Raw genomic sequence first — 916,557 nt, 5'->3', positions numbered from 1 at the left:
CCGAACTGCTCGACCCACGGGTGCTCGTCCGGCGGGACCGCCTGCGAGGTGAGCTGGCCGCCGATCCAGTCGGTCTCCTCGGTGAGGACGACGGTCCGCCCGGCCCGGCAGGCGGCGAGCGCGGCGGCCACTCCGCCCGTACCACCGCCCGCGATGAGGACGTCGGTCTCGGTGGGGGTGCCGATGGGGGTGGGCATGCGGTGGTGACTCCTTGCGGTGGGGTGGGCGTACGGGGGTGTTGTCGTACGGAGGTGAGGCGCGGGGCCTCCGTGCTCAGCCGGTCCGGCCCGGCGGCGGGCCCGCCGTGCTGCCGGTGCGGAAGCCGCACGCCACCAGAGGTTCGGCGTGCTCCTGGCCGGCGAGCTGCGCGGTGAGCATGCGGACCGCGGCGGCGCCCAGGTCGGCGCGCGGGATGTCGAAGCCGGTCGGCGGGCGGGCGGCGGCCAGGTCGGCGGGTGGTGAGCCGAGGAGCGCCAGCGACAGGTCGCCGGGCGCGTCGAGCCCGGCGGCGGCGACGGCCGTGTGCAGGGCCCGCCAGGCGGCGCCGGTGTCGGTCTCCTCGGCGACGAAGGCGGTGACGCCCTCGGCCAGCCGGTCGCGCACCCACTCCGGCGTGATGTCGTCCGCCGGGCGCGCGGTGCGCACGACGGACGCCGGGTCGTCGGCGGCGTACGCGGCGAGCGCGGTACGGAAGCCGTGCTCGCGGTCGGTGGAGGCGGGGGCGTCGTCGTCCTCGCGGACCAGGACGATCCGCCGGTGGCCGAGGCCGCCGAGGTGGTGGACGACCTCTGCGCTGGCGGCGACGTAGTCGGCGCCGACCCAGGCGAGGCCTTCCAGCTCGTCGCGGCGGCCGATGTGCACGGCCGGGTAGCCGTCCGCGACGAGCTGCCGCAGCTGGTCGTCCGGGACATGGCGGCCGAGGAAGAGGCAGCCGTCCGCGAGCCGCACGCGGTTCAGCGCGCCGGGGTCCTTCGCCTGCGCGCCGCCGGGGCTGGATCCGGTGAAGAGCACCAGGTCGTAGCCCTGGGCGGCGGCCTCCTGCTCCACGCCGACGAGGATCGGGTAGTACGAGTGCTCGACGGCGGTCGGGAAGGTGGCGGTGAAGCTGAAGACGCCGAGGAGGTTGTTCCGGGCGGCGGCGAGGCGCCGGGCCGCCGGGTCGGGGACGTAACCGAGTTCGCGGGCGGCGTCCAGCACCCGGGCCCGGGTCTCCTCGTGCAGGGCGATGCCCTGCTTGTTGCCGCCGAGCACCAGCGACACCGTCGTCTGCGACACCCCGGCGAGCCGGGCCACCTCGGCCTGGCGCGGTCGGCCGCGCCGCTGCCGGGAGGGTCCCTTTTCCGCCATGCTCAACTCCCTCGACTAATGCGCATTAGTCACCGGCTGCGGACGATCCCAGCGGCGCTGATGCGGATTAGCCAGCACTTTGCCGCTGGGCGGCCGAGAGGGTCAAGAGGGGTCGAACGACTAATAATCGACTAATATTCGGCGCCTTCTACAGCTCCTCGCCGAACGCCTCGGCCAGCTCCCGCCACTGCGCGCGAGGCAGCCCGGAGCCGCCTTCGTCGGCGGTGAGCACCTGGAGCGCCACATGGTCGGCGCCGGCTTCGAGGTACTCCCGGGTCCGCGACTTCACGTGCCCGGCGTCGCCCAGGGCGAAGAGCGCGTCGAGCAGACGGACGCTGCCGCCGTCATCGAAATCGCTCTCCGCGAAGCCCAGTCGCAGCAGGTTGGCGGTGTAGTTGGGCAGCTGGAGGTACATCGCGAGCATGTTCCGCGCGGTGGTGCGGGCCCGGTCGCGGTCGGTGTCGAGCACGACGGTCAGCTCCGGGGCGAGCAGGGCGTCGGGGCCGAGCGTCTCGCGGGCCTCGGCGGTGTGCTCGGTGGTGACGAGGTACGGGTGGGCTCCGAGCGCCCGGTCGGCCGCGAGCTTCAGCATCTTCGGGCCGAGCGCCGCCAGGACCCGCTCGCCGGGCTCCACGGGCGGGGCCGCCGCGTCGAGCGCGTCGAGGTAGCCGGCCATCGCGCTGTACGGCTTCGCGTACTGCGGCACCAGCGGGCCGTGGCTGACGCCCAGGCCGAGGACGAAGCGCCCGCGCGCGGCCTCGTCGACGGCGGCGATCCGGGCGGCCACCTCCTCGGCGGTGTGGCTCCAGATGTTGAGGATGCCGGTGGCCACCGTGACCGTACGGGTGGCGGCGACGACGGCGGCCGCGTCGTCCGGCGAAGGGCTGCCGCCGATCCAGAGGGTGCCGTACCCCAGCTCTTCGAGCTCGGCGACCGCCTCCGCGATCGCCTTCCTGCCCGCGTCGTCCGTCCGCGACCCGTGCAGGGCGCTGCTCCAGATACCGACCCGTCCGAATGCCTGATGCGTCGAGGAAGTCATGGTGTGATCAACCGTCACCCGGGCCCGGTATTCCCGGCGGTGCGACCCGCCCACCCGTACGGCGCAGCGCCGCGGCGAGCGGGTCGCGGACGAGGTCAGGCGGTCGTGGCGGGCGCGGGGCGCCCGACGCCGATCGCCTTGCGGTGGACGCGGGCGCCGTCGCCGTGGTCGTCCACGGCGTAGTGGCAGGTCGCCCGGCTGCCCCTCCCCCACCGTGCGGCGGGAGAGGGGCAGTTGCTCGTCTGTGCCGGTCAGGGAGCGGTGCCCCAGGTGAGGGTGGAGCCGACGTAGACGCCGATCTTCGGGGCGTCGGCGAAGGCGGTGTTGGTGGCGCGGCTGTAGTCGTCGGCCTCCTGGAAGGACGACCAGTCGCTCTTGTTGATCCGTAGCTGGATCTCTCCGGTCGAGGCGCTCGCGGCCAGGGTGCCGCTGCCGAAGCCGGCTTCCAGGTAGTGGCTGGCGCCGGGGGCCGGCGCGCTCGCGGTGCGTACGCCGTGTTTCACGGTGCCGCAGCCCGGTACCGCCCAGTCGCAGGAGGTGGCGAAGGTGCTCGCTCCGGCTTCGGGCGTGAACCAGTAGCGGGCCGTCACCGTGGACAGGTCCACCGCGGTCGTCCCGGTGTTGACGACCTGGAGGGACATCCGGATCTGGTTGTCGGCCGGTGAGGAATCGGTGTTGCGGTACTGGACCTTGAGGGCGCCGGTGCCGGTCCCTCCGCCGGCCTCGGTGGTGACCGGCAGGGCCGCCGACGCGGGCGATACGTTGCCCGCCGCGTCCTTGGCCCGGACCGTGTAGCTGTAGGCGGTCGACGCGCTCAGGCCGGTGTCGGTGAAGGTCGTCGAGGCGGTGGAGCCCACGACCGCGCCGCCACGGAGGATGTCGTAGCCGGTGACCGCCCGGTTGTCCGTGGACGCCGCCCAGGCCAGGGTGACGCTGGTGCTGGACTTCGCCGTCGTCCGCAGGGCCGTGGGTGCGGTCGGGGCCTGGGTGTCCTGCTCGCCGCCGTTGCCGCCGTCGAGCGGCGGATTGGCGTTGCGGAGGAGCTCCTGGAACTGGCTGGAGAACCAGTGGCCGGCGACCGGGGAGTCGGGCAGGGCGCCGGTGAGGTTGAAGCCGTTGCGGCCGTTGCCGGTGTACGTGGGGTCGCACATCCGGTCGAAGCCCTTGCCCTCGTCGTTGTCGACGGGCCGGCTGCTGCCGTCGGACTCGCCCGGTGGCTTGGCCCAGACGTAGGCGTCGATCCCGGGCTCGGGCGCGGTCGTCGGGCGCTCGCCGACGCCCGCGCCGCTCTGGTTGCACCAGTTGCCCGCGTGGATACGGCGGTCGGTGCGGCTGCCGTCGACGTAGGCGTCGACGCCGGTCAGCGGCCCGGGGCCGGTGGGCCGGGAGGGACCGCCCCAGCCGTTGCGGGCGGTGTCGATGAGCATGCCGATGTCGGAGGCGAAGCCTTGGCGGACCAGCTCGGTGCGGAGCGCCTGCGCGAACGACAGCTCGTCCACGTAGTAGTTCCAGTCGACCCAGGAGGACTGGCGCACGGTGGTGCCGTTCACCGAGTCCGTCACCTTGAAGTGCGGTTCCTTGAGGGCCGAGTAGTTGGCCGTGTTCACGATGAAGCCGTGCACGTCGGCGACGGAGGCGCCTTCGACCGTGGCGGCCTTCTTGAACTGCTCGGCCGCGGGCACGAAGTTGGAGTCCCAGCCGAGCCAGCCGTGGTGGGCCGCGTCGACGTAGTTGTAGACGTTGGGGAGGGCGCCGAGGGTGTGGAGGGCGTACCCGATGCCCTTCTCGTAGTTGCCGTTCGCCTTCATCGTGGCGCACTCCGGCGTCGAGCCCGCCGAGCCGCCCGCGTTGGTGACCAGGTTGGGCAGCGAGTCGGGTTCGATGAGGGTGACGATGCGCAGGCTCGCGTAGGCGGGGTCGCCGAGGATGGCGGCGATCGGGTCGATGTAGTCGCTCTTGTAGCGGCCGAGCTCGGTGGGGCCGAGTTCGCCGTTGGAGGCGAGTGCGGCGCAGTCCCGGCCGGGGAGGTTGTAGATGACGACCTGGAAGAGGTCGGCGCCCTGGCTGACGGCTGTGTCGAGGTGGGCACGCAGGCCGCGCGCGCCGGGTGTCCCGCCGATGGCGGCGATGCGGTCCATCCAGACGAACGACGGCTCGTCCGCGATGACGCCGCCGCCCGGTTCGGCGGCCGCCTTGGCGGACCAGTCGGGGTTCACATAGGCGGTGGCGCCGGTGTAGGGGTTGTCGACGCGGGCGGCGGCCGACGCCTGGCCCGGTAAGGCGATCGCCAGGGATGCGCCCATGACCAGCGCGGACAGTGCGGCGAACGCTCGTCTGCGCGGTGCGTGCGGGGTGGTGCCTCGGGTTCTCATTGCGGCTCCGTGCTCCTCTCGTACGCCCGTCACGGCCTGACGTGGCGGGCGGGCTCAGGGGTACCTGGTGCTCAGGAGGTGAGGCGTGTGCGGTGGTGCGGGAACATACTGTGGGAGCGCTCCCAAGGTGACGCGACTGCCGGTACATGTCAAGGCGTCCGACCCAGTCACCTCACGTCTGAAGTACGTTGACCGAATGGAAGCGCTCCCATAGCCCGGTACGAACTCCGTGAAACCGGACGGTGGGCCCAGCGGCCCGGCCCACCGTCCGGCCTCGCTCACTGCAGCCGTCGGATGTCACCCCGGACCCGGTAGAAGCCGCCGGCCGCCGGGTGCAGGGCGTCCACGACGTACCGCGCGCCGGGCTGCCGTATCGCGCGCGGGAACTGGACGTTCCAGGAGGTGTCGTAGCCACCGGACACCACGTGGACCCGGAGGCGGCCGCCGGTGTCCTGGACGCACTCCACGACGACCGATCCGGCGGGCGCGTGGGTCACGGTGGTGACCGCGGCGGCGGCGGTGGCGGGCGCGTACGTCGGCAGCGCGGCGGCCAGCTTCACATCGCGGGGCGCCGGCACCGAGCCCTGCTGGGCGGCGGAGATGGCGGTCTCGCCCGCGTCCACGCAGACCAGCGAACCGTCGGTCGTCACCAGATACAGCCGCCCCTCGCGGTACTGCATGGAGAGCGCCGAGCCGCCGCCCGTTCCCAGCTTCCACAGGCGTGTGCCGTCCTGGTCGAAGCAGTACACGGAGGACGAGGCGTCGCCCGCGAAGACGAACCGCCCGCCGGGCGAGGTGGCGCACGAGTAGACCGCGCTGTCACAGGCGTACGTGGCCTCGATCGCGCCGGTCGCCTTCGCCAGCCGCTGGACCGCCCGGTGTGCCGTCCCGGCGTAGACCGCGTCGTCCTCCTGCCAGCCGAAGAGCACACCGCCACGGGTCGGCGTGTGCCACAGCTCCCCGCCGCCGTCCGGGGCGTAGGCGGTGACGCCGCGGTGGTGGCCGTGGTAGACGGCCCGGTCGTCGGCCCGGACCATCCAGGCGTGCTCGCCCTGGCTGCGGCGGGCCCACTGGTGCTCGTCCTCGTGGTCGATGACGGTCAGCCGGCCGTCGCGGTCGGAGACGTTCAGCAGGCCCTCGTGGATGTCGAGCCAGAAGATGTCGACGTCCGCCGCGATGTCGTACGCCGCGAACGGCAGCTTGGAGGAGAGGTCGTAGACCCGGCCGTCGTCGCAGCCCGCGTAGATCCAGAAGTCGTCGGCGACCAGGCACTTCACGCCGTCCGGGAGGCTGAAGCGGGCTAGGGCGCCGCCGTCGTGGTCCAGGGTGTAGACATCGCCGGCCTGGTTGCCGACCCAGCACTGCTCGTCGTCCACGTGGATGCCGAACGCCGAGGAGCCCGTACGGAAGCGCCAGAGCACGGGAGCCACGGCGCGCGCGGTGGAGGGGGCCGAGGTCACCTGGCGGCGGGTCACGGCCCGGGGCGCACGCTGTCCCTGGACGGCCGGGGCGTATCCCTTGCGGACCTTCTCCCCGACCTTCTTCGCGGCCGCGGCCTGCGCCTTGGCGACCGTGGCGAACGTCGACGTCTGGGTCTGGCCACCCGCGCCGATCCGGCCGTAGCGCACCGTCACCACGAGGCCGTCGACGGTCACCTCGTAGAACTTGTGCGCACCGGCGCCTTCCTGTGACAGCTCCAGATACGTCGTCGTCGGCACGGTGGACGCGGCAGGCATGGCAGACCCCTCCCCAGGGCGGACCCGCGGCCGTTCCGGCGGGTCTCACTGCTCACACCGTAGGAGGTGGCACTGACAACGCGCCGCCGCCCCTCCTCAGGGGAGCGGCGGCGGCGATCATGCGAGGGTGCGGACTCCTCCCCCGGCGGGCTACCAGTAGTGACGCCTTCCGCCCACAGCGCGGCCCGTCGCGCCCAGGACCCAGAGCACCAGACCGATGGCCACGAGAATGATGCCGATGGTCCAGAGGATGGAAATTCCGGCGATCAGACCGATCACCAGCAGAATGACACCGAGGACAATCATGGAGCCCTCCAAACAATGCCGACTACCTTCGAGTATGCGCCTCATAAAGGATTTCCGTCGGTCGGCTTCGCGTGGACCCTCAGGATGCGGGTAGCAGACAGCGCAAGCCGTACCCGAGGGAAAGCAAGGTGGTCGCGCATGTCCTCCTCCATCGTCGAGACCGTCGACATCAAGGCTCCGGTCGCCGTCACCTGGGCGCTGTGGAGCGATGTCACCCAGTGGCCGAGGTTCCTGAGCCATGTCCAGCGGGTCGACCCCCTGGACGAGCGGCGATTCGCCTGGCAGCTCTCGCTGCCCGGGGCCGACAAGGGGTTCGTCGCGGAGCTGACGGAGGTCGTGACGGAGGACCGCATCGCCTGGAAGACCACCGAAGGCGTCCACCACGCCGGGGTCGTCACGTTCCACCGGCTCGACGACCACTCCAGCCGGGTCGCGCTCCAGATCGAATACGACCCCCAGGGATTCGTGGAACACATCGGCGCTCTCACCAATCTCGATTCCGTGCTCGCCAACTACGATCTCGGCGAATTCCAGAAGCTGGCCGAGCTGACGGCGTCCGGCGGGCATCCCGAAAGCCGCTGAACCGCTTCCCGCACCCCGGCTCCGGGCGCCGGGCCACTGTGCCGCGCCCCACAGAGACTTCCAGGTGCAATCCGGCGCTCAGCGGGTACGAGACCCTCCGACCCGAGTTCATGCAGGCGCTCCCCTCCTGTCTGCACGAACCGCCGAGGCCCCACCGGTTCACCGACCGGTGGGGCCTCGGCTCTGTCATGAGGGCCGGTCAGCCGGCCGTCTTCCAGCGGCGGCGCCCCTTCGCCGCCGCGACCAGCGCGGGAACCGTGCCGAGCTTCACGCGCGGGCGGCCGTGCTCGCGGCCCCGGGCCGTCTCCGCCCGGTCGATGGCGGCCAGCCCCCGGGCGTCCACGACGTCCCGGCCACGGCTGCGGGCGAGGCGGCGGAAGGCTGTGGACGGGTGCGCCGGGGCGGGCAGCGAGCCCGCCACGGCGTCGGCTAGGAGCGTTCCGACGGTCTCGGCCGCACAGGTGCGGTTGGCGCCGATACCGCCCGAAGGGCCGCGCTTGATCCAGCCGACGACGTACGTCCCGGCCATACCGCTCACCCGGCCGCCTTCGTGCGGTACGGTCCCGGACGCCTCGTCGAAGGGCAGTCCCGGTACGGCCACGCCGCGGTAGCCGACCGCCCGCAGCAGGAGGCCGGCCGGGATGTCCTGCTCACCCGGGCCCGCCGTCACGCGCACCGCCGTGACGGCCTCCTCCCCGAGCGCCGCCACCGGGGCGGAGTGGAAGCGGAAGACGATGCGCCGGCCCGGCGCCGGCGGCCTCGACCAGTCCACCGCCCGGCGCTCCACGTCCCGCAGCAGAGCCGCCTTCCCGCCCGGCGCCGCTCCGTCGATCGCTCCGCCGATCCTCGGGTCGTGGTCGTCGACGACCAGGTCGACGCCCGGCAGATGGTTGAGGGCCAGCAGCTCGGATGCGGTGCACGCGGCGTCCTCGGGTCCGCGCCGCCCCAGCAGGACCACCTCCCGCACCTCGGACGCCCGCAGCGCCGCGAGCGCGTGGTCGGCGATGTCGGTGGCGGCCAGCGTCTCCGGGTCCGTGACGAGGATGCGCGCCACATCGAGGGCCACGTTGCCGTTGCCGACGACGACCACCCGGTCCGCGCTCAGGCGTACGGACTCCGGCGCCACCTCCGGGTGGGCGTTGTACCAGGAGACGAACGAGGTGGCCGAGGCGGAGCCGGGCAGGTCCTCCCCGGGGATGGAGAGCCGGCGGTCGGTGGAGGCGCCGACCGCGTAGATCACCGCGTCATGGTGGGCGGCCAGTTCCTGGGCCGTGATGTCCTTGCCGACCTCGACGCCCAGGTGCATCCGTACGCGGGGGTGTGAGTGGAACCGGGCGAAGGTCTCGCCGACCCTCTTCGTCGCCGGGTGGTCGGGCGCCACGCCGTAGCGGACGAGGCCGCCGGCCACCGGCAGCCGGTCGACCAGGGTCACCTCGGCGTTGGTGTGCAGGAGCAGGTCCTCGGCGGCGTACATGCCGGCCGGCCCGGTGCCGACGACCGCCACCCGGATCGGGGCGAAGTCGGCTGGCAGGCTGCGCTCGAAGGTCGGCTCGCCCCAGACGTGGAAGTTCGGCCCGTCGGGGGCGGGTTCGGGCTTCTTGTCCGTGAAGTAGGCCGCGTTGATGGCGGCGTACTCCTTCTGCGCCCCGAACAGGCTGTCCACCGGGAAGATCGCGTCGACCGGGCAGGCGTCCGCGCAGGCTCCGCAGTCGATGCACGTCTCCGGGTCGACGTACAGCATCTCCGTGGACCCGAACGCCCGCTCCTCGGGGGTCGGATGGATGCAGTTGACGGGGCAGACGGCGACGCAGGTGGCGTCGGAGCAGCAGGTCTGGGTGATGGCGTAGGTCATCTCGTCGTCTCGGGTCGTGGTGAGGGAGCGGATCGGCCGAGGCCCTGCGGCCGGGGTCAGATCAGCGAGGCGCGCTTGTAGAAGAAGAGCGCCGGCTTCGTCAGCAGCCGGGCCGAGGCCAGGAACTCCATCAGCCCCGAACAGCTGGACCGCATCAGCGACTTGTGGTGCTCGTTCACCTTGGCCTCGGCGCGGGCCCGCGCGGAGTCGAGTCCGGCGTTGGCGTAGACGTCCCGGTTCACCATGCTGGTGACGATGTAGTACGAGGCGATCGCCACCACGATCGCGTTGAGCTGACGCCGTACCGCGCCCGCGTTCCGCAGCCGTTTGCGGGTCTCGTCGCGGGCGAACTTCATGTGCCGTGACTCCTCGACGACATGGATGTTGTTGATGGTGCGGACGAAGGGCGCGACCCGCTCGTCCCGCATCCAGTCGCGCTGCATCACGTCGAGGACTTCCTCGGCCACGAGTATCGCCGCGTAGGCCGCCTCGCCGAACGCCAGGGTCTTGAAGGCGCGTCCCAGCTCCACCACGGGCCGGCGCGGCCGGTAGGCCGGTGCGCCCAGCTTCGCGGCGCCCCGGGCGAACATGATCGAGTGGCGGCACTCGTCGGCGACCTCGGTGAGCGCCCACTGGAACCGGGGGTCCGTCGGGTCCTTGGCGTACATGTCGCGGAGCACCATCTGCTGGAGGATCATCTCGAACCAGATGCCGGTGCTGGCGACGGAGGCCGCTTCCTGGCGGGTGAGCGCCTTGCGCTGGGCGTCGGTCAACTCGGCCCAGTACGCGGTGCCGTAGAGCGTGGACCACTCGGGGCTCGCGCCGTGGTGGTCCGGGTCGAGCGGGGTCTCCCAGTCGACCTGGGTGGCCGGGTCGTAACTGAGTTTGGCGGACGAGTCGAGCAGGCGTCGGGCGACGTCCTGCTCGGCGAGCCGGTCCTGGTCCTCCGGCCGGACGGTGCTGCTGGACATGGTGCGGCTCCTTGACTCGAGAGATCGGCCCGGCGCCGCCCGCCCCGCCTCCCATCGCGTTCCCGCCCGATGAGATCGATGGCCGCCGAGCGACGCCCGCTTGTTAGACGTGGCGTCTAGCAAGCTTATTAGACGCAAGGTATAGCAAGAGGGGAGCGCGAGCCTAGACCCGTGCGGGGAATCTGTACGAGCTCTCCACGATGCGGCGTACGGCAAGGGGTGAACGGCCGACACGGAACCGGCCCGCCTCGGTGGAGCTGAGGCGGGCCGGCAGGGTCCGGACGGTACGAAGGGGCCAAGGGCCGGGGCGGGGAGGGCCGTTACGCGGTCACTCCCGGGCGTACGCGGTCACTCGCGGCCGTACGCTGTCACTCCCGGCCGTACGCTGTCACGCCGGGACAGGGGCGTCGGCGTCGGGCCCCTCCGGGCCGGGGGCCGGCTCGGGTTCCGGTGCCCGGTCCTGTTGCTCCGGCCCCTCCCCCGGGTCGCTGAGCTGCTCGCGCACGTAGTTCCAGACCACGGCGATCAGCGCGGCCGCCGGGACCGCGAGCAGGCTGCCCACGACGCCGGCCAGGCTGCCGCCGAGCGTCACCGCCAGCAGGACCACCGCGGCGTGCAGGCCGAGTCCACGGCTCTGGATCATGGGCTGGAAGACGTTGCCCTCCAGCTGCTGCACGGCGATGATGATCGCCAGCACGATCAGCGCGTCGGTCAGACCGTTGGAGACCAGCGCGATCAGCACCGCGACGAAGCCGGCGAAGACCGCGCCGACGATCGGCACGAACGCGGAGACGAACGTCAGCACCGCCAGCGGGAGCACCAGCGGCACGTCCAGGATCCACAGGCCGATGCCGATGAAGACGGCGTCGAGCAGGCCCACGAAGGCCTGGGACCGCACGAACGAGCCGAGCGTGTCCCAGCAGCGCCCGGCGACGGCCGGGACGTCGGTGGCGAGGCGGCCGGGCAGCTGGCGGGAGAGCCACGGCAGGAAGCGCGGACCGTCCTTGAGGAAGAAGAACATCAGGAAGAGCGCGAGGACGGCGGTGATCAGGCCGCTGAAGACGGTGCTGACGCCGGTGACCGCGGTGTTGACGACGCTGCCCGCGCTGTTCTCGATGCGGTCGACGGCTGCGTCGAAGGCGCCTGTGATCTGGGCGTCGCTGATGTTCAGCGGCGGTCCGGCGGCCCACTCGCGGAGCTTGCCGATGCCTTCGACGACACCGTCTGCGAGCTCGCCGGACTGCGAGGCCACCGGCACCGCGATGAGCGCGATGACGCCGCTGCCGACGAGCAGGAACAGCACGGTCACCAGCGCCGCGGCCGGTGCGGGCCGCCAGCCGCGGTTGCGCAGGAAGCGGGCGAACGGCCAGGTCAGGGTGGTGAGGAGCAGACCCACTATGAGGGGCCACACCACCGACCACGTCCGGCCCAGAAGCCACAGGGCGACGGCGGCCATCAACAGGACCAGCAGCAGTTCGACCGAGACGCGTGCCGATCTGCGGAGCGCGGCCGCGGTCTTTTCGGAGCTCAACGTGGCAGACATGGGGTCACCTTACGAGTGGATCGGCCGCTCTCCCGCATACGCGGGGACGCCGGACCGGGCAGACCCCCATGGCAGCCGCCCGGAACAGGTCCGAGGGGCAGCACCGCGCGGTGCTGCCCCTCGGGCCCCCGGACCGGCTCAGCTCTGCGGGCGCTTGCCGTGGTTGGCGCCGTTCTTGCGGCGGGCCTTCTTCTTACGACGTCGCTTCGAGGACATCGAACCCTCCTCTTCCCTCTGCTCGGTTGGGCACACATGATCCGCCGGACCAACGGGCCCGGTGGTGAGGAAGACCGCTCCCCACCCCTACCGTCACAAACTCGGGGCGCGGTCGCAAACCGCCGTCCCGCCGTTCGGGGTCTACTTGAACAGGCCCTCGCCGAAGTCCTCGGCGCAGCGGTCCTCTTCGGCCTGGCTGCCGGCGTTCTGCAGGCAGTCCTCAAGGTTCTTGAAGGAATCGGAGTTGGCGACGTTCACCGCGAAGATGAGGACGATGACCGAGCCGATCAGCCCGAGTGCGCCGAGGACGGTACCGGCGATCGCCATGCCCTTGCGCGGGGCCCGGCCCTGCCGGGCCCGGAGCGTCCCGAGGATGCCGAACACCAGGGCGAGCAGGCCGAGAAGGAGTCCGCCGGCGATGGTCCAGAAGAACAGGCAGGCGAGCAGACCGAGGACGAGAGCGGTGACCGCGAAACCGTTGCTCCGCGCAGGCTCCGGAGCGCCGTACTGGGCGCCGTACTGCCCTTGGTCCGCGTTCGGCTGCTGAGGGTAACTGGGCATGGACATCGGATACGAACTCCTTACCAAAAGTTGTCCTGTCCATATGCCCTAGAAGACCTTCGATATGCAAATCAGATCTTTGTCCGGAAGGCTCAGCGCTCCCCTTGGCCACGCCTTCGGAACTCGGCCGCCAGGTGGTGCTGCAGCGGCTGTCCGACCGCCGCGAGGTCGTGGACGAAGGTGAGCGTGTCCGCGCCGGTGAGGGTGTAGCGGCGGCGGGTGGCGTCGACCTGCTTGGCGGTCGGGGCGAGGGCCACTTCATGGGTGGCGAGGTCGACGGTGCCGTCGGCGGCCCGGCCGACGGCGATCTCCGCGACGCCGGTGGGCTGGGTGATCAGCGCCTCGACCCGCCCTTCCGGCTGGAGCCGCCACCAGCCGCTCTCGCGGGCCGAGGGCCGCAGCGGACGCCCGTCCGCGTCGAGCAGCCAGGCGCGCGACGCGTAGTGGAGGAAAGGGCGTCCGTCGTGGCTGAAGGTGACCTCCTGCGCATAGGCGAACTCGCCGTCGAGCGTCGGATATCCGCCCTGCCCGCGCCCTGCCCAGGTGCCCAGGAGCCCGAGCACCGGCGCGAGGAGTGCGTGCGGTGCCGGTGTCCCGTCCGGCCGGAAGGCGTCGGGGTACGGGTGGAGCGGGGCGGGGTCGGACATGGGTGTGCTCCTGACGTCGCTGCCGGTTCTGCTGCCGGGCAGCAGCCTAGGGCGTGTCCGTCGGGTCAGGGCCGGACAGGCCGCGGCGTCCGGTGCGGTGCGTCGCAAGGCGCTGGAACGTCCAGGCGGATCGTGCGCGGCAGCCGTCGGACGGCGGCTTCCCGGTGGGCAATGACGCCGGCCCGGATGACGAGCATGCTCATCCGGTGCGGTGAGCGCGCTCGGCGGACCGGCCCGGCGGCTCCGCGAAGAAGTCGAGCAGTGCGGCGTTGACCTCCGCCGGACGTTCCAGATGGCCGAAGTGGCCGGCCCGTGCGATCTCGGTGTAGCGGGCGCCCGGAACGGCTTCGGCGATCTCCCGGGAGGCCGTCGGCGGGATCATGACGTCGTCGGCGAAGCCGATGCAGAGGAGCGGGACGCCGATCGCGGCGAACCGGGGCAGCCGGTCGGTGTCGCCCATGACGTCGTACTGCGCGCGGACACCCGGTCCGTTCTCCCCCGGCACGTACGTGAAGATGTCGAGCCAGTCGCGCGCCGCGCGCGGATCGCGCAGCGTGTGCGGCGAGAGGTAGCACAGGGCCGAGAAGACGGCGCGGTGCGAGGCGGGGAGGCGGGCCCCGCTGTCGTACAGGTCGCGACGGGCCTCGTTGAGCGCGGAGCCGAAGGTGTCGGGACGCGCCCGTCCGGCCATCAGTACGGCCCTGGAGGCGAGTTCGGGCCGGGCCAGGAGGAGTTCGCCGACCACGGCGGCGCCCATGGAGAAGCCGACGATCCGGCAGGGAGCCAGCGAGAGGTGGTCGATCAGGGCGGCCACATCGGCGGCCATGGCCTCCAGCGTGATGCCGCCGGGCGGTGACACGTTCGGCGGGAGGCCCCGGTTGTCCGGCGCGATCACCCGGTAGCCCGCGCCGACGAGGGCGGAGGTCTGGTGGGCACGCCAGGTGGTGCGGCTCGCCGCGGTGCCGTTGACGAGCACGACGGGCTCTCCGCCGCCGCCCGTGTCGTCGTACACCAGGTCGATGCCGTTGAGGGGTACGGAAGGCATGGCCGGATCGGACCTCGCTGCTCTCGGGGTGTTCGGCGCCCGGGAGTTCACCCGGTGACGACAGCTTAGGCGTCCCTACTTCCGACGGACTCCTGTGCGACCCCGGGGCTGACGGCCTGAGGCGACGGCCGTCACCCGGCAGCTGCCGGACCACGAACCAGGGAAGGGCGTGCCCGCGGTCGAGGCCGCGGGACAGGCCGCTCAGGAGACCCTCAGGGCGTGTCGGCCGCCGCGCTCTCCATGAGGCTCCTGGGCCGCAGGTCGGTCCAGTTCCGCTCCACGTAGTCGAGGCAGGCCTGGCGGGTGTCCTCCGGGTGGACCACGGTCCAGCCGGCGGGCACCTCGACGAAGGAGGGCCACAGGGAGTGCTGCCCCTCGTCGTTGACGAGCACCAGGTAGGTGCCGTTCTCATCCTCGAACGGGTTGGTCACCGATCCTCCGTGAACTCAGGCCCTGCTCGCAGGACTTGACCTTAGGCAAGGCTTTCTTTACCACGACGGTGGCGACCCTACCCACCTTGCGCCGCGTTGACTCCTTAAGCTCCCGACGCGGCCGTCACAGGCCCAGGTCGCTGAGGCGCGCCTCGTACCGGATGGTGAGGTCCTCCTCCTCGACGACCGGGTCGTCCCAGAGGGCCACCAGCTCGGCGCGGACGGCCTCGGGCAGGGCCTCGTACCGCTCGTTCCAGCTGTCGGCGTTCGGGATCCAGTAGCCGACGACCTTGAACCGGCTGGCGGGCAGCCCCAGCTCCTTGCGGAGGTAACGGCGTACGGTACGCAGCGCGTTGGTCTCGCCCGCGACCCAGACGTAGCCGCCGGCCATGTCCGTGCCGGGCGGGATCGCGGCGCTCACCAGCTCGGCCAGCCGGCTGGCCTCGTGGCCGTTGCCGCCGTAGGTCCAGGTGACCTTGGTGCCGGGCAGCGGCTGGACGGCCTCCGGGCCGGGCAGTTCGACGATCACCCGGGTGGCGACCTCGGCCGGGGTGTTCTCCAGGAGGCGCGCCACGGCGGGCAGGCCGGTCTGGTCGGCGATCAGCACCTGCCAGGCGAGGTCGTCCGGCGGGCCGTAGAGGCCGGTCGGGTCGTTCACGCCGAGCACGTCCCCGGGCTGCGCGCCGGCCACCCAGGTCGAGGCGACGCCGTGGTCGTGCAGCACGAAGTCGACGTCGATCTCCCGGTTCTCCGGGCGCACGGCCCGCACGGTGTACGTACGCATCGGGGCGACGGGCCGGCCCTCGGGGGTCTCCCAGCCCTTCTCCGTGGTGATGGGCAGGGAGACGTCCGAGCGGTCGGGGCCGTGCGGGAAGAAGAGGCGTATGTACTCGTCGCCGACGCCGGTGGACTCGAAGGCGGCGAGCCCTTCGCCATGGAGCGTGACGCGGGTCATCGTCGCGGTGAGCGGCTGGACTCGGGCGACGACGGCTCGGTGGATCGTCATGGACATGGCCCCTTCGTACGGCGTTTCCGGATCGACTTAGGCCAGCCTAACCTTCTACGGAGGGTTGTTCGATACCACCTCGGGCGCACGGCCCCGCCCTGAGCCGCCGATTTCAGCAGATGCGCGGCAGTTGCTCACCGAGCGGCATGTCCACCACCCGGGTCCCGCCGAGGCCGGTGGCGGCCACGACCATGCCGGGATGCTCCTCGACGCAGGTGCCGATCCGTACCGACTCCTTGCCGAGCGGGTGGGCACGCATCGCCTCCAGGACGGCGTCGGCGTGGTCGGGCGGTACGAAGGCGACGAGCTTGCCCTCGTTGGCGACGTACAAGGGATCGAGGCCGAGGAAGGAGCAGGCGTTGGCGACGGTGTCGGGGACGGGGAGGGACCGCTCGTCGAGGGTGATGCCGATGCCCGCCGCCCCGGCGATCTCGTTGAGCGAGGTGGCCAGGCCGCCGCGGGTGGGGTCGCGCAGGACGTGGAGGTCCTGGCAGACGGCGAGCATGTCGGCCACCAGGCCGGCCAGCGATGCGGTGTCGCTCTGGATCTCGACGCCGAATTCCAGGCCCTCGCGCACGCTCATGATGGCCACGCCGTGGACGCCGATCGGGCCGCTGACCAGCACCGCGTCCCCGGGAGCGGCCCGCTGCGGGCGGATGTCGACGCCGTCGGGAACCAGCCCGATCCCGGCGGTGTTGATGAAGATCCCGTCGCCGTGTCCGGCGTCGACGACCTTGGTGTCGCCGGTCGCGACGGTCACCCCGGCGGTGCGGGCGGCATCGCCGAGCGCCTGCGCGACCCGGCCGACGACGGAGAGTTCGACGCCCTCCTCCAGGATGAAGCCGCAGGAGAGGTAGCCGGGGACGGCCCCGGCCATGGCGAGATCGTTGACCGTCCCGTTGACCGCGAGGTCGCCGATGGAGCCTCCGGGGAAGAACAGCGGCCGGACGACGAAGGAGTCGGTGGAGAAGGCGAGCCTGGCGCCGCCCATGGTCAGGTGCGCGGAGTCACCGAGTTCGGCGAGTACGTCGCTGCCGAAGGCGGGGGCGAAGAGGTGTTCCACCAGTTCGGCGGAGAGGGTTCCGCCACCGCCGTGGCCCATGACGATGCGTTCGTGGTCGCGGAGCGGGGCGGGACAGGTCCAGCCGGAGAAGTCGGCGGTGGCGGGGGCGATGTCAGCCAACGGAACTCGCCTCCTTCGCCGGGGTGCTCGGCGTCGGGGTGTTCGCGGCGGGGGCTTCCTTCTTCGGGGCTTCCAGCCGCCGGTACAGGTAGTACGCCGCGCACGCGCCCTCGCTGGAGACCATCGTGGCGCCCAGCGGGTTGCGCGGGGTGCACTCCTTGCCGAAGGCGGCGCACTCGTGCGGCTTGATGAGGCCCTGGAGGACTTCGCCGCTGCGGCAGACCGTGGACTCCTCGGTCTCGATGCCGGTGACGGAGAACCGGTGCTCGGCGTCGTACTCCCGGTACTTCGGCGACAACCGCCAGCCGCTCTGCGGGATCATCCCGATGCCGCGCCAGGAGCGGTCGGTGACCTCGAAGACGTCGGCCAGCATCGCCTGCGCGGCGGGGCTGCCCTGTTCGTTGACGGCGCGCGGGTAGGCGTTCTCGACGGTGTGCTCGCCCGCCTCCAACTGCCGTACCGCACGCCGGATGCCTTCGAGGATGTCCAGGGGCTCGAAGCCGGTGACCACGATGGGGACCTCGTGCTGTGCGGCGAGGTCCGGGTACTCCTTGGTGCCCATGACCGTGCAGACGTGTCCGGCGGCGAGGAACGCCTGTACCTGGCAGTCCGGCGAGTTCATGATCGCGTCGATCGCCGGAGGCACCCGTACGTGGGACACCAGCAGGCTGAAGTTGGGGATGGCGAGCTTCTTGGCCTGGCAGACCGTCATCGCGTTGGGCGGGGCGGTGGTCTCGAAGCCGATGCCGAAGAAGACGACCTGCTTCTCCGGATTCTCCTGGGCGATGCGCAGGGCGTCCAGCGGTGAGTAGACCACCCGTACGTCGGCGCCTTCGCTCTTGACCTGGAACAGGTCGCGGCCGCTGCCCGGGACGCGGAGCATGTCACCGAACGAGCAGAAGATCACGTCGGGGCGGGAGGCGATCTCCAGGGCCTTGTCGATGATCTCCAGCGGGGTCACGCAGACCGGACAGCCGGGGCCGTGGATCAGCCGGATCTCGTCCGGGAGCAGCTGGTCGATGCCGTGGCGGATGATCGAGTGCGTCTGTCCGCCGCAGACCTCCATGAGCGACCAGGGCTGGGTGGTGAGCGCCCGGATGTCGTCGAAGAGCCGCTTGGCGAGGACAGGATCGCTGAATTCATCCAGGTACTTCATGACCGCGCCTCCTTCTTCGGGCTCTCAGCCGGGAGCTCGGTTCCGGCCGGGCGCTGGGCGCCCGCGTCCTTGGCCGCCTTGCCCCAGTGGTCGCCGAACTCCTCCTCCAGGACACCGAGGTTCTCGAAGAGTTCCAGGGTCTGGCGCGCCGACTCCTCGTCGAGCCGTTGCAGGGCGAATCCGACGTGGACGATGGCGTAGTCCCCCACCTGCATGTCGGGGACGTACTCCAGGCAGACGTCCTTGACGACACCGCCGAAGTCGACCTTGGCCATCCGGGTGGCGTCGCGTTCCTCGATCTCCAGCACTCGGCCGGGTACGGCCAGACACATGGCGCTCTCCTCCCTCACTCCTTCGTCCGGGCGGCGACCATCAGCTGTCCGAGCGCGAGCCCGCCGTCATTGGGGGGCACCTTGCGGTGTCTCAGTACGGTGAAGCCGTCCTCCTCCAGGCCGGCCGAACAGCCCTCCGTCAGCAGGGCGTTGCAGAAGACTCCTCCGGTCAGGGCGACGGTGGCGATGCCCGTGCGCCGCCGGGCCGCCGCGCACACGTCACGGACGAGGCCGGTCACCGCCCGGTGGAAGCGACGGGCCACGGCCGGAGCCGGCACACCGGCCAGGACGTCCGCCGCGGCGGCGGCCAGGACCGGCGACGGGTCGGCGACCAGAGCGGTCTCCGGCCCGGCTTTCAGGATGAACCCGTACGCCCGCTCGCGCCCGTCGTCGCCGACATCGTCCGGCGACTCCAGCGCCGCGTTCTCCAGCCGCATGGCCGCCTCGGCCTCGTACTCCACCCGGTGGCAGACGCCCGCGAGCGAGGAGACCGCGTCGAAGAGGCGGCCCATGCTGGAGGTGGGGACGCAGTTCAGCCCGCGCTCCAACTGCCGCTCCAGGAGCCGCCGTTCGCCGGGCGGGGCGATGGCGGTACACGGCAGCCCGTCCGACCACGGCAGTCCGGCGGCGCGCAGGTGGGAGAGCGCCATCCGGTACGGGTTGCGGACGGCCGCGTCTCCGCCGGGCAGCGGTACGTAACGGAGGTGGGCGAACCGCTGGAAGCCGTCGTAGTCCGCGATGAGGACCTCGCCGCCCCAGACCGCCCCGTCGTCGCCGTACCCCGTGCCGTCGAAGGCGATGCCGATGACGGGGGCGGTGCCGTCGAGCCCGTGCTCGGCCATGGTGGAGGCGACATGGGCGTGGTGGTGCTGGACCTGGCGGAGCGGGAGGCCGCGCGCCTCGGCGGTGCGGCGGGCCCACCGGGTGGAGCGGTAGCCGGGGTGGCGGTCGGCGACGAGGAGGCGCGGGGTGACGGTGGTGAGGTCGGTGAGGTGTTCGGTGGCCTTGGCGAAGGCGGTGAGGGTGGCGAGGTCGTCCATGTCGCCGACGTGGGCGGAGAGCCAGGCGTAGCGGTCGTCGGCGGCGCAGAAGGTGTTCTTCAGATCGCCGCCGACCGCGAGCGCCGGGAGCACGGGCAGCGGCAGGGCGAGCGGCAGGGGTGCGTACCCGCGCGAGCGGCGGACCGGCAGCTCGGCCCCGGCACAGATCCGGACCACCGAGTCGTCGCACGGCACGTGGATGGGCCGGTCGTGCCGGAGCCAGGCGTCGGCCAGTCCCTCCAGCCGGGCCAGGGCGTCGGCGTCGTCGGTCACGATCGGCTCACCGGACCGGTTTCCGCTGGTCATGACGAGGACGGGCGGCCCCGGCGGATCACCGGGCAGGCCGAGGAGGAGACGGTGCAGCGGCGTGTACGGGAGCATCACGCCCAGGTCCGGGCTGCCGGGCGCGACACCTGAAGCCACGCCCGCGGACGAGGTACGGCGCCGCAGCAGCACGACCGGTTTACGGGGGCCGGTGAGGAGCGCGCGTTCGGCGTCGTCCACGTGGGCGAGGCGCTGGACGGTCTCCAGCGAGTCCGCGAGGACGGCGAAGGGCTTGCCGCCGCGGTTCTTGCGCTTGCGCAGCGTGCGTACGGCGGTGGGGTCACCGGCGTCGCAGGCCAGGTGGTAGCCGCCGATCCCCTTCACCGCGACGACCGCGCCCGCCGCCAGCAGCCGCCGGGCCTCCGCGAGCGCGTCGCCGTCGTGGAGCGCTTCCGGGTCGTCCGGACCCAGGCTCAAGGTGAGACGGGGACCGCAGGCCGGGCAGGCGATCGGCTGGGCGTGGAAGCGGCGGTCGGCGGGGTCGGCGTACTCACGGGCGCAGTCGGGGCACATCGGGAACCCGGCCATGGTGGTGCGGGGCCGGTCGTAGGGCAGGCCGGTGACGACGGTGAAGCGGGGGCCGCAGTGGGTGCAGGTGATGAACGGGTGGCGGTGGCGCCGGTCGGCCGGGTCCGCGAGTTCGGCGAGGCAGGCGTCGCAGGTCGCGGTGTCCGGCGGGATCAGGGTGCGGCCGGTGCCGGAGGAGGCGGAGGGGCGGATGGTGAAGCCGGAGCCGTCGTTGAGGACGGGGACGGGGTGCGGCTCGACCGAGGCGACGACGGCGAGCGGCGGCGCCCGGGTCCCGATGGCGTCGGTGAAGGCGTCGACCGCTACCGCCGGGCCCTCGACCTCCGTACGCACGCCGTCGGCGTCGTTGGTGACCCAGCCGGTGAGGCCGTACTCCTCGGCCAGCGTGTAGACGAACGGGCGGAAGCCGACGCCTTGGACCGCGCCGCGCACCGTGAGGTGGCGGCGGACCCGGTCCCGCGGAGTCCCGGAGGTCATCGCGGGGTTCCGGCGGGTGCGTGGGAGTGCTCGGCGGAAGCGGGCGGAGTGTCGTGGTGGTGCAGGTGTTTCTCGTGCTGCCGCGCCAGCACCGGCGTATGCGTCTCCAGGCCGTCCGCCGCCCGCAGGACATGGGCGAGGAGGTCGTCGACGCCTTCGCCGGTCCTGGCCGAGGTCTCGATGACGGGCACGCCCGGGTTGACCTGCTGGACGCCGCTCAGGAAGGCGTCCCGGCGGAACTCCACCGCCTCCGCGAGATCCGTCTTGGTCACCACGACCAGGTGCGCGAGCCCGAAGGCGGCCGGATACTTCACCGGCTTGTCCTCGCCTTCGGTCACCGAGGCGAGCGCGATCCGCACGGTCTCGCCGAGGTCGTAGGAGGCCGGGCAGACGAGGTTGCCGACGTTCTCCACGAAGAGCAGCCGGGTCCCCTCCGGCAGCCACCCCTCCAGCTTGGCCCCGAGCATGCCCGCCTCCAGGTGGCAGAGGCCGTCGGTGAGGATCTGCTGTACGGGAGCTCCCGAGCGGGCCAGGCGCGTCGCGTCGTTCTCGGTGGCCAGATCGGCGGTGACGGCGGCGGCCGGGGTTCCGGCGGCGACGGCCCGGGTCAGCAGCGCCTCCAGGAGGGCGGTCTTGCCGCTGCCGGGGCTGGACATGAGGTTGACGGCCGTGGTGCCGCGATCGTCCAGGGTGCGGCGCAGCTCCACCGCGTTGGTGTCGTTCTTCGCCAGCACGGCCTGGTGCAGATCAACGGTGCGGCACATGGCTCGCCTCCGGTACGTCGTCCCCCTGCCGGGTCTCCAGGTCCTCCAGGACGACCCGCGCGATCTCCAGTTCGCGCCCGCCGGTCAGGCTCATCGCCTGCTCGCAGGCGGTGCACCACAGGTCCGGCGGCATCCCGGTCGCGGTGTCCCGGCCGCAGCTCTCGCAGCGGGCCCTTCCCTCAACAGTCTCGATCAGCAGCCGGGCGTCCGCCAGCGAGGTGCCCTCGGCGGCCACGCCGAAGGAGAAGTCCAGCGCCTCGGGCACCACACCGGACAGCTCACCGACCCGCAGGGTCAGCGACCGTACCGGGACGCGCTGTGCGCCGCGTTCCCGCAGCGCGCTCTCGACCTGGTCGACGACGGCCGTCGCGATGGACAGCTCATGCACGGCGCTCACCGCCTCGCTACCCTGAAAGGACCATGCCTGGTCACGAGGTCGAACGGCGAGCGCTGCTCACCCCGGTCCTGCTCCTGCTCCTGGCGGAACGCCGGGGCCACGGTTACGAGCTGGTGCAGCGCCTGGGCGCGTTCGGCTGGGAGGAGGCCGAGTCGGCCCACGTCTACCGGCTGCTGCGGTCCATGGAGAAGTGCGGCGAGGTCACCTCGCAGTGGTGCGCCTCCGCCTCCGGACCCGCGCGCCGGGTGTACGCGATCACCCCGCAGGGCGCCATGAACCTGGCGCTCTGGTTCGTCCGGCTGGGAGAACTCCACAGCACCCTCCATCTCTTTCTCGAACGCTATGTGCAGCTGGACGACGTCGGCGGCGGGGACGAGCCTCCGCACCACCCCTCCGGACCCTCTCCGCACTCGCATGGGGACTACATGCGGCGCATGCGCAGGTAGCGGCGGGCATCGGGCAGGTTCCTGACGACGCCGTAGACGGCCGCGAGGCCTGCGGCGACGCCGATCCACATCCAGTGCATCCTGTGCCTCCAACGTCGTGATCTGCGACTTCTTCTCATCTGTCAGTTCTTCTGCGGTACGGGGGCCGGGCGGCGTGACAGCAGGCCGAGCACCAGGTCCACCGCCGGATCCACCGCCTCCGCGACCGGCGGGCTGAGTCCGATGCCGTCCTCCGTGCCCTGCGGCTCGCAGCCGACGACGTACACCTCGTCGGGGAGCGTGCCGCCGGCGCCCGCGTGCAGGTCGTGCAGCAGGCCGAGCACGGTGGCGGGATCCATCGCGTGGGTGTCGAGCGGGCCGGGCCGGTGACCGGTCTCCGGGGGCCGGGGCCCGACGTCGATCGTGTACAGCGTGCCGGGTGGGCCACCGCGGCTCACCAGGTCGACCAGGACGAGCGTGCGGTACCCCTCAAGCAGCCGGTACGCGAGGTGCACCCCGCGGATTCCGGCGTCCATCAGCTCGGTGCCGGGCGGCAGGCGGGACGGGTCGAGGGCGCCGAGCCGGCGGACCGTCTCCACCCCGAAGCCGTCGTCCTGGAGGAAGATGTTGCCGACGCCCGCGACGAGTGTGCGCCCAGGTGTCTCCGTACCGCTCATGGCTCCTCCTCCCCCTCCCCCAGCGGCGCCACCTCGTCCGGCTTGAAGTAGAGGAAGCGGCCCTGCTGGCGGCGGATGTCGGTGCCCGGGTCGTCGTCCAGGACGACCGCGAGGTGCAGCTCCCCGTCCAGGTCCGCGACGACGGCTTCGACGGTGGCCCGGCAGCCGCGCAGGAACGTGTCCTGGGCGTCGGTGCGGCGGGCTCCCGGGGTGAGGAGGACCCGGGAGCCCTGGCCCACGGCCTCACCGTCGATGGGGATGGTGGTGGGCGCGTCGGCCGCTTCGGGATCCTGCTGCGGGTCCCACCACGGGTGCCCGGGGCCTTCGGGGAGGGCGAGGCCCGCGGCAGGCGGACCGGCGGGATCCGTGACCTCCCGCAGCCCTCGGATCGCTCCGTGCAGCCGCTCCCGTACCGCGTCCGGCATGGAGTCCACCAGGTCGATGACCTCGGAGGCCCGGTCGTCGGTACCGCGCGCCTCGCGCTTCTCGCGCTCGGTGAGGGCGGCGGTGCGCAGCGAGAGGATCTCGTCGATCTCGGTGGCGTCGTACAGCGGGCCGGGGCTCTCGTCGGCGAGGACGGGATGGTCCTCCAGGATGATCGGCGAGGAGAGGACGAGGTCCTCACGGTCCGCCGGACCGACCAGCACCGGCCAGGTCCGCTCGTTCCGCAGCTCGGCCACCGCCGGGCCGGCCCACTCGGGCGGGTCCGTCATCGAGAGGAACCTGCCGCCTTCGACGGCGAGCAGCAGGTGGGCGCCGACCATGCTGTGCGGGAGGGCCGCCGTCCGGTCGCCGGCCGGAGCCTCGGTGGTGTTGTGGACGGTGACGGTGAGGCGCGAGACCCGGTAAGGGCCGGCCAGCTGCTCCACGTACGGCCGGATCTCGCCGGTCAGTCGCGCCCGTCGCCGTACGAGCCGTCCCAGCGTCCGGCCCGCCTCGTCCCGTACGGGTTCGTGCTCGACGGCGGGCGGCAGATCGAAGGTAACGGTACGGGTGTGGGCCTGCTCGCCGGTCAGTTCGGCCAGCGGCGCGTGGAGCCGGACGCGCTCCTCGTGGCCCTCGTCCCACGGGACCAGGACCCGGTCGGGCAGCTCCAGTTCGGGCACCTCGGTGTACGTGCCGTCCTCATCCAGGCGCTCGACGGTCCGCCGCCGTACGTGGAGGAAGCGCAGTTCGGCGTGGAGCCGGTCGGCGGTGCGGGGTTCGAGGAGGATGTCGGTGCGCTGCTCCGCGTACTCACCGCCCTGTGCCGTGCTGGCCGGCGGCACCAGCACGCCGAACTGCCAGCGCATCCGGTTCTTCGCGGACGAGGCGCGGTACGGGTAGAGGACGTACCCCTCGAAGAGGACGGCGTCGGCGACCGTACGGGCCTGGTCGAGGGCGTCGTCGAGGGTGCCGGGCGCGAGCAGCAGGTCCGGGTTCGCCATCTCACTCGCCCCCCTTCGCCTCTGACGCCGACGTCGCCTCGGCGGCGGTCATCAGCTCGTCGAAGACCTGCTCCCAGGACGGCAGGGCGCGCTCCGAGCGGTAGCGGCGCAGCGACTCCAGGCAGTCCTTGCGCAGCCGCAGCCAGCCGGTGTTCGGGAAGTAGGACTCGATCAGCTCCCGCCAGACGTCCACCGGCATCAGGCAGGACGCCTCCCTGTGCCACGGGATCGGCTCGGCGCGGAAGCCGTTGCGGCCGGTGAAGACCGTGCCGGAGAAGAGCAGCAGCAGCGGTATCTCGCCGCGTGCGAGGGCCCGGAAGTAGGACGCGGAGGCGACCTCGGTGTCGTACGTGCAGGGCACCGGGAGGTCGACGTGGGTGGTGCCGGTGAAGGCGGGCACGGTGATGGAGGCGTGGGCGAACTGGAGCGGTTTGAGGGTGCTGCTCCACCGGCTCGGCTCGCCGAACAGGTCGCCCAGCATGTCGACCTCGTCCGGTTCGTAGGTGCGCTGGGCGGGCTCGATACGGATCTGGCAGCGCAGGGCGACCGCGTGGACGGGCTGGTGGTCCAGCTCCTCGATGCGCAGGTCGAACAGGAGCGTCGGGCTCGCGCCGAAGGGCTCGGGCCGTACGCCGGTGCACCGGAGGTCGAGGTCGGTCACGGAACGCTCCCCTCCCCGGCCGGCAGGGGCCGTGCGCGGCTCTCGACGCGTCCGAAGAACTCCGCGAGGTCCGCACGGGCCTCGGCTCCGCCGTCGAACCCCTTCCAGTGGAGCCGCATCCGGCCGACGAGTTCGTAGCAGACGTCGATCGGTACGAGGGTGCAGGTGGCGGGCTTTCCGCGCTCGGCGTGCAGCAGCAGCGCCTCCACGTCGTCTTCGAGCAGCCCGGCGAGGCGGGTGCGGCCGATGACCGCGTCCCAGGTGGCCGGGTCGAGTTCGCTCTCGGTCGCTCCGGCGGGGCTCGGGTAGAAGGCGGCGAACCGGTCGAGTGCGGAGTTGCGGAAGAAGAAGGCGAGGCCGACCGGGATCTGGAGCCGGTTCCAGCCGTCGCCGTCCAGGGTGAAGGCGGGGTCGGTGAGGTAGCGGTCGGGGACGGCCCGGAAGCGGCCCTGCCCCGCGCCGGGCCGGGTGAAGAGCAGGTGGCAGGGCGGGCAGGAGCACTTGAGGGAGCGGCGTGTGGTGTCGACGAGGTGCCGGTGCTCGTCGGGCAGCGGCTCTCCGCACAGCTCGCACCGCTCTCCCGGTGGTGGCGGCCGCCGGGTGAACTGGGCCAGCACGCCCGCGCTCACGACCCGGCCCCCAGCAGCTCCGGCAGCGCGACCCGGACGGCGCCTTCCTCCTCCAGGAGTGGCAGGGGCTCCAGGTGCGCCTGCTCCCCGCGCCCGGCGTGCCGTACGTCGAACCGGGCGGCGCACCCGGCGCAGCTGAGGAACTCGCCGTCCAGCGGTGCGGTGCGCAGGTCGGCGCCGCAGCCGGGGCAGCGGTCGCGGTAGGCGTACAGGTTGCCGGGGAGGCGGACGAGGAGGAGCGCGTTGCCTTCGACGTCGGCGACGCGGGTGGCGTGGTCGTGGGCCGGAAGGGCCGGGGCGGCGAGGGTGTGCCAGTGGGGCGGGTCGGCCGGACTCGCGGCCGGGGACGGTGAGCCCGGGGCGTCGGCGGGCGGCCGGGGCTGGATCTGGAGCAGCGGCGCTCCACCGGCGGGCTCCTCGACGACACCCTCCACCTCGATGTGCGCGATCTCCGGCGCGAGGCGGGCCACGGCCTCCTCGATGGTCCAGCGCACGGTCCGGGTGGAGGACGGGCAGCCGTCGCAGCTGCCGCGCAACCTCAGCCGCAGGACGGGCCCTTCGGCCGCCTCCGCGTCCAGTCCGGCGACCTCCACATCGCCGGCGTGCGAGCCGAGGTAGGGCCGGACCTTGTCGAGTGCGCGGCCGACCCGGGTCATCGTGTCCTCGGGGTGCAGGTCGTGCAGGATCAGCAGGTCTCCGACGAGTTCGTCGGCCGTGAGCACGGCGAGCGGGTCGGATCCGGCCGGGGCGGCGCGCAGCAGCCGTACGGTGCGGGCGAGGCCCTCACCGTAGAACTCGACGACGCTGCGGACGAGTTCGCCGGCGGTCTCGCGGGCCTGCGGCCCGGCCTCGCGGCCCAGTCGGTCCAGCAGTTCACCGATGTGTGCACCGGGGTCGGCTCCCGCCATCGTGAGCCCCTTTCCGAAGTACGCGCCCCCTGTGGTGGGGTCAGCCGCCCGCCAGTCCGCTCAGCCCGGTCGGCATATGGGTCTCCTCGACGGTCCGGCCACCGCCGACGTACATGTGGACGCCGCACGGCAGGCACGGGTCGAAGCTGCGGACGGCCCGCATGATGTCGATGCCCTTGAAGTTCTCGGGCGGGTTCTCCTCGAAGATCGGCGTGTTCTGGACGGCGTCCTCGTACGGTCCGGGGGTGCCGTAGCTGTCGCGGACGCTGCCGTTCCACGGGGTCGGCGGGTAGGGGTGGTAGTTGGCGATCTTCCCGTCGCGGATGACCATGTGGTGCGAGAGGACGCCGCGTACGGCCTCGGTGAAGCCGCAGCCGATCGACTCGTCGGGGACGTCGAACTGCTCCCAGGTCTGGGTGCGTCCGGCGCGGACCTCCTCCATCGCCTGCTCGGCGAAGTGGAGGGCGGCGGCGGCCGCGTACGCCTGGAAGTAGGTGCGGGCCCGGTTGCGTTCGATGGCGTTGGACCACTGCGGGATCGTCCACTCCAGGGCCATCTCCGGCTTGGTCATGGTGCGGGGAAGGTTGATCTGGACGCTGTGGCCGGTGGCCTTGATGTAGCCGATGTCGACGAGTCCGGACAGGGCCGTGGACCAGAGGCGGGCGATGGGGCCGCCGCCGGTGTCCAGGGCGAGGTGGTCGGTGCCGTCGAACCAGCGCGGCGACATGACCCAGCTGTACTTGTCGTCGAAGTCCCGCTTCTGCGGGGCCGGGATGGTGTGCTGGTTCCACGGGTGGCGTTCGTCCAGCTCGTTGCCGAGGGGGTCGCGCTCCACGAACTTGCCCAGGCCCGCCCAGTCCTCGTAGTAGGAAGAGCCGAGCAGGATGCGGATGCCGAGGTTGATGTCGACGAGGCTGTTGGTGACGAGCTCGCCGTCGACCACCACACCGGGCGTGACGAACATCCGGCGGCCCCAGTCGGCCATGTTGGCGTACGTGAAGTCGCAGTACTCGGGGTCGTTGAGCGCGCCCCAGCAGCCGAGCAGGATGCGCCGGCGGCCGACCTCCTCGTAGCCGGGCAGCGCCTCGTAGAAGAAGTCGAAGAGGTCGTCGTGGAGCGGGACGACCCGCTTCATGAACTCCACGTAGCGGGTGAGGCGGGTGAGGTAGTCGGTGAAGAGCTGGATCGTGGCGACCGTGCCGACACCGCCCGGGTAGAGCGTGGAGGGGTGCACATGGCGGCCCTCCATCAGGCAGAACATCTCGCGGGTGTAGCGGCTGACCTGGAGCGCCTCGCGGTAGAACTCGCCCTCCAGCGGGTTGAGCGAGCGCATGATGTCGGCGATGGTGCGGTAGCCGTGGTCGGCCGCGTGCGGGGCCTCGGTGCGCTCGGCGAGTTCGAGGACGCCGGGGTTGGTCTCGGCGACCATGCGCTCGCAGTAGTCCACCCCGACCAGGTTCTCCTGGAAGATGTTGTGGTCGAACATGTACTCGGCGGCCTCGCCGAGGTTGATGATCCACTCACCGAGGTGCGGGGGCGCCACGCCGTACGCCATGTTCTGCGCGTAGACGGAACAGGTGGCGTGGTTGTCGCCGCAGATGCCGCAGATGCGGCTGGTGATGAAGTGGGCGTCGCGCGGGTCCTTGCCCTTCATGAAGACGCTGTAGCCGCGGAAGATGGACGAGGTGCTGTAGCACTCCGCGACCCGCTTCGCGGCGAAGTCGATCTTCGTGTGGATGCCGAGGCTGCCGACGATGCGCGTGATCGGGTCCCACGACATCTCCATGAGGCCGTCAGCGTCGACGGCGTGTTTGCCGGTCGCAGTCGCCATGGTCCCGCGCCGCCCTTCTCTGTAGGCCCAGCTGCCCGTCCTGGCCCTGCGGCCCTCCGGGGTCACCGGAGGCAGGGGTCACCAGGGCGGCCGGTAGCCGGTCTTGATGGTGTCGGTCTTCGTCCGCCACTTCGGTTCCTTGTCGGCCGTCTTCTCGGTGAAGTGGCGCAGCCGGCGGATGACGGAGCCGTACACACCGCTCGCCGCCGCCGAGACGTGGCCGCCGGGCGGCTCGTCCATGAACGGCATGAACTTGTCGGGGAAGCCGGGCATCGTGCAGCCGATGCAGATGCCGCCGACGTTGGGGCAGCCGCCGACGCCGTTGATCCAGCCGCGCTTGGGTACGTTGCACTTGACGACCGGGCCCCAGCAGCCGAGTTTGACCAGGCACTGCGGGGAGCCGTACTCGTCGGCGAACTGGCCCTGTTCGTAGTAACCGGCTCGGTCGCAGCCCTCGTGGACGGTGGCGCCGAACAGCCAGGTGGGCCGCAGCTCCTCGTCCAGCGGGATCATGGGCGCGGCGCCGGCGGCCTGGTAGAGCAGGTACAGCAGGGTCTCGGAGGCGTTGTCCGGGTGCACCGGACAGCCGGGGATGCAGACGATCGGGATGCCCGCCTTGGACTTCCACTCCCAGCCGAGGTAGTCGGGTACGCCCATGGCTCCGGTCGGGTTGCCGGCCATGGCGTGGATGCCACCGTAGGTGGCGCAGGTGCCGATGGCGACGACCGCGAGAGCCTTGGGGGTGAGCCGGTCGAGCCATTCGCTGGTGGTGATGGGCTGGCCGGTCTCGGGGTCGTCGCCGAAGCCGCACCAGTAGCCCTCGGGCTTGATGCGCTCGTTCGGGATGGAGCCCTCGACCACCAGGACGAAGGGCTCCAGTTCACCGCGGTCGGCCTTGAAGAACCACTCGACGAAGTTGTCGGCGCCCTGGACGGGCCCGCACTCGTAGTCGATGAGGGGCCAGTGGACGGCGACCTTGGGCAGTCCTGGCAGGGCGCCGAGCGCGAGCTCCTCGATGCTCGGCTGGGTGGCGGCGGTCAGGGAGACGGAGTCCCCGTCGCAGCTCAGCCCGGCGTTGATCCACAGAATGTGAACGGTCGGGTCTTCCTGAGGTGTGTCCACCACGTCCGTGTCGGCCGTGGTGGCGGTCGGGGCGTCCATGAGCCCTCCTCGGGTCGGCCCGCTTCAGGAACTTCTCGCCGGCAGCCTCTTTCCTGGATACCGCGCGCGCGTCCCGGGCGGTAAGTGCGCGGTGGCCCTATTGCCTCCGTGCACCCCCCCTGCGTACGTGGACATGCCGACGGCCCCCGCCGCGGTACGCGAACGGGGGCCGTCGGGCGTGCGTCAGGATCAGGACTCGGTGAGGACCGTGTCGATCTCGCGGAGGAAGTCCTTCAGGTCGTCGGGGTTCCGCGAGGTGATCAGCGGCCAGCCGCCCTCGTCGTCGCGGACCACCGACTTGTCGACCCAGGATCCGCCGGCGTTGGTGATGTCGGTCTTGAGGGACGCGTACGAGGTCAGGGTCTTGCCCTGGACGTAGCCGCCCTCGATGAGCGCCCACGGGCCGTGGCAGATGGCCGCGACGGGCCTGCCGGACGCCGCGAAGGAGCTGACGATCCGGGTGGTGGCGTCCTGCAGGCGCAAGGTGTCGGCGTTGAGCGTGCCGCCCGGGACGAGCAGGAGGTCGTACGCGGCGGGGTCGACGTCGGCCAGCGTGAGGTCGGGCCGCACGGTGTCGCCGGGGTCGCGGTCGCCCACGAGGGTACGGATCTCGTCGTCGTCGACCGCCGCGACGCTGACCTCGGCCCCGTGGTCGCGCAGGTGGTTCACGGGGACGACGAGTTCGTCCTGCTCGACCCCGTAGTTGGTGACGATCGCCAGGATCCGGCGGTTGCCGAGATCGGTGGTGGCCATGTGCTGCTCCTTTCCTCACACGTCATGCGGTCATGTCGTCCGTCGGTACCGCTGTCCGCTCACCCGCCGGTGATGCGGACGCACTCCGCGACGGTGTCGCGGAGGCTTCCGGTCCGCTCCAGGATCTCGCGCTGGACCCTGGCGCCGTTGCCGCGCCGCTCCAGGGTGGTCAGCGCCTTCTGGGCGGCCTTGAGGTCGCCGCTGTCCTCCAGGGCTTCGCGCACATGCGTCACGAGCGCCTGCAGCACGTCGGTCGCGGGCTCGGGCCGCAGGGTACGGGGGTGGATCAGCCGGTCCTCCAGGCCGGAACGCGCCGCCTGCCAGGACGCCACCCGCAGCAGCGCCACATCGGTGTCCAGCGGAGGCTCTCCGGCCCGCCACTCCCGTGCGGCCGTCTCCACCAGCGCCCGCACCAGCGTGGCCAGCAGCACGGTGTCCGCCGGGTCCAGGCAGACGTCCGCGATCCTGACTTCCACTGTGGGGTAGTTGGCCGAGAGGCGCGCGTCGAAGTAGACCATCCCCTCGTCCTTGAGCACGCCGGTGCCGACCAGGTCCTTCACCTGCTGGTGGTAGCGCTCGGCCGATCCGTGGAGCCCCACGGGCCCGGCCGAGGGCCACCTGCCCCACACCCGGCTGCGGTAGCTGGCGTACCGGCTGTCCTGCGCCTGCCAGAACGGCGAGTTCGCGCTCAGCGCGAGCAGGGCCGGCAGCCACGCCCGCACCCGGTCGAGCACCGCGACGCCTTCCTCGTCCGACTCGACCGAGACGTGCACGTGGCATCCGCAGGTCAGCTGCTCCTGCGCGGTCAGCCCGTAGCGCTCCGCCATCCAGTTGTACCGCTCGCCCGTCCCGATCGTCGGGCTGACCGGCAGCGGCGAGGTCGCCAGGGCCGCGACCGAGGCGCCCACGTCGGCGGCGTGGCGGATCGCCTCGGCCCGCCACCGCTGCACCGCCTCGGCGATCTCGTCCATCTCGCGGCAGGGATGCGTGGCGAACTCCAGCTGCTGGCGGTGCAGCTCCGGCTCGAAGGCCGACTCCCCTTCCGCGTCCCTCTCGGCGAGGGCCAGCACGGCCGTCGACAGCGCACGGGCCTCCCCGGTCTCCGGGTCGACCAGCAGCAATTCCTCTTCCACGCCCACGGTCCGAACCACAGTGCCCACCCCTTCGGTGTTCATCCGGCGAATCAGGCCGAGAGGACGGAGTCGTCTTCGGGGCGGGCCCCGGGCAGCCGGTGCCGGGCGGCGACCAGCGCGCTGTCGACATCGCCCGTGCCCGTGGAGACGCACAGGGTGTAGGCGACGTCGTCCATGCGCTGCCGCGCCTCGGTGGAACCGCTCTCCGCGTGCAGCAGACGCAGGGCCTCGTACTGCTCGACGAGATTGCGCAGCACGGTGGGGTGGGCCATCAGCATGCGGGGGTCCTTCCGCGGAATTCCTCGTGTGAATGTCATGTGCCCGGGTCGTGCGCTCGGGCACAGCCCCGAGTACCCCCGCGTCCACGGGCCACACCCCCCGGACGGCAAGTCCCGCGCGTCCCGGTCTCCGGTGAATCGTTCGCGCCGGGGCGGGTACCCACCAGGGCGAACGCTTGGTTCCCGGGTACTCCGGGAGCACCGTACGGAAGGAAGGCTCCCATGACCGACCGCAGGCCCGAAGGCACCGCCTACACCGGGGCTTCCGGCAGCCCGCCTCCGGTACCGGCGGACATGCCGGACCAGCAGAACCAGGAGGGGGAGGACCCCCTCGACATACCGGTGCCCGACCGGGTCGCCCGCGAGAGCGGGGACGAGCCGGACCCGGACGAGGCGGGTTCGGGCCGGGAGAAGCCGCGCAACGCCGGTGCGCATCCCGAGGAGCATCCGACACCGGACGAGTCCACCGGGTAGCCGGCCGCCGCATCCGTCCACGACCTGCCCGAGAGCCGGTCCCGGACGTCCGAGGCCCCCGGGACGCTGTGCGTCCCGGGGGCCTCGGAGTCGTTCAACCCGGATCAGGCGGTGGTGATGTTCTCCGCCTGCGGGCCCTTCTGGCCCTGGGTGATGTCGAAGGTCACCGCCTGGCCTTCCTGGAGCTCACGGAAGCCGGTGGAGTTGATGTTGGAGTAGTGCGCGAAGACGTCGGGGCCACCGCCGTCCTGCGCGATGAAGCCGAAGCCCTTTTCCGAGTTGAACCACTTGACGGTTCCGCTGGCCATGCCTGTACCTCTCAGCAGTAAACGGATCCGCACCGCGCGGACCCGGAGGTGATCGCCCTGGTTCTCAGGCACTGCACAGCAAAACGCCCGCGCCAGGCGCGGGCAGGTACTGCGAACCACGACATCTTCCGGCGACGCTACACGGCGGGATCACTCCTCACCAGAGAGCAACGCCATTTTGGTGTGGATCTTCCTCCGGGCAGGTGGCTCGAACCGCACCGACTGCTCCCCGTTCAGGGCGTGTCGGCACCCCGGGCCACGCTCCGCGCCCACAGGACCAGCGGCAGCTGGACGGGCAGCCTGGCCAGGGCGGCGGCCCGCTGCGGCCGGGGCCGGTCGCGCCAGTCCACGGCCATCTGCACATTGGCCGGAAACACTCCGACGAAGAAGCCCGCGGTCGCCCGGGCGGCGGCGCCCCGCGTCCGGGGGTGCGCGATCCCCGCGGCGAGGGCGAGTTCGACCACTCCGCTCGCATACGTCCAGGTCCGCGGTGTTCCGGGCAGGATCCGGGGGACGGTGGCGTCGAAGACCTTCGGGACGGCGAAGTGGAGGACCCCGGCCCCCGCCATGAGTCCGGCGAGCAGCAGGGGTGAACGGGTCCGGGAGGCCATGAGGGTTCCTTACGTCGGCGAGTGGTCCGGGAACGGGACTTACTTGCGAGTAAGTTACCGGTTCCCGGCGCCTGCCGTCCCCGTGACTACCGGATGAGCCGTGACTACCGGACGAGCCATGACTACCGGGTGAGCCGCGACTACTGGATGAACCGTGGCAGCCACCGCGCCTGGTAGTCCGGGTGCCCGGCGTACTCGGCGGCCAGCTGCCGTACGGCGAACCCCAGGCCCACCGCCCGGCCGGACCGGAAGTCCTGCGCCGGGCGGTCGGTGTCCAGCTCGGCGACCTCGACGTACTCCCCCAGCAGCACCCGGTGCGTCTCGATGCGCTCCAGCGTGCGGGCCGGGTCCTGAAGGGCGATGTGGTGGTCGAAGCCGCTGTCGCGCACCGTGAACGCGACACCGCCCCGGCGGTCGTGGACCTCGCCGGGCACATCCGCCGGACACCGCCAGCGGTCGCCGCCGGCAGCCAGGGCGACCTGTTCCTCATCGGCGAGACGCGCCCGGACGAAGGCCACCATGTCTGCGTTGCCGGCCATTGGCTGCTGCTCCCTCGTGTTCATGGATCACTGCGGTGATACGGGGAGCATTGTGGTGGACCGGAGCGGCGCGATCCACCGCGGCAGGCGGTGCGGGCGGTGGTGGTGGGCGGGTGTGCGAGCGGCAGAGGGGACGAGCGGGTCAGTCCGCCGTCTCGCCGGACCCTTTCGCGGCGAGGTCGGCGAGGACCTGGTGGAGGGGTTCGGTCAGCCGGCGGCGGTACTCCTGCACGGCCCAGCCGTTGCCGTCCGGGTCGGTGAAGTACATGAACGTGGCGCCGTCCTCGGGGGCGTACCGCTGCGGTTCGGAGACCTCGACCCCTCGCGCGACGAGCTCCGCGTGCGCGGCCTCGATGTCGGTGACGCAGAGCTGGAGGCCGTGGTACGTGCCCGGCTGCGGGTCGCCCGTCGGGTTCGGCACGCCGTCGGTCAGGGCGATCGAGCAGCCCGAGCCGGGCGGGGTGAGCTGGACGACGCGCGCGCCCGGCATGACCTCGCCGTCGATGTCGACGTGGAAGCCGAGCTTGTCCCGGTAGAAGTCACGGGCCCGGTCCAGGTCGGTCACGGGGAGCACGATCACTTCAAGGGTCCAGTCCATGGCGGTGCGGCCCTTTCGCTGGGTCGGTGGCTAATTCGGAGGTGTCGTCTGCCTTTTCGGGAGCCGTCCCGCTGCCCTGGAGGCGGGCCAGGTCCGAGGGGCGGACCTGGATGACGAAGAGGGCGACCAGCGCGGCGAGGACGGCGAAGCAGGCCGCGATGACGAAGGCGCTGGAGACACCCGCGGCGAGGACCTCGTGGCCCCAGGGCGGTGGCAGCTCCTGGGTCCTCCGGAACTGCAGCTGCTGGGCCGGGGTGGCCTGTTCCATGAAGCGCGGGAGCTGGTCGGTGAACTCGTGGCGGCTGGCCGTACCGAACATGGTCACCAGGATCGACAGCCCGAGGGACCCGCCGACCTGCTGGGTCGCGTTGAGGATGCCGGACGCGGCGCCCGCCTCCTTCGGCGCGACCCCGGAGACCGCCATCAGGGTCAGGGATACGAACTGCATGCCCATGCCGAAGCCGAAGACGAGCATCGGACCGAGGATGGAGCCGAGGTACGAGCTGTGGACGTCGGTCAGCGTGAGCCAGCCGAGCCCGATGGCGGCCAGCAGCGCGCCCGTCACCATGAAGGGTTTCGGCCCGTACCTGGGCAGCAGTTGCGAGGCCAGGCCGGCACCGACCGCGATGATGACGCTGACCGGCAGGAAGGCGAGTCCGGCCCGCAGCGGGCTGAAGCCGAGCACGTTCTGCACGAAGAGCGTGAGGAAGAAGAACATCCCGAACATCGCCGCGGCGAGGCTCAGCATCATCGCGTAGGTCCCGGCGCGGTTGCGGTCGCGGAACATCCACAGCGGGGTGATCGGCTGCCGGGAGCGGCTCTCGATGGAGATGAAGAGCGCCAGGAGCACGAGGGCGACGGCGAAGGAGCCTAGGGTGAGCGGATCGCTCCAGCCGTCCTCGGAGGCGCGGATGAAGCCGTAGACCAGCAGCACCATGCCGACCGTGGAGGTGAGGGCGCCGACCACGTCGAAGTGGCCCGGGTGGCGTTCGGACTCGCGGATGTAGCGGGGTGTGGCGAAGGCGATGAGCAGGCCGATGGGCACGTTCACGAAGAGCACCCACCGCCAGTCGAGCCATTCGACGAGCATCCCGCCCGCCAGCAGCCCGATCGCGCTGCCGCCCGCCGAGACCGCGGCGAACACGCCGAACGCCCGGTTGCGTTCGGGGCCCTCGCGGAAGGTCGTGGTGATCAGCGACAGCGCGGTCGGCGAGGCGATGGCGCCGCCGACTCCCTGGAGCGAGCGGGCGGCCAGCAACTGCCAGGACTCCTGGGAGAGTCCGCCGAGCAGCGAGGCGAGCACGAAGAGCAGCACGCCGAAGATGAAGACGCGGCGGCGGCCGAGGATGTCACCGAGCCGTCCGCCGAGCAGCAGCAGTCCGCCGAAGGTCAGCGTGTAGGCGTTGACCACCCAGGACAGGTTCTCGGTGGAGAAGCCCAGGGACTTCTGCATGTGCGGGAGGGCGATGTTGACGATGGTGATGTCGAGCACCACCATCAGCTGGCACGAGGCGATGACGAGGAGTGCCAGTCCGCCGCCCCGGCCCCGCTGATCGGGCCGGGCGGTCTTGCCGGGTGTCGCGTGGGAGCCCGTCATGAGTGGGTTCGTCTCTCGTTCCGAGGGCGCTGCGCCCCGTCAGGAGCGGTCGGTCTCTCCGTCGGCCGGATGAACGCGGGCGTTCACCGAACCGACGGTATGACGGAACCCCGGGCCTCGCCATTCGATCACTGGAGCGCGCGGACCGCCGTACGGAAGAGGGCGGGTGCGCGGTGGGCCGCCGGGACGATCATCCGGCGCGGTACGGGGTGGGCCGCCGCGCCCAGCAGGGCCTGGGTGAGCAGCCGGTAGCGGCGTGTCGCCCTCGCCCACCGGGCCGGATAGTCCTCGGGCCGTCCGGCGGCCAGGCAGCCGACCGCCGCCGTCGCGGTGGCCACGGCGAGCGCGATGCCCTCGCCGGTCAGCGCGTCGGTGTAGCCCGCCGCGTCGCCGACGAGCAGGACGCGCCCGGCCCGTGGCCCGGACGCCCGCTGCCGGAGCGGACCTGCCCCGCGTACGGGAGTGGCGTGCGGGCCGAGCCGGGCGGCGAGGGCCGGGAAGGCCGCCAGGTGCTCGTCGTACGGGCGGCGGTCGCGGCTGAGGACGGCCACGCCCACCAGGTGCTCGCCGACCGGGGTCACGTACGCCTCCCCGTACGGCGACCAGTGGACCTCCACCAGGTCCGTCCAGGGTGCGGTGCGGTAGTGGCGGCGCAGGCCGTAGCGGCCGGGTCCGGGGACGGGGTGGTCGAGTCCGAGGGCGCGCCGCACGGGTGAGTGGAGCCCGTCGGCGGCGATGAGCCAGCGCGCGGTCAGTCCGGCGGCGGTGACGGTGTCCGCGTCCTGGCGGACCTGCCGGACCTTGCCTGCCACGATGCGTACGCCGAGAGCCTCGGCCCGCTCGCGGAGGGCCGTGTGCAGGGCGGTGCGCCGGACGCCGAGCCCGTACGCGCCCCGGAACTCCGCCTCCGCGCTGCGCCGGCCGTCGGTGTACCGGATGCCGCGCAGCGGGTGCCCGGCCGGTCGTACGCCGAGTCCGTGCAGAGCGGTGAGGCCGCCGGGCATGATGCCCTCGCCGCAGGCCTTGTCGACCGGGGCGGAACGGGGTTCGACCACCACCGCCTCCAGGCCCGCCCGGGCGGCCCGGATCGCGGCGGCCAGCCCCGCCGGGCCGCCTCCCGCGACCAGGATGTCGATCACGCCCGCGCTTCCGCCACCGGGAGGCGGGCCAGCGCTTCGTCCTCGCACCGGATCCGGACCGCCATGAGGACGGCGTTGAGCGCGGTGAAGAGCAGCGCGGTCACCCAGGCCCCGTGGACCAGGGGCAGGGCGATGCCTTCGGCGGCGACGGCGACGTAGTTGGGGTGGCGCAGCCACCGGTAGGGGCCGCCGGTCACCAGGGGCAGGCCGGGGACGACGATGACGCGGGTGTTCCACCGGGGGCCGAGCGCGGTGATGCACCACCAGCGCAGCGCCTGCGCCGCGACGACGGCCGCCACCATGGTCCAGCCGAGGAGCGGCAGGAAGGGGCGGTCGGCGAGGTGGACCTCGGCCAGGCACCCGGCGAGCAGGGCGGTGTGCAGGACGACCATCGCCGGGTAGTGGCCGCTGCCCGCCTCGGTGGAGCCCCGGGCCAGGCTCCAGCGGGTGTTGCGGCGGGCGACGACGAGTTCGGCGAGGCGCTCGACGGCGACGGCGAGCACCAGGGCGGTGTACCAGATCATGGGCCGTACCTTCCTACCAGCGCAGCAGCACCAGTTCGCAGCAGAACCCCGGGCCCATGGCGAGCAGGAGTCCGGGGGTGCCCGGTTCGGGGCGGCGGTGCTCGATGGTGTCCCGCAGGACGTGCAGGACCGAGGCGGAGGAGAGGTTGCCGACGTCGGCCAGCGACCGCCAGGTGACGTCGAGCGCCCCGTCGGGCAGGCCGAGGACCTCGGTGACGGTCTCCAGGACCTTGGGCCCGCCCGGGTGGCAGACCCAGTGCGCGATGTCCTTCGGCTTGAGGCCGTGTTCGTCGAGGAACTCCCGTACGTCGTCGGCGAGGTACCGGCGTACGACGTCGGGCACGGCGGGATCGAGGACCACGCTGAAGCCGGTGGAGCCTACGGACCAGCCCATCACGTGCTCGGTCTCCGGGTACATCCGGCTGCGGGTGGCCACGATCTCGGGTCCGGCGGTGGCCCGGCGTCCGCCGAGGGCGACCACCGCGGCCGCTCCGTCGCCGAACAGGGCGGTGGCCACCAGGTTGGCGGGGGTCACGTCCTGGCGCTGGAAGGTGAGCGAGCACAGCTCGACCGAGAGGAGCACGGCGACGTCGTCGGGCCGGCCGAGCAGGTAGTCGTGGATCCGGGCCACTCCGGCGGCTCCCGCGACACAGCCGAGGCCGAAGACGGGCAGCCGTTTCACGTCGGAGCGCAGGCCGAGGCGGGCCACCAGCCGGGCGTCGACGGAGGGGGCGGCGATGCCGGTGACGGAGGTGAACATCAGCAGGTCCACGTCGGTGGGCCGCAGTCCGGCCGCGCGCAGGGCGCCGCGTACGGCCTGGCCGCCGAGGTCGGTGGCCGAGCGGATGAACACGTCGTTGGCGGCGCCGAAGCCGTCCAGGTCGCGGTAGCTCTCCAGCGGCAGGACGGTGTGCCGGGTGCGGACACCGGCGTTGCCGTGGAGGCGGTCCAGGAGGCGGCGGTCGGCGCCGGGCGGCAGACAGGTCGCGGCCACCATGTCGGTGACCTCGCGCTGGGTGTGGCGGTGGGGCGGCAGGGCCCCGTGGACCGCGGCGATCCGGGTCATTGCGGCTCCTGCGTCGAGGACGTCATCACCCCATCCTGCCCACAAACAGGAGCAAAACCTGGCAAAAGAAGCGCGGCTGCCGTGTTGACGGAGGCACAGGTCCCTACGATCGCCGGATGGACGCCATGGACGGAGCCGGTGCGGCGACGGCGACGGCCCGGCGGCCGGGCCGCGCGGCGGGGCTGGCGCTGGCGTGCCATCCGGGCCCGGTGGTCGCGGTGACCGCGCTCGCCTGCGCTCTGTCCGTCGGGGTGGGCCTCTCTCCGGCGCGGCTCGCGCTGGTCGGCACGGCGGTGCTCACCGGCCAGCTCTCGGTGGGCTGGTGCAACGACGCGTACGACGCGGGGCGCGACGCGCGGGCCGGGCGGCGGGGGAAGCCGGTCGCCGACGGGGTGGTCCCCGTCCACGCGGTGTGGGGCGCGGCGGCGGTCGCGGGCGCTCTCTGCGTACCGCTCTCGCTGGCCTGCGGCATCCTCGCCGGTACGGTGCACCTCGCCGCGGTCGCCGCCGCCTGGCTCTACAACCTGCGGCTCAAGGCGACGGCGCTCTCCTGGCTCCCGTACGCCGTCGGATTCGCCGCGCTCCCCTCGCTGGTGACGCTCACCCTGCCCGGCGCGCCGTGGCCCCGGTGGTGGACGGTCGCCGCGGGGGCGCTGCTCGGGTGTGCGGCCCATCTGGGCGACACGCTGCCGGACATCGAGGCGGACCGGGCCGCCGGTATCCGGGGGTTGCCGCACCGGCTGGGCGCCACGGGGACCCGGCTGCTGCTGCCGGTTCCGCTGCTCGCGGCGACGGCCGTCCTGGTGCTCGGCCCGCCCGGTCCGGTGGGCGCCGGGTCCGTGGCCGTCCTGGTCCTCGCCGGTGCGGCGGCGCTGGTGGGGCCGGTGCTCGGCCGCTGGTGGCACAAGGCGGCGCTGGCGGGTGCGGTGGCCGTGGCGGCGGCGGATGTGGCGCTGCTGCTGGCGCGCGGCACAGCGCTGTCCTGAACCGCACACCGGGTCAAGAGGCCTGACGACCCGTCAATCGACACTTCTTCATGACGTGAGCATGCGAGAACCGTTGACAAATCAGAAACAGACCAGAAATCTATCCACTGCTGTTTGCAAAACATTGACTGCGTGGCTCAAATACCTGTGGAAGCAGAGGACAGCATGAGATGGAAACGGCTCAGCGAGAGATCGATCACCGGCCTGCTCATAGCGGGGCTCGTCACCGTCGGCCTGCTTCCCGTCCAGGCGGCAGCGGCTGAGGCGACCGATCTGGCCCGGGGCAAGAGCGTCACCGCCAGCGGATCGCACGGCGGCTACCCCGCCGTGAACGCCAACGACGGCCAGGTGAACACCTACTGGGAGGCCAACGGCCACCCCTCGAACCTCACCGTGAAACTGGGCGCCGACGCGGACGTGCAGTCCGTGGTGATCAAGCTGAACCCGGACCCGATCTGGGGCACCAGGACCCAGGAGTTCCAGGTGCTCGGCCGGCCCCAGAGCGGGACCGGCTTCACCTCGCTCAAGGCCCGCGCCGGCTATGTGTTCAACCCGGCCACCAACCGGAACACGGTGACGGTCCCGGTCAGCGGCCGGGCCGCCGACCTCCAGCTCCAGTTCTTCTCCAACACCGGGGCGCCCGGGGCCCAGATCGCCGAGATCCAGGTGTTCGGGACGCCGGCGCCCAACCCGGACCTGACCGTGAGCGCCCTGTCCTGGAGCCCTTCGGCGCCTTCGGAGACGGACAACATCACCGTCCAGGGCACCGTACGCAACATCGGTACGGCTCCGTCGGCGGCGACCACCGTCAATGTGAGCCTGGGCGGCGTGGTCGTGGGCAGCGCCCCGGTCGGTCCGCTCGCCGCCGGTGCCTCGGCTCCGGTCTCGGTGGCGGTCGGCAAGCGGCCGCAGGGCTCGTACACCGTCTCGGCGCTGGTCGACCCGACCGACACCATCGTCGAGTCGGACAACACCAACAACAGCCGCACCACCGCATCCCCGCTGGTGGTCGGCCAGAGCCCCGGCCCGGACCTGGAGGTCCGCTCCATCACCTCCAGCCCGTCCAACCCGGCCGTCGGCGCGGCGGTCACCTTCACCGTGGCCATGCACAACCGCGGCACCAGCGCGGTGAGCGCGGGCACGGTCACCCGGCTGACCGTCGGCTCCACCACGCTCAACGGCACCACCCCGGCGGTCCCGGCCGGCGCCACCGTGAACGTGCCGATCAGCGGCAGCTGGACGGCGGCGAGCGGCGGAGCCACCCTGACGGCCACGGCCGACGCCACGAACCTGGTCGCGGAGACCAGCGAGACCAACAACGTGCTGGCCCGCTCCATCGTCGTCGGGCGCGGCGCGGCCGTGCCGTACACGGAGTACGAGGCGGAGGACGCCGCGTACCGGGGCACGCTGCTGACCTCGGACGCCGAGCGGACCTTCGGCCACACCAACTTCGCCACCGAGTCCTCGGGCCGCAAGTCGGTGCGGCTCAACTCGACCGGTGAGTACGTGGAGTTCACCGCGACCAACGCGTCGAACTCCATCGTCGTCCGCAACTCGATCCCGGACGCGGCGGGCGGTGGCGGCCGTCAGGCGACCATCAGCCTCTACGCGAACGGCCAGTTCGTCCGCAAGCTCGACCTCTCCTCCAAGCACAGCTGGCTGTACGGCAACACCGACAGTCCGGAGGGGCTCACCAACACGCCGGGCGGCGACGCGCGGCGGCTGTTCGACGAGTCGCACGCGCTGCTCGCCCAGACCTATCCGGCGGGCACCAAGTTCAAGCTCCAGCGGGACGCGGGCGACAACGCCGCGTTCTACATCATCGACCTGATCGACCTGGAGCAGGTCGCACCGCCCACCGCTCAGCCGTCGGGCTGCGTCTCCATCACGACGTACGGCGCGGTCGCGAACGACGGGATCGACGACACCGCGGCCATCCAGCGCGCGGTGACGGCCAACCAGAACGGCCAGATCGGCTGCGTCTGGATCCCGGCGGGCCAGTGGCGCCAGGAGCAGAAGATCCTCACCGACGACCCGCTGGACCGGGGTCAGTGGAACCAGGTGGGCATCCGTGATGTGACGATCCGGGGCGCGGGCATGTGGCACTCCCAGCTCTACACGCTGACCCCGCCGCACGAGGCGGGCGGGATCAACCACCCGCACGAGGGCAACTTCGGTTTCGACATCGACGAGAACACGAAAATTTCCGACATCGCGATCTTCGGCTCCGGCACGATCCGCGGCGGTGACGGCAACCACGAGGGCGGCGTCGCGCTCAACGGCCGGTTCGGCAAGAACACGAAGATCAGCAACGTCTGGATCGAGCACGCCAACGTGGGCGTCTGGGCGGGCCGCGACTACGACAACATCCAGTCCCTGTGGAACCCGGGCGACGGCGTCGAGTTCACCGGGATGCGGATCCGCAACACGTACGCCGACGGCATCAACTTCGCCAACGGCACGCGCAATTCGACCGTGTACAACTCCTCCTTCCGCAACACCGGCGACGACGCTCTCGCCGTCTGGTCCAGCAAGTACGTCAAGGACCAGTCCGTCGACATCGGCCACGACAACAGCTTCCGCAACAACACGATCCAGCTGCCGTGGCGGGCCAACGGCATCGCGATCTACGGCGGTTACGGCAACAAGATCGAGAACAACATCATCTCCGACACCATGAACTACCCGGCCATCATGCTGGCGACCGACCACGACCCGCTGCCCTTCTCCGGGCAGACGCTGATCGCCAACAACGCCCTGTACCGCACCGGCGGAGCCTTCTGGAACGAGGACCAGGAGTTCGGTGCGATCACGCTCTTCCCGCAGAACCTGCCGATCCCCGGCGTCACGATCCGCGACACCGACATCATCGACTCCACCTACGACGGCATCCAGTTCAAGACGGGTGGCGGCCTGATGCCGGACGTGAAGATCCAGAACGTCCGGATCGACAAGTCCAACAACGGCTCCGGCATCCTCGCGATGGGCGGCGCGCGCGGCAACGCGACGCTGACCAATGTGACGATCACCAACTCGCGTGACGGCCATGTGCTGATCGAGCCCGGCTCGCAGTTCACGATCAGCGGCAGCCCGACCGCCGCACGCGCCAAGCGGTAGTCACCTCTGTACGGTTCCCGGGCCGGCGGTTCACCCGCCGGCCCGGGAACACCCATTTTTCCTCGCCACGGCTCTGGGAAGTGCGAGGTCCGGCCGCTACCCTCCGCGCATGATTCCCACGGTTGTCTGGGGTACCGGCAACGTCGGCCGCGCGGCGATCCGCGCCGTCGAGGCCCATCCGGCACTGACACTCACCGCCGTCCTCGTCCACGATCCCGCCAAGGTCGGCCGGGACGCGGGCGAGTTGGGCGGGCTCGGCCGCACGCTCGGCGTCGCGGCCACCGACGACATCGCCGCCGTCCTGGCCGGCCGGCCGCGCGCGGTAGTCTACGCGGCCTCCGGCGACATCCGGCCCGACGACGCGCTGACCGACATCGGCCGGGCGATCCGCGCCGGAGCGGTCGTCGTCACGCCCTCCCTCTATCCCCTCTATGACCAGCGCAACGCCCCGCCCGAGCTGCGGGACCCCGTCCTGGCCGCCATCGGCGACGGCGGCGGCTCGCTCTTCGTCTCCGGGGTCGACCCCGGCTGGGGCAACGACGTCCTGCCGCTGCTGGTGAGCGGACTGGGCACCGAGGTGGACGTGATCCGCTGCCAGGAGATCTTCGACTACTCCACGTACGAGCAGGAGGATTCGGTACGCCATCTGATCGGCATGGGCCACCCGTTGGACTACCAGCCGCTCATGCTCGCCGAGAGCGTTCCGACGATGGTGTGGGGCGGTCAGATACGGCTGATGGCCCGGGCGCTCGGCGTCGAACTCGACGAGATCCGCGAGACGTTGGACCGCCGGGCGTTGGAGACGACCGTGACCACGCGCACGATGGGCGAGTTCGCGGCGGGTACCCAGGGCGCGGTGCGGTTCGAGGTGCAGGGCATCGTGGGCGGCGAGCCCCGCATCGTCATCGAGCACATCACCCGTATCCATCCCTCGTGCGCACCGGACTGGCCATCGCCGCCCGACGGGGTGGGCGCGCACCGGGTGGTGATCGAGGGCCGTCCCCGTATCGAGGTGACGGTCGAGGCGTCCGACGAGGGCGAGAACCGGTCGGCGGGCGGGAACGCCACGGCGGTCGGGCGGCTCGTCTCGGCGATCGACTGGCTGGTGGACGCCAAGCCGGGCCTGTACGACGCACTGGACGTCCCGCTGCGGCCCGCTGTCGGCAGGCTGGGAAGGAGAACGGCATGATCATCGACATTCCGGAGGGCCAGGAGCCCATCGGTTACGTGTGGGGGGAGATGGTCCCCGGCATCGGCATGGCCGCCGCCACCTTCTCGATGTCCGTGTACGAGCACACGACGCTGGGCCTGCGGGAGTTCGAGGCGGCGCGGCTGCGGATCGCGCAGATCAACGGGTGCCTGTTCTGCCTGGACTGGCGGACCGAGCGGGACGGCGCGAAGGTCGAGGAGGAGTTCGCGCAGGCGGTGACCGAGTGGCGTACGACGGACGCCTTCGACGAGCGGACGCGGCTGGCGGCGGAGTACGCGGAGCGGTACGCGCTGGACCACCACGGTCTCGACGACGCCTTCTGGAAGCGGATGACCGCGCACTACAGCCAGGTGGAGATCGTGGAGCTGTCGATGAGCATCGGCTCGTGGCTGGCGTTCGGGCGGCTCAACCATGTGCTGGGGATCGACGCGGTGTGCGTGCTGCCGGGTCACTGACGGAGTCCGGGGCCGCCGGGTTGGCACTCCCGGCCCCGGGCTCTCCGTACACCCGGTGGATCAGCGGCGCAGATCGGTACGCCCGGTGGATCAGCGGCGCAGATCGGTGGCGATGATCCGCTCGATGTTGCGCTCGGCGAGCGCGGTGATCGTGACGAACGGGTTGACGCTGACGTTGCCCGGGATCAGGGCGCCGTCGATGACGTACAGGCCCGGGTAGCCGTGCAGCCGACCGTAGTTGTCGGTGGCCTTGTTCAGGACCGCGCCACCCAGCGGGTGGTACGTGAGGTGGTCGCCCCAGATCTTGTAGGTCCCGAAGAGGTCCGTGCGGTAGATCGTCCCCTCCTTCTTGTTGATCTTGTCGAAGATGGTCTTCGCGGCGTCGATGGACGGCTGCTTCCACGCCGTCTGCCAGTTCAGCTCGGCCCTGCCCGCCGCCGCGTTCCAGCTGAACTCGGCGCGGTGCGGGTTCTTGGTGATGGAGAGGTAGAACGAGGCCCAGGTCTCGATCCCGGTGGGCAGCGGGGCGACCTCGGCGAAGGCTCCGCCGGCGTCCCAGTTGTCGATGCCGCCGGTGGGGATGGAGGACTGCACCTTCCCCGTCGGGTCCCAGAGGTGGTTGGCCCGGCCGCACATGACGTTGCCGTTGTCGCCCCAGCCCTTGCCGACCTCGCTGTTGAGGCCGGGCAGCGCCCCGGTCGCCTTCAGGCCGACGAGCAGCTTGCTGGTGCCGACGCTGCCCGCCGCGAAGAAGACCCGGTCCGCCGTGACGGTCTTGGTGACGGTGGTCCGGCCGGTGGTGTCCAGCTGGTCGATGAGGACCGTGTAGCCGCCGCCGGAGGCCGGGGAGACGCGGGTGACCTTGTGGAGCGGGGTGATGGTGACCCGGCCGGTGGCCTTGATCCGGTCGATGTAGGTCTTCTGGAGCGACTTCTTGCCGTAGTTGTTGCCGTAGAGGATCTCGGCGTCCAGCGCGGACTTCGGTACGGTCCCGGCCGCCTCCTGCTTCATGTAGTCCCAGTCGTACACGGCGGGCACGAAGAGGAACGGGAAGCCCGAGCGCTGCGCGTGCTTCCGGCCGACCCGGCCGTACTGGTAGCAGTCGACGGAGTCGAACCAGGCCGGGTCGATGGTGGTGACGCCGAGGTCCGCGTTGGCGCGCGGGTAGTAGGTGCTGTACATCTCGGCGGCGTTCACCGACGGGAGGATGGTGGCGAAGTTCTCCCGCTTGGGCGTGACGGCCATGCCGCCGTTGACCAGCGAGCCGCCGCCGACGCCACGCCCCTGGTAGATGGTGATGCCGGCGAACTCCTCGGCGTCCAGGATCCCGGTGTAGCGGTTGACGTTCTTGTCGATCGGGAAGCCGAGGAAGTTGCTCAGCGGCTGCTTGGTCCGGGTCCGCAGCCAGAAGGAACGGTCGTCCGGCTTGGTGGTGTTGGCGAAGATCTTGCCGTCGGCGCCGGGGGTGTCCCAGGCCATGCCCATCTCGACCATGTGGACGTCGGTGCCCGCCTGGGCGAGCCGGAGGGCGGCGACCGAGCCGCCGTATCCGGTGCCGATGACCAGCACCGGCACATGGGCGCCGGATCCGATCGGGGCAGCTGATGCCCGGGGCGTGGCCCAGACCGGTGTGGTGGGTCCGGCGAGCGCCGCGACGCCAAGAAGAGAACCTGTTCCTGTGATGAACCTTCGACGGGAGACGCCTCTGTGAGCGCCTTCGTGCAGGATGAAGTCGTTCATGTGACTTACCTCACTCTCGATGAGTGCAACAGGTTCTACTGTCGATCGGGTGGTAAGTCACTAGAAACTTGGGGGTAACTTCCCGGTACGCCGAGGGGCCCCGGACCAGGTGGTCCGGGGCCCCTCGGCGTGAGCGCGTACGGGATCAGTAGGCGCCGAAGACGTTGTCGATCGAGCCGTACCGGTCCGCGGCGTAGTTGCACGCGGCGGTGATGTTGGCGACCGGGTCGTAGCTGTCGGTCGAGGTACCGGGCACGTGGTAGGCCTGGAAGGTCGGGTCGATGACCTGGAGCAGCCCCTTGGACGGGGTGCCCTTGACCGCGTTGGAGTCCCAGTTGTTGATGGCGTTCGGGTTGCCCGAGGACTCGCGGATGATGTTGCGGTGGATGCCCTCGTAGCTGCCGGGGATGCCGTGCTGGGCCATGACCGCCAGCGACTCCTTGATCCAGCCATCGAGGTCGTTGGTGTACGTGGCGGGAGCGGCGGCGGCCGGGGCGGCGGCAGGCGCGGCCGTGGTGCGCTCCGAGCGGTCGGCGCGCTCCGCCGTGGCGGTGCGCTCGGCGGCCGGGGCGGCCTTGGCAGCCTTGCCTGCCTTGGCGTCTGACGGGGCGGCAGCCTTGGCGCCGATGGTCAGCGTGATACCCGGGTGAATAAGGTTCGGGTTCTCGCCGACGACCTTGCGGTTGCCTTCGTACAGCTTCTTCCAGCCGCCGCTGACGGAATACTCGCGGGCGATCTTGGAAAGCGTTTCGCCGGACACCACGGAATGCTCGGCGGGCGCCGCCTTCGTCACGGAATTCACCTGGGCGGTCACGGAGACGGGGGCGACCGCCTTTTCCGCGGCGATGGAGTGCGCGGGAGCGGCGGAGGCGGTGGTGGCGCCGAGCACCGGGAGGGCCAGAACGGCTCCACCCGTGGTCACGGCGGCGATGCCACGGCTCAGCGAGACGGACTTGGGACGGCGGTGCTTACCCTGTGCGGGCATGGGGAATTTCCTCTCCGGCGCCTACGAGGTGAGCTGTCGGGTTCAGACGGGAGATGTCTGGCCGCACGGTCGTGCGACTTCACCCCTAGCCGTTCCGGATACCGGATCGGCGGCTTACCTGGGTCCCCCGCTCCTGCCGTACGTGAGTGGGTTGCGGATTCCCGGACGGCGGCAGGATTCGGCGTTCCATCCGGATTGACCGTGACCGTAGGCGAAAAACATCGGGCAGAACAAGCCCTGAATTCCGGATCTTCTTTCTCCGCATGATCGAATTCCGGAATTCCCGGTCGCGCCGGTTCCGTCACGGTGTCAACTTTCTTCGCACAGAAGGGAACCGAGGCCTCCACTTCCCCGTCCGCACCCCCGGGCGTGACGCTCACCACTTTGCGCGGGGGTGGCCGGAATGGGCATACCCAAAAGATCCCAAGAACCCTCAATAACCCCTTTGATGAGGAGAGGGTTAAATAGCAAAAATCGCCCATACCGACCTGGAGAAACGGACTTATCGGGCGGTTCCGTAGGCCGGGTCGGAGGCCTCGCGGGGCCAGGGCTTACGGTGTGGGGTGGAGACTAGTAAGCCAACCCTTACCTCCGACGTACGCTGTACCTGCCCGCGTTCGCCCGCCTTAAGGATCACCACGCCATGACACGCCCCGTCCGCGTCGCCATTGTCGGAGCCGGCCCTGCCGGTATCTACGCTGCGGACGCGCTGCTCAAATCCGAGGTCTGCCAGGACCCGGGTGTCTCGATCGACCTGTTCGAGCGCATGCCCGCGCCCTTCGGCCTGATCCGGTACGGCGTGGCCCCCGACCACCCGCGGATCAAGGGCATCGTCAAGGCGCTGCACCAGGTGCTGGACAAGCCGCAGATCCGCCTCTTCGGCAACGTCAGCTACCCGAACGACATCGACCTGGACGACCTGCGGTCCTTCTACGACGCGGTGATCTTCTCGACCGGCGCCGAGGCCGACCGGGCCCTCGACATCCCGGGCATGGAGCTCGACGGCTCCTACGGCGCGGCCGACTTCGTCTCCTGGTACGACGGCCACCCCGAGGTCCCGCGCACCTGGCCGCTCACCGCGGAGAAGGTCGCCGTCCTCGGCGTCGGCAACGTGGCGCTCGACGTGGCCCGCGTGCTGGCCAAGACGGCGGACGAGCTGCTGCCCACCGAGATCCCGGACAACGTGTACCAGGGCCTCAAGGCGAACAAGGCGCTGGAGGTGCATGTGTTCGGGCGGCGTGGCCCGGCGCAGGCCAAGTTCAGCCCGATGGAGCTGCGGGAGCTGGACCACTCCCCCAACATCGAGGTCATCGTCAACCCCGAGGACATCGAGTACGACGAGGGCTCCATCGCCACCCGGCGGGAGAACAAGCAGGCCAACATGGTCGCGCAGACCCTGGAGAACTGGGCGATCCGCGACGTCGGCGACCGCCCGCACAAGCTCTTCCTGCACTTCTTCGAGTCGCCGGTCGAGATCCTCGGCGAGGACGGCAAGGTCACCGCGCTGCGCACCGAGCGCACCGAGCTGGACGGCACCGGCAACGTCCGGGGCACCGGCACGTTCACCGACTGGGACATGCAGAGCGTCTACCGGGCCGTCGGCTACTACTCGGAGGAGCTGCCCAAGCTCCCCTTCGACGTGGCCTCCGGCACGGTCCCGCACGAGGCGGGCCGCGTCATCGCCGGCGACGAGCACATGGCCTCGGTCTACGTCACGGGCTGGATCAAGCGCGGCCCGATCGGTCTGATCGGCCACACCAAGGGCGACGCCAACGAGACGGTCGCGTGCCTCCTGGAGGACCGCGCCGCCGGCCGCCTGTCCGAGCCGGCGACGCCCGCTCCGGAGGCCGTGGAGGCCTTCCTGGAGAGCCGGAACGTCCGCTACACGACCTGGGAGGGCTGGCACAAGCTGGACGCCCACGAGCAGGCGCTCGGCGTCGCCCAGGGCCGTGAGCGGATCAAGGTCGTGGAGCGCGAGGGCATGCTGGACGCCTCGGGCGCCTTCGCCCTGGCCGAGCGGGCCACGGAGGTCTGAGCCGGGCCGCCGGCGGAGGTCTGAGCCGGGAGTGCTCGCGCGGATCCGAGCCCCGTACGCCTGAGGCGTACGGGGCTGTCGCCCGTCAGGCCGGGTCCGGGGCGCTGGTGCCGCCCCGGCCCGGCCCGCGGAACGTCCGCCACAGGTCCGGCGGGGCGGCGTCGCGGGACGGCGGCTGCGGCTTCTCCGGAAGGTGCGTCCAGCGGGCCGCGAGCAGGAGCGCGATGTCGTCGGGCCGGTCCGTGGCCTGCCGGGCCTCGCCGATCACCCGGTTCGCGATCTGGGCCAGCGGGACCGATCCGATCCCGGCGATCGTGGAGCGCAGCCGCTCGATGCCCTCGTCGATGTCGGTCCCGGGCCGTTCGATGAGCCCGTCGGTGAACAGGGCCAGCACATCGCCCGGTTCGAGCAGCAGTTCGGTGACCGGGTACGTCGCGTGCCCGTCGACGCCGAGGACGATGCCGCCGGGCAGGTCCAGCACCTCGGTCCGGCCGTCGGGGTGCCGCAGCACCGGCTGCGGATGGCCCGCCCGTACGGCACGGGCGCGTCCCGTGAGCGGGTCCAGGACGATGTAGCAGCAGCTGGCGAACTGTCCCGGGTCCAGGTCGATGAGCAGCCGGTTGGTGCCGCTCATCACCTCCTGCGGATCGTGGTTGCTCAGCGCGAACGCCCTTACCGCACTGCGTAGTTGCCCCATGGTGGCGGCCGCCGCGACACCGTGTCCCTGGACGTCGCCGATGACCAGGGCCAGTTCGTGGCCGGTCTCGATGACGTCGTACCAGTCGCCGCCCACCTCCATGTCCTGGGTCCCGGAGAGATAGCGCCCGAGCGTGTCGACCCCGTCGGCCTCCGGCAGCCGGTGCGGCAGCAGGGCGTCCTGGAGCCCCCGGGCGAGCGCCGACTCGCTGTCGTACCGCTGCGCGCGTTGCAGGGCCTGGGCGATGAGTCCGGCGAGGGCGGTCAGGACGGTGCGCTCCTCCGGGCTGAACCCGCGCGGCCGGTCGAAGCCGAGGATGCACGAGCCGACGGGCCGTCCGGAGGCGATCAGCGGCAGGAAGGCGCGCGCGCCGACGTCGGTCTCCATCGGGATGCCCGGGTAGGCGTCGGCCAGCCGCTGCATGGACTCGAAGAAGATCGGCCGGCCGGTGGTCAGGGTCTCCACGCCAGGAATGGAGACGTCGAGCCCGACCCCGTCGAAACGGTCGAGGAACCCTTTCGGGAACCCGGTCTCCCAGGCGAGGTGGAGGTGACGCTCGCTCAGCAGGTAGATGGCGAGCTGCCGGCCGCCGAACGCGGGCAGCAGCTCCTCGGTGACCACGGCGGAGACCTGACGGGCCGTGACCGCCTCGGTGAGGGCGATCGCCAGGGCCACCGGGCGGTAGAGGGCGGAGGAGCGGTCGGCGGTGGAGCCGATGCCCAGACCGGGCGCGGTGACCGAACCGGGAGCGTACGCCGGCTGTTCCGTGGCCTGGAACACCGCGCTCAGCCCGTCGTGGCCCGGGTACAGCGAGACCGACAGCCAGCGCGACGGGCCCCGCCGGGCGAGGAAGTGGACGGGTTCGTCGGAGATCAGGGCGGCCCGGCAGTGGTCCTCGTACGCCGGATGCCCGAACCACGGCAGCACCTCCCACACGACGTGGCCCACCAGCTCGGCGCGGGGGAGGTCGAGCAGCTTCTCCGCGAGCGCGTTGGCGTACGTGATGCGCCCGATCCGGTCCAGCGAGACGATCCCCCGCGGCAGCCGGTCCGCCGCCTCCGCGATGACGGGTCCCGCGCCGAAGTCGACGACGAAGCCGGTCAGATGGCTCTCCGCGCTCTCGCCGTCCGGGTGGGTCCAGCGGCCGGAGAGTTCCAGCAGGTGGTAGCGGCCGTCGGGGCCGCGCAGCCGCATCCTCCGCACCACCGGATCGGCGGATTCCACCGCCTGCCGGGCCAGCGCCCAGAGCCCGTACACGTCCTCCGGTACGAGGCGTCCGGCGAGCGCGTCGACGGTGCCGGGGAACTCCTCCGGCGCGGTGCCGAAGATCGCGCACAGGTCGTCGTCGGCGGTGAGGCCGCCGGAGTGCAGGTCCCAGTCGAAGCTGCCGACCCGCACGGGCGGCGCCGGGGCGGCCGGGAGCTGGACGGGGATCGGCTCCTTCTCCCAGACGACCGGGAGGGACCGCGACTCCAGATCGGCGAGCGCGGCCCCGAGCCGTCGGCCCAGGCGCAGCAGCCGCTCCCCGTCGGCGGGAGCGATCTCCTCGCCCGGGGTGGCGGGCCGCAGGACGGCCATCACGCCCATGCTGCCCTGCGGGCCGGTGATCGGGACCCACAGCGATCCGAACGGGAACGGCAGCCCCGCCATCAGCTGGGGAAACCGCCGCATGCCCTCCTCCGCGTCGGCGAGCAGCACGGGCCGGCCGGTGCGGTAGGCCTCGGAGACCGGGAACGGCCGGTTCACGTGCATCCGCCACCAGGGCCGGAAGAGCGGGCCCGGCAGTCCGGCGAGCACGGCGAGGCGCAGAAGGCCGGGCGTCCCGGAGCGGAGGTAGATGCCGCCCGCGTACCCCTCGGCGGACTCGACGGCGCTGACGACCCCCTGCGCGAGTACGAGGGACAGCTCGTCCGGTACTCGGCCGCCGTCGTCGTGCCCGGCCGCGGCCCCGCTTCCGGGGGACGGGGTGGGCCGGGTCGCATCGTGCCGGGTCACACAGCCAGGATGCTCCCGGCAGAGGGGGCCGCGCACGTCGGCGGACCGGCCGGAACCCCGTGCCGGCCGGTCCGCGGCCTAGTACAGCTTGGCGACGGCGGTGCCGGTCGTCTTCCTGAACCCCTTCAGCGGTGCGCCGTCCAGGTCACCCAGCTGTCCCCACTCCAGAACGGTCACCGTGCGGCCGTCGCGGCCGACGGAGTGGAGGCCGATGTCGGTGGAGCCGACCTCCGGGTAGGACGTGTCGATGCTGTAGACGTACGCGCCCTCCTCCACGTTCACCCGCCCGTGGTACCTGCTGACGCCCTCGATGCCCGGGTCCTGCTCCTTCATCCGCTCCAGGCAGGTCGCCAGCGCGGTCCGCAGCTCGGCGGCGAGCGCCTTGGCCTTCGCGGTGGTGGGCGCGACGGTGATCGTCTGCCGGGCGCCGGTGTCCAGCTCGGTACGGAAGTCCCGGTGGCGGGTACCCGTGGCCGGCGTGGTTCCGGCCGTGCAGAAGGAACCGTCCTCCGGCAGCCCCTTCTGCACCGGACCGGCGGTCCAGGGCGTGAGGGAGGCGGGCCACTGCCCGGCGGCCAGGAACTTGGGCGCGGCGGGCGCGGCGGAGGCGGGTGCCGTGGACAGCGCCGTGACGGCGAGCCCCGCGGCGGCGGCGGTCACGAGTGCGGTGCGGATCGTACGGGTGGTGCGCATGGTGGTGATCCCCGTTCAGGTGGTCGAGCAGTCGGTCGGGTGGAACGGCACCAGCCTGGGGCGGGCGCCGGGCCGGCGACAAGGACGACACGGTTTCCGCCCGGCACGGAACCGTCCCACCCCCGGTGACGTGGGTGTTCACGGTGGGGTGGAACGCCCCTGGGACGGCAGGGGGAGGTCGAGCGGGTTGTCGGACGGACGGGAAGCGGGCGGCGAGCGGGGCATGAGCAGCCGGCGGCGCACGGACGGCGAGCGGGGAATCGGTGCGGAGCCAGGTGGGGGCGGTGGTTCCGCGCGGGAGGAGCTGGCGGAGCGGCTGCGGGAGTTACGGGAGAGCTCCGGCCGCACGTACGCGGCCCTGGCCCGCCGCATCGGCGTGAGCGCCTCGACGCTCCACCGCTACTGCACCGGCCGGACGGTCCCGGCGGAGTTCGCCCCGGTGGAGCGCCTGGCCCGGCTGTGCGGCCGCACGGGCGAGGAACGGCAGGCCCTGCACCGCCTGTGGCTGCGCGCGGACGCGGAACGGGTGGAGCGGCAGGAGGCGGGGGTGGTTCAGCCGGGTGAGGTCCAGGAGCCGGCGGTGGCCCGGCCGGGCGCGGACGCGCCGCGTACGGAAGAGCTCAGCGGACCCGTTCCGGCCGCCGCCACCCCCGTACACCCCGACGAGAAGCAGCCTCTGCCCGCCGCCGCCACTCCCGTAAGCCCCGACGAGAAGCGCCCCCTGCCCGCAGCCCCGGCTCCCCGCGCCTCCTCCGTACGCCGGTGGGTGCCCGCTCTCATCGTCTGCGTCGCCGTCGTCGCCCTGGCACTCGCCCTGAGCGCGGCCTTCAGCGATCCCTCGCGACCGGAGCTGCCCCAGGGAAAGCCCTCCCCGGCGCCGCCCGTGGCTCCCCCGTTCACCTGGACCACCGACGATCACGTCTGGAAGTACGGCTGCGGGCACGCCTACCTCGTCGGCGGTTCCGCGGCCGAGGTCCCGGCCCCGCCCGCCGAGGCCGACGCGGAGGCCTGGGCGCGGGCGCTCGGCGCGGTGCACGCGGGCGAGACCGGCGTACGGATCACCCTCCAGGGCACGGAGGAGCGGGCGGTGGTGCTGGAGGCGCTGCGGGTCCGGGTCGTCGAGCGGCGCGAGCCTGCGAACGGGCGGGTCCTCCGGATGAGCTCCGGGTGCGGCGGAGCGCTCACGCCGCGGATGTTCGACGTCGACCTCGACGTGGAGCGACCCGTGGCCCGGTCCGTACCGGGGAACGACACGGGTGAGCCGATCCCTGCGGTCTCCTTCCCGTACCGCGTCTCGGCCTCGGACCCGGAGGTCCTCCTCGTCACCGCGCGGGCGGCCCGCTGCGACTGCGACTGGGTCGCGGAGCTGCGGTGGAGCAGCGGGGGCCGGAGCGGGACGGTACGGATCGACGACGGCGGGCGACCGTTCCGGACGAGTGGGGCGCCCGGGCGGCCCGTCCACGACTACGACTTCTCCACCCGGCGCTGGGTGGCGGAGCCGGGACAGGCCGGCTCCGGCTGACGGGTCGCCCGGTGGGCGTCCGGGGCCCGCAGCGGCCATCCTGGGACAGGCGGCCCGGACGGCGTGATCCGCGGGGCGGCCGACGTTCCCTGTGGAGGTGCCGATGGATCCCGTCACCGCTTTGCGGCGTATCGCGTTCCTGCTGGAGCGCTCGCAGGCCGCCACCTACCGGGTGAAGGCCTTCCGGACGGCCGCCGAGGTGGTGGACGCGATGGAGGCGGGGGAGGCGGCCGAGCGGGTGGCCGCCGGGACCCTGGAGCGGCTCTCCGGGATCGGTCCGCGTACCGCGCAGGTGATCCGGGAGGCCCAGGCGGGCGAGGTCCCCGGCTATCTGGAGCGGCTGGAGGAGGAGGCTGCCGCCGAACCGGCCCCCGAGAAGGGCCGGAAGCTGCTGTCCCGGCTGCGCGGCGACTGCCATCTCCACTCCGACTGGTCCGACGGTGGCAGCCCGATCGTGGAGATGGGCCTCACGGCGGCGGAGCTGGGGCACGAGTGGGCGGCGCTCACCGACCATTCGCCGCGGCTGACGGTGGCGAACGGCCTGTCGCCCGAGCGGCTGCGGGAGCAGCTGGCGGTGGTGGCACGGCTCAACGAGGAGTGGGCGCCGTTCCGGCTGCTGACCGGGATCGAGTGCGACATCCTGCCGGACGGTTCGCTGGACCAGGAACCGGAGCTGCTGGAGCAGCTGGACGTGGTGGTGGTCTCCGTCCACTCCAAGCTGCGGATGGAGGCGGCGCCGATGACCCGGCGCCTGGAGGCGGCCGTACGCCATCCGCAGGCGAACATTCTCGGCCACTGCACGGGCCGGCTGCTGTCGGGGCGCGGCCGGCCGCAGTCGCGGTTCGACGCGGACCGGGTCTTCGCGGCCTGTGCCGAGGCGGGCACGGCGGTCGAGATCAACTGCCGGCCGGAGCGGCTGGACCCGCCGCGCCACCTGCTGCGCAAGGCGGTGGCGGCGGGCGCCCTCGTCGCGATCGACACCGACGCCCACGCGCCCGGCCAGCTGGACTGGCAGATCAACGGCTGCGCGCGGGCCGAGGAGTGCGGCGTACCGGCGGACCGGGTGGTGACCACCTGGCCGGTGGAGCGGCTGCTGAAGTGGGCGGGGTGAGCGCCTCCGTACGCCTGGGAGAGCACGGACACGGGACGCCCGCCCCGGAAGAGGTCCGGGGCGGGCGCCCTGCTGCGTACCGTGCGTCTACTTCTGCGGGTAGATGTCTCCCGCGGCCATCCCGCTCTGCTGCTCGCTCCGGTCCCGGATCGTCCGGGACTTCTTCTCCAGCCGCTCGCGCTCCTGCGGGTCTGTCGCGCGTTCCGCGGCCTCGGCGAGCTGCTGGGCCTTCTCACGCATCTGCCGCGCCAGGTCGGCGGGCTCATCCGAACCGCTCATCACCACTCCTCGACACATTCCTGGACAGAAACCGGGCCACTGCCCCCAGCGAACCAGTGACCGGCGCCTTCCGCATCCCGCGCGCGCCGCCGGACACGGGTCACGTGGCGGTCCGGCTCAGCCGCCGCACCGCCGCGCGGAGCCGCGGGTGGCGTTCATGGGCCTCGGACGAGCGCCGGTCCAGCTCCTCGCCCAGCCGCTTGGTCCGCTCGTCGATGTCGAGTTCGGCGAGCACCCGGTCGATCTCGGCGAGCAGGGCCCCGTGCAGCTGCCACTCGCGCGGGTGCTCCTGGACGTCCTCCAGGAGCAGGTCGGCCACCCGGTCGCGGGTGGCGCGGCTGCGGGCGAGGGCCTCGGCGAGCCGGTCCTCGGCCGCCTCGCCGTCGGCGGCGAGCGGTGTGGTGACGAGAACGGCGAAGCTCTCGATGGCGTCGGCGAGCTGACCGAAGAGCTCCTGGAGGAGGCCCGCCACATCGGCCGGGAACAGCGTCTCCTCCGTGCGGGCCTTCGCCAGGTCGGTGAGGGTGCGGGACAGGACCCGCAGCACGACCGCGCAGATCTCCAGGGTGTCGAGTCCGGTGCGCAGGACGACCCGGTAGAGCAGCCCTTGTCTCACCCTGGGGTTGAGGGTGAGACTTTCCTCCGCCTGGCGGAGCGAGGCGTCGACCTCGACGATGTCGTGGTCGAGCCTGCGGGCCTCGTGGAGCCGGGCCGCCGCCCGGGAGACGGGGTTGTTGCCCACCACCTCCTCGCCCATGCTGCGGAGCATCGTGCCCATCCGGCCGGCCAGCGAGCCGATGGAGGTGCCCGCCGAAGCGACCCAGACCGGCGGCGCGAAGACCAGGTTGAACAGCAGCCCGACCACCGCCCCGATGAGCGTCTCCCAGACCCGGTCCCAGGCGGTGTCGGCGACCTGGGAGACGCCGAGGACGAGCATCGCGCTGATCGCCACCTCGGGAACGAACTCGTTGACCCGCACCAGCCGCCCGATCAGCAGCGAGGTGAAGATGGTCAGCCCGAGGCTCCACCAGCTCAGCCCCACCAGGGAGCTGAAGGCGATGGCGATGAGCACCCCGACGATGACCGAGTTCACGCGGCGGATGCCGGTGGTGAGGGTCGCGTAGAGGGTCACCTGCACGACCAGGAGCGCGGTGAGGGGTGCGGTCAGCGGAGCCGGTTCGGGCAGCGCCCAGACGGCCACGGAGTAGGCGATGACGGCGGCCGCGGTCGAGCGGAGCGTCTGGACCCCCGCGGGTTCGGTGGTGCGCTGCACGAGCTTGATGACGGGCGCGGAAACGGCGGGCATCCTCTGACCGTGCCCCGTTTCCCCCGCGCGCAGCGCTCCGCGCCCCGGGGTGCCTCCGTACGGCCCTGCCCCGGTGGCGGGAAAGGCCCGGCGTGCGCCGGAGCGAGGAGAGGGGGACTCTGGAGGCATGGCTGTTCTCCTGAATCCCCCCACAGAGACGCCCCCCGCCGAGGGCTCCATCGGCGAAGCCCACGAGGAGCGCCCGGACGGAGGTGTCTGGGAGCACCCGGCCGTCTGGATCGGGCTGATCGTGCTCGGGGCGCTGCTGGTCGCCGGGTTCTTCGTCGCGCGGGTCTTCGGTCTGGCATGAGCGGTACGCAACCGCCCCCGGCGCGCCGGATCGTGGACGCGCTGGTGGAGGAGTGCGGCCGGACGTACGCCGAGGAGGCGGGCATCCGGCTGAAGGACACCCCGCAGCCCCTCTACCAGCTCCTGGTGCTGAGCCTGCTGCTCTCGGCCCGCATCCGCGCCTCGGTTGCCGTCGCGGCCGCCCGCGCCCTCTCCGGCCACGGCATGCGCACGCCGCGCCGCATGGTGGACGCGACCTGGCAGCAGCGGGTGGACGCGCTGGGCGAGGGCCACTACCGGCGGTACGACGAACGCACCGCCACCCAGCTCGGCGACGGCGCGCAGCTCGTCCTGGACACCTGGCGGGGCGACCTGCGCCGGCTCCGCGAGGAGGCCGACGGCGACCGGGACCGCCTGATGGAGGGGCTCCAGCGCGTCCCGGGCATCGGACCGGCCGGCGCCGACATCTTCGTACGCGAGGTGCAGTCCCTCTGGCCGGAGACCGGCCCCTGGCTCGGAGCGAAGGCGCTCCAGGGCGCCGAGCAGCTGGGCCTGCCCACCTCCCCCGCCAGGCTGGCACAGGCCGCGCGGGACCACGACGACGCGACGTTCGCTGCCGCGCTGGTCCGGGCGGCGCTGGACAAGGACATCGTGGACGCGGTCACGGCGGCGGCACGGGTGCGCTGAGGGGGCACACCAGTGCCACCCCCTCACACGAAGAAGCGTCCGTACCGCATGTGACGGTACGGACGCTCCGCCGGCTCAGCTGCCGGAGGCCTCCGGCAGGGCGCGGGCCCGCTCTTCCTCCCGGCGGGCCGCCTCCTGCTCCTGCCGTCCCTCGGCCTTCATCCGCTCGTCGCCGAGCGCGATGCCGTCCGACTCCTTCTTCATGCCCTTTAGCCGGTGCGCCTTGGCGCGGGCCAGGTCGGTGCTCTTACCCACAGCTGCCTCCGTACCGCGAGGAGATTCACGCTTCTCCCTCTCCACTATGCCTACGCGCACCGCGGAACGCAGGAGGCCGCCGACGGCGGCTCAGATCACCGGACCGTCGTCCTCGTCCTCGGGCCCGCCGGCCTCCACGCGCAGCGCCAGGTCCTGGAGGACGTCGGCCGACGAGACGTCCGTCTGCCCGGAGTCGTGCACCTGCGCCAGCATCGTGAAGGCGAGGGTGAAGGCGCTCACCAGCTGCTCGACCGCGCCGCCCACCTCACGCCCGACCACGGTCACCACCTCCTCGACGGAGAAATCGTCGGGGATGGCGATGTGGGGCATCGTCTCGTTGAGCAGGGCCGTGACGGCGCCCGCTCCCGCGTCCAGGTCTTCCCGTTCGAGGTCCGCCTCCAGCAGGCGCTGCATTTCGCGCGCCTCTGTGAGGATGCCGATCACGCGCTTCACGACTTCCCGTTGCTCCATGGCCGCGAGCATAGGCCGTACGCACCGGTCGCCACGTGCGCCGGTGTGCACTTCCTCGTGACGTCAGCCCTCTGCGTCCCGTGGATCAGCCGGTGTCGCGGACCGCGACGATGCCGTTGAAGACCCCCGCGTACGCCGTCCCGTCGGGACCGATGGTGATGGGCGCCCAGTTGTTGTCGTACGCGGGTCCGGTGCCGGTCAGTTTGCGCCAACGGCGTTCGCCGGTACGGAAGTCGACGGGGGTGAGGTACCAGGCGTCGATGCCGAGGGCGTTGGGCTCCTTCTCGTAGAAGTAGAGGAGTCCGTTGGCGGTGGAGAGCTTGGGCACGGTGGAGGGTGAGCGGACGGCGCTCTCCCACACGGTGTCGCAGCCGCTGCCGTCGGGGCGGACGTCGATACGGGTGACGCCACCGACGACGCTGCGGCCCAGGAGGAGGGAGGTGGGGTTCTCGTAGCCGTAGTTGTTCTCCACCACCAGGCTGTTGCCCCAGCTGATGAGGGAGTTGTCGGTGGTGGAGCGCCCGGAGCCGAACACGGGGACCGAGCAGACGAGGCGGCGGTCGGCGGGGACGTCGACGCCCCGGCGGTGGACCAGGACGTTCATGCGGTCGTCCGCGTTGTCGGTGATCGCCACGTACTCCTCACCGGTGCCGAAGAGGTCCGGTGTGGTGCCCGAGCCCTGGTTGACCGAGCCGGGCTTGGTGCCGGTGCCGCGGTCGTAGGTCTGGCGCCACTGGATGCGCGGAGTGCCGTCGGGGTCGGCGGTGAAGCTGTACAGGGCGTGGTCGGAGACGATGGAGACGCCGTCCCGGGCCACGGAGAAGGAGTTCTGGATCTCCTCACCGGCCAGCCGGACGGAGCGGATGACGGAGGTCTCCGGGTCGACCGTGCCGACCCGGCCGAGCCGGGTGACCCACCAGATCCGGCCCTGCCAGTCGGGCATCACGGAGGTGACGGGGTCGCAGGTGCCGCTCGGGAAGAGGTTGGTCCAGCTGACGCAGTCGTGCGGGACCTGCCCGGTGAGGTCCCAGTCGTCCTCGACGACGAACTCCCAGCGGCCGTCGGCGCTCTGCCGGTGGCCGATGCGCAGGACGTGCTGGCGGGAGTCGGCGAGGACGACGCGGTCCTGGTCGTCCAGGTAGAAGTAGGCGCCGCCCGAGGTGTCCTTGAAGATGCGGGAGAAGTCGAGCCGGGTGATCGCCTCCACGGTCGACGAGCGCTGCGGCAGCTTGTACTCGGCCAGCGTGTCGAGCGTGCGCGGGTCCAGCAGCTTGAGCAGGAAGCCGGTGAAGGTCCCGCAGACCGTGATCAGCCGGCCGGCCGCGTCGAAGGTGGCGGTGGCGCACTCGCCGCCGACCGGTGCGATCTTCTCGCTCACCACCTCGGGCTTCCGGCCGAGCGGCCCGGAGTACGGGTGCGTACCGCTGCCCGCCGCGTCCGCGTGCATACCGCTGCGGCCGTTGGGAGCGAGGTACGGGTGCTGCGAAGGCGCCTCGCCCGGGACCGGGGAGGCGGTGGCAGGCGCCCCCTGGTAGTCGGCGACCAGGCGGTGGCCGGGAGCCCGGGGAATCTCGGTGGCCGCCGCCGGGGCGACCGGCCCCAGGAGTGTGACGGAGGCGACGGCGAGCGTCAGGGCCAGGACGCGGGTGAGCGTACGGCGGTACGGCGGGGGCATCGGGCTCCTTGATTACGGACGGGGGTCGCGCCGCCGCCCGACGTTAGGACGCACCCCTTGAAGTGTCCATGGAGAGCCGGAGGGATTCGCGGGCCTGACACACCGCCGCAACACCACGCCACACGCGGCAACGCCCGCACCACACCGTGCCGCGTCCCGCCCGGCTATCCGCGCGGCGGGGGCCTCTTGTGCGAGCGGTTCTCCCGCATCGCCCGCCGGATCCGGGCCGCCGCCGCATGGGCGTGCTCCGGGGTCGCGGTGTGGTCGGCGACCGAGGTGACGAACCGGTGCAGCGGTTGCCGGCAGCGGGGGCACGGGGCGTCGGTGGTGGCGAGGTAGCCGTCCTCGCACTCCGGGTCGGGGCAGGAACCGGGCATCAGCAGCTGCTCGGCGATGTCCTGGGCGCTCCACCGGCGGCGGCCGTCCTCGTCCTTCTCGTTGAGGGCGTGGGCCCAGCGCAGGTTCCAGCGGCGTTCGATGCGCTCACGGAGGAGACCGGCGGTGCGATTGCGGGCCAGCTCGTCGTGGATCATGTCGTGGACGGTGCTCGGCACCCGGCCGCCGAGGGCCTGGAGGAGCTGCTGCGGCAGCGCCTGGAGGACGTACCCGCGCGGGTTGCTCTTGGCGTTCTCCCGCCAGCGGTCGCAGGCGCAGCTTCCGTCGGGCCGTTTCTGTGCGTGGCACCGGCCGCAGAGCCCGCGGCACTCGGCGCACAGCCCGCCGTCGAGCCCGTCCAGGTGCGGCGCGGGCGCCCGGCCGCACGCCTGGCAGCAGGCCGCGCACGGCCCGCAGAGCCGTTCGTTGCCCGCCTTGGTGGTCCAGGTACGCATCTGGCACCGGCAGCAGAGGCCGGTGTTGCAGTACTCGTGGTGGGCGGCGCCCGAGTGCCGTCCGGGGGGCGGGAAAGACATCTGACCATTGTGCGGGATCGCCGGGCGCGGCGTGGACGGTCCCGACCAGGTCAGGGATGCGGGTCCCGAACGGGAGCAGGTCAGGGATGCAGGCCGCTGACCAGGTTGGCGGTGGCGCCGATCCCGTCGTGGATGGTCGGCGCCATGCTCGTACTGGCCAGCAGGAAGCCCAGCAGGGCACAGACGATCGCGTGCGAGAGCTTCAGCCCGCCGTTGCGCAGGAAGATCACCGCCAGGACCGTCAGCAGCAGCACCAGTGAGATCGAAATGACCATGGCCAACCTCCTCCGCCGCGCCGGATTTGCGGCTTTCGGCCGCCAGTGTGGCGCAGCGAGGCGGCCGTTCGGCGCACTGGCGTGTCCGCCGAACGGGTACTCCCGCGCGGTGAGGGGTTACGGAGTCGGGGCGGCGCCCGCACGGGCGCGGAGGAAGCGTTCGAGCCCGGCCAGGTCGTCGGTGTTGAGGTGGTCGGCCCCGGCGGCCAGGAGCTCGCTCCAGACGGCCTCGCGCTCGGGCCCGGGCAGGTCGGGGGTGGCCCAGAAGCGGATGCGGCGGCCCTCGCGGTGGGCGGTGGCGACGAGGGTGCGGAGCCGGTCGCGCTCGGCGCGGGGGAAGGGACCGGCACCGAGCCAGCTGAAGGTCTGGGTCCAGTTCGCGCTGATCAGCGGCGTGAACAAGGCGGGCGATGCGGTACCGAGGTCGTCGAGGCGGCCGTCGTAGAAGGCGAGGCGGGTGCGCTGGGCCTCCATCGGCACGCGGGCGGCGCGGTCGCCGGAGATGACGGCGGTGACGGCTCCGGGGCGGACGCGGCCGTGGTGGTAGCGGGTGAACAGGGAGCCGTAGCGGGTGAGCTGCCGGTCGAGCTCGCGGTAGGCGGCGACGCCGTCGGCCTTGATGTCGATGAGGAGTTGCAGGGGCCGGCGGTGGTGCGGATGCACGCTGCCGTGTCCAGCCCGGGCCAGAGCGCGTAGCGGTTCGAGGTAGAGACCGGCGAGGGTCCGTCGCGGGTCGAGCCCGGCCGGGTCGTGGGCGACGAGCAGCTCGCCGCCGACCAGGAAGGTGTCCGCCTCGACGCTGGTGAAGCCGTGCGCGAGGGCGTCGTGGAGGGGGCGCGGGTGCAGGTAGTCGTTGTGCGCGTGGGCGTGGCGGAGGGGGCGGGCGCGTGGGCGGGGCCGGGACGAGCGGCCGACGGCGGCGGCCGGGGACGCGGCGGCCACTCCGGCGGGAGCGGCGATCACCGTGGCGGCGGTGGCGAGGGTGACGGTGAGGGCGCGGCGGCGGGTCGGGGCGGGCGGTACAGCCATGGAGGCTCCCTGAAGCGTCGGCGGGGCCCGGGACGGGCCGGACGCGACGAGTATGGGGCCGACCGGCGGCAGACCGTCAGGTACCTGCCAAGAGTTGGCCCGATCGTCGCTCTCCGGTCAGCGCTTGATAAGCTGTCACCGAATCCTCAAGCCTTCCCGACACGGAACCACATCCGCCGGGGAGGCTTTTTTTCATGCCTCACCACTCACACGTACGCGTACGGCTCGCCACAGCCGACGACCGTCCCCTCATGGACCACCTCTGGCTGATGTTCCGCCACGACATGTCCGAGTTCAGCTCCGTGACGCCCGGTCCGGACGGGACGTTCCGCACCGACCGGCTGGAAGCGGCCTTCACCGACGCCGACCGGGTGCCCTATCTGGTGACGGCCGACGGGCGTCCGGTCGGCCTCGCCTTCGTGCGGGGTCTGGCCGGGCCGGTCCGGATCCTGAACAGCTTCTTCGTCGTACGGGGAGCACGCGGCGCGGGCGTCGGACTGCGGGCCGTCCGGGACGTCCTCGCCCGTCATCCCGGCCCGTGGGAGATCGCCTTCCAGGACGCCAACGCCCCGGCCGTACGCTTCTGGCGCCGCGTCGCCCGCGAGGTGGCCGGTGACACCTGGACCGAGGAGCACCGGCCGGTGCCGGGCCGGCCGGAGCTGCCGCCGGACGCGTGGATCGCGTTCCACGTGCCCGCCGCGCGGCCGCACTGACCGCTCCCGTCATCCCACCGGTACGCGCTCCACGCTCCGCTCGCCCCACCGGACCGTCCGGTCGCACCAGCGTTCCAGCAGGACCCGGTCGTGGCCGACGGCCAGCAGGGCGGCTCCGGACTCCGCCCGGTAGGCCTCCACCACGGCGACCAGCGCGGCCGTCGTCGAGGCGTCCAGCATCGCGGTCATCTCGTCGCAGATCAGCAGCCCCGGCCGCAGCACCAGCGCCCGGGCCAGGCAGGCGCGCTGCAGCTGGCCGTCGCTCACCGCGTGCGGGCGGCGCTCCAGCAGTTCGGCGGAGAGGCCGACCAGCGGGGCCAGCTCCGCCACCCGCTCCGGGACCTCGCGGCGGCGGCCGGTGGACCGGAGGGGCTGGGCGATGAGTTCGCGGAGGCTGAGGCGGGGGTCGGCGGAGAGGCGGGGCTGCTGGAAGACGACGCCCACGGCCGTGCGCTGCTCCTGCGGGGCGCGGTGGCGCCAGCCGCGTACGACCGTGCCGTCCAGGGTCATGGTTCCGGCGTCCGGGCGGTGCAGGAGGGCCGCGACCTTCGCCAGGGTGGACTTGCCGCAGCCGCTGGGGCCGAGGAGTCCGACCGCCTCGCCGTGCCCGACGCTCAGGGAGACATCGCGGACGACGGGGTCGCGGCGGTCGTACCCGGCGGTGATACGGGTCAGCTCAAGCATCGGCGGCCTCCTTCACGAGGGAGTGGGCGCGGCCGGTCAGCCCGTGGTGGCAGGCGAGTCGGCCGTCGAAGGCCGGGCGCTCGGCGGTGCAGCGGGCGTCCGCGCGGGCGCAACGGGCGGCGAAGGCGCAGCCGTCCGGGAGCGCGCCGAGTTCGGGCGGCAGGCCGGGGATCGGGGCGAAGTCGCGTTCGGGCAGGGCGTCGAGCAGGCCCTTGGCGTACGGGTGGCGGGGCCCGGGTGCGCCGAAGAACGGTCCGGCGTCGGAGATCTCGACGATCCGGCCCGCGTACATCACCGCGACCCGGTCCGCGATCCGCTCGGCGGCCGCGAGGTCATGGGTGATGATCAGCAGCGCCCGGCCCTCGTCGGCGTGGCGGCGCAGTTCGTCCACGGTCCGCTCCACCAGGTCCCGGTCCAGTCCGGTGGTGGGCTCGTCCGCCAGCAGCAGCGGGGCGTCGCCGATCAGGGCGAGGGCGGTGGCGGCGCGCTGGGCGAGGCCGCCGGAGAGTTCGTGCGGGTAGCGGTCGAGATGGTCGGCCGGGAACGAGGCGCGGGCGGCCGCCTTCCCCGCCGCCTCCCGGACAGCCGCCGCCCCGCGCAGCCCGGAGAGCTCCCGCAGGGTCTCCTCCAGCTGGGCGCGGACGGTGCGCACGGGTGTGAGGTGGGCGGCGGGGCTCTGCGGTACGAGGCCGATGCGCCGGCCGCGTACCGTACGGGCCAGCGTCCGCTCCCCCGCCGTCAGCAGGTCGATGTCCCCGCCGAGCACCGCGCTCCCCGTGGTCTGCGCGTTGGCCGGGAGGAGGCCGAGCAGGGCGGAGGCGAGGACGGACTTGCCGCAGCCGCTCTCCCCGACCAGCGCCAGGCACTCGCCCGGTGCGACGGAGAACCGGGCGCCGGTGACGGCCGCGATGTCCCGGCCGCCGCGCATCCGGAAGCGTACGGAGAGGTCTCGGACATCGAGGACGGCGGCCGGGTTCGCGGCGTGGTCGGCGGTCACAGCATCAGCTCCGATTTCCGGCGCGGGTTGATCCGGTCCCGCCAGGCTCCGGCGATCCCCGCCAGGGCGAGCGTCGGGATGATCAGGAAGAGACCGGGGAAGAGCGTCGGCCACCAGTCCCCCGCGAGCAGCGAACCGCGCGCGGACTGGACGAGGTTGCCGAGGCTGGCCTGGTGGGCCGGGAGGCCGAGGCCGAGGAAGGAGAGCGCGGACTCGTGCCACATGGCGTGCGGCACCATGAGGACCGCCGCGAGCCCGGCCTGCGGGAGGACGCCGGGCAGCAGGTGGCGGACGATGATCCGGCCCCGGGACGCGCCGCCGGAGACGGCCGCGTCGATGAAGGGGCGCGAGCGCAGCGAGAGCACCTCGGAGCGGACGATCCGGGCGGTGGAGATCCAGTGGGTGAGGGCCACCGAGACGATCACCGGCCAGACGCCGGGCCGGAACATCGCGACGATGAAGATGCCGAGCAGCAGATGCGGAATGGAGGACAGGGTGTCGACGATCCGCATCACGATCCGGTCCGGCCAGCCGCCGAACGCTCCGGCGAGCGCGCCGATCGCCGTGCCGATGACGGTCGCGGTGAGGGCCGCGACCAGGCCGACGAGCAGCGAGACGCGGAGCCCGTAGACACAGCGCAGCAGCAGGTCGCGGCCGACGTCGTCGGTACCGAAGGGGTGGGCCCAGGACGGCGGGTGGAGCTTGTTGGACAGGTCGACGGCCTGCTGGTCGAGCTGGGCCAGCGGCGGCACGATCAGCACGGCGAGCGCGACGGCGACGACGATCGTCGCGGAGGTGGCGACCCGGATACGGCGGGTGGTGCGGCCCGGCAGCGGGGCGAGTGCGGTCTCAGCCATCGAAGGCCACCCGGGGGTCGGCGAGTCCGTAGAGCAGGTCGGAGAGCAGGTTGCCGAGCAGGACGGCGGCGGTGGCGAGCACCGTGAGCGCGGCGAGCAGCGAGAAGTCCACCGAGGTGGCGGCCTCCACGGTGGCGGCGGCGATGCCGGGCCAGCTGAAGACGGTCTCGATGAGGAGCGCGCCGGTGATGAGTTCGGGGACGCGGGAGCCGATCAGGGTGAGCATCGGGAGCATCCCGGAGCGCAGGCCGTGGCCGAGGAGCACCGTGCGCTCGCTCAGTCCGCGGGCGCGCGCCCCGCGCACGGGGTCTTCCGCGAGTGCGTCCATGACCCCTTGGCGTACGTAGAGGAAGAACCACGGCAGCTGGGAGATCCCGAGCACGGCCGCCGGCAGGACGAGGTGCGAGGCGACCTGGCCGAAGGTGACCACATCGCTGCCCGCGTCGGTGAGGCCGCCGGCCGGGAGGAGGTCCAGCTTCAGCGCGAAGAGCCAGATCGCGAGGAGGCCGAGCCAGAAGGCGGGTGCGGCTTCCAGGGTGTACGCGGCGGAGCTGACGCCCCGGTCGAGCCAGCCGCCCGGCCTGCGCGCGGCGAGGACGCCGAGTGCGGTGCCGAGCAGGATGGCGATGACGAAGGCGGAGGTGGCGAGCAGCGCGGACCAGCCCATGCGTTCGACGATCACGTCGGTGACCGGCTGGCGCATCACGCTGGAGACGCCGAGGTCGCCCTGGAGCGCGGAGGTCAGCCAGTCCCACCAGCGGCTGACGAGGGGCTGGTCGGCGCCGAGGTTGGCCCGGAGCTGGTCCAGGTTCTCCTGCGAGGCGGTGAGGCCGGCGGTGCCCGCGTACGCCTTGACGGGGTCGAAGGGGGACGCGGCGGCGACGGCGAAGACGCCGAAGGTGACGGTGAGGAGGACCGGGACGGCGAACAGGGCCCGCCGTCCCGTCATCCGTGCCATCGGCCCCCAGGGGAGGCGCGGCTTCACTTCTTCGTGTCTCCCGTGCTTTCGGGCTTCCACTTCTCGACGTTCCACCAGGGGCCGGAGGCCAGGCCGTGGTCGTGCGGCTCGACCTGGGTGGTGAGGGGGCCGAAGCGGTCGTCGACGACGTAGAGGTGGTCGATGTGGGTGAGGAAGGTGTAGCCCGGGTTCTTCACCAGCTCGCGCTGGACGGTGTCGTAGGCCTTCTTCCGCTCGGCCTTGTCCCCGCTCCTGCGTCCGGCTTCGATCGCCGCGTCGACGGCCTTGTTGTCGTACCAGGCCATGTTGTTGAAGCCGTCGCCCGCGAGGGACGACTTCAGCAGGGTGTACTGGTCGAAGTCGGGGTCGGCGGGCGAGCCGCCGCCGGCGAGGACGGCGTCGTTCTTCATCCGGGGCTCGATGACCTCCCAGGTCCCGGCCTCGGTGCGGATGTCGATGCCGGCCTTCTTGGCGTCGGAGGCGTAGGCGAGGGCGTGCTCCTGGCGGAGCTTGTCGCCGCTGAGGTACCAGAGCGGGAAGGTGGCGCGCACGCCGTCCTTGACCCGGACGCCGTCCTTGCCGGGCTTCCAGCCGGCCTCGTCCAGGATCTTCTTCGCGGCGGCGACGTCGTGGGTGCGCTCGGTGCCCTTGGTGAACCACTCGCTGTCGGTGGGGACCGGCCCGTAGGCGGGCTTGCCGCTGCCGTTGAGGATGGCGTCGACCATGGTCTGCCGGTCGACCGCGACGTCGAGGGCGCGGCGCACGGCGGTGTCACCGGCGACCTTGTTGTTGGTGGGCAGCGTCACCGTGCGGTAGTCGTAGCTGTTCGCGGCGTACGTCTTCTTGCCCTTGTCGTCCGCGAAGCCCTTGGCGAGGTTGGGCGGCAGGATCGCGCCGTCCAGGTCGCCGGAGCGCAGCCGGGTGGCGCGTACGTCGTCGTCCTTGATGATCGCCATGGTGAACTTCTTCACCTCGGGTTCGCCGCCCCAGTAATGGGGGTTGGCGGTGAAGCTGAGCTTCTCGCCCTTGGACCAGTTGGTGAGGACGTACGGTCCGGTGCCGATCGGCTTGGTGGTGAAGGCGCCGGTGTTGACGTCCTGCTTGCCCGCGATGTGCTCGGGGGCGATGGGCAGGACGGTGCGCTGGGCGAACGGGGCGTAGGGGTACTTCAGCGTGAAGACGACGGTGTCCTCGCCCTGGGCCGTGACGTCCTTGACGGCGTCCAGCTCGGTGCGGGAGGGGTTGTTGGTCTTCGCGTCCAGGATGGTCCGGTAGGTGAAGACGACGTCCTTGGCGCCGAACGGCTTGCCGTCGCTGAACTTCACGCCCTGGCGCAGCTTGTACGTGTACGTCAGCCCGTCCTCGCTGACCTCGGGCAGTGCGGCGGCGAGGGCCGGCTGGAGCTTCAGCTCCTCGTCCAGGGCGAGCAGCCCGTCGAAGATCTTGGAGTTGCCGTCCTTGCCGTAGCCGAGCAGCGGGCTCAGGCTGTCGGGCTCGTAGGCGATGCCGACGACGGCCGAGGTGGCCCCGGACCCGGAGCCGCTCTTGGGGCTGTCCGGGTTGGAGCAGGCTGCGGCGGTCAGGGACAGTGCGGTCACCAGTGTGGCGGCGACCGCCCCCCGTATCGATCGGGCCGTCATACTCTGCACATCCCTGTTCAAGATCGACTGTTTTTGCGAACGGTATGCAATTAAACAGGATGTAAAAGGCCCTGGTACACCCCGCCCGGACAGTCGATCCACCCGCGGTGCCGTGATTCGGCTCAGGCTCTGCGCCCCGTCCTCCTGTCCGGCACCGGGGTCCAGCCGTGCGTCATCCGCCAGTGGCCACCCGCCCGCAGGTGGCCGACGGCGGCGCGGTGCAGGGTCGTCTCCTGCGGCAGGCGGTCGAGGTCGGCCCGGCCGGGCGGCACGTGGAAGACGAACTCCAGCACGTCGTCGTCACCGGCGGGCAGCGCCCCGAAGGGCTGGAACCGCCGCTGGAACGCCAGGATGTTGGAGCTCTCCGGGAGGTGGTCGGCCCACTGCCGGTCCAGGAGCCAGGAGCTGCACGTGGCGTGCCGGAAGCGGGTCTCGGGGAAGTGCCGGTCGTGGAAGGGCCCCGCGGCGGCGAACGACGCGTCGCATCCGGCGCGGGACAGCGGACCGTCCTCGGGGATGTGGACCTGGAGGACCGGATCTCCGTGGGCGGGCCCGCCGGCCGCCTCGGCGTCGCCGCCGCAGCCTTCCGCGTCGAGGATTCCGCGTTCGAACTGGAGGCGGCCGAGCCGGTGCAGCGTCCCGCGGAAGTGCCGGACCATCCACCGCTGCCGGTCGAAGCCGCCGATGCCGTGCGCGAGCCGGTAGCTCCTGAGCTTGGCGCCGAGGTCGGCGAAGGTGGCGGCCACCACGTCGTCGGGAATGCCGAGGACGCGCTGCCGCTCCAGGGCCGCCGGGAGGGCCAGGACGAGGAGGTGCACGTAGAAGTACCGTCCGGCCTCGCCGAGTCCGGCGGGTGCGTCGGGCCATGCGGGCGGGGCGGTGGGGGTCCCCGGGCCGTCGGCGAAGAGGCGCTGGTGGCAGCGGACCAACGCCTCCCAGGCAGCGGGGTCCTCCGCCGCCGCGGTCAGGCCCTCGTACACCGGCTTCCGGTCCTGCCCGGGGACGGCGAGCAGCTCCAGCCGCCGGGCCAGGTCGGCGGAGGACGGGAGTACGGGGTCGGGGACGGGTGCGGCGGGCTGGTCCCGCAGGAGGTCGAGCCACCGCCGTCCCGCCGCCGGGTCCCCGTCCCGGGGCGCGCCGTCGCCGAGGGTTTCCGCGGCGGTGTCCGCCCCGGCGCTCACCGGGCTCCCGCCGGGTGTGTGCGTCACGCCGCCGCTCGCCCCGCTCACGCGTGGGCCGCCTTCAGCAACTGGTGGCGCAGCCGGTCCAGTTCACCGATGCTGTCCTCCAGACCGCCCGGACGCGACCGGAGGAGCCAGCAGGCGCGCTGCTCGGTGAGCAGCGGTTCGATCCGGCGCAGCAGGCGGCGGGCGGTCGGTCCGTCGATGGCGTCGGCACCGGCGACCGCGGCCTCCGCTCCCGTCCCGGTGGCAGCACCGGCAGAGGCGGCGGCACGTGCGCGCAGCACGTCCAGGGCGAACTCCGCGAGGTTGATCGCGTGCTGGAGTTCGCGCCGTACGGTATCCCCGTCGGCGGCGGCCGGAGCGGCGGCGGCGAGGTCGTCCCGGCAGGCGGCGAGGGTGGCGGCGACCCGGTCCAGGGCTTCGGGCGGCGGGCTGGACGGGAGCGGGACGGCGGGATCCGGGAAGAGCGCTCGGGCGATCGGCGAGGCGTTGAGCAGCAGGACCTCCAGGTCGCGGTGGACACGGCCGAGGCGCATCAGGACGTCCCCGGTCAGCCGCGCCTCGTCCAGCAGGACGTGCTCGTCCAGTACGGCGGCGACGCCGAGGTCCCGGTTGGCCTCCAGGCACCAGCTCACCGCGCCGCCGTAGACCACGGGCCCGTAGGCCACCGACGGCGGGTCCCAGTGGCCGTGGTCGCCCCAGGAGGTGAGGAGGAATCCCTCGGCCCCGTTCTCCCGGCCGGTCTCGGCCGCGTCGATCATGTTGTCCACGGCGTTGTCGATCCGGCCGATCAGGGAGTTCCAGTTGCTCGCGCCGGGGGCGACCCAGAACGGCACACCGGCGTCGGAGAGCAGCTTGCCGCGTGAGCGGAACCCTTCGGCCAGGTTGTCCAGGTCCGCGCCGAGACGTTGCCAGGTACGGGCTTCCGGGGTGTTGCCGTCGATCACCTCCGACAGCAGCCGGGGGCCGTCGTACTGCCAGACCACCGGCACGGCTCCGGGCGGTACGCGGTCCATCAGTTCGGGATGGCCGGCGAAGACGTCGGCCCAGAACTGGACGGTGTGGCCGGACGTGAGCCAGGGGTCCATGAGGCGGGTGAGGAAGTCGAAGTAGACCTCTCCGGTGCCCTGTCGGGCCACCCGGTCCGCCGAGCGGCCCCGGCCGAGCTCGAAGGGTTCGTCCGCGCCGATGTTGAGGCGCGTGGAGCGGACTTCGCGGGCGACCTCCGCGACCAGGGCGGTGGCGAAGGCCGCGTTGTCGTCGGTGGGCTCCAGGGTGCTGGGCGGCCGGTGGGAGCCGCCGCGCTCGAACCCTTCGGGGCTCTCGGCGCGGTGGGCGTGGCGCGGGTGGCGAAGGAAGCGTTCCATGTGGCCGAAGGTGTTCTGGTTGGCGACCAGTTCGATGCCCGCGGCGGCGCACCGCCCGTCCAGCCATCGCAGGTCGTCGGCGGTGAGCGGGGAGGCGTCCTGCCACACCTCCTGGTGGTCCCGGAAGGCGAAGGTGTGTTCCGTGTACAGCTCCAGCTGGGTGTAGCGGGCGAGGGCGAGGAGCTCGATCCAGCGGGCCAGCGTGCGGCGGGTGGGGACCCGGTCGCGGCTGATGTCGAGGAGGAACCCGCGGACCGGGAAGTCCGGGTGGTCGCCGATGGCGTAGCCGGTGCCGGTGTAGTCCTGTCCGGCGCGGAGCTGGTCGAGGGTGTGCAGGGCGTAGCGGAGGCCGAGGGCGTCGCGGTGGTCGATGGAGACGCCGTCGGGGCCGGTGCGCAGGCGGTAGCCCTGGACCGGGAGGCCAGGGTCGACGTGCGTACGGACGGGGGCGTCGAGGGGAGCGCCGCCCGGGGTCGTCGTCAGGGTGCGCGGGGCGGGGAACGGGATGACGGGCACGGCGGGGCTCCGGAAGGGGTGCGGGGTGGGCGGGTGCGCCGGGCGGCGTGGTGTGTGGCCGCTGCCGCCCGACGCTGTTCGGCTCAGCGGCAGGAGCTGAGTTCGCAGATGTCCCTGCGGTCGGTGGAGACCTTGATGTCGTCGTACCAGATGTAGCTGTTGTCGTTGTTCGGGGCGAAGGACGGGGTGGCTCCGCCCGCGAAGCTGGAGAAGTACGCCCGGTCGACCTGGTCGTTGTTGGTGACGAAGCGCAGGCCGGTCACCTTGGCGGCGGACCTGCCGTTGTAGAAGACCTCGATCTCGCCGTCCGCGTTGGCGTTGCCGTTGCTGACGGTGTTGACCTTGACGCGCTGGGCGACGTTCACCCACTGGTTCTTGGGCCAGTGGATGTCCGCGCCGTTGTTCTTGAGGACGGCGTAGTCGCCGTACTGTCCGGCGTGGCCCATGTGGTAGTAGTACACCGCCGCCTGGCCGTTGTTCTGGCGCCAGATCATGCGGGAGCTGAACCCGTTCTTGCCGTCGCAGACCTGGCCGCCGGAGCAGGAGGCGCCGCCCGCCAGTCCGAGGCCGACCTTGCCGGCGTACTCGGTGGTGCCCCAGCTGAAGTCGCCGCTGAACTTCACCCAGAACGACAGGTAGTACTCGCGCGCCTTGGTGAGGGTGAAGGGGGCCTGCGCCCCCGAGTTCTCGGGGCCGATCTTGCCCTTGGGGTAGTGGATGCGCAGGGACTTGGAGCCGCCGTGGGCGGGGGTCGTGTTGTCGATCCGGGCCCGGCTCTCCATGCCCTGCTGCCAGGGCGCGTTCCAGCCGTCGGCGGCCCACTGGCTGAGCGGGTAGGAGTTCCCGGCGGCGGGCCGTTCGAAGGTGTTGACCTTGTAGGTGGGGGCGGCGGCCGGTGACGCGCTTCCGGCGGCCGCCTGCGGGGTCAGGACGGCGGCGGGGACGAGCAGTGCGGTGGCGGTGGCCAGGAGCAGGGTCTTCTTCTTCATCGTTCCTCTTCCCTGTGGGGTGGGTGCGGGGTGATGTCAGGCGAGCCGGCGCGGCAGTAGGCCGGCGATGAACGCGTCCTCCTCGGTGAGCCAGGGGTAGGTGGTGTGCACGCGGTCGATCTCCTGCGCCTGTCCGGGCGAGAGGCCTTCCGCGGGATCGAGGCACCAGATGCCGGAGAGCAGGCCCTGGCGGCGGAGCACTCCATGGACGCCCGCGATGACTCCGGCGAAGCCGCCGCGTACGTCGTAGACGGCGGCGTTGGCGTCGGTGTCCCCGGCGAGCCGGGCCAGCGCCCGCTGCCGGGCCGTGTCGTCCCCGGCGTCGGCCGCGTGGACGTCGGCGAGCAGCCGGACGGCGGAGCGGGTCCACACCGCCCAGTGGCCGAGCAGTCCGCCGACGAAGCGGCGGACGGCCGGGCCGGTGGGGGTGGTCACGTGGTACGGGGTGAGGAGGTCGGCGACGATGTTGTCGTCGTTGCCCGTGTAGAGGGCCACCTCATGGCCGCGGCCGGAGTCGGCGACGCCCTGGACGAGTTCCAGCGTGCGGTACCGGTCGAAGGGAGCGGCCTTCACGGCGACGGTGGACTCCTGGTCGGCCAGCGCACGCCAGTAGGGGCGCGGCAGTGCGCGGCCGCCGACCGCTTCCTGGAGGTAGAAGCCGATGACCGGGAGGATCTCGCCGACGACGGCGCTGCGGTCCAGCAGGTCGTCGGTGGTGGCGTGCGGGAGGCCGGCGGGCGAGACGAGGACGGCGTCGTAGCCCAGTTCGCGGGCGGTGGCGGCTTCCTCGACGGCCTGGCGGACCGGTCCGGCGACTCCGGCTATGCGCAGGAAGGGGCGTTCGGCGGCGACGGCCGCGCTCTCCTCGGCGGCGAGTTCGAGGACCGGGCGGAACAGTCCGTGCTCGCGGATGGCGAACTGGGTGGTGTGCACGCCCACGGCGACTCCGCCCGCGCCGGCCTCCGTGTAGTAGCGGGTCAGGGCGCGCTGGCGCCGTTCGTCGAGGGTCCGGTCGGCGGTGAGGGCCAGCGGGTGGGCGGGGATCACGGTGCCCCGGTGCAGCAGTGCGGCGGTCCCGGCCGCCAGGGTGGCGGCCATCAGAACTGCCCGTCCCGTCGTTCGAACTTGGTCGGCTTGTACCAGAGTTGGCCGCCCTCGGTGATCCATCGAGCCTGGAGGTCGATGAGTTGGCCGAGCGTGCGGTCCGGATAGCCGAAGAGCGTGTGGCAGAGCGTGGCGTCGGCGAGGAGGCTGGTGGCGGGCTCCTGCCCGGTGAACTCCGTTACGGTGCCGAGTCGTTCGGCGAGCCGTGTGGCGATCCCCCGCATTCCGGCCGTCTCGGGTCCGGTCAGGTTGAGGAGGAACGGCTCGGGCGCGGCGGCGTGCGGGGCGCTGCGCAGGACGACCTCGTTGGCGTACCGCTGCCAGACGACGTTGACCGCGCCGGCGCCGAGATCGACCGGCTCCCCGGCGAGCAAGGTACGGGCCAGGTCGGCGAGGACGCCGTAGCGGGGTTCGACCGCGTAGTTCAGGCGGATCAGGGCGACGGGGGTGCCGCCGGCACGGGCGGCGTGGGTGAAGACCTGTTCGCGGCCACGGCAGGTGATGGCGTAGTCCCCGGTGGGCCGGGGCGCATCGCCCTCGCGTGATCCGCCGGTCACCGGGGCCGTCATCCCGTAGACGTTGCCGGTGGACAGGGCGACGATGCGGGCACCCCGGTAGCGCCGGGCCACGAAGGCGGGGAGCACCGTGTTGGTCATCCACGCCTGTTCCGGGGCGGCGGCGGTCCCGAACTTCGCGCCGACGAGGTGGATCACGACGGCCGCGTCCGGGAGGGCGTCCAGGGCCGCCGGGTCGGCGAGGTCCGCGACGGCCGTCCGCACGCCGTGTCCTTCAAGGGCGGCCCTGGCCGACGCGTCCGTCCAGCGCGACACGGCCAGGACGCCGGTCTCCTGCCGGCCCGCAGCGTCCAGTGCCCGGCGGGCCATCGCGGCGATACCGGACCCGGTCTTGCCGCCGGCCCCCAGGACCACCACGTCTCCCGGCCAGTCGGCGGCCTCGGCCACCAGGGCCTGGCCGGGACGGCCGAGCTCCTGCTCCAGCTCCGCGACGCCGTACCGGAGTTCCCTCATGAATTCTCCCACCCAATTCATTCCTTTAAAAGGAATGAATTTCTGCATTTCTTGACGCTGGGGTTACGAAATCACCGGCAAGTGGTTGACGCAAGAGGAGGATTGATGCAATCTCCCCAGCATGAAATCGGCAGAGGAGAGGGATTCATTCCTTCGAGGCCCCAAATACCTGCAAGTCGCGGAGCGTCTGCGCGGAGAGATCGCCGACGGTGCGTGGGCGCCGGGTACGCAGCTGCCCGTCGAGAAGGAGCTGGCCGGCACGCTCGAGGTCAGCGTGAACACCTTGCGCCGGGCGGTCAGCGAGCTGGTGGACGAGGGCATCGTGCAGCGTCGGCAGGGGGCGGGGACGTTCGTCTCACCGCCTGGCGAGGCGGTGGCCGGGGAGGGTGAACAGCCGCGTAGCAGACGGCTCGTGGGGGTCCTCGTGCCCTCCACCACGTACTACTATCCGCGGGTCGTCGACGGCATCCAGCGGGTGTTGCGGGACGCCGGTGTCGGCGTGCTGCTGGCCTCGTCCAAGTACGACCCCGCCCTCGAACGCGAAGAGGTGCGGGCGATGGTCGACAGCGGTGTGCAGGGCCTGCTGCTGGTGCCCAATCTGCATCTGCTGGAGGACCCGCAGGCCCACGTGGACGCGCTGCACCGGCTCCCGGTGCCTCATGTCCTGGTGGAGAGGTTCCCGCCCGCCCCGGCGCCGGACGACCCCACCACCTACGTCACCACCGACCACCCGGGCGGCGTCTGCCTGGCCGTACGGCACCTCCGCTCGCTCGGCCATCGCCGGATCGGGCACCTGGGACGGTTGCGTACCGGCACGGCGGACATCGTGGCGCGGGGGTTCGACGAGGCCGCCGAGCTGCTCGGGGTCGAGGTGGTGGACGGCTCGGTGGCCCGGCAGGACCACTGGACCGAGGAGGGCATCACGGCGTACGTACGGCACTGCGCGGAGGCCGGGATCACAGCGGTGTTCTGCCACGGCGACCGGGACGCCGCGGCCCTGGTGGTGGCGGCACGGCGGCACGGCCTGTCCGTTCCGGACGCGTTCGCCGTCGTCGCGTACGACGACGAGGTGGCGGAGGTCGGCGACGTCCCGCTGACCGCCGTCTCGCCGCCCAAGGAGGAGGTTGGTGCGCTCGCCGCCCAACTCCTCCTGAGCCGGATGGAGTCCGGCCCCGGGGCGGTCTCCCACCGCGTCCGCATCCAGCCCCGGCTGATCGTCCGCGCCTCCTGCGGCGCGGCACCCGACGGCTGACCCGGCCCACGGCCACCCGTCGGCGGAGCCGGCCGCGCGAAGCCCGCCCCTTCCGTTCCCCTCCCTCCGCTCTCCCCCTCCCCCCGCTCTCCCCTTCCTCCTTCCTCATCCAGCGACCTCAGGAGAACCCATGCCCCCCGAACCGTCCACCGGCCGGTTCCGTATCGGCGTACTCGGCGCAGGCGGCGTCGGCGCGGCCCATGTGCACGCCGCCGCCGGTGCCGCGGAGTACGAGATAGCGGCGATCTGCGACACGCACCGCCCCACGGCCCAGGCGCTCGCCGGCCCGGCGGCGATCCCCGTCTACAGCGACCACCGGACGATGTTCGCCGAAGCCGCCCTGGACGCCGTGGTGGTCGCCGCCCCGCACGCCCTGCACGCGCCGATGACCGTCGAGGCCGCGCGCGCCGGACTGCACGTGCTGGTGGAGAAGCCGATGGCCACCACCGCCGAGGACTGCGCGCTGATGGAACGGGCGTGCGCGGAGGCCGGCACCCTGCTGGCGGTCGCCCATGTCATCCACTTCCACCCGGTGGTGCGCGAGGCCCGCTCGCTCATCGCCTCCGGCCGCTACGGTGAGCCGCTGCTCATCACCCACCGGCGTTCCTCGCACTACGAACCCGGCTCCCGGCCGCCCTGGTTCTTCGACCGGGCGGTGGCCGGCGGCGGGATCGTCCTCAACGTCGGCACCCACGGTCTCGACCGCATCCAGCTGTTCGCCGACTCCACCGTGCGCCGCGTCAGCGGTGTGGTGCGCGGCCGGCCCGGACTGGAGGTGGAGACCGACGCGCTGGCCCTGGTCGAACTCGACAACGGCATCAACGCCAGCGTCGCGCTCACCAGCAGGGGCATGCCGTACGTCGACGAGACCGAGGTCGTCCTCGACGAGGCGACGCTCCGGATCTCCGCCACCGAAGGGCTGTTCGTCCTGCGGGACGGGCAGGCCACCTGCCTCCTCAAGGCCGAACCCGGCCATCAGCAGCAGGCCTTCCGGGACCAGTTGGACGGCTTCGTGGCCGCGGCGCGCGGGGGCGCCGGCGCGTACGTCGACGGGGCGTACGGACGCGGTGTCGTCGCCGCCGCGCTCGCGGTGTACGCCTCCGCCGAGCTGGGGCAGCGGGTCGATGTGGCCGCCGAGCGGGTGGCTCCGTGAACCGGCGCGCGTTCAGCACCCTGGGCTGTCCCGGCGCGAGCGTGGACGAGGTCGTGGCGCTCGCCCGCACCAGCCGCTGCGAGGGCATCGAACTACGATGCGCGGAAGGCCAGTTGGTGTACCCGGGCATGCCCGCGGCAGAGGCCGGGCGGCTCGCCGCCGCACTGCGCGAGGCGGGACTGGCCGTACCTGCCCTCGCCTCGTACGTCCAGGTCGCCGCCGACGACTCCGGCGTCGTCGAGCGGCTGGCCGGGCACATGGACCTCGCGGCCCGGCTCGGCGCCGCACAGGTGCGGGTCTTCGGCGGCGGCGACCTGGCGGACGGGCGGCGGGAGCGGGCCGTACGCCATCTGGCCCGTGCCGCGCCGATCGCCGAGGCGGCCGGGGTCGGCCTGGCGCTGGAGACCCACGACACGTTCCTGACCGGTGCCGAGGTGGCGGCAGTTCTGGAGGCCGTCGGTTCGCCCGCCGTCGGTGCGGTGTGGGACGCGGTCAATCCGTGGCGGGCCGGCGAGAGCCCGGAGCGCACCGCCGAACTGCTGGGCCCCTGGCTCCGCCACGTACAGGTCAAGGACGTCGCCTCACCGACGGACCTGCGTCCAGTGGTGCCGGGCCACGGCGTGCTGCCGCTCCCCGCCGTCCTGGAACAGCTCGGGCGCCTCGGATACCGGGGCTGGATCAGCCTGGAGTGGGAGCGCGCCTGGTACCCGGACGCGGCTCCGCTCGCCGAGGCGCTGCCCGCGTTCCACGGCGTCCTCGACGCCCGCTGATCCCGACGCCCGCTGATCTCGACGCCGGCTGGTCTCGACGCCCGCTGACTTCGACGCCGGCTGATCTCGACGCCGATTCCATCCCACCCGGCTGCCCCGGCGCCGGCTTCCTTCTCCCCTCCCTCCCCCGAAATGAGGCCCCCTCATGCACCACCGCTGTCCCACCACCACGCGCATACCGGCCGCCCGCCATGGCTAGGCCGGGCATCACCAGACGCCGAGCCCTCTCGGCCGGGCTGTGGACCGCCCTGGCCGGCGTCACCGCCACCGCGTGCGCCGACGACGTGGGGAGCGACGCCGACGGGCCGCTGACCCTGTGGTCGGCGCTGCGCGGCACGGACGCCCTGGTCGCCGCCTGGAACGATCTGCACCCCGAGGAGCCCGTCGACTTCTCGCCGATGACCTCCGGGCTGGCCGGCGGCAACGCCAAACTGTCGAACGCCGCGCGCGCCGGGAACGCACCGGACATCGTGACGCTCGTCGACGCCGACCTGCCGTCCTTCGCCATCGACGGCGTCTGCGCGGACCTCACCGATCTCGTCACCCCCCGGCTGCGCGAGCGGCTCGGGCCGCAGGCATGGACCAACGGGGTGCTGGGCGGGCGGACGTACGGCATTCCGGTGGACCTCGGCCCGATGCTGTTCGCCTACCGCGCGGACATCCTCACCCGGCATCGCATCGAACCGCCCGGGACCTGGGAGGAGTTCGGCGACGCGGCCGGCCGGCTGAAGCAGGACGCCGACATCGATCTGACGACCTTCCACCCCAACGCGTACAACGTGCTGGCCGGGCACACCATGCAGAGCGGCGGGCAGTGGTTCGCCATCGAGGACGACACCTGGGTGCTGGACTTCCTCGGCGGGCCCACCCGGCGCGTGGCGGAGTTCTGGCAGGGCCTGGTCGAAGAAAGGCGGCTGATGTTCGCTCCGGGCTCCAGCCAGCAGTGGCTGTCCGCCCTGGCCCGGGGGCAGGTTGCCTCGCACATGGTCGGACCGTGGGGGCTCGCGGCCCTCGTGCGGTCCGTGCCCGGCACCTCCGGACGCTGGCGGGTGGCCCCCCTCCCCCGGTGGGACGGCGGCGAGGACGTGGTGGGGACGGACGGCGTCTCCGTGCACGCCATCACGGCGGGCAGCCGCAAGAAGCGGCGCGCGATGCGGTTCCTGGAGTGGATGACCACCTCGCCGGAGGCCATCACCGCGCGGCTCTCCGGCGGCAGGTCCAGCATCCTGCCCGCCGACGCGGGCCTGGTGGCGAACGCCTCCCGCGAGTTCGACACGGCGTTCTTCGGCGGCCAGGACGTCTACCGGCTCGTTGCCGACCAGGCGCGGCTGCTGCGCACCGGCTGGACCTGGGGGCCGCGTATGCAGGCCACCGCTACCTCGCTGCACCAGGGGCTGGCCCGGCTGGAGTACGGCACGACCATCACCGAGGCGCTCCGCACCGCCCAGTCCGAGACGCTGCCGGACATGCGCAGCCTGGGCCTTTCCGTGAGGCAGGCATGACGACCACCACCGCATCTCCCCATGTCCCCGCCCCGTCCTCCCGCCGGGCACGCCGTCCGCAGCGGTTGGCCGTCGGCGCCCTGCTCGGGCCGTTCGGCGTCCTGCTGTTCGGCGTCTTCGTGGTCCCGACGCTGTACGCGGTGTACCTGAGCTTCTTCTCGACCTCGCACAGCGGGCTGGGCTTCGGCACGGCACAGACGTCGTTCGCGGGTCTGCGCAACTATGCCGCCGTCCTCTCCGACCCGAGCTTCGTCCGGGGCGTGGGCGTCACGCTCGTGTACGCGCTGGTGTTCATCCCGCTGGTCCTGGTGGGCGCGCTGGCGCTGGCGCTGCTGTTCGACTCGGGGCTGATCCGGGCGCGGCAGCTCACCCAGACCCTGCTGTTCGTCCCGCACGCGGTGCCGGGCATCATCGCCACGGTCATCTGGCTCTACCTCTACACACCGGGCATCTCCCCCGTGCTGGACGCGCTCCAGGGGGTCGACATCACGATCGACTTCCTCGGCCTGTCCATGATCATTCCATCGCTGGTGAACATCGCCCTGTGGAGCGGCCTCGGCTACACGGCCGTGATCTTCTTCGCCGCGCTCAAGGCCATCCCCCGCGAACTGATCGAAGCCGCGGCGGTGGACGGCGCGGGACCGGTCCGCACGGCACTGACCATCAAGGTGCCGCTGGTACGGGCCACGCTGTCGACGGTGGCCATCTTCACCACCATCGGCGCGCTCCAGCTCTTCACCGAGCCGATGCTGCTGGCGAAGGCGACCCCGCTGATCAGCCCGCGCTACACGCCCAACATGTATATCTTCGACGCCGCGTTCACCCGCAACAACTACGGGCTGGCCTCCGCCGCGTCCGTGCTTCTGCTGATCGTCTGCTGCGCGCTGTCCTTCGCCGTGACCCGCGGCTCCACACGACGGACGACACGAGTCACCTCATCGAGAAAGGCTCGCCCGTGAGTACGCCGCTCCGCACGATCCCGTCGGCGCCGAACGCGCCGGCCGCCCCCGCACCCGCCGCCCCCGGCACTCCACGCCCGGTGCGGAAGGGCCGTTGGTACGGCAGGACGGCGGCCAACCTCGTCGTCGGCCTCAGCGCGCTCTACGCGCTGCTGCCACTGCTGTGGCTGCTCGCCGCCTCCACGGTCGACTCGGAGGCGCTGTTCGCCTCGGACTTCTTCTCCCTGTCGAACTTCGCGCTGTTCGACAACATCGGGACACTCCTGGCCCAGGACGACGGCGCGTATCTGCGCTGGTACGGCAACAGCCTGCTGTACGCCGTCGGCGGCGCGGCCGTCGGCGCACTGATCAGCACGGCGGCGGGCTATGTCTTCGACAAGTTCGAGTTCGCCGGGAAGCGCGCGCTGTTCGCGCTGATCCTGGTCTCCGTGATGGTCCCCGCCACGGTCCTGGCGCTGCCGATGTATCTGCTCGCCTCCGACCTCGGACTGGCCAACACCGTGTGGTCGGTGCTGATCCCGGTCCTGTTCAATCCCTTCGGTGTGTATCTGGCACGGATGTTCTCCGCCTCGTACGTCCCCGACGAGGTGCTGGAGGCGGCGCGGATGGACGGGGCGAACGAACTGCGCGGCTTCTTCTCGGTCGGTCTGCGCATGATCGCCCCGGGCTATGTGACGATCTTCCTCTTCCAGCTCACGGCCATCTGGAACAACTTCTTCCTCCCGCTGGTCATGCTCTCGGACGAGTCGCTGTACCCGCTCAGCCTGGGGCTCTACAGCTGGAACGCCGCCGCGCCCATCAACCCGGACTACTACCCCCTGATGGTGATCGGTTCGCTGCTGGCGCTGCTGCCGCTGGTGATCGCGTTCCTGCTGCTCCAGCGGTACTGGCGGTCCGGTCTCACAGCGGGCAGCGTGAAGTAGCCGCCGGAGAGCGGACCGCTGCCCGCGACCGGCCTTCTAGGGCGCCGGCAGCTCCGCCAGTTCCGCGACCGCCTCGCGGTGACGGCCCGCCGAGCCGTACGCGATCGAGTCCGCCTTGGCGCGCTTCAGATACAGGTGCGCCGGGTGTTCCCAGGTCATCCCGATCCCGCCGTGGAGCTGGACGCACTCCTCGGCGGCGTGGACCGCGACGCCGGAGCAGTACGCCTGGGCCACCGCGACCGCGAGCGGGGCGTCGGGGCTGCCGATGGCCAGCGCGTCGGCGGCGTTGCGGGCGGCGGCGCGGGCCGAGACGACCTCCAGCCAGAGCTGCGCCATGCGGTGCTTGAGCGACTGGAAGGAGCCCACGGGCCGGTTGAACTGGTGGCGTTCGCGGGTGTACCGGACGGTCTCGGTGAGGCACCATTCGGCGATCCCGAGCTGCTCGGAGGCGAGCAGTCCGGCCCCGGCGAGCAGGCCGCGCCGTACGGCGGTGGTGCTGGCGTCCGCGTCGGCGAGCAGGGTCCCGGTGGCGCCGGACAGGGTGAGGGTGGCGAGCGGACGGGTCAGGTCCAGCGGTACGAGAGGTTCCACCACCACTCCGGGGGCCGTCGCCTCGACCGCGTACAGGCCTTCGGCGGTCGGCACCAGGAGGACGTCGGCCACGGCCGCGTCGGCGACTCCGCGGACCGTGCCGTCGAGCGAGGTGAGGGCCGCCCGCGCACCGGCGGGCGGGGTGGCGAAGGGCACGGCGAGCACCGCCGTACGCGCACCGGAGGCCAGCTCGGCCAGGAGTGCGGCGGCCGGTCCGTCCTCCCCGTCGGCCAGCGCGAGTAGCGTCTCCGTGGCCACGACGGAGCTGGTCAGGTACGGGGCCGGGGCCACGCTGCGGCCCAGCTCCTCCAGGACCACAGCGGCCTCCCGGTGGGACGCGCCCTGGCCGCCGAGCTTCTCCGGTACGAGGAGTCCGGCGGCGCCGATGCCGGTGGCAAGCGCCTCCCAGAGGCGGAGGTCGTACGGCGTGTCGGACTCGGTCGCCGCGATCACCGTCGGCGCGTCGGCCCGGTCGGCCAGTAGCGCGCCGACGGCGGAGCGCAGGTCGTCCTCGTCCTGGGAGTAGAGGAGGTCGGGGGTGGCGGGGTACTGCCCCGGGGCGACGGCAGGGGGCTGGGTGGGTGCGGTCATCGGCTCAGGTCCTTCCAGGCGACGTCCTTGTCGTTGCGGGGCTCGGCGGGCAGGCCGAGGACGCGCTCGGCCACGATGTTCAGCAGGACCTCGCTGGTGCCGCCCTCGATCGAGTTGCCCTTGGAGCGGAGGTAGCGGTAGCCGGCGTCGCGGCCGGTGAAGTCGACCAGCTCCGGGCGGACCATGGTCCAGTCGCCGTACAACAGGCCCTCGTCGCCGAGGAGTTCGACCTCCAGGCCGCTGATCTCCTGGTTGAGGCGGGCGAAGGCGAGCTTCATGCCCGAACCCTCGGGGCCCGGCTGTCCGGCGACGAGCTGCTGGCGCAGCCGCTCCCCGGTGAGCCGGGCCACCTCGGCCTCGACCCAGAGCGTCAGGAGGCGTTGGTGGGTGTCGTGGGTGCGGAGGTCGGGGCGGTCGCGCCAGGTCTGTGAGACCGGGCCGATCATGCCGCCCTCGCGCGGGATGCGGGAGCCCCCGATGGAGACGCGCTCGTTCATCAGCGTGGTCTGGGCGACCTTCCAGCCCTCGCCGACCGGGCCGAGGCGGTGGCTGTCGGGGATGCGGACGCCGGAGAGGAAGACCTCGTTGAACTCGGCCTCCCCGGTGATCTGGCGCAGCGGCCGCACGTCGACGCCCGGGTCGGTCATGTCGCAGATGAAGTAGCTGATGCCCCGGTGCTTGGGGAGGTCCGGGTCGGTGCGGGCGATGAGGATCGCCCAGCGGGCCAGGTGGGCGCTGGACGTCCAGACCTTCTGTCCTTCGACCACCCAGTCGTCGCCGTCGCGGACGGCGCGGGTGGCGAGCGCCGCGAGGTCGGAGCCGGCGCCGGGCTCGCTGAAGAGCTGGCACCAGACCTCCTCCCCCACCCACAGCGGGCGCAGGAAGCGCTGCTTCTGCTCGTCGGTGCCGAAGCCGAGGATGGTGGGCGCGGCCATGCCGAGGCCGATGCCGATGCGGCGCGGGTCGTTGTCCGGCGCGTCGGCGGCGGTGAGTTCGGCGTCGACCACCTGCTGGAGGGAGCGTGGCGCGTCGAGCCCGCCGAGGCCCACCGGGTAGTGGACCCAGGCGAGGCCCGCGTCGAACCGGGCCTTCAGGAAGTCGGTGCGGTCGGTGGTGGCGGGCGGGTGCGCGGCGAGCAGCTCGCGGGTGCGGCGGCGGACCTCGGTGGCGTCGACGGCGGGGGTCATCGGGCGCCTCCGGCCACTCCTGCGGGCAGGACGACGATCCGGCCGGTGCTGGTGCCGTCGGCGACGCGCTGGACGGCTTCGGCAGCTCCGGGCATCCCGACACGCTCGCTGACCAGGGGTTTCACGATGCCCTGCGCGGCCAGCTTGGTCAGCTCGTCGTGGCAGGCGCGGACGGCGGCCGGGTCCTTGGCGTTGTAGAGACCCCAGTGCAGCCCGACGATCGAGTAGTTCTTCACCAGGGCATGGTTGAGCGCCGGGGTCGGGATGCTCCCGCTGGCGAAGCCGACGACGAGGACGCGGCCCTCGAAGGCGATGCACTTGACGGACTTGGCGTACGCCTCGCCGCCGACCGGGTCGTAGACGACGTCCGCGCCACGCCCGCCGGTGGCTTCCTTCACGGCGGCGTCGATGTCCTCGCTGCGCCGGTCGATGACCAGGTCGCAGCCGAGCTCGCGGGCGACGGCCGCCTTCTCCGGTCCGCCGACGACGCCGATGACCGTGGCGCCCGCGGCCTTGCCGAGCTGGACGGCCGCGCTGCCGACCCCGCCCGCCGCCGCGTGGACCAGGAGGGTCTCCCCGGCCTGGAGGTTCGCGCGGCGGTGCAGGCCGAACCAGCCGGTCTGGTAGCCGATGTGGAGGGCGGCCGCTTCGGCGTCGTCCAGGGCGTCGGGCGCGGGCAGCAGGGCCGCCTCGTCCGCGACGACGTACTCGGCGAAACCGCCGTACGGCAGGGCGGGGGTGGCGAGGACGCGCCGGCCGTCCTCCGTCGTACCGCACACCTCGACGCCCGGCGTGAACGGCAGCGGCGGCCGCACCTGGTACTGGCCCCGGCAGAGCAGGGCGTCGGGGAAGTTGACGTTCGCCGCGGCGACCCGGACGAGCGCCTGCCCGTCACCGGGCGTGGGCCGGTCCGTCTCCTCCAGGCTCATCACCTCGCCCGGCTCGCCGTTCCGGTGCACTCGCCATGCCTGCATGAGGGGCCTCCACAACACTGTCGGCATCAACCGCTGCCGCTGTCGGCATTTCCACTGCTCGCGTAACCACTGCTCCGGCGCATACTAAGCGGTCGCTTGCCTGCATGGGAACACCCCTGTGACGCTTCACCCCCGCTTCGGCTTCGCCCTTACATGCATCCGCTCACCCTGCGGCCCGAACAGGCTCAGGAACTCCACCGGCTTGTCCTCCGCGGGTCCGAACCAGTGCGGCAGCCGGGTGTCGAACTCGGCGGCCTCCCCCGGCTCCAGCACCAGATCATGCTCGGCCAGCAGCAGCCGCAGCTTTCCGGAGAGCACGAACAGCCACTCGTACCCCTCGTGCGTACGCTGCTCCGGCACCTCGCCGCTGCCCGCCTCCTGCACCATCTTGTACGCCTGGAGCCCGCCGGGACGGGCGGTCAGCGGCAGCATCGTGCGGCCGTGCTGCACGATCGGCTTGGCCCGGACCCGAGGGTCTCCGACGGGCGGCGCGCCCACGAGGTCGTCGAGCGGGACCTCGTGGGCGCGGGCGATCGGGAGCAGCAGCTCCAGGCTCGGGCGGCGGCCTCCGGACTCCAGCCGGGAGAGCGTGGAGACGGAGATCCCGGTGGCGGCGGAGAGCGCGGAGAGGGTGACCCCGCGGTCCTTGCGCAGGCGGCGCAGCCGGGGGCCGACCCCGGTGAGTACGGCGTCGAGTTCGGGGTCGTCCCGGTCGTGTTCCTTCATGGGGCCATTGCAGAACCGGCAAGCAGGCTTGTCAATCCCGCCGCATCCGCGCGCGGCCCGGTCAGCCGGCGAAGACCTCGAAGGTGACCGCCGGGCGTCCGCCGAACCGGTCGGCCTCCGCACGCACCATGCCCTCCAGGAACTCCCGGCAGTACTTCTCCGGCTCGTCCTCGGTCAGTGCCTCGATATAGGTGCGGTGTTCGAGCAGGGACTGCACGGAACGTTCGAACCCGGCCGTCGCGTCGACCGCGTGCGTGGGCCGGTCGCTGCCTCCCACGGCGGTCCACCGCACCCCGTTCCACGGCTCGAGACCCTGTTCCGTCAACTCCGGGAAGATCCACCGGTTGCCCGCGTCGGCCACGGCGTCCAGCGTGGCCCGGCCGACCGCCCGGTGGTCCGGGGTGTTCCAGGCGACGCCGCCCCAGGTGTCCCGGTGGTTGAGGGTCACGACCAGCTCCGGGCGGTGGCGGCGGATGGCGGCGGCGATGTCGCGGCGCAGCCCGATCCCGTACTCGATCACGCCGTCACGGTGGTCCAGGAACTCGACCGTACGGACTCCGACGACGGCGGCGCTCGCCCGCTGCTCGCGCTCGCGCAGCGGCGCGCACTCCTCCGGCGGCAGGGTGTCGATCCCCGCCTCGCCCCGGCTGGCGAGGAGGTAGACGACCTCTCGGCCGCCGTCGGTCCAGTCGGCCACGGCGGCGGCCGTGCCGTACTCCAGGTCGTCGGGGTGGGCGACCACCGCCAGGGCGCGGTGCCAGTCGGTGGGCAGGGGTTCGAGTCGCTGCTGCGTCATACCGGCAGGCTACCGACGATCACCGTCAAGACGCCGTGAGCAAAGAGGATCCGGGTACGCGGGAGGGAATGCGGGTCGGCGTCCGGGCGCTGGAGACACGTGTAGAGTCCCAGCCCTCCCCGCGCCGCCCCGGTCGACGAAAGGATCCAGCTCGTGACCAGCCCCGCCTCCCTCTCCCCCGCCCAGGCCGCAGCCCGTCTGGAGGAGTTCACCGTGATCGACGTACGGGCTCCCGGCGAGTACGCCGCGGGGCACGTGCCCGGCGCCCTGAACATCCCGCTCGACAAGCTGCCCGACGCGCTGCCCGCGCTGAAGTCGGCCTCCGCCCGTGGTTCGCTGCTGGTGGTGTGCGCTTCCGGGGTCCGCTCGACGCGGGCCTGCGAGATCCTGGCGGGCGCGGACATCCAGGCGGCCACGCTGACCGGTGGCACCTCCGCGTGGGAGGGTGACGGGCGCGGTCTGGACCGGCCGGAGGGGGCGCGCGGGGTCTGGCCGCTGGAGCGGCAGGTGCGGCTCGCGGCCGGTTCGCTGGTGGTGGCCGGGCTGGTGGCGGGCATCCGCTTCCCGGCCGCGCGCTGGCTCTCCGCCGGTATCGGCTCCGGCCTGGTCTTCTCGGCCGTCACCAACACCTGCGGCATGGCCTCGGCCCTGTCGAAGCTGCCGTACAACCAGGCTTCGCGCTCCGGCACCACGGACCTGGACGCCACGCTGGAGGCGCTCCAGCGCTGACGTCCGTCGCCTCCCGTCAGATCTCGTTCCTGACCAGCGCCAGCAGCCGGTCCAGGACGCGCGGTCCGCCGGCGCGCACGCCGTCGTGCTCGTACTCGTCCGTCACCCAGGTGCGCAGCCCGCGGATCGCGGCGGCCGTGCGCAGCGAGTGCGCGGCGTCGACGTACATGTCGTCGTGGTAGACGGCGGCGGCGACGGGCACCTCGTTGGCGGCGAGCCGCTCGGGGTCGTGGAGGACGGGCCAGCCGGTGCGCTGCGCGAGGAGCTCGGCGGTCTCGCGCAGCGGGCGGAGCGCCGGGTCGACGTCGAAGTGCCACGGGTGGATGGACTCGCCGGTGAAGAGCAGCGGCCCGTCGCCCGCCAGCGCCGTCGCCGCGTCGAACTGCGGGAATTCGGCGCGTACGCGTTCGGCGGACCAGGCGGTGGGGCGCTCGCCGTAGCCGTAGATCGCCTCGTGGATCAGGGCGTAGAGCGGGTGCCCGGCGAACGAGGTGGCCGAGCGCAGGGCCTCCTGGAAGGTGTCGGAGAGTTCGGTGCCGTGCGGCGTGCGGACGAACGCGTTCTCCAGGAGGTGGTGGAGCTGGTGGCTGCCGCTGCCGGTGCCGAGCAGGATGCCGAGCGACTGGAAAAGTTCCGGGGTCAGCCGGTGGCCGGCGCTCTCGGGGCGGTGTTCGGCCAGGTACGCGGCGATGGCGCGGGCGCGCTCGATGTCCTGCGGGTAGCGGGCGTAGTGCGCGGCGACCTTCCGTTCGATACGGGGGTACGCGGCCCGGTAGACGTCGTCCGCGTGGGCGTCCAGCGAGGGCAGGCCGCCGGTGATGAGGACCGCCGCGAGGCCTTCGGGCGCCGAGGAGAGGTAGCGGACCGCGCAGAAGCCGCCGAAGGACTGGCCGAGCACGGTCCACGGCGCGCCGCCGGTGAGCCGTTGCCGGACGGTCTCGCAGTCGCGGACGATGGCGTCGGAGCGGAAGTGGGCCAGGTAGTCGGCCTGTTCGCGCGGGCCGCCGCGCAGCGGGAGGGTCTGCCGGTTGGCCGGTGTCGAGAGGCCGGTGCCGCGCTGGTCGAGCAGGAGCACCCGGAACTCGCGCAGCGCCCGGCCGAGCCAGGCCTCCGTACCGACGAACCTGCGGGCGCCGAAACCGGGGCCGCCCTCCAGGTAGAGCAGCCAGGGCAGCTCCTCGCCGGATCGCCCGGCGGCCACGGCCTCGCGCCCGTACAGCTCGATCTGCTCACCGCCGGGGTCGCTGTGGTCGAGCGGGACGGTGAAGCGGTGGTCGGTGAGGACGACGCCGGGCTGGCGGTAGCTGGTCACAGGTGCTCCTGGGTCGTGGGGCCGGGCGGTCCTGGCGGAAGGGCCAGTTCAGCACATGGCCCGTCGGTCACGGCGGGAGGGCGGGTGCCCCGGACGGTCCCGGCCCGTGTGCGCCGCGCCCGGCCCGCTCCTACTGTGCGGACATGATCCGGTTCGAGCAGGTCGGCAAGGTCTACCCGGACGGTACGACGGCGGTCGACGGTCTCTCCTTCGAGGTGGCGGAGGGTGAGCTGGTGACGCTGGTCGGGCCGTCGGGCTGCGGCAAGACGACCACGATGATGATGGTGAACCGGCTGATCGAGCCGACCTCGGGCCGGATCCTGGTGGACGGCGAGGACATCGCCGGGATCGATCCGGTGAAGCTGCGCCGCCGCATCGGCTATGTGATCCAGCAGGTCGGCCTCTTCCCGCACCGCACGGTCCTGGACAACACCGCGACCGTCCCCGCGCTGGTCGGCTGGAAGCGCGCGCGGGCCCGGGAGCGGGCGGCGGAGCTGTTGGACCTGGTCGGCCTGGACCCGAAGACGTACGGCTCGCGCTATCCGTCGCAGCTCTCCGGCGGCCAGCGCCAGCGGGTCGGCGTGGCGCGGGCGCTCGCCGCCGATCCGCCGGTGCTGCTGATGGACGAGCCGTTCGGCGCGGTGGACCCGGTGGTGCGGGAGCGGCTGCAGAACGAGTTCCTGGCCCTCCAGCAACGGGTGCGCAAGACGGTCCTCATGGTCACGCACGACATCGAGGAGGCGGTGCGGATGGGCGACAGGATCGCGGTGTACGGGGAGGGGCGCATCGAGCAGCTCGACACCCCGGCCGCCGTGCTCGGCACTCCGGCGACCCCGTACGTGGCCCGGTTCGTCGGCTCGGACCGGGGGTTGAAACGGCTGTCGGTGACCGCTATCGAGGCGGAGGACCTGGAGGAGCCGCCGGTGGCCCGGCTGGACGAGCCCGCCGCAGCGGCCGCGGACCGGCTGCGGGCGGCGGGGGCCCGGTGGGCGGTGGTGCTGGGCGCGACGGGCGAGCTGCACGGCTGGGTGTCGGCGGACGCGCTGCGGTCGGCCGGGGAGCGGGGGACGGTGGGCACGCTGGCCCGGCGGATGGAGGCGTGGGTGCCGGTGGGCGCGCCGCTGAAGCAGGCGTTCAGCGAGATGCTCCAGCACGACGCGGGGTGGGTGGCGGTGTTGGACGGGGCCCGGTTCCTCGGGGTCCTGACACCGGCGAAGCTCCATGAGGCGCTGCGCCGGTCGGTGGACGCGGACGCGCAGGGCGTCGGGCGCGAGGAGGTGGACTTCGACTCGGTGGCGGACGCGTGAGCGGTCACGGCCCGCCACCGGCAAGTCTCTCGTGCGGGCGTGGCCGCTACCGGCATGTCTCTCGTGCGGGCACGCCCGCCACCGGCAAGTCTCTTGCTCAGCCTGTCAGTTGATAATCGCGCGGACGATCGCGCCGAACACACGGCTCACCGCACTCAGCGCACCGGCCTCCACCGCGGCCTCCACGACATCGGTACTGCTCTCGGCCATATCGGCCCCGTGCTCCTTCAACCGGCACCGGCGGCACACACCGCTCCGCAGCCGCCCCCGCTTCTTGCAGCGCTTGCACGCCTTACGCAGAATCCCCATGGGGCCAGGATCTCACCCCGGGCCGCCGGGGCGCACGGTCACCTGCCGCGGCGGTAGCTGCTGCCGTCCCGGGGGCGTACGAGCAGCCCGGCGACGACCAGGTGGCGGCGGAGCGCGGAGCAGTCCTCGTGGACGGTGAGCAGCGCCTCGTTGACCTCCCGCTCGGTGTACGAACGGTCGCGCTCGAACAGTGTCTCGGCCAGATGCGTCAGCAGCTGCTCCAGCCGGGCCTGCTTACGCGGGATCGTGACCAGGCGGCCGTGCGAGAAGAGGGCGGTGACCTGGTGCGTACGGCGGTCGGACTGCTGCGGCGGAAGGGTCTGTTGTTCAGGCATGGCCCGAGCGTCGCAGGCACCGAACGGGCGGGCAACGCGTTTTCCGTCCGGCCGGAAGCGGCGGCCCGTCGTTCGGCCCGACGCGGCGACCCGTCCCCCGTTGACAGCGCCGGGCGGGCCTCGTTCTAATGGTCGGCGTGCAGCGCGACGCCGGCCAAAGAGATCTGGGCCGGCCGGCGGTCGAGCCAGCACCTTCTTCCAGGGACGACGTGATGAGTCCACTCACCGCCCGCCGCTTCTGACGCTTTCCGACACCTGACGCTTTCGCGACCGCGTGTGCCGTCGTCTTTCGGCCGTATACGCGCACCGCGCCGCGCCGTGTCCGCACGTCTTCACTTCCCCACTTCTCCACGGGAGACCCAGAACACCCATGCCCTCTGCCTTCCAGCAGTCCGTCATCGACGAGTTCCGCGCCAACGCGGGCCAGGTCGGCGGCCCCTTCGCCGGCTCCGACCTGCTCCTGCTGACCACCACCGGCGCCCGCACCGGGCGACCGCACACCACACCGCTCGGCCATGTCCGCGACGGCGAAAGGCTGTTGGTCGTCGGCTCGAACCTCGGCGCCCCGCACCACCCCGACTGGTACCACAACCTCCTGGCCCACCCCGCGGTCCAGGTGGAGCTGGGCGGCCAGGAGTTCGAGACCATCGCCGTACCCGCCGAAGGGGCCCGGCGCGAGGAGCTCTTCGCCCGGGTGGTGGCCGAGGCTCCCGGCTACGCCGAGTACCAGGCGGCGACCGACCGCGTGCTGCCGGTCGTGGTCCTCCAACTCCCCGACCCGCAGGCGCCGGTCCGCGAGATCACCTCGCTGGCCGACAAGCTCGTGGAGGTGCACACCTGGCTGCGCGGCCAACTGGCCCAGGTGCACGCGGAGACGGAAGCGAACTTCGCCGCCCGCGCCGCCCACCGAGGACCGGGCGCACCGCCCGCGCCCGGTCTCGGTCTCCAGATCCGGCAGCGCTGCCTGGCGTTCTGCCAGGCGCTGGAGTTCCATCACACGAGCGAGGACGGCCATGTCCTGCCGGTGATGGAGGGGTACCACCCGCACCTGCGCCCGGTCTTCGACCGGCTCCGGGAGGAACATCGGTCCATCGCGGCCGTGCAGTCGGCACTGGCGGCGCTGCTGGCCGGTGTCGCGATCGCCGAGCCGGACCGCTTCCGCACCGAACTGGCCGCCATGATCCAGAAGTTGACCGCTCATCTCGACTACGAGGAGGCCGAGATCCTGCCCTTGCTCGCGGACGTGCCGTGGCCGCCGGTCCCGTGAGGGCTCAGCTCTTCGGGATGAGGTTCTTCGACTCCAGGTAGGTCCGCGCGACGTCCTCGGGAAGCCTGCGCCAGCTGTCGACCTGTTCGTTCATCGACGCCAGGTCGGCGGTGGTCAGGACGGTGTTGAGCCGGCCGAGGGCGTCGCGTACCCCGGCGCCGCCGGCGCGGGCGCGGTTGACGACGGGGACCACGTAGTCGGCGTTCTGGAGGTTCTTGTCGTCCTCCAGCAGCACCAGCCCGAACTGGTCGAGTGTGGCGTCGGTGGTGGTGGTCAGCACCATCTGGTCCTGGCCGTTCTGGACGGCCTGTTTCGCCTGGGTGGTGCCGACGCCCTTCGGGTCGACGGCGACGATGTCGATGCCGTACGTCTTCTCCAGCCCGGGTGCGCAGTAGGGCCGCTTCACGCATTCGTCGCCCGCCGCGAGCCGCACCGGAAGCTTCGCCCGGCCGAGGTCGCTGAGGGTCTTCAGGCCGTGCTCCTTCGCGTAGGAGGCGGCGACCGCGAAGGCGTTCTGGTCGACGGCCCGGCCGGGGTCGAGCACGGTGAGCCCGCGCGGGGCCGCGAGCTTGCGCAGCGCCTTCATGGTGGCGGCGAGGTCAGGTGATCCGACCGGGGCCGCGTCGGCGCCGTTGGCCTTGGCGTTGAGCCAGTCGGCGAACGTCGCCGCGTACTCCGGTACGACATCGATCTGACCGCTCTCCAGAGCCGGTTCGTAGATCTCCCGGTTGGTCACGGAGATGAGGTCGGCGGCGTACCCGGCGCGCTCCAGGAGCAGGGCGTACATCTGGGCCAGCAGGTCGCTCTCGGTGAATCCGGCCGACCCGATGGTCAGCTCCTTGCTGTCGCCGGGCGGCGCGGTGACCTCGCCCTGGTTCTCCAGGCTGGGGCCGGTGGTGCAGGCGGTGGCGGCGAGCAGCAGGAGGCCGACGAGAGCCCGGCGGGCACGGATCACGCTGCCTCCCTCCCCCGGCCGGGCGCCATCCGCTGCCCCGCCTCGAAGAGGCTCTCGACGAGGAGGGCGAAGACCGCCACCAGGACCGCCCCGGCCACCACCTGCGGGGTGGAGGCGAGGTTGAACCCGGCGGTGATGATCCGGCCGAGCCCGCCGCCGCCGGCCAGCGCGGCGAGGGTGGCGGTGGCGACCAGCTGCACGGCGGCGATCCGTACGCCGGTGAGGATCAGCGGGAGGGCCAGCGGTAGCTCCACGTTCCACAGCATCTGCCGGCCGGTCATGCCCATCCCCCGGGCGGCCCGCACGACATCGCGGTCGACCTCGCGCATCCCCACGTACGCGTTGGTGAGCAGCGGTGGCACGGCGAACAGGACGAGCGCGATGATCGTCGACCACTGGCCGTACGTGCCCACGGGCGTGAGCAGCAGCAGGACGAGCACGGCGAAGGTGGGGACGGCCCGGCCGATGTTGGAGATGTTGACGGCGAGCGCGCCGCCCTTGCCGAGGTGGCCGAGGACGAGCGCGACGGGCAGGGCGATCAGGCAGCTGATGAGCAGGCAGACGACGGTGAGGTAGAGGTGCTCGCCGAGCCGGTTCCCGATGCCGTCGGGGCCGGACCAGTGGGTGGCGGTGGTGAGCCAGGACCAGGTCTCGGAGAGCGTGTTCATGCCTGGCTCCCCTTCCGGGTCCAGGGGGTCAGCAGCCGTTGCGCGCCGAGGAGGAGCAGGTCGGCGGCGACGGCGATGACGACGCAGAGCACGGAGGCGGTGAGCACCTGGGCCTTGAAGTAGGTGTTCATGCCGGAGTAGATGAGGTTGCCGAGCCCGCCGTAGCCGACGATGGCGCCGACGGTGACCAGGGAGACGGCGGAGACGGTGGCGATCCGCAGTCCGGCCATGGCGGCGGGCAGCGCGAGCGGGAGTTCCACGGCGAGCAGCAGGCGCAGCGGCCCGTACCCCATGCCACGCGCGGCCTGCCGGGTCTCCTCGGGGACGGCCCGGAGCCCGGCGAGGATGTTGCGGACCAGCAGGGTCAGCGAGTAAAGGACGAGGCCGGTGACGACGAGCGCGGCGGAGAGCCCGTACACCGGCAGCAGCAGCGAGAACATCGCCAGCGACGGAATGGTGTAGAGGATCGTCGTCAGCCCCAGCACCGGACCGGCGGCCCAGCGCCAGCGGCGGGCGGCGAGGGCCAGCGGGACGGCGAGTGCGAGGCCGATGAGCACGGCGAGCGCGGTCAGTTGGAGGTGCTGGAGGGCGGCGTCCATCAGGATCTCCCGGCGGCTGGAGAGGTAGGCGCCGCAGATCCACTCGTTGCGTGCGAGGCAGTCGTCCGGAGGTGCCGTCACCCGGCCATTCCAGCGCGGGCGCGGGACCACCGCCCCTCCTGTTGGCCCGTCCGGGGGAAGCCCCCCGGGACACCGGCCCGTCGCTCACACGCTCAGCGCCTCCCGGACCGTCCCCTCCGCGCCCGTTCCCCCCTCCCCCGACGACGTGACCCGGCCCGCCTCCAGGACGTAGTAGCGCTCCGCCGCCCGCATGGCGAAGCCGACGTGCTGTTCGACCAGGAGGACGCAGAGGCCGCCGCGTGCGGCCAGGGACAGGATCGTGGTCTCGATCTCGGCGACGACGGAGGGCTGGATGCCTTCGGTGGGCTCGTCCAGGAGCAGGAGCCGGGGCCGGGTGACGAGGGCGCGGGCGATGGCGAGCTGCTGGCGCTGGCCGCCGGAGAGGAGGCCGGCCCGGCGGTGGGCGAGTTCGCGGAGTACGGGGAAGAGGTCGAGGGCCTCGTCGATGGCCTCGCGGCCGCCACCGCGCGGCGAGCCGTCGGCGACGAGCCGGAGGTTCTCGGCGGTGGTCAGGTGCGGGAAGGACTGCTGGCCCTGCGGGACGTACGCCATGCCCCGGGCGACGCGCTGGTGCGGGGCGAGGCGGGTGATGTCCTCGCCGTCGAGGAGGACGCTGCCGCGCGTCGGCCTGATGAGGCCCATGGCGGTGCGCAGGAGGGTGCTCTTGCCGGCGCCGTTGTGGCCGAGGACGGCGGCGACGCCGTCGCGCGGCACGGCCACGGTCACGCCGTGCAGGACGGTGGTGCGGTCGTAGCCGGCGCGTACGCCGTTGATCTCCAGCACGGCTCTCACACCTCTTCGCGGACGGGGACGGGGTGGACGGGCGGCGGCTCGGGTTCGGAGGCGCGGCCGAGGTAGACCTCCTGGACGGTGGCGTCGGCCTGGACCTGGGCGACCGTCCCTTCGCTGAGCATCTTTCCGGCGTGCAGGACGCTGACGCTGCGGGCGAAGGAGCGCATGAAGTCCATGTCGTGCTCGATGACGACGACGGTGCGGTCCTCGCTGATCCGCTGGAGCAGCGCTCCGGTCGACTCGCGCTCGTCGTGGCTCATCCCGGCGACGGGCTCGTCGAGCAGCAGCAGCTTCACGTCCTGGACGAGCAGCATGCCGATCTCCAGGCTCTGCTTCTGGCCGTGGGCCAGCACGCCGGCCGGGCGGTGGCGGAGCGCGGTGAGGCCGGTGGTCTCCAGCGCCTTCTCCACCGGCTCGGGGACGTTCCTGCGCCGCCGGAGCAGGGTCAGCGCGCTGCGGCCGGCGCCTGCCGCGATGTCGAGGTTCTGCTCGACGGTGAGCTGTTCGAAGACCGTCGCCGTCTGGAACGTGCGGCCGATGCCCCGGCGGGCGATGCGGTGCACGGGTTCGCCGAGGATCTCCGTACCGCCGAAGCGGACCGATCCGGTGGCCCGGACCAGGCCGGTGACGGCGTCGACCAGCGTCGTCTTGCCGGCACCGTTCGGCCCGATGAGGAAGCGGAGGTCGCCCGGGCTGATGTCCAGGTCGACGCCGTCGACGGCGGTGACGCCTCCGTCGAACGTCACCCGCAGATCGCGGATGGTCAGTCCCTCGCCGCTCATGTGGTCACTTCCTTCGTCGTCCTGACTCCGTCGGTGGTCCGCCGTCTGCGCAGCACCGTCCGCAGCGAGGCCAGCCCGCCGGGCAGGAAGCCGACCGCGACGACGAACAGCAGGCCTTGGAGGTACGTCCATCCGGCGGGCCAGGCGTCCGAGAGCGTGCTCTGCGCCCAGGCCACCGCGATCGCTCCGAGCACCGCGCCGACCAGCGAGGCCCGGCCGCCGACCGCCGCGCCGATGACGAAGCCGATGGAGGGCACGATCCCGATCAGCGCCGGGGAGATGATGCCCACCGCCGGTACGAACAGCGCGCCGGCCAGTCCGGCCACGCCGGCCGCGACCACGTACGCCACCAGCTTGACGTTGGCCGGGTTGTAGCCGAGGAAGCGCACCCGCTCCTCGGAGTCCCGTACGGCGATGAGGAGTTCGCCGTACCGGCTGACGAACAGCTGCCGGGCGCCGGCCATCAGGAGGAGCAGCGCGACCGCGATGACGAGGTACACCATCCGCCGGTTGACCGGGTCGCTCAGGTCGTAGCCGAAGAAGCCCTGGAAGTCGGTGAGTCCGTTGGTTCCGCCTGTGGTGGTCTGCTGGCCGACCAGCCAGATCGCCAGCGCGGCTGCCAGCGCCTGGCTGAGGATCGCGAAGTACGCGCCCTTCACCCGGCGGCGGAAGACCAGCACGCCGAGCAGCGCGGCGACGGCCATCGGCAGCAGCACCGTCATGGCCAGCGCGAACGCCGGATCGGCGAACGGCTGCCACCACCAGGGCAGGCCGCCCTCGGTGCCGTACAGCTGCATGAAGTCCGGCAGCGTCTGTCCGGTGGCCGCCGCGTCCGCGAGCTTGAGGTGCATCGCCATGGCGTAGCCGCCGAGGCCGAAGAAGACGCCCTGCCCGAGCACCAGCAGCCCGCCCCGGCCCCAGGCGAGGCTGACGCCGATCGCGACGATCCCGTAGCAGAGGTATTTGGCCAGCAGTCCGAGCCGGAAGTCCGACAGGACCAGCGGCGCGACACCGACCAGGAGCACCGCGCCGAGCAGGAAGGCGGCGGGGGTACGGAAGCGGGTCAGGAACGGTTCGTCCGGCGGTTCGGCGACCGGGCCGGTCGTCGTCGGAGGGGTGCTCGTCGTCGTCATACCAGGCTCCTGGTGCGCACGGTGTACAGGCCCTGCGGCCGCCACTGCAGGAAGGCGACGATCCCCACGAGGACGACCACCTTCGCCACGCTCACGGTCGTCGAGTATTCGAGGACCGACTGCAGCAGGCCGAGCACGAACGCGGTGATGACCGCTCCTCTCAGCCGGCCGATGCCGCCGACGACCACGACCAGGAAGGCGTCCACGATGTAGTTGGTCCCGGTCGTCGGACCGATCGGCCCGATCAGTGTCAGCGCGACCCCGGCCATTCCGGCCAGGCCCGAGCCGATGAAGAACGTCGTGCGGTCCACCCGCTCGGTCGCGATCCCGGACACCTCCGCGAGGTCCCGGTTCTGGACCACGGCCCTGATCCGGCGTCCCAGCGGTGTGGTCCGCAGCGTCACCGCCAGGCCGGCCACGCACAGCAGCGCGAAGCCGAGGATGAACAGCCGGCTGTTGGCCAGGTTCACTCCGGCGACCGACACGCTGCCGGTCAGCAGGTCCGGCGCTCTGGTCTGCACGTTCGGTGCGCCGAAGACGTCCCGCGCGAGCTGCTGGAGCATCAGCGAGACGCCCCAGGTCACCAGCAGCGTGTCCAGTGGACGGGTGTACAGCCGCCGGATGAGCACCCATTCCAGGAGCGCGCCCATCGATCCGGCCACGAGGAACGCGATCGGCAGGGCGATCAGGAGCGAGATCCCGGCGTCGCCGATCGGCTTCTGGAGTACGTAGGTGGTGTAGGCACCGGCCATGATGAACTCGCCGTGCGCCATGTTGATGACGCCCATCTGACCGAAGGTGAGGGTCAGACCGAGGGCGATGAGGAGGAGCACGGCGCCGATGCTGACGCCGGTGAAGGACTGGTTGAGGATGACCGTCACAGGTCCGCCGCCCAGTCGTAGCCCTTCAGGTACGGATCCGGCTTGATGGGTCCGCCGGAGTTCCAGACCTCCTCGATGAGCCCGTCGGCGGTGATCTTGCCGATGCGGGCGGTCTTGTGGACGTGCTGCGTGGCCCCGTCGACCGTCACCTTGCCTTCCGGCGCGTCGAACGTGATGCCGTCCGAGGCCGCCTTCACCTTCTCGACGTCGAACGAGCCGGCCTTCTCGACCATCGCCTTCCAGAGGTGGACGGAGATGTACGCCGCCTCCATCGGGTCGCTGGTGGGCTTTCCCTTTCCGTACGCCGCCTGGTACGCGGCGACGAACTTCTCGTTCGCGGCGCCGGGCGTGGTCTGGTAGTAGTTCCAGGCCGTCAACTGCCCTTCCAGGTACTGCGTTCCGATGCTCTTGACCTCCTCCTCCGCGATGGAGACGGAGAGCACCGGCAGCTTCTTCGCGGTCAGACCGGCGGACTTGTACTCCTTGAAGAAGGCCACGTTGCTGTCGCCGTTCAGGGTGTTGAAGACCGCCTCGGCCCCGGCGTCCTTGACCTTGTTGACGATGGTGGCGAACTCCGTGGAGCCGAGCGGCGCGTAGTCCTCGCCGAGCACCTCCATGCCGTTGGCCTCGGCGTACGTCTTGATGATCTTGTTGGCGGTGCGCGGGAAGACGTAGTCGCTGCCGACGAGGTAGAGCTTGGTGAGGCCCTGCTTCTTGAGGTAGTCGAGCGCGGGCACGATCTGCTGGTTGGTGGTGGCGCCCGAGTAGAAGATGTACGGGGACTGCTCCAGCCCCTCGTACTGCACCGGGTAGAACAGCAGCGACTTGTTCCGCTCGAAGACCGGCTTCACCGCCTTGCGGCTGGCCGAGGTCCAGCAGCCGAAGGTGGCGACGACCTTGGAGTCCGTGATGAGCGCCTGCGCCTTCTCGGCGAAGGTCGGCCAGTCGGAGGCGCCGTCCTGACTGATCGGCTTGAGCTTCTTGCCGAGGACGCCGCCGGCGGCGTTGATCTCCTTCACCGCGAGGAGCAGCGCGTTGTGGACGGTGACCTCGCTGATGGCCATGGTGCCGGAGAGCGAGTTCAGCAGGCCGACCTTGACGGTGTCGCCGGAGGTGTCGGCCTGGGCGCCGGCGGCCTTCGACGTGTCGCTGCCGGTCTTCGCGCCGCAGGCGGTGAGCGCGGCGCCGGCGCCGAGGGCGGAGAGGCCGGTCAGGAGACCGCGCCTGGTGATGAGCCCGGACATGGCACATACCTCCTTGCCCCGAAGGGCGGTGCGAGGGAATTCCTCTGGGTGAGGAACGGAAGGAAATCGAGGGAATGGCGGGGAACGGGTCGGCACCTGTTCCGGTGTGGTGCGGCCGTTTCGACAGCACGGGTCCCAGCCTTTCCGGGGTGGCCTCCGGGCTGGTCGCTGAAGTGGTCCACAGCCTGCGGCGGAACTGTTTCCGGTGCGTTGCGGCGCAGTTGAGGAACAGTTTCCGACGGAAGCAATGGCGGACCGGACCCATGTGAGCCGACGTCATCCGGGCGGTGGGGCAGCGGATTTCCGGTGTCCGCCCGCATTACTTCCATCGGAAAGGATCAGAATCGGCGAATGGCCTGACAGGGGCGCGGTGATCGGTTGTAGGCTCGATCGCACCCCCGCCGCGGGGGCCGCGCCGGATGTGAGCCCGAGGAGTGCCATGGCTGGGCAGCCCCAGGAACTGCTCCACCTGCTGACCCGGGCCGAGCGCCTCGCCGCCCGTCACGTGCACGCGGCGCTCGACGCGTTCGACTGCTCCGTCGACGCGTGGCGGGTCCTCGGTCTGCTCTCCGGCGACCAGGGCCGGACCATGACCGCTCTCGCCGAGGACGCCGTCCTGCCTGCGCCGACCCTCACCAAGCTCATCGACCAACTCGTCGACCAGAACCTGGTGTTCCGCCGCGTCGACCCGGCCGACCGCCGCCGGGTCCTCGTCCAGCTCACCCCTCGGGGCCTGCGGCGGCGGCGCCAACTCTCCCGCGCGGTAAGGGCGGAGTGGGGTCCGTCGTCGCCGGGGCTCACGGAGGACGAGGAGAGTCAGCTGGTGCCGCTGCTCGGCCGGCTGTCCGACGCGCTGGCGAGCGGCGGCGACCGTGTCACAACAGGTGACGTGGAGACGGAAGTTGGGCGAGCACGGTGAAGTCGAGCCCGTCGGCCTCCGCCAGATAGATACGCTGGCGCACATGCCGCCCGTCCAGGCCGAGCAGGCCGCGCGGACCCTCGTACCGGACGTGTCCGGCGGCCGCGCCGATGGCGGACACATCCAGGGTGCGGGCGCGCTCGATGAGCGCCGCGAGCAGCAGCACGCCTTCGTAGCAGGACTCGCCGAGGCTGCCCGGGACCGGCGCGTCCGGGCCGAAGCGGGCGGCGTAACGGCCGTGGAAGTCCATGCTGTACCCATCCGCGAGCGAGGCGAAGAAGCCGGCCGCGCTGTAGAGGCCGACCGTTGCCTCGGGGCCGCTGCCGAGGAGCATGCTCTCGTCCATCAAGGTGCTCAGCCGCAGGCAGCGCGCGTCCAGCCCGGCCGCGGCGAACGCCCGGTTGAAGCGGACCGCGTCGCTGCCCACGAGCAGCATCAGCACAGCGTCGGCGTCCGCCCGCTCGATGCGCCGCAGCACATCGGCGAAGTCGTCCGTGCCGAGCGGCAGATACGCCTCTCCGCAGACCCGCCCCCGGGACTCGCGCGCGTACCGGCGGGCCGCCCGGGCGGTGTGCCGCGGCCAGACGTAGTCGTTGCCGACGACGAACCAGCGGCGTACGCCCCGGGTCCGCGCGAGCATCCGCATCGCCGGGAGCAGCTGCCCTGCCGGGGTCTCGCTCGTCATGAAGACACCCTCGGTCCGCTCACCGCCCTCGTACAGCGCGGTGTAGACGTACGGCACCCGGTGCGCCACCCGTGGTGCCACCGCCTGCCGCACCGAGCTGATGTGCCAGCCGGTGACCCCTTGCACCGCTCCCGCCGCCACCAGCGCCTCGACCTCCGCCGCGACGCTCGACGGCTCCGCGCCGCCGTCCACCTCCAGGAGCCGCAGCTCCCGCCCCAGCACCCCGCCCGCCGCGTTGACCTCCTCCACGGCCAGCCCCGCGCACGCCGCGCACCCGGGCCCGAAGATCCCCGCCGGTCCCTGCATCGGGTACACCAGCGCCACGTTCAGCACCGACGCGTCCACCGTGAACCACTCGGAGGCGGACAGGCGCGCCGGAGACCATGACATGCCCTCATGATTGCGCCACCCCCGGCCCGGATCCGGACGGGGCCCGGGATCGAGACCGATTCGTAGAGGTACGCGCCTGGGTGCCGGGACGGGACACCTGCGCGGGCGGGATTGTCGCCGTACGGTGGAAGAAGCGTGCGCCCACGGACGGGTGCGCATCCCCACAGGGACGGCGAGAGACGGCAGGTGCCCCGCGATGGCCGGTGAGATCTCCTTCTTCGAGCTCGGGGTGGACGATCCCGGGAAGGCCCGGACGTTCTACGGCGCGCTCTTCGGGTGGAACTTCGAGCCGGGCCCCTCGGGTAAGGGCGGCTTCGCGATCGGGACACCGAGCGGGCAGGGAGGCGTCCACGGCGGTGACCCCGGCGGCGGCCCGTACCTCTTCTTCCGGGTCGACGACTTGGACGCCGCGGTGGCGCAGGTGCGCGAGCTGGGCGGCAGCGTGGAGGGCACGGACCTGGGCGAGGACGACGCGTCGGCCGCCCGGTTCGGCCGGTTCCGGCTCTGCCGCGACGACCAGGGCTCGCCGTTCGGGCTGCACGAACCGCCGGGCGTCCACTGACATCCACTGGCATCCAGGGCTTCGGTTACCGCACGGGGACGTCCCGGAGAACGTCCTGCGCGGTTCGAGCAACCCCAAGGGCTCCGCTGCCGTCTTGATCACCGACAGAACGGTTCGCCGCCCGGGAGACGAGCGGCGTCCGCCCCCACCTGTACCGGGCCCGGAGAACCGGCCAACTATGCGCTCCATGTATACACCGAGCGGATAGTGGAGGCCGGTCCCGCCCGGACACCGCGCGGAAGGCACCCATGCAGACCAAGGCACTGGCGCCCGAGTACCAGGGCGCTCTCACCAAGATGTCGGTGAACGCCTCCCTCACCGACGTCCTGGCCGAAGGCGTAAGGCATCTGAAACAGGCCGAGCTCTCCGGCTCGCAGGAGGAGGTGGCGCGGACCGGGCTCGCGGTGGCCGAGGCGCACCGCCGGCTCGGGCAGGTCGAGGAGGCGGACCGGGCGTGGAAGGCCAGCTACCGGGCCGCGCGCTCGGCCGGGGCCACCGGGGCGATGGCGTGGGCGCTGTGGAGCGGGGGGACGCTGGCGCGCCAACGGGGTTCGCTGCGCCTCGCGTTCCGGCTGCTGGGGCTCGCGGCCGAGCTGGGCAAGCGCGGCGGGGACGTGGTGGCGCGCGGCTACTCGCTCGCCGGACTGGCCGAGACCGGACGCATCCAGGGCGACTATGCGACGGTCGCCACGCTCCACGAGCAGCTCCTCGCCGAGGCCCGCGCCCGGGGCGAGGCGCGCCATACGGTGTGGGCGCTGGAGGGCATCGCGCAGATCCACCGCAACACCGGGCAGCTCGACTCGGCGCTGGAGATGTTCGAGGAGGCGGCCGTCCTCGCCGGGAACGCCGACGACCGGCGGGGCCGGGCCTGGGCCCTGCGCGGCATCGCTGACATCGTTTCCCTCCGCGACGGCGGCACGGAACGCGCGCTCGGCCTGCTCGCCGAGGCCGAGGTCACCTGCCGGGAGATGAAGCTCTCCAGCGCGCTCGCCTACAACCACAAGATGCGCGCCAACGTGCTCTTCCGCGCTGGCCGGTACGAGGAGGCGCGCGAGGTGTACGAGCAGGCGCTGACGGAGTTCCGCGCGATGACCGAGCCTCGGGGCGAGGCGCTGGCGGCCCTGGGCCTGGTCAAGGCACGCGCCCGCCTGGGCCGGGACCGCGCGGCCACGGCGGCGGAGCTGGACGAGCTGCGCGGCAGGCTGAGCCGGATCGGGCTGCTCAACGCCCGGGAGATGGTGGAGAAGGCGTACGCGGAACTGGGCGTGGAACCGGCGGCGGAGGGCGAGGAGAGCGGCGGGCGCTCCATCGGACCCGCCGCCCCGCACGAGGAGGCCCGGGCCCGATGACGCTGTCCACGACCCGGCAGGCGCCGGCGCCGCAGATACTCGACCGGTGCCGTGAACTCGTCCGGCCCGCGCTCGTGGAGTCGGTGCGCCGGCTCCACCCCTGGCACGCCGAGACGGCCGCCTTCTCGCTGGGCTGGAGCGGCGTGGACGGCGACCCGGTCCCCGGCTCGCAGGGCAAGGGGGTCCGCCAGGCGCTCGCGGTGCTCGGCGCGGAGGCCGCCGGGGGCAGCGGCCGGGACGGGGTCACCGGCGCGGTCGCCGTCGAGCTCGTCCACACCTTCTCGCTCATCCACGACGACATCATGGACGGCGACGAGACCCGGCGGCGCCGCCCGACCGTGTGGAAGGCATACGGCACCGGCCCGGCGGTCCTCGCCGGGGACGCCCTGTTCGCGCTGGCCGTCCGGACCCTGACGGAGGTCCCGGGCGCCACGGGGGCGGCGGCGGTGCGCCATCTGTCGGCGGCGCTGGGCGATCTGGTGCACGGTCAGGCGCAGGACCTGCTCTTCGAGTCGCGGCCGTGGACCGGGCCCGACGCGGTCCTGCCGCACGAGTACCGGGCGATGGCCACGCAGAAGACCGGGTCGCTGCTCGGCTGCGCCGCCGCCCTGGGCGCGGTGCTGGCCGGGGCGCCGGCGGCCACGGCCGACGCGCTGGACCGGGCGGGACGGCACCTGGGCGTGGCCTTCCAGACGGTGGACGACCTGCTGGGCATCTGGGGCGATCCGCAGGTGACGGGGAAGCCGGTGCACAGCGATCTGCGGCGGCTGAAGAAGACCTTCCCGGTCCTGGCGGCCCTGGCCTCCGACCACCCGGCGGCCCGACGGCTGGAGGCCCTCCTCACCGGGGCCGATCCGCTCGACGAGGCGGGGCTGCGCCGGGCGGCCGAGCTGGTCGACGAGGCCGGCGGCCGCCGGGCCACGGTCACCGAGGCCCGGGAACACCTGCGGGCCGCCCGCGCCTGCCTGGACGGAGTGGAGCTGCACGAGGGCGCGCGCGGCGATCTGCTGACCCTGATCCCCTTCCTCGTCGACCGCACCGGCTGACCCGGGGCCGGCGGCCCTTCCCCGGGCCGCCGGCTGCGAGGATGGTCACTCCCGAAGCCCCCGCACACCCCGAAGGCCTGAGCCGTCATGTCTCCGCTCCCCCCGCCCGTACAGGCACTGCTCGTCGTCGATCTCCAGGCGGCCTTCGTCGCGGGCGGGAACCCCGTGCCCGACGCGCGCCGGCTGCTGGACCGGGTCGAGCGCCTCGTCCGCCGCGCCCGGGCAGCCGGGGCGCTCGTCGTCCACCTGCAGAACGACGGGCCGGCCGGCGAGCCCGACGAACCGTACACACCCGGCTGGGAGTTGTACCTTCCGGTCGCCGCAGGACCGGCCGAGACCGTGATCCGCAAGACCGAGGACGACGGCTTCGCGTCCACCACGCTGGAGGACCGGCTGACGGCCGCCGGGGTCGCGTCGCTCGCCGTGTGCGGGGTCATGTCGGAGATGTGCGTCCTGGCCACCGCGCGCCGGGCGCTGGAGCTGGAGTACCCGGGTCGTGCTGCCGCACGACGCCCACGCCACGTACGACATCCCGGCCGCGCCGGGCATCAGCGAGCGCGTTCCGGCGGCGATGGCGTCCCGGGTCGCGGAATGGGCCCTCGGCAACGAGGTGGAGGTCGTCGCCCGTGCCGAGGACGTCACCTTCACGGCCACCCGGGCGGAGCCCTTTACCGACAATAGAACTGCGTGACCGTCACATAGATGGTGCCGCCATCCACCGCGGCAACCGGCCGTCGCCGAGATGCGGCGAACAGCGCCACCCCCTCCCCGGAGCAATTCCTCCGGCCCGCTCCCGCAATTGCGCCGCGCCCACTCCTCAGACGCGCATTCCGGCACCTTCACGAGGACACGGGACGGCCGCACGGACCACCTGATCAGCGGCATCGTGCCGGTAATCCTCACGTGGTCGTATGAGCGAGTCACGCGCACGATTTCGCCATATGTCTGCCAAAGTGCACTTCGGCTTTACTCACCGGATTGAGCGAAGAGAGCCGTACGTGCTGCACATGCGTCGTGCCGAAGAAAGACAATTGACGGTCCTTCATCTGGTTCAGCCCGTGGACGGTGGAGTGGCCCGGGTCGTCACCGATCTCGTCAGGGCCCAGGCCGTCGCCGGGCTGCGGCCCGTGGTGGCCTGTCCGCCCGGCAGCCCGCTGGCCGTCGGGGCGGCCGCCGCGGGAGCTCAGGTCCGGGGCTGGTCCGCCACCCGGGCGCCGGGTCCACGGCTGGCCGGTGAGGTCGCCGGGGCGCGGCAGATCGTCCGCGACTGCCGCCCGCACGTGGTGCACGCGCACAGCGCCAAAGCAGGCCTCGCGGGCCGCATCGCCGTACGGGGCAAGGTGCCCACGGTGTTCCAGCCGCACGCCTGGTCCTTCGAGGCCGTACGCGGCCGGACCGCCGAACTGGCCCTGAACTGGGAGCGGTTCGGGGCGCGCTGGGCCGATCACATCCTCTGCGTCAGCGAGTCCGAGCGGCGCACCGGACAGGAGGCGGGCATCACCGCCCGCTGGTCGGTGATCCACAACGGCATCGATCTCGACCGCTTCCGCCCCGGCGGCCAGGCCGACCGCACAGCCGCCCGGGCCTCGCTGCCGCTACTGGACGGGACGGATCCGCAGGCCCCGCTCGTCGTCTGCGTCGGCCGCCTGACCCGGCAGAAGGGCCAGGACGTCCTGCTGAGCGCCTGGCGGCGGCTGCGGGTCCCGGGAGCGCGCCTCGTCCTCGTCGGCGACGGCCCCGACCGCGCCGGCCTGGAGGAGGCGGCTCCGTCCGGCGTCCTGTTCACCGGGGCGAGCGCCGACGTGAGGCCGTGGATCCACGCGGCGGACCTCGTCGTCCTGCCGTCCCGCTGGGAGGGCATGGCGCTGGCCCCGCTGGAGGCCATGGCCTGCGGCCGGGCCGTGGTGATGAGCGAGGTGAGCGGGGCGCGGGAGAGCGTGGCGCCGGGCGACGAGGGCCACCTCCTCGTACCGCCCGAGGACCCCGCGGCGCTGGCGGCCTCGCTCACCGCTCTGCTCACCGATCCGGAGCTGCGCGAGGCGGTGTCCCACCGGGCCCTGCACCATGCCCGGGCGGCGTTCGACGTCCGACGGACCGCGGGGGCGGTTGCCGGTCTTTACCAGGAAATTGTCTCCCTGTCCGGCCCCACGATGAGGAAGCGCACCGAGCGATGACGATGGAGAGTGCACCGGTCCCCGGTGCCGGCCAGGCCACAGCCGTACAGGCTCACACGGTTCATCCGCCGCGAAGAAGCGACGGCGGTACGCGGGTGCTCGGCGGTGGACGGCGCGCCACCCGGGTCGCGCCCGCCGCGCAGCTCCTCGGTGCCGACGCGGCGGCGCTGGCCGTCACGTTCGCCGTGTGCACCCCGGCCGGCTGGCCCTGGCCCGTGGTCGCCGCGCAGGCGGTGGCGCAGGTGCTGCTCCACGCGTACCGGGGTCTCTACCGGCTCGGCCTCTCCCCCTCGGTGCTCTCCGAAGTGCCCGCGCTCCTCGGCCTCGCGCTGCTCCAGTGGTACGTGACCATGGAGGTGGTCGCGGCCTGGGCCCCGGCCCATGAGATCGGCTGGACGGTGCTGGCGTACGCGGCGGCCGCGCAGACCGTGCTGTGCGCTTCCGGACGCGCGGTCGTGCACCGGGTCCGCCACCGGTCGGCGGTCCGCAACCCGCTCTCCACGCTGATCGTCGGCCACGGCCCGGTCGCCCGGCAGGTGACGGCCGCGCTGTACGACCACCCCGAGTACGGGCTGCGCCCGGTCGGCCGGGTCGCCGCATCCACCGGTCCCGACGCCTCCCCCGCCTCCGGAGTCTCCGGCGTCTCCGCCCAGGAGCCCGCGGCGCGGCCGGACGTCCTGAAGCTGCCGGTCCTGGTGACTCCGCAGGAGGTGGGACGGGCCGTCGTGCAGAACAGCGTGCGGCACGCGGTGTTCACCGCACCGCCCGGGACGACGCCCGACGGGCCCGCCCTCTTCGCCCTGCTCACCGGGCACGGCTGCCGGGTGTGGCTGGTCACCGGCGACACCGCCGTAGCCGCCCGCCCGGCCGGCGTGCGCCCCGACCATCTGTGGGGGTTCGCCGCCCATCCGCTCCAGGACGGCACGCACCGGCCCGTCAGCCACGCGGCGAAGCGGGTGATGGACGCGGTGCTGGCGGGCGTCGGCCTGGTGCTGGTGGCGCCGCTGATGGCGGGGTGCGCGCTGGCGGTACGGCTCTCGGACGGCCCCGGCGTCATCTTCCGGCAGGAGCGGGTGGGCCGGCACGGCCGTCCGTTCGTCCTGCTCAAGTTCCGTACGCTGCGGCCCGCCGACGCCCAGGAGTCCGCGACCCGGTGGAACGTGGCCTCCGACGGACGGATGAGCCGCGTCGGCCGGCTGCTGCGCCGCACCTCGCTGGACGAGCTGCCGCAGCTGTGGAACGTCCTGCGCGGTGACATGAGCCTGGTCGGCCCGCGGCCCGAACGACCTTTCTTCGTCGCGCAGTTCAGCCGGATGCACCCCGGCTACCAGGCCCGCCACCGGATGCCGGTCGGCATCACCGGGCTGGCTCAGGTGAACGGGTTGCGCGGTGACACCTCGATCGAGGAGCGGGCCCGGTTCGACAACCGGTACATCGAGACCTGGTCCCTGTGGCAGGACGCGTGCGTACTGGCGCGGACGGCGGGCTCCTTCTTCCGGCTCGGAGGCAGCTGACCATGGCCGCCACGCTGACCGCCCCGGCGCCCGGGGCCCCGGCCCCCGCCGCTCCCCGTCCCTCACCGGGCGGGTGGCGGAGCCGGTGGCCGCTGCTCCCGCTGATCGCGACCGTGCTGCTGCCCGCGCTGCCGTACGCCCTCGGGGGCGGCGTGGGACCGGCCGACATCGCCTCGGCCGTCGCGGTCCTGGTCTGCGGGGGGCGGCTGCTGTACCTCCGGCGGCGCCCGCTCGGCCCGGCCGCCGCCCTGGTGCTGGGACTGCCCGCCGTGGGCTTCGCGGTGGCGACGGTGACGGCGGCCGATCCGGCCGCGGCGCTGCCGGGGCTGGTCCGCTACCTCCAGGTCTTCGTCCTGGTCCCGGCCGCCGTCTGCCTCCTGCTCAAGGACGCCCACGGTTTCCGGATCGTCGCCGGGGCCCTGGTGCTCCTGGCGCTCGTGCAGGGCGTGGTGGGCGTGGACCAGTACGTCACCGGGACCGGTGCCTCGTACATGGGCGAGGATCTCCGGGCGGTCGGCACGTTCGGCCCGAGCGACATCATGGGCATGGCCACGGTCGTCGCGTACGGGCTGCTCGCCGCTGCCGCGTGCGCGCTGCGGACCCCGCGCACCGCCCCGGCGTGGCTGCGTCCGTGCGCCGCCGTCGTGGCCGTCGGGCTGATCGTGCCGCTCGCGCTCTCCTTCAGCCGGGGCGTGTGGATCGCGACGGCGGCCGCTCTCCTGGTCGTTCTCGCCCTGACGGGCCGCCGGCAGGCGCTGACGTCGCTGGCGGTGCTGGGGGCCACGGGGGTGGTCCTGGTCGGCGGGTTCGGCATCGGTTCGGAGATGATCGCGGACCGGGCCGCCAGCGTGACCGAGGTGACCCGGGCCCCCGACCGGTCGGTGAACGACCGGTACACGATGTGGGGCGCGGCGGGCTCCATGTGGCGCGAGCAGCCCCTGACCGGAGTCGGTCTCAAGGGCTTCCCCGACCACCGCGACGCCCACGCGTCGATCGGCCTCTCCTCCGGCAGCGACACGGCGGGCGCGGGCCAGGAGTTCCGCAAGCAGGCGCTCCTCTCGCCGCACAACATGTATCTGCTCATCCTCAGCGAACAGGGCCTCATCGGTCTGACGGCGGTCGTCGGCAGCTGGGCGGCGATCCTGGTCGGTGCCGTACGCCGGCTGGTCCGGGCCCGCTCACGCGGCGACGCGGCCGTGGACTGCGGTCTGGTGGCGGTCGCGCTGATGACCTGGCAGAGCGTCAACTTCCTGTACTCCGACATCGGCGGACCCACGACCGTGCTGGGCGGCGTCGTCCTGGGGCTCGCGGCCTGGTGGGCGCTGGCCGAGCCGGAGAAGGCGGGTACGGCGTGAGCGACACCGGGACGGGCACGGGAACCGAGGCGGAGACACGCGAGGCGACTGCTCCTCCCCTGCTCCCCGGCCCCGGCCAGCCCCCGGGTTCCGGTCCCGGCCCGGCCACCGCACCGGAGCCCGCGGGCGGCGACGCTCCCGGGCTCGGCTCCTTCCTCGCCCGGGCGGCGGCGGCCACGGCGGTCCTCACCGTCCTCGGGGCCGTACTCGGCCTCGTACGGGACCAGGCGATCGCCCGGTACTTCGGCGCGAGCGACGCCAGTGACGCGTTCCTGATCGCCTGGACCGTGCCGGAGATGGCGGCCACGCTCCTCATCGAGGACGGAATGGCGCTGCTCCTCGTCCCGGCCTTCAGCCTCGCCCTCACCCGCCGCGCGGACGCCGGGAGCGCCGCACGGACGGAGAGCGGGGAGCCGGGCCCCGACCCCGTACGCGAACTGGTGGCGGCCACCCTGCCCCGGCTCTGCCTCGGGCTCATGGCCGGTGCGGCGCTGCTGATGGCGGGCGCTCCGTGGGTCGTCGGCGTCCTGGCGCCCGGACTGGCCGATCCGGACCTGGCGGTCGACTGCACCCGGCTGACCGCCGTCACCGTGCTCACCTTCGGCATCACCGGCTACTTCAGCGCCGCCCTGCGCGCCCACCGCAGTTTCGTGCCGCCCGCCTGTGTCTACGTCGCGTACAACATCGGCATCATCGGCATGACGCTGGCGCTGCACTCGGTGTGGGGCGTGCGGGCGGCCGCCGCGGGGGTCGCCGTCGGCAGCCTGCTCATGATCCTCACCCAACTCCCCACCTTCCTCAGGCTCCTGCCCCTGGCGCGTCCCCGCCTCGGACGCCTGAGGCGACGGGCCGTACGCACCGCTCCGCTGCTCGGCCTGACGGTCCTCGCGCCGGTCGTGCTGTTCGTGGTGAGCCGCCAGTCGCAGGTGCTGGTCGAACGGTTCCTGGCCTCCACGCTTCCCGCCGGTGCCATCTCGCATCTCAACTACGCGCAGAAGGTCGCGCAGATGCCGATGGTGCTCTCGCTGATGATCTGCACGGTGACGTTCCCGGTCGTCGCGCGGGCCATGGCCGACGGTCAGCGGGAGAAGGCCCGGCAGCGGGTGGAGCGGGATCTCGCGCTGGCGGGGATGGTGGTGCTGCTCGGCACGGCGGTCGTGCTCGGTTACGCGCCCCAGATCATCGAAGTCCTCTTCCAGCGCGGCGCGTTCGACACCGCCGACACCGAGGCCACCGCCCAGGTGATGCGGGTCTACGCGGCGGGGCTGCTCGGCCACTGTCTCGTCGGCGCGCTGAGCCGCCCGTTCTTCTCGTCCGGCCGGCCCACCTGGTTCCCGGCCTTCGCGATGGGCACCGGGCTCCTCGTCACGATGGGCGCCGGGTACGCGCTCACGTACCGCTTCGGCGTCGACGGCATCGCCACCGCCAACGCGATCGGGATCAGCACCACCGCGCTGCTCCTGCTGATGGGGCTCGGCACCCGGGTGGTCCCGATCCGGGCGCGTGCGGTCGCCTGGTCGCTCGGCCGGCTCGCGGGCGCCGCGCTGGTGGCCGGGGCGGCGGGCTGGGCGGTGGCGCCGCTGCTCTCCGACGCCGTGGTGAGCCTGGCCGCCGGATGTGTCCTCGTCCCCGCCGTCTTCTTCCTGACCGGGCTGGCCCTGCGCTCGCCCGAGGTCGTCTCCCTGCTGGCACTCATCCGACGGAGGTTCACTGATGGCCGTTGACCCCTCGGCGCCTTGCGCCGACGCTCCCTCGTCCCGGCTCCGCCCGCACACCCGCCGTCAGCCGTGGATCCTCACGTACCACTCGGTGACGGACACCGACGACGACCCGTACGGCATCACCGTCTCCCCTCGGCGGCTCGGCGAGCAGCTGGCCTGGCTGCGCAGCAGAGGGCTGCGTGGAGTCGGCGTGGCGGAGCTGATGCGGGCCCACGCGGCGGGGCGGCGCGGGCTGGTCGGGCTGACCTTCGACGACGGGTACGCGGACTTCCTCCACGAGGCCCTGCCGGTGCTCCGTACCCACGGCTGCACCGCCACGGTCTTCGTCCTGCCGGGACGGCCGGGGGGCGTCAACGCGTGGGATCCGCTCGGGCCGCGCAAGCCGCTGCTCACCTACGACGGGATCCGGCGGATCGCCGAGGCCGGGATGGAGGTCGGCTCGCACGGCCTCCTCCACCAGGACCTCACCACACTCTCGGACCAGGAGCTGCGCCACGAGACGGTCCGCAGCCGGGAGGCGATCGGCGAACTCACCGGCACCCCGCCCGAGGGCTTCTGCTATCCGTACGGGACGCTCGACCGGCGGGTCGCGGAGGCGGTCCGCTCCGCCGGGTACGGGTACGGCTGCGCGCTGGTTCCCGGCCCGCTGATCAGCCGGTTCGCCCTTCCCCGCACCCACATCAGCCAGGCCGACCGGGGCGTGCGCCTCTGGGCCAAGGACCTGCGGCACGGGTTGCGGCACGGAGCGGTCGTGCCCGGTGCCGGCTCCCGTACCGCCTCTCCGGTACGGGCGGGTGGCCCGCGGTGAGGGCGCTGCACGTCATCACCGGGCTCGGGGTCGGTGGCGCCGAGCAGCAGTTGCGGCTGCTGCTGCGCCATCTGCCCGTGGAGTGCGACGTGGTGACGCTGACCAACCCGGGCCCGGTGGCGGACGGCCTGCGGGCCGACGGGGTGCGCGTCGTCCACCTGGGGATGCGCGGCAACCGGGACCTGTCGGCGGTCGGCCGGCTGACCCGGCTGATCCGCGACGGCCGCTACGACCTGGTCCACACGCACCTCTACCGCGCCTGTGTGTACGGGAGGATCGCCGCGCGCCTCGCAGGTGTCCGGGCGGCCGTGGCGACCGAACACTCCCTGGGGCGCGCCGAGATCGAGGGCCGTCCGCTGACCCGGGGCATCCGCGCCCTCTACCTCTCCACCGAGCGCCTGGGCGCGGCCACCGTCGCCGTCTCCTCCACCGTCGCCGGGCGGCTGCGGGACTGGGGCGTGCCGGCCGAGCGGATCCGGCTGGTGCCCAACGGCATCGACGCGGACCGCTACCGCTTCGACCCGGACCGGCGGCTCGCCGTGCGGGCGGCGCTCGGGATCCCGGAGGACGCGTTCGTGGTCGGCGGGGTGGGCCGGCTGGTGCCCGGCAAGCGCTTCGACGTGGCGGTACGGGCGGTCGCCGCGCTGCCGGAGGCCCGTCTGCTGCTGGCCGGTGACGGGCCGGAGGCCGGGGCACTACGGACCCTGGCGGCCGAGCTGGGGGCGGCGGACCGGATCCGGCTCCTCGGGGAGTGCGGCGCGGGCGGGGGCGGCCCGGTGCCCGGGGTCCCGGCGCTGCTGAGCGCCGTCGACACCTTCGTATCGACCTCCCGCGAGGAGTCGTTCGGCCTGGCCGCTGTGGAGGCGCTCGCCGCCGGGCTGCCCGTGCTGCACGACGCCTGTCCGGCCATCGACGACCTGTCCGCCGCCCATGCCCCGGGCGCCACCCGGATCGCCGGGAGCCCCGACGAGCTGACCGCCGTGCTGCGGCAGCGGATACAGGCCCGCCCGGACCGCCGCCCGCCGCCCCGGGCCGTCGGCCACTACGACATCCGGCGCAGCAGCGAGCGCCTGATGGATGTGTACGCGTACGCCCTCGACACCGCCCCACCGAACCGGAGAGCCCTTCCATGACCGAGTCTCCCGCGCAGCAGCGACCCGCCGTCCTGCGGCAGCGGCTGCGTACCGCCCCCGCCCAGCTGCGCACCGCCCTCACCCGGCTGCCCCACTGGTGGCCCCTGCCCGTCTGTGTGCTGCTCGGCACCGCCTCCGGGCTCTCGTACGGGCTGCTCGCCACGCCTCAGTACGAGGCCACCAGTTACGCCATGGCGGTCGCCGAGGAGGAGACGGACCCGGCCGCCGCGCTCGGCTACGCGCAGTCCTACGGGCGTCTCGTCACCAGCGACGCCACCCTCTCCTACGCCCAGGGCGCGGCCGGTGAGCGGATGCGCGCGCTCCGTTCCCAGGTGCGCTCGGAGACCTCCCCGGACTCGCCGATGATCGCGGTCACCGGGACGTCGGACAAGCCGGGCCGGGCGGCCGACATCGCCAACGCGGTGATCGAGGCCGTCATCGTGAGCAGCGGCCATGTCTCCAAGGACACCGGGGTGAAGCTGATCAAGTTCACGCATGCGATGAAGCCGGACCAGCCGGTCTCACCGTCGGTGCCGCTGGGCACCGCCGTGGGCGCGGCCGCGGGTGGTCTGATCGGCGGTCTCGTCCTGCTGGTCCGGCCGCGGCGCGCGGGCTGGAGCGTCTCCGCCCAGGTGCCCGGGCCGACCGCCGCCGAGGACCACAGCACCACCGAGGACCGGGAGCTCGTGCGATGACGGCCGACCGGGCGGGCAGCCTCACCGTGACGCTCTGCCGTGACTTCCGGGAGTTCGGCGCGCTCGCCGGGGAGTGGGACGCGCTGCACCGCCGCTGCGCCACCGCCACCCCGTTCCAGAGCCACGCCTGGCTCCACTCCTGGTGGCTCTCCTACGGCCAGGAGGGCAGGCTGCGCGTCCTGCTGGTCCGCCGCTCGGGGCGGCTGATCGGAGCGGCGCCGCTGATGCTGGTGCACCGGCCGATGCCGCTGCTGGTGCCGATGGGCGGGGCGATCTCCGACTTCTTCGACATCCTGCTGGACGAGGAGGAGGCCGGGTACGCGGTCGGGGCGCTCCAGCGCGGTCTGGACCGGGCGGCCCGGCACACCGTCGTCGACCTGCGGGAGGTGCGGCCGGACGCGTCGGCGCAGCTGCTGTTCGGCCGGTGGCCGGGCGCGCGGAGCCGGCTCACGGACTCGACGTGCATGGAGCTGCCGGCCCAGCCGCTCGGCGACCTGGTGGGACAGCTCACCGGCTCGCGGGGCCAGCGGCTGCGGGCCAAGCTGCGCCGGATCGAGGCCCTGGACGTGGAAGCCCGCAAGATCCCGCAGGACGGGGTGCCGGCGGCGATCGGCACCCTGCTGCGGCTCCACGAACTCCAGTGGCGGGACCGCGGGGTCAACCCGGAGCACCTGCGGGCCCGGTTCTCGGACCACCTGATCCGCTCGGTGGGCCGGATGGTCGGCGACGGCACGGCCGCCGTCACCGAGTTCCTGATGGGCGGCGAGGTCGTGGCGGCCAATCTGACCCTGCAGTCCGGGCAGCTGGCGGGCGGCTATCTGTACGGGGCGGACCCGGGGCTGCGGGAGCGGAAGGTCGATGTGTCGACCATGCTGCTGCGCGAGGTCTCCCAGCAGGCGTCGGAGACCGGCCGTGAGGTGCTGAGCCTGCTGCGCGGCGCCGAGCAGTACAAGAACCACTGGCAGCCGGTCACGGTGGTCAACCAGCGGCTCCTGCTGGCCCGGCCCGGTCTGGAGCCGCTGCTGCGGCTGCGGGAGTCGCAGGTGGCGGTACGGGAGCGGGCCGTGGAGACGGTCAAGACCCGGTTCCCCGCCGCGCGGGACTGGCACGAGCGGCTTACCACGCTTCCGGTCATCGGGCGGTGAGGCGGGCCGCGACAGGCCGGAGGACAGCACCGGAAACATCACCTGCACGTCGATCCGTTACCGACCGGCGCCTCTCGCGTTGTCAGGGCATGCGGGTCTCGTGCTCCGCAGCAACCCCCCTTCCTTACAAGGAGTTCTGATGTCGCGTATTACGAAGGTCGCCGCTGTCATGGCGGGCACCGGTGCCCTCATCGCCGGCGGCGCCGGCATGGCCTCCGCCGACGCCGGTGCGCAGGGTGCGGCCATCGGGTCCCCCGGTGTCCTCTCGGGCAACCTCGTCCAGGTCCCGGTCCACGTGCCGGTCAACGTCTGCGGCAACACCGTCAACGTGATCGGGCTGCTCAACCCGGCCTTCGGCAACACCTGCGTCAACGCCGACGGTGGCCACGACGACAAGGGCGACTACGGCTACGGCCGCTGATCACCCCGCTCCACGGAAACGGCCGGCTCCCTCCTTCCCGGAGGGGCCGGCCGTTTCGCTGTGCGCGCTCAGGCGTAGCGGTAGACCTTGCTGTGGTCGAGAAGGGCCTTCGGGGTGACGTTCCACGGCGGCATCGGGTCGTCGAGGCCGAAGACGTAGGCGCGGTCCCGGCCGGGTGAGGCGGGTTTGCGGCCCGGCAGATAGGCGGACTTGGGGTGGGCGTTGCGCCAGCGGTCCCAGAGCAGGTCGATGAACGAGTGGTGGAGCCAGAAGACCGGGTCCTCCGGAGAGGCTGCCCCGGCCATCGGGCCGCCGACCCACTGGTGGACCCGGTTGTGGTTGCCGACCGTGCGCACCCGGTGGATGCCCCAGCCCTCGATGCGGTTGCGGAACCCCTCGGTGCTGATGCTGTTCCACGGCGCGGTGTCGTAGACCGGGTCCTTGAGCGCCCGGGCCACGTCGTCGGCGGTGGGGAGGGAGACCGGGTTGTTGCCGGGCCTGCCGAAGTTGCGGGTGAGCCAGTTCTGGTCGGTGACCCCGCGGCCGACACTCCAGTTCCCCGTGGCGTAGGCGAACGGGCCGGTGGTGACGCGCCGGTCGCCGGGCCGGCCGTTGCCGCCGAGGAAGTCCTCCGCCCAGAGCGAGGAGGTGGGCGAGCGGTCCTTCGTCCAGTCCCAGTACGGGACGCTCACGCCGGCGTCGACGGCTTGGAGGGCCCGCTCGAACTCCAGCAGATAGCGGCGGTGCCAGGGGAAGAACGAGGAGGTCATATGGGCCGGGCGCGGCCGGCTCTCGGTGTCCATGACGTAGTACTCGCGGTGCATGACGACGAAGTCGTCGTAGCGGCCCGAGCGCTTGAGCTTCAGGATCGCGTCGACGAGGCGCCGCTTCTCGGTGCGCGTGAGGTCGCGCTGGTTCTTGCGGGTGTACACCGGTTCCGGTCCTCCTGCTTGCTGTGCGGTACGGCGGTCACGTGGGGCGCGACGCTCACCTGTGGTGCGGGGCGCGGAGCGCGAGGCGGGCGGTGCCGAGCTCGTCCACGGCGGCGCGGGCCGTCTCGCGGAGCGTGGGGAACGACTCGTAGTGCGTGACATCGCTCAGATAGGTGCCGTCCGCGCGCCGCATGACGTGCAGCGGGCGGCCGTCGATACGGATCTCGGTGACCGGCTCCCCCTGGCCGGTCCCGCCCGCCTCACCGGCCGGGACCAGGACGGTCACCGAGCCGCTGATCTCCCGGCCCCGGTACATCTCGGCGAACTCCTCCGCACCGCCGGCCCCCTTGGCGGGGGCGGGCGCGGCGCCCGGTCCGTCCTCGTACAGCGGCAGGAGGACCGCGGCGGTGCCGGTGGCCACGGCCGCGGTGAAGGCGGTACGCAGGACGATCCGGCGCGTCGTACCGCGTCCTCCACGCGGTGCGCCGCCCGGATCCGTGGTTCGGGTCATGGGTGACTGCCTCTCTCGTCGACTCGTCCCGGGGGATGTTGCTCGCGATGGTGGCAACGAGGCGGCGCCGAATCGGTTCTCCTGGGCGCGGCGTCGCCCGCGTTCCGTCAAACGCGTGACCGTGCGCGGCCATCCGCGCCGGGGGCCCGCGTCGCGCGGGGCGCCGCGCGCACCGGGCCGGACGATGGCCGGGCGAACTCGTGGAGGTGGAGGGACATGACCGTTCCGAATCAGGTGTCCGGTGACCGTGCGGCGGGCTTCGACCTCGCCGATCCGGCTTTCTGGCAGTTGCCGCGCCCGGAGAGGCTCGGCGCCTTCGCCCGGCTGCGGGAGCTGGAGGCCCCCGTGCTCTTCACGCCCCGGCCGGGCACCGCCCGTACCTCCGGCAAACCGTTCTACGCGCTGGTGCGCCACGCTGACGTGCTGACCGCGAGCCGCACGCCGAAGGTCTTCGCGAGCGCGCCGGGGGTCACCACGCCGGAGCCGGCCGGCTGGGCGAAGGCGCTGTTCGGGAACTCGATGGTCAACATGGACGGGCCCGAGCACGCGGCGCTGCGCCGGATCATCTCCCGGCGGTTCACGCCACGGCTGCTGGCCGCCACCGAGGAGAACATCGGCTGGCTGGCCGGGCGGCTGGTGGACGAGATGATCGCCGAGCGGCCGGGCGACTTCATGCCGTCGGCGGCGTCGCGGCTGCCGCTGGAGGTCATCTGCGACCTGATGGGCATCCCGGCGGAGCACCGGCCGCGGATCGCGGCCCAGATCGACCACGCCTCCGAGCACGTCGGCGTCGAGCGCTGGGGGCGGGCCAGGCTGCGGATCCCCGGCCGGGGACTCGCCTCGCTGGCGATGATGCAGCTCGTCATGGCGCGCCTCGCGCACGAGCGCCGCCGCCACCCGCAGGACGACCTCGTCTCGGCCCTGGTACGCGCGGACATCGACGGCGAGGCGCTCTCCTCGCGGGATCTCGGCGCCTTCTTCTCGCTGCTGCTGGTGGCGGGGGTGGAGACCACGCGTAACGCGATCGCGCACGGACTGTCCCTGCTGGACCGGCATCCGGAGCAGCGGGAGCTGCTGCGGTCGGACTTCGACCGGTACATCGGCGGTGCCGTCGAGGAAATCGTCCGCCATTCGACGCCGATCATCCAGTTCCGCAGGACCGTCGTATCGGAATTCGAGCTGGGCGGCCGGACCTTTGTCCCCGGCGAGAAAGTCGCACTGCTCTACGCGTCCGCCAACCGCGATGAATCGGTTTTCACCCGTCCGGATCTCTTCGACATCACCCGGTCGCCGAATCCGCACCTGGGTTACGGCGGTGGCGGCCCGCACCACTGCCTCGGCGCCCACCTGGCCCGGCTCGAAATGACGGCCCTGTTCCGGGAACTGCTCACCCGACGGACCGTCATCCGGCAGACGGGCGATCCGCGGCTGGTCGATTCGAATTTCGACAACCGCGTCGGTTCCCTGCCGTTCACCCTCGAACCCGACGTCACCTGAACGGCCCGTTCGCAACGCCGAATACGATTAAATGGACCGCCCTGATCGCGTGCGGTGCAGGATGATGAAACTCTCTCCCCAACGGGCCGAATCGGCCGGAATTCATTGCAGCCAGGAGGAGTCATGCCGGCCAAGCGCCGACTCATCACCACGTGCATCGCCGCGGCTGTCCTCAGTCTCCTGGCAGGCGGCGGCATCGCGGGCCAGCTGTCGCCGGGCACCGATTCCATGGACAGCGCCGCCCCCGGACCGCAAGGCAGCAGGGGCGGCAGCACCACCGCGCACGGCGCGTATCTGGACTACGGTCCCGACGGCGTACGCAGGATGGCGGACCTGTCGCGCTGGCTCGGCGGCGCGGAGCTGCGGGTGGGCCACACCTACCTGCCGGGCGACCTGTGGGTGAACATCGAGGGCACGCCCGACTTCCTGGACGCCTGGGCCGACTGGCGCAAGGCGGACGAGGACCGGATGTTCGTCCTCAACGTGCCCATGCTGGAACGGAACGAGGAGCGCGTCCCCGACGCCCAGGTACGCCGGCTGCTGCGGTCGGGGGCGGCGGGCGACTACGACCAGCACTTCACCAGGCTCGCGGAGCGCCTGGTCTCGCTCGGCGTGCCGGACACGGTGATCGTGCTCGGCTGGGAGATGAACGGCACCACGTACACCCATCGCTGCGGCCCCGACCCCGCCTCCTGGAAGGCGTACTGGCAGCGGATCGTGACGGCGATGCGGGCGGTGCCGGGCCAGGAGTTCCGTTTCGACTTCACGCCCAGCCGTGGGCTGGACGCGGTGCCCTGGACCGAGTGCTACCCGGGTGACGACGTCGTCGACATCATCGGCATGGACTCCTACGACCAGCCGCCGGGTGAGTCGTTCGACGACCAGATCAACGATCCGTACGGGCTCCAGAAGCATGTCGACTTCGCGGCGGAGCGCGGAAAGCCGATCTCGTTCCCGGAGTGGGGGCTCTTCCGCAACGGCGACAATCCGGAGTACATGCGGCGGATGCTCGACTGGATCGACCGGCACCAGCCGCTGTACCAGACGATCACGGACTACTGCCCGCACGGTGTGTGGCAGTGCAAGAGCAATCCCCGCTCCTCGCAGGTGTTCCGGACGAAGCTCGCCGAGATGGCCGCCCCGGTGAAGCCCGCCCCGAGCGCGCCTCCCACCACGGCCCCGAGCCCCACGCCGACGCCGCCGCCGTCCCCGACTCCGACGCCGACCGTTCCGCCGGCCGTGCAGCCCTCCCCCACCCCGTCGGTGCAGCCCACGCCCGCCGCTCCCGAGCCGCCGGCCGACCGCAGGTGGTGCGTCACCGTGCCGTTCGGGGACTGGCTGGGCCAGTGGATCAAGGAACGCAGGATCTGCTTCCGCTACTGACCGGGGGTATGGAAACGGCTCCGGCCCTCCCTCGGGGAGCCGGAGCCGTCCACCCACACGGGTCCAGCGCGGGGGCAGGTGGGCAAGCAACCGCTTGTCACTCCCCCAACGGGGACACCGCCTGCCGCGTCACGCCGCCGAACGGGCGAAAGCACGTGCGGTGGCACCCGGCCGGGAGGCGGGCCGCTGCGTAGTCGGGGGTGACGCGCGACCATGGAGACCTAGAGATGGTGGTGAGGTGCATGGCATCCGCCGACGAGGACCCCCCGGCGGGGTCCGGCCCGCTGCCTTCCGCGGATCCGCGGGGCCCCGTGCGGCTGAGCGACGACGCGGTGGCGGTGGTCGCCGGGGACGGCACGGTCATCGGCTGGACCCGTGGGGCTCAGGCGCTGCTCGGGTACACGGCCGCCGACATCGTCGGCCGTTCCGCCGCCCTGCTGCTGGCCGGCGCCCCGGATCCCCGCCGAGCGGCCGCGATCGCCGCCCGCAGCCGCGGCGGATCCGGGTGGAGCGGGCTGATCGCGCTGCGGGACAGGAACGAGCGGCAGATCGACGTCGACGTACGCGTCTCCGCCTCGTTCGTGGTCGCCGGGCGCGAGAGCTTCCTGCTCTCCGGACGGGAGCGCACCCCGCGGTGGACGGTGGAGGGGTCGGTGCTGGAAGGCTTCCTGACCCGGTCACCGGTCGGCATGGCGGTGATGGATCCGGAGCTGCGCTACATCTGGCTCAACGACACCCTGGAGCGGTTCGGCGGGGTCCCCCGGGAACAGCGCCTGGGACGCCGGCCGGCGGATGTGCTGCCCGGGCTGCTCGCCGCGCCCATCGAGCGGCTGATGCGGCAGGTCCTGGCGACCGGTGTACCGGTCACCGACTACGAGTACCTGGGCTGGAGCTGGTCCGACCCGAACCGCAGGCGGGCCTATTCGAGCTCGTTCTTCCCGCTGGCGGACGCCCGGGAGAACCGGATCGGCATCGGCTACATGGTGCAGGACGTGACCGACCGGTGGAACGCGCGCCGGCTGCTGGCGCTGGTGAACGAGGCGGGGGCCAGTATCGGGTCGACCCTGGACGTGCAGCGCACCGCGCAGGAGCTGGCCGATTTCGCGGTGCCCCGGTTCGCCGACTTCGTCTTCGTGGACCTGCTGGAGACCCCGCTGGGCCGGGAGCGGCCGGGCGTGCCGCTGATCGGTGCGGAGTTGCGGGGCGGCATGCCGCCGATGCGCCGGATGGGGATGAGTTCGGTGCGCGAGGGATGTCCGGAGGCGGTCGTACGGGTCGGGGAGCGCGCCGACTTCGTACCGCCGCCGCACGACGTGCACTTCCTTCTCGACGGTGACCCGGTCCTCCTGCCGCTGCTCGATCCGGACAGCCACGGGTGGGCCGTGGAGCAGCCGGAGCGGGCCGCCCGGATCCGTGACTTCGGGCTGCACTCGCTGATCTCCGTACCGATGCGGGCGCGGGACACCGTCCTCGGGCTCACCACGTTCATGCGGTCGCAGAACCCGGTCCCGTTCGACGAGGACGATGTGGCGCCGGCCCGGGAGCTGGTGGCGCGGGCCGCGGTGTGCGTGGACAACGCCCGCCGCTACACCCGGGAGCACACGGCGGCGCTGGTGCTCCAGGAGAGTCTGCTGCCCCACACGCTGCGCGGCGGGACGGCGCTGGACGTGGCGTCCTCGTACCTGCCGGCGGACGCGAAGGACGGGGTCGGCGGCGACTGGTTCGATGTGATCCCGCTGTCCGGGGCCCGGGTCGGGCTGGTCATCGGGGACGTGGTGGGGCACGGGATCAGTGCGGCGGCGACCATGGGCCGGCTGCGGACCGCCGTGCAGACGCTGGCCGACATGGACCTCGCGCCCGACGAGCTGCTGGCCCGGCTGGACGATCTCGTGATGCGGCTGAGCGAGGAGGAGCCGGCGGGCGGCAAGGCCGAGCGGGGCGGGACGACGGTGCTGGGCGCCACCTGCCTGTACGCCGTCTACGATCCGGCGAGCCGGTGCTGCACGATGGCGCGGGCCGGGCACCCGCCGCCGGTGGTCGTCACCCCGGAGGGCGCGGTCAGCTTCCCCGACCTGCCCTCGGGCCCGCCGCTGGGCCTCGGCGGGCTCCCCTTCGAGTCGCTGGAGGTCGAGCTGCCCGAAGGAAGCCTGCTCGGTCTCTACACCGACGGCCTCATCGAGGGCACCGACAAGGACCGGGAGCAGGGCATGCTCCGGCTCGGCCGGGCGGTCTCGCGGGACGGGCTGCCGCTGGACGAGCTGTGCGCGGCGGTGGTCAAGGAGCTGCTGCCCGTCCCGCAGCCGGACGACATCGCCCTCCTCCTCGCCCGCACCCACGCGCTGCGCCCGGACCGGGTGGCCTCGTGGGAGGTGCCGCTGGACCCGGCGGCCGTCGGCGCCACCCGGAACGACGTGGCCCGCCAGCTGGAGGCGTGGGGTCTGGACGAGCTGGCGATGACGACCGAGTTGATCGTCAGCGAGCTGGTGACCAACGCGATCCGGTACGCCTCCGGTCCCGTACGGCTGCGGCTGCTGCTCCAGTCCGTGCTGACCTGCGAGGTCTCCGACGCCAGCAGCACCACGCCCCGCCTGCGGCACGCCCGGACGACGGACGAGGGCGGGCGCGGTCTCTTCCTCGTCGCACAGCTCGCCCGGCGCTGGGGCACCCGGTACACGGACCGGGGGAAGATCATCTGGGCGGAGCAGAATCTGCCGTCTCCGCTGCCTCCCGGTCCGTTCCGTCCCGGCTGAGCAGCCGGGCCAGCGCGCCGCCCGCCCGGATCAGCTCGTCCCAGGTGCCCTCCTCCACGATGCGCCCGGCGTCGAGGACGGCGATGCGGTCGGCCCGGCGGACGGTCGCGGGCCGGTGGGCGATGATCAGCGTCGTACGGGAACGGGCCCGGGCGTCCGCCGCGAGCGCCCGCGCCATCTCCGCGTCGCCCCGGTGGTCGAGGTGGGCCGTCGTCTCGTCCAGGACGAGGATCCGGGGCCGGCCGAGGAGCCCCCGGGCCAGGGCGACCCGGGCGCGCTGGCCGCCGGAGAGGGTGGCGCCGCGTTCGCCGACCGGGGTGTCCAGGCCGTGCGGCAGGGCGTCGACGACGGGGGCGAGGCCGCAGGTACGGACGGTGGCGGCCAGCTCCTCGTCGGTGGCGTCGGGGGCGGCGAGGCGGAGGTTCTCGGCGAGGGTGCCGTGGAAGAGCGGGGCCTCCTGGCCGACCACGCAGACGGCTGCCCGCAGGTCGTGCTCGGCGAGGTCCCGCAGGCCGACGGGGTGGACAGCGTCCGCCGGCACCAGCTCCACCGTGCCTTCCCGCGGGTCCCAGTACCGGGCCAGGAGGTGGGCGACGCTGCTCTTGCCGGCCCCCGACGCACCCACCAGGGCCACCGTCTCGCCTGGCCGTACGGTCAGGTCGAGGCCGTCCAGGACGGGCCCGGCGCCGTAGCCGAACCGTACGCCGCGCAGCCGCAGGCCCAGTGGCCCGGGCGGTACGGCCAGGGGGTCGGCAGGGGCCGGGGCTCCGGCGGGCGCGTGCACCGCCGCGCGGACCCGGGCGGCGGCGGCGCGCAAGCTGCCCGCCCGGCCCAGTGCGGCCGCCGATTCGGCCACCGGGGCCAGGGCGCCGAGGGCGAGGGCCATGGCCGCCGGGGCCCAGGCACCGTCGAGCCGGGCGCTGCCCGCCGCGTGCGCGGCAGCGGCGACGACCCCGATGACGGCGGCGACGACGAGCAGATCGCGGGCCGCGCCGGCGCCCGTCTCCCAGGACTGCTCGGCGCGCTGGGCGCGGGCGAGGCGCCGGCCGCCGGAGCGCAGCCGGGCCCGTGTGCGGTCCAGGGCGCCTACCATCAGCAGCTCGCGGAGGCCGTCCACGGTCTCCACGCTCTCCGCGGAGAGGTCGGCGAGCGCGGCCCGGGTCCGCGCCCCGCGCTCGGCCCGGCCGCGCGCCTCCACCAGCGGCGACCACAGGAGCAGGAGTGCGGCGGGGACGACGGCGAGGAGCAGCCAGGGCCCGAGGAGGCCGAGCAGGGTGGCGGCCACCGCGAAGACGACGCCGGAGGCGAGGAGTTGGGCGATGGCGTGCGCGTAGAAGAACTCCAGCGCCTCCACATCGCCGAGCGCGGTCGCGGCGAGGTCTCCGCTGCGGCGGCCCGCGATCCGAGCGGGTGCGGAGCGGGCGAGCCCGTCGAAGACCCGTACGCGCAGCTCGGCCAGGACGCGGTAGGCGAGGTCGTGCGAGAGGTCCATCTCCCGCCAGGTGGCGAGCGCCCGGAGCAGGACGAGCCCGATGAGGACGGACACGGTGGCGGGCGAGGGGGCCCGTTGCTCGATGACCGCCGTGCCGACGGTGTGCGCGGCGAGGGTGACCAGGGCGACGAGGGCCGCCTGGTCGACGAGGGCGGCGAGGCAGGTGCGCAGGACGGTGGCGCGGTGGGCGCCGAGGACGGGGAGGAGGGAGCGGAGGGCGCCGGTGTCGTGGGTGGGGGCGCTCTCGGGAGCGGCGGGCGGGGTCATGCGGCGTGTTCCTCCCGGAGAGTGTGCTCCGCCTGGGCGGTGTGCTCCGCCTGGGCGGTGCGGCCCGCTGCGATCAACGAGGCGTAGACGCCGCCGCCCGCCAGCAGTCCGCTGTGGTCGCCGGACGCCTCGACCCGGCCGCCGTCGAGGACGACGATGTGGTCGGCGTGGCGTACGGCGTCGAGCCGGTGGGCGACGACGAGGCAGGTACGGCCCCGGCTCACCGCCGGCAGCTCCCGTACGATCCGGGCCTCGCCGCGCTCGTCCACCGCGCTGGTGGCCTCGTCCAGGATCAGGACCGGCGCGTCGGCGAGGAGGGCGCGCGCGAGGGCGAGGCGTTGGCGCTGGCCGCCGGAGAGCGTGGCGCCGCGTTCGCCGACGAGGGTCTCGTACCCCTGCGGGAAAGCGGTGATCTCCCGGTGGATGCCGGCCGCGCGGGCGGCGGCGTGGAGCTGTGCGTCGGTGGCGGCCGCGCGGGCGATGCGCAGGTTCTCGGCGATCGTGGCGTGGAAGAGGTACGTCTCCTGTGAGACGACGGCGATGCCGCGCCGCAGCGAGGTGAGGCTGTACGCGGCGGTCTCCGTACCGGCGATGGTGACGCGGCCGCTGTCCGGGTCGCGCTGGCGCAGCAGCAGGCTGAGCAGGGTCGACTTCCCGGCACCGGAGGGCCCGACGATCGCCGTGGTGCGCCCGGCGGGCGCGGTGAAGGTGACGCCCTCCAGGGCGGGCCGTTCGCTCGACGGGTGGGTGAACCGGACGTCCGTGAAACGGATTTCGGGAGCGGTGACCCACCGCGCGTCCACCGTGCCCCGGTCCGCGACGGCGGGTTCGGCGGTGCGCAGGGCGGCGATCCCGTCGGCGGCGGAGACGCCGAGGTAGCCCGCGTGCCATTCGCGGGAGAGGTCACGGACGGGACGGAAGCACTCGGAGGCGAGCATGAGCAGGAGGTACGTCCCGGTGGTGGCGGTGCGTCCGGTGGCCGCCGAGGAGCACGCCACGAGGACGGCGGCCGCGGTGCCGCCCTGGACGGCGAGGTCGGTGAGGCCGGTGTCGACCAGTGAGACCCGCAGTTTGGCGACGGTCGCCCGGTGGAGCGCCGCCGACCGCTGCTCCAGCCTCTCCCGTACGCGGCCCACCGCACCGGCCGCGCGCAGCGTGGCCATGCCCTGGAGAGCCTCCAGGTAGTCGGCGGCGAGGGCTTCGTAGGAGTCCCAGTGCTCCTTGCCGCGCCGGGAGAGCAGCCGGTCCCACCAGCGCGGTCCGAAGAGCGCGAGCAGCAGGGCGAGGCCCAGGGCGAGGGCCGCGTACGGCTCGATGACCGCGACGGCGACGAGCAGCAGAGGAGGTACGGCGGCGGTGATGAGCGCCTGGGGCAGGTAGCGGGAGACGTACGCGTCCACGCCCTCGACGCCGTCCACGAGCGTCGCGCGTACGGCACCGGCCCGGGCGCCGGTGGTGGCGGGTGGCCCGAGTTCGCCGAGGCGGGACAGGAGGGTGTCGCGGAGCCGGATCCGGACGGCGGCGCCCGCTGTGACAGCGGTCAGGCGTTGCGCGCGGCCGAGCGCGGCGCGGACGAGGACGACGACGAGCACGGAGAGGAGGAGCGGGGCCAGACCGTCCGTGTCTCCGTGGGCGATCCGGGAGAGGACGACGGCGAGCAGGACGGCCTGGGCGAGGTGGGTGAGGGTGACCGCGGCGAGCAGCGCGGTCGCGCCGCCGAGCGGGCGGCGGGCGGTCCGGGCGGCGCGCAGGAGTTCGGGGTGGAGCATCATGGGCGTTCTTCCTTGCCCTGCGGGGGCGGTGGGGCGGGGCGTGTGGGGTCGTCCGGTCCGGCGAGGGCCAGGCCGTGCACGATCCAGTCCTGGTCCGGGGCGTCGCCGAGTGCGGCACCGAGGTCGGCCTGCTGCCAGGAGCCGATGGGGCGGGAGCGGAGGCCGAGTGCGGTGGCGTGGGCCTGGGCGACGCCGGCGGCGTAACCGGCGGCGAGGTGGCTGCTGCGGATCAGAGCCGGTGGCGCGTCGGCGGGACAGCCGTGGGCGATCAGCACCGTGCCGGCTGTGCCGATCCACTGCTGGTCCGCCGCCCAGCGGGCGAGGGTGGGGCGCGCGTCGCCGGAGGCGAGGAGGCCGGCCGTCGTACGGAGCCCCGGGGTGTCGCCGCCGACCGCCGCAGCCCAGGCGGGGCCGTCCGGCCGGGCGTCCTGCGCGGTGGCCAGGATCCGGGCGAGCAGGTCCGGAGCGGGTGGAGGGGTCAGGTCGGAAGGGTCCGCGCTTCTTCGCGTACGGAGGGTGTCATCGGTCACCGGGGCGGGGCGGTGGGCGGGCTGCCAGGTGGCGCCTGGATCTGTGGCCAGACACTCCAACAGGTGCTGGGCAGCGGCCTGTTCGCCCGTCGGAGTGGTCTCGGCATCCGGCTGCGGGACCGGGCTGACGGCGCAGGGCAGGTCGGCCCACGCGGCCAGCGGATCGCGCGGCCGCGAAGGCGTCTCCTCCGCAGGCAACCACAGTGCCACGAGCGGGAGTTCGTATTCCGCGCCGGACCAACGGCCCTGCCGATCCGCCGCACGCGGCAGCCCCGCCGCCGCAGCCAGCTCACCGCCGTCCGCGTCGAGCGAGACCCGCACATCGACCGGGCCCGCCGCGAGCGCCAGGGCGGCCGCCGCGTGGCCCGCGTCCAGCAGGAGCAGTGGCCAGGCGCGGTGTCCGTAGTGCGCGACGGTACGGGCGGCGGCCACGGTGAGGACCACGACGGCTCCCGGAGGCGCGTCGGCGGGAGCCGAGCCCCGCGCGTGGGCGCGGTGGGTGCGCGGGTCGTAGGCGTACCGTCCGGGCGGCAGGGAGCAGCCGGGGCCGACGAGGAGGTGCGCCCGTACGGGATGGAGCGCGCCTGCCGAAGGGGCGGGCCGCAGCCGGCCGCCCGCTGGAGAAGGTGCGGCAAGGGACAGCCGCAGAGCACGGTCCAGGTCCACCGCTCCCCCGGGCCCGGCCAAGGGCAGCGCCGGGCCGCCCCACGGAAAGGCACGCTCCGGTACGTACGGAACTGTGCGCGGCACACGGGGTGACCTGGCCTCGGCCAAGGCGCGGGACAGCAGGCCGCAGGAGGTTGGAGGAGCCTGGGTCATGGGGGCGTACTCCTTCACATGTGCGGCGGCGGCGCGAGGGTGAAGTCCGCCGGTCCGGTGGGAGGTCGGGTGCGCCAGCCTCGGTCGAGCGCGGCCTCGGTGAAGCGCGGGCAGCCGAAGTAGCCGAAGGCGGCCGGGGCGTTGGGGATCAGGCCCGAGACGAGGACGCGGGCGACGCGCAGCGGGGTTTCGGCGATGTCCTCGGTGGTCAGGTCGGCCGTGATCACACGGTGGCCGCCGACGGCGAGCGCCGCGTCCAGGGCGGAACGGCTGCCGGACGCGATCTCGGTGACGGGGACGACACCTCCGGACGGTTCGGTGAAGCGGCGGGCCAGCGGGGCCATCCGTTCGTCGAGCCAGACCTGCACATGGGCGCCGAGATCGCGTACGGCGGCGAACTGCGGGCCGCAGTCGTCGAGATAGCGGCGGTCGGCCCGGTGCTCCAGGTACAGGCCCCGCGCGAAAAGCCCTGCCTCCACCGAGCGGTGGACCCATCCGTCGGCCTCCACCGCGCCCTGCGTGAACACCCAGGTGTGCACCGCCTCCAGCACCGCTTTACGGGCCGCCTCCGCCGGGTCGTACCGGCAGGCGAACCCGGCGGCGTAGATGCCCCGCCGGGGATCGTGGACCAGCGCGGCCACGCAGGGAGCGAACTCGGAGGGCATCTCGATGATGTGGACGTCCAGTTCGGCTCCGGCCAGGTCTTCGGTGAGGCCGGGCACGCTCGCCGGGGCGATGCCCCGGGTCGGCCCGTCCAGGTGCCACCACAGCTCCAGCGCATCGCGCTCGACGACTTCGAGCAGCCCTCGCTCGACCGCGTCGTCGAAGCCCTGGCCGGTGGCTATACCCGCGTAGTTGAGGTGGTGGGTACGCGGGAGTGAACGCAGTTCGCCTTGGCGCCAGTTGAGGTGCGTGAGGGCGACGGGTGCCCAGCAGGGCCGCCCGTTCTCGGTGGCCCGCGTCCACAAGGCCGGTGTTTCCGTGGTGAGTTCGGTGTACGGGAAGCGGGGGCGTCCATGCTGCCAGGAGGCGTACGAGGGCACCGCCCCGGGTCCGTACAGTCGCAGGCCTTCCGCCTCCAGCTCGGCGGCCGTGGCCCGGCGCGGTGCGGCGGGGTGGCCGGGCGGCGGGACGCGGTTGCCGCAGTAGCGCTCGACGGCCTCGGCGACGGCGGCGATCCAGGCGCCTCGGGAGTCGCCGAAGGTGGTGCCGAGCGAGACCCGGTCGGCGGGCCAGGCGCCGAGGCGTCGGGCGTCGGCGACCTCGGCGGTCATCGCGGTGTAGCGGGGCGGCGCTCCGGCCGGGTGCTCGACGGGCTCGACACCGCGGATCAACCCGCAGACGGGATCGACCAGGGCTTCGATGGGCAAGGTGCTGGTCAACGGCATATCTCCGGTACGGGCTCGACGTAACGACGCCGGGCGACGACGGTCAGGTGCAGGGCGCTTCCCGGGGCCCTGACCGCTCTGCGGGACGGGGCGAGGCGGGTGGCGGTCACCGGGTTCTCGCCGGTGTGCGGGTTGCGGGCGTGGGCGGGGAAGTGGTGTCCGGCGATCTCCGCGCGCAGCCGGGTCCCGGCGGGCAGCCGACGGCCCAGGGTGCCGAGCGGCACGGAGATCTCCACGGCCTCGCCGGGCGGGTCGGCGCGCCGGACGATGCCGAACGCGAGCGGGTCCGCGCTGCCCGCCGGGTCGAGCGCGGTGAGGCGTACGGCCCAGTCGGCGGCGGGAGTGTCGGCGGTGGCGTGGAAGCGGGCGGTGGCGGGTCCGGCCAGGTCGAGCGGGCGGGGCAGGGGCGGCGAGAGGAGGAGGCAGCGGTCGGCGGGGACACCGGGGGCCGGGGCCGGGACGCTCAGGTCGTCGGAGCGCACCGGGCGGCCCGGGTCTGCGGTGAAGTCGGCGCCGTGGACCAGCCGTAGACCGGCCGGAGCGTCGAAGGGCCAGGTGGCGGTGCGCGTCGAGGGTTCGCCGGTGGCGCCCTGCCGTACGCCGTGCCAACGGCCGCTGCCGCCCAGGGTGATGGCTCCGCGCCGATCCTGCTCCAGCCGTCCGGCGAGGGCGGCGCGGGACCACCGTACGTACAGCGCACCGAGGTTGAGGTGGTCGGCGGCCAACTCCGTCCGGTCCGCGGTGAGGCGGTGGCCCCAGGGGCCGAGCAGCAGGCGCGCCGGTCCGCCCCAGCCGCGCCACAGCTCCACGGTGTCCTCGGCGAACGGGTCGCGGGTGCCGCCGACGGCGAGGAGCGGGAGGCGGGAGGCGGAGCCGCGCCGGACGATCCCGCCGCGCACGCGGTGGTCCCAGAGTCCGGGCCAGGAAGGCAAGGGGCGGCCCAGGTGGTCGGGCAGCCGGGTGAGCGGGAGGTGTTCCAGGAGTCGGGGGTTCTCGGCGAGGGCGTGGGCCAGCGCGTCGGGAGCGGAGTCGGGGCGGTCGCCGTGCGCGGCCCACCAGCCGGCGCGGGCCCGGAGCCGTTCGGGCCCTGCGGGTTCACGGGCGGTGTCGGCGAGGCCGAGCGCGGGGACGGCGGCGATGACGGCGTCCGGCCGGCCGTCGCCGGGTGCGCCGAGCGCGGTGACGAGGGCGCAGTGGGCGGCGTAGGAGGAGCCGACCGCGACGACCGGGCCGCCACCGCTCCACGCCTGCTCGCGCACCCAGGCGATGGTCGCGGCGCCGTCGCTCTCCTCGTGGTCCCGGTAAGGGTGCCAGGGGCCGGGCGAGCCGTGCCGGCCGCGTACGTCCTGGGCGAGGGCGGCGAATCCTTGGGCCGCCCAGCCGCGCAGCTCGGCGCGGTGGGCGGTGCGGCTGTAGGGGGTGCGGATGACGACAGCGGGGTGGGGGCCCGGTGTGGCCGGGAGGCAGAGGTCGGTGGCGAGTGGGGTGCCGTCGGGGGCGGGGATGTGGACGGTCGCGGTGTCGGCCGGGGTGTTCGGCGCAGGGCCGGCCGCCGTGTTCGTCACCCTGGCCACCGCCGCGTTCGACGCCGTGGTCACCGCCGCGTGCGGCGCCGTGTTCACGGGGCGGTCCGCGTGGTGGGGGTGGGCAGCGGGGCGGCCTCCGGTACGGGGAGAACGGGGTGTTCGGTGACCGTGAGGTGGCGCAGGTCGATCCGGCGCAGTCGGCGGCCGGCCGGGAGGCCGGGGCCTCGGTTCGACCCGCCGGTCGCCCAGGCGATCAGGTCGGCGGTGAGCAGTGCGGCGATCAGGGCGGCGGACGGCTCGGTGGGGTGCGGTCCGGTGTCGGGGGTGCGGTGGCCGGCCCAGTAGGCGGCGAGTTCGCCGTGGGCGGCCGTCGCCGCGAGTCTGCGCAGGCGTACGTGGGCGGAGGTGACGTCGCCGGGGGCGGAGGCGAGGGGTTCGATCCAGGCGTGGGCGCCTTCGCGGTGGCAGCGGAGCCAGGCGGTGTGCCTGTCGGGCAGCCGGTCGGCGGTGTCCCAGAGGCCGGTCGGGACGGGTGAGTCGAGGCACCAGACCACGGCGGCGTCCCGTTCCCCCGCGAGTCCGGCCACGTCGTCGGCGGTGGCGGAGTGGACCTCGGCCCCTTCCGCCGCGGCGAACCGGGAGAGCGGTTCGGTGAGGACGGGGTCGCCCAGGAGGTGGACGGTCCGTCCGGTGAGCGGCGGACGGCAGGGCTCGGCCGCCGCGTGTCCCGCCTGCTCGAACGCCGAGACCAGACCGTCGAGTTCCTCCGATGACGTCCGCCGCTCCCCCGCCGTCAGCCGGTCGACCAGCTCCTCCGGGTCGACGTTCCCCGTGTCGATGCGCAGGAACTCCCCCTCAGAGGTGCGGAGTACGGGCCGGCCACCGGGGACGGTGACGATCCCGGCGCCGGGAGCGAGTCGACTGCGGTTCACGGGGGCCTCCGGAGGACGTGGTGGTACGAGGGGTCAGCGGGTGGTGCGAACGGGACGGGCCCGTCCGGGAGTTCGCCCGGACGGGCCCGCCACGCGAGGAGCGGGAGCCTGCCTCAGCGGCAGGTGCCGCTTACTTCTCGTCCGCGGTGTCGGCCTCGACGGCGTCGTCGAAGGGGTTCTCGACGAGGGCGTTCGAGTGGGTGGCGGAGAGGTGGGCGAGCTGGCCCTGGTCGGCGATCGGGCTGAACACCTTGTTGTGCTCCATGAGTTGAAGCCTCCATTCGGATCGGTTGGTTGGTTGCGACGCTGTTCCTTGCCGCACCACAGACACTAATGAATATGGTTTTCATTTCGCAATAGCTGGAGCGGGTCGAGAGGGTGATCTGGGTAACAGACGGGCCAGCCGCCCTCGGCATCCGTCCCCACCCGCCCCTGCACGCCGAGCACTTCGGCCAGCAGTTCCTCCGTGACCACCTCTCCGGGAGGGCCGTCGGCGGCGATACGTCCCTCGCGCAGCGCGACGATCCGGTCGGCGAACCGCGCGGCGTGGTTGAGGTCGTGCAGGACCATCACAACGGTGAGCCGCCGTTCGGTGCGCAGCCGTACGACGGTCTGGAGCACCTCCAGTTGGTGCCGCAGATCGAGATAGGTGGTGGGCTCGTCCAGGAAGAGGAGCGGGGCGTCCTGGGCCAACGCCATGGCCAGGCGCACCCGTTGGCGCTCGCCGCCCGACAGCGCGTCCACCGGCCGGTCCGCCCAGCCGGTGACGCCGACATCGGCGAGGGCCCGGGCGGCCACCGCGTCGTCGCCGTCCCGCAGCATCCCGAGCGGGCCCCGGGTGGCGTAACGGCCCTGGCGGACCAACTGCCGTACGGTCAGCGCAGGTACGGCCGGTGCCGACTGGTGGAGCAGCGCCACCCGGCGGGCGGCGGCCCGTCGGGGCAGGCGTGCCGCGTCGTCCCCGTCGAGCAGGACCCGGCCCTCGCTCGGGGTGAGCAGGCCGGCGGCGAGCTTGAGGAAGGTGCTCTTGCCGCAGCCGTTCAGGCCGATGAGCGCGACGAGTTCGCCCGCGCCGATGCTCAGGTCGATCCCGCGGAGCACCTCGCGCCCGGGATAGCCGAAGCTGAGCCGTTCCGCCCGGACCACGTCGGGTGGATCCGCCATGCCGTTCGTCGCGTCGCCGTTGGTTCCGTCGGCGTTCTCCGTGTCCGCCGTGAGAGCCCTCGTCCGTGCTGCCATGTCCGCCTCTCCCTCTCTCCCCGTCATCGTTCGTCCGTCCGTCGCCGCGCCACGACCAGCAGCAGCCCGGCCCCGACAAAGGTGGTCAGCGCGCCGACCGGCAGGGTCAGCCGGTCCGCGTCGAGCGCCACCACCAGCAGCCGGGACAGCAGTTGGGCCGCCGCGTCCGCTCCACACACCACCACCGCGCCGAGCAGCGCGGCGCCGGGCAGGGCGATGCGCAGGTCGGCCCCGAAGACGGCCAGCGCCAGATGCGGCACCAGCAGCCCCACGAACCCGAGCGCCCCCACGGCCGAGACGGCCCCCGCCGTCAGAGCCACCGCACACACGAGCGCGGCCGCCCGGCCCCGCCCGGCGTCCAGACCGGCGGCGGACGCCTGCTCGTCGCCGCAGCGCAGCAGGGTCAGCGGCGCGGAGAGCAGCCACGCGGCCGCGCCCCACACCGCCGCCCACGGCCACAGCAGATGCCAGTGCGGCCAGACCCGGCCTTCGGTGGAGCCGATCAACCACTGGACCACGCTGCCGAGTTCGCCCGGGGCCACCAGGAGGACGACGGCGGTGAGGCCGGCGAGGACCGCCGACACCAGCACGCCGTAGACGGCGGTCTGCTCGGGGTCGCCCTTCTCCCGTCCGGCGAGCAGCCACAGCAGTCCCGCGCCCGCGAAGCCGCCGAGACAGGCCGCCACCACGACCGCCGCCGGCGAGTCCCAGCCGGCCAGGCCGAGACCGGTGGCGGCGACCGCGCCGAGGACCGCACCGGGCGTGACGCCGGTGACCTCGGGTCCGGCCAGCGGATTGCGCAGGGCCGACTGGAGGACGAGCCCGGCGACACCCAGACTCGCCCCGGCGACCAGGGCCACCAGCAGCCGGGGCAGACGGAGTTGGAGGACGATGTGTTCGGCCATCGGATCGTCGGCCCCGCCGAGGAGTACGGCCCGCACTCCTTCGCCCGTGACCCCTCGCCCCGCGAACAGGTCCGCGCAGGCGACGGCCGCCACGATCACCGCCAGGGCACCCATCCGGAGGCCGGCTGAACGCCACGACCGCCGGGCCGTTCCCCGTACCGCTTCCGACACGCTCATCGCTCCGCCTTCCGCAGCAGAGGTACGGACTCCCCGCCCTGCACAGACACATCGGGCACGCCGGGCACGGGCACCAGGTCCTGCCGGCGAGCCGCCCGCCGCCCCCGCTTCAGCAGCACCACCCCGACCGGCACACCGACCAGGGCCGTCCACGCGCCGACGGGCGTCTCGACCGGCGCGAGCGCCAGCCGCGCGGGCTGGTCCGCGCAGAGCACCACGACCGCCCCGCACAGCGCGGACCGGACGAGCCAGGCGGCCGCCCCGCCGTCCGGCTTGAGCCGTCGGGCGAGGTGGGGTGCGAGGAAGCCGACCCAGGCGACCGGTCCGCAGACCGCCACGACCGGGGCGATCAGGACGACGGCGATGGCCAGCGCGGCGACCCGGGCGCGTTCGACGCGTACGCCGAGGGCGCGGGCGTCGTCGTCGCCGAGCCGCAGCACGCCGAGCACCGGCACGCAGAGCACGAGCGCGGGCACCGCCACGGCGAGCCAGGGCAGCAGACCGGTGACGTCGTCCCAGGTGCGGGCGGACAGACTGCCCAGCAGGTAGCGGTAGATGAGCTGGAGGTCGAGCTGGTCGGCCATGACCATGAGCACCAGCAGTCCGGCCTGGAGCGCGGCGGCGACGGCGGCCCCGGTCAGCAGCACGGACGACGGGCTGCGCCCGAATCCGGCGGCCACCAGCGTGAGCAGCCCGCCGAACGCGGCCCCGGCCAGCGCCAGGAAGGGCTGGAGGCCGAGCGGTACGGAGAGGGCGAGCACGAGAGGGGCCGCCACCCCCAGCGCGGCCCCGGAGGAGACGCCGAGCATCTCCGGGACGGCGAGCGGATTGCGTAGCGCCTCCTGGAGGACGAGGCCCGCGGCGCCCAGGCAGGCACCGGCGACCAGGGCCAACACCAGACGAGGCAGGCGCAGTTCGGTGACGACGACGCCGGCGAGGCCGTCGGACCCGAGGGTGGCGAGGAGCCGGGGCGGCGGGACGTACGGCGTACCGAGGCTGAGCGCGCACACCGCGCCGACCACGGCCGCCACCGTCAGACAGACCGGCGCCGCGGCCAGCCGTCCGGACGCAGTGCCGTGCCCCTTCACCGCGGTGCGGCCGCTGATCACGCGCCCTCTCACCGCAGTGCGGCCGTCGCCTCGCCGAGGACGACGCCCAGGGACCGGGTGCCGCGGCCCTTGGCCCAGACCTCGGAGTCGACCTCGATGACCTTGCCGTTCTTCACCGCCGGGATCCGGGACCAGAGCGGGTTCTCGGCGAGTTTGTCGGAGAGCTTGCCGTCCGGCGCGCCGAAGGAGAGCGTCTCCACGAAGAGGACGTCGACGTCCCGGGCGAGGATCTCCTCCAGGCTGTAGGAGCCGTCAACTCCCCTGCTCTTCCAGGGGTAGTGGGAGATCTTCGGGAAGAGTCCGGCGGCTACGTCGGTCTCCGGGGTGGCCACGCCGAAGTTCTCGTCGCTGCCGAAGATGATCAGCGACGTCTTGTCGCTCCTGGCCTCCTCGGCCTTGGCCAGCCGCTCACGGAACGTCTTCTCGGCCTTCTCGCCCTCCTCCGTACGGCCGGTGAGCGCGGCCAGGTCGCGCAGGTAGCCGACGCTGTCCTGCCAGGAGCCGGGCTGTACCGGCCAGAACGTGGTGGCGCCCTTCAGCGCGGGCGCGAGCTTGCCGTGGGTGTCCTCCAGGCCGATCACCAGGTCGGGCCGGTGGGACAGGATCGCCTCGACCTCGGGGCTGAGGAAGCCGCCAGGCACGACGGGGACCTTGGCTGCCTTCTCCTTGCCCAGGAACTCCGGGTGCGCGAGCACCGCCGAGTTGGTGGCGGTGGGGACCATGCCCAGCTCGACCAGGATGTCGTCGCAGAGGGCGACCAGGCAGACGATCTTCTGCGGGGGCTTCTTGAGGGAGACCGTGACGCCCTTGGCGTCGGTGATCTCGGTGGCGGCTTCGATGGGCCGCACCTCGGTGCTCGTACGGGACCCGGCCCCGGCAGCGGGTTCGGCGGCGGTCCCGGATTCGCCGCCCGTCGTGCCGCAGCCGGCCAGCAGCCCTCCCAGTACGGCGATCGCGGCCCAGCGGCGGACTCTCAGTGCGGTGCGTGGCATCGGCTCGTCCCTCAGATTCTGTACGGCCCCGGGAAGGAGGCAGGTGCGACGGCGGGGCCCCGGGAGCCATCCCCACCACAGAGCGGAACCTTACACATGATTATCATTTCCAATAAAGCGGGCCAAGGCCTCCCGCCGGACCGCCCGCCCCATCGACCGCCCTCAGGAGCTCCGCCATGCCCCACCCTCCCCATCTGCCACCCCGCCTCCTGGTCGCCGACCAAGTCGCCGGACGCATCAGCTTGTTGGACCTCCCGGACGGCGACGAGCGGGCGGCACTGAACCACCGGCACCTCGCCGAGCACGCCGGCTTCCTCGCCCTCCCGGACGACCTGGTCGCCTGCGTGGACGACCGGGCGGGCGAGCTGCTGGTCCTCGATCCGTACGGCCCGGGCACCGGCCGGCCGCTGGTCCGGCGCCGCATACCGGTCGCCGTGCCCGCCGAGCACCTGGCGGCCTCGCCGGACGGCCGGCGCCTCGCGGTGACCACCGGCCTCGGGCGCAACGAGGAGGCCTGGACCGGGCTGCTGACGGCCGTCGACCTCGACGCGCCGGACGGAGCCGTCGCCGTACGCGTACGAGGGCGCACCGGCGAGCCGGGCGTGACGGTCCTCGGCGGGCCGTCGCCGCTCGTGGTGCTGCGCCACCGGGAGCCCGGCGAACTCCTGGTCCACCGGCACCGCGACCTGATGGCCGCACCCCCTTCCTGCCCGCCGCTGGAGCCCGTCCGGCGCATCGGACTGCCCGACGACGACGGGCACGGGGACGCCTACGACCCGCTCACCGGGCGGGTGTTCGCGGCGGCGGGCTCGGGCGTGCACCGCGTCCGGCACGACGGCGAGGCGCTCACGCCGGAGCCGCCCCTCCCCTGGGCCGCCGACGGACGGACCGGAGGGCGGGGCTACTACCTGCGACTGGACCCCGTACGGCGCACCCTCTGGTCCTGCGTACGCGGCGGGCCCTCCGCGCCGGGGCAGTGGCCGGAGTGGACCAACGACGCCTGGTGGCACGGGCTCGACACCGGCGTCACGGGGCGGCTGGAGCTGGGGCCCGGGCTGGTGTTCCGGCTCGCCGTGACGGCTCGGCACATCGCGTACTCCCGGGTCCACCCGGACGGCGACGAGCTGATCCTGCTCGCCGCACCGACCGCCTCCGAAGCCCGGCCGCACATCACCGCCCGTCTCCCGCTGCCCGCGATGGCCGGTGCGCCCCGGCGTGGCGGCACGCCGTGGGACGGTGTCCAGCGGCGGGCGATCGCCGCCTCCCCCGGTGCCGGGCTGGTCGCGGTCAGCCGGGGCGGCCACGGCGAGGTGCATGTCTTCGACGCCGACCGGGCGGAGCAGGTCACCACCCTCACCCTGCCCACCCCGCTCGACGACGGCGGCCATCTGGCGCTGATCACACCTGGCGACGGCGCGCACGCCGACCCGGTTGGGCGGTGACCGGCCACTCCACGGATCACTGTTTGCTCCACGGATCACCATTTGGAAACGACTTCCATTTCCGTATACGGTCGACGCCACCGACCGGCCCCCACCACCCCCAGGAGAGACCCATGGCAGTTCCGAAGCGGAAGATGTCCCGCAGCAACACCCGCCACCGCCGCGCCCAGTGGAAGGCCACGACGCCCCAGCTGGTCGCGGTGACGATCGACGGCACGGTTCACCAGGTGCCGCAGCGGCTGGTGAAGGCGTACGAGCGGGGCCTGCTGCGACCGGAGGGCTGAGCCCGCGGGACACACGGAAGGGCGGGTGGTGGCGCGGCTCGATCGCCGCGCCACCACCCGCCCTTCGCGCGCTCAGACCCGTGTCACCAGGAGGACTTGGTCACTCCGGGCAGGAATCCGGCGTGTGCCTGTTCGCGCATCCGGACCCGGGAGAGGCCGAAGGTGCGCAGATACCCCCGGGGCCGGCCGTCGACACTGTCGCGGTTGCGCACGCGCGTGGCACTGGCGTCACGCGGCTGGCGCCTCAACTCCGCCAGGGCCGCAGCACGTTCGGCCGCCGGGGTTCCGGGGCGACGGATGACCTCCTTCAGCTCGGCCCGGCGGGCCGCGTACCGCTCGACGATCGCCTTGCGCTTCTCGTTCTGCGCGATCTTGCTCTTCTTCGCCATCAGACCTTCCCTCCCCGTGCGCGGATGCGCGCGACCGCGGCTTCGATCCCGATCACGTCGATCGTCTTGATCGCCCGCGCGCTGAGGGTCAGCCGCACATGGCGCCCCTCGCCGGGAAGCCAGTACCGCTTGCGCTGGACGTTCGGGTCGAACCGGCGTGACGTACGGCGGTGGGAGTGGGAAATGGCGTTGCCGAATCCCGGCTGCGAGCCGGTCAGTTGGCAGTGGGCGGACACGGGCGTTACCTGCCTCTCATCGATGCGTCCATTATTGAAAATGGAAACCATTGCCATATAGTAGCGCCCATGGCTCGCAACGACGTACGCCCGGTCATCAAGCTCCGCTCCACCGCGGGGACCGGCTACACCTATGTCACCCGTAAGAACCGCCGGAACGACCCCGACCGCATGGTGCTGCGCAAGTACGACCCGGTCGCTCGTCGGCATGTCGACTTCCGTGAGGAGCGTTGAGGGCTCTCCCCCCCTCCGGCCCTCCCCGCAGCAACCCCGACCGCTAGGACCCCTTCATGAAGCCCGGAATCCACCCCGCCTACGGCCCCGTCGTCTTCCGCGACAAGGCCGCCGACTTCGCCTTCCTCACCCGCTCCACGCTGACCAGTGACAAGACCGTCGAGTGGGAGGACGGCCGCACCTACCCGGTCGTCGACGTGGAGATCTCCTCCGCGAGCCACCCCTTCTACACCGGCACCGCCCGCGTCCTGGACACCGCGGGCCGCGTCGAGCGCTTCGAGCGCCGCTACGGTCGCGGTGAGGCCCGGTGACGGCACAGGAGCGGCGGAAACTGCCCGTCGTCATCGTCTGCGGGCTGCACTCCGAGGCCCGCCGCGAGGTGGTGGAGGGCCTGCTCGCGAAGGTTCCGTACAGCGTCGCGCTCCACCACGACCTGTCCACGGCGACCGGCGGCACGGTACGCCGCACTCTGCGCGATGCCGCCGGCCTCTTGTCCGACGGTGAGACGCCCCTGGTCAACGACTGCGCGTGCTGCGCGCTGCGCGAGGACCTGGTCCCCGAGCTGCAACGGCTGGCGGACGGCGGGCTGACCCGGCTGGCCGTCCTGGAGCTCTGGGACTCCGTCGAGCCGAAGTCGATGGCCGAGGTCGTCGCGGTCCACGGCGCCGACAGTTTCGAGGTCACCAATGTGATCACCGCCATCGACCCGGCCCTCGTCCTGCCGTGCCTGACCAACGGCGACGATCTGGCGGAGGCCGGACTCGCGGCGGCACCCGCCGACCGGCGGACCATCGGCGACACCTGGGCCCGGCAGGTGGAGTACGCTCCCGTGCTCGCCCTGGCCGACAACCCGGCGGCCGACGACGAGGACCGTGCCCTGATCCGTCAGATGAACCCGATGGCACGTCAGATTGCTGCTGATGCACCCGAGTTGGCGGAGATCGCCGTCGCCGGGTTCGATGTGGCGGCGGCGGCCGCAGGCCAGCATCCGGCCTGTGCGCTGCTGCCGCAGGAGGCGGACGAGGCCGGTGTCTCCACGCTCGTCTGGCGGCGCCACCGCCCCTTCCACCCCGAGCGCCTCTACGACGCGCTGGAGGACCTGTGCTGCGTGGCGGCCCGCAGCCGGGGCCGGTTCTGGCTCGCGGACCGGCCCGACACGCTGCTCTCCTGGGACGCGGCGGGCGGCGCGCTCTGTGTGGAGAACACCGGTCCCTGGCTCGCCTCCCTCCCGGACGCGGCCTGGTCCATGGTGGAGCCCTACCGGCGGGCCGCCGCCGCGCTGGACTGGCACCCCGAGCACGGCGACCGCTGCCAGCACCTGGTCTTCGTCTCCCCCGGCCTCGACCGTGACGGGCTGACCGGGCTGCTGGAGTCGTGCCTGCTCAGCGACGAGGAGTACCGGGCGGGGCGGGAGGCGTGGAAGAGCCTGCCCGCCGCCTTCGACGCGCTCCTCGACCCGGTGTGAACCGGGAAGCCGTCCCCGTACCTCCAACTACCTCTCCAAGGAACCCCATGGCACGCAAGCAGGACCCCCGTAAGCCCCTCAAGGCCCGCCCGAACCCGCTGGACGCGGCCGGCATCACGTTCATCGACTACAAGGACACCGATCTGCTGCGGAAGTTCATCTCCGACCGCGGAAAGATCCGCAGCCGCAGGGTGAGCCGGGTCAGCGCCAAGCAGCAGCGGCAGCTCGCCGCGGCCATCAAGAACGCCCGCGAGATGGCGCTGCTGCCGTACGCCGGTTCCGGCAGGTAGCCCGCCGTCGCCCCGGTCGGAGCAGGGGCGCGGGGCGCTCAGGATGCAGCACCGTGGCAGGCCGAGCACCATGAACGTATGGGCACAGACACCTCCAAGGGGGACGGCCCGGAGTCGGCGTCGTCAGGCCCGGCGGCCACCGGCCGCCGGGCCGGAACCCCGAATCAGAGTTTGGCACTCGCGGCCATGCTGTTCGCCGTGTCGATGACGTTCATCGACCAGACGATCGTCGCCATCGCCGCGCCGGACATCATCCATGAACTGGGCCTCACCTCCACGCAGATGCAGTGGGTGGTCAACGCCTATCTGCTCACCCTGGCGGCGTTCTTCGCGCTGGGCGGGCGGCTGTCCGACATCTACGGGCACCGCCGCGTGATGCTGATCGGCACCCTGGTGTTCGTCATCTCCTCCGCGATGTGCGGTGCGGTGCCGGCCGGGGACTTCGCGCAGGCCTGGCTGATCGGGTTCCGTGCCGTGCAGGGCATCGGCGCGGCTCTGATGTTCCCGGCCGCGCTGGCCGTGGTCATCGCGGTCTTCCCGGTGGAGCGGCGCGGGCGGGCGCTGGCGCTGTTCTTCGGGCTCTCCGGGGCGCTGACCGCGGTCGGGCCGCTGCTCGGCGGCTGGCTGACCTCGTGGACATGGCGCGCGATCTTCTGGGTCAACGTCCCCGTCGCCGTCATCGCCATCGTGCTGACGCTGCTGGCGCGTATCCCGGACCGGGCGCGGCGCGAGCCGCTGGATCTGCCCGGCGCCGCGCTGGTCGCGGTCGGGATGGGGCTGACCGTGCTGGGTCTGCAGCAGGCGTCCACCTGGGGCTGGAGCTCCGTCGTCACGTGGGCGTGCATCGTGGTCGGGCTGCTGGTGCTGGCGTTCTTCTGCTGGTTCGAACTGCGGGCGCGGTTCCCCCTCATCAAGCTGCAGGTGTTCCGGGACCGGGCGTTCCAGATCGACAACGCGGTGCTGTTCTTCTCGATGATGGCGTTCGTCCCGGTCTTCTTCTTCGCCTCCGTGTACGCGCAGGTCTCGCTCAGCGCCTCACCGAACCAGGCGGCGCTCTACCTCCTCTACTTCTTCATCGGCTTCGGCATCGCCTCCCAGTGGGGCGGCCGGATCCTGGACAAGCGCGGTGCCCGTCCGGCGCTGAAGCTGGGCACCGCGCTCGGCGCGGTCGGATTCTTCCTGTGGGCGCAGAAGTTGACGACGCTCTCGATGCACGACCAGTGGCTGTACGCGGCCATGGCCGGTGCGGGCATCGGGCTGCTGCTGGCGCCGGCCTCGACCGACGCGGCGAACCGGGCGATCGGTGCTTCGTACGGGGAGGTCACCGGGATCACCCAGACCGTGCGGAACTTCGCGGCGAGCATCGGACTCGCCGTGTTCGGCACGGTGTTGACGCACCGGACGATCACCAACGTGGAGGGCACGCTGGTCGGCAAGGGTGTGCCGGAGGGTGCGGCGGGCGATGCGGCGGAGTCGGTCGCGCAGGCGGTGACCGGTCAGGCCGACACCCGCGGGCCTTCCGGGAGCGGTCCGGTGGTCGATGTGGTGAAGGACTCGATGCAGGCGATCCGGATGGACTTCGCCCAGGCCAACCAGTGGGTGTTCTACGGGATGGCGATCGTCCTGGCCGTCGCGTTCCTGTTCGCGCTGCGTCACCCGGGGACCCGGGTGACGCAGGATGCTCCCGAGGGTGCCGAACCGGCGGCTCAGAAGGAGTAGACGGCGCTGTCGTTCATGCTGCCGGCCAGCTCGCAGGCGTTGCCGTACGTGGTCGAGAACGTGACGCGCTTGCCGTGCCACACGCCGTGGGCGGTGATCGTCACGGGGTTCCACTGCCGGGTACACATGCGGTCGGACGAGGTCCGGGCCAGCGCGGTGAACTGGCCGCCGACCGCGTCCAGTTCGGCGCACGCGGCTTCCGGGGCCGGGTGGGTGCCCCCGGCGGTCGGGGCGCAGCTGAGGGTGACCGCCCGCTGGACCGTCGCGGTGAGCGGGTCCTCGCCCTGGGCCACGGTCAGGACGAGTGCGGAGGGCGCGTAGAGGCTCTCCGCCTTTGCCGGTGCCGCGTGGGCGGAGGTGGCGGCGAGGCCGCCGAGGACCAGGGCGCTAGCGGCGACAGTTGCAAAGATCGCGTGACGGTTGTGTCGCATGAGTGAAAACTCCTCGCTCGGGTGCTGATTGCGGTCAGGAGTCTTGCGTATGCGGAAAGTAGGCGCACATCGACAGCCCGCTTCCGGCCGCAGATGTTCGTTCGAGCCGACCGGATGGTCGTTCGGGCAGCTCACACGGCCCGTGGAGCGCGTCCAGCATATGGACAGCCGTCGACGGTTCAACGGAAAACGACCGTTTGACCTGCGGTGATGTGAAAGCGGCGGGAAACCTCCGGGAGCCGCTTCGACTGGAAACCAACGCCTTCCAGGCCCATTCGGACGCTCGCGGTCCCGTCCACCCGGACCCGGGAGCAGCCGACGGCGACCTCTCGCGACCGCCGAAATCCAGCCGTCCGTATACCGGGTGTGGCGCGAAATTAAGGTTAGGCTACCCTCACCGTCGTGATCGCTCCTGCCCACGACCGTGAAGACAGCCCGCCGCACCGGCGCACCGCGCCCGGACCCGCCGCGGGCTCCGACAGCCTCATAGGCTCCGCCGGCCGCATCGGCCTCGACGCCCGCGACATGACCGTCGCGTACGACCGCGCCGATGTCGTCCACGGGGCCGATCTGCGGCTGCCTCGCGGTCGGGTCACCGCCCTGATCGGGCCCAACGGCAGCGGGAAGTCCACCCTGCTGCGCGCCGTCGCCCGGCTGCACAAGGCGCGTACCGGCACCGTGACGGTGGCCGCACCGGACGACGCCGAACCGGTCGACGCCCTCGCCCTGTCGCGTAACGACTTCGCCCGCCGCATCACGCTGCTCGCCCAGAGCCGCAACGCCCCGGCGGGGCTGAGCGTGCGGGACGTGGTGGGGTTCGGCCGCCACCCTTACCGTGGCCGGCTGCGCGGCGGCGACCCCGACGGCACCCGGTCGATCGACCACGCGCTCGCCGTCACCAACCTCACCGACTTCGCCGACCGCGGTGTCGAGAGCCTCTCCGGCGGTCAGCTCCAGCGCGTCTGGTTCGCCTGCTGCCTGGCGCAGGACACCGACGTCCTGCTGCTCGACGAACCGACGACCTATCTCGACCTGCGCTACCAGGTGGAGATCCTCGACCTCGTACGCGACCTCGCCGACACCCACGGCGTGACCGTCGGGGTCGTCCTGCACGACCTGGACCAGGCCGCCGCCGTGGCGGACCAGGTCGTCCTGCTCTCGTCGGGGCGGATCGCCGCCTCCGGTACCCCCGCGGAGGTCTACGACTCCGAGCGGCTGACCCAGACCTACGGCATCCGGATCGACGTCGAACCGGACCCCTCCACCGGCATCCCGCGCACCCGCGCGGTGGGCCGCCACCACCTCCGTACCGAAAGGCCCTGAACACCCTCATGAAGAAGAACCAGTACCTGGCCTGGCCCGCTCTCGCCGCCACGGCCGCGCTCGCTCTCGCCGGCTGCGGCACCACCGAGGCGCCGAAGGAGGAGTCCGCCAAGGAGAACTCGGTGACGGTCACCGACTCCCGCGGCAAGAAGGTCACGCTCGACGGTCCGGCCAAGCGGGTCGTCGGCACCGAGTGGAACGTCGTCGAGACGCTCGTGACGCTCGGCGTACAGCCGGTCGGCGTGGCCGACGTCAAGGGCTACACGGCGTACGACACCTCCGCGCCGCTCACCAAGGGCGTGAAGGACATAGGCACCCGTGGCGAGCCCAGCGTCGCCACCGTCGCCGGTCTCAAGCCCGACCTGATCGTCGCCACCACCGACCTCTCCGACTCCGCCATCGCGCAGCTCTCCAAGGCCGCGCCGGTCGTCGTGGTGCGCTCGGCCGACGCGAGCCGGCAGATCGACCAGATGGTCGACAACGTCAACCTCATCGCCGAGGCCACCGGCACCGAGGAGAAGGCGAAGAGCGAGATCGCCTCCTTCCGCAAGGCGGTCGAGGACGGCAAGAAGAAGCTTTCGGCGGCCGGTCTCGGCGGCAAGGAAGTGGCCTTCGCCGACGGCTGGAAGGAGGGCAACCAGGTCTCGGTGCGGCCGTACGTCAAGGGCTCGCTGCTCTCCGACGTGAACACCGAGCTCGGCCTGGTCGACCCGTGGAAGCTCAAGGGCGACAAGGCCTACGGGCTCGCGGCCACCGACGTCGAGGGGCTGACGAAGATCGGCGACGCGCGGTTCGCGTACATCGCCAACGACGCCGACGGCGGCGACCCGTTCAAGGACGGACTCAAGGACAACGCGGTGTGGAAGTCGCTGCCGTTCGTGAAGAACGACCAGGCCCACCGGCTGCCCGACGGCATCTGGATGTTCGGCGGGACCGCGTCCATGCGCGACTACATCGACGCGCTCGTCGGCGCGCTGACCGCCTGACGATGAGCACCCGCACCACTCCCGCCCCGCCCGCCGCCGTCGACACGGTGGCGGGCGCGGCCGGTCCGGCCGATCCACCCTCCTCGGCCGCGCCCGGCCGCCCGGCCCGCCGCGGCCGCCTGTTCCTCCTCGCGCTCGCCGCGCTCCTGGCGCTCGGCGCCCTCGCGGTCGTCCACGTGAGCCAGGGCACGGCCGCCGTCGACCTGCACACGCTCTGGCAGCTGCTCACCGGCCCGGCCTCCGACCGGAGCGCCGGCGAGCAGAGCGCTGCCGTGGTCCTGGACTCCCGGCTGCCCCGGCTCGCGGCGGGGCTCCTCGTCGGCTGCGCGCTCGGCGCGGCGGGCGCGGCCCTCCAGTCGGTGTCGCGCAACATGCTGGCCTCGCCCGACACCCTCGCCGTCAACGCGGGCGCGTACCTCGCGGTCGTCGCCGTCGCCGCGTTCGGCATCACGCTGCCCGCGCTCCCGGCGGGCGGTACGGCGTTCCTCGGCGGGCTGCTCGCTGCGGGCGTCGTCCTCGGTCTGTCACGGGCGGGCGCCGGTCCGATCCGGCTGGTGCTGGCGGGCTCGGCGCTCACCCTCGCGCTCTCCGGGCTGAGCGGGATGCTCCTGCTGCTGCGCTCCCAGCAGACGACCGGTCTCTTCGCCTGGGGCAACGGCTCGCTCGCGCAGATCGGCATGCAGTCGATCGACCGGCTCGCGCCCGTCGCGCTGGTGGCGTTCGCCGGGCTGATGGTGATGGGCCGGCGGCTGGACATCCTCGCCCTCGGGGACGACGGCGCCGCTGTCGTGGGCGTCAGTCCCCGGCTGACCCGCTCCGTCGTCGTGGTCCTCGCCGTGCTGCTCGCGGCGGTCGCCGTGACGGTGGCGGGGCCGATCGGCTTCGTCGGGCTGTGCGCACCGGCCGTGGTCCGGCTGCTCAGTACGTGGGTTCCGGTCCTGGTCCGCCACCACGCCTTCATCCCGGCGTCGGCGCTCGCGGGCGTGCTCGTGGTGCTCGGCGCGGATGTGCTGCTGCGTGCGGTGTTCGGCGCCCAGGCGGGGGCCGAGGTGCCCACCGGGATCGTCACGACCTGCTTCGGCGCGCTCGTCCTGGTCTTCCTCGCCTACCGGTCGCGGGACATGGGCACGGACACCGGCTCGACGGCGTTCGCGCGGCTGCGCAGCCGGCGCGCGTTCGTCGTCACGCTGGTGGTGACGGTCGTGGGGCTGCTCGGTGCGGTGGTGGCGGCGACGCTCCTCGGCGACGCCACGCTGCTCCTGGGTGATGTGGTCAACTGGCTCGCGGGCAGGTCCGGGCAGTTCACGACGTACGTTCTCGACACCCGCGTGCCCCGGGTCGCCGCCGCCCTGCTGGCCGGGGCGGCGCTCGCGGTGGCGGGCGCGGTCGTCCAGGCGGTGTCGCGCAATCCGCTGGCGGAGCCGGGGGTCCTCGGCGTGGTCAGCGGTGCCGGGGTCGGGGCGGTCGCTGTCCTCACCGTCGTACCGCTGGCGAGTTTCTGGCTGATCGGCGGCTCCGCGCTGGCCGGTGCGGCGGCCGCCGCCGCGCTGGTGTTCGGTCTGGCCGCGCGGCGTGGGCTGGAGCAGAACCGGCTGGTGCTGATTGGTATCGGCGTGCAGGCGGGCGGCGGCGCGTTCGTGTCCCTGCTGATCGTGCTCACCGACCCGTACAACGCGACGAAGGCGCTGGCCTGGCTCGGTGGATCGACGTACGGGCGTACGTTCCCGGAGCTGATCCCGGTCCTGGTGGCGCTGGCGGCCGCGCTGCCGGTGCTGGCGGTGATGCGTCGAGACCTGGACCTCATCGGTCTGGACGGCGACACACCCCGTCTGCTCGGCCTCCGCCTGGGCACCACCCGGCTGGGGCTGCTGTCCATCGCCGTCGTCCTGACCGCCGGGGCCGTGGCGGCGGTCGGCGTGATCGGCTTCGTCGGCCTGGTCGCACCGCACGCGGCCCGGGCGCTGGTGGGCAGGCGGCATGTGCGGGTCGTCCCGGTGAGCGCGCTGCTCGGTGCGCTGCTGGTGGTCGTCTCGGACACGGTGGGCCGGACGATCATCGCGCCGGCCCAGATCCCGGTGGGGCTGCTGACCGCGGTGATCGGCGCGCCGTACTTCATCTGGCTGCTCTGGCGGTCCCGTAGCGAAGGGTGAGGAGGCGTCACGGTGTCGGCTCCCGCGTCCGTCACGCGCGGGCGGCGGACCTCCGGGCCAGGTGCAGGCCGACACCCAGGGCCAGGACCAGCACACACGCGGCGAAGGTCAGTCCGGCGTCCCTGAGTCCGATCCAGAGGGTCAGGGCGCCGACGCCGACCACCGGCAGCGAGATCCCCAGGTAGGCGACGACGAAGAACGTGGACACCGTCGCGGCCCGGTGCTCGGCCGGTGCCGCCGCGCTGATCGCCGTCACCGCGCCCCGGAACGCCATCCCCTGCCCCAAACCGCCGCAGAGCGCACCGGCGACGAGCAGAGGCAGCGAGGCGAGCAGCAACGAGGCCGCCACCAGCACCAGTCCGCCGACCAGGACGAAGCACCCGCCCGGTAGCGCCCGCCGCTCCCCCACCCGGCCCATGAGCGCCTGCCCGGCCGTCGAGGCGAGGAAGACGGTGAAGACGACGAGGCCGGTCAGGGCCAGGTTGTGCACGTCGAGCGTCTCGGCCACGAACGCCGGCGCGACCGCGGTGAAGAGGCCGAGCAGCGAGAACCCGGCGAAGGCGGCCAGCGCCGAGGGGGCGAACACGCCGCGCACCTGGGGCGGGACGGCGAGCCCCCGCGGGCGCAGCCGTGGCCGTCGTACGCGGGAGGTGACGGTCTCGGGCAGCAGCCAGGTCAGTACGGCGGCCGCGGCGAGCAGCGCCAGGTGCACCAGGAAGGGGAGGCGCAGGGGCCAGGGTGCGTACTCGGCGAGGAGCCCGGCCAGCAGCGGGCCGCACCCGAGACCGCCCATGTTGGCGGCCGTGGCGGCGAGACCGGCTCTCGCCGCCCGTCCCGGTGGCGCGAGTTCCATCACCGTGACGGTCGCGGCGCCGCTCAGCAGCCCGGCGGCGAACCCCGACAGCAGACGGCCCGCGAAGAGCGCGGGCAGCCCGCCTTCGAAGAGGAAGCAGAGCGCGCTGGCCGCCGAGAAGCCGAGCGCGGCCAGGAGGACGGGCCGCCGGCCGGCCTCGTCGGAGATGTTCCCGGCGAGGAGCAGCGTGGCGATGACACCGAGCGCGTAGACGGCGAAGACGACCGTCACCATCAGCTCGGAGAAGCCGAGCTCCTCGCGGTAGAGCCCGTACAGCGGGGTGGGGAGGGTAGTGCCGGCCATGCCGACGGCGAAGACGGCGGCGGCCGCCGGGTAGCCCAGGCGGCTCATGAACCCTCGGGCGGGGCGGCGGGCGTGATGTGGCTCAGCACGCACCGCCAGTGGCCGTCCTGCCGGACGAAGACGTCCGTGGTCCATTCGTCGGCGTCGAAGCGTTCGCCGCCGTAGTGGGCGGTGTTGGTGATCCGTGCGGTGACCACGGCGGTGTCCCCGTGGACGCGGATCCTCGGCGGGGTGATGGCCCGCATCGCCGAGTGGGTGAGGTCGCCGGAGGTGACGTAGGCGAGGAAGGTGTCGCGGTCCGTGATGCCGGACTCGGAGACGATGACCCATTCGTCGGCCATGAAGGCGGCGATCCGCTCGGCGTCGTTCGCGACGATCGCGTCGGCCCATGCGTCCACCGCGGCGGCGAGCAGTGTGTGGGTCGCTGGGTCCGCCGCGCCTTCGGGGCTCTCCGGGGGCGGCTCGGGCCGGTCTCCGCTGTCTGCCATTTTTCGAGCGTAGCCGTGGGGGGCGCGGGCCGCAGTTCATGGCGTGCGGCCCGCGCTCCCGTGCTTCAGCGGCGGTGTCGCGTCAGCGCGATCCGCCGTACCGCCGCTCGAATCCGGCGAACGCCGCCTCCTGGCGCCACTGGGTCGCGGCCTTCGGGCTGCCCTCCAGGTGGCGGACGCAGTCCGGTGCGGGCGGGAGGATGCCGGGCCGGGCTCCGGCGCAGGCGCGCACCGGGCGGTAGCCGGAGCGGGCGGATCCGGTGGCCCAGAGGCCGTCGCCGTCGAGGAACGCGTACTCCAGCGAGGCCCGGGCCAGGTCCTTCAGCTCGGTGTAGCTCAGGCCGTACGTCTCCCGCGCGTACTGGTACTCGTGGCTGATGTCGATGCGCGAGACGCCCGGGTCGTCGGTGGCCAGGACCACGGGAACGCCGTAGTGGCGGTAGGCGTTGAACGGGTGGTCGTCGCCGGTCACGCCGAGGATCTGCTTGTTGCTGCTGAACGGCACCTCGACGGCGACGCCGCGCCGGGCCATGGTCCGGGCGAGTCCGCGCCAGTCGTCCTCGTGGACCAGGTCGACACCGTGGCCGATGCGCTCGGCTCCGGCGACGAGGACGGCCTCGCGGATGTGGAAGGTGAGGTCCTCGGGCTTGACCAGGCCGGGCGTCAGCTCACCGGCGTGCAGGGTGATCCGCACGTCCGGGTACTGGGTGCGGAGGTACTGGAGCATCCGCATCTGGAGGCTGTAGTTGCGCAGCGCGCTCTCGCCGTCCTCCGGCTGGACGAGGTTGACCGCGACGAACCGGGGGTCACGCTCGGCGAGCCGCAGCCCGACGGCCATCTGGGTGAACACGCGCTCGTTGGAACTGCCCCGGGAGACCTGGGAGATCCACCGTACGGGGAGGCGGCAGCCGGGGTCGGGGCGGCGGGTGTCGCAGTGCGCGGCCTTCCGGAACTGGGCGTCGGCGGCGTCGGCCTCGCGGACGGCCTCGGTGACGACCTTGTCGAGCTTTCCGCCGGCGACGAGCTTGCGGTGGAAGGCGGCGAGGTCGGCGTCGTAGCCGACGGACTCGGCGAGCTTCCGCGCGCTGTCGGAGGCGGGGGTGACCAGGGTCTCCAGATAGAACTGGTTCTGTTCCACCACGGTGTTGGCGACATCGGCGAGCAGCTTCCCGCGATCGCGCGTCGCCTCGCCGAACTTGCCGAAGGTGTCGAAGAAGTGGTCGTGCCCGGACTGATCGGCCGGGAAGTCCTGCATCGACCAGGCGCGGACGATGCGTTGGCGGAACGCGGCATCCGTACGGGCGTCGGCGGCCGGCCGCGTACCGGGTCCGCAGGGCGGACGTACGGCGGTGTCGGTCGCGTCGATGCACAGCCCGTTCTCGCCCGCGAGCTGGATGAGGTACTCGGTGGTGACCGCGCCCGACAGGTGGTTGTGGAGGTCGCCGCCCTTGGGCAGCGCGGCGAAGAAGGCCTTCAGCCGGGCCGGGTCGCTCCGGAGGGCGTCGAGTCGGGCGTCGGTCCGGCGCTCGGCCGGGGTGGTGAGGCGGTGCGGTGCCTGCGCGGTGGTCCGGGTGGCCGGGTCCTGCGCGGGTGCGGCGGCGGCCGGGACGGTGGGGAGCAGCGTGAGGAGAGCGAGTGCGCCGATCCCGGCCGGGACCAGGGAGTTGGGACGGTGTGCCGTCCGAATCGATGAGATCACCGCCGAATGATCGCGTCGGTGGCCACGCTTCCCGCCCGAGCCGCGTGGACCGGGAGCAAGATCCACCCGATCGAGTGGGAGCCGTGTCCTTGTCCTTGGCACCGGCTGTTCAGGCGCCGGGTCCATGCGGTAGTCGTACGGTCATGTGGTCGGCGGGCGCGCGGAGTTGGAGCGGAGTGAACAGGCCGCCGAAGCTGATCGTCAGCCCCAGCGTGATGCCGTCGGCCATGCTGACCCGACTGGCCAGATAGTCCTGAGCCAGGGTCACCCGCAGCGAGAACGGGGCGTCGAGGCCGACCGAGGTCAGGGCCACGCACACCGCCTACGATGAGGACCGACCAGAGGGCCGCCGTGCAGCGGGTGGCCCGATCCGACGGGCGGGGGCCTCAACCCATGGACGACTACCTCCGGGCGGGCCGCGACGCGGCACCCGGCCTCTACGGCCGGCTGCGTGTGCGCGCCGACGGGCTCGGCCCGGCACAGTGGCTGACCGGGCGGACGGAGGCCGAGGGCGGTTTCGGCCGGGTGGCGGGGATCTCCGGCCCCGGCTTCGCCGCCTACGCCCGCGTCGTCCACCCGGTGACGGAGGACGGGGAAATCGCCGAGGGCCCGACCCCGCCGGACGTGGCCGAGGCCCTGATCCCCGTACTGGCCCGGCACACCGCCACCGCTGACACCTGCTGGTTCGGCCTGTGGCAGGGGTACGGGCGGTGGGACTTCGACCGCTTTCCCGCCTTCCTGACGCCGGGGCGCGAAGAGGTGCTGCTCTCCGGCCCGTTGGCGGATGTCGTGTCCCCGGTGGAGCTGGACGAGTTCGCGGAGCTGCCCGACCTGTGGTGGCCGGAGGACCGTGCGTGGTGCGTCGGCGGGGACGTGGACCTGGTGAGCACCTATGTCGGCGGGTCCCCGGAACTGATCTCCGCGCTGCTGGCGGCGCCCGGGATCGAGGCGCACGCGGTGGGGCCGCGCGACCGGGTGCGCTGAGACGACGGCGTACGACTGCCGTCTCCCGATCCGGACGACGGGGCGGAACCCTCGTTTCGCGGGTCCCGCCCCTCTTGCGCCGCGTCACACGGCTCTGTCCCGTACGACCGGACTCAGAACCGGTCCGGGGCGCGCTCCGGGAGCGGGGAGCCGGGGATCTCGTCCCGGCGCTGGTTCTGCCGGGCCTCCGCGTTCGACTCGGCGGTCGCGCGGCAGAACACGTCCTTCGCCGGCAGCTTCCCGGTGAGCAGGTACCGGGTGACCGTGCCGTCCGTGCACGCGTTGCCGCTCGGGTAGACGCCGTGGCCCTCGCCGCCGAGGACGGTGACCATCTTCGAGCGCTTCAGGTCCTTGTGCAGGGCCTGGGCGCTGGGCAGCGGGGTCTGGGAGTCCCATTCGTTCTGGACGATCAGGGAGCCGGCCTTGTTGTTCACCTTCGTCGCCGGTTCCACGGACTTGTTCCAGAACGCACAGGGCTTGATGCTGGAGGCGAAGTCTCCGAAGAGCGGGTAGCGGCCCTTGTCGGCGATGGCGTCCTGCCGGTAGCGCTCGGGGTTCCGCGGCCAGGCGGCCGAGTTGTCGCCGCAGACCACGGCCCAGAAGCTCGCCGTCATGTTGTCCGCCGGCACCTCGGCGGCCTTGCGCGCCGCCGCGGCGTTCCCGGTGAACGCCGTGAGCTTCCCCGCGGCGGCCGGCTGACCGTCCGCCGCCTTTTTCAGCTCCACGAACGCCTCGGTCGCGGTCAGCGGGCTGAAGACCGCTCCTCGCATACCGCTGCGGATGTCGTCACCGGTGACCAGCAGCCCGTCCAGGTCGATCGGCTTCTCGTCGGCCCGCGCGACCAGCTCCCAGAAGGTCCGGTCGACCTTCTTCGGCGTGTCACCGAGGCCGTACGTCTGCGAACGCTCGGCGGCCCAGGCGGTCCACCGGTCGAAGGCGGGCTCGGCGCCCCACGCCCACCACTGGACCATGCCCCGCCAGGCGAGAGTTGGATCGACCGCGCTGTCGAGGACGAACCGGTCGGCCCGGCCCGGGAAGAGCTGGGTGTAGACGGCGCCCAGGTAGGTGCCGTACGAGTACCCGAGGTACGAGATCTTCCTCTCGCCGAGCACCGCCCGGAGCACGTCCAGATCGCGGGCGGTGTTGCGCGTGGTGATGTGCGGGAGCGTGGCGCCCGCCTTCGCCCGGCACTTGTCCGCCACCTTGCGCGCCCAGGCGACGTCCTCGGCGTACGTCTCCTTCTTGTACGGGCGCAGCCACTCCTCCTCGTCCGGTGTCAGGCCGCAGGTGACCGGGCTGCTGTCGCCCACTCCGCGCGGGTCGAAGCCGATGAGGTCGTACTTCCGCAGGGTGGACTTCGGCAGCTCCTCCCGCAGCGCCAGCGGCATGTAGGTGCCCGCGCCTCCGGGACCGCCGGGGTTGGAGAGCAGCACGCCGTGGCGCTTGCCGGGCTCGGCGGTCCTGATCCGGGATATCGCCAGGTCGATCCGCTTGCCGCCGGGGGCCCGGTAGTCCAGCGGGACCTTGATCGTCGCGCACTGGAAATCCGCCGGAGCGTCGGCGTCGCACCGCTTCCACTTCGGCTTCTGCTTCGTGTACGGGGCCAGCGTGCCGCTCCTGGCCGCGGGCGAGGCGGCGGACGAGGAGGCGACCGATGGGGCGGCGGCCGATGGGGCGGCGGCCGGGGCGGCGTTGGCCGTGGAGGTGCCGAGCGCGGGAGCCAGCGTGGCCGTGAGAGTCACGGCCAACAGCGGCGCGAGACGTCGTCTGCGCACGTAATCGATCCTTCCGGTCGCATGTGTTCGGACAGGAAGGACCCTTCAGGAAGTGGCCGCGTCTGCGGATCCGTCAGCGGGCCGCACTTGTCTCCACCCTGGGAATGACGCAACGGCCCTGCGTGATACCCGAGTTGTAGGGACGTCCCTGGTTCAGGCGGTCAGGGCAACCGGAACCGGGGCATCCGCCGCCGGCCCCGTATCCGCTGTCGACGGATCGACGAAAGCCTCTCTGCCCCGGCGTCGTGGCCGGTAGCTTGAGAGGGTCGGCGAGCGACGGGGGAAGGGACGCACATATGAACCAGGACGGCCTGGGCCTGTCGGATTTCTTGGGCCCTCTGCTCATGAGCGGTATCGGCGGGGCTCTGCTGTACTTCGGTCTCCCGAGCAGTGGCCCGGTCAAGTGCGGTGACTCCGTCATGTCCCCCGGAGAGTGGTGCGGACCGGCGGGCCACACCCAGCTCCACGGCGGCCCAGGCCCTAGGCAGTGTCTTCAAATGATCACCGCTGGTGGATCATGGTGTCGTGATACGTCGCCATGAACTGTCGGATGCCGAGTGGGAGTTCGTCCGGCCGCTGCTGCCCGCGTCGTTGCGGGGACGCAAGCGGTTGGACGATCGCAGGGTCCTGAACGGGATCGTGTGGAAGTTCCGGACCGGGACGGCCTGGCGGGACGTGCCCGAGCGCTATGGCCCGTGGGCCACGCTGCATACGCGTTTCCGCAGGTGGGCGGCGGACGGGACGTTCGACCGGATGCTCCGCGCCGCCCAGGCGAAAGCGGATGCGGCGGGCGACGTCGACTGGCTGGTGTCCGTCGACTCGACGATCGTCCGCGCTCACCAGCACGCGGCCGGGGCCCGAAAAGGGGGCTCCGCGACCCGGCCCTCGGCCGGTCAAGAGGCGGTCTGACCAGCAAAATCCACCTGGCCTGTGACGGGCGGGGCCGACCCCTGGCATTCGTGGTCACGGGTGGAAACACCAACGACTGCACCCGGTTCACCGCCGTGATGGAAGCGATCCGCGTGCCCCGGATCGGACCCGGCCGTCCCCGGGTCCGGCCCGATCACGTCCTGGGCGACAAGGGCTACAGCTCGAAGGCGATCCGCGCCTGGCTCCGTCGCAAGGGCATCGCCCACACGATTCCCGAACGGGCCGACCAGGCCCGCAACCGGGCCCGGCGAGGCAGCCGCGGAGGCCGCCCGCCGGCCTTCGACCGCGAGGTCTACAAGCACCGCAACGTCGTGGAACGGTGCTTCAACCGCCTGAAGCAGTGGCGCGGGATCGCCACCCGGTACGACAAGACTGCCGAGTCCTACGAAGCAGCTGTCACGCTCGCGTCACTCCTGATGTGGGCGTGACATTTGACGACAGGCCCTAGGGCGAAGCCCGGGGGCTGCGTGGCGCCCGGACCCTCATCGCCCGGTTCGGCGACCGGGATGCCGGAGGCCAGGCAGAGGTCGAGGATGTCCAGGTCGGCGGTGCGCTGCCAGCGGCCCTGGAACAGCTCGACGGGGCGTCCGTCGGCGCGCAGCCGGTCCGCCGCGCGGGCTACCAAGGCGAGGGTCTCGGGGCTGCGGTCGGCGGTGGCCGAGGAGCGTCGACGGTGCGCCTCCCAGCGGCCGAGCCAGTCCGCCGGGGAGACGGACGGCACGTCCTCGCCGGATGCGGCGGAGGCAGCGGAGACGGAGGATGCGGCGGAAGCGGCGACGGGGCCGGATGCGCCGGATGGGGCGGAAGCGGGGCCGTCGGAAGCACCGGGGCCGCGGGAGGTCCCGGAGACGCCGGAAGCACCGGGGAGGGCCGTGAGCAGCTCCTCCGCACCCGACTCGGCCAGCAGCGCGAGCCAGCCGCGCTCGCCGTCCGCGTCTCGGCTGCCGTTCTCGGTGAAGGTCTCCGGGAAGAAGCCGAGCAGCCGGGCGCGCACGGCCGGATCGCGGTGGGCGAGGGCGACGACGGCGGGGCGGTAGGCCGTCCAGAACGAGGCGGGCGCGCGGACGACTCCGGGAGAGCCGATCAGGTCGGCCACCAGCTCACGTTCGGCGCTCTCGCGGTCCAGCCCGGCGGCCTTGACCAGGGCACGCACGTCCTGAGGCAGCGCGGCGTAAGGCGGCATGCCCGCGGCGCAGCGCTCGACCAGCAGACGCCGGAACTGCGCCCAGGCGTCCGCCGGATCGAGCCGGGCCACCAGGTCCCGCACATACTGCCGCAGCGCCTTGACGGTCAGCGCGCCGGCGAAGGCGAACTCCAGGAAGACGGCCCGCTGCCGGTCCTCGTCCACGACGAGACCGTGGACGCGCTCGGCCTCACGGGCCTTGCCGAAGAACGAAGCGGCATAGGTGGTGTTCTCCGCCTGGAGGAAGAGGCGGGCGACCTGCTCGTAGTAGGTGGGGAGGAAGTGGGGCACGGCCCGGCCGAGCCGGGTGCCGAGGTCGTCGAAGCCCTCCTTGGCGGCACCGGCGCGGGTCCTGGCCTGTCGGCCCAGCCGCTCGATGTCCTTGACCAGGGCCAGGGCGTGGTGCCCGTTGGCCGGGTCGTTGACCAGCGCCCAGGCAGGGAAGCCCAGCGTCTCGCGGCGGACCTGGCCGACGACGGGAGCATCGGCGGTCCTGGCCAGGCCGAGGAACTCCAGCGCCAGGTCCTCGGCTTCGCCGAGGGTGCCGGGCACGAGGCGGACCACGGGGCGGTCGCCGAGGGCGGTGTGCGTGTAGGTGCGGGCGGTCAGCGCGTCGGCGTCGTCCCGGTCGGTGGTACCGGCCGGGAGGATGGCGCCCGCTTCCAACAGGGCTGCGGCGCGGGCCTCGGCGGCGGGGGTTTCGGCGGTACGGCCATGGGCCTGGGCGGGCAGCGCCGCCGCGCCCACCATCGCATCGGTGCCGGTGTTCGCCTTGCTGTTCACTTCGGTGTTCGTCGTCGTGGTGCTCATGCCGCCCGCTCCTCGTCCTCCACGTCGCGGCCGGCGTAGAGCGCCGCCGCCATGCGCATGCCCTCGGACCACGCGACAGGGCCGACCTCGGCGGCCGTCAGCGCACGCCCCGAGGGGTCGGTCCAGCCCAGGGGGCCCGTCTCGGTGTCGTACGCGTCGTATCCGTCGTGTTCGCCGATCCAGATGCGGGCCTCGACGGTGACGCCGTCCTCAACGACCGGGCAGACCGCGTATCCGCCGCGCGACCGGTAGCCGAGCTGGGTGACGCGGCCGTGCAGGAACCGCAGTTCCTTGAAGACGCCGCCGGCATAGGTGTCCACGGAGACGGTGTCCGGGGCAAGGCCGGGCGGCCGGCGCCACACCTCGCGGAACAGCTGCTCGACCTGCTGGTTCACCTCCAGCTCGACCGCGAACTCCCTCAGGTCGTCCAGGTCGTCGAGGAGGACGGGGTGCGGCACGCTCACCACGTCCGGGGTGATGCGGACCGTGTCGCCGTCCAGGTCCACGAGGCCGAGGCCGCGGTCGGGGTCGACATCGCGCAGGAATCCGGCGACCCCGCCGTCCGCGCCGGTGACCACCACGTCCCGCAGGGCCGCCTGCCACGCCGGGTCGGGCCAGACGCCGGCGAGGACGGCGGTGGGGACGGGCAGCGAGCGCACCATCCACTGCTCGACATCGGTCCGGCACCGGAGTTCGTGCCGCTCCAGCCACTCGGTGAGCTGCCGTAGCCCGACGACCGCGGGGTCTTCCTTCAGTTTGGCCGGTACGGACTTCAGCCGCCGGCCCTTCCCGTTGCGGCAGACCACCTTGCCTGCCTCCAGAGCGACTTCGTAGTCGCCCGCCGGTACCCACCCCATGCGCTGTTCTCCCCGTGTTCCGTACGACGCCGCCGAGCGGCGGCACGCTGATGAGACCCGACGACGGCAACGCACCGTGACGAGTGAAAGAGACTCTAAGCGGCGCCACTGACAATGCGGCCGGGCCCTGTCCGCTTGCCCCGTGGCCGGAGCATGCACAAGGACATCACCGGCCTCGCGTACGCCACCGAACCTGCCATCCGTGCCTGGAAGTTGCCGCGTCGGCGGAGCAGGGCACCGCGGAGCGCGCCCTCTTCCCCGACGCGCATCTGTTCACCGGCCCACGCCCGGCACGACAGGTCCTTGGCCGCCGCGACCGGCCCGGAGCGACTGCCGTCCAGGAAGAGGTGATGTCCAGTGATCGGTCCCGGACCGGCCCGCGGTATCCCCGACCGGCCCGCGGTATCCCGGACCGACCCGCGGTGTCCCGCGCCGGCCCGCGCCGCCCGTCTCTCTCGCCGACCGGGAGAAGGCGGAGGAAAGGCCCCGTCCCACCGGAGGCACGGCCACGCCCCGCCCCCCCCCTACGGAGCGAAGACCCTGCGAGGTGCTCCCGATACGTACGGTGAGCACCGGAAGACCTGGCCGCGGGGAGGTGCTACAACTGGGGTTGTGAGCCCGTCTTGCCTCTCATCTCCGGCGCGCCGGTGCGGTTGAGCCCAGGCAGAAGATCCGGAAGCGTCGCCGGGCAGGTATTCGTCCTTCAGGTGGCGATCGTGGTGCTGCTCGCCGCCGGGGCCTTGCTGGCCCTGGTGCTGCAGTCGCGGCACGACATCGACCGTGAGGCGCGCAACCGGTCTGTCTCCGTGGCACAGACCTTCGCGAAGTCCCTGGGCCTACGGGAAGCGCTGAAGGCGCCGGACCCGTCCCTGGTTCTGCAGCCTCTCGCCGAAGAGACGCGCAAGGCCGCAGGGATGGACTTCATCGTGGTGATGGACACCCAGGGCATCCGCTACAGCCACCCTCAGCCCGATCGCATCGGCGAGCGGTTCGTCGGCACGATCGAGCCCTCGCTCGCCGGCCGGGTGCACACCGAGAGTGTGCAGGGACCGCTCGGCAAGGAGATCCAGGCGATCGTGCCGGTCACCTCGTCCGAGGGCGAAGTCGTCGCCCTCGTCTCGGCGGGTCTGACGGTGAAGAGCGTGACCGGCATCGCCGACGAACAGCTTCCGGTCATCCTCCTGTCCATCGCCGGCGGCCTGGCGGTGGCCACCGTCGGCTCGGCCCTGATCAGCCGAAGACTCCGCCGCCAGACCCACGGGCTCGGCACGCAGGAGATGACCCGCATGTACGAGCACCACGACGCGGTGCTCCACGCCGTCCGCGAAGGGGTGCTGATCACCGACGGCGAAGGGCGGCTACTCCTGGCGAACGACGAGGCCGGAAGACTGCTCGACCTGCCGGACGATGCGGAGGGACGCCCCGTCGACGAGGTCGGCATGGACCGCCGGATGGCGGACCTCCTGCTGTCCGGCCGGATCGCCACCGACGAGGTGCTGGAGGCCGGGGACCGGCTGCTCGTCGTCAATCAGCGGCCCACCCACCCCGGGGGCCGCCCGCAGGGCTCGGCGGTCACCATCCGCGACTCCACCGAGATGCGGCTCCTGAGCAGCCGGGCGGAAACGGCCCGGAAACGGCTCAAGCTGCTGTACGACGCCGGGGGTGACATCGGCACCACGCTCGACGTGGTGCGGACCGCGGAGGAGCTGGCCGACGTCGCCGTCCCCCGGTTCGCCGACTTCGTGACGGTCGACCTGGCCGACCCGGTGCTGAACGGCGACGAGCCCGGCCCGGGCGCCGACATGCGGCGCACGGCGGTCAACGGCATCCGTTCCGACCACCCGCTGTACCCGCTCGGCGCTCTGATCGACTTCCTGCCGTCCACGCCGCAGGCCCGCGGTTACGGTACGGGCGCGGTCGAACTCGTACCGGATCTGCGTGACGCGCCGGGCTGGCACGCCCAGGACCCGGACCGGACATCGGCGATCGTCGCCTACGGAATCCACTCGCTCATCGCCGCTCCCCTCAAGGCCAGGGGCGTCGTGCTGGGCGTGGCCAACTTCTGGCGGTGGCAGAAGCCGGAACCATTCGACGAGGACGACCTGTCCTTGGCGGAGGAGCTCGTCGGCCGCGCCGCGGTCGCCATGGACAACGCCCGCCGCTACACGCGCGAACACCATCTCGCCGTGACGCTCCAGCGCAGCCTGCTGCCACGGGACCTGCCCGAGCAGAGCGCCGTGGATGTCGCGCGTTTCTACCAGCCCGCCCAGTCCGGAGTGGGCGGGGACTGGTTCGACGTGATCCCGCTGCCGGGAAGCCGCGTCGGGCTCGTCGTCGGAGACGTCGTCGGGCACGGCCTGCACGCCGCCGCCACCATGGGGCGGCTGCGCACGGCCGTGCACAACTTCTCCTCCCTGGACCTGCCGCCCGACGAACTCCTCGCTCGTCTCGACGACCTCGTCCAGCGCATGGACCAGGAGGGCGACAGCGCCGCCCCCGACGGCGGCGTCCTGGGCGCGACCTGCCTGTACGCCGTCTACGACCCGGTCTCCCAGAACTGCACCATGGCCCGGGCCGGGCACATGCCACCGCTCGTGGTCGCCCCGGACGGCACGGCGACGATCACGGAGCTGCCGGCCGGCCCGCCGCTGGGGCTGGGAGGCATGCCGTTCGAGACCATGGAACTGCGCCTGGCGGAGGGCAGCCAGCTCGTCCTGTACACCGACGGGCTGGTCGAGGAGCGGAGCCGGGACATCGCAGAGGGTCTGGAGAAGCTGCGCACGGCACTGAGCCACCCCGGCCGGGACCCGGACGCCGGCCTCCGCGCCGTACTCGACGCCCTGCTCCCCGATCAGCCGTCCGACGACATCGCGCTGCTCATCGCCCGGACACGCACCCTGGGGGCCGACCGGGTCGCCCAGTGGGACGTTCCGTTCGACCCGAGCGAGGTCGGCGCCATGCGCAGCCGCGCGGCCGCGCAGCTCGAGGAGTGGGGCCTGGAGGAACTCGTCTTCAGCACGGAACTGATCCTCAGCGAACTCATCACCAACGCCATAAGGTACGGCGCGGCGCCGGTTCACCTGCGTCTTCTGCGTGATCGCACCCTGACCTGCGAGGTGTGGGACAGCAGCAGTACCGCCCCGCACCTGCGGTACGCGGCCGGCATGGACGAGGGAGGCCGCGGGCTGTTCCTGGTGGCGCAGATCAGCGAGCGCTGGGGCACTCGGTACACACCGGAAGGCAAGGTCATCTGGGCCGAGCAGGTCCTGCCCGCCGACCCGCACGGAAGGCCGCCCTCTCACGGATGAGAGAACGGCCTCCGACCTGCGTTTCCGCACAGTGGGGACGACAGGATTTGAACCTGCGACCCCTTGACCCCCAGGAGTGAGGGCCAAGGGCATTTTCTGGATATAGCGGATCTGGTCCGGGCGCGAGTTGTGCGTGTAGACATGCATCGTGCACCACCGCTCGTAGCATGTGGTCCCCAACTGGTCCCCAGGTGGCCCCCTTCCGATTGTGCGGTCAAAGTGGCCCCAGGACCGGGTCGTAGAGGCGCAGCCCAGCCGTGGCTGGAGGTCTACACGGCGGACCAGGTGCCGCCCGCCTTGTACCACCGGGGCATCGGCATCGGCGTCAAGCCGATGACGGGACCGCCGGATGCTCTGGGCAGCGGCTACCGGCCTGATCCGGCCGGCTCCGGCGAGACGTACACGGGCGGCTGGGGCATCCTCCACGGCTGACCCGGCCGAACCGCGCGACGGCCGCACCCGGGCCGTGCTCGGTGTGGCTCGGCCGGACGGCGCTGTATCACCTGCCGGGGCAGTGGTTGCGGACGTCCACCGACCCGGCGCGGCCACCAGGTGTCCGGTTCGCTGTGTTCTCAAGCCACCCGATTGCTTCGCACCACCATCCTTTCGTCCGGAAAGGTGGTGATGTAGCCAGGACGAGCCCGCTCACGACGGAGGGAGCGACATGGTCCAGGGCTTTTCCAGGGAACCGGGCACCCACGGGCCGCTCACAGAGATCCCGGCGGAGGGCCGGCGGAAGATCACCCGCTGGGCGGCCGCGATCGCGCTCGGCGGCTTCCTGTTCGGCTTCGACACCGGGGTTGTCTCCGGGGCCCTGTTGTATATCAAGCAGGACTTCGACCTGAACTCCTTCGAGCAGGGCAGCGTGGTCAGTGTGCTGCTCATCGGCGCGGTGATCGGCGCCACCTCGGCCGGTCGGCTCTCCGACGGTCTCGGCCGCAGGAAGGCCCTCGGCCTGATCGGCGTGGTGTTCATCATCGGTACGGCGATCGCGAGCACCGCGAACGGATACCCCGTCCTCATGGTGGGCCGTATCGTCCTCGGTCTCGCGGTCGGGGCGGCGTCGGCGACGGTTCCGGTCTACCTCTCCGAGATCTCGCCGACGAAGATCCGCGGCCGGCTGCTCACGATGAACCAGCTGATGATCACTCTCGGCATCCTGGTCGCGTACCTGGTCAACCCCGCCTTCTCCAGCAGCGAGATGTGGCGGGCGATGTTCGCCGTCGGTGCGGTCCCGGCCGCCCTCATGGTGGCTGCGGCCCTGTGGTTCCTGCCCGAGTCACCGCAGTGGCTCATCGCGAACGGGCAGGCGGAGAAGGCGCGTACGGGTATCGCCTCGGTCGCCGACGAGGCCACGGCGGACGCCCTGGTCGCCCGGGCCCAGCACCGGATCACCGAGGATCGGGAGCAGCAGAAACAAAACGCCGCATCTTCCGGCCGGACGGCCAGGAGGCTGCTCACGCCGGACCTGCGTCCGGCCCTCGTCGTCGGCCTCACCCTCGCCGCCGTACAGCAGTTCGGCGGGATCAACACGATCATCTATTACGCGCCGACCATCATCCAGCAGACCGGTCTGAACGCGTCGAACTCCATCTTCTACTCCGTGTTCATCGGCCTGATCAACCTGGTCATGACGCTCGTCGCGATCCGCCTGGTCGACCGGGCCGGCCGCCGCGTCATGGTGCTCGTCTCCCTCGCCCTCATGGCGGTTTCGATCTTCATGCTGGGGCTGGCGTTCGTGGTCGGTATGAACTCGGTGCTCACTCTGCTGTTCATGGTCATCTACATCGCCGCCTACGCCGGCGGCCTCGGCCTGGTGTTCTGGACGCTGCTGGGCGAGATCTTCCCGCCGTCCGTCCGGGCGGAGGGATCGAGCGTGGCCACGGCGGTCAACTGGATCTCCAACTTCGTCGTCAGCCTCGCCTTCCTGCCCGTGGCCTCCGCCCTCGGCCAGGGCGAGACCTTCTGGATCTTCGCCGCGATCTGCGTGGCCGCGTTCTTCTTCGTCGGCCGCTACCTGCCCGAGACCAAGGGCCGCGACCCCGAACAGATCGAGGCGGCGCTGAACGCCCGCTTCGGGCGCGGCAAAGGCCCGCCGGACACCGCCTCGGAGGCGGCCGCTCACCGGAAAGGACGGTCGTGATGACGGAGAACCCGCTCAGCCCGCCCGAGATGGAACGGTCCGACGTCCTGGTGCTCTTCGGTATCTCCGGCGACCTCGCCAGGAAGATGCTGCTGCCCGCGCTGTACCGGCTCACCGAGTCCGGCAAGCTCACCGTGCCCGTCATCGGGGTGGCGGCCACCGACTGGGACGACGACGCCCTGCGCCGGCACGCGCGGGAGGCGGTCGCCGCCGAGGGCACGGACATCGACGAGGAGGTCTTCGTCCGGTTCGCGGCGAACCTGTCCATCATCACCGGGGACTTCGCCGACGCCGGCACCTTCACGCGGTTGCGCGAGGCGGTGGCCGGGCGCGGCTTCGTGACGTACTACCTGGCGATCCCGCCGTCGCTGTTCACCGAGGTCGCCGGGGCGCTGGCCGCCGAGGGCCTCAACCGGAACGCCCGGCTGGTGGTGGAGAAGCCGTTCGGCCACGACCTCGACTCCGCGCGAAGGCTCCAGGACGAACTCTCCGCCCACTTCGACAACGCCCATCTGCTGCGCGTCGACCACTTCCTCGGCAACCGCGCGGTGGAGAGCCTGATGGTCTCCCGGTTCGCCAACACGCTGCTCGCGCCGATCTGGCACCGCGCCTATGTGGACAACGTGCAGATCACCCTCGCCGAGGACTTCGACGTCGCCGACCGCGGCTCCTTCTACGACGCGGTGGGCTGCCTGCGCGACGTGGTGCAGAACCACATGCTCCAGGTCCTCGCCCTCCTCGTGATGGAACCGCCGAGCGCCACCAACGCCCAGGCGCAGGGGCTGGAGAAGTGGCGGGCCCTGCACGCGACCCGCACCATGGATCCCGCCGTGACGGTTCGCGGCCAGTACGAGGGCTACCGGGACGTCGAGGGCGTGAAGCCCGGCTCCACCACGGAGACCTACTTCGCGACCCGGATGTTCGTCGACAACTGGCGCTGGGCCGATGTCCCCTTCTACCTCCGCAGCGGCAAGGCGCTGGCCGTCTCCGCCACCGAGGTCGTAGTCGAACTGCGCAAGCCTCCGCTGGAACTCTTCGGCGGCGACGACCTCCAGACGCCGCCGAACACCATCCGCTTCCGGATCGACGGCGACACCGGCATCCGGGCGGACCTGATGCTGAACGAGCCCGAGAGCAACGACGGGCCGCTGACCGTGCCCATCGGTGTCGACTTCGCGCAGGTTCTGGGGCGGCAGGAACTCCCGTACGAGAACATCCTGCACGGGGCCGTCGTCGGTGACCCCGAGTGCTTCGCGTTCTTCCCCACCGTGCTGGAGTGCTGGCGCATCGTGGGCCCCGTCCTCGACCCGGTCGAGCCGCCGCTGCCGTACGCGCCGGGAAGCTGGGGCCCGGAGGCGGGAGACCGCCTTCCCGGACTGCGGAACCGGCACGAGCTGGGCCCCCGACTCTTCGACGACGCCCGCCCGGGCGGGGAGCGCGGACACGGCGGCGAACCGGCCGGCTGAGCACCCCGCCGCGAACCGTCCCTACCCGGGACGTGGAGGGAGGACGATGTACGAGGCGTGGTCGCGCGTCAAGGACAACCTGTGGCCGGTGCTCCAGCAGTCTGCGGCGGCCGCGCTCTCCTGGTGGATCGCCGGGAGCGTCTTCGACCACCACGTCCCGCTCTTCGCCCCGATCGCGACCCTCGTCGCCCTCAACACACCGGTGGGCGGGCGCGGCACCAACGCGGTACGGGTCATGTCCGGGGTCATCGCGGGCGTGATCGTCGGGCAGGTGGCCTTCCGCTTCCTCGGCCACGGCGACGCGGCGGTCGGCGCCGCCGTGCTGGGCGCGCTCCTCGTCGCGCTCCTCCTGGACGGCGAGCGCATCACCATGGCCCAGGCCGCTGTCGGCGCGGTGATCTCCGTCGCGGCCGGAGAGCAGGCCGGCATCGACCGGGTGCTCGACGCCCTCCTCGGCGCGGGGGTCGCACTCGTGTTCAGCCAAGTCCTCTTCCCTCCACACCCGTTCACCCTGCTCAGGAGGGCCGAGGCCGCCACGCTCAAAGGGCTGGACCGTGCCCTGGAGCTGGCGGCCCGAACGCTGGACGCCGCGGCCGATGAGCGGGAGGACCAGCCGTGGAAGGAACTGCGCCCGGTCTACACCCTGCTGGACGACCTCGGCCACACCCGTGACGACGCGATCGCCGTCGCCCGCCGGACCCCGCGCTGGCGCGGCCGGCGGGAGCCCATCCGGCAGGAGATCGCCGCCACCCGCTGTCTGGACCTGCTCGGCAACAGCTGCCTCACCCTCATCCGGGGCGCCACGATCCTCCCTCCCGGGCACAGGAAGGCGTTCGCCGCCACGGTACGGGGGTTGTCCGGGGTCCTGGACGCGCTGGCGGAGGCGCGCGGAAGCCATGCCGTGCTCCAGCACGCCGCCCGGCGCACTCTCGACATCGTCCGGGCCGCCCCGGAACGCGGCTCGGCCCTGCCGGTCGCGGTGGGAGAGAGCGTACGGCTGGTCGCCGCGGACATCCTGGTCTTCGCGGGCGCCAACGCGGACGAGGCCGAGCGAGCGGTACGCGACGGGTCCACCGACATCATCGTCGAACGCCGGGCGCATCCCGGGGAGTAATCGGACCGGCACCGACGCGAACAACTCCAGCGGGGCGGGCCAGCTCACGACTGGCCTCCGTCCTCGGCAGGCCGGCCATCCGGAGTCCGTGCTGCGCCTGGTCGAGGCCCTGCCAGAACCGGAGACCCCTGCCGTCGTGACCGATCCCCGAATGCCGTGTTCCGGGGCGCCGTACCGGGATTCACGGCCAGAGGGATACTTGTGCCGCTTCTCGGGGTAGACGGGCTCGCATGCACGGACAACATGCGCGTCCTACGAGCACTCTGTTCGGCTCGATCTCTCCCATTCAGGAAATGGCGAACGGCCAGAACGGCCCCCGGCACTCTCGCCGTGGCCGGCCCCTGGGCCGCTTGCGGCGTCGGCTCCTCGTCTACCGATCGATCGAGTTCCTGCCCTCCCGCGTCCCCGGCGGCACCCATCCGGACGAGGAATGCCTCCTCCTGGTCCATATCCGCAAAGTCGTCGGCCAAGTCCGCTACCGGCTCTGTGACCACTGCGAACAAGGTGTCATCACCGACGTAACTCTGGAAGAGCGCTTCCGTAGCACCGGGCTGGGAACCCGCGCCCTGTCGCATCTGCGCTCCCGCCACCCGGGCGTGAAATGGCGCAGCACCCTGAACCTGCGCGCGACACGTGATCTCCTGCGCCGCATGTCCATCCCTGCAACCGGTGCGACCGGCTCGTGCCCGCACACCGGAGAGCCGCGCCTGCGACGTCAAAAGCCGTAAGAGGCTCGTGCCAGCATGCGGACACGGTGACTGACTTCGATCAGCCCATGACCGGACAATTCAGGCTCGCGGGCCGAGGCGTTGGACGATCTCGTTCTGCTCTCCGTGCAACGACGTCACGCCGCGATGCCGGCTTCCACACGTCGCGGCAGCCGGCGGGCTTACGGGTGCGGCCGGGTGGCGGTGTCGAGGTAGAAGGCGTCGATGCTCTGGACAGCCTGCTCGAAGGCGTCCAGGTTGACGGGCTTGGTCACGTAGGCGTTGGCGTGGCTGGTGTAGGCGCCGGTGACGTCGTCCGGGGCGGTCGACGTGGTGAGGACGACGACCGGGATGGCCTGCAGATTCTCGTCGGACTTCAGGACCTTCAGGAGGTCGTGACCGTTCATGCGGGGCATGTTGAGGTCGAGAACGATGAGGTCGGGCCGGACCGTGCCGGGGGTGCGGAGGTGTTCCAGGGCGGCGACTCCGTCGGTGACCTGGACCAGGTTGCGGGCTCCGCGCTCGGAGAGGGCTTCTTCGATGAGCATGGCGTCGGCGACGTCGTCCTCGACGAGCAGGACGTCGAAGGGGCGGGCAGGAGTGGTCATTGTCGGGAGCTCCGTGGGCTTTTCGTTCGAGTGGTGGAAGAGTCCCGGCCAGCGGCGCCGGGCGCCCTGGCGGGTCATGTCGCAGGCGGCGCCGATCTGCGGGTAGCCGGCACCCGCGCGTGCGGCGTCCGTGGCCGCCTGCCGCTGAAGCCGTTCCGTGGCCTGCTGCAGCTGGTCAAGAATGTGGAGCAGGGTCAGTGCGTACGCCGGATCGCCTGATGCGGGAGGCGCCGGAGCTTCTTCCTGCAGCTGGCGGGCAAGACGATGCGCGAGATCACCGATTCTCGCGTCCGCTATGGCGGCCGTCTCCTCGGAAGTGGTCCGCAGTACGAAATCCTTGCCGGGCATACCCGGCACTGTAGGCCCCCGAACGCTCCGGCGACAACATGCGTTGTCGGTTGGGTTTAGAGTGTGCTGGCCGCACTCCACCAGGCGGCTTCCCGGCGAGGAGCGCTACAGGATGACCGGCGACATACAGCAACCGCGCGGACGAAGACTGTCCTCATGGACGACCCGGCGCTGGCTTCGCGTGGGGGTCGGCGCCTCCCTGGTCGTGCTGACACTGCTGGGGCTGACGGGGGCCTGGGTGATGGGGCGAAGCCGGGCCATCAGCAACCACCTCACCGACGTACGGTCGCCCTCCCTCTCCACCGCGTTCCGCCTGGAAACAGCTCTGGTCAACCAGGAGACCGGCATCCGCGGCTACGGCCTGACCGGTACGGAGGAGTTCCTGGCCCCCTACCGCCAGGGACTCGCCGACCAGAAGGCGCACACCCGGTCGCTCAGGGAGCTGCTCCACGGTGACACCGCCCGGCTGAACGACCTGACATCGGTCGAGAAGGCGGTGGACAGGTGGCAGGAGGAGGTCGCCGAGCCCGTTGCCGCCACACCGGCCGGAACACCTTCCCCGCAGGAGGCGGAGCGGCTGGCCAACGGCAAAGCGGCCTTCGACGCGGTTCGTGCGGCCCTGGAGAACCAGCAGGAGAGGCTGCGTGCGGACCGCGCTCAGGCCCGGGCGGACCTGCAGTCCACGGTCACCCTGCGGAACTGGGTGTTCAGCGCTATCGCGCTGCTCATCGTCGCCCTCGCCGCCCTCGTCTTCGAAGGGCTGCGCCGTGGCATCAACCGGCCCCTGGACCAGCTGGGCGCCGACGCCCGCATCATCTCCGCAGGCGACTTCGACCATCCCATCACCCCGACCGGCCCGGCCGACCTGCGGCGCCTGAGCGGTGAGATCGAATCCATGCGCCAACGCCTCGTACGGGAGCTGGCGTTCACCGAGGAGGCGCGGCTGCGGCTGGACGCGCAGGCTGCGGATCTCCAGCGTTCCAACGCCGAGCTGGAGCAGTTCGCGTACGTGGCCTCCCACGACCTCCAGGAACCGCTGCGCAAGGTGTCCAGCTTCACCCAGCTCCTGCAGCGCCGCTACGGAGGGCAGCTCGACGAGCGGGCCGACCAGTACATCGACTTCGCCGTCGACGGGGCGAACCGCATGCAGACCCTCATCAGCGACCTGCTCAACTTCTCCCGCGTCGGCAGGGTCCACAACGCCCACCAGAACATCGACCTGAACAGGACGCTCAAGGAGTCTCTGTCGGCGCTGAGCGTGGCCGTCGAGGAGACCGGTGCGACGATCACGCACGATCCCCTGCCCGACCTGGTCGCCGATCCCAGCCAGATGGCCATGCTCTGGCAGAACCTGATCGGTAACGCCGTCAAGTTCCACCGCCCCGACGAAACCCCCAAGATTCACATCACGGCGGCTCAGGAGGCCGGGCTGTGGCGGTTCACCGTCACCGACAACGGCATCGGGATCCCTCCCGAGTACGCCGAAAAGATATTCGTCATCTTCCAGCGGCTGCACACCAAGGACACCTACAGCGGCAGCGGCATCGGACTGGCGATGTGCAAGAAGATCGTCGAGTTCCACGGCGGCACCATCACCATCGACCCGGACTACCGCGACGGTGCTCGTATCGTCTTCACCCTGGCACCCAAACCACCGCAGATCCCCGGACCGTCGGCCACACCGGAGGACTCGCGTACCGAGGCGGAGCAGGCACGATGACCACCTCCGGAGAACATCTTCCGGGCGCGCCCTCAGGTCTGCAGCCTTACCGCATCCTCCTCATCGAGGACGACCTGGGCGATGCCCTGCTGGTCGAGGAACTCCTCCACGACACAGGTCTCCCCTTCGAGCTGACCACCCGCACCACCCTCGCCCAGGCGCGCACCGAACTGGCCACCAGCCAGGCTGACTGCATCCTCCTCGACCTGCACCTGCCGGACGTGTCGGGCATCGACGCCCTCACCGCCGTACGAGCCCTGGCCCCGAACACCGCCGTGATCGTCCTCACCGGCCTCTCCGAGGCCCAGGCGGGCACCGAAGCGATGGCCGCCGGCGCCCAGGACTACCTCGTCAAAGGCAAGGTCGACCCCGACCTCCTGCACCGCACGCTGCGCTACGCCGTCCACCGCAGCGAGACCGAACGTACCAACGCCGAGGCCCAGGCAGCCCGGCAGCGCGCGGAAGAAAACGCCCGCCTGGAACGCGGCCTCCTCCCGCAGCCCATCCTCGACACCTCCTCGGTGCGAGTGACCTCCCGATACCTGCCCGGATCCGAACTGGCCCTGCTCGGCGGCGACTTCCTCGACGTCGTCGAATGCGACGACGACGTGCTCCACGCGGTCGTCGGCGACGTCAGCGGCCACGGCCCCGACGCCGCCGCCCTCGGCGTCTGCCTGCGCATCGCCTGGCGCTCCCTCGTCCTCGGCGGACACGACGCCGAGGACCTGCTCCACCTGATGGAACGCATCCTGATCGCCGAGCGAAGCAGCCACTCCCTGTTCGCAACCTGCACCCTCCTCAAGCTGGACCAGCGCGCCGGCACCGTCACCCTTCACCTCGCCGGCCACCACGAGCCGCTCCTGACCACAGCGGACGGCACCCACGAGGTGACCGCAGCGCACGGGGTAGCGCTCGGGATCGTCCCCGGGCGCCGCTCCTGGCCCTCCACCACCGTCACCCTCCCGGCCGCCGGAGCCCTGACCCTCTACACCGATGGCCTCACCGAAGGCCACAGCGGCGCGGACAACGACCGCCTCGGCGTCGAAGGACTCCTCACACTGATCGAGACCCTCCCCCCGGCAGACCCAGCCGTCCACGTCGACCAGCTCATCCAGGAAACCCACCGGCTGAACGCCGGGCGCCACTCCGACGACCTGGCCGTCCTCCGCCTCGACTGGGGCGACTCGCCCACCCACCCCTGACGAAAGCTTTGGTCTGTTCGCAGTCGGACTGCTCGATCCAGGTGGCGGCTCCACCCAGGGCCCGGTCTCGTCCGACGCCCCGACGGGCAGGTCGGCCCTGACCTGCTGGTGTCGTACCCGCGTACGGCAAATAGGCTGCGCCTGTATGCGGCTGCCGGCGGACCGGGGTTCGGGTCAACAGTTTCGGGGCTCGGTCGGTGAGGTGCCGATTCAATTCGTACGGGCTCAGAGCCGCGCGGGCGGTGAGCTGCTCACGTCCTTGCTCGGCGATCATCCTGCTGACGGCCGCGCGCAGGACTCCGGCTCCCGGTCGCCGGAACGAGCTCGGCGGGACGAGGCCGCCTCGGTACGGCGGGAGCTCTGTCGAGGACGCCGTTCACGGATCTGGCGCCACGTGGGGAGCACCGGCGCCACCCGTCGATGTGGCGAAGAGCGCGCCGGTCTCTCACGCCGTCTGGCGAGTACCGTTCCCACAACTTTCGGTAGCAACCGGACCGTGGTCCACACCACAGACAGGCCCCAGGCGCTTCCGCTCCGACGTCGTAGCCGGCGTCCATGACGATCAGGATCTCGGGATCGCCGTCCGTCCACTGCCCGGCATCGATCAGCCGCTCGACGAGCTGGCGTGCCTGCCTGGCGGTGACGCCGGCGGCGTCGTGACCCGGCGCCGGACGTAGTGCGTCCAGCGGCGCGGTCCAGGAATTGCGGCCCGTCTCAAGTGCGCGGATCACCGAGTAGGGCCAGCTGGGAACGGGAATGTGCTGGTCCTTGCCCCGCCCGTCGGTGTGGCACAGGATCCGCAGCGGTGAGGTGTGAGCGCTGGGCCGCAGCCGGCAGGTGAGGTCGGCGGCCAGGACCAGCCGGCCGTCCGCCGCCCGCGGCAGGGGCGCCGTGGCCAGGGCCCGTCGCGGCCGGGCCACATCTCCCCTTCCCGTGGACAGGGCGTCGTGGAGCCCGCCGTGTTCGCGACGGTGTTCACCGACCAGCGACAGGTCCACCAGCGACCGAACCGGCCCGTCCGCACACAACGCCGCGTCCGCGAGTTCGAACAGCGCGTCCGCACGCCTGAACCTCGGCTGGCCTCCGCGCCCAGGAGCGCCGACGACGGCAACGCCTGCCGGAACACGAATCCGGCAGGCGCTGCGCTGCCCCAGGGCACCGAGGAGAAAGGGGAACGGGACAGGTCAATGGCCGGCGACCGCGCCGGACAGTTCGTTGGTGCCCTTCGGCAGGGTGATGGATGCCAGCTTCTTCCCCGATTCCAGTTCGATGGAGTGGAGTTGGCGCTTGCCCGGGTCGGAGACGTACGCCGTGTGGTCACGGACGAACAGGGTGGGCCTGGGCTGCTGCCAGTCCAGGGGTTCGGTCCAGTCGCCGACCGCTTCGATCTTCTTCTCGACCTTGCCGGTCTCCGGGTCGATGACGTGGAGGATGCCGTTGGTGCCGAGCACGAGGGCTTCGCCGTGCGGGCCGCGGGCGAGTGAGCGGAAGGAGTAGCTGGTGCCGAGGTCGACCAGCTTCATCTTCGCCGTACGGGTGTCGATCAGGGATATGCGGGTGGGGCGTTCCAGTTCGGCGTCGGGGTCGGTCTTGTAGTCGCCGAGGAGAATCGGGGAGACATCGCTGCCGGCCTGGTTGCCGGTACGGGCGTAATCGCCGGGGGCGTCGACCTTGGTGAACTCGCCGTCTTTGTAGAGCAGGACGCCGTCCTCGCAGCCGAAGCCGACCACCTCGCCCTGGGCGGCTGCCTCGCCGTGCACTCCGGGGCAGTTCTCGGCGCGTGCGATCTCCTTGTTGTCCTTGTCCAGGACAAGGGCTCCGGTGCGCTTCTCCTCGGTGCCCAGGGTGGTGACGAGTTCTCCGCCGGCCAGTTCGATGGCGACACCGTGATGGGGCTTCGCGGACGTGTAGGTGCGGCTCTCCGGCTTCTTCCCGTCGGACAGGGCGGCGGGGTCGAAGACGTTCACCTCGCCGGTGCCGTCGGTGAACAGGACCGTCTTGCCGCCGTGCCGGACGACGTGCCCTGGCTTGGTGCCCTTGAACTCGGCGGCGGTGAACTCCTGCCGGGTGGCGTCGAACACGCGGAAGCCGGAGTCCGTGGAGACGACGACGTGGTCCTTGTCGCCCGCCGGGTTGACCCGGTTGAAGCCGGGCAGTTCGATCGTCTTCGCGAGCTTCAGGGTCTCGCCGTCGAGGACGTACAGTCCCCCGTCGTACGAGGCGACGATCGGGTTCCCGACCGCCGCGGCCTCGCCGCTCCTCTGCTCCATGGCCTCTCCGCCGGAAGGGGTGTCGTCGTTGCCGTTACCGCCGCAGGCAGTCAGCGCCATCGACACCGCCACGGCCACGGCCGTGCCCGTGAACACTCTGGCGCGGGTGGGCTTGTTCATGATCGGTCTTTCCTCTCCGGCCCTCAGGCGCGGGTTTGCGGGGTGGAGCGGCCGGCGGTCCAAGTGCCGTACCGCGGGGAAGCTCGTTCAGTCGCCGGTGAGGCCCTCGGCCATGGCCGAGGTGTTGGCGCGCATCATTTCCAGGTAGGTGCCGGCGCCCTTGCCCTTCTCGGTCAGCGACTCGGAGTAGAGCGAGACGACGTCCACGTCGCCGCCCATCTCCTGGCGCAGGACCTCGGCGAGCCGGGTGGGCTGGGAGGAGTCGGCGAAGACGGTGCGCACCTTGGCCTTCTTCATGGCCTGGGTGAGAGAGCGCAGGTCGGAGGAGCTGGGCGAGGCGAGCGTGGTTCCGCTGGGGATGACCGCGCCGATGACGCGGAAGCCGAAGCGGTCGGCGAGGTAGCCGAAGACGTGGTGGTTGGTCACCAGGGCACGCCGGTTCTCGGGGATGGCGGCGAAGGACTTCTCCATCCACCCGGTGAGGTCGGCGAGTTGTCCGTCGTACCGCTCGGCGTTCTCCCGGACCTTCTTCTCGTCGACGCCCTCCACATGCTCGGCGACCTGGTCGGCGATCAGACCGGCGGCCTCGCGTACACGGTCGGGGTCGGTCCAGAAGTGCGGATCGGGCTTGCCGGCGTCCTCTTCCGGGCCGCCGTCCTGTCCGGCATGGAAGGTGAGGGGGTCGGCCGCCTTACCTGCGGCGAAGGTGGCCACTCCGGACTCGCGGGCCGCCTCCACGTGCCGCAACACGTTCTCCTCCAGTCCGAGCCCGTTGTAGACGACCAGGTCCGCGTTCTCCAACTCCGCGGCCTGCACGGCCGAGAGGCCGAAGGAGTGCGGGTCGGCGTTGGGCTTCATCAGGACACTGACGTCGGCCTCGCCCCCGACGATCTCCCGGGTGATGTCGCCGAGGATGTTGGTGGTCACCACGACCCGGGGCCGTTCGTCTCCGCCGCCCGCGCAGCCGGTAGCCGCACCGGCGATGACGAGGAAGCCGACCAGGGAGGCCAGCAGGGCACGCATCCGTGGAGCGCCCATGCGCGCGCTCATCGGCCCGTCTCCACCATCAGGGAGGGCCGTACGTCGACGTCGAACGTACGGGCCACGCGGAGATCGTCGTTGTAGTCGATCTCGTACACGCGCCTGCCCTCGGGGTCGTTGAGGTAGGCGCGGCTGCGGTCCACCTCGATCACCGGGGCCGCGCCGCCGCCCGCACCGGCTTGGGGCAGTTCCTTCAGCAGGGGATCGGTCGCGCCGGTCTCCTTGCCGGTGGGTATGTCGTAGCCGTGCAGGGCCCCGTCGCTCTCCAGGACGACCAGCGGCGAGCCTTCGCCGGCCGTGTTGGCGGCGACCACGGGGCCGGTCTTCACCCGGGTCCAGGCGCCTTCGCCGACATCCAGGACCCAGACGGCGTCCTTACCGGCGGGTGCTGTGAGGGTGCTGCTGCCCGGGCGGTGCCGGAACTCCTCGGCCCGCTCGGCCTTCGGTACGTCCTCGCCGTACGGGATCTTCTCGGCCGTGAAGGTGCCGTCGTCTTCGTGGACGAGCAGGGCGCCGTCGGCGCAGCCGAGAACGACCCCGCGCCGGGTGACCGCGTCACCTCGGGGCTCCTCGCACTCGGCCTCCGGAGCGGCGACGGGCTTGCCGGAACGGTCGAGCACGGCGACCTTCGCCGGAGCCGCGCTCTCGGCGGTGAGTGTCACCAGGTGTTCCGCGTACGGCACGACGGCGCCGGCGAACGTGCCGGGCAGCGGGGACGGCTTGCCCGAGGCGCCCTTCTCCAGGTCTGCCCGGCGATACACGCCCGCCTTCCCGTCCACCGACGTGGCCACGGTCACGCCCGCGTCGCTGCGGACGGTCGTACCGGTGCCGCCAGGCAGATCGCCGACCTCCTGGATCTTCGCGCGGTAGTAGTGGACGTGGTCGCCGTGGTCGACCATCCACGCACCGCTGTCGAGCACCCTTATGCCGTCCGGGCCGTGGAAGTAGCCGAAGCGGCCGTCCGTGGTGAGTGCGGTGGCACCAGGTCTGCGGGCGATGTCGTGCATCGTGCCGGTGATGAGGTCCAGCACTCGGGTCTCGCCGCTTCCGGGGTCGCCGAGCAGAAGTCTGGACTGCTGCTCGGCCGCCTCGGTGGCGCCTTCGACGTAGCCGTGCGGAGTGGCGGACGGAGTGGAGTTCTTGGAACCGGACTTGGCCTCGTCCCCGGCCCCGCATCCGGCGGTCAGGAGGATCACGGCCGCCAGGGCCGGAGCCAGCGATGTGACGTTTTTTCGGACGAGCAAGGAAATCGCCTCAGGTTTCTCTCGGTCAGGGCGTGAGGGAGATCGCGGCCGGGGCGATCGCCGGTTCGGGAGGACCGGCACGGCGCGCAACGCGGCGGTACCGAAGTCCGGATGCGAGGTGGGACAGGAAGAAGAGACCGACGGCGAGGGCCGAGACGGTCGCTCCGGCCGCAGTGCTCAGATGCCAGGACAGGAGCAGGCCGCCGAAGGTGGCGGCGGCACCGAGGAGCGCCGCGAGGGCCATGACGCCGCTGACGCTGCGCGCCCAGGGCAGGGCGGCCGCGGGCGGGGCGATGAGCAGACCGAGGACGAGCAGCGTTCCCACGATGTGGAAGGAGGCCACGATGGCCAGTGCCAGCAGGCCGAGCAGCACGGCATGGGCGAGCCGGGGACGCAGCCCGAGCGTCCGGGCCTTGCGCTCGTCGAACGCGAGGGCCAGGAAAGCCCGGTAGCCGAACACCGAGACGGCCAGCGCCAGTAGCAGGGCTACTCCAAGAAGCAGCAGATCGCTCTCCCGCACGGCGAGGACGTCTCCGAACAGAAAGCCGGTGAGGTCCACCGCGAAGGACTGCGAGCGCGACACGATGATGACGCCGAGCGACAGCATGCCCACGAACAGCAGGCCGATGCCGGTGTCTTGGGACAGTCGTGGAGTCCGGCCGAGGGCCGTGACGCCCGCCGCCATCACGGCCGCGCTCACCACCGCCCCCACCAGCAGATTGCCTCCGAGCAGCGAAGCGACCGCGACGCCGGGCAGCAGCCCGTGCGACATGGCGTCACCGAGGAAGGCCATCCCGCGGAGCACCACCCACGTTCCCGCGAGGGCGCATATCGCCGACACCAGGATCCCGGCCCATAGGGCCCTCTGCACAAAGGCCACCTCGAAAGGGGCCGTCAACCACTCCATACGAGGACCCTACAATGACAACCATGTTCAATAACAACCCCCCGTTCTCGCCGGACGTCGAACCGCGGAATGATCGCGTCCGATTCCAGCAACTGAGCGCCGGCTACCCCGGCCGCCCCGTACTCCACCAACTCAGCGCCGAGATACCGTCTTTGGCCATGACCGCCCTGGTCGGACCCAACGGAAGCGGCAAGTCGACGCTGCTGGGCGTCCTGGCCGGAGTGATCGCCGCCACATCCGGAGAACTGCTGTACGCAGAGGGCTCCCCGCCGGCTTTCGTCCCGCAGCGCGGTGCCGTCGGCGACACGCTTCCCCTCACGGCGCGGCAGACGGTGGAGATGAGCCGCTGGGGACAGCGGGGCCTGTGGCGGCGGTTGACCCGCACGGACCGGAGCGCGGTCGACTCCGCCATGGAGAGGCTGGGGGTCGCCGACCTCGGCACCCGCCAGCTCGGCGAACTGTCGGGCGGTCAGCGTCAGCGCGTCCTGATCGCGCAGGGCCTCGCCCAGCAGTCCGACCTGCTCCTCCTGGACGAGCCGACCACCGGGCTCGACCCCGAGGCGCGGGAGCGGATCACGGCCCTGCTGACGGACCTGGTCGCCGACGGCACCACCGTCGTCCAGGCCACCCACGACCTGGAGGCCGCCCGCTCGGCCGACGCCTGCCTGCTCCTGGCCGACGGTCGACTGGTCGGGCAGGGATCCCCGGACGAGGTACTCACCCCGGAGGCGCTGGCCCGGATCTGGCAGCCGGCGTGAAGCATCCGCGCAGGGCCGGGAGGCGCGCTCCGGCCGACTTCAGGAGGCTCGGTGCGACCGTCCGGCGGCCCCCACCCGCTGAGCTTCAGTACGCCCTGCACAGCCCACATGGCCTTGAAAGAGCGCATGGCCCCCGTGGGAGCCCTCCGGGACTTCTCCGGGATTTTCGGCTGCATCGAGAGGCACGAGCATGAAATAGCCGAAAGGCCATTTCCGCAGGTCAGCGGCTAGTTGTCGATCGTTCGTGCAGCTCAGCCGAGCGACTGGCCTCTTCCGGGACATCCGACCTGCGCGATCCGGCGGGCCTCGAAATGGGCGTCACCAGCTCTCAGCGTCACATCGTCGCTCGCAGCCTTGACGCCACGTGACGCGCCCAATGCACACCTGACACCCCATCAGAACGAGCGTCACGAGCGCCATTTCAGCGTCAAGATGTCGCCCGTAACACCCGCACCGCACATGACGCGCACGCGTAAAACCGCAGGTCAGGAGTCCTTCGCGACCGGTTCAAGGATCGCGACGCGCTCCACGTGGTGCGTCATGGAGCAGGCGGTGCGCGACGGCATCATCAAGGTGAACCCCGCCCGGGTGACTGGTTGGCAGAAGCTCTACAAGCAAGCCGAGGATGAACTCCTCGACCCACGCGCGCTCGCCCTGCCCGACTGGGAAACACTCGTCGCACTGGCCGACGCGCTCGTGGCCGCCTCCCGCGACGAGTACGCGGCTGGGGAGACGTGGCCATCTTCGCCGGGTGCACCGCCGCACGGATCGGGGAGATCTCCGGCTGCCGCGTCGGAGACATCGGCACCACCCAGTGGATCTGGACCGTTCGCCGTCAGACCACACCCGCCCCCGGCGGGCTGACCGACCAGGGCACCAAGGGCAAGCGGGCCCGCAAGGTGCCCATCGCCGAGGAGATCCGCCCCCTCGTCGCGCAACGCATCCTGTCCGCCGGCCTCAATCCAGACGCCCGCCTGCTCACGGGCCCGCGAGGCGGGCGCATCTCCACCGCCGTCCTGCGCGACGCCACACACTGGGACGACGTGGTCACCAAGCTCGGCTACGAGCATCTGCGCCGCCACGACCTCCGGCACACCGCGCTGACCTGGTTCGCCGACGCCGGAGTCCCGGTACACGTGCTCCGCAGGATCGCCGGCCACGGTTCGCTGACCACCACCCAGCGCTACCTGCGCCCGGACGTCCGCAAGATCACGGCAGCCGGGGCGGCGCTCTCGGCCCACTTCAGCGCGGTGCGCGCACCACGCTCACTGCCGGGCCCAGTCGTCATGACCCGCTGACCCGGTCAGGGACGCCGGACCTCCGGCTGGTCCCCAACTGGCCCCAAAAATGATCAAAGGCCGGTTTCGGATTGCTCCGAAACCGGCCCTGATCTGCGACTGTCTCCAGTCGGGACGACAGGATTTGAACCTGCGACCCCTTGACCCCCAGTCAAGTGCGCTACCAAGCTGCGCCACGTCCCGATGCCCGTCTGACCTGGGGTTTCCCCCTGGCCGAACGCGCATGAGAACAATACCGCACTTGCACAGGTGGTCACGAACCCGATTCCCGCTTGACCTCAACCTTGGTTGAGGGTGAACGCTCGGCGGCATGACGAACACGACCGCCGCCCCCGTACGCGGGCTCCGCGACCTCCCCGATTTCGCAGACGTCAGCCGCCTGATCGCCCTCATGACCGGCGCCGAGAAGCACGCCCCCGCCGCGCATTCCACGACGGACGCGCTCTGGGTGCTCTACAACAGGGTGCTGCGCGTGACACCGGCCACCGTCGACGATCCCGGGCGCGACCGCTTCCTCCTCTCCAAGGGGCACGGCCCCATGGCGTACTACGCCGTTCTGGCGGCTCACGGGTTCTTCGACGAGGAGGTGCTGCGCGGCTTCGGAACGTACGCATCGCCGCTCGGCCACCATCCGGACCGGCTGCTCGTCCCGGGTGCGGAGATCGGCAGCGGCTCGCTCGGGCACGGCCTGCCGCTGGCCGTCGGGACCGTCCTCGGGCTGCGGGCCCAGGGGCTCACCGATCCGCGGGTCTGGGTGCTGGTCGGCGATGCCGAGCTGGACGAGGGCAGCAACCACGAGGCCATCGCCCACGCCGGTCCGGCCGGGCTGGAGCAGCTGCACACGCTGGTGATCGACAACGCCTCCGCCACGCACGGCTGGCCCGGTGGTATCGCCTCCCGGTTCGCGGCCGCCGGATGGTCGGCGGCGACGGTGGACGGCCGCGACCACGAAGCCCTGTACGCGGCGTTCACCGCACCCCACCCCGGCCGGCCCCGCGCCGTGGTCGCCCGGGTCGAACCCAAGAGCTGACCCCGCCCCCGTAACCCCCGCTCAAGCCGGTCCCCGACCGGCGCATCCTCCGGAGGACCCCTTCATGGACACCATGCGTGACCGCTTCATCGCCACCGCCTCACAGCTCCTGGCCGAAAAGCCCCGGCTGGCCGTCGTGCTCGCCGACATCAGCGCCGACGGCTTCGCCGCGGCCCGGCGGGCCCACCCGGACCGGGTGATCAACGTCGGGATCAGGGAGCAGCTGCTGATCGGAGCCGGTGCGGGGATGGCGCTGACCGGGATGCGGCCGATCGTGCACACCTTCGCCAGCTTCCTGGTGGAGCGGCCGTTCGAGCAGGTCAAGCTGGACTTCGGACACCAGGGAGTGGGCGGGATCCTGGTCAGCGCCGGGGGCTCGTACGACTGGCCCGCCGGCGGCTTCACCCATATGGCGCCGGGCGATGTGGCGCTGCTGGACACGCTGGAGGGCTGGACTGTCCAGGTGCCGGGCCACCCCGACGAGGCCGAGGCGCTGCTGCGGGCCGCGGTGGACGGCGATGACCGGGTGTACGTACGCCTCTCCCTCCAGGCGAACCGGGCCGCACGGCCGGTCGGCGGCTCCGGCGGGTTCTCCGTCGTACGCGAAGGGCGGCGCGGGACCGTCGTCGCGGTCGGCCCGATGCTCGACAATGTCCTCGGGGCGACCGAAGGACTGGACGTGAGCGTGCTGTACGCGACGACCGTGCGGCCGTTCGACGCGGCGGGGCTGCGCCGCGCCGTCGGGGCGGGTCCGGGCGCCGATGCGGGTGCGAGGCGGAGCGCCGATGTGGTGATCGTGGAGCCCTATCTGGCCGGCACCTCGACGGCCGCCGCGAACGAGGCGCTCATGGAGCTGCCCCACCGCGTCCTCGGCCTCGGCGTGGGCCGCGCCGAGCTGCGCCGGTACGGGCAGATGGACGAGCACCTGGAGGCGCACGGGCTCGACGCACGGGGCCTGCGCGAGCGGATCACCGGGTTTCTGCGGGGCTGAGGCAGGCGGCCACCGGAGGCCGGAGGCGCGGCGGAACCCAGCCCCCTCACCCCTCCCCCGACTCCCCCGACTCCCTCGGCCCCTCCAGCTCCGGGTGCGCCGCCAGCAGTCGGCGCGGGGCGACCTGGCGCCAGGCGTCGGTGAGGATGGCGGCGAGCTCCTCGGCGTCCTCCAGCGCGGCCAGCCGGACCCGTAGCCAGGCGTAATGATCGTCGTGCCCCTCCTTCAGGAAGAACTTCTCCGGCTCGGTGGCGATCAGCTCCGCGCGGTCCTCCTTGGGGCACTTCACCCCCATCGCCGTGTCGTCATCGCCCCACGAGGCGAAGATCTTGCCCGCCACCCGGAAGGTGGGCTGCCCCCAGGCGAGCTTCTCGCCGGTGTCGGGCAGCGAGAGCGCGGCCGAGCGCACATCGGCGGCGGTGAGAGGGGTGGTGGCGCTGTCGCTCCTGGGTTCTTCGGCCGTCATCCCGCATCTCCGATCGGTCGAATCCCGGCGGCCCTTGCCGGGATTCGACCGTAACGCGCGGGACCGACATCCACCCCCGGACCGACACCCGACCCCGGCCTGGCATCCCCCGGACCGACACCCGGCCCCGAACCCACAGCCGGCCCCGGCCTGGCATCCACCCCCCGACCGCCCCGCACCGCACGCCGCAACTCACCCGCTTCGCACCCGAACCGGCAGGCGCCGCAGACCCATTGACCCCGTCGGAGCCGTGAACCTACCCTGAACGGCGTACTTCAGAAAGCGCTTTCTACACCCCACAGTCGGCATCTACCGCACAGGGAGCGCCCCATGAGACGCCGTTCGTCACGCCGGGCCGGCCGCGTCGGCCGTTCGCCCGGTGGCCCATCCCCCCTCATCGCCCTCACCTCGCTCCTGGCCCTGGTCCTCGCCCTGCTGGTGGCGGCGCCACCGCAGGCGCAGGCCGCCCCATATCGGGTGCTCGTCTACTCCGAGGTCACCAACTTCACCCACGACTCCATTCCGGCCGGGATCGAGGCGGTGAAGAAGCTCGGGGCCGAGCACGGCTTCGAGGTGGAGGCCACCGAGGACTCCGCCGTCTTCAACGACACCGATCTCGGCCGCTTCCAGGCCGTCGTCTTCAACAACACCAACTCCACCCCGGAGAAAGGTGACTTGCTGACCGCCGGCGAACGGGCCGCGCTCCAGCGGTTCATCCGCGCGGGCGGCGGCTGGGTGGGCGTGCACGCCGCGTCCGCCAGTGAGCGGGACTGGGACTGGTACGAGGGCCTGGTCGGCGCGATCTTCGACCAGCACCCGGAGGTGCAGACGGGCCGGGTCAAGGTGCTGGACCACGCCCACCCGTCCACCGAGCATCTGCCGGACCTCTGGGAGCGGACGGAGGAGTGGTACAACTGGCGCACCAACCCGACCTCCAAGGTGCACACGCTCGCGCAGATCAAGGTGCGGGACGGGGTCACCGGACTCGACGAGGGCGTGGACCACCCGTTCTCCTGGTGCCAGAACTACGACGGCGGGCGCTCCTGGTTCACCGCGGGCGGGCACGACAAGGCGGCCTTCCAGGAGGAGGCCTTCGTCCAGCATCTGCTCGGCGGCATCCAGTGGGCGGCGGGCGCGGCGGAGGGCGACTGCACGGCGACGCGCACCGGTTCCTTCCAGCGTACGGCGCTCGCGACGAGCGACCTGGCCGACCCGTTCGAGCTGGCGATCGCCCCGGACCGCCGGGTGTTCTTCGCCCAGCGGACCGGGAAGCTGAAGGTGATCGACCAGGAGACCATGAAGGTGTCGACCGCGCTGGACTTCGCGTACACGCCGGAGATGACCAGCCAGTCCGACGGGCTGCTCGGCCTGACCCTGGACCCCGGGTTCGCGGAGAACAACTGGCTCTATCTGCTCTACTCCGACAAGGTCGAGAAGCGGCTCAACCTGTCGCGCTTCACCGCGGACGGCAACACCGTCGATCCCGCGTCCGAGAAGCGGCTGCTGACCGTTCCGACGCTGCGCGGTGAGGGTCGGGCCAACTCGCACATGGCCGGTTCGCTCACCTTCGACAAGGACGGCAACCTGTACGCGGCGACCGGTGACAACACCGACCCGTTCGCCTCGGACGGCTTCACGCCGATCGACGAGGGCGAGGGCCGGCGCGCCTGGGACGCGCAGATGACCGCGGGCAACACGAACGACCTGCGGGGCAAGATCCTGCGGATCACACCGCAGGACGACGGGACGTACACCGTGCCCGAGGGCAACCTCTTCGCGCCGGGTACGGAGAAGACCCTGCCCGAGATCTACGCGATGGGCATGCGCAATCCGTTCCGCATCACCACCGACCCCGGCAGCGGGGCGCTGATGGTCGCGGACTACGGTCCCGACGCGCGGGCCGCGGTGGCGGACCGGGGGCCGGAGGGGACCGTCGAGTACACCCGTATCACGGAGGCGGGAAACTTCGGGTGGCCGTACTGCATCGGGAACAACACCCCTTTCAACGACTACGACTTCGCGGCGAAGAAGTCCGGGCCGAAGTTCGACTGTGCGGCACCGGTCAACGACTCGCCGAACAACACCGGCCTGCGTGAACTGCCGCCCGCCCAGCCCGCCACGGTCTGGTACGCGTACTCCGCGTCGGCGGAGTTCCCGGAGGTCGGCACCGGGGGCGGCGGCCCGATGGGCGGCCCGGTCTACGACTACGACCCGGACAACACCTATCGGACGAAGTTCCCCGCGTACTTCGAAGGCAAGGCGTTCAACTACGAGTTGACCCGGCGGTGGTTCAAGACGTTCTCGTTCCAGAGCGAGGACCAGACCTTCACCGATCCGCGCTTCGACCCGGTGAAGGCGGGCGATCTCCACTCCATCAACGGCATCTTCGAGGACATGGAGTGGAACCAGCCCTTCGACGCCGACTTCGGTCCCGACGGGGCGCTGTACGTCATCGACTTCGGACTCGGCAGCGGTACCGGACGCGGCGGCAGCAACGAGGGTGCGGGCATCTACCGGATCGACTACGTCGGTGACGGCCGGCTGCCCGACGCCAAGCTCTCCGTCGACCGGGACAGCGGTCCGGCGCCGCTGACCGTGGAGTTCTCCAGCGAGGGCTCCGGACTTCCCGGTGGCCAACCAGTCACCTATGCCTGGGACTTCGACGGGGACGGCACCACCGACTCGACCGAGGCCGACCCCTCGCACACCTACACCGCCAAGGGGCTCCACACGGCCCGGCTGACCGTCACCGGACCCGACGAGCTGACGGCACTGGCGGTGCAGGACATCACCGTCGGCAACACCCGGCCCGAGGTGACCATCCAACAGCCGCCGGACGGCGGGATGTTCGGCTTCGGTGACACCATCCCCTTCACGGTGGAGGTGAGTGACGAGGAGGACGGGCAGAGCGGTCCGATCGACTGCTCGCGGGTCGTGGTGCAGTCACAGCTCGGCCATGACACCCATCTGCATCCGCTGGACAACTACACCGGCTGCACGGGCGAGATCGTCACGGATGCCGGGGACAGCCACGGGCCGGGACAGAACCTCTACTACGGGATCACCGCCCAGTACCAGGACAAGGGCGCACCGGACGCTCCCGCGCTGACCGGCTCCACCTCACTGACCCTGCGCACCTCCCACCGCGAGGCCGAGCACTTCATCGCGACCGGTGGCCGCAACGGCGGTGCGGAGGTGGGGAGTCGGGGAGACGCTTCCGGCGGGAAGCGGCTCATCGAGATCGAGGACGGCGACTGGGTCACCTTCGATCCGGTGAACCTGAAGGGTGTCGACTCCGTGACGGTCGGCGCGTCGTCGGGCGGGCTCGGTGGCACGGTGGAGTTCCGATCCGGTTCCCCGACCGGCGAGTTGCTCGGTTCGGTGACCGTGCCGGGCACCGGCGGCTGGGAGAAGCTGATCTCGCCGACGACGGAGCTCAAGGACCCGGGCTCCACGACCACGCTGTACGCCGTCTTCACCAACCCGGAGTGGAGCGCCGGCAAGGCCGACCTGCTCTCGGTCGACTGGCTGCACTTCAACGGGCCGGGCGTGGAGAAGGCGGGTGGTACGGAGGTGACGGTCACGGCCGAACCGGCTTCCGGCACAGCGCCGTTGACCGTCGCGCTGAGCAGCACGGTCGAGCCGGCGGAGGGCCGGACGATCGCCTCGTACCACTGGGACTTCGGCGACAACGTGAAGCCGACCGGACCCGAGGGCGCGACGGCGACGCACCGCTACGACCGCAAGGGCGCTTACACCGCGCATCTGACGGTCACCGACGACAAGGGCGACACGACCACCGGTGCCGTGCGCATCGACGTGAAGTGAGGGGCGGAGAGCGCGTGAACAGCACACGAAGAGCCTTTCTCCGTAAGGGAGTCGGTACGGCACTCGGTACGGCCGCCGTCGTCGCCACCGGCATCGGCGCGGCACCGGCCTCGGCATCCGCATCGGCCTCGGCATCGGGCTCGGCCTCGGCGGCCGGGCGGCGGCGAGGCTGCCGGCGCATTCCGCCGTCCGGGATCGGGATGCACCTGTACACGATGCGGACACCGCTCGCGGCGGACTTCGCGGGGACTCTGGAGCAGCTCGCCGAGATCGGCTACGCCACGGTCGGGGTCAGCGGCCGGCACGGCAACTCCCCTTCCGCGATACGGCAGATGCTGGACCAAGTGCGACTGAAGGCCGTCCTGGAACACGTCGGCTACGACATCGTGACCGGCTCCGGGCTGCCGCAGGCGCTGGAGGACGTCCATACGCTCGGCGGCCGGTGGATCGTGGTGCCGAGCCTGCCGGGGTCGCTGCACTCACCGGCCGGATACCGGGAGGTGGCACGGCAGTTCAACCGGGCGGGGCTCGCCGCCCGGGAGTCCGGGCTGAAGCTGCTGTACCACAACCACGGCGGCGACCATGAGGTGGTGGACGGGGTCAGCCTGTACGACATCCTGCTCGACGAGACCGATCCGGAGCTGGTCGGGTTCGAGCTGGATGTGTACTGGGCGGCCAAGGGCGGCTCCTCCGCACCCGGCGAGCTGTTCGTCCGGCATCCCGGGCGGTTCCCGGCGCTCCATGTGAAGGACATGGCGCCGAACGGGGACTTCGCGGACGTCGGGTCGGGGGTGCTGGACTTCCCGGAGATGTTCGACACCGCGCGGCAGGGCGGGGTGCGGCAGTGGCTGGTGGAGCATGACGCGCCGGCCGACCCGTTCGCCTCGGCGCGGGCGAGCTACCGGTATCTGTCGCGGCTGCGCTACTGACGGCCGCCGAGCGGCGGCAGGTCTGCGCTTCGACCGGCCGCCGGGCGGTGGTGGCTGTCGTCCGGTCCCGGGTGTGCGGTTCCGCGCCCGGGGCCGGGGCGCGTTCAGCGCTGTGCGGCGGCGAGGAGGTCCTCGTACCAGGCGAGGGTGGCGTCGATGGCCGCCTCCAGCGGGGTCGGAGTGAGCCCGAAAGCCTTCTCGATGGCCGAGGAGTCGACGATCTGCGGTTCGGTGTGCTGGTAGAATATCTCCGCGTACTCCGCCATGAAGGTCGCGTCGAAGGGACCGAAGGGGCGGGGCTCGGGGATCACGGTCAGCTCCAGCGGGCGGCCGATGCGCTCTTCGACGAGCGCGAGGACCTGGCGGGTGGTGCGCGCGGGCGCGGTGGGCAGGTGCCAGACCCGGCCGTCGCCCTCCGGGCGCTCCCCGAGCGTGGCGAGCCCGGTGGCCACATCCGCGATGTACGTGTAGCTGTGCGGCAGGTCGATGTCGCCGAGAGCCGGCACCGGCTGCCCGGTGAGAGCGGCGGGAAAGACGGCGCCGCCGAGCGTGGAGTTGAGGACCCCGGGGCCCACGAAGTCGGCGGAGCGCCCGAGGACGACGGGCAGCCGGCCCTCGCGGTGGGCGGCGAGGTAGCGGGCGTCCAGCTCGGCGCGCATACGGCCCTTGCGGGTGGTGGCGTTCCACGGGGAGTCCTCGGTCATGACCGCGCCGCGCGTCTCGCCGTACGGGTAGAGCGTGTCCAGGACGACGAGCCGGGCGCCCTCCCGCTCGGCCGCGCCGAGGACCGCCTCCTGGATCTTCGGCATGACCTCCACCTGGAGGTGGTAGCCCACGTTGACGCAGTGGTGGACGACGGCGGCGCCGGCCACGGCCGCGCGGGCCCCGTCGGTGGTGGCCACATCGGCGGCGTACCGCTCGACCCCTTCGATCGCCGGGCCGCCGCCCGACCGGTCGACGAGCCGGACCGGATGGCCCCGGCGGACCAGCTCCACGGCCAGGGCCGTACCGGCGGGTCCGGAGCCGAGGACGGTGTGCAGAGCGGGTGCGGTGGTCATGGTGTGCCCCTTCGGGATGGGTCCGTGTCCGTCCGGGCCGCGCTGTCGGCACGCCACCAGAACGGCTCATCACTTCTGTTAGAGACCATAACTCTCACGACAGCTCATAGCAATAGCGCTTGTTAGACTCTGTAACAGGAGTGAGCTCGGCCGGCGAGAGGGGACCGCGATGGAACGGACCCAGCAGGGACCACGCGCCCGGTACCGGGAGCAGACCCGCACGGAGATCAAGGACCTGGCGCTGCGGCAGCTGGCGGAAGGCGGCGGCACCTCCCTCGCCCTGACCCGGATCGCCAAGGAGATGGGCCTCTCGGGACCGGCCCTCTACCGCTACTTCGGCGGCCGGGACGACCTGCTCAACGCGCTGATCCGGGACGCGTACGACGATGCCGCCGCCGCGATGGCCCGGGCGGCGGCCCGCTCGGCGAAAGGCTCCCGGGGCGCCCGCGCACGGCTGCACGACCTGGCCGGGGCATACCGCGCCTGGGCCATCGCCCAGCCCCACCGGTATGTGCTGATCCAGGGCGACCCGGTGCCCGGCTATGTGGCCCCGGCCGACACGCTGGAACGGGCCCGCGCGGTGCTGGGCCCCTTCCTGCCGCTCTTCGCCGCCGGAAACCCCGGCCCGGCGGTGGCCGCCACGGTGGACGAGATGACCGCCTGGCTCGCGGCGGACGCGACGGTCGGGGCGTGGGTGGCGCGGTACGTCCCGGAGGTGGGCGACGCTCTGGACGCGTCGTCCGGGGAGGCCCTGTCCGCGTCAGCCCGGGAGGCCCCGGACGCGTCGGCCGGCGAGGGCACGGCAGCCGCAGAGGCTCGGGCCGCGTCGGCGCTGGCGGGTGCGGTGCTGGCCTGGACCCAGCTGCACGGCTCGGTGAGCCTGGAGCTGGCCGGCCAGTTCGCCGGGATGGCGCACCGGGGCAGCACGTTGCTGGGCGCCCACATGGATCTGCTGGCGGACGCCTTCGGGCTGGAGTGAGCGAGGAGCCGGGCCGCCTCCGGGGGGAGCCGAGCGCACCCCCGTACGACAATCGCCCCCCACCCCCTTCAGTCCTCCCCCGACACCGCCCCCAGCAGGTCCCGGATGCGGGCCGCGGCGGCACGGAACTCCGGGCGGCCCAGCGTCTCGCTGTAGTCGCGCTCGGCGGGCAGCCCGACCTCGATGATCTCCGTGACGGTGCCGGGCCGCGGGCTCATCACCACCACCCGGTCCGCCAGATAGACGGCCTCCGAGATCGAGTGGGTGACCAGCAGCACCGTGGTGCCGGTGGACCGCCAGATCCGGTTCAGCTCGGTGTTCATCTGCTCGCGGGTCAGGGCGTCGAGCGCGCCGAACGGCTCGTCCATCAGCAGGACCGGCGGTTCGTGGAGCAACGCCCGGCAGAGCGCGACCCGTTGCTGCATTCCGCCGGAGAGTTCGTGCGGGTAGGCGTCCTCGAACCCGGTCAGGCCGGTCATCCGGATCAGCTCGTCCGCCCGTCCGCGCGCCCGGGCCGCCTCCATCCGGCGGATCTCGGCCTGGAGCAGGATGTTGCGCAGCGCGGAGCGCCACTCCAGCAGGGCCGCGCGCTGGAAGACGTAACCGATGTCGTGGCGTGGCCCGTTCACCCGTTCGCCGCCGAGCAGCACCTCGCCCGAGGAGGCCGTGAGCAGCCCCGCGACCAGCTTGAGGAGCGTGGACTTGCCGCAGCCGGACGGGCCCACGATGGCGACGAACTCTCCCGGCGCCACCTTCAGCGAGACATCGCTCAATGCCGTGACATCACGCTTCTTGCTGCGGAACCGGACCGCCACATCGTCCAGTTGGACCGCTGCTGCGCCAAATCCCTTCGACGGCAGAGCCGCTGCCGTCGCCCTCCCCTTCGGCATCGTCATCCCTTCAACGCCGTCTTCGTGTCCCAGTAGTCGCCGACAGCCTTCGGTGAGGCGACCATCCCCGCCTCGGCGAACACGTCGATGGTCTGCTGCCAGTCGGCCTCGGTGTTGACGCCGGGCGCCTTGCCCTCGGTCGACTCCGTGTGCAGCAGGGTGAGCGTCGTGGCGAACTGCTCCGACAGGACGGCCTTCGGCGGAAGTTGCTCGGACGCACCCTCCATCGCGGCCACCGCCGGCCCCGGCTCCTTCGCCGCCTCCGCCCACGCCTCGCTGACCGCCCGCACCATGCGCTGGGCCAACTCCGGCTTCGCGGCGAGGATCTTCTGACCGGCGAGGAGACCGTTGGAGTAGAAGTTCAGGCCGTGTTCGGAGAACCGGAGGTAGGAGACCGGCTTCTTCGCCTTGTCCTGCATGGTGGGCCCCTGGTCACTGGCGTACCCGAGCAGCCCGTCGGTCTTGCCCGAGATCACGGCGGCGATCTTGCCCGCCGGGTCGGTGTTCTGGACCTTGACGTCCGACTCGCCGATGCCGTTCTTCTTCAGGAAGATCGGGAAGGTCTTGGAGAGCGCGTCCCCGGCCGTCCCGGCGATCGTGCGGCCCTTCAGGTCCCCGGGCGCGGCGATGCCCTTCGCGTCGAAGGACTGCACGGAGGCGGGCGTGGTCTGGAGGAAGACGCCGAGGCTCTTCACCTTGACGCCCTGGTCCACGCCCGCGAGCAGCGCAGGCGTGTCCGCCCAGCCGAAGTCCGTCTGTCCGGCGGCCGTTGCCTGGACGGTCTTCTGCGAGCCCTGGCCCGCGCGGACGTCCAGGTCGATGCCGTGCTTCTCGAAGATCTTCTGCTGCTTTCCGTAGTAGAACGGCGCGTGTTCGCCGTACGGATACCAGTTGAGCGTCAGCGTGACCCGGTCCAGCTTCTTGCCGGAATCGCTGGTGGTGGTCGACGCGTCGTTGCCGCCGCAGGCGGTCGCCACCAGGACGAGGGGTACGGCACCGATCAGGAGTCTGCGCGCGTGCATGGGCTGGCCCTTCTCGCAACGGGACGGTGGCTTACGGGAGTTCAGTACGTGGTGGTGGCCGAGGTCTCGCGGCGGCTCGCGTGCCACGGCAACAGCAGCTTCTCGGCGATCTCCACGACGACGAAGAGGACGACGCCGATCAGCGACATCACCAGCAGCCCCGCGAAGAGCATCGGGGTGTCGAGGTTGCCGTTGGCCTGGAGGATCACATAGCCGAGGCCCTCGTTCGCACCGACGAACTCGCCCACCACGGCGCCGGTCACGGCGAGCGTGACGGCGACCTTGAGGCCCGAGAACAGGTGCGGCAGCGAGGCCGGGAAGCGGATCTTCAGGAAGGTCTGCCACGGCTTCGCCCCCATCGTGGCGGAGAGTTGGAGCATCTCGGGGTCGACGGCCTTGAGGCCGGTGACCATCGAGATCACCACCGGGAAGAAGGCGATGAGCACGGCGATGAGGATCTTGGGAGCGATGCCGAAACCGAGCCACACCACGAACAGCGGCGCGATGGCGATCTTCGGCACGACCTGGGCGAAGAGGAGGATGGGGTAGAGCGTGCGCTCGACGGTGGAGGAGTACACCATCACCACCGCCGCGAACACCCCGACGGCGACCGCGATGACGAAGCCGAGGAGCGTCTCGTACGTCGTCACCCAGCTGTGCTGCCAGAGGTAATCCGCCTTGCCCGTAAGGACGTCGAGGGTCGCGCCGGGCGACGGCACGAGATAGGGCTCGACCAGCTCGGCCGCCGCGATCACCCACCAGAGCGCGAAGCAGGCGAGCAGCAGCACCACCGGCCGCCAGCTCCGCTCCGCCGCCCGGGCCAGCCGCTCCCCCGCCGTGGGACCGGCCCGGCGGGCGACCCCCGCCACCTCGGCGGGCCTCTTGGCCAACGCGCTCTCACTCACGGTGAACTCCCTGCAAGCCGGGGGTAGTTGTGACGAGCTGTGCGATGCTGCGATGCTGGTGGTGCTGGGCTGAAGGCGCTTTCAGAAAGCGCTTTCTGGTAAGGTGCCGCCACGCTAATGACTGTGCGCGCACACGGTCAATAGGCCGTCCCGAAGTTTCGGGGCCCTGCCACCACCGCACCCCTGGGGGTCAGTTGAGTGAACGGGAAACACCTCTCCACCCCGATACGCGCCGCCGCGCCCCGGCCCCTCATGTCACGCTCGACGCCGTGGCCCGCGAGGCCGGCGTGTCGCCGGCCACCGCCTCCCGCGCGCTGAACGGCACCGCCCGGGTCCGCGACGACCTGCGCACCCGCGTGCGGGCCGCCGCCGATCGCCTCGGCTACATCCCCAACGCCCATGCGCAGGCCCTCGCCTCCACCGAAGGCAGCCGCACGGTCGGGCTGATCTGCCATGACGTCGGCGATCCGTACTTCGCGGGCATCGCCGGCGGGGTGATGCGGGCGGCGGCGGAGCAGGACCTGCTGGTGATGCTCGCCTCCACCTTCCGTGAGCCGTCCCGGGAGATCGCGTACGTCTCGATGCTGCGGGCCCAGCGGGCGCGGGCCATCCTGCTGATCGGCTCCGGCTTCCAGGACCGGGCCTGGGAGCGGGCGATGGACGCGGAGCTGGATCCGTACGTGCGCGCCGGCGGCCGGGTGGCGGTGGTGAGCCGACACCGGTCGCTGCGGGTGGACACCGTGCGGCCGGAGAACCGTGCCGGGGCGGCGGAGCTGGCGAAGGCGCTGGTGGCGCTCGGGCACCGGGAGTTCGCCGTGCTGACCGGGCCGCCCGAACTGACCACGGTGGCCGACCGGTTGGCCGGGTTCCGCGAAGGACTCGCCGGGGCGGGCATCCGGCTGGAGCGGGTGGTGCGGGAGGCCTTCACCCGGGAGGGCGGGCATCTGGCGGCGCGGCGGCTACTCGCGTCCGGCGGTCCCCGGCCGACCTGTGTCTTCGCGGTGACCGACGTGATGGCGGTCGGTGCGCTGGCCGCGCTGCGCGAGGCGGGGGTGCGGGTGCCGGAGGACATGTCGCTGGCGGGGTTCGACGACATCCCTCTCGTACGGGAGTTGTCGCCGCCGCTGACCACGGTGGCGCTGCCGCTCACCGCGATGGGCGAGCAGGTGATCGCGCTGGCTCTGCGCACGCCGTCGGGGGCGGGGCGGTCGCGGGTGGTGCGGGTCGACGGGGAGGTGGTGCTGCGGGGCAGCACGGGCCCGCCGCCGCAAGGGAGTTGAGGCGCCTGGGATCACGGGGCAGCCACCCCACGGGAGTCGTCACGGGTGACGGTAGCCCTCCCGGTGGTCGATCTGCCGGACCAGCTCCTGGGCGAGCGACTTGATGGTGTCGAGCCCGGCGCGGCCCCACGGGCGCGGCACGGTGTCGACGGCGCAGACGGTCCCGAGCGCGATGCCCGTACGGTCGATGAGCGGTGCGCCGAGGTAGGAGCGGACGCCTATGTCGTCGACCACCGGATTGCCGGCGAACCGCGGGTAGTCGCAGACGTCGTCCAGGACCAGAGCCTTGCGCCGCACGACGACATGCGGGCAGTAACCGTGGTCGCGGGCCATGTGGCGGGCGCCGCGGTTGCCGCCCGCCGCGACGGCACCGAGCTCCTTGCCGCCGCGGTTGCCCGCCGGCGTGTGCAGTCCGGCGAAGAACTGCCGGTTCTCGTCGATGAAGTTGACCATCGAGAAGGGCGACGCGGTGACTTCGGCGACCTTGTCGGCGAAGGCGTCGAAGTCGTCGAACGAGGCGTCAGGCCGCTCGCCGAGATCCAGCCTCCGCAGCCGCTCCGCGCGGGCCGGGCCGTCCCGGTCGGCGGGGGTCAGCAGCATCCGGCCGGTGGCGAAGGACGTCACTGGTGGGCCCCGAAGGCCTGGAGCGGAGCGGGCGCGGAGGTGGCGTTGATCAGATGCTGTACGAGGGTGACCAGCGCCCCCGTACCGGAGCTGGCGATCCGCGCGTCGCACAGGACGACGGGCACCGCGGGCCCGAGGTCGAGCGCGGCCCGGATCTCGTCGGGTTCGTAGCGGTACGCGCCGTCGAACTCGTTGACGGCGACGATGAATCCGATGCCGCGCCGCTCGAAGAAGTCCACGGCGGCGAAGCACTCGGCCAGCCGCCGGGTGTCGGCGAGGACGACGGCGCCGAGCGCTCCCTGGGAGAGCTCGTCCCACATGAACCAGAACCGCTCCTGACCCGGCGTCCCGAACAGGTACAGCACATGCTGTTCGGAGAGGGTGATGCGGCCGAAGTCCATGGCGACGGTGGTGGCCGTCTTGGATTCGACGCCCTCCAGGTTGTCGGTGCCCACGCTGGACTGGGTCAGCAGCTCCTCGGTGGAGAGCGGGGCGATTTCGCTGACCGCGCCGACGAAGGTCGTCTTGCCGACGCCGAATCCGCCCGCGACCAGCACCTTGAGGGCCACGGGGAAGAACTCGGTGGTTCCGGTGCGGTCAGAGCTGTCGTCGTAAACCATCGAGCACTGCCTCCAGCAGGGATCGGTCGGTGGGTGTGTCATGGAAAGCGGGGGCGTGCGCGGTGACCGCTCCGCAGTCGACCAGGTCGGAGAGGAGGACCTTGGTGACGACCGCGGGCAGCCGGAGGTGTGCGGCGATCTCGGCGACGGACATCGGCCCCTCGCACAGGCCGAGGGCCACGGTGTGTTCGGGGCCGAGGGGGATGTCGGGTTCGATGCCCGTGGCCATGACCAGGGAGAGCAGGTCGAAGCCGGTGGACGGCCGGGTCCGGCCGTTGCTGACGGTGTACGGGCGGATCAGCCGGCCGGCCGCGTCGTCGAGCAGGGGCCCGTCCTGCGGGGCCGGCATCCTCACAGCCCCGGGGTGAACGGGGCGCCGGCCGGCTGCCGCAGCGGGGTCATCAGATAGGGACGGACGCTCTTGACCAGCATCGCCATCTCGTAGCCGAGCACCGCGGCGTCCGCCTCGCGTCCGGCGAGGACGGCGAGACAGGTGCCGGATCCGGCGGTGGAGACGAACAGGAGCGTGGAGTCGAGCTCGACGACCACCTGCCGGACGTCGCCGTTGTCGCCGAAGCGGGCGCCGGCGCTGCGGCCCAGGGAGTACAGGCCGGCGGCCAGGGCAGCCATGTGGTCGGCACTGTCAGGGTCCATGCCGTGGACGGACTTCACCAGCCCGTCGGCCGAGAGCAGCACCGCGCTGCGCGTGTACGGCACGCGTTGGACCAGCCCGCTCAGCAGCCAGTCCAGGTCAGAGACCTGACCGGCCTGCATGTCGCTCGCCATCGTGTCTACTCCTTGAAAGTCGTGTCTTTACGGGGTTCCGGCACGGCGTGGCCCGGCAGGAAGGTGTCGTGCCCGGTCCGCGGGCGGCCGAGCGGCGCGGGCGCTCCGGGCGGCTCGGCGCCTTGGCGTACGGGTCCGGCTCCGCGTACGGGCAGGGGGGCGAGGGTCTCCAGGGGGGCGTCGAGCGCGGAGGTGGCCTCGCCGTAGCGGCTGGTGGTCCCTTCCTCCTGGGCGGTCTGGGCCTCGGCGAGGTCGATGCCGCGCCGGAAGGCGGCCATGAGGCCCGGGTCGTGGAGCGCGTGCTCGTCCTCGACACGCGGGGCGGGCGCTTCGCGCAGTTGCGGGACGAGGTGCTCCTGGTTGGCGCGCTTGGGGAGCTGGGGGCGGGCGGCGGGCGGGGTGGGGTGGTCGACGCGCTGGGGGGTGAAGGCGGTGGGCGGGAGGGGTGCGGCCGGTGCGGGCCTGTCGGCTTGCTCCGGCGTGAAGGCGGCCGGTGCGGGGCGGTCGGCGTGCTCCGGGGTGAAGGCGGCAGGTGTGGCGGCGGGCGCGGGGGGTGCGGGGCGGTCGACGCGTTCGGCGCGGAGCGGCAGGGGCGGGGCCTCGCCCCGGGGGGCGGGCGGGCGGGTCTCCGGTGCGGAGTGGGCGTGCGAACCCGGCGCCTGCGCGTCGCGCGGGTGGCCGGCGGGCGCCTGAACGGCCTGCGGCGGGGCTGCCCGCATCTGCGGCGGCGCGGGCGGCGCGGACGGTCCGTCGTCGTCGGCGGGCGGGCGGTGGACGGCTCCGGGCGGCGGTACGGGGGCGGCGCCGGGCACGGCCGGGGCGTCCGGGTCGGTACCGAGGAGGGTCTGCGGCAGGACGAGGACCGCCTGCGTGCCGCCGTAGATGTTGCTCTGCAGGCGGACCGCGATGCCGTGGCGGCGGGCCAGCGCGGAGACGACGAACAGGCCGATCCGGCCGTCCTGGAGCAGATGGGCGACGTTGACCTGGTCGGGGTCGGAGAGCAGGGCGTTCATCCGGTTCTGCTCGTGGTCCGGCATCCCGAGGCCGCGGTCCTCCACCTCCAGCGCGAGTCCGGCGGTGACCCGCTGGACGCGCAGCAGGACCTGGGTGTGCGGGGCGGAGAACACCGTGGCGTTTTCGACCAGTTCGGCCAGCAGGTGGATCACGTCGGCGACGGCGTGGCCGCGCAGGGTGCCCTCCATCGGCGGGACCAGCTTGACCCGGGGGTACTGCTCGACCTCCGCGATGGCCGAGCGCAGCACCTCGGTCATGGTGACCGGGTTGCTCCACTGGCGCCGGGAGACGGCCCCGCCGAGGACGGCGAGGTTCTCCGCGTGGCGGCGGATGCGGGTGGCCAGGTGGTCGACGTGGAAGAGGCCCTTGAGCAGGTCGGGGTCCTCGACCTCGTGCTCCAGCTCGTCGAGGATCTGGATCTCGCGGTGGACCAGGGACTGGAGCCGCCGGGCGAGGTTGACGAAGACCTCGACCTTCTGTTCGTTGCCGGCGGAGCTGAAGAGCTGCGAGGCCTGGACGACGGCGGTCACCGCGGCGTCCTGGGCCCGCCCCATCTCCTGGGCGAGCAGGTCGAAGGCGTCGCCGTCGGGCGCCGGCGGCTGCGGCGGGCGCCGGGGGCCGACGGGTTCGCCGGAGCGGAGCTGCTCCACCACCCGCTGGAGCTCGGCCTGGCCCTGGGCGCTGGTGCGGCGGAGCGTCAGCGCCCGGTCGAGCACGGTAGCGGCCACGCGGTGGGCGCCGAGGTAGGCGGCCGCGACGGCGGCGACGGCCAGGGCGGCCGATCCGCCGAGCGCGGCCGCCAGGCTCGGGGACGGGTCGACGGCGCCGTCGCGGATGGTGAAGATGACGGCTGCCGCGCCGCTGAGCAGGGCGGCGATGGTGGGGAGCAGCGCGGTGCGCAGCAACTGGGGCCGGATGCGCCCCTCGGGGGTGGGCTGGGTGGCGCGCGGCCTGCTCGTGGCCGAGTGGGCGCGTGCGCCGGGGCGGCCGTGCCGTCCGCCCTCGCGGCGGTCCGGTCGCGCGGCGGGTGCGCGAAGTTGAGACATCAGCGTCCTCGGTACGGGGGCACCAGGAATCGGCGTTCCTGTCGCCCCTGTCGGCGTTCCTGCGGTGGCACCTACGGTGGTCGGTCCAGCTCGGGTCAGCGGTCGGGCCGGCCCGGAATCCAGGAGCCCCCGTTGATCACCGAGCACACACGGTAGTCGCGTCCGACCTGTGCGCGACGGGCAGTTGTCGAACTTGCCCGCCATCCGTCCCGCTCTGGTATGACCTCTCGCACGGGCGCCCGATTACGCCGCATCGGCACCGGCCTCGCCCACCCCGGCCCTCCGGACGGGACCACCTTGAGGATGAACACACCGGGGCGGCTACCATATGAGCGCCGCCTAGCTCGAAAGATAAACACGTGACTGTCAATGACGACTCGTTCACCAACTGGATGCACCGCGAGGAGATCGCGGAGTCGATGATCCCGATCATCGGGAAGCTGCACCGTGAGCAGGACGTGAACGTCCTGCTGCACAGCCGCTCCCTGGTGAACAAGTCGGTGGTCAGCATCCTCAAGACCCACCGCTTCGCCCGCCAGATCGCCGGTGAGGAGCTGTCCGTCACCGAGACGATGCCGTTCCTCCGGGCTCTGACGACGCTCGACCTCGGCCCGTCCCAGATCGACATAGGCATGCTGGCCGCGACGTTCCGCGCCGACGACCGCGGCCTGTCGGTCGAGGAGTTCACCGCCGAGGCGGTAGCCGGGGCGACGGGCGCCAACAAGATCGACCGCCGCGAGTCGCGTGATGTCGTCCTCTACGGCTTCGGCCGTATCGGCCGCCTCATCGCCCGTCTCCTCATCGAGAAGGCCGGCTCCGGCAACGGACTGCGGCTGCGCGCCATCGTCGTACGCAAGGGCTCCGGCCAGGACATCGTCAAGCGCGCCTCACTGCTGCGGCGCGACTCGATCCACGGCCAGTTCTCCGGCACGATCACCGTCGACGAGGCGAACAGCAAGATCGTCGCCAACGGCAACGAGATCAAGGTGATCTACTCGGACGACCCGACGACGGTGGACTACACCGCGTACGGGATCAAGGACGCCATCCTGATCGACAACACCGGCAGGTGGCGCGACCGCGAGGGGCTCTCCAAGCACCTGCGCCCCGGCATCGCCAAGGTGGTCCTCACCGCGCCGGGCAAGGGCGACGTCCCCAACATCGTCCACGGCGTCAACCACGACACGATCAAGGACGACGAGCAGATCCTGTCGTGCGCGTCCTGCACCACCAACGCGATCGTCCCGCCGCTCAAGGCGATGGCGGACGAGTACGGCGTCCTGCGCGGCCACGTGGAGACGGTCCACTCGTACACCAACGACCAGAACCTGCTGGACAATTACCACAGCTCCGACCGGCGCGGCCGTTCCGCGGCGCTGAACATGGTCATCACCGAGACCGGTGCCGCGTCCGCCGTGGCCAAGGCGCTGCCGGACCTGGACGCGCCGATCACCGGCAGCTCCATCCGCGTCCCGGTGCCGGACGTCTCCATCGCGATCCTGAGCCTGCGGCTGGGCCGCGAGGCCGGCCGCGAGGAGGTCCTCGACTACCTCCGCAACGTGTCGCTCGCCTCGCCGCTCAAGCGCCAGATCGACTTCATCAGCGCCCCGGACGCGGTCTCCAGCGACTTCATCGGCTCGCGCCACGCCTCGATCGTCGACGCGGGCGCCACCAAGGTCGACGGCGACAACGCGATCCTCTACCTCTGGTACGACAACGAGTTCGGCTACTCGTGCCAGGTCATCCGGGTCGTCCAGCACGTCTCCGGCGTGGAGTACCCGACGTACCCGGCTCCGGCGGCCTGATCTCCGTCGGCCACCGCGGCTGATTCGGGGGAGGGTCCGGGCGCCCGGACCCTCCCCCGACGGTCACCGCTCTCCGGCCACGTCCAGGTCCCGCCGTGCGACCGGTGCGCCGCCCGGGACCGTGTCCGGTGTCGCCGTACGCCACCGCGCGGCCGTCATCGGTGCGGAGACGGCTCGCCACCACGGGTCCACCGGGAGTGTTCCGGCCGGTTCGAAGGGTTCGCCCGGCCGGGGGAACGCCGCCGCCTGCTCGGCCTCCTCGGCCGCGTCCTTCGTCCACTCGGCGGGCTCGGCCCAGGCGTGCGGGGCGAGGTTGAAGGTGCCCCAGTGGATCGGCAGCATCACGCCGTGCGGGCGGCCGCCCTGGAGGTCGAGGTGGGCGCGCATCCCTTCGGCGGGGGTCATGTGGATGTCCGGCCAGTACTCCGAATAGGCGCCGATCTGGATCATCATGGCGTCGAAGGGGCCGTGCTCGGCGCCGATGTCCCGGAAGCCGGGGAAATAGCCGGTGTCGCCGCTGTGGTAGATCCGGTGCTCGGGTCCTGAGACGGCCCAGGAGGCCCACAGGGTGTGCTGGTTGTTGCGCAGGCCACGGCCGCAGAAGTGGCGCGCGGGCGTGGCGGTGAGGCTGATGCCGTTGACCTTCGCGGTCTCGTTCCAGTCGAGCTCGCGCAGCCGGTCGGGGGCCACGCCCCACCGCTCCAGGTGGGCGCCGACGCCGAGCGGCACGGCGAAGACGGTGTCCGTGCCCGCCAGCGCGCGGATCGTCGGCAGGTCGAGGTGGTCGTAGTGGTCGTGCGAGATCACCACCACGTCGACCGGGCCGAGCGTGGCCAGCGGCACCGGAACCGGGTGCAGGCGCTTGGGTCCGGCGAAGGGGAACGGGGAACACCGCTCACCCCAGACCGGGTCGAACAGGACCCGGCGGCCGTCGATCTCGGCGAGCACGCTGGAGTGGCCCATCCAGGTCAGCCGCAGCCCCGTGACGGGCGGTGCGGCCAGATCGGCGAGGGTGGTGGCATGGACCGGAACGGTCCCCGCCGGCGCCCGGCGGATCCGCTGCTCCTTCTGGAAGTAGATCTTGGCGAATTCCAGCGTGGAACCGGACGGCCTGGTCCGGGCGCCCAGCGGGTTCTGGAACACCCCGTCGGCGAAGTTCGGCGAGCTGAGGATGCGCTGCATCCGCGCTCCCGCGGGATCGGCCCCGAAGGACTCGGAGCGCATCGAACGCAGTTTCGTACGGAAGGGGACAAAGTAGTCGGCGCCGGTCACAACATCTCCTGGGGGAGTCGGTGTCGTCTCATTATCGTCGGACTGTCCGACAGGGCGAGAAGAGGACGGTGAACGGGGCAGCCGCCCGGTCCGGCGGCACCCGGCACGTGGCGGTCCGGTCGGTGGCGGTTCAGCCACGTGGCTGCCCGTAGACGTGCTCGATGCGCAGCGTGAGCACCACCCGGCGGTCCTCGACCATGGCCCGCCGGTAGTCCTCCCAGTCCGGGTGCTCGCCCCTCACATCCCGGTACAGCGTGATCAGGGCCTCCACCGTGGCGTCGTCCCGCTCGGCGGCGGGCGGGGTCAGCTCGGCGGTGCCGTCCACGACGGTCCAGGCCCAGCGGTCGTCGCTGGTCACGTGGTAGCTCGCGCGGGGGTCGCGCCGCAGGTTGCGGGTCTTCGCCCGGCCCTCGGTGATCGACACCCGGATCACCTGCTCCTCCGGGTCGTACGCGTGGTTGACGTTCGACAGCTGGGGCCGCCCGTCCCGCTTGAGAGTGACCAGGACTCCCCCGTCGTGCTCGCCGATGAGGCGGAGCAGCGCTTCCTGTGCCGGTTCGAATGACGTCATGCACGGTCCAACGTGCTTCTCCTCCCGAGGATTCCGGCCCGGCGGCTCACCGGGCGGGTGTCACACCCGAGAGCCGTCGGCGCGTCGGCGGCGGCACGGTCTCCGGTGACCGGCAGTGACCGGTGCATTGATTAGGGTGGCCGGGTGGCAAGAGTCCGGTTGAACGTGGCGGAGCGGCGTGAGGAGCTGTTGAAGGCGACGGTCGAGCAGATCGAGATCCGCGGGGCCTCCTCCGTGCGGATCGCCGATGTGGCGTCCGCGCTCGGTGTGAGCAACGCGCTGGTGCTCTACCACTTCTCCACCAAGGAGAAGCTGGTCGCCGCCGCCTTCGCGTACGCGGCCGAGGCCGACCTCGCCCAGCTGCGCAAGCTGCTGGCCCGGCGCACCTCCGCCGTCCGGCGGCTGCGGGCCGCCGTGCGGTGGTACGCGCCGACCGGGCAGGCCAAGGGGTGGCGGCTGTGGATCGAAGGATGGGCGGCCTCCTTGCGCGAGCCCGCCCTGCGCGAGGTGGCCGGCGACCTCGACCGGCGGTGGAAGGCGGAGCTGGCCGAGGTCATCGCGGAGGGCGCCGCCGCCGGTGAGTTCCGGTGCGCGGACCCGGAGTCGGCGGCCTGGCGGCTGACCGCCCTGCTGGACGGTCTGGCCGTGCAGATGACGTCGTACGCGGGTCCGCTCTCCCGGGCCACGATGCTGCGCTGGACCGACGAGGCGCTCGCCCGCGAGCTGGGCATCGACCGGGCCGCGCTGACCGGCTGACGCGTCAGGTCTGGCGCACCGGCGCGTAGGCGGCGCCGTCCAGCCCGAACGTCCAGGCGACCCCGTCCTTGGCGGTCCGCGTCGTGGGCGGCACGCGGAGCCAGTACGTACGGTGGCTGCCGTCCGGCTCCGGTGTGGAGTTGACCACCTCGACCATCACCACGTCCTCGTCGCCTTCTAGGGCGATGCGCCAGAGGATGCCCGTCTCGTCGCGGTGGACGGGCTCGGCGCCCGACTCCGTGAGGTAGCGGTCGTATCCGTAGTACTCCAGCATCACGCGGCGCAGCTCCGCGTTCTCCTCCTCCCGGATGCGCTGCGGGGTCAGGGACGCCAGCTCCGCCAGGAAGGCGGCGGGCACCGGCATGCCGCGCCAGGCGTGGAGCGCGAACCCGTCCCCGTAGGCGAGGGCCGGTCCCTCGCCGTGGTCGAGCCGGCCCGCCTCGTCGCGGTGCAGGACCTCGGGCCGCTCGCTGATCACCACGGCCCGCTCGTACGGCCACCACCAGCCGGCGTTCCTGGCCACCTCGGCGAGGCCGGTGAGCCGGTCGCCGCGGCCGTCGAAGGCGGCCAGCCAGGCGGCGTCGTGCTGGCCGAGCACCGCGTCGAGCAGCACCAGCCGCACCGCGCCCTCGTCCTGCGGCCGCGGCGCCAGGTCGGCGACGACGCCGGACCGTATGCGCTCGGCGAGGGCGGCCGTGGTCTCCCAGAGCTGGGCCCCGGTCGCGGACCAGAGCGCGGACCAGCCGGCCGGGCCCAGCTCGTCGTACATCCGGCGGCGCTCCTCGGCCCACGGCCGGGTGCGGACCTCTTCGCGCACCGACCGTCCGGCGTCGGCCAGCTTCTCGACCGCTTCGACGGCCGCCCGGGGCGATGCGGCCCAGAAGATCCGCTCGGGCTCGGCCAGCCCGGCGGTGCGGTAGGCGCGCCGCACGCCCTCCTCGGCGGCCGCCCGGTCCGCCGCGCCGGTCGCCGCCGCCACGTCCCGCCAGGAATTCACGTGCTGCATCGGTTGTCCCGTCCCCAGTTCATGTCTGCTCGGTGTCTGCTTGTCGTGGTCTGCTTGTCGTGCTCGCTGTGGCGCCGGTGTCCGTACGTTCCGTACGGACGGGTCAGTCGGCGACGATGCGGATCGCACCGGGTGCGTACTCCCGCTGGCGCACCACCCGGAACCAGCCCTGCGGCAGCGCGATGGTGGCGTGCTCCTCGTGCACCACCCGCCCGCCTTCCGGGAGATGGAGCAGCATCGGTCCGAACGGCCCCGCCTCCCGGATCAGCCGGCCGGGCCCCTGCACGGCGTGCGCGTGCCCGGTCACCTCCCCCAGCGCGAGCACCAGCCGCCCCCGCCCGTCGCGCAGTTCGCCCGGAGCCTTCAGGAAGGGGGCGGGCACCGCCGACTCCTCCAGCGCCACGATCAGTACATCGCCCTGCCGGTACACAGACGTCTCCCCTCGGTCGCGGCACCCGCTGTGCCGGCCATGGGAAAAGCGCTACGGGCAGGGTCTGACAACGGGCCCTCGCCGCGGGCCCGGAGACACCCGGCGAGCGGCTCTGAGCGGTCCCGGTCGCGGCGTTGTCAGTGCGGCTTGATAAACCTTGCGGACATCAGCAGTCCCCAGGACCAGGAGCTCAGTGCGATGTACGGTGCGCAGCATCTGCAAGCGTTCGGCGGCCTTCCGGCCGTCGACTTCCAGCACCAGGACGACCCTGCCGACCGGCCCGCCGCGGGCGATGTGGCCTGGCGCATCTCCGTCGAACCGTACGGCGACGACGACCGGGACCGGCCCTGGGCGGACGAGTTCGCCGACTTCCTGCGGGCGGTCGACCCGGCCGGGGTCAAGAGCCTGATCATCGGTCAGTGGGGCGAGGCGTACGAGGACAACTCCTCCGTCCCGATCGGTCTGGTGATCGCCGCCGCCGACCGGCTGACCTCGCTGGAGGCGGTGTTCGTCGGCGATCTGGAGGCCGAGCAGGCGGAGATCACCTGGATCGAGCAGTCGGACGTCACGGCTCTGCTGGCAGCCTTCCCGGCGCTCACCGAGTTCGGCGTGCGCGGCGGCACCGGCCTGGTCTTCCCGCCGGCGAAGCACGAGCGGCTGCGGTCGCTGACGATCCAGGCGGGCGGCCTGCCCGTCCAGGTGGTCCGCGGGGTGCTGGACAGCGAACTGCCCGCGCTGGAGCGGCTGGACCTCTGGCTCGGTGTGTCGGCCTACGAGGGCGACACCGAGGTGGCCGACCTGGCGCCGCTGCTCTCGGGCACCCGCTTCCCCCGCCTCCACCACCTGGGCCTGCGCAACAGCGAGGTGCAGAACGAGATCGCGGCGGCCCTCGCGTCGGCGCCGGTCGTCGCCCGGCTCAGGACGCTCGACCTGTCGAACGGGACGCTGGGCGACGAGGGCGCGGCCGCGCTCCTGGAGGGGCAGCCGCTCACCCATCTCGATGTCCTCGACCTCCACCACCACTTCCTCACCGAGGCGATGGAGCAGCGGGTCCGCTCGGCCCTGGAGCCGCACGGGGTGCGCGTGGACCTGTCCGAGCGGAACGAGCCGTGGGGCGGCCGCGGCATCGAGGGCCGCTACACCGCCGTGTCGGAGTGAGGTGTCATGACCCCCATCCACATCCAGCATCCCGACCGCTTCCACGGCTTGCCGGTCCACACTCCGGCGGTGTCCGTGCCCCTGCCCGCCGCCGACGCGGTGGCCTGGCGGCTGGAGTGCGACTACGACGAGCAGACGGACTTCGCCGTCCTGTGGCAGCAGTTCCTGGACACGGTGGACACCTCGCGGGTCCGGGCGCTCCTCATCGGCCCGTGGTGGCGTGAGGAGTACACCCCGTTCGAGCCGGTACGGGACCTCATAGTCGCCGACGCGGACCGCTTCCCGGCCCTGCGCGGGCTCTTCCTCGCCGATGTGGTGGGCGAGGAGTGCGAGGTGTCGTGGTTGCGCATGTGCGACATCACGCCGGCGCTCGAAGCGTTTCCGCTGCTGGAGGAGTTCACCGTACGCGGCTGCGGCCAGGAGGGGCTGGGGCTGCGGCCGGTCCGGCACGCGGCGCTGACGTCGCTGCGCTTCGAGTCCGGCGGGCTGCCCGGCGATCTGGTGCGGGCGGTCGCCGCGAGCGAACTGCCCGCGCTGGAGCGGCTGGACCTCTGGTTCGGCAGCTCGTGGTACGGAGCCGACGCCACGGTCGACGACGTCCGGCCGGTCCTGTCCGGCGCCGCCTTCCCCCGGCTGCGCCACCTGGGCCTCCAGAACAGCGAACTCCAGGACGAGATCGCGGCGGCCGTGGCGTCCGCGCCCGTCGTCGCCCAGCTGGAGAGCCTCGCGCTCTCCATGGGCACCCTCAGCGACGCCGGCGGAGAGGCCCTGCTGAACGGGCAGCCCTTGAACCACCTCGCCACGCTCGACCTGCGCCACCACTACCTCACCGACCCGGTGCTCGACCGGATCAGGGCCGCGTGCGCTCCGGCCGTGGTCGAGGCGGGCGAGGCGGAGGACGACTACGCGGACGAGGACATGGACGACGAGGAGGAACCGGAGCGCTATGTCGCCGTCAGCGAGTAGCGCCGGGAGTACGGCGGTCCCGCGCTTCGCGGTCGTGGGCAATCCGGAGAACCGCCGGGTCGCCTTCTTCCGGGAGGCCGTGCGGGCCGCAGGGCTGCCCCCGGCCCGGGTGGTGCCCTGGCTCCAGGTGCTGGGCGGCGAGGCGGCGTTCGCGCCCGGTGAGACCGTACGGATCGACTCGCCGGGCGAGGACGCGGAGGTGGAGCGGCTGCTGCGCGGGGTCGACGATCCGACCCGGGTGGAAGGCTCCGCCCGGTGGTACGCCGCGTTCCTGACGGCGGTGGACGAGGTGGCGCGGGCCGCCTCGGTGGCCGGTGCTGAGGTCCTCGCCTCCCCCGGTGACCTCGCCGCGCTCTTCGACAAGCGGCTCTGCCACGCCCGCCTGGAGGCGGCGGGCGTCCCCGTGCCGGCCTCGCCCACGTCCGGGCCGCAGGCGGCGGAGGTGCGGGGCTGGTCCGACGTACGGGCGCTCATGCGCGAGCACCGGATGCCCCGGGCCTTCGTGAAGCTCGCGCACGGCTCCTCCGCCTCCGGGGTGCTGGCGGTGGAGACCGCGGGCCCGGGCCGGGTCCGGGCGAGCACCTCGGTGGAACGGGACGGTGAGGGGCGGCTGTTCAACTCGCTCCGGGTCCGCCGGTACACCACGGAGCGGGAGGTCGGCGCGCTCGTGGACGCGCTCGCTCCGGACGGGCTGCACATCGAGCGCTGGCTGCCGAAGGCGTCCCAGCGCGGCCGGGCCGCCGATCTGCGGATCGTGGTGGTCGGCGGCCGGGCCACCCACGCCGTCGTCCGCACCAGCCTCTCCCCCATGACCAACCTCCACCTCGGCGGCGCCCGAGGCGATCTCGGCGAGGTCCGGGCCGCCGTGTCGGCGGTCGGCGGCTGCTGGCGCGAGGCCCTGTCCATGTGCGAGCGGGCCGCCGCCTGCTTCCCCGGGACGCTGTGCGTGGGCGTCGACCTGCTGCCCGCGGCCGGCTGGCGGCGGTTCGCCGTCGGCGAGGTCAACGCCTTCGGCGATCTGCTGCCCGGCCTGACCGGGCTGCCCGGCAGCGGTGCCGAAGGGCTGGACACCTATGCGGCGCAGGTCGCCGCCGTACTGGACCGAACGAGGAACCACCGTGCCGCCACCGCTCTCTGACCCTCAGCGACCCGATATGGCCGAAGTCGTCGGCAGCCACGACCTCCTGCTGGTCACTCTGGACACGCTGCGCCATGACGTCGCCGTCGAGCTGGCCGCCGCCGGACGCATCCCGAATCTGGCCGCCCGTCTGCCCGGCGGCGTGTGGGAGAAGCGGCACGCACCCGGCAGCTTCACCTACGCCTCGCACCAGGCGATGTTCGCCGGCTTCCTGCCGACGCCCGCCGCTCCCGGTCCGCATCCGCGGCTGTTCGCGGCGCGGTTCGCGGGCAGTGAGACGACGGCGGACGGCACGTTCGTCTTCGACACCCCGGACCTGGTGTCGGGTCTGGCCGCCGAGGGCTACCGCACGGTGTGCGTCGGCGGGGTCGGCTTCTTCAACCGGCAGGGGCCGCTGGGGTCGGTGCTGCCCGGCATGTTCCAGGAGAGCCACTGGGAGCCGGAGTTCGGTGTCGCCTCACCGACCTCGTTCGAGGAACAGGTGACCCGGGCCGAGAAGGTCGTGGCCGAACTCCCTGACGAGCAGCGGCTCTTCCTCTTCGTCAACGTGTCCGCGCTCCACCAGCCGAACTGGTTCCACACACCGGGCGCGACCCGCGAGGCGGGCGACTCCAAGGCTACGCACGCGGCCGCTCTGGAGTACGTCGACCGGCACATCGGCCGGCTCTTCGCCGCCGCGAGCAGCCGCCGCCGGTGCTTCGCCATCGTCTGCTCCGACCACGGCACGACGTACGGCGACGACGGCTACACCGGCCACCGGCTCGGCCACGAAGCCGTCTGGACCGTGCCGTACGCGCACTTCTTCCTCGAACCGGGGGCCTCCTGATGACCACCAGCACCACCAGCACCGCTACGGCGACCGGCACGCCCGCCGTCAGGCCGTACGAGAGTTACGTCTACGCCTATCCGCACAAGACGGCCTACCGCCCGCTGCCGGAGCGGCCCGCGCTGCGCGAGCTGTGGGCGGCGGAGCCGAAGAACGCCCTCTCGCTCTACCTCCACATACCGTTCTGCGAGGTCCGCTGCGGCTTCTGCAACCTCTTCACCCGGATCGGCGCGCCCGAGGAGCTCACCACCCGCTACCTCGACGCGCTGGACCGACAGGCCGTGGCCGTACGGGACGCGCTCGGCGACGACGAGCCGGTGCGGTTCGCGGCGGCTGCCTTCGGCGGCGGGACGCCGACCTTCCTGACGGCGGACGAGCTGGAGCGGCTCTGCGACATCGCGGAGAAGCGGATGGGCGCCGATCTGCGCGCGGTGCCGCTCTCGGTGGAGACGTCACCGTCCACGGCGACGGCCGACCGGCTCGCGGTGCTGGCCGACCGGGGCACGACCCGGGTCAGCATCGGCGTACAGAGCTTCGTGGACGAGGAGGCGCGGGCCGCCGTCCGCCCGCAGCGCCGGGCCGAGGTGGAGGCGGCGCTCGGCCGCATGAGGGACGCGCGGATACCGGTGCTGAACATCGACCTGATCTACGGCATCGACGGCCAGACCGAGCGCACCTGGCGTACCTCGCTGGACGCCGCGCTGGCCTGGCGGCCGGAGGAGCTGTACCTCTACCCGCTGTACGTCCGCCCGCTGACCGGCCTGCACCGGCTCGGCGCGGCGGCCGGACCGGAGGCGGAGGCCCTGGAGCAGGCCGCCTGGGACGAGCAGCGGCTGCGGCTGTACGCGGTGGGCCGGGACCATCTGCTGGCGCACGGCTACGAGCAGGTGTCGATGCGGATGTTCCGCCGCGCCGACGCACCCCAGGAGGGTCCCGAGGACTACGCCTGCCAGACCGACGGGATGATCGGGCTCGGCTGCGGGGCCCGTTCCTACACGGCGGCCCTGCACTACTCCTTCGACTACGCGGTCGACATGCGGGAGATCCGGTCCATCATCGACCGCTTCACCGCCACCGAGGACTTCTCGTGTGCCGAGGTCGGCAGGTACGTCGACGAGGCCGAGGCCCGCAGACGTCACCTCCTCCAGTCGCTGCTCCAGGCGGCGGGGCTGCCCGTGTCCGACTACCGCGCCCGCTTCGGCACCGACCCCCGCGCGGACTTTCCCGCCGAGCTGGAGCGGTTCGCGGCCCGGGGCTGGCTGGACCCGCACGCGCCGGAGGGTCTGCTGCGGCTCTCGCCGCTGGGCCTCGCGCACTCGGACGCGCTGGGTCCGGCGCTGTTCTCGCCCGGGGTGCGGGCGGCGATGGCCGCGTACGAGCGGAAGTGAGCGGGCCGTGGATCTGACCATCCTCTACCGGGGCCCGCTGGCGTCGTGCGACTACGACTGCCCGTACTGCCCGTTCGCCAAGCGGCGGGACAGCAAGGACCGGTTGACGTCCGACCGGGAGGCGCTGGAGCGGTTCACCGCGTGGGCCACCGCACAGACCGGTGACCGGCTCTCCGTGCTGTTCACGCCGTGGGGCGAGGGTCTGGTGCGCTCCTGGTACCGGCGGGCGCTGGCCGAGCTGTCGCACCTGCCGCACATCGGCCGGGTCGCCATCCAGACGAACCTCAGCGGCCGCACGGCGTGGCTGGCGGACGCGGACCCGGAGCGGATCGCGCTCTGGTGCACGTACCACCCGGGCCAGACACCGTACGAGCGGTTCCTCGGGAAGTGCCGGGAGCTGACCGCGCGAGGCATCCGCTACAGCGCCGGCGTGGTCGGGTTCGAGGCCCACCTGGACGAGGCCCGGCGGCTGCGGGCGGCGCTGCCCGCCGAGGTGTACCTCTGGGTGAACGCGGCCGAGGGGCAGACGTACACCGACGAGGAGGCGGAGCGGTGGACGGAGCTGGACCCGCTCTTCCCGTACAGCCGCCATCCGCACCGCTCGGCCGGGCTGCCCTGCCGGACCGGCGAGTCGGTGATCTCGGTGGACGGCGAGGGCACGGTGCGGCGCTGCCACTTCGTCAAGGCGGAGCTGGGCAACCTCTACGACGGCAGCTACCGCGCGGCGCTCGGCCCACGGGCCTGTCCGCTCGCCGTGTGCGACTGCCACATCGGCTATGTGCACCTGGAAACGCTGCCGCTGTACGACGTGTTCGCGGGCGGCGTGCTGGAGCGGATACCCGCCGGGTTCGGCGCGGGCCCGGCGCCGGGCGGACCGGTGGTCCCGGGCCCGTCCCGGCGTACGCTCCCGCTGCTCGGCCCCTGACCTCTACAGCGGCAGCAGGTCCGGCCGCTTCGCCGCGACGTGGTCGCCGGACGACTCGCCGCGCAGCCGTCGGCCGATCCACGGCACCAGGTACTCCCGCGCCCACTGGACGTTGTCGCGCCGCGCGTCGAAGGGCGTGCGCTGGGCCTGCGGCGGCCACGGCTGGTCCGGGTCGGCCGGCACGTCGTGGCCGAGGACCTGGGCGGCGCGGAGCGCGACGCGGGTGTGGCCCTCGGGCGACAGGTGGAGCCGGTCGGCGTCCCAGGCGCGCCGGTCCTGGACCGAGCGCAGCGACCACAGGTCGAGCACGGGGCACCGGTACCGGTCGGCGATGGCCCTCAGATGCACGTTGTACGTGGCGATCTTGCCGCGCATGTGGCGCAGCACCGGAACGCCCCGGGTGTCGAACCCGGTGGTGACCATGACGGTGCCGACCGCCTGGGTCAGGTCGGCGACGGCCCGCTCGAAGCGCTCGGCCAGGTCGTCGGGGTCGGCGCCGGGCCGGATGATGTCGTTGCCGCCGGCGCAGAAGCTGACCAGGTCGGGGGCCAGTTCCTTGGCGCGGGGGATCTGCTCCGCCACGATCTGGTCGAGGAGGCGTCCGCGTACGGCGAGATTGGCGTAACGGAAATTGCCGTGCCGGGTGTCGTCGTCCGGGTTCGTCGCCGCGTCGGGGACCGGGAGCCGGTCGGCGAGGAGCACCGCGAACCGGTCCGCCCAGCCGACGAAGGCGCCGTCGGGGCCTGGGTCGCCGACGCCCTCGGTGAAACTGTCCCCGATCGCCGCGTACGACCCGATGATGTTCTGCTGCTGGGTTCTCGAATCGTCTGCCACAAGCCCATATCCTGCACCGTTCAATGTGACCTACGCGACCGTAATACGGGGTTGACGGGTGGTGACATAGACCACCCGGTCAGATTTCGGTAAAGCCGGAATAAGTGGAGGGGCGGTGCGCCGCCGCGCACCGCCCCTCGTTCACTTCTTCTCGCCCTCGGGTCAGAGGGAGACGCCGTGCTGCCGCAGGTAGGCGACCGGGTCGACGTCGGAGCCGTAGCCCGGGCCGGTGCGGACCTCGAAGTGGAGGTGCGGGCCGGTGGAGTTTCCGGTGGAGCCGGAGAGGCCGATCTGCTGGCCGCCGGTGACGGTCTGGCCGGCGGAGACGCTCAGCGAGGACTGGTGGGCGTACTGGGAGTACATGCCGTCCTCGTGCTGGATGACGACCTCGTTGCCGTACGAACCGCTCCAGCCGGCCGAGACCACGGTGCCCGGGCCGATGGCCTTGACGGGGGTGCCGGACGCGGCCTGGAAGTCGGAGCCGGTGTGGTAGCCGCTGGACCAGCTGGCGCCGGAAGCGCGGTACTGGGTGGTGACGTTGGCGTTGTCGAGCGGTGCGGTCCAGCCGGAGCCGGTGGCCTGGGAGGAGCCGGTCTGCGTGGAGGCACCGGACTCGGCGGCGGCGTCGGACTCGTCGGCCGAGACGGTGTCGGCCTTCGGGGCCGGCTCGGCCTTCTTCGGGGCGGCCTTCTTCGGCGCGGCGGCCTTGGGGGCCGGAGCGGACTTCTTGGCCTCCGAAGGCGCGGCGGAGCCGGTGGCCTTGGCGCCGAGGGTCAGCTTCATGCCCGGGAAGATCAGGCTCGGGTTCTCGCCGACGGTGGAGCGGTTGTCCTGGTACAGCTTCTGCCAGCCACCCTTGACCTGGTGCTCGGAGGCGATCTTGGCGAGGTAGTCGCCGGAGACGACGGCGTACGTCTTCGCGGTGGTCTTCGCCGTGGCGGGCGCGGCCTGCGGGGCGGCCTGGGCGGCGGCCGAGGCGGCGGCGGGCTTGACGGCGGGGGCCGCCTTCTCCGCGGCGTGGGCGCCGGTGGCGCCGAACAGCGGGAGGGCGAGTACGGCGCCGCCGGTGCCCGCGGCGAGGACGCCGCGGTGGATCGGGCCGGACTTGGGACGGCGGTGCTTACCCTTTGCGGGCATGGGGAAGTTCCTCTCCGGCGCCTGCGAGGTGAGCTGTCGGGTTCGGGCTGGAGATGCCCGGCCGCCGGATGGCGACTTCACCCCGAGCCGGTCCGGATCGCTCCGGGCCGGCGGCTTACCTGGTTCCCCCGCTCCTGCCACACGTGAGTGGGTGGGTGCGAATTCCGGGCGGCGGCAGGATTAGGCGGTCCGTCCGGATTGACGGTGACCGTAAACGAGTCGGGACGACAGGAACAAGCCGTCGGTTCCGCCCCGGAATCATCGATTCAATTTCGCTCCGGATTTCCCGTCACACTCCGTGGATTACGGATCTTGGCTTTCCTTGCGGATCCCGGGAAAACGCCTCGGAGCCACCGCCACCGTCCGTCACGGATATGATCCCGCTCACCTACGGATTCCCATCTCCCCCATTAGCGGGGCATGTTCTGCGAAATGCACCAATACGGACATGCCGTCGGCGGGAGCCCTGACGCACCGTCAGTCAGCCGATGGTTGCCCGGTGAACCGATGTCGTATCGTCACAGGAGCGCCCTCGCCGGAGAGCCGCGCCGACGCCAGAGATTCCAGGAGCCACCGTGACGCAGCAGGTGCCGCAGGTCCCGCCGACCGAGACCGCACTGACCGGAGTCCGCAACTTCCGCGACGTGGGCGGGCTTCCCACCACGGACGGGCGGCGCACCGCCTTCGGCCGGCTCTACCGCAGCGGCCACCTGGCGCACGCCACCGCCGAGGACGCGCTCTTCCTCGCCGGGCTCGGGCTGCACACCGTCTTCGACTTCCGGAACTCCGCCGACCACGCGCTCGACGGGTACGACATCGAGCTGACCGGTGTCCGCAATGTCAGCATTCCGCTCTCCGACCCGGCGGACGGCGCCGAGTTCTGGCGACTGGTGCGTGACGGGAACATCGAGCAGCTGCGGTCGATCCTGGCCAACGGCAAGGGCACCGAGCGCATGATCACCATGTACCGCTCGACCATCGTCGACCGCACCGCCGAGCACAGCCGCGTCCTGCACGCGCTCGCGGAGGACAGCGTGCCGGCCCTGATGCACTGCGCGGCCGGCAAGGACCGGGCGGGTCTGTCGATCGCGGTCTCGCTGCTCGCGGTGGGCGTCGAGCGCGAGGCGATCGAGGCGGACTACCTCAAGTCCAACGACCCGCACCGCCGGTACAAGGTGAAGCGCACGGACATGTCCGAGACCGGAATGTCCCCCGAGGTGATGGAGCTGCTCAATCCGCTCTTCGGCGCGCAGGCCTCCTACCTCGAAGCGGCGTTCGCGGCCATCGACGAGACCTGGGGCACGACGGACCGCTATCTGACGGAGGGCCTGAAGGTCTCCCCCGAGACCCGGGAGCGGCTCCGCGAGCGCCTGCTCGACCAGGGCTGAGCGGCTATTCGGCGCCCGCCACCACGAAGAGCAGGTAGAGGAAGGCCGCGATCACGTGGCCGACCACCAGGTAGGCGAAGAGCCGGATCACCAGGCCGCGCGGCATCCGGCGCTCCTGCGTGTCCTCGGTGGCCTTCGGGCGCCTCGGGGTCAGCGGGTCGTAGTGCTCGGAATCGGACATGACGGTCCTCTCTGCCGGCCTCGCGGCCGGTGGGTACGAAGGCTCCGGTGGTACGGAAGGTCGCGGCGGTGAGCGGGGCGCCGGGGTCAGCGCGTGTGGAGCGCGTTGCCGAGGCAGAGCTCGGCCGCGGGGCTCTGGAGCAGGGAGTGGACGAAGAGCAGCTCCGCCCCGCCCCGGTCCAGGGCCGCGATCCGGTGCGGGGTGAGCGAGTCGAAGTGGGCACTGTCGCCCGGGTCCAGATCGTGCACGGTCTCCCCCAGCGCGACCCGCAGCCGCCCGCCGAGGACGTACAGCCATTCCTCACCGGGGTGCACCCGCACCAGATCGCCCTGGGCGCCGTACGGGACCCGGACCCGCAGCGCCTGCATGGCGCGGCCCGAGCCGCCGGCCCGGCGGTACATCCAGCCGTCCGCCTCGGCACCCTCGAACGCGCCGCCCCGGATGACCGCCTCGCGTTCGGGCGGCTTCTCGCCGAGCAGCTCGGAGACCGTCGTACCGTAGATGCGGGCGAGGCCGAGCAGCATGGGAAGCGAAGGCTGCCGGCGGCCGGTCTCCAGCCGGGAGAGGTGGGCCGGGGAGAGTCCGGCCCGCTGGGCGGCGGTCTCCAGGGTGAGACCGCGGCCGCGGCGCAGGTCGCGCAGGCGGGGGGCGACGCCGGGGAGCTCGTCGGCCGCCCCTTCGTCCGGAGGGTTCATGTGTCCATTGGGCCAGGAACTTTCCTCCGGGGCAAATAACTTACCCCAGAGGCAAAAGCTCAGCGGTTGGCCACCGCCTGCTTGACCAGTGTCCGGCCGAAGTCCCACATCAGACCGCCGCCGCTGTGCGCATCGTCCATGACCTCGGTGAACGCCGCCACGAAGCGGTCCACCTCCGCCTCTCCGATGATCAGCGGTGGGATCAGCTTGATCACTTCCAGGTGGTCGCCGGAGACCTGGGTGAGGATGCGGTGCTTCTGGAGCAGCGGCACCACGACCATCTGGGCGAAGAGCCCCTTGCGGGCCGCCTGGAGCATGGTCCACCGGCTGCGGAGCTTCAGCGAGGACGGGCGCCCGAACTCGATGCCGATCATCAGCCCGCGCCCGCGCACCTCGTGCAGCAGCTCGTAGCGGTCCACCAGCGCGGAGAGGCGCTCCCGCAGCAGATCACCGGTGCGCCGGGCGTTGGCGACGGTCTCCTCGTCCTCCATCACCGTGAGCACCGCGAGCCCCGCCGCCATCGCCTGGGCGTTGGAGCCGAAGCTGGCGGAGTGGACGAGGACCCGGTCCATCGAGGAGTAGACCTTGCGGAAGATCCACTCCTTGCCGAGCGTCGCGCCGACCGGCACATAGCCGCCGGAGAGCGCCTTGGCCACGCAGACGAGGTCGGGCTCGACACCGTCCTCGTGCTGGTACGCGTAGAAGTCGCCGGTCCTGCCGAGCCCTGTCTGCACCTCGTCGGCGATCAGGAGCGCCTTGTGCCGGTGCAGCAGCTCCTGCGCCTCGCGGAGGAAGCCGGGCGGCGCAGCGTGCACGCCCTTGCCCTGGATCGGCTCGACGACCAGGGCCGCCACATCGCCGCGCTTCAGCTCCCGGCGCAGCGCGTCCAGGTCGCCGAGCGCGATCGGGGTGTCGGGCAGCAGCGGGGCGAAGCCTTCCTTGAAGCCGCTCTCGCCGTTGACGGAGAGGGAGCCGGTGGTGAGCCCGTGGAAGGCGTGGGTGCAGTAGAGGACGCGGGGCTTCCCGGTGGCGTACCGGGCGAACTTCAGCGCCGTCTCGACCGCCTCCGTACCGCTGTTGCCGAAGAAGACCCGGTCCAGATGCGGGCTGTGGCCGAGCAGCTTCTCGGCGAGCAGCCCCGGCAGCGGCTGGCAGTCGAAGCGGGTGAGGTCGGCGAGCTGGGCGTCGAGCACGTCGTGCAGGGCCTGGCGGACGACCGGGTGGTGCCGGCCGATGCCCATCACACCGAACCCGGCGAGCATGTCCAGGTAGTCGTTGCCCTCGGCGTCCCAGAAGTACGCGCCCTCGGCCCGCTCGTAGACCTTGTCGAAGCCGATGGTGTGCAGCATGCGCGGCAGCTGGTGGTTGAGGTGGCACGCGTGCAGTTCGTACCGCTCGTGGCCGCGCTCCGCGAGGAGCCGTTCCAGGTCGAAGCCCTGCGGCCCGCCGTCCGTCATCGCCCGTTCGTCTCCTTCGCTGCGTGTTACGAGGGGGCCGGGTGCGGCCGGCCCCCTCACCGTCACGACGTCACCGGTTCCCGCCGACGCTCTCCCGTGCCGCGCGCAGCGACTCCTTGAGCGAGCCCATCGTCGCGAGGACGGCGGTGGGTTCGTAGCCGCAGTGCGCCATGCAGTTGGCGCAGCGCGGGTCCTTGCCCCGGCCGTACTTCTCCCAGTCGGTCTCCTCGATGAGCTGACGGTACGTCGGTACGTAGCCGTCGCTCATCAGGTAGCAGGGGCGCTGCCAGCCGAAGAGCGAGTAGTTGGGGATCGCCCACGCGGTGCACGGGAAGTCCGCCTTGCCTTCCAGGAAGTCCAGGAAGAGCGGCGAGTGGTTGAGCCGCCAGCGGGCCCGGTTGCCGCCCGCGAAGGCCTTCTTGAAGAGTTCGCGGGTCTGCTCGACGCCGAGGAAGTGCTCCTGGTCGGGCGCCTTCTCGTAGGCGTAGGCGGGCGAGATCATCATCTCGTCGACCTTCAGGTCGTCGTTGAGGTAGTTGAGGACCTCGATGATGGTCTGCGGGGTGTCGGTGTTGAAGAAGGTGGAGTTGGTGGTGACGCGGAAACTGCGCGCCTTGGCCTCCTTCATCGCGGCGACGGCCTCGTCGAAGACGCCTTCCTTGGCGACCGACTCGTCGTGCCGCTGCCGCAGCCCGTCGATGTGCACGGCGAAGGCGAAGTAGGGCGACGGGGTGAACTTGTCGAGCTTCTTGCGCATGAGCATCGCGTTGGTGCAGAGGAAGACGTACTTCTTCTTCGCGACGAGCTGGCGCACGATCTCGTCGATCTGCGGATGCATCAGCGGCTCGCCGCCGGCGATGGAGACCATGGGGGCACCGGATTCGAGCACCGCGCCCACTGCCTGGGCGACCGGCATGCGCTGCTTCAGGACACCGGCCGGGTGCTGGATCTTCCCGCACCCCTCGCAGGCGAGGTTGCAGGCGAACAACGGCTCCAGCTCGACGATCAGCGGGAACTTCTCACGCTTGCGGAGCTTCTGTTCGAAGAGATACGTCGCGACCTTGATGGACTGGCGGAGCGGCATGGCCATCTGGCTCACCTCCTGGGGAGCAGTAAAGATCGGTGCCATTCGTAGAAAGCCGGAAGGACGGCACGGAGAACACGGAAGGCCGATATTCCACCGCGAACCGTGCCGATACGGACGAGCTCATGCTCTGGAGCGTCCACGACCACCCGGACGGCCGCAACCGGGCGCGGCCCGTGGCACAGGGCGGTACGCAGTGTCGCTGCGGACTCCATGTCCACCGCGACGGCCCCGGTGGCCCGCAGTGCGGCCCGCTCCGGGCCGCGTACGACGTGGTCGGAGCCGGTGAGCGGGCCGGTGTGCACGGCTGAGCCGGGCGCGGCCCGGGCCAGGGCGGCGACCAGCAGCCCGGTGCCGGTGCAGGGGGTGGCGCCGTCCGCGTCCCGGGTCTCCTCGGCGACGACGAGGTCGCCGGGGTGCATGCCGGGGGCGAGGCCGGCGCAGAAGCCGGAGGCCATGACGGCGGCGTCCGGTACGCCACCGGGGGCGAGGGCGCCCGCCACGGCCGCCTCCGCCGCGCGGGGGCCCATGCCGGTCCGCAGGACCCGTACCGGGCCGCCGGCACGCTTGCCGCTGCGCAGGGCCAGCTGCTCGATGCCCAGCGCGCAGGCGACCAGCAGCGGCGCCTGGGAGGCCCTGGGCCCCGGTGCGTCGGCCATCAGGCGCCCTTGGCCACGCCCGTACGGTCGGCGAACGGGTCGCCGTACACGTACCGCCCGAGGGCCGTCAGAGGGAAGACCTGGCGGTAGAGGTGGTAGTTGATCGAGAAGTCCCACGGGAAGCCGGTGCCGGTGAAATACGGCTCGTCCCAGGAGCCGTCCGCCTGCTGCGCCTCGGTCAGCCAGGTGACCCCGCGCGCCACGGCCAGACTGTCTCGGCGGCCCGCGGCGAGCAGGGCGAGGAGTGCCCAGGCGGTCTGCGAGGCGGTGGACTCACCGTGCCCGATCCACTTCTCCTCCGTGTACGAGCGCAGGTCCTCGCCCCAGCCGCCGTCGTCGTTCTGCACGGACTCCAGCCAGGTCACCGCCCGGCGGATCGAGGGGTGCGCGGCGGGCAGTCCGGCGGCGACCAGCGCGGGCACCACCGACCCCGTCCCGTACACGTAGTTGACGCCCCAGCGGCCGAACCAGGCGCCGCACGCCTCCTGTTCGGCGAGCAGCCACTCGATGCCGCGTCGCGTACGGGGGTGGCTGCCGAGCCCTTCGACGGCGAGCATCTCCACCACATGGCCGGTGACATCGGCCGACGGCGGGTCGATGACCTCGCCGAAGTCGCAGAACGGCAGGCGGTTGGGGAACGGGCTGGTGTTGTCGGCGTCGAACGCGCCCCAGGCCCCGTTGCGGGACTGCATCCCGAGGTTCCAGCGCACCCCGCGTTCGATGGCGGCTTCCAGCCGGGCGGGGTCGGGGTGGCGCACCCGGCGCAGTGCCAGGACGACTTCGGCGGTGTCGTCGATGTCCGGGTAGTTGTCGTTGTGGAACTCGAACGCCCATCCTCCGGGCGCCAGTTCGGGTTTGCGTACGGACCAGTCGCCGGGCCGGGTGATCTCCTCGGCCAGCATCCAGTCGGCGGCTTTCACGAGCGCCGGGTGGTCGGGTCTGAGTCCGCCGTCGACCAGCGCGATGGTGGCCAGGCAGGTGTCCCAGACGGGCGACTGGCAGGCCTCGACCATCCGGGCGCCGTCCTCGCGGTGGACGGCGAACCGGTCCAGCGAGGCCAGCCCGGCCTTCATCACCGGGTGGTCCAGGTCGTAGCCGAGCAGGTGCAGCGCGATGATCGAGTAGACGGCCGGCGGCTGGATGCCGCCCCAACAGCCGTCGTTCTCCTGGCGTTCGACGATCCACCGGGCCGCCACGTTCATCGCGATCCGGCGCAGCGGGCGCGGTGCGACCTTGTGGTAGAGGTGCAGGCCCTTGTCCAGCCGCTGGAAGAGGCCGTCCCAACTGGCCGCCGGAGCAAGCTTCCTGGCCGGATTGGGCTCGGCGGGATCGGTGTGCAGCTCGTCCAGGGCGAAGGGCGCGGGCCGCACCGGACGCTTGGCGGAGACGATGGTCAGCGGCACGATGGTCTGGCGGGCCCAGCAGCCGAAGTCGTAGATGTTGAGCGGGACCCACTTGGGGAAGAACATCAGCTCGGGCGGGAGTTCGGGGAGGTCGTCCCACTTCCACCAGCCGAACAGGGCCAGCCAGATCCGGGTGAAGACGCGCGCGGCCGCGATGCCGCCCTGCTCCCTGATCCAGCCGGAGGCGCGGGCCATGTGCGGTTCGTCGGGGCGGTCACCGGCCAGCCGCAGGGCCACGTAGGCCTCGATGGTGGCGGAGAGGTCGCTCGGTCCGCCGTAGAAGGTGTTCCAGGTGCCGTCGCCGAGCTGTTCGCCGCGGATGAAGAGGGCGGCGGCCCGGGTGGTCTCCGGGTCCTGGATCCCGAGGAACTGGCGCAGGAGCAGGTCCTCGGCGTCCATCGTGACGTTGGTGGCCAGGTCGCCCTTCCACCAGCCCTGCTCGTCCTGCCGTCCGAGGAGGTGGGCCACGGAGCGTTCCGCGGCCTGCCGCGCGGCGGCGAGCACGTCGTCCGCGGCGGTGGTCGTATCGGCCGGATGTGCTGCCGGAGGCGCGGAGAAGTTCGCGGCCCCGGTCGATCCGTCGGTCGTCGCTGTCATGAGCTTCCCCTTACGTGCAGTGGTTTCTCTGCTGTGCTGGGGTCTCCGTCGGCCGGCGCCCTGGTCAGGGCGCCGGCCGGCGACTGCGAGTCATATACGGGTGCTGATCACCGTTTCCGCACCACCACGGGTGCTGATCACCGTTTCCGCACCACCACGAAGTCGGCGAGCGCGGTGAGCTGCGCCCGCACCCGGTGCGGCATGTCGACACCGTGCAGCGCCTCGATGGCGACCGCGTGCTGCCTGCGGGCCTCCTGTGCGGTCCACTCGCGGCCGCCCGCCTCCTCGATGAGCGCCGCGCGGGCGGCGAACTCCTCTTCGGAGAAGCTGTCGAAGTCGTTGCTCTTGGCGTCGGCGGCGAGCAGCTCGCCCAGTCGCTCGGAGGCCGGTCCGCCGGCGGCGAGCGCGGCGACGACCGGGAGGGACTTCTTGCGCTGGCGCAGGTCGCTCCAGGTCTGCTTGCCGGTGGCCTCCGGGTCGCCCCAGATGCCGAGCAGGTCGTCGACGGCCTGGAAGGCGAGGCCGAGGTGGTAGCCGTACGCCTCCAGGGTGTCGGCGGTGCGGTCGTCGGCGCCGCCGAGCACCGCGCCGATGGAGACCGCGCAGGCGAGCAGGGCGCCGGTCTTGTTGCCCTCCATCTCCAGGCACTCCTCGACGGTGACCCGCTCGCGGTGCTCGTAGGAGATGTCCTGGGCCTGGCCGTCGATGAGCTTGCGGGTGGCGGAGGTCAGCCGGCGGGCCGCGCGGCCCGCCTCGACCGTGCCGAGCTCCAGCAGGACGTCGTAGGCCAGCGCGAAGAGCGCGTCGCCGACCAGGATCGCCTGGGCGGGGCCGTGCACCTTCCATACGGTGTCGCGGTGGCGGCGCTGCTCGTCGCCGTCCATCAGGTCGTCGTGCAGCAGCGAGAAGTTGTGCACGAGCTCGACGGCCACGGCGCCGGGGACGCCCGCCTCGGCGGGGGCGCCCGCCGCTTCGGCCGACAGCAGGGCGAGCGCCGGGCGCACGGCCTTGCCGCCGTCGCCGTCCGAGGGCCGTCCCTCGGCGTCGATCCAGCCGAAGTGGTAGGCCGCGACGGTGTCCATGGGCGGCGCCAGCCGGTCCACGGCAGCCCGCAGGACCGGCGCTGACAGGGCTCGTCCACGCTCCAGAAGCGCGGTGACGTCCGTGGTCTGGTCCACGGTGTCGGAAGCCGGATTCGCCGGGGTCACTGACTCTCCTCTTGTTCCGGTGGTACTGCTCATGCCGCCTCCTGCAGCGGATGTCCATGGGGGCGGCCGAGGTCGTGGAGGGCCGCGTCGGCGGCCTGGAAGCCGCTGCGCACGGCACCCTCCATCGTCGCGGGCCAGCCGGTGGCGGTCCAGGCGCCCGACAGGTGGAGTCCGGGCGCTCGCGTCCGGGGTCCGGGGCGCAGCGCGCCGACGCCGGGGGCGGGCGCGAAGGTGGCGGTGCGCTCGCGGGTGACGAAGAAGTCCCGGATGCCCGCGCCGCGTGCTGCCGGCAGGAGCCGCTCCAGCTCGGGGAGGTAGCGCTCGCGCAGCTCGGCGACGGGGAGGTCGATCTCGTCCTGGGCGGCGGACTGGGAGACCGCCAGATACTGGCCGGGGCCCTTGAGCCCCGAGGAGTGCGTACGGTCGAAGACCCACTGGACCGGCGAGCCGATCGCCGCGAAGAAGGGGCGGCGCAGCACCTTGCGGTCGTAGACGACGTGCACGTTGAGGATGGGCGCGTTGTCGATGTCCAGGAGCAGGTCCGGCTCGTCCAGTGCGCCGGCGGGCAGCAGGTCGTAGGTCTCGTGCTGCGGTACGGCGAGGACGACGGTGTCGGCGGTGATCCGCTCCCCCGCGCTCTCGACGCTCCAGCGGCCGTCCTCGGTGCGGGTCAGCGACCCCACCTTGGCGCGCAGCTCGGTGCGGACGCCCGCGGTGTCCAGGGCCTTGCGGGCGAGGGTGTCGTGCAGCTCGCCGAGCGGCACGGTGGCCCAGCCGATGTCGGCGGCGCCGGGCTCGGAGAGCAGGCCGGTCTTGAAAACCTTGGCGGCCAGTGCCATGGAGGCGTTCGGCGCGGTGGCGTTGAGGGTGGCGACGCCGACGAGGTCCCAGAGGGCCTCGATGGTCCGCTCGGACTGGCCGTGCTGCCTGAGCCAGGTGGCGAAGTCGATGCGGTCGAGCGCCGGGTCGGCGGGGTCGAGGCGGCCGAGCGCGAGGGCGGCGCGGCCGACGTTCGCCTTCTCGGCGAGGGAGAGGTGCGGGTAGGCCGCGAGGCCGCCGGCGAGGTGCAGCGGTACGGGCAGGCCGGTGCGGCGGATCCGGCCGAGGCGGGGTCCGGCGGCGCGGCCGACGTCCAGGACGGGGACGTCCAGGCGGTCCTGGAGCGGGGCGAGGTGGGCGGCGTCGACGCGGTCGAGGAACCAGCGGTAGCCGGTGCAGCAGCGCAAGTAGACGTGCTGGCCGTTGTCGACGGTGAGGTCGCCGCGCTGGAAGGAGAAGGCGAGGCCGCCGAGGCGGGGCCGCCCTTCGAGCAGCGTGACGTCGAGGCCGGCGTCGGCGAGCCGCAGGGCCGCGGTGATGCCGGCGAGGCCGCCTCCGACGACGACCGCGACGGGGCGCGGGGTCTCGTCGCTCATGCCTGCCCCTCTCGCCGGGCCGTCTTCGATCGCCGGACCGTCGCCGATCGCCGGGTCGTCCCGGAAGGAATCGTCGCAGTCGTGGACGCGTGCGGCCACCGGAGGGTTGACCGGGCGCCGGGCGTGCCGGAGCGCATCAGGCCCGCCCCCGGGAGGTCAGGCGCGAGATGTGGCGGGCGTCCAGGCCGGAGAGGCCGCGCACCGCGACGTACGCCTTCTCGTGGCCGGGCAGTGAGACGCGGCCGCGCAGTACGGCCTCCGGGTCGCGCTCGATGCGGTCCAGGAGGCGGCGGTAGATCCCGGCCATGGCGGCGACGCAGGCGCCGCTGCGGCGGTCCAGCATCGGCAGCAGGCGGTACCCCTCCGCGAACAGGGCCCGGGCCCGGCGCACCTCGAAGTGGATGAGGCCCGCGAAGTCGGAGCCGGGCGGCGGGGTGGACCGCAGGAATCCGGCCGAGCAGCCGAACTTGGCCAGGTCGTCGGCGGGGAGGTAGGTGCGCCCGTTGCCGGCGTCCTCGCGGACGTCGCGCAGGATGTTGGTGAGCTGGAGGGCGAGGCCGAGCGTGTCGGCGTACTCCGGGGCCCGCTCGGCGCCGGGCGCGCCCGGTTCCGTACCGAAGACGCCGAGGCTGAGGCGGCCGATGGCACCGGCGACGCAGCGGCAGTACGTCTTCAGGTCGTCCCAGGTCTCGTAGGTCGCGCCGCGCACGTCCATCAGGACGCCGTCGATCAGCTCGTCGAGTCCTTCCAGCGGGAGCGGGAAGCGGCGGGCGGCATCGGAGAGGGCGACGGCCACCGGGTCGGTGTCGTCCTCCTCGACCTTGCCGTGCCGGACCCGGTCGAGCAGCTCGCGGGTGCTCTCCAGCCGGGTCCGCTTGGTCGCCGGGTCGAGCTCGCCGTCGCCGATGTCGTCGACGCGGCGGGAGAAGGCGTACAGCGCCGACATGGCCTGCCGCTTCTCGTACGGCAGCAGCCTGATGCCGTAGGCGAAGTTCCGGGCCTGCTGTCCGGTGACGGCCTCGCAGTAGCTGTATGCGGCCTGTACCGGTGGCGACTTGTCCGTCGTCTGTCCCTCCACGGTCAAGCTCACCCCTCTCTACGCGCTCTTCGCAGGACGACTGCGACTTCGCGCAGCATGCTGGGCTTGGTGGGCTTGGGTGGTCCGGGCAGGACGTCGAACCCGGCGGCCGAGACCGCTGTGAGGGCGGCGCGGCCGCCGCCGACGAATCCGGCGAGCAGGAACTTCAGTCTGCCGTCGACGCTCCCCACCAGGGGAATTCCGTCCTCCAGCAGCTCGCTCGCGCGCTGTGCCTCGTACGCGATCAGGGCGCGGACCGAGGCTCCGGCGGACGGGACGGCCAGGTCGGCCTCGGTGACCCGGAAGCGGTCCATGTCCTCGGCGGGCAGATAGATCCGGTCACGCGCGAGGTCCTCGGCGACGTCCTGGAGGTGCTCGACGATCTGGAGCGCGGTGCAGACCGCGTCGGAGCGGCGTACGCGCTCCGGGCTGGTGGTGCCGGTGAGAGCGAGGACGAGGCGGCCGACCGGGTTGGCGGAGAGCTCGCAGTAGGCGGCGAGCTCCGCGTAGGTGGCGTAACGGCGGACCTTCTGGTCCTGCCGGTTGGCCTCGATCAGGCCGAGGAAGGGTTCGGGGGTGAGCGCGCGGCGCCGCACGGTGGGGCGCAGGGCGCGGAGCAGGGGGTGGTGCGGCTCCTGGCCGGTGGTGGCGAAGACCCGGTGCAGGTCGGTCTCCAGCGCGTCGAGCAGGGCGAGCCGGTCGTCGCTCTGCTCCGGCTCCAGGCCCAGGTGGCGGGCGTCGGCGCCGCCGGGGGCGAGGTCGCCGTCGCCGATGTCGTCGACGAGCCGGGCGTAGCCGTAGACCGCCATCAGGTCGTCGCGCCAGGCGCGGGGCAGGAAGAAGGGGGCCACGGGGAAGTTCTCGTCCGCGGCCTTGCCGAGCGTGGCGTGGCCGGTGCGCGCCTCGGGCGTGGAGGTCACTGCGGACCGCCCGGCGCGGGGACGGCGGAATCACGTCGGAGCTGGAGATTTTCCGTCATTGCCGTCACATCTCCCGTTCTACACTGCTGACCCAAAACATCCCTTTTCGGACACGCCGCTCGTTCTTCCGAGTGCACTGCGGCACAGCGGGCGGAGCGCCGGGGGCGGATCGCCCCACTTGCCATGAATCAGCACCGCTACAGCTTACGTTGTACAGCTCACAGGGGTGCGCGGGGGTGGAGCGCCCGGGGCGCCGACACCGCACCCGCTCGTCAACCTTGCTCGTACGCCGGTGGATTGACGTCATCCGCCGGGAGGAGATCACCCCCAAGCGCTACTGCGGGTGGCCTCCACCGGCCCCGGACACCGCTGTGGCCCCCACCGGAAGCGGTCCGGTGGAGGCCACGGATGGCTGGGAAACTACTTGCCCGTCTCTCGTTCGTACGCCTTGAGGACTTCCTCGGTGGGGCCGTCCATCAGGAGTTCGCCCTTCTCCAGCCAGAGCGCCCGGTCGCAGGTGTCCCGGATCGACTTGTTGTTGTGGCTGACCAGGAAGACGGTGCCCGCCTCCTTGCGGAGCTCGCGGATCCGCTGCTCGGAGCGGACGCGGAACTTGTGGTCACCGGTGGCCAGCGCCTCGTCGATCATGAGGACGTCGTGGTTCTTGGCGGCGGCGATGGAGAAGCGCAGGCGGGCCGACATGCCGGAGGAGTACGTCCGCATCGGCAGGGTGATGAAGTCACCCTTCTCGTTGATGCCGGAGAAGTCCACGATCTCCTGGTAGCGGGAGCGGATCTCGGCCTGGGTCATGCCCATGGCCAGGCCGCCCAGCACCACGTTGCGCTCGCCGGTGAGGTCGCTCATCAGCGCCGCGTTCACGCCGAGCAGCGAGGGCTGGCCGTCGGTGTAGACCCGGCCGGACTCGGTCGGCAGCAGGCCGGCGATGGCCCGCAGCAGCGTGGACTTCCCGGAGCCGTTGGTGCCGATGAGGCCGATGGCCTCGCCGCGGTAGGCGGTGAAGGAGACGCCGCGTACGGCGTGCACCTTCCTGACCCCGCGCGGCTCGCCCTTGCCGCGGCGCATCATGCGGCTCAGCGCCGCGGTGGCACTGCCCCGGCCACCGCCGGTGCCGTTGACCCGGTAGACGATGTGGACATCGTCGGCGATGACCGTGGGAATCCGGCCCTGCTTGTTGTCCTCAGCCACGGCCGTACCGTTCCTCTGCCTTCCAGAAGTACACGAATCCTACGACGCTCAGCAGCACGGCCCAGCCGAGGCCGACGGCCCAGACGTGGTCCGGCAGGTTCTCGGAGCCGTAGCCGTCGATCAGCGCGAAGCGGACCAGGTCCATGTAGACGGCCGCCGGGTTGTACTGGAGCACGTCGGCGATCCACGCCGGCTTGTCCTTGAGCATCACCGGGATGGAGAACATCACGCCCGAGGCGTACATCCAGGTCCGGGTGACGAACGGCATCAGCTGCGCGAGGTCGGGCGTCTTGGAGCCGAGCCGCGCCATGACGAGGGCCAGGCCGGTGTTGAAGAAGAACTGGAGGATCAGGGCGGGGATCACCAGGAGCCAGGACGGCGAGGGGTAGCTGCCGAAGACGATGGCGACCGCGACCAGCACGATCATCGAGAACAGCAGCTGCTGGAGCTGCTGGAGCGAGAAGGAGATGGGGAGCGAGGCCCGGGGGAAGTGGAGGGCCCGGACCAGTCCGAGGTTGCCGGAGATCGACCGGACGCCCGCCATCACGGAGCTCTGGGTGAAGGTGAAGACGAAGACGCCGGTGACCAGGAACGGCACGAAGACGTCGTGGGGAATCCCCTCCCTGGTCCCCAGGATGAGCCCGAAGATCAGGTAATAGACAGCGGCGTTCAGGAGAGGGGTGACCACCTGCCACAGCTGGCCCAGTTTGGCCTGGCTGTACTGCGCGGTCAGCTTGGCCCGGGAGAAGGCCAGGATGAAGTGGCGCCGGCCCCAGAGCTGTCGCAGATAGGCGAGCAGTCCAGGCCGGGCACCGCTCACGGTCAGGCCGTACTTGGCGGCCAGCTGGGCCGCGCCGAGGCCCTCGTCGGCGGACGGCGGGGCCCCGAGGGCCACCCCGGCGTCGTGGGTCGTGTCACTCACAAGTTGAAACTCTCGTCTTCACGCGCAGCCAGTCGCGGGCGCGGCTCAGGCGGACAGGTCCCGGAAAGAAAATACGCCTCATGCTCTCAGAGGAAAGCTTCTCAGATGACCGGAGGTCGCCCCAGCCGCGTCAGCCGCCACACCGTACGCCACTTCATCGGGCGGCGCGGCCCGCAGGGCGTCGCCCAGCCCTCCCGGAAACCGCCGAACCAGGCCTTCAGCGCGGGGGGTGACGGGCGCCTGACCAGCGTCAGCAGCAGCCAGACCCCGAGGTAGAGGGGGATCAGCGGGGCGGGCAGGTTCCGGCGGGCCAGCCAGACCCGGTTGCGGGCCACCATGCGGTGGTGGACGGCGTGCCGGGAGGGGGCCGTGGTGGGGTGGTGGAGGACCAGGTCCGCGCGGTAGTCGATCATCCAGCCGGCGTCCAGCGCCCGCCAGGCGAGGTCGGTCTCCTCGTGGGCGTAGAAGAACTGCTCCGGCAGCGGGCCCGCCTCGGCGAGGACTCGGGTGCGTACGGCGTTGGCGCCGCCGAGGAAGGTCGTCACGCGGGAGGAGCGCATCGGGTCGGCCGCCCGGAGCCGGGGCACGTGGCGGCGCTGGGTGGCGCCGGTGTCCGGGTCGGTGATCCGGAAGGTGATGATGCCGAGCCGCTGGTCCGCCGCGAACGCCTGACGGCAGAGCTCGGCGGTGTCCCGGTTCGGGAGCAGCCCGTCGTCGTCGAGGAAGAGCAGGGCGTCCACGTCCGCGCCGGACGGGCCGAACGCCTCGATGCCGACGTTGCGGCCGCCGGGGATGCCGAGGTTCTCCGGCAGCTCCACCGTCCGTACCCCGGCCGGCACGGGCCCGACCGGGGCGCCGTTGCCGACCACCACGACCTCGATCCGGTCGCCGTCCTGCGCGAGGACCGAACCGAGGAGGGCGCGGAGGTCGTCGGGGCGGTCGCCCATGGTGATGATCACCGCGCCCAGTCTCATGGCAGAGGTCACTTCAGCCTGCTGGACGCCAGCACGGAGACGAGGTGGAGCAGGGTCTGCAGGAGTGCGATGCCGGCCAGGACGGCGGTGGCGAGGCGGGTGTAGAAGAGGTCGCCGCCGATGGTGTCCAGGATCGCGACGAGCAGGATGAGCAGCGAGGCCTCGATCCCGAGGATCAGCCGGTGGAACTTGAGCGCTCCGGCCGCGCGGCGGGCCAGCGCCATGCCGGAGGAGCGCGGCTCGGAGGCCGCCTCCTTGACCGGCGGCAGCCCGCCCTGGTGGCGCGCGACGCCGACCAGGTCCGTCTCGGCCTTGATCATGATCGCGCCGAGCGCGGCGAGCGTGCCGAGGAAGGCCCAGAGCCAGTCGATCCGGCCCTCGCCCCAGATGTCGGCGGCACGCAGGCCGAGGCCGACGAGGACGGCCGCGTCGCACAGGTAGGCGGCGACCCGGTCCAGGTAGACCCCGCTCAGTGAGTACTGCTTCTTCCAGCGGGCCAGCTCGCCGTCGACGCAGTCGAAGAGCAGGTAGAGCTGGACCATGAGCACACCGAGGAGGGCGCCCGGTATGCCGGGCACCAGCAGGGCCGGTGCGGCCAGGACTCCGGCCAGCGTCATCACGTACGTGACCTGGTTCGGCGTGACCTTGGTGTTCACCAGGTAGCGGTCCACCCGCAGGGAGACCTCACGCATGTACAGGCGGCCGGCCCAGTGCTCGCCGCTGCGCCGGTCCTTCACCCCCGGAGGGTGCACGACCGGACGGAGTTCAGCTACTGATGGTCGAGGCATAGTCGGCGTACGCGTCCCTGATCTGGTCGGTGGACAGGTTGAGGTGCTCCAGGACGGTGAAGCGTCCCGGTCGGGTCTGCGGCGCGTAGTCGACGGCCCGGATGAACTCGTCGACGGTGAACCCGATCTCCTCGGGCAGCACCGGCAGACCGTGGCGGCGCAGGGTCGATGCCATCTGGAGGGCCTCCTGACGGGCACCGCGCAGATGCATGGCGAAGCAGGCGCCGATGCCGACCTGCTCGCCGTGGCTGGCCGCCCGCTGCGGGTACAGCAGGTCGAAGGCGTGGTTGATCTCGTGGCAGGCGCCGGAGGCCGGACGGGAGTCGCCCGCGACGGACATCGAGATGCCGGTCAGCACCAGCCCCTCGGCCAGCACCTTGAGGAAGGCGTCGTCGCCGACGCCGCCGGGGTGGCGCAGCACGGCCTCGCCGGCCTGGCGGGCCATGGCGGCCGCGAGTCCGTCGATCTCCTCGCCGTTGACCTCGTGGGCCAGCTCCCAGTCGGCGACGCAGGAGATGTTCGAGACGGCGTCACCGATGCCGGAGCGGACGTACCGGGCGGGCGCCTCACGGATCACGTCGAGGTCGATGACCACGGCGATCGGCGTGGGCACGCCGTAGGAGCCGCGTCCGTTGTCGTTGTCCAGCGTGGCGACCGGCGAGCAGAGGCCGTCGTGCGAGAGGTTCGTCGCGACGGCGACCAGGGGCAGCCCGACCCGCGCCGCGGCGTACTTCGCCACATCGATGATCTTGCCGCCGCCGAGGCCGACCACCGCGTCGTACCGGGTGCCCTTGATCTCGTCGGCGAGCTTCACCGCGGAGTCGATCGTGCCGTCGCGGACGGCGTACCAGTCGGCGCCCGGCAGGACCGGGGCGAGCCGCTCCTTGAGGGCGCGCCCGGAGCCGTCGCTGATCGCGATGGCGAGCTTGCCCGAGGAGGAGATCCGCTGATCGGCCAGGAGACCCGCCAGATCGTCCATGGCGCCGCGCCGGATGTCGACGACGACCGGGGACGGAATGAGCCGGGTCAGTACTGGCACGCGATCTCCCGGCCCTTCTTCAGGTCGTCGTGGTTGTCGATCTCGACCCAGGTGACGGTGCCGATCGGAGCCACGTCGACGGTGAAGCCGCGGTTGACGAGCTCCTGGTAGCCGTCCTCGTAGTAGAGGTCGGGGTCGCGCTCGAAGGTGGCCTTCAGCGCGTCGGCGAGCTCCTCGGCGGCCTCGGGCTCGATGAGGGTGACGCCGATGTACTCACCGGTCGCGGTGGCCGGGTCCATCAGCTTCGTGATGCGCCGGACGCCCTCGCCCTCCTCGGTGATGACCTTCATCTCCTCGTCGGCGAGGCTCTTCTCGGTGTCCAGCGCGAGGATGATCCTCCGGCCCTCGCCCCGGGCGTCCAGGAGGGTCTTCTCGACGGAGACCGGGTGCACGGTGTCGCCGTTGGCGAGGATCACGCCGCGCTTGATGACGTCACGCGCGCACCACAGGGAGTAGGCGTTGTTCCACTCCTCGGCCTTGTCGTTGTCGATGAGGGTGAGGGTGACGCCGTACGTCGCCTCCAGCTCGGCCTTGCGGGCGTAGACGGCCTCCTTGCGGTAGCCGACGACGATCGCGACCTCGGTGAGTCCGACCTCGGCGAAGTTGGCGAGCGTCAGGTCGAGGACCGTCCTGTCGCCGTCGACCGGGACGAGCGCCTTGGGGAGCGTGTCCGTGTAGGGGCGCAGACGTCGTCCTGCACCGGCTGCCAGTACGAGGCCGATCATGCGAGTTCTCCTTCGTCGTGTACGGCGGGCGCCGAGGAGGACACCCAGAAGCGGATGGACTCCACGAGCACCACCAGAGCCACGGCGACCGCGAGGACGGTGAGAGCCGTGGTGAAACCTGAGGTGTGGGTGAGTACGGCGGCGAGAACGGCCACCAGCGCGGTACGGCCCTCGTGGCCACCGATCGTCCGCACCAGCCACTGGGGCGGTGCGCCGGTGCCTCCGCGAATGCGGTAGACCGTGTCGTAGTGGTGGTAGGCGACGGCCGAGACGAGTCCGAAGGCTGCCGGAACGGCGTGCGGTACGTCGCTGCGGGCGGCCAGCACGAGGATCGTGACGTACTCCGCCGCCCGGAAGAACGGCGGCACCAGCCAGTCGAGCGCACCCTTGAGGGGGCGGGCGACGGCGAGGCCGGAGAGCAGGACGTACACGGCCGCGGCGGCGACGGTGAGCGGGCTGCCGTACGGGAGGAAGAGAGCGGCGCCGACCATCACGAGGGTGCCGAGCAGAGCGACGGCGGGGGCCGTGAACGCGCCCCGCAGGCCGGCGGCGACCGCGGCGACTCCCTGGGCCAGGGGGCCGGAGTCGGCGAGGTCCGCCAGAGCCTGGGCGGCGCGGTCGGTGCGGCCGGCCTTGCGGGTCAGCGAGCGCAGGAGGCGGCCGGCGGTGGTGTAGCAGGCGGCGAGGGCGCAGCCGGCGAGCAGGGCGTAGAAGACGGTGCGGGGGGTGGTGAGCGCGGTGAGCACCGCGATCATGGCCCAGCGCTCGCCGATCGGCAGCACGATCATCCGGCGCGCCCAGACCGTCCAGCCGACGCTGTCGAGCTTGTCGGAGAGCGCGGCGGTGGGGCTGGTGTTGGCGACCGCGTCGTGGTTGGCCTCGTTGAACGAGAAGTCCACGACGTGGCGGCAGGCCTGGAGGACCATCGCGCCGAGCGCCAGGACCCATACGTCGTCACCGCCTCGGGCGGCGCCGATGGCGAGGCCGGCGTAGTACGCGTACTCCTTGGCCCGGTCGAACGTGGCGTCCAGCCAGGCGCCCATCGTGGAGTACTGCAGCGAGTAGCGGGCGAGCTGCCCGTCGGCGCAGTCCAGGACGAAGGAGACCAGGAGCAGGATCCCGGCGGCGACGTAACCGCCCCGGGTGCCGGTGGCCGCGCTGCCCGCCGCGATGAGCGCGGTGATCAGCGAGGCGGTGGTGACCTGGTTCGGCGTGAGGCCCCGGCGGGCGCACCAGCGGGCGATGTAGCGGGAGTAGGGGCTGATGCAGAAGGTGGTGAAGAAGCCGTCGTGGGCCTTGACCGCGCTGCGCAGCCGTACGGCTTCGTCGTCGACGGAGGCGACCCCGGCCTCGGCCGCGGCCTGCTGTTCGGGGTCGGTGGGGACGGCGGCGACGAGCGAACCGAGGGCGGGGCGCTGTACGGCGGTGCCTTCGGCCTCCAGCGCGACGGCGATGCGGCCGGGGACGGTGCGGTCCTCGGGTGCCGGGTCGGTGTCCGGGGCGACGACGGGCGCGCCGGCGCCGACCGCGGCCGTGGTGCGGTGCAGCGCGCGCAGCAGGGCCGGCCGGGCCTGGGGCTGGGCGGTGAGCGCACCGGGGACGGTGGCGGCTGGGAAGCGCGGGTCGGTCAGGCCGAGCCGCAGCGCGTGGAGGTGACCCACGAAGCGCGGGTCGACGAGGGCGACCCGGCGGTCGGCCGGGACGGCGGCGAGGAGTGCTGCGGCGTCACCGGCGTCGGCGGCGCTGAGCACGTCGAAGCCCAGGGACCTCAGATCGTCCGCGAGCGACGACCCGGGTACCGGCGTACCGGTGAGGATGGCGGTCGACAGACGAACTCACTCCTTGGCACTGACGGTGGACGACACTCGGCAGCACGGCCACGAGGCGGGCCGGCGGCATGTCGGCTGAGGCTATCGGATGAACGGAAGGCCGAGTTCACCACCCGTTTGCGCGCTGTTCGGGTGGCTCCGACCGGGCCGGTTCCCTCGGCGATCATCATCCTTGATCGGTGCCCCGGCCGACAAACCGCCGGTCGGGCCGGACGAATGTGACGCTTAGGCTGACGGTCATGACATGGCTGATCACAGGTGGAGCGGGTTACATCGGGGCACACGTGGCGCGGGCCATGGTCGCGGCGGGCGAGCGGGTCGTGGTGGTCGACGACCGCTCGACGGGCGTCGTGGACCGGCTGCCGGAGGCCGTCACGCTGGTGGAGGGCTCGGCCTCGGACCGGGCACTGCTGGACCGGGTGCTGGCCGAGCACCAGGTGAGCGGTGTGGTGCATCTCGCGGCGAAGAAGCAGGTCGGCGAGTCCGTGGAGAAGCCGCTGCTGTACTACCGGGAGAACATCGCCGGGCTGACGGTGCTGCTGGAGGCCGTGGTCGCTGCCGGGGTGCGGCGCTTCCTCTTCTCGTCGTCGGCGGCCGTCTACGGCGTACCGGACGTCGACCTCGTCACGGAGGAGACGCCCTGCCTGCCGATCAACCCGTACGGCGAGACGAAGCTCGCCGGCGAGTGGCTGGTGCGGGCCACGGGCAAGGCGCACGGGATCTCGACCGCCTGTCTGCGGTACTTCAACGTGGCGGGCGCGGCCGGGCCCGAGCTGGCGGACACCGGGGTCTTCAACATCGTCCCGATGGTCTTCGACCGGCTGACCAGGGGCGAGGCCCCGCGGATCTTCGGCGACGACTACCCCACGCCCGACGGCACGTGCATCCGTGACTACATCCACGTCGCCGACCTGGCCGACGCCCACCTCGCCGTGGCACGGAAACTCGGCGTGCGCGAGGGCGGCGATCTGACGCTGAACGTCGGCCGGGGCGAAGGCGTGTCAGTACGGGAGCTGATCGACGTGATCACCGAGGTGACCGGGTACGCGGTCGAGCCGGTGGTGGAGCCGCGCCGTCCCGGTGACGCGGCGAAGGCGGTCGCCTCGGACGCGCGGATGGTCCGGGAGCTGGGCTGGACGGCCCGCCGGGACGTCCGCTCGATGGTGGGGTCGGCGTGGGAAGGGTGGTGCCTGCACCACCCGGAGGCACGTACCGACGCCCACGGCGGACGCCCGTAAACGATCACGTCAGCGCTCTGACCTGCGGAACGTTTCCGCAGGTCAGAGCAGATGACAACGGTGTTCAGTCCCGTGTTGCCCGATACCCCCCACCCGTAGTTCACTGGCGTCGTCGGGCGGTTTCGCCGGGCACCGTCGCACGGAGCTGGAGGCGTTTCGCATGGGGGCTGGCCACGATCACGGGCACACGCACGGCGGGCCGCCTCCGACCGGCACGGCGGCCGCCGCGTACCGGGGCAGGCTCCGCGTCGCCCTGGGGATCACGCTGAGCGTGATGGTCATGGAGATCGTCGGCGGGGTCTTCTCCGACTCGCTGGCCCTGATCGCGGACGCCGCCCATATGGCCACCGACGCCCTGGGGCTCGGGATGGCACTGCTCGCCATCCACTTCGCCAACCGGCCGGCCGGGCCGAACCGCACCTTCGGCTTCGCCCGCGCCGAGATCCTGGCGGCGCTCGCCAACTGTCTGCTGCTGCTGGGCGTCGGCGGCTTCCTGATCTTCGAGGCGGTCGACCGGTTCATCACCCCGGCCGAGACCAAGGGCGGCCTCGCCATCGCGTTCGCCACCGTCGGCCTGGTCGCCAACATCGTCTCCCTCTCTCTGCTGATGCGCGGACAGAAGGAGAGCCTCAATGTGCGCGGCGCCTATCTGGAGGTGCTGGCGGACACCCTGGGCTCGGTCGCCGTGATCGTCTCGGCGGCCGTCATCATGGCGACCGGCTGGCAGGCCGCCGACCCGATCGCCTCGCTGGTGATCGGCCTGATGATCGTCCCCCGCACGGTGAAGCTGCTGCGGGAGACGCTGAACGTGCTGCTGGAGTCGGCGCCCAAGGGCGTGGACATGGCGGAGGTACGGGCTCACATCACGGCGCTGCCCGGTGTCCTGGGCGTCCATGACCTGCACGCCTGGACGATCACCTCCGGCATGCCGGTGCTCTCCGCGCATGTGGTGGTGCGCCAGGAGATGCTCGACTCGATAGGGCACGAGAAGGTGCTGCACGAGCTGCAGGGCTGCCTCGGCGACCACTTCGACGTGGAGCACTGCACCTTCCAGCTGGAGCCGAGCGGTCACGCGGAGCACGAGGCGCATCTCTGCCACTGAGGCGGTCGAGGTGGTGGTGCTAGGCTGGATCGCTGAGACGTTCGAGTCTCACCGTGGACGACTCCCGGACACACCGGGACCTTTCGAGAGGAGCTGAGGTTGATGACGGTCGCGACGACGTCTTCCCGGCGCGGCAATCGTTCTTCCCTCATCTCCCGGGTTTCCGGCTAGGTCCACCTTTCCCGGATCAGCCGGAGCCCTCGCACGCAAGGGTTCCCACGTTGACCGACCACACCGACGACGCCTCGCGCACCGAGGCGTTCTTCACCCTGCACCACCGTCTCCCCCGCCAGAGCCCCGGCTCCGACGCCACCACGCGCCGGCTGCTCGCTCTGGCCGGCCCTCTCCCCGACCGTCCGCGCGTCCTCGACCTGGGCTGCGGTCCGGGCCGCGCCTCGCTGCTGCTCGCCGCCGAGGCGGGCGCCGAGGTGACCGCGGTCGACCTGCACCAGCCGTTCCTGGACGAGCTGGACGAGGCGGCGAAGGCGCGCGGCCTGGGCGACCGTATCCGTACGGTCCGGGCCGACATGGGCGACCTCACCGGCCCCGGCTTCCCGGCCGGCTCCTTCGACCTGATCTGGGCCGAGGGGTCGGCGTACTGCATCGGCTTCGCCACCGCCGTACGCGACTGGCAGCGGCTGCTCGCTCCGGGCGGCGCGATGGTGGTCTCCGAGTGCGTCTGGACCACCGACGCGCCCTCGGCCGGGGCGCGCGACTTCTGGGACCGCAACGGCTCCCTGCGCACCCGGCCCGAGACCACCGCGGCGGCCGTCGCCGCGGGCTGCACGGTCTCGTCGGTCCTGCTCCAGCCCGACAGCGACTGGGACACGTACTACGTCCCGCTCGCCGAACGGGTGGAGAGCGCCGGTCCCACGGCTCCCGGCATGTCTCCCGGTATGGAGTGGGCGCTCGCGGCCACCCGTGAGGAGCTGGCGGTACGGCGTGAGTACGGCGCGGAGTACGGCTACGCCGCGTACGTGCTGCGCCCGGCCGACCCCCGCTGGACCACCCGGCCGGAGACGGCGGCGGACCGGGAGGCCGTGCACGCGGTCAACTCGGCCGCCTTCCCGACCCGGGACGAGGCCGACCTCGTGGACGCCCTGCGCGCCGACGCCGAGGCCTGGCTGCCGGGGCTGTCGTACGTCGCCGAGGCGCCGGACGGGTCCGTGGCGGCGTACGCGCTGCTGACCCGGTGCCGGATCGGGGACGCTCCGGCGCTCGCGCTGGCCCCGGTCGCCACCTCGCCCGCCTACCAGCGGCAGGGCGCCGGGCAGGCCGTGGTGCGGGCGGCGCTCGATGCGGCCCGGGTGCGCGGAGAGGCGCTGGTGGTGGTGCTCGGTGATCCCGACTACTACGCGCGCTTCGGTTGCGTACCCGCTTCCCGGTACGGGATCCGGGCCGGGTTCGCGGTGCCGGACGAGGCGATGATGGCGCTGGTCCTGGACGATTCCGTTCCGGTTCCGGTGGGCATGATCCGCTATCCGGCGGCTTTCGGGGTCTGACGGCCCGTCCGGCCCGCCGCGCTCACCGGGCGCGGCGGGCCGGACATGCCCGGACCCGAAGTACGGACAAGCGGCTTTTGTACGGCAGACTTGGCCGGACTCGAGGGGTCCGGCGCACGAGGCCGGGGACCACAGACAAGGATGGGTATGCCGACCACACCAGCCACCGCGACGCACAGCTCGTCGAACGGCACCGCAGAAGCGATCATGCTCGAACTGGTCGACGAGAACGGCACCACCATCGGCACCGCGGAGAAGCTGGCGGCCCACCAGGCCCCCGGGCAGCTGCACCGCGCGTTCTCCGTCTTCCTCTTCGACGAGCAGGGACGGCTGCTGCTCCAGCGCAGGGCGCTCGGCAAGTACCACTCCCCCGGCGTCTGGTCGAACACCTGCTGCGGCCACCCCTACCCGGGCGAGGCCCCCTTCGCGGCGGCGGCCCGGCGTACGTACGAGGAGCTGGGCATCGCGCCCTCGCTGCTCGCGGAGGCGGGCACGGTCCGCTACAACCATCCGGACCCGGCCTCGGGCCTGGTGGAGCAGGAGTTCAACCACCTGTTCGTGGGGATGGCGCAGGAGGCGCTGAAGCCGGACCCGGAGGAGGTCGGCGAGACGGCGTTCGTGACGGCGGCGGAGCTGGCGGAGCGGCATGCCGAGGCGCCGTTCTCGGCGTGGTTCATGACGGTGCTGGACGCGGCGCGTCCGGCGATCCGTGAGCTGACGGGTCCGTCCGCGGGCTGGTGAGCCTCGCGCGGATCGCGTACGGGGCGGTCAGAGCTGCGTCTTCAACGGCAGCGCCGCCCAGATGATCTTGCCGCCGCCGGCGGTGTGCTCCACGTCGCAGGTCCCGCCCGCCTCCGCGGTGACCTCCTTGACCAGCAGCAGTCCGCGACCGCCGGTCTGCGCGTAGTCCGTCTCCAGCGCGGTGGGCCGGTAGGGGTGGCTGTCCTCGACCGAGACTCTGACCCAGTCGGCCCCGATGGCCACCTCGACCGCCAGCTCGGGCGAGAGCAGCGCCGCGTGCTTGACGGCGTTGGTGACCAGCTCCGAGACGATCAGCAGCAGACCCTGGAGGATGTCCTCCTCGATCGGCACGCCCTGGCGGTTCAGAAGGTCGCGCACGGCGTGCCGGGACTGGGGCACGGACACATCCACGGCGGGGGCGGTGAAGCGCCACACCCCCTCGTACGACACGGGATCGGCAGGGGCACTCCCGAGGCTCTCCATCGTCCGGCACCAGCTCTCACTCGCACTGCACTGACCGTCGAGTAAAGAGTGTTGGGAATGGCTTGGTCCGTACCGTGCCACTGATCGGAAATAGCTGTGTATCGGCGCTATTTGACCGAAGGCGCGCGATGGCGCCAGGTGGCAGCCTACTTCTGACCGTCTCCCGGGGCCTTGGGCGTACGGTCCGTAGTCGGGCCGGGTGCATCGAGCCGATCGTCGGGCCGGCCTTCCAGCTGCTCCGAGACCATGCTGACGATGCGCCGGCCGCCGACCCCGATGGCGATGAGGCCGAGGCCGTCGAAGAGCAGGGCCAGCGAGAAGAAGACGCCGAGAACGTACAGGCTGCTGTGCGGCCAGTCGAATAGCACCAGCAGGCCCAGCAACAGCCCGAAGGCGCCTTGCAGCAGCGTCCACCCCATCTGAGGGCCACGGACCACGACGCTGCCGACCAGCCGGAACACTCCGCCGGTCAGGAAGAGCAGCGCGGCGAACATGGTCAGCGCCTCGGCGGTTCCTTCCGGGTGGCGGATGACCACGACACCGGCGGCGAGGTTCAGCGCGGCGACCACGACGCCGAGCCAGAAGTAGTTGGTGCCGCGCGACTCGATGGCGTGCGCCAGGCCGACGAGACCGCCGATCAGCAGCAGCCAGCCGAAGAGCAGCATCGAGGTGAGGGTGGCGACGCCGGTGTAGATCAGGCCGATGATGCCCGCGATCACCAGCAGCGTGCCGAGGAGGGCGAGCCAGCTGAAGCTGCGGGTGAGCTTTCTGCCCTCGGCGGTGGGTCCGCGCTTACCGCCCTGGGTGCCGGGTCCGTGCTTCCTGCCCTCGGCGGTGGGTCCGTTCATCGACAGCTCCTTACGGTGCGTGTCCGCTTCGCGACCCCTTCTTGATCATAGGTTCGAACCCTGCGGATAGCATCCGGCGCATGGACCGTACGGAACCCCAGCTGCTCTGCTCGGTCGACGACGGAATCGCCACCGTCGTGATCAGCCACCCCGCCAAGCGCAACGCCATGACCACCGCGATGTGGCGCGGCCTGCCGCAGCTGCTGGAGCGGCTGGCCGCCGACCCGGCGGTCCGGGTGCTGGTGCTGACGGGCGCCGGGGACACCTTCTGCGCCGGGGCGGACATCTCCACGCTGCGGGAGAGCGCCGGGGACGCGCAGGCGCTGGCGGTGGCCGCCGAGGAGGCGCTCGCCGCCTTCCCGCGGCCGACGCTCGCCGCGGTGCGCGGCTACTGCGTGGGCGGCGGCAGTCAGCTCGCGGCCGCCTGCGATCTGCGGTTCGCGCAGGAGGGCGCCCTGTTCGGCGTCACGCCCGCCAAGCTCGGCATCGTCTACCCGTCCTCCTCCACCCGGCGGCTGGCCGGCCTGGTCGGTCCGGCCACGGCGAAGCACCTGCTCTTCTCCGGCGAGCTGATCGACACGGAGCGGGCCCTGCGCACCGGACTGGTGGACGAGGTGCTGCCGGCCGGCGGCCTGGACGAGCGGGTGGCGGCGTACGCGGAGGTGCTGGCCTCGCGCTCCCAGCTGACGCAGGCGGCGGCGAAGGAGTTCGCGGCCGGGCGGCAGGACCGGGACGCGTACTGGACCGGCCAGGCGCAGGGCAGCGGCGACACCGCGGAGGGGGTCGCCGCCTTCCTGGAGCGGCGGGAGCCGAAGTTCACGTACACGACGGGCTCGACGGGCCCTGTGAGGTGACGAGCCCTAAGAGGTGACGCGCGCTCCATAGGGTCACGCGTCGGCCTTAAAGGGATCACGCGGTCGATCGGGTCCTACTGGGTGACGTGTCGGCTCTTGGCGCGCCATTCCTCCACCAGTGCCGCCGGAGCCTTCTCCGGCGACCCGCAGTCGTACGGCGGCTGCGGGTCGTACTCGGTGAGCAGCTGCACCGAGCGGGCCGTGTCGTCGCCCGCGATCCGGCCGAGCAGGGTGAGGCCCATGTCGATGCCGGAGGAGACCCCGGCGGCGGTGACGTACTTCCCGTCGAACACCACCCGCTCCCCCGTCGGCTCGGCGCCGAACTCCTTCAGCGCCTCCAGCGCCAGCCAGTGCGAGGTGGCCCGCCGGCCCCTCAGCAGCCCGGCCGCCGCCAGCAGCAGCGAGCCGGTGCAGACGGAAGTCGTCCAGGTGGTGGTGGCGTCCACCGCGCGCAGCCAGCCGAGCAGCGCCTCGTTCTCCATCTGGGCGCTCTGCCCCGGACCGCCCGGCACGATCACCAGATCGGGTGACGGGACCTCGGCGAAGGTCTGGTGGGCGACGAGCTGGAGGCTGCCGCTGTCGTTGGCCACGGGGCCGGTCCGCTCGGCGACGAAGACGACCTCGGCGCCGGGGGCGCGGCCGAGGATCTCGTACGGTCCTACCGCGTCCAGGGCGGTGAAGCGGTCGAAGAGCGCGATGGCGATCTGCACGGGGCTGCCTTTCGGTGGACGGGTCAGGTCAGGTCGGGTCAGGTGGTGGTGGAGACCGGGGTACGGAAGCGGCGGCGGTACTCCGCCGGTGCCGTGGCGAGGGCCTTCACGAAGGCGCGGCGCATGGCCTCCGGCGTCCCGTAGCCGCTGGCGCGGGCGACCTGTTCGACGGGGTCGGAGGTGTCCTCCAGGAGCCTGCGGGCGTGCTCCAGGCGTACGCGGTCCACGTACCGCCCCGGTGTCATCCCGGTCTCCTCCCGGAACGCGCGGGCGAAGTGCCGGGGCGAGAGCCGGGCGCGGGCCGCGAGGGATTCCACGGCGAGGTCCGCGTCCGGGTGCTGGGTGATCCAGTGCTGGACCTCGCGCAGCGGTTCGCGGTGTGCCGTCTGCGCGCTGAGCTGGGCGCTGAACTGGGCCTGGTTGCCGGGGCGGCGCAGGAAGACGACGAGGTGGCGGGCGACGGTCAGCGCGAGGTCCCGGCCGTGGTCCTCCTCGACCAGCGCGAGGGCCAGGTCGATGCCGGCGGTGACGCCCGCCGAGGTGGCCAGCCGTCCGTCCCGTACGAAGATCGGGTCGGGGTCGACGTGGACGGCCGGGTGGTCGCGGGCGAGCTGTGCGCAGTAGTTCCAGTGGGTCGTCACGCGGTGGCCGTCCAGGAGGCCCGCCTCGGCCAGCAGCAGGGCCCCGGTGCACACGGAGACCAGCCGCTCCGCCTGCCCGGCGTGGGCCCGCAGCCAGGCGGTCAGCTCCGGGCGGGGGTCGCGGGTGCCGTGTCCGCCGGGGACCAGCAGCGTGTGCGGTACGGGTGCCTCGGCGAGGCTGCCGTCAGGGACCAGGGCCAGTCCGCTGCTCGTGCGGACCGGGCCGCCGTCGAGCGAGGCGGTGCGCAGGTCGTAGGCGACGCCCGGTGCCCGGGAGGCTCCGGCGAAGACCTCCATCGGACCGGTCACGTCGAGGCTCTGGACGCCGTCGAAGAGGACGGCGAGCACGGTTCGCTGGGTCACGCCTGTCATCCTGGGCGGTGAGCGGCGGTGGCCGCAATGACGAGTACCCCACCTTTTCTGCCATCGGGCCTTTCCCGCGCTGGACACGTCCCCCGCACTTCACGGCGTACCGACCAGTCGGTAACGTGCGGGTATGAGTACTCTTCCGGCCCGTGCGGAACGCCGCTGCCACAACGCCGTCAACCCGCTGCACTCGTGCCTCTTCTTCTCTCCCGACCTCGGCGCCGAGATGGGGAAGCTCGGTATCGAGGACCCGAGCGCCGCCTACTTCGCGACCCGGGCCGCCGCGTTCGGGGCGGTGGGGGCGGGCGCCGTCACCGCGACCTTCTACAACTTCAACCCCGCCCTGGTCGCCCAGCACGTGCCCGCCGTCTGGTCCGTGGCCTCGCCCGGGCAGGTGCTCGGGGCCCGGCTGCGGGCAGCGGACGCGACGCTGCGGCGGCTGCTCGGCGAGGAGATCATCGGCTCCGAGGAGATGGCGGAGGCGGCCCGGCTCGCGCTGCGCGCCACCGAGGCGTGCACCCCGCACGCCCGCCCGCTCTACGCGGCCCACGCGGAGCTGCCGGTACCCGAGGAGCCGCACCTGGCGTTCTGGCACGCCGCGACCCTGCTGCGCGAACACCGAGGCGACGCGCACCTGGCCGCGCTGCTCGCCGCCGGTCTGGACCCGGTCGAGTCGCTCGTCAGCCACACCGCGACCGGCAAGGGCATGGCCATCCGCTGGATCCTCTCCTCGCGCGGCTGGCGGCGCACCGACTGGGAGGCGGCGTCCGAGCGGCTGCGGGAGCGCGGGCTGCTGGTCGCGGGCGAGGAGCTGGCGCTGACCGAGGCGGGGACGGCGCTGCGCGCGGAGGTGGAGGAGGCGACGGACCGGATGGACCGGGCCCCGTACGAACACCTCGGCGCGGAAGGCGTGGAGCGGCTCACCGAGCTGGGGCGCGGCTTCCTGTTCACGGCGGCCGCGAACGGCGCGTTCCCGGCCGAGGCGACCGGGCGCTGACCCGCGCGACCGGCCCGGGAGCTCCCGTACCCGGTACGGGAGCTCCCGGGCGTGTTCCCCGAGGTCATGCGACACCGCCCCCGACCACCCGGCACAATGCAGCTCTGGGGGTCCGATCCGACCGAGAGGGCCCTGTCAACTGCACAGCCAGTACGAGAAGGCGAGTCGGGAAACCGTGACGACGTCCATCGAAGGCAGGATCGCCGAGGAGCTCGGCGTACGTGAGCGACAGGTCAGGGCGGCCGTCGAGCTGCTCGACGGCGGGTCCACCGTGCCGTTCATCGCTCGCTACCGCAAGGAGGCGACCGAATCGCTCGATGACGCGCAGCTGCGCACGCTGGAGGAGCGGCTGCGCTATCTGCGGGAGCTGGAGGAGCGGCGTACGTCGATCCTCGAATCCGTACGCGAGCAGGGCAAGCTCGACGCCGCGCTGGAGGCCGCGATCCGGGGTGCCGAGACGAAGGCGCGCCTGGAGGACATCTACCTGCCGTTCAAGCCGAAGCGGCGGACGAAGGCGCAGATCGCCCGGGAGGCGGGGCTCGAACCGCTGGCGGACGGCCTGCTCGGGGACCCGTCGGCCGATCCGCTCGCCGCTGCCGCCGCGTTCGTGGACGGCGACAAGTGCGTGGCGGACGCGGCGGCTGCTCTGGAGGGCGCGCGGGCGATCCTCACCGAGCGGTTCTCCGAGGACGCCGACCTGACGGGTGAGCTGCGCGAGCGCATGTGGACCCGTGGCCGGCTGGCGGCGAAGGTGCGTGAGGGCCAGGAGGAGGCGGGCGCCAAGTTCGCCGACTACTTCGACTTCGCGGAGCCGTTCACCGCGCTGCCCTCGCACCGGGTGCTCGCGATGCTGCGCGGCGAGAAGGAGAACGTGCTCGACCTGGTCCTGGAGCCGGAGGAGCCCGAGGCCGCCGAGCGGCCGGGCCCCTCGACGTACGAGAACATGATCGCCCGCCGCTTCGAGATCGCTGACCGGGGCCGGCCGGGCGACAAGTGGCTCGCGGACACGGTGCGTTGGGCGTGGCGGACCCGGATCCAGGTGCACCTCGGCATCGACCTGCGGCTGCGACTGCGTACGGCGGCGGAGGACGAGGCGGTCCGGGTCTTCGCCTCGAACCTGCGCGATCTGCTGCTCGCGGCACCGGCCGGGACGCGGGCCACGCTGGGTCTGGACCCCGGTTTCCGTACGGGGGTGAAGGTCGCGGTCGTCGACGCGACCGGCAAGGTGGTGGCCACCGAGGTGATCCACCCGCACGTGCCCGCCAACAGGTGGGACCAGGCGCTGGCCAAGCTCGCGCACCTGGCGAAGGAGCACGCGGTCGACCTGATCGCGATCGGCAACGGCACCGCCTCCCGTGAGACGGACAAGCTCGCCGGTGAACTGATCGACAAGCACCCGGAGTTGAAGCTCACCAAGGTGATGGTCTCGGAGGCGGGCGCCTCGGTGTACTCCGCCTCCGCCTTCGCCTCGCAGGAACTGCCCGACATGGACGTGTCGTTGCGCGGCGCGGTGTCGATCGCGCGGCGGCTCCAGGACCCGCTGGCCGAGCTGGTGAAGATCGACCCGAAGTCGATCGGCGTCGGCCAGTACCAGCACGACCTCTCCGAGGTGAAGCTCTCGCGCTCGCTGGACGCGGTCGTCGAGGACTGTGTGAACGGCGTCGGCGTGGACGTCAACACCGCCTCCGCGCCGCTGCTTTCACGGGTCTCCGGGATCAGCTCCGGTCTCGCCGAGAACATCGTCGCGCACCGCGACACCAACGGCCCCTTCCGCTCCCGCAAGGCGCTCAAGGACGTGGCGCGGCTCGGTCCGAAGGCGTACGAGCAGTGTGCGGGCTTCCTGCGGATCCGGGGCGGCGACGACCCGCTGGACGGTTCCAGCGTGCATCCCGAGGCGTACCCGGTGGTGCGGCGGATGGGGAAGACGGCGGGCGGCGAGGTCGCCTCGCTGATCGGCAACGCGGAGGCGCTGCGGGCGCTGCGGGCGGCGGACTTCGTGGACGACATGTTCGGTCTGCCGACCGTGACGGACATCCTGAAGGAGCTGGAGAAGCCGGGGCGCGACCCGCGGCCCGCCTTCCGCACGGCGACCTTCAAGGAGGGCGTCGAGAAGCTCGGCGACCTGGAGCCGGGCATGGTGCTGGAGGGCGTCGTGACGAATGTGGCCGCCTTCGGCGCGTTCGTCGACATCGGCGTCCACCAGGACGGGCTGGTGCATGTGTCGGCGCTGTCGAAGACGTTCGTGAAGGACCCGCGTGAGGTCGTGAAGCCCGGGGACATCGTGAAGGTCAAGGTCATGGACGTCGATGCGCCGCGCAAGCGGATCTCGTTGACGCTGCGGCTGGACGACGAGCCGGGCGCGGGTGGCGGTGGGCAGGGTCGCGGTGAGCGCGGCTCGCGTCCGCCGAAGCAGCGGCAGGGCCAGGGCGGTCAGGGGTCCGGTGGCGGGCAGGGCCGTCAGGGCGGCGGCCGGGACCGGCGCGGCGGTGGCGGCGGTGGATCGCGGCAGGGGCAGGGTGCTCCGGCTCCGGCGAACAGCGCGATGGCCGATGCGCTGCGGCGGGCCGGGCTGACCGATCCGAAGCAGGGCGGCCGGGGGCGCTGAGCCTCGGTGGTCTCCGGGGGCGGCCCGCCCCCTCGCGGGGTTACGGGGGTTGAGTGCGGGCCGCACTCAACCCCCGTCACTCCGCTCAGACTTCCTTGACCTGGCCGTCCGCCACTTCGATGCGGCGCGTCACGCGGACCGCTTCGAGCATCCGGCGGTCGTGGGTGACCAGCAACAGCGTGCCCGTGTAGCTCTCCAGGGCCGACTCCAACTGCTCGATGGCGGGCAGGTCCAGATGGTTCGTCGGCTCGTCCAGGACCAGGAGGTTGACCCCTCGGCCCTGGAGCAGGGCGAGGGCGGCGCGGGTGCGTTCGCCCGGGGACAGGCTGGTGGCCGGGCGCATCACATGGTCGGCGCGGAGTCCGAACTTGGCGAGCAGCGTGCGGACTTCGGCCGGTTCCTCGTCGGGCACCGCCGCGCAGAAGGCCTCCAGCAGCGACTGGGAGCCGAGGAAGAGTTTGCGGGCCTGGTCCACCTCGCCGACCACGACGCCCGAACCGAGCGTGGCGTGGCCGGAGTCGAGCGGGAGCCGCTCCAACAGGGCGGCGAGCAGCGTCGACTTGCCCGCGCCGTTGGCGCCGGTGATGGCGACCCGGTCGGCCCAGTCGATCTGGAGCGAGGCGGGGCCGAACGAGAAGTCGCCGCGCACCACTTGGGCTTCGCGCAGGGTCGCGACGACCGAGCCGGAGCGCGGGGCGGTGGCGATCTCCATCCGCAGCTCCCACTCCTTGCGCGGCTCCTCGACGACATCCAGGCGCTCGATCATGCGCTGGGTCTGCCGGGCCTTCGCCGCCTGCTTCTCGCTCGCCTCGCTGCGCGCGTTGCGGCCGAGCTTGTCACCGTCGGTGGCCTTGCGGCGGGCGTTCTTGACGCCCTTGTCCATCCAGGAGCGCTGCATATGGCCGCGCGCTTCGAGGGCGGCCTTCTTGTCGGCGTACTCCTCGTACCCTTCGCGGGCGTGCCGGCGGGCGGTCTCGCGCTCCTCCAGGTAGGCCGCGTAGCCACCGCCGTACAGGTTGATCTGCTGCTGCGCGAGGTCGAGCTCCAGCACCTTGGTGACCGTGCGCATCAGGAACTCGCGGTCGTGGCTGATGACGACGGTCCCGGCCCGCAGCCCCGAGACGAAGCGCTCCAGCCGCTCCAGACCGTCGAGGTCCAGGTCGTTGGTGGGCTCGTCCAGCAGGAAGATGTCGTAGCGGGAGAGGAGGAGCGAGGCGAGTCCGGCGCGGGCCGCCTGGCCGCCGGAGAGCGCCGTCATCGGAAGGTCGAGGCTCACGCTCAGGCCCAGTTCGGCGGCGACCTGCGCGGCCCGCTCCTCCAGGTCCGCGCCGCCGAGGGCCAGCCAGCGCTCCAGGGTCTCGGAGTACGCGTCGTCCGCGCCCGGAGCGCCGGAGACCAGGCCCTCCGTCGCCTCGTCCATGGCGCGCTGGGCGTCGGCGACGCCGGTGCGGCGGGCCAGGAACGCGGCCACGGTCTCGCCTTCGCGCCGCTCGGGCTCCTGCGGGAGGTGGCCGACGGTGGCGGTGGGTGGCGAGAGGCGCAGCTCGCCCTCCTCCGGGCGGTCGAGTCCGGCGAGCAGGCGGAGCAGGGACGATTTTCCGGCGCCGTTGACTCCGACGAGACCGATCACGTCTCCGGGGGCGACGACGAGGTCGAGTCCGGCGAAGAGTGTGCGGTCGCCGTGTCCGGCGGCGAGGTCCTTGGCGACGAGGGTGGCAGTCATCAGGGTGCCGATCCTAGTCGCCGGTGGCCGGTGCCCTCCGCTGCCCTCTGCCCCCGACGTGGGGTTCTCCGTTAGCGTCCGGGCAGCGACAGGTGCGTACGGACGGGACAGGAGTGACCATGGCGACGGATGACGCAGGTGTGGCGGACGTGGCGGATGTGATCGTGCTGGGCGGCGGGGTCATCGGTCTCACCACCGCCGTGACGCTGGCCGAGCGCGGGCTGCGGGTGCGGGTCTGGTCGCGCGATCCGGCCGGGGCGACGACCTCGGCGGTGGCGGGCGCGCTGTGGTGGCCGTACCGGATCGAACCGGCGGAGCGGGTCGGCGTCTGGGCGCTGGAGACGCTTGCGGTGTACGAGGAGCTGGCGGCCGGGGCCTGTCGTCAAACTGCCGTCGTCGCCCGAAGCCCGGCAGACGGCAGTTTGACGACAGGCCCCGGGCCCGGTGGCACCGGCGTACGGCTGGTGGCGGGGGTGCACGGTGGTGAGCGGTTCGCGGCGCTGGGGCCGTGGGCTGCGGAGCTGAAGGGCGCGGTGGAGGTGGCCGAGGGGCTGCGGGTGGTGCTGCCGCTGCTGGACATGCCGGTGCACCTGGCGTGGCTGGAGCGGCGGCTGGTGGCGGCGGGCGGTGCGGTGGAGCGGCGTGCGGTGGCGGGGTTCGCGGAGGCGGCGGCGCGGGCCCCGGTGGTGGTGAACTGCACGGGGCTGGGGGCGCGGGAGCTGGTGCCGGACGCGGGGGTGCGGGCGGTGCGGGGGCAGCTGGTCGTGGTGGAGAACCCAGGGATCGCGGAGTGGTTCACCGAGGCGGACTCGGCGTCGGCCGCCACGACGTACTTCTTCCCGCAGCCGGCCGGCCTGGTGCTGGGCGGTACGGCCGAGGCGGACGACGAGCGCCGGGAACCGGACGCGGGGACGGCCCGGGAGATCGTGGCGCGGTGTGCGCGGGTGCGGCCGGAGATCGCGCGCGCCCGGGTGCTGGGGCACCGGGTGGGGCTGCGGCCGGTGCGGGAGGCCGGGGTGCGGATCGAGGCGGAGGCCCTGCCGGGCGGCGGTCTCCTGGTGCACAACTACGGCCACGGCGGCGCGGGCGTGACCGTGGCCTGGGGCTGCGCACGGGCGGCGGCCGCCCTGGTGGGCTGAGCCGCCGCCGTACACGTACGAGGAACCGCCGCCGTACACGGAGGAGGAACCTCCGCCGTACACGTACGAGGAAGTCGTCCCCGGGAGCTGGAAGGTCAGTCCTGGGGGCGCTTCTCGATCGGGACCTCCTTGTGGCGTTCGTCCGTGGTGACCGTGGTGCCGGGGCCGATCCGGATCTCGAAGTCGCCGTCGTACTTCGCGTGCCCCTCGATCACCGCGGACTCGACCGCCTCCACACCGAACTCCTGGCGGACGATCTGCGGGTCCCGGCGCAGGTCGCGCATGAGGGCCACGCACATGCCGATCATCACGACGACGAAGGGGGCGGCGACCAGGATGGTGAGATTCTGGAGCCCCTCCAGCGCGTTCTCCTTGCCGTCGCCGATGAGCAGCATGATCGCGGCGACGGCTCCGGTGACCACACCCCAGAAGATGACGACCAGCTTGCCCGGCTCCAGGACGCCCTTCTGCGAGAGTGTGCCCATGACGATCGACGCGGCGTCGGCACCGGAGACGAAGAAGATGCCGACGAGGACCATGACCAGGATGCTCGTCACGGTGGCGATCGGGAACTCCTGGAGGACGCCGAAGAGCTGCGCCTCGGGGGTCTCGGCGCCGGTGAGCTTGCCCGCCTCGTCCAGCTTCATGGCCGTGCCGCCGAAGACGGCGAACCAGATCAGGCTGACCGTGCTGGGCACCAGGATGACGCCGCCGACGAACTGGCGGATCGTGCGGCCGCGGCTGATCCGGGCGATGAACATGCCGACGAAGGGCGTCCAGGAGATCCACCAGGCCCAGTAGAAGACGGTCCAGCCGCCGAGCCATTCGGCCACCTCACCGCCGCCGGTCGCCTCGGTGCGCCCGACCAGCTGGCCGAGGTCACTGAGGTAGGCGCCCAGCGAGGTCGGCACCAGGTCGAGGATGAAGATCGTGGGACCGGCGATGAAGACGAAGATGACGAGGACCAGGGCCAGCACCATGTTGATGTTGGAGAGCCACTGGATGCCCTTCTCCACACCGGAGACGGCGGAGGCGACGAAACCGACCGTCAGCACGGCGATGATGGCGACGAGGAGGCCGGTGCCGGCCTTCTCCAGCCAGTCCAGTTCCTGGATCCCGCTGCCGATCTGGAGCGCGCCGAGACCGAGCGAGGCCGCCGAGCCGAAGAGCGTCGCGAAGATGGCCAGGATGTCGATGAAGCGGCCGAAGCCGCCGTACGCGTGGCGCTTGCCGATCAGCGGCTCGAAGACCGCGCTGATCGTCTGGCGCCTGCGCATCCGGTACGCGCTGTAGGCGATGGCGAGGCCGACCACCGCGTAGATCGCCCACGGGTGCAGCGTCCAGTGGAAGAGGGTGGTGGCCATCGCCGTCTGCATCGCATCGGCCGAGTCGGCGGGGTCGGTGCCGGGCGGCGGCGTGCGGTAGTGGGCCAGGGGCTCGCTCACGCCCCAGAACATCAGCCCGATGCCCATACCGGCGCTGAACATCATGGCGATCCAGGAGATGGTCCGGAACTCCGGCTCCTCGTTCTCCTGGCCGAGGGTGATCTTCCCGTACCGGCTGATGGCCAGCCACAGGGCGAAGATGACGAAGCCCGACGCGGCGAGCATGAAGGCCCAGCCGCCGTTGTGGATCAGCCCTTCGAGCAGCTTGCCGGACGCGGTCTCCAACGATGAGGTGGCGGTCGCGCCCCAGATGACGAAGGCGAGCGTGAGGACCGCCGTGACGCCGAAGACCACCCGGTCGGTGGTCGGGGTCCGGGTGCTGACCGGTTCGGGTGGCAGGTCCGCCGTGACCGACAGTTCCTCCCGGCCCTCCGCTGACTGATCGTCCTGGGACACTGATGGCACCTTTCACCGAGTCTGAAAAACACTCTTCGTAGGCAGTACCACACCTGCCTACGATCTCGAAGGATCAACAAGTGGTGTTGGCTTGACCACGTGTGATCGGATATGTCGCCCGCTGATCGAGAAGCAGCGGAATCAGGTTCCTGCCCGACTGACGTAGGGGCACAAACACGCCATCACCATCGCGGTGGGACCGGACGCCGTGCAGGGCCAGCTCGTCCTTCACGTCGGCGTACTGGGCCACCGTCAGCCGGTAGCCGCACGGCGGGTCGGTGAGGATCTCGCCGGGCTCGGCCGGGTCGTTGTCGGCGCCGCCGAGATACACCGGGCCCCGGTCGGCGTACCCGGCCACGCGCGAGAGCCCGGTGGCCGCGCGGATGCGGAGGCGCTGCTCCTCGGTGAAGTCGAAGAGGCCGCCGAGCGCGGTCCGCTGGGAGTGGACCCTGCGGCGCTGGTTGAGGGCCTGGTCGTCCTTCTCCTCCTCGCTGAGCGCGTCGATGCGTGACTCGATGAGGAGGCCGACCGCGTGCTTGAGGCCGGAGGCGTTGCGCAGGATGCGTTCCTGGCCGTCACCGGCGGTCTGCTTGATGGGGTCGCCGGTGACCGGATCGGTCCAGATGCCGTAGTGGCCGCTGCTGTGGCCGGCGCCGGTCGCGGCAGGACGTACGTACTGCTCGGAGAGGGTCCGCGAGGCGTCGTGGACCCGGCCGGTGACGTTCAGGTTACGGGGCCAGAGGACGAAGAGGTCCTTGTCGTAGTACGGGGGTGTGGCGCCGTACTCGTGCAAGTCGTAGATGACATCCGGCCGTTCGTCGCGGACGACGGCCGCGATGGCCCGGCCCTCCGCGGTGGCCAGGGCGATGTGGTCCCGGTTGATGTCGACGCCGTCGGCGTTGCCCCGGATGTCGGCGGCGCGGCCGTCCGGGTTGGCGGTGGGCAGGACCAGGACCGTCGTACGGGAGAGGAAGGCGCGGGTGGCGCGGTCCTCGGCGTAGGCGAGGTCGCGCACGGTGGTCAGACAGGCCTCGCGGCCGGCGGGCTCGTCGCCGTGCTGGCTGCAGATCAGCAGGACCGTGGTGGCGGCGGGGCGCTGCTTTCCGATGCGTACGAGCTGGAGCGGGCGGCCCTCCCCGGTCGTCCCGATCCGGTCGACGGCGACCCGGTCGCTCCCCCGGTCCACCGCTCCGAGGAAGGCCTGCTCCTCACCGAGCCCGGTCCAGCGGGCCCCCTCGCTCGTCTCGAACCCGGTGCGCGGCGGGCGCGGCGCCGCCTCGGCCGGTGCGATGGCGAAGGGGACGGCCAGCGCCGCCAGCACCCCCGCCACCACCGCACTCCGCCGCCGTCCCGCCTGGCCACGTCGGTGCGCACCGGACGGCGGGCGGCCCGGCCCTGCGACGGGTGCGAGCCATGGATGCGGGCTGAGCATGCGGAGTGCGCGGGTGATGCGAGGGGTCATCAGCGGCTGGCTCCCGGAGTACGAGTGAGTACGGGCGGAATACGGGCGCAGTACCGGCGGGGTCGAGCGGCGGGCACCGCGCGCCCTACCGGTCGGTCGGTGTCGCGGACGTTACCCCGGTCAACTCCCGTGCAACAGGGGGCGATCACTGCCGGCCGTGACGAGGGCATGGCGTTCGTGTGACAAGGACGCACGGATTCGACCGTCCTGCCCGGTGGGCGGCATAGCCTCGTTCCTGACCGGTCGGCACCACCCCCCGCCCGGTCCCGCCACCGGTCGGCACCACCCCTGCCCGGTCCCACGACCGGTCGGCACCACCCCTGCCCGGCTCCACGACCGCTCGGCGGCACCCTCCGCCCGGTCGACCGTCCCGGCGGCGGCGATCCGGCCGGAGCGGCCGGCGTCGTGGAAGAAGATCGCGGCGACCAACACGGTCCATGACCACAGGGACCACAGTCACGGCGGCCACGGCCACCGCTGACCCGCTGTATGTGCTCCGTCGAGGGACGTGGGAGCGGCGAAGCTCAGCCGCTCCGACGGCCCCTGGCGGCCCGGGCGGCCCGGGCCGCCCGGGCCATCGGCAGGTACCGCAGCCGCTCCGGGAGTACGGGCACGACGACCCGGAGCACCGAGCAGAGCCGCCGCAGCCGCTTCTCCTGAGCCGCCGTCCACGGCAGGCCGATCGCCGTGCGGGCGTCCGGCGGCATGAGCCCGATGGTGAGGAACCGCCGACCGCGGGCCAGCGGCGGCAGCAGCACCGGCCACAGGGCCCGCAGCGCCATCCGTACGGGCCACGGGCCACGGTCCGGCGGCGGCACGGGCTGGTCGACGTCGACCAGTTCGCGCACCACGGTCGTCGCCTCGATCTCGCCGGCGAGCATCTTCTCCCAGTAAGGCCAGAACTCCTCGATCGTCTGCGGCATGTCCCGGTCGTGGATGCCGAGGATCCGGCCGACCTGGAGCCACTCCGCGTACAGTGCGCGTTCCTGCGCCGGGGTCATGGGCCGGATCAGGTAGCGCGCGGCGTGCCGGTAGACGGGGAAGCCGGTGGCGTGCACCCAGGCGTAGTGGGCGGGCGTCAGCGCGTGGTAAGCGCGGCCCCGGGTGTCCGTGCCCTGGATGGTGCGGTGGAGCCGACGCAGCCTGCGGCCCTCCTCGGCAGCCTCCGTACCGCCGTACACCCAGAGCTGGAGCGAGCGCAGAGAGCGTTCGCCGCGCCCCCAGGGGTCGGTACGGAAGACGGAGTGCTCGTCGACGCCCGCGCCGACGGCCGGGTGGGCGACCTGGAGGGTGAGGGCGGCGGGCAGCATCAGCAGGGCCCGGATGTCACCGGAGAGGCTCCAGAGGACGCCGCCGGGCGGGGGCGGCAGGGGCTCCTCGACGCCGTTCGCGCTGCTCATCCGGTGCTCCCGCACTCCTGGCGGGCCTGCGGTGCGCTGCCCGTCCCGTGCTCTCCATGATCCCTCGTATACGGGGGATCGGGTGGCGGGGGGTCCGGGGCCGCCGGAGGCCGCAATGGCGAGGGCCGGGTCGGCCGCGGCCCGGGGTGGACGGCGGGGCCGCGGTGCCGGAGACTTTGGCAGGAGTGGTGAGACAGCGGCACTGTTCGATACGAGGTCGACTGCGGGGAGCAGAGATGGCGACGGGGACCGGGACCGACGAGCCCACGCTCACGGTGGACGAGCTGGCGGCGCGTGCCGGCGTCACCGTGCGTACCGTGCGGTTCTACAGCACCCGGGGTCTGCTGCCGCCGCCGGTCATCGGGCCCCGCCGGGTCGGGCACTACGGGGCCGACCACCTCTCGCGGCTCGCGCTGATCGAGGAGCTCCAGCACCAGGGCATGACACTCGCCGCCATCGAGCGCTATCTGGAGCAGCTGCCGCCCGACCTGAGCGCCCACGATCTGGCGATCCACCGGGCCCTGGTGGCGTCCTGGGCGCCGGACACGGCGGAGGACCTGACCCGGGCTGAGCTGGAGAAAAGGGCCGGGCGGGTGCTCGGTGAGCCGGATGTGGAGCGGCTGGCGGCGATGGGCGTGCTGGTGCGGCCGGAGGAGGACGGCGGTACGTACCGGGTGGATCTCGGGCTGTTGCGGCTCGGCGTCGAGCTGCTGGACGTGCCGATCGCGCACGAGACGATCCTGGCTGCGCGGACCGTGCTGCTGGAGCACACCCGGTCGGCCGCTCAGGAGATGACCCGGCTCTTCCGGGACGAGGTGTGGAATCCGTACCGGGAGCGCGAGGGCGATCCGGAGCATGTGGCGGCGATGAAGTCGCTCTCCGCGCACATGCAACCGATCGTCGTGCAGGCCCTGGTGACGGCCTTTCAGCGGTCGCTGAAGGAGGAGCTGCGGAGCGCGTTCACCGCCGAGTGACGGTCAACGCGCTCCGGAACGGCCTCAGTCGTGGAAGGTCTCGCCCTTCTCCGCCTTCTCCACCAGCAGCGCGGGCGGCAGGAACCGGTCGCCGTAGCGCTCGGCCAACTCCCGGGCGCGGGCGACGAATCCGGGCAGGCCGCCCTCGTACCCGTTGATGTACTGGAGGACGCCGCCGGTCCACGGCGGGAAGCCGATACCCATGATGGAGCCGATGTTGGCGTCGGCGACGGAGATGAGGACGTTCTCCTCCAGGCAGCGGACGCTGTCCAGCGCCTCGGAGAAGAGCATCCGCTCCTTCATGTCCTCGAAGGGGACGTCCGCCTCGGCCTTGGTGGTGAAGTGCTCGCGCAGGCCCGGCCAGAGACCGGTGCGCTTGCCCTCCTCGTCGTAGTCGTAGAAGCCCGCTCCCCCGCTGCGGCCCGGGCGGCCGAACTCGTCGACCATGCGGTCGATGACCTCGTCCGAGGGGTGGCCGGGCCAGGTGCCGCCGGCCTCCTCCACCGCGCGCTTGGTCTCGTTGCGGATCCTGCGGGGCAGGGTCAGGGTCAGCTCATCCATCAGGGAGAGCACCTTGGCCGGGTAGCCGGACTGCGCGGCGGCCTGCTCGATGGACGCGGGCTCCACGCCCTCGCCGACCATCGCCACGCCCTCGTTGATGAACTGGCCGATGACGCGCGAGGTGAAGAAGCCGCGCGAGTCGTTGACGACGATCGGCGTCTTCTTGATGCGCCGTACGAGGTCGAAGGCGCGGGCCAGCGCCTCGTCGCCGGTCCGCTCGCCCTTGATGATCTCGACCAGCGGCATCTTGTCGACCGGTGAGAAGAAGTGCAGGCCGATGAAGTCGGCCGGGCGGGACACTCCCTCGGCGAGGACCGTGATGGGGAGGGTGGAGGTGTTGGAGCAGAGCAGCGCGTCGGGCTCGATGACGTCCTGGATCTCCTGGAACACCTTGTGCTTGAGCGCGGTGTCCTCGAAGACGGCCTCGATCACCGCGTCGCAGCCCGCGAGGTCGGCCGCGTCGCCGGTCGGGGTGATCCGGGCCAGCAGCTCGTCGCGCTTCGCCTCCGTCGTACGGCCCCGGGAGAGCGCCTTGGCGAGCAGCTTCTCGCTGTACGCCTTGCCCTTGGCGGCGGCCTCGGTGGAGACGTCCTTGAGGACGACCTCGATCCCGGCCTTGGCGCAGGAGTAGGCGATGCCCGCGCCCATCATCCCGGCGCCGAGTACGGCGACCTTGCGGACCGGGCGCTCGGGGATGTCCTTGGGCCGGTTGGCGCCGGAGTTGACGGCCTGGAGGTCGAAGAAGAACGCCTGGATCATGTTCTTGGAGACCTGGCCGGTGACCAGCTCGGTGAAGTACCGGGCCTCGATGGTCAGCGCGGTCTCGAAGTCGACCTGGGAGCCCTCGACGGCCGCCGCGAGGATGTTGCGCGGCGCGGGCATGGGCGCGCCCGCGATCTGCTTCTTCAAGTTGGATGGGAACGCCGGGAGGTTGGCGGCGAACTTGGGGTTGGAGGGGGTGCCGCCGGGGATGCGGTAACCCTTGACGTCCCACGGCTGCTGGGACTCGGGGTTGGCGTCGATGAAGGCGCGGGCCTTCTCGATCATCTCCTCGCGGGTGGCGGCGACTTCGTGGACGAGGCCGTTCTCCAGCGCGCGCTGCGGGGTGTACTGGGTGCCCTGGAGGAGCACCTTGAGCAGCGCGTCGGCGATGCCCATGAGGCGTACGGTACGGGTGACGCCGCCGCCGGCCGGGAGCAGGCCGAGGGTGACCTCGGGGAGGCCGATGCGGGAGCCGGGGGCGTCGAGGGCGACGCGGTGGTGGGAGGCGAGCGCGATCTCGTAACCGCCGCCGAGGGCCGCGCCGTTGATGGCGGCGACGACGGGCTTGCCGAGGGTCTCGATGCGGCGGAGCGAGCGCTTGATGGCGGTGCCGGTGTCGAAGGCGGCCTGGGCGTTCTCCGGGCCGACCTTGATCATGTCCTTGAGGTCGCCGCCCGCGAAGAAGGTCTTCTTGGCGGAGGTGTAGATGATGCCGCGGATGGAGTCCTTCTCGGCCTCGGCGCGGTCCGCGATGGCCGCGATGGAGTCCTTGAAGGCCTGGTTCATCGTGTTGGCCGACTGGTCGGGGTCGTCGAGTACGAGGGTGACGACGCCGGTCTCGTCCTGTTCCCAGCGGATGGTGGTGCTCTCGGTCGTCATGTCGGTGTTTTCTCCGTAAGCAGGTGGGGCCGGGGCCGGGAACAGGTCAGATGCGTTCGACGATCGTGGCGACACCCATGCCGCCGCCGACGCAGAGGGTGACCAGGCCGAACCGCTGGTCGCGGCGCTCCAGTTCGTCGATGACGGTGCCGAGGATCATCGCGCCGGTCGCGCCGAGCGGGTGGCCCAGCGCGATCGCGCCGCCGTTGACGTTGACCTTGTCCAGGCTCAGGCCCATGTCCTTGACGAAGCGCAGGACGACCCCGGCGAAGGCCTCGTTGATCTCGACGAGGTCGATGTCGTCGATGGTGAGCCCGGCCTTGGCGAGCGCCTTGCGGGTGGCCGGGGCGGGGCCGGTGAGCATGATGGTGGGCTCGGAGCCGGAGACGGCGACGGCGACGATGCGGGCGCGCGGGGTGAGGCCGTAGCGCTCGCCGACCTCCTTCGAACCGATGGCGACGAGGGCGGCGCCGTCGACGATGCCGGAGGAGTTGCCCGCGTGGTGGACGTGGTCGATCTTCTCGACCCAGTGGTACTTCTGGAGCGCCACCGCGTCGAAGCCGCCCATGTCGCCGATGGCGGCGAAGGACGGCTTGAGGCCGGCGAGGGAGTCGGCGGTGGTGCCGGGGCGCATGTGCTCGTCGTGGTCCAGGACGAGCAGGCCGTTGCGGTCCTTGACCGGGACGACGGAGCGGTTGAAGCGGCCGTCCTTCCAGGCCGCGGCGGCACGCTCCTGGGAGAGGGCGGCGTACTCGTCGACATCGCGGCGGCTGAAGCCCTCGATGGTGGCGATGAGGTCGGCGCCGATGCCCTGCGGCGCGAAGCCGGTCTCGAAGCTGGTCATCGGGTCCATGGCCCAGGCGCCGCCGTCGGAGCCCATCGGCACCCGGGACATCGACTCGACGCCACCGGCGAGCACCAGGTCCTCCCAGCCCGAACGGACCTTCGCGGCCGCCAGGTTGACCGCCTCCAGGCCCGAGGCACAGAAGCGGTTCTCCTGGACGCCCGCGACGGAGTCGGGGAGGCCGGCCGCGATGGCGGCGATCCGGGCGATGTCGGAGCCCTGGTCGCCGAGCGGGCTCACCACGCCGAGGACGATGTCGTCGATGGCTGCCGGGTCCAGGTCCGGGAAGCGGCCCTGGATCTCGTGGATGAGGCCGACGACCAGGTCGATCGGCTTGGTGCCGTGCAGGGCGCCGTTGGCCTTGCCGCGGCCGCGCGGGGTGCGGATCGCGTCGTAGACGAATGCTTCGGTACTCAAGGCAGCTGCCTTTCAAGGGTGGTTGAGGAGAGATCGAGGAGGTCGTCAGGCGAGCAGCGAGCGGCCGATGATCTCCTTCATGATCTCGGTCGTGCCGCCGTAGATGGTCTGGATACGGCCGTCGGTGAAGGCCTTGGCGACCTTGTACTCGCTCATGTAGCCGTAGCCGCCGTGGAGTTGGAGGCAGCGGTCGGCGACGCGCTTCTGCAATTCGGTGGCCCACCACTTGGCCATCGAGGCGTGGACGGCGTCCAGCGTCCCGTCGGAGTGGTCGACGATGCACCGGTCCAGGAAGGTACGGGTGACGGCGCACTCGGTGGCCATCTCCGCGATCTCGAACCGGATGTGCTGGAGCTTGGCCAGCGGTCGTCCGAACGCCTCGCGCTCCTTGACGTACCGCGTGGTGATCTCCAGCAGGTGTTCGGCGGCGGCGATCCCGGCGACCGCTATGCCCATGCGCTCCTGGGCCAGGTTGGTCATGAGGTGGATGAACGCGCCGTCCAGCTCACCGAGGAGGTTCTCCTTCGGAACGCGGACGTCGTTGAAGAACAGTTCGGCGGTGTCCTGCGACTTCTGGCCGATCTTGTCGAGGTTGCGGCCGCGCTCGAACCCTTCCGCGCCCCGCTCGACGACGATCAGCGAGAGCCCCTTGGCGCCGCCGTCAGGGGTGGTCTTGGCGACGACGATCACCAGGTCGGCGAGGATGCCGTTGGAGATGAAGGTCTTCGAGCCGTTGAGCAGCCAGTGGTCGCCCTTGTCCTCGGCGGTGGTGCGGATGGCCTGGAGGTCGGATCCTGCGCCCGGCTCGGTCATGGCGATGGCGGTGATGGTCTCGCCGGAGCAGAAGCCGGGTAGCCACCGCTGCTTCTGCTCGTCGGTGGCGAGACCGGTGAGGTACGGGCCGATGATGTCGTTGTGCAGGCCGATCGCGAGGCCGGGCGCCCCGGCCCGGGTGAACTCCTCGGCCAGGACGGCGCTGTAGCGGAAGTCGGTCGACCCGCCGCCTCCGTACTCCTCGGGGACGGCGAGACCGAGCAGCCCGGCGCGCCCGGCGGCGAGCCAGGCGTCGCGCGAGACGATGCCGTCCTGCTCCCACTGCTCGTAGTACGGGAGCACCTCCTTGGCCAGGAAGGCCCGGACGGTCTCGCGGAACGCGTCGTGCTCCTCGGTGAAGATCTGGCGTTGCACGGGGTCTCCTAGTCGTGAGGGTGGGGCCGGAGCGCCGGTACGTCCCAGTCGGCGGCGACCGCCTCCGTGTCGGCGCCCGGCTGTGCGGGGCCGCTGCGGACGGAGACGGGGGTGGCGGAGAAGCGCGGGGCCGGGGCGGGCTGGGTGATGCCGCTGTGCTCGACGTAGGTGGAGCGGGCGGCGAGGTGCGGGTGGTGCGGTGCCTCGCGGAGCGAGAGGACGGGGGCGACGCAGGCGTCGGTGCCCTCGAAGACCTCGGTCCACTCCGCACGCGTACGGGTCAGGAAGCGCTCGGTGACGGCGGCGCGCAGCTCGTCCCAGCGGGCCAGCTCCCACCGGTCGGGGAAGGCGTCGGCCAGGCCGAGGAGGCCGATGAACTCGGCGTAGAACTGCCCCTCCAGCGGGCCGACCGCCATGTGGCCGCCGTCGGAGGTGGCGTAGGTGCCGTAGAACGGGCAGCCGCCGTCCAGCAGGTTGGCGCCGCGCCGGTCCTGCCAGCTCCCGGCGGCCAGCATGCCGTGGATCATCGAGGCGAGGTGGGCGGCGCCGTCGACGATCGCCGCGTCCACCACCTGGCCCGAGCCGCCCGGCGTGCGGGCGTGCTGGAGGGCGGCGAGGACCCCGACGACGAGGTAGAGCGAGCCGCCCGCGTAGTCGCCGACCAGGTTGGCGGGGACCACGGGCGGCTCGTCCGGACTGCCGATCATGGAGAGCGTGCCGGTGAGCGCGAGGTACGCGACGTCGTGCCCGGCCCGCTGCGCCAGCGGCCCGTCCTGGCCCCAGCCGGTCATCCGCCCGTAGACCAGCCTCGGGTTGCGGGCGAGGCAGGCGTCGGGCCCGACGCCGAGCCGCTCCGCGACGCCGGGGCGGTACCCCTCGATCAGGATGTCGGCGCGTTCGGCCAGGTCGAGGACGCGGTCGGCGCCGCCCTCCGCCTTGAGGTCGACCAGGACCGATCGCTTGTTGCGGTTGGTGATGTCGTACGCCGGGTCGATGCCGAGACCCGCTCCGCCGGGCCGGTCGACCCGTACGACGTCGGCGCCGAGGTCCGCCAGCAGCATCGCCGCGAACGGCCCGGGGCCGATCCCCGCCAGCTCGACGACACGGACTCCTGCCAGCGGGCCGTGCTGCCCGGTCCTTGCCATCCGTGAGCCCCCAGGGGTGTGACACAACCGATGTAACATCAATGATGCTAAGAACGGGCCCGGCTCGGCACAACCCCCTGGGCCGAGCAAGCGCTTAGTTCTTTTCCCGGCGATCCTCCCTCATCCCCGCCGGACCTTCCACGCGGCCACGCCAACACCCACGCCCCCGCCGTGCTCCCACGTCCCGGCCGTACTCCCACGCCCCGCCCCGCCGCGCGCCGCCCTCCTCCGCTAGCCTGCCTGCCACGTCTCCACCCGTCACCGCCCTCCCGGAGGTACTCGTGAACAGGCAGAACGGGGCGGCACGCCCCTTGGACGTCGTCCTTTTCGGTGCCACCGGCTTCGTGGGGGTGCTCACGGCCGAGTACCTGGCGGCGCACGCACCCGAAGGGCTGCGCTGGGGGCTGGCCGGCCGCAGCCGCACCAAGCTGGAGCGGCTGCGCGAACGGCTCACCGCGATCGAACCCGCCTGCGCCGAGCTGCCGTTGGTGGAGACCGACGCCGACGACGAGGACGCGCTGCGCGAACTCGCCGCATCCGCGCGGGTGGTGGCCACGACCGTGGGCCCGTACATCCTGTACGGCGAGAAGCTCGTCGCCGCCTGCGCCGAGGCCGGGACGGACTACCTGGACCTCACCGGCGAGGCGGAGTTCATCGACCGGACGTATGTGCGCCACGACGCGCGGGCCCGGGAGACGGGCGCCCGGATCGTGCACGCCTGCGGCTTCGACTCCGTACCGCATGATCTGGGCGCGTACTTCACGGTCAAGCAGCTGCCGGAGGGTGTGCCGCTGACCGTCGACGGGTTCGTCCGCAGCAACGCCGTCTTCTCCGGCGGTACGTTCGCCTCGGCGCTCACCGCGATGGGCCGCGGTCCGCAGATGGTGCTCGCGGCCCGGGAGCGACGCCTGCACGAGCCGCGCCAGGTCGGCCGCCGGGTCCGCACGCCCGTGGGCGCACCGCACTTCAACGGGTCCACCGGCACCTGGGCTGCCGCTGCCGACCGTGGACCCGGCGATCGTGGGCCGCTCGGCGCGGGCGCTGGAGCGGTACGGCCCCGACTTCCGCTACCGCCACTTCGCCTCGGTCAAGACCCTGCCGATGGCCCTCGGCGGCCCGGCGGCCATGGGGGCGTTGGTCGCCGCCGCGCAGATCGAAGGCGTACGGGAGTGGCTGATGGGGCGGTACGAAGCGGGGCAGGGGCCGGACGCGGAGCGCCGCGGGCGGAGCTGGTTCACCGTCCGCTTCGTCGGGGAGGGCGGCGGCCGGCGGGTCTTCACGGAGGTGTCCGGCGGCGATCCGGGCTACGGCGAGACGGCCAAGATGCTCGCCGAGTCGGCGCTCTGCCTCGCGCTGGACGAGCTCCCGGAGACCTCGGGCCAGGTCACCACGGCCACGGCGATGGGCGATGCGCTGCTGGAACGGCTGACGGCGGCGGGGCTGCGCTTCCGGGTGGCGGCGGTGCGGTGAGGCGCCGGACCGAGGTCTAGAAGATCCAGCTGGCCAGCGTGTAGAGCATCGCACCGAGCCAGACGAGGCCGACGACCCCGCCGAGGGCCATCCCGAGCGCGATGCGGCGCTGGGCGGGGGCGAGGGGCGCGGGGCGGATGGCTGTGCGAGAGGCGTTCATGCGTTCAGCCTGCCCAGCAAGATCGCTTTATGCCATCCGTACGGATACTCAATCGAATCCGGCGGAAAGCGGTGGTCCTCAGGCCGTCGCTTCCCGCAGGGTCTGCCGGGACAGGGCGTCCGCCCGGCGGGTGCTCTCCGGCTGACGAAAGCGGCGGGCCAGGCGCAGGGTGTGGGCGCAGGCGTTGTCGAGGCTGATCCGGTGGCCGACGGAGACGAAGATGGGGTTGGTGTTCTCCTGGGTGCGCAGCGCCCGGCCCACCACCTCGTCGCCGTCCACCAGCGGCGAGAAGTCGCCGCGCCGGGGGCCGGGGGCTTCGTACGAAAAGGTGAAGGGGTTCTTGCCGACACCAATCACCGGCAGTCCGGTGAGTACGCCGAGGTGGCTGGCGAGGCCGAAGCGGCGCGGGTGAGCGAGGCCGTATCCGTCGCAGATGACGAGGCCGGGGTCGACGGTGAGCGACTCCAGGGCCTCCAGCACGGTCGGGATCTCGCGGAAGGCCAGCAGGCCGGGGACGTAGGGGAAGGCGACCTTGCCGACGGCGGTGGCCTCGTCCACGGTCTCCAGCGTCTCGGCGTCCAGCACCACGGCGGCCGCGACGACGACGTCCTTCTCGTCGTCGTACGCCACGTCGACCCCGGTCACCAGACCGGTCCCGGGCGGCGGGCCCGGCTCGTCCAGCACCACCAGGCCGCGCAGGCGGTCCTGGATCGCCCGGCCCTCGGCCTCGTCTGCGGGGGTCTCATGGGCGGGGGTGGGCTGCGTAGTCATGACCTGCAGCTTAGGCGGTTCCCGGGCGTCCTCCGTCCCGTAGCCTGGCGATCATGTTCGTACTCGAATTGACCTACACGGCTCCCGTCGAGCGCGCGGACGCGCTGATGAAGGAGCACATCGCCTGGCTCGACGAGCAGTACGCGGCCGGTGTCTTCATCGCGTCGGGCCGCAAGAACCCCCGGGACGGCGGGGTGATCCTCGCCGTCGGGGAGGACCGGGAGCGGATCGAGGAGATCACCGCGGCCGATCCCTTCGCCGCGCACGGGGTCTGCGCCTACCGGATCACCGAATTCATCGCGACCAAGACCGCACCCGAACTGGCCTCATTCAAACAGGAGTTGCCCGCCCAGTAGGCCACGTGGGCCGCTCTCCCTCCGGCTTTCCGCAGGCCGGAGCGCACGCCGGTCAGGGTGCGCGGCCCAGGAGCGGGCAGGAGGGCGAGGGTACAGGAGAGCCCGGAGGAGCAGCGGGGCGTGGGCGGTGACGCAGCTCACGCCACCCGCCGGTGCACGGATCGATGCGTTCCGTCGTCTACTCCAATGCCGGGAACCGTTCACCCAGCCGCGAGAGGGAGCAGGTCTTGTCCAGCCTTATCGAGCAGTCCGTGCAGGCCCGCATGGTCGCGTCCGCCCCGCGGATGGAAACCCTGCCGGCCACGCTGAGTTACGACCGCAAGGACCCTTTCGCCGTGCGGATGGCGTTCCCGGCCCCGGCGACGCTGGAGGGGACCGAGGTGTCGTGGGAGTTCTCCCGTGAGCTGCTGACCGCGGGCATCGACACGCCTGCCGGCGAGGGCGACGTGCGGGTCAGGCCGTTCGGGTACGAGCGGACGGTGCTGGAGTTCCACGCGGCCGAGGGCATCGCCATGGTCCACGTACGCACCGCTGAGCTGCGCCGCTTTCTGGAGCGGGCGCAGGAGCTGGTGCCGGTGGGCGACGAGTACCGCCATCTGGACCTGGACCGGAGCCTGACCGATCTGCTCGGCGGCACCTGCTGACCGGCGGACCACCGCCGCTGTAACCGAAAATCGTTTGCCGGGGTGCGCGCCCCGGTTCTACCTTCGTGATGTTCCTGTTGTCGTCGGATCGGAGAGGGACGTTGCTGATCTGAGCTCCCCGCACCGTGCGGCGCCCGCCACGCCTTGTCGTGGCCGGAGGCGCCCGTGTGCGATCTCAGCTCGCCGGCCGTCCTCCTGCCCTCCTCCGACGTACACGGGAGATCCGTATGTCTGCTTCCGACACCCATATCAGCTGTGCCTCCCTCGCCTTCGCCTGGCCCGACGGCACCGAGGTCTTCTCCGGCTTCGACCTCACCGTGGGCCCCGGCCGTACCGGGCTGATCGGGCTCAACGGGTGCGGTAAATCAACCCTGTTGCGGCTGATCGCCGGTGAACTCACGCCGCTGGAAGGCGAGATCAGGATCCGTGGCGGACTCGGATACCTGCCGCAGACCGTGACGCTGGACACCGCGCTGCGGGTCGATGAGGTGCTCGGCATCGCGGAGCGGCGCGCGGCGATCGACGCCGTCGCGGCGGGCGACGTTCGCGAGGCGCTGTTCACCGTGATCGGCGACGACTGGGACGTGGAGCAGCGCGCCCGCGCCACGCTGGACGGGCTCGGCCTCGGCCGTATCGGCCTGGACCGCACCGTCGGCGAGATGTCCGGCGGCGAGTGCGTGCTTCTGCGGCTGGCGGCCCTGCTGCTGGCCCGCCCGGGGGTGCTGCTGCTCGACGAGCCGACGAACAACCTGGACGCGGTCGCCCGCAGGCGGCTGTACGACGCGGTCGACGCCTGGACCGGTGCGCTGCTCGTGGTGAGCCACGACCGGGAGCTGCTGGAGCGGGTCGACCGGATCACGGATCTGCGCGAGGGCTCGGTCACCTGGTACGGCGGAAACCTCTCCGCGTACGAGGAGGCGCTCGCCGTCGAGCAGGAGGCGGCGCAGCGCATGGTGCGGGCCGCGGAGTCCGACGTACAGCGGCAGAAGCGCGAACTGGCTGACGCCCATATGAAATTGGCCCGGCGCAGGCGCTACGGGCAGAAAATGTGGGACACCAAGCGCGAGCCCAAGGTGGTGATGGGACAGCGCAAGCGGTCCGCCCAGGAGTCGGCCGGCAAGCACCGCATCCTGCACACCGAGCGGCTGGCGGAGGCCAGGGAGCGGCTCGACGAGGCGGAGTCGGCGGTGCGTGAGGACGAGGAGATCCGTATCGAGCTGCCGGCGACACGCGTCCACCCGGGCAGCGAGGTGCTGCTCCTGCGGGATCCGGTCCCACCCTACGGACCCGCTCTGCAGGGGGAGTTGACGGCGCGCGGGCCCGAGCGGATCGCGCTGACCGGGCGCAACGGCGCCGGCAAGACGGCGTTGCTGCGGACGATCGCGGGCGAGCTGGCCCCGCTCTCCGGCGAGGCGGTGACGCCGCTGCCGCTGGGCTTCCTCCCGCAGCGGCTGGACACGCTGGACGACGCGCTGTCGGTGGCGGACAACGTCAAGCGGTCGGCCCCGGGCCTGAGCGACAACGTCGTCCGGGCCCGGCTCGCGCGGTTCCTGTTCAAGGGAGGCGCCGCCGACCACGCGGCCGGGACGCTGTCGGGCGGGGAGCGGTTCCGGGCGACGCTGGCGATGCTGCTGCTGGCGGACCCGGCGCCCCGGCTGCTGTTGCTGGACGAGCCGACGAACAGCCTCGATCTCGCCAGCGTACGGCGGCTGACCGAGGCGCTGGAGGCGTACGAAGGGGCGCTGATCGTGGCGAGCCACGACGTGCCGTTCCTGGAGTCGATCGGGATCACCCGGTGGCTGCGGCTGGACGGGGAGCTGCGGGACACGACTCCGGAGGAGGTGCGAGCGGGGCGGTGAACGGCCCAAAATCCGCGGGAAAAGGCGACAGAAGCTGTCGGGTATCCCGCCTAGCGTCGCCGGTATGGATCACAGCACCGGACGCAGCACCACCACGAACGGCCACCACTCCCCCGAGCGCTCCATCGTCATCACCGGAGCGCACGAGAACAATCTGCGCGACGTCTCGCTCGCCCTGCCCAAGGGCCGCATCACCGTCTTCACCGGGGTCTCCGGCTCGGGGAAGTCGTCGGTCGTCTTCGACACGATCGCCGTGGAGTCGCAGCGGCAGCTGAACGAGACCTTCACCTCGTTCCTGCGGAACCGGCTGCCGAAGTACGAGCGGCCACGGGCCGAGTCCATGGAGGACCTGTCCGTGGCCGTCGTCATCGACCAGAAGCCGCTGGGCGGCAACATCCGCTCGACCGTGGGCACGGCGACGGACATCTGGTCGGTGATCCGGGTGCTGTTCTCCCGGTACGGGACACCCAGCGCCGGCGGAGCCACCGCGTACTCCTTCAACGACCCGACGGGGATGTGCCCGGAGTGCGACGGGGTGGGGCGTACCGTCCGGCTCGACCTGGACCGGGCGGTCGACTGGTCGAAGTCGCTGAACGAGGGTGCGCTGCTGCTGCCCGGGCTCGGGGTCGGCAGCTGGGAGTGGAACCTGTACGGCGGGTCGGAGCGGTTCGACAACGACCTGCCGCTGCGGGAGTTCAGCGAGGAGGACCGGCAACTCCTGCTGTACGGGTCCGGGTTCACCGTCCGGCTCGACATGCGGACGGGGTCGGCGGACATGCGGTTCGAGGGGGTGGTGACGCGGTTCGAGCGGCTCTACCTCAAGCGGGACACGGCGTCCCTGTCGGACAAGCGGCGTGCGGCGGCCGACCGGTTCACCGTCGAGCGGGTCTGCGCCTCCTGCGGTGGTGCGCGGCTGAACGCGGCGGCGCTCGCCACCCGCATCGACGGGCTGTCGCCGGCGGACTACGGGCGGATGGAGGTCGCCGACCTCGTCTCCGTCCTGGCCGACATCGACGATCCGGTGGGCGGTCCGATCGCGGCGGCGGCGCGTGAGCGGCTGGAGCGGCTCGTGGGGATCGGGCTCGGCTATCTCAGCCTGGACCGGGAGACGACCACGCTCTCCGGCGGTGAGGGGCAGCGGCTCAAGATGGTGCGGCACCTGGGGAGTTCGCTGACCGGGCTGACCTTCGTCTTCGACGAGCCGAGCGTCGGGCTTCATCCACGGGACGTCGGACGGCTCGGCGATCTGCTGGTGCGGCTGCGCGACAAGGGCAATACGGTGCTGGTCGTCGAGCACGACCCGGATGTGATGGCGGTCGCGGACCACATCGTCGACATGGGACCGCGCGCCGGAGCGGAGGGCGGCCATGTGGTCTTCGAGGGGCCGTTCGACCGGCTGCGCGAGGCGGACACGCTCACCGGCCGCTGCCTGCGTCAACGGACGCGCGTCAAAGACGCGTTCCGCTCCCCCACCGGCCACCTACCGGTCAGTGGAGCCGATCTGCACAACCTGAAAGGGCTCGACGTGTCGTTCCCGGCCGGGGTGCTGACCGTGGTGACCGGGGTCGCGGGTTCGGGCAAGTCGACGCTGGTGTCGGAGGTGTTCACGGCGGCCCACCCGCAGGCCGTGGTCATCGACCAGAGCGCGATCACCGCCTCGTCCCGCTCGACCCCGGCCTCGTACATCGGCGCACTGGACACCATCCGCAAGGTCTTCGCCCGGGAGAACGGCGTGGACGCCGGGCTGTTCAGCTTCAACTCCGCCGGAGCGTGCCCGGGTTGCTCGGGGCGCGGGGAGATCTCCACCGACCTGGCGTTCATGGACCCGGTCACCACGACCTGCCAGGAGTGCGAGGGCCGCCGCTTCCACGACGACGTACTGAAGCACCGGGTCGACGGCCGGTCCATCGCCGATGTGCTGGAGATGACGGCGGCGCAGGCGGTCGGACTGTTCGAGGACCGCGCACTGCTGCGGAAGCTGCGCACGCTGGACGAGGTCGGCCTCACCTACCTCACGCTCGGCCAGCCCCTCAGCACCCTCTCCGGCGGCGAGCGCCAGCGGATCAAGCTCGCCACCCAGCTGCACCGCACCTCCAGCGTGTACGTCCTGGACGAGCCGACGACCGGACTGCACCTGGCCGACACCGGCGCGCTGGTGGATCTGCTGGACCGGCTCGTCGACGCGGGGAACACGGTGATCTGCGTCGAACACAACCTGGAAGTGCTCAAGCGGGCGGACTGGGTGATCGACCTCGGCCCGGACGGCGGGAAGAAGGGCGGCGAGCTGGTCTTCGAAGGAACGCCGGAGGGGCTGCTCGCGGACCGCACCTCGGTTACCGCCCGGTATCTGCGCCGGGACCTCGGCCTGCCTGAAGACCGCCACTGACCTGCGGAGATCCGCTGGAGCTCACGGAAGTCCGCCGCGAGCTGCGCGCATAACGGTACGTAATCGGGTGCCCGCGGGGACGGGCTTGGCCTACCCCTTACCGTCGCCTTAACCTACGGTCACGTAACCTACGAATCCGTAGGTAACTCCCGTCCCCCACTCCCGTCCCCAGGAGCTCCCCGTGACGATCACCTCTCCCCACCTCGGCAGTTCGAAGGCGTGGACCGACGCCCAGCTGCTGTACGCGCTGGAAGAGGTGGTGGAGAAGGAGCTCAACCGCCATCTCAAGGTCGCCAAGGACTGGATGCCCCACGAGTACGTCCCCTTCTCCGACGGACGGAACTTCCCGGGCATCTTCGAGGACGGCGAGGCGTGGGCGGCGGACCAGTCCAAGGTCACCGACATCGGCAAGATCGCGCTCGTGGTGAACCTCCTCACCGAGGACAACCTCCCCAGCTACCACCACGAGATCGCCTCCCTCTTCGGCCGCGACGGCGCCTGGGGCACCTGGGTGCACCGCTGGACGGCGGAAGAGGGCCGCCACGGCATCGTGATGCGTGACTACCTGCTCACCTCGCGCGCCGTCGACCCGGACAAGCTGGAGCAGTTCCGCATGGCGCACATGGCGGAGGGCTTCGAGTCGGACAACCGGCACTCGATGCTGCACTCCGTGGCGTACGTCGCCTTCCAGGAGCTGGCCACCCGCGTCTCGCACCGCAACACCGGCCACCAGTCCGGCGACCCGGTCTGCGACCGGATGCTGGCCCGGATCGCGACCGACGAGAACCTGCACATGGTCTTCTACCGCAACCTGTTGGGCTCCGCCTTCGAGCTGGCCCCGGACCTGACCATGCAGGCCGTGCGCGACGTCGTCGTCAACTTCCGGATGCCCGGCCACGGCATGCCCGGCTTCGAGCGGGCCGCCGCGCAGATGGCGATCGGCGAGATCTACAACATGCGCATCCACCACGACGACGTGATCCAGCCGGTGCTGCGCTTCCTGAAGGTCATGGACATCGACGGGCTCGGCCCGGAGGGCGCGAAGGCGCAGGAGGAGCTGGGTCTGTACATGGGCGGACTGGACAGCGAGGCGTCGAAGTTCGACGAGAAGCTCGCCGCCCGCAAGGCGCGGATGGCCGCGCGCGGCCGGGCCTGACGCCCCCTCACCGATCCCCCTTGCCGTTCAGCGCCCCGGTCAGCCGGCCGTGGCGCTGACGGACGGGCGGCACCGACCGGAATTCCGCCTACCCCGACTGTCGGCAAGCTCACCACCGCTACCGCCGACACGCACGTGGCATCGGTGACGGCCCCCGCCACCGCGCTGGCTGCACACGCCGAACCAGTCCGCAAGAGGGCGTCTCCGGACGTATTCAAGGCCGGAGATGGCAGCGCCCCAAGGACGGAGGCGAGTATTCAGCCAGCCCCAAGCAGCGGCAAATAGGCAATGTGTCGCCAGAATTCCCCTATTGCCCCATCCAGGAGAATTCCCACCTATGCACCTTGCATGGTTGACGCGAGTGGGCCGCACGGAGCTGAAACGTGAGCGAACGATACGCGAATGCAGCGTAACTGGCGGTAACTTTGTGTAAAGGGATGACAAATTCCTCACCGCTCACGGGACATAGAGGCCATAGGCACCAATCTCGCCATTGAGGGCACTTGTGCGTGACGGATCGGACCCACCGCCCCTCACCCCCTCCACTGCATTCCGGGCTCGCGGGCGCGAATCCGTCCTTGCGTCAGCACCTTGCACCGTCAACGATTCCAGCACGCAGCTTGTCAGGTTCACGCCCAATGATCGTTGGGTGGGAACCTCTCGCGCCAACAGCCCCACCTCACCCGACCGGGGCTGCCCCCCATACCTCGGAGGACCTCGTGACCTTCAAGCGCTTCTCGCCGATCAGCGGCATGCCCAGACACGCACGGCTCCTCGCCGTGGCGTCCGGCCTGGTGGCCGCCGTGGCCCTGGCGACACCCTCGGCCGTCGCCGCTCCTGAGGCGGAGGCCAAGGCGACCGTTTCGCAGCTCGCCGACGCCAGCTCCGCGGTCCTCGCCGCCGATGTGCCGGGCACCGCCTGGTACACGGAGGCAAGCACCGGCAAGATCGTGCTCACTGCCGACAGCACCGTGTCGAAGTCCGAACTGACCAAGATCAAGAACGCCCTGGCATCGTCCAAGGCGGAACTCACGGTCAACCGCACCGAGGGCAAATTCAGCCCGCTGATCGCCGGCGGCGAGGCCATCACCACCGGTGGCAGCCGTTGTTCGCTCGGCTTCAACGTGTCGGTCAACGGCGTCGCCCACGCGCTGACGGCTGGCCACTGCACCAACATCAGCGCCAACTGGTCCATCGGCACGCGGACCGGAACGAGCTTCCCGAACAACGACTACGGGATCATCCGCCACTCCAACCCGGCGGCGGCCGACGGCCGGGTCTACCTGTACAACGGCTCGTACCAGGACATCACGACGGCGGGCAACGCTTTCGTGGGCCAGTCCGTCCGCCGCAGCGGCAGCACCACCGGGCTGCGCAGCGGCTCGGTCACCGGCCTCAACGCCACGGTCAACTACGGTTCCAGCGGGATCGTGTACGGCATGATCCAGACCAACGTCTGCGCCGAGCCGGGCGACAGTGGTGGCGCGCTCTTCGCGGGCAGCACCGCTCTGGGTCTCACCTCCGGCGGCAGCGGCAACTGCCGGACCGGCGGCACGACGTTCTACCAGCCCGTCACCGAGGCGCTGAGCGCGTACGGGGCGACCGTCCTGTAGCTCAGTCGGCGGGTCTTCGGGCGGACGGCCGACCGAGCGCACGAGAACCCGCGCGACGGCACACTCCGGCGCACCGTGCCCATCACGGTGTGCCGGGGTGTGGCGCCCCCTGCCCCGCCTCTCCTCGTCACCTGCGGCCTCACCGACCTGGGCGCCGGACCGCCGACTTGAGGAACGCCCTGCACTCTCTGCGCGGCAAACCGCTCGGTCAGTTGAATCCCCGGGCTGTCAGGGGGTAGACGGTCGCTGCTTGACATCCGTCACGTAGCGCCGGAACGCTGCCTCGCCGCAGCCTCATGCACTCAGAGGTGCACCATGTCCGAGGTCATCGAAACCCCAGTTGATACACCATCGGACGATCGGGCCGAACTCGATCCGGATGTGTGCGAGAGACGCTCCCTGCGGCTCAGGCGCAGGCTGGAGCGGCTGATCGGGATCGCGGCGACCGAGGGGAACTCGCTGCTCCCGCTCCGCAACGGCGACCAGATCTTCGGCGCGATGCTGAAGGCGATCCGCGAGGCGGAGCACACCGTGGACATGATGACCTTCGTCTACTGGCGGGGTGACATCGCCCAGGAGTTCGCCGAGGCGCTCGCGGAGCGGGCGCGGGCCGGTGTCCGGGTGAGGCTGATGCTCGACGGGTTCGGTTGCCGGCTGATCGAGAAGGGTCAGCTGGACATGATGGACGAGGCCGGGGTGACGGTGGCCTGGTTCAGGAAGCCGCTCTATCTCTCGCCGCTCAAGCAGAACCACCGCTGCCACCGCAAGGTCCTCATCACCGACGAGTCCACCGCGTTCACCGGCGGCGTCGGGATAGCCGAGGAGTGGTGCGGCGACGCGCGCAACGAGCACGAGTGGCGAGACACCCATGTGCAGGTCCGCGGGCCCGCCGTCGACGGTCTGGCCGCCGCCTTCGCGCAGAACTGGGCCGAGTGCCAGGACGAACTGTTCGACGAGCGCGACCGGTTCGTGGCGAGCGACCACCACGGTGACGCGGTCGTCCAGGTGGTGCGCGGCTCGTCGTCGTTCGGCTGGCAGGACATGCAGACCCTGATGCGGGTCGTCCTCCAATCCGCCGAGGAGCGCATCCGCCTCACCACCGCCTACTTCGCGCCCGACGACTACTTCACCGGGCTGCTCTGCGCCGCCGCCCGGCGCGGGGTGGAGGTCGAGATCCTGCTGCCGGGGCCGCACACCGACAAGCGGGTCTGCCAGCTCGCCGGGCAGCGGCACTACGAGGAGCTGACGGCGTGCGGGGTGAAGATCTACCAGTACCAGCCGACGATGATGCACGCGAAGGTACTCACGATCGACCGGGTCGCCTCGCTCATCGGCTCCACCAACTTCAACCGGCGCTCCCTCGAACATGACGAGGAGGTCATGCTCGCGGTCATGGACCGGGAGTTCACGGACGCGCTCGACGCCCACTTCGACGAGGACCGCGAGAAGAGCGTGCTGATCGAGCGGGGCCGGTGGAAGCGGCGCGATGCCCTCCAGCGGGTACGGGAAGCAGCCGTCGTACCGATCCGCCGCTACCTCTGACCCGATGCCACCGGCCGATCACGTATCGGCCGGTCAAGGCCGGGCTCAGTACCCCTGGCCGACCAGAAAGGAGTCGAAGTCCAGCGCCAGGGACCGGGCCTCGGTCACGGGGGCTCCGCTGTCCCCGTCCACCAGCACGAACGTGCAGATGCCCTGGGCAGTCCGGACGACCCACATGGCGCGGTCTCCGTCCCGTAGCAGAGCGAGCTCCAGCTCACTCCCGGTGACGACATCGCTGATCACCTCACGGCTCTCACGTCGCCAGAGCGTGCCCGCGATGTGGAGGCCCCGAGGGTGAACGGCCTCCTCGCACACGGTGCACAAGGCCTCGACATCATCCGGGACCACGCTTTCAGCGTCGTACGGCATCGAGCGGAAGTACGGCTGGCCGTCCTCGTCACCCCGCCCCACGACGGCGAAGAAGCCGGCCTCGGCGGAGAACGCGGCGGCTGCCAGGACAGGCGAGCCCTTCTCGTCCAGAGCCAGATGCGTGCGCAGGACCTCGTTCCACTCTTCGGTAACCGGAGACATCAGTGCGTTTCTCCCTCTCGTCGTCGCCGGGGGAGCTTCCCTGCCCGGCCCAGGATCTCCTGCCCCGCCATTTCCCGGTCAGACCGGGAGAAAGCAGCGGGCAGCGGGCAGCGCACAGTGACGGCGGAGGACAGGTGACCCAAGAGGTTTCGGCCGATGTCCGGTGTGCCCGCGTCCTGACGCGGAGTTCCGGCACGTGCGGGGACGGTTCAGCCCTGTTTGCGCTCTTCCCGGCGCAGCCGTTCGCGCTCCTTCTCGGAGAGCCCGCCCCAGACGCCGAACCGCTCGTCGTTGGCGAGTGCGTACTCCAGACAGGCCACACGTCCCTCACACGCTCCGCAGAGCTGCTTGGCCTCGCGCGTCGAACTGCCCGGGGCAGGGAAGAAGAACTCGGGTCCGGCCTGCGCGCACAACGCGGTCTCTTGCCAGTCGAGCGCGTCCTCGGTCACCGTATTGATCAGCATGGGTCACACGGTGCACGGGTTCGATAAACGACTGATCAACGAACCGTCAATCACCCGGCGGACCCTTGCTTCTACTGCCGCGGCTGGGGCTTCATCAGCGCGAAGACCGCTCCGAACGGGTCGGTGACGTTGGCCATGGTGCCGACGCCCGGCACCTCCATCGCGGGCAGCGCCTCCGCACCGCCGAGCCGCTTGGCGGCGTCCACCGCGGCCTGCACGTCCTCGACCTGGAAGTACGGCATCCAGTGCGGCCCGCGCGCCGCCTCGGCCGGGACGTCACCCATCGTGACGAGGCCGCCGAAGGAGCGCTCGGGGCCGGTGTCGGCGGGGTGGACCGTCGTGTAGACGTACTCGGTGCCCTCCACCTTCATCGCGTCGGTCTTCCAGCCGAAGACCTCGCCGAAGAACGCGGCCGCCGCCGGGACATCCGGGGTGTACAGCTCGGCCCACAGGAGCGAGCCCGGCTGCTGGACGACGCCGAGGCCCGGGTTCTGCCGGGGCTGCCATACGCCGAAATAGGCTCCGGCCGGGTCGGTGAAGCCGCCCATGCGGCCGTAGTCCAGGACGTCCATCGGCTCGAAGGCGGAACGACCGCCGGCCTGGTTCACCAGCCGGGCGATGGCGTCGGCGTCGGGCGACCGGAAGTAGAGGGACCAGGCGCTGGCGGACTGCTCCTCGGGGACGGCCATGACACCGCCGACGGTGTGGCCGTCCAGGGTGAACATCCCGTACCCCCCGACCTCGTCGCCGCCCGGGACGTGTTCCCAGCCCAGGAGGCCCCCGTAGAAGGCGGCGGCCCCGTCGACATCGGGCGTGCCGAGATCGACCCAGTTGGGTGCTCCGTCGGGGAAGGTGGGGTTGAGCATGGCGTGCTCCTTCGGCGGATCACTTGACCCCGCGCGCACGCGGCGGCGCGGGGGCTGTTCCCTGTCCCGTCGAGTCTCGCACCGGCCGTCGGCCACCGCAGTCCGCGCGGGGCCGACCGGGGCCGCACCTCGCTTCTCCGCAGGTCGGCGGCGTACCTCCGAGGCCGGGGGGACCGTCTCCAGTTCTGACTGCCCGCGCGATCACGTCTCAGTAGGACGGGACCAAGGTGGACAGGAAGAACCGGTGCCCCGGCAGCCGCCTGCGGTGCAGGCAGCCACAGCTGTACACCGCGGCCGTCACCGACGTCGGACAGTCCCAGCCTGCCCGCCGGGCAGCCTGAAAGAAGCCGACCGTCCAAGAGCTGTCATGGCCCGATACACGACTCGCCGGGCATGCCCACGCCGTCCCCCTGATCGCCGGAGGGGGTGCGATCGGGGCTGAGGATCAGGCGCGCCGACACCGAAGACGCGCTCGTCGTCGGCTACCTCGGACCACGGCGCCGGTACACGGCGGTCACGCCGCGGTGGGCGGCCCGTCGGCCGAGCCGGAGGCCCTGTGGCCGGGTGGAACGCCTGGGCGTGCTGATGTCCCGGGTGCGGGGGATCATCGGGGCATGAGTGGTGATGGTCTCCTGCCGTCGTCCGGAGAGTGGGGCGGGCGGAGGCGATCGGCGGCGGACGATGCCATGCCGTCGGCCTGGATCCCGGGCTCGTCAGCCCCATGGCGGAGGGCACTGCCGTGAACGAGGAGCAGCTCCTCCGTCGGTACCGGGCAGTCATGGGGGCCCTACCGCAGTCGGTGTGGGTGATGTCGTCCAGCGGTGACGTCTCCGTACTGTCCCGCGGCGGGATCGCCGAGACGCTGTGGACTCCCGGCACCGCTACCTCGTGGATGGACGCCGTGCATCCCAAGGACCGGGACTGGTTCCAACGTGCATGGCGCAGGGCCACCCGCGAGCGGTCGACGCTCGACGCGATCGTCAGGGTGCGGCTCGACGGAGCCGTCGACCGCTTTCGCCACGTCAAGATCATCGCTGCGCCCGCCACCGACGAGAACGGGGAAGTGGAGTTTGTCGGAACTGCCACCGACGCCGAGCAGCATTGGCGTGCCCGTATGCGGGAGAAGTTGCTGGCACGTATGGCGGCGGTACCCGCGGCCCGCGATCTTTCGGAGGCTTTCCTGACGACCGCTGCGGCCGTCGTGCCCGAGCTCGCCGACGCAGTGGCCATCTTCCGCGTAGCGGACGGCGTCGAAGCGGGTGTGCAGCCTACCCGCGCATCCAACCCAACGCCGCCGGAGCGTGTGGGGCTTGCCCCCGGCCTGCCTTCCCTGCCCCCTCTGGACGCCGATTTCATGCTGGGGCCGGTCGCCCAGCGGGCCATCAGGAGCCAGGAGGCCCGGCTGCTGGTCTTCCCGCCCGACGGGCCGCCCGACGAAGGGCTCTCGAACGTTTCCGTACGGTGGCTGCGCGAGGCCGGAGCGACCGGTATGGCGTTGGTGCCCGTGGTGGTGGACGGCCGGACCGTCGCGCTGGCGACGATCGCGACCTGCCGGGGCAACCCGCCCCCGGACGAGGCCGACCTCTCACTGCTGCGGGACGTCTTCCAGCAGATGAGCGGGCCGCTGCGCCGGACGATGGAGTTGCAGAGCATCCGCGGTAAGGCGCTCGCGCTGCAGCAGTCGTTCCTGGCGGCCCCGCCGACCATCGACGGTCTCACGATCACCGCGCTCTACCATCCGGCGGATTCGGCGGCGGAGGTCGGCGGGGACTGGTACGACGCCGTCCGGCTCTCCGCCGACGCCCTCGCCCTGTCCATCGGCGATATCGCGGGGCACGACCTCGACGCGGCCATGGCGATGGGACGCGTCAACAGCATCCTGCGGGGACTCGCCTACGACCGCGGCCCGGCCGCCAGTCCGGCGTCCACGCTGGGTCGTCTCGACCGCATCGTGCAGGCGCTCGACAGTCCTTCGATGGTCACGGCGGTGCACGCGGTCCTGCGCCGGCGGATGCACGGTCGCTGGCACATCGCCCTGTCCAACGCCGGGCATCCGCCGCCCCTGGTTATCCCGGCGGACGCCCCATCGCAGTATCTGAACGGCCTCACGGCCCCGGACCCGCCCTTGTGTGTCACCGACTCCCTCGCCCGCACCACCCTCGACGCGGACCTGCACGCAGGCGACATCCTGGTGCTCTACACCGACGGGCTGGTGGAGACGCGAGAGACGGACATCGGTGACAACCTCCGGCGGTTGCGTGAACGCTCCGACGTGCTGGCCCGCCGGGGTATGCCCCTGTCTTCCTTCATCCACAGCCTTCTGCCACCTGTGCACCACCGCCGGGACGACATCGCCATCATCGCCTTGCAGGCCCTGCCGGACTCATGACCGCGCCGCTCGCGAATTTCATCGTTTGCACCCGGAAGAGTGTCTCTATACCGTCGGAAAGGCCCGTCCTCGGAGGAGAGAGGCACCGTATGAACGCGCCGAACGACCGTCAGGGCGGACTGGCGACCTCACGCGCCCACTCCGCCCGGGTGTACGACTACATCCTGGGTGGCAAAGACCACTATCCCGTGGATGAGGAAGCGGGCGACGCCATGTGCCGACACTGGCCCGCCCTGCCCGTGCACATGATGGAGAACCGCCGGTTCATGCACCGCGCGGCGCGCTTCCTGGCAGAGGAGCGAGGCATCCGCCAGTTCCTCGACATCGGAACCGGTCTTCCGACGTCTCCCAACCTGCACGAGATCGTGCAGGAGGTGGCCCCGGAATCGCACGTGGTCTACGTCGACAACGATCCCATCGTCCTGGCTCACGCCCGCGCCCTGCTGCAGAGTTCGCCCGAGGGCGCAACCGCCTACGTGGACGCGAACATGCACGACCCCGGCACCATCCTGGACAGTCCCGAGTTCCGCGAGCTCATCGACCTGAACCGGCCCGTCGGCCTCATGGTGATCGGCATCATGCACTTCATCCTGCCGCCCGACGACCGGCGTCTGGTCCAAGACCTGCTGGACCCGCTGCCCTCCGGCAGCTACCTCGCGATGACCATCGGGACCGCGGACTTCGCGCCAGAGGAGGTGAACCGGGTCGCCCAGGAGTACCGCGAGCAAGGCATGCCCTTTGTCCTGCGGGATCTACGAACCGCCACCTCGTTCTTCGACGGCCTGGAGCTGCAGGACCCGGGGGTCACCCAGGTGCATGCCTGGCGCCCCGGCCCGGAGCAGAACGGCGTCGACAGCCGCGACATCGCCATGTACGGAGTGGTCGCCAGGAAACCGTGAAGTGGAGCGGTACATGAGATGACCGGGTGCGCTGTCCTCGCGCTCACGGCTCGCGGCACAGCGATTCAGCTCTCGGCTCTCGGCGCGGGGCAGACTGATGGCAGTTCGCTGTCTGACCGAGCAGGGCTTCGACCCGTTCGCACCGGGCTGTGAGGTCCACGCGTCCAGAAGCGGTGGGGAAGCCAGCGGGCCAGTACGAGGGTGATGGCGCCGAAGACGGTGAGAGCCTCCGGGCCGGACAACGGGAGGCCGCTGATCGTTGAAGGCATGGACTCATCGTCCGGGTGGCCGGCACCGAGCCGCACCGGCCTGACGTCGCGGTTCGGTGCGACCTGAGGCGCATACGGTGGTGCAGAGGGTCAGCCTGTGATGACGCCGTACGGCAACTCCGAGCCGGGGACGAGGCAGGTGACAGGACCGATCCGGACCGGGCCGACCCGCGAGCCGGACCAGTAGGACGGGGAACGGGCGCCGGAGCACGGTCTCTGGGCAGGCGGTCCAACCAGGGTCACCCGGAGGTGCCGCCGCTGTTTCCAATGCACACTGGGCACCAAGAGGCGTCGAGTCCTGTTTTGGAGGCAGAAGAGTGAACTCCGGCAGTGGTAAACGGCGCCTGTACGGCCGGGGCTCCGCCGGACGGCGCTCGGCCTGCGCAAACGTGCGGTTCCGCCGGAGCAAAGGCGTCTTGCCACCGGACCGCTTCACCACCCGTAGCCGACTTGCCTGGCTGAATTCCGCCAGCTCCCGCATCGGCACGACCCTGGATTTGGAGCGCACTGCTCGAGAACTCGCCGAGTTCACTGTGCCCAGTTTCGCCGACGGAGCGGCTGTGGACATCCTCGAGAGCGTTCTGCGAGGTGACGAGGGCTCCCGGCAGACCGAACCCGGCGTCCCACAGATGCGAGCCACGGCGCTGTGCGCCATCGAGGAGCTCTCCGACCTGGAGCCGACCCCGGTGGGCGAGACCTTCGTGCACGCCAAGGAGCCGCACGAAACGCTGCTCCACCGGTACGTCCTCAGGCAAGGCAAGCCTGTGCTGCTGAGCAAGGTGCGCGACGACGATTTCATCCGCGTCGCGCCCACCGCGAGCGCAGCCGCCCAGTTGCGTGCCGCCGGTGTGCACAGCTACCTGGCCGTGCCCTTGATCGCCCGTGGGCTGCTGCTCGGCAGCGCCGACTTCGTACGCGGCCGTGGAACCCCGCCGTTCTCCACGACCGACCTGGCGCTGGCGGAGCAGCTCGCCTCCAAGGCGGCGGTCTTCATCGACAACGCGCGACTGTACGGGCGGGAGCGCGAGCACGTCGTCTCGTTGCAGCGTTCCTTGCTGCCGCGCGTCACCCCGGCGACACCGGGGCTACTGGTGCACTCCGAGTACGAGCCCGCAGCGGTGCACAACGGCGTGGGCGGGGACTGGTACGACGTGATGGCCCTGCCCGGTGGACGGACGGCCCTGATGGTGGGCGATGTGATGGGGCACGGGTTGGCCGCCGCCGCGACCATGGGGCGCCTGCGGACGGTGGCCCGCGCGCTGATGACCCTGGACATGGCCCCTGAGCGGATCCTCGCGCGGCTCGACCTGGCCACCCGTGACCTGGAGGACGAGCAGGTCTCCACCTGCCTGTGCGCGGTCTACGACCCAGCCGACTCCACTTACACGCTGGCGAGCGCCGGGCATCTGCCACCCCTGCTCCTCGACGGTCACGGAGCCGCCGACCTCGTCCCTGTGCCGACCGGCGCTCCACTGGGGGCGGGCGTGATCCCGTACGACCCCCTGCGACTGCGCGTCCCGGACGGTGCCCACCTGGTCATGTACACAGACGGCCTGATCAAGTCCCGGGACGCCGATGTGGACGCCCAGTTGGACCGGCTGCGTACGGCGGCCCTGAGCCTTCCGACCGGATCGCTGGAGAAGGGCGGTCTGGTGGAACGCGCCCCGGCCGCCGCCGCCCGGTTCGACGAGGCGGTGCTCCTCGTCACCACGAGCGCCGCGCTCCCGGCGGGGGATCTGAAGGTGTGGGAGCTTCCCCAGGACGGCCGGGCCGCCTCGGCCGCCCGTGGTCTCGTCACCGGCCAGCTCGCGTCATGGGGCCTCGATGAGCTCGCCGACGTCTCCGAGCTCGTCGTCTCCGAACTGGTCGGCAACGCACTCCGCTACGGGAACGGCCCCGGCACGCTACGGCTGCTGCGCGGGGAACGCCTCGTGGTGGAGGTGTCGGACACCGGCCCCGACCTGCCCCAGATCCAGCACGCGGGCCTCAGCGACGAGGGCGGACGGGGCCTTCAGCTCATCAACATGCTGTGCCGCCGCTGGGGCTCGTCCCGCACGGCGACCGGCAAGATCGTCTGGGCGGAACAGAACATGCCGTCATGGGTCCTGGCTGCGCGCCGGGCGTAGCCAGGAGCGGACGCTCACTGGGGCGGGTGTGTGTCGGTGCCATGGTGCGTCCACCCGCTCCGGGGTGGCCGTCCGAAACGCCTCCGCCGGCAAGCCTCCCGGATACGTGCCGAACTCGGGGCATTTCCAGCGGTGACAGCAGGCCCAGCAGCTCACCGCATGTCGTTCCGCGCGGGCGAAGAACGCCGGATTCCGAGCGCAGTGCGAGATGACCTGCTGGATGCCGGGCGGTGAACGCGCCACGTCGGTATTCGGTTCGAGGGCCGACGGCCCAGGGGTCGGCGGTCGCACTCGCACTGACCGTCCGGGCGCCGACCGCACCGGAACTTCAGGCCGGGTCCGGACGGGCCTCAGGCGAAGTCGTCGGGGACGATGTGCATCTTCTCCGCGATCCGGGCGAGGGCCTTCTGGTCGGCGGTGCTGAGGGAATCCAGGACGAGACCGCGTACGGCGCGCAGGTGGGTGGGGGCCGCCTGGTCCACGATGTCGAAGCCCGTGTCGGTGAGTTCGGCGAGGGTGTAACGCCCGTCGGCCGGGTCAGGGCTTCGGACGACCCAGCCGCGCTGTTCACACCGTTTGATGACGTTGGACAGCCGGGAGAGGGACCCGCTGGCGAGGAAGGCGAGCTCACCCATCCGCAGCCGGCGCCGTGGGGCTTCGGAGAGATGGCTGAGCACGAGGTACTCGAACAAGGTGATGCCGTGCTCTTCCCGTAGCGGCGATTCCAGCTTGCCCGGCAGTAGCAGGACCAGGGAGATCAACCCTGTCCAGGCCGCCTTCTCCTGGCTGTCGAGCCAGCGCAGTTCCTCGTCACTCTCACGCTCGTCCCTGGCGCTCACGAACTCTCCTCCTGGGGTCACCGCTCCACGGGGAGACCCTTCTTCACTTTGCACTTGAAGTCATCTCCCGCTACAGTCACTTTACGCGTGAAGTCATGTCAGGGCAACGCACGGCCCTGGAGAGGAGAGAAGGAGCACCATGGACACGGTCACTTTCGGCATCGTTCCGGGCTATGGCGAGAAGCTTCACGATGCCCTGGGCTACAGCAGCGCCGTCCGCGTCGGAGACCGGGTCGAGATTTCCGGCCAGGCAGGTGTGGACGACGACCTGAACATTCCCGACTCACTGGAGGAGGAGATCGTCCAGGCCTTCGAGAACGTGGGACGCGCGCTCGCCACGGTCGGGGCGACCTGGCGTGACGTCATCCACGTCAACTCGTACCACAAGGTGGCCCCCGGAGAGACGGTCATCAGTGAGGACGTCAACCGCATCATGGCCGAGCAGTTCCGCCTCCGCCTGGACGGCCGCGCGCCGATCTGGACCGAAACCGGCGTCACCGTCCTCGGCCTTGCCGCCATGCGCGTGGAGATCCGCGTCACCGCGATCGCCGGCTCCGGCCATTGACACCTCACCCAGTCATTCTCCGCCCGCTCAGCAGGTATTCAGCGTTCGGAGCGGCCCCGCCGCGGCGCCGCTCCGCTGCTGAGTGACCGGACTCCGGCCATGATCAGGCAGAGGGCATCGCCACCGCGCTCACCAGCACCCACGGCGAAGGCCGGACCCTGGCCCGCCTTGCCCGCCGCGGGGCCGGCATCCTGTTCGTAACGCCTCGCGACGGAACCCCCTGCTCCTCACCGTCGGTCTGCTCACGGCCTCCGAAATCGCCCAGGACACCCCTGCCGTCACCGGGGCCACACGACGGTGAACATCCGCCACGGCCGGCCCAGGCCGGGCCTCGACCTCCTCAAGCGGGACGTGCGCAAGCCGGGGTGCGGGGACGGGGCGACGGCGTGTCCATCATGGAACACCGACTGAGCCGGCCCGTCGGATCGCCGAGGAGAAGCACCAGCGACTGGCTCGCCCCCCCTGTGTGACGGGCGGTCAGTGCTGGTGCTCTGCCGCGCCCGTGTTCTCTTCCTTGCCGTCGGCGGCCTTCTTCTCCGCCCCGCCCGCCACATGGTGCGGCTCGTACCCCGGGATCGTGCCGTCCGGCTTCTTGATCAGCAGCAGCCCGGCCATCCCCATGTCCGAGTGGCTCTGCACATGGCAGTGGTACATCCAGGCGCCCGCGCCCACGCGTTCGCCCGCGATGATCTGGAGGCCGAAGGAGTCGGCGGGCCCGCAGATCTTGTTGTCGATGACCCGGCTCGGGTCGTCGGGGCCGGTGAGCATCCCGGTCCGGTTGTCCGCCCAGCGGTGACCGTGGATGTGGAAGGTGTGGTAGTACTCGCCGTGCGTGATCATCACGAATTCGAGCCGGTCCCCCACCGTGGCCTCGAAGTTGACGCTGTTGTGGGCCGTCTTGTTGTTGATCATCATGTCGTTGAAGACGACCGTGCACGTCTGGTCGGGCAGCAGGTCGCCCTTCCTCCGCACCACGAGCGGCCCGTACAGCCCCTTGCGGATGCCGCCGGTTCCGTGGTCCGTACCGACGACATGGTCGTGGTAGTGCCAGTAGCCCGCGCTGCCCGGCTCGTACGTTCCGTCCTTCCGGCGGCCCGGCTTGTGCGTGCGCCAGGTGTACGTACGGCTGCCGCCGGCCTCGACGTGGCTCTTGTTCATCCGGGTGCCGTCGTTGGCGATGTCGTAGTCGACACCGTGGACATGGAGGCTGGCGTCCACGTCGGTGAGGTTCTCGAAGTCGATGTGCAGCGTGTCGCCTTCGTTCAGCTCGATGAGCGGGCCGGGGATCGACGCCTTGCCCTTCTCGAAGCCGTAGCCCAGCTCGCCGTTCGGCAGCTTCTCGGCGTACATCTTGATCCGGCGCACCGCTCCCCCGTCCGGGGCCGTGCGCGGCGGGTTCTCGGCGGAGCTTGCCTCCACCGCGCCGAGCGACAACGATGTCACACCGGTGGCCGCCGCGGCCGCGCCGCCGATCAGCATCCGCCGGCTGAAGGTCCTTCGGTCCATGTCGAACTCCCCACTGGGATAAGGAAACTGGCGGAGACGGAGAGCCCCGGAGCTACCGGAACGGGCCACACCGTAGCCGGGGGCCGAGCGTTTATCCACACTCAGGACAAAGTTTGTGCGATTGCTGCCATAGCTATTGGCGGACCACGAAAAGAGGTCTAGCTTCGTGCGCTGTCGCAGTCAACGCTGCAGTGACCACAGAAGGGTTGGGTGACCCACATGCACGGCGCACCGCATCACCGGTCCAGATCACGACACCGACGCGGCCTCGCGGCGGCCGTGGCGGCCGGCGCACTGACCGTGTCCTTGCTCAGCGCGGGCGGTCCGGCCAACGCGGGCACGTCGCCGGACCGGGACCTGGTCGAGAAGATGGCGACAACGTTGTCCCTACCGTCCCCGCCAGGCGCGAAGAACCAGGTGAAGGTGCTGGTCTTCCACGCGTCGGCGGCCGACGAGGCGCCGTACACGGACGCCGGGATCGCGGCGATCGAGAAGATCGGGCAGAGCGGCCCGGAGGCCGGCCGGTTCACCACCGTGGCCACCGCCAACCCGAACGTCTTCACCAACGGCAAGCGGCTCGGCTCCTTCCACGCGGTGGTCTTCCTCACCGGCGGCGGCGACGTCCTGGACCCGGAGCAGGAAGCGGGCCTGGAGGCGTACATGGAGGCGGGCGGCGGCTTCCTCGGCATCCATGACGCGGCGCGCACCGAGCCGTACTCGGACTGGTTCACCGGCCTGGTCGGCGCCCGTCCGGCGGCGAACAGCCCGACCGCCGTGCAGCGCGCGACCGTCGAGATCGGCGACCGGGTCCACCCGGCAACCAAGAGCCTGCCGCTGGAGTGGAAGCGTCCCGACAAGTGGCTGAACTGGACGAAGAACCCGTCCGGTGAGGTCCACACCGTGGCGCGCGTACGGGAGTTGACGTACAAGCCGGGCGCGAGCGCCAACGGCTGGGACCACCCGGTCTCCTGGTGCCGCGACTACGACGGCGGGCGCTCCTTCTACACGGCGATGGGCGGTACGGCGGACAGCTTCGCCGAGACCGACTTCCGCGACCACCTGCGCGGCGCCCTCGCCTGGACGAACCGGACCTCGCAGGCCGACTGCAAGGCGACCATCACCTCCAACTACGCGGCCGAGCGCCTGACCCAGCCCAACCAGCCGGGCCAGAACGACCAGATCGGTGAGCCGCACGGGCTCGTCACCGCTCCGGACGGCAAGGTCTTCTACATCGGGCGCGGCGGCGCCGCGAGCGGTGTCCCGGTCGTCACCGACTGGAACAACCCGAACATCGGCAAGGGCAAGGGCGAGATCCACGTCTACAACCCGGAGACCAAGAAGGTCACCCTCGCCGGTGCGCTGGACGTCTTCGGCAACAAGGGCGGCGGCGACGAGCTGACCAAGAACGAGGAGGGGTTGCTCGGGATCGAGCTGGACCCGGACTTCGCCTCCAACGGCTGGGTCTATCTGCACTACACCCCGCACGCGAAGATCGACCGGGACAAGCACATGGCGACCCGTCAGGTCTCGCGCTTCACCTACGATTCGGCGTCCGGGAAGCTGGACCTCGCCTCGGAGAAGGTGCTGCTCGGCTGGCCGGTGCAGATCCACAGCTGCTGCCACGCGGGCGGCGGTATGGCGTGGGACTCGAAGGACAACCTCTACATCGCGACCGGTGACACCAACTCCTCCGGTTTCAGCAGCGGTTACTCCGGCAACAACCCGGAGCCGAACTTCAAGGGCGTCTCCTTCGCCGACGCCCGCCGCACCTCGGGCAACACCAACAACCTCAACGGCAAGATCCTCCGCATCCACCCGGAGGACGACGGTACGTACACCCTCCCGTCCGGCAACCTCTTCACCGGCAAGGAGCCGGACGAGGGCGGCGGGAAGACCCGGGGCGAGATCTATGTGATGGGCGTGCGCAACCCGGCCCGGATCTCGATCGACCCCGCCACGGATACGCTGTACGCCGGCTGGGTCGGCCCCGACGCGGGCTCGGCCTCCACCACCTGGGGCCCGGCGAAGTACGACACGTTCGCCGCGATCACCAAGGCGGGCAACCACGGATGGCCGTTCTGCATGGGCAACAACCAGCCCTACCGGGACCGCAATCTGCCCGACCCGTCGAAGCCGCTAGGCTGGTACGACTGCAAGGCCCCGAAGAACGAGTCGCCGAACAACGACGGCCTGGTCAAGCTGCCGCCGGTGACCCCGAACACCATCTGGTACTCACCGCAGGGCGGCGGGGTCGACTACCCGCGCGACGCCAACGGTGTGCCGAGCTACAAGGCCGAGGAGCAGAAGGAGTTGCTGCCCTGGCTGAAGGGCGGCGGCCAGGCGACCATGAACGGCCCGGTCTACCGCTACAACGCGCAGAGCGAGTCGGCGGCGAAGTGGCCCGCGTACTGGGACGGCAAGTGGTTCGTCGGTGACTTCTACGACGACACGCAGCCGCGCCACGCGGTGATCACCGACCCGAAGACGGTCGGCAAGGGTGGACTGCCGGTGCACGCCGAGTCGTTGAAGAAGATCATCCCGGTGGGCAACGACGGCATCCGCAACCTCATGGACTGGAAGTTCGCACCGGACGGTTCACTCTACGTCCTGGACTACGGGCGCGGCTTCTTCACCTCCGACGCCAAGTCCGCGCTGTGGCGCGTGACCTACAAGGGCGGCGCGGCGACTCCGGCCGTCAAGGACCTGGTTGGAAAGGCGGCAGCGCAGTGAGACACCCCACGTACCTCGCCCGGCGGCGGCATCGGCCGCCCAGTTTCTGGGTGGCCCTGATGGCCTCCCTGCTCATGGTCCTCGGACTGACCTCGACGGCCGCGTACGGCAAGGGAGATGACGCTCCCGCCGCCCAGGCCGCCGACCAGGTGCTGACCTGGACGGCGGGCGACCCGATCGACCGCTATCTCACCGCTCCGCAGACGGCGGTGGCCGGCAAGGCGACGATCGTCTTCGAGAACAGCACGGCCACCGGCAACACCACGAGCATGCCGCACACGCTGACGTTCAGCGTCTCGGACCCGGAGCACAACAACGACGTCCAGGTGAACATCCTGGCCAACCCCGGTGACTCCGAAGGCGGCAAGCACAGCGTGGAGGTCACGCTGACGCCGGGCACGTACCTCTACTACTGCACGATCCCGGGCCACGGCGAGATGAAGGGCGTCCTGACCGTCACCGAGGGCGGTGGCGAGGAGGACACCGAGGCCCCGGCGACCTCGGCGAAGGTCGACGGCGACCAGAACGGCGACGGCGCGTACATCGGCCAGGCCACGGTCACCGTCGAAGCCACCGACGCGGGCTCCGGCGTCGACACCGTCGAGTACGCACTCGGCGCCGACGGTGCCTGGCAGCCGTACACCGCGCCCGTCGTGGTGAACGAGGTCGGCGAGCACACGGTCCGCTACCGGGCCACCGACAAGGCGGGCAACGCGGCGGCGGAGAAATCCGTCGACTTCGCGGTCGCCGCGCCGCCCACCGACGACGAGACGCCGCCGGAGACCTCGGCGACCGTCTCGGGTGAACAGGACGGCGACGGAGCCTACTTGGGCATGGCCACGGTCACCGTGACCGCGTCCGACACCGGGTCCGGCGTCAACACCATCGAGTACGCGCTCGGTGCGGACGGCGCGTGGCAGCCGTACACCGCACCGGTGATGGTCCACGAGGTGGGCGAGCACACCGTCCGCTACCGGGCCACCGACCGGTCGGGGAACGTCGCGGACGAGAAGTCCGTCGCGTTCACCGTCGTCGAGCCGCCGTCGCAGGACAAGACGGCGCCGGAGACCTCGGTGAAGCTGGAGGGGAACAAGAACTCCGACGGCGCGTTCATCACCAGCGCCAAGGCCACCGTCACCGCGACCGACGACGACTCGGGCGTGGAGAAGGTGGAGTACAGCCTGGACGGCGGCCCCTACCTCGCGTACACCACCCCCGTGATCGTCGACCGGGTCGGCCACCACACGGTGGCGCACCGGGCGACGGACAAGGCGGGCAACACCTCCGAGGCGAAGAGGGTGTCGTTCACCATCGCCCAGGGCGGCGGGGTCCCGGCGCCGAACTGCGCGGAGTTCGACGAGCGGCACACCGTCTTCGTCGGCACGGTCGACACGGGCGTCCCGAACCGGATCACCCGTAACCGCTGCACGATCAACGAGCTGATCGAGGACGAGAAGGACTGGTCCTCGCACGCGCTGTTCCTCAAGCACGTGACGGCGGTGCTCGACAAGCTGAAGACCGACGGCGTCATCGACCAGCGCGAGCGCAAGGCCATCAACCAGGCCGCCAAGCAGTCGGGCATCGGCAAGCCGGGCCAGTCCGAGGGGTACACCAAGCTCTTCGACGGCACGGCGGCCTCGCTCGCCAAGTGGCAGCACGTGGGCGGCGGGCAGTTCGGGCTGAACGAGGAGGAGGAGTCCATCACCAGCTCCACCACGGTCGGCGGCATGGGCATGCTCTGGTTCCCGACCCGTGCGTACGGTGACTTCTCGCTGAAGCTCCAGTGGCGGGACGACGCCCCGGGCTCGGGCAACGCCAACGGCGGGGTCTTCGTCCGCTTCCCGAAGGTCCACGACCACCCGGAGGAGTCGCGTCCGGAGTGGGTCGCCATCAAGTACGGCCATGAGATCCAGGTCAACGACCGGCCGGACGGCGACATGTACAAGACCGGTTCGGTGTACGGCTTCGACCGGGTGGGCCTCGGCGGCGCCGGGGTCACACCCAAGGGCACCTGGAACGACTACGAGATCAAGGTGGTCGGCCAGCATTACTCGATCTACCGCAACGGTGTCCTGATCAACGAGTTCGACAACACCGGTGGCCAGCTCTTCGAGCCGCCGCGCGGTGACGACCCGGGCACCGACGGCCGGCGGTTCGCCTCCGGTTACATCGGGCTCCAGGTCCACGGGGTCACGGACGTCATCTCGTACCGCGACATCCGGATCAAGGAGCTGTAAGCCGTACGGGATGCTGTAAGCCGTACGGAAAGGTCTCAGGAGGCCGTGGCCGCATGCTCGGGCGTGCGGGCGCGGCCTCCTGGGTGCCGGTGGCGCCACACCCAGAACACCGTGCAGGAGACCAGCGCCCAGGCGGCGAGCACCAGGTACGGGAAGACGAACTGGTGGCCCTGGTAGTAGACGGCGGTGTGCTGCGCGTTTACCGAGGCGCCCGGCGGCAGCCAGCGCCCGATGTGCCCGAGCACGGACGGCAGCAGCGGCCAGGAGACCGCGCCGCCGGAGGACGGGTTGCCGAGCAGCACCATGACGCCCCAGGTCGGGATCATCGCCCAGCGGCCCATCAGGGTGTTGAACATGGTGAACACCATGCCGGAGGTGAACATCGTGAACGCCAGGATCAGCCAGGACTGGACGAACGGCAGGTCGATGGCGCCGAGCCACCAGTCCACGGCCGCCGCGATCGCGAAGCCGCCGAGCAGGGCGTACGCGGCGGTGAACGCGATGCGCTCCGCCGGGTTGAGGCCGTGCGCGTGGACGCTGAGCTGGATCGCGCCGAGGAAGCCCATGATGACGGCGGCCAGCGAGATGTAGAACAGCGCGAGCCCGCGCGGGTCGCCCCGCTGGAGCGGCTTGACGTCCCGGACGGTGACCTCGACCCCGGTGGCATCACCCACTTCGAGCCCCGCCTTGCCGAGCAGTTCGGCCACGGAGGCACCGGACGCCCCGGCCACGTCGAGCGCAACGCCGGTGTCGGAGGCGCGGACGATGGCGAAGACCTTCTGTTCGTCCAGGGCGCGGCGGGCCTCGGCGACGTCCGGATAGTCGCGCAGTTCGAGCGAGGCGTCGAGCGCCTTCTCCATCCCGGTGACGAACGCCTCCCCGCGCTCCACCTCCGGCTGGGTGACCAGGGCGGCCGGGATGCGGTGCGGAGTGGGTTTGGCCATCGCGTACGTGTAGGAGCCGGCGAAGAGTCCGGCCGCGGCGGCCACGATGAGGACCAGGACGGTCGCCGGGAGGAACGGGCTGTTCTTGTACGCCTCCCAGCGCTCGCGCAACGTCAGCGGTCGGCCGTGGGCCCCGTGCTTCTCACCGCTGCCGCTCACGCGGGATCGTCACCGTCGTCGTGGCGTGCGCGGCTGGGCTGCACCCGCTTCGGTTCGCCGGGCATCTTCGGGTACTCCGGCGGGTACGGCATGTCCCCGAGCCCGCGCTCCTTCTCGTCCCGGTCCGCCAGCTCCAGCAGCCCGTCCAGCCGGAACGCCTCCTGGTCCATGTCGGCGTGGACGTCACCGACCTCGGCGTACCGCACCGGCAGCGTGCGGATGTCGAAGTCGCGCGGTTCGGCGTCGTCGATCTCCTCCCAGCGCAGCGGCGCGGAGACCGGGGCGTGCGGGAAGGGGCGTACGGAGTAGGCGGAGGCGATCGTGCGGTCGCGGGCGGTCTGGTTGAAGTCGACGAAGATCCGTTCGCCGCGCTCCTCCTTCCACCAGGCCGTCGTCACCCGCTCCGGCATCCGCCGCTCCAGCTCGCGCCCGGCGGCGATGGCGGCGCGCCGGACCTCGGTGAAGGTCCAGGCGGGCTGGATGGGGACGAAGACGTGCATCCCGCGCCCGCCGGAGGTCTTGGGCCAGCCGCGTACGCCGTGGTCCTCCAGGACCGAGCGCAGCTCGTGGGCGGCGGTGACCGCGTCGGCGTAGTCGGTGCCGGGCTGCGGGTCCAGGTCGATACGGAGTTCGTCCGGGTGGTCGGTGTCCCCGGCCCGGACCGGCCAGGGGTGGAAGGTGAGGGTGCCGAGGTTGGCGGCCCAGATCACGGCGGCGAGCTCGGTGGGGCACAGCTCGTCGGCGGGGCGTCCGCTGGGGAAGGCGATGCGGGCGGTGGGGATCCACTCGGGGAGGTTCTTCGGGGCGCGCTTCTGGTAGAAGAAGTCGCCCTCGACGCCGTCCACGAACCGCTGGAGCGTGGTCGGCCGGTGGTTCAGGGCACGCGTGATCCCGGGACCCACGGCCAGGAAGTACTCCGCCACGTCCCTCTTCGTGTAGCCCTTCGCCGGGAAGTACACCTTGTCCGGGTTGGAGAGCCTCACCGCTCGTCCGCCCGCGTCCAGCTCCACCGCAGCTCCCATGACGGCCACCGTAGGCCGGTCGCACATATGCCGCATATCGGGAGACACGGTCAGGTGGCCGGTCCAGAATCGGGCCATGGACCTGCCGGTGATGCCGCCCGTGAAGCCGATGCTCGCCAAGTCGGTGGCCAAGATCCCGCCGGGCATGAGCTACGAGGCGAAGTGGGACGGCTTCCGGGCCATCGTGTACCGGGACGGCGACGAGGTGGAGATCGGCAGCCGTACGGGGAAGTCGCTGACCCGCTACTTCCCGGATCTGGTCGACGCCGTACGGGAGAACCTGCCGCCGCGCTGTGTGATCGACGGCGAGATCGTCATCGCCCACGAAGGACGGCTCGACTTCGACCGGCTCAGCGAGCGCATCCATCCGGCCGACTCCCGGGTGCGGATGCTGGCAGAGCGGACCCCGGCGAGCTTCGTCGCCTTCGACGTCCTCGCGGTCGACGACACCTCCCTGTTGAGCACCCCGCAGGTGGACCGCCGGGCCGTCCTGACAGCCGCTCTCTCCGGCGCCTCCGCGCCTGTACTCCTCGCTCCGTCCACCACGGACATCGAGCTGGCCCGCGAGTGGTTCGACCGGTACGAGGGAGCGGGGCTGGACGGGATCGTGGCCAAGCCGCTGGATCTGCCGTACCGGCCCGACACCCGGGTGATGTACAAGATCAAGCACGAGCGGACCGCCGATGTCGTGTTGGCGGGGTACCGCGAGCATAAGAGCGGCCCGGTCGTCGGCTCGCTCCTGCTCGGCCTGTACGACTCCGAGGGCGTGCTCCAGCACGTCGGCGTCTGCGCGGCCTTCCCGATGAAGCGGCGCGCCGAACTGGCCGAGGAGCTGGCCCCGCTGCGCTGCGCGTTCGCCGACCACCCGTGGGGTGCGTGGGCCGAGGCGGCGGCGCACGAGGCCGCGCGGCTGCCGGGGACGCAGAACCGCTGGTCGGGCAAGAAGGACCAGTCGTGGGTGCCGCTGCGGCCGGAACGGGTCTGCGAGGTGGCGTACGACCACATGGAGGGGGACCGGTTCCGCCATACGACGCAGTTCCGGCGGTGGCGCCCGGACCGGGACCCGGCCGGCTGTACGTACGGGCAGCTGGAGGAGGTCGTCTCCTACGACCTGGCGCAGGTGTTCGCGGGCGGCTGATCCGGAAGGGCCGCCTCCGCGGACATGAGCGGCGGTGACGGGGGCACCAGGCTGCGGGCAGGGGTGTACCGAGGAGAACGGGGAACGAAGATGGCCGATGGCCCGGAGACCGACCCGGCGGAGCTGCTCAAGGGGCTGACCGTCGACGGACGGCGGCCCGAGCAGCCGGTGCTGCTCGACGAGCGGGGCCGCCCACTGGAGACCTGGCGGGAGAACTACCCGTACGAACAGCGGATGCGGCGCAGGGAGTACGAGAAGGAGAAGCGCATCCTCCAGATCGAGCTGCTGAAGCTCCAGCGCTGGGTCCGGGAGAGCGGGCAGCGGCTGGTGGTCCTGTGCGAGGGCCGCGACGCGGCGGGCAAGGGCGGGACGATCCAGCGGTTCACCGAGCGCCTCAACCCGCGTGGCGCGCGCGTGGTGGCCCTGGAGAAGCCGACCGAGCGCGAGAGCGGTCAGTGGTACTTCCAGCGGTACGTGTCCCATCTGCCGACCGCCGGTGAGATCGTCTTCTTCGACCGCTCCTGGTACAACCGGGCCGGGGTGGAGCGGGTGATGGAGTTCTGCACCCCGGAGCAGCACGGCCATTTCCTCAAGCAGGCGCCGCTGTTCGAGCGGATGCTCGTCGACGACGGTGTGCTGCTGGTGAAGTTCTGGTTCTCGGTCTCCCGCAACGAACAGCGCACCCGGTTCGCGATCCGGCAGGTCGACCCGGTGCGCCAGTGGAAGCTGTCGCCGACCGACCTGGCCTCGCTCGACCTCTGGGACGACTACACGGCGGCGAAGGTCGACATGTTCCGGGCCACGGACACCGAACACGCGCCGTGGACGGTGGTGAAGAGCAACGACAAGAAGCGCGGCCGGCTGGAGGCGATGCGCAGTCTGCTGTGGCGGTTCGACTACGACAGCAAGGACGACAAGGCCGTCGGCACCCCGGACCCGCTGATCATCGGTGCCGCGGACACGCTGCTGGAACCGGGCGAGGAACGGTCCGACCTCTCCCCCACCCCGCTGGCCACCCGGGTCCACGGGCCGGGCGACCATCCCGAGCAGCCCTGACGGCGGGGCCGACAGGTGAGCCATCGGGGTCAGCCAGGTATGGAGGTGGCGACAGGGGGAATGCGGTGGTTTCCACCCGGAGTGGAAGAGATCGACGGCACGGAAGGAGGTACGGGCGTGTACAGCACCCCTCGCGTACGTCACGCGGACGGCACCTCCTCGGAGACTCCGCGGACCGCGGGCGAGGCGCGCGATGTCGTGACCCGGCTGCTGGCGGCGGAGTTCGACGAGTTGTCGGACGAGATCCTCTCGAACGTGGTCGTGGCGGACGCCCTGCTGGTGACCTCGGAGATCGTCACCAACGCACTGCGGCACGGCGGCGGCCTCACCGGCTTCTCGGCCCGGATCACCGACGACGGGCTCCGCCTCGTCGTCGACGACGCGGACCCCCGGCATCCCGTGCTCCAGGAGCCGCCGCCGGGGTCGGTCGGCGAGGGCGGTTACGGCTGGTCGCTGGTGCACCGGCTCACCCGGCAGCTGTCCGTCACCTCCCACCAGGGCGGCAAGCGCATCGTCGCCGTGGTGGCTCTGTTCTGAGCCACCGTGGTGACTCTGTTCTGGAGCCGCCGTGGTGGCCCTGTTCTGGAGCCGCCGCGCTTGCCCGGCTCGGCGCCTGGCGGCTGCGGCTCAGGACGAGGGTGACGGGCGCTGCTCGGTGGACGGTGCCGCCTCGCCGGCGCTGTGCCGGTCCTGCTGCGAGGCGAAGAGGTGCTGGATCCCGGTGATCCGCATGATCCGCTCCAGGAACGGCGGCGCGTCCTCCACATGCAGGTACACGCCTTCGGCAGCCGCGTCCCGGTGGATCTGCAGCAGGGCCGAGACGCCCATGGAGTCGCACAGCCTCAGCTCCGCGCAGTTCAGGCGGAGGTCACGCAGCTCCGGCCGGACGGCCAGCCAGTCCCCCGCCCGCACCACCAGCTCGTGGCTGGTGTCGTAGTCCAGGTCCCCGGTGAGGCGCAGCCGGACCCAGCCCCGGCCCTCCTCGGCGGTGACGGTGAGGAGGGGAGTGGGCAGGGCGGTCATGCGGAGGCTCCGGGTGGCTGGTCGGTGGTGGGCACGGCCTCGTCCAGGTGGAGGCGGGCACGGTCGATCATGCGGGTGGCCCGCGGGAAGTCCTTGAGCTCGGCGCCCAGGGCGTCCAGCGCGGGGCGCAGGGACCGGGCGGGCACGTTGCGGGCCGTCAGGACGGCGGCGGTCCACCGGATGAAGTCGGTGAAGAGGTCGTCGCTGTCGGTGTAGAGGGCCACGCCGAGGAACTCCACGATGTGGGCGATGTCCTCGGCGGTGCGCTCGCGCTGCCGTCCGGAGTACTCCGCCATCGCCGGGAAGTTCTCCTCCAGGTACGCCAGCACCACCCGGACGAGCCGGGCTCCGGCCCGTGCGACGAGGGTGTACTCCTGGTCGGTGAGGTGCTCCAGGCCGTCGGCCTCGCGCCGCCCCACCGCCAGGTCGGGGGCCGGGATGCCGTCGGCCAGCCGCCGGGCCGCGGCGCGCGCGTCGGGCGCCCAGGCGTCGGCGCCGAGCAGCCGGGCGTAGCGGCCGTCCGGGCCGAACGCCGCGCCGCCCGCCAGCACGGGCACGCCCACCGCCTGGCACGCGGTGATCGCGGTGTGGGCGGTGGGCAGCCGGGTCGCGAGGGACGAGGAGAGGGCCACCGCGTCCGCGCCGGTGTTGTGCAGATGGGTCACGAGGTGCGGGGTGGGCACCTGCGCGCCGAGGAAGTCGACCCGCCAGCCCCGCAGGGTGAGGACCTCGGCGAGCAGCCGGGCGGGCAGGCTGTGCCACTCCTGGTCCACGCAGGCGACGGTGATCCGGCCGCCGTAAGGGGCGGGCCGGTGGGCCGGGTGGTGCGCGAGCGCGGCGATCACCCGCTCGGCGATCGCGGTGGCCGCGTGCTCCTGGGCGACGGTCAGCCGGTCGGCCTGCCAGGCGTGGCCGACCCGGGCCTGCACGGGGGCGATCACGTCGAGCAGGACCGACTCGGCAGATATTCCGGCGTCCAGGGCCCGCAACACGATGTCCGCGGCCCGGTACTCGTCCCGGCCGGTCACCGCGGTCCACAGGTCGGTGCGCAGCGTGTCGAGACCGGGAGCGTCGACGGTGGTGGTCATGAGGTGTACCTGCCCCGTGTGTGACCGTCCACCGCACTCAGATGGGTGGTCCGCGGTGCGGTGATGGCGACCACCGCCTGATCGTCGTGGCCACCGTCGCGCAGCCACTGCGCGGTGAGCATCCTGATGTGCTCCACCATCGCCTCGCCGGGCATGCCGCCGCACTCGGCCAGCGCCCGCTTCAGCCGTTCCTCGCCGAAGAGTTCACCGCCGAGCGGGCCGCCGCGGGCCTCGGTGACGCCGTCGGTGTAGAGCAGGCACGTGTCGCCGGGGAACAGGGCGGTCTCGACGGTCCGGGCCGTCACCTGGTCCAGTGCTCCGACCAGGCTGCCGCGGGTGGGGACCTCCTCCACCCGGCCGTCGTCGCGCACCACCAGCGGCGCCGGGTGGCCCGCCGAGGTGAGGCGCAGGCGCACCTGGTTCTCGGTGCGCCGGACGGATGCCAGGACCAGCGTGGCGAACCGGGTGTTGTCGGTGTTCAGCAGCGCTCCGTTGAGGAGTTGCAGCACCCGTTCGTGGTCGTCGGCCATCGGCATGAGGGCCTGGAGCGTGTTGCGGATCTTGCCGGTGAGGACCGCGGCCTCCAGCCCCTTGCCGCAGACGTCGCCGAGCACCACGAGCGACGGGTCGGAGGGCGTGGGGCCGGGGTGGACGTCGTAGAAGTCGCCGCCGACCCGCTCGTGGGAGCTGGAGGGGCGGTAGCCGCCGGCGAACTCGACGCCGTGCACCCGGTGGAGGCGCGGCGGCAGCAGATCGCGCATCAGCGTGCGGGTGATGCTGTGCTGTTCGGCGTAGAGGCGGGCCGCGGACAGGGCGGCTCCGGCGCGGGCCGCGAACAGCCGGGCGAACGTCTCCTCCGTCTCGCTGAACCCGCTGCTGGTGTCCGCGCGGAGCAGGATCAGCGCCCCGGCGGGCACGCCGTGGCCGGGCAGCGGGGTCACGGCCACCGAGCCGACCGTCGTACCGAAGCCCTCGGGCACGAGCCAGTCGGGCAGCGACGTCGGGTCGATCCACCGCGACGGGACGGGCGGGAAGCCCCTCAGCGCCTCGGCGAGACCCGGTACGTCGGTGGGGTCGGCCGCGATCATGTCCTGCCTGACGTCCTGGCCCTGCACGGCACGGGTCACGGGCAGCCGGCGGCCCGCCGACGGCGCCACCACGACGGCCGCGTCGGCCAGGAATCCGGCGGCCAGCCGGGCGGTGGCTGCCATGCACCGCTCGGAGTTGAGCGAGGACAGCAGCACGTTGGACGCCTCGGCGAGGAACCTGGTGCGTTCGCGTTCGGTGGTCAGCGCCTCCTCGGCGGCGTACCGGGCCGTCTGGTCGACCAGCCACCACACCACCTCGCCGTCCCCGCGCCGGGTCGGATGGGCCTCGAAGCTCCGGCCCTCGAACCCGCCCTGGACGGCGGGGAGCCGCGAGCCGCCCTGGTGCACGGCGTCCTCGGCCACCGCGGCGGTGGCCCGGGACAGCCAGGCGAGGCCGTCGGGCAGCCGGGTGTCCTGCCGGACGCCCGGGAGCAGGCCCGTGTCCCCGTCGATCCGTACGGCCGTTCCGGCGCGGTCGACGACCACGATCACGGCGTGCGGCGGCCGGCCCCAGTCGGTCGGAGTGCATCGCTCCTTCGTGGGTGTGCCGGTCTCTGCCTTGGGTGAAGCCATGAGGGGGGACCCGCCTGCGGCGAGTCGCACCACCTTCCGATCGGAACGAACTGTTTCCTTCGGGCAAACATCTCGGAGGCCGCCCGAAATATCAACCCGATCCCGCGTGCGTCCACCATGCGGGTCACCTGTGGCACAAGACGGTCACGTCACTCTTTCGAGGTCTTCACACATTCTCGGCTCAGGTGGCGGACGGGGCGGTGGTTGCGGGGTCGGTGGTTCCCGGGTCGGTGGTGGGGGCCGGGTCGGTGGGAGCTGCGTCGGTGGGGGTGGGGGTGGGGGTGGGCTCGGGCGGGCCCGGGTCGGTGGGGTCGGGGCCGGGATCGGTGGGGGTGGGTGTCGGGTCGGTGGGGGTGGGGTCCGGGTCGGTGGGTCCGGGGTCGGTGGGGCCGGGGCCGGGGTCCGTGGGATCCGTGGGGTCAGGGGTGGGATCCGTCGGGCCGGGCGTCGGGGTCGGGGTGCCGGGGTCGGAGGGGCTCGGGCTCGGGGAGCCGGGTTTCGTGGGGGCGGGTGTGGGGTTGGGGCCCGGGGGGCGAGTGGGCTGGGGGCCGATGACGATGCCGCCGCCACCCTTGCCGGGCTCCACGGGCGTGCCGGAGCCGACCGGTGCCTTCGGCCGGTTCACGCCGCCGGGCCCGGGGCTGACGGGGAGAACGCCCTGCCCATCGGCGACCGGATGGGTGCCCTGGCGGTAGAACTCCAGCCAGGACAGCACCGTACGGAGATAGGCGCCGGAGCGGTTGTAGCTGAGGATCGCCCGGTCCAGGTCGGCCCGGACGGTCAGATCGCGGCCGCCGGCGCAGAGGTAGTCCCCGGCGGCGAGAGCGGCGTCGTAGATGTTGTTCGGGTCCTTGCGGCCGTCGCCGTTGCCGTCCTTGGCCCAGTTCACCCAGGTGGACGGGATGAATTGCATCGGCCCGACGGCCCGGTCGTACGTCCGGTCGCCGTCGTACACCCCGTTGTCCGTGTCCCGGATCAGCGCGAAGCCCACTCCGTCGAGCGCGGGCCCCAGGATCGGCGTGAGCGTCGTGCCCCGCACGTCGACCCGCCCGCCCGCCGCCTGCCCGGACTCCACCTTGCCGATCGCCGCGAGCAGCTGCCAGGGGAGCCGGCAGCCGGGGTCGCTGCGGCGTAAGGACCGCTCGGCGTTCCGGTACGCGGTGAGCACGGTCGCCGGGATGCCCGCCTCGGAACGGGGCCGGGCCACCAGCGGAAGCGGCGGTTGGGTCCCGGCCCGTGGCGGCTTCAGGGGCGCGGGCGGCTGCGGGCTCTCCAGCGGTGGCAGCTCGGTGTGGTACGAGTCGTCGCCCTCCACCTCGCTCCACACCACGTCGTCCGTGCCCGACGCGGCCCGCACTTCGCGTGTCGCCGCCACCGCGTCCGCGTCACCGAAGCCGGGCGCCTGGGACGCGGTGAGCGCGGCCATCGCGGCGACCGCGGTGACCGTACCGGTGAGCTGGCGGCGCACCGTACCGTTGAACCTCATAGCAGGTCCCCTCTCCCCGGCTGCCCGGCCTGGCGGTTCAGCGGGTGAACGTGTCGATGGCGGCGATCCGCCAGGTGTCCCCACGACGGACGGCGTCCACGGCGAACATGGCCGCCGCGAAGGTCGTCTCCTCGTCCTTGCCGGTACGGGTGTTGCTCTGGTCGGCGAAGACCAGCAGCCGGGCGCGGTCACCGTCCAGATACTCGACCCCGCTCGCGGTGACCGTCGTGGTGAGGACGAGCTTCTGCCGCGGCGCCTGCTCCCGTACCTCCGCGAGCATGTCCTGGTGCTGCTGCACGGCCCTGCCGGTCAGGTACGTCTTCGCCGCACGGTCCGAGCGGGCGGGCGAGGCGTAGTCGTACGAGAACACCGCGCCGACCGCCTCGCTGATCCGCCCCTTCACCTCGCTGGTCGCGGCGATGTCGGTGAGCGCGGTGTTCTGCCGCGCGGGCTCGTCCCGCAGACTCGCCGCCGAGGTGAACGCCCAGGCGGCGAAGGCCCCGAGGAGGACGGTGAGGGCGCAGAGGAGTGCGGGAAGGCGGGGGCGGAGCCGCCGCCGGGAGGTGGCTGCCGCCCTGGGCTCCGGCTCGGACCCGGTTACGGCCTCCGGCTCACGCTCGGACCCGGTCACGGCCTCCGGCTCACGCTCGGACCCGGTCACGGCCTCCGGCTCACGCTCGGACCCGGTCACGGCCTTCGGCTCGCGCTCGGTCGCCGTGGCGGCCTCCGGGTCCACTTCCGTAACGGGCTTGGAGACCAGCTCGGCTGACGGGCTCGGGCGGGATGGCGAAGTGGCCAGTCTGCGGCGGCGGTTGACCAGGTGGCGCGTGGTCGACATGTCGGAAGGTCCTCTCGGATGCGGGGCGGCGGGGCCTGCGCGGGTACGAGGCGGGGTTCAGCCCGCCGTGGAGCCGACGGGTGCCTGGCCGAGGGCGCTGAGCTTCCAGCCCGCGGAGGTCCGGGTGAGGGTGCCGAGCATCCGGCTCTCCTTCACCGCCGGGTCGCCCTTGGGCGCGGTGACGGTGACCCGGAGCGCCACCATGACCCCCGCCCGGCCCGCGCGTTCGTCGAGTTCGGTCACCGCGCCGGAGAGGACCTTCGCGGTGCTGACCGTCTTCGCCGCCACGATCTGCTTCGCGAACGCGTCCCGCCCTTCGACGAGTTGGCGGTGGAGGTCGCCGGTGGTCGACTCCTCCCAGCTGTCGAGTCCCCTCTCCAGCGTGCGGTGGTCCAGGGTGTTCATGTTCTGCACCGCCTGCTCGCCCGCCGCCAGCGCGTCGTCCCTCGCCTGCGCGTACGAGGCCGATCCGTCGTGAGCGGCGTCGTAGCGCTGCCAGCCGCCGAAGCCTGCCGCTCCGGCCGCCACGACCGCGAGTGCCGTCGCCGCGATCACCAGGGGGTTTCTCGTCGTTCCCGCGCGTGCCATGTGCTGCCTCTCCCCTGCCGTCATATGGAGCTGATCTCGACGATCCGCCAGCGCTCGTCCCGCAGTTCGGCGGTGACGGAGAGCTGGCCGGATGCGGTGGTGGCGGGCCGGCCCCGGCGTTCGTAGACCTGGTCGAGGAAGACCAGGAGGTGGGCGCCGGTGCCGGACAGCCGGGTGACTCCGGCCCGTACGACATGGGTGGTGAGCGTCAGCTTCTGGTCGGCGGCCTGCTTCTCGACCTGGCCGAACAGGGCCGCGTACTGCTGGAGCGCCTTGCCCGCGAGGACCTCCTGCGCGGCTTCCTTGGTGAGGCCGGTGGCGTCGGGGCCGTACGAGAAGATCCGGCCGAGCGCGTTGCTGACGTCGCCGGTGACCCGGGTGGTGGCCTCGGCGTCGGTGAGGGCGAGGTTGGTGGTGGCCGGGGTGTCGCGCAGCTCGCGGCCTTCGGCGAAGAGGAGGCCGCCGGTGACGAGGAGAGCGAGCGCCAGGGTGGCGCCGAGGATGCGAGGCCACCGGGGACGGCGGCCGGGCTCGTCGGTGCTGTCCGGTTCGACGGCGTCCGGTTCGACGGCGTCCGGTTCGACGGCGTCGAGATGCTCCTCACCCTCAACAGCCTTGCCCAGCAACACTGTTCGTTCGCTCATCCGCCGTCTCCCGCCGCCATCGCCGTGAGCGCCTTCACTTTCCAGCCGGCCTCGGTACGGGCGAGCGTGGCGGTGAAGCGCTTGCGCTGAGTGCCCGGTGCGCCCGTGCGCGGAGTGACCTCGACGTCCACGGTGGCGATCAGCTCCGCCGTGCCGGTGCGGTCGTCCAGGGCGGTGAGCGCCGCCGACGTCACCTCGGAGTCGGCGGTGTCGCCCGCTTCGGTGAGCGTCTTCGCGTCGGCGGCCGAGGTCCGCTTCAGCTGGTCGTGGAGCGGTCCCGTCGCGGCCTCCCGCCAGGCCCGCAGCCCAGCGGAGACGCTGGTGGCGTCCCTGCCGTCCAGGCTGTTCAGCGTGGCCAGGTGCCGTTTGCCTTGCGCCAGTGCCGCATCGCGGGCCTTGGCGTAGGCGAGGGTGCGGTCGCCGCGCGCCTGGGCGTACGACCAGGTGCCGAGTCCGCAGACGAGCGCGGCGGCCAGCAGGACGGCCCAGCCGCCGAGGTGCCGGGTGCGGAGCGTCATGAGCCACCGCCTCCCAGCCCCAGGAGTCCGGCCATGCCGGGGGCGGGAGGTGCGGTACCGGGTGCGGTGCCGAGTGCTCCGGGGAGCCGGTCCTTCACGTCAGCGTCGGCCCCCTCCCCCAGCAGCATCGAGCCGGGCTGGGCGGGTGCGGGCACCGGGCCGCCCTTCGGCGCGTTGGCGCTGCCTCGGACGTTGATGCCGGTACCGGCTGAAGAGGCGCACCGGGCACCGGAGTTGAGCGCGGGAGCCGGTGAGGTGTCGAGTCCGTTGCGGTAGGTCGTGGCACCGTATCCGGCGGTGCAGGGCAGCGGCTCGAAGAAGGTGACCGACATACCGAACCGGGCCCCGTCCTCGTCGACCGCGCTCGATCCGGCCGCCACCACCGCCGGGAGCTTCACCAGCAGTTCCTCCAGACCTCGTTGGCGGGTGACGGCGACCTCCGATGTGGTGAGCAGGTTGGCGACGACGACACCGAAGGCCGGGTCCAGGTCGCGCAGCAGCCCGCTGATCTGTACGGCGGCGTCCGGCGTCGTCGCGATCAGCCGCCGCAGGTCGCCGTCGGAGCTCTTGAGTTCGGCCGCCAGCTCCTTGGCGCCGGAGGCGAACCCCTTGAGCGCCGCGCCCTGTTCGGCCTGGGTGCGCAGCACGGTCTCGCCGTCGGCCATCAGCCGGGTGGTCGTCGGCAGTGCCCGGTCGGCCGCTTCGACGAAGTCGCCGCCGCTGTCCAGCAGCACCTGGAGGTCGTCGCCGCGCCCTTCGAAGGCGGTGCCGAACTCCTCGACCACCGTGCGCAGATGCTCCGGGTCGACCGAGCTCGCGAAGTCGTTGACGCTGGTGAGGACCTCGGTGGGCGGTGCCGGGAGGGTGGTGTCGGCCGCCTCGATCACCGAGCCGTTGCCCAGGTAGGGGCCGGCGGAGCGGGTCGGGCGCAGGTCGACGTATTGCTCGCCGACCGCCGAGAGGTTGGCGACGACGGCCTTCAGGCCGTCCGGGATGGGCGGGGCGTCCTTCTCGATCCGCAGCTCGGCCGCCACACCGTCCTCGGTCAGCTCGATGGGCCCGACCCGACCCACCGAGACGCCCCGGTAGGTGACGTTGGAGTGGGTGTAGAGGCCGCCGGTCTGCGGGAGTTGGACCGTGACGGTGTAGTAGCTGCGCAGTCCGACGTAGTGGCCGAGGCCGGCGTACCGGACGCCGAGGTAGCCCAGGACGAGCACGGCGATGACGAGGAAGGCGATGTTCTTGAGCCGGATGGCGGGAGTGATCACGGGGTGCCGCCCTTCTCCGAGGCCTCGGGGCCCGACGTACGCGACACGGCCGGCAGCGGAAACGGCAGCGCGCCGCGGGCCGCCGACGCGCCCTCCGTACCGTCTCCGCCGTCCTCGCCGGGCGGCTCGTGCGGTGGCGGAGGCAGGGTCGGGTCGTCCGGCGTGAGGGCCGGGATGATCCGCGTACCGGATGCTGCCGTGACGTCCAGGTAGACGTTCAGATAGTCGCCCTTCACTCCGCGCAGCACCTCGTCCGTGAACGGGTACGTCAGCGAGGCCTGGAGCGCGTCGGGCAGGTCCTGGCCGGAGTCGGCGAGCGCCTTCAGGGTCGGGGCGAGCGCCTTCAGGTCGGCGATCATGTCCGCCTTGCTCCGGTTGACCGTGTCGACGGCCACCGTGGAGAGCGTGTCGAGCGAGCGCAGCATGGTGAGCAGCGAACCGCGCTGTTTCTCCAGGACCTTCAGTCCGGGGCTGAGCCCGGTGAGGACCGTTCCGACGTCCTGCTTGCGGGTGGCGAGCGTGGCGGCGAGCCGGTTCACGCCGTCCAGGGCCCGAGTGATGTCGCCCTTGTTGCTGTCCAGGTTGGTGACGAGGGTGTCGACCCGCTTCAGCATCGAGCGGATCTGCGGCTCCTGGCCGGTGAGCGCCTTGTTCAGCTCGGTGGTGATGGTCTTGAGCTGGTTGATCCCGCCGCCGTTGAGCAGCAGGGAGAGGGCGCCGAAGACCTCTTCGACCTCCGGGTTGCGGTTGGTGCGGGTGAGCGGGATGCGGCCGGTCTCCGCCAGCGAGCCGCGGGCGGTGCCCTCGGCGGGCCGGGTGAGCTGGATGAACTTCTCGCCGAGGAGGCTGGACTGTTCGAGGCGGGCGTAGGCGTTGGCCGGGAGCTCGATGTCCCCGTTGACCCGCATGGTGACCCTGGCGCTCCAGCCGTCGGCGGCGAGGTCGATCCTGGTGACGCGTCCGACGGAGACGTCGTTGACCTTGACCGAGGACTGCGGGGCCAGGCTGAGAACGTCGCCGAACTCGGCGGTGATCTCGTACGGCTGGTCGCCGAGGTCGGCGCCGCCGGGCAGCGTGATCTGCTCGATGCCGGTGAGGACCGGGCCGTCGGTGCGGACCACGACCAGCGCGATCAGCGCGCCGGTGGCCAGCAGGGCCACGGCTCCGGTCGCCGCCCGGACAGCGGTACGCGTGCCGGTGGTGCGCATGCCGGTGGTGCGCTTCCCGGTGGTGCGCGGGGAACCGCTCATCGTTCCGCCCCCTTCCTGTCGTCCGGTTTCTGCTGCGCGGGCTGTTTCTCCGGCGTCCCGAAGACCGTCCCGATCTCCGGCAGCGGCAGCACCGGCAGAGCCTTCCGGCGGTTGGCGTCGACGGGCGCGAGCCCGGGCGGCGGGCCGGCGGCCGCGTCCGGGCCGACGAGCGGGCCGCCCATGGAGAGCTCGTTGAGGTTGGCGCGGCCGTTCAGGGTCCGGTGGGCCGGGTCGTACGCGTTGAGGACGTTGCCCGCCGCCAGCGGCAGCGTGTCCATCGCCTCGGCCAGCGAGGCACGTTGGTCGGCCAGGGCCTGGGTGATCGGGACCAGCGCGTCGACGTTCTTCTTCAGCGCGCCCCGGTTCTTGGCGATGAAGGTCTTCACCTGGCCGAGCGCGGCGCCCAGCTCCTTCAGCGCCGCGCTGAGGTTCTTCTTGTCGTCCGCGAGGAACGAGGTGACCGAGTTCAGCTGCTGCTCGGCGGTGCGGACCTCGCTGTCGTTCTCCTTGAGCATGGTGGTGAAGGACTGGAGGTGGGCGAGGGTGTCGAAGAGGTCGCCGCTGCTCCTGTCGAGGGTCTTGGCGGCCTTGCCGAACTGCTCGACGGAGTTCCCGATGGCCTTGCCGTTGCCGTCCAGGTTCTTGGCACCGGTCTCCAGGAGCCGGGCCAGTGCCCCGTCGGCGTTGGCCCCGTTCGGGCCGAGCGCCGTGGTGATCTCGGTGATGGAGGCGTACAGCTGGTCGACCTCCACGGGCGTGGCGTTGCGGGCGGCGGGGAGCTGGGCTCCGTCCGCGAGGAGCGGTCCGCCTTCGTAGGCCGGGGCGAGCTGGACGTACCGGTCGGCGACGAGGCTGGGCGCGACGACGACCGCGTGGGCGTCCTTCGGCACCTTGACACCTTCGTCCAGCCGGAGGACGACCTTCACCTCCCGGCCTTCGGGCGTGACGGACTCGACCGTGCCGACCCGGACGCCGAGGATCCGCAGGTCTGACCCGGCGTAGACGCCCGTCGCCCGCTCGAAGTAGGCGGTGACGGTGGTCCGGGAGTCCTCCCGCACCGCGCTGACCCCGGTGGTGGCGGCGACGGCGACGACCGCGAGTCCGGCGCCGATGCCGATGATGCGTGTGCGTCTCATGTCAGCGGCCGCCTTGCTTCGGTGGCATGCATCCGGTGGCCGGTGGTGTACCGGCGGGCAGGTAGTTCCGGGGCACGACCCCGCAGGCGTACGTGTCGAACCAGCGGCCGTTGCCCAGGGTGTTGCCGACCAGCCGGCTGTACGAGCCGGTCATGGCGAGCACCTTGTCCAGGCTCTTGCGGTTCTTCGCGAGGACGGCGGTGACCCGGCCGAGCGAGGCCAGCGTCGGCCCGAGCTGCTGGTCGTTCTCCTCGACGAGGCCGGTGAGCTGGACGCCGAGGCTGCGGGTGCCGGTGAGCAGCAGGTGGATGGCGTCGCGGCGGGCCTGGAGCTCGCCGAGCAGCAGGTTGCCGTCCTCCAGGAGGGTCTCGAAGCTGCTCTTCTTCCCCGCGAGCGTCTTCGTGAGGCGTTTGCTCCCCTGGAGCAGCGTGGCGAGCTGGGCGTCGCGCTGGGAGACCGTACGGGAGAGGGCGGAGAGCCCTTCCGCCGCGCTGCGGACGTGCGGCGGGGAGTCCTTGAAGGTGGCGGAGATCGTCTCGAAGCTCCTGGCCAGCTGCTCGGTGTCGATCTCCGCGATGGTCTCGCCGAGCCCGTTGAACGCCTGGGTGACGTCGTACGGGGAGGTCGTACGGCTCGCGGTGATGCGGGAGCCGGGATCCTGCGGGGCGTTGCCGAGCGGGTCGACGGCGAGGTACTTCTCGCCGAGGAGCGTCTTGACGGCGATGCCCACGGTGGAGGCGTTGCCGATCCAGGCGTCCTCGACCGTGAAGTCGACCTTCACGCGCGGCCCGTCGAGCGAGACGCCGGTGACCTCGCCGACCTTGACTCCGGCGATCCGCACCTCGTCGCCGTCGGAGAGCCCGGCGGATTCGCTGAAGTCGGCGCTGTACGAGGTTCCGCCGCCGATGAAGGGCAGGGAGTCGGCGCGCCAGGCGGCGAGGGCCAGGAGGGTGAGGACGAGGAGTCCGACGGTGGCGACGGCGACCGGGTTGCGTTCCCGGATCGGGGTGAGGGTCATGCCAGGCACCTCGGCTGGGTGATGGCGATGCCGGTGGGCGGCGCGGAGCCGTCGTCGGTGGCCACCCCGCCGACCGTGGCCTCGCAGAGGTAGAGGTTGAGCCAGGAGCCGTAGGAGGTGAGGCGGCTGATCGCCTCCATCTTGGCCGGGGTCTTGTCGAGGAAGTTCTCGATCTGGGGTCTCCCCTTGTCCAACTGGTCGCTCAGTCGCCCCAGTTGCCGGATATTCTCCTTGAGGGGCTTCCGGCCGTCCTGGAAGAGGTCCGCGGTGACCGTGGTCAGAGCGCCCATGGCCGTCACGGCCTCACCGAGCGGTTCGCGGTCACCGGAGAAGCCGGAGACGAGCTTCTCCAGCGTGATGACGAGGTCGTCGAACCCGGCCTCCCGGTCGTTGACCGTCTTCAGGACCGTGTTGAGGTTCTTGATCACCTCGCCGATCACCTTGTCTTTCGCGGCGACGGTGCTGGTGAGCGAGCCGACGTGGCGCAGGATGGAGTCGACGGTGCCGCCCTCGCCCTGGAGGACCTGGACGATGGAGCCGGCGAGCTGGTTGACGTCCGGCGGGGACAACCCTTCGAAGAGGGGCTGGAAGCCGTTGAAGAGCTGGGTGAGGTCGAGCGCCGGGGTGGTGCGGGAGAGCGGGATGGTCGCCCCGGCCGCGAAGGTCCGGCCGACCGGCCCGGCGCCACGGTCCAGGTCGACATAGCGCTGGCCGACCATGTTCAGGTACTTGATGGACGCCGTCACGGAGGCGGGGAGCGTACGCCCTTTCCGTACGCCGAAGGTGACCTCGGCGACCCTGCGGTCGGCGACGCGGACGGACTCGACCTGGCCGACCTTCACTCCGGCGATGCGGACGCTGTCGCCGGGGATGAGGCCGGTGGCGTCGGTGAACCGCGCCTTGTACGTGGTGGTGTCGCCGACGCCCGTGTTGGCGATGGAGAGCCCGAGGACGGTGGTGGCGAGGACGGTCACCAGGACGAAGACGAGGGACTTGGTGAGCGGTCCCGCGAGCGAGCGGCGTTTCACTTGAGCTTCACCTCCGCACCGCGGAAGGCCGGTCCGATGAGCACGCTGCTCCAGTCGGGCAGGGTCTGCGGCTGGACTTTCAGTGACGGGGCGACCAACTCGTTGACGAGCTGGGACTCCTGGGGCGAGTTGGGCAGGCCGAGCGCGGTGTCCTGGGCGGCCGGTGGTGGTGCGGTGACGTCGGTGGCACGGCGGTTGTCGGCGGTCGGGGCGCCGCCCTTGCCGACGTACGGCACCGAGTAACAGCGCGGACCACCGCTGGAGTTGTAGACCGGGGTGTCCTTGCCGGGGACGTACTTCCCTTTTGACGGAACGGACTTCACGGTCACGTGCAGGCCCGGCTCGTTCGTCCCTTTGCCGAGCGCCTTGTCCATGGCGGGCACGAAGCCGGCGACCGTGCGGAGCGTGCACGGGAACGCGTCGGCGTACTGGGCGAGGAGTTCGAGCGTGGGCCGGCCGGAGGAGGAGAGCCGGATGAGGTTCTCCTTGTTCTCCCGCAGGAAGGAGGTGACGTCGCGTGCGGAGGCGGTGGTGGTGCCGTACAACGCGGCGAGCCGCGCCTCCTGTTCGGCGATCGTGCCGCTCGTGGTGGTGGCGTCGGTGAGAGCGTCGAGAATGTCCGGTGAGGCGTCCGCGTAGAGCGTGCTGACCTTGACGAGCTGCTTGATGTCCTCGTTGAGCGTGGGGAGTTGGGGGTTGAACTTCTTCAGGTGGGCGTCCAGCGTGGTCAGCGTCCGGCCGAGCTGGTCGCCGCGGCCTTCGAGCGCCTGGGAGACGGCGCCGAGCGTGGCGGAGAGCTTCTCGGGCTTCACGGCGGTCAGCAGCGGCAGCACGTTGTCCAGCACCTCCTCCAGCTCGATGGCGTTGCTGGAGCGGTCCTGCGGGATCACCGCACCGGCGCTCAGCGTGCGCGTGGAAGGGACGCGCGGCGGGACCAGGGCGACGAAACGCTGGCCGAAGAGGGTGGTGGGCAGCATCTGCGCGGTGACGTCGGCCGGGATCCGGTCCAGCTGGTCCGGGTCGATGGCGAGCGTGAGGCGGGCGCCCTCGGCGTCGGTCGCGATGGACCTGACCTGGCCGATGACGACTCCGCGCAGCTTCACATCGGCGTTCTCGTGCATCTCGTTGCCGACCGGACCGGTCCGTACGGTGACGGTGGCGTCGTCGGTGAACTCCTTGTCGTACACCGCGACCGAGACCCACACCAGGACGGCGGGGACCAGGAGGAAGGCGACTCCGGCGACTCTGCGGCGGACGGTTCGCGTGGCACGTGCACTCATCAGCCGGCCACCTTCACCGTCGTCGTGGCGCCCCAGATGGCGAGCGAGAGGAAGAAGTCGGTGACGCTGATGAGCACGATCGCGTTCCGCACCGACCGCCCCACCGCCACACCCACTCCGGCAGGTCCGCCGGTGGCGTGGAAGCCGTAGTAGCAGTGGGCGAGGATCACCAGCACGCTGAAGATCAGCACCTTGAGCACCGACAGCAGCACGTCGTCCGGCGAGAGGAAGAGGTTGAAGTAGTGGTCGTAGGTGCCCGCCGACTGGCCGTTGAAGAGGATGGTGATGTAGCGGGAGGCGAGGTACGAGGAGAGCAGGCCGATCGCGTACAGCGGGATGATCGCGACGACGCCGGCGATGATCCGGGTGGTGACGAGGTACGGCATCGACCGCACACCCATCGCCTCCAGCGCGTCGACCTCCTCGTTGATCCGCATCGCGCCGAGCTGCGCGGTGAAGCCGGCGCCGACGGTGGCGGAGAGGGCGAGCCCGGCGACCAGGGGCGCGATCTCACGGGTGTTGAAGTAGGCGGAGATGAACCCGGTGAACGCCGAGGTGCCGATCTGGTCGAGCGCCGCGTACCCCTGGAGGCCGACGACCGTGCCGGTGAACAGGGTCATCGCGACCATCACACCGATGGTGCCGCCGATGACACCGAGGCCGCCGCTGCCGAAGGCGACCTCGGCCAGCAGCCGCTGCACCTCCTTGAGGTAGCGGCGCAGGGTGCGCGGGATCCAGACCAGGGCCCTTACGTAGAAGGTGAGTTGGTCGCCGGAACGGTCGAGCCAGCTGAGCATCGCCATCGTCCTCAGCCCCCCTTCGCGGGGACGATCTGGAGGTAGATCGCCGTGAGGACCATGTTCACGAAGAACAGCAGCATGAAGGTGATGACGACGGACTGGTTGACCGCGTCACCGACGCCCTTGGGACCGCCGCGCGGGTTCAGGCCGCGGTGGGCGGCGACGATGCCCGCGATGAAGCCGAAGATGAGGGCCTTGAGCTCGCTGACGTACAGGTCGGGCAGTTGGGCGAGGGCGGAGAAGCTCGCCAGGTAGGCGCCCGGTGTGCCGTCCTGCATGATCACGTTGAAGAAGTAGCCGCCGAGCGTGCCGACGACCGAGATCAGGCCGTTGAGCAGGACGGCGACGAGCATGGTGGCGAGGACGCGCGGGACGACGAGGCGCTGGATGGGCGAGACGCCCATGACCTCCATCGCGTCCAGCTCCTCGCGGATCTTGCGGGAGCCGAGGTCGGCGCAGATCGCGGAGCCGGCGGCGCCCGAGATGAGCAGTGCCACGATGATCGGGCTGGCCTGCTGGATCACCGCGAGGACGCTGGCGCCGCCGGTGAAGGACTGGGCGCCGAGCTGCTGGGTGAGCGAGCCGACCTGGAGGGCGATGACCGCGCCGAACGGGATGGAGACGAGGGCTGCGGGCAGGATGGTGACGCTGGCGACGAACCAGAACTGCTCGATGAACTCGCGTAATTGGAAGGGCCTGCGGAAGATGGCGCGGCCCACGGCGATACCGAGCGCGAACAGCTTCCCGGTCTCGCGGAGCGGGGCGAGCAGTCGGCTGGGGCGGCGCTGCTCGGGGTTCTTGGAGAGGGCCGGCGGGGCCTTCTCCGGCGGCTCGGGCGGCCGCACCGGCATCGGGGCGGTCACGCTTTCGCACCTCCCGCGGCCGGGGCGTAGCTGTTGAGGATGGCCGTACGGGCGGCCTCCGGCAGCTGGCCCATCATCGCCATGACCCGCTCACGGCGGCGCAGCGCTCCCTGGCGTACGGGCATGCCGGGCGAGGGCTCCAGCTGCGGGACGACGGTCCGGGGTGCGGCGATCGTGGCCGTGGTGCCGAGGGAGTCGTGACGTTGCTGCTCGGCGGCGAGCGTGGCGGCGTCCTTCTCCTCCGACATGCCGATGGGCCCTTCGCGGCGTCCGGCGAGGAACTGCGAGACGACCGGCATGTCGCTGGTGAGCAGCACCTCGCGCGGGCCGAAGGTGACGAGGTTGCGGCAGAACAGCATCCCCATGTTGTCCGGGACGGTCGCCGCGATGTCGAGGTTGTGGGTGACGATCAGCATCGTGGCGTCGATCTGCGCGTTCAGGTCGATGAGCAGCTGCGAGAGGTACGCGGTGCGCACGGGATCGAGTCCGGAGTCCGGTTCGTCGCAGAGGATGATCTGCGGGTCCAGGACGAGGGCGCGGGCGAGGCCGGCGCGTTTGCGCATGCCGCCGGAGATCTCGCCCGGGAGCTTCCCCTCGGCACCGAGCAGTCCGACGATGTCGATCCGCTCCATGACGATGCGGCGGATCTCGGACTCCTTCTTGCGGGTGTGCTCGCGCAGCGGGAAGGCGATGTTGTCGAAGAGGGACATCGAGCCGAAGAGCGCGCCGTCCTGGAACATGAGGCCGAAGAGCTTCCGCGTCTCCATGATGTCGCGTTCGGAGCTGTTCACCATGTCGACGCCGTTGATGAGGACGCGTCCCTGTTCCGGCTTCAGAAGTCCGATGATGGATTTCAGGAAGACGGTCTTTCCGGTGCCGGAAGGGCCGAGCATGACACTCACTTCACCGGCGGGCAGGGTGAGGCTGACGTCCTGCCAGATGTTCTGCTTGCCGAAGGACTTCGTCAGGCCTTCGACGACGACTTCGATTCCCATCGACCCTCCTTCGACGTGGTGGCGACTTCGGTCATCTGTCAACGCTCCGGCTCTCGGAAAACAAGCAGGTACGGAGGGGTTTCGGGCCGCTCAACCGGGACGCTACGGCTCGGTAACCTCAGTTCGCAATACTGGATACGGAACTTTCTGCGGCGTGATCGCGGCGCCCGGATTACTTGTTTCCGAGTGAGTGATCGGCGCGCCAAACCTGTTAATCGTTGATGAGTTTTCCGCTCGGTGGCGGACGTCTTTCCCCGCCGAAGAGCCCTTCCGGCCGTCGCTCGGCCGGAAGGGCTGCGGGGTTGGTCCAGATCACCGGCGGACGCCAGAGGAACACGGTGGATCACCGGCGGATCACCGGCGGTACGGTCACCGCTCGGGCTTCGGCACCTTCGGCGGGCAGTCGGGGCCGTCCGGGTTCGTCGCCACGCAGAGCGGCGCCTGCGTCATCTTGGTGTAGTTGTCGGCCTTCTTGCCGACGCTGGAGATGGCCGAGGTGAAGAGCGGATCGAGGTCCTCGCCGACGCCGCATCCCTTGAACGGCGGGATGTGCGCGTAACCGGTCAGATTGCCGCCGGTCGCCACGAGGTAGCCGGCCGGTGGGTAGCTCTGGCCGTACCCCTTCAGGACCTGCTCGAAGGGCCGCTCGGTGCGGCAGTTCGGACCCACGTCCAGCGGGACGCCGTTCACCTTCACGTCGTACAGGCGCATGGAGAGCTGGGCGGTGACCGTGGATTCCTCGGGGTAGGTCGGGGTGTTGGTGACCGTGTGGGTCTGGACGACGGCCGGCGGGCCCACCTGCTCCAGCACCATCGTGGCGGTCGTCGGCATGAACCCGTAACTGAGGAAGGTGGCCTGCGTCGGCGGGAGTTGCCGCTTGCCCTCGTACTCGAAATCGACCTCGGAGGTGACGTCGACGGTGGAGGCGCAGGAGTCGTTGATGTACCGCTTGTTGAGGACCACCTTCATGAACGCGGGGCCGAGCGCCGCCGCACCGTCCAGCTTCACGGCGTTGGCGTACCCGGCGGCGTACGTCTCCGCGGTGGTCATCACCCACTCGGGCGGGATCTCGATCGGGCAGCTTCCGGGGTCCGCTTCGTCGAGGGCTTCGCGCCGCTCCTCGGTGAGGTCGTCGATCTTGCGGTGGGCGTCCGGGTCGAGGCCGGGGGCCGGCGGGGTCGGCCGCTCGGGCGGTTCGGCCGGCTCCTCCTTCCCGGGCGCGGGCTCGTCCGGGCCGGGCGTCGGGGCCGGCGGGCCGACGCTGTCGCGGACGGTGATGTCGGCGAGAGGCCGCTCCTCGTCGTCGGCGGGCTCGCAGACGACGGTGAGCTGCGGAGGCGAGGTCGGGGCGCCGTCCTCGGTGAAGGAGGCGAGGGTGAGGCTGAGCGCGGCGGGGGTGATGGTCGCGCGTCCGGGGCTGCCGAACGCGACGGTGGGGACGTCGCCGGTGGCGGCGAGCACGACACCGTCCTGGTCCTCGTCCTCGCCTTCGCCTTCGCCTTCCGGTGGCAGCGGGACCGCGGGCGCTTCGAGCTGCTGCCAGGAGGCGTCGGCCGAGTGCTCGCCGATGGTGTTCCGTACGGTCAGCTCGGCGACGGCCGACAGCGTGGACGCCTCCAGCGCGGTGAACTGCGCCAGCGCCGACCGTGCCAGGCTCACGTCGACGGAGACGTCACCGGGCCGGATCTCCTCCTCCGTACGGACCGAGACGGGCAGCACCGCCTTGACCGTGACGTCCACTTTCTCCGCGCCGGACGGAAAGGAGCACGTATAAGGGAGCGTGACTTCGGACGTCTGATCGGCCGCCACCGATTCAGCGCTGGGAATGAGCGCGGTGGCGACGACGAGCGCCCCGCCCAGGGCGAGATGGAGCGGGCGTCTCGCCGCGGCGCGTGCATCGAGGGTCATGCGGATGGTGTCCTTCCGGCGCGCGCGGGCCCATCGTTCCGATGGCTGCGAAATGGGGTCCACTTCTCGGCAAACGGCCTTTCGGGCGGACCGGGAATGATCCTCCTACCGACCGGTACGCTACGCATACGGTCAGCGCTCTGGGAAGGGCCGGGAATTACGCCGTTTCGCGGAGGCCCGGTTTTTGGCAGGCGATGACAATTCCGGCCCGTGGAGTTGTCGGCGAGTGAGTGGAGAAGCGCGAGGTGCCCGGCCGTCGAGGGCGCACGGCCGGGCACTGCGCTCATGTGCTGAGCATCAGAGGCGTACGGGATCAGCCGCTGATGACCGGGGACTTGCCGGAGGCCGTGTTCTTGATGGTGTAGAGGCCCTGGAAGCTGGCGGTGGTGCCGACGATGCCGCAGCCGCCGCCGACCTTGTTGGCGATGGTCAGCGTGAGACCGCCGCCCGCCGTGTTCAGCGTGCCGTTGCTCCCGCCGGCGCTCGGGTTGTTGTACTTGGCCGCCACCTTTCCGGTGACGTCGAAGGTGCACGGGCCCAGCAGGCTGCTGCCGCTCACCTTCGCCTTGATCGCTCTGATCTCACCGGTCACCTGGCCGGTGGAGTTGGTGCCGGCGCCCGCCGCGTAGTCGAGACCCCAGATCTGCCACGGAGGCGTGGTGGTCACGGTCCACGTGGAGCTGAAGGGGCCGGTGCAGGGCGAGTTGAACGAGATCGCCGAGATGGAGGCGAGCTGCGCCGGGGAGCCGGCCACCGGGGACGTGGGGGCGGAGCCGGACGCGGCGGAGGACGCGCACTGGATCTTGTTGCCGTTGTTGTCGGTCAGGACGGTCACGCCGGCACTGCCCGTGAAGGCACCGGTCGGCGTGATGGTCCAGCTGGTCGGGGCGGCGATGGCCGACGGAGCGGCCAGCGCGACGGATGCCACGGCGGCACCGATCGCGGTCAGTACACCGGATCGCTTGATCATGGAATGACTCCCTTTTCTTGTCCCGTTGGGGATACGAGTGGACGTGCGCACGGAAAATGCGGGCGGCACGCTTCGAACTGGACTGGAGAAGGCGCGGATCCTTTTGTGGGCCGTCTTCTGTCAGGAGCGGCCGGGCAGTTGTCGTACCACCTCCTTCTTCGGGTTCCGCAAAGCCCTCGGAGGAATGGAGGGCGTCGGCTCCTACCGCACCGCGGAGTGCCAGAATTCCGACAGCTTCTTGCCCTCGTCCGGCGCCAGGCCGGCCGGGTCGTAGGGGCTGCCGAAGTAGGTCGAGGTGTCGTTGAGCTTCACGCTGTTCTTGCCGGCGGCCGACGGGAGACCGGTCTTGAGGTTCACCGCCCAGTCCAGGAGTCCGGCCCCGCAGCCGCTGGCTCCCGGTACGGCGAACGCGGCATCGCCCTGGTCGGCGCCGGCGAAGGTGTAGCGGCCCATCTCGCCCTCGTCGTCGCGGGTTCCGTCGGCCGCGAACCGCTGGAGCGAGAGGCTCGGCACGTTCAGGTTCTGCGGCTTCAGCAGCACCGGATTGGCCGTGGTGCCGATGTAGCACTTGTCGCCGAGGAACGGGTTCCTGAGGTGGATGCGGACCGGAATCGTGAGAATGGGTTCACCGGTGGAGAAGGCCGCCACCATATTGAAGTCCCGTGGTGCGCCGGCCGGTTCGATGGTGGCTGTGATCCGGTTGAGGTTGTTGTCCGTCAACTGGCGGCAGATCGCCGAGACGAACGGGATGGCGCTGGGGCACATCAGTCCGAGCAGTCCGCCGGGGACCTCCGCCGCGTCGGCGGTGAGCGCTCCTTCGGGCGGCGCCACCAGGGAGTTGGTGCCGTCGCTGCGCTGGATGACGCCGAGCTGGAGATCGCTGTTGGCGGTCGGCACCTTGCTCTTGCCGAGCGTGATGGAGCCGGTGACCGAACTCGACGCGATGCAGGTGGCGATGGTGTTGATGCCGTCCGCCGCGAGCATGGCGGGCGCGTCCACCGGGCAGCGGTCGAACGGCGCCCAGTCGCCGTTGAGTTCGGTCGCCGCGGTGGCCGAACCGGTGGAGAGCACGGCGCTGAAGGCGGTGAATGCCGCGAGCAGCCCTATGCGGGTGCGGTTGGAAACGGATCTCATGTCGTCCCCTCTGGTGAGCCGCCACATTGCGGCCTGGTGCGCGAAGTTGACCGGTTCTCCGCGCATGCCCGCACCGCGACGGATTCGTCGGCGGTGGTGGAGCCGCGGGGTGGACCCGGGGAGAAAGATCTGAGCGTCAAATTTCGGGCAGATTTCATGGCCCAATTGAACGAAGCGTGATGTTACTCGCGGGAAACACAGCGACACAATCCGTCCGTCCAAGAATTTTTGCGCGGCCCCGTTTTTGATCCGCGGATGAGTAACCGGGGGTCACCCCCTTGTCAAGGAATGCGCATCCGGAGGCGTCCGAATACGTTCCGGCCGCTGGAACCTGGCCTCGCACCTCGGCGCAGAACGCCACCAGACCGGCGTCAGGGGAGGCACCCCACCCGTCTTGTCACGTGCCTTGTCACCGCCTGAGCAGGCGGCCGAAATTCATTGTCCGAAAGCGCGCAGCAGTGTCCGACCTGCGCGGAAGTCCCACCGCGTGGACACGATGCGTGGCCCCTGCACTCCGATCTTGTCCAAGTGGTGTGCAGTGCCTGTTCCTTGGTCTATCTTCGTCGCGGACTTGATGTCCGCACCTGTCGGTTCGTGGGAGCGCTTTCCCCCGCCGTCTCACCCCACCACCGGGCGCCGAGAGCAGAGGGGACATGGCATGGCACACCTCATACAGCCGTTGGACACCGATGACCCCCTGGGGCCGCTCCCCCAGGAATTCGCCGCGATCATGCGGCCCGAACTCCCCAGCCTCATCAAGGAGATCGGCGTGGAGGTCACCCGCGCCTATCCGGAGTACGCCCGGCTCCTGGACGGCCCCAACGGCCAGGCCATCAGGGTCGGCGTGGAGCAGAGTCTGGCCTCCTTCGTCGACCTGGTGGCCGAGCCCACCACTTCCACCACGCTCCGGGACGACATGTGCCGGCGGTTCGGCCGCTTCGAGGCGTACGAGGGCCGGACCATGGACGCCCTCCAGGGCGCCTACCGGCTCGGCGCGCGGGTGGCGCTGCGGCGGGCCAAGAAGGTGGGGCAGAGCTACCACCTCTCCCCCACCCTCATGCTCAGCTTCGCCGACGCGCTCTTCGCCTACGTCGACGAGCTGGAATCGCTTTCCCGCGAGGGCTTCCTGGAGGTCCAGTCGCAGTCCGGGGAGCAGAGCGAGGCGCTGCGCCGGCGCCTGCTCCACCTCATTCTCGCCGGGCGCCCCGCCCCGCGCAGCGCCATCGCCGACCTCTGCGAGCAGACCGGCTGGACGCTGCCCGACGAGGTCACCCTGGTCGCCGTCCGCGCCCCGGCCACGCTCGACCGGCTCGGCGCCGACCGGGACCTCCTCCTCGATCTCAGCGACCCGCAGCCGCACCTGCTCATCCCCGGCCCGGTGGACGAGGCCCGAAGATCCATGCTGGAACAGGCCCTGCCGGCCGGCCGCGCGGCGATCGGGCTGACCGTTCCGACGGGCCTGGCCTGCGACTCGATCCGGTGGGCCCGCCGGGTGCTGGAGCTCGTCGACTCCGGCGTGATCGACGACGCCCCGGTGATCCGCTGCGAGGACCACCTCATCACCCTGTGGCTGCTCTCCGACCCCGCCCTGCTCGACCAGCTCGCCCAGCGGGAGCTGGCCGCCGTGGCCGGGATCAGCACCACCCGCCGCGAGCGGCTGATCGAGACGCTGCGGATCTGGCTCGACACCCGCGGCACGGCGGCCCAGATGGGCGAACTGCTCGATGTGCACCCGCAGACCGTGCGCTACCGCATGCGCAGCCTGGAGACCATCTTCGGTGATCAACTCGTCGACCCCGAAAGCCGTTTCGCCACCGAGGCCGTGCTCCGCGCGTTACGGCTGCGCACCCGCTCGGCCGGCACATCCCCCTAGGCAGTGTCTTCAAATGATCACCGCTGGTGGATCATGGTGTCGTGATACGTCGCCATGAACTGTCGGATGCCGAGTGGGAGTTCGTCCGGCCGCTGCTGCCCGCGTCGTTGCGGGGACGCAAGCGGTTGGACGATCGCAGGGTCCTGAACGGGATCGTGTGGAAGTTCCGGACCGGGACGGCCTAGCGGGACGTGCCCGAGCGCTATGGCCCGTGGGCCACGCTGCATACGCGTTTCCGCAGGTGGGCGGCGGACGGGACGTTCGACCGGATGCTCCGCGCCGCCCAGGCGAAAGCGGATGCGGCGGGCGACGTCGACTGGCTGGTGTCCGTCGACTCGACGATCGTCCGCGCTCACCAGCACGCGGCCGGGGCCCGAAAAGGGGGCTCCGCGACCCGGCCCTCGGCCGGTCAAGAGGCGGTCTGACCAGCAAAATCCACCTGGCCTGTGACGGGCGGGGCCGACCCCTGGCATTCGTGGTCACGGGTGGAAACACCAACGACTGCACCCGGTTCACCGCCGTGATGGAAGCGATCCGCGTGCCCCGGATCGGACCCGGCCGTCCCCGGGTCCGGCCCGATCACGTCCTGGGCGACAAGGGCTACAGCTCGAAGGCGATCCGCGCCTGGCTCCGTCGCAAGGGCATCGCCCACACGATTCCCGAACGGGCCGACCAGGCCCGCAACCGGGCCCGGCGAGGCAGCCGCGGAGGCCGCCCGCCGGCCTTCGACCGCGAGGTCTACAAGCACCGCAACGTCGTGGAACGGTGCTTCAACCGCCTGAAGCAGTGGCGCGGGATCGCCACCCGGTACGACAAGACTGCCGAGTCCTACGAAGCAGCTGTCACGCTCGCGTCACTCCTGATGTGGGCGTGACATTTGACGACAGGCCCTAGGGCCTCTCGTTTGGATCACGCCGGCCTGATCCAAACGAAAGACCCTGATCCGGATCACGTTCGGCGCGGCAGGTCAACTTACCCGCGCGTAAGGCGAAATAGACGGTCAGTCCCAAACGGTTGCGACACGGAGACGTCTCCGACGAGAAACCCGGAACCGCGTCCCGTACACAAGGAGGAGTCTGCCGCTCATCCGGCGGCAGCACTCACGTACCGCCTCCTGGCCGACCATCCGAGAGGGAACACCCCATGACCGCCTCGCACCTCCTCGTCCCCGTGCCGATCCCGGACCGGGTCGCGGCGCTGATCGGCTCGTGCATCCCGCCGCACATCCTGGAGGCGGAGTTCGATGCCGACTGCGCGGCCCGTGAGGTCCGCAGGTTCCGGGGCCCCCGGCTGGGCGTCGAGGACCAGGCCGACCGTGAGCAGGCTCTGGCGGAGCTGGCCCGCGCCAACAAGATCCTGGCCGCTCACCACCCGCGGCTGGCGGTGGGTCCGGGGTCGTTCGCGTAACGGTGCACCGGCCCGTGGGCGACCCTCCGCCGGGCCGGGCGGAGCCGTCAGGGATAGTGGGCGTCCGTCCGCATCCCTCCCCGGAGTACCCATGACCGCCCGCCACGGTGCCCACCGCCCCTCCCTCCTCCTCGTCACCGATCTCGGCTACGAGGCGCGCGGCCGCCGCTACTGCGACGAGGACATCCACCTGGCCTCCCGGCTCCGCGAGGCCTTCGACGTGGCGCTCTGCCATCCCCGGGACGCGGCCGCGCTGCTGGACCGCTTCGACCTCGCCCTCGTACGCAACAGCGGTCCCGTCCTGCACTACCGGGAGGCGTACGACGCGTTCCGCGCACGCGCCCTGGAATCGGGGGTGCCGGTCTACAACCCGCTGGACGGGCGCGGCGACACGGCGGGCAAGGAGTATCTGGTGGAGCTGAGCCGGGCCGGGTTCCCGGTGATCCCGACGGTGGACCGGGCGGCGGATCTGGGGCTGCTGCCCGAGGCGCGGGAGTACGCGGTCAAGCCGAAGCTGGGGGCGGACTCGGTCGGGCTGCGGTTCGTCGCGGGGGCGGAGGCGGCGGGCGAGCTGGAGAGGGAGGACGAGGGCGTGCTGCTCGTGCAGCCACGGATCGGCTTCCGGTACGAGGTGTCCTTCTACTTCGTGGACCACGACTTCCAGTACGCGCTGTACGCACCGGACCCGGAGCGGCGGTGGGTGCTGGAGCCGTACGCGGCGAGTGCCGGGGACCTGGCGTTCGCGCGCCGCTTCATCGAGTGGAACGCGCTCGGCCACGGCATCCAGCGGGTCGACGCCTGCCGTACGGAGGAGGGCAAGTTGCTCCTCGTGGAGCTGGAGGACCTCAACCCGTACCTCTCGCTCGACCGGGTGGACGAGGAGGTCCGGGAGGCGTTCGTGGCGCGGCTGAAGGCGTCGATCGCCGCGCTGATCGGCTGACGCCCATCCGGACGGCCCCCGCATGCGGGCGGCGGAGCGCGGTGTGAGGGTGCAGAGGTGACCACTGCCAGCGAGCAAGCCCCCGCCGCGCAGAGTGCCGCCGCGCCGCCGCCCGTCCTCGACCGGCGGCGGCGCAACATCGTCTTCGCCACCATCGTGCTCGGCATGCTGCTGGCCGCGCTGGACCAGACGATCGTGGGCACGGCCCTGCCGACGATCGTCTCGGACCTGGGCGGCGCCGAGCACATGTCGTGGGTGGTCACCGCCTACCTGCTCGCCGAGACGGTCGCCACCGTCCTGGTCGGCAAGTTCGGTGACCTGTTCGGGCGGAAGCTGGTCTTCCAGGTCTCCGCGATCGTCTTCATCACCGGCTCGTTCCTCTGCGGCCTCGCCTCGGACATGCTGCTGCTGATCATCTGGCGCGGGATGCAGGGCATCGGCGCCGGCGGCCTCATGGTCACGTCGATGGCGCTGATCGCGGATGTGATCCCGCTGCGCGAGCGCGGCAAGTACCAGGGCGCGATCGGAGCGGTCTTCGGCATCTCCACGGTGATCGGACCGCTGCTCGGCGGGCTCTTCACCGACCACCTGACCTGGCGCTGGGCGTTCTACGTCAACGTGCCGATCGCGATCGTGGTGGTGATCGCCGCCGCCCGCAACATCCCGTCGGTGAAGGCCGCCGGACGCCCGGTCATCGACTACATGGGCATCGCGCTGGTCGCCGTCGGCGCGAGCGCGCTGATCCTCGCGACGAGCTGGGGCGGGAACGAGTACGGCTGGGGCTCGCCCATGATCATCGGGCTGTTCATCGGCGGGATCATCGCCCTGACGCTGTTCTGCCTGGTGGAGACGCGGGCGAAGGAACCGATGCTGCCGATGCGGCTGTTCCGGAATCCGGTGTTCACCGTCTGCTCGATCCTCAGCTTCATCGTGGGTTTCGCGATGCTCGGCTCGATGATCTTCCTGCCGACCTACCTCCAGTACGTGGACGGGGACTCGGCGACGCTCTCGGGCGTGCGGACCCTGCCGCTGGTCGCCGCGCTGCTGGTCGCCTCGATCTTCAGCGGCACGGTGGTCAGCAGGACCGGCCGCTACCGCATCTTCCCCATCATCGGAACGCTGATCATGGCGGCCGGGCTGTTCCTGCTGTCGCGGATGGGGCCGGAGAGCGGGGTGTGGCTGGAGTCGCTCTACATGGTGGTGCTGGGGCTCGGCATCGGGCTGGCCATGCAGGTGCTGACGATCGCGGTGCAGAACACCGTCGACTACGCGGACCTGGGTACGGCGACCTCGGGCGTGACGTTCTTCCGTACGCTCGGCAGCGCCTTCGGCACGGCGGTCTTCGGGACGATCTACGCCAACGCCCTGACGCCCAACCTCCGGGACGGGGTCGGCCAGGCGGTGGCGGCGGGCGGTGACCCGGCGGTCCTGGCTCGGGCCTCGGAGAGCCCGCAGGCCCTGCACGCGCTGCCCGCCGCCCAGGTGGAACCGCTGGCCCAGGCGTACGCGCAGACCCTGCACACCGTGTTCCTGTGGACGGTTCCGGTGGCGCTGATCGGCTTCGTCGTCGCGCTGTTCCTCAAGGAGGTGAAGCTGCGCGACTCGGCCCGGCTCGCCTCGACGGACATGGGTGACGGCTTCGCCCAGCCCGGCAGCGGCGACTCGGAGAAGCTCCTGGAGATCGCGGTGGCCCAGATCCTGCACGGCGCCGGCCCGGACACGGCCCGGCGGATCATCAGGGAGTCCGATACCCGGCTGGACATGGCGGGCGCGTGGGCGGTGATGCAGGTGGACCTCTTCACCCGGATGGTCGGCCATGCGGGGCTGCGGCTGATCGCGGCCCGGCACCGCCTGCCGCCGGAGGTGCTGGTCCCCGTCTTCGACCGGATGATCGAGGAGGGCTATCTGACCGGGGACGGCCGCCTCTTCTCCCATACGGCGGCGGGCCGGCGCGAGGCGAACGTGATCTCCGACGCCTGGGGCCGCTGGCTCAACGAGCGGCTCGCGGAGGACGGGGCCCGGCCCGATGACGGACAGCTCCGCATCGCCGTGGACATGATCGCGAAACGGCTGCTGGCGGAGGACCTGGCCCAGGAGCTGTCGCCGGCCCCGCACCCGGGCGGCTCCACGCGGGTGGGGGCGCCGGCCTGAAGGCCCCGCCCGGTGTGCTCGCCCGCTCCTCAGTCGACGAAGACGGCCGTCGCGTAGACCCAGGCGCCCTCGTGGCGGACGAAGCGGCTGTGTTCGTGGAGGGAGTCCGGGCGGCCGTCGTCGGTGTAGTGGGCGCGGAAGGTGACGGTCCCGGTGGTGTGGAAGGCGCTGCCTTCGGTGGTGTCCAGGATCTCCAGACCCGTCCAGCGCATGGCGGGGTCGAAGTCGACGCCCGGCGGCCGGGTCTCGGGGTGCCAGGTGCGCAGGAGGTACGCCGCGTCCTGGACGACGAACGCCGCGTACCGGGAGCGCATCAGGGCCTCGCAGGTCGGAGCGGCGGCGCTGCCGGAGTGGAAGCGGCCGCAGCACTCCCCGTACGGCGCGGTCAGGCCGCAGGGGCAGGGCGAGGCGGGGGTGGTGCGCGGGGCCTGCGGGGTGGCGGGCTGCCGGGGGCGGGAGGTGCGTCGTGACATGGGTCCATTGTCCCCCCGGTCCGGCGCCGCATCCCTCCCCCGTGCCCCGCCGCTCAGCGCCCCGCCGCGAACCGGCTGCGGTACTCCGTGGGCGTCAGCCCCGTACGGCGGCGCAGTTGCGTACGCAGGTTGGTCGCCGTGCCGAGGCCGCAGGTGCGGGCGATCACGTCGAGGCGGTCCTCGCCGCGCTCCATGAGGCGGCAGGCCAGCGTGGTCCGCTGCTCGGTCAGCCAGGCCAGCGGGGTCGTACCGAGCTGGGACCGGAAGCGGCGGTGGAGGGTGGCCGGGCTGACGGCCGCGCGGGCGGCGAGGCCGGACACGTCCAGGCCGTCGGCCAGGTGCTCGGCCGCCCAAGCGAGGAGCGGGGCGAGCGAGGCGTCGGCGACCTCGGGCAGCGGGTACTCGATGAACTGGCGCTGGCCGCCGTCCCGGTGCGCCGGGTGGACCAGCCGCCGGCTGACGGCGGCCGCGATCTCGGCCCCGTGGTCGGCGCGGATGAGGTGGAGGGAGGTGTCCAGGGCGGCGGCGCTGCCCGCCGCGGTGATCACCTGCCCGTCGTCGACGAAGAGCACGTCGGGCTGAAGGTCCACCTGCGGATACCGGGCGGTGAAGGCCTCCGCCCACCGCCAGTGCGTGGTGGCCCGTCGGCCGTCCAGGACGCCGGCGGCGGCGAGCGTGAACGTCCCGGTGCAGAAGCTGACCAGCCGGGCGCCGCGCTCGGCGGCCCGCCGGACTGCCGCCAGGACCTCGGGTCCCGGGTCCTCCAGCGGATCGGGCCGGTTGGGGACGATGACGGTGTCGGCGCGGTCCACGGCGTCGAGCCCGGACACGTCGGAGAGCTGGAAGAAGCCCGCGTGCATCCGGACCGTGGGGGTGGGCGAGCAGAGCGCGAAGTCGTACCAGTCGACGGGCAGTTCGGGTCGGCGCAGGCCGAAGAGTTCGGTCGCCACGCCCATCTCGAAGGGGTTCGATCCGGCCGAGACGATCATGACGACCCGGTGCGAGGCCTCGTGTGAGGTCCGGTGCGAGGCCCCGTGTGAGGTCCGGTGCGAGGATTCTTTCGCCATGTGCGATTCGTAGCACTCACGGGCGTGGCGGTCCAGCGCCCAGGGTGGAGGCATGACCACGGACCCGGCACGACCTGCCACCGAACCGATCCTGATCGACGATGCCCTCGGCTCCTTCGACGCGCTCTGGAGCCCGCGCATCATGGCCCGCGTCAACGACTACGACGTACGCGTCGCGAAGGTGCACGGCCACCACGTCTGGCATGTGCACGAGAACACGGACGAGTTCTTCCTCGTGGTGGACGGCACGCTGGACATCGACCTGCGCGACGGCACCGCCGGGCAGGACGAGCGGACCGTCACCCTCACCCGTGGCGCGGTCTTCGTCGTGCCGCGCTCCACCTGGCACCGCCCGCGCTCGGCGGACGGTGCCTCCCTGCTGCTCTTCGAGCCCTCCGGTACGTCGACGGTGGGCGACGACCACGACCCCGTACCGGACCATGTGGACGCGACGACGGGCCACGCGCTGACCCGGTGAGGCTCAGGGCTTGCGCGCGACTCCCGCGTAACCGGGGATCGGCTCGTCACCCGGTACGCCGATGACCTCGCCGAGCTCCGGACGCCAGTCGGCGGAGAGCGAGACGCCCGGCTCGACCAGTTCCAGGCCGTCGAAGAAGGCGGTGAGCTCGGCGCGCGAGCGGGGGCGCAGGGTCATCCCGCGCTCCTTGTACATGGCCCGTGCCTGGGCCGCGCCCTCCGGGTTGAAGTCGCCGGTGGTGTGCGACAGCACCAGGTAGCTGCCGGAGGGGAGCTGGTCGACCAGCTTGTCGACCAGCTCGGCCGCGCCGTCCTCGTCGTCGATGAAGTGCAGCAGCGCCAGCAGCGAGAGCGCGATCGGCTTCTCGAAGTCCAGCACCTTTCCGGCCTCGGCCAGGATCGCCTCGGGTTTGCGGGCGTCGGCCTGGATGTACTCGGTGGCGCCCTCGGGCGTGGAGCGCAGCAGGGCCGCCGCGTGGGCCAGGACGATCGGGTCGTTGTCGCAGTAGACGATCCGGGCGTCGGGCGCGGTCTGCTGCGCGACCTGGTGGAGGTTCGGCTCGGTGGGTATGCCGGTGCCGATGTCCAGGAACTGGCGCACACCGTTCTCGGCGAGCCAGCGGGTGGCCCGGTGCATGAACGCCCGGTTGACGCGGGCCATGTCCCGGCCCCGCGCGTCCAGCTTGAGCAGCTGGCGAGCCATCTGTTCGTCGACCGGGTAGTTGTCCTTGCCGCCGAGGAACCAGTCGTACATCCGGGCGGGATGCGGCTTGCTCGTGTCGATCTCGATGGCCTGGGGGTCTTGCCCGGTCATGGCGTACTCCATGGATAGGGGTCGGACAGGATGAGTGGTGGTGCGTCAGGTGAGAAGGAAGTCCGCCTGGCCCGCCTTGGCGCCCTGGATGAACGCGGCGATCTCGCCGTTGGAGTAGATGAGCGCGGGGCCGTCCGGATCGGCGGACTGGCGCACCGCGACCCGGCCGTCCGCGAGCTTCATGGCCTCGATGCAGTTGCCCCCGTTGCCGCCGCTCCAGGGCTTGTACCAGCCTTCGGAGCCGAGGTCGGCGGCCGGCATGCCGTTGTATATGTGGTTCATCACAGCTCCTTGCGGAAGTCCCGGAGGATTTCCTTCGTGCGTTGTGCAGTCGCGGCCTGAGCCGCCATGCGGTCCATGACTTCGAGGTACGAGGCCACCTCGGGCCGGGCGTCGAAGTAGACCGCTCCGGTGAGGTACTCGCTGAAGACCATGTCCGGAAGTTCGGGGACGGCGAAGCGGAAGAGGACGAACGGGCCGTAGGTGCCCGGGTGGTGGCCGCTCGCGAACTCCGCGATCTGCAGGGTGACATGGGGCAGCTCGGTCGATTCGAGCAGCTTGTCGATCTGGGCGCGCATCACCTGTGCGCCGCCCACCGGCCGTCGCAGGACGGTCTCATCCATGATCACCCAGAGTCGCGGCGCGTCGTCCTTGGTGAGCAGCGACTGGCGTTCCATGCGCAGGGCCACATGGCCTTCGATCTCCTCGGGCCGGGTCTGGCCGACGGCTCCGGTGCGCATCACCGAGCGTGCGTACTCCTCGGTCTGGAGCAGGCCGGGCACGAAGTGCGGCTCGTACATGCGCAGGAGGCTCGCGGCGCCCTCCAGGCTGACGTACATGCTGAACCAGTCCGGCAGCACGTCGTGGAACCGCTGCCACCAGCCCGGCTTGTTGGCCTCCTCGGCCAGGTCGACGAAGGCCTCGGCCTCGTCGTCGGCGATGCCGTAGGCCTTCAGCAGCAGCTGGACGTAGGGGATCTTGAGGCCGACCTCGGCCGTCTCCATCCGGCGTATCGTCGCGGGAGCGACCCTGAGCACCTTCGCCGCCTGGTCGCGGGTCAGGCCGACGCGCTCCCGCAGATCCTGCAGCCGCTTGCCGAGCACCACCTGGCCCACGGTCGGGGCGGACCGCGGTTCGCTCACTTCAGACCTCCCCATGCGCTGTTTTGCGAGCAGTGTGCCACGCGTGCGCCCCCAACGACACAGTCACTCTGGAAAATTCAGAGTGCCCCTTGCCAAGTGTCTTCGACAGGGGGAAAGTTGGCCATCGAACCAGTTCGCTCAGTCATGACCGCTCCTCACCACACCGGGGAACGAAGCGTGACGCAGCCCCCACTGTGAGGAATCGGTCGTGGCACCTGGCAGTGCGCTCATCCCCCGGACCATGGATCTCAGCCCCGGGACGGAAGCGCTCCGTTACTGCTTCGCGCTGCCCGCGCACCCGGAGTCGGTGGCCGGTGCGCGGCAGCTGACCCGGGCGCGGCTGGAGAGCTGGAAGCTGGGCGGCGATGTGTACGACGCGGCCGTGCTCATCGTGTCCGAGCTGGTCACCAACGCGGTCGTGCACACCGCGAGCACCCGGGTGGTGTGCGAGCTGCGGTGTCTCGGCAGACGTCTGCGGATAGCCGTCCAGGACCAGGGCCACCAGCCCGGCGGCCCCCGGCTGCGCCGCTGTTCCGACGACGAGCACGGGCGCGGTCTGCTGCTGGTGGACACGATGAGCAGCTCGTGGGGGTCCCACGACGCCGGGGACGAATCGGGGCGCATCGTGTGGGCGGAGCTGCCGCACGGCGTGGAACAGCCATGCTGAGGAACGCGCTGTCCCGGCTGCGCGGTGCGCACCGGCCGCGGACGGCCGAGGAACCGCGGGGCGGGCGGGTGCGGTTGTCGCTGCCGCCCGCGATGTCGGCCAGCCTGGGGTGCGACGCGGTCGGTGTGCCCGCCCGGCACGGCTTCCGGCTGATGTCCCATCTCCCGCGCACCGGCTGTGTGTTCGCCGACGCGGACCGCTGGTGGTGGATCGTCCCGGCCGGCTCCGATCTGGACCTGGACTGGCCCGAGCAGGTGATGTACGCCCGGGGCGCCGACGTCCCCGCCGTACGGCCGCGCCTGATCCACTCGCCGGACAGCCTCACCCCGTACACCCCGCCCATCCCGCTCTTCCTGATGGTCTGCCAGGTGGCGGGCGTGGCACCGACCTGGGCCAGGAGCGTCGTCCCGGCCCCTTGAGCCGGCCCTCTACGTCCGGTCGAGATAGGCGAGTTGCGGATGGACCGCGAGGTAGCCGTCCACCAGCTTCGCCGCCACCGCTGCGGAGTCGACCAGCGGGTGCAGCGCGAAGGCCCGCACCGCCGCCGCCCGCGATCCGCTCTCCGCCGCCTCCAGCACCGTACGCTCCACGGCCTTTACCGCTGTGACGAGACCGACGGCGTCGTACGGGAGTGGCGAAACGGCCACCGGATGGGCGCCGTTGGCGTCGACCAGGCAGGGCACCTCCACGACGGCTTCGGCGTCCAGGGCCGAAAGGGCCGTGCGGTTACGGACGTTGAGGATCAGCGAGGTGCGCTCGTTGCGGGCGATGGCCCGCATCAGCGCGAGGGCCACCTGTTCGTAGCCGCCGGACTCCAGATCGCTCTCCTCCCGCTCCCCCGCTCCGGCGACGTCCCGGTTCTCCGCCATGTACGTGGCCTCGCGCTCGGCACGGGTGCGGTCCCAGGTGGCGAGGGCAGGTGTGCCGGGCTCGCGCATCCGGGCGTAGAAGCCCTCCTGCTGGTCGCGGAGGAAGGCGCCCCGGGTCTGCTCCACCTGCTGGTAGGAGCGGACGGTCTCGCGGTTGAAGTAGTAGTAGTGCAGGTACTCGTTGGGGATCGCACCCAGCGACCGGAGCAGCTCCGGGCCGAAGAGCCGGCCCTCCTCGAAGGAGCCCAGCAGCTCCGTATCCGCGAGCAGCCGGGGCAGTTCGTCACGCCCGTCGACGTACAGGCCCCGTACCCAGCCGAGGTGGTTGAGCCCGGCGTAGTCGATCCAGGCCCGGTCCGGGTCGGCGCCGAGCGTGCGGGCGATGCGGCGGCCGAGGCCGACCGGTGAGTCGCAGATGCCGATGACCCGGTCACCGAGGTGGCGGGACATGGCCTCGGTGACCAGTCCGGCCGGGTTGGTGAAGTTGATGGTCCAGGCGTGCGGGGCGAGGCGGGCGATGCGCCGGGCCAGGTCGACGGCGACCGGAACGGTGCGCAGTCCGTACGCGATGCCTCCGGCGCCGACCGTCTCCTGGCCGAGCACGCCGAGGTCCAGCGCGACCCGTTCGTCGGCGGCCCGTCCGGCGAGGCCGCCGACGCGGATCGCGGAGAAGACGAAGTCGGCGCCGCGCAGCGCCTCGTCCAGCTCGGTGGTGGCGACGACGGCGGGTGCGTCCGGGATGCCGCGCGCCTGTTCCTCCAGGACCCGGGCGACGGCGGTGAGCCGGTCGGCGTCGGTGTCGTACAGGGTGACCTGCGAGACGCGGCCCTCGGCGTGATCGCCGAGCAGGGCCCCGTACACGAGAGGCACCCGGAATCCGCCACCGCCAAGAATTGTCAGCTTCACGCTGCTCGATGGTACGGGGGTGCGCCCCGCGCACGTCGGCGGCGGCACCGGACCCTCGGGCCTGTCGTACGGGTCCGGTGCCGCCGCCGGAGCGGGTCAGTAGCCGTTCCACCAGCGGGAGACGGCCTGCCAGAGCCGGGCGGGCGCGGCCGGGCGGCGCTGCTGCGGGACCACGGCGGTTCCCGGCGCCGGCTCGGCGGGCGCAGTTGCGGGAGCCGGGGCCTGGCGGGGCTGCGGGGTCGCGCCCGGGGCGTGGGCGGGCTGCATTCCGGCCAGCGAGTGCGCGGGCTCGGGGACCGGGCGGGCCGGGGAGGAGATCTCCCAGTCGCCGGCCGGACGGGTCGCGCGGGCCATCACCGAGAGCGGGTCGGCGTCCAGCTTCTGCTGCGGGCTGGGCGCGAACTTCACCGGCAGCTCGACCAGGTGGCGGGACATGATGTTGCCGACCCAGCGCAGCTCGCTCTCCTCCACGCCGAGCTCCAGGTCAGGCAGCCGCATCAGCAGCGCGTCGACGCCGACGTCCGCGATCGCCCGGCCGATGTCCTGGCCGGGGCACTCGTGCGGGCCGCCGCTGAACGCGAGGTGGGCGCGGTTGCCCTCCATGTTGGCGGTGAGGTCCGGGCGGACGGTCGGGTCGGTGTTGGCCGGGGCGATGCCGACGAGCAGCGCGTCGCCCGCCTTGATCTGCTGGCCGCCGAGCTCGGTGTCGCCGACCGCCCACCGGCCGAAGACGGCGGTGAACGGCGGTTCGTCCCAGAGGGTCTGCTCCACCGCCTCGGGCACGGTCATGTGGCCGCCGCTGAGCCGGGCGCGGAAGCGCGGGTCGGTGAGGACCATGCGCAGCACGTTGGCGATGAGGTTGGCGGTGGACTCGTACGCCGCGATGAGGATGAGGCGCAGGTGCTCGACGACCTCGACGTCGGTCATCGTCGCGGGGTGCTCGACCAGCCAGGAGGCGAAGTCGGGGGCCGGTTCGGCGCGGCGGCGCTCCACCAGCCGGTTCAGCACGCCGACGATGTGGGCGTTGCTGGCCACGGCGGTCTCGGTGCCACGGGTCATGTCGCGGGCGGCCTGGACGAGCCGCTCGTCGTACTCCTCGGGCATGCCGAAGATCGCGCACATCACCATCATCGGCAGATGGTCCGCGAACTGGCTGACCAGGTCGGCGCTGCCCTTCTCGGAGAAGTCGTTGACCAGGCGGTTGCTGAAGCGGTTGATGTGGCGGCGGACGCCACGGGTGTCGATGCGCTCCATGCTGTCGGTGACCGCGCCGCGCTGCCGCTCGTGCTTGGCGCCGTCGGCGAAGACGCAGACGGGCTGCCAGGTGAAGATCGGGGCGAGCGGGTGGTCCGGGGCGACGCTGCCGTCCTGGAGGGCCCGCCAGCGGCGGGAGTCCCGGGAGAACTGGGACGGCGTACGGGTGAGGTGGAGGTTCTCGCTGTGGCCGAGGACGAGCCAGGCGGGCACGTCGCCGTGGAGGAGGACCGGGGCGACGGTGCCGTGTTCGGCGCGGAGCTTGTCGTAGAGGCCGGCGGGGTCGTTCTCCGCCTCGGGGCCGTACAGCCGGCGCCGGCCGCCGGGGCCGGTGCCGAGGTTGTGGGCCGGGCACTGGGGCGGCGGGACGGCGCCGGGTTCGTGGTGGAAGGGGGTGGTCACTGTGGCTCCAGGGATCAGGACGGCCATGGATCGGACAGGGGTGGGCAAGAGCTGTACGGGGTGTACGGGCAGCGCGCCGGGGGAACGGCGCGCAGCCCCGGCGCCGGGACGGCCTGGAAACCGTCCCGGCGCCGACGGTAAATCGGCAGGAGGACCGGGGCCGGAGCCGGCCCGGAGCCGTCAGGCCAGCGGGACCGCCAGGCTGTGCAGATAGCGCATCAGGGTCATCAGCACATCGCGGCTGGAGGCCCGCAGCCGGGCGTCGCAGTCGATCATCGGGACCTCGTCCGGCAGGTCGAGCGCTCTGCGCAGGGCCTCGACCGGGTGGTGCGGTGCGTCGGGGAAGGTGTTGACGGCCACCACGAACGGCACTCCGCGCTCCTCCAGCCGGCCGATGACGTCGAAGCTGACTTCGAGCCGTCTCGTGTCGATGAGGACGACCGCGCCGAGGGCTCCTTCGAAGAGGCCGTTCCACAGGAACCAGAACCGCTCCTGGCCGGGCGTGCCGAACAGGTAGAGGATCAGCTCCTCGCTGAGGCTGATCCGGCCGAAGTCCATGGCCACGGTGGTGGCGGTCTTCGTCTCGACCCCGGCGTTGTCGTCCACGCCGACGCCGGCCTGGGTCATGGTCTCTTCGGTCGTCAGGGGCCGGATCTCGCTGACCGAGCCGACCATGGTCGTCTTGCCGACCCCGAACCCGCCGACGATCACGACCTTCACCGCGGCGGTGGCCGTGGTCGGAAGGACGTCCTCGGTGCGGGGTCCGGTGATCGTGTCAGAGCTTCTGAAGTCCATGCATCACCGCTTCGAGAAGGGACCTGTCGGGGAGTGTGGCGCGGACGATCGGCGCACGCGACTCGATGAGTTCGGTCGCGAGGAGATCGCTCAGGAGCGAGGTGACCACGCTGAACGGCAGGCTGAGGTAGGCGGAGATCTCGGCGACCGATAACGGGGCCTGGCAGAGCCGCAGGATCGCGGCCTGCTCCGGCTGGAACGTCGGCGAGGGCTCGGCCTGCGCGACGACCATCGTGACCAGGTCGAGCGCGGCGCGCTCGCTGTCGTCGAGATCGCCGGTGATCACGTACAGCCGTTCCGGATCGCTGAGCGCCGGATCGGTGGTGCGGCGTTCTCGTCGGGGTCCGCTCATCCGGACTGCCCGCCGTGGCGGGGCGGACTGGTCAGGTGGGCGCCGATCCGCACGACCATGTCCCGCATACGGGCTCCGACCAGGCCGGCGTCCACGGTCTCACCGGCCAGCACGGCGAGATACGCGCCGGTCCCGGCGGCCATCAGGTAGAAGAACCCGCCGGTGACCTCGATGACGACGAGCTTCATCAGCCCGTCGCTGTACGGGATCTCGGTGGCCACCGCGGCGGCCAGGCTCTGCAGCCCGGCACAGGCGGCCGCCAGCCGGTCGGCGACGTCCGGGTCGCCGCCGTGCATGGCGATGCGCAGCCCGTCCGAGGAGAGCACCACGATCTGGTGGATGCTCGGCACGTCGTCGGCCAGCTCCTTGAGCATCCAGTCCATGTTTCCCCGCTGCTGGATCACTTCAGGTCTCCCTTGTCCCACGCGTCGTCGGAGTCTTCGCCGTGCTTCGGTTCCTGCGGTACGCCGTTGACGGCCTTGGTGAAGGCCTCCAGCCAGAGGCCGGGCGGCTTCTCGCCACCGGAGCCACCGGAACCGCCGGAACCGCCCGAACCGCCGTGTCCGGCAGGCCCGCCGTACCCGCCGTCCGGGTGTCCGCCCCGGCTCGGCAGTCCGCCGTTGACGGGGGCGGGAGGCGGCGGGGGCTGCTGCGGCAGGTTGTGCGAGCCGAGCGGGGCGCGGCCCCGGCTGCGGCGCTGCGGCAGTCCGTTCTCGGTCCACTCGGTGACCACCGGGACGTCGTCCTCCATGGCCGGTACGGGCGCGGCCGGACGGGCGGCGGCCACGGGGGCGCCGGCGGGGACCGGTGCGGCCACGGAGGGCACCGGACCGGTGGCGGCGGGCTTGGGCTTGCGCTTGCCGGGCGGCGGCACCACGTGCTGGAGCTGCGACATGTCCAGCGAGCTGGTGGGCCGCGAGGTGGCGCCGATGCCGTGGGCGATGCCGGGTGCCGGGCCGGTGGTGATCATGTCGCGCGGCACGATGAGGACCGCGCGGACCCCGCCGTACGCCGACTGGCGCAGCGACACCTGGAGCTGGTACATCCGCGAGAGGCGGCCGACGACGGCCATGCCGAGCCGCGGGGACTCGCCGAGGTCGTTCATGTTGATGCCGGCCTGGGCCTGGGCGAGCATGTTCTCGGCCCGGGCGCGGGCCTCCTCGCTGAGGCTGACGCCGCCGTCCTCGATCTCGATGGCGATGCCGGTCTGCACCTCGACCGCGGTGACGTGCACGCGGGTCTGCGGCGGCGAGTAGCGGGTCGCGTTGTCGAGGAGTTCGGCGCAGGCGTGGATGAGCGGCTCGACCGAGGTGCCGACGATGGCGACCTTGGCGATCGAGTGCAGATCGACGCGCTGGTACTCCAGGATCCGGGACATGGCGCCGCGCAGGACGCTGAACAGCGGTACGGGCTTGGGCCACTGGCGGCTGGGCCTGGCCCCGCCGAGGACGGCGATGGAGTCGGCGAGCCGGCCGATCAGCGCGGTGCCGTGGTCGATGCGCAGCAGGTCGTCGAAGACCTCGGGGTTGCGCCCGTAGTGGTCCTCCATCTCCCGGAGCTCACTGGCCTGGCGGTGCACGATCGCCTGGACGCGGCGGGCCACGCTGACGAAGGCGCGCTGGGCGGAGTCACGCCGGGCCTCCTCGTTGTCGATGACTTCGAGGACCTGGTAGATCTGCTCGCGCAGCGCCTTGGGCAGATGCCGGTTGGCCACATCCGCGTCGACGATGTCGCGCATGACCTCCTCGGGCGAGTTGCCCACCCGCAGGCGCCGGATGGCGGCGGGCATGACCTCCTTGGTGAGCCGCACGGTCTCGGAGTCATGGCTGAGGATGCGGTGTTCCAGGTAGGCGATGCGCTGTTCGTACTCCGCGCGCTGGGCGGCCATGGCGCGCCTGCGGCGGTGCAGCGCCACGGTGAGCACGGCGACCACCAGCGTGGTGATCGCGCCGCACACGGCGACTGGTATCCGCGCGGCCGGGACCGCCAGGGCCACGCCGGCGGCGGTGGCGCCGGCCAGCAGGACCACGGGCGGCAGGACTACGCGGACGACGGGGACTGCTCTGTCGGTCGGCGGTGATTCAACACGGACCATCTAAAACCCTCTGGCGGTTGATTCCGGGATGTATACGCATGTGAGCGGAGACTCAGGAACAAGTGCTCGAATTCGCATCAACTCGACTTCACTGCGCGTGAGCTTAGCCAGATCAGAACAGGGGATCGGCATATTCACCCAACCCCCTGCGGGAGCCCGCGAAGAGGAATACACTCGCCAGTTTTCGCACGCACCGCTGTGGAGCGTGCGCGGGGAGTGACGATGCCCGGAAAGGGGCTACGGTTCGGCTTCCACGTCCCGTTCACCGGTACGGAGTTGACCCTGATATCGGTGATACCCGCTCAATTCACCCTTCTCGCAGTGGATTTTGTACCGCAGAACAGGACAGAGGCACACATGATCGAGCCGGATCGAAAGGTGCAGATTCCCGACCACTCCAGGGGTGACCCGGAAAATCGCCGCGCTGACGCGTATACGACCGCAGATTCCACGGACTCGTCGGGCGCCCCGCGCGAGGGGCGCCGCAGCGGCGATCATGGCGGTCGGCGCCACCCTGCGACGGCGTCGGCGGGTACCCGGAGTGACGAGAGGGAGCGGGCGGAACCATGACGGCGACAGGTGACTACACGATCGCTTCGCTGGATACGGGGCTCCGCGCCATGCGGCTCTTCCTCACCCATGACACCCTCACCGTCACCGAGGCCGCCGAGCGCCTCCACGTCGGACGGTCCACCGCGCACCGGGTGCTGAGCACGCTGGAGAGCCGGGGTTTCGCGATCCGGGACACCTCGGGACGCGGTTACGCGGCGGGGCCGGAGCTGGTGCGGCTCGGTCGGCCCGCCGGTTTCGGCCGCGCGGCCCGCGAGCGGCTGGGGCCCGTGCTGGAGGACGCGGCCACGCGGACCGGTGAGACGGTGTGGAGCGTGGCGCTCATCGGCGACCAGGTCATCGTCACCGACGGCCGCGAATCGTCCCATCCGGTGCGGGTGGCACTGGAGTTGGGGCGGACCGGCCCGGCCCACGCGGGATCGGGCGGCCTGTTGCTGCTCTCCCGCATGACGGCGGACCAGGTGTGCGCGCTGTACCCGTACGAGGAGCTGGAGGCGGTCACCCCGGCCACGCTCACCTCGCGGACGGCCCTGCTGGACGAGCTGGCGCTGATCCGGCGGCAGGGCCACGCGGTCAGCCGGGGTGCGGCGGTCCCGGGCATGACGTCGGTCGCCGTCCCACTGGCCGGATCCAGCTGGCGGGACCGGCTCGCCCTGGTCGCCGCGGCCCCGGCGGACCGGTCGGGTGAGGCGGAGGTGGCCGAACGGGCCGAACGGCTAAGGGAGTCGGCGGCTCTGCTGACGGCCTGACCAGGGCCGGCCATGGTCGTACGGTCCACTCAGCGCCGCGCCCCGCCGATCCGCCCCTCCAGCTGCACCAGCAACTCACTGAGCCCCGAGCCGAGTTCGCCCCGGCTCTCCTCACCGAGGCCCGACAGCACCGCCCGCTCGTACGCGAGTTGCTCGGGCAGCAGCCGGTCGACGAGGGCGCGGCCCTCCCCGGTGAGGCGGACGTGGGCGACCCGCCGGTCGCGCTCGTCGCCCCGGCGGTCCACCAGGCCGCGTTCCTGGAGGGCCCGCAGCCGCTTGGTGACGGCGGCGCCGGAGGAGAAGGTCTCCCGGGCGAGCTCGCCCGGCGTGAGTTCCCGGTCGGTACGGCGTACGGCGCCGAGGAGGTCGAACTCGGGGCGGGTCAGTCCGGCGGACCGCAGCGGGGCGTCCTCCGCCTGCTGGAGGAGCGCGGCGCAGCGGTTGATCCGGCCGATGATCTCCATCGGGCCGGTGTCGAGCTCGGGGTTGACGGCCTGCCACTGCCGCACCACCGAGGCCACGATGTCGTCGCTCACGCCGCTCCGATCGAAGGGGCTCGGGCCGCCTCACCGCGCCGCGTCCGCGGGGCGCGGGGCGGTGGGCCGAGCCGTTGTGCTGTCGCAGCGAGCGTACGGTGTCCGGCCTGCTCGGCCGCGAGAAGCTCCTGCTCGGGCAGGGCGCGCTGCCACCACTCCCCCGCCGCGATGTCGGCGGCCTCGCGGAGTTCGACGAGGGTCGCGGTCAGCGCGCGGCGCGCCCGCGCCCGCTCGGCGTGCGGACGCTCCAGGGACCGCTCCGCTTCCGTACGGGCCTTCTCGGTGGCTTGGAGTGCGCGCTCGACGCGGCCCGCCGCCCTCCGGTTGGTGACGAGTGCCGCCGCGAGGAATCCGGCGAGTGCGCCGAGGACGGTGTCGAGGACCCGGTCGCCGATCAGCTCGCCGGCCGGGTGGGCTCCGCCGAACTCCAGGACCAGGAGGGCCATCGGGGTGACGGCGACGGAGCCGAGCCAGTAGTTCCGGGTGATCAGGGCCTCGGCGGCGAAGTTGAAGAAGAGGCAGCACAGGACGAGCGCGAGCGGGCCGGTGCGGGAGAGCGGCAGGACCGCGGCGAAGACGAGGACGCCCAGGACGTTGCCGAGGGTGCGCTGGAGGGCCCGGTTCCAGGTCAGGGTGGTGTTGGCCTGGTAGAGGGAGGCGGCGGTGACGATGGCCCAGTAGGGGCGGCCGGCGCCGATGGCGGCGCAGAGGTATCCGGCGAGCGCGCAGCCGGTCAGCGTACGGACGGCGATGGGCAGCAGGTGCGATCCGGGGCCGAGGCCGCGGAGCAGGCCACCGGAGGCCCGCTCGGCCGCGATCCCGTACAGCTCGGCGGCCGTACCGGGTGCGGCCGCCGGTTCCGGGACCGGCCCCCGGGCCCGGGTCTGCACGGCCCAGGCGCGCAGCTGTTCCAGGTCGTCCGGGTGCGTGGAGGCGACGGCCGACTCGGCGTGCACCACCAGCCGTTCCAGCGAGCGGCGTACGGGGGTGGGCCGGCCGGAGGCGAGCAGGCACTGCCAGGCCGCGTGCACGGCGGCGGCCGCACTGTGGCGCGTACGCGGTCCGGGTGCGGCCGCGCAGTCGGCGGCGGCTTCGAGGGCGCGGGCGACCGCACGGCGCTCGGGCCCCTCGCGGCGGACCAGCGCGGGCCCCGTGCAGACGAGCCAGGCGACCGCGCCCCCGGCCAGGGTCAGCGCGAGGTGGGCCGGGACCTGGGCGAGGCGCTGCGGGGCGAACAGCGCGGCGGAGCTGACGAAGGTGAGGATGACATGGCCGGGCGGGCCGATCCGGACCGCGTCGCACGCCGCTTTCTGCGCGGCGGCGAGGAGCGCGCCGACCGCGACGAGCACGGCGGTGGAGTGCGTGAGCGAGGCGGTGACCAGCGCGACCGCGAGCCCGGCGGTCATGGCGAGGACGACGCCGCCCACGGTCCTGGCCCGCCGGGCGTACGGCAGGCCGTGGCCGTACAGCGCGCAGAGCGAACCGGCCATCGTGTACATCACGAGGTCGAGCCGGCCCAGGACCAGAAGCTTCAGATGCGGTACGGCGGAGGCGACGACCACGCTGAGCGCGGGCTTGAACCAGGTCTCCGAGGGGCGGCCGAGCCGGAGCGCGGCGGCGAGGGGAAGGGGACGGACGAAGGGTCGCCGAGGCCGGGTGGATGTATCACTCACCCAAAACACGTTAACAGGTATTACACCCGTAAAAGAATTACCCTCTGTCGCACCTCGCGAGCGTCCGGCACACTGGCCCGCGGAACGGTGACCCATATTCTTTGAATCTTCATGCACCTACTACGATGACGGGCCATGACCAGGGTGAGCGCTCGGACCGACCGGCAGCGGTACCGCTCACGCCTGCCCGCCTCGCTGGGCCCGCTGTTCGCCCTGCTGGCGCTGCTCTTCTGCTGCTCCGTCACCACCTCGGCCGCCGCCACCGTGCCGGTGGCGGTGGAGGCTCCGGGGCCGGCCCCCGTACGGACGCTGACGCCGGTGCCTCATCTCGCCGTCGAGCCGGTCGTCCTGGCCGCCCCGGCCGACCGGGGCCTCGGGACCTCGTGCCACGGCGGCTCGCCCCACTCGGCGGCCGTCGTGCTGCCGGTGGCATCGGCCCCGGTGGCGCTCCCCTCGCCCGTGGCCTTCGTGCCCGCCGCCCCGCAGAGCGGCGCGGCCGCCATCCGCGGGCCCTCCCACGACGGCGTCCACTCCGTCGATCAGCTGCGTCTTCAGGTCCAGCGGATCTAGAGCCGGGTCCGCTCCCCGCCGCTTTCCCGCACGACCGTCCGCACCCGCATCCCCGCATGCGTCTCCGCATGCGCCCCCGCATGCATCCCGCATCCGCTGAACGACGAGGACCTTCCATGGCTTCCGCCAAGAACCAGAACTCCCCCGCCAACGCGCGCCGCGCCAAGCTGGAGGAGGCCCGCCGCCAGGAGCGCGCCCGTGAGCGCCGGGGCCGTCTCATCACCATCGGCGCGTCGGTCGCCGTGGTCGTCGCACTGGTCGCCGGAGGCGGCTACCTGGTGTACCAGGCGAACGAGAAGGAGGAGGCGGCGAAGGCCCCGATCTCCGGTGAGCGCACGTGGAAGGACCTCAAGCAGAACCACGTGGAGACCGAGGTCGACTACCCGATGAACCCGCCCGTCGGCGGCGACCACAGCCAGGTCTGGATGAACTGCAACGCGGACGTCTACACCCAGGAGATACCGAAGGAGAACGCGGTCCACTCGCTGGAGCACGGCGCGGTCTGGGTCACGTACAACGACGAGGCCTCGGAGGGCGACGTCAAGGCGCTCACGGAGAAGGTCAAGTCCACCCCGTACTCCTTCATCAGCCCGGTCAAGGACCAGAAGGAACCGCTGATGCTCAGCGCGTGGGGCAAGCAGGTCGCCGTCGACAGCGCCACCGACGGCCGCGTCGGCAAGTTCTTCACCCAGTACGTGCAGGGCCCGCAGACGCCTGAGCCGGGTGCCGCCTGCACCGGCGGGCTCGACAAGTGACCTCCATGACGGGCCCCTTCTCCGCCCCCCGCCGGATGGTGCTCGCGGGCGCCGCCGTGCTGCTGCTGGCGGTGGGCCTGGTGGTGGTGATGGTGGTACGGCCGTCCGCGGCGTCCCCGTCCGCGAAGGCGTCGCTCTCCGCTCCGGCAGAGGAGTCGGCGGACGCGGGGTTCGCCCGGGACATGGCGATCCACCATCAGCAGGCGGTGGAGATGTCGTTCATCGTGCGTGACCGCACCGAGGACGAGGACGTGCGGCGCCTGGCGTACGACATCATCAACACCCAGGCCAACCAGCGCGGCATGATGCTGGGCTGGCTGGACCAGTGGGGTCTGCCGAAGAGTTCGGCGAAGCCGCCGATGGCGTGGATGGGCCACACCGTGAAGCCGACGGGCGACGGTTCGCTGATGCCGGGCATGGCCACCGACGCCGAGCTGAAGGCGCTGGAGGGGGCCGACGGCAAGGCGGCCGAGGTGCTGTTCCTGCGGCTGATGACCGTGCACCACCGCGCCGGAGTCGACATGGCGCGGGCCGGGGCCGAAGCGGCCGGGACGGACGTCATCCGGAACCTGGCGCAGGGCATGGTCAGCGGCCAGCAGTCCGAGATCGGGCTGATGGCGGACATGCTGAAGGCCCGGGGCGCGAAGCCCTGACCCACCGTGGACCGGCCCCCTCCCGTACGTCGTGGAGGGGGCCGTCTCCGCCGTGCTGCCCGCCGTGCCCGCGATCGCATAGGCTCGGCGACGATATGAAGAGCATCCTCACTCCGCTGGGGCCCAAGGCCGACAAGGACACCGTGCGACGGCACAATCTGAGCCTGGTACTGCGCGCCGTGCGGGACGAGGGCGAGAGCGGTGAGGCGACCCGCGCCGGAGTGGCCGCGCGGGTCGGACTGACCCGGGCCGCGGTCTCCTCGCTCGTCGAGCAGCTCATGGAGAGCGGGTTCCTCACCGAGTCGGGCAAGACGTTCAGCGGCCAGGCCGGGCGTCCCGGCACCGCGCTCAAGGTGGCCCGCACCGGTCCCGCCGGACTCGGTGTGGAGATCAACATCGACTACGTCTCGGTCTGCGTCGTCGACCTCGCGGGCACCGGCCGGGTCCGGCAGACCGAACACCTCGACAACCGGGGCGCACCCGCCGAGGACGTCCTCGCCCGCGCCGCCGCGATCGCCGCGCGGACCCTGGACTCGGCGCGTGAGCAGGAGCTGCGCCCGGTGGGCGCGGCGCTGGCGCTGCCGGGCCTGGTCTCCGGCGGCGCGGTACGGCAGGCCCCCAACCTCGGCTGGAACGAGGTCCCGGCGCAGGCTCTCTTCGGCGACGCGCTCGCCGCGCTGCGTCCCGGCCTTCCCGTGCTGCCGGTCGTCTCGGAGAACGAGGCGAATCTCGCGGCGCTGGCCGAGCTGTGGTTCGGCGGCCTCGGTGACGTACGCAGCTTCCTGTATCTGACCGGGGAGATCGGCGTCGGCGGCGCGCTGGTGCTGGGCGGCGAACTGCTGCGTGGGGCGCACGGGTTCGCCGGGGAGATCGGGCATGTGGTGGTGGACCCGGACGGGCCGGAGTGCCGGTGCGGTTCGCGGGGCTGCCTGGAGCAGTACGCCGGTCAGAGCGCGCTCCTGCGGGCGGCCGGGGTCGACGGGCCGGGGGCCGGGGGCGGCTCCGGCGTGCTGGAGCTGGAGCGGCGTGCGCGGGCCGGGGACGCGCGGGCGGTGGCGGCTCTCGCCGATGCGGGGCGGATGCTGGGCCGGGTGGTGTCAGGTGCGGTGAACCTGGTCGACCCGGACGCGGTGGTGCTCGGCGGGATCTACCGGGGGCTGATGCCGTGGCTGGCGCCCCCGGCCGACGAGGAGCTGACCGGCCGGGTGGTGTCGGGGCTCTGGTCCCCGGGCAGCGGCCGGCTCCGCGCGTCGTCGGTGGCGGGGGACGCGGCGCGGGGCGCGGCGGCGCTGGTGGTGCAGGACGTGCTGGACGACCCGGTGGCGTACGCGGAGCCGTCGGGCGGGTGAGCCGGGGGGGGGACCGGGCCCCGCGGCTCACCCGTACCGTCAGCGCACCGCGAGCAGGTGGTCCATGGCCAGCTGGTCCAGCGCCTCGAAGGCCATGCCGCGTGTCGCGGCGGCCTCCACGTCGAACTCCTCGTACGCCGTACGGTCGGCCAGCAGGGCCGCCAAGCCGTCCCCGGCGGTCGGGCGCGCCAGGTCGTCCAGGCGGGCCGCCCGCAGCGCGGCCCGGACCTCGGGGTCGGCGCGGAAGGCCGCCGCACGCTCCTTGAGGATCAGGTAGTTGCGCATGCACCCGGCGGCCGAGGCCCAGACGCCGTCGTAGTCCTCGGTGCGCGGCGGCTTGAAGTCGAAGTGGCGCGGGCCCTCGTAGCCGCTCTCCAGCAGGTCGACGAGCCAGAACGCCTGGCGCAGGTCGCCGGCGCCGAAGCGGAGGTCCTGGTCGTACTTGATGCCGGACTGGCCGTTGAGGTCGATGTGGAAGAGCTTGCCGGCCCACATGGCCTGGGCGATGCCGTGCGGGAAGTTGAGCCCGGCCATCTGCTCGTGCCCGGTCTCCGGGTTGACGCCGACCAGTTCGGGCCGTTCCAGGCGCTCGATGAAGGCGAGGGCGTGGCCGATGGTGGGCAGCAGGATGTCGCCGCGCGGCTCGTTCGGCTTGGGCTCGATGGCGAAGCGGAGGTCGTACCCCTGCTCGGTGACGTACTCGCCGAGCAGGTCGAAGGCCTCCTTCATCCGGTGCAGCGCGAGGCGTACGTCCTTGGCCCCGCCGGACTCCGCGCCCTCGCGGCCGCCCCAGGCGACGAAGGTGGTGGCGCCGAGCTCGACGGCGAGGTCGATGTTGCGCAGGGTCTTGCGGAGCGCGTAGCGGCGTACGTCACGGTCGTTGGCGGTGAACCCGCCGTCCTTGAAGACCGGGTGGGTGAAGAGGTTGGTCGTCACCATCGGCACGACGAGGCCGCTCGCGTCGACGGCCTGGCGGAACCGCTTGACGATCGCCTCGCGCTCGGTCTCCGGCGCGCCGAAGGGGATCAGGTCGTCGTCGTGGAAGGTCACGCCCCAGGCGCCGAGCTCGGCGAGGTGCTGGACGGACTCGACCGGGTCGATGGCCGCGCGGGTGGCGTCGCCGAAGGGGTCGCGGCCCTGCCAGCCCACCGTCCACAGGCCGAAGCTGAACTTGTCCTCGGGGGTGGGGGTGAACCTGTCCCCGGAGGTGGGGGTGAAGCGTTCCGTCATCGTCGTCCGACCGCCTTCGCCTGCCGTCGGGGCTGGGCCGGAAGCCCCGAACCCCTATTTGTTCAGTGTCATGACTAATCATGCACGGGGTCGCCGTCCGGCGTAACCCCCTGGTCGGCGGCGGGTGGCTCCGGGGCCTGTTCCCCAGGCCGCACATCACGTAATTTGTTCGCGGCACAGCCGAATGAGCCCGTTCCCTGCGAAAGAGGCCGCCCATGTCGTCCCGTACCGTCGTCATCGGCGTGGACAGCTCCACCCAGTCCACCAAGGCCGCCGTGATCGACGCCGTGACCGGCGAGCAGCTCGCGGTGGGCCGCGCTCCGCATGTCGTCACCGGCGAGGGCGGCGCCCGGGAGAGCGATCCGGAGGTCTGGTGGCGGGCGCTCGGCGACGCGGTGGCGGCCGGACTGAAGGAGTCGGGCCTGCCCGCGCGCTCGGTCACCGGGATCGCGGTGGCCGGACAGCAGCACGGACTCGTCGTGGTGGACCGCTCGGGCCGTCCGCTGCGGCCGGCGCTGCTGTGGAACGACACCCGCTCGGCTCCGCAGGCCGCCGCCCTCACCGCCTCGCTCGGTGGCCCTGACGCCTGGACCACGCGGACCGGTTCCGTACCGGTCGCCTCGATCACCGCCTCCAAGTGGCAGTGGCTGCGCGAGAACGATCCGGAAGCGGCGAAGGGAGCCGTCGGCGTACGGCTGCCGCACGACTTCCTCACCGAGCGCCTGGCGGGCGTGGCGGCGACCGATCCCGGCGACGCCTCCGGCACCGGCTGGTACGCCACCGCCACCGGCGCGTACGACCCCGAACTCCTGGATCTCCTGGGCCTGGACCCGGCCTTCCTCCCCGAGGTCGCGCCCACCGGGGCAACCCGGATCGGCTCGCTCACCGAGGCTGCGGCCGAGGCGCTGGGGCTGCCCGTCGGCATCGCGGTCGCCGCCGGGACCGGCGACAACATGAGCGCGGCCGTGGGCCTCGGTCTCGGCGGCGCCGGGCTGCTGGACCACCCGGTCCTCTCCCTCGGCACCTCCGGCGTGGTCTTCGCCGCCTCCCGCACGCGCTCCACCGCACCGGCGCTCTCCGGGTTCGCCGCCGCCGACGGCACGTACCTCCCGCTGGCCTGCACCCTCAATTGCACGCTCGCCGTGGACAAGGTCGCCTCGCTGCTCGGCCTGCACCGCGAGGACACGGCCCCCGGTGGCGAAGCCGTACTCCTGCCGTACCTCGACGGCGAGCGCACGCCCGACCTGCCGACCGCCTCCGGGCTCCTCACCGGACTGCGCCACGACACCACCCCGCAGCAACTGCTCGGTGCCGCCTACGAAGGCGCGGCCGTCACCGTGCTGCGGGCGCTGGACACGTTGCTACGGGCCTGCGGCCTGGACCCGGACGCGCCCGAAGTGGCCTCCCGTCCGCTGCGGTTGATCGGCGGCGGCGCGCAGGGGCGGAGCTGGGTGGAGACGGTGGGCCGGCTCTCCGGACGCCCGCTCGTCATCCCGGCGGGCGGCGAGCTGGTCGCCCTGGGCGCGGCAGCGCTCGCCGCGTCGGCCGCGGGCGGCGGCGACCCGGTGGCGCTCGCGACCTCCTGGGGCGCGGGCGACACGGGCAGTCAACTCGAGTCCCAGGAACGGGACATGGAGACCTGGCAGCGGGTCACCTCGGTACTGGACCGGGCCGCGGAGCCGCTGCTCGGCGGCTGACGGACGAGCCGGGTCCGGCCACCCAAGGCCCCGGTTGGGAATACGAACTGATTTTCCATAAGATCCGGCGATGATCACAAGAAATCGGCTGACGACCGGGGTGTGCATAGCGCTGGCCACCCTGGCCGCCGGGCTCGGCTCCGTGCTCCCCGCAGCCGCCGACGGACCACCGGCCACCTCCGCCCCCAAGGTCGAACTCGTCCTCGACGTCAGCGGCTCCATGCGCACCCGCGACATCGACGGCCAGTCCCGGATGTCCGCCGCCAAGCAGGCGTTCAACGACGTCCTGGACGCGGTGCCCGAAGAGGTCCACCTCGGCATCCGCACGCTCGGCGCCGACTATCCGGGCGACGACCGCAAGGTCGGCTGCGAGGACACCGCGCAGCTCTACCCGGTCGGCCCGCTGGACCGCACCGAGGCCAAGACCGCCGTCGCCACCCTCGCGCCCACCGGCTGGACCCCGATCGGCCCGGCGCTGCTCGGCGCGGCCGACGACCTCGAAGGCGGCGAGGCGACCCGCCGGATCGTCCTCATCACGGACGGCGAGGACACCTGCGGCCCGCTCGACCCGTGCGAGGTGGCCCGCGAGATCGCCGCGCGCGGCACGCACCTGGTCATCGACACGCTCGGCCTGGTGCCGAACGCCAAGATCCGCCAGCAGCTCACCTGCATCGCCGAGGCGACCGGGGGCACGTACACGGCCGTCCAGCACAAGGACGACCTCTCGCGCCGCGTGAAGCAGTTGGTGGACCGGGCGGCCGAGCCGGTCGTGACCCCGGTCGCCACCGAAGGCGCGGACAGCTGCTCCGCCGCACCCGTGCTCAAGCCGGGCCTCTACACCGACCGCCAGGTGATCGGCGAGCACCGCTGGTACCGGGTCGACGTGCTGCCCGGCCAGGAGCTGCGCGCCTCGGTGAGCGTGGCGGCCGACCGTGCCGTCGACAACGACTACGGCGTGCTGCTGCGCGCGGCGACGGACGCCGGACGCGAGATCGTCCGGGGCGAGGCCTCCGGCACCGGACGTACGGATGTGATCTCGTCCGGCCTGCGCTACCCGAAGGCCGAGATCGAGGACGGCGACAACGGCAGCGGCAAGCCCGCGGCCGAGACCGTCTGCCTCCAGCTCTCCCACGCGTTCTCCGCGCCCGCCTCGGTGAAGCGGACGCCCGGTCTGCCGGTCGAGCTGACCGTGGACGTGGTGGACGGACCGGACCGGGCGTCCGACGTGGCGGCCTTCGGGCTCGGCCGCGGCTGGTGGCTGCTCGGCGTCCTCGTCCTGACCGGACTGGTCGCGGGGCTGCTGTTCGGCTGGATCTCGCGCTGGCGCATCGCCGTATGGAGGACCAACTGATGGTGACGACGACTTCCCGCCGCGCCCGTGGCGTGCGGCGCGCGTTCGCCGGTGCGCTGCTCGCCGGGCTGACCCTGTTCACCTCGGCGGGTACGGCCGTGGCCGACGACCCGTCGGCGAGCGCGAGCCCCGGCGACGACGGCCCCGGGCCCACCGAGGCCGGCACCACGTTCCGTACGGCGACCGCACTCCAGCAGGGTCAGACCGGCACCGCGCAGGCGTCGTCGGGCGACTACCTGTACTGGGTGTTCCCGGCCGACGCCGGACAGCACGCCACCGTGAAGGCGACGGTGAAGCTGCCGGAGAGCGAGGTGGAGCGCTCGGGCTCCACCTGGCAGATCGACGTGTACGACGGGCTGCGCCGCCGCCAGGCGTGCCAGTACGGCCACCAGACCAGGAAAGCGGCGGCCGACGCGTCGGCGGTCGAGCTGTCCTGTGTGCTGCGCACCGTACGGTCCTGGTCCGAGCCGTGGGCGAACGACCCGCTGCCCGGCAGCTACTACGTCCGGCTCACGGTGGTGAACCTCCCGGCCGACGAGCTCGGGCTGCCGTTCGAGGCCGAGGTCCGGGCCGACGTGGTGGACGCGGGCGGCGCCCACCACGTGGACGGCGCGCTCGCCGAGCCGCTGGTGCCGGGCATCTCGGTGACGGACGCGTCAGGAGCCACGCAGGCCCGGACCGCCGGTGAGCCGGAGGACGGCTGGGCCTCGGGCTGGTGGACGACCCGCTGGCTGTGGACGGTCGGCGGCGGCGTGCTCGCCGCGCTCGCGGCCGTGTTCGGCTACTCGCTGACACGCGGCCGCGGCCGCCCGGCGCACGTGCCGCACGGGGTCTGACGCTCCTTGAGGTCAGGTGGCGGCCTCCCCGCTCCTCGAAGATCCTGAACGGGTTCGCTTCGAGACGGGGAGGCACCGCCGGTGTGGCAGTTCTTCGCGGACAACCCGTGGGTGACCGTCTTCGCGGTGATCACGCTCGGCGCGCTGCTCGGCATGGTGCGGTTCGGCCCGGTACGGCTGGGAGCGGCCGGTGTCCTCTTCGTCGGCCTCTTCGTGGGCGCGCTGGACGAGGACATCGCCGCCGCCGTACCGGCCGGGGTGTCGGCGCTGGGTCTGGCCCTGTACGTGTACACGGTCGGGCTGGAGTCGGGGCCCGCGTTCTTCCGTGAACTGCGCGGCCAGCTGGCGGTGATGGCCGGGGCGGTGGTGGCCCTCGCGGTCACGGCGGTGGTGGTCGGCCTCGTCGGACACGGCTGGTTCGGGATCAGCGGACCGTTCCTGGCGGGCGGGTACGCGGGCATCGGGACGACCACTCCGGGCCTGGCCGCCGCCCAGGACGCCTCGGCCGACCCGACCCAGCCCGCCGTCGGGTACGCCATCGGCTATCCGCTGGCCGTGGTGATCACGATCCTGTTCCTCGCGGCCGTCGCGGCCCGCCGCCACTGGGCCGCGCGCCGGGACCCGGACTCGGGCCTCCCGGCCACGCTCATCACCCGTACGGTCCAGGTGGCCCGCGAAACCCGCTGGGCCGAGGTCCCCGGAGTGGCCGGGCACCGGGTGCTGGCGAGCGAGTACCGGCCCGCCGGGGCCACCACCCGGGTCGCCCGGGAGCTGGACCGCCTCTCCCCCGGCGACCAGGTCGTCCTGGTGGGCGGCGAGGACGACGCACGGAAGGCGACGGAGGCGCTGGGGTCACTCGCCCCGCGCCACCTGCTGGACGACCGCTCCACGGTGGACTACCGGCGGGTCCTGCTCACCAACCCGGAGCTGGCCGGGCACACGGTCGCCGAACTGGGCCTGGGCGAGAAGTACGGGGCCGTGGTGAGCCGGGTCCGGCGCGGCGACTTCGACATGCTCGCCCACGACGACCTGCTGCTCCAGCTCGACGACCGGGTCCGGGTGGTGATGCCGCGCGAGCGGACGGGCGAGGTCACCACGTACCTGGGCGACACGGAGGCGAAGGTCAGCGAGGTGAGCGCGGTCAGCCTGGGCCTGGGGCTCACGCTGGGCTTCCTGATCGGCATCCCGTCCCTCACGCTCGGCTCCACCACGCTGGCGCTGGGCACGGGTGCCGGCCCGCTGGTGATGGGCATGATCCTCGGCTGGCGCCGCCGCACGGGCCCGCTCGTCTGGACCCTCCCCACCCGGGCCAACCTCACCCTGCGCCAGATCGGCCTGCTGCTCTTCCTCGCGGTGGTGGGGCTGACCTCGGGCTACTCGTTCCGCGAGAACGCCTTCTCGCTCTTCGGCCTGAAGCTGGCGGCCGTGCTGGCGATCGGCGCGGTGGTGAGCTACTCGCTGATGGTGCTGATCGCGAAGGGGCTCGGCCAGAGCCGGGAGCGGACGATGGGGCTGCTGTCGGGCTATGTGGGCAACCCGGCGCTCGTGGCGTACGCAAACAGCCGCGCGAGCGACAGCCGGATCAACAACGGCTACTCGACGCTCTTCGCGCTGGCCATCCTCGTCAAGATCGTCTGCATCCAACTGATCGTGGGACTCTGACCGGCCGACCGGTCAGCTCTGTGCGGTGTCGTCGCCCGACTGCCCGTCGTTCTCGGCCGCGCCTGCCTTCTCCCGCATCTTGCGCACCAGCTCCGCCTTCCGGTCGGCCGCGTTCTGACGGTCGAGGTTGCGGTGCGGACCGTTGTTCTGCCGTTCGGCGCGGGACTGCCGCTTGCGCTGGCCGCCGCCCTGGCCCACCGGGTTGTTGATGTTCTTGCTGTCGGTCACGGGTTCTCCCGGTCGATGAGGTGAAGTGATCTACGGATGCGTCGGTGAAAGGCGTCAGCAGGGGCCCGTCACGCTCTCACTCGTCCATCGGCGCCTGGATGGACACGCCGAAGACGTTACCTGGTCCGCGGGGAGCGCTCGGACCGCCCTCACCCCAGCCGTACGCTCAGCTGAGCGCCCAGCTCCCGGTAGCCCAGCGCCGCCGCCACCCGGCGGGAGGCGGCCGGCCGGGCCCGCCACTGCGGGAGCAGTCCGGCGGCGAGGGCGTGGGCGGTGGCCTCGGATGCCACCTGCCGGGCGAGGCCCCGGCCCCGTGCGTCCGGTGCGGTCAGGACGCAGAGGTGGGCGGCGCCACGCGGCCAGTGGGCGTAGCCGGCGGCGGCGAGGAGCCGCGCGCCTCCGTCCCGTACGACGAAGACCGGTGAGGTGATCTCCTCCAGCCCGCTCTCCCCCGCGTCCGCCTCCCCCGCCTCCTGTGACAGGGCTCGCACCTCCGCGTGACCGGGGGCCAGGCGCCCGGTCGGAGCGGTGGTGGCCTCGGGCGGGCGGAGATCCTCCGGGGTCAGGTAGGCAAGGGCCGCCGGGCCGAGGGTGTCGGACACCGGGAGGAGGGCGGTGAGGGTCGCCGGATCGGTAAGGCGTGTGGTGGGGAGGCCGTTGAGGGCCGTTCGTACGGAATCGGCGGCCCGGTCCGTGGGCGCGGTGATCAGGGCGGTGTCCCCGATGGTCACCACGCCCACCCAGGACTGCGGCGCCAGGGACGAGCCCGGGGAGACGCACACTCCGGGGGTTCCGAAGGCGGCGTCCGGCGCGGCTGCCAGCTCCTGCCACAGCGCTCGGGCGCGGTCCACCGTTGCATCGATCGACATGACGGGATTGTCACATGAGAGGGAAAATCTGCCGTCATCCTTTGTTCGAACCCGGTGGCCGCTGCGACTACGCTCGACAACTCGCGTACTCCACAAGGCTGCTGACGGATTCCGGCCACGCCGGACCGGCGCTCTGGCGGAGTACCGCCCTCATCGCGTTCGATGAGGTTCGAACGATGGCGCGCCACCCGTGGCGCATCCCAGGGAGCGGAGTCCTTTCGATGTCCACGCAGACCGGCCCGGCGCTCGACACCCCGTCCCGCGGCCATGAGATCGTCGCGGGCCCCAAGGGGCTGCCGCTGCTCGGGAACCTGCCGCAGTTCGGTAAGAACCCCCTCGCCTTCTTCGAACTCCTGCGGGGGCACGGGGACATGGTGCGGTGGCGGTTCGGACGCAACCGGTGCGTGTTCATCGCCGATCCGGAGTGCATCGGCGAGTTGCTGACCGAGACGGAGGGCACGTTCGACCAGCCCTCGCTCGGCGTCGCGTTCCGGGCCGTCATGGGCAACGGCATCATCGTGGCGCGCGGCCGGGACTGGCGGCGTAAACGGTCGCTGGTGCAGCCGTCGGTGCGGCCCAAGCAGGTCAAGTCGTACGCGGCCACCATGGCGTCCTCCGCGGTGGATCTGGCCGACACCTGGTCGGACGGCCAACGCGTGGACATCAAGCGGGAGATGGCGGCCCTGACGCAGAAGATCGCGGTGCGCACCATCTTCGGCGTGGACACTCCGGCGGACTCGGAGGCGATGGGGCGGGCGATGGATGTCGCCCAGATGGAGATCGGCAAGGAGTTCGCCGGGATCGGGGCGCTGCTGCCGGACTGGGTGCCGACGCCGGGCCGGGCGCGGATCAGGAAGGCGGCGGCTGTGATCGACGCCGAGGTGGGCCGGGTCGTGGCCCGGCACCGGGACGGCGAGACCGAACGGCCCGATCTGCTCAGCCGGTTGCTCACCGCCGTCGACGAGAGCGGCACGCGGCTCAGCGACGAGGAGATCCGCGACGAGACGGTCACCCTGTACATCGGCGGCCATGAGACGACGAGTTCGACGCTGGTGTGGGCCTGGTACCTGCTCTCCCGTAACCCGCGCGTCCGCGAGGCGCTCTCCGAGGAGCTGGACCGGGTGCTCGGCGACCGGGAGCCGGGTTTCGACGACTACGCCCAACTCACGTACGCCCAGGCCATGGTGAAGGAGACCTTGCGCCTCTACCCGACGATCTGGCTGATCACCGGCGTCGCGAAGGAAGGGGCGACGATCGGCGGCCTGCCGATGGCGGAGGGCACCCGGGTGTGGACGAGCCAGTGGGCCACGCACCGCGACGCGCGGTGGTTCCCCGAGCCGGAGGAGTTCCGGCCGGAGCGCTGGGACGCCACGGGCGGCGACGAGATCGCGGAGTACGCGTGGTTCCCGTTCGGCGGCGGACCCAGGGTCTGCATCGGTACGCGCTTCGCGATGGTGGAGGCGGTCCTCATCCTGGCCGTACTGGCCCGCCGCTTCGACCTGGACGTCGACCCGGGCACCGTCGAGCCCGTACCGAGCCTGACGCTTCAGCCGGACCGGGATGTGCTGGCGACCGTGCGGGCGCGGTAGCCGGTCCGGTGGGCGCCCGGCTCTGTCAGGGAGCCGGGCGCCGGGCCGTCAGCTCCGGGGAAGCCACTTCTTCCAGACGTCCGGGTGGCGGTCGATCCAGCGCTTCGCCGCCTCCTCCGGGGTGAGCCGCTGGGAGGCGATCATCTCGGAGACCTCGTTCTGGTCCTTCTCGGACCACTGGAACTTCTTCAGGAACGAGGCCGCGTCACCGCCGCGCTCCACGAAGTCGGCGTTGAGGAACTTCTGCAACGGCGTCGTCGGATAGGCGCAGTCGATGTCCTTCGGGTCCTTGGCCGCGCACTCGTCGGTGTACTCCGGGAGCTTCACCTCGACCATCGGCACCTCGTTGAACAGCCACTGCGGCTGGTACCAGTAGCTCAGGAAGGGCTTCTTCTCCTTGGCGAACTGCTGGATCTGGGTGATCTGGGCCGCCTCGGATCCGGCGAAGACCACCTTGTAGTCCAGGTCCAGATTCTTCACCAGGGCCACGTCGTTGGTGACGTAGGACGGCGAGCCGTCCATGAGCTGGCCCTTGCCGCCGCTCTCGGCGGTCCGCAGTTCCTTCGCGTACTTGTTGAGGTTCTTCCAGTCCGTGACGTCCGGGTTCTCGTCGGCCCAGTACTTCGGCACGTACCAGCCGATGTGGCCGGTCACGCCGAGGTCGCCGCCGCGGACGATGGTCTTCTTCTCGTCGACGTACAGCTTCTCCTGGTCCGGGTGGCCCCAGTCCTCCAGGATCGCGTCGACGCGGCCCTGGCTGAGGGCGTCCCAGGCGGGGACCTCGTCGGTCTGGACGAGGTCGACGCGGTAGCCGAGCTTCTCCTTGAGGAGCTGTTCGGCCACGGCGACGTTCGCCTGCGCGCCGACCCAGGACTGGACGGAGAGGGTCACCGTCTTGACCCCGGCGGGGGCGGCGAACGGGGAGGACTGCTTCGTCATGTCGGCGGCGCCGCAGCCCGCCGTGGTGAGCAGTGCGGTGGCCGAGGCGAGCGCCACGAGCAGGCGGGTTCGGGAGCGGTTCATCTCAGCTCTCCTGTCGCTGGCGGCGGGTGGTGGGCTGGGTGACCCGGTCGAGCATCAGGCCCAGGCAGACGATCGCCGCTCCGGCGACCAGTCCGGTGGCCAGGTCGCCCTGGGCGAGGCCGAGGACGACCTCGTAACCGAGTGCGCCGGAGCCGACGAGTCCGCCGATGATGACGACCGCGAGGACCAGGACCACGGCCTGGTTGACGGCGAGCAGCAGGGAGGGCCGGGCCAGCGGGATCTGGACCTGGCGCAGTTGCTGGCCCGGCGTCGCGCCGAGCGAGCGGGCGCACTCCATCGCGGCCGGGTCGACGCCGCGCAGGCCCTGCGTGGTGATGCGGACGACGGCGGGCAGCGCGTAGACGATGGCCGCCGCGGCGGCGGGCGCGCGGCCGACGCCGAAGAGGGCGACGACGGGGATCAGGTAGACGAACTGCGGCATGGTCTGGAAGATGTCCAGGACCGGTCGCAGCAGCCGTTCCAGGCGTTCGCTGCGGGCCGCGCCGATCGCGATGGCGAAGCCGATGACCAGGGTCACCGCCACGGCGGCGAGCACCTGGCTGAGCGTGTCCATCGACGGCTCCCAGACGCCGAGGACACCGATGGCGGCCATCGCGAGGACGGCGGTGGCGGCGGTGCGCCAGGTGCCGATGGTCCAGGCGAGCGCGGCGACGATGAGCAGCACCGACCACCAGGGCAGGCCGGTGAGTCCGCTGCGCAGCGGGTTGAGGACGCCGCTGGTGAAGTGGGAGGCCAGATCGGCGGTGCCGCCGACGACGGGCACACCGGTGTAGAGGTGGTCGACCATCCAGTCCTTGGCGGTGTTCACCGGTCCGGCGATCGCCACGGTGACGTCGTCGGGCCAGACCCGGCCGTCGGTGAGCCGCCCGACGAGGGCGACGGCGGCGGTGGCCACGGCGACCAGGGTCCAGCCGCGCCAGCCGCGGAGGAGGGCCGGGCCGGAGGGCTCGGCGCCGATGCGGCGGCCTGCGGCCTCCGTCGTACGGTCCAGGACGACGGCCAGCAGCACGATCGGGATGCCGGCGGCGAGGGCGGCGCCGACGTCGACGGAGGAAAGCGCCTGGTAGACGCGGTCGCCGAGGCCGCCGGCGCCGATCACCGAGGCGATGACGGCCATGGAGAGCGCCATCATGATGGTCTGGTTCAGGCCGAGGAGCAGTTCCTTGCGGGCCAGCGGGAGCCGGGCGCTCAGCAGCCGCTGCCGTCCGGTCGCGCCGAGCGAGGCCACGGCCTCCATGACGCCGCCGTCCGCGCCGCGCAGGCCGAGCGCGGTGAGCCGGGCCATCGGCGGAGCCGCGTACACGACGGTGGCGAGGACCGCTCCGGGCACGCCGATGCCGAAGATCAGCACCACGGGCAGCAGGTACGCGAAGGCGGGCAGCACCTGCATGGTGTCGAGCACCGGGCGCAGGATGCGGAAGACGCGGTCGGAGAGGCCGGCGGCCAGGCCGAGGAGGAGGCCGAGGACGACGGAGGCGAGGACGGCGACCACCATCAGCGCGAGCGTCTGCATGGTCGGCACCCACATGCCGAGCAGCCCGCAGGCCAGGAACGACACGGCCGCCGTGAGCGCGAGCCGGAGGCCCGCGACCCGCCAGGCGACGGCGGCGGCGAGCACGGTGACGCCGGCCCAGCCGAGGGCCAGGAGGACCAGGTAGACACCGCGTACGGAGAGCACGACGGCGTTGCTGATGTGGCCGAAGAAGTAGAGGAAGAGCGGGTGGTCGTCCCGGTTGGAGATGATCCAGTCGGTGACGTCGCCGAGCGGCCCGGACAGGTCGGCGGTGAGCGCGTCCGGCCAGATGCCGCCGCCCCAGCGGCTGTGCGCGAGCGGGACGAGGATGACGGCGGCGAGCGCGAGCAGCAGAAGCTTCCCGGCAACCGGGCGTTCGCGGAGGGCGGCCAGCGGGCCCCGGCGCGCGCCCGCTTGCGCGGGGCGGACGGGAGTGGCCTGGGCGGTGGCCATCAGACGGTCACCTCGCGGGTGCCGTCCGGAGCGTCGGGCGCGGTGGGGGCGTCGACAGCGGCTGTTCCGGCCACCACGTCCAGCAGGCGGGCCTGGTCGACGACGCCGACGAGCCGGCCTTCGTCCATCACCCGGGCGGCGGGGTCGCCGGAGCGGGAGACCGCCTCGATGGCCTCGTACACGGTGGCGTCGGGGCGCACGGCCGGGCCGCGTTCGCTCTCTCCGGCGAGCGGCCGGCGCATCGCGGTGGCGACGGTGAGGACCTGTTCGCGCGGCACGTCCCGGACGAACTCGCGTACGTAGTCGTCGGCGGGCGAGCCCACGATCTCCTCGGGCGTGCCGAGCTGGACGATGCCGCCGTCGCGCATGAGCGCGATCCGGGTGCCCAGGCGCAGGGCTTCGCTGAGGTCGTGGGTGATGAAGACCATGGTGCGGCCCTCCTCGCGGTGCAGCCGTACCACCTCGTCCTGCATCTCCCGGCGGATCAGCGGGTCCAGCGCGCTGAACGGCTCGTCGAAGAGGAGGACGGACGGGTCGACGGCGAGTGCGCGGGCGAGACCGACGCGCTGCTGCTGGCCGCCGGAGAGCTGGGACGGGCGGCGGTCCTCCAGGCCGGCGAGGCCGACCTTCTCCACCAACTCGGCTGCCTTGGCGCGGCGTTCGGCCTTGCTCAGGCCCTGGATCTCCAGGCCGTAGGCCACGTTGTCCAACACCGTGCGGTGCGGCAGCAGTCCGAAGTGCTGGAAGACCATCGCGGCGCGGTGGCGGCGCAGTTCGCGCAGCCGGGCGCGGTCCATCGCGAGGACGTCCTCGCCGTCGATGGCGAGCGTGCCGCTGGTGGGCTCGATCAGCCGGGTGAGACAGCGGACGAGGGTCGACTTGCCGGAGCCCGACAGGCCCATGACGACGAAGACCTCGCCCTTGCGGACGTCGAAGGAGACATCGCGTACGGCGGCGGTGCAGCCGGTGGCCTCGCGCAGTTCGGCGGGCGGGAGCGCGGCGTGCTCACTGCCGGGGATGCGGTCGGCCTTGGGGCCGAAGACCTTCCAGAGGTTGCGTACGGAGAACACGGCGTCGTCCGTGCTCTGCACGCTCTGCTTCTCGGTTCCGGTCATCGGACATCGCCTCCGGTGCTGGTACTGGTACTGGTGCTGGTGACCGGAGCGGCGGTGTGCGCCTGCCCGGCGAGGAGTTCGGCGCACTTCTCGCCGACCATGAGGACGCCGATCATCGGGTTGACGGCGGGCATGGTCGGGAAGACGGACGCGTCGGCGATCCGGATCCCGTCCAGGCCGCGGATGCGCAACTGCGGGTCCACGACCGCCTCTTGGTCGCCGGTGGCGCCCATCCTGCAGGTACCGGCCGGGTGGTAGACGGTGTGGGCGACCTTGCGGGCGTACTCGCTGATCTCCTCGTCCGAGGTGACCTCGGGGCCGGGGCAGACCTCGCGCTTCAGCCAGTGGGCCAGCGGTTCGGTGGCGGCGATCTCGCGGGCGAGCTTGATGCCGTCGACCAGGGTGCGGCCGTCGTGGTCGTCCTCGTCGGTGAAATACCGGAAGTCCAGGGCCGGCTTGGCCTCGGGGTCGGCGCTGGTGAGGTAGAGGCGGCCACGGCTGCGCGGCTTGGGGATGTTCGGCGTCATCGACACCCCGTGCTCGGGCTTCTGGTAGCCGAGGCGCTCGGGGTTGTCGGTGAACGGGATCTGGTAGAAGTGGAACATCAGGTCCGGGCCCCGCGATTCGGGGTCGCGGCGGACGAAGAGTCCCGCGTCGGAGTCCATCGCGGAGTTCTCCGGGATGGGCCCGTCGGTCTCCCAGACGATGACGGACTCGGGGTGGTCGAGCAGGTTCTCGCCGACGCCGGGAAGGTCGTGGCGCACCTCGATGCCCAGCGCGTCCAGCTCCTCGCGCGGACCGATCCCGGAGTGCAGCAGCAGCCGGGGCGTGTCCACCGCGCCCGCGCAGACGATGACCTCACGGGCGGCGCGCAGCAGGATCTCCTCGCCGTCCTTCGTGCGGACGTGTACGCCGGTGGCGCGGGTGCCGTCGAACTCCAGGCGGTACGCCCAGGTCTCCAGCAGGATGCGGAGGTTCGGGCGGTCGCCGGCCTCGATGTGCGGGTGGAGGTAGGCCACCGAGGCGGAGGAGCGCTTGTTGTTCTCCGGGTGGTAGGCCAGGTCGAAGAAGCCGACGCCTTCGTGGAACGGCTTGCTGTTGAAGCTGTCCACGCGCGGAACTCCGGCCGCCGCCTGCGCGGCGTCGACGAAGTCGCGGGCGATGGCGTTGCGGTCCTTCTCGTCGACCGGGACGATGTTGTTGCGCAGCTTGGCGAAGTACGGGTCCATCGCGGCCGCGTCCCAGCCCTCGGCGCCCGCCTCGGCCCACTCGTCCCAGTCGCCGGGGAGCGGCTTGAAGCTGATGAGCGTGTTGTGCGAGGAGCAGCCGCCGAGGACCCGGGCGCGGCTGTGCCGGATGTGCGAATTGCCGCGCGGCTGCTCGGTGGTGGGGTAGTCGTAGTCGAGGTCGCCGCCGAGGAGGCCGAGCCAGCGGCGCAGCGTCAGCACGTCGTCGCGGTCGATGTCGGTGGGGCCGCCCTCGATGACCGTGACGGTCACGTCGGGGTCCTCGGTGAGCCGGGAGGCGATGACCGATCCGGCGGTGCCGCCGCCGACGATCACGTAGTCGGCCACGGGGCCTTCGGGGTCGGGGACCGCGGTGGAACGGGGGGTGGGAGGCATCGGTCACTGCTCCTTCTGCAAGGTTCGTGCGTGTGCGTGGTGCTGCGAACAGCCGGGCGGGGCCCCAGGGTTGGTTCCACCGGGGTCCCAGCAGGTGTGTCAGCCGGCGAACCAGCGCTGGGGGCGCGGGTTGAGGTTCTGGTAGATGTGCTTGGACTCGCGGTACTCGGCGAGGCCGGTGGGGCCGAGCTCACGGCCCGTACCGGACTTGCCGAAGCCGCCCCACTCGGCCTGCGGGAGGTAGGGGTGGTAGTCGTTGATCCAGACGGTGCCGTGGCGCAGACGTCCGGCGACCCGGCGGGCCCGGCCCGCGTCCGTGGTCCAGACGGCGCCGGCGAGACCGTAGTCGGTGTCGTTGGCCAGCGTGATGGCCTCTTCCTCGGTACGGAAGGTCTCGACGGTGAGGATCGGGCCGAAGGTCTCCTCGCGGACCACCTTCATCTCCCGGTGGCAGCCGTCCAGGACGGTCGGCCGGTAGAAGTAGCCGCCTTCGGGGCGTACGTCGTTGGGCTTCGGGCGCTCGCCACCGGCCCGGACCATGGCGCCCTCCTCGCGGGCGGAGGCGACGTACGCCTCGACCTTGGCGAGCTGCTGGGCGGAGACGAGCGGGCCGCACTCCACACCGTCGAGGGTGCCCCGGCCGAGGCGGATGGCGTCGGCGCGGCGGGCCAGCTCGGTGACGAACCGCTCGCTGATCGTGTCCTGGATGATCAGGCGGGCGCCGGCGGAGCAGACCTGGCCGCTGTGGAAGAAGGCGGCGTTCAGGGCCTGGTCGACGGCGGTGTCGAAGCCGTCCTCGGTGGCGCAGGCGTCGGCGAAGACCACGTTGGGGTTCTTGCCGCCGAGCTCCAGGGCCACCTTCTTCACGGTGGGGGCTGCTGCCTGCGCCACCTTCGTACCGCTGGCGAGGCCGCCGGTGAAGGAGACCAGGTCGACGTCCGGGTGCTCGGAGAGCCGGGCGCCGACCGGGTCGCCCGCGCCGGTGACGAGGTTGGCGGCGCCGTCGGGCAGGCCGGCCTCGGCGAGGAGCTTGATCAGGTGGACGGTGGAGAGCGGGGTGACCTCGCTGGGCTTGAGCACGAAGGTGTTGCCTGCGGCGAGGGCCGGGGCGATCTTCCAGCTGGCCTGGAGGAGCGGGTAGTTCCAGGGCGCGATGAGGGCGCAGACGCCGACGGGCTCGTGCACGACGATGCTGTGCACGTCGGGGTCGCCCGCGTCGACGACCCGGCCGCCGCTCTCGTTCATCACGAGGTCGGCGAAGTAGCGGAAGGCGTTGGTCACGTCGTCCACGTCGACCCGGCCCTCTTCGAGGGTCTTGCCGGTGTCGCGGCTCTCGGTGATCGCGATCTCCTCGCGGTCCCGCTGGAGGAGGTCGGCGACCCGGCGCAGCAGCCCGGCGCGCTCGGCGACGGGCTTGTGCGGCCAGGGGCCGTCGTCGAAGGCGCGCCGCGCCGCCGCGATCGCCGCATCGGTGTCCGCGACGCCGCCCTCGGCGACGACAGCCAAGACGGTGGCGTCGGCGGGGTCGAGGATCTCGCGCGTGGCGCCTGATCCGGCGGCCCGCCAGGTGCCGTCGATGTGGATGGTGCTGAGCGCCGACATGTCGTTTTTCGCCTTCCGTACCCGAAATGCCCCCGTTCGGTTCGGACGGGGGCGTCCTGCGCGGCGGACCGGGGTACGGCCACACCAGCGGTCCGGGCCCCTCCCCCGTCCGCCGGAATGTATGCCAAGAATTTCACTCTGCGTGACGCACCTCACTCGGGAGATGCGTGCGGACACCTACGGGTGTCCTGCCAGGGGTGCCGCGCCAGGGCGCGGTACGGGCGCGGCCCTCAGCCCAGCAGCACCGGGAAGGCCGCCATGTCGTTCTGCGTCATCACCGGCAGCTTGGTGATCTCCGCGTCCGGGATCGCGAGGCGCAGTCCGGGGAAGCGGGTGAAGAGCGCGGGCAGGGCGACGGCCGCCTCGACACGGGAGAGCGCGGCGCCGGGGCAGATGTGCGGGCCGTGGCCGAAGGTCATGTGGCGGTTGCGGGTGGCGCGGGTGACGTCGAAGGCGTCCGCGTCCTCGCCGTGCTGCCCGGTGTCGCGGCCGATGGCGCGGTAGGAGATGACGACGCCCTCGCCTTCCTTGATCACGGTGTCGCCGACGGTGATGTCCTCGGTCGCGAACCGCATCAGGAGGTGGGTGGTGGGCGTGTCCCAGCGCAGCGTCTCCTCGATCACCGCGTCCCAGCCGACCTCGCCGGACAGCACCTTCGCCAGCTGGTCGGGGTGGGAGAGCAGTGCGCGTACGGCGTTGAGGATGAGGCCGATCGTCGTCTCGTGCCCGGCGGCGACCATCGCCTTCAGGTTGCCCACCACCTCCTCCTCGGTGAGCGGCTCGCCGCCCTCCTCGGCCAGGATCAGCGCGCTGGTGAGGTCGTCCGTCGGGTGCGCGGTCTTCTCGCGTACGAGGTCGGTGTAGAAGACGTCCAACTCGGCGAGCAGCGCCAGGCGTTCGTCCTGCGGAGTGAGCATGGAGAAGAACGCCTTGTACTGCCGGGTCAGCATGGCGTGCTGCGACTCGTCGACGCCCATCAGCATGCCGACCACCTTCATCGGCAGCGGCTGGGCGAAGACCGCCTTCAGGTCGACGACCCCGTCCTCGCCGCGCGCCGCGTCGAGGTGGTCCAGCAGTTCGTCGGTGAACTTCTCGATGGCGGGGCGGATCGCTTCGAGCCGGCGCGGGGTGAGCGCCTGCGAGGTCTTGGTGCGCAGCCGCCGGTGCTCGGGCCCGTCCACGGTGAACATGGACCGCCCGGCGTCGATCATGCCGATCAGCGGCCAGGCACGTGTCACCACTCCGCTCCGCCACAGGCCCCAGGCATTGATGTCCTTCACCAGCCGTGGATCCACCAGGAGTTGGCGTGCCTCGGCGTGGCGGGTGACCGTCCAGGCGGGGACGCCGAGCAGCTCGATCCGGGCGAACACACCGGCGTCACGCAGCCGTGCGGTCTCTCCGTCGAGGTCCTGGACCATGGGGTCGATGGTGATCGCCCCGGCGCCGAGGTCTGCTGCGGCGGCTCCGGCGGCTCCGGCGTGCGGGCATGTCACAACGCGTCTCCTGTCGTGCGTACGGGGGTGAAGCGGACGGGCAGCGCGGTCATCCCGCGCAGGAAGGCGGAGGGCCTGCGAACCAATTCCGTGGCGGGGACGGCCAGTTCCAGGTCGGGCAGCCGGTCGAGGAGGACTTCGATGCCGGTACGGGCGATGATCTCGGCGATCTCCTGGGCGGGGAAGGGGCAGCGGTACTCGCCGTGGCTGAACGCCATGTGGGCGTTGTTGCCGCCGCGCCCGGAGCGGACCACCAGGTCCGTGACCTGCTGGCGGATGTGCGGGTCGCCGTTGGCGGCGCCGAGACCGAGGAGGAGCATGTCGCCGCGCTCGATGTTCTGGCCGCCGAGCCGGGCGTCGCGCGAGGCCCACCGGCCGGCCAGGATCTGGGTCGGCGCGTCCTCCCAGAGCACCTCGTTCATGGCCTCGGCGACACTGTGCCGGCCGCCGGCGAGGGCGTCGGCGAACTGGTCCTCGGTGAGCATCAGCCGGGTGGAGTTGCTGATCCAGTCGGCGGTGGTGAGGTGGCCGGCGGCCGTGACGGCCATGAGGTCGAGCGCGTACTCCTCGTCGGTGAACGGGGCCGGGTGGGCCAGCATCCGCGAGGTCACGTCGTCGCCGGGGCGTGCCCGCTTGGCCGCGACGAGCCGGTGCATGTGCTCGCCGAAGCGGAGGTGGGCCTTCTGGGCGCCGGGGCCGCCGTCGGCCAGGTCCTTGAGCACCTGGGCGATGTCGGCGCCCTCGTCGTCGGGGAAGCCGACGAGGCGGGCGAGGACGAGGACGGGGAGCGGCTCGGCGAACTCGGCGACCAGGTCGGCGGTGCCGCGGCTGCACACGGCGTCGATGAGCCGGTCCGCCAGCTGCTCGCAGTGCTGCCGGATCTCGAAGGGGTCGGCGGCTTCGAGCGCGGGAACGACCATCTTCACATGGCGCCGGTGCTCGGCTCCGGCGGTGAAGTAGATGGACGGCATGGGAGTGCCGACCATGGGGAGCAGCGGCCAGTCCGCCGGGATGTTCTCCCACTGGTTCCACAGGGAGACGTCCCGGGGGTACAACTCCCCGTCGCTGGTGACCTGGTGGAGCTCCCGGTAGCCGATCACCAGCCAGGCGGGGAATCCGCCGGGCAGCTCGACCGGGACGACGGGGCCGTGGTCGCGTCGCATGGTGCGGTAGAGCGCCTGCGGTTCGGTGTGGAAGCCGGGCCCGCTGAGCGGAACGGCTCCCGTGCCGTGGCCCATGGGGCAGCCACCGCCTTCACCGGCCGAGGGCGCGGGCAGGGCGGACGAGGGGTTCGTCATCGTACGGACTCCAGTGGCGACGGCTTCGCGCGTTGCGACCATACGATCAACGCGGCACCACTATAAGGAGGTTCGGTGAACCGGCGGGGCCGAATCGCGCCCTTTCCTGCACGGTCCCGGCCGCTTGCGCCCACTGCGCCAATCACTCCCGTACGACATCTGCGCAGGTTTGATCACAAGATCGACATTGGAACCGGTACCTCCGGTTCAGGGCCGGCCGCCGAGGGATCCCTGCTCGCTGAACGCCACCTGGATCCGCCACTCCCCCGTGCACAGCGTCAGGCCGTCCGTGAGGTCCTCCGCGCGTTCCGCTTCGGTCATCCAGAGGTTGACGGCCGACCCCAGCAGCACCGGATCGAGCGAAGGCCGTCGCGCGCCCCAGGACCGCTCCGTACGGGCCTCCAGCCGGCGTCCGCCGCGCAGGCGCACCAGGCAGCGGCTCTCGTCCAGCCGTGCCACCAGGACGTTGAGGTTCTCGTACCGCACGGCGGCGTCCGCCACCCAGTCCAGGGCCGCCACCTCGGCGTCCGCGGCCGTGCGGGCCAGCACCTCCGCCGCGTGCGGCCAGTGGGGATGGCTCTCCTCCGTCGTGACGGCGTAGAAGCCGAGGGCCTCCGTGTGGTGCCCGGCCACCAGCGGCCGGCGCTGTAGGTCGACCGTGCCCCGGGCGTCGTACGCGCCGGTGACGTCGTACGCCGTGGCGGCCGTACGGCGTACGGGTTCGGGCGCCGGTACGGGCAGCGGCTGCGGCGCCGCCGTCGGCACGACAACCCCGCGCCCGGCGAGGAACCCGTACATCCGGGCCCGCGTCACCTCACCCGAGGTGTCGACCGAGGCGAGCTGGCGGTCCACGACCGGCCGCAGCTCCGCCGGGTCGTGGCCGCGGGCCGCCGCCAACAGCTGCGCGTACACATCGCCGTCCGGATCCAGCCGGGGCGCCCCGCGCCCGAACGCGGCGGCCGGCGACGCCGGATCCAGCTCGTCCAGACCGGTCGCGGCGAGCACCGTGACCCGGTCGGCGGCGGCCGAGTAGAACGTCGTACTGCCGTGGTCGCCGACCACCCAGTCACTGGCCACCACCGCCGCGCGCCACCCCTCCTGCGGCGGGATGATCATGAGCCCGGCGTCCATCGCGGCGCCGAGCCGCTCCAGCACACCGGGCCGGGTGTGGCGGGCCCACACATTCGGATGGAAGACGGCCGCCACGGCGAACTCGTCCGCCGGGAGCGAGGTGACCAGGCGCAGCGGCAGCTCCGGGTGGCGGCCGAGCAGAGAGTGGCGGCTCCAGGTGGAGTGGACGACCACCAGCCGCCGCCCGTCGACCGCGCCGAGCCGCGAGCGGTAGCGGTGCGCCATGCTCGCGGTGATCCGCTGGAAGCACCAGTCACCGACGGCCAGGGCGTACGGCGCGGCCTCGGGGCAGGTCTCGGCGAGCCGGTCGATCTGGCTCCGGTGCGAGACGCCGATCGCCTCCGGGACGACCTTGCCGCGCCACATCAGCTCCCGCCGGGAGAGCCCGGCGGGGGCGAGCGTGTCGCCGGTCGACTCGGTGACGAGCCGGTTGTACCCGGCACCGTGCGGCAGCACCATCAGCGGCGCGTCCAGCCGGCGCATCGACGGGTGGACCGAGCAGCTGACGGCCAGGTCGAAGGAGCGCCGGGTGGCCTCCTTCCAGCTCAGCACCTGGACGCCGAGCCCGGCGAGATAGGCGTCGAGCCCGTCCGCGAACGCCGATCCGGGGTTGACCGTGAAGTACTTGTCGATCCCGTCCTCGGTGCGCAGCAGGTGCATGACGTCCACCAGCCGGGTGGCGGAGGTGAGCGTGCGCGCCACTCCGAGCACCTCCGCCTTCGGCGGGTCCCAGGTGTTCCACCGGTCGTGGCCGGGCCGGACGGCACGGCGGAACCGGGCGGAGGTACGGCTGAGCAGCGACGGCACCGAGGACAACGCGGAGCTCCGGGGGACGAAGGAGGACGGCAAGGAGGAAGGAGGAGGGACGAAGGAGGACAGGCGGAGGTCAGGCCGTGGGTGCGGCCGGTGGCTTCAGTCCCATGGTCCGCCGCAACTCGCGCAGCTTCTCCTCGCAGGCGGCCCTCAGCGGCCGGTCCTCGGCCCGGTCGGCCAGCGCGGTCAGCAGTTCGAGCGCCTGGTCCAGCTTGGCGAACTGCTTGAGCGCGGCCGCCCGGTCGGCCGCCGAGCCCGCCGCGGTGACCGCCCGGTCCAGCGCACCGAGCCCGGCGAAGGCATGAGCCCGTACGAGGTCGATGCGGGGCAGCATGGGTTCGTCACCGGTGGCCCGGGCGGTCCCGGCCGCCTCGTCCAGCACGTCGAGGGCGTCGGTCCACCGCTCGCCCGCCACCAGCGCCTGGGCCACGTTGTAGCTCTGCACGACGACACCGTGCGGGTCGGGGACGGCGCGGTTGGCCGCCAGCGCGCGCTCGAAGAGCTGCCGCGCCTCCTCGGCGTGGGCGCGTGCCTCCTCGGGCGACGGTGCCGACCGGCCGCGCGCGAGCGCGATCAGCCCGCGGCTCTCCTGGACGACACCGCTCAGCCGCGGGTCACCGGCGAGCTCCAGAAGGGTTGCGGCGGCGTCGAGCTGGGACTCGGCACGGTCGAGATCGCCGAGCTCGTAGGCGGCCCGGGCGACCTGGTTGCGCATCCGGATCTCGACGTCGGGGCGCACCTGGTGCTGGGCCGCCTCGATGCCGAGGAGGCCCGACTCGACGCAGTCGGCGAGGTGTTTGCGGCTGTGGTAGAGCGCCCACAGCGACTCGCAGAGCCGCCACACCTCCTCGTACCATCCCTCGTCGGCGGCGCCCCGGATGACGGCCTGGAGGTTGGTACGTTCCGCGTCGAGCCACTCCAGGGCGTCGGCCCGGCCGGTGAACAGCGTTCCTCGCGCGGCGAGTTCGCCGAGTGGGCGGACCGGTGGCGGCTGGATCCTGAACCGGTCGCCGAGCACCAGCGCATCGCCGTGCGCCGCCGCGTCGGCGTAGAAGTCCACGACGAGCCGCAGGACGTCCCGCCGCCGCTCCGGGGTCAACTCCCGGGTGAGCGACCGGGCATGGGCGCGTACCACATCGTGCAGCCGGTAGCGCCCGGGCCGGTCGGAGGACTCCACCAGGACCGCGAGCCGGGAGGAGACCAGCTCACCGAGCGCCTCGCCGGCCCGGGTGGCACCGGCGGCCGTCAGCAGGTCCACCGTCGCCGTCGTGCCGGGCAGGACCCCGAGCAGCTCGTAGACGTACCGCGTGTGCTCGGACACCCCGGCCACCACCGAGTCCAGCACCGCGTCCACCGCCTCGCCCACGCCGCCCTCCCCGGCTCCCTCACCCGCGCCCATGGCCACCCCCGTCGCCTCCCGTGCTCCGTCGCCGCCCGTTCCGTACCGCCCGGCCGTCAGATCCCGTACCACGTCCTCCAGGGTCAGATGCGGCCGCGCGGCCAGCCACTCCACCGCAGCCCGCAGCGCCAGCGGGTGGCCCGCGCAGAGCCGTACGACGCCGGCGGCCGTCTCCTCGTCGGCACCGGCGTGCCAGCGGCGTACGAGCTCCGTACCCGCCCTCTCGTCGAGCGGCGCCACATCGATCAGCACGGCCCCGTCCATCAGCAGCGACGGCAGGACCCGGCGTCCGGTCACCACGAGCAGCCCGCGCGGCGGCACGAGCGTCCTGGCCTCCGGGGCGTGCTGGACGTTGTCCACCTTGACGAGGAGGCGGAGCCGGGCGGCGACGCTGCGGAAGAGAGCGGTACGTTCGGCGAGCGGGCCGGGCACGTAGTCCTTGTGGACCCCGAGCGCGCGGAGGAACCCGCAGAGGACCGCGGCGAGGTCGACCGCCCCGTCCCGGCGGTGGTCCTCCAGGTCGACGTAGAGCTGGCCGTCCGGGAAGAGCTGCTTCAGGTCGCGGCCCGCGCACTGGGCGACGAGCTGCGTCTTGCCGACCCCGCCGACGCCGACCACCAGCAGCACACCCGGCTCCTCCCCGGCGGCCAGGGCCAGCGCTCCGTCCCGCAGATCGGCCAGCTCCTTCGTCCGGTTGACGAACACCCGGCTGGGCGGCGGCCCCTGGCTCGGCGGGACGTCCGGCGGCGCCGGCGGCAGGTGGATGCCCTCGATCCGCTGCGCCATCAGAAGGGGGTTGACGACGACGGCGTCCCCGGACACCGTGTTGTGCGTCGATCCGCCGCCGTCGGTACCGAGGCTGCTCAACCCGTCTCCTTCCGCCCGGTGCGGCCACCCCGCTGAGGTGGACGCGCCGGGTTCCCTTCCCGGCTTCCGTGTTCCGGAACCCGCCCCGGCCTCGCACTGTAGCCGCGCTCTACGATCGGGGGCGTGTGCGCAGACGTCATAGTTGCCGAGGACGACGAGAAGCAGGCCGAGCTCGTACGCCGCTATCTGGAGCGGGAAGGACACGCCGTACGGATCGTGGGCGACGGGCTCGCCGCGCTCGACGCCGTCCGGAACCGGGAGCCCGACCTGCTGGTCCTCGATGTGATGATGCCTCGGGCGGACGGTCTCGACGTGGTGCGGGTGCTGCGGGCCGAGGCGCGGGAGCTGCCGGTGCTGATGCTGACCGCGCGGTCCACCGAGGACGATCTGCTGCTCGGGCTCGACCTCGGCGCGGACGACTACATGACCAAGCCGTACAGCCCGCGTGAGCTGATGGCCCGGGTCCGTACGCTGCTGCGCCGCACCCGGCGGCCGGGTGGTGCGGCAGCAGCGGCCGACGACCGCGTTCTGCGGGTGGGCGGGCTCGTGGTTGATCCGGAGCGGCACGAGGTGACGGTGGACGGCGAGCCGGTGGAGTGCACCCGGGGCGAGTTCCGGATCCTGGCCGCGCTGGCGGCCGGGCCGGACCGGGTGTTCAGCCGTCAGCGGCTGCTGGAGGAGCTGCACGGCTTCGACCGCTACATCAGCGACCGGACGGTCGACGTGCACGTCATGAACCTGCGCAAGAAGATCGAGCCCGCGCCGCGCCGGCCGGTGCGCCTGCTCACCGTCTTCGGGGTCGGCTACAAGCTGACCGATCCGGCGAAGGCCGCGCGGCGTGCGTAGGGCCTGTCGTCGCCCGGCAGGCGGCAGTTTGACGACAGGCCCTAGGAACCGGGCCTCGCGGGTGCCGTTGCGGCGGAGTCTGCTGGGGCGGCTGCTCGGTGTGTCGGCGCTGGTCGCCGCGTGTTCGGTGGCGGCCACCGCCTGGCTGGCCGTCCAGACCACCTCGGGTGCGATTCTGCAGGAGCAGGGCCAGAACCTGACCGCCGACGCCCGGATCTACGACACGTTGCTCGGTTATGCCGCCCGCAACCGGACCTGGGACGGGGTGGACGCGACCGTACGGGAGCTCGCCGAGCAGTCGGGGCGCCGGGTGGCGCTCACCACGCAGAGCCGGCAGCCGCTCGCCGACTCCGCCACCGCGACGACCCCGCCCGCGCTGCCGCCGGAGGCCTCGGCGGTGGTCGACCCGCTGTCCGTGGACACCGTGCTGGCCGCGCGGTCCACCGAGGGGCAGGGCACGGCAGCGGACCGGATCGACCCGCGGGCGGTGGGGCCGTTCCTGCTGCCGGCGGCCGAGCGTACGGCGCTGCGGCGGATGGCCGACCGGAACGCGGAGTGCCTGAACCGGGCGGGGATCGCCTCCGACGTGGTCGTCGGGCCGAGCGGCCGGCCCCGGGTGCAGATGGTGGGCAACGACCCCGAACGGGCGCTGTACACCAAGTGCGAACTCTCGGATCTGGACGCGCCCACCGCGACGGAGCGCAAGGCGCTGGACGCGCTCAACGGGCTGGCCGACGCCTGCCTGAAGCGCCAGGGGCGCGAAGGCGTGCGGCTGAACAGGGGCCTGTACTGGGGCAAGGAGATCGCCGTCACCGAGCCACGTCAGCTGCCGGGCGACGCGCGCGAGGCGCGCCCCGTGCCGGCCGTCGAGCCGCCCCGGGAGTTCACCGGGGAGGACGACCGGGCCATCGCCTCGTGCGTGGGGACGGCGCGCAGCGAACAGCTCAGCTCGTACGTGGCCTCCCCCGCGCTCCTGTTCATCGGGGACGAGGGCGGCGCGACGGTGCCCGGCTTCGACCTCTCCCCCGCCAACACCGCGAAGATCGCGGGCGCGGCGGCGCTGGTCCTGGCGCTGACCGTGGGCGCCTCGGTGCTCGCGGGCGCCCGGCTGGTCCGCCCGCTGCACGCGCTGACCGGGGCGGCGCAGCGGCTGCGGGACGGCCAGGAGCACGCCTCCGTGCCGGTGTCGGGGGACGACGAGATCGGCCGGCTGGCCGCCGCGTTCAACGACATGTCCGCGCACCGGGCGCGTCTGGAGGAGCAGCGCAAGGCGATGGTCAGCGATGTGGCCCACGAGCTGCGCACCCCGCTGAGCAACATCCGGGGCTGGCTGGAGGCGGCCCAGGACGGTTTGGCCGACCCGGATCCGGCGTTCGTCTCCTCGCTGCTGGAGGAGGCGGTGCAGCTCCAGCACATCATCGACGACCTGCAGGACCTGGCCGCCGCCGACGCGGGGGTGCTGCGGCTGCACCCCGAACCGGTGCGCGTCGGGGAGCTGTTGAGCCAGGTCGCCGCCGCGCACCAGGCCCGCGCGGAGACGGCCGGGGTCACGCTGACGGTGGAGGCGGGGGCGGCCACGACGGTGTGCGCGGACCCGGTCAGGCTGCGGCAGGCGGTGGGGAACCTGGTCTCCAACGCCGTACGGCACACACCGGCGGGCGGGACGGTGACGCTGCGCGCGTACGGGGAGGAGTCCGGTCACCTGGTGGTGATCGAGGTGGCGGACACCGGGAGCGGCATTCCGGCCGACAGCCTCCCGTACGTCTTCGACCGCTTCTGGCGTGCGGAGAAGTCCCGCAGCCGCCGTACGGGAGGCAGCGGCCTCGGTCTCGCCATCGTCCGGAAGCTGGCCGAGGCGCACGGCGGGACGGCGAGCGCGACCAGTACGGAGGGCAAGGGCTCGGCCTTCACGCTCCGGCTCCCGGCCACCGCCCCGGGGGCCCTGATGGGATGACCACAGCGCCCTGACAGGTTCCTCATAACTCCCGGACAGCCTGGCTCCCTGCCCCGTACCCGGTGCACAACGGCACCGGGCCCCCACGGGGCGACGCATGGAATGGAGCCATCCGTATGACCGCTTTGACCGCTCGCCTCACCCTGCGCACCGCCGTGCTCGCCGCCGTCGCGGCCGGCGCGGTGCTGATCCCGTCCACCGCCGCCTTCGCCGACGCGACGCCGAAGCCCTCGGCGCCCGCCGACAGCGCCCAGGAGGTGTCGCCGGAGCGGGCGAAGGCAGCCGAAGCCGCCAAGGCGGCCAAGGCCGCCGAGGCCGCCCGCCCCTCCGTCGCACCCCGTGGCGGCGTCGCGGCGGGCGACCGCCCGGCACCCGTGGCACCCCGTGAGGCCGCTTCCGCTCCGGCGGTCGCGCCGCGCGGTGGCGTGGCTGCCGGTGAGCGCCCGGCCGGCACCGGCGACCACGGCACGACGGCCCTCGTCGGCTCGGTGGCGGGGTTCGCGCTGCTCGCCGGTGCGGGCACCTTGGTGCTGCGCCGCCGCAACGGCTGACCGGTAGTCACCCCTCACCACCCACACCGACCGTGGCGCCGTCCCGTATCCGGGGCGGCGCCACGCCCGGTGCTCGCCCCTGGAGCCCTTCATGCACGCCCGCACCCCCTCCCGTCGGCCCCGAACGGCAGCCCTGCTCACCGCACTGCTGACCTGCGCGGCCCTGACGGCCTGCGCCGGACCGGCACCGTCGGCAGCCGCACCCCCGGCGGCGGCGTCCGCTCCGGCGCCCTCGGCGCCGACCCCCACGACCACGCACGGGCAACCGCCCGCCAGGGACGCCAAGGACGCCCCGGACGCCACGGCCGCCCCCACCCAGGTCACCATCCCCTCCCTCAAGATCAGCAGCCCCCTCATGCGCCTGGGGCTCAACGCGGACGGCACGGTCGAGGTCCCGCCCGCGGAGAAGGGCATGACGGCGGGCTGGTACACGGGCGGAGCCGTACCCGGCCGTCCGGGGCCGGCCGTCCTGATCGGCCACAACGACACCCGCTTCGGCCGGGCCGTCTTCCACGACCTCAAGGACATCCGCAAGGGCGCCGAGGTCGTGGTCCGCGACGGCGCGGGCACACCCCTCCGCTTCACCGTCACGAGCAAGGAGACGGTCAGCAAGAAGGCGTTCCCGACCGAGCGGGTCTACGGCGCGACCAAGGGCAGCACGCTGCGGCTGGTCACGTGCGACGGAGCGTTCGACGCCGAGGGCCACCCGGTGGACAACCTCATCGTCTACGCCGAGCTGAGCTGAGCCGGACCGCGCCGGCCTGTGGCCGATCCCTGATGGCATTCGCCCGGACAGACTCACGGCATCCGATGTCTACCCGTGGGTAACTCCCGCTGGTTTGATGGGTGCCACCCGGTACGCCCCCACTCATCAGCAGGAGACCTCGTGCCGCACTCCACGTTCCGCCGCCTTTCCGGCGTGGCCCTCTCCGCCGCGCTCGCCGCCGTCCCGCTGGCCGTGAACACCCCGCAGGCCGCGGCGGCCCCCGCCGCCGAGACACCGTCGCTGCGGGTGCTCTCGTACAACGCGTTCATCTTCAGCAAGACCCTGTACCCCAACTGGGGCCAGGACCACCGGGCGGCGGAGATCCCGAAGACCTCGTTCTTCCGGGGCAACGACGTGGTCGTGATCCAGGAGGCCTTCGACAACGGGGCCTCCGACGCCCTGCAGCGGAACTCCGCCGCCCAGTACCCGTACCAGACGCCGGTGGTCGGCCGGAGCAAGAGCGGCTGGGACGCCACCGGCGGCTCGTACTCGGCGACGACCCCGGAGGACGGCGGCGTCACGATCCTGAGCAAGTGGCCGATCGTCCGCAAGGAGCAGTACGTCTACAAGGACGCCTGCGGCGCCGACTGGTGGTCCAACAAGGGCTTCGCCTATACGGTGTTGAACGTCAACGGCGCCCGCGTCCACGTCGTCGGCACGCACGCCCAGTCGACCGACCCCGGCTGTTCGGCGGGCGAGGCCGCCCAGATGCGCAGCCGCCAGTTCAAGGCGCTGGACGCCTTCCTGGACGCCAAGAAGATCCCGGCCTCCGAACAGGTCATCGTGGCGGGCGACTTCAACGTGGACGGCCACTCCGCCGAGTACGCCTCCTTCCTCAAGGACGCGGACCTGACCGCGCCGGACTCGAAGACGGGCCACCCGTACTCCTTCGACACCCGCGACAACTCCATAGCCTCCGAGCGCTACCCGAACGACCCCCGTGAGGACCTGGACCACGTCCTGCACCGCGCCGGCCACGCGAAGCCGTCGGGCTGGAAGAACGACGTGATCAAGGAGCAGAGCGCGCCCTGGACGGTCTCCAGCTGGGGCAAGAACTACACGTACACGAACCTCTCCGACCACTACCCGGTGATCGGCTCCGCCGGCTGACGCCACCGATGAAACGATCGGGGCCCTCGGCCCCGACCGTGAAGGACCCGCTCCATGGGCACCGCCCCCCAGCCGTCGTTCCACCTCCTCCCCGGAAGCCCCGACTCCCCGGTACTGCTGCACGTACCGCACGGGTCCCGGACGATTCCCGGGGAGGTGCGCGACGGAATCCTGCTGGACGACGGTGCCTTGGAGCGGGAACTCGACCACATCACCGACGCGCACACAGCCGAACTGACTTCCCGCGCGGCCGAGTTCTGCTCCGCCCGGCCCTGGCGGTACGTCAACGCCCTCTCCCGCCTGGTCGTCGATCCGGAACGCTTTCCGGACGACCGCGAGGAGATGCGCGCGGTGGGCATGGGCGCGGTGTACACGCACACCACCCACCGCGAACGCCTCCGCGCCCCGGACGCGGACCAACGCCCGCTGCTGGAGCGCTACTTCCACCCGTACGCGCAGGCGATGACGGAGGCGGTGGACGCCCGGATCGCCGCCACGGGCCGCGCGGTGATCGTCGACGTCCACTCGTACCCGACGGCGCCACTCCCGTACGAACTCCACGGCACGGGCCCCCGCCCACCGATCTGCCTCGGCACCGACCCGTTCCACACGCCGCCGGAGCTGCGCGCCCTGGCGGAGGAGGCGTTCGCCGGTTTCGGCGGGACGGGCGTCGACAGCCCGTTCGCCGGTACGTACGTCCCGCTGAAGCACTACGGCACGGACCGCCGGGTCACGGCCCTGATGATCGAGATCCGCCGCGACACGTACATGACCGAGCCGGGCGGTCCTGCGGGGCCGGGGCTCGACGCACTGGCGGGGGCGTTGGCGGAGCTGGTGGCCGCCTGCTGACGCGGCGCACAGCCTCCGGCGGAAGCGGCTACCCGATCTCCACCACCCGCGCCCAGGCCGGCGGCCCGTCCGGTACGTGGTCGGGGTCGTCCTCGTCCCAGGAGCCGCGCCGGTGGTCCCTCGGGAACAGGCCGACGACCGTCCGGCACGGCGGCTGAGCGGTGGGCCAGGGCGTCTGTCCGTCGGTCAGGATCACGACGGCGTCGGGGCGCGGGCGGGAGCTGAGCGCCTTGGCGAAGCCCGCACGGAGATCCGTGCCGCCGCCGCCCAGCAGCGGGATGCCCTCGGCGCGGCAGAGAGGGTGCACCACCCGGGTCGCCGCATCGCAGGCGAGGACGGTGACCAGGTCGCGGCGGCCGCCCACGGCGCGGGAGATGGCGGCGACTTCCAGCAGCGCACTGCCCAGTTCGGCGTCGCTGACCGAGCCGGAGGTGTCGATGACCACGGAGACCCGGGGCGGTCTGCGGCGGAGGCTCGGCAGGACGACACCGGGGAGCCCGGCGGAGCGACGCGAGGGACGGCCGTACGTGTAGTCCTCGCCCGCACCCGGTCCCGAGGCGGCCGAGCGTACCGCCGCGCCCAGCAACTCCCGCCAGGGCTGCGGAGGGTGGAGCGCTTCCTCCGCCCACCGCTTCCAGCCCTTCGACGCGCTCCCGGGACGGCCCCTGATGCCCCGCGCCACCCGGAAGCGGACCGCGTCGCGTTCCTGCCCGCTCAGCCCGTGCGCGCCGTCGGGCCCCAACTCCCAGTCCCTGTCCAGTCCGTCGGCACCGCTGCCGCAGTCCAGCCAGGCGAGGTCCTGGGTGCGCGGGCCGAGCCGGAACTGGCGCAGGTAGTCCTCCATGAGCTCGCCGGACGGCAGGCGCAGGGTCGACGGGTACACGATGCCCTTCGGCCGGGCCAGGCCGTCCCCGTACACGTCGTCGTTGATCTCGCAGTCGGCGGCGATGTTCATCCGCAGCCTCTCCCCCGGGCCGGTCAGCCCGCGCTGCCGGGCGACCCGGTCGCTGCGGCCGTGGTGGTCGCGGAGCAGGTGCGACACCTCGTGGACCCAGGCCCCGGCCAGCTCCTCCACCGGGGTCCGCGCCACGAAGGCGGGCGAGACGTAGCACCGCCAGTACCGGTCGACGGCCATGGTCGGGACCTGCCGCGACTCCACGGTGTGCAGGGCGAACAGGGCCGTGGCCAGGTAGGGGCGGGCCCTGGCCGCCTGCAGCCGGGCGGCGAAGAGCTTGCCCAGGTCGAGCGTGCTCGACGGCGTACCCGTCGTCGTCATCGGCCGGCCTGCGCCGCCGTCGCGGCCCGGACCGCCACGCGGTCCGCCGCCCGGTCCGCCCGCTGCGACAGCGAGACCACTCCGGCGAGGTGCTCGATGACCGCCGGAACGTCCCAGTCCTCCTGGCGCAGCGTGGCGAGGGTGGTCGCGGGGACGACCACCAGGTCCGGGGCTCCGGTCTCCAGCGCCCGGACGAGGAGCGCCCACGCGGCGTCCCAGCGCTCCCGGTCCGGACGGGTGCGGACCGCCGCGACCACACCGTCCAGCGCGGCCTGCCGGAGATCACCGCGCTCGGGCAGCACGGCCGCCGCCGGATCGGCGAGCAGCTCCTCGGGGTCCGGAAGGTCCATCCGGTCCAGGCTCGCCAGCAGCTCCAGCCCCGGCCCGTCGCCCACCGTACCCCGGACCAGCAGGGACAGCACGTCCCGGGAGGATGCGGCGGCGGTGGCGAAGGCGACGAGGGTCAGCGCCATGTCCCAGCTGCGCGGCGAGGGCCAGGCACCGCCTCGGCGCGTCTCCGTGGTGGGCAGCCGGTGGACGAGCGTGGGCCGGGCGGCGAGCAGCCCGCACACCGCGCGCCGGGCGAACTCCACGGCCTCGGGCAGCTTCCCGGGGTCGAGCCGCGGCAGCGTCGCGCGCGGCCAGGTACCGGCGAGGCCACGGACGACGACCTCGTGGTCGTGGACCCACTGGAGGTGGACGAACCGGTTGGCGAGCGGCGCACTCAGCTCCCAGCCGTCGGCCGCCGAGGAGCGCGGGTTGGCGGCGGCCACGATCCGTACGCCGGGCGGGAGTTGGAGGGCTCCGATGCGCCGCTCCAGTACGAGACGGAGGAGCGCGGCCTGCACGGCCGGCGGCGCGGTGGACAGCTCGTCCGGGAACAGCAGCCCGCGCCCTGCCCGTACGAGGCGGACGGCCCAGTCCGGCGGGGCCATCGGAACGCCCTGCTCCGCGGGGTCGTCGCCCACGATGGGCAGCCCGGAGAAGTCGGACGGCTCGTGCACGCTGGCGATCACGGTGGTCAGCGGCAGATCCAGCGACTCGGCGAGCTGGGTGAGAGCCGCGGTCTTGCCGATCCCCGGTTCGCCCCACAGGAGGACAGGCAGGTCGGCGGCGACCGCCAGCGTCAGCGCCTCCAGCCGGATGTCGGGGCGCGGCTCGGTAGAGGTGTCACGGAGAAGGGCCATCAAGGCTTCGGCGACAGCGAGTTGGGAGTCGGCGGAGGGCGGGGTGCGAGTGAGCATGAGTGATCACCTGAGGGTGTGAGAGGGAGTACGCATACGGGTACGGGGATGGGGCCGAGGCCCTGGATCAGTGGACGGCGGTGCGGTGCGGGCGGGGGCGGCGGTCACCGGGACGCCGCTGGTCCGGGCGGTAGCGGGCGGGTCCGGGCCCGAGCAGATCCGCTCTGAACAGCCCGTAGGCGATGCGCCGTTGGGCGGCTGTGTCCAGCTCGTCCCGGAGCGGACCACTGCGCAACACCGCGTCGGGCCCCAGCAACCCTTCGACGACGGCCAGCGCACCGGCGATGTCGCCGTGGTCCAGGCGTTCGCGGACACCGCTCAGACAGTCGGGACGCCGGTGCGCCGCGTCGATGGCCCGGAGGCAGGGCAGAGGCGTACCGGTCAGGGCCGCCAGCAGCTCTTCGCGCCGGATCTCGGCCGGGTCATGGTCCAGCGGAGCCAGCACCCCGTCCACCAGGCCGATCCGGTGCCGGGCCCCACGGCACTCCACCAGGCGCGGCTCCGCCGCCAGGTCCACGGCCCGTGACCGGACCGGCTGCGGGCCTCCGGACGGCCCATCCGGTACGAGGGCCCGCGCGACCAGCGGGTGCAGCCGGTCGGCGTCGATCGCGCCGGTACGGATCAGCTCCAGGTCGGGCAGCACCCAGGTCGCCGCATCCGGCAGCACCGGCGGCTCGGGCGTACCGGGCCCGGGGACCGCTGCCGCGATCCGTACGCAGGGGGTCGCGGCACCGCTCGGAGCCGATGGCCCGGGCTCCTCGGCGGGGCTCGGCCCCGACCCGTCCGCGTACACGGCGAGAAGCAGTCGGCGTCGTCCGCCCAGCCGCACGCTCACCGGGTCACCCGCGCCGTGCCCCTCGGCGCGGAGCAGGATCGCCGCCTCCGCCGCCCACCGCTCGACGGCGTACGACCCACCTGGTGGCAACGCCGCCAGCACCTCCGGATCGACATCCGCAGGGCCGTCGACAGCCGAGCGGCTCCGCAGCTCACCGGCCCTGCGGACGTCCCACAGGTGCCGGTGCAGGTCCAGGCGGAAGCGCCGGTTCGGGCGGGGGTGAGGATGACGGCGGGCCCCGGGCTCGGTGTGCGACCCGTCCCCCAGCGCAAGGCTGATCCGCTGCCCGGCATCGGCCCAGCCGGACGGGGTCCGGACCACCAGGTGAAGCGGGCCGGGCCCTTCGGGAGCGCTGTACCGCGCCAGCGCGATGGTCAGCCCCGGGCGCAGCAACCCGTGCGGGGCCACCCTCGGCATGTGCCAGCGCAGCAGGTCAGGCGCCAGATGGCGCAGGTCGGTCCGGATACGGGCGGCGAGTTCCTGGCCATGCGTACGGGCCACGGAGCGCAACTGGAGATCGACGTCGACGCCCGCCGCAGCGCACGCCCCTGCCCAATCCCCGGCCTCACGGCGGGCGGTCGCAGTCTCGATCATGGAGGCCGGCACGGCGAACTCGCGCACGCGCGGCCAGAAGGACGGGTGGGAACCCCGGTTCGCGGTTCGGGTGAGCATCAGCACTCACCTTGCGCGGACGGGTCCCCCAATCTGTTCATGGAGTGAGTCATCGCGGGAAGCGTAGCTCCGGCCACCACGATCGGCCAGAGCTTTTCTGCATGCGCGGGCCGCACCCGTCGTCGAGGTGCGGCCCGCCCCTCATCAAGGCGCGCCCCGACCCCGTGCCGCCTCCCGTCTCACCCGCTCAGAAGAACACCCCGCACCGCACCAGCACATTCGCGTACGGCCGGGCCTCCCCCGTCCGTACCACCAGGCGGGCCGACGCCGTGCGGGCCTTCAGGTCGTCGTGCGGGATCAGGTCCAGGCCGGGGAAGTGGCTGTCCAGGAGCGACGCGGCTTCCGGGTTGGCGGCGCGTACCTCCAGGGCCGCCGTCGCTCCCTCCACCACCAACTCGTCGAGCAGGCCGTCCAGTACCTCCGCGAACGACGGGACACCGGCGCGGAAGGCGAGGTCGACGACGCGCGGACCGGGCGGGATCGGCATACCGGCATCGCAGATCAACACCTCGTCGCCGTGGCCGAGTTCGGCGATGGCTCCGGCCAAGTGGCGGTTGAGGATGCCCGACTTCTTCACAGCGCGTCGACCTCCTCCAGCGTCGGGAAGGACGCCTGCGCCCCCTTCGACGTGACGGCCGCCGCCCCCACCCGTACCGCGAAGGCCGCCGCCTCCCGTACGTCGTCTCCCCGGCCCAGGCGCCAGGCCAGAGCGGCGGTGAACGCGTCCCCGGCCCCCGTCGTGTCGACGGCCCCCACCTTCGGGCTGACCAGGTGGTCCAGGGAGTCCGTCCGGCTGTCGGCCACCAGCGCGCCCGCCGCGCCCAGGGTGATCACGACCGAGCGCGGGCCCAACGCGAGCAGGGCCGGGGCCCAGTCGTGCGGGGTGTCCCCCGCCGCCTCGCCCAGGATGTACCGCGCCTCGTGCTCGTTGACCACCAGCGGGTCGCAGGCGGCCAGCACCTCGTCGGGCAGCGGGGCGGGCGGGGACGGGTTGAGGACAAGGCGGGCCCCGGGGGCCAGGCGGCGGGCCGTCTCCGCGACCGTGTCCAGGGGGATCTCCAGCTGTACGGAGACCACCCGGGCGGCGGCCAGCAGCGGGGCCGCCTCCCGTACGTCCTCGGGGGTCAGGCGCCCGTTGGCGCCCGGGGACACCACGATGCTGTTGTCGCCCGAGGGGTCGACGGTGATCAGCGCGACGCCGGTCGGGGCCCCGCCGACCAGGACGCCGTCCGTGTCCACGCCCGCCGCGCGCTGGCTCTCCAGCAGCAGCCGGCCGTGGTCGTCGTCGCCGACCCGGGCGAGCAGGGCCGTACGGGCTCCCAACCGGGCTGCCGCGACTGCCTGGTTGGCGCCCTTGCCGCCCGGGTGGACGGCCAGGTCGGAGCCGAGCACCGTCTCGCCGGGGGCGGGGCGGCGTTCGACGCCGATCACCAGGTCGGCGTTGGCCGAGCCGACGACCAGGAGGTCGTACCGGTACCGGTCGTCGGGGGCGTTGTCGTGCATGCTTCCTGCTTCCTGCTTTCGTCGGACGGGGCCGGGGCGGGGCGGGGCGGTGGGTCAGGAGAAGTCGGCGACGTTCTCGCGGGTGACCACCTTGACCGGCACCTTCACCGTCTTCTCCACCTTCTCGCCCTTGGCCGCCGTCACGGCGTTCTGCACCGCGATCCGGCCGATTTCACTGGGCTGTTGGGCCACCGACGCGTACAGCGTCCCGGCCTCGACCGCCTTCAGGCCGTCCGGGGTGCCGTCGAAGCCGACGACCGAGACGGACTTACCGGCCTTGCTGCCGAGCGCCTTGGCCGCGCCGAGAGCCATCTCGTCGTTCTCGGCGAAGACACCGGTGATGCCCGGGTGGGACTGGACCAGGTTGGTCATGACGTCCAGGCCCTTGGTGCGGTCGAAGTCCGCGGGCTGCTGGGCGACCACCCTGATGTCCGGGTACGCCTTGAGCCCCTCGGCGAAGCCCGCCCCGCGCTCGCGGCTGGCCGACGTCCCCGCCGTGCCCTGGAGGATGACGATGCTGCCCTTGCCACCGAGCTTGTCGGCCAGCGCGTCTGCGGCGAGCTTGCCGCCCGCCACGTTGTCCGAGGCGACGAGGGTGGCGGCGTCCGCCTTGTTCACGCCGCGGTCGGCGGCGATCACCGGGATGTCGGCCTTGTTGGCGCTGCGGACACCCGGTCCGACGGCGTCGGAGTCGACCGGGTTGACGATGATCGACGAAACGCCCGAACTGGTGAAGTTCTGCAGCTGGTTGGCCTGCTGCGAGGCGTCGTTCTGGGCGTCGGTGACGGTGAGGTCGATGCCCGCCTTCTTCGCCTCGGCCTGTGCGCCGTCCTTCATCTGTACGAAGAAGGGGTTGTTGAGCGTCGAGAGGGACATCCCGACCTTCGTGGCGCCTCCGGAGGAACCGGAGTTGACATACGACACGCCTCCGACGACGAGCGCCACGGCGAGCGCCGCTCCGGCGAACTTGAACGCTCCCCTGCGCCCCGATCCCGGAGCACCGGGCGCGGTGCCTGCCGAGGAGGCCGCGCCCGAACCGGCCTTGCGGCGCAGCGTGTCGAGGAGGACGGCGAGCGCGATGACGACGCCGATGACGACCTGCTGCCAGAACGCGGAGACCGAGAGGAGGTTGAGGCCGTTGCGGAGGACGGCGAGGATGAGCGCGCCGATCAGCGTCCCGGACGCCTTGCCGACGCCGCCGGCCAGGCTGGCGCCGCCGATGACGACGGCCGCGATGGCGTCGAGTTCGTACCCCTGGGCGGCCTGCGGCTGCGCGGAGACGAGGCGCGAGGCCAGGACGATGCCCGCGACGGCGGCGAACAGGCCGGAGAGCGCGTAGATGACGATCTTCTGGCGCTTGACGCGGAGACCGGAGAGCCGGGCCGCCTCCTCGTTGCCGCCGATCGCGTACATCGAGCGGCCGATGAAGGTGCGGCCGAGGATCAGCGCGGTGAGCAGGCCCATCGCGATCATCACGAGGACCGGTACGGGGAGCCAGCCGCCGAGCGTGTCGCCGAGCCGCGAGACGGAGTCGGGGAACGCGATCGGGCTGCCCTGCGAGATGACGAGCGAGAGGCCCCGGGCGATCGAGAGCATGGCCAACGTCGCGATGAACGGCGGGAGTTTGCCGTACGAGATGAGGGCGCCGTTCACGAATCCGCAGGCGATGCCCGTGACGATCGCGAGCACGACCGCGAGGACCACCGGGACGCCGGCGGACGTCGCCGACCAGGCGAGGACCGTCGCGGAGAGGGCCGCCACCGAGCCGACGGACAGGTCGATGCCCGCCGAGACGATGACGAAGGTGACGCCGAACGCGAGGATCGCGGTGACGGCCGCCTGCACGCCGACGTTCAGCAGGTTCTGCGTGGTGAGGAAGTCGCCGGAGAGCAGCGACATCGCCACCACCAGGACGACCAGGGCGCTGAGCGCGCCGTTGTCGAGCAGGACGCGGCGTATCACGGAGGTGCCACCCGCGCCCGTGTCACTCTTGAGTGTCTCAGTGGCCACGGGGGCCCTCCTCTTCTTCCTTCTTCGGTGCGGGGAGTTCGTGTTCGTGCGTCGCGGCGGTACCGACCGCGAGGGCCATGACGGCGTCCTGGGTCGCCTGTTGGGCCGCGAGTTCGCCGGCGATCCGGCCCTGGGCCATGACCAGCACCCGGTCGCTCATGCCGAGGACTTCGGGCAGGTCACTGGAGATCATCAGGACGGCGTGGCCGGATGCGGTGAGTTCGTTGATGAGCTGGTAGATCTCGACCTTGGCCCCGACGTCGATGCCGCGGGTGGGTTCGTCGAGGATGAGCACCCGGGTGTCGGCCAGCAGCCACTTGCCGATGACGACCTTCTGCTGGTTGCCGCCGGAGAGCGTACGGACGTGCTGGCCGAGCCCGGACATGCGGACGCCGAGCTGCTTCGCCATGCGGGCGGCCGCCGTACGCCGCCCCTTGAGGTCCACGAGCCCGGAGCGGGACGCGGAACGCAGGGTGACGAGGCCGAGGTTCTCCTGTACGGAGGCGTCGAGGACCAGGCCCTGGCCCTTGCGGTCCTCCGGGACGAGGCCGATCCCGGCGCCCATCGCGGCGGGCACGTCGTGCCGGGCGAGGCGTTCTCCGCGTACGTCGACGGTGCCGGCGTCGTACGGGTCCGCACCGAAGACCGCGCGCGCCACCTCCGTACGACCGGCGCCGACGAGTCCGGCGAGGCCCACGACCTCACCGGCGTGCACGTCGAAGCCGATGTCGTGGAAGACGCCGTCCCGGGTCAGCCCGCGGACGGACAGCAACACCTCACCGGCATCGGGCCGTTCGCGCGGGTACTGCTGCTCGATGCTGCGGCCCACCATGAGCTGGACGAGCCGGTCCTCGGGTGTGGAGGCGGGCACCTGGTCGATGCTGCGGCCGTCGCGCAGGACGGTGACGCGGTCGCCGAGCGCGGCGATCTCCTCCAAGTGGTGGGTGATGAAGACGATTCCGACGCCGTCCGCACGCAACTGCCGCACGATCGCGAAGAGTTTGTCGACCTCTTCCGAGGTGAGCACGGCGGTCGGCTCGTCCATGATGAGAACGCGTGCGTCCAGGCTGAGCGCCTTGGCGATCTCGACCATCTGGAGCCGGGCGATGCCCAGTTCGCGGACCTTCGCATCCGGGCGCACGTCGACCCCGACCCGGCGCAGCAGCTTCTTCGCGTCCGCCCGCATGCGCCGGTGGTCGACGAGACCGAAGCGGCGCGGCTGGCGGCCGAGGAAGATGTTCTCGGCCACCGTCAGATCGGGCACCAGGTTGAACTCCTGGTAGATGGTGGCGATACCGAGCCGTTCGGCGTCCTGCGCGCCTGTGATGCGCACCTCACGGCCCTCGGCGAGGATCCGGCCGCGGTCGGGCCGGTAGGCGCCGGAGAGCATCTTGATGAGGGTGCTCTTGCCGGCTCCGTTCTCGCCGAGCAGGACGTGGACCTCGCCTCTGCGCAGGTCGAAGTCGACGTTGTCGAGTGCCACGACGCCGGGGAAGGTCTTGCGTAGACCCTCGATGCGCAGCAACTCGTCCGGGTGTGAGGTCAGTTGCTCGTCCGGCACGGTCACCTTCGGCTCCGTGCGGCCCTCCGGTGCCGGTCGCTCCGGCTCCTCCTCCGGTGCCGGTCGCTCCGGCCGCTTGTCCGGTGCGGTCACCGTTCGCTCCTCTGGTCGGTCGCGTCCTGGCCGCAGGAGCGGCGCACGACGAGACGGGCGGGCAGGGTGACGGACTGCGGGGTCCGTCCTTCGATCAGGTCGGCCAGTGCGCGTACGGCGGCACGGGCCAGGTCCGCGGTCGGCTGGGCGATGGCGGTGATCGGCGGGTCCGTGTGGACGAACCACGGGATGTCGTCGAAGGCGGCGAGCGCGATGTCGTCGGGGACCCGCAGGCCGCGGGCCCGGATCGCGTCCAGCGCGCCGAGCGCCATCAGGTTGTCGGCGGCGAAGACGACCTCGGGCGGCTCGGCCAGCGCGAGGAACCCTTCGGTGGCCCGTCGCCCGCTGGCGGCCTGGAAGTCGCCCTGCCCGATATAGGCGTCGGGCAACGCGAGCCCCAGCCCGCGCATCGCCTCCCGGAACGCCTCGACGCGCTCGTTGCCGGTGGTGGTCGCCGCGGGCCCGGCGATGATCGCGAGGCGGCGGTGGCCGAGGCCGTGCAGGTGCGCGACGAGATCCTTGACCGCTCCCGTACCGTCGGCCCGGACGACGGGGACGTCGATGCCCGGGATCCAGCGGTCCACGAAGACCATCGGCGTACCGCTCAGGGCCACCTCCCGCATCAGCGGCGAGCCGCCGTCGGCGGGCGAGACGAGCAGCCCGTCGATCCTTCGGTCGATGAGCGTACGGATGTGGTGGTCCTGGAGCTCGGGCCGCTCGTCGGCGTTGCCGATGATGACGCTGTAGCCGAGCGCGCGGGCCTCCTCCTCGACGAAGCGGGCCAGCTCGGTGAAGTACGGATTGAGTACGTCACTGATGACCAGGCCGAGCGTCCGGGTCTGCGCGGTACGCAGCGAGCGGGCCACGGCGTTGGGCCGGTAGCCGAGGGCGTCGACAGCGGCGAGAACGCGGGTACGCGCCTCGGCGCTGACTGACGGATGGCTGTTCAGCACCCGCGAGACCGTGGCGACGGAGACCCCCGCCTGGGCCGCGACATCTTTGATGCTCGCCATGTCCGGACCACCTCCTTGTGGTTTCCGTACACCTCGAAACCAGGGGCGGACCGCTCGCACGACGCCGTGGAATCGATTACAGGGACGATTGGAATCGATTACATGGCTGAAAACAAGACCCTCCCCCATGTCCGAGACCGGATCGTGACAGGAGGAGGGGGCGGAGGAACGGGGGGGGAGGCGGGCGAAACTCGCGGTTCGGCAGCCACGGGGGAGCCGGAGGAGCGAGCGGAAAGCACTGCGGGTGCTGACCGAAGAGGTCAGCACCCGCGTAAGAAAGTGGCCAACCGACACTATCCGCTGGCCTGCGCTGATGGGCTTCTCTGGAAGAGATCGTTCCCCGCCGGAGCAAGATTAGTTCCCAGGCGTCCACTCGTGGTAGCCGACGTGCAAGGGATTGAGGTCTTTGCGTTCGCACGTCCACAGGGAGGCTTCGCCATACGGGTCTTCGCCACCGAACGGCCGCCGCTCGCTAGGGAAACGCGCACTACGGACCTTCTCGATGGGATGGCGTCGAGGGGCCGCACCTCGGGGCTTCGTCGGCCGGTCCGACTGCGTGATGGTCGATGCGAGCCCGGGAAGTTGTGGCACGGCAGGGCCTGCCCTCTGCGGCATGGGGCCGCCGCTCACTCCTCTGTCGACGGTGGAAATGTAGAGCGGGGCCCGGCCCTCAGGTCCTCAACATGAGAGGTCCGCGGGGATGCCGTCCGTGAGCACGTCGAATCGGGAGGTTGGCCTATTCGGGTGATATCTGGACGCAGGGCCCATCCTGCCGGGGTCCCGGCGCCGAACTCGGGTACTTCGTCGTGCTGGGTGAAGATGCCTCGTCAGGATTACCGGCAGGTCAACCGTGGCCGTCGCTCCATTCGCTGTCGCTCTTGTTGCAGTCGGCATCGCGGGGGGCCCTGCGCCGAGGTGTCTCTTTGTGGTCGTCGCGGATACCGACGAGTTCCTCGACGTCGAAGATGCGGGCGATCGGGACGTCGGTGCTGCTGTGGGCCACGATGGAGAAGGCGATGGTGACGGCGATCAGGGTGAACGCCTCCTCGCCCTGGGGGATGCCGGCCTGGAGCACCAGCAACCCGTAGACCACGGAGGCGAAGCCTTTGGGGCCGAACCAGGCCGCCGTGAGCTTCTCCTTGCGGTCGAAGTCGGTGCCCACCAGGGACAGCAGCAGCGAGGCCGGACGGATGAGGAAGATGGCCAGGACCGCCACCGCGTAGCCGCCGATCGGGAGCTCGCCGAAGAGGTGAGGGGTCAGCAGAGCTCCGAAGACCAGGAGTGCCGCGAACTTCGCCAGCTCGGCGAGAGCTTCGCCCAGCGGCTCGAAGGCGGTCTTGGCCTCGGGCGCAACAGCGACGATCACCGCGCCCGCGGAGAAGGCGGCCAGATACGGGTTGGCGTGGGTGAGGTGGCAGGCCGCGTACAGAATGACCGCGACCGCCAGCGGCAACAGGGGCTGGAGCCGAGGTTCCGCGCCCAGCAGACGCAACCGGACGAGCCAGTGCACCAGCAGCGGCAGGGTCACTCCGAAGACCAGCCCGAGCAGGAGTTCACCGCCGATCGAGGCGAAGCCGACGTCCTCGGCATGGCCGGTGGGTGCGGCGGCCGCGATGAAGATGAGGACGAACGGCAGGGCCAGCCCGTCGTTGACGCCGCTTTCGATGTTGAGCAGTTGCCGTAGCCGGGCGGGGACCTCTTCGCGGCCCACGATGGCGGAGGCGAACACCGGGTCGGTCGGCGCCAGCACGGCGCCGACGAGGAAGGAGGTCGTCCAGTCGAGGCCGACGAGGAAGTGGGCCAGCAGGGCGACGCCGACGAAAGCCAGCGGCAGGCCGAGGCCGAGGGCGCGGGCGGGGTTGCGCCACGCCTGTCGCAGCGCGGGGAAGGAGACGTGCATGCCGTCGGTGAACAGCACCGCGAAGAGGGCCAGGTCGGCGGTGACCCTGACGATGTCGCTGTCCGGGGTGATGTGGATCAGGCCGAGGAAGCCGTCGCTGACGAGCGCGCCGCCCACCAGGAACAGCAGCGATGTGGAGAGCACCGACCGGGCGGCGAGCCCGGACAGCAGCACGGCCACCAGCAGTGCCACTCCGAAGACGATGACCAAGACCATCTGACGCGCTCCCCGCTGTCGATCGACCGAACCGGCGTCGGCGCCGGTCGGGCCCTGCGCCCGGTCCGAGAAAACCCAACCTCGAACGTCTGCCCGTCGAAATGCCGGTCACCCGTGCGCCCCGTACGGACGTGCCGGCTCTCGGATCCTTTCCGCCACCACGCCGTGCCGCCGGGGAGACGGTCAGGCCCTGCGCACATCCCAACGCCGTCCGCGTGCCCGGTTCCAGCAGAGTGCGACGCCTCTGCAGCAGAGAACAAGGAGGGCGACGCAAGTCCCGGCCGCCGGCGTCCCGTGGGAGACGGCTCGTGACACCGAGGGGGCCAACGCGCCGCCGCCGTTGCGCGTCGCGGTCACCGCGTCGGTCGCAATCGCCGCTTCCAGCAGACCGGCACCCAGGGCCGAGACGGTCAGCACGGCGGCGGCCTGGGAAGGCAGACCGACCGTTCCCCGCTTCCTCGGCGGTCTGTGCACCCTGCCTCCTTCTCGCGTACGTCAGCAGATCCTGCCATCGCCGTCCGCGAGCCGGGTACGGGAGCCGGGGGGACGCCGGGGACGGCCGGTCGAAGCGTTTAGCGGTCGCGGTCGCGGTCGCGGACGGCGTTGAGCGCGGAGTGTGTCGTCTCCTCCACCGTGCCGGTGATGGGAACGATCGCTCCTCGCTCCTCGTCGGTGAGTGGCTCCAGTGCGTCCAGTTGGGACCGGAGGAGCTCCAAGGGCATGAAATGTCCTCGCCGGGCAGCCATGCGCTCGGCGATGAGTTCGGCAGGGCCGTCCAGGTGGACGAAGAACACCCGTGGCGCCGCCGAGACGAGGCGGTCGCGGTAGGGCCGCTTCAGGGCCGAGCAGGTGATGACTCCTCCGTCAGGGGCGTGTTCTCGGAGCCACCCGGCGATGACGTCGAGCCAGGGACGCCGGTCCTCGTCACTGAGGGCGATCCCCGCACGCATCTTGGCCACGTTCTCCGGGGGGTGAAAATCGTCGGCCTCAGCGAACAGCACGCCGAGCGACCCCGCCAGGGACTGGCCCACCGTCGTCTTGCCGGACCCTGACACACCCATCACCACGACCAACGGAGCGTTCCCATTCTGCGCCATCGCATCAGGCTAACGCGGCGCGGCCCGCGGGACTCAGGGCCGGTCGGCGACCTCGGCGCGGGCCTGCGCCGGGTCCGCGTTGGCCAAGGCACTCCCGGAGCCGCGCTGAGAACGAGGGATCACGCTGAAGGTGCCGTCCGTCTCCAGCACCACCGCGTGCACCAGCTCCAGCCCTCCGGTCCCCTGCGTACGGACCGCCTGGCGCACTTCGTCCTCCGTGACCCGCTGGCGTCGCATCGCGTCGTGCAGCATCCGGCCGTCGCGCAGCAGCAGGGTCGGTTCGGCCTTGACCAGTCGCCGTACGTACCGGAATCGGACCGAGGCCCAGGCGGTGACGAATTGCAACGCGACCAGGGAGCCGAGCGCGAGGGCTCCCTCTCCCAGCGCCACCTGACGGTTGAGCAGGATGGTGGCCAGGGTCGATCCCAGGGCGACCGTGACCGCCAGGTCGAAGGCGTTCATCTTCGACAGGGTCCGTTTGCCCGACGCGCGTACCGCGGCGATCAACAGAAGGTAGGCGAGCCCTGCCATGGCCGGGACGCGGAGCAGTTCGTTCCAGGAGTCGTAGAACACAGGCTGACGGGTACCCCGCGCGTCTGGTTCCCCAACCAGGAGATCGGCGGCCGGGCTCTCACTCCTCCAGGTCGATGACCACCTTGACGTCGTCCGGCCGGGACTCCAGCGCCTCGGCGGCGCGTTCGAGGGGGACTCGTCTGGTGATCAGCCGTTCCAGCCAGCTCCTGTCCGCCCGCGCCAGAGCGGCGGCGGCCTGCCGGAAGTGGCGCTGGTTGGCGTTGACGGAGCCCACCACGGCGTCGTTCTGCAGCACCATTTCCCGGTTGATGGTGCCGGCGTCCGCGGTGATGCGACGGCCGGCGGGCGAGACACCGGTCAGGCACACCACCCCGTACGAGGCGGTTCCGGTCAGCGAGGCGAAGACCAGGCTGCTGGCTCCGGTCGCTTCGACGATGACGTCCGGGCAGACGTCGTCGATCACCCGCTCCGCGTCCTCGGTGTGGTAGGCGGCGCCGAGATCGCGGACCAGCGAGGGCTTGGGACCGTCGCTCACGCGGTCCAGAACGTGCACCTCCAGCCCCCGCTGAACGCCGAGGAGGGCCGCAAGCAGTCCGATCGGTCCCGCCCCCGTGACGAGGACCCTACGCGGCTCGAACCAGGAGCGCCCCCCGACCCGGTCCACCTGCTCCCAGGCCTTCGCCACGACCGAGGTGGGCTCCATGAGCACGCCGACGCTCGCCAGCTGGGGTTCCAACCGCACGGCGTAGTCGGGCTCAACACACCATGCCTGGGCACCGAAGCCGTCGAGCTCCTTGATTCCGCGTTCGGTGTAGCGTCCGTTGCGGCACATGTCGAACTCCTGCCGGGCACAGGCCCCGCAGGGCACGGGATCGGGCCGGCGCACCACCCCGGCCACCAGGTCACCGGCCGAGAACCCGCTGCCCGACGGGGCCCGCTCGACCCTGCCGAGCGACTCGTGACCGAGAATCAGCCAGTCCCGGCCCAAGGGCGCCTTTCCGTACTGGCCTCCAGTGATCTCACGGTCCGTCCCGCAGACACCCATGGCCAGGCCGCGTACCAGCAGTTCCCCCTGGGCCGGGGACGGGTCCGGCAGCTCCCGCACCTCGAGGCAGTCCTGTCGGCCAGGCTTAACGGTCAGTGCGCGCACGAGTGTGCCGCCTTTCTCACGGTTGTGCCGGTATCGGTTCGCGGCGGCCGATGACGGCCGCGGGGCCGTGCCGTCCTACCGACGCCAGATGAGCCGAGCGGAACGCCCAGTGCTACGTATACCTGCCTGCTCTACCGGTAAGCCCCCCAACGCGCTGGGAGAACCGGCGCCCCACGCCGAGACCATGAAAAGGGGGGAACTGCGGCCCGGGTGGAAGACACCGGCCCGGGCCCGGCAAGGTGGAAAGACACCCGATCACCCGGTCACCGACGCGCAGCTCGGCCGTTGGAGGTACTGGGCCGCCAAAAGGGCATCCACCACCGGATCGGGGAGTTGCTCCGTCATGCTCGATGTTCTGTTGACCGTGGTCGGCTCGTTGGCCCTCGTCGTCGCCGCTCTTTCCCGGTGGGTGCAGAGTGCGCCACTGAGCGCGCCGCTCCTGGCCCTGGTGACGGGGATCGTCGTCGGCCCCGAGATGCTGGGGGTCCTTGACCTGCCCACCGTGCTGGAGGGTCACGAGGACCTGCACAAGTTCTCGCGTCTGCTCCTGGCGATCTCGGTGATGGCCGTGTCCCTGCGCTACAGGTTCCGTGATGTGCGCGCGCTGGCACGGCCGGTGACCGCCCTGCTGATCGGGGCCATGGCCGCCATGGCCGTAATCACGACCGCGGTGTCGGCCGCCGCTCTGGGCATCGGCTTGGGCGCGGCGGCGCTCCTGGGCGCGGCCCTGTGCCCCACCGACCCAGTGCTCGCCTCCAGCGTGGTCTCCGGCGAGCCGGCGGAGAAGAGCGTCTCCCCCCGTACCCGACGGCTGGCCTCCCTGGAGTCGGGGGCCAATGACGGTCTCGCCCTGCCCCTGGTGCTCGTCGCCATCGCGATCGCCGGACCAGCGGGGGGCGGCGAAGCGCTGCTGGAGTCGCTCTGGCAGGTCCTGGGCGCCGCCCTCCTCGGAGTCGTGGCCGGGCGGCTGGGCGGCAAGGTGCTGTCCGTCGCCGAGCGGCACCGGACCATGCAGTCCGGCCCTCTGCTTGTCTACACCCTGCTGCTGGCACTGCTGGTGCTGGGGGCCTCCGGGCTGCTGCACGTCGACGGCGTCCTGGCCATCTTCGTCGCCGGCCTGGCCTTCAACGCGACCAGCTCGTGGGAGGAGCGGAGGGAAGAGAACAAGGTCGACGAGGCGGTCAACCGGTTCATCGTCCTGCCGTTGTTCGTCGCACTCGGCGCCATGATCCCCTGGCGCGAATGGGGCGAGCTGGGCTGGTGGCGAGTTCTGCTCCTGATCCTGGGGACGCTGCTGCTGCGCCGTCTCCCTGTACTGCTCGCCCTCAAACGCCCGCTCTCGCTGACCTGGCGGGACGCACTCTTCCTCGGCTGGTTCGGGCCCATCGGCGTCTCGGCCCTGTTCTACCTGACCATGGAGGCCGATCGGCTCGGTATCAATCCGACCGTGATGGCGGCGGGGACTCTGGTCGTCGTGGCCAGCACTGTCGCCCACGGCATCACCACCGCGCCCGGCCTCGCCCTCTACCGCTGGATGAGCGAGCGGACCCAGGACGAGAGAGGCGCAGATCAGTGAGAGCTCGCCCCGGCGACCTTCGCGTCTCACTGAACGAACGAACGCGTAGAGCCTTACGTCCCCTAGGGCCTGTCGTCAAATGTCACGCCCACATCAGGAGTGACGCGAGCGTGACAGCTGCTTCGTAGGACTCGGCAGTCTTGTCGTACCGGGTGGCGATCCCGCGCCACTGCTTCAGGCGGTTGAAGCACCGTTCCACGACGTTGCGGTGCTTGTAGACCTCGCGGTCGAAGGCCGGCGGGCGGCCTCCGCGGCTGCCTCGCCGGGCCCGGTTGCGGGCCTGGTCGGCCCGTTCGGGAATCGTGTGGGCGATGCCCCTGCGACGGAGCCAGGCGCGGATCGCCTTCGAGCTGTAGCCCTTGTCGCCCAGGACGTGATCGGGCCGGACCCGGGGACGGCCGGGTCCGATCCGGGGCACGCGGATCGCTTCCATCACGGCGGTGAACCGGGTGCAGTCGTTGGTGTTTCCACCCGTGACCACGAATGCCAGGGGTCGGCCCCGCCCGTCACAGGCCAGGTGGATTTTGCTGGTCAGACCGCCTCTTGACCGGCCGAGGGCCGGGTCGCGGAGCCCCTTTTCGGGCCCCGGCCGCGTGCTGGTGAGCGCGGACGATCGTCGAGTCGACGGACACCAGCCAGTCGACGTCGCCCGCCGCATCCGCTTTCGCCTGGGCGGCGCGGAGCATCCGGTCGAACGTCCCGTCCGCCGCCCACCTGCGGAAACGCGTATGCAGCGTGGCCCACGGGCCATAGCGCTCGGGCACGTCCCGCCAGGCCGTCCCGGTCCGGAACTTCCACACGATCCCGTTCAGGACCCTGCGATCGTCCAACCGCTTGCGTCCCCGCAACGACGCGGGCAGCAGCGGCCGGACGAACTCCCACTCGGCATCCGACAGTTCATGGCGACGTATCACGACACCATGATCCACCAGCGGTGATCATTTGAAGACACTGCCTAGCCCCCTTCCGCAACTTGGCCGCAAGGCTGCGACGTTGGCCACGGTGACCCGAGTGCGACTGGGTCGGCGACAGTCGGAGCGACTCCTCGCAGAAGCACCGTCGACACGGCGTGAACGTGCAGGTCATCGCCGACCCCGCAGGCAAGCTGCTGTCCCACGCGCGCTGCCCGGCCGCACCCACGACCTGACCGCGGCCCGAACCCACCGAATCATCCGGATCTGCGAACGCCAGGGCGTCCCCACCTTGCCGACCGCGCCTACATCGGAGCCGGCCCCTGGGTGACCACACCGATCAGACGGCTCCCGAACAGAGACCTCACCACGACCCAGCGAACGATCAACCGGGCCCTGTCGGCAGCACGGGCACCGGTCGAACGAAGCATCGCGAGGCTGAAGTCCTGGCAGACCTTCCGCCGGGCCGCTGCAGCCCCAACCGCATGACCGTCATCGCCGCAGCCATCCTCACCCTGGAACGTCAACACTGGTGAATCTCATGGCCGTTCCAGGGTGAGGACGGATTGGCAATGGCCGTCATCCAGTCGGGAACCGCTTCACAACCAGACAAGCCGACCTTCGGCGAACCGACTGCCCCGGGAGCTTCCACCGGCGATCCTCGTCAGCGTCTCCGCCACAGAGTCGAAATACTGGGCCATCGATTCGTACTCGCCCGTGACCGTGGGGCCACCCACGAACCAGTTGCCGACACGCCCGTCCCGCACATCGATGAACTTTCCCATCCAGCCGTCCTGGTCCGACAGGAACGGGATCCACTCGTTACGCCAGAACGGGTAGTCCGGCTGGTCCGGAGGGTCGAATCCGCCGGGCATGAAGCGGTTCGCGTAGAGCCTCTCCATCGCCCGGATGCCCAGAAAGAAGCTCCCCTCGTCGGGGAACCCTTCGAAGCCGCAACATTGCACTTCGTCGTCGAAATCTTCCTCCGGCAGATCCAGATTGTTCTGCAACAGCCACGTCCGTAGATCCCCATGCAGGGAGACCCCCATCCGTTCCTCGGCTGCCGCGAGCATCTGCTGCGTAGCGGGCCCGGGTAGATCCGCGTGATCGGCCGGCGCGTGCTCCCGAGGGAGACTCATCACACGCGACCAACTCTCAGCGACACTCATCGCCCTATGCCCCCTCTACAGGGATTTCGCCGTCCGACTACGCCACTGCGCAAGGTCGGGAGGTACCGGCCGGACAGCCTTGCAGGGATGATACTTCGGGCATACGTTCTATCTATCTCCGCGACGTCTTCCGCCCCGAAGCGCAGAGCCAGCTCCTCAGCGAAGTGACCGGCCACGACTTTTCACAGACAACCCACCGTGCCCGGCGGACCCAGCCGAGGAGCTCCCAGGACTCAAGCGAGGACCACGGCGTCACCCTGGAGTGGCGAAGCTGCAAAGGATCCCAGCGCCGCCAAGGCCAGCACGGCCCCAGCCTCCAGGAACAGACCGACTTCTCCCCGCCCCGTTGATGGTCTGCGCACAGGGCCTCCCTGTTCGCACGTCACTGCACGCCCTGTCAGGCCGCCTACGGGCGCCCCGCAGAGAACGCCCGCGACTGCTCTCGTCATGACGACAGGGGCTCTCGGTCGGCGGAAGCCCGGACGGAGAGTCTGTTTGTGCCCTCTTGGGGGGTGGTACGCGTCAGTCACTGACGGCTCCGTCGTCCAGCCGGCGCTGCCGGCAGCGCCGGCTGAACGACGGCAACGAAGGGTGTGACCAATGACCACAGCGGCGCGAAGCATGCTCGACTCCTACCCCGCAGACCTGGGCGCCCTGGACCGCGATGCCCTGGCTGCATGCATCGAAGCGTGCGTGTCCTGCTCCCAGACGTGTACGGCATGCGCGGACGCCTGTCTGGCCGAGGACACGGTCGCCGAGCTGACCAAGTGCATCCGCACGGACCTGGACTGCGCTGACGTCTGCGCCGCCACGGCTGCGGTCCTGTCCCGCCGCACGGGCTACGACGCCACCGTCACCCGGGTGGTGCTCCAGGCATGCGCCGCGATCTGCAAGGCGTGTGCCGACGAGTGCGACGGCCACGCTGAGATGCACGAGCACTGTCGGGTCTGCGCCGAAGCGTGCCGCCGATGCGAGCAGGCGTGCAACGCACTTCTCGCGGGCCTGGGCTGATGACGGCAGGGGGGCACATAACGGAGGGCGCCGGTCGGCGTAGCCGCGCAGGGCAGGAGGCACGAGCGGTGCCTTGTGCCCCGCCTTCTGGTCTGTGTCGGCGGGGTAGCGAGGAGCATGCCGGTGGTGTTTGATCTTCTGATCTCAGCGGCGGGAGCGGGTCTGATTCTGGTGGCCCTGCGCGATGTGTTCCACACCTTGTGGCATCCCGTCGGCCGGGGCAGTCTCAGCACCCTGGTCATGACCGGGGTGTGGCGCTGCTGCAGGACCCCCGGCGGACAGGGCCGCCTCGCCGTTGCCGCAGGACCTGCGGCGCTGGTCGTGGTCATCGCGGTGTGGACATCGCTCATCGTGGTGGGCTGGGCGCTCGTCTACGTGCCCCACATGCCCGGGGGCTTCTCCTTCGCCCCCGGTCTCGAGCCCTCGCAGCGCGCACCTCTGCTCGACGGGCTTTACCTGTCGCTTGTCACGGTCGCCACGCTGGGCTTCGGTGACATCGTCCCCGCCGAAGGCTGGCTGCGGATCGCGGCGCCCCTGCAAGGTCTCCTCGGCTTCGCACTGCTCACGGCTGCCGTCTCCTGGGTGGGCCAGATCTACCCGGCGCTGACACGCCGACTGGTCCTGGCACACCGGCTCGAAGCGATCCGCAGGTCACGAGGCTCCAGCAGGCTGACGGATACGACGTTCACCGCGATGCTGCTGGAGAACCTGGCCGCGGAGGTGATCCAGGTTCGCGTGGACCTGAGCCAGCGCGCCGAGACGTACTACTTCCACGATCGTGACGGCAGCCCCAGCTTGGCCGCGTTGAGCAGCTACGCGGCAGACCTCGCCCTGGCAGGACAGCGGTCCCGGGCAGCCGACGTCCGCACGAGCGCCACCATGCTCGCCACCGCGCTGGAAGAACTCGCCTCAGTACTCGAGGAGCAGTTCCTGAAGGTCCCGGGCGGCCCCATGGAAATCTTCGCCGCATACGCGCACGACCACGGCCTCGTCCCCGTCCGGGCGTGAGCCGCTCGAGGGACCTTACAAGGAACACGCCCCGCCCCGCTGCAGTGGAGGCCACAAGGTCCTCTCAGAGCGGGTCAGCGTCGTCGGAAAATGTCTGCCGGCGGCCCAGATCCCTCAGGGCGTCTCCCGAGCCGTAATGCGCATGAGGGATGACGCTGAAGGTGCCGTCCGTCTCCAGGACCACCGCGTGCACCAGCTCCAGTCCGCCTGCCCCCCGAGGGCGGGCCACCTGGCGTACTTCGTCGGGGTAACCCGCTGATGTCGCAGCGCGTCGTGCAGCATGCGGCCGACGCGCAGAAGCAGGGTCGGCTCGGTCTTCACCAGTCGCCGGGGCGTTCGTCATCCTGGACGACATCCTGCGAACCGGCCCACCGGCGGCGTAAAAGCCGTCCCCGTCCTTCACCTCGCATCATCGCGAAGCTGGGGAACGCTCAGTGTCGCCGCCAGCCTCTCCTGTTCAGGGCAAGTGCTGCCCCAGGGCCGCATCAAGACGAACGAAGGGTATACGCAGGCCGGCCTGCCGATAGGAGTGCGGACTGCCATCGGGAACCCGCACACCCATGAACGCGCACAGTCGGCGGGCTGCACGAGGATGAGAGCGGGCGTATCGGGCCATGAGTTCACTGCCCTCGTCGGCGCTGGGGAAGTGCGCGGTGACGGCGTAGTGACGGTTGCCGACCTGGATGGTGGTCTGCGGCGCTGCTTGCAGGTTCCGGTACCAGGCTGCGTCAGGGCCGAAACCGGAGGCCAGAATCCAGGTTCCCCCCTCGGGGTCGTGCGCGACGACCTCCAGAACCACGAACTGGTCGAGGCCACTGAGCCGGCCGGTGTGGCGCAGGAGCAGCAGCCTTCGACCTAGAGCCGGGCCGAGGCCGACCCGGTAGAACGCTATGGACAGCCGAGCAAAGCGCCGCCTCCAGCCGCGGGGCAGGCGAGGTCGGCCGGGCTCACCATGTTCCTGCATCATCACCATGCATCCTGAGAGCGCGGAAGGGAACCGATCGCATAACAGAGGTGGGGCCCAGCCCTTAGTCTAGGAAATCTTTGCATAATCTAAAGCTTAGGGGCTACCGGCTGCGTCGGGCCGAAGCCGTCACACTGCTGGGAGCGTCATGATCACTGCAAAGCGCCGAGGCGATCCGGCGGTGCTTTCCTGGCTTCCGATCGTGGTGATGGCCTTGGTGGCTGCCATGGACATCACCGCCGGACCGCAGGCTGGTTTCCTTCCCCTCGTCTCGCTCGGTCCTGCCTTCGCCGGGCTGATCGGCACCTGGCGGCGCACTGTGCTCATCGGCTGCGCGGCGCTGCTGCTGTGCGCCGGCCTGGGAGTGTATGACGGCCTCTTCGACACCCGACGTGGCTACACGGCCATGGCTTCGGTCGCCGGAGTGACACTGGCCGGCGCCCTGGCGGCGGGCACACGCATGCGCCGCGAAGCGGAACTGGCCAGCGTGCGCTCCATCGCCGAGGTGGCGCAGCGCGTACTGCAGCGTCCCGTACCGCGCCAGGTCGGCCCTCTTGAGGTGGCGGCCTCCTACACCTCGGCGGTTGCCGAGTCACGTATCGGCGGTGACTTGTACGAGGTCGTGGTTTCGCCGTACGGAGTTCGCGTCATCGTCGGGGACGTCCAGGGCAAAGGGCTCGCTGCCGTGGAGACGGCCGCCCTGGTCCTGGGTGTCTTTCGTGAAGCGGCGCACGACGAGCCCGACCTGGCCGCCGTCGCCGCGCGGCTGGAGCGCACGGTGGCCCGCGAGGCGAACGGAGAAAAGTTCGTGACCGCCATCCTCGCCGAGATTCACACCGACGAAGAGTCCATTGCGTTCCTGAACTGCGGCCACCCAGCCCCGATGATCATCCGCCCCGACCGCTCCGTCGACTTCCCCCTCCCACCCGCCTACGCACTGCCCCTCGGGATGGCAGAACTCGGAGGAGACCCGCCCCACCCCTACCGCGCCGACTTCGGCCCCGGCGAACAACTCCTCCTCTACACCGACGGCGTCACCGAAGCACGGAACGCAGAGGGCACCTTCTACCCCCTGGAGGAGCGAGCCGGGCTCCTCGACCTCTTCGACGCCGACGCCGCACTCGAAGTGCTGCGCACGGACATCGTCCTGCACGCCAGCGGCCCGAACGACGATGCGGCCATGCTCCTGCTGCGCTACCGCCGCGGGTGAACGTGAGTATGAGGAGAGAAGGACGAGAGTGACCCGGAGCAAGGAAGAAAGAGTGGCATGGCCAGGGAGATAGCTCCGCCGGAGAGCGTGGATGATGTGGACGCGGTGACCCAGGCAGTACTGACCGCCTCTCGGCTGCTGGTCGCGGTGTCGGCGCGCTCGCTGGCACACGTCGAAGACCGCGTCACCCTGCCGCAGTTCCGGATGCTGGTGGTGCTCTCCACGCGCGGAACCACCAAACTCGTCACGCTGGCAGAACTACTGCACGTGGCACCTTCGACGGCGATGCGCATGCTCGACCGGCTGATCACAGCAGGGCTCGCCGACCGGAAGACCAACCCGGACAACCGCCGCGAGACGCTCCTCCGACTCACCGACGAAGGACACCGCACAGTCGAAAACGTCACCGCACGCCGACGCGAAGAAGTCACCTCGATCGTCCAGCGGCTCGCTCCGCACCAGCGAACGGCGCTCATCAACGCCCTCAACGACTTCAACGAAGCAGGTGGCGAGCCACCGGCACCGCTGCTGGACGAAAGCGCCGAACTGCACCCACTGGGCTGAGGCAGCTGAATGGCGACAAGGCAAAATCCCATGCGGCCCGTGATCGCCGAAGAGGCCTCGGAAGGACCCAGCGGTAGGGGTCGTCGGGATCAGCCGAGGTAGTTCTCGGGGTGCGTCGGCTTCTGCAACATCCAGGATCGGCCCGAGCAACCTGACGGCAGAGGCGGGAAACGGTGCCCCTTCACATCCGTACTCCAATGGTGTTCGCCACCGCAGTCGCACTTGTAGATCCCGCTGGCGGGCACGATCTCACCAGGGTGCCAACTCACCGTCTCATCGCTCATACTCCCTGCCTACGACCCAGCCTCGCATCACGCAACCTGAAAGCGCCTCTCCGTCGGGCGCGGCTGCGTCCGACGACCAGCGCGGGCGCATCACGGCTCCAATCCCTGCTGATGCCACTGGCTTCGGCCAGTCGCCGGCACCTCGAAAACGAAGCGCCAATCGCCCACTACTCCGCTGACTGACTTCACGACGAAGCACGTCCGCCCTCCCCGGAGGCCGGGCCGTTCACACAGCGCGGAGAGTCTCCAGCGCGTGGGTGCGGGTGAAGTCCAGCATCGTCTCAACTCTCTGCACGGCCCGGATGCGCGGCCGGGACCACGGCTACCGGGCACAGTGCGGTATGCAGCACCTTGCCGCTCACCGAGCCGAGCAGCAGCCTTTTCAACCCGGTGCGGCCGTGAGAGCCGACCACCAGCAGGCCGGCTTGCCGGGAGGCATCCACCAGGGCCTGCGCGGGTTGGTGCCGCTCGACACGCCCTTGTAGGTCCAGGCCGGGGTAGTGAGACCGGTACGGGGCCAGAATGTGCTCCAGCCCCTCCTGCGCGCTGCTGGAAACCGCCTCGTCGTCCATGAGCGCAGGTCCAGTGGGACCGGTACCCAAAAGCTCCGGCCGGGTCGCCACGTGGACCACCTCAAGGGCAGCCCTACGGGCCTGCGCCGCCTCCAGCGCGAACTCCATCAGACCGGACGGAAGATCGTCCACATCGACGCCTACCACCACTCGGTTCTCCCCCGGCTCCTCACGCTCTCCCGGCCTCACCACGAGCACCGGACACTCCGAGTGCGTGGCGACCTGGAGACTTACCGAGCCAAGGGGCAACCGGGGAAACCCACCGGCGCCCCGGTGGCCGACAACGATCAAGGACGCGGCCGAGGACCGGTCGAGAAGTGCTTGCGCGGGCGGTCCGGACACTACGTCGGGAACGACCTCCAGCTGCGGGAATTGCTGCCCCACCGACTCGGCGAACGAGGCGATCACGCGTTCCGCCTCCGGTGCAGTCGCACCCCGGCCGGTCGATTCAGCCGACCCCGGGGGCGCAGGCCACTCGACCGCATGCAGAATGCGCAGGACTGCCCCACGCCGAACCGCCTCCTCGGCGGCGTAGCGTACGACCAGCCTCTGCTCCCCAGTGTCCACCACCCCCACCACCACTGATCCGGTCATGAGCTGCTCGTCCATGGTCATCTTCCCTCCCGCTGTTCGTCCGGATTCCCGCAGCCCAGCGCTGAAAGGCTCTGGGCCGATATGGACTCGCCTCCATCACACGACCCGGTCGCGATCATGGCAACTTGGATACAGCAGCTGATGCGCCACACATGCCAGCTGTCGATCGATCCGTCGCGGAGCAGCGGCGATGAGACAGAGAGACCGGATTGGAGGACTCCATGAATTGCTACGAATGCCGCAGAGAGGGTCGCGTAGCCGCTTCAGCAGAGGCCGTGTGCCAGCGCTGCGGGGCGGGGGTGTGCACTGATCACGTACGGGTCGAGATGCAGGAGCTGCATCAGCAGGCCGGTCTGGGGAAGCGCACAAAGAATCGGCCCGTCCGCCGCATGCTGTGCACCGTCTGCGAGGCAGCAGAGCGGAGCGGCTAGGAGGCAGCATCGACGGCGAACCCCGTCCGTGGGCCCTCGTACCCGGCGTTGGAGCTTCGCCGACGCGACCGAGAGGTCCACGCGCTGGTTGTAGAGGCTGCCGTAGTACTCGTTCCGGTCCAGCAGTTCGGGGCCGTAGCCGGGGGCTTGGCTGACGTCGTCCCTGGTGCGGTCGATGTGCACTTGTCACACGGTCGTCGGTCACTTATGACACTGCGTCGACGAAGATACCGGTCTCCTTCTCCCCGGTGCCCAGAAAGCCGCCGTGTTCCAGGATCAGGAAGCGGACCCAATGCACCGTCACCCGTGGCGGTGCACGAGCTGGCGATTGCCGGATGGCGCAAACCGGACTGGCTGGCGGCAGGCGTGCCGGTGCGAACCGGGCGGGCATGTGTCCAGCTCGGGGCGAACGGGACGGTGGAGGGCCCGGGGCGGTTCCCCGCCGGAGGTGGCCTAGCGGGCTTCGCCTGCGTGTGCTCCGCCCCGGGCCCCGCTTCCCTTCTACACGAATCCCGGGATTTGAGCCTGTTTTTCCGTCCATCCAGGGGTTTTGGCTTTCTCAGCTCAGGCGCCTTGCGCGGGCCCCTGCCTCAGAGGGGATGGCACCCACCGAACGGGCGGCGATCGTTCACCTGAGACCTGCGAGACGATTGTCGCTGGCTGCGTCTATAGTCCGGACCATCTAGGGCTGCCCCGGGGCGATTTGCTGCGCCGGGTTCCTCGCCTCACGCGTGCACGACACGCGCGCGACGTGGTCCCGCCCAGAGCAAATGGGCCGGGACGGTGAGGAAGAACTGCCTCCCGGTGGCGATTCCCGGCCGGAGCACCCGGCCGCCCCGCCCTCGAGACACCAGACCGCAGCCGGCGCTGCGCCGCCGGGCGGTGAAGGGCACGGGGGTAACCTTCGCCCGGTCCTCCCGGCGGACGTGACCCGGGTCCGCCGCTGTGCCCTGTGTGGCGCCCGGCTCAGGACCATCCTTCCAAGATCGAGTTCGATGCTGCCGCGATCAGCGGGGCCCGCCGACCGAGGAGACCCCCTTGGTGGGACTTTGGCCGGTCTCCGGCTACGGGTGCACCCGCCGGGGGACAAAACTCGCGCTCCCCCCTGTCCGGGTTGACAACCCGGTTACGAGGAGATCTTCGGGTCCCAGGGCCCCATTGCGCTCCGCAGCCGAACCCGGCGCGCACCGGCGGCGGGCTGGCCGTCGGTTGCGGACGACGAGGGAGCTGAGTTGATGGCGGGGAAGCGGGATCGACGGACCGTATCCGTAGGGAGAGACGTCAGCGAAACACCTGCAACACCGCAGATCCTGCATCTTGCCGTCCAATGGCTGTACGGCTTTCAGCGCCTGCTTCGCGTCCCGCTGTGTCCGTCGCTCGCGTCCGCACCCGTCGTGGCGCTTCGGTCCGCCATCCGGCTCAACCCGTCGACGTATGAGGTCGCATGCGGGCATACCTGCGGGTGAACCCGCAGGGCACGACGAAGATGGGGACCTCGATGAACCGCTTTCCACGCCTCGGCCGTTCCTTGCGCCGGACTGCCTACGCTCTGGTCAGTTGCTGCCTCACCGCCACGATGCTGGCCGGCTGTACCACCCACGAAGGCGAGTACAACCCGCCCGGCGCGAACGTCCGGGTCGGGAACATGCTGATCCGTTACGCCCATATCTCCGAGCCGCCGAACGGACCATGGGAGATCGGGGACGACGCCCCCCTGTACGTATGGCTCTACAACGAGGGACCCACCGCGGACCGGTTGCTCGGCGCTGAGACGACGATCGCACGGTCGGTCGACATCGTCACGGGAGACGGAGCCGAGCGGGGCCCGGTGGAGGTCCCGCCCGAGAAGCTGGTGGAGCTGGAGGAGGACCGGCCGCACCTGCTATTGCGAGGGCTGAAAGAGGAGATGCGGGGCGGCGACTACGCCTGGGTGACCCTGCGCTTCGAACGGGCGGGCGAAGTGGCGCTCCAGATGCACGCGCAGCTGCCCACTTACATCGACGAGGACGCCACCGACACCCCGGGGCTCACGCCACCCTCACCCGGAGAGTGACCGCACAGCAGGACGACGCCCCGTGTGCAAGCCGGCCACACGGGTACCCATGCGACCGTATCCGCCGCACCGGTCGAGTACCGCGCCCGAAAAGGAGACCGTCATGTCCCCTGGACAGCCCACGCCGCCGCCGGAGACCGGCCCTCAGCCGAGGGAGCTGGCACGCGGCGTGCGGAACGAACCGATCAGCTTCCTCCTGCTCATCGTCTCGCTCTGGCTGTTCGTCGGAGCCTGGATCATCGGCTACCCGTTCACGGAACCGGCCGTCGACGCCCATACCATCGAGATTCTCGCCGGCATCGTCGTGTTCTGCGTTGCCCTGGCCCGGCTGATCCGGCCGCGAGGACGAGTGAGCGACGTGCTCGTCCTGGCCGCCGGGGTGTTGCTGATCGTGGCACCGTGCGTGGTCAGCTACGGCGACACAGCCGCGGCTGACGCCGCACGCGTTAACGACATCGCCGCGGGCTGCGTGCTGGTCGTCCTCCCGGTCGTCTCCCTGGCCATCGCGCTCACGGCGTCCCGAGCAGGCAGGCCGCCGAGCTCTCGGTCCGCCTCTCCTCGCGGCCGGCGACATCCCTGAGGCACGGTGCCGCCCGGTCGCCCGGACCGGTCCGGGCGTGGCCGGGACCGGCTGGTCAGTGCGTCCGGTCGTACGCCCAGCGCCCGGCCAGGGCCTCCTCGGCCTGCTGGACCAGCTCGGTGAGCCGGGTGTGCTCGGTGGCGTGGAAGTCCTGGGCGGCGGCGGCGGAGCGCAGTCGGCCAAGTGCGGCCACAATCGGCGGATGCCGGTCGGGGGCGCAGTTCCACGCAAGTTCCCGCAGAAGCATCGCGACGCGGTTCAGCACGAGGGGCTCGGCTGCCCCGTAGCGCAGGGGCTGTGCTACCGCGAGATCGAGGAGATCCGCCAGGTCCGGGCGCCGCAGCACGACCCTCACCCGTCGCTGGTCGTCGTGCAGTACCCGGGGGCCCAGGCCGCGGCGTGCCAGCTCGCACAGCAGAGCGGAGGAGTGGGACAGGGCGTGGACAGCGGTGGTGGGGTCGTTGATCCCGGGTGAGAGCGCCTTGGCGGTGATGTCGGTGAGCTGGCGGAGTCCGAAGGCGACGTCCTGGGCTTCGGTGCGTTCCGCGCCGGTGGACACCGCCTCCACGGCTTTGCGAACCAGATCCGTGCGGACCTCGTGGGAGAAGGGCTCTCCGGTCAGGGGCCAGGCGGCGCCCAGGGGCGTACCGGTATTCAGGGAACTGCCGGGAAGGCGGTCGATGAGCAGGACGGCACCGGCCTCGACAGCTGCCTCCAGGAGAGCCTCCTCGTCCACGGCGGTCAGGAAGCCCGGCTTTCGCACGGCCAAGGGCAGGGCGTCGGCGGGCGGCTCCGTTGGCACGCCCGGACCTCCGGCGGCGGGGGACCTCTCGGAGAGAAGCCGGTGAATGGTGCCCTCGGCGGCCGTATGGACGCTCTGCATCATCGTCTCCACCCGGATCTCGCGTGACAGGTGAGACAGGAACAGCACCAGGCCGAACACGCTCGCCAGCGTGAGAAGGAACGCCACGGTGACCGAGAGCTGGGGAACGAACATGGCCTGCCCATCGTCACCGGTCCGCACAGTGCGCAGCACGGTCAGGGCGTAGGCAAACGTCGCGAGGAACAACGCCAGGGTCGCCTGCACGTACCTGTCCGCGGTGAACGTCCGCAGCAGCCGAGGGGAGAACTGACTGCTTGCCAGTTGCAGCGTCACCACCGTGAGCGAGAAGGTCAGCGCCGTGACACTGATCAGAGAGCCGGCGATCGCCTCCAACACCGTCCGCGCGGCGTCCGCGCCTCCACCGAACAGGTAGTCCTTCAGCCAGAACGGGATGTTGTGCTGGATCCACGCGTCCAGCCGGGGCAACCCCACACCGGCGGCCACAGCGAGTACGACGCCGAGCGTCGGCAGTGGCCACAGCTGCGCGCGGAGCGTGTCACGCATCGGTGGAAGGGGCCGGGCGGGTGGCATCGGCCCGGATGCCGGGCATCACTGCGGGCGGGGACAGCCGCACGGCCCCGGCCCCTACGTGCGGTGTCCGTGCCCGGGACCGGCGGCGCACGGGGAGAGGGCCGGTGCCGTCCGGGCAGGTGCGCGCGGGCATGCAGACGGCCGGCGGGCCGGGCAGGAAAGCCAAGCTTGCCGCTACCGGCTGCGGTTGACCGTGAGCTCCTATGACGCCGCCCTCCTTCGAGAATGCGATGACGAGAGAACCACCATGCGCCTGTTGGCACAGTTCTGGCCGACGACACACGGCCCTTCTAGCTAGTCGTCCTCAGCTGCCTTGAGTGAGAGGAGTGTGCCAAGGCAGCGAGCCTTCGGAAGAGGCCAACCACCGAAGGATCGAACCGACACGGGCGCACGGAGACACCGAAAAGCACCGGTCGTCGGCCGCTTCCATCGGCCACGGTGGCCGCATTCCCGGCCCTGGCTCTGGGTATCCGCAAGAGCAGAATCCGCCGATCAGCCGCGCCGGACCGCCGCCTGTTTGGTGTCGACCGGTCCGAGGACCATCCGCAGGTGGTGATCGCGGTGGCCATGCCAGGTCAACAAGCCGGGAAGGGACCCCAATGGATGGTGGCCCTGGCCGGGCATCCGTGCCGTGGAAGGGAACTGTGCCGCTGGAGTGCGCCGAGGCCATGAAGTCGACCTCACCATCGAAGTACGTCGACTCGGCGACGTTCGGCGAACTGGAGAGGTTCGCCCGCGAACGCGACGCCGCCGTACTCGTGACAGCCCACCTTCACACGAACGAAGCCGCGAACCCAGACTGTTGCCCCCCTGTGCCTGGTGGTGGAGCTTCCCCGACGAGACCGAGAGGCGCATGCGTCCCGCGCCTTCCCTACCCCGCGAAAGCGGCACTGTGACGGTCGCGTGCTTGCGGAAGGAGCGGGATCGCAAGACTCGGGGCCCCAGTGCGGTGACCCGGTGCCGGGCTCAGGGGTGGAAGGGGCGGGAGACGTAGCCGGCTCCCCAGAAGGGGGTGTAGCCGTAGTGGCTGTAGAGGCTGCCGTAGTACTCGTTCTGATCCAGCAGTTCGGGGTCGTAGCCAGGTGCCTGGGCAACGTCGTCCCTTGTGCGGTCGATGTGCACACGGTCATCGGTCACTTCTGACACCGCGTCGACCGGGATGTAGGTCTCCTTACCGCCGATGCCCAGAAGGCCGCCGTGTTCCAGGATGAGGAAGCGGACCCTCTGCTCGTTCTCGTCGATGACGAGGTCGCCGACCTTGCCGATCTCGGTGCCAGACCGGTCGGTCACCTTCCTGCCGAGAATGTCCTCGTCAGGAGAGGCGATGACGTGGGGTGAATCGGAGAGCTTGGTCAGAACGGGGATGGGGTTGGTACCCATGAAGTCCTCCTGGTCTGTCTCGCAGGGCTCTGTCGCGCCCGTTCGGGCGCTCCTCCCTGAGTGCCCGACTTCGGCCCGCTTACGCGTAACCCGTCGGGACATAGCAAAGAGGCTGCTCCGAGCAGGCAGGAAGGGCTCGGTGCGCCACCCGACTCGACCTGCAGACCCGTGACGCGGACCGCCCGGTCCAAGAGGAATCGTCGGTGAACTTCAGCGAGGACTACTACGGGCCGGCAGCCCCAAGAGAGAGTCCTTCCAGCTCTCACCCGGTCGGCGGTGGGAACCGGCGGTCCGGCTTTGCAGCCGTGTCCGCGGCATGCTGAACTCGATAGGCGGGTAGCCCTTCGCCTCCCCCGATTGCTGTGGTGCGGGAAGTTGTTCCGCCGCGCACGGAAAGGCCCATCGCGGGTTTGGCGCGTGTAACACGATGGCGTGCAGCTGCCGTTGCGGGGTAGCTGCTCTTCATGACGCAGATGGAGTTGAGCAGTCCAGCGTTCCGTGGTCAAGGGCGTCTTCCTCCTCAATGCGCACGGACCGGTGACAACACTTCACCACCTCTGTCGTGGACTGGAGTGCCCCAGGAGGCGTCGGAGCTGGCCCTCCTTTGTGAGAGCCTCGACGCACTTTCCAGCGACGGCTTTCTGCTCTGGCTCGTGACCGGCATCGATCCACGCCGTACAGGATTGGACACAGGCACCGGCGACCCTGGCAGTCACGTGCACAGAAACAGTTACGGTGAGGTGGGCTGGGGCGGCCCCGACGCGTCAGACGGTGAACCTCGGCCCTATATCTTCCGGCTCTACGCGCTACCGGCCCCCGTGTCGATACCTCACGATGTATCGGCTGATGCTGCACGTCAGGTGCTGGAGCACCAAGGCGTCAATCAGTGTGGCCTCGTGGCTCTGTACTGACTTTCACGGGGCATGGCAGCTGTGTCGACGGCTTCGAAGGCACCTGCCGTACATGCGCTCCGGCCTTTACGGCCCGGAGGTAGCCGAAGGCGGTCATGGAGGGCCCGGGTCGGTTCTCCCGCCGGGAGGTGGCCCGGCGGGGCTTCGCCTGCGTGCGCTCCGCCCCGGGCCCTGCTTCCGTTCTACCCGCATCCTGGGGTTTGGACCTGCTTTCCCGTCCATCTGGGTGCTTCTCGCGGCCCGAGGCCGCCGAGTGGCCGCTGTTGTGGACGGGTCCTTCACGGAAGCGGGTTCATTGGGCGGCCGCACCGATGTCCGGCGGATCTTTTCGAGCACGCGCTCGGCACACAGCGGGTTCTCGATCGGTTGGGGGCCGCACGGCCCGGGCTGCGGATCGAGGCGCGCCCTCGATACTTCTGCTTCGTGGCCATCCCATGGCCGACTCCACTGCTCCCCGGCGAGATGGCTTCCCCAGGAGCATCCGAGGGGGGGTCAGGCGGGAGGGGACGTGGTCTGCGGGATGCGGAACAGTACGTGGCGGGCCTTGCGGTGGATCTCTTCGAGCAGGCCCTGTCCGGCCAAGTCGCGCAGGGCTTGGCGGACGTGACGGCGCGAGGTGGCGCCGAGGGCGGCACGGACGTCTTCGGCGGACCACAGGCGCTGAGGGGACTGGCCCACGAGAGCCAGAATGGTGCCGGTATCCAGCTGCTGCTCGGGCGGCGGTGGCTGGGCGGGCGGGGGAGGCTGCGGGGTGGGGTCGGCGGGCAGGACAACGGCCAGGTCCACCGGGTTGGCGACCAGTTCGTCCCACAGCCGGCCCAGGCGCGGGATGTCGGCCACGGTGTCGCGCAGGCGCTCGTACATCCGGGCCTCGGCCAACGCCGCCTGGGCACGGCGGTCGAACTCTGCCCGCAGGGCCTGCGCGTCGGCCGGGGTCTTCACATCGCACCAGGACCGAAGAGTTTCCACTCCCGGCACGGTAGTGGCAGGCCCAGCCAGCTCAAAGCCGTCTACCCCCATGTCCCCCGTATGAGTGAAGTGCTCGATGCGGCCGCTACCAGTCCAGGGCGTGCTGTCCGTCGGGCAGCCATCCCTGCAGGTAGCCGTCCAGGAACGCCGCGAGTTCAGCGGGTCGGGTGACCACCTCGCCCGCGAGCAGCCGTGTGATCGGCCACCAGGACGCGTTGCGCGCTCCGGGCCCGGCCGCGGGTCGTAGCACGCCGGGCGGCAGCAGGACCAGCAGGAGCCGCCGCTCCGCCCGGTCGTGGTCCGCCGGTCCTGGTGTGCGCGACCAAGGGATCCCGACGGTCGTGGCGACTTTTGCGTCGGGCAGCCCCCACCAGTGCCGGGCGGCATCACGGACCGCGGACCGGCAGGACTGGCCGGCCCGCACCTCGACGTGTGGCGGCTGCCAGAAGGACGTGTGGTCGTGCAGGAGTACCTCGGCCTGCGAGCGGTCCACCAGGGCCAGGTCGGCCACGGTGCTCGGCAGCAGAACGGCAGTCGGTTCCATGACGCCACCCTCCCCTCCTGCTATTGCAATGGCACCCCGGCCGGGTGCTTTCGAGTGAGCCCCGAGGGCGCGCGGTCTCGCGACGAGGGATGCGGCAGCGCATTGCCGGGCCCTGTGGGCTGGGGGCCCTGTGGGCTGCGGCCGTCGCCTCGGCGAGGCTTGGGTCACTCGTCAGGGTGGAGAGATCCGCTTGCGTGGCCGCACGTTGTGAGCGGAGTCCTATGGTGTCGGCCATGGACAGGATCAGCCTGACCTGGGAAGCCGCTCTGGCCGATCCGTCGGTCGCCGTTGCGCTGCTCAGGAGGCTCGAAGAACAGGCCGAGACGTATATCGCCCGGTCCCGCACACTGCGCGAGTGGCTGGAGAACGTGCCACCGTTCTCCGCGATGGGGGATTTCCTGCACACCACCGCACCCGGCGACGGTCAGAAATCTGGAAACCCCGCTGACGGGAACATGTCTGACAGGACGTCATCCCCGGCCGACGGGGACGGCGGCCCGGAGGACGGTCCGGCACCCGCCGGGCCACAGGACTGCGGCCCCGGTGACGCGCCTGGGCAGCCCACGCCTCCGGCAGGTGAACACGCGGCCGGACCGGAAGAGGCCATGGGCGAGGACAAGGGCGAGACGAGCGCCGGATTCGTTCCGCCCCCGCGACGGCCCGCCGGTAGCCAGGACGCGACGGCGAAGCACCGTGAGGGCGGGCGCGGGCGGAAGGAGGCGGCGCCGCCCGGCGGGGAGGGGCCGACGCTGCGAGAGCGCGTGGAAGCCGTGCTGGAGACGTTCCGGCCCGGCGCCCCTCTGACGGTGCGCGGTGTAGCCCTGGAGATCGGTCACGCGAACCTGCGCAGCCTGCGCCCGGTCCTGGACCGGATGGCCGAGCAAGGGCAGCTGGTGAAGACCGAACTCCACCCGCGGGCGGTGGTCTATCACCGCCCGGAGCCGGCTGGTTCGGCGAAGGAGGCGACCATGTTCTGACCCGTTCCCGGACGGTCAAGCAGGACACCGGGCCGCCGCCGACTCCAACATCGGCGGCGGCCCCAACGACCCGGACCTCAGCAGAAACCACTCCGCGCCGTCCCGGTCCGCCCCGAGGGTGGACCGGGACGGTCACCGCGGTCCGGTCGTGTTCGGCACCTTAGCGCGCGCTCCCGCGCCAGGTCCCGGTACGGCCGCGCCGTCATCCCTTCGGGTGGCCCGCCACTGGCGGGCCACCCCGTCAAGGACGGTCGCGATGCCACCAACTCCTCCCGCGCACAAGCGCGACACCTCACACGTCTCTGCCCGGCCACAGGTCGCACTCCAGGGCACGCTCCAGGCTGGCGACAGTCAGCAGGTCCGGCCAGACCCGGCCGGCCAGCACGTTGGCGATCGTCAGCCGGCTCACCCCGCTGCGCCGCGACAGTTCGGCGACCGACCAGCCGGCTGTCTCCAGCGCGGCGGTGAGCCGGAGAGCCAGCGCCTGGGCGACCTTGGCTCCGTGATGGTCAGTCAAGGCGGCTCTGGGCCACGGCCCGACGGTCGCATCCCTGGGCCAGGGCCCGGCTCGCACGTATCCGCGCGGACTGACGAAGCGGCTGTCTCCTCGGGGCACGTACCCCAGTCTCACCCATCCGGATCTCCCGGGTCGCCCGGCATCCCCCAGCACCCAGCATGGTATTCCAATGGCACCCCGCCGGGGGTGTTCGTCTGGAGAATGCTGATGGAGCGTCGCATCGCGCAGTACCGGCCCTCGAACCGACCACCCGCATGGGAACGCGTCGCCGACGAAGTACGCACCACCGTCGCCAGTGCCACCCCCACCACCACCCACCGTGCCCGCGATCTCCTCACCGCCCTGACCAGGGTCGCCGTCTATGCCGACCAGCAGGGCCACCCCGCCGACGCCCGCCTGTGGCTGGCACCCGCCATGGTGGAGCGGTTCACCGCGACCGGGTGCCCGGAAGTCACCGAGGCGACCCGTGCGAACTACCGCGCCTGCCTCACCGCCCTCAGAACCGCGGTGCTCGGGCCCGACCTGCCCGGCGGGCGCCCCGTCCCGCTCTCCGCCTCCGACCCCTCGCAGCCCTTCGGCTCGAACGACAAGGCCGACCTGTGGGGCTGGGCCGGCGGCCAGCCCACGGACGAACTACGACGAGGGCTCCGGCTCCTGCTGGCGCTCGGACTGGGCTGCGGCCTCGACACCACCGAGATCATCCCCCTGCGAGGCCCCGACGTACGCGTCCTGAAGGACGGCTCCTGCGTCCTGGCGGTCCGGGGAAGCCGCTCCCGCCTGATCATCTGCTCGCGGCCCTACGAGCGCACCCTGGCCGAGGCCTCCCGGCACGCGGACACCGGCTACCTCTTCCGGCCCTCCAGCTTCGCCCGCGGCCCCAACACCGTCACCGACCTCGTCTACCGCGCCGCCCGCGACCCACGCGTACCGCGCCTGGTCATGGGCCGCTGCCGCGCCACTTGGCTGGTTGAGCGCATGAACGTCCCCATCCCCCTGCCCGTCCTGCTGGCCGCGGCCGGCCTCGACTCGCTCCACGCCCTCTCCCGCCTGCTGCCCTACCTCAAGGGCACCAGCGCCGAGCAGGCCCACACCACCCTTAGGGAGATGCCGTGACCCCCGCCCGCCCTTCATGTCCAAGCCCGCGCAACCAACCCGACGCACCCCTATGGCTGCAGCAGCTGCGCGAGCGCCGCCAAAGTGTCAGGGCGGCTGACTTCACCCGGGCCCGCCAGTTCGTCGACCGCTCAGGCGTCATCCCTCTGATCCACCACGCCCAGCAGCGCGCCCGCAAGTCGAACGCCGGGCGCACCCGCACCGTCACCCTGCACGCCCTGTTCATCGCCATGGCTCTGGACTCCTGGCGCAACCAAGGGCGCGTCGTCCTCGCCGAGGTCGCCGACATCCTCGCCCACCAGCTCACCCCCGCCGCGCGCACCCAACTCGCCCTCCCCGCATGGCCGGACACCATCGACGGCTTCGAATCCGCCTACCTCGCCGTGCGCCGCGCCTTCCACTCCGCCGAGGCGGTCATGGACCCCTCCCCGCTGCCCAAGCGGCGTCTCACCCGCGCCGATGTCCTGCGCCTGGAGCAGGAAGCCGACCAGCAGGGCCTCGCCGCCCGCCGCCAACTGCTCATCGAGGTCACCAACCGCCTGGTCGAAGCCTCCCTCGCCCCGGCCAGAACCGTGATCGAAGAGTTCTGGGACGGCTCGGCCGCAGTCGACGCCACACCGATCCGGACCTTCTCCCGCGGGGTCAGCGCCAAGGACCCGAAAACCGCCACCGACCCCGACGCGGCCTGGTACGTCCGCGACGGCAACCACCGCGACCCCGCATCCGACCCTCAGGAACACAGCCTCCACAACGGCAAGAAGACCCGGAAAGCCAAGCGCTACCTCTACGGGTTCGAAGCCACCCTCGTCGTCACAGGCGAAACCTCCACCACCCCGCTCGGCGGCCGCCCCGCGGCAACCCGCGACCACAGCCGCCACCTTCCCGCTCTCGTTCTCGCCTTCACCGTCCACAAACCCGGACACGACCCCGCCGGCAACGCCATCACCGCACTGAAGGACATGCGCCGCCGCAACTACCCCACCGGCTGGCTCGCCGCCGACCGCGCCTACAACGCCGCCCTGCCCGAAACCTTCCACATCCCCGTCCGCGACCTCGGCTACCGCCCCATCTGGGACTACCGCATCGACCAGCTCGGCATCCAGGGCTCCCACGCCGGCGCCCTCCTCATCGACGGCACCTGGTACTGCCCCAACCTGCCGCCAAACCTGACCACAGCCACCGCCGACCTCCTCACCAAGAAGATCGACAAACACACCTGGCGCACCCGGGTCGACGCCCGCGCCTCCTACCGCCTGCGCCCCAAAGCCGCCCCCGACCACCGAGGCGCACGAAGGATGCTCTGCCCCGCAGCAGGCACCCACCCCACCGTCGCCTGCCCCGTCAAGCGCCGCAGCCTCGGCCGCGACACCCGCCTTCCCCTCATCGACGTCACCCCCACCCCGGCAGGACACCCCGAGGTCTGCCGCCGTGAGTCCCTCACCTTCACCCGGGACATCGGCATCCGTCACTGGCAAGAACTCGACCACGGCCTCGCCCCATGGGTCCACCACTACTTCCGCCTGCGCAACCGTGTGGAGCACTTCAACGGCTACGCCAAAGACCACGAAGGCATCGAACGCAGCCGCACCCGCCGCATCCGCGGAATCGCCGCCCAGTCCCTCCTCCTCTCCTTCCAGATCGCCCACGCCAACCACCGCAAACTCGCCAGCTGGCTCGACACCCTCCAGACAGGGGGCCTTCCCGCCCGCCGCCGCCCCTCCAACCGCCACAAACTCAAGAACCCCCGCGACTGGACCCCAGGCGGCTACCTCCCCGACACCACACCCGAGAACTGATCCACCCCACCCCCCACACCCCACCTGAACAGCACAAACACATCCGGCCCTCTGCGAACCCGCAGAGGGCCGGAACACGTCCACCACAACAACAAAGCCGGTCAAAGCGACAAAGTGTCGCTTCGACCGGCTCTATTTGGTCGGTTGACCACAGTGTCCGAGGGGGGACTTGAACCCCCACGCCCGATAAAGGGCACTAGCACCTCAAGCTAGCGCGTCTGCCATTCCGCCACCCGGACAAGGTGTCTGCCGTTCGCGGTGTGTTCCCCGCGGCGACATGGAAGACAATACCAGGGGTTCGACGCGCCTTTCACCTGCGTATCCGGCGCATACCCGGAGGTCAGTGCGGTGTGGCGGGCCGGTGGGGCCGTGGCCTCCACCGTCTGCGGGGGTCGCGGGGCTACCTTCGCGTCCATGAGTGATCGCGGCTACCGCCGGCCCCGTCCGCTGTCTCCCCTGCGCGAGCATCTGCGCGACACGTTCTGGTTCGCCCCGACCATGGGGTTCGTCTGTGTGTTCGTACTGTGGCTGATCGCTTCCGAGGTCGATGAGGAGATCGTCGCGTTTCTCAAGCGGGAGGAGGCGTACGACGAGCTCGGTGACCTGATGGCCTTCGCCCGGGACACCCAGACGATCGTCACCCAGATCAGCTCCGCCATGATGACCTTCATCGGCGTGGTGTTCAGCATCTCGCTGGTCGCGGTGCAGATGGCCGCCGGGCAGCTCACGCCACGGGTGGTGCGGATCTTCGTCCGCAGCCGCATCAGCAAGCTCACGCTGACGGTGTTCCTGGCGACGTTCCTGTTCTCCCTGCTGGTCCTGGCCTCGTACGAGAGTGAGAGCGACCCGCGCCGGGTGGTCTCGGTCCCGCTGCTGCAGAGCCTGCTCACGCTGGTGCTCGTCGGGCTGAGTCTGCTGCTGTTCATCGCCTATGTCAGCTCGACGCTGCGGCTCATGCAGGTCGGGCCGGTGGTGGACAGGATCACCCGTGACTCCTTCCGTGTGCTCGGCCGGATGCCTCGGGGGCCGGGCGGGGCCGAGGGGCTCGGGCCGGAGACCGGGCGGGTGGTGTACGAGGGCCGGGCCGGGGTGCTGCGGGACGTCAATACGGCGCGGCTCGTCCGGGCCGCGCGGCGGCAGGATGTGGTGCTGCGGCTGATCCCCCGCATCGGGGACTTCGTGGTGCCCGGCACGCCGGTGCTCGCCGTCCACGGCGGGGCCGTACCGTCGCGGCGGCAGCTGCGGTACACCGTCTCCGTCGGGGTGGAGCGCACCCTGCACCAGGATCTGGCCTTCGGGCTGCGTCAGCTTGTCGACATCGCGCTGCGGGCCCTGTCGACGTCCGTGAACGATCCGACGACCGCCGTGCAGTGCCTGGACCGGATCGTGCAGTTCCTCGCCGCCGTGGTGGGCCTGCCGCTCGGTACCGTCCACCATCGGGACCGGTCCGGGCGGGTGCGGCTGGTGCAGGAGGGGCCGGACTGGGAGGACCTGGTGGATCTCGCCTTCGAGGAGATCCGGTGGTGTGTGGCCGGAAGCCCGCAGGTGTCGCGGCGGCTGCTGGCGGGGCTGGACGATCTGTTGCTGCTGGCGCCGGAGGAGCGGAAGCAGCCGCTGGTGCGGCATCGGGCACTGCTCGTCCAGGTGGTGGAGCGCACCGTTCCGGTGGCCGCCGACCGGGAGTTCGCGCTGCTGCCGGACCGGCAGGGCATCGGATAGCCCCGCCGGTCCCGCATGCGCGGCGCGCGTCAGTCGCCGCAGCGGCCCTCGCGCAGCGAGTGCAGGTGCTCGCTCGACTTCCGGGCGAAGGCGAGCGAGTCGACCGGATTGTCGTGTTCCGCCTGCCAGTGGTGGTAGCTCCGGCCGTGGTGGGTCCGGTTGGTCACCTTGGAGAGGAACGTCTTGTAGTCGATGTCCCCGTCCCCCACGTCCGACATCCGGTAGCCGTCGCGCGTCGTGTCGTCGCGGACACCGTCCTTGACGTGGAAGAGCGGGTAGCGGTTCGGGTGCTTGAGGACGTACTTCAGCGGGTCGAGCGGGGCCTTGCTGCCGTCCGCGCGCTTGCTGAAGCGGAACTGCGCGCAGTACGCCCAGTAGATGTCCATCTCCAGATAGACCAGGTCCGGGTCGGTCTCGGCGAGCAGGACGTCGTAGAGGCGCACCTTCGGCTTGTCGGTCGCGAAGGAGAACTCCTCGGCGTGATTGTGCTGGTAGAACTTCATGCCGCGCTTACGGGCGGCCGCCCCGTACGTGTTGAAGTCGTCGGCCGCCCGCTTCCAGCCGTCGACCGTCGAGCCGTAGCGGAAGGGGCCGGACGCCGTGCCGATGTGCTTGAGGCCGAGCGCCTGGGCGTCGTCGAGGACCTTCTCCAGGTTCTGGGCGAAGGTGTAGGCGCCGGGGTTGTTGTCGTCGTAGTAGCCGACGTGGCTGCCGATCGGGTTGAGGCCGTGGTCCTTGGCCAGCCGCTTGAGCTGGGCGAGGGTGATGGGTCCTGCGGAGCCCTGGGTGTAGCCCGCGAGCTCGATCTCGTCGTAGCCGTACTTCTCCAACTCGGCGAAGACGGGGGCGAAGCCGAGCGTGGAGATCTGGTCGCGGAGGCTGTAGAGCTGGATGCCGAGGCGGCCGGGGGGCAGGACGGGCTTGCCCTTGCCGTGACCATGTCCGTGGCCAGGTCCGTGGCCGTGGCCCTTGCCGGGTCCCTGGGCGTGGTCCTGGCCTGCGGCCTGGGCGCTCGCCGTGCCGATGATCGTGGCGGCGGTGGCTCCGGCGGCGACACCGAGGACGTTGCGGCGGCTCAGTCTGCGGGCGAGTTCGGTGTCCTTGGAGGTGCGGCTCATGTTCGCGTGACTCCCTTGGGTGACGTGGGGTGAGCAGTGCGGTGAGCGGTGCGATGCCGGTCCGTTGTCAGTGCAGTCCGGCAAGCTTGAGGAGCAGGGACTTCACCTCGGTGGCCCTGACCCGGTCGGTGAACGCGTGGGGGGTGGAGCAGAGGATGAGCGGACCTTCGTCGTCGCTCGACGGAAGGCGGCCGTGGCTGCCGCGAATAGGTGAGGGGTCCAGGGGGACGACCGCCATGCGGTAGCGCAGTCCGAGCTTCTTGCGGGCGACCGCCGAGACGGCCTTGAGCCGTACGTAGGGGTCCTCGGGGTCCATGAAGAGCTCGACGGGGTCGTAGCCGGGTTTGCGGTGGATCTCGACGAGTTGGGCGAAGTCGGGCGCGCGGGCGTCGTCGAGCCAGTAGTAGTACGTGAACCAGGCGTCCTTCTCCGCCACGGCGACCAGCTCGCCGGAGCGGGGGTGGTCCAGGTGGTGCGCCTTCTTGCCCTCGTCGTCCAGGAGCTGGTCGATGCCGGGCAGGTCGGCCAGTGCGGCCCGGGTCGCTTCCAGGTCCTCGGGACGGCGTACGTAGATGTGGGCGAGCTGGTGATCCGCGACGGCGAAGGCGCGTGAGGCCATCGTGTCGAGGTACTCCATGCCGTCCTGCGTGTGCACCTCCAGCAGCCCCGCCCGGCGCAGCGCCCGGTTGATGTCGACGGGCCGGCTCACGCGGGTGATGCCGTATTCGGAGAGCGCCACGACCGTACGGCCTTCGTCGCGCGCGTCGGCCAGCAGCGGGGCGATGGCCCGGTCGAGGTCGGCGGCGGCCTGGTGGGAGCGGGGGTCGTCGGGGCCGTAGCGCTGGAGGTCGTAGTCGAGGTGCGGCAGGTAGCAGAGCGCGAGGTCGGGGGTGCGGGTGGCGATGATGTGGCGGGTGGCGTCGATGATCCACTGGGAGGAGACCAGGTCGGCGCCGGGGCCCCAGAAGTGGAAGAGGGGGAACGTGCCGAGCTTGTCGGTCAGTTCGTCGTGCAGGGCGGGAGGCCGGGTGTAGCAGTCGGGTTCCTTGCGGCCGTCGGCGTAGTAGACGGGTCGCGGGGTGACGGTCCAGTCGGTGTCGGCGCCCATCGCGTACCACCAGCAGATGTTGGCGACGGTGTAGCCGGGGTGGGCGCGGCGGGCCGCGTCCCAGAGCTTGTCGCCTTCGACGAGCCCGTTGTGCTGGCGCCAGAGCAGGACGTCGCCGAGCTCGCGGAAGTACCAGCCGTTGGCGACGATGCCGTGTTCGGCGGGCATGGCGCCGGTGAGGAAGGTGGACTGGGCGGCGCAGGTGACGGCGGGCAGGACGGTGGAGAGCGGGGCCCGAGCGCCCTGTTTGCCGAGCGCCGTGAGGTTCGGCATGTGGGCGAGGAGCTGCGGGGTGAGGCCGACGACGTCCAGGACGAGGAGGGGGGTGGGGGCCCCGGCCCCCTGTGCGGTTTCCGTTCCGGGTTCGGGCGCGCTCATGGCAGCTCCTTGAGGCCGAGGTCGACCAGGAGGTCGCGGGCGAGGGTGAGTTCGGCGGCGATGCCGTCGGCGAGTTGGGTACGGGTGCGGGGCCGCAGCTCGGCGGGCAGCGCCTGCCAGGTGTACGTCTCCACCTCCAGGTGCCGGGTCAGCGGGACCGCTCCCCCGACGAGCCGGGCGAGCGTGGCGCGGAGCACGGGGAGCGTGGAGGTGAGCGGGGGCGCGGGCGGCGCGTGCAGCGGTACGTGGAAGTGGGCCCGCCAGGGGGTGGAGTCCGGGAGCGCGCCGCCGGCGACGGCCTCGTCCAGGTCGTCGGTGCCGCGCAGCCCGGCGGCCGTGCGCGTACGGGTCTGGTGCAGGAAGCGCGGCTCGGCGAAGGCGGCGAGCGCGGTGCGGACCTCGGGGAGGTGGGGGTGTTCGGCGTGCAGGGCGGCGGAGAGCTGGGACTTCACGACGGGGATACCCGCTGCGGTCAGGGCGTCGAGCGCGGTGTCCGGGTCCTCGAAGGAGGTGGCGAGGTGGCAGGTGTCGACGCAGATGCCGATGCGCTCGTGGCCGACGTCGGTGAGCGGCGCGATGGCGTCGGCGGTGGTCTCCACCGTGCAGCCCGGCTCGGGTTCGAGGCCGATGCGGATGGACTTGCCGGTGAGTTCGGCGAGGGCGTCCAGGCGCTGGGCGAGCGTGGTGAGGGCGGTGCGTGCGGTGCGGGCGGCGGCGGGTTCGGTGTCGTATGGGGTGCGCCAGGCCAGCGGGAGCGTGGAGATGATGCCTTCGGTGACGTCGTCGGGGAGCAGGGCCGCAAGAAGGCGGGCCAGGTCGGTGGTGTGGGCGAGGCGGTCGGGCTCGGTCCAGTCCGGCCGGTAGACCCGGTACTTGACCTCGTCGGCGCCGAAACCCTCGTACGGGAAGCCGTTGAGGGTGACCACTTCGAGGCCCCGGCCGTCGAGTTCGGCGCGGAGTGCGCGGAGTTCGGCGGGGTCGTTGATCAGGGCGCGGGCGGCGTCCCGGGCGAGCCAGAGGCCGATGCCGAGCCGGTCCCGGCCGAGACGGCGGCGTACGGGTTCGCAGTGGTCGCGGAGCTGCGCGCGGACGCCGTCCAGGGTTTCGGCGGGGTGGACGTTGGTGCAGTAGGAGAGGTGGACGATCGAGCCGTCCGGGTGGCGGAAGCGCATGGCTTCACTCCCCGCCGCGCAGGATGGAGTTGCCCTCGTGGAGTGCGTCGGGGGCGGAGGCGTCCAGGTGGAGGCGGCCGCTCTGGCCGTAGAAGGCGACCGGGTTGCGCCACAGGACCTGGTCGACGTCGTCCTCGGTGAACCCGGCCTTCAGCATCGCGTCGGCCACCTTGCGGGTCTTGAGCGGGTCGCTCTTGCCCCAGTCGGCGGCCGAGTTGACGAGGATCTTCTCGGTGCCGTGGTTCCGGAGGATCGTGACCATGCGGTCCTCGTCCATCTTGGTGTCCGGGTAGATGGAGAACCCGGCCCAGCAGCCGCTGTCAGTGGCGGCCTTTACCGTTGTCTCATTGAGGTGGTCGAGCAGGACGTGCTCCGGGGGGAGGTGCGATTCGCGGATGACGTCGATGGTGCGGTGGAGACCGGCGAGCTTGTCGCGGTGCGGGGTGTGGACGAGGGCGGGCAGCCCGTGGTCGGCGGCGAGCTGGAGCTGAGCGGCCAGCGCGTGGTCCTCGGCCGGGGTCATGGAGTCGTAGCCGATCTCCCCGACGGCGACGACGGAGTCCTTGACCAGATAGCGGGGCAGGGCGTCCAGGACGGGGGTGCAGCGGGGGTCGTTGGCCTCTTTGGGGTTGAGGGCGAGCGTGCAGTGGTGCGCGATGCCGTATTGAGAGGCGCGGAAGGGCTCCCAGCCGAGGAGCGCGTCGAAGTAGTCGAAGAAGCTGGCGGGCGAGGTGCGCGGCTGGCCGAGCCAGAAGGAGGGTTCGACGAGGGCGCGGACGCCCGCGTCGTACATCGCCTGATAGTCGTCCGTGGTCCGGGACGTCATATGGATGTGGGGGTCGAAGATGCGCATCAGGACTCCTCCGTGGGGGCGGCGGGGGTGATCTCGGCGAGAGTGAGCGCGGTGCGCAGGTCGGCCGGGACGTCACGGCCGGCGGCGGTCCGCTCGGCGGCGAAGTCGCTGAGCATACGGGCGAGTTCGGCGTCTCCTCGGGCCCGCTCGTCGAGCCGGGCGACGGCGGCCAGCGGTACGCCGGTGAAGAGGCACTTCAGTACGGCGTGGCGCCAGGCGTGCGGATCGAGGTGCGCCGCGGCGTACGGGCCGACGGCGGCGGCGACCAGCCGGGTGTCGTTGGTGCGCAGGGCGTCCTCGACGAGCGGGAGGGCAGTGGAGCCGATGTCGAGGCGGTGCAGGGTGAGGAGGACGGCGCGACGTTCGGCGGCGGTGCCCTGTTCGTAGAGCCGGGTGACGGAGGAGAGAGGGGGGCGGGCCGCGATGAGCAGGAGGGAGCGTACGGAGTCGGCGTGGGCCGGTCCGCAGTGGCGGCCGGCGGCGGCGTAGCGAAGCTCCCAGGGTGGCGAGGCGTACGGGGAGGCCTCGGCCGTGACGTCCTCTGTTGCCGCGTGCGCGGCTTCGGTCAGGGCCGCGTCGAGCCAGGCGCGGGCGGTGTCGTCGAGTTCGGTGTCGAGTTCCTTGCGGGACTTCAGCACGGTGCGCCGCCCTTCTTGTCGATCGCGCCCCTGGTCATGGCGTCGCGCAGGAAGGCGAGAGAGGTGCGGGCGAGTTCGGGGCCCGCGTGGGAGTGGCGGGGCAGCTCGACGACGGTGAGGCCTTGGTAGTCGGTGGCGGCCAGGGCGGCGAGCACGGGCGGGAAGTCGATCTCGCCGTCGCCGAACGGGAGGTGCTCGTGGACACCGCGCCGCATGTCCTCGATCTGGACGTGCCGGAGCCAGGGCGCGGAGTCGACGACGCACTGCACGGGTGAGGCCTCCTCCAGGCACTGGCAGTGGCCGATGTCGAGCGTGAGGCCGAGGAGCGGCGGGTCGCCGAGGAGGGCGCGGAGGTGGTGGAAGTCGGCGAGGGTGGCGAGGAGGTGACCGGGTTCGGGCTCGATGGCGAGGGGGATGCCCGACCTTTCGGCGGCGTCGAGTACGGGGGTGATCGCCTCGGTAAGGCGCTTCCAGGCGGTGTCGGTGGAGGTGTCCGGCGGGGTGATGCCGCTGAAGCAGTGGACGGCGTGCGCGCCGAGTTCGGCCGCCACGTCCACGGCGCGGACGAGCAGGGCGGTGCGCGCGGCCCGGGCGTCGGGGTCCGGGTCGAGGAGGGAGGGGCCGTGCTTGCGGCGCGGGTCCAGGACATAGCGGGCGCCGGTCTCCACGGTGACCCGGAGCCCGAGGGAGGTGAGCCTGCGCCGGACCTCGCGGGTGCGTTCGGCGAGGTCGGGGGCGAGGGGGTCCAGGTGCATGTGGTCGAGCGTCAGGCCGACGCCCTCGTAGCCGAGGTCGGCGAGGAGCCCGAGGGCGTCGTCGAGGCGGAGGTCGGTGAGCCCGTTGGTGCCGTAACCGAGGTGGAGGGTCATGTGGGGCTCACCTTCCGGGCGAGGGCGCGGGCCAGGGGGACGAGTGCTATGACGGCGAGACCGGAGCCGGGTGCTCCGGCGCGGGTGGCGAGCGCCGCCTGGAGCGGGATCATGGCGCGGATCCCGCCGCCCACCGCCCGCTGGGTCAGGGGCGGCGACGGGTTGAGGGCGGCGTGCAGGAGGGGTGGGCCGGCGGTGCGGAGGTAGGCACCGGTGAAGGCGGTGAGGAGGAGGAAGGTGAGGGCGGGAGCGTGGTGGGGGCGGATCGCCCGGCGCTCCCTCGGACCCGTCGCGCCGAGGCCGCTCGTGCCGAGCCCCGCCACGGTCACGCCCAGGCCGCCTGCGCCGGGCCCCGGTGCCCTGGTCCGAGCTGCCCGGTCCGCCGTGAGCACCGCCGCGCCCAGCGCCGTCGTCGTGGCCAGGACCGCCAGCGGTACGGCGGTGGAACCGCCCTGCGCCTCGTGGCGGGAGACGGCGGTGACGCCGTACGTGTGCGCCCCGAGGACCAGGGCCGCGGGGAGGGCGGCGGCCAGAGCGCCGAGCGCCGGACGAGGCGGTGCGGCAACGTTGTCGGGCGCGGCGGCCCCGCCGTGCACCGGACGGGCGGTGCGCGGTCCGGGCCCCGGCCCCCTCCCGGCCGACGCCGACGCCCCCGCCCCCGCCGTCGCGGTCGCCGTCGCCGTCGCTCCCAGCAGCAGGTCCAGTGACCGCGCCGCGGCCATCGCCGCCGGGCCCGCCTTCGTGTGCTTGAGGTGCAGGTCGTAGGCCCAGACCGTGGCGGCCAGGCCCGTGGCGACCGCCAGCGCCGGGCGGCCGGCCCGCGCCGCGAGGGCCAGCCCCGCCGCCGTCAGGACCCCGGCAGCGCCCAGGGCGGCCGGGGGGCTGATGCGGCCCGACGGGATCGGCCGGTGCGGGCGGTCCACCGCGTCCTCCTCGCGGTCCGCCCAGTCGTTGAGTGCCATCCCCGCCTCGTACAGGCAGAGCGAGGCGCCGATCGCGAGTGCCGTACCCCGGCCGGGACCGCGGCCCACCGCCGCGGCCCCGGCCAGGGCGTCACCCGGCACGGAGAACAGCGCGGAGACCCGGAACAGTTCGGTCCAGGCCCGCACCGTGTCCCCTCTCCCGCGACCGGGCGACGGGCGGTGCCTGTCCGGTGCGGGCGCAGTCCCACCCGTACCGGACAGGCCGTCTTCGGAGGCGCGGCCCGGGGCCGTCGAGGGCGCCCGGAGGCCCGCCCCGAGCGCCGGCAGGGCCCGCAGCCGCCACCTCATGCCCGGCCCCGGAGCCGCTCGGCGAAGGCCAGCAGCGTGGCGTACTGCTCGGCGAGCGCGGCCGAGGTGCCGCCGTCCGGGTCCTTGAAGTAGAAGCCCAGCTCCGGCCGGGGGCCGCTCAGTCCCAGCTCGTGCGAGCGGGCCAGCAGCCGGGCCAGGTCCAGGACGAGCGGGGCCGCGAGGGCCGAGTCGCAGCCCTGCCAGATGGTCTGGAGGACCATCCGGGAGCCGAGGAAGCCGTCGAAGGCGATGTGGTCCCAGGCCGTCTTCCAGTCCCCCATCGCCGGTACGTCGTCGATGTGGACCTCGCCTTCGGGGGCCGTGCCGAACGTGTCGGCGAGGACGCGTTCCTTGCCCGCGTTCTTGGCGGCGGCCGCCGCCGGGTCGGCCAGCGCCGCCCCGTCCCCGCCGCCCAGCAGGTTCGACCCGGACCAGGCCCGTACGGGCAGGGCGCGCTGGAGGAACATCGGGGCGAGTACGGAGCGGAGCAGCGTCTGGCCGGTCTTGCCGTCGCGTCCGGCGTGGGGAAGTCCGCTGTCGGCGACGGTCTCGGCGAGCGCGGGGGCGCGCAGGCCGGTGGACGGGGTGAAGTTGGCGTAGGAGCAGCCGGCGCGGAGTGCGGCGGCCGCGTAGAGGGAGCTGGCGGGGAGGCGCGGGTCGTCGGGACCGGGGGTCGGTTCGGTGGAGGAGACGTTGATGACGACCGTGCGGGCCAGGTCGTGGCGGTGGGCGAAGTCGGTGAGGTCGGCGGCGAACGCGGCGATGAGTTCCTGGTCGGTGCGGGTGTCGCCGGGAAGCGGTCCGCCGGGACGTATCTCGGCGTCGGCGGCGTCGAGTTCGCCGCGTACGGCGGTCGGGAGGCGGTACGGCAGGACACCGCCTTCGGCCAGCGCCTCGGCGCGTTTGGCGAGCGGGCAGTCCAGGGTGTCGTGGCCGCCGAAGACCAGCGAGGTCAGCGGCGGCAGGCCGCTGTCGGCGAACGGAGGCGTCTCGGTGACCATGCCGGTCGGCGGGTGGAGGCCCGCCGCTATCGCCGCGCATCCCGCCGTGGCGGTGGTGGCGACGGAGCCGCGCGCTCCGATGAACCAGACGCCGGTACGGCGGCCGGGCCCGTCGGCCGCGCTGTGTGGACTCTCCGTACGGCCTTCACGATCGGCATGTGCGGTCACGGGCTGCCTCCCTGGGGGATGAAGAGGTGGAGGACGGCGGGCGGGGAAGGGGTCGGTGCCTTCCCCGCCCGTCGTCGGCAGAGGTGGCCGCCCTACGTCGAGGGCAGCTCCTTCAGCTGGATGTTGCGGAAGGACACCTGGTCGTCGGCTCCATGGTTCTGGAGGCCGATGTAGCCATCCTTCAGACAGCGGGCCGGGTCGGTGTTGGTGAAGTCGTTGATCTTCGCTCCGTTGAGGAAGAGCTGCAGACGTTCGCCCTGGACCTTGATCTCGTAGCTGTTCCACTGCCCCGGCGGCCGCAGGACGCGGTCACGGGCCTTGATGTTGGCCGATTTGAATCCGTAGACGGCGCCGGTGGTGCGGTCGGCGGCGTCGGTGGCGTCGATCTGGATCTCGTAGCCGTTGTCGACGGCCGACCAGGGGTCGTCGGACTCCGGGAAGCCCACGAAAATACCGGAGTTGTCGTCGCCGGCCATCTTCCAGTCGAGCTTGAGCGAGTACGCCTTCAGCTCCTTGGCCTGGTAGGTGAGCAGGCCCATGCCGCCTTCGGAGTGCAGGGCGCCATCACTGACGGAGAACCTCCCCGGGCCTGCCTGCTTCCAGCCTTCCAGGGTCTTGCCGTTGAAGATCGGCCGGTAGTCCTTGTTCGGCTTGCAGTCGGCCTTGACCTGGCCGGTGGCGTAGCGCAGGCCGCCCGACAGGTGCTGGCGGAAGGCCGGTTCGGCGTAGGACTCCTTGGTGTGGCCGAGTCCGGTGTAGAAGGAGCGGCCGCCCTGGTAGGTCTGGCACCAGGAGATCGGGTGGTCGCCCTTCATGTTGCCGCCGGTGTAGGTGGTCTCGTCGAGGGTGGCCAGCACCTTTGCCTGGTCACGGGGGTTGATGCGGTAGTTGTACCACTCGTCGGTGCGCTCCCACTCCTCGTCCAGGTGCGCGGTGGCCGGATGGTCGTGGTCCTCGACACGGACGGTGGCGGGCTGGATCTGCGGGTGCGAGTCGAAGTAGGCGCCGACCAGGCCGCCGTAGAACTCCCAGTCGTACTCGGTGTCGGCGGCCGCGTGGATGCCGACGTAACCGCCGCCGGTGGCCACGTAGTTCTCGAACGCCTTCTGCTGCTCGGCGTTGAGGACGTCACCGGTGGTGGAAAGGAAGGCGACGGCGTCGTAGCGGGCGAGGTTGCTGGTGGTGAACTGGGCGGCGGACTCGGTGGAGTCGACGGTGATGTTGGTGTCCTCGCCGATCTCCTTCAGTGCGGCGACGCCGGCCGGGATGGAGTCGTGGCGGAAACCGGCGGTCTTGGAGAAGACCAGGACGCGCTTGGCGGTCTTGTCGACCGGACTGTTCGACAGTTCGAAGTCGTCGACGTCGTAGAGCGCGCCGTCACCTCCCTTGAAGACGAGGAAGAGTTCGGTCTGCTTCTTGGGCGCTCCGCGCAGCGGGATGTCGATGCCCTGGAAGGTGTCCCAGCTCCCGGTCACCGGGACCGGGCCCGAGCCGAGGATCTTGCCGGTGGGCGATCCCGTACGGACTTCGAGGAAGCCGCCCGAACCAGCCGACGAGATGCGGGCGGTGAGCTTGGTGGTGCCACCGAGGACGTAGGTCTTGAAGGAGATCCAGTCGTCGTTGTGGATGTCCCCGACGGTCTTACCGCCGTGCGCGCTCGACTTGCTGGGCGTGGTGACGCCGGAGGAGTCGTCGAAGTGCTCGGCCTGGCGGTGCCTGGGCTGGAGGCGCGCGGCGTCCTTGCCGGTCAGCTTGGCCTGGCCGCCACCGCCGTTGTCGGTGTAGGAGGCCGAAATACCGCCGTAGATATTGGCGTTGGGGTCGTGGCCGCCTTCCATGGCGGTCTTGATGGTGCCTTCGCAGCCGTGCTCGGTGGTGATGTCGTGGCCGTGGCTGTCGTGGCCCAACGTGAACTTGACCTCGACCTTGGTGCAGTCGATGGTGCCGTCCTCCGGGTCGCTGACGTTCACCTTGAACGGTACGGAGTCACCGAACTCGAAGAGCTGACCGTCCTCCGGGAGCACCAGCTCCACGGTCGGGGCGGTGTTGCCGACGGTGATGTGGACGCTGGCCGAGCCGGTGCGGCCGGTCGGGTCCTCGGCGGTGAGGGTCGCGACGTACGTACCGTTCTTCTTGTACGTGTACGTCGGGTTCGCGACCGTGGACGTTCCGCCGTCACCGAAGTCCCAGGCGTACGTGAGCGGGTCACCGTCGCCGTCCGACGTGCCGGCCGAGGAGAACTTGACCTTCAGCGGTGCGGTGCCGGAGGTCTTGTTCGCCGAGGCCTCCGCGATGGGTGAGCGGCCTCCGGTGGCGTTCTCGATGCGGTAGAGCGCGGAGTTCTCGTCGCCGCCGAACCAGGCGAGGCCGTAGTCCAGGACGTACAGGGCCCCGTCCGGGCCGAAGGCCATGTCCATGATCTGCGTACCGGACCACGGCACGTCGTTGATGGACTGGACGGCGCCGTCCGCGTCCTGCTCGATGCGCTTGATCCAGCGTCGGCCGAACTCACCGGCGAAGAAGTCGCCGTCGTACGCCTCGGGGAACTTGACCGGGGAGTCGAGGTCCGCGTCGTAGCGGTAGACCGGTCCGCCCATCGGGGACTCGGAGCCGGTGCCGAACTCGGGCACGGAACCGCCGTCGTACGGGATCCAGGCGGCCTCGGCCGGCGGCAGGTCGACCAGGCCGGTGTTGTGCGGCGACTCGTTCTTCAGGTCAGCGCAGTCGAAGGCGGCGCCGGAGGCCTTGGTGGCGAAGTCGTAGTCGATGTACGGCTCGTTCTCACCGACGCAGTACGGCCAGCCGAAGTTGCCGGCCTTCGTCACCCGGGCGAACTCCACCTTGCCGGACGGCCCGCGCTTCGGGTCGGCCGCACCGGCGTCGGGGCCGTAGTCACCGACGTAGACGATGCCGGTGGCCTGGTCGACGGAGAAGCGGAACGGGTTGCGGAAGCCCATCGCGTAGATCTCGGGGCGCGTCTTGTCCGTCCCGGGCTCGAAGAGGTTGCCTTCGGGGACGGTGTACGAGCCGTCCTCGGCGACCTTGATGCGCAGGATCTTGCCGCGGAGGTCGTTGGTGTTGCCGGAGGTCCGCTGGGCGTCGAACGCCGGATTGCGGTCGGCGCGTTCGTCGATCGGCGTGTAGCCGTCGGAGGCGAAGGGGTTGGTGTCGTCGCCGGTGGAGAGGTAGAGGTTGCCGTCCTTGTCGAAGTCGATGTCACCGCCGACGTGGCAGCAGATGCCGCGCGAGGTGGGGACGTCCAGGACCTTCTTCTCACTGGCGGTGTCGAGCGTGCCGTCCTCGTTGAGCACGAAGCGGGAGAGCCGGTTGACGCCGTCGAACTTCTCGAAGTCGGCGGCGGTCCCGGTCTCGGGTGCGTCGCCTGCCGGGGTGCCCAACGGGGGTGCGTAGAAGAGGTAGATGGCCCGGTTCTCGGCGAAGTCCGGGTCGACGCCGACGCCTTGGAGGCCTTCCTCGTCGTGCGTGTACACGGGGAGGGTGCCGGAGATCCGGGTGTTGCCGGCGCTGTCGGTGATCCGCAGCTCGCCGCCACGCGAGGTGTGCAGCACGCTGCGGTCCGGGAGGACGGCGAGCGACATGGGCTCACCGGTCTCCTCCGCGCCCTTGGCGAGGGTGACCTGCTGGAAGTCCTCCGCCACGGGCGCCTCGTGGCCCGGGTGGCCGGGGTGGGCGGTGGCGCCGGGGGCGGAGCCGAGGGTCAGGGTGGCGGCGGCGAGGAGGCCGCCGGTGAACAGCGCGAGCGATTTACGGACGCGGGTCCGGGCCAGGAGCCGCTTTCTGGTTCGGTGCGTTCGGTGCACGTAGGTCCTCCGGAGAGTGCCGGTTGTACGGGCGGGTGTAGCCGTGCCGTGCCGCGCGGGGACTGCCGCGCGTGTGTCACCGGAGACGGGAGTGACCCCGGTGACGCGAGTCATGTCGTGTACACGTGGTGGACGGTAGACCTGTTCATCCGCGACGGAAAGCCCTTGTGCAAGGGTTGGATCGAACTTCTGCTTCCGCCAGGACAAAGGAGATTCCGGGCAGCGCGAGGCAGCCCCGGGCACCTCAGGGAGCACCCGGGACCGCTCTGCCGCAGCTCCTACTCGCCGCCGCCGAAGGCCGCGTCGAAGGAGGCCGACGGCGGGTCGAAGTCGAACCGCTTGAGGCTGGCAAGGGCTTCCGGGGCGCCGGTCAGCCGGTCCATGCCCGCGTCCTCCCACTCCACCGAGACGGGGCCCTCGTAGCCGATGGACCGGAGCATCCGGAACACGTCCTCCCAGGGCACGTCACCGTGGCCGGCGGAGACGAAGTCCCAGCCGCGCCGGGGGTCGCCCCACGGCAGGTGCGAGCCGAGGCGGCCGTTGCGGCCGTCGAGGCGTTTACGGGCCTCCTTGCAGTCCACGTGGTAGATCCGGTCCCGGAAGTCGTAGAGGAAGCCCACCGGGTCGAGGTCCTGCCAGACGAAGTGGCTCGGGTCGAAGTTCAGCCCGAACGCGGGCCGGTGGTCCACCGCTTCGAGCGCGCGCTTCGTGGTCCAGTAGTCGTACGCGATCTCGCTCGGGTGCACCTCATGGGCGAAGCGCACGCCTTCCGCGTCGAAGACGTCCAGGATCGGGTTCCAGCGCTCGGCGAAGTCCTCGTAGCCCCGCTCGATCATGTGCGGCGGGACCGGCGGGAACATCGCGACCAGGTGCCAGATCGAGGAGCCGGTGAACCCGATGACCGTGTCGACGCCGAAGGCGGCGGCGGCCCGTGCGGTGTCCGCGATCTCGGCGGCGGCCCGCTGCCGTACGCCTTCGGCCTCGCCGTCGCCCCAGATGCGGGCGGGCAGGATGCCCTGGTGGCGTTCGTCGATCGGGCTGTCGCAGACGGCCTGGCCGACCAGGTGGTTGGAGATGGCGAAGCACTTCAGCCCGTACTTGTCGAGCAGATGGTGCCTGCTGTCCAGGTAGCCGGGGTCGGCGAGCGCCTTGTCGACCTCGAAGTGGTCTCCCCAGCAGGCGAGTTCGAGACCGTCGTAGCCGAAGTCCCGGGCGTGCCTGCAGACCTCCTCCAACGGGAGGTCGGCCCACTGGCCGGTGAACAGGGTGAAGGGGCGGGGCATGTGCGGGCTACCTCCTAGGACGAGGACGGGACCGGGGTGAGGACGGAGTTCTTGGCGGCGCTCTCCTCGACGGCGGCGAGCACCCGCTGCACCTGGAGGCCGTCCGCGAACGAGGGCCGGGGCGCGAGGCCTTCGGTGATCGTGCGGACCACGTCACGGGCCTGGTGGACGAAGGTGTGCTCGTAGCCGAGGCCGTGGCCCGGCGGCCACCAGGCCTCCAGGTACGGGTGCTCGGGCTCGGTGACCAGGATGCGGCGGAAGCCGGCGGTGGCGGCGGGCTCGGTGTGGTCGTGGAAGGACAGCTCGTTGAGCCGCTCCAGGTCGAAGGCGAGTGAGCCCAGCTCCCCGTTGATCTCCAGCCGCAGCGCGTTCTTCCGGCCCGCCGCCATCCGGGTCGCCTCGAAGGAGGCCAGCGCACCGGAGGCGAGGCGCCCGGTGAAGATCGCCGCGTCGTCCACGGTGACCTCACCCCGCTCCACCGCGTCGGCGCCGCCGGAGAGCCCGGCCGACCCACCGGAGAGCAGCGGCCGCTCCCGTACGAAGGTCTCGGCGACGGCGGACACGCCGGTGAGCAGCTCCCCGGCCAGGTACTGCGCGAGGTCCACGATGTGCGCGCCCAGGTCGCCCAGCGCGCCCGAGCCGGCGTGTTCGCGCTTGAGGCGCCAGGTGAGCGGGGATGCCGGGTCGACCAGCCAGTCCTGGAGGTAGCTGGCGCGTACGTGGCGCAGGGCGCCGAGGCGGCCGTCCGCGATGAGCTGCCGGGCGTAGGTGATGGCGGGCACCTTGCGGTAGTTGAAGCCGACCATCGCCACCTGACCGCGGGCCGCGGCCGCTTCGGCGGCGCGGACCATCGCCTCCGCCTCGGCGACCGTGTTGGCGAGCGGCTTCTCGCACAGCACGTGTTTGCCCGCCTCCAGCGCGGCGATGGCGATCTCCGCATGGCTGTCGCCCGGGGTGCAGATGTCGATCAGCTGCACGTCGTCCCGGGCGATCAGCGCCCGCCAGTCGGTCTCCGCGGCGGCCCAGCCGTGCCGGGCGGCGGCGGCGTCGACCGCCGCACGGTCACGTCCGCAGATCGCGGCGAGAGCGGGCCGCACCGGCAGGTCGAAGACGTGTCCGGCGGTGCGCCACCCCTGGGAGTGGGCGGCGCCCATGAACGCGTATCCGACCATGCCGATCCCGAGCGTCCCTCGCACCTGGTGCGGGGGCGGTGTCGCGGTCACGGTCGCGGGCTGCGGTTCCGTCTCCTGCTCTTGACTACGGGCCATGCGGGCTTCCTCCTCGTCGGTGTGCGGTAACGGGCCGGGGGACGCGCTCGCCGCATCCCCCGGAGTCCCGGTCAGTTGAAGCCTGTCGGCAGGTACTGGTCGATGTTGTCCTTGGTGACGACCGCGGAGTACAGGGTCAGCGAGGTCGGGATCTCCATCTCGGAGAGGCCGCTGATGCCCTTGGACTGGCCGAGCGCCCGCGCCAGGTCGATCGCGGAGGCGGCCATCGTCGGCGGGTAGAGGACGGTCGCCTTGAGGACCCCGTTGTCGGCCTTGATGGCGTCCATCGCGGACTTGGCTCCGGCGCCGCCGACCATGATGAACTCGTCGCGGCCGGCCTGCTGGATGGCGCGGAGCGCGCCGACGCCCTGGTCGTCGTCGTGGTTCCACAGGGCGTCGAACTGCCTCTGCGCCTGCAGGAGTTGGGCCATCTTCGCCTGGCCGGACTCGACGGTGAACTCGGCGGCCTGACGGGCCACCAGCTTGATGTTGGGGTAGTTCTTCAGCGCGTCGGCGAAGCCCTGGCTGCGCTGCTTGGTCAGCTCCAGGTTGTCGATGCCGGCGAGCTCGACGACCTTGGCGTTCGCCTTGCCCTTGAGCTGTTCGCCGATGTAGTGCCCGGCGTTGAGGCCCATGCCGTAGTTGTCGCCGCCGACCCAGCAGCGGTAGGCCTGCGGGGAGGCGAAGATGCGGTCCAGGTTGACGACGGGGATGCCCGCCTTCATCGCCTCCAGGCCGACCTGGGTGAGCGCCTTGCCGTCGGCGGGGAGGATGACGAGGACGTCGACCTTCTTGTTGATGAGTGTCTTGACCTGGCCGATCTGGGCGGCGGTGTCGTTGGAGCCCTCGGTGATCTCCAACGTCACCTCGGAGTACTTCTCCGCCCGCGACTTGGCGTTGACGTTGATGGCGTTGAGCCAGCCGTGGTCGGCCTGCGGTCCGGCGAAACCGATGGTGACGGGCTTGCCGGGCTTGTCGTCGGCGGCGGGCTGGCTGTTGCCGGCCGGCTGCGCGTTCTTCGGTTCGTTGCTGGTGCAGGCGGTGAGGAGCGCGCCCGCGGAGAGGGCGGTGGCTCCGAACAGCAGCCCTCTGCGGCTGGTCTCTGGCATGGCGGTGGAACCCTTCATCCGGTGGGTGACGTACGAAGTGCGGCTCTCGGTAAGGCGGTCGGTCAGGTCTCGCCGCCGCGCAGGGTGCGGCGCTGGACGAGGACGGCGGCGACGATGATGGCGCCCTTGGCGATCTGCTGGACGTCGCTCTGCAGGTTGTTGAGCGCGAAGATGTTGGTGATGGTGGTGAAGATCAGGACGCCGAGGACGGAGCCGACGATGGTGCCGCGGCCGCCGCTGAGCAGGGTGCCGCCGATGATCGCGGCGGCGATGGCGTCGAGCTCGTACAGGTTGCCGTTGGTGTTCTGGCCGGAGCCCGCGAGCACGATCAGCATGAAGGCGGCGATGCCGCAGCAGAGCCCGGACAGCACGTAGAGGTAGAGGCGCTGACGGCGGACGTCGATCCCGGCGAGCCGGGCCGCCTCCGCGTTGCCGCCGACGGCGACCGTGCGGCGGCCGAAGGTGGTGCGGTTGAGGATCAGCCAGCCGATGACGGTGACGGCGGCGAACATGATGACCAGCGGCGGGATGCCGAGGAAGTAGGAGTCCGGCAGGCCGAGGCTGAGGACCGAGTCGACGGTGACGATCTGGGTCTTGCCGTCGGTGATCATGAGGGCGAGGCCGCGCGCCGAGGCGAGCATGGCGAGCGTCGCGATGAACGGGACCATCCCGCCGTACGCGATGAGCACACCGTTCACCAGTCCGGCGGCGACGCCGACGATCACGGCGGTGAAGGCGATGCCCGCGAAGCCGTACTCCTGGGTGGCCAGAGTGGTCGCCCAGACGGAGGCGAGGGCGACCATCGCTCCGACGGAGAGGTCGATGCCGCCGCTGGTGATGACGAAGGTCATGCCGACGGTGACGACTCCGATGACGGAGGCCTGGGTCAGGATCAGCTGGAGGTTCCCGGTGTCCAGGAACGCGTCCGGTTCGGTGATGCCGCCGACCAGGACGAGCGCGGCGAGGACGCCGAGCAGGGACAGGATCCGGACGTCGAGCCGCAGACCGAGTCCGGGCCGGCCGCCGCCGCCCGTCTTCGACGGGGGCGGGTCGGCGGGACCGGTGAGGGCCCCCTTGTCCGGCCCGTTGTGCTGCGCCGACGGGGCGGGCTGTGTCATGGCGTCGGGCTCCCTTCCATCACGAGGTCGAGTACGCGGTGCTCGTCGAGCTCCTGGGCGGGGGCCGTGTGGACGACCTGTCCCTCCCGGAGCACCAGCACCCGGTCGGCGAGGCCCAGGACTTCGGGCACTTCGCTGGAGACGAGCAGGACGGCGAGGCCTTCGTCGGCCAGCCGGCGGATCACGGCGTAGAGCTCGGCGCGGGCGCCGACGTCGACGCCGCGGGTGGGTTCGTCGAGCAGCAGGACCCGGCAGCCGCGCAGCAGCCAGCGGGCCAGGACGGCCTTCTGCTGGTTGCCGCCGGAGAGGGTGCGGATCGGTGTGTCCGGGTTGTCCGGCCGCAGGGAGAGTTCGCGGGTGGCCTGCTGTGCGGACCGCCGTTCGCCGCCCCGGTCGATCCAGCCGACCCGGGCGAACCGGGAGAGCGAGGAGATGGAGACGTTACGGGTCACGGACTCGGTCATCAGCAGGGCCTGGGCCTTGCGCTCCTCGGGGGCGAGACCGATGCCGGCGGCGACGGCGGCGCGGACGCTGCCCGGCCTGAGCTGCTTGCCGCCCACGGTGACGGTCCCGGTGCTCGCCTTGCGGGCGCCGTAGATCGTCTCCAGGATCTCGGAGCGGCCGGAGCCGACGAGTCCGGCGAGACCGACGATCTCGCCGGGCCGCAGTTCGAGGTCGACGGGTGCGAACTCGCCTTCGCGGGAAAGGCCTTGGACCCTCAGGACGGGTTCGGTGATGTTCTCGGCCGCCTCGTCCGGGCGCGGCGGGAAGACGTACTCGACATCGCGGCCGGTCATCATGGCAACGATGTCGCGTGTCGGTGTGTCGGCGGCGGGAAGCCCGACCGCGACCGCCCGGCCGTCCTTCAGCACGGTGACCCGGTCGCCGATGCGGCGGATCTCCTCCAGCCGGTGCGAGATGTAGACGACGGCGACCCCGTCGGCGGTCAGGCTGTCGACGATCCGGAAGAGGTTGTCGACCTCGTCGGGGTCGAGCGCGGCGGAGGGCTCGTCCATCACGATGAGCCGGACGTCGTGGGAGAGGGCCCGCGCCATGGAGACGATCTGCTGCTGGGCGGCGGAGAGCGAGCCGACCGGCCGGGCCGGGTCGATCTCCGGGTGCCCGAGCCTGGCCAGCAGCGCCTTGGCGGCAGAACGGCCCTCCCCCGTACGGACGATGAAGCCCGCGCTGGTCGGTTCGTGGCCGAGGAAGACGTTCTCGGCGACCGACAGCCCTTCCACCAGGTCGAGTTCCTGGTAGATCGTGGCAATTCCCAGCCGCATGGCGGCGATCGGGGACTTGAGCCGGACGGGTTCACCACGCCAGGTGATCTCGCCGTCGTCGGGCTGGTGGGCCCCGGCGAGCACCTTGATGAGGGTGGACTTGCCCGCGCCGTTCTGGCCGAGGAGGCAGTGGACCTCGCCGGCCTGGACCTCCAGGTCGACGCCGTCCAGGGCGCGTACGCCGGGGAAGGACTTGGTGATGCCGGACATGGTGAGCAGGGGTGGTTCTGGTGCCATGACGAATCCCCTCGGCGAATGGGGTCTCCCCTGCCCTTGCCCGGTGCCGGGCGGGTTCGGGGAGGGCCGGGTGTGCGGGCAGGGCGCAGGACTGGAGGTGCCGTGGAGCCGGCGGCATCACGAGCGGCTGCTGACTAGTACCTGACGAGTACCTGACGAATAAGGGCGAGTGGCCGACCCGTGCGGTGGTGCCGGGTGGCCGACCAAGGCGGTGGTACGTAAGGCGTGGGCGGCGAGCGGTGGTGCGTACGGGGCCGGAGGCGGCGCGGGGCGCTGCTCACCGGTCCCGTGGTCAGGCCGGTGAGAAGAGGTGGTCGCTGATGAGGCGGGCCGCGCCGATCACTCCGGCGGTGGGGCCCAACTCGCCCAGCACGATGGGGAGGTTGCCGGTGGCCAGCGGCAGGGACTGCCGGTAGACCTGGGTGCGGACACTGGCGAGGAGGTTGTGACCGAGGCCGGTGACCCCGCCGCCGATCACCACCAGACCGGGGTTGAAGAAGCTGACGAGACCGGCGATGACCTGCCCGACCCGGTTGCCGCCTTCGCGGATCAGGTCGAGCGCCGCCGCGTCCCCGGCCGCCGCGGCGGCGGCCACATCGGCGGCGGTGAGGCGTCCGGCCCCCTCCAGCCGGACCGCGAGCTCGGGCGAGCGGCCCTCACGGGCGGCGTCCTCCGCGTCGCGGGCCAGGGCGGCCCCGCTGAAGTGGGCTTCCAGGCAGCCCTTGTTGCCGCAGGCGCAGGCCCGGCCGTCCGGTTCCACCTGGATGTGCCCGATGTCGCCGGCGCTGCCCGTCGTCCCCCGGTAGACCTCACCGCCGACGACGATCCCGCAGCCGATACCCGTACCGATCTTGACGCAGAGGAAGTCGCCCACGGAACGGGCGACGCCCGCGTGCTGCTCCCCCATCGCCATGAGGTTCACGTCGTTGTCGACCATGACCGGGCAGCCCAGATCCTGGCTGAGCGCCTCACGGACCGGGAACCCGTCCCAGCCGGGCATGATCGGCGGCGCGACCGGCACGCCTTCGGGGAAGCGGACGGGGCCGGGGACGCCGATGCCCGCGCCGTCGAAACCTTCGGCGAGGCCGGAGGCCCGGAGCTTGGCCGCCATCGCCAGGACCTGCTCGAAGACCGCGACCGGGCCCTCGCGCACGTCCATCGGCTGATTGAGGTGGCCCAGGACCTCCAACTCCGCGTTGGTGACGGCCACATCGATGGAGGTGGCGCCGATGTCGACCCCGAGGAAACGCAGTTCGGGGGCGAGCCGGATGTTGTGCGAGCGGCGCCCGCCACGGGATGCGGCGAGCCCGTCCGCCACGATCAGGCCGGTCTCCAGCAGCCGGTCCACCTCGACGGCGAGCTTGGAGCGCGAGAGGTCGACCTGGTCACCCAGCTGCGCACGGGAGTTGGGGCCCCCGTCGCGCAACAGCCGGAGCAGCCGCGCCTGATGCGCGTTCGCGGGTCGTGCCGTCATACGTCTCACGCGTCCCTCCCCGCCACATCCGGCCAGTCCGTCGGGCTTTCGAGGGGAACGTAGCAGCGCTTTCCCGGAGTGGGAAGAAGTTGCGCAGGAATCGGCCCCAACTTTCTCCACACTCAGGACAAAGCTTCGCGGCCGTGCTCAAGGGCAGCGGATGACCTGTCCGGCGTACGAGAGGTTTCCGCCGAACCCGAAGAGCAGGACGGGCGCGCCGGAGGCGACCTCGCCGCGCTCCACCAGCTTGGAGAGGGCCATCGGGATGGAGGCGGCGGAGGTGTTGCCGGAGTCGACCACGTCCCGCGCGATGATCGCGTTGACCGCGCCGATCTTGCGGGCGACCGGCTCGATGATCCGCAGGTTGGCCTGGTGCAGGACGACGGCGGCCAGGTCCTCCGGGGCGACACCCGCCTTCTCGCAGACCTTGCGGGCGATCGGGGGCAGCTGGGTGGTGGCCCAGCGGTAGACGGACTGGCCCTCCTGCGCGAAGCGCGGCGGCGTCCCCTCGATCCGTACGGCGTTGCCCATCTCCGGCACCGACCCCCACAGCACCGGACCGATGCCGGGGCCGCCCGGCGTGTCCGGGGCGGACGGGTCGGCGGTGACGACAGCCGCGCCCGCGCCGTCGCCCAGCAGGACACAGGTGGTCCGGTCGGTCCAGTCCGCGATGTCACCCATCTTGTCGGCGCCGATGACCAGGGCCCGGGTCGCCGCACCGGCCCGGATCGTGTGGTCGGCGACGGCCAGCGCGTGTGTGAAGCCCGAGCAGACCACGTTGATGTCCATCACGGCGGGCGACCCCATGGAGAGCCGCGCCGCGACCCGGGCCGACATGCTCGGCGAGCGGTCGATCGCGGTGGAGGTGGCCACCAGGACCAGATCGATGTCGGAGGGCTGGAGACCGGCGGCGGCCAGCGCCTTGGCGCCGGCGTGCGCGGCCAGCTCGTCGACCGGCTCGTCCGGGCCGCCCACATGCCGGGTCTTGATGCCGACCCGGCTCGTGATCCACTCGTCGCTCGTGTCGACCATGGCCGCCAGATCGTCGTTGGTGAGCACCTTGGCGGGCTGATAGTGGCCGAGCGCCACGACACGTGAGCCGGTCATACGGGTTCCCATCGTCACTTCGGGCAGGAAACATCCAGTCTTGGTGGCTACCGTCCGGTACGTGGGCACGTGATCCCACAGGAATCCGGCCCACACGTTGGAGCATTGACAACAGCCTCACCTGCATGCTCACCCCGACCGTCCGTTCGGGTGGAGGGGCGATGACGGTCCGACGCGTGTGCAGGACAATGACAGGGCCAGGCTCCGGCCCGACCCACGGCCGGAAGCTCCGCACACCGGAAGCTCTCCACACCGACAGAATCGGGTTCAGCCTCATGGGACGGGTCACCGAGCGCCGCCGCACCCTCCGTATCCGGGACGGTGCCGTCTCCTCCCGCGCCGACACGCTCGTCGCGGAGGAGCCCCTGGAGATCCGGCTGAACGGGAAGCCGCTGGCCATCACCATGCGCACACCCGGCGACGACTTCGCGCTGGCGGCGGGGTTCCTGGTCAGCGAGGGCGTGATCGCCGAGGGCGAGGAGGTGCAGTCCATCGTCTACTGCGCCGGGGCCACCGCCGACGGTGTGAACACGTACAACGTGGTGGACGTGAAGCTCGCGCCCGGGGTCGTGGTCCCCGACATCACGCTGGAGCGGAACGTCTACACCACCTCCTCGTGCGGCCTGTGCGGCAAGGCCAGCCTGGACGCCGTACGCACCACCACCCGCCACCCGGTCGCCGACGCTCCCCCGGTACGCGTCACGCCGGAGCTGCTCGCCGCCCTCCCGGACCGGCTGCGGGCCGCGCAGAAGGTGTTCGACCGGACCGGCGGGCTGCACGCGGCGGCCCTCTTCTCGGAGGACGGCGAGCTGCTGGACATACGGGAGGACGTGGGCCGGCACAACGCGGTGGACAAGCTGGTGGGCCGGGCCCTGACGGACGGGCGGCTGCCGTTGTCGCGGGCGGTGCTGCTGGTCTCGGGGCGGGCCTCGTTCGAGCTGGCGCAGAAGGCGGTGATGGCCGGGATCCCGGTGCTCGCGGCGGTCTCGGCGCCGTCCTCGCTGGCGGTGGACCTGGCGGCGGAGAGCGGGCTGACGCTGGTGGGCTTCCTGCGGGGGCCTTCGATGAATGTGTACGCGGGTGAGCACCGGATCGCGCTGGAGGCGGAGGTGCGCTGACGCGCGGTCTCCCCGGGAGGCCGTGGCGGAGACAGCGCACCCGTCCCCGCCGGCGCCTCTTCCCACTGGCACCCGTCCTCGTCGGCACCCGTCCGCGTCGTACCTGTCCCCGCCAGCACCCGCCCCCGTCGGCGCCCGTGCCCGCCGGCTCACTCCCCGGCGAACGACCGCCCTTCGGCCGCCAGCGCCTCGCGCAGCACGCCGATCGCCTTCGGGCCGACGCCGTGCAGCGCCAGCACCTCGGCCGCCGTCACGTCGGTGAGCTGCGCGAGCCGGGTGTAGCCCGCGTGCCGCAGAGCGCTGCGGGCCGGGTTGCCCGCGCCGTGCGGGAAGTCGTCCTCGGGTCCGGCGGGCCGGTCGGCCATGGTGGTCCTCCAGGTCGGCGTCGGTCGGTGGGGGTCAGCAGCCGTCAGCGGCGGTCGGCCGCTATGACGTCACCGTAGCCGCCGGGTGTGACAACGGCCCGGCATCGGCCTCCTCCCCGTCCCGCACCGGCTCCGGGTCCCGCGAGCGGCGCTTGGCGATGACCGCGCAGACCATCAGCTGCATCTGGTGGAAGAGCATCAGCGGCAGCACGGCGAGGCTCGCGTGCGCCCCGAACAGCACGCTCGCCATCGGCAGCCCCGCCGCCAGGCTCTTCTTCGACCCGGCGAACTGGATGGCGATCCGGTCCTCCCGGCCGAAGCCGAGCCGCCTGGCTCCGTACCAGGTCAGCGCGAGCATCACGGCCAGCAGGACCGCCTCGGCCGCGAGCAGGGCACCGAGCCGGGCCGGAGTGACCTGGCTCCAGATACCGGCGACCATGCCCTCGCTGAACGCGGTGTAGACGACCAGCAGGATCGAGCCACGGTCCACCAGGCCGAGCACCTTCTTGTGCCGGGTCAGGAACCCGCCGACCCAGCGGCGCAGGAGCTGTCCGGCGAGGAACGGCACGAGCAGCTGGAGCACGATCTTGAGCAGCGAGTCCGCCGAGAACCCGCCACCGGCGGAGCCGAGCAGCAGCGCGGCGAGCAGCGGCGTGAGGAAGATCCCGGTGAGGCTGGAGAACGAGCCGGCGCAGATCGCGGCGGGCACGTTGCCGCGGGCGATCGAGGTGAACGCGATCGAGGACTGGATCGTCGACGGCACCAGGCACAGGAAGAGGAAGCCCGCCTGGAGCTCCGGCGTCAGGACGTAGGGCACCAGCCCCTTGCTCGCCAGGCCCAGCAGCGGGAAGACGAGAAACGTGCAGGCCAGGACGGTGAGATGGAGCCGCCAGTGCTTCAGCCCGTCGAGCGCCTCGGCCGTCGAGAGCCGGGCCCCGTACAGGAAGAAGAGCAGGGCGACCGCCCCGGTGGAGGCCCCGCCCGCCACATCGGCGGCCATGCCGCGCGCGGGCAGCAGCGCGGCGAGGACGACGGTGCCGACCAGCGCCAGGATGTACGCGTCGACCGGCAGCCAGGACGGCAGGGTGAGGGTGCGGCGGCGGCTACTCATGGGCTCCACGTGGTTCTTCGGGTGCGTCGATGCGCTGGTGTGCCCCACCATCCTGCCGCGTGTCCGGCGATCGGGAATCCCTCATACCACTCTGACTGCCATCACGTGACGCGATAGCAGCCGCTAGCGTGGTGGGCGTGGACACCTCCTACGACCCCGCCCAGCTCCGTACCTTCCTCGCCGTCGCCCAGACCCTGAGCTTCACCCAGGCCGCCCGCCGCCTCGGGCTCCGGCAGTCCACCGTCAGCCAGCACGTCCGGCGGCTGGAGGAGGCGGCCGGGCGGCAGCTGTTCGCCCGGGACACCCACCGGGTCGACCTGACCGAGGACGGCGAGGCGATGCTCGGCTTCGCCCGGACGATCCTCGCGGCGCACGAGCGGGCCGCGGCGTTCTTCGCCGGGACCCGGCTGCGCGGCCGGCTCCGCTTCGGGGCCTCGGAGGACTTCGTGCTGACCCGGCTGCCGGAGATCCTGGAGTCCTTCCGGCGCGACCATCCGGAGGTCGAACTGGAACTCACCGTGGAGCTGTCCGGGACCCTGCACCGGCAGCTGGAGGCGGGCCGGCTGGATCTGGTGCTGGCCAAGCGGAGGACCGGGAACACGCACGGCGAGCTGGTGTGGCAGGACGCGCTCGACTGGATCGGCGCGCCGCGGCTGCGGATCGACCCGGAGCGCCCGGTGCCGCTCATCGTCTTCCCGCCGCCCGGCATCACCCGGGCCCGCGCGCTGGAGGTGCTGGAGGAGGACGGGCGGGCCTGGCGGATCGCCTGTACGAGTACGAGCCTGAGCGCTCTGGTCGCGGCGGCGCGGGCGGGGCTCGGTGTGATGGTGCACGCGCGGAGGCTGATCCCGCCGGGGCTCGTACCGGTTCCGGCCAGGATGGGGCTGCCGGAGCCGGGCGGTGTCGACTTCGTGCTGCTGCACGGGGAGCGGCGGGGCGCGGCGCAGGAGGCGGCGGACGCGCTGGCTTCGGCGATCCTGGCGGGAGGGGACCGGCTGCACCGGGGCCACGACGGCAGGGAGTGACCTCAGGCCCGGGTACGGGTTCCGGGAGTGGCCTGAAGCTGCAGAGCAGGTGCCGTCCGGAGTGACCCCCTGCGTCGGATTCGGTGGAGATTTGCCCGCGAGCCGCTTACGCCTCCGTCAGAAGTGCGCCCGTGCCTTGCCCATCTGGCCGGTTTTCGACGGTTGACCTCTGTGAATGCCACGTTTTACCCGAGGTTCGGCCCCTCCCGCCGGGCCCCCGGTTGGGGTAGCGTCGCGGCGCTGTGCGGAGCGCCACGAGGAGCAGGTCATTGCGTGAATTCACGGTCCCACCCATGGCCGCGCCGCCTCAAGTCGGCGGTCTGGCCGATGCCGTCTTCGACTACGCGGAGGACGATCCGCGGCGGGTCGCGTTCGGCCGCAAGGACGCGCGCGGACAGTGGCGGGACGTGACCTCGGAGGCGTTCCGCGACGAGGTGCTGGCACTGGCCAAGGGGCTGATCGCGCACGGCGTCCGGTTCGGCGACCGGGTCGCCCTCATGTCCCGTACACGGTACGAGTGGACGCTCTTCGACTTCGCGCTCTGGTCGGTGGGCGCCCAGTCGGTGCCGGTCTATCCGACCTCCTCCGCCGAGCAGGTCCACTGGATGCTGCACGACGCCGAGGTGGTGGCGGTGATGGTCGAGCACGAGGACCACGCGATGACCGTCGGCTCGGTGATCGACCGGCTGCCGCACCTCAAGCGGCTCTGGCAGCTGGACGCCGACGCGGTGGACGAACTGGTCGGCGCGGGCGCGGCGGTCGACGACGAGGTGGTGCACCGGCACCGGCGGGCGGTGACGCCCGAGTCCGTGGCGACGGTGATCTACACCTCGGGCACGACGGGCCGGCCCAAGGGGTGCGTGATCACGCACGCGAGCTTCATGTTCGAGAGCGACACGATGGTCTCCCGCTGGGAGCCGGTGTTCCACTCCAGGCCCGGCGACGAGGCGGCCACACTTCTCTTCCTCCCGCTGGCGCACGTCTTCGGCCGGATGGTGGAGATCGCGGCGGTCCGGGGACGGGTCAAACTGGGCCACCAGCCGGAGCTGTCGGCGAACGCGCTGATGCCGGACCTGATGACGTTCCGGCCCACCTTCATCCTGGCGGTGCCGTACATCTTCGAGAAGGTCTTCAACGGCGCCCGGCGCAAGGCCGAGGCGGAGGGCCGGGACGGGCCGTTCGACAAGGCCGTGGACATCGCGGTGAAGTACGCGGAGGCGCTGGAGCAGAAGGCGTTCGGCCTCGGTCCGGGTCCGTCCGCCGGGCTGCGGGTGCAGCACCAGTTCTTCGACAAGGTCGTCTACAGGAAGGTCCGCGACGCGATGGGCGGCCGGGTGCGGCACGCCATGTCGGGCGGTTCCGGGATGAACCGGCGGCTCGGCCTGTTCTTCGCGGGCGCCGGGGTGACCGTCTTCGAGGGGTACGGGCTGACCGAGTCGACCGCGGCGGCCACCGCCAACCCGCCCGAGCGCACCCGGTACGGCACGGTCGGGCAGCCCATTCCCGGTACGTCGGTGCACATCGCGGACGACGGCGAGGTGTGGCTGCACGGCCCGAACGTCTTCTCCGGCTACCTGAACAATCCGGTGGCGACCCGGACCGCGCTGGAGGACGGCTGGCTGGCCACCGGGGACCTGGGTTCACTGGACGGGGACGGCTATCTCACGATCACCGGGCGGAAGAAGGAGATCCTGGTGACCTCCGGTGGCAAGAGCGTGTCGCCGGCGGGCCTGGAGGAGCGGGTCCGGGCCCATCCGCTGGTCGCGCAGTGCATCGTCGTCGGCAACGACCGTCCGTACATCGCGGCCCTGGTCACCGTCGACCAGGAGTCCGTCGACCACTGGCTCGTCATGCAGGGCCGTACGCCGCTCGCACCCGCCGAGCTGGTCCGCGATCGGGACCTGGAGATGGAGATCCGCCGGGCGGTGGTGGCCGCCAACACGGCGGTGTCGCAGGCCGAGTCGATCCGTACGTTCCGGATCCTGGCCCACCCGTTCACCGAGGAGCACGGGCTGCTCACGCCCTCGCTGAAGCTGAAGCGCAAGGCGATCGAGACGGCGTACGGGGTCGAGGTCGACGCGCTCTACCACTGACCGGTCGGACACTTTCCGGATCATGGAGCTTTTGGATCTTGAGGCGGGAATGCCTGGGTCCGTCCGCTCGTTGTCGTGGGGAGTACCAACCGACGACGTAAGGATCGACCGCTCGTGAGCCAGGTCCCCTCCATCACCCTCAACAACGGCCTCGAAATGCCGCAGCTCGGTTTCGGTGTCTGGCAGGTGCCGGACGACGAGGCGGCGAAGGCGGTCACGAAGGCCATCGTGTCCGGGTACCGGTCCATCGACACCGCCGCGATCTACGAGAACGAGGTGGGCACCGGCAAGGCCATCGCCGCCTCCGGAGTCGCCCGTGACGAGCTCTTCGTCACCACGAAGCTGTGGAACAGCGAGCAGGGGTACGACAGCACGCTGCGCGCCTTCGACGCCTCGCTCGACAAGCTCGGCCTGGACTACGTGGACCTGTATCTGATCCACTGGCCGGTCCCGGCCAAGGACGCGTACACCGACACCTACCGGGCGTTCGAGAAGATCCACGCCGACGGCCGCGCCAAGGCCATCGGTGTGTCGAACTTCCACCCCGAGCACCTGAAGCGGCTGCTGGCCGAGACCTCCGTGGTCCCCGTCCTCAACCAGATCGAGCTGCATCCGCAGCTCCAGCAGGCCGAGGCCCGCGCCTTCCACGCCGAGCACTCCATCGCCACCGAGGCCTGGTCGCCGCTGGGTCAGGGCAAGGGCCTGCTGGAGGTGCCGACGGTCGTGGCCATCGCCCAGAAGCACGGCCGGACCCCTGCCCAGGCCGTCCTGCGCTGGCACCTGCAGACCGGCAACATCGTGATTCCGAAGTCCGTGACGCCGTCGCGGATCGAGGAGAACTTCGACGTGTTCGACTTCGAGCTGGACGCCGACGACCTCGCCGCCTTCGCGGCGCTGGACGAGGGCAAGCGGCTCGGCCCGGACCCGGCGGAGTTCAACCTCGGCGCCTGAGCGCCGGGTTCGTCCGGCGCCCCCACCGTCACGGCGGTGGGGGCGCCGTCGGTCGGTCAACAGCCCAACGTTCCGGGGAGAGAACACGATGAGCAGCGATCCGGCGCCCGTCGTCGAGGCGGGCACGTACCGCCTGCGCAATGTGGGCAGCGGCCTGGTGCTGGAGGTGTACGGCGCGGCCAAGGGCAGCGGTGCCCGGGTGCAGCAGGGCAAGGACGACGGGACGGCGGCCCAGCGGTGGCAGCTGGCCCCGGTGCACGAGGGTGCGGCCCTCTACCACCTGGTCAACGCGCACAGCGGGAAGCGGCTGGACGTCGCGAACGCCGACACGGAGAACGGTGTCCGCATCCAGCAGTGGAAGGCCAACAACTTCGGCGCCCAGGAGTGGCTGATCGAGCAGCACCTGGAGGCGCCGGGCACGGTGACGCTGGTGAGCTTCATCAGCGGGCTCGTCATGGAGGTCGCCGACCGTTCGACGGAGGAGGGCGGGACGGTCCAGCAGTGGGAGGACACCGACTCCCCCTTCCAGTGGTGGCAGTTGGAGCCGGTGTCGTCCTGACAACGTCCCGGGGGTGTCAGTCGCGGCGGCCGAGGTGGACCGTGCGGGCCGTGAGCAGGTAGACGTCGGGCCGCTGGTGGACGCCTGCCGGGTCCTCGGGGTCCAGCAGCCGTTCCAGTACGGCGAGGTCCTCTGCGTCGAGCAGTTCGCCGAGGACCTCGTGCTCCCGGGTCAGCTTGGTGATCACATGTGCGCGGGCCGGCGCCGAGAGCGGGGCCGGCAGGTCGAGCAGGAAGCTGCGCGTGCCCTGCGGGGTCAGCCCGACCGCCGCGATCAGCGCGCTCCAGTCCTCGGCCTCCCGCTTGGCGTCCGGCAGTTCGGTCCGCATCCGGTCGAACCGGGCGGCGAAGGCCGCGTCCATCCGGGACTCCAGACCGGGCCGCCCGATGCCGAGGTCCCGGGGCAGCCGCCGGGTGGGCAGGCCGCCTTCCAGGAGCGCCACGGTCCCGCCGGGGCGCAGGAGTCCGGCGAACCCGGCGAGGGCGGCGCGCTGGTCGCCCATGTGGTGCAGCGAGTTGCCGGCCCAGATGAGGTCGGCCTCGCCCAGCCGGCCGGCGTCCCGCGGAAGCTCCGCCTCCACCGTCCGGACCCGGTCGCTCACACCGAGGCGCCGGGCGCGCTCCCGCGTCCGCTCCAGCAGGGCGGGCGTGGGGTCCACGGCGACGACCTCGGCCTCGGGGAAGACCTCGGCCAGCAGGCAGGTGACGACGCCGGGGCCGCTGCCGATGTCCAGCACCCGGCGTACCGTCGGCGCGGTCGGCAGGGCGGCGATCCAGCGGGCCGCCTCCTCGTAGGTGCCGCTGTTCAGCTCGGCCTCCTGCTCCAGCATCGGGCCCATCACGTCCCAGTCGAACTCCGTACCGGCGCCCGCTGCGGCAGACCCGTGGCTGTGCGTATGCGCGGGGTGGTGGGTGTCGTGGTCGCCGTGTCCGGCGTGGTGGCTGCTCATGACGCCACCCTCACCGGAGGCCGCCGTACAGGCAAGTTCTGTTGCCGCTCCGGCAAGTCGCCGTGCGGCGGACCGTACGGGCGGCCGGCGCGGCTGAACCGGAGCAGAAGCCTCCGCCGCGCCGAGCACCGGAGGTACAGCGCGAAAACATTGCCCGAACAGAAGAGTGACCGACATATTGCCCGGGCGGGCCGGTGGCCATAACTTGCCTTTATGGAGCTGGAGTTGCGCCATCTGAGAACCGTCCGTGCCATCGCCGACACCGGTAGCCTCACCAAGGCCGCCGCCACGCTCGGCCTTGCCCAGCCCGCTCTCAGCGCCCAGTTGCGGCGGATCGAGAAGGCCCTGGGCGGCACGCTCTTCGAGCGTGACCACACGGGGGCCCGCGCCACTCCGCTCGGCGAGCTGGTGCTGGAGCGGGCCCGGGTGGTGCTGCCCGCGGTGAGCGAGCTCCAGGCGGAGGCGGTGCGGTTCGCCAACGCCACCGGGCCGCTGGAGCGGTTCCGGCTCGGCGGTACGCACGGTCCGCTCCTCGGCGGCCTGGTCGACCGGATCGCCACGGCACACCCGGCGGCGCCGGTGTCCACGTACACCTCGTGGTCGGTGGACGAGATCGCCGCGCTGACGATCGACGGGCGCCTGGACTTCGCGCTGATCGGGACCTGCGGCGAGAGCCCGCCGCCGCTGGCCGAGCGGCTGGTCTGGGAGGTGGTGGGGGTGGACCCGGTCTTCGTGATGCTGCCGGAGGACCATCCGCTGGCGGGCGAGGAGGAGCTGGAGCTGGCAGCGCTGGCGGACCAGTGCTGGGCCGACGTACCGGGTGACGGCTGTTTCGCGGACTGTTTCGCCACGGCCTGCGCACGGGCCGGTTTCACCCCGGTCTCCGTGTACGAGACGGACACCTCATCCGTCGTCCATCTGGTGCAGGTCGGACGGGCGATCGGGCTGTGCCGTGCCACGTTCCCGCCGGTCCCGGGCCTGGTGACCCGGCCGCTCGCCGGTGCGCCGCTGAGCTGGCGGCACCTGCTGGGCTGGCACCCGCACTCCCCCGCCGCGGACGCGGCGGCGGTGACGGTGGCCGGTCAGACCCGGGCGGCGTACGCGGAGGCCGTGTCCCGCAGCCCCGGTTACGCGCGGTGGCTCGCCGGGAATCCGCGGTTCGGGCTGGTGAGCTGAGAGGCCGGTCCTCACGCCCCTCAGCTCAGGGGCCGGGTCCTCAGGCCCCTCAGCTCAAGGGCCGGATCCTCAGGCCCCTGAGCCGGGAAGCCCGCTACTCCGCGCCGTGGGCCGGTGCGGCGGCCGCGACCCGGGTGGCCAGCTCCAGGTCCTTCTCCGTGACCTTGCCACCGGCGTCGTGCGTATGGACGGACAGGGCCACGGTGTTGTAGCCGAGCGTCAGATCGGAGTGGTGGTTCAGCTCCTCCTGGATCTGTGCGATGTGGACGGTCAGCGCGGCGGCGGCGAAGTGCGACGGCAGCCGGTAGGTCCGGGTGATCCGGTCGCCTTCCAGCGCCCAGCCCGGCAGCGACTCCAGCCGGTGTTCGGTCTCGGTCTTCGACAGCGGTTCGGCGGACATGGAACGGCTCCCGTGGGTCTCGGATGTCGGCGTGCGACCGGACCCGTGACGTTACGGTCTTCCCATGACGACTGTCTCCCCCGACACGGGGGTCGGTGGACTGCTGCGCGGCTGGCGCGAGCGGCGGCGGCTCAGCCAGCTGGATCTGGCGCTGCGCGCGGACTCCTCGGCCCGCCACATCTCCTTCATCGAGACGGGCCGCTCGCGCCCCAGCGAGGAGATGATCCTGCGCCTGGCCGAGCAGCTGGACATCCCCGTCCGGGAACGCAACGCCCTGCTGGTGGTCGCCGGTTACGCGCCCCGCTACGCGCAGACCCCGCTCGACGACCCCGCGATGGCCTCGGTGCGCGACGGGCTGGCGCGGCTGCTGGCGGGGTACGAACCGTATCCGGCGCTCGTCGTCGACGGCACGTACACCGTGGTGGCGGCCAACCGGGGCATCGCACTGCTCATGGAGGGCGTCGCCGAGGAGCTGCTCGCCCCGCCGCTCAACGCCATGCGGATCACGCTCCACCCGGCCGGCCTCGCGCCGCGCATCCTGAACCTGGCGGAGTGGCGGGCGGATCTGCTGGCGCAGATGGAACGTCAGATCGCGCTCGTACGGTCACCGGAGCTGCGGACGCTGTACGAGGAGGTCGCCGCCTATCCCGTCGCGGACCAGGGTTCCGGCGGCAGCCGGGCCGCTGAGCGTACGCCGTCGTTCGCCCTGCCTCTGGTGATCGAACACGGGGGCCAGGAGCTGTCGTTCATCGCCTCCATCGCCACGTTCAACACGCCGATGGACGTGACCGTGGCGGAGCTGGCCATCGAGACGTTCCTGCCCGCCGACCACGCGACCGCCGCCTATCTGCGCGAGCGCCTCGCCTAGGACGCCGTACGCCCTCTGCTCCAGCTCGACAAGCCAGAGCAGAGGGCGCGTTCGGCGTACGGGCCTGTCAGACGCGCGCCCCGTTGTCGAGCGGCTCGCGCCGGGGTGCGCGGGCGCGTCGGGTGTTGCCCGGTACCGGCGGCGGAGCGCTGGTGGTGCGTTCCAGGACGAGTGCGCCCGGTACGGCGGTGAAGACCGAGGACCAGGTGCCGACGACGATGCCGATGAGCAGGGCGAGCGCGAAGTCGGTCAGCGAGTCGCCGCCGAGCACCGCGAGGGCGGCCAGGATGAAGAGGGCGCCCATGCCGGTGTTCACCGTACGGGGAACGGTCTGGAGGACCGCCCGGTTGGAGACGGTGGCCAGCGGGGTCTTGCGGTTTCGGCCCCACAGCTCCCGTACCCGGTCGAACACCACCACCGAGTCGTTGACCGAGTAGCCGATCACGGTGAGCAGAGCGGCCAGGAAGATCCCGTCCACGGGCCGTCCCAGCCAGGCGAAGGCGCCGACGACGATGACCACGTCGTGCACCATCGCGGCCACCGCCCCCACGGCGAACGTCCAGCGGAACCGGACCGCCAGATAGGCGAGCTGCACGAGCACGGCGACGCCCAGGGCGATCAGCGCGTTGCGCCGCAGCTCGTCGCCGAGGCTCGGGCCGATCAGCTCGTCCCGTACCTTCGTGGTCTCACCGCCCTCGGCGGCCAGGGCTGTCCGCAGGGCGTGCTCGCCGTCGTTGTCGAGCGCTCCGGTGCGCACCGAGATGTCGCCGTCGCCCGCCGTGGTGATCTCGGCGTCCGCGAAGCCGGCCGAGGCCAGCGTGGAGCGGGCGGTCTCGACGTCGACGGGCCGGCTGGTGGAGTACTCCACCAGCCGCCCGCCGGTGAACTCGACGCCCAGGTCGATCCCGCGCACCACGATCCCGGCGATCGCGACGGCGACCAGGACCGTGGAGATGACGAGCCACTGGACCGGCTTCCGGAAGAGCTGCGGGTCCTTGCGGGTCAGCCAGGTCCGTACGCTGCCGGGGCGCGCGATGCCGTTGATGCCCCGGTAGTCGCTGACGAAGCGGGAGCCCGCCGCGATCTCGGTGAGCGCGCGGGCGATGACCAGCGCGGAGAACATCGAGGCGATGACCCCGATGGCGAGCGTGACACCGAAGCCCTTGACCGGGCCGGAGCCGAGGAAGAACAGCAGTCCGGCGGCGAGGAGGGTGGTGATGTTGGAGTCGGCGACGGCGCTGAACGCCTTCTGGAAGCCGGTGGTCAGCGCCGAGCGGAGCGAGCGTTTCGGCTGGGCCTGACTCTCCTCCCTGGCCCGTTCGAAGACCAGGACGTTCGCGTCGACCGCCATCCCGATCGCCAGGACGAACCCGGCGAGTCCGGGCAGCGTGAGCGTGACACCGAGGCCGACGAGTGCGGCGTACGAGATCACTCCGTACGCGGCGAGGGCCACGGCGGCCAGCGCGCCGAAGAGGCGGTAGACGATGGTGATGAAGAGCGCGGTGGCGGCGGCGCCGATGAGCGCGGCCTGGGTGCTGGCGTCGATGGCGTCGGCGCCGAGCGTCGGGCCGACGGTCCGCTGTTCGACGATCTCGACGGGGACGGGCAGGGCGCCGCCCTTGATCAGCAGGGCCAGGTCGCGGGCCTCCTTCGCGGTGAAGGAGCCGGTGATCTGGGTGCCGCCGGAGGGCAGTCCGGCCTGGCAGCCGACCGAGGGGTCGACCTGGGGCGAGGAGATGACCTTCTCGTCGAGGACGATCGCGACGCGTCGGCGCTCGTCCCCGGCCGGGTGGCAGGCGGTCTCACCGGTCAGCTTCGTCCAGTCCTTGCCGGCGTCCTTGTGGAAGTCGAGCTTCACCGTCCAGCCGGCCGCCTGCTGGGCCTCGAAGAAGGCGGTGGCGTCCTTGACGCCCGCTCCGGAGATGCGTACGGGGCCGAGGTCGAGCTGCGTTCCCTGCTCGTCGGGGAGAATCAGCTGCTCAGGACCGGTCTCGGGCTGGGGCGCGGGATCGGTTCCGGGGGGTGCGGCGCCGCGGACCTCGTGGAAGCTGAGCTGAGCGGTGCGGCCGATGACGGCGGCGGCCTGGCGCGGGTCCTGGACGTCGGGCAGTTCGACGATGATGCGGTCCTCGCCGGAGCGGGTGAGGACGGGTTCGGCGACGCCGAGGGAGTCGATGCGCTGGCGCAGGACCTCCAGGGTGCGGTCGGTGGTCTCCCGGTCCGCCTCGACGGTGGCGGAGTCCTTGGCCTGGAGCACCATCCGGGTGCCGCCCTGGAGGTCGAGGCCGAGTCTGGGTGACATGGTCAGCGTGATGAAGACGGAGACGAGCAGCACGGCGGCAGCCAGAACTGCTCGCACCGTGGTGGCGCGAGTCATGGAAATCCTCCGGTGGGGCGTCGGCCGCCCTCACCTCAGCGAGGACGCGACGCCGGATCGGCAGAACAGCGGGAACGGTGGCCGGTCGGGTGAACGGCCGGGTGACCGGCGGTCGTGCTGTTCGGAGGACCTCGGACTCCGGGCCGGCCGCCACGGCGGCCGGAAGGCGTGGAGTGGTGGGCCGCGGTGGGCTGTTCGATGCGCCCGCGCGGCAGGAGCGGACCGGGCGGGCGGGGCAGCAGACCTTCGTACGAGGGTGGCGGCGCGTGGCCCGTGAGGTGGGCGCGGCTGATGCCGGCCCGAGGCGTCGGGGAGGCCGGGTCGGCGGACGGCGACCGCTCGTGGAGCAGGGTGTGGGCGTGCGGGCCGGTGGGACCGGTCCGGACGGCGGACCGGTGCGGGTTGGGCTGCTGGTCGCGGGCGTTGCGGCCGCCGGCGCCGGGGCCGGCGGCGGTCGGGGCCGGGCGGGTGCGGCGCAGGTCGTGGTGGGGGCCGTTGCCGGAGTGGGCGGTGCGGTCGGTCTGCGGGGCGGGCGCCCGGCTGTTCGGCGGGTTCGCGGCCGTGGACGCCAGGCCGGCCAGGGCGCCGGTGGGCAGCGCTGCGCCCGCCGCGGGCGCGCCACCGAGCACGGTGAGGACGGCGAGAACCAGAGCAGCCAGCACGCTCCGGGTCCGCTGCGCCGGTCCCGGCCGCACCGGGAGCACGTTCCCCCGGGTCGGCCCCGGGTACGGGGTCACCTCGGTCGGCCCGGCAGGACGGAGGTGGTCACCCCGTGGCGGAGCACGGAGCTGAGGATCCGTCCGGCACCGCGCACCACGGTGGTCGACGGGTCCTCCGCCAGCCGCACGGGCGTGCCGAGGCACCGCGCGAGGCGGTCGGTGACGTCGGGGCGGAGCGCACCGCCACCGGCGAGCACCGGGCCCTTGCGCAGGGCGCCGCGGATCGCCCCGTGCCGGTCCTGGCGCCACATGGACTTCACCATGTCGAGGACCGTACCGACGAGGGTGGCGGGCAGCGTCGCCGGGTCCAGGTCGCTGAGCCCGCTCTCGGCCTGCCGGGCGTCGGCGATCCGGCCGCCGACGAGGAGGGTGACCTCGGTCAGCTCGGCGCCCATGTCGACGACGAGCAGCGGGCCGGCATCACGCGGACCGGCGTACGCGGCGGCGGCCCGGGCGCTGCTGAGGACCAGGACGCGCGTCGGACCGAGCCCGGCGAGGAGCTCCCGCGCGGCGTTGCGGTGGACGGCGCCGGCGAGGACGGGGTGGCTGAGGACGATCACGCTGTCCGTACGGTCGGGCCCGAGGGCCGCGTCGGCGATGCGGCCGAGGAGCCGCCCGCAGGACTCGGGGTCGACGATGCGCCCACGCCGGACGGGCCGCTCGGCGTCTCCGCCGAGGCCGGTGCCGGTGCCGAGGTCGAGGGCTGAGCTGAGGCCAGTGTCGGACCCGGAGCCGAGGCCGGACCCGGAGCTGAGGCCGGGGCCGGTGCCGAGGCCGAACCCGGAGCTGAGGCCGAACCCGGAGCTGAGGCCGGGGCCGGTGCCGAGGTCGGACCCGAAGCTGAGACCCGTGCCGGTGCCGAGGTCGGAGCCGTCAAGGAGACTGCCGCTGCCGCCGCCGAGGAGCGGGTCGGTGAGCAGGCCGTGGCCGGGCACCCAGGCGCGGGTGCGGGAGCTGCCGAGGTCCAGGGCGAGTCCCCGGGCGGCCACGGTCCTGCCGCCGAGCCGACGGTGTCCGTGGCGCACCCGGAGCGCCCCGGGCTCGCGCCCGGTCCCGGACCCCCCGACGCCGCTTCCGTCACGAAGCGGTCCGGGACCTTCGCCGGACGGGCGGGATCCCTCGCCGAGCGGCCCGCGCCCTTCGCCGGACCGGGGGGTCCCGCGCGTGACCGAAGGGTCATGGTGCGCCGGTCCCGTGTGCTCGCCGCCGGGCCGACCCGGCTGGGGGACGGCACGACCGCGTCGCTGTCCGTCGTACGGAGAACGCATCGCCCCTCACCCCCGGCCGGCCATCCGCAGCCGTCCACGCACCCATCGGCCCGCTGATAGCGAGGCATGACCAAGCCCTCACTATGCAATACCGGGTGAGGGAAAGCCACTTCCCTCCCGATTCCAAGGCACCCTCAAGGGTGCCCCCACCGGGCTCAGACCTCGACGACCTCCATGGCGTCAGCGCCCTCCACCGCCACGACAGCCACGGCCGCCATCTCCGCACCGGTCACCGCCACGATCTCCACAGCCACGTCGGCCTCCGGCTCCGCCCCCTCCGTGAGGAAGTCCGCGATCAGCTCCGCGAACTCCTCCGGCGCCGCGATCCTGATCCCCAGCCCTTCCGCCTTGGTCCGCTTCGACCCGGCCTTCTCCCCCGCGACCAGCAGGCTCGTGCGCGCGGAGACGCTGGAGGACGACTTACCGCCCGCCCGCTCGATCAGCTCGTTCATCTGATTGCGCGACAGCTTCTCCAGCGCGCCGGTCATGGCCCCCGTGACCACCACCTTCATCCCGGCCAGCGGCAGCTCCGCGCCGGCCACGCCGCCGTCCCGCTCCTCCGTGCCGGGCTCCGGCGGCGGAGTGGCTCCGGGCTCCGTCATCGTCACGCCGGCCCGGACGAGCTTCTCGATCAGCGGGGCCAGCTCCACCAGCTCCGCGACGACCGCCGCGGCCTTCTCCTTGCCGATGCCGTCGACCCGCTGGAGCGACTCGGCGTCGGCGGCGACGATGTGGTCCATGGTCGCGAAATACCGCGCGATCCTGCGGGACATCGAGCGCCCCGTCCCCCGTACACCCAAGGCGCAGAAGACCCGGGACAGCGGGCGGGAGCGGGCGGTCCCGATGGCGGCGAGGAGATTGTCGGTGGAGGTCTCGCCCATCCGGTCCAGGGCGAGCAACTGCTCGCGCTCCAGGGTGAACAGGTCGGCGAAGTCCGTGACCAGGCCCGCGTCGACGAGCTGGACGACCCGGGTGGCGCCGAGGCCCTCGATGTCGAGCTGGTCGCGGCCGGCGGCGTACGAGACGGAGGCGACCAGGCGGCAGTTGCGGCCGCGGGTGCAGCGCCAGCGCTGCTCGCTCATGTCGATCTCGGAACCGCACTGCGGGCAGCTCGCCGGGAACTCGATCGGCGTCTCGTCGCCGGTGCGCAGGTGGGCGACCGGGGCCTCGATGCGCGGGATGATGTCGCCCGCCTTGTAGACCATGACCTGGTCGCCCAGGCGCAGATCGCGGCGGGTGATGTCGGCCGGGTTGTGGAGCGTGGCATACCCGACGGTGGACCCGTCGATCTCGACGGGCTCCAGGACGGCGCGCGGCGCGATGATGCCGGTGCGCCCCACGTTCCACTCGACGGAGAGCAGGCGGGTGATCTTCTCCACGGCCGGGAGCTTGTAGGCGATGGCCCAGCGCGGCGCGCGGGTGCCGGAACCGGCCTCGCGCCGGTCGGCGGCGAGGTCCGCCTTGATCACGATGCCGTCGATGCCGAACGGCAGCCCGGCCCGCAGGGCGCCTATCTCGGCGACCCGCGTCTGCACCTCCTCCACGGTGGTCACCCGGACCGGCGCCACCTCCGTGGCCGCGGCCGTGTGCACGCCGAGCCCGGCGACGTACGCGAGGAGTTCGCTGTGAGGCAGCTCGGTGAGGGTTTCGGCGAGCTCTCCCGACTCGGCGAGCGGCAGGGCGCCGTACGCGAAGAAGGTGGTCTCCACCCGGTACGCCCGGTCCTTGGCGCGCAGGGTGCCCGCCGCTCCGTTGCGCGGGTTGGCGAAGGGAGCGCCGCCGTGCTCCGTGCGGGTCGCGTTGCCCTGTTCGAACTGCTCGTTCGTCATGAGTATTTCGCCGCGCACCTCCAGCGTGACCGGTGCGTCCAGCCGCTCGGGCAGTCCGACGACCGCGGCCGCCGCGTGCGAGACGTCCTCGCCCGCCGTGCCGTCGCCCCGGGTGATCAGCCTCTCCAGGCGGCCCTCCCGGTAGCGGGCGGCGACCGCGAGGCCGTCGAGCTTCGGCTCCACGCTCCACGCCTCGGCCGGTCTGCCGATCCGCCGCTCCAGCGACGCCGTCCACGCCGCGAACTGCTCGGCCGAGAACACGTTGTCCAGCGACAGCATCGGCACCGTGTGCGGAACATCGCCGACGGCGGCCCCGCCCGCCACCTTCCCGGTCGGTGATGACTCGTGTATCTCGTCGGGATGGTCCGCCTCATACGCGGCGATCCCGCGCGCCAGCCGGTCGTACGCCTCGTCGTCGAGAGTGCTCTCGCCCGTGGCGTAGTACGCGGCGGCGGCCTGGGAGGCCTCTTCGACCGCGGCGGCATAGGCGGCGGCATCGGCGAGCACAGCGGCTGAGTTCGTCATGGCATCCATCCTGCCGCCCACCACTGACAACGCCCCCGACAGCGCCACCCGGCCCCCGCCACTCACACCCCACCCGTCACTCACCGACCATGGACCGCCTCTCCCGCCCAGCGCGGAACCAGAGACTCCGAGGATCCCGAAGGAGAGCGCTCTCCCAGCTCACCGCCACCCTTCACCTCTCAAGCGCCTTCACAAACAAGCCCATTGCTGCACTTGCGCCTTCTCTTGACATGTACAGGCGACACTCTTACGTTCCCACCAGAGAGCGCTCTCTCATATCACCCAGGAATCTCCCCCCACTTCCGAACAGGAGTGCCGTGCTCTTCCGAAACCGACCCAGAAGCGAACACCGCCGCCAACGCTCCCCCCGGTCCTGGCGCTACAGAGTCGCCGGGCTCGCCGCCGCGGCCCTCACCCTCTCCCTCGTCCAGGCCAACATCGGCAACGCCGCGGGCGACCGCGCCGCCGCGTTCGCGCCCGAGGCCGCCGCCGACGTCGTGCGGGTGGCCGAGTTCCTGGCGGAGTGCCCGTACACCCACCGGGCCCCCGACGACCCGATCGTCTTCCCGGGCCTGCCGGGCGCCTCCCACATGCACAGCTTCTTCGGCAACGACACCACCAACGGGAACTCGGACCTGGAGTCGCTGGAGAAGGGCCGCACGACCTGCTCCCCCGACACCGACCTCTCCTCGTACTGGGTGCCCACCCTGTACGACGGCGACCGGGAGGTGGAGCCGACCGGGACCACCTTCTACTACCTGGGCGAAGGCGTCCGCGACGACGTCATCCGGCAGATCCAGCCCTTCCCCAAGGGGCTGCGCATCGTGGCGGGCAACGCCAAGGCGGCCGGGCCGCAGGACAACACCATCGCCCGCTGGTCGTGCCTGCACGCCGGTCACGTCAACCCCTCGCAGGACTTCGTGAACTGTCCGGCCGGCACGATGCTGGAGTCGTACCTGGACTTCCCGCAGTGCTGGAACGGTACGGATCTCGACTCGGCCGACCACAAGAGCCACATGTCCTACCCGGTGGCCGGAGCGTGCCCCTCCACCCACCCGGTGCCGGTGCCCAAGCTCCGCCAGGTGCTGCGCTATCCGGTCAGCGGCGACCCGGCCCGCTTCCGGCTGGCGTCGGGCCCCGGCTACACGATGCACGGCGACTTCTTCAACGTATGGCCGGAGGAGGAGCTGGCGCAGCGCGTACGTGACTGCATCAACGCCATCGTGAAGTGCGGCTTCGACGGCACCCCCTGACCGGCCCTCACCCCTCCACCGTCCACCGGTGTCCGCCCCGGGGCCCAGGCTCCGGGGCGGCGCCCCCACCCGGTCCAGGACCCCTCATGAGCCGCTCCACCCCGTCCAGGCCGCTCGTCGCGCTAAGCCTGCCGATCCTCCTGGCACTGACCGCCACGACCGGCTGCTCCTCGACGGCGGAACCCGCGCCCGCCCCGACCCCCTCCACTTACTCCGCCCCCTCCGCCTCCCCCATGCAGAAAGCCACCCCCACCGACGCCGCCTGGGTCCAGCTGATGACCCCGATGAACGAGAAGGCGGTCGCACTGCTCACCCTCGCCGCCGACCGGGCCACCGAACCCCGCGTCCGCGCCTTCGCGACCCGGCTGCGCGGCGGACAGGAAGCCGAACTCGGCCGGCTCCGGCCCCTGCTGGCCCGGATGGGCCTCCCCGACACCGATGTGCACGCGGGCCACGCCATGCCCGGCATGGTGACCGAACAGGACCTCGCGGCGGCGGAGGCGGCCGGGGGAGCCGCGTTCGACCGGCTCTTCCTGACCCGGATCCGCGACCATCTGCGCCACTCCGCACAGGTGTCGCGGTCCGAGATCACCGCGGGCGCCCGAGCGGATGCCAAGCGGCTGGCCACCGCCCTGGTCACGGCACGCGAGGCGGCGCTCGCCGAGCTGGAAGGGCTCCCGGGGGCGGGACGGGCCCTCGGCTGACCGGGGTCCTGGGCTGCGGGTATAAAGGGCTGCATGACAGCCGAAGTGGAGCCGCCCGTACGCCCGACCTTGGAGGACGTGGCGGCCGTGGCCGGTGTCTCACGGGCCACCGTGTCACGGGTGATCAACGGAGCCACCACGGTGGACCCCGCCCTGCGCACCGTGGTCGAGGAGGCGGTGGCGACGACCGGTTACGTGCCCAACCGGGCCGCGCGCTCGCTGGTGACCCGGCGTACCGACTCGGTGGCCCTGGTGATCTCGGAGCGTGAACGGCGGCCGGTCTCCGAGCCGTTCGCCGGCCGGATGTTCTCCGACCCCTACTTCGGCCGGGTCGTCAGCGGACTGCTGGAAGTGCTGCGTCCGGCGGGCATCCAGATGGTGCTGATGCTGGCGGACGACGAGACGTCCCGCACCCAGCTGCTGTCCTACCTGCGCCACGGCCACGTCGACGGCGTCGTCCTGGTCACCTCGCACGCGGACGACCCGCTGCCCGGTCTGCTCCAGGAGACCCGGCTGCCCGCCGTGCTCGCGGGCCGCCCGCCGCAGCCGTCCTCGCTGGCCTATGTGGAGGTCGACCAGCAGGCCGGGGCGCGGCTCGCGGCCGACCATCTGGCCGCGCTGGGGCGGCGCCGTATCGGGACCATCTCCGGCCCGCAGGACCGGCCCGCCGGCCAGGTCCGGCTGGACGGTTTCCTGAAGGCGCTCGCCGCGCACGGGATCGAGAACGTGGCCTGCGCCGAGGGTGACTTCACGCATCTGGGCGGCGCGGCGGCGATGCGGCGGCTGCTGGCGGAACAGCCCGGTCTGGACGGGGTGTTCATCGCCTCGGACCTGATGGCGCTCGGCGCGCTGCCGGTGCTGCAGCGGGCCGGCCGCGATGTGCCGTCCGATGTGGCCGTGGTCGGTTTCGACGACAGCAGCGCGGCGGCCGCCTGCGATCCGCCGCTGACCACGGTGCGGCAGCCGGTGGAGGAGATGGCGGCGGAGATGGCCCGGCTGCTGCTGAAGCAGATCGGCGGCCCCGGCGGCCCGTCGCCCTCCGTGGTCTTCCCACCGACGCTCGTACGTCGGCAGTCGGCCTGAGCCGGGGACGCTGAGCCGAGGGGCCGCTCAGCCCGGCGTCTCCGGCAGCGGGATCTCACGGAGCACCGGGTTCCGCGCCTCCGGCCGCACGGCCACGCCCTTCCCCGACAACGGCTCGTCCGCCCGCGCCGCTCCCGTGAAGCCCTCCGTCCGCACCGGCACCTGGGGCCCGGAGAACTCCAGCAGCCAGCGGTTCAGCACCCGGTGCACCGCCTCCGCGCCGACCAGTCCGCCGCCGGGCGGTGTCGGTGCGCCCTCCGCCGCCTCTGCGGCCACGATGTCGAGCGGGTCCGTCATCCCGCGCGGCCAGAGCAGGAACGGCCGGGCCTGCTCGCCGCCGAGCCCGCCGTGCGAGCCGATCTGCTCCTCGAAGGCGTGCACGGTGCCGGTCTCGGGGTCGTACATCGAGTTGACCATGATGTCGGCGACGTGCGGGAAGGTGTCGGTGCGCCGTACGGCGGCGGCCGCGCCGGTGGAGAAGACGGCCAGCGGGCCCTCGCCGTCGGCCAGTTCGGCGACGGGGACCTCGGTCCCGCCCGGCCCCATCACCACGGAGCCGTGTTCCTCGCTGCGGACGAGGAGGAAGCCGATCCCCGGATGGTTGGCGAGCGTGGAGAGGAGGGCCGGGTTGCGGCGGTCGATCTGTTCGCGCGATGCGCGGCCCTCGATGTCGGGGAAGGAGATCAGGCCGAGGTTGCCGGAGGCCAGCACGATCGGTTCGGAGTGCTGGGCGGCCTGCTCCGCCTCCGGTTCGACCTCGGCGGGCGGGCGGTGCAGGGCGATCCGGACCGCGTCGCGTGCCTCGGACGCGCTGTGCGTGCCGCGGGCCCGGCGCGGTACCGGGAGGCCGCAGCCGGCCCGTACGAGGTCCTTGAGCGTCAGCCCGTACCGTCCGGCGAACGTCTCGCCGGGGCTCTGGCCGTGGTCGGAGAGGAGCACGATCCGGTACGTACGCGGGGTGTGGTCGGCGATCTTGGCGATCAGCGCGAGCGAGCGGTCGAGGCGCTGGAGGACCTTCTCGGCGTCGCGGCTGTGCGGTCCGGAGTGGTGGGCGACCTCGTCGTAGGCGACCAGGTCGGCGTAGACGACGGTGCGTCCGGCGAACATGTCGCCGAGGACGGCGGAGACGACGACATCGCGCTCGACGACGGTCGCGAAGGCCCGGATGAAGGGGTAGAGGCCGCCGCGCTTGACCCGGGGGGTGTCCTTGCGGGCGCGGGCCCGGGTCGACTGGCCGATCTCGCGGCCGACCTCGGCGGCGAAGGAGAGGGCGGTACGGACGGCGTTGGCCGGGTCGGAGAAGTAGGCGAAGTATCCGGAACGGGAGCGCCGGCCCTTGCCGCGCCGGGCTGCCATGGAGAGGACCAGGGCGAGCTGTCCGGCGCCGCCGCTGAAGAGGTTGCCCCGGCTCGCGCCGTCGATGGTGAGCAGGCCGCCGTCCCGGGTGCGGGCGATGGCGCGGCGCTGCATCTCCAGGGCGCTGGCGGGGCGGCTGGAGACCATGACGGTGCCGGTCTCCTTCTCGTACCAGCGGAAGGCGGGGATGTCGTGGTTGGAGCCGTGCAGGATGGCGAGCTGGCTGGCGCCGGTCTGGCTGGACCAGTCGGTGCGCCACGGGGTGAGGCGGTGGCCGGAGGAGTCGGCGAGCCAGCCGGCGACGGTCGGCATGAGCCCGCCGGCGGCGGCCTGCACCAGGACGTCGTGGCCGACGCCGTCGAGCTGGAGGAAGACGGTGCCGGGCGGTGCGTCGCGGTCGGGTCCCACGATGTCCGGGGAGCCGCGCCGGCGGCGCCGGTCGGCGAGGCGGGAGAGCCTGCGGCGGTAGGCCTCGTCGTCGCGGACGGCGAGCGCGGTGGAGGTGGCGGAGGCGACGGCGGACATCACGGCGGCGACGAGGACCGCGGTCTCCGGGGCGGCCTCACCGCGTCCGTCCGGGATCAGCCGCACCGCGATCAGCAGCAGCGAGCCGTTGAGGAAGAAGACCAGCGCGCCCATGACGAGCGCGGGCACGATGAGCAGGGCCCGGACGAGGACGGGCCACACCAGCGCGGAGAGCAGGCCGAACGCACCCGCGCCCCAGGCCGCCGTGAAGGCGGTACGGGTGATGGTGTCGCCGTCGTCGGACTGGAGCTGGAAGTCGGGCAGGAGACCGGCGAGCGCGAGCATGGTGAGCGTGGAGACCGCCCAGACCGCGACGACCCGCATGAGCGCGCCGCCGGCCGTACGCCATCGCGCTTTGCGCCGCTCCGGCGTACGCCGTCTTCGCTCGTCCACGCCGGTCCACCTCACGCCTTCTCCGCTGCGGACCCGTCGGTCAGGAGCCCGCTCCCCAGCTTTTCACAGCGTCGGGCCCGGTCAGGGGGTGGTCGTGGGGAAGCGCCGGGGGCGCATAGTCTCGTGGTGGCGGCGCTCTTTCGTACAGGTGTGGGCGGGCCGCTCCGGGGCAGCGGGTCACGGAGGCCGAGCGGCGGTCGGGCGAGGAGGCGGGACGTGCCGGTGGAGGTCACCTGGTGGGGTCATGCCACCTGCACGATCGAGGACTCCGGGGTACGGGTGCTGACCGACCCTCTGTTCGTACGGCGCTTCGCGCATCTGCGCCGCCGCCGGGGCGAGGTGCCGCCGCCGCAGGCCGCGCTCGCCGAGGTGGTGCTGGTCTCGCATCTGCACTCCGACCATCTGCACCTGCCGTCGCTCTCCCGGCTGGCCCCCGGCACCCGGCTGGTCGTGCCGAGCGGCGCGGTGGCGGCCGTACCCGGGCTGCGGATGCTGCTCCGGAGGCGGCAGCTGGTGGTCACCGAGGTGCGGGCGGGCGACGAGGTACGGGTCGGCGAGGTGCGGGTGCGGGCGGTGCCGGCGCTCCACGACGGGCGGCGGCTGCCGGTCGGGCCGCACAAGGTGCCCGCGCTCGGTTACGTGGTCGAGGGCGAGGCCCGTACGTACTTCGCCGGGGACACCGGGCTGTACGACGAGATGGCGGAGGCGGTGGGCGCGGTGGATGTGGCGCTGCTGCCGGTGGGCGGCTGGGGCCCGTACCTGGGGCACGGCCACCTGGACCCGTCCCGCGCCGCCCAGGCGCTGACCCTGCTGGAGCCGCGCTCGGCGGTGCCGGTGCACTTCGGCACGTACTGGCCGATCGGGCTCGACGGGGTGCGGCCGCACGAGTTCCACGGGCCGGGCGACGAGTTCGTCCGGCAGGCGGGCATCCGGGCACCCGAGGTGGCGGTGCACCTGCTCTCCCACGGCGAGCGGGTCCGCCCGGAGGCCGACCGGTGATCCCGGAGGTCCAGTCGGTGGTGGGTGCGCTGCCCACCGAGTCGACCCAGCAGGCCGTGGGCTATCCGACGCTGTTCCTCCTGGTGGCGCTGGGGTCGCTGGTGCCGGTGATTCCGACGGGGGCGCTGGTGAGTTCGGCGGCGGTGGTGGCGTTCCACCAGGAGTCCCCGTTCTCGCTGCTCCTCGTCTTCGCGGTGGCGTCGTCGGCGGCGTTCCTGGGCGATGTCTGCCTGTACTGGCTCGGGCAGCGGGGCGTGCGCTCGGAGCACGGTTCGAAGTGGCTGGCGGCGCTCACGCGCCGGGCCGCGCCGGAGCGGCTGGCGCAGGCGCAGGAGAAGCTGGAGGAGCACGGCGGGACGGTGCTGATCCTGTCCCGGCTGGTGCCGGCCGGGCGGATCCCGGTGATGCTGGCCTGTCTGCTGGGCAAGATGCCGCTCAAGACGTTCGCGCGGGGCGATGTGCCGGCGTGTCTGGCGTGGGCGGCGACGTATCAGCTGATCGGGATCCTGGGCGGTTCGCTCTTCCCGGAGCCGTGGCAGGGGGTGGTGGCGGCGGTGGCGCTGACCGTGGTGATCAGTGGCGCTCCGGCGGTGTGGCGGAAGCTGCGCGCACGGTTCGGGCACGGGACGGGGGACGCAACGGGGTGAGGCCGCCGTCCTCCCGTCAGGCCCACCTCACCGCAGCTCGCCGAAGGCCGTGGCTCACCGCAGCTCGCCGAAGGCCCTGGGTCACCGCAGCTCGCCGAAGGCTCTGGCGAACCGGCTCAGCGCCCGTTCCACATGCGGCAGCTCCAGCGGATCCGCCGCCGTCAGCGACGCCCGCTGTTCCTCCGCCGTCGCACCCAGCAGCGGCCCGGTCCCGAGGCGTACGCGCAGCGCGCCCAGTTCGTCGCCGAAGCGGTGGCCGCCCGGGGCCGGGGCGCCGAGCCGGTCGGTGAGGTACTCCTCCAGCTCCATGGAGTCCGTGACGCCGAGGTCCGCCAGCCGGGGCCGGAGCGGGCCGAGGTCCGCGTAGAGGTGGCGGCCCGCCTGCGGGGGCCGGGCCAGGGCGCCGGAGGCGAGGACCGCGCGATGGGCGGCGGCGGCCACCTGCGCCTGGAGCCCCGCCGCCTGCCGGATCCGCTCCCGTACGGCCTCCGGCTCGGCGAGGGCGTGGGCGGCGGCGGGGGCGAGCGGACCGGCGACCAGGGCGCCGAGCGCGGTCAGGACGTCGAGCGTACGGGCGCGGCGCGCGGCTCCGCGCCCGGTCGCCGGGAAGCGGGCGACGGCGACCGGCCAGGCGGCGGGGGTGAAAGCGCCGCAGAGGTCGCTGATGACGGTGACGTCGTCGGGGCACATCTCGGCGGGGCTGAGCAGGACGGTGTCACGGGGCCGGTGGACGGTGTCGCGCCAGGTCTCGTCGCTGATGATGTGCATGCCCTCGCCGACCGCCGCCTCGCAGGCCTCCCGTACCAGTTCGGGCGGGGCGACGGTGGCGGTCGGGTCGTCGGCGACGGAGAGCACCAGCAGCTTCGGCCGGCCGCTCTCGGCCCGGACCCGGCGCACGGTCTCCAGCAGGGCGTACGGGTCGGGGATGCCGCCGCACTCGGCGGGCGTCGGCACCTGGTAGGCGGGCCGGCCGAGCAGCCGGGCCTGGGGCATCCAGGTGGCCGGGCTGGGGCGGGGCATGAGGACGTCACCGCCGTGCGCGGCGATCAGGGCGAGGAGGAGCGGCTGGTCGCCGGGGGCGGCGACGATGTTCTCCGGGCCGCCGTGGAGCCCGCGCCGGTCCCAGTAGCCGCCGGCCGCCTCGCGCAGGGCGCGGCCGCCGCCGGGCGGCTCGGGGCGGGTGCGGTCGGCCGCGGCGGCGAGTACGGCGGCCAGCTCGGGCAGGACGGGGAGGCCGGGGTCGGGGGCGGGCGGCCCGTAGCGGACGGGCCCGTGGTCCTCGTGCATTCCGGCCTCCTCCGCTGCCACCGCCGCGTCTACGGCTCCGGGGCGCTCTCCGGGCTCTCGGGGCGTGTCCGGCGGATCGGGGCCGGGTCCGCCGGGCACGCCCTGCGGCTCCGGCGCGCTCTCTGGCCCCTTTATACGGAGGTTCGGAGCAGGCCGCCCGCTCAACTTGCGCAGCCGGGCGAGCCTGGGCCGTTGTGCCGGTAGTCGGTGGAGCGTGGTGAGGCTCTCAGCGCGCCTGCTGGTTCAGCGGCGAACGGCCGGGTATTCGCTGAGCCATGTCGCCCATGTCGTCACCGCACACTTCGACCGCCGCATCCGTCACCGCCCGGTGGCGGGGCTGGCTGCAAGGACGGGATCTCGCCGTCTTCCACAGCGTCGCGGGCCGCCACTGGCCGGGCGCCGATCCTCTCCTGCCCCAGCTGAGCCGGAGCGCCAACCACGGGCTGCTCTGGTTCGGGACGGCGGTCGGTATCGCGGCCCTCGGCTCCAGCGCCCGGTCCCGCCGGGCCGCGCTGCGCGGGGTCGCGTCGCTGGCCGTGGCCTCGGCGGCGATCAACACCGTCGGCAAGGGCGCGGTCCGCCGGCAGCGGCCGATACTCGATCATGTGCCGGTCATGCGGCAGCTGAAGCGGCAGCCGGTGACCACCTCCTTTCCCTCCGGCCACGCGGCCTCGGCCGCGGCCTTCGCCACCGGGGTCGCTCTGGAGTCGAGGGGCTGGGGCGCGGTCGTCGCACCCGTCGCCGCGGCGGTGGCCGCCTCCCGCGTCTACACGGGCGTCCACTATCCGAGCGATGTGCTGGCCGGGGCCGCGCTCGGCGTAGGAGCCGCGTTCGCCCTGCGCGGCGTCGTCCCGACCCGGGGCCAGCTCCCGGCGCCCGGCCGTCCGCCCGGTGAGGCGCCCGCGCTGCCCGGCGGGAAGGGCCTCGTGGTGGTGGTGAACGAGGCGTCCGGCACGGCCACCGCGACCGCGTCGCTGGTGCGCGAGGCGCTGCCGCTCGCCGAGATCGTCGCGTGCGCGCCCGCCGACCTGTCCACGGCGATGGAGAAGGCGGCGGGCCGGGGCAAGGCGCTGGGGGTCTGCGGAGGCGACGGTACGGTGAACCTGGCGGCCTCGGTGGCGGCGACGCACGGGTTGCCGCTGGCCGTCTTCCCCGGCGGGACGCTCAACCACTTCGCCTACGACCTGGGCATCGAGACGGTCCAGGAGGCGGCGGCAGCACTCACGGCGGGCGACGCCATACAGGTCGACCTCGGCAGGTTCCGGCCCGGCCCGAACGGACCGGACGGGGCCGACGGCTACTTCCTCAACGCCTTCAGCCTGGGCGTCTATCCGGAGCTCGTACGGACCCGGGAGCACTGGTCGCCACGGATCGGCGGCTGGCCCGCCGGAGTGCTCGCCGCCTTCCACGTACTGCGCGACCGGCGCCCGCTGGAGGCCGAACTCCAGGGCCGCAGGCGCCCGTTGTGGCTGGTCTTCGTCGGCAACGGCCTCTTCCAGCGGGTCGGCCCGGCGCCGGGCCGGCGCCACAACCTGGCGGACGGGCTGCTGGACGTCCGGGTGGTGCACGGCGGCCGCGGCCCGGCACTGCGCCTGCTCGCGGCGGCGGTGGCCGGACCCCTGACCCGCTCCCCCGCCCACGCGGCGGTGCGCCGGCGCCGGGTGCGCGTGGCCGGTCTCGCACCGGGGACTCCGTACGCGTACGACGGTGAAGTGGCCCACTCCGGAAGCGAGTTGCTGATCGACAAGCTGCCGGAGGCGCTGACGGTCTACTGCCCGATGCCGGTGTAGCGACCAGCGCCGTCCACATCTCAAGACGCCTATCTCACCATCCGACATGGCGGCGTACGGTGGCCGCAGTGCGCACCCGCCGTACCGAGAGAGGACGCCGCCATGCCGGACGCTGCCGTGCCGAAAGAGACCGCCGTCTACACCCACGGCCACCACGAGTCGGTGCTGCGCTCGCACCGCTGGCGGACCGCCGCCAACTCGGCGGGCTACCTGATCGGTGAACTCCGTCCCGGCATGGCGGTGTTGGACGTCGGCTGCGGACCCGGCACCATCACCGCCGATCTGGCGGCCCTGGTCGCGCCGGGCCGGGTGACGGCGGTCGACACCGGGGCCGGGATCCTGGAGCAGGCGGCAGCGGTGGCGGCCGAACGGAGCCTGTCGAACGTCGAGTTCGCGGTCGCCGACGTCCACGCGCTGGACTTTCCGGACGACTCCTTCGACGTCGTCCACGCCCACCAGGTGCTCCAGCATGTGGGCGACCCGGTCCAGGCCCTGCGCGAGATGCGGCGCGTCTGCCGGCCCGGCGGCGTGGTCGCGGCGCGCGACAGCGACTACGCGGCGATGGCCTGGTATCCGGAGACGCCGGGCCTGTCGGAGTGGCAGGAGGTCTACCGGCGGGTGGCCCGCGCCAACGGCGGTGAGCCGGACGCCGGCCGGATGCTGCTCTCCTGGGCGCGGCAGGCCGGCTTCACCGACATCACACCGACCGCCGCCGCCTGGTGCTTCGCCACCCCGGAGACCCGCGCCTGGTGGAGCGGGCTGTGGGCGGACCGTACGACGGACTCGGTCTACGCCGAACTGGCGGTACGCGGCGGCCAGGCGAGCACCGGGCAGCTGACGGCCATCGCGGCGGCGTGGCGCGGCTGGGGCGAGCAGGCCGACGGCTGGTTCATGGTCCCGCACGGCGAGGTGCTCTGCCGGGGGTGACCGCCGGAGACGGTACGAGGCGGCGCGGGCCCCGGGCCTCGGGCAGACGTACGGGACGACACGGGCCATGGGCCGGTACGGGCCTCAGGGCCGGCGCCACTCCATGACGTGCCCGGTCGCCGCGAAACGCTCATTCCCGGCGAGCTTCCCGGTCTTCGTCTCGACGACCACGAACCCCGCGCTCTCGTAGAGGGCGCGGGCGTTGTCGTTCCCGGCCAGGACCGTGCACTCGATTCGGGCGGAGTCGTCGGCCTCCAGTACATGGCCCAGCAGGACCCGCCCGATGCCCCGCCGTTGGCGCGCGGGGTCGACGTACAGCCAGGTCAGCTCGGCGTCCGCGAACGCGGCGAAACCGGCCACCACCGGCTCCGGGTCCGCCCCGTCGACCACCTCCGCCACCCACAGCTCACCGTCGAACAGCCCCTCCTCCTCATGCGTCTCCGCGAGCGTGAGGAAGGCCTCCACACCGACCGAACAGCGCAGCTCGTCCAGGCGCGCGGTGTCGTGGATGCGGGCGATGGCGTCCCAGTCCTCGGGCCGGTAGGGCCGCACAGTCACGTCCGATGGCATACGTCGTTCCATGGCGGGACCCTCGCACCGCGCCCCCACCCCGGCAACCGAATTCCGGCGGACCGAATCGATCACGCGCACGGCCGACGCCAACTACCCTCGTACGCATGGAGATCCTCGGAACCACGCTGCGTATCTGCGTCGACGACCTGGAGGCCTCGGTCGCCTTCTACCAGGAGCTGACGGGCACTCAGGCCCAGCGCTTCGAACGCGGTGGCGTGTCGGTCGCCGCGATCGGCTGCTTCCTGCTGATGAGCGGGCCCGAGTCGGAGCTGGAGGTGCTGCGCAAGGTGGGCGCGACCATCGCCGTGAAGGATGTCGACGACGCCGAAGCCGCTCTGACCCGGGCGGGTGCGCGGATCGTCGCGGGGCCGGTGCCGACGCCGGCGGGCCGCAACCTGATCGCGCTGCACCCGGACGGCTCGGTCTTCGAGTACGTGGACCGCAACGTCACCGTCTGACCGGTCCGCCCGGGACCGGCGCGTCAGGCCGGCACGAGAGCCCCGACGACGAGGTCGGCCAGCAGAGCGCCGGCCGTGCCGTCCGGGTCGAGGTCCGGATCGTAGATGGTGACGTTGAGCCCGACACAGCGCGGCGAGGAGACCAACGTTCGCAGCAGCGGCGCGAGTTCGTCCGGCATCAGGCCGCCGTCGTCAGGGCTGTCGACGGCGGGCATGACGCCCGGGTCGAGGACGTCGGCGTCCAGGTGGACCCAGTAGCCGTCGAGTACGGGCGTCTCCAGGCTCTCCACGGTGGCCCGCGCGAGCTCGGCGGCGCCCCACTCGCGGATCTGGCCGACGGTCGCGTGGGGGATCTTCAGCGCGGCCAGCTCGGCCTGGTCCTCGTCCTCGTCGCGCATGCCGAAGAGGCGGACGTCCTCGTCCTTGAGGTAGGGCCGGAGCCCTTCGAGGTCACTGAGGTCCGCCTGACCGCGCCCCGTGGCGATGGCCAGCTCCTCCCCGCCGGCGGCACCGACATGGTCGCTGTTGCCCACGTGCCGGAAGTCGGCGGACCCGTCGACGGCGGCGAGCCCGTACCGGCCGAGGCGGCGCAGGGCGAGGGCGGCGCCGAGCTGGATGGAGCAGTCACCGCCGAGGACCAGGGCGAACTCCCCGGCCCGTACGTGTCCTTCGATGCGGTCGGCGAGGGTGCGGGTGTAGCGGGCGATGGCGGCGGCGTTGAAGACCCCGTCGCCCGGCTGCCAGTCGCCTCGGTCGTAGCGCGGCGGCACCACGACTCCGCCTTCCAGCGCGCCGATCCGCTGGACGATCCGCTGCTCCCGCAGTGCGCCCGCCAGCTTGTAGCAGCCGGGGACGGTGCCGGGGGCGGGGGGCCGGAGGCCCAGGTTGGAGGGGGCGTCGAGGACCACGATGGTACGCATGGGCTCCATCCTCGCCGCCGCTCCGGGCCGCCTCAAGGGATTTCGTCGGCCCCAAGGGGTTTCGTCGACCCCAAGGGGTTTCGTCGGCTTCGAGGGGCTTCTGCGGCCGGTGCGGTGATCGCCCAGCGTTCGTGGTCGCGCCAGGCGCCGTCGATGTGGAGGAAGTCCGGCGAGAACCCCTCCAGCCGGAATCCGGCCCGCCGGACCAGGGCGGTGGAGGCCGCGTTGTCGGGCTGGATGTTGGCCTCCAGGCGGTGCAGGCCGAGCGGTCCGAAGGCCAGGCCCATGACGAGGCCGAGCGCTTCGCCCATCAGGCCGCGCCCGGCCGCGTGGGCGAAGGCCCCGTAGCCGAGGGCGCCGCAGCGGAAGCCGCCGAGGACGATGTTGTTGATGTTGATGAACCCGGCGATGGCCCCGTCCGCGCCGGACTCGCCGCGCTCGCCGCGCTCGCCGCGCTCGCCGCGCTCGCCGCGCTCGCCGCGCTCGCCGCGCTCGCCGCGCTCGCCGCGCTCGCCGCGCTCGCCGCGCTCGCCGCGCTCGCCGCGCTCGACGACCAGGAAGCCCTCGCGGGCCGGGTCCCGGGCGAGGGTCTCCGTGTACGCGGCGTAGGCGTCGGGCCGCTCCGGCGGGAAGAGCCAGGGACGGTGGAGCGTGCGGCTCTCCCGGGCGCGGGCCGTGAACTCCGCCGCGTCGGCCTCGGTGAAGCGGCGCAAGGCCGTTCGCGGGCCTTCGGTGAGGTACGGGGCGGGCGGCGTCGGGTTAGCGTCGGGATCGGGCATCGTCCCAGCGTACGACGCGTACGAGGGGGCGGCGGGGAGGGACGGTCCCGTCGGCCCCGGGTGTCACTTGCCCTTACGGCGGAACAGGTAGCCGCCGCAGACCAGCCCGATCAGGAACATCGCGAGCAGGGCGAGCCAGAGCGGCATGGTCACTTCGGGGATCAGCACCCGGATCGTGACCTTCCGGGTGTTCACACAGATGAACACGATGACCAGCACGACCAGCGCCGCGACGGCGATGCGCCCCGGGGTCCACAGCCCGCTGCCGCGCCTGCCGTCGCTCGTCACGTCCTTGGGACTCATGGTCCGGTCCTTCCGCCGCCGTCCCCCGGGGTGTCCCCAGCATGGATCGTCGCCGGGCCCGGGGGGCGGTGATGTTCGGCCGTTCGGGTGAACGCGGGAAGGGTGGCGGTCAGCCGGCCGGGACCACCGGGAGTTCCAGTACGCCGGTGCCCTCGGGCGCGCTGACCACGGTGACGGGCTTGATGCCCCGGTTACCGAAGTACGCGGTGTCGCTGGCGGCGATCACGAACTCCAGCCGGTGCCCCTTCTCGTACCGGTGGACGATGCCGGGCAGCTCCACCGTGAAGGGCCGGGTGACGTCGGGGACGCGGACCGGCGAGACGAGGCGGTTCACCAGGGTCCGGGTGCCGTCGGGGGCGACGTCGTACACCTTGGCGAAGAGGACGAGCTTGTCGGAGGCGTCCCCGCTGTTCTGGACCCGCTCCGCCTTCGGTGAGACGACCTTCAGCGTGGCCTTCGGGGCGCCGACCACATCAAGGGGTGCGGTGAGCGGGGCGCTCCGCCAGCCGAGGTAGGTGCCCTTGGTGTCGTACGGCTTCGGGTCGGGCAGTCCGATCAGCGGGGCGATCGAGCTCTCCGAATGGCTCGTCGGGATCAGCCAGTTGGTGTACTGGCGGCTGCCGCGGATCACCTTGGAGCGGTTGTCGACGAGTTTGCCGTCGCCGGAGAGGTACATCTTCCGGGAGAGCGCGGGCAGTTCGGCCGCCGTGCCGTAGCCGTCCTGCCAGGATCGGTAGTAGGAGAACTCGGGCCCGGTGTCGGTGTCCGTCTTCTTCTGGAGGTACCGGTCGAACCAGGCAAGCACCCGCCGGCCCACGTAGCTGCTCTCCAGGTTGCCTTCGCTCAGGTCGAGTTCGCCCGGGACCTGGCCGCCGCTGTGGCCCCAGGACTGCCAGATCATCTTGGCCGTGGTGCCCTGCGCCTTGAGCGTCTTGTACGTGGCGGTGGCCTCGTTCAGGTTGAAGAGGCTGTCGGCCTGGCCCTGGACGATCAGGGTCGGGGCCTTGACCCGGTCGAGGTAGGAGACGGGCGAGACGCTGCGGGCGTAGTCGAGCATCGCGCGGGCCCGGTCGGCCGGGTAGCGGCCGGAGTTGAGGAGGCGGATGGTCTCGCAGGCCTGCGTGGCGAAGTGCAGGCAGTCGAGCCGGTTGAAGCGGGAGGGGTCGAGGCTCGGGTTGAGGAGCGGCTGACCCTCGCCGATCAGGTAGAAGCCGTTGGTCCACTGCCACTTGAAGACGCCTGGCGTGTCGGAGGTGACGCCGGTGCGCGCTCCGGTGTTGTTGGGCGCGAGCGCGTAGGCGAGGTCGTTCCAGGTGATGAGCGGGACGAGGGCGTCGACACGGGGGTCGGTGGAGGCGGTGGCCAGCTGGATGGCACCGCCGTAGGAACCGCCGATCATGCCGACGCGCGGGTCGCCCTGGCCGTCGCGGACCACGTAGTCCGCGCGGGTGCCGTCGTCCGCGGCCCGGATGCCGCCGAGGAAGTCGAGGAGGCCGCTCGCGGCCTTTCCGTCGATGGCGGGGTCGTCCAGGGTGATCAGGCAGCCGGACCTGCCGAAGCCGAGGCCGGAGTAGACGAGGCCGACATAGCCCCGGGCGGCGACGGCCTGGCCGATGGCGTCGGTCGAGCCGTCGGACTTGGAGCCGCCGAAGCCGTTGGTGGCGAGGACGGCGGGGGCCGGACGGTCCGCGTCGACACCGGCGGGGCGGTAGAGGTCGGCGTCGACCACACAGGAGCGGCCGCCCGCCTGGACGGTGAACTTCAGCGGGGTGACGGTGTACGGGGCCGGCTCGGCGTGGGCCGGGCCGGAGAGGACGAGGGGGGCGGCGAGGGCGGCAGCCGCCACCGCGACGAGCGGGTGGCGCAAGCTGGAAACAGCACCTGACACGAAGACCTCCACACCGAGGACACCTTACCGACCGGTAAGTACTGGGCCGCGCTCATGGTGTGACACGTGTCATAGCCGTGTCAACGCTCAAGACAGCGGTTGTTGACGGATGTTCAGACGGGAACGGCCTGGCCTGCGGTCAGGCCTGGAGGAGCGCGGGGACCTCGACGGTCAGCGTGCAACGGCCGCCGTCGGCAGGGGCGTCGACCACCGCAGGCACTCCCAGCGGGACCGTCAGCGTGGTCGGGCCGTGGCCGAACCCCAGCTCCTCGATCACGGGTATCTCCAGCGGACCGAGCCGGTCAACCAGCACCGCGCGGATCTTCTCGTACGGCCCGCACTCCTGCCAGGAGCCGCAGACCACTCCGGCCACCCCGTCCAAGGCGCCGGTGCGCAGCAGCCGGGTGAGGATGCCGTCGAGCCGGTAGGGCTCCTCGCCGGTGTCCTCGATGACGAGGAGGCCGCCCCGGGCGCCGGTCCGGGCGTGCGGGGTGCCGGTGGCGGCGGCGAGGAGGCTGACGCAGCCGCCGTACAGGACGCCCCGGGCCTGTCCGGGGACGAGGGCCGCGGCCGTGTCCAAGCCGAGAGTGAGGACCGTCTCCGGCTCGAAGAGCGTGGCGCGCAGGTGCTCGCGGGTCGGCGCGTCGGCGAGGAACGTCTCGGTGGCGACCATCGGGCCGTGCAGCGTGGAGAATCCGGCCCGCAGCGCGAACGCCTCGTGCAGCGCGGTGATGTCGCTGTAGCCGACGAAGGCCTTCGGCCCGGCCGCCCGGATCGCCGGCCAGTCGAGCAGGTCCACCATCCGGTGCGCGCCGTACCCGCCCCGGGCGCAGAACACGGCGTCCACCGACGGATCGCACCAGACCGCCTGAAGATCCGCCGCCCGGTCCGCGTCCGCACCCGCCAGGTAGTCCAACTCCGGCTGTACGTCGAGGACATGAGGCGCCACGACGGGTTCGAGCCCCCAGTCGCGCAGCACCGCGAGCCCCGCCTCCAGCCGGTCGGCGGGGACGGGGCCGCTGGGTGCGACGACGGCGACCCGGGCCCCGGCCCGCAGCCGGGACGGTCGAGCCAGAGGGGCCGGAGGGGCCATCCGTGAAGCGCCCTTCGTCACGTCCTCAGCTCCAGCGGCTCCACATCACTCCGATCGATACCGAACGTCTGTACGTAGAGGGAGAGTTCGGCCTCCAGCGCCCGGATCAGGGTCTCCGCCCGCCGGAACCCGTGCCCCTCCCCCGCGAAGGCGATGTACGCGTGCGGCACGCCCCGGCCCTCGATCGCGGCGAGGAACCGGTCGCACTGGGCGGGCGGGCAGACCAGGTCGTCCAGCCCCTGGAGCAGCAGGAACGGGGCGGTGAGACGGTCGGTGCCGTTGATCGGCGCGCGTTCCCGGTAGCGCTCGGGCACCTCGGCGGCCGGTCCGATCAGCGACTCCAGGTACTGCGACTCGAAGTCGTGCGTGCCCTCCGTCGACCAGCCGTCCAGGTCCAGGACCGGGTAGAGGATCGTGCCGCAGGCGTACCGGTCGGTCGTGGTGAGGGAGGCGGCCGCCGTCCAGCCGCCCGCGCTGCCGCCCCGGACCGCCAGCCGGCGCGGGTCGGCCGCACCCTCGGCGACCAGCGCGTCGGCGACGGCCGCACAGTCCGCCACGTCGACGACTCCCCACTGTTCGCGGAGCCGTTCGCGGTAGCGGCGGCCGTAGCCGGTGGAGCCGCCGTAGTTCACCACGGCGACGCCGATGCCGCGCGAGGTGAAGTAGGCGATCTCCAGGTCGAGGACGAGCGGCGCGTGGCCGGTGGGTCCGCCGTGCGCGGCCACGAGGTACGGCGGCAGTTCACCTTCGGGTGCGGTGCGTTCGGGGTGGTGCGGCGGGTAGATGTGGGCGTGGATCTCGCGGCCGTCGGAGCCGGTGAACGTCCGGTCCTGCGGTTCCGGCAGGAAGGCCGGGTCGACCGCGTCCTGGTGGGCGGAGCCGATCACCCGGGTGCGTCCGGTGGCGGTGTCCAGTTCGACGACCTCGTAGCCGGTGCGCGGGCTCGCCGCGACGCCGACGACCCGGCTGCCGTGCACGGCGAGGGTGTCGGCCCAGGTGGTCCAGTGGCCGGGGACGTCGGCGAGTTCGCCGGTCTCCGGGTCGAGGATGCCGAGCCGCTGGGAGCCCCGGCCGTGCAGGACGGCGATCAGCCCGTTCTCCAGCGGGTGGAACCAGCGCAGCCCGATCTTCCACAGCGGCCCGCCGAACTCCTCGCCCCGGGGCGGCAGAAGGCGACTGCTGGGCACCACTCCCCCGGCGACGGCGTCGGGACGGATGCGCTGGAGCTCCCACCAGTCGGCCAGGTCGGAGACGAAGAGAAGGCTGCCGTCGCGGTCCCACTCGATCTGGCAGACCGACTCGTCGTCATCGCCCACCAGGGGCCGTACGCCGATGAATTCACCGTTCTCCGTGATCTCCGCCAGCATCACCACCGTGCCGTCCCACGGCATCCGCGGGTGGTCCCAGGCGATCCAGGCGGCCCGCCGCCCGTCGTGCGAGACCCGGGGTCCGGTGACGAACCGGTGCTGCCCGTCGGAGAGTTCACGTACGGCGGAGCGGTCGTCGGCGGCCGAGCCGTCCAGCGGCACGGCGGCGATCACCCGGCGTACGTCGGTGGGCCCGGGGCCCGTGAACTCCTCCAGCACGCACCAGACTTCGCCGTGCTCGCCCCGGTCCAGGCGCACCTGCGGGTCCACCCAGCGCAGCCCGCCGCCGATGTCGGAGACCGGGGTGAGCGGCCGGGGCGCGTCCGGGCCGTCGGGGGCGTACGCGTACAGCCGCTGGTCGGTGAAGTCGACGAACACGACGAGCGGCCCGCCCTCCGCGCGCGCCACAACGGCCCAGGGCTGTCCGCCGTACTCGATGACCCGGCTGCGCGGGTTCCACGGAGCCGGCAGCACGGGCTCGGTGGTGCCGTCCGGGCGGCGGCGCACCAAGGCGCGGCGGCCGCCTTCGGCCGGGCGCGGCTCGGTCCACCACACCTCGTCGCCGACGGTGGAGAGGTGGTCGGGCCGTCCGTCGTGCGAGGCGGCCAGCGCCGCGTCGATCGGTGACGGCCAGGAGCCGTACGGCGCTTCGGGCACGGTGTTCACGGTGGAGGTCCCCCCAGGGTCCGGTCGAACGATACCGGTCGGACAGTGCTGGTCAGGCGGTACGCAGATAGTGGTCGAGGACGCGGACGCCGAAGTGCAGGGCGTCGACGGGGACGCGCTCGTCGACGCCGTGGAAGAGCGCCTGGTAGTCGATCCCCGGCGGCAGCTTGAGCGGTGAGAAGCCGTAGCCGGTGATGCCGAGCTTGGCGAACTGCTTGGCGTCGGTGCCGCCCGACATGCAGTACGGCACGGTGTGCGCGCCCGGGTCGAACTTCTCGACGGCGGCGCGGAGTTTGGCGTACGTCGGTGAGTCGACCGGGGCCTGGAGGGCCTGCTCGCGGTGGTAGAACTCCCAGGAGACGAGAGGGCCGGTGAGGCGGTCCAGGGTCGCGTGGAACTCGTCCTCGCCGCCGGGGACGAACCGGCCGTCGATGAAGGCGGTGGCGTGGCCCGGGATGACGTTGACCTTGTAACCGGCGCCGAGCATCGTCGGGTTGCTGCTGTTGCGGACGGTGTTCTGGACGAGCGTGGCGGCCGGGCCGAGCTTGGCGAGGAGCTGCGGGACGTCGAAGGCGGGGTCGTCCAGGTCGACGGAGATGCCGTGCAGCGCGGCGATCTCGGTGATGGCGGCGCGGACGGTCGGGGTGAGGCGGACGGGCCACTCGTGCTCGCCGATCCGGGCGACGGCGGCGGCGACGGCGGTGACCGCGTTCTCCCGGTTGACCTTGGAGCCGTGCCCGGCCCGGCCTTCGGCGGTCAGCTTCAGCCAGCCGGTGCCGCGCTCGCCCGCCGCGATCGGGTAGAGGGAGAGGCCCTGGTCGGCGTGGAAGGTGAACGCGCCGGACTCGCTGATGCCTTCCGTGCACCCCTCGAAGAGCTCCGGGTGCTGCTCGGCGAGGAAGCCGGAGCCGTCGGCGGCGCTGTCCTCCTCGTCGGCGGTGTACGCGATGACGATGTCACGCGGCGGCCGGAACCCTTCGCGGGCCCATCCCCGTACGACGGAAAGGATCATCGCGTCCATGTTCTTCATGTCGACGGCCCCGCGCCCCCACACCACGCCGTCCCGGACCTCGCCGGAGAACGGGTGCACGGTCCAGTCGGCGGGTTCGGCGGGCACCACGTCCAGGTGACCGTGGACGAGCAGCGCGTCGGCGGACCGGTCGGTGCCGGGGATCCGGGCGACGACGTTGGTCCGGCCGGGGGTGCGCTCCAGCATCACCGGTTCGAGGCCGGCCCCGGCCAGCCGCTCGGCGACGTATTCGGCGGCCGGGCGCTCCTGGCAGTCGCCGCCACCCCGGTTGGTGGTGTCGATCCGGATCAGCTCGGAGGTGAAGGTCACCACCTCGTCGAGCGCCTGCCGGTCCACGGGTCCGAGCGGGTGGGTGGCCTCAGCCATATTGTTCCTCCACGGCGGCCGACACGATCGTCGTCACCGCCTTGAACGTGCGAATACCTTCGTACATCGTCGCGCTGGTGTAGGCGACGCGCCTCTCACCGCTGGGCGCCACGCCGGGCACCACGGTCGCGGCCGCGGCCAGATGCTCGGCGTCGAACTCCAGCTCCACGGCGTACGTCCCGCCGGTGACGGGCGCCTGGCGACCGGCGAGCGCGGTGGCCTCCCGCGCGGCGGTGCGGATGTCGGCGGCCGTACGGGCAGGGGTGCGGCAGACGGCCGCGTACCGCGATACGTAGTCCTTGACGGCGACCTTGCGGGCCTCGGGTGCGTATCCCCCGGCGTCCACGCAGGTGAGGTCGTCGCCGGTGACGAGGACGACGGGCACGCCGTACTCGGCGGCCACCTGCGCGTTGAGCAGGCCCTCGCTGGCGCGGACGCCGTTGAGCCAGACGCCGGTGATGGAGTTGGCGAGGTAGGTGTGGGCGAGGACGCCTTCCGTACCGGCTCCGGTGTGGTAGCCGACGAAGGCGACCGCGTCCACGTCGCCGTGCTGGATGCCCTCGACCATGGAGAGCGACTTGTGCCGGCCGGTCAGCATCTGCACCCGGTCGTCCAGCTGTTCGAGCAGCAGGTTCCGCATCGACCAGTGGGCCTCGTTGATGAGGACCTCGTCGGCGCCGCCGTCGTAGAAGCCGAGGGCGGCCGCGTTCACGTCGGAGGTGAACATCGGCCGGCAGCGCTCCCACTGCGGAGTGCCCGGCAGCACATCGGCAGGCCAGGTCACGCCGGTGGCGCCCTCCATGTCGGCGCTGATGAGGATCTTCATGCCGCCACACCGTACGCCCCGCGAGCGGCGGGGGCCAGGAGAGGGGCCGCTCGCGGGAGGCCGGATCCGCCGAAGGTCCCTCCAGTGGGCTCTAGTCAGCTCAAGGCCGGTCGTCGGGACCGGCCAGGGTGTCCCATACGGCCAGGGCGCCGGCCACCGTCTGCTGGAGCCCCGCGAGCGGGACGCCGTCGCGGGAGTGGATGGACAGGCCGTTGAGCACGGCACTGTAGAAGTGCGCGATGGCGGTCGCGTCCGCGTCGGGCCGTACGTCACCGTCCTCGATCCCCCGCTCCACGCGCAGACGGATCAGCTCCCGGACCTCCGCGCGCAAGCGGGCCAGGTGTGCGGCGACCGAGGAGGTCTCCCGTACCGGGATGGGCGCGGCCAGCACCGTGAGGCAGCCTGCCGGGGTGGCCGGGTCGGCGTAGGCAGCGGCGTTGTCCTGAAGCATCGCGGCCACGGCCGCGCGGGCGGTGGGTTCCTCGTCCAGAGCGCGGCGGGTGTACCGGCCCTCGGTCGCCGTGTAGAGCGTGACGGCCTCCTTGAACAGCTCCTCCTTGGATCCGTAGGCCGCGTAGACGCTGGGCGAGTTGATGCCCATGGCGGCGGTCAGATCGCTCATCGAGGTGGCCTGGTAGCCGCGTTCCCAGAAGACCCCGAGCGCCTTGCGCAGGGCTTCGTCGCGGTCGAAGGCGCGTGGTCTGCCTCTGCCTGCCATGACCGGCCGCCTTTCTGTGTCGTGCGGCAAATATATCTCTTGACGTGCCGTGAACGGGCGTGCACGCTTTATGTATCGAGCGGCACAGAAATATCCGTGCCCCGTCCTCCCCTTCAGCGTCAGGAGACTTCGCATGTCCGCAACGTTCCCCGGCAAGGTCGCGCTCGTCACCGGAGCCGGCTCCGGCATCGGCCGCCGCAGCGCCCGCGCCTTCGCCGAGCGGGGCGCCACGGTCGTCGTCGCCGATCTCCATGCCGAGAACGCCGCGCACACCGTCGAGCTGATCGAGCGGGAAGGTGGCACCGCGAGCGCCGTCGTGGTCGACGTGTCCGACGCCGACTCGGTACGCGCGATGATCGACACCACGGTCGCCCGCCACGGCGGCCTGCACATCGCCCACAACAACGCCGGCGTCTTCGCCGCGCTCGGCCCCGCCGGCGACATCGACGAGCAGCAGTGGCACACCCAGCTCGCGGTCAACCTCACCGGCGTCATGCTGACCATGAAGTACGAGATCCAGCACATGCGCGCCAACGGCGGCGGCGTCATCGTGAACGCCGCCTCCAACATCGGCCACCACCTCCGCTACCCCGGCACCGGTGCGTACGCCGCCTCCAAGGCCGCCGTGTCCGCCCTCACCCGGGCCGCCGCGCTCGACCACATCAAGGACGGCATCCGCATCAACGCGGTCAGCCCCGGCGCCTCCGACACGCCGATGACCTTCCTGCCCGGCGAGAGCGAGGGCGAGCGTGCGGCCCGGCTGAACGGCACCATCCCGCTCGGCCGCCTCGCCGGGACCGACGAGATCGTCGCCTCCGTGCTCTGGCTGGCCTCGGACGACTCCAGCTTCGTCGTCGGCCACGACCTGGTGACCGACGGTGGAGCGAGCGCCTGAGCCGTGCGGCTCCCCTGGTCAGGCCGTTCCGGCCCGCCGACCCCGGCGGGCCGGAACGGCCTCGCCCATCCGGCCTACGGGCCGGTCACCCTGCCGTCCCGCTCAGAGCAAGGCGTCCGATGTCTGTCGCAGACGATTCCCTCCCCGCCACCGGCACCGTTCCGCCCGGCCCCGCACCGGGCCGTCCGAAGGAGGCGTTCGCACTGCTGGCCGCCGTCCAGGTGGTCCTGGTGCTGGCGATCACCGTGCTCTCCGTGGCCCTGCCCACGATCAGAACCGAACTGGGCCTCTCCGTAGCGCAGTTGACGCTGGTCAGCGCGGCGTACGGGCTCTCCTTCGGTGGCCTGCTGCTCCTCGGCGGCCGTATCGCCGACCTGTACGGACGCCGCCGCGTCCTCGTCGCCGGCACCGCGCTGTTCGGCCTGGCCTCCGCCGTCGGCGGATTCGCACCGGACGTGACGACCCTGCTGTCGGCCCGTCTCCTCCAGGGCGCCGGCGCCGCCTTCGCCGCACCCGCCGCCCTGGCCCTCGCCGTCTCGCTCCACCCCACACCGCGGGCCCGCACCCGGGCTATGGGCGTCTGGGGCGCGCTGGCGCCGCTGGGCGCGGCGGTCGGCACCCTCGTCTCCGGGGCCGCGACCGTGTGGCTCTCCTGGCGCTGGACCTTCCTCGTCCCGACGCTGGTGGCGGCGGCCGCCGTGCTGTCGGCGCCCCGGCTGCTGCCCGGCGACGCCGGGACGCGAGCCGACGGCAAGGTCGACGTACTCGGCGCCGTCCTGGCCACGGCCGGCCTGGCACTGCTCAGTTACGGACTGGTCCACGCGGCCGAGACCTCCTGGACCTCGGCCGCCGTGACGGTACCGAGTACTCTCGGCGCCGTCCTGCTCGCCGCTTTCGCGCTCGTCGAACGGCACGCTGCCGACCCTCTGCTCCCGCCGGGCTTCCTCGCGTCGCGGCGCCGGGCGACCGCGTTGTGGGCGGTGCTCATCGCCTCCGCCTCCACGGCGACCATGTTCTTCCTGCTCTCGCTCCACTTCCAGCAGGTGGCGGGCCTCTCCCCGCTGCGTACATCGGCGGCGTTCCTGCCGTTCACCGCGGTCCTGCTGGCCGCGGGGCCGCTCGGCGGCCGCCTGGTCGCCCGGTTCGGCTCCCGGACGGTCATCGCCACCGGGCTGCTGCTGGCCGCCGCCGGTCTCCTCCTCCTCGGCCGCCTCTCCGCGCACAGCCCGTACGCGGGTCCGGTCCTCGCCGGACTGCTGCTCCTGCCGGCCGGCATCGCCCTGGTCTTCTCCGCCGCCACCATCACGCTGCTCGACGACGTTCCGGCCGGGCGGTCCGGCCTGGCCGGAGGCGTCGTCAACACCGCGCTGGAGACCGGACCGACGATCGGCCTCGCCGTACTGGTCTCACTGGCCGCCTCGCACACCGGCGGCCTCACCGGCGGAGCCACCGCCCGTACGGTGGCGGAGGCATCGGGCTACGCCTTCGCCTTCACCACCGCAGGCGGCGTCTTCGCGGTCTCCGCGCTCGCGGCCGTCCTGCTGCTGCGGTCCCGGTGACCACCGGGCCCGCCGGCCCGCGCTAGACGCCGGTCCCGGCCTCGCTCAGCAGCTCCTCGATCCGGCTCAGCTCCTCCTCGCCGAACTCCAGGTTCCGCACGGCCTCCACGCTGTTCTCCAGCTGCGTGACGCTGCTCGCGCCGACCACGGCGGAGGTGAGGCGGCCGCCGCGCAGCACCCAGGCCAGGGCCAGCTGGGCGAGGGACTGGCCGCGCTCCTCGGCCACGGCGTCCAGCGCGCGCAGCCGTTCCACCAGCTCCGGCGTGACCGCGTCCGCCGTGAGGAACGGGCTGGCGCCCGCCGCGCGGGAGCCGGCCGGGATGCCGTGCAGATAGCGGTCGGTGAGGATGCCCTGCTCCAGCGGCGAGTAGGCGATGGAGCCGACGCCCAGCTCGTCGAGCGCGGTGAGCAGCCCGTCCTCGGGACGCCGGTCGAGCATCGAGTAGCGGGGCTGGTGGATGAGGAGCGGCGTGCCGAGGTCCTTGAGGATCGCGGCGGCCTGCCGGGTCTCCTCGGCGCTGTAGTTGGAGAGGCCGACGTAGAGCGCCTTGCCCTGGCGTACGGCGGTGTCGAGCGCGCCCATCGTCTCTTCGAGCGGGGTGTCGGGGTCGGGGCGGTGGGAGTAGAAGATGTCGACGTACTCGACACCCAGGCGCTTCAGGCTCTGGTCCAGGGAGGAGCGCAGGTACTTCCGCGAGCCCCACTCCCCGTACGGGCCGTCCCACATGTGGTAGCCGGCCTTGGTGGAGATGACGATCTCGTCGCGCAGCGTGGCGAAGTCGCCGGCGAGCGCGCGGCCGAGCGTGAGTTCGGCGGAGCCGGGCGGCGGGCCGTAGTTGTTGGCCAGGTCGAAGTGGGTGATGCCCAGGTCGAAGGCGCGGCGCAGGATGCGGGCCTGTTCGTCGGGGGTGCGGTCGCCGCCGAAGTTGTGCCAGAGACCGAGGGAGAGGGCGGGCAGCAGGAGGCCGCTGCGGCCGGTGCGCCGGTAGGGCATGGCGGAGTAGCGGTCGGCGGACGGCAGATACATGGGAGAGGGCTCCGCGGGGAGAGGGCCGGAAGGACGGTGTCCAGGCTTCCGCAGATCGATCCAGCAGTCCAACAGGAGATTCCGCTCGGATTCATCGCCTACAGTCCTCAATCATGGAACTGCGTCAGCTGGAGCACTTCGTCGCCGTCGCCGAGGAGCAGCACTTCACCCGCGCCGCCGAGCGCCTCGCCGTCTCCCAGTCCGGCCTCTCCGCCTCCGTACGGGCTCTGGAGCAGGAGCTGCGCACGCCGCTGTTCTCCCGCACCACGCGGTCGGTCCGGCTCACCGAGGCGGGCCGGGCGCTGCTGGTGGAGGCCGAGCGCACGCTGGCGGGCGCGCGGGCGGCGCGGGACGCGGTCGATGCCGTACGGGGGTTGCTGCGCGGGACGCTGACGGTGGGGGTCGAGCAGTGTGTGGCGGGGGTGAGTCCGGCGCGGCTGCTGGCCGCGTTCCACCGGGAGCACCCGCAGATGGAGCTGCGGCTGCGCCAGGAGGGGACGAGCAGCCTGCTGGACGGTGTGGCGGGCGGGCGGCTGGACCTGGCGTTCGCGGCCACGGTGAGTCCGGCGGAGTGGCGCGGGGAGCTGGTGGAGCTGGCGCGGGAGCGGATGGTGGTGCTGTGCGCGGCGGGCCACCGGTTCGCCGGGCGGGCCGAGGTGGCGTGGGAGGAGCTGCCGGGTGAGTCGTTCATCGACTTCCACCCGGACTGGGGGCCGCGACGGGCGGCGGACGAGGCGTTCGCGGCGGCGGAGGCCCGGCGGACGGTGGGCCTGGAGGTGAACGACGTGCACAGCCTGCTGGAGCTGGTGCAGGAGGGGCTGGGGATCGCGGTGGTGCCGCACCACTTCTCCCGCAAGCCGGAGGCGGCCCGGCTGGTGGCGGTGGAGGTGGCACCGGCGGGTGGGCGGCAGGCGGTGTACGAGAGCGTGGTGGTGCTGCCGGCGGCGCGGAGCCTGAGCCCGGGGGCGCGGGCGCTGATGCGGCTGGTGCGGGAGGACGCGGTACGGGAGGCGGGGGCGCCGAAGGCTGTGGTGGGCTGAGCCCGTCAGGAGCCCGTACCGGACTCGTGGGCTCAGCTCACCCTCGTACGCCTCAGTCGCTTCAGTCCTCGTGGCCCAGCTGGAGGTCCCGTTCCGTGCGGCCGCCGCCCGCCACCTGGAGCACGGTGGCGACCGGCGGATAGCCGGCGGCGATCACCGTGTACTCGCCGGACGAGAGGTCGACGAACCGGAACGAGCCGTCGGGCCCGGTGGTGAGCGTGTCCACCACGTTGCCCGCCGCGTCCAGCAGCGTGACCCGGGCGTCCTCCACCGGCCGGCCGCCGGTGGCCCGGACGACGCCGCGCAGCACGGCCCCGCCCGCCAGCTCGATGTCCTGCCGGGTCTCGCGGGCCGCCTGGACGCTGACCGGGAGCGCGGCGGGCCGGTGGGCCGGGGCGCTGGCGGCCAAGGTGTACTCGCCCGCGACCAGTTCGCTGATGACGTAGCCGCCCGCGCGGCCGGTGCGGGTGGAGGCGACGACCTCGCCGCGTACGTCGGTGAGCGTGACGGCCGCGTCCGGTACGGGCACACCGTCCGCCGTCAGGACGGATCCGGCGAGCCGTCCGGCGCCGCCGAGAACCACGTCCAGCTCTACGGGGCGGTCGCCGACGGTGACGCTGACGGCCTGCGGCTGGTGGCCGCCCGCCGCCGCGATGAGGACGTAGTTCCCGGCGCCCGGGACGCTCAGCGCGTACCGCCCGTCGCCGCCGCTGGCCCCGCGACCGATCTGCCGGCCCTGGACGTCGATGAGCGTGAGGGCGGCCCGGTCCACCGTCGTACCGTCCGGGTGCTGGACGCTGCCGCGCACGGGCACTCCGGAGAGCCCGGCAGGTGCGGTGCGGGCGGCGGGGACGGGCGAGGGCTCGGCGGCGGTTTCGGGGCTGTGGTGGGACACCAGCGGTTTCTCCTTGAGGAAGAAGGCGAGGACCAGGCCGAGGACGAGCACCGGCACGAGGTAGAGGAAGATGCGCGGCATCGCGTCGACGTACGCCTGGACGTAGGCGTCGCGCAGCGCCGGTTCCATCGCGTGGACGAGCTGCGGGGTGATCGACTCCGGTGGCGGCAGCTCGACGCCGGTCGGCAGGCGGACACCGAGCGAGTCGGAGAGCCGGCCGGCGAAGAGCGTGCCGAAGATGGCGGCGCCGACGCTGCCGCCGATCTGCCGGAAGTAGTTGTTGGCGCTGGTGGCGGTGCCGAGGTCGGCGGGGCGGACGGAGTTCTGCACGGCGAGCACGAGCACCGACATGACCAGGCCGATGCCGGTGCCGAGCACGGCCTGCCAGAGGCTGTACTCCAGGCGCGAGGTGCCCGCCTCCATGCCGGAGAGCAGCCACATGCCGACGACGGAGACGGCGCCGCCGACGATCGGATAGATCCGGTAGCGGCCGGTACGGGTGATGAGCTGGCCGGAGACGATGGAGCCGCCGACGATGCCGAGCATCATCGGGAGCATCAGCAGCCCGGACTCGGTGGCGCTGGCCCCGTCCACCATCTGGAGGTAGGTCGGCAGATAGCTGGCGGCACCGAAGAGCGCGATGCCGATGACAGCGCCGATGAGGCCGGTGATGTTGAAGATCGAGTCGCGGAACAGCCGCAAGGGGATGATGGGTTCGGCCGCGCGGTGCTCGACGGTGACGAAGAGCAGCGTCGTGACGACGGCCCCGGCCGTCAGGCCGAGGATCGTCCGCGAGCCCCACGCGTACTCCGTTCCGCCCCAACTGGTCACCAGCACCAGGCAGGTGGAGGCGGCGGCCAGCAACACCGCGCCCAGGACGTCGAGTCGGGGACGTACGGCGGGCTTCGGAAGCTTCAGCACCACCGCGATCACGGCGAACGTGACCAGCCCGAACGGCACGTTGATGTAGAAGCACCAGCGCCAGGAGGCGTGGTCGGTGAAGAAGCCGCCGAGCAGCGGCCCGGCCACCGAGGCAAGGCCGAAGACCGCGCCGATGAGGCCCATGTAGCGGCCGCGCTCCCGGGGCGGGACGATGTCCGCGATGATCGCCTGGACGCCGATCATGAGCCCGCCGCCGCCGATGCCCTGGAGCGCGCGGAAGGCGATCAGCTCGTCCATGGTCCGCGACCAGCCGGCCAGCGCGGAGCCGACGACGAAGACGACGATCGCGAACTGGAAGACGCCCTTGCGGCCGAAGAGGTCGCCGAGCTTGCCGTAGAGCGGCAGGACGATGGTGGAGGCGAGGAGGTAGGCGGTGACCGCCCAGGACATCTTCTCCAGGCCGTGCAGCTCGCCGACGATCCTGGGCAGGGCGGTGGCGACGATCATCTGGTCGAGCGCCGCGAGCAGCAGGGTGAGCATCAGCCCGAGGAAGACCATCCGGACCCGGCGGGGGCTGATCTCCTCGGCCACCGGGTGCGGTCGGGCGTCGGCCGGTGGCGGCGGATCTCCGACGGCAGCCGCCGTACGGTCCGGCTCGTCCTTCAGCAGCGTGATTCCGCCCACCACGTAACGCTCCCCTTCGTCGCACCTGCGCCGCCCATTTCTCGCACCGCACGGCAAGGGGGGGCAAACGGGATGAGGGGCGCGCAGGCGCGTACGGAGGGCTTATGCGCCGGTGGGAGCCACTACGGCGCACAACCGGCCGGACCGGAAAACCACCCGTTCCGGTGAGGCCGGCCGATCCGGAGCACGCCGGGCCGCTCGGCGGCCCGGCGCAGGCGGATGAGCTACTTCTCGACCTCGGTGGCGAGGTTCTGCAGCAGCTCGTCGTAGATCCGGCCGAGGCCCTTGGGCGCGAAGGTGCGCTCGAAGAAGCCGCCGATGCCGCCGGCGCCGTCCCAGACGGTGGTGACGACGGCCTTGGACTTCCCCTCGCCGGCCGGGGTGACGGTCCAGGTGGTGACCATGGAGGAGTTGCGGTCCTTCTCGACGAGCTGCCCGTCGGTCGGCTCGGTGACCTCCAGCAGGCAGTCGCGGACGCGCTTGCTGGTCGCCTGGAGCTTCCAGTGGACGAGGGTGCCCTCGCCGTCGCCTCCCTCCCGGACCTCGTACTCGCTGTAGTGCGGGGTCAGCACCTTGCCGCGGACGTCCTTGTAGTCGGCCAGCGCATCGAACACCGCCTCTGCGTCCGCCGCGATGATCCGCTCCGTGGTGGCCTCGACCTGCGCCATGGCTGTTCCTCCAGCAGTCCGTGATTCCGGGGGGTGAGCTGAGCCAACCACCTCGGGTGCGCCGTTCAAAATCGGGGCCGGCGGGCCGGTTCGCACGATCAAGGGAACAAGTGTTCTATTCTGTGGCCAGTGCTACCGAGGAGGCGTCCATGCGCTGGGACAATCTGGTCGAAAACCGCCCCATGACCGGCAACAGCGCGCTCTTCGCCGCGGACGCGGTGACCACGCGCACCTTCGACACCCCGGAATTCCGGGGCATCACGTTCCATGAGATCCGGGCCCGTTCGATCCTGAACCGGGTGCCCGGGGCCTCGCGGATGCCGTTCGAATGGACGGTGAACCCCTACCGGGGCTGCTCGCACGCCTGCGTGTACTGCTTCGCCCGCAAGACCCACAGCTATCTGGACCTGGACACCGGCATCGGGTTCGACTCCCAGATCGTCGTCAAGACCAACGCCGCCGAGCTGCTCCAGCGGGAGCTGGCCTCGCGGCACTGGCAGGGCGAGCACATCGCGATGGGCACCAATGTCGACTGCTACCAGCGGGCGGAGGGCCGCTACCGGCTCATGCCGGGCATCATCACCGCCCTGCGCGACCGCGCGAACCCCTTCTCGATCCTGACCAAGGGCACGCTGATCCTGCGCGACCTGGAGCTGCTGCGGCAGGCCGCCGAGGTCACCGAGGTCGGCGTCTCGGTCTCCGTCGGCTTCACCGACCGCGAACTGTGGCGCACGGTCGAACCCGGCACCCCCTCCCCCGGCCGCCGCCTCGACGTCGTCCACGCGCTCACCGAGAGCGGGATCGGCTGCTCGGTCCTGATGGCCCCGGTGATCCCGTTCCTCGGCGACAGCCCCGAGCAGCTGCGCGCCACCGTCTCCGCCATCGCGGCGGCCGGGGCGACCTCGGTGACCCCGCTGGTCCTGCATCTGCGCCCCGGCGCGCGCGAGTGGTACCTGCGGTGGCTCGGGCTCCACCATCCGCATCTGGTACCGAGGTACGAGCGGATGTACGCGGACGGGGCATACGCCCCCACCTGGTATCAGCGCCGGATCACCCGTCAGGTGCACGAGCTGGCGGACGAGTTCGGGATCGGCCCGGCGCACCGGGGCGAGGCCCGCCGGGTCACGCCGGTGCGGACACCGGAGGAGCCGGAGCCGGGACCCACCCAGCTCACCCTGCTCTGACGCCGTGAAGCTCTGACGACATAAAGCACGCCCTGCACGCCCCTGCACGCCCTCCGCACGCCTCCCGCAGACCCGATCGCGTGACCGTACGGGTCAACTCCGCGCGGAATCGGCCCCCGGCCCATGGATCTCGGGGACCATGCGGCGGGGACCGGCCGACCGCCGCCGCGTCCCCTCCACCTCGGGAGGCCCCATGACGAAACGTGCAGGAATCCTGGTCGCCGCCGGCGCCACGGTCGCCGGTCTGCTGGCCGCCGCTCCGGCCCCGGCCGCCGCCTCGCAGGCGAGCGCGCCGCCCGCCCCGGAGCTCGCCTGGACCGACTGTCCGACGGAGAACCATCCGACGCTCCAGTGCGCCAAGGTGCGCGCTCCGCTGGACCACACCGACCCGGCGGGCCGCCAGGTCACCCTCGCCCTGTCCCGGATCCCGCACACCGCGAAGACCTACCAGGGCCCGCTGCTGGTGAACCCGGGCGGGCCGGGCGGCAGCGGCCTGTCGATGGCCGGGTTCGTGGCGTCGGCGCTGCCGAAGAAGGTGGCGTCCCAGTACGACGTGATCGGGTTCGACCCGCGCGGCGTCGGGAAGAGCAGCCCGCGCCTGGACTGCCTGCCCGGCCACGCCGACCCGGTCCGCCCGGACTCGGTGCCGACCTCCTACCGCGACGAGCGGATCAACCGCGACCGGGCCGCCGCCTTCGCCCGCGCCTGCGGCGAGAAGCACGGCGATGTGCTGCCGTACATGGACACGGTCAGCGCCGCGAAGGACCTCGACGTGATCCGGCGGGCGCTGGGCTCGGAGCAGATCAACTACTTCGGCTACTCGTACGGTACGTATCTCGGCGCCGTCTACGCGAAGCTGCACCCGGAGCGGGTGCGGCGCCTCGTCCTGGACTCGGTGGTCGGCCCGGACGACGTCTGGTACGAGGGCAACCTCAACCAGGACTACGCCTTCGACGACCGCCACAAGGCCTTCGCGGCCTGGGTGGCGAAGCACGACGCGGCGTACGGGCTCGGCACGGACCCGGCGGAGGTCGAGGCCGCCTGGTACCGGATGCGGGCAGCCGTCGCGGCGGAGCCGGTCGGCGGCAAGGTCGGCGCGAGCGAGCTGGAGGACGCCTTCCTGCCGGGCGGGTACTACAACGGCTACTGGCCCTACCTCGCCGAGGCGTTCGCAGCGTACGTGAACGACCAGGACGACGAGGCGCTGGTGAAGGCGTACGGGAACTTCGGCGCCACCGGCACCGGGGGCGGGAACAGCTACTCCGTCTACACCGCCGTCCAGTGCCGCGACGCCGGCTGGCCCCGCCACTGGTCCACCTGGCGCAACGACACCCGCCGGATCCACGACAAGGCGCCCTTCATGGCGTGGAACAACACCTGGTACAACGCGCCGTGCGCCAGCTGGCCGGTCGCGCCGCTCACCCCGGTCCAGGTCACCAACCACCGCCTCCCGGCGGCCCTGATCCTCCAGGCGACCGGCGACGCGGCGACCCCGTACGCGGGCGCGGTCGCCATGCACCGCAAGCTCAAGGGGTCCAGCTTCGTGGTGGAGGAGGGCGGCGGGAACCACGGCATCACGCTGAGCGGCAACACCTGCCTGGACAAGCACCTGACGGCCTATCTGACCGACGGGACCGTCCCGCGCGGCCGGGGCGAGGGCGAGGCGGACGCGGTCTGCGCCGCGCTCCCGGACCCGAAGCCGCTGCCGGCCGCGAAGGCGGCGGCCCAGTCGGTGGACAACAGCGCGGGCAGCCGTCTGCACGGGCTGCTGGGGCCGCGCCACTGATCGTTCGAAGAGAGAAATTCCTTACGGCAGCCGCTCCAGCGCCTGCGCCGCGGCCTTCGCCAGGCGCGGGTGCGGGAGGGCCGCCGTGAGGACCGGGCGGGCCCGCCGGTCACCGAGCTGGCCGAGGCCCTCGACACAGGCCAGCGCCACCCTCCAGTGCTTCTCGCCCGGGGCCAGCAGGCGGTGGAGGGTGGCGACCAGCGCGGGGACCGCCTCCGGAGCGCGCAGGGTGGTGAGCAGGCGGACCGGGTGCAGGGCGTACGCGGTGCGCAGCGTGTTGGTGGCGAGCGCGGCGGCGGCCCGGGGCGTGCGCGGGTCGTTCAGGCGGGCCAGGGCATGGGCGGCGGAGACGCAGCGCTCCGGGTCGCGGTGGTTGAGCAGGAGCACCAGCGCCTCGAAGGCCCGCCGGTCGCCGGCGCAGCCGAGCCGGAAGGCGGCGATCTCCCGGGCCCAGAGCGGACGCCCGGGCTCCACCAGGATCCGGGCCAGCAACTCGTGGTCGTGGGTGGCCACCAGCACGTCGTACACGGCCAAGGCGTGCGTGGCCGGGTCGCACGTGGCCGGATCGTGCGCGGCCGACGCGTATGTGGTCCACTCGGCCGGCTTGGCCGCCACCTCGTCCCGTAACCGGTCCACGAGCGAACGGAGTTCCTCATCCATGACGCTCAGCGTATCCATGGACACGCTACGTGTGGGACGGCCGGGAGGAGTCGATGTGGTCCAGCGCACAAAGACTCAGGGGTGGCACGCTCGTTACTCGCCGGTTAATCTCATCTGAGCGGGAACACACTCCCCGCGACTCCGGTGGCCTGGTGACGCAGCCATCCGGAGTGCTTGTCGGTTCGGCAGTTATCCGTGCGACGCGACTCCGGGACAGAGTCGCTCACCCTCACGGCCGGGCGTGCTTCCCGCGCCCCGGCCCCGCGCTCCACGACACGCATCGCGCCGTACGCCACGCGGCCACGCGCCCCGCATGCCTCGCGCCGCTCCCTCATCGCCGCGCGCCGCCTGCTCCCACAGTCGTCACTCACCCTGGAGTCCCGTGATGGACACCCCGCTCTCCACCATTGCCGTCGTCGGCCTCGGCACCATGGGCACCGGCATCGCCGAGGTCCTGGCTCTCGCGGGCCGCGAGGTCATCGGTATCGACATCAGCGAGGCGGCCGCCCGGCAGGCCGTCACCTCTCTCGAAGCGTCCACCGCACGGGCCGTCGGGCGCGGGCGGATCACCGAGCAGGAGCGGGCCGAGGCGCTCGCCCGGTTCCGTACCCACGACACCCTCCAGGCCGCCGCCGAGGCCGAATTGGTCATCGAGGTCGTGCCGGAGACGTACGAGATCAAGCAGCAGGTGTTCCGGGAGCTGGACGCCGTCGTCTCCCCCACCGCGATCCTCGCCACCGGGACGAACGCCCTGTCGGTGACCCGGCTCGCCGCCGAGTCGCAGCGGCCCGAGCGCGTGCTCGGCCTGCACTTCTTCAACCCGGCGCCCGCGATGAAGCTGGTCGAGGTGGTCTCCTCGGTGCTCACCGCGCCGCCGGCCGTCGAGGCCGTCACCAGGCTGGCGCGGGAGCTCGGCAAGGAGCCGGTCGCGGTCGGCGACCGGCCGGGGTTCGTCGCGGACGGGCTGCTCTTCGGCTATCTCAACCAGGCCGCCGCGATGTACGAGGCGAACTACGCGTCCCGTGAGGACATCGACGCGGCGATGAAGCTGGGCTGCGGCCTGCCGATGGGCCCGCTGGCGCTGCTGGACCTGATCGGGATCGACACCGCGCGTACGGTCCTGGAGGCCATGTACGCCGCCTCCCACGACCGCCTCCACGCCCCGGCTCCCATCCTCGGCCAGCTCAGCGAGGCGGGCCTGACCGGACGCAAGGCCGGACGCGGCTTCTACACGTACGACGCACCGGGCGGCCAGGGTGTCGTGGCCGACGCGCTGACGCCTTCGCCGGAAGCAGCCTCCGGTACCGGCCGTGAGATCGCCTCCGTCGGCGTCGCCGGCTCCGGAACCATGGCCTCAGGCATCGCCGAGGTCTTCGCCAAGGCCGGGTACACCGTGGTCCTGGCCGCCCGTGGCCAGGAGAAGGCGGACCTCGCCAAGGCCCGGATCGCGAAGTCGCTGGAGCGCTCGGTGGCCAAGGGACGGCTCACCGCCGAGGCGCGGGACGAGACGCTCGGCCGGATCACGGCGGCCGGTTCGCTGGACGCGTTCGCCGAGGTCGACCTGGCCGTCGAGGCGGTCGCCGAGGACCTGGAGATCAAGCAGCAGCTCTTCGCCACCCTGGACAAGGTCTGCCGCCCCGGCGCGGTCCTCGCCACCACCACCTCCTCGCTGCCGGTCATCGCGATCGCGCGGGCCACCGGTCGGCCCGAGGACGTCATCGGGATGCACTTCTTCAACCCGGCGCCCGCGATGAAGCTGGTCGAGGTCGTCCGTACGGTCCTGACCGCCGACGACGTCCACGCCACGGTCCGTACGGTCTGCGCGAAGATCCGCAAGCACCCGGTGGACTGCGGGGACCGGGCCGGGTTCATCGTGAACGCGCTGCTCTTCCCGTACCTCAACAACGCGATCAAGATGGTCGAGGAGCACTACGCCTCGCTGGACGACATCGACGCGGCGATGAAGCTGGGCGGCGGCTACCCGATGGGCCCGTTCGAGCTGCTGGACGTGGTCGGGCTGGACGTCTCGCTCGCCATCGAGAAGGTGCTGCACAAGGAGTTCCGCGACCCGGGGCTGGCTCCGGCGCCGCTGCTGGAGCACCTGGTGGCCGCGGGCTGCCTCGGCCGCAAGACGGGCCGTGGCTTCCGCGAATATGCCCGTCGCTGACCGGGGAGCCGGGTGGGGCGGGCTGCTGGGACCCTCCGGCGGTCCGCCCCCGAAGGCGCGCTCTCCTGCACCGATGCGTTACGTTCATGCCATGTCCCAGCCCGCCAAGTCACCCCGTGCCACCGCCGCGCCCGACGCCCCGGAGACCACCGCGGGAACGCGCGCGGCCGCCCAACGGCTCAAGATGCGCCGCGAACTGGCCGCAGCCGCGATGGAACTCTTCGCCACGAAGGGGTACGAGGCGACGACCGTCGACGAGATCGCGGGCGCCGCGGGCGTCGCCCGCCGGACCTTCTTCCGCCACTTCCGCTCCAAGGAAGAGGCCATCTTCCCGGACCACGACGACACCCTCGTCAGGGCCGAGGCCGTCCTCAACGCCGCACCCGCGCACGAGCATCCGCTCGACACGGTCTGCCGCGGGATCAAGGAGGTCATGAAGATGTACGCGGCCAAGCCCGCCGTCTCCGTGGCCCGTTACAAGCTCACCCGCGAGGTACCGACCCTCCGCGAGGCCGAGATCGCGTCGGTGGCCCGCTACGAGCGGCTGTTCACCCGCTATCTGCTGGGCCACTTCGACGAGCGCGACCACCACGTGGGCAACGACGACCCGCTGCTGGCGGAGGTGGCCGCGTCCGCCGTGGTCACCGCGCACAACCATGTGCTGCGGCGCTGGCTGCGGGCGGGCGGCCAGGGCGATGTGGAGGCCCAGCTCGACCGGGCCTTCGCCATCGTGCGTGAGACCTTCGGCACCGGCATCGGGGCCGGCCGCACCGCCCAGGCCGAGCCCGCCGGCACCCTGGCGGCGACGGTGGCGACCGAGGGCGAGGTGCTGGTCGCGGTGGCGCGTACGGACGCTCCGCTGGACGAGGTCATGCGGACGATCCAGCAGGCGCTCAAGGAACGCTGAGCCCGGAGACCGCCGCCGTCTCCCACGGCGGCGGTGCGCCGCCCTCGCTCCAGGCGGCCAGTTCCTCGGGGCCGTAGCAGAGGATGGCGCACTGCTCGGCGTACTCCAGCGCGGGTTCGGTGAAGCCGCCGGTGGAGACGACGAGCGCGATGTCCGCCTCGTGCACCGCGTAACAGGTGCCGCCGAAGCGCTGGAGGTCCTGCGATCCGGCCCGGTTGTCGGCCCCGTACCGCTTGCACTGGACGACCAGGCGGCGGCCGTCCGGGGTGGTGCCCACGACGTCGGCGCCCAGGTCCCCGGCACCGCCCACCACCTCGGCGTCCGCGCACCCGTCGCGCCGGCAGAGCTCGGCCACGGCCTCCTCGAAGGCGTAGGGGTCCAGCTGCGCGTAGTCGACCAGGTGGGCGGCGACCTCCGGGGACGCCAGGCGCCGCTCCTCGCGCGCCGCCTCGGCGGCGTCCAGCTCCGCGATTCCGGCGTCCACGATCCCGTACGCGGCGTCCGTGACGGCCTCCGCGATCCGCCGGGCCCGACGGCGGCGGCGCAGCACCAGGAGGGCCGCGACGAGGAGCAGGGCGATCACGAGCCCGGCGGCGACCGGATGGCGTCCGGCGCTCCGCCAGGCGGCCTGCAGCGCCATGCCGCCGCCCGCGAGGACCAGCGCGATCAGGGCGAAGCCGAAGGTGGTGCGGCGGAGGTCGAAGGGGCCCCGGCGCCGGTGGATGCTCCCTCTGCGGATCGGTATCGCCATCGGTGTCCCACCCCTGTCTGCCGGACCATTTCAAGATCACTTGGTTCCGCACATCTGCCCCGGGCCGGTCTTTCGACGCGCGCGGGCCGAAAACCACTGGTCCGCCGGTCACCGCTGTGCTGAGGTGCGCGGATGCTGCATACAGAGACACGTGACCTGTTCGACCGCGAGATGCGGGAGCACGCCCGCCCCGACGGACCCGGCGTACGCGTGGAGCGCGCCGGTCCCGTCGTACGCCAGGTGGGCGGGCCGGATGACTGGAACGGGGTGGTGTGGTCGGACCCGGAGCTGGACGCGGCCGGGGCGGACGCCGCCATCGCCGCGCAGATCGAGCACTGCACGGCGCTCGGCCTGCCGGATTTCGAGTGGAAGCTGTACGCCCATGACCGCCCCGCCGACCTGGGTGACCGGCTGCGGGCGGCCGGATTCGTGCCGGAGGAGCCGGAGAAGCTGCTGGTGGCGCCGGCCGGGCTGCTGGCCGGACGGGTCGAGCTGCCCGAGGGGCTCACGCTGGTGCCGGTGACCGACGCGGCGGGCGCGGAGCTGATGGCTCGGGCCCATGAGCGGGCGTTCGGGACCGACGGGACCCGCCTCCTCCACCAGGTGGTGAAGCGGCTGGCGGAGGCGCCGGAGGACTTCGTGGCGGTGATGGCCGTGGACCGCGACGGGGAGCCGGCTTGCTCCGGGCGGATGGAGCTGTACCCGGGCACGGGGTTCGCGGTGCTGTGGGGCGGCGGGACGGTGGCCGCCTGGCGCGGGAAGGGCGTCTACCGGGCGCTGGTGGCGTACCGGGCGCGGATCGCCGCCGAGCGCGGCTACCGCCACCTCCAGGTCGACGCGACCGACATGTCCGCGCCGATCCTGCGCCGGCTCGGCTTCACGGAGCTGGGGACGACGACGCCGTATGTGTACCGACCGGTGCGGTAACCGCCTGCCAGCAGGACAGAACGCCTCGTAACGCCCATCGTGTTGCTCATGCGTGCCTACGAGATGACAAGTGAGAGAAATTGTTGGCACTGGGTGCCTTGTCAGGTGTCACGGAGTGCCATACGTTGAAGGTGTCCGGGCGGCCGGCGTGCTGGGATCTCACGTACGCCGGCTGTCCCCGCAACCACCGTGCTGCGCGCCCGGACGCCTGCGTCACAGGCACCCTTCTGCTCCACCCGAGCAAGCCGAAGCTCCACCCGCCGAACCGACGGCAATACACCTCCACACCGCACCGCTCCCCTGCCAGCAGGGCCCCTCAAGCGTTCCCTCGACGCCGCATCACCGGAGGCAACACCGTGAAGGAAATCCTGGACGCCATCCAGTCGCAGGACAGCACGCCCGCGGACTTCGCGGCCCTGTCCCTCCCCGAGTCCTACCGCGCGATCACCGTGCACAAGGACGAGGCGGAGATGTTCGCGGGGCTCGAATCCCGCGACAAGGACCCGCGCAAGTCGCTCCACCTGGACGAGGTCCCGGTCCCCGAACTCGGCCCCGGCGAGGCCCTCGTCGCCGTGATGGCCAGCTCGGTGAACTACAACTCCGTCTGGACCTCCATCTTCGAGCCGGTCTCCACCTTCGGCTTCCTGGAGCGGTACGGACGGCTCAGCGAGCTCACCAAGCGCCACGACCTGCCGTACCACGTCATCGGCTCCGACCTGGCGGGCGTCGTCCTGCGCACCGGCCCCGGCGTGAACGCCTGGAACCCGGGCGACGAGGTCGTCGCGCACTGCCTCTCGGTCGAGCTGGAGTCCTCCGACGGCCACAACGACACGATGCTCGACCCCGAGCAGCGCATCTGGGGCTTCGAGACCAACTTCGGCGGCCTGGCGGAGATCGCGCTCGTCAAGTCCAACCAGCTGATGCCGAAGCCGACCCACCTCAGCTGGGAGGAGGCGGCGGCTCCGGGCCTGGTCAACTCGACCGCGTACCGCCAGCTCGTCTCCCGCAACGGGGCCGGCATGAAGCAGGGCGACAACGTCCTGATCTGGGGCGCCAGCGGCGGACTCGGCTCCTACGCCACGCAGTTCGCGCTGGCCGGCGGCGCCAACCCGATCTGTGTCGTCTCCTCCCCCGAGAAGGCCGACATCTGCCGGTCGATGGGCGCCGAGGCGGTCATCGACCGCAACGCCGAGGGCTACAAGTTCTGGAAGGACGAGCGCACCCAGGACCCGAAGGAGTGGAAGCGCTTCGGCAAGCGCATCCGCGAGTACACCGGCGGCGAGGACATCGACATCGTCTTCGAGCACCCGGGCCGTGAGACCTTCGGCGCATCGGTCTACGTCACCCGCAAGGGCGGCACGATCACCACCTGCGCCTCCACCTCGGGCTACATGCACGAGTACGACAACCGCTACCTGTGGATGTCGCTCAAGCGGATCATCGGCTCCCACTTCGCCAACTACCGCGAGGCGTGGGAGGCCAACCGCCTCATCGCCAAGGGCAAGATCCACCCGACGCTCTCCAAGACGTACACGCTGGAGGAGACCGGCCAGGCCGCCCACGATGTCCACCGCAACGCCCACCAGGGCAAGGTCGGCGTCCTGGCCCTGGCACCCCGCGAGGGCCTGGGCGTCCGCGACCAGGAAATGCGCGAGCAGCACATCGACGCCATCAACCGCTTCCGCAACGTCTGAGGTTCTCCCATGACCGAACGTCAGAAGGACCGGCCCTGGCTCATGCGGACGTACGCCGGTCACTCGACCGCCGAGGCGTCCAACGAGCTGTACCGCCGCAACCTCGCCAAGGGCCAGACGGGTCTCTCGGTCGCCTTCGATCTGCCGACGCAGACCGGATACGACCCGGACCACATTCTCGCCCGCGGCGAGGTGGGCCGTGTCGGTGTGCCCGTCTCGCACCTCGGTGACATGCGCCGGCTGTTCCAGGACATCCCCCTGGAGCAGATGAACACCTCGATGACGATCAACGCGACCGCCATGTGGTTGCTGGCGCTCTACCAGGTGGTCGCGGAGGAGCAGGGGGCCGACCCCCACAAGCTCCAGGGGACCACGCAGAACGACATCGTGAAGGAGTACCTCTCGCGCGGGACGCACGTCTTCCCGCCGGTGCCCTCGCTGCGGCTGACCACGGACATGATCACGTACACGGTCAACCGCATCCCCAAGTGGAACCCGATCAACATCTGCAGCTACCACCTCCAGGAGGCGGGGGCCACCCCGGTCCAGGAGATCGCGTACGCCATGTCGACCGCCATCGCGGTGCTCGACGCGGTCCGCGACTCGGGCCAGGTGCCGGAGGAGAAGTTCGGTGACGTGGTCGCCCGGATCTCGTTCTTCGTGAACGCGGGCGTCCGCTTCATCGAGGAGATGTGCAAGATGCGCGCCTTCAGCCGCATCTGGGACCGCGTCACCCGCGAGCGGTACGGCATCACGAACGAGAAGCAGCGCCGCTTCCGCTACGGCGTCCAGGTCAACTCCCTCGGCCTGACCGAGGCGCAGCCGGAGAACAACGTCCAGCGCATCGTCCTGGAGATGCTGGCCGTCACCCTCTCCAAGGACGCCCGCGCCCGTGCCGTACAGCTGCCGGCCTGGAACGAGGCGCTGGGGCTGCCCCGGCCCTGGGACCAGCAGTGGTCGCTGCGGATCCAGCAGGTGCTGGCGCACGAGAGCGATCTGCTGGAGTACGAGGACATCTTCGCCGGGTCGCACGTCATCGAGGCCAAGGTGGACTCGCTGGTCGAGGAGTCGCTGGCGGAGATCGACCGGATCCAGCAGATGGGCGGCGCGATGGCGGCCGTCGAGTCCGGCTATCTCAAGTCCGAGCTGGTCTCCTCGCACGCGGCCCGGCGGGCCCGGATCGAGGGCGGTGAGGAGAAGATCGTGGGCGTCAACATCTACGAGACGACCGAGCCCAACCCGCTCACCTCGGACCTGGACGGCGCGATCATGACCGTCGACCCGGCGAACGAGGCCCGGGTCGTCGCGGCGCTGCACGAGTGGCGCGACAACCGCGACGAGGCCCGCGCGACGGAGGCGCTGGCCGCGCTGAAGAAGGCCGCCGCGGGCACCGAGAACATGATGGAAGCCACCGTCGAGTGCGCCCGCGCGGGCGTCACCACCGGCGAGTGGTCCTGGGCGCTGCGGGACGTCTTCGGCGAGTTCCGCGCGCCCACCGGGGTCTCCTCGGCCCCGGTCGCGGTCACCGCCGAGCCGGGCAGCACGCTGGCGCTGGTCCGCGAGAAGGTCACCCGGACCGCCGCCGACCTGGGCGTGGGACGGCTGCGCCTGCTGGTCGGCAAGCCGGGTCTGGACGGACACTCCAACGGGGCCGAGCAGATCGCCGTACGGGCCCGTGACGCCGGGTTCGAGGTGGTCTACCAGGGGATCCGGCTGACCCCGGAGCAGATCACCGACGCGGCGCTCGCCGAGGACGTGCACTGCGTGGGGCTCTCCATCCTCTCCGGCTCGCACGCGGAGCTGGTGCCCGACGTGCTGCACCGGCTGCGCGAGGCCGGGGCGCCGGACATCCCGGTGATCGCGGGCGGCATCATCCCGCCGGCCGACGCGGCGGCGCTCATCGAAGCCGGTGTGGCCGCCGTCTTCACCCCGAAGGACTTCGGTATCACGGAGATCATCGGCCGTATCGTCGACGAGATCCGGAAAGCGAACAAGCTCGACCCTCTGGAGGTCTCCGCATGACCACGCCCACCACCCCCGTGAACCGGCTGCGCCCCCGGCGTTCGTGTCTGGCCGTGCCGGGCTCCAACCCGCGCTTCCTGGAGAAGGCCCAGGGCCTCCCGGCCGACCAGGTCTTCCTGGACCTGGAGGACGCCTGCGCGCCGCTCGCCAAGGAGGGCGCCCGCCACCACATCGTGGACGCGCTGAACAACGGTGACTGGAGCGGCAAGACCCGGGTCGTGCGGGTCAACGACTGGACGACGCACTGGACGTACCGGGACGTCATCACGGTCGTCGAGGGCGCGGGTCCCAACCTCGACTGCATCATGCTGCCGAAGGTCCAGGACGCCCAGCAGGTCGTGGCGCTGGACCTGCTGCTGACCCAGATCGAGAAGACGATGGGCTTCGAGGTCGGGAAGATCGGCATCGAGGCGCAGATCGAGAACGCCAAGGGCCTGGTGAACATCGACGACATCGCCGCCGCCTCGCCCCGCCTGGAGACGCTGATCTTCGGCCCGGCCGACTTCATGGCCTCCATCAACATGAAGACCCTGGTGGTCGGCCAGCAGCCGCCCGGCTACCCGGCGGACGCGTACCACTACATCCTGATGCGCATCCTGATGGCGGCCCGTACGCACGACCTCCAGGCGATCGACGGCCCGTTCCTCCAGATCCGTGACGTGGACGCCTACCGCGAGGTGGCCGGCCGCGCCGCCGCCCTCGGCTTCGACGGCAAGTGGGTGCTGCACCCCGGCCAGGTCGACGCCGCCAACGAGGTGTTCTCGCCCTCGCAGGAGGACTACGACCACGCCGAGCTGATCCTCGACGCCTACGACTGGTGCACCTCGGAGGAGGGCGGCAAGAAGGGCTCCGCGATGCTCGGCGACGAGATGATCGACGAGGCCAGCCGCAAGATGGCCCTGGTCATCGCGGGCAAGGGCCGGGCCGCCGGAATGCAGCGCACCTCCAAGTTCGAAGCCCCGGAGGCCTGATCATGCAGTTCGGACGCACTTTTGAGGAGTTCGAGGTCGGTGCCGTCTACAAGCACTGGCCCGGAAAGACGGTCACGGAATACGACGACCACCTCTTCTGCCTGCTGACCATGAATCACCATCCGCTCCACATGGACAGCAACTACGCGGAGAAGACGACCGATTTCGGGAAGAACGTCGTCGTCGGCAACTACATCTACTCGCTGCTGCTCGGCATGTCGGTGCCGGACGTCTCCGGAAAGGCCATCGCCAACCTGGAGGTCGAATCGCTCAAGCACATCGCGCCGACCTTCCACGGCGACACGATCTACGGCGAGACGACCGTCCTGGACAAGACCCCGTCGAAGTCCAAGAACGACCGCGGGATCGTGTACGTGGAGACCAAGGGCTACAAGCAGGACGGCACTGTGGTCTGCGTGTTCCGCCGCAAGGTGATGGTCCCCACCGAGACGTACATCAAGGAGCGGGGCGGCGAGCAGCCGGGCCGCCCGACGCCCGCCATCTAGGCGCGATCAACCAACCCGCGTGAAGCCACAGGAGAAGCAGCCATGACGCGACTCGCCCAGACCGCCGGTCTGAACGACATCCAGCGGGAAATCCTTTCCACGGTCCGGGATTTCGTCGACAAGGAGATCATTCCGGTCGCGACCCAGCTGGAGCACCGCGACGAGTACCCCACGGAGATCGTGGAGGGGCTCAAGGAACTCGGCCTGTTCGGGCTGATGATCCCCGAGGAGTACGGGGGTCTGGGAGAGTCGCTGCTCACCTACGCGCTGTGCGTGGAGGAGATCGCGCGCGGCTGGATGAGCGTGTCGGGGATCATCAACACGCATTTCATCGTGGCCTACATGCTCAAGCAGCACGGCACCCAGGAGCAGAAGGACACGTTCCTGCCGCGGATGGCGCTCGGCGAGGTGCGGGGCGCGTTCTCGATGTCGGAGCCGGCGCTCGGCTCGGATGTCTCGGCGATCACGTCCAAGGGCGTGTGGGACGGAGGGGGCACCTCCCGCTCGAGCGGAGCCGAGAGTGGGGGAGAGTACGTTCTCAACGGCCAGAAGATGTGGCTGACGAACGGCGGGACGTCGACGCTCGTCGCCGTACTGGCCCGAAGTGACGAAGGCCACCCCGAAGGCACCGCGCCGCACAAGTCGATGACGACCTTCCTCGTCGAGAAGGAGCCCGGCTTCGGAGAGGTCCGGCCCGGCCTGACCATCCCCGGAAAGATCGACAAGATGGGGTACAAGGGCGTCGACACGACCGAACTCATCATGGACGACCTGCGCATTCCGGCCAATCGGGTCCTGGGGGGCACGACCGGCCGAGGGTTTTACCAAATGATGGACGGTGTCGAGGTCGGCCGGGTAAATGTCGCAGCGCGTGGCTGTGGCGTCGCACAGCGTGCATTCGAGCTGGGTGTTTCGTACGCCCAGCAGCGCCACACCTTCGGCAAGCCGATCGCGCAGCACCAGGCGATCCAGTTCAAATTGGCTGAAATGGCCACCAAGGTCGAAGCCGCCCATGCGATGATGGTGAACGCAGCACGCAAAAAGGACTCCGGGGAGCGTAATGACCTGGAGGCAGGGATGGCGAAGTACCTCGCCTCCGAGTACTGCAAGGAAGTCGTCGAGGACGCCTTCCGTATCCACGGCGGTTACGGCTTCTCCAAGGAGTACGAGATCGAGCGCCTCTACCGCGAGGCCCCGATGCTGCTGATCGGTGAAGGTACCGCCGAGATCCAGAAAATGATCATTGGTCGGCGACTCCTCGAGGAGTACCGATTCCAGGGCTGATTGTCCCCTTCCTGGTGATTTGGTGGCGAAGAACATCACACCGGGTCACCTTCGGCGGGGGTCGTCCGACAGTCCGACTCGGCTGCTGGCTTGCCCAGTTGCGCCCGGCAACCGATACCATCTTCGGAAAGCCGCCGTCCCCCGTTGCCAGCGCGGCATCATCCGCTACGAAGGTCATTCATGCCCGACAGCCCTATCTCCGCCCGCGGCGGGGTCCGCATCGCACGCGGAGCATCGCCGTGGCTCCTCCCGACCGTCGCCACCGCGGCCCTCAGCCTGGTCCGCGCCCGCAAGTCCGGGCGCTGGGCAGCAGCGGCCGTGCCCACCACCGCGCTCGCGGCGGGCATGCTGTGGTTCTTCCGTGACCCCGAGCGCGAGATCGCCGAAGGCCGGGTCATCTCCCCGGCCGACGGTGTGGTGCAGAGCATCATGCCGTGGAAGGACGGGCGCACCCGGGTCGCGATCTTCATGAGCCCGCTCAACGTCCACGTCAACCGCGCGCCGCTGGCGGGCACCGTGACGTCGGTCGAGCACATCCCGGGCGGGTTCGTTCCGGCGTTCAACAAGGAGAGCGAGAACAACGAGCGCGTTGTCTGGCACTTCGACACCGAGCTCGGCGACATCGAGATGGTGCAGATCGCGGGAGCGGTCGCCCGTCGGATCGTGCCGTACCTCCCGCAGGGCACGAAGGTGGAACAGGGCGAGCGCATCGGCCTGATCCGCTTCGGCTCACGCGTCGACATCTACCTTCCGGAAGGTATCGATGTCGCGGTCGAGGTCGGCCAGGCCACCACCGCGGGGGTGACTCGAATTGACCGTAGTTGATCCCAATACCCAGGCCGACTGGGTTCCGGAAGCCGACGAGGCGAGCGACAACGACGCGGAGGACATGCCGCTGTCGATGCGGCTGTCGATAGCGGACACGCTCACTCTCGGTAACGCCACGTGCGGATTCATGGCGGTGTACTTCACCACCACCGGGATCCTCATCCCGCACCTCACGGGCAGCGAGGAGACGGGCATGGCCCGTCACTCGGCGGCCACCGCCGTGATCCTCATGCTGATGGCGGCGATCTTCGACCTCTTCGACGGGCTCGTGGCACGGAAGCTGCGCTCCTCGCCGATGGGGGCCGAGCTGGACAACCTCTCCGACCTCATCAGCTTCGGGCTCGCCCCGGCCTACTTCGTGCTCGTGTACGGGATGGTCGCGGACGACGCCCACCAGCGGGTGTCGGCGCTGGCGGCGATCGTCGTGCTGCTCGCGGTGGTGCTCAGGCTGGCGAGATTCTCCTGTGTGACCTTGAAGGACGGCATGTTCCAGGGCATGCCGAGCCCCTTCGGAGCGCTGACGGTCGTCTCGATCGTGCTCCTGGAGCTGCCGTTCGTCCCGACGCTGCTGGCGATCATCGGGGTGGCGTGGCTGATGGTGAGCCGGGTCGAGTACCCGAAGCCGCGGGGCATCCTCGCGGTGGCGATGCTCAGCTGGATCGTCGGTGCGATGGGGCTGCTCGCGGCGTGGGCGTTCGACGCGCCGGGCGGTCAGCTGCTGCTCCAGACCGGCTGCGCGCTCCAGGTCGTCCTCGGTGCGGTGATCCCGCTCTTCGCCACCGCGCGACGGGTCAACACGTTCCGTGACAACCGGCGCGAGGCACGGGCGGCGCAGCTCCCGTAGCGGTACGGACGCGGCGTTACGTATGCGGAACAGGGCTGGGGCCTGTCGTCGTACTGCCGTCGTTGCCCGAAGGGCGGCCGCGCGGCGCATGGTGCGTGCGATCGCAAGGCGCCGGAATGGTCTCGTAGCGGAGCTACTTGGCCATTCCGGCAACGCTGCGAGCGTGCGTGCCAGGCGTCGTGCGGCAGACGGCAGTACGACGACAGGCCCTAGGGCCCGGATGCTCCCCGGCATCCGGGCCTTCGTGCGTCTCCGTCACCGGTCCGCCGGAGCGCGGGTGACCGCCAGGATCGCCATGTCGTCCTGGTGGCCGTCTCCCGTCCACCGCCCGACGTCCGCCGCCAGATCGGCCACCAGGGTCCCGGGCGCGGTGTACGGGCTCCTGCGGAGCCGTGACGAGCGGCACGGGTCGTAGAACGTCCCCGCGCGTCCCGGGCCTCGGTGACGCCGTCGGTGACCAGCAGCAGCGAGGCGCCCGGAGGCAGAACGACGGTGTCGGCCGCCTCGTCCGGACCGGCCGCCGCCGCGCCGAGGCCCATGCCGAGCGGCAGCCGCGGCACGCGGGCGTCCAGCCGGACCACTTCTCCCCCGTGCACCAGGTACGGCGCCGGGTGGCCCCGGTTGTGCAGGCGTACGGTCCCGCCGTCGGCCGCGACCTCCGCCAGCAGGGCCGTGGTGAAGTCCTCGTCGGACGCCGGCCCGCCCGCCCGTGCCGCCTCCCGGGCCAGCGCCTCGTCGAGCCGGCGGGCCAGCTCGGGCAGGGTCGGCGCGTACTCGGCCTCCTGGCGGAAGGCCCCGATGGCGACGGCGACCGCCGCGATGGCCTGGAGCCCCTTGCCCCGGACGTCCCCGATCATCAGGCGGGGCCCGAAGGGCGTGTCCTGGACGGTGTACAGGTCTCCGCCGATCCGGGCCTCGGTCTGGGCCGCCGTGTAGCCCGCCGCCACCGCCAGCGGGCCCGCCGCCGTCGGCGGGTCCGGCAGCACGGCCAGCTGCACCGCCTCCGCGACGCCCCGCGCCTGCGCCAGATCCTCCACCTGGCGGGCGAGGAGCCGGTTCACCACCAGGGCCAGCGCGCCGATGAGGCCCACCACCGCCAGGTCGACGTAGAGGGCGTCGGCGGGCCGGCCGTGGTGCAGGTCCAGCGCCAGCGTCACCGCGCACGCGATGCCCGCGACGACCGCCGCCGCCCGGAACGAGAGCATCGCCCCGGCCACCAGACCGGCCGCCGCCAGCAGCGGAAGGCCCATGTACGGACGAGGCGCCAGGAGGTTCAGCAGGAAGCCGCCGACCAGCGCGAGCACGGCCAGCGCCCACGGGACGCGCCGCGCGGGAAGCGGGAATCCGTCGGCCATGAGGTCCCCTGTCGCCGAGCCGTCGGGCTTACCGGAACCCACCATTCCATCCGGCCGCTCCCTCCGCAGGGCCCGGGCCCGTCCGGCCGCTCCGTCCGCAGGCTCCGGGCGGTCGGTCTCACTCGCCGGGGCGCGGCTCCCACGGCTCCAGGCTCCAGATCAGTTCGGCGCGCAGCGGGCCGGAGCGGGCGAGGAAGGTGCCGTGGTCCGGGGAGAGGGCGGCGAGCTGCGAGGCGTGGCTGAGGACCGCCGCGCGTTTGGCGGCCCACTGCTCGTCGGAGAGCACCAGCTCGCGCTCGACGGTGACCCGGTGGCGGCGGGTGAGCTCCTGGTAGGCGGTGCCCCACTTCTGGCTGGCGGCCAGCGCCCCGGACGCCTGGGGCGTGCCCCACTCCGGCAGGTGGCCGGTGTAGGGCAGGTCGGCGTAGACCCAGGGAGCGGGGGCTCCGGCGGCGGCGAGGGCGCGTTCGGCGCGGAGGCGTACGGCCTCGTGGTCGGGCTGGTTGGTGCCGAGCGGGACGAGGACCTGTGTGGTGGGCGCGAGGCCGCTCAGGAGGGCGTCCAGAGCGTCCGGGCCTTCGCCGTCGGTGACGTACGGGCCGTCGGGGTGGTCGATCAGGAGCTGCTCGGCGCCCAGCAGCTCGCAGGCGCGGGCGTCCTCGGCGCTGCGGACCCGGTGGGCCTCGGCGGCGGTGGTGAAGCCGCAGACGGAGTCCCACCAGGAGACGGGCGCGCCGGGCGGTGGCGGGCCGCCGTGGACGGTGACGATCGCGAGCGGGCCGGGCAGGGTGGGCAGGAGCCCGGCGAGGGAGAGCGCGGCGTCGTCGAAGTGCGGTGAGACGACGAGGGTGCGCCAGGGGGGCGGTACGGGCACGGTTCCTCCGGAAGGAGCGGGTCAGGGTGCGGAAGCCCTGGGGATGTCCAGGGCGGCGAGGGCGGTGTCCCAGGCCGTGTCGTCGCCCTCCCAGCGGCCGGGCCGCGCGGCGACGGTGGACCAGGTGATCCCGGGCGGGAGTGCGGCGGTGGTCTCCGGTGGCGTACGGCGCAGCCAGAGCAGGTCGCCGTCGTGGTCCGGGTAGCGGGAGCGCAGGAGGTCGTGCAGGGCGGCCAGGTCGTCGGCGCCGCTCTCGTCGAACGCGTCGTGGTGCACGTACAGGACCCGGGAGCGGGAGGCCGTCAGCGTCCGCCAGCGGTCGGCGAGGTATGCGAACTTCTCCCGGACCCGCGGATACTGCTCGGCAACGATGTCAGGGGTCAGCGGGGTGCCCTCGGGGGCGTGGAAGTCGTGGAAGAAGCGGATGTTCGAGCCCCGGTCCCGTACGCAGAGGCCGTTGCTGAACGGCTCGCACAGGCCGGGCCGCAGGACATTGGCGAAGTCGGCCGCGATGGTCTCCCGTACGGCGACGAGGTCGAGGTCGAGCCAGTCGAAGAAGTGGGCCCGGTCCTGGCCGGTGATGCGGCGGAGCTGGTAGGTGGACTCGCAGTGGTAGCCGAGGCCGACGCAGACGTCGTACATGGCGGACGCCGTCAGGCGCCGGTGCGCCGCAGCAGGACGCCGACGCTGCCGCGTTTGCCGAGGTAGGCGCGGCCGCCGCAGACCGTCTCCAGCGCGGGCGCGACGAGTCGGGTCTCGTCCGCCTTCTCCCAGTGCGGGGTGCTCGCGAGCCACGGGGTCAGCCGGGTGGCGAGGGTCTCGGGTTCGAGGGCGACGAAGACCAGGTCGGCCGGGAGCCGGTCGAGCAGGGCGAGGTCCTGGCCGTAGTAGAGCATCTCGATCAGGAGGTAGGCCGCTCCGGGCAGCCCCTGGCCGGCGGCCAGCTCCTCCAGCGAATCGGGCCGGACCCGGGCGGTGTCCGCGACCCGCTCGGTCAGGCGCCGGCGGAAGGCGGCGTTCGGTTCGGTCGCGTGGACGGTGAAGCCCTTGTCGGCGAGCCGGGTGGTGAGCGCCCCTTCGCAGGCACCGGCCTCGACCAGGGGGCCGCTGCCGGGCGGACAGTGCCCGGCGATCCACGCCACGGTGGCGTCCAGCCGCTCGGCCTCGTACGCGGAGGCGGCGAACTCCCACGGGTCGGCCACCGTGGCCGCGTCCTCGTCGAGGCTGGCCAGCAGCGCGAACAGTCGCTCACGCTCCTCCGCCGGTCCGGCTTCGAAGAACCGCTCGGTGGCATGGACGCGCCCGGTCTGTACGACGTACTCGGCGGACCCGGTACGCAGCAGGTGGCCGCAGTTCCGGTTGACGAAGCCGAGCTTGGCTCCCACTTCCTCCCGGTCCAGCGGCCGGTCCACGTCACTGATGAACTGGAGGTACGGCGAGTGGCCGACGGCGTGCAGGACGGCCGGCCCGCCCGGAGCGACGGCAGCGGCGGCGTCCCGGCCGAGGCGGCCTCTGCTGCGCCGGGTGTCGGCGGGCGAGTGGGTCCAGAGCCGGGCCTCGGCGCCTCGGGCCGCGGCCTCGATCAGTGCGGCCAGCGCCTCCGGTCCTGGCGATGCGGCGCTCTCGTCGACGGGCCGGACGTGCCGGGCGACGGCGGCGAGGCGCTCGGTGAGCGGCAGGTCCGCCGGGAGCACCAGGTGTTCGGCGGTGTCGCCGAACAGGACGTGGACCTCGCGGCTCCGCTCCTGCCGGTCGGCGGGCGCGGAGTCGGCGGGCCCGGAGTCGGCGGGTCCGGAGTCGGCGAGCACGGAGAGGAAGTCGAGTACGGCGTCCTCGGCCCTGAGTACGGCCACGATGTCGATCAAGGGATGGATCTCCTCAGCGGGACGCGGGCAAGCAGCGGATACGCGGACCTGAACGGAACGGGCCGCACCTCGGCGGCCCCTCGTCCGGAGTCGAGCCAACCACCTCCACTTCAGGTGGTCCAGACCAATTTTCCGCCGAACACGGAACCCGTACACGGTGGTTACGAGGCGTCCGACGCCCCGATACCGCCCCTGCCGTACGGGACCGCCGTCCGCGCCGTACGGGCCCCCGGTCCACGCGCCAGCACCTGATTTCAGCCACCGGCCCACGCGCCTACCACGCCCCGTCCGCCCGCACCAGAGGCGAACCCCTCCCGGTGGCTGAGAAGTTCCGGCAGGAGGATGAGTACGGGGTGGCCGTCAAACCGGCGCGCCGGGCTTCTAGAATCACCTCGCATCCGACGCTCCGACGACCCGGTCGGAGACGCGGAGCAGGGGGACGACGGGGGTCCGATGATGGCGAAGCACAGGTTCGACGCGGTACGTGCGGTGGCGGTCGCGGCGGCGGGCGTACTGCTCGCGGGCTGCGGAAACGCGGGCTCGAAGGCCGGGGACGACCCGGATCCGAAGCCCTCCGCCTCGGCGCGGCAGGCCGGCGGGTCCACGGAGCCCTCCGGGTCGCCGGAGCCGGAGAAGCCGCAGGAGTCCGAGGAGCCGGGCGCGCTGCCGAGCGCGTACGACTTCACGCCCGCGCCGGAGCGGGTCCCGAAGACAGCGGCGGAGGCTCGCAGGCTGACGCGTAACGCCGCGCTCGGAGAGGCCGACTGGACGGCGGGCATGGTGCGCGGGACGCCGTACGAGACCGCCGGGACCTGGACCGTACTGTCCGATTCCTGTGTCTGGAGCCGGAGCGCGCTGCCCGACGGCGTGCTGGACTCCTTCACCCGGCGGCTCGACGTCCCGGCGCAGGACGGCAAGGGGCGGGTGAAGGGGTCGGTGACCGTGACCGTGCACAAGACCGTCGAAGGTGCCGACCGGGAGATCAAGGACACGGTGCAGGAGAGCTTCCGGTGCCCTGCGCAGGAGTTGGGCGGCGGGCAGCAGCTGAGCGGGCTGATGTCGCTGCAGTTCGACCAGAAGGACGTGCGCAACGCGGACGCCTCGCTCTTCGAGGCGGGCAAGTACACCGGTCCCGGTTCGGACGGCACGCAGGACTACGTGTGGTCCAAGTCCCGGATCGGTTCGGTGACGACGGCCGTCTCGGTCAAGGGCGCCAAGGGGTACGAGACCACCGATCTGCTGCGGATCGCGGCCGAGGGCGGCGCCAAGGTGCTGTACCGGGTCGAGCTGGAACTGAAGTAGGTCCGGAGCGCCTCCGGACGGACGACGACACGATCACGACGCAGGGACGTAACCGCTGATGGAACCGCTCCGCTCCACCGACCCGGCGCGCATCGCCGGGTACCGCGTCCTCGGCCGGCTCGGTGCCGGGGGCATGGGTGTGGTCCTGCTGGGGCGGTCGCCCGGCGGTGCGCTGGTAGCCATCAAGCTGATCCGGGCCGAGTACGCGGACGACGCCGGGTTCCGCACCCGGTTCCGGCGCGAGGTGGCGATCGCCCGGCAGGTGCGCAACCGGTGGGCGGTGCCGGTGGTGGACGCCGATACGGAGGCGGCCGCGCCGTGGCTGGCCACCGAGTTCGTGCCGGGTCCGCCGCTGAGCGAGGCGGTGGGCGGTGGTGCTCCGCTGCCGGAGCGCAGTGTGCGGGCGCTCGGCTCGATGCTGGCGGAGGCGCTGGAGGCCGTCCACGGCGCGGGGCTCGTCCACCGGGACGTGAAACCCGGCAACGTTCTGCTGGGTCTCGACGGGCCCCGGCTGATCGACTTCGGGATCGCGCGGGCCCTGGACGACACGGTCCTCACGGCGACGGACGCCATCGTCGGATCGCCCGGCTTCCTCTCTCCGGAGCAGGCGCAGGGCCGGCGGATCGGTCCGGCGAGCGACGTCTTCTCGCTGGGCTGTGTGCTGGTGTACGCGGCGACCGGCGGGCGGCCGTTCGGCAGCGGCCCGGTCGAGGCGATGCTCTTCCGTACGGTGCACGACCCGGCGGACCTCCACCACCTGCCGCCGGGGCTGGGGCAGGTGGTGGAGGCGTGCCTGTCGAAGGAGCCGGAGGGGCGGCCGACGGCCGGGGACATCCGGCGCGCGTTCGCCGAGGACGCCTCGGGCGGCAGCTGGCTGCCCGGTCCGGTGACCCACCTCATCGCCGAGCGCTCGGCGAGGATGCTGGCCCTGCCCGACATCGAGGCGACCAGCCTGGACGCCGGTGCCACGGTGGAGACCGGCGCCGCGGGCCGGGACACCACCGCCGTGCCTGCCGCTCCCGGGCGCCGGCGGTTCCTCGCGTACGTCACCGGCGGCGCGGTCCTCGCGGCGGCGGGCGGGACCACCGCCTGGCTGGCCACGGCGTTCGGCGGCGAGAAGGACCCGGGCGGGAAGGGGGACGGCGACAAGGCGGCCGCCCGGCCCGAGCTGCGTATCGGGCTGCAGGCCGACCTCAGCGGTCCGTCGGCGGCCACCGGCAAGGGCCAGGAGCGGGCGGCGCTGCTTGCGGTCGAGGAGCACAACGCCCGCGAGGACGCGTCGTTCACGCTGCGCCTGGTGGTGGCCGACGACGGCGGCGCGGAGGAGAAGGCCACGGCGGCCGTACGGCGGTTCGCCGAGGATCCGCTGCTGGTGGCGGCGATCGGGGCGACCGGCGCGGACGCGGCGCGCGAGGCGCTGGTGGCGTACGACGAGGCGGCGCTGCCGCTGCTCAGCGTGGTGGACGGCGACACCCGGAACCTGAACCGGGTCTTCCTCTGCGCCCGGCCGCGCAACGACATGCAGATGCTGCCGGTGGCGCAGTTCCTGGGCGCGTACGGGATCGACACGGTGGCGCTGGTGGACGACGGGACCGAGTACGGCCGCCAGACCACCCGGTTCCTGGACGCGGGGCTGCGGGGCAACGGGCGGACGGTCCTCGCGGAGACGGTCCGGGAAGGCACGGCCGATCTGGACGCCGAGGCGGAGCGGATCGTGGCGAAGAAGCCGGGGGCGGTGGTGTACGGGGGCGGGTGGCGGGATGCGGGGCGGTTCGCTCGGGCGCTGACGAAGGCGGGGTTCCTCGGGCCGAAGATCGGCACCCAGGCCGTGCACGATCCCCGGTTCCTGGCGGAGGCGGGCGAGGACGCGGCGGGGTGGTTGGTCGTGTCGACGGCCGCCGACCCCGCCTCCGTACCCTCGGTGCATCCGTTCGCCGCCGCGTACCGCAAGCGCTTCGACAGCGCACCGCCGCTGCTGGCCGCCGAGGCGTACGACGCGGTCGGGCTGATCGCGGCCTGTGCGGAGGGGATGGGCCGGGAGCGTGTGACGCGGCAGGACATGCTGCCGGTGCTGCGGTCGACGCGGTACAAGGGCGTGTCCAAGAGCTATGCGTTCGAGGCCGCCAACGGGATGTACACCGGCACCGGGGTCTTCATCTACCGCGTGGAGCGGGGTCGTTTCCGGTACATCGGGATGGACGGGCGTGAGGTCTGATCAAGTCGGCTGATTTCACGGACTTTTGAGGTCTTGCCCGGTGTGACAGCCCGCCACATCCCGTTCTGAGTCGCTAATTTGAGCTTCCAGGACAATATTTTGCGCAGCGGCATAGACGTCCTTGCGGGGTCTCTCCTAGCCTCAGGGCGTCCGCAGAGCCCCCGAGCCGCAAGGACGGACCTCCCGTGACCCCTCCCCCACCACCTCCACGCCCCGGCCGCATCCTGCGGCGCTCCCTCTCCGCCTCCCTGGCGCTGGCCCTCACCGCGCTGGCCGCCGCCACCTCGATCGTCGTGGCCGGTGCGCCGCCCGCCGCTGCCGCCGCCGTCCCCGCACCCTCGCCGCTGAACGTGCCCGGCCGCGGGGCGACCGTCCCGTTCAAGGAGCACGAGGCCGAGTACGCCGCGACCAACGGCACGCTCATCGGCCCGAACCGGCTCTACGGCTCACTGCCCTCGGAGGCCTCGGGCCGCCAGGCCGTGACGCTCGACGCGGTCGGTGAGTACGTGGAGTTCACGCTCACCGCACCGGCCAACGCCATGACCTTCCGCTACTCGCTGCCGGACAACGCCGCCGGGACGGGCCGGGACGCCGCGATCGACGTGCGGGTCAACGGAACACAGCTCAAGAGCGTGCCGGTGACCTCGAAGTACGGCTGGTACTACGGGGGTTACCCGTTCAACAACAACCCCGGCGACACCAACCCGCACCACTTCTACGACGAGACCCGGACCATGTTCGGCTCCACCCTGCCGACCGGCGCCAAGGTCCGCCTCCAGGTCTCCTCCACCGCCCAGTCCCCCACCTTCACCATCGACCTGGCCGACTTCGAGCAGGTCGCCGCGCCGATCGGCAGGCCTTCCGGAGCGCTGGACGTGGTGAGCGACTTCGGCGCCGACCCGACCGGCGCGGCGGACGCGACGGCGAAGATCCAGGCGGCGGTGGACGCGGGCCGCACGCAGGGCCGGGAGGTGTACATCCCGCAGGGCACGTTCAAGGTCCAGGACCACATCATCGTCGACAAGGTGACCTTGCGCGGCGCGGGGCCCTGGTACAGCGTGCTGACCGGCCGGCATCCCACGGAGCGCCACAAGGCCGTCGGCGTCTACGGCAAGTACGCGTCCCAGGGCGGCAGTTCGAACGTCACGCTCAAGGACTTCGCGATCATCGGCGACATCCGCGAGCGGATCGACGACGACCAGGTGAACGCCATCGGCGGTTCGCTCTCGGACTCGGTCGTCGACAACCTCTGGCTCCAGCACACCAAGTGCGGCGCCTGGCTGACCGGCCCGATGAACAACTTCACCATGAAGAACACCCGGATCCTGGACCAGACGGCCGACGGGGTGAACTTCCACTACGGCGTCACCAACTCCACCGTCACCAACACCTTCGTCCGCAACAGCGGTGACGACGGCCTCGCCATGTGGGCGGAGAACATCCCGAACGTGAACAACAAGTTCACGTTCAACACCGTCATCCTGCCGATCCTGGCGAACAACATCGTGACGTACGGCGGCAAGGACATCACGATCTCCGACAACGTCATGTCGGACACCATCACCAACGGCGGCGGCCTGCACATCGCCAACCGCTACCCCGGGGTCAACTCCGTTCGTGGAACCGCTGTCTCAGGTACGCACACCGCCGCCCGCAACACGCTCATCCGGACCGGGAACAACGACTTCAACTGGCAGTTCGGCGTCGGAGCCGTCTGGTTCAGCGGACTCAACGAACCGATCCAGGGCGCGACGGTCAACGTCACCGACACCGAGATCCTGGACAGCTCCTACGCGGCGATCCACCTCATCGAAGGCGCGAGCAACGGGCTGAACTTCAACCGGGTGAGGATCGACGGGGCGGGGACCTACGCGCTCCAGATCCAGTCGCCGGGCCGGGCCACGTTCACCGATGTCGTCGCCACGAACATCGCGCAGTCCAACCCGATCCACAACTGTGTCGGCGCGGGCTTCCAGATCACCCGGGGCTCCGGCAACTCCGGCTGGTACGCCGATCCGCCCGCCTGCACGGGCGTCTGGCCGCCTCCGGTGTGGACCAACGGCGGAGTGCCGGGCGGCGGCGGACCCGGCGGCCCGACCGACCCGCCGGGCCCGACCGACCCGCCGGAGGAGACCGGCAACCTCGCGCAGGGCCGTGCGGTGACGGCGAGCAGCCACGTCGACGTCTACGGCGCCGGAAACGCGGTGGACGGCAACCCGAACACGTACTGGGAGAGCCGCAACAACGCCTTCCCGCAGACGCTCACGGTCGACCTGGGCTCGGCGAAAGCCGTGAAGCGGGTGGTGCTGAAGCTGCCTCCGGCAGCCGCCTGGGCCACGCGCTCCCAGACCCTCAGCGTGCTGGGGTCCACCGACAACTCCACGTACAACACCCTCAAGGCGTCGGCGGGTTACACCTTCAACCCGTCCAGCGGGAACACCGCCACGGTCACCCTGCCGGGGACCTCGGCCCGCTATCTGCGGCTGGCGTTCACCGGCAACACCGGCTGGCCGGCCGCGCAGCTCTCGGAGGTGGAGGCGTACACGAGCTGAGCGGCCGTACGGGATCGGGCCCGGCCGCATCCCTCGCGGCCGGGCCCGACTCACCTACTCAACGCGTCACTTCACCGTGAACGACTTCGCCGCCTCGGAGACCGACGCCGGGCTGATGACCTTCAGGCCGCCGGGGACCGTGGCGTCCGGCTTCATGATGACGCTCTCCCGGGTGGACGGCGCCGCCGGGTCGGAGAAGTCGTGCGTGACGCCGAACTCCGTTCCGTACCCCTTGATCGTGAGCAGCGCCTTGTCCACGCCCTCGCGGGTGAGGTCCTTGTCGTCGCACGCCTTGTCCAGCGCCTCGCCGAAGATGGAGGCGGCCGTCCAGCCCGCGACGACGCCGTTGTCGAGGACGTCGTTCGGGTACTGCGCGGCGTACTCCTTCGCCAGCAGCGACGGGCCGTCACCGGGGTCGCCGATGGGGAGCGTGGAGGAGGCGATGTAGTAGTCCTTCAGCAGGGCCGGACCCGCCTGGGTCTTCAACAGCTGGGGGGCGTAGGCGGAGTTGTTGCCGACGACCGGGACGTTGAAGCCGGTGGCGGCCGCGACGCCGACGAGCGAGGCCGCCTGGCGCGGACCGGCGCTGACGACGACGGCCTTCACTCCGGCCTGCTTGAGGGCGGCGACCTGGGCCGTCATGTCGTTGTCGGTCGGCTTGATCTTCTGTTCGACGACGGTCAACCCGGCTTCCTTCGCGGCGTGCTTGGAGCCGGTGAGCGCGTTCTCGCCGTAGTCGCCCTCGAAGTAGACGTGGCCGATCTTGTCGCCCTCGGCGATCCGCTTCTCCTTGAGCAGGTGGTCGATCAGGTTGATGGTCTCGACGTCGTACGTGGCGCCGACGACGCGGATGTACGGCGAGCCGAGCAGGTTGGCCGACCAGGCCTGCGGCAGCACAAGTCCCTTGTCCTTGCCGTCGATCCGCTGCTCGACGGCGGCGACGAACGGCGAGCCGATGAACTGCGCGAAGCCGAGCACCTTCGGTTCCAGCTCGGTGTATCCGGCGATGGCCTTCTGCGGGTCGTAGCCGTGGTCGCGTACGGTCAGTTCGATCTTCCGGTCGCAGATGCCGCCCTTGGCGTTGATCTGCTTCACCCACAGCTGCTGGGCCTGGGTGACGCTCTTGCCGAGCGAGGCGTACACGCCGGTCATGTCGGTGAGGACACCGAGCGAGATCGTCGAGGAGGAGACTCCGGGCCCGGTCTTGATCCCGCTCTCGTCCTGCCCGTCGCCCTTTCCTTCGGTCGCCTTGCCGCTGCACCCGACGAGGGTGACGGCGAGGGCCGCGACCACGGCCGTGAGCGCTCTGAGTTTCATTTCTTCTCCCCTGATTTCTTCGGACGCGTGAAGCGACGCGGGCGCCCGGCGCCGGGGCGCGGGCGTGCGAGGCCGAGGCGGGCGAGGCCGCCGGGCAGGAACAGGACCACCGCGACCACCGCGGCGCCGTACAGGTAGCGGGACGCCTCACCGGGTGCCAGGCCGCCCGTACCGGGGGCGGAGACCAGCGGGAGGGAGTCGCTGTAGTGCGTGAGCACCTGCGGGAGCAGGGAGACGAAGAAGGCGCCGACGACGGCTCCCGCGACGCTGCCGAGCCCGCCGATGACGATCATGGCGAGGTATTCGAGCGACAGGATCATGCCGAAGTACTCGGGCACGGTCCGCTGGAAGACCAGTGCGAGCAGGACGCCGGCGAGGCCCGCGTACATCGACGACAGGACGAAGACGCCGGCCCGGTAGCGCGCCACCGGTACGCCCATCACGCCTGCCGCGATCCGGTGGTCGCGGATGGCGTTCATCGCCCGGCCCGGCCTGCCCCGCAGGATGCCGCGGGCGAACAGGGCGCTGAGCAGCAAAGCGGCCAGGCCCGCGTACCAGAGCTTCTCCGAGGAGCCGAACGGCACTGCGGCGATGACGAGTTCACTGTCGTCGAAGGTGAACCCGAAGAGGGAGAGCGGCGGTACCTCCCGGCCGTTGTAACCACCGGTCAGGGAGCCCGCGTTGAACAGGACGTGCTGCCCGATGAAGATCAGCGCGAGGGTCGCGATGCCTAGGTACGCACCGCGCAGCCGTCCGGCGATCGGACTGAACAGCCCTCCGGCAGCTCCGGTCAGCGCCACGGCGAGGATCGCGGCCAGCCAGGTGGGCAGCCCGAGCCCGGTCAGGGTGTGGCCGTTCTCGGTGCTGGACTCGCCCGCCAGGATGCAGTAGCCGTACGCGCCGACGGCGAGGAAGAAGGCGTGCCCCATGGAGAGTTGGCCGGTGGCGCCGGTGAGCATGTTGAGCCCGATGGCACCGATCGCCGCCGCCATCGCGAACAGTCCGGCCTGGAGCCAGAAGCGGTCCAGGTAGAACGGAAGAGCGAGGAGCAGGACGGAGGCGATGAGGACGGCATACGTACGGGGCCGGCGCAGCCGGTCGGTGAGGCTCGGAGCGCCAACAGGCTCGGGGGTGGGCGTGGTTGCCGCCTCGGGCGCGGCCTCGGCGGTGGTGTCAGACACGGGCCAGCTCCTTCGTGCCGAAGAGTCCGGCCGGCCGGATGAGCAGGACCGCGACCATCACCAGATAGGGCGCCAGATCGCCGATGCCCCGGCCGAGGAAGGAGAGGTCGCTCTGGTAGCCGGTGGCGAGCGACTCGGTGACGCCGACGATGAGTCCGCCGGCCAACGCCCCGGTGGTGGAGTCGAGTCCGCCGAGGATCGCCGCGGGGAACGCCTTGAGCGCGGCGAGCGAGGTGGCGCGTTCCAGGCCGGGGGTCGGGAAGACGGTGAGGAAGAGCGCGGCGACGGCGGCGAGCGCTCCGGCGACGGCCCAGGCGGCGAGCGAGACCCTGCCGAGCTTGATGCCCATGAGGGCGGCGGTCTGCGGGTTCTCGGCGGCGGCCCGCATCGACACGCCCCACGAGGTGTAGCGGAAGGCCAGCAGGAACACGGTGATGAGGAGCCCGGCGGCGAGGAACGCGGCGATCCTGGTCTGGGCGAGGGTGATCCCGCCGATCTGGACGACCTCGTTGCCCCACGGGTCGCCGAGTGCGAGGACGTCCGTGCCCATGCGGCGGGTGAGTTCGGTGATGAGGAGGATGTCGACGCCGATGGTGACGATGGCCAGGACGCTGTGGTCGCTGCCCCGGTAGCGGCGCATCACGAAGAACTCGATGGCCGCGCCGACGGTCGCCGCTCCGGCAATGCCGACGAGCAGCGCGGGCCAGAACCCGATGTCGTCGTGGAGGACGGCGGTGACGTAACCGCCCGCCAACAGCAGGGAAGCATGGGCGAAGTTGACGACCTCGGTGGCCTTGAAGATGACGACGAAGCCGAGCGCGATCAGTGCGTAGACCGAACCGATCGACAGGCCGCCGAGGAGGAGTTCGATGAACGTGGTCATTCCGGTGCTCCCAAGTAGGCCTGGACGACGGCCGGGTCGTTCTGGACCTCGGCGGGGGTGCCGCCCGCGATCCTGCGTCCGAAGTCGAGTACGGTCACCGCGTCCGCCAGCCGCATCACGACGCCCATGTCGTGCTCGACCAGCACGATGGAGATGCCGAGGCTGTCGCGTACGTCGGCGACGACGGCCGCGGTACGGCGGCGTTCGTCGGCGGTCATTCCGGCGATCGGCTCGTCCAGGAGCAGGACCCGCGGCTCCATGCAGAGCGCGCGGCCGAGCTCGACGAGCTTCTGCTGCCCGTACGGGAGTGAGCCCGCCGGGCGTTCCAACGCCGCCTCCAGGCCGATGAACGCGGCGATCTCGCGGACCCGGTCGAGGTGGCGCCGCTCCTCGCGGGCGGCGGACGGCAGCCGGAGGCCGGTGGCGAGGAAGCCGGAGCGGGTGAGCCGGTGGCGGCCGAGCAGCAGGCTGTCGGCGACGGTGGCGTGCGGCGGGAGCGCGATGTTCTGGAAGGTACGGGCGACGCCGAGCGCGGCGATGGCGTGCGGCGCGAGTCCGGTGAGCTCGGTGGTGCCGAGATGGACGGTGCCGGCGGAGGCGCGGTAGACGCCGGAGAGGACGTTGAAGCAGGTGGACTTGCCCGCGCCGTTGGGGCCGATGACGGCGTGCACGCTGCCGGGCTCCACGGTGAAGGAGACGGCGTCGAGAGCGGTGAGGCCGGCGAAGCGTACGGTCACGTCGGTGACGGTGAGCGCGGCCGTGGTGGTGCCGGTCGCGGGTGCCGGTGCGGTCGTCACGCGGACCACCTGCTCAAGGTGCGCCGGTTGCGGGAGGCCACGTCGGCGTCGGCTGCGGCCTCCTCGTCGACCACGCCGAGATAGCGGCGGCGCACCTCGTCGGAGGCGGCCAGTTCACCGGCGGGCCCGTGCAGGGCGACCTCGCCGACATCGAGGACGTACGCCGTCGAGGCCAGGCGCAGCGCGATGGCCGCGTTCTGCTCGACGAGCATGACGGAGGTGCCGCTCGCGTTGATCTCCTGCACGGTCTCCGCGATCCGGGCCGCCATCAGCGGGGCGAGGCCGAGCGAGGGCTCGTCCAGCAGGAGCAGCCGGGGCCCGGCCATCAGGGCGCGGCCCATCGCCAGCATCTGCTGCTCGCCGCCGGAGAGCAGCCCGGCCCGCTGGTGCGCGCGGTCGGAGAGGACCGGGAACAGCGCGTGGACGCGGGCCAGCGCGGCGTTCGTCTGCTTGCGCCCGCCGCGCGCGCCGAGGGCGCCCGCGCGCAGGTTGTCGGCCACCGTCATCCGGGCGAAGACCTGCCGGCCCTCCGGTACCTGGACCACACCCGCGGCCACCACCTGGGCGGGCCGCAGCCCCTCCAGGGGACGGCCGTCGAACCGGATGGTGCCGGTGCCCGTACCGCGGTGGAAGCCGAGGGTCCGCGATACGGCCCGCAGCAGCGTGGTCTTGCCCGCGCCGTTGCCGCCGAGTACGGCGGTGATCGCGCCGTCCGGCACATCGACGGAGATGTCGCGCAGAGCGCGGACCGGGCCGTAGCCGACGGACAGTGCGCGGATCTCTAGCGTTGCCATGCGTCCTCCTCCTTCCGCCTTCTCATGTCGTGCTGGTCTGTGGGGGTGTGGCTTCGTGTGGTGCCACAGACCAGCACCGGGCGGGGCGCGCGTCCACGGCGCGGGGCGGAGTCGATGCGGGCGACCAGCGATCGGAGGGCCTCGTTGTGCACGCGCACAGAGGCGGCGGCGGGCGGGGTCCGGTCCGTGCGGCCGGTGGCATCCTCATCGGTCACCGGCGGGACCGGCCCGGACGGCCGCCTCCGCGGCGGTGTCCCGTCGGATGTCCCGGCAGCGGGCGAGGGGCGCCGGTCGCCGGTCCGGCGGACGGAGGCGGGGATGCGGCGGGAGACGCGGGCCGGGGAGCGGGCGCCGGCGGAGGTGCGGTCCTCGGCCGGGGCGCTGGAGGCGCGGGAGACCGTGGCGCCGGAGGACCGGTGGCCGGCGGCCCTGGTGGCGGCCGCGCCGGAGCTGTCCGCGCGGCTGGTCGCGGAGGTGTTCGGCCCGCTGCTGGCGCTGGCCCCGGCGGAACGGGCCCTGTTGGTCGGGACGTTGGAGGCGTGGCTGGAGTGCGGAGGCTCGGTGGGGCGGGCGGCGGTTCGGCTGCGGTGCCACCGGAACACGGTGTTCAACCGGCTGCGCCGCCTGGAACGCCTCACCTCACGGTCGCTGTCGCACCCGCGCGGACTGGTCGAGACGGTGCTGGCGCTGGACGCGCTGCGGCTGTCGGCGGCGGGGCGGGGGTGAGGGGCGGCCGGAGCGGGAGGGAGAAGGGCTGGTCGTACGTTGCGTACGACCAGCCCTGTCCGGCGGCCGGCCGAGAAGGCTGATCAGCTCAGGAAGTCCCGCGCGATCGACTCGGCCGCCCGCTCCAGCAGCGGACCGGCCTCGGCCATCGAGCGTGCCGGGTCCGGTTCCAGGTCGGCCAGGGCGTAGGCGCGCGCGATGCCCGCCCCGCTCAGGGCCTCTTGGGAGAGCGCGAGGCGGCCGCAGACCGCGACGACCTCGATCCCGGCATCCCGGGCGGCCGCGGCGACTCCGGCCGGGGCCTTGCCATGCAAGGTCTGCTCGTCGAGCGAGCCCTCGCCGGTGATGACCAGCGTGGCGCGGGCGAGCGCGGGGGCGAAGCCGAGGACGTCGAGCATGACCTCGATGCCCGGCCGGAAGCGGGCACCGAGGGCGACGAGCGCCCCGTAGCCGATACCGCCCGCGGCTCCGGCGCCGGGCAGGGCCGCCGTCTCCGGCCCCAGGACGGAGGCGTAATGGCTCAGGGCCGCGTCGAGGACCGCGATGTCCTCCTCGCTCGCGCCCTTCTGCCGCCCGTACACCTCGGGTGCGCCCTTGGGCCCGGTCAGCGGGTTGTCCACGTCGCTGGCCAGGACCAGGTCCACGTCCTTCAGCCGCGGGTCGAGCCCGGACAGATCGGCCTCGGCCAGCTCGGCCAGTGCCCCGCCGCCGGGGCCGACGGGCTTGCCGTCCGCGTCCAGGAAGCGGGCCCCGAGCGCGGCGAGCATGCCCGCGCCGCCGTCCGTGGTGGCGCTGCCGCCGACCCCGAACACGATGGTCGTCGCACCGGCGTCCAGCGCGGCCCCCAGCAGTTCGCCGGAGCCGTACGTGGTGGCCGTGAGCGGGGCGAACACCCCGTCGGGCAGGTGCTGGAGGCCCGAGGCCTCGGCCATCTCCACCACGGCGGTGGACTCGCGCAGCGCGTACGCCGCCGTCACCGGGTCCCCGAGAGGCCCGGTCACCCGCGCCTCACGCCGCTCGAACCCGGCGGCCACCGCCGCCGCGACCGTGCCGTCGCCGCCGTCCGCGACGGGCAGGGTCTCCACCCGTACGCCGGGGACGACGCGCCGCAGCCCGGCCGTCACCCGCTCCGCGACCTGTACGGCCGTGAGCGAGCCCTTGAACTTGTCCGCCGCGACGAGCACGCGGGCGGTCTCCACATCTGCTCCGTCCGTCACCTTGCATCCCTTGCCTTCGAACAGAGTCGCGCCGCCCCGACCCTATCCGCATGCCCCCTGATCTGCCCATGGCCGTCCGGAACGGCCGGCCCGGCCCGCCCCTCCCTCACTACGCTGACGCCCATGACGACTACCGATGCCGACTACGCCACGTACATCGCCGGGCTGCCCAAGATCCTGGCCGGAGCCGCGTGCCTCTTCCGGGACGCCGAAGGCCGGGTCCTGCTCGTCGAGCCGAACTACCGCGAGGGGTGGGCGCTGCCCGGCGGGACGATCGAGTCGGAGACGGGCGAGGGCCCCCGGCAGGGCGCCCGGCGCGAGACGGTGGAGGAGGTCGGGCTCGACATCGCCCCGGGTCGGCTGCTCGCCGTGGACTGGGTGCGCGGCCCCGGCCGGCCGCCGATCATGGCGTACCTGTACGACGGCGGCGTGCTCGGCCCGGAGCAGCTCGCGGCGATCCGGCTCCAGGAGGAGGAGCTGCTCTCCTGGAAGCTGGTCGCTCCGGCCGACCTGGGCGACTACCTGCTCGGACGGCTGGAGGGCCGGGTGCGGGCGGCCCTGGGCGCGCTGGAGTCCGGCGGCGGCACGGTGGAACTGGAGGACGGAGAGCCGGTGGCGTAGGCGGGCGCCGTACCTGCTGGAGGCCGGGGCACAGGCGGGAGGGGTACCTGTTGGAGGCCGGGTAAGGGCAGGAGGCAGGGGCCCCGCTCAGCCTCGGGCTCCACGCCCGGAGACCGTCAGCCCTGCTGGGCCTGCGGCTTGGGCTCCACGTCCCGTACCGACTCCTCGCGCTCGGCGGCCAGCGCCTCGGTGCGGTGGCCCCGGGCGATGTAGTCGCGCACCACGAGCTCCACGGCGTCCTGCGGGCTGCCCACGCCCGCGAGGACCATGACTTCGACGACGAGTTCGACGTCCAGACTGACGCTCACCTTGGCCATGGCCGGACCCTACAGCGCAGGGCCGCGCCCCACTACGGCGTCTCCAGCCCCGCCCGGACCCGGCGCGAGGGCTGGAACACGTACAGGTCGAGGATGTCCGGCGCGTCCGCGAGTCCCGGGCCGCCGGCCGTCGCCCAGGTGATGACGTCCTGCTCCGCGTGGTCGTCGTTGACCAGGCCCAGCCAGACCGGTCGGCCTCCGGCGCGGCGACCGTCGGCGGAGGGCTGGACGACGATCACGTTGCCCTGCTCACAGGCGTCCAGGCACTCGACGGCCCGCACGGTGGCGGCGCCTTCCAGACCGGAGCGGAGCCGGGCCAGCTGAGCGGCGTGGTCGACGCCCGGGATCTTCTCCGTGCCGCAGCAGCAGCCACGGCAGACGCTCACGGTGGGCCGGGAGGCTCCTTGGGCGGGCACGTCCTTGCGGGGGCGGCGGCTCATACGGGCACTTCCGGTCGGCGGGAGAGGGAAAGGGGTAGAGGACGACCACCGCTGGTCACCGGTGATCACCGTGACTCTACCGAGGCGATGCCGTCTCGAACACCCGCGCTCCTTCTGAGGCCGATGGGGTATCGTTGACGGCTGCGAAGGGGAGTAGCCCCGCAAACCGGTCGTCGACACACTGGAGCCCTCGGGTTCCCGGTGGCCGGGCTCGTGAGACCTGGACAGGGTTTCTCACGGGCGGGCGAGACCTTCGGTCCTGTATGACACGTCCACGCCCTGTGGGCGCTGCCGTCATGCCGGGCCGAGTGGTCCTCCGAAAAGCCCGAGCGGCGCTTCGCGAAGATCCGGGGCCCGGCTCGCACAGAAAGCCACCCGGAATGCACCTCGACCCTCTGGCGATCATCACCGCCTTCGGGCTGATCTTCCTCGCGGAGCTCCCCGACAAGACGATGTTCGCTTCGCTGGCCATGGGCACGCGGATGCGCCCGCTCTACGTGTGGTTCGGCACGTCGTCCGCGTTCATCGTGCATGTCGCCATCGCCGTGGGCGCGGGCAGCCTGATCGGGCTGCTGCCCGACTGGACCGTCAAGCTCGTCTCGGCCTCGCTCTTCGCGTTCGGCGCGTTCATCCTGCTGCGCGGCAGCGGCGGGGACGACGATGACGAGGCCGAGGTGAGGACCGTGACCGGCTTCTGGCCGGTCTACTCGACCGCGTTCATGGCGGTCTTCATCAGCGAGTGGGGCGACCTCACCCAGATCACCACCGCCAACCTGGCCGCGAGCAACGGCACCTGGTCCACCGCGATCGGTTCGGCCGCCGCCCTGATGTCCGTGTCGGCCCTGGCGCTGCTCGCGGGGAAGTTCATCGCCAAGCGCGTACCGCTGAAGACCGTGCAGCGCATCGGCGGCATCTGCATGCTGGGCCTGGCGATCTGGACGGCGGTGGAGATCTTCACGGGCTGAGCGGTATGAGGACGGAGGGCTGGGGCGCACCGACGGTGCGCCCCAGCCCTCTTTTTCTGCTCAGAACAGCGCCTGCACCCCGTCCCGTACGCCTCCGCCCTCGAACGCCAGCAGCCGCTGCTTGCGGTCCAGGCCGCCGCCGTATCCGGTGAGGCTGCCGGAGGCTCCGATGACCCGGTGGCACGGCACGATGATGCCGACCGGGTTCTTGCCGTTGGCCAGGCCGACCGCCCTCGACGCGCCCGGCCTGCCGAGCTCCTCGGCCAGTTCGCCGTACGTACGCGTCTCGCCGTACGGGATCTTCCGCAGCTCCGCCCAGACGCTCCGCTGGAACGGGGTGCCGTGCAGGTCGAGCGGGAGGTCGAAGGCGGTGAGGTCGCCGGCGAAGTACGCCGTGAGCTGGCGGATCACCTCCGGGAAGGGTTCCGGGTCGGGGACGCCGAAGGTCTCCTCGGGCGGGCGGTGGCGCTGGTCGGTCATGTAGAGGGCCGAGAGGACGCCGTCGGTGGCGACCAGGGTCAGCGGGCCGTAGAGGCTGTCGACGACCGTGTGCTGCTTGGCAGGCATGGGGAGCTTCCTCCGTCAGGCGGGCAGGTGGTTGATGGGGTGGTCGTCCACGGTCCAGAGGTACTGGACGGCGTACGCGCGCCACGGGCGCCAGTCGGCGGCCCGTGCGGTGAGGGCGGCCGGGGTGGCCGGGAGGCCGAGGCGTTCGGCGGCGCGGCGGATGCCGAGGTCGGTCGGGAGGAAGGCGTCGGGGTCGCCGAGCGCCCGCATGGCGATGGCCTCGACCGTCCAGGGGCCGAATCCGGGGAGTGCGGAGAGTTCGGTGCGGGCTCGCTCCCAGTCGGTGTCGGTGCCCAGGCGGAGCGTTCCGTCGGCGAGGGCGGCGACCAGGGTGGTGAGCGTGGTGCGGCGGGTGCGGGGCAGGGCCAGGGTCTCGGGGTCGAGCCCGGCCAGCGCCTCCGGGGTCGGGAAGAGGTGGGTGAGCCCGCCTTCGGGGTCGTCGACGGGCACGCCGTGCGCGGTGACCAGGCGGGCCGCGTGGGTGCGGGCGGCGGCGGTGGAGACCTGCTGGCCGAGGACCGCGCGTACGGCGAACTCGGCGCCGTCCACCGTACGCGGCACCCGGCGGCCGGGTCCGGCCTCCACCAGCGGCGCGAGCAGCGGGTCGGTGCGCAGCCGGTCGTCAACGGCGACCGGGTCCGCGTCCAGGTCCAGGAGCCAGCGGCACCGGCTGATCGCCTGCGTGAGGTCGCGGGGGTCGGTGAGGAAGAGCCGGGCGGCGATGTGGCCGGGCTGCGGGGTGAGGGCGACGATGCCGTGGCCGTACGGGAGGGTCAGCGTGCGGCGGTAGGCGCCGTCCCGCCACTCCTCGGTGCCGGGGACGGCGGTCGCGGCGAGGTGGCCGAAGAGGTTGCTGGGGTTGAGCGGGGTCCGGTACGGGAGGCGGAGCGCGATCACGCCGGGGGTGGCGGGGGCGAGAGGGGCGCGGGCGGCGCGGGTGCGGAGTTCGCCGGGGGCCAGGGCGAAGACCTCGCGGACGGTCTCGTTGAAGGTCCGGATCGAGGAGAACCCGGCGGCGAACGCCACCTCCGCCAGCGGCAGGGTGGTGGTCTCGATGAGGAGGCGGGCGGTCTGGGCGCGCTGGGCGCGGGCCAGGGCCAGCGGTCCGGCGCCGAGTTCGGCCAGCAGCTGGCGTTCGATCTGGCGGGCGGAGTAGCCGAGGCGGGCGGCGAGGCCGGTGACGCCCTCGCGGTCGACGACGCCGTCCCGGATGAGCCGCATGGCGCGGGCCACCGAGTCGGCGCGGGCGTTCCACTCGGGGGAACCGGGGCTGGTGTCGGGGCGGCACCGTTTGCAGGCCCGGAATCCGGCCTGCTGGCAGGCGGCGGCACTCGGGTAGAAGGTCATGTTGCGGACCTTGGGCGGCACGACGGGGCAGCTGGGGCGGCAGTAGATCCGGGTGGTGAGGACCGCGGTGAAGAACCAGCCGTCGAAGCGGGCGTCCTTGGACTGGACGGCCCGCACGCAACGCTCGGTGTCGGTGTGCATGGTTCCAGGATGGGTCACCGGTCAGCGGCCTGGCTGGCGGAAATCCGACATGGGCCTCGGGGCTGCCGGTCCGGCGGACCGCGGGGTTCAGCCGCGCATCGCGAGGACTTCCTCGAACTCCACGTACGCGTGCGCGTCGAAGAGCACGAACCGCACCTCCTCGACCGGGGCCCGGGTCTCCGCGAGCACCGTACGCACCGCGATCCGCGCGCCGTCGTCCATCGGCCAGCCGTAGATACCCGTCGAGATCGCCGGGAACGCCACGGTTCTGGCCCCCAACTCCGCTGCCAGACACAGCGATTCGCGGTAACAGGAGGCGAGCAGCGCGGAGCGGTCCTGGGCTCCGGAGAAGACCGGGCCGACCGTGTGGATCACCCAGCGGGCGGCCAGGCGTCCGGCGGTGGTGGCGACGGCCCGGCCGGTGGCGAGGCCCTTGCCGTACTGCGAGGCGCGCAGCTCCCGGCAGGCGGCGAGGATCTCGGGGCCGCCACGCCGGTGGATGGCGCCGTCGACCCCGCCGCCGCCGAGGAGCGAGGAGTTCGCGGCGTTGACGATGACGTCGACGGACTGGTCGGTGATGTCACCGCGGACCAGGCGGACCGCGGGGGTGACGGAGGTGCTCATGCGGACATCATGCCGCGCTCCGCGCGCCCGCGCCGCCCGCTCGGGCGGACCGGGCCCCGCGACGGCACCGCACCGCTCCCGGCGGCTGAATCAGGAGGCGCGCAGCTGACGCCATACGGCCTTGGCGGCATGGTGGCCGGACATGCCGTGCACACCGGGGCCGGGCGGAGTGGCCGATGAGCAGAGGAAGACCGCCGGGTGGGCGGTGGCGTACGGGACGCGGGCGAGCTTGGGGCGGATGAGGGTCTGGAGGCCGGCGAAGGCTCCGCAGGCGATGTCGCCGCCGACGTAATTGGCGTTGCGGGCGGCGATTTCGGGCGGGCCGGAGACCGCACGGGCGAGCACCAGATCGCGGAACCCGGGGGCGAACCGCTCCAGTTGGCGCTCGATGACGCCGGTGGCGTCGCCCTCCCAGCCGGCCGGGACGTGTCCGTACACCCAGAAGACGTGGCGCCCTTCGGGGGCGCGGGAAGGGTCGGTGAGGCTGGGCTGGGCGGTGATGAGGAAGGGGACGCTCGGGTCGCGGCCCTCGACGGCGGCCTTGAGCGCGGTGTCGATGGTGCCGGCGTCGGGGCCGAGGTGGACGGTGCCGGCGCGGCGGGCGGCCTCGGCGGTCCAGGGGACGGGGCCGGAGAGCGCGTAGTCGATCTTGAAGGCGGAGGCGCCGTAGCGGTAGTGGCTGTAGGCGGAGCCGAGGCCGGCGATGCGGGCGAGCGCGGAGGGTGAGGTGTCGAAGATGTAGGCGCGGGCGGGCGGGAGTTCGTCGAGTCGCTTGACCTCGCTGCCGGTGCGGATGGTGCCGCCCTGTTCGCGGAGGTAGGAGGCGAGGGCGTCCGCGATGGCCTGCGAGCCGCCGCGCGGGACGGGCCAGCCGTTCTCGTGGGCGGCGAGCGCGAAGACGAGGGCGATCGCGGAGGTGGCGAAGCCGCTGGTGGGCGCTATGGCGTGGGCGGCGAGCCCGGCGAAGAGGCCGCGCGCCTTCTCGCCCCGGAAGCGCCGGGCGACCCAGGTGGCGGGCTGGAGGCCGAGCAGACCGAAGCGGGCCAGCCGGTACGGGTCGCGGGGCAGGCCGTCCCAGGGGGTGCGCAGGAAGTCGGCGGCCAGGGTGTCCCAGCGGCCGGTGAAGGGGGCGACGAGGCGGCGGTAGGCACCCGCGTCGGCGGGCCCGAGCGTCATCGCGCTCTCGCCGACGGAGCGGGTGAGCGCGGCGGCGGTGCCGTCGGGGAAGGGGTGGGCGAGGTCGACCTCGGGGTGCAGCCACTCAAGACCGTGCCGGGCCAGCGGCATGGCCCGGAAGGCGGGCGAGCCGATGCCGAGCGGGTGCACGGCGGAGCAGGGGTCGTGCCGGAACCCCGGCAGCGTCAGCTCCTCGGTGCGGGCCCCGCCGCCGATGGTGTCGTGCGCCTCGTGGACCTCCACGGCGAAGCCCCTGCGGGCCAGTTCGGCGGCGGCGGTCAGCCCGTTGGGCCCGGCCCCCACGACGACCGCATCGAGCATCGAGGTCACCTTGGGACTCCTTCGTCGGCCGGCAGGCGGAACCCCAGGGTATTCGGGCGCACCGACAGCGCGGACGCGGGGACCCCGGGGGCCCGGCCGGGACACGGGCCGGCCGGACCGCCCGGGGCGCGCCCGGGGCGGGTCAGCCGCCCGTCCGCAGCGCCGTCAGGACCCGCTGCGCGGTGGCCTCGTCGCGGGCCGCCGTGAACGGCAGGTCGTTGCCGCCAGCGATCCGGTACGGGGCGCCGGACAGGGTCGCCTGGGCGCCGCCGGCCTCGGTGACCAGGAGGAGGCCCGCCGCGTGGTCCCAGGCGAGCTCCCAGTTGAAGGCCACGGCGTCCTGCGCGCCGCGCGCGACGGCCAGGTATTCGAGCCCGGCCGAGCCGCAGGGGCGCGGCGCGATGCCTTCGGTGCGCAGGCCGAGCAGGGCCCGCTTCTGTGCCTCGGTGGTGTAGTCGGGGTGCGACATCGCCACGTTCAGTACGGCGCCGGGCGCCGGCGAGCCGGACCGTATCGGCGCGCCGTTCAGCGTGGCGCCCCGGCCGCGTACGGCGACGGCCATCTCGCCGAGGACCGGTGCGTACGTCCAGGAGGCGTGGACCTCGCCGTGCAGCGCCAGGGCGACCAGGGTGCAGAACCCGGCCTCGCCCCGGACGAACTGGCGGGTGCCGTCGACCGGGTCGACGATCCAGACGGGCGCGTCGCCGCCGAGGGCCTCGTAGACCGCCGGGTCGGCGTGGACGGCCTCCTCGCCGACGACGACCGAGCCGGGCAGCAGCTTGGTGAGCGCGGCGGTGAGGTGCTCCTCGGCCAGCCGGTCGGCGGCGGTGACCAGATCGTGCGGGCCGCTCTTCTCGACGATCTCGTGCGCGGCGAGCTTCCGGTGGCGCGGCATGATCTCGGCCGCGGCCGCGGCGCGCACGGCCGCCTCGACCTCGGGCGGCGGTCCGGTCAGCCCGGCGGTCCCGTACAGGAAGTCATCGATCATGACTCCAGCTAAGCACGGCCCGCCGGGACCCTTCCGACCGGAGCGTCACCGAGACGTCCCCGCACGGCCCGCCGGCCCTGCGGGGGCGTCTCCGGAGGGTTCGGGACGGCCGTCGGGGGCAGGCGATCCGCCGGACGGCCGAGCGCCGCCGACCCGTCGGGAGCCTCTGTTCCGGCGCGCGTCGGCGGGACGCGGTTCCCGGCCGGACCGGGCCTACCGTCGGCCTGGTCAGCCACCCCGACCAACGGAGATGTACGACATGGCAAAGATCCTTTTCGTGGTGACCGGCGCGGACCACTGGACCCTGGCGGACGGCACCGCCCACCCGACGGGCTTCTGGGCCGAGGAGGCCGTGGCGCCGTACCAGGTGTTCACCGGCGCCGGTCATGAGGTGGTCGTCGCGACCCCGGGCGGCGTCGTCCCCACCGTGGACCGGGGCAGCCTGGCTCCCGACGTCAACGGCGGCCAGGAGGGCGCCGACAAGGTGGCGGCCGGACTGGAGGCGTTCGCGGAGCTGCGGCGGCCGGTCGCGCTGGAGGACGTGGAGCTGGACGCGTACGACGCCGTCTTCTATCCCGGTGGCCACGGCCCGATGGAGGACCTCGCGGTGGACCCGGCCTCCGGGCGGCTGCTCACCGAGACCCTGGCGTCGGGCAAGCCGCTCGGCGTCGTCTGCCACGCCCCGGCGGCGCTGCTGGCCGCCACAGGCCCCGACGGCACCAACGCGTTCGCCGGCTACCGGCTGACCGGCTTCACCAACGCCGAGGAGGCCCAGGCGGGCCTCGCGGAGAAGGCGAAGTGGCTGCTCCAGGACCGGCTGGTGGCGCTCGGCGCGGACTTCCAGGAGGGCGAGCCCTGGGCGCCGTTCGTGATCACCGACCGGAACCTGGTGACCGGTCAGAACCCGGCCTCCTCCCAGCCGTTGGCCGAGGAACTGCTGAAGCGCATCGGCTGACCGGCGACCGCTCCGGAACGCCCGCGCGTCGGCCTCACCGGCCGTGAGCGCGGGCGTTGCGGGCGTCTCAGACCCAGTCCCGCTGTACCGGCGGCTCGCAGAGCTCCAGGACCACCGCCCCGGTCTCCGGCTCCTCACCCGCGAGGGGCTTCACGCGGGCGCCGACCGTCACCATCTGCGGTGCGGCGCCGACGACCTGGCAGCGGAAGACGAAGCCCTCGGGGAAGCGGACCAGGGACTCGTTGCGCGCGTCCTCGGTGTAGCGGTGGACCACGGCGGTGCGTACGACCACTCCGTGGCCGGTGGTGCGTTCGGGCTCCAGTTCACTGGACGCGCACACCGGGCACAGCAGCCGCCGGAAGGAGGCGGTACCGCACCAGCGACAGCGGTTGTAGGAGAGGCCGCACTCCTCGTGCGCCTTCTGGACGGTGCCCATTCCTGCCTGAGACACGGATCGACCCCCTGCGCTCGACTCGGACGCGCCGCACCTGGCTGACGGCGCGTCCGCACCATATGGCACTGAGTGCCGGAGAGTAAAGGCACTGAGTGCCGATTATTACCGAGTCTTCTGCGGTGGGCCGGGTGCGCAGCCGCTCAGCTCTCGCCGACCGCCGCCTCGATCTGTTGCACGACCCGCCACATCGGTGTGCCTTTGGACGCGACCATGACGATCACCTCGCTGTCACCGGACCCGGTGGTGACGCCGGACGCACCGAGCGCCGGCAGGCCCGGTTTCTCTCGTACGGGCACGGGCTCGGCAGGCCGCTCCCACACGTCCCGCACCAGGTCGAGCGCGTGGTCCACGGCCTCCTCGGGATCGCCGGAACCTCCCGAACGCAGCCACAGCCGCAGCCCGTTGTTGTGCGCAGCGACCACCGACGCCGCGATCACCTCGGCCCGCAACTCTCCGTCGCCGTCCGTCCCGAACCGGCCCCGGAGGTGACCGGCGAGCGTCTGCTCGTAGCGGCGCACCACGGAGAGTTCGTACGTCCGCAGTCCGGGCACCTCACGGGTGAGCTTGTAGCGCTGTACGGAGAACTCCGGGTCGGCCGCGTACATCCGCAGCACGATCCTGGCCGCGTCGCACACCGCGCCCACCGGATCGGCGTCGTCCACCGCGGCGAGGAACTCGGTCATCTCGGCGAGACAGCGCTCATGGTCCGGGAAGACCACGTCCTCCTTGGAGGGGAAGTACCGGAAGAAGGAACGCCGCCCCACCCCGGCCCGCGCCACGATGTCGTCGACCGTCGTCCGCTCGAAGCCCCGCTCCAGGAAGAGCTGGAAGGCCGCCTGTGCGAGCACCTCCCGCATGGGTGCCTTCTTCTCGGGTCCGCGTGCCTCGCTCATGCGGCGAAACGTAGCACCGGAGAGGCACTTTTGGCACTGGGTACCTTTACAGAGGGTACTGAGTACCATAAGGTCACCCTTACGAAACCGCACCCAGGTGGGACCGGCCCCGATCGGCATGGGACCACACCCAGGTAGGCAGGAGAGCCGGCGTGAGCTTGAGGATCGTTGTCTGTGTGAAGTACGTGCCCGACGCGACCGGTGACCGGCATTTCGCCGATGACCTGACGTTGGATCGTGAGGATGTCGACGGTCTGCTGTCGGAGCTGGACGAGTACGCGGTCGAGCAGGCGTTGCAGATCGCGGATGCGGCGGACGATGCGGAGATCACCGTGGTGACGGTGGGTCCGGAGGATGCCAAGGACGCGTTGCGCAAGGCGTTGTCGATGGGTGCGGACAAGGCGGTTCACGTCGAGGACGACGATCTGCACGGCACGGATGTGATGGGCACGTCGCTGGTGCTGGCGAAGGCGGTCGAGAAGACCGGCTTCGACCTGGTGATCTGCGGGATGGCTTCCACCGACGGTGTCATGGGGGTCCTGCCGGCCCTGCTGGCCGAGCGTCTGGGTGTGCCGCAGGTGACGCTGCTGTCGGAGGTGTCGGTGGAGGGTGGTGTGGTGACCGGGCGTCGTGACGGTGACACCGCATCCGAGCGGCTTGAGGCGTCGTTGCCGGCGGTGGTGTCGGTGACCGACCAGTCCGGTGAGGCGCGTTACCCGTCGTTCAAGGGGATCATGGCGGCGAAGAAGAAGCCGGTCGAGTCGCTGGATCTGGATGATCTGGGTCTGGATGCGGACGAGGTCGGTCTGGCGGGTGCGTGGACGGCGGTGGATTCGGCGACCGAGCGTCCGGCGCGGACGGCGGGCACGATCGTGAAGGACGAGGGTGAGGGCGGTCGGCAGCTCGCCGAGTTCCTCGCGGGCCAGAAGTTCATCTGATCCCGCACGCCCGTAGGTTCCTGTCTCTGTTTCTCTCGTCTGGAGTGCGTTGTCATGGCTGAAGTTCTTGTTCTGGTCGATCACGTGGACGGTGCGGTCCGTAAGCCCACCCTGGAGCTGCTGACGCTGGCCCGCCGGATCGGTGACCCGGTCGCTGTGGCGCTGGGTGCCGGCGCGGAGGCGACCGCGGGTGTGCTGGGTGAGCACGGTGCGGTGAAGGTCCTGACCGCCGATGCTGCCCAGTTCGCGGACTATCTGGTGGTGCCGAAGGTGGATGCGCTGCAGGCCGCCTTCGACGTGGTGAATCCGGTGGCGGTGCTGGTGGTGTCCTCGGCGGAGGGTAAGGAGGTCGCGGCCCGTCTGGCGCTGCGGGTCGGTTCGGGGATCATCACCGATGCCACCGATCTGGAGGCCGACGCCAAGGGCCCCGTCGCCACGCAGGCGGCGTTCGCCGCCTCCTACACCACCCGCTCCCGTGTTTCGCGGGGTGTCCCGGTCATCACGGTCAAGCCGAACTCCGCCCCGGTCGAGCCCGTTGCCGCGGCCGGCACGGTCGAGGCCCTGTCGGTGTCGTTCAGTGAGGGTGCCACGGGCACGAAGGTGACGGGGCGGACGCCGCGTGAGTCGACCGGGCGCCCGGAGCTGACCGAGGCCGCGATCGTGGTCTCCGGCGGCCGTGGTGTCGGTGGTGGGGAGAACTTCCCGCTCATCGAGGCGCTGGCCGACTCTCTGGGCGCGGCGGTGGGTGCCTCGCGTGCCGCGGTCGACGCGGGCTGGTACCCGCACACCTCCCAGGTCGGCCAGACGGGTAAGTCCGTCTCGCCGCAGCTGTACATCGCCTCGGGTATCTCCGGTGCGATCCAGCACCGGGCCGGTATGCAGACCTCGAAGACGATCGTCGCGATCAACAAGGACGCCGAGGCCCCGATCTTCGACCTCGTCGACTACGGCGTCGTCGGCGACCTCTTCACCGTCGTGCCCCAGCTCACCGACGAGGTCAACGCCCGCAAGGCCTGACCACCCCCGACACAACACCCCCGCTCCGGGCCGCACGGTGAACCCACCGCGCGGCCCGGAGCCGTATCACCGCCGCTCTTCCGCTATCCGCCCCGGCATCCCGCTCCGCTCCTCCGCCGCGCCAAGTCCGAACGTGGTGAAGGCGGTCCGGTCCGGCAGCGGGTAAGTCTCCTTGCCCGTCAGCGCGTTGATGATGACGGCGGAACGCCAGGCGGCCAGACCCAGGTCCGGCGCGCCGACCCCGTGCGTGTGCCGCTCCGCGTTCTGCACGAAGACCGAGCCGTCGATCTCCGGTGCCAGGACCAGCCGTTGGGCCTCGTCGACCTGCGGCCGTCCGGCACCGTCGCGGACGATGTACGGATCCAGAGCGGCGAGCAGCGTGTCGACCGGGCGCTCCCGGTAGCCGGTGGCGAGGACCACCGCGTCCGTGGCGAGCCGGCCCCGGGTCTCCTGCTGGCCGTGTTCCACGACCAGTTCGATGCGGCCGCCGCCCGTGACCGAGGCGCCGGTGACCTCGATGCCGGGGGTGAGGGTCACATCGGGCCAGTCACCGCCGAGGCTGCGCCGGTACAGCTCGTCGTGGATGTCCCCGAGCGTGTCCCCGCTGACGCCCTTGTACAGCTGCCACTGGCTGGGCAGCAGCCGGTCCCGGGTGGCCTGCGGGAGCCCGTGGAAGTAGCGGGTGTAGTCCGGGGTGAACTGCTCCAGCCCGATCTTGCTGTACTCCATGGGCGCGAAGGCCGGGGTACGGGCGAGCCAGGTCAGCCCTTCCGCCCCTTCCGGCCTCAACCTCAGCAGATCCAAGAGGACTTCGGCGCCCGACTGTCCCGAGCCGACGACCGTGACATGCCGGGCGGCGAGCAGCCGGTCCCGCTGGGCGAGGTAGTCGGCGGAGTGCAGGACGAGCGGTACGGGGTCGGCGGCCAGGGCCCTCAGCGGCTCGGGGACGTACGGCGCGGTGCCGACACCGAGCGCGAGGTTACGGGCGCGGGTCAGCCCGCTCCCGAGGCTCTCGCCGTCCGGGCCGAGCCGGGTGAAGTCGACGGCGAACGTCCTCTCGCCCGTGTCCCAGGCGATGGCGTCGACGCGGTGGCCGAAGTGGGTGGAGGGCAGTTCGGTGCTCACCCAGCGCAGGTAGTTGTCGAAGTCGGAGCGGTGGATGTGGAAACGCTCGGCGAAGTAGAACGGGAAGAGCCTGCGCCGCGTCTTGAGGTAATTGAGGTAGCACCAAGGGCTGGTCGGCTCCACCAGGCTCACCAGGTCGGCCAGGAAGGGGACTTGGAGCGTCGCTCCTTCGATGAGCAGTCCCGGGTGCCAGTGGAAGGCAGTGCGCTGTTCGTGGAAGGCGGTGCGCAGGCCGGGTACGCCGTCGGCGAGGGCGGCGAGCGAGAGGTTGAAGGGCCCTGCGCCCACCCCCAGCAGATCGAGGGGCGGTGTTCGCGGTCCGGGCGTCATCGGATTCCTCCCACGTGGTTCGTGCGCGTCGGCAACGTCATGGCGACAGCCTTTCCGCCGCCGGGGCGTCGGTACCGCCGGGGCCGCTCTCTTCGGCCGCCGCCCGCCGAGCCGCCACCTCCACCAGGTCGAGCAGCGGCAGCAGGTCGGCCGTCGCGGCGGCCGGGTGCAGCAGCGTGGCCTTCAGCCAGAGCCGGCACCGCCCGTCGCCGTCCTCGGCCACCGCTCGTCCGAGGACGGCCCGGCCGTCCATGAGCAGCGTGCGGCGGACCTCGGCGACGACGGCGTCCCCGGCCTCCGCTTCCAGCTCGTCGGCCACCACCGGCCGGAACAGCACGGTGCTGATCCCGATCGCGCCGGGCCGGCGGCGCAGTGCGGGCCGGGCGTCGACGGCCCGGCCGAACTCCTCCGCCGTACGTACGCAGCGCTCGACCAGTTCGCTCAGTCCACGGCGGCCGAGCGCCCGGAAGGTGACCGCGATCTTCAGTGCGTCGGGGCGCCGGGTCGTACGGATCGAGCGGCCGAGCAGGTCGGGGAGGCCGGCCTCGGTGTCGTCGTCGGCGTTGAGGTAGTCGGTGCGCAGGGAGAGCGGCGCGAGCAGGGCGGTGTCCGCGACGGCCAGCACTCCGGCGGCGACCGGCTGCCAGCCGAGTTTGTGCAGGTCGAACGTTACGGAGACCGCCCGATCGAGCCCCGCCAGCCGGGGCGCCAGGTGCTCGCTGAAGAGCAGGGGCCCGCCGTACGCCGCGTCCACGTGGAGTTCGGCTCCGTACCGGTCGACGATGCCGGCGATCTCGGGAAGCGGGTCGATGCGCCCCTCGTCCGTGGTCCCGGCGGTGGCGACGACCAGGACCGGGCCGCCGCCGAGCCCGGCCAGGGCGCGGTCGAGGTCGGCGGGGTCGATCCGGCCGTCGTGGCAGGCGACCTGGGTCGGGGCGGGCAGGCCGAGCATCCAGGCGGCGCGGTGGACGCTGTGGTGGGCGTTGGCGCCGGTCACCACCCGGAGAAGGGCGGGCGCCGCGCGTTCGCGGGCGAGGAGCAGCGCGACCAGGTTGGACTCGGTGCCGCCGCTGGTGATGAGCGCGTCGGGTGCGGGAGCGTCCGGGTGGACGAGCCGGGCCAAGGCGGCCGTGGTCAGCTCCTCGATCACTCCGGCCGCGGGCGCCTGGTCCCAGGAGTCCATCGACGGGTTGAGCGCCGCCCCGGCCAGCTCCGCCGCGACCGCCACGGCCAGCGGCGGGCAGTGCAGATGGGCGACGCACGCGGGATCGGCCGGATCGGCGGCACCCTCGGCCACCGCTCGTACGAGGTCCGCGAGCGCGGCCTCGGCCCCGATGCCCTCCTCGGGCAGCACCGGGGCGGCCAGGGCGGTGGTCCGCCGGGCCACGGCGTCCGGGCCTCCGGCGGGCAGCGGCCCGCCTCGGGCGCGGGCGGCGGACTCCAACGTGTCCAGGACGACCGAGGTGAGGGCACGCAGGTGGCCGGGTCCGTCGACACCGCCCGCGAGGAGGCCCCCCGTACCGGCACTCACACCGCACGCTCCAGGCGGAGTTCGGCGGACAGCAGGTCCTGAGCACGCTCCATGGCGAAGCCCTTCGATCGGAGTGCAAGATCCACCACCGGGATTCGCTGGTTAGGCTAACCTAACTCTTCCGCCGATGAAGAACGCACTCCGGCCGCCCGGGTCTCCGAACCGGCCTGCCCCCGAACCGGGTCGAGGCCGCTCAGGCCGGTACGGGAGCGGCGGTGGCCGCTCCCGTACCGGGCCGGATCACGCCGCTTCGGTGGGCAGCTCCGCGCGGATCTCCCGCGCGGCGGCGACCAGGTTCTCCAGGGAGGCCCGGGTCTCGGGCCAACCGCGGGTCTTCAGGCCGCAGTCGGGGTTCACCCACAGCCGCTCGGCCGGGATGGCCTCAAGTCCCTTGCGCAGCAGGGCCGCTGCCTCCTCGGTGCTGGGGATGCGCGGGGAGTGGATGTCGTAGACGCTGGGTCCGGCCTCGCGCGGGTAGCCGTGGGTGGCCAGTTCGCGGGCGACCTGCATGTGCGAGCGGGCGGCCTCCAGGCTGATGACGTCGGCGTCGAGGTCGTCGATGGCCTGGACGATGTCGCCGAACTCCGCGTAGCACATGTGCGTGTGGATCTGCGTGTCCGGCCGCACGCCGGAGGTGGCGAGCCGGAAGGACTCCGTAGCCCATTCCAGGTACGCCGCGTGCTCGGCGGCCCGCAGCGGCAGCGTCTCACGCAGCGCCGGCTCGTCGACCTGGATCACCGAAGTGCCGTTCGCCTCCAGGTCGTCGACCTCGTCCCGCAGGGCGAGCGCCACTTGGCGGGCGGTCTCGCCGAGCGGCTGGTCGTCGCGGACGAAGGACCAGGCGAGCATGGTGACCGGGCCGGTGAGCATGCCCTTGACCGGGCGCTGGGTGAGCGACTGCGCGTACGCCGTCCAGCGCACCGTCATCGGCTCGGGGCGCGAGATGTCCCCGGCGAGGACCGGCGGCCGGACGTAGCGGGTGCCGTACGACTGGACCCAGCCGTGCTGGGTGGCGAGATAGCCGGTGAGCTGCTCGGCGAAGTACTGCACCATGTCGTTGCGTTCGGGCTCACCGTGGACCAGGACGTCGATCCCGGCCTTCTCCTGGAAGGAGAGGACCTCGCGGATCTCGTCCTTGATGCGCTCCTCGTAGCCGGCCTCGTCGATCCGGCCGGCCCGCAGGTCGGCGCGGGCGGTGCGCAGTTCGGTGGTCTGCGGGAACGAGCCGATGGTGGTGGTCGGCAGCAGCGGCAGACCGAGGTGGGCGCGCTGGGCGAGGGTCCGTTCGGCGTACGGCTGGGAGCGGCGTCCGTCGGCTTCGGTGATGGCCGCCGTACGGGCCCGGACGGCCGGGTCGCGGGTGATGACGGCGTCGGTACGGGAGGCCAGGTCGGCCCGGTTGGCGGCGAGTTCGGCGGTGATGGCCTCGGTGCCGGCGGTCAGGCCGCGCGCCAGGACGACGATCTCCTCGGTCTTCTGCCGGGCGAAGGCGAGCCAGCGGGCGACTTCCGGGTCGATGTCCTGCTCGGCCCGGGCGTCGAGCGGGACGTGCAGGAGGGAGGAGGAGGCGGAGACGTCGACGTGGTCCGCGAGGCCGAGGAGCGTGCCGAGGGTGGCGAGCGACTTCTCGTAGTCGTTGATCCAGATGTTGCGGCCGTTGACGACGCCCGCGACCAGCCGCTTGCCGGGCAGTCCGCCGGCCGCCGCGAGGTCGGCGAGGTTGCCTGCGCCCGACTCGGTGAAGTCCAGCGCGAGCCCCTCCACCGGCGACTTGGCGAGCACCGGCAGCGCCTCGCCGAGCCGCCCGAAGTAGGAGGCGACCAGCAGCTTGGAGCGGTCGGTGAGACCGCCGAGCTCGCGGTAGGTGCGGGCGGCGGCGTTCAGCTCGGCCGGGGTGCGGTCCTGGACGAGGGCGGGCTCGTCGAGCTGCACCCACTCGGCGCCCGCGGCCCGGAGGTCGGCGAGGACTTCGGCGTACACGGGCAGGAGCCGGTCGAGGAGGGTCAGCGGCTCGAAGTCGGCGGCGACACCGGGGGCCGCCTTGGCGAGCAGGAGGTAGGTGACGGGCCCGACGAGGACCGGGCGCGGGGTGTGGCCGAGCGCGAGGGCTTCCTTCAACTCGGCGACCTGCTTGGCGGAGTCGGCGGTGAACACCGTGTCCGGGCCCAACTCGGGCACCAGGTAGTGATAGTTGGTGTCGAACCACTTGGTCATCTCCAGCGGCGCCACCTCCTGTGTGCCACGGGCCATGGCGAAGTAGCCGTCGAGGGCGTCCGCTTCGACCGCCTCGCGGTGCCGCTCGGGGACAGCGCCGACCATGACACTGGTGTCCAGGACGTGGTCGTAGTACGAGAAGTCACCGGTCGGCACCTCGTGGACTCCGGCCTCGGCGAGCTGCTGCCAGGTTCCCCCGCGCAGTTCGGCGGCGGTCCTGCGGAGGGTGTCCGCGTCGACGCGGCCCTTCCAGTAGCCCTCGATGGCCTTCTTCAGTTCACGGTTCCGACCCTGGCGGGGGTAGCCGTACACGGTGGCCCGTGCTGCCGCGGCTGCGGGCTTCGCTGTCACGTGACTCTCCTTCGCGAGCATGTCTCCAGCTGCTCCCGGGACGGGACGCGGACGCGAAGGGGTGACGAAATCGGGCGGGAATACGACACGTTGACCGTGTCCGTCCGCCTGACGGTTACGCCGACCCGCCCACGAGGTCACCGGGAACTCCGCACACGAACGGTCGCGTGCGGGCAACGGGCAGGTCTTCGGACTCGCGGGCACGTCTGCCGGGGCAGATACCTACTGGCCGTCGCTTCCCAGACCCGGCCGGGTCCAGTGCGTATGACGGCGGTCGTTCCCGCTCACCGCTGCGGGGCAGTCCCGGATTCCCACCGGGTTCCCTCTTACGACACCCTGTCTGGCGGACAGGGCGAACCAGCTGCACCGGCCACCCTAAGCGGACGGCCGCCGGGCGCACACCGTTGTTCACTCTTCGGACGGTGATATGAGACACGGGCTCCGGACGGGCACCGAGTGCACGCCGGATGAGCCCCGGACGGGCTCCGAACGGGTGACGTCGGGCAGCGGAAGGGCCCCCGCACCAATCCGCCCCGGCAGGCGGCGCCGAATGGTCAGCACAGGGGCGCGGAGCGGGCGCTCCTGCATCACTGCCCGGGACCGGATCCGGCATCCTGGCACGATCCGGCCCCGGGCAGCCCCGCTCCCCTCCGCGCACCCCGTTCCGCCGTTCTTCTCCGGTTCGCTGACTTCCGGTCAGGTCGTGGGGGCATGGTGACTCAGATGTAACCGAATGGCGTAGGCGAACCGGAACCACAGAGCGTCACAGGCCGTTCTTCTTGCCAATACACGGCCGCCGACCCGCGGCGGCGACGAGCGAGGGAAGCGCTATATGAAGAAGACAGTCGGGTGGGCCCAGGACGGCGACGACTGGACGATCACGGTGAACGGCACTCTGTACCGGGCCGTCGAGCGGCCCACCGACGGGCGCGTGCACAACTATCTGGTGCGGGGCAACGACCTGACCGCCGAGTGCCCGAGCCTCGGTCACGGGCTGGGAGTGATCCGGGCGCACGAGTCCCGGAGCTGACCTCCGGCCGGGTACGACGGCGAGGTGCGGCGGCCGCTCGCGCCTCGACGCGACCCGCCGCCCTGTGTCACGTCACCCGCCCACCTGTCCGGGCCCCCGCTCGCGGGCCGGGGCCCGTCAGCTGTCCGTGCCGCCTGGGCTCTCCGTACCCTGGGCGCCCTCCGGCCGGTGGCGCAGCAGGTAGGTGTCCATGATCCAGCCGTGCCGTTCGCGGGCCTCGGCGCGCACGCGGCTGATCCGTTCGGCGACCTCGTCGAGCGGTCCGGAGACCAGGAGCTCGTCCGGGGTGCCGATGTAGGCGCCCCAGTAGATCCACAGGCCCCGGCCCGTCAGATGGGTGAAGCTCTCGTGGCCGTCGAGCATGACCACGATGTCGCCGTCGTCGTCCGGGAACCCCTCGGCGAGGCGTCGGCCCGGGGTGATGTGGACGGGGCGGCCGACCTGGTTCAGCGAGGTGCGGTGGCGGGCGGCGAGCGCCGAGACGCTGCTGATCCCGGGGACCACCTCATGGCCGAATTCCACCGTGCCACGGGCCTGGATGTCCTCCAGGATCGCGAGCGTGCTGTCGTACAGGGACGGGTCGCCCCACACCAGGAACGCCCCGCACTCCCCCGGCGCCAGCTCCTCGATGATCAGGCGTTCGCAGATGTCGGCGCGGCGGTGGCGCCAGTCGTGGACCGCCGTGGTGTAGCGGCCCCGGTCGTCCTGGGTGCGGTCCCGCCAGGGGTCCTCGGCCTCGACGACCCGGTAGGGACCGTCCAGGTGCTCGGCCAGGATGTCCCGCCGCAGCCGGGTCAGGGACTCCTTCTCCCGGCCCTTGCCGAGCACGAAGAAGACCTGCGCCCGGCGCATGGCCTTGATCGCGGCGAGGGTCAGGTGGTCGGGGTCGCCGGCTCCCATGCCGATGACGAGGATGTGGCGTGGTGCGTCGCTCATGTCGGCCGATCATGCCAGGAGCGGGGCGCGCGACAGCGCCGGGGGCGGGCCGGGGCGAGGCGGGGTGGACTTACTAGGACGTCCAACTATATGTTCGTGAGCAGAGGGGTGACCGGCATGGTGCCGGGCGCCTCGAAGGCCCGTGGTGTCAGGGAAGCCGGTGCGATTCCGGCGCGGTCCCGCCACTGTGACCGGGGAGTTCGTCCTCGCAGGACACGCCACTGACGGTGAAGGCGCCGTCGGGAAGGCATGAGGGCGCGCGCTGATCCGGGAGTCAGGATACCGGCCACGGGATTGTTCCGTGTTTCCACGAGGATGGAGCAGACACGCATGGCACCGGTCCGCACCCACGGCCCCGCAGGCCCGTCCCGGCGAGCGGTTATCCCCGCCCCCTGACGGCCTCCGCCCTCCGCGTCCCCCCCGACGGCGAGCCCTTCCACGCCCCTGCGCGCACCCGACCGGTGCGCTGTGCGGCGGCGGGGGCCCGTGCGCCATCCCCGGATCTCACCTGACGATCTCACCGACGAGAGCAGGCTTTCCATGGTCCGCGAACTCACCCATTTCATCGGCGGCAAGCACACGCCCGGCACCTCGGGCACGTACGGCGATGTGTACGACCCCAACACCGGCCGGGTCCAGGCCCGGGTGCCGCTGGCCGGCCGGTCCGAGACCGAGGCGGCCATCGCCGACGCGGCCGAGGCGCAGCTGGAGTGGGGCGAGTGGAACCCGCAGCGCCGGGCCCGCGTCCTGCTGCGCTTCCTCCAGCTGGTCGAGCAGGAGAAGGACTCCCTGGCCCGGCTGCTCTCCTCCGAGCACGGCAAGACCGTGGCCGACGCGCACGGTGACATCGCGCGCGGCCTGGACGTGGTGGAGTTCGCCGCCGGTGTGCCGCACCTGGTGAAGGGCGAGTTCAGCGACAACGCGGGCGCCGGGATCGACGTCCACTCGCTGCGCCGGCCGCTCGGCGTGGTCGCCGGCATCACCCCGTTCAACTTCCCGGCGATGATCCCGCTGTGGAAGGCCGCACCCGCTCTGGCCTGCGGTAACGCCTTCATCCTCAAGCCGTCCGAGCGGGATCCTTCGGTGCCGCTGCGGCTGGCCGAACTCTTCCTGGAGGCCGGGCTTCCGCCGGGCGTGCTGAACGTCGTCAACGGCGGCAAGGAGGCCGTGGACACGCTGCTGGAGGACCCGCGCGTCAAGGCGCTCGGCTTCGTCGGCTCGACGCCGATCGCCGCGCACATCTACGCGACGGCCGCCGCTCACGGCAAGCGGGCGCAGTGCTTCGGCGGGGCGAAGAACCACATGATCGTGATGCCGGACGCCGATCTGGACCAGGCGGTGGACGCGCTGATCGGCGCCGGGTACGGCTCGGCGGGCGAGCGGTGCATGGCGATCTCGGTGGCCGTGCCGGTCGGTGCGGAGACCGCCGATGCGCTGGTGGCCAAGCTCACCGAGCGGATCGCCGAGCTGCGGATCGGCCGCTCGGACGACCCGGACGCCGACTTCGGGCCGCTGGTGGGCCGGGACGCGGTGGACCGGGTGCGCGGCTATGTCGACCTCGGCGTGGAGGAAGGAGCCGAACTGGTCGTGGACGGCAGGGACTTCACCCTCGAAGGCCACGAGGAAGGGTTCTTCGCGGGCGCCTCGCTCTTCGACCGGGTCACCCCGGACATGCGGATCTACCAGGAGGAGATCTTCGGCCCGGTGGTCTCCGTGGTGCGTGCGACGGACTACGAGGAGGCGCTGCGGCTGCCTTCGGAGCACGCGTACGGCAACGGCGTGGCGCTCTTCACCCGGGACGGCGACATCGCCCGCGACTTCACCCGCCGGGTCGACACGGGCATGGTCGGCGTCAACGTGCCGATCCCGGTGCCGGTGGCGTACCACACGTTCGGCGGCTGGAAGCGGTCCGGTTTCGGCGACCTCAACCAGCACGGTCCTGACTCCATCCGCTTCTACACCCGTACGAAGACCGTCACTTCGCGCTGGCCCGCCTCCGGGATCCGGGACGGCGCGAGCTTCACGATTCCGACCATGGGATGACCGCCGTGACCACCCTGCTCACCGACGACCAGCTCGCGGTCGTCGAGACGACGCTCGACTTCGCCCAGGAACACCTGGCTCCGCACGCCGTGGCCTGGGACCAGGACAAGCACTTCCCCGTCGACGTCCTGCGGAAGGCCGCGGGGCTCGGCCTCGGAGGCGTGTACGTACGGGAGGACAGGGGCGGCTCCGAGCTGTCCCGCACCGACGGGGTCCTCGTCTTCGAGGCCCTGGCCACCGGCTGCCCGTCGGTGGCGGGCTATCTCTCCATCCACAACATGGTCGCCTGGATGGTCGACCGGTACGGCTCCGAGACCCAGCGCGCCCGGTATCTGCCGGAGCTCTGCACCATGGAGCAGCTGGGCAGTTACTGCCTGACCGAGCCGGGCGCGGGCTCCGACGCGGCCGCGCTGCGCACCCGGGCGGTCCGCGACGGCGACCACTACGTCCTCACCGGGACCAAGCAGTTCATCTCCGGCGCGGGCGCCACCCACCTCTACATCGTGCTGGCCCGCACCGGCGACAACGGCCCCGGCGGGATCTCGGCCTTCCTCGTCGAACGGGACGACGAGGGGCTCTCGTTCGGCGCCAACGAGAAGAAGATGGGCTGGAACGCGCAGCCCACCCGCCAGGTGGTGCTGGACGGCGTACGCATCCCGGCCGACCGGCTGCTCGGAGCGGAGGGCGAAGGCTTCCGCATCGCGATGAACGGCCTGAACGGCGGCCGACTCGGCATCGCCGCCTGCTCGTTGGGCGGTGCGCAGAGCGCGCTGGACCGCAGTCTGGCTCACCTGGCGGACCGGGAGGCGTTCGGGGCGCGGCTGCTGGAGGCGCAGGCGCTGCAGTTCCGGCTGGCCGACATGGCCACCGAACTGGCCGCCGCGCGGGCGCTGGTGCGGCAGGCCGCCGAGGCGCTGGACCGGAAGGCGGGCGGAGCACCGGAGTTGTGCGCGATGGCCAAGCGCTTCGCCACCGACACCGGCTACTCCGTCGCTGACCGGGCGCTCCAACTCCACGGCGGTTACGGCTATCTGGCCGAGTACGGCATCGAGAAGATCGTGCGGGACCTGCGGGTCCACCAGATCCTGGAAGGGACCAACGAGATCATGCGCGTCATTGTGGCCCGGAGCCTGACGGGAGCCCTGCGATGACCGAGGAGCTCGTACGGGTGCAGACCGAGGGACGTACGGGAGTGCTGACCCTGAACCGTCCCAAGGCGCTCAACGCGCTCACCCACGCGATGGTGGAGACGGTCGCGGCGGCGCTGGACCGGTGGGAGCACGACCCGGAGGTGGCCACGGTCGTGATCACCGGGGCCGGGGAGCGCGGCCTGTGCGCGGGCGGCGACATCCGGTCCATCTACGAGGACGCCCGCGTCGGCGGCAAGGCCTCGGCCGCGTTCTGGCGCGACGAGTACCGGCTGAACGCGCGGATCGCCCGCTATCCGAAGCCGTACGTGGCGGTCATGGACGGCATCGTGATGGGCGGCGGGGTCGGGATCTCGGCGCACGGCAGCGTCCGGATCGTCACCGAACGGTCCAAGGTGGCCATGCCGGAGACCGGGATCGGTTTCGTGCCGGACGTCGGCGGGACCTATCTGCTGGCGCTGGCCCCCGGGGAGCTGGGCACCCATCTCGCGCTGACCGGTGCGGTGGTGGGGGCCCGGGACGCGCTGCTGTGCGGGCTGGCCGACCACTTCGTACCGCAGGAGAGCCTGCCGGCGCTCCTCGCCGAGCTGCGGACCGAACCGCCCGCCGAGGTGCTGCACCGCCATGTCCGGGACGCGCCTCCCGGCACCCTGGAGACCGACCGGGCCTGGATCGACCGCTGTTACGCCGCCGACTCCGTCGAGGAGATCGTGGAGCGGCTGCTCGCCTCCGGGGCCCCGGCGGCGGGTGAGGCGGCCGCCACGATCCTCGGCCGCTCGCCCACCGCGCTGAAGGTGACCCTGGCCGCGCTGCGCCGGGCGCGTGAACTCGGGCCGCTGGAAAGGGTGCTGGAGCAGGAGTACCGCGTCTCGTACGCCGCTCTCTCCTCCGCCGACCTGGTGGAGGGCATCCGGGCCCAGGTGATCGACAAGGACCGGACGCCTCACTGGTCGCCCGGCACGCTCGTGGAGGTCACCGACGCCGACGTGGCCCGGTACTTCGCTCCGACCGGCGACGGGGAACTCGTCCTCGCCGCAGACGACTCACCGCAGGAGGTGCCCTGGTGACCACGACCGTCGCCTTCATCGGGCTGGGCCACATGGGCGGCCCGATGGCCGCCAACCTCGTCCGCGCCGGGCACCGGGTGCTCGGCCACGATCTCGTCGAGTCCTGTCTGGCGACCGCTGTGGAGAGTGGGGTCGAGCGGGCGAAGTCCGCCGCCGAGGCCGCCACGGCGGCCGATGTGGTGATCACCATGCTGCCTGCCGGACACCATGTCCTCGCGCTGTACGGGCAGGAAGGGCTGCTCGAAGCCGCCCGCCCCGGCACCCTGTTCATCGACTGCTCGACCATCGACGTGGCCGACTCCCGCGCCGCTCACGCGGCGGTGGCGGCGACCGGTCACCGCTCGCTGGACGCACCGGTCTCCGGCGGAGTGGTCGGGGCCGAGGCGGGGACGCTGACCTTCATGGCCGGAGGCGAGGAGGCCGCGTTCGCGGAGGCCGAACCGCTGCTGGCGGTGATGGGCAAGAAGGCGGTGCACTGCGGTGGGGCCGGTGCCGGACAGGCGGCGAAGATCTGCAACAACATGATCCTCGGCGTCTCGATGATCGCCGTCAGCGAGGCGTTCGTCCTCGCCGAGAGTCTCGGCCTCTCCGACCAGGCGCTGTACGACGTGGCCTCGGCGGCCTCCGGCCAGTGCTGGGCGCTCACCGTCAACTGCCCGGTCCCCGGACCCGTTCCGACCAGCCCGGCCAACCGCGACTACCGCCCCGGTTTCGCCGCACCCCTGATGGCCAAGGACCTCGGACTGGCCGCCAACGCCCTGCGTGCGGGCGGAATCGACGCCGAACTGGGTCTTCGAGCAGCCGAGTTGTACGCACGGTTCGCCGAAGGCGCCGGAGCCGAGCAGGACTTCTCCGGAATCGTCCAGGCCATCCGGGCCGCTTCGACGGACACCACCGACGCAGAGAAGGGCACCACCACGTGACCGAGCACAGCGAGAGTCCGGCCACCCCGGGCCCGTACGGGACGATCCTGGTCGAGCGCCGGGGCCGTACCGCCCTGCTCACCCTGAACCGCCCCAAGGCGCTCAACGCGCTGAGCCTGGACGTCATGCGGGAGACGGTCGAGGCGACCGAGGCGCTGGACCGCGACCCGGAGGTCGGCTGCATCGTCATCACCGGCAGCGGCGAGAAGGCGTTCGCAGCGGGCGCGGACATCAAGGAGATGCAGCCGCAGAGCTACATGGACATGTACCTCAGCGACTGGTTCACCGCCTGGGACCGGCTCGGTCAGCTGCGGACTCCGACGATCGCCGCCGTACGGGGCTATGCCCTGGGCGGTGGCTGCGAGTTGGCGATGCTCTGCGATCTGGTGATCGCCTCGGAGTCGGCGGTCTTCGGGCAGCCGGAGATCCGGCTCGGCGTGATCCCCGGCATCGGCGGCTCCCAGCGGCTGACCCGGGCGGTCGGCAAGGCCAAGGCGATGGATCTCTGTCTCACCGGCCGGAACATGGACGCCGAGGAGGCCGAGCGGGCCGGTCTGGTGTCCAGGATCGTCCCGGACGCGGATCTGCTGACCGAGGCGCTCGCCGTCGCGGACACCGTCTCCGGCATGTCGGCGCCGGTCGCGATGATGGCGAAGGAAGCGGTGAACCGGGCCTTCGAGACGACGCTCGCCGAGGGCGTCCGCTTCGAACGCCGCTTGTTCCACGCGGTGTTCGCGACGGCCGACCAGAAGGAGGGCATGAAGGCGTTCACCGAGAAGCGGCCCGCCGAGTTCACGCACCGCTGATCGGGCCGGGTGGGACGGGCCGGCCGTCGGCGATCACCGGGTACGGCACATGCGTACGCCGGTCGGGGTCGACGGCCAGCCGCCCTCCGGCCGGAGGCCGGGCCCGCTGGGCGCAGTCCTGCCGCTCGCAGATCCGGCAGCCGAGCCCGATCGGGGTCGCCGATCGCGGGTCGTCCAGCGCCAGGCCTTCGGCGTAGACCAGGCGGTGGGCGTGGCGCAGCTCGCAGCCGAGAGCTACGGCGAAGTCGGCCCGGGGCGCGCGGTGGCCGAATCCGCCGCGCGTCACGGTCCGGGCCACCCAGAAGTACCTTTTGCCGTCCGGCATTTCGGCGACCTGGGTGAGGATGCGGCCGGGCGCGGGGAACGCCTCGTACACGGTCCAGAGCGGGCAGGTGCCGCCGAGCCGGGAGAAGTGGAAGTCGCTGGCGGACTGCCGCTTGGAGATGTTGCCCGCCCGGTCGACGCGCAGGAACGAGAACGGCACGCCTCGGTCGCCGGTGCGCTGAAGAGTGGAGAGCCGGTGGCAGACGGTCTCGAAGCCGACGCCGAAGCGGGCCTGGAGGAGCTCGATGTCGTACCGCAGCTCCTCGGCGGCCCGGTGGAAGGCGGTGTACGGCATGAGCAGCGCGCCGGCGAAGTAGTTGGCGAGGCCGATCCTGGCGAGTCCGGCGGCCTGGTCGGAGGCGAGTTCGCCGCCGGCTACCAGCGTGTCGAGCAGTGATCCGTGCTCCAGCAGTGCGAGTTGGGTGGCGAGCTGGAAGGCGCGCTGGGCTTCGCTGAGCCAGGGTGAGAGCAGGAGGAGGCCGCTGTCCGGGTCGAACCGGCGGGCATCGGCTGCCCGTTGGGGGTCCGTGGTGACGACGGTGATGCCGTGCCGGGTGGCGAGGCGTTGCTTCAGTGCGTCGGCGGTGCGGCCCGCCGAGCCGGTGGAGAGGCCGGCCGCCGTGTCTTCGGCGACGGCGTCGAGGGCGCCGAAGTGGTTGTGGTGGGCGTAGAAGAAGTCCCGTACCTCGTCGTGGGGTTCGGCGGTGAGGAGCGCTTCGCCGTCCTGCGGCGGGGCGAGGGCGACGACCCGTTCGGCGGCGTCCCGGTAGCGGTGGTGGAGGGCGACCAGCGCGCGGGCCACCTCCGGGTGGTCACGGGCCACATCGGCGGCCTCCTCCAGCGGGACCTGCGTCCCGCACGCCTCGTCGCCGAGAGCGGCTCGGAGGTCGGTGGCGAGGCGCTCCTCCTCGGCCTCGGAGAAGAACTCCGGGTCGACGCCGAAGACCTCGGCGATCCGCAGCAGGACCGGCGCGGTCAGCGGGCGGTGGCTGTGCTCGATCTGGTTGAGGTAGCTGGTGGAGAGGCCGAGCGCGCGGGCCAGCTCGACCTGGTTCATCCCGCGCTCGCGGCGCAGCCGCCGCAGCTTGGCATGGGCGTAGATCTTGCGTCCGGCAGGCCGTCCCATGCGGTCGAAACTCCTCTCCCCCGCCCGGCCTCCACGCTGAGGCCTGCTGCGAAGCTAGCATCCGCATCTTTCGCAACTTTCGCAGATTCGCAGCTCAGGGCTGTACGGATTGCGCACGGTGGACCGGTCGCATCGGCGGGCGCGGCGGGGAAAGCTCCTCTGGTAACGCACCACCGATGTTGCGAGGAGCCCCGTGATCGACCACCACGTCCGCGTCCACCCCAGCGCCGACCGGCTGCCCCGTGAGGAGCAGCTCGCCTGGAAGCTGGCGGCCGTCGCCACCGGCACCCAGGACGCTTCCGCGCTCGACCCGCAGGCGGCCGCGATGGCCGTCAACCGGGTCGTCGACAACGCCTCCGTCGCCGTGGCGTCCCTTCTGCGCCGGCCGGTCGCGGTGGCCCGCAGCCAGGCGCTGGCACACACCGGCACGCCCGGCGCAACCGTCTTCGGCGCCACGCCCGGCGTGCGGGTCTCCCCCGAGTGGGCGGCCTGGGCGAACGGCACGGCCGTACGGGAGCTGGACTTCCACGACACGTTCCTGGCGGCGGACTATTCGCACCCGGGCGACAACATCCCGCCGCTGCTCGCCGTGGCCCAGCACACCGGGCGGACCGGCGCGGAGCTGCTGCGCGGGATCGTCGCCGCGTACGAGATCCATGTGGCGCTGGTCCGCGCGATCTGCCTGCACGAACACCGCATCGACCATGTGGCCCACCTGAGCGCGGCCACCGCATGCGGGCTCGGCGCGCTGCTGGGGCTGGACACGGCGACGACGTACCAGGCGGTCCAGCAGGCGGTGCACACGACGACGGCGACCCGGCAGTCACGAAAGGGAGAGATCTCCAGCTGGAAGGCGTTCGCCCCGGCGTTCGCGGGCAAGGCGGCGATCGAGGCGGTGGACCGGGCGATGCGCGGCGAGGGGTCGCCGTCGCCGGTCTACGAGGGTGAGGACGGGTTCCTCGCGCGGATGCTGGACGGCCCGGACGCGGCGTACACGGTGGGACTGCCGGAGCCGGGCGAGGCGCGGCGGGCGATCCTGGACACGTACACGAAGGAGCACTCCGCCGAGTACCAGGCGCAGGCGGTCATCGATCTGGCGCGGCGGCTGCGGGAGCGGACGGGCCCGACGGAGAAGATCCGCTCGATCGTGCTGCACACCAGCCACCACACGCACCAGGTGATCGGTTCCGGTTCCGGTGACCCGCAGAAGTACGACCCGACGGCGAGCCGGGAGACGCTGGACCACTCGGTGCCGTACATCTTCGCGGTGGCGCTGGAGGACGGGGCCTGGCATCACGAGCGGTCCTACGCCCCCGAGCGGGCGCAGCGGCCGAACACGGTCGAGCTGTGGCAGCGGATCTCCACGGTGGAGGACCCGGAGTGGACCCGGCGCTACCACGACCCGGACCCGGAGCGGCGGGCCTTCGGCGGGCGGGCGGTGGTGACGCTGGTGGACGGCACGGTGATCGAGGACGAGCTGGCGGTGGCCGACGCGCACCCGGCGGGGGCGCGTCCGTTCGACCGTGCGGGGTATGTGGCGAAGTTCCGTACGTTGGCGGAGGGCGTCGTCGCCGTCGGGGACCAGGACCGTTTCCTGGCGGCGGCCGAGGGGCTCGCGGAGCTGCCGGCGGACGGGCTCGACGCGCTGTTCCCGGTCGTGGACACGGAGGCGGTCGCCGCCTTCGACGCGGGGCTGCCGAAGGGGCTGTTCTGATGCTGCACACCCGGACCACACCGGCCGAGCGCCGCCGCTCCTTCCGCGAACAGCTGTCCTCCGGGCGGCTGGTGCGGATGCCGGGCGCGATCAACCCGTACTCGGCGCGGCTGATCCAGGAGGCCGGGTTCGAGGCGGTGTATCTGTCAGGCGCCGTACTCGCCGCCGAACTGGCCCTGCCCGACATCGGTTTGACGTCCTCCACGGAGATCGCCGCGCGGGCCCAGCAGATCGCACGCGTCACCGACCTGCCCGCCCTGATCGACGCGGACACCGGGTTCGGTGAGCCCATGAACGCGGCGCGCACAGTCCAGTTGATGGAGGACGCGGGGCTGGCCGGACTGCATCTGGAGGACCAGGTCAACCCCAAGCGGTGCGGCCACCTGGACGGCAAGACGCTCGTGGGGCGCGAGGAGATGGTCGGCAAGGTGCGGGCCGCCGTCGACGCGCGGCGCGATCCGGACTTCCTGCTGATGGCCCGTACGGACGCGCGCGGCCCCGAGGGGCTCACGGCGGCCATCGACCGCGCGAAGGCGTACGTGGACGCGGGCGCCGACGCCGTATTTCCCGAAGCGCTCGCGGACGAGGCCGAGTTCGAGGCGTTCCGGGCGGCGGTCGACGTACCGCTGCTGGCGAACATGACCGAGTTCGGCAAGGGCCCTTTGCTCGACGCGGCCACGCTGGAGAACCTCGGCTACAACATCGCCCTCTACCCCGTGACCCTCTTCCGCCTCGCGATGGGCGCGGTGGAGGACGGGCTGGCGGCCCTGGCCGCCGACGGCACCCAACAGGCCCTGCTGCCACGGATGCAGACGCGTTCCCGGCTGTACGAGGTGCTCGGTTACGAGGAGTACGGCGCGTTCGACTCGGCGGTCTACGACTTCACCCTGCCGCCCGGCGCCTGACCACCAAGCCCTTCACCCACGTACGCCCGGAGGTTCACCATGCCCGCACCCGCCACCGCCGAGATCCACCGCGGTCTCGCCGGGGTCGCCGTCGACACCACCGCCATCTCCACCGTCATCCAGGAGACCAACTCCCTGACCTACCGCGGCTATCCGGTCCAGGACCTGGCCGCCCGCTGCTCCTTCGAGGAGGTCGCGTATCTGCTCCGGTACGGCGAGCTGCCCGGCGCCGCCGACCTCAAGGCCTTCGAAGCCCGCGAGCGCGCCCTGCGGCCGCTGGACCGCACCACCGCCGAGCTGCTGGCCCGGCTGCCGGAGACCTGCCACCCGATGGACGTACTGCGGACGGCCGTGAGCTTCTTCGGCTCCGAGGACCCCACCGAGGAGGACGGCAGCACCGCCGCCCACCACGCCAAGTCCCTGGCTCTGATGGCCAAGTTGCCGGTGGTCGTCGCCGCCGACCACCGCCGGCGCCACGGGCTCGCCCCCGTACCGCCGGATCCGTCGCTCGGGTACGCGGAGAACTTCTTCCACATGTGCTTCGGGAGCGTGCCGGACCCGGAGGTGGTGCGCTGCTTCGAGGTCTCGCTGATCCTCTACGCCGAACACAGCTTCAACGCCTCGACGTTCACCGCCCGGGTCGTCACCTCCACCCTCTCCGACCTGTACAGCGCGGTGACGGCGGCGATCGGGGCGCTGAAGGGGCCGCTGCACGGCGGCGCCAACGAGGCCGTGATGCACATGCTCAACGAGATCGGTGACCCGGGGCGGGCGGAGGAGTGGCTGGACGAGGCCCTCGCCGCCCGGCGGAAGATCATGGGTTTCGGCCATCGCGTCTACCGGCACGGCGACTCCCGCGTACCGATCATGCAGGAGGCCACCGACCGGCTGGTGGCGCGCGCGGGCGACCCGGACGTGACCCGGCTGGCGACCCTGCACGCCGCGCTCCGCCACGCCATGATCAGCCGCAAGGGCATCCATCCCAACCTGGACTACCCGGCCGGGCTCGCGTACCACCTGATGGGGTTCGACATCGCGGCCTTCACGCCGATCTTCGTGATGAGCCGGATCACCGGCTGGACCGCGCACATCAGCGAGCAGCTGGCACACAACGCGCTGATCCGCCCGCTCGGCGTCTACAACGGGCCCGGCCAGCGGGCGGTGCCTCCACAGAGCGAGGGATGATCGACGAACCCGCGCGCGTTATAGCCGGATGTGTCCGGCTCATCACCGAGCCGGGCGACGAGATTCCGAGCAGGAGGCGGCGCTGTGCACGGTGAGTACAAGGTTCCCGGCGGCAAGCTGGTCGTGGTGGACCTGGACGTGGCGGGTGGGGCGCTGAGGAACGTCCGTGTGGCCGGGGACTTCTTCCTGGAACCCGACGAGGCGATCCTCGCCATCGACGCGGCGCTGGAGGGCGCCCCGGCCAACACGGACACCGCGGGGCTCGCGGCCCGGATCGAGGCGGCGCTGCCCGACTCCACGGTGATGCTCGGGCTGAGCGCGGAGGGTGTCGCCATCGCCGTACGCCGGGCGCTGGCGCAGGCCACGGAGTGGAGCGACTACGACTGGCAGCTGATCCACGACGCGCCTCAGTCGCCCGCGCTGCACATGGCGCTGGACGAGGTGATCACCGCCGAGGTCGCGGCGGGGGTGCGGCCGCCGACGCTGCGGGTCTGGGAGTGGGACTCCCCCGCCGTGATCATCGGGAGCTTCCAGTCGCTGCGCAACGAGGTCGACCCGGCGGGCGTGGAGCGGCACGGCGTGAACGTCGTACGGCGGATCTCCGGCGGCGGCGCGATGTTCGCCGAGCCGAGCTCCACCATCACCTACTCGCTGGCCGTCCCGCAGGCGCTGGTCTCCGGGCTCTCCTTCGCCGACAGCTACGCCTATCTGGACGACTGGGTTCTCGAAGCGCTGGCGGACATGGGCATCAAGGCCTGGTACCAGCCGCTCAACGACATCGCCACCGAGGTCGGCAAGATCGCCGGGGCGGCGCAGAAGCGGGTGGTGGGGCCGGACGGCGGGCCGGGGGCCGTGCTGCACCACGTGACCATGGCGTACGACATCGACGCCGACAAGATGCTGGAGGTGCTCCGCATCGGCAAGGAGAAGATGTCGGACAAGGGCACCCGGTCGGCGAAGAAGCGCGTCGACCCGCTGCGGCGCCAGACCGGGCTGCCCCGCCAGGTGGTGATCGAGCGGATGATCGAGTCGTTCCGCAAGCGCCACGGCCTCACGGACGGCCGCGTGACGGACGCGGAGCTGGCGCGCGCCGAGCAGCTCGTACGGACGAAGTTCGCGACGGAGGAGTGGACGGCCCGGGTGCCGTAGAGGGTGCCCCGCGGCCCCGCATACTGGGAGGCATGGACAGAGCGCAGCCGGACTCCGGTGTACGGGAACGGCTCGGCCGAGCCCTGTTCTCCCGGGTGGCGGGACCCTCCGGGCCGGAGAACCGGGCCCGGATCCACGGCACGCCCGGCCCGCGCTGGTTCGGCCCGGACCGGCCGGTGCGCCGGGTGCACGGGGACGCGTCCATGTTCATCGGCGGGCTGCGCGCGCTGCTCCTCCAGTCGCTGCACCCGCTCGCCATGGCCGCCGTCGCGGGCCACTCGGGGTTCAAGGGCGATCCGTGGGGGCGGCTCCAGCGGACCAGCACGTTCCTCGCGGTGACCACGTTCGGCACGGCCGAGCACGCGCAGGAGGCGGTGGACCGCGTACGTTCCGTGCACGAGCGGGTGCGCGGCATCGCGTCCTCCGGGGAGCCGTACCACGCGGCGGATCCGCATCTGCTGTGCTGGGTGCACGTCGCCGAGGTGGACAGCTTCCTCCGGGCCCATCAGCGGTACGGCGCACGGCCGTTGGACGGTGCCGGGTGCGACGGCTACATCCACGACATGGCGACCGTGGCCCACGCCCTCGGCATCCCCGACCCGCCGCACGACCGGGCGGAGCTGGCGGCCCGGATCGCCGCCTACCGCCCGGAGCTGCGCGCCACCCAGGAGGCCCTGGACGCGGCCCGCTTCATCCTTCTGCACCCGCCGCTGCCCTGGCCGGCCCGTCCTCCGTACGCCGTACTCGCCGCCAACGCCGTGGCCAGTCTCCCGCCGTGGGCCCGGGAGCCGCTGCGGCTGCCCCGGGTGCCGGGGGTCGAGGAGGTCTGCGTACGGCCCGCCGGGAAGGCTCTGACCAGGACCATTCGGTGGGCGATGACTCCGCCGCCCGCGCCCGCCTGACCCTCCGGGTGCCGAGGTCGGCCGGCGGCAGGACGATGGAGGGGACCGTACGCAGGGGGGCCCAGGGCGGGAGGCCCCCGGTGGCACGCAGCGAATCGACCGATGTACTCGTGGTGGGCGCGGGCCCGGTCGGGCTGACGCTCGCCGCCGAGCTGCGGCGCGCGGGCGTCTCCTGCCGGATCGTGGACCGCCTCCCGGCCCGGCTGCCGTACGCGAAGGCGGTGGGCATCCAGCCGCGCACGCTGGAGCTCTTCGACCGGATGGGGCTGGTGCGGGAGGTGCTGGACGCGGCGGTCCCGATGCGCGGACAGCTGAGTTACGTGAACGGGGCCGCGCAGGGCCGCATCGAGCTGGCCCTCCCGCCGGAGGTGCCGTACGGCTTCGCCGCGCTGCCGCAGTACGAGACGGAACGCGTCCTGGAGGAGTTCCTCGGGCGGTTCGGCACCGGGATCGAGCGGTCGACGGAGCTGGTGGCGTTCGCCCAGGACCCTGCCGGGGTGACGAGCCGGCTGGCCACCGCTTCCGGGGCCGAGGAGGAGGTGCGGTCCCGGTTCCTGGTCGGGTGCGACGGGGCGCACAGCGTGGTCCGCAAGGCGCTCGGGCTCTCCTTCGAGGGCGGGGCGTTCCCCGAGGAGTACATGCTCGCGGATGTGGAGGTGGGCTGGGGGCTGCCGCCGGGGTACGGGGTGCGGTCGATGCACCGGGGGGAGGACGGCGCGATCGACGACCTGCTGGTCTGCATCCCGCTGCCGGGCGAGGGCCGCTACCGGATGTCGATGCTGGTGCCGCCGGAGCTGTCGGCATCCCGTCCTTCGGAGCCATCGGCCGGGGACGGTGTGGCGCACGGCCTGGAAGGCGGTACGGCTCCCGCTCTCGCCGACATCCAGAAGGTGCTGGACCGGCTGGCGCCGGAGCCGGTCACCGCGTCCGCGCTGCGCTGGTCGTCGGTGTTCCGGATCAGCCACCGGCTGGTGGACCGGTACGGGGAGGGGCGGGTGTTCGTCGCCGGGGACGCGGCGCACATCCATCCGCCGACCGGCGCCCAGGGCATGAACACCGGTGTCCAGGACGCCTGCAACCTGGCGTGGAAGCTCGTACTGGCCGTCGAGGGCGCGGCGGATCAGCGCCTGCTGTCGAGCTACGGCGCCGAGCGGCATCCGGTGGGCGAGGAAGTGGTGGGCCGGACGGTGCGCCATGCCGCCGAGGGTGTGCAGGCCGACCCGACGGACCTGGAGACGTTGCTGCTGCGCGAGGCCCAACTGCTCGTCAACTACCGGGAGAGCCCCCTCGTGACGCCGCTGCCTCCGGGCGACGGGGCCGCGCTCCGGCCGGGCGACCGGGCTCCGGACTGCGGCGGCCTCACCGGGGACATCGCCGCGTATCCGGTGCGGCTGTTCGACCTGTTGCGCGGGCGGGGCCATGTCCTGGTGGTGTACGGGAACCACCCGGCCGGTGACGCGCCGGCCGATCTCGCGGCGGCGGCCGGTGAGTTGACCGGCGGCCGGATGGAGACCTGCCGGATCCTGGCTGCCGACGCGCCGCCGGACGAGGCGACGGGACTTCCTCATCACCACGACAGCCGGGGTGAGTTCGCACGGCAGTACGGGGTGGAGGAGGGTGCGGCGTTCGTCGTACGGCCGGACGGCCACCTCAGCGCCTGCCTCCGGCCGCCCACGGTCGGGGAGTTGAAGGAGGCGCTGGGGAGGGTCTTCGGCCGGTGAGGGCAAAAGCCCCGCTGCGGGAGGCCTGTGGAGGTTGACGGCCGTCCTCCCGCAGCGGGGCTTCCGATTGCTAGAGGGGCTGCCGATTACTTCGGCATCAGCACCGTGTCGATGATGTAGACGGTGGCGTTGGCGGTCGGCACGTTGCCGCAGACCACGCTGGCGCTGTCGTTGACCTTGTACGACTCACCGGAGCCCGACGTGGTCAGCGAGCTCTTCTGCAGGGTGTCGAACGTGCCGCTCTCCAGCTGCTGCGGGGTGAGCTTCTGGCCCACGACATGGTAGGTGAGGATCTCGGTGAGCTTGGCCTTGTCGTTGAGGACCGCGTCCAGGTCGGCCTTCGGGATCTTGGCGAAGGCGTCGTTGGTGGGCGCGAACACCGTGATGTTCTCGGCGTTGTTGAGGGTGTCGACGAGGCCGGCCTTCTGCACGGCGGCGACGAGCGTGGAGAGCGCCGGGTTGTTGGAGGCGGCGGTGGCGACCGGGTCCTTGGCCATGCCGTCGAAGCTGCCCGCGCCGTCCTTCGGGACACCGGCACAGGCCGGGCCGAACGGCTTGTCCGTCATGGCGTCGTCACCGGCGGCCGGCTTCGACTCCTCGGGGGTGGAGCCCGCGGCGGAGGAGCTGTCGGAGGCCTTGTCCGAGCCGGAGTCGGAGCAGGCGGCCAGCGTGAGGGGGAGCATCACGGCGGCGGCGACGGCGACGGCTGCGCGGCGGTGGCGAAGGGCGTTCATGGAGTTCTCCTGGATCGTTCGTTCGTAAGGGGAAAGGGATGAAGTACTGAGGGGGAGAGGTCTGTTGACGGGGGGTCAGTCCACGGTGACCACCACCGAGTGCCAGCCGCTGGCGCCGTCCGGGACGGTCTTGGTGCGCTTCTCGGTCTGGACCTCGCCCGTGCCGTCCGTGGCGCGGACGGTGAGGGTGTGTCCGCCGGGCTCCGCCTTCCAGGGGTAGGACCACTGGCGCCAGGTGTCGACGGTGTCCTGCTCCGCCAGTTGGGCCGGGCGCCACGGGCCGTCGTCGACGCGGATCTCGACCTTCTCGATCCCGCGGTGCTGGGCCCAGGCCACTCCGGCGACCATGACCGTGCCGGCCTCGGGGCGCCCGAAGGGCTTGGGGGTGTCGATCCGGGACTGGGTCTTGATCGGGGCCTTGCGGGCCCACTTGCGCTTCACCCAGTACGGGTCGTAGTCGGCGAAGGTGGTGAGCTCGATGTCCTCGATCCACTTGCAGGCCGAGACGTATCCGTACAGGCCGGGGACGAGCATGCGGACGGGGAAGCCGTGGACGAAGGGGAGCGGTTCGCCGTTCATGCCGACGGCGAGCATGGCGTCCCGGCCGTCCATGACGTCCTCGACGGGGGTACCGAGCGTCATGCCGTCCACCGAGCGGGCGATGATCTGGTCGGCCTTGCCGCCTCGGGACGGCGGCTTGACGCCCGCCTCCTTGAGCAGGTCGGCGAGGCGTACGCCGATCCACCGGGCGTGGCCGATGTAGGGGCCGCCGACCTCGTTGGAGACGCAGCAGAGGGTGATCTCGCGCTCGATCAGGGGCCGGTTGAGCAGGTCCTGGTAGGTGAACTCCAGGTCCCGGCGTACGCCTTGGCCGTGGATGCGCAGCCGCCAGGTGTTGGCGTCGACCTTGGGGACCACCAGGGCGGTGTCGACCCGGTAGAACTTGTCGTTGGGGGTGGTGAACGGAGGGAGGCCGGGGACCCGCAGCCGCGCTCCCGCCGGGGTCGGCTTGGCGGGTGAGGCCGGGGCGGGCAGCTTGACGGCCTCGCGGGAGGCGACGGCGTCCTGGGCGCTGCGGCCGTTGAGGGTCCGGCCGACCGCTCCCGCCGCGGTGGAGGCGGCGGCCGCGGCGGTGGCGGCGATCAGGAAGCCGCGCCGGTCCCAGCCGCTCTCGCCCTGCTCCTCCAGCTCCTCCCCCGCGATCCTGCGCGGCCGGGTGAGCCTGCCGACGAGGACGTACAGCAGGGCCGCTCCGGCCACCGCTCCGACCAGCGACGGCAGTCCGTCGACGATGCCGGTGGAGTCCGGGCGGCTGACGGCCGAGGCGGCGCCGACCACACCGAAGGCCAGGACGGCGGCGGAGCCCGTACGGCGGTGGCGCAGGGCCAGCAGGCCGACGGCGACGGCGAAGAGGGCGAGGGTGAGGACGATGCCGAGCTGCAGGACGAACTTGTCGTTCTCGCCGAAGTTCCGGATCGCCCAGTCCTTCACCCCGGCGGGCGTCCGGTCGATGGCCGCCCCGCCGACCGCTGTCACGGGGCTCGCCTCGGGCCTGACGGCGGCCGAGACGAGTTCGGCGACGGTCAGGGAGGCGAATCCCGCCAGCAGTCCGCTCAGGGCTGCGAGCGTTCCGCGGGTCAGGGCTGTCCGGGTGATCCTCACGGTCGTCATTCGGAGCCGTGGGACAGCCGGATTGGTCGATCACCCGATCACGTGAAACTCGCCGGTTCGCCTGCGGTGGGCGCCCGTACGACGTAACGGCGCAAAGCGAACCGCCCCGGCCGGGCACAAGGCCGGCCGGGGCGGATGTGATGCCTCTACATCAGGCGAAGCCTCAGGCGAGGGACGCGATCGCCTGGTTGAACGTGGCGGACGGGCGCATGATCGCCTCGGCCTTGGCCGGGTCGGGCTGGTAGTAGCCGCCGATCTCGGCCGGGGAGCCCTGCACCGCGATCAGCTCGGCGACGATGGTCTCCTCCTGCTCGGCCAGCGTCTTGGCGAGCGGCGCGAACGCCTCGGCCAGCTTGGCGTCGTCGGTCTGCTGCGCCAGCTCCTGGGCCCAGTAGAGGGCCAGGTAGAAGTGGCTGCCGCGGTTGTCGATACCGCCGAGGCGACGGCTCGGGGACTTGTCCTCGTTGAGGAACGTGCCCGTCGCCCGGTCCAGGGTGTCGGCGAGGACCTGGGCCCGCGCGTTGTCCGTGGTGGTGGCCAGGTGCTCGAAGCTGACCGCGAGGGCCAGGAACTCGCCCAGGCTGTCCCAGCGGAGGTAGTTCTCCTTGACGAGCTGCTGGACGTGCTTGGGCGCCGAACCGCCGGCGCCGGTCTCGAAGAGGCCGCCGCCGTTCATCAGCGGGACGACCGAGAGCATCTTGGCGCTGGTGCCGAGCTCCAGGATCGGGAAGAGGTCGGTGAGGTAGTCACGGAGCACGTTGCCGGTGACGGAGATGGTGTCCTCGCCGCGGCGGATGCGCTCCAGGGAGAAGGCGGTGGCCTCGACCGGCGACTTGACGGAGATGTCCAGGCCGTCGGTGTCGTGGTCGGCGAGGTACGTGGTGACCTTGGCGATCAGGTTGGCGTCGTGGGCGCGGCCCTCGTCCAGCCAGAACACGGCCGGGTTGCCGGTCGCGCGGGCGCGGGTGACGGCGAGCTTGACCCAGTCCTGGATAGGCGCGTCCTTGGTCTGGCACATCCGGAAGATGTCACCGGCGCCGACGGCCTGCTCCAGCACGACGGTGCCGTCCGTGCCGACGACGCGGACGGTGCCGGTGGCGGGGATCTCGAAGGTCTTGTCGTGGCTGCCGTACTCCTCGGCCTTCTGCGCCATCAGACCGACGTTGGGCACGGAGCCCATGGTCGCCGGGTCGAAGGCGCCGTTGGCGCGGCAGTCGTCGATGACGACCTGGTAGACACCGGCGTAGCTGCTGTCCGGGAGGACGGCGATGGTGTCGGCCTCGTTGCCGTCCGGGCCCCACATGTGGCCGGAGGTGCGGATCATGGCCGGCATGGAGGCGTCGACGATGACGTCGCTGGGGACGTGCAGGTTGGTGATGCCCTTGTCGGAGTCGACCATCGCGAGGGCCGGGCCCTCGGCGAGCTCGGCCTCGAAGGACGCCTGGATCTCGGCGCCGACGCCCGGCAGCGAGCCGAGGCCCTTGAGGATGCCGCCGAGGCCGTCGTTCGGGGTGAGGCCGGCGGCGGCGAGCTGGTCGCCGTACTTGGCGAAGGTGTTCGGGAAGAAGGCGCGGACCGCGTGGCCGAAGATGATCGGGTCGGAGACCTTCATCATGGTGGCCTTGAGGTGCACGGAGAACAGCACGCCCTCGGCCTTGGCACGGGCGACCTGCGCGGTGAAGAACTCGCGCAGCGCGGCGACGCGCATGACGGCCGCGTCGACGACCTCGCCCTTGAGGACGGGTACGGACTCGCGCAGCACGGTGGTGGTGCCGTCGTCGCCGTGCAGCTCGATGCGGAGCGAGCCGTCCTCGGCGATGACGGCGGACTTCTCGGTGGAGCGGAAGTCGTCGACGCCCATGGTGGCGACGTTCGTCTTCGAGTCGGCCGTCCAGGCGCCCATGCGGTGCGGGTGGGCCTTGGCGTAGTTCTTGACGGAGGCGGGGGCGCGGCGGTCGGAGTTGCCCTCGCGCAGCACCGGGTTCACGGCGCTGCCCTTGACCTTGTCGTACCGGGCGCGGACGTCCTTGTCCTCGTCGCTCTTCGGGTCGTCCGGGTAGTCCGGAAGCGCGTAGCCCTGCTCCTGGAGCTCGGCGATGGCCGCCTTGAGCTGCGGGATCGACGCCGAGATGTTCGGCAGCTTGATGATGTTCGCGCCGGGCGTCCTGGCCAGCTCGCCGAGCTCGGCGAGTGCGTCATCGATACGCTGCTCGGCCTTCAGCCGCTCCGGGAAACTGGCGATGATCCGGCCCGCGAGGGAGATGTCACGGCGCTCGACCGTGACGCCTGCGGTCGAGGCGTAGGCCTCGATCACGGGCAGGAACGAGTAGGTCGCCAGGGCAGGGGCCTCGTCGGTGTGCGTATAGATGATGGTCGAGTCAGTCACCGGGTGCTCCGCTCCACGTCTGCAACATTGCTTGACATCAAGATATCTCGTCACCGCCCGTGGCTCCACAAGGCCCCCGTACGGCTTCACCGTCCGGGTACGGGGCCTGGTGATGACCCGATCACTCCTCGTTACGAGATCGGCGGCCGGTCCTCGTACCAGCGCCGGTCGTCCTCCAGCTGGGCGGCCAAGGCGATCAGGCGTTCCTCGCCGCGGGACGGCCCGAGGAGCTGGGCGCCGACGGGGAGTCCGGAACGGGTGAAGCCGGCCGGGACGCTGACACCGGGCCAGCCGAGGACGTTCCACGGCCAGGCGTAGGGGCAGGCGGCGGCCATGGTGACGTCGGTGCGCCAGGCGCTGAGCTGGTCGAAGGTGCCGATACGGGGTGGGGGCGCGGCGGTCGTCGGGGTGAGGAGGACGTCGTACGTGTCGAAGAGGGCGCCGATCCGGCGGTGCTGGCGCACCTCGCGGGCGCGGGCGGCCCGGACCACCCGGCCGCCGAGCCGCGTCCCGGTCCGCAGGGCGCTGCGGGTGCGGGGGTCCAGGAGGGCCGGTTCGGGGTGGCGGGCGGCGAACTCGGCGATGCCCGCCGTGGCGCGGGGTACGAAGGCGAGGCCGATCAGCCCGTACCGGGGGCGGGCCTCCTCGACGTGGTGGCCGAGCCGGGCCAGGGTCTCGGCGAGCGCGGTGACGGCCCGGCGCACCTCGGGGTCGGGTCCGGCGCCGGTGAGGGTGAGCGGGGGCCGCCAGGCGAGGGCGATCCGGAGGCGGCCCGGATCGCGGCGGGCGGCGTCGGAGGCGCGGACGGCGGGCGGGCGGTGGAGGTCGTCGGGGTGCGCACCGGCGGCCGCGTCCAGCAGGAGCGCGGCATCGGCCACCGTACGGGCGAGCGGGCCGTTGACGGTGAGGCCCTGGAAGGCGTCGTGGTGCGGGTGGACCGAGACGCGGCCGCGCTGGGGCTTGATGCCGACGAGGTGCGTCCAGGCGGCGGGGATGCGGACGGACCCGGCGCCGTCCGAGCCGAGGGCGGCGGGGACCAGGCCCGCGGCCACGGCGGCGGCCGATCCGCCGGAGGAGCCGCCGGGGGTGTGGGCGGTGTTCCAGGGGTTGCGGGTGGCGCCGAAGGCCGGGCCCTCGGTGAACGGCCACTGGCCCAGCTCGCAGGAGTTGGTCTTGCCCACGATGACGGCCCCGGCGGCGCGCAGCCTCCGGACCGCCTCGCTGTCCGTGGTGACCGGCGGCCGGTCGCCGTCGCAGCCGAAGTGCGTGGGCAGGCCCGCCACATCGGTGTCGTCCTTGACCGCGACCGGCACGCCGAGCAGCGGCAGCCGCTCCCCCGCCGCGAGCCTGCGGTCGGCCTCGGCGGCCTCCGCGAGGGCGGCTTCGGCCCGCAGGTGGCGGAAGGCGTTGAGCGTGGGCTGCGCGGCCTCGATCCGGGCGAGGGCGTCGGCGACGAGTGCGGTGGAGGTGGTGGCGGAGTCGGCGAGCAGGCGTGCGCTCTCGGCGAGGCCGGGCGCCGGGGCGGGACGCGGGGTGTGCTGGAGGTGTGTTCGTACGGCCGGGTCGGTCCGCTCGGTGGACTCCGCTGAGGACATGGGCGTGCCGCCTCCCTCGTGGCCGCGGGGTCGACCGGTCGTCCCGGCCGCTGCCCACACGTACTTACTGGAGGGTAACGAGAGGAGGCGGCACGCTCAACCGTTACGGCCGCCGCACCCGTCCGGCGTTACGGCCGGACATGGATCTCACCGATGCCGGTGCCGATCTTCCCGCAGTGCGCGGTGGACTGGCCCGACTCGCCGGGCCGCAGCGTGACCCGGTTGCCGTCGACGTCCGGGGCCCAGCCGCAGACCAGGTGGACCCAGAACGTCTGCGTCTGGCTCCCGTTGTTGCGGCAGAGCGCGTAGCCCGTGTACTCGTCGACGGCGTGCTTGCCGGTGTGGCAGGAGAGGCCGGGCGGGATCGCGGCCGGAGCGGCGGTCGCCGAGGTGGCCGGGCTCGGCAGTGCGGTGGCCGCCGCCGCGACGACCAGCGCCCGCAGGACGGACCGGGTCCGCTTCCCCGTGAACAGGTTCATGGTTCTCCTCCGTGGTGCGCGTGTGTACGTGAACCCACGCGTGTGTACGTGATCCCGCACGGGATCACGTACGCGCCTCTGCCCACGCTCCGTGGCCGAAAACACCGCCGCGCTTCACTCTCCGTACGCACGCCGGGCGGCGCCTCCGCTCCCGGCGTACGCTCGAATGTGCCGGTCGCCCCGGTTCGTACGCCCTGACCGGGGCCTTTCCGAGGAGGCGACGTGAGCGGACATCGTTGGGCCGCACGGGCGGCGGCGGGCGCGGCGGCCGTCGCGCTCACCGTGACGGGTGGCGCGGTCGCGCAGGCCGACGACGACATCGCCTCGCTCGGCGCCGAGCAGATCGCGGACCGCTCCCGGGACGCGCTGCTCCAGGTCTCCTCCCTCCATCTGAGCGCGCGCGGCAGTCTCGACGGGAGCGGCGAGCGGATGAGCGTCGATCTGACGCTGGACCGGGCGGGCAACTGCGCGGGCGGCGTCGACATGGGCGAGGACGGGTCCGTGGAGATCGTGAAGCGCGCCGACGATGTCTGGCTGAAACCGGACAAGGCGTTCTGGGAGACCCATGTGCCGATCGGCGGCGCCACGTTCGACGCGATCCTCGACGGCCGTTACATGAAGGCGAAGGCCGATGACGCCCGGCTGCTGACGGTCACGGAGGTCTGTGACCTCGACACCTTCCGCGAGCTGATCACGGACAACCGCGACGCGGCCGAGCGCGGCACGCTCTCCAAGGGCCAGGAGACCGAGGTGGACGGCGCGCCCGTCATTCCGGTGACCCGCGCCCAGGGTGAGAAGCGGCTGACGGTGTACGTGGCCACCGAGGGCGAGCCGTACCCGGTGCGGATCACCGTGCAGGGAGCGGAGGAGGGGACCGTGGACTTCTCCGGCTTCGACCGGCCGGTGCCCGCCGAGACCCCGGCCGCCTCCGAGACGGTGGATGTGACGGCGCTGCTGGGCCGCAGCGTCAAGCCGGTGTGAGTACGCGTTTTCGGTCGCGGGGCCGGCCCCGCACACACCGCACAGGACCGGCCCCGCCGCCATCAGGCCCGCTCCCGACGCTCCCGCCCGGTCAGCACCACGTACAGCACCAGCGAAGAGGCCAGCCCGACCGCCCAGCCGTAGTCGGCGAGCGGCTTGAGGAACGGGATCAGTCCGTCGGCCGGGAACGGCCCCTTGCCGGGAGCCGAGTGCGAGCCGCCGACCGCCAGGACGCCACCGACGGTGAAGGCCGCCACCGCCCGCCAGTTCCAGCCGGCCCGGTACCAGTAGCGGCCGCCGGGCCGGTAGAGGTCGGCGAGGTCGAGGACCGTGCGGCGGACGATCCAGTAGTCCGCGATCAGGATGCCGGCCACCGTACCGAGCAGCCCGCCGACCAGTCCCAGCCAGGTGAAGATGTACAGCTCGGGCGTCTCCGTGAGCTTCCACGGCATGATCACGACCCCGACCACGCCCGTGATGAGCGCCCCGCCCTTGAAGCTGATGAACTTCGGCGCGAGGTTGGCCAGGTCGTACGCCGGTGAGACCACGTTGGCCGCGATGTTCACGGAGATCGTCGCGATCAGCACGGTGACCAGGCCGAAGAGGAGCCCGAAGACGTTGTCGGTCCGGGCCACGAGCTCGACCGGGTCCCAGATGGCGACCCCGTACACCGCCTGCGAGCCGGAGGTGACGAAGACCGAGAGCAGCGCGAAGAACGTCATCGTGGTCGGCAACCCGAGCGACTGGCCCCAGATCTGCGCGCGTTGGCCCGCGCCGAAGCGGGTGAAGTCGGGGATGTTGAGGGAGAGCGTGGCCCAGAAGGCGATCATGCCCATCAGGGACGGGAAGAAGACCGGCCAGAAGTCGGCGCCCCAGCCGAGCGCGGACGGCTGGTCGAGCAGCGGGCCGAAGCCGCCCGCCTTGACCGCGACCCAGACGAGCAGCGCGACGGCCCCGACCAGGACGAAGGGCGCCGCCCAGTTCTCGAACCGGCGCAGCGCGTCCATCCCCCGGTAGATGATGGCCAGTTCGAGCGCCCAGAAGAGCGTGAAGCAGAGCCAGAGCGTCCACGGCTGCCCGCCGATCTCCCCGGCACCGGCCCATCCGCCGAAGACCTTGCCGAGCAGCGTGAAGATCCCGACGCCGCCGATCCAGGTCTGGATGCCGAACCAGGCGCAGGCGACGGCAGCCCGGATCAGGGCGGGCAGGTTGGCGCCGCGCAGCCCGAAGGAGGCGCGGGCCAGGACCGGGAAGGGGATGCCGTACTTGGGTCCGGCGTGCCCGGTGAGCAGCATCGGCGCGAGCACGATCACATTGGCGAGCGCGATGGTGAACACGGCCTGTTTCCAGTCCATGCCGAGCGCCACCAGACCGGAGGCGAGCAGCCAGGACGGGATGTTGTGGGCCATCCCGATCCACAGGGCCGCGAAGTTGTACGTCGTCCAGGTGCGCCGCTCGACGGGGACGGGGAGCAGGTCGTCGTTGGTGAAGCGGGTGTCGTCGGGGACGTATCCGGGGGCGAGTTCGACGCGGCCGGACGCGGCGTCGGCAGCCGTTCCGGGTATCGCGTCGTGCGGGGAGGAGGATGGTGGGGTGGGTGGGACGGTGGCGGTCATGGTGGTCGAGCCCTTCGCTCGGGAGCGGTGCCGTGCGGGGCGGTGCGGGCGGGGTGCGGTACGGGCGGGACGGGGTCGTGGGGGGGGGCGCAGGCGGGTCAGGCGTTCAGTGCGGGGATGATCGTGGAGCCGTACGCGTCGATGGTCGCCTCGCGCGCGTCGTGCATGTTGTAGACGGCGAACTGGTCGACGCCCATGTCCCGCAGCGCCCGGAGCTTCTCGATGTGCGCCTCGGCGGGTCCCAGCAGGCAGAACCGATCGACGATCTCGTCGGGGACGAAGGCGGTGTCCGGGTTGCCGGTGCGGCCGTGGTGGCTGTAGTCGTAGCCGGAGCGCCCCGCGATGTACGCGGTCAGCTCGTCCGGCACCATCCCCGAGTGCTCGCCGTACCGGGCGACCAGGTCGGCGACGTGGTTGCCGACCATCCCGCCGAACCAGCGGCACTGCTCACGGGCGTGGTCGAGGTCGTCGCCGACGTAGGCGGGGGCGGCGACGCAGATGGTGACGGAGTCCGGGTCCCGGCCGGCGTCGGATGCCGCGTCCCGTACCGCCTTGATCATCCACTCGGTGAGGAACGGGTCAGCGAGCTGGAGGATGAACCCGTCCGCCTTCTGGCCGGCCAGGGCGAGGGCCTTGGGCCCGTACGCCGCCATCCACACCGGCAGCCGCCCGTCCTTCACCCAGGGGATCTGCACCGGCTGCCCGTCGACCGTCGCCTCCCGGCCCTCCGCGAGGTCCCGGATGACGTCGATGGCCTCCCCCAGCCGGGCCAGTGTGTTGGGCCGGCGGCCCGCGACACGCATCGCGGAGTCGCCGCGCCCGATCCCGCAGACCGTGCGGTTGCCGTACATGTCGTTGAGGGTGGCGAAGGTGGAGGCGGTCACCTCCCAGGTGCGGGTGCCCGGGTTGGTGACCATCGGGCCGACGGTCATCCGGTCGGTGTGCTCCAGGATGCGGCTGTAGATGACGAACGGTTCCTGCCAGAGCACGGCCGAGTCGAAGGTCCAGCCGTAGCGGAAGCCGTTGCGTTCGGCGCGGCGCATCAGGCCGACGACGGCGGAGGCGGGCGGGTCGGTCTGGAGGACGAGTCCGAAGTCCATGCGGGATCTCCTAGTCGAGGTACTGACTGGTGGCACGCGGGGTGTACATGCCGTGTCCGGCGCGTCCGGTGAACTTCTGTTTGTCGAGGACGAGTTCGCCGCGTGAGAGCACGGTCTCGACCTGGCCGGTAATCCGCTTGCCCTCGTACGCCGAGTAGTCGACGTCCATGTGGTGCGTCTCGGCGGAGAGGGTCTGTTCGGCGTGCGGGTCGTAGATGACGATGTCCGCGTCGGCGCCCGGGGCGATGGTGCCCTTCTTCGGGTAGAGGCCGAACATCCGGGCCGGGGAGGCGCAGGCGATCTCGATCCAGCGGCGGCGGGTGATGTGTCCGTCCACGACGGCCTGGTGCAGCAGGTCCATCCGGTGCTCGACGCCGGGCATGCCGTTGGGGATCTTGGAGAAGTCGCCGCGGCCCATCTCCTTCTGGCCGGAGAAGCAGAAGGGGCAGTGGTCGGTGGAGACGACCTGGAGCTCGTTGTTCCGCAAGCCCCGCCACAGGGTCTCCTGGTGCTCCTTGGGGCGCAGCGGCGTGGAGCAGACGTACTTGGCGCCTTCGAAGTCGGGCTCGGCGAGGTTGTCGGTGGAGAGGAACAGGTACTGCGGACAGGTCTCGCCGAAGACCGGGAGCCCCTTGTGGCGGGCGGCGGCGATCTCCTCCACCGCCTCGTCGGCGGAGACGTGGACGACGTAGAGCGGCGATCCCGCGACCCGGGCGAGCTGGATCGCGCGGTGGGTGGCCTCGGCCTCCAGGGCGACCTTGCGGACGTCTCCGTGGTAGCGCGGGTCGGTGCGGCCGGCGGCGAGGGCCTGTTCGACGAGGACGTCGATGGCGATGCCGTTCTCGGCGTGCATCATGATCAACCCACCGTTGCCGGAGGCCCGTTGCATCGCCCGCAGGATCTGGCCGTCGTCGGAGTAGAAGACGCCCGGGTACGCCATGAACAGCTTGAACGACGTGACGCCCTCGGCGACGAGCCGGTCCATCTCCTTGAGCGAGGACGGGTTCACGTCGGCGAGGATCATGTGGAAGGCGTAGTCGATGGCGCAGTTGCCGTCGGCCTTGGCGTACCAGGCGTCGAGCCCTTCGCGCAGCGACTTGCCCACGCTCTGGATCGCGAAGTCCACGATGGTGGTGGTCCCGCCCCAGGCCGCGGCGCGGGTGCCGGTCTCGAAGGTGTCGGCGGCGTACGTGCCGCCGAACGGCATCTCCATGTGGGTGTGCGCGTCGACACCACCCGGGATGACGTACTTCCCGGTGGCGTCGATCCTGCGGTCGGCGCTCCAGGACTCGGCGGCGTCGGTGCCGTGGGCGGCGAGTGCGGCGATGCGCCCGCCCTCGACGAGGACGTCGGCGTGGATCTCGTCGGACGCGGTGATGACCAGACCACCGTGGATGACGGTGCGGCTCATGGGTACCTCCTCGCTGGGGCGGTACGGGGGTCCACGCACATGGACCCCCGTACGCCGGTCGGTTGGCGCTCGTACGGCGCTCGGTACGGGCGGCTCCGTTCGGACGGTGCTCCGCCTTCGTACGGTGCTCGGTACGGGTTCCGTTCGGACGGTGCTCCGCGTCCGTACGGTGCTCGGTACAGGCTCCGTTCGGGCGGCGCTCCCCGTCCGTACGGGGCTCGGACTGCGCGCGTGCGGTGGTCAGCCGGCGGCGCGCAGGGCTTCGGCCAGGACCGACGCGCCCTCCTCCGCCTCGGCGACCGTGAGGGTCAGGGGCGGGGCGATCCGCAGCACGCTGGTGTTGTGGCCGCCGCCCTTGCCGATGAGCAGCCCACCCGCGCGCGCCGCCTCCAGGACGGCCGTGGCCGCCTCCGGATCCGCCTCGTCCGTACCGGGTTTGACCAGCTCGATGCCGATCATCAGGCCCCGGCCGCGTACTTCGCGTACGGCGTCGGATCCGGCGGCGATCCCCCGCAGCCGCTCGATGAGGAGCCCGCCGACGCGCCGCGCGTTGCCTTGGAGGTCGTGCTCCAGGTGGTACGAGAGGTTGGCGAGACCGGCCGCCATGGTGACGGGTGAACCGCCGAACGTGGAGATGGAGTTGGCGTCCAGGCAGTTCATCACCTCCGCGCGGGCGACGACTCCGCCGATGGACATGCCGTTGCCGATGCCCTTGGCGAAGGTGAGGATGTCCGGCGGGCCGTGCTCGGCGTGCGCCTGCCAGCCCCAGAAGTGCTCACCGGTCCGCCCCCACCCGGTCTGCACCTCGTCCGAGATCCACAACACGCCGTGCCGGTCCAGGACTTCGCGGAACGCGGCGAACAGTCCGTCGGGCGGCGAGGTGAAGCCGCCGACGCCCTGGATCGGTTCCGCGATGAGCGCCGCGGCCTCCCGGGTGTGGCCGAGGAGGTCCTCCAGATCGGCGACGCACGCCCGGATGAACCGCTCGTCGCTCAACTCCGCGTACGGGCCACGGGATCGGACGCCTCCGTGGACGTACAGCGTCTGGAGCGGGGAGAGCGTCGTGGGCGACCAGGCGTGGTTGCCGGTGATGGAGACCGCGGAGAAGGAGCGGCCGTGGTAGCTGTTGCGCATCGCGAGGATCTGGTTGGACCTGCGGTACGCGGTGGCGAGCAGCAGCGCGGTGTCGTTCGCCTCGGTGCCCGAGGTGGTGAAGAAGACCCGGGCGTCGGGGATGCCGGAGAGGTGGGCGATCCGCTCGGCCAGCTCCACCATCGGGCGGTTGAGGTAGAGCGTGGAGGAGTGGATGATCCGCCCGGCCTGTTCGGCGACCGCCTTGGTGACCTCGGGCAGGGCGTGGGCGGTCATGGTGGTGAGGATGCCGCCGAAGAAGTCGAGGTAGCGGTTGCCGTCGGCGTCCCAGACGTACCGACCCTCGCCGTGGGTGAGTTCGATGGGGTGGCGGTAGTAGAGGGCCAGCCACTCGGGGCTGACGGCCAGGTGGCGTTCGTGCAGTCCGCTCACGGCTCCACCAGCCCGTCGTAGGCGTCGGGCCTGCGGTCCCGGTAGAAGGCCCACTGCCGGCGGACCTCCTCGATCAGACCGAAGTCCAGGTCGCGGACGACGAGTTCCTCCTCCTTGTCGCTGGCGACGTCTCCGACGAACTGGCCGCGCGGGTCGACGAAGTAGCTGGTGCCGTAGAAGTCGTTGTCGCCGTACTCCTCCTGGCCGACACGGTTGATCGCGGCGACGAAGTACTCGTTGGCGACGGCGGAGGCGGGCTGTTCCAGCTGCCAGAGGTGGCCGGAGAGGCCGCGCGAGGTGGCGGACGGGTTGTAGACCAACTGGGCCCCGTTGAGTCCGAGTTGGCGCCACCCTTCGGGGAAGTGCCGGTCGTAGCAGATGTAGACGCCGACCTTGCCGACAGCGGTGTCGAAGACCGGCCAGCCGATGTTGCCGGGCTTGAAGTAGTACTTCTCCCAGAACCCCTTGACCTGCGGGATGTGGTGCTTGCGGTACTTGCCGAGGTAGGAGCCGTCGGCGTCGATCACGGCGGCCGTGTTGTAGTAGAAGCCGGACTGCTCGACCTCGAAGACCGGGACGACGATGACCATGCCGGTCTCGCGGGCCAGATCCTGCATCCGGCGGACGGTGGGCCCGTCCGGGACCGGCTCGGCCCAGCGGTAGTGCTCGGGCTCCTGGACCTGGCAGAAGTAGGGGGCGTTGAACACCTCCTGGAACCCGATGATCTTCGCCCCCTGCCGGGCGGCCTCGCGCGCATGGTCCTCATGCTTGGCGATCATGGATTCGGTGTCGCCGGTCCAGGTCGCCTGGACGAGTGCGGCGCGTACGACGTGGGACATGAGCTGCTCCTTCGACGCGGCGTCAGAGAGCCTCTACGCGTTTTCTACGCACGTAGATCGGTGCATGGATGGAGAACGTAAGCCCCTCCGTCCGGCGGGGCAAGACCATCGCCGTGAACCGGCTGAGTCGATCATGTTTCGCACCCGAGCGGTCCACACCGGCCACGGTACGCATCATTCCGTGCCTGTGCGGCGCGTCACGCGGAACCGTGAGGGAGTTGCCCTGAAGTGCGCTCCAGCTCATAGCCTGCTGGCGTCTCCGGACGTCACCTTGCACCGGTCGAGCGAAAAGGATCCTTCATGCGCTGCACACTCTTCGGCAGGACCGGTCTGCGCGTCAGCGAGCTCGCGCTGGGCGCCATGACCCTGGGCCGCCACGAATCCGGCCACGCCGCCGTACGGGAGACCTCCGGCCGGATCCTCGACGCCTACCTGGAGGCCGGCGGCAATTTCCTGGACACGGCGGACATCTACGCGGGCGGCACCTCCGAGACGGTCCTGGGCGAGCTGCTGGGCGACCGCCGCGACGCGCTCGTCCTCGCCAGCAAGTACACCTGTGCGACCCGGCCCGGCGACGTCAACTCCGGTGGCAACCACCGCAAGAACCTGGTGCAGTCCGTGGAGGCGAGTCTCCGGCGGCTGCGCACCGACCGGCTCGATGTCCTCTGGGTGCACGCCCGGGACAACTTCACGCCGGTCGAGGAGGTCATGCGCGCGCTCGACGACCTGGTCCGGAGCGGCAAGGTGCTGTACGTCGGCGTGTCCGACTGGCCCGCCTGGGAGATCGCGCAGGCCAGTACGGTCGCCGAGCTCCGCGGCTGGACGCCGTTCACGGGGTCGCAGCTGCGGTACAGCCTGCTGGAGCGCACCCCGGAGCGCGAACTGCTGCCGCAGGCCCGCGCGTTCGACCAGGCCGTCTTCGCCTGGAGTCCGCTCGCCCGGGGCCGCCTCGCGGGTGGCCGGGAGCAGGAGGAGGCGGTGGCAGGCCGGCCGGACGAGGCGGAGCTGCGCGCGCGGGAGACCGTGCGGGCCGTCGTCGAGATCGCCCGGGACGGTGGCTGGAGCCCGGCCGCCGTGGCGCTGGCCTGGCTGCGCCGCCGCCCGGGCAACATCGTCCCGATCCTCGGCCCGTCCACCCCGGACCAGCTCACCGACGCCCTCGGCTGCCTGGAGGTGAAGCTGGACGTGGACGCCGTGGACCGGCTGGACACGGTGAGCAGGGTGCCGCTGGGCTTCCCGCACGATTTCCTGCAGGACGAGGCGGTACGCGAGACGGTGTACGGGGACCGCTGGACGGTCATCGAGGACCGGCGCTCGACGTACCGGCGGACGACGATGGGGATGCTCTGAGCGGGTGGCCGGGGGCGGGCCAGGCCTCCGAGCGGCGTGCGGCCGGGGGCGTGTTGGGCCCTCGCGTGGCGTGCGGCCGGGGGGTTCGGGCGTCATCCGGCGGCTCCCGGCCGCCTCACACCCCCGGCATACCCGCCACCCGTAGCGCGTGGACCAGGTCCCACTCCCGCTCCACGGACACCTCGCGGGCCGCCGCCAGCAGGTGGGGCAGCACGCGGTCCCCGCCGCCGCCCGCGAGTTCGGCCGCCTCCTGCGGCGTACGTACGCGGACGAAGGCGCCGAGCAACGCCCGCGCCTCGCCCTCGCGGCCCGCGCCGTCCAGCGCGAGAACGGCCTCGGCGACCTCGGCGGCGGGCCGGGCCACCCCCTGCCGGAGCAGCAGCCCGCAGTCCTCCTCCCGGCCCGCCGCGGCCAGCGCTCCCGCCGCCGCGGCGAAGGCGGCGGGCGGCAGCGAGGACGCCTCCCAGAGCAGGGTCGTCCAGTCGGCGGCGAGGCCGGCCCGGTACAGGGCGACCGCCAGCACCGGCAGCCGGGGCGCGGGCCAGGCCGCCACCTCGCAGAGCACCACGTGGGCCTCGCCGCTGCGCCCCTCCGCACGGAGCCGGACCAGCCGCGCGACGGCGGCGGCCACGGCCTCGCCCGCCCCCTGATCCGGCAGCTCGGCCGACGCGGGCGCCTGCGGCTCCGCCTCCTCCGCCACCCCGCCGCCGAAGCGAGCGCCCCGCGGAGCGGAGCCGCCCTCCGGCGCGGGCACGGGCAGGACGGGAACGGCCGAGGGCACGTACCCGGTCTCCTCCTCGTCGTCCACGTCGAGACCGGCGAACCGAGCACCACGCGGCTTCTTCCGCCGAGGAGCGGGATCCGGGGCGGAACCAGCGGCGGGCCCGCCGGAGCGGGACCAGGACCGGGACCGTCCGAGCGCTTCCGCACCCCCTGCCGCCGGAGCGGCCCCCGGCGCGAGGCCCTGCACCGGCTCCCGTACGAAGTCCTGCAACGGCTCCCGTACGAGCTCTGGCAAGGGCTCCCGTACAGGCTCCGGCGCCACCCCCCGTACACCCCCTCGCTCCGCCGACGCCCCGACACGCGGATGCGGAACCGTCACCGCCGCCAGCCGCCCCCGCAGCTCCGCGCACCGGGCCGCGGCGCGACGATGGTCGTCCTGGGCCCAGGCCAGCACCTCCGAGTCGGCAGGGCCCGCCCCCGCCACCTCGGCCGCACGCAGGCGCTCCGCCGCCCGGCCCTGCTCGCGGATCATCAACTCCAGCCGGTGCACCAGCTCCTGGCGTCCTCCCGGCCGGCGGTCGTGGGCGGCCGCGGCGGCGGAGTACAGCGCGGCGGCCCGTACCGACGCCTGCTCGGCGAAGTACGCGCCGTGGAGCGCGGCCAGGTCGGCGAGCAGCGACTCCACCACGTCCCAGGGCGGTATCTCCACGCCGTCGAGGCAGGAGCCCATGCCCTGCGGGTCGCGCCGGGTGAATACCCCGTACCACCCGCGTCCGGGGTCGAGCCGTGCGGTCAGTTCCCGTAGGTAGTGCGCGAACGTGCCTACATCCACTGCTTGCTGATGCACCGTCACCACCATCGCCGCCCTCGCCGACCGTCGACTGGAGCCTTCCAGTCCGCAGGCATTCGACCGCAGGTGTGTTACGGGGCGGCTACGCGCAGCTTTCGTCCGCGCTGCGGCGGGTGCACGGCGCCGGCCGGCGTGCGCCCCCGGGGGCCACCGTCAGAAAGTAACGGCGATCCCGGTGTGCGGGCGCTTGCCGAGGCGGGCGACGGTGGCGGGCCAGTCGACGAGCCAGAACTTCCAGGTGTACTTGCGGGCCAGCAGCTTGCGCACCGCGCGGGTCTCGTCCGCGTCGAGGAGACGCCCGGTACCCTCGGCGCTCGGGGCGCCTTCGGCGATCCGGCCGCGTACGTCGCAGACGGTGACGGCGACCCGGGTGTCGTTCCGGAGCCGCTTGACCTTCCATGAGTCGGAGCGGGTCCACACGTACAGCACCTCGCCCTCGGCGGCCGCCCATACGGGCGTGGCGACGGGCGTGCCGTTCTTGCGGTAGGTGGTCAGGCTGACGTATTCGCTGCGCGCGAAGTCCTGGAGAGTCACGGACGCGACCCTACGCACCGCACACCCGTCACGCGATCAGGGGTACGACGGCGGGCTCGGCGGCACAGCGGCCGAGCAGCTCGTCCATGGAGAGGCCGAGCGCTCCGGCGAGCGCGGCGACCGTGAAGAAGGCGGGGGTCGGGGCACGGCCGGTCTCGATCTTGCGGAGGGTCTCGGCGGAGATTCCGGCGCTCGCCGCGACGGCGACCATGCTGCGCTCCCCGCGCGCCTCGCGGAGCAAGCGGCCGAGCCGTTCGCCGCGGAGGCGCTCTTCGGGGGTGAGAGGAGTGCGGACCATGAGGCCACTCTACTACGGTCCACCATTCTTATACCGTCATTACTATACCGCTTCGACCGGTATAGTAATGGGCATGGTGCACATCAAGACAGACACATCCATCGAAGCCATGCGGGAGTCCGGACGCGTCGTCGCGCGAATCCTGGCCCGCGCCCAGGAGGTCGCGGCGATCGGCGTGACGCCGCGCGAGCTGGACGAGGCGGCGCGCGAGGTGCTGCGCGAAGCCGGAGCCTCCTCGCCGTTCCTGAACTACCAGCCGCACTTCGCGCCGACCCCGTTCCCGGCCGTCATCTGCGTCTCCGTCAACGACGCCGTCGTCCACGGCATCCCGTCGGCCGAGCCCCTGCGCGACGGGGACCTGGTCAGCGTGGACGCGGGCGCGACCCTCGGCGGCTGGGCGGGCGACGCGGCGGTCAGCTTCACCGTCGGCACGGCCCGTCCCGCCGACACCGAGCTGATCGACGCGGCCACCACCGCGCTGGAGGCGGGCATCGCGGCGGCCGTCGTCGGCAACCGGATCGGCGACATCGCCCACGCCATCGGCACCGTCTGCCGCAAGGCGGGCTACGGCATCCTCGACGGGCACGGCGGCCACGGCATCGGCCGTTCGATGCACGAGGACCCCTCTGTGCCGAACGAGGGACGGCCGGGACGCGGCATGCCGCTGCGCCACGGGATGGTCCTCGCGATCGAGCCCATGCTGCTCGCCGGCGGCCTCGACGACTTCCGCCACGACCCGGACGGCTGGACGCTCCGGACGACCGACGGCAGCCGGGCCGCGCACGCCGAGCACACGGTGGCCATCACGGACGCCGGCCCGCGCGTCCTCACCGCCCTCTGACCGCCCGGCCGGAGTCCTCAGCGTCCGACGAACGCCCTCGCCAGCTCCTCGCCCCGGCTCTCCGCCGTGGCGCGGCTCTCGATCGGTGAGATGCGGGAGTCCTTGAACGCGATGTACGTGACGCCGGACGCGGCACCTCCGGTCGTCGGGTGCGGGTCGATGGACAGCTCCTTCGCCAGCGCGTACGAGCCCTCGCCGATGATCCCGGCGGGTCCGGTGTCACCGATGACGGCGTACCGCACCTGGCCCCGGTGGATCACGGCGACGACGCTGCCGCCGGTCAGCCCGGACTTCCGGTAGTCCCAGATCCGGCCCGGCGCCGGCACCACCACGAACGGCAGCCGGGCCGAGTCCAGCGGTTTGCCGCGCGAGGTCGTGAACGCGGTCTGCGGCTGGAAGTACGGGTCGGTCCGCGTGTTGCAGGCCTTGGTCTTCCGGCCGTCGCAGTCGATGTCCATGTCCGCCTTCCAGAACACGGCGTCCGTGGTGGCGCAGACCGGGACGGTGGCCTTGGCGCGGTTGGCGTCCGTACGGTATTTGCCTCGTGAGATCTGCCGGCAGGAGCGGACCTCGGCGAGCAGCTCCTCCGCACTCACCGGAAGATCCGCGCTCGCCCGAAGACGCGTGCTCGCCCGAAGATCGGCGCTCGCCCGAAGGTCCGCGCTCACCGGCGCGTCCGCGAGGCCTCCCGGCGCGGGACCCACCCGGGTGTCCGGCGGTGCGTCAGGTACGGACACGTCGGCGGTGGCGGGCAGGGCCGCCGGGCCGAGCAGGGCGGCGCCGCAGACGGCGGAGGTGGCGGCGGTCAGAGCGAACGTTCGGGTGCGCATCGTGGGGGACGGCCCTTCCAGTCGACCGGAGGGACCCGTACGGCTCCTCCTCGGCTGCCGGCTCGGGATCTCCGGCTCTCCCCTCCCCCGGCGGCGGGCCCGGCCGTACGCGCACACACCGCGTACGGCCGGCCCCGCCGCCCCTGCTGCATGAGGCCGGGTCAGCTCCTGCCGCCCGGCTGCACCACCATGGCCGAGCCACCGCCGCGCCGCACCTTTTCCGCCGCCGCCAGCCAGCGGCCGTCGGGGAGCCGCTGTACGCCGGTGGCGGCGCCGATCTCCGGGTTCTGCCGGAAGGCGTGGCCGAGCGCTTCGAGCTCACCGCGGACCGGGCTGTTCCACAGGTCCGGCTCGATCTCGGTGGTGGCCGCGTTCCGCTGGCTGGCGCGGGGTGCGGCGATCGCGTCGACGAGCGGGAGCCCGCGGTCGAGATGACCGGTCAGGGACTGGAGCACGGTGGTGATAATCGTGGCGCCGCCCGGAGAGCCCAGGGCGAGGAGCGGCTTGCCGTCCTTGAGCACGATGGTCGGGGACATGGACGAGCGGGGCCGCTTGGCCGGGCCCGGCAGGTTCGGGTCGTGGACGGCCGGGTTGGCCGGGGCGAAGGAGAAGTCGGTCAGCTCGTTGTTGAGGAGGAAGCCGCGGCCGGGCACCGTGATGCCGCTGCCGCCGGTGGACTCGATCGTCAGGGTGTAGGAGACGACGTTGCCCCACTTGTCGGCCGTCGTCAGGTGCGTGGTGTTCTCGCCCTCGAACGTCGTCGGCGCCGCCGTACCACCGCTCCCGCACCGCGCCGGGTTTCGTGGGTCACCGGGCGCCACCGGGCTGGTCAGCACCGCGTCGTCCCTGATCAGGCACCCGCGCGCGTCGGCGAACCGCTGGCTGAGCAGCTCCTTCGTGGGCACGTCCTCGAAGGCCGGGTCGCCGACCCAGCGGCCCCGGTCGGCGAAGGCGATGCGGCTCGCCTCGATGAGCCGGTGGAGGTAGCGGGTCTGGCTCGCCCGCGAGAGGTCGGTGCGCTCCAGCATGTTGAGCGCCTGGCCCACGGTCGTACCGCCGGACGAGGACGGCGCCATGCCGTACACGTCCAGGCCCCGGTAGCCGACCTTCGTCGGGTTCTGCTGGAGCGTGCGGTAGGAGGAGAGGTCCTTGCGGGTGAGGTCGCCGGGGCGGACGGTGCGGGTGGCCTCCGGGTCGACCGGTGGCTTGCGGACCGTACGGACGACGTCGTCCGCCAACTCACCCCGGTACAGCTCCCCGACGCCCTTGCGGCCGAGCTTCTCGTACGTACGGGCCAGGTCGGGGTTCTTGAACACCGAGCCGACGACGGGCAGTTCACCGCCGGGCAGGAACAGCTTCGCGGAGGCCGGGAAGTCGGCGAACCGGGCCTGGTTGGAGGCCGTCTGCGAGCGGAAGGTTCCGTCCACCACGAAGCCGTCCCGGGCTAGGCGTTCGGCCGGTTTCAGCAGCGTACGAAGGGACTTGGAGCCCCAGGTGTCGAGTGCGCGCTCCCAGGTGGCGGGGGTGCCGGGGGTGCCGACGCCGAGGCCGCTGGTGACGCCTTCCTCGAACGGGATGGGCTTGCCGTTCTCCAGGAAGAGGGAGGCGTCGGCGCTGCGGGGTGCGGTCTCGCGGCCGTCGATCGTGCGGATGGTGCGCTTCTTGGCGTCGTAGTGGACGAAGTAGCCTCCGCCGCCGATGCCCGCCGAGTACGGCTCGGTCACGCCGAGCGCGGCGGCGGTCGCCACGGCCGCGTCCACCGCGTTGCCGCCCTGGCGCAGCACCTCGATCCCGACCGCCGACGCGTCCCGGTCGACACTGGCCACCGCTCCCCCGTACCCCACCGCCACCGGGGACTTGGGCGGGGCCGGTGGCTTGTGGGCGGGCTGCGCGGAGCCCGCGGGGGCGGCGGCCCCGAGCGAGGCGACCACGGCGAGAGCGGCCACTATCGACATGTTCCGGCCGACGGAACGGCGCATACGAACCTCCAGTCAACGGATCTCCGCGCAGGCTAGCCCGCGGGCACCCGGATCGTCAGGACCGCCTCGAACGGTTACCCGAATGACCGATAACATGCCCGGCCATGACGGACGACGTGCGCAACATCGTGCTGGGCGTGATAGCCGCCGGAATCAGCGGATCGCTGGGCTGGCTGGCCCGTACCTACCTCCTGCGGCGCAAGCTCCGCCGTAAGCAGGCGTTCTTCGGACTCCCGGCCCACTCCGAGTGCCTGCTGGTCGTCAACCGGTACGCGGGCGCCGAAGGCTCTGTGCACCGGTACGACGTGTTCGCGCTGCTGGAGCTCTCCGCGCTGATCAAGGACTGCGCCGCCAACGCGCAGATCGTCACGCACGACGTGGCGCAGCAGGGGCTTCGGGGAGCGTACGGAGTTCTGCGTCGGCGGCCCGACCTCCAACGGTCATGTTCCGCAGCACCGACTATGGACTCTATGGCCAGCGGCTTCAGGCTTGCTCGTATCTCAACCCGAGACGGCTTTGTCCAGCAAAGCTTCGACCAGTATGCGCCGGTCGATGGCTGACCGGGAGCCACCCATCAGGGGTTCGATTCGCCGCCATGCCTCCTCCGTCAGAACGGGAACGAGTCGCCCCTCCCGAATGAACCACTCCCGAATCGCGCAGGCTACGCCCTTACGGCGCGGCGCACAGCTAACGACCTTGGCCTGAAGGCCCGCTATGCTCATCAGCTCCGCTGTCCCGTCCCGATTGTTGCTGCATCAGGACCCGGCTCTGAGCTGCGGGATGAAGAAACGTGTTGGTCTGTGCGGCCCGGATCTGCGCAGGTTGACTTTGCATTTCTGGGTTGGTTGTAACTTCAGCCGGATGTGGACTCCATCGATGGCCAGGGAGCGTTGCGTCGAACGGCTGGCGGCCGCCCCCTGGCCTCGCGAGGTCCGCCGAGGAGACGCGGGTGATTCTCGACATCGCAGCCCGGCGGCGCGCGGATATGTCAGACGTGGGTGGCTTCGAAGAGTGAGAGGACCTCCGTTCCTTCATGGACGCGGAGCGTCACGGAAGCCCTGGCTGTGAGGGCGTCTTCAAGGCGCGGTCGATAGAGGGGGTGCAGTCGCGTGAGAGCATCCTCCACGTCCGTCCACTCGGCGGCACTGGATTCCGCTGTTGGGCGAGGCTCCCCCGACACGGCTGTCGCGATGAAGATGCCTGCGAGGATTTCCCGGCTCGGATGCTGGTAGACACCCACCGGGCCGTGGACTTTGACGTGGACCCCGGTCTCCTCGTAAGTCTCGCGAGTGGCGGCATCATGGAATGCCTCGCCCGGATCCACCAAGCCGCCGGGCAGCTCCCAGCGTTCCGGGGAGCGGCGGCGCGCAATAAGGACACGTCCCACGTCGTTGAACGCAACGCAGGTGGCCCCCAGGGCGTATCTTCTCGGCGGCTGAGAGACCATGTGTGTCCGGCTGCTACTCACTTCCCAGCCCTGCCTTCATGTTGTGAAAAACCAAAAAATATCTCCAGAAGAGGAGGCGCCGAATCTGCATGCCTGGAAGATATGCCGCACTGCCTTCTCGGATCTCCGCAAGCGACATCGAAGGGGGTGTCACAGGTACTGAAGGAGACTGCGTGACCCGATCGGCACGGCTTCCTGACCAGCTCTCTCGGAAGAACACCGCAGCACGCCAAATAGCGTTCACAGGGACGGCCAGAAGGCTTACGGCGTGGTCCCATAGCGTCGCTTCTCGGTAGCAGCCGAGGATCACCAGGACGCCGTTCGCGGTGAGCGATGCGCGCAGCTTCTGCACTGCCTTAAAGGGGACGTGGTGGATGCTGGCCAAGCATGCGATGTAGTCGTACGTGTCCGGTTTCAAGGTCAGGCGTGTGATATCTGCCCGCTCGAAGCGGATCTGCCCGGGTAGATCGAGAGTAGAATTCTTCTCTCGTGCGGCGGTGATGACCTGATTATCTACGTCAATGGCATCTACTTCGATTCCTCGAAGCGCTAGTTTCTGTGCAAACCTCCCTGTGCCGCAGCCCACCTCGAGGGCCCTTCGGCATGATTCGGGGAGTTCACGAAGTAACAGGTCATGGTAATGATCGTTGTGGTTGAACGGCATGGCGTCATCATGACACGGGCTCGTCCAAGGAGTTCGACCCCGCATGACGGGCCTCGCGTTGCAAGCGGCGGACTGCCTGGCGGTGCAGCACGAGGGCGGCCACGGTCAGCCAGCCGGCGCCTCGTACCACTCGGGCGGGTTTTTTCTTGAACTTTCGCCCAGTCCCGGGGCTTACGACGCTCCGCCGGACGGCAGTCCATCACAACCGCCGTGCCGTCGTCGCAGCGCGCGAAGAAGTCCGGAGCATGAGAGACACTCCTGCCCGTCTCCGACCGCCAGAACAGCCAGAACGGCTATGAGGAGATCCCCACCACCGACGGATCGAAGTCCAGCAGCATCACATGATCGCGCTCCAGCCAGGACTCGTACCCGATGTGCCCGCCCACAGTCGACGACCACCACAGTCCCGGGAAGTTCCGCTGGCCGCCCCTGTACGAAGCGAACGTGCGCACCGGCGCCGCATCCTCGAATCGCACCGCCCACGCATCCGCCAGCGGACGCCGGAACTCCGACCCGCCCGGATCTAGGTACGCGACCTCGAACCCCTCCACCGGCGGCCCCGCCACCCCACCCGACAACAGCTCCAACGCAGGCAGCACGACTTCCCCCTCATCCCCCGATGCAAGGCAACGCTGACCTATGCAAAATCACGTGCAATGTGGTGCTGACTTGTGCAAGATCCAAAACTACAGGACAATCAGCGCCGCAGCCGGGCCCGGCCGCTGTCCACCATCGCGGTGATCTCGCCGATCCTCAGCGGCCGGGCCAGCAGCACCACCGTGAGCAGCAGCGCTAGCGTCCCGGCCCCGGCGGCCGCCACGTCGCCCGCGCCCTCGGCCGCCCGGGCGGCCCCGTAGGCGAGCGCACCAGCGGGCAGGCAGGCGACGATCAGCTTGAGGTGGGCGCCGAGCGTGGGCGAGCGCAGCAAGGACCCGGTCCCGGTGGCCGAGACCCGACGGGAGAGGACGTACCCGGTGACGGCGAAGCCGATGACGAAGGCCACCGTGCTGGCTCCGGCCATCCCGGTCACGGCCCAGCGGACGGGCAGCAGCCAGTAAGCGGCCGCCGAGAGCCCGGCGTTGACGGCGGCGACCACGAGGTTGAGCAGGAAGGGCGTGCGGGTGTCGCTCATCGCGTAGAAGCCGCGCGAGAGGACGTACTGCCCGGAGAAGGCGATGAGCCCGGGGGCGAAGGCCATCATGATTCCGGCCATCACGGTGATGTCGGCGTCGGTGGTGCGCCCGTACCCGAGGACCGAGCCGATCACCCAGGGTGCGAGGACCAGGAACGCGGTGGCGGCGGGCACGATGACGGCGGCGCTGGTCCGCAGCGCGTACGCGACGTCGCGCCGCACCCCGGCGAGGTCCCCGTCGGCCGCCGCGCGGCTCATCCGGGGCATCAGCGCGGTGACGAGGGAGACGGTGATGATGCCCTGCGGGACGACCCAGAGCTGGTAGGCGTAGCTGTACGCGGTGTAGCCCGCGCCGCCCGCCACGTCCTGCTCGAAGGCCTGCTGGCCGGCGGTGGTGGAGAGCCGGGTGACGACCCAGTACGCGAGCTGGTTGGTGAGCACCAGCAGCACGAGCCAGCCGGCCGAGCGCATCGGCCGGGTCAGCCCGCTGCCGCGCCAGTCGAACCGGGGCCGCCAGCGGAATTTCGCGGCCCGCAGCGCGGGGATCAGCGCGAGCGTCTGCACGGCGATCCCGGCGGTGGTGCCCCAGCCGAGGAGGTGGGCGTGCGCGTCGGAGAGGGTGCCGTCGGAGGTGGCGGCGACGGCGATGTAGAGGCCGAACACCCCGACGATCACGATGTTGTTGAGGACCGGTGTCCACATCATTGCGCCGAACCGGCCGCGGGCGTTGAGGACTTGGCCGAGCAGCGTGAAGAGCCCGTAGAAGAGGATCTGCGGCAGGCAGTAGCGGGCCAGCGCGATCGTCAACTCGGCCTGGCGGCCGTCGTAGTCGGTGTAGAGGCCGACGATCAGCGGAGCCGCCGCCACGGCGAGCGCGGTGAGGGCGAGGAGACCGACGGTGCACACGGTGAGCAGCCGGTCGGTGTACGCGGCGCCTCCGTCGGCGTGCTCCTTGGCGGCGCGGACCAGTTCGGGGACGAAGACGGCGTTGAGGGCGCCGCCGATGAGGAGGATGTAGAGGATGTTGGGGACGGTGTTGGCGACCGTGTAGCCGTCGGCGGTCAGGCCGGTGCCGAGTGCGGCGACGACGACGGCCGAGCGGACGAACCCGGTGGCGCGGGAGACGACGGAGCCCGCCGCCATCACGGCCCCGCTGCGCAGGACGGAGGCGGACCGGGCCGGGGGTATCGCGGGCTCGGTACCGGCTTCTTCGGGCACGACGGAACCGTCGGGCGTCACTGCGGACTCCCCCGACCTGCCGGACTCCCCTGACCCGCTGGACTCCCCTGACCCAGCGGACCCACCGGACCCACCGGCCCCTTCCGCCTCCTCGGGCTCGACGATTCTGCCCACTGGTCTCTCCCGCGCTCCGAGGTACTGGCCGACGGTGGAGGGTACTCCGCAGGGTCCCCCGCCGGTCCGGTGGGGGCACGGCCGAACCCGACATGGGGGAAGCCGAACCCGACATGGGGGAAACGGAACCCGTCAGGGGGGAAATCGCCTCTCCTCTGTCGAGCCCTGCAGCCCTGGAGGTTTTTCCGTTGAGTTCCGCACGCCCGCGCATCCACCGTCGTACCGCCCTGACCACCGTCCCGGCGGCGCTGCTCGCCGCCGCGCTGACGGCCTGTTCGGGCGGTGGCGCGTCCGGCTCCGCCGCCCAGGAGGGCGGGGACGGCAAGGCGGCGCCCGAGACCAGCATCTCCGTGAACCTCCAGGGCAAGGCGGCGGCCCCGGGTGAACCGGTGAAGGTCACGCTGGCGCACGGGAAGCTGAAGACGGTGTCGGTGACGGCGGACAAGGGCGGCGCGCTGGCCGGGAAGATATCCGCCGACGGCCGGAGCTGGATATCGGAACGGGTCGCCGCGCCGGGCACCGCGTACACGGTCGCGGCGCAGGACGCGGACGGCGGCAGCGACCGGGCGACGTTCACGACCACCGAGGCGGAGAAGGTCAACAAGCTGTCGCTCGCGCCGGGCAAGGACACCACGGTCGGCATCGCCCAGCCGCTCTCGATCGTCTTCGACCACCCGGTGAAGAACAAGGCGGCGGTGGAGAAGGGGCTGAAGGTGTCGACGTCCAACAGCACCGAGGGCTCCTGGGGCTGGCTGCAGGACCACTCGGGCAAGGACCGCATCGACTGGCGGCCCAAGGAGTACTGGAAGCCCGGCACGAAGGTCACTCTGGCCGCCGAGCTGAACGGCATCGACACGGGCGCGGACGGCGGCTGGTTCGTCCGTGACTACGCCACCACCTTCACCATCGGCGCGGCCCAGGTCGTCAAGGTCGACCTCGACGGACACCGTCTCACTCTGCACCGCGACGGCAAGCAGGTGCTCCAGGCCCCGATGTCGGCCGGCACGCCGGGCGGCAAGAAGGCGTCCTGGCGCGGCACGGCCGTCCTGATGTCGAAGGAGGGCACGATCAACATGAACTCCGAGACCGTGGGGCTCGGCGACGCCTACGACAAGATGGTCGACTTCTCGATGCGGCTGACCTGGTCCGGGATGTACGCGCACGCCGCGCCGTGGAACGCGCCCTACTTCGGCAACGCCAACCGCAGCTCGGGCTGTCTCGGGATGAGCGACGCCGACGCCTCCGCGCTCTACGGGCAGGTGCGGGTCGGCGACCCGTTCGAGATCACCGGCGCCGAGGCCAAGGGCACGGTCGCCGAGGGCAACGGGTACGGCGCGTGGAACGTGTCCTGGACCGACTGGCAGGCGAAGAGCGCGCTGAAGTGACGCCCCGGCACCCGGACCTCTACTGACACGGCGTCCAACAATCGTTACCTTCACGCAACACACCCGGTAGTTACCAGCGGTAAACAACCGGGGTTACCGTCGGGTCACTTTGCACTGACACGCGTGAGGAGTGACCCGTGGTACGTCCGAAACCGGCACTGCGCACCACTGCTTCGATCACCACCGCCGCCGTCCTGCTGACCGGAGCCGCCCTCGGCGCGGCTCCGGCGGCGGGAGCAGCGCCCGCAACCGCCCCCGCGAGCGCCGCCTCCGCGCCGGGCCTGACGTTCCACGACATCCCCGGCTCCGGCGGCATCACGCTCAAGGGCAATGTGTTCAGGCCGGCCGGAGCGTCGGCCGGGGCTCCGGCCGAAGCGAAACACCCCCTCATCGTCTTCCCGACCAGCTGGGCCATGCCGCAGATCGAGTATCTGGCGCAGGCCCAGAAGCTCGCCGACTCCGGTTACGTGGTGGTGAGTTACACCTCGCGCGGCTTCTGGCTCTCCGGCGGGAAGATCGAGGTGGCGGGTCCGCCGGACATCGCGGACGCCTCCGCCGTCATCGACTGGGCGCTGGCGAACACCTCGGCCGACCCGGACCGGATCGGCATGGGCGGGGTCTCGTACGGCGCCGGCATCAGCCTGCTGGCCGCCGGGCACGACCCGCGGATCAAGGCGGTGGCCGCGCTCAGCGGCTGGGCCGACCTGATCGACTCGATCTACAGCGGCCGGACCCAGCACCTCCAGGCCGCCGCCCTGCTCGGCGGTGCCGGGCTGATCACCGGCCGCCCCAGCGACGAACTCTCGCAGACGCTGAAGGACTTCCTCGGCTCGAAGCTGGACAAGGAACCGGAGATGATCGCCTGGGGCGCCAAGCGCTCCCCCGCGACCTACCTCGACCGGATCAACACCAACGGCGCCGCCATCATGATGGGCAACGCCTGGGGCGACACGATCTTCCCGCCCAACCAGTACGCCTCGCTCTACGAGAAGCTCACCGGCCCCAAGCGCCTGGAGTTCCGTCCCGGCGACCACGCCACCGCCGAACTCACCGGCCTGTTCGGGCTGCCCAACGACACCTGGACGAGCACCCGCCGCTGGTTCGACCGCTACCTCAAGGGCGAGCGCAACGGCATCGACACCGAGCAGCCGGTCCAGCTCAAGTCCCGTACCGACAAGGGGTACGAGGGCTACGCGGACTGGAAGTCGGTGGGTGCGGCGAAGAACCGCATCGCGCTCGACGGCACGAAGAAGGTGTGGGCCAACGTCGACTCGGGCGCCAACGGCGGTGTCACGCTGCTCTCCAACGCGCTGGACCAGTTCCTGAAGCTGCCGCCGGCCGTCTCCGTACCGCTTCTGCCGCGCACCTTCGCGAGCGTCTGGCAGTCGGAGAGGTACGGCTCCGAGCAGCGGATCCGGGGCACGGCGAAGCTGCACACCACGGTCACCAGCACGAAGACGAGCGGCACCTTCGTCGCGTACCTCTACGACGTCGGCCCGCTCGGCGTGGGCAAGCTGGTCAGCAACGCCCCGTACACCTTCCACGACCGGACGGCGGGCCGGCCGTTCGCCGTCGACCTGGAGCTGTTCTCCACGGCCTACGACGTCCCGGCCGGTCACCGGCTCGCCCTGGTGATCGACACCGTCGATCCGCTGTACATCGAGCACAACCCGACCGGCGCGCAGCTGACCTTCTCCTCGCCCGCCTCGGACCCGAGTCATCTCTCGGTCCCGCTGCGCGAGAAGTGATCACCGACTGCTGCCGGGCGGGACATGCTCGGCTACTGACCTCCCGGCAGCAGCTTCCCCGGCTCGGCCGGAGCCACCCCCACCGCCTCCGTCTTCGGATTGCGCCGCTGCCGCCGCGCCACCCAGGTGGCGAACCACGAGAGCAGCATGCACAGACCGATGTAGATCGGAGAGATCACCATCACGACGGGGATGAAGGGAAGATCGTAGTCGAGATTCGACGCGATCAGCTTCCCGGCGTGGAGGAATTCCTCGTAGGTGATCAGGTAACCCAGTGAGGTGTCCTTGAGCGCGACCACCAGCTGACTGATGATGGTCGGCAGCATCGCGCGTACCGCCTGCGGAGCCAGGACGAACGTCGTGACCTGCGTCTTGCGCATCCCGAGGGCGTACGCGGCCTCGCGCTGGCCGCGGTCCACGGAGTTGATCCCGGTCCGGAAGACCTCCGCGAGGACCGAGCCGTTGTAGAGGGTCAGCCCGGCGACCAGCGCGGGCAGCGCGTGGACCTTCAGCGCCACGAAGATGAAGAAGATCATCACGAGCACCGGCATGGCCCGGAAGAACTCGACCAGCAGCGTGGCGATCCAGCGCACCGGGCGGTGCACCGAGAGCCGGCCGACCGCCAGGACCGCGCCGAGGGCGAGGGAGAGGACGGCGGCGTACGCGAACGCCTTGAGCGTGTTGCCGAGTCCGCGCAGCAGCAGTTCCTGGATGCCCTTGTACGCGAAGGGGCGCCACTTCTCGGCGGTGAACTGGTCGGTGTCGAAGAGGAGATAGACGATCCAGCCGACGAGGGCGAGGATCACGGCCGTCGAGACGATCCCGTACAGCAGATGCCGTCTACGGGTCTGCGGGCCCGGGATGTCGTAGAGCGCGGTGGCGGTCGGGGCGGAGTGGGTCATCGTGCGACTCCCCAGCGCTTCTCCATCACGTTGAAGAGCGCACTGATGGTGAGGGTGATGATCAGGTAGCCGACGGCGATCCAGATGAACGTCCAGATGATGCTGTAGCCCAGCTCGTTGAGCGTCCGGTAGGTGCCGAGCAGCTCGGTGACGCTGAACGCGCCGGCGATCGCGGAGTTCTTGGCCAGCGCGATCAGGGTGGAGCCGACGGGCGGGATCACCGAGCGGAAGGCCTGCGGCAGGACGACCTCGCTCAGGGTCTGGCCGAAGGTCATGCCGAGGCTGCGCGCCGCCTCGCCCTGGCCGGTCGGCACGGTGTTGATGCCGGAGCGCAGCACCTCGCAGATGAAGGCGGAGGTGTAGCAGCCGAGCGCCAGGACGGCGAAGAGCTGGAAGGGCAGTACGAGGCCGAAGCGGGGCAGACCGAGGAGGACCGCGAAGAACAGCAGCGTCAGCGGCGTGTTCCGCAGCACCGTCACCCAAACCGTGCCCAGCACCCGCAGCGACCCGACGGGCGCGACGCGGAAGGAGGCCATGACGAAGCCGAGCGCGAGAGCGAGGGCCGAGGAGTAGACGGTCAGCTCGACGGTGCCGAGGAAGCCCTTGCCGTAGAGGGAGAAGTTGTCTGTCAGTACGTCCATGGGTGGCGCCGTCCCCTCAGTTCGCCGGGTAGCGGTCGATCGGCGGCGGGGTCGGCGCGGGCACTCCGGAGAGCCCCAGCGTCGCTTCGAACGCCTTCTTCCAGTTGCCGTTCTTCTCGTCGGCCTCCAGCGCGTCGTTGAGCGCGGCCCGCAGCGCGTTGTCGGCGCGCGGTACCCCGATGCCGTACGGCTCCTCCGAGAAGGGCTTGCCGACGACCTTCATCTCGTCGGGCGCCTTGGCCGCGAAGCCGAGCAGGATGGCGTCGTCGGTGGTGACGGCGTCGACCTGGAAGGTCAGCAGGTTGTCGACACAGATCGAGTACGTGTCGTAGGCGACGAGGACCGCCTTGGGGTAGTCCTCGGCGATGCGCTGGTACGGCGTGGAGCCGGCGGCCGAACAGACCGTCTTGCCGTCCAGGTCCTGCGGCCCGTCGATGTCGTTCTCGTCGGTGCGCACCAGCAGCCCCTGGCCCGCCATGTAGTAGGGGCCGGCGAAACCGACGAGCTTCTTGCGCATGTCGTTGATGGTGTAGGTGCCGACGTAGTAGTCGATCTGCCCGTTCTGGAGGGCGGTCTCCCGGTTGGCGGAGGCGATCGTCCGGAAGCGGATGGTGTCGGGTTCGAAGCCGAGCGAGGCCGACATCATCCGGGCGATCTCGATGTCGAAGCCGGAGAAGACGCCGCTGGCCGGGTCCTTCTCGCCGAGGTAGGGCTGGTCCTCCTTGGCGCCGACGATCAGATAGCCGCGCCGCTCGGCCTTCCGCCAGGTGGGCGATGCGGGCAGGTCGAAGTTCTGGTTCACCCGGTAGACGGGCAGCGCCTCGGGCTTCGGGCCCTTCACCGGCGGGCTGCCGTCCTTGCCGCAGGCCGCGGCGAGGACGGAGAGCAGGAGACAGAGCGCGAGGGCCGCACGGCGGCCCCTGCGGTCACTGGTGGTACGCGACACGAGAAGCCTCCCGTCAGTGCTTGAGGATCTTGGACAGGAAGTCCCTGGCGCGGTCGCTCTCCGGGGCGGTGAAGAAGTCCTCCGGGGTGCGGTCCTCGACGACGCGGCCGTCGGCCATGAAGACGACGCGGTTGGCGGCGGACCGGGCGAAGCCCATCTCGTGGGTGACCACGACCATGGTCATGCCGTCCCGGGCGAGCTGCTGCATGACCTCCAGCACCTCGTTGATCATCTCCGGGTCGAGCGCCGAGGTCGGCTCGTCGAAGAGGAGTGCCTTGGGGTCCATGGCCAGGGCGCGGGCGATCGCCACGCGCTGCTGCTGGCCGCCGGAGAGCTGGGCCGGGAACTTGTCGGCGTGGGCGGCGAGGCCGACCCGCTCCAGCAGTTCCCGGGAGCGCCGGTCGGCCTCCTCCTTCTTGCGCTTGCGGACCTTGAGCTGGGCCAGGGAGACATTGGCCAGCACGGTCTTGTGGGCGAAGAGGTTGAACGACTGGAAGACCATGCCGACTTCGGCGCGGAGCTGGGCCAGGCCCTTGCCCTCCTCGGGGAGGGGCCGGCCGTCGATCAGGATGGAGCCGGACTCGATCGTCTCCAGCCGGTTGACCGCCCGGCAGAGGGTGGATTTGCCGGAGCCGGAGGGGCCGATGACCACCACCACCTCCCCGCGGCCGACGGTGAGATTGATGTCCTGAAGTACGTGCAACTCTCCGAAGTGTTTGTTGACGTCCCTCAGTTCGATCAACGGATCGACGGCCATGCGCTGCCCTACCCACTTGTCGCTGTGTCGAGGTCAGCGCAAACTATCCATCCCGAAAAGGGACTTCGCACCCGACACGCCCATATGGAACATAAGGCTGTTTATCGCTACGGGAGATCAGTTCTCGGCCGACTCCGCGTACATCTGCGAGAGCTCGGGACTGCCCGCCATCGCCCAGTCCAGCCCGGCGGCGACCACGTCGATCTCCCGCCCGGACTCCAGCCGCACCACGGGCTGCCCGCTCGGCCAGATGTCCCACGCGGCCCCCGGGACGGTGCGCACGATGACGGTGCCCAGATAGAGACCGGCGTCGTTGCCCAGCCAGGGCAGCTCCTCGGGATCGTCGCGCCAGCGCGGCGGCAACTGGTCGAGCGCGGCCAACGAGGCCGGGGAGTCGTCGAGTTCGAGCCCTTGCTGCCCCACCCGGGCACGCAGCAGTTCGCATTCGGCGAGCAGCTCGGCCACACCGTCGGGATCAGCTTCGACGGCGGCCACGAGCGCGCGCCCCTGCGTACCACCCTGACGCTTACGCCAGTTGTCCAAGAAAGGGATGTTCATACCACTAGGGTCCCATCTCCGCCAGGTTCCGCACCATAGGGCGCGCGGACGCCCGCCGGAAGCGGGTGAGGGCGCCGCCCTCGCGGACGGCGCCCTCCGGGACTGATGCGATGACTCAGGTGAATGCCTTGAAGTTGCTCCAGTCCGAACTCAGAACGATCTTCACCGGCGGATCGACGTTCGTCTTCGACGCGTGGTACACGCGCATCTGGCCGTCCGCCTTGAAGCGGGCCCACACGTCGGGTATCCGGTCGCCGTTCAGGTCAGGGACACCGACGACGGCGGAGATGTTCGCATCGGTCCAGCTGGTCCCGTACGGCACGTCCCCGTCACGGGAGTTGGCGCCCGTGGTGAGCGAGACCAGGTCTACGCTGGCGACGACCGCGCCCGGCTTGCCGTGGCGGACGTACATCTTGCCGTCCGTACGGTTGCGCCACACCAGGTCGGGTGTTCCATCCAGGTCGACGTCGGCCACGTTGACGATCTCGCGGGCGGCCCAGGCGTCGTGGTTCATCCGGATCGCCTCGTGGAAGCCGCCGCCGGTGTACCCGGTCAGCACCCAGAAGGCTGCCCCGGTCCGGACGAACAGATCCGGCCGCTTGTCGCCGGTGATGTCCCCGACCGCCTTGATCTGGTCCCAGGTGGCCGGGTCCGGCGCGTCGGACGGCAGCCGCACCCGCAGCCGCTTGTCGACGTTGAAGCTGCCGTAGCCGTCGCCCGGGTAGAGCCAGAAGCCTCCGTCGGGGGTGCGGGCGAAGAGGTCGGTGACGCCGTCGCCGGGGTAGACGTCCGAGTGCTTGCTGATCAGAGCCGTCTTGCCGGTGGCGGGGTCGTACCAGTGGCCCGGCGGGTTGGTCGTGCCGTCGGTGGTGTACGAGGCGGCCAGGGAGCCGAACAGCTCGCCGTCCACGTCTCCGACGTAGGTCCGCAGGTTCCCGGAGGAGTTGATGACCAGCAGGTCGGGCCGGCCATCGCCCCCGGTGTCACCGGGTCCGTCGGCGGTGTCCCGGGGCGGCACGTAGAAGACGTAGTCGGTGCGCTCACTGGGGTTGCCCACCGCGTCGTAGGCGTACACGTGCAGATAGGTCGGGCCGGCGTGCGGCGGCTTGAGGTTGGTGACGGTGGCGCTCCCGGAGGTGGCCGCCACCTCCTTGGCGTTCAGCCCGTTGAAGGCGTACCTGAACTTGGTCGCACCACTGGCCTTGAAGGTGGCGGAACCGGTGCCGCCGAACTTGACCGTGGCCCAGGTGGCGCCGTCGGGGGTGGCCTCCAGGAACTCGTCGCTGGTCACGTCGGGAGCCGGCGGCCCGGAGGCGTCCACGGTGATCCGGCAGGGCTCCGTGCCCAGCGGGAAGTAGGTGGAGACGGCTCCGGCCGAGTCCTCGGACCGTACGTCCCACGAGTAGGTGGTCTTGTCGGCGAGGCTGGTGGAGGGGATCGTCACCGAAGCCTTGCCGCTGCTCAGGCTGGTCACGAGGGTGCCCGCCGGAACTGTGCCGCCCGTCTTCCAGAACCGGAAGCGCAGGCCCTTCAGGTTGCCGTCGGGGTCGGAGGCGGTGGCGGACAGGACGAGGTTGGCCTTCGCGACGGTACGCCCGGCGCCCGGCCCGGGCACGCAGGCACCGCCAGGCGAGGTCGTGCCGCCGGTCGGCTGGTTGGGGTTGCGGTTGTAGGTGACCGCCAGGACCGCGGACTTCGCCGAGAACTTGCGCCAGGTGTAGGAGTCCTTCTTCGACTCGTCCGGGGAACGCATGCCGAGGGTGAGCGTCGCCCAGCCGTTGTCGGCGGCCTGCTGGGCCGCGTTCTTCACGCTGTACTTGACGTACTCGTCGGAGCAGGAGGAGTTGTAGCCGTAGGCGAAGGACTGCTTACCCTGGGAGGTGTCCCACCTCGGCTGCTTGTTCCAGGTGGTGCCTGAGGAGATGGCCCCGGTCAGCGACAGCTCGTACTCGCGCTTCGTGCAGGACCAGGCGTAGTTGTTGATGACCTTGAACTCGGCGCTGGTGATGTCCGCGCCCTTGAGCTTGGTGTCGTAGCCCATCCGCCAGAAGGCGCGGGCGGTGCCTCCGGTGTCCTTCTCGTACCCGACGCGCGCGTCGGCCGTACCGGAGTTGAAGTTGGTGCCGTTGTAGAAGCTCGTGTTGGGGTACGGCTTGTAGGCCGTCGTCCACGCCTTCCAGCCGGGAGTGATCGTCGGGTCCAGGAAGACGGGGAACAGGACGTCCTCGTCGCTGAACAGTCCGCTGCTGGAGACGTCCAGGCTCAGCCGGGCAGCACCGGAGCCCTCGCCGTCCAGGCGGGTCGCCAGCGGGCTCTGCCGGGCGCCGGGCTCCATGCCGACCAGGCCGGAGAGGTTCAGCACGTCCTCGGGGGTGGCCACGGCGGTACGGGGCTCGGTCTCCGGGGCCTCGGGGTCCATACCGGCGGAGTCCCAGCCGAAGGGGGTCGGGACCGAGGTGATCTCGTCACCGGTGGCCCGGTCCACGACCAGCACGCCGCCGGTGGTCTTATCGTGACGGAACACGGCCGTCTCGGAACGGAGGCCGTACGTCAGGGAGTTGACGGCGGCCTGGGCCGCGGCCTCCTTGGTCTTCACGATCAGCAGCTGGCCGAAGCCGCCCTCGTCACGGGCGACGAGCAGCAGGTCCACTCCGGGCAGCACCTCGGAGTACAGGGCACGGGGTCCGTCGAGCAGCGGCTCGGGCAGCGGTCCGGGCCAGGTGTACGCGATGGTGTGCCCGTCGAACTCCGATTCCGCGAGGACGGTCTCACCGGCCGGGGCGCGGTCGGCCGGGGCCAGCAGCGGCAGCCGGGCGTACGAGCGCTCGGCCCGCTCCCCGCCCTTGCGGGCGCCGTCGGCACTGCCGTCGGAGAAGCGCACCGGGACCGGGGCGTTGACGGGGCGGATGCTCAGCCCGTCGTCGGCCTTGCCGGTCCGCTTCAGGGTGGTGTCGATGTCCGCCCAGCGCCCCTCCGCGTTCTTCACCCGCTGCGGCAGCGCGTGGAACTCCGCACGCCACTGCCCGTCGGGCAGCGCCCAGGTGCGGGAGGTGGCCGTGGTGGCGGTGTCGACGAGGACCTTCTTGCCGCGGCGGAGCGCCTCGGCCATGGCGGCGCTCTCGTCGCGGAGCCCCGTGGAGACGGGCTTGGCCGGCTTGGCGACGGCCGGGCCGTCCCCGCCGGGTGACGGGCTGTCGGCGCCGGGCTGCCACCAGGGCAGCAACGCGGCGGTGAGTGCGGCCAGCAGGAGGCCGAGGGTGCACGTCAGCCTGGTGCGCGTACGCACGAAGGGGCTGAGAAGGCGTGGCGCGGACACTGCGGGCTACTCCCGTGGGGCCGGACGGAAAAGGGGACGACGAAGGAGGTCCTGCTCACGAACCGGACGGCGGAGAGCGCCGAACGATCGCACAGGGACCGGAAGGAGTGTCCACCATGAGAAGTTCATTAATTCGTTACAGCTGTGCGGAAAGTGAGGAGAGTGATACCGGAAATATCAGTTTTTGACATCTCTTGACGGGTGGCTATGAACTCACAGGAGCGGAAGCGGGGGCATATGCCCGAACTGGCATCCTGTGCGGAGATCTAGTGGATCTTGCCCTGTGGGCCAACTCACCTCCATCCCCCCCGTCGTCACCATCCGTGATCTTGCTCGGCGGACCACCCCTGACGGAGAGTGCCGACCCATGCGCCCTTGGCCGGGCGTGCGCTTTCCGGTGCTCACGCACCTCTGTTCCGTTTCCTCTGTTTCTTCACGCCCGGGTGGGAGTCGACGCGTATGCGTGCTGCAGGTCCGCTGTCCTGGCGGGGACGTGGCCGATTGGCCCTGACATCGTCAGGGCGTGCTCGGCGGCGTCGTGCCCGCATGTCCGTCGTTCTGCTGATGTCGTCGACCTTGATGGTCACGAGCCTCTCCGCCGAGGCCTGGGCCGTCCCCGGCCCCGGCATGAACCGGGAGGAGACGCAGCTCGAACTGCCGGACCTCCCGGAGACCGACCCGATCGGTCAGGACGAGAGCGCCGAGTCCAACCTGACCACCGCCGACGAGGTCCCGGTGGCCCCGTACGAGCCCCAGGCCATCACCCCGTGGCAGGAGGACAGCGGCACCGCCGACCTGACCGGCCTGGCGCCCGGTGGCACCGTGCCCGTCGCCGACCTGCCGGTCGCCCTCGGTGTCCCGGATGGCGGCGACCCGGCCGCTCTGGCCGGACAGTGGAACGTGGCTCTCGCCGCCCCCGAGGCCTCCCAGGACGCGGGCGTCGCCGGGCTGATCATGCAGGTCACCCCGCCCGCCACCGCCGACCCGGAGGCCGAGGTCGCGCTCAGCGTCGACACCACCGCCTTCGCCGACCTCTACGGCCCGCAGGCCGCCGACCGCTTCGGCCTCATGCTGCTGCCGGAGTGCGTGTACACCGCCTCCGGCACCGGCGACTGCGCCCCGGACCCGGGCGACGGGGGCACGGAGACGATGTCCGCCGGTACCCCCGGCTCGGACACCTTCGAGTCGCTGCCCAGCGAGGTGGAGCTGCTGTCCGCCGAGGACGCGCCCACCCGCACCGCCGCCGCCAAGAACGTCCCGACCCGACGCGTCCTCACGGGCAGCGTCCCCGTGGGCCAGCTGCTCGGCGAGGAGCGGACCCCCGCCACCGAGGCGAACGGCGCTTCCGCCCGCTCGCGCACCGACGCGGCCGGCTCCTCCGTGCGCCCGGCCGCGCTGCGCGCCGCGGCCCCGTCCGGCTCACGGGTCGTCGGCGCACTCGACACCGGCGCCTCGGCGGCCGGTGACTACACGGCCACGCCGCTGCTCTCATCGGGCTCCTGGTCCGCGGGCTCCTCGTCCGGTGCCTTCACCTACGGGTACCAGATCCAGACCCCGGAGACCGGCGGCGGCCTGACGCCCAAGATCAACCTCTCCTACTCCTCGCAGTCCGCGGACGGCCGCACCTCTGCCACGAACAACCAGGCATCGTGGATCGGTGACGGCTGGGAGTACAGCGCCGGCGCGATCACCCGGACATTCGCGGGCTGCACCCAGGACTCCAAGAAGCCGGGGTCCAACAACGCCACCCACCGCACGGGTGACATGTGCTGGGGATCCAACAACGCCACGCTGTCCCTCGGCGGCATGACCACCGAACTCGTCTGGAACGAGACAGAGAAGACCTGGACCACCGCCAACGGTGACGGCTCCAAGGTCCAGCTGCTGAAGGACTCCAGCCTCAAGAACGGCGCCAAGGACGGCGAGCACTGGGTGGTCACCACCCGCGACGGGACCCGCCACTACTTCGGCCGCCACCGGCTGCCCGGCTGGTCCGACAAGGGCACCACCACCACCGATGACGACGACCCGGTTACCAACTCCGTCCTGACCGTCCCGGTGTTCGGCAACCACCCCGAAGAGGACTGCTACAAGGCAGGCAACTTCGCGGGCTCCTCGTGCACCCAGGCCTGGCGCTGGTCCCTGGACTACGTCGAGGACGTCCACGGCAACGCCATGTCCTTGTGGTGGGCGCGCGAGACCAACTACTACGCCAAGAACTTCAACTTCAAGGCCCCGGTCTCCTACCACCGCGGCGGCTACCTGACCCGCATCGACTACGGGCAGCGCGCCAACAAGATCTTCTCCGAACCGGCCCCGGCCCGCGTCAACTTCACGGTCGCGGAGCGGTGCTTCAAGGAGGGCTCCCTCGACTGCACCGAGGAGAACTTCACCTCCAAGGACCCGGGCAAGTACCGCATCTGGTATGACACCCCGGCAGACCTTCGCTGCAGCTCCGGCAAGATGTGCTGGAACGCCAACCCCGCCTTCTTCACCCGCAAGCGGCTCGACAAGATCACCACGTCGGCGCAGCGGCGCACGGACACCACCGCCCGCCAGGTGGTGGACGATTACCAGCTCAAGCAGAACTTCCCGACGCTCAAAGCCGGTTCCAACCCGGCCCTCTGGCTGGAGTCGATCACCCGTACCGGATACGGGCGCAAGGGCACGACCGACGAGAAGGTCACCCTCAACCCGGTGCGCTTCGAGTCCAACGCCGAGGACATGCCCAGCCGTGTCATGCGGCCCGACGACGTCCGTCCCAGCTTCTCCCGGCTGCGTATCGCCCGTGTGATCAGCGAGTACGGCGGTGAGACCGTCGTCAACTACAAGCAGCCCGAAGGCGCGTGCGCCACAGGTACCGGACTGCCCGGCAAGGGCGAGCCCGCCGACCTGAAGTCCAACACCCGCCTCTGCTACCCCTCCTTCTGGCACCCGGACCCAGCGAAGGAGGACATCGACTGGTTCCACAAGTACGTGGTCGCCGACGTCGAGGAACTCCCCAACGTCGACGGCGCGTTCTCCACGCTGACCTCCTACGCGTACAAGAACGCGGGCTGGCGTCTGGCCGAGCAGGAGTTCACCAAGAAGTCCACCCGCACCTACTCCCAGTTCGCGGGCTTCGAGCAGGTCACCACCGTCACGGGCGCCGACGACCCCGAGATCGGCAGCAAGCGCTCCAAGTCGGTCGTCCGGTACTTCCGCGGCATGGGCGACTCCGTGTCCGTGAAGGACATCGCCGGCACCGAGATAGCCAAGGACCAGGACCCCTTCGCCGGCCGTATCGCGGAGGAGCTCACCTACAGCAACGCCACGGACCCCGACGACAACTGGCTGACCCGCTCGGTCACTTACCCGAAGGCCACCGAACTCGCCAAGCGGGAGCGGGGTGACGGCCTCACCGCCCTGCGCGCCTGGCGCGTCACCGAGCCGAAGCAGGTCTCGTACACCAAGTCCTCCGGCACCGGCGACGACAAGCGCACCGAGCGCGTCATCGAGACGAAGACCTCGTACGACGCGGAGTACGGCCTGCCCACGCAGGTCGAGTTCCTCGGTGACACCGGCAAGACCGGCGACGAGTCCTGCTCGGTGATGGAGTACCTCCACCAGGAGAAGGCCCACATCATCGGCCTGACCAAGCAGGTCAAGTCGTCCGCCACCACCTGCGCCGACGCCGACTTCGGCAACCTGGCCGCCCTCAGCTCGGCAGGGCGCACCGCCTACGACAACCAGGCGTACGGAGCCGCTCTCCCCGAGTCCGCCCGTGGCCTCGCCACCCAGGTCTGGTCGCTGAAGGCGGACGGCACCGGCTTCCAGAACGAGGGCACCACCGGCTTCGACGAGATCAGCCGTGTCGTCCGCCAGACCGACCCGGACGGGAAGGTCTCGAAGATGACCTACACCCCGTCCTCCGGGCAGGCGTTCAAGGTCACCACCGAGAACTCCCTGGGGCACGAGCAGATCGACGAGCTGGAGCCTGGTCGCGCGACCACCATCAACTCGACCGACGCCAACGGCCATGTCAGCCAGTCGTCGTACGACCCGCTGGGCCGGCTCAAGGAGGCGTGGGGCCCCGGCCGCACCCCCTCGGCATCGGCGGTGCCCGACTTCGCGGCGACGTACACGACTCCGGCGGGCAAGCCCCCGTACATCACGACCTCCTCACGCGGCCACGAGAACCGCGTGGAGACCTCGGTGACGCTCTTCGACGGCCTCGGCCGCGAGCGGCAGAGCCAGGAGCAGGCCACCGGTGGCGGCCGGCTGATCACGGACACGCTGTACAACACCTCGGGCGAGGTATGGCAGACCAACAACGCCTACTTCGCCGAGGGCAAGCCCACCGGTGAGCTTTTCACTCCGCTCGCCGACACGGCCGTGCCCAACGCCACCCGCTACACGTACGACGGTCTCGGCCGTGTGCTCCAGGAAATGCCCCTGTTGCGCGGCGTGGAGATGTCGGCCAGGGCTACCAAGTACACGTACGCCGCCGACAACTCCACGGTGATCAACCCGTCGGGCTCGGCCTCCTACCGCGTCTACTCGGACGCGCTGGGCCGTACCGCCCGGGTCGACACGTTCACCAACACGGCGCGCGACGCGTACACCTCGATGCGCTACGCGTACGACGCCCGGGGTCAGTTGGCGAAGGCGGACCACTCCGCCGACCGCTCCCGTCCCTGGACGTGGACCTACGACCGCCGGGGCCGGCTGGACAAGGCCACCGACCCGGACTCGGGCGCCACTGTCACCAAGTACGACAGCCGTGACCGCCCGGAGACGGTCACCAACGCCCGGGGCATCACGACCTGGACCGAGTACGACGAACTGTCCCGGCCCAAGAAGCAGCGGCTCGGCGGCGAGACCGGCACCCTCCTCAGCGAGTACGCCTACGACAGCGCCACCGGCGGCAAGGGGCTGCCCTCCTCCGTCAAGCGCTACACCGACGGCCTGCCGTACGAGCTGAAGGTCAGCGGCTTCACCTCCGACTACCAGCCCACCTCCACCACTCTGTCGCTGCCGCCGTCCATCGCGAGCACATGGGGGGTCAGCGCCTCCTACCGGTACGACTACACGTACACGGACACCGGTCAGCTGAAGGAGGCGTCGCTGCCCGCCACGGGCAACCTCGCCGCCGAGAAGCTGGTCGTCCGCTACGACAACGACGGCCTGCCGCTCTCCGTCTCCGGCAAGGACTGGTACGGCGCCGAGGCGGTCTACTCCTCCTACGGCCAGCTGCTGCGCGCCACGCTCGGCGCACAGCCCAACCGGGTGTGGACACAGGCCAATTACGACGAGGCCAGCGGCGAACTCGTCGACCAGCAGGTCTACCGGGAGAAGAAGGGCGACACCTCCGTCGTCGGAGGCAACCTCGTCTCGCACCGCTCCTACTGGTACAACAGCGCGGGCAGCGTCACCTCCATCCGCGAACGCTCCCTCGGCATCGAGGAGCGGCAGTGCTTCACGTACGACCCGCTCGGCCAGCTGACGAAGGCCTGGACCGCCAAGGACCAGAACTCCTGCGCCGCGGGCCCGGCCGGTCCTGACGGCACGTCCAACGCGACTGCGGGCACGGACGGTTCCGGCTACTGGCAGGAGTACGAGTACGACCTGCTCGGCAACCGCAAGAAGCTCACCGAGAAGGACCTGGCCGGCGACGCGGCGAAGGACGCCGTCACCGAGTACGCGTACGGCAAGACCGACGGCAGCCAGCCGCGCACCCTCACCAAGGTGACGAAGAAGTACGTCACCCCGCAGGGCGCCCAGGTCACCGCCGAGGCGCAGCGCCTGTACGAACTGACCGGCGAGACCAAGACCGTCACCTCCACGGCGACGGGCGACAAGCAGGAGCTCACCTGGACCTACGACGGCCAGGTCGAGCGGATCGTCGGCCAGGGCAGCGGCGGCAAGACCGAGTACGTCGGTCTCGCGGACAAGTGCCTCGACCTGAACTCCGCCGCGGCCTCTCCGGGCCAGGCGGTGCAGCTCTACTCCTGCAACGGGTCGACCGCCCAGAAGTGGAACTTCGCCGCCACGCCCAACCAGAGCGACGGCGACCTGGGCACGCTGAGCACCCACGAGGAGTGGTGCGCCAAGCCTGCGGGCAACACGGCCGGTTCGGCGCTGCAGGTGCAGAAGTGTGACGGTTCGGCCGCCCAGCAGCTGAAGCGCACCGCCGCCGGACAGCTCACCCACCCGGCGTCCGGCCTGTGTGTCGCCGTCAAGGACGGGGCCACAGCCAACAGCACACCGATCGTGCTGGCGACCTGCTCCGCGAGCTCCGGCGCCCAGCAGTGGGAGGCGCAGAACGAGACCCGGCACATCTACGGGCCCGACGGCAGCCGCCTGCTGACCGTCCAGGGCAAGCAGGCCACCCTGCACCTGGGCGACTCCGAGGTCACCGTCCAGAAGGGCGGCGTGCTGGTCAACACCCAGCGTTCCTACGCCAGCCCCGGCGGCACGGTCCTCCGCTACAGCTACGGCACCGGCGCCCAGCAGTTGGTCGCCATCGCCTCGGACCACCAGGGCAGCCCGTACGCGGAGGTCGCCCTCAACGACACGATGCAGGTGCGGATCCGCAAGCAGGACCCGTTCGGCAACCAGCGCGGCGGAGCCTCGGCTGCCATGCAGACCCACACCGGGTTCCTGGGCGCGACCCGCAACGACGCTTCCGGCTACACGCCGCTGGGAGCCCGCCTCTACGACCCGGTCGTCGGCCGCTTCCTCTCCGCCGACCCGGTCCTGGACCTGGCCGACCCGTTGCAGTCCAACGGCTACGCCTACGCCCACAACAACCCGGTCACCCTCTCCGACCCGACGGGTCTCGCGGTGACGCTCACCGCGTCGGAGAAGGCCGCAGCCCTCGCGGGCGCCGGCCTGAGCGCCGCCCAGGTCTCCGCGGCCCAGGCGACGATGGGCAAGTCCCTGACCTCGGTGATCCTCTCGGCGGCCTGGGGTGCGCTGAAGGACTTCATCGGCATCACCGATGCCATGAACTGCTTCGGCGGTGACATGTGGGCCTGTGGAAGCCTCATCGTCGGGGCGATCCCCTGGACCAAGCTGGGCAAGATCCCGTCCGTCCTGAAGGCGGTCAACCGCACGATCTCCGCCATCCAGGCCTTCAGGACAGCGAAGAAGGCGGCCCAGGCAGTACTGGCGGCGGCGAAGGCCGCGGAGAAGAGAGCGCTCGACGCCAAGAAGGCGGCGATCGAGAAGGCCAAGAAGGCCGCGCAGGCAGCCAAGAAGAAGGCTGCCGAGAAGGCCAACACGATCAGCAACAAGGCGGTCAACCAGACAAAGAAGACCGGCAACCCGGTCCAGAAGCAGGCCCAGGCGAAGGCGGCCCCGAAGGCCTCTTCGGCTGCCAATCTCAGCAAGGGGTCAGGAGGCGGCGCCAAGGCCACGTCCAAGCCTGGTGGTTCTTCCGGCGGCTCGGCCCGCTCCAACGGCGGCTCGAGCGGAAGCGGCGGGTCCGGCAAGACCGGTGAAGGCAACGGCGGTTCCTGCCCGATCAACAACAGCTTCACCCCCGGCACCAAGGTCCTCATGGCTGACGGCTCGACCAAGCCGATCGAGGACGTGAAGGTCGGCGACAAGGTCAAGGCCACCGACCCCAAGACGGGCGAGACTCGGATCGAGACGGTCACCGCCGAGATCAAGGGCGAAGGCCTGAAGCACCTGGTCAAGGTCACCATCGACACCGACGGCGACCACGGCACCAAGACCGCCGAGATCACGGCGACCGACGGCCACCCGTTCTGGGTACCCGAGCTGGGCGAGTGGATCGACGCCACCGACCTCAAGTCGGGCCAGTGGCTCCACACCGGAGCCGGCACGCAGGTCCAGATCACCGCTGTGGAGCGCTGGACCAGCGCGGGCGCGACGGTTCACAACCTCACCGTCGGCAACACGCACACCTATTACGTGGTCGCTGAGGCCGCTCCGGTCCTGGTGCACAATTGCGGCACCGAGGAGTTGGGCCCCAACACCTACTCGTGGGAACATTCACAGTCGAGCAGCATTTTTGAAGCAGAGGTTGACGGCAACGGAACCATGACAATGCTCGCTGGCCTCAAGACAAGCCCTGTCAGAGGCATCGTGTTGTTCAACAAGGCGCTGGACCACTTTGGCGACCGTGTTAAGGCGATCAACGGCAACCTCATCGAAGAGAATAGAGACACCTTTAACGAGCTCACGGCCGGCGGCATGTCACCTGAAAAGGCAATCCTCCAGACATGGACAGGAAAAGTAGCAACGAGAAGCGGATTCGGCGTGCTACAGTCGCTCAAGCTCATTGGTGAGCCTGGGAATTATTCCAAGGTTGAGCCAGTATTTACGAGATCTTGAGGGGCGCGATGTCTCTGGAAGAGTGGGTCGCCGAAGCGCGCCGAACACAGCAAGCGGGCGCGTCGATTGTCGACATAGCCAGGTCTCTCCAAGCATTCGGAGAGGCGGGCGGTAGAAAAATCAACGCTGCATCCGCTCTCGGGAAGACATACGGCTGGTCGGTAAAGCAGAAACTCGAACTGCTGAGCTGGACCGAGGGTGGCGTCACGGACGAGGAGCTAACTTCCTTTGTTCCGTCCTGGTTTCCCGAAAGTTAGCCCGATCTCGTCGGACTTACGCCGCGATTTGAGGGCAGAGGACGCTCCAGGCGGGTCTCACGCAAACCTCAGTGAGTGATGAGGAAAATTCAATACCCCTCAGAGGCCGCACCGGAATATGTTCCGGTGCGGCCTCTGAGGTATGCGGCAGAAGACTTCAAACAGGCACACCGACGGTAAATGTACAACTCTCGCTGCCCCGTAAACCCGCAAAGCCACAAGAGCCGGCTCCACCTGCCAAACCTCTACAGCAGGCCTTACAGCGGCTAACACAATGAGCTGATCTGTCGGTAGGTCATGAGGCATCAGGCGAGTTTGAGGAAGGCTTCATGCATGTCTGCTCATCGTTCCCAGCGGATGCGGAGGCGTTTGAAGCCGCGGAGCCAGGCGAAACTGCGTTCGGCTTGCGTCGCGGGTGCCCGACCCGGCCTCTGATGGGCGGGATGGCGTCGATCAGAGGCGTGAGCTGGGTGACGTCGTTGCGGTTGCCGCCCGTGAGGATCACGGTGAGCGGGGTGCCGTGTCCGTCGGTGATCAGGTGGTGTTTCGATCCGGTTCGGCCACGATCGACCGGACTCGGTCCCGTCCGGCTCCCCCATTTACGGCCCGCACGTGGCTGGAGTCGACCACCGCACGCGACCAGTCGAGACGGGCCGCCGCGTTGAGCTCGGCCAGCAGCACCTCGCGGAGCTGCTGCCAGGCGCCGGCTGCGTTCCAGTCTCGAAGCCGCCGCCAGCAGGTCATGCCCGAGCCGAAGCTCAACTCCCTAAGGGCTGTCCCGTAAATGATCTTCGTGTCGCCTTGGGCATGGTCGGTTGCCGTTCGGCCCGTCGGCTTATCCGGCGAGGGCGAGGTTGTGCATGCGGGCGATGCCGAGCATGGCGTGGTGGACGCCGTCGCCCTTGAGGCGGCAGTCGCGGAGGATCCTCCAGGTCTTCATGCGGGCGAAGACGTGCTCGACGCGGGCCCGGACCTGTTTGTGGGATTTGTTGTGCTCTTCTTTCCAGTCCGGGAGTTTGGTCTGGCCTCTCTTACGGCGGTGCGGGATGACGAGTCCGGTGCCCGGATAGCCGCCGTCGGCGATCGTGAGGGTCTTGCCGACGGCGGCTTTGGCTCCGGATTCCTCCCATGCCTTGCAGTCGTTGCGGTTCCCGGCGAGCGGCCGGCCGACCACGACGACCAGGCGGGTGTCGGCGTCGATGACGACCTGATGGTTGGTGGAGTACCGGTAGTTCTTCGACCGCTCCGCGATCGTGTGATCCCGGGTGGGGACCAGGGTGCCGTCCACGATGAGCACGGCGTCCTTCGCGAACCGCTTGCGGGGCTGGAGCGCGAGCATCGGCCCGAGGTGGTCGATGATCCGGTCCGCCGCCGACTTCGAGACCCCGAACAGCGGCGCGAGCTGCCGCATCGTCAGGTTCGTCCGCCAGTACGCCGCAACCAGCAGGACCCGGTCCTCCAGCGGAAGACTCCACGGCCGGCCCCGGCGGACCGCGTCCGCACCCTCGCGACGCAGCACCGCCACCAGCTTCCCGAAGGCGCGCGGGCTCAGCCCGGAGAACGGGGCTATCCAGGACGGCTCCGACGCCGTGATCACACCAGCCACACCAAGATCATCCCAGGCCGGTTAGGGTGCCTTCTTCGAGCCGACGGACTGGAGACGGATGATGGAGCAGGACGAGGCCCTGCAACTCGCGGTGACGTTTCTTGCGCAGAGCCAGCGCGAGGACGAGCCGCCTCTCGCCATCGACGCAGAGCGGGTCTGTGAGAGCAACGGGCTCCTGATCGTGCCCTACAACTCCGTGCAGTACCTCGCCTCGCGTGATGCGAGAGAGCAACTGCTCGACTGCTGGCCCATCCTCGTCGACCTTGCCCGCGGAGACGTGCGATTCGGGAGCCTGGACGAGCGACATCTGTGGAGGAACCCGAGCGCCTGACAGCTGTCCGCACCACAGATACGGGACAGCCCTTAGGCAGGTACTCCCTTTGGATGCCCGTGCAGCACGAAGAGGATGCCGCACAACACCTGTCGGTCAGGCAGCGGCTTCCGTCCCGGGTGCCGAAACCGGCGTTTCTTGCGTGACAGCAGCGGTTCCATCCGCTCCCACAGGTCATCCGACACGATTCACAGCGAAGCCCCCACACCTGAACAGCGCTGCACTTCTGACGCGGACACGGTCACCAAGGCCGATTCACCTCATTGTGTTAGCCGTTGCTAGCAGGAGTTCCCCGGCCGGAATTTTTCGTGCCGGGGAACTCCTGCTTAACCTGGCGTATCCGTTTGCGGTTCAGGGGCTTCGGCAGAGCAGCACACCCCTGAGGAGGTGTAGCGCCTGGCACCTCTCGGACAGGCGGATAGGCACGTGCCATAGTGATCCAATGATCAATCCTGCCGAAATCGATCTCTCCTCCCTTCTCGCTCGCTGGCTCGGTCCAGCGCGCTTTACCGCGGTTCAGTTGGAAGAGCTGCCTCCTACCCTTCCGGCCCCGCTCAGGGATTGGTACACGCTCACATCTCCTTGGCTTGAGGTCCGGTCGGCCGGCACGAGAATTTACGAGCCGGCCTGTATCCAAGGGAAAGCAGGGCGGGTAGCGTTCATGGAGGACCCCACAGGCGACTGGACATGGGCATTCGATTCCCACCAACCGAACAAGACCTATGAGGGAGAGTCGAAGAGCTCCTTGATTCCCTGCTCCGAAACCCTTCCAGAACTGCTGACGCACGCGACGGTGCGGTCCATCATTTTGATGGCACATTCCAGTAGGCTCGGTACACAGGTATCGGATGAGGATGTGCTACGGATTCTCAACCCTATAAAAATTATCGGCTTCGGCGGATGGGGATGGCCCCGTGCTGGATACCAGGTGTACGCAGCCGACAAATTTCTGATGGAAGTTGGTCCAGCCATTGATCCGCAAGCACCATGGCTCAACAGGGCAGGATATTCCGCCGTGCGAATTGCGGCTCTGAACGACTCGGATCTCGCCTACCTCAATGAATATCCGACGGGCACATGGATCGATACAGGAATCAATCCCTAGCAGGCCCTTGGCTGACTTGAGGAACATCCACTACTTGGCGTGATATCACCGCGAGATCGAAGCCGGCACGCCCAAGTCCCGGAAGAAGCGATGTCCTAGAGTTCGGGCATGAATGATCAGATGTATGTGTCGGACCTGTTCTCGCCGGCCGGGCGGGTCGCCGTCGTCACCGGAGGCAGTTCCGGGATCGGGCGGGCCATCACCGCGGCGCTGGCGCGGGCCGGGGCGCGGGTGGTCGTGGTGGCCCGGCGGGAGGCCAAGTTGAAGGCGACCGTCGGCGAGTTGGAGGCCGAGGGGTGCCGGGCCGCGTGGGTGAGTGCCGATCTGGGGACCGCCGACGGGGTGCGTGCGGCGGCCGACGGGGCGGTCGAAGCCTTCGGTGAGCCGGACATCCTCGTCAACTGCGCCGGGATCAATCTGCGGCCGCCCATGGGCGAGCTCGGCGAGGACGTCTGGGACACCACCATGGCCGTGAACCTCAAAGCGCCGTTCCTGCTGGGGCAGCGGTTCGGGCCCGGGATGGCGGAGCGGGGGTACGGCCGGATCATCCACGTCTCCTCGCAGCAGGCCCACCGCGCCTTCGTGAACAGCGGGGCGTACGGGGTGTCGAAAGGCGGGCTTGAGTCGCTGGCCCGGTCTCAGGCCGAGGCGTGGTCTCCGTACGGCGTCACAGTGAACACCCTGGTGCCGGGGTTCGTGCTGACCCCGCTCAACGCACACCTCGCCTCCGATCCGGAGAAGGTCGCCTCGCTCGCCGCCCGTACCTTCGTCGGGCGCAACGGGCTGGCCGAGGACTTCGCGGGGGCCGCGGTGTTCCTGGCCGGGCCTTCGTCCGCGTACGTCACGGGGCAGGCGCTCTTCGTGGACGGCGGGTTCTCGGCGCACTGAGGTTTGAGGGGCGCTTGAGGAGAGCGGCGGGACCGGGGCGCGTCCGGGCCCGCCGCACCGGGGCCCGGCCGTGCGGGCCTCCCTCCCGGTCCCCGGCGTCACCTCAGAGGTCGAGGTCGACCACCACCGGCGCGTGGTCGGACGCGCCCTTGCCCTTGCGCTCCTCGCGGTCCACGTAGCTGTCCTTGACGGCGGCGGTGAACAAGGGGTTTCCGTAGGTCAGGTCGATCCGCATGCCCTTGTTCTTCGGGAAGCGCAGCTCACGGTAGTCCCAGAAGGTGTACGCCCGGTCGTACTTGAGCGGGCGCGGCAGCACCTCGCCCAGCCCCTCCGCCTCCAAGGCCGAGAGGGCCGCGCGCTCGGCGGGCGTCACATGCGTGGCGCCTTCGAAGAGCGCCGGGTCCCAGACGTCCTCGTCGGTCGGGGCCACGTTGAAGTCGCCGAGGACAGCGAAGGGCAGCGGGCCCGCCGCGTCCGCCGCGACGGCCTTGCGGAGAGCCTCCAGCCAGGCCAGCTTGTACGCGTAGTGGTCGTGCTCGATCTCGCGGCCGTTGGGGACGTAGACCGACCAGAGGCGGAGCGGGCCGCAGGTCGCGGAGATCGCGCGCGGCTCCTGGACGCCGTCGTAGTCCGGGCCGCCGGGGAGGCCGGTGACGACGTCGGTGAGGCCGACCCGGGAGAGCAGCGCGACCCCGTTCCACCGGCCGGTGGCGTTGACGGCGGACTCGTAACCCAGCTCGCGCAGGGCTTCGGCGGGGAACTGCTCGGCCGTGCACTTGGTCTCCTGGATGCACAGCACGTCGGTGCCGCTGCTCTCCAGCCAGGCCAGCAGCCGCGGCAGCCGGGCGGTGATCGAATTGACGTTCCAGGTGGCGATGCGCATGCCCACCAACCTAACCGGTCCCACTGACAGTCGCCGTCCGCCTCACAGCTCCGTGACGCCTCCGGGTGCCAGCCGGCCGTGGTCCGCGCCGCCGAGGGCGCCGATCTGGTTGTCGTAGATCGGCCGCGCGAGGTCGGTCAGCAGGGCGTCGTGGACGTCGATCGCGCGGCGCGGCTTGACCTCGCGTACGTAGTCGATGACCTCGGAGATCTTGCTCCACGGGGCCATCACCGGCAGCAGCAGCGTGTCCACGGGCCGGTCGGGGACGGTGAGCGCGTCGCCGGGGTGGAAGACCGAACCGTCCACCAGGAAGCCGACGTTGGTGATCCTCGGGATGTCCGGGTGGATCACCGCGTGCAACTCGCCGTGCACGGTGACGTCGAACCCGGCCGCCGAGAACGCGTCACCGTGGCCGACGGTGTGCATGCGCCCGGGGAAAGCGGCCGACAGCTGGTCCGCCACGCTCCGCAGCGTCCAGATCTCCGCCGCCGGGTTCGCCTCCAGGCCCGCCCGCAGCCTGGCCTCGTTGAAGTGGTCCGGGTGCTCGTGGGTGACCAGGAGGACATCGGCGCCGAGCGCCGCGTCGTCCTCGGAGAAGCCGCCCGGGTCGATGACCAGGACGCGCCCCTCCTTCTCGATCCGCACGCAGGAGTGGGTCTTCTTGGTGAGCGTGAGTGGCTGAGGCGATGCGTTCATGGCTCCATCCTGCTACGCGGGCGGGGTCGTTTCCTCCTGGATCACGGATTGCGCGATCGTGAAGGCCGCGCCTGCCGCCGGGATGCCGCAGTAGACGGCGCTCTGGAGGAGGACCTCCTTGATCTCGGCGGGCGTCAGGCCGTTGCGCAGGGCGGCCCGGACGTGCGCGGCCAGGCCCTCCAGGTGGCCGGAGGCGACGAGCGCGGTGAGCGTGATGCAGCTGCGGGTGCGGCGGTCCAGGCCCTCCCGGCTCCAGACCTCGCCCCAGGCGTACCGGGTGACCAGCTCCTGGAAGTCCTCGGTGAACGCGTCGGTGGAGGCGTTGACGGCGTCCACGTGCGCATCCCCGAGCACCTCCCGGCGCACCTTCGTCCCGCGCTCGTGGCCGCTCTCCCGCTGCGGACCCGCGGCCTCGGGCAGGCCGGACGCCGGGGCGATCTCGGCGATGGGGGCGAAGGAGGTGGCGGGCGTGGCCGGGCCGGGGACGAGCGGCGGTACGGGAGGTGTGGCGGGCGCGTCCTGCCAGGCGGTGGAGAAGTGCGTCAGCAGCAGGTCGCAGACGGCCGCGGGCTGCTCGACCGGGGCCAGGTGCGAGGCGCCGGGGACGAGCGCGAGGCGGGCGTCCGGTATCCCGGCGACCAGCGTGCGCGCCTCGGCGGGCCCGGTGACCTGGTCCTCCGCGCCGACGAGGACCAGCGTCGGGACGCCGATCCGCCCCAGGTGGTCGCGGATGTCGAAGGCGGCCAGCGCCTCGCAGGCCGCGATGTAGCAGCCGGGGTCGGTGGTGCGGACCATCTGGACGGCCCACTCCACGATGGCGGGCTGCGCGGCGGCGAAGCCGGGGGTGAACCAGCGTTCCGGCGCGGTACGGGCCATCGGCTCCAGCCCGTTGGTGCGCACGATCACGCCGCGCTGCCGGAACTCGTCGGCCGTGCCGAACCGGGGCGAGGAGGCGACCAGCGCCAGCGAGGCCACCCGGTGCGGGTGGCGCAGCGCCAGGTCCGCGCCGACGGCCCCGCCGATCGAGCACCCGGCGTAACCGAACCGCTGGACCCCGAGCCCGTCGAGCGTGGCGATCAGCCGGTCCGCGAGCTCGGCGACGGAGGGCGCGGCATGGGCGGGAGCGCCGCCGTGGCCCGGCAGGTCGTAACGGAAGACCCTCCAGTGCTGAGTCAGCTCGGGTATCTGGCGGTCCCACATGTGCCAGGTCGTCCCGAGCGAAGGCCCGATCACCAGGACGGGGGCGTCCTCCGGGCCGTCGAAGCGGTACTGGAGCGTGCGGGGGGTCTCGGTGGGGGCGTGCGGGGCCTGCACCTGGCCCGGGCCGGACGCGGACTGTGGGCCCTGCGCCGGGCCGCCCGGCTGCGCGCCGCCGACGCCGCGGGGTTGCTGCGGAGCGAAGGGCTCCGGCGTGGGCGCCTGCGGCTGGACGTGCTGCGGTCCGGGACCTGTCGGCACGTGCGGCCGGCCGGGGAGCGCCTGCGGAACCTGTACGTCGGCCAACGGGGGGCCGGGTACGGGCTGCCGCTCGAAGAACTGCGGGCCGGGCGCGGGCGACGCGTGCGGGCCCGGTGCGGGCTGCGGGTCGGCGAAGTGCGGGCCCGGTGCAGGCTGGGCGTGCGGGCCCGGTGCGGCCTGTGGGTCGGTGAACTGCGGGCCCGGTTCAGGCTGGGCGTACTGCGGGCCGAGGGCCGGCTGTCCAGGCTCGGCGGGTATCCGCTGCGGAGCCGGGGCGACCGGCTGCGGGGGCGGGGTGGCCGACCGGGGCGGGTGACCGGCCGCAGGCACCGGGGCCTGTGCGTACGGCTGCCCGGGCACGGGCCGGGGAGCCGGGGGCAGGGGCCGGATCACCTCGTCCTGCGGGGGCTCGGGATCGGCCGTTCGCGGGGGCCGGGCGGGCTGCGGGGTCGTCTCGCTCAACTCACTCACTCGCTCCAGGGTAGTGAGCCGCCCGTCCGCTCGCGGGCAGGGGGTCGCCGGGGAGGGCCGCCCATGGGTCCGGAGCCGCCGGGGGTCCGTCCCGGGTGCGGCCGGGACGGACGATCCGGCCTGAGCCCCCGGGAGGGCCGCGCTCCGGACTCCGTGCCCCGGCCGGACGAGGACCGGGGCACCCTCCGAGGCCCCTACGCGGAGGCTGCGGTCAGCGGAAGTCGGCGGCGTGGTCGCGCGCCCACGCGGCGTACGGGCGCGCAGGCCGGCCGGTCACCAGGTCAGCGCTCACCGCCCCCGGGGTCGCTCCGGGTTCCGCCTGCTCCTCCTGAGCTTCGCCGCGCTCGTAGCCGGGCTCACCGGAGCCGCCGGGATCCGGCTCGGCGCCGGGATCCGACTCGGCGCCGGGATCCGACTCGGCGCCAGCGTTCGACTCGGCGCCGGCGTCCGACTCAGCGCCGGAATTCACCTCGTCGCCGGAGTAGTCCTCGTAGCCGAAGAGGAAGTCGGCGTTGGCCGCCGCCCAGCCGCCCTGCGCCTGGTAGAAGGCGCGGGCCTCGGCCGCGGTGACCGTCTCGATGCGGACCTCTTCACCGATGGCCTCGGCGATCGCGGCCACCTTCTCCCGGTTGGTCACCTCCAACGGCCCCGACAGGGTGTAGGCGACGCCCGTGTGCCGGTCCTCCACAAGCGCGGCGGCCACGACGTCGGCGATGTCCCACTCGTGGACCGGGGTGCCGGCGCTGTCGGGGTACGGATCGACGACCGTACGGCGGGCCCGGACCGAAGGGCCCCACATGTGCAGGGAGTTGACCGCGAACTCGCCGGGCCGGACATGGGTCCACTCCAGGCCGGACGCCTCCACGGCCCGCTCGACGGGCAGGTGGAAGTCGGTGTCCCAGCCGGCGGTGACGGCTGCGGAGGAGAGCACGACGATCCGGCGCACCCCCGCCTCCACGGCCAGGTCGACCACCTCCTGGGCCGTCTCCGCCACGGAGAAGAGGAACAGCTTCTCGACCCCGGCCAGCGCGTCCCGGACCGTTTCCGGCCGCTCCAGGTCGCCCGCGAGGACCTGCGCCCCGGCGGGCAGCCCCGCACTCTCCGGCCTGCGGGTCAGGGCCCGTACGTCCTCACCTGCCTTGAGCAGCTCCCCGACCACATGCCGCCCCACACTCCCGGTCGCACCGGTCACCAAGATCGTCACTGCGCCCCACGTCCCCTCAGCTCTGCGTGCGGAAACCGTCGGCTCCGCGTGCGGATACCGTCAGCTTCGCGTGCGGAAACCGTTCACCCCCAGCGTGCGTCGGACCTACGGTACGGCCAGGTCCGGGTCGAATGCCGGATCACCAGGTAGGCAGGGGAAGCCCGTTCCGGTCAGGGGGTCGCCGCCGATACGACGTAGACGACGGGGCTGGCCGGGTCGGTCATGTTGACCGTGATGGTCTGGGTGGGGCGCGGCTTCTTGTTGGTGTGGGTGACGCTCGCCCAGTTCTCGTTCGAGCTGAAGTACCAGCCGGTGATCTTGATGTCCCGGGGGCTGATGTTGACCTTCCCGGGCTCCAGGGCCGCGCGGCCGGTGCCGACGCCGCTCAGGAAGCGGTCCAGGCCGGCGGAGGTCGTACGGAACTTCGCGTACATCCGGCTGGCTTTCCAGTTGTTCGTCTCGTAGTACTGGACCCCGATCCCGTTGCCGGGGATCGGGATCTCGAAGATCCGGCGCTGCATCTTGGAGGGCCAGCCCTCGCGGAGGCCCACGGCGGCCGCCTCGGCCTCCTTGTCCATGCCCGAGCGGCGGCTCTGGCCGGCGGAGACGAGGAGGTAGCCCGCCGGGATGCCGATGAGCAGCACGATGATCGTGGCGGTGATGAACCGCCGCCTGAAGACCCGCCGAGGGCTCTCGGGCGGCTTGCCCTCGCCGTCGCCCGGCGACTCGGACTGGGGCGGCACCACGGGGTGGTCGGCTGCGATCATGATCAGGAGGTCCCTCGTGCTGCGGAGCGGGGTACGGAGGCGTGGAGGCCGGTCGGGGTCGGAACAAGGAGTTCGGTACGGGGGCGGGTACGGAGTCGGGTTCCGAGCTGAGACGCCGCTCGGGCCCGTGCGGTTCAGTCGACCGTGCGGGTCGAGCGCGTGTTGCGGATGGTGCTCGCCGCCTGGTCGTAGATCTGCGCGTACCGCTCGTACCGCTCGACACGGCGCCGGTTGGCCCGGCGGAAGCGGCGGGCGACCAGCCGGGCCAGGTCCGCGGCGCCGACCATACCGGCCTCGGGGCCGAGCTGGGCCTTGGCGATCCTCGCCTCGGGGCGGTAGCCGCGCCCGGTGAGGTGGCGCTTGAAGGCGTCCCGGGCCGGGTTGATCAGGAGGTCGTCGGCGGCGCTGACACCGCCTCCGATGACGAAGCAGGACGGGTCGAGCGCGGCGGCCAGGTTGGCGATGCCGACGCCGAGCCACTGGCCGATGTCCTGGAGGAGCTCGATGCACATCGCATCGCCCTCGCGGGCCAGTTCGGTGATGAGCGGGCCGGTGATGTCGGGGATGTTGCCCTTGACCCGGTCCAGCAGGAAGTGCGCGACCGGCGAGTCGGCGGCGGCCAGCTCCTTGGCCTCGCGGACCAGCGCGTTGCCGGAGCTGTACTGCTCCCAGCAGCCCCGGTTGCCGCAGGGGCAGCGGTGGCCCGACGGCACGACCTGCATGTGGCCGAACTCACCGGCCACGCCGTACTTGCCGCGCTTGACCTGGCCGTCCTCCAGGATCGCGCCGCCGATCCCCGTACCGAGCGTGATCATGACGAGGTGGTCCTCGCCGCGACCCGCGCCGAAGCGCCACTCCGCCCAGGCGGCGGTGTTGGCGTCGTTGTCGACCATGACCGGGACGACGAGGCGGGAGGCGATGGCGTCGCGCAGGGGCTCGTCGCGCCAGGCCAGGTGCGGGGCGAAGAGGACCTTGGAGCGGTCGGCGTCCACCCAGCCCGCCGCGCCGATGCCCACCGCGTGCACGTCGTGGCGGTCGGAGAGGTCCAGGACCAGCTCGACGATGGTGTCCTCGACGACCTTCGGGCTCTTGGACTTGTCCGGGGTCTCGGTGCGCAGCTGTTCCAGGATGTTGCCGTCGGCGTCGACGACGCCCGCCATCACCTTCGTACCGCCGATGTCGATCCCGACCGTGGGAACGCGCGGCGCGGTGAGGTGCGAGCGGCGTTCCTTGGTGCCGACGGTCTTGAGGACGGTGGCGCGGGCGGAGCCGCGGTCGGCGAAGTCGCGGTACGTGCTCATCGTCCCTGCGGGGTCTGAGGGGCCGGGCCGCTGTCACGGTCGGCGGCGGACGGCGCCCGCCGCGCCCGATTCTGCCACTGCCCGGTCCCCGGAGCGGTCGGCCGGGGTCGGCCGCGCGGGGGCGGGTCGCCGGTCAGGATCCTTCTTCGGTGGCGGCGGAGGTGCCGGGGAGGGTGGGGGTCGGGGTGCGTTCCAGCTCGTGGCTGAGCTCCTCCAGCTCGCTGCCGCCCGCCATCTGCCGGGTCAGCTCGTCGAGCGTGACGTCGTCCTTGGTGTGGCTGCCGGACATGGCGCCGCGCTTGAGGAGGATGAACCGGTCGCCGACGAGGTGGGCGTGGTGCGGGTTGTGCGTGATGAGGACCACGCCGAGGCCCGCGTCGCGGGCGGCGGCGACGTACTTGAGGACGACCCCGGACTGCTTGACGCCGAGCGCGGCGGTCGGCTCGTCGAGGACGAGGACCTTGGCGCCGAAGTAGACGGCGCGGGCGATCGCCACGCACTGGCGCTCACCGCCGGAGAGCGTGCCGATGGGCTGGTCGACGTCGCGCAGGTCGATGCCCATGCGGAGCAGTTCCGTACGGGTCGTCTCGCGCATCTTCTTCACGTCGAGGCGCTTGAAGGGGCCGGCGCCGGTGGTGGGCTCGGAGCCGAGGAAGAAGTTCCGCCAGACCGGCATCAGCGGGACGACGGCGAGGTCCTGGTAGACGGTGGCGATGCCGCGGTCCAGGGCGTCGCGCGGGTTGGCGAGCGTGGTCTCCTCGCCGTCGATCAGGAAGCGGCCGGCGTCGTGGCGGTGCAGTCCCGCGATGATCTTGATGAGGGTGGACTTGCCGGCGCCGTTGTCGCCGAGGACGCAGGTGATCTCGCCGGCGTGGACCTCCAGCGAGACGTGTTCCAGGGCTTTGATGTTGCCGTAGAACTTCGATACGTCGTCCAGCTCGACGAGGGGGCCGACCGGCTTCTCGGTGGTGGCCGTCATGACGTCGCCTCCGCGCGCTTGCGCACCCACGCGTTGAGCAGGGTGGCCAGGAGCAGCATCGCTCCCAGGAAGAATTTGAACCAGTCCGGGTTCCACTCGGCGTACACGATGCCCTTGCTGGTCATGCCGAAGATGAAGGCGCCGACCGCCGAGCCGATCGCGGAGCCGTAGCCGCCGGTGATCAGGCAGCCGCCGATGACGGCCGCGATGATGTACGTCAGCTCGTTGCCGACGCCCTCGCCGGACTGGACGACGTCGTAGCTGAAGAGCAGGTGCTGGCCGGAGATCCAGGCGGCGAACGCGACGCCCAGGTAGAGCCCGATCTTCGTACGGATGACGGGGACGCCGACCGCGCGGGCGGCGTCCGCCTCGCCGCCGACGGCGAAGATCCAGTTGCCGAAACGGGTCCGGAGGAGGATCCAGGTGGCGAGCGCGACGAGCCCGATCCACCAGAGGATCGTCACCTTGAACTCGATGCTGCCGAGGGTCAGCGTCGAGGCGAACAGGGCGCGGGCGGACTCGAAGCCCTCCATGTCGCCGATGGCCTTGGTGGAGACCGTGCCGCTGATCAGCTTGGTGAAGCCGAGATTCAGACCGGTGAGCATCAGGAACGTACCGAGCGTGATGATGAAGCTCGGCAGTTTGGTGCGGGTCAGCATGAACCCGTTGAACGCGCCGATGGCGAGCGTGACCAGCAGCGACACGAAGACGCCGACCCAGACGTTGGCCGTCATCTGGTAGCTGAACATCGAGGAGATCAGCGCGGAGCTGGTCACCAGGACACCGGCGGAGAGGTCGAACTCGCCGCCGATCATCAGCAGCGCGACCGGGGCGGCCATGATGCCGAGGACGGAGGCCGCGTACAGGACCGTGCCGAAGCTGGAGGCCTGGAGGAAGCTGTCGGCGACGATCGCGAAGAAGAGGAAGACGGCTGCCGCGCCGACGACCGAGCCGAGCTCGGGGCGGCCGAGGAGCTTGCGCAGCGGCGAGGTCCGGACGAGGCGCTCGTCCACCTGTTCCGGCGTGGCGGTGGAGCCGCTCATCGGGTACCGCGCTTGGTGAAGTCGGCCAGGGCGTCCGCGTCGTCCTTGGTGATGATCTGCGGGCCGGTCAGGACGGGCAGGCCGCCGCCGAGGACGTTGCGGTTGGAGCGGTAGAGCCAGAGCAGGTCCACGGCCTCGTACCCCTGGAGGTAGGGCTGCTGGTCGACGGCGAAGCCGAGCTTGTCGCTCTGGAGGCCGGCGGCGACCTTGGCGTTGAGGTCGAAGGTGTCGATCTCGGCCTTGCTGCCCGCCGTCTGCTTGGCCTGGACGGCGGCGTCGGCGAAGGGGGCGCCGAGGGTGACGACCGCGTCGATGCTCTTGTCGGACTGGAGCTTGGCCTCGATGGACGCGGTGACGTCGGGCATGTTGGTGCCGTCGACGTACAGGTTCTGCGTCGTGCCGTCGAAGGTCTTCTTCGCTCCGGCGCAGCGCTGCTCGTGGCCCACGTTGCCCTGCTCGTGCAGGACGCAGAGGGCCTTCTTGCGACCCCGCTCGTTCAGCTCGTCGCCGACGGCCTCGCCGGCGATCGACTCGTCCTGGCCGATGTGGGTCAGGGCGCCGAACTCCTTGGACTCGGCGGAACCGGAGTTCACCGTGACGACCGGGATGCCCGCCTTGACGGCCTTGGCGATCACGGACTTCATGGCGTCCGGCTTGGCCAGCGAGACGATCAGCCCGTCGACCTTCTTGTCGATCGCGGTCTGGACGAGCTGCGCCTGCTGGTTGGCCTCGTCGTTGTGCGAGTAGAGGAAGTTGATGTTGTCCTTGACGGCCGCCTGCTCGGCGCCCTTCTGGACGATGTCCCAGAAGGTGTCGCCGTCGCCCGAGTGGGTGACCATGGCGAAGGTCCAGCGGGGCGTGTTCACCGCGGCCCGGCCCTCGGCGGCCTCGGCCGCGCGCTCTTCCGCCCGCTTGCCGCCGGTGCTGCTGCATCCTGCGGCTGCCAGCACCACTGCCAGGACGGCGCCCAGCGCGCGTACCCCTGTCCGAACCCTTGCCACGACGCGGTGCCCTTCTTCTTTTTCTTCCGCTGCTACTCGCTGTGCGCTTGACCTGGCCGGGGGCGTACCGTCCCGGGCCGGCTGCCCAGTATCCCCGAGGCCTGCCCGCTCCCGTCCGGGGGGCGCTCCTGCCGGGCCGGGGGGGCGCCATAACCAGCCCGGCCGGCGTTCGCGGACGGAACCGTCGATGTGGGGGTCGGTCGCCTCGGGGGATCCCGTGCCCCAGGAATCCTCTGCCTGCGGGCGCACCGACGCAAGGGTTCCGTCCTCAAACGCCGGACGGGCTTGCTGGGGCGCCCCAGCACGGGCTGGGTTCAGCGGACCAGGAGCTGGAAGTCGAACGTGTAGCGCGAGGCCCGGTAGACGTGGGTGCCCAGCTCCACCGCACGCCCCGTGTCGTCGTACGTCGTGCGCTCCATCGTCAGCAGCGGCGCACCCGGCTCCTCGTCCAGGGCCCGCGCCTCCCCCGCCGTCGCGGCCCGCGCGCCGACCGACTGGCGGGCGCTGTGCAGCGTGATGCCCGACGCCCGCATCAGGCGGTAGAGGCCGGTGGACTCCAGCTCCGGGGGCCGGAGCTGGAGCAGGTCCGGGGGCAGGTGGTTGCGGAGGAGGGCCATCGGCTCGTCGTGGGCGTACCGCAGCCGCTCGACGAGGTGGACCTCCGTACCCTCGGCGACACCCAGCGCGGCGGCGACCTCGGCGGTGGCCGGTTCCGTGGTGGTGCGCAGGACCTTGGTGGCGGGGCGCTGGCCGGCCGCCTCCAGGTCGTCGTAGAGCGAGCTGAGCTCCAGCGGCCGGCGGACCTGGCTGTGCACGACCTGCGTGCCGACGCCCCGGCGGCGGACCATCAGCCCTTTGTCGACGAGCGACTGGATGGCCTGACGGACGGTGGGGCGGGAGAGGCCGAGGCGGTGGGCCAGCTCGATCTCGTTGCCGAGCAGGGTGCCGGGGGCCAGCCGGCCCTGTTCGACGGCGGCCTCCAGTTGCTGTGCCAGCTGGAAGTAGAGCGGCACCGGACTGGTGCGGTCCACACTCAGCGGCAGCGGCTGCGGCTGATCGGCTCCTTGTGCGGTCACGGGCCGAGCCTAGTTCGATTGTCCGGACAAAGCCATGGTCCGGCGTTTGTCCGGACAAATGCTTGACATGATGACCGGACCGCCGTCACCTTGGGGCCATGCGCATCGGACTCATCGGAACGGGACGTATCGGCACCTTCCACGCGGAGGTGCTGAGCCGTCATCCCGCCGTGGAATCCCTGCTGGTGGCGGACGCGGACCCGGAGCGCGCCGCCGTGGCGGCCACCCGGACCGGAGCCGCCGCCGTCACGGTGGACGCGATGTTCACCGGCGAGGGCCACGGCCTCCCCGACGCGCTGGTGATCTGCTCCGCGACCGCCGCCCACGCCCCGCTCATCGCCCGCGCCGCCCGGGCCGGTCTGCCCGCGTTCTGCGAGAAGCCGATCGCCTTGGACCTGCCCGGCACGCTCGGCGCCCTCGCGGAGGTGGAGGCGGCGGGCAGCATCCTCCAGCTGGGGTTCATGCGCCGCTTCGACGCCGGGTACGCGGAGGCGAGGGCCGCGGTGCGGGACGGCAGGCTCGGGCGGCTGCACACCGTACGGGCTGTCACCTCCGACCCCGCCCCCCCGCCCGCCGACTACCTCCCGCTCTCCGGCGGGCTGTACCGGGACTGCCTGGTCCACGACTTCGACATCCTGCGGTGGGTGACGGGCCGCGAGGTACGCGAGGTGTACGCCACCGGGTCGGACGCCGGTCCCGCGATGTTCCGGGAGGCGGGCGACGTGGACACCGCCGCCGCGCTGCTCACCCTGGACGACGGCACCCTCGCCACCGCCACCGCGACCCGCTGCAACGGTGCCGGCTACGACGTCCGTATGGAGCTGGCCGGTGAGCTGGACCAGCTGGCCGTCGGCCTGGACGACCGTACGCCGCTGACCTCGGCCGAGCCGGAGGGCCCGGGCACTCCGCCGAAGCCCTGGCCCGGGTTCCTGGAGCGGTTCGCCCCGGCGTACGAGGCGGAGCTGGACGCCTTCCTCCGGGTCGCCCGGGGCAAGCTGACCAACCCGTGCGACGGGCGGGAGGCCCTGCACGCGCTGCGGATCGCCGAGGCCTGCGAGATCTCGCGCCGCGAACGCCGCCCGGTGGCGATGAGGGAGATCCCGGGCGGGTGACGGCCCGGCCCGGGGGGGCTGACGTCCCGGCCCGGGCAGGTGGGGCCTGGCCCGGGCGGCTCACGTCCCGGCCCGGGCGGCTGAGACCGTGGCCTCGGGCGGCTGAGGCCCGGCCTGCCTCTACCAGGCCACCGGCAGGCTCAGCGGCCCCCGCATCAGGAGGCCGGTGCGCCAGTCAAGCGTGGCCGGGTCGGCGGTCAGCCGTAGCTCCGGGCAGCGCTCCAGCAGCGACCGGACGGCGACCCGGGCCTCGATCCGGGCCAGCGGCGCGCCCAGGCAGTAGTGGATGCCGTGGCCGAAGGCGATATGCCCCCGGGCGTCCCGGGTGATGTCGAAGCGGGAGCCGTCGGGATAGCGGGCCGGGTCGCGGTTGGCGTCCGACATCGCGACGAGGACCAGTTCACCGCCGCCGGGGATCACCGTGCCGCCGATGTCGATCGGTTCGGTCGTGAAGCGGTACGTCGGTGTCTCCACGGGCCCCTCGAAGCGCAGGATCTCCTCCACCGCGTTGTCGATCAGGCCGAAGTCCGCGCGGAGAAGCGCCAGTTGCTCCGGGTGTGCGAGGAGGTTGTGCACTCCGTTGGTGATGAGGTTGACGGTGGTCTCATGGCCGGCGACGAGCAACAGCCAGGCCATGCCCATCAGTTCGTCGGCGGAGAGCCGGTCGCCGTCCTCGTCGGCGGTGTGGATCAGCGCGCTCATCAGGTCGTCGCCCGGTTGCGTCCGCTTGTCCTGGAGGAGCCGGGTCAGATAGGCGGCCATCGCCTTGGTGGAGGAGTCCCGTTTGGAGGCGTCGACCGAGGAGACCGCCTGGTTCGACCACTCGCGGAAGGCCGCCCGGTCCAGGAACGGCACGCCGAGCAGCTCGCAGATGACGTTCATCGGCAGCGGGTAGGAGAGCGATTCGACGAGATCGGCCCGCCGGTCGGGCGCCGCGAGCATCCGGTCGAGCAGCTCGTCGGTCATCTCCTGGATACGCGGGGCGAGTTGTTCCATCCGGCGCGGAGTGAACTCCCGGGCCACCAGCTTGCGCAGCCGGGTGTGGTCGGGGGTGTCGCTGCTGAGCATCGACGTGCCCGCGGAGACCTTGGTGACGCCCAGCGCCGGTGAGGCCTTGGCCCACTGTTTGGAGAGCCGCTGGTCGGCGAGGAGCGTCCGCCCGGCCTCGTACCCGACGACGAGCCAGGCGTGGGTGCCCTCGGGAATACGGACCCGGTGGACCGGGCCCTTGGCCCGTAACCCGGCGTAGACCGGATACGGGTCGCGGGTGAAGTCGTCGCCGAGCGCGGCCAGATCGACCAGGCCCTCGGCCTCCGTGATTGCTTCGGCGGTCAACAGATGCCCCTTCGCTAGGAGTTGTGGAGGTGAGCAGCGGCCCTACCAGCGCACCGGCAGCCGCCGCACCCCGCGCATCAGCAGCCCGGGCAGCCACTCCGGCTCACCGCCCGCCGGATCGCGGGCCAGGTCCGGGCAGCGCTCCAGCAGCGCCCCGATCGCAATGCGGGCCTCCATCCGGGCGAGCGGGGCGCCGAGGCAGAAGTGCGCTCCGTGACCGAAGGCCAGGTGGCCCTGAGGCGCGCGGCGGATGTCGAAGGTGTCCGGGTCCGTGAACTTCTCCGGGTCCCGGCCGCCCGAGGCGAGGGCGACGAGCACCGGTTCGTCGTGCGGGATCACGGTGGAGCCGACCGTGATCTCCTCCCGGGTGAAGCGGAAGGTGGCGGTCTCCACCGGACCGTCGTACCGCAGCATCTCCTCCACCGCGCCGTCCAGCAGTCCGGGATCGGCTCGTAGCAGGGCGAGTTGGTCCGGGTGGTCGAGCAGGGCCCGTACGCCGTTGGAGATCAGGTTGACGGTGGTCTCGTGGCCGGCGACGAGCAACACGAAGGCCATGCCGACCAGTTCCTCGGCCGACAGCCCGTCGCCGCCTTCGTCGCGGGTCCTGATCAGCGCGCTCATCAGGTCGTCGCCAGGCGAACTCCGTTTGTCCTGGATGAGTTGGATGAGGTAGGAGCTCATCGCGCTGACCGGGTCGCCCGCCTCCCGCTGGGCCGCGGTCGGCGTGACGACGGCGCTGGAGAGCGCGCGGAAGGCGTCCCGGTCGATGTCGGGGACGCCGAGCAGTTCGCAGATGACGGTCATCGGCAGCGGGAAGGCGAGCGCGTCGACGAGGTCGGCGGAGCCGGCCGGGACCATCGCGTCGAGCAGTTCCGTGGTGATCTCGGTGACCCGGGGGCGCAGCGCCTCGATACGGCGGGGGGTGAACTCACGGGCGACGAGCCTGCGCAGCCGGGTGTGGTGCGGGGCGTCCAGCTCCAGCATGTTGGAGCTGATCGGGTTGACCTCGGCGGCCCAGCGCCCGGTGGTCCGCCAGTCCTTGCCGAACCGCTGGTCGGCGAGGGCCGAGCGGGCCTCCTCGTACCCGACGATCAGCCAGATCCGCTCCATCTGCTCGGTGCGCACCGTGTGCACCGGCCCCTCGGCGCGCAGCTTCGCGTAGTACGGATAGGGGTTCGCCGTGAAATCCGGCAGATCCCGCAGATCGAGCACAGCCATTGCAGTCAGCCCCCTCGTTCCGGTCCGGGCCACTCGTCGTGGGCCGGTCGGACCACCCAGCGTAGGCCGGTCCGTCCACGCAGCGTTGGCCGGTCCGGTGCGCTCAGCGTAGGCCGGTCCGGTCCGCTCAGCGTAGGCCGCCGTCCTGCTCGCCGTCCGCGTCGAGCAGCCCGGCATCGTGGACCAACAGGGCGATCTGGACCCGGTTGTTCAGATCAAGTTTGGCGAGAATGCGCGAGACCTGGGTCTTGACGGTGGCGACGCTGAGGTAGAGGTGGCCCGCGATCTCCGCGTTGGAGTGCCCCCGTCCGACGGCCACCGCGACCTCCCTCTCCCGGTCCGCCAGCTCCGCGAACCGCGTGCGCGCCCGCTCGGTCCGGCTGGTGCGGTCGTCCGGCGCACCGCCCGCGGCCCGGGTCATGAGCTGGCGGGTGACGGCGGGCGAGAGCACCGGGTCCCCGGCGGCGACCCGGCGGACGGAGTCCACGATCTGGGCGGGCGGGGTGTCTTTCAGGACGAATCCCGCGGCTCCGGCGCGGATGGCCCGCAGGACCTGTTCGTCGGCGTGGAAGGTGGTGAGGACGACGACTTCGGGCGCGTCGGGGCGGCGGCGCAGCTGCTCGGTCGCGGTGAGCCCGTCCATACCGGGCATCCGGATGTCCATCAGGACGACGTCGGGGCGCAGCCGTTCGACCAGGCCGGCGACCTCGCCGCCGTCCGCGCCCTCGCCGACGATGTCGATGCCCTCGGCCCCGCCGAGCATCAGCGTGAGCCCGGCCCGCACGAGCGGGTCGTCGTCGACGATGAGCAGCCGGACGGGCAAGGAGGCCGGAGGAGGCACCGGGGTGTTCATGACAGCCACCGTAACCAGTCGTTCTCCCCCGTTCGCCGCCCCCGCCTCACGCCGTCGGCCACGGCAGCCGGGCGCGGACCATGAAGCCGCCGTCCGGCGTGGGGCCGTGCTCGAGGCTGCCGCCGGCGAGCGTGGCGCGTTCGGTGAGGCCGATGAGGCCCTGGCCGGAGCCGGGCACCCGTTCGAAGGGTTCGGTGGGGGCCGGGTTCGCCACCTCGACGGTGAGCCCGTCGCCGGGGCCGCCGGTCACGGTGACGGTGACCTCGGTGCCGGCTGCGTGTTTACGGGCGTTGGTCAGGCACTCCTGGGCGATGCGGTACACCGTGCGGCCGGTGGCGGCGGGCGCGTCCTGCGGGGCGGCGACGCGCTGGTCGAGGGTGACCTTCATGCCCGCCTGCCGGGACTCGTCGATCAGCGCGTCCAGGGTGGTGAGGGTGGGCTGGGGCCGCTCGCCGTCGCCGGTGTCGCCGGGGCCGCGCAGCACGCCGATGATCTCCCGTAGATCCTGCAACGCCTCGTGGGCGCTGTCCCGGATGACGCCGGCGGCCCGGGCGATCTCGGCGGTGGGGGCGCCGGGCCGGAATTCGAGGGCGCCGGCGTGGACGCTGAGCAGGGTGAGCCGGTGGGCGAGGACGTCGTGCATCTCGCGGGCGATGGCCTCCCGGGCCAGCCGCTGGGCCTGCTCGGCACGGAGTTCCGCCTCGGCCTCGGCGCGGCGGGCCCGTTCGCGGAGCGTGAGGACGAGCCGGCGCCGGGACCGTACGACCATCCCCCAGCTGAGCACCAGCAGGATCAGCAGAACCCCGAAGATGACCGAGGTGAGGTAGCCCGTCTCGGGGTCGGGACGCAGCCAGGGCTGGAGGGGCGCCACGGTCAGCGCGCCGGCCCCGACGATCGCCGTCGGCTTGAAGGGGCGGTGGACGGCCAGGCTGAACAGGGCGACCATCATCGCGCCGCCGGCGACGGGCTCCACGATGGACAGGGCGGTCAGGGCGGCGGCGAGCCCGACGGGCCAGCGCCGCCGGATCCAGAGGGCGCAGCAGGCGGCGGCGCCGATCACCGAGTCGACGACGAGCACGGCGTCCGGGGTCGACCCTTCGTTCTCGATCGCGGCGAGGGCGATGAGGGCGATGCCCGCCGCGATGAGGAACGCCGTGATGTCGACGACCCAGTCGCGTACGGTCCGCCGCGCCCGGGACCCGGCCCGGGCCCGGTCGCCGGGCAGCTCGGCATCGGCCATCGCCGAGGGGAGCAGCCAGGGGTACTCGGTGCGCGTCATATCGACAAAGTTACGCAGCCGGGCGCCCGGAACAGGCCCGGTGCGGCGAGGGAGCGACCAAAGTCGCGGAACCCGCTACTTTCGGCGCGGCGGTCGGGCCCGGTGGCCGACGCGGCGGAGGCGGGGCGGCCGCGAGGCTCGGCGTATGAAGAAACTCATCGAGGCGGCCGGGCTCATCATCATGCTGCAGGGCATCGGAGGACTGGTCCACGAGTGGACGGGGTGGCTGCGGCTGTGGACGCTGGCCCAGCACATCGACTACTTCGGTGACCGCGCGCTGTTCGTCAGCATCGTGCTGATCGTGACGGGCTTCGCGGTCATGATCGCGCCGGACGCGGTGCGGAGGAAGTAGGCCGGCTCCTCAGCCCGCTCGTTTGCACGGGGTCGGCTCCTCAGCCCGCCTCTTGCACGCTCCGGCGCCCCCACGCCGTGCCCGCCAGCACGAGAACGGCCCCGGCCACCCCCAGCACGCCGAGCCGTTCGCCGCCGAGGCTGATCCCGACGGCGGCCGCCCAGAGCGGTTCCGTACCGAGCAGCAGGCTGACCCGGGACGGCGAGGTGCGGCGTACGGACCACATCTGCACGAAGAACGCGAAGAGCGTGCAGAACACGGAGAGGAAGATCAGCCCCGCCCACTCCCGGGGCCCGAAGCCGACCGCCACGCTCCACGGCGAGGCACCGGTTCCCGGGAGGACCGCGAGGACGGCGAAGACGGCGACCGCACCGCCGAGCTGAACGGTGGTCAGCGAGAGCGAGTCCGCCGACCGCACGGCCTTGATCCGGGCCATGGCCAGGACGTGGACCGTACGGGCGAGGGCGGCGAGCAGCATCAGCAGGTCACCGGCCGAGGGGCTGGTGAAGCCGCCGCCCTGGGTCAGCAGGATCACTCCGGCGACGGAGAGCCCGGCGGCCGCGACGAAGGAGGCCGGGGGCCGGACGCGGGTCACGGCGGCTTCGGCGAGCGGCGTGAAGATCATGGTGAGGCTGATGATCAGCCCGGCGTTGGTGGCCGAGGTGTGGACCACCCCGTACGTCTCCAGCAGGAAGATCCCGCTCAGGATCAGTCCCAGCACCCCGGCGCCCCGCCACTGCGCGCCGGTCAACGCCCGCAGCTTGCGCCAGCCGGTCGCCACGAGGACGGGCAGCACGATCGCGAAGCGCAGGACGAGGACGGCGACGACGGTGTGGGTGGTGGTGATGCCCTTGGCCGCGAGGTAGCTGGCGCCCCAGACGACGGCGACCGCCAGCACAGGCAGGTCGGTGAGCCAGGCCCTGCGGGACGGCACGAGGGCGGGCGCGGGCGCGACGGCGGCGGTCACCTGGTGCTCCTTGGTTCTCCACAGCGGGACGGATGGTGGAGACATCACCGGCTCACACGCGGAACGATCACGCTACGTGCCGGGCGCGGCGGAAAGGAACACCTGTCTCACGGACCGGATCCGGCCCGGCCCCTGTACCGGTATCGCCCGTGGTCAGAGGCGCGGCGCGCCGGTGGACGGGGAGGCGGGCCGGGCAGCCGGTGGTCCGGCGGCGCCCGTGGCCGTCCCTAGAATGACGCCTCGTAACTCTGAGGTACGGAGTGGTCACATGGCGGCAGTACGGCTGGACGGGCGGGTCGAGCGGGGCAACCAGACGCGGCAGCTGATCCTGGGGCGCGCGGTGCAGATCGCCTCGGTGGAGGGGCTGGAAGGCCTCTCGCTGGGACGGCTGGCGACCGAGCTGAAGTTGAGCAAGAGCGGGGTGTTCGCGCTTTTCGGGTCGAAGGAGGAGCTGCAGCTCGCCACCGTGCGCGCGGCGGTCGCCGTCTACGTCGACCATGTGCTGCGTCCGGCCCGCTCGGTCCCGCCGGGGATCGGCCGGGTCTGGCGGATGTGCGAGGCGTGGATCGCGTACTCCCGGGACCGGGTCTTCCGGGGCGGCTGCTTCTTCTACGCGGCCACCGCCGAGTTCGACGCCCGCGGCGGCAAGGTGCACGACGCGCTGGCCGCCGCGCAGACCGGCTGGGTCACCTTCGTGGAGGAGACCATCGAGGAGGCCCGGGCGGCGGGCGAGCTGGCCGGGGACACCGACGTACGGCAACTGGCCTTCGAGGTGATCGCCTTCCTGGAACTGGCCAACGCGGAGTCGGTGCTGCAGAACAACCGCCTCGGCTACGAGAAGGCGGCACGGGCGATCCTGGGACGGCTGCGGGCGGCGGCTACGGAGAGCGGACGGCTGCCGGTGGCCTGAACTCCCCAGACTCAGGATGCGAGTTCGATTCTCGTCACCCGTTCTCGATGAAGGCCCTGGTCAGTAACCGGGGCCCTTCTTGCCGCCTGGACCTGGTCGGGACTCGTGCATCGCCTCTGCGTCAAAGGTTCCGGTACAGGTGATCACGCCTCGGGGAACAGCTTGGGCGCCAGCAGGTCCAACGCTTCCTCCCAGTGGAAACGGTCCGCCCCACCGTCGGCCTTGGGATGGTGGGGCTCGTAGGAACCGACCAGGATCCCCATGTCCCGCAGTCGCCGCAGACTCTCGTCGTACGCGGGGTGGGCCGCCAGCGCGGCGTTCACGTACGGCAGGACGGCGGTGGGTACGCCGAGGCCGTACGACTCGCACAGGATGCCCAGCGCCAGCGTGTCCGAGATCCCGGCGGCCCACTTGTTGATCGTGTTGAACGTCGCCGGTACGACAGCGATGGCGTCCGGGGGCGGGAGAGGGCGCGGGTCGGCGGGCGACCGCCAGGCCGAGCGGATCGGGTAGCCGGTCTGCGCTTCGATGGACGGCGCGTCGATGAAGCCCAGCCCCTGAGGGGTGGCGACGACCCCCACCTCCCAACCGGCCTCCTGAGCTGCGGAGATCAGTCGGCCGACATCACCGGCGATGCCCGCCGCGCACACGACGACGTACAGAAACGGCTTGCCGGCCCCGTGCCCGGACTGATCGCTCACGCGGTGACTCCCCGTTGGCGGCTGAAGTGGTGCGGTTCAGGCAGCGTACGACGACGGTCGCGGGCAGCCGTGTCCGCGACCAGCTCACGGATGCCGGACGCCGGATGTCCTGCGCGGCGCAGCTCTCGGCGATACGCAGCGCCTGGTATCCGTCGGCGAGTCGACCGATGGTGACTCGCCGACTGACAGGGGTGGGGCCGGTGGTGGTCACACCCCGTCCGATTCCCGCCGGTCTCCGGGCCTCCGGGGGACTTTGCTGGTTCCTGTCGCCGGATCGGCGGCGCTCCCCGAAGGCAAGGAACCTCACCATGTCCAGCTCCGGCACCACCTCCACCATCACCGCCTCCGCGCCCCGGACCGCCCTGGTCACCGGAGGCAGCCGGGGCATCGGCGCGGCCATCGCCCTGCGGCTCGCGGAGGCGGGGGCGGACGTCGCCATCACCTACGTACGGGACGAGGAGGCGGCCCGTACGGTCGTGGCGAAGATCGAGGGGGTGGGGCGGCGTGCGGTCGCCCTGCGCTGCGATGCGGCCGACGCCGGGGGCGCCGCCGAGGCCGTGCACCGGGCGGCGGACGCGTTCGGGCGGCTCGACGTACTAGTCAACAACGCGGGGATCGGGGTTCTCGGGCCGATAGCGGAGCTGCCCGACGCCGAGGTCGACCGGGTCCTGGCCGTGAACGTGCGGGCGGTCTTCCTCGCCTGCCGGGCGGCGGCGGACCGGCTGGCCGACGGCGGGCGCGTCATCTCGGTCGGCACCGCGCTGAGCCGGTACGTGGGCGGGCCCGGATCGACGCTGTACGGGATGAGCAAGTCGTCCCTCGTGGGGCTGACCAAGCCGCTCGCCCGGGAGCTGGGGCCGCGCGGGATCACGGTGAACCTGGTTCAGCCCGGGCCGGTGGACACCGACCTCAACCCGGCCGGCGGGCCGTTCGCCGAGGGCCAGCGGGCGGCGACGGCACTGGGCCGGTTCGGTACGGCGGAGGAGGTGGCGTCGCTGGTGGCGTACCTGGCGAGCGCGGACGCGGGCTTCATCACCGGTACGGAGGTCGTCGTGGACGGCGGTCACGCGGCCTGAGCACCCGGCCTCGGCTTCCGGAGGCCCCGGTTCCGCCGAGCTGCCCCGTCCCGGCCGCGCGCCTACGCTGGCCGGGACGGGGCAGAACGTGACGAGAGGTTATCCGGGGGGCTACCGGAAGGACAGCGCGGACCATGGGCGACGTACCCGTTCATACGCTCAACGACTCCACCACCCTGCCGGCGGTGGGCCTAGGCACCTATCCGCTGGACGACACCGAGGCGGAGGAGGCCGTCGCGGGGGCGCTGGAGCTCGGGTACCGGCTCGTCGACACGGCCCTGAACTACGGCAACGAGACCGGCACCGGCCGGGGCATCGCCCGCAGCGGTGTCCCGCGCGAGGAGATCCGCCTGACCACGAAGGTGCCGGGGAGGCATCAGGGGTACGAGCAGACGCTGGCCTCGTTCGAGGAGTCGCGGGCCCGGCTGGGCGTCGAGTACGTCGACCTGTATCTGATCCACTGGCCGCTTCCCCATGTCGACAAGTACGTCGAGACGTGGAAGGCCATGATCCGGCTCCGCGAGGACGGTCTCGTCCGCTCCATCGGCGTCTCCAACTTCACCGCCGCCCATCTGGAGCGGCTGGAGCGCGAGACGGGCGTGCTGCCGTCGGTCAACCAGATCGAGATGCATCCGCTGCTCCCGCAGGAGGAGTTGCGCGCGGTGCACGCGGCGAAGGGCATCGTCACGGAGGCCTGGAGCCCGCTGGCCCGGGGCCGCGAGGTGCTGGAGGACCCGTCGACGGTGGCGATCGCCGAGGACCACGGGGTGACGCCGGGTCAGGTGGTGCTGCGGTGGCACACGCAGGTCGGCGCGGTGCCGATCCCGAAGTCGGCGGATCCGGGGCGGCAGCGGGAGAACCTGGACCTGTTCGGGTTCGAACTGACCGCGCAGGAGCTGACCACGATCGCGTCGGGGCGGCAGCGGCGGTTCGGCGGGGACCCGGACACGCACGAGGAGTTCTGAGGCGGCCGTACGACCAGCGCGCCACCGCGATCCCCCTGCGATCGCGGTGGTGCCGGTCTGTTCGCGTACGGTCAGCCGCCCAGCTCGCGGTGGCGCGCGGCCAGCCCTGTGGCGCCCTCGTCGGTGAGGGATCCGTACAGCCTCAGCCGGGAGATCCCGCCGTCCGGGAAGATGTCGATCCGTACGTGGGTGGCGCGCACCGAGCCGTCCAGGACGAAGCGGTGGTTGGTGTCGGGCTGGAGCTGGGTCCGGGGCAGGACCTCCGACCAGTCGCCGTCCTCGCCGTCGCGTACGGACAGGCTCGCCCACCCCGCCGAGTTGCCCTTGAGATAGGCGGTGTCGATCTCGACGGCCCGGATCTCGGACTGCGCGGCCAGGCGGTAGCGGATCCAGTCGTTGCCCCGGTCGCGCCGGCGGCGGGTCTCCCAGCCGTCGTCCATCTTCCGCGAGCGGCCGGGCTGGATGGTGTTGGTGGCCGGTGAGTAGAAGCGGTCGGAGGCGTCCTCGACCTGGCCGCCGTTCTCCAGCGCGGCGAGGTCGAGCGTACCGAGCGCGGTGAGCCACGCCGGGTCCGGGGCGACCTCTCCGTACACGCGCAGCCGGGCGATCCCGCCGTCCGGGTGCTGGTTGATCCGCAGGTGCGTGAAGCGCTGCTCGGCGTCGACGGCGAAGCCGTTGGCCGCGTGGCCGCCGACCGGGGTGCGCGGGACGAGGGTCGTCCACTTCACGTCCGGGGCGAGGAGGTCGTCCGGGGACGGGGAGCCGGGCAGGGACGCCGCCTCGACGGAGACGGCCTGCGGGTAGTTGCCGCGGAAGTGGGCGGTGTCCAGGACGATGCCCCGGATGACGCCGGGCGCGCCGAGCCGGACGAGGGCCCAGTCGTGGTCGTCGGGGGTGGGGTGCGGTTCGGCGGCGCTGACCCCGCGTCGGCGGCGGGTCTCCCAGCCGTCCATGATCTTGCCCTTGTGGCCGAAGTGCTCGGGGTCGAAGACGGCGGGCCCGGGCTTCAGCAGGTTCTCGCGCTCGGCGAAGAACTCGTCGTTGGCGGCGATGACCCCGGCGCCGAGGCGCCGGTCGGCCAGGTCGACGAGGTGGGTGAAGGGGAAGTCGGCCGTGCGGTGGTCGGCGTACGGGTCGCCGCCCGCGTACGGGCTGGCGTCACCGGTGAAGCGGGGTATCGCGGCGTCCGTCATGGTCGGGGGTCCTTTCGGGGCACGGTCGGTGGTCACGTACGAGAGCACTGCTCACGGGCTTGGTCAGTGGTCGTGTACCGGAGCACTGCTCGTGGGGACGGTCAGCGGTCGCGTGCGAGAGCGCTGCTCACGGGGTCGGTCGCGGTCAGCGGTCGCGTACCAGAGCACTGCTCACGGGCACGGTCAGTGCTCGCGTTCCAGGAGGCGACCAGCCGGCTCGGCGAGGACGCCGTCGGCGGCGATGCGGACGCCCCGCAGCCAGCTGGAGCGGACCACGCCGTGCAGGGTCTTCCCGGCGTACGCGGTGACCTGGTTGCGGTGGAAGAGCTCGGCCGGGTCGACGGTGAAGGTCGCCTCGGGGGCGAGGACCGCGAAGTCGGCGTCGCGGCCGGCCTCGATCGCACCCTTGCGGCTCAGCCCGGCCAGCTCGGCCGGAGCGGCGGACATCCAGCGGACCACGTCGTCGAGCGAGTGGCCGCGCCTGCGGGCCTCGGTCCAGATGGCGGGCAGGCCGAGCTGGAGGGAGGAGATGCCACCCCAGGCGGAGGCGAAGTCCGGGGTCTTGAGGTCGGTGGTGCACGGCGAGTGGTCGGAGACGATGCAGTCGATCGTGCCGTCGGCGAGACCGGCCCACAGCGCGTCCTGGTTGGCGGCCTCGCGGATCGGCGGGCAGCACTTGAACTCCGTTGCCCCGTCCGGGACTTCCTCGGCGGTGAGGGTGAGGAAGTGCGGGCAGGACTCGACGGTGACGCGGACTCCCTCACGCTTCGCCGCGGCGATCAGCGGCAGGGCGTCGCTGGAGGAGAGGTGCAGCACGTGGACCCGGGCGTTCAGCCGCTTGGCGTGGGCGATGAGCCCCTCGATCGCGGTGTTCTCGGCGTCGCGCGGACGGGAGGCGAGGAAGTCGGCGTAGGCGGGGCCGGGGCGCTGGGGGGCGTCGGCCAGGTGGTGGGGGTCCTCGGCGTGGACGATGAGCAGGCCGCCGAATCCGGCGATCTCCGCCAGGGAGCGGGCCAGCTGCTCCTGGTCCAGCTCGGGGAACTCCTCCACCCCGGAGGGCGAGAGGAAGCACTTGAAGCCGAAGACCCCGGCCTCGTACAGCGGGCGCAGATCCTTCACGTTGGAGGGGAGCGCGCCGCCCCAGAAGCCCGTGTCGACGTGTGCCTTGGGGGCCGCCACCTGCTGCTTGATCCGCAGGTTCTCGACGGTGGTGGTCGGCGGGAGGGAGTTGAGCGGCATGTCCAGGAGCGTGGTGATGCCGCCGGCCGCCGCCGCGCGGGTGGCGGTCCAGAAGCCCTCCCACTCGGTGCGGCCCGGGTCGTTCACATGGACGTGGGTGTCGACCAGGCCGGGCAGCAGGACGTCGTCGCCGAAGTCCTCCAGGCGGGCGCCCGCGGGCACCTCGGTGTCGTACGGCAGGACCGCGTCGATGGTGCCGCCCGCGACGGCGACCGTCGCCGGGCGGGTGCCCTCGGGGGTGACGACGCGCGTCGAGCGCAGTACCAGGTTCACGTCCGGACCGGACACCCGTGCCTCCTTCACTCCAGGAATCACCCCGGAGGACTCGCTCCAGGAATCACTCCGGAGGACTCACTCCAGGAATCACTCCGGAGGACTCACTCCAGGAATTCAACGAACTGTTGAAACTTCTGAAGGAGTCTTCACTCGGGAACCACCCTCGTCAAGACCCACTTTCCACCGAGGGGGTCCGGCGGGCCACCCCCGACGCCCGACTGGAGGTTTCCACAAAGTAAAAGTCATATTTCGGAGTGCGGAACGTAGCATGGGCCAGGAGAGGCGGCACCGAGCCGCCGCGCCGACCGCCGCCACACCGTCAGCACACCGTCGGCACCCGGACAAAACCGCCCCTGACCGGCACGGACGTCCGCCGGACAGCTGTGGGCCGATCGGGCAGCGCCCGGTAGGCTGCTGCCTTGCCTTCCGCTTCGAAAGGACCGTTGACGTGCCGCCGTCCCACGCCAGCACAGCCGACTCCAAGCCCTCCGGTGCCAGCGGTGGGGTGCAGTCGCTCGAGCGCGCCTTCGACCTGCTGGAGCGGATGGCCGACGCCGGGGGCGAGGTCGGGCTGAGCGAGCTGTCCGCGAGCAGCGGCCTGCCCCTGCCGACCATCCACCGGCTGATGCGCACGCTCGTCGTCTGCGGTTACGTACGCCAGCAGCCCAACCGCCGCTACGCGCTGGGCCCCCGCCTGATCCGCCTGGGCGAGTCCGCCTCCCGGCTGCTCGGCACCTGGGCCCGCCCGTACCTCCAGCGGCTGGTGGAGGAGACCGGCGAGACGGCCAACATGGCGCTGCTGGACGGCGACGAGATCGTGTACGTCGCCCAGGTGCCGTCCAGGCACTCCATGCGGATGTTCACCGAGGTCGGCCGCCGGGTCCTTCCGCACTCCACCGGCGTCGGCAAGGCACTCCTCGCCGACACCCCGGCCGACGAGGTCCGCGCGCTGCTCGCCCGTACCGGCATGCCGGCCGCGACCGAGAAGACGATCACCACCCCCGAGGGCTTCCTCGACGCGCTGGAGCAGGTGCGGCGGGCGGGTTACGCGGTGGACGACAACGAGCAGGAGATCGGGGTCCGCTGCCTGGCCGTCTCCGTCCCCAACTCCCCCACCTCGGCCGCGATCTCCATCTCGGGCCCGGCGGGCCGGGTGACGGAGAGCGCTACGGAGCGCATCGTGCCGATCCTCCAGCAGGTCGCGGGAGAGCTGTCGGACGCGCTGGCGAGCAACGGGACGAGCTGACCTCGGCGGGTCAGACCTGCGCCGGTACGGTCAGCCGCCCGTCGTCCATCGTCACCGTGCGGTCCATCCGTTCCAGGTGCGCCCGGTCGTGCGTGACCAGGACCGTCGCGGTGGCGCGCTCGCGGGTCAGCGTGACCAGCAGGTCCAGGACGGCGGCCCCGCGCTCGTGGTCGAGTGCGGAGGTCGGCTCGTCGACGAGGAGCACCTCGGGCTCGTTCATCAGGGCCCGGGCGATGTTGATCCGCTGGCGCTGACCGCCCGACAGCTGGTGCGGCCGCCGGTCGGCCTTCTCCGCCAGGCCCACCGCGTCCAGCAGCTCCAGCGCCCGCCGCCGGGCCTCCCGGCTCCGCCCGCCCGACAGATGGGCCATCACCTGGAGCTGCTCGGCGGCGGTGAGCGAGGGCAGCAGGTTGGGCTGCTGGAACACGATGCCTATGTGCTCCCGGCGCAGGGCCGCCCGCGCCGCCGGGGTGAGCGGGCCCGTCCTCGTACCGGCCACGACGATCTCACCGGAGTCCGGGGTGACCAGGGTCGCGGCGGCGGCCAGCAGGCTGGACTTGCCGGAGCCCGACGGTCCGACGACGGCGGTGAGCGTGCCCGCCGGAACCTCCAGCGAGACCCGGTCCAGAGCGGTGAGCCGCCCGTCGCCGTCCGGATAGGTGAGGGTCACCTCGGTGAGGGTGAGCGTCATCGGGCACTCCCGAGTGCGGTGAGGGGGTCGACGGCGGTGATCCGCCGGATGGAGAGGGCGGCTCCGAGAGCACCCAGGGCGATCATGACCACGGCCGGGACCAGGACGGTCGCCGCGTCCAGCACGAACGGCACCGGCCCGCCGCCGATCAGGACCCCGGCGCCTGCCGCGAGCGCGGTGCCGAGCCCCGTACCGATGACGAGCATCACCACGGCCTGCCCGAGCGCGTCGCGCAGGAGGTACGGAGTGGAGGCGCCGAGCGCCTTCAGTACGGCGATGTCGCCGCTGCGCTGGATGGTCCAGACAGTGAAGAAGGCGCCGATGACGAGGGCGGAGATGGCGAAGAGGAAGCCGCGCATGAGTTGCAGCGAGCCGTTCTCGGCCTGGTAGGAGCCGATGGCGGTGAGCGAGTCGTCGAGGGAGAGCGTACGGGTCTCGGCCGCCTCGTCGCCGGCCGCCAGATCGGCTCCCGGGGCGGTGGTCAGCGCGATGACGGTGGCCTGTTCGGCGGGGCCGGCGCCGTCGTGGCCGATCTGCTGCCAGTCGTCGAGCGTGGTCCAGACGACGGGCGTGTGGCTGTACGAGGCGTCTCCCGCGACGGCGGCGACCTCGCGCTCCGCCCGGCCGAGCGCGATCTTGTCGCCGGGCGCGGCGCCGAGCTCCTCGGCGGCCTTCTCGGAGAGCACGACGCGGCCGGGGCCGATGTCTTCCGGCCCTTCGGGCGCCAGCGTCCCGTCCGGCTCGACACCGAAGGCCGACACCGGGGCCGTACGGTCACCGGGGGCGGTGGCGTTCAGCGTCCGGATGCCGAGCGGCTGCGCGGCCTCGACCCCGGGGCGCTCCGCCCAGGCCCGCCAGTCGTCCTCGCGGACGGTCGAGTTGGTGAACGACACCGACTGGTCGCCGCGCGGAGCGGCGAAGGCGAGGTGGTCGGCGTCCAGACCGGTGACGGCCGAGACGTTCTCCCGGGCCAGACCGGCGGTCAGGCCGGACAGCAGGCCCACGAGCAGCGTGATCAGGACCACGACCGACCCCATGAGCGCGAACCGGCCCTTGGCGAACCGGAGGTCTCTCCATGCGACGAACATGGGTCCATCGTCGGCTGTCCGGGGTGCGGAAACATCGCGCGGGGGGCGGTTCACAGATCAACCTTTCGATTGACCGAGGCCGTAGGGCCCGCGGCTACGCTGGACGAACCATGGATTCGCGTTCGCACACCCCTGTCACCGCTGCCCTGCGGCTCTGCCTGCACGCGCTGCTGCTGGGCCTGCTGGCCCTGGTGGCGGTCCGCGCGGTGAGCGAGGGCGCGCCGCGCGCGGGGGCGGTGGTGGCGCTGACGGTGGTGATGGCGGGGGTGTACGGGGTGGGGGCGGTGGCGGGGGCCCGCGTGACCTCCGTACGGCAGCGGGCGCCCCTGCGCCCCGGCACCAGGGCCGCCGCCTTCTGGCTCACCGGGCTCTGCACCCTCTGGCTCGCGCTGCTCGCCCTCTCCCCCGATGCCCTCTGGGTCGCCTTCCCGCTCTACTTCCTCCAGCTGCACCTGCTGCCGACGCGCTGGGGCGTGCCCGCCGTGGTCGTCACCGCCGCCGCCGCGATCACCAGCTTCGTCGTGCACCGGCAGGAGATCGCTCCGGGCGCGTTCATCGGGCCGCTGCTCGGGGCGGCCGTCGCCATCGCCACGGTTCTCGGGTACGACGCGCTGTTCCGGGAGAGCGAGCGGCGCCGGGAGCTGATCGTGGAGCTGGTCGCCACCAGGGCGGAGCTGGCCGAGGCGGAACGTACGGCGGGCACCCTCGCCGAGCGCGAACGCCTCGCCCGGGAGATCCACGACACCCTCGCCCAGGGCCTGTCCAGCATCCAGCTCCTGCTGCGCGCCGCCGAGCGCACGCTGTCCGAGGACGCCCCGGCCGCCGCACATGTCCGCGCCGCCCGGGAGGCCGCGCAGGCCAACCTGGCCGAGGCGCGTTCCTTCGTACGGGCGCTGACGCCGCCGGATCTGGAGCACGGTTCGCTGGCGGCCGCGCTGGAGCGGCTCTGCGCCCGGACGACGGGGCCGGACCTCACCGTACGGTTCGCGGTCAGTGGTACGCCGGTGGAGCTGCCGACGCCGTACGAGGTGGCGCTGCTGCGGACCGCCCAGTCGGCGCTGGCCAACACGGTGCGGCATGCGCGGGCGGGCCGGGCGGAGATCACGCTGAGCTTCATGGACACCTCCGTGGCGCTGGACGTGGTGGACGACGGCCGTGGCTTCGACCCGTCGGGAGCGCCGGTGGCCGAGCGCGGCGACGGTGGTTTCGGACTGCCCGCGATGCGGTCGCGGGCGGCCACGCTGGGCGGGACGCTGAGCGTGGAGTCGGCGCCGGGCCAGGGCACGGCGCTGGCGGTCACGCTGCCCGTGACGGTCCCGGACCACGAAGGGGTGCGTGCCGCGTGAACGCCATCCGGCTGCTGCTCGCCGACGACCATCCCGTCGTACGGGCCGGTCTGCGCGCGGTCCTGGACACCGAGCCGGACTTCCGGGTCGCGGGCGAGGCGGCGACCGCCGAGGAGGCCGTGGCGCTGGCGGCGGCGGGCGGGTTCGACGTCGTCCTGATGGACCTCCAGTTCGGCCCGGGCCCCGGAATGCACGGCTCCGAGGCCACGGCGGCGATCACCGCCGTCCCCGGCGGCCCCCGGGTCCTCATCCTCACCACGTACGACTCCGACGCGGACATCCTGGCGGCGGTGGAGGCGGGGGCGAGCGGCTATCTGCTGAAGGACGCGCCGCCGCAGGAGCTGGCGTCGGCGGTACGGACGGCTGCCGCCGGCCGCTCGGCGCTCGCGCCGTCGGTGGCGCACCGGCTGATGGACCGGATGCGCACGCCGGCGGAGGCGCTGACGCGGCGGGAGCTGGAGGTGCTGCAGCTGGTCGGCGAGGGCCTGTCGAACCTCCGGATCAGCAAGGAGCTGTTCCTGAGCCAGGCCACGGTCAAGTCCCACCTGGTGCACATCTACGCGAAGCTGGGCGTCGACTCCCGTACGGCGGCGGTCGCGGCGGCGACCGCCCGCAGGCTGATCCGCCGCTGATCCGACAAGGAGTTCCGCCTCACCCGCGCGGCGGCTCCCCGAAGAGGTCCACCGCGTTGCGTACGTCGCGCAGTGCGGCGGCGAGCGCGCTGACCGAGCCGATGGAACCGGCGATCAGCAGCAGCGAGCTGCGCATGCGCGGGATCTCCGGGACGCCGCCGACCGCCATGGCATCGAGTGCCGCGAGCTCTTCCTCGGCGATGGGCCGGTCCGGGAATTCGAAGGAGAGCGAGGCCAGTTCACGGCGGAGCCGGGAGACGGCTATCCGGAGCTCGGCCACCCTCGGGTCCTCGCCGCTGCCGGTGACCCGCTTCTGCCCCACGCTTCGCAACACAGCACTCCCCCTCGCACATCCTTGTGCCGGTGTGACCCCCGGATCCCGGGGCGGTGGCCAAGTACCGGGGTCCGTCCGCAAGTTAACGCCATGACAGGCTGTGCGCGCCAGCCCACGGAAAGAAATCAGGGTTACCCCTGAGAGTGACATGCGTGTCGCGTGTGCGAACGGCTCGGTGGTATCCAGGGCTCATGGCTTCTCATGCGAAGAATCCCAAGGTGGCGGGGGTACTGCTCGCCGCGGGCGGCGGCCGGCGGCTCGGCGGCCGCCCGAAGGCCCTGCTGGAGCACCGCGGCCGGCCCTTGGTGGAGCACGCCCTGCGGGCCCTGCGCAACGGCGGCTGCGGCCCGCTCCATGTGGTGCTGGGCGCGGCGGCCGACGAGGTGAGGGCCCGCGCCGATCTCACGGGGTCGGCGGTGACCGTGAACCCGGGGTGGGAGGAGGGCATGGGCTCCTCGCTCCGGCTGGGTCTGGCGGCCCTGACCGGTACGGGCGCGGACGCGGCGGTCGTCCTGCTGGTGGACCAGCCGGGGATCGGCGCGGAGGCGGTGGCGCGGGTACGGGTGGCGTACCGGTCGCGGACGAGCCTGATGGCGGCCTCGTACGACGGGGAGCGCGGCCATCCGGTGCTGTTCGGCGCGGATCTGTGGGCGGACATCGCGGCGGGGGCGGTGGGTGACCAGGGGGCGCGGACGTATCTGCGGGAGCACCGCGATGCGATCACGCTGGTGGAGTGTTCGGATGTGGCACAGGCGTACGACATCGACACGGCGGAGGACCTGGGCCATCTGGAGTGACTCTGCGGTGAACCCTCCGTACCCGCCCTGGCACGCTGCGCCGCCGACACCCCGTTTCTGTCGACCCGGAGAATCTCGACATCAACAAACCATTGAACTTCCACCATGAGGAAACTACTATCCACTGGTCAGAAGCCCTCTGAACCTCAGACGGCACCCACGGCCGTATCTCGGAGCCCATGGCACGCCGTGCCGTCTCAGGCGACCCGGCGGCCATGAGACGCCGCCGCCCGCTGAAGGAGTGACAGCTCATGTCCGCACCAGCGCCGTCCACGCTGGCCATCGTCGATGCCGAGCCCCTGCCCCGGCAGGATGAGGTCCTGACCGACGCGGCCCTCGCGTTCGTGGCCGAGCTGCACCGGCAGTTCACGCCGCGCCGCAATGAGCTGCTCGCCCGGCGCGGTGAGCGCCGCGCCGAGATCGCCCGCACCTCCACGCTGGACTTCCTGCCCGAGACGGCGGCGGTCCGCGCGGACGACTCCTGGAAGGTCGCGCCGGCCCCGGCCGCGCTGAACGACCGCCGGGTGGAGATCACCGGTCCGACCGACCGCAAGATGACGATCAACGCGCTCAACTCGGGCGCCAAGGTCTGGCTCGCCGACTTCGAGGACGCCTCCGCTCCCACCTGGGAGAACGTGATCCTCGGCCAGCTCAATCTGACCGACGCCTACGAGCGCCGCATCGACTTCACCGACCCGAAGTCCGGCAAGTCGTACGCGCTGAAGCCCGCCGACGAGCTCGCCACCGTCGTCACCCGCCCGCGCGGCTGGCACCTGGACGAGCGCCACCTCCAGCTGGACGGCACCCCCGTGCCCGGCGCGCTGGTCGACTTCGGCCTCTACTTCTTCCACAACGCCCAGCGCCTGATCGACCTCGGCAAGGGCCCGTACTTCTACCTCCCGAAGACGGAGTCGCACCTGGAGGCCCGCCTCTGGAACGACATCTTCGTCTTCGCCCAGGAGTACGTCGGCATCCCGCAGGGCACGGTCCGCGCGACGGTCCTGATCGAGACGATCACCGCCGCGTACGAGATGGAGGAGATCCTCTACGAGCTGCGCGACCACGCCTCCGGGCTGAACGCCGGCCGCTGGGACTACCTCTTCTCCATCGTCAAGAACTTCCGTGACGGCGGCGCCAAGTTCGTCCTGCCGGACCGCAACGCGGTGACGATGACCGCCCCGTTCATGCGGGCGTACACCGAACTCCTGGTCCGCACCTGCCACAAGCGCGGTGCGCACGCGATCGGCGGCATGGCGGCCTTCATCCCCTCGCGCCGCGACGCCGAGGTCAACAAGGTGGCCTTCGAGAAGGTCAAGGCCGACAAGGACCGCGAGGCCAACGACGGCTTCGACGGCTCCTGGGTCGCCCACCCCGACCTGGTCCCGATCGCGCTGGCCTCCTTCGACGCGGTCCTCGGCGATAAGCCGAACCAGAAGGACCGCCTCCGCGAGGACGTCTCCGTGGCGGCGGGCGACCTGATCGCCATCGACACCCTCGACGCCAAGCCCACGTACGACGGCCTGCGCAACGCCGTCGCGGTCGGCATCCGCTACATCGAGGCCTGGCTGCGCGGCCTGGGCGCGGTCGCCATCTTCAACCTGATGGAGGACGCGGCCACCGCCGAGATCTCCCGCTCCCAGATCTGGCAGTGGATCAACGCGGACGTGGTCTTCGAGAACGGCGAACACGCCACCGCGGACCTCGCCCGCAAGATCGCCGCCGAGGAACTGGCCGCGATCCGCGAGGAGATCGGCGAGGAGACCTTCACCGCCGGCAAGTGGCAGCAGGCCCACGACCTCCTGCTCCAGGTCTCCCTGGACCAGGACTACGCGGACTTCCTGACGCTGCCGGCGTACGAGCAGCTGCGCTGACCCTTTCTCCGCAAGAGCCCCACCTCCGCCCCCGGCACCGCACAGCGCCGGGGGCGGTGTCCTCGGAGAACGAGCCGCCGGACGGGTGACGTGGAGCCCCGGTGAAGTGGCGGGAGCAGAAACCCGTCCGAGCCATCGTGCCGCGCCGGAGAGGCGATCGAGGGTGCCCCCCCCTCACGTCCACACCGCCCCCAGCGCCACGAATCCGCAGATCAGTACGGCCAGGATCGCCAGCAGCGGCCAGACGAAGCGCAGGTACCTGTCGTAGCCGATCTTCGCCAGTGCCACCCCGCCGATGGTGACGGCCGTTGTCGGGACCCAGAGGTTCATCCAGCCGCTCGCCGCCTGCCAGGCCGTCACGACCACCGCGCGGGAGACGCCCGCGAAATCGGCCAGAGGGGCCAGGATCGGCATCGCGAGGGTGGCGTGGCCGGAGGTGGAGGGGATGAGGAAGGCGAGAGGGAGGTTGACGAGGAAGACGAAGACCGCGAAGAGCGCCGACGACGTTCCCGAGACCACCCCTTCGATGGAGTGCAGCACGGTGTCCGTGATCTGCGCGTTGTTCATGATGACGGTGACGCCGCGGGCGAGCACGATGACGAGTGCGGGTGAGATGAAGTCGGCCGCGCCCTGGATGATCGTCGCGCTGAGCCGTTGTTCGCCGAAGCGGGCGACGACGCCGACCAGGACCGCCGCGACCAGGAACAGCGCGGCCAGCTGCGGGAAGGACCAGCCGAGTTCGAAGCCGTACGGAGTGGCGTCGGCGTCGCCCGTGAGTGCGCTGGACCACGGGACGACCGAGAAGATCATGAAGGCGAAGACCAGCGTGACCAGGACGAGGATGACCTGGTGGAGCCTGGTCAGCCTCGGTGGCTCCTCCGCGTCCGTCGCGTTGTGGTCGCGGTCGCCGGGGAGGAAGCCGGAGAGCGAGCGTTCGGGGTTCCTGCGGACGCGGCCCGCGTACCGGACGACGTAGGCAATCGTGACCGCCGTCAGCACCACCCACATGATCGCGCGCAGCACGATGCCGTCGCCGAGCGAGATGTCGGCCGCGGAGGAGGCGACTCCGGTGGCGAAGGGGTTGACCGTGGAGCAGAGCACGCCGATGCCCGCTCCGAGGATGATCGTGCCGGTGGCCACCATCCGGTCGTAGCCGAGGGCCAGCATCAGCGGGATGATCAAGCCGTAGAAGCCGAGCGTCTCCTCGGCGAAGCCCTCGACCGTACCGAGCAGGGCGAAGACCAGCATCACCCCGGCGATGAGCAGGGCGCCCCGGTCGCGCAGGCGGTGGGCCAGGCGGCCGATCCCTTGGTCCAGGGCGCCGGTGGCGAACACCACCGTGATGAAGGCGCCGATGGCGAGCACGAAGAGGAACACGCCCGCGCTGCCGTACAGTTCGCCGGCCAGATCCGGGCCGACCTCGCCCGTCTCCGCGTCCTGGACGCCGTAGAGGCCGTTGACCGGGGAGAGGAAGAGGTCGTTCAGGCGGTCGGTGAAGCTCTGGTCGGAGTCGACGCGGTGGTACGTGCCCTGGAGCGGGGCGCCTTCCTCGTCGCGGTCGTAGGCGCCGGGCGGGACCAGGAAGGCCAGGGCCCAGACCGCGAGGGTGACGAGGGCGAGGATGGTGAGGGCGCTGGGGAAGGTGAATCCGCGACCGGCCGGGGGTTCCTCCTCGGGGGCCGGTTTCGTGTCGGCCGCGCTGCTCATGCGGGGCTCCCGCCGGGGGTGGAGGCCGTGCTTCCGGTGGAGGCGGTGCGCGGGGCGGCGCTCCCGTCAAAGGTGGAGGCCGTGCTTCCGGTGGAGGCGGTGCCCGGGTCCGCGCTCCCGCCGGGTCCGGTCCCATCCCCATCGGAGCCGTACCCCTTCGCGTACTCCCTCAGGAACGCCGCCTCCGCGATCACCGCCGATCGCAGCTCCGAGAAGAGGACGCGCTCGTTCGGGGCGTGCAGGTTGCACCTGCTGTCCTGGGCGCCGAAGAGGAGCACCTCGGCGTTCGGGGCCGCCTCGGCCAGGCCGTTGACCAAGGGGATCGAGCCGCCGCTCGCCACGGAGGACACCTCGCGGCCCCAGCCCTCCCTCAGCGCGGTGCGGGCGGCGCGGTAGGCGGGGCCGTCGGTCGCGGGTTCGAAGCCGGGGCCCGTGTCGCCGGGGGTGACGGTGAGCGGGATGCCGAACGGACGCAGGGACTCCAGATGGGTGACGAGGAGGGCCTGTGCCTGGCGCGGGTCCTGCGCGGGATGGAAGCGGAGGTTCAGCTTCGCACGGGCGTACGGGACGACGGCGGAGGCCGCCTGGTCGACGCTCGGGGCGTCGATGCCGATGACGGTGATCGCGGGGCCGCTCCAGAGGCGCTCGCCGAGGCTGCCGGAGCCGATGAGCGGGACGCCCTCCTCGACGCCGGCGAGCGAGCGGAACTCGTCCTCCGTGAAGGCCGTGCCGGTCCACTCGTCGCGGCGCAGGCCCTCCACCGCCACATCGCCGTGGACGTCGTGGAGGGTGGCCAGCGCCTTGAGGAGGGCGAGCAGGGCGTCGGGGGCGGCTCCGCCGAAGCCGCCGCTGTGCCGGGGTTCGGCGAGGGTGCGGACCTCGACGACGACCTCGGCCGCGCCGCGCAGGCCGGTGGTGAGGGTGGGGCTGCCGGGGCGGATGTTGCCCAGGTCCGCGATGACCATGGCGTCGCAGGCGAAGCGGTCCGGGTCGGTGGGCGGGTGGTCGTCGAAGGCGCTGCCGTACTCCTCCTGGCCCTCCAGGACGATCTTCAGCCCGACCGGAGGACGCCCCGCGAAGGCGCGGAGCACGCCCAGGTGGACCAGGATGTTCGCCTTGTCGTCCGCGATGCCCCGGGCCCGCAGACCGCCTTCGACGGGGGTCGGTTCGAAGGGCGGGGAGAGCCAGAGGGACGCGTCGCCGGGCGGCTGTACGTCGTAGTGGCCGTAGAGCAGGACGGTCGGCGCGCCCGGTTCCGGGGGCGGGACCCGCGCGATGATGACCGGCGCGGTGTCGGGCAGGTCCAGCCGCTCGATGTGCTCCACGCCCGCGCCGCGCAGCAGGTCCACGAGGAGGTCGTGGGCCTGCCGCACGGGCTCGGGCGGAAAGCCGGGGAAGGCGATGGACGCGATGGCCGTCAGCCGTACCAGGTCGGCGACGAGACCGTCCATCAGCTCATCGACCCGCGTGCTCAGGTCGTCTCCCGGATCCATGGCTCAGCCCCTTCGGTCCCCGCGGTCCTGCCCGCCCTTCCGGGATCAATGGACCACAAGGGGCGGAGCCTCGCACGCCTGGGAGGCGGATGCCCGTGACGCGTCAGTCCGCCAGGACGATCGTGGGCTGGGCCGAGAAGTCGCCCCACTTGCCGTCCGGGAGCTTGGCCCTGAGCTTGACCGAGTAGCGGGTGCCCGCCGGGTCGGCGAGGTTCAGCCGGTAGGTGGCCCGGCCCTTCGGCGGCGTACCGCCCCAGACGATGGTGGTGGTCAGCTTGCCGTTCAGGTACAGCTGGTAGGCGGGGATCACTCCGCCGGTGTCGGGCTGGTCCCAGGAGAGGTCGACCGTGAACTCCGCGCCCTCCTTGCCGATCTCGGTGCGCAGCCCGGTGGGGGCGGTGCTGGCGGGGGCGCCGGGGGCGGAGTCGGTGGTGAGGTCGAGCGCGTTGCTGTCGGGCGAGGACTTGTCGGAGGCGTCCCGGGCCCGGACGGTGAAGGTGTAGACGGTGCCCGGGCGCAGCCCCGTGAGCTTCGCCGTGGTCTCGGTGGCCGGGACGCTGTGGATCCGGGAGTCCTCCTGGTAGATGTCGTACGAGGTGACGCCGACGTCGTCCTTGGCCGCACCCCAGGTGAGCGTGGCGGCCCGGCTTCCGTCGGGGGCGCCCTTCAGTCCGGTCGGGGCGGTGGGAGGCGCGTCGTCCTTGGGCGGGGTGGCCCGGGTGGTGACGGGGACGGCCTTGCTGGGCGCGGAGAGGTTCCCGGCCGCGTCCTTGCTCCGGACGGAGAAGGTGTAGTCCGTGGAGGCCGTCAGCCCGTCGACGTCGATCATGGTCTTGGCCGCCGGGACGCTCTTGACCTTGGCCTTCCCGCGGTAGACCTCGTACCCCGCGACCGCCTTGTTGTCGGAGGCGGGCTCCCACATGACGTGCACCGAGGTGGAGCTGCTGGCCTGCGCGGTCACCCCGGCGGGGACGGCGGGCGGCTGCGTGTCGGCTTCGGCGCTGCCGCCACAGGCAGCGAGGAGGGGGGTGAGAAACAGGGCGGAACAGGCCAACGTGGCAGATATGTGGGGGCGTTGCACGGTGGTGCCTTCCATCCGGACAGCAATGGTCCAGACCTGTATGACATGGCGCGGGGGTTGCCGACAAGAGGACGGCGAGGAACCTTCCGCTATGTGACGGTGTGCGCCGCGCCCCGGCCCGGCCCGGCCGAGCCGTTGTGCCCGCGCCGATGTGCGTCGGTCCCGTCGGCCGGGCGGCTCCGTCGTGCCCGGCCGATGAGTTCTCGGCCGCCCGGCGGTCTGCCCTGTATGAACGACGACACCAGCACCGATGCCTCCGCACCCGCCCTCGACCTCGGCCCGGCCGCCCGGCGCGTCACCGGCCTGCTCGACGCGATCGACGACAGCCGGCTGGACGGCCCCACGCCCTGCCCGGACTACGCCGTACGGCACCTGCTCGGCCACCTGACCGGCCTGGCCACCGCCTTCCGCGACGCGGCCCGCAAGGATCTCGGAGCGAGCACGGCCCTCCCGCCGGACTCCGCCCTGCCCGTACTCGGCGACGACTGGCGCGAGGTGCTGCCCCGGCGGCTGGCGGAGGTGGCGGCGGCCTGGCGCTCCGCCGACGCATGGACGGGCATGACCCGGGCCGGCGGCGTGGACCTGCCCGGCGAGGTGGCGGGGGCCGTCGCACTCGACGAACTGGTCATCCACGGCTGGGACCTGGCCCGGGCGACCGGACAGCCGTATGAGGCGGGGGAGGCCGAACTCCGTACCTGCGCGGCCCTGCTAGCCCCGGCGGACGACGACCCGGACCGCGGCTCCATCTTCGGCCCGCCCGTTCCGGTGCCGGGCGACGCTCCGCTGCTGGACCAGGTGATCGGCCTGAGCGGCCGCCGCCCGGACTGGCGGCCGGAGAGCTGAGGAGGCGCGGTTCCTCCGACAACGCCCTGACGCCCGTTGCCGCCGGGACCGGTCAGCTGGTGAAGAACTCCGTGATGTGCGCGGCCACCTGGTCGGCCCGGGTCTCGTGCATGCGGTGGCCGCCGGGGACCGTGATCAGCCGGCAGTCCGGGATCAGGGACGCCATGTCGGCCTGGCGCTCCTGCGGCATGCGGCTCTCCGGGCCGCCGGTGATGATCATCGTCGGGGCGACGATCTCGCCGAGCCCCTCGGCCGCGTCCGGTCCGGGGTCGGCGAGCTGGTCGCGTACGGCGGGCACCGCGTTCTCGTCGTAGTCCACCGGGCCTTCGGGCCGCCCCGCCGGGCCCGGGTCGCCCGGGAACGGGGCCGGGGTCTCCACCAGCACCAGCCGCTCCACTCGGTCCGCGTGCTCCTCGGCCACCAGCCGGGCGACCGCGCCGCCCATGCCGTGGCCGACCAGGCCCACCCGGTCCAGCTCCAGCTCGTCGAGGAAGCCGACGACGTCCTCGGCCATCAGCTCCAGGTCGTACTCGTCGGGCCAGTCGCTCTCGCCGTGACCGCGCAGGTCCAGCGCGAAGACCCGCCACTCCTGGCCGAGCAGGGGGCCGGCCGCCTCCCAGTCCGCGGCGGAACCGCCGAGTCCGTGCAGCAGCACGACGGGCGAGCCGAACGAATCGCCCCAGGTCCGGTACGCGAGGCGCACATCGCCGACATCCACCACTGACTGATCTTCCATACCCCTGACGCTACAGCCGCCGGGCTGCCGCCCGCTCCACGGCCCCGGGTCCCGACCGCCGCCCCCGCCCCGGCCCCGGCACAGACGGCCGAAGCCCCGTGCGGACGCACGGGGCTTCACCGGACTGCGGGGCTTCACCAGGCTGCGTACGGCGGATACGTCAGTGGACGCCCACCCCGGCCGCCGCCGGGACCACGTGCTCGCCGTTCTCGGCCTCCTCGTCCATCCCGTCCGGCTTGCGGCCGAAGTGGTTGAAGGCGAGGTTCAGCACGATGGCCACCACGCAACCGGTCGAGATACCGGAGTCGAGGACGACCAGCAGGCTCTCCGGGAAGGCGTGGTAGAACTGCGGCGCCGCGATCGGGATCAGGCCGATCCCGAGGGCCGCCGCCACGATCAGCGCGTTCTCGCCCTTCTCCATGGCGGCGGTGGCCAGGGTCTGGATGCCGCTGGCCGCGACCGTACCGAAGAGGACGATGCCCGCGCCGCCGAGCACCGGCAGCGGTACGAGGGCGATGACGGAGGCCGCGACGGGGACCAGGCCGAGCACGATGAGGATGCCGCCGCCCGCCGCGACGACGAAGCGGCTGCGGATCTTCGTCATGGCGACCAGGCCGACGTTCTGGGCGAAGGCGCTGCACATGAAGCCGTTGAAGATCGGGCTGATGGCGCTGCCGAGGGTGTCGGCGCGTAGGCCGCCCTCGATGATCTTCTCGTCCGCCGGCCGGCCGACGATCTTGCCGAGGGCCAGCATGTCGGCGGTGGACTCGGTCATGCAGACCAGCATCACGATGCACATGGAGATGATGGCGGCGATCTCGAACTGCGGGCCGCCGAAGGCGAACGGCGTGGGGAAGCCGACCACGTCTGCGTTCTTGATGGCGCTGAAGTCGGTGATGCCGGCGGGGATGGCGATCAGGGTGCCGATGACCAGGCCGAGCAGGATCGCGATCTGCTGGAGGAAGCCGCGCAGCAGCTTGCGCAGGGCCAGCACGATCACCAGGGTGACGGCGGCCATGGTGATGTTGGTCATCGAACCGTAGTCGTCCGCCGTCGCGTTGCCGCCCTGGGACCAGTTGAAGGCGACCGGCAGGAGCGAGACACCGATCAGGGTGATGACGGTGCCGGTGACGACCGGTGGGAAGAAGCGGACCAGTTTGCAGAAGTACGGGGCGAGGAGGAAGCCCAGCACGCTCGCGACGATGATCGCGCCGAAGATCACGGCTATGCCTTCGTGTCCCCGGTCCTTGCCGATCGCGATCATCGGGGCCACACCGGCGAACGAGACGCCGTTGACGAAGGGCAGCCGGGCGCCGACCTTCCAGAAGCCGATGGTCTGGAGCAGGGTGGCGATGCCCGCGGTGAAGAGGCTCGCCCCCATCAGGAAGGCGGTCTCCTTGGCGGTGAGGCCGACGGCCGGCCCCACGATCAGGGGTGGTGCCACCACCCCGGCGTACATGGCGGCCACGTGCTGGAGGCCGCTGGTGAACATCTTCAGTGGCGGGAGGGTCTCGTCGACCGGATGTTTCCGGCCGTCACCTGCTGCTTCTGCTTCTGTGACGGCATGGTCCGTCACGTCGGGGGCGGCTGCATCTGCGTCTTTGCGAAACCTGGGCTCAGCGGCCACGGCGGTTCCTCCGGTCGGTTACGCGTCGTCGGCGACGCGGGTGTCAGGGAGGTGCTGCGTATGTGGTGCGGTGGTGCGTGCGGCTCTCTCAGGTGGTGCAGGTCGTGCAGAGGGGGGTACGGAGGGGCGCGCGCACGGTGGGGGCGTGCGGGCAGCGTTCATCACCGGTCCGGCGGCGCCCACCATGGGGTGCGCGTCCGCCGGACCGGCTGCCGTGGACCCCGCTCGGGCCCACGGCGGCCGGTCTCGGGCCGTCCCCCTCGACCGGCCGGTCGGGGATTCCGCCGGGGTCGGTGACTGCCCGGCGGTTCGGGGACACCGCCGGGGGTCAGTGCTGCCCGGCGGTTCGGGGTTCCGCCGGGGTCAGGCCCCGGCGGCGATCTGCGCGAGGCGGCGGGCCTCGTCGCGGGTGGTGCGGGCGATGGCGTCCTCGTCCACCGTGGTGAGGTGGTTGCCCTCGACGACCGGCTTGCCGTCGACGAGGGAGAGGGTCACCGGGGCGGCCGCGCCGAAGATGAGCGCGGTCACCGGGTCGGCGATCGAGGAGTGGGCCAGGGTGTCGAGCTTCCAGAGGACGAGGTCGGCGAGCTTGCCGGCCTCCAGGGAGCCGATCTGGTCGGCGCGGCCCAGGACCTGGGCTCCGCCGAAGGTCCCGAGGCGCAGGGCCTGACGGGCGTTCAGGGCGGCCTCGCGGTGGGCGCCGAGGCGGTTGATGAGCAGGGCGTTGCGCAGCTCGGTGTGGAGTTCGCCGGACTCGTTGGAGGCGGTGCCGTCCACGCCGAGGCCGACCGGGACACCGGCGGCGAGCATGTCGGGGACCCGGGCGATGCCGGCGGCGAGGCGGGCGTTGGAGGACGGGCAGTGGGCGACGCCGGTTCCCGTACGGGCGAAGGCGGCGATGTCGGAGTCGTTCATGTGGACGCAGTGCGCCATCCACACGTCGCTGCCGAGCCAGCCGGTGGACTCGAAGTAGTCGGTCGGGCCCATCCCGAACAGCTCCTTGCAGAACTGCTCCTCCTCGACGGTCTCCGAGCCGTGCGTGTGCAGCCGTACATTCTTGCGGCGAGCCAACTCGGCGCCCTGGCGCATCAGTTCGGTGGAGACCGAGAACGGCGAGCAGGGCGCGACGGCGATCTGCGTCATCGCGTCGAAGGAGGCGTCGTGGTGGGCGTCGATGGTGGCCTCGGTGGCGGCGAGCGCGCCTTCGAGGGTCTCGACGGCGAAGTCCGGCGGCAGGCCGCCGTCCTTCTCGCTGCGGTCCATGGAGCCCCGGGCGAGGGTGAACCGTACGCCCATCTCACGCGCGGCCCCGATGATCGCGCCGGACAGGTCGCCGGAGCCCTTCGGGAAGACGTAGTGGTGGTCCATCGCGGTGGTGACGCCGCCCCGGGCCAGCATGGCGAGCGAGCCCTGCGCGGCGGCGCGGGACATCGGCTCGTCGATGCGCGCCCAGGTCGGGTAGAGGGCGACCAGCCAGTTGAAGAGGTTGTGGTCGGTGGCCAGGCCCCGGGTGATCCACTGGTAGAAGTGGTGGTGGGTGTTGACCAGGCCGGGGGTGGCGAGGTGCCCGGTGGCGTCGATGCGCCGGACGACTCCCGTGAGCCCTTCGGGCGCCTTGCCGGCGCCGACGGACTCGATGCGGTTGTCGGCCACGACGATGTACCCGGAGGCGTACTCCGTGTCGTGGGCGTCGACGGTGGCGATCGAACAGTTCTCGATGACGATGCGCTGAGGGTCTGCCGAAGCTGCCATGGCGCTTCCTTCTTCTCTCTGTGGCGATGTGGGCACGGCAGGACCCTAGGAGGATTTGAGTGCCACAGCGGGGCGGCCGTGGGTGCCGAGATGGTGGAAGAACAGGTTGAGCACGACCGCGACCAGCGCTCCCGCGCTGATCCCGGAGCCGAGGACGGTCTGCGCCCAGGCCGGGAATCCGGCGTAGAAGGTGGGCGCGGCGAGCGGGATGATGCCCGCGCCGAGCGCCACCGCGACCAGGATGATGTTGGAGCTGTCGTCGAGTCCGGCCTCGGAGAGCGTACGGATGCCGCTGACCGCGATGGAGCCGAAGAGGACGATGCCGGCGCCGCCGAGGACGGGCATCGGGACGAGCGAGACGACCGCGCCGAGCACCGGGAAGGCGCCGAGGACCAGCAGGGCGCCGCCCGCCGCCGCGACGACGTACCGGCTGCGGACGCGGGTCAGGGAGACGACGCCGACGTTCTGCGCGAAGGCGCTGGTGGGGAAACCGCCGAAGACCGGTCCGACGAGGGTGGCGATGCCGTCCGTACGGAGACCTCGGGTGATCGTACGACCGTCGGTGCGGCGGTCGCAGATCTCGCCCAGGGCCAGCATGCCGGCCGAGGACTCCGTCATCAGGACGAGCATGACGATGCAGAGGGAGAGGATCGCGGCCGGATGGAACTCAGGTGCGCCGAAGGCGAAGGGGGTCGGCAGGGCGGCGAGCGGCGCGGACTTCAGGGCGGAGAAGTCGGCGAGTCCGAACGGGATCGCGGCCAGCGTACCGACGAACATGCCGACCAGCAGCGCGACTTGCTTGAGGAAGCCACGGCCGAAGCGCTGGATGAGCAGGATGACGACGAGCGTGAAGGCGGCCAGCGCCAGGTACTTCATGGCGCCGAAGTCGGCGGCGGTGGCGTCGCCGCCCTGCGCCCAGGCGACCGGCACGGGCATGAGGGTGACGCCGATGAGGGTGATGACGACACCGGTGACGAGCGGCGGGAAGAAGCGCAGCAGCCTGCCGAAGAACGGCCCGACCGTCAGGCAGAAGACTCCGGCGACGAGCACCGCCCCGTAGATGGCGGGGAGTTGGTGTCCGGGCGCGCTGGTCTCGGCGATGGCGAGCATCGGGGCGATACCGGCGGAGGAGGCCGCGTTGACGAACGGCAGCCGGTTCCCGGCGAACGTGCCGACCCCGATGGTCTGCACGATGGTGGCGAGTCCGGCGATCAGGAGGCTCGCGGCGATGAGCCGGGTCATTCCGGCGGTGTCCAGGCCGACGGCCTGGCCGATGATCAGCGGAGGGGTGACGACGCCCGCGTACATGGCGGCGATGTGCTGGAGAGCCGCGGGGACGAGCCGGGCGGGTGGGAGCTTCTCGTCGCACGGGTGAACTGCCGTGCCGCTGAGGGTTTTCGGGGCTTCGGCCGGCCCCGTTGCAGGCTGTGCCATGGGTGTTTCCTCCGGGATGACCGGCCCCCGCCCGACTGCGGGCGGGCGGAGACCGGCTCAGTGCCGCGTCAGAGGTTGGTCATGTCGACCGGGATCTTCGGCTCGACGCCGTCCCGGAGCACGGTGGCCTCGATCAGACCGTAGGGACGGTCCGCCGCGAAGTAGACCTCGTTGTCGTTCTTCAGTCCGAACGGTTCGAGGTCCACCAGGAAGTGGTGGTTGTTCGGCAGCGAGAAGCGGATCTCGTCGATCTCGCTGCGGCTGTTGATGATCCGCGAACCCATCTGGTACAGGGTCTGCTGGAGCGAGAGGGAGTACGTCTCGGCGAAGGCCTGGAGCATGTGCTTGCGCGCCTGCTCGTAGGACTTCTCCCAGTTCGGCATGCGCTGCTCGTCGCTGGTCCAGTTGTACCGCCAGCGCGCGGAGACGTCGGTCGCCAGGATGCGGTCGTACGCCTCCTTCAGCGTCGTGTACTTGTCCTTGACGTAGCCCCAGAACTCGGAGTTGGTCGAGTTCATCACCGTGAGGTCCTTGAGGCCCGAGATGACCTCCCAGTTCTCACCGTCGTAGGTGATCTGGGAGACGCGGGTCTCCATGCCCTTGCGGGCGAAGGAGTGCTTGACCTCGTCGGCGCCGATGAACTTGGAGTTGCCGTCGGAGGTCGCGATGCGCTCCCAGGCGTACTCCTCGATCCGGATCCGGGCCCGGTGGATCGGCTCCTGCGAGGAGACGAAGTGGCGGGCGAGGTGGATGCCGAACTGCTCGGCGGACTCGATCCCGTGCTCCTTGGCGAACGCGAACACCGTGTTCTTGGTGGTGTCGGTCGGCAGGACGTTGGCGTTGGAGCCGGAGTAGTGGACGTCGTCCATGTCGCCGGAGAGGGCGACCGAGACGTTGAGGTCCTTGATGTGGTGGGTGTCGCCGTCCCGCGTGATCTTTACGACGCGGTTCTCTGCTTTGCCGTACTGGTTCTGGCCGAGAATCGTGGGCATGTCGGTGCTAGCTCCCTCGGTAAACGGAGTAGCCGAACGGGTTGAGCAGCAGCGGTACGTGATAGTGCTCGCCCGGCACGACCGCGAAGGCGATCGTCACTTCCGGGAAGAACGCGCCGCTGTCCCTTACGCGGGGGGCGTCCTGCTGCGCCTCGGCTTGCTTCTTGGAAAAGTACGTCTCGGTGTCGAATTCGAGACGCACATGGGTGGTGCCTTCCGGCAGCGCCGGCAGGTCCTTGCAGCGCCCGTCCGCATCGGTCGCGGAGGCTCCGAGCGTCACGTACGGCGAGCCGCTGCCGCTGCGGGCGGCGAGCGAGACGGCGACGGACGCGGCGGGGCGGCCGATGCTGGTGTCCAGGATGTGCGTGGACACCGATGCGGTCGTGTCGGTGCTCAAGACCGTCACTCTCCTTGATCTCAAGAGTCCTGTGCGGGAGCTTCCTCTGCGAGGGTCTCCCGTACGAGACGGGTCAGCCGGATGCGGTTGATCTTGCCCAGTTCGGTGCGCACGATCTCCCGCTCCTGCTCGGGCGCGTTTCCGATCCGGGACTTCACCGCGTCACGCATCTGCTCACCGGTGGCGCCGGTGGCGCAGATCAGGAAGACATGTCCGAACCGCTCCTGGTAGGCCAGGTTCAGTTCGAGCATCTCGGTCTTGAGCTCCTCGGAGGCGCCGGCCATCCCCCGCTGCTCGCGGGAGGAGGTCGGGTCGCCGGGGATCGGGCGCCCGATCGGCGGGTGGCCCGCCATCGCCTCGGCCAGGTCCTCCGCGGTGAGCTCGGCCATGGCGGCGTCGCTGGCGGAGAGCAGGGCTTCCTCGGTGGCGTACGGACGACCGGCGAGGACGGTCTCTCCCCAGGCCGCACTGGCACAGACCTCGTGCAGTGCGGGGGTGGCCTCGCCGTCCGCCAGGGTGTTGAACCGGGTGAGGCCCGGTGTGGAGCTCGAAGTCACGGGAGCCTCCGTGGCTGTTTTTCGCTGTGCGTTGTTCGGGCTGCGGATAGCTAACGCCCTCCGCAACACGACGTCAACACTTTGTTGAAATCTCGCGAACGGAGAAAGCCGCCGTCCCGGCATGCGGACAGCGGCTTTCCTGTGTGTTCGGCGGGTTCGGCCAACTACTCACCCTTGGCCGAATGTTCCCGGTTCAGGTAGTTGTACACGGTGAATCTGGAAACCCCTAGGGCGCCGGCCACGGTCTCCACCCCGTGTCGTACGGAGAAGGCACCGCGTGCCTCCAGGGTCCGGACGACGGACTGCTTGGCCTTACGGTCCAGGTCGGCGAGCGGCATCCCGTGCCGCCGCTCCATCGCGGCGAGGATGTGGTCCAGCGAGTCGGAGAGCTGGGGCAGCCGTACGGCTATGACGTCCTGGCCCTCCCACGCGAGCACCACATCGTCCGGCTGGGCCTGCTCGGGGCCGAGCAGCTCGGCGCCCATCGCGTCGACGAGCGGCTTGACCGCCGATACGAAGGGGTGGTCGACGGTGACCGGAGAGTGATCGGCGGATTCGGTCACCGGCTCTCCTCCCCGATCACGTTGACCTGGAGCGAGACCCGGGTGGCGCCCGAGGCCAGGGCCCGGCGCAGCAGGGAGTCCACGGCGGTGAGCACCTCGTCCGCGCCCCCTTCCGCCGTGTTGCCGAACGGGCCGACGTCCACGGCGTCGAGCTCGGCGCTCTGGATCACCTCGCGGGCCACCACCGCGTGGGCGGGCGCCTCGTCGAGATCGAAGGGCTCGGTGGTGAATTCCACCCTCAAGCGCACTGTGCCTCCCTGATGTCCTCGCCGCGGGTGCGGGCGCGCGGCCGGGGCACGACTGTAACCGCGCTCGGGCCGCGTGCGGGGGTCACGCGGCGACGGTCACGGCGGAGGCGGGGGCGCAGACCGGCGACCGGGGCACGGCGACGCCGCCGGGGCCGCCCTCCCCGCGACGCCTGCCGGAGCCGGACGCTCAGGCCCCCGCCTGGATGTCCCCCCTGGTCGACGACGTGATCGCGTCGCCGTGCGCGAAGTCTCCCGGCGGGATGCCCGGGTGGTGGCCCTCCCGGTCCGGGGCGACCTCGGCGGCCGGGCCGAGGGCGAGGCGGGAGACGATGCGGTAGCGGTCGCCCCGGTAGAGCGAGTGGACGTACTCCACCGGGCGGCCGGACGTGTCGGAGGTCAGCCGTTCGAAGAGCAGGGCCGGGGAGAGCTCCGGCACGTCGAGCAGCTTCGCCTCGGCGCGGGTCACGACGGTGGGCTCGATCGCCTGGACCGCCTCGTGGACGTGCACGCCGTGCGTGGCGCGCAGGTGCTCGTACAGGTCGCCGCTCTCCAGCTCCTGCGCGCTGAGCCCGGGCACCAGCTCGGCCCGGATGTGCAGGTGCTCGATGGCCATCGGCGCCCCGTCGACCAGCCGGAGCCGGGCCACGTAGACGATCTCGGCGGCGGGTGACATCCGCAGCTTGCGGCCGACGCGGGCGCCCGCCTGGAGGGTGGTGAACTCCAGCAGCCGGCTCGACCAGGCGCCCGCCGCCTGCGGCACGGTCAGCGACCGGTCCCCCGCCACCAGCTCCTGGGTGATCTTGGCGGGTGCGACGAACATGCCCCGGCCGTGCTCCCGCACCAGGAGCCCGGCGGCGACCAGCTCGTCGACGGCCGCGCGCACGGTGGGCCGCGATACGCCGAGGAGCGAGCACAGGGCCCGCTCCGAGGGGATCGCGTCGCCGGGGCTGCGCGACTCGATGAGCTCCAGCACCGCATCGCGCGTCCGCTCCCGCTTGAGCACCGTCCCCGGCACATCCGCGTCCATGCGCTCCCCTCCCGACGGGTCCATTTTCCTTACCAGTTGACCGAGGTCCGGACCAACTGGCTTGCTGGTCAGGCGAAGTGTAGCGCTTACCTCGAGGCGTCAGGGTGTACGTGTTACGCACAGATCACCAAATCACCTTCGTACGCAGGGGGTTGACGGCCTCATTGGTCTATGCCACCTTCAACCCCCATCGAGAGGTGAGCTGTCCAGTGGGCATCACTGGTCAGGTGGTCAGGTGGTCGGGCCGGAGTCAGGTCGGACTCAGTTCTGCATTCCGAGGTGAACCGTGAAGTACCGCTTGCTTGCCGGTGGGTCCGTGCTCGTCCTGGCCGCCGCGCTCAGCGCCTGTAGTTCCCCGTCCGACTCCGCGAACGGGGACGGGCGGACGACGGTGGACGTCTGGCTGATGCGCGACAGCGTCTCGGACACCTTCCAGAAGGAGTTCACCGCCGACTTCGAGAAGCGCCACCCGAAGATCGACGTGAAGATCCAGATCCAGGAGTGGGACGGCATCGGCCAGAAGATCACCGCCGCTCTGGCCAGCAACGACGCCCCGGACGTCATCGAGGCGGGCAACACGCAGGTGGCGCAGTTCGCCGAAAGCGGCGGGCTGCTCGACCTCAGCGACCGCAAGGACGAGCTGAACGGCGCGGACTGGCTGAGCGGCCTGGCGGAGCCGGGAGCGTACGAGGGGAAGCAGTACGGCATCCCGTACTACGCGGCCAACCGGGTGGTCATCTACCGCACCGACCTCTTCGAGAAGGCGGGCATCGACGCCAAGGCGATCACGACCCGCGAGCAGTGGATCGACGCCACGACCAATCTCAACCAGGGCGGTACGCAAGGCATCTACCTGCCGGGCCAGATGTGGTACGCGCTCGCCGGCTTCATCTGGGACGAGGGCGGCGACCTCGCCACCGAGTCCGGCGGCACGTGGTCCGGCGCGCTGGACACGCCCGAGGCGCTGCGCGGTATGGCGTTCTACGAGGAGCTCCAGGCGCTCGGCAAGGGACCCAAGGACTCCGACGAGGACGACCCGCCGCAGGCCGACGTGATGGCGGCGGGCCAGGCGGCCCAGGTCATCTCCACGCCGGGCGGCGCCAACGTGATCATGGAGAAGAACCCGGGGCTCAAGGGCAAGCTCGCCTTCTTCCCGATCCCGGGCAAGACTGCCGACACGCCCGGCTCGGTCTTCACCGGCGGCTCCGACCTCGTCGTCCCGGCCGCCGCGGCCCATCCCGAGGAGGCGGTCACCTTCATCAAGGAGCTGACCGGGGACACCTGGCAGAAGAGGCTCGCCGTCGCCATGAGCTACGTACCGAACCGCACCTCACTCGCCTCCGCCGTGGCGGACGACCCGGGAGCCGCCGCGATGGCGGTCGGCGCCGCCAACGGCCATGCCACGCCCAACACACCCGGCTGGGCGGCGGTCGAGGCGGAGAACCCGATCAAGGACTACATGACCGCCGTGCTCACCGGAGGCGATCCGGCCAAGGAGGCGGCGAAGGCCTCGCAGGACATCACCCGAGCCATGAACGCCGGTTCCTGACCCGGCCCCACCCGATCACCAGCCACAGGAAGGAGGCGTGCCGTGCCGGTCGCCGTCGAACCGACCTCAGCACCCCGCACACCCCGGCCGCGACCGGCCCCGCGCCCCGCCGCACGCCGGAAGCCGATCGGCCGCGCGCACGGCCTCTGGCCGTACGCACTCATCGCCCCCGCCATCGGCGGCATGCTCTACCTGCTGGTCTATCCGCTGGTCCGGGCCGTCCTGATCTCCTTCCAGGACTTCCGGCTGCGCCAACTGATCTCCGGTGATGCGGAGTTCGTCGGGCTGCGGAACTACCGCACGCTGCTGACGGATCCCCGGTTCTGGGAGGTGGTCCGCCGCACCTTCCTCTTCATGGCCGTCAACGTCGTCCTGATCATGGTGATCGCCACGCTGGTCGCGCTGATGGTGGAGCGGCTGCGCCGGGCCGGGCGGACCGTGGTGCTCTGCTCGCTGGTGCTGGCCTGGGCGATGCCGGTGGTGGCGGCGACCACGGTGTTCCAGTGGCTGTTCCACTCGGAGTTCGGCATCGTCAACTGGGCGCTCGCCTCCCTCGGCCTCGAATCCTTCGAGCGCTATCCGTGGTTCGCCAACGGGACAGCCGCCTTCGCCATCCTGGTGACGCTGATCGTCTGGCAGTCGGTGCCGTTCGCCGCGATCACGCTGTACTCCGCGCTCACCACCGTGCCGCTGGAGCTGTACGAGTCGGCGCGGCTGGACGGGGCGGGCGCGGGGCGGATCTTCCGCTCGGTGACCTTCCCGATGCTCCGGCCGATCTTCCTGCTGGTCTTCTCGCTGGAGGTGATCTGGACGTTCAAGGCGTTCGTCCAGATCTGGGTGATGACCCGCGGCGGGCCGGGCGACGCGACGACGATCCTGCCGGTCTACGCGGTGCAGACGGCCCTCTCCAGCCAGCGGTACGACCTGGGTTCGGCCGCCTCGATGATCACCGTGGTCCTGATGTCCGGGGTGCTCGTCCTCTACTTCCGCCAGATGTTCCGCCAGGAGGACGAGAGCCGATGACCACCCCTGCTGTACGTCCCCGGGTGCCCGTACGCCTCCGACTCCGGCGCCTGCCGCTCAACATCGCCGCCGCCGTGACCGTCGTGGTCTGCCTCTTCCCCGTGTACTGGATGATCTCGACGGCCTTCAAGCCGTCCGCCGACATCCAGTCGGCCGACCCGCAGCTCTTCCCGCACACCTGGACCCTGGACCACTTCCAACGGGCCGTGGAAGCCGACGGGTTCGCGCTCTTCTGGCGCAACAGCATCCTCGTCACGCTGGGCGCGGTGCTCCTCGCGCTGCTGGTGGCGCTGGGCGCGGCGTTCGCCGTGGCGCGGATGCGGTGGAAGGGCCGGCGGCAGTTCATGCTGATGGTCTTCATCGCGCAGATGGCGCCCTGGGAGTCGCTGATCATCCCGATCTACATCATCTCCCGGGACACGAACATGCTGGACCGACTGCCGACGCTGACGCTGATCTACTTCATGATCACGCTGCCGTTCACCATCGTGGTGCTGCGCGGCTTCATCGCCACCATCCCGCCGGAGCTGGAGGAGGCCGCCCAGGTCGACGGCTGCACGCGGTCCGGCGCGTTCTGGCGGGTGGCGATGCCGCTGCTGGCACCGGGGCTGATGGCCACCTCGCTCTTCGGCTTCATCACCGCCTGGAACGAGTTCGCCTACGCCAACTTCCTGATCATCAAGCAGCAGGACAACCGGACCCTGCCGGTCTGGCTGTCGTCCTTCCAGAACACCTTCGGCACCGACTGGGGCGCCACGATGGCCGCCTCCACGCTCTTCGCGCTGCCCGCCCTGGTGATCTTCCTGCTGCTCCAGCGCCATGTCACCTCCGGCTTCGCCGCCGGTGCCGTCAAGGGCTGAGCGGACGGGCCCACCCGCGCCCGCCCCCCGTAAGCCCGCGAACCGAATCCGGAGACCCCGTGCCCGCATCGCGCCCCGACCTCGCCCTCCTCCCCCGGCCCACCAAGGTCTCCTCGCTGGGCGGCCGCCTCACGCTCGACCGCGACACCACCGTCCGCGCGCTCCCGGGCGCCGAACCGGCCGCCGGCCTGCTGCGTTCGCTGGTCGGCCCGGCCGCCGGGCTGCCGCTGGCGCCGTCGTCGGAGGGCCGGATCGTGCTCGCGCTGGACGGTCAGCTCGGCGGCCTCGGTGAGGAGGGGTACGGGCTGACCGTCGGCCCACAGGCGCTGCTCCTGCGCGCCGCACACCCGACCGGGCTGCTGCGGGGCGTCCAGACCATCCGCCAACTCCTGCCCACCGAGGCGCTGTCGGGCGGTTCGACGGCCACCGGATCCTGGGAGGTGCCGTGCGTCGAGCTCACCGACGTACCGGACCGGCCGTGGCGCGGAGCGATGCTGGACGTGGCGCGGCACTTCCGTCCGGTCGGTTATCTCAGGCGGTACGTCGACCTGTTGGCGCTGCACAAGCTGAACGTCCTGCACCTCCACCTCACCGACGACCAGGGCTGGCGGATGCCGGTCGACGCCTATCCCCGGCTCACCTCGGTCGGAGCCAGGCGGGCCCGGTCGCAGCGGGGGCCGAGCGGTCCTGACGGGGTGCACTTCGACTCCGTACCGCATGAAGGGGCGTACACCAAGGCGGAGTTGCGCGGGCTCGTGCGGTACGCGGCGGAGCGCGGGGTGACCGTCGTGCCGGAGATCGAGATGCCCGGCCATGTGCGGGCCGCGCTCGCCGCCTATCCGGAGCTGGGCAACCACCCGGAACGCCGGCTGGAGGTGTGGGACCGGTGGGGCGTCTGCGACACGGTGCTCGGTGTGCACGAGGAGGTGTTCGCCTTCTGCCGGGCGGTGCTGGAGGAGGTCATGGACGTCTTCCCGTCGCCGTACATCCACATCGGCGGCGAGGAGTGCCCGACCACCGAGTGGGAGAACAGCCCGGCGGCCCGGGAGCGCGCGGCGGCCGAAGGGCTCGCGGACCCGGCGGCGCTGCACGGCTGGTTCATGGGCCGGATCGGCGCGTTCCTCGTGGAGCGCGGCCGGATCCCGCTCGGCTGGGCCGAGACCGGCACCGAACTCCCCCTGGACTTCACGGTGATGACCTGGCGCGACCCCTCCCACGCGCTGGCCGCCGCCCGCCGCGGCCACCAGGTCGTCGCCGCGCACCACCGGGCCACCTACCTGGACTACGCCCAGTCCGGCGACCCGTCCGAACCGGTCGCCCAGCCCGGCGCCCCGGTCACCCTGCGGACGGTCCACGGCTACGAACCCGCTCCCGAGGAGTGGCCGGAGGCCGAGCGGGCCCGGGTGCTCGGGACGCAGGCCCAGCTCTGGACCGAGTACGTCCGCACGCCCGAGGAGATCGAGTACCTCAGCTACCCGCGGCTCTGCGCGCTGGCCGACCGTTCCTGGTCCGGCGGGCGCGGCGACTGGCCGGGGTTCGTCGAGCGGCTGCGCCACCACACCGCCCGGCTGGACGCCCTCGGCGTCCCCTACCGCCCGCTGGACGCACGGTCGCTCGCGGCCGCGCCCACCCCTTGAGGAACAGCGCGACCCCACCCGTCACCACTCCCCCACCACCGTTCCGGAGAGGAACACACCCGTGAACACATCACGCAGGAAGTCCCCGAGGTCCAGGCTGCGCACCGCCGCCGCCTCAGCCGCCGCCGTGGCCCTGGCCGCCACCGGGCTCGCCGCGCTGCCGTCCTCGGCGAGCGCCGCGGCGGACGGCATCGTCGTCCAGTACCGGACGAGCGCGTCCGGCGCGAGCGCCGACCAGAGCGAGCCGTGGCTGAAGGTGCGTAACGCCGGCTCCACCTCCGTGCCGCTGAGCAGTGTCAAGGTGCGGTACTACTTCAAGGCCGACTCGGCCTCCGCCGCCTACCGGTTCGCCTGTTCCTGGGCGGTGAAGGGGTGCGCGAACATCACCGGCACCTTCGGGACGCTCGCCAACCCGACGGCCACCGCCGACCGTTACCTGGAGATCGGCTTCACGCCGGGCGCGGGTTCGCTGGCGCCGGGCGCGGACACCGGGGACATGCAGCTCCGCTTCCACCAGGCGTCCTGGGCGCGGCTGATCCAGTCCGACGACTACTCCTTCGGCCCGGACCGGACCACGTACGGCGACTGGTCCAAGGTGACGGCCCAGGTGAACGGCTCGCTCGTCTGGGGCCAGGCGCCCGCCGGCAACGGGCCCACCGACCCGCCGGACCCCACGGACCCGCCCACCGACCCGCCGGGTGACGGGGCGCGGCTGTTCGACGACTTCAACTACAGCTCGCACACCGACCCGAAGATCAACGCCAACGGCTGGTCCGTGCGGTCCAACTCCGGCGGTCCGGGGGTGCCGGGCGCGACCTGGGCACCGGAGAACGTCACCTTCGCCTCGCAGAGCGGAAACTCGGTGATGAACCTGGAGACCTCGACGGCGGGTACGGGCGCTTCGACCAAGCACACCGAGATCCTGACGCGGTCGATGAAGTTCAAGAACGGGACGTACGCGTCGCGGGTGAAGTTCAGCGACGCGCCGCGCTCGGGTCCGGACGGCGACCGGATCGTGCAGACGTTCTTCACGATCAACGACCTCAAGGCGCCGATGGCGGACGACTACGCGGAGTACGACTTCGAGTACCTCCCCAACGGCGGCTGGGGCGAGCCGGCCAACATCCTCTACGCCACCTCGTGGGAGACCTACCGGCCCGACCCGTGGGAGGCGGTCAACGCGCACAGCGAGGTCCGGCAGTCGTACGCCGGCTGGCACGACCTGGTGCTGACCATCGACAACAACCAGATCACGTACTACATCGACGGCCAGCACTTCGGGACGCACGGCGCGGCCTTCCTGCCGGAGCGGCCGATGTCGATCAACTTCAACCAGTGGCTGATCGACCTCCAGGGGCAGCCGAGCACCACGCCGCGCTCCTACGACCAGCAGGTGGACTACGTCCTGCACGTGAAGGACCAGGTGCTCACCCCGGCGCAGGTGAACGCGATGGTCGGGTCGTACCGCAGTGCGGGCACGACCTTCGAGGACACCGTGGACACGGTGCCGGGTAGCTAGGCACGGTACCTACGGCGTGAGAGCCGGGCGGGGCGGGGGTCGACGGCGGCCCCCGCCCCGCTTTCGTGTGTCCGGATCCGTCCCCGCCATCGATTCCGTACGCCGCCGACCGGGCCGAATTCGCCGCACCCTCTTGACAGCCCTGCCACCCGCCGGGCAATCTTCCGTTAAGCAGAAACTAACTTCCGCAATACGGAAGGAGCGCCGAAACCCTCATGGGATACCCGGACCAGCGCTTCGATGTGAACCTTTCGATCCTCTTCACGGAACTCCCGCTCCTGGAGCGTCCCGCGGCAGCCGCCGCGGCGGGCTTCACGGCGGTCGAGCTGTGGTGGCCCTGGATCGAGACCCCGACCCCCATCCGGGCTGAGCTCGACGCCCTCAAGAAGGCGCTCGACGACGCCGGCACCCAACTGGTGGGGCTGAACTTCTACGCCGGACAGCTGCCCGGCCCCGACCGCGGTGCGCTCTCCGTGCCCGGCACGGAGTCGGACCGCTTCCGGGAGAACATCGAGGTGGCGGCCGACTTCGCCGCCTCGCTCGGCTGCACGGCGCTCAACGCGCTGTACGGCAACCGCGTCGAGGGCGTGGACCCGCAGGTGCAGGACGCCCTCGCCCTGGAGAACCTGGTGCTGGCCGCCCGCGCGGCGGACCGCGTCGGGGCGATCCTCCTCGTCGAGACCCTCAACAAGCCGGAGTCGCCGCTCTATCCGCTGGTGAGCGCACCGGCCGCGATCGAGGTCGTCGACAAGGTCAACGCGGCGACGGGCCTCGGGAACGCCAAGTTCCTGCTGGACCTGTACCACCTGTCGATGAACGGCGAGGACCTGAGCCAGGTCATCAAGGCGTACGCCGCGAAGACCGGCCACGTCCAGATCGCCGACAACCCGGGCCGTGGCGCGCCGGGCACCGGCGACCTCCCGCTGGAGCGGCTGCTCGACGAGCTGAAGGACGCCGGTTACGCGGGCTGGGTCGGCCTGGAGTACAAGCCGGGCGACCGGCCGAGCGCGGAGGCCTTCGACTGGCTCCCGGTGTCGGCCCGAGCCGCCGGCTGACCGGTTCCCCCACGGGGTGAGCCCGCCCCCCTTACGTACACACGTTTTTCAGGAAGGCACCCTCATGAGCAACAACCTCCCCAAGGTCGCCTGGATCGGTCTCGGCATCATGGGCTCCCCCATGTCGGAGAACCTGATCAAGGCCGGTTACGCCGTCACCGGGTACACCCTGGAGCAGGACAAGATCGACCGGCTGGTCGCGGCCGGCGGTACCGGCGCCTCCTCGATCGCGGACGCGGTCAAGGACGCCGATGTCGTCATCACGATGGTGCCCGCATCGCCGCAGGTCGAGGCCATCGCCTACGGCCCCGAAGGCATCCTGGAGAACGCCAAGCGCGGCGCGCTGCTGGTGGACATGTCCTCCATCACCCCGCAGACCTCCGTGGACCTGGCGAAGAACGCGGCCGAGAAGGGCATCCGGGTCCTGGACGCGCCGGTCTCCGGCGGCGAGGCCGGAGCCATCGAGGCGGTGCTCTCCATCATGGTCGGCGGCGAGCAGGCGGACTTCGACGCCGCGAAGCCGCTCCTGGAGGCGCTCGGCAAGACCATCGTGCTCTGCGGCCCGCACGGCTCCGGCCAGACGGTGAAGGCGGCCAACCAGCTGATCGTCGCCGTCAACATCCAGGCGTGCGCCGAGGCCGTGGTCTTCCTGGAGAAGTCCGGGGTGGACCTCGCCGCCGCGCTCGACGTCCTCAACGGCGGTCTGGCCGGCTCAACCGTGCTGACCCGCAAGAAGGACAACTTCCTGAAGCGGGACTTCGCCCCCGGCTTCCGGATCGACCTGCACCACAAGGACATGGGCATCGTGACGGACGCCGCCCGCAACGTCGGCGCGGCGCTGCCGGTCGGCGGTGTGGTCGCCCAGCTGGTCGCCTCGCTGCGCGCCCAGGGCGACGGCGGCCTCGACCACTCGGCGCTGCTGCGCTCGGTCGAGCGGCTCTCCGGCTCCCAGGTCTGACCCCTCCGGCTCCGTGAGGAGCCCCTGGCCTCGTACGGGGCCACGGCCCGGATGACGGGCCCCCTGATCTCCGGGCCGCGGTGGCGCTGACACCTGTCCTGTCGCGCCCAGGCGCTGCCGCGGCCCGGAACCACACACTTCGTTTTCAACAAACTGTTGACGTTCTCTCTGCGGCGAACCTACGCTCCTCAAGCCGTCAGCAGCTCGTACGAAAGGTCATCCCGCCACATGGCTAAGCGTGTGCTCACGACCGAGTCAGGCGCCCCGGTCGCCGACAACCAGAACTCCGCCACCGCCGGTGTCGGTGGACCGATCCTCCTCCAGGACCAGCACCTCCTGGAGAAGCTCGCCCGCTTCAACCGTGAGCGCATCCCGGAGCGCGTGGTCCACGCCCGTGGCTCCGGCGCGTACGGCTACTTCGAGGTGACCGACGACGTCACCGGCTTCACCCGCGCCGACTTCCTCTCCGAGGTGGGCAAGCGCACCGAGACCTTCATCCGCTTCTCCACCGTCGCCGACTCGCTCGGTGGCGCGGACGCGGTCCGTGACCCGCGCGGCTTCGCCCTCAAGTTCTATACGAACGAGGGCAATTACGACCTGGTCGGGAACAACACCCCGGTGTTCTTCATCAAGGACCCGATCAAGTTCCCCGACTTCATCCACTCGCAGAAGCGCGACCCGTTCACGGGCAAGCAGGAGCCGGACAACGTCTGGGACTTCTGGGGCCACTCCCCCGAGGCGACGCACCAGGTCACCTGGCTGATGGGCGACCGCGGCATCCCGGCCTCGTACCGCCACATGAACGGCTTCGGTTCGCACACCTACCAGTGGACGAACGCCGAGGGCGAGGCCTTCTTCGTCAAGTACCACTTCAAGACCAACCAGGGTGTGCGCTCCCTCTCCAGCGAGCAGGCCGCCGAGCTCGTCGGCAAGGACGCCAACTCGCACCAGACGGACCTGCTCCAGGCCATCGAGCGCGGTGTGAACCCGTCCTGGACGCTGCACGTCCAGGTGATGCCGGCCGCCGACGCCGCCGACTACCGGTTCAACCCGTTCGACCTCACCAAGGTGTGGCCGCACAGCGACTACCCGCTCCAGCGGGTCGGCCGCCTCGTCCTGGACCGGAACCCGGACAACGTCTTCGCCGAGGTCGAGCAGGCCGCGTTCTCGCCGAACAACTTCGTGCCCGGCATCGGCCCGTCCCCCGACAAGATGCTCCAGGGCCGGCTGTTCGCCTACGCGGACGCGCACCGCTACCGCCTGGGCGTCAACCACACCCAGCTGCCGGTCAACGCCCCGAAGGCGACGCAGGCCGACAACTACGGCCGCGACGGGGTGCACGCCACGCGGTACGGCTCGCGCCACGACAAGAACTACGAGCCCAACTCGTACGCCGGTCCGGCCCAGACCGACGCCGCGCTCGGCGCCCCGCTCGCCATCCACGGCTGGACGGGCACCTACGAGACGGCCGCCCACGTCAAGGACGACGACTTCTTCCAGGCGGGCGAGCTGTACCGGCTGATGTCCGAGGACGAGAAGGGCCGTCTGGTCGCCAACATCGCCGGAGGCCTCTCGCAGGTCACCCGTGACGACGTGATCGAGAAGAACCTCGCCCACTTCCACGCCGCCGACGCCGACTACGGCAAGCGCGTGGAGGAGGCCGTCCGCGCCCTGCGCGAGGACTGAGCCTCCCTGTACAGACCCCTGCCCGTACCGCGCACCCGGATGAGGGGTGCCGCGCGGCACGGGCAGGACGACGAGGCCGCGGCGGCTGTGCGATGCCAGTGCGGTGGTGAAGGTTCCGGGGATCGTCTTCTGACCTGAAGGAGACGCCCTCCCCCAGTTCCGATCGCCGCCGCCGCGGTCCCTGTCACCCGCATCACCCCTGAACGAGGGCGCGCAGTACGGATACGGTCCCGTACTGCGCGCCCTCTCACTTTCAGCCCGTCCGACGTTTCCCGCTTTCAGCCCGTCCGGCGTTTGAGGACGGAACCCTGCCCATGGTGGGGCCGCACCACCTCAGCCCGTCCGGCGTTTGAGGACGGAACCGTCGACGTGGTGGGGCCGGGCCCTGCTGGAGGGGACACCTGGATTCCCTGTCCTGAGGGATGCCGGCCCACCCGCGCAAGGGTTCCGTCCTCAAACGCCGGACGGGCTGAAATGTGCGGGCACGTGTCTCGTGCCGAGTTGACTTTCGTCGTGTCCGAGGGCGACGAACGGGTGCAGCACACCACGAGGCCGCCCTCTAGCGTGGCGGCGTGATTCGTATGCGACGCAGGGACCCGATGAAGCCGGCCGACAAGAGCGTCACAGCGCGCCTCAGGGCCGCACCCCGGCGACTGCTCCTGGTGGGCCGGGCCCTGCGCGACCCGGCGCTGTGGAGCCGTCGGCGGATGGCGGGCGAAGGGCTTCTCGCCCTGGTGCTGGCGCCTCTGGCCTGGGCCTTCACCATGTTCCACCACGGCGTCGCCGTCACCGCGGTGTGCGCGGTCGGTGTCGTGGCGCTCGGCCTGCTCCGCCGGGTGCTGCCCGCCTCGGTGCTCCTGATCGCCACCGTCGCCTCGCTGCCGCTGGGCGGCTTCGACGTGCTCCTGCCGATCGCCGCCTGGTCGGTGGGGCGCCGTGTCGGCTCACTGGTGCGGGCCTCCGCCACCGTCGCCCTGGCCCTCGCGATCCTGCTCGGCGAGGCGGTGGCGGAGTCGCTGCCGCACTTCTCCGGCTCCTACGCGGCCTTCGCCTTCCTGACCTTGCTCATCGTCACCGCCGTGCCGGCCTTCGCCGGCCGGTACTGGGCGCAGCGCCGCACCCTCGCCGACACGCTGCACGAGTACCGGGCGCAGATCGTCCGCGAGAACCACATGATCGCCAACGAGGCGCGGTTGCGGGAGCGGCAGCGCATCGCGCGCGACATGCACGACAGTCTCGGTCATCAGCTCGCTCTGATCTCGGTGCGGGCCGGTGCCCTGGAGGTGGACGCCGAACTGACCGAGCGGCACCGGGAGTCCGTGGGCGTCCTGCGCGAGGCGTCGGTCGCGGCGATGCGGGAGCTGCGGGAGGTGGTCGGCCTGCTCCGGGACGGGGTGGAACCCGACTCGGGGACGGCCGGTGCGGAGGAGGGCCGGGACGGCGCGCCGCGGCTGCCGGACGCGGAGGGCGGCCGAGGCGTCGAGGGCGTCGAGCGCCTGACGGACGCCTCGCGCGCGGCGGGAACGGCGGTACGGCTCCTGCGTACGGGCGACCCCCGGCCGCTGGCTCCGGCCGCCGGTCACGCGGCGTACCGGGCGGTCCAGGAAGGGCTGACCAACGTGCTCAAGCATGCGCCCGGCGCGCCGGTCACCGTGGAGCTGCGCTACGAACCGGACTCGCTGGTGGTGGAGGTGGCGAACGGCCCGTCGTCGGCGCACCCGGCGGCTCGCGACCGGCGGACGGTGGTGAGCGGAGGGCGCGGGCTGACCGGGCTGACGGAACGGCTGCGCCTGGTCGGCGGCATGGTGCACACGGCGCCCACGGACGGCGGCGGCTTCCGGCTGGCCGCTGTGCTGCCGTACGTCCTGCCCAAGGACCCGGTCCCGGACGGCGCGTACGGCACGACGTTCGTCGCGGGAACGGGCGACTTTCGCGAGCAGTCCGGTGCGGCACCTCTCGGCGACGGTGGTGCGGTCAACAGGACCGACCTGGCGAAGGACGTGGCGAGAGCGATGAGCAGGGACAACCGGAGGAAGGGTCTGGCCGTGGGCTGCGGCGTGGCGGTGGCGGTCGCGCTGCTGCTGGGGGTCGCCGCGGCGGTGGGCGGCTACTTCCTCTTCAAGGAGGCCGACAAGGCCATGATCGAGCCCGAGGAGTACGATGCCGTGAGCGTCGGCATGTCCGAGGCGGAGGTACGCGACCGGCTTCCGCGCGGTGACTCCTTCCTCGCCGACGGCCTGGACAAGGGTGCACCGGCCGAGCCTGCGGGAGCGACCTGTCTGAGTCTCAACTCCTCGGAGATAGGCAGCAGTTGGGACAAGTCTCCGGTCTTCCGGTTCTGCTTCCGGGACGGCCGGCTGGTGGAGAAGAAGACCTTCGAGATCAAGGGATGAGCACACCGCCGGTCGCGGCGGTGGAGGACCGAGGCGCGGCCCCGCGAGCGGGCGGCCCAACACCTTCAGGAGCACAGTGATCAGGGTCCTCGTCACGGACGACGAGCCGCTCATCCGGGCAGGCATCCGCATGATCCTCTCCTCGGCGGCGGACATCGACGTCGTCGCGGAGGCGGCCGACGGGCGGGAGGCCGTCGGTCTGGCCCGGGAACTGATGGTGGACGTCGTCCTGCTGGACCTGCAGATGCCGGTGATGGACGGCCTGACGGCGCTGGCGGAGCTGCGCCGCACCGTGCCCTCGGCGCAGGTGCTGATCCTGACGACGTTCGGCGAGCAGGAGAACGTCCTGCGGGCGCTGACCGGCGGCAGCGCGGGCTTCCTCCTCAAGGACTCCGCGCCGCCGGACCTCCTGCGCGCGGTCCGCGCGGCGGCCGCGGGCGAGGCGTACCTCTCCCCGGTCACCACCCGTCAGGTCGTCGACCTGGTGGCGTCCGGGGATGTCGCCCACCGGGCCGGTGAGGCCCGCCGCCGCCTGGAGCGCCTGTCCGGGCGGGAGCTGGACGTCCTCGCCCTGCTCGGTGAGGGCCTGTCCAACGCCGACGCGGGCCGCCGGCTGCACATGAGCGAGGGCACGATCAAGACGTACGTCAGCCGCATCCTGTCCAAACTGGACTGCGAGAACCGCGTCCAGGCGGCGCTCCTGGCCCGGGACGCGGGTCTGCGCGGGGACACTCCCTGACCGTGGAGGCCGGCCGGTACGCCCGTGGCGAGGCCCCCGCGCCGGAGAGGAATCCGGTGCGGGGGCCTCGTTTCGGGGTGACGGGTGGTCAGGACACCGTCAGCGGGCGGATCGCGGTGGGGGCGTGGGACGGGTCCGTGGCGATGTCCTCGAACTCGTTGACCGAGGCGATGTCGGTGCCGCTCATCGCGATGTTGGTGACCCGCTCCAGGATCGCCTCGACGACGACCGGGACGCGGAACTCGGCGGCGAGCTTCTTCGCCTGCTCGAAGGCGGGCAGCAGCTGGTCCGGCTCGGTGACCCGGATGGCCTTGCAGCCGAGGCCCTCGACGACCTTGACGTGGTCGACGCCGTAGACGCCCAGCTCCGGGGAGTTGAGGTTCTCGAACTCCAGGTTGACCTGGAAGTCGATGTCGAAGTTGCGCTGCGCCTGGCGGATGAGGCCCAGGTAGGAGTTGTTCACCAGGACGTGGACGTACGGGATGCGGTGCTGCGCGCCGACGGCCAGCTCCTCCAGCATGAACTGGAAGTCGTAGTCGCCGGAGAGGGCGACGACCGTGCCCTCCGGGTCGGCGGTGGCGACACCGAGCGCGGCCGGGATGGTCCAGCCGAGCGGGCCCGCCTGGCCGCAGTTGATCCAGTGGCGCGGCTTGTAGACGTGGAGCATCTGCGCGCCGGCGATCTGGGAGAGGCCGATGGTGGTGACGTACCGGGTCTCGGGGCCGAACGCCCGGTTCATCTCCTCGTAGACGCGCTGCGGCTTGAGCGGCACGTTGTCGAAGTGCGTCCTGCGCTGGAGGGTCGCCTTGCGCTCCTGGGTGGAGGCGGCCCAGGCCGAGCGGTCCGTGAGCTTGCCGGCGGCCTTCAGCTCGCGCGCCACCTCGACGAAGAGCTCCAGCGCGGCCTTGGCGTCGGAGGCGATGCCGAGGTCGGGGGCGAAGATCTTGCCGAGCTGGGTGGGCTCGATGTCGACGTGGACGAAGGTGCGGCCCTGGGTGTAGACGTCCAGCTTGCCGGTGTGGCGGTTGGCCCAGCGGTTGCCGATGCCGAGGACGAAGTCGGACTCCAGGAAGTTCGCGTTGCCGTAGCGGTGCGAGGTCTGGAGGCCGACCATGCCGGCGTTCAGCTCGTGGTCGTCGGGGAGGATGCCCCAGCCCATCAGGGTCGGGACGACCGGAACACCGGTCAGCTCGGCGAACTCCACGAGCAGTTCGGAGGCGTCGGCGTTGATGATGCCGCCGCCCGCGACGAGCAGCGGGCGCTCCGAGGCGTTCAGCAGCTCCACGGCCCGCTCGATCTGCTTGCGGGAGGCGGCGGGCTTGTGCACCGGGAGGGGCTCGTACAGCTCGGGGTCGAACTCGATCTCGGTCAGCTGGACGTCGATCGGCAGGTCGATGAGGACCGGGCCGGGCCGGCCGGTGCGCATCAGGTGGAAGGCCTGCTGGAAGACGCCGGGGACCTGCGCGGCCTCCAGGACGGTGGTCGCCGCCTTGGTGACCGGCTTGGCGATCGAGGCGATGTCGACGGCCTGGAAGTCCTCCTTGTGCAGGACGGCCGTCGGGGCCTGGCCGGTGATGCAGAGGATCGGGATGGAGTCGGCGATGGCGGAGTACAGACCGGTGATCATGTCGGTGCCCGCCGGGCCCGACGTACCGATGCAGACGCCGATGTTGCCGGCCTTGGCCCGGGTGTAGCCCTCCGCCATGTGGGAGGCGCCCTCGACGTGCCGGGCCAGCGTGTGCTGCACCCCGCCGGAGGCCTTGAGGGCCGCGTAGAAGGGGTTGATCGCCGCACCCGGCACACCGAACGCGTTGCTGACGCCTTCGCGCTTGAGGATCTCAACTGCCGCACGGGCAGCGGTCATACGAGGCATTGAGTGCTCCTGCTCGGGATTGGTGGAGTCGGGCTCTGTCGCGCCACCTGAGAGCACCAATTCCGTATTGCGGAAATTCAGTTCTGCTATACGGAAGCAATCTAAAACGCGGCGCGGTCGCCGTCAAGAGCGGACGCGGCGGCCCACCCGCGATGAGTGCGCCGATTCCCTCCCCAGAACCTCGCTCCTGGTGGACGATGGGGTGACGAGGGAGGCACGGAGCGCGGTCGCGGTCCGCACGGCGTGCCGGAGGGAGACGATCGTGAAATCCGTGCCGGTACGGTGTCCGGTCTGCGGCCGGGACCACGCCTATGTCGCGCCGGCCTACCCGTGCCCGTGCGGCGCACCCACCGCCCCGCCTCTGCTGTCCGGCGCCCCGGCGGTCCAGGTCACCCGGCGCACCTGGGACGAGGACTGGGTCACGGTCCGCTGCACCGCCTGCGAACGGCGCGACCAGTGGCCGCAGCCGGAGCTCTGCTGCCCGTGCGGGGCGCTGCTGCGGATACCGGTGCGCCCGGTGGACGAGCCGGAGCCACCAGCCGAGCCCGTCGTTCCGGCGCACATCCCGCTGCCGCGCACCGCCGCGCACCCGCGCCCCTCGTTCCGGCCGCGGACGATCCGTACCGGCCATGACGCGGTGAGCGCGGCCGCCCTGTATCTGGCCTGGCTCGGCTACCGCGAGGTGGCCAGGGAGCGGGCGCGCGCCGCGGGCGGCATCGACCTGCGGGCCACCGGACTGGTGGCGCAGGTCGACGCCACGACCCGGCCGGTGGAGCTGCGCGCGGTGGAGTGCCTCTGGCTGAACGCCCTGGGCGCGTCGGCGGCCGGGGTGTTCTTCTCACTGGCCGGATACACGGCCGAGGCGCGGGCCCGGGCGGACGGCGTCGGCCTGCCGCTCTTCGTCATGGACCTCACGGGCGCGCCGCAGCCGGTGAACAGCCCGGCGGACGAACTCGTGAGCACGGGGGCGTAGAGCCCGTTCCGGAGGACGCTTCCGAGGGGTGTATTCGGGCCACCCCGTACCGGTGCCCGGCCCGGCGCGGCACACTGAGTACATGCGTATCCGCTCCGCCAGACGCTCCGATCTCCGCCTTCTCCAGGACATCGAGCGCGCCGCAGGGGAACCCTTCCGCACCCTCGGCATGCACTCCGTGGCCGACGACGATCCGCCCCCGCTCGACCTGCTGGAGAGCTACCGGCAGGCCGGACGGTGCTGGGTGGCCACCGATCCCCTCTCCGCCACCGGCGACCGGCCCCTCGGCTATGTGATCGCCGACCCCGTCGACGGGGCCCTGCACATCGAGCAGATCTCGGTGGACCCGGTCGCCGCCCGCCGAGGCATCGGCCGCACGCTGATCGACCGGCTCGCCGCACTCGCGCCCGGACAGGGCCTCACCGCGCTCACCCTGACCACCTTCAGCGATGTGCCGTGGAACGCCCCGTACTACACGCGCATCGGCTTCCGGGTGCTGCGTGAGAGCGAACTCACCGACGGGCTGCGGACGATCCGCGGTGAGGAGGCGCAGCACGGTCTGGACCGCTGGCCACGGGTCTGCATGCGACGCGACCTGCTGCCCGCACGCCCTCAGGCGCCCGCACCGGCGCCGGTGCCACCGTCGGCGTCGGCCTCGCCGTCGGTCGCTGTCAGTGGTGCCCCGTAAGCTGAGGGCATGGATTTAACTCCACGTCATACCGTGCAGCCCGCCGTCGCGTCCGCCGCCCAGGCGAACGAGGCCATCCGCGCGCTCGTCGACTCCCGTGCGGGCCAGGACTGGTCGGCCCACGAGTCCGCGACGTACGAGGTGCTGCTCATCGAGTGGGCGGCGGCGACCCGGTCGGGCGGCTCCGACATCATCGAAGCCGCCTGACCGGCCGCACCACCCGGCCTGAGGTCTGTCCGGGCCTCAGTCGGCGTACGTCTCGCGCAGCTCGATCTTGCGGACCTTCCCGCTCACCGTCATCGGGAAGGAGTCCAGCACCCGCAGCCTGCGCGGGATCTTGTAGTGGGCCAGCCGCTCCCGGCAGTACGCGGTGATCTCCTCCAGGACCGGCGGGTCGGCCGGGTCGCGGGCGATGACGCAGGCCAGGATCTCCTCCCCGTACCGCGCGTCCGGCACACCGACCACCTGGACGTCCGCGATCTTCGGATGGCCGTGCAGGAACTCCTCGATCTCCCTCGGATACACGTTCTCCCCGCCCCGGATGATCATGTCCTTGATCCGGCCGACGACCTGGACGTATCCGTCCTCGCGCATCACCGCGAGGTCCCCGGTGTGCATCCAGCGGCCGGCGTCGATCACTTCGGCGGTGCGGTCGGGCTGGTCCCAGTAGCCGAGCATCACGCTGTAGCCCCGGGTGCGGAGTTCGCCCGCGCTACCGCGCGGCAGGGTCACACCGGTCGCCGGGTCGACGACCTTGACCTCGATGTGCGGCAGCACCCGGCCCACCGTGCCGGTGCGGCGCTCCAGGTCGTCGTCGCGGCGGGTCTGGGTGGAGACGGGCGAGGTCTCCGTCATGCCGTAACAGATGGACACCTCGTCCATGTGCATCTCGGCGACCACCCGTTTCATCACCTCGACCGGACACGGCGACCCGGCCATGATCCCGGTGCGGAGCGAGGACAGGTCGTACGAGGCGAAGTCCGGCAGGTTCAGTTCGGCGATGAACATGGTCGGGACGCCGTAGAGCGAGGTGCACCGCTCCTGCTGGACGGCGGCCAGCACGGCGGCGGGCTCGAAGGACGGGCCCGGGATCACCATGCAGGCACCGTGCGAGGTGGCGGCGAGGTTGCCCATCACCATCCCGAAGCAGTGGTAGAAGGGCACCGGCAGACAGATCCGGTCGGCTTCCGTGTAGGCGATCATCTCCCCGACGGAATAACCGTTGTTGAGGATGTTGTGGTGGGAGAGCGTGGCGCCCTTGGGGAAGCCGGTGGTGCCCGAGGTGTACTGGATGTTGATGGGGTCGTCGCAGGACAGTTCGGCCTCGCGGGACGCCAGTTGGTCGGAGGTGACGGCTGTGGCGGTGGCGGTCAGCTCGGTCCAGGACGGGTCGCCGATGTAGTGGACGGCCCGCAGGGACGGGCAGTTGGCGCGGACCTGGCCGACCAGGGCGCGGTAGTCGCTGGTGCGGTGGGCGAGGGAGGCGACGAGCAGCGAGATGCCCGCCTGGTTCAGGACGAACTCCAACTCGTGTGCCCGGTAAGCAGGGTTGATGGTGACCATGACGGCACCGATGCGGGCGGTGGCGTACTGGAGCAGCACCCATTCGGGACAGTTCACCGCCCAGATACCGACCCGGTCGCCCTTCTCCACGCCGGACGCCATCAGGGCGCGGGCCAGCTCGTCGACGTCGGCGCCGAACTCCGCGTACGTCCAGCGGCGGCCGGAGACCACGTCGACCAGCGCCTCGCGCTCCCCGTGGGCGGCGATCGTCCGGTCCAGGTTGCGGCCGATGGTGTCACCGAGCAGCGCGGTGGTGCCGGTGCCGTGTGCGTAGGACAGGCTGCCGCTCACGTGAGATCCCCCTCGTCGTACTCGGTGCCGGTGCCTTGGGCGGTGCGCTCGCGCAGCTCGATGCGGCGGATCTTGCCGGAGACGGTCTTGGGCAGCTCCGCGAACTCCAGCCTGCGGAGCCGTTTGTACGGGGCGAGCACCGCCCGTGAGTGCGCGAAGAGGACCTTCGCGGTCTCCGGCCCCGGCTCCCAGCCCTCCGCCAGCACGACGTAGGCCTTCGGGACCGAGAGCCGCAGCGGGTCGGGGGCGGGGACGACGGCGGCCTCGGCGACCGCCTCGTGCTCCAGGAGGGCGCTTTCCAGCTCGAAGGGCGAGATCTTGTAGTCCGAGGACTTGAATACGTCGTCGCTCCGGCCCACGTACGTCAGGTAACCGTCCTCGTCACGCGACCCGATGTCGCCCGTGCGGTAGTAGCCGCCGGCCATCGCCTCGGCCGTACGCTCCGGGTCGCCGTGGTAGCCGGCCATCAGGCCGACCGGGTGGTCGGAGAGGTCGAGCGCGATCTCGCCCTCGCTCACGCCGGGGCGGCCGGTGACCGGGTCGAGCAGCTCCACGGTGAAGCCGGGGCTCGGGCGGCCCATGGAGCCGGCCTTGAGGAGCTGGCCGGGCGTGTTGGCGACCTGGACGGCGGTCTCCGTCTGGCCGAACCCGTCCCGGACGGTGACACCCCATGCGCGCCGGACCGTCTCGATGACCTCCGGGTTCAGCGGCTCGCCCGCCGCGACGACCTCGCGCGGCGGGACCTTCAGCTGCGACAGGTCCGCCTGGATGAGCATCCGCCAGACCGTGGGCGGAGCGCAGAAGCTGGTGACGGCCGAGCGGTCCATCTCGGCCATGAGGCGGGAGGCGTCGAAGCGGGTGTAGTTGACGATGAAGACGGTGGCCTCGGCGGTCCACGGGGCGAAGAGGTTGGACCAGGCGTGCTTGGCCCAACCGGGCGAGGAGATGTTGAGGTGGACGTCGCCCGGCCGCAGCCCGGTCCAGTACATGGTCGCCAAGTGGCCCACGGGGTAAGACACATGGGTGTGCTCGACCAGTTTCGGCCGGGCGGTCGTGCCGGAGGTGAAGTACAGCATCAGCGGCTCGTCGGCCTCCGTCGGCCGGTCCGGCGTGAAGTCGCCCGGGGCGTCCGCCACTTCGGCGTACGGCAGCCAGCCCGCCACCTCCTCCCCCACCGCGATCCGGGTGAACTCCCCTGGCACCTCGTCGAACTTGGCGGTGTCCGCGTCCCGCACCAGCACATGGCGCACCCGCCCGCGCTCCACCCGGTCGCGCAGGTCGGCGGGGCCGAGCAGCGGGGTGGCGGGGATGACCACGGCACGCAGCTTCATCGCGGCGAGCGCGGTCTCCCACAGCTCCACCTGGTTGCCGAGCATCACCAGGATCCGGTCACCTTCGCGGACGCCTTGCGCCTTCAGCCAGTTGGCGGTCCGGTCGGAGCGCTCGGACATGGCGGCGAAGGAGACCTCGGTGCGCCGGCCGTCCTCCTCCACGATGTGCAGGGCGGTGCGGTCGTTGTCCTCGGCGATGACGTCGAACCAGTCGAGTGCCCAGTTGAAGTGGTCGGCCCGGGGCCAGCGGAATCCCGCGTACGCCCGCTCGTACTCCTCGCGGTGGGCCAGCAGGAAGTCCCGGGCGGCCCGGAACGTCTCCGTCGCACTCGTTGCCGGCATATGCCCTCCTCGTTGCGGACCGGACCGGTCGATTGACATCATGCAAACAGTGACCCAGGTCTCACCACCCCCGGACGGGGGTGGCGCCCTCCCTCCGGCGAGCGAGGCGCGGACCGGGCGGGAAGGCGTCGGAGTGCCGGAACCGGTCGATGCGGTCGAGATGCAGACGGCGCTGGCCGGGCTGCGCCGGACGAGCGGGCTGCCGGTCGTCTTCGGCGGTCTGCTGTCGGATGCCCGCCATGCGCGGATCGCCGAGCTGAACGGGGCGCAGACCAGCGCGTTGCGCGGGCTGGTCATCTCGGCCGGGAGCGGCCTCGGCGGCAAGGCCATCGCGCTGGCCCGGCCCTGCGCGGTGACGGACTATCCCGCCTCGCGCCACATCAGCCACGAGTACGACACGGCGGTGGCGGCGGAGGGGCTGCGCTCGGTGGTCGCGGTGCCCGTCGTCGTACGGCGGGCGGTGCGGGGCGTGCTGTACGGGGCGCTGCGTACGCCGGTGAGCCTCGGCGACCGGACGTTCGACGCGGCGGTCGCGGCGGCCCGTGACGTGGAGCAGGCGCTCGCCGTCCGCGACGAGGTGCGCAGCCTGCTGGCCCTGACCCGGGAGCAGGTGGACGGCCCCGGTACGGCCCCGGGCGCCTGGGAGGACGTACGCGAGGCCCATCGGGAGCTGCGCGCGCTGGCGCCGCGCGTGGCCGACCCGGCGCTCCGCGACGAGCTGCTGACCGTCTGCGGACGCCTCGCCTCCGCGTCCGGGGCGCGGGTCCCGGCGGCGGCCCGGGAGGTGCGGCTCGCGCCGCGCGAGGTGGATGTCCTGGCCTGCGTGGCGGCGGGCGCGACGAACGCGGCGGCCGCCCGCCAACTGGGTCTGCGGCCGGAGACGGTGAAGGGCTATCTGCGCTCGGCGATGCGCAAGCTCGGGGCGCACACCCGGCTGGAGGCGGTGGTGGCGGCGCGCCGGGCGGGGCTGCTGCCGTAAGCGGCGCCCGGACGGGTACGGTCCGCGACGACGGCGGACCGGCGTTACGCCCACCGGCCCCACGCCCGCGCGCTCCTCCCCCGCCCGACCCATGATGAACCGGTGATCAGTGTCCTCTTCGCCGTCCTGACCGCCCTGAGCAACGGTTCGGCCTCCGTGCTCCAGCGCCGGGCGGCGATGAAGGTGCCCGACAGCGAGGCGATGCGCCTCTCCCTGATCGGCCATCTGGTGCGCCAGCGGGTGTGGCTGGCCGGGATCGTCCTGGTGATCGTGGCCGCCGTCTGCCAGGCGGTGGCGCTGGCGACCGGGCCGATCTCGGTGGTGCAGCCGATCTTCGTCATCGAGCTGCCCGCGACGCTGCTGCTGGCCGGCTGGATGATGCGGGTCCGGGCGCCGCGTACGGTCTGGTACGGCGTCGCCGCGGTGACCGTCGGCCTGGCGATCGGGCTCGGGTCGGCCGCGCCGGTCGACGGCACGGACTCCGTGCGGGGTGCGGACTGGGTGCCGACGCTGCTGCTGACCGGGGCGTTCGAGGCGGTGCTGATCGTCGCAGCGCTGCGGGTGCGCGGCAATGCCCGGGCGGCGCTGCTGGGGCTCGCCGCCGCCTGCGGCTATGCGCTGACGGCGGCGCTGATGAAGGACGCGATGGCGCATCTGGGCCCGGACGGCGGGGCCGTCGCGCTGCTGACGTCCTGGCAGCTGTACGCGACGGCGGCCGCCGGGGTCGGTGCTCTCTTCCTGCTCCAGAACGCGCTGCACGCGGGGACCTTGGTGGCCGTACAGCCGATGCTGACGCTCGGGGACGCGCTGATCAGCATCCTGTACGGCGTGACGCTCTTCGAGGAGGAGCTGCGCACCGGCTGGTGGCTGCTGCCCGAGCTGGCCGGGCTGGGGCTGATCGCGGCGGGGTGCGTGGCGCTGGCCCGCTCCTCCCTGGCCACCGACACGCTGGCGCCGCAGCCACCCCCGCCCCGGGTCGGCTGAGAGAGCCGCGGGTCAGACCTGGTCGACCGGTGTGACCCGCTCGTCCTCCCGTACGGGTCCCGGCGGGGTGCCGTCGCCGAAGGGGCGGCCGCCGAGCTGTTCGCGGTGGTGCGGAGTGGTCCAGCCGGAGAGGTCGGGGCCGAGCGGGACGATGCCGGTCGGGTTGATACCCGTATGCACCTGGTAGTAGTGGCGCTTGATGTGGTCGAAGTCGACCGTGTCGCCGAACCCGGGGGTCTGGTAGAGGTCGCGGATGTACGCCCACAGGACGGGGTCCTCGGTGATCTTCGTACGGTTGCACTTGAAGTGGCCGTGGTAGACCGCGTCGAAGCGGACCAGGGTGGTGAAGAGGCGGATGTCGGCCTCGGTGATGGTGTCACCGACCAGGTAGCGCCGGTCGGCGAGGCGGGCGGAGACCTGGTCGAGGCGGGCGAAGAGTGCCTTGTAGGCGTTCGCGTAATCCTCCTGGGTGCTGGCGAAACCGGCCTTGTAGACGCCGTTGTTGATGTCCTGGTAGATGCCCTCCACCACCTCGTCGATCTCCGCGCGCAGCGGCTCCGGGTGGAGGTCGGGGGCGCCGGGGCGGTGCAGGGCGGTCCACTCGGTGGCCAGGTCCAGCGTGATCTGCTGGTAGTCGTTGGTGACCAGCTGTCCGCTCGGTACGTCGACGATCGCGGGCACACTGACGCCGCCGGGGTAGTCGTGCTCCCGGGCGTCGTACGCCTCGCTCAGGTAGCGGATGCCCAGCACCGGGTCCTTGCCGTCCGGGTCGAGCGTGAAGCGCCAGCTGCGGTCGTCCTGGAGGGGGTCGGTGACGGCGAGGGAGAGCGCGTCCTCCAGGCCGAGCAGGCGGCGGGAGACCAGGGCGCGGCTGGCCCAGGGGCAGGCGCGGCTGACGACGAGCCGGTAGCGGCCCGGCTCGACGGGCCATCCGTCGCGGCCGTCGGCGGTGATGCGGTCGGCGAAGTGGCTGCGGGACCGCTTGAACGGCTTGTGGCCGTAGGAGGTGTTGCCGTCGCTCCCGGCGCTGTCCCTCGTGGTCTCCGTACCGGTGTCGCTCATGCCGTGCTCCTCGATGGGTCGGTGGATTCCTTGTGCTCTCGTCGTCTGCCCCGTCGGTCGGCTCCGACATCGGCCAGCGCCACGATCAGTGCGGCCAGCACGAAGGCGACGGAGACGATCAGCCCGTGGTCGTACGCGTCCGCCCACCCCTCCGTCCCGACCTGCGCGAAGAACACCGCGCCGACGGCCGCGATCCCGACCGCCGAGCCGACCCGCTGCCCGGTCTGGAGCGTGCCGCCGGCGCTTCCGGCCCGGTGTACGGGGACCTCGGCGAGGGTCAGCGTCTGGTTCGGCGCGATCACCAGCCCGCTGCCGAGCCCGGCCAGGAGCAGTGGCCCGGCCATCGCCCAGCCGGCCCCGCTGCCCGGGACCCAGTGGACGGCGAGCGCGGTGCCGGCGAGGCCGACGGCGACCATGGTGAGTCCGGCCACCACCAGCGGGCGGCCGAACCGTCCGACGAGCCGGCCGCCGATCGACGCGGCAACCCCGGAGCCGAGGGCGAAGGGGGTGATGGCGAGTCCGGCCTGGAGCGCGGTGTAGTTCAGGCCCGACTGGAGGTAGAGGGTGGTGACGAAGAAGATCGAGGTGAACCCGGCGAAGTAGAGCAGGATCAGCAGGCATCCGAGCCAGTAGGAGCGCAGCCGGAACAGCGAGAGGTCCAGGACCGGATGGGTGGGCCCGCCCGTGCACCGTGCCTCCCAGGCGACGAAGGCGCCGAGCAGCGCCGCGGCGAGCACGACCAGGAGCCACTTGCCGTTGCCGGGCCACTGCTGGGCCTGGACGAACGGCAGCAGCAGGGCCAGCACACCGGCGCCGAGGAGCAGGACGCCGAACGGGTCCAGGTCGCGCGGCCGGACCCGGCCGGCGGAGGGCGTGTCGGGGAGGAGGCGGTGGGCGAGCAGGAGGCAGACGGCACCGAGCGGGAGGTTGACGTAGAAGACCCACCGCCAGCCGTGCTCGGGGCCCGCCGCCTGGATGAGCAGACCGCCGAGCAGCGGGCCCACGGCGGTGGAGATGCCGACGACCGTGCCGAACATGCCGAAGGCGCGGCCGCGCTCGCGCCCGGAGAACATCTGCTGGATCAGGGCGGAGATCTGCGGCGAGATCAGACCGCCCGCGATGCCCTGGACCAGTCGGGCGATGACCAGCCACAGACTGGACTGGGCGGCTCCGCAGGCGGCGGAGGCCAGGGTGAAGAGGGCGAGGCCCGCCATGAAGACGGCCCGGCGGCCGCGCGCGTCGCCGAGGCGGCCGGACGGGATCAGGAAGAGGCCGAAGGCGAGCGCGTAGCCGGAGACCACCCATTGGAGGTCGGACTCGGGCGTGTTCAGGCCCTCCCGGATGGACGGGAGGGCCACGTTGACGATGGAGACGTCCAGCAGGGTCATGAAGCCCGCCACCAGACAGACCGCCAGCGCCTTCCAGCGCCGGGGGTCGGGGCCGTCGGAGGCGGCGTCGCGTCCCTCCGGGCCGGGTCGCGCCGGGCTCTCTGCCATGGTTCGCACCTTAGGACGGGCCGGGTGTTTCCTCATCCGGACGTCCGGGGCACGGCGTGTCCGGGACGGCCGGGGGTACCTGTTCCCGCATGACTGTGGAGAAAACGAGCGTCCTCGTCCTTGACTGCGCCGAACCGATGGAGCTGGCCGAGTTCTACGCCGGTCTGCTCGACGCGGAGGTACGGATCGGCTCCGACCCCGACTTCGTGGAGATCGTCGGCAACGACGGCGTCCGGCTGGCGATCCGCCGGGACCACGGCTACGCACCGCCGAGCTGGCCCCGCCCGGAGGACTCGCAACAGGCCCACCTGCGGATCCTGGTGGGCCGTGACGACATCGACGAGGCCGAGCGCGAGGCGATCTCGCTCGGGGCGAGGCCCGTCGACACCGGTGACAGCAACAGCGGTCCGCGCGATGTCCGCGTGTACGGGGATCCGGCGGGCCACTCGTTCTCGCTGGCGGTGTATCCGCTGCCGCAGGACTGAGCGACGGCGGGAGGCACAGGGGCTCTTCGGGGCCCCTTCACTCGCGTCCGGCAATAGACAGGAAAGTTTCCCAACAGTGTTGACGGCAATTGGAAGGAGGCTTTACTTTCAGTGCTGCCGCCATGGCGTCTCCCACCCCCATCCGAAGGGAGCACCACCATGTACCAGCGCACCACTCCCCCCACCGAGCCCACTCCCACGGCCGGCCGGCGCCGGTTCACCCGCAAGGCCCTGCTCGCCGCCTCCGCGCTCGGCGTGGTCACCGCACTCCTGGCCCCCGTCCGGGCAGGGGCCGCACCCGCTCCCGCCGCCCCCACCGCCGCCACCCCTCTCGCGGCCAACGGCCAGCTCCGCGTCTGCGGCCTGCAGCTCTGCAACGCCTCGGGCCAGGCCATCGCCCTCAACGGCATGAGCACCCACGGCACCCAGTGGTACGCCCAGTGCGTGACCGACGGGTCGCTCAACGCGCTGGCCACCGACTGGCGCGCCGACGTACTGCGCGTCTCCACCTACGTACAGGAGGGCGGGTACGAGACCGACCCGGCCGGATTCACCGCGCGGGCGCAGAAGTTCATCGACGCGGCGCACGCGCGCGGGATGTACGCGGTCATCGACTGGCACATGCTCACGCCGGGCGACCCGAACGCGAACCTCGCGCGGGCCAAGACCTTCTTCACCGCGATGGCCAAGAAGTACAAGGACCACCCGGGCGTGCTCTACGAGATCGCCAACGAGCCCTCCGGGGTGAGCTGGTCGGCCATCAAGTCCTACTCCGAGCAGATCATCCCGGTGATCCGGGCGCAGGACCCGGACGCGGTGGTGCTGGTCGGGACGCGCGCCTGGTCCTCGTTCGGGGTGTCGGAGGGCTCGAACGAGTCGGAGGTCGTCAACAACCCGGTCCACGCCTCGAACATCATGTACACCTTCCACTTCTACGCGGCGTCGCACCGCGAGGCGTACCTCGCCACGCTGGACCGGGCCTCCGACCGACTTCCCGTCTTCGTCACGGAGTTCGGGACGCAGAACTACGCGGGCGAGGGCGCCAACGACTTCGCGATGTCGCAGCGCTACCTCGACCTGATGAAGCGCAAGAAGATCTCCTGGACCAACTGGAACTACTCCGACGACCACCGCTCCGGTGCCGTCTTCAAGACCGGCACCTGCAACGGCTCCACCTGGGCCGGAACCGGGGTCCTGAAGGAGGCCGGGGTCTGGATCCGCGACCGCATCCGCCAGTAAGCCGGACCCGCCCCGTCCGCCCCCGACAGGGCGGGGCGGCCCTCCGTACCGCGCCCGGTGCGGTGCACTCCCCCACCGCGCCGCACCGGGCGCTCATGCGCACGATGCGGGGAATTAACCTCCAACGCCTTGTCATGTCCCATCTACGCGCATAGCTTTTGGCCCTCAGACCTACGTTGGGGGCACCTCCGTGCAGATATCCAGATCCGGTTCCGTCCTGCTGACCGGTGCCGTCGCCGTGGCGCTCGCGGTGACCGCCCTGCCCGCCGCCCAGGCGGCCCCGTCCACCACCGCGGTGATCTCCGAGGTGTACGGCGGCGGGGGCAACTCCGGCGCGACGCTGACCCGGGACTTCGTCGAGCTGGCCAACGCCGGCACCACGCCGTTCGAGGTCGGCGGCCTCAGCGTCCAGTACCTGCCGGGCGCGCCGTCGGCCGGTTCGCAGTGGCAGGTCTCCGCGCTCAGCGGCGCGATCGCCCCCGGCGGCCGCTACCTCGTCGCTCAGGCGGCGGGCACCGGCGGCACCGTCGCCCTGCCCACCCCCGACGCCACCGGCACCGTCGCGATGGCCGCCGGAAGCGGCACGGTCGCCCTGGTCTCCGGCACCACACCGCTCACCTGCAGGACGGCGGCGGACTGCGCTGCCGAGCCCCGGATCGTGGACCTGGTCGGCTACGGTTCCGCGGTCGTCCGGGAGGGCAGCGGCCCGGCGCCCACCGCCTCGGCCACCGCCTCCGCCCACCGGGCCGCCTCGCTCGCCGACACCGACGACAACGCCGCCGACTTCTCCGCCGCCGCACCGACCCCCGTCAACGCGTCGGGCGAGACGTCCGGCGGCGGCCAGGAGCCGGAGGAGCCCGGCCCGACCGAGCCCGGTCCCGTACGGATCCACGACATCCAGGGCACCACCCGTGTCTCGCCGCTGGACGGCACGGCGGTCACCGGCGTGCCGGGCACCGTCACCGGCGTACGGGCCACGGGTTCGCGCGGCTTCTGGATCCAGGACACCGCGCCCGACGGCGACGCCCGCACCAGCGAGGGCCTCTTCGTCTACACCGGCTCGGCCGCACCGGCCGTGAAGGTCGGCGACGCGGTCCTGGTGAGCGGCAAGGTCGCCGAGTACTACCCGGGCACCGGCACCCAGTCGATCACGCAGATCACCGCGCCGCGCACCACCGTCCTCTCCTCCGGCAACGCGCTGCCCGCGCCGGTGATCCTCGACTCCCGTTCGGTGCCCGGCCGTTACGTGCCTTCGGCGGGCGGCGGCGCCATCGACGCGCTGCCGCTGGAGCCGAAGCGGTACGCCTTGGACCTGTACGAGTCCCTGGAGGGCGTCCGGGTCCGGATCGCCGACACCCGGGTGACCGGGGCGACGACGGCGTACGACGAGATCTGGGTGACGGTCAAGCCGAAGGAGAACCCGACGCGGCGCGGCGGCACGCTCTACGCCTCGTACACGGACCAGAACACCGGCCGCCTCAAGGTGATGTCGCTCGACCCGGCGCAGCCGGTCCCGACGGCGAACGTGGGTGACGTGCTGAAGGGCCGCACCACCGGCGTACTCGACTACGCCAGTTACGGCGGCTACAACGTGCAGGCCACCGAGCTGGGCACGCTCGTCGACAAGAAGCTGCGGCGCGAGGTGACGCGCAAGCAGAAGAAGGACGAGCTGGCGGTCGCCACGTACAACGTGGAGAACCTGGACGCGGCCGACCCGCAGGCCAAGTTCGACACGCTGGCCGAGGGCATCGCGAAGAACCTGTCCTCCCCCGACATCGTCTCGCTGGAGGAGATCCAGGACGACAACGGGCCGGTCAACGACGGCACGGTGGGCTCCGAGGCGACGCTGAAGCGGTTCACGGACGCGATCGTCGCCCAGGGCGGCCCGCGCTACACCTGGCGCTACATCGCGCCGGAGAACAACAAGGACGGCGGCGAGCCCGGCGGCAACATCCGTAACGTCTTCCTCTACAACGCCCAGCGGGTCTCCTTCGCCGACCGGCCGGGCGGCGACGCCACCACTCCGGTGGCGGCGGTGAAGACCTGGAAGGGCGCGAAGCTCTCCGTGTCGCCCGGCCGGATCAACCCGGCGAGCCCGGCGTGGGAGGCCAGCCGCAAGCCGCTGGTGGGCGAGTTCACCTTCCGGGGCAAGCCGGTCTTCGTCATCGGCAACCACTTCGGTTCCAAGGGCGGTGACCAGCCGCTGCACGGCCGCTACCAGGAGCCGAACCGCTCGTCGGAGACGAAGCGGATCCAGCAGGCCGCCGAGGTGAACGCCTTCGTCACCTCGCTGCTGAAGGCGGACAGGTCGGCGCGGGTGGTGGCGCTCGGGGACTTCAACGACTTCGAGTTCTCCCCGACGTTCACGGCGCTGACCAAGGGCAGGGTGCTCAAGCCGCTGATCACGACGCTGCCCGCCTCCGAGCGGTACAGCTATGTCTTCGACGGCAACTCGCAGACGCTGGACCACATCCTGACGAGCCCGGGCATCCGGCGCTTCGACTACGACGTGGTGCACATCAACGCGGAGTTCGCCGACCAGGCGAGCGACCACGACCCGCAGGTGGTGCGGGTGAAGGTCGACGGCTTCTGGTTCTGAGGCCGAGCGCCGGTGGGACGGGCCATCAGGTCCGGCTCACCGGTGCACCCGGTGGGGCCGGCTCTCAGCTCCGTCCCACCGGGGCACCCGCCTGCCGGGGCAGCACGACCGGACCGGCTTCCGTCTCCCGAGGCCGCTCCGGCTCCCGCTCCAGCTCCAACTCCCGCTCCGGCTCCGGCTCCGTGAAGAACCGCGACACCAACTCCGCCACCTCCACGGCCCGTTCCAGGACCACCCAGTGGTCGGACTCCGGCACCGTCAGGAACCGGCTGCCGTCGATCGTCGCCGCGAACTCCCGTTGCCGCGCGGGCGAGGTCACCGTGTCGTGCTCCCCGGCGAAGACCAGCGCCGGTACGCCGCTCAGCCCGCCGGAGAAGTCCGGCCGGTCCGCCAGCGCCCGGTAGAGCGAGTCCGCCGCGTGCGGCGAGTGGGTCAGCGCGTGCAGGAACGAGCGGCGCACATAGCGGCGGGCCAACTCCCGGCGATGTACGGCCCGTTCGGGATCGAGGCACATCAACGCATCGGCGGCCAGCGCCGCGAAGCCGTCCAGGTCACCGTCGGCCAGCAGCTCCCGGGCCCGCTCCCAGCAGTCCACCTGGGCCTCGTCGATGTGGACCGGTACGCCGCCGAGAGCGAGCCGGGCGACCCGCTCGGGGTGCCGTTGCGCGAAGCCGAAGGCGATGGCGGTGCCGTAGGAGAAGCCGAAGAGGTTCAGGCGGGGGGCGCCGAGGTCGTCGGCGATCGCCAGGACCGCGCGGCGCAGGATGTCGGCGCTGGGGCCGGGTGGGAGCGGGTCGGCGGAGCCCATGCCGGGCAGGTCGGCGGTGACCACGTCGGCGGCCGGGCCGAGGTGGTCGTCCATCTGCGGCCAGCCGTACATGCCCTGGAGGGCGCCGCCGAGGACGAGTGCCGGTTCGGTGACGGGGGCGGTGCCGCCGCCGCGGTCGTGACGCAGGACGCGGTAGCCGTAACGCACTCCGTCCACGGACAGCGTACGGATGATCTCCTCGGGCATGGTGGTCGCCCAACTCCCTTCCGGTCAGGCCCTGGTGAGGACGAGCGCCGCGTTGTGGCCGCCGAATCCGAGCGAGGTCTTGACCGCGCAGCCGAACGAGGCGGCGCGGGCCTCCTTGGCGACGACCTCCATCGGGATCTGCGGGTCGGGCGCGTCCAAGTTGACCGTGGGCGGGACCAGTTGGTGCTGGAGGGCCAGGACGGTCAGCGCGGCCTCGATGCCGCCGGCCGCCCCGAGGGTGTGGCCGGTCATCGCCTTGGTGGAGGTGACCAGCGGGCTCTCGCCGAGGACGCGGCGGAGCATGGTCGCCTCGATGAGGTCGTTGGAGAGCGTGGAGGTGCCGTGCGCGTTGACGTGTCCGACGTCGGCCGGGGAGAGCCCGGCGTCGGCGAGGGCGGTGCGCAGGGCGCGTTCGATGCCGAGCCCTTCGGGGTCCGGGGCGACGGCGGAGTGGGCGTCGCTGGAGGCTCCGTAGCCGCTGACGTGGGCCCGGACGGTGGCGCCGCGGGCGCGGGCGTGGTCGGGGTGTTCCAGGACGAGGAGGCCGGCGCCCTCGCCGACGACGAAGCCGTCGCGGTGGGTGTCGAAGGGGCGGCAGGCGGCCGTGGGGTCCTCGCGGCGGGTGGAGACGGCCTTGAGGCTGCACGCGCTGGCGATCAGCAGCCGGGTGCAGGTGGATTCGGCGCCGCCCGCGATGACGATGTCGCAGGCGCCGGAGCGGAGCATCTGGTGGGCGGTGCCGATGGCGACGGTGCCGGAGGAGCAGGCGGTGGAGACGGCCTGGCTGGGGCCCCGCACGCCGAGGTCCAGACTGACGCTGCTGGCCGCGCCGTTGACGACGCTGAGGGGCGCGAGCTTCGGCGAGACCCGGCGGGCGCCGCGCTCGGCGAGGACGGCGTGCTGCTCGTCGTAGAAGGCGAGCCCGCCGTGGGCCGAGCCGATGACGATGCCGACCCGTCCGCTGTCCCAGACCGTCGGGTCGAGTCCGGCGTCCGCGATCGCCTCGCGGGCCGCGATGACGGCGAGCTGGGCGAAGCGGTCCATCAGCCGCTGGGCGGCCACGCCGAGCAGCTCGCGCGGGTCGCAGTCGGTGACGGAGTAGAAGAAGTCGCAGGGCAGGCCGTCGAGTTCGGGCCGCGGACCGACGGAGGGCGTGAGGCGCTCGGTGACGCCGCGCCAGGTGGCGTCCACGCCCGTACCGGCGGCGGTGACCAGGCCGACCCCGGTGACGGCGGCGGCGAACGGCGCGAGCGGCGGGCGGCGGTAGGGCCCGGTCGCGGGGGCCGCCGGGGCGCTCACGCGGTGGCCTTCACGTGGACGACCTCGATCAGCCGGCCGAGGGTGTCGCGCGAGGTGAGCGCGACGTCCTCCAGGTCGACGTCCAGCCGGTCCTCGATGAGCAGCCGCAGCTCCTCCAGGGCGAGGGAGTCCAGCCGCAGCCGGTGGAGCGGAACGTCGGGCCGCAGGGCCTCGGGGTCGGTTCCGAACTTCGCCACCAGCAGGGCGCTGATCTCTTCCGAGGTGGTCATTGGCGCTCCTGGGCTCAGTGACGCGGTGACGCCGGCCGCGCGTTTGGGGACGAGGTGGGGAGGGGCCATCGGGGGACGCCGGCTGCTCCGGAAGGACCCTTTATACGCCTTCACCGAGGGGTTCCCGGCCCCCGTTCCCCCGTGCGGTGGGAGCTCTGTCCAGGTGTACGAATCCGCCGGTACGGCCGGGCGGGGGTGCAGGATGGACGGACGGACCGTACGAGCGGAAGGAACGGCACATGGCGGAGGAAGCGGAGGCCGAGGTCAGCCCCACCGGCTGGGTGGCCCGGCAGGCCGAGCTGTACGAGTCGTCCGGCGGCACGAAGGGCACGACCCAGCTCGGCGTCCCCTGTCTGCTGCTGGACTACGTGGGGCGGCGCAGCGGGGTTCTCCGGCGGACGGTGCTGATGTACGGGCGGGACGGCGAGGACTACCTGATCGTGGCCTCCAACGGCGGCTCGGACCGCCCGCCGCTCTGGTACCTGAACCTTCAGGCGGACCCCGAGGTCCGGCTCCGGGTCGGGACCGAGCGCTTCGCGGCCGTCGCGGCGACGCTCCCGGCCGAGGAGAAGGCCCGGGTCTGGCCGGGGCTGGTGGAGCTGTTTCCGCGCTATGCGCAGTACCAGGCGGGCACCGCGCGGGACATCCCGGTGGTCCGGCTGACGAGGCACTGACCGGGCTCGGCGGCCCGGGCGAAGACGTTCCTGTAAGTCATTTCCTGTACGACGTTCCCTGTACGACGTTCCGAGAGGAGCCGTTCATGACCACGGCGAAAGACCTGTTCATCATCGCCATGGATCCGAGGCCGGAGCATTCCGTGGGGCAGGGCGATCTGTCGCTCGCCCTCGCGGGGGCCGAGCTGGTCGATCTGATCGACGCGGGCGCCATCACCGTGGACGACGACGTCATCGTGCCCGGCGAGCCGTCGACGTACGAGGACCGGCTCCTCGGCGAGGCCTCGGCGCTCCTGACCCGGCAGCCGCCCCATGAGCGGATCGAGGACTGGCTGTGGCGCCGGGGCCGGGACCTCTCCGCCGCCTATCAGGCCGCGCTGGAGGAGAACGGTGAGCTGACCCGTAAGCGGAGCGGCCGGCTGCCCTTCGGCTCGGAGCGCGTGGAGCCGGCCGACACCCCGGCCCGCCGTGCGGCGGCCGAGCGCTGGGAGCAGGGGGAGCCCGTCCTGGCGGCCCTGGCCTCCGTGGTGGGTGCCGGGGGCGGACGGTCCGACGACGCGGCCGGACGGCCGGAGGGCGAGACCGGACGACCGGAGGGTAAGGCAGGACGGCCCGACGACGAGGCCGGCGCCGACGAACCCGGTCTCGACGTACCCGGTCTCGACGAACCCGGTTTCAACGACGACGCGGTGACGGCGGTGGTGACGGCCGTACACGACGCGGTGATGGAGCTGGAAGCGGTACGCCAGCGGCGCACGATCGAGAACACGGCGTTCGCCAACCTCTGGCGCGGCCCCTGACGGGCGGACACCCCCCTGCCATGAGCCGGGAGTTCTGCCTAGACTCCGCGATCATGACCATCGAAACGGTTCAGGCCGGCCCGTCCGCCCTCGGCGGCCCCGCTCTCTTCGACACCATGTCCACCATGCGCGCCATGCGCCGCCTCAAGCCGGACGCCGTTCCGGACGAGACGATCGAGCAGCTCGTACAGGCCGCCGTCTGGGGTCCCAGCGGCGGCAACATGCAGTGTTACGAGTACGTCGTGGTGACCGACCGCGAGGTGATGGCCCGGCTCGCACCGCTGTGGAAGCGGTGCGTGGACTCGTACCTGGCGACGACCGGGAAGTACGCGCCGAAGGGCATGGACGGAGCGGCGTACGGGCGGATGGTGGCGGCGATCGAGTACCAGCGCGACCACTTCGCCGACACGCCCGCGCTGATCGTGCCGTGCTACCGCTTCCCGGAGCCGCAGCTCGACGAGGAGGGCCTGATCGCCTCCGCGCAGGCGCTCGGCCCGGAGGCGAGCGCGCGGATGATGGCCTCTCAGACGCGGTTCCAGGCGCTGGCGGAAGGTTCCTGCGTCTACCCGGGCGTCCAGAACCTGCTGCTCGCGGCACGGGGCCTCGGCCTCGCGGCGAACATCACCATCTGGCACCTGTTCCTGGAGCAGGAGTGGAAGCAGGAGCTGGGCATCCCGGAGGACATGGCGACGTTCGCCGCCGTTCCGGTGGGGTGGCCGCAGGGCAACTTCGGACCGGTCCGGCGCCGCCCGGTGGCGGACGTCATCCACCGGAACCGCTGGTAGCGAGGGCGGGGCCGATCGGCCCATCGCCTCCCCTGTCGGGTGATTCCCCTCGTCACCCGACAGGCCCTAATTGCCCGTCAACTCCCTTATTTTTCAGGCCAGTTGCGTGACACGCCACAACTCGGCCGTCATTGTCATGCCCTTCTCACCTCGCTAGCCTGGGTGCGCTCGCAGCCCCTTGCGTCCTTCACCCGGGCCGGGGGCTTCTCTCTTCTCCTCCCGCGGATTTCCCCACAGGTTCCCCACAGAGCAGGAGCACCCATGCCCAGAAGTCCCGTCGCGGCCCGCACCCGGGCGCGCGCGTCCGTCCTCGCGGCCCTCACCGTCACGGCCCTGGTCGCCACCGGCCAGCCCGCGACCGCCGCCCCCGCACCGGCCGCCGCCGACCCGCTGAACCGCGCCTTCGACCGGGCGGCGCAGGAGTACGGCGTACCGCGCGATCTGCTGGCCGCCGTCGGTTACGGCGAGAGCCGGCTCGACGGCCACGCGGGACAGCCGAGCCAGGCGAACGGCTACGGCGTGATGCACCTGGCCAGCAACCCCGGGAACCGGTCCCTGGAGAAGGCCGCCGCGCTCACCGGCGAACCGGCCGACCGGCTGCGCCGGGACACCGCGGCCAACATCCTCGGCGGCGCGGCCGTCCTGCGCGACCACGCCGACCGCCTCGGCCTGGACCGCGCGGAGCGGCGCGACGTGAACGCCTGGTACCCGGCGGTCGCCCGGTACAGCGAGGCGGAGGGCCCGGCCGCGGCGCTCTACGCGGACACCGTCTTCACCTTCCTCGCCCAGGGCCTGACCGCGACGGCGCCCGGCGGCGAGAAGGTCCGGGTCCCCTCCCGCCCGGTCGCCCCGGACAAGGACGAAGTCGCCGCCGCCGGGGTCTACGCGCAGAGCCCCGACTACCCGTCGGCGCTCTGGGTCCCCGCCTCCTCGCAGAACTACGCCACCGGCCGGACCGCGGCCGTCAGCAAGGTGGTCGTCCATGTCACGCAGGGCTCGTACGCCGGTTCCATCAGCTGGTTCCAGAACCCGGCGTCCCAGGTCAGCGCCCACTACGTGATCCGCTCCTCGGACGGCGAGATCACCCAGACGGTCCGCGACGCCAACACCGCCTGGCACGCCCGCAGCGCCAACGCCTCCTCCATCGGCCTGGAGCACGAGGGGTGGGTCGACAACCCGGCCTGGTTCACCGACGCGATGTACCGCTCCTCCGCCGCGCTGACCTCCCACCTCGCCGCGCGCTACAGCATCCCGAAGAACCGGACGCACATCGTCGGCCACAGCGAGGTGCCCGGCAACGACCACACCGACCCCGGGAAGCACTGGGACTGGAACTACTACATGCAGCTGGTCGGCGGCAGCCCCGGCACCCCCGGCGACAGCCTGACCTTCCCCTCGTACGCGGTCCAGCAGTCGGGCTCCTCCGGCCCGCAGGTGAAGGCGGTCCAGCAGCTGCTCAACGCCCAGGGGTACGCGGCGGGCTCGGCGGACGGCCTGTTCGGCCCGGCCACCAAGAGCGCCACCCAGGCCTTCCAGCGCGCCCGCTCCCTCACCGCCGACGGCGCGGTGGGCCCGAAGACCTGGACGGCGCTGCTCTCCGCGGGCACCACCCCCGCCCTGGCCCGGGGCGGCTCCGGCGACGCGGTGAAGCGCCTCCAGCGCTCGCTGACGGCGGCGCTCGGCACCACGGTGGGCGTCGACGGGAGCTTCGGCCCGACGACGGAGAGCGCGGTCCGCACGTACCAGTCCAGCCGCGGCCTGAGCGTCGACGGCAAGGTCGGCCCGGCGACGTGGGGGGCACTGCAGGCGGGTCGCTGAGCCGCATCGCGCACCGCATCTACGCGCGTGGTCCCGCACCTCCGGAGGTGCGGGACCACGTCTCAGCCGGTCAGGTCACGTCAGCGCTTCAGACCGAACGCCCTGATGATCTCCTGGTCCACGACGAGCCCTCCCGGTCCCTCCGCATGAGCCTTGAGCGAGACCGAGGTCGCGCCCCTGGCGGGGGTGCGGAACACGGCGGTCCACCGGCCCGACGCCTCTCTGCGCAGGTCGGCCTTGGTCCAGTGCTTGCCGTCGTCGTAACTGACCGAAAGCGACGCCTTGTTCGCCTTCACCGAACCCGGCAGCCACTCCTGGGTGCCGGCGGAGAGGCCGATCTCCGTCCGGCGGCCGGATCGGATGTCACCGGCCAGGTCGGTGGCGATGTCGTAGTCCAGCTGGAGCAGCGGAATGTCCGCCTGGGACGGGCCGTCCGGGTCGAGCGCGCCCGAGACGAAGCCCCACTCGGTGCGCGTACGGGTGGAGGTCTTCCAGGTCTCCGCGTCGCGGGAAGAGTCGATGACCAGGCGGTACGGGAGCTTCCGCGGCGACAGGTCCCAGGCGTGACCCGCCCGGCCCGCACCCTGCTTGATCAACGTGTCGCCCTGGTGGAAGGCGTACGACGTGGTGTCGTACTCGTCCTCGGGCATCGAGCCGGAGTGGCCCGCGCCCGCGTCCGTCCACGGGGTGATGTTGAACTGCACGTCGTTCGTGGCCGTGCGGAACGGGCCCCAGTAGCCGGTGCCCAGGCGCGGGCGGGTGACCGGGGCGAACCACTCGGCCCGGTAGTCCCTGCCCGGCCGGTAGTCCAGCTCGGCGCTGCGCATCTCGTGGGCCCGGTCGGACTGTTCGGCGTTGAGCACCGAGTGGTTCTCGTACCAGAAGGAGTCACCGGGCAGCGGGTTGACCCACTCGGTGCGGGTGCCGGGGAACTTCTCGTACTCCTCGAAGCCGAGGCCGGGGCCGTAGTCCGGGATGTCGTAGCGGTAGCCCGCGCCGAGCGTGGCCCGGTGGCCGTAGAAGGTGTTGGTCACCTTCGCCAGGTCGCGGGTGGACGGGGTGAAGGCGAGGGAGCGGTCCGGGATGGTGCCGTGGTGGCGGTCGACCAGGTCGTAGACGTAGGACGCGTACTTCTTCTGGTCGACGGTCACCTTCCTGCCGCGCTGAGCCGCTCGGATCAGCGTGTCGCCGGCGAGCCGTTGCACCGAGGCGACCGGGATCGTGGACTCCTCGCCCCACGGCACGTAGGACTCCATCGCCCGGCCCCGGCCGTCGTGGACGACGAACAGCGCCTCGGCTCCGGCGGCCACGGCGGCGGCCAGCCGATCGGCGGGGGCGACCGCGTCGCTTCGGGTGATGACCACGGCCTTGCCGCGCGCGTTGAGGCCCCGGTAGTCGGTGGCCGCGCCCCGGCCCGCGTACACCGCCGTCAGCCTCTGCTCGCTGTCCTCGGCGACGACGGAGCCGTTCTGGACGGTGACCGGGACGTCGTGGCCGTCGGCGGTGACGTCGATCAGCTCCTCGCCCTGGCGCCAGCGGGTCAGGAAGCTGAAGTCGCCCTCCTTGACCTTCTTGGTGGGGCTGGCCCACAACTGGTCGTACGTCAGCGGGATCTGGTACGCGTCACGCTGAACCGTGCCGTCCGGAGCCGTGCGCGCCATGTCGTAGCGGAGCTGGCGGGTCTCGGTCTCCTTCGGCGTGCGCACGCTCACCTTGCGGGCCTTGGAGGCGTCGAGGGTGACGGTGGCGGACTTGGTGAGGATCGTTTCCGGAGCCGCGAGGAAGGCGACGGCCTGGGAGTCCGGACGGTCGCCGTCGATGTCGACCGAGGTCCAGGCCGTGTAGTTGCCGGGCGGCAGGCGCAGCGTGGTCTCGCCGCCGCTGACCTGGACGAGGCCCAGCTGCGGGTCACCGAGTTCGGCGAGGACGACCACGCCGTCCATCGGCTTGCCCGCGCGGTCGCGGAGCTTGAGCGTCAGGTCGTGCAGCTCCTTCTCCTTGGTGAGCGCGAAGCCGGTGTGCGCGACGGTGGTGCCCGAGGCGTCGGTGGCGGTCACCTGGCCGGAGAAGGTGGTGTCGTTCGCGATCTTCGACGGGTCGAGCGAGAGGACCGCTTCGGCCGTGGAGCCCGCCGGGACCGTCAGGGTGGAGGTCGAGAGGGTGTAGGCCGCCCCGTCGGTGTCCGTCGCCAGGTCGAGGGTGATGTCCTGGTCACCCGTGTTGCGGTAGGTGATGGTGCGTTCGGCGACCGGGTCGGACGGGCTGTGCGGCCAGTCGTACGAGGCGACTCGGACCGAGCCCGTGGCCTCGACCGTCGTGTCGATCGCCGCCTTCACATCGAGTCGGCCGGTCCCTTGCTCGTACGGGGTGTACGCGTCGAGCTTCTTGGAGGAGGCCATCAGCGCGTCCTTGATGCGCTGACCGGTCCAGTCCGGGTGACGCTGCTTCAGAATGGCTGCCGCGCCCGCGACATGGGGCGTCGCCATCGACGTACCGGACATCGAGCGGTACGGGGCTTCGGCGCCCGGAACGGACTGCGAGGCGGCCGCGCTGATGTCGACGCCGGGGGCCGAGAGGTCCGGCTTCAGGCCGTGCGAGCGGACCAGCGGGCCCATGGAGGAGAAGTCGGCGCGGGCGTCCTGTTTGTCGACGGCGGCGATGGTGAGCGCCTTCTCCGCCGATCCGGGCGAGCCGATGGTGCCCGCTCCGTACGCGTTGCCGGCGGCGATCACGAAGAGCGGACCGCCGTCCGCCGAGAGGGAGTCGACCGCCTGGGACATCGGGTCGCCGCCGTCGTCCGGCACCGGCGACCCGAGGCTCATGGAGACGACGTCGGCGCCTTCGGCCTTCGCCCACTCCATGGCCGCGATGATCCCGGAGTCCGCGCCGGACCCCTCGTCGCTGAGCACCTTGCCGACGAGCAGGTCCGCCGCCGGAGCGACGCCCTTGTTCGCACCGTCCGACGCGGCGCCCGAACCGGCAATGGTGGAGGCCACATGCGTACCGTGGCCGTTCCGGTCCTCCACCTCCTCGCCCGGGATGAAGCTGCGGGAGGCGACGACGCGGTCCTTGACGTCCGGGTGGCCGGCGTCGATGCCGGTGTCCAGGACGGCGACCTTGGTGCCCTTCCCGTCGAACCCGGCGGCCCACGCCTGCGGCGCGTTCACCTGCGGCACGGAGTCGGCCAGCAGAGCCTCGGAACGGCCGTCCAGCCAGAGTTTCGCGATCCCGCGGTCGAGTGAACGGGCCCCGGGCGTACGGGTGATGGCGTCCCAGAACGTCCGCGCGCCGACCTTGTCCGCCTGGAGCGCGGCTCCCTGGATGGAGGCGAGCGTCCGGGTCTTCTTCGCGCCGCGCGGAACGGCGGGCAGCGCCCTCCCCTTCGCCGCCGGATAGGTCGCGATCAGCGGGACGGAACCGGTGCCTTCGTCGTCGTACCCCATCCTCACCAGGGCCGACACGTTGAAGAGCCGCCGGTCCAGGGTGCCCGCCGCGAGCAGCGTGGTGGCCTCGTCGGGCAGGACGTGGAGGTCGCCGCCCGCCTGCTGGACGCGGACCCCGCCGCTCGCGCCGTCGGGACGGTCCACGGTGACGGTGTCCTGGCCGCCGGGCCCGTCCACGTACCGGACGACGTCCCCGGTGATGAGGGTGACCGTACGTATCCCGGAGCGCGGGGCCTCGGCGCCGGGCGCGACGGGAGCGGGAGCGGCGGCGGCCGGGCCCGCGAAGGGGACCAGCAGGCCGCCCATGAGCGCCGCCGAGGTGGCCAGGAGGAGGGCCCGGCGTCCCGGGCGCGCGGTTCTCGCCCGGCCGGGAGCGGAGGAGGGGGAAGAAGTCATGCAGCTGATCTACCGGTTGATCCGGGGTGTCCGCTGCGTTCGGCGTGGGCGGGAAACCGCCGTGGCGGCTAACCGCCCCGCGCGGACCAGGTGTTTCAGGCCACCGACGCCAGCGGTTGTCCGCTGCTGTCGTGGTGGATGGGGGTATGGGCACCGGTGAGCGGTACGCCGCTGCCGCCGCGCCGGACCGCGACGATCTCGGCGGCGATGGAGAGGGCCGTCTCCTCCGGCGTGCGGGCTCCGAGGTCGAGGCCGATCGGCGAGTGGAGGCGGGCCAGTTCGCGGTCGGTGAGGCCGACCTCGCGCAGCCGGTCGTTGCGCTCCAGGTGGGTGCGGCGCGAGCCCATCGCGCCGACGTAGGCGACCGGGAGGCGCAGGGCGGCCTCCAGCAGCGGAATGTCGAACTTGGCGTCGTGGGTGAGGACGCAGAGCACCGTACGGGCGTCGGTGTCCGTCTCCGCGAGGTAGCGGTGGGGCCAGTCGACGACGACCTCGTCGGCCTCGGGGAAGCGGGCGGCGGTGGCGAAGACCGGGCGGGCGTCGCAGACGGTGACCCGGTAGCCGAGGAACTTCCCGGCGCGCACGAGGGCGGCCGCGAAGTCGATCGCGCCGAAGACGATCATGCGGGGCGGCGGGACACTGGACTCGACGAGGAGCTGGATCGGCCGGCCGCAGCGGGAGCCCTCCGCGCCGATGGCGAGCGGCCCGGTGCGGCCCGCGTCCAGCAGGGCGCGGGTCTCGGCCGCGGCGGTCCGGTCGAGCGCCGGGTGGCCGCCGAGCCCGCCCTCGTAACTCCCGTCGGACCGGACCAGGAGCGGGAGGCCGAGCAACTCCTCGGGGCCCTCCGTGACGCGGGCCAGCGCCGCCGCCGTCCCTTCGGCGGCGGCCGCGAGCGCCGCGGCGAACACCGGGCGGGCGGGGTCGTCCGCCCGTACCGGTGTGACCAGGATGTCGATGACGCCGCCGCAGGTCAGGCCGACCGCGAAGGCGTCCTCGTCGCTGTAGCCGAAGCGCTCGCGGACGGACTTCCCGTCCTCCAGGGCCTGTTGGCACAGCTCGTACACCGCCCCCTCCACACAGCCGCCGGAGACCGAGCCGATCGCCGTGCCGTCGCGGTCGACGGCGAGGGCGGCACCGGGCTGCCGGGGCGCGCTGCCGCCGACCGCCACCACGGTGGCGACGGCGAACTCGCGTCCCTGCGAGACCCACCGGTGAAGCTCTTCGGCGATGTCCAGCATGGCGTCTCTCCTTAGGTGAGGGAGGGGATGGTCGGCCGGCTTCAGTGGACGCCGAGCCAGCTCTCGATCGGGTTGAGGGCGAAGAAGACGATGAAGATCACCGTCAGCCCCCACATGAAGGCCCCGACCTCGCGGGCCCGGCCCTGGGCGAGCTTGATGGCGGAGTACGCGATGACACCCGCGGCGACACCGGTGGTGATGGTGTACGTGAAGGGCATCAGGACCACGGTCAGGAAGACCGGGATGGCGACGGAACGGTCGCTCCAGTCCACGTGCCGGGCGTTCTGCATCATCATCGCGCCGATGACGACGAGGGCGGCGGAGGCCACCTCGGTCGGCACGATCGCGGTGAGCGGGGTGAAGAAGAGGCAGGCGGCGAAGAAGAGGCCGGTGACGGCGGAGGCGAGCCCGGTCCGGGCCCCTTCACCGACGCCGGTGGCCGATTCGACGAAGACCGTCTGGCCGGAGCCCGAGGCGACACCGCCGATGACACCGCCGGCGCCGTCGACGAAGAGCGCCTTGGACAGGCCCGGCATGCGGCCCTTGTCGTCGGCGAGCTTGGCCTCGGTGCCGACGCCGATGATGGTGGCCATCGCGTCGAAGAAGCCGGCCAGCACCAGGGTGAAGACGATCATGCCGACGGTGATCACGCCGACGTCGCCCCAGCCGCCGAACTCGACGTTGCCGAAGAGCGAGAAGTCGGGTGCCGAGACCGCGCTGCCTTCCAGGGCCGGCGGGCCGCTGCTCCAGGACTTCGCGGGGATGTCGGCGATCGCGTTGATGACGATGGCGACCAGCGTGCCGACGATGATGCCGATCAGGATCGCGCCGGGGATGTTGCGCGCCTGGAGCATGAAGATCAGGAGCAGGGTCACGCAGAAGATCAGGACGGGCCAGCCGGCGAGTTCACCGGCCGGGCCGAGGGAGACGGGGGTCGCCGCACCCTGGTGGACGAAGCCGGCCTTGTAGAGGCCGATGAGGGCGATGAAGAGGCCGATGCCCATGGTGATGCCGTGCTTGAGCGCGAGCGGGATCGCGTTCATGATCATCTCGCGGAGGCCGGTGACCACCAGGAGGCAGATCACCACACCGTAGATCACGCACATGCCCATGGCCTGCGGCCAGGTCATGTTGGGCGCGACCTGCGAGGCGAGCACACCGGAGACGCTGAGCCCGGCGGCGAGCGCCAGGGGCACCTTGCCGACGAAGCCCATGAGCAGGGTCGTCGCCGCCGCCGCGAAGGCGGTCGCGGTGATCAGGCCGCTCTGGCCGAGGAGGTTCCCGTTGACGTCCTCCCCGCCGAGGATCAGCGGGTTGAGCAGGAGGATGTACGCCATGGCCATGAAGGTCGTGACGCCGCCGCGCACCTCGCGCGCGACTGTGGAGCCTCGTTCGGATATGTGGAAGTACCGGTCGAGCCATGATCTTCCGGCGGGGACGCGCGAGCCGGGGCCCGCGGCCTCCGGACTGGTCTTCGGTTCCACTGACTGCTGGGTCATGATGCCTGACTCCCAAGGTTCACAGGGGCACCCGCTTGGAGATTCCTGAATGCGGGATTTGGGATGACTGCGTCGGCTGCACGACCCGGGGACGGCCGGGACGAACTGTTGAAGCAGATACGGATGTGCCGGCGGCACGGATGATCCGTGAGGCGCTGCCGTGCTGGTCGTGCACGGAGAAGAACCGCGAGCGGTGCGGTACTTGATGTCTCCGGGCGGTGCGGGATGCGGAAAAGTGTGACGTTCTCGGCTCAGCACACCGCCCGGAGAGTTGGGGGGGCCGCTCGGAGGCGGCGGGGCCGGGGGTCACCCGGCCCCGGTCTCTCAGGTGCCGGTGAGGTGCTCGGGGCGTACCGGGGTCCTGTCGAGCTCCAGGCCCGTCGCGTTCCGGATCGCCGCGAGGACGGCCGGGGTGGACGACAGGGTGGGGGCCTCGCCGATGCCGCGCAGCCCGTACGGGGCGTGCTCGTCGGCGAGTTCGAGCACGTCGACGGGGATGGTCGGCGTGTCGAGGATGGTGGGGAGGAGGTAGTCCGTGAAGGAGGGGTTGCGCACCTTCGCGGTCTTCGGGTCGACGATGATCTCCTCCATCACCGCGACGCCCATGCCCTGGAGCGTGCCGCCCTGGATCTGGCCGAGCACGGAGAGCGGGTTGAGCGCCTTGCCGACGTCCTGGGCGCAGGCCAGTTCGATGACCTTGACCAGGCCGAGCTCGGTGTCGACCTCGACGACCGCGCGGTGCGCGGCGAAGGAGTACTGGACGTGGCCGTTGCCCTGTCCGGTGCGGAGGTCGAACGCCTCGGTGGGCCGGTGGCGCCACTCCAGCTCGATGTCGATCGCCTCGTCCTCCAGGACGTCGGCCACGTCCGCGAGGACCTCGCCGCCGTCGGTGACGACCTTGCCGCCCTCCAGGAGGAGTTCGGCGGTGGCCCAGGCCGGGTGGTAGGTGCCGAACTTGGTGCGGCCGAGCTCCAGGACCTTCTCCCGTACGGCTTCGCAGGAGTTCTTGACCGCGCCGCCGGTGACGTACGTCTGGCGGGAGGCGGAGGTGGATCCGGCGGAGCCGACGCGGGTGTCGGCGGGGTGGATGGTGACCTGGTTGACGCCGAGTTCGGTACGGGCGATCTGGGCGTGGACCGTGACGCCGCCCTGGCCGACCTCGGCCATCGCGGTGTGGACGGTGGCGACCGCCTCCCCGTTGATGACCTCCATCCGCACGCGGGCGGTGGAGTAGTCGTCGAAGCCCTCGGAGAAGCCGACGTTCTTCAGGCCGACCGCGTAGCCGACGCCGCGCACGACACCTTCGCCGTGCGTGGTGTTGGAGAGGCCGCCGGGCAGCGCCCGGACGTCGATGGAGGCGCCTTCGCTGCCGGCCGCCAGCCACTGCTGCTCGGGCGGCAGCGGCCGGGACTTGACCCGGCGCAGCAGCTCGGCGACCGGGGCCGGCGAGTCGCAGGGCTGTCCGGTGGGCAGCAGGGTGCCCTGTTCCATGGCGTTGAGCTGCCGGAACTCCACCGGGTCCATGTCCAGCTTCGCGGCGAGCTTGTCCATCTGCGCCTCGTAGGCGAAGCACGCCTGGACCGCGCCGAAGCCGCGCATCGCGCCGCAGGGCGGGTTGTTGGTGTAGAGCGCGACCGCCTCGATGTCGACGTCCTCGATGACGTACGGGCCGACCGAGAGCGAGGAGGCGTTGCCGACGACGGCCGGGGAGGCGGAGGCGTAGGCGCCGCCGTCCAGGACGATCCGGCACTTCATGTGCGTGAGCTTGCCGTCCTTGGTGGCGCCGTGCTCGTAGTGGAGCTTGGCCGGGTGCCGGTGGACGTGGCCGAAGAAGGACTCGAACCGGTTGTAGACGATCTTGACCGGCTTGCCGGTGCGGAGCGCCAGCAGACAGGCGTGGATCTGCATCGAGATGTCCTCGCGGCCGCCGAAGGCCCCGCCGACGCCGGAGAGCGTCATGCGGACCTTCTCCTCGGGCAGGCCGAGGACGGGGGCGATCTGGCCGAGGTCCGAGTGCAGCCACTGGGTGGCGACGTACAGCTCGACGCCGCCGTCCTCGGAGGGCACGGCGAGACCGGACTCGGGGCCGAGGAAGGCCTGGTCCTGCATGCCGAAGGTGTACTCGCCGGTGACGATGACGTCGGCGCGCTTGGCGGCCTCGTCGGCGTCGCCGCGGATGATCGGCTGGCGGTGCACGATGTTGGGGTGCGGGACGTGGCCGATGTGGTGGTCGTCGCGGCCCTCGTGCACGAGCACGGCGTCCGGGGCGGTCGCCGAGGCCTCGTCGGTGATGAGCGGCAGCTCGCGGTACTCGATCTTGATCTTGGCGGCGGCGCGGCGCGCGGTCTCCGGGTGGTCGGCGGCCACGATGGCGACCGGCTCACCGTGGTGGCGGACCTTGCCGTGGGCGAGGACCGGGGTGTCCTGGATCTCCAGGCCGTAGTTCTTCATCTCGGCCGGGAGGTCGTCGTAGGTCAGCACCGCGTAGACGCCGGAGGTGGCCAGCGCCTCGGAGGTGTCGATGGAGACGATCTCCGCGTGGGCGACGGTGGAGCGCAGGGTCTGGCCCCACAGCATGTCCTCGTGCCACATGTCGGAGGAGTACGCGAACTCGCCGGTGACCTTGAGGGTGCCGTCGGGGCGGAGCGTGGACTCGCCGATGCCGCCCTTGGTGGGCGAACCCTGGGTGATCTTGGTGGGGGTTCCGGCCGGGACGCTCTGCGCCTTGGGCACCGTGGCCGTGGGGCGCGTCGTGGCTTCGGGGCTCGTCGTGGCCTCGGGGTGCGTCGTCATGACTGGACCGCCTCTTCCTGGCGGGCGGCCGCGAGGCGCACCGCGTCGAGGATCTTCTCGTAACCCGTGCAGCGGCACAGGTTGCCGGAGAGCGCCTCGCGGATGTCCTGGTCGGACGGCGAGGGCGTGTTCTCCAGCAGTTCGTCGGCGGCGACCAGCAGGCCGGGGGTGCAGAAGCCGCACTGGACGGCTCCGGCGTCGATGAACGCCTGCTGGATCGGGGACAGCTCGGCCGCCTCGCCGGCCTGGCCGTCGGTGGGCTTGGACTGCCAGCGCTTGGCGGCGTCCAGGGTGGTGCCGCAGGCGCCGGAGGCGCAGCCGCCGCCGGGGTGGGCGTCCTCGCGGTGCCTGGCGTAGTCGGCCAGGCCCTCGACGGTGACGACCTCGCGGCCCTCGACCTGGCCGGCGGCGACGAGGCAGGAACAGACCGGGACGCCGTCCAGGCGGACCGTGCAGGACCCGCACTCACCCTGCTCGCAGGCGTTCTTGGAGCCGGGCAGCCCCATACGCTCACGCAGCACGTAGAGAAGGGACTCGCCCTCCCACACGTCGTCGGCTTCCTGCGGACGGCCGTTGACCGTGAAATTGACTCGCATGGTTACGCAGCTCCTTCCAGCGTGCGGCCCGCGCCGCGGTACTGCTCCCAGGTCCAGCCGAGCGTGCGGCGGGCCATGATGCCGACCGCGTGCCTGCGGTACTTCGCCGTGCCCCGTACGTCGTCGATCGGGTTGCAGGCGCCCGAGGCGAGGGCGGCGAACTGCTTGGCGATGGCGGGCGTGATGATCTTGCCGCTCTCCCAGAACCCGCCCTCTTCGAGCGCCGCGTTCAGGAAGGCCTCGGCCTCCTTGGCCCGGACGGGCGTCGGGGCGGCGGAGCCGATGCCGGTGCGCACGGTGCGGGTCTCGGGGTGCAGGGCGAGGCCGAAGGCGCAGACGGCGATGACCATCGCGTTGCGGGTGCCGACCTTGGAGTACTGCTGGGGCCCGTCGGCCTTCTTGATGTGCACGGCGCGGATCAGCTCGTCCGGCGCGAGGGCGTTGCGCTTGACCCCTGTGTAGAAATCGTCGATAGGAATCAGCCGCGTTCCGCGTACGGATTCGGCCTCCACCTCGGCCCCGGCCGCGAGCAGCGCCGGGTGGGCGTCACCGGCGGGCGACGCGGTGCCCAGGTTGCCGCCGACACCGCCGCGGTTGCGGATCTGCGGCGAGGCGACGGTGTGCGAGGCGAGCGCCAGGCCCGGCAGCTCGGTGCGCAGGTGGTCCATGATGGCGCTGTACGGCACCGAGGCGCCGAGCCGTACGCTCTCCTGGCCCACCTCCCACTCGGTCAGCTCATCGACGCGGTTCAGGTCCAGGAGGTACTCGGGCCGCCGGTGGTCGAAGTTGATCTCGACCATCACATCCGTGCCGCCCGCGATGGGCACAGCCGTGGGGTGCTCGGCCTTGGCGGCGAGCGCCTCCTCCCAGCTGGCGGGGCGAAGGAAGTCCATGAGTGGCTCTCTTCTTCTCAATCGGGTCGTACACCGGGGCTGGGGACGGCCGGCCCTCGTCTGCCTCGTGTGGCTCGTTCATGTGGTGTTCATGTGGTGTGTGGCCCAGTACACAAGCCAGGACCCGGCGGGTGCAGTCACCGAAACACTGAAGGAGTTGGCTGGTCTCCGTCCTCGTCTTGTAGATTCGAACGAATGGCGGGGATCAGTAACCTCGCCGCAATTCACAGATACCCGTTCGCCCCTGTGGTCCCCCACCCGTTCCCCCCTTCACCCACCTGCTCACCCCTACGGAAAAGATCGGCGGCAACGAGATGCGGCTGCGCGCACTGCTGGAGACCGACGCGCTGGGCCTGCGGCTGCTCGGCGGCGAGGACGAGCTGGACCGCACGGTCCGCGGCGTCATGACCACCGACCTGCGCGACCCCAGCCGCTACCTCTCGGGCGGCGAGCTGGTGCTGACGGGGCTCGCCTGGCGCCGGGACGCGGGCGACTCCGAGCCGTTCGTACGGATCCTGGCGGGCGCCGGGGTGGCCGGGCTCGCGGCGGGCGAGGCGGAGCTCGGCGACATCCCCGCCGACCTGGTGGAGGCGTGCGTCCAGCACCGCCTGCCGCTCTTCGCCGTCAACGAGACGGTGGCGTTCGCGACGATCACCGAGCATGTCGTGCGCCAGGTCTCCGGTGAGCGGGCGGGCGATCTGGCGGCCGTGGTGGACCGGCACCGCCGGCTGATGACCTCGGGCCCGGCGGGCGGCGGCCCGGAGGTGGTCCTGGACCTCCTCACCTCGGACCTCGACCTGCGGGCCTGGGTCCTCTCCCCGACCGGCCGCCAGATCGCCGGGGCCGGCGCGCCGCTGGCCGGTCAGCTCGGCGCGGTCCTGGCCGGCCACCACCTGGCCGCGACCCGCACCGGACGCCGGGGCCCGTACCGGGCGGCCGTCGCCGGTACGACGTATTCGCTCTTCCCGATCCGCAACACCGGCCGGGGCGCGGTCCCGGCCGCCCGGGACGTCCGGGAGTCGGTGCTCTCCGACTGGCTGCTGGCCGTCGAGGCGGACGCCTCGGACTGGCCCGCGGCCCGGCTCGACCTGCTCCAGGGCGTCACGCAGCTGATCGCGGTCGAACGCGACCGCCGGGACGCGGCCCGTACGGTACGCCGGCGGCTCGCCCAGGAGGTCCTGGAGCTGGTCCAGGCGGGCGCGGCTCCGGCCGAGATCGCCGCCAGGCTCCGCGTCGCCGCGCCGGTCCTGCTGCCGGGCCTCGGGGTGGCGCCGCAGTGGCAGGTCGTGGTGGCCCGGGTCGACTGGACCGCCGGGGAGACGACGGGGCCCGCGGGCGTCCCGGGCGACGTCGCGGGCGGCCCGGTGGCCCAGGCCCTGCTGGAGGAGATCCTCGTCGACCCGGCGGTCAGCGGCCCCGACTCCGCCGACCGCATCGCCGTCGCGCACACGGGCGAGGAGGCCATCGCCCTCGTACCGCTTCCGGCCGTGCCCGCCCTCCTCCCCGAGACGGTAGGCCACCCCACCGACAACGCTGACAACACCGACAACGCCGACGACACAGTCGGCGCGCCGCAGGACCCCGCGCTGCACGCCGACGCGCTGCTCGCCTCCGTACGCGAACCGCTCTCGGCCGGACTCGCCGACGACGGGCGGCTGACCCTGGGTGTCAGCGCCGCCGTGCACTCGGCGGAGGGGCTGCGCGGCGCGCTGGAGGAGGCCCGGCACGCCCGCCGGGTGGCGGCGGCCCGGCCGGGACGGGTCTGCGCGGCCGGCCACCACGAGCTGGCCTCGCACGTGCTGCTGCTGCCGTTCGTCCCCGACGACGTCCGCCGCGCCTTCACCGCCCGGCTGCTGGACCCGCTGCGCGACTACGACCGGCGCCACCGCGCGGAGCTGATCGAGACGCTGGAGGCCTTCCTGGACTGCGACGGCTCCTGGACCCGCTGCGCGGCCCGGCTCCACCTCCACGTCAACACTCTGCGCTACCGCGTCGGCCGCATCGAGCAGTTGACGGGCCGTGACCTTTCGCGGCTGGAGGACAAGCTCGACTTCTTCCTCGCCCTGCGCATGAGCTGACCCGTGCGCCCCACCGGGCGCCGGTGAGCTCCCCCCGTTTGTGAATTCCTTCACCTGACATCGGTCGGACCTCTTGGCCCGGCGGGCCGATCCGTGCTGAGATTCGGCGGTACTCAACAGCACAATGGCGCGCTCGGGGAGGGCAATGTGGCGGATACCGCCATGTCTGGTTCCGGAACGACAGCAGATGACGATCCGCCGCTCCAGACAGCGGTATGGCGGCTGCGGTCCCGCGCCTGTTGGACGGATGCCGCCGCCCTGCTGGAGCCGCACGCGCTGACCGACCCGGCGGCGGCGATCCAGCGCACCGCCCTGCTGACCGAGCGCTGTCTCTACACCGGCGAGGGCTGGACCGACGCCGAGGACGCCCTGCGCGCCGCCGAGGCGCTGGCCCGCAGCGACGACGAGCGCGGCGGGGCCGCCTGCGAACGGGGCCATCTCGCGTACGCCTCCACTCTGCTGGGCGTACGGGACCGGGCCGACGAGGCGAGCGTCGCGCTGAGCCGGGCGGCGGCGCTGCTGGCACCCGGCGCACCGGGCCGGCCGCTGCTGGACTTCCGGCGCGGGCTGATCGCCCAGAACATCGCGGACTCGCCGCAGTCCGCGCGCGCCGCGTACCGCCGGGCGCACGCCGGGGCGGCCGCGCGCGGCGACGAGCTGCTGCTCTCCTTCACCTGGCGCCACCTCGCCGCCCTCGCGCTCCAGGAGGGCGAGCTGGCTGAGGCCCGGCACGGGTTCGCGGAGTCGCTGCGGATCCGGGAGGAGTTGGGCTACCTGGTCGGTACGGCCCCGGCGCTGATCTCCCTCGCGGAGGCGGAGCCCGAGCCGGAGGCGGCGGCCCGGCTGCGCGCGGAGGCGGGACGGCTGTTCCGGCTGCTCGGCGGTGTGCCGACGTGGCTGGCGCCGCACCTGGGGGTGCCGGGACCACGGCCGGCGGCGGCCACCTGAGGGCCGCTGCCCGCCCGGACGGTCAGCCCTCCGCCCCCGTGAAGTGCTCCCGTACCAGGGCCTGGACGACCACCAGGTCCTGGGCGATCAGGGCGTCGAGCAGCGCGGTGTGCTCGGCGGCGTCCGCCAGCAGGTCGGCACGGCGGGTGGCCGGGCCCGCGACCAGCGGCCACTGCGAGCGGCGGTGCAGCTCGTCGGCGACGGTCACCAGCTGCTCGTTGCCGGCCAGGGCGAGGACCGCGCGGTGGAAGGCCCGGTCGCACTCGGCGTAGCCGGCCCGGTCGCCCACCGCCGCCGCCGTGACCGTCGCGTCGGCCAGCGGACGCAGCGCGCCCCACCGGTCGGCCGGGACGGTGCGGGCCAACCGGAGCATCACCGGTACCTCGATCAGGGCACGTACCTCGGCCAGCTCCGCCAGCTCGCGGGGCCCGCGCTCGCTGACCCGGAAGCCGCGGTTCGGCACCACCTCGACGGCGCCCTCGACCGCCAGCTGCTGCATCGCCTCGCGCACCGGAGTCGCGGAGACCCCGAAGCGGGCGCCGAGCGCGGGGGCGGAGTAGACCTGGCCGGGGATCAGCTCGCCGTCGACGAGCGCGGTACGCAGGGCCTCCAGGATCTGGCCCCGGACGGAGTGACGGATCACACGTGGGGCGGGCGGCTCGCTGTGGGTGTGCTCGCCGCGGGCGCGGTCCACGCCGTCGGCCCGGTCCGCGTCCTGCGGACGGCCGACGCGCAACTGTTCGGGAACCCGGCCGGTCACCGGGGTGCCCGCGCACGCGCCGGGCTCGTACGGCGGCCGTACGCCCTCTCGCGCGCTGCTCTGCTCCACCCGGACCTCCTAGGGGGGCTTGCGGGCCGGGTCGCGTGCGCCCGGCCCCCCGTGCACGATAGAGGGAGGAGGCTGCAGTTCAAACATCGATCGCGTCGGGTAAGGTAAGCCTTACCTCAAAACGATCCCGATTCGGCGGTCCCTGAATGACGCTCACCCCGCTGCTCGCCGGCGCCGCGACGTCCCCCATGACGGCCGCGTACGCCCGCCTGACCGAGGTCTTCCCCGGGCTGCGCGCCGAGGTGCTCGACGAGGGCTCGAGCGCCCCGACGGGCGCCGGCTGGGTCGGCGCGGCCGAGCTGGCGGCCGGCGGAGCGGCCGTGGACACCTTCCTGGCCTGGGACGACGCGCAGGTGCTGCGGGACTACGGACAGCAGGCCCGCCCGGACGTGGTGGCCAGCTTCGGCCTCCACCGGTACGCCTGGCCCGCCTGCCTGCTGGTGACCGTGCCCTGGTTCCTGCACCGCCGGGTGCCGCGCATCCCCGTCGACGACGTCGCCTTCCAGCGGGCGCTGGGACACCTGACCGTCCGGGTCCGCGCGTTCGCCTGCCTGCCGGACGACCCGGCCGCGTCCCTGCCCGGCGCCCGGGTGGTCCCGGACGAGGCCGCGCTGCGGGCCGAGGTCCTGGCCTCGCTCACCGAGCACCTGGAGCCGGTGCTGACGGGGTTCGGACCGCGCATGCGGCGAGGGAAGCGGGCGCTGTGGGGGATGGCGACGGACGAGATCGTCGAGGGCCTCTGGTACATCGCGCACCTGCTCGGCGAGGAGCGCCGCGCGATGGCCGAGCTGGAGCTGCTGCTCCCGGGCACCACGAAGCCGTACGTCGGCACCGCGGGCTTCCGTGAGCTGACCGGGCCCGAGGGCCAGTCGCTGCCGACCCGGGACCGGGCGAGCTGCTGCCTCTTCTACACCCTGCGCCCCGAGGACACCTGCGTCACCTGCCCGCGCACCTGTGACGCGGACCGGGTGCGGAAGCTCGCCACCGCTTCCTGATCCGCACCGCGTCCACACCGCCCGTCCGGGGGACGTGGAATCGAACGCAACTCGTTTGATCCGAGCGGTGGTTCGAGAAGATTCCACCCATCGATAAGCTCTCCCACCCCCATGGCGTGCTCTTGTCCCGAAACCCGCGGAGCGGGACGGGAATTCCGTCACGATGGCGCACGAAACGCCCTACGTGACGCAAGGGACCGCGCATGAGACTGACCGACATATCGCTTGACTGGCTGCTTCCGGGCGCCGTGCTGCTCGTGGGGGTCATGGCGGCGGTGACGGTGGTCGCACGCGGCAAGCGTGCCGCCGGCAAGGCCGCGGCCGACGACTCCTGGGAACGGAGCGAGGAGCGCCGCCGGCGCAAGGAGGCGCTCTACGCCACCGCCAGTTACGTCCTGCTGTTCTGCTGCGCGGCGGTCGCCGCCGCGCTCTCCTTCCACGGGCTCGTCGGCTTCGGCCGGCAGAACCTGAACCTGAGCGGCGGCTGGGAGTACCTGGTCCCGTTCGGGCTGGACGGCGCCGCGATGTTCTGTTCCGTGCTGGCCGTACGGGAGGCGAGCCACGGAGACGCGGCGCTCGGCTCCCGGCTGCTGGTGTGGACGTTCGCCGGGGCCGCCGCCTGGTTCAACTGGGTGCACGCACCGAGGGGCATGGACCACGCGGGCGCTCCGCACTTCTTCGCGGGGATGTCCCTCTCGGCGGCGGTGCTCTTCGACCGCGCGCTGAAGCAGACCCGCCGTGCGGCGCTGCGCGAACAGGGCCTGGTGCCCCGTCCGTTGCCGCAGATCCGGATCGTCCGCTGGCTGCGGGCGCCCCGGGAGACCTTCGGCGCCTGGTCGCTGATGCTCCTCGAAGGCGTACGCACGCTGGACGAGGCGGTCGACGAGGTGCGGGAGGACCGCAAGGAGCAGGAGCAGGACCGGATCCGCCGCAGGGAACAGGCCAAGCTGGACCGGGCCCGGATCAAGGCCCTGAACCGGCAGAACCGGGCCTGGGGCCGCGGCCGCCTCGGCCACCAGATGGACGTCCAGGCCCTCGCCCCGGCGTCGGGCGGCACCGCGCCGCCCGTCGCGGAGCCCGCCATAGCAGAGCCGGGTCAGCTGCCTCTGCGACCCCGGCCATCCCTGCAAGCCGTCGGCCAGAAGCAACCGGCGGACGGTTCGAGCTCTAAGAGCCTTGGCCCTTCGAACCCGGGAAGTGACGCGCGGACGGTCGACCTCACCGCGGAGGACGACACCCAGGCACTCCCCCGGCTCGACTCGCTGGAACAGAAACTGAAGGATCTGGAGCAGCAGTACACGGGGTCATGACCCGCACGCGTGCGGCGGAGGGACGTATCAGATCCCTTCGCCGCGCAGCTCGAACCAGACCACCTTCCCCAGGGCCCGCGCCTCGACCCCCCAGGCGTCGGCCAGACTCCGCACCAGGATCAGCCCCCGGCCGTGCGTACCGTCGTCGGCGTTCGGTACGTACGGCGCGGGCAGGTCCGCCTCGAAGTCCTGGACCTCCACGCGCAGCGCGGCGGGAGTCGCCGTCGCGGTGACCACCGCCCCGTGCCGGGTGTGGATCAGCGCGTTGGTCACCAGCTCGCTCACCAGCAGCTCCGCCGCCTCGATCCGTTCGGGGCCGGAGCGATGCCGGAGGAACTCCCGCAGCTCGCGCCGGACTTCACCGACCGCCGACCGTTCCGTATGGCCCACTCTTCGGTGCATCCGAGCCGGCTGCTGCGGCACCGTCCCCGGCCTCCGGCCCCGAGGGCCGCGCCCCTCGCCGGCCTGGGCCCTCTTCTGACGCTTCACCGTTTCCCCCGCCCGCACAGCGATCCGACCTCCTCTGTCCCGGCCGTCCGTCGAACAGCCTCACGGGATGCATGCCCCTGTACGCACACAGTCACGCTTGCCGGTGCGTCGATATGAGCGCGGGCGGAGGCAGCGGGGGGCGCACGGGGAGACTCCGTACCGTGCGTGCCGTCGGCGGAGCTCAGGGCGGCGCCCGGGGGCGCACCGGCTCAAGGGCGGGGCACGTTACGGAGGTTGGAGCGGGCCATCTGGAGCATCCGGCCCACGCCGCCGTCGAGCACGACCTTGCTCGCGGAGAGCGCGAAGCCGGTGACCATGTCGGCCTTGATCTTCGGCGGGATGGAGAGCGCGTTGGGGTCGGTCACCACATCGACGAGTGCCGGGCCCTTGTGCTTGAAGGCGTCCTTCAGCGCGCTCTCCAACTGCTTGGGCTTCTCCACGCGCACCCCGTAGGCGCCGCAGGCGCGGGCCACGGCGGCGAAGTCCGGGTTCTTGTTGGTGGTGCCGTAGGCGGGCAGTCCGCCGACCATCATCTCCAACTCCACCATGCCGAGAGAGGAGTTGTTGAAGAGGACCACCTTCACCGGCAGGTCGTACTGGACGAGGGTGAGGAAGTCGCCCATCAGCATGGAGAATCCGCCGTCGCCCGACATCGCCACGACCTGCCGGTCGCGGTCCACGAACTGCGCGCCGATCGCCTGCGGCAGCGCGTTGGCCATCGAGCCGTGGCTGAACGAACCGATCACGCGCCGACGGCCGTTGGGCGTCAGATAGCGGGCGGCCCAGACGTTGTTCATCCCGGTGTCGACGGTGAACACGGCGTCCTCGTCGGCCATGTCGTCCAGCACGGAGGCGACGTACTCGGGGTGGATCGGGGTGTGCTTCTCGACCTTGCGGGTGTACGCCTTGACGACCCCCTCCAGCGCGTCGGCGTGCTTCTTCAGCATCCGGTCGAGGAACTTGCGGTCGCTCTTGGGCTTCACCCGGGGTGTCAGACAGCGCAGCGTCTCGCGCACATCGCCCCAGACCGCGAGGTCCAACTTGGAGCGCCGGCCGAGGTGTTCGGGCCGCACATCGACCTGGACGATCTTCACGTCGTCCGGGAGGAACGCGTTGTACGGGAAGTCCGTGCCGAGCAGGATCAGCAGATCGCACTCGTGGGTAGCCTCGTAGGCGGCGCCGTAACCGAGCAGTCCGCTCATGCCGACGTCGTACGGGTTGTCGTACTGGATCCACTCCTTGCCCCGCAGCGCGTGCCCGACCGGCGACTTCACCTTCTCGGCGAACTCCATCACCTCGGCGTGGGCGCCGGCGGTGCCGCTGCCGCAGAACAGCGTCACCCGCTTGGCCTCGTCCACCATCCGGCAGAGCTTGTCGATCTCGTCGTCGCCGGGCCGGACGGTCGGCCGTGAGGTGACCAGCGCGTGCTCGGCGGTCTTCTCCGGCGCGGCCTTGGAGGCGATGTCTCCCGGCATCGTCACGACGCTGACGCCGCCCTGGCCGATGGCGTGCTGGATGGCACTCTGGAGGAGGCGCGGCATCTGCTCCGGGTTGGAGATCATCTCGTTGTAGTGGCTGCACTCCTGGAAGAGGAGCTCCGGATGGGTCTCCTGGAAGTAGCCGAGCCCGATCTCGCTGGAGGGGATGTGCGAGGCGAGGGCGAGGACCGGGGCCATCGAGCGGTGCGCGTCGTACAGGCCGTTGATGAGGTGCAGGTTGCCGGGCCCGCAGGATCCGGCGCAGGCCGCCAGGTTCCCGGTGATCTGGGCCTCGGCTCCGGCAGCGAAGGCGGCGGTCTCCTCGTGCCGGACATGGATCCAGTCGATGGCCGAGTTACGCCGGATGGCGTCCACGACGGGGTTCAGGCTGTCGCCGACGACGCCGTACAGGCGCTTGACGCCCGCCCTGGCGAGGATGTCGACGAACTGCTCCGCCACGTTCTGCTTGGCCATGGGTGCGCACCCTTCCCTTGCCCCGTGCTCCGTGCACTGTCGGCTGTCCGGACTCCGGAGGCCGAAACATCGGCCGGACGTGCGGCCTCCGGAGTCCATCAACCCATGGCGTGCGCGGTTACGCCTCCCAGACCGCCGCGCACGTGCGGTCGTCGGCGTACCCCTTGATCCGGAGCTGGGTGTCGGCGAGGAAGGCGGGCAGCCCGGGCGGCCCCGGCGGCCCCCAGCGCTCGGCCAGCTCGTCGGGCAGCTCCGGTTCGTCCCGCATCGGTTCGGCCAGCCCGTTGCTGCACAGCAGCAGCGTGTCGCCCGGACGGGCCACGGAGGCCCGGAACCGGAAGAGTTCGGCGGGCGGCGGGGCGGGGCCGTCGCTGTACGGGGACGGGGGCGTGGTGATCTGGAGGTCCATGGTCAGCCGGTCACCGTCCGGCCCCTCCTCGCTCACCCCGGACGCGGCCTCCTCCGGAATCACGGGCTCCAGGTCCTGCCAGAGCCCGTCACGAAGGCGGAACAGTCCACCGCTTCCGACGCCGAAGAAGACCCGGGTGCGGCAGTCGGGGTCGGCGGAGAGCAGCAGACACCGCAGGCTGGTGGTGTACTCCCCCGGTTCCAGGCCGAGTTCGGCGGCGCGGGCGCGGAGTCTTCCGTACGTACGGTCGGTGAGCCGGTGCAGCCCCGACTTCAGGTCGGCCCGGCGGCCGGCCCTTATGTCCTCGGAGAGCCGGGCGTGGCTGCGGGCCACCGCACCGCCGATCCAGCGGCACGCGTCGGCCGCCGCGAGGTGCGCCCCTTCGCCCGCCCGAACGCCTCCGGCCACGGCGACGAGCACCAGCGCGCTCTCGGCCGCACCGAACCGGGCCGTGAGCAGCGCGTCCCGCCGGGGCTCACCCCGGAACCGCGCCGAATCGCCCCGCACGGAGGCGGCCCGCAGGGTGTACGTCCCGTACCGCGCACCGTCCAGCACGGTGTCGGGGACCAGCTCGTCCAGGTTCTCCGAGGTGGCGGCGGGCAGGGCGGCGGGTTCGGCGTCGTAGGTGGGCGGCCGGTCCCCCAGGTGGTCGACGAACGGCCGGGCCCCACCGCCGCCGTCGGCCGGAGCGTCGCTCGCGGCCCAGTCCGGCGGGAGCGTGTCCAGGGCGCCGGGGTCGCGCGCGGTGGCGGTTTCGGCGGCCGGAGAAGCGGCCGGAGGAGCGGTCGGCGGCTCGGGCTCGGGCGGCTTCGGCGCGGCGAAGGTGCGGGGGCCGGGCGGGCCGGCGGGCGCCTCCCAGGGAGCGGGAAAGGCGGTGTTGCGGGGACCGGGGACGGCGGCCCGAGAGGCGGCCGGGACCGGCTCCGGCGTCGGCTCCTGGGACGGCGGCGCCTGTTCGCGGTAGGGGTCCCAGGCTGTGCGGGGATCCGGTCTCACCTCCGGCAACGGCTCCGGCTCCGACGCCGGCTCCACCACCTCGCTCACCGTGTCCGACACGGAGTCGAAGCGGTCGTCGAGGCTGTCGGGTGCGCTGCTCGGACCGGTGTCCGGCGCGGTCTCGTCGTACAGCTTCCGCCACCAGTCGTCCTCATGGGCGGCGGGCTTCTCCCCCTGCTGACTCATGCCCTTATTGTCCACCGCGAAGGCGGCCCGAAAACGGGACATCAGGAAAAAGTGGCCCGCACATGAGGTCCGCCGGACGACCCCACCCCCCACGGGAAGGACGCCCGGCGGACCGGTCGGTGTGATCATCGGATGTGCAGGTCGTCGGTACTGGAGTGGCGCAACACTGGCAGAGGGACCAGGGGTACAGGGGATGATGTGCGCGGCGGGTTTACGCCGTGGCCCTTTTCCGCCACGGCGAACCGGCCGGAACGGGCGCTGCGACGCGCGATCACGACACCGGGGAGGGTCGGGAGATGCTGGGGGCACTGGGTCTCGACGAGAGGCAGGAAGCCGCGTACCGGGCGCTGGTGGCGGCGGGAGCGGCGGAACTCTCCGATCTCGCGCACCGGCTGTCCCTCCCGGAGGCGGACGCCGAGCGGGTGCTGCGGCGGCTGGAGCAGCAAGGTCTGGCCGCCCAGTCCTCGGCCCGCCCGGGCCGCTGGGTGGCGGCCCCGCCGGGCGTGGCGCTGGGGGCCCTGCTGATCCAGCAGCGCCACGAGCTGGAGCAGGCGGAGCTGGCGTCCGCGCTGCTGGCGGCGGAGTACCGGGCCGAGGCGAGCGAGCCCGAGGTGCACGATCTGGTGGAGGTGGTGACCGGCTCGGCGGCGGTCTCCCAGCGCTTCCACCAGTTGCAGCTGGGAGCGGCGTCCGAGGTGTGCGCGCTGGTCACCGGGAAGCCGATCGCGGTGACCGGTATGGAGAACGAGTCGGAGGAGCGGGCGGCCTCGCGCGGGGTCGCCTACCGCGTGGTCGTCGAGCGCGAGGTGCTGTCGCTGCCGTCGGGGATCCTGGAGCTGTCGGCGGCGCTGAGCCGGGACGAGCAGTGCCGGGTGGTCGACCGGGTGCCGACGAAGCTGGTGATCGCCGACGGGACCACGGCGATGGTCCCGCTGACCGGGCGCGGCGCCGAGCCCGCCGCCCTGGTCGTGCACGCCAGCGGGCTGCTGGAGTCGCTGATGGGCCTCTTCGAGGCGGTGTGGCGGGAGGCGATGCCGCTGCGGCTGGGTGAGGGCGACGGCGGGGTGCACGAGGACGGCGTCGGCCCCGACCCCACCGATCTGGAGATCCTCTCGCTGCTGCTGGCCGGGCTGACCGACGCCAGCGTGGCCAAGCAGCTGGAACTGGGGCTGCGGACCGTGCAGCGCCGGGTCAAGGGGCTGATGGAACTGACCGGGGTCTCCACCCGGCTCCAGCTGGGCTGGCATGCGTACGAGCGGGGCTGGGTCGCCCGTTCCGCGCCGCCCGGACCGCCATCGGTGCAGGTGGCGGGGGTGCGCTGACCGCGCGGAGCGGTGCACTCTCCGGCAGGCTGGTCGGATGAGTGTGTGGCAGCTCGTCGGCGTGGGCCTGGTCATGCTGCTGGGCCTGGTCGGGGTCCTGGTACCGGGCGTGCCGGGCCAGGCCATCGTCTGGGCGGCGGTGCTGTGGTGGGCGCTGACGGACATGACCCCGACGGCCTGGGGTGTCCTGATCGGCGCAACGGCCCTGATGCTGGTGAACCAGGCCCTCAAACCGCTGCTGCCGCCGCGCCGCCCGGGTGAGTCGGGCGCGCCCCGCCGGACGGTGATGATCGGCGGGGTCGCGGGGATCGTGGGGTTCTTCGTGGTGCCCGTGGTGGGCGGCATCGCGGGGTTCGTGGGGGCGATCTACGGGGCGGAGCGGCTGCGGCTGGGCAGCCGTGGCGCGGGCTGGACGTCGGTGCGCTCGGTCATGCGGGCGACGGGCTACGCGGTGCTGGTGGAGCTGTTCGCCTGCCTGCTGGTGGCGGGCGCCTGGCTGGGCGCGCTGATCTGGGGCTGACGGTGCCCGGTGTCAGGAGCGGGCCGGTGGGCGGCCGTCTCCCGATGGCGTACGGCGTACGAGCGCCACGGCCGCCACCGTTCGGCCCCCTCCGTCCCGTACGGATCCACATCCGGATCGCCGAGCGCCCGCATCCGGATCAGCGCGGCGGTCCGCCGGTCCACTCCGGGCAGCGCGGCGAGCGTCCGTTCCGCCTCCTCGCGGTCGGCCCCGGCGTCCAGCCGCAGCTCACCGTCGGCGAGCGCGGTGGCCAGGGTCCGCAGGGCGGGTTCCGGGACGGCACCGGCCAGGACGCCCGCCTCGGGGAAGACATGGGTGAGCGCGCCGCACGGCAGGTCCAGCACCTTCCCGTACCGCTCGACCAGCTCCGCCGCGCGCTCCCGCCCGACCAGCGCCCGTACGGCCTCCTCCTCCGGATCCGCCGCACCCGGCGAGCGCAGCCCGGGGCGGGCGGCGACCAGCGGGGCGAGCCGGGGGTCGGTGGCGAGGGCCTCGTCGACGGCGTACGGATCGGCGTCCAGGTCGAACAGCCGCCGCAGCCGCTGTACGGCGGTGGTGAGGTCGCGCAGATCGGTGAGGTGGATCCGGGCCTCCAGCCACGGTCCGGGTGAGGCCTCGTCGACGGCGGTGATCCCGGTCCCGTACGGCAGCCGCAGCGTACGCCGGTAGGTGCGGCGCCCCGGCGGTCCGCCCAGCTCCTCGACCCGGGCCACGGCCTGCTCACCCAGCAGGTCGAACATCGCGCCGGTGGCGTACGGGCCCCGATGTGCGAGCCGCAGCGGGATCCCGGCCCGCAGCCCCGTGGCGCGGCCCCCGCCGAGCCCGGTCCCGGCCTCCGCGCGCAAGGCGCTCGGGGTGCGGGCGTAGATGCGGCGGATGGTGTCGTTGAACTGGCGGACGCTGGCGAACCCGGCCGCGAACGCGATCTCGGTGACCGGCAGGCCGGTGGTCTGCAGGAGCACCCGGGCGGTGTGGGAGCGCTGGGCGCGGGCGAGTGCGACGGGTCCGGCGCCGAGCTCGGCGTTGAGCTGGCGCTGGACCTGCCGGGCGCTGTAGCCGAGCCGTCCGGCCAGCCCGGGGACGCCTTCGCGGTCGACCACGCCGTCGCCGATCAGCCGCATGGCGCGGCCGACGACATCGGCGCGGACGTTCCACTCGGCCGAGCCGGGCACGGCATCGGGGCGGCAGCGGCGGCAGGCCCGGAAGCCGCCTGCCTGGGCGGCGGCCGCCGTCGGATAGAAGCGCACGTTGGCGCGTCGGGGGGTGACGGCGGGGCAGCTCGGCCGGCAGTAGATGCCGGTGGTGGTGACGGCGAAGAAGAACGCGCCGTCGAACCGTGCGTCGCGGCTGCTCACCGCCTCGTACCTGCTCCTGTCGTCCATCACACGGTCCAGTGTGCGGCAGCCGCCGCTGCCGCACTCGCGGTTTTCGGACGTCGCGTACGACGGTGGCTACCGCACCCGGCCACCGCGCTTGGCCTGCCCGGCCGCGCGTCCCTCGGCGCCCTTGCGCTTCCAGTCCTTGAGGATCTCCGAACGGACCCGGGCATCGGTCTTGGCCACGATCCGCTGGTTCTCGCGGAGCAGCTTGCGGTAGCTCTCCAGCCGCCGGTCGGGCAGGGTGCCGTCCGCCAGCGCGGCGAGGACCGCGCATCCGGGCTCGCTCGCGTGGGCGCAGTCGTGGAACCGGCAGCGGCCCGCCAGCTCCTCGATCTCCGCGAACAGCTCGCCGACCCCGGTCCCGGCGTCGAAGAGGCCGACCCCGCGCAGCCCGGGGGTGTCGATGAGGACACCGCCTTGCGGCAGGACGAGGAGGTTGCGGGTCGTCGTGGTGTGCCGGCCCTTGCCGTCGACGTCCCGGGCGGCCTGCACCTCCATCACGTCCCGGCCGAGCAGGGTGTTGGCGAGGGTGGACTTGCCGGCGCCGGAGATGCCGAGCAGCACGCTCGTACCGCCGGAGACGACGGCGCCGAACACCTCAAGGCCCTCACCGGTGGTGGAGCTGACGGGAAAGACCTGGACGCCGGGCGCGACGGCCTCGATGTCCTGGACGAGGTGGGACAGGGTGACCGGGTCGGGCACCAGGTCGGCCTTGGTGAGCAGCACGATCGGCTCGGGCCGGTGCTCACCGGGACCGTAGCCGTCGCTCAGCAGCGCGGCCCCGTCGGAGCTGGACAGGGCGAGCGCGAGGAAGCGCTCGATCCGTCCGAGGTCCAGCTCGACGGCGAGCGAGACGCAGATGACGATGTGGTCGATGTTGGTGGCGAGCACCTGGCCCTCGGACCGCTCCGACGAGGTGGAGCGGACGAAGGCGGTCCGGCGCGGCAGCAGCGTACGGACGAACCGCGGATCGCCGTCCGCGTCGAGCGCCACCCAGTCACCGGTGCAGACGATCCGCATCGGGTCGCGCGGCACCACGAACGCGGTGTCGGCCCGGACCGGGCCGTCGGGGGTGATCACGTCGCACCGGCCACGGTCCACGCGCACGACGCGTCCCGGCACGAGGCCCTGCTCGGCGTGAGGGGAGAAGGCGGCCGCCCAGTCGTCGTCCCAGCCGTACGGAGTCAGCGGGTGCGAGGAGGACGGAACCGGAAGAAACGAGAAAGACAAGGGAAACCCTTCACAGGGTGGCCCCGGCACCGCGCGCTCGGCGCGGAAGTTCGGTGGAGTGGGTCAGCCGGTGGCCACGGGGGTGGGAACGATGCTCTTCTGGTTGTGGGCAGTGCCCATCGCAACGACAGTCATCAATGTCCTCACCTCCTGGTTCCTCGGGTTCTGTTTCCTCGGTGTCCGACGCGGCTCACCATAGCCGCGCCGCTCCCGACGGCGTCAACAGGTTTTCCGGTGCCCGCGCCGGAGTTACCCCGTGATCTCCCTGATCTCCACCGATCTCCCCCGATCGGGTGATACGCATGCATAGCGACCGGTCCGGGGCCATTAGGGTGCCGGTCATGACCACACCTCAGACCTCCCTCGGCACGTTCACACCCGCCCAGTTGGGCACCCAGATCCTGATCGGCTGGAGCAGCCGGCAGCCCGGCGCCGACCAGGACACCGCCTACCTCCTCGCCTACTCGCTCGGCGACGGGCAGGACGGGCCGGAGGCCGGCCGGAACGCGCTGCGCATCGCGCTGGAGCGGGCCGGTCTCCAGGTCGGCGGCCCGATCCAGGACGCGGCCGAGGCGCCGGGCATCCAGGCGAAGCTCCTCGTCCAGGCGGGCCAGGCCGTCCTGACGATGCCTCACCTCAAGTCGCAGTACCCGGCGCCCGCGGAGTGGCTCGCGGCCGCGCTCGGACAGGGCCAGGTGTACGGGATGTTCGCCACGGCCCCGTGGCCGGAGGCCGTTCCGGGGCAGCCGGTCAGCGAGGACCAACTGCGGGCCTTCGCGGCGAACGAGGAGGTCGTCCGCACCGCCGCCCACTGCCTGCTCCCGGTCCGCTCGATCGGCTGACCTGCGCCCGCCACCCGGGCATGACGGTGCCCACCACCCCCCGTGGAGTGGTGGGCACCGTCGCGTCACGGTGGCCCCGCGACAGGCGCGGTACCGCGACAACGAGGGCGGGCGGCCCGGAGAGTGAACCCCGGACCGCCCGCGCTCGAAACGTCAGGCTGTGGTGCGTCAGTTGTTGCCGACGCCGTTGCCCGAGAGAACCGGGATGTCGTCCAGGATGTGCGACAGGGGCTCGTCACCCTTCGCCTGGGTCGAGTTGTCGGTGCACTGCTGGTTCTGCGGGTTGGACAGGACGTTGACGTCCTGGACCGTGATCGGCACGAGGCCGACGAGCGAACCGACGTTGACCTTGGCGGGCAGGCCGACGCAGAGCTTGTTCAGGGTGCCCTGAACGAGCTGGTTCTGCGGGCTCCAGTCGCCTTCGGTCTCGGCGTTGCCGATCTCCGACTCGGCACCGTTGCCGTTGACGGTGGTGGTGCCACCGTCGTTGCCGATCGCCATGGCCGTGGGAGCCGCGACTGCGGACAGGCCGAGCAGGGACACGGCCACTGCGGCGCCGGCCATCATCTTCTTCATCAACTTCACCTTTCGGAGCGTCCCGTTGTGGAACGTACTGATCAACTGCCGGGACCCGGATCGGTTGCGCAGTACCACTCAAATGGGTTCGTTCCGGCGCAAGGTCGACGCCGCTGCCCAGTGACCTCGGGCCTCAGCCGCCGGATGCCTCGCCGGACGTGCGGGCCGCCGGTACGAAACCGGCGCCGTGGCGGAGGACGGGTTCCGGCCCTGGTTCGGACATCGGGTGGTCGCGTCCGGCGGCCTGCCACTCGGCGACGAGCCGGTCGTAGATCGGCGTGGAGCCCGGTGCAGGCCACGGCTCTCTGCTCTGCGAGGTCTGACTGTCGTACGGATCCATGGAGGGGCCTTACCCGGCCCGGCGCGGATCGTCAGCCGGGGCTACGGCATCCGGCCCAAGCGTGTGCCCCGTCCGGAGGGCCCTCCACACGGCGAAGGGCCAGCCGGGTCCGGTCGGGCGAAGAACGGTCGCCGTACGGACGGGCTGGCCCCACGCGGGTCACGCGGTGCGGACCGGAGCTATCCGGTCTCAGTTGTTGCCGGCACCGTTGCCCGAGAGGATCGGGATGTCGTTCAGCAGGTGCGACAGAGCCTCGTCACCCTTGGCCTGGGTGGAGTTCTCGGTGCACTGCTGGTTCTGCGGCGAGGACAGGACGTTGATGTCCTGGACCGAGATCGGCACCAGACCGACCAGCGAACCGAGGTTGGCCTTGGCCGGCAGCGCGATGCAGGGCTTGTTGAGCGAGCCCTGGATCAGCGCGAACTGCGGGCTCCAGTCACCGTGGGTGGCGGAGTTGCCGTAGGCCTGCGAGGCGCCGTTGCCGTTGACGGTGGTGGTGCCGCCGTCGTTGGCGATCGCCATGGCGGACGGGGCGGCCGCGGCGGAGACGCCGACGACGGAGACGGCAACCGCTGCCGAGGCCATGATCTTCTTGAGCATGAGAGAGCCCTTCCGGGGAGTGATGCGGTGATGCGGATCGGTGAAGGAACCAGGAGGAACGGTCGTTCCGCGGCGGTCAGCCGCCGAGGGGAACGCCCCCGAGCAGCGGAGCGGCACTCTCGGCCGCCCCGGTCGCCTGGCCCGCCAGCTTGCCGACCGTGCCGTCCTTCGAGACCGTTTCGGTGGTCTCGGCGACGGTGTCCACCAGCGGGTTCACGACCTGCGGGGCGCTGGCCATCACCTGGTTGAGGCCGCTGTCGAGGCTGAAGTTGGGGGCCGTGGGGACAGTAGCGGCGAACGCGGGAGCGGCCGTTCCGAGGGCAGCCACGGAGCCGACAACGAGTGCGGCGGTCTTCGCGTACTTCACTTTTTCTGGTTCCCTTCTGCGCGGCGTCTGCTTCGGTCACGTCTCCGTGCCGCACACAAGCTTTCTTTACCTGTGACTTCCGCCGCTTTCCTCAGGGATAACGATCAGGCCGGGTGGGAGAAACTGTGCCCGTGCGACTTTCTCCCACCGAGGGTGCGGGGAATTGCGGCGGGCAGAGCAAAGGCCCCGGGCGGCCGATGCCGTCCCGGGGCCGACCGGTTCCGGGCGCGGGGCCCGGCCGGTCAGATGCTCACGCGTTGACGCAGGTGTTACCGAAGGCCGGGTTCAGCAGGCCGATCACGTTGACGGTGTTACCGCAGACGTTGACCGGGATGTGCACCGGCACCTGCACGATGTTGCCGGACAGCACGCCCGGGGAGCCCGCGGCGATGGCCTCGGCGCCCGAGTCGGCCATGGCCGGCGCGGCGGCACCCATCGCCATGAGCGTACCGGCGGCGACTGCGGCAACCTTGGTGTACTTCACTTTGTTTATCCCTTTCCTCGGCGGAGTCCGGTGCGGTCACGACTGTCGTGTCCGCCCGAGCCAGGTCCTGATCGCTCGCGACTCCGGCGCTGTCCTACGTAACGATGAACATCCGGGTTCGAAACTGTTCCACGGGCGGATTCCCGGATATCCGCCCGAATGCCGCAACGGCCGTCGGGCCGCGCGGCGGAAATGCGGCCGGAGAGGCCGTACCGCATTCCCGGTGAAACGACGGGCCCGAGCCGCTCGGTGGAGGAACGCCGATGGCCCGGGCCCGAGTCGAGCGGCTGCGGATCAGCCGTTGCCGGCACCGTTGCCCGAGAGGATCGGGATGTCCTCCAGGATGTGCGACAGGGCCTCGTCGCCCTTGGCCTGGGTGGAGTTCTCGGTGCACTGCTGGTTCTGCGGCGAGGACAGGACGTTGATGTCCTGGACCGTGATCGGCACGAGGCCGACGAGCGAGCCGAGGTTGGCCTTGGCCGGCAGCGCGATGCAGGGCTTGTTCAGCGAGCCCTGGATGAGCGCGAACTGCGGGCTCCAGTCACCGTGGGTCTCGGAGTTGCCGTACGACTGCGAAGCGCCGTTGCCGTTGACCGTCGTGGTACCGCCGTCGTTGGCGATCGCCATGGCCTGCGTCGAGCCGAGCCCGAGGATGGAGGCGGCGACAGCGCCCGTAGCAAGAACCTTCTTGATCACGATTAACCCTTCTCGTACCGGTCGCCCCGTGGCGGGGCCCCCTGATCAACTCGGGGCCGGGTGTTTGGTTCCGTGCATTCACCCGAATGCCGGGCACGGGGGCGCACTGCGCGGGAGTGCGACCGGTCCGCGCCCGTGCGCGCCTTTAACACCACCTCTGTTCGCACGACCATCTGTTCGTGAAGGAATTGCGGAAGCGGCGCCCGGCGCGCTCCTCCGAACGGGTCGACCTGCGTGGATCGCCCTGTCGCGGCGTGCCCATCGCCGCGCATCCCGCATGACGGTCAACACCGTTGATCATGAGCAAAGTTGAGGCTGAATCGTTTCGCTTCAACGGTAGCGGGGTCAGAGGGCGGTTCACTCCATCCATCCGTTCGGGTGATTACACAATTCCCACGCGCCCCCGAGTTTCCCGCGCGCCCGCCGCTCGTTAGGGCAATCGTCCAGCGCGCATGTGTAACGACTTCGACCATGGCTTCGCGTGGGGGTGGCCCGGGGGGTCCGTCACGACAACGGCACCGCCCGACGGCTCCGCGCGCGAAGCACCCACGCGATGTCCTCGCGAATGTCCTAAGGAAGGGCAAGTAATGCGACAGGCCTTGAACAAAAGCATGATCGTCATGGCGGCCACGTCGGGCCTCCTGGCCGTGGCCGGCGGTGCCGCACACGCCGACTCCTCGGCCGAGGGCGCTGCCGTCGGTTCCCCGGGCGTCGGTTCGGGCAACGCCGTGCAGGTGCCGGTGCACGTCCCGGTCAACGTGTGCGGCAACACCGTCAATGTGATCGCCCTGTTGAACCCCGCGTTCGGCAACTCCTGCGCGAACGTGAGCGATCCGAAGGACCACTACCCGCCGACCGAGCCGCCGGTCGAGGAGCCCCCCACCGAAGAGCCGCCGACGGAGGAGCCCCCGGTCGAGGAGCCCCCGACGGAGGAGCCGCCCACCGAGGAGCCCCCGACCGAGGAGCCTCCCACCGAGGAGCCCCCGGTCGACGAGCCCCCGACGGAGGAGCCGCCGGTGGACGAGCCGCCCACCGAGGAGCCCCCGGTCGACGAGCCCCCGGTCGACGAGCCCCCGACCGAGGAGCCGCCGGTCGACGAGCCCCCGACCGAGCAGCCCCCCGTCGACGAGCCGCCGGTCGACGAGCCGCCCACCGGACAGCCGCCCACCGACACCCCCGGATCGAACAACCCCGGCCCCAACACCCCCGGTACGCACACCCCCGGCTCCGACACTCCGGGCCTGGCCGACACCGGTGCGGCCGGTCTCGGCCTGGCGGCAGGCGCCAGTGCCGCGATGCTGCTGGGCGGGACGGTGCTGATGCGCCGCACCCGTAACGCGCGGGACTGATAGGCCACCCGCCGCAGGAACGAGGTCCGGCCGGACAGCGGGGACTGTCCGGCCGGACCTTCTCCACGCCCGGGAGCGCCCGGAAGCACCCAGGAGCGCCCGGGAACTTCAGGAAAATGGGTGGGCATGGCAGCTGCGTTGCGTATCGGAGTGGTCGGCGGCAGCATCGCCGGGTGGGCGGCCGCCGTCGCGGGCTCGCGGGCCGGAGCGGAGGTCACCGTGTACGAGCGGAGCGGCGCCGAGCTCCAGGACCGCGGCTTCGGCATCGTGATGCCGCCGCCGCTCCACCGCGAACTGGTCGACTCCGGCTGTCTGGACGCGGAGATGGAGACGGCACCGGTGGCGACGCGGGTGTGGCTGACCCGGGAGCCGGGCGGGCGGTCGACGCGGGAGCTGGCCCGCCAGTCCTCGCCGGTGACGCCGTGCAACTGGGGTCTGCTGTGGCGGTCGTTGCGGGCGAGCGCCGGTGCGGTGCGGTATCTGCGGGGAGAGCCCGTCACCTCGGTCGGCGAGGACACCGACGGGCGGGCGGTGGTCACCACCGCGCGCGGTGAGGAGCGGTACGACCTCGTGGTCGGGGCCGACGGACACGCCTCGCGCACGCGGCAGTTGCTCGCTCCGGGACTGACTCCGGAACCGGCCGGCTATCCGGTCTGGCGCGGCGCGATTCCGCTGAGCGCGCTGGCGGACCACCCCCGGGAGCTGGAGTTGCTGCGCGGTGCGTGGGTGACGCTGGGGTTTCCGGGCGGGCACGGCATCTTCTACCTGATCCCGGGAGCGGGCGGCCGTATGCTGGCGTACGCCGTCTACGGCAGGACTCCCGGCGCCTGGAACGCCGATCCGGGGCCGTACGTACGCGAGTTGGCCCGGGAGCACTTTCCGGCGGCGTGGGCGGAGATCGTCGGCCGTGGCACGCACCGGACGACGGCCTGTCATCCGGTCGCCGATGTCCAGGTCCCGCGGGCCGCCCGGGCGCCGCTGCTGCTGGCCGGGGACGCGGCCGGGGTGAGCAGGCCGCACACGGCGAGCGGTGCGGTCAAGGCGTTGCAGGACGCGCTCTGCCTGGAGCGGGTGCTGCGGGAAGGGCCGACGGTCGGCGCGGCGCTGGAGCGGTACGCGGATGAACGTACGGCGGCGGGAGCCCACTTGGTGGAGCTGGGCCGCCGGATGGGCCGGGCGCAGGTGGAGGAGACGCCGGACTGGGCGGCCATGGGGCAGGACGACGTGGACGCGTGGTTCCGTGGCGTGCTGGCCGGGACGCGGCACTACCTGTACGAGCAACCGGGCGCCGCTGTCACGGCGTGACGCGTTCGAAGACGGCGGCGAGCGCCTGGCCGCCGCCGATGCACATCGTCTCCAGGCCGTAGCGGCCCTCGCGGCGGTGGAGTTCGCGGGTGAGCGTGGCGAGGATGCGGGCTCCGGTGGCGCCGACCGGGTGGCCGAGCGAGATGCCCGATCCGTTGACGTTGATCCGCTGCTCGTGGTCGGTCTCGCCGAGGCCCAACTCCTGTGTGCAGGCGAGGACCTGGGCGGCGAACGCCTCGTTCAGCTCGATCAGGTCGAGGTCGGCGAGGGTGAGGCCGGCCCGGTCCAGTGCCGTGCGGGTGGCGGCGACGGGCGCGATGCCCATGGTCGCGGCGGGAACGCCCGCGCGGGCGCAGGAGACGAGGCGGACGAGCGGGGTGAGGCCGAGGCGCTCCGCCGTCCCGGCGCTGGTGACCAGGCAGGCGGCGGCCGCGTCGTTCTGGCCGCTGGCGTTGCCGGCCGTGACGGTGGCCTCCGGGTCGGACTTGGCCATCACCGGGCGGAGGGAGGCGAGTTGTTCGGCGGTGGTGTCGGGGCGGGGGTGTTCGTCGGCGGTGACGGTGGTCTCGCCCTTGCGGGTGCGTACGGTGACGGGAACGGTCTCCGCCGCGTACCGGCCCTCGGCGACGGCGGTGGCCGCCCGCTGCTGGGAGCGCAGGGCCAGGGCGTCCTGGTCGGCGCGGCTGATGGCGTACTCCCGGCGCAGGTTCTCCGCCGTCTCGATCATGCCGCCGGGGACCGGGTGGTGGAGGCCTCCGGCGGTGACCCGGCCCCGGGCGAGGGAGTCGTGGAGCTGGAGGCCCGGACCTTTGATGCCCCAGCGGCCGTCGTGGGTGTAGTAGGGCGCGGCGCTCATGACGTCGACCCCGCCGGCGATCACGACCTCGCTGAACCCGGCCTGGATCTGCATCGCCGCGTCCAGTACCGCCTGGAGCCCCGAGCCGCAGCGGCGGTCGATCTGCGTGCCGGTCACGGTGGAGGGCAGCCCGGCGTCCAGGGCGGCGACCCGGCCGATGGCGGGGGCCTCGCTGGTCGGGTAGGCGTGGCCGAGGATCACCTCGTCGACCCGGTCGGGGTCGATGCCCGTACGGTCGACGATCTCCGCGATGACGCGTGCGGCCAGCGCGGCCGGTGTCTGCTGCGCGAACGCTCCGCCGAAGCGGCCGATGGGGGTGCGCAGCGGTTCGCAGATGACGACTTCGAGCGGCACGGAGGGGCCTTTCCTGAGGGCGGTGGCGGTACGCGCGGGTCCAGTGACCTTCGCATCGCTCCACTGAGTCGGTCCAATATCGAATGTGCGGCGAATCAGGAGGCCGCACGTCTCAATCGAGCGTACGCACGGGGGTCGGCAGCGCTTCCTCCGCCACGGCGAGCACCGCGCGCAGCGCGGCGGAAGGGTTGTCGGAGCGCCAGGCCAGCGCGGCGCTCAGGCGGATCGGCGGTCCGGCGAGCGGGCGGTAGACCAGGCCGTTCTGCTGGATGTGCTGGACGGAGGTGACCGTGAGGGTGACGCCGACACCGGCGGCGACCAGGGCGAGGATCGTGTACGAGTCCGGGGCCTCCTGGACGACCCTCGGGGTGAATCCGGCGCTCTCGCAGGCCTCGGTCATGGCGTCGCGGACGGTGGAGCCGGAGTTGGCGGGGAAGGAGACGAACGGTTCACCGGCGAGTACGGCGAGGGGGACGGCCTCGCGCCGGGCGAGCGGGTGGTCGGAGGGCAGGGCGCAGACCAGCTCCTCCTCGTCGATCACCCGGTGGGCGACGCCGGGCCGGGTGACCGGCAGCCGGACGAAGCCGAGGTCGAGCGAGCCGTCGGCGACCCGGGCGAGGGCGGTGTTGGCGTACGTCTGGCCGGTCATGACGAGCTCGAGCCCGGGGTGGGCGGCGCGCACGGCCCGGGTGAGCTGGGGCAGCGTCTCGTGGCTGGAGGCCCCGGCGAACCCGATGGTGACCCGGCCGTACTCGCCCTTCCCCGCCGATCTGGCGGCACGTACGGCGGTGTCCAGGTCGTCCAGGACGGTCCGTACGGGTTCCAGGAAGGACTCGCCCGCGCTGGTGAGCCGGACCGAGCGGGTGTTGCGGTGGAAGAGCTGGACGCCGAGCTCCTTCTCCAGCTGGCGGATCCGCTGGCTCAGCGGCGGCTGGGCCATCTGGAGCCGCTTGGCGGCCCGGCCGAAGTGCAGCTCCTCGGCCACGGCGAGGAAGGCGTCGAGGTGGCGTAGCTCCATGGGGGTGCCTCCTCCTGTCGGTGATACTCCCAGCGTCTCGATCCGACCTTAATTCGGTATTGGACAGCCATCAATGGCGCTGACACCGTGAGGTCCGCGGAGGCGGACGATGAGGAGAAGCGTGGACCGGACGGCCGGCAAGGTCATGTCGATGAAGGAGGCCGTCGCCGCCTTCGTCCACGACGGGGACACCGTGAGCCTCGAAGGGTTCACGCATCTCATCCCGACCGCCGCCGGGCACGAGATCATCCGGCAGGGCCGCCGCGATCTCACGGTCGTCCGGATGACCGCGGACATCGTGGTGGACCAGATGCTGGCAGCCGGATGCGTGACGCGGCTGGTCTCCTCCTTCGTGGGCAACTCCTCGGCGGGTTCGCTCGGTGAGCTGCGGCGGCGCATCGAACACGCGGATCCCGAGCCACTGGCGTACGAGGAGTACAGCCATTACGGGATGGTCTGCCGCTACCTCGCCGGTGCGCAGCGGCTGCCGTTCTACCCGCTGCGCTCGTACGCGGGCAGCGATCTGCCGTCGGTCAACCCCGGTATCCGTAAGGTCACTTCGCCGTATCCGGCCGCCGACGGGACCGCCGAGCAGATCTACGTGGTCCCGCCCGTCAATCCGGACGTGACGATCATCCACGCCCAGCGCGCCGACCGCCGGGGCAACACCCAGATCTGGGGGCTGACCGGCGTCCAGGCCGAGGCGGTGTACGCGGCGGAGAAGGCGGTCGTGGTGGTGGAGGAGCTGGTGGCGGACGAGGTGGTCCGCGCGGACCCGAACCGCACCCTCGTCCCGGCCCACGCGGTCGACGCGGTGGTGCACTGCCCGCGCGGCGCGCATCCGTCGTTCGCGCAGGGCTACTACGACCGGGACAACGCCTTCTACCGGGCCTGGTCCGCGATCAGCAAGGACCCGGTACGGCTGCGGGCGTGGCTGGAGGAGTGGGTGTACGGGACGGCCGACCACGCGGCGTACGTGGCGAAGCTCGGCGAGGAGTTCTGGGCGTCGCTCGCGGTCGGCGAGGCGCTGAGCGGGCAGGTCGACTACGGGAGGCGGCTGTGAGCGGGCGGGACATGAAGGCCACCGGGGCCGTCACCTCCTCGGAGCTGCTCTCCGTCGTCGCCGCGCGCGAACTGGCGGGCCGGCGGGCCGTGTTCGCGGGGATCGGGCTGCCGACACTGGCGGTCGAGCTGGCGGCGCTGACCGTCGCGCCGGGCATCGAGGTGGTGTACGAGTCCGGGGTCTGCGGCGCGCACCCCTCGCAGCTGCCGGAGACGATCGCGGACGCGGTGCTGATCACGGGCGCCGAGGCGGTGCTGTCGATGCCCGCGCTCTTCGGCTCGGTGCTCCAGGGCGGGCACATCGACGTCGGCTTCCTCGGGGCCGCGCAGATCGACCGGTGGGGCAACCTCAACACCTCGGTGATCGGTGCGTGGGAGAGCCCGGAGGTGCGGCTGCCGGGCTCCGGAGGCGCGGTCGAGGTGATGGCCAACGCCCGGGAGGTCTTCGTGGTGATGCGCCGCCACACTCCGCGCTCCTTCGCCGGAGAGCTCGACTTCTGTACGACGCCCGGTCCCGACCGGGCGCTGGCGGACGGCATCCGCCCGCTCGGCACCGGCGTCACCCGGGTGATCACCGAGCTGGGCCTGCTCGCCCGCGACGGCATCGGCGACGAGTTGCGGCTGGTCGCCGTGCATCCCGGAGTCACCGTCGAGCAGGTGCGGGCCGCGACCGGCTGGGAGCTGAAGGTGGCCGACACGGTCGCGACGGTGGAGCCGCCCACCGATGCGGAGCTGCGGCTCCTGCGCGACGATGTCGACCCGCACCGCGTCTACCTCCGCTGACCTCCTCCTCATGACCATCATCGCCGGAAGGGCCTCAACTGCCATGCGTATCAGGATCGTCGGAGCCGGGGCCATGGGCCGTGGCATCGCCCAGTGGGCCGCGAGCGCGGGACACACCGTGGAGCTGGGCGACGTACGGGCGGAGGCGGTGGCGGACGCCGTGGAGTTCGTCGTCTCGATGCTGGACCGGGCGGTGGCCAAGGACCGGATGACCGCCGCCGACCGGGACGCGTCCGTGGCGCGGCTGGTGCCGCTGACCGACCCGTGGTCCGCCGGGCCGGACGTGGAGCTGGTCATCGAGGCCGTACGGGAGGATCTGGAGACCAAGGCCGAGGTGTTCGGGAAGCTGGAGCGGGCGCTGCCGTCCTCCGCCGTCTTCGCGACCAACACCTCCTCCCTGTCGGTGACCCGGATCGCGGCGACCCTCCAGGACCCGTCGCGCCTGGCCGGGCTGCACTTCTTCAACCCCGTGCCGCTGATGCGGATCGTGGAGGTGGTGCCGGGCGCGGCGACCCGCCCGGAGATCCCGGCCGCGCTGACCGAGCTGGTGGAGGGGTGCGGACACCGGGCGGTGACCGTGGCCGACACCCCTGGATTTCTGGTCAACCACGCGGGTCGCGGGCTGGTGACGGAGGCGCTGGCGCTGCTGGAGGAGTCGGTGGCGGTTCCCGCCGACATCGACCGGATCGCGCGGGACGTGCTGGGGCTGCGGATGGGCCCGTTCGAGCTGATGGACCTCACCGGGCTGGACGTCACGGCCGCGGTGATCGACTCGATCTGGCAGGGCTTCCGGTACGAGGACCGGCTGCGCCCTTCGTACCTGACGCCGAACCGGGTGGTGGCGGGGCTGCACGGCCGGAAGACCGGGCAGGGCTGGTACGCGTACGGCGAAGGCGCGGAGGGACCTGTTCCGGAGCCGGCGGTGACCGGGGACGGCGACCGGCCGGTGTTCCTGGCGCCGAACGGGTCCGTGGAGACGACGGCGTACGTGGACGCGCTCGCCGGTGCGCTGGACGCGGCCGGGGTCCGGGTCGAGCGGGGCGACGGGCCGTCCGCCGAGGCGCTGGTGCTGGTGCCGGTGTGGGGCACGACGGTGTCCGGTGCGATCCGGGCGGGCGGGCTGCCGGCGGAGCGGACGGTGGGCGTGGAGGTGCTGCCTTCGGCCGGGCGGCGGCGGGTCCTGGCGGTGACGGCCGCCACCGGTCCGGCCGCGGCCCGGGACGCGCGGGCGGTGCTGGCGCGGGCGGCGGCGGACGAGCCGCACGCGGTGACGGTGGTGCGGGACACGGCGGGCTCGGTCGCGCAGCGGCTGCTGTCGTCGATCGTCGCGGTCGGCGCCGCGATCGCGGAGCGTTCGCTCGCCACCCCGGCCGACATCGACCTGGCGGTGACGACCGGCCTCGGCTATCCGGCCGGGCCGCTGGCCTGGGGCGAGCGGATCGGGGCCGCGCGGCTGCTGGAGCTCCAGCGGTCGCTGCACGCGGCGACGGGCGACCCGCGCCACCGGCCGACGCGGTGGGTGACCGAGCGGGCGGATCTGGGGCTGGCGCTGACGGATGCGGGGACCTCGGTGGGTGAGTGCTGGGGCTAGGGCCTGTCGTCAAACTGCCGTCGTCGCCCGGCAGGCGGCAGTTTGACGACAGGCCCTGGCGGGGCCGCCCGGCGTCCGATTCGTACAAGACAGTGCGGACGTCCTGCGCCTACCGTCGTCCCATGACTCCACGATTCGACGCGATCAGCATCATCACGGCCGACCTGGCGGCCTCGCTCGCCTTCTACCGCAGGCTCGGCCTCGACATCCCGGCCGGGGCGGAGGCCGCCCCGCATGTGGAGGTGGTCCTGCCGGGCGGGCAGCGGCTGTTGTGGGACACGGAGGACGTCATCCTCTCGTTCGACCCGAGCTGGGAGCGCCCGGCGGGCGGGGAGCGGCTGGGGCTGGCGTTCGTGTGTGACAGCCCGGCGGAGGTGGACGCGCTGTACGCGGAGCTGACGGGTGCCGGGCACGCCGGGCATCTGGAGCCGTGGGACGCGGAGTGGGGGCACCGCTACGCGGTGGTGCTGGATCCGGACGGGTCCGGGGTCTCGCTGTTCGCGTCCGCGTCTCCCGCTTCGCCTGCCGAGAAGTAGGTCCCGAGCGTCGTGCCGGCCAGGTCACGCATCTCGCGCGCGAGGTGGGCCTGGTCGGTGCAGCCCGCCGCCGAGGCCGCTTCGGCGTACGGGAGGCCGGTGCGGATGAGGTCCAGGGCGCGCTGGAGGCGGAGGATCCTCGCCAGCGTCTTGGGGCCGTAGCCGAAGGCGGCCAGGGAGCGGCGGTGGAGCTGGCGGGCGCCGAGTCCGGCATCCGCCGCCGTCGCCGCGACCGTACGGCCCCGGCGCAGGCCTTCGGCGACGGCGACCGTACGGGGGTCCGGCGGCCCGGTCTCGGCGATCCGGTCCAGGGCGAACCGCTCCAGGGCCGCTGCGGGGTCGGAGGCCTCGTCGATCCGCTCGGTGAGGCGGCGTACGGTCGCGGAGGGCCAGAGGTCGGCCAGCTCCGCCCGGTGGTCGCGCAGCAGTGACGCCGGTACGCCGAGGAGTACGGGCGCGGTGCCGGGGGCGAACCGGATCGCGGCGCAGGAGGCCCGGTTCTGCGGCTCCACCGCGAAGGCGTGGGTGTCCGGGCCGGCGACGACGATGCGGCCGCCGGTCCAGATCAGGTCCATGCAGCCGTCGGGCAGCACCGAGCGGGCCTTCCGCAGCGGACGGTCAGGAGCGTCCCAGGTCCAGACGACGGCACCGGGCAGGCGGGAGGGCCGTTCCCGGTACCGGTGCTGCTGTTCCTGGTCCATGTTTCCACGCTAGCGCGCGAGGTCAGGCCGACGGCGGTCCGGAGTTGTCCCGGGGCTGCCCGGCCTCCTTGGCCTTGGTCTCCTTGGTCTCCCGGGGCTCCTTCGGCTCCTTCTCCCAGGTCGACTGGAGCCGTGACTTGACGTCGTCGGGGGGCAGGAAGCGGGACCAGCGTTCGGGGAACTCCGACGGCATGTACGCCGGGCCGTCGTCCTCGTCCTCCTCGTCGTCCCCGGTGTCCCAGGTGGCCGGGCGGGTGCGGGCGACGAACTCGGCGGCCTGGGCGGCGCGGACGCGTTCGGTGGCCTCGCGGGCGGCGGCGGTGGCGAGGGAGGGCCACACGTGGTCGATGGCGGCGTTGACCGCGGCGCCGACCAGGACGGCGAAGGCGGAGATGCCGATCCAGAGCAGGACGGCGATCGGTGCCGCCAAGGAGCCGTAGATCGTGGGGCCCTCGACCGTGTTGGTGAGGTAGATCCGGAGCAGGAAGCTGCCGAGCACCCACATCCCGAGCGCCACGAGCGCGCCGGGCACGTCCTCGATCCACGGTGAACGGACCGGGACGGAGACGTGGTAGAGCGTCGTGAGGAACGCGATCGTCAGCAGTATCACCACCGGCCAGTACAGGACGGCGATGACCTCGGTGCCCCACGGCACGAACTCGACCACCCGGTCCGGGCCGACGACGAGCAGCGGCAGCACCACCGCGCCCAGCAGCAGGGCGACGACGTACAGCAGGAAGGCGAGCAGGCGGGTCTTGACGATGCCGCGGTGGCCGTCGAGGCCGTACATGACGGTGATGGTGTCGATGAAGACGTTCACCGCGCGGGAGCCGGACCACAGGGCGATGGCGAAGCCGATGGAGATCACGTCGGGACGGGCGCCGGTGGTGACGTCGGCCAGCAGCGGTTTGGCGAACTCGTTGACCCCGCGCTCGGAGAGCACGGTCTGCGAGGCCGAGAGGATGTTGCGCTCGATGGAGGCGACCGTCTCGGTGGTCGTCCACTCGTCGACGTAACCGAGCAGTCCGATCATGCCGAGCAGCAGCGGCGGCAGGGAGAGCAGGGTGAAGAAGGCCGCCTCGGCCGCCAGCCCGAGGATCCGGTACTCGATGCACGAGTTGACGGTGTCCTTGAGCAACTGCCACGCCATCCGCCGCTTGGAGACGTTGCGGTAGAGGACTCGGGCCCGGTGGAGCCGGCCCGGTGGCCGCTCGGGTGTTTCATTTGCTGCCTGCACCTCCTTACCGTATCGGCATGGCAGCCACCACCCACACAGTGACCAATCAGGTTCCGCCGCTGGTCGGCTATGACGTCTTCGCCGCCGACCGGGCCCTGTCCGAGGCCGTCGAGCGGCACATCGAGCCGGGCGTCCTGCCCGTGGCACAGGAGGAACTCAGCAGGCTCGGGCAGTCGGCGGGTTCGGCCCAGGCCCAGGAGTGGGGTGCGCAGGCCAACGAGCATCCGCCCGTTCTGCGCACGCATGACCGGTACGGAAACCGGATCGACGAAGTGGAGTTCCATCCGTCCTGGCACCGGCTCCTGGGCCACGCGGTCGCCGCCGGGCTGACCGATGCCTGGGGCCGTCCGGCCGGCCATGTGCGGCGTGCGGCCGGGTTCCTGGTCTGGACGCAGGCGGAGGCGGGCCACGGCTGCCCGCTCTCGATGACGCACGCCGCCGTGCCCGCGCTGCGCACCGACCCGTTGCTGGCCGCCGAGTGGGAGCCGCTGCTGACCTCGTACGTGTACGAGGAAGGGCTGCGCACGCCAACGCGGAAGGCCGGAGTCCTCTTCGGGATGGGCATGACGGAGAAGCAGGGCGGCACCGACGTACGGTCCAACACGACCCGGGCGGAGCCGGTCTCCGGCGGTGGGGAGTACCTGCTCACCGGGCACAAGTGGTTCTGTTCGGCGCCGATGTCGGACGGGTTCCTCGTGCTGGCGCAGGCACCGGGCGGGCTGACCTGCTTCCTGGTGCCGCGGGTCCTGCCCGACGGTACGCGCAACGTGTTCGCGATCCAGCGGCTGAAGGACAAACTGGGCAACAAGTCCAACGCCTCCAGCGAGGTCGAGTTCGACGGGACCTGGGCCCGCCGGGTCGGCGAGGAGGGGCGCGGGGTGCGGACCATCATCGAGATGGTGGCGGCCACCCGGCTGGACTGCGTGGTGGGTTCGGCGGCGCTGATGCGACAGGCGGTGGCGCAGGCGATCCACCACACCACCCACCGCTCCGCGTTCGGCGGGCTGCTGATCGACAAGCCGCTGATGCGCAACGTGCTGGCCGATCTGGCGCTGGAGTCGGAGGCGGCGACCGTCCTGGCGATGCGGCTGGCCTCGGCGTACGACACGGACACCGAGGAGGAGCGGGCGTTCCTGCGGATCGCGGTGCCGGCTGCGAAGTACTGGGTCACCAAGCGGTGCACGCCGGTCGTGGGCGAGGCGCTGGAGTGCCTGGGCGGCAACGGGTACGTGGAGGAGTCCGGCATGCCCCGGCTGCTCCGTGAGGCGCCGCTCAACTCGATCTGGGAGGGCTCGGGCAACGTACAGGCGTTGGACGTGCTGCGGGCGCTCCAGCGGGAGCCGCAGGCGCTGGACGCGTTCCTGCGGGAGGTCGGGAAGGCGCGGGGGGCCGATCACCGGCTGGACGCGGCGATCAAGGACCTGCTGACGGAGCTGGCGGACCTGGAGGGGATCGAGGCGCGGGCGCGGCGTCTGGTGGAGCGGATGGCGCTGGTGCTCCAGGGGTCGCTGCTGGTGCGGTGGGCGCCGCCGGAGGTCTCCGACGCGTTCTGCGCCTCGCGGCTCGGCGGGGACTGGGGCACGGCGTTCGGGACGCTGCCGCACAGTCTGGATCTGGCCTCGGTGGTGGCACGGGCCCGGCCGGTCGCGGAGTAGACACCCCCTAAGGGGAAGCGACGGAGGGTGGTGCTGCGCCGACACGGCACCACCCTCCATGCTTGAACCGTGCCGCTCGCCGGGCACGGGCCCGGCGTACGGCACGCTCCCACTCTCGTACGGTTCGGTGCGGCATCGCCAGAGTTGCAAAGGGTTGCAACCATTGTGTGGACTGCGCGGCGGGGGCGTCCGGGCAGCGGCAGGATGGGGCCGGAGAGCTCACAGTGTTTCGGGGGGAACGGGTGGGGACCATGAGTCGGACGAGTTCTGCCGGAGCGGTGCGCGTGATCGGCGGGGAGGCGGAGCGGGCGACCCGGCTGCTCCACCGGGCCCGGGAGGCCCGGCTGGCGGGCGAGCGGTCCTCCGTCGCGCCACGGGCGGAGATCGACGCCTCGTGGGAGCGTGTCGTGCGCAGCGGCATCGACCCCGGGCAGTCGCCGGAGAGCGAGCTGCTACGGGCGGAGGAGATCGAGCACCGGCGGCACAGTACGGCGCTCGGCGAGGTGATGCCGGTGCTGCGGGCCGGGCTCGCCTCCATCGCGGACGCCGCGCAGCAGATCATGGTGGTCACCGACGCGGAGGGCCGGGTGCTCTGGCGCCAGGGCAACTCCGGGGTCATGCACCGGGCGCACGACATCTGCCTGGAGGAGGGGGCGGCCTGGGCGGAGGCGGCGACGGGGACGAACGCGATCGGTACGGCGCTGGCCGCCCGCGCGCCGATCCAGGTCCACTCGGCCGAGCACTTCATCCGGGCCCTGCACAACTGGACCTGCGCGGCGGCCCCGGTCCGCGACCCGCGCGACGGGCGGCTGGTGGGGATCGTCGACATCAGCGGTCCGGCCGCCACCTTCCATCCGGCGACGCTGGCCCTGGTGGACTCGGTGGCGCGGCTCGCGGAGGGCGAGATCCGCACCCGCCATCTGGTGGCGATCGAGCGGCTGCGCGCGGTGGCGGCGCCGATCCTGTGCCGGCTGGGCGGCCGGGCGCTGGCGGTGGACACGCACGGGTGGCTGGCGGCGGTGACGGGGATGCCGCCGGTGGACCGGCTGCCGCTGCCGAAGTCGCTGGTGGCGGGGCGGGTGTGGCTGCCCTCGCTCGGGATGTGCCGGGTGGAGCCGCTGCCGGGCGGGTGGCTGGTGCAGGTGTCGGACAGTACGGCGGAGGGGGCGCCGCGCCGGGCGGTGCTCGACCTGAGCCGGCCGCGGGCGCTGGCCGTGCACCTGGTGGGGCCGCTCGGGACGTCGACGCAGCGGCTCTCGCCGCGCCACGCGGAGCTGCTGTACGCGCTGGCGGTGCACCGGGAGGGCCGCAGCGCCTCCGAGCTGGCGCAGGACATCTTCGGGGATCCGACCCGGACGGTGACGGTACGGGCCGAGATCTCGCGGCTCCGGCGCCATCTGGCGGAGGTGCTGGCGCACCGCCCGTACCGCTTCGGCGACGGCGTGGAGGTGGAGGTGGTCCACCCGGAGCACCCGGGCGACCTGCTGCCGCACTCGAAGGCGCCGGTGGTGACGGGGGCGCGGCGGGGGGCCTCACCGGGCTGACCGGGCCCGCTGTGCGCCGGTCGGCGGCGGCATGGTTTTCTGGCCGCCATGAGCAACCCCGCGCAGCCCCCCGTACCGACCGCCGAGGCCACCAGGACGACCGAGGCCGAGGCGACCGAGGCCGTGACGACCGTGGCCACCACCGAGGTCACCACCTGGTCGCTGGAGCAGACCTCGCCCGCCGATCTGCGGCCCGCCGCCGTACCGGAGGGTGATCTGCGGATCGTACGGTCCGAGGTGCCGCTGCCGGAGTTCAACCGCTTCCTCTACTCCGCCGTGGGCGGCGACATCCGGTGGACCGACCGGCTGGCGATGACGTACGAGCAGTGGCGCGAGGAGCTGGAGCGTCCCGGGTCCGAGACCTGGGTGGCGTACGCGAACGGGACACCGGCCGGGTACGTCCAGCTGGACGCGCAGGACGGCGGTGCGGTCGAGATCCTGTACTTCGGGCTGATCCCGGCCTTCCGGGGGCGGCGGATCGGCGGTCATCTGCTCTCGTACGGAGCGGCGCGCGCCTGGGACCTGGCGGAACGGTGGCCCGAGCGGCCGGCGACGGAGCGGGTCTGGCTGCACACGTGCTCGAAGGACGGTCCGTACGCGATGGACAACTACCTGCGGCGGGGCTTCCGGCTCTTCGACACGAAGACCGAGGTCGAGCCGGATGTGGCGACCCCGGGACCGTGGCCGGGAGCGTACGGCGCCTGATTCCGCCGCCGGGGCCGTCTCCGGCCCCACTCGGGGGCGATTTGTCCCCCTTGCCGCCGATGCCAGCTGTGACCGGCACCACACTGTCTCATTCTTCGGGACCCTGCCGTCCACATCGTGGATAGTGGTGGACTGGCCCGAGATCCGCGTGACACGCTTCCGTCATGTCTGGAACTGGAATTGCCTTGGTGAGTCGGCGCCACGTCGACCTCTGCCGCATGTCCAGCGCCATCTGTCCGGCGCGCTGAGAGCCCCAGCACACCGCCGCACCCTTACCTCTGACACTGCCCCGCGCACCGCCGCGCCTCCGCGCGAGTGTGCCGCTCAGAGCCGCCCTCCTGCAGTCCCGAAGGACGTACCTGTCATGGCCGCTACCCCGGAACAGCCTGCGACCACCACGCCCCGCCGCAAGGCCGGACGCCACCGTGGCGAGGGTCAGTGGGCCGTGGGCCACCACACCCCCCTCAACGGGAACGAGCAGTTCAAGAAGGACGACGACGGTCTCAACGTACGGACACGTATTGAGACGATCTACTCCAAGCGCGGCTTCGACTCCATCGACCCCAACGACCTGCGGGGACGCATGCGCTGGTGGGGGCTGTACACCCAGCGCAAGCCCGGCATCGACGGCGGCAAGACGGCCGTGCTGGAGCCGGAGGAGCTGGACGACAAGTACTTCATGCTGCGCGTCCGGATCGACGGCGGCCGGCTGACCACGCAGCAGCTGCGGGTGATCGGTGAGATCTCCCAGGAGTTCGCGCGCGGGACCGCCGACCTCACGGACCGGCAGAACGTGCAGTACCACTGGATCCGGATCGAGGACGTGCCGGAGATCTGGCGGCGGCTCGAAGAGGTGGGCCTCTCCACCACCGAGGCCTGCGGTGACACGCCCCGCGTCATCCTCGGCTCGCCGGTGGCGGGTATCGCCGAGAACGAGATCATCGACGGCTCCCCCGCCATCGACGAGATCCAGCGCCGCTTCATCGGCAACCCGGACTTCTCCAACCTGCCCCGCAAGTTCAAGTCCGCCGTCTCCGGCTCGCCGCACCTGGACGTGGCGCACGAGATCAACGACATCGCCTTCGTCGGCGTGAACCACCCCGAGCACGGCCCCGGCTTCGACCTCTGGGTCGGCGGCGGCCTCTCCACCAACCCCAAGCTCGGCGTCCGGCTCGGCGCCTGGGTGCCGCTGGACGAGGTGCCGGACGTGTACGGCGGGGTCATCGGGATCTTCCGCGACTACGGCTACCGGCGGCTGCGCACCCGCGCCCGGCTGAAGTTCCTGGTCGCGGACTGGGGCGCGGAGAAGTTCCGCCAGGTCCTGGAGGACGAGTACCTGAAGCGGAAGCTGGTCGACGGGCCCGCGCCCGAGCAGCCCGCGCAGACCTGGCGCGACCACCTCGGGGTGCACCGGCAGAAGGACGGCCGTTTCTACGTCGGCTTCGCCGCGCGGGTGGGCCGGGTCGACGGCTCCACGCTCACCAAGATCGCGGAGGTGGCCGAGGCGCACGGCTCCGGCCGGGTGCGGACCACCGCCGAGCAGAAGATGATCGTGCTGGACGTGGCCGAGGAGCAGGTCGCCTCCCTGGTCGCCGGTCTGGAGGCGCTGGACCTCAAGGTCACGCCGTCCCCGTTCCGGCGCGGCACGATGGCCTGCACCGGCATCGAGTTCTGCAAGCTGGCGATCGTCGAGACGAAGGCGCGCGGAGCCTCGCTCATCGACGAACTGGAGCGCCGCATCCCGGAGTTCGACCACCCGATCACCATCAACATCAACGGCTGCCCGAACGCCTGCGCCCGCATCCAGGTCGCGGACATCGGTCTCAAGGGCCAGTTGATGCTGGACGGCGACGGCAACCAGGTCGAGGGCTACCAGGTGCACCTCGGTGGCGCGCTCGGCCTGGAGGCCGGGTTCGGCCGCAAGGTCCGTGGTCTGAAGGTCACTTCGGCCGAGCTGCCGGACTACGTCGAGCGGGTGCTCGGCAAGTTCCAGGAGGAGCGCGAGGACGGCGAGCGCTTCGCGACCTGGGCGGCGCGCGCCAGTGCGGAGTCGCTGTCATGAGCGAGCGAGCCGCCCCGTTCCACTGCCCGTACTGCGGCGACGAGGACCTGCGCCCCAACGAGACCGGTCACGGCGCCTGGGAATGCGCCTCCTGCAACCGTGCGTTCCAGCTGAAGTTCCTGGGCCTGCTGGCCCGGGGCGTCCAGCGCAACGACGGTGAAGGGGACCGGATATGACGGACACTCTGATCAGTGGTGAGCTCACCGACCGCGAACTCCAGGAGCTGGCCGAGCGGGCGGGCCGGGAGCTGGAGGACGCCTCCGCCACCGAGATCCTGAAGTGGGCCACCGACACCTTCGGGCCGCGCTTCTGCGTCACCTCCTCCATGGAGGACGCCGTGGTCGCGCACCTGGCCTCGCGGGTGCTGCCGGGCGTCGACGTGGTCTTCCTGGACACCGGCTACCACTTCCCGGAGACCATCGGGACGCGGGACGCGGTGGACGCGGTGATGGACGTCAACGTCATCACGATCACCCCCCGGCAGACCGTGGCCGAGCAGGACGCGGAGTACGGCGAGAAGCTGCACGACCGCGACCCCGACCTGTGCTGCGCGCTGCGCAAGGTCAAGCCGCTGGAGGACGGCCTGACCGCGTACGCCGCGTGGGCGACGGGGCTGCGCCGCGACGAGTCCCCGACCCGGGCGAACACCCCGGTCGTCGGCTGGGACGCCAAGCGCCGCAAGGTGAAGGTCTCCCCCATCGCCCGCTGGACCCAGGACGACGTGGACGCCTACGTGTTGGAGCACGGGGTGCTCACCAACCCGCTGCTGATGGACGGTTACGCCTCCGTCGGCTGCGCGCCCTGCACCCGCCGGGTGCTGGAGGGCGAGGACGCACGGGCCGGCCGCTGGGCCGGACGGGGCAAGACCGAATGCGGGCTGCACGGCTGATGACGACTGATCAGGAGAGTTCGATGAGCGTGACGGAGACGGGAGCCACGATCTGGCTCACCGGTCTGCCGAGCGCGGGCAAGACCACCATCGCGTACGAGCTGGCGGGCCGGCTGCGGACCGAAGGCCACAAGGTGGAGGTGCTCGACGGCGACGAGATCCGGGAGTTCCTCTCCGCGGGGCTCGGCTTCTCCCGCGAGGACCGGCACACCAACGTGGCCCGCATCGGCTTCGTCGCCGAACTCCTCGCCGCCAACGGCGTGAAGGTGCTCGTCCCCGTCATCGCCCCGTTCGCCGACAGCCGCGAGGCGGTCCGCAAGCGGCACGCCGCCGAGTCCACCACCTACCTGGAGGTGCACGTGGCGACGCCCGTCGAAGTGTGCTCCGTACGGGATGTGAAGGGCCTTTACGCCAAGCAGGCGGCCGGCGAGATCAGCGGTCTCACCGGGGTCGACGACCCCTACGAGGCGCCCGAATCGCCCGACCTGCGCATCGAGTCGCACCAGCAGACCGTGCAGGAGTCAGCGGCGGCGCTCCACGCGCTGCTCACCGAGAGGGGCCTGGCGTGAGTGCCGTCACCACCACCGTGTCCGGGGACACCGCGAACCCGTACGCGCTCAGCCACCTGGACTCCCTGGAGTCCGAGGCGGTCCACATCTTCCGTGAGGTGGCGGGGGAGTTCGAGCGGCCGGTGATCCTGTTCTCCGGCGGCAAGGACTCCATCGTGATGCTGCACCTGGCGCTCAAGGCGTTCGCGCCGGCGCCGGTGCCGTTCACGCTGCTGCACGTGGACACCGGGCACAACTTCCCGGAGGTCCTGGAGTACCGCGACCGTACGGTGAAGAAGCACGGGCTGCGGCTCCATGTCGCCTCCGTGCAGGAGTACATCGACGGCGGAAAGCTCCGCGAGCGCCCCGACGGCACCCGCAACCCGCTCCAGACCGTGCCGCTCACCGAGGCGATCCAGCAGCACCGCTTCGACGCGGTGTTCGGCGGCGGGCGGCGCGACGAGGAGAAGGCGCGCGCCAAGGAGCGGGTCTTCTCGCTGCGCGACGAGTTCTCGCAGTGGGACCCGCGCCGCCAGCGCCCCGAGCTGTGGCAGCTGTACAACGGCCGGCACGCCCCCGGTGAGCACGTCCGGGTCTTCCCGATCTCCAACTGGACCGAGCTGGACGTCTGGCAGTACATCGAGCGCGAGGGGATCGAGCTGCCGGAGATCTACTTCGCCCATGAGCGCGAGGTCTTCAACCGCAACGGCATGTGGCTGACCGCCGGGCACTGGGGCGGCCCCAAGGAGCACGAGGCCACCGAGACCCGGCTCGTGCGCTACCGCACGGTCGGCGACATGTCCTGCACCGGTGCCGTCGACTCCGACGCCACCACGCTGGACGCCGTGATCACCGAGATCGCCGCCTCCCGGCTCACCGAGCGGGGCGCGACCCGCGCCGACGACAAGATGTCCGAGGCCGCGATGGAAGACCGCAAGCGCGAGGGGTATTTCTGAGGGCCTCTCGTGTGGACCAGGCCGGGCTCGCGGGCCCTGGCACCGCACCTCGCCGCGTTGTCGTCACTCACCATGGCTCCGCCATGACTCCCTCCTCCGCCTTGCGATGCACGGCACCAGTCCCCGCTCCCTGATCCGGCCTGATCCACACGAGAGGCCCCCATGACCACCACAGCTGAGCAGTTGTCGGCCACCACCCTGCTGCGCTTCGCCACCGCCGGTTCGGTGGACGACGGCAAGTCCACCCTCGTGGGACGTCTGCTGCACGACTCCAAGTCGGTCCTCACCGACCAGCTGGAGGCCGTCGAGCAGGCGTCGCTCAACCGCGGGCAGGAGGCGCCGGACCTGGCGCTGCTCACCGACGGGCTGCGGGCCGAGCGCGAGCAGGGCATCACCATCGATGTCGCCTACCGCTACTTCGCCACCACCCGCCGCCGCTTCATCCTCGCCGACACCCCGGGCCATGTGCAGTACACCCGGAACATGGTGACCGGCGCCTCCACCGCCGAGCTGGCCGTGGTCCTGGTCGACGCCCGCAACGGGGTCGTCGAGCAGACCCGCCGCCACGCCGCCGTCGCCGCGCTGCTGCGCGTCCCGCACGTGGTGCTGGCCGTCAACAAGATGGACCTGGTCGACTACGCGGAGCCCGTGTTCGCCGCCATAGCCGAGGAGTTCACCGCGTACGCCGCGTCCCTCGGCGTCCCGGAGATCACCGCGATCCCGATCTCGGCGCTGGCCGGGGACAACGTGGTGGAGCCGTCCGCGCACATGGACTGGTACGGCGGGCCGACCGTCCTGGAGCACCTGGAGACGGTCCCGGTCAGCCACGACCTCACCGCCTGCCACGCGCGCTTCCCCGTGCAGTACGTGATCCGCCCGCAGACCGCCGAGCTCCCGGACTACCGGGGGTACGCCGGTCAGATCGCGGCCGGGGTCTTCCGGGTCGGCGAGGCCGTCTCCGTACTCCCGTCCGGGCGTACGACCACGATCACCGGTATCGACGCGCTCGGCGAGAGCGTGGACATCGCCTGGGCGCCGCAGTCCGTGACGCTCCGGCTGGCCGACGACATCGACATCTCGCGCGGTGACCTGATCGCCCCGGCCGCCGACGTGCCGCCGGTGACCCAGGACGTCGAGGCGACCGTCTGCCATGTGGCGGACCAGCCGCTCTCGGTGGGCCAGCGGGTGCTGCTGAAGCACACCACCCGTACGGTCAAGGCGATCGTCAAGGACATCCCGTCGCGGCTGACCCTGGACGACCTCTCCCAGCACCCGGCGCCCGGGCAGCTGGTCGCCAACGACATCGGCCGGGTCGTCGTGCGCACCGCCGAGCCGCTCGCGCTCGACACGTACGAGGACTCGCGGCGCACCGGCTCGTTCCTGCTGATCGACCCGGCGGACGGGACGACGCTGAGCGCCGGCATGGCGGGCGCCGCGTTCGCCGCGGTCGCCGAAGCCGTCGCGCAGGCCGCCGACGACGACGCCGAATGGGACTTCTGATGACCGGTGACTTCTTCTCCACCTTCGCGAAGGAGGGCGGCCGGGTGGGCAGCGGCGCCCTCGGCAGCGGCCAGGGAGGCGTGGGGCGATGTGCGTGATGACGTACGCGCACCGCTCGCGCGCCCTGAACCCCCCGCACCCGTACCGCCGAAGACCTGCCGACCTCCCGGCCGCGCCCCCCTGACCAGCAGCGGGACGCGAGTACCGGGTCAACGAGAGGAAAGCCTCCCGTGCCTGCCCCCCGTTCCACCGTTCGCCGCTCGATAGCCGCCGTCGCGGCCCTGCCGCTGCTGGCCCTGGCCGCCACCGCCTGCGGTTACGGCTCCGACGCCCAGGACGACGACACGAAGAAGGCGAACGTCTCCAGCGGAGAGAAGAAGCTCTCCGCGGACACCGTGAAGATCGGCTACTTCGCGAACCTCACGCACGCCACCGCCCTGGTCGGTATCCAGGAAGGCACCATCCAGAAGGAGCTGGGCGGCACCAAGGTCGAGTCGACGACCTTCAACGCGGGCCCCTCCGAGATCGAGGCGCTGAACGCCGGATCGATCGACATCGGCTTCATCGGCCCCTCCCCCGCCATCAACGCCTACGTCAAGTCCCAGGGCAAGGGCCTGCGGATCGTGGCGGGTTCGGCCTCCGGCGGCGTGAAGCTGGTCGTCAACCCGAAGAAGATCAAGACGCTGGACGACCTCAAGGGCAAGCGGATCGCGACCCCGCAGATCGGCAACACGCAGGACGTGGCCTTCCTCAACTGGATCTCCGAGAAGGGCTGGAAGGTCGACCCGCAGAGCGGCAAGGGCGATGTCTCCGTGGTCCGCTCGGACAACAAGGTGACGCCCGACGCCTACAAGTCCGGTTCGCTGGACGGCGCGTGGGTCCCGGAGCCGACGGCCTCGAAGCTGGTCTCCGAGGGCGCGAAGGTGCTCCTGGACGAGAAGGACCTGTGGCCGGACAAGAAGTTCGTGATCACGCACATCATCGTGTCGCAGAAGTTCCTCGACGCGCACCCCGATGTCGTCGAGGCCGTGGTCAAGGGTTCGGTCTCCACCAACAAGTGGATCAACGCCAACCCTGAGGAGGCCAAGGCCTCCGCCAACAAGGCGCTGGAGAAGCTGAGCGGCAAGCCGCTGCCCCAGGAGATCCTCGACCCGGCGTGGGAGTCCGTCGAGTTCACCGACGACCCGCTGGCCACCACGCTCAAGACCCAGTCGGAGTTCTCGGTGAAGGCCGGTCTGCTGGAGAACCCGAAGCTGGAGGGCATCTACGACCTGGGCCCGCTGAACAAGATCCTCAAGGCTGAGGGCCGGCCCGAGGTCTCCGACGCCGGTCTCGGCGTCAAGTAGCCAACCCGTACAGGACCCAGGATTCCCAGGAGGTGACGACCATGGCGACCACCACCCTCACCAAGGCCGAGGACCGTACGACGGTCGAGCACGCCGCCCGTCTCTCGCACGTCTCGAAGTCCTTCGCCGGACCCACGGGGCAGCAGCTCGTCCTGGACGACATCACCCTCGATGTCGCTCCGGGTGAGTTCGTCACCCTCCTGGGAGCCTCCGGGTGCGGAAAGTCGACGCTGCTCAATCTGGTGGCCGGACTCGACCGCCCGTCCGCGGGGTCCATCGAGACCCCCGGCGGGCGGCCGGCCCTGATGTTCCAGGAGCACGCCCTCTTCCCGTGGCTGACCGCGGGCAAGAACATCGAACTGGCCCTGCGGCTGCGCGGCGTCCCCAAGTCGGAGCGCCGCACCGAGGCCGAGCGGCTGCTCGAACTCGTCCGGCTCGGCGGCGCGTACGGCAAGCGGGTGCACGAGCTGTCCGGCGGGATGCGGCAGCGGGTCGCGATGGCCCGCGCGCTCGCGCAGGACAGCCAACTGCTGCTGATGGACGAGCCGTTCGCGGCGCTGGACGCCATCACCCGCGATGTGCTGCACGACGAGCTGACCCGGATCTGGCGCGAGACGAACGCCTCGGTCCTCTTCGTCACGCACAACGTGCGCGAGGCCGTACGGCTCGCGCAGCGCGTCGTGCTGCTCTCGTCCCGGCCGGGCCGGATCGCCCGGGAGTGGACGGTCGACATCGAGCAGCCGCGCCGTATCGAGGACACCGCCGTGGCGGAGCTGTCCGTCGAGATCACCGAAGAACTGCGTGGGGAGATCCGCCGACATGGCCAGCACTGACATCACGTCCGACCGCAAACGGCCGGACGCGGCGGCCGGACCCGTCGACGCGAAGCCGGACGACCTGGCCGGCCTGGAGGCCGGTCTCGACGCCCTGGACGCGGTGCAGATCCGCCGCACCCCGGTCCGCGAAGTCCTGAAGAGCAAGGTGCTGCCGCCCGTGGTGGCGGTGGCGCTGGTCCTCGTCGTCTGGGAGCTGCTGGTCCGCGCCGAGGTCACCGAGGTCTACAAGCTGCCGCCGCCGTCCGCGGTGTGGGACAGCGCCAAGGAGATGTGGCTCAAGGGCACGCTGCTGGAGGTCGTCTGGACCAGCGTCTCGCGCGGTCTGCTCGGCTTCCTCCTCGCGGTGGCCATCGGTACGCCGCTGGGGCTGTTGGTCGCCCGGGTGAGGCTGGTCCGAGCCGCGATCGGGCCGATCCTGTCCGGCCTCCAGTCGCTGCCGTCGGTCGCGTGGGTGGCCCCGGCGGTCATCTGGCTCGGGCTGAACGACAGCATGATGTACGCGGTGATCCTGCTCGGCGCGGTGCCCTCGATCGCCAACGGGCTGGTCTCGGGCGTCGACCAGGTGCCGCCGCTGTTCCTGCGGGCGGGCCGCACGCTGGGCGCCACCGGCATCCGGGGCACCTGGCACATCGTGCTGCCGGCCGCGCTGCCCGGCTATCTGGCGGGCCTCAAGCAGGGCTGGGCGTTCTCCTGGCGGTCGCTGATGGCCGCCGAGATCATCGCCTCCTCACCCGAACTCGGTCTGGGTCTCGGGCAGTTGCTGGAGAACGGCCGCAGCAACTTCGACATGCCCGGGGTCTTCCTCTCCATCCTGCTCATCCTGTTCGTCGGCATCGCGATCGACCTGCTGATCTTCAGTCCGCTGGAGCGGTGGGTGCTGCGCAGCCGAGGCCTCCTCGTCAAGAACTGAGTCACGCCATGTCCCACCCCGTCCTCCTCGTCATCGCCCACGGCAGCCGCGACCCACGGCACGCCGCGACCGTGCACGCGCTCACCGAGCGGGTACGGGAGCGGCGGCCGGGGCTGCGCGTGGAGACGGCGTTCCTGGAGTTCAACGCCCCTTCCGTGCCCCGGGTGCTGGAGCGCCTGGCCACGGAGGGGGCGGACGAGGTCATCGCCCTGCCGCTCCTGTTGACCCGGGCGTTCCACGCCAAGACCGACATCCCGTCGGTCCTGCGCGAGGCCCGCGCCCGGCTGCCGAGGCTGCACATCCGCCAGGCCGACGTCCTCGGCCCGTCCCCGCTGCTCAACGCCACGCTCGGCCGGCGGCTGCGGGAGGCCGGGGTCCGCCCCGGCGACCTCCCCCGGACCGGGCTCGTCCTGGCCTCGGCGGGATCCTCAGACCCGGAGGCGATCGCAGTGATCGCTGAAATCGCGCGGGAGCTGCGGCACACCGGTTGGTGCGCCGTGCGGCCTGCGTTCGCCTCCGCATCTCTCCCCCGTACCGAGGACGCGGTACGGGCCCTGCGGGCCGAGGGCGCGGAGCGGGTGGCGGTGGCGCCGTACGTCATCGCGCCCGGCCGCCTCCCGGACCGCATCGCGGCGGGCGCCGAGGCGGCCGGCGCGGACGTACTGGCCGATGTGCTGGGCCCGGCACCGGAGTTGGCGCGGCTGCTGCTGGAGCGGTACGACGAGGCGCGGGTGATGGTGGGGGCTTCGTCGCTGTCGGCGTGAGGCCGGGCGCGGACACCCGCTAGGGCCTGTCGTCAAACTGCCGTCGTCGCCCGAAGGGCGGCCGCGCGGCGCATGGTGCGTGCGATCGCAAGGCGCCGGAATGGTCTCGGATGGGGTCTCCCCTGCTCGAACGCAGTTGAGAGCTCGGGGAAGGAGCTACTTGGCCATTTCGGCAACGCCGGAGGGGGTCCCTCCCTGCTCGAGCGAAGCCGAGAGCTTGGGGGAGTGCGTGCCAGGCGTCGCGCGGCAGGCGACAGTTTGACGACAGGCCCTAGCTCTGGCCGATCAGCCCGGCGACCGCGCAGACGACCGCCCCGAGGGCCACCGTGTCCGCACCGATCGACCAGGTGTACCGTCGCCGCTCGCCGCACGGAGGAGGGCGGTAGCTCCGCACGCGCTGCACGAGCGGGGTCCCGGGCCCGTACCAGGCTTCCAGCCCCGCTCCCCACAGCCCTGCCTCCGTCGCCATGTCCACGATCCTAAGGACAGCCCGGGGCGGCCGTGCCCCCGGAAGCTGTGGTGCGGTGGGCCGTTCGCCGTAGCAGTGGCCGTTAGGCGAGCGTCTTCCGTGGCTCCTCCGGGTCCGGGGTGTGGTGGCGGCCGACCGGGATCACCAGCGGGGTGCGGCTCACCGGGTCCGTGGTGACCTGGCAGCGCAGGCCGAAGACGTCCTCGACGGTCTCGGCGGTGATCACGTCGGCGGGGGCGCCCTCGGCGACGATGCTGCCCTTCTTCATCGCGATGACGTGATCGGCGTACCGGCAGGCCTGGTTGAGGTCGTGCAGGACCATGACGATCGTGCGTCCCTCGCGCCGGTTGAGGTCCACGACGAGGTCCAGGACGTCGATCTGATGGGCGAGATCGAGGTACGTCGTCGGCTCGTCCAGGAGGAGGACCGGGGTGCCCTGGGCGACGGCCATGGCGATCCAGGCGCGCTGGCGCTGGCCGCCGGAGAGTTCGTCCACCGCGCGGTCGGCGAGGTCGGTGGTGCCGGTCGCGGCCAGCGCGTCGTGCACCGCGTGCTCGTCCGCCTTGGTCCACTGCCGCCACCACGTCTGGTGCGGCGAGCGGCCCCGGTTCACCAGGTCGATGACGGTGAGGCCCTCGGGGGCGACCGGCGACTGCGGCAGGATGCCGAGCTGCTGGGCCAACTCCCTGGTGGGGATGGCGTGCAGGGTGCGGCCGTCCAGGCTGACCGCTCCCGCGCGCGGGGCCAGCAGCCGGGCCAGGGCGCGCAACAGGGTCGACTTGCCACAGGCGTTGGCGCCGACGATGGCGGTGATCCGGCCCGGCGGAACGGCCAGGTCGAGGCCGGTGACGACGGCCCGGTCGTCGTAGCCGAGGTGCAGGTCCTTCGCCCTCAGGTCGGGTTCGGCGGTGGACATCGGTCAGCCTCCTGAGCCCGCGCGGTTGACGCGGATGAGCAGCCAGAGCAGGACCGGGGCGCCGAGCACTCCGGTGACGATCCCGACGGGCAGTTCGGTGCCGGGGATCAGTTCGCGTGCCAGGACGTCGGACGCGAGGACGATGGCGGCGCCGGTGAGTCCGCCGGCGAGCGGCGGCGGCCAGGCCGTACGGCAGAGCCGCTGCGCGATCTGCGGGGCGGCGAGTGCCACGAACGCCACGGGCCCGGCCGCCGCCGTGGCGAAGGCGACCAGGCCGACGCCGGTGAGCAGGACGGTGAGGCGGACGGCCTGGACGCGGGTGCCGAGCCCCTTGGCGACGTCGTCGCCGAGTTGCAGCGTACGCATGAGGCGGCCGATGAGCAGGGCGGCGGGGACCAGGACGACCAGGGCGTACGCGAGGGGCGCGGCCTGCTGCCAGTCGCGGCCGTTGAGGTTGCCGACGAGCCAGCCGAGCGCGGCCTGTGCCTGGAAGCGGCCGCCCCGGGCGAGCAGGAAGTCGGTGACGCTGAGGCAGATCCAGGAGACGCCGATGCCGACGAGGATGATGCGGTAGCCGGTGGTGCCGCGCCGCCAGGCGAGCCCGTAGACGAGGAGGGCGCTGGCGAGGGCGCCGAACAGGCCGAGGGCCTGGGTGCCGAGGCCGAAGTCCCAGCCGAGCACGATGCCCGCGACGACGGCGGTGCCGGCGCCCTGGGTGAGGCCGATCATGTCGGGGCTGGCGAGCGGGTTGCGGGTCATCGTCTGGAACAGGGCGCCGGACATGCCGAACGCGATCCCCGCGAGGAGCCCGGTCATGGCGCGCGGCAGCCGCAGTTCCTGGACGACGAGGAGGGTGCCGGGGTCGCCGGAGCCGGTCAGTGCGCGGGCGACGTCGGTGAGCGGGATGCCGTACTCACCGATGGAGACGTTCCAGCACAGCGCGACGAACACGGCGACGACGAGTGCCGTGCAGACGGCGATCTGCCGGGGTCGCAGGGTGCCCGAGACCGGCGGGAAGGCCAGGCGGAAGGGGCGGGCCCCGGTCTTCCCCGTGCGGAAGGATTCGGTGGTCACGGTCATACCTCCGCGAGCCGGCGTCGGCGGACCAGGGCGATGAAGAAGGGGCCGCCGATGAAGGCGACGATGATCCCGGCCTGGACCTCCACGGGCCGGGCGATCACCCGGCCGAGGATGTCCGCGCCGAGCAGCAGCCCGGCGGCCAGCGCGGCCGAGAGCGGCAGCAGCCAGCGGTGGTCCGGGCCGAGTCCGGCCCACTGGGCGAGCACCCGGGCGACGTGCGGGACGACCAGGCCGATGAAGACGACGGGCCCGATCACCGCGACCGCCGCCCCGGTGAGCAGGGTCACGGCGACAACGCCCTGGAGGCGTACGAGGCCGAGCTTGCGGCCGAGCGACGCGGCCACGTCGTCGCCGAGGGCGAGGCTGTTGAGGGCGGGCGCGCTCGCCACCGCGAGGAGGGCGCCGAAGCCGAGGAAGGGCAGGATGCGCAGCACGGTGGAGGCGTCCTGGTTGGCGAGCGAGCCGGCCGACCAGAAACGGAACCGGTCCAGGGCGGCCGGATCGGTGAGAACGATGGCGCTGGTCAGCGAGGAGAGCACGGCGGTGACGGCGACCCCCGCGAGGGCCAGCTTCACCGGCGTGGAACCCGAACGCCCCATCCGCCCCAGCAGGTAGACGACGATGCTCGCCGCCATCGCTCCGGCGAACGCGAACCAGATGTAGCCGAGCAGCGAGTCGATCCCCGCGACCCCGGCGGCGAGCACGATGGCGAACGCGGCCCCGGCGCTCACGCCGAGGATGCCGGGGTCGGCCAGCGGGTTGCGGGTCAGCGCCTGCATCACACAGCCGGAGAGCCCGAGCGCCGCACCGGCGGCCAGCCCCAGGGCCGTACGCGGCACGCGCACCGACCAGATCACGTCCTCGATCCGGGGCCCGGTCGGCCGGCCGAGGAGCGCCTTGAGCACGTCACCGGGCGGGATCTGGAGGGCGCCGAGACCGAGCGAGAGCAGGCAGAGCACCACCAGCACGGCGGCGAGAGAGGCCGCGAGCAGGGCGGGGCGCCATCGGGCGGGGCGGGTCACGGGGCTGGCTCCACGGTCCGGTTCCTCACGGGAGGGGTGGGCGGGCCGCCCCGCCGACGCGGGGCGGCCCGGAGGGGGGCAGGCGTCAGGACGCGGGGTGGACGACCTTCGTGTCCGTCTTGCCGTCGACGGCGGCCGACAGCATGGGGACCAGGCGGTCGACGGTGTACGGGATGCTCAGCGGGGTCACGAAGGAGATCGCGCTGCCGAAGTGGCTGCTCTCCTTGATCATGACCTCGCGGCCTTCCTTGACCGCGTCGAGCTTGCCGTACAGCGGGTCGGCGTGGAGCTTCTTGGCGTCCTTGGCCGGGTCGGTGACGATCCAGGCGACGGCGTCCGTGTCGAGGAGGTCGGTGCGCTCCTTGCTGATGTTGGCGCCGAACGCCTCGCCGACGACCTTGTCGAGGCCGCTCGGGAGCTGGAAGCCGAGGCCGGTCAGCACGCGCGAGCGGTTGTCCTGCGGGCCGTAGACGTACATGCCCTCGTACGGGGTCGCCATGACGGCGGTCTTCCCCTGGAACTCGGGGTGCGCGGCGGCGGCGTCGGCGATGTGCTTCTCGGTCTTCGCGACCAGGTCCTTCGCCTCGTCGGGCTTGCCGAGCGCCTTGCCGACCTGCGTGGTCTGGTCCTGCCAGGAGATGCCCCAGTCCGCGCCCTCCTTCGGCTGGGCGACGACCGGGGCGATCTTGGAGAGGGTGCGGTACTGGTCCTTGGTGAGGCCCGAGTACAGCGCGAGGATCAGGTCGGGGCGCAGGGAGGCGATCTTCTCGACCTGGGGGCCGGTGCCGTCGTCGTGGAGGACGGTGGGCCGCGCCTTGTCGCCGAGGGCCTTCTCGGCCCACGGGCCGATGGCGCCCTTGAACTCGCCGAACCACTCGGTCGTGCCGACCGGCACCTTGCCGAGGGCGAGGACCGCGTCCTGGTCGGAGAGGCCGACGGTGACGATGCGCTGCGGGTCGTTCTTGACGGTGGTGGTGCCGTACTTGTGGTCGAGGGTGACCGGGAAGGCCCCCTTCGCCGCGCTGTCGCCGGACGGCGCGGCCTTGTCGTCGCTCTCGCCGGACCCACAGGCGGCGGCTCCGAACAGCAGCAGGGCGGACGCGGCCACGGCGGTCAGCCGGGTGCGCTGGAACATGCGGGACATGGCGGTTTCCTTCGGGAAGGTGGGTGTGCCGGGGGGCGGCGTGGGGGTCAGAGGTGGGGTGCGGCACGGCTGCCGGACCAGGCGTGCCAGAGGGTGGCGTACGGGCCGTCGGCGGTGCGCAGTTCGTCGTGCGTGCCGCTCTCGACGACCCGGCCGGCCTCCAGCACCACGATCCGGTCGGCGGCGACGGCCTGGGTGAGGCGGTGGGCGACGACCAGGGCGGTGCGGCCGGCGAGGGCGGCCTCGGCGGAGCGCTCCAGCGTGCGGGCGCCGGCGCTGCCCGCCTCGGCGGTGGCCTCGTCGAGCACGGCGACCGGGGGGTCGGCCAGGACGAGCCGGGCGAGGGCGAGTTGCTGGGCGCGGGCGGGGTCGAGGCGGTGGCCGCCTTCGCCTACGACGGTGGCGAGCCCGTCGGGCAGGGCGTCGGCCCACTCCAGCGCGTGCACGGTGGCGAGGGCGGTACGGAGGTCGGCGTCGGTGGCGTCGGGGCGGGCGAGGCGGAGGTCCTCGGCGAGGGTGCCGGTGAAGACGTGGACCTCCTGGGTGACCAGGACGACGGAGGGGGCTGTCTTTCCCTCCGCTACGGAGACCGTGCCTTCCGTCGGCTGCTGGACCCCCGCCACGATGCGGGCCAGAGTGGATTTCCCGGCGCCGCTCGTGCCGACGAGCGCCACGTGCTCGCCCGTGCGGAGGGTGAGGGAGACGTCGTGGAGGACGGTGCGGCCGGGCCCGTACGCGTGGCTCACGGCGTCGACGGTGACGGCCGCCGTGCGTTCCGGCCTCTGGGGCGGCAGCCGTACGGCGCTCGCCTCGAGATCGGTCACGCCGACCAGCCGTGCCAGTCCGGCCGCCGCCGACTGGGCCTCGTCGAGGAGGACGAGGGCGGCGTTGACGGGTCCGAAGAGGCTGTGGAAGTAGAGGGCGGCGGCCGTCGCCGTACCGATGGAGACGGAGCCGTCGCGGACCAGGAAGAACCCGGTGACCAGGACGGCGGCCAGGCCGATGTACTCCGCGATGTGCAGCCGCGCGTAGAAGCCGAGCACGAGGTGGACGCTGCGCATGGTCAGCTCGACGGCCTTGCGCGAGCGGGCCGCGCTCTTCTCCGTGTGCTGCTCCTCCAGCCGGTGGCCGCGCACGGTCACCGCTCCGCCGATGGTCTCCAGGAGCTGTTGCTGCTGGGCGCCGTTGGCGACCCGCTGGTCGGCGTAGACGGTGACGGCGTGGCGTACGTACCACCGTGCCGTGAGCGCCTGGACCGGTACGGCGAGGAGCGCGGCGAGGAGGAACCGTACGTCCAGCAGCGCCATCGCGCCGAGGGTCAGCACGATCGCGAGGACCGAGCGGGCCATCTCCGGGAGCGCCGAGCGGACGGCTTCCGCGACCCGGGCGACGTCTCCGGTGACCCTGGCCGTGAGGTCGCCTGCGCCGGCCCGCTCCAGGCGGTCGGCGGGGAGGTGCAGGGCGCGCTCGACGAACTGTTCGCGGAGCCGGGCGAGGACGGTCTCGCCGAGCCGGGCGATCTGGGTCAGGCCGAAGGTGGTGGTGAGGCCCTGGACGACGGCGACCACGAGGAGCAGGACGACGGGCAGCGTCAGGGCGTCGGCGGAGCGGCCGTCGGCGACGATGTCGACGATGCGGCCGAGCAGCGGCTGGACGAGGAGCCCGACGGCGGTGGCGCCGACCAGGACGCCGAGACCCAGGACCGCGCGGCCCCGGTCCGGGCGGATCAGGGTGCGCAGGGCGGCCCGGGTGCGGGCGCCGGTGGCGATGGGGAGCAGCTCGGCACTGCCGTCCGCTACATCCGATATGCCCGATGGAGTGGTCATGTGAGCACCGCCGAGCGGTAGACGGGATGGTCGCGTACGAGGTCCTCGTGCGGGGCCTCGGCGGTGACGGTGCCGCCGTCGATGAGGACGACCCGGTCGGTGGCGGCGAGGAGCGCCGGGCTGCTGGTGACCAGGACCGTGGTGCGGCCGGTGCGGGCGCGGCGGATGCCGGTGGCGATGCGGGCCTCGGTGGCGGCGTCGACGGCGGTCGTCGGGTCGTGCACGACCAGGACCGAGCGGTCGGCGGCGAGCGCGCGGGCCAGCGCGACGCGCTGGCGCTGGCCGCCGGAGAGGGAGCTGCCGCGCTCGCCGATCCGCCCGGAGGTGCCGCCGGGCAGGGTCGCGGCGACCTCGTCGACGGCGGCGGCGTCCATGGCCGGCTGCGGGTCGGCTCCGGCGGGGGCGGCGGCCGTGACGTTGTCGAGGAGGGTGCCGTCGAAGAGCTGGGCGTCGTGCTCGGCCACCAGGAGCGCGGAGCGCAGGGCGGCGGGCGCGAGTTCGGTGACCGGGGTGCCGTCGAGCTCGACGCGTCCTCGGTCCGGGTCGCAGCGGCGGGCCAGGCAGTGCAGCAGGGTGGCGGCGTCGGCGGTGTCGGTGACCACGATGCCGAGGTGCTCGCCGGGCCGGACGGTGAGGTCGATTCCGTCGAGCCCGGCGTGGCCGAGGCCGTGCAGCCGCAGCTCTCCGGAGGCGGGAGTGGCGGGCTCCGCGGCGCCGCCGGTGGTCTCGCCGGGTGCGGCCAGCACGTCGGCGATGCGGGCGGCGGAGGCGCGGGCCTTGGCGAGTTCGGCGCCGACCCAGGCCAGTACGGCGATCGGTCCGGGCAGGAAGAGGGCGAGGCCGACGGCGGAGACCAGGGCCCCGAGGCCGATGGAGCCGCTGAGCACCAGGCGTCCGCCGACGAGGGCGACCAGGGCGATGAAGGCGCCGGTGAGGGTGAGCATCAGCCCGGTCTGGAGTGCGGCGGCGCGGGCGGCGCGCACGTTGGCCTCGCGGGAGGCCTGGCTGGTGGAGCGGTACCGGGCGACGGCGGCGCGCTCGGCCCGGAGGCCCTTGAGTACGCGGACGCCGGCGACCAGGTCGGCGGCGACCCCGGAGGCGTGCGCGGCGCGTTCCTGTTCGGCCTGGCTGCGGTGTTCCAGCGGGCGGGCGAGGTAGTGGCCGAGCGCCATGAGGAACGGGGCGCCGATCAGGACGAGGAGGCCGAGCGGGACGGAGGCGCGCAGCAGCAGGACCGCTCCCGCGACGACGCCGACGACGGCGGCGATGCCGAGGGTGAGGGCCATGTTGAGGGCCCCGACCCGCCGGGCGTCCTCGGTGGCCACGTTGACCAGGGCGCCGGGCGGCCGTCCGGCCTCGGCGCCGCCGTGCGGGGCGAGGACGCGGCGTACGACATCGAGGCGCAGCTGGTGCGCGGCCTGCTCAGCGGCGCGCTCACCGGCCCGGGCGCCGAAGCGGAAGCCGTACGACAGCATCGCGTAGACGACGGCGAGGACGACCAGCCAGACGGCGAGCGCTCCCCCGTCGGGCCGGACCACCGCACGGTCGACGATGATCCCGATGAGTACGGGGACGAGCGCTTCGCCGGTCTGATGGGCGGCGCCCAGCAGCGAACCGACGACGACGTCCCGGCGCTGCCCTGCGACGGCACGGCGTATGACACCGCGCCCGGACCTGTCAGCCCCCACCCACCTGCTCCTCATAGCGTGTACCGGTCAGAGGAGAAGGGGCGACTTCCGGCCACTCGACTCCAGCCAAACGCAGGTAAGGCTAACTTGTGCGGCGCCCGGTGCGGAACGGACCCCGGGAGACCCGCCCCGGAAGGCCCGCCCCGGGGCGCCCGGTCAGGTTTCGGCGGGCCCGTCCGGTTCGAGCAGGGCGTGCATCCTGCGCAGGACGTCAAGCTGAGCCTCGTTGTAGAACGCGACCAGGGCCTGCGCGACGACCGACCGGGCGAGCGCCCCGTCCCGGCGGGAGGCGGCGTCCAGGTCCGAGATGAAGGGGTGGGCCTCCTGCTGCTCCCGGGCCTCGGCCGCCAGGTGGCCGGCCAGCCGGCGGCGAACGTCCTCGGGCGCGTCGACGGGGAGGTTCTCGAACTCCTCGGCGACCTCGTCCCGGGGCCGGGAGTACTGCTCCTTGATGAGCGCCATCGCCCTCGGCGTGAGGATGCTCGAGTACGCCAACAGCAGGGACTGCTGGGCCCGTGGCAGGTCCGCGGCGGCGGCCCCGAAGTCCGCGGGGAGGCCGAGGGAGACCCCCTCCTCCAGGACCGCCGCGATCTCACGGCGCATCCGCTGCCGCCGGTCGATGTCCGCCGCGAGTTCGGCGTCCAGGGCCCGCAGGATCTCCTCCGGCCTGCCGTCGGCGGCCTCCATCGAGGGGATGTCGGCCAGCGGCACACCCAGGTCGGTCAGCCGCCGGATAGCCATCACGCGGACCAGGTGGGTCACGCCGTACCGCTTGTAGCCGTTGGCCGACCGCGCGGGTTCCTCCAGCAGCCCCAGCCGGTGGTAGTGCCGGACGGTCTTGAGCGTCGTGCCGGCGAGTTCGGCCAGTTGACTCGTGCTCCACGCCACAGCAGACCCTTTCCCGGATGCTCCGCACTTCGTCGGCGCCGACGAGGGCCGTCCCGGAAGGGAGGTCCCGTTCACTCCCCTGCCCCCGCGCGGTGCGGTCCATCCCCGTCGCCGCCAGGGCCCGGCCCGCACCGCCGACTTGACCATGCCCTTGGGGCACGGAGTGCGATGGGAGCGACCACAGCACCGGCACGGTTGTATGGGGAGAGCCGACATGACACGACAACGCGGTATCCGGCGGAGCGCGGCCCTGGCGATCGCCCTCGGCCTCGGCCTGAGCGGATCGCTCGGCACGGGGCCGGCAGGTGCGCAACAGAAGGAAGGATCGACCGTACGGTGGGGCGACTGCCCCGAGGACGTGGCTGCCGAGGCGGCGCCGGTCGTGCTGAAGTGCGCGACCGTTCCCGTACCGAAGGACTACGCCGACCCGGGCGGCGACTCGATCGAGCTGATGATCTCCCGGCTGGCCAGCACGGACCCCGGGAAGCGGCGCGGCACGCTCATGCTCAATCCGGGCGGTCCCGGCGGCTCCGGACTGTCGCAGCCCGCCTTCCTGGCGAATCGAGGGATCCCCTCCGAGGTGCTGGACACCTACGACGTGATCGGCATGGACACCCGGGGCATCGGGCGCTCGGCAGCGGTGACCTGCGGATTCACCCCGGAGGGCCCCTACTTCGCCAACATCCCGCCGTACGCGGTCGACGACGCGGCCGTCACCGCTCGGGCCGAGGTGGTCGAGAAGGTGGCCGAGCAGTGCGCGAACCGCGACAAGGGCGGAGTGCTGCCCCACCTGACCACGGCCAACACCGCACGCGACCTGGACCGCATCCGGGACGCGCTCGGCGAGGAGAGGACCAGCTTCCTGGGCTACTCCTACGGGACGGCACTCGGGGCCGCCTACGCGTCGATGTTCCCCGAGCGCTCCGACCGGATCGTGCTCGACAGCAACATCGGCGACACCCACCTCGACCGGGACGGGATGCGCCGCTACGCGCTCGGGGTGGAGCAGACGTTCCCCGACTTCGCACGGTGGGCGGCCGACCGCCACGACAGTTACGGGCTCGGCCGTACCGTCGCCCAGGTCCGCAGGACCTACTTCGCCCTCGCGGAACGGCTGGACAAGGAGCCGGTCGACGGCTTCGACGGCAATGTGCTGCGCCAGCTCACCTTCGGCCTCCTCTTCAAAGAGGTGCAGTACGCGAAACTCGCCCAGTACTGGCAGGCGCTGAAGAGCGACGATGCCAAGGCCGTGCGCACGGCGGGCGCCCGCGGTGCCGCGGCGGACACCCCTCCGTCGATGGACAACCAGCTCTCCGTCTTCCTCGCCGTGAGCTGCAACGACGTCAAGTGGCCCACCCGTGTGGACACCTATCGGAAGGGCGTCGCCGAGGACCGCGCGCGCTACCCGATGTTCGGCGCCGCCACCGCCAACATCACCCCCTGCGCCTACTGGCCGTACGCCCCGGCCGAGGAACCGGTGGCGATCGACGACGACGGGCCGCGCAACATCCTGCTTGTCCAGAACCTGCGCGACGTGCCCACCCCGCACGTCGGAGGCAAACTGCTGCGGCAGAAGTTCGCAGACCGGTCCCGGCTGGTCAGCGTGGACGACAGCGGTCACGGGGTCTATGTGTACGGCGACAATCCGTGCGCGCTGAACACCACCACGCGCTACCTCGTCACGGGCAAGATGCCCGCGAGGGACACGCTCTGCCGCGCGGGGTGAGCGCCGGTACGGGAGTGGGCGGGCGGCTCACCTCCGTACCGCGGGCTCCACGACCGCCCCGGAAGCTCAGACCTCCGCGAACGGGTCGTCGACGAACGGGGTCGCCTGGTGGAAGTAGAGCCGCCACCCCGCCCCGGTCAGCCGCCACAGGGAGCTGCGGTGGGAGCGCAGGCCCTTGGACTCCGTGTCGAAGGTGAGGTGGACCAGGTCCGAGCAGAGCTCCACGCCCCGCATCCGGGAGGCGGTCAGCGGGCCGGGGCGCGGGGCGTCGGCGGCGGTGAGCGCCGCGATGATCGTCTCCCGGTTCCAGAGCCGTCCGCTGGTGCCGATCTCGCGGAACTCCGGGTGCAGCAGCGAGACGAGGAGGTCCGCGGAGGCGCGTACCACCGGGTCCAGCAGGCGCAGTTCGCCTTCGATGGCTGCGGCCACGGCGGGCGAAGGCTCAGACACGTGTCATCTCCACAAGTTTGGCCACGGTGTTCCAGTTGCGGGTGGTGGCGGTGAGGCCCTTGGTGAGCTGGGGACGCGCCAGAGCCGCGGCCAGCTTGGAGCGGCCGAGTCCGTCGGGGGCGTACAGGTAGACGCAGCGGTCACCGAGCTCGAAGGCCTCCGGCAGGTAGGCCGGTGCGTCGAAGGCGGCGAGGTCGGCGAGGCGTTCGGGGTCCATCGCCCGGTCGAGGTAGGTGACGTGGAGCTGCTTGCCCTCCAGCTCGGCGGCGGGGAACGGGCAGGCGTCGGCGACGGCGGCGAGGTAGGCGCCGCTGCGGACGATGCAGTCGACGGAGAAGCCGAACCGCTCGTGCAGGGCGTGCTCCAGGGCGGCGGCGAGCGCGTTCTCGTCCTGGTCCTCGCTGCGGAAGACGGCGTTGCCGCTCTGCAGATGGGTGGCGATGCCGGTGTGGCCCAGTTCGCCGAGCAGGGTGCGCAGTTCCGGCATCGGGACCCTCTTGTGGCCGCTCACATTGATCCCGCGCAGCAGAGCCGCGTACGTCGTCGTCATGGCCCCACACCCTAGAGCGATCCCTCCTCCGGCGCGCAGCCGCCGCGCCCCGTGGGGGAGGGCGCGGCGGCTGCTGTGCGCGAGCGGGTGCCGGACGGGGGCGGTGGGGCGCCTCCGTCCGGCGGCGGTTCCTACTCGACGATCTTGAGGAGCTTGTTCGCGGTGCCCTCGGTCGCGTTGGAGATGGCGTCCGGGGTGGCTCCCTCGGTCAGCGCCGTGGCGACCGCCTCCGGGGTGGCGTCCGGGTTGCCGGCGAGGTAGACGGCGGCCGCGCCGACGACGTGCGGGGTCGCCATGGACGTACCGGAGATGGTGTTGGTGCCGGTGTCGCTGTCGTTCCAGGTCGACGTGATGTCCGAGCCCGGGGCGTATATGTCCACGACGGGGCCGAAGTTGGAGAACGAGGACTGCTCGTCGCCCTCCGTGGACGAGGCGACGGTGATCGCCTCGGGGACGCGGGAGGGCGAACCCTGGCCGGCGTCGCTGGACTCGTTGCCCGCGGCCACACCGAAGGTGATGCCGGCGGCGATGGCCTTCTGGACGGCCTCGTCGAGGGCCGGGTCGGCGCCGCCACCCAGGCTCATGTTGGCGACGGACGGGCCGGACGCGTTGGCGGCGACCCAGTCGATCCCGGCGATGACCTGCTCGGTGGTGCCCGAGCCGTTGTCGTCCAGGACGCGGACGCCGACGATCTTGGCCTTCTTGGCGACGCCGTGCGCGGCCCCGGCGATGGTGCCCGCCACGTGGGTGCCGTGCCCGTTGCCGTCGTCGGCGTCGTCGTCGTTGTCCACGGCGTCGAAGCCGGAGGTGGCGCGGCCCTCGAAGTCCTCGTGGGTGACGCGGACACCGGTGTCGATGACGTACGCGGTGACGCCCTCACCGGCGGTGTCGGGGTAGTTGTACGCGTTGTCGCCCGCGGTCTCGGTCTGGTCGACGCGGTCCAGACCCCACGACGGCGGGTTCTCCTGGGTGGCGTTGATGCTGAACTTCTTGTTCTGCACCACCTTGGCGACGGACGGGTCGGCGGCGAGGCGCTTGGCCTCGGTCTCCGAAAGGCCGCTGGCGGAGAAGCCGTTGATGCTGGAGGAGTAGTTGCGCTGGAGCTTGCCGCCGTACTCCTTGGCGAGCTTCGACTTGTCCGCCTTCTCGCCCAGCATGACGATGTAGCTGCCGGAGACGGCGGTCTCGGCGTCAGCGCCGTAGACCGTGCCCATGGGAGCAGGCGCGGCTCCGGCGAACGAGGTTCCGAACAGGGTGACTCCGGCGGCGGCTGCCACGGCGGTGATCGCGGCGGTCAGCTTGGTCCGGCGAGTGATGGTGCGCTGGTGCTTGGCCATGAAGAGGGGTCTCCTCGTCAATCTCTGTGGGGGGATTGACCTCCGGCCGGAAGATCTCCGGGGGCTGGCTCGAAACCCTGACCGATTGACGAGCACAGATCAAGACCCCCTTGCAGCTGTGACTTACTCAACAAGGTTTCGTAACAAGAAATCGGCCAGGGCGGGTCACAACGGTCAGCGGTCGTCAACATGCGGGCAACAAAGGCGGATCGAGGGTCCGCCAGGAGGACCCCGGGACAGGAAACCAGCAGCTCACAGGCGCTGACGACCCCTTCGCGCCGCCGCACACCGCACCTCCGCACCCCCGGTGCCGACGCCATCGATCGCTCACGGGTATGCGTGAAGACATGTGAACGTGCGTGAAGAAGTGCGCGAGAGGGGTGAAGTCCCGCGCCGGATATGTGGAGTCACTCGGGGGGTGCGTGCAGATGCAACGACCACGGGCATCGCACAGACGAGCGCCCCGCCCCGCACCACGGCGCTCTGCGGTGGTGCGGGGCGGGGCGGACAACGTCCGGATATCAGTGCAACGGATCCGCTCAGAGGGATGGTTCAGCCCTGGCCGGAAAGGCGGTTCGGTCCCGGCCGGACAGCCAGTTCGGCCTCGGCCGGAGACGGTTCGGCCCCGGTCAGACAGCCAGTTCGGCCTCGATCAGGTCGGCCGCCCGAAGCGTGCCGCCTTCCTCCGCCATCCGCTCGCGCAGCCGCGCCGACCGCTCCGCCACCTCCGGGTCGCCGACCAGGGCGAGCACGGCCTCGCGGAGCGTCGCCGCGTCGGCCTCCTCCATCGGGACGTGCCGGGCCACACCGAGCGCCTGGAGCATGTCGGCGTTGCCGAACTGGTCGACGGCCTGCGGCACCGCCACCATCGGCGTCCCCGTGGCGAGCCCTTCCTGACTGCCGCCCGCACCGGCATGGGTGATGAACGCGTCGGCCTGCTTCAGCACCGCCAACTGCGGCACCCACGCGTGCACTTCGACGTTCGCCGGTACGTCACCGAGCTCGGCCGGGTCGACGTGCGCGCCGATCTGGAGGACCACGTGCCAGCCGGGCAGGTCACCGAAGGCCGCCACGCACTCCCGGTAGAAGGCGGGCTGCTTGGTGAACGAGGAGCCGAGCGAGACCAGGAGCACCTTCTCCGCCCCGGCCGGCCGCTCCCACTCCCCCTGGTCGGCCCGGTCGCCCTGGCAGGCGCCGACGAAGGTGTACATCTCGTGGTCCACCCGGTCCGCGTTGGGCTGGAGCGCCTCCGGAATCAGGACGAGAGCGCGGCGCGGGCGGGCCACGAAGTCGTCGCTGGAGACATGGCCGAGGCCGTTGTCGGCGAGCCAGCTCGCGAAGCGGTCGTAGTACGCCCTGCCGCGCTCGGTCTGCTTGAGCTCGGCCGTCATCGGCTCGCCGACCTCCTTCTCGTACCCCTCCCACGGCACCAGGTTGGGCCAGAGGGAGACGGCGGGGACGCCCCAGCGATGGGCGAGGACGCGGGCGGGATAGGAGGTGATGTCGTGCAGGACGAGGTCGGGTTCGTCGCCGTCGAAGGCGGCGATCAGCTGCGGAAGCGCCTGGACGGCGTCGTCGAGGAAGGGTTCGAGGTTGTCGATCAGTTCGGTGCCCCACGCCTCGGGGTCGTCGTCGGTCGGCAGGGTCGAGGTGTAGATCACCGGCTCGGCTCCGGTGGCCGCGACCTTCCCGGCGAACGAGGCGGGAATGGCGTAACTGACGCGGTGCCCACGGCTGACGAGCTCGCGGATCACTTCGAGGCTCGGGTTCACATGTCCGTGGGCGGCGATGGAGAACATGGCGACGTGGGCACGCGGGGATTCGGTCATGTGCTTCACCATAAGCGAGACGCAACGTCTCGTCTAGTTATTTTCGCCGCCTTCTTCAGCGCTGATAGCGGGCCAGCACCCGGTTCCCGTCATCGACCAGCCGTTTCCGCAGCTCATCCATGTCGATCGCACCGCTGTAGAACTCCTGGAGCGCGGGGGTCGCCACCTTGTCCTTCCACTCCGGGTAGCCGCGTACGGTCTGCGCGGGCGCCGGGCGCAGGTGCCGGGCGAGCGCCGTACCGGTGGACCAGCTGTGCTCGGCGGTGTGCAGGGAAGGGTGGGCGAGGGCGGTGGTGCCGGTGGGGAGCATCCAGTCGCCGCGGGCCAGGCGGACCATGTTCGGCGGCCGCAGCAGGAAGTCGATGAAGGCGACGGCCTCCTCCTTGTGCGGGCTGTCCTCGGCGACGGAGAGGGTCTGCGGGCTCACTCCCTGGGCCAGTCCGCCGGGGCCCGCCGGTGCGGGCAGGACCGTCCACGCGAAGCCTTCGGGGGCCTGTTCGACGACCTGCTGGCGGTAGGCGAAGCCGAGCGGGAGCATGGCGTACCGGCCGCCGAAGAAGCCGGGCAGCGCGTCCGAGCCGCCCATGCCGAGCGCCGTACGGGCCGCGCTGCGGTCGGTGTTGACCTGGTCGTGGATGGTGCCGGTCACCACCTCGTCGCCCGCCTCGAACCGCAGCTCCGCCTTGCCGCCGGCGTCGCGGTGGAAGAGCCGCCCGCCGCCGGAGAGGCCCAGGTTGAGGGTGACGGAGACGGGTTCCTTGAGCGGCCAGGCGACCCCGTAACGGCCCTTGCCGGTCAGTACCTTCGTCACCTGCCGGAACTCCTCCCAGCTCCAGGGCCGCTCCGGCGTCGGGATGCGCGCGCCCGAGGCGTTCAACAGCTTCGTGTTGGCGATCAGGACGCGGGGCTCCTGGAGGAACGGGACCCCGTAGACGCCGCTGCCGAAGGTGGTGGTGCGCCAGGACTGCTCGGGGATGTCGGCCTTGAGCCGGTCCGGGAGGAGGGGGCGGAGGTCGGCGAGGTAGCCGCCGTACGCGAAGTCGGCGAGATCGTCGGAGGCGTCGTGGATGATGTCGGGCGCCTCACCGCCCTCGAAGGAGGTGAGCAGCTGGTCGTGGACGTTGTCCCAGCTGCCCTGGACATAGTCCACCTGTACGTCGGGGTGGGCGGCGTTCCACTCCTTCACCAGCTGCTTGTTGGCGTCGACGGACTCCTTCTGCCAGGCCAGCGACTGGAACCTGAGCCGGATGGTGCCGTCGGCGTCCCGGCCGTCGTCGGTGCTCGAACACCCGGTGATCAGGAGGGCGAGGACGGCGGCGGCCGCGGCGGCCCGCCGGGCCAGAGCGCGGCGCATCAAACCCTCACCGCGCATCAGCCCCTCACCGCCCCGGCCGTCATCCCGCCGGTGATCCGCCGCTGGATGAAGGCGAAGAGGACGAGCGAGGGCAGCGTGGCGAGGAACGCGGCGGCGGCCAGCGGCCCGAGGTCGGCCACGCCCTCCGCGCCGAGGAAGTGCGTGAGGACGACCGGCAAGGTCTGCTTCTCCGGGGTCTTGAGGAGAACGAGTGCGAAGAAGAACTCGTTCCATGCGGTGATGAACGCGAAGAGGGCGGTGGCGACGATGCCGGGAGCGAGCAGCGGGGCGACGACCGAGACGAGAGTCCGTACGCGCCCGGCCCCGTCCACGGCGGCGGCCTCCTCCAACTCGGCCGGCACGGCCCGTACGTACCCGGCGAGCATCCAGAGCGCGAAGGGCAGCGACCAGACGACGTACACCAGGATCAGCCCCCACAGGGTGTTGATCAGATGCAGGTTCTTCAGCACGAGGAAGAGCGGAATGATCACCAGCACGAAGGGGAACGCCTGGCTGACCACGACCCACCCGGTCGCGGCGGTGGCGAGCCGCCCCCGGTGGCGGGCCATCACATAGGCCATCGGGGTCGCGATGACGACGGCGATGAGCGCGGCGGAGACGGCGGCGATCAGCGAGTTCGCGGCGGCCTGGAGCAGCGGCTGTTCGTCGAAGGCCTGGCGGAAGTTGTCGAGGGTCGGATTGCCGGGGATCCAGGTGGGGTGCAGGGAGCCGAGTTCGCGGGCGGGCTTGAAGGCGGTGGAGAGCAGCCAGAGGAACGGGAAGGCCAGGAAGACGAGGTACGCGAGGAGCGCGAGGTACTGACCGGCGCGCGCGGCCCTGCTGGTCGGAAGACTCATCGCGTACCGCCTCCACGGAGAGTGCTCATCGCTGCTCGCCTCCTCCTCTGATCCGGCCGACGAGGAAGCAGGCGAGGATCACGGAGATCACCGCGACCATCACGCAGCCCATGGCGGCGGCGTACCCGAACTGTCCGTAGCGGAAGGCTTCCTCGTACGCGAAGAGCATCGGCAGCCGGGTGCGGCCGCCGGGTCCGCCGCTGGTCAGCACGTAGACCAGAGCGAAGGAATTGAAGTTCCAGATGAAGTTGAGGGCGGTGATGGCGAGCGCGATGGGTCTGATCGCGGGCCAGGTGACCGTACGGAACCGGCGCCAGGCACCCGCTCCGTCCAGGGCCGCCGCCTCGTGGAGTTCGTGCGGGGTGTTCTGGAGTCCGGCGAGCAGGGCGACGGTGGTCTGCGGCATGCCCGCCCAGATCCCGACGAGGATCACGGCGGGCAGCGCGGTGGCGAGGCCGGTGAGCCAGTCGCGGCCGTCGCCGAGGCCGAGGTCGCGGAGGGTTTCGTTGAGGATGCCGGCGTCGGGGTTGTAGACGAGGCGCCACATGATGCCGACGACGACTTCGGGCATCGCCCACGGGATGATCGCCAGCGCCCGCGCCAGCCAGCGCAACCGGAGCTTCTGGTTGAGGAGCAGGGCGAGGCCGAGGGCCAGGAGGAACTGCGGCACGGTGACGCCGAACGCCCAGAGCAGGCCGATCCGGAAGGAGTCCCAGAAGAGGGTGTCGTGCAGGAGGTCCTGGAAGTTGAGGGTGCCGATCCACTGGGTGGAGCGGGTGCGGCCGGACTGCGCGTCGGTGAAGGCGAGCGCGATGCCGTAGAGGAGCGGTCCGACGCTGAGGATCAGGATGGGGAGGAGGGCGGGCAGTACGAGGAACCAGGCGGCCCGGTCCCGGGCCGCCGCGCCGGGCCCGTTACGCGCGCGCCTCGCCCCGGACGCCTCCCCCTTGGTCGCTAATGCCACGAATGACCCTTCTCCAGCACCTAGGCATGGTTTCTACCCTTCTGGCCGTCCCGGTGGCCCAGGCCATCGTGCTGACGGGCCGTCGGTTCGTCAAGGTGGCCTGCGCGGATGCGAAAATCGCACCCATGGACGAGATGCGTGCGCGTGAGGTGCTGACGGCCGCCGGCTTCTCCGGCGCGGCGGAGCTGCTGGCGCTGGGCGAGAACGCGGTCTTCGCGGCCGACGGTCTGGTGGTGAAGGTCGGCCGGGACGCCACCGGCCATCCGGAGCTGGCGGCCCGGGCGGAGCGGGAGGTGGCCGTCGCCGAGTGGCTCGCCGCGTCGGGCGTCCCGGCGGTACGGGCCGCCGAGCACGGGATGCGGCTGGTGGAGGGCCACCCGGTGACGGTGTGGCACCGCCTGCCCGACCCCGTACGCCCCACGGAACCGCGCGATCTGGCGCCCCTGCTCTCCCGGGTCCACGCACTCCCGGCACCCGCGGGCTTCACGCTCCCGCGCCGCGAACTGCTCGGCGGGGTCGAGCGCTGGCTGACGCTGGCGGGCGACACGATCGACCCGGCCGACGCCGACTACCTCCGCGCCCGCCGCGACGGCTTCGCCTCCGCGGCCGCCGCCCTGACCCCGCACCTCCCGCCGGGCCCGATCCACGGCGACGCCCTCCCCCGCAACGTCCACATCGGCCCCGACGGCCCGGTCCTGGTCGACCTGGAGACCTTCTCCACCGATCTGCGCGAACACGACCTGGTCGTCCTCGCCCTCTCCCGCGACCGCTACGGCCTGCCCGCCGCGTCCTACGACGCATTCACCTCCGCGTACGGCTGGGACGTACGGGAGTGGGCCGGCTGTGCGGTCCTCCGAGGCGCCCGCGAAACGGCCAGCTGCGCCTGGGTCGCCCAGCACGCCCCGGCCAACCCGAAGGCACTCACCGAATTCCGCCGCCGGGTGGCCTCGCTGCGTGAGAACGACCCGGAGGTCCGCTGGTACCCCTTCTGAACGGGCGGTTCGCGGCCGGTTCGCGCCGCGACGAGCACTGTCCCCGCCGGAGAACCGGCGGGGACAGTGCTCAGGGCCCATGGCGAAAGCCCCTGGTCGGCGCGGGAATCAGATGATGCTCACACCGTAGGCGCCGAGCGCCTCGGTGACGGGCTGGTAGAACGTGGTGCCGCCGGAGGAGCAGTTGCCGCTGCCGCCGGAGGTGAGGCCGAGCGCGGTGCTCCCGGAGAAGAGCGCGCCGCCGCTGTCGCCGGGCTCGGCGCAGACGTCGGTCTGGATCAGACCTTCGACAATGCCGTCGGCACCGTAGTTCACGGTGGCGTTGAGGCCGGTCACCGAGCCGCCGTGCAGGCCGGTGGTGCTGCCGCTGCGCTGGACCGACTGGCCGACCGAGGGGTCACCGGCGCTGTCGATCTCCTGGTAGGTGCCGTTGTAGAGGGAGACACGGCCGTCGGCCGCGCCGGGGTCGGAGTGCTGGATGATGCCGTAGTCGTTGCCGGGGAAGCTGGATCCGGTGGTGGTGCCGATGGACCACGAGCTGCCGATGTTGGTGCAGTGGCCGGCGGTCAGGGCGAACTTGGTGCCCGCGCCGTCCTGCACGTTGAAGCCGAGGGAGCACCGGGCTCCGCCGGTGGTGATGGCCTCGCCGCCCGCGATGAGCTTGGTGAACTCACCGGGAGTGCGCTTGACCACGAGGGCGTCGGCGTTGGCGCCGGCCTCGTTCTCGATCGTGGCGATCTCGGCCTGGGTGACCGTGCTGTCGACGGTGACGACGACCTTGCCGGTCTCGGCATCGACGTACCAGGCGGTGCCGCCGATGTCGGCGGTACGCACGGAGTCGGCCGTCACGTTGAGCTCGGTGGCGCTGAACGTCTTCGGGGCCGGCTGGGCGGACGCGGTGGCGGCGGGGACCGCGAGCGCCGCGACGGCGGCCAGGCCGGTCGCTCCGGCGATGAGTCGTGCTCGTCTCGACATGCTGTGGGGGTGGGAGAGTCGCACTGTAGTCCTCCAGATCGTGGGGGGAACTAAGGGCGTTGTGGGGACGCCCATGGCGTGTCATCAGGCGAACGATCATGTCGACGTGTTCCTGACAACGTTGTTTCATGCTGGACAGAGCAGGACGGCCACACAACCCCCGGGAACGGGAGTGGCTGACAAGGAGCTGTCCGGCGAGCTGCATACGCCACCAAACGGGTGGATAGGCACCCGGGCATGGAAGAGGGATGACCGAAAACGAACGGTCCGGTCAGCGCATCCGGGGAATGAGCGGCCAGGCCGGCTCGACCACCGCCGCCGGATCGGCGGTGCGCCGCAGATACGCCTGCAAGGACAGCGACTGCTCGGCCGCCGCGCGCACCTGAAGGCCGTGCAGGTCCTCCAGGGCCATCACTCCGACGGAGCGGTACTTCTCGCCCATGCGTCGCACCACGCGCACGGCGGCCACCGCGTCGGCCCGCGCGTCGTGCGCGTCGTCGAGCACCACCCCGTAGTGGTCGCACAACGCGTGGAGGGCCCGCTTCCCCTTCCGGTATTTGTCGACGTGCTTGTCGACCACCAGAGGATCGATGACGGGCGACGGCACGCCGCCGATCCGCTGCTCGACCGACTCCAGTCCGTACCGCCCGCATTCGCGGTCCAGGAGCGAGAGGTCGTAGCGCGCGTTCATCACCACCAGCGGCACCCCCGAGCGCAGCACCTCGGCGACCGCGTGGGCGATCTCCTCGACGGCGGTGGCCGCCCGGGCACCGTGCTTGCGGGCGTGGTCGGTGCCGATGCCGTGGATCGCGGAGGCCTGTTCGGGTATCGCCACCCCCGGGTCGAGCAGCCAGGTCCGCTGCTCGGCCACCGTGCCGTCCGCGTCCAGCCGGACCAGCGCGGCGGTGACGATCCGGTCGGTCTCGACGTCGGTCCCCGTCGTCTCCAGGTCGAAGCCGACCAGTGGTCCCTGATGCCAGCTCATCCCGATACCTCCTTCGTGGTGCTCCCCCGTGGTGCTCTCCCCCGAGTGATGACCACCTTCGCACGCACCACTGACAACAGCGGGGACGGGTGGTGCGGGCCCTACGACACCGGGCGCGAGTCCGTCCAGACCGACTCGAACTCCTCCCGGTACGTCTCGAAGAGGCCGCCCTCGCTGTCCTGACCGGCCCGCACCACCGTCCGCCGCCCGCCGCCGCGCAGCACCAGCACCGGCGCCTCCATGCCCCGGGCCCGCCGCAGATACGGCTGGACGACGCCCACCGCGTCCGCCCCGTCGCCGTCCACCAGGTACGCGGTGAAACGCGGGGTCTCGTCGAAGACCTGGATCTCGAAGGCGCCCGGGTCGCGGAGCTTGGAGCGGACCCGGCGCATATGGAGGATGTTCATCTCCACCGAGCGGCTCAGCTCACCCTTCTTGAGGCCCAGTTCCCGCTCCCGGCGCTTCACCGCGCTGCTGGCCGGGTTGATGAAGAGCAGCCGCACCCGGCACCCGGACTCGGCGAGCCGGACCAGCCGGCGGCCGGAGAAGTTCTGGACGAGCAGGTTGAGCCCTATGCCGATGGCGTCCAGCCGCCGCGCCCCGCCGAACAGGTCCTCGGCCGGCAGCTGGCGCTGGAGCCGCACCCGGTCGGGGTGGACGGAGACCACGTCCGCGTACCGGTCGCCGACCAGCTCCTCCACCGCGTCCACCGGCAGCCGGTCCGCGGACGCCACCCCCGCCCCGCTGCCCAGGATGTCCAGCAGCCGGGCCGAGGCCCGCTCCGCCTGGGCGAGCACCGCCTCGTTCAGCGCACGGTTGCGGGAGACGACGTTGCGGGCCACCTCCAGCTCGTCCAGGGCCAGCTCGACGTCCCGCCGGTCGTCGAAGTACGGCTCGAAGCACGGCCAGTGCTGGACCATCAGCTCCCGCAGCTGCGGGAGCGTGAGGAAGCTCAGGACGTTGTCGTCGGCCGGGTCCAGCAGATAGCCCTTGCGGCGCGACACCTCGCGTACGGCGACGGCCCGCTGCACCCACTCCTGCCCGGCCGGTCCGGCCGCGGCCACCACCCAGTCCTCGCCGTGCACCGGCTCGTAGATCGGCCGGAGCACCGCGGCGACCACCGCACGCAACCGCTGTTCGACCAGATTCAGCCAGATATAGGCGCGCCCGGCCCGCTGCGCGCGGGTCCGTACCTCGCTCCAGGCCTCGGCGCCCCAGTCCAGCTCCGCGCCGATCTCCATGGGCTGCGCAAGGGACACCGCCCCGGGCGGCGCATCGGTCGATTCCCCCTCGTGACCTGCGTCACCTGGGGGTAGCTCGAACCCTCCCGAGCTCACCCGTCTACCGCCTTCCACTCCCCCACCCAACGATCAAGGAAGGGTACTCCGGGAGCGGGATCCGGTGCAGCCCGATGGCCGCGCCGGTTTCCCAACTCCCCTGTCCGGGCGGCCTGTTCCTTGCGGCGAGATCGGGTGGAGTGAGCGGATTCATAGTGATTAGGCACCCCCGCGAAGGCCGCGATCCGGACGCCCGCCGGCCGGGCGCGTCCGGAATCGCGTCCGGGGCGGCACCCCGGTGTCCGAAGTTGACCGGTGTGGCCGGGAGCGGGGCGACGGGACCGGCCGTACCGCGTGACGTACTAGGTGTGCGCCCCACTTTCGGGGAGTATTCGAGGAGTAACGGGCCGAGGAAAGCCACCGCACCCGGATCAGAAGTGGAAGAGTCTCATCTATGCAGGTCTGGCCGGGACACGCTTATCCCCTCGGCGCCACCTATGACGGCGCCGGAACCAACTTCGCGGTCTTCTCCGAGGCCGCCCACCGGATCGAGTTGTGCCTGTTGCACGACGACGGTTCAGAAACGGCGGTGGAGCTCCGCGAGACCGACGCCTTCGTGCGCCACGCGTACCTGCCCGGCATCATGCCGGGTCAGCGGTACGGCTTCCGGGTGCACGGACCCTACGAACCCCAGCACGGGCAGCGGTGCAACTCCGCGAAGCTGCTCCTGGACCCGTACGCCCGTGCGGTCTCCGGGAAGATCGAGTGGGGCGAGGCGGTGTACGGCTACCCGTTCGGGAAGCCCGACGCCCGCAACGACCTCGACTCGGCGCCGCACACCATGAGCTCGGTGGTGGTGAACCCGTACTTCGACTGGGGCGACGACCGCCGTCCCCGTACGGACTACCACCGCACCGTGATCTACGAGGCCCACGTCAAGGGCCTGACGATGCTCCATCCGGGGCTTCCACCGGAGCTGCGCGGTACGTACGCGGGGCTCGCGCACCCGGAGGTCATCGCCCACCTCACCGAACTGGGCGTCACGGCGATCGAGCTGATGCCCGTCCACCAGTTCGTCCAGGACCACCGCCTGGCCGACATGGGGCTCGCCAACTACTGGGGCTACAACACCATCGGCTTCTTCGCCCCGCACAACACCTACGCCTCCTGGGGCGACCGGGGCGAGCAGGTGCTGGAGTTCAAGCAGGCGGTGAAGGCCCTGCACCAGGCGGGCATCGAGGTCATCCTCGACGTCGTCTACAACCACACCGCCGAAGGCAACCACCTCGGGCCGACGCTCTCCTTCCGAGGGCTCGACAACGCCTCGTACTACCGCCTGACCGACGATCAGCGCTACTACATGGACACCACGGGCACCGGGAACTCGCTGCTCATGCGGTCCCCGCACGTGCTCCAGATGATCATGGACTCACTGCGGTACTGGGTGACCGAGATGCATGTGGACGGCTTCCGCTTCGACCTGGCGGCGACGCTCGCCCGCCAGTTCCACGAGGTGGACCGGCTCTCCTCGTTCTTCGACCTCGTCCAGCAGGACCCGGTGGTCAGCCAGGTGAAGCTGATCGCGGAGCCGTGGGACGTCGGCGAGGGCGGCTACCAGGTGGGCAACTTCCCGCCGCTGTGGACCGAGTGGAACGGCAAGTACCGCGACACGGTCCGCGACCTGTGGCGGGGCGAGCCGCGCACGCTGGCGGAGTTCGCCGGGCGGCTGACCGGCTCCTCCGACCTCTACCAGGACGACGGGCGCCGCCCGCTCGCCTCGATCAACTTCACCACCTGCCACGACGGCTTCACGTTGCACGACATGGTGTCGTACAACGACAAGCGGAACGACGCCAACGGCGAGGGCAACCGGGACGGCGAGAGCCACAACCGGTCCTGGAACTGCGGTGTCGAGGGTGAGACGGACGATCCGGAGGTCCTGGAGCTGCGGGGCCGGCAGATGCGGAACTTCATCGCCACGCTGATGCTGTCGCAGGGCGTGCCGATGCTGAGCCACGGCGACGAGTTCGCCCGGACACAGAAGGGCAACAACAACGCCTACTGCCAGGACAACGAACTGGCCTGGATCCACTGGCCCGATCCGGAGGCGCCGGACGACGAGTTCCGGCGGAACCTGCTGGAGTTCACCCGGGCCATGGTGTGGCTGCGTCGCGACCATCCGGTCTTCCGGCGCCGCCGCTTCTTCCACGGACGGCCGGTGGAGGGCACGCACGACGAGCTCTCCGACATCGCCTGGTTCACTCCCGAGGGTGAGGAGATGACCCAGCAGGACTGGCAGGCGGCCCACGCCAAGGCGATGACCGTGTTCCTCAACGGTCAGGCGATCTCGGAACCGGGGCCGCGCGGTGAGCGGATCGCCGACGATTCGTTCCTGCTGATGTTCAACGCGAGCGCCGAGACGCTGGAGTTCGCCGTTCCGGTGGACCACGGCGAACAGTGGCAGGTCGTCGTGGACACCGCACGCGCGGAGGGTGTCCCTCCGGGGACCGGACCGAAGGTGGCCGAGGGCGAGCAGGTGACGCTGATCGGGCGCAGCCTGACCGTGCTGAAGCGGCCCGCCTGAAGCCCTGCCGCCGGAAGCGGCCCGCTTGAAGCCCTGCCCGCTGGATCGGCAAGGGTGAGCGTCCCGCCCGGGGTGACACAGGTCGCCCCGGGCGGGGTACGTAGAAGGGCATGACGCCCACCGCGACGTACCGGCTTCAGCTCCAGCCCGACTTCCCCTTCCCGGCGGCCGAGAAGGCGGTGCCGTACCTGGCCGCGCTCGGCGTCTCCCATCTGCACCTCTCCCCCGTCCTGGAGGCGGTCCCCGGCTCCACGCACGGCTACGACGTGGTCGACCACAGCCGCGTACGGGAGGAGCTCGGCGGTGAGGAGGGGCTGCGGAGCCTCGCCGCCACCGCCCGGGAGCACGGGCTCGGGCTGGTCCTCGACATCGTGCCCAACCACATGGCCGCCGTGCCCCGGCACAACCGGCAGCTCTGGGAGGTGCTGCGCGAGGGCCGGGCCTCGCCGTACGCCCGCTGGTTCGACATCGACTGGGCGGCGGGCGGCGACAAGGTGCTGCTGCCGGTCCTGGCCGGTCCGCTCGGCGGCGAGCTGGGTTCCTTCTCCGTCGATGCCGCCTCGGCGGTGCTGCGCTACGGCGAGCAGGAGTTCCCGCTGCGGGCGGGCACGGCGGAGCTGCCGCTTCCGGAGCTGCTCGACGCGCAGCACTACCGGCTCGCCTGGTGGCGGCTGGCCCGTACCGAGCTGAACTACCGCCGCTTCTTCACCGTCTCGGAGCTGATCGGCGTCCGCGTCGAGCACCCCGAGGTCTTCGACGCCACCCACGCCAAGGTCCTCGAACTCCTCCGCGACGGCGTGCTGGACGGGCTGCGCATCGACCACCCGGACGGCCTCGCCGACCCGGCCGCGTACCTGCGGCAGCTCAACGAGGCCACCGGCGGCCGGTGGACGGTGGTGGAGAAGATCCTCACCGGCGACGAGCCCCTCCCGGCCGGGTGGGCGGTCGCCGGGACGACCGGGTACGACGCGCTGCACCGGATCGACGGGCTGTTCACCGACCCGGCGGGCGCGGCGGAGCTGCTCGGCCGCTACCGGGAGTTCGCGGGCCCGCCGGGCGACCGCGGCGGCTACTGGAAGGCGACCGTCCGCCGGGCCGCCTATCGCGTGGCCACCCACGAACTGGCGTCCGAGACCGCCTGGCTGACCCGGCTCGCCACCTCCGTCTGCGCCGCCGACCCGGCCTTGCGCGACCACGCGCCGTGGGCGCTGCGGACGGCGATCCGGGAGCTGCTGGTACGGGTGCCGGTCTACCGGCCGTACGTCACGGCGGGCGTCCCGCCGACCCGGATCGCGGAGGAGACGCTTCCGGATGACGCCGTACGGGACGCGAAGGCGGTGTTCTCCGTGCCGGAGGAGGCCGCCGCCGTCGATGTCGTACGGGATCTGGCGCTCGGGCGGCTGGGCGACGGGGAGGAACAGGCGTCCTTCTGCGCCCGGTTCGCGCAGACCGCGTCCGCGCTGCACGCCAAGTCGGTGGAGGACACCGCGTTCTACCGGTACGTGCCGCTGATCTCGGCGACGGAGGTCGGCGGCGACCCGGGGCAGCCAGCCGTGACCGTGGACGCCTTCCACGCCTTCGCCGCCCGGATCGCGCGGGACTGGCCCGCCACGGGGACGGTCCTGACCACGCACGACACCAAGCGGAGCGCCGACGTCCGGGCCCGGATCGCGGTGCTGTCGCAGTGTCCGGAGCGGTGGGCGCAGCTGGTGGCCGAGCTGACCGGGGCGACTCCCGTCGCGGCGCCGGACCCGCAGCTGGCGTGGCAGGCCTGGCAGTCGTCGTACGGCTGCGCGCCGCTGCCCGCCGAGGAGCTGGGCGCCCGGCTGGAGCCGGCGCTGCTCAAGGCGGTGCGCGAGGCCGGGCTGTTCACCAGCTGGACGGAGCCGGACGAGGCGTACGAGCGGGCGGTGACGGACTTCGTCGCGGCGGGGCCGGGCAACGGTTCCGGTACGGCCCGGAGGCTGGTGACCGCGTTCGCGGAGTCGCTGGCTCCGCATGTCCGGGCCCAGGTGCTCGGAGCGGCGCTGGTGCAGCTGACGATGCCGGGCGTGCCGGACCTGTACCAGGGCACGGAGAGCGAGTACCTGGCGCTGGTCGACCCGGACAACCGGAGCCCGTTCCGGCGGCCCGAGGGCCCGGAGGAGGAGAAGCAGGTGGTGACGGCGGCGGCGCTGCGGCTGCGGCGGGAGCTGCCGGAGGTGTTCGGCGAGTCGGGGACGTACGTACCGCTGGAGGCGCGGGGTGCGGCGGCCGGCCATGTGGTGGCGTTCAGCCGGTCCGGCGAGGTGGCGGTGGCGGTGACCCGGCTGTCGCTGCGGCTCGCGGAGGACGGCGGGTGGCGGGACACGGTGGTGGAGCTGCCGGACGGGGGGCCGTGGCGGGATGTGCTGGACCCTGCGGCCGGGCGGGAGTTCGCGGGCGGCGCGGTGGTGGCGGGCGAGCTGTTCGGGGAGCGGCCGGTGGTGCTGTTGCGGCGGGTGCGGGAGAAGGGGTGATCAGGAGGGCTGTACGAGGAGGGTGCGCGGGCCCCGGGTGAGCACGCCGCTCGACGTCGGGCGGAAGCCGTCGGCCCAGCGGATGCCGGGCATCGCCGTCAGCAGGGCGCGCAGGCCGTGTTCGGCCTCCAGGCGGCCGAGGAGGGCGGCGGGGCAGCCGGCCGGTCCGGTGAGCAGCGGGTCGGCGTCGGCGCGCAGCGGGTCGAACCGGTCCGGGGCGGCGAACCGGGCCGGGTCGCGGCCCGCCGCGCCGATGAGGCAGGCGACGGGCGCGCCGGCGGGCAGCGTGCCGCCGCTGACCCGGACCTCGGTGCGGGTGCGGCGCAGCACGATCTGGACGGGCGGGTCACGGCGCAGGGTCTCGGCCCAGGCCCGGCCGAGCAGCATCCCGGCCCCGGCCTCGGACCCCGCTACGGCGGTGAGCAGGTCGGGGTCGTCCAGCATGTTCGCGAGGAACGAGGCGAGGGCCCGTTCGCGGAGCCCGGTGTGCCGGGCGCAGTCGGTGCCCTCGCCGCCGGGCCGGGACCGGGCGCGCAGGTCCGGGTAGGAGCGTCCGGCCGCCACGGCGTCGGTCCCGGCGGGGAGCCAGCGGCAGAACTCGGCGACCAGGTCCGCCCGGTCACGGCCGGCTATCCGGTGGGCCAGGACGTACGCGGTGCGCTCGACGGCGGAGCTGCCTTCCGGGGCCGCGCCGCCGTCCGGCAGCGGCGTGCAGACCAGGCTGCCCCGGCAGAGCCCGAGCGGCGCCGGGACCGGGCCGCGCGGGGCGCCGTCGTGCGGGTAGCCGGTGAAGCGCGGGTCGGTGAGGGCCAGGGCCACGTCCGCGTACCGGCTCAGCAGCCAGGCGCCGAGGCCCGGGTCGTAACCGAGCGGGAAGTCGGTGCGGAGGATCCGGTACAGCCGCAGGCGGTACGGGTCGGTCGAGGCGCCCGGCTCCAGCAGTCCCGGTTGCCCGCCCGCGAGACGGTGCGGGCGGCGGGCGGTGGGCAGGGCCTCGGAGCGGTCGGCCTCCATCCCTGGTCGCCCCCTGCGGTCGTGGCGTCGCCCATCGACGCACCTGCCTCTCAGCGGACCACCGCCGGGGCCTCACCGCAGTCGGCGTACGCCCGTTCGGGTGACGGTGACGGAACGCAGGAGGTCAAGGGCGCAGGTCAGGCGGGCGGGCGCGGGGACGGGGCGGTCAGCCGGAAGCTCATGCGGCCGAAGCTCACCTGGTCCCCGTCGCGCACCGGGATGGAGCCGACGAGCCGCTGGCCGTTGACGCAGGTGCCGTTGGTGGAGCCGAGGTCGCGCAGGACCCAGCGGCCGTGCTGCACGGTGAGTTCGGCGTGCAGCCGGGAGACCGTCTCGTGGTTGAGGCGCAGCCCGTTGCCCGGGTCGCGGCCGATGAGCAGCGGATACGGGCTCGGCGCGGGCAGCAGCAGTTTCGGGAGCCGCTCGGTCTGCCAGGCCCGGCGCAGCCGCCCGGGGAAGGCGGATATCCCGCCGACGGCCTTGACGAGCCCCTGCGAGAAGCGGCTGCCGGTGTCCAGGTCCGAGGTGAGGGCCGCCAGTTCCTCGGGGCGGCGGGCGACGAGGGCGAGCTCCATGCGCCGCATGAAGGTGTCGTGCGAGAGCTTGCCCTGTGCGGCACCCTCTCTGAGCACGCCGAGGACACGGTCGCGCTGGGCGTCCGACAGCCGCGCGGGATACGTGTGGAACTCGGGGGACGACGTCACATCGTCGATTGTCGGGCCGAGGGACCCGAAGTGTCCAGAACAGCCCCGCTTCCCGCCCGTGCTGACCTGCACCGGGGCCTGGCCCGTTAATCGGTGGACAGGGTGTCCGGGCCGCGGCTACGGTCGGCACCGACATCGGCCCCGGGCCGTGGAAATCATGGAAGGAGGCGAAACCGTGCGTGAGAACACCACCGGCATGACCGGCATCCGCAGCTTCTCGCCCCCGCGCTCCCGCCCCGCCCACCGGGCGGTGTCGGACTCCGTCTGACGTCCCGGAAAGTCCTACTTCTCGGAACGTCCGACGTCTCGGAACGTCCGACGTCTCGGAAGGTCTGACGTCCGACCGGGAGCGCGGTATCTCGTCCCCGGAGGACATCTTCATGACCGACCTGGTCATTCGCGCGCTCACTTCGAGCGACGCCGATCTTTTCCCTTCCCTGCACGACAACGCTCTCGTCGGCCGTGGCGCCTTCGGCCACCGTTACGCCACCGTGGCGGACGGCGGCGAGTACCGCCCCGACTGGACCTGGGTCGCCCTGCGCGACGGCAACGTGGTGGCCAGGGCCGCCTGGTGGGCCGCTCCCGATGACACCGCGCCCATCGCGCTCGACTGGTTCGACTTCGCGCCGGGCGAGGAGGAGGCCGCCGCCGAACTCCTGCGCCGGGCCCCCTTCCGTACCGAATACTCCCTGCTCGTGCCGCCCGGCTGGCGGGAGGTGCCCGAGGTCCGGGCCGCCGCCGAGGCGCGGATCGGCGCGGCGCGGGCGGCCGGGATGGAGGTGCTCGTCGAGCGCTTCCGCTACACGTGGACGTCCGACTGCCCGCTGCCCGAGCGGCCGGGCCGGCTCACCTTCCGGCCCGAGCCGGACGACGCCGTGATCCTCGACGTACTGCGCCGGGTCCACTCGGTCACGCTGGACGCCCATGCCCGGCGGGCGATCGAAGGGCCGGGCGGTCTGGAGGCGGCGGCTCAGGAGGAGTTGGACTTCTTCCACTGGTGTCCCTCGCCGCGTGAGTGGTGGCAGCTCGCGTACACGCCGGACGGCGAGGTGGCGGGCATCCAGGTGCCGGCGCACAACCCGTCCGGCCCGTGCGTCGGCTTCATCGGGGTCGTCCCCGAGGCGCGCGGGCACGGGTACGGCTACGACCTGCTGGTGGAGTGCACCCGCTTCCTGGTCGAACAGGGCGCGGAGTTCATCGCGGGCGCGACGGACTGCGCGAACGCGCCGATGGCCGCCGCGTTCGCCCGGGCCGGTCATCCCGTCACTCAGGAGCGGATCGACCTGGTGTTCGGTCCGAGCTGAGTTCGCCGCTCGCCGTCTCCTCGGCGAGCCAGTCGAGCCGGAGTCGCTGCTCGGCGGGGATCGTCGCGTCCTCGCCGCGCGGCCCCACGTTGAGCAGCAGGTTCCCGCCGTCGGCCGCCGTGTCGCGGACCAGTGAGGTCAGCGTACGGCGGTCGATGAAGGCGTCCGGGCCGGAGTTGCGGTTGTAGCCGAAGCTGTGGTCGATGCCCCGGGTGATCTCGTACGGGTCGGAGCCGGTGTACCGGGCGTACTCCGGCGTACGGAAGTCGAACTCCGGCGGAGTGCGCGGCACGAACCCCTCGCCCTGCGCCACCGTGCGCCGGTCCCACCAGTTGTGGAGGGACTTGGCGCCCGGCAGCGACAGGGCCCGCCAGTGCGGTGCGTACGGGAGCAGGCGGTCGTTGACGACGCCGTGCGGGACGGTGAAGCGGTAGAAGTCGGTGAGCGAGCGGATCTCGGTGGTGGAGGCCGGCCAGGCGATGTCGTTCCAGAGGATGTCGGGGCGGTAGCGCCGGATCAGTTCCCTCATCTGCACGTCGGCGTAGGCCGGGTAGCTTCCGCGCGGGACGGCGGAGAACATGTCGGCGGCGGTGCCGATGGGCCGGTCGTCGAAGGTCCAGTCGAGCCCGCCGGAGTAGTAGACGCCGAAGCGGAGGCCTTCGGCCCGTACGGCTTCGGCGAACTCGCCGACCACGTCCCGGGTGGTGTGCCAGCCGGTGCGGTGCGGGTTGCGCGTCTCGGAGGGCCAGAGGCAGAAGCCGTCGTGGTGCTTGGTGACCAGCACCGCGTATCCGGCGCCCGCCTCGCGGAAGGAGCGGGCCCAGGCGGCCGGGTCCCAGGTGGCGAGTCCGTCCTCGAAGTCGCGGCCGAAGTCGGTGTAGGGGCGGGTGCCGTAGGTGGCGCGGTGGTGGGCGGCGGCCGGGGAGCCGGGGAAGCGGAGGGAGTTCTCGTACCACTCCGCGTACGAGGTCCAGCCGAGCGGCGCACGCCGGCCCGCCGCCGGGAGTTCGTCCGGCGGGACGTAGGGCGGAGCCCAGCCGGGGACGGAGGCGGGTGTCCAGTGGACGAAGATCCCCAGCCGGGCGCGGGACCACCATGAAGCGACCATGGCGGGAGTATTGATCATTCGGACGGAGCCGCGAAAGCCCCCTCGACCGCTTCCTTCCGGATCTGCCCCTGCTTCTGCTGCTTCTGGGTCCGGATCAGGTCGCGGTACCAGGCGTACGAGTCCTTCGGCGTCCGGGTGAGGGTCTCGTAGTCGATATGGACCAGGCCGAACCGCTGCGAGGCGCCTTCCGTCCACTCCACGTTGTCGGTGAGCGACCAGGTGAAGTAGCCGCGTACGTCGACCCCGGCGTCCATCGCCGCGCGCAGAGCGGTCAGGTGGCTCTCCAGATAGGCGATGCGGCGATCGTCGGCGAGCGGCTCGTCCAGGGAGCAGCCGTTCTCGGTGATGTGGAGCGGCGGGAGGCGGTCGCCGTAGCGGCGGTGCAGGAGGGTGAGGATCTCGGTGAGGCCCTCGGGGACCACGGGCCAGCCGAAGCCGGTCTTCTCGTACCCCTCGATCTCCCGTATCCCGAAGGGGAGTTCGGCAGGCATCGCGAAGCCGGAGAAGGTCTCCAGGGCCTCCGGGCGGGGTGCGCCGACGAGGGTGGGGTTGTAGTAGTTGACGCCGTACCAGTCGAGCGGGGTCGAGATCACCTTGAGGTCGTCGGCGACCGGGCCCGGCATCAGGGCGGCGATGGCCTCGTCCGGGTAGCGGCCGGTGAGGACGGGGTCGGCGAAGAGCCAGTTGGTGAGCGTGTCGTACAGCTCGGCGCTCCCGCGGTCCTCGTCCGAGTCGCCGGCCGTCCAGACCGGGGCGTGGGAGAACGCCGCGCCGATGGTGTCGGCGCCCGCCGCGCGCAGGGCCCGGACCGCGAGGCCGTGGGCGAGGAGCTGGTGGTGGGCGGCGGGCAGGGCGTCGAAGAGGAGCGTGCGGCCGGGTGCGTGCTCGCCGAGCGCGTAGCCGAGCATCGTGACCTCGGCGGGTTCGTTGATGGTGATCCACATCGGGACCCGGTCCGCGAGGCGTTCGGCGACGATTCCGGCGTACTCGGCGAAGCGGTAGGCGGTGTCCCGGTCGAGCCAGCCGCCCGCCTCCTCCAGCGGGAGCGGGGTGTCCCAGTGGTAGAGGGTCGGGGCGGGGGTGACGCCGTGGGCGCAGAGCTCGTCGACGAGCCGGTCGTAGAAGTCGAGCCCGTCGGCGTTGACGGCCCCGCTGCCGCCCGGGACGACGCGCGGCCAGCTGATGGAGAACCGGAAGGCGTCGGCGCCGAGCCCGGCGAGCAGGGCCACGTCCTCGCGGTAGCGGGCGTGGAAGCCGGTGCCCCGGGTGGTGTCGGTGCCGTCCTTGATCCGGCCGGGCTGCGCGGCGAACGCGTCCCAGCCCGAGGGTCCCTTGCCGTCGGCGTCCACCGCTCCCTCGGTCTGGAAGGCGGAGGCGGAGGCTCCCCAGAGGAAGCCGGGCGGGAACTGCGGTACGGGCATCGCTGCCTCCATGAGCCGTACGGATGAACGAAACCTGTATGAGCGGTGAGCGGGCCGGGCAATGATCAGGACCAGACCTTAATGGCCGGTAACCGGCGGTTCCAGAGGCCGGCGGTCATGGATGGTGGTGAGCCGGGCGCGGGGCCGCCTCCGGACACCGGGGCGGCCTGACGGTCTCTCTGTTACGCACGTGGCGGACGGTACGGACGAGGAGTGGTGGATGCGGTTCGAGGTGTGGGCCCCCGAGGCGGACACGGTCGTGCTGGAGGCGGCGGAGGTCCGGTATCCGATGGAGCGCGATCCGCTGCGGGAGGGGTGGTGGAGCGCCGGGGCGGAGGCGGCGGACGGGACGCGTTACGGGTTCCGGGTGGACGACGGGCCGCTGCTGCCGGATCCCCGTTCGCGGCGCCAGCCGGACGGTCCGGACGGGCCGAGCGCGGTGGTCGACCAGGAGGCGTACGCCTGGCGCGACGGGTGGGCGGGGCGGCGGCTGAACCGGGCGGTGCTGTACGAGCTGCACGTGGGGACGTACACGCCTCAGGGCACGTTCGACGCGGCGGCGGAGCGGCTGGGCCATCTGGCGGAGCTGGGGGTCACCCATGTGTCGCTGATGCCGGTCTGTCCGTTCCCGGGTACCAACGGGTGGGGGTACGAGGGGGTGTCGCTCTGGGCGGTGCACGAACCGTACGGCGGCCCCGAGGGACTTAAGCGCTTTGTCGACACGGCACATGGGCTGGGGCTCGGAGTGGTCCTGGACGTGGTCCACAACCACCTGGGCCCGTCCGGCAACTATCTGCCCGCCTTCGGCCCGTACTTCACCGACACCCACCACACGCCGTGGGGCGCGGCGGTCAACCTGGACGCGCCGGGCTCGGACGAGGTACGGGCGTTCCTGCTGGGCAGCGCACTGGCCTGGCTGCGGGACTACCGGCTCGACGGGCTGCGGCTGGACGCGGTGCACGCGCTGGCCGACACCCGGGCGCTCACCTTCCTGGAGGAGCTGTCCACGGCGGTCGACGCGCTGGCGGTGGAGCTGGGACGGCCACTGGGCCTGATCGCGGAGTCCGACCTCTGCGACCCGCGTACGACGACTCCGCGTCCGGCGGGCGGGCTCGGGCTGCACGCCCAGTGGAACGACGACTTCCACCACGCGCTGCACACCGCGCTCACCGGCGAGTCCCAGGGTTACTACGCGGACTTCGCCCGGGCCCCGCTCGCCGCCCTGGCCAAGACGGTCACGTCGGCGTTCTTCCACAACGGGACGTACTCCAGCTTCCGCGGCCGCGTCCACGGCCGCCCGGTCGACGTCTCCCGCTCCCCGGCCCACCGCTTCGTCGGCTACGCGCAGACGCACGACCAGATCGGCAACCGGGCCCTCGGCGACCGCCTCGCCGCCTCCCTCTCCCCCGGCCTCCAGGCGTGCGCGGCGGCCCTGGTGCTGACCGGCCCGTTCACGCCGATGCTGTTCATGGGCGAGGAGTGGGGGGCGCGGACACCGTGGCAGTTCTTCACCGACCACACGGACCCGGAGCTGGCGGAGGCCGTACGCAACGGCAGGCGGCAGGAGTTCGGCGCGCACGGCTGGGCCGAGGAGGAGATCCCGGACCCGCAGGACCCGGCGACCCGCGACCGCTCCTGCCTGGACTGGGACGAGCCGGAGCGCGAACCGCATGCCCGGCTGCTGGCCTGGTACCGCCGACTGATCGCACTACGGCGGACGCTGCCCGACCTCCACGACCCCGACCTGGCGGCGGTGAAGGTCGCCTACGACGAGGACGCCCGCTGGTTCGCGTACCGGAGAGGCGATGTACGGGTCGTGGTCAACCTGGCGGACGTACCGGCGGCGATCCCGCTGGGTCGCGGACGTCACCGCCGGTCCGGCGGACGGGTGTTGGCGGCCTGGGAGCCGGTGGAGGCACCGGGGAAGGACGGGGTGCTGCGGCTGCCGCCGGAGTCGTGCGTGGTGCTGGCGGACGACTGAACTCCCCGGCCCTGTCCGCTAGTCGACGATCGCCAGCTCACGGTCGGTGGCGTTGAGGCGGCGGCCGCCGTCCTCGGTGACGGTCACGATGTCCTCGATGCGGACCCCGAAGCGGCCCGGGAGGTAGATGCCCGGCTCGACGGAGAAGCACATACCGGGGACGAGCGGCTGCTCCTCGCCCTCGATCATGTACGGCGGTTCATGCGTGGTGACGCCGATGCCGTGGCCCGTACGGTGGATGAACCGCTCGCCGTAGCCGAACTCGGTGATCACCGCGCGGGCGGCCCGGTCGACCTCCTGGCAGGCGGTCCCGGGCCGCACGGCGGCGCAGCCGGCCTCCTGGGCCTCGCGGACGATGTCGTGGACCCGCTGCTCCTCGGCGGTGGGCTCACCGACATAGACCGTACGGGAGGTGTCGGAGCCGTAACCGTGCTTGAGGCCGCCGAAGTCCAGGACCACCATGTCGCCGCGCTCGATGGTGCGTTCACCCGCCTCGTGGTGCGGGTTGGCGCCGTTGGGCCCGGAGCCGACGACGGTGAAGTCGACCTGCGAGTGGCCGAAGTGCTTGAGGAGCGCGGCGAGATCGGCCGCCACGTCACTCTCCCGGCGGCCGGAGAACCGCACCTTCAGGATCTCCTCGTACGTGGCGTCCGCCGCCGCCCCCGCCGCCGCGAGGCGCTCCAGCTCGGCGGCGTCCTTCACGGCCCGGAGCATCGGGAGGGCCTCGGTGAGTGACGTGTACGTGGTGTCGGGCAGCGCCCGCTGGAGGCCGAGGAGGTGCAGGGCCCAGGCGTTGTCGCTGACGCCGAAGCGGCCCTGGGCCGCGAGCAGCGGGGAGGCCACCGCGTACGGGTCCACGCCGTCGGTCCAGTCCCGCAGCGCGAGCGCGGGCGCTCCGGCGGCGGCCGCCGCGTCGGGCGCCTCCAGCGTCGGGACGACCAGGACCGGCTCCTCGCCGGCCCGCAGGACGAGGAGGGTGAGGCGCTCGGTGGAGACGGGCTGGTAGCCGGTGAGATGGACGAGGTCGGGCCCGGGCGCGACGATCACCCCGGCCAGCCCGGCCTCGGCGGCGGACTCGGCCGCCTTCGCCATCCGGGCCCGGTAGTCCTCGGCGGTGAAGGGCACGGGGGGCGCGGCGGGCTGGTTCGGGCTGGACATCGGGGCCTCCTGGCGGTGCGCGGGTACGGCAGGGCGTGACTCCCAGCATCCTGCCCGTGGAGGAGGGCGTATGCGAACGGGTTGGGGCGTGAGGCTACGACGGCAACCGCACCACCAGGTCGGCCCGACCCCTTCCCCTCTCCACCAGCCGGGCGTTCGCCTCGTCGGAGCGCTCCACCCACGCCCGCGCGTACGCCGGAGGCTTCCCGTACCGCACATGGCGCTCCACCAGCCGCCGCACCCGGACCTCCGGATCGAGGTCCAGGAACCAGACCTCGTCGAGCAGCCCGCGCACCGCCGCCCACGGCCCCTCGTCGAGCAGCAGGTAGTTGCCTTCGGTGACGACGAGCGGCACGCCCGGCGGCACGGCCAGGGCCCCGGCGACCGGCTCCTCCAGGGCCCGGTCGAAGGCGGGGGCGTACACCGCGTGGCCCGCATGCTGAACGACCGGCTCTGACCCAAAGCGCATATAATAGCTTCGGGTCAGAGCTGGGGAACGCTCTTAAAATCTCCCGCCTGCCAGGCGGGGCATGTTTCACCATTCGCCCTAACCCCTCCGCCTGAGCAGAAAGCGGAGCTAGAGGTTGATTCTGGGTCGCCTGGCGGGGTTTCCGTACGACAAGACCCTTTTCAGACCAACTCTCAGCTTGCGGATGTCGAGATCGGGCGAGATGGCCAGTGGGATGTCATTCGACGGCAGTTCGAGCGCCTCAACAGCATCGTCTTCGAAGCGGAGATGCAGCGCCCCATGCAGGATAGAAACTTCCTCAAGGCCGCCATAGTGCACCCCGTCGCTCTCGTTCACGATGCAATAACTGTCGGTCTCGTTCCGCACATCTTGCTCTTCCACCTCGTCCCCCAGGGGGCGCTGGAAGTCAAAGTAAAAGCCGTCACTCTCTGCATCTTCTCCGTCTCCAATGAAAACGGTGAAAGTTGCGCCTGGCACTGCTTCTCCGATGACCAACGCAGTGATCGACCAGTACGTAAATGGTTGAGTCACGAACCCCAACTCCATTCCCTTTTGCCTTGCTTGTACACGAAGGTCGCCCCCAGTTCCTCCGCCGCCTGCTGCATGCGCGGCCGACAAATCCGACACGGCGGCTTCAACCCATGGATGGTCACCGTGTCGCCCGACTTGATGGGCGCCAGATTTGAGTAAGGATCACCATTAATGTCCATTCTGGTCGTGCCCGACATTCGGATCACCCGAATCTCCGTGTGGGACTGGAATTGACTCTCCCCGCTGGTCATACTGCCACTTCTCAGGCTGTAGGTGACTACCATCTGGCCGCCACGAGTCACCTCGACCCTAGCCCAATGAGTCTTCGTGGTAGTCTTACCCGTTATTGAACCTTTTCGGCCACGCGCATTCCTATCCCCATAGGTAGGCTTTCCGGACTGGGTCATCGGCTTGTGAGCGAATACTGAGGCCAAGAGCCCGGGAACCAGATAGTAGCCGCTTGCCGTATCCACCCCCGATCCGGCCATCTGCTCGTCGTATCCGGGACCGAACCCGCAGCCGGGTTGTCCCCATCCGCCATCGCCCCAGCATCCATCATCCCAGATCCAGCCAGCCCCATCGATGGCGTAGACAACGTTGGATACAAGGCCAGTAACGACTGCCTCGAATGGTCCGGGACCCTTCTCTGCCGCTCCGCTCATTGCATCGTGTGTGCAGTTTCCGTACAGAACGGAACAACTGCCGGATCCTCCGCTACCACCTCCGCTGGAGCCGCCCTTGCCACCGCTGCCGGTCGCAGCCGTCCCCCCTGTCTGGCCAACCCCCGGTGACGAACCCCAATCGAGCGGAGCAGGAGCTACCGGTGCCGCGCTGCTGTTACCAGGCCGACCGTTGCCCGGGTCCAGACGTGTGCCGGTGGGATCGGAGTTCGTCGCCGGGGCTTGGCCGCCGTAGCTGTAGCCGTTGAGGGTCTGGTGTTTGTCGAGTTCGAGGATGGGGTCGACGCTGATGAACTGGCCGATCCCCGTGTCGTACTCGCGTGCGCCGATGTGGGTCAGGCCCGTCGCGGAGTTCGTCGACTTGCCGAGGAATGCCTTGTCGTCGGGCCAGGCCGCCGGCTGGGTTCCGCGTGGGGCTCCGAAGGGAGTGGTGTAGCGCTTGGTAACGGCCTGGGTGGTGGCGTCGGTGGCGATGCTGCTGGTGCCGTGGTGGTCGGCCGCCAGGAAGTTGAGCTTGCTCCCTGCAGTTCCTACGGTTGCCGTGCGTACCGCGATCGTCTGGCCGGCCGCGCTGTAGTAGCGGGTGCCGGAGACGGTCTTCGCCGCACCCTTGGTGGTGAGGCGCACCTCCGTCGTACCGAGGTAGAGGACCGTGTCCCCGTCGCCGCTCGCGCGGCGGATCAGGAGTTCCCCGTCGGCGTCGTACAGGTAGCTGGTGCCGAGCGCGGGCTTGGCACCGACCGCCGGTTCGGTGGTGGAGGACAGTTCGCCTTCGGTGTTCCAGAGCAGGGACTGGGGGGCTTGGGTGCCGGGGCGGCTGGTGGTGTTGCCCGCCAGGTCGTAGCCGTACGTCGCGGCCTTGGCGCCAGTGGTCTTGACGAGCGGGTGCGGCTGGCCGGTCGGGGTCTTGTACTCGTAGCCGGTGGTCGTGTCACCCGTGGTCGTGTGGGTGGTCTCGGTGCTGCGCTGGCCGGCGTTGTTGTAGGTGTAGCTCGTCCAGTACGGTGCCGCACCGTCAAGGTTGGCCGTGGTGCGGCCCGCCGTGGCGCAGTCGGCGGTCTTCGGGGTCCAGGCTTCGGTGAGGCGGCGGTGCGCGTCGTAGGTGAAGCACTGGTTGTCGGCCTTGGTGGTGCCGCCGAGTGTGGTGGGGTCGAGGATCGACTGGACGTTACCGGCGTCGTCCCGGGCGAAGTTGAGGTCCTGCAGCATGTACGGGTGCGTCTGATTGGTGACGTGGCTGCGGGTGAGACGGCCGGTGCCCGCCTCGTACTTGTTGGTGATGTAGGTGTTCTTGGCACCTGCACCGAGGGTGAGCTGTTCGACCTGGCCGAGCGCGGAGTAGGTGACGCCGAGGAGGTAGGTGCTGGTGCCGGAGAGTTCGGTCGTCAGTCCGAGCGAGTTGTACTTGGGCGAGATGATCTCCTTGGGGAGACCACCGGCGGCCGGTTCCTTGGTGTTGGCGACGCTCCCGTCGGCGAGATACGCCGTTCCGAAGGTGAGAGGGGATGTGACCGCGCCGGAGGTGACCAGGGGGTCGTCGGCCGGCAGCTCGAGGTCGGTGCTGGTGGGGCGGCCCAGCGTGTCGTGCTCGGTGATCCGCTTGGTGAACTTCTTGCCGGTGGCGCCGCCGACGTAGCGAGTGGAGGCGGTGGGCTGCCCCTTGAGGAGAGTGTCGTAGGTCCAGTCGGCGAGCTTGTTCGCATCGGACTTCGCCGTCTGCCACATGCCGGTCTTGCGGCCGAGCTCGTCGTACTCGTACAGGAGCTTCGCGTTGCGCGCGTCCGTGGTCAGGCTGACCTGGTCGAGGTCGGTGTACTCGGTACTGGAGGCGCCCTTGTCCGGGTCGATCGTGCCGGTTTGACGGCCGAACAGGTCGTAGGAGTAGGTCCACTTGGCGTCGTCGATGCCCGTGATCACCGACTGCTTGCCGTCGCGGGTGTAGTCGTACTTGACGCGCGTGTAGGCGGTGCCGGTCGTGGCTCCGTACGCCGTGTCGTTCGGCGCGGTACCGCCGTAGGTGCGCGTCTCGGTGGTGCGGCCCAGCGCGTCGATGATGGTGCGGGAGGCGTTGCCGCCCTTGACGGCTGTGGTGGCCGTGGAGTCGCCGGTGTAGCTCGTGGTGGTCGACCAGCGGTCCTCGCCGAACACGGTGAAGGTGGTCTTCGTGGGCCGGGCCGCCGCGTCGTACGCCGTTCGGGTCAGGGCCGGAGTGTGGGCATAGGAGGCACGGGCGTACTTGCCTTCCGGTGCCTTGAGGTTGTCGTAGACGTCGGCGTACGTCTCGTACGCGAGGCCACGGGCGTCATAGCGGGTGTCGGTGAGAACCCGACCGCCGAGGGGCGAAGCGGTCTGGGTTTGCAGCGGGCGGAGCAGGGCGTCGGTGATGGCATAGCTGGTGTTGTAGCTCTGGCCGTCGGCCTTGAGGGTGCCGACCGAGGTCCAGGGCTGACTGCCACGAGCGAAGTTGTAGTCGTACTTCGCCGTGGGTGTGTCGATGTCTTTGGTGCGGTTGGGGGCCCAGGTCGCGGTGATGCGACCGAGGGCGTCGTAGGTGTTCTCGGTCTTCTTGAGGTTGGCGTCGAGCGTGCTCGTCACCGATCCGCGGGCCGGATCGAGGTAGGTGTACGCCTTGTGGATCTGGCCGTTGGAGGTGAGCTTGGGCGCGGAGACGATGGTGGCGGTCAGCGGGCCGACGGCCGCTGGGTAGTACGCGGTGGAGGTGACGTATCCCTTGGCGTCGGTGGCGGTGAGCGGCCGGCCGAGGCTGTCGTAGGTCGTCTTGCCAGAGGTCTGCCAGCCGCCGTTGACTGCGGGGTGGCGGTCGGCGGTACCGGCGGCAGCCGGGTAGGCCTTGGCGCGGCCGGACCAGGTGGGAAGACCCCGGGTCGGTGTCTGTGAGGCGGACCAGCCGGTGGCGGACGAGTTGTCGTAGACCACGGCGGTGTCGGAGAGAACGTCGCCGCGGGTCTCGGAGTTCGCGGGGAGGTTCAACTTGTCATCGGTGATCGTCGCCCCGGCGGAGTCCGCGCAGTCGGAGCCGACGACGCGAGTACGGGAAACCAGGCTGGTCAGGCCCTCGGCCGTATTGCGGGCGTACCAGGTACGGCTGCAGGTCTCGTCGCCGGTCTTGGCCATGTCACCGCTCGACTGAGTCTGGGTAGCCATGCCGTAGGTGGCGTCGTATGTGTACGTCGTGCTGCTGCGCTGCCACGTGTTGCTGACGGGTAGGTAGGTGCTCTGGTATGTCCGGGCGGTACGGACGTAGTTCGACTTGGTGGTCGCGTGCGAACGCTTCTGGCTTGCGGTTTCTTTGTACCAAATGTTGTGCCAGGTGACGGATACGGGTTCTGCGGCGTTGTAGGTGATCTCCTGGCGGAGGAATCCCGCATAGACGTCCAGGTCCGTGGCGTCTGAGACGTTCAGTCCCGCAAAGTCGATCCCAAGGACCTGGACGCTGCGGGTGGGTCCGTCCAGGCGCTTGTCCCCGTGCATGCCCTGCATGAACAGGCGGACCGTCTTGGACTGCGGGTGGTCGGTGTCCCCGGTGTAGGTGGTGACCTTCTGGTAGCCACGCCAAGTGGACCAGGTCCGCTCGCCCTCGGGGGTGAAGGGGTCGTCGTTGAAACGCCAGGCTGGGCGTTCGTAGGTGTAGGAGTTCTCAACGGCGGGGTTCTGGCCGGCCGGGTCGGAGGTGGTGACGGCGATGACGTTGTACTTGTGGAACCAGTCGAGCTTCGGGTCACCGCCGTTGACGGGCCAGTAGACGGGATAACAGGAGAGGTTGTTGTCGTCCTCTGCTGTGGGCATCTTGCTGCCGCGGACGCACTCCGGGTCGGAGAGGGTGACCGTGGTGATCGCGCCGGTTTCCGTGGTGACGGTGTTGAGTCGGGGCCGGGTCAGCGGGACGACGTTGTCGGTCGGGCTGTCGACGCGGTTGGGCCGCATGTGGTAGTCGAATTCCACCGGCGGTACGGCGATGGAGCCGCCGTTCTTTCCGGTGCGCTGGAGCGACTTGAGCGTCAGACTTTTGTCGGACGGGTTGCCGATGTCCGCGCCGTCCAGGAACTCGTAGGCGAGCGTGTAGGTGTCGACCGTCTTGTACGCGTCGGGCTCGGCGGCCGTGGACCAGACGCTCGTGTTGATGCCGGTGAGCATCTTGCGGGTGAAGAAGGCCGGGCCGGTGGGAAGACAGTCGGTCTCGCTCGCGGAGCAGATGGCGTCGAAGGGGACGTCCGGCCATCTCTTCGCCGTGTCCTCGGTCAGCGAGGAGCAGTCGGCGGCGGTGCAGCGCTCGCTGTAGCTGAAGGTCACCCTGCCGGAAGGCGTTCCGGTGAACAGGGTGTCCGATCGCTGGCCGTACTTGATCTCGCTGAGGTAGCCGCCGCGGGTGTAGGCAGCGAGCTTGGTCTTGTCGCCGTTCTTGGCGTAGTGGTTGGTCTCTGCCTTGTACCAGAAGGTAGAGGCGTTGCCGTGTACGTCGGTGACGAGGTCGAGGTTCCAGCGCCATGCCTGGGTCTTGGCGCGACCGGAGAAGCTGGTGCCGGAGGAGTGGCCCGGCTCTCCGGAGTCGTCGCCGAAGACGGGGACCGTCCAGACGGAGTTGGTGCGCTCGGTGCCGGCGCCGGACAGCTTGTTCAAGCCGAAGGTGTAAACCGTGCCGTCGCCGGTGGTGACCTTCCAGTATTCGCCCTTGCCGTCGCCCTTGCCGTTGACGATGGTGTCGCCGTCGTCGCCGTTGTCGGCTCCGGTCTCGTGGGTGACCTGGGACGCGTCGTCGTTCTTGAGCCGCCAGATGCCCTTGGTGTCGTCCTTGACGAGTTCGGTGGCCTTGCCGTTCAGGACGAGCGAGGCGTTCTCGTACTTCCAGCACTGGTCGGACTTGTCGGCCTGGTCGTCGTCGTCGCACGAACCGTACTTGCGCTCGATGTAGGACGAGGTGAGGTCGAATCCCTCTCCCAGCATGGAGCCCTGGTTGTTGGTGTTCGCAGTCCGGCCGTCGATCCTGCCCGAGTCGTAGGCCAGCGAGAGCGAGGGTGCCGGACCTGCGGCTGCCGGCGGGACGCTGACGGGGTAGGACCAGGTGAACGAGCCCGAGGAACCGCCGGCCTCCCAGTTGGAGGAGGCCGCCAGCGGGGTTGCCTTGTAGTCGCCCGCCGCCGACGCCGGGGTGGCAGAGGCCGTCACGGCGAACACACCCGCCGGTGCCGTGCTGCTGTTGACAGCAGCTGCCCGCGGAACCTCCACCTGCGCGGACACGGTCTGCGCAAGCCCGTCGTTCTGGGATGCCACGGGAGTCCGGGTGCGGCACTCCCTCTTCTGCGGGCTGGTCAGAGCACAGGCGGGAAGGGATACCAGGCCGAGGCGGGAGCCCCAGTTGCCGCCGATCGCGTCGGCGAAGGAGGAGTAGTCGACGGTGAGTCCGGCATCGCCTGCGGACTCGGCGGCGGCGGTGAACACGACGCCGGTGATGCCGGCGCTGCGGGCCGACTTCTGATCGAGGACCTTCACCGTGGCGGTGCCGTCAGCGACCGGAGCAGGGGTGTCGCTGCCTCCTGCTGCTGATTTCGCGGGGGCAGGCGCCGTCACGGAGACGAATGCCGTACGGGAGGCCCCCAGCTTGCCCGATATCTCGTGGGTTCCTCTCGCTGCCTTCGGCCAACGGGCGGACCGCTCACTGCGCGCCCGGGCAGCCTGCTGGGTGTTGAGAGCCTTGTTCCTCGCCACTTGCTCGCGGGCCTCGTCGGCCCCGAGCGCTGAGACGGTCCTGACCTTGCTCACGCGGGGCGCGGGAACATCGGGACGTCCCAACGGGTCCGCAGCCATCGCCAGGGGGGTGAGTCCGGTCGGTACGGAGAGGATGAGAGCCAACGCCCCGACCAGGGGCACACGGAGTCTCCGGCCACCGGAGGCGGAGCGGCGTTTCACGCTGAGCCTCACGGACGCGGAAAAGGATCGGGACACGGACACGTCTTCTCTCCAGGAGCGGCCGGACGGCGGACAGGCCGGACGGCGGTGTGGCGTTGCTACGGGTGGTGGAACGTGGCCGGCCCAAGTGGTGCAGGCCACGCTCGGATGGAGAAAGGGGGTGAGGCCCTCAGGTTCCGACGACCTCGGAGACCTGCTCACCGTCGTTCAGCGCCCCGGCCCATAGGCGGATGTCGCTGAGCCGTCCGGGGAGGAAGTTGCCCCAGGCCCCGAGGTAGCCCTTGCCGGCCGCGAACTCGCCGGTACCGACTTGCGCGGTATAGCCGATGCCGTCGCTGGTCTGCTGGTCGGACGTCAGGTACAGCTGGATCGTGTCGTCCTGGGCGTTGTAGACACCGGTCAGGCGCGTTTCCGTGTCCATCAAGGCCTCTTCGATGCTCTGGACGGAAGTCCCGGTTCCGTCAGCGGTCAGGCAGCCGAAGTGCCAGCGGCCGACCGGTACCGTCGTCGTCTTGGGGTTGCCGTTGTCGTCGATGACCGGATCACCGTTCTCGTCGAACTCGGGCTCCTGGCGGGTGCCGGTCTTCTCGAACCAGAGGCTCCAAGAGGATCCGGTAGCTGTCCGTTGGCCGACGATCTGTGCCTTGTAGCCGTTCGGTTTGGCCAGGATCTTGGCCTGGTCGACCACGGCCTGGGTGGTCACGGTGAAGGAACCTGTGTCATCCACCAGCGGTCCGGGGGTCGTACCTGCCCCGGTGGTGCCGTTGAGTACCAGTTCCTCACCTGCCAGTGAGGCGCCCGCAGAAAGGGTGAGAGTGGGGCCGTAGCCCGATACGCCGTCGGCCAAGGATGATCCCTGTGCTCCCGCCGGGTTCCATGCGGCAACCAGCTCGACCGAGGCCTTTCCGTCCGCATTCAGCAAGGCACTCTCCTGTCGGACCTGTGCCTCGGTCAGGGCCTCCTGCCACACGGCTGCTTCATCGACCAGGCCGGGAAAGTAGTCCGTGTAGGTACCGGACCAGTGCACACGTCCTATCTGCAGAGGACCGTTGGCGGCCCACGGCGTTGTGAACGGGGTGGTGCCCTGGTGCTCTCCGTTGACGTAGAAGCTGATCGTGTTGTCGACGGCGTTGAAGACACCGGCGAGGTGAGTCCACACTTTCGGAACCGCCGGGTTCTTGGATACGACCTTCTCGTAGGACCAGGTTCCCCCTGCCGGTGCGTCGACGGTGGCCTGGCGGAAGGACCACTTCTTGAGGGTGTGCTCGTAGCCCAGCAGGAAGGGACTCCGGTTGACTCCGTCCTGGCCCAGTACCGTGGCATTGCGTGTCGGATCGTCCATACGGACCCACGCCGCCACGGTGTACGACGCACGGGTGTCGATGACCGGCCCGGCGGTAGCCGCGTGGGCGGTGGTGCCGTTCAGCTTGAGCCCGTTGTCGGGGCTCTTCACCGCCGGGGTGGCCCCCGAGGCAGGGGTGATCGTCACCTCACCGCGTCGCCCCTGGTCTGTGCGGGCAGCATTGCCGGTCAGGGTCGCGTTGTCCCTGAGCGCCGGGTCGCTGGTCGAGGAGTCGACGGCTACTCCGGACGCTTCGTGGAAATTCCAGCGTCCGACAGGCCCATTGCCTTCCTTGACGACAAAGTCGACCGTTGCGGTCGCACCCGGGCCGTAGGTGTCCTTGGCCTCGGCGTGCAGAGTCATGGTCCCCGAAATCGGTGGGACGGGGGCGATGGTCACCTTCGCCCCGGTCTTGTAAGCCGAGATGCCCGAGTTGTAGGAGCCACTGGTCAGCCAGTACCGGTAGGCGGTGTTGACGTCACCGGCCGCCGGACCGAGGGTGAATGATCCGGGCTTACCTGGCTTTCCGCGCGGCACACAGTCGTTTGCCGTGCACTCTGTGTATGAGTCGGCATCAATCTTGTTGAAGACAATGGTCGGGGGCTTCGGAGCGGTGCTATCGATCTTGAAGTAGCACCAGCCTGTCGTGGAGGCGTTGGAAGGTCCCGCGAGGATTCCAGACCCGTAATAGGACCGCGTCCAGGCGCGCATCCGTAGCAGCGTGTTCTGAGGTAGCGCCGGAGGGGTAGCCGTCACCCTCACGTTGTCACCGACGTACCCCGTGCTCGGCCTCTCCAATTCGCTCATGGCATTGACCCAAGTACCGTCGGTCTGCTTCTTGTCGACGTCCATGGCGATCCTCAGCCGTGCACCGGACTCCCCACCGGCCTCGGTCTGGGGTGTAGCGGTGAGGTTGGGCGTGGGGGTAGTCATGATCGCCGGAGCGGACTCAGCCGTCTTGCACGTGGGGGTGCTCCCTGAGGCGGGGCCGATGTTGGTGGGCCTGGCCGGCTTTCCCACGTAGTCAACGCTGAGGACAGCGTCGTCGTCGAACCGCTTCCACGAGATCGTGTCCGACTCCTCCTTGGCCATCAGCATGAGTGTCAGCCGCGGGATCTTCCCATCGGCGAAACTGCGGACGGTGGGCGTCAGATTCTCATCGGTCTCCGCCGGGTCGTCGTTGAACTCGATGACATCCCTCGGCTGCGCAGGACTGCAATGGCTGCCGCGGCCCGCCGACACGTTGCGGTCACCCATCTGGTCCAGCTTCGCAGGGCCGGGCCAGCGGGAGGACTGCGAGATGTTGTTCGTACGTTCCAGGTCGACCCAGCGGGCAGAGCAGGAGAAGGACCATGTCTCCGTGACACGGAACGTGGCGTCCAGGACGTGCTTGCCCTTCAGTTTGCCGGGTTCGAACTCGAAGTACATACGGTTCACGTAGCCGTTGCCGCAGTAGTAGGAGACTCCGCCGATCACCGCCGAGCCGCACTTGCCGACGCTCATCCCGTTGGCGCCGCCCGAGAAGTTCCAGAAAACGTCACCATCCGAAGAAAGCACGGTGCGCTCGGACTCGTTCAGCTCCACCGACGGATCGACGTAAAGCGGAAAGTCACGCTCATCGGTAGTGGCCAGCAGATCGGCGTCCGGCTCAACCGTCACCGTGGAGTCGGTCAGTTTGAGGTCCATCACCGACGAGGCGTCGCCTGGACCCGGGCCGGCCAGCGGATCACCCTCTTCAGCAGGGCCTGCTGCTACCGGTTGTTCAGTCCCGGAGTCAACGACCGAGGGCAGGTAGAGCGAACGCTGCGCAGGGGCAGAGGGATGGCTGTCACCTGCGGAGTTCCACATCCGGGCGGCGGGTGAGCGGAACACCGGCAGACCGTTGCCGTCCACGGCGTCCACTCCTCCTCCGGCACTGGGCTGGACCGTCAGATTCTCCGCACCGAATTGGTACTCGATGGATTTCAGCGCGGGGTTGGCCGCCGCCTCGGGGGACTCCACCTCCAGCACCTGCCGGAAGCCCTCAACGGTCGCGGTAAGGATCAGGTTCACGTCCGGCAGTACGTCCTCGTAGACCGCCCGCTCACCATCCAGCCGGGGCGCGGGAAGAATGCCGGGCCAGCCGAGCGATACCGATCGCGCACCCTCAGCGATCGTGACGAGATCCGCCCCATCACCCCCGGCTGAGAACGACAGATCGACAGCGGCTGCCCTGGGGCCGACCGACCCGTCCGTATGGCGCACGAGGGTGACGTCGGGTTCAACCCACTCCCCCTGGGAAGCCACCCGGACCGGAACGATCGACTTCTCCAGCGTGAAAGTCGCCCCATCCGGATTGGCGAAGACCGTCTCCCGTTCGGTGCGCTCCTCCAGAACCTCCACCCGCTCCCCGGTCGCCGCAGCTTCGGCTGAACCTCGGACCTCCGGCGAACCTATGGGCGCGGCGGGAACCAAAGGCGTCATGGCCTGCGAATTTTGAGCAGGCATCACGCTCACCATGGTGGCCAACACGGCCGTCACGCACACACCGTGACGCACATGACGCCACACCCCACCACTCACACCCCCCCCCGTTTTCCACATGGTCTTCACAAAAGTGAGCCAAGACTCAAGGATTGAAGGAGCCTCGTCAAGTGTGTTCCAGATCACCACCTTCTGGGTAGCGAAAGCAAAGCCCTGCGACTTCATCCCTCGAAGTGGAGGTGCCTCAAGGGCAAAACAGGCCGCACGGTCTGGATTTGCGTGGAACCGCCAAGGAAGAAGGTCAAGTTGAGGGCAGTCGGAAGTCTCACGCCGTCGCCGCTGCGACCGCGCCCCGGAACACCTCGGTTCGGGAACGCGAACACCACCTGACAAGCCCGTGCACCGTGAACGACGAGACACCGCGAACTGCGACCCCACGCCCGGACCCACCTCTGAGCCGTCGGGTTCAAGCTCAAAGCCTGCTGGTGGAACAGCCAGTCGGCGAGCGCCTGAACGATTTCGCTCATTCGTCCGGCATCCGGAGTGGAGTAGGCCCCGTGAGCAGACCACGCTCAATATGGGCATGGCGCGAGGTGGATCCTGCGCTGACTCCGCACACCTCCCCCGTACCAGCCAAGGGCGCCTTTGATCGACCAGCCGGGCTCGACGTCCTGCCGCCCACCCTGCACCAACACGGTAGGACCAACAGCATTAGTGTTACGTATAACCATGTCACCGGACTCCTGGAGAAGCCCATGTCCCACATCGCCCTGGTCACCCTGGTCGTCCGCGACTACGACGAGGCCATCGCCTTCTACCGCGACGCGCTCGGCTTCGAGCTGGCGGAGGACACCGACCGGGGCGACGGGTCCCGCTGGGTGGTGGTGCGCCCGCGTGGGGCGGCGGCGGGTACGGGGGTGCTGCTGGCGCGGGCGAAGGGCGGGGCTCAGGAGGCGAGTGTGGGGGCGCAGACGGGCGGGCGGGTCGGGTTCTTCCTGCATACCGAGGACTTCGCGGGCGACCATGCGCGGATGAGCGCGGCGGGCGTGCGCTTCCTGGAGGAGCCCCGGCACGAGACGTACGGCTCGGTCGCCGTCTTCGAGGACCTGTACGGCAACCGCTGGGACCTGCTCCAGCCGGCGGGCTGACCCGTCGCCATTCGGCCCACAGTCTCAGGCGCGTCCGGGCGCCCTCCGCCGACCATGAGGTCATGGAGTCCACGGAGAGCGGCGCCCCCGCCGCGCGGCACGCCGGGTGGGACGAGCTGTTCTTCGACCTGGTGGTCGTCGCGGGGGCCGGGCAGCTGGCCCACCTCCTGCACGACGGGCCGCACCTGGCGGACCTCGCGCTGTTCGGGGTCCTCTACCTCGCCTTCTGGACGGTGTGGGCCGGGTTCGCCGTCTACGGGGACATCGCCGCCTCCGCGACCCGGGTCCGCACCCTGCTGATCGCGATGCTCGGCATGGCCGTGATGGCCGCCTCCGTCCACGCGGTCCTCACCCACCACGCGGTCACCTTCGTGGTCGCCTATGTCCTGCTGCGCTGGCAGGCGGGGCGCGTCTGGCAGCGGGGCAGCGTCGTCGTGGACTGGCCGCTGGCGCAGTTCGGCGCGGGGGCGCTGCCGTGGCTCGTCTCGCTCTTCGTCCCGACGCCGTGGCGCTACTGGCTCTGGGCGCTCGGGATCGCCGTCGACCTCGTGACCCTGCTGGTCTCCACGCGCGGCCGCACCCTCCGCCGGGCCGCCGAACGGGTCGCCGCCCGCCGAGGCGACCGGCCGCCGCCGGGCCCGCCGCACGCCGCCGCGCCCGCGCCGCCCCGGCTCAGCGAGTCACGCATCGACACCGCGCACATGGGCGAGCGGCTCGGGCTGTACGTGATCATCGTGCTGGGCGAAGGGGTCATCCAGATCATCGACGCCGCCTCCGAACGCGACGACTGGGACCTGCCGCTCGCCGCCACCGGACTCGGCGCGTTCTGCCTGCTGGCCGGGGTCTGCGCCCTGAGCCTGCGGTACGGCACCAACGGCATCCCGCACCTGCGGAAGGACGCGCTCCCACCCCGGCTGGCGATGCTGCTGCACGCCGTGATGACCGGGTTCCTGGTCGCCCTGGCCACGGCCCTGGGCTCGGCGATCACGCACTTCGACGATGTCCTGCCGAAGGGGCAGCACTGGCTGCTGTGCGGGGCGATGGCGGGGTACTTCGCGGCGGGCGTCGTCGCCGTGCTGCCGCTCGCGGAGCGGGCCGACCGGGTGTGGGTGCTGGGGTGGGGGCTGCCGTGCGTGGCGGTGGCCGTGGTGCTGGCTCCGCTGGGCGTACGGCTGCCGGCGTGGGCCACGATCGGGATCCTGGTGGCGCTGGTGTGCTGGCAGATCCTGTACGACCCGGGGCGGGCGGGGATGGCACCGTCGGCCGGGCGGTGGTGGGGCGGGAGGATCCGGCGGGCGGGCCGGGCCGATCGGCCCTGAGACCGGTCACGCTCGGGCCGGCCGGCCGCACCCCTCACGCCCGCGCCAACCCCGCCTCCCGTACCGCCACCGCCTCCATCGCGTCCAGCACCGGGCGGATCAGCGGGTGGCCCTCGGCTCCCTGGCGTACGGCCGCGAAGACGCGGCGGGTCGGGGCGCTGCCCTCCACCGGGCGGACGACCACACCCGTCAGCTCCACGCCGCGCAGCGCCGACCTCGGCACCAGCGCCACCCCCGCGTCCGCCCCGGCCAGCGCCACCACCGCCCGGAAGTCATCCGACGAGTGCTCCAGGCGCGGCTCGAAGCCGGCGTACTCGCAGGCCAGGACCACCACCTCATGGCACGGGTTGCCCGGGTACGGCCCGATCCACGGGTCCTTCGCGAGGTCCGCGACCGCCACCTGGTCCTGGTCCGCCAAGCGGTGGTCGACCGGGAGCACCGCGTCGAACGGCTCCGAGTAGAGGGGTACGCGCGTGAGGCGGCGGTCGTCCTCGGCGGGGGCGCCCCGGTACTCGACGGCCACCGCCACATCCACCTGCCGGTCCAGCACCATCGGGACGCTCGCGTCGCCCTCCGCGTCCTGGACCTTGACCCGGATGCCGGGCGCGGTGCGGGCCAGCTCGGTGAGGGCGGGGGCGAGGACGAGGCCGATGCCGGTGGCGAACGCGGCGACCGTGACCGTACCGGCGACGCCCGCGCCGTACGCCGCCAGCTCCGCCTCCGCCCGCTCCAGCTGGGCCAGGACCACGTTGGCGTGGCTGAGCAGGATCTCCCCGGCGGCGGTGAGCCGGGTGCCGCGCGCGCCGCGTTCGACGAGGCGGTGGCCGGTCTCCTGCTCCAGCGCTGCGAGCTGCTGGGAGACGGCGGACGGCGTCAGGTACAACGCGGCGGCGGCCGCGGTCACCGTGCGGTGGTCGGCCACCGCACGGAGGATTCGCAGCCGCCGCGCATCGATCATGTGCCCATTGTCCCAGGTCGCGGCCGGGGCCCCGACCTGGCGCTCACGCCTCCGCGTCGAGGGCCGCCCGGGCGTCGACGAAGGCGTCCACGGCGCGGTTCACATCGGCGGTGGAGTGCGCGGCGGAGAGCTGGACGCGGATGCGCGCGGCGCCCTGCGGCACGACGGGGTACGAGAACCCGATCACGTACACACCGCGCTCCAGGAGCAGCTCCGCCAGCCGGGCCGCCTTCGCCGCGTCCCCGATCATGACGGGGGCGATGGCGTGGTCGCCGGGCAGGATCTCGAAGCCCTCCTCGGTCATCCGGGAGCGGAAGAGCGTGGTGTTGGCGTTGAGCTGGTCGCGCAGGTCGCCGGCGGATTCCAGCAGGTCGATGACCTTGAGGGAGGCGGCGGCGATGACCGGGGCGAGGGAGTTGGAGAAGAGGTACGGGCGCGAGCGCTGGCGCAGCAGCGCGACGATCTCGGCGCGGGCCGCGACGTAACCGCCGGAGGCGCCGCCGAGCGCCTTGCCGAGGGTGCCGGTGATGATGTCGACCCGGTCCATGACGCCGTGCAGCTCCGGCGTGCCGCGGCCGCCGGGGCCGACGAAGCCGACGGCGTGCGAGTCGTCGACCATGACCATCGCGTCGTAGCGGTCGGCCAGGTCGCAGATCTCCTGGAGCGGGGCCACGTACCCGTCCATGGAGAACACGCCGTCGGTGACGATCAGACGGCGGCGGGCGCCGGACGCCTCCTTGAGCTGCTTCTCCAGGTCGGCCAGGTCGCGGTTGGCGTAGCGGTAGCGCTGGGCCTTGGAGAGGCGGATGCCGTCGATGATCGAGGCGTGGTTGAGCGCGTCGGAGATGACCGCGTCCTCCGGGCCGAGGATCGTCTCGAAGACGCCGCCGTTGGCGTCGAAGCAGGAGGAGTAGAGGATCGTGTCCTCCTGGCCGAGGAAGGCCGAGAGGCGCTGCTCCAGCTCCTTGTGCACTTCCTGGGTTCCGCAGATGAAGCGGACCGAGGCCAGCCCGTAGCCCCAGCGGTCCAGCGCCTCGTGGGCGGCGGCGACGACCTCGGGGTGGTCGGCGAGGCCCAGGTAGTTGTTGGCGCAGAAGTTGAGGACCTCACCGGCGCGGCCGCCGGAGGTGACGGCCACGGTCGCGGACTGCGGGGTGCCGATCACGCGCTCGGGCTTGTGCAGCCCGGCGGCGCGGATCTCGTCGAGGGTGGTGCGCAGATCGTCGCGTACGGAGTCGAACATGCTGGAGTCCTTAAGGGGAAAAGGGGTGCGGGAAGAGGTTCGACGGGTCAGGCGGTCCAGTCGAGGATGACCTTGCCGCCGAGACCGCTCGCGGCGTCGTCGAAGGCCGCTTCGAAGTCGCGGAAGCCGTACCGGCCGGTGATCACGGGGGCGAGGTCGAGTCCGCCCTCCAGCAGGACGGACATGGCGTACCAGGTCTCGAACATCTCGCGGCCGTAGATCCCCTTGATCGTGATCATCGAGGTGACGATCCGGGACCAGTCGACGGCGAACTCCTCGGCGGGCAGGCCGAGCATCGCGATGCGGCCGCCGTGCGTCATGTTCGCGACCATGTCGCGCATCGCCTCGGGGCGGCCGGACATCTCCAGGCCGATGTCGAAGCCCTCGCGCAGGCCGAGCTCGCGCTGCCCGTCGGCGATGGTGCTCTCCGCGACGTTGAGGGCCAGGCTGACGCCGACCTTGCGGGCGAGCGCGAGACGGGCCTCGCTGACGTCGGTGATCACGACGTTGCGGGCGCCGGCGTGCTTCGCGACGGCGGCGGCCATGATGCCGATCGGTCCGGCGCCGGTGATCAGGACGTCCTCGCCGACCAGCGGGAAGGAGAGCGCGGTGTGCACGGCGTTGCCGAACGGGTCGAAGATCGCCGCGATGTCGAGGTCGACGGGGACCCGGTGCACCCAGACGTTGGCGGCGGGCAGGACGACGTACTCCGCGAACGCGCCGTCCCGGCCGACGCCGAGGCCGATGGTGGAGCGGCAGAGGTGGCGGCGGCCGGCGAGACAGTTGCGGCACTTGCCGCAGACGAGGTGGCCCTCGCCGCTGACCAGGTCGCCTTCCGCGATGTCGGCGACGTCGGAGCCGGTCGCCGCGACCTCGCCGACGAACTCGTGGCCGAGGACCAGCGGCGTGGTGACCGCCTGCTGGGCCCAGCCGTCGTAGGCGCGGATGTGCAGGTCGGTGCCGCAGATCCCGGTCCGCAGGACCTTGATCAGGACGTCTCCGGGGCCGTACTCCGGCTCCGGCACGTCCATCAGCCACAGTCCCGGTTCGGCCTTCTGCTTGACGAGTGCCTTCACGGCTGCGGCTCCCTGCACGTGGTACGCGGGTGGTGGATACCCCGGGCCTGGGGGCCTGTCGGAGGAGCCCTGCGGCCCGGGGTGGTCTTCGGGGTCGTCCCGTCCCCATGGTGGGGGCGGGACCACGGCGGGACGGGACGGAACACGCCCGTGGGGTTCCACGTGCCGTCCCCGGCCGTCACCCAGAAGGCTGCCGTACGGCGGGGCCCCGGGTCCATCGAGGATTTCTTAAGCACGGTCGCAGGAGATCTTCACGCCTGGGCAGCGCTTCACCGACCGCAGCCGCCCGCGCGCCTTCGATTGCGGGGCCGGCGCTCGCCCCGCGCCCCCCGCTTTCCCGCATCCCCCGCTTTCCCGCATCCCCGCTCCCCCGCATCCCCAGCTCCCCGCTTCAGCCGTCACGCCGCCGTCTCCGCCCGGAACGCCGCGACCAGCCGGGCGACGCAGTACGGAGACAAGGCAGTACGGAGACAGGCGGTACGGAGACAGGGCGGTAGGAGACAAGGCTGACGAACCGACAGAAACACTCAGGCCCCACCACGTTCAGACCTTTGCACGAAGACCGGCGAACTTTGAACACAGGCGTGACGAAGTATGGACGGCGCCAGCAGAAGCCTCCTACTGTTTCGGTCGCGACCCGCCGGAGTCACGCCGGAGTCACGCAGCCTGACCCGCACGAGCCGAACCGTTCACCCCCGGGCGCCGGGTGGCCCCACCCACCGCCGCGACGTGCCCCTCGCCGCGAGGGGCCAGGAGGAAGAATGCATCCACGGCCGTTCCACCGCTCCCGCAGACGACCCGCCCTCAGTCATCGACCGTTCCGCAGGCATCTGACCGGTCTGCTGGTCTCCTCGTTCCTCATCGGCGCCTTCTCCGCCGTCCCGGCCACCGCCGCACCGGCCGCTCCCGACGAACTCCCGCCGCAGAAACCGGGGGTGACGCTGCGTGTCTTCGATGTGCAGGTGCCGCTGGACAAGTTGTGCGACATCAAGGCGGGACAGACGCCCAACGTCGACAAGTTGATGCCGCAGATCGACTGGGACGCGACCGGCGACTTCGGCTTCAACGATCACTTCGTCTCACAGGTGACCGGCAACATCAACGTGCCCGAGGACGGTGCGTACGCGTTCCGGCTCACCAGCGACGACGGGTCGCGGCTGCTGATCGACGACCAACTGGTCATCGACCACGACGGGTTGCACGGCGCTGACCCGAAGGACGGCACGGTCGAGCTCACCGCCGGCTACCACTCGCTGCGCATCGACCACTTCGACCGCACCGGCGGCCAGCAGGTCACGCTCGCCTGGCAGCCCCCGGGCGCCGGCGGGTTCACCGTCGTACCGAACTCCGTGCTGTCCACCGACGCCGATGTCGTACGGGTGACGGCGCCGGGCCGCAAGGAGTGCGAAGGCGCGCTCGACTCGCCCGGTGACGGGTTGCCGCTGAACGATGTCCACCCGGACTACGCGCTGACCGATCTGCGCCCGGCGGGCTTCGAGCCGCAGGTCTCCGCGATGGACTGGCTGCCGGACGGCCGGCTCGCGGTGACGGCCTGGGGCGGTACGGACAACGAGACCGGTGAGGTGTACCTCCTCGACGGTGTCCAGGGCGAGAGCGGCCCGGACCAGGTGCAGGCGAAGAAGGTGGCCGAGGGGCTCAAGGAGCCCATGGGCATCAAGGCCGTCGACGGCAAGCTCTACGTCTCGCAGAAGCACGAGCTGACCGAGCTGTCCGACACCGACGGCGACGACGTCACCGACGAGCGGCGGACCGTGGCGACCTGGCCGTACGGCGGCAACTTCCACGAGTTCGCCTTCGGCCTGCTCTACCGGGACGGCCACTTCTACCTCAACCTGTCCGTGGCGATCGACTACGGCGGCGCGACGACCGACCCGCAGCCGGCGGAGAACCGCGGCACGACCATCAAGGTGAACAAGGAGACCGGCGAGGTCGACTACATCGCCGGTGGTCTGCGGACGCCCAACGGCATCGGCTGGGGTCCGGAGAACGACCTGTTCGTCCTGGACAACCAGGGCGGCTGGCTGCCTTCGTCGAAGCTGGTCCACGTCAAGCAGGACCGCTTCTTCAACCACTACACCAACCCGTCCGGCCCCTTCGACACGAAGCCGGTCACCAAGCCGGTGCTCTGGCTCCCGCAGAACGAGATAGCCAACTCGCCTTCCACGCCTCTCCAGTTGACCGAGGGGCGGTTCGCCGGGCAGATGCTGTTCGGGGACGTGACGTACGGCGGCATCCAGCGCGCCTACCTGGAGAAGGTCGACGGCGAGTACCAGGGCGCGGTCTTCCGCTTCACCCAGGGCCTGGAGGCGGGCGTCAACCGGATCAGCATGGGTCCGGACGGTGCGATCTACGCCGGCGGGCTCGGCGCGGGCGGCAACTGGGGCCAGGAGGGCAAGCTGAACTACGGGCTGCAGAAGCTCTCGCCCAGCGGGGACAAGGCGTTCGACATCCTGGCGATGCGGGCCAAGCCCGGCGGGTTCGAGCTGGAGTACACCGAGCCGCTCTCGGAGGAGACGGCGGCGGAGCTCGCCGAGAGCTACCAGGTCGAGCAGTGGACGTACGCGCCCACGCCGGAGTACGGCGGCCCCAAGATCGACGAGGAGACCCTCCAGGTCGGCTCGGCGACGCTCTCCGAGGACCGCAGGAAGGTCACGCTCGCCCTGCCCGGCCTCAAGGCGAACCGCGTCGTCCACGTCCGCTCCCCGCGCCCCTTCTCGTCCGAGAGCGGCACGGAGCTGTGGTCCACGGAGGCCTGGTACACGCTCAACTCCCTTGTCGGTGACCAGGCTTCGCCCACGCTGTACGAGGCGGAGGAGGCGGCTCTCACCGGCGGCGCGGGCGTCGACACCGAGCACGCGGGCTACTCGGGCGGCGGCTTCGTCGACAACTTCGGCAACCAGGGCGCGGCGGTCACCTTCGACGTGACGGCGGAGAAGGCGGGGACGTACGACGTCGGGCTGCGCTACTCCAACGGACCGAACCCGGCCCCCGGCACCAAGACGATCAGCCTCCACGTCAACGGTACGAAGGTCCGGCAGACGAGCCTGGCCTCCACCACCGACTGGAAGACCTGGGCGACGAAGAACGAGCAACTGGAGCTGGACGAGGGCCGGAACACCATCACGTACTCCTACGACAGCGGCGACACCGGCCATGTGAACCTCGACATGATCGCCGTCCATCCGAAGGGCGCCCGTATCCCGCTCTTCGACGGCACCACGCAGGCTGCCTGGCAGCACCCGGACGGCCGCACACCTCAATGGCCGGTGAGCAACGGGGAGATGGAGATCAAGGACGGCGATCTCCGCACCAAGCAGGGGTTCGAGGACTTCCGCGTGCACGTGGAGTTCTGGCTGCCGAACCTGCCGCCGGACGTGACCGGCCAGGACCGGGCCAACAGCGGCGTCTACCTCCAGGAGCGGTACGAGGTGCAGATCCTGGACTCGTACGGTGACACCACGCTCGCCGACAACGAGGCCGGGGCGATCTACACGAAGAAGGCGCCGGACGTGAACGCGGCCACCGCACCGGAGACCTGGCAGACGTACGACATCACCTTCCGTGCGGCCCGCTTCGACTCGGCGGGCAACAAGACGGAGGACGCCAGGATCAGCGTCGTGTGGAACGGCGTCACCGTCCACGACGACGTGGCGGTCGACGGCCCGACCGGCGGCGGAGCGGCCGAGGCCGCGACGGCCGGCGCGATCAAGCTCCAGGACCACGGCAGCAAGATCAAGTACCGGAATGTGTGGGTGGAGCCGCTGACGTAACGGCGGCGAACACCTGGGCGGGGCGGCGGCCATCAGACTGCCGCCCCGTCGCCGTTTCCCATCGCCGTTTCCCGTCGCCGCGTCCTGTCCCGTGCGGTCCGGGATACGGGAAACGGCACCGCGCAGCCCCCGGATCTGCTGGGATGGGCGGTAGGAGCATGAGCGGTGAGCACGGGGGCGCGCGGTGGGGCTGGAGTTCGGGCACGACCTCGGGCTGCGGCGTGCCCTGCGCGGGCTGCCGCTCTCGCCGCTCGTCCCGGAGTACCGGGCTCTCGTAGAGCGGCAACAGGCCCTGGGGTTACGGCACATCGGCGACGCCCTCGCCGAGCGCGGGCGGGCGCTGCGGGTGCTCGACGGGGTCTTCGAGGAGCGTGCGCCACGCCGCTGGCAGCGCGTGGGGGCGGAGCGGATCCGCGAGCTGAGCGCCGTACGCGGTGGCGCGTCCGGGCCGCTCTTCGCGCACCTGGAGGCCGTGCAGCTCCAGGACCCCGCCGCACTGCGCCGCGTCCTCCTCTACCAGCTCACCGAACTCCTCCAGGCCCACCCGCGGGGCACCGAGCCCGCGACCGCCGTCGGCCTCGGGATCTGCCCGCAGGAGGCACGCGCCCTCGTCCGCGCGGCCGCCGGGCGCCACCGGCTGGACGGTCGGCAACGCGGTGCGGCCGAGGGGCTGGAGGACGCCTGGAGCAGCGGCAAGGTGCGGCGGGCCGCGCGTCTCGCGGCCCGGCTGCCGGCGGACGGCGGTGGCGACGCGCTGCTGCGCGGGCGGCTGGCGGAGATCGCGTTACGGGTACGGGAGGCCGACCGGGCCCTCGAAGCGGCGCGGGAGGCCGAGCGGTCCGGTGACGCCCGCGCGGCCCAGGCCGGTTTCCTCGCGGCCGCCCGGCTGGCCGCCGACTGCCCGCGCGCCGTGCTCGGCCTGGTGCGGGTGCGCCCGGCGGAGGACGCGGACGCGGGCGCCGGTGACGTGCTGGCGGTCCGGCCGGCGCCCGAGACCGTGTCCCTCTCCCCCGCGCGTCCGGCCACCGGCGCTCCGGCCGGCCGGCGGGTCCTCCGGCTGACCCGGGTGCCGGGCGGCCCGCCCGGAATCACCGAGATCGCGGACGCCTCGCCGACGGGCGGCTGGGTGGACCGGCATCCGCCGTTCGGCCAGGAGGTCCGCTATGCCGCGTTCCCGCTGCGGGACGGCAGGATCGACGGACCGCCCGAGGTCTCGGACGTGCTGCTCGTCGCCCCGGACGTGTCCGGGCTGCGCTCCACCACCGGCCGGGGCCGGATCGACGCCGCGTGGACCGAGCCGTCGGGTGCGCTGGACGTCCGGGTCCGGCTGGAGGGCCCGGACGGGCCGGTGGGCGGGGTCGCGGTGCGTACGGGCGGGCTGACCGCGACCGGGCTGGGCGTCGGCGCGTACGTGGTGCGCGTCCACTGCCGTTACCGGGCGCCCGACGGCACCGTCGTGGAGTCGGCGGGCGCGGAGCACGCCGTCTCCGTCGACCCCTGGCCCGCGCCCGTGGACCGGTTCGACGCGACGGTGGCCGAGGGGTCCGTGCGGTTCTCCTGGAGCGGTGGCCGGGACGCGGACGTACGCCTGGTCTCCTGGCCCGCCGACCCGCCGGAACCAGGGGAAGAGCTGACCTACGACCCGGCGAGGCCCTGGCCCGCCGCGTTGGACTGGGAGGCCCCGGCGGGCGGTGGCCTGGTGCCGCCTCCGGGCTCGGTCACGCGGGTGTCCGTGCTGGCCGTGCTCGGCCCGCGCGCGGTGGCGGGGCCGGGGCTGGTCGTGGAGTGTCCGCCTCCGGTGGCTGGGGCGCGGGTGGAACGGGTGGCCGGGGGCCGGGCGCGGGTGACGTTCGACTGGCCTGCGGAGGCGGGCGAGGTGGCGGCCACGGTGGAGCAGGACGGCCGGAGCACCGTGCGCCGGGTGACCCGCAGCACATACGTCCGGGAGGGGCTGTACGTGGACGTGGCGCCGTCCGCGTACTCCCTCACGCTCTCCGCCGCGCCCCGGACGCCGGACGCGGTCGTCGTGCCTCCCCCGGGCGGCGCGACCCGGGGCACGGCGGACATCGCCGTCAGCTACCGCATCGTCCCCGGCCCCCGCCGGGCGCTGCGCCGAGGGCCCGCGCTGCTGCGGGTCAGCCTCTCGTGCCCGGGTGACGTCCCGGCGGACCTTCCGGAGTTCGTGCTCGTCGGCCGTACCGGCAAGGGCCGCGACCCGATCCGGCCGCGCACGCCCACCGACGGGACGACCCTGCTCCGGCTCGACGGCGGAACCCTGCGCCCCGGCGACCCGGTGGAGCTGCCCGTACCGCCAGGCCTCCAACCCCCGTACGTCCTGCGCGGTTTCCTTCTCGGCGAGGGGGCCGCCGACGTACGCCTCGACGAACCCTCTCCGACGAACCTGGTGGTGCGCTGACATGACGACCGTCATCTGCCCCTACTGCTTCGACCGCGCACCCGCCGCGCGCCTGCCCTACCGCTGCCTGATGATGGCCACCGGAGTACGCGGAGGCACGCCGTGCGATGCCGAACCCGACGACGTATGGGCCGACTTCATGGGCCCGAGCCTGCCGCCGTCGCGGCGGCTGCGCGGCCCGGTCTTCGCCGCGCCGCGCACGCTGGCGACCCTGCGCTCCACCGCCGCCCGGCAGCCGTGCCCCCAGTGCGGAGTGGCGACGGCGGTACGGGTCTGCCGCGGCTGCCACAACGACTTCCCCAGCGAGTACTGCGACCAGGACAGCCGCATCATCGCCCTGGTCGGCGCCAAGGCGTCCGGCAAGAGCACCTACGTGTCGGTGCTCGTCAACGAACTACGTGGCCGGGTCGGCCGGGAGTTCACCATCTCGCTGCCCGCGATGGGCGCCGAGACCCAGCGCCGGGACCGGGAGATGGAGGAGGACCTGTACGAGCGGCTGCGGCTGCCGGACACGACGCGTCCGGCGGCGATGGGCTTCAACGATCCGCTGCTCTACCGGCTGAGCGTGCCGCGCCGGGGACGGTACGCCAAGGGCAGCAGGCACACCACGCTGGTCTTCTTCGACGCGGCGGGCGAGGACCTCAAGAGCGCCGAGGCGATGGCCCGTTACACCCAGTACCTGGCGGCCGCCGACGGGATCATCCTGCTCGTCGACCCGCTCCAGATGGGTTCGGTGCGCGACCGCGGCGCGTCGGCGGACGGGCCGCCGCTGCCCGCCGTCGAGACGTCCCCGCAGCAGATCGCCTCCGACCTCGCCGCCCAACTCCGTTCCCACGGACGGAGCGTGTCGCGGGGCCGGGTCACCACGCCGATGGCCGTCGCCGTGACGAAGACGGACGCGCTGCGGCCGCTGCTCGGCTCGCACTCACCGCTGCTGCGCAACGCCGGCCACACCGGCGGCGAACACGATGACGACGACCGGCTCGCCGTACACGAGGAGTTGAGGTCCCTGCTGAGCGACTGGGACTCCGGAGTGCTCTGCCGCCAGCTGGAGAACGACTTCGCCGAACTGTCGTACTTCGGCCTCTCCGCACTCGGTTCGCCGCCGCCCGCCGACGCACCGGCCGACGCCCCGAAGTCGGGCCCGCAGCCGGTCCGCGTGGAGGACCCGCTGCTCTGGCTGCTGGGGCGGCGCGGTCTGATCCCGGTGCGCAAGAGCCGGCGGGAGAACGACCGGGAGAGCCGGGACCGGATGGGGAAGGCCGACGCATGAGCCTGGGACAGCTGCACTACACCTCGGCACCGCCCGGCCCGGACGGCTCGGGCTTCCGCTTCACCGCGCTCACACCGGGGCTGCCGCAGTCGGTGCTCCGGGAGGCCGAACAGCTCATCGGCTACGAGCCGCCGCGGAACGCGCCCTCGCGTCCTTCCGCAGCCGAACTCGAAGCCTTCCCCCGGGCGTTCAGCTACAGCGAGCTGTCCGACGGCAGCCGGCTGCTGGCCCGTACGGTCTACACGGGCGCCGACTACAGCGGCCGCTGGGGCAACTTCCACGCCCACGCCGTACACCTGGCGCCGGGCCGGCACCTGCCGGACGGGGCCCTGCCCGTCAGCGCCTGGGAGTCGCCCGGCTGGGCCACGGCCACGCCGGAAGGAGGCGTCCCGGCGGCCCTGGACGCGCTGCCGCCCTCCAGCGGGCTGGACCCGGCCGGTCTGATCGCCTTCGCCGCGTCCCGGGAGCCCTGGCTGGCCGCCGTGTTCACCGATCTCCAGCGCCAGGCCGAGGACGAGACGGCCCCGCAGATCGTCCTCGTGGAGCCGGACAGCGCCGACGTGGCCCGCTGGGTGGTCCTGGCGAGTACGGTGCTGCCCCGGCACGCCGCCCACCGGCTGACGTTCACCACCTACACCCGGCGCCCGCACCTCGCCGGGCAGCGGATCATCGGCGTCCTGCCCGACGACGCGCACGGACCGGCCGGCTCCGGACGCCGCTACCGGGTCCACGACTGCACCGTCCCGCCCGCCGCCGACGGTCCGGAACCCAGCCCGTGGGCGGTGGCCGCCGCGCGGATCTGGTCGGCCGGTGCCGTCGAGCTGTTCCAGTACGCCGACCGGCTCCCGGGAGAGCCGTTCACGGCGGGACCCGTCTCGGCGCTCGCCCTGTGCGCCGGGATCGACCTGCCGTCGCCGCACCGCGCGGCGGCGGCCCGGTGGGCCTGCGAACACCCGGCCGAGCTGGAGGAACGGGAGCTGGACGGGCTCGTACAGACGCTGGCGGCACCCCGGCAGGAGGCGGTACCGGCGGCCGAGACCGCCGCTCTGGCCGACCTGTTCGCCCGGGTCGGCGGAGGCCTGCGGCCGGAGACCGCCGCGCCGCTCGCCGCCCGGCTGCTCACGGCCGCCGTCCGCTCGCCGGAGCCGGTACGACCGCCGGAGCGCGGAGCCCTCACCGACGCGGTGGCCCGGCAGCTGGCGGCGGAGCTGGGTCCGGAGCTGCGGGCCGGGATCGCGGACGCGCCGGACGGCTTCGCGCGTCCGCTGCGGCTGCTGCGGGTGGCCGGTCTCCTCGGGGTGGAGTGCGCCGACCTCGTACCGCCGCTCGCGCACCGGCTGGCCTCCACGCTGCTGGCCGATCCGTCCGCGTACGGGGGTGAGCTCCACGAGACCCTGACGGACCGGCCCGACCTGCACACCGCCCTGCTGCGGGACCTCGATACGGCGGCGGCGGCCGGTCCTGCCTCCGTCACCGTGCTGCTGGAGCGTGCGCCGGTGGAGCTGGAAAGCACGCGGCCGCTGGAGAGCGGGGAGGCGCTGCCGTATTTGCGGATGTGCGGCTGGAAGGCCCGTGGCCCGGCCGGAGGAGGCGGCGGCGGCGGCGACCGGAACAGTGAGCTCCGGGCCGTGCTGGAGGCGGCGGGTGTCTCCGTCTTCGCGCATCCGCCGCTCCTGCGCATCGCCTTCCGCCTGGTATGGGGCTCCACCGCACCGACGCCGCAGGAGGCCCGCTACGTCCTCGTCGAGACCGGGCCCGACGTCCACCGCGCGGCGGAGACCTGGCCCTTCCTCGTCACGGCCGCGTTCAACGGCCGGCCCGGGGACCCGCAGGCGGACGAGCTCGCGCACGAACTGCTCACCGCCTTCGGCAAGGAGCTGCGACCGCACGACCGGGCGGCGCTCCTGCTGCTGGACTTCGCGCGCGACCTGCGGGCGGGTGGTGCGCCGCCGGGCTGGGTGGACCGGATCCTCGGCCTGCGGAGCACCGCCGAGCCGGTGGATCCGCCGGTCCTGGAACACGTCGGCGGCAGGCTCGCGCACCAGCTGCTGATTGACCCCGGCGCGGGCCGCGAGCTGGACGACCTGATCCGCAGCGGTGACACGGACCTCTGCGCGGCCTACGAACGGGCCGCGCAGGACGACTCCGTACGGAACCAACTCCTGCGCGAACCTCACTACTTCGCGGCCCGGTTCGTCGACTGGAACCGGCATCCGCAGGCGGGCGGAGCCTGGGGCGAGGTGCGGGGTGCACTGCTCGACGGGGTGCTGCGTCCGGCGGCTCGGGCGCTGAGCGCGGAGGATCTGGCCGCCGTGGAAGCGGCCCTGTCCACGAGGGGGACACGGCACGCGGAGGACTTCCGCGCCTGGAACCGGCCGGGAGCGCTGGGGCGGCTGGGGCTGCGGTTCGGCGGGCGGGAGGGCCGGGCGGGGAAGGCGGCTCCCCGCCGCCGGGGCTCCCGGGACGGAGGCGTCTGATGGGCTGGCTGCTCACGGCGGCGGCCTGGCTGACCGTGGCGACCTGGGTAGCGGTCTGCCTCTTCCGCGCGTTCTGGGAGTTCCTCGCCCTGGCGCTCGGCGCCTCCGCGCAGGCGCTCCGCCCCCGCACGCCCGGCACGCCCGACCGTCGGATCCCGTCCGTCGGCTCCGAGCCCGCGCAGCGCGCGTACTGGTCGCAGCTGATGTGGGTGGACGCGTACACCTCCACCCGCGCCGCCGCCTCGGCCGTACGGCACCGGCTGCTCGGCCGGTGGATGGCGGTCACCGCCCGGCGCATGTTCACCGGCCGCCAGCCGTCCACCGGCTACCGCTTCGACCACTGGATCGCCCGTTCCGTCGTCCGCCTCCTGGCCCCGGGCACGGCGCTCGGCGCGATCACCGGGGCGCTGCTCACCTCGGCGGTGATGGTGCTGGTGCACCTCGTGATGTGGCTGCTGGTCGGCCTGGTGTGGCTGGCGGCGGTGGCCGGGGTCGGCGCGGTGCGCGGGGCGGACCGGGGGTTGGCTCTGGTGCGGCGGGTCCGGATGAAGTGCCCGTATCCGGGCTGCTACCGGGCCTTCCCGCTCGCCGTGCACCGGTGCCCGGGGTGCGGTGCGGCCCACCGGGAGCTGCGGCCGGGCCGGTTCGGCGCGCTGTGGCACCTCTGCTCGTGCGGCCGCCGGATCACCGCCGCCTCGTTCGCCGGGCGCGACCGGCTCGCCGTCGAGTGCCCGCACTGCGACCGGTCGCTCCCGGCCGGGATCGGCCGCCTGCGGATCGTGCACGTGCCGGTGATCGGCGGCACCTCGTCCGGCAAGACGATGCTGATGGCGGCGGCGGTCACCGGACTGCACGCGAGCACCGGGCACGGTCCGCTGAAGGCCGAGTTCGCGACGGACGACGACCGGCGGGACGTGGTGGACCTCAACGGGCAGCTCCAGCAGGGTGGTTGGGTGCGCAAGACCCAGGGGGGCCAGCCCCGGGCCCTGATGCTGCGGATCAGCCACCGCCGCAGACACCGGCTGCTGTACCTCTACGACCCGATGGGCGAGTCCTTCTACGACGTGGACTCCACGCGCCGCCAGGAGTATCTGGCCCATGCGGACGGCGTGGTCCTGGTCGTCGACGTCCTGGCCGATCCCCAGGTGCGCCGGTCCCTCTCGGCCGCCGATGAGGAGCTGGCGCGTGCGGCCGGACCGGCGGAGCCGGGCCCCTGGCAGACGTACCAGACGTTCACCGGCGAGCTGTCGGCGCTTGCCGGACGGCGTCGGCGCGCCCGGCTGCCGCTGGCGGTGGTGGTCACCAAGCGGGATGTGCTGGACCGGATCGAACACCTGCGGGTTCCCGCCACGGGGGTCGGCCCGTGGCTGGCCACGATCGGCCTGGACCCGCTGGTACGGGACCTGGGGCACCGCTTCCGCAGTCGGCGGTACTGGGCGCTGAGCGCCTACGCGGCCACCGGGACGGGTCCGCTGGTGAGCGAGCAACGCCGGGCGGCGGAGGCGGTGTTGTGGATTCTGTCCCGGACGGGCCTGCGGGTCGGCAAGCTGCTCTCCGAGGACCCTGCTCCCGGCCCGGCGGCCGCGTCGGTGCCGGGCCCGCGCGATGCTCCCGTACAAGATCGTTCAACCCGCTGACGGAGCCTGACGTGGTCGTTAAGGTCGTTCACGTCCGAGAAGAGAGGGACGGTCCACGCCCATGCCGGTCGTCACACCGAACGTCACGCGAGGACGTCGGCTGGTCCTCACGCTGTTCGTCATCGCCTCCGTCCTGGTCCTCGGCGGGCTCCTGGCCTGGGGGCTGGGGTTCCTGGGCGAGCAGGTGACCGGATGGCTGATCGAGTGACGGCGACCCCTGATTTCCCCAACTGTCGGCTCCTGTTTTCCCCAACCGCACGATGGATCACACACCATGACAAGGAGGGCTTCGAGTGAGTGACATTCCCGGCGGTCCCATGGCGAACCGGCCGGTCCACTTCATCTGGCTGCTGGACTGCTCCTACTCCATGCAGGGCGAGAAGATCGGACAGCTCAACTACGCGATCCGGGAGGCGATTCCGGAGATGCGGTCGGTGGCCCACGACAATCCGGCGGCCCAACTCCTGCTGCGTACGATGACGTTCTCCACGGAGGCGCGCTGGCACCACAAGGACCCGGTGCCGGTGGACGACTTCACCTGGCAGGACGTCCAGGTCGACGGCATGACCAACCTGGGTGAGGCGCTGGAGGTGGTCTCCCGGGAGTTCCGGACTCCGCCGATGCCGCAGCGGGCCCTGAAACCGGTGCTGGCGCTGGTCTCCGACGGTGTGCCGACCGACGACTGGAAGACCGGTCTGCGCGCGCTGGACGCCACACCGTGGGGCAGGAAGGCGGTGCGGGTGGCCATCGCGATCGGGGCGGACGCGGACCGCGGAGTGCTCCAGGAGTTCCTGGGCAACCCGGAGTTGCAGCCGCTGGACGCCAACAGCCCGAAGCAGCTGGCGGCGGCGATCCGCTGGGCCTCGACGGCCGCGGTCAAGGCGGCGTCGCAGCCGGTGGCCTCCCCTTCCGACACCACGCTCAAGCAACCGCCCTACGCACCGCCGCAGTTGGACGACGACGATGACGACGTCTGGTGAGCACACCTGAGCGGCCGCTGTGGGAGACCCTCGAACACAGCGTGCGGGGAGTCAACAAGCAGATCAACCAGGACTGGTACGTCAGCGAGGGATCCGGCTCCACGGGCGATCCGCTGATCCTCGCGGTGGCGGACGGCCATGGCTCGGCGGCGCACGCCCGCAGCCATATCGGTGCGCGGCGCGCGGTCGACCTGTTCGCCGCCCAGGCCCGCACGTTCGCCGAACTGGCGCGCTCCGAGGGCCCGGACGGCACGCACAGCCTGAGCTGGCTGATGAACTACGCGCGCAACGAGCTGCCCCGGCAGCTGGTGGCCGCCTGGCAGGAGAGCGTGCTCTCCCACTGGGACCGCCACCCGGACACGGCCGCCCCGGCGGCCGAGCCGCCCCCCAAGGGCCAGAAGCTGCTGCTGTACGGGGCGACGCTGGTCGGTGCGGTGCTCACCCCGCAGGTCTTCGCGGCCTGGCAGCTGGGCGACGGGGAGCTGACGGTGATCGGGGCCGACGGGGCGGTCGCGCTGCCGCTGGCCCCGGTGGAGGCGGATCTCGGCGACGAGACGGAGTCCCTCTGCAGCCGGCAGGCCTGGAAGATGATCCGGGTGCACTGGGCGCCGGTCGTCGCGCGGGAGCGCACTCCGCGGCTGGTGGCCCTGTCCACCGACGGCCTCTCCAAGAGTTTCGCCTCGGACGAGGGGTTCGCGCAGTTCATGACCGGGCTCGACCAGCGGCTCGCGAAGGCCGGCGGCCCCGACGACGTACGCGACGCCCTGCCCGGGTGGCTGGCCGAGGCGGCCCGCTACTCCGGCGATGACACGACCCTGGTCGCCGCCCGGCGGCCCGAACCCCACGCGGCGGACCACGGCCCCGCGGCAGACGAACCACGGAGTGACGCATGACCGGCATGCTCGACGGAGGAACGCTCCTCACCGCCGACGACGGGGAGTCCGTGCGCGTCATCGACATGCTCGGCGCCGGCGGCCAGGGGGAGGTGTACCGGGTGGCGACCGCGTCCGGCGAGCGCGCCCTGAAGTGGTACTACCCGTCCTGTGCGACGCCCGAGCAGGACGCGATCGTACGGGAGTTGGTGGCCCGGGACTTCGATGACGACCGCTTCCTGTGGCCGACGGCGTACGTGCCGTCGGGCACCGGCGCGTTCGGCTATCTGATGGACCTGCGGCCGGACCGGTTCAAGGGGCTGCCCGATCTCTTCCGCCGCAGGCTGCGAACCACGCCGCGCGCCCTGCTGACCGCCGCGCTCTACACGGTGGAGGCCTACCAGGCGCTCCACTCGCGCGGGATCGCCTACCGGGACATCTCCTGGGGCAACATCTTCTTCGATCCGGCCGGCGGCGACGTCCTGGTCTGCGACAACGACAACGCGGTGGTCGAGGGCGACAGCACCGGGATCTCGGGGACCATGGAGTTCATGGCTCCGGAGCTGGTGCGCGGCGACGCGGGGGCGCGGCCCGGCACGCAGACGGACCTGCACTCGCTCTCCGTCCTGCTGTTCATGCTTCTGATGAACCATCACCCGCTGAAGGGTAAGCGGGAGTTGGAGATCCACTGCCTGGACGAGGCGGCGGAGAAGCGGCTGTACGGGAAGCAGCCGCTGTTCGTCTTCGATCCGGCCGATCCGGCGAACGCTCCCGACCCGGTGGAGCAGTCCACCGTCCTGCAGACCTGGGCGGTGGCCCCTCCGGCGCTCCAGGACCTGTTCACGCACAACTTCACCGTGGGCCTGCACCAGCCCACGGCCCGGGTGCGGGAGTCGCAGTGGCGGGACGCGCTGCGGTCGGTCCTGGACGCCGTCGTGGAGTGCGCCGACTGCGGCCGCCAGAACATGACACAGCCCGGCGCGACCACGGCGGGTACCTGCTGGTCCTGCGGCAGCGCCCTGATCCTGCCGCCCCGCCTGAGCATCCTCACGCCGCTGCCGCGCTCCGAGCGCCACGTGCGGCTGGGCCGGTCCGCCCGGGTGCACGAACACCACCTGGCGCCGGAGCCCTCGCGCCACGACTACAGCGACGCCACGTTGGTGGCGGAGCTGACGGAACACCCGAGCAGGCCGGGCAAGTTCGGGCTGGCGAACCGTTCGTCGACGAGCTGGACCGGGACGCGCTCCGACGGCACCTCGCAGGAGATCGCCCCGGGCCAGACGGTCCCGCTCCGCGCGGGCCTGCGGCTGGACCTCGGCGGTGCGCAGGCGTCGGTCCACGCCAAGTAGCGCCGGGACTCACGGACTTCATTCGCTACAGATCATCGAGGAGTAGTTCCGGGGCGACCGGAGTTCATCCGCCGCGGATCATCGACATCAGCAGCCCGTGCGTCTCCTCGTCGGCGGCGGCCACCAGCCCGTGGCCCTCGCCGACCGGAGCGCCGTCGATCCCCGTGACCACGCACCCCGCCGCCCGGCACAGCGCGATCCCGGCGGCGAAGTGCACGCTCCCGGAGAGGTCGCCGCCGTCGGTGACGTACGCGGCGCGCTTCCCGGCCGCGACCCAGGCGAGGGCCAGCGTGGTGGAGACGACACGCGGCCGGAAGTGTTCGGCGAAGCGCGGGTGGGCCAGCAGATCCACGGCCCGGAACGCCGGGGCGCTCGGGAACGGCGGATCGAGGTTGACGTCCACCAGCCGGGTGGCGGGGGTCGGCGCCAGCGGGACGTCGTGGGTTCCGTCCCGCCGTACGAAGGCGCTATCGCCGTCGGTGAAGAAGAGCTCGCCGCCGAACGGGTCGGCCACCGCCGCCGCCCCGTCGCGCGGCGCCACGTTGACGGCCACCAGCAGGTTGCCGGCGGCGTAGTTGAGCGTGCCGCACAGCGGGTCGACGAGCCACTGGCGTACGGCCTCGGCGGGACCGGCCCCCTGCTGCCCGCCCTCCTCGCCCAGCACCGCGTCACCGGGCCGGGCGGCGCGGAGGACGCCGAGGATCGCCTGCTCGGCCTCCACGTCGGCGGCGGTGGCGAAGTCCCCGGCGCCCTTGTCGATGCGGTCGAGCCGCCGGCCGTACAGGGTGCGGACCACGAGGGCGCCGGCCCGCGCCCCGGCCGTCGCGACGTCGACATCGGTGGGTGTCATCTCAGAGCCCGACCAGCCGGCCGATCTCCTGGGCCAGCGCGATCCCGCCGCTGCCCGCCGCGAGCCCCACCGTCAGCGTCTCCAGCGCCTGCCGGATCCGCCCCTGGTCGGCGGGGCGCCCCTCCTCCCCCGCCCGGACCAGCTCGCCCCGCACGATCTCCGCCTGCGCCGCGAGCTCCGGCCGCGCGGCCTCCTGGCGGACGAGCTGGACGAGGTCGGCGGCGAGCTTCAGCGCCTCGGCCGGAGGTGTGCCGTAGGTGACCTCGATCTTTCCGTGGTCGCCGAAGTTGCTCGGGCCGGAGATGTCGCCGTGGAAGTTGTACGTGCTCATGTCTCTCCTGGTGGTCGGTGCGTGCGGGCTCACGGGGTGGGGCTCAGGGCGTCGGGCTAAGGGCGTCGGGCTCAGGGCGTGGGGCCCGCGGCCGCCGGGGCCTGGGCGCCCTGCCCGTAGGCGGCGGAGATCTGTCCGTTGTTGCCGATGTTGGCCGGTCCGGTGATGTCGCCGGAGATGTTGTAGGTCTGGGTGTTGATGACCTGCTGGGCCTGGTCGAAGGAGCTGGTGTCGACGTTGTGGGCCTTCAGGAACCGCTCGGTGGCGATGAGCACGCCCTGCTGGAGCCGGTGCAGGAAGTCCTGCGAGTCGGTGCGCTCGGAGTGGCCCAACTGGTCCCAGGAGGCGACCCGTTCGCGCAGGCTGTCCGTGGTGCCGTAGTCGTACAGCGCGTGCTTCTTGGTGATCTCCCTGCGCGCCTTCTCCAGTTCGCGGGCGCGCCGCTTGCGCTCGGCGTTGCGGCGCCCGTTCCGTCCCGGTGCGCCGGTCAGGCCGGACCAGGTGTGCGAGGTGGCGAACCGGACCAGGCTCCACCAGCGTTCCCAACCGCCGCGCGGGAGGTAGTCGGCGCCGTAGTAGCGGGCGTGCAGCGGCGGGATGCCGTAGGCCGCGACCTCCCAGGAGAGGCTGGGGTGCTGGAGCCGGGCGCGCAGGTGCATGGAGACGATGACCCGGCCGCCCTCGCCGACCCGCTCCAGGCTGAGGTAGGTCCGCATGCCCGCGCCGGGCTTGAGCAGCCCCGCCTTGACGAACGGCGGCGGGATCTCGCTGTTGGGCGGCCGCAGCCGGTCGGGCAGCACCTCGTCGCCTAGGTAGGAGACCTGGGGGCCGAGCACGTAGAGGCGGTTCTGCGCCCGGAGCCCTTCGAGACCGGCGAGGTTGCCCAACTCCTTCGCCAGATACGTGTGGAGGTCGACGGCGTCGAAAGGGATCAGGGTCGCCTTGCCGCCGCCGGGCGCGTCGGCGGGGCGGCTGATGTCGATCGGCTGCCAGACCGTCTCCTTGATCTTGTCGCCGCTGCCGACGAACGGATTGTGCCGCTCGGCGCTCTGGGTGTACGGCACCATGTTCGGGCGCCGCCGCCCGCGCAGCCGCGCTTCGGCCTCGCCGGTGACCTCGGGGGCCAGGTCCTGCGGGCGCGCGGTGTTGTAGCGCGCTTCGAGGGCGTCGGTGCGCGCCTGGGATTCGGCCCGGTGCACCAGCCACCAGGCGCATCCGAGGACGAGCAGCAGCACGAGGACGGCCGCTTCCGCCAGGCCGGGTGCGCCGCTCACGAGGCCGCCGATCACGGTGAGCACGGCGAGCCACCACCCCGCGCAGAGCCAGGCCAGCCTGCGGTCACGGAGGTCCGTGCGCCCGGTCGCGCGGTGCGCGTGGCGGGCCAGCGCCAGCAGGTTCACACCGAGCGGCAGGCCCATCGCGGTGAGGCGGTCGCCCAGGAGTTCCCGGTGCGCGTACCGGGCGAACGCGTCGTCCAGATGGACCGACGAGCAGAGCAGTCTGGTGGTCGCGTCCTTGTCGTACATCGGCAGATTCGGCACATGCCGCATCGGTTCCCCCTTCCGGTACGCCCGGGCCGGCGCACCCGCCCACAGTCTTCTACACAACGGCCTCCCGCACGTCGTGGATCGGCCCTGAGGCCAGCACCTGACGCAGCGTAGGGACACCGCCTCCGTCCTTGATAACGTCGCCCCCGCGGCCGTGGACTCCTCCCCCGACCCGGTCGCGTGTGGGTGGAGCGGGGACCCGGGCGCGGCAGGACGAAGAGGGCCGACGATTGAGCCTTGCACAGGTGCACCACATATCCGCCGCGCCGGGTGACGAGGAGACGGCGGGCCGGTTCACGGCCGTCGGGCCGGGAGTTTCGGCGGCGCTGCTCGCCGAGGTGGAACCGCTGCTCGGATACGCGCTCCCCGACGGCGCCTCGCCCCGGCCCACGGCCCCCGAACTCCGTTCGCTCCCGCAGGCGTTCACGTACGCGGTCCTGTCCGACGGCAGCCGTGTGGTCGGCCGTACGGCTCCGGCGCGCGGCGACGGTACGGCACCGGTCCGGTTCCATACGCACGCGGTGCACCTGCCTCCGGGCGTTCCGTTGCCGGGCGACCGACTGCCGGTGGAGGCGTGGCGGTCGCCGCACTGGGCCGCCACGACGCCGGTCGGCGGCGCGCAGCCCGACCCGCTCGCCATGGTGCCGCAGGGTCCCGCGCCGGTACGGGAGGGGCTCGACGACTTCGCCGTGTCGCGCGGCCCCTGGCTGGCGGCGGTCCTCGCCGATCTGCGCCGGGCGAGCGAGGAGAAGGCTCCGGCGGCCGGCGGCGGGCCGGTGGTGCTGGTGGAGCGGCAGAGCGCGGATGTGGCGCGCTGGCTGGGACTGGCGGCGGTGACGCTGCCGAGGGAGAGCGTGGAGCGGCTGACGTTCACCACGTACACGCGGGCGCCGGGGAGTTCGCCGCTGCGCGTGGTGGGAGCGCCTCCCGAGGACGCGGCGGCGGCGCGGGAGGCGGGGCTGCGGGTCCATGTCTGCGCGGACCGGCCACCGGTGGACGCCGGGGACGACCCGTGGGCCCGGACCGCGGCCCGGGTGTGGCGGAGCCGGGCGCCGGAGCTGTTCCAGGAGGCGCGCGAGCTGCCCGGAGACCCGTTCGCCGCCGGGCCGTTGGCGGTGACGGCGCTGTGCTCCGGGGTGGCGCTGGGGCCCGACGAGCGTGCGGCGGCGGCCGGTTGGGCGGCGGAGCGGCCGTACGCGCTGGACGCGAAGCGGATCGGCCAGTTGGTGGAGGCGCTGACGTCGCCGGGGATCGATGACCGTACGGGCTCCGAATTCGACGCGGTGGGGCGGCTGTTCGGGGCCCTGGACGGGAGGTGCCCGGCCTCGGTCACGGCGCCGCTGGCCGCGATGCTGGTGACGGAGGCGGTACGGGGCGGCAACGGTTCGCTGGAGCTGCCGCGCCGGGACGCGTTCACGGGCCCGGACGGCGAGGCGATCGCCGAGGCGCTGGGCCCGGAGATCCTGGCGGAGCTGGAGAGCGGTGCGGGCGGCCGGAGGCCGGTGGCACGCACCGTACAACTGCTGCGCGTGGCGAAGCTGTTGGGCGTGAACGGTACGGAGTCGCTGCCGGGGGTCGTGGCCGGGCTGGCACCGGCACTGCTGGCGGAGGCGGACGGGACCGAGGGGACGCCCGCCTCCGCACCCGCTCCCCCGGCGGAGGCCGACGCATCGGCGCAGGCGCCCGCCTTCGCTCCGGCGCTCCTGGAGCTGCTGGACGAGCAGTTCGACGTCCGGACGGCGTTGCTCGGTGCGCTGGACCGGATCGCGCCGGACGATCCGGCGGCGGTGGCCCGGTTCCTGGAGCGGGTCGCGCTGCCGTTCACCGGGACGCAGGCGCTGCCGCACCTGCGGATGTGCGCCGAGGCGCCGAGGGCGATGACGACGCTGGGCCGGGACCGGGCAGCGATCTGGCACCGCGTGCTCCGGGCGGCCGGCCTCTCCCCGTTCGCCGAGCCGTTGGTGCTGCGTACGGCGGTGGGCCTGGTCTGGGAGGACCGGGCGCCCACGGTGGAGGAGGCCCGGCTGCTCCTGGAGGCGGCGACCTCGGACGCGCACCGGGCGGCCGGGACGTGGGCCCGCCTGGTCGACGCGGCGCTCGGCGCACCGGCGGACGGGCCGGCGGGCGACCGGGGAGGCGCAGGCGGCACGGACACGACGGCGGACGCGGCCGACGCCACCGCGCTCGCCCACGACCTGCTGCGGGCCTTCCCGCAGGAGATAGGCGGCCGGGAGCGGGCCGCGCTCCAGCTCCTCGAACTCTGCCGCGACCTGCGCTCGGGCGCACCGGAGCCCGGCTGGACCGACCAGGTCCGCACCCTGCGCGACCAGGCGGCACCACTCGAACCGGCCCTCCGGGAAAGGGCGTTCACGGCCCTGGCCGAACGCCTCCTGGCCCCGGACCGCCCGGGCGCGGAGCTGTACGCCTTCGTCCGGAGCGACGACACCGACCTGATCGCCGCGTACGACCGCGCGGCCCGCACAGAACCGACGCGCGCGAGGCTCCGCACCCACCCCGCCTACGCCGCCGACTGCTTCACCAACTGGACCGCCCACCCGCACGCGGGCACCGCCTGGACGACCACCACCGCCGCCCTCCTGGAGGAGGTGCTGCGCCCGTCGGTGCGCGGGATGACGGCGGAGGCCGTGGCGGAGGTCGAGGAGACGGTGGGCCGCACAGGCAGCAGCGGCCGGGCGAACGCCTTCCGCGACTGGAACAGGTCGCGGGGGCTGGGGCGGCTGGGGCGGCGGATCGCGGGACGGGTACGGCGGGGCTGACCCGGTCCGTCGGTCCCGGCCGCGCGCATCGCCCCCGCATACGTTCCGCTCGGCGATCGCCGCCGCCGTACGGACTGCCGCCAGGTGCTGCCTACCGTGGCATCCGTACCGGGCGGGGTTGTCTTATCCTACGTATTGCGCCGGCGGATCTTCGGGCGGTGGGAGAGCTTCTCGTGTTCTCCGCGGGGTAGAGGGTCGGGTGTTTGCCGGTCGGCGGCGCTGTGGAGCAGCCTCGGGCGGTACTTCGCATGAAGAGGCTGAGGCCAGTGAAGGGGTGTCTGCTGTGACGCGCTCGGAGGACGGCGAGCTGACCATTCCCTCGGCTGCGATGGACGAGGTGTTCACAGCCGACCGGAACATCGGCCGGGAACTGGCCAAGGTGGACTGGTCGGCGACGCCGCTGGGAGGGCCTGAGGACTGGCCGCAGAGTCTGCGGACGGCCGTGAACATCCTGTTGTCGTCGAAGTTCGCCATGTGGATGGCCTGGGGGCCGGAGCTGACGTTCTTCTGCAACGAGGCCTACCGGCGCGACACCCTGGGCCAGAAGTACCCCTGGGCGCTGGGCCGGCCCTTCGCCACGGTGTGGTCGGAGATCTGGGACGACATCGCCCCTCGGATCGACACCGTCATGAACAGCGGTGAGGCCACCTGGGACGAGGGGCTGATGCTGTTCGTGGAGCGCTCCGGCTACACCGAGGAGAGCTACCACACCTTCTCCTACAGTCCCCTGCGCGATGAAGGCGGCGCTGTGGTCGGCCTGCTGTGCGTGGTCAGCGAGGACACCAAGCGGGTCATCGGCGACCGCCGGATGGCGACCCTGCGCGACCTGGGCTCCGACCCCAGCGTCATCCGCACCGAGCAGGAGATGCTCGACTTCGCCGGGGTGCAGCTGAGTCGCAACCCGTACGATCTTCCCTTCACCCTGACCTATCTGTTCCAGGACGACGGCAGTGCCCGTCGCGCCGCGGCGACCGGGATCGGGACGGCACATCCGGCCGCGCCGGACATCCTTCCCCCGGACTCCGTCTCGCCCTGGCCCGTCGACGTACCGGCTCGGGGCGATTCCGTGCTGGTGCCCCTGGACGGCGCGCCGTTCACGGACCTGGCGACCGGGGCCTGGGAGAAGGCGCCGACCCAAGCCATGGTCGTGCCCCTGCTGCAGCAGGGTGGAGCGCCGTACGGATTCGTGGTGGCGGGTCTGAACCGTTTCCGTGCCCTGGACGAGGACTACCAGGGCTTCTTGGACCTGGTCGCCGGGCACATGGCCGCCGGCGTCGCGAGCGCCCGCAGCTACCAGGCACAGCAGCGCCGTGCCGAGGAGCTCGCGGAGCTCGACCGGGCCAAGACGACGTTCTTCTCCAACATCAGCCACGAGTTCCGCACCCCGCTGACCTTGATCATGGGGCCGGTCGAGGAACTGCGGGAGCGGCTCGCCGACGCGGACCCGCGCGTGCGCGAGGAGCTGGAGGCCGTGCACCGCAACGGTCTGCGGCTGGGCAAGCTCGTCAACACGCTGCTGGACTTCTCCCGCCTCGAGGCGGGCCGGATGCAGGCGAGCTACGAGCCGGTCGACCTGGCCACGGTCACCGGCGCGCTGGCCAGCGTCTTCCGTTCCGCCGTCGAGAACGCCGGCCTGGACTTCCGCGTCGAGTGCGAACCCCTGCCCGAGCCGGTGTACGTCGATCGCGGTATGTGGGAGAAGGTGGTCCTCAACCTTCTCAGCAACGCGCTGAAGTTCACCTTCGAAGGCGCGATCCGGGTGGGCGTGGGCGTCCAGGACGACGAGGCCGTGGTGCGGATCACGGACACCGGGATCGGTGTGGCGGCCGAGGAGATGCCCCGGCTGTTCGAGCGGTTCCACCGCATCGAGAACGCCCGCTCCCGCTCCAACGAGGGCAGCGGCATCGGCCTGGCGCTGGTGAAGGAGCTGGTCGGCCTGCACGGCGGTGTCATCACAGCCGACTCCGCCGAAGGTGAGGGCACCAGCTTCACCATCCATCTGCCGTTCGGCTCCGCCCACCTGCCCGCCGGCGCCCTCCGCACCCGCGTGGGCGACGACGTCACCTCTCCCGGTGCCGCCGCCCCCTTCGTCCAGGAGGCCCTGCGCTGGCTGCCGGGCGGGCAGACCGGTGTGCCGGCCGGCGAACCGCACAGCGGGCCGCAGACGGCCGGCGAGGCTCCCGTGCCCCGTCTGTCGGCTCAGGCGCGGGTACTGATCGCCGACGACAACGCCGACATGCGCGAGTACCTCACCCGGCTGCTGCGCGACGCCGGATACCAGGTCGACGCGGTCGTCGACGGACAGCAGGCCCTCGAAGCCGTTCGCGCGGACGCCCCCGACCTCGTGGTCAGCGACGTCATGATGCCCCGCCTGAACGGCCTGTCACTGGTGCGAGCGCTGCGCACCGACTCGCGTACCGCTTCGGTGCCGGTGGTGCTGCTGTCCGCCCGCGCCGGGCAGGAGGCGTCCATCGAGGGCCTGCGGGCGGGCGCGGACGACTACCTCGTCAAACCGTTCGCCGCCGCCGAACTCCTGGCCCGCGTCGAGGCCAACGTGAAACTGGCCCGGCTGCGCAACCACCACGCCCGGTGGCGTACCGCTCTGATCGACTCGCTCCAGGAGGCGTTCTTCGTCTGTGACGAGGACGGCGCGGTCATCGAGATCAACACCTCCTTCACCGGCATCCTCGGGTACGGCCCCGAAGACCTGCCCTACCAGCCGGTGCACCCCTGGTGGCCGGATGCCGCCACCGACCCCGAAGCCCACCGCCTGGTCGCCGAGGCCTTCGCCACACTGACCGGCCAGGAACGCGGTAGCTACACCATTCCCGTCACCCACCGCGACGGACATCGCCTGTGGGTGACGGCCACGTTCAACCAGGTCCAGGACCCCGACACCGGCCGTACGGTGATCGTCGGCACCTTCCGCGACGTGAGCGCCGAGCACTACGCCATCCAGCGGGAAACCGCCCTGGCCGCTCTGAGCACGCGGCTGTCCCAGGCCCCCAGCCTGAGCGAGGCCCTCGGAGGCTCTCTCGAGGAGCTGAAGAAGCTGTGGCACGCCCAACACGTGACGGCTGTGGTCTTCGGTCCCCGTGACGAGCCCGCTCTCACCGGCACCGACACCGGCCTCGTCTGGCAGGATCTGCCCGCCGAACGACGCCGGATGCTCACCGGTCTGCGGGAACAGCCGGCGCTCACCGCCGTTCCGGGCCAGGGCGAGGCCACCGTCGTCCTGGAACACCCGCAAGGCGTCCTGGCCCTGTGGATCGCCCTGGGCGAGCGGCGCCCCTTCACCGGCGAGGACCAGCTCCTGCTGTCCCTGCTGGCCGGCCGCCTGGCCCAGGGCCTGGCCCGCGCTCACCAGATCGACCAGCAGCGCGAGACCGCCATCGCGTTGCAGCGGGCCATCCTCGGCCCGTCCCGGCTCCCGGACGGCTTCGCCGTGCGGTACGAGCCCGCCACCCGTCCCCTGGAGGTCGGCGGCGACTGGTACGACACCGTCGCCCTGCCCGACGGTCGCATCGGCATCGTCGTGGGCGACTGCGTCGGCCGCGGCCTGGGGGCCGCCTCCGTGATGGGGCAGCTGCGCAGCGCCTGTCGCGCCCTGCTGCTCCAGGACGCCGGTCCCGCCCGGGCGCTCATGGCCCTGGACCAGTTCGCCGTCGGTGTCCCCGGCGCGATGTGCACCACCGTCTTCTGCGGAGTTCTCGACACCCGGACCGGGCACCTCGTCTACTCCAGCGCGGGGCATCCCCCCGGCATCCTCGTCCAGCCCGACGGCGCCACCAGGCTCCTGGAGGACGGACGTTCCCTGCCCCTCGCCGTGCGGCCCGACCGGCCGCGGCCCGAGGGCAGCTGTACCATCTCCGCCCGTTCCACGCTGCTGCTGTACACCGACGGGCTGGTCGAACGCCGCCGCCGTCCGCTCAGCGCGGGCATCGACCGGGCCGGCAAGGCCCTTCAGGACGGCCGGGACACCGCGGTCGACGATCTCGCCAGCGACGTGATGTCCCGGCTGGCTCCCGACGGCGGCTACGACGACGACGTCGCCCTGCTCCTCTACCGTCACCCGGCTCCGCTGGAGATCTCCTTCCCGGCGGAATCGGGCCAGCTCGCTCCCGTCCGGAAAGCTCTGCGCGGCTGGCTCGAACAGTGCGACCTGCCGCCGCGCACCGCGCAGAGCGTCCTGGTGGCAGCGGGCGAAGCCTGTGCCAACGCCATCGAACACGGACACCGCGACGCCCCCGGCGACACCGTCTACTTCCGCGCCGAGGCGTCCGTCGACAACCTGCGCCTGACCATCGCCGACACCGGCCGGTGGAAAGTGCCCCAGCCCGAGCTCAACGCCCACCGCGGCCGCGGTATGGGGCTGATGCGTGCCCTGATGCAGCAGGTCACCGTCGTCCAAGGGCCGACCGGTACCACCGTCGACATGCACACGAGGATCGCCTGATGACTACGCCCCTGACCCTCACAGCCAGTCGGCGGCCGGACGGCACCACCGTGCTGACCGCGGTCGGTGAGATCGACATGAGCAACGCCCAGAGCCTGGCGGCCGCCCTCGACGACGCACCCGGCCCCCTCGTCCTGGACCTGAGCGACGTCGAGTACCTCGACAGCGCCGGCCTGAGCGTCCTGTTCCCCCACGCCGAACGCCTCGAACTCATCGCCGGCCCGCTCCTGGAGCCCGTACTGACCATCTCCGGACTCACCGACCTGACCACACACCACTGAGGACCGCACCGTCCCTGCCGGCAGAGACCGCCCCATATCCTGGGCGTCACGGAGAACCCATGTGGAGGAAACCGAAGTGTTCACGGTAGACGTCAGGCGGGACACACGAGGAGTGGTGTTCACTCTGCGCGGGGATCTCGACTTCCACAGCGTGGTGCAGCTGTACGAGGCCGGCGAGGAGGAACTGGGCACCGCCAGGGTGACGGGGGCCGTGGTGATCGACTGCGCCCACCTGGCCTATTGCGACTCCACCGGCATCAGCGCCCTGCTGAAGCTGTACCACCAGATGTCCGCGCAGGACGGGGTTCTGTGCCTGGCCTCCGTGACCGACAACCTCAACCGCCTGTTCGAACTGACCGGGCTGAAGCAGATCTTCTGTCTGCACACCGACGCGGAAGAGGCTCTCGACGCCCACCTGTATGTCCCCGGAACTGTTGCGGCCGGCGCCGACAGCGCGGCACGGACCGGCACGGAGCACGGCGGATGACAGGCGCACCGGACCAGCAGGCACGCCCGCCTGTCCGGACCGGCCAGGTGCCGCCGGCACGTACCGCCGCCTCCAGCGGCGGGGAGGACGATCTACGGTCGTTGTTCGGGCAGTCGATGGCCTTGTTCGCCTCCATGGCCGGGCCGGCTCACCTGCTGGAGGCGGCGAACCCGGCGTTCTTCGCGGCGATCGGCGGAATCGAGCGCACCCGTACCGGCGTGCCGCTGGGGCAGCTCATGCCGGAACTGGTCGAGCAGGGCTTCATCGCTCTGCTGGACCGTGTCTATCGCACAGGTGAGGCCTATACCGGCCGGGATGCCCGCGTGGTGCTGGGCGAGGGAGCGGATGCCCGCGAGGCGTTCTTCGACTTCACCTACGAGCCCCGTCTGGACTCCGGCGGCAACGTCATGGGCGTGCGGATGATCGGGGTGGAGACCACCCAGGTCAAGCATGCGCAACGGCTGACGGCCGAGCACCGGGCCCTGCTGGAGCAGATCGCCCGCCAGGCCCCTCTCTCCGAGGTGCTCGAAGGCATGGCACGGGCGATCGAGAATCTCACTCCTGAGGAAGTGCTGGTGTCGGTCCTGCTCGCCGACGCCGACGGCCGCCGTCTGCGCCACGGCGCCGCACCGAGCCTGCCCGACTTCTACAACCAGGCCATCGACGGTATCGCCACCGGTGAGGGTGTCGGCTCCTGCGGCACCGCCGCTCACCGCCGCCGGCCGGTGATCGTCACCGATATCGCCACCGATCCGTTCTGGGACGACTTCCGCGACCTGGCCGAGAAGGCCGGTGTCGCCGCCTGCTGGTCCACCCCGATCCTGGCCCGCGACGGTTCGCTGCTGGGCACCTTCGCGATGTATCACCGCGTCCCGCGCGTCGCGCGGGAGGCCGACCTCGCCCTCGCCCGGGTCTTCGCCGGCACCGCTGCCCTGGCCATCGAACGCCACCAGGCCGAACAGGCGTATCAGGCGGCCGAAGCCCGCGAGAAGACCGCCCGCGACGACCTGGCCTTCCTTCTGAACGCCAGCACCCTCCTGAGTACCGACCTCGACGTCGCCCAGACCCTCAACCGCCTGGCTCAGGCCTGCAGCCCGCGCCTGGCACCGCTGTGCGCGGTCGATGTCATCGAGGGTGGACGGGTCCGCCGTGTGGCCACCGCCGCCCCCGACCGGTGGCAGCGGGATCTGCTCGCCGGCCACGCCCCTGTCTACGACGACACCGACGACGCCGTCGCACGCGTCCTGGCCTCCGGCGTGACCGAAGTGGCCCGGCGAACCCCTACCGGCCCCGGCCCCTGGCACGACCTGGGCGTCACCGGCTATCTGTGCATCCCCCTGCTCGACCGGGACAGCGTCGTCGGCACCGTGACGCTGCTGTCCACCGACGGGTACACCTTCGACGGACACACCGTCGCCCTGGCCGAGGAGCTCGCCGGACGCGCCGCCCTGGCCGCGCGCAACGCCCGCCAGTACACCCACCGCGCCGTCCTCGCCCGCGATCTGCAGGCAGGGCTCCTCCTGCCTGAACTGCCCTGCGTGCCCGGCACCGAGGTGGCCACCTACTACCACCCCGCCGGTGAGGGACTCGACGTCGGCGGCGACTTCTACGACGTCTTCCCCCTGCCCGACGGCCGATGGGCGTTCCTGCTCGGCGACGTCTGCGGCCGCGGCGCCATCGCCGCGACCACCACCGCCCTGGTACGCCACACCGCCCGCGCCGTCGCCCCTCTCGTCCCCGGTCCCCAAGAGGTCGTCGAAGCGGTCAACCAGGCCCTGTGCAACCGGCCCGTCGGTCACGGCACCGGATTCGTCACCCTCGTCTACGGCCGGATCACCCCCACCGACGACGGCCTCGACGTCGAACTCGTCCGCGCCGGCCACACCCTCCCTCTCCACCTGGACGCCCATGGCACCGTCCGGGCGGTCGACGCGCCGGGCGTCCTGCTGGGCATCGGGCCGCAGACCCACCTCACCGCCCGCACCCTGCGTCTGCGCCCGAACGAGAGCCTGGTGCTCTACACCGACGGCATCACCGAAGCCCGCCGCCACGACAACGAACTCTTCGGCGACCGACGCCTCGCCGACGCCTTGGGGGACGCACCGGCCGGACCCACCGCCCAACAACTGATCGACACCGTCACCCACGCCGTGCACGCCTTCACCGGGGGCCACGGCATCGACGACGACCAGGCCATCCTCGTCCTGACCGCCACCGGATGACCCTTACGGCCCGTCAGCCCGCCCGCCTACGGATCCACCCGACCCTCGAAGAGACGCGCACCACCTGAACCGGACCGCAGGGACCGCGGCCGGAGCCGCCGACTAGAATCAGCTTCCATGTCGAAGCCTGACGAGTTGCTCGTTGATGTCGCCGCCCTGGTGGAGTCCGGGCACAGCAACCAGATGTCGCTGACCGTCGTCGCCGGGGGCGCCGTCATCACCGGCCGGCTGGCCCCCGAGGCCGTCTGGCGGCAGCGGGTGTCGGAGGTCCTGGCGGACTCGGCCCAACTGGGCGAGTTCGCCGCAGCCTTCACCGCCACCGCGCGCAAGGAAGGCCCGCCGACGCATCTGCACTTCCACGTGGCGCGGATCCTGCAAGGCGCGGTGGGAATCCCGGAGACGGGTGGGATGTACCGCGTGGCGATCGAGGACGTCAGCGCCTGGACGATGGGCGACTTCAGCTACTCCGACCACTGACGCCCCTGGGGGCGGTGGTCAGTACAACAGGTCCAGCTCCGCGCGGACCGTCTTGCCCGGCGGCTCACGGTCGATGACCGCCCAGCGGTCCGCCAGCGCGTCCACGATCAGCAACCCGCGCCCGCTGTCGTCACCGTCGGCCGGTGCGGCGATCTCGCCGGGCCCCGGCGGCCGGCACTCGCCCCGGGTGTCGGACACCTCGATCCGCAGCACCCCGAGGATCTCCCGGTCGCCGGGCGTATGCGTCAGGCGCAGCTCGAAGTCACGCCCGGGGACCCGCCCATGGGTCACGGCGTTGGCCGTCAGCTCCCCGATGATGAGCGCCGCCGACTCCGAGGCGTCACTGAGGTACGGGATGCCCCAGGTGTGCAGCTGGTAGAGGCCGACGCGGCGGGCGAGCCGGGCACCGCGCGGATTCGAGCTGAACTGCCGCCTGAACACACGTACGGTTACGTCGGTTTGGGCCTTCGTAGGTGCTTCCATGCCCTCAGATTCCAGGCTTCGACCCGCCACCACCAGGTCAGCGACCCGTACGCTGAGTCAGCGTACGGGCGCAAAGGGTAGACAGTACGAATCACGTTCCGTGAGCATGGACGGGTTGCGAACCAGGACAGGCGCACGGGGAGGTGGCCGTACATGACGCACGGCACGGATGGCATCGACAGCACATACGGGACGTTCGGCAACGGCGGCGCGGTCCGTCCCGGATCCGAACCGCACTACAACCTCAAGATGTTCGGAGAAATCGTCAAGACTTTCCGCAAGCGGGCCCGGCTGACCCAGGATGAGTTCGCCGCGCTCGTCAGGTACTCGCTGGAGACCATCGCCTCCATCGAGCAGGGCCGCCGGCTCCCGCCTGCGGACTTCCCGGAGCGCGCGGACAGCGTGCTCGACGCGTTCGGCGTGATTCTGGCGGCGGCGAAGCATCTGACGCGGCGGAAGGGGCTGGCGAGCTGGTTCCGGCAGTGGGCGCTGCTGGAGTTGGGGGCGCTGAGCCTGTACACGTACGAATGCCGGTTGATTCCAGGGCTGTTGCAGACGCCTGCGTACGCGCGGACGCTGTTCACGGACCAGCTGCCACCACTCGGCGACGAACAGATCGAGGCGCAGCTCGCGGCCCGGCTGGAGCGTCAGGAACTCCTGCGGAACCGCCCCAACACCGCGTTCACCTTCATCCTGGAAGAACACCTGTTCCTGCGGCAGTTGGGCGGTGAGGAGGTCACCAGGGAGCTGATCGACCACATCCTCGAACTGTCCGAGCTGCGCAACGTGGACATCCAGATCATGCCGCTGGTACGGCATCACCACGCGGGCCTGCACGGACCGATGCGGCTGTTGGAGACACCGGAGCACCAGTGGTTCGGCTACTTGGAGGGGCAGGAGCACGGGCAGTTCGTCTCCGACCCCAAGGTGATCAGCGCACTCCAGATGCGGTGTGCCAGTATGCGTTCACAGGCTCTCTCGTTGGACGACTCCAAGAGCCTGATGCGGCGTATGCGAGGAGCGAGATGAGCACCACAGACCTGGCCTGGTTCAAGAGCAGCTACAGCAGCGGCTCCGGCGACTCCTGCGTGGAAGTGGCCCTGGAATGGCACAAGTCGAGCTACAGCAGCGGCTCCGGTGATGACTGCGTCGAGGTCGCCGCCTGCCCCTCCACCGTCCACGTCCGCGACTCCAAGATCGACGAGAGCCCGCAGCTCGCCCTCGCTCCGACCACCTGGACGCACTTCCTCGCGTACGCCTCCCAGGGCTGATCCCTGCGGCTCCCGGACAGGGAAAAGCATGACGCGAGCGCGCCGGGGCACCCGTCACGCATGGGTATGGTCGGGAACCGTCGGTTCGAAGCTGTTCGGCGACACTGGGCGCGTAAGCGGGGTCACGCGCGTCTGCTCGATCGTCTGGAGTGGACGGCCTGTCCGCCCTCGGCCGGGACCAGCGAGCATCATCTGCTCCTGGTCCACCACCGCAAAGTGATCGGTGAGTTCTCCTACCGGCTCTGCGACCGTTGCCCGGCCGGTCAGATGACCACCACGCGTGTTCCCTTGTCCCTGTCCGAGGGACGGGTGGTGCGCCGGGCCATGTCGCATCTGCGTTTCCGGCACCCCGACCGGTCCTGGCTGCCCCAGCCCGCCGTGGCCGGGACCGGCACGGTACGCCGTCGGTATCTGGCGGACAGCCGCTTCTGCGAGGGCCACGACGCGGCGGGCTACTCCCTCCCCGCATCCACCTCCTTCGCCTCGGAGCTGTCCTCCAGGGCCGCCGCGAAGGTCACCACGACGGCGGTAGCACCCGCGCGGTAGACGCCACCGCGACAACAGCGCGCCCAACAGCGCGCCGCCCCGGCGGCCGCTAGCGGCCCGCGAACGCCTCTTTCAAGGCTTCGTGCAGTCGCTCCGCCGCTTCGTCGAGATCGGGCGACTCGTCCGTCAGGAGTCCGTACACCGCCGATTGCAGGGCCCGGGTGAACGCTCCGTAATACGGCGTGCGCGGACGCTGCACCGCCTCCTCCAGCGCCCGCCGTACGCTCCCGATGTACTCCGACCGCTCCCGCGCCGACGGGGCGCGGGCGCTGCCCTCCCGTGGCACCGGGTCCGCGGAGGCCGTGCCGGGCCGCAGCGCCTCGGTGACCGCTTCCCAGCAGGCCGGTGCCCCGGTTGTCTTCTCCGCGGTGTACGACGAGAGACGGGTCGCGGCGAAACCGGCGTCCAGGAGGCAGCGTTCGCTGCGCGGCCCGGTGAGGAAGGCGAGCAGCTTCCGGGCGGCGGCGGATCGCGGTGACGCGGCGGAGACGGCGAGGTTCTGGCCGCCGAGCACGGAGCGGCCGGGGAGCGGGACGGCGGCGTACCGATCCGGTGCCAACCGGCTCTGGAGCGCGCCGAAGGCATAGGGCCAGTTCCGCATGTAGACCACCCGGCCCTCCGCGAAGTCGTCCAGAGTGGCGTCCTCGTTCGAGGTCAGCGCCCGGGGCAGCAGCGTGCGGTTGTCGTCGACATGCGTGAGGAACTCCTGGAGGCCGTCCTTCAGGGTGTCCGGCGTGGCGGTGTACGTGCCGTCAGCGCTCGCGATCCGCACGTCGGCGGCGGCGAAGGCGTCCATCACGTTGACCGTCAGCCCCTCGTAGGGCGCGAGTTGTGTGGTCCAGCCCTTCTCCGGGTCATCGCCTTCCGGCTGTCCGCTGCCGAGGGTCGCGATGGAGTCGTAGAGGTTCTGCCAGGACCAGTCGCCGGTCGGCTGGCGGTTCTCATTGATGCCGCTCTGCTCGATCAGGTCCTTGCGGTAGTAGAGCAGGCCGACGTCCGTGTTGAAGGGCAGGGCGTAGGTCCGGCTCTTCCACCGGGTGGTGCTCAGGACTTCAGGAATGACGTCGGGGTCGTCGGTGTCGGAGTCCGGCAGCGCCTGGATCAGTCCGGCCTCGGCGAACTCGGGTATCCAGGTGACGTCGAGGTTGACGATGTCGTACGCGGCGCTGCCGGACTGGAGGGCGCCGAGCAACTGGCTGCGCTGCTGGTCGGCGCCGCCGGGCAGCTCGACGATCTGCGCCCGCAGGTCGGGGTCGTTCTTGTGTTGGCGGTTCCACTCGGCGATGAGCTGCTGGCGGACTCCGCCGGAGCCGGTCACGTCGAGGCCGCTGGCCACGATGATCGGGCCCGGTGCCTGGGTGCCGGCCGTCGGCGACGGGCCGTCCGCGCCGCTCCCCGTACAGGCGGCCGACAGGGTGAGCAGCAGGCACCCCAGGACGCGGGTGCGGGCAGGGTGACGGGTCGGTGTGCCGCTCACCGGGCGTCCCCCGTCCCGGTCTTGGCGACCTCGGCGGTCAGCTCGGTGGCCAGGTCGTCGGAGGCGTCCAGGCAACGGCCGCCGGTCGCCTCGGCGAGCCGCTGGTTCAGCTGCTCGGGTGCGCATCCGCCGCCGCGCAGCGCGACCGTGACCACGCGTACCGGTGCCCCCTCGGTCGCGGTCTCCACCAGCGCGAGGACGTCCTCGCGCTGAAGGTCGGCGGAGTCCTCGTCGTCCGTGACGAGCACGAGCAGCCGGGGAACGGGGCCCTCGGAGCCCGACCGCAGCTCGGACAGGCCGTCGCGCAGGCCGTCCAGGACGCGCGCGTTCCTGTTCACCGCCGGGGCCCGGCCGATCGAAGCGCGGGCCCGGCCCAGGTCCGGGCCGGCGCTGCCGAAGGGGACGAGTTCCGTGTGGTTCGCGGCGCTTCCCGGTGAGAGCCCCCACACCCCGAACGTATCCTCGGGTCCGATCGGGGCGGTGGACCGGGCCACCAGGTCCTTGGCACGTCCCGGCCCTGACCAGACCCGGTTGTCCTCCATCGAGGTCGAGTCGTCCAGCAGGTAGAGGACGCGGCCGGGGCCGAGCGCCTGACGGTAGTCGCGCAGCGCCTCGGTGACCTCGGAGGCCGAGGTCGGCGGGTTCGAGGGCGGCAGGAGGAGGCTCACCGCCCCTTCGTTGGCCTTCGCCGTGAGCGGCGAGGCCGCGGAGGGAAGCGACGGCTTCCCGCTCGGTCCGGTGCGGAAGCCGTCCCGCACGAAGACCGCGCCGGCCTCGGGGTCCTTGGCCAGCCAGTCGTAGAAGTCCCGCACGGCCTGCCCGCGCGCGGTCGCGTCCCGGTCGGCCCCGGCCCAGGTGACACGGAAGAAGGGGAGGTCGAGTACGGGAACGTCGGTGGGATAGCGGGCCGCACGGTGCTCCAGGACGTCGCTGGCGCAGGCCGGTCGTCCCACGGTGCCGGGCTCCCCGCTCGCGGAAGGCAGGTTGAACAGGGCCATGGTCTGCTCGGGAATCAGCACCGCGGCCCTGTCCTCCAGTGCGTTACGGGATCCGTCGGCGAGGCCGCACATCAGATCGCGCGCCGTGGGCTGCGGGGGAAGCCGGTCATCGGTGAGGGCGGCCTCGACGTCGTCTGGACGGCGGTCGTCGGTCCCGTACAGCGCGGTGGTCGACAGCAGCGCGGCGTCTCCGCCCTCGGGGTCGGGACGTAACACCTGGTAGGGCTCCGGACCGTCGGCGCCGCCGTCCCGGACTCGGGCGACCAGGTCGGCCAGCGGTGCGGGGCGATCGGCAGGGCCGGGCTTCCGGCCCGCGTCGGCGGGGACGGCGAGGACCATCGGGGTGTACGCGACCGAGCCCAGCGAGTCGAGCTTCGCGACTGTTCGGGCCGCCACGCTCTGCTCGGCGAGCACGCGCAGCGAGGTGACCGTGGCGGCCGGGATCCAGACGTCGGGCTGGGCCCCGAGATCGCGTTGCGGCAACAGGCAGTCGCCGGAGGGCGGGCAGGAGGCGGGAGGGGATTGCCAGAGCGGGGCGGCCTGGAGCGCGTCGACGACATCGGTGGAGTTGCCGGTGTACACGCTGATGCCCACGGCCCGGCAGTCGCCGGTGCTCCGGTCCAGGTAGGTGTCGGCGGCCTTCTGCACGGTGGGCCGGATGTCGGGATCCACCAGTACGCGCAGTTCCAGAGGCGGCGCGCAGCCGCGGTCCGGGCCGCCGCCGAGGCTCAGCAGGACGCCGGCTCCGGCGAGGCAGGCGAGCGCGAGGCCGGCGCACAACGCCCGGTAGCGCCGGGAGGTCGGGCGCTGTTTCGGTGTCGTACCGTCGGCCGGAGGCGGGTGGGCCGGGCCGTTCTCGGCTTCGTTCCCGGCCTCGGCCCCGCCCTCCCCGGGCCGCCCCGGTGTCGTGACGGCACCGTCCGCTCCGGCGGACGCGAGCGCCGGATGGCCGGCCCCGGGCGCTGTCCCGGGCGGCTCCGACGGCTCGGGCTCCCGCCCGTGTCTCCTGCCGGGGATGGCGAGCAGCACGTCGTCGCCGTGCCGGCGCTCCCCCGGGATCCAGCGGTGATCGTGGACCGCTTTCAGCGGGGCCATCACCTCGCGGATCTCCCCCACCAGCCGGGTGAAGGTGGCGGGCTTCGAGGCCCACGTCCGCCCGGTGAGCAGGCGGTGGAGCCCGACGGTGAAGTCGGTGCCGGTCGCGGCGTCGCCGGGTGGGATCTCCACGTTCTGCTCGGCCGCCATCAGGAGAGCGAAGTTCTGCTGTTCCTCCGGGTGGAAATCCTGCCGCGCGTTCCCGGCGAAACAGCAGTCGAGAACGACCACGACCCAGTCGGCCTGCGCCAGCCGCAGCTCGGCCATGACGTGATCGCGCCACGAGAGCGCGTCGACGAAAGGGCGGTGCGGATCGGCGATGACCCGCGAGGGGCTGAACAGCAGGTGCAGGTCCTTTCCGTCGGCCCGCACCACGCCGTGCCCGGCGAAGTAGACGACGAGAAGCCCGTCGACCTGCTCGCGGGCGTCCCGTAGCGCACGGACCGCCTCCAGCGGGTCGACCGTGCCCGAGCCGCTCCCGGCCGGGCCGGGCAGGACGACGAGCTCTCCGGGGGCCATGACACCCGTGCCTTCGGCGGTCAGCGCCTCCGCCATGAGCCGGAGGCTGCGCGCGACCGCGGGCAGGTCGGCTTCATGGGTGTAGGAGTCGACGCCGATGAGCACCGCGCGATGGGCCTTGGACCGGTTCTGCGGACTACGCGCGTTGTACGGCGGCACAACGCCTAGCCCCGCCCGTCCGCGTCCCGTCCGTCCGTGTTCGGCCCGTCCGTGTTCGGCCCGTCCGTGTTCGGCCCGTCTGCATGCCGCCCGTCCGCGTCCCGCCCGTCCGCGTCCCGCCCGTCCGTGTTCGAACCGTCTGTGTCCGGCCCCTCCGCCTCATCCGCCGGGCGACGCTCCGTCTCGCCGGTGCCGGGTTCGTCCCGGGCACCGGCACCCGTTCCGGTGTCCCGTCGGAGTGTGGGGTCGCCGTCGCCGTCGTCCGCGTCGAGCGTGACCCGGGGAAGCTCTTCGGCGTTCGCCAGCCTGCGCCGGTTGCGGTGCCAGGCGAGGACCGCCCGCCAGACGTTCTCGATCACCGACCGGGCCACCTCGGCGGTGACGACGAGCAGGATGTCCTGCACCAACTCGCCGCCCATGGAGGGGCTCTGACGTCGTGAGTCCACCAGGCTCACGTCGAGCCCGCCCTCGTCCCGGGCCTCCGTCAGGATCGGGGCGTCCTCCAGCCACTGGTGCAGCGCCGCGAGATCCTCCCGCCGCCGGTGCGTACCACTGACCTCGACCCGGAACACGAGCTGACCGCCCGAAGCCCCCCGCTCCCCCGCAACCGCTTCGCTGCCGTCCGCCACGAAACCCGCCCCCTCCCGGCGCGAAGCATCCGCTCGCGCCCGTAACTCACAAGTATTTCACGGGGATTGCGCCCAGGCGTGGGTTCCGTGCCAGATGGGCGCCCGTCCCCGAGCACACCGTTCGGGTACCCGGGCGGCCGCCCCGTACCTCTTCGCCTCACTTCCGTTCGGGCTCCAGGTCCAGGTCCTTCAGCGCGTTCTCGACGACCTCGGTGAGGGCGGGGTGGATCCACAGGGGCTGCTCGGACAGCTCTCGTACGGTCATGCCGCTGGTCAGCGCGATGACCAGCGGCTGCACCAGGGTGGCCGCCTGCGGCCCGAGGATGTGTCCGCCCAGCAGGCGCCCGGTGCGCCGGTCGGCCAGCACCTTGCAGAACCCGTCGGTCTCCTCCAGCGCCCAGCCGTAGGCCACATCCGCGTACCGGTGGACCGCGACCGCGTAGTCGAGACCCTGCTCGCGGGCCTCCTGCTCGGTCAGTCCGACCTGGGCGATCTGCGGGCGCGTGAAGATGGCCGACGGCACCGCGTCGTAGTTCATGGTCCGCCGGTCGTCGGGGTGGAGCAGGTTGTGGGCGACGATCTCCGCCTCACGGTTGGCGACGTGCTTGAGCGGGACCTGCGTGGAGATGTCGCCGAGGGCCCAGACCCCGTCGGCGGTCGTGCGCAGGTGCTCGTCCACGGTGATCCGTCCGCCGTCACCGGTCTCGACACCTGCCGCGGCCACACCCAGCCGGTCACTGTTCGGCCGGCGGCCCACGGCCACCAGCAAGGTGTCGGCGGTCAGTTCGGTGCCGTCGTCCAGGGTGAGGCGGAGATCGCCGGGCCTGCCGGAGACCTCGGTCAGCTCACGCCCGAGCCGCAGGTCCCACTGGTCGCGCACGAGGTCGGTGAAGGTCCGGGAGACCAGCTCGTCCTGCTGCTGCGCCAGCAGCCGGTCCGCCTGCTCGATGACGGTGACCCGGCTGCCGAGGGAGTGGAAGACATGGGAGAGCTCAGCGGCGATGTATCCGCCGCCGAGCACGACGAGGCGCCGTGGCACCTCGTCCAGCCGCATGACCGTGTCGGACGTCTCGTACGGCAGCCCGGAGTCGGCGACCACCGGAGGAACGACGGGCCGCCCGCCCGCGGCGATCACGATCCGTTCCGCCTCGATCTCCACGGGCCCGTCGTCGGTCTCCACCGTGAGCCGACGCGCGCCCGTGAAGCGTGCCGTGCCCCGGTAGACCGTGATGTGCTCGGAGTCGCGACGGCCCTTCTCACCCTCCTCGGCCGCCGCGTCGAGCCGGCCGAAGACCCTGCTGCGGATGTCCCGCCAGCGGACGCCGCGCAGTTCGGCGTCGATGTCGTGGCGTTCCGACTCCCGGACCGAGTCCGCCACATCGGCCGTGGCGGCGAGCATCTTGCTCGGGATGCAGCCCGCGTTCAGACAGGTGCCGCCGAAGGGTCCGGCGGAGACCAAGGCGATGTCGAGGCCGGCGAAGCGGTCGTCGATGAGTGCGTTGCCGGTACCGCCGCCCAGAACGATCAGGTCGTGTCGTCGCATGGCGGGAAGGTAACCGCTTCAGCAGGACATACACCTCTCCCACCGGATATACGCCCCTCCCGCCGGACACGCGCACTAGGGCCGCCGCGAGGCGGCCTCGCCGGCCTCGGGGGACCGGCGCGAGGCGGCGCGGGCGGCCCAGGCGACGGCCAGCACGCCCACGGCCAGCAGCGGATACCCCATGACGATCTTCGCGGTGCCCAGCGAACCGACCTCGTCGGCCTGGTACAGGTACTGCTGGACGGCGAAGCGGGCGGCGAAGATGGCCGTGAGCACGATCGTCGCGACGCCGAAGTAGCGGCGCGCACGCCGGTCGTCCCGCCAGGTCGAACTCTTGCCCCGCAGCGAGAACCACAGCACGCCCGCCAGCGGTCGGCCCGCGAGGACGGAGAGACCGAAGATCAGCGCGAGGGCCAGGTTCGACCAGATCCCGATGAGGAAGTAGTCCTTGGCCGACCCGGTCCACCAGGAGATCCCGGCGGCGATGGCCACCCCGAAGACCCCGCCGACGGCGGGCATGACCGACTCCTTGCGGATCAGCCGCTCGGCGGCGATCACCACGGCGAGGGCGAGAGCGGCGATGATCGCCGTCGTGAGTCCGCCGATGGCGTTGCCGATGACGAAGGCGAGGACGGGCAGCGCGGAGTAGATCACGCCACGGACTCCACCGGCCTGCTCCAGGGCGGTCGCCCGCGGTCGCGGGGCGCGCTCCGGCTGCCCCGGCAGCCCGGTCTCGGCCGGGTCACGGGGGTCGGTCGCGGACCGCCCCTCTGTGGGGTCCGGGACCGGCCGCCCGTCGTCCAACTGCTGCTGCGTCTGATTGATCGCCACGGTGACCTTCTTTCGGACGGGGGACGAAAGGACGTGGGACGTGCTTCGCTCTGGACCACCTGCTGTCCCCAAAGCCGGTCACCATGTCGAAAAGACCGGACCAGGTCGGCCGATGCCCCGGCAGGCGCCCGGTCAGGCACGGTGACGCTCCGGATCGCCGCCGCCGAGGCCCGGATCGGTCCCGTTTCGGGCGGCCGGACGGGACGGGACGCGCACCCCTCGGTCCTGCGGGCTCCGGAGTCGCGGCCGGCCGCCGGGCCGCCCGGTCCTCGTACCGATACCGGACAGGTACGGTAAAGACGTACCGATGTCTCTCATGGGCCTCCTGGCGGGCTGCGTGAACCCAGGAGGAGCCGCATGACGACCAACCGTGGACGCAAGGACGTCATCCGCGACCGGATGGCCGCCACCGGCGAGTCGTACAACGTCGCCGCCCGCAACCTCAAGGCCATGAAGGACACCGCCGCCACCCGCGACGCCGTCCTCGTGCAGCGCTGGACCCCCGCCGACAGCTTCGACGTGCCGTGTCCCTGCGGCGGGACCTGCGAGCCCGGTGAGACCTGCGACCACTGCCACGCCCGCCACCGCCATGTGAAGCGCTACCCGGGCTCCATCACCGAGGTCGAGACCTGGGCCGACCGCTACGAGTGCACCGGCTGCTCCTCCTCGTACACCCTCACCATCCACCTGGCCGGGCGGCCCTGGGGTGTGGCGGAGACGGTCGTGCAGGGCGGGTCGGCCGAGGAGGTCGTGCAGGCGACCGTCTTCCCCGGGGTCATCCACCCGCTGCTGCGCTCGGAGGCGGCCGAGGACTCCCAGCAGCGGTGAGGCGCCCCTCGGTGAACACCCCGTCACCGTGGGCGTGCGGTCGGCCGTTTACGGGGTAGGCGAGAGGCAGGCCCGCCCCGAGGAGGAACCATGTCCCGCCTGATCGCCCGCATCACCCAGTTCACCCGCAGCCCCCAGGGCCGGAGAACCATCGACTCGGCCCGCCGCGCCGCGGCTGACCCCCGTAAGCGCGCCCAGGCCCGCAGCCTGTTCGGACGGTTGCGCGGACGCCGGTGACGGCGGCGCTTCGGCGGACGGCCGGAGCGGTGTCGGGAGGCGTACGCAGAAGATGCCCGCACGGGTCTCCCCGTGCGGGCATCTTCACGTTCCGTCGGCGTCCGGCTCAGCTCTCGTCCGGTGCCCGCTCAGCTCTGGACCGGTGCCGGCTCAGCTCTCGTCCGGCGCCAGGGTCAGCGAGATCGAGTTGATGCAGTAGCGCTGGTCCGTCGGGGTCGGGTAGCCCTCGCCCTCGAAGACATGGCCCAGGTGCGAGCCGCAGCGGGCGCAGCGCACCTCGGTGCGGACCATGCCGTGGGCGCGGTCCTCGATCAGTTCGACCGCGTCCGTGTCCTTGGGGTCGTAGAAGGACGGCCAGCCGCAGTGCGACTCGAACTTGGCGTCGGAGCGGAACAGCTCCGCCCCGCAGGCGCGGCAGGAGTAGACGCCCGCCGTCTTGGTGTCGGTGTACTCACCGCGGAAGGCGGGTTCGGTGCCGGCCTGGCGCAGGACCTGGTACTCGGCGGGGGACAGCTCCGCCCGCCACTGCTCGTCCGGCTTCTCGACGTCGTACGGCACGGCTCGCTCCTCAGCTCGGCAAAGTCGTCGTTCGCCCGGTGGCCGGCCGGCTACCGGTCGCTCGACAGGTGGTCCAGGATGCGCGGGCCGAGGTCGGTGACATCGCCCGCTCCCATGGTGAGAACGAGATCACCGGGCTTGGCCATTCCCGCGACGGCGGCGGGAACGTCCGCCTGGTCGTGGACAGCGGTGACCTCGGCGCCCGCCGCCTTCGCCGCGTCGATGATCAGGGCGCTGGTGATGCCCGGGATCGGGTCCTCGCGGGCCGGGTAGATGTCCAGGACCACGGAGGCGTCGGCCAGCGCGAGGGCCTGGCCCATCTCCGTACCCAGCTCCTGCGTACGGGAGAACAGGTGCGGCTGGAAGACGACCAGGATGCGGGCGTCGGCGGCGGCGCCGCGCATGGCCTCCAGGTCGGCGGTCATCTCGGTGGGGTGGTGCGCGTACGAGTCGATGACCTGCACGCCCGCCGCCTCGCCCTTGAGCTGGAGGCGGCGCTTGACCCCGGTGTACGAGCCGAGGGCCGAGGCGAGGTTGTGCGCGGGGATGCCGAGGGCGACCCCGGCGGCGAGGGCGGCGACCGCGTTGTGGGCGTAGTGGGCGCCGGGGACGGAGACGGTGAAGGTGAGGAACCTGCCGTTCAGCAGGACGGTGACCTCGCTGGTCAGACCGCGCGGGGTGACCTTGTGGACGCGTACGTCGGCGTCCTCGGCGGAGCCGTACGTGACGACCTTGAGGTCGGCGAGGTCCCGGACCCGGCGGGTCAGCTCGACCGCGCCGGGCTGGTCGGCGGAGATGACCAGGGTGCCGCCGGGGACGACCTTGCCGACGAAGGTCTCGAAGGAGTCGTAGATCTCGTCCATCGAGGCGTAGTTCGCGTGGTGGTCCAGCTCCACATTGAGGACGATCGCGACCTCGGGGTCGTACTTCTGGAAGCTGCGGTCGCTCTCGTCCGCCTCCGCGACGAAGATGTCGCCTTCGCCGTGCGTGGCGTTGGTGCCGGGGCCCTCCAGGTCGCCGCCGATGGCGTACGAGGGGGCCAGGCTCAGCGAGGAGAGGGCGACGGCCAGCATCGACGTGGTGGTCGTCTTGCCGTGCGTACCGGCGACCGCGATGGCGCGCAGGCCGTTCATCAGGGAGGCCAGCGCGTCGGAGCGGTGGACCACCGGGATGGCCAGCTCGTTCGCCCGGAGCAGCTCCGGGTTGTCGGCGCGGATGGCGCTGGAGACGACCACGCAGGAGGCGTCGTCGGCCAGGTGCCCGGCCGCGTGCCCGATGTGCACGGTCGCGCCCAGCGCCCGCAGCGACTCGGCGGTGGCGGACTCCTTGGCGTCGCTGCCCGCCACCTTCGCGCCGCGCTGGGCGAGGATCTTCGCGATGCCCGACATTCCGGCGCCGCCGATGCCGATGAAGTGCGGTCGTTCCATGGCGGCGGGAATGCCGGGTGCCATCTGTGGTCCTCCGTGCTCGTGGTCTGGCCGTGGCGACGCGGTCCCGGCTTGCCTCCGGGGGCCGCGCGGGCTTCAGCCTATTCGCTGTGCGCGAAGAGCTTGAGCACCGGGACGCCGACCTTGTGCCGGGCACGGGAGGCCCAGTCGCGGTGGAAGAACTCCTCCACGTAGTGCGGGGCGGTCAGGACGATGACCTCGTCGGCGCCCGCGTCCTCGACGACGGTCTTCAGCTTGTCCAGGGGGTGGTCCTCGATCACCTGTCCGACCGCCTCGGCGCCCGCCTCGCGCAGCGCCCGTAGCGAGTACTCCAGGCCGATCTCGGCGGGTTCGCGGGCCTCCTTGCCCTCCGGTTCCTCGCCCTCGCGGACGGCTTCCTTGAGCTCCCCCATCGCCACGTCGTCGATCGCGCGCAGCAGGACATCGGCCTGGTCGCCGCGCGGCTGCAACAGAACGACGAACGAGATCCGCTCCTCGCCGTGGAGGGTGGTGACGAAGTCCACGTCCTCGGGAGTGAGCGGCTTCTCGATCATCAAAACGCTTGTGAACACGACAGGCGCCCTTCCGCTTCTGCGTCTCGCCGACAGCCGGCTCGGCCGTCGGCGGTCGTTTGCTGAAACCATCCTTCCCCGTGATGCCACGGGGACTGCAGAGGTAAGTGTGCCCAGCCGAAGCTAACCGGAACGGGTAATTCCGCTAAGTGTCCCCGCACTGGTGACCCGGCGCGCCTCCGCCGGTCACCGGGCTCCTTACCGTCGGTAGCGAGCCGGGCGGTCCGGCTCCTTACCGTCGGTAGCGGCCGAAGAGGAACCCGTCCTCCTCCAGCAGCGACGCCAAGGCGAAACGTTCCGGCACGGCGACCCCGGGACCTCCGGCGATCCGCTGCGCGTCCCCGGCCGTGAGCATCGGGGAGAGCGTCAGACAGAGCTCGTCCAGCGCACCCGCCGCCACGAACTGGCCGAGCAGCCGGGGCCCGCCCTCCGTCAGCTGCCGCCGCAGCCCCCGGTTCGCCAGCTCGCGCACCGCCCGCGCCGGGTCCACCCGGGTGCCCTCGCCCGCGACCACCACCTCCGCGCCCGCCTTCCGGGCCGCGGCGATCCGGTCGGCCGGAGCGGCGGCGCCGGTCACCACGAGGGTCGGGACCAGCGGCTCGGTGAACAGCGGCAGCGCGAAGTCCAGGTCCAGCGAACCGCTCACCACCGCGACGGCCGGGGCGGGCCCCTGCCCGGCCGCCGCCCGCCGCGCCGCGAACGCCTCCCGGGCGCGGGCCGGACGGTACCCCTCCAGACGTACGGTCTCGGCTCCGGCGATCACCACATCGGCCAGGGCCCTCAGGGTGCCGAAGATCCGCATGTCGGCGGCGCAGGAGATGGGCTGCGAGCGGCCTTCGTGCTGGGCGGCGCCGTCGAGCGTGGAGACCATGTTGGCGCGCAGCCAGGAGGCACCCGTCGTGGGGTACGCGTACGCCTCGGCCAGCTCGTCGAAGCTCCACTCGCGGTCCGTCAGCAGCCCGGAGGGGTCGGTGGAGGCGGCCGTTGTTGTCAGGTCCGTCACAGGGAACAGGCTTCGCATGGGTTGCAGTCTGGCACGGGCCTTAGGGTGGAGAGTTGTGTCGTCCTCCACCGCGTTTCCGGGGCAGAGCCCCCTTGCCGAAACGGCCCCGCTGTCCCTGTGCGCCCGCGAGCCGCACGTCCCCGCCGACCGTCTGGTCGCGGAGATGGTGCCGCCGCCGCGCTTCGATTCGGTGCGCTTCGACACCTACGTACCCGACCCGAACCAGCCCAGCCAGAGCGAGGCCGTGACCGTGCTGTCCGGCTTCGCGGCCGGGCTCGGCGGGTCGCACGCGACGGGTTCCGGGCGCCGCAAGTGGTTCGGGAGCAAGAAGCCGGCCGCGCCGGCCGGGCCGCGCGGGGTGTATCTGGACGGCGGGTACGGCGTCGGCAAGACCCACCTGCTCGCCTCCCTCTGGCACGCCACGCCCGCCGAGCCGTCGCTGAAGGCGTTCGGCACGTTCGTGGAGCTGACGAACCTGGTCGGCGCGCTGGGTTTCCAGCAGACCGTGCGGACGCTGAGCGGGCACCGGCTGCTCTGCATCGACGAGTTCGAGCTCGACGACCCGGGCGACACCGTGCTGGTCTCCTCGCTGCTCAGCCGGCTGGTGGAGCACGGCGTGGCGCTGGCCGCGACCTCGAACACGCTGCCGGGCAAGCTCGGTGAGGGCCGGTTCGCCGCCGCCGACTTCCTGCGCGAGATCCAGGGCCTGTCCGCGCACTTCCGCCCGCTGCGCATCGACGGTGAGGACTACCGGCACCGCGGACTGCCCGAGGCCCCGCCGCCGTACAGCGACGAGCAGGTGACCCGCGCCGCGTACGCCACGCCGGGCGCGTCGCTGGACGACTTCCCGGGGCTGCTCGAACACCTGGCGAAGGTGCACCCGAGCCGGTACGGGGCGCTGACCGACGAGCTGGGCGCGGTCTGCCTGACCGGGGTGACGGCGGTGCCGGACCAGTCGACGGCGCTGCGGCTGGTGGTGCTGGCGGACCGGTTGTACGACCGCGAGGTGCCGGTGCTCGCCTCCGGACTGCCGTTCGACCAGCTGTTCAGCGACGAGATGCTGAACGGCGGGTACCGGAAGAAATACTTCCGCGCGATCTCGCGGCTGACAGCACTGGCACGTGACGCGAAGGGCCTGGTGGCGCAGTAGGTTCGGGGGTGACACCGGGTGCCCGTGCGGCGGCGTGCCCGTAACTCCGTTCGCGTACCACCGCGTACGGCTCCCGTACCACCGCGTACACCGTTTGAAGGGATCCAGCATGGCTACCACGCGTCAGGCCCACACGAACTGGGAAGGCAACCTGCTCGACGGCAAGGGGGTCGTCACCCTCGACTCCTCCGGCATCGGTGAGTACCCCGTCTCCTGGCCGGCCCGCTCGGAGGCGGCGAACGGCAAGACCAGCCCGGAGGAGCTGATCGCGGCCGCGCACTCCAGCTGCTTCTCGATGGCGCTGTCGCACGGACTCGCCGGGGCCGGCACCCCGTCGACCCGGCTGGAGACCAAGGCCGAGGTGACCTTCCAGCCCGGTACGGGCATCACCGGCATCCACCTCACCGTCGTGGGCGAGGTTCCCGGCCTCGACGAGGACGCCTTCGTGAAGGCCGCCGAGGACGCCAAGGCGAACTGCCCGGTCAGCCAGGCGCTGACGGGTACGACGATCACGCTGTCGGCCTCGCTGGCCTGACCTGCCACACCACGGCCCGCTCGGTGGGCCGTCCCAGCAGCACCACGAGGCGCGGGGGCGCGCATAGTTCCCCCGCGCCTCTGTGCGTGCTACACACATGCGGGTCACATCACCTGTCCGCCAACAGGGAGTTGCCTCATGTCCTCCGAGAACCGGAACACAGCGACCGCAGCGACCGAACCCCGGCACACCGCGACACGACGACAGGTCCTGGCCGGCAGCGGCGCAGCGGCCACGATCGCCTTCACCGGGGCCTTCTCCGAACTCTTCGCGGGCACGGCAGCCGCCCGCGGCCACGACGGCTACGGCCCCCTCGTCCCCGACCCGGACGGCCTGCTCGACCTGCCGAAAGGTTTCCGCTACCGGGTGCTGTCCCGGGAGGGCGACCCGCTGCGCTCCGGCGAGGGCCAGGTGCCGAGCAACCACGACGGCATGACCGCCCTCGCGGGCCGCCACGGCCGGATCCACCTGGTCCGCAACCACGAGAACCGGCACACGGCGAAGATCGGCGTCCCGACGGTCGCGGGACTCACCTACGACCCGGCGGCCAAGGGCGGCTGTACGTCCCTGGAGCTGGACGGCCGGAACAAGGTGCTCGGCGAACGGGTCGCCATCGCCGGTACGGCGGTGAACTGCGCGGGCGGGCCGACGCCTTGGCGCACCTGGCTGACCTGCGAGGAGACCGAGGACAAGGCGGGGACCAACGGGTACACCAAGGACCACGGCTTCATCTTCGAGGTGGACGGCGCCGACCCGCGCCGCACCGGAGCCGTGCCGCTGACCGCGATGGGCCGCTTCCAGCACGAGGCGATCGCGGTCGACCCGAAGAGCGGGATCGTGTACGAGACGGAGGACGCGTTCGACAAGCCGTTCGGCCTCTTCTACCGCTTCCTCCCGGAGAAGCCGCTCGGCGGCACCGGTTCGCTGCGGGCGGGCGGGGCGCTGGAGGCGATGCGGGTGCCGGGGCTGCCGGACCTCTCGGCGGTCCAGGAGACCGGGGCGAGCTTCGACCGGGTCGAGTGGGTGCCCGTACCGGATCCGCTGGCGGCGGAGACGCCGATCCGGCTCCAGGACTTCGGCCGCAAGGGCATCACGCACGCGCAGAAGCTGGAGGGCTGCTACTGGGGCGGCTCGTCCGTCTACTTCGTCTCCAGCTTCGCCCGCAGCGACGAGGGCTCGGCGGGCGACCACTACGGCCAGGTCTGGCGGTACGAGCCGAAGAAGCGCCGGCTCACCCTGGTCGTGGTCTTCGGCCCGGACACCGACATCCAGCTGCCCGGCGAGTCCCCGGACAACATCTGCCTGGCGGCCGACGGCGGACTGATGGTCTGCGAGGACGGCGGCGGCGCGCAGCACGTGCTGGGCGTGACGCGGCGGGGCGAGGTCTACACGATGGCGCGCGGACGGCAGAACATCGGGACGCCGGAGGAGCCGGAGTGGGGTGAGTTCGCGGGGGTCGCGTTCTCGCCGGACGGCTCGACGATGTATGTGAACTGCTACACGCCGGGGACGACGTTCGCGGTGACGGGGGCGTGGCGGTGAGGGGGCGACACCGGAGTGCCATATAAACCCTAAGGGCAGATTGTCGGATATTTTCCGTGAGTGATCACTACTGCGCGGAAACGGAAGACGGCTGTCCTGATGGTCGCGGGGGTGCTGATCGGTGGCGCCTTGACCGGGTGCGGGGGAGCCGCCTCCGCACCCACCTCCTCCCCCACACCGACCGCCACGTCACCTGCCTCCTCACCCCCGCCCCCGAAGAAGCCGCCCACGATGGCCCCGGGCCCGGCCGGACGCACGCCGGTCTTCGAGCGGCGGCCGACGGCCGGAGGCGCGGCGGAGAAGGTCGTGGCGCTCACCTTCGACGCGGACATGACGGCCGATCAGGGCCCTCGGGCGAAGGCGGGCGAGCGCTTCGACAACCCGGAGCTGATCGCGCTGCTGCGGCGGCTGAAGGTGCCGTCGACCGTGTTCATGACCGGGCGCTGGGCGGAGGAGTACCCGACGCAGGCGAAGGGGATCGGCATGGACGACCTGTTCGAGGTCGCCAACCACTCGTACAGCCACCACGCCTTCACCGCCGACTGCTACGGGCTGCCGGTGGTCGCGAAGGACGCCATGGCCCGCGATGTGGAGCGCGCCTTCTCGGCGTTCCGCGAGGCCGGTGTGCGGAACGTGGTGCCGTACTTCCGCTTCCCCGGCGGCTGCTACGACGACGCGGCCCTGCGCGCGCTGACCCCGGCGGACGTGACGGCGGTGCAGTGGGACGTGGTGAGCGGCGACGCGTTCGCCACGGACGCGGGGGCGGTGGCCGCGCAGGTGCTGGACGGGGTGCGGCCGGGGTCGCTGGTGGTGCTGCACTGCACGCGCAGCGCGGCGCCGGTCACCGCGGAGGCGATCGGCACCATCGTTCCGGAGCTGCGGAAGCGGGGCTACCGGTTCGTGAAGGTGTCGGAGCTGATGGAGGGCTGACCGATGTCCTCCGCGTCAGGACAGCGGGCTTCACGGTCTCCAGGTGCGGGCGGCATGCTGCTGGCTGACGTACCGGACACCCGTCACGAACCCTGGAGAACGAGGCCTCATGTTCACCCTGCCGCTCGGCGACCGTGCTCAGCTCCGCACCCTGGAGCCCTGGCAGGCACCGGAGTTCCTGGCTCATATCGACCGGGCCCGGCCCACCGTCGATCCGTGGATCCCCTGGGCCTCCCTCAGCACCGACCTCGCCTCTGCCACGGCCACACTCCAGGGCTACGCCGACCGGTGGGCCGCGGACGGCGGGCGGATCTACGGCATCTGGCTGGAGGGCACGCTGGTCGGCGGCGTCATGTTCAGCCGCTTCGACGCCGCCTCCGGCGTGTGCGAGGTCGGCTGCTGGCTGGAGCCTGCGGGAGAAGGACAGGGGCTGGTCACGCGGGCCTGCCGGGCGCTGATCGACTGGGCCTTCGCGGAGCGCGGGATGAGCCGGGTCGAATGGCGGGCCTCCTCGGGCAACGCCCGCAGCATCGCGGTCGCCCGCCGGCTGGGCATGAGCCGCGACGGTGTGCTGCGGCGGCACGCCGTCCACCGGGGCCGACGGTGGGACATCGAGGTGTGGTCGGTCCTCGCCGAGGAGTGGCCGACCACCGGTGACGGGTCCGAGGCCGCCGTCCGCGCCGAACTCGACCGGCTGATGGGCGTGTTCGTGGGCGCCTTCACCAACACCGGCAACAGGCGGCCGGATCTCGACGCCATCCGTGACGTCTTCGTACCGGAGGGCCGGATCATCGCGAACGTCGGCGATGAACCTGTGATCTACGACCTCGACGGGTTCATCGCCCCACGCCGGAAGATGCTCACCGACGGGACCCTGACGGAGTTCTCCGAGTGGGAGGTGGCCGAGCGCACCGAGGTCTTCGGGTCGGTCGCCCACCGGTTCAGCGAGTACCGCAAGTCCGGTTACCACCGAGGCGAGTGGTTCGAAGGCGGCGGCCACAAGACCACGCAGTTCCTGCGCACCCCTGCCGGCTGGCGGATGTCCTTCCTGGCCTGGGACGACGCCCCCGCGAAGCCCTGAGCCCGAACAGCACGCTCAGCCCGAGCAGGCCGAGCGCGCCGCCTCCTGCCAGGTGCAGACCGGGCAGAGCGTCGCGCCCCTGGTGGACTCCGGGTGCTCGGTGGGTTCGCGGCACAGCACGCACTCCGCGAACGGCGGACCCGCGTCCGCCTCGGTGGTCGCGGGTGCGGGGGTTGCGCAGTACGCGGCGTCTTCCATGGCCATGAGCGTACGTAACCGGGCTGTCAGTTGGCCGTCCGCTCGGGCCTGGCCTCGCTCGGGCGGACGATGACGAAGCCCTCTCCCTGGAGCATCAGCTGCACGGCCTCGCCGGAGCCGCCGCGCACCATCGAGCCGACGCTCTGCGAGCGGTGCAGGGTGGTCGTGAGGTGCTGGCTCCAGCCGACGACCGCGTCCGTGTCGACGTACACCGGCTGGGCGGCCGTCACCGGGATCACGATCGGCGTGCCCTCGCACATCAGGCCGATCTTGCCGTAGCCGGAGAAGACGCTGTTGAAGAGGCCGCCGCCGACCATCCCGGCGCCCTTCACCGTCTTGATCTCGTACGCGAGGGTGGCGTCGAAGCAGAGGACGTTGCGGCCGTTGATGGTGAGCTGGTCGCCCTGGTCCATCTCCACGATGAAGCAGTTGGCGGCCTCGTGCGCGAACCACGCCTCGCCCTGACCGCGTACGGCCATGAGCGCGAGGCCCTCGCCGGTGACCGCGCGCTTGAGCATGCCGCCGATGCCCTGGCCCTTGCGCTCGAACTGGAGGTTGCCGCGGAAGGCGATCATCGAGCCCTGGCGGGCGTGCATCTCCCCGTTGACGGCGTACTTGATCGACTTGGAGTTCTGCAGGGTCATGCCGGGGGCGGTGGCCTGCTGGGCCAGGTGCTCGCTGGAAAAGAGGTCGCTCTTCATGCCGAGCATCCTCACCCGGGCCCGCCTGTTAAGCCAAGAAGGTGACGCGGATCGCCTGGCAGACTGGGACGGTGAGCAGCGACGACACCTCCCAGAACCCCCTCTCCCCGAGCCCCTTCCACCATGGTCCGACCGACCGGGACGAGGCCCCGCAGTACGTGCTTCCGCTCGTGGTGCACCTGGAGAAGACCGACCCGCCCGCCCGGACCGACGCCCTGCGCACCGCCGCCCGCGCGGTGCTCACGATCCTGGCCGACGAGCGGTCCACCGGCGAGGGCGAGTGGGCCGGGGCGATGCGGGACTGGGAGGATGCCCGGATCCGCAAGGTGGTGCGCCGGGCGCGCGGCGCGGAGTGGCGCAAGGCGGCCGCGCTGCCCGGGATCACGGTGACGGGCGACAGCGCGGAGGTACGGGTGTACCCGCCGATCCCGCTCGACGGCTGGCCCAAGGAGCTGGCCAAGCTCCAGGTCTCCGGCACCGACCTGGACGACCCCGAGCCGCCCGTCGCCCCGGACCCCGAGGCCCCGGTGCTCTGGCTCAACCCGGAGGTGGAGATGTCGGCGGGCAAGACGATGGCCCAGGTCGGCCATGGCGCCCAGCTCGCCTGGTGGGAGCTGTCCGACACCGAGCGCAAGGCGTGGCGCGAGGCCGGGTTCCCGCTCTCCGTGGCCACCGCGACCCCGGAGCGGTGGCGTGAGCTGACGTCGAGCGGCCTGCCGGTGGTGCGCGACGCGGGGTTCACCGAGATCGCTCCCGGGCCTACGGTCGTGGCGGAGGGCGGGCTGCGGTTCCGCCCGCTCCCGGGCGTACGCACCCGCCGGTGAGCGCCGACCGCCTCGGAGAGCAGGAGACCCCGGCCATGGCAGCAGTGGAGATCGACGCCCTCGTCTTCGACGTCCTCGGCACGCTCGTCGATGAACCCGCCGGGCTCCGCGCCGGCATCCGCCGGCTCGACCCGTCGCTCGACGAGGCCGGGACCGAGCGGCTCCTGCTGCTGTGGCAACGGCACATCGAACGTGAGCAGCGCCGCATCCTCGACGGGAACCGGCCCTACCTCGCCAGTGACGCGCTCGACCGGGAGGCCGCCGCGCTCGTCGCCGAGGCGGCCGGGGTCGCTGATCCGGCCGCCGTGGCGGCGCTGGCCGGGTCGGCCCGCCGGCTTCCGCCGTGGCCCGACACCGTGGCCGGTCTCGCCCGGCTCGCCGAGCGGTTTCCGCTCCTCGGTCTCTCCAACGCGAGCCGGACCGCGCTGCTCGGTCTCAACGCCCATGCCGGACTGCGCTGGCACCAGGCCCTCTCCGCCGAGGACGCCCGGGCCTACAAGCCGGACCCGGAGGTCTACCGGCTGGCCGTCACCGTCTCCGGGCTGCCCCCGGAGCGGCTGCTGATGGTCGCCGCCCACGCCTGGGACCTGCGCGGGGCGCAGCGGATCGGGCTGCGTACCGCCTATGTCGCCCGGCCCGTCGGTGACCCGCCCACGGCGTCGGACCGGTTCGACCTGTACGCCGAGAGCCTGGCCGATCTGGCCGACCAGCTCGCCGGTCCGTTCGCCGGTCAGCTCGCCGATCCGCCCGGCCGGAATCAGTCCGCCCGCGGCTGAATGTTTCCGCGCCCGCTGACGTATCTCCCGATACCGCCCCACCGGCGTTACCACCAAGTAGCCTGCACCGCGAGTCGGTTGGGGGTGGTCCGACGCCTGATCGACGCTGTCACGCCTCGTCCCGGGAGACACCTTGTTGCGACGCATCAACGGAACGGCCCTCATCATCGCGGCGCTGGTCGCCACAGTGGGCGCGCTCGCCTTCCCCGTCTGGTCCTACGCGGACCGTTCGGGCACCGGCGAGGCGAACCTGAACGCCTCCAGCGTCGCCACCCAGTGGGGCCCGCTCTCCGCGACCGACCGGGACTTCCTGGTAAAGGTGCGCCTCGCCGGGCTGTGGGAGCTGCCCGCCGGGCAGCAGGCGATCGAGCGGGCGCCCAGCGAGGCGACGAAGGCCGCCGGGGACCATCTGGTCGTCGGCCACACCGACCTGGACCGCCGGGCCCGGGACGTGGCCGCCAAGCTCGGTGTGGAGCTGCCGAACCAGCCGACCGAGCAGCAGCAGGAGTGGCTGCGGGAGCTGACGGCGGCGAGCGGCGACGAGTACGAGCGGAAGTTCGCCAACATCCTGCGGGCCGCGCACGGCAAGGTCTTCGGGCTGATAGGCCAGGTCCGGCACACCACCCGCAACACCCTGATCCGGCAGCTCGCCAGTGACGCGAACCAGACCGTGCTGGATCACATCACCATGCTGGAGGCCACCGGCCTCGTCGACTTCGACGCGCTGGCACGTGAGGCGGCCGGCGGGTCCACGGCCAGCCCCTCCGGCCCGCCGATGCCGCAGGGCGGGCAGGTGCCGCTGGCTCCGGTGCCGGTGACGCCGACCGGCGACCAGTCGTTCACCTCGCGCCCGGTACCGCCGACGATGCCGCCGATGCCGTAAAACGACGCGCGGGCGTCGGAACCTCAAATCATCCTCTGAACGTCCCCCTCTTCGGGTTCGACGCCGCTCGCCGGGGCCATCACCCCGGGACAGAGCGGAGGAGGGGGACACCATGAAGCTGGGCATCGGGATCGGCTGGCGGCCGGAGATCGCGGCCGAGGTGGAGGCGCTCACGGGGATCGACTGGGTGGAGGCGGTGGCGGAGAACCTCTGCGCCGACCACCTCCCGGACTCCCTGGTGCGGCTGAGGGAGCGGGGCGTGACCGTCGTACCGCACGGCGTCTCGCTCGGCCTGGGCGGTGCGGACCGCCCGGACGCCGAGCGGCTCGCGGGTCTGGCGGCGCGCGCCGAGCTGCTCGGTACGCCGCTGGTGACCGAGCACATCGCGTTCGTACGGGCCGGGGGGCCGCTGACCGCGTCTCCGCGGCTGGAGGCGGGCCACCTGCTGCCGGTGCCGCGGACCTGGGACGCGCTGGAGGTGCTCTGCGAGAACGTGCGGATCGCCCAGGACTCGCTGCCCGTGCCGCTGGCCCTGGAGAACATCGCGGCGCTGGTCTCCTGGCCGGACGAGGAGCTGACCGAGGGACAGTTCCTGGCCGAGCTGGTCGAGCGGACCGGGGTGCGGCTGCTGATCGACGTGGCCAACCTGCACACCAACCACGTCAACCTGGGGCAGGACCCGGCGAAGGCGCTGGACGAGCTGCCGGTGGAGGCCATCGCGTACGTGCACGTGGCCGGCGGGATCGAGAAGGACGGCGTCTGGCACGACACGCACGCCCACCCGGTGACCACCCCGGTCCTGGACGTGCTGGCCGAACTGCGCTCCCGGGTCGACCCGCCGGGCGTGCTGCTGGAGCGCGACGACGCCTTCCCGCCCGGCGCGGAACTGGCGGCCGAGCTGGAGACCATCCGGGCGACGCTGCGGAAGGCCGGTGACACACGACGGCCCCGGACGACCACGACCACTCCCGCCGCCCCCGTAACGACGGCCACGGCCGCACCCGCCGTCCCTGTACCTCCCGGAGCCCGCGACCGTACCGCCGTCGCGCAGACCGCACTGCTCTCCGCGCTCGTCGCGGGCACGCCGGCGCCCGAGGGCTTCGACCACCGGCGGCTGCGGGTGCAGAGCCGGGCGCTGGCCGCCAAGCGGGCCGATGTCGTCGCCAAGGTGGCGCCCGAGCTGCCGGAGATCCTGGGCGACGGCTATCGCGCCGCCTTCGTCGCGTACGCCAGGTCGCATCCGATGAGCGGCGGTTACCGGCGTGACGCCCTGGACTTCGTGGAGCGGCTCCTGATCTCGGGCGGCCTCGCCGACCCGGTGGCGCAGCGGCGGCTGACGCACTGGTGGGAGGACCGCTCGGGGCTGCGGCCGACGGGCCGGGCCACCCGTCTCGTCCGCGCGGCCCGTGCCGTCCTCGCAGGGAAGTGAGGGACGTGACCGCCATGAACACGCTCGCCCTGCTGCTGACCCTCACGGTCGCCGTCTCCATCGCGCTCCTCATCGCGAAGCTGGTCGCCTCCCGGTCCCGCCGCCCGTCCGCCGGCCCCTCGCCCGCCGTCCACGACCTGCACGAGGCGGCGTTCCTGGGCGGCGGCCCGGCCAGGGTCGTGGACACCGCGCTCACCGCGCTGTACGCGGACGGGCGCGTGCTGATCGGCGGGCCCGGCATCATCTCCGTACGGCGTCCGCAGGCGAACGACCCGGTGGAACGCGCCGTGCTGCAGGAGCTTTCCGCCGCTCCGAGCGGCGCTCTGCACGCGGTACGGGAAGCGGTCATGCGCCATCCGGCGGTGCAGGAGATCGGCGACGGGCTGGCGGAGCGCGGACTGCTGGTGCCGCCGGCCGCGAGCCGTTCCGTACGGCGGTGGGGACTGGCCCAGGGGATCGGCTGCTTCGTCGCGCTGCCGCTCTCCGTCCTGGCCACGGTCCTCCAGTACATGGCGCTGGAATCGCAGTTCGACATGCCGTTCCCGTTCGTCCTGAAGATGCTGCCCGCGATCGCGCTCGGCGGGATCAGCGGACTCGTGGTGGCCGCGGCCGCCGCCCACCGGATCACCCGGGCCGGCCGCCGGGCCGCTCAGGCGTTCCGGGCCGCCCACGCCTACCAGGTGACCGCGCCCCACCTCGTCGCCACCCAGGGTCTGCGCGCGCTGCCGGACCCCGTGCTCCAGGCCCAACTGCTCGCGGCGGCCCGGCTGCACGCGCAGACCCGCCGGTCCCGGTCCCGGTCGTCGGCGTACGCCGGCAGTACGGCAGCGGCGTCCGGTTTCGCCGCGACGACGGTCTGGTGCGCCGACGCGGGCCCTGGTCACACCAGTTGCGGAGGATCCAGCGGAGGCGGCTCGGGCTGCGGCGGCGGATCCGGCTGCGGCGGCGGATCCGGCTGCGGCGGCGGGTCCGGCTGCGGCGGCTCGGGGTCGAGTTGCGGCGGCAGCTCCGGCGGTTCCAGCTGCGGCGGAAGTTCGGGCGGCTCCAGCTGCGGCAGCAGCTCCTGACCCACCGCCACACGGCCGGCGCAACCGGGTCGATTCCCGCAACACACGGGCCCGGTCCTGGACTTCGGCCACCTCGCCCCTCACCATCCCCTCTCCGCATCCGCAGAGAGGCCCCGCCGTGAGAGCAGTACCGCTGTACGCAACGATCGGCTCCCTGGTGCTGTCCGCGCTGACCGCCGCCCCCGCCACCGCCTCGGACGGCCCCGGACCGGCCTCCGCCGAGGAGCGCGGTACGGCGGTGGCGGCGGCCCGTGCGGCGGCGGCCGGGATCTCCTTCGGGGCGTGCCCGGAGGAGGAGATGCTGCCGGAGTACCTGAAGTGCGGCACCGTCCGCGTCCCGCTGGACTACTCCCGCCCGGACGGCCGGACCATCGCGCTCACCGTCAGCCGCACCACGGCCACCGGCCCGGCGGCCGGCCGACAGGGCTCGTTCGTCTACAACCCGGGCGGGCCCGGCGCCTCCAGCGTCACCTTCCCGCTGATGGGCGAGATGTCCGAGTGGAAGGAGGTCGCGGAGGCGTACGACATGGTCGGCTACGCCCCGCGTGGCGTCGGCGCCTCCGCCCCGCTCTCCTGCCAGGACCCGGCGGTCTTCGCGCAGAGCCCCACCGACTCCCCCGCCCACCCCACCGCCGCGTACAAGGAGAAGCGCGTCGCGCAGGCGCGGGCGTACGCGAGAGGGTGCGAGAAGAACGCGGGCGAGGCGCTGGGCCACTACACCTCGCTCAACAACGCCCGCGACCTGGAGGTGCTGCGGGCCGCTCTCGGAGACGAACGGCTGACCTTCATGGGCGCCTCGTACGGCACGTACATCGGTTCCTTGTACGCGACCCTCTTCCCCTCACGCGTACGCCGTATGGTCTTCGATTCCGCGGTCGACCCGGACCCGGAGAAGATCTGGTACCGCTCCAACCTCGACCAGTCGCTGGCCTTCGAGTCGCGCTGGCTGGACTTCCGGCGCTGGGTCGCCCGGCACGACGACGTCTACGGGCTCGGCACCACGCCGGAGGCCGTACAGCGTCACTACGACAAGGTGCGCACCGCGCTGACGGCCGAACCGGCGGGCGGGAAGGTGGGGCCGGGGCAGTTCCACGCGGCGTTCCTCCAGGCCGGGTACTACGACGACTACTGGGCGATGCGGGCCACCGCGCTCTCCGAGTACGTCCGGGGCAACCCGGAACCGCTGGTCACACAGATGTCGCCGCGCGCGATCACGGCGAAGGACGACGAGAACGAGCGGGCCGTCTACACCGCCGTCGAGTGCAACGACGCGCCGTGGCCCGAGGAGTGGGAGGTCTGGGACCGCGACCACACCGACCTCGCGACCGTCGCCCCCTTCCAGACCTGGAACAACGCCTTCACCAACCTGCCGTGCGCCTTCTGGCCCGCGCCCCGGCAGCGGCCGCTGGACGTCTCCACGGAGTGGGGCGAGCTGCCGCCGGTGCTGATCCTGGCGGCGGAGCGCGACGCGGCGACCCCGTACAAGGGAGCGCTGGAGCTGCAGCGGCGGTTGCGCGGCGCGGTGCTGGTGACCGAGCGGGACGCGGGGACGCATGGCGTCGGCGGGGCCGGGAACGCCTGCGTGGACGAGCACCTGCGGCGGTATCTGCTGACGGGCGCGGTGCCGACGGGGGACGCGGAGTGCGCGCCGCGCGCGGAGCCGAACGCGGTCTCGCTGGACTGAGAAGCCGAACGGGCCCCGTGGACGCGCACTCGGTGCGTGTCCACGGGGCCCTCAAGCCGAACCCGGTGTCGCTGGAACGGCGGGCGGCACGGTCGGTGCCCGGTGCCCGTCTTCTGATCTTCCGGGTTGGGGTGGTGCGGGAACTCGCTGGCTATGCGAGCCCGGCCACCAGGTCTGCGATGTCCTTCCTGCGGCCCGTGTAGAAAGGGATCTCCTCGCGCACGTGGAGCCGTGCCTCGGAGGCGCGCAGGTGGCGCATCAGGTCGACGATGCGGTACAGCTCGTCCGCCTCGAAGGCGAGGATCCACTCGTAGTCGCCGAGCGAGAACGAGGCGACGGTGTTGGCGCGGACGTCGGGGTAGCCGCGGGCCATCTTGCCGTGGTCCGCGAGCATGCGGCGGCGGTCCTCGTCGGGCAGCAGGTACCAGTCGTAGGACCGTACGAACGGGTAGACGCTGATGTAGTCGCGCGGGTTCTCGTCGGCGAGGAACGCCGGGATGTGCGACTTGTTGAACTCGGCGGGCCGGTGCAGCGCCATGTTCGACCAGACCGGCTCCAGAGCGCGGCCGAGCTTGGTGCGGCGGAAGAGGTTGTACGCGTCCTGGAGCTGGTCCGAGGTCTCCGCGTGCCACCAGATCATGAGGTCCGCGTCGGCGCGGAGACCGGAGAGGTCGTAGGTGCCGCGCACGGTGACGTCCTTGGCCGCGAGCTGGTCGAACAGCTCCTGGACCTCGTCGGCGTATCCCGCGCGGTCCAGCGGGAGCACGTCGCGGAGTTTGAAGACCGACCAGAGGGTGTAGCGGATGACCTCGTTGAGGTCCTTGGCCTTCTTTCCGGCGTTCGGACTCTTGCTGGATGTCACAGTCTCAGGAGCACTCATACGGCTATTGTCCCGCCTCGCTCCCGGTGCCCTGAACCAGGGTCGGCGTGGCGATGATCTCGCTCATGACCTCTCCGGCGATCTCGTCCGCCGCGCGTCGGGCGCTCGCGATGCAGGCCGGGATGCCGACGCCGTCGTAGACCGCGCCGCAGACCCGCAGGGCGGGCAGCTTCGCGACCTCGTCGCGGATGCGGGCGACCCGGGTGTGGTGGCCGACCGGGTACTGCGGGAGGCCGCCGATCCAGCGGGTGACCTCGGTGTCGACGGGGCGTGCGGTGAGTCCGGTGGCCGCCTGGAGGTCGCGCAGGGATACGGCGACGAGTTCGCCGTCCTCGCGGTGCAGGTGGTCCTCCTCGCCGTACCGGCCCACCGAGGTGCGGAGCACGAAGAGGTCGGGGGCGGCGTCGGCCACCCACTGCCACTTGTTGCTGGAGAAGGTGGACGCCTTGATGGTGCGGCCGTCGACCGGCGGTACGAGGAAGCCGGAGCGGCCGCGCAGGGCCTCGTACGCCGCGATGTCGGTACGGCGGAAGGCCATCGTGACCAGGGCCATCGACGCGTACTCGACGCCGGTCAGCTCGGCGGAGGCGGCCGGGGACTCGGCGGCGAGCAGGGCGGAGGCGGACCAGGCCGGGGTGGCCAGGACGATGCCGTCGGCGGTGATCACGCCGGTGTCGGTACGGACCGCCCAGCCCGTGTCCGTCCGGGTCAGGCCGAGGACCGGGGTCTCGGTGAGGATCGCGCCGCCTGAGCCCCGTACGGCGTCGGCCACGGCGTCCGGCAGGGTGCCGATGCCGCCCGCGATGCCCTGGAAGACAGGCCCGGTCTGCTGCCGCGCCGCCGCTCGCTCCTGGATGCGGCGGACGGCCTCCAGCAGCGGGCCGCCCTCCTTCACCGCTTCGAACAGCTGCGGTACGGCGGCCCGCATCGAGATCCGGTACGCGTCGCCCGCGTAGACCCCGCCGAGGAGCGGCTCCACCAGTCGGTCGACCACCTCACGGCCGAGCCGGTCGGCCACGTACGCGCCGACCGCCACGTCGTCGCCGACGGGCGTCGGGGTCAGGTCGCGCTCCTCGGCGATCCGGGTCAGGCCCTCCGGCGTGAGTACGTCTTCGAGAGCGGCCGGGTCGCCGGGGACGCCCATGACGTGGCCCTTGGGCATCGGGCGCAGCGCGTCGCGGGTCCAGAGGGAGGCGGTGGCGGTGGCGGGCGGCTGGAGGCGGCCGGAGAGGCCGACCGCACCGGCCAGCTCGACCGCCTCGGGGCGGCGGGCCAGCATCGACTCGGCGCCGAGGTCGACCTGGACGCCCGCGACCTCACCGGTCATGAGCTTGCCGCCGAGCCGGTCCGTCGCCTCCAGGAGCGTGACCCGCAGACCGGTGGCGACCAAGCGGTGGGCGGCGGCCAGTCCGGCGATGCCGCCGCCGATGACGACGACATGGCGCGCGGGCGGGTCCGCATCCTGATGTGAACGCTGCATGGGTCCACTCTCTCAAACGCCTGCCGGCTCCTGACCGTGACCACTTCGAAACCCGCGGCCGGAAACCGGTTCGGGAGGGCCCCCGTCGAACCGGCAGTATCAACACACGTCCTGGGGGGACCTGTTATGAACAGCGATACCGATCACCGCTTCCGCCACCGCCGCTCCCGTCTCCGTGCCGCTCTGGCGGTCGGCGCTCTCGGCGCGGTGCTGCTCGTCGGCGGCTGCGGGGCCGCCGACGAGAGCGCGTCCGATGCGGGTGCGGGGTCGAACGACCTCAAGGCGAGCGCGGAGAAGGGCATCGTCGGCGAGCAGTACGCCCCGGGCGACGCGGCGGCCTCCGTGGCCCCGGAGGCGGCGAAGGGCGGCGAGCGGCAGAAGGCGCTGAAGCCGGGGGCCGCGGGCACCCATGTCATCCGGACCGCCGAGCTCTCCGTGGAGGTGAAGAGCGCGCCGAAGGCGGCCGCCGCCGCGCGGAGCACGGTGGAGGCGAGCGGCGGCCTGGTGGCGACCGAGACCACCGAGCGGGTCGACGACGAACACGAGTTCTCGCACCTCGTACTGCGGGTGCCGCAGGACAGCTACCAGGACGTGCTCGGCAAGCTCGCCGGCGCCGGGAAGCTGCTCTCCCGCTCCTCGAACGCGAAGGACGTCACCGACCAGGTCGTCGACGTGGAGAGCCGGATCGCCACGCAGCGCGCGAGCGTGAAGCGGGTCCGGGAGCTGATGGACCAGGCGGAGAAGATCACCGATGTCGTCACACTCGAAGGCGAGCTGAGCAGCCGTCAGGCCGACCTGGAGTCGCTGCTGGCCCAGCAGTCGAGCCTGAAGGACCGCACCACGCTGGCGACGATCACGCTGGACCTGAGCGAGCCGGACGCGCCGCGCCAGGGCGGGAAGGACGACGACCCGGGGTTCCTGGACGCGCTGGGCGGCGGCTGGGACGCGTTCGTGACGATGTTCCGGTGGATCGCGGTGGCGCTCGGCGCGTCGGCCCCGTTCCTGATGACGGCCGCGCTGCTGCTGGTGGCGTGGCGGGTGCTGCGCGCCCGGCGGACCGGCCGCGGCGTCCCGGAGGCGCCGAAGCCGGAGCCGGAGGCCACACCGTCCCCCTGAGCGCCGTAGCGTGGGCTCCCTGACGGCTGGTACGGCCGGCACGGCGAAAGGGACCCGGAGAACATGGCAGCGGAGCGACTCGTGGTCATCGGCGGCGACGCGGCGGGCATGTCCGCCGCGTCGCAGGCCCGCAGGCTGAAGGGGCCGGACGAGCTGGAGATCGTCGCGTTCGAGCGCTCCTCGTTCACCTCGTACTCCGCGTGCGGCATCCCGTACTGGGTGAGCGGGGACGTGGAGCACCGGGACGACCTCATCGCCCGTACGCCCGAGGAGCACCGCGAGCGGGACATCGATCTGCGGATGCGCACCGAGGCCAACGAGATCGACGTGGCCGGGCAGCGGGTGCGGGCGGTGGACCGGGAGAGCGGGGACACGTACTGGACGGGGTTCGACAAGCTGGTGATCGCCACCGGGGCCCGTCCGGTCCGCCCGGAGCTGCCCGGCATCGACGCGCCGGGCGTGCACGGGGTGCAGACCCTGGGCGACGGGCAGGCGCTGCTGGACTCGCTGGACCATGCCACCGGCCGGCGGGCGGTCGTGGTGGGCGCGGGGTACATCGGCGTCGAGATGGCCGAGGCGATGCTGAAGCGCGGCTTCGAGGTGACCGTACTCAACCGCGGGAAGCAGCCGATGGCGACGCTCGACCCGGACATGGGCGAGCTGGTCCACGAGGCGATGGACGGGCTCGGCATCACCACGGTCAACGGCGCCTCCGTGACCAAGATCCTCACGGGTCCGGACGGCCGGGTCAGTGAGGTGGCGACCGAGGAGCGGACCTACCCGGCGGACGTGGTGGTCCTCGGCATCGGCGTCGAGCCGGAGGCGGAGCTGGCCCGGGAGGCGGGTCTCACGGTGGGCGCGCACGGCGGGATCCTCACCGACCTGGCGATGCGGGCGGTGGGCCACGAGAACATCTGGGCGGGCGGCGACTGCGTGGAGGTCCTGGACCTGGTGGCGGGCCGCCCCCGCCACATCGCGCTCGGCACCCACGCCAACAAGCACGGCCAGGTCATCGGTTCCAACGTCGGCGGCGGCTACGGCACGTTCCCGGGCGTCGTCGGTACGGCGGTGAGCAAGGTCTGCGACCTGGAGATCGCCCGGACCGGGCTGCGGGAGAAGGACGCCCGGGCCGTCGGGCTGCGCTATGTCACGGCGACGATCGAGTCGACGCAGCGGGCGGGGTACTACCCGGGTGCCAAGCCGATGACGGTGAAGATGATCGCGGAGCTGCGTACGGGCCGGCTGCTCGGCGTGCAGATCGTCGGCCGTGAGGGGTCGGCGAAGCGCGTGGACGTGGCGGCGGTGGCGCTGACGGCGGGGATGACGGTGGAGCAGATGACGGCGCTGGACCTCGGCTACGCGCCGCCGTTCTCACCGGTGTGGGACCCGGTGCTGGTGGCGGCCCGCAAGACGGTGGCGGCGGTGCGGGGCGCGGGAAGCTGACGAGGCCTCCCGCGCCGGGGCAGGCCCGCCGTCAGCGCGCGGTCTGCTCGTGCACGTACTGGACGAGCCGGGTGAGCGCGTCCGGGTCCATGTTCGGCATGACGCCGTGGCCCAGGTTGAAGATGTGGCCCTCCAGACCGGCGGCGGCGTCCAGCACCTCGCGGGTCTTGGCCTCGACCGCCGGGGTCGGCGCGAAGAGGACGGCCGGGTCCAGGTTGCCCTGGAGCGCCTTGCCGGGGCCGACGCGGCGGACGGCCTCGTCCAGCGGGACCCGCCAGTCGACGCCGACGACGTCCGCCCCGGCCTCGCCCATCAGCCCGAGCAGCTCGCCGGTGCCGACGCCGAAGTGGATGCGGGGCACGCCGTACGGGGCGACGGCGTCGAAGACCTTCGCGGAGGCGGGGAGCACGGCGCGGCGGTAGTCGGCCGGGGCCAGGGCGCCGACCCAGGAGTCGAAGAGCTGGACGGCGGAGGCGCCGGCCTCGATCTGGACCTTGAGGAAGGCGCCGGTGATCTCGGCGAGCCGGTCCACGAGGTCGGCCCAGAGCTGCGGGTCGCCGTACATCATGGCCTTGGTGCGCTCGTGGTTGCGCGAGGGGCCGCCCTCGACGAGGTAGCTGGCCAGCGTGAAGGGGGCCCCGGCGAAGCCGATGAGCGGGGTGGCGCCCAGCTCGGCGGTGAGCATCCCGATGGCCTCGGTGACGTACGGGACGTCCTCGGGGGTCAGGTCGCGCAGCCGGGCCAGGTCGGCGCGGGTGCGGATGGGCTCGGCGATGACGGGGCCGACGCCGGGCTTGATGTCGAGGTCGATGCCGATGGCCTTCAGCGGGACGACGATGTCGCTGAAGTAGATGGCGGCGTCGACCTTGTGGCGGCGGACCGGCTGGAGGGTGATCTCGGTGACCAGCTCCGGCATCATGCAGGAGTCGAGCATCGCGATGCCCTCGCGGACCTTCAGGTACTCGGGCAGCGAGCGCCCCGCCTGCCGCATGAACCAGACCGGCGTGTGCGGCACGGGTTCGCGCCGGCAGGCCTTCAGGAACGCCGAGTCGTAGGTGGCGTCGTTGCTGGCGGCGGTCGTCGTCTGCTGGCCCGTGGGGCTGGTGTTGGCACTCACGCACCAAATCTTCGCACGCATGGCGAAGGAGCCCGGCGCCGCACGGGTGTCTGTCCCTGCGCGAGGCGCACGTTCCGCCTACTCTTCCCGGCATGGCTCCGGCTCAGGGACATTTTTCCGATCATTCCGATGGCGCTGACGGCGAGGGCGGTGCGGAGGGTCCTCCCGTCCCGCCCGCGTTCCGGTCGGCGGTCGACGCGCTGCGCTCCGCCCGGCTCCGGCCGGAGCTGGAGGTGGAGACCACACGGCCGCCGCAGCGCCTGGCACCCCACGCGTACGCCCTGGAGGCGGCGGTGGTCGACGGCGAGGACGATCTCGCGGACGGCCGGCTCGTCCTGCTGCACGACCCGGCGGGCCACGACGCCTGGAAGGGCGCCTTCCGGCTGGTGACGCTGGTGCGGGCGGAGCTGGAGCCGGAGATGGCCGCCGATCCGCTGCTGCCGGAGGTGTGCTGGTCCTGGCTGACCGGGGCGCTGGACGCGCGCGGATTGTCGTACGGGGAAGCCGGAGGGACGGTGACACGCGCCGGATCGCACTACTTCGGTGCGCTCTCCGCGCGCCGTCCGGCGACGCAGATCGAGATCCGCGCCTCCTGGACGCCGCGCGAGGGGCGCGGCGGCGTGCCGGACGCGGCATCGCACCTGATGGCCTGGGGTGATCTGCTCTGCCAGATCGCGGGGCTGCCGCCGTCGGACCCGACGGACGCGGCGGTGGTGACGCTGCCGCAGCGGCGCGGGCCGCAGGTTTCGTAACACCGCGTCACCCATTTCGCACACACGCCGACTCTCTTTTCGTACAATCGATCGCGCGTCCTATTTGCCCGAATTGTTACTCACCAAATCGTGATCTTCCTCTAAAGGAGGACGGGTCTGCTGCCGAAGAGGTCAATGACCCTTCAAGCACGGTTCGCCCCGGCTTCATCCCCCGAGCCGGCCCCCGTCCCGCCACTCCCCCAGGAGGCCTGGTGTCCGTTCTCCTTGAGCAGCCCGCAAGCCTGGTCGCCTACCGCCCGAACAAGCCGACGGCCATGGTCGTCGTGGCCGACCCGCGCGTCCGTTCCACCGTCACCCGCCATCTGTGGGCCCTCGGAGTACGTGACGTCATCGAGGCGTCGTCCATCGCGGAGGCACGTCCCCGCGTCGGCAACCCGCGCGACATCTGCATTGCCGACGTCCACCTGCCCGACGGTTCCGGGCTGACCCTGCTCTCCGAGACCCGTGCCGCAGGCTGGCCGAACGGTCTCGCCCTCTCCGCCGCCGACGACATCGGCGCCGTTCGCAACGCCCTCGCGGGCGGTGTGAAGGGGTACGTCGTCACCGGCACCCGAACCAACATCGGCCACCCCGGCCGCCCCGGCGTCGCCCCCATCGGCGCCAACGCGGCCCGTATGCACCGTCGGCCCCCCGGGTCCCCGAGCCACCCGGGCGGCTACCGCGAACTGTCCGGACGTGAGGTGGAGGTGCTCCGCCTGGTCGCCGAAGGCCAGTCCAACAAGGCCATCGGCGTCTCGATGGGCCTCTCCGCCCTGACCGTCAAGTCCCACCTCGCCCGCATCGCCCGCAAGCTCGGCACCGGGGACCGCGCCGGAATGGTCGCCGTCGCCCTGCGGACGGGCATCATCCACTGACCCCCACCCCCACCGGGACGTGCACCGATGCGTCTCCGGCTGGATTACGCGCATGGCCACCCGTCGACGGAACGTTCCGTCGACGGGTGGCGCGTATACACAGATACCCTTGACGCGTGACCGACGCCCAAGAGACCGCAGCAGACAGTTCACTGCGAACCACCGGGGGCGCTCCCCCGGACGACGTCGCCCCGGCGCCGATCCCCTTGCTCGAACCGCGCGAGGGCATTCCCCCGGTGGTGGCATCCGACGACGCCCTCGCCCGGGTGGTCGCGGCCTTCGCCGCGGGCACCGGACCGGTGGCCGTCGACGCCGAGCGCGCCTCCGGCTACCGCTACGGACAGCGCGCCTACCTGGTGCAGCTGCGCCGCGAGGGCGCGGGCAGCGCGCTGGTCGACCCGGTCGGCTGCCCCGACCTCTCCGGCCTCTCCACCGCGCTCGACGGCTCCGAGTGGATCCTGCACGCCGCGACCCAGGACCTGCCCTGCCTGCGGGACATAGGCATGGCTCCCACCTCGCTCTTCGACACCGAGCTGGCCGGACGGCTCGCGGGCTTCCCGCGCGTCGGCCTCGGCGCCATGGTGGAGAACGTCCTCGGTTACGCCCTGGAGAAGGGCCACTCCGCCGTCGACTGGTCCACCCGCCCGCTGCCCGAGCCCTGGCTGCGGTACGCGGCACTCGACGTGGAGCTCCTGATCGACCTGCGCGACGCGCTGGAGGACGAGCTGGAGCAGCAGGGGAAGCTGGAGTGGGCGCGGGAGGAGTTCGACGCGATCGCCTCGGCGCCGCCCGCCCCGCCCCGCAAGGACCCCTGGCGCCGCACCTCCGGCATGCACAAGGTCCGCCGCCGCCGGCAGATGGCGGTCGTCCGCGAGCTGTGGAACGCCCGGGACCAGGTGGCCCAGCGCCGCGACGTGTCCCCCGGCAAGGTGCTCGGCGACGCCGCGATCGTGGAGGCCGCACTGGCCCTGCCCGCCAACGTCCAGGCGCTCACCGCACTGCCGGGATTCGGCCACCGGATGGGCCGCCGGCAACTGGAGCAGTGGCAGGCGGCCGTGGAGCGGGCGAAGGCGCTGCCGGAGTCGGAGCTGCCGCAGCCCGGCCAGCAGCCGGCCGGTCCGCCGCCGCCGCGCTCCTGGGCCGACAAGGACCCGGCGGCCGCCGCCCGGCTCTCGGCGGCCCGTACGGCCGTCTCGGAGCTGGCCGAGCGGCTCCACATGCCGCAGGAGAACCTGATCACCCCGGACACCGTGCGCCGGGTCTGCTGGGAGCCGCCGAAGCTGGTGACGCCGGGCGCCGTCGAGGACACGCTCGCGGCGTACGGGGCCCGGCACTGGCAGATCGAACAGGTCGGCCCGCTCCTGGTGCGGGCGCTCGCCGCCACCGCCTGATCGTCCGCGCGGAAGACACCCCTGGTCACCGGCCGGGGGTTTTCCGCTGTCCAGACCCTGTTCGCGGACCGGGCCGATGGTCGAAATCGCGCCAGGTTCGACGGCCTCTGAGACGTCTCGCGGGCGCCTCGGCGGGTACGGGAGCGGTGTGACCTTCGACGCTCCGGCCATGAGGGGTGGGCAGTCTGGTTACCCGCAAGTAGCATGAGGGCAGGCGGTGCGCCCCACGGGCGTGCCCCGCAGCAGTGCCATCCCGCACCCTGGAGGAGAGCCATCGTGCCTCGCACCATCCGGGACGTCGTCTTCGTCGACGGCGTCCGCACCCCGTTCGGCAAGGCGGGCCCGAAGGGCATCTACCACGAGACCCGCGCCGACGATCTCGTCGTGAAGGCCATCCGGGAGCTGCTGCGCCGCAACCCGGACCTGGACCCCAAGAAGATCGACGAGGTCGCCATCGCCGCGACCACGCAGATCGGCGACCAGGGCCTCACCCTCGGCCGTACCGCCGGAATCCTGGCCGGTCTGCCGCAGTCCGTTCCCGGCTACTCGATCGACCGCATGTGCGCGGGCGCGCTGACCGCCGTCACCTCGACGGCCGGTTCCATCGCCTTCGGCGCGTACGACGTCGTCGTGGCCGGTGGCGTCGAGCACATGGGCCGCCACCCGATGGGCGAGGGCGTCGACCCGAACCCGCGGTTCGTGTCGGAGAAGCTGGTCGACGAGTCGGCCCTGTTCATGGGCATGACGGCGGAGAACCTGCACGACCGCTACCCCACGATCACCAAGCAGCGCGCCGACGAGTACGCGGTGCGTTCGCAGGAGAAGGCCGCCAAGGCGTACGCCAACGGCAAGATCCAGCAGGACCTGGTACCGGTCTCGGTGCGCCGCACCAACGCCGAGGCGGGCGAGACGGGCTGGGGCCTGGTCACCGCCGACGAGCCGATGCGCCCGGGCACCACCCTGGAGTCGCTGGCCGGTCTGAAGACCCCCTTCCGCGCCCACGGCCGCGTGACGGCCGGTAACGCCGCGGGTCTCAACGACGGTGCCACCGCCTCGCTGCTCGCCGCCGAGGACGTCGCCCGCGAGCTGGGCCTCCCGGTCAAGATGCGCCTGGTCTCCTACGCCTTCGCGGGCGTCGAGCCGGAGGTCATGGGCTACGGCCCGATCCCGGCGACCGAGAAGGCCCTGGCCCAGGCCGGCCTCTCGATCTCCGACATCGGTCTCTTCGAGATCAATGAGGCGTTCGCCGTGCAGGTGCTCGCCTTCCTGGAGCACTACGGCATCGCCGACGACGACGCCCGCGTCAACCAGTACGGCGGCGCGATCGCGTACGGCCACCCGCTCGCCTCCTCCGGTGTCCGGCTCATGACGCAGCTGGCCCGGCAGTTCGAGGAGCAGCCCGAGGTCCGCTACGGCCTGACGACGATGTGCGTCGGCTTCGGCATGGGCGCCACGGTCGTCTGGGAGAACCCGCACTTCAACGCTGACGGAGGCAACAAGTGAGCTCCACCACTGAGCTTCTGAAGGGTGCGGCCGAGCTGTTCCCCGGCGAGGTCGTCACGCAGGCGCACGTACGCCACCTGGACCTGCCGTCCGGTGCCGGGCGGTTCGCGCTCATCACGCTGGACAACGGCCTGGACCACACCAAGCCGACCACCTTCGGACCGCAGTCGCTGGCGAACCTGGACGCCGCGATCGACCAGGTCGAGAAGGAGGCGTCGGACGGCACCATCACCGGCGTCGGCATCACCGGCAAGCCGTTCATCTTCGCCGTCGGCGCCGACCTCAAGGGCGTCGAGCTGCTCGGCCGCCACGAGGACGCGCTCGCCATCGGCAAGGGCGGCCACGACGTCTTCCGCCGCCTCTCCGGCCTCGCGGTCCCGACGTTCGCGTACTACAACGGCGCGGCGATGGGCGGCGGTGTCGAGGTCGGTCTGCACTGCTCCTACCGCACCGTCTCCACCGCCATCCCGGCGTTCTCGCTGCCCGAGGTCTTCCTCGGCCTGGTCCCGGGCTGGGGCGGCTGCGCGCTGCTCCCGAACCTGATCGGCGCCGACCGCGCGGTCTCGGTGATCATCGAGAACTCGCTCAACCAGAACCGTCAGCTCAAGGGCAAGCAGGTCTACGAGCTCGGGATCGCGGACGCGATCTTCGAGGGCGCGGACTTCCTGGAGCAGTCGCTGATCTGGACCGCGGCCGTCCTCAAGGGCGAGCTGGCCGTCGAGCGGCCCGAGATCGACCGCGGCGAGGGCTGGGACGCGGCCGTGGCCCGCGGCCGGGCCATCGCGGACTCCAAGGTGCACGGCGCCGCCCCGGCGGCGTACCGCGCGCTGGACATCATCGCGGCGGCCAAGGACGGCGACGTCTCCGCCGGCTTCGACGCCGAGGACCAGGCCCTCGCGGACCTGATCATGGGCGGCGAGCTGCGCAGCGGCATCTACGCTTTCAACCTGGTCCAGAAGCGCGCCAAGCGCCCGGCCGGTGCCCCGGACAAGAACCTGGCCCGCCCGGTCACCAAGGTCGGCGTCGTCGGCGCCGGTCTGATGGCCTCGCAGCTGGCGCTGCTCTTCCTGCGCCGCCTGGAGGTCCCGGTCGTCCTCACGGACATCGACCAGGCACGCGTCGACAAGGGTGTGGGCTATGTCCACGCCGAGATCGAGAAGCTGCTCGGCAAGGGCCGCATCAACCAGGACAAGGCCAACCGCCTCAAGGGCCTGGTCTCCGGTGTGCTCGACAAGGCAGAGGGCTTCGCGGACGCGGACTTCATCATCGAGGCCGTCTTCGAGGAGATCGGCGTCAAGCAGCAGGTGTTCGCGGAGGTCGAGGCGGTCGCCCCGGCGCACGCGATCCTCGCCACCAACACCTCCTCGCTCTCGGTGACCGAGATGGCGTCGAAGCTGAAGAACCCCGAGCGGGTCGTCGGCTTCCACTTCTTCAACCCGGTCGCGATCCTCCCGCTCCTGGAGATCGTGCGCGGCGAGCAGACCGACGACGCCTCGCTGGCGACGGCGTTCGGTGTGGCCCGCAAGCTGAAGAAGACCGCGGTCCTGGTGAAGGACGCCCCGGCGTTCGTCGTCAACCGCATCCTCACCCGCTTCATGGGCGAGATCCAGAACGTCATCGACGAGGGCACCCCGGTCGAGGTCGCGGAGAAGGCCGTCGAGCCGCTCGGCCTGCCGATGTCCCCGCTGGTGCTGCTGGAGCTGGTCGGCCCGGCCATCGGCCTGCACGTCTCCGAGACCCTGAACCGCTCCTTCCCGGAGCGCTTCACCGTCTCGCAGAACCTCGCGGCCGTCGTCAAGGCCGGCAAGCGCGGCTTCTACGTCTACGACTCCGGCGCGCCGGTCCTCGATCCCGAGGTCGCCGCCCTCCTCAAGCAGGGCGACACCGTCCTCACCGAGGAGCAGGTCCGCGACCGGGTGCTCGACGCGGTGGCGCAGGAGATCGGCCTGATGCTGGACGAGGGCGTCGTCGCCGAGGCGCAGGACATCGACCTGTGCCTGATCACCGGTGCGGGCTGGCCCTTCCACCTGGGCGGCATCACGCCGTACCTGGACCGTGAGGGCGTCTCGCAGCGGGTGAACGGGAAGCCGTTCCTGGCGCAGGGTGTGGCCAGCGTGCCTGCCTAGTCCGTACGGTTCGAACGGCGACGGGCCGCACAGGAGAACATCCTGTGCGGCCCGTCGCCGTTCCCGGACCTCTCACCTACGGGTGAAGACGGCCGTCACCATCGCGTGGTCCGATTCGTCGAACAGCTTCGCGTCGCCGTCTCCGCCGGTGAAGTGCCGGGTGTCGGCGAAGGCGTAGTCGATCTTCCGCTCGCCTGCCGTGGGTTCACCGTTGCGGCACCGCTCCGGCTCGCCGCCGGTGCACACCACTCCCCCGGTCGACCCCTGGGACGCCCACGTACGGTCCGTCTCGTCGCCTTCCAGGAACCGTCCGGTCGGCCGGCCGCCGGGCCCGGGCGCGTGGGCGTAGAGGAACCCCAGCGCGGGCTCGTTCGGCTGGAGGTTCAGGTCCCCGGCGAGCACCACGGGGGTCTCCCGGGGCACCGGGCCCTCCGCGAGCCAGTCCCTGATCTCCCGCAGCTGTTCGGGGGCCTTGGCGTAGGTGTGGGCGGTGCAGGCGAGCAGCGGCTCTCCGTCGAACCGGGTGGTCGCGCACAGCAGCCCGCGCCGGACGGCCACCGTCCGTCCGCCGTTCTCGTACGTCTCGTCGCCGGTACGGCTGAAGCGTCGGTAGTCCGGTCCGCCGGGGGCGATGGCCCCGCGGCTGAGGACGGCTGTGCCGTACGCGCCCGTGGGGCCGCAGTTGGGGACGTTGTCCTGCGACGAGGCGTACGTCCCGTGCATGGGCCGGCCGGAGTCCTTCAGCTGTTCGAGGAGCGCGTCGTACTGCGTCGCGCAGATCTCGTTGAGCGTGATCAGGTCGGGTGCGAAGGCGGAGGCCTCCTTCACCACGCGCTCGACGGAGGTGCCGGGGCCGGACCCGCCGGAGTTCCAGGGGCAGGCGGCGGCCGCTCCGCAGAGGTTGTAGTGGAGGACCCGCACCTCGGAAGGGGCGGGAGGCTTCTCCGGGCCCTTCCGTACGAGCGTCACCAGGACGAGGGCCGCCGCGGCCGCCAGGACCACCGCGGCGACCCGCACGGCTCGTCTCATCCGCCGTTCCCCGCTGTCGATGTCTCCACAGGTCAGGCGGGTTCCGCCGCGAGGGCCGGGCCGAGGGCGCTGCCCACCACCGGCGACAGCTGGCGGCGCAGGCACAGCCTCCCGTCCGTACCGATGACCGCCATGACGACGGCGCCCGCCGCGTCGTACGCCATGGACGGCGCCTGGCTGAACATCTCGCCCACCGCACGCCAGTGGGCGCCGGAGACGTTCCGGTCGGGCACCGGCAGCGAGACGGCGAGCCGGCCGTCGGAGCCTCGGTGGGCCAGGAAGGCTTCGCGCGCACCCCGTTCGGGAGCCCACACGGCCGCCACGGCGCCCGTGCCTCCGCTGGTGCCCAGGCTCGCGCCGCCGCCGGGCCAGTTGCCGTTCTCGTGCTGCCGGTAGGCCATGACCTGCTGGGTCCCGGCCTGCCGGTAGTACAGACAGGTCCGGCCGCCGCCCGAGTCGACCGCGGTGATGCCGCCGGTCGCCACCTTGCCGGTCTTGAGCGTGTCGTCCTGGACGAAGGGGCCGCCGGGGATCGTCTGGTGCCAGCGGCCCACGGTCTGCTTGCCCGGGACGTACAGCTCCACCGTCCCGTGCTCGGTGGTGAGCGCGACACCGGCGTCCTGCGCGAAGGAGCCGCCGAGGTCCTCCCAGGGCTCCCACGCGCCGCTCTCGTTGCGGCGGCGCATGCTGATGCCCTGGGCGAAGTTCCTGGCGAAGACGTGGAGCCGGCCCGCGCCGTCGACGGCGGCCGACGGCACTCCCAGCTCGCGCTGGCGGCGGCCGTCCTGGTGGGTCCAGTCCGGGTTCTCCAGGGACTGCCAGCCGTTGAACCCGTTGCCGTCGGGGTCCTGCACGGTGTGGACGATCTCCACGGTGGCGCCGCCTCCGGCCACCATGGTCCGGCTCAGGCCCACGAGTTCGGCCGGGCCGCCGGGGACTCCCGTCACGGCCAGGGTCGGCGCTATCCAGCCGTCGCCGAGGACGAAGGGGCCGCGCCAGGCGCCGGAGGCGGGACCCGTCTCCGTCCAGAAGGCGAGCCGTCCGCCCAGGACCGCGAAGGCGTTGAGCCGGCCGCCCGGTCCCAGCCGCAGCCAGTTCGCGGGAGGCGAGTAGCGCAGGGCGCTGCTCATCATGTGCGTACTGCGGTAGGGGTTGGAGCCCAGCTGCCGGTCGCCGCACCGCTCGCAGGTGCCCTGCGGGCAGTGGGTGGCGTCCAGACCGGCGTACGTGGCGAGGTACTCGGCCTTCTCGGCCACGGCGACCGGGTCCAGGTTGTAGCCCCAGAACCGGTTGGCGTACGCCCGGTAGTGCTCGACCACCGGGGCGTGTCCCGCGTCGCGGTGGCGGGCCAGTGCGGCGAGTGCGAACTGGGTGACGGAGGTGTGGTCGGCGTGGTCGGACATCACGAATCCGTCCTTGCCGCCGTCGTGCTCGGGGTCGGGGTCCATGGCCCGCACCACGGTCGGCGCGACCTGGTCGAGCAGTGCGGTCAGACCGGCGACGAGCTGCTCGCGGGAGACGTGCTGCACCTCGGCGACCGTGGAGCCCCGCACCGGCAGCGTGGCCTGCGACCGCACGGTCCCGTCCCACAGCTGATGTACGCGGGTGCGCTCGCCGCCCATGCCGGGGGCGCCCATGTGCAGCTGGCAGAAGTACATGCGCACGGTGGGCCGCGCCACCAGCGTGAAGCGTTCCACGGTGAAGCCGGGGACCAGCTGGACCGGCTCGCGGTGCCAGGGGCTCGTGCGGTCGCCGGTCGCCATCCGCGCGTAGGCGGAGCGCAGACCGCAGCCGCGCGCGGTGCTGTAGCCGGTGAAGTCCGGCTGCTGGGAGAGGCGTTGCGGGTCGTTGGTGTCGGCGTTGATGCCGTCGCCTTCGCCGGCGGTCACCACCACGGTGGTGATCTCGTCCCCTTCCTGGAGGGAACGGACCAGGTCGGGGTTCATGAAGTACAGGTCGTCGTCCTGGTGCGCGACGATGTGCAGGAGGGAGCGTTTCACTCGGTTCATCGGTCCACCACGTTCATCGCCATGCCACCGGACACCGAGCAGTACGGGCGCACCCATACCGGCCGGACCGGGTGGACCATGGCGTAATCAGACTGTTCATCCCCGGCGAGAGGCACGGGCGGGTAGGCAAAGGCGCTCTTGACATCGGGGAAGTCCTCGAGCACCCGGCACACGCGGGTCTTCTTCCACTGGTCGGGGTACGGTTGCAGCCACCAGTCCCAGTCCTCCCAGCGCTCCAGCCGGTGGTCGACCACGTACCGGACGGGCACCTCCACGCGGAAGGCGCGGCTGCTCAGGACCTGGACCGGGACGGTGTGGTTGACCAGGTGCTCACCGCGGCGGCTGACGACGAAGCGCGCGCCGGCTCTGATCTCCCGCTCGCCGCAGAGCACCCCGGTGACGGTGATACCGGACTCGTGCAGCTCGACGGAGGTGCACTCGACGTGTTCCTGGCGCAGCACCGTACGCAGCATGAGCCTGCCGTTCGGCTGCGCGTACGGGAGGTTCCAGCCGACCGGAGCGCTGGTGGGCCGGGCGAGGAGCCGGGCCCGGGCCTCGATCAGCGACCGGGTGTCCCGTAGGCCCGCCTTCAGGTGGATGCTCTCCGACCTGGTCGACCGCATGGTCACCTTCCAGCGGCCGTCGCCCAGCTCGTCCAGGGCCGAGGCCGGGAGCTCGGCGGTGTGGAGCGTGCCGCCGTTGCTCTGCGGGGTGCGGTCGGTCGGCAGCTCCATGTCCGGCAAGGCGTCGTCGCCGGTCGCGCCGTGCCGCAGCACGAACTGCCAGCGGTGCTTGCCCTCGTGCGGTCCTTGGACGGCGAACCTCAGCCGGCCCGTCTCGTCGGTCGTGACATCGGCCACCGCCGCTCGCATGGAGACCGGCGGAACGGTCGGCTGCGCCTTGGCCGCGGTCCTCGGCGGCGCCGGGCGGCGGTAGCCGCTGTCCCTGGCGGTACGGCGGCGGGCCGCGTCCTCGAACAGGTCGACGTAGCGGGCGGCGACCACGTCCGGGTCGTACCGGGCGGAGTTGCGCAGCGCGGCCTCGCCCATGGTCCGCCGCAGGTTGTCGTCGGCCATGAGCAGGCGCAGCCCCGCGGCGATCGCGGAGGCGTCGCCGGTGGGCACGAGCAGGCCGTCCTCGCCGTCGCGGAGGATCTCGCGCGGGCCGACCGGGCAGTCCGTCGACACCACGGGCAGACCGCACCGCATGGCTTCGACCAGCGTCATGCCGAAGGACTCCGCGCTGGAGGTGACGGCGGCGACCGAGCCCTTGGCCCACTCCGACTCGATCGGTGAGAAGCCGCCCATCAGGAGGGCGCGGCCGGTGAGGCCGAGTTCGGTCACCAGGGAGCGGAGCTTGGCCGCCTCGCCGCCGTCGCCGTAGATGCGCAGCTGCCAGTCGGGGAACTCCTCGGCGATCATGGAGAAGGCGCGGATCAGGAGGTCGTACCGCTTGATGTGGTGCATCCGGCCGGCGCTGACGACGACCTTGCTGGAGCCGTCGGACGGCGGCACGGCGGGCCGCGGCACGCTGTTGGGGATCCCGACCACCGGGATGCCGGGCACCGGGGTGTTGGCCAGGAAGGAGCGGGCGTCGGCCTCCGTGACCGTGGTGACGGCGTCCAGCCGCGGGTAGACCCGGGCCATCTCGGCGCGTACGGCGGGCGGGATCGCCAGGTGGGTCATGTGCTCCTGGGCGACGCGGAGAGCGGAGTCGCGGGTGTACGAGGCGACGAAGAGGTTGAGGCTGGGCCGGGTGCCGATGACGACATCGGCGTCGGTCCCGGTCAGCTCCTCGATGATCCGCCGGTCGGTGAACCGGTTGTACTGGGCGGAGAACTCCTCCTGGCGGGGCACCACTTCGCTGGGCTCGTCGGTCCCCGGGGCCGCGCGGTCGCCCGAGCCGGAGCGCAGATCGACCAGGGCGCGGACCTTGACGCGGGGCGAGATCTCGAACTTGGGCGTGGTCAGGCGGCGGAAGAGGGAGACGATCTCCACGTCGTGGCGTACCGCCAGCGCCTCGGCCAGGTTGATGACGGTGCGGTTGGTGCCGCCGATGCCGTAGACGTTGTTGATCAGGAAGGAGATCTTCATCGGACGTCGGCGTCCTTCCGCTCGAAGGGGCTGGGAACGGGGTAGTAGGCCTGGAGGAAGTCGCTGAGCACGGCCGCCTGCCGTCCGTCGTCGAAGGTGTCCGACAAGGTGTCGTTGATACAGAACGCCTGCCGGTCGCGCCGGGCCAGGAGGATGCCCAGCCGCCGGGCGATCTCCGGCTTCGCCAGGTCCAGGTAGGCGAAGGCGATCTCCGAGGGCACCGCACGGGCGGTGAAGTACGCGTAGTAGTGGTACAGCGAGGACGGTACGGAGATGTCCGTCGGGCTGCGGAAGCGGCTGTAGGAGGTCCCGCGATGGGCTTCGGCGAACTCGCGCTCGATCTCGTACAGCACGCTGCGGCGCAGGGCGTACGGGGCGTGGCGCAGCTTCTGCACGATGGCGGAGCCGAAGTTCTCCAGCAGGAGCCTGCGGTTGTTCTTGCCGGCCGCGTCCACCGGCCGGTCGCCGCCGCTGAGTTCCCAGCGGGGGACCTGGGAGGGCGAGAAGAACGTACGGGTCATCCCGTTGGAGAGGAAGAAGTCGCGCGGGGTGACCGGGCAGCCGAGGAACATGTCGTCGTTGAAGTACAGGAAGTGCTCGGACAGTCCGTCGATGTGGTGGAGCTGGCTCTCGATCGCGTGCGAGTTGAAGGTCGGCAGCGCCGCCGGGTCCGTGAAGAGTTCGCTGTGGTCGACCACGGTGATCCGGGGGCTCCGGAGGTTGAGCCAGTGCGGCCGCTGCCGGTCGGTCACCAGGTAGACATGGCGGACCCACGGCGCGTTCTGCTCCAGCGCCCGCAGGGAGTAGCGCAGTTCGTCGCGGCTGATGTAGCGCGCCGCGTTGGCGGCCTCCGCGTGGTAGCCGCTCTCGCTGAAGGCCCCGCGGCGGCGCTGCCACTCCTGGTCCGAGCCGTCCACCCAGGTGTAGACGACGTCGATGGGGAAGCGCACGTCCTCGGGGAGCGGCTCGGCGCAGGCGGCGATGGTGCGTACCGAGCGGGTCCTGCGGGTGTGCAGGGCGGCGAATCCGGTGAGCCTGCTGATGGGCACGCTGACCCGCGCCTCGGCCGGCGAGACGTCCTCGGTGACGCGGTTGGGGCGGGGAGCGACCAGGCGGCCCTCCTCGTCCGTCTCCCAGAACTCCAGGTCACAGCCGTACTCAAGGCCCAGCACCAGGGTGTTGCCCGGGTCGCTCCACACCATGCCGAGCCGCAGGACCTCGGCCTCACCCGCGACGCGCCGGGTGCGGGGCGATCCGCACAGGGCGGGCCGGCCCTGGACCGTCTCCCCGCGGCACGCGACCGCGTAGACCGGTCCGGCCTCGGGGGTGCGCGCGAGCATGTCGATGACGCGCGCCCGGTCGTGGCCGGCGACCGCGAGGGCGGAGCGGAAGTCGGACCGGCCGCGGATCGCGAAGTAGTCGATGCCGGACCGCTCCAGGAAGGAGACCACCAGTTCCAGGTTGGCCTCGCGCAGGCCGAGCGGCGAGACGGTGGGGCGGACGAGCGCGATCTGCCCGCCGCGGGCGGCGAGCACCGCCAGCCGCTCCTGCGCGCCGAAGAGCTGGGGCCAGCGGCGCCGCGCACGGGCGGCACGGACGGCGCGCACGCCCAGGGTGAGGTGGTGGGTCCGGCGCAACGCACTCTTGAGGGCCGCGCGGAGGCCGATCGGTACGCGGTGTGCCACACGGCGTCTGAGGGAGGTCGGTACGAGGGTGCGGTAGACCCCGACCGCGGCGGACGCTTCGGGATTGCCCATGCTCACGTGCGCTTGTCCGGGTCCTCTGATTCCCGTGGCTCGACCTCGAACGGGCTCGGTACGGGGAAGTAACGGTGCAGGAAGGAGATGACGGCGTCGGTGCCGCCGCGCCCCAGGGAGGCTTCGTGGCCGAGCCCGGAGAGCTGCATCTGCTGGGTGTCCCGGCGCACCAGGAGCCGGTCCAGGTGGCGCCGGATCCCGGGGTGTGCGGCGTGCAGCGCGACGGTCGCCTCGCCGGCGGGGTCGGCGAGCCCCGCCGTACGGGCGAAGTGGTGGATCAGGCCGTCCGCCGGATGGGTGCACGGGAGTGCGTTGGCCAGCTGCCCGTCGACGGCCTGCCCGGGGACGAACCCGGAGGCGGCCAGGTCGATGAGGGCGGAGCGGGTGTAGGGCTGGGGGCCGGGCGCGTAGCCGTGGCCGACCGCCCGGCCGGTGGCGGCGTGGGCCGTCGCCGTCCAGGGGGCGAAGGACTCCTGGGCCGTCCACGGACCGCGGCGCGGCCGGGTGCCGCCGTGCGGGCTGAAGTAGTCGAACGGGCGGACCGGCCGGCCGAACAGGGCGCCGGGGCGCAGCAGGAGGAAGCGGTCCGAGAGGTCGGCCAGCTGGTGCAGCCACTCCTCGGCGTCCGGCCCCGCCGGGACCACGGAGAGGTGCTCGCCGGAGCGCAGCCAGCGGGGCGCCGGGGCCTGCTCCAGGATGTGTACGACGTCGACCCAGGGTGCGTACTGGTGCAGGGACCTCAGCGCGGCGCGGAGCAGCTCCTCGCCCCATGGGGTGTCGTGCCGCCAGGGGAGGACGGCGTCGACGGGGAAGGTGATCTCCTCCAGGCGCGGGATGTCGAAGTTCTCCAGCGTGACGCTCGGGTCCATGGCGCCGTCGGTGTCCGAGTAGCCCGAGAGCCGTTCGAAGCCGATCTCGATGCCGGGGGCGTCACGGGGCACCACCCGCTGGACGCGGTTGGGACGCGGTCCGACGAGACGCTCGACGGGCAGCTTGTTGTTGACGGTCCAGAACTCGATCTCGATGCCCTGGTCGTCGCCGATCCACAGGTTCTGCGTGGGGTCGGTGCGGAGCCAGGTGATGCGGACCACCTTGGCCTTGCCGTAGTTCTTCCACGCCTTCACGTAGCTGCCGGGAACGGTCCTGGTCCCGTTCTCGGCCGGCGAGACGGAGACCACGTAACCGGTGTGCTCCTCCAGCAGCGCCCGCAGGACCCGGCGGATCTGGCCCTTGTCCTGCTGTTCGACGGCGAAGCAGATCCGCCGGTCGTCGAGGGCGGGCACGACGAACCAGGGGATCTCGGCCCGGTCGAGGGCGTGCGCGATCAGGTCGTGGTCGAGGCGCCTGGCGAGGTCGGCGGTGAGGCCGCTGTGGACATGGGCGATCCGGCCGTCGGGCGCCGTGACCCGGCGCTCGGAGGCCCCGCGGAAGTCGGACTTGCGGATGCGCCGCAGGGCGCGCCGGTGCAGGCGCGCCTCGCGCCGGTCGAGGGTGCGGACCAGACCGCGCTTCACCTTCCGGCGGACACCGGGGGTGACCCGGCTGGCCGCGACGGACCGGACGGGCAGCGGGACGATACGGCGGTAGACCTGAGCGGCGGAGCTCAGTGCCGGTGGACGGGCCACGTCAGGAACTCCGTTTCATCGCTCGTAGGGACTGGGGGTGGGGAAGTAGCCGTTGAGGAAACCGTCGAGGAGTTCCTGCTGGGCCTCGATGTCCTCCGGGGTGGAGAAGGCGTCGTTGAGACAGAAGGAGTCCTGGTTGCGCCCGTCGAGGAGTCTCTGCAGCCGGTCGGCGAGATCGGGTACGGCCAGCTGCAAGTAGGTGAAGGGCATGGAGGACGGCTGTGCGCGGCCGGTGAGGGCCGCGTAGTAGACCGCGAACGACGATGTCGGTGAGAGATCGGTCATCGCGCGGAATCTGCTGGCCGAGGTGCGGGCCCAGGCCTGCGGGAAGTCCGCTTCGGCCTCCTCGATCGCGCTGCGCCGCAACGCGTACGGGATGTGCTCCATGGGCTGGGTGATGACCCGGCCGAAGCGTCTCTGCAGGAGGGCCCGGTTGTTCTTGCAGGCCGCGTCGACCGGGGTGTCGGTCTCGACGACCGGGCCCTGCGGGATGCGGTTGCGGGACGGGAAGTAGCGCGCGACCCCGCCGGGGGTGAAGAAGGAGTACGGCGTCACCGGCCGGCCGATGAACATGTCGTCGTTGAAGTACAGGAAGTGCTCGGAGAGGCCGTCGATGTGGTGCAGCTGGCTCTCGATCGAGTGCGAGTTGAAGGTCGGCAGGTCGGTGGGGTCGCGGAAGATCTCGCGGTGGCTCACCACCTGGATGCCGGGCACGTCCTCACGCATCCAGGCGGGGACCTGGTCGTCGGTGGCTATGTAGATGGTGCGGATCCACGGCGCGAAGAGGTGCAGGGAGCGTACGGAGTAGCGCAGCTCGTCCCGGCTGATGAAGCGGGCGTCGCTCGCCGATTCCGCGTGGTAGACCTCACCTTTGGCCGAGGCCTTGCGCTGCTTCCAGGCGGGGTCGTCGCCGTCGACCCAGGTGTAGACGGCGTCCACCGGGAAGGTGATCTCGTCGGCCGACTCGACCAGGAACTCCGGGCGGGTGGCGAGCGCGGGCGTGGAGCCGGGGCGGGTCCACTCCGAGATGAACCGGCTGAAGAGGCGGGCGGCGCCGAGCACGTTGCCGCCCTGCTCGGCTACGGCCCAGGTGACGCGGTTGGCCCGGGGCGCGACGAGGTGGCTGCCCTGCCGGCGCCAGAACTCGATGGCGCAGCCGTACTCATGACCGAGCACGAGGTGGTGGCCGGGGTCGGCGCGGGTCCAGCTCACGTGGAGGGCGGCCGCGGTCCTGACGTCGCGCCACGCCTTGGCGTCACGGGAGGAGAGCGGGCGCGCCGGACGGACCTGCTCGGGCTGCTCGGCGCTGATGTGCCCGGGGAACTGGCCCAGGCCCCGGAAGAGAAGGTTGAGCACCCGGTCGCGGTCGTCCTCCGCTACGGCGACGACCGTGCCGTGGTCCGATGTGCCGCGTACGGCGAAGTGCGGGATGCCGGCCGTGTCCAGCAGGGCGGTGACCGCGGAGCGGTTGGCCTCCCGGGCGGCGAGCGGTGTCAGGGCCGGTATGACGTAGACGTCGTCGGCCGGGTCGGCCGAAGGGGCCGGGTCCGGGGCGTCGTTGCGCGGCTGCGGCGGGATGGTCACGGGGGCGCCGGGCATGGCGGTCCCCCTCGCCGCGAACGCGGCGGGGCCGGGAATAGTGGTCACCCCTCGTGCCTTTCCAGGACCCAACGGTGCGACCGCACAGCCATGATTCCTCGTTCTCCCCCAGCGACGGGCCGGTGGACCGGCCTGCCGTGCTGCCCCCGGCCCGTTTCCGTGGAGTCGTTCCACGGAAACAGACGACCACATTCACATGAACAATAAACTTTCACAGGTCAGGCACATCTTCACTGTCTGTACGCTTTCTGTCAACACGGACCGTGTCGCCTCAGACGCGGACCGAAGGGCCCATCGCCAGACCGGGCTCGTCGTTCTGACGGGCGACCCTGAGGCTCCCGTCGGGAGCGAGCGCGGCGATGACCACTCTGCCGTGGGCGTCCAGCGCCAGCCCCGGCGTGCCCGTGCCCCGCTCGCCGGTGGGCGACCACCACAGGCCGGCGCTCTCGTTCTCGGTCCCGCAGGCCGCGAGCATGACGTTGCCCTCGGAGTCGCAGTGGGCCAGGACCGTGCAGTCGTAGTCGTCCAGCATCGCGCGTATCACCGCGACCGGTCCCGAGGGAGAGCCGCCGAGCGGGATCACCCAGCCGCCCGGGCGGTGGGCGACGACGGAGCCGGACTCCGGATCGGTCCAGTAGTAGGTGGCGCGGTCCGGTGCGGTCTCCAGGGCCACCGCGCTGCCGGGAACGATGGCCACCGGAATGTCCTCCGCACGCTCCGGAAGCTTGCGCGGCTCCGACTGCACCCACCGCCCGGCCCCCTCCTCCCCCGGGATCAGGACCTCGATCCGGCCCGAGGCCGCGGCCACCACGGCGGGCGCGTCCTGGAACATGCTGCCCTTCAGATCCCGCCAGGCCTCCCACTTGCCGTTCTTGTCCTCGCGGCGGAGCATCAGCCCCCGTCCGGCGTTGCGCACCAGGATGTACAGGGTGCCCGCGTCGTCGACCGCGCCCGCCGGCACGCCGAACTGCGCGGCCTTCTCCCGGTCCTTGTGCGGGTTGCCGAGCGAGCGCCAGGCGGTGAGCGGGCGTCCCGACTGGTACTGGGTGGCGTGGACCAGGTCCACGGCGGGAACGCCGTCCGGCTTCGGCACCGACCGGCGGCCGATGAAGTGCACATAGCCGTCGGCGCCCTGCGCGACGGAGAGGTGCGTCAGCCCGGGCACCGGAAAGAGGTCGGGCCCCGACCAGGTGGAACCGCCCGGCCGGTCCTCGGTCCAGCGGAGCACGCCTTCCCGGTTCCACGCGTACGCGGCGAGCCTCCCGCCCGACCCGAGCAGCAGCCACCGCCCCTCGACCGTGGCGTCGGCGGCATGTCCGCCCTGACTTTCGGAGCCGCTCGGCAGGGAGGCGGTACTCCGGGCGGAGCGTGCTGATCTGACCGGCATGTGTGAGGTCGCCTTCTGGTGATTCTCGGCCCGTCTCGGAAGGCCGTCCGGCGGCCCGCCCTTCGGGAAGGGGCGAGCCCATCATAGTTTCAGCGTTTTGTCCTACGGAGTTCGCACGCCGGCCCGGACAGTCGGTGCTCCGGTACGGTGCCGCGTCACCCAACACTCGCACGGACGCTCGACGCATTGTCTATAGTTCTACGCACCACGATTGCCGGACCGGCTCCTCCCCCCACCCGAGTCCACCCGCCACAGCCCCACGGGGCCGCGACACCTAGGACTCGAAACAGGATGAGCAACGACGTCACGACTCCGGGCGCCCGCGCCTCCCGACGCGCGGCGAAACCGCGCAAGCGGCACCGCGGCCTGAAGATCACCCTCGGTGTCCTGCTCGTCCTGCTGCTCGCGGCCGGCGGTACCGCCTACTGGCTCTTCAACCGGCTCGACGGCAACATCAAGGGCGTCGACATCGACAAGGCGCTCGGCGAGGACCGTCCGGAGAAGCTCCCGACCAGCGGGCAGAACCTGCTGGTCCTGGGCTCGGACTCGCGGGCCGGGGCGGAGAACGAGGAGCTGGGCGGCGGCGGGAGCATCGGCGGTGCCCGCTCCGACACCGCGCTGGTGGTGCACATACCCGAGGGCCGCTCGAAGGCCGTCGCCGTCTCCATACCGCGCGACACCCTGGTGACCCGGCCCGAGTGCGCCGCGGACGGCGGATCGACCGTGCCGGCCAAGGAGCGCGTCATGTTCAACTCCGTCTACGCGCAGGCCGGACCGGCCTGTGTGGTGAAGACGGTGGAGAAGATGTCCGGCGTTCGCATCGACCACTACCTGGAGATCAACTTCGCCGGGTTCAAGGACCTGGTCGACGCCATCGGCGGCGTCACCGTCGACGTGCCGCAGGACATCGACGACAAGGCGTCGGGGCTCCACCTCACCGCCGGTCCGCAGAAGCTGGACGGCACCGAGTCCCTCGCGTACGTCCGGACCCGGCACGGCATCGGCGACGGCAGCGACCTCGGCCGCATCGGACTCCAGCAGCAGTTCCTGATCGCCCTGCTGAGCGAGGTCAAGTCGCAGGACTTGCTGGGCAGTCCGGCCAGCTCGTACAAGATCGCCAACTCGGCCACCAAGTCGCTCACCACCGACTCGGGGCTCGCCTCGCTCACCTCGCTGGCGGAGTTCGCCCGTTCGATGAACGGCGTCGACCCGGCCTCGATGGAGACGATCATGCTGCCGGTGGCGTACGACAAGACCGACCCGAACCGCGTGGTAGCCGCCGAGCCGCGGGCCGGTCAGCTGTGGAAGGCGATCCGCGAGGACACCGCGATCCCCGAGGAAGCGAAGAAGTCACCCGCCACCGGCGGCTGACGGCCCATCACGCCCGCCGTCCCGTGACACCCTGCCGGGATGAGCGACGACGCGGCGGTAATGGTGATCGTGGACGCGGCCAACGTGGTCGGCTCCGTGCCCGACGGCTGGTGGCGGGACCGGCGCGGGGCGGCGGAACGGCTGCGCGACTCGCTGGTCCCGTACGCGGCGGAGGGGCTGCCGGGACTGCCCGGGCCCGTCGAGATCGTGCTCGTCGTGGAAGGGGCCGCGCGGGGCGTCGGGTCCGTGCCCGGGGTGGAGATCGCCGCGGCCCCGGGCAGCGGCGACGACCTGATCGCCGAACTCGCGTCGGCCGCCGCCCCGGAGCGCGGCTGCGTCGTCGTCACCGCCGACCGCGGCCTGCGGCAGCGGGTCGAGGCGTACGGGGCCCGGTGCGTCGGACCCCGTACGGTACGGCCGGCTCCGGACCAGGAGCGCCCGTCCTAGCGGGTGTCCGGCCCTGATCCGCCGGACAGCCCCTGGCGCTCCTCCTTGGCCATCCGGCTGTGGGTGCGTCCGTAGACGAAGTAGATGATCACGCCGAGCACCATCCAGGCGCCGAAACGCACCCAGGTCTCCACCGGCAGATTGAGCATCAGCCAGACCGACGCCGCAACGGAGACGATCGGGAGCAGCGGGACCAGCGGGGTGCGGAAGGCTCGGGGCAGGTCCGGGCGGGTGCGGCGCAGGACCAGCACACCGAGGGCGACGACGACGAACGCGAACAGCGTGCCGATGTTCACCAGGGTCGCCAGCTCTTCGATGCTGGTGAACCCGGCGATGATCGCGATCAGCACACCGAGCAGGATCGTCGGACGGTACGGGGTGTGGAAGCGCGGGTGGGTCTTGGAGAAGAAGCGCGGGAGCAGGCCGTCGCGGCTCATCGCGAAGAAGACCCGGGTCTGGCCGAGCAGCAGGATCATGCAGACCGTGGTGAGACCGACCGCCGCGCCGAAGCTGATCAGACCGGCGTAGAACGGGTGCCCGGAGGCCTTGAAGGCATCGGCGAGCGGGGCGCTGACGGACAGGTCCTTGTAGTTCTGCATGCCGGTGACCACGATCGAGACCGCCACGTAGAGGACCGTGCAGATGATGAGCGAGCCGAGGATGCCGCGCGGCATGTCGCGCTGGGGCAGCTTGGTCTCCTCGGCGGCGGTGGCGACCACGTCGAAGCCGATGAACGCGAAGAACACGATGGAGGCGGCGGTGAAGATGCCCATCACGCCGAAGTTGGTCGGTTCGTAGCCGAACATCAGCTGCACCAGCGGGGCGTCCCAGCCGCCGCCCGACTCCTGCCCCTCGGCCGGCGGGATGAACGGCTTGTAGTTCTCGGCCTTGATGAAGAAGAGGCCGGCGATGATCACCATGAGGACCACGCCGACCTTGATCGCCACCACGACCGAGGTGACCCGGGCGGAGAGCTTCATGCCGACCACCAGGATGACGGTCAGCACCAGCACCAGGGCGAAGGCCAGGATGTCGAAGCCGAATCCTTCCGCCACGTCCGTCCCCGAGAGCACGTCGGGCAGTGCCCAGCCGGCGTTGTCCATCAGGGACCGGATGTATCCGGACCAGCCGACGGCGACCACCGCGGTGCCGAGCGCGAACTCCAGCACCAGGTCCCAGCCGATGATCCAGGCCACCAGCTCACCGAGTGAGGCGTAGGAGAAGGTGTACGCGGATCCGGCCACCGGGACGGTGGAGGCGAACTCCGCGTAGCAGAGCGCGGCGAGACCGCAGACGACGCCCGCGACGACGAAGGCGATCGCGGTGGCGGGGCCCGCCGTCTCCTTGGCCACCTGGCCGGTGAGGACGAAGATGCCGGTGCCGATGATGACGCCGACGCCGAAAACCGTCAGGTCAAGGGCGGAGAGGGACTTCTTGAGCCCGTGTTCCGGCTCTTCGGTGTCGCGGATCGACTGTTCGACGGATTTGGTGCGGAACATGCCTTTTTTTCCGCGGGGTGGTGTGACCTGCGCGCTCACCTGCGTACCTCCACGCACTCGTTGTGAACGCCATGATGCGGACCGAAAAGCGTAGGAACACGCCAGTTGGCCCGTTTCATGCGAATGGGCCGGGAGAACCACCCGGACAGGGGTCGTCTTCCCGGCCCATCAGCCCGAGAACAGGTCAGTACAGGTCAGTACAGGTCAGTCGCGGGCGGGCTCCACCGCTCGGCTCTCGAACCGGCCGTCGAGCTTGGCGACCAGGCCGGTGACCTGGCGGGCGATGTCCGGCGCGGTCAGTCCGATCTCGGCCATGACCTCGCCGCGCGAGGCGTGGTCGAGGAAGACCGGCGGGATGCCGAAGTCACGCAGCGGTACGTCGACACCGGCGTCCCGCAGCGCCTGGGCGACAGCGGAACCGACGCCTCCGGCGCGGCTGTTGTCCTCGACGGTGACGACGACGCGGTGGCGCTCGGCGAGCGGGGCGAGGGCCTCGTCCACCGGTTTGACCCAGCGCGGGTCGACGACGGTGGAGGAGATGCCCTGGGCGTCCAGCAGGTCGGCGATCTCCAGGCACATCGGGGCGAGCGCGCCGACCGAGACGACCAGGACGTCCGGGCGGGCGGCCTTCGGCTCGCGCAGGATGTCCATGCCTCCGGCCCGGCCGACGGCCTTGACCGCCGGGCCGACCGCGCCCTTGGAGAAGCGGACCACGGTCGGCGCGTCGTCGACGGCGACGGCCTCGCGCAGCTGGGCGCGGACCTGGTCGGCGTCGCGCGGGGCGGCGATGCGGAGCGTGGGCACGCACTGGAGGATCGACATGTCCCACATGCCGTTGTGCGAGGCACCGTCGGTGCCGGTGACGCCGGCCCGGTCCAGGACGAAGGTGACGCCGCACTTGTGCAGGGCCACGTCCATCAGGACCTGGTCGAAGGCGCGGTTGAGGAAGGTGGCGTAGACCGCGAAGACCGGGTGGAGGCCGCCGGTGGCCAGGCCCGCCGCGGAGACCGCGCCGTGCTGCTCGGCGATGCCGACGTCGTAGATCCGGTCCGGGAAGGCCTCCTCGAACTTGCCGAGGCCGACCGGCTGGAGCATGGCCGCGGTGATCGCGACGATGTCCTCGCGCTCCTGGCCGAGCTTGACCATCTCCTCGCCGAAGACCGAGGTCCAGTCGAGGCCGGAGGTGGAGATCGGCAGACCGGTGTCCGGGTGGATCTTGCCGACGGCGTGGAAGCGGTCGGCCTCGTCCTCCAGGGCCGGGGTGTAGCCGCGGCCCTTCTGGGTGAGGCAGTGCACGATGACCGGGCCGCCGAAGCGCTTGGCGCGCTGGAGCGCGGACTCCAGGGCCTCGATGTCGTGACCGTCGATGGGGCCGACGTACTTCAGGCCGAGGTCCTCGAACATGCCCTGCGGGGCGATGAAGTCCTTGAGGCCCTTCTTGGCGCCGTGCAGCGTCTCGTAGAGCGGACGGCCGACGACGGGCGTGCGCTCCAGGATGTCCTTGCCGCGGGCCAGGACCCGCTCGTAACCGTCGGTGGTACGGAGCGTGGCGAGGTGGTTGGCCAGGCCGCCGATGGTCGGAGCGTACGAGCGCTCGTTGTCGTTGACGACGATGACCAGCGGGCGGTCCTTGGCGGCGGCGATGTTGTTCAGCGCCTCCCAGGCCATGCCGCCGGTGAGCGCGCCGTCGCCGATGACCGCGACGACGTGGTCGTCCTTCTTCAGGACCTCGTTCGCCTTGGCCATGCCGTCGGCCCAGCCGAGGACCCCGGAGGCATGGCTGTTCTCGATGACGTCGTGGTCGGACTCGGCGCGGGAGGGGTAGCCGGAGAGGCCGCCCTTCATCTTCAGGCGGGAGAAGTCCTGGCGGCCGGTGAGCAGCTTGTGGACGTAGGCCTGGTGGCCGGTGTCCCAGAGCACCTTGTCGCGGGGCGACTCGAAGACCCGGTGCAGGGCGATCGTGAGCTCCACCACGCCCAGGTTGGGGCCGAGGTGTCCGCCGGTCTTGGACACCGCGTCGACGAGGAAGGTGCGGATCTCCTCCGCGAGCTGGTCGAGCTCGTCGAGGCTGAGCCGGTCCAGGTCGCGCGGTCCCTTGATGCGGGTCAGCAGATCCACCCGTGCCTCCTTGCGTTTGAGCTGATCGAGCGTGCCGATCCGATGAGTCTAATGTTCCGCTACCGGACGTGGGCAGCGGGCGGCCCTGTTCGTAGCCGGACCCGGACATGCGCAGGTGCCCGGCCGCCCCCCTCGGGGCGCCGGGCACCTGCGCGGATCCGCGGGTCAGGCGCGGCCTGCGGTCTTCTGGGTCTTACGGGTGACGGAGTCGATGACGACCGTGGCGAGGAGCACGGCGCCGGTGACCATGTACTGGATCGGCGTGGCGATGCCCTCCAGCGACAGCCCGTACTGGATGGAGACGATGACCATGACACCGAGCAGCGCGTTCCAGGTGCGGCCGCGGCCGCCGAAGAGGCTGGTGCCGCCGATCACGGCCGCCGCGATGACGTTCATCAGCAGGTCGCCGGTGCCGGAGCCCTGGTTGGCCGCCGCGATCTTGGAGGCCCAGAACAGGCCGCCGATCGCCGCGAACGTCCCGGCGATGGAGAAGACGGAGATCCGGATCGCGGTGACGTTGATACCGGCACGCCGGGAGGCCTCGACGCTGCCGCCGAGCGCGAAGATCTTCCGCCCGTAGGCCGTGCGGCGCAGCAGGAAGTCCGTACCGACCAGGACGATCAGGAAGAGGACCAGGGCGAGCGGCAGGCCGCGGTACTGGTTGAACATGTACGCCGCGGCGAACGCGAACACCGCGAGGACGCCGGTGCGCACGGCGATGTCGGTGATCGGCCGGGACGGGATGCCCGCGGCCTCACGGCGGCGGGTGTCCAGGAAGGCGGCGGCGAAGTAGCCGATGACCGCGATCGCGGCGAGCCCGTAGGCGGCGGCGACGTCGGAGAAGTAGTACGTGGTCAGCTTGCCGACCACCCCGTCGCCGTCCAGGTTGATGGTGCCGGAGTCGCCGAGCAGCTGGAGCATGAAGCCGAGCCAGAACAGCAGGCCGGCCAGGGTGACGGCGAAGGCGGGTGCGCCGATCCGGGCGAAGAAGAAGCCGTGGATCGCGCCCATCACGGCGCCGCTGACGATGGCGATGAGGATCGCCAGCCACTCGTTCATGCCCTGGGTGACGCTGAGCACCGCGACCAGGGCACCGGAGACGCCGGAGACGGAGCCGACCGAGAGGTCGATCTCGCCGAGCAGCAGGACGAAGATGATGCCGACGGCCATCATGCCGGTGGCGACCATCGTGGTGGCGATGTCGCTGATGTTCTTCGCGGAGAGGAACTCGGAGTTCATGCTCTGGAAGACGATGGCGATGATCGCCAGGCCGACGACGACCGGGATCGAGCCCAGGTCGCCACCGCTGATCTTGCGCTTGAACTCGGTGAGGTAGCCGGCGAAGCCCTGCTCACGGATGAGCAGGCGGGGGTCGACGACCGTGGCGGCGCCCTCGGCCGCGTCCGGGTTGCCTACCTGGGGGGCGTCCGCCGGGGCGTCGGCCTTGTCCAGCGAGGTGGCGGACTTGTCGGTGGTCACTTGGAAACCTCCGCGTTGCGCGCCGCACGTCGGGTCACGGCGTTGTCCGTGGCGCCCGTGATGGCGGAGATGATCTCTTCCTGGGAGGTGGTCTTCACATCGAAGACCCCGTTGTTCCGGCCCAGCCGGAGCACGGCGACCTTGTCGGCGACGGCCTTCACATCGGCCATGTTGTGGCTGATGAGGATGACCGCGTGGCCACGCTCGCGCAGCCGCTCGACGAGGTCGAGGACCTGGGCGGTCTGCTCGACGCCGAGGGCGGCGGTCGGCTCGTCGAGGATGACGAGCTTGGGCTCACCGAGCATCGACCGGGCGATGGCCACCGTCTGGCGCTGGCCGCCGGAGAGCGAGGCGATCGGGATGCGGACGCTCGGGATCCGGATGGAGAGCGTGGAGAGCAGCTCGCGGGAGCGGCGCTCCATCTCCACCTCGTCCAGGATGCCGAACCTGCGCAGCTCCCGGCCCAGGTAGAGGTTGCCGACGACATCGATGTTGTCGCAGAGCGCGAGGTCCTGATAGACGGTCGCGACGCCGAGGTTCTGGGCGTCGTGCGGCTTGTCGATCTGGACCGCCCTGCCCTCCCACTCGATGACTCCCTCATCGATGGGGTGCACTCCGGCGATCGTCTTGACCAGCGTTGATTTACCGGCACCGTTGTCGCCCACCAGGGCGACCACCTCACCGGCGTGGACCTCAAGCTCTACATCGGTGAGTACCTGGACGGCACCGAATCGCTTGGAGACCCCTCGCAACGCCAACACGGGCGTAGCGGTCACGTGAACCATCTCCTTCGCCGCCTGACCGGCGGGGGATGCCGCGCCCGGGGGAAGGCGCGGCGGTCGAGCAGAAGAACAGAAACAGGGGGAAGCGTTCCGTCCGGCGCCCCGCCCGGTAGCGGGACGGTTGGTGGGCGGGACGCCGGACAGGCTTCGTGGCGCGCGCGGGCCGGTGTGCGGCGGGCGCGTGCGCGGCAGGGGTGCCGTGGTGCCTTCGCGAGGACGCGTCGGGCGGTACGGCGGGGGCGCCCTCTCCGGCCGTGGCCGGCGGGACGCTCCCGGGGTGTGTCCGGCCCTGGTCCGCCGGACACACCCTGGGGCCTACTTCAGGCCGATCTTGTCGCAGGAGGCCTTGTACTTGCCCGCGCAGATCTCGTCCAGCGTCCAGATGCCGTCCTTGACGACGGTGTCCTTGATGTTCTCCTGGGTCAGCGAGATGACCGGGACGAGGACCGTCGGGATGCCCTTCGTGGTGGCGCTGTCGACCTTCGAGGTGGCGATGGAGTCGAGCTTCTCGCCCTTGGCGAGGGCGACGGCCATCTCCGCGGCGACGATGCCCTCGGCCGGGTAGGACTTGTAGACGCTCATGAACTGCTCACCGGTGACGATGCGCTGCACGCCCGCCAGCTCGGCGTCCTGGCCGGTGACCGGGGGGAGCTTCGGCAGACCGGCGGCCTTGAGGGCGGTGATGATGCCGCCCGCCATGCCGTCGTTGGCGGAGTAGACGCCGTCGATCTTGTCCTTGCCGAGCGCGGTGATCGCCGCTTCCATGTTGGCGTTGGCGTTCTCCGGCTTCCACTCCTTGGTGTCGTACTCCTTGCCGTACTTCACCTTGCCGTCGAGGACGGACTTGGCGCCCTTCTTGAAGAGCGCGGCGTTCGGGTCGGTGATCGCACCGTTCATCATCACGATCGTGCCGCCGTCGGCCTTGTCGCCCAGGGCCTCCAGCAGGGCCTTGCCCTGGGCCCGGCCGACCTCTTCGTTGTCGAAGGAGGTGTAGGCGTCGATGGGGCCCTCGGCGAGGCGGTCGAAGGCGACGACGGGGATGCCCGCGTCCTTCGCCTTCTTGACGCTGTTGGCGATCGCCTTGGAGTCGACCGAGCCCACGATGAGGGCGTCGACCTTGTTGGTGATCATGGTGTCGACCTGCTGCGACTGCGTGTTCGCATCCTGCTTGGCGTTGGCGTAGATGACCTTCGCCTTGCCGTCGGTGAGCTCGCCGATCTTCTTCTCGATGATCGGGCGGTCGAACTTCTCGTAACGGGCCGTCTGGTTCTCGGGGAGGAGCAGACCTATCTTCAGGTCGTCGCCCTTCTTCTCCGAGCCCTGCTCGGCCTTGTCGCCGGACTCCTTGGCACTCCCGCAAGCGGCCAGCGAGATCGCCATCGTGGTGGCGGCAACGGCAACGGCGGCACGACGCATACGCGTGTTCATTCTCGAACCTCCCTGACGAGGCCGCGACGTTGCGGCCGAGGTGGCTGGAAGTCAACTCGGCCGCAGCGCCAGCGTCAAGGAGTAAATCCTTAACGAGATGACAACGGTGCCATTCGTTATCTAAGTGAAGGCAGGAGTCGCTGCGGGGAGGGTGCTCTCCAAAAGGGTTGAATCCCCCATCTCGCTCAGCACGAGGGCCAGGGCGCCCAGCACCTCGGCACGGCCGCCCAGGGCCCCCGGGAGCACCGAGAGCTGCCGGGCCGCGCTGGGGATCGCGTAACGCGACACGGAGTCCCGTATGGGCCCCAGGACCAGCTCCCCGGCCTCCGCCAGCGAGCCGCCGAGCACGACCCGGCTGGGGTTGAGCAGGTTGCACAGGTTGGCGACACCGCTGCCTATGTGGCGGCCGACGTCACCGATCACCCGGCGGCACCCCGGATCGCCCTCGCGGGCCAACTGGACCACCCGCTCCATGGTGAGCCCGGGGCCGTGGCTGGGCTGGAGCAGCGGCAGCACGTACCGCGCGGCGGTGAAGGTCTCCAGGCAGCCGCGGTTGCCGCAGCGGCAGACCGGGCCCGACTCGTCGAGCGTGATGTGCCCGATCTCGCCGGCCGTGCCGCCGGGGCCCCGGTAGATGGTCCCGTCGATCACCAGACCGGCGCCGACGCCGCTGGCGACCTTGATGTACGCGAGGTCCTTGACGCCCCGCCCGCTCCCCCACACCAGCTCGCCGAGCGCTCCGAGGTTGGCGTCGTTGTCGACGTACACCGGGACGCCCAGGCGGCCGGAGAGCTCCTCGCTCGGGTTGATGCCGGTCCAGCCCGGCAGGATCGAGGTGGAGCCCAGCGTTCCGGACTCGACGTCGATGGGCCCCGGCACGCCGAGCCCCACGCCGATGATCTTGTCCGGGCCGATCCCGGTCGCCGCGATCAGCCGGTTGACCAGCACTTCGGCCCGGTCGAACCCCTCCGCCGAGGACGCGTCGACGTCCAGCGGCTCGGACTCCTCGGCCAGCACCTGGTGGGCCAGGTTGCCGACGGCGACCCGCAGGTGGGTGTGGCCGAAGTCGACGCCGATGACGATGCCCGCGTCGCCGCTGAGCGAGACGCTGCGGGCCCGGCGGCCGCCCGCCGAGGTGGGCGTCACCTCGACCGTTCCGCCGTCCTTCAGCTCCCGGACGATATTGGAGACCGTGGCGGCGGAGAGCCCGGTGCTCCGGGCGATCTCCGCCTGGGTGAGCGACCCCGCCATCCGTACGGCGCGTACGACCCGCTCCAGATTGGCCCTGTGCAGCGATGTCTGCGACCCGGGAGTCTCCATCGACTCATCCACTCCTGCCCTTGGCGGGCGGCCCGAAGAGGACCGCCCCGGCCGGGGCGGCAGCGATGACACCCCGGCTTCCTCCAACATGTGAACTCTAAGCTGACCGTTCGGGGGTGCCTTCCGTCAAGACCTGAGCACCCGCGCACCGCACAACGGCCCGGTGCCCCGGCGGAGAGACTCCGCCGGGGCACCGGGCCGTTGTGGATACGTGACCTTCTTACGCGTACGCGTGACCTACTTGAGCGCGCCCGCCGTCAGACCGGAGACGACCTGGCGCTGGAAGATGATGTACGCCGCCAGCACCGGCAGCATCGCGATCACCAGGCCGGCGAAGAGGCCGGAGTAGTCGCCCTTGTACCCCTGGCTGGAGGCCAGCTCCACCAGGCCCTGGGCCAGCACCCGCTTCTCCGGGTCGGTGTTGAGCACCGTCGGCAGCATGTACTGGTTCCACTGCCCCAGGAAGTTGAAGATGCCGACGCTGATCAGGCCGGGCTTGGCCATCGGCAGCATCACCTGGAAGAACGTCCGGGTGTGCGAGGCGCCGTCGATGATCGACGCCTCCGCCACCGACGTCGGCAGCGTACGGAAGAACGAGGTCAGGAAGAACACGGTGAACGGCAGCGAGTACGCGATGTACACGAGGATCAGGCCGTGGATCGTGTTCAGCAGCCCCATGTTGTCCATGACGTAGAACAGCGGGACCAGCGCCAGCATGATGGGGAAGCTCATGCCACCGACGAACAAGAAGTAAATGAAGCGGTTGCCCGGGAACTCGAAGCGCGCGAGCACATAGGCGGCCATCGAGCCGAGGACCAGGGTGCCGATGAGCGACCCGCCCACCACCAGGATGGTGTTGAGGAAGTACTCGCTCATATGGGCCTGGCTCCAGGCCCGGCCCCAGGCGTCGAAGCTCAGCGAGCTCGGCAGCGACCAGGGGGTGTTGAAGATGTCCGAGTCGGTCTTGAACGAGGACATCACCGCCCAGAACAGCGGCAGCACGACCATGATCGCCCACAGGACGAGCACCCCGTGCGAGAAGACGTTGAGGACCTGGCCCTCGCTCTTCTTCGCGGGGGCGGACGAGCCCGTGGGGGCCGTACCGGTGCGCTGGGCGGGCACCTTGGAGACGCCGGAGCCGGACGCGGGGGTGTCAGTGGTCTTCATCAGAACTCCAGCCGCTCGCGCCGGCCCACCCGCATGACGATGGCGGCGAACGCCAGGGTCACGATGAGCAGGGCGACACCGATCGTGGTCGCGTAGCCCGCCTGTCCGTCACGGAACGCCGACTGGTAGACGTACAGCGGCAGGACGGTGGTCGAGTAGTCGGGCCCGCCGGGGCCGACGCTCATGATGTGGACGATGGCGAAGCCCTCGGCGCCGAGCGCCAGGATGCCCATGTAGACCCAGCCGGACTGGACCGTGTCCCACAGCAGGGGCAGCGTGATCCGGAAGAAGGTCGTGAAGCGGCTCGCACCGTCCAGCAGGGCCGCCTCGTAGAAGTCCTTGGGGATGGAGGCCATGCCCGCGGAGAACAGCACCACGAAGAAGCCGACGGTGCACCAGACGAGGACCCCCATGATGACCCACAGGGCCAGGTCCGGGTCGCCGAGCCAGTCGGGGACGTCGTCGAAGCCGACGGCCTTGAGCGTGCCGTTGATCATGCCCTGGGCCGGGTCGAAGGCGAACTGGAACAGGATGGCCACGATGGCGATCGAGAGCACCTGCGGGAAGAAGTAGGCGATCTTGTAGAAGCCCGAACCCCGGACGCCCGCGATGGCGGCGCCCTTACGGCGCCGGCCGCCCACGTTGAGCATGAAGGCGAAGAAGAGCGCGAGGCCCAGCGTCACCAGCGGCAGCAGAACCGCCAGCAGCACACTGTGCTGGAGCGATTTCCAGAAGATGTCGTCGTCGAGCATCTTGGTGTAGTTGTCGAACCCGACCATCTTGAAGTCGGGGCTCAGACCCGTCCAGTCCGTGAACGAGTAGTAGATGGACTGGATGAAGGGCCAGATGACGAAGATGACGTACAACGCCATCGGGACCACCAAGAACCCGACTATGAACCGGTATTTACCGTGTTGCATCGTTACCGACTCCGACCTTCCCCGAGCTGCCGCCGCTGGTGACGCGTGATCACTGGTGCCTGAAGTGCTTGATGGACTGGTCCTTGGCGGTCGCGTCGGCGAAGGCCTGGATCTTCTTGATGGTCTCGGCCGGGGTGGCGCGGCCGGCCATCATCTCGCCGAGCGCGGCGACACCGATCTGCTCCTTCTGGAGCTTCACGTACCAGTCCTGCAGGCGCGGGTTGACCACATTGGTGCCCGCCTTCTCCAGGGCCGCGACACCGGACTTCAGGCCGTCGGAGAGCTCGATGCCGTCGGTGCCGCCGTTGAAGGCGGAGAGCGACTTGGTGTTGCTGGTGAAGGACTTGGAGGAGGCCTCGCTGAGCATGATGCGCAGCTGCTCCATGCCGCCCGCCGGGTTCTTCGCCTTGGACGGGACGATGAACGGCTCGCCGCCGGAGGCCCAGATGGTGCCGAACGGCAGCTTGTCCGAGGAGTCGAGGGAGGAGGGCGCGCCCACGGACAGCTTGAAGTCCTTGGGGATGATCGCCGCCTCCTCGTTCTCGACCCAGGAGCCGTTCGGGATGAACAGCGCCTTGCCGCGGGCCCAGGCGCCCTGCGAACCGCGGTGGTCCAGGCCCGGGGTGCCCTTGAGGATGTAGCCCTTGGCGTACAGCTCGTAGTACGCCTCGAAGGCCGCCTTGACCGCCGGGTGCTCCCAGGCCTTCGGCTCCAGGTTGTCGATGGCGTCGAGGACATCGACGCCGCCGATCTTCCCGATGAACGGGTAGAGCGAGAACGGGATGTAGTAGGGGTGCTTGCCGGGGTAGGTCCAGCCGGCGATGCCCTGCTTCTTCGCCTTCGCGCAGAGCGCGAGCATGTCGTCCCAGTTCTCCGGGTACGTGGCGTCGAGCTTGTCCAGCGCGGTCTGGGAGTACCAGACGCCGTAGACCGTGTACGCGTAGTACATGATCCAGACCGGGTCGCCGTCGAACTGGCCCATCTCGACGATGCCGGGCCGCAGCGTGTCGCGGACCGTCTTGGCGGGGTCGTCGATGGAGGGCGCGTCCAGCAGCGGGGTCAGGTCGGTGAGCTGCTTCTTGCCGACCAGGACGCCCATGTCCATCTGCTGGGCACCGGAGTTGTCGATCAGGTCCGGCGGAGTGCCGCCGTTGAAGCGCGGCTGGAGGACCGACTGGATCTTCTGCGTCGCCGAGAACTTGACCTGCGCCTCGGGGTAGGTCTTCTTGTAGACGTCCCGGGCGTCCTCGGCGTACTTGGTGCCGAACCCGCCGTCGAAGATGACGATCTCCAGCGGTGCGCTGCCGTTGACGGCCAGCGGGTTCTTCTCGCTCTTCTCGCCCTTTTCGACCTTGTTGTCCTCGCTGTCGCCACCGCCGCTCGCGCAGGCGGACAGGAAGCTCATCGTCGGGACGGCGATCAGGCCGAGTGCGGCAGAACGCTTGATCAGGTCGCGACGGCCAAGGCCCTCGTTGTTGTGAGCGGAGGTGGATCCCATGCTCAAGTCCTCGCCTTCTCCAGGACTCAGGCGGTGTACCGGTCACCCGTCGAAAACTCGCCTCAGGCGAAGGGCCCCGCCACCGCGGTCAGTTGCGCTTGGGTGGTGCAGATATGCAGGTGTACCGGAGAAAAGAACCGGCGGAGTGGGGTGGTCGGAGAACCGTACAGCCAAGGCGTCCACGACGCCCTCGCCCCCGCCCCCTGTTCCCCGTATGCGCATCCGTGGGAAACGGCTGCGCGGATGGCGACAGGTATAGTCCACTTGGCGCCAACTGAGCAAGATCGAATGCACGTTGGGAGACCAGTCTTTCCCGAGTTGAGACCTCGCGGACTCCTCGGCACCGCACGCCCTCACCCCGGGGCGGCTTTCTCCCCTTACAACCGATTCGCTCCCCGCCCTTGCGGCAACACCCTTGACACGTCCTGTCACTTGGCTCCCTACTGGACCTTGCATCCCGCTATGACAACGTTGTCCAAGCACGCTCCGGGGAGGAATGGCTCGGTATGCAGCCACCACGAGGTCTCCACCATGGCGCTGGGAAGGTCTTCAGCAGCGCCGCCCGTACGAGACGGAGCCGCACGGCCGCCGTCATCGCGGCATCACTCGCCCTGGCCCTCGCGGCCCCCACGGCCGCCGTCGCCGGCCCGTCCGGGGCGCCGCAGAAGCCGTCCGGCGAACGGACGTTCCGCTCCTCCTTCGAGGCGGACGAGAAGCAGCCGGACTGGCGCAACACGGCAGAGGAGGGCCCGGACGGCACCGACCGTTCGTCGGGCGTCGACGGCGGCTTCTCCGCCGGGATTCCGGGCAATGTCACCGACAGGGTGACCGAGGTCCGCGCCAGCGCCGAGAACACCGCGGGCGGCGAGGTCAAGGAGAACCTGGTCGACGTCGAACCGGCCTCCAAGTGGCTGGCGTTCGCGAAGACCGGCTGGGTCGAGTTCGACCTGGACGAGCCGGTCAAGGTGGTGACGTACGCGCTCACCTCCGCCAACGACCACGCCCCGCGCGACCCGAAGGACTGGACGCTCAAGGGCTCGGCCGACGGCAAGGAGTGGACCGACCTCGACAAGCGCACCGGCGAGACGTTCGAGAAGCGGCACCAGATCAAGTCGTACGATTTCGCCTCCGACACCGCCTACCGGCACTTCCGGCTGGAGATCACCGCCAACAACGGCTCGTCGGACATCCTCCAGCTCGCCGACGTTCAGTTCTCGAACGGTGACACCTCCGCGCCCGTCCCCGACGAGATGCGCAGCCAGCCCGACCGCGGCCCCTCCGGCTCGCCGACCGCGAAGGCGGGCGCGGGATTCACCGGAAAGAAGGCACTGCGCTACGCCGGTACGCACAAGCCGGACGGCCGGGCGTACGCGTACAACAAGGTCTTCGACGTGAACACGGCCGTCACCAAGGACACCCAGCTCTCCTACCTCGTCTATCCGCAGATGGGCGAGACGGACCTCAACTACCCGGCCACGCACATCGCGGTGGACCTCGCCTTCACCGACGGCACGTACCTGAGCGAGCTGAAGGCCACCGACAGCCACGGCGGGCTGCTGACGCCGCAAGGCCAGGGCGACGCCAAGCGCCTCTACGTCAACCAGTGGAACAAGGTCTCCTCGCGCATCGGCACGGTCGCGGCGGGCAGGACGGTCGACCGGATCCTGGTGGCGTACGACTCCGCCAAGGGCCCGGCGAAGTTCCAGGGCTGGGTCGACGACATCGTGATCGAGCCGAAGAAGCCGGAGAAGCGCAAGGCGCACCTGTCGGACTACGCGCTGACCACGCGCGGCACCAACTCCTCCGGCGGCTACTCGCGCGGCAACAACATTCCGGCCACCGCCGTCCCGCACGGCTTCAACTTCTGGACGCCGGTCACCAACGCCGGTTCGCTGAGCTGGCTGTACGACTACCACCGGGGCAACAACGCGGACAACCTCCCGACGCTCCAGGCCTTCAGCGCCAGCCATGAGCCGAGCCCGTGGATGGGCGACCGGCAGACCTTCCAGGTGATGCCGTCGGCCGCCGCCGGCACTCCGGACGCCGCCCGTACGGCCCGCGCGTTGCCGTTCCGGCACGAGAACGAGGTCGCGAAGCCGCACTACTACGGCGTCACGTTCGAGAACGGTCTCAAGGCCGAGATCGCGCCGACCGACCACGCGGCGCGGATGCGGTTCACCTACCCCGGCAAGGACGCCAGCCTGGTCTTCGACAACGTGTCGAACGCCGGCGGTCTGACCCTGGACCCGGAGAACCGCTCCTTCTCCGGCTACACGGACGTCAAGAGCGGCCTGTCCACCGGCGCGACCCGCATGTTCGTGTACGGCGTCTTCGACGCGCCGGTGACGGACAGCGGCAGGCTGAAGGGCGGAGGCGGCGACGACGTCACCGGCTTCTTCCGCTTCGACGCGGGCAAGGACCGCACGGTCAACCTGCGCCTGGCCACCTCGCTGATCGGCGTCGACCAGGCGAAGAAGAACCTGGCGATGGAGATCCCGGCCTCCACCTCCTTCGAGAAGGTGCAGCGTAAGGCGCAGTCGGCCTGGGACGACATCCTGCGGACGATCGAGGTCGAGGGCGCCAACGAGGACCAGCTCACCTCGCTCTACTCCAGCCTCTACCGCCTCTACCTCTACCCGAACTCCGGCCACGAGAAGGTCGACGGGAAGATCAAGTACGCGAGCCCCTTCTCCAAGCCGACCGGCACGGACACCCCGACGCAGACCGGCGCGAAGATCGTCGACGGCAAGGTGTACGTCAACAACGGCTTCTGGGACACCTACCGGACGACCTGGCCCGCCTACTCCTTCTTCTCTCCGAAGAAGGCCGGCGAGCTGGTCGACGGTTTCGTGCAGCACTACAAGGACGGCGGCTGGACCTCCCGCTGGTCCTCCCCCGGCTACGCGGACCTGATGACCGGCACCAGCTCGGACGTGGCCTTCGCCGACGCGTACGTCAAGGGCGTCAAGTTCGACGCGGAGGCGGCGTACGACGCGGCGGTCAAGAACGCCACGGTGGCCCCGCCGTCCTCCGGCGTCGGCCGCAAGGGCATGGAGACCTCGGTCTTCACCGGGTACGCCAACACCGCGACGCACGAGGGACTGTCCTGGTCGCTGGAGGGATACCTCAACGACTACGGCATCGCGCGCATGGGCGAGGAGCTCTACAAGAAGACGAAGAAGGCGCGGTACAAGGAGGAGTCGGCCTACTTCCTCAACCGGGCGCAGAAGTACGTCAAGCTCTTCGACGAGAAGGCGGGCTTCTTCCAGGGCAAGAAGCCGAACGGCGACTGGCGCCTCCCCTCCGACCAGTACGACCCCCGCGTCTGGGGCTACGACTACACCGAGACCAACGGCTGGGGCTACGCCTTCACCGCCCCGCAGGACAGCCGGGGCCTGGCCAACCTGTACGGCGGCCGCGCGGGGCTCGGCAAGAAGCTGGACACGTACTTCTCGACGCCGGAGACGGCGGGCCCGGAGTTCGTCGGCAGCTACGGCGGGGTCATCCACGAGATGACCGAGGCGCGTGACGTACGGATGGGCCAGTACGGCCACAGCAACCAGGTCGCCCACCACGCCACGTACATGTACAACGCGGCCTCGCAGCCGTACAAGACGCAGGAGAAGGTCCGCGAGGTGCTGGACCGCCTCTACGTCGGCAGCGAGATCGGGCAGGGCATCCACGGCGACGAGGACAACGGCGAGCAGTCGGCCTGGTACCTCTTCTCCTCGCTCGGCTTCTATCCGCTGGTGATGGGCAGCGGGGAGTACGCGATCGGCTCGCCGCTCTTCAAGAAGGTCACCGTCCGCATGGACAACGGCCGCAAGCTGACCGTCAAGGCCCCGAAGAACAGCGACAAGAACATCTACGTGCAGGGCGTGAAGGTCAACGGCAAGAAGTGGACCTCCACCGCGCTCCCCCACGACGTCCTGGCCAAGGGCGGCACGCTGGAGTTCGACATGGGCCCGAAGCCGTCGGCCTGGGGCACGGGCAAGGACGCGGCGCCGGTCTCCATCCAGAAGGACGACCGGGCCCCGGCGCCGAAGGGCGATGTGCTGAAGGGTGACGGCGCGCTGTTCGACAACAGCTCGGCCACCTCGGCGGAGGCGGAGTCGGTCGAGCTGCCGGTGGCCGCGTCCACCAAGGCGCTCCAGTACACGCTGACGTCGGCCGCGGCGGACAAGGCCCCGACGGGCTGGACGCTCCAGGGTTCGTCGGACGGGAAGAGCTGGAAGGACCTGGACCGCCGCTCGGGCCAGTCGTTCGCCTGGGACAAGCAGACCCGGGCCTTCTCGGTGGACAGGCCGGGCTCGTACACCAAGTACCGGCTGGTGCTGACGGGTGCGGCGACGCTCGCGGAGGTGGAGCTGCTCTCCTGACCGTGACGCGGTGAGCGCGGGCGGCCGGTACCCCGGAGGGCGGGGTGCCGGCCGCCGGCGTGTTCGCGCCCGGTCACTCGGGGGGCTCGCCGTGGGTCAGAGGGCGGAAGCGCGCTCGTCGTCGGTCAGACGGTGGGGGCGCGCTCGTCGTCGGTCTTGATCTCGATCTCGACGAAGGACAGCCACGCGTCACCGGTGTTCACGACGTCGTGCTCGCCACCGGCCGGGCGGGCGTAGGAGACACCGGCGCGCAGGGCGGACTCGGTGACCGTTCCGTCGGCGGCGAACGCGCTGATGGTGCCGTCGACGACCGGGACGACGACGTAGTCGAAGGCGTGGCGGTGGTGGCCGGTGCGGGTGCCGGGCTCGAAGTCCCAGCGGGTGACCCGTACCCGCTCGTCCTCGTGCTGGAGGGTGGCGCGGGCGGTGGTATCGGTCATGGCGGTGCTGGCTCCTGGCTGGTCACGGATGGTCGTCGGGCCTCTCCAGGGTCGCCCATGGGAGCCTGGGGGCTTTCGGGGGGTGGGGGCTTCCAGTGGGCTTTGGGTGCTTTCGGGGGGCTTTCGGGAGGCCCGGGGTCACTCCGGCCGGAGGCTCTCGGGCAGCGCCACGTTGAGCGCGGCGACGACCGGCCGGCCGTGTTCGGTGCCGAGCCGGGAGACCGCGCCGGTGGCGAGCTGGAAGAGGCGGCCCTCGGCCGGGGTCAGGCCGAGGTAGCGGGCGGTGAGGACGCGCAGGAAGTGCGAGTGGGCGACGAGCGCGATGTCCGCGCTCCCGATCCCCTCGGCGGCCGACCGGACGCCCGCGAGCACCTGGTCGGCGCGCTGCCCGACATCGGCGGGGCTCTCGCCCGGATGCTCGTCGGAGCCGGGGTCGACGCCGTCGGTCCAGAGGTTCCAGAAGGGGCGGGTGCGGCGGATCGCCGGGGTGGTGATGCCCTCGTAGCCGCCGTAGTCCCACTCCCGCAGCTCGGGGGTGACGCGCGGGGCGTGCAGCCCGGCCAGCTCGGCGGTGCGGCGGGCCCGGATCGAGGGGCTGACGAGGGTGAGGCCGATGTTCCGGTCGGCGAGCAGCGGGACGAGGGCGCGGGCCTGGCGCTCGCCGGTGGCGGTCAGGGGGAGGTCGGTCCAGCTCGTGTGCTGCCCGGAACGGGACCACTCGGTCTCGCCGTGGCGGATGAGGATCAGCTCGCCCATGGTGGTCCGTTCGCTTTCTGTACGGAGTGCTGTTCTGTACGGAGTGCTGTTCTGTACCGAGTGCTGGTTCTGTACGGAGTGCTGGTGGCGCGGGTGGGGCCGGTGGGGCACGTGGCGACGGTCGCGTCGCTGGGGCCACGTACCGTAAGGCCCTCACCTGATCGACTTCCCGTGGGGGGACCGCATGTCCGACAACTTCCCGCCTCCGCCGCCCGAACAGCCGCAGCCGGAGCCGGAGCGCCCGGTTCCGGTGGCGCCGGTGCAGCCTTCGCCCTGGGCGGCTCCCGCGGCACCGCCGGGCAAGCAGCGTACGGGGCTGATCGTCACGCTCGCCGTGGGCGGTGGGCTCATCGTGGCGGGATCGGTGGTGGCGCTCGTCTACGCGGCGATGTCCTCGGTCCAGGATTCCATCGCGCTGCCGCCACGGTCGGAGACGCCCTACTCGGAGCCGTACGAGGAGGAGCCGTACGAGGAGGAGCCGTACGCCGAGGGGCCCAGCGCGACCGAACCCGACGCGAAGAAGGACGTCACGATCACCGCGTGCACGCGCGATCCGCAGATCGGCTGGCAGTCGGCGAAGGTGAAGGTCGTGAACGGCTCGTCCACGACGGCGAGCTACACCATCATGATGGAGTTTCTCGACGAGGACGGCGTCAAGGTCGCGGAAGGCGGGGCGGGCGTGGTCGACCTGGAGCCCGGCGCGAGCGCCGTGAAAAAGGCGCAGGGCCTCGGTGAGGTGCCGCCCGGCACCACCTGCCGGATCAGCGACGTCTGGCGCACCCCGTCGGACCGGAGCGGGAGCTGAGGCCACGGCGGCGAAACAGCGCGAGGGCCGCGCCCCGGGATTCCGGGGCGCGGCCCTCGCGCTGTACCGCTCGCTGATCAGCTGCGGATCAGGCTGCGGAGCACGTACTGCAGGATGCCGCCGTTGCGGTAGTAGTCCGCCTCGCCGGGGGTGTCGATGCGGACGACCGCGTCGAACTCCACACCGGTGTCGGTGGTGACCTTGACCGTGCGCGGGGTGGTGCCGTTGTTCAGCTCGGTGACGCCGGTGAAGGAGAAGGCCTCCTCTCCGGTGAGGCCGAGGGACTCGGCGTTCTGGCCCTCCGGGTACTGGAGCGGGAGGACGCCCATGCCGATGAGGTTCGAGCGGTGGATGCGCTCGTAGGACTCGGCGATGACGGCCTTGACGCCGAGGAGCGCGGTGCCCTTGGCGGCCCAGTCGCGGGACGAGCCGGAGCCGTACTCCTTGCCCGCGAGGATCGCGAGGGGCGTGCCGGCGGCCTGGTAGTTCTGCGAGGCGTCGTAGATGAACGACACCGGGCCGTCATCCTTGGTGAAGTCGCGGGTGTAGCCGCCCTCGGTACCCGGCGCGATCTGGTTGCGCAGGCGGATGTTGGCGAACGTGCCGCGGATCATGACCTCGTGGTTGCCTCGGCGCGAGCCGTAGGAGTTGAAGTCACGGCGCTCGATGCCGTGCTCCGTGAGGTACTTGCCGGCCGGGGTGTCGGCCTTGATGGCGCCGGCCGGCGAGATGTGGTCGGTGGTGACCGAGTCGCCGAGCTTGGCGAGGACGCGGGCGCCGGTGATGTCCTCGACCGGGGTCGTCTCCATCGCCATGCCCTCGAAGTACGGGGGCTTGCGCACGTAGGTGGACTCGGCGTCCCACTCGAAGGTGTTGCCGGTCGGGATGGGCAGCGCCTGCCACTGGGCGTCGCCCGCGAAGACGTCCTGGTAGGACTTGTTGAACATGTCCTCGCCGATGGCGTTCGCCACGACGTCGTTGACCTCGGCCTCGGTCGGCCAGATGTCGGTCAGGAAGACCGGCTTGCCGTCCTGGTCGGTGCCGAGCGCGTCCTTGGTGATGTCGACCTTCATCGAACCGGCGATGGCGTACGCGACGACCAGCGGCGGCGACGCCAGGTAGTTCATCTTGACGTCGGGGTTGATCCGGCCCTCGAAGTTACGGTTGCCGGAGAGCACCGACGTGACCGCGAGGTCGTTGTCGTTGACCGCCTTGGAGACCTCGTCCGGCAGCGGGCCGGAGTTGCCGATGCAGGTGGTGCAGCCGTAGCCGACGAGGTTGAAGCCGACCTTGTCCAGGTACGGGGTCAGGCCCGCCTTGTCGAAGTAGTCGGTGACGACCTTCGAGCCCGGGGCGAGGGTGGTCTTGACCCACGGCTTGCGGGTCAGGCCCTTCTCGACCGCCTTCTTCGCCACGAGCGCGGCGGCGACCATGACGTACGGGTTCGAGGTGTTGGTGCAGGAGGTGATCGCGGCGACGGTGACGGCGCCGTGGTCGATCTCGTACGTCGAGCCGTCGGGGGCCGTGACGGTGACCGGCTTGGACGGGACGCCGTTCGGCGTCGTGGACGGGGCGTCGGAGGCCGGGAAGGACTCCTTGCTCGCCTCCATCTCGTCCGACACGTAGTTGCGGACGTCCTGCGCGAACTGCTGCGAGGCGTTGGCCAGGATGATGCGGTCCTGCGGGCGCTTCGGTCCTGCGATGGAGGGGACGACCGTGGAGAGGTCGAGCTCCAGCTTCTCGGAGAAGTCCGGCTCGGCGGCCGGGTCCAGCCAGAGGCCCTGCTCCTTGGCGTACGCCTCGACGAGGGCGACCTGCTGGGCGTCGCGGCCGGTCAGGCGCAGGTAGTTCAGCGTCTCGTCGTCGATCGGGAAGATCGCGGCGGTGGAGCCGAACTCCGGCGACATGTTGCCGATGGTGGCGCGGTTGGCCAGCGAGGTGGCGGCGACGCCCTCACCGTAGAACTCGACGAACTTGCCGACGACGCCGTGCTTGCGGAGCATCTCGGTGATCGTGAGCACGAGGTCGGTGGCGGTGGTGCCGGGGGTCAGCTCACCGGTCAGCTTGAAGCCGACGACGCGCGGGATGAGCATGGAGACCGGCTGGCCGAGCATCGCGGCCTCGGCCTCGATGCCGCCGACGCCCCAGCCCAGCACGCCGAGGCCGTTGACCATGGTGGTGTGCGAGTCGGTGCCGACGAGGGTGTCGGGGTAGGCCTGGCCGTTGCGGACCATGACCGTACGCGCCAGGTGCTCGATGTTCACCTGGTGGACGATGCCGGTGCCCGGCGGGACGACCTTGAACTCGTCGAAGGCCGTCTGGCCCCAGCGCAGGAACTGGTAACGCTCCTTGTTGCGGCCGTACTCCAGCTCGACGTTCTGCGCGAACGCGTCGTTGGTGCCGAACTTGTCGGCGATGACCGAGTGGTCGATGACCAGCTCGGCCGGGGCCAGCGGGTTGATCTTCGCCGGGTCGCCGCCCAGCTCCTTCACGGCCTCACGCATGGTGGCGAGGTCCACGACACAGGGCACGCCGGTGAAGTCCTGCATGATCACGCGGGCCGGCGTGAACTGGATCTCCTGGCTGGGCTGCGCCTGGGAGTCCCAGCCGCCGATGGCCCGGATGTGGTCGGCGGTGATGTTCGCGCCGTCCTCGGTACGGAGCAGGTTCTCCAGCAGGACCTTCAGGCTGTACGGCAGGCGCGCGGAGCCCTCTACCTTGTCCAGCTTGAAGATCTCGTACGACTCGTCGCCCACGCGCAGCGTGCTGCGGGCGTCGAAGCTGTTCGCCGACACGACAGTCTCCTTCTTCAATGTGCGCGTCTACCGCGCCGCGCCTCATTGGCAGCGGGCGCCGCGTTGTGCCGCCTACGGCCCCGACCATCCGCTAAGGTAAGGCTTAGTTAGGTATGCCTTACCGGGCGGCGGCTGCGGTGCGCCTCGGCAGATATCTCGATGTCGAGATAACTCTAGTACATAGCCGCCGCTCGGTCATGCCCAGGTGCCCTCTACCCGCTTCTACCCGCGCCCTCGTACCCGATGCCGCCGGTAGTAGGAGACCGTGACGGCCGCGGTCAGCGGGCCCCAGAGGAACAGCGGCTGGTAGAGGATGCCGACGAACAGGTTCCCGGTGGCGGTCAGGTCCGCGTGCGGGTACGTCCACCAGAAGGGGACGGCCGCCCAGGTCAGGGTCAGAACCGCGGAGCCGAGGGCGGCGGGGACGACGGCGGCCAGGGGGCGGACCCTCCGCCCGCCGATCAGCGGGATCCAGTGCGGTACGACCTCGCCCCACGGGCGGACCAGGCCGATGGTCAGGAGGGCGACCAGCTCGCTGACCACGCTGAGGGCCAGCATCCAGACCTTGGCGTCGACCGTCGAGAAGGGCTCGAAGCCCGCCTCCGTGTAGCCGGCGGGGTGGCCGAGCACCAGGGCGATGCGCCACAGCCCGGTCGGCAGGACCACGAGTGCGGTGAGGTGCGCGGCCAGGACCGCCCAGCGGGGCGGGGGCGGTGCCACGGGGGCGCTGCGGACTCCTTGTAAGGTCATGCGGCTCATCCTGGCCGCCGTGCCGGTGACGTTCATCGGCCTGTGCGGCGGAGCTCATGGGCCTCCGGTACGAGGGGGTACGCGACGGGGTCGGCCGGGCGGCGGAGGCACGGTCATCCCAGGGGCCGGACGGTACAGGTCCGGAAAGCGGTCCGGCCCCTCCGCAGGGTCGCGGAGGGGCCGGACGCGGTACAGCGGTCGGCGCTACGGCGCGTCGCGCACCGTGCCCTCGAAGGGCGGGCCCAGCGGCCTGTCGTCGCTGTCCTTGACCTCGAAGCGGACGTACTCGGCCGGCTCCTTCAGCTGGTCACGGACGGTCGGGACGGTCAGGTCGGTGAACTTCCGGCCCGCCTCGATCGTCGTCCACAGAATGTTGTAGTCGATGCGCGAGAGCGGGACAGCCGGGTTCGGGATCTTCTCCACGTGCTCGGAGAGCCATTCCTGGTCGACGTCGGCCGTGGAGAGCTCCGGGCGGCCGTCGGGGACGGGGAGCAGCTCGGCTGTGGTCCAGATCTCGACGTCCGCCTCCTCCGAGAGCGAGATCCGCCAGGTCAGCGGCTCTCCCTCGGTGATGTCGTCGGCCACCGGCTTGATGCTCACCTTCGGCATCGGGTCGTCGTTCTCGGCGATGACACCGCCGGAGTCAGCGCCGACGACCGTGCCGCGGACCGCCTTGACCGCGACCCCGTGGGTCTTGTCCCAGCCGTAGCGCTTGTTGCCCTCGACCTTCACCGTGACCTTGATCCCGGCGGTGCCGGGACCGACCTTGACCAGCCGGCCGGTCGACTTGCCGGTCTTCGGGTCGTCGACGTACAGCCGGACCGCGCCCACGTTCTTGCCGGTGGTGCGGACGGGCACCTGGTACGTACGGAAGCCCGAGTCGCCTTCCTTGACCGTGAGGCGGCCGATGTCGACGCGCGCGAGCGGGGCGGGCTGCACCGCCGGTGTGCCGGACTTCCACGACCAGGCGTCCATCAGCCACGCCTTGCCGGAGGCGGACCTGGGGGTCAGCTCCAGGGAGGCGATCGCGCCGAGGTTCAGCTTGGCGCGGACCGCTGCGGTCAGCGGGACGCGGACCTCCTGCGCCCAGTACGAGGTGGTGCGGTCGGTGCCCGGCAGCCCGTCGATCCGTACGCTGCCCAGCTTGGCCCGCTTGCCCTTGGCGTCCTTGACGTGGACGTCGAAGCGGGTGCCGCTGGTGTTCGGCGGTACCGCGATGCGCAGCGCGAGGCTGTTGGCGCCCTTGACCGAGACCGGCTTCTTGGGCGTGACACGGGCGATGGCGCCCGGCTTCTTCCAGTTCAGCGCGACCGCGCGGCGGCCGGCCTCGTGCTCGGGGCCCCAATGCGCGAAGTGCGGCGAGGAGCCGGGGTCCTTCTCGCTCAGGCAGGCGGTACGGCCGGGGGCGACGGCGTCGCACAGCTTGGCGCCGGTGACCTTCGGCGTGCCCCGCAGGTCGTCGGGGAGGAAGCCGGTGCCACGGTTGCCGCCGACCGCGTGGGTCAGCACCCGGGCGGGGTCGGCGGAGGGGGCGCGGCGGCCGGTGCCGTCGACGAGCTGGCGTACGCGGTCGTCGCCGGCGACGAACAGCCGTGCGGCGGCGGCGATGTAGGTCGCGCCCGCCTTGTGCTGCTGGTTCGCGGAGAGCCGGCCGGCGGCGCCGGGCGAGCAGAGCGGGTCGCGCGCCTCGGGGTCGTGCCAGAAGTCGTCGTCGGCCGGGGCCTGGGCCTGGCCGGGCGTCCACTCGCTGTTGAAGTAGTTGTGGTTGGCACCGATCATGTAGACCGAGCTGTGCAGGGCCTTGCCGCGGCTGACACCCCGGGTGCCGTCCGTGAAGACCTGGCCCTGGAGGTCGGAGACGTCACCGTCGCAGCCGGGCAGGATCGTGAGCGAGGGGACGTCCGGCACCGGGTTCTGGCCGAAGATGGTGGGGCCGATGTGGACCGTGCCGCGGATGTTCCAGCGGGCCTTGGAGCGGTAGCCGTCCTGGGCGGCCGGCGGGCTGTACAGGCTGTCCATCACCGCGCGGTTGACGCCCTCGCCGCCGCGCGAGTGGCCGACGAGCAGCACCTTGGACAGGTCGGTCTTCGGGGCCTTGCGTACGACGGCGGGCGCGGAGGCGGGCTTGGCGGCCCAGTCGGCCCAGCGGCCGAGGTGGTTGCGGACCAGCGAGGAGCGGGCCTGCGCGCCGCCGTCCTCGGCGTCCCAGTCCTGGCCGTTGATGCCGTTGGCGGAGATGGAGACGGTCACGTACCCCTGGGATGCCAGCAGCTTCTGGTCGCGCAAGTAGCCCCGGTGGCTGGGGATGGGCTTGCTGCCCTTGGCGCAGGGCCAGTCGCCGGAGGCCTCATCCTTCTTGCCGGGGACGTAGCAGGTGGCGTGGCGGCCGTGCAGGAAGAGGGCGACGGGACGCTTGCCGGGTGCCTTCTTCGGGGCGACGACGACACCCCGCATCTCGACCGGGGCGGGAAGGCCCGGAATCTTCACCGAGGCGAGGCTGTACTCGCCGGTGGTGGTGGCGTACGTGCCGGCCTTGCCCGGGTCGACGGTGCCTGCGGGCAGCTTGGGCGGGAGCTTCGGGGCCGACGGCTTGGCCTGGCGGCTCGCACCCGCGTCCGGCGCCTCGTCGAGCCGGCGCCCGGCGGCCTGGACCTGGAGGTTCTCCAGGTCGGCGGTGCGGACCTCGTCGAGCGGGAGCCGGAAGGTCCGGCCGTCGCCCTGCGGTTCGGGTACGCCCACGAGTGCGTCGTCGGCGCGGAACTCCACGCGGGCGTCGCCCATGGGGACCGGTTCGGGCGCGCGCCACTCCAGGTGGTTGCGCCCGTTCTCACCGGCGATGCGCCAGCCGGGCGGCAGCGTCTGCCCGTCGGCGGGTGTCGCGGTGACGCCGGGTATCTCCGGCGGCGCGGGGGCGGCGTACGCCCCCGTCGGCGCCACCCCTGCCACCGTCAGCACCGCTATCGCGGTGGCCCATGCTCTCCGGCCACGTATCAAAGCTCCTCCTCAACCCTGGTCGTCCGCGCGCCCGTTCGGTGGTCTGTTCCGGATCGAACGCGCTCTCGGACATCCAGACGGGGAGGCGAACCTGTGGGTTGCCTCTGCGGGCGGAGTGATCGGCGGACCGCTGTCGGAGGCGGTCGGTAGGGTCGTACGGAGGGAGAGTTCGGCGCGGTGGAGGGGTGGGTGGGCCGCAGTGCGGGTCACGGAGAGCGAGGTGCGGCGGGAGGACGGCCGCACGCTCCATGTGTACGACACCGGCGGCGACGGGCTCGCTGTCTTCTGGCACCACGGCACACCGAACATCGGCTCACCGCCCGCGCCGCTCTTCGCCGCCGCCGAGAAGCTGTCCATCCGCTGGGTGGCGTACGACCGTCCCGGTTACGGCGGATCGTCGCCGCTCCCCGGCCGCGACGTGGCCTCGGCCGCCGCCGATGTGCGGGCGGTCGCCGACGCGCTCGGCCTCGGCCGGTTCGCCGTCCTCGGCCACTCCGGCGGCGGCCCGCACGCGCTGGCCTGTGCGGCCCTGCTGCCCGACCGGGTCCTCGGGGTGGTGACGGCCGCCGGACTCGCGCCGTACGGCGCGGAGGGGCTCGACTGGTTCGCGGGCATGCTGCCGTCCTCCGCCGCCTCGCTGCGGGCGGCCGCGGAGGGGCGTGCGGCGAAGGAGGCGTACGAGGCGGGCGCCGGGTACGACCCGGAGATGTTCACCGAGGCCGACCACGAGGCGCTGGCCGGTGACTGGTCCTGGTTCGACCAGGTCGTGGGGCCCGCGCTGGAGGCGGGGCCGGACGGCCTGATCACCGACGACCTGGCGTACGTGGCGCCTTGGGGCTTCGACCCCGTACGCATCACCGCACCGCTGCTCCTGCTCCACGGCGGCCAGGACCGGATCGCGCCCGCCGCCCACAGCCGGTGGCTCGCGGAGCGCTGCCCGACGGCCGAACTGCGGGTGCGGCCGGCGGACGGGCACATCTCGGTGCTCGACGCGGGCGCGGAGGCCCTGGAGTGGCTGGCGGATCGGCGCGGATGAGGGGGCGGCAGGCGACGTGCCGACGGCCGAACCCCCCCTGAGGGCAAGGTACTTGTTCGATCGCAGGCATACCCTCACCGCGCCGGGACACCCGGAGTCGTGACACGAGGAGGTCACCATGGCGATCACCTTCCGCAAGAGTTTCCGGATCCTGCCCGGGGTGCGGCTGAACATCAGCCGCCGCTCCTGGTCGGTCACCACCGGCGGCGGACGCGGTCCGCGGCGCACGGTGAGCAGCACCGGCCGGCGCACCACGTCGATGGACCTGCCGGGCCCGTTCGGCTGGCGGAAGACGACCCGACGGCGCAGCGGCTGATCGGGTCCTACCACCCCGTACGGACGCGGATCCCGCGCCGCTCGTCCCCGGACGGGGCACGATGGCGGCGCGGGCAACCGTTTGCACTCCCGTCACTCGAACGGCACACTCCCACTCCAGCCTCATCTCATATCTGAGATATCCTGCCGCCATGTCAGACGACTACCTCGCACGCATCGGCAAGCTCATCCGTGACGCCCGGCAGCACCGGGGCTGGACACAGACGCAGCTGGCCGAGGCGCTCGGCACGAGCCAGAGCGCCGTCAACCGCATCGAGCGCGGCAACCAGAACATCAGCCTTGAGATGATCGCCCGCATCGGTGAAGCCCTCGACAGCGAGATCGTGTCGCTCGGTTACTCCGGTCCCATGCACCTGAGGGTCGTCGGCGGCCGCCGGCTCTCGGGCGCCATCGACGTCAAGACCAGCAAGAACGCCTGTGTGGCGCTGCTGTGCGCCTCGCTGCTCAACAAGGGCCGCACGGTCCTGCGCCGGGTCGCCCGGATCGAGGAGGTGTTCCGACTCCTGGAGGTGCTGAACTCCATCGGGGTGCGCACCCGCTGGATCAACGACGGCGTGGACCTGGAGCTGGTGCCGCCGGCGCAGCTGGAGATGGAGGCGATCGACGCCGACGCCGCGCGCCGCACCCGTTCGATCATCATGTTCCTGGGCCCGCTGCTGCACCGGATGGAGCAGTTCACCCTGCCGTACGCGGGCGGCTGCGACCTGGGCACGCGCACGATCGAGCCGCACATGATCGCGCTGCGCCGGTTCGGCCTGGAGATCGCCGCGACGGAGGGGCTGTACCACGCGCAGGTGGACCGCTCGGTCTCCCCCGGCCGGCCGATCGTGCTGACCGAGCGCGGCGACACCGTGACCGAGAACGCGCTGCTGGCCGCCGCCCGCCACGACGGCACGACGGTCATCCGGAACGCCTCCTCCAACTACATGGTCCAGGACCTGTGCTTCTTCCTGGAGGCGCTGGGCGTACGGGTCGACGGCATCGGTACGACGACGCTCACCGTGCACGGGGTCCCGCAGATCGACGTGGACGTGGACTACTCCCCCTCCGAGGACCCGGTCGAGGCGATGAGCCTGCTGGCCGCGGCCGTGGTGACCGAGTCCGAGCTCACCATCCGCCGGGTGCCGATCGAGTTCCTGGAGATCGAGCTGGCGGTCCTGGAGGAGATGGGCGTCGACTGCGACCGCACCCCGGAGTACGCGGCCGACAACGCCCGCACCCGGCTGGTGGACCTGACGGTGCGGCCCTCCAAGCTGGAGGCGCCGATCGACAAGATCCACCCGATGCCGTTCCCCGGCCTCAACATCGACAACGTGCCGTTCTTCGCCGCCATCGCGGCCTCCGCGCACGGCCAGACCCTGATCCACGACTGGGTCTACGACAACCGCGCGATCTACCTCACCGACCTCAACCGCCTCGGCGGCCGCCTCCAACTCCTCGACCCGCACCGGGTCCTGGTCGAGGGCCCCACCCGCTGGCGCGCAGCAGAGATGATGTGCCCGCCCGCCCTGCGGCCCGCCGTGGTGGTGCTGCTGGCGATGATGGCGGCCGAGGGCACCTCCGTACTGCGCAACGTCTATGTCATCAACCGGGGGTACGAGGAGCTGGCGGAGCGGCTCAACTCGGTGGGGGCGCAGATCGAGATCTTCCGGGACATCTGACGGGCGGGGTGTCGTGCCCCTTCCGCGCCGGGACACGGGCGGGTGGGGCTGCGGGATCACGGCGCGGGGGAGGGCCGTGATCCCGCAGGTTCAGGGGGTGGCGAACTGTGGTCGGACCTTATGCCGGAGGTGTGGTCCGACCACAGGTCGTCAGTGGGACGCGCCGCGGATCAGGTCCGCGGCCCGTTCCGCGAGCATGACCGCCGGGGCGTGCGTGTGGCCGCCGATGATGCGCGGCATCACCGACGCGTCCACCACCCGCAGGCCCGGGACCTGGCGGACCCGTAGCTCCGGGTCGACCACCGCGTCCGGGTCGTCCGGGAGGCCCATCCGGCAGGTGCCGACCGGGTGGAAGAGGGTTCCCGTGTGGTCCCGGATGTGCTGGTGCAGGGCCTCCTCGTCCAGGCCGTCGGTCCACGGGGTCATGGCCTCGCCGACCAGGGGCCGCAGGGTCTCCGTGGCGAAGAGGCGTTCGGCGAAGCGGACTCCGGCCGCGAGGCGGTGGAGGTCGGCCTCGGCGGAGAGGTAGCCCGGGTCGATCAGGGGCGGGGTGTCCGGGTCGGGGCTCCGGAGGGTCACCGCGCCCCGGCTCTCGGGCTGCAGGAGCACCACGCCGATGGTCAGGCCGTCCGCCAGGGACTCTCCCTGGAAGGCGATGGGGGCCCAGATGACCTCCAGGTCGGGAGGGCCGCCGGTGCCGTTGCGGCCGCCGGTGCCTTGGGTGCCACCGCCCTCACCGACGTCGCTGCGGAAGAAGCCCACCGCCTCCGCGATGTTGGACGTCAGCGGGCCGAGCCGGTCCTCCTCGTACCGCTTCGCCGCCTCCGGAGTGTCCAGTTGCGCCAGGCGTACGGGGGTGGCCGCGTGGCGGATGACGTCGACCGTGGCGTGGTCGTGGAGGTTGCGGCCCACCCCGGGGAGGTGGACGCGCGGTTCGACGCCCGCTGCCGCGAGGTCCCGCTCGTCGCCGATGCCGGAGAGCATCAGCAGGTGCGGCGAGCCGATGGCGCCCGCGCTGAGGATGACCTCGCGGCGGGCCGAGAGCCGGCGGGTGGCCAGCTCCACGCCGCTCGCGCGGCCGTCCTCCAGGATGATGCGGCGGGCCTGCTCGCCGGTGAACACGGTGAGGTTGGGGCGTTCCAGGGCCGGGCGGAGGTAGCCGTCGGCGGAGCTCCACCGGACGCCGTCGAGCTGGTTGAGCGGGGTGAGCGCGCTGCCGTGGAGGTGCGGTCCGCCCAGTCCGCCCGGGAGCGGGCCGAGCCCGATTTCGGCGCAGGCGCGCAGGAAGTGCGGGGTGGTGGGGTCGGGGTCGCGGGGCGGCGAGATCCAGAGGGGGCCGTCGTCGCCGTAGGTGGTTCCCTCGGTCCCGGGGCCCGCCCAGCGTTCGGCTCGGCGCAGGTACGGGCGGACGGCGCGCCAGGACCAGGTGGGACCGGCGGCGCTCCCCCACGCGTCGTAGTCCTCCGCCGAACCCGGGATCCACATCTGGAAGTTGACCGAGGACGAGCCGCCGAGGACCTTGCCGCGCGGCCAGTCCACGGTGCGGTCGCCGAGGCCGGGCTGGGGCACCGTGCGGTAGCCCCAGTCCAGCTCCGTACCGAGCAGCGCGAGTGAGGCGCTGGGGACGCGGACGGCGGGGTCGGAGTCGGGTCCGCCGGCCTCGATCAGCGCGACCCGCACGTCCGGGTCCTCGGTGAGCCGGGCGGCCAGCACGGAGCCGGCCGATCCGGCGCCCACGATCACGTAGTCGAAGAGTTCGTCGTCCATGGTCAGGCCTGCTTCAGGTGGACCGGGAGCGTGCGGTGGCCGTTGGAGACGAAGGACTCCAGCGGCTGGAGCCGGTCCGAGGTGACGGCGAGGCCGATGTCGGGGAAGCGGCCGAAGAGTTCGGGCAGGGCCACGGACGCCTCCAGGCGGGCCAGCGGCGCGCCGACGCAGCGGTGCACGCCGTGTCCGAAGGCGATGTGGTCGTTGCGGGTGGCGCGGGTGAGGTCGAAGTCGTGGGCGTCGGCGCCGTGGACGGCCGGGTCCCGGCCGACCCCGCTGTAGGAGACGATCAGCGCGTCACCCCGGGCGATGGTCACACCGCCCACCTCGATGTCCTCGACGGCGAACCGCATGGGGAGGTTGGCGATCGGCGCCTGGTGGCGCAGCGCCTCGTCGATCGCGTCGTCCCAGGTCGCCTCGCCGCTCCGCAGGAGCGCCAGCTGCTCGGGATGGGTGAGCAGCGAGTGGATGGCGTGGTCCAGGAGGTTGACGGTGGTCTCGTGGCCCGCGCCGATCATCAGCAGGATCATGTCGACGAGTTCGGTCTCGTCCAGACCGGAGTTCTCCTCGTCGTCGCGGGCGGTGATGAGCGCGCTGACCAGGTCGTCGCCGGGCGTCCGCCGTTTGTGGTCGATGAGCGCGGTCATCAGGCCGACCATCTCTTCACCGTTGGCCTGCACCTCCTCCAGCGTGGCGGAGGTGCGGAACATGTCGGCGACGACCCGGAAGAGGTCCTCGCGCATGGCGCCCGGGATGCCGAGGAGTTCGCAGATCACCCGGATCGCCAGCGGGTAGGCGAAGGCGGCCCGGATGTCGAGGGGCCGGCCGGGCTCGGTGGCCGCGACCTCGTCCAGAAGCTCCTGGACGAGGGTGCGGACCGCCGGTTCCAGGGCGGCGGTGCGGCGGGCGGTGAACGCCTTGGCGATCAGCTTGCGCAGCCGCCGGTGGTCCCCGCCGTAGGTGTTGATCATGCTGCGTTCGGAGACCCAGGAGGCCAGCGGCCACGTACGGGCGAGTTCGCCTTCGCCGTTCTCCCAGGCGGGCCAGTGGCGGTAGGCGTCCTTGGAGACCCGGTCGTCGGTCAGCAGGCTCTTGGCGACGGCGGAGTCCGTCACCATCCAGACGGCCACGTCGCCGGGGAGTTCGGCCCGGGTGACGGGCCCGACCGCGCGCAGGCGGTCGCTCTCGGCGTGGAGGTCGCTGCCGCTGGGGTCGATCCGAAGCGGCGTGGGTTGCTCGGTCATCGTCTCTCCGGCACGGTCGCGCGGGTGGGTGTTCACCGGTCGAGGACCTGGCCCGCGGCGCGCAGCCCGGACTCGATGGCGCCGTCGACCCAGCCGCTCCAGCCGGTGGCGATGTCACTGCCGGCGAAGGCGAGGCGGCCGACCGGGCGCTGGACGGTGCGCAGGGCGCCGGTGAGCTGGCCGGGGCGCTTGTACGTCCAGCCGCCGCGCGCGTAGGGGTCGTTGCCCCAGTCGTGGCCGCGGACGGCGAGGACCTCGGCGTCGGGGGCCCAGCGGCGCAGCGACTCCTGGATCTGCCGCCGGTTGGAGATGCCGAGCCGGGGGTCCCGGCTGAACGCGAAGGCGAGGTGGCCGTCGCCGAGGCGCTGGACGGGGATGACGTCGCCGAGGCCGGGCGCGTCCTCCGCACCGGCGGCGTAGAAGAGGCCTTCGGCGCTGCGGATGTGGAGCCAGATCTTCTTGGCGGCGGGGACGGCGACGGTCTGGTCGGCCAGGGTGCGGTAGACCTTGGGCAGGCCGGGCGCGAAGGTGATGCGGTTCCATACGTTGACGGGTACGGCGACCACGACCGCGCGGGCGCGGTAGGTGGTGCCGTTGCCGGTGGTGACGCAGACGTGGCCGCCCCGGTCCTCGACCTTGCTGACGGGTGAGTTGAGGCGCAGGTCCGCGTCGGCGTCGGCCAGCATCGCCTGGATGAAGGCGGCCGTGCCGTGGACGAGCCGGGAGGAGGTGGCGCTGGAGAACTTGGCGAAGTCCCAGTCGGACAGCGACCACCACTGGGCCATCTGCGTGAACGAGCCGCGGGCCGAGCCGCCGGAGAGGCCGCCGAGGTTGCCGGTGACCCAGGAGTGGTCCACCGGGGAGAGGTTCAGCTGGTTGATCCGCTGGATCAGGGTCAGCCGGTCGAGCGGACGCACCAGGTCCTCACGGGCGAACGGGTCGAGCGGGCGCGGGAAGTACTCGCGGGAGCCGTCGAAGACCGGCGTGACCAGTTCGGCGAGCCGGCCGAACCCTTCGGCCGGGCTGTAGGCGCGGTAGCCGCCCTCGGCCGGGAAGAAGGCCACGTCGGGCCCCTGGTCGGTGGTGAGCTGCTGGTTGTAGTGGAGCAGCTCCTTCCATGCGTGCGGGTGGCCCTCCTCGAACCAGGCTCCGCCCAGTTCGACCTGCTCGCCGGCGAAGTCGGCGGTGTAGGTGCGTCCGCCGATACGGTTCTGCGCCTCCAGGATGAGCGGTCGCAGCCCGTTGCGGCTCAGCTCTCGGGCGGCGGTGACCCCGGCGAAGCCGGCGCCGATGACGATGACGTCGTGGTCGCCCGACGGCTTCTTCCTCCGGCGTTCGGCGGCGGTGGCCTGGGAGACACCGGTGGCGCCGGCCGCGCCGAGCAGTGCGGTGAGGCCGGCCGCTCTCAGTACGTTGCGTCGTCCGGTGCCGGGGGCTGCGGCCGCGGATATCTCGGGGTCGCCGGGAAGGTTCTCGGTGCTCACGTCTCTCTCCTTCGAGGTCTTGGCTCGGTGCGGGTGGGTGGGCTCAGGCGGACGGCTTGCGGAGTTCCTCGATGAGGCTGGAGAGGCTGTCGGAGCCGTGGCCGCGCGCCACCCGGCGTTCGATGAGGGCCTGGAAGGGCAGCACCAGATCAGGGCTGACCCCCTGGGAGCGGGAGGCGCTCACCAGGTGTGCGATGGCTTCCTTGTTGACGTTGAGCGTCGAGACGTCGGTGGCGTAGTCCTGGCTGTCCACCTCTTCGGCGAGGCGCGGCAGATAGGGCACGGCCACGTGGTTGAGCCAGGCGGTGGCGTACGGCAGGAAGGCCTCGGCCGTGACGCCTTCGGTACCGAGGAGGGCCAGGGCCTGGATGTTGCCGGCGACGGTGGACCAGAGGATGCCGAGCAGGGCCACGTCGTAGAGGGAGGGCAGGCCGGTGTCGTCGCCGAGGTAGGTGGCGGCGCCGCCCAGGACCCGCAGCGTCTCCTGGTGGTCCTCGAAGGCCGGGGCGGAGCCCCCGAAGAAGATCAGCGCCTGGGGCTGGCCGACGAGCGGCGGGGTCGCCATGATGGCGCCGTCGAGGTAGGTGATGCCGTTCCGCTCGGCCCAGGCGGCCGTGGCGCGGGCCTCCTCGGGCGTGCTGGAGGTCAGGTTGACGAGCACCCGGTCCTTGAGGTTCTCGACCTCGGGGTCCAGGACCTCGTGCACCGCCTCGTCGGTGGAGAGGCAGACGACCACGAGCGGGCCGGCCGTCAGGGCCGCGCCGACGGTGTCGGCGCCCGTCGCGCCCCGGCTGACGAGCTGTTCGGCCTTCTGAGGGGACCGGTTCCACACGGTGGTCGGGTGGCCCTGGCCGAGGAAGGCTTCGGCCAGGGCGGTGCCCATCATGCCGAGGCCGATCACGGAGACGGGCGTGGTGGCGGGCGAGGTGGTGTCGGTGCTCATACTCGGAAGTCCTCCGGCTCAGCCGTGCGGCGGGGCTGGGCGTGGTCGATGCGTCGGTACGGGGGGGGGCCGCCCGGACGGGGCCGGGCGGAGGGGGTGACTAGGGGGTGTTTGGCCGATCAGGCCGGATCAGGGAGCGGGGCTTGGTGCCGTGCATCGCAAGGCGGAGGAGGGAGTCAACGCGGAGCGTTGGTGACCGACGACAACGCCGCGAGGAGCGGTGCCAAGCCCCGCGAGCCCGGCCTGATCGGCCAAGCACCCCCTACAGCAGGGGCGTCTCGGGGTCGAGGCCGAGCAGGACCCGTCCGTGCAGTTCGAGGTTGGTGCTGAGCAGCAGGAAGCCGTGGAGGGAGAAGCCCTCGACGTCGCGGAAGAAGCGCTGCAGCGGGACGCTCCGCTGGATGACCGAGGCGCCGCTGGTCCGGTAGAGGATCTCGACGGCTTCCTTGGCGAGCTGTACGGCGTAGGCGCCCTGGCCGCGGATGGCGGCCTTCTCCTCCAGGGTCGGCTGCTCACCGGCGTCGGCGCGGTCCTGGAGGACCTTCAGCCAGCCGGCCTCCAGCCCCTTCGCGGCGGCGATCTTGTTGGCCGCCTCGGCCACGTTGATCTGGGTCAGCGGGTGGAGCGCCTGGTTCTCCCAGGAGGTGTAGGCGATGGCCCGGCCCGGGATGCGGTCCAGGAAGAGTTCCAGCGCGCCCTGGGCGGTGCCGAGGAAGGTCGCCACGGTCTCGGCCATGATGAAGGCGAAGAGCCCGTAATTACGGCCGCTGGCACCGGTGTTGGAGCGGTCCGGGGTGACGTTCCAGATCGCCTCGCCGAAGTCGACGACGCGGTGCGCGGGGACGAAGACGTCCTTGGCCGTGCTGGTCGAGCTGCCGGTGCCGGAGGCGGAGGAGGTGTGCCAGTCGTCGGCGATGGTGAACTCGGACATCGGCACGATCGCGATGACCTCGGTGTGCGTACCGTCGGGGCCTTCCAGGACGGTGGCGGCGATGTTCCAGTCGGCGCCGCGGCAGCCGGTGTTGAAGCGCCAGGAGCCGTTGAGGACGTAACCGCCGTCGGTCGGCGTGAGCGAGCCGGTGGGGGTGAAGCCGCCGGAGACGCGTACGGAGGGGTCGGCGAAGATCTCCTCCTGGGCGCGGTCGGAGAAGAGGGTGGCCAGCCAGGTGCTGGAGACCCACACCGAGGCGACCCAGCCGGTGGAGGGACAGCCGCGGGCGATCTCGGCCAGGATCTCGGTCTGTTCGGCGACCGGCAGGTCGAGCCCGCCGAACCGGCTCGGGGTGGCGATGCGGAACACACCGCTCTTCTCCAGCAGGTCGATGTTCTCCTGCGGGATCCAGCGCTGTTCCTCGGCCTGTCGGCCGTTCTCGCGGAGCTTGGGAACGATGTCCTGGACGGCGTTCACGACGGCGTTGGCGTCGAAGGCTGCGGTGGTCACCACGTCTCCTTGTTCTGGTCCGGGTTGTGAGGTCGCGACGGGGTGCCGCGCAGGGGCGCGGGTCGCTGCCGGGGCGTCGCGGAGGGCCGGCGGCACGGCGTCGGCCGGCGCCCTGGAGGGGTCCTGGTGGGCGCTTTCGCGTCACCGGAGGGGGTATGGGAGCACGCTAGCGGGGTGTCCCGAACCGGCTGCGCATCGTGCGGTAACGGGCCGCCCACTGCCGTTGCGTGGCTGGTGGGCGACGGTGGCGAGGGCCGGTCAGCCGGCGATCGCGGTGGGGGCCACGGGCGCGATGACGGCGCCCGGGCGGCGGTCGGTGCGCCACCGCAGGGGCACGGGCGCCTCGGGGCCGGACTGGCCGAGGATCTGCGACTGGAGCCGCTGCAGTTCCGGCGAGGGTACGAGGCCCAGTTCGCGTTTGAGGATGCGGTAGAGGTTCTGGTACGCCTCCAGCGCCTCGGCCCGGCGGCCGGAGCGGTGGAGCGCGGTGATGAGCTGTCCGTGCAGCCACTCGTGGAGCGGGTGGTTGCTGACGAGTGACCGCAGCTCCGGGAGGAACTCCCGGTGCCTGCCGAGCCGGAGCTCGGTCTCGGCGCGCAACTCCAGGGCTCGGATGCGGAGTTCGTCGATCCGCGCCACCTGGCCGAGCAGGACCTCCCCGACCGGTACGTTGCTGAGCGCGGCGCCGCGCCACAGGGCCAGGGCCTCCTTCAGCCCCTCCGCCGCACGCTGCGGGTCGCCGCCGTCGAGGCGCGCCTGGGCCTGCTGGACCAGACGCTCGAAGCGGCAGACGTCCACCTCCTCGTCCGCGACGTCGAGGCGGTAGCCGGGAGCCTGGGTGACCAGCAACTCCCTTTCCACCGGGACGATCCCCAGGCCGCCGAGCATCCGGCGCGCGTGGTAGATGTGCGTCTGCAGCGTTCTGGCCGCGCCCGCCGGGGCCTCCTGACCCCAGAGCTCCTTCACCAGGGTGCCCATCGCCACCGGCTCGCGGGGGCGCAGGGCGAGGACCGCCAGAAGCTGACAGAGCTTGGGTGCGTTGGGAGCGAAGGTCTCGCCCTCGTCGGTGACTATGCCGAAAGGTCCGATGAGACTGAACTGCACTACGCACACTCCTGTTTCCTGGCCGGTTCCCGGCGCGCATCGAGGGGGGCTGGTGTGGCGTATCGAAGGTAGAAAGAAATGGCGGCGCGCGGGGCGGCCAGGCCCCGGGAATGTCAAGTTACCGGACGGTAAGTAGGTTCGTGCTAGGGCCTTCCGCTTGGATCAGGCCGGATCAGGGAGCGGGGGCCGGTACGTGCAGCCGCAAGGCGGAGGAGGGAGTCACCGCGGAGCATCGGCGACTGACGACAACGCGGCAGATGCGCGTGCCGGACCCCGCGAGCCCGGCCTGATCCAAACGAGAGACCCCAGGTCAGTCGGCACCCGAGGTGCGCATCGGCCAGGCGGCGATGCAGTGGGCGACCGACGCCAGGGTGACGTGCCGGTGCCATCCTTGGTACGACCGGCCGGCGAAGTCGGTCATCCCCACACTCTCCGAGATCGCGTCGAAGTCCCGCTTCACCACGGCCGGGAGGCGGGTGAGCGCCAGTACCTGCGCCAGTGCGGAGGGCGGCGATCCGGTCAGCCAGAGCCTGCCGCCGGCGCGGCCGTCCCCGGCCCACTCGCCGACCAGGAACAGTCCGGCGCCGCCCGGTATCGCGGACCGGTTCCGGCCGACGACGGGGATGGCCGCGGCCGGCGTGGGGCCGTCGCCGAGGTTCACCGCCCGCCGGAGGTGGGTCAGGGTCTTCACCAGCTCGCCGGCGGTGCGCTCACGCCCTCCGTACAGCGGCAACCTGCCCGGATCCAGGCGCAGTTGCTCCATGGGATCGACCCGTACGAGGAAGGGCAGCCCGAGAGCGGCCAGGTGGCGGGCCAGCCCGACGGAGTCGGCCAGCTCCGCGTCGACGACGACCGGGATACGGGGCACCTCCCGGGTCTCCACCACGTCGTCCACCGCTCCGCGGACACAGGCGTCCAGGTCGGCGGCGGCCGCACCCTCCGGGATACCGGCCTGCCGTCGCGAACGGGCCTCCATCCAGCGCTCGGAGAGGAGCAGACGCCAGCCGACGGGCAGGGCCGAGCGGTCCGAGGCGAGCCAGACCCCCGCCGCCTGCTGGCCGTTGACGGCCTGGCCGAGCCGCGGGTCGTAGTGCTCGTCGACACCGATCGTGCTGTTGCCCGCCTTGGGGATCATCGTCGGCCGGATCACCCAGGCGAGCGGTGAGAACGCCTCGTGCACACACCGCGCCAGGACCCGGCGCACCGGCATCCACTCCCACGGCGAGGAGGCGATGAAGTGGTGGACGCTCTGCTGCGCCGCCTCTCCGCCGAACTGCGCGGCCACATTGCGCAGCGTCTTGCGTCCCGGCCGCATGAGCAGGCCGCAGACGTACTGCTCCGCCTTGTAGCGCTGCTCCTTGCGGCGCAAGGACGCGAACAGCAGCGAGGAGAACTCGCCGCAGAACTGTTCGGATGTCGGAGGCGTCAGAGTGCCCGCGACGCCCGAATGAGAAGCTTTCCCGCCCATGTCATCCCCCCGCATGTGGACGGCGACCGCAGCCACGGCCGCACTTCGGTCTCCTGTCGGCCCCACCCCCGCCAGGGAAGAGACCTGTTGTCCGGTTTTTAACGACCTCTCCCCGCCTTCGATCCGCCGCGACGGCCTGCCGGAAACCCTCCTGACGGAGGGACAGGTCCACGAACTCGCCGGGCCGGACACGGAGTGAGAGGCAGAGACCGCCTCGAAAACCGGACGCTAGGCATCTTAGGCAAAGCCACCCTCGCGTCCACCCCCAAATGCACCGTCGCCCGTTCGGGCGGACACGGTGACCACCCGGGACCAGCCGATGGCTGATAAGAAACCGTCAACCGGTCCGGTTTCCGTACGTCATTCGGCTCCCACGCCGTGGACGGCGGAAGGGTCCATCGCCGCCAGAAGGCGTTCGGCCCGGTACGGCGACGTGTCCAGACGGGCGAGCACCCCGCTCGTGGCGACGCTCGGCAGGATGAGCTCGTACAGGCTGGAGATCTCCTCCGGCAGGGTGCAGTCGGGCATCACCTCGGTGATCAGCAGGACGCCGGTCCATGCGCCCACGAGCAGGCGCGATGTCTCCGCGGTGTCGACATGCGGCAGCAACTCCCCCTTCTCCTTGGCCTCGTCGAGCAGCCGCTGGCCCACCGTCACCCAGTCCGGCCACCGGGTGCCGAACAGACCGCGCGACAGCGGATCGACCGAGAGCCGCACCGAGGCCTGCAACAACGGCTCGCGGGGTACCCGATGGGCGAGGAGGAGGGCGATGTCCACCCATTCCTGCAGCTTGAAGGCCTGCGGCTGAAGTCCTTCCAGCGTCACGGCCTCGTCCAGGACGGCGCGGGCCAGCTGCTCCTTGGTCGCGAAGTGGAAGTAGAGGCCGCCACGCGTGAGTTCGACCCGCTCCAGCAACGCACCGATGGTCGCCGCCTCGTACCCCACCTCGTTGAAGAGCTCGGAGGCCGCCACCAGGACGGATCTCCGGGTGCGTATCGCGCGTTCCTGCTTCGCCATGCGTGCCTCCATACGAAATCTTGACCAGTGCTTTAAGTCACATTTACTCGGGGTTGAAACCGACCGGAGGGCCGGTACTTTACAAGCCCAACTCACGAGCTCCGCGCATGGACCTGGGGGAACCTTGCACAAGCGATGTGAACGTCATCGGCCTGCCCTGGACCGGATGGACCAGCTCCGCGCCTACACCCACCTGCACCACAGCCCGTCGATCCTCGTCACCGACTGGGACCGGGTCTCCGAGCACCGCGTCGACCTCACCACCCACTGGCCCTCGGGCCACGAGAAGTGGCCTTACGATCCACGGCTGTTGACGCAGACCATCAGACAGACCGGACTGCTCGTCGGGCACGCCGAGCGGAACGTACCGCTCACCCACCAGACCCTGCTCCATCATCTCAACTTCACCGTCCGGCCAGGCTTCCGGCTGCCGCACGGCGCGTGCGCGCGGATGGACGTCGAGGTCACGCTGACCGACGGCGCGGGCCGCAGGCCGGCCGGCAAGAACCTGGCCCTGGACTTCCGCATCTCGCATCAGGGCGAGACCGTGGCGCGCGCGGACTCCGTCTTCGGCTGGGTGTCACCGGCCGCCTACCGGCGCCTGCGCGGTGACCACCTGACCGTCGACTGGGGCCGGTGGCCGGTGCCGCCGCCCGTGGAACCGGCCGTCGTCGGCCGGCCTTCCGCCGCCGACGTGATGCTCTCGGCCACGGACGAGCCGCGGCGCTGGCAGGTGCGGAACGACGCGGAGAACCTGCTGCTCTTCGACCACCCGGTCGACCATGTCCCCGGCCTCACCTTGCTGGAGGCCGCGCAGCAGGCGGCGCACGCGACGGTGATCCCAGGAACGTTCGAGCCCACCGGGGTCGCGGTCGTCTACCAGCAGTACGTCGAGTTCGACCGGCCCAGCTGGATCGTGGCCGACACCCCTGCCGTCCTGCCGGGCGGCGAGGTCTCGCTCGTCGTCACCGGTGTGCAGGACGACCGGGAAGCCTTCCGCGCCACGTTCACCGGCCGGGTGGGATGACCGGGGTCCGGAGTGACGGGGGCCGCCCGTCACTCCGGACCCGGCAGGACACAGGTCACTGGTTGACGAACCCGCCGTCCACCGGGACCACGGCACCGGTGAGGAAGGGACAGCGGTCGCTCAGCAGCCAGGCCGCCGCCTGCGCGATCTCCTCCGGGTCCGCCGTCCTCGCCTGCGGCGTCAGGGAGTTGACGTGGTCCTCCAGGCCGGGGTTGCGGTCGAACCAGTCCGCGGTGATCTCGCTGCGCGTGGTCCCGGGAGCGACGGCGTTGACCCGGATGCCCTGCTTGGCGTACTCGTCCGCCGCGGCGCGGGTGAAGCCGACGACCGCGTGCTTGGAGGCGATGTACGGCGCCGCGGCGGGAATGGCCACCAGCCCGGCGACACTGCTGTTGTTGACGATGGAGCCGCCGCCGTTCGGCAGCATGGCCGCTATCTCGTGGCGCAGACAGTTCCACACGCCACGGACATTGATGTCCATGACGGAGTCGTACACATCGTCCTGCATGAGATGGAGAGGAGTGCGGTCGCCGCCTCTTCCCGCATTGTTGAAAGCGGAATCGAGACGTCCGTATTCACTCATGACGAAATCCACCGCCGCCGCGACCTGTTCCGCGTCGGTGATGTCGGTGACGACGTACGAGGCTTCCGAACCCTTGCTCCGCAATTCGTCGGTCAACGCCGACAGATGATCCTTTCTGCGTGCCGCGAGGACGACGGTGGCGCCTTCCCGGGAGAAGACACGCGCGGCCGCCGCACCGATTCCGCTGCTCGCGCCCGTGATGAGGACGACTTTTCCGAGAAGGAGGTCACTGGTCATGGACCGGATTCTGACAGAAACTCACCCGGACAATCCTGTGATCCAGGTCACGTGCGTTTTTTCGGCGGTATCCGGAATCAAGGGTTCGCGTACCGCCTCCCCCATCGCCCGCAGCACGTCGACCGGCTTCCGGTCCGGCCGCCCGGACCACGCCGGCTCCATGAGCAGCAGCGCGGCGCACTCCAGGAGCACGGCGGGGACCAGCGCCTCGAGACGGGCGGGCAGCGGCAGGGCCGGACTGATCGGGTCCGCCGGTCCGGCGGGGGCGAGGGCTCTGGCGAGGATGTGGCGGGCGCGGCGGTGGAGGACGGCCAGCAGAGCGGCGTCCGTACGCTCCTGCGCGCCGAGCGCCGTCGGCAGAGAGGCCTCGAAGCGTCGCATCACCGCGGCGGCGAACGGGTCGCGCGGACCGTCGCCGTCCGGTGCGGTACGGCGGCGCGTGTGCACCACCGACCGGTTGAGGCCCTCGTTGAGGGCTTCCATGAACCACTGGCCGATGGCGGCCTCCGGGACGTTCATGACCCGTCGGCGGACCCGGTCCCCTGGAACGCCCCGTCGAAGAAGAGCAGTCCGGGTCCTTCGGGGCTCCTGCTCGCGTTGACCACCTCTCCGAGGAATATCGAGTGGTCACCGGATTCATGGATCTCGGCCAGTTCGCATTCCAGCCAGGCGAGCGCACCGCGCAGCAGAGGCGCCTCGCTGACGGCGCCCTTCTCCCAGTCGAGCCGGTCGAACTGTTCCGGCCCGAGAGGACGTCGTTTGTCGGCGAAATAGCGGGCCAGATCCTCCTGGTCCGCACCGAGTACGGATACGGCGAACCGCTTCTGCGACGTCAGCGCCTGGTGCATCACCGCACTGCGGGCGATACAGCACAGCACGGTCGGCGGGTCGAGCGATACGGAGGTGAAAGCGTTGGCGGTCATTCCGTGGATATCGTCGCCGCCGACACTCAGCACGATGACGCCGGTGGCGAAACGCGCCATCGATTCCCGCAAGGATGACGGTGCCATCGAGATTCGGTTGGCAATCTTGTCACTGGATACAGAAATCATGCCGAACCCTTCAGGAGATTGGTGATCCGAACATAGGGCGGAGAAATCCCTGACCACTCATTTACGGGTAACCCCCCGCCCAGCGGCCCGGGAAGCCCGCTCAGCCGCCGGCGGACGGATGCCGGCCCCAGACCTCGCGCAGCGCGTCGCAGACCTCGCCGACGGTGGCGCCCGCGGCCAGGGCTTCCTTCATCGGGTGGAGGACGTTGCCGTGCCCGGCGGCATCGGTCCGCAGCCGGTCCAGACCCGTCGTCACGCGCCGCCCGTCGCGCCAGGCGCGCAACTTGGCGAGGCGCTCGGTCTGCCGGGCCGCGACGGCGGGGTCGACGGACCGGCCCACGCCCGGCCCGGCCGGCCGGGACCGAACGGCCTCCTTACGCCAGAAGCCGCCCTCGATCGCGGCCACCGCTCCCCCGGCTTCCGCGATCTCGCGGAGCAGCGCGCGGGCGGCCGACTCGATGTCGCGGGCCATCGACTCGACGATGTCCGGGCCGCCGCACGCATCAACCCAGGCGGGCCGCAGCTCCGCGCCGCGCCGCCGCGTCCGCCGGAGCGGTGGCGCGGCGGCAGGGCGTGACCCCGGCAGCTCCGTCGCCGTCCCGGTCCAGATCCGGCGTGCGGCCCGTACCGCGGCGGCCTCCTCGACGAGCGTGGAGCGCGCCGCGAAGGAGAAGGAGAGCCGGGACGCGGCCACGTCCGCCGGAGTGCCCGCCGCCACGGCGGCACGTACATACGCGGCCCCGTTCGCCACCATGAACGCGACCTCACCGGCCGCCGAGGCGCCGGCGGCCGCCGCCGGCGCTCCGGAGACCGAGATCGCCGTCCACCGGGGGAGGGCCGATCCGCTGTACGCCAGGGTGTCGGCGACGAGCCGGAGCGAGGGGCCGGGCGGGAAGATGGCGCCGCCGTCGCGGTACTCCCCCAGGATGTCGTTGCCCATCGCGCCGCACAGGCGCTCTGCGGCCACGCCCTGTTCCTCCGCTGTCAGTTGGAGGAGCAGCACGAGGACGGCGGCCGGTGCGCCGGCCGCCAGGTAGGTCGACACGCGGTCCAGCGGGACTCCGCCGAAGAGGACCCGCATGTCGTCCAGCGAGTCGACCGCGACACCGCCGCCGCCCACCTGCCCGCGCGCCTGAGGGGCATCCGAGTCGTGCCCGCGCCGGGTCGGCGGATCGAAGGCGACCGCCAGCTCACGGACGCCGTCGGCGACCAGCCGCCGGTGCCGCGCCCCGGCCTCCACGGGCGACCCGGACCCGGTGGGGCCGCGGGCCGCCCATGCCCGTCCCCGCGAGGCCGGCGCGGGCACGCCCGGCAGGAGCGGGGGCAGTCGGGCCCCGACGGGGTGGGCCCGGCGACCCGCACCACGTGGCTCCCGGGCCGTCGCGGCCGGTGGCTCCGTCTCGTACCCCATCTGTCCACCTCCTGCTCGGCTGTGCATGGGCTCGTCGCCCGGGTCGGACGTACGAGGACGTACGGGACGTACGCGATGTACGGCCGGCCTTCCCGTCGCCCCTCAGGGCGCCGGCGGCCCGCTGACGCTCGCGGTCCGCTCGCGGGCCGCCGTGCGCAGGAACTCCACCAGCTGCCTGCTGGTCGTCGTCTCCTCCGTGCGGCCCAGCGTCACGGTGGTCGCGTGGCTCCTGCCGCCGGCCCAGGCCGGGCGGCGCAGCAGCAGTTCGGGGCCGGCGGACGCGACGACGAACAGCGGGGCCGAGGCGCCGGACTCGGCCAGCTCCTCGACGATGTCCAGCACGTCCGAACCCGCGCGGTGCAGGTCGTCGATGCACAGCACGACCGGGAGGTGCTGCGCCGCCGCCTGGAAGAAGTCCCGCCAGGCCGCCAGGATCTGCGGAGCCGGTACGTCGGCGGGTGCCGTCCCGGACCGGGCGTCCAGCAAGGGGCTCAGGCCGGCCAGCACCCGTGAGCCGCTGCGCTCGGAGCGGAAGAGGTGGCGGACCCGGGTGGTGAGGGCGGACCGGGCGGAGTGGGGTCCGTCGCCGGGGCGGATGGAGCAGTAGGCCGCCAGGATCTGTGCCTGCGCCTTCAGCGGGTGGTCGGTGGGAGCGGCCGGGGTACGGCCCGTCAGTACGGTGACCGGGCCGGGCCGGGCGGCCAGCCGGGCCCCGAACTCCCGGAGCAGGCGGCTCTTGCCGGAGCCGGATTCGCCGAGCACCGTGACCAGGTGCGGGATCTCCCGGTCCTGGCTGCGCTTGACCAGCCCGCAGAGGAGGTCCAGTTCGTACGCCGTACCGGGGTCCTCCGCGCCCGCCTCCTGTTCGCCCGTCCGGCGGCCGACCGCGAGCCAGGCGGCGGGCCGGCCCTCGGCCCGCCGGTAGTCGACGGCGTTCTCGGTCGCGCTCCGCACCTCCTCGCCGACCAGGACGTGGCCGTCGGGCAGGCCGGCCAGCAGCGACTGCGACTCGTCCAGCACCGCGCCGACGGCCGTGGGCGCGGCGCCCCGGCCCGAGTGGCGGAGCAGCACCTCGCCCGTCACCGCCGCGGCCTGCACCGACAGCGGCGGCCGGTCCGGCTCGGACCCGCACGGCACGTCCAGTACGTCGCGGATCGCGAGTGCCGCCGCCACGGCCTGCCCGGCACCGCCCTCGTCCGGACCGTCCAGCCCGAACAGGGCCTGGGTGAGCGAGCCCATGGAGGCGGTCACCGTGCCTCCGTACCGTTCGATCTGCTCCCTGACCACGGTGGCGGCCGCGTCCAGGAGGGTGTCGACGCAGCCGTCCAGGGGTGTGGTGAGACGGGTGCGGACGGACAGGACGCTCACCAGGCTGCGCTGGATGCCCGGCGCAGCCTCCTCGTTCCGCCGGGTGGCCTCCGCGGCCGGGACGGCGGCCTCGGCGCGAGCCGCCTCCGTTGCGGCGGGAGCGGCTTCGGACGTACGCGGCTCCGCCTCCCGTATCCGCACCGCCTGCGGGCGGGCCGAAGGCGTCGGCAAGGGGCTCGCGTCCAAGGACAGCAGAGGGTCCTGGGTGAGGATCGCCCGCTGCAACTGCTGGAGCTGCTGGCCCGGTTCGAGCCCCAGGTTCTCGATCAGGAGCGACCGTACGCGGCTGAAGGCGCTCAGCGCGTCCGCCTGGCGGCCGCAGCGGTACAGTGCCATCATCAGCTGGCCGCACGACCGCTCGCGCAGCGGCTCGGCCGCCACCATGGACTCCAGCTCCGCGAGCACGGCGTGGTGCCGGCCGCACAGGAGCTGGGCGTCGAAGTAGTCCTCCGTGACGTCCAGCCGGGTCTTGCGGAGCGAGTCGAGCTCCGGCCAGTCGATACCGGCCTCGACCAGGTCCGCCAGCGCGGAGCCGCGCCAGAGGTCCAGGGCGTCGCGCAGCAGGACCGCCGCCTCGGCCGGGGCGCCCTGGTCCCGCTTCTCCCGGCCCTGGCCGACCCACTGGTGGAACCGGTGCAGGTCGACCTCGTCGGGCGTCACGCGCATCATGTAGCCGGGCGGGCGGGTCAGCAGCATCGCGTCGGCTGCGGCGTCCTGCGGTGCGGGTGCGAGGACTCCGCGGAGCCCGTACACGGCGTTCTGGAGGATCTTCCGCGCGGTCGTCGGCGCGTTCTCGTCCGGCCAGAGCGCGTTGAGCAGGCGGCTGGTGGGGACCACGCGGTTCGCCTGGAGGAGCAGGAAGCCCAGGGTGCCGCGCTGTTTGGTGCCTCTCAGCTCCACCGGCTCCCCGTCGCGGAGAACTTCCAGTGGTCCCAGTACCCGAAATTCCATGTCTCCCCCATCCGAACGCTTCCGACGGCCCGGCGGCGGTGACGCGGCGGTGAAGGCCGCGTGTGCTGCCTGCCAGGTTCGGCCACCATGCTGCTGCGCCGTGGTCCAACCGCTCACAAAGCTGGGACAAGGCGGCCCGGAACAGATCGTTCCGGACCGCCTCGGGGTGAAGCCACAAGCCGCCTGGGGCTCAGCCGCCGAAGAAGCGCGCCTCGTCGCCGTCGCGCAGGACGGAGCAGACGTCCCGCAGCCCCGTCTCCAGCTGTGCGATCTCCTCGTCCGTCAGCTGGACGGAGGGCTCCAGGCGCAGCGTGTTGACCGCGCTGCCGGTCGGGAAGAGGCGCACGGAGTGGGCGCGCAGCAGGTAGCCGGCGACGGCGTAGCCGAGGAAGCCGGAGCGGGCCAGATCCTGGATGTTCCCGGTGGCGGAGTCCGACCGGTCCTGGAACTCCACGCCCAGCATCAGCCCGGCGCCGCGTACCTCCTTCAGTACGTCGGGGAAGTCGGCCCGCACCGCGTCGATCCGGGTGCGCAGGGCCTGTCCGCGCTCCGCCACGGTGCGGTAGAGCCGCCCGCCGTCGGCCTCCAGCAGCTCCAGCGTCCTGAGGGCGATCTGGCTGGAGAACGCGTCCTTGGCGAAGGTCGAGCTGTGGACCAGCTCGAACTCCTTGCGGTAGCGGGAGGCGCGGATCAGTGCCACGGAGGTCTTGGCGACGCCGCCGCCCAGGCTCTTGGCCAGCGTGTAGTAGTCGCCGCGCAGGCCGATGAGCGAGCTGGCGAGGAAGGCGCCGGAGCGGCCCATGCCGCTCTGGATCTCGTCGACGATCACCGGGCAGTCAATGGCGTCGCAGGCCTCCCTGACCACCTCGGCGAACTCGCGGGTGAGGACGTTGATCCCGCCCTCGCCCTGGATCGGTTCCAGGACGAAGGCGCAGAAGACCGGGTACTCGCGCTCGACCACGGTGATCCGGCCGTCCGCGACGGCCAGGTCGAGCAGGACCCGCCGCTCGGCGTCGATGGTCTTGCGGATGGCGTCGGGCTGGTCGAGGGGGATGAAGCGGGCCTGCGCGGCGAGCGCCTTGAACGGGACGCGGAAGCCCTCGTTGTGGGTGAGCTGGACGCTGCCGACGAGCTTGCCGTGGAAGGCGCCTTCGGGTGCGAGGAAGAGCGGGGCCTCGGAGAGCCGCAGCGCGTTGAACCGGCCGACGTCCGCGATGAGTTCCTCGACGTCGCGGGCCGGGTCGCCGGAGGCGCCGGTGCCGAACCGCGCGTGGGCCGTGTCCGCCGGCACCGCGAGCCCCTCCCGTACCTGGGACCGTGCGTACGCGAGGTGCTCGTCGATCTCCTGGCTCAGCGCCGCCACCTTGAGCGAGCGGTCCAGCTCGGCGTGTTTGACCGCCGCCTCGACCGCTTCGGCGCCGCTGTTGGCGAAGATCGCGAAGTACTGCTCGTCGTCGCCGAGTTCGCGGCGCAGTACGGTGTTGAGCGCGGCGGCCAGCCGGTTGGCGTGCGGGGCCCGGGAGAACTGGGCGTGGATGGGGAGCTGGGCGCTGAGCAGCTCCTGGGCGCGGGCGACGATCTCGGGGTGGTTGTGGCCGAGGATGAGCGAGCCGAAGCCGCCGACGAAGTCGAGGACGGGGATCTCGCGGCCCTCCTCGTCGAGCCGGTGGAGCGTGCTGCCCTCGGCCCTGACGTACTCGACGTCGAGGCCGACGGCGGCCAGGACCTCGGCGAGGTGCGGTTCGGCGAGTCCGGCTTCGGGGGCTGCGGTGTTCATGTCGACTCCCTGATGTTCGCGGGACGCTGACGCCCCGGCGGTTCGGTTGCGGTGCGGGTGCGCGCCCGAAGCGGCGCACGACGGAGCAGGGGCACGGCCGTCCGTCGCCGGTCGGCCGTGCCCCTGTCGCTCGGCTGGGGGTGGTGGGGTTCTCCGCCCCGGCGGATCAGGCGCCGCCGAAGCCCTCCTCGTCCTGGCGGCGCAGGACCTCTGCCACGGCGCGCAGGGCCGTCTCCAGCTGGGCGATGTCCTCGTCGCTGACGTAGATGGACGGCTCGAACCGGAAGGTGTGCAGGGCGCTCGCCGTGGTGAACGTGCGGATGCCGTGGTTGCGCAGGAGGTAGCCGGCGACGGCGAACCCGATCATGCCGTGCTGGGTCTGCTCGCGGATGACCTCGGAGGTGGCCTCGGACTGGTCGTGGAACTCCAGGCCGAGCATCAGGCCGGCGCCGCGCACCTCCTTGACGACGTCGGGGAAGTCGTCGCGGACCGCTTCGAGCGCCGAGCGCAGCTTGTTGCCCCGCTCCTCGGCGGCGCGGTAGGCCTGTCCGCCGTCGGCCTCCAGCAGCTCGACCACCTTGAGGGCGATGAGCGAGGAGATGCTGTCCTTGCCGAAGGTGGAGCTGTGGATGGTCTCGAAGCCGTGCTGGTAGCGGCCCTCGCGGACCAGCACCACACCGGTCTTGGAGATGCCGCCGGCCAGGCTCTTGGCCAGGATGATGTAGTCGCCGCGCAGGCCGATGTGCGAGGCGGCGAAGAAGGCGCCGGAGCGGCCGCTGCCGCTCTGGATCTCGTCGGAGACGACCGGGCAGCCGAGTTCGGCGGAGACCTGCTGGATCGTGCGGGCGAACTCCGCGCTGAGCGGCCGGATGCCGGCCTCGCCGCGGATCGGCTCCAGGAAGAAGGCGCCGAAGACCGGGAAGTCCCGCTCGACGACGGTGACCGTGCCGCCGTCGGTGACGAGGTCGAGCACCGGGACCCGCTCGTCGCTGACGATCTTGGCGAGCGCGTCGGGCTGGTCGGCGGGGACGAACCGGGCCTGCGCGGAGAGCGACTTGAACGGCGTACGGAACATCTCGTTGTGCGTGAGCTGGATGCTGCTCGCCAGCTTGCCGTGGAAGGAGCCCTCGATGGTGAGGAAGAGCGGCTGGGTGGCGGAGGCCGCCTCGTTGCGGCGCTCGATCTCCGCGACCAGCTCGTCGAAGCCGGTGCCCGCCGCGACGCCGGCCTGACCGTAGGCGTCGGCCGACACCTGCGCGGCGCCCGAGGCAACGGCGGTACGGGCGGTGTCGATGTTGGCCGCCACACCGGCGAGCAGCGCCTTGGCACGCTCCAGGCGGTCGTACTCCGCGTGCTTGATGGCGATCTCGACGGCCTCGGCGCCGGAGTTGCCGAAGAGCGCGAAGTAGGGCTCGTCCGTGTTCAGTTCGCGCTGGATGATCTTGTTGAGCGCGGTCGCGAGGTCGTTGGTGTGCGAGTGCCGGGCCAGCTGCGTGTGGACCGGGATCTGCGAGTCGAGGATCTCCTTGGCCCGCCGGGCGATCTCGGGGTTGTTGTGGCCGAGCATGAGGGAGCCGAAGCCGCAGGCGTAGTCCACGACCCGGCGCTCACGGCCCTCGGCGTCGGTGTAGTGGAGAGCGTTGCCCTCGGCCCGGGTGTACTCGATGTCGAGCCCGAACGGAGAGAGCATCTGTCGCACATTGGCGTCGGCGAGCACGGGCGCGGCGACTTCAGTCATTTCGTCCCCAGATTTCGTTCGATGTCGGTTCGGTGGACCAGCCGGCGGCCGAGAACGGCGCCGGTGACGGGCCGCGCACGCTGCCCGTGGTGGTGGCGGCTCCGGTCGCGGGCGGACACCGCACGAGACGGCGGGGCCGGTGCCTGCCGATGGGACGTCCCGGAAGCCTCTACGAGGCCGGAGCGTGTCCCGATCCGCCGGACACACCCTAGGGACGGCCTCTCATCGGCCGGTCACTGAACGGTCTGCGGGAAGGCGGCGGGCTTCAGTCGCCGGCCGCGGCGAGGGCCTGCTCCGGGGTGAGCGTGGAGCCGCGGCGGTACGCGGCCTGGTAGGCGTCCTCGTCGAGGTGGAGCCGTACGGCCGCCGCGATGCGGTCGACGTCGCCGCGCTCGGCCTTCGGCAGCGGCATGCCGACCGATGCGCGGGCCGCTTCGGCCGCGCCGAGCAGCAGCGCCGCGTACGCCGGCCGTCCGGCCAGGGCGTGGGCTCCGGCCAGTCCTTCGAGCGCGAGCGCCATGGCGCGGGCGTCGCCGGTGTTACGGGCGGAGGTCCAGCCGTCCAGGTGGAGGCGCAGGGCGCTCTCCGCGTCGCCGCGCTGTTCGGCGATGAAGCCGAGCTCGGCCAGGACCAGGGCGCGGCCGGGCTCGAAGGCCATGCTGGACTGCCACTCCAGCGCGTGGAGCATGTGGACCTCGGCGGTGTCGAACCGGCCCTCGCGGCGGGCGCCGAGGCCGAGGCCGATCTCGGCGTGGATCTCGCCCGGTTTGAAGCTGTGTTCGGCCGCCAGGCGCATCGCCCGCTGGTGGTAGTCGCGCGCCTTCTCGTGGTCGCCGGTGAGCATGGCGGTGCTGCCGAGGCCGGTGAGCCGGTCGGCGGCCTCGGGCCAGAGTCCGAGGTCCTCGGCCATCCGCAGCCCCTCCTGGTGGAGTTGGGCGGCGCGCTCGTAGTCGCCGGCCATCTCGGCCAGTGAGGCGAGCGGCTCGACAGTCTGCAACTGGCCCCATCCGTCGGCCAGTTCGGTGAAGAGTTCGGCGCTGCGGTGGCCGTCGCGCGCCAACCGGTCCAGATCACCGCGGACATGGGCCTGGTTGGCCCGTACGCTCAGTGCCGCGGCGGTGCCCCAGGTCTCGCCGAGCGCCTGGAACCCTTCCAGGGCCTCCTCGATGAGCTCCTCGCTGGTGGCCTGGTCGCCGACGCCGAAGAGCGCGAAGCCGAAGAACCACTGGGCCCTGGCCCGCTCACGCCGGTCGGTGATGTCGCGGGAGAGCTCCTCGGCGACCCGGCGGTACCGCATCCGCTCGGTGCCTTCGCCGACGAGGACGGCGAACCCGGCCCGCCACGCCCGCGCCTGGGCCCGCAGCGACGCCGCCGCCGGGTCCTGGCCGGAGTCGGTGTCGCCGGGCCCGGCCACGGCCAGTGCCGCCTCCAGGGACCGGCCCGCCTCACGGAGCCTGCCGCGCAGGAACCAGTACCAGGTCAGCGCGTTGACCAGGCGGAGGGCCTCCTCGGCTCCGCCGTGCCGGGCCGCGTCCTCCAGCACCCGGCGGATGTTGGCGGTCTCGGCGTCCAGCGCGCGGAGCCGGCGCCGCTGGTCGGGCCCGTGGATCGTCAGGGCCGTGCGCTCGGCCAGCTCCGTGTAGTACCAGCGGTGGCGGCGGTGCACCTCGTCGCTCTCGCCTGCCTCGTCCAGCCGGGCCAGCCCGTACTGGGCGACGGACTCCAGGAGCCGGTAGCGGGGCTCGTCGCCGCTGTCGGCCATCACGACCAGCGAGCGGTCCACCAGCCGGGCCAGCAGGTCCAGGACGTCGTCCGCGTCCGCGCCCGGTCCGGCGCAGACGGCCTCCGCCGCCTCCAGCGTGCACCCCTCGGCGTGCACGGCGAGGCGGCGCAGGACGGCGCGCTCGGGTGCGCCGAGCAGGTCCCAGCTCCAGTCGATCATCGCCCGGAGGGTCTGCTGGCGCGGCGGTGCGCCGCGGTAGCCGGTGGCGAGGAGGCGGAAGCGGTCGTCGAGCCGGGTGACCAGGCCCCGTACACCGAGAGCGCGGACCCGGGTGGCGGCCAGTTCGAGAGCGAGCGGGATGCCGTCGAGCCGGCGGCAGATCACCGCCACGTCCCGGGCGTTGGCCGCGTCGAGCGCGAAGCCGGGTGAGGCGGCGGCCGCGCGGGCGACGAACAGTTCGACGGCGCTGGAGCGGGCCGCGTCCTCGAACCCGGCCTCCAGGGCGGCCTCGGGCACGTCCAGCGGCGGCACGGCCCAGACCACCTCGCCGAGCGCGCCGAAGGGCTCCTGGCTGGTGGCCAGGATGCGCAGGCCCGGTGCGCGCTTGAGCAACAGGGCCGCCAGTTCGGCGACGGCGTCGACGATGTGCTCGCAGTTGTCCAGGAGCAGCAGGAGGCTCTTGCCCGCGAGGGCCTCGGCGAGGCTGGTGGCGGGTGAGGAGGGTCCGGGCACGCCGGGGGTGGCGGTCGCCGCGTCCTCCCGGATGCCGAGCACGGTCATGACGGCCTCCGCCACCGGGTCCACCGCGTTCGCGCTGCCGGTGCGGCCGAGCGCGGCCAGCTCGACCAGCCAGGCGCCGTCCGGGAAGCCGTCGGCGAGCTGGGCGGCGGTCTCCAGCGCGAGGCGGGTCTTGCCGACGCCTCCGGAGCCGGTCAGCGTGACATGGCGGGCGGTGGTGAGCAGGCCCTTGACCTCGGCCACCGCGTCGCCGCGGCCGACCAGTTCGGTGAGCGGTGCGGGCAGGTTGGTGGCCGGGCGGCGCGGCGGGGCCGGGGCGGCGGGGGTGGTGAGCTGGGTGTCCTGTTCCAGCATCGCCTGGTGGAGGGCGGTGAGTTCGGGGCCGGGGTCCAGGCCGAGTTCATCGGCGAGCCGGGTCCGCAGCTCCTGGTAGCCGGCGAGGGCCTCGCCGGCCCGCCCGGCGGCGTACAGCGCGCGCATGTGGAGGGCGCGGAGCCGCTCCCGCAGCGGATGGCGTACGACGAGTTCGGTCAGCTCGCCCGCCACCTCGAAGTGTTCGCCGAGGTCGATCCGGGCCTCGGCCAGCTCCTCGGAGGCGGAGAGGCGGGCCTCCTCCAGGCGGGTGATGACCGGGCGGGCGAAGTCGGCGTCCTCGAACCCGGAGAACGGGGCGCCGCGCCACAGGCCGAGCGCCTCGGTCAGCAGGGCCACGCGCGCGCGGGGGGTGTCGGCGGCCCTGGCCCGTACCACCAGGGCCTGGAACCGGCCCATGTCGACGCTGCCGGCCTCCGTACGCAGCAGATACCCGTCGTCGCGCAGGGTCAGCAGCTCGCGGCCGCCGCTCTCCGCGTCGCCGAACACCTTCCGCAGCTGCCAGACCTTGGTCTGGAGCGCGGCGCCGGGGTTGCCGGGCAGCTCGCGCTCGCCCCACACCTCGTCGACGAGCCGGTCCGCCGAGACCGGGTGGCCCTCGTGGGAGAGGAGAGCGGCGAGGAGCGTCCTGGTCTTGACGCCGGGCACGGTGAGCAGGCTGCCGTCCGCCTTCCACACGGCCAGTGGCCCCAGTACCCCGAATCGCATGGGCGCCACCGTAACGCAGCGCCGCAGGGTGTGGGGAGCCGGTCGTGAGCGGGTGGTGAGCCGGTCGTGAGTGCTCCGCCGCACGCTGGTGCCTGTCCACCACCGTCGGCGGCAGGCCGGCCCAGCGCAGGAGCGTCCGATGTCCGACAACAGCCCTCTGCGGTTGGCGATCATCATCGGCAGCACGCGCCGGGGCCGCTTCGGCCCGACCGTCGCCCGGTGGTTCACCGGACAGGCGCGCCGGCGCCGGGAACTCGACGTCGATCTGATCGACCTGGCCGAGGCCCGGCTGCCCGACACGCTCGGCGACGAGTGCGAGGAGCTGCCCCGGCCGGTGGCCGCGCTGGCTCCACGGCTCGCGGCGGCGGACGCCTTCGTGGTGGTGACCCCGGAGTACAACCGGAGTTTCCCCGCACCGCTCAAGACGGCCATCGACTGGTACCTCGACGAGTGGAAGGCCAAGCCGGTGGCGTTCCTGTCCTACGGCGGGCCCTCGGGCGGTCTGCACGCGGCCGAGCAGCTGCGCAGCGCCTTCACCGAGGTGCACGCCGTGGCCATCCGCGACGGCATCAGCATCCCGAACTACTGGGACGAGTTCGGTGCCGACGGTGAGTGGCCGAAGACGTCCACGAGCTTCGCGGCCTCGGTCAAGGCGACGCTCGACCAGCTCATCTGGTGGGCGCGGCTGCTCCACCACGCCCGGGACGTACAGCCGTACGAATCCTGAGCCCTCGGGGCCTTCCACGGCCCCCTTCTCTCCCCTACTCCCCTGCCCCGGACCAGCCAGGGCGCGGACGATCGACGAACCTTGGAGGGTTCCCCCATGACCACAGAATCCCAGGCCTCCGCGGAGCTGAGGGCCGGGCCACGGGAGTGGCTCGGGCTCTTCGTGCTCACCCTTCCCACGATCCTGCTGGCGCTCGACGCCACCGTGCTGAACCTCGCGGTGCCGTCGATCAGCGCGGACCTCAAGCCCAGCAGCACGCAGCTGCTGTGGAGCGTGGACATCTACGGCTTCATGATCGCCGGCTTCCTGGTGACCATGGGCACGCTCGGTGACCGCATCGGCCGCCGCAAGCTGCTCATGATCGGTGCGCTCGGCTTCGGCATCGCCTCGATCATCGCGGCGAAGGCCACCAGCCCGGAGATGCTGATCGCGGCGCGCGCGCTGCTCGGTATCACCGGTGCCACGCTGATGCCCTCGACGCTGGCGCTGATCAGCAACATGTTCCAGGACGCCCGGCAGCGCGGTGTCGCCATCAGCGTCTGGGTCACCTGCTTCTCCGTCGGTATCGCCGTGGGCCCGGTCCTCGGTGGTGCGCTGCTGGAGTGGTTCTGGTGGGGCTCGGTCTTCCTGCTCGCCGTCCCGGTGATGGTGGTGCTCCTGATCGTCACGCCGATCCTGCTGCCGGAGTACAAGGACCCGGACGCCGGCCGTCTCGACCTGGCGAGCGTCGTGCTCTCCCTGGTCACCGTGCTGCCGGTGATCTACGGCATCAAGCGGCTGGCCGAGCACGGTCCCGGCGTCGTGGCGATCGGCACGCTCCTGGTCGGTCTGCTCTTCGGTGTGGCCTTCGTCCTGCGTCAGCGCAAGCTCGCCGACCCGCTGCTGGACCTGAGCCTCTTCTCCAACCGCGCCTTCAGCACCGCTCTGCTGGTGCTGACCCTCGGCCTCGGTCTGATGGGCGGGCTCTACCTCTTCATCACGCAGTACCTCCAGCTGGTGGAGGGCCTCACGCCGATGAAGGCGGGACTGTGGCTGCTGCCGGCGGCCGGCGCGCTGATCATCGCCTCCTCGCTGACGCCCGCCGTCGCCCAGCGCATCCGTCCCGGCTACGTCGTCGGCGGCTCGCTGTTCCTGTCGGTGCTCGGATACGTCCTGATCACCCTGGCGGACTCCACCGGCGGGCTGCCGCTGCTGGTGATCGGCTTCGTCCTCATCTACACCGGCATCAGCCCGATGATGGTCCTCGGTACGGACCTGGTCGTCGGCTCGGCGCCGCCGGAGCGGGCCGGTTCGGCCGCGGCCATGTCGGAGACCGGCATGGAGTTCGGTATCGCGCTCGGTATCGCCGGTCTCGGCAGTGTCGTCACCGCCGTGTACCGGGAGGACATCGGCGCCGCGCTCTCCTCGGACCTGCCCGCGTCGGCGGCGGACACGGCACGTGACACGCTCGCCGGTGCCGACGCGGTGGCCGGGGAGCTGGGTGGCCCCGCGGGCGCCGAACTGCTGGACGCGGCGCGTGAGGCGTTCACCAGCGGTCTGAACCTCGCGTCCGGCATCGCGGCCGTGATCGTGGCCGGGCTGGCCATCGCGGCCATCGTGCTGCTGCGCCACGTCCCGGCGGGCAAGGACGCCGAGGAGGAGGCCGCCGGCCCGGACGAGACCGACGGGCCGAACGCGGCCACCGGTGCCGCCCTGGCGAACGAGCCCGCCGCCGCGGGCGACAGCCGCTGATCCACCGCACCACCGCACCGAAGCGAAGGCCCGGCCGATCCACTCGGCCGGGCCTTCGCACGTGCGCGCGGGGGCCTGTCCCTCACGTCGTGCAGCGGGAGCTTGTCCCGTACGGCGTACGGCCGGGGCCTGTCCCGTACGGCGCACACGCGGCCCTCTCCCGTGCGTCGCGCAGCCGCGGCCTGTCCCGTACACGCGTCGTACACACGGCCACCCCCGTACAGCGCACACGGAACGGCCCCCGGTCGAGCGGTCGATCTCCGCTCGGCCGGGGGCCGTTGGTGGAACAGGAGCAGGTACGGACAGGTCAGCCGGTGGCCGACAGCTCCTGCGGGATGGGGCGGTCGATGGCCATGAGCCACTTGCCGTCCGCACCGCGCCGCAGGACGTCGGTGCAGGTGCCGCGCAGCTCCTGGCGGGCGCCGTCCGGGCCCGGCACCTCCATCTCGTAGTCCACGACGATCAGCTGGACGTCGCCGGCCGTGTAGGACTCCCGCAGGGTCGCCTTCAGCGACGGCTTCAGCGCGAGCATCTCCGTGATCTTCGCCTTGCGGGCCGCACCGGTCAGCGGCTCGCCCGACAGGTTCGAGATCGCGTCGTCCCGGTACAGCCGGTCGAAGACCGCTCCGTCGTAGGAGTTGAAGGCGATGAGGAAGACCTCGTTCTGCTGATCGGGGTCAGCGGTGAGTTCCAGGGAGTTGAGGTCGATTTCGGTGCTCATGGCAGTGCCTCTCTTCTGGGCGGGGGTACCGGTGGGGTCGGTACGCGGGGATGTGCCGGTGGCCGAGGCCTTGCGCCGGGCCGCTCGTGCCCGGTGCTTGGCCCGCACGCCCTTCTCGGTCAGCCACCACTCGGCGATCAGCAGGGTGGTGACCCAGCCGGGCCAGTCGGCGTTGCCGACCAGGGTGTGGAGCCAGATCTCCAGCACGACCGGATCGTCGGTCTCCGGTGTCGGCAGGACGGTGGCCTCCAGCACCACGGCGTAGACGCGGTTCAGCGGGATCGCCATGGTGGCGGCGAAGCTGCGGATCATCCAGCGCCGGTGGTCCCCCCACCGGCGCTGCCTGGCCGTGCTCCACCCCGCGACCGTGAAGATCAGCCACAGCACCGAGAGCGTGACGCTGCTCAGCTGCATGGTCAGGCCGTTGGGGCTGGTGGCGCCGACGACGATGCCGAGCAGTCCGGACGGGATGACGCCGGCGAAGACGTACAGCCGTCCGCTGACGCGGTGCACCGCGGGGTGCGCCGCCCGGAGCCAGGGCCAGACCTGGAGACAGGAGGTGACCATGGCCACCGCACCGAACAGGATGTGCGTCACCAGTAAGGGGTAGTGAAGCGCGAAGTCCCCCGGCTGCGCTACACGGGATCGTGCGGGGTCGAACGTGAGATACCGCGGCAACGAGAGTACGAGGAAGACCACGCACACCGTTGCGAGCGGAACGATCCAGGGGCGCTGCCACCACGGCCTGGTCATGGTCCCACCGCTTCGGGGCCCGGGTTCGGGCCGGTCGGGCGGCTTATCGGTGGCTTTCTCCATGGAGTCAGCCAGGTATTTCGTTCCGCGGATCACCGTAGGGCGCGTCGATCGAGTAACGCCATTCACCGTCGGAATCACGGCTCAGAATGTCGGTCGCGAGGCCGCCGAACGATTCGCGCTTTCCGTTCTCGCCGTCGACCTCCATCTTCCAGTCGACGCTGAGCAGAGCGGTGTCACCGGTGACGTGGGACTCCCGGATCTTCGCGCTCAACGCGGGCCTCAGCTTGAGGAATTCCGCGAGATTGTCCTTGCGCTCCTTACCCGTCAGCGGCTTTCCGGGCTCCCAGACGGAGACCGCTTCCTCGGAGTAGAGCCGGTTGATGGCGTCGGCGTCACCGGTGTTGAACGTTCGGACGTAGAACGCGAGGTGCTCTTCCACACCGCCGGCGTGCACGATGACATCGGTTTTCCCTGACATGGGGCGAACCTCCTGTGGATCCAGATTGCTTGTGGCTTTCCGGGACGCATCGGCAGGTAGCCGTGCGAATCCGGACCCAACGTAGTCGCGCCCTCCCCACCGGAAGGTAACAGGCCGCCCACAAGCCCTCATCAGGGCCCGGTTATCGCCGTGTTACCGCTCGCTGATCGGCCGTATTCGGCGCGTTGCTACGTTGACGAACGGTCACCCATGACCTGTTTTCAGCGCGTGTTGAAAAAGCGCAACACGTCTTGGACACCGCCGCGGTTCCGGCGGCGACGAAAGGGCGGACGAGTCAGATGGCGAGTGAGCACCGGTCGGTGTCGGCGCAGGCGCACGAGGAGCACGACGGGGCGGTGGCGGTCGTCGGGATGGCGTGCCGGCTGCCGAAGGCCGCCACGCCCGCGGAGTTCTGGGAGCTGCTCCGGGACGGCCGCAGCGGCGTCACGGAGGTGCCGCCCGGCCGCTGGGAGACGGGCCAGGAGCCGGACGGCGACGGTCCGGCGCGGCGCGGCGGGTTCATCGACGGTGTCGGCGACTTCGACCCGGCGTTCTTCGGCATCTCGCCGCGTGAGGCCGCCGCCATGGACCCGCAGCAGCGGCTCGTGCTGGAGCTCACCTGGGAGGCGCTGGAGGACGCCGGCATCGTGCCGGCGACGCTGCGCGGCAGCCGTACGGCGGTGTTCGTCGGGGCGTTGCGCGACGACTACACCAGCCTGGTCTACCAGCAGGGTACGGAGGCGATCACGCAGCACACGATGGCGGGCGTGAACCGGGGCGTCATCGCCAACCGGGTCTCGTACCACCTCGGTCTGCACGGGCCGAGCCTCACCGTGGACTCCGCGCAGTCCTCCTCGCTCGTCGCCGTCCATCTGGCCTGCGAGAGCCTGCGGTCGGGCGAGTCCGCGACCGCCGTGGCCGCCGGGGTGAACCTGAACGTGCTCGCCGAGAACGCGGTCACCGAGGAGCGCTTCGGCGGCCTCTCGCCCGACGGTCTGAGCTACACCTTCGACGCCCGGGCCAACGGCTTCGTCCCGGGTGAGGGCGGTGGTGTCCTCGTCCTGAAGCCGCTGGCCGCCGCTCTCGCCGACGGCGACCGCGTGCACGGCGTGATCCGTGGCACCGCCGTGAACAACGACGGCTCCACCGCCGGTCTGACCGTGCCCAGCGCCGAGGCGCAGGAGCGGGTGCTGCGGGCCGCGTGGCGCAAGGCGTCGCTCGATCCGGCGGAGTTGCAGTACGTGGAGCTGCACGGGACCGGCACCCCGGTCGGCGACCCCGTGGAGGCGGCGGCGCTCGGTGCGGCGCTCGGCTCCGGGCGCGCCGCCGGTGATCCGCTGCTCGTCGGTTCGGCCAAGACCAACGTGGGCCACTTGGAGGGCGCGGCCGGTGTCGTCGGCCTGCTCAAGGTGCTGCTGAGCCTGCGCCACCGGCAGCTGCCCGCCAGCCTGAACTTCGAGACACCCAACCCGCGCATCCCGCTGGACGAGCTGGGCCTCTCCGTCCAGCGCGAGCTGACGCCGTGGCCGCACGAGGACCGCCAACTGGTCGCGGGTGTCAGCTCGTTCGGCATGGGCGGCACCAACTGCCATGTCGTCCTGGCCGAGGCTCCCGAGGGGGCCGACGGGCGCGAGCACGGTGCCGCGCCGGCGGGCGAGTCGGCCGCGGCCGGGGTGCTGCCGTGGGTGCTCTCCGGCCGCGATCCGCAGGCGCTGCGCGCCCAGGCCGGCCGGCTGCACGCGTTCCTGGCGGAGGAGCGGCGTACGGCGGCGGAGGAGCGGCGTACGGCGGCCGATGTCGGCTGGTCGCTGCTGTCGACGCGGACCCTGTTCCCGCACCGGGCCGTGCTGCTCGGCGGGGACGACGAGGTGCGGGCCGCCCTGGAGGCGCTCGCCGCCGGACGGCCCGCGAGCGGTGTCGTCACCGGTGCGGCGCGACGGGGCGGGCTCGGCGTGCTCTTCACCGGCCAGGGCTCTCAACGGGTCGGCATGGGCCAGGAGTTGTACGAGGCGTTTCCGGTGTTCGCGCGCGCCTTCGACGAGGTCTGCGGCCGGCTGGACCCGCTGCTGGAGCGGCCGCTCGCCGAGGTGATCCGTACCGGCGAGGGCCTGGACCGCACCGGTTGGACGCAGCCCGCGCTCTTCGCACTGGAGGTGGCGCTGTACCGGCTGGTGGAGTCCTGGGGTGTGCGCGCGGACTTCGTGGCCGGGCACTCCGTCGGCGAGGTGGCGGCGGCCCATGTGGCCGGGGTGCTGTCGGCGGCGGACGCGGCCAAGCTGGTCGTGGCCCGGGGGCGGCTGATGCAGGCGCTGCCGGAGGGCGGCGCGATGGTGGCCGTCGAGGCGTCGGAGGAGGAGCTGCTGGAGCTGCTCGCGCCGTACGGCGACCGGGCCGGGCTCGCGGCGGTGAACGGGCCCCGGGCGGCCGTCGTCTCGGGCGCCGAGGACGCGGTGCTGGCCGTGGCCGCCGAGGCGGCCGAACGCGGTCTGCGCACCAAGCGGCTGACGGTCTCTCACGCCTTCCACTCGCCGCTCATGGACCCGATGCTGGACGACTTCCGCCGCGTGGTGGAGGGCCTCACCTTCACCGCGCCGGCCATCCCGGTGGTCTCCACCGTGACCGGCGAGGCAGCCGACGGCGAGGCGTGGTGCTCCCCCGGCTACTGGGTGGACCAGGTGCGCCGTCCGGTCCGGTTCATGGACGCGGTCCGGACGCTGGAGGCCGCCGAGGTCACCACCTTCCTAGAGCTGGGTCCCGACGGGGTCTGCGCCGCCATGGCCGCCGCGTCCGTGCTGGACCCGGCGGCGGTCGAGGCGGTTCCGGCGCTGCGCTCGGGCCGGCCGGAACCGCAGGCGCTGCTGGCCGCGCTCGCCTCGGTGTTCGCGCGCGGTACGGAGGTGGACTGGACGGCCGCGTACGCGGGTTCCGGTGGCGGCCGCACCGACCTGCCGACGTACGCCTTCCAGCGCGAGACGTACTGGCTCCGCACCGCGACCGGCGCTCCGGCCGCGCGCCAAGCCCTCGCCCCGGCGCCGGCCTCCGCCGCGCCGGTCGCGGCCCCGGTGGGCGGGCTCGGTGAGCGGCTGGCGGCGCTTCCGGCGGCCGAGCGGCTGCGCGAGGTGACCGAGCTGGTCACCGCGCACACGGCGGCGGTCCTGGAGTACGGGCCGGACGGCGCGGTCGACCTGCGCGCGCCCTTCAAGGAGCTCGGCTTCGACTCGCTGATGACGGTGGAGCTGCGCAACGCGCTCGCCGCGGCCACCGGGCTGAGCCTGCCCAGCGGACTCCTCTTCGCCCACCCGACGCCGGCCGCGCTGGCCGGACATCTGCTGGCCGAGCTGACCGGCACCGGCGCCGCCGACGACGGCCGCCGCGCGCCGGCGGACGCCGGTGAGCCGATCGCCATCGTGG

Annotated in this window: 773 protein-coding genes, 2 tRNA genes, 17 pseudogenes and 4 riboswitches (2 of these 796 running past the window's edge); of the genes and pseudogenes, 318 read left to right on the top strand and 474 right to left on the bottom strand. The window is 71.7% G+C overall.

Features of this window, described 5'->3' with window-relative positions; translation table 11 throughout:
• The 6 genes from ACQP09_RS32905 to ACQP09_RS32880 form a co-directional block, all read right to left on the bottom strand.
• Window positions 1–197, bottom strand: the 5' portion of a protein-coding gene (locus ACQP09_RS32905; protein WP_433406302.1) for an FAD-dependent oxidoreductase. Its footprint begins 1,432 nt before the window's first position; only the first 197 of its 1,629 coding nucleotides appear in the window; it begins with the start codon at window positions 195–197; the stop codon falls past the left edge of the window.
• Window positions 198–273: 76 nt separating this feature from the next.
• A complete protein-coding gene (locus ACQP09_RS32900) occupies window positions 274–1,347 on the bottom strand; it encodes a LacI family DNA-binding transcriptional regulator (RefSeq protein WP_433406300.1) in 1,074 nt (357 codons plus the stop codon).
• Window positions 1,348–1,495: 148 nt separating this feature from the next.
• Entirely contained in the window at window positions 1,496–2,386 is an 891-nt protein-coding gene (locus ACQP09_RS32895) for an LLM class F420-dependent oxidoreductase (RefSeq protein WP_433406298.1), read from the bottom strand.
• 251 nt (window positions 2,387–2,637) lie between these two features.
• Entirely contained in the window at window positions 2,638–4,758 is a 2,121-nt protein-coding gene (locus tag ACQP09_RS32890; RefSeq protein ID WP_433406297.1) for a glycoside hydrolase family 6 protein, read from the bottom strand.
• 278 nt (window positions 4,759–5,036) lie between these two features.
• Window positions 5,037–6,494, bottom strand: coding sequence for a WGR domain-containing protein (locus ACQP09_RS32885; RefSeq protein ID WP_433406295.1), 1,458 nt, complete (start codon window positions 6,492–6,494; stop codon window positions 5,037–5,039).
• A gap of 150 nt (window positions 6,495–6,644) precedes the next feature.
• A complete protein-coding gene (locus ACQP09_RS32880; protein ID WP_015613097.1) occupies window positions 6,645–6,800 on the bottom strand; it encodes a DUF6131 family protein in 156 nt (51 codons plus the stop codon).
• A gap of 138 nt (window positions 6,801–6,938) precedes the next feature.
• Here ACQP09_RS32880 and ACQP09_RS32875 point away from each other — a divergent pair, with 138 nt between their 5' ends.
• The gene (locus tag ACQP09_RS32875; protein WP_432149557.1) at window positions 6,939–7,382 is read left to right on the top strand and encodes an SRPBCC family protein; all 444 of its coding nucleotides are present in this window, start codon (window positions 6,939–6,941) and stop codon (window positions 7,380–7,382) included.
• A gap of 199 nt (window positions 7,383–7,581) precedes the next feature.
• Here ACQP09_RS32875 and ACQP09_RS32870 read toward each other — a convergent pair whose 3' ends face one another.
• The 15 genes from ACQP09_RS32870 to ACQP09_RS32800 all read right to left on the bottom strand — a co-directional run bounded on the left by ACQP09_RS32870 (window position 7,582) and on the right by ACQP09_RS32800 (window position 21,855).
• Window positions 7,582–9,234: an FAD-dependent oxidoreductase gene (locus tag ACQP09_RS32870; RefSeq protein ID WP_433406292.1), complete on the bottom strand. Its 1,653-nt coding sequence runs from the start codon at window positions 9,232–9,234 to the stop codon at window positions 7,582–7,584.
• A gap of 56 nt (window positions 9,235–9,290) precedes the next feature.
• Window positions 9,291–10,205, bottom strand: coding sequence for an AurF N-oxygenase family protein (locus ACQP09_RS32865; protein WP_432149555.1), 915 nt, complete (start codon window positions 10,203–10,205; stop codon window positions 9,291–9,293).
• A 388-nt stretch (window positions 10,206–10,593) separates the two neighbouring features.
• A complete protein-coding gene (locus ACQP09_RS32860) occupies window positions 10,594–11,748 on the bottom strand; it encodes an AI-2E family transporter (protein WP_433406289.1) in 1,155 nt (384 codons plus the stop codon).
• 138 nt (window positions 11,749–11,886) lie between these two features.
• Complete coding sequence (locus ACQP09_RS32855) at window positions 11,887–11,964, bottom strand: 50S ribosomal protein bL37 (RefSeq protein WP_370454205.1); 78 nt, start codon at window positions 11,962–11,964, stop codon at window positions 11,887–11,889.
• 141 nt (window positions 11,965–12,105) lie between these two features.
• The gene (locus tag ACQP09_RS32850; RefSeq protein ID WP_433406287.1) at window positions 12,106–12,531 is read right to left on the bottom strand and encodes a DUF4190 domain-containing protein; all 426 of its coding nucleotides are present in this window, start codon (window positions 12,529–12,531) and stop codon (window positions 12,106–12,108) included.
• Window positions 12,532–12,617: 86 nt separating this feature from the next.
• Entirely contained in the window at window positions 12,618–13,172 is a 555-nt protein-coding gene (locus tag ACQP09_RS32845; RefSeq protein WP_433406284.1) for an FABP family protein, read from the bottom strand.
• A 199-nt stretch (window positions 13,173–13,371) separates the two neighbouring features.
• Window positions 13,372–14,217 carry an alpha/beta fold hydrolase gene (locus tag ACQP09_RS32840; RefSeq protein ID WP_433406282.1) on the bottom strand — a complete coding sequence of 282 codons (846 nt, stop codon included), beginning with the start codon at window positions 14,215–14,217 and terminating at the stop codon, window positions 13,372–13,374.
• A 212-nt stretch (window positions 14,218–14,429) separates the two neighbouring features.
• A complete protein-coding gene (locus ACQP09_RS32835) occupies window positions 14,430–14,648 on the bottom strand; it encodes an MbtH family protein (protein ID WP_433406280.1) in 219 nt (72 codons plus the stop codon).
• Window positions 14,649–14,772: 124 nt separating this feature from the next.
• Entirely contained in the window at window positions 14,773–15,654 is an 882-nt protein-coding gene (locus ACQP09_RS32830; protein ID WP_433406277.1) for a siderophore-interacting protein, read from the bottom strand.
• Between the two features lie 112 nt (window positions 15,655–15,766).
• Window positions 15,767–16,756: a hydrogenase expression/formation protein HypE gene (hypE, locus tag ACQP09_RS32825; RefSeq protein ID WP_433406840.1), complete on the bottom strand. Its 990-nt coding sequence runs from the start codon at window positions 16,754–16,756 to the stop codon at window positions 15,767–15,769.
• 73 nt (window positions 16,757–16,829) lie between these two features.
• On the bottom strand, window positions 16,830–17,993 hold the full coding sequence (gene hypD, locus ACQP09_RS32820; RefSeq protein WP_433406275.1) for a hydrogenase formation protein HypD: 1,164 nt from the start codon (window positions 17,991–17,993) through the stop codon (window positions 16,830–16,832).
• A complete protein-coding gene (locus ACQP09_RS32815) occupies window positions 17,990–18,325 on the bottom strand; it encodes a HypC/HybG/HupF family hydrogenase formation chaperone (RefSeq protein WP_433406272.1) in 336 nt (111 codons plus the stop codon). The genes hypD and ACQP09_RS32815 overlap by 4 nt, the downstream gene beginning before the upstream one ends.
• A 14-nt stretch (window positions 18,326–18,339) precedes the next feature.
• The gene (gene hypF, locus ACQP09_RS32810; RefSeq protein ID WP_433406270.1) at window positions 18,340–20,694 is read right to left on the bottom strand and encodes a carbamoyltransferase HypF; all 2,355 of its coding nucleotides are present in this window, start codon (window positions 20,692–20,694) and stop codon (window positions 18,340–18,342) included.
• Complete coding sequence (hypB, locus tag ACQP09_RS32805; protein WP_433406268.1) at window positions 20,691–21,458, bottom strand: hydrogenase nickel incorporation protein HypB; 768 nt, start codon at window positions 21,456–21,458, stop codon at window positions 20,691–20,693. The genes hypF and hypB overlap by 4 nt, the downstream gene beginning before the upstream one ends.
• Window positions 21,442–21,855, bottom strand: coding sequence for a hydrogenase maturation nickel metallochaperone HypA (locus ACQP09_RS32800; protein WP_433406266.1), 414 nt, complete (start codon window positions 21,853–21,855; stop codon window positions 21,442–21,444). Before ACQP09_RS32800 ends, hypB begins: the two co-directional genes overlap by 17 nt.
• A 23-nt stretch (window positions 21,856–21,878) precedes the next feature.
• On the opposite strand from ACQP09_RS32800, the gene ACQP09_RS32795 reads away from it, so the two are divergent.
• A complete protein-coding gene (locus ACQP09_RS32795; RefSeq protein WP_433406263.1) occupies window positions 21,879–22,301 on the top strand; it encodes a helix-turn-helix transcriptional regulator in 423 nt (140 codons plus the stop codon).
• Here ACQP09_RS32795 and ACQP09_RS32790 read toward each other — a convergent pair.
• The 11 genes from ACQP09_RS32790 to ACQP09_RS32740 all read right to left on the bottom strand — a co-directional run bounded on the left by ACQP09_RS32790 (window position 22,277) and on the right by ACQP09_RS32740 (window position 31,738).
• Window positions 22,277–22,381 (bottom strand): DUF6893 family small protein, encoded by a 105-nt coding sequence (locus ACQP09_RS32790; RefSeq protein WP_391069889.1) that lies wholly within the window; start codon window positions 22,379–22,381, stop codon window positions 22,277–22,279. The genes ACQP09_RS32795 and ACQP09_RS32790 overlap by 25 nt on opposite strands.
• 42 nt (window positions 22,382–22,423) lie before the next feature.
• On the bottom strand, window positions 22,424–22,957 hold the full coding sequence (locus tag ACQP09_RS32785; protein ID WP_433406261.1) for a hydrogenase maturation protease: 534 nt from the start codon (window positions 22,955–22,957) through the stop codon (window positions 22,424–22,426).
• The gene (locus ACQP09_RS32780; protein ID WP_433406259.1) at window positions 22,954–24,384 is read right to left on the bottom strand and encodes a hypothetical protein; all 1,431 of its coding nucleotides are present in this window, start codon (window positions 24,382–24,384) and stop codon (window positions 22,954–22,956) included. The genes ACQP09_RS32785 and ACQP09_RS32780 overlap by 4 nt, the downstream gene beginning before the upstream one ends.
• 1 nt (window position 24,385) lies before the next feature.
• The gene (locus tag ACQP09_RS32775) at window positions 24,386–25,045 is read right to left on the bottom strand and encodes a DUF6084 family protein (RefSeq protein ID WP_433406257.1); all 660 of its coding nucleotides are present in this window, start codon (window positions 25,043–25,045) and stop codon (window positions 24,386–24,388) included.
• Window positions 25,042–25,674 carry a DUF5947 family protein gene (locus ACQP09_RS32770; RefSeq protein WP_433406254.1) on the bottom strand — a complete coding sequence of 211 codons (633 nt, stop codon included), beginning with the start codon at window positions 25,672–25,674 and terminating at the stop codon, window positions 25,042–25,044. Before ACQP09_RS32770 ends, ACQP09_RS32775 begins: the two co-directional genes overlap by 4 nt.
• Complete coding sequence (locus ACQP09_RS32765) at window positions 25,671–26,582, bottom strand: NifU family protein (RefSeq protein WP_433406253.1); 912 nt, start codon at window positions 26,580–26,582, stop codon at window positions 25,671–25,673. Before ACQP09_RS32765 ends, ACQP09_RS32770 begins: the two co-directional genes overlap by 4 nt.
• Before the next feature lie 40 nt (window positions 26,583–26,622).
• On the bottom strand, window positions 26,623–28,413 hold the full coding sequence (locus tag ACQP09_RS32760; protein ID WP_433406252.1) for a nickel-dependent hydrogenase large subunit: 1,791 nt from the start codon (window positions 28,411–28,413) through the stop codon (window positions 26,623–26,625).
• 78 nt (window positions 28,414–28,491) lie between these two features.
• Complete coding sequence (locus ACQP09_RS32755) at window positions 28,492–29,574, bottom strand: hydrogenase expression protein HypE (RefSeq protein ID WP_433406251.1); 1,083 nt, start codon at window positions 29,572–29,574, stop codon at window positions 28,492–28,494.
• Window positions 29,575–29,763: 189 nt separating this feature from the next.
• Entirely contained in the window at window positions 29,764–30,327 is a 564-nt protein-coding gene (locus tag ACQP09_RS32750) for a type 1 glutamine amidotransferase domain-containing protein (protein ID WP_433406250.1), read from the bottom strand.
• 59 nt (window positions 30,328–30,386) lie between these two features.
• Complete coding sequence (locus ACQP09_RS32745; protein ID WP_433406249.1) at window positions 30,387–31,502, bottom strand: glutamate--cysteine ligase 2; 1,116 nt, start codon at window positions 31,500–31,502, stop codon at window positions 30,387–30,389.
• Window positions 31,503–31,510: 8 nt separating this feature from the next.
• Window positions 31,511–31,738, bottom strand: a complete 228-nt coding sequence (locus ACQP09_RS32740; RefSeq protein WP_015613081.1) for a DUF5133 domain-containing protein — start codon at window positions 31,736–31,738, stop codon at window positions 31,511–31,513.
• 222 nt (window positions 31,739–31,960) lie between these two features.
• Between ACQP09_RS32740 and ACQP09_RS32735 the strand changes: the two genes are divergently transcribed.
• A complete protein-coding gene (locus tag ACQP09_RS32735; protein WP_433406248.1) occupies window positions 31,961–32,212 on the top strand; it encodes a hypothetical protein in 252 nt (83 codons plus the stop codon).
• Window positions 32,213–32,316: 104 nt separating this feature from the next.
• Here the strand turns inward: ACQP09_RS32735 and ACQP09_RS32730 are convergent, their stop codons facing one another.
• The 8 genes from ACQP09_RS32730 to ACQP09_RS32695 form a co-directional block, all read right to left on the bottom strand.
• Window positions 32,317–32,520 carry a cold-shock protein gene (locus tag ACQP09_RS32730; protein WP_003964323.1) on the bottom strand — a complete coding sequence of 68 codons (204 nt, stop codon included), beginning with the start codon at window positions 32,518–32,520 and terminating at the stop codon, window positions 32,317–32,319.
• 233 nt (window positions 32,521–32,753) lie between these two features.
• Entirely contained in the window at window positions 32,754–33,131 is a 378-nt protein-coding gene (locus ACQP09_RS32725) for a DoxX family protein (RefSeq protein WP_433406246.1), read from the bottom strand.
• Window positions 33,132–33,271: 140 nt separating this feature from the next.
• The gene (locus ACQP09_RS32720) at window positions 33,272–33,670 is read right to left on the bottom strand and encodes a DUF6221 family protein (protein ID WP_073876661.1); all 399 of its coding nucleotides are present in this window, start codon (window positions 33,668–33,670) and stop codon (window positions 33,272–33,274) included.
• A gap of 142 nt (window positions 33,671–33,812) precedes the next feature.
• Complete coding sequence (locus tag ACQP09_RS32715; RefSeq protein ID WP_433406245.1) at window positions 33,813–34,268, bottom strand: VOC family protein; 456 nt, start codon at window positions 34,266–34,268, stop codon at window positions 33,813–33,815.
• Window positions 34,252–35,865, bottom strand: coding sequence for an MFS transporter (locus tag ACQP09_RS32710; protein WP_433406244.1), 1,614 nt, complete (start codon window positions 35,863–35,865; stop codon window positions 34,252–34,254). The genes ACQP09_RS32715 and ACQP09_RS32710 overlap by 17 nt, the downstream gene beginning before the upstream one ends.
• 128 nt (window positions 35,866–35,993) lie before the next feature.
• Window positions 35,994–37,004 (bottom strand): NAD(P)/FAD-dependent oxidoreductase, encoded by a 1,011-nt coding sequence (locus tag ACQP09_RS32705; protein ID WP_433406242.1) that lies wholly within the window; start codon window positions 37,002–37,004, stop codon window positions 35,994–35,996.
• On the bottom strand, window positions 37,001–37,528 hold the full coding sequence (locus ACQP09_RS32700) for an isoprenylcysteine carboxyl methyltransferase family protein (protein ID WP_433406241.1): 528 nt from the start codon (window positions 37,526–37,528) through the stop codon (window positions 37,001–37,003). Before ACQP09_RS32700 ends, ACQP09_RS32705 begins: the two co-directional genes overlap by 4 nt.
• A 13-nt stretch (window positions 37,529–37,541) precedes the next feature.
• Window positions 37,542–38,594, bottom strand: coding sequence for a type III polyketide synthase (locus ACQP09_RS32695; protein ID WP_433406240.1), 1,053 nt, complete (start codon window positions 38,592–38,594; stop codon window positions 37,542–37,544).
• A 116-nt stretch (window positions 38,595–38,710) separates the two neighbouring features.
• On the opposite strand from ACQP09_RS32695, the gene ACQP09_RS32690 reads away from it, so the two are divergent.
• The 4 genes from ACQP09_RS32690 (at window position 38,711) to ACQP09_RS32675 (ending at window position 44,362) form a co-directional block, all read left to right on the top strand.
• Window positions 38,711–39,580, top strand: a complete 870-nt coding sequence (locus tag ACQP09_RS32690; RefSeq protein WP_433406239.1) for a UbiA family prenyltransferase — start codon at window positions 38,711–38,713, stop codon at window positions 39,578–39,580.
• Window positions 39,581–39,745: 165 nt separating this feature from the next.
• Window positions 39,746–42,697, top strand: a complete 2,952-nt coding sequence (locus tag ACQP09_RS32685; RefSeq protein ID WP_433406238.1) for a CARDB domain-containing protein — start codon at window positions 39,746–39,748, stop codon at window positions 42,695–42,697.
• 109 nt (window positions 42,698–42,806) lie between these two features.
• Window positions 42,807–43,886, top strand: coding sequence for an NAD(P)H-dependent amine dehydrogenase family protein (locus ACQP09_RS32680; RefSeq protein ID WP_433406237.1), 1,080 nt, complete (start codon window positions 42,807–42,809; stop codon window positions 43,884–43,886).
• Window positions 43,883–44,362 (top strand): carboxymuconolactone decarboxylase family protein, encoded by a 480-nt coding sequence (locus tag ACQP09_RS32675; protein WP_433406236.1) that lies wholly within the window; start codon window positions 43,883–43,885, stop codon window positions 44,360–44,362. Before ACQP09_RS32680 ends, ACQP09_RS32675 begins: the two co-directional genes overlap by 4 nt.
• A 90-nt stretch (window positions 44,363–44,452) precedes the next feature.
• Here ACQP09_RS32675 and ACQP09_RS32670 read toward each other — a convergent pair whose 3' ends face one another.
• Both ACQP09_RS32670 and ACQP09_RS32665 read right to left on the bottom strand, forming a co-directional pair.
• Complete coding sequence (locus ACQP09_RS32670) at window positions 44,453–46,102, bottom strand: GMC oxidoreductase (protein ID WP_433406235.1); 1,650 nt, start codon at window positions 46,100–46,102, stop codon at window positions 44,453–44,455.
• 145 nt (window positions 46,103–46,247) lie between these two features.
• Window positions 46,248–47,087: a transglycosylase SLT domain-containing protein gene (locus ACQP09_RS32665; protein WP_433406234.1), complete on the bottom strand. Its 840-nt coding sequence runs from the start codon at window positions 47,085–47,087 to the stop codon at window positions 46,248–46,250.
• A 3-nt stretch (window positions 47,088–47,090) separates the two neighbouring features.
• Window positions 47,091–47,250: riboswitch (cyclic di-AMP (ydaO/yuaA leader) on the bottom strand.
• Window positions 47,251–47,730: 480 nt separating this feature from the next.
• Here ACQP09_RS32665 and ACQP09_RS32660 point away from each other — a divergent pair.
• Window positions 47,731–49,122 (top strand): FAD-dependent oxidoreductase, encoded by a 1,392-nt coding sequence (locus ACQP09_RS32660; protein ID WP_432149526.1) that lies wholly within the window; start codon window positions 47,731–47,733, stop codon window positions 49,120–49,122.
• An 85-nt stretch (window positions 49,123–49,207) separates the two neighbouring features.
• Here the strand turns inward: ACQP09_RS32660 and ACQP09_RS32655 are convergent, their stop codons facing one another.
• Window positions 49,208–51,814 carry a SpoIIE family protein phosphatase gene (locus ACQP09_RS32655; RefSeq protein ID WP_433406233.1) on the bottom strand — a complete coding sequence of 869 codons (2,607 nt, stop codon included), beginning with the start codon at window positions 51,812–51,814 and terminating at the stop codon, window positions 49,208–49,210.
• 78 nt (window positions 51,815–51,892) lie between these two features.
• Entirely contained in the window at window positions 51,893–52,507 is a 615-nt protein-coding gene (locus tag ACQP09_RS32650; protein ID WP_433406232.1) for a hypothetical protein, read from the bottom strand.
• A 223-nt stretch (window positions 52,508–52,730) separates the two neighbouring features.
• On the opposite strand from ACQP09_RS32650, the gene ACQP09_RS32645 reads away from it, so the two are divergent.
• Together ACQP09_RS32645 and ACQP09_RS32640 are read left to right on the top strand one after the other, a co-directional pair.
• Window positions 52,731–54,029 (top strand): helix-turn-helix domain-containing protein, encoded by a 1,299-nt coding sequence (locus tag ACQP09_RS32645; RefSeq protein WP_433406231.1) that lies wholly within the window; start codon window positions 52,731–52,733, stop codon window positions 54,027–54,029.
• 103 nt (window positions 54,030–54,132) lie between these two features.
• Window positions 54,133–55,140, top strand: a complete 1,008-nt coding sequence (locus tag ACQP09_RS32640; RefSeq protein ID WP_433406230.1) for a PHP domain-containing protein — start codon at window positions 54,133–54,135, stop codon at window positions 55,138–55,140.
• Between the two features lie 87 nt (window positions 55,141–55,227).
• Here ACQP09_RS32640 and ACQP09_RS32635 read toward each other — a convergent pair whose 3' ends face one another.
• Together ACQP09_RS32635 and ACQP09_RS32630 are read right to left on the bottom strand one after the other, a co-directional pair.
• Entirely contained in the window at window positions 55,228–55,419 is a 192-nt protein-coding gene (locus tag ACQP09_RS32635) for a DUF6381 family protein (protein ID WP_356753327.1), read from the bottom strand.
• Between the two features lie 100 nt (window positions 55,420–55,519).
• Entirely contained in the window at window positions 55,520–56,725 is a 1,206-nt protein-coding gene (locus ACQP09_RS32630; protein WP_433406229.1) for an FUSC family protein, read from the bottom strand.
• A 127-nt stretch (window positions 56,726–56,852) separates the two neighbouring features.
• Between ACQP09_RS32630 and ACQP09_RS32625 the strand changes: the two genes are divergently transcribed.
• A complete protein-coding gene (locus ACQP09_RS32625; RefSeq protein ID WP_432149520.1) occupies window positions 56,853–57,035 on the top strand; it encodes a DUF6480 family protein in 183 nt (60 codons plus the stop codon).
• On the top strand, window positions 57,032–57,700 hold the full coding sequence (locus ACQP09_RS32620; protein ID WP_433406228.1) for an endonuclease: 669 nt from the start codon (window positions 57,032–57,034) through the stop codon (window positions 57,698–57,700). Before ACQP09_RS32625 ends, ACQP09_RS32620 begins: the two co-directional genes overlap by 4 nt.
• A 75-nt stretch (window positions 57,701–57,775) precedes the next feature.
• On the opposite strand, the gene ACQP09_RS32615 is transcribed toward ACQP09_RS32620, so the two are convergent.
• The 6 genes from ACQP09_RS32615 to ACQP09_RS32590 all read right to left on the bottom strand — a co-directional run bounded on the left by ACQP09_RS32615 (window position 57,776) and on the right by ACQP09_RS32590 (window position 62,316).
• Window positions 57,776–57,955: a hypothetical protein gene (locus ACQP09_RS32615; RefSeq protein ID WP_432149518.1), complete on the bottom strand. Its 180-nt coding sequence runs from the start codon at window positions 57,953–57,955 to the stop codon at window positions 57,776–57,778.
• A gap of 90 nt (window positions 57,956–58,045) precedes the next feature.
• Window positions 58,046–58,438, bottom strand: coding sequence for a hypothetical protein (locus ACQP09_RS32610; RefSeq protein WP_093687870.1), 393 nt, complete (start codon window positions 58,436–58,438; stop codon window positions 58,046–58,048).
• 73 nt (window positions 58,439–58,511) lie between these two features.
• On the bottom strand, window positions 58,512–60,101 hold the full coding sequence (locus ACQP09_RS32605; RefSeq protein WP_433406226.1) for a hypothetical protein: 1,590 nt from the start codon (window positions 60,099–60,101) through the stop codon (window positions 58,512–58,514).
• Window positions 60,102–60,265: 164 nt separating this feature from the next.
• Entirely contained in the window at window positions 60,266–61,012 is a 747-nt protein-coding gene (locus tag ACQP09_RS32600; RefSeq protein ID WP_433406225.1) for a hypothetical protein, read from the bottom strand.
• Between the two features lie 80 nt (window positions 61,013–61,092).
• Window positions 61,093–61,287 carry a hypothetical protein gene (locus ACQP09_RS32595; protein ID WP_015613051.1) on the bottom strand — a complete coding sequence of 65 codons (195 nt, stop codon included), beginning with the start codon at window positions 61,285–61,287 and terminating at the stop codon, window positions 61,093–61,095.
• A gap of 117 nt (window positions 61,288–61,404) precedes the next feature.
• Window positions 61,405–62,316 (bottom strand): phosphatidylinositol-specific phospholipase C/glycerophosphodiester phosphodiesterase family protein, encoded by a 912-nt coding sequence (locus tag ACQP09_RS32590; protein ID WP_433406224.1) that lies wholly within the window; start codon window positions 62,314–62,316, stop codon window positions 61,405–61,407.
• A gap of 194 nt (window positions 62,317–62,510) precedes the next feature.
• On the opposite strand from ACQP09_RS32590, the gene ACQP09_RS32585 reads away from it, so the two are divergent.
• Window positions 62,511–63,029: a GNAT family N-acetyltransferase gene (locus ACQP09_RS32585; RefSeq protein WP_433406223.1), complete on the top strand. Its 519-nt coding sequence runs from the start codon at window positions 62,511–62,513 to the stop codon at window positions 63,027–63,029.
• 9 nt (window positions 63,030–63,038) lie between these two features.
• Here the strand turns inward: ACQP09_RS32585 and ACQP09_RS32580 are convergent, their stop codons facing one another.
• From ACQP09_RS32580 to ACQP09_RS32535, 10 genes are all read right to left on the bottom strand, one after another.
• Window positions 63,039–63,713: an ABC transporter ATP-binding protein gene (locus tag ACQP09_RS32580; protein WP_433406222.1), complete on the bottom strand. Its 675-nt coding sequence runs from the start codon at window positions 63,711–63,713 to the stop codon at window positions 63,039–63,041.
• Window positions 63,706–64,641: an ABC transporter ATP-binding protein gene (locus ACQP09_RS32575; RefSeq protein WP_433406838.1), complete on the bottom strand. Its 936-nt coding sequence runs from the start codon at window positions 64,639–64,641 to the stop codon at window positions 63,706–63,708. The genes ACQP09_RS32580 and ACQP09_RS32575 overlap by 8 nt, the downstream gene beginning before the upstream one ends.
• A 65-nt stretch (window positions 64,642–64,706) precedes the next feature.
• Entirely contained in the window at window positions 64,707–65,567 is an 861-nt protein-coding gene (locus ACQP09_RS32570; RefSeq protein WP_433406221.1) for an ABC transporter permease, read from the bottom strand.
• The gene (locus ACQP09_RS32565; RefSeq protein ID WP_433406220.1) at window positions 65,560–66,525 is read right to left on the bottom strand and encodes an ABC transporter permease; all 966 of its coding nucleotides are present in this window, start codon (window positions 66,523–66,525) and stop codon (window positions 65,560–65,562) included. The genes ACQP09_RS32570 and ACQP09_RS32565 overlap by 8 nt, the downstream gene beginning before the upstream one ends.
• Window positions 66,526–66,548: 23 nt before the next feature.
• Window positions 66,549–68,165, bottom strand: coding sequence for an ABC transporter substrate-binding protein (locus tag ACQP09_RS32560; RefSeq protein WP_433406218.1), 1,617 nt, complete (start codon window positions 68,163–68,165; stop codon window positions 66,549–66,551).
• 122 nt (window positions 68,166–68,287) lie between these two features.
• Window positions 68,288–69,394: an acyltransferase domain-containing protein gene (locus ACQP09_RS32555; protein ID WP_433406216.1), complete on the bottom strand. Its 1,107-nt coding sequence runs from the start codon at window positions 69,392–69,394 to the stop codon at window positions 68,288–68,290.
• Window positions 69,391–71,232 (bottom strand): glycoside hydrolase, encoded by a 1,842-nt coding sequence (locus ACQP09_RS32550; RefSeq protein WP_433406214.1) that lies wholly within the window; start codon window positions 71,230–71,232, stop codon window positions 69,391–69,393. Before ACQP09_RS32550 ends, ACQP09_RS32555 begins: the two co-directional genes overlap by 4 nt.
• A gap of 83 nt (window positions 71,233–71,315) precedes the next feature.
• Window positions 71,316–72,221: a polysaccharide lyase gene (locus tag ACQP09_RS32545; RefSeq protein WP_433406212.1), complete on the bottom strand. Its 906-nt coding sequence runs from the start codon at window positions 72,219–72,221 to the stop codon at window positions 71,316–71,318.
• A 36-nt stretch (window positions 72,222–72,257) separates the two neighbouring features.
• A complete protein-coding gene (locus tag ACQP09_RS32540; RefSeq protein WP_433406210.1) occupies window positions 72,258–73,319 on the bottom strand; it encodes a dihydrodipicolinate synthase family protein in 1,062 nt (353 codons plus the stop codon).
• Window positions 73,319–74,353, bottom strand: a complete 1,035-nt coding sequence (locus tag ACQP09_RS32535) for an NAD-dependent epimerase/dehydratase family protein (protein WP_433406208.1) — start codon at window positions 74,351–74,353, stop codon at window positions 73,319–73,321. The genes ACQP09_RS32540 and ACQP09_RS32535 overlap by 1 nt, the downstream gene beginning before the upstream one ends.
• Before the next feature lie 121 nt (window positions 74,354–74,474).
• On the opposite strand from ACQP09_RS32535, the gene ACQP09_RS32530 reads away from it, so the two are divergent.
• From ACQP09_RS32530 to ACQP09_RS32505, 6 genes are all read left to right on the top strand, one after another.
• Window positions 74,475–75,605, top strand: coding sequence for a GntR family transcriptional regulator (locus tag ACQP09_RS32530; RefSeq protein ID WP_433406206.1), 1,131 nt, complete (start codon window positions 74,475–74,477; stop codon window positions 75,603–75,605).
• A 130-nt stretch (window positions 75,606–75,735) separates the two neighbouring features.
• A complete protein-coding gene (locus ACQP09_RS32525; RefSeq protein ID WP_433406204.1) occupies window positions 75,736–76,758 on the top strand; it encodes a Gfo/Idh/MocA family protein in 1,023 nt (340 codons plus the stop codon).
• Window positions 76,755–77,528: a sugar phosphate isomerase/epimerase family protein gene (locus ACQP09_RS32520; protein WP_433406202.1), complete on the top strand. Its 774-nt coding sequence runs from the start codon at window positions 76,755–76,757 to the stop codon at window positions 77,526–77,528. Before ACQP09_RS32525 ends, ACQP09_RS32520 begins: the two co-directional genes overlap by 4 nt.
• Window positions 77,529–77,719: 191 nt before the next feature.
• Complete coding sequence (locus ACQP09_RS32515; RefSeq protein ID WP_433406200.1) at window positions 77,720–79,030, top strand: ABC transporter substrate-binding protein; 1,311 nt, start codon at window positions 77,720–77,722, stop codon at window positions 79,028–79,030.
• Window positions 79,027–79,989, top strand: coding sequence for a carbohydrate ABC transporter permease (locus ACQP09_RS32510; protein WP_433406197.1), 963 nt, complete (start codon window positions 79,027–79,029; stop codon window positions 79,987–79,989). The genes ACQP09_RS32515 and ACQP09_RS32510 overlap by 4 nt, the downstream gene beginning before the upstream one ends.
• Window positions 79,986–80,912 (top strand): carbohydrate ABC transporter permease, encoded by a 927-nt coding sequence (locus ACQP09_RS32505; protein ID WP_433406195.1) that lies wholly within the window; start codon window positions 79,986–79,988, stop codon window positions 80,910–80,912. Before ACQP09_RS32510 ends, ACQP09_RS32505 begins: the two co-directional genes overlap by 4 nt.
• 36 nt (window positions 80,913–80,948) lie before the next feature.
• On the opposite strand, the gene ACQP09_RS32500 is transcribed toward ACQP09_RS32505, so the two are convergent.
• The 5 genes from ACQP09_RS32500 to ACQP09_RS32480 all read right to left on the bottom strand — a co-directional run bounded on the left by ACQP09_RS32500 (window position 80,949) and on the right by ACQP09_RS32480 (window position 85,777).
• Complete coding sequence (locus tag ACQP09_RS32500; protein WP_433406192.1) at window positions 80,949–82,094, bottom strand: acyl-CoA dehydrogenase family protein; 1,146 nt, start codon at window positions 82,092–82,094, stop codon at window positions 80,949–80,951.
• Window positions 82,091–83,281, bottom strand: coding sequence for an acyl-CoA dehydrogenase family protein (locus ACQP09_RS32495; protein ID WP_433406189.1), 1,191 nt, complete (start codon window positions 83,279–83,281; stop codon window positions 82,091–82,093). The genes ACQP09_RS32500 and ACQP09_RS32495 overlap by 4 nt, the downstream gene beginning before the upstream one ends.
• On the bottom strand, window positions 83,278–84,255 hold the full coding sequence (locus ACQP09_RS32490) for an NADPH:quinone oxidoreductase family protein (protein ID WP_433406186.1): 978 nt from the start codon (window positions 84,253–84,255) through the stop codon (window positions 83,278–83,280). Before ACQP09_RS32490 ends, ACQP09_RS32495 begins: the two co-directional genes overlap by 4 nt.
• A 126-nt stretch (window positions 84,256–84,381) precedes the next feature.
• The gene (locus ACQP09_RS32485) at window positions 84,382–84,981 is read right to left on the bottom strand and encodes a helix-turn-helix domain-containing protein (protein WP_030565560.1); all 600 of its coding nucleotides are present in this window, start codon (window positions 84,979–84,981) and stop codon (window positions 84,382–84,384) included.
• Between the two features lie 61 nt (window positions 84,982–85,042).
• The gene (locus tag ACQP09_RS32480; protein WP_432149493.1) at window positions 85,043–85,777 is read right to left on the bottom strand and encodes a PIG-L deacetylase family protein; all 735 of its coding nucleotides are present in this window, start codon (window positions 85,775–85,777) and stop codon (window positions 85,043–85,045) included.
• A 153-nt stretch (window positions 85,778–85,930) separates the two neighbouring features.
• On the opposite strand from ACQP09_RS32480, the gene ACQP09_RS32475 reads away from it, so the two are divergent.
• The gene (locus ACQP09_RS32475; protein ID WP_432149492.1) at window positions 85,931–86,506 is read left to right on the top strand and encodes a rhodanese-like domain-containing protein; all 576 of its coding nucleotides are present in this window, start codon (window positions 85,931–85,933) and stop codon (window positions 86,504–86,506) included.
• Window positions 86,507–86,522: 16 nt separating this feature from the next.
• Here ACQP09_RS32475 and ACQP09_RS32470 read toward each other — a convergent pair whose 3' ends face one another.
• Window positions 86,523–87,818 (bottom strand): alpha/beta fold hydrolase, encoded by a 1,296-nt coding sequence (locus ACQP09_RS32470; RefSeq protein WP_433406181.1) that lies wholly within the window; start codon window positions 87,816–87,818, stop codon window positions 86,523–86,525.
• 143 nt (window positions 87,819–87,961) lie between these two features.
• Here ACQP09_RS32470 and ACQP09_RS32465 point away from each other — a divergent pair, with 143 nt between their 5' ends.
• Window positions 87,962–89,125: an ABC transporter ATP-binding protein gene (locus ACQP09_RS32465; RefSeq protein WP_433406179.1), complete on the top strand. Its 1,164-nt coding sequence runs from the start codon at window positions 87,962–87,964 to the stop codon at window positions 89,123–89,125.
• A gap of 347 nt (window positions 89,126–89,472) precedes the next feature.
• Here ACQP09_RS32465 and ACQP09_RS32460 read toward each other — a convergent pair whose 3' ends face one another.
• Window positions 89,473–89,769 (bottom strand): DUF2087 domain-containing protein, encoded by a 297-nt coding sequence (locus ACQP09_RS32460; protein ID WP_432149489.1) that lies wholly within the window; start codon window positions 89,767–89,769, stop codon window positions 89,473–89,475.
• A 370-nt stretch (window positions 89,770–90,139) separates the two neighbouring features.
• Between ACQP09_RS32460 and ACQP09_RS32455 the strand changes: the two genes are divergently transcribed.
• Complete coding sequence (locus ACQP09_RS32455) at window positions 90,140–91,036, top strand: nitroreductase/quinone reductase family protein (protein ID WP_433406176.1); 897 nt, start codon at window positions 90,140–90,142, stop codon at window positions 91,034–91,036.
• Between the two features lie 4 nt (window positions 91,037–91,040).
• Here ACQP09_RS32455 and ACQP09_RS32450 read toward each other — a convergent pair whose 3' ends face one another.
• The 8 genes from ACQP09_RS32450 to urtA form a co-directional block, all read right to left on the bottom strand.
• The gene (locus ACQP09_RS32450) at window positions 91,041–91,991 is read right to left on the bottom strand and encodes an ABC transporter substrate-binding protein (protein ID WP_433406174.1); all 951 of its coding nucleotides are present in this window, start codon (window positions 91,989–91,991) and stop codon (window positions 91,041–91,043) included.
• Entirely contained in the window at window positions 91,988–92,659 is a 672-nt protein-coding gene (locus ACQP09_RS32445; RefSeq protein ID WP_433406172.1) for an ABC transporter permease, read from the bottom strand. Before ACQP09_RS32445 ends, ACQP09_RS32450 begins: the two co-directional genes overlap by 4 nt.
• Window positions 92,656–93,339, bottom strand: a complete 684-nt coding sequence (locus tag ACQP09_RS32440) for an ABC transporter permease (RefSeq protein ID WP_432149485.1) — start codon at window positions 93,337–93,339, stop codon at window positions 92,656–92,658. The genes ACQP09_RS32445 and ACQP09_RS32440 overlap by 4 nt, the downstream gene beginning before the upstream one ends.
• Before the next feature lie 84 nt (window positions 93,340–93,423).
• Complete coding sequence (gene urtE, locus ACQP09_RS32435; protein WP_432149484.1) at window positions 93,424–94,122, bottom strand: urea ABC transporter ATP-binding subunit UrtE; 699 nt, start codon at window positions 94,120–94,122, stop codon at window positions 93,424–93,426.
• 5 nt (window positions 94,123–94,127) lie between these two features.
• Complete coding sequence (gene urtD / locus ACQP09_RS32430; protein ID WP_433406168.1) at window positions 94,128–94,913, bottom strand: urea ABC transporter ATP-binding protein UrtD; 786 nt, start codon at window positions 94,911–94,913, stop codon at window positions 94,128–94,130.
• Entirely contained in the window at window positions 94,910–96,046 is a 1,137-nt protein-coding gene (gene urtC, locus ACQP09_RS32425; protein WP_433406166.1) for an urea ABC transporter permease subunit UrtC, read from the bottom strand. The genes urtD and urtC overlap by 4 nt, the downstream gene beginning before the upstream one ends.
• The gene (gene urtB, locus ACQP09_RS32420; protein WP_433406164.1) at window positions 96,043–96,927 is read right to left on the bottom strand and encodes an urea ABC transporter permease subunit UrtB; all 885 of its coding nucleotides are present in this window, start codon (window positions 96,925–96,927) and stop codon (window positions 96,043–96,045) included. The genes urtC and urtB overlap by 4 nt, the downstream gene beginning before the upstream one ends.
• Window positions 96,924–98,171 carry an urea ABC transporter substrate-binding protein gene (gene urtA, locus ACQP09_RS32415; RefSeq protein ID WP_433406161.1) on the bottom strand — a complete coding sequence of 416 codons (1,248 nt, stop codon included), beginning with the start codon at window positions 98,169–98,171 and terminating at the stop codon, window positions 96,924–96,926. Before urtA ends, urtB begins: the two co-directional genes overlap by 4 nt.
• Window positions 98,172–98,610: 439 nt before the next feature.
• Here urtA and ACQP09_RS32410 point away from each other — a divergent pair, with 439 nt between their 5' ends.
• Window positions 98,611–99,090, top strand: a complete 480-nt coding sequence (locus ACQP09_RS32410; RefSeq protein ID WP_433406159.1) for a MarR family winged helix-turn-helix transcriptional regulator — start codon at window positions 98,611–98,613, stop codon at window positions 99,088–99,090.
• On the opposite strand, the gene ACQP09_RS32405 is transcribed toward ACQP09_RS32410, so the two are convergent.
• A complete protein-coding gene (locus ACQP09_RS32405; RefSeq protein WP_433406158.1) occupies window positions 99,047–100,165 on the bottom strand; it encodes a substrate-binding domain-containing protein in 1,119 nt (372 codons plus the stop codon). The two genes, ACQP09_RS32410 and ACQP09_RS32405, sit on opposite strands and share 44 nt — an antisense overlap.
• Before the next feature lie 196 nt (window positions 100,166–100,361).
• Between ACQP09_RS32405 and ACQP09_RS32400 the strand changes: the two genes are divergently transcribed.
• The 13 genes and pseudogenes from ACQP09_RS32400 (at window position 100,362) to ACQP09_RS32340 (ending at window position 114,088) form a co-directional block, all read left to right on the top strand.
• Entirely contained in the window at window positions 100,362–100,727 is a 366-nt protein-coding gene (locus tag ACQP09_RS32400; RefSeq protein ID WP_433406155.1) for a VOC family protein, read from the top strand.
• A 248-nt stretch (window positions 100,728–100,975) separates the two neighbouring features.
• A complete protein-coding gene (locus ACQP09_RS32395; protein ID WP_433406154.1) occupies window positions 100,976–102,076 on the top strand; it encodes a tetratricopeptide repeat protein in 1,101 nt (366 codons plus the stop codon).
• The gene (locus ACQP09_RS32390) at window positions 102,073–103,122 is read left to right on the top strand and encodes a polyprenyl synthetase family protein (RefSeq protein ID WP_433406152.1); all 1,050 of its coding nucleotides are present in this window, start codon (window positions 102,073–102,075) and stop codon (window positions 103,120–103,122) included. Before ACQP09_RS32395 ends, ACQP09_RS32390 begins: the two co-directional genes overlap by 4 nt.
• An 87-nt stretch (window positions 103,123–103,209) precedes the next feature.
• A pseudogene (locus tag ACQP09_RS32385) lies at window positions 103,210–103,813 on the top strand (cysteine hydrolase family protein).
• Window positions 103,814–104,120: 307 nt separating this feature from the next.
• Window positions 104,121–105,296 (top strand): glycosyltransferase, encoded by a 1,176-nt coding sequence (locus ACQP09_RS32380; RefSeq protein WP_433406150.1) that lies wholly within the window; start codon window positions 104,121–104,123, stop codon window positions 105,294–105,296.
• Window positions 105,293–106,810: a sugar transferase gene (locus tag ACQP09_RS32375; RefSeq protein ID WP_433406149.1), complete on the top strand. Its 1,518-nt coding sequence runs from the start codon at window positions 105,293–105,295 to the stop codon at window positions 106,808–106,810. Before ACQP09_RS32380 ends, ACQP09_RS32375 begins: the two co-directional genes overlap by 4 nt.
• Window positions 106,811–106,812: 2 nt before the next feature.
• A complete protein-coding gene (locus ACQP09_RS32370; protein ID WP_433406146.1) occupies window positions 106,813–108,165 on the top strand; it encodes an O-antigen ligase family protein in 1,353 nt (450 codons plus the stop codon).
• Complete coding sequence (murJ, locus tag ACQP09_RS32365; RefSeq protein ID WP_433406144.1) at window positions 108,162–109,889, top strand: murein biosynthesis integral membrane protein MurJ; 1,728 nt, start codon at window positions 108,162–108,164, stop codon at window positions 109,887–109,889. The genes ACQP09_RS32370 and murJ (ACQP09_RS32365) overlap by 4 nt, the downstream gene beginning before the upstream one ends.
• On the top strand, window positions 109,879–110,694 hold the full coding sequence (locus ACQP09_RS32360) for a polysaccharide deacetylase family protein (protein ID WP_433406142.1): 816 nt from the start codon (window positions 109,879–109,881) through the stop codon (window positions 110,692–110,694). Before murJ (ACQP09_RS32365) ends, ACQP09_RS32360 begins: the two co-directional genes overlap by 11 nt.
• Window positions 110,691–111,827, top strand: a complete 1,137-nt coding sequence (locus ACQP09_RS32355; RefSeq protein WP_433406140.1) for a glycosyltransferase — start codon at window positions 110,691–110,693, stop codon at window positions 111,825–111,827. The genes ACQP09_RS32360 and ACQP09_RS32355 overlap by 4 nt, the downstream gene beginning before the upstream one ends.
• Window positions 111,824–112,522, top strand: a complete 699-nt coding sequence (locus ACQP09_RS32350) for a lipopolysaccharide biosynthesis protein (protein ID WP_433406137.1) — start codon at window positions 111,824–111,826, stop codon at window positions 112,520–112,522. The genes ACQP09_RS32355 and ACQP09_RS32350 overlap by 4 nt, the downstream gene beginning before the upstream one ends.
• On the top strand, window positions 112,519–113,667 hold the full coding sequence (locus ACQP09_RS32345) for a GNAT family N-acetyltransferase (RefSeq protein ID WP_433406135.1): 1,149 nt from the start codon (window positions 112,519–112,521) through the stop codon (window positions 113,665–113,667). Before ACQP09_RS32350 ends, ACQP09_RS32345 begins: the two co-directional genes overlap by 4 nt.
• A gap of 139 nt (window positions 113,668–113,806) precedes the next feature.
• Window positions 113,807–114,088, top strand: coding sequence for a chaplin (locus ACQP09_RS32340; protein ID WP_359527671.1), 282 nt, complete (start codon window positions 113,807–113,809; stop codon window positions 114,086–114,088).
• Window positions 114,089–114,156: 68 nt separating this feature from the next.
• Here the strand turns inward: ACQP09_RS32340 and ACQP09_RS32335 are convergent, their stop codons facing one another.
• Both ACQP09_RS32335 and ACQP09_RS32330 read right to left on the bottom strand, forming a co-directional pair.
• Window positions 114,157–115,020: a tyrosinase family protein gene (locus ACQP09_RS32335; protein WP_433406132.1), complete on the bottom strand. Its 864-nt coding sequence runs from the start codon at window positions 115,018–115,020 to the stop codon at window positions 114,157–114,159.
• Between the two features lie 55 nt (window positions 115,021–115,075).
• Complete coding sequence (locus ACQP09_RS32330; protein ID WP_433406130.1) at window positions 115,076–115,531, bottom strand: tyrosinase family oxidase copper chaperone; 456 nt, start codon at window positions 115,529–115,531, stop codon at window positions 115,076–115,078.
• A gap of 216 nt (window positions 115,532–115,747) precedes the next feature.
• Between ACQP09_RS32330 and ACQP09_RS32325 the strand changes: the two genes are divergently transcribed.
• The 3 genes from ACQP09_RS32325 to ACQP09_RS32315 all read left to right on the top strand — a co-directional run bounded on the left by ACQP09_RS32325 (window position 115,748) and on the right by ACQP09_RS32315 (window position 121,161).
• Window positions 115,748–117,028, top strand: coding sequence for a cytochrome P450 (locus ACQP09_RS32325; protein WP_433406128.1), 1,281 nt, complete (start codon window positions 115,748–115,750; stop codon window positions 117,026–117,028).
• A gap of 123 nt (window positions 117,029–117,151) precedes the next feature.
• Window positions 117,152–118,411 (top strand): glycoside hydrolase family 26 protein, encoded by a 1,260-nt coding sequence (locus ACQP09_RS32320; protein WP_433406125.1) that lies wholly within the window; start codon window positions 117,152–117,154, stop codon window positions 118,409–118,411.
• 242 nt (window positions 118,412–118,653) lie between these two features.
• Window positions 118,654–121,161 carry a SpoIIE family protein phosphatase gene (locus tag ACQP09_RS32315; RefSeq protein WP_433406123.1) on the top strand — a complete coding sequence of 836 codons (2,508 nt, stop codon included), beginning with the start codon at window positions 118,654–118,656 and terminating at the stop codon, window positions 121,159–121,161.
• Here ACQP09_RS32315 and ACQP09_RS32310 read toward each other — a convergent pair.
• The 11 genes from ACQP09_RS32310 to ACQP09_RS32260 all read right to left on the bottom strand — a co-directional run bounded on the left by ACQP09_RS32310 (window position 121,100) and on the right by ACQP09_RS32260 (window position 134,309).
• Window positions 121,100–122,920, bottom strand: coding sequence for an ABC transporter ATP-binding protein (locus ACQP09_RS32310; protein WP_433406121.1), 1,821 nt, complete (start codon window positions 122,918–122,920; stop codon window positions 121,100–121,102). The two genes, ACQP09_RS32315 and ACQP09_RS32310, sit on opposite strands and share 62 nt — an antisense overlap.
• A complete protein-coding gene (locus ACQP09_RS32305) occupies window positions 122,917–124,692 on the bottom strand; it encodes an ABC transporter ATP-binding protein/permease (protein ID WP_433406118.1) in 1,776 nt (591 codons plus the stop codon). Before ACQP09_RS32305 ends, ACQP09_RS32310 begins: the two co-directional genes overlap by 4 nt.
• The gene (locus ACQP09_RS32300) at window positions 124,689–126,041 is read right to left on the bottom strand and encodes a nitroreductase family protein (protein ID WP_433406116.1); all 1,353 of its coding nucleotides are present in this window, start codon (window positions 126,039–126,041) and stop codon (window positions 124,689–124,691) included. The genes ACQP09_RS32305 and ACQP09_RS32300 overlap by 4 nt, the downstream gene beginning before the upstream one ends.
• A gap of 14 nt (window positions 126,042–126,055) precedes the next feature.
• Window positions 126,056–127,423 carry a YcaO-like family protein gene (locus ACQP09_RS32295; protein WP_433406114.1) on the bottom strand — a complete coding sequence of 456 codons (1,368 nt, stop codon included), beginning with the start codon at window positions 127,421–127,423 and terminating at the stop codon, window positions 126,056–126,058.
• On the bottom strand, window positions 127,420–128,994 hold the full coding sequence (locus ACQP09_RS32290) for a CocE/NonD family hydrolase (RefSeq protein WP_433406836.1): 1,575 nt from the start codon (window positions 128,992–128,994) through the stop codon (window positions 127,420–127,422). The genes ACQP09_RS32295 and ACQP09_RS32290 overlap by 4 nt, the downstream gene beginning before the upstream one ends.
• Window positions 128,995–129,047: 53 nt before the next feature.
• Window positions 129,048–129,887 (bottom strand): hypothetical protein, encoded by an 840-nt coding sequence (locus ACQP09_RS32285; RefSeq protein WP_433406112.1) that lies wholly within the window; start codon window positions 129,885–129,887, stop codon window positions 129,048–129,050.
• A gap of 130 nt (window positions 129,888–130,017) precedes the next feature.
• The gene (gene amiA, locus ACQP09_RS32280) at window positions 130,018–130,152 is read right to left on the bottom strand and encodes a streptamidine family RiPP (RefSeq protein ID WP_015613003.1); all 135 of its coding nucleotides are present in this window, start codon (window positions 130,150–130,152) and stop codon (window positions 130,018–130,020) included.
• 65 nt (window positions 130,153–130,217) lie between these two features.
• Window positions 130,218–131,051 (bottom strand): ABC transporter ATP-binding protein, encoded by an 834-nt coding sequence (locus tag ACQP09_RS32275; RefSeq protein WP_433406835.1) that lies wholly within the window; start codon window positions 131,049–131,051, stop codon window positions 130,218–130,220.
• A gap of 98 nt (window positions 131,052–131,149) precedes the next feature.
• On the bottom strand, window positions 131,150–132,145 hold the full coding sequence (locus tag ACQP09_RS32270; protein ID WP_433406834.1) for a FecCD family ABC transporter permease: 996 nt from the start codon (window positions 132,143–132,145) through the stop codon (window positions 131,150–131,152).
• A 59-nt stretch (window positions 132,146–132,204) separates the two neighbouring features.
• The gene (locus ACQP09_RS32265; protein ID WP_433406110.1) at window positions 132,205–133,317 is read right to left on the bottom strand and encodes a FecCD family ABC transporter permease; all 1,113 of its coding nucleotides are present in this window, start codon (window positions 133,315–133,317) and stop codon (window positions 132,205–132,207) included.
• 8 nt (window positions 133,318–133,325) lie between these two features.
• Entirely contained in the window at window positions 133,326–134,309 is a 984-nt protein-coding gene (locus ACQP09_RS32260) for an ABC transporter substrate-binding protein (protein ID WP_433406107.1), read from the bottom strand.
• Between the two features lie 176 nt (window positions 134,310–134,485).
• On the opposite strand from ACQP09_RS32260, the gene ACQP09_RS32255 reads away from it, so the two are divergent.
• Together ACQP09_RS32255 and rpmF are read left to right on the top strand one after the other, a co-directional pair.
• A complete protein-coding gene (locus tag ACQP09_RS32255; RefSeq protein ID WP_433406105.1) occupies window positions 134,486–135,751 on the top strand; it encodes a hypothetical protein in 1,266 nt (421 codons plus the stop codon).
• Between the two features lie 113 nt (window positions 135,752–135,864).
• A complete protein-coding gene (gene rpmF / locus ACQP09_RS32250; protein ID WP_030584444.1) occupies window positions 135,865–136,035 on the top strand; it encodes a 50S ribosomal protein L32 in 171 nt (56 codons plus the stop codon).
• Between the two features lie 83 nt (window positions 136,036–136,118).
• Here rpmF and rpsN read toward each other — a convergent pair whose 3' ends face one another.
• Complete coding sequence (gene rpsN, locus ACQP09_RS32245) at window positions 136,119–136,424, bottom strand: 30S ribosomal protein S14 (protein WP_404063197.1); 306 nt, start codon at window positions 136,422–136,424, stop codon at window positions 136,119–136,121.
• Window positions 136,424–136,660, bottom strand: coding sequence for a 50S ribosomal protein L28 (gene rpmB / locus ACQP09_RS32240; protein WP_015612995.1), 237 nt, complete (start codon window positions 136,658–136,660; stop codon window positions 136,424–136,426). The genes rpsN and rpmB overlap by 1 nt, the downstream gene beginning before the upstream one ends.
• Before the next feature lie 69 nt (window positions 136,661–136,729).
• On the opposite strand from rpmB, the gene rpmG reads away from it, so the two are divergent.
• The 5 genes from rpmG (at window position 136,730) to ACQP09_RS32215 (ending at window position 140,368) form a co-directional block, all read left to right on the top strand.
• Window positions 136,730–136,894 (top strand): 50S ribosomal protein L33, encoded by a 165-nt coding sequence (gene rpmG, locus ACQP09_RS32235; protein WP_018487565.1) that lies wholly within the window; start codon window positions 136,730–136,732, stop codon window positions 136,892–136,894.
• Window positions 136,895–136,950: 56 nt separating this feature from the next.
• Window positions 136,951–137,205: a type B 50S ribosomal protein L31 gene (locus tag ACQP09_RS32230; protein ID WP_109162294.1), complete on the top strand. Its 255-nt coding sequence runs from the start codon at window positions 136,951–136,953 to the stop codon at window positions 137,203–137,205.
• A complete protein-coding gene (locus ACQP09_RS32225) occupies window positions 137,202–138,359 on the top strand; it encodes a CobW family GTP-binding protein (RefSeq protein ID WP_433406101.1) in 1,158 nt (385 codons plus the stop codon). The genes ACQP09_RS32230 and ACQP09_RS32225 overlap by 4 nt, the downstream gene beginning before the upstream one ends.
• Window positions 138,360–138,406: 47 nt before the next feature.
• Complete coding sequence (gene rpsR, locus ACQP09_RS32220) at window positions 138,407–138,649, top strand: 30S ribosomal protein S18 (protein WP_433406099.1); 243 nt, start codon at window positions 138,407–138,409, stop codon at window positions 138,647–138,649.
• Window positions 138,650–138,727: 78 nt separating this feature from the next.
• On the top strand, window positions 138,728–140,368 hold the full coding sequence (locus ACQP09_RS32215) for an MFS transporter (RefSeq protein ID WP_433406097.1): 1,641 nt from the start codon (window positions 138,728–138,730) through the stop codon (window positions 140,366–140,368).
• Here the strand turns inward: ACQP09_RS32215 and ACQP09_RS32210 are convergent.
• Window positions 140,356–140,799 (bottom strand): subtilase-type protease inhibitor, encoded by a 444-nt coding sequence (locus ACQP09_RS32210; RefSeq protein ID WP_432152830.1) that lies wholly within the window; start codon window positions 140,797–140,799, stop codon window positions 140,356–140,358. The two genes, ACQP09_RS32215 and ACQP09_RS32210, sit on opposite strands and share 13 nt — an antisense overlap.
• Before the next feature lie 402 nt (window positions 140,800–141,201).
• Here ACQP09_RS32210 and ACQP09_RS32205 point away from each other — a divergent pair, with 402 nt between their 5' ends.
• Genes ACQP09_RS32205 through ACQP09_RS32195 form a run of 3 tightly spaced genes read left to right on the top strand, consistent with a single transcriptional unit; the run spans window position 141,202 to window position 145,258 of the window.
• Entirely contained in the window at window positions 141,202–142,122 is a 921-nt protein-coding gene (locus ACQP09_RS32205; protein ID WP_433406095.1) for an ABC transporter ATP-binding protein, read from the top strand.
• Window positions 142,123–142,130: 8 nt separating this feature from the next.
• The gene (locus tag ACQP09_RS32200) at window positions 142,131–143,108 is read left to right on the top strand and encodes an iron-siderophore ABC transporter substrate-binding protein (RefSeq protein ID WP_433406093.1); all 978 of its coding nucleotides are present in this window, start codon (window positions 142,131–142,133) and stop codon (window positions 143,106–143,108) included.
• 2 nt (window positions 143,109–143,110) lie between these two features.
• Complete coding sequence (locus ACQP09_RS32195; RefSeq protein WP_433406091.1) at window positions 143,111–145,258, top strand: iron ABC transporter permease; 2,148 nt, start codon at window positions 143,111–143,113, stop codon at window positions 145,256–145,258.
• A gap of 31 nt (window positions 145,259–145,289) precedes the next feature.
• Here ACQP09_RS32195 and ACQP09_RS32190 read toward each other — a convergent pair whose 3' ends face one another.
• From ACQP09_RS32190 to ACQP09_RS32175, 4 genes are all read right to left on the bottom strand, one after another.
• Complete coding sequence (locus tag ACQP09_RS32190) at window positions 145,290–146,462, bottom strand: MFS transporter (protein ID WP_433406089.1); 1,173 nt, start codon at window positions 146,460–146,462, stop codon at window positions 145,290–145,292.
• Window positions 146,459–146,902 carry a nuclear transport factor 2 family protein gene (locus tag ACQP09_RS32185; RefSeq protein WP_433406087.1) on the bottom strand — a complete coding sequence of 148 codons (444 nt, stop codon included), beginning with the start codon at window positions 146,900–146,902 and terminating at the stop codon, window positions 146,459–146,461. The genes ACQP09_RS32190 and ACQP09_RS32185 overlap by 4 nt, the downstream gene beginning before the upstream one ends.
• An 82-nt stretch (window positions 146,903–146,984) precedes the next feature.
• The gene (locus tag ACQP09_RS32180) at window positions 146,985–148,601 is read right to left on the bottom strand and encodes an adenosine deaminase family protein (protein WP_433406085.1); all 1,617 of its coding nucleotides are present in this window, start codon (window positions 148,599–148,601) and stop codon (window positions 146,985–146,987) included.
• Window positions 148,602–148,710: 109 nt separating this feature from the next.
• Window positions 148,711–148,914 carry a hypothetical protein gene (locus ACQP09_RS32175; RefSeq protein ID WP_433406083.1) on the bottom strand — a complete coding sequence of 68 codons (204 nt, stop codon included), beginning with the start codon at window positions 148,912–148,914 and terminating at the stop codon, window positions 148,711–148,713.
• Window positions 148,915–148,994: 80 nt separating this feature from the next.
• Here ACQP09_RS32175 and ACQP09_RS32170 point away from each other — a divergent pair, with 80 nt between their 5' ends.
• A complete protein-coding gene (locus ACQP09_RS32170; protein ID WP_433406081.1) occupies window positions 148,995–149,585 on the top strand; it encodes a hypothetical protein in 591 nt (196 codons plus the stop codon).
• A gap of 113 nt (window positions 149,586–149,698) precedes the next feature.
• On the opposite strand, the gene ACQP09_RS32165 is transcribed toward ACQP09_RS32170, so the two are convergent.
• Window positions 149,699–151,360, bottom strand: a complete 1,662-nt coding sequence (locus tag ACQP09_RS32165) for an alpha/beta hydrolase (RefSeq protein WP_433406079.1) — start codon at window positions 151,358–151,360, stop codon at window positions 149,699–149,701.
• A 528-nt stretch (window positions 151,361–151,888) separates the two neighbouring features.
• Between ACQP09_RS32165 and ACQP09_RS32160 the strand changes: the two genes are divergently transcribed.
• Window positions 151,889–152,718, top strand: a protein-coding gene (locus ACQP09_RS32160) for an IS5 family transposase (RefSeq protein ID WP_433406508.1) whose coding sequence is annotated in 2 segments (ribosomal slippage) — window positions 151,889–152,230 and window positions 152,233–152,718 — 828 coding nt in all. Because the reading frame shifts where the segments join, the coding sequence is not laid out codon by codon here.
• 14 nt (window positions 152,719–152,732) lie between these two features.
• Here the strand turns inward: ACQP09_RS32160 and ACQP09_RS32155 are convergent.
• Window positions 152,733–154,283 (bottom strand): annotated as a pseudogene (locus tag ACQP09_RS32155) (hypothetical protein); the annotation flags it as partial.
• Complete coding sequence (locus ACQP09_RS32150) at window positions 154,280–155,140, bottom strand: DUF4132 domain-containing protein (RefSeq protein ID WP_433406077.1); 861 nt, start codon at window positions 155,138–155,140, stop codon at window positions 154,280–154,282. The pseudogene ACQP09_RS32155 and the gene ACQP09_RS32150, both read right to left, overlap by 4 nt.
• Window positions 155,141–155,847: 707 nt before the next feature.
• Here ACQP09_RS32150 and ACQP09_RS32145 point away from each other — a divergent pair.
• The 6 genes from ACQP09_RS32145 to ACQP09_RS32120 all read left to right on the top strand — a co-directional run bounded on the left by ACQP09_RS32145 (window position 155,848) and on the right by ACQP09_RS32120 (window position 163,899).
• The gene (locus ACQP09_RS32145) at window positions 155,848–158,448 is read left to right on the top strand and encodes a SpoIIE family protein phosphatase (RefSeq protein WP_433406075.1); all 2,601 of its coding nucleotides are present in this window, start codon (window positions 155,848–155,850) and stop codon (window positions 158,446–158,448) included.
• Window positions 158,449–158,667: 219 nt separating this feature from the next.
• Window positions 158,668–158,880 (top strand): hypothetical protein, encoded by a 213-nt coding sequence (locus ACQP09_RS32140; RefSeq protein WP_433406073.1) that lies wholly within the window; start codon window positions 158,668–158,670, stop codon window positions 158,878–158,880.
• Window positions 158,881–159,112: 232 nt separating this feature from the next.
• Window positions 159,113–160,591, top strand: a complete 1,479-nt coding sequence (locus ACQP09_RS32135) for a sugar porter family MFS transporter (protein ID WP_433406071.1) — start codon at window positions 159,113–159,115, stop codon at window positions 160,589–160,591.
• Entirely contained in the window at window positions 160,591–162,057 is a 1,467-nt protein-coding gene (gene zwf / locus ACQP09_RS32130; protein WP_433406069.1) for a glucose-6-phosphate dehydrogenase, read from the top strand. The genes ACQP09_RS32135 and zwf overlap by 1 nt, the downstream gene beginning before the upstream one ends.
• A gap of 46 nt (window positions 162,058–162,103) precedes the next feature.
• The gene (locus ACQP09_RS32125; RefSeq protein ID WP_433406067.1) at window positions 162,104–163,171 is read left to right on the top strand and encodes an FUSC family protein; all 1,068 of its coding nucleotides are present in this window, start codon (window positions 162,104–162,106) and stop codon (window positions 163,169–163,171) included.
• 293 nt (window positions 163,172–163,464) lie between these two features.
• Window positions 163,465–163,899 (top strand): GNAT family N-acetyltransferase, encoded by a 435-nt coding sequence (locus tag ACQP09_RS32120; RefSeq protein WP_433406066.1) that lies wholly within the window; start codon window positions 163,465–163,467, stop codon window positions 163,897–163,899.
• Window positions 163,900–164,060: 161 nt separating this feature from the next.
• On the opposite strand, the gene ACQP09_RS32115 is transcribed toward ACQP09_RS32120, so the two are convergent.
• Window positions 164,061–164,834, bottom strand: a complete 774-nt coding sequence (locus ACQP09_RS32115) for a response regulator (RefSeq protein ID WP_433406064.1) — start codon at window positions 164,832–164,834, stop codon at window positions 164,061–164,063.
• Between the two features lie 112 nt (window positions 164,835–164,946).
• On the opposite strand from ACQP09_RS32115, the gene ACQP09_RS32110 reads away from it, so the two are divergent.
• Both ACQP09_RS32110 and ACQP09_RS32105 read left to right on the top strand, forming a co-directional pair.
• A complete protein-coding gene (locus ACQP09_RS32110) occupies window positions 164,947–166,554 on the top strand; it encodes a sensor histidine kinase (protein WP_433406062.1) in 1,608 nt (535 codons plus the stop codon).
• Window positions 166,551–167,756, top strand: coding sequence for a PP2C family protein-serine/threonine phosphatase (locus ACQP09_RS32105; RefSeq protein WP_433406060.1), 1,206 nt, complete (start codon window positions 166,551–166,553; stop codon window positions 167,754–167,756). The genes ACQP09_RS32110 and ACQP09_RS32105 overlap by 4 nt, the downstream gene beginning before the upstream one ends.
• A gap of 539 nt (window positions 167,757–168,295) precedes the next feature.
• Here the strand turns inward: ACQP09_RS32105 and ACQP09_RS32100 are convergent.
• The 5 genes and pseudogenes from ACQP09_RS32100 to aztB all read right to left on the bottom strand — a co-directional run.
• Window positions 168,296–168,820, bottom strand: a pseudogene (locus tag ACQP09_RS32100) (transposase); the annotation flags it as partial.
• Window positions 168,821–168,940: 120 nt separating this feature from the next.
• Window positions 168,941–170,146: a zinc metallochaperone AztD gene (gene aztD / locus ACQP09_RS32095; RefSeq protein ID WP_433406059.1), complete on the bottom strand. Its 1,206-nt coding sequence runs from the start codon at window positions 170,144–170,146 to the stop codon at window positions 168,941–168,943.
• Window positions 170,147–170,233: 87 nt separating this feature from the next.
• A complete protein-coding gene (aztC, locus tag ACQP09_RS32090; RefSeq protein ID WP_433406057.1) occupies window positions 170,234–171,196 on the bottom strand; it encodes a zinc ABC transporter substrate-binding protein AztC in 963 nt (320 codons plus the stop codon).
• Entirely contained in the window at window positions 171,193–172,431 is a 1,239-nt protein-coding gene (locus ACQP09_RS32085) for a hypothetical protein (protein ID WP_433406055.1), read from the bottom strand. Before ACQP09_RS32085 ends, aztC begins: the two co-directional genes overlap by 4 nt.
• 25 nt (window positions 172,432–172,456) lie before the next feature.
• Complete coding sequence (gene aztB, locus ACQP09_RS32080; protein ID WP_433406053.1) at window positions 172,457–173,338, bottom strand: zinc ABC transporter permease AztB; 882 nt, start codon at window positions 173,336–173,338, stop codon at window positions 172,457–172,459.
• Between the two features lie 14 nt (window positions 173,339–173,352).
• Between aztB and aztA the strand changes: the two genes are divergently transcribed.
• Together aztA and ACQP09_RS32070 are read left to right on the top strand one after the other, a co-directional pair.
• Window positions 173,353–174,096: a zinc ABC transporter ATP-binding protein AztA gene (aztA, locus tag ACQP09_RS32075; RefSeq protein ID WP_433406051.1), complete on the top strand. Its 744-nt coding sequence runs from the start codon at window positions 173,353–173,355 to the stop codon at window positions 174,094–174,096.
• A gap of 537 nt (window positions 174,097–174,633) precedes the next feature.
• Window positions 174,634–175,394, top strand: a pseudogene (locus ACQP09_RS32070) (tyrosine-type recombinase/integrase); the annotation flags it as partial.
• 109 nt (window positions 175,395–175,503) lie between these two features.
• Here ACQP09_RS32070 and ACQP09_RS32065 read toward each other — a convergent pair.
• A tRNA-Pro gene (locus ACQP09_RS32065) sits at window positions 175,504–175,577 on the bottom strand.
• A gap of 127 nt (window positions 175,578–175,704) precedes the next feature.
• Between ACQP09_RS32065 and ACQP09_RS32060 the strand changes: the two genes are divergently transcribed.
• Together ACQP09_RS32060 and ACQP09_RS32055 are read left to right on the top strand one after the other, a co-directional pair.
• Window positions 175,705–176,424, top strand: a complete 720-nt coding sequence (locus ACQP09_RS32060) for a transketolase (RefSeq protein WP_433406050.1) — start codon at window positions 175,705–175,707, stop codon at window positions 176,422–176,424.
• A gap of 64 nt (window positions 176,425–176,488) precedes the next feature.
• On the top strand, window positions 176,489–177,415 hold the full coding sequence (locus ACQP09_RS32055) for a transketolase family protein (protein WP_433406048.1): 927 nt from the start codon (window positions 176,489–176,491) through the stop codon (window positions 177,413–177,415).
• A gap of 46 nt (window positions 177,416–177,461) precedes the next feature.
• Here the strand turns inward: ACQP09_RS32055 and ACQP09_RS32050 are convergent, their stop codons facing one another.
• On the bottom strand, window positions 177,462–177,881 hold the full coding sequence (locus tag ACQP09_RS32050) for an MmcQ/YjbR family DNA-binding protein (RefSeq protein WP_433406046.1): 420 nt from the start codon (window positions 177,879–177,881) through the stop codon (window positions 177,462–177,464).
• A 330-nt stretch (window positions 177,882–178,211) separates the two neighbouring features.
• On the opposite strand from ACQP09_RS32050, the gene ACQP09_RS32045 reads away from it, so the two are divergent.
• Window positions 178,212–181,709 carry a ThuA domain-containing protein gene (locus ACQP09_RS32045; RefSeq protein ID WP_433406044.1) on the top strand — a complete coding sequence of 1,166 codons (3,498 nt, stop codon included), beginning with the start codon at window positions 178,212–178,214 and terminating at the stop codon, window positions 181,707–181,709.
• A gap of 14 nt (window positions 181,710–181,723) precedes the next feature.
• Window positions 181,724–182,638, top strand: coding sequence for a sugar phosphate isomerase/epimerase family protein (locus ACQP09_RS32040; RefSeq protein WP_433406042.1), 915 nt, complete (start codon window positions 181,724–181,726; stop codon window positions 182,636–182,638).
• Between the two features lie 104 nt (window positions 182,639–182,742).
• On the opposite strand, the gene ACQP09_RS32035 is transcribed toward ACQP09_RS32040, so the two are convergent.
• Window positions 182,743–183,696, bottom strand: a complete 954-nt coding sequence (locus ACQP09_RS32035) for an NAD-dependent epimerase/dehydratase family protein (RefSeq protein ID WP_433406040.1) — start codon at window positions 183,694–183,696, stop codon at window positions 182,743–182,745.
• Between the two features lie 169 nt (window positions 183,697–183,865).
• Here ACQP09_RS32035 and ACQP09_RS32030 point away from each other — a divergent pair, with 169 nt between their 5' ends.
• Window positions 183,866–184,675 carry a TetR/AcrR family transcriptional regulator gene (locus ACQP09_RS32030; RefSeq protein ID WP_433406038.1) on the top strand — a complete coding sequence of 270 codons (810 nt, stop codon included), beginning with the start codon at window positions 183,866–183,868 and terminating at the stop codon, window positions 184,673–184,675.
• A gap of 68 nt (window positions 184,676–184,743) precedes the next feature.
• On the opposite strand, the gene ACQP09_RS32025 is transcribed toward ACQP09_RS32030, so the two are convergent.
• From ACQP09_RS32025 to ACQP09_RS32015, 3 genes are read right to left on the bottom strand one after another with little or no spacing between them, the layout of a single operon-like run.
• Complete coding sequence (locus ACQP09_RS32025; RefSeq protein ID WP_433406036.1) at window positions 184,744–185,571, bottom strand: ABC transporter ATP-binding protein; 828 nt, start codon at window positions 185,569–185,571, stop codon at window positions 184,744–184,746.
• On the bottom strand, window positions 185,568–186,587 hold the full coding sequence (locus tag ACQP09_RS32020; RefSeq protein WP_433406034.1) for an ABC transporter substrate-binding protein: 1,020 nt from the start codon (window positions 186,585–186,587) through the stop codon (window positions 185,568–185,570). The genes ACQP09_RS32025 and ACQP09_RS32020 overlap by 4 nt, the downstream gene beginning before the upstream one ends.
• Before the next feature lie 41 nt (window positions 186,588–186,628).
• A complete protein-coding gene (locus ACQP09_RS32015; protein ID WP_433406033.1) occupies window positions 186,629–187,492 on the bottom strand; it encodes an ABC transporter permease in 864 nt (287 codons plus the stop codon).
• Between the two features lie 194 nt (window positions 187,493–187,686).
• Between ACQP09_RS32015 and ACQP09_RS32010 the strand changes: the two genes are divergently transcribed.
• The gene (locus tag ACQP09_RS32010) at window positions 187,687–188,772 is read left to right on the top strand and encodes a LacI family DNA-binding transcriptional regulator (protein WP_432148627.1); all 1,086 of its coding nucleotides are present in this window, start codon (window positions 187,687–187,689) and stop codon (window positions 188,770–188,772) included.
• A 39-nt stretch (window positions 188,773–188,811) separates the two neighbouring features.
• On the opposite strand, the gene ACQP09_RS32005 is transcribed toward ACQP09_RS32010, so the two are convergent.
• From ACQP09_RS32005 to ACQP09_RS31985, 5 genes are read right to left on the bottom strand one after another with little or no spacing between them, the layout of a single operon-like run.
• Window positions 188,812–189,396, bottom strand: a complete 585-nt coding sequence (locus ACQP09_RS32005) for a GAF domain-containing protein (RefSeq protein ID WP_356752442.1) — start codon at window positions 189,394–189,396, stop codon at window positions 188,812–188,814.
• Window positions 189,393–190,016 (bottom strand): GTP-binding protein, encoded by a 624-nt coding sequence (locus ACQP09_RS32000; RefSeq protein WP_404063775.1) that lies wholly within the window; start codon window positions 190,014–190,016, stop codon window positions 189,393–189,395. The genes ACQP09_RS32005 and ACQP09_RS32000 overlap by 4 nt, the downstream gene beginning before the upstream one ends.
• On the bottom strand, window positions 189,994–190,365 hold the full coding sequence (locus ACQP09_RS31995; RefSeq protein ID WP_073876111.1) for a DUF742 domain-containing protein: 372 nt from the start codon (window positions 190,363–190,365) through the stop codon (window positions 189,994–189,996). Before ACQP09_RS31995 ends, ACQP09_RS32000 begins: the two co-directional genes overlap by 23 nt.
• A gap of 2 nt (window positions 190,366–190,367) precedes the next feature.
• Window positions 190,368–190,802: a roadblock/LC7 domain-containing protein gene (locus tag ACQP09_RS31990; RefSeq protein ID WP_109162549.1), complete on the bottom strand. Its 435-nt coding sequence runs from the start codon at window positions 190,800–190,802 to the stop codon at window positions 190,368–190,370.
• A 5-nt stretch (window positions 190,803–190,807) separates the two neighbouring features.
• Entirely contained in the window at window positions 190,808–192,862 is a 2,055-nt protein-coding gene (locus ACQP09_RS31985; RefSeq protein WP_433406030.1) for an ATP-binding protein, read from the bottom strand.
• A gap of 359 nt (window positions 192,863–193,221) precedes the next feature.
• Between ACQP09_RS31985 and ACQP09_RS31980 the strand changes: the two genes are divergently transcribed.
• On the top strand, window positions 193,222–194,667 hold the full coding sequence (locus ACQP09_RS31980) for a glyceraldehyde-3-phosphate dehydrogenase (protein WP_433406028.1): 1,446 nt from the start codon (window positions 193,222–193,224) through the stop codon (window positions 194,665–194,667).
• A gap of 63 nt (window positions 194,668–194,730) precedes the next feature.
• Here the strand turns inward: ACQP09_RS31980 and ACQP09_RS31975 are convergent, their stop codons facing one another.
• Window positions 194,731–195,939 carry an MBL fold metallo-hydrolase gene (locus tag ACQP09_RS31975; RefSeq protein ID WP_433406026.1) on the bottom strand — a complete coding sequence of 403 codons (1,209 nt, stop codon included), beginning with the start codon at window positions 195,937–195,939 and terminating at the stop codon, window positions 194,731–194,733.
• A 130-nt stretch (window positions 195,940–196,069) separates the two neighbouring features.
• On the bottom strand, window positions 196,070–196,510 hold the full coding sequence (locus ACQP09_RS31970; protein ID WP_433406024.1) for a PPOX class F420-dependent oxidoreductase: 441 nt from the start codon (window positions 196,508–196,510) through the stop codon (window positions 196,070–196,072).
• A 144-nt stretch (window positions 196,511–196,654) separates the two neighbouring features.
• On the opposite strand from ACQP09_RS31970, the gene ACQP09_RS31965 reads away from it, so the two are divergent.
• Window positions 196,655–197,266 (top strand): TetR/AcrR family transcriptional regulator, encoded by a 612-nt coding sequence (locus tag ACQP09_RS31965; RefSeq protein WP_433406022.1) that lies wholly within the window; start codon window positions 196,655–196,657, stop codon window positions 197,264–197,266.
• 4 nt (window positions 197,267–197,270) lie between these two features.
• Here ACQP09_RS31965 and ACQP09_RS31960 read toward each other — a convergent pair whose 3' ends face one another.
• Both ACQP09_RS31960 and ACQP09_RS31955 read right to left on the bottom strand, forming a co-directional pair.
• Window positions 197,271–198,272: a DUF6745 domain-containing protein gene (locus ACQP09_RS31960; RefSeq protein ID WP_433406020.1), complete on the bottom strand. Its 1,002-nt coding sequence runs from the start codon at window positions 198,270–198,272 to the stop codon at window positions 197,271–197,273.
• 103 nt (window positions 198,273–198,375) lie between these two features.
• Window positions 198,376–198,702, bottom strand: coding sequence for a hypothetical protein (locus ACQP09_RS31955; RefSeq protein WP_073876098.1), 327 nt, complete (start codon window positions 198,700–198,702; stop codon window positions 198,376–198,378).
• 198 nt (window positions 198,703–198,900) lie between these two features.
• Here ACQP09_RS31955 and ACQP09_RS31950 point away from each other — a divergent pair, with 198 nt between their 5' ends.
• The 6 genes from ACQP09_RS31950 to ACQP09_RS31925 are packed head-to-tail and all read left to right on the top strand — an operon-like array spanning window position 198,901 to window position 205,103.
• Window positions 198,901–199,860, top strand: coding sequence for an STM4015 family protein (locus ACQP09_RS31950; protein ID WP_433406018.1), 960 nt, complete (start codon window positions 198,901–198,903; stop codon window positions 199,858–199,860).
• A 6-nt stretch (window positions 199,861–199,866) separates the two neighbouring features.
• Window positions 199,867–200,826, top strand: a complete 960-nt coding sequence (locus ACQP09_RS31945) for an STM4015 family protein (protein ID WP_433406016.1) — start codon at window positions 199,867–199,869, stop codon at window positions 200,824–200,826.
• The gene (locus tag ACQP09_RS31940) at window positions 200,807–201,964 is read left to right on the top strand and encodes an STM4014 family protein (RefSeq protein ID WP_433406014.1); all 1,158 of its coding nucleotides are present in this window, start codon (window positions 200,807–200,809) and stop codon (window positions 201,962–201,964) included. Before ACQP09_RS31945 ends, ACQP09_RS31940 begins: the two co-directional genes overlap by 20 nt.
• Window positions 201,965–201,980: 16 nt before the next feature.
• On the top strand, window positions 201,981–202,790 hold the full coding sequence (locus ACQP09_RS31935; protein ID WP_433406012.1) for an STM4013/SEN3800 family hydrolase: 810 nt from the start codon (window positions 201,981–201,983) through the stop codon (window positions 202,788–202,790).
• Window positions 202,790–204,178 (top strand): STM4012 family radical SAM protein, encoded by a 1,389-nt coding sequence (locus ACQP09_RS31930; RefSeq protein WP_433406010.1) that lies wholly within the window; start codon window positions 202,790–202,792, stop codon window positions 204,176–204,178. The genes ACQP09_RS31935 and ACQP09_RS31930 overlap by 1 nt, the downstream gene beginning before the upstream one ends.
• Window positions 204,179–204,185: 7 nt before the next feature.
• Window positions 204,186–205,103 (top strand): STM4011 family radical SAM protein, encoded by a 918-nt coding sequence (locus tag ACQP09_RS31925; RefSeq protein WP_433406008.1) that lies wholly within the window; start codon window positions 204,186–204,188, stop codon window positions 205,101–205,103.
• Window positions 205,104–205,106: 3 nt separating this feature from the next.
• Here the strand turns inward: ACQP09_RS31925 and ACQP09_RS31920 are convergent, their stop codons facing one another.
• The gene (locus ACQP09_RS31920; protein WP_433406006.1) at window positions 205,107–205,937 is read right to left on the bottom strand and encodes an SGNH/GDSL hydrolase family protein; all 831 of its coding nucleotides are present in this window, start codon (window positions 205,935–205,937) and stop codon (window positions 205,107–205,109) included.
• A gap of 162 nt (window positions 205,938–206,099) precedes the next feature.
• The gene (locus tag ACQP09_RS31915; RefSeq protein ID WP_433406004.1) at window positions 206,100–207,074 is read right to left on the bottom strand and encodes a LysM peptidoglycan-binding domain-containing M23 family metallopeptidase; all 975 of its coding nucleotides are present in this window, start codon (window positions 207,072–207,074) and stop codon (window positions 206,100–206,102) included.
• A 3-nt stretch (window positions 207,075–207,077) separates the two neighbouring features.
• A riboswitch (cyclic di-AMP (ydaO/yuaA leader) is annotated at window positions 207,078–207,238 on the bottom strand.
• 411 nt (window positions 207,239–207,649) lie between these two features.
• Here ACQP09_RS31915 and ACQP09_RS31910 point away from each other — a divergent pair.
• On the top strand, window positions 207,650–208,462 hold the full coding sequence (locus ACQP09_RS31910) for a tyrosine-protein phosphatase (RefSeq protein ID WP_433406002.1): 813 nt from the start codon (window positions 207,650–207,652) through the stop codon (window positions 208,460–208,462).
• A 4-nt stretch (window positions 208,463–208,466) separates the two neighbouring features.
• Here ACQP09_RS31910 and ACQP09_RS31905 read toward each other — a convergent pair whose 3' ends face one another.
• The 17 genes from ACQP09_RS31905 to ACQP09_RS31825 form a co-directional block, all read right to left on the bottom strand.
• Complete coding sequence (locus tag ACQP09_RS31905; RefSeq protein WP_432148645.1) at window positions 208,467–208,643, bottom strand: DUF6126 family protein; 177 nt, start codon at window positions 208,641–208,643, stop codon at window positions 208,467–208,469.
• 86 nt (window positions 208,644–208,729) lie between these two features.
• Window positions 208,730–209,338 carry a helix-turn-helix domain-containing protein gene (locus ACQP09_RS31900; protein WP_433406000.1) on the bottom strand — a complete coding sequence of 203 codons (609 nt, stop codon included), beginning with the start codon at window positions 209,336–209,338 and terminating at the stop codon, window positions 208,730–208,732.
• Window positions 209,339–209,397: 59 nt separating this feature from the next.
• Entirely contained in the window at window positions 209,398–210,795 is a 1,398-nt protein-coding gene (locus tag ACQP09_RS31895; RefSeq protein WP_433405998.1) for an aspartate aminotransferase family protein, read from the bottom strand.
• 70 nt (window positions 210,796–210,865) lie between these two features.
• Entirely contained in the window at window positions 210,866–211,885 is a 1,020-nt protein-coding gene (hpnH, locus tag ACQP09_RS31890; protein WP_433405996.1) for an adenosyl-hopene transferase HpnH, read from the bottom strand.
• Between the two features lie 5 nt (window positions 211,886–211,890).
• Window positions 211,891–212,538, bottom strand: a complete 648-nt coding sequence (locus ACQP09_RS31885) for a 1-hydroxy-2-methyl-2-butenyl 4-diphosphate reductase (RefSeq protein ID WP_433405994.1) — start codon at window positions 212,536–212,538, stop codon at window positions 211,891–211,893.
• Entirely contained in the window at window positions 212,538–214,538 is a 2,001-nt protein-coding gene (gene shc / locus ACQP09_RS31880; protein WP_432148650.1) for a squalene--hopene cyclase, read from the bottom strand. The genes ACQP09_RS31885 and shc overlap by 1 nt, the downstream gene beginning before the upstream one ends.
• Before the next feature lie 137 nt (window positions 214,539–214,675).
• A complete protein-coding gene (locus tag ACQP09_RS31875) occupies window positions 214,676–215,779 on the bottom strand; it encodes a polyprenyl synthetase family protein (protein ID WP_433405991.1) in 1,104 nt (367 codons plus the stop codon).
• Window positions 215,776–217,161: a hydroxysqualene dehydroxylase HpnE gene (gene hpnE / locus ACQP09_RS31870; protein ID WP_433405989.1), complete on the bottom strand. Its 1,386-nt coding sequence runs from the start codon at window positions 217,159–217,161 to the stop codon at window positions 215,776–215,778. The genes ACQP09_RS31875 and hpnE overlap by 4 nt, the downstream gene beginning before the upstream one ends.
• Before the next feature lie 136 nt (window positions 217,162–217,297).
• Window positions 217,298–218,251 carry a presqualene diphosphate synthase HpnD gene (hpnD, locus tag ACQP09_RS31865; RefSeq protein ID WP_433405987.1) on the bottom strand — a complete coding sequence of 318 codons (954 nt, stop codon included), beginning with the start codon at window positions 218,249–218,251 and terminating at the stop codon, window positions 217,298–217,300.
• Window positions 218,248–219,159: a squalene synthase HpnC gene (gene hpnC / locus ACQP09_RS31860; protein WP_433405985.1), complete on the bottom strand. Its 912-nt coding sequence runs from the start codon at window positions 219,157–219,159 to the stop codon at window positions 218,248–218,250. Before hpnC ends, hpnD begins: the two co-directional genes overlap by 4 nt.
• 420 nt (window positions 219,160–219,579) lie before the next feature.
• The gene (locus ACQP09_RS31855; protein WP_404063849.1) at window positions 219,580–220,365 is read right to left on the bottom strand and encodes an ABC transporter ATP-binding protein; all 786 of its coding nucleotides are present in this window, start codon (window positions 220,363–220,365) and stop codon (window positions 219,580–219,582) included.
• Window positions 220,358–221,287 carry an ABC transporter permease gene (locus ACQP09_RS31850; RefSeq protein WP_433405983.1) on the bottom strand — a complete coding sequence of 310 codons (930 nt, stop codon included), beginning with the start codon at window positions 221,285–221,287 and terminating at the stop codon, window positions 220,358–220,360. The genes ACQP09_RS31855 and ACQP09_RS31850 overlap by 8 nt, the downstream gene beginning before the upstream one ends.
• A 101-nt stretch (window positions 221,288–221,388) precedes the next feature.
• On the bottom strand, window positions 221,389–222,261 hold the full coding sequence (locus tag ACQP09_RS31845) for a glycosyltransferase family 2 protein (protein WP_433405981.1): 873 nt from the start codon (window positions 222,259–222,261) through the stop codon (window positions 221,389–221,391).
• Between the two features lie 8 nt (window positions 222,262–222,269).
• On the bottom strand, window positions 222,270–223,049 hold the full coding sequence (locus ACQP09_RS31840; RefSeq protein ID WP_432148657.1) for a CDP-alcohol phosphatidyltransferase family protein: 780 nt from the start codon (window positions 223,047–223,049) through the stop codon (window positions 222,270–222,272).
• Window positions 223,027–224,088 (bottom strand): iron-containing alcohol dehydrogenase family protein, encoded by a 1,062-nt coding sequence (locus tag ACQP09_RS31835; protein WP_432148658.1) that lies wholly within the window; start codon window positions 224,086–224,088, stop codon window positions 223,027–223,029. The genes ACQP09_RS31840 and ACQP09_RS31835 overlap by 23 nt, the downstream gene beginning before the upstream one ends.
• Entirely contained in the window at window positions 224,076–224,813 is a 738-nt protein-coding gene (locus ACQP09_RS31830; protein WP_433405978.1) for a sugar phosphate nucleotidyltransferase, read from the bottom strand. Before ACQP09_RS31830 ends, ACQP09_RS31835 begins: the two co-directional genes overlap by 13 nt.
• Window positions 224,810–226,564 (bottom strand): DUF5941 domain-containing protein, encoded by a 1,755-nt coding sequence (locus tag ACQP09_RS31825; RefSeq protein ID WP_433405977.1) that lies wholly within the window; start codon window positions 226,562–226,564, stop codon window positions 224,810–224,812. Before ACQP09_RS31825 ends, ACQP09_RS31830 begins: the two co-directional genes overlap by 4 nt.
• Window positions 226,565–226,881: 317 nt before the next feature.
• Between ACQP09_RS31825 and galE the strand changes: the two genes are divergently transcribed.
• The 4 genes from galE to idi all read left to right on the top strand — a co-directional run bounded on the left by galE (window position 226,882) and on the right by idi (window position 231,225).
• The gene (gene galE / locus ACQP09_RS31820; protein ID WP_433405975.1) at window positions 226,882–227,880 is read left to right on the top strand and encodes a UDP-glucose 4-epimerase GalE; all 999 of its coding nucleotides are present in this window, start codon (window positions 226,882–226,884) and stop codon (window positions 227,878–227,880) included.
• Between the two features lie 160 nt (window positions 227,881–228,040).
• The gene (locus tag ACQP09_RS31815) at window positions 228,041–228,982 is read left to right on the top strand and encodes a cation diffusion facilitator family transporter (protein ID WP_433405973.1); all 942 of its coding nucleotides are present in this window, start codon (window positions 228,041–228,043) and stop codon (window positions 228,980–228,982) included.
• Window positions 228,983–229,203: 221 nt separating this feature from the next.
• Window positions 229,204–230,484 carry a GNAT family N-acetyltransferase gene (locus tag ACQP09_RS31810; protein WP_433405972.1) on the top strand — a complete coding sequence of 427 codons (1,281 nt, stop codon included), beginning with the start codon at window positions 229,204–229,206 and terminating at the stop codon, window positions 230,482–230,484.
• A 147-nt stretch (window positions 230,485–230,631) separates the two neighbouring features.
• Window positions 230,632–231,225: an isopentenyl-diphosphate Delta-isomerase gene (gene idi, locus ACQP09_RS31805; RefSeq protein WP_433405970.1), complete on the top strand. Its 594-nt coding sequence runs from the start codon at window positions 230,632–230,634 to the stop codon at window positions 231,223–231,225.
• A gap of 27 nt (window positions 231,226–231,252) precedes the next feature.
• Here the strand turns inward: idi and ACQP09_RS31800 are convergent, their stop codons facing one another.
• The gene (locus ACQP09_RS31800; RefSeq protein ID WP_433405968.1) at window positions 231,253–231,708 is read right to left on the bottom strand and encodes an ATP-binding protein; all 456 of its coding nucleotides are present in this window, start codon (window positions 231,706–231,708) and stop codon (window positions 231,253–231,255) included.
• Between the two features lie 146 nt (window positions 231,709–231,854).
• Window positions 231,855–232,556: an HdeD family acid-resistance protein gene (locus tag ACQP09_RS31795; RefSeq protein ID WP_433405966.1), complete on the bottom strand. Its 702-nt coding sequence runs from the start codon at window positions 232,554–232,556 to the stop codon at window positions 231,855–231,857.
• A gap of 80 nt (window positions 232,557–232,636) precedes the next feature.
• Here ACQP09_RS31795 and ACQP09_RS31790 point away from each other — a divergent pair, with 80 nt between their 5' ends.
• Window positions 232,637–233,410, top strand: a complete 774-nt coding sequence (locus ACQP09_RS31790; RefSeq protein ID WP_433405964.1) for an enoyl-CoA hydratase/isomerase family protein — start codon at window positions 232,637–232,639, stop codon at window positions 233,408–233,410.
• A 74-nt stretch (window positions 233,411–233,484) separates the two neighbouring features.
• On the opposite strand, the gene ACQP09_RS31785 is transcribed toward ACQP09_RS31790, so the two are convergent.
• Together ACQP09_RS31785 and ACQP09_RS31780 are read right to left on the bottom strand one after the other, a co-directional pair.
• The gene (locus tag ACQP09_RS31785; RefSeq protein ID WP_433405963.1) at window positions 233,485–234,120 is read right to left on the bottom strand and encodes a DJ-1/PfpI family protein; all 636 of its coding nucleotides are present in this window, start codon (window positions 234,118–234,120) and stop codon (window positions 233,485–233,487) included.
• Window positions 234,121–234,158: 38 nt separating this feature from the next.
• Window positions 234,159–235,124 carry a GlxA family transcriptional regulator gene (locus tag ACQP09_RS31780; protein ID WP_433405961.1) on the bottom strand — a complete coding sequence of 322 codons (966 nt, stop codon included), beginning with the start codon at window positions 235,122–235,124 and terminating at the stop codon, window positions 234,159–234,161.
• A gap of 133 nt (window positions 235,125–235,257) precedes the next feature.
• Here ACQP09_RS31780 and ACQP09_RS31775 point away from each other — a divergent pair, with 133 nt between their 5' ends.
• Window positions 235,258–236,124 (top strand): SCO6745 family protein, encoded by an 867-nt coding sequence (locus ACQP09_RS31775; RefSeq protein ID WP_433405960.1) that lies wholly within the window; start codon window positions 235,258–235,260, stop codon window positions 236,122–236,124.
• 175 nt (window positions 236,125–236,299) lie between these two features.
• Window positions 236,300–238,729: a Tex family protein gene (locus ACQP09_RS31770; protein WP_433405958.1), complete on the top strand. Its 2,430-nt coding sequence runs from the start codon at window positions 236,300–236,302 to the stop codon at window positions 238,727–238,729.
• Window positions 238,730–238,814: 85 nt separating this feature from the next.
• On the opposite strand, the gene ACQP09_RS31765 is transcribed toward ACQP09_RS31770, so the two are convergent.
• Complete coding sequence (locus ACQP09_RS31765) at window positions 238,815–240,452, bottom strand: ABC-F family ATP-binding cassette domain-containing protein (protein WP_433405956.1); 1,638 nt, start codon at window positions 240,450–240,452, stop codon at window positions 238,815–238,817.
• A gap of 140 nt (window positions 240,453–240,592) precedes the next feature.
• On the opposite strand from ACQP09_RS31765, the gene ACQP09_RS31760 reads away from it, so the two are divergent.
• On the top strand, window positions 240,593–241,591 hold the full coding sequence (locus ACQP09_RS31760) for an FAD-dependent oxidoreductase (protein WP_433406833.1): 999 nt from the start codon (window positions 240,593–240,595) through the stop codon (window positions 241,589–241,591).
• 95 nt (window positions 241,592–241,686) lie between these two features.
• On the opposite strand, the gene ACQP09_RS31755 is transcribed toward ACQP09_RS31760, so the two are convergent.
• The 3 genes from ACQP09_RS31755 to ACQP09_RS31745 all read right to left on the bottom strand — a co-directional run bounded on the left by ACQP09_RS31755 (window position 241,687) and on the right by ACQP09_RS31745 (window position 246,294).
• A complete protein-coding gene (locus ACQP09_RS31755) occupies window positions 241,687–243,432 on the bottom strand; it encodes a BCCT family transporter (RefSeq protein ID WP_433405954.1) in 1,746 nt (581 codons plus the stop codon).
• 73 nt (window positions 243,433–243,505) lie between these two features.
• Window positions 243,506–244,894, bottom strand: a complete 1,389-nt coding sequence (locus ACQP09_RS31750; protein ID WP_433405952.1) for a M14 family metallopeptidase — start codon at window positions 244,892–244,894, stop codon at window positions 243,506–243,508.
• A gap of 524 nt (window positions 244,895–245,418) precedes the next feature.
• Entirely contained in the window at window positions 245,419–246,294 is an 876-nt protein-coding gene (locus ACQP09_RS31745; protein WP_433405950.1) for an oxygenase MpaB family protein, read from the bottom strand.
• Window positions 246,295–246,530: 236 nt separating this feature from the next.
• On the opposite strand from ACQP09_RS31745, the gene ACQP09_RS31740 reads away from it, so the two are divergent.
• Complete coding sequence (locus ACQP09_RS31740; protein ID WP_433405948.1) at window positions 246,531–247,268, top strand: MerR family transcriptional regulator; 738 nt, start codon at window positions 246,531–246,533, stop codon at window positions 247,266–247,268.
• A 24-nt stretch (window positions 247,269–247,292) separates the two neighbouring features.
• On the opposite strand, the gene ACQP09_RS31735 is transcribed toward ACQP09_RS31740, so the two are convergent.
• The 4 genes from ACQP09_RS31735 to ACQP09_RS31720 are packed head-to-tail and all read right to left on the bottom strand — an operon-like array spanning window position 247,293 to window position 253,064.
• Window positions 247,293–249,470, bottom strand: coding sequence for a 3-hydroxyacyl-CoA dehydrogenase NAD-binding domain-containing protein (locus ACQP09_RS31735; RefSeq protein ID WP_433405946.1), 2,178 nt, complete (start codon window positions 249,468–249,470; stop codon window positions 247,293–247,295).
• Between the two features lie 46 nt (window positions 249,471–249,516).
• Complete coding sequence (locus ACQP09_RS31730; protein ID WP_433405945.1) at window positions 249,517–250,731, bottom strand: acetyl-CoA C-acetyltransferase; 1,215 nt, start codon at window positions 250,729–250,731, stop codon at window positions 249,517–249,519.
• 45 nt (window positions 250,732–250,776) lie between these two features.
• On the bottom strand, window positions 250,777–251,919 hold the full coding sequence (locus ACQP09_RS31725) for an acyl-CoA dehydrogenase family protein (RefSeq protein WP_380948989.1): 1,143 nt from the start codon (window positions 251,917–251,919) through the stop codon (window positions 250,777–250,779).
• An 8-nt stretch (window positions 251,920–251,927) separates the two neighbouring features.
• The gene (locus ACQP09_RS31720; protein ID WP_433405942.1) at window positions 251,928–253,064 is read right to left on the bottom strand and encodes a CaiB/BaiF CoA transferase family protein; all 1,137 of its coding nucleotides are present in this window, start codon (window positions 253,062–253,064) and stop codon (window positions 251,928–251,930) included.
• Window positions 253,065–253,345: 281 nt separating this feature from the next.
• Here ACQP09_RS31720 and ACQP09_RS31715 point away from each other — a divergent pair.
• Window positions 253,346–254,534, top strand: a pseudogene (locus ACQP09_RS31715) (saccharopine dehydrogenase family protein).
• 16 nt (window positions 254,535–254,550) lie between these two features.
• On the opposite strand, the gene mmpA reads toward ACQP09_RS31715, so the two are convergent.
• Both mmpA and ACQP09_RS31705 read right to left on the bottom strand, forming a co-directional pair.
• The gene (mmpA, locus tag ACQP09_RS31710) at window positions 254,551–254,694 is read right to left on the bottom strand and encodes a morphogenic membrane protein MmpA (RefSeq protein ID WP_432148681.1); all 144 of its coding nucleotides are present in this window, start codon (window positions 254,692–254,694) and stop codon (window positions 254,551–254,553) included.
• A gap of 78 nt (window positions 254,695–254,772) precedes the next feature.
• Window positions 254,773–255,465: an endonuclease V gene (locus ACQP09_RS31705; protein WP_433405940.1), complete on the bottom strand. Its 693-nt coding sequence runs from the start codon at window positions 255,463–255,465 to the stop codon at window positions 254,773–254,775.
• A 53-nt stretch (window positions 255,466–255,518) separates the two neighbouring features.
• On the opposite strand from ACQP09_RS31705, the gene ACQP09_RS31700 reads away from it, so the two are divergent.
• The 7 genes from ACQP09_RS31700 to ACQP09_RS31670 all read left to right on the top strand — a co-directional run bounded on the left by ACQP09_RS31700 (window position 255,519) and on the right by ACQP09_RS31670 (window position 265,021).
• Complete coding sequence (locus ACQP09_RS31700; RefSeq protein WP_433405938.1) at window positions 255,519–255,821, top strand: YciI family protein; 303 nt, start codon at window positions 255,519–255,521, stop codon at window positions 255,819–255,821.
• A 227-nt stretch (window positions 255,822–256,048) separates the two neighbouring features.
• A complete protein-coding gene (locus ACQP09_RS31695) occupies window positions 256,049–256,465 on the top strand; it encodes an SsgA family sporulation/cell division regulator (protein WP_432148684.1) in 417 nt (138 codons plus the stop codon).
• A 227-nt stretch (window positions 256,466–256,692) separates the two neighbouring features.
• Window positions 256,693–258,324: an ABC-F family ATP-binding cassette domain-containing protein gene (locus ACQP09_RS31690; protein ID WP_433405937.1), complete on the top strand. Its 1,632-nt coding sequence runs from the start codon at window positions 256,693–256,695 to the stop codon at window positions 258,322–258,324.
• A gap of 64 nt (window positions 258,325–258,388) precedes the next feature.
• The gene (locus tag ACQP09_RS31685) at window positions 258,389–260,710 is read left to right on the top strand and encodes an ATP-binding cassette domain-containing protein (protein WP_433405935.1); all 2,322 of its coding nucleotides are present in this window, start codon (window positions 258,389–258,391) and stop codon (window positions 260,708–260,710) included.
• A 181-nt stretch (window positions 260,711–260,891) separates the two neighbouring features.
• Window positions 260,892–261,866: an acyl-ACP desaturase gene (locus ACQP09_RS31680; RefSeq protein ID WP_433405933.1), complete on the top strand. Its 975-nt coding sequence runs from the start codon at window positions 260,892–260,894 to the stop codon at window positions 261,864–261,866.
• Between the two features lie 719 nt (window positions 261,867–262,585).
• On the top strand, window positions 262,586–263,479 hold the full coding sequence (locus tag ACQP09_RS31675) for a S1 family peptidase (RefSeq protein ID WP_433405931.1): 894 nt from the start codon (window positions 262,586–262,588) through the stop codon (window positions 263,477–263,479).
• A gap of 315 nt (window positions 263,480–263,794) precedes the next feature.
• Entirely contained in the window at window positions 263,795–265,021 is a 1,227-nt protein-coding gene (locus ACQP09_RS31670; RefSeq protein WP_433405929.1) for a phospholipase D-like domain-containing protein, read from the top strand.
• A gap of 45 nt (window positions 265,022–265,066) precedes the next feature.
• Here the strand turns inward: ACQP09_RS31670 and ACQP09_RS31665 are convergent, their stop codons facing one another.
• The 3 genes from ACQP09_RS31665 to ACQP09_RS31655 form a co-directional block, all read right to left on the bottom strand.
• Window positions 265,067–265,552 (bottom strand): hypothetical protein, encoded by a 486-nt coding sequence (locus tag ACQP09_RS31665; protein WP_433405928.1) that lies wholly within the window; start codon window positions 265,550–265,552, stop codon window positions 265,067–265,069.
• 209 nt (window positions 265,553–265,761) lie between these two features.
• A complete protein-coding gene (locus ACQP09_RS31660) occupies window positions 265,762–266,016 on the bottom strand; it encodes a WhiB family transcriptional regulator (protein ID WP_380954697.1) in 255 nt (84 codons plus the stop codon).
• Window positions 266,017–266,087: 71 nt separating this feature from the next.
• Window positions 266,088–266,882 carry a VOC family protein gene (locus ACQP09_RS31655; RefSeq protein WP_433405927.1) on the bottom strand — a complete coding sequence of 265 codons (795 nt, stop codon included), beginning with the start codon at window positions 266,880–266,882 and terminating at the stop codon, window positions 266,088–266,090.
• A 739-nt stretch (window positions 266,883–267,621) separates the two neighbouring features.
• Between ACQP09_RS31655 and ACQP09_RS31650 the strand changes: the two genes are divergently transcribed.
• The 3 genes from ACQP09_RS31650 to ACQP09_RS31640 all read left to right on the top strand — a co-directional run bounded on the left by ACQP09_RS31650 (window position 267,622) and on the right by ACQP09_RS31640 (window position 272,565).
• The gene (locus ACQP09_RS31650) at window positions 267,622–269,271 is read left to right on the top strand and encodes a SpoIIE family protein phosphatase (protein WP_433405925.1); all 1,650 of its coding nucleotides are present in this window, start codon (window positions 267,622–267,624) and stop codon (window positions 269,269–269,271) included.
• 89 nt (window positions 269,272–269,360) lie between these two features.
• The gene (locus ACQP09_RS31645; RefSeq protein ID WP_433405924.1) at window positions 269,361–270,170 is read left to right on the top strand and encodes an SAM-dependent methyltransferase; all 810 of its coding nucleotides are present in this window, start codon (window positions 269,361–269,363) and stop codon (window positions 270,168–270,170) included.
• Between the two features lie 586 nt (window positions 270,171–270,756).
• Window positions 270,757–272,565, top strand: a complete 1,809-nt coding sequence (locus ACQP09_RS31640; RefSeq protein WP_433405922.1) for an ATP-binding SpoIIE family protein phosphatase — start codon at window positions 270,757–270,759, stop codon at window positions 272,563–272,565.
• A gap of 350 nt (window positions 272,566–272,915) precedes the next feature.
• On the opposite strand, the gene ACQP09_RS31635 is transcribed toward ACQP09_RS31640, so the two are convergent.
• Window positions 272,916–273,404 carry a MarR family winged helix-turn-helix transcriptional regulator gene (locus ACQP09_RS31635; protein WP_433405920.1) on the bottom strand — a complete coding sequence of 163 codons (489 nt, stop codon included), beginning with the start codon at window positions 273,402–273,404 and terminating at the stop codon, window positions 272,916–272,918.
• A 139-nt stretch (window positions 273,405–273,543) separates the two neighbouring features.
• Between ACQP09_RS31635 and ACQP09_RS31630 the strand changes: the two genes are divergently transcribed.
• Complete coding sequence (locus ACQP09_RS31630; protein ID WP_433405918.1) at window positions 273,544–273,969, top strand: Rid family hydrolase; 426 nt, start codon at window positions 273,544–273,546, stop codon at window positions 273,967–273,969.
• 477 nt (window positions 273,970–274,446) lie between these two features.
• Here ACQP09_RS31630 and ACQP09_RS31625 read toward each other — a convergent pair whose 3' ends face one another.
• A complete protein-coding gene (locus ACQP09_RS31625; protein ID WP_433405917.1) occupies window positions 274,447–275,475 on the bottom strand; it encodes a multicopper oxidase domain-containing protein in 1,029 nt (342 codons plus the stop codon).
• Between the two features lie 219 nt (window positions 275,476–275,694).
• On the opposite strand from ACQP09_RS31625, the gene ACQP09_RS31620 reads away from it, so the two are divergent.
• Window positions 275,695–278,205 carry a ThuA domain-containing protein gene (locus tag ACQP09_RS31620; protein WP_433406832.1) on the top strand — a complete coding sequence of 837 codons (2,511 nt, stop codon included), beginning with the start codon at window positions 275,695–275,697 and terminating at the stop codon, window positions 278,203–278,205.
• Window positions 278,202–280,442 (top strand): OmpL47-type beta-barrel domain-containing protein, encoded by a 2,241-nt coding sequence (locus tag ACQP09_RS31615; RefSeq protein WP_433405916.1) that lies wholly within the window; start codon window positions 278,202–278,204, stop codon window positions 280,440–280,442. Before ACQP09_RS31620 ends, ACQP09_RS31615 begins: the two co-directional genes overlap by 4 nt.
• Before the next feature lie 35 nt (window positions 280,443–280,477).
• Here the strand turns inward: ACQP09_RS31615 and ACQP09_RS31610 are convergent, their stop codons facing one another.
• Together ACQP09_RS31610 and ligD are read right to left on the bottom strand one after the other, a co-directional pair.
• Window positions 280,478–281,545, bottom strand: coding sequence for an ABC transporter permease (locus tag ACQP09_RS31610; protein ID WP_433405914.1), 1,068 nt, complete (start codon window positions 281,543–281,545; stop codon window positions 280,478–280,480).
• Window positions 281,542–282,567: a non-homologous end-joining DNA ligase gene (gene ligD, locus ACQP09_RS31605; RefSeq protein ID WP_433405913.1), complete on the bottom strand. Its 1,026-nt coding sequence runs from the start codon at window positions 282,565–282,567 to the stop codon at window positions 281,542–281,544. The genes ACQP09_RS31610 and ligD overlap by 4 nt, the downstream gene beginning before the upstream one ends.
• A gap of 76 nt (window positions 282,568–282,643) precedes the next feature.
• On the opposite strand from ligD, the gene ACQP09_RS31600 reads away from it, so the two are divergent.
• The 3 genes from ACQP09_RS31600 (at window position 282,644) to ACQP09_RS31590 (ending at window position 285,298) form a co-directional block, all read left to right on the top strand.
• The gene (locus ACQP09_RS31600) at window positions 282,644–283,705 is read left to right on the top strand and encodes an ATP-dependent DNA ligase (protein WP_433405912.1); all 1,062 of its coding nucleotides are present in this window, start codon (window positions 282,644–282,646) and stop codon (window positions 283,703–283,705) included.
• 90 nt (window positions 283,706–283,795) lie between these two features.
• Entirely contained in the window at window positions 283,796–284,761 is a 966-nt protein-coding gene (ppk2, locus tag ACQP09_RS31595) for a polyphosphate kinase 2 (RefSeq protein WP_433405910.1), read from the top strand.
• Window positions 284,762–284,878: 117 nt separating this feature from the next.
• A complete protein-coding gene (locus ACQP09_RS31590) occupies window positions 284,879–285,298 on the top strand; it encodes an ATP-binding protein (RefSeq protein WP_433405908.1) in 420 nt (139 codons plus the stop codon).
• Window positions 285,299–285,388: 90 nt separating this feature from the next.
• On the opposite strand, the gene ACQP09_RS31585 is transcribed toward ACQP09_RS31590, so the two are convergent.
• From ACQP09_RS31585 to ACQP09_RS31490, 20 genes are all read right to left on the bottom strand, one after another.
• Window positions 285,389–285,784 carry an STAS domain-containing protein gene (locus ACQP09_RS31585; RefSeq protein WP_433405906.1) on the bottom strand — a complete coding sequence of 132 codons (396 nt, stop codon included), beginning with the start codon at window positions 285,782–285,784 and terminating at the stop codon, window positions 285,389–285,391.
• Entirely contained in the window at window positions 285,781–286,872 is a 1,092-nt protein-coding gene (locus ACQP09_RS31580; RefSeq protein WP_433405904.1) for a cobalamin B12-binding domain-containing protein, read from the bottom strand. Before ACQP09_RS31580 ends, ACQP09_RS31585 begins: the two co-directional genes overlap by 4 nt.
• Window positions 286,869–288,533 carry a PP2C family protein-serine/threonine phosphatase gene (locus ACQP09_RS31575; RefSeq protein WP_433405902.1) on the bottom strand — a complete coding sequence of 555 codons (1,665 nt, stop codon included), beginning with the start codon at window positions 288,531–288,533 and terminating at the stop codon, window positions 286,869–286,871. Before ACQP09_RS31575 ends, ACQP09_RS31580 begins: the two co-directional genes overlap by 4 nt.
• A 181-nt stretch (window positions 288,534–288,714) precedes the next feature.
• Window positions 288,715–290,019 carry a lytic transglycosylase domain-containing protein gene (locus ACQP09_RS31570; protein WP_433405900.1) on the bottom strand — a complete coding sequence of 435 codons (1,305 nt, stop codon included), beginning with the start codon at window positions 290,017–290,019 and terminating at the stop codon, window positions 288,715–288,717.
• A gap of 37 nt (window positions 290,020–290,056) precedes the next feature.
• Entirely contained in the window at window positions 290,057–290,857 is an 801-nt protein-coding gene (locus tag ACQP09_RS31565; protein ID WP_433405898.1) for a hypothetical protein, read from the bottom strand.
• A gap of 57 nt (window positions 290,858–290,914) precedes the next feature.
• Window positions 290,915–291,445, bottom strand: a complete 531-nt coding sequence (locus tag ACQP09_RS31560) for a hypothetical protein (RefSeq protein ID WP_433405896.1) — start codon at window positions 291,443–291,445, stop codon at window positions 290,915–290,917.
• Between the two features lie 20 nt (window positions 291,446–291,465).
• On the bottom strand, window positions 291,466–292,089 hold the full coding sequence (locus ACQP09_RS31555; RefSeq protein WP_433405895.1) for a hypothetical protein: 624 nt from the start codon (window positions 292,087–292,089) through the stop codon (window positions 291,466–291,468).
• Window positions 292,086–292,607, bottom strand: a complete 522-nt coding sequence (locus ACQP09_RS31550; RefSeq protein ID WP_433405893.1) for a hypothetical protein — start codon at window positions 292,605–292,607, stop codon at window positions 292,086–292,088. The genes ACQP09_RS31555 and ACQP09_RS31550 overlap by 4 nt, the downstream gene beginning before the upstream one ends.
• Window positions 292,604–293,875 (bottom strand): MCE family protein, encoded by a 1,272-nt coding sequence (locus ACQP09_RS31545; RefSeq protein ID WP_433405891.1) that lies wholly within the window; start codon window positions 293,873–293,875, stop codon window positions 292,604–292,606. Before ACQP09_RS31545 ends, ACQP09_RS31550 begins: the two co-directional genes overlap by 4 nt.
• Window positions 293,872–295,083 (bottom strand): MCE family protein, encoded by a 1,212-nt coding sequence (locus ACQP09_RS31540; protein ID WP_433406830.1) that lies wholly within the window; start codon window positions 295,081–295,083, stop codon window positions 293,872–293,874. The genes ACQP09_RS31545 and ACQP09_RS31540 overlap by 4 nt, the downstream gene beginning before the upstream one ends.
• Before the next feature lie 38 nt (window positions 295,084–295,121).
• Window positions 295,122–296,261, bottom strand: coding sequence for an MCE family protein (locus ACQP09_RS31535; RefSeq protein ID WP_433405890.1), 1,140 nt, complete (start codon window positions 296,259–296,261; stop codon window positions 295,122–295,124).
• 1 nt (window position 296,262) lies between these two features.
• Window positions 296,263–297,279: an MCE family protein gene (locus ACQP09_RS31530; protein WP_433405888.1), complete on the bottom strand. Its 1,017-nt coding sequence runs from the start codon at window positions 297,277–297,279 to the stop codon at window positions 296,263–296,265.
• Window positions 297,276–298,307: an MCE family protein gene (locus tag ACQP09_RS31525; protein WP_433405886.1), complete on the bottom strand. Its 1,032-nt coding sequence runs from the start codon at window positions 298,305–298,307 to the stop codon at window positions 297,276–297,278. The genes ACQP09_RS31530 and ACQP09_RS31525 overlap by 4 nt, the downstream gene beginning before the upstream one ends.
• Window positions 298,304–299,587 (bottom strand): MCE family protein, encoded by a 1,284-nt coding sequence (locus ACQP09_RS31520; RefSeq protein WP_433405884.1) that lies wholly within the window; start codon window positions 299,585–299,587, stop codon window positions 298,304–298,306. Before ACQP09_RS31520 ends, ACQP09_RS31525 begins: the two co-directional genes overlap by 4 nt.
• Window positions 299,587–300,390, bottom strand: coding sequence for an MlaE family ABC transporter permease (locus ACQP09_RS31515; protein WP_432148718.1), 804 nt, complete (start codon window positions 300,388–300,390; stop codon window positions 299,587–299,589). The genes ACQP09_RS31520 and ACQP09_RS31515 overlap by 1 nt, the downstream gene beginning before the upstream one ends.
• A 5-nt stretch (window positions 300,391–300,395) precedes the next feature.
• The gene (locus ACQP09_RS31510; protein ID WP_433405882.1) at window positions 300,396–301,250 is read right to left on the bottom strand and encodes an MlaE family ABC transporter permease; all 855 of its coding nucleotides are present in this window, start codon (window positions 301,248–301,250) and stop codon (window positions 300,396–300,398) included.
• Window positions 301,247–302,245 (bottom strand): ABC transporter ATP-binding protein, encoded by a 999-nt coding sequence (locus ACQP09_RS31505; RefSeq protein ID WP_433405880.1) that lies wholly within the window; start codon window positions 302,243–302,245, stop codon window positions 301,247–301,249. The genes ACQP09_RS31510 and ACQP09_RS31505 overlap by 4 nt, the downstream gene beginning before the upstream one ends.
• 369 nt (window positions 302,246–302,614) lie before the next feature.
• The gene (locus tag ACQP09_RS31500; protein ID WP_433405878.1) at window positions 302,615–304,153 is read right to left on the bottom strand and encodes a DUF6801 domain-containing protein; all 1,539 of its coding nucleotides are present in this window, start codon (window positions 304,151–304,153) and stop codon (window positions 302,615–302,617) included.
• A 313-nt stretch (window positions 304,154–304,466) separates the two neighbouring features.
• The gene (locus ACQP09_RS31495) at window positions 304,467–305,123 is read right to left on the bottom strand and encodes a hypothetical protein (RefSeq protein ID WP_433405876.1); all 657 of its coding nucleotides are present in this window, start codon (window positions 305,121–305,123) and stop codon (window positions 304,467–304,469) included.
• 201 nt (window positions 305,124–305,324) lie between these two features.
• The gene (locus ACQP09_RS31490) at window positions 305,325–306,257 is read right to left on the bottom strand and encodes a hypothetical protein (RefSeq protein WP_433405874.1); all 933 of its coding nucleotides are present in this window, start codon (window positions 306,255–306,257) and stop codon (window positions 305,325–305,327) included.
• A gap of 658 nt (window positions 306,258–306,915) precedes the next feature.
• On the opposite strand from ACQP09_RS31490, the gene ACQP09_RS31485 reads away from it, so the two are divergent.
• The 5 genes and pseudogenes from ACQP09_RS31485 to ACQP09_RS31465 all read left to right on the top strand — a co-directional run bounded on the left by ACQP09_RS31485 (window position 306,916) and on the right by ACQP09_RS31465 (window position 312,628).
• On the top strand, window positions 306,916–308,130 hold the full coding sequence (locus tag ACQP09_RS31485; RefSeq protein WP_433405872.1) for a helix-turn-helix domain-containing protein: 1,215 nt from the start codon (window positions 306,916–306,918) through the stop codon (window positions 308,128–308,130).
• Between the two features lie 44 nt (window positions 308,131–308,174).
• Window positions 308,175–309,004 (top strand): annotated as a pseudogene (locus ACQP09_RS31480) (IS5 family transposase).
• 269 nt (window positions 309,005–309,273) lie between these two features.
• Window positions 309,274–309,537, top strand: a complete 264-nt coding sequence (locus ACQP09_RS31475) for a hypothetical protein (RefSeq protein ID WP_433405871.1) — start codon at window positions 309,274–309,276, stop codon at window positions 309,535–309,537.
• Window positions 309,538–309,628: 91 nt separating this feature from the next.
• Entirely contained in the window at window positions 309,629–310,477 is an 849-nt protein-coding gene (locus ACQP09_RS31470; protein ID WP_433405869.1) for a hypothetical protein, read from the top strand.
• Between the two features lie 57 nt (window positions 310,478–310,534).
• The gene (locus ACQP09_RS31465) at window positions 310,535–312,628 is read left to right on the top strand and encodes an MDR family MFS transporter (RefSeq protein ID WP_433405867.1); all 2,094 of its coding nucleotides are present in this window, start codon (window positions 310,535–310,537) and stop codon (window positions 312,626–312,628) included.
• 29 nt (window positions 312,629–312,657) lie between these two features.
• Here ACQP09_RS31465 and ACQP09_RS31460 read toward each other — a convergent pair whose 3' ends face one another.
• Both ACQP09_RS31460 and ACQP09_RS31455 read right to left on the bottom strand, forming a co-directional pair.
• Window positions 312,658–313,101 carry a YchJ family protein gene (locus tag ACQP09_RS31460; RefSeq protein WP_433405866.1) on the bottom strand — a complete coding sequence of 148 codons (444 nt, stop codon included), beginning with the start codon at window positions 313,099–313,101 and terminating at the stop codon, window positions 312,658–312,660.
• A gap of 53 nt (window positions 313,102–313,154) precedes the next feature.
• On the bottom strand, window positions 313,155–314,168 hold the full coding sequence (locus ACQP09_RS31455) for a GlxA family transcriptional regulator (protein ID WP_433405864.1): 1,014 nt from the start codon (window positions 314,166–314,168) through the stop codon (window positions 313,155–313,157).
• 52 nt (window positions 314,169–314,220) lie between these two features.
• Here ACQP09_RS31455 and ACQP09_RS31450 point away from each other — a divergent pair, with 52 nt between their 5' ends.
• A complete protein-coding gene (locus ACQP09_RS31450) occupies window positions 314,221–314,646 on the top strand; it encodes a cupin domain-containing protein (protein WP_433405862.1) in 426 nt (141 codons plus the stop codon).
• A 3-nt stretch (window positions 314,647–314,649) separates the two neighbouring features.
• Here the strand turns inward: ACQP09_RS31450 and ACQP09_RS31445 are convergent, their stop codons facing one another.
• Genes ACQP09_RS31445 through ACQP09_RS31435 form a run of 3 tightly spaced genes read right to left on the bottom strand, consistent with a single transcriptional unit; the run spans window position 314,650 to window position 316,601 of the window.
• Window positions 314,650–315,459 (bottom strand): SAM-dependent methyltransferase, encoded by an 810-nt coding sequence (locus ACQP09_RS31445; protein WP_433405860.1) that lies wholly within the window; start codon window positions 315,457–315,459, stop codon window positions 314,650–314,652.
• Window positions 315,460–315,504: 45 nt separating this feature from the next.
• The gene (locus tag ACQP09_RS31440; RefSeq protein ID WP_030573999.1) at window positions 315,505–315,741 is read right to left on the bottom strand and encodes a DUF397 domain-containing protein; all 237 of its coding nucleotides are present in this window, start codon (window positions 315,739–315,741) and stop codon (window positions 315,505–315,507) included.
• Window positions 315,741–316,601: a helix-turn-helix domain-containing protein gene (locus tag ACQP09_RS31435; RefSeq protein WP_433405858.1), complete on the bottom strand. Its 861-nt coding sequence runs from the start codon at window positions 316,599–316,601 to the stop codon at window positions 315,741–315,743. The genes ACQP09_RS31440 and ACQP09_RS31435 overlap by 1 nt, the downstream gene beginning before the upstream one ends.
• Before the next feature lie 208 nt (window positions 316,602–316,809).
• Here ACQP09_RS31435 and ACQP09_RS31430 point away from each other — a divergent pair, with 208 nt between their 5' ends.
• Window positions 316,810–317,268, top strand: coding sequence for an ATP-binding protein (locus tag ACQP09_RS31430; protein WP_433405856.1), 459 nt, complete (start codon window positions 316,810–316,812; stop codon window positions 317,266–317,268).
• Entirely contained in the window at window positions 317,262–317,687 is a 426-nt protein-coding gene (locus ACQP09_RS31425) for a hypothetical protein (RefSeq protein WP_433405854.1), read from the top strand. The genes ACQP09_RS31430 and ACQP09_RS31425 overlap by 7 nt, the downstream gene beginning before the upstream one ends.
• A gap of 9 nt (window positions 317,688–317,696) precedes the next feature.
• Here ACQP09_RS31425 and ACQP09_RS31420 read toward each other — a convergent pair whose 3' ends face one another.
• From ACQP09_RS31420 to ACQP09_RS31395, 6 genes are all read right to left on the bottom strand, one after another.
• Window positions 317,697–319,043, bottom strand: a complete 1,347-nt coding sequence (locus ACQP09_RS31420) for a 6-phospho-beta-glucosidase (protein ID WP_433405852.1) — start codon at window positions 319,041–319,043, stop codon at window positions 317,697–317,699.
• Between the two features lie 96 nt (window positions 319,044–319,139).
• Window positions 319,140–320,699, bottom strand: a complete 1,560-nt coding sequence (locus ACQP09_RS31415; protein WP_433405850.1) for a cytochrome P450 — start codon at window positions 320,697–320,699, stop codon at window positions 319,140–319,142.
• A gap of 180 nt (window positions 320,700–320,879) precedes the next feature.
• Window positions 320,880–321,494, bottom strand: coding sequence for a GTP-binding protein (locus ACQP09_RS31410; RefSeq protein WP_010058144.1), 615 nt, complete (start codon window positions 321,492–321,494; stop codon window positions 320,880–320,882).
• Entirely contained in the window at window positions 321,475–321,846 is a 372-nt protein-coding gene (locus ACQP09_RS31405; RefSeq protein WP_356752910.1) for a DUF742 domain-containing protein, read from the bottom strand. The genes ACQP09_RS31410 and ACQP09_RS31405 overlap by 20 nt, the downstream gene beginning before the upstream one ends.
• On the bottom strand, window positions 321,843–322,250 hold the full coding sequence (locus tag ACQP09_RS31400; RefSeq protein ID WP_006128841.1) for a roadblock/LC7 domain-containing protein: 408 nt from the start codon (window positions 322,248–322,250) through the stop codon (window positions 321,843–321,845). The genes ACQP09_RS31405 and ACQP09_RS31400 overlap by 4 nt, the downstream gene beginning before the upstream one ends.
• Window positions 322,247–323,941 carry a sensor histidine kinase gene (locus ACQP09_RS31395; protein ID WP_433405848.1) on the bottom strand — a complete coding sequence of 565 codons (1,695 nt, stop codon included), beginning with the start codon at window positions 323,939–323,941 and terminating at the stop codon, window positions 322,247–322,249. The genes ACQP09_RS31400 and ACQP09_RS31395 overlap by 4 nt, the downstream gene beginning before the upstream one ends.
• A 566-nt stretch (window positions 323,942–324,507) precedes the next feature.
• Here ACQP09_RS31395 and ACQP09_RS31390 point away from each other — a divergent pair.
• Entirely contained in the window at window positions 324,508–325,260 is a 753-nt protein-coding gene (locus tag ACQP09_RS31390) for an IclR family transcriptional regulator (RefSeq protein WP_433405846.1), read from the top strand.
• Window positions 325,261–325,289: 29 nt separating this feature from the next.
• Here ACQP09_RS31390 and ACQP09_RS31385 read toward each other — a convergent pair whose 3' ends face one another.
• Both ACQP09_RS31385 and ACQP09_RS31380 read right to left on the bottom strand, forming a co-directional pair.
• Complete coding sequence (locus ACQP09_RS31385) at window positions 325,290–325,796, bottom strand: MarR family winged helix-turn-helix transcriptional regulator (RefSeq protein WP_433405844.1); 507 nt, start codon at window positions 325,794–325,796, stop codon at window positions 325,290–325,292.
• Entirely contained in the window at window positions 325,793–327,469 is a 1,677-nt protein-coding gene (locus ACQP09_RS31380) for an FUSC family protein (RefSeq protein WP_433405842.1), read from the bottom strand. The genes ACQP09_RS31385 and ACQP09_RS31380 overlap by 4 nt, the downstream gene beginning before the upstream one ends.
• Window positions 327,470–327,604: 135 nt before the next feature.
• On the opposite strand from ACQP09_RS31380, the gene ACQP09_RS31375 reads away from it, so the two are divergent.
• From ACQP09_RS31375 to ACQP09_RS31360, 4 genes are all read left to right on the top strand, one after another.
• Complete coding sequence (locus ACQP09_RS31375; RefSeq protein ID WP_433405840.1) at window positions 327,605–328,039, top strand: hypothetical protein; 435 nt, start codon at window positions 327,605–327,607, stop codon at window positions 328,037–328,039.
• A gap of 116 nt (window positions 328,040–328,155) precedes the next feature.
• On the top strand, window positions 328,156–328,794 hold the full coding sequence (locus ACQP09_RS31370; RefSeq protein WP_433405838.1) for a DUF3105 domain-containing protein: 639 nt from the start codon (window positions 328,156–328,158) through the stop codon (window positions 328,792–328,794).
• A 5-nt stretch (window positions 328,795–328,799) separates the two neighbouring features.
• Complete coding sequence (locus ACQP09_RS31365; protein WP_433406828.1) at window positions 328,800–329,447, top strand: DUF305 domain-containing protein; 648 nt, start codon at window positions 328,800–328,802, stop codon at window positions 329,445–329,447.
• Between the two features lie 95 nt (window positions 329,448–329,542).
• Window positions 329,543–330,796 (top strand): ROK family protein, encoded by a 1,254-nt coding sequence (locus ACQP09_RS31360; RefSeq protein ID WP_433405836.1) that lies wholly within the window; start codon window positions 329,543–329,545, stop codon window positions 330,794–330,796.
• 39 nt (window positions 330,797–330,835) lie between these two features.
• Here the strand turns inward: ACQP09_RS31360 and xylA are convergent, their stop codons facing one another.
• Window positions 330,836–332,026, bottom strand: a complete 1,191-nt coding sequence (gene xylA, locus ACQP09_RS31355) for a xylose isomerase (RefSeq protein WP_433405835.1) — start codon at window positions 332,024–332,026, stop codon at window positions 330,836–330,838.
• 215 nt (window positions 332,027–332,241) lie between these two features.
• Between xylA and xylB the strand changes: the two genes are divergently transcribed.
• The 4 genes from xylB (at window position 332,242) to ACQP09_RS31335 (ending at window position 337,572) form a co-directional block, all read left to right on the top strand.
• Window positions 332,242–333,723, top strand: coding sequence for a xylulokinase (gene xylB, locus ACQP09_RS31350; protein WP_433405833.1), 1,482 nt, complete (start codon window positions 332,242–332,244; stop codon window positions 333,721–333,723).
• A gap of 70 nt (window positions 333,724–333,793) precedes the next feature.
• Window positions 333,794–335,074, top strand: a complete 1,281-nt coding sequence (locus ACQP09_RS31345) for a VWA domain-containing protein (RefSeq protein ID WP_433405831.1) — start codon at window positions 333,794–333,796, stop codon at window positions 335,072–335,074.
• The gene (locus tag ACQP09_RS31340; RefSeq protein ID WP_433405829.1) at window positions 335,074–335,910 is read left to right on the top strand and encodes a hypothetical protein; all 837 of its coding nucleotides are present in this window, start codon (window positions 335,074–335,076) and stop codon (window positions 335,908–335,910) included. The genes ACQP09_RS31345 and ACQP09_RS31340 overlap by 1 nt, the downstream gene beginning before the upstream one ends.
• Before the next feature lie 81 nt (window positions 335,911–335,991).
• The gene (locus ACQP09_RS31335; RefSeq protein ID WP_433405827.1) at window positions 335,992–337,572 is read left to right on the top strand and encodes an aspartate:alanine exchanger family transporter; all 1,581 of its coding nucleotides are present in this window, start codon (window positions 335,992–335,994) and stop codon (window positions 337,570–337,572) included.
• Window positions 337,573–337,584: 12 nt separating this feature from the next.
• Here ACQP09_RS31335 and ACQP09_RS31330 read toward each other — a convergent pair whose 3' ends face one another.
• Together ACQP09_RS31330 and ACQP09_RS31325 are read right to left on the bottom strand one after the other, a co-directional pair.
• Window positions 337,585–337,800, bottom strand: coding sequence for a DUF6243 family protein (locus tag ACQP09_RS31330; RefSeq protein ID WP_433405825.1), 216 nt, complete (start codon window positions 337,798–337,800; stop codon window positions 337,585–337,587).
• Between the two features lie 149 nt (window positions 337,801–337,949).
• Window positions 337,950–338,669, bottom strand: coding sequence for a GNAT family N-acetyltransferase (locus ACQP09_RS31325; protein WP_433405823.1), 720 nt, complete (start codon window positions 338,667–338,669; stop codon window positions 337,950–337,952).
• Window positions 338,670–338,890: 221 nt separating this feature from the next.
• Between ACQP09_RS31325 and ACQP09_RS31320 the strand changes: the two genes are divergently transcribed.
• A complete protein-coding gene (locus tag ACQP09_RS31320) occupies window positions 338,891–340,258 on the top strand; it encodes a cytochrome P450 (RefSeq protein ID WP_433405822.1) in 1,368 nt (455 codons plus the stop codon).
• Window positions 340,259–340,306: 48 nt separating this feature from the next.
• On the opposite strand, the gene ACQP09_RS31315 is transcribed toward ACQP09_RS31320, so the two are convergent.
• The 9 genes from ACQP09_RS31315 to ACQP09_RS31275 form a co-directional block, all read right to left on the bottom strand.
• Window positions 340,307–341,281 (bottom strand): ABC transporter substrate-binding protein, encoded by a 975-nt coding sequence (locus ACQP09_RS31315; protein ID WP_433405820.1) that lies wholly within the window; start codon window positions 341,279–341,281, stop codon window positions 340,307–340,309.
• Window position 341,282: 1 nt separating this feature from the next.
• Window positions 341,283–343,268, bottom strand: a complete 1,986-nt coding sequence (locus tag ACQP09_RS31310) for an ABC transporter permease (RefSeq protein WP_433405818.1) — start codon at window positions 343,266–343,268, stop codon at window positions 341,283–341,285.
• Window positions 343,268–344,383 carry a quaternary amine ABC transporter ATP-binding protein gene (locus tag ACQP09_RS31305; RefSeq protein ID WP_433405816.1) on the bottom strand — a complete coding sequence of 372 codons (1,116 nt, stop codon included), beginning with the start codon at window positions 344,381–344,383 and terminating at the stop codon, window positions 343,268–343,270. Before ACQP09_RS31305 ends, ACQP09_RS31310 begins: the two co-directional genes overlap by 1 nt.
• Complete coding sequence (locus ACQP09_RS31300) at window positions 344,380–346,005, bottom strand: GMC family oxidoreductase (protein ID WP_433405814.1); 1,626 nt, start codon at window positions 346,003–346,005, stop codon at window positions 344,380–344,382. The genes ACQP09_RS31305 and ACQP09_RS31300 overlap by 4 nt, the downstream gene beginning before the upstream one ends.
• Before the next feature lie 99 nt (window positions 346,006–346,104).
• Entirely contained in the window at window positions 346,105–347,607 is a 1,503-nt protein-coding gene (locus ACQP09_RS31295) for an aldehyde dehydrogenase family protein (RefSeq protein ID WP_433405812.1), read from the bottom strand.
• Window positions 347,608–347,837: 230 nt separating this feature from the next.
• Window positions 347,838–349,100 carry a cytochrome P450 family protein gene (locus ACQP09_RS31290; protein ID WP_433405810.1) on the bottom strand — a complete coding sequence of 421 codons (1,263 nt, stop codon included), beginning with the start codon at window positions 349,098–349,100 and terminating at the stop codon, window positions 347,838–347,840.
• Window positions 349,097–350,398, bottom strand: a complete 1,302-nt coding sequence (locus ACQP09_RS31285) for a cytochrome P450 (protein ID WP_433405808.1) — start codon at window positions 350,396–350,398, stop codon at window positions 349,097–349,099. The genes ACQP09_RS31290 and ACQP09_RS31285 overlap by 4 nt, the downstream gene beginning before the upstream one ends.
• A 207-nt stretch (window positions 350,399–350,605) precedes the next feature.
• A complete protein-coding gene (locus ACQP09_RS31280) occupies window positions 350,606–352,345 on the bottom strand; it encodes a hypothetical protein (RefSeq protein ID WP_433405806.1) in 1,740 nt (579 codons plus the stop codon).
• 70 nt (window positions 352,346–352,415) lie between these two features.
• Window positions 352,416–354,608, bottom strand: a complete 2,193-nt coding sequence (locus ACQP09_RS31275; protein WP_433405804.1) for a regulator — start codon at window positions 354,606–354,608, stop codon at window positions 352,416–352,418.
• Between the two features lie 123 nt (window positions 354,609–354,731).
• On the opposite strand from ACQP09_RS31275, the gene ACQP09_RS31270 reads away from it, so the two are divergent.
• From ACQP09_RS31270 to ACQP09_RS31245, 6 genes are all read left to right on the top strand, one after another.
• Entirely contained in the window at window positions 354,732–355,454 is a 723-nt protein-coding gene (locus ACQP09_RS31270) for a response regulator transcription factor (protein ID WP_433405802.1), read from the top strand.
• A 28-nt stretch (window positions 355,455–355,482) separates the two neighbouring features.
• Complete coding sequence (locus tag ACQP09_RS31265; protein WP_433405800.1) at window positions 355,483–357,408, top strand: sensor histidine kinase; 1,926 nt, start codon at window positions 355,483–355,485, stop codon at window positions 357,406–357,408.
• 116 nt (window positions 357,409–357,524) lie between these two features.
• Window positions 357,525–357,959, top strand: coding sequence for a hypothetical protein (locus ACQP09_RS31260; RefSeq protein ID WP_433405798.1), 435 nt, complete (start codon window positions 357,525–357,527; stop codon window positions 357,957–357,959).
• A 91-nt stretch (window positions 357,960–358,050) separates the two neighbouring features.
• Window positions 358,051–358,704, top strand: coding sequence for a class F sortase (locus tag ACQP09_RS31255; RefSeq protein ID WP_433405796.1), 654 nt, complete (start codon window positions 358,051–358,053; stop codon window positions 358,702–358,704).
• 141 nt (window positions 358,705–358,845) lie between these two features.
• Complete coding sequence (gene sph, locus ACQP09_RS31250) at window positions 358,846–359,835, top strand: sphingomyelin phosphodiesterase (RefSeq protein WP_433405794.1); 990 nt, start codon at window positions 358,846–358,848, stop codon at window positions 359,833–359,835.
• Between the two features lie 54 nt (window positions 359,836–359,889).
• Window positions 359,890–360,684 carry an N-formylglutamate amidohydrolase gene (locus tag ACQP09_RS31245; protein WP_433405792.1) on the top strand — a complete coding sequence of 265 codons (795 nt, stop codon included), beginning with the start codon at window positions 359,890–359,892 and terminating at the stop codon, window positions 360,682–360,684.
• Between the two features lie 28 nt (window positions 360,685–360,712).
• On the opposite strand, the gene ACQP09_RS31240 is transcribed toward ACQP09_RS31245, so the two are convergent.
• The 12 genes from ACQP09_RS31240 to ACQP09_RS31185 all read right to left on the bottom strand — a co-directional run bounded on the left by ACQP09_RS31240 (window position 360,713) and on the right by ACQP09_RS31185 (window position 375,788).
• Window positions 360,713–361,960, bottom strand: coding sequence for a vWA domain-containing protein (locus ACQP09_RS31240; RefSeq protein ID WP_433405790.1), 1,248 nt, complete (start codon window positions 361,958–361,960; stop codon window positions 360,713–360,715).
• Window positions 361,957–363,204 (bottom strand): AAA family ATPase, encoded by a 1,248-nt coding sequence (locus ACQP09_RS31235; protein WP_433405788.1) that lies wholly within the window; start codon window positions 363,202–363,204, stop codon window positions 361,957–361,959. The genes ACQP09_RS31240 and ACQP09_RS31235 overlap by 4 nt, the downstream gene beginning before the upstream one ends.
• Window positions 363,205–363,271: 67 nt before the next feature.
• Entirely contained in the window at window positions 363,272–364,711 is a 1,440-nt protein-coding gene (locus ACQP09_RS31230) for a hypothetical protein (RefSeq protein ID WP_433405786.1), read from the bottom strand.
• A 187-nt stretch (window positions 364,712–364,898) separates the two neighbouring features.
• The gene (rbsD, locus tag ACQP09_RS31225; protein ID WP_433405784.1) at window positions 364,899–365,288 is read right to left on the bottom strand and encodes a D-ribose pyranase; all 390 of its coding nucleotides are present in this window, start codon (window positions 365,286–365,288) and stop codon (window positions 364,899–364,901) included.
• On the bottom strand, window positions 365,285–366,214 hold the full coding sequence (locus ACQP09_RS31220) for a ribokinase (RefSeq protein WP_433405782.1): 930 nt from the start codon (window positions 366,212–366,214) through the stop codon (window positions 365,285–365,287). Before ACQP09_RS31220 ends, rbsD begins: the two co-directional genes overlap by 4 nt.
• Window positions 366,215–366,268: 54 nt before the next feature.
• Window positions 366,269–368,224 (bottom strand): ABC transporter permease/substrate-binding protein, encoded by a 1,956-nt coding sequence (locus ACQP09_RS31215; RefSeq protein WP_433405780.1) that lies wholly within the window; start codon window positions 368,222–368,224, stop codon window positions 366,269–366,271.
• Complete coding sequence (locus ACQP09_RS31210) at window positions 368,214–369,791, bottom strand: sugar ABC transporter ATP-binding protein (protein WP_433406827.1); 1,578 nt, start codon at window positions 369,789–369,791, stop codon at window positions 368,214–368,216. Before ACQP09_RS31210 ends, ACQP09_RS31215 begins: the two co-directional genes overlap by 11 nt.
• Window positions 369,792–369,874: 83 nt before the next feature.
• Window positions 369,875–370,891, bottom strand: coding sequence for a LacI family DNA-binding transcriptional regulator (locus ACQP09_RS31205; RefSeq protein WP_433405778.1), 1,017 nt, complete (start codon window positions 370,889–370,891; stop codon window positions 369,875–369,877).
• An 844-nt stretch (window positions 370,892–371,735) separates the two neighbouring features.
• A complete protein-coding gene (locus ACQP09_RS31200; RefSeq protein ID WP_433405776.1) occupies window positions 371,736–373,007 on the bottom strand; it encodes a cation:proton antiporter in 1,272 nt (423 codons plus the stop codon).
• Window positions 373,008–373,579: 572 nt separating this feature from the next.
• Window positions 373,580–374,104, bottom strand: coding sequence for a gluconokinase (locus ACQP09_RS31195; RefSeq protein WP_433405774.1), 525 nt, complete (start codon window positions 374,102–374,104; stop codon window positions 373,580–373,582).
• 33 nt (window positions 374,105–374,137) lie between these two features.
• Entirely contained in the window at window positions 374,138–374,677 is a 540-nt protein-coding gene (locus ACQP09_RS31190; RefSeq protein ID WP_433405772.1) for a DUF421 domain-containing protein, read from the bottom strand.
• 58 nt (window positions 374,678–374,735) lie between these two features.
• The gene (locus ACQP09_RS31185) at window positions 374,736–375,788 is read right to left on the bottom strand and encodes a glucose 1-dehydrogenase (protein WP_433405770.1); all 1,053 of its coding nucleotides are present in this window, start codon (window positions 375,786–375,788) and stop codon (window positions 374,736–374,738) included.
• A 343-nt stretch (window positions 375,789–376,131) separates the two neighbouring features.
• Here ACQP09_RS31185 and ACQP09_RS31180 point away from each other — a divergent pair, with 343 nt between their 5' ends.
• Window positions 376,132–377,364: a cation:proton antiporter domain-containing protein gene (locus tag ACQP09_RS31180; RefSeq protein ID WP_433405768.1), complete on the top strand. Its 1,233-nt coding sequence runs from the start codon at window positions 376,132–376,134 to the stop codon at window positions 377,362–377,364.
• Window positions 377,365–377,446: 82 nt separating this feature from the next.
• Here ACQP09_RS31180 and ACQP09_RS31175 read toward each other — a convergent pair.
• A pseudogene (locus ACQP09_RS31175) lies at window positions 377,447–378,278 on the bottom strand (IS5 family transposase).
• A gap of 95 nt (window positions 378,279–378,373) precedes the next feature.
• Here ACQP09_RS31175 and ACQP09_RS31170 point away from each other — a divergent pair.
• Window positions 378,374–378,811 (top strand): annotated as a pseudogene (locus tag ACQP09_RS31170) (transposase family protein); the annotation flags it as partial.
• Window positions 378,812–378,874: 63 nt separating this feature from the next.
• On the opposite strand, the gene ACQP09_RS31165 reads toward ACQP09_RS31170, so the two are convergent.
• Complete coding sequence (locus tag ACQP09_RS31165) at window positions 378,875–379,414, bottom strand: SMI1/KNR4 family protein (RefSeq protein WP_433406825.1); 540 nt, start codon at window positions 379,412–379,414, stop codon at window positions 378,875–378,877.
• A gap of 630 nt (window positions 379,415–380,044) precedes the next feature.
• On the opposite strand from ACQP09_RS31165, the gene ACQP09_RS31160 reads away from it, so the two are divergent.
• Window positions 380,045–380,455, top strand: a complete 411-nt coding sequence (locus tag ACQP09_RS31160) for a four-helix bundle copper-binding protein (RefSeq protein ID WP_433405766.1) — start codon at window positions 380,045–380,047, stop codon at window positions 380,453–380,455.
• Window positions 380,456–380,572: 117 nt separating this feature from the next.
• Window positions 380,573–381,463, top strand: coding sequence for a potassium channel family protein (locus ACQP09_RS31155; protein ID WP_433405764.1), 891 nt, complete (start codon window positions 380,573–380,575; stop codon window positions 381,461–381,463).
• A gap of 457 nt (window positions 381,464–381,920) precedes the next feature.
• Here the strand turns inward: ACQP09_RS31155 and ACQP09_RS31150 are convergent, their stop codons facing one another.
• The gene (locus ACQP09_RS31150) at window positions 381,921–382,430 is read right to left on the bottom strand and encodes a nitroreductase family deazaflavin-dependent oxidoreductase (protein WP_433406823.1); all 510 of its coding nucleotides are present in this window, start codon (window positions 382,428–382,430) and stop codon (window positions 381,921–381,923) included.
• Between the two features lie 145 nt (window positions 382,431–382,575).
• On the opposite strand from ACQP09_RS31150, the gene ACQP09_RS31145 reads away from it, so the two are divergent.
• Both ACQP09_RS31145 and ACQP09_RS31140 read left to right on the top strand, forming a co-directional pair.
• On the top strand, window positions 382,576–383,637 hold the full coding sequence (locus ACQP09_RS31145) for a PP2C family protein-serine/threonine phosphatase (RefSeq protein WP_433405762.1): 1,062 nt from the start codon (window positions 382,576–382,578) through the stop codon (window positions 383,635–383,637).
• A 57-nt stretch (window positions 383,638–383,694) separates the two neighbouring features.
• Window positions 383,695–384,201, top strand: a complete 507-nt coding sequence (locus tag ACQP09_RS31140) for a MarR family winged helix-turn-helix transcriptional regulator (RefSeq protein ID WP_433405760.1) — start codon at window positions 383,695–383,697, stop codon at window positions 384,199–384,201.
• A gap of 565 nt (window positions 384,202–384,766) precedes the next feature.
• On the opposite strand, the gene ACQP09_RS31135 is transcribed toward ACQP09_RS31140, so the two are convergent.
• The gene (locus tag ACQP09_RS31135; protein WP_433405758.1) at window positions 384,767–385,666 is read right to left on the bottom strand and encodes a universal stress protein; all 900 of its coding nucleotides are present in this window, start codon (window positions 385,664–385,666) and stop codon (window positions 384,767–384,769) included.
• Between the two features lie 206 nt (window positions 385,667–385,872).
• Here ACQP09_RS31135 and ACQP09_RS31130 point away from each other — a divergent pair, with 206 nt between their 5' ends.
• From ACQP09_RS31130 to ACQP09_RS31120, 3 genes are all read left to right on the top strand, one after another.
• Window positions 385,873–386,082, top strand: coding sequence for a DUF2180 family protein (locus ACQP09_RS31130; RefSeq protein ID WP_433405756.1), 210 nt, complete (start codon window positions 385,873–385,875; stop codon window positions 386,080–386,082).
• A gap of 1,444 nt (window positions 386,083–387,526) precedes the next feature.
• A complete protein-coding gene (locus tag ACQP09_RS31125) occupies window positions 387,527–388,135 on the top strand; it encodes a copper chaperone PCu(A)C (protein ID WP_433405754.1) in 609 nt (202 codons plus the stop codon).
• A 103-nt stretch (window positions 388,136–388,238) separates the two neighbouring features.
• Complete coding sequence (locus ACQP09_RS31120) at window positions 388,239–388,715, top strand: SPW repeat domain-containing protein (RefSeq protein ID WP_433405752.1); 477 nt, start codon at window positions 388,239–388,241, stop codon at window positions 388,713–388,715.
• 55 nt (window positions 388,716–388,770) lie between these two features.
• Here ACQP09_RS31120 and ACQP09_RS31115 read toward each other — a convergent pair whose 3' ends face one another.
• Both ACQP09_RS31115 and ACQP09_RS31110 read right to left on the bottom strand, forming a co-directional pair.
• Window positions 388,771–390,102 carry a DUF2254 domain-containing protein gene (locus tag ACQP09_RS31115; RefSeq protein WP_433405750.1) on the bottom strand — a complete coding sequence of 444 codons (1,332 nt, stop codon included), beginning with the start codon at window positions 390,100–390,102 and terminating at the stop codon, window positions 388,771–388,773.
• 993 nt (window positions 390,103–391,095) lie between these two features.
• Complete coding sequence (locus ACQP09_RS31110) at window positions 391,096–391,509, bottom strand: PRC-barrel domain-containing protein (protein WP_433405748.1); 414 nt, start codon at window positions 391,507–391,509, stop codon at window positions 391,096–391,098.
• Between the two features lie 464 nt (window positions 391,510–391,973).
• On the opposite strand from ACQP09_RS31110, the gene ACQP09_RS31105 reads away from it, so the two are divergent.
• A complete protein-coding gene (locus ACQP09_RS31105; protein WP_433405746.1) occupies window positions 391,974–392,420 on the top strand; it encodes a YbhB/YbcL family Raf kinase inhibitor-like protein in 447 nt (148 codons plus the stop codon).
• Window positions 392,421–392,912: 492 nt separating this feature from the next.
• Here ACQP09_RS31105 and ACQP09_RS31100 read toward each other — a convergent pair whose 3' ends face one another.
• Window positions 392,913–393,389 carry a hypothetical protein gene (locus tag ACQP09_RS31100; protein WP_433405744.1) on the bottom strand — a complete coding sequence of 159 codons (477 nt, stop codon included), beginning with the start codon at window positions 393,387–393,389 and terminating at the stop codon, window positions 392,913–392,915.
• An 85-nt stretch (window positions 393,390–393,474) separates the two neighbouring features.
• Window positions 393,475–393,933, bottom strand: coding sequence for a hypothetical protein (locus ACQP09_RS31095; RefSeq protein WP_433405742.1), 459 nt, complete (start codon window positions 393,931–393,933; stop codon window positions 393,475–393,477).
• Window positions 393,934–394,166: 233 nt separating this feature from the next.
• On the opposite strand from ACQP09_RS31095, the gene ACQP09_RS31090 reads away from it, so the two are divergent.
• Window positions 394,167–394,910, top strand: a complete 744-nt coding sequence (locus tag ACQP09_RS31090) for a hypothetical protein (RefSeq protein ID WP_433405740.1) — start codon at window positions 394,167–394,169, stop codon at window positions 394,908–394,910.
• A gap of 292 nt (window positions 394,911–395,202) precedes the next feature.
• On the opposite strand, the gene ACQP09_RS31085 is transcribed toward ACQP09_RS31090, so the two are convergent.
• On the bottom strand, window positions 395,203–395,427 hold the full coding sequence (locus ACQP09_RS31085; protein ID WP_215039630.1) for a helix-turn-helix domain-containing protein: 225 nt from the start codon (window positions 395,425–395,427) through the stop codon (window positions 395,203–395,205).
• Window positions 395,428–395,634: 207 nt separating this feature from the next.
• On the opposite strand from ACQP09_RS31085, the gene ACQP09_RS31080 reads away from it, so the two are divergent.
• Together ACQP09_RS31080 and ACQP09_RS31075 are read left to right on the top strand one after the other, a co-directional pair.
• On the top strand, window positions 395,635–396,540 hold the full coding sequence (locus ACQP09_RS31080) for a hypothetical protein (protein ID WP_433405737.1): 906 nt from the start codon (window positions 395,635–395,637) through the stop codon (window positions 396,538–396,540).
• Entirely contained in the window at window positions 396,537–398,336 is a 1,800-nt protein-coding gene (locus ACQP09_RS31075; RefSeq protein ID WP_433405735.1) for a hypothetical protein, read from the top strand. Before ACQP09_RS31080 ends, ACQP09_RS31075 begins: the two co-directional genes overlap by 4 nt.
• Window positions 398,337–398,490: 154 nt before the next feature.
• Here the strand turns inward: ACQP09_RS31075 and ACQP09_RS31070 are convergent.
• Window positions 398,491–398,575, bottom strand: a tRNA-Leu gene (locus ACQP09_RS31070).
• 175 nt (window positions 398,576–398,750) lie between these two features.
• On the opposite strand from ACQP09_RS31070, the gene ACQP09_RS31065 reads away from it, so the two are divergent.
• Window positions 398,751–400,055 (top strand): DUF2254 domain-containing protein, encoded by a 1,305-nt coding sequence (locus tag ACQP09_RS31065; RefSeq protein ID WP_433405733.1) that lies wholly within the window; start codon window positions 398,751–398,753, stop codon window positions 400,053–400,055.
• 29 nt (window positions 400,056–400,084) lie between these two features.
• Here the strand turns inward: ACQP09_RS31065 and ACQP09_RS31060 are convergent, their stop codons facing one another.
• The 16 genes from ACQP09_RS31060 to ACQP09_RS30985 form a co-directional block, all read right to left on the bottom strand.
• On the bottom strand, window positions 400,085–401,173 hold the full coding sequence (locus ACQP09_RS31060) for a sugar phosphate isomerase/epimerase family protein (RefSeq protein ID WP_433405731.1): 1,089 nt from the start codon (window positions 401,171–401,173) through the stop codon (window positions 400,085–400,087).
• A gap of 67 nt (window positions 401,174–401,240) precedes the next feature.
• Window positions 401,241–402,659, bottom strand: coding sequence for an alkaline phosphatase family protein (locus tag ACQP09_RS31055; protein ID WP_433405729.1), 1,419 nt, complete (start codon window positions 402,657–402,659; stop codon window positions 401,241–401,243).
• On the bottom strand, window positions 402,656–403,831 hold the full coding sequence (gene eboE, locus ACQP09_RS31050) for a metabolite traffic protein EboE (RefSeq protein ID WP_433405727.1): 1,176 nt from the start codon (window positions 403,829–403,831) through the stop codon (window positions 402,656–402,658). The genes ACQP09_RS31055 and eboE overlap by 4 nt, the downstream gene beginning before the upstream one ends.
• 4 nt (window positions 403,832–403,835) lie before the next feature.
• Window positions 403,836–404,684, bottom strand: a complete 849-nt coding sequence (locus ACQP09_RS31045) for a TatD family hydrolase (protein ID WP_433405725.1) — start codon at window positions 404,682–404,684, stop codon at window positions 403,836–403,838.
• A complete protein-coding gene (locus ACQP09_RS31040) occupies window positions 404,684–405,322 on the bottom strand; it encodes an EboA domain-containing protein (protein WP_433405723.1) in 639 nt (212 codons plus the stop codon). The genes ACQP09_RS31045 and ACQP09_RS31040 overlap by 1 nt, the downstream gene beginning before the upstream one ends.
• A complete protein-coding gene (locus ACQP09_RS31035) occupies window positions 405,316–406,191 on the bottom strand; it encodes a sugar phosphate isomerase/epimerase family protein (protein WP_432148780.1) in 876 nt (291 codons plus the stop codon). The genes ACQP09_RS31040 and ACQP09_RS31035 overlap by 7 nt, the downstream gene beginning before the upstream one ends.
• Window positions 406,188–407,462: an SCO3242 family prenyltransferase gene (locus ACQP09_RS31030; RefSeq protein ID WP_433405720.1), complete on the bottom strand. Its 1,275-nt coding sequence runs from the start codon at window positions 407,460–407,462 to the stop codon at window positions 406,188–406,190. Before ACQP09_RS31030 ends, ACQP09_RS31035 begins: the two co-directional genes overlap by 4 nt.
• Window positions 407,459–408,631, bottom strand: a complete 1,173-nt coding sequence (locus ACQP09_RS31025; RefSeq protein ID WP_433405718.1) for an inositol-3-phosphate synthase — start codon at window positions 408,629–408,631, stop codon at window positions 407,459–407,461. Before ACQP09_RS31025 ends, ACQP09_RS31030 begins: the two co-directional genes overlap by 4 nt.
• A gap of 92 nt (window positions 408,632–408,723) precedes the next feature.
• Window positions 408,724–412,452: a ThuA domain-containing protein gene (locus ACQP09_RS31020; RefSeq protein ID WP_433405716.1), complete on the bottom strand. Its 3,729-nt coding sequence runs from the start codon at window positions 412,450–412,452 to the stop codon at window positions 408,724–408,726.
• A gap of 278 nt (window positions 412,453–412,730) precedes the next feature.
• Window positions 412,731–413,735, bottom strand: a complete 1,005-nt coding sequence (locus ACQP09_RS31015) for a sugar phosphate isomerase/epimerase family protein (RefSeq protein WP_433405714.1) — start codon at window positions 413,733–413,735, stop codon at window positions 412,731–412,733.
• 14 nt (window positions 413,736–413,749) lie between these two features.
• A complete protein-coding gene (locus ACQP09_RS31010; RefSeq protein WP_433405712.1) occupies window positions 413,750–415,003 on the bottom strand; it encodes a Gfo/Idh/MocA family protein in 1,254 nt (417 codons plus the stop codon).
• Between the two features lie 71 nt (window positions 415,004–415,074).
• Window positions 415,075–416,112, bottom strand: a complete 1,038-nt coding sequence (locus ACQP09_RS31005; RefSeq protein ID WP_433405710.1) for a substrate-binding domain-containing protein — start codon at window positions 416,110–416,112, stop codon at window positions 415,075–415,077.
• A gap of 62 nt (window positions 416,113–416,174) precedes the next feature.
• Window positions 416,175–417,230 (bottom strand): ABC transporter permease, encoded by a 1,056-nt coding sequence (locus ACQP09_RS31000; RefSeq protein ID WP_433405708.1) that lies wholly within the window; start codon window positions 417,228–417,230, stop codon window positions 416,175–416,177.
• Window positions 417,227–418,750: a sugar ABC transporter ATP-binding protein gene (locus ACQP09_RS30995; RefSeq protein WP_433405706.1), complete on the bottom strand. Its 1,524-nt coding sequence runs from the start codon at window positions 418,748–418,750 to the stop codon at window positions 417,227–417,229. Before ACQP09_RS30995 ends, ACQP09_RS31000 begins: the two co-directional genes overlap by 4 nt.
• 292 nt (window positions 418,751–419,042) lie before the next feature.
• Window positions 419,043–420,224, bottom strand: a complete 1,182-nt coding sequence (locus tag ACQP09_RS30990) for an ROK family protein (protein WP_433405704.1) — start codon at window positions 420,222–420,224, stop codon at window positions 419,043–419,045.
• Window positions 420,225–420,371: 147 nt separating this feature from the next.
• The gene (locus ACQP09_RS30985) at window positions 420,372–421,331 is read right to left on the bottom strand and encodes a beta-ketoacyl-ACP synthase III (RefSeq protein ID WP_015612552.1); all 960 of its coding nucleotides are present in this window, start codon (window positions 421,329–421,331) and stop codon (window positions 420,372–420,374) included.
• 275 nt (window positions 421,332–421,606) lie between these two features.
• Here ACQP09_RS30985 and fdhD point away from each other — a divergent pair, with 275 nt between their 5' ends.
• Window positions 421,607–422,449, top strand: coding sequence for a formate dehydrogenase accessory sulfurtransferase FdhD (gene fdhD / locus ACQP09_RS30980; RefSeq protein WP_433405701.1), 843 nt, complete (start codon window positions 421,607–421,609; stop codon window positions 422,447–422,449).
• 149 nt (window positions 422,450–422,598) lie between these two features.
• Here fdhD and ACQP09_RS30975 read toward each other — a convergent pair whose 3' ends face one another.
• Both ACQP09_RS30975 and ACQP09_RS30970 read right to left on the bottom strand, forming a co-directional pair.
• Window positions 422,599–422,814 carry a DNA-binding protein gene (locus ACQP09_RS30975; RefSeq protein ID WP_433405699.1) on the bottom strand — a complete coding sequence of 72 codons (216 nt, stop codon included), beginning with the start codon at window positions 422,812–422,814 and terminating at the stop codon, window positions 422,599–422,601.
• A gap of 61 nt (window positions 422,815–422,875) precedes the next feature.
• The gene (locus ACQP09_RS30970) at window positions 422,876–423,925 is read right to left on the bottom strand and encodes a bile acid:sodium symporter family protein (RefSeq protein ID WP_433405697.1); all 1,050 of its coding nucleotides are present in this window, start codon (window positions 423,923–423,925) and stop codon (window positions 422,876–422,878) included.
• A gap of 137 nt (window positions 423,926–424,062) precedes the next feature.
• Here ACQP09_RS30970 and ACQP09_RS30965 point away from each other — a divergent pair, with 137 nt between their 5' ends.
• The 4 genes from ACQP09_RS30965 to ACQP09_RS30950 all read left to right on the top strand — a co-directional run bounded on the left by ACQP09_RS30965 (window position 424,063) and on the right by ACQP09_RS30950 (window position 428,553).
• Window positions 424,063–424,950 (top strand): LysR substrate-binding domain-containing protein, encoded by an 888-nt coding sequence (locus ACQP09_RS30965; RefSeq protein WP_433405695.1) that lies wholly within the window; start codon window positions 424,063–424,065, stop codon window positions 424,948–424,950.
• A gap of 293 nt (window positions 424,951–425,243) precedes the next feature.
• A complete protein-coding gene (locus ACQP09_RS30960; protein ID WP_433405693.1) occupies window positions 425,244–427,043 on the top strand; it encodes an AMP-dependent synthetase/ligase in 1,800 nt (599 codons plus the stop codon).
• Window positions 427,044–427,157: 114 nt separating this feature from the next.
• Window positions 427,158–427,994 (top strand): aldo/keto reductase, encoded by an 837-nt coding sequence (locus ACQP09_RS30955; protein ID WP_433405691.1) that lies wholly within the window; start codon window positions 427,158–427,160, stop codon window positions 427,992–427,994.
• Window positions 427,995–428,082: 88 nt separating this feature from the next.
• Window positions 428,083–428,553, top strand: a complete 471-nt coding sequence (locus tag ACQP09_RS30950; protein WP_433405690.1) for an RICIN domain-containing protein — start codon at window positions 428,083–428,085, stop codon at window positions 428,551–428,553.
• A gap of 16 nt (window positions 428,554–428,569) precedes the next feature.
• Here ACQP09_RS30950 and ACQP09_RS30945 read toward each other — a convergent pair whose 3' ends face one another.
• On the bottom strand, window positions 428,570–429,502 hold the full coding sequence (locus ACQP09_RS30945; RefSeq protein WP_433405688.1) for a class I SAM-dependent methyltransferase: 933 nt from the start codon (window positions 429,500–429,502) through the stop codon (window positions 428,570–428,572).
• Between the two features lie 213 nt (window positions 429,503–429,715).
• Between ACQP09_RS30945 and ACQP09_RS30940 the strand changes: the two genes are divergently transcribed.
• Window positions 429,716–430,678 (top strand): LysR family transcriptional regulator, encoded by a 963-nt coding sequence (locus ACQP09_RS30940; RefSeq protein WP_433405686.1) that lies wholly within the window; start codon window positions 429,716–429,718, stop codon window positions 430,676–430,678.
• 94 nt (window positions 430,679–430,772) lie between these two features.
• On the opposite strand, the gene ACQP09_RS30935 is transcribed toward ACQP09_RS30940, so the two are convergent.
• On the bottom strand, window positions 430,773–431,078 hold the full coding sequence (locus tag ACQP09_RS30935) for a 4a-hydroxytetrahydrobiopterin dehydratase (RefSeq protein ID WP_432148798.1): 306 nt from the start codon (window positions 431,076–431,078) through the stop codon (window positions 430,773–430,775).
• A 64-nt stretch (window positions 431,079–431,142) separates the two neighbouring features.
• Here ACQP09_RS30935 and ACQP09_RS30930 point away from each other — a divergent pair, with 64 nt between their 5' ends.
• Entirely contained in the window at window positions 431,143–431,946 is an 804-nt protein-coding gene (locus tag ACQP09_RS30930) for a helix-turn-helix domain-containing protein (RefSeq protein WP_433405683.1), read from the top strand.
• A 67-nt stretch (window positions 431,947–432,013) separates the two neighbouring features.
• On the opposite strand, the gene secD is transcribed toward ACQP09_RS30930, so the two are convergent.
• From secD to ligA, 4 genes and pseudogenes are all read right to left on the bottom strand, one after another.
• Entirely contained in the window at window positions 432,014–434,323 is a 2,310-nt protein-coding gene (gene secD, locus ACQP09_RS30925; protein ID WP_433405681.1) for a protein translocase subunit SecD, read from the bottom strand.
• A 35-nt stretch (window positions 434,324–434,358) separates the two neighbouring features.
• Window positions 434,359–434,985: a hypothetical protein gene (locus tag ACQP09_RS30920; RefSeq protein WP_433405679.1), complete on the bottom strand. Its 627-nt coding sequence runs from the start codon at window positions 434,983–434,985 to the stop codon at window positions 434,359–434,361.
• 71 nt (window positions 434,986–435,056) lie between these two features.
• Window positions 435,057–435,722 (bottom strand): annotated as a pseudogene (locus ACQP09_RS30915) (rod shape-determining protein); the annotation flags it as partial.
• Window positions 435,723–436,465: 743 nt separating this feature from the next.
• Window positions 436,466–438,664 carry an NAD-dependent DNA ligase LigA gene (gene ligA, locus ACQP09_RS30910; protein WP_433405677.1) on the bottom strand — a complete coding sequence of 733 codons (2,199 nt, stop codon included), beginning with the start codon at window positions 438,662–438,664 and terminating at the stop codon, window positions 436,466–436,468.
• Window positions 438,665–438,981: 317 nt separating this feature from the next.
• Here ligA and ACQP09_RS30905 point away from each other — a divergent pair, with 317 nt between their 5' ends.
• The 3 genes from ACQP09_RS30905 to ACQP09_RS30895 all read left to right on the top strand — a co-directional run bounded on the left by ACQP09_RS30905 (window position 438,982) and on the right by ACQP09_RS30895 (window position 441,704).
• Complete coding sequence (locus ACQP09_RS30905) at window positions 438,982–439,917, top strand: DUF1996 domain-containing protein (RefSeq protein ID WP_433405675.1); 936 nt, start codon at window positions 438,982–438,984, stop codon at window positions 439,915–439,917.
• Window positions 439,918–440,003: 86 nt separating this feature from the next.
• The gene (locus ACQP09_RS30900; protein WP_433405673.1) at window positions 440,004–440,621 is read left to right on the top strand and encodes a DUF305 domain-containing protein; all 618 of its coding nucleotides are present in this window, start codon (window positions 440,004–440,006) and stop codon (window positions 440,619–440,621) included.
• A gap of 33 nt (window positions 440,622–440,654) precedes the next feature.
• Window positions 440,655–441,704 carry a LacI family DNA-binding transcriptional regulator gene (locus tag ACQP09_RS30895; RefSeq protein WP_433405671.1) on the top strand — a complete coding sequence of 350 codons (1,050 nt, stop codon included), beginning with the start codon at window positions 440,655–440,657 and terminating at the stop codon, window positions 441,702–441,704.
• 27 nt (window positions 441,705–441,731) lie between these two features.
• Here ACQP09_RS30895 and ACQP09_RS30890 read toward each other — a convergent pair whose 3' ends face one another.
• Window positions 441,732–443,909, bottom strand: coding sequence for an alkaline phosphatase family protein (locus ACQP09_RS30890; RefSeq protein WP_433406822.1), 2,178 nt, complete (start codon window positions 443,907–443,909; stop codon window positions 441,732–441,734).
• Between the two features lie 285 nt (window positions 443,910–444,194).
• Here ACQP09_RS30890 and ACQP09_RS30885 point away from each other — a divergent pair, with 285 nt between their 5' ends.
• Window positions 444,195–444,977, top strand: a complete 783-nt coding sequence (locus ACQP09_RS30885; RefSeq protein WP_433405669.1) for an MBL fold metallo-hydrolase — start codon at window positions 444,195–444,197, stop codon at window positions 444,975–444,977.
• Window positions 444,974–445,624, top strand: coding sequence for a DedA family protein (locus ACQP09_RS30880; RefSeq protein WP_433405667.1), 651 nt, complete (start codon window positions 444,974–444,976; stop codon window positions 445,622–445,624). The genes ACQP09_RS30885 and ACQP09_RS30880 overlap by 4 nt, the downstream gene beginning before the upstream one ends.
• A gap of 81 nt (window positions 445,625–445,705) precedes the next feature.
• On the opposite strand, the gene ACQP09_RS30875 is transcribed toward ACQP09_RS30880, so the two are convergent.
• Window positions 445,706–446,911 carry an aminotransferase class I/II-fold pyridoxal phosphate-dependent enzyme gene (locus ACQP09_RS30875; RefSeq protein WP_433405665.1) on the bottom strand — a complete coding sequence of 402 codons (1,206 nt, stop codon included), beginning with the start codon at window positions 446,909–446,911 and terminating at the stop codon, window positions 445,706–445,708.
• Between the two features lie 284 nt (window positions 446,912–447,195).
• On the opposite strand from ACQP09_RS30875, the gene ACQP09_RS30870 reads away from it, so the two are divergent.
• Both ACQP09_RS30870 and ACQP09_RS30865 read left to right on the top strand, forming a co-directional pair.
• Window positions 447,196–448,701: a bifunctional phosphatase PAP2/diacylglycerol kinase family protein gene (locus tag ACQP09_RS30870; protein ID WP_433405663.1), complete on the top strand. Its 1,506-nt coding sequence runs from the start codon at window positions 447,196–447,198 to the stop codon at window positions 448,699–448,701.
• Window positions 448,702–448,818: 117 nt separating this feature from the next.
• Window positions 448,819–449,628: a methyltransferase domain-containing protein gene (locus ACQP09_RS30865; RefSeq protein WP_433406820.1), complete on the top strand. Its 810-nt coding sequence runs from the start codon at window positions 448,819–448,821 to the stop codon at window positions 449,626–449,628.
• An 84-nt stretch (window positions 449,629–449,712) separates the two neighbouring features.
• Here ACQP09_RS30865 and ACQP09_RS30860 read toward each other — a convergent pair whose 3' ends face one another.
• Window positions 449,713–450,186, bottom strand: coding sequence for an N-acetyltransferase family protein (locus ACQP09_RS30860; RefSeq protein ID WP_433405661.1), 474 nt, complete (start codon window positions 450,184–450,186; stop codon window positions 449,713–449,715).
• A 119-nt stretch (window positions 450,187–450,305) separates the two neighbouring features.
• On the opposite strand from ACQP09_RS30860, the gene ACQP09_RS30855 reads away from it, so the two are divergent.
• Entirely contained in the window at window positions 450,306–450,659 is a 354-nt protein-coding gene (locus tag ACQP09_RS30855) for a VOC family protein (protein WP_432152715.1), read from the top strand.
• Between the two features lie 23 nt (window positions 450,660–450,682).
• Here ACQP09_RS30855 and ACQP09_RS30850 read toward each other — a convergent pair whose 3' ends face one another.
• The 9 genes from ACQP09_RS30850 to ACQP09_RS30810 all read right to left on the bottom strand — a co-directional run bounded on the left by ACQP09_RS30850 (window position 450,683) and on the right by ACQP09_RS30810 (window position 460,615).
• Window positions 450,683–451,579, bottom strand: a complete 897-nt coding sequence (locus ACQP09_RS30850; protein ID WP_433405659.1) for an arginase family protein — start codon at window positions 451,577–451,579, stop codon at window positions 450,683–450,685.
• Window positions 451,580–451,611: 32 nt separating this feature from the next.
• Window positions 451,612–452,358 (bottom strand): GNAT family N-acetyltransferase, encoded by a 747-nt coding sequence (locus tag ACQP09_RS30845; protein WP_433405657.1) that lies wholly within the window; start codon window positions 452,356–452,358, stop codon window positions 451,612–451,614.
• Window positions 452,359–452,421: 63 nt separating this feature from the next.
• On the bottom strand, window positions 452,422–452,661 hold the full coding sequence (locus tag ACQP09_RS30840; RefSeq protein WP_433405656.1) for a LapA family protein: 240 nt from the start codon (window positions 452,659–452,661) through the stop codon (window positions 452,422–452,424).
• A gap of 109 nt (window positions 452,662–452,770) precedes the next feature.
• Window positions 452,771–454,528, bottom strand: a complete 1,758-nt coding sequence (locus ACQP09_RS30835; protein ID WP_433406819.1) for a CocE/NonD family hydrolase — start codon at window positions 454,526–454,528, stop codon at window positions 452,771–452,773.
• Between the two features lie 160 nt (window positions 454,529–454,688).
• A complete protein-coding gene (locus ACQP09_RS30830) occupies window positions 454,689–455,642 on the bottom strand; it encodes a S66 peptidase family protein (protein ID WP_433406818.1) in 954 nt (317 codons plus the stop codon).
• Window positions 455,643–455,659: 17 nt separating this feature from the next.
• Window positions 455,660–457,675 carry a prolyl oligopeptidase family serine peptidase gene (locus tag ACQP09_RS30825; RefSeq protein ID WP_433405654.1) on the bottom strand — a complete coding sequence of 672 codons (2,016 nt, stop codon included), beginning with the start codon at window positions 457,673–457,675 and terminating at the stop codon, window positions 455,660–455,662.
• Between the two features lie 52 nt (window positions 457,676–457,727).
• Complete coding sequence (locus ACQP09_RS30820; RefSeq protein WP_433405652.1) at window positions 457,728–459,071, bottom strand: M20/M25/M40 family metallo-hydrolase; 1,344 nt, start codon at window positions 459,069–459,071, stop codon at window positions 457,728–457,730.
• Window positions 459,064–459,897, bottom strand: a complete 834-nt coding sequence (locus ACQP09_RS30815) for a M55 family metallopeptidase (RefSeq protein ID WP_433405650.1) — start codon at window positions 459,895–459,897, stop codon at window positions 459,064–459,066. Before ACQP09_RS30815 ends, ACQP09_RS30820 begins: the two co-directional genes overlap by 8 nt.
• A 100-nt stretch (window positions 459,898–459,997) precedes the next feature.
• Complete coding sequence (locus tag ACQP09_RS30810; RefSeq protein ID WP_433405648.1) at window positions 459,998–460,615, bottom strand: TetR/AcrR family transcriptional regulator; 618 nt, start codon at window positions 460,613–460,615, stop codon at window positions 459,998–460,000.
• A gap of 133 nt (window positions 460,616–460,748) precedes the next feature.
• Here ACQP09_RS30810 and ACQP09_RS30805 point away from each other — a divergent pair, with 133 nt between their 5' ends.
• The gene (locus tag ACQP09_RS30805; protein ID WP_433405646.1) at window positions 460,749–461,510 is read left to right on the top strand and encodes an SDR family NAD(P)-dependent oxidoreductase; all 762 of its coding nucleotides are present in this window, start codon (window positions 460,749–460,751) and stop codon (window positions 461,508–461,510) included.
• A gap of 119 nt (window positions 461,511–461,629) precedes the next feature.
• On the top strand, window positions 461,630–463,069 hold the full coding sequence (locus ACQP09_RS30800) for an MFS transporter (RefSeq protein WP_433405644.1): 1,440 nt from the start codon (window positions 461,630–461,632) through the stop codon (window positions 463,067–463,069).
• Window positions 463,070–463,091: 22 nt separating this feature from the next.
• Here the strand turns inward: ACQP09_RS30800 and ACQP09_RS30795 are convergent, their stop codons facing one another.
• Entirely contained in the window at window positions 463,092–464,096 is a 1,005-nt protein-coding gene (locus ACQP09_RS30795; RefSeq protein WP_433405642.1) for an aldo/keto reductase, read from the bottom strand.
• A 113-nt stretch (window positions 464,097–464,209) separates the two neighbouring features.
• Here ACQP09_RS30795 and ACQP09_RS30790 point away from each other — a divergent pair, with 113 nt between their 5' ends.
• Complete coding sequence (locus ACQP09_RS30790) at window positions 464,210–465,136, top strand: LysR family transcriptional regulator (RefSeq protein WP_433405640.1); 927 nt, start codon at window positions 464,210–464,212, stop codon at window positions 465,134–465,136.
• Window positions 465,137–465,197: 61 nt separating this feature from the next.
• On the opposite strand, the gene ACQP09_RS30785 is transcribed toward ACQP09_RS30790, so the two are convergent.
• Window positions 465,198–467,600 (bottom strand): MFS transporter, encoded by a 2,403-nt coding sequence (locus tag ACQP09_RS30785; RefSeq protein ID WP_433405638.1) that lies wholly within the window; start codon window positions 467,598–467,600, stop codon window positions 465,198–465,200.
• Window positions 467,601–467,821: 221 nt separating this feature from the next.
• On the bottom strand, window positions 467,822–468,265 hold the full coding sequence (locus tag ACQP09_RS30780; protein ID WP_380951972.1) for an SRPBCC family protein: 444 nt from the start codon (window positions 468,263–468,265) through the stop codon (window positions 467,822–467,824).
• A 149-nt stretch (window positions 468,266–468,414) separates the two neighbouring features.
• Here ACQP09_RS30780 and ACQP09_RS30775 point away from each other — a divergent pair, with 149 nt between their 5' ends.
• Together ACQP09_RS30775 and ACQP09_RS30770 are read left to right on the top strand one after the other, a co-directional pair.
• A complete protein-coding gene (locus ACQP09_RS30775) occupies window positions 468,415–469,449 on the top strand; it encodes an Rv2578c family radical SAM protein (protein ID WP_433405636.1) in 1,035 nt (344 codons plus the stop codon).
• Between the two features lie 193 nt (window positions 469,450–469,642).
• The gene (locus ACQP09_RS30770) at window positions 469,643–471,235 is read left to right on the top strand and encodes an alpha/beta hydrolase (RefSeq protein ID WP_433405633.1); all 1,593 of its coding nucleotides are present in this window, start codon (window positions 469,643–469,645) and stop codon (window positions 471,233–471,235) included.
• A 21-nt stretch (window positions 471,236–471,256) separates the two neighbouring features.
• On the opposite strand, the gene ACQP09_RS30765 is transcribed toward ACQP09_RS30770, so the two are convergent.
• A complete protein-coding gene (locus tag ACQP09_RS30765) occupies window positions 471,257–471,895 on the bottom strand; it encodes a HEAT repeat domain-containing protein (RefSeq protein WP_432152432.1) in 639 nt (212 codons plus the stop codon).
• 385 nt (window positions 471,896–472,280) lie between these two features.
• On the opposite strand from ACQP09_RS30765, the gene ACQP09_RS30760 reads away from it, so the two are divergent.
• The gene (locus tag ACQP09_RS30760) at window positions 472,281–474,062 is read left to right on the top strand and encodes a 3-hydroxyacyl-CoA dehydrogenase family protein (protein ID WP_433406817.1); all 1,782 of its coding nucleotides are present in this window, start codon (window positions 472,281–472,283) and stop codon (window positions 474,060–474,062) included.
• Between the two features lie 91 nt (window positions 474,063–474,153).
• Window positions 474,154–474,969 carry a TetR family transcriptional regulator gene (locus tag ACQP09_RS30755; protein ID WP_433405631.1) on the top strand — a complete coding sequence of 272 codons (816 nt, stop codon included), beginning with the start codon at window positions 474,154–474,156 and terminating at the stop codon, window positions 474,967–474,969.
• On the opposite strand, the gene ACQP09_RS30750 is transcribed toward ACQP09_RS30755, so the two are convergent.
• Complete coding sequence (locus ACQP09_RS30750; RefSeq protein ID WP_433405629.1) at window positions 474,956–475,720, bottom strand: restriction endonuclease; 765 nt, start codon at window positions 475,718–475,720, stop codon at window positions 474,956–474,958. The two genes, ACQP09_RS30755 and ACQP09_RS30750, sit on opposite strands and share 14 nt — an antisense overlap.
• Before the next feature lie 132 nt (window positions 475,721–475,852).
• On the opposite strand from ACQP09_RS30750, the gene ACQP09_RS30745 reads away from it, so the two are divergent.
• From ACQP09_RS30745 to pssA, 8 genes are all read left to right on the top strand, one after another.
• Window positions 475,853–476,647, top strand: coding sequence for a GNAT family N-acetyltransferase (locus ACQP09_RS30745; RefSeq protein ID WP_433405627.1), 795 nt, complete (start codon window positions 475,853–475,855; stop codon window positions 476,645–476,647).
• 356 nt (window positions 476,648–477,003) lie between these two features.
• Window positions 477,004–478,341: a crotonyl-CoA carboxylase/reductase gene (ccrA, locus tag ACQP09_RS30740; RefSeq protein ID WP_433405625.1), complete on the top strand. Its 1,338-nt coding sequence runs from the start codon at window positions 477,004–477,006 to the stop codon at window positions 478,339–478,341.
• 9 nt (window positions 478,342–478,350) lie between these two features.
• Complete coding sequence (locus ACQP09_RS30735; protein WP_433405624.1) at window positions 478,351–480,363, top strand: protein meaA; 2,013 nt, start codon at window positions 478,351–478,353, stop codon at window positions 480,361–480,363.
• The gene (locus ACQP09_RS30730) at window positions 480,360–481,334 is read left to right on the top strand and encodes an HpcH/HpaI aldolase/citrate lyase family protein (RefSeq protein ID WP_031123361.1); all 975 of its coding nucleotides are present in this window, start codon (window positions 480,360–480,362) and stop codon (window positions 481,332–481,334) included. The genes ACQP09_RS30735 and ACQP09_RS30730 overlap by 4 nt, the downstream gene beginning before the upstream one ends.
• A gap of 2 nt (window positions 481,335–481,336) precedes the next feature.
• Entirely contained in the window at window positions 481,337–481,840 is a 504-nt protein-coding gene (locus ACQP09_RS30725) for a MaoC family dehydratase (protein ID WP_432152425.1), read from the top strand.
• A 42-nt stretch (window positions 481,841–481,882) separates the two neighbouring features.
• On the top strand, window positions 481,883–483,124 hold the full coding sequence (locus ACQP09_RS30720) for an acyl-CoA dehydrogenase family protein (protein ID WP_355880917.1): 1,242 nt from the start codon (window positions 481,883–481,885) through the stop codon (window positions 483,122–483,124).
• 180 nt (window positions 483,125–483,304) lie between these two features.
• Window positions 483,305–483,949, top strand: a complete 645-nt coding sequence (locus tag ACQP09_RS30715) for a phosphatidylserine decarboxylase (RefSeq protein WP_404071574.1) — start codon at window positions 483,305–483,307, stop codon at window positions 483,947–483,949.
• Entirely contained in the window at window positions 483,936–484,796 is an 861-nt protein-coding gene (pssA, locus tag ACQP09_RS30710) for a CDP-diacylglycerol--serine O-phosphatidyltransferase (RefSeq protein WP_433405621.1), read from the top strand. The genes ACQP09_RS30715 and pssA overlap by 14 nt, the downstream gene beginning before the upstream one ends.
• Before the next feature lie 255 nt (window positions 484,797–485,051).
• On the opposite strand, the pseudogene ACQP09_RS30705 reads toward pssA, so the two are convergent.
• From ACQP09_RS30705 to ACQP09_RS30690, 4 genes and pseudogenes are all read right to left on the bottom strand, one after another.
• Window positions 485,052–486,151, bottom strand: a pseudogene (locus tag ACQP09_RS30705) (PP2C family protein-serine/threonine phosphatase).
• A gap of 118 nt (window positions 486,152–486,269) precedes the next feature.
• Complete coding sequence (locus ACQP09_RS30700) at window positions 486,270–487,025, bottom strand: PIG-L family deacetylase (RefSeq protein WP_433405620.1); 756 nt, start codon at window positions 487,023–487,025, stop codon at window positions 486,270–486,272.
• 21 nt (window positions 487,026–487,046) lie between these two features.
• A complete protein-coding gene (locus ACQP09_RS30695) occupies window positions 487,047–487,667 on the bottom strand; it encodes a DUF1796 family putative cysteine peptidase (protein WP_433405619.1) in 621 nt (206 codons plus the stop codon).
• An 11-nt stretch (window positions 487,668–487,678) separates the two neighbouring features.
• Window positions 487,679–488,890 carry a hypothetical protein gene (locus ACQP09_RS30690; protein ID WP_433405616.1) on the bottom strand — a complete coding sequence of 404 codons (1,212 nt, stop codon included), beginning with the start codon at window positions 488,888–488,890 and terminating at the stop codon, window positions 487,679–487,681.
• A gap of 453 nt (window positions 488,891–489,343) precedes the next feature.
• On the opposite strand from ACQP09_RS30690, the gene ACQP09_RS30685 reads away from it, so the two are divergent.
• The 3 genes from ACQP09_RS30685 to ACQP09_RS30675 all read left to right on the top strand — a co-directional run bounded on the left by ACQP09_RS30685 (window position 489,344) and on the right by ACQP09_RS30675 (window position 494,959).
• On the top strand, window positions 489,344–490,192 hold the full coding sequence (locus ACQP09_RS30685) for a hypothetical protein (RefSeq protein ID WP_433405613.1): 849 nt from the start codon (window positions 489,344–489,346) through the stop codon (window positions 490,190–490,192).
• Between the two features lie 58 nt (window positions 490,193–490,250).
• Window positions 490,251–492,407: a bifunctional serine/threonine-protein kinase/ABC transporter substrate-binding protein gene (locus ACQP09_RS30680; protein ID WP_433405612.1), complete on the top strand. Its 2,157-nt coding sequence runs from the start codon at window positions 490,251–490,253 to the stop codon at window positions 492,405–492,407.
• 185 nt (window positions 492,408–492,592) lie between these two features.
• The gene (locus ACQP09_RS30675; protein WP_433405609.1) at window positions 492,593–494,959 is read left to right on the top strand and encodes a discoidin domain-containing protein; all 2,367 of its coding nucleotides are present in this window, start codon (window positions 492,593–492,595) and stop codon (window positions 494,957–494,959) included.
• Between the two features lie 66 nt (window positions 494,960–495,025).
• Here the strand turns inward: ACQP09_RS30675 and ACQP09_RS30670 are convergent, their stop codons facing one another.
• From ACQP09_RS30670 to ACQP09_RS30650, 5 genes are read right to left on the bottom strand one after another with little or no spacing between them, the layout of a single operon-like run.
• A complete protein-coding gene (locus tag ACQP09_RS30670; protein ID WP_433405607.1) occupies window positions 495,026–496,276 on the bottom strand; it encodes an ABC transporter substrate-binding protein in 1,251 nt (416 codons plus the stop codon).
• Entirely contained in the window at window positions 496,273–497,457 is a 1,185-nt protein-coding gene (locus ACQP09_RS30665) for a branched-chain amino acid ABC transporter permease (RefSeq protein ID WP_433405604.1), read from the bottom strand. The genes ACQP09_RS30670 and ACQP09_RS30665 overlap by 4 nt, the downstream gene beginning before the upstream one ends.
• Complete coding sequence (locus ACQP09_RS30660) at window positions 497,450–498,340, bottom strand: branched-chain amino acid ABC transporter permease (RefSeq protein WP_388081908.1); 891 nt, start codon at window positions 498,338–498,340, stop codon at window positions 497,450–497,452. Before ACQP09_RS30660 ends, ACQP09_RS30665 begins: the two co-directional genes overlap by 8 nt.
• Window positions 498,337–499,137: an ABC transporter ATP-binding protein gene (locus ACQP09_RS30655; RefSeq protein WP_433405601.1), complete on the bottom strand. Its 801-nt coding sequence runs from the start codon at window positions 499,135–499,137 to the stop codon at window positions 498,337–498,339. Before ACQP09_RS30655 ends, ACQP09_RS30660 begins: the two co-directional genes overlap by 4 nt.
• A complete protein-coding gene (locus ACQP09_RS30650) occupies window positions 499,134–499,931 on the bottom strand; it encodes an ABC transporter ATP-binding protein (protein ID WP_433405599.1) in 798 nt (265 codons plus the stop codon). Before ACQP09_RS30650 ends, ACQP09_RS30655 begins: the two co-directional genes overlap by 4 nt.
• A 414-nt stretch (window positions 499,932–500,345) precedes the next feature.
• Between ACQP09_RS30650 and ACQP09_RS30645 the strand changes: the two are divergent.
• Window positions 500,346–500,657: pseudogene (locus tag ACQP09_RS30645) on the top strand (helix-turn-helix domain-containing protein); the annotation flags it as partial.
• Between the two features lie 83 nt (window positions 500,658–500,740).
• Here the strand turns inward: ACQP09_RS30645 and ACQP09_RS30640 are convergent.
• Complete coding sequence (locus ACQP09_RS30640) at window positions 500,741–501,856, bottom strand: glycerate kinase (RefSeq protein ID WP_433406815.1); 1,116 nt, start codon at window positions 501,854–501,856, stop codon at window positions 500,741–500,743.
• Window positions 501,857–501,997: 141 nt separating this feature from the next.
• Here ACQP09_RS30640 and ACQP09_RS30635 point away from each other — a divergent pair, with 141 nt between their 5' ends.
• Entirely contained in the window at window positions 501,998–502,495 is a 498-nt protein-coding gene (locus ACQP09_RS30635) for an NUDIX domain-containing protein (protein ID WP_433405596.1), read from the top strand.
• A 116-nt stretch (window positions 502,496–502,611) separates the two neighbouring features.
• Here ACQP09_RS30635 and ACQP09_RS30630 read toward each other — a convergent pair whose 3' ends face one another.
• Window positions 502,612–502,812 (bottom strand): DUF2191 domain-containing protein, encoded by a 201-nt coding sequence (locus ACQP09_RS30630; RefSeq protein ID WP_433405593.1) that lies wholly within the window; start codon window positions 502,810–502,812, stop codon window positions 502,612–502,614.
• A 32-nt stretch (window positions 502,813–502,844) separates the two neighbouring features.
• Window positions 502,845–503,252 carry a (2Fe-2S) ferredoxin domain-containing protein gene (locus tag ACQP09_RS30625; protein WP_433405591.1) on the bottom strand — a complete coding sequence of 136 codons (408 nt, stop codon included), beginning with the start codon at window positions 503,250–503,252 and terminating at the stop codon, window positions 502,845–502,847.
• A gap of 380 nt (window positions 503,253–503,632) precedes the next feature.
• Here ACQP09_RS30625 and ACQP09_RS30620 point away from each other — a divergent pair, with 380 nt between their 5' ends.
• A complete protein-coding gene (locus tag ACQP09_RS30620) occupies window positions 503,633–504,217 on the top strand; it encodes a TMEM165/GDT1 family protein (protein ID WP_433405589.1) in 585 nt (194 codons plus the stop codon).
• 60 nt (window positions 504,218–504,277) lie between these two features.
• Here ACQP09_RS30620 and ACQP09_RS30615 read toward each other — a convergent pair whose 3' ends face one another.
• From ACQP09_RS30615 to ACQP09_RS30595, 5 genes are all read right to left on the bottom strand, one after another.
• Window positions 504,278–504,784 carry a methylated-DNA--[protein]-cysteine S-methyltransferase gene (locus ACQP09_RS30615; RefSeq protein ID WP_433405586.1) on the bottom strand — a complete coding sequence of 169 codons (507 nt, stop codon included), beginning with the start codon at window positions 504,782–504,784 and terminating at the stop codon, window positions 504,278–504,280.
• Window positions 504,785–504,799: 15 nt separating this feature from the next.
• Window positions 504,800–506,272 (bottom strand): AlkA N-terminal domain-containing protein, encoded by a 1,473-nt coding sequence (locus ACQP09_RS30610; RefSeq protein WP_433405583.1) that lies wholly within the window; start codon window positions 506,270–506,272, stop codon window positions 504,800–504,802.
• Window positions 506,273–506,359: 87 nt separating this feature from the next.
• A complete protein-coding gene (locus ACQP09_RS30605) occupies window positions 506,360–506,896 on the bottom strand; it encodes an O-acetyl-ADP-ribose deacetylase (protein ID WP_433405581.1) in 537 nt (178 codons plus the stop codon).
• 90 nt (window positions 506,897–506,986) lie between these two features.
• Window positions 506,987–508,402: a phytoene desaturase family protein gene (locus ACQP09_RS30600; RefSeq protein ID WP_433405579.1), complete on the bottom strand. Its 1,416-nt coding sequence runs from the start codon at window positions 508,400–508,402 to the stop codon at window positions 506,987–506,989.
• Window positions 508,403–508,535: 133 nt separating this feature from the next.
• Entirely contained in the window at window positions 508,536–509,381 is an 846-nt protein-coding gene (locus tag ACQP09_RS30595; RefSeq protein ID WP_433405577.1) for an inositol monophosphatase family protein, read from the bottom strand.
• Window positions 509,382–509,640: 259 nt separating this feature from the next.
• Between ACQP09_RS30595 and ACQP09_RS30590 the strand changes: the two genes are divergently transcribed.
• A complete protein-coding gene (locus ACQP09_RS30590) occupies window positions 509,641–510,336 on the top strand; it encodes a type 1 glutamine amidotransferase domain-containing protein (protein ID WP_433405574.1) in 696 nt (231 codons plus the stop codon).
• A 67-nt stretch (window positions 510,337–510,403) separates the two neighbouring features.
• On the opposite strand, the gene ACQP09_RS30585 is transcribed toward ACQP09_RS30590, so the two are convergent.
• Together ACQP09_RS30585 and ACQP09_RS30580 are read right to left on the bottom strand one after the other, a co-directional pair.
• The gene (locus tag ACQP09_RS30585; RefSeq protein WP_432152434.1) at window positions 510,404–510,772 is read right to left on the bottom strand and encodes a Zn-ribbon domain-containing OB-fold protein; all 369 of its coding nucleotides are present in this window, start codon (window positions 510,770–510,772) and stop codon (window positions 510,404–510,406) included.
• A 158-nt stretch (window positions 510,773–510,930) separates the two neighbouring features.
• Complete coding sequence (locus tag ACQP09_RS30580) at window positions 510,931–511,647, bottom strand: TetR family transcriptional regulator (RefSeq protein WP_433406814.1); 717 nt, start codon at window positions 511,645–511,647, stop codon at window positions 510,931–510,933.
• Window positions 511,648–511,835: 188 nt separating this feature from the next.
• Between ACQP09_RS30580 and ACQP09_RS30575 the strand changes: the two genes are divergently transcribed.
• Both ACQP09_RS30575 and ACQP09_RS30570 read left to right on the top strand, forming a co-directional pair.
• Entirely contained in the window at window positions 511,836–512,621 is a 786-nt protein-coding gene (locus ACQP09_RS30575; RefSeq protein ID WP_433395440.1) for an electron transfer flavoprotein subunit beta/FixA family protein, read from the top strand.
• A 54-nt stretch (window positions 512,622–512,675) separates the two neighbouring features.
• The gene (locus ACQP09_RS30570) at window positions 512,676–513,638 is read left to right on the top strand and encodes an electron transfer flavoprotein subunit alpha/FixB family protein (RefSeq protein WP_433405571.1); all 963 of its coding nucleotides are present in this window, start codon (window positions 512,676–512,678) and stop codon (window positions 513,636–513,638) included.
• 66 nt (window positions 513,639–513,704) lie between these two features.
• Here ACQP09_RS30570 and ACQP09_RS30565 read toward each other — a convergent pair whose 3' ends face one another.
• The 3 genes from ACQP09_RS30565 to metE all read right to left on the bottom strand — a co-directional run bounded on the left by ACQP09_RS30565 (window position 513,705) and on the right by metE (window position 519,189).
• The gene (locus tag ACQP09_RS30565) at window positions 513,705–515,093 is read right to left on the bottom strand and encodes a lysine N(6)-hydroxylase/L-ornithine N(5)-oxygenase family protein (RefSeq protein WP_433405568.1); all 1,389 of its coding nucleotides are present in this window, start codon (window positions 515,091–515,093) and stop codon (window positions 513,705–513,707) included.
• A gap of 37 nt (window positions 515,094–515,130) precedes the next feature.
• Complete coding sequence (locus tag ACQP09_RS30560) at window positions 515,131–516,624, bottom strand: pyridoxal phosphate-dependent decarboxylase family protein (protein WP_433405565.1); 1,494 nt, start codon at window positions 516,622–516,624, stop codon at window positions 515,131–515,133.
• A gap of 240 nt (window positions 516,625–516,864) precedes the next feature.
• Complete coding sequence (gene metE / locus ACQP09_RS30555) at window positions 516,865–519,189, bottom strand: 5-methyltetrahydropteroyltriglutamate--homocysteine S-methyltransferase (protein ID WP_433405564.1); 2,325 nt, start codon at window positions 519,187–519,189, stop codon at window positions 516,865–516,867.
• 174 nt (window positions 519,190–519,363) lie between these two features.
• Window positions 519,364–519,553, bottom strand: a riboswitch (cobalamin riboswitch).
• 468 nt (window positions 519,554–520,021) lie between these two features.
• Between metE and ACQP09_RS30550 the strand changes: the two genes are divergently transcribed.
• Entirely contained in the window at window positions 520,022–520,219 is a 198-nt protein-coding gene (locus ACQP09_RS30550) for a hypothetical protein (protein WP_018514785.1), read from the top strand.
• A 117-nt stretch (window positions 520,220–520,336) separates the two neighbouring features.
• On the opposite strand, the gene cobF is transcribed toward ACQP09_RS30550, so the two are convergent.
• A complete protein-coding gene (cobF, locus tag ACQP09_RS30545; protein ID WP_433405561.1) occupies window positions 520,337–521,155 on the bottom strand; it encodes a precorrin-6A synthase (deacetylating) in 819 nt (272 codons plus the stop codon).
• A 126-nt stretch (window positions 521,156–521,281) separates the two neighbouring features.
• A riboswitch (cobalamin riboswitch) is annotated at window positions 521,282–521,460 on the top strand.
• A 235-nt stretch (window positions 521,461–521,695) separates the two neighbouring features.
• Here cobF and ACQP09_RS30540 point away from each other — a divergent pair.
• Genes ACQP09_RS30540 through ACQP09_RS30520 form a run of 5 tightly spaced genes read left to right on the top strand, consistent with a single transcriptional unit; the run spans window position 521,696 to window position 527,142 of the window.
• Window positions 521,696–523,198 carry a CoA-acylating methylmalonate-semialdehyde dehydrogenase gene (locus tag ACQP09_RS30540; RefSeq protein WP_433405558.1) on the top strand — a complete coding sequence of 501 codons (1,503 nt, stop codon included), beginning with the start codon at window positions 521,696–521,698 and terminating at the stop codon, window positions 523,196–523,198.
• Window positions 523,195–524,349, top strand: coding sequence for an acyl-CoA dehydrogenase family protein (locus ACQP09_RS30535; protein ID WP_433405556.1), 1,155 nt, complete (start codon window positions 523,195–523,197; stop codon window positions 524,347–524,349). Before ACQP09_RS30540 ends, ACQP09_RS30535 begins: the two co-directional genes overlap by 4 nt.
• Window positions 524,346–525,413: an enoyl-CoA hydratase/isomerase family protein gene (locus ACQP09_RS30530; protein WP_433405553.1), complete on the top strand. Its 1,068-nt coding sequence runs from the start codon at window positions 524,346–524,348 to the stop codon at window positions 525,411–525,413. The genes ACQP09_RS30535 and ACQP09_RS30530 overlap by 4 nt, the downstream gene beginning before the upstream one ends.
• The gene (gene mmsB, locus ACQP09_RS30525) at window positions 525,410–526,336 is read left to right on the top strand and encodes a 3-hydroxyisobutyrate dehydrogenase (RefSeq protein WP_433405551.1); all 927 of its coding nucleotides are present in this window, start codon (window positions 525,410–525,412) and stop codon (window positions 526,334–526,336) included. Before ACQP09_RS30530 ends, mmsB begins: the two co-directional genes overlap by 4 nt.
• Entirely contained in the window at window positions 526,333–527,142 is an 810-nt protein-coding gene (locus ACQP09_RS30520) for an enoyl-CoA hydratase (protein ID WP_433405549.1), read from the top strand. The genes mmsB and ACQP09_RS30520 overlap by 4 nt, the downstream gene beginning before the upstream one ends.
• Here the strand turns inward: ACQP09_RS30520 and ACQP09_RS30515 are convergent.
• Window positions 527,129–528,592, bottom strand: a complete 1,464-nt coding sequence (locus ACQP09_RS30515) for a short-chain fatty acyl-CoA regulator family protein (protein WP_433405547.1) — start codon at window positions 528,590–528,592, stop codon at window positions 527,129–527,131. The genes ACQP09_RS30520 and ACQP09_RS30515 overlap by 14 nt on opposite strands.
• A gap of 193 nt (window positions 528,593–528,785) precedes the next feature.
• Between ACQP09_RS30515 and ACQP09_RS30510 the strand changes: the two genes are divergently transcribed.
• From ACQP09_RS30510 to ACQP09_RS30485, 6 genes are all read left to right on the top strand, one after another.
• Window positions 528,786–530,306 carry an MmgE/PrpD family protein gene (locus tag ACQP09_RS30510; RefSeq protein WP_433405544.1) on the top strand — a complete coding sequence of 507 codons (1,521 nt, stop codon included), beginning with the start codon at window positions 528,786–528,788 and terminating at the stop codon, window positions 530,304–530,306.
• The gene (gene prpB / locus ACQP09_RS30505; RefSeq protein ID WP_433405541.1) at window positions 530,306–531,211 is read left to right on the top strand and encodes a methylisocitrate lyase; all 906 of its coding nucleotides are present in this window, start codon (window positions 530,306–530,308) and stop codon (window positions 531,209–531,211) included. The genes ACQP09_RS30510 and prpB overlap by 1 nt, the downstream gene beginning before the upstream one ends.
• Window positions 531,212–531,250: 39 nt before the next feature.
• Window positions 531,251–532,396, top strand: coding sequence for a bifunctional 2-methylcitrate synthase/citrate synthase (locus ACQP09_RS30500; RefSeq protein WP_433405538.1), 1,146 nt, complete (start codon window positions 531,251–531,253; stop codon window positions 532,394–532,396).
• An 84-nt stretch (window positions 532,397–532,480) separates the two neighbouring features.
• Window positions 532,481–533,545: a lipoate--protein ligase family protein gene (locus tag ACQP09_RS30495; protein ID WP_433405535.1), complete on the top strand. Its 1,065-nt coding sequence runs from the start codon at window positions 532,481–532,483 to the stop codon at window positions 533,543–533,545.
• A gap of 32 nt (window positions 533,546–533,577) precedes the next feature.
• Window positions 533,578–534,447 carry an oxygenase MpaB family protein gene (locus ACQP09_RS30490; protein ID WP_433405533.1) on the top strand — a complete coding sequence of 290 codons (870 nt, stop codon included), beginning with the start codon at window positions 533,578–533,580 and terminating at the stop codon, window positions 534,445–534,447.
• Between the two features lie 80 nt (window positions 534,448–534,527).
• The gene (locus ACQP09_RS30485; protein ID WP_433405531.1) at window positions 534,528–536,168 is read left to right on the top strand and encodes an FAD-dependent monooxygenase; all 1,641 of its coding nucleotides are present in this window, start codon (window positions 534,528–534,530) and stop codon (window positions 536,166–536,168) included.
• A gap of 86 nt (window positions 536,169–536,254) precedes the next feature.
• On the opposite strand, the gene ACQP09_RS30480 is transcribed toward ACQP09_RS30485, so the two are convergent.
• The 5 genes from ACQP09_RS30480 to ACQP09_RS30460 form a co-directional block, all read right to left on the bottom strand.
• Window positions 536,255–536,902 (bottom strand): fasciclin domain-containing protein, encoded by a 648-nt coding sequence (locus ACQP09_RS30480; RefSeq protein WP_433405528.1) that lies wholly within the window; start codon window positions 536,900–536,902, stop codon window positions 536,255–536,257.
• A 75-nt stretch (window positions 536,903–536,977) separates the two neighbouring features.
• Window positions 536,978–538,573: a molybdopterin-dependent oxidoreductase gene (locus ACQP09_RS30475; protein WP_433405525.1), complete on the bottom strand. Its 1,596-nt coding sequence runs from the start codon at window positions 538,571–538,573 to the stop codon at window positions 536,978–536,980.
• 163 nt (window positions 538,574–538,736) lie between these two features.
• A complete protein-coding gene (locus ACQP09_RS30470) occupies window positions 538,737–540,959 on the bottom strand; it encodes an NADP-dependent isocitrate dehydrogenase (protein ID WP_433405523.1) in 2,223 nt (740 codons plus the stop codon).
• Between the two features lie 131 nt (window positions 540,960–541,090).
• Window positions 541,091–542,554 carry an amidase gene (locus ACQP09_RS30465; RefSeq protein ID WP_433405520.1) on the bottom strand — a complete coding sequence of 488 codons (1,464 nt, stop codon included), beginning with the start codon at window positions 542,552–542,554 and terminating at the stop codon, window positions 541,091–541,093.
• 128 nt (window positions 542,555–542,682) lie between these two features.
• Window positions 542,683–543,033: a hypothetical protein gene (locus ACQP09_RS30460; RefSeq protein WP_433405518.1), complete on the bottom strand. Its 351-nt coding sequence runs from the start codon at window positions 543,031–543,033 to the stop codon at window positions 542,683–542,685.
• Between the two features lie 222 nt (window positions 543,034–543,255).
• Between ACQP09_RS30460 and ACQP09_RS30455 the strand changes: the two genes are divergently transcribed.
• Window positions 543,256–544,014, top strand: a complete 759-nt coding sequence (locus ACQP09_RS30455) for a hypothetical protein (protein ID WP_433405516.1) — start codon at window positions 543,256–543,258, stop codon at window positions 544,012–544,014.
• 62 nt (window positions 544,015–544,076) lie between these two features.
• Here the strand turns inward: ACQP09_RS30455 and ACQP09_RS30450 are convergent, their stop codons facing one another.
• The 5 genes from ACQP09_RS30450 to ACQP09_RS30430 all read right to left on the bottom strand — a co-directional run bounded on the left by ACQP09_RS30450 (window position 544,077) and on the right by ACQP09_RS30430 (window position 550,504).
• Window positions 544,077–545,630 carry an NCS1 family nucleobase:cation symporter-1 gene (locus tag ACQP09_RS30450; RefSeq protein WP_433405513.1) on the bottom strand — a complete coding sequence of 518 codons (1,554 nt, stop codon included), beginning with the start codon at window positions 545,628–545,630 and terminating at the stop codon, window positions 544,077–544,079.
• Window positions 545,631–545,728: 98 nt separating this feature from the next.
• Window positions 545,729–546,730, bottom strand: a complete 1,002-nt coding sequence (locus tag ACQP09_RS30445; protein ID WP_433405511.1) for a TIGR03842 family LLM class F420-dependent oxidoreductase — start codon at window positions 546,728–546,730, stop codon at window positions 545,729–545,731.
• A gap of 10 nt (window positions 546,731–546,740) precedes the next feature.
• The gene (gene hydA / locus ACQP09_RS30440; protein ID WP_433405508.1) at window positions 546,741–548,141 is read right to left on the bottom strand and encodes a dihydropyrimidinase; all 1,401 of its coding nucleotides are present in this window, start codon (window positions 548,139–548,141) and stop codon (window positions 546,741–546,743) included.
• A 240-nt stretch (window positions 548,142–548,381) separates the two neighbouring features.
• Window positions 548,382–549,665, bottom strand: coding sequence for an aspartate aminotransferase family protein (locus ACQP09_RS30435; RefSeq protein WP_433405506.1), 1,284 nt, complete (start codon window positions 549,663–549,665; stop codon window positions 548,382–548,384).
• Entirely contained in the window at window positions 549,662–550,504 is an 843-nt protein-coding gene (locus ACQP09_RS30430; protein WP_433405503.1) for a nitrilase-related carbon-nitrogen hydrolase, read from the bottom strand. Before ACQP09_RS30430 ends, ACQP09_RS30435 begins: the two co-directional genes overlap by 4 nt.
• A gap of 300 nt (window positions 550,505–550,804) precedes the next feature.
• Here ACQP09_RS30430 and ACQP09_RS30425 point away from each other — a divergent pair, with 300 nt between their 5' ends.
• Window positions 550,805–551,854 carry an aldo/keto reductase gene (locus tag ACQP09_RS30425; RefSeq protein WP_433405500.1) on the top strand — a complete coding sequence of 350 codons (1,050 nt, stop codon included), beginning with the start codon at window positions 550,805–550,807 and terminating at the stop codon, window positions 551,852–551,854.
• Between the two features lie 115 nt (window positions 551,855–551,969).
• Here ACQP09_RS30425 and ACQP09_RS30420 read toward each other — a convergent pair whose 3' ends face one another.
• From ACQP09_RS30420 to ACQP09_RS30410, 3 genes are all read right to left on the bottom strand, one after another.
• Window positions 551,970–553,430 (bottom strand): hypothetical protein, encoded by a 1,461-nt coding sequence (locus ACQP09_RS30420; protein WP_433406813.1) that lies wholly within the window; start codon window positions 553,428–553,430, stop codon window positions 551,970–551,972.
• Window positions 553,431–553,580: 150 nt separating this feature from the next.
• Window positions 553,581–553,961, bottom strand: a complete 381-nt coding sequence (locus tag ACQP09_RS30415; protein WP_432151367.1) for a PPOX class F420-dependent oxidoreductase — start codon at window positions 553,959–553,961, stop codon at window positions 553,581–553,583.
• Window positions 553,962–553,989: 28 nt separating this feature from the next.
• Window positions 553,990–554,259, bottom strand: coding sequence for a helix-turn-helix domain-containing protein (locus tag ACQP09_RS30410; RefSeq protein WP_356749306.1), 270 nt, complete (start codon window positions 554,257–554,259; stop codon window positions 553,990–553,992).
• 73 nt (window positions 554,260–554,332) lie between these two features.
• Here ACQP09_RS30410 and map point away from each other — a divergent pair, with 73 nt between their 5' ends.
• Complete coding sequence (gene map / locus ACQP09_RS30405; RefSeq protein ID WP_433405496.1) at window positions 554,333–555,100, top strand: type I methionyl aminopeptidase; 768 nt, start codon at window positions 554,333–554,335, stop codon at window positions 555,098–555,100.
• Window positions 555,101–555,117: 17 nt separating this feature from the next.
• On the opposite strand, the gene ACQP09_RS30400 is transcribed toward map, so the two are convergent.
• Both ACQP09_RS30400 and ggt read right to left on the bottom strand, forming a co-directional pair.
• Entirely contained in the window at window positions 555,118–555,930 is an 813-nt protein-coding gene (locus ACQP09_RS30400) for a glycoside hydrolase family 75 protein (RefSeq protein WP_433405493.1), read from the bottom strand.
• A 161-nt stretch (window positions 555,931–556,091) separates the two neighbouring features.
• The gene (ggt, locus tag ACQP09_RS30395; RefSeq protein WP_433405490.1) at window positions 556,092–557,909 is read right to left on the bottom strand and encodes a gamma-glutamyltransferase; all 1,818 of its coding nucleotides are present in this window, start codon (window positions 557,907–557,909) and stop codon (window positions 556,092–556,094) included.
• A 104-nt stretch (window positions 557,910–558,013) separates the two neighbouring features.
• On the opposite strand from ggt, the pseudogene ACQP09_RS30390 reads away from it, so the two are divergent.
• Window positions 558,014–558,386: pseudogene (locus ACQP09_RS30390) on the top strand (hypothetical protein); the annotation flags it as partial.
• Between the two features lie 511 nt (window positions 558,387–558,897).
• Here the strand turns inward: ACQP09_RS30390 and ACQP09_RS30385 are convergent.
• From ACQP09_RS30385 to murJ (ACQP09_RS30370), 4 genes are all read right to left on the bottom strand, one after another.
• On the bottom strand, window positions 558,898–559,356 hold the full coding sequence (locus tag ACQP09_RS30385) for an NUDIX hydrolase (protein WP_433405488.1): 459 nt from the start codon (window positions 559,354–559,356) through the stop codon (window positions 558,898–558,900).
• Between the two features lie 13 nt (window positions 559,357–559,369).
• Window positions 559,370–560,020, bottom strand: coding sequence for a class I SAM-dependent methyltransferase (locus ACQP09_RS30380; protein WP_433405485.1), 651 nt, complete (start codon window positions 560,018–560,020; stop codon window positions 559,370–559,372).
• A 293-nt stretch (window positions 560,021–560,313) separates the two neighbouring features.
• The gene (locus ACQP09_RS30375; RefSeq protein ID WP_433405482.1) at window positions 560,314–560,619 is read right to left on the bottom strand and encodes a hypothetical protein; all 306 of its coding nucleotides are present in this window, start codon (window positions 560,617–560,619) and stop codon (window positions 560,314–560,316) included.
• A 98-nt stretch (window positions 560,620–560,717) separates the two neighbouring features.
• Window positions 560,718–562,370 carry a murein biosynthesis integral membrane protein MurJ gene (murJ, locus tag ACQP09_RS30370; protein ID WP_433405479.1) on the bottom strand — a complete coding sequence of 551 codons (1,653 nt, stop codon included), beginning with the start codon at window positions 562,368–562,370 and terminating at the stop codon, window positions 560,718–560,720.
• 323 nt (window positions 562,371–562,693) lie between these two features.
• On the opposite strand from murJ (ACQP09_RS30370), the gene ACQP09_RS30365 reads away from it, so the two are divergent.
• Both ACQP09_RS30365 and ACQP09_RS30360 read left to right on the top strand, forming a co-directional pair.
• Window positions 562,694–563,890, top strand: a complete 1,197-nt coding sequence (locus ACQP09_RS30365) for a L,D-transpeptidase (protein ID WP_433405476.1) — start codon at window positions 562,694–562,696, stop codon at window positions 563,888–563,890.
• Window positions 563,891–564,027: 137 nt separating this feature from the next.
• The gene (locus tag ACQP09_RS30360; RefSeq protein WP_433405473.1) at window positions 564,028–565,638 is read left to right on the top strand and encodes a CocE/NonD family hydrolase; all 1,611 of its coding nucleotides are present in this window, start codon (window positions 564,028–564,030) and stop codon (window positions 565,636–565,638) included.
• A 32-nt stretch (window positions 565,639–565,670) separates the two neighbouring features.
• Here the strand turns inward: ACQP09_RS30360 and ACQP09_RS30355 are convergent, their stop codons facing one another.
• The 6 genes from ACQP09_RS30355 to ACQP09_RS30330 form a co-directional block, all read right to left on the bottom strand.
• Window positions 565,671–566,540, bottom strand: coding sequence for an amino acid ABC transporter permease (locus tag ACQP09_RS30355; protein ID WP_433405470.1), 870 nt, complete (start codon window positions 566,538–566,540; stop codon window positions 565,671–565,673).
• A complete protein-coding gene (locus ACQP09_RS30350) occupies window positions 566,537–567,181 on the bottom strand; it encodes an amino acid ABC transporter permease (protein ID WP_093686622.1) in 645 nt (214 codons plus the stop codon). Before ACQP09_RS30350 ends, ACQP09_RS30355 begins: the two co-directional genes overlap by 4 nt.
• Before the next feature lie 16 nt (window positions 567,182–567,197).
• Complete coding sequence (locus tag ACQP09_RS30345) at window positions 567,198–568,127, bottom strand: glutamate ABC transporter substrate-binding protein (protein WP_433405466.1); 930 nt, start codon at window positions 568,125–568,127, stop codon at window positions 567,198–567,200.
• Between the two features lie 13 nt (window positions 568,128–568,140).
• A complete protein-coding gene (locus ACQP09_RS30340; RefSeq protein WP_433405463.1) occupies window positions 568,141–568,884 on the bottom strand; it encodes an amino acid ABC transporter ATP-binding protein in 744 nt (247 codons plus the stop codon).
• Window positions 568,885–569,001: 117 nt separating this feature from the next.
• A complete protein-coding gene (locus ACQP09_RS30335; protein ID WP_433405460.1) occupies window positions 569,002–569,442 on the bottom strand; it encodes a DUF6278 family protein in 441 nt (146 codons plus the stop codon).
• Between the two features lie 115 nt (window positions 569,443–569,557).
• Window positions 569,558–572,758: an FG-GAP-like repeat-containing protein gene (locus ACQP09_RS30330; protein WP_433405457.1), complete on the bottom strand. Its 3,201-nt coding sequence runs from the start codon at window positions 572,756–572,758 to the stop codon at window positions 569,558–569,560.
• 546 nt (window positions 572,759–573,304) lie between these two features.
• On the opposite strand from ACQP09_RS30330, the gene ACQP09_RS30325 reads away from it, so the two are divergent.
• The gene (locus tag ACQP09_RS30325) at window positions 573,305–581,101 is read left to right on the top strand and encodes a ricin-type beta-trefoil lectin domain protein (RefSeq protein WP_433405455.1); all 7,797 of its coding nucleotides are present in this window, start codon (window positions 573,305–573,307) and stop codon (window positions 581,099–581,101) included.
• Window positions 581,102–581,749: 648 nt separating this feature from the next.
• Here ACQP09_RS30325 and ACQP09_RS30320 read toward each other — a convergent pair.
• Both ACQP09_RS30320 and ACQP09_RS30315 read right to left on the bottom strand, forming a co-directional pair.
• Window positions 581,750–582,123, bottom strand: a pseudogene (locus ACQP09_RS30320) (transposase); the annotation flags it as partial.
• 70 nt (window positions 582,124–582,193) lie between these two features.
• Window positions 582,194–582,964 carry a transposase gene (locus ACQP09_RS30315; protein ID WP_433399962.1) on the bottom strand — a complete coding sequence of 257 codons (771 nt, stop codon included), beginning with the start codon at window positions 582,962–582,964 and terminating at the stop codon, window positions 582,194–582,196.
• 58 nt (window positions 582,965–583,022) lie between these two features.
• On the opposite strand from ACQP09_RS30315, the gene ACQP09_RS30310 reads away from it, so the two are divergent.
• On the top strand, window positions 583,023–583,295 hold the full coding sequence (locus ACQP09_RS30310) for a YrhB domain-containing protein (protein ID WP_433399965.1): 273 nt from the start codon (window positions 583,023–583,025) through the stop codon (window positions 583,293–583,295).
• Window positions 583,296–583,323: 28 nt separating this feature from the next.
• On the opposite strand, the pseudogene ACQP09_RS30305 reads toward ACQP09_RS30310, so the two are convergent.
• Window positions 583,324–583,483: pseudogene (locus ACQP09_RS30305) on the bottom strand (transposase); the annotation flags it as partial.
• A gap of 254 nt (window positions 583,484–583,737) precedes the next feature.
• On the opposite strand from ACQP09_RS30305, the gene ACQP09_RS30300 reads away from it, so the two are divergent.
• Window positions 583,738–584,400, top strand: a complete 663-nt coding sequence (locus ACQP09_RS30300; RefSeq protein WP_433405452.1) for a hypothetical protein — start codon at window positions 583,738–583,740, stop codon at window positions 584,398–584,400.
• 108 nt (window positions 584,401–584,508) lie between these two features.
• The gene (locus ACQP09_RS30295) at window positions 584,509–585,288 is read left to right on the top strand and encodes an SDR family NAD(P)-dependent oxidoreductase (protein WP_433405449.1); all 780 of its coding nucleotides are present in this window, start codon (window positions 584,509–584,511) and stop codon (window positions 585,286–585,288) included.
• Window positions 585,289–585,391: 103 nt separating this feature from the next.
• Here ACQP09_RS30295 and ACQP09_RS30290 read toward each other — a convergent pair whose 3' ends face one another.
• The 10 genes from ACQP09_RS30290 to ACQP09_RS30245 form a co-directional block, all read right to left on the bottom strand.
• Complete coding sequence (locus ACQP09_RS30290; RefSeq protein ID WP_432151352.1) at window positions 585,392–586,171, bottom strand: exodeoxyribonuclease III; 780 nt, start codon at window positions 586,169–586,171, stop codon at window positions 585,392–585,394.
• A gap of 42 nt (window positions 586,172–586,213) precedes the next feature.
• Window positions 586,214–586,867 carry an MBL fold metallo-hydrolase gene (locus tag ACQP09_RS30285; RefSeq protein WP_433405446.1) on the bottom strand — a complete coding sequence of 218 codons (654 nt, stop codon included), beginning with the start codon at window positions 586,865–586,867 and terminating at the stop codon, window positions 586,214–586,216.
• A 12-nt stretch (window positions 586,868–586,879) separates the two neighbouring features.
• Complete coding sequence (locus tag ACQP09_RS30280; RefSeq protein WP_433406811.1) at window positions 586,880–588,181, bottom strand: alpha/beta fold hydrolase; 1,302 nt, start codon at window positions 588,179–588,181, stop codon at window positions 586,880–586,882.
• An 826-nt stretch (window positions 588,182–589,007) separates the two neighbouring features.
• Window positions 589,008–590,000, bottom strand: coding sequence for an SDR family oxidoreductase (locus ACQP09_RS30275; protein WP_433405443.1), 993 nt, complete (start codon window positions 589,998–590,000; stop codon window positions 589,008–589,010).
• A 170-nt stretch (window positions 590,001–590,170) separates the two neighbouring features.
• The gene (locus tag ACQP09_RS30270; RefSeq protein ID WP_433405441.1) at window positions 590,171–590,767 is read right to left on the bottom strand and encodes a hypothetical protein; all 597 of its coding nucleotides are present in this window, start codon (window positions 590,765–590,767) and stop codon (window positions 590,171–590,173) included.
• A 134-nt stretch (window positions 590,768–590,901) separates the two neighbouring features.
• The gene (locus tag ACQP09_RS30265; protein ID WP_151512693.1) at window positions 590,902–592,068 is read right to left on the bottom strand and encodes an ROK family glucokinase; all 1,167 of its coding nucleotides are present in this window, start codon (window positions 592,066–592,068) and stop codon (window positions 590,902–590,904) included.
• A gap of 133 nt (window positions 592,069–592,201) precedes the next feature.
• Window positions 592,202–593,047, bottom strand: a complete 846-nt coding sequence (locus ACQP09_RS30260) for an ATP-binding cassette domain-containing protein (protein WP_433405438.1) — start codon at window positions 593,045–593,047, stop codon at window positions 592,202–592,204.
• Window positions 593,044–594,090 carry an ABC transporter permease gene (locus ACQP09_RS30255; protein WP_433405435.1) on the bottom strand — a complete coding sequence of 349 codons (1,047 nt, stop codon included), beginning with the start codon at window positions 594,088–594,090 and terminating at the stop codon, window positions 593,044–593,046. Before ACQP09_RS30255 ends, ACQP09_RS30260 begins: the two co-directional genes overlap by 4 nt.
• Window positions 594,087–595,061, bottom strand: a complete 975-nt coding sequence (locus ACQP09_RS30250) for a sugar ABC transporter substrate-binding protein (protein ID WP_433406810.1) — start codon at window positions 595,059–595,061, stop codon at window positions 594,087–594,089. The genes ACQP09_RS30255 and ACQP09_RS30250 overlap by 4 nt, the downstream gene beginning before the upstream one ends.
• Window positions 595,062–595,405: 344 nt before the next feature.
• Complete coding sequence (locus ACQP09_RS30245; protein ID WP_433405433.1) at window positions 595,406–596,167, bottom strand: GntR family transcriptional regulator; 762 nt, start codon at window positions 596,165–596,167, stop codon at window positions 595,406–595,408.
• A 98-nt stretch (window positions 596,168–596,265) separates the two neighbouring features.
• Here ACQP09_RS30245 and ACQP09_RS30240 point away from each other — a divergent pair, with 98 nt between their 5' ends.
• Window positions 596,266–597,279, top strand: coding sequence for a Gfo/Idh/MocA family protein (locus tag ACQP09_RS30240; protein WP_433405430.1), 1,014 nt, complete (start codon window positions 596,266–596,268; stop codon window positions 597,277–597,279).
• Window positions 597,280–597,399: 120 nt separating this feature from the next.
• On the opposite strand, the gene ACQP09_RS30235 is transcribed toward ACQP09_RS30240, so the two are convergent.
• The 4 genes from ACQP09_RS30235 to ACQP09_RS30220 all read right to left on the bottom strand — a co-directional run bounded on the left by ACQP09_RS30235 (window position 597,400) and on the right by ACQP09_RS30220 (window position 601,964).
• Window positions 597,400–598,614: a cytochrome P450 family protein gene (locus ACQP09_RS30235; RefSeq protein ID WP_433405428.1), complete on the bottom strand. Its 1,215-nt coding sequence runs from the start codon at window positions 598,612–598,614 to the stop codon at window positions 597,400–597,402.
• 42 nt (window positions 598,615–598,656) lie between these two features.
• Window positions 598,657–599,832, bottom strand: a complete 1,176-nt coding sequence (locus tag ACQP09_RS30230) for a cytochrome P450 family protein (protein WP_433405426.1) — start codon at window positions 599,830–599,832, stop codon at window positions 598,657–598,659.
• Between the two features lie 127 nt (window positions 599,833–599,959).
• Complete coding sequence (locus ACQP09_RS30225; RefSeq protein WP_433405423.1) at window positions 599,960–600,685, bottom strand: response regulator transcription factor; 726 nt, start codon at window positions 600,683–600,685, stop codon at window positions 599,960–599,962.
• A gap of 46 nt (window positions 600,686–600,731) precedes the next feature.
• Window positions 600,732–601,964, bottom strand: coding sequence for a sensor histidine kinase (locus ACQP09_RS30220; protein WP_433405420.1), 1,233 nt, complete (start codon window positions 601,962–601,964; stop codon window positions 600,732–600,734).
• Window positions 601,965–602,109: 145 nt separating this feature from the next.
• On the opposite strand from ACQP09_RS30220, the gene ACQP09_RS30215 reads away from it, so the two are divergent.
• Window positions 602,110–602,316 carry a hypothetical protein gene (locus tag ACQP09_RS30215; RefSeq protein WP_433405418.1) on the top strand — a complete coding sequence of 69 codons (207 nt, stop codon included), beginning with the start codon at window positions 602,110–602,112 and terminating at the stop codon, window positions 602,314–602,316.
• 40 nt (window positions 602,317–602,356) lie between these two features.
• Here the strand turns inward: ACQP09_RS30215 and ACQP09_RS30210 are convergent, their stop codons facing one another.
• Complete coding sequence (locus ACQP09_RS30210; RefSeq protein WP_433405415.1) at window positions 602,357–603,283, bottom strand: DMT family transporter; 927 nt, start codon at window positions 603,281–603,283, stop codon at window positions 602,357–602,359.
• A gap of 268 nt (window positions 603,284–603,551) precedes the next feature.
• On the opposite strand from ACQP09_RS30210, the gene ACQP09_RS30205 reads away from it, so the two are divergent.
• Complete coding sequence (locus tag ACQP09_RS30205; protein WP_433405411.1) at window positions 603,552–604,193, top strand: TetR/AcrR family transcriptional regulator; 642 nt, start codon at window positions 603,552–603,554, stop codon at window positions 604,191–604,193.
• Window positions 604,194–604,336: 143 nt separating this feature from the next.
• Here ACQP09_RS30205 and ACQP09_RS30200 read toward each other — a convergent pair whose 3' ends face one another.
• The gene (locus tag ACQP09_RS30200; protein ID WP_433405408.1) at window positions 604,337–604,894 is read right to left on the bottom strand and encodes a flavoprotein; all 558 of its coding nucleotides are present in this window, start codon (window positions 604,892–604,894) and stop codon (window positions 604,337–604,339) included.
• A pseudogene (locus tag ACQP09_RS30195) lies at window positions 604,891–605,060 on the bottom strand (helix-turn-helix domain-containing protein); the annotation flags it as partial. The pseudogene ACQP09_RS30195 and the gene ACQP09_RS30200, both read right to left, overlap by 4 nt.
• 142 nt (window positions 605,061–605,202) lie before the next feature.
• Here ACQP09_RS30195 and ACQP09_RS30190 point away from each other — a divergent pair.
• Window positions 605,203–605,970 (top strand): SDR family NAD(P)-dependent oxidoreductase, encoded by a 768-nt coding sequence (locus tag ACQP09_RS30190; RefSeq protein WP_433405405.1) that lies wholly within the window; start codon window positions 605,203–605,205, stop codon window positions 605,968–605,970.
• A 134-nt stretch (window positions 605,971–606,104) separates the two neighbouring features.
• Entirely contained in the window at window positions 606,105–606,935 is an 831-nt protein-coding gene (locus ACQP09_RS30185) for an aldo/keto reductase (protein ID WP_433405402.1), read from the top strand.
• Between the two features lie 71 nt (window positions 606,936–607,006).
• On the opposite strand, the gene alc is transcribed toward ACQP09_RS30185, so the two are convergent.
• Entirely contained in the window at window positions 607,007–608,128 is a 1,122-nt protein-coding gene (gene alc, locus ACQP09_RS30180; RefSeq protein ID WP_433405399.1) for an allantoicase, read from the bottom strand.
• Between the two features lie 183 nt (window positions 608,129–608,311).
• Window positions 608,312–609,655 carry an allantoinase AllB gene (allB, locus tag ACQP09_RS30175; protein WP_433405396.1) on the bottom strand — a complete coding sequence of 448 codons (1,344 nt, stop codon included), beginning with the start codon at window positions 609,653–609,655 and terminating at the stop codon, window positions 608,312–608,314.
• A 436-nt stretch (window positions 609,656–610,091) separates the two neighbouring features.
• On the opposite strand from allB, the gene ACQP09_RS30170 reads away from it, so the two are divergent.
• Window positions 610,092–610,889, top strand: a complete 798-nt coding sequence (locus ACQP09_RS30170; RefSeq protein WP_432151332.1) for an IclR family transcriptional regulator — start codon at window positions 610,092–610,094, stop codon at window positions 610,887–610,889.
• A 10-nt stretch (window positions 610,890–610,899) separates the two neighbouring features.
• On the opposite strand, the gene ACQP09_RS30165 is transcribed toward ACQP09_RS30170, so the two are convergent.
• Window positions 610,900–611,580, bottom strand: a complete 681-nt coding sequence (locus tag ACQP09_RS30165; RefSeq protein ID WP_433405394.1) for an ABC transporter ATP-binding protein — start codon at window positions 611,578–611,580, stop codon at window positions 610,900–610,902.
• Complete coding sequence (locus tag ACQP09_RS30160; protein WP_433405391.1) at window positions 611,577–612,668, bottom strand: ABC transporter permease; 1,092 nt, start codon at window positions 612,666–612,668, stop codon at window positions 611,577–611,579. The genes ACQP09_RS30165 and ACQP09_RS30160 overlap by 4 nt, the downstream gene beginning before the upstream one ends.
• Window positions 612,669–612,778: 110 nt before the next feature.
• On the opposite strand from ACQP09_RS30160, the gene ACQP09_RS30155 reads away from it, so the two are divergent.
• Together ACQP09_RS30155 and ACQP09_RS30150 are read left to right on the top strand one after the other, a co-directional pair.
• Window positions 612,779–614,014 (top strand): sensor histidine kinase, encoded by a 1,236-nt coding sequence (locus tag ACQP09_RS30155; RefSeq protein WP_433405388.1) that lies wholly within the window; start codon window positions 612,779–612,781, stop codon window positions 614,012–614,014.
• The gene (locus ACQP09_RS30150) at window positions 614,011–614,646 is read left to right on the top strand and encodes a response regulator (RefSeq protein WP_433405386.1); all 636 of its coding nucleotides are present in this window, start codon (window positions 614,011–614,013) and stop codon (window positions 614,644–614,646) included. The genes ACQP09_RS30155 and ACQP09_RS30150 overlap by 4 nt, the downstream gene beginning before the upstream one ends.
• A gap of 19 nt (window positions 614,647–614,665) precedes the next feature.
• Here the strand turns inward: ACQP09_RS30150 and ACQP09_RS30145 are convergent, their stop codons facing one another.
• Window positions 614,666–614,968 (bottom strand): DUF5955 family protein, encoded by a 303-nt coding sequence (locus ACQP09_RS30145; protein ID WP_404067568.1) that lies wholly within the window; start codon window positions 614,966–614,968, stop codon window positions 614,666–614,668.
• A 203-nt stretch (window positions 614,969–615,171) separates the two neighbouring features.
• On the opposite strand from ACQP09_RS30145, the gene ACQP09_RS30140 reads away from it, so the two are divergent.
• Together ACQP09_RS30140 and aceB are read left to right on the top strand one after the other, a co-directional pair.
• Entirely contained in the window at window positions 615,172–615,777 is a 606-nt protein-coding gene (locus ACQP09_RS30140; protein ID WP_433405383.1) for a nucleotidyltransferase family protein, read from the top strand.
• A gap of 251 nt (window positions 615,778–616,028) precedes the next feature.
• A complete protein-coding gene (gene aceB / locus ACQP09_RS30135; RefSeq protein ID WP_433405380.1) occupies window positions 616,029–617,648 on the top strand; it encodes a malate synthase A in 1,620 nt (539 codons plus the stop codon).
• A gap of 174 nt (window positions 617,649–617,822) precedes the next feature.
• Here aceB and ACQP09_RS30130 read toward each other — a convergent pair whose 3' ends face one another.
• The 3 genes from ACQP09_RS30130 to ACQP09_RS30120 form a co-directional block, all read right to left on the bottom strand.
• Entirely contained in the window at window positions 617,823–619,355 is a 1,533-nt protein-coding gene (locus ACQP09_RS30130; RefSeq protein ID WP_433405378.1) for a YfcC family protein, read from the bottom strand.
• On the bottom strand, window positions 619,352–620,848 hold the full coding sequence (locus ACQP09_RS30125; protein ID WP_433405375.1) for a M20/M25/M40 family metallo-hydrolase: 1,497 nt from the start codon (window positions 620,846–620,848) through the stop codon (window positions 619,352–619,354). Before ACQP09_RS30125 ends, ACQP09_RS30130 begins: the two co-directional genes overlap by 4 nt.
• A 103-nt stretch (window positions 620,849–620,951) precedes the next feature.
• Window positions 620,952–621,944: a fibronectin type III domain-containing protein gene (locus ACQP09_RS30120; RefSeq protein WP_433405372.1), complete on the bottom strand. Its 993-nt coding sequence runs from the start codon at window positions 621,942–621,944 to the stop codon at window positions 620,952–620,954.
• 213 nt (window positions 621,945–622,157) lie between these two features.
• Here ACQP09_RS30120 and ACQP09_RS30115 point away from each other — a divergent pair, with 213 nt between their 5' ends.
• Window positions 622,158–622,772: a TIGR03086 family metal-binding protein gene (locus ACQP09_RS30115; RefSeq protein ID WP_433405369.1), complete on the top strand. Its 615-nt coding sequence runs from the start codon at window positions 622,158–622,160 to the stop codon at window positions 622,770–622,772.
• Window positions 622,773–622,824: 52 nt separating this feature from the next.
• Here the strand turns inward: ACQP09_RS30115 and ACQP09_RS30110 are convergent, their stop codons facing one another.
• From ACQP09_RS30110 to ACQP09_RS30065, 10 genes are all read right to left on the bottom strand, one after another.
• Window positions 622,825–623,508 carry an alpha/beta fold hydrolase gene (locus tag ACQP09_RS30110; protein ID WP_433405366.1) on the bottom strand — a complete coding sequence of 228 codons (684 nt, stop codon included), beginning with the start codon at window positions 623,506–623,508 and terminating at the stop codon, window positions 622,825–622,827.
• A gap of 160 nt (window positions 623,509–623,668) precedes the next feature.
• A complete protein-coding gene (locus ACQP09_RS30105) occupies window positions 623,669–625,135 on the bottom strand; it encodes a nucleobase:cation symporter-2 family protein (protein ID WP_433405363.1) in 1,467 nt (488 codons plus the stop codon).
• A gap of 363 nt (window positions 625,136–625,498) precedes the next feature.
• Complete coding sequence (locus ACQP09_RS30100) at window positions 625,499–626,887, bottom strand: 8-oxoguanine deaminase (RefSeq protein ID WP_433405360.1); 1,389 nt, start codon at window positions 626,885–626,887, stop codon at window positions 625,499–625,501.
• A 45-nt stretch (window positions 626,888–626,932) separates the two neighbouring features.
• Window positions 626,933–628,321, bottom strand: coding sequence for a nucleobase:cation symporter-2 family protein (locus ACQP09_RS30095; protein WP_433405358.1), 1,389 nt, complete (start codon window positions 628,319–628,321; stop codon window positions 626,933–626,935).
• A 68-nt stretch (window positions 628,322–628,389) separates the two neighbouring features.
• Window positions 628,390–629,313, bottom strand: a complete 924-nt coding sequence (gene pucL, locus ACQP09_RS30090) for a factor-independent urate hydroxylase (protein ID WP_018514695.1) — start codon at window positions 629,311–629,313, stop codon at window positions 628,390–628,392.
• Window positions 629,314–629,320: 7 nt separating this feature from the next.
• Window positions 629,321–629,710, bottom strand: coding sequence for a hydroxyisourate hydrolase (uraH, locus tag ACQP09_RS30085; RefSeq protein WP_319347954.1), 390 nt, complete (start codon window positions 629,708–629,710; stop codon window positions 629,321–629,323).
• A 20-nt stretch (window positions 629,711–629,730) separates the two neighbouring features.
• A complete protein-coding gene (uraD, locus tag ACQP09_RS30080; protein ID WP_432151317.1) occupies window positions 629,731–630,267 on the bottom strand; it encodes a 2-oxo-4-hydroxy-4-carboxy-5-ureidoimidazoline decarboxylase in 537 nt (178 codons plus the stop codon).
• 164 nt (window positions 630,268–630,431) lie between these two features.
• Window positions 630,432–630,830 (bottom strand): helix-turn-helix domain-containing protein, encoded by a 399-nt coding sequence (locus ACQP09_RS30075; RefSeq protein ID WP_404066815.1) that lies wholly within the window; start codon window positions 630,828–630,830, stop codon window positions 630,432–630,434.
• The gene (locus ACQP09_RS30070) at window positions 630,827–631,078 is read right to left on the bottom strand and encodes a hypothetical protein (RefSeq protein WP_161265215.1); all 252 of its coding nucleotides are present in this window, start codon (window positions 631,076–631,078) and stop codon (window positions 630,827–630,829) included. The genes ACQP09_RS30075 and ACQP09_RS30070 overlap by 4 nt, the downstream gene beginning before the upstream one ends.
• 187 nt (window positions 631,079–631,265) lie before the next feature.
• The gene (locus ACQP09_RS30065; RefSeq protein WP_423508368.1) at window positions 631,266–632,105 is read right to left on the bottom strand and encodes a GntR family transcriptional regulator; all 840 of its coding nucleotides are present in this window, start codon (window positions 632,103–632,105) and stop codon (window positions 631,266–631,268) included.
• Between the two features lie 286 nt (window positions 632,106–632,391).
• Here ACQP09_RS30065 and ACQP09_RS30060 point away from each other — a divergent pair, with 286 nt between their 5' ends.
• From ACQP09_RS30060 to ACQP09_RS30015, 10 genes are all read left to right on the top strand, one after another.
• Entirely contained in the window at window positions 632,392–633,654 is a 1,263-nt protein-coding gene (locus ACQP09_RS30060) for an extracellular solute-binding protein (RefSeq protein WP_433405351.1), read from the top strand.
• A gap of 42 nt (window positions 633,655–633,696) precedes the next feature.
• The gene (locus ACQP09_RS30055; protein WP_433405348.1) at window positions 633,697–634,677 is read left to right on the top strand and encodes a carbohydrate ABC transporter permease; all 981 of its coding nucleotides are present in this window, start codon (window positions 633,697–633,699) and stop codon (window positions 634,675–634,677) included.
• Window positions 634,674–635,537, top strand: a complete 864-nt coding sequence (locus ACQP09_RS30050) for a carbohydrate ABC transporter permease (RefSeq protein ID WP_433405345.1) — start codon at window positions 634,674–634,676, stop codon at window positions 635,535–635,537. Before ACQP09_RS30055 ends, ACQP09_RS30050 begins: the two co-directional genes overlap by 4 nt.
• Window positions 635,538–635,596: 59 nt before the next feature.
• A complete protein-coding gene (locus tag ACQP09_RS30045) occupies window positions 635,597–637,174 on the top strand; it encodes a beta-N-acetylhexosaminidase (protein ID WP_433405342.1) in 1,578 nt (525 codons plus the stop codon).
• Between the two features lie 61 nt (window positions 637,175–637,235).
• Entirely contained in the window at window positions 637,236–638,693 is a 1,458-nt protein-coding gene (locus ACQP09_RS30040; protein ID WP_433405340.1) for a cellulose binding domain-containing protein, read from the top strand.
• A 215-nt stretch (window positions 638,694–638,908) separates the two neighbouring features.
• On the top strand, window positions 638,909–639,748 hold the full coding sequence (locus ACQP09_RS30035) for a TIM barrel protein (RefSeq protein ID WP_433405337.1): 840 nt from the start codon (window positions 638,909–638,911) through the stop codon (window positions 639,746–639,748).
• A gap of 64 nt (window positions 639,749–639,812) precedes the next feature.
• Window positions 639,813–640,706, top strand: coding sequence for a 2-hydroxy-3-oxopropionate reductase (locus ACQP09_RS30030; protein WP_018514682.1), 894 nt, complete (start codon window positions 639,813–639,815; stop codon window positions 640,704–640,706).
• A gap of 228 nt (window positions 640,707–640,934) precedes the next feature.
• Entirely contained in the window at window positions 640,935–642,392 is a 1,458-nt protein-coding gene (locus ACQP09_RS30025; RefSeq protein ID WP_433405334.1) for a catalase, read from the top strand.
• Between the two features lie 581 nt (window positions 642,393–642,973).
• Window positions 642,974–644,785: a sensor histidine kinase gene (locus tag ACQP09_RS30020; RefSeq protein ID WP_433406809.1), complete on the top strand. Its 1,812-nt coding sequence runs from the start codon at window positions 642,974–642,976 to the stop codon at window positions 644,783–644,785.
• A 76-nt stretch (window positions 644,786–644,861) separates the two neighbouring features.
• Complete coding sequence (locus tag ACQP09_RS30015) at window positions 644,862–645,524, top strand: response regulator (RefSeq protein WP_432151307.1); 663 nt, start codon at window positions 644,862–644,864, stop codon at window positions 645,522–645,524.
• Window positions 645,525–645,612: 88 nt separating this feature from the next.
• On the opposite strand, the gene gcl is transcribed toward ACQP09_RS30015, so the two are convergent.
• A complete protein-coding gene (gene gcl, locus ACQP09_RS30010; protein WP_404066847.1) occupies window positions 645,613–647,397 on the bottom strand; it encodes a glyoxylate carboligase in 1,785 nt (594 codons plus the stop codon).
• A 262-nt stretch (window positions 647,398–647,659) separates the two neighbouring features.
• Here gcl and ACQP09_RS30005 point away from each other — a divergent pair, with 262 nt between their 5' ends.
• The 3 genes from ACQP09_RS30005 (at window position 647,660) to ACQP09_RS29995 (ending at window position 649,265) form a co-directional block, all read left to right on the top strand.
• Window positions 647,660–648,370 (top strand): hypothetical protein, encoded by a 711-nt coding sequence (locus tag ACQP09_RS30005; protein ID WP_433405329.1) that lies wholly within the window; start codon window positions 647,660–647,662, stop codon window positions 648,368–648,370.
• Window positions 648,371–648,452: 82 nt separating this feature from the next.
• Entirely contained in the window at window positions 648,453–649,058 is a 606-nt protein-coding gene (locus tag ACQP09_RS30000) for a GNAT family N-acetyltransferase (protein ID WP_433405327.1), read from the top strand.
• A 9-nt stretch (window positions 649,059–649,067) separates the two neighbouring features.
• Window positions 649,068–649,265, top strand: coding sequence for a hypothetical protein (locus ACQP09_RS29995; protein WP_433405324.1), 198 nt, complete (start codon window positions 649,068–649,070; stop codon window positions 649,263–649,265).
• A gap of 36 nt (window positions 649,266–649,301) precedes the next feature.
• Here ACQP09_RS29995 and ACQP09_RS29990 read toward each other — a convergent pair whose 3' ends face one another.
• Both ACQP09_RS29990 and ACQP09_RS29985 read right to left on the bottom strand, forming a co-directional pair.
• The gene (locus tag ACQP09_RS29990) at window positions 649,302–650,912 is read right to left on the bottom strand and encodes an AMP-binding protein (RefSeq protein ID WP_433405322.1); all 1,611 of its coding nucleotides are present in this window, start codon (window positions 650,910–650,912) and stop codon (window positions 649,302–649,304) included.
• On the bottom strand, window positions 650,909–652,585 hold the full coding sequence (locus ACQP09_RS29985) for an AMP-binding protein (protein ID WP_433405319.1): 1,677 nt from the start codon (window positions 652,583–652,585) through the stop codon (window positions 650,909–650,911). The genes ACQP09_RS29990 and ACQP09_RS29985 overlap by 4 nt, the downstream gene beginning before the upstream one ends.
• Before the next feature lie 133 nt (window positions 652,586–652,718).
• Here ACQP09_RS29985 and ACQP09_RS29980 point away from each other — a divergent pair, with 133 nt between their 5' ends.
• Complete coding sequence (locus ACQP09_RS29980) at window positions 652,719–653,564, top strand: response regulator transcription factor (protein ID WP_433406808.1); 846 nt, start codon at window positions 652,719–652,721, stop codon at window positions 653,562–653,564.
• A gap of 102 nt (window positions 653,565–653,666) precedes the next feature.
• A complete protein-coding gene (locus tag ACQP09_RS29975) occupies window positions 653,667–654,548 on the top strand; it encodes a DMT family transporter (protein ID WP_433405316.1) in 882 nt (293 codons plus the stop codon).
• Between the two features lie 12 nt (window positions 654,549–654,560).
• Here ACQP09_RS29975 and ACQP09_RS29970 read toward each other — a convergent pair whose 3' ends face one another.
• The gene (locus tag ACQP09_RS29970; RefSeq protein WP_433405314.1) at window positions 654,561–655,610 is read right to left on the bottom strand and encodes a glutathione S-transferase family protein; all 1,050 of its coding nucleotides are present in this window, start codon (window positions 655,608–655,610) and stop codon (window positions 654,561–654,563) included.
• The gene (locus tag ACQP09_RS29965) at window positions 655,607–657,106 is read right to left on the bottom strand and encodes an MFS transporter (protein WP_433405311.1); all 1,500 of its coding nucleotides are present in this window, start codon (window positions 657,104–657,106) and stop codon (window positions 655,607–655,609) included. The genes ACQP09_RS29970 and ACQP09_RS29965 overlap by 4 nt, the downstream gene beginning before the upstream one ends.
• Window positions 657,107–657,195: 89 nt before the next feature.
• Here ACQP09_RS29965 and ACQP09_RS29960 point away from each other — a divergent pair, with 89 nt between their 5' ends.
• From ACQP09_RS29960 to ACQP09_RS29950, 3 genes are all read left to right on the top strand, one after another.
• Window positions 657,196–657,591: a VOC family protein gene (locus ACQP09_RS29960; protein ID WP_433405308.1), complete on the top strand. Its 396-nt coding sequence runs from the start codon at window positions 657,196–657,198 to the stop codon at window positions 657,589–657,591.
• A 159-nt stretch (window positions 657,592–657,750) separates the two neighbouring features.
• Complete coding sequence (locus ACQP09_RS29955) at window positions 657,751–658,830, top strand: glycoside hydrolase family 5 protein (RefSeq protein WP_433405306.1); 1,080 nt, start codon at window positions 657,751–657,753, stop codon at window positions 658,828–658,830.
• 190 nt (window positions 658,831–659,020) lie between these two features.
• A complete protein-coding gene (locus ACQP09_RS29950) occupies window positions 659,021–661,429 on the top strand; it encodes an endonuclease/exonuclease/phosphatase family protein (protein ID WP_433405304.1) in 2,409 nt (802 codons plus the stop codon).
• Window positions 661,430–661,493: 64 nt separating this feature from the next.
• Here ACQP09_RS29950 and ACQP09_RS29945 read toward each other — a convergent pair whose 3' ends face one another.
• Genes ACQP09_RS29945 through ACQP09_RS29935 form a run of 3 tightly spaced genes read right to left on the bottom strand, consistent with a single transcriptional unit; the run spans window position 661,494 to window position 663,973 of the window.
• Window positions 661,494–662,444 carry an alpha/beta fold hydrolase gene (locus ACQP09_RS29945; RefSeq protein ID WP_433405301.1) on the bottom strand — a complete coding sequence of 317 codons (951 nt, stop codon included), beginning with the start codon at window positions 662,442–662,444 and terminating at the stop codon, window positions 661,494–661,496.
• A gap of 24 nt (window positions 662,445–662,468) precedes the next feature.
• Entirely contained in the window at window positions 662,469–663,743 is a 1,275-nt protein-coding gene (locus ACQP09_RS29940; RefSeq protein ID WP_433405298.1) for a beta-ketoacyl-[acyl-carrier-protein] synthase family protein, read from the bottom strand.
• On the bottom strand, window positions 663,740–663,973 hold the full coding sequence (locus tag ACQP09_RS29935; protein ID WP_093686543.1) for an acyl carrier protein: 234 nt from the start codon (window positions 663,971–663,973) through the stop codon (window positions 663,740–663,742). The genes ACQP09_RS29940 and ACQP09_RS29935 overlap by 4 nt, the downstream gene beginning before the upstream one ends.
• Window positions 663,974–664,212: 239 nt before the next feature.
• Between ACQP09_RS29935 and ACQP09_RS29930 the strand changes: the two genes are divergently transcribed.
• The 4 genes from ACQP09_RS29930 to ACQP09_RS29915 all read left to right on the top strand — a co-directional run bounded on the left by ACQP09_RS29930 (window position 664,213) and on the right by ACQP09_RS29915 (window position 668,050).
• Window positions 664,213–664,647: a nitroreductase family deazaflavin-dependent oxidoreductase gene (locus ACQP09_RS29930; protein ID WP_433405295.1), complete on the top strand. Its 435-nt coding sequence runs from the start codon at window positions 664,213–664,215 to the stop codon at window positions 664,645–664,647.
• An 86-nt stretch (window positions 664,648–664,733) separates the two neighbouring features.
• Window positions 664,734–665,447 (top strand): GOLPH3/VPS74 family protein, encoded by a 714-nt coding sequence (locus ACQP09_RS29925; RefSeq protein ID WP_433405292.1) that lies wholly within the window; start codon window positions 664,734–664,736, stop codon window positions 665,445–665,447.
• Window positions 665,448–665,500: 53 nt separating this feature from the next.
• Window positions 665,501–666,232, top strand: a complete 732-nt coding sequence (locus ACQP09_RS29920) for a nitroreductase family protein (protein WP_433405291.1) — start codon at window positions 665,501–665,503, stop codon at window positions 666,230–666,232.
• A gap of 261 nt (window positions 666,233–666,493) precedes the next feature.
• Window positions 666,494–668,050, top strand: a complete 1,557-nt coding sequence (locus ACQP09_RS29915) for a peptidoglycan-binding protein (RefSeq protein WP_433405288.1) — start codon at window positions 666,494–666,496, stop codon at window positions 668,048–668,050.
• Window positions 668,051–668,130: 80 nt separating this feature from the next.
• On the opposite strand, the gene ACQP09_RS29910 is transcribed toward ACQP09_RS29915, so the two are convergent.
• The 6 genes from ACQP09_RS29910 to ACQP09_RS29885 all read right to left on the bottom strand — a co-directional run bounded on the left by ACQP09_RS29910 (window position 668,131) and on the right by ACQP09_RS29885 (window position 678,908).
• Window positions 668,131–671,889 carry a S8 family serine peptidase gene (locus tag ACQP09_RS29910; RefSeq protein ID WP_433405285.1) on the bottom strand — a complete coding sequence of 1,253 codons (3,759 nt, stop codon included), beginning with the start codon at window positions 671,887–671,889 and terminating at the stop codon, window positions 668,131–668,133.
• A gap of 95 nt (window positions 671,890–671,984) precedes the next feature.
• Window positions 671,985–673,127, bottom strand: coding sequence for an XdhC family protein (locus tag ACQP09_RS29905; RefSeq protein WP_433405283.1), 1,143 nt, complete (start codon window positions 673,125–673,127; stop codon window positions 671,985–671,987).
• A gap of 41 nt (window positions 673,128–673,168) precedes the next feature.
• Window positions 673,169–674,626: an NCS2 family permease gene (locus tag ACQP09_RS29900; protein WP_433405280.1), complete on the bottom strand. Its 1,458-nt coding sequence runs from the start codon at window positions 674,624–674,626 to the stop codon at window positions 673,169–673,171.
• A gap of 324 nt (window positions 674,627–674,950) precedes the next feature.
• Window positions 674,951–677,419: a xanthine dehydrogenase family protein molybdopterin-binding subunit gene (locus ACQP09_RS29895; protein ID WP_433405278.1), complete on the bottom strand. Its 2,469-nt coding sequence runs from the start codon at window positions 677,417–677,419 to the stop codon at window positions 674,951–674,953.
• Entirely contained in the window at window positions 677,416–678,015 is a 600-nt protein-coding gene (locus tag ACQP09_RS29890) for a (2Fe-2S)-binding protein (RefSeq protein WP_433405276.1), read from the bottom strand. Before ACQP09_RS29890 ends, ACQP09_RS29895 begins: the two co-directional genes overlap by 4 nt.
• A gap of 2 nt (window positions 678,016–678,017) precedes the next feature.
• Complete coding sequence (locus ACQP09_RS29885; RefSeq protein WP_404066910.1) at window positions 678,018–678,908, bottom strand: FAD binding domain-containing protein; 891 nt, start codon at window positions 678,906–678,908, stop codon at window positions 678,018–678,020.
• 314 nt (window positions 678,909–679,222) lie between these two features.
• On the opposite strand from ACQP09_RS29885, the gene ACQP09_RS29880 reads away from it, so the two are divergent.
• Complete coding sequence (locus ACQP09_RS29880) at window positions 679,223–680,986, top strand: PucR family transcriptional regulator (protein WP_433405273.1); 1,764 nt, start codon at window positions 679,223–679,225, stop codon at window positions 680,984–680,986.
• Between the two features lie 162 nt (window positions 680,987–681,148).
• A complete protein-coding gene (locus tag ACQP09_RS29875; RefSeq protein WP_433405271.1) occupies window positions 681,149–681,934 on the top strand; it encodes a hypothetical protein in 786 nt (261 codons plus the stop codon).
• 22 nt (window positions 681,935–681,956) lie between these two features.
• Here ACQP09_RS29875 and ACQP09_RS29870 read toward each other — a convergent pair whose 3' ends face one another.
• The gene (locus ACQP09_RS29870) at window positions 681,957–682,763 is read right to left on the bottom strand and encodes a GntR family transcriptional regulator (protein ID WP_433405269.1); all 807 of its coding nucleotides are present in this window, start codon (window positions 682,761–682,763) and stop codon (window positions 681,957–681,959) included.
• A gap of 146 nt (window positions 682,764–682,909) precedes the next feature.
• Here ACQP09_RS29870 and ACQP09_RS29865 point away from each other — a divergent pair, with 146 nt between their 5' ends.
• Window positions 682,910–683,758 (top strand): (2Fe-2S)-binding protein, encoded by an 849-nt coding sequence (locus ACQP09_RS29865; RefSeq protein WP_433405266.1) that lies wholly within the window; start codon window positions 682,910–682,912, stop codon window positions 683,756–683,758.
• Window positions 683,759–683,961: 203 nt separating this feature from the next.
• Window positions 683,962–685,068 (top strand): DUF2637 domain-containing protein, encoded by a 1,107-nt coding sequence (locus tag ACQP09_RS29860; protein WP_433405263.1) that lies wholly within the window; start codon window positions 683,962–683,964, stop codon window positions 685,066–685,068.
• 27 nt (window positions 685,069–685,095) lie between these two features.
• Here ACQP09_RS29860 and ACQP09_RS29855 read toward each other — a convergent pair whose 3' ends face one another.
• The 3 genes from ACQP09_RS29855 to ACQP09_RS29845 all read right to left on the bottom strand — a co-directional run bounded on the left by ACQP09_RS29855 (window position 685,096) and on the right by ACQP09_RS29845 (window position 689,100).
• Complete coding sequence (locus ACQP09_RS29855) at window positions 685,096–685,470, bottom strand: ATP-binding protein (RefSeq protein ID WP_433405261.1); 375 nt, start codon at window positions 685,468–685,470, stop codon at window positions 685,096–685,098.
• 296 nt (window positions 685,471–685,766) lie between these two features.
• A complete protein-coding gene (locus tag ACQP09_RS29850) occupies window positions 685,767–687,509 on the bottom strand; it encodes a pyruvate dehydrogenase (protein ID WP_433405258.1) in 1,743 nt (580 codons plus the stop codon).
• A gap of 118 nt (window positions 687,510–687,627) precedes the next feature.
• Window positions 687,628–689,100, bottom strand: a complete 1,473-nt coding sequence (locus ACQP09_RS29845) for a protein phosphatase 2C domain-containing protein (RefSeq protein ID WP_433405255.1) — start codon at window positions 689,098–689,100, stop codon at window positions 687,628–687,630.
• Window positions 689,101–689,396: 296 nt separating this feature from the next.
• Here ACQP09_RS29845 and ACQP09_RS29840 point away from each other — a divergent pair, with 296 nt between their 5' ends.
• Together ACQP09_RS29840 and ACQP09_RS29835 are read left to right on the top strand one after the other, a co-directional pair.
• On the top strand, window positions 689,397–690,422 hold the full coding sequence (locus tag ACQP09_RS29840) for a helix-turn-helix domain-containing protein (RefSeq protein WP_433405252.1): 1,026 nt from the start codon (window positions 689,397–689,399) through the stop codon (window positions 690,420–690,422).
• A gap of 37 nt (window positions 690,423–690,459) precedes the next feature.
• Window positions 690,460–690,942, top strand: coding sequence for a DUF456 domain-containing protein (locus ACQP09_RS29835; RefSeq protein WP_432150772.1), 483 nt, complete (start codon window positions 690,460–690,462; stop codon window positions 690,940–690,942).
• On the opposite strand, the gene ACQP09_RS29830 is transcribed toward ACQP09_RS29835, so the two are convergent.
• Complete coding sequence (locus ACQP09_RS29830; RefSeq protein WP_433406807.1) at window positions 690,867–692,324, bottom strand: DNA-3-methyladenine glycosylase 2 family protein; 1,458 nt, start codon at window positions 692,322–692,324, stop codon at window positions 690,867–690,869. The two genes, ACQP09_RS29835 and ACQP09_RS29830, sit on opposite strands and share 76 nt — an antisense overlap.
• A 69-nt stretch (window positions 692,325–692,393) precedes the next feature.
• Window positions 692,394–693,551, bottom strand: coding sequence for a ribosome small subunit-dependent GTPase A (rsgA, locus tag ACQP09_RS29825; RefSeq protein ID WP_433405248.1), 1,158 nt, complete (start codon window positions 693,549–693,551; stop codon window positions 692,394–692,396).
• A gap of 341 nt (window positions 693,552–693,892) precedes the next feature.
• Here rsgA and ACQP09_RS29820 point away from each other — a divergent pair, with 341 nt between their 5' ends.
• The gene (locus ACQP09_RS29820) at window positions 693,893–694,393 is read left to right on the top strand and encodes a DUF5949 family protein (RefSeq protein ID WP_433405246.1); all 501 of its coding nucleotides are present in this window, start codon (window positions 693,893–693,895) and stop codon (window positions 694,391–694,393) included.
• A 168-nt stretch (window positions 694,394–694,561) separates the two neighbouring features.
• On the opposite strand, the gene ACQP09_RS29815 is transcribed toward ACQP09_RS29820, so the two are convergent.
• From ACQP09_RS29815 to ACQP09_RS29790, 6 genes are all read right to left on the bottom strand, one after another.
• Window positions 694,562–694,969, bottom strand: a complete 408-nt coding sequence (locus ACQP09_RS29815; protein ID WP_432150769.1) for a rodlin — start codon at window positions 694,967–694,969, stop codon at window positions 694,562–694,564.
• Window positions 694,970–695,102: 133 nt separating this feature from the next.
• Complete coding sequence (locus ACQP09_RS29810; RefSeq protein ID WP_433405242.1) at window positions 695,103–695,309, bottom strand: hypothetical protein; 207 nt, start codon at window positions 695,307–695,309, stop codon at window positions 695,103–695,105.
• Window positions 695,310–695,498: 189 nt separating this feature from the next.
• Window positions 695,499–695,909 (bottom strand): rodlin, encoded by a 411-nt coding sequence (locus ACQP09_RS29805; RefSeq protein WP_432150767.1) that lies wholly within the window; start codon window positions 695,907–695,909, stop codon window positions 695,499–695,501.
• A gap of 76 nt (window positions 695,910–695,985) precedes the next feature.
• Window positions 695,986–696,276: a hypothetical protein gene (locus ACQP09_RS29800; RefSeq protein ID WP_404067577.1), complete on the bottom strand. Its 291-nt coding sequence runs from the start codon at window positions 696,274–696,276 to the stop codon at window positions 695,986–695,988.
• A 250-nt stretch (window positions 696,277–696,526) separates the two neighbouring features.
• The gene (locus ACQP09_RS29795) at window positions 696,527–696,760 is read right to left on the bottom strand and encodes a chaplin (RefSeq protein ID WP_093686515.1); all 234 of its coding nucleotides are present in this window, start codon (window positions 696,758–696,760) and stop codon (window positions 696,527–696,529) included.
• Window positions 696,761–697,054: 294 nt separating this feature from the next.
• Window positions 697,055–697,456: a rodlin gene (locus ACQP09_RS29790; protein WP_073881655.1), complete on the bottom strand. Its 402-nt coding sequence runs from the start codon at window positions 697,454–697,456 to the stop codon at window positions 697,055–697,057.
• Window positions 697,457–698,043: 587 nt separating this feature from the next.
• On the opposite strand from ACQP09_RS29790, the gene ACQP09_RS29785 reads away from it, so the two are divergent.
• Window positions 698,044–698,805 (top strand): chaplin, encoded by a 762-nt coding sequence (locus tag ACQP09_RS29785; RefSeq protein WP_433405237.1) that lies wholly within the window; start codon window positions 698,044–698,046, stop codon window positions 698,803–698,805.
• A 126-nt stretch (window positions 698,806–698,931) separates the two neighbouring features.
• Window positions 698,932–700,110: an FAD-dependent monooxygenase gene (locus ACQP09_RS29780; protein WP_433405235.1), complete on the top strand. Its 1,179-nt coding sequence runs from the start codon at window positions 698,932–698,934 to the stop codon at window positions 700,108–700,110.
• Here the strand turns inward: ACQP09_RS29780 and ACQP09_RS29775 are convergent.
• Window positions 700,100–701,320, bottom strand: a complete 1,221-nt coding sequence (locus ACQP09_RS29775) for an acetyl-CoA C-acetyltransferase (protein ID WP_433405234.1) — start codon at window positions 701,318–701,320, stop codon at window positions 700,100–700,102. The genes ACQP09_RS29780 and ACQP09_RS29775 overlap by 11 nt on opposite strands.
• A gap of 112 nt (window positions 701,321–701,432) precedes the next feature.
• Window positions 701,433–702,338, bottom strand: a complete 906-nt coding sequence (locus ACQP09_RS29770; protein WP_432150764.1) for a LysR family transcriptional regulator — start codon at window positions 702,336–702,338, stop codon at window positions 701,433–701,435.
• A 121-nt stretch (window positions 702,339–702,459) separates the two neighbouring features.
• On the opposite strand from ACQP09_RS29770, the gene ACQP09_RS29765 reads away from it, so the two are divergent.
• From ACQP09_RS29765 to ACQP09_RS29750, 4 genes are all read left to right on the top strand, one after another.
• On the top strand, window positions 702,460–703,401 hold the full coding sequence (locus tag ACQP09_RS29765; protein ID WP_433405232.1) for a CoA transferase subunit A: 942 nt from the start codon (window positions 702,460–702,462) through the stop codon (window positions 703,399–703,401).
• Window positions 703,402–703,412: 11 nt separating this feature from the next.
• Entirely contained in the window at window positions 703,413–704,183 is a 771-nt protein-coding gene (locus ACQP09_RS29760) for a CoA-transferase subunit beta (RefSeq protein ID WP_433406806.1), read from the top strand.
• A 43-nt stretch (window positions 704,184–704,226) separates the two neighbouring features.
• Complete coding sequence (locus tag ACQP09_RS29755) at window positions 704,227–705,774, top strand: 3-hydroxyacyl-CoA dehydrogenase (protein ID WP_433405229.1); 1,548 nt, start codon at window positions 704,227–704,229, stop codon at window positions 705,772–705,774.
• A gap of 122 nt (window positions 705,775–705,896) precedes the next feature.
• Window positions 705,897–706,310 (top strand): VOC family protein, encoded by a 414-nt coding sequence (locus tag ACQP09_RS29750; protein ID WP_433405227.1) that lies wholly within the window; start codon window positions 705,897–705,899, stop codon window positions 706,308–706,310.
• Here the strand turns inward: ACQP09_RS29750 and ACQP09_RS29745 are convergent.
• Both ACQP09_RS29745 and ACQP09_RS29740 read right to left on the bottom strand, forming a co-directional pair.
• Window positions 706,229–707,011: a DUF6597 domain-containing transcriptional factor gene (locus ACQP09_RS29745; protein ID WP_433405225.1), complete on the bottom strand. Its 783-nt coding sequence runs from the start codon at window positions 707,009–707,011 to the stop codon at window positions 706,229–706,231. The two genes, ACQP09_RS29750 and ACQP09_RS29745, sit on opposite strands and share 82 nt — an antisense overlap.
• 22 nt (window positions 707,012–707,033) lie before the next feature.
• Entirely contained in the window at window positions 707,034–708,248 is a 1,215-nt protein-coding gene (locus tag ACQP09_RS29740) for a YihY/virulence factor BrkB family protein (protein ID WP_433405222.1), read from the bottom strand.
• 17 nt (window positions 708,249–708,265) lie between these two features.
• Between ACQP09_RS29740 and ACQP09_RS29735 the strand changes: the two genes are divergently transcribed.
• The 14 genes from ACQP09_RS29735 (at window position 708,266) to ACQP09_RS29670 (ending at window position 721,963) form a co-directional block, all read left to right on the top strand.
• Window positions 708,266–709,903, top strand: coding sequence for an acyl-CoA dehydrogenase family protein (locus ACQP09_RS29735; protein WP_433405220.1), 1,638 nt, complete (start codon window positions 708,266–708,268; stop codon window positions 709,901–709,903).
• A 251-nt stretch (window positions 709,904–710,154) separates the two neighbouring features.
• Entirely contained in the window at window positions 710,155–711,447 is a 1,293-nt protein-coding gene (locus ACQP09_RS29730) for a GAF domain-containing protein (RefSeq protein ID WP_433405217.1), read from the top strand.
• A gap of 48 nt (window positions 711,448–711,495) precedes the next feature.
• Entirely contained in the window at window positions 711,496–712,152 is a 657-nt protein-coding gene (locus ACQP09_RS29725; protein ID WP_433405214.1) for a GNAT family N-acetyltransferase, read from the top strand.
• 164 nt (window positions 712,153–712,316) lie between these two features.
• Complete coding sequence (locus ACQP09_RS29720; RefSeq protein WP_317824784.1) at window positions 712,317–712,400, top strand: putative leader peptide; 84 nt, start codon at window positions 712,317–712,319, stop codon at window positions 712,398–712,400.
• A 116-nt stretch (window positions 712,401–712,516) separates the two neighbouring features.
• On the top strand, window positions 712,517–714,214 hold the full coding sequence (locus tag ACQP09_RS29715; RefSeq protein ID WP_433405211.1) for a nitrite/sulfite reductase: 1,698 nt from the start codon (window positions 712,517–712,519) through the stop codon (window positions 714,212–714,214).
• Entirely contained in the window at window positions 714,211–714,390 is a 180-nt protein-coding gene (locus ACQP09_RS29710; RefSeq protein ID WP_018491604.1) for a hypothetical protein, read from the top strand. Before ACQP09_RS29715 ends, ACQP09_RS29710 begins: the two co-directional genes overlap by 4 nt.
• Window positions 714,387–715,103 (top strand): phosphoadenylyl-sulfate reductase, encoded by a 717-nt coding sequence (locus ACQP09_RS29705; protein WP_432150753.1) that lies wholly within the window; start codon window positions 714,387–714,389, stop codon window positions 715,101–715,103. The genes ACQP09_RS29710 and ACQP09_RS29705 overlap by 4 nt, the downstream gene beginning before the upstream one ends.
• A gap of 23 nt (window positions 715,104–715,126) precedes the next feature.
• Window positions 715,127–715,672: an adenylyl-sulfate kinase gene (cysC, locus tag ACQP09_RS29700; protein ID WP_010059288.1), complete on the top strand. Its 546-nt coding sequence runs from the start codon at window positions 715,127–715,129 to the stop codon at window positions 715,670–715,672.
• Entirely contained in the window at window positions 715,669–716,607 is a 939-nt protein-coding gene (gene cysD / locus ACQP09_RS29695) for a sulfate adenylyltransferase subunit CysD (RefSeq protein WP_433405208.1), read from the top strand. Before cysC ends, cysD begins: the two co-directional genes overlap by 4 nt.
• 162 nt (window positions 716,608–716,769) lie before the next feature.
• Complete coding sequence (locus tag ACQP09_RS29690) at window positions 716,770–718,107, top strand: sulfate adenylyltransferase subunit 1 (protein ID WP_433405205.1); 1,338 nt, start codon at window positions 716,770–716,772, stop codon at window positions 718,105–718,107.
• A 230-nt stretch (window positions 718,108–718,337) separates the two neighbouring features.
• Window positions 718,338–719,453: an aliphatic sulfonate ABC transporter substrate-binding protein gene (locus ACQP09_RS29685; RefSeq protein ID WP_433405203.1), complete on the top strand. Its 1,116-nt coding sequence runs from the start codon at window positions 718,338–718,340 to the stop codon at window positions 719,451–719,453.
• A gap of 41 nt (window positions 719,454–719,494) precedes the next feature.
• Complete coding sequence (locus ACQP09_RS29680; RefSeq protein ID WP_326702872.1) at window positions 719,495–720,286, top strand: ABC transporter ATP-binding protein; 792 nt, start codon at window positions 719,495–719,497, stop codon at window positions 720,284–720,286.
• Window positions 720,273–721,199, top strand: coding sequence for an ABC transporter permease (locus ACQP09_RS29675; RefSeq protein WP_433405201.1), 927 nt, complete (start codon window positions 720,273–720,275; stop codon window positions 721,197–721,199). Before ACQP09_RS29680 ends, ACQP09_RS29675 begins: the two co-directional genes overlap by 14 nt.
• A gap of 8 nt (window positions 721,200–721,207) precedes the next feature.
• The gene (locus ACQP09_RS29670; RefSeq protein ID WP_433405198.1) at window positions 721,208–721,963 is read left to right on the top strand and encodes a sirohydrochlorin chelatase; all 756 of its coding nucleotides are present in this window, start codon (window positions 721,208–721,210) and stop codon (window positions 721,961–721,963) included.
• A 271-nt stretch (window positions 721,964–722,234) separates the two neighbouring features.
• On the opposite strand, the gene ACQP09_RS29665 is transcribed toward ACQP09_RS29670, so the two are convergent.
• The 8 genes from ACQP09_RS29665 to ACQP09_RS29630 all read right to left on the bottom strand — a co-directional run bounded on the left by ACQP09_RS29665 (window position 722,235) and on the right by ACQP09_RS29630 (window position 730,996).
• On the bottom strand, window positions 722,235–722,432 hold the full coding sequence (locus ACQP09_RS29665) for a hypothetical protein (protein ID WP_433405196.1): 198 nt from the start codon (window positions 722,430–722,432) through the stop codon (window positions 722,235–722,237).
• Window positions 722,433–722,514: 82 nt separating this feature from the next.
• Window positions 722,515–723,348, bottom strand: a complete 834-nt coding sequence (locus ACQP09_RS29660; RefSeq protein ID WP_433405194.1) for an ABC transporter ATP-binding protein — start codon at window positions 723,346–723,348, stop codon at window positions 722,515–722,517.
• A gap of 3 nt (window positions 723,349–723,351) precedes the next feature.
• On the bottom strand, window positions 723,352–724,428 hold the full coding sequence (locus tag ACQP09_RS29655) for a FecCD family ABC transporter permease (RefSeq protein ID WP_433405191.1): 1,077 nt from the start codon (window positions 724,426–724,428) through the stop codon (window positions 723,352–723,354).
• Window positions 724,425–725,450 (bottom strand): FecCD family ABC transporter permease, encoded by a 1,026-nt coding sequence (locus tag ACQP09_RS29650; RefSeq protein WP_433405189.1) that lies wholly within the window; start codon window positions 725,448–725,450, stop codon window positions 724,425–724,427. The genes ACQP09_RS29655 and ACQP09_RS29650 overlap by 4 nt, the downstream gene beginning before the upstream one ends.
• 85 nt (window positions 725,451–725,535) lie before the next feature.
• The gene (locus ACQP09_RS29645) at window positions 725,536–726,594 is read right to left on the bottom strand and encodes an iron-siderophore ABC transporter substrate-binding protein (protein ID WP_433405186.1); all 1,059 of its coding nucleotides are present in this window, start codon (window positions 726,592–726,594) and stop codon (window positions 725,536–725,538) included.
• Between the two features lie 47 nt (window positions 726,595–726,641).
• Entirely contained in the window at window positions 726,642–728,420 is a 1,779-nt protein-coding gene (locus ACQP09_RS29640; protein WP_433405183.1) for an ABC transporter ATP-binding protein, read from the bottom strand.
• The gene (locus ACQP09_RS29635) at window positions 728,417–730,108 is read right to left on the bottom strand and encodes an ABC transporter ATP-binding protein (protein WP_433405180.1); all 1,692 of its coding nucleotides are present in this window, start codon (window positions 730,106–730,108) and stop codon (window positions 728,417–728,419) included. The genes ACQP09_RS29640 and ACQP09_RS29635 overlap by 4 nt, the downstream gene beginning before the upstream one ends.
• Window positions 730,109–730,264: 156 nt before the next feature.
• Complete coding sequence (locus tag ACQP09_RS29630) at window positions 730,265–730,996, bottom strand: MerR family transcriptional regulator (RefSeq protein ID WP_433405178.1); 732 nt, start codon at window positions 730,994–730,996, stop codon at window positions 730,265–730,267.
• 214 nt (window positions 730,997–731,210) lie between these two features.
• On the opposite strand from ACQP09_RS29630, the gene ACQP09_RS29625 reads away from it, so the two are divergent.
• Window positions 731,211–732,722, top strand: a complete 1,512-nt coding sequence (locus ACQP09_RS29625) for an alpha/beta hydrolase (RefSeq protein ID WP_433405175.1) — start codon at window positions 731,211–731,213, stop codon at window positions 732,720–732,722.
• 66 nt (window positions 732,723–732,788) lie between these two features.
• Here ACQP09_RS29625 and ACQP09_RS29620 read toward each other — a convergent pair whose 3' ends face one another.
• The 7 genes and pseudogenes from ACQP09_RS29620 to ACQP09_RS29590 form a co-directional block, all read right to left on the bottom strand.
• Window positions 732,789–733,172: a DUF4440 domain-containing protein gene (locus ACQP09_RS29620; protein WP_432150738.1), complete on the bottom strand. Its 384-nt coding sequence runs from the start codon at window positions 733,170–733,172 to the stop codon at window positions 732,789–732,791.
• Window positions 733,165–733,722, bottom strand: coding sequence for a DUF1697 domain-containing protein (locus ACQP09_RS29615; protein ID WP_433405171.1), 558 nt, complete (start codon window positions 733,720–733,722; stop codon window positions 733,165–733,167). The genes ACQP09_RS29620 and ACQP09_RS29615 overlap by 8 nt, the downstream gene beginning before the upstream one ends.
• A gap of 131 nt (window positions 733,723–733,853) precedes the next feature.
• The gene (locus ACQP09_RS29610; protein WP_433405168.1) at window positions 733,854–735,059 is read right to left on the bottom strand and encodes a S8 family peptidase; all 1,206 of its coding nucleotides are present in this window, start codon (window positions 735,057–735,059) and stop codon (window positions 733,854–733,856) included.
• A gap of 629 nt (window positions 735,060–735,688) precedes the next feature.
• Window positions 735,689–736,913, bottom strand: a pseudogene (mgt, locus tag ACQP09_RS29605) (macrolide-inactivating glycosyltransferase).
• A 30-nt stretch (window positions 736,914–736,943) separates the two neighbouring features.
• Window positions 736,944–738,242 carry an ABC transporter substrate-binding protein gene (locus ACQP09_RS29600; protein WP_433405166.1) on the bottom strand — a complete coding sequence of 433 codons (1,299 nt, stop codon included), beginning with the start codon at window positions 738,240–738,242 and terminating at the stop codon, window positions 736,944–736,946.
• 17 nt (window positions 738,243–738,259) lie between these two features.
• Window positions 738,260–739,099 carry a carbohydrate ABC transporter permease gene (locus ACQP09_RS29595; protein WP_433405163.1) on the bottom strand — a complete coding sequence of 280 codons (840 nt, stop codon included), beginning with the start codon at window positions 739,097–739,099 and terminating at the stop codon, window positions 738,260–738,262.
• Window positions 739,100–739,124: 25 nt separating this feature from the next.
• Window positions 739,125–740,063: a carbohydrate ABC transporter permease gene (locus ACQP09_RS29590; protein WP_433405160.1), complete on the bottom strand. Its 939-nt coding sequence runs from the start codon at window positions 740,061–740,063 to the stop codon at window positions 739,125–739,127.
• Window positions 740,064–740,188: 125 nt separating this feature from the next.
• Between ACQP09_RS29590 and ACQP09_RS29585 the strand changes: the two genes are divergently transcribed.
• Window positions 740,189–741,055, top strand: coding sequence for a phosphotransferase enzyme family protein (locus ACQP09_RS29585; RefSeq protein WP_433406805.1), 867 nt, complete (start codon window positions 740,189–740,191; stop codon window positions 741,053–741,055).
• Window positions 741,056–741,163: 108 nt separating this feature from the next.
• Here the strand turns inward: ACQP09_RS29585 and ACQP09_RS29580 are convergent, their stop codons facing one another.
• The 3 genes from ACQP09_RS29580 to ACQP09_RS29570 form a co-directional block, all read right to left on the bottom strand.
• The gene (locus tag ACQP09_RS29580) at window positions 741,164–742,054 is read right to left on the bottom strand and encodes a S1 family peptidase (RefSeq protein WP_433405157.1); all 891 of its coding nucleotides are present in this window, start codon (window positions 742,052–742,054) and stop codon (window positions 741,164–741,166) included.
• A gap of 247 nt (window positions 742,055–742,301) precedes the next feature.
• Entirely contained in the window at window positions 742,302–743,015 is a 714-nt protein-coding gene (locus ACQP09_RS29575) for a 3'-5' exonuclease (protein ID WP_432150732.1), read from the bottom strand.
• A 101-nt stretch (window positions 743,016–743,116) separates the two neighbouring features.
• Window positions 743,117–744,352 (bottom strand): SAV2148 family HEPN domain-containing protein, encoded by a 1,236-nt coding sequence (locus tag ACQP09_RS29570; protein ID WP_433405154.1) that lies wholly within the window; start codon window positions 744,350–744,352, stop codon window positions 743,117–743,119.
• 394 nt (window positions 744,353–744,746) lie between these two features.
• Here ACQP09_RS29570 and glgX point away from each other — a divergent pair, with 394 nt between their 5' ends.
• Together glgX and treY are read left to right on the top strand one after the other, a co-directional pair.
• Window positions 744,747–746,876, top strand: coding sequence for a glycogen debranching protein GlgX (gene glgX / locus ACQP09_RS29565; protein WP_433405151.1), 2,130 nt, complete (start codon window positions 744,747–744,749; stop codon window positions 746,874–746,876).
• A 110-nt stretch (window positions 746,877–746,986) separates the two neighbouring features.
• Window positions 746,987–749,374 carry a malto-oligosyltrehalose synthase gene (gene treY / locus ACQP09_RS29560; RefSeq protein WP_433405148.1) on the top strand — a complete coding sequence of 796 codons (2,388 nt, stop codon included), beginning with the start codon at window positions 746,987–746,989 and terminating at the stop codon, window positions 749,372–749,374.
• Here treY and ACQP09_RS29555 read toward each other — a convergent pair whose 3' ends face one another.
• The gene (locus tag ACQP09_RS29555; protein ID WP_433405146.1) at window positions 749,375–750,388 is read right to left on the bottom strand and encodes a cytochrome P450; all 1,014 of its coding nucleotides are present in this window, start codon (window positions 750,386–750,388) and stop codon (window positions 749,375–749,377) included.
• A 137-nt stretch (window positions 750,389–750,525) separates the two neighbouring features.
• On the bottom strand, window positions 750,526–751,092 hold the full coding sequence (locus tag ACQP09_RS29550) for a DUF1707 and FHA domain-containing protein (protein WP_432150727.1): 567 nt from the start codon (window positions 751,090–751,092) through the stop codon (window positions 750,526–750,528).
• A 380-nt stretch (window positions 751,093–751,472) separates the two neighbouring features.
• Between ACQP09_RS29550 and ACQP09_RS29545 the strand changes: the two genes are divergently transcribed.
• A complete protein-coding gene (locus tag ACQP09_RS29545; protein WP_433405142.1) occupies window positions 751,473–752,396 on the top strand; it encodes a GNAT family N-acetyltransferase in 924 nt (307 codons plus the stop codon).
• Here the strand turns inward: ACQP09_RS29545 and ACQP09_RS29540 are convergent.
• Complete coding sequence (locus tag ACQP09_RS29540; RefSeq protein ID WP_433405139.1) at window positions 752,356–753,504, bottom strand: alpha-L-fucosidase; 1,149 nt, start codon at window positions 753,502–753,504, stop codon at window positions 752,356–752,358. The genes ACQP09_RS29545 and ACQP09_RS29540 overlap by 41 nt on opposite strands.
• A gap of 14 nt (window positions 753,505–753,518) precedes the next feature.
• Entirely contained in the window at window positions 753,519–754,925 is a 1,407-nt protein-coding gene (locus tag ACQP09_RS29535; protein ID WP_433405136.1) for a GH1 family beta-glucosidase, read from the bottom strand.
• Window positions 754,926–755,145: 220 nt separating this feature from the next.
• Between ACQP09_RS29535 and treZ the strand changes: the two genes are divergently transcribed.
• Window positions 755,146–756,906, top strand: coding sequence for a malto-oligosyltrehalose trehalohydrolase (gene treZ / locus ACQP09_RS29530; RefSeq protein ID WP_433406804.1), 1,761 nt, complete (start codon window positions 755,146–755,148; stop codon window positions 756,904–756,906).
• 18 nt (window positions 756,907–756,924) lie between these two features.
• Here the strand turns inward: treZ and ACQP09_RS29525 are convergent, their stop codons facing one another.
• From ACQP09_RS29525 to ACQP09_RS29505, 5 genes and pseudogenes are all read right to left on the bottom strand, one after another.
• Complete coding sequence (locus ACQP09_RS29525; RefSeq protein WP_433405135.1) at window positions 756,925–758,064, bottom strand: M24 family metallopeptidase; 1,140 nt, start codon at window positions 758,062–758,064, stop codon at window positions 756,925–756,927.
• A 94-nt stretch (window positions 758,065–758,158) separates the two neighbouring features.
• Window positions 758,159–758,494: pseudogene (locus ACQP09_RS29520) on the bottom strand (nucleoside/nucleotide kinase family protein); the annotation flags it as partial.
• Window positions 758,495–758,641: 147 nt separating this feature from the next.
• The gene (locus ACQP09_RS29515; protein WP_433405131.1) at window positions 758,642–759,064 is read right to left on the bottom strand and encodes a hypothetical protein; all 423 of its coding nucleotides are present in this window, start codon (window positions 759,062–759,064) and stop codon (window positions 758,642–758,644) included.
• Window positions 759,061–765,522: an RHS repeat-associated core domain-containing protein gene (locus ACQP09_RS29510; protein WP_433405128.1), complete on the bottom strand. Its 6,462-nt coding sequence runs from the start codon at window positions 765,520–765,522 to the stop codon at window positions 759,061–759,063. The genes ACQP09_RS29515 and ACQP09_RS29510 overlap by 4 nt, the downstream gene beginning before the upstream one ends.
• A 316-nt stretch (window positions 765,523–765,838) precedes the next feature.
• Window positions 765,839–769,699, bottom strand: a complete 3,861-nt coding sequence (locus ACQP09_RS29505; protein ID WP_433405125.1) for a LamG domain-containing protein — start codon at window positions 769,697–769,699, stop codon at window positions 765,839–765,841.
• A gap of 530 nt (window positions 769,700–770,229) precedes the next feature.
• Here ACQP09_RS29505 and ACQP09_RS29500 point away from each other — a divergent pair.
• Both ACQP09_RS29500 and ACQP09_RS29495 read left to right on the top strand, forming a co-directional pair.
• Window positions 770,230–770,622: a VOC family protein gene (locus ACQP09_RS29500; protein ID WP_433405122.1), complete on the top strand. Its 393-nt coding sequence runs from the start codon at window positions 770,230–770,232 to the stop codon at window positions 770,620–770,622.
• A 62-nt stretch (window positions 770,623–770,684) separates the two neighbouring features.
• The gene (locus ACQP09_RS29495; RefSeq protein ID WP_433405120.1) at window positions 770,685–771,941 is read left to right on the top strand and encodes a low temperature requirement protein A; all 1,257 of its coding nucleotides are present in this window, start codon (window positions 770,685–770,687) and stop codon (window positions 771,939–771,941) included.
• A gap of 34 nt (window positions 771,942–771,975) precedes the next feature.
• On the opposite strand, the gene ACQP09_RS29490 is transcribed toward ACQP09_RS29495, so the two are convergent.
• From ACQP09_RS29490 to tdh, 3 genes are read right to left on the bottom strand one after another with little or no spacing between them, the layout of a single operon-like run.
• Window positions 771,976–772,899, bottom strand: coding sequence for a LysR family transcriptional regulator (locus tag ACQP09_RS29490; RefSeq protein ID WP_433405117.1), 924 nt, complete (start codon window positions 772,897–772,899; stop codon window positions 771,976–771,978).
• Between the two features lie 43 nt (window positions 772,900–772,942).
• On the bottom strand, window positions 772,943–774,142 hold the full coding sequence (locus tag ACQP09_RS29485; RefSeq protein WP_433405114.1) for a glycine C-acetyltransferase: 1,200 nt from the start codon (window positions 774,140–774,142) through the stop codon (window positions 772,943–772,945).
• 47 nt (window positions 774,143–774,189) lie between these two features.
• Window positions 774,190–775,218, bottom strand: coding sequence for an L-threonine 3-dehydrogenase (gene tdh / locus ACQP09_RS29480; RefSeq protein WP_404067099.1), 1,029 nt, complete (start codon window positions 775,216–775,218; stop codon window positions 774,190–774,192).
• Window positions 775,219–775,979: 761 nt separating this feature from the next.
• Here tdh and ACQP09_RS29475 point away from each other — a divergent pair.
• The 9 genes from ACQP09_RS29475 (at window position 775,980) to ACQP09_RS29435 (ending at window position 790,013) form a co-directional block, all read left to right on the top strand.
• Window positions 775,980–779,009 carry a family 16 glycoside hydrolase gene (locus ACQP09_RS29475; RefSeq protein WP_433405111.1) on the top strand — a complete coding sequence of 1,010 codons (3,030 nt, stop codon included), beginning with the start codon at window positions 775,980–775,982 and terminating at the stop codon, window positions 779,007–779,009.
• 184 nt (window positions 779,010–779,193) lie between these two features.
• Window positions 779,194–781,425: a hypothetical protein gene (locus ACQP09_RS29470; RefSeq protein ID WP_433405108.1), complete on the top strand. Its 2,232-nt coding sequence runs from the start codon at window positions 779,194–779,196 to the stop codon at window positions 781,423–781,425.
• A 1-nt stretch (window position 781,426) separates the two neighbouring features.
• On the top strand, window positions 781,427–782,698 hold the full coding sequence (locus ACQP09_RS29465; protein ID WP_433405105.1) for a TRAFAC clade GTPase domain-containing protein: 1,272 nt from the start codon (window positions 781,427–781,429) through the stop codon (window positions 782,696–782,698).
• Window positions 782,695–785,175, top strand: coding sequence for a GTPase-associated protein 1-related protein (locus ACQP09_RS29460; protein ID WP_433405103.1), 2,481 nt, complete (start codon window positions 782,695–782,697; stop codon window positions 785,173–785,175). The genes ACQP09_RS29465 and ACQP09_RS29460 overlap by 4 nt, the downstream gene beginning before the upstream one ends.
• Window positions 785,175–786,812, top strand: coding sequence for a TRAFAC clade GTPase domain-containing protein (locus ACQP09_RS29455; RefSeq protein ID WP_433405101.1), 1,638 nt, complete (start codon window positions 785,175–785,177; stop codon window positions 786,810–786,812). The genes ACQP09_RS29460 and ACQP09_RS29455 overlap by 1 nt, the downstream gene beginning before the upstream one ends.
• Before the next feature lie 61 nt (window positions 786,813–786,873).
• A complete protein-coding gene (locus tag ACQP09_RS29450) occupies window positions 786,874–787,020 on the top strand; it encodes a hypothetical protein (protein WP_433405098.1) in 147 nt (48 codons plus the stop codon).
• Between the two features lie 109 nt (window positions 787,021–787,129).
• Window positions 787,130–787,792 carry a vWA domain-containing protein gene (locus tag ACQP09_RS29445; protein ID WP_433406802.1) on the top strand — a complete coding sequence of 221 codons (663 nt, stop codon included), beginning with the start codon at window positions 787,130–787,132 and terminating at the stop codon, window positions 787,790–787,792.
• Window positions 787,789–788,685, top strand: coding sequence for a protein phosphatase 2C domain-containing protein (locus tag ACQP09_RS29440; RefSeq protein WP_433405096.1), 897 nt, complete (start codon window positions 787,789–787,791; stop codon window positions 788,683–788,685). Before ACQP09_RS29445 ends, ACQP09_RS29440 begins: the two co-directional genes overlap by 4 nt.
• Window positions 788,682–790,013, top strand: coding sequence for a protein kinase domain-containing protein (locus ACQP09_RS29435; RefSeq protein ID WP_433405093.1), 1,332 nt, complete (start codon window positions 788,682–788,684; stop codon window positions 790,011–790,013). The genes ACQP09_RS29440 and ACQP09_RS29435 overlap by 4 nt, the downstream gene beginning before the upstream one ends.
• Window positions 790,014–790,077: 64 nt before the next feature.
• On the opposite strand, the gene ACQP09_RS29430 is transcribed toward ACQP09_RS29435, so the two are convergent.
• The 3 genes from ACQP09_RS29430 to ACQP09_RS29420 all read right to left on the bottom strand — a co-directional run bounded on the left by ACQP09_RS29430 (window position 790,078) and on the right by ACQP09_RS29420 (window position 792,744).
• Complete coding sequence (locus ACQP09_RS29430; protein ID WP_433405090.1) at window positions 790,078–790,863, bottom strand: inositol monophosphatase family protein; 786 nt, start codon at window positions 790,861–790,863, stop codon at window positions 790,078–790,080.
• Window position 790,864: 1 nt separating this feature from the next.
• The gene (locus ACQP09_RS29425; RefSeq protein WP_018514552.1) at window positions 790,865–791,194 is read right to left on the bottom strand and encodes a hypothetical protein; all 330 of its coding nucleotides are present in this window, start codon (window positions 791,192–791,194) and stop codon (window positions 790,865–790,867) included.
• Between the two features lie 71 nt (window positions 791,195–791,265).
• Window positions 791,266–792,744, bottom strand: coding sequence for a hypothetical protein (locus ACQP09_RS29420; protein ID WP_433405087.1), 1,479 nt, complete (start codon window positions 792,742–792,744; stop codon window positions 791,266–791,268).
• 242 nt (window positions 792,745–792,986) lie between these two features.
• Between ACQP09_RS29420 and ACQP09_RS29415 the strand changes: the two genes are divergently transcribed.
• The 6 genes from ACQP09_RS29415 to ACQP09_RS29390 all read left to right on the top strand — a co-directional run bounded on the left by ACQP09_RS29415 (window position 792,987) and on the right by ACQP09_RS29390 (window position 803,441).
• The gene (locus ACQP09_RS29415) at window positions 792,987–795,518 is read left to right on the top strand and encodes a GTPase-associated protein 1-related protein (protein WP_433405084.1); all 2,532 of its coding nucleotides are present in this window, start codon (window positions 792,987–792,989) and stop codon (window positions 795,516–795,518) included.
• A gap of 283 nt (window positions 795,519–795,801) precedes the next feature.
• Window positions 795,802–799,974 carry a SpoIIE family protein phosphatase gene (locus ACQP09_RS29410; RefSeq protein WP_433405081.1) on the top strand — a complete coding sequence of 1,391 codons (4,173 nt, stop codon included), beginning with the start codon at window positions 795,802–795,804 and terminating at the stop codon, window positions 799,972–799,974.
• Window positions 799,974–800,255, top strand: a complete 282-nt coding sequence (locus ACQP09_RS29405; RefSeq protein ID WP_433405078.1) for an STAS domain-containing protein — start codon at window positions 799,974–799,976, stop codon at window positions 800,253–800,255. The genes ACQP09_RS29410 and ACQP09_RS29405 overlap by 1 nt, the downstream gene beginning before the upstream one ends.
• A gap of 61 nt (window positions 800,256–800,316) precedes the next feature.
• Entirely contained in the window at window positions 800,317–800,742 is a 426-nt protein-coding gene (locus ACQP09_RS29400; protein ID WP_433405075.1) for an STAS domain-containing protein, read from the top strand.
• On the top strand, window positions 800,739–802,964 hold the full coding sequence (locus tag ACQP09_RS29395; protein WP_433405072.1) for a SpoIIE family protein phosphatase: 2,226 nt from the start codon (window positions 800,739–800,741) through the stop codon (window positions 802,962–802,964). The genes ACQP09_RS29400 and ACQP09_RS29395 overlap by 4 nt, the downstream gene beginning before the upstream one ends.
• 117 nt (window positions 802,965–803,081) lie before the next feature.
• A complete protein-coding gene (locus tag ACQP09_RS29390; RefSeq protein ID WP_432150702.1) occupies window positions 803,082–803,441 on the top strand; it encodes a hypothetical protein in 360 nt (119 codons plus the stop codon).
• An 18-nt stretch (window positions 803,442–803,459) separates the two neighbouring features.
• Here ACQP09_RS29390 and ACQP09_RS29385 read toward each other — a convergent pair whose 3' ends face one another.
• Entirely contained in the window at window positions 803,460–803,924 is a 465-nt protein-coding gene (locus ACQP09_RS29385; protein ID WP_433405069.1) for an ATP-binding protein, read from the bottom strand.
• Between the two features lie 153 nt (window positions 803,925–804,077).
• On the opposite strand from ACQP09_RS29385, the gene ACQP09_RS29380 reads away from it, so the two are divergent.
• The 3 genes from ACQP09_RS29380 (at window position 804,078) to ACQP09_RS29370 (ending at window position 805,741) form a co-directional block, all read left to right on the top strand.
• The gene (locus tag ACQP09_RS29380; RefSeq protein ID WP_433405066.1) at window positions 804,078–804,953 is read left to right on the top strand and encodes a helix-turn-helix domain-containing protein; all 876 of its coding nucleotides are present in this window, start codon (window positions 804,078–804,080) and stop codon (window positions 804,951–804,953) included.
• Complete coding sequence (locus ACQP09_RS29375; RefSeq protein ID WP_433405064.1) at window positions 804,950–805,195, top strand: DUF397 domain-containing protein; 246 nt, start codon at window positions 804,950–804,952, stop codon at window positions 805,193–805,195. Before ACQP09_RS29380 ends, ACQP09_RS29375 begins: the two co-directional genes overlap by 4 nt.
• Window positions 805,196–805,519: 324 nt before the next feature.
• A complete protein-coding gene (locus tag ACQP09_RS29370; protein WP_433405062.1) occupies window positions 805,520–805,741 on the top strand; it encodes a hypothetical protein in 222 nt (73 codons plus the stop codon).
• A gap of 49 nt (window positions 805,742–805,790) precedes the next feature.
• On the opposite strand, the gene ACQP09_RS29365 is transcribed toward ACQP09_RS29370, so the two are convergent.
• The 5 genes from ACQP09_RS29365 to ACQP09_RS29345 all read right to left on the bottom strand — a co-directional run bounded on the left by ACQP09_RS29365 (window position 805,791) and on the right by ACQP09_RS29345 (window position 812,992).
• Window positions 805,791–807,218 carry an extracellular solute-binding protein gene (locus tag ACQP09_RS29365; protein ID WP_433405060.1) on the bottom strand — a complete coding sequence of 476 codons (1,428 nt, stop codon included), beginning with the start codon at window positions 807,216–807,218 and terminating at the stop codon, window positions 805,791–805,793.
• Window positions 807,215–809,989 carry a substrate-binding domain-containing protein gene (locus ACQP09_RS29360; RefSeq protein WP_433405057.1) on the bottom strand — a complete coding sequence of 925 codons (2,775 nt, stop codon included), beginning with the start codon at window positions 809,987–809,989 and terminating at the stop codon, window positions 807,215–807,217. The genes ACQP09_RS29365 and ACQP09_RS29360 overlap by 4 nt, the downstream gene beginning before the upstream one ends.
• A gap of 5 nt (window positions 809,990–809,994) precedes the next feature.
• Window positions 809,995–810,618: a hypothetical protein gene (locus ACQP09_RS29355; RefSeq protein ID WP_433405054.1), complete on the bottom strand. Its 624-nt coding sequence runs from the start codon at window positions 810,616–810,618 to the stop codon at window positions 809,995–809,997.
• Window positions 810,619–810,775: 157 nt separating this feature from the next.
• The gene (locus ACQP09_RS29350; protein WP_433405052.1) at window positions 810,776–812,161 is read right to left on the bottom strand and encodes a mycothione reductase; all 1,386 of its coding nucleotides are present in this window, start codon (window positions 812,159–812,161) and stop codon (window positions 810,776–810,778) included.
• A gap of 75 nt (window positions 812,162–812,236) precedes the next feature.
• Window positions 812,237–812,992 carry a DUF3159 domain-containing protein gene (locus ACQP09_RS29345; protein WP_433405050.1) on the bottom strand — a complete coding sequence of 252 codons (756 nt, stop codon included), beginning with the start codon at window positions 812,990–812,992 and terminating at the stop codon, window positions 812,237–812,239.
• Between the two features lie 357 nt (window positions 812,993–813,349).
• Here ACQP09_RS29345 and ACQP09_RS29340 point away from each other — a divergent pair, with 357 nt between their 5' ends.
• Window positions 813,350–813,820, top strand: a complete 471-nt coding sequence (locus ACQP09_RS29340) for a hypothetical protein (protein WP_433405047.1) — start codon at window positions 813,350–813,352, stop codon at window positions 813,818–813,820.
• 90 nt (window positions 813,821–813,910) lie between these two features.
• Window positions 813,911–814,057, top strand: coding sequence for a hypothetical protein (locus ACQP09_RS29335; protein WP_432150695.1), 147 nt, complete (start codon window positions 813,911–813,913; stop codon window positions 814,055–814,057).
• 150 nt (window positions 814,058–814,207) lie between these two features.
• Here ACQP09_RS29335 and msrB read toward each other — a convergent pair whose 3' ends face one another.
• The 4 genes from msrB to ACQP09_RS29315 form a co-directional block, all read right to left on the bottom strand.
• Window positions 814,208–814,615, bottom strand: a complete 408-nt coding sequence (msrB, locus tag ACQP09_RS29330; RefSeq protein WP_433405044.1) for a peptide-methionine (R)-S-oxide reductase MsrB — start codon at window positions 814,613–814,615, stop codon at window positions 814,208–814,210.
• A gap of 50 nt (window positions 814,616–814,665) precedes the next feature.
• On the bottom strand, window positions 814,666–816,066 hold the full coding sequence (gene murC, locus ACQP09_RS29325) for a UDP-N-acetylmuramate--L-alanine ligase (RefSeq protein WP_433405041.1): 1,401 nt from the start codon (window positions 816,064–816,066) through the stop codon (window positions 814,666–814,668).
• A gap of 77 nt (window positions 816,067–816,143) precedes the next feature.
• Window positions 816,144–816,596 carry an indole-3-glycerol phosphate synthase gene (locus ACQP09_RS29320; RefSeq protein ID WP_404067182.1) on the bottom strand — a complete coding sequence of 151 codons (453 nt, stop codon included), beginning with the start codon at window positions 816,594–816,596 and terminating at the stop codon, window positions 816,144–816,146.
• Between the two features lie 250 nt (window positions 816,597–816,846).
• Window positions 816,847–817,635: a pyrimidine reductase family protein gene (locus tag ACQP09_RS29315; protein ID WP_433405039.1), complete on the bottom strand. Its 789-nt coding sequence runs from the start codon at window positions 817,633–817,635 to the stop codon at window positions 816,847–816,849.
• Window positions 817,636–817,672: 37 nt separating this feature from the next.
• On the opposite strand from ACQP09_RS29315, the gene zapE reads away from it, so the two are divergent.
• The 5 genes from zapE (at window position 817,673) to ACQP09_RS29290 (ending at window position 822,855) form a co-directional block, all read left to right on the top strand.
• A complete protein-coding gene (zapE, locus tag ACQP09_RS29310) occupies window positions 817,673–818,767 on the top strand; it encodes a cell division protein ZapE (RefSeq protein ID WP_432150690.1) in 1,095 nt (364 codons plus the stop codon).
• Between the two features lie 109 nt (window positions 818,768–818,876).
• Window positions 818,877–819,302 carry an OsmC family protein gene (locus tag ACQP09_RS29305; protein ID WP_109980071.1) on the top strand — a complete coding sequence of 142 codons (426 nt, stop codon included), beginning with the start codon at window positions 818,877–818,879 and terminating at the stop codon, window positions 819,300–819,302.
• A 138-nt stretch (window positions 819,303–819,440) separates the two neighbouring features.
• Window positions 819,441–820,844 carry an alkaline phosphatase PhoX gene (locus tag ACQP09_RS29300; protein WP_433405035.1) on the top strand — a complete coding sequence of 468 codons (1,404 nt, stop codon included), beginning with the start codon at window positions 819,441–819,443 and terminating at the stop codon, window positions 820,842–820,844.
• A gap of 99 nt (window positions 820,845–820,943) precedes the next feature.
• Window positions 820,944–821,774, top strand: a complete 831-nt coding sequence (locus ACQP09_RS29295) for a polysaccharide deacetylase family protein (protein ID WP_433406800.1) — start codon at window positions 820,944–820,946, stop codon at window positions 821,772–821,774.
• Window positions 821,775–821,883: 109 nt separating this feature from the next.
• Complete coding sequence (locus ACQP09_RS29290) at window positions 821,884–822,855, top strand: GNAT family N-acetyltransferase (RefSeq protein ID WP_433405032.1); 972 nt, start codon at window positions 821,884–821,886, stop codon at window positions 822,853–822,855.
• Between the two features lie 15 nt (window positions 822,856–822,870).
• Here ACQP09_RS29290 and ACQP09_RS29285 read toward each other — a convergent pair whose 3' ends face one another.
• Complete coding sequence (locus tag ACQP09_RS29285; protein WP_433405029.1) at window positions 822,871–823,053, bottom strand: hypothetical protein; 183 nt, start codon at window positions 823,051–823,053, stop codon at window positions 822,871–822,873.
• Window positions 823,054–823,079: 26 nt separating this feature from the next.
• Window positions 823,080–823,754, bottom strand: a complete 675-nt coding sequence (locus ACQP09_RS29280; RefSeq protein WP_433405026.1) for an AIM24 family protein — start codon at window positions 823,752–823,754, stop codon at window positions 823,080–823,082.
• Window positions 823,755–823,825: 71 nt separating this feature from the next.
• Between ACQP09_RS29280 and ACQP09_RS29275 the strand changes: the two genes are divergently transcribed.
• From ACQP09_RS29275 to ACQP09_RS29250, 6 genes are all read left to right on the top strand, one after another.
• Window positions 823,826–824,578 carry a peptidyl-tRNA hydrolase gene (locus ACQP09_RS29275; protein WP_433405023.1) on the top strand — a complete coding sequence of 251 codons (753 nt, stop codon included), beginning with the start codon at window positions 823,826–823,828 and terminating at the stop codon, window positions 824,576–824,578.
• A gap of 35 nt (window positions 824,579–824,613) precedes the next feature.
• A complete protein-coding gene (locus ACQP09_RS29270; protein ID WP_433406799.1) occupies window positions 824,614–825,354 on the top strand; it encodes a haloacid dehalogenase type II in 741 nt (246 codons plus the stop codon).
• 136 nt (window positions 825,355–825,490) lie between these two features.
• Window positions 825,491–826,237: a DUF4142 domain-containing protein gene (locus ACQP09_RS29265; RefSeq protein ID WP_404067600.1), complete on the top strand. Its 747-nt coding sequence runs from the start codon at window positions 825,491–825,493 to the stop codon at window positions 826,235–826,237.
• A gap of 112 nt (window positions 826,238–826,349) precedes the next feature.
• Complete coding sequence (locus tag ACQP09_RS29260) at window positions 826,350–827,666, top strand: DUF692 domain-containing protein (RefSeq protein WP_433405020.1); 1,317 nt, start codon at window positions 826,350–826,352, stop codon at window positions 827,664–827,666.
• Between the two features lie 14 nt (window positions 827,667–827,680).
• Entirely contained in the window at window positions 827,681–828,733 is a 1,053-nt protein-coding gene (locus tag ACQP09_RS29255; RefSeq protein WP_433406798.1) for a TIGR04222 domain-containing membrane protein, read from the top strand.
• Window positions 828,734–828,851: 118 nt separating this feature from the next.
• Entirely contained in the window at window positions 828,852–830,417 is a 1,566-nt protein-coding gene (locus tag ACQP09_RS29250) for an alpha/beta hydrolase (RefSeq protein WP_433405018.1), read from the top strand.
• A 151-nt stretch (window positions 830,418–830,568) separates the two neighbouring features.
• Here the strand turns inward: ACQP09_RS29250 and hemQ are convergent, their stop codons facing one another.
• The gene (gene hemQ, locus ACQP09_RS29245) at window positions 830,569–831,297 is read right to left on the bottom strand and encodes a hydrogen peroxide-dependent heme synthase (RefSeq protein WP_433405016.1); all 729 of its coding nucleotides are present in this window, start codon (window positions 831,295–831,297) and stop codon (window positions 830,569–830,571) included.
• 4 nt (window positions 831,298–831,301) lie between these two features.
• On the bottom strand, window positions 831,302–832,777 hold the full coding sequence (gene hemG / locus ACQP09_RS29240) for a protoporphyrinogen oxidase (protein ID WP_433405015.1): 1,476 nt from the start codon (window positions 832,775–832,777) through the stop codon (window positions 831,302–831,304).
• Window positions 832,778–832,903: 126 nt separating this feature from the next.
• Here hemG and ACQP09_RS29235 point away from each other — a divergent pair, with 126 nt between their 5' ends.
• Both ACQP09_RS29235 and ACQP09_RS29230 read left to right on the top strand, forming a co-directional pair.
• A complete protein-coding gene (locus ACQP09_RS29235) occupies window positions 832,904–833,893 on the top strand; it encodes a DUF4349 domain-containing protein (protein WP_433405012.1) in 990 nt (329 codons plus the stop codon).
• 63 nt (window positions 833,894–833,956) lie between these two features.
• Complete coding sequence (locus ACQP09_RS29230; RefSeq protein ID WP_433405010.1) at window positions 833,957–835,336, top strand: FAD-dependent oxidoreductase; 1,380 nt, start codon at window positions 833,957–833,959, stop codon at window positions 835,334–835,336.
• A gap of 31 nt (window positions 835,337–835,367) precedes the next feature.
• Here ACQP09_RS29230 and hemE read toward each other — a convergent pair whose 3' ends face one another.
• Window positions 835,368–836,453 carry a uroporphyrinogen decarboxylase gene (gene hemE, locus ACQP09_RS29225; protein WP_433405008.1) on the bottom strand — a complete coding sequence of 362 codons (1,086 nt, stop codon included), beginning with the start codon at window positions 836,451–836,453 and terminating at the stop codon, window positions 835,368–835,370.
• A 92-nt stretch (window positions 836,454–836,545) separates the two neighbouring features.
• Here hemE and ACQP09_RS29220 point away from each other — a divergent pair, with 92 nt between their 5' ends.
• The 5 genes from ACQP09_RS29220 (at window position 836,546) to ACQP09_RS29200 (ending at window position 843,100) form a co-directional block, all read left to right on the top strand.
• A complete protein-coding gene (locus ACQP09_RS29220) occupies window positions 836,546–837,205 on the top strand; it encodes a DUF3000 domain-containing protein (RefSeq protein WP_433405006.1) in 660 nt (219 codons plus the stop codon).
• 212 nt (window positions 837,206–837,417) lie between these two features.
• Complete coding sequence (locus tag ACQP09_RS29215; RefSeq protein WP_018491682.1) at window positions 837,418–838,080, top strand: helix-turn-helix transcriptional regulator; 663 nt, start codon at window positions 837,418–837,420, stop codon at window positions 838,078–838,080.
• 116 nt (window positions 838,081–838,196) lie between these two features.
• A complete protein-coding gene (locus ACQP09_RS29210) occupies window positions 838,197–839,471 on the top strand; it encodes an HRDC domain-containing protein (protein ID WP_433405004.1) in 1,275 nt (424 codons plus the stop codon).
• A 276-nt stretch (window positions 839,472–839,747) separates the two neighbouring features.
• Window positions 839,748–840,974, top strand: coding sequence for a thiolase family protein (locus tag ACQP09_RS29205; RefSeq protein ID WP_355059296.1), 1,227 nt, complete (start codon window positions 839,748–839,750; stop codon window positions 840,972–840,974).
• On the top strand, window positions 840,971–843,100 hold the full coding sequence (locus tag ACQP09_RS29200) for a 3-hydroxyacyl-CoA dehydrogenase NAD-binding domain-containing protein (RefSeq protein WP_433405001.1): 2,130 nt from the start codon (window positions 840,971–840,973) through the stop codon (window positions 843,098–843,100). The genes ACQP09_RS29205 and ACQP09_RS29200 overlap by 4 nt, the downstream gene beginning before the upstream one ends.
• Window positions 843,101–843,172: 72 nt before the next feature.
• Here ACQP09_RS29200 and ACQP09_RS29195 read toward each other — a convergent pair whose 3' ends face one another.
• The 7 genes from ACQP09_RS29195 to ACQP09_RS29165 form a co-directional block, all read right to left on the bottom strand.
• A complete protein-coding gene (locus ACQP09_RS29195; protein WP_433404999.1) occupies window positions 843,173–844,129 on the bottom strand; it encodes an endonuclease/exonuclease/phosphatase family protein in 957 nt (318 codons plus the stop codon).
• Window positions 844,130–844,161: 32 nt separating this feature from the next.
• Window positions 844,162–846,138 carry a hypothetical protein gene (locus ACQP09_RS29190; protein WP_433404997.1) on the bottom strand — a complete coding sequence of 659 codons (1,977 nt, stop codon included), beginning with the start codon at window positions 846,136–846,138 and terminating at the stop codon, window positions 844,162–844,164.
• Complete coding sequence (locus tag ACQP09_RS29185; protein WP_433404996.1) at window positions 846,135–848,231, bottom strand: glycosyltransferase family 4 protein; 2,097 nt, start codon at window positions 848,229–848,231, stop codon at window positions 846,135–846,137. The genes ACQP09_RS29190 and ACQP09_RS29185 overlap by 4 nt, the downstream gene beginning before the upstream one ends.
• Entirely contained in the window at window positions 848,228–849,988 is a 1,761-nt protein-coding gene (locus ACQP09_RS29180) for a stealth family protein (protein WP_433406797.1), read from the bottom strand. Before ACQP09_RS29180 ends, ACQP09_RS29185 begins: the two co-directional genes overlap by 4 nt.
• Window positions 849,989–849,990: 2 nt before the next feature.
• A complete protein-coding gene (locus tag ACQP09_RS29175) occupies window positions 849,991–851,613 on the bottom strand; it encodes a sugar phosphotransferase (RefSeq protein ID WP_433404995.1) in 1,623 nt (540 codons plus the stop codon).
• A gap of 15 nt (window positions 851,614–851,628) precedes the next feature.
• Window positions 851,629–853,212, bottom strand: coding sequence for a stealth family protein (locus tag ACQP09_RS29170; RefSeq protein ID WP_433404992.1), 1,584 nt, complete (start codon window positions 853,210–853,212; stop codon window positions 851,629–851,631).
• Window positions 853,213–853,483: 271 nt separating this feature from the next.
• Window positions 853,484–854,599 carry a hypothetical protein gene (locus ACQP09_RS29165; protein ID WP_433404989.1) on the bottom strand — a complete coding sequence of 372 codons (1,116 nt, stop codon included), beginning with the start codon at window positions 854,597–854,599 and terminating at the stop codon, window positions 853,484–853,486.
• A 291-nt stretch (window positions 854,600–854,890) separates the two neighbouring features.
• On the opposite strand from ACQP09_RS29165, the gene ACQP09_RS29160 reads away from it, so the two are divergent.
• On the top strand, window positions 854,891–855,970 hold the full coding sequence (locus ACQP09_RS29160) for an LCP family protein (RefSeq protein ID WP_433404986.1): 1,080 nt from the start codon (window positions 854,891–854,893) through the stop codon (window positions 855,968–855,970).
• Window positions 855,971–856,009: 39 nt separating this feature from the next.
• On the top strand, window positions 856,010–856,417 hold the full coding sequence (locus tag ACQP09_RS29155) for an NTP pyrophosphohydrolase (protein WP_433404984.1): 408 nt from the start codon (window positions 856,010–856,012) through the stop codon (window positions 856,415–856,417).
• Here ACQP09_RS29155 and ACQP09_RS29150 read toward each other — a convergent pair.
• From ACQP09_RS29150 to ngcE, 9 genes are all read right to left on the bottom strand, one after another.
• Window positions 856,414–857,916 carry an amino acid permease gene (locus ACQP09_RS29150; RefSeq protein WP_109981157.1) on the bottom strand — a complete coding sequence of 501 codons (1,503 nt, stop codon included), beginning with the start codon at window positions 857,914–857,916 and terminating at the stop codon, window positions 856,414–856,416. The two genes, ACQP09_RS29155 and ACQP09_RS29150, sit on opposite strands and share 4 nt — an antisense overlap.
• A gap of 204 nt (window positions 857,917–858,120) precedes the next feature.
• Complete coding sequence (dxs, locus tag ACQP09_RS29145) at window positions 858,121–860,034, bottom strand: 1-deoxy-D-xylulose-5-phosphate synthase (RefSeq protein WP_433404982.1); 1,914 nt, start codon at window positions 860,032–860,034, stop codon at window positions 858,121–858,123.
• 165 nt (window positions 860,035–860,199) lie between these two features.
• Window positions 860,200–861,513: a sugar ABC transporter permease gene (locus tag ACQP09_RS29140; protein WP_433404980.1), complete on the bottom strand. Its 1,314-nt coding sequence runs from the start codon at window positions 861,511–861,513 to the stop codon at window positions 860,200–860,202.
• Window positions 861,510–862,298 carry an ATP-binding cassette domain-containing protein gene (locus tag ACQP09_RS29135; RefSeq protein ID WP_355868765.1) on the bottom strand — a complete coding sequence of 263 codons (789 nt, stop codon included), beginning with the start codon at window positions 862,296–862,298 and terminating at the stop codon, window positions 861,510–861,512. Before ACQP09_RS29135 ends, ACQP09_RS29140 begins: the two co-directional genes overlap by 4 nt.
• A 312-nt stretch (window positions 862,299–862,610) precedes the next feature.
• Complete coding sequence (locus ACQP09_RS29130) at window positions 862,611–863,723, bottom strand: sugar ABC transporter substrate-binding protein (RefSeq protein WP_433404977.1); 1,113 nt, start codon at window positions 863,721–863,723, stop codon at window positions 862,611–862,613.
• 120 nt (window positions 863,724–863,843) lie between these two features.
• The gene (locus ACQP09_RS29125) at window positions 863,844–865,043 is read right to left on the bottom strand and encodes an ROK family transcriptional regulator (protein WP_432152554.1); all 1,200 of its coding nucleotides are present in this window, start codon (window positions 865,041–865,043) and stop codon (window positions 863,844–863,846) included.
• Between the two features lie 237 nt (window positions 865,044–865,280).
• Entirely contained in the window at window positions 865,281–866,210 is a 930-nt protein-coding gene (locus ACQP09_RS29120; protein ID WP_433404974.1) for a carbohydrate ABC transporter permease, read from the bottom strand.
• Window positions 866,210–867,130: a carbohydrate ABC transporter permease gene (locus tag ACQP09_RS29115; protein WP_433404971.1), complete on the bottom strand. Its 921-nt coding sequence runs from the start codon at window positions 867,128–867,130 to the stop codon at window positions 866,210–866,212. Before ACQP09_RS29115 ends, ACQP09_RS29120 begins: the two co-directional genes overlap by 1 nt.
• Window positions 867,131–867,179: 49 nt before the next feature.
• Entirely contained in the window at window positions 867,180–868,628 is a 1,449-nt protein-coding gene (gene ngcE / locus ACQP09_RS29110; RefSeq protein WP_433404969.1) for an N-acetylglucosamine/diacetylchitobiose ABC transporter substrate-binding protein, read from the bottom strand.
• 506 nt (window positions 868,629–869,134) lie between these two features.
• On the opposite strand from ngcE, the gene ACQP09_RS29105 reads away from it, so the two are divergent.
• Window positions 869,135–873,007, top strand: a complete 3,873-nt coding sequence (locus ACQP09_RS29105; protein WP_433404966.1) for a GH92 family glycosyl hydrolase — start codon at window positions 869,135–869,137, stop codon at window positions 873,005–873,007.
• A 125-nt stretch (window positions 873,008–873,132) separates the two neighbouring features.
• On the opposite strand, the gene ACQP09_RS29100 is transcribed toward ACQP09_RS29105, so the two are convergent.
• Window positions 873,133–873,447 carry a cupin domain-containing protein gene (locus ACQP09_RS29100; protein WP_433404963.1) on the bottom strand — a complete coding sequence of 105 codons (315 nt, stop codon included), beginning with the start codon at window positions 873,445–873,447 and terminating at the stop codon, window positions 873,133–873,135.
• A 138-nt stretch (window positions 873,448–873,585) separates the two neighbouring features.
• Complete coding sequence (locus tag ACQP09_RS29095; RefSeq protein ID WP_404067274.1) at window positions 873,586–874,203, bottom strand: histidine phosphatase family protein; 618 nt, start codon at window positions 874,201–874,203, stop codon at window positions 873,586–873,588.
• Between the two features lie 184 nt (window positions 874,204–874,387).
• Here ACQP09_RS29095 and ACQP09_RS29090 point away from each other — a divergent pair, with 184 nt between their 5' ends.
• On the top strand, window positions 874,388–875,008 hold the full coding sequence (locus ACQP09_RS29090; protein WP_433404960.1) for a hypothetical protein: 621 nt from the start codon (window positions 874,388–874,390) through the stop codon (window positions 875,006–875,008).
• Between the two features lie 77 nt (window positions 875,009–875,085).
• Here ACQP09_RS29090 and acnA read toward each other — a convergent pair whose 3' ends face one another.
• From acnA to ACQP09_RS29075, 3 genes are all read right to left on the bottom strand, one after another.
• Window positions 875,086–877,803: an aconitate hydratase AcnA gene (acnA, locus tag ACQP09_RS29085; protein WP_432152784.1), complete on the bottom strand. Its 2,718-nt coding sequence runs from the start codon at window positions 877,801–877,803 to the stop codon at window positions 875,086–875,088.
• 222 nt (window positions 877,804–878,025) lie between these two features.
• Complete coding sequence (locus ACQP09_RS29080) at window positions 878,026–878,562, bottom strand: hypothetical protein (RefSeq protein WP_433404957.1); 537 nt, start codon at window positions 878,560–878,562, stop codon at window positions 878,026–878,028.
• A gap of 195 nt (window positions 878,563–878,757) precedes the next feature.
• On the bottom strand, window positions 878,758–881,547 hold the full coding sequence (locus ACQP09_RS29075; RefSeq protein ID WP_433404954.1) for a hypothetical protein: 2,790 nt from the start codon (window positions 881,545–881,547) through the stop codon (window positions 878,758–878,760).
• Between the two features lie 199 nt (window positions 881,548–881,746).
• Here ACQP09_RS29075 and ACQP09_RS29070 point away from each other — a divergent pair, with 199 nt between their 5' ends.
• The 3 genes from ACQP09_RS29070 (at window position 881,747) to ACQP09_RS29060 (ending at window position 884,580) form a co-directional block, all read left to right on the top strand.
• Entirely contained in the window at window positions 881,747–882,583 is an 837-nt protein-coding gene (locus ACQP09_RS29070; protein WP_433404952.1) for an alpha/beta fold hydrolase, read from the top strand.
• A gap of 118 nt (window positions 882,584–882,701) precedes the next feature.
• On the top strand, window positions 882,702–882,899 hold the full coding sequence (locus tag ACQP09_RS29065; protein ID WP_433404951.1) for a DUF4236 domain-containing protein: 198 nt from the start codon (window positions 882,702–882,704) through the stop codon (window positions 882,897–882,899).
• Window positions 882,900–883,050: 151 nt separating this feature from the next.
• A complete protein-coding gene (locus ACQP09_RS29060; protein ID WP_432152781.1) occupies window positions 883,051–884,580 on the top strand; it encodes a helix-turn-helix domain-containing protein in 1,530 nt (509 codons plus the stop codon).
• A 150-nt stretch (window positions 884,581–884,730) separates the two neighbouring features.
• Here the strand turns inward: ACQP09_RS29060 and ACQP09_RS29055 are convergent, their stop codons facing one another.
• The 8 genes from ACQP09_RS29055 to ACQP09_RS29020 all read right to left on the bottom strand — a co-directional run bounded on the left by ACQP09_RS29055 (window position 884,731) and on the right by ACQP09_RS29020 (window position 895,048).
• Window positions 884,731–886,347 (bottom strand): GMC family oxidoreductase, encoded by a 1,617-nt coding sequence (locus tag ACQP09_RS29055; RefSeq protein WP_433404949.1) that lies wholly within the window; start codon window positions 886,345–886,347, stop codon window positions 884,731–884,733.
• Between the two features lie 2 nt (window positions 886,348–886,349).
• On the bottom strand, window positions 886,350–887,591 hold the full coding sequence (locus ACQP09_RS29050) for a cytochrome P450 family protein (RefSeq protein ID WP_433404946.1): 1,242 nt from the start codon (window positions 887,589–887,591) through the stop codon (window positions 886,350–886,352).
• A 32-nt stretch (window positions 887,592–887,623) separates the two neighbouring features.
• A complete protein-coding gene (locus ACQP09_RS29045; RefSeq protein ID WP_433404943.1) occupies window positions 887,624–889,075 on the bottom strand; it encodes a flavin monoamine oxidase family protein in 1,452 nt (483 codons plus the stop codon).
• A 43-nt stretch (window positions 889,076–889,118) separates the two neighbouring features.
• The gene (locus tag ACQP09_RS29040; RefSeq protein WP_433404941.1) at window positions 889,119–890,018 is read right to left on the bottom strand and encodes an NAD(P)-dependent oxidoreductase; all 900 of its coding nucleotides are present in this window, start codon (window positions 890,016–890,018) and stop codon (window positions 889,119–889,121) included.
• Between the two features lie 262 nt (window positions 890,019–890,280).
• Window positions 890,281–891,459 carry an acyl-CoA dehydrogenase family protein gene (locus tag ACQP09_RS29035; RefSeq protein ID WP_433404939.1) on the bottom strand — a complete coding sequence of 393 codons (1,179 nt, stop codon included), beginning with the start codon at window positions 891,457–891,459 and terminating at the stop codon, window positions 890,281–890,283.
• A gap of 258 nt (window positions 891,460–891,717) precedes the next feature.
• Window positions 891,718–892,563, bottom strand: coding sequence for an AfsR/SARP family transcriptional regulator (locus ACQP09_RS29030; RefSeq protein WP_433404937.1), 846 nt, complete (start codon window positions 892,561–892,563; stop codon window positions 891,718–891,720).
• 310 nt (window positions 892,564–892,873) lie between these two features.
• Window positions 892,874–894,031, bottom strand: coding sequence for an IS701 family transposase (locus ACQP09_RS29025; RefSeq protein ID WP_433406795.1), 1,158 nt, complete (start codon window positions 894,029–894,031; stop codon window positions 892,874–892,876).
• A 360-nt stretch (window positions 894,032–894,391) separates the two neighbouring features.
• Window positions 894,392–895,048: a ScbR family autoregulator-binding transcription factor gene (locus ACQP09_RS29020; protein WP_433404934.1), complete on the bottom strand. Its 657-nt coding sequence runs from the start codon at window positions 895,046–895,048 to the stop codon at window positions 894,392–894,394.
• A gap of 166 nt (window positions 895,049–895,214) precedes the next feature.
• On the opposite strand from ACQP09_RS29020, the gene ACQP09_RS29015 reads away from it, so the two are divergent.
• On the top strand, window positions 895,215–896,075 hold the full coding sequence (locus tag ACQP09_RS29015) for a ScbA/BarX family gamma-butyrolactone biosynthesis protein (RefSeq protein ID WP_433404931.1): 861 nt from the start codon (window positions 895,215–895,217) through the stop codon (window positions 896,073–896,075).
• Between the two features lie 55 nt (window positions 896,076–896,130).
• Here ACQP09_RS29015 and ACQP09_RS29010 read toward each other — a convergent pair whose 3' ends face one another.
• The 8 genes from ACQP09_RS29010 to ACQP09_RS28975 all read right to left on the bottom strand — a co-directional run bounded on the left by ACQP09_RS29010 (window position 896,131) and on the right by ACQP09_RS28975 (window position 908,733).
• Window positions 896,131–896,895 (bottom strand): SDR family NAD(P)-dependent oxidoreductase, encoded by a 765-nt coding sequence (locus ACQP09_RS29010; RefSeq protein WP_433404929.1) that lies wholly within the window; start codon window positions 896,893–896,895, stop codon window positions 896,131–896,133.
• A 21-nt stretch (window positions 896,896–896,916) separates the two neighbouring features.
• Window positions 896,917–897,414, bottom strand: coding sequence for a hypothetical protein (locus ACQP09_RS29005; RefSeq protein ID WP_433404926.1), 498 nt, complete (start codon window positions 897,412–897,414; stop codon window positions 896,917–896,919).
• Complete coding sequence (locus ACQP09_RS29000; RefSeq protein WP_433404923.1) at window positions 897,411–897,947, bottom strand: flavin reductase family protein; 537 nt, start codon at window positions 897,945–897,947, stop codon at window positions 897,411–897,413. The genes ACQP09_RS29005 and ACQP09_RS29000 overlap by 4 nt, the downstream gene beginning before the upstream one ends.
• A gap of 100 nt (window positions 897,948–898,047) precedes the next feature.
• The gene (locus tag ACQP09_RS28995) at window positions 898,048–899,358 is read right to left on the bottom strand and encodes a methylmalonyl-CoA mutase family protein (protein ID WP_433404920.1); all 1,311 of its coding nucleotides are present in this window, start codon (window positions 899,356–899,358) and stop codon (window positions 898,048–898,050) included.
• A gap of 102 nt (window positions 899,359–899,460) precedes the next feature.
• A complete protein-coding gene (locus ACQP09_RS28990; RefSeq protein ID WP_433404918.1) occupies window positions 899,461–901,677 on the bottom strand; it encodes a BTAD domain-containing putative transcriptional regulator in 2,217 nt (738 codons plus the stop codon).
• A 190-nt stretch (window positions 901,678–901,867) separates the two neighbouring features.
• Entirely contained in the window at window positions 901,868–903,454 is a 1,587-nt protein-coding gene (locus ACQP09_RS28985; RefSeq protein WP_433404915.1) for an aspartate aminotransferase family protein, read from the bottom strand.
• A gap of 166 nt (window positions 903,455–903,620) precedes the next feature.
• Window positions 903,621–905,192 (bottom strand): aspartate aminotransferase family protein, encoded by a 1,572-nt coding sequence (locus tag ACQP09_RS28980; RefSeq protein ID WP_433404913.1) that lies wholly within the window; start codon window positions 905,190–905,192, stop codon window positions 903,621–903,623.
• 265 nt (window positions 905,193–905,457) lie between these two features.
• The gene (locus ACQP09_RS28975; RefSeq protein ID WP_433404910.1) at window positions 905,458–908,733 is read right to left on the bottom strand and encodes a BTAD domain-containing putative transcriptional regulator; all 3,276 of its coding nucleotides are present in this window, start codon (window positions 908,731–908,733) and stop codon (window positions 905,458–905,460) included.
• Window positions 908,734–908,872: 139 nt separating this feature from the next.
• On the opposite strand from ACQP09_RS28975, the gene ACQP09_RS28970 reads away from it, so the two are divergent.
• A complete protein-coding gene (locus ACQP09_RS28970; RefSeq protein ID WP_432151817.1) occupies window positions 908,873–909,460 on the top strand; it encodes an NADPH-dependent FMN reductase in 588 nt (195 codons plus the stop codon).
• A 96-nt stretch (window positions 909,461–909,556) separates the two neighbouring features.
• Window positions 909,557–911,191 (top strand): MFS transporter, encoded by a 1,635-nt coding sequence (locus ACQP09_RS28965; protein WP_433404907.1) that lies wholly within the window; start codon window positions 909,557–909,559, stop codon window positions 911,189–911,191.
• Between the two features lie 307 nt (window positions 911,192–911,498).
• On the opposite strand, the gene ACQP09_RS28960 is transcribed toward ACQP09_RS28965, so the two are convergent.
• Together ACQP09_RS28960 and ACQP09_RS28955 are read right to left on the bottom strand one after the other, a co-directional pair.
• On the bottom strand, window positions 911,499–912,509 hold the full coding sequence (locus ACQP09_RS28960) for a DUF2306 domain-containing protein (RefSeq protein WP_433404905.1): 1,011 nt from the start codon (window positions 912,507–912,509) through the stop codon (window positions 911,499–911,501).
• A 223-nt stretch (window positions 912,510–912,732) separates the two neighbouring features.
• Complete coding sequence (locus tag ACQP09_RS28955) at window positions 912,733–913,146, bottom strand: YybH family protein (RefSeq protein WP_432151820.1); 414 nt, start codon at window positions 913,144–913,146, stop codon at window positions 912,733–912,735.
• Window positions 913,147–913,445: 299 nt separating this feature from the next.
• Between ACQP09_RS28955 and ACQP09_RS28950 the strand changes: the two genes are divergently transcribed.
• Window positions 913,446–916,557 carry the 5' end (the start) of an SDR family NAD(P)-dependent oxidoreductase gene (locus ACQP09_RS28950; protein WP_433404902.1) on the top strand. Its footprint extends 10,622 nt past the window's final position, so only the first 3,112 of its 13,734 coding nucleotides appear in the window; the start codon lies at window positions 913,446–913,448; its stop codon lies beyond the right edge, outside the window.

The sequence above is a fragment of the Streptomyces sp. CA-146814 genome (assembly GCF_050942385.1).
Classification (GTDB): Bacteria; Actinomycetota; Actinomycetes; order Streptomycetales; family Streptomycetaceae; genus Streptomyces.
The sequence above is the reverse complement of the archived record's forward strand: the minus strand, read 5'-3'. Positions and strand labels throughout refer to the sequence as shown.

Bases quoted from the DNA above. Each gene is read 5' to 3' on its own strand.
- ACQP09_RS32900 (WP_433406300.1), bottom strand. From the start codon at position 1,347: ATGGCGGAAAAGGGACCCTCCCGGCAGCGGCGCGGCCGACCGCGCCAG.
- ACQP09_RS32895 (WP_433406298.1), bottom strand. From the start codon at position 2,386: ATGACTTCCTCGACGCATCAGGCATTCGGACGGGTCGGTATCTGGAGC.
- ACQP09_RS32890 (WP_433406297.1), bottom strand. From the start codon at position 4,758: ATGAGAACCCGAGGCACCACCCCGCACGCACCGCGCAGACGAGCGTTC.
- ACQP09_RS32885 (WP_433406295.1), bottom strand. From the start codon at position 6,494: ATGCCTGCCGCGTCCACCGTGCCGACGACGACGTATCTGGAGCTGTCA.
- ACQP09_RS32880 (WP_015613097.1), bottom strand. From the start codon at position 6,800: ATGATTGTCCTCGGTGTCATTCTGCTGGTGATCGGTCTGATCGCCGGA.
- ACQP09_RS32875 (WP_432149557.1), top strand. From the start codon at position 6,939: ATGTCCTCCTCCATCGTCGAGACCGTCGACATCAAGGCTCCGGTCGCC.
- ACQP09_RS32870 (WP_433406292.1), bottom strand. From the start codon at position 9,234: ATGACCTACGCCATCACCCAGACCTGCTGCTCCGACGCCACCTGCGTC.
- ACQP09_RS32865 (WP_432149555.1), bottom strand. From the start codon at position 10,205: ATGTCCAGCAGCACCGTCCGGCCGGAGGACCAGGACCGGCTCGCCGAG.
- ACQP09_RS32860 (WP_433406289.1), bottom strand. From the start codon at position 11,748: ATGTCTGCCACGTTGAGCTCCGAAAAGACCGCGGCCGCGCTCCGCAGA.
- ACQP09_RS32855 (WP_370454205.1), bottom strand. From the start codon at position 11,964: ATGTCCTCGAAGCGACGTCGTAAGAAGAAGGCCCGCCGCAAGAACGGC.
- ACQP09_RS32850 (WP_433406287.1), bottom strand. From the start codon at position 12,531: ATGTCCATGCCCAGTTACCCTCAGCAGCCGAACGCGGACCAAGGGCAG.
- ACQP09_RS32845 (WP_433406284.1), bottom strand. From the start codon at position 13,172: ATGTCCGACCCCGCCCCGCTCCACCCGTACCCCGACGCCTTCCGGCCG.
- ACQP09_RS32840 (WP_433406282.1), bottom strand. From the start codon at position 14,217: ATGCCTTCCGTACCCCTCAACGGCATCGACCTGGTGTACGACGACACG.
- ACQP09_RS32830 (WP_433406277.1), bottom strand. From the start codon at position 15,654: ATGACGATCCACCGAGCCGTCGTCGCCCGAGTCCAGCCGCTCACCGCG.
- hypE (WP_433406840.1), bottom strand. From the start codon at position 16,756: ATGGGCCACGGCGGTGGCGGAACCCTCTCCGCCGAACTGGTGGAACAC.
- hypD (WP_433406275.1), bottom strand. From the start codon at position 17,993: ATGAAGTACCTGGATGAATTCAGCGATCCTGTCCTCGCCAAGCGGCTC.
- ACQP09_RS32815 (WP_433406272.1), bottom strand. From the start codon at position 18,325: ATGTGTCTGGCCGTACCCGGCCGAGTGCTGGAGATCGAGGAACGCGAC.
- hypF (WP_433406270.1), bottom strand. From the start codon at position 20,694: ATGACCTCCGGGACTCCGCGGGACCGGGTCCGCCGCCACCTCACGGTG.
- hypB (WP_433406268.1), bottom strand. From the start codon at position 21,458: ATGTGCCGCACCGTTGATCTGCACCAGGCCGTGCTGGCGAAGAACGAC.
- ACQP09_RS32795 (WP_433406263.1), top strand. From the start codon at position 21,879: ATGCCTGGTCACGAGGTCGAACGGCGAGCGCTGCTCACCCCGGTCCTG.
- ACQP09_RS32790 (WP_391069889.1), bottom strand. From the start codon at position 22,381: ATGCACTGGATGTGGATCGGCGTCGCCGCAGGCCTCGCGGCCGTCTAC.
- ACQP09_RS32785 (WP_433406261.1), bottom strand. From the start codon at position 22,957: ATGAGCGGTACGGAGACACCTGGGCGCACACTCGTCGCGGGCGTCGGC.
- ACQP09_RS32780 (WP_433406259.1), bottom strand. From the start codon at position 24,384: ATGGCGAACCCGGACCTGCTGCTCGCGCCCGGCACCCTCGACGACGCC.
- ACQP09_RS32765 (WP_433406253.1), bottom strand. From the start codon at position 26,582: ATGGCGGGAGCCGACCCCGGTGCACACATCGGTGAACTGCTGGACCGA.
- ACQP09_RS32760 (WP_433406252.1), bottom strand. From the start codon at position 28,413: ATGGCGACTGCGACCGGCAAACACGCCGTCGACGCTGACGGCCTCATG.
- ACQP09_RS32755 (WP_433406251.1), bottom strand. From the start codon at position 29,574: ATGGACGCCCCGACCGCCACCACGGCCGACACGGACGTGGTGGACACA.
- ACQP09_RS32750 (WP_433406250.1), bottom strand. From the start codon at position 30,327: ATGGCCACCACCGATCTCGGCAACCGCCGGATCCTGGCGATCGTCACC.
- ACQP09_RS32745 (WP_433406249.1), bottom strand. From the start codon at position 31,502: ATGAACACCGAAGGGGTGGGCACTGTGGTTCGGACCGTGGGCGTGGAA.
- ACQP09_RS32740 (WP_015613081.1), bottom strand. From the start codon at position 31,738: ATGCTGATGGCCCACCCCACCGTGCTGCGCAATCTCGTCGAGCAGTAC.
- ACQP09_RS32735 (WP_433406248.1), top strand. From the start codon at position 31,961: ATGACCGACCGCAGGCCCGAAGGCACCGCCTACACCGGGGCTTCCGGC.
- ACQP09_RS32730 (WP_003964323.1), bottom strand. From the start codon at position 32,520: ATGGCCAGCGGAACCGTCAAGTGGTTCAACTCGGAAAAGGGCTTCGGC.
- ACQP09_RS32725 (WP_433406246.1), bottom strand. From the start codon at position 33,131: ATGGCCTCCCGGACCCGTTCACCCCTGCTGCTCGCCGGACTCATGGCG.
- ACQP09_RS32720 (WP_073876661.1), bottom strand. From the start codon at position 33,670: ATGGCCGGCAACGCAGACATGGTGGCCTTCGTCCGGGCGCGTCTCGCC.
- ACQP09_RS32715 (WP_433406245.1), bottom strand. From the start codon at position 34,268: ATGGACTGGACCCTTGAAGTGATCGTGCTCCCCGTGACCGACCTGGAC.
- ACQP09_RS32710 (WP_433406244.1), bottom strand. From the start codon at position 35,865: ATGACGGGCTCCCACGCGACACCCGGCAAGACCGCCCGGCCCGATCAG.
- ACQP09_RS32700 (WP_433406241.1), bottom strand. From the start codon at position 37,528: ATGATCTGGTACACCGCCCTGGTGCTCGCCGTCGCCGTCGAGCGCCTC.
- ACQP09_RS32695 (WP_433406240.1), bottom strand. From the start codon at position 38,594: ATGACCCGGATCGCCGCGGTCCACGGGGCCCTGCCGCCCCACCGCCAC.
- ACQP09_RS32690 (WP_433406239.1), top strand. From the start codon at position 38,711: ATGGACGCCATGGACGGAGCCGGTGCGGCGACGGCGACGGCCCGGCGG.
- ACQP09_RS32685 (WP_433406238.1), top strand. From the start codon at position 39,746: ATGAGATGGAAACGGCTCAGCGAGAGATCGATCACCGGCCTGCTCATA.
- ACQP09_RS32680 (WP_433406237.1), top strand. From the start codon at position 42,807: ATGATTCCCACGGTTGTCTGGGGTACCGGCAACGTCGGCCGCGCGGCG.
- ACQP09_RS32675 (WP_433406236.1), top strand. From the start codon at position 43,883: ATGATCATCGACATTCCGGAGGGCCAGGAGCCCATCGGTTACGTGTGG.
- ACQP09_RS32670 (WP_433406235.1), bottom strand. From the start codon at position 46,102: ATGAACGACTTCATCCTGCACGAAGGCGCTCACAGAGGCGTCTCCCGT.
- ACQP09_RS32665 (WP_433406234.1), bottom strand. From the start codon at position 47,087: ATGCCCGCACAGGGTAAGCACCGCCGTCCCAAGTCCGTCTCGCTGAGC.
- ACQP09_RS32660 (WP_432149526.1), top strand. From the start codon at position 47,731: ATGACACGCCCCGTCCGCGTCGCCATTGTCGGAGCCGGCCCTGCCGGT.
- ACQP09_RS32650 (WP_433406232.1), bottom strand. From the start codon at position 52,507: ATGCGCACCACCCGTACGATCCGCACCGCACTCGTGACCGCCGCCGCC.
- ACQP09_RS32645 (WP_433406231.1), top strand. From the start codon at position 52,731: ATGAGCAGCCGGCGGCGCACGGACGGCGAGCGGGGAATCGGTGCGGAG.
- ACQP09_RS32640 (WP_433406230.1), top strand. From the start codon at position 54,133: ATGGATCCCGTCACCGCTTTGCGGCGTATCGCGTTCCTGCTGGAGCGC.
- ACQP09_RS32635 (WP_356753327.1), bottom strand. From the start codon at position 55,419: ATGAGCGGTTCGGATGAGCCCGCCGACCTGGCGCGGCAGATGCGTGAG.
- ACQP09_RS32630 (WP_433406229.1), bottom strand. From the start codon at position 56,725: ATGCCCGCCGTTTCCGCGCCCGTCATCAAGCTCGTGCAGCGCACCACC.
- ACQP09_RS32625 (WP_432149520.1), top strand. From the start codon at position 56,853: ATGGCTGTTCTCCTGAATCCCCCCACAGAGACGCCCCCCGCCGAGGGC.
- ACQP09_RS32620 (WP_433406228.1), top strand. From the start codon at position 57,032: ATGAGCGGTACGCAACCGCCCCCGGCGCGCCGGATCGTGGACGCGCTG.
- ACQP09_RS32610 (WP_093687870.1), bottom strand. From the start codon at position 58,438: ATGCTCGCGGCCATGGAGCAACGGGAAGTCGTGAAGCGCGTGATCGGC.
- ACQP09_RS32605 (WP_433406226.1), bottom strand. From the start codon at position 60,101: ATGCCCCCGCCGTACCGCCGTACGCTCACCCGCGTCCTGGCCCTGACG.
- ACQP09_RS32600 (WP_433406225.1), bottom strand. From the start codon at position 61,012: ATGTCTTTCCCGCCCCCCGGACGGCACTCGGGCGCCGCCCACCACGAG.
- ACQP09_RS32595 (WP_015613051.1), bottom strand. From the start codon at position 61,287: ATGGTCATTTCGATCTCACTGGTGCTGCTGCTGACGGTCCTGGCGGTG.
- ACQP09_RS32590 (WP_433406224.1), bottom strand. From the start codon at position 62,316: ATGGCTGTACCGCCCGCCCCGACCCGCCGCCGCGCCCTCACCGTCACC.
- ACQP09_RS32585 (WP_433406223.1), top strand. From the start codon at position 62,511: ATGCCTCACCACTCACACGTACGCGTACGGCTCGCCACAGCCGACGAC.
- ACQP09_RS32580 (WP_433406222.1), bottom strand. From the start codon at position 63,713: ATGCTTGAGCTGACCCGTATCACCGCCGGGTACGACCGCCGCGACCCC.
- ACQP09_RS32575 (WP_433406838.1), bottom strand. From the start codon at position 64,641: ATGCGCGGCGGCCGGGACATCGCGGCCGTCACCGGCGCCCGGTTCTCC.
- ACQP09_RS32570 (WP_433406221.1), bottom strand. From the start codon at position 65,567: ATGGCTGAGACCGCACTCGCCCCGCTGCCGGGCCGCACCACCCGCCGT.
- ACQP09_RS32565 (WP_433406220.1), bottom strand. From the start codon at position 66,525: ATGGCACGGATGACGGGACGGCGGGCCCTGTTCGCCGTCCCGGTCCTC.
- ACQP09_RS32560 (WP_433406218.1), bottom strand. From the start codon at position 68,165: ATGACGGCCCGATCGATACGGGGGGCGGTCGCCGCCACACTGGTGACC.
- ACQP09_RS32545 (WP_433406212.1), bottom strand. From the start codon at position 72,221: ATGAAGAAGAAGACCCTGCTCCTGGCCACCGCCACCGCACTGCTCGTC.
- ACQP09_RS32540 (WP_433406210.1), bottom strand. From the start codon at position 73,319: ATGGCCGCCACCCTGGCGGCCGGGACCGCCGCACTGCTGCACCGGGGC.
- ACQP09_RS32535 (WP_433406208.1), bottom strand. From the start codon at position 74,353: ATGAGGGAACTCCGGTACGGCGTCGCGGAGCTGGAGCAGGAGCTCGGC.
- ACQP09_RS32530 (WP_433406206.1), top strand. From the start codon at position 74,475: ATGAAATCGGCAGAGGAGAGGGATTCATTCCTTCGAGGCCCCAAATAC.
- ACQP09_RS32525 (WP_433406204.1), top strand. From the start codon at position 75,736: ATGCCCCCCGAACCGTCCACCGGCCGGTTCCGTATCGGCGTACTCGGC.
- ACQP09_RS32515 (WP_433406200.1), top strand. From the start codon at position 77,720: ATGGCTAGGCCGGGCATCACCAGACGCCGAGCCCTCTCGGCCGGGCTG.
- ACQP09_RS32510 (WP_433406197.1), top strand. From the start codon at position 79,027: ATGACGACCACCACCGCATCTCCCCATGTCCCCGCCCCGTCCTCCCGC.
- ACQP09_RS32500 (WP_433406192.1), bottom strand. From the start codon at position 82,094: ATGACCGCACCCACCCAGCCCCCTGCCGTCGCCCCGGGGCAGTACCCC.
- ACQP09_RS32495 (WP_433406189.1), bottom strand. From the start codon at position 83,281: ATGACCCCCGCCGTCGACGCCACCGAGGTCCGCCGCCGCACCCGCGAG.
- ACQP09_RS32490 (WP_433406186.1), bottom strand. From the start codon at position 84,255: ATGCAGGCATGGCGAGTGCACCGGAACGGCGAGCCGGGCGAGGTGATG.
- ACQP09_RS32485 (WP_030565560.1), bottom strand. From the start codon at position 84,981: ATGAAGGAACACGACCGGGACGACCCCGAACTCGACGCCGTACTCACC.
- ACQP09_RS32480 (WP_432149493.1), bottom strand. From the start codon at position 85,777: ATGACGCAGCAGCGACTCGAACCCCTGCCCACCGACTGGCACCGCGCC.
- ACQP09_RS32465 (WP_433406179.1), top strand. From the start codon at position 87,962: ATGATCCGGTTCGAGCAGGTCGGCAAGGTCTACCCGGACGGTACGACG.
- ACQP09_RS32460 (WP_432149489.1), bottom strand. From the start codon at position 89,769: ATGCCTGAACAACAGACCCTTCCGCCGCAGCAGTCCGACCGCCGTACG.
- ACQP09_RS32455 (WP_433406176.1), top strand. From the start codon at position 90,140: ATGCCCTCTGCCTTCCAGCAGTCCGTCATCGACGAGTTCCGCGCCAAC.
- ACQP09_RS32445 (WP_433406172.1), bottom strand. From the start codon at position 92,659: ATGAACACGCTCTCCGAGACCTGGTCCTGGCTCACCACCGCCACCCAC.
- urtD (WP_433406168.1), bottom strand. From the start codon at position 94,913: ATGAGCGGCGAGGGACTGACCATCCGCGATCTGCGGGTGACGTTCGAC.
- urtC (WP_433406166.1), bottom strand. From the start codon at position 96,046: ATGACGACGACGAGCACCCCTCCGACGACGACCGGCCCGGTCGCCGAA.
- urtA (WP_433406161.1), bottom strand. From the start codon at position 98,171: ATGTCCGGGCTCATCACCAGGCGCGGTCTCCTGACCGGCCTCTCCGCC.
- ACQP09_RS32410 (WP_433406159.1), top strand. From the start codon at position 98,611: ATGGCTGGGCAGCCCCAGGAACTGCTCCACCTGCTGACCCGGGCCGAG.
- ACQP09_RS32405 (WP_433406158.1), bottom strand. From the start codon at position 100,165: ATGTCATGGTCTCCGGCGCGCCTGTCCGCCTCCGAGTGGTTCACGGTG.
- ACQP09_RS32400 (WP_433406155.1), top strand. From the start codon at position 100,362: ATGGCCGGTGAGATCTCCTTCTTCGAGCTCGGGGTGGACGATCCCGGG.
- ACQP09_RS32395 (WP_433406154.1), top strand. From the start codon at position 100,976: ATGCAGACCAAGGCACTGGCGCCCGAGTACCAGGGCGCTCTCACCAAG.
- ACQP09_RS32390 (WP_433406152.1), top strand. From the start codon at position 102,073: ATGACGCTGTCCACGACCCGGCAGGCGCCGGCGCCGCAGATACTCGAC.
- ACQP09_RS32375 (WP_433406149.1), top strand. From the start codon at position 105,293: ATGACGATGGAGAGTGCACCGGTCCCCGGTGCCGGCCAGGCCACAGCC.
- ACQP09_RS32370 (WP_433406146.1), top strand. From the start codon at position 106,813: ATGGCCGCCACGCTGACCGCCCCGGCGCCCGGGGCCCCGGCCCCCGCC.
- ACQP09_RS32360 (WP_433406142.1), top strand. From the start codon at position 109,879: ATGGCCGTTGACCCCTCGGCGCCTTGCGCCGACGCTCCCTCGTCCCGG.
- ACQP09_RS32350 (WP_433406137.1), top strand. From the start codon at position 111,824: ATGACCGAGTCTCCCGCGCAGCAGCGACCCGCCGTCCTGCGGCAGCGG.
- ACQP09_RS32345 (WP_433406135.1), top strand. From the start codon at position 112,519: ATGACGGCCGACCGGGCGGGCAGCCTCACCGTGACGCTCTGCCGTGAC.
- ACQP09_RS32340 (WP_359527671.1), top strand. From the start codon at position 113,807: ATGTCGCGTATTACGAAGGTCGCCGCTGTCATGGCGGGCACCGGTGCC.
- ACQP09_RS32330 (WP_433406130.1), bottom strand. From the start codon at position 115,531: ATGACCCGAACCACGGATCCGGGCGGCGCACCGCGTGGAGGACGCGGT.
- ACQP09_RS32325 (WP_433406128.1), top strand. From the start codon at position 115,748: ATGACCGTTCCGAATCAGGTGTCCGGTGACCGTGCGGCGGGCTTCGAC.
- ACQP09_RS32320 (WP_433406125.1), top strand. From the start codon at position 117,152: ATGCCGGCCAAGCGCCGACTCATCACCACGTGCATCGCCGCGGCTGTC.
- ACQP09_RS32315 (WP_433406123.1), top strand. From the start codon at position 118,654: ATGGCATCCGCCGACGAGGACCCCCCGGCGGGGTCCGGCCCGCTGCCT.
- ACQP09_RS32310 (WP_433406121.1), bottom strand. From the start codon at position 122,920: ATGACCCCGCCCGCCGCTCCCGAGAGCGCCCCCACCCACGACACCGGC.
- ACQP09_RS32305 (WP_433406118.1), bottom strand. From the start codon at position 124,692: ATGATGCTCCACCCCGAACTCCTGCGCGCCGCCCGGACCGCCCGCCGC.
- ACQP09_RS32300 (WP_433406116.1), bottom strand. From the start codon at position 126,041: ATGACCCAGGCTCCTCCAACCTCCTGCGGCCTGCTGTCCCGCGCCTTG.
- amiA (WP_015613003.1), bottom strand. From the start codon at position 130,152: ATGGAGCACAACAAGGTGTTCAGCCCGATCGCCGACCAGGGCCAGCTC.
- ACQP09_RS32275 (WP_433406835.1), bottom strand. From the start codon at position 131,051: ATGGCGGATCCACCCGACGTGGTCCGGGCGGAACGGCTCAGCTTCGGC.
- ACQP09_RS32270 (WP_433406834.1), bottom strand. From the start codon at position 132,145: ATGGGTGCCCTGGCGGTGATCGTGGCGGCCGTCGCCTGCGCGGACCTG.
- ACQP09_RS32260 (WP_433406107.1), bottom strand. From the start codon at position 134,309: ATGCCACGCACCGCACTGAGAGTCCGCCGCTGGGCCGCGATCGCCGTA.
- ACQP09_RS32255 (WP_433406105.1), top strand. From the start codon at position 134,486: ATGCCCCACCCTCCCCATCTGCCACCCCGCCTCCTGGTCGCCGACCAA.
- rpmF (WP_030584444.1), top strand. From the start codon at position 135,865: ATGGCAGTTCCGAAGCGGAAGATGTCCCGCAGCAACACCCGCCACCGC.
- rpsN (WP_404063197.1), bottom strand. From the start codon at position 136,424: ATGGCGAAGAAGAGCAAGATCGCGCAGAACGAGAAGCGCAAGGCGATC.
- rpmG (WP_018487565.1), top strand. From the start codon at position 136,730: ATGGCTCGCAACGACGTACGCCCGGTCATCAAGCTCCGCTCCACCGCG.
- ACQP09_RS32230 (WP_109162294.1), top strand. From the start codon at position 136,951: ATGAAGCCCGGAATCCACCCCGCCTACGGCCCCGTCGTCTTCCGCGAC.
- rpsR (WP_433406099.1), top strand. From the start codon at position 138,407: ATGGCACGCAAGCAGGACCCCCGTAAGCCCCTCAAGGCCCGCCCGAAC.
- ACQP09_RS32215 (WP_433406097.1), top strand. From the start codon at position 138,728: ATGGGCACAGACACCTCCAAGGGGGACGGCCCGGAGTCGGCGTCGTCA.
- ACQP09_RS32210 (WP_432152830.1), bottom strand. From the start codon at position 140,799: ATGCGACACAACCGTCACGCGATCTTTGCAACTGTCGCCGCTAGCGCC.
- ACQP09_RS32200 (WP_433406093.1), top strand. From the start codon at position 142,131: ATGAAGAAGAACCAGTACCTGGCCTGGCCCGCTCTCGCCGCCACGGCC.
- ACQP09_RS32195 (WP_433406091.1), top strand. From the start codon at position 143,111: ATGAGCACCCGCACCACTCCCGCCCCGCCCGCCGCCGTCGACACGGTG.
- ACQP09_RS32190 (WP_433406089.1), bottom strand. From the start codon at position 146,462: ATGAGCCGCCTGGGCTACCCGGCGGCCGCCGCCGTCTTCGCCGTCGGC.
- ACQP09_RS32185 (WP_433406087.1), bottom strand. From the start codon at position 146,902: ATGGCAGACAGCGGAGACCGGCCCGAGCCGCCCCCGGAGAGCCCCGAA.
- ACQP09_RS32170 (WP_433406081.1), top strand. From the start codon at position 148,995: ATGGACGACTACCTCCGGGCGGGCCGCGACGCGGCACCCGGCCTCTAC.
- ACQP09_RS32150 (WP_433406077.1), bottom strand. From the start codon at position 155,140: ATGGGGTGGGTACCGGCGGGCGACTACGAAGTCGCTCTGGAGGCAGGC.
- ACQP09_RS32135 (WP_433406071.1), top strand. From the start codon at position 159,113: ATGGTCCAGGGCTTTTCCAGGGAACCGGGCACCCACGGGCCGCTCACA.
- zwf (WP_433406069.1), top strand. From the start codon at position 160,591: ATGACGGAGAACCCGCTCAGCCCGCCCGAGATGGAACGGTCCGACGTC.
- ACQP09_RS32125 (WP_433406067.1), top strand. From the start codon at position 162,104: ATGTACGAGGCGTGGTCGCGCGTCAAGGACAACCTGTGGCCGGTGCTC.
- ACQP09_RS32120 (WP_433406066.1), top strand. From the start codon at position 163,465: ATGGCGAACGGCCAGAACGGCCCCCGGCACTCTCGCCGTGGCCGGCCC.
- ACQP09_RS32115 (WP_433406064.1), bottom strand. From the start codon at position 164,834: ATGCCCGGCAAGGATTTCGTACTGCGGACCACTTCCGAGGAGACGGCC.
- ACQP09_RS32110 (WP_433406062.1), top strand. From the start codon at position 164,947: ATGACCGGCGACATACAGCAACCGCGCGGACGAAGACTGTCCTCATGG.
- ACQP09_RS32105 (WP_433406060.1), top strand. From the start codon at position 166,551: ATGACCACCTCCGGAGAACATCTTCCGGGCGCGCCCTCAGGTCTGCAG.
- aztD (WP_433406059.1), bottom strand. From the start codon at position 170,146: ATGAACAAGCCCACCCGCGCCAGAGTGTTCACGGGCACGGCCGTGGCC.
- aztC (WP_433406057.1), bottom strand. From the start codon at position 171,196: ATGAGCGCGCGCATGGGCGCTCCACGGATGCGTGCCCTGCTGGCCTCC.
- aztB (WP_433406053.1), bottom strand. From the start codon at position 173,338: ATGGAGTGGTTGACGGCCCCTTTCGAGGTGGCCTTTGTGCAGAGGGCC.
- aztA (WP_433406051.1), top strand. From the start codon at position 173,353: ATGACAACCATGTTCAATAACAACCCCCCGTTCTCGCCGGACGTCGAA.
- ACQP09_RS32060 (WP_433406050.1), top strand. From the start codon at position 175,705: ATGACGAACACGACCGCCGCCCCCGTACGCGGGCTCCGCGACCTCCCC.
- ACQP09_RS32055 (WP_433406048.1), top strand. From the start codon at position 176,489: ATGGACACCATGCGTGACCGCTTCATCGCCACCGCCTCACAGCTCCTG.
- ACQP09_RS32050 (WP_433406046.1), bottom strand. From the start codon at position 177,881: ATGACGGCCGAAGAACCCAGGAGCGACAGCGCCACCACCCCTCTCACC.
- ACQP09_RS32045 (WP_433406044.1), top strand. From the start codon at position 178,212: ATGAGACGCCGTTCGTCACGCCGGGCCGGCCGCGTCGGCCGTTCGCCC.
- ACQP09_RS32035 (WP_433406040.1), bottom strand. From the start codon at position 183,696: ATGACCACCGCACCCGCTCTGCACACCGTCCTCGGCTCCGGACCCGCC.
- ACQP09_RS32030 (WP_433406038.1), top strand. From the start codon at position 183,866: ATGGAACGGACCCAGCAGGGACCACGCGCCCGGTACCGGGAGCAGACC.
- ACQP09_RS32025 (WP_433406036.1), bottom strand. From the start codon at position 185,571: ATGACGATGCCGAAGGGGAGGGCGACGGCAGCGGCTCTGCCGTCGAAG.
- ACQP09_RS32020 (WP_433406034.1), bottom strand. From the start codon at position 186,587: ATGCACGCGCGCAGACTCCTGATCGGTGCCGTACCCCTCGTCCTGGTG.
- ACQP09_RS32000 (WP_404063775.1), bottom strand. From the start codon at position 190,016: ATGGTTTACGACGACAGCTCTGACCGCACCGGAACCACCGAGTTCTTC.
- ACQP09_RS31995 (WP_073876111.1), bottom strand. From the start codon at position 190,365: ATGCCGGCCCCGCAGGACGGGCCCCTGCTCGACGACGCGGCCGGCCGG.
- ACQP09_RS31990 (WP_109162549.1), bottom strand. From the start codon at position 190,802: ATGGCGAGCGACATGCAGGCCGGTCAGGTCTCTGACCTGGACTGGCTG.
- ACQP09_RS31985 (WP_433406030.1), bottom strand. From the start codon at position 192,862: ATGTCTCAACTTCGCGCACCCGCCGCGCGACCGGACCGCCGCGAGGGC.
- ACQP09_RS31970 (WP_433406024.1), bottom strand. From the start codon at position 196,510: ATGACGTCATTCGAACCGGCACAGGAAGCGCTGCTCCGCCTCATCGGC.
- ACQP09_RS31960 (WP_433406020.1), bottom strand. From the start codon at position 198,272: ATGCAGCACGTGAATTCCTGGCGGGACGTGGCGGCGGCGACCGGCGCG.
- ACQP09_RS31950 (WP_433406018.1), top strand. From the start codon at position 198,901: ATGTACGGTGCGCAGCATCTGCAAGCGTTCGGCGGCCTTCCGGCCGTC.
- ACQP09_RS31945 (WP_433406016.1), top strand. From the start codon at position 199,867: ATGACCCCCATCCACATCCAGCATCCCGACCGCTTCCACGGCTTGCCG.
- ACQP09_RS31940 (WP_433406014.1), top strand. From the start codon at position 200,807: ATGTCGCCGTCAGCGAGTAGCGCCGGGAGTACGGCGGTCCCGCGCTTC.
- ACQP09_RS31935 (WP_433406012.1), top strand. From the start codon at position 201,981: ATGGCCGAAGTCGTCGGCAGCCACGACCTCCTGCTGGTCACTCTGGAC.
- ACQP09_RS31930 (WP_433406010.1), top strand. From the start codon at position 202,790: ATGACCACCAGCACCACCAGCACCGCTACGGCGACCGGCACGCCCGCC.
- ACQP09_RS31915 (WP_433406004.1), bottom strand. From the start codon at position 207,074: ATGCCCGCAAAGGGTAAGCACCGCCGTCCCAAGTCCGGCCCGATCCAC.
- ACQP09_RS31905 (WP_432148645.1), bottom strand. From the start codon at position 208,643: ATGTCCGATTCCGAGCACTACGACCCGCTGACCCCGAGGCGCCCGAAG.
- ACQP09_RS31900 (WP_433406000.1), bottom strand. From the start codon at position 209,338: ATGAACCCTCCGGACGAAGGGGCGGCCGACGAGCTCCCCGGCGTCGCC.
- ACQP09_RS31895 (WP_433405998.1), bottom strand. From the start codon at position 210,795: ATGACGGACGGCGGGCCGCAGGGCTTCGACCTGGAACGGCTCCTCGCG.
- hpnH (WP_433405996.1), bottom strand. From the start codon at position 211,885: ATGGCCATGCCGCTCCGCCAGTCCATCAAGGTCGCGACGTATCTCTTC.
- ACQP09_RS31885 (WP_433405994.1), bottom strand. From the start codon at position 212,538: ATGGCCGACGCACCGGGGCCCAGGGCCTCCCAGGCGCCGCTGCTGGTC.
- shc (WP_432148650.1), bottom strand. From the start codon at position 214,538: ATGACAGCGACGACCGACGGATCGACCGGGGCCGCGAACTTCTCCGCG.
- ACQP09_RS31875 (WP_433405991.1), bottom strand. From the start codon at position 215,779: ATGAGCAGTACCACCGGAACAAGAGGAGAGTCAGTGACCCCGGCGAAT.
- hpnE (WP_433405989.1), bottom strand. From the start codon at position 217,161: ATGAGCGACGAGACCCCGCGCCCCGTCGCGGTCGTCGTCGGAGGCGGC.
- ACQP09_RS31845 (WP_433405981.1), bottom strand. From the start codon at position 222,261: ATGAGACTGGGCGCGGTGATCATCACCATGGGCGACCGCCCCGACGAC.
- ACQP09_RS31840 (WP_432148657.1), bottom strand. From the start codon at position 223,049: ATGCCTCGACCATCAGTAGCTGAACTCCGTCCGGTCGTGCACCCTCCG.
- ACQP09_RS31830 (WP_433405978.1), bottom strand. From the start codon at position 224,813: ATGATCGGCCTCGTACTGGCAGCCGGTGCAGGACGACGTCTGCGCCCC.
- galE (WP_433405975.1), top strand. From the start codon at position 226,882: ATGACATGGCTGATCACAGGTGGAGCGGGTTACATCGGGGCACACGTG.
- ACQP09_RS31815 (WP_433405973.1), top strand. From the start codon at position 228,041: ATGGGGGCTGGCCACGATCACGGGCACACGCACGGCGGGCCGCCTCCG.
- idi (WP_433405970.1), top strand. From the start codon at position 230,632: ATGCCGACCACACCAGCCACCGCGACGCACAGCTCGTCGAACGGCACC.
- ACQP09_RS31800 (WP_433405968.1), bottom strand. From the start codon at position 231,708: ATGGAGAGCCTCGGGAGTGCCCCTGCCGATCCCGTGTCGTACGAGGGG.
- ACQP09_RS31795 (WP_433405966.1), bottom strand. From the start codon at position 232,556: ATGAACGGACCCACCGCCGAGGGCAGGAAGCACGGACCCGGCACCCAG.
- ACQP09_RS31790 (WP_433405964.1), top strand. From the start codon at position 232,637: ATGGACCGTACGGAACCCCAGCTGCTCTGCTCGGTCGACGACGGAATC.
- ACQP09_RS31775 (WP_433405960.1), top strand. From the start codon at position 235,258: ATGAGTACTCTTCCGGCCCGTGCGGAACGCCGCTGCCACAACGCCGTC.
- ACQP09_RS31765 (WP_433405956.1), bottom strand. From the start codon at position 240,452: ATGACTGCCACCCTCGTCGCCAAGGACCTCGCCGCCGGACACGGCGAC.
- ACQP09_RS31750 (WP_433405952.1), bottom strand. From the start codon at position 244,894: ATGACCCCTCGCATCACCCGCGCACTCCGCATGCTCAGCCCGCATCCA.
- ACQP09_RS31745 (WP_433405950.1), bottom strand. From the start codon at position 246,294: ATGAGCAGCGCGAACGGCGTCGAGGAGCCCCTGCCGCCCCCGCCCGGC.
- ACQP09_RS31740 (WP_433405948.1), top strand. From the start codon at position 246,531: ATGGCGACGGGGACCGGGACCGACGAGCCCACGCTCACGGTGGACGAG.
- ACQP09_RS31735 (WP_433405946.1), bottom strand. From the start codon at position 249,470: ATGACGACCGAGAGCACCACCATCCGCTGGGAACAGGACGAGACCGGC.
- ACQP09_RS31720 (WP_433405942.1), bottom strand. From the start codon at position 253,064: ATGGCAAGGACCGGGCAGCACGGCCCGCTGGCAGGAGTCCGTGTCGTC.
- mmpA (WP_432148681.1), bottom strand. From the start codon at position 254,694: ATGAACGCCTCTCGCACAGCCATCCGCCCCGCGCCCCTCGCCCCCGCC.
- ACQP09_RS31705 (WP_433405940.1), bottom strand. From the start codon at position 255,465: ATGACTACGCAGCCCACCCCCGCCCATGAGACCCCCGCAGACGAGGCC.
- ACQP09_RS31700 (WP_433405938.1), top strand. From the start codon at position 255,519: ATGTTCGTACTCGAATTGACCTACACGGCTCCCGTCGAGCGCGCGGAC.
- ACQP09_RS31690 (WP_433405937.1), top strand. From the start codon at position 256,693: ATGTCTGCTTCCGACACCCATATCAGCTGTGCCTCCCTCGCCTTCGCC.
- ACQP09_RS31685 (WP_433405935.1), top strand. From the start codon at position 258,389: ATGGATCACAGCACCGGACGCAGCACCACCACGAACGGCCACCACTCC.
- ACQP09_RS31670 (WP_433405929.1), top strand. From the start codon at position 263,795: ATGTCCGAGGTCATCGAAACCCCAGTTGATACACCATCGGACGATCGG.
- ACQP09_RS31665 (WP_433405928.1), bottom strand. From the start codon at position 265,552: ATGTCTCCGGTTACCGAAGAGTGGAACGAGGTCCTGCGCACGCATCTG.
- ACQP09_RS31660 (WP_380954697.1), bottom strand. From the start codon at position 266,016: ATGCTGATCAATACGGTGACCGAGGACGCGCTCGACTGGCAAGAGACC.
- ACQP09_RS31655 (WP_433405927.1), bottom strand. From the start codon at position 266,882: ATGCTCAACCCCACCTTCCCCGACGGAGCACCCAACTGGGTCGATCTC.
- ACQP09_RS31645 (WP_433405924.1), top strand. From the start codon at position 269,361: ATGAACGCGCCGAACGACCGTCAGGGCGGACTGGCGACCTCACGCGCC.
- ACQP09_RS31630 (WP_433405918.1), top strand. From the start codon at position 273,544: ATGGACACGGTCACTTTCGGCATCGTTCCGGGCTATGGCGAGAAGCTT.
- ACQP09_RS31625 (WP_433405917.1), bottom strand. From the start codon at position 275,475: ATGGACCGAAGGACCTTCAGCCGGCGGATGCTGATCGGCGGCGCGGCC.
- ACQP09_RS31620 (WP_433406832.1), top strand. From the start codon at position 275,695: ATGCACGGCGCACCGCATCACCGGTCCAGATCACGACACCGACGCGGC.
- ligD (WP_433405913.1), bottom strand. From the start codon at position 282,567: ATGGGAGCTGCGGTGGAGCTGGACGCGGGCGGACGAGCGGTGAGGCTC.
- ACQP09_RS31600 (WP_433405912.1), top strand. From the start codon at position 282,644: ATGGACCTGCCGGTGATGCCGCCCGTGAAGCCGATGCTCGCCAAGTCG.
- ppk2 (WP_433405910.1), top strand. From the start codon at position 283,796: ATGGCCGATGGCCCGGAGACCGACCCGGCGGAGCTGCTCAAGGGGCTG.
- ACQP09_RS31585 (WP_433405906.1), bottom strand. From the start codon at position 285,784: ATGACCGCCCTGCCCACTCCCCTCCTCACCGTCACCGCCGAGGAGGGC.
- ACQP09_RS31580 (WP_433405904.1), bottom strand. From the start codon at position 286,872: ATGACCACCACCGTCGACGCTCCCGGTCTCGACACGCTGCGCACCGAC.
- ACQP09_RS31575 (WP_433405902.1), bottom strand. From the start codon at position 288,533: ATGGCTTCACCCAAGGCAGAGACCGGCACACCCACGAAGGAGCGATGC.
- ACQP09_RS31570 (WP_433405900.1), bottom strand. From the start codon at position 290,019: ATGAGGTTCAACGGTACGGTGCGCCGCCAGCTCACCGGTACGGTCACC.
- ACQP09_RS31565 (WP_433405898.1), bottom strand. From the start codon at position 290,857: ATGTCGACCACGCGCCACCTGGTCAACCGCCGCCGCAGACTGGCCACT.
- ACQP09_RS31560 (WP_433405896.1), bottom strand. From the start codon at position 291,445: ATGGCACGCGCGGGAACGACGAGAAACCCCCTGGTGATCGCGGCGACG.
- ACQP09_RS31555 (WP_433405895.1), bottom strand. From the start codon at position 292,089: ATGAGCGAACGAACAGTGTTGCTGGGCAAGGCTGTTGAGGGTGAGGAG.
- ACQP09_RS31550 (WP_433405893.1), bottom strand. From the start codon at position 292,607: ATGACGCTCCGCACCCGGCACCTCGGCGGCTGGGCCGTCCTGCTGGCC.
- ACQP09_RS31540 (WP_433406830.1), bottom strand. From the start codon at position 295,083: ATGCGCACCACCGGCACGCGTACCGCTGTCCGGGCGGCGACCGGAGCC.
- ACQP09_RS31535 (WP_433405890.1), bottom strand. From the start codon at position 296,261: ATGAGACGCACACGCATCATCGGCATCGGCGCCGGACTCGCGGTCGTC.
- ACQP09_RS31530 (WP_433405888.1), bottom strand. From the start codon at position 297,279: ATGACCCTCACCCCGATCCGGGAACGCAACCCGGTCGCCGTCGCCACC.
- ACQP09_RS31520 (WP_433405884.1), bottom strand. From the start codon at position 299,587: ATGAGTGCACGTGCCACGCGAACCGTCCGCCGCAGAGTCGCCGGAGTC.
- ACQP09_RS31515 (WP_432148718.1), bottom strand. From the start codon at position 300,390: ATGGCGATGCTCAGCTGGCTCGACCGTTCCGGCGACCAACTCACCTTC.
- ACQP09_RS31505 (WP_433405880.1), bottom strand. From the start codon at position 302,245: ATGGGAATCGAAGTCGTCGTCGAAGGCCTGACGAAGTCCTTCGGCAAG.
- ACQP09_RS31500 (WP_433405878.1), bottom strand. From the start codon at position 304,153: ATGACCCTCGATGCACGCGCCGCGGCGAGACGCCCGCTCCATCTCGCC.
- ACQP09_RS31495 (WP_433405876.1), bottom strand. From the start codon at position 305,123: ATGATCAAGCGATCCGGTGTACTGACCGCGATCGGTGCCGCCGTGGCA.
- ACQP09_RS31490 (WP_433405874.1), bottom strand. From the start codon at position 306,257: ATGAGATCCGTTTCCAACCGCACCCGCATAGGGCTGCTCGCGGCATTC.
- ACQP09_RS31485 (WP_433405872.1), top strand. From the start codon at position 306,916: ATGGCACACCTCATACAGCCGTTGGACACCGATGACCCCCTGGGGCCG.
- ACQP09_RS31475 (WP_433405871.1), top strand. From the start codon at position 309,274: ATGACCGCCTCGCACCTCCTCGTCCCCGTGCCGATCCCGGACCGGGTC.
- ACQP09_RS31470 (WP_433405869.1), top strand. From the start codon at position 309,629: ATGACCGCCCGCCACGGTGCCCACCGCCCCTCCCTCCTCCTCGTCACC.
- ACQP09_RS31460 (WP_433405866.1), bottom strand. From the start codon at position 313,101: ATGTCACGACGCACCTCCCGCCCCCGGCAGCCCGCCACCCCGCAGGCC.
- ACQP09_RS31455 (WP_433405864.1), bottom strand. From the start codon at position 314,168: ATGGCGAAAGAATCCTCGCACCGGACCTCACACGGGGCCTCGCACCGG.
- ACQP09_RS31450 (WP_433405862.1), top strand. From the start codon at position 314,221: ATGACCACGGACCCGGCACGACCTGCCACCGAACCGATCCTGATCGAC.
- ACQP09_RS31445 (WP_433405860.1), bottom strand. From the start codon at position 315,459: ATGACCGGGCAAGACCCCCAGGCCATCGAGATCGACACGAGCAAGCCG.
- ACQP09_RS31440 (WP_030573999.1), bottom strand. From the start codon at position 315,741: ATGAACCACATATACAACGGCATGCCGGCCGCCGACCTCGGCTCCGAA.
- ACQP09_RS31425 (WP_433405854.1), top strand. From the start codon at position 317,262: ATGCTGAGGAACGCGCTGTCCCGGCTGCGCGGTGCGCACCGGCCGCGG.
- ACQP09_RS31410 (WP_010058144.1), bottom strand. From the start codon at position 321,494: ATGGACTTCAGAAGCTCTGACACGATCACCGGACCCCGCACCGAGGAC.
- ACQP09_RS31405 (WP_356752910.1), bottom strand. From the start codon at position 321,846: ATGAGCGGACCCCGACGAGAACGCCGCACCACCGATCCGGCGCTCAGC.
- ACQP09_RS31395 (WP_433405848.1), bottom strand. From the start codon at position 323,941: ATGGTCCGTGTTGAATCACCGCCGACCGACAGAGCAGTCCCCGTCGTC.
- ACQP09_RS31390 (WP_433405846.1), top strand. From the start codon at position 324,508: ATGACGGCGACAGGTGACTACACGATCGCTTCGCTGGATACGGGGCTC.
- ACQP09_RS31375 (WP_433405840.1), top strand. From the start codon at position 327,605: ATGACCAGGGTGAGCGCTCGGACCGACCGGCAGCGGTACCGCTCACGC.
- ACQP09_RS31370 (WP_433405838.1), top strand. From the start codon at position 328,156: ATGGCTTCCGCCAAGAACCAGAACTCCCCCGCCAACGCGCGCCGCGCC.
- ACQP09_RS31365 (WP_433406828.1), top strand. From the start codon at position 328,800: ATGACGGGCCCCTTCTCCGCCCCCCGCCGGATGGTGCTCGCGGGCGCC.
- ACQP09_RS31360 (WP_433405836.1), top strand. From the start codon at position 329,543: ATGAAGAGCATCCTCACTCCGCTGGGGCCCAAGGCCGACAAGGACACC.
- xylA (WP_433405835.1), bottom strand. From the start codon at position 332,026: ATGACGGAACGCTTCACCCCCACCTCCGGGGACAGGTTCACCCCCACC.
- xylB (WP_433405833.1), top strand. From the start codon at position 332,242: ATGTCGTCCCGTACCGTCGTCATCGGCGTGGACAGCTCCACCCAGTCC.
- ACQP09_RS31345 (WP_433405831.1), top strand. From the start codon at position 333,794: ATGATCACAAGAAATCGGCTGACGACCGGGGTGTGCATAGCGCTGGCC.
- ACQP09_RS31340 (WP_433405829.1), top strand. From the start codon at position 335,074: ATGGTGACGACGACTTCCCGCCGCGCCCGTGGCGTGCGGCGCGCGTTC.
- ACQP09_RS31325 (WP_433405823.1), bottom strand. From the start codon at position 338,669: ATGTCGATCGATGCAACGGTGGACCGCGCCCGAGCGCTGTGGCAGGAG.
- ACQP09_RS31320 (WP_433405822.1), top strand. From the start codon at position 338,891: ATGTCCACGCAGACCGGCCCGGCGCTCGACACCCCGTCCCGCGGCCAT.
- ACQP09_RS31315 (WP_433405820.1), bottom strand. From the start codon at position 341,281: ATGAACCGCTCCCGAACCCGCCTGCTCGTGGCGCTCGCCTCGGCCACC.
- ACQP09_RS31310 (WP_433405818.1), bottom strand. From the start codon at position 343,268: ATGGCCACCGCCCAGGCCACTCCCGTCCGCCCCGCGCAAGCGGGCGCG.
- ACQP09_RS31305 (WP_433405816.1), bottom strand. From the start codon at position 344,383: ATGACCGGAACCGAGAAGCAGAGCGTGCAGAGCACGGACGACGCCGTG.
- ACQP09_RS31300 (WP_433405814.1), bottom strand. From the start codon at position 346,005: ATGCCTCCCACCCCCCGTTCCACCGCGGTCCCCGACCCCGAAGGCCCC.
- ACQP09_RS31295 (WP_433405812.1), bottom strand. From the start codon at position 347,607: ATGTCGGCGCTCAGCACCATCCACATCGACGGCACCTGGCGGGCCGCC.
- ACQP09_RS31285 (WP_433405808.1), bottom strand. From the start codon at position 350,398: ATGACGAACCCCTCGTCCGCCCTGCCCGCGCCCTCGGCCGGTGAAGGC.
- ACQP09_RS31260 (WP_433405798.1), top strand. From the start codon at position 357,525: ATGACCGCTTTGACCGCTCGCCTCACCCTGCGCACCGCCGTGCTCGCC.
- ACQP09_RS31255 (WP_433405796.1), top strand. From the start codon at position 358,051: ATGCACGCCCGCACCCCCTCCCGTCGGCCCCGAACGGCAGCCCTGCTC.
- ACQP09_RS31245 (WP_433405792.1), top strand. From the start codon at position 359,890: ATGGGCACCGCCCCCCAGCCGTCGTTCCACCTCCTCCCCGGAAGCCCC.
- ACQP09_RS31240 (WP_433405790.1), bottom strand. From the start codon at position 361,960: ATGACGACGACGGGTACGCCGTCGAGCACGCTCGACCTGGGCAAGCTC.
- ACQP09_RS31235 (WP_433405788.1), bottom strand. From the start codon at position 363,204: ATGCTCACTCGCACCCCGCCCTCCGCCGACTCCCAACTCGCTGTCGCC.
- ACQP09_RS31230 (WP_433405786.1), bottom strand. From the start codon at position 364,711: ATGCTCACCCGAACCGCGAACCGGGGTTCCCACCCGTCCTTCTGGCCG.
- ACQP09_RS31220 (WP_433405782.1), bottom strand. From the start codon at position 366,214: ATGCACGACAACGCCCCCGACGACCGGTACCGGTACGACCTCCTGGTC.
- ACQP09_RS31205 (WP_433405778.1), bottom strand. From the start codon at position 370,891: ATGGCGAGCATCAAAGATGTCGCGGCCCAGGCGGGGGTCTCCGTCGCC.
- ACQP09_RS31200 (WP_433405776.1), bottom strand. From the start codon at position 373,007: ATGGTCTTGGTCATCGTCTTCGGAGTGGCACTGCTGGTGGCCGTGCTG.
- ACQP09_RS31195 (WP_433405774.1), bottom strand. From the start codon at position 374,104: ATGGCGCAGAATGGGAACGCTCCGTTGGTCGTGGTGATGGGTGTGTCA.
- ACQP09_RS31180 (WP_433405768.1), top strand. From the start codon at position 376,132: ATGCTCGATGTTCTGTTGACCGTGGTCGGCTCGTTGGCCCTCGTCGTC.
- ACQP09_RS31165 (WP_433406825.1), bottom strand. From the start codon at position 379,414: ATGAGTCTCCCTCGGGAGCACGCGCCGGCCGATCACGCGGATCTACCC.
- ACQP09_RS31160 (WP_433405766.1), top strand. From the start codon at position 380,045: ATGACCACAGCGGCGCGAAGCATGCTCGACTCCTACCCCGCAGACCTG.
- ACQP09_RS31155 (WP_433405764.1), top strand. From the start codon at position 380,573: ATGCCGGTGGTGTTTGATCTTCTGATCTCAGCGGCGGGAGCGGGTCTG.
- ACQP09_RS31150 (WP_433406823.1), bottom strand. From the start codon at position 382,430: ATGATGCAGGAACATGGTGAGCCCGGCCGACCTCGCCTGCCCCGCGGC.
- ACQP09_RS31145 (WP_433405762.1), top strand. From the start codon at position 382,576: ATGATCACTGCAAAGCGCCGAGGCGATCCGGCGGTGCTTTCCTGGCTT.
- ACQP09_RS31140 (WP_433405760.1), top strand. From the start codon at position 383,695: ATGGCCAGGGAGATAGCTCCGCCGGAGAGCGTGGATGATGTGGACGCG.
- ACQP09_RS31135 (WP_433405758.1), bottom strand. From the start codon at position 385,666: ATGGACGAGCAGCTCATGACCGGATCAGTGGTGGTGGGGGTGGTGGAC.
- ACQP09_RS31130 (WP_433405756.1), top strand. From the start codon at position 385,873: ATGAATTGCTACGAATGCCGCAGAGAGGGTCGCGTAGCCGCTTCAGCA.
- ACQP09_RS31125 (WP_433405754.1), top strand. From the start codon at position 387,527: ATGCGGGCATACCTGCGGGTGAACCCGCAGGGCACGACGAAGATGGGG.
- ACQP09_RS31120 (WP_433405752.1), top strand. From the start codon at position 388,239: ATGTCCCCTGGACAGCCCACGCCGCCGCCGGAGACCGGCCCTCAGCCG.
- ACQP09_RS31115 (WP_433405750.1), bottom strand. From the start codon at position 390,102: ATGCGTGACACGCTCCGCGCGCAGCTGTGGCCACTGCCGACGCTCGGC.
- ACQP09_RS31110 (WP_433405748.1), bottom strand. From the start codon at position 391,509: ATGGGTACCAACCCCATCCCCGTTCTGACCAAGCTCTCCGATTCACCC.
- ACQP09_RS31105 (WP_433405746.1), top strand. From the start codon at position 391,974: ATGACGCAGATGGAGTTGAGCAGTCCAGCGTTCCGTGGTCAAGGGCGT.
- ACQP09_RS31095 (WP_433405742.1), bottom strand. From the start codon at position 393,933: ATGGAACCGACTGCCGTTCTGCTGCCGAGCACCGTGGCCGACCTGGCC.
- ACQP09_RS31090 (WP_433405740.1), top strand. From the start codon at position 394,167: ATGGACAGGATCAGCCTGACCTGGGAAGCCGCTCTGGCCGATCCGTCG.
- ACQP09_RS31080 (WP_433405737.1), top strand. From the start codon at position 395,635: ATGGAGCGTCGCATCGCGCAGTACCGGCCCTCGAACCGACCACCCGCA.
- ACQP09_RS31065 (WP_433405733.1), top strand. From the start codon at position 398,751: ATGAGTGATCGCGGCTACCGCCGGCCCCGTCCGCTGTCTCCCCTGCGC.
- ACQP09_RS31060 (WP_433405731.1), bottom strand. From the start codon at position 401,173: ATGAGCCGCACCTCCAAGGACACCGAACTCGCCCGCAGACTGAGCCGC.
- ACQP09_RS31055 (WP_433405729.1), bottom strand. From the start codon at position 402,659: ATGAGCGCGCCCGAACCCGGAACGGAAACCGCACAGGGGGCCGGGGCC.
- eboE (WP_433405727.1), bottom strand. From the start codon at position 403,831: ATGCGCTTCCGCCACCCGGACGGCTCGATCGTCCACCTCTCCTACTGC.
- ACQP09_RS31045 (WP_433405725.1), bottom strand. From the start codon at position 404,684: ATGCGCATCTTCGACCCCCACATCCATATGACGTCCCGGACCACGGAC.
- ACQP09_RS31035 (WP_432148780.1), bottom strand. From the start codon at position 406,191: ATGACCCTCCACCTCGGTTACGGCACCAACGGGCTCACCGACCTCCGC.
- ACQP09_RS31030 (WP_433405720.1), bottom strand. From the start codon at position 407,462: ATGAGGTGGCGGCTGCGGGCCCTGCCGGCGCTCGGGGCGGGCCTCCGG.
- ACQP09_RS31015 (WP_433405714.1), bottom strand. From the start codon at position 413,735: ATGCCCCGCCCCTTCACCCTGTTCACCGGCCAGTGGGCCGACCTCCCG.
- ACQP09_RS31010 (WP_433405712.1), bottom strand. From the start codon at position 415,003: ATGGCCCGTAGTCAAGAGCAGGAGACGGAACCGCAGCCCGCGACCGTG.
- ACQP09_RS31005 (WP_433405710.1), bottom strand. From the start codon at position 416,112: ATGCCAGAGACCAGCCGCAGAGGGCTGCTGTTCGGAGCCACCGCCCTC.
- ACQP09_RS31000 (WP_433405708.1), bottom strand. From the start codon at position 417,230: ATGACACAGCCCGCCCCGTCGGCGCAGCACAACGGGCCGGACAAGGGG.
- ACQP09_RS30995 (WP_433405706.1), bottom strand. From the start codon at position 418,750: ATGGCACCAGAACCACCCCTGCTCACCATGTCCGGCATCACCAAGTCC.
- ACQP09_RS30990 (WP_433405704.1), bottom strand. From the start codon at position 420,224: ATGACGGCACGACCCGCGAACGCGCATCAGGCGCGGCTGCTCCGGCTG.
- ACQP09_RS30985 (WP_015612552.1), bottom strand. From the start codon at position 421,331: ATGACCGGCTCACGTGTCGTGGCGCTCGGCCACTATCAGCCCGCCAAG.
- fdhD (WP_433405701.1), top strand. From the start codon at position 421,607: ATGGGACGGGTCACCGAGCGCCGCCGCACCCTCCGTATCCGGGACGGT.
- ACQP09_RS30975 (WP_433405699.1), bottom strand. From the start codon at position 422,814: ATGGCCGACCGGCCCGCCGGACCCGAGGACGACTTCCCGCACGGCGCG.
- ACQP09_RS30970 (WP_433405697.1), bottom strand. From the start codon at position 423,925: ATGAGTAGCCGCCGCCGCACCCTCACCCTGCCGTCCTGGCTGCCGGTC.
- ACQP09_RS30960 (WP_433405693.1), top strand. From the start codon at position 425,244: ATGGCCGCGCCGCCTCAAGTCGGCGGTCTGGCCGATGCCGTCTTCGAC.
- ACQP09_RS30950 (WP_433405690.1), top strand. From the start codon at position 428,083: ATGAGCAGCGATCCGGCGCCCGTCGTCGAGGCGGGCACGTACCGCCTG.
- ACQP09_RS30945 (WP_433405688.1), bottom strand. From the start codon at position 429,502: ATGAGCAGCCACCACGCCGGACACGGCGACCACGACACCCACCACCCC.
- ACQP09_RS30940 (WP_433405686.1), top strand. From the start codon at position 429,716: ATGGAGCTGGAGTTGCGCCATCTGAGAACCGTCCGTGCCATCGCCGAC.
- ACQP09_RS30935 (WP_432148798.1), bottom strand. From the start codon at position 431,078: ATGTCCGCCGAACCGCTGTCGAAGACCGAGACCGAACACCGGCTGGAG.
- ACQP09_RS30930 (WP_433405683.1), top strand. From the start codon at position 431,143: ATGACGACTGTCTCCCCCGACACGGGGGTCGGTGGACTGCTGCGCGGC.
- secD (WP_433405681.1), bottom strand. From the start codon at position 434,323: ATGACTCGCGCCACCACGGTGCGAGCAGTTCTGGCTGCCGCCGTGCTG.
- ligA (WP_433405677.1), bottom strand. From the start codon at position 438,664: ATGACGAACTCAGCCGCTGTGCTCGCCGATGCCGCCGCCTATGCCGCC.
- ACQP09_RS30900 (WP_433405673.1), top strand. From the start codon at position 440,004: ATGAGCCGCTCCACCCCGTCCAGGCCGCTCGTCGCGCTAAGCCTGCCG.
- ACQP09_RS30895 (WP_433405671.1), top strand. From the start codon at position 440,655: ATGACAGCCGAAGTGGAGCCGCCCGTACGCCCGACCTTGGAGGACGTG.
- ACQP09_RS30890 (WP_433406822.1), bottom strand. From the start codon at position 443,909: ATGCGGGTCGTCGCGGTCTGGGCGGTCTCCACGCTCACCATGCTCGCG.
- ACQP09_RS30875 (WP_433405665.1), bottom strand. From the start codon at position 446,911: ATGCACGAGGACCACGGGCCCGTCCGCTACGGGCCGCCCGCCCCCGAC.
- ACQP09_RS30870 (WP_433405663.1), top strand. From the start codon at position 447,196: ATGTCGTCACCGCACACTTCGACCGCCGCATCCGTCACCGCCCGGTGG.
- ACQP09_RS30855 (WP_432152715.1), top strand. From the start codon at position 450,306: ATGGAGATCCTCGGAACCACGCTGCGTATCTGCGTCGACGACCTGGAG.
- ACQP09_RS30850 (WP_433405659.1), bottom strand. From the start codon at position 451,579: ATGCGTACCATCGTGGTCCTCGACGCCCCCTCCAACCTGGGCCTCCGG.
- ACQP09_RS30845 (WP_433405657.1), bottom strand. From the start codon at position 452,358: ATGCCCGATCCCGACGCTAACCCGACGCCGCCCGCCCCGTACCTCACC.
- ACQP09_RS30840 (WP_433405656.1), bottom strand. From the start codon at position 452,661: ATGAGTCCCAAGGACGTGACGAGCGACGGCAGGCGCGGCAGCGGGCTG.
- ACQP09_RS30830 (WP_433406818.1), bottom strand. From the start codon at position 455,642: ATGGCCCCTCCGGCCCCTCTGGCTCGACCGTCCCGGCTGCGGGCCGGG.
- ACQP09_RS30820 (WP_433405652.1), bottom strand. From the start codon at position 459,071: ATGGCTGAGGCCACCCACCCGCTCGGACCCGTGGACCGGCAGGCGCTC.
- ACQP09_RS30815 (WP_433405650.1), bottom strand. From the start codon at position 459,897: ATGAAGATCCTCATCAGCGCCGACATGGAGGGCGCCACCGGCGTGACC.
- ACQP09_RS30810 (WP_433405648.1), bottom strand. From the start codon at position 460,615: ATGGCAGGCAGAGGCAGACCACGCGCCTTCGACCGCGACGAAGCCCTG.
- ACQP09_RS30805 (WP_433405646.1), top strand. From the start codon at position 460,749: ATGTCCGCAACGTTCCCCGGCAAGGTCGCGCTCGTCACCGGAGCCGGC.
- ACQP09_RS30800 (WP_433405644.1), top strand. From the start codon at position 461,630: ATGTCTGTCGCAGACGATTCCCTCCCCGCCACCGGCACCGTTCCGCCC.
- ACQP09_RS30795 (WP_433405642.1), bottom strand. From the start codon at position 464,096: ATGTATCTGCCGTCCGCCGACCGCTACTCCGCCATGCCCTACCGGCGC.
- ACQP09_RS30790 (WP_433405640.1), top strand. From the start codon at position 464,210: ATGGAACTGCGTCAGCTGGAGCACTTCGTCGCCGTCGCCGAGGAGCAG.
- ACQP09_RS30780 (WP_380951972.1), bottom strand. From the start codon at position 468,265: ATGGCGCAGGTCGAGGCCACCACGGAGCGGATCATCGCGGCGGACGCA.
- ACQP09_RS30775 (WP_433405636.1), top strand. From the start codon at position 468,415: ATGCGCTGGGACAATCTGGTCGAAAACCGCCCCATGACCGGCAACAGC.
- ACQP09_RS30770 (WP_433405633.1), top strand. From the start codon at position 469,643: ATGACGAAACGTGCAGGAATCCTGGTCGCCGCCGGCGCCACGGTCGCC.
- ACQP09_RS30765 (WP_432152432.1), bottom strand. From the start codon at position 471,895: ATGGATGAGGAACTCCGTTCGCTCGTGGACCGGTTACGGGACGAGGTG.
- ACQP09_RS30760 (WP_433406817.1), top strand. From the start codon at position 472,281: ATGGACACCCCGCTCTCCACCATTGCCGTCGTCGGCCTCGGCACCATG.
- ACQP09_RS30755 (WP_433405631.1), top strand. From the start codon at position 474,154: ATGTCCCAGCCCGCCAAGTCACCCCGTGCCACCGCCGCGCCCGACGCC.
- ACQP09_RS30750 (WP_433405629.1), bottom strand. From the start codon at position 475,720: ATGGCGATACCGATCCGCAGAGGGAGCATCCACCGGCGCCGGGGCCCC.
- ACQP09_RS30745 (WP_433405627.1), top strand. From the start codon at position 475,853: ATGCTGCATACAGAGACACGTGACCTGTTCGACCGCGAGATGCGGGAG.
- ACQP09_RS30735 (WP_433405624.1), top strand. From the start codon at position 478,351: ATGACCGAACGTCAGAAGGACCGGCCCTGGCTCATGCGGACGTACGCC.
- ACQP09_RS30730 (WP_031123361.1), top strand. From the start codon at position 480,360: ATGACCACGCCCACCACCCCCGTGAACCGGCTGCGCCCCCGGCGTTCG.
- ACQP09_RS30725 (WP_432152425.1), top strand. From the start codon at position 481,337: ATGCAGTTCGGACGCACTTTTGAGGAGTTCGAGGTCGGTGCCGTCTAC.
- ACQP09_RS30720 (WP_355880917.1), top strand. From the start codon at position 481,883: ATGACGCGACTCGCCCAGACCGCCGGTCTGAACGACATCCAGCGGGAA.
- ACQP09_RS30715 (WP_404071574.1), top strand. From the start codon at position 483,305: ATGCCCGACAGCCCTATCTCCGCCCGCGGCGGGGTCCGCATCGCACGC.
- ACQP09_RS30695 (WP_433405619.1), bottom strand. From the start codon at position 487,667: ATGTACGACGTCTGCGTCGGCCTCGGCTACCACTGCGAGTCCACCTAC.
- ACQP09_RS30685 (WP_433405613.1), top strand. From the start codon at position 489,344: ATGATGGCGAAGCACAGGTTCGACGCGGTACGTGCGGTGGCGGTCGCG.
- ACQP09_RS30680 (WP_433405612.1), top strand. From the start codon at position 490,251: ATGGAACCGCTCCGCTCCACCGACCCGGCGCGCATCGCCGGGTACCGC.
- ACQP09_RS30670 (WP_433405607.1), bottom strand. From the start codon at position 496,276: ATGAAACTCAGAGCGCTCACGGCCGTGGTCGCGGCCCTCGCCGTCACC.
- ACQP09_RS30660 (WP_388081908.1), bottom strand. From the start codon at position 498,340: ATGACCACGTTCATCGAACTCCTCCTCGGCGGCCTGTCGATCGGTTCG.
- ACQP09_RS30650 (WP_433405599.1), bottom strand. From the start codon at position 499,931: ATGGCAACGCTAGAGATCCGCGCACTGTCCGTCGGCTACGGCCCGGTC.
- ACQP09_RS30635 (WP_433405596.1), top strand. From the start codon at position 501,998: ATGACGACTACCGATGCCGACTACGCCACGTACATCGCCGGGCTGCCC.
- ACQP09_RS30630 (WP_433405593.1), bottom strand. From the start codon at position 502,812: ATGGCCAAGGTGAGCGTCAGTCTGGACGTCGAACTCGTCGTCGAAGTC.
- ACQP09_RS30625 (WP_433405591.1), bottom strand. From the start codon at position 503,252: ATGAGCCGCCGCCCCCGCAAGGACGTGCCCGCCCAAGGAGCCTCCCGG.
- ACQP09_RS30620 (WP_433405589.1), top strand. From the start codon at position 503,633: ATGCACCTCGACCCTCTGGCGATCATCACCGCCTTCGGGCTGATCTTC.
- ACQP09_RS30615 (WP_433405586.1), bottom strand. From the start codon at position 504,784: ATGCCTGCCAAGCAGCACACGGTCGTCGACAGCCTCTACGGCCCGCTG.
- ACQP09_RS30610 (WP_433405583.1), bottom strand. From the start codon at position 506,272: ATGCACACCGACACCGAGCGTTGCGTGCGGGCCGTCCAGTCCAAGGAC.
- ACQP09_RS30605 (WP_433405581.1), bottom strand. From the start codon at position 506,896: ATGAGCACCTCCGTCACCCCCGCGGTCCGCCTGGTCCGCGGTGACATC.
- ACQP09_RS30595 (WP_433405577.1), bottom strand. From the start codon at position 509,381: ATGATCGATGACTTCCTGTACGGGACCGCCGGGCTGACCGGACCGCCG.
- ACQP09_RS30590 (WP_433405574.1), top strand. From the start codon at position 509,641: ATGGCAAAGATCCTTTTCGTGGTGACCGGCGCGGACCACTGGACCCTG.
- ACQP09_RS30585 (WP_432152434.1), bottom strand. From the start codon at position 510,772: ATGGGCACCGTCCAGAAGGCGCACGAGGAGTGCGGCCTCTCCTACAAC.
- ACQP09_RS30580 (WP_433406814.1), bottom strand. From the start codon at position 511,647: ATGCGGGAGGTGCTCGCACAGGCGGCCTTCCAGCTCTTCCTGGAGCGG.
- ACQP09_RS30570 (WP_433405571.1), top strand. From the start codon at position 512,676: ATGGCTGAAGTTCTTGTTCTGGTCGATCACGTGGACGGTGCGGTCCGT.
- ACQP09_RS30565 (WP_433405568.1), bottom strand. From the start codon at position 515,093: ATGACGCCCGGACCGCGAACACCGCCCCTCGATCTGCTGGGGGTGGGC.
- ACQP09_RS30550 (WP_018514785.1), top strand. From the start codon at position 520,022: ATGAAGAAGACAGTCGGGTGGGCCCAGGACGGCGACGACTGGACGATC.
- cobF (WP_433405561.1), bottom strand. From the start codon at position 521,155: ATGAGCGACGCACCACGCCACATCCTCGTCATCGGCATGGGAGCCGGC.
- ACQP09_RS30540 (WP_433405558.1), top strand. From the start codon at position 521,696: ATGGTCCGCGAACTCACCCATTTCATCGGCGGCAAGCACACGCCCGGC.
- ACQP09_RS30535 (WP_433405556.1), top strand. From the start codon at position 523,195: ATGACCGCCGTGACCACCCTGCTCACCGACGACCAGCTCGCGGTCGTC.
- ACQP09_RS30530 (WP_433405553.1), top strand. From the start codon at position 524,346: ATGACCGAGGAGCTCGTACGGGTGCAGACCGAGGGACGTACGGGAGTG.
- ACQP09_RS30515 (WP_433405547.1), bottom strand. From the start codon at position 528,592: ATGGGACGGCCTGCCGGACGCAAGATCTACGCCCATGCCAAGCTGCGG.
- prpB (WP_433405541.1), top strand. From the start codon at position 530,306: ATGCTGCACACCCGGACCACACCGGCCGAGCGCCGCCGCTCCTTCCGC.
- ACQP09_RS30500 (WP_433405538.1), top strand. From the start codon at position 531,251: ATGCCCGCACCCGCCACCGCCGAGATCCACCGCGGTCTCGCCGGGGTC.
- ACQP09_RS30490 (WP_433405533.1), top strand. From the start codon at position 533,578: ATGGACAGAGCGCAGCCGGACTCCGGTGTACGGGAACGGCTCGGCCGA.
- ACQP09_RS30480 (WP_433405528.1), bottom strand. From the start codon at position 536,902: ATGAACGCCCTTCGCCACCGCCGCGCAGCCGTCGCCGTCGCCGCCGCC.
- ACQP09_RS30475 (WP_433405525.1), bottom strand. From the start codon at position 538,573: ATGACGACCGTGAGGATCACCCGGACAGCCCTGACCCGCGGAACGCTC.
- ACQP09_RS30465 (WP_433405520.1), bottom strand. From the start codon at position 542,554: ATGTCCTCAGCGGAGTCCACCGAGCGGACCGACCCGGCCGTACGAACA.
- ACQP09_RS30460 (WP_433405518.1), bottom strand. From the start codon at position 543,033: ATGAACCTGTTCACGGGGAAGCGGACCCGGTCCGTCCTGCGGGCGCTG.
- ACQP09_RS30450 (WP_433405513.1), bottom strand. From the start codon at position 545,630: ATGACCGCCACCGTCCCACCCACCCCACCATCCTCCTCCCCGCACGAC.
- ACQP09_RS30445 (WP_433405511.1), bottom strand. From the start codon at position 546,730: ATGGACTTCGGACTCGTCCTCCAGACCGACCCGCCCGCCTCCGCCGTC.
- hydA (WP_433405508.1), bottom strand. From the start codon at position 548,141: ATGAGCCGCACCGTCATCCACGGTGGTCTGGTCATCACCGCGTCCGAC.
- ACQP09_RS30430 (WP_433405503.1), bottom strand. From the start codon at position 550,504: ATGTCCCACGTCGTACGCGCCGCACTCGTCCAGGCGACCTGGACCGGC.
- ACQP09_RS30425 (WP_433405500.1), top strand. From the start codon at position 550,805: ATGCGCTGCACACTCTTCGGCAGGACCGGTCTGCGCGTCAGCGAGCTC.
- ACQP09_RS30410 (WP_356749306.1), bottom strand. From the start codon at position 554,259: ATGGTCCGCACTCCTCTCACCCCCGAAGAGCGCCTCCGCGGCGAACGG.
- map (WP_433405496.1), top strand. From the start codon at position 554,333: ATGGTGCACATCAAGACAGACACATCCATCGAAGCCATGCGGGAGTCC.
- ACQP09_RS30400 (WP_433405493.1), bottom strand. From the start codon at position 555,930: ATGCGCACCCGAACGTTCGCTCTGACCGCCGCCACCTCCGCCGTCTGC.
- ggt (WP_433405490.1), bottom strand. From the start codon at position 557,909: ATGCGCCGTTCCGTCGGCCGGAACATGTCGATAGTGGCCGCTCTCGCC.
- ACQP09_RS30385 (WP_433405488.1), bottom strand. From the start codon at position 559,356: ATGGTCTCTCAGCCGCCGAGAAGATACGCCCTGGGGGCCACCTGCGTT.
- ACQP09_RS30380 (WP_433405485.1), bottom strand. From the start codon at position 560,020: ATGCCGTTCAACCACAACGATCATTACCATGACCTGTTACTTCGTGAA.
- ACQP09_RS30355 (WP_433405470.1), bottom strand. From the start codon at position 566,540: ATGACCCACTCCGCCCCGACCGCCACCGCGCTCTACGACATCCCGGGC.
- ACQP09_RS30350 (WP_093686622.1), bottom strand. From the start codon at position 567,181: ATGGACGTACTGACAGACAACTTCTCCCTCTACGGCAAGGGCTTCCTC.
- ACQP09_RS30340 (WP_433405463.1), bottom strand. From the start codon at position 568,884: ATGGCCGTCGATCCGTTGATCGAACTGAGGGACGTCAACAAACACTTC.
- ACQP09_RS30335 (WP_433405460.1), bottom strand. From the start codon at position 569,442: ATGAACATCCCTTTCTTGGACAACTGGCGTAAGCGTCAGGGTGGTACG.
- ACQP09_RS30325 (WP_433405455.1), top strand. From the start codon at position 573,305: ATGTCCGTCGTTCTGCTGATGTCGTCGACCTTGATGGTCACGAGCCTC.
- ACQP09_RS30310 (WP_433399965.1), top strand. From the start codon at position 583,023: ATGATGGAGCAGGACGAGGCCCTGCAACTCGCGGTGACGTTTCTTGCG.
- ACQP09_RS30300 (WP_433405452.1), top strand. From the start codon at position 583,738: ATGATCAATCCTGCCGAAATCGATCTCTCCTCCCTTCTCGCTCGCTGG.
- ACQP09_RS30295 (WP_433405449.1), top strand. From the start codon at position 584,509: ATGAATGATCAGATGTATGTGTCGGACCTGTTCTCGCCGGCCGGGCGG.
- ACQP09_RS30290 (WP_432151352.1), bottom strand. From the start codon at position 586,171: ATGCGCATCGCCACCTGGAACGTCAATTCGATCACCGCCCGGCTGCCG.
- ACQP09_RS30285 (WP_433405446.1), bottom strand. From the start codon at position 586,867: ATGAACGCATCGCCTCAGCCACTCACGCTCACCAAGAAGACCCACTCC.
- ACQP09_RS30270 (WP_433405441.1), bottom strand. From the start codon at position 590,767: ATGATCGCAGCCGACCACCCCGTGGTGCCGCCCCAGTCCGAGTCGCCG.
- ACQP09_RS30265 (WP_151512693.1), bottom strand. From the start codon at position 592,068: ATGAGCACGTACCGCGACTTCGCCGACCGCGGCTCCGCCCGCGCCACC.
- ACQP09_RS30260 (WP_433405438.1), bottom strand. From the start codon at position 593,047: ATGACGGCCACCACCGAGAAGCCGGTCGGCCCCCTCGTCGAGCTGGAC.
- ACQP09_RS30255 (WP_433405435.1), bottom strand. From the start codon at position 594,090: ATGAGCGGCTCCACCGCCACGCCGGAACAGGTGGACGAGCGCCTCGTC.
- ACQP09_RS30240 (WP_433405430.1), top strand. From the start codon at position 596,266: ATGCGCATCGGACTCATCGGAACGGGACGTATCGGCACCTTCCACGCG.
- ACQP09_RS30230 (WP_433405426.1), bottom strand. From the start codon at position 599,832: ATGGCTGTGCTCGATCTGCGGGATCTGCCGGATTTCACGGCGAACCCC.
- ACQP09_RS30225 (WP_433405423.1), bottom strand. From the start codon at position 600,685: ATGAACACCCCGGTGCCTCCTCCGGCCTCCTTGCCCGTCCGGCTGCTC.
- ACQP09_RS30220 (WP_433405420.1), bottom strand. From the start codon at position 601,964: ATGACGCGCACCGAGTACCCCTGGCTGCTCCCCTCGGCGATGGCCGAT.
- ACQP09_RS30215 (WP_433405418.1), top strand. From the start codon at position 602,110: ATGAAGAAACTCATCGAGGCGGCCGGGCTCATCATCATGCTGCAGGGC.
- ACQP09_RS30205 (WP_433405411.1), top strand. From the start codon at position 603,552: ATGGCGGCAGTACGGCTGGACGGGCGGGTCGAGCGGGGCAACCAGACG.
- ACQP09_RS30190 (WP_433405405.1), top strand. From the start codon at position 605,203: ATGTCCAGCTCCGGCACCACCTCCACCATCACCGCCTCCGCGCCCCGG.
- ACQP09_RS30185 (WP_433405402.1), top strand. From the start codon at position 606,105: ATGGGCGACGTACCCGTTCATACGCTCAACGACTCCACCACCCTGCCG.
- alc (WP_433405399.1), bottom strand. From the start codon at position 608,128: ATGACGGACGCCGCGATACCCCGCTTCACCGGTGACGCCAGCCCGTAC.
- ACQP09_RS30165 (WP_433405394.1), bottom strand. From the start codon at position 611,580: ATGACGCTCACCCTCACCGAGGTGACCCTCACCTATCCGGACGGCGAC.
- ACQP09_RS30160 (WP_433405391.1), bottom strand. From the start codon at position 612,668: ATGTTCGTCGCATGGAGAGACCTCCGGTTCGCCAAGGGCCGGTTCGCG.
- ACQP09_RS30155 (WP_433405388.1), top strand. From the start codon at position 612,779: ATGGATTCGCGTTCGCACACCCCTGTCACCGCTGCCCTGCGGCTCTGC.
- ACQP09_RS30140 (WP_433405383.1), top strand. From the start codon at position 615,172: ATGGCTTCTCATGCGAAGAATCCCAAGGTGGCGGGGGTACTGCTCGCC.
- aceB (WP_433405380.1), top strand. From the start codon at position 616,029: ATGTCCGCACCAGCGCCGTCCACGCTGGCCATCGTCGATGCCGAGCCC.
- ACQP09_RS30130 (WP_433405378.1), bottom strand. From the start codon at position 619,355: ATGAGCAGCGCGGCCGACACGAAACCGGCCCCCGAGGAGGAACCCCCG.
- ACQP09_RS30125 (WP_433405375.1), bottom strand. From the start codon at position 620,848: ATGGATCCGGGAGACGACCTGAGCACGCGGGTCGATGAGCTGATGGAC.
- ACQP09_RS30120 (WP_433405372.1), bottom strand. From the start codon at position 621,944: ATGGAAGGCACCACCGTGCAACGCCCCCACATATCTGCCACGTTGGCC.
- ACQP09_RS30115 (WP_433405369.1), top strand. From the start codon at position 622,158: ATGAACGACGACACCAGCACCGATGCCTCCGCACCCGCCCTCGACCTC.
- ACQP09_RS30110 (WP_433405366.1), bottom strand. From the start codon at position 623,508: ATGGAAGATCAGTCAGTGGTGGATGTCGGCGATGTGCGCCTCGCGTAC.
- ACQP09_RS30100 (WP_433405360.1), bottom strand. From the start codon at position 626,887: ATGGCAGCTTCGGCAGACCCTCAGCGCATCGTCATCGAGAACTGTTCG.
- ACQP09_RS30095 (WP_433405358.1), bottom strand. From the start codon at position 628,321: ATGGCACAGCCTGCAACGGGGCCGGCCGAAGCCCCGAAAACCCTCAGC.
- pucL (WP_018514695.1), bottom strand. From the start codon at position 629,313: ATGCCCACGATTCTCGGCCAGAACCAGTACGGCAAAGCAGAGAACCGC.
- ACQP09_RS30065 (WP_423508368.1), bottom strand. From the start codon at position 632,105: ATGGACGCGGATGTGCCGGGGACGGTGCTCAAGCGGGAGCGGACGCGC.
- ACQP09_RS30050 (WP_433405345.1), top strand. From the start codon at position 634,674: ATGACCACCCCTGCTGTACGTCCCCGGGTGCCCGTACGCCTCCGACTC.
- ACQP09_RS30035 (WP_433405337.1), top strand. From the start codon at position 638,909: ATGGGATACCCGGACCAGCGCTTCGATGTGAACCTTTCGATCCTCTTC.
- ACQP09_RS30030 (WP_018514682.1), top strand. From the start codon at position 639,813: ATGAGCAACAACCTCCCCAAGGTCGCCTGGATCGGTCTCGGCATCATG.
- ACQP09_RS30025 (WP_433405334.1), top strand. From the start codon at position 640,935: ATGGCTAAGCGTGTGCTCACGACCGAGTCAGGCGCCCCGGTCGCCGAC.
- ACQP09_RS30020 (WP_433406809.1), top strand. From the start codon at position 642,974: ATGCGACGCAGGGACCCGATGAAGCCGGCCGACAAGAGCGTCACAGCG.
- gcl (WP_404066847.1), bottom strand. From the start codon at position 647,397: ATGCCTCGTATGACCGCTGCCCGTGCGGCAGTTGAGATCCTCAAGCGC.
- ACQP09_RS30000 (WP_433405327.1), top strand. From the start codon at position 648,453: ATGCGTATCCGCTCCGCCAGACGCTCCGATCTCCGCCTTCTCCAGGAC.
- ACQP09_RS29995 (WP_433405324.1), top strand. From the start codon at position 649,068: ATGGATTTAACTCCACGTCATACCGTGCAGCCCGCCGTCGCGTCCGCC.
- ACQP09_RS29985 (WP_433405319.1), bottom strand. From the start codon at position 652,585: ATGCCGGCAACGAGTGCGACGGAGACGTTCCGGGCCGCCCGGGACTTC.
- ACQP09_RS29970 (WP_433405314.1), bottom strand. From the start codon at position 655,610: ATGAGCGACACCGGTACGGAGACCACGAGGGACAGCGCCGGGAGCGAC.
- ACQP09_RS29965 (WP_433405311.1), bottom strand. From the start codon at position 657,106: ATGGCAGAGAGCCCGGCGCGACCCGGCCCGGAGGGACGCGACGCCGCC.
- ACQP09_RS29960 (WP_433405308.1), top strand. From the start codon at position 657,196: ATGACTGTGGAGAAAACGAGCGTCCTCGTCCTTGACTGCGCCGAACCG.
- ACQP09_RS29955 (WP_433405306.1), top strand. From the start codon at position 657,751: ATGTACCAGCGCACCACTCCCCCCACCGAGCCCACTCCCACGGCCGGC.
- ACQP09_RS29945 (WP_433405301.1), bottom strand. From the start codon at position 662,444: ATGCCCGAGGAGATCATCCGTACGCTGTCCGTGGACGGAGTGCGTTAC.
- ACQP09_RS29935 (WP_093686543.1), bottom strand. From the start codon at position 663,973: ATGACCACCTCGGAAGAGATCAGCGCCCTGCTGGTGGCGAAGTTCGGA.
- ACQP09_RS29930 (WP_433405295.1), top strand. From the start codon at position 664,213: ATGGCGGAGGAAGCGGAGGCCGAGGTCAGCCCCACCGGCTGGGTGGCC.
- ACQP09_RS29925 (WP_433405292.1), top strand. From the start codon at position 664,734: ATGACCACGGCGAAAGACCTGTTCATCATCGCCATGGATCCGAGGCCG.
- ACQP09_RS29920 (WP_433405291.1), top strand. From the start codon at position 665,501: ATGACCATCGAAACGGTTCAGGCCGGCCCGTCCGCCCTCGGCGGCCCC.
- ACQP09_RS29915 (WP_433405288.1), top strand. From the start codon at position 666,494: ATGCCCAGAAGTCCCGTCGCGGCCCGCACCCGGGCGCGCGCGTCCGTC.
- ACQP09_RS29910 (WP_433405285.1), bottom strand. From the start codon at position 671,889: ATGACTTCTTCCCCCTCCTCCGCTCCCGGCCGGGCGAGAACCGCGCGC.
- ACQP09_RS29905 (WP_433405283.1), bottom strand. From the start codon at position 673,127: ATGCTGGACATCGCCGAAGAGCTTCACCGGTGGGTCTCGCAGGGACGC.
- ACQP09_RS29900 (WP_433405280.1), bottom strand. From the start codon at position 674,626: ATGACCCAGCAGTCAGTGGAACCGAAGACCAGTCCGGAGGCCGCGGGC.
- ACQP09_RS29895 (WP_433405278.1), bottom strand. From the start codon at position 677,419: ATGACGACGCACCCCGAGGCCACGACGAGCCCCGAAGCCACGACGCGC.
- ACQP09_RS29890 (WP_433405276.1), bottom strand. From the start codon at position 678,015: ATGCGAGTCAATTTCACGGTCAACGGCCGTCCGCAGGAAGCCGACGAC.
- ACQP09_RS29885 (WP_404066910.1), bottom strand. From the start codon at position 678,908: ATGGACTTCCTTCGCCCCGCCAGCTGGGAGGAGGCGCTCGCCGCCAAG.
- ACQP09_RS29880 (WP_433405273.1), top strand. From the start codon at position 679,223: ATGCGGCTGCGCGCACTGCTGGAGACCGACGCGCTGGGCCTGCGGCTG.
- ACQP09_RS29875 (WP_433405271.1), top strand. From the start codon at position 681,149: ATGTCTGGTTCCGGAACGACAGCAGATGACGATCCGCCGCTCCAGACA.
- ACQP09_RS29865 (WP_433405266.1), top strand. From the start codon at position 682,910: ATGACGCTCACCCCGCTGCTCGCCGGCGCCGCGACGTCCCCCATGACG.
- ACQP09_RS29860 (WP_433405263.1), top strand. From the start codon at position 683,962: ATGAGACTGACCGACATATCGCTTGACTGGCTGCTTCCGGGCGCCGTG.
- ACQP09_RS29855 (WP_433405261.1), bottom strand. From the start codon at position 685,470: ATGCACCGAAGAGTGGGCCATACGGAACGGTCGGCGGTCGGTGAAGTC.
- ACQP09_RS29850 (WP_433405258.1), bottom strand. From the start codon at position 687,509: ATGGCCAAGCAGAACGTGGCGGAGCAGTTCGTCGACATCCTCGCCAGG.
- ACQP09_RS29845 (WP_433405255.1), bottom strand. From the start codon at position 689,100: ATGAGTCAGCAGGGGGAGAAGCCCGCCGCCCATGAGGACGACTGGTGG.
- ACQP09_RS29840 (WP_433405252.1), top strand. From the start codon at position 689,397: ATGCTGGGGGCACTGGGTCTCGACGAGAGGCAGGAAGCCGCGTACCGG.
- ACQP09_RS29835 (WP_432150772.1), top strand. From the start codon at position 690,460: ATGAGTGTGTGGCAGCTCGTCGGCGTGGGCCTGGTCATGCTGCTGGGC.
- ACQP09_RS29830 (WP_433406807.1), bottom strand. From the start codon at position 692,324: ATGGACGACAGGAGCAGGTACGAGGCGGTGAGCAGCCGCGACGCACGG.
- ACQP09_RS29820 (WP_433405246.1), top strand. From the start codon at position 693,893: ATGACCACACCTCAGACCTCCCTCGGCACGTTCACACCCGCCCAGTTG.
- ACQP09_RS29815 (WP_432150769.1), bottom strand. From the start codon at position 694,969: ATGAAGAAGATGATGGCCGGCGCCGCAGTGGCCGTGTCCCTGCTCGGC.
- ACQP09_RS29810 (WP_433405242.1), bottom strand. From the start codon at position 695,309: ATGGATCCGTACGACAGTCAGACCTCGCAGAGCAGAGAGCCGTGGCCT.
- ACQP09_RS29805 (WP_432150767.1), bottom strand. From the start codon at position 695,909: ATGCTCAAGAAGATCATGGCCTCGGCAGCGGTTGCCGTCTCCGTCGTC.
- ACQP09_RS29785 (WP_433405237.1), top strand. From the start codon at position 698,044: ATGCGACAGGCCTTGAACAAAAGCATGATCGTCATGGCGGCCACGTCG.
- ACQP09_RS29780 (WP_433405235.1), top strand. From the start codon at position 698,932: ATGGCAGCTGCGTTGCGTATCGGAGTGGTCGGCGGCAGCATCGCCGGG.
- ACQP09_RS29770 (WP_432150764.1), bottom strand. From the start codon at position 702,338: ATGGAGCTACGCCACCTCGACGCCTTCCTCGCCGTGGCCGAGGAGCTG.
- ACQP09_RS29760 (WP_433406806.1), top strand. From the start codon at position 703,413: ATGAAGGCCACCGGGGCCGTCACCTCCTCGGAGCTGCTCTCCGTCGTC.
- ACQP09_RS29755 (WP_433405229.1), top strand. From the start codon at position 704,227: ATGCGTATCAGGATCGTCGGAGCCGGGGCCATGGGCCGTGGCATCGCC.
- ACQP09_RS29750 (WP_433405227.1), top strand. From the start codon at position 705,897: ATGACTCCACGATTCGACGCGATCAGCATCATCACGGCCGACCTGGCG.
- ACQP09_RS29745 (WP_433405225.1), bottom strand. From the start codon at position 707,011: ATGGACCAGGAACAGCAGCACCGGTACCGGGAACGGCCCTCCCGCCTG.
- ACQP09_RS29735 (WP_433405220.1), top strand. From the start codon at position 708,266: ATGGCAGCCACCACCCACACAGTGACCAATCAGGTTCCGCCGCTGGTC.
- ACQP09_RS29730 (WP_433405217.1), top strand. From the start codon at position 710,155: ATGAGTCGGACGAGTTCTGCCGGAGCGGTGCGCGTGATCGGCGGGGAG.
- ACQP09_RS29725 (WP_433405214.1), top strand. From the start codon at position 711,496: ATGAGCAACCCCGCGCAGCCCCCCGTACCGACCGCCGAGGCCACCAGG.
- ACQP09_RS29720 (WP_317824784.1), top strand. From the start codon at position 712,317: ATGTCTGGAACTGGAATTGCCTTGGTGAGTCGGCGCCACGTCGACCTC.
- ACQP09_RS29715 (WP_433405211.1), top strand. From the start codon at position 712,517: ATGGCCGCTACCCCGGAACAGCCTGCGACCACCACGCCCCGCCGCAAG.
- ACQP09_RS29710 (WP_018491604.1), top strand. From the start codon at position 714,211: ATGAGCGAGCGAGCCGCCCCGTTCCACTGCCCGTACTGCGGCGACGAG.
- ACQP09_RS29705 (WP_432150753.1), top strand. From the start codon at position 714,387: ATGACGGACACTCTGATCAGTGGTGAGCTCACCGACCGCGAACTCCAG.
- cysC (WP_010059288.1), top strand. From the start codon at position 715,127: ATGAGCGTGACGGAGACGGGAGCCACGATCTGGCTCACCGGTCTGCCG.
- ACQP09_RS29690 (WP_433405205.1), top strand. From the start codon at position 716,770: ATGACCACCACAGCTGAGCAGTTGTCGGCCACCACCCTGCTGCGCTTC.
- ACQP09_RS29680 (WP_326702872.1), top strand. From the start codon at position 719,495: ATGGCGACCACCACCCTCACCAAGGCCGAGGACCGTACGACGGTCGAG.
- ACQP09_RS29675 (WP_433405201.1), top strand. From the start codon at position 720,273: ATGGCCAGCACTGACATCACGTCCGACCGCAAACGGCCGGACGCGGCG.
- ACQP09_RS29670 (WP_433405198.1), top strand. From the start codon at position 721,208: ATGTCCCACCCCGTCCTCCTCGTCATCGCCCACGGCAGCCGCGACCCA.
- ACQP09_RS29665 (WP_433405196.1), bottom strand. From the start codon at position 722,432: ATGGCGACGGAGGCAGGGCTGTGGGGAGCGGGGCTGGAAGCCTGGTAC.
- ACQP09_RS29660 (WP_433405194.1), bottom strand. From the start codon at position 723,348: ATGTCCACCGCCGAACCCGACCTGAGGGCGAAGGACCTGCACCTCGGC.
- ACQP09_RS29655 (WP_433405191.1), bottom strand. From the start codon at position 724,428: ATGACCGTGACCACCGAATCCTTCCGCACGGGGAAGACCGGGGCCCGC.
- ACQP09_RS29645 (WP_433405186.1), bottom strand. From the start codon at position 726,594: ATGTCCCGCATGTTCCAGCGCACCCGGCTGACCGCCGTGGCCGCGTCC.
- ACQP09_RS29640 (WP_433405183.1), bottom strand. From the start codon at position 728,420: ATGACCACTCCATCGGGCATATCGGATGTAGCGGACGGCAGTGCCGAG.
- ACQP09_RS29625 (WP_433405175.1), top strand. From the start codon at position 731,211: ATGACACGACAACGCGGTATCCGGCGGAGCGCGGCCCTGGCGATCGCC.
- ACQP09_RS29615 (WP_433405171.1), bottom strand. From the start codon at position 733,722: ATGACGACGACGTACGCGGCTCTGCTGCGCGGGATCAATGTGAGCGGC.
- ACQP09_RS29610 (WP_433405168.1), bottom strand. From the start codon at position 735,059: ATGGCCAAGCACCAGCGCACCATCACTCGCCGGACCAAGCTGACCGCC.
- ACQP09_RS29600 (WP_433405166.1), bottom strand. From the start codon at position 738,242: ATGCGCCGCGCTCTGGCCCGGCGGGCCGCCGCGGCCGCCGCCGTCCTC.
- ACQP09_RS29595 (WP_433405163.1), bottom strand. From the start codon at position 739,099: ATGAGTCTTCCGACCAGCAGGGCCGCGCGCGCCGGTCAGTACCTCGCG.
- ACQP09_RS29585 (WP_433406805.1), top strand. From the start codon at position 740,189: ATGGACGAGATGCGTGCGCGTGAGGTGCTGACGGCCGCCGGCTTCTCC.
- ACQP09_RS29575 (WP_432150732.1), bottom strand. From the start codon at position 743,015: ATGAGCTGGCATCAGGGACCACTGGTCGGCTTCGACCTGGAGACGACG.
- glgX (WP_433405151.1), top strand. From the start codon at position 744,747: ATGCAGGTCTGGCCGGGACACGCTTATCCCCTCGGCGCCACCTATGAC.
- treY (WP_433405148.1), top strand. From the start codon at position 746,987: ATGACGCCCACCGCGACGTACCGGCTTCAGCTCCAGCCCGACTTCCCC.
- ACQP09_RS29555 (WP_433405146.1), bottom strand. From the start codon at position 750,388: ATGGAGGCCGACCGCTCCGAGGCCCTGCCCACCGCCCGCCGCCCGCAC.
- ACQP09_RS29545 (WP_433405142.1), top strand. From the start codon at position 751,473: ATGACCGACCTGGTCATTCGCGCGCTCACTTCGAGCGACGCCGATCTT.
- ACQP09_RS29540 (WP_433405139.1), bottom strand. From the start codon at position 753,504: ATGGTCGCTTCATGGTGGTCCCGCGCCCGGCTGGGGATCTTCGTCCAC.
- ACQP09_RS29535 (WP_433405136.1), bottom strand. From the start codon at position 754,925: ATGCCCGTACCGCAGTTCCCGCCCGGCTTCCTCTGGGGAGCCTCCGCC.
- treZ (WP_433406804.1), top strand. From the start codon at position 755,146: ATGCGGTTCGAGGTGTGGGCCCCCGAGGCGGACACGGTCGTGCTGGAG.
- ACQP09_RS29525 (WP_433405135.1), bottom strand. From the start codon at position 758,064: ATGTCCAGCCCGAACCAGCCCGCCGCGCCCCCCGTGCCCTTCACCGCC.
- ACQP09_RS29505 (WP_433405125.1), bottom strand. From the start codon at position 769,699: ATGAAGTCGCAGGGCTTTGCTTTCGCTACCCAGAAGGTGGTGATCTGG.
- ACQP09_RS29500 (WP_433405122.1), top strand. From the start codon at position 770,230: ATGTCCCACATCGCCCTGGTCACCCTGGTCGTCCGCGACTACGACGAG.
- ACQP09_RS29495 (WP_433405120.1), top strand. From the start codon at position 770,685: ATGGAGTCCACGGAGAGCGGCGCCCCCGCCGCGCGGCACGCCGGGTGG.
- ACQP09_RS29490 (WP_433405117.1), bottom strand. From the start codon at position 772,899: ATGATCGATGCGCGGCGGCTGCGAATCCTCCGTGCGGTGGCCGACCAC.
- ACQP09_RS29485 (WP_433405114.1), bottom strand. From the start codon at position 774,142: ATGTTCGACTCCGTACGCGACGATCTGCGCACCACCCTCGACGAGATC.
- ACQP09_RS29475 (WP_433405111.1), top strand. From the start codon at position 775,980: ATGCATCCACGGCCGTTCCACCGCTCCCGCAGACGACCCGCCCTCAGT.
- ACQP09_RS29465 (WP_433405105.1), top strand. From the start codon at position 781,427: ATGACGACCGTCATCTGCCCCTACTGCTTCGACCGCGCACCCGCCGCG.
- ACQP09_RS29460 (WP_433405103.1), top strand. From the start codon at position 782,695: ATGAGCCTGGGACAGCTGCACTACACCTCGGCACCGCCCGGCCCGGAC.
- ACQP09_RS29455 (WP_433405101.1), top strand. From the start codon at position 785,175: ATGGGCTGGCTGCTCACGGCGGCGGCCTGGCTGACCGTGGCGACCTGG.
- ACQP09_RS29450 (WP_433405098.1), top strand. From the start codon at position 786,874: ATGCCGGTCGTCACACCGAACGTCACGCGAGGACGTCGGCTGGTCCTC.
- ACQP09_RS29445 (WP_433406802.1), top strand. From the start codon at position 787,130: ATGGCGAACCGGCCGGTCCACTTCATCTGGCTGCTGGACTGCTCCTAC.
- ACQP09_RS29435 (WP_433405093.1), top strand. From the start codon at position 788,682: ATGACCGGCATGCTCGACGGAGGAACGCTCCTCACCGCCGACGACGGG.
- ACQP09_RS29430 (WP_433405090.1), bottom strand. From the start codon at position 790,863: ATGACACCCACCGATGTCGACGTCGCGACGGCCGGGGCGCGGGCCGGC.
- ACQP09_RS29425 (WP_018514552.1), bottom strand. From the start codon at position 791,194: ATGAGCACGTACAACTTCCACGGCGACATCTCCGGCCCGAGCAACTTC.
- ACQP09_RS29420 (WP_433405087.1), bottom strand. From the start codon at position 792,744: ATGCGGCATGTGCCGAATCTGCCGATGTACGACAAGGACGCGACCACC.
- ACQP09_RS29405 (WP_433405078.1), top strand. From the start codon at position 799,974: ATGACTACGCCCCTGACCCTCACAGCCAGTCGGCGGCCGGACGGCACC.
- ACQP09_RS29395 (WP_433405072.1), top strand. From the start codon at position 800,739: ATGACAGGCGCACCGGACCAGCAGGCACGCCCGCCTGTCCGGACCGGC.
- ACQP09_RS29390 (WP_432150702.1), top strand. From the start codon at position 803,082: ATGTCGAAGCCTGACGAGTTGCTCGTTGATGTCGCCGCCCTGGTGGAG.
- ACQP09_RS29385 (WP_433405069.1), bottom strand. From the start codon at position 803,924: ATGGAAGCACCTACGAAGGCCCAAACCGACGTAACCGTACGTGTGTTC.
- ACQP09_RS29380 (WP_433405066.1), top strand. From the start codon at position 804,078: ATGACGCACGGCACGGATGGCATCGACAGCACATACGGGACGTTCGGC.
- ACQP09_RS29375 (WP_433405064.1), top strand. From the start codon at position 804,950: ATGAGCACCACAGACCTGGCCTGGTTCAAGAGCAGCTACAGCAGCGGC.
- ACQP09_RS29370 (WP_433405062.1), top strand. From the start codon at position 805,520: ATGTCGCATCTGCGTTTCCGGCACCCCGACCGGTCCTGGCTGCCCCAG.
- ACQP09_RS29350 (WP_433405052.1), bottom strand. From the start codon at position 812,161: ATGCGACGACACGACCTGATCGTTCTGGGCGGCGGTACCGGCAACGCA.
- ACQP09_RS29340 (WP_433405047.1), top strand. From the start codon at position 813,350: ATGACGACCAACCGTGGACGCAAGGACGTCATCCGCGACCGGATGGCC.
- ACQP09_RS29335 (WP_432150695.1), top strand. From the start codon at position 813,911: ATGTCCCGCCTGATCGCCCGCATCACCCAGTTCACCCGCAGCCCCCAG.
- murC (WP_433405041.1), bottom strand. From the start codon at position 816,066: ATGGCACCCGGCATTCCCGCCGCCATGGAACGACCGCACTTCATCGGC.
- ACQP09_RS29320 (WP_404067182.1), bottom strand. From the start codon at position 816,596: ATGATCGAGAAGCCGCTCACTCCCGAGGACGTGGACTTCGTCACCACC.
- ACQP09_RS29315 (WP_433405039.1), bottom strand. From the start codon at position 817,635: ATGCGAAGCCTGTTCCCTGTGACGGACCTGACAACAACGGCCGCCTCC.
- ACQP09_RS29305 (WP_109980071.1), top strand. From the start codon at position 818,877: ATGGCTACCACGCGTCAGGCCCACACGAACTGGGAAGGCAACCTGCTC.
- ACQP09_RS29300 (WP_433405035.1), top strand. From the start codon at position 819,441: ATGTCCTCCGAGAACCGGAACACAGCGACCGCAGCGACCGAACCCCGG.
- ACQP09_RS29295 (WP_433406800.1), top strand. From the start codon at position 820,944: ATGGTCGCGGGGGTGCTGATCGGTGGCGCCTTGACCGGGTGCGGGGGA.
- ACQP09_RS29290 (WP_433405032.1), top strand. From the start codon at position 821,884: ATGTTCACCCTGCCGCTCGGCGACCGTGCTCAGCTCCGCACCCTGGAG.
- ACQP09_RS29285 (WP_433405029.1), bottom strand. From the start codon at position 823,053: ATGGAAGACGCCGCGTACTGCGCAACCCCCGCACCCGCGACCACCGAG.
- ACQP09_RS29280 (WP_433405026.1), bottom strand. From the start codon at position 823,754: ATGAAGAGCGACCTCTTTTCCAGCGAGCACCTGGCCCAGCAGGCCACC.
- ACQP09_RS29270 (WP_433406799.1), top strand. From the start codon at position 824,614: ATGGCAGCAGTGGAGATCGACGCCCTCGTCTTCGACGTCCTCGGCACG.
- ACQP09_RS29260 (WP_433405020.1), top strand. From the start codon at position 826,350: ATGAAGCTGGGCATCGGGATCGGCTGGCGGCCGGAGATCGCGGCCGAG.
- ACQP09_RS29255 (WP_433406798.1), top strand. From the start codon at position 827,681: ATGAACACGCTCGCCCTGCTGCTGACCCTCACGGTCGCCGTCTCCATC.
- hemQ (WP_433405016.1), bottom strand. From the start codon at position 831,297: ATGAGTGCTCCTGAGACTGTGACATCCAGCAAGAGTCCGAACGCCGGA.
- hemG (WP_433405015.1), bottom strand. From the start codon at position 832,777: ATGCAGCGTTCACATCAGGATGCGGACCCGCCCGCGCGCCATGTCGTC.
- ACQP09_RS29235 (WP_433405012.1), top strand. From the start codon at position 832,904: ATGAACAGCGATACCGATCACCGCTTCCGCCACCGCCGCTCCCGTCTC.
- ACQP09_RS29230 (WP_433405010.1), top strand. From the start codon at position 833,957: ATGGCAGCGGAGCGACTCGTGGTCATCGGCGGCGACGCGGCGGGCATG.
- ACQP09_RS29220 (WP_433405006.1), top strand. From the start codon at position 836,546: ATGGCTCCGGCTCAGGGACATTTTTCCGATCATTCCGATGGCGCTGAC.
- ACQP09_RS29195 (WP_433404999.1), bottom strand. From the start codon at position 844,129: ATGAGACGAGCCGTGCGGGTCGCCGCGGTGGTCCTGGCGGCCGCGGCG.
- ACQP09_RS29190 (WP_433404997.1), bottom strand. From the start codon at position 846,138: ATGAACCGAGTGAAACGCTCCCTCCTGCACATCGTCGCGCACCAGGAC.
- ACQP09_RS29185 (WP_433404996.1), bottom strand. From the start codon at position 848,231: ATGAAGATCTCCTTCCTGATCAACAACGTCTACGGCATCGGCGGCACC.
- ACQP09_RS29180 (WP_433406797.1), bottom strand. From the start codon at position 849,988: ATGGGCAATCCCGAAGCGTCCGCCGCGGTCGGGGTCTACCGCACCCTC.
- ACQP09_RS29170 (WP_433404992.1), bottom strand. From the start codon at position 853,212: ATGCCCGGCGCCCCCGTGACCATCCCGCCGCAGCCGCGCAACGACGCC.
- ACQP09_RS29165 (WP_433404989.1), bottom strand. From the start codon at position 854,599: ATGCCGGTCAGATCAGCACGCTCCGCCCGGAGTACCGCCTCCCTGCCG.
- ACQP09_RS29160 (WP_433404986.1), top strand. From the start codon at position 854,891: ATGAGCAACGACGTCACGACTCCGGGCGCCCGCGCCTCCCGACGCGCG.
- ACQP09_RS29155 (WP_433404984.1), top strand. From the start codon at position 856,010: ATGAGCGACGACGCGGCGGTAATGGTGATCGTGGACGCGGCCAACGTG.
- ACQP09_RS29150 (WP_109981157.1), bottom strand. From the start codon at position 857,916: ATGTTCCGCACCAAATCCGTCGAACAGTCGATCCGCGACACCGAAGAG.
- ACQP09_RS29135 (WP_355868765.1), bottom strand. From the start codon at position 862,298: ATGGTTCACGTGACCGCTACGCCCGTGTTGGCGTTGCGAGGGGTCTCC.
- ACQP09_RS29130 (WP_433404977.1), bottom strand. From the start codon at position 863,723: ATGAACACGCGTATGCGTCGTGCCGCCGTTGCCGTTGCCGCCACCACG.
- ACQP09_RS29125 (WP_432152554.1), bottom strand. From the start codon at position 865,043: ATGGAGACTCCCGGGTCGCAGACATCGCTGCACAGGGCCAATCTGGAG.
- ACQP09_RS29120 (WP_433404974.1), bottom strand. From the start codon at position 866,210: ATGAAGACCACTGACACCCCCGCGTCCGGCTCCGGCGTCTCCAAGGTG.
- ACQP09_RS29115 (WP_433404971.1), bottom strand. From the start codon at position 867,130: ATGCAACACGGTAAATACCGGTTCATAGTCGGGTTCTTGGTGGTCCCG.
- ngcE (WP_433404969.1), bottom strand. From the start codon at position 868,628: ATGGGATCCACCTCCGCTCACAACAACGAGGGCCTTGGCCGTCGCGAC.
- ACQP09_RS29105 (WP_433404966.1), top strand. From the start codon at position 869,135: ATGCAGCCACCACGAGGTCTCCACCATGGCGCTGGGAAGGTCTTCAGC.
- ACQP09_RS29100 (WP_433404963.1), bottom strand. From the start codon at position 873,447: ATGACCGATACCACCGCCCGCGCCACCCTCCAGCACGAGGACGAGCGG.
- ACQP09_RS29095 (WP_404067274.1), bottom strand. From the start codon at position 874,203: ATGGGCGAGCTGATCCTCATCCGCCACGGCGAGACCGAGTGGTCCCGT.
- ACQP09_RS29090 (WP_433404960.1), top strand. From the start codon at position 874,388: ATGTCCGACAACTTCCCGCCTCCGCCGCCCGAACAGCCGCAGCCGGAG.
- ACQP09_RS29080 (WP_433404957.1), bottom strand. From the start codon at position 878,562: ATGAGCCGCATGACCTTACAAGGAGTCCGCAGCGCCCCCGTGGCACCG.
- ACQP09_RS29065 (WP_433404951.1), top strand. From the start codon at position 882,702: ATGGCGATCACCTTCCGCAAGAGTTTCCGGATCCTGCCCGGGGTGCGG.
- ACQP09_RS29060 (WP_432152781.1), top strand. From the start codon at position 883,051: ATGTCAGACGACTACCTCGCACGCATCGGCAAGCTCATCCGTGACGCC.
- ACQP09_RS29055 (WP_433404949.1), bottom strand. From the start codon at position 886,347: ATGGACGACGAACTCTTCGACTACGTGATCGTGGGCGCCGGATCGGCC.
- ACQP09_RS29050 (WP_433404946.1), bottom strand. From the start codon at position 887,591: ATGACCGAGCAACCCACGCCGCTTCGGATCGACCCCAGCGGCAGCGAC.
- ACQP09_RS29040 (WP_433404941.1), bottom strand. From the start codon at position 890,018: ATGAGCACCGACACCACCTCGCCCGCCACCACGCCCGTCTCCGTGATC.
- ACQP09_RS29025 (WP_433406795.1), bottom strand. From the start codon at position 894,031: ATGGGCGGGAAAGCTTCTCATTCGGGCGTCGCGGGCACTCTGACGCCT.
- ACQP09_RS29020 (WP_433404934.1), bottom strand. From the start codon at position 895,048: ATGGCGAAGCAGGAACGCGCGATACGCACCCGGAGATCCGTCCTGGTG.
- ACQP09_RS29015 (WP_433404931.1), top strand. From the start codon at position 895,215: ATGGACCAGCTCCGCGCCTACACCCACCTGCACCACAGCCCGTCGATC.
- ACQP09_RS29010 (WP_433404929.1), bottom strand. From the start codon at position 896,895: ATGACCAGTGACCTCCTTCTCGGAAAAGTCGTCCTCATCACGGGCGCG.
- ACQP09_RS29005 (WP_433404926.1), bottom strand. From the start codon at position 897,414: ATGAACGTCCCGGAGGCCGCCATCGGCCAGTGGTTCATGGAAGCCCTC.
- ACQP09_RS29000 (WP_433404923.1), bottom strand. From the start codon at position 897,947: ATGATTTCTGTATCCAGTGACAAGATTGCCAACCGAATCTCGATGGCA.
- ACQP09_RS28995 (WP_433404920.1), bottom strand. From the start codon at position 899,358: ATGGGGTACGAGACGGAGCCACCGGCCGCGACGGCCCGGGAGCCACGT.
- ACQP09_RS28990 (WP_433404918.1), bottom strand. From the start codon at position 901,677: ATGGAATTTCGGGTACTGGGACCACTGGAAGTTCTCCGCGACGGGGAG.
- ACQP09_RS28985 (WP_433404915.1), bottom strand. From the start codon at position 903,454: ATGAACACCGCAGCCCCCGAAGCCGGACTCGCCGAACCGCACCTCGCC.
- ACQP09_RS28980 (WP_433404913.1), bottom strand. From the start codon at position 905,192: ATGACTGAAGTCGCCGCGCCCGTGCTCGCCGACGCCAATGTGCGACAG.
- ACQP09_RS28975 (WP_433404910.1), bottom strand. From the start codon at position 908,733: ATGCGATTCGGGGTACTGGGGCCACTGGCCGTGTGGAAGGCGGACGGC.
- ACQP09_RS28970 (WP_432151817.1), top strand. From the start codon at position 908,873: ATGTCCGACAACAGCCCTCTGCGGTTGGCGATCATCATCGGCAGCACG.
- ACQP09_RS28965 (WP_433404907.1), top strand. From the start codon at position 909,557: ATGACCACAGAATCCCAGGCCTCCGCGGAGCTGAGGGCCGGGCCACGG.
- ACQP09_RS28955 (WP_432151820.1), bottom strand. From the start codon at position 913,146: ATGTCAGGGAAAACCGATGTCATCGTGCACGCCGGCGGTGTGGAAGAG.